The sequence below is a fragment of the Enterobacter cloacae complex sp. CARB60 genome (assembly GCF_036487345.1).
Taxonomy (GTDB): Bacteria; Pseudomonadota; Gammaproteobacteria; order Enterobacterales; family Enterobacteriaceae; genus Enterobacter; species Enterobacter asburiae_D.
Window position 1 is genome coordinate 342121 of sequence record NZ_JAZKLC010000002.1, and the last position, 922746, is coordinate 1264866.

The 922746-nt window shown below is 55.5% G+C and carries 868 protein-coding genes, 20 tRNA genes, 3 rRNA genes, 3 other RNA genes, 5 pseudogenes, 1 riboswitch and 1 other annotated feature (2 of these 901 cut by a window edge); of the genes and pseudogenes, 509 read left to right on the forward strand and 390 right to left on the reverse strand.

What is annotated here, in order from left to right; translation table 11 throughout:
- Positions 1-1088, forward strand: the 3' portion of a protein-coding gene (locus V4835_RS02650; protein WP_331411133.1) for an NAD-dependent succinate-semialdehyde dehydrogenase. It extends 367 nt beyond the left edge of the window; 1088 of the gene's 1455 nt are visible here — the last part of the coding sequence; the start codon falls outside the window, past its left edge; its stop codon occupies positions 1086-1088.
- A gap of 45 nt (positions 1089-1133) precedes the next feature.
- The gene (locus V4835_RS02655) at positions 1134-1406 is read left to right on the forward strand and encodes a barstar family protein (protein ID WP_331411134.1); all 273 of its coding nucleotides are present in this window, start codon (positions 1134-1136) and stop codon (positions 1404-1406) included.
- A gap of 62 nt (positions 1407-1468) precedes the next feature.
- Here V4835_RS02655 and yhcN (V4835_RS02660) read toward each other — a convergent pair whose 3' ends face one another.
- The 3 genes from yhcN (V4835_RS02660) to argR all read right to left on the reverse strand — a co-directional run bounded on the left by yhcN (V4835_RS02660) (position 1469) and on the right by argR (position 2956).
- The gene (gene yhcN / locus V4835_RS02660) at positions 1469-1735 is read right to left on the reverse strand and encodes a peroxide/acid stress response protein YhcN (RefSeq protein WP_023333630.1); all 267 of its coding nucleotides are present in this window, start codon (positions 1733-1735) and stop codon (positions 1469-1471) included.
- Between the two features lie 111 nt (positions 1736-1846).
- Positions 1847-2110, reverse strand: coding sequence for a peroxide/acid stress response protein YhcN (yhcN, locus tag V4835_RS02665; RefSeq protein WP_023309389.1), 264 nt, complete (start codon positions 2108-2110; stop codon positions 1847-1849).
- A 375-nt stretch (positions 2111-2485) separates the two neighbouring features.
- Positions 2486-2956: a transcriptional regulator ArgR gene (argR, locus tag V4835_RS02670; RefSeq protein ID WP_023309388.1), complete on the reverse strand. Its 471-nt coding sequence runs from the start codon at positions 2954-2956 to the stop codon at positions 2486-2488.
- A gap of 397 nt (positions 2957-3353) precedes the next feature.
- On the opposite strand from argR, the gene mdh reads away from it, so the two are divergent.
- Positions 3354-4292 (forward strand): malate dehydrogenase, encoded by a 939-nt coding sequence (gene mdh / locus V4835_RS02675; protein ID WP_023309387.1) that lies wholly within the window; start codon positions 3354-3356, stop codon positions 4290-4292.
- Positions 4293-4350: 58 nt separating this feature from the next.
- Here mdh and degS read toward each other — a convergent pair whose 3' ends face one another.
- The 3 genes from degS to zapG all read right to left on the reverse strand — a co-directional run bounded on the left by degS (position 4351) and on the right by zapG (position 7448).
- On the reverse strand, positions 4351-5418 hold the full coding sequence (gene degS, locus V4835_RS02680) for an outer membrane-stress sensor serine endopeptidase DegS (protein ID WP_063143597.1): 1068 nt from the start codon (positions 5416-5418) through the stop codon (positions 4351-4353).
- A gap of 91 nt (positions 5419-5509) precedes the next feature.
- A complete protein-coding gene (gene degQ, locus V4835_RS02685; protein ID WP_063143596.1) occupies positions 5510-6877 on the reverse strand; it encodes a serine endoprotease DegQ in 1368 nt (455 codons plus the stop codon).
- Between the two features lie 172 nt (positions 6878-7049).
- On the reverse strand, positions 7050-7448 hold the full coding sequence (gene zapG / locus V4835_RS02690; RefSeq protein ID WP_008502832.1) for a Z-ring associated protein ZapG: 399 nt from the start codon (positions 7446-7448) through the stop codon (positions 7050-7052).
- Positions 7449-7637: 189 nt separating this feature from the next.
- Here zapG and zapE point away from each other — a divergent pair, with 189 nt between their 5' ends.
- The 5 genes from zapE to sspB all read left to right on the forward strand — a co-directional run bounded on the left by zapE (position 7638) and on the right by sspB (position 11355).
- A complete protein-coding gene (gene zapE / locus V4835_RS02695; RefSeq protein WP_331411135.1) occupies positions 7638-8762 on the forward strand; it encodes a cell division protein ZapE in 1125 nt (374 codons plus the stop codon).
- Positions 8763-9065: 303 nt separating this feature from the next.
- Positions 9066-9494, forward strand: coding sequence for a 50S ribosomal protein L13 (gene rplM / locus V4835_RS02700; protein WP_006178824.1), 429 nt, complete (start codon positions 9066-9068; stop codon positions 9492-9494).
- 15 nt (positions 9495-9509) lie between these two features.
- Positions 9510-9902, forward strand: a complete 393-nt coding sequence (gene rpsI, locus V4835_RS02705) for a 30S ribosomal protein S9 (RefSeq protein ID WP_003860436.1) — start codon at positions 9510-9512, stop codon at positions 9900-9902.
- Positions 9903-10210: 308 nt separating this feature from the next.
- Positions 10211-10849, forward strand: a complete 639-nt coding sequence (gene sspA / locus V4835_RS02710) for a stringent starvation protein SspA (protein ID WP_023333624.1) — start codon at positions 10211-10213, stop codon at positions 10847-10849.
- A 5-nt stretch (positions 10850-10854) separates the two neighbouring features.
- Positions 10855-11355: a ClpXP protease specificity-enhancing factor gene (gene sspB, locus V4835_RS02715; RefSeq protein ID WP_331411136.1), complete on the forward strand. Its 501-nt coding sequence runs from the start codon at positions 10855-10857 to the stop codon at positions 11353-11355.
- Positions 11356-11799: 444 nt separating this feature from the next.
- Here the strand turns inward: sspB and V4835_RS02720 are convergent, their stop codons facing one another.
- The 3 genes from V4835_RS02720 to gltB form a co-directional block, all read right to left on the reverse strand.
- Positions 11800-12024, reverse strand: a complete 225-nt coding sequence (locus tag V4835_RS02720) for a hypothetical protein (protein WP_331411137.1) — start codon at positions 12022-12024, stop codon at positions 11800-11802.
- Between the two features lie 270 nt (positions 12025-12294).
- On the reverse strand, positions 12295-13713 hold the full coding sequence (locus tag V4835_RS02725; protein WP_063143594.1) for a glutamate synthase small subunit: 1419 nt from the start codon (positions 13711-13713) through the stop codon (positions 12295-12297).
- Positions 13714-13722: 9 nt separating this feature from the next.
- Positions 13723-18183: a glutamate synthase large subunit gene (gene gltB / locus V4835_RS02730; RefSeq protein ID WP_331411138.1), complete on the reverse strand. Its 4461-nt coding sequence runs from the start codon at positions 18181-18183 to the stop codon at positions 13723-13725.
- 687 nt (positions 18184-18870) lie between these two features.
- Here gltB and V4835_RS02735 point away from each other — a divergent pair.
- Positions 18871-19812, forward strand: a complete 942-nt coding sequence (locus V4835_RS02735) for a TIGR01212 family radical SAM protein (RefSeq protein ID WP_331411139.1) — start codon at positions 18871-18873, stop codon at positions 19810-19812.
- Here V4835_RS02735 and V4835_RS02740 read toward each other — a convergent pair.
- On the reverse strand, positions 19792-21294 hold the full coding sequence (locus V4835_RS02740; RefSeq protein WP_259386962.1) for a helicase HerA-like C-terminal domain-containing protein: 1503 nt from the start codon (positions 21292-21294) through the stop codon (positions 19792-19794). The two genes, V4835_RS02735 and V4835_RS02740, sit on opposite strands and share 21 nt — an antisense overlap.
- A 137-nt stretch (positions 21295-21431) precedes the next feature.
- Here V4835_RS02740 and V4835_RS02745 point away from each other — a divergent pair, with 137 nt between their 5' ends.
- Positions 21432-23069: a glycerone kinase gene (locus V4835_RS02745; protein ID WP_331411140.1), complete on the forward strand. Its 1638-nt coding sequence runs from the start codon at positions 21432-21434 to the stop codon at positions 23067-23069.
- Between the two features lie 90 nt (positions 23070-23159).
- Here V4835_RS02745 and ahr read toward each other — a convergent pair whose 3' ends face one another.
- From ahr to pepA, 5 genes are all read right to left on the reverse strand, one after another.
- Positions 23160-24179, reverse strand: a complete 1020-nt coding sequence (gene ahr, locus V4835_RS02750; protein WP_029739607.1) for an NADPH-dependent aldehyde reductase Ahr — start codon at positions 24177-24179, stop codon at positions 23160-23162.
- A gap of 83 nt (positions 24180-24262) precedes the next feature.
- A complete protein-coding gene (locus V4835_RS02755) occupies positions 24263-24766 on the reverse strand; it encodes a GNAT family N-acetyltransferase (protein WP_063143589.1) in 504 nt (167 codons plus the stop codon).
- Positions 24767-24889: 123 nt separating this feature from the next.
- The gene (locus V4835_RS02760) at positions 24890-27745 is read right to left on the reverse strand and encodes a valine--tRNA ligase (RefSeq protein ID WP_331411141.1); all 2856 of its coding nucleotides are present in this window, start codon (positions 27743-27745) and stop codon (positions 24890-24892) included.
- Entirely contained in the window at positions 27745-28188 is a 444-nt protein-coding gene (holC, locus tag V4835_RS02765) for a DNA polymerase III subunit chi (protein WP_008502815.1), read from the reverse strand. Before holC ends, V4835_RS02760 begins: the two co-directional genes overlap by 1 nt.
- 118 nt (positions 28189-28306) lie before the next feature.
- On the reverse strand, positions 28307-29818 hold the full coding sequence (gene pepA / locus V4835_RS02770) for a leucyl aminopeptidase (RefSeq protein ID WP_032642395.1): 1512 nt from the start codon (positions 29816-29818) through the stop codon (positions 28307-28309).
- A 266-nt stretch (positions 29819-30084) separates the two neighbouring features.
- Between pepA and lptF the strand changes: the two genes are divergently transcribed.
- The 5 genes from lptF to mtgA all read left to right on the forward strand — a co-directional run bounded on the left by lptF (position 30085) and on the right by mtgA (position 36344).
- Positions 30085-31185, forward strand: coding sequence for an LPS export ABC transporter permease LptF (lptF, locus tag V4835_RS02775; RefSeq protein WP_063143587.1), 1101 nt, complete (start codon positions 30085-30087; stop codon positions 31183-31185).
- Positions 31185-32267: an LPS export ABC transporter permease LptG gene (gene lptG / locus V4835_RS02780; protein WP_063143586.1), complete on the forward strand. Its 1083-nt coding sequence runs from the start codon at positions 31185-31187 to the stop codon at positions 32265-32267. Before lptF ends, lptG begins: the two co-directional genes overlap by 1 nt.
- A 135-nt stretch (positions 32268-32402) precedes the next feature.
- Entirely contained in the window at positions 32403-34736 is a 2334-nt protein-coding gene (gene arcB / locus V4835_RS02785) for an aerobic respiration two-component sensor histidine kinase ArcB (protein WP_063143585.1), read from the forward strand.
- A 232-nt stretch (positions 34737-34968) separates the two neighbouring features.
- Positions 34969-35622, forward strand: coding sequence for an isoprenoid biosynthesis glyoxalase ElbB (elbB, locus tag V4835_RS02790; RefSeq protein WP_063143584.1), 654 nt, complete (start codon positions 34969-34971; stop codon positions 35620-35622).
- Positions 35619-36344 (forward strand): monofunctional biosynthetic peptidoglycan transglycosylase, encoded by a 726-nt coding sequence (gene mtgA, locus V4835_RS02795; protein ID WP_063143583.1) that lies wholly within the window; start codon positions 35619-35621, stop codon positions 36342-36344. Before elbB ends, mtgA begins: the two co-directional genes overlap by 4 nt.
- A gap of 38 nt (positions 36345-36382) precedes the next feature.
- On the opposite strand, the gene npr is transcribed toward mtgA, so the two are convergent.
- The 11 genes from npr to V4835_RS02850 form a co-directional block, all read right to left on the reverse strand.
- Entirely contained in the window at positions 36383-36655 is a 273-nt protein-coding gene (gene npr, locus V4835_RS02800) for a PTS phosphocarrier protein NPr (RefSeq protein ID WP_003861872.1), read from the reverse strand.
- Complete coding sequence (rapZ, locus tag V4835_RS02805; RefSeq protein WP_014885397.1) at positions 36652-37506, reverse strand: RNase adapter RapZ; 855 nt, start codon at positions 37504-37506, stop codon at positions 36652-36654. The genes npr and rapZ overlap by 4 nt, the downstream gene beginning before the upstream one ends.
- A 45-nt stretch (positions 37507-37551) precedes the next feature.
- Positions 37552-38043, reverse strand: coding sequence for a PTS IIA-like nitrogen regulatory protein PtsN (ptsN, locus tag V4835_RS02810; RefSeq protein WP_008501443.1), 492 nt, complete (start codon positions 38041-38043; stop codon positions 37552-37554).
- A gap of 82 nt (positions 38044-38125) precedes the next feature.
- The gene (gene hpf / locus V4835_RS02815; protein ID WP_008501444.1) at positions 38126-38413 is read right to left on the reverse strand and encodes a ribosome hibernation promoting factor; all 288 of its coding nucleotides are present in this window, start codon (positions 38411-38413) and stop codon (positions 38126-38128) included.
- A gap of 22 nt (positions 38414-38435) precedes the next feature.
- Entirely contained in the window at positions 38436-39869 is a 1434-nt protein-coding gene (rpoN, locus tag V4835_RS02820; RefSeq protein ID WP_063143582.1) for an RNA polymerase factor sigma-54, read from the reverse strand.
- Between the two features lie 47 nt (positions 39870-39916).
- Positions 39917-40642 (reverse strand): LPS export ABC transporter ATP-binding protein, encoded by a 726-nt coding sequence (lptB, locus tag V4835_RS02825; protein WP_023309359.1) that lies wholly within the window; start codon positions 40640-40642, stop codon positions 39917-39919.
- Positions 40643-40648: 6 nt separating this feature from the next.
- Positions 40649-41203, reverse strand: a complete 555-nt coding sequence (gene lptA, locus V4835_RS02830) for a lipopolysaccharide ABC transporter substrate-binding protein LptA (RefSeq protein ID WP_023333608.1) — start codon at positions 41201-41203, stop codon at positions 40649-40651.
- Positions 41172-41747 carry an LPS export ABC transporter periplasmic protein LptC gene (gene lptC, locus V4835_RS02835; protein WP_023309357.1) on the reverse strand — a complete coding sequence of 192 codons (576 nt, stop codon included), beginning with the start codon at positions 41745-41747 and terminating at the stop codon, positions 41172-41174. Before lptC ends, lptA begins: the two co-directional genes overlap by 32 nt.
- Positions 41744-42310 (reverse strand): 3-deoxy-manno-octulosonate-8-phosphatase KdsC, encoded by a 567-nt coding sequence (gene kdsC, locus V4835_RS02840; RefSeq protein ID WP_023309356.1) that lies wholly within the window; start codon positions 42308-42310, stop codon positions 41744-41746. The genes lptC and kdsC overlap by 4 nt, the downstream gene beginning before the upstream one ends.
- Before the next feature lie 14 nt (positions 42311-42324).
- Entirely contained in the window at positions 42325-43311 is a 987-nt protein-coding gene (gene kdsD / locus V4835_RS02845) for an arabinose-5-phosphate isomerase KdsD (protein ID WP_032659705.1), read from the reverse strand.
- A gap of 13 nt (positions 43312-43324) precedes the next feature.
- Positions 43325-44302, reverse strand: coding sequence for a calcium/sodium antiporter (locus V4835_RS02850; protein ID WP_023309354.1), 978 nt, complete (start codon positions 44300-44302; stop codon positions 43325-43327).
- Positions 44303-44529: 227 nt separating this feature from the next.
- On the opposite strand from V4835_RS02850, the gene mlaF reads away from it, so the two are divergent.
- The 7 genes from mlaF (at position 44530) to murA (ending at position 49323) form a co-directional block, all read left to right on the forward strand.
- Positions 44530-45342, forward strand: coding sequence for a phospholipid ABC transporter ATP-binding protein MlaF (gene mlaF / locus V4835_RS02855; RefSeq protein ID WP_023309353.1), 813 nt, complete (start codon positions 44530-44532; stop codon positions 45340-45342).
- Positions 45343-45349: 7 nt separating this feature from the next.
- Positions 45350-46132, forward strand: a complete 783-nt coding sequence (gene mlaE / locus V4835_RS02860) for a lipid asymmetry maintenance ABC transporter permease subunit MlaE (RefSeq protein ID WP_023333605.1) — start codon at positions 45350-45352, stop codon at positions 46130-46132.
- Positions 46133-46136: 4 nt separating this feature from the next.
- Complete coding sequence (gene mlaD, locus V4835_RS02865; RefSeq protein WP_063143619.1) at positions 46137-46685, forward strand: outer membrane lipid asymmetry maintenance protein MlaD; 549 nt, start codon at positions 46137-46139, stop codon at positions 46683-46685.
- 18 nt (positions 46686-46703) lie between these two features.
- Positions 46704-47339 (forward strand): phospholipid-binding protein MlaC, encoded by a 636-nt coding sequence (gene mlaC / locus V4835_RS02870; protein WP_063143581.1) that lies wholly within the window; start codon positions 46704-46706, stop codon positions 47337-47339.
- Complete coding sequence (gene mlaB / locus V4835_RS02875) at positions 47339-47632, forward strand: lipid asymmetry maintenance protein MlaB (RefSeq protein ID WP_032639716.1); 294 nt, start codon at positions 47339-47341, stop codon at positions 47630-47632. The genes mlaC and mlaB overlap by 1 nt, the downstream gene beginning before the upstream one ends.
- 126 nt (positions 47633-47758) lie before the next feature.
- Positions 47759-48013 (forward strand): BolA family iron metabolism protein IbaG, encoded by a 255-nt coding sequence (ibaG, locus tag V4835_RS02880; RefSeq protein WP_023333602.1) that lies wholly within the window; start codon positions 47759-47761, stop codon positions 48011-48013.
- A gap of 50 nt (positions 48014-48063) precedes the next feature.
- Positions 48064-49323, forward strand: coding sequence for a UDP-N-acetylglucosamine 1-carboxyvinyltransferase (gene murA / locus V4835_RS02885; protein WP_331411142.1), 1260 nt, complete (start codon positions 48064-48066; stop codon positions 49321-49323).
- 60 nt (positions 49324-49383) lie between these two features.
- Here the strand turns inward: murA and sfsB are convergent, their stop codons facing one another.
- Both sfsB and ispB read right to left on the reverse strand, forming a co-directional pair.
- Complete coding sequence (gene sfsB / locus V4835_RS02890; protein ID WP_023333600.1) at positions 49384-49671, reverse strand: DNA-binding transcriptional regulator SfsB; 288 nt, start codon at positions 49669-49671, stop codon at positions 49384-49386.
- Positions 49672-49900: 229 nt separating this feature from the next.
- Positions 49901-50872 carry an octaprenyl diphosphate synthase gene (gene ispB, locus V4835_RS02895; RefSeq protein WP_063143580.1) on the reverse strand — a complete coding sequence of 324 codons (972 nt, stop codon included), beginning with the start codon at positions 50870-50872 and terminating at the stop codon, positions 49901-49903.
- 257 nt (positions 50873-51129) lie between these two features.
- Between ispB and rplU the strand changes: the two genes are divergently transcribed.
- From rplU to cgtA, 4 genes are all read left to right on the forward strand, one after another.
- Positions 51130-51441: a 50S ribosomal protein L21 gene (rplU, locus tag V4835_RS02900; protein WP_003025032.1), complete on the forward strand. Its 312-nt coding sequence runs from the start codon at positions 51130-51132 to the stop codon at positions 51439-51441.
- Positions 51442-51460: 19 nt separating this feature from the next.
- Positions 51461-51718: a 50S ribosomal protein L27 gene (gene rpmA / locus V4835_RS02905; protein ID WP_004385076.1), complete on the forward strand. Its 258-nt coding sequence runs from the start codon at positions 51461-51463 to the stop codon at positions 51716-51718.
- Positions 51719-51813: 95 nt separating this feature from the next.
- On the forward strand, positions 51814-52779 hold the full coding sequence (locus tag V4835_RS02910) for a DMT family transporter (protein WP_063143579.1): 966 nt from the start codon (positions 51814-51816) through the stop codon (positions 52777-52779).
- A gap of 15 nt (positions 52780-52794) precedes the next feature.
- Positions 52795-53970 (forward strand): Obg family GTPase CgtA, encoded by a 1176-nt coding sequence (cgtA, locus tag V4835_RS02915; protein WP_063143578.1) that lies wholly within the window; start codon positions 52795-52797, stop codon positions 53968-53970.
- Positions 53971-54004: 34 nt separating this feature from the next.
- Here the strand turns inward: cgtA and pmrB are convergent, their stop codons facing one another.
- From pmrB to dacB, 3 genes are read right to left on the reverse strand one after another with little or no spacing between them, the layout of a single operon-like run.
- Entirely contained in the window at positions 54005-55048 is a 1044-nt protein-coding gene (gene pmrB / locus V4835_RS02920) for a two-component system sensor histidine kinase PmrB (RefSeq protein ID WP_331411143.1), read from the reverse strand.
- Complete coding sequence (gene pmrA / locus V4835_RS02925; protein WP_024906362.1) at positions 55045-55707, reverse strand: two-component system response regulator PmrA; 663 nt, start codon at positions 55705-55707, stop codon at positions 55045-55047. The genes pmrB and pmrA overlap by 4 nt, the downstream gene beginning before the upstream one ends.
- Before the next feature lie 2 nt (positions 55708-55709).
- Complete coding sequence (gene dacB, locus V4835_RS02930; RefSeq protein WP_063143576.1) at positions 55710-57143, reverse strand: serine-type D-Ala-D-Ala carboxypeptidase; 1434 nt, start codon at positions 57141-57143, stop codon at positions 55710-55712.
- A 228-nt stretch (positions 57144-57371) separates the two neighbouring features.
- Between dacB and greA the strand changes: the two genes are divergently transcribed.
- Positions 57372-57848, forward strand: coding sequence for a transcription elongation factor GreA (gene greA / locus V4835_RS02935; RefSeq protein ID WP_014171793.1), 477 nt, complete (start codon positions 57372-57374; stop codon positions 57846-57848).
- Between the two features lie 151 nt (positions 57849-57999).
- On the opposite strand, the gene yhbY is transcribed toward greA, so the two are convergent.
- Positions 58000-58293 (reverse strand): ribosome assembly RNA-binding protein YhbY, encoded by a 294-nt coding sequence (gene yhbY, locus V4835_RS02940; RefSeq protein WP_032614629.1) that lies wholly within the window; start codon positions 58291-58293, stop codon positions 58000-58002.
- Positions 58294-58420: 127 nt separating this feature from the next.
- Here yhbY and rlmE point away from each other — a divergent pair, with 127 nt between their 5' ends.
- The 6 genes from rlmE (at position 58421) to V4835_RS02970 (ending at position 64013) form a co-directional block, all read left to right on the forward strand.
- Positions 58421-59047 carry a 23S rRNA (uridine(2552)-2'-O)-methyltransferase RlmE gene (gene rlmE / locus V4835_RS02945; RefSeq protein ID WP_010436004.1) on the forward strand — a complete coding sequence of 209 codons (627 nt, stop codon included), beginning with the start codon at positions 58421-58423 and terminating at the stop codon, positions 59045-59047.
- Between the two features lie 102 nt (positions 59048-59149).
- Positions 59150-61084: an ATP-dependent zinc metalloprotease FtsH gene (ftsH, locus tag V4835_RS02950; protein ID WP_010436002.1), complete on the forward strand. Its 1935-nt coding sequence runs from the start codon at positions 59150-59152 to the stop codon at positions 61082-61084.
- 98 nt (positions 61085-61182) lie between these two features.
- A complete protein-coding gene (gene folP, locus V4835_RS02955) occupies positions 61183-62031 on the forward strand; it encodes a dihydropteroate synthase (RefSeq protein ID WP_024906364.1) in 849 nt (282 codons plus the stop codon).
- Positions 62024-63361, forward strand: a complete 1338-nt coding sequence (glmM, locus tag V4835_RS02960) for a phosphoglucosamine mutase (RefSeq protein WP_331411144.1) — start codon at positions 62024-62026, stop codon at positions 63359-63361. Before folP ends, glmM begins: the two co-directional genes overlap by 8 nt.
- A 223-nt stretch (positions 63362-63584) precedes the next feature.
- Positions 63585-63917, forward strand: a complete 333-nt coding sequence (secG, locus tag V4835_RS02965) for a preprotein translocase subunit SecG (protein ID WP_023333590.1) — start codon at positions 63585-63587, stop codon at positions 63915-63917.
- 9 nt (positions 63918-63926) lie between these two features.
- Positions 63927-64013: transfer RNA gene (locus V4835_RS02970), tRNA-Leu, on the forward strand.
- A gap of 184 nt (positions 64014-64197) precedes the next feature.
- Here V4835_RS02970 and argG read toward each other — a convergent pair.
- Positions 64198-65544: an argininosuccinate synthase gene (argG, locus tag V4835_RS02975; RefSeq protein ID WP_331411145.1), complete on the reverse strand. Its 1347-nt coding sequence runs from the start codon at positions 65542-65544 to the stop codon at positions 64198-64200.
- A 287-nt stretch (positions 65545-65831) separates the two neighbouring features.
- On the opposite strand from argG, the gene V4835_RS02980 reads away from it, so the two are divergent.
- From V4835_RS02980 to mtr, 12 genes are all read left to right on the forward strand, one after another.
- Positions 65832-65908: transfer RNA gene (locus V4835_RS02980), tRNA-Met, on the forward strand.
- Positions 65909-66115: 207 nt separating this feature from the next.
- A complete protein-coding gene (gene rimP / locus V4835_RS02985) occupies positions 66116-66568 on the forward strand; it encodes a ribosome maturation factor RimP (RefSeq protein ID WP_032639709.1) in 453 nt (150 codons plus the stop codon).
- A 28-nt stretch (positions 66569-66596) separates the two neighbouring features.
- Positions 66597-68099 (forward strand): transcription termination factor NusA, encoded by a 1503-nt coding sequence (nusA, locus tag V4835_RS02990; protein WP_063143573.1) that lies wholly within the window; start codon positions 66597-66599, stop codon positions 68097-68099.
- 24 nt (positions 68100-68123) lie between these two features.
- Positions 68124-70811 (forward strand): translation initiation factor IF-2, encoded by a 2688-nt coding sequence (infB, locus tag V4835_RS02995; RefSeq protein ID WP_063143572.1) that lies wholly within the window; start codon positions 68124-68126, stop codon positions 70809-70811.
- Between the two features lie 106 nt (positions 70812-70917).
- Positions 70918-71322: a 30S ribosome-binding factor RbfA gene (rbfA, locus tag V4835_RS03000; protein ID WP_003024988.1), complete on the forward strand. Its 405-nt coding sequence runs from the start codon at positions 70918-70920 to the stop codon at positions 71320-71322.
- The gene (truB, locus tag V4835_RS03005) at positions 71322-72272 is read left to right on the forward strand and encodes a tRNA pseudouridine(55) synthase TruB (RefSeq protein ID WP_331411146.1); all 951 of its coding nucleotides are present in this window, start codon (positions 71322-71324) and stop codon (positions 72270-72272) included. The genes rbfA and truB overlap by 1 nt, the downstream gene beginning before the upstream one ends.
- A gap of 154 nt (positions 72273-72426) precedes the next feature.
- Positions 72427-72696: a 30S ribosomal protein S15 gene (gene rpsO / locus V4835_RS03010; protein ID WP_003861789.1), complete on the forward strand. Its 270-nt coding sequence runs from the start codon at positions 72427-72429 to the stop codon at positions 72694-72696.
- Positions 72697-72938: 242 nt separating this feature from the next.
- Positions 72939-75077 (forward strand): polyribonucleotide nucleotidyltransferase, encoded by a 2139-nt coding sequence (gene pnp / locus V4835_RS03015; protein ID WP_442877304.1) that lies wholly within the window; start codon positions 72939-72941, stop codon positions 75075-75077.
- A gap of 108 nt (positions 75078-75185) precedes the next feature.
- The gene (nlpI, locus tag V4835_RS03020) at positions 75186-76070 is read left to right on the forward strand and encodes a lipoprotein NlpI (RefSeq protein WP_331411147.1); all 885 of its coding nucleotides are present in this window, start codon (positions 75186-75188) and stop codon (positions 76068-76070) included.
- Between the two features lie 107 nt (positions 76071-76177).
- Positions 76178-76258: a protein YrbN gene (gene yrbN / locus V4835_RS03025; RefSeq protein WP_097397692.1), complete on the forward strand. Its 81-nt coding sequence runs from the start codon at positions 76178-76180 to the stop codon at positions 76256-76258.
- Complete coding sequence (locus V4835_RS03030; RefSeq protein WP_063143568.1) at positions 76251-78167, forward strand: DEAD/DEAH family ATP-dependent RNA helicase; 1917 nt, start codon at positions 76251-76253, stop codon at positions 78165-78167. The genes yrbN and V4835_RS03030 overlap by 8 nt, the downstream gene beginning before the upstream one ends.
- A gap of 142 nt (positions 78168-78309) precedes the next feature.
- Positions 78310-79554 carry a tryptophan permease gene (gene mtr / locus V4835_RS03035; RefSeq protein WP_331411148.1) on the forward strand — a complete coding sequence of 415 codons (1245 nt, stop codon included), beginning with the start codon at positions 78310-78312 and terminating at the stop codon, positions 79552-79554.
- An 84-nt stretch (positions 79555-79638) separates the two neighbouring features.
- Here the strand turns inward: mtr and V4835_RS03040 are convergent, their stop codons facing one another.
- From V4835_RS03040 to ubiU, 3 genes are all read right to left on the reverse strand, one after another.
- Positions 79639-80646 (reverse strand): luciferase-like monooxygenase, encoded by a 1008-nt coding sequence (locus V4835_RS03040; protein WP_047646424.1) that lies wholly within the window; start codon positions 80644-80646, stop codon positions 79639-79641.
- Between the two features lie 78 nt (positions 80647-80724).
- A complete protein-coding gene (locus V4835_RS03045; RefSeq protein ID WP_331411149.1) occupies positions 80725-81603 on the reverse strand; it encodes a U32 family peptidase in 879 nt (292 codons plus the stop codon).
- 7 nt (positions 81604-81610) lie between these two features.
- On the reverse strand, positions 81611-82606 hold the full coding sequence (gene ubiU, locus V4835_RS03050) for a ubiquinone anaerobic biosynthesis protein UbiU (protein WP_063143566.1): 996 nt from the start codon (positions 82604-82606) through the stop codon (positions 81611-81613).
- A gap of 211 nt (positions 82607-82817) precedes the next feature.
- Here ubiU and ubiT point away from each other — a divergent pair, with 211 nt between their 5' ends.
- Positions 82818-83342 carry a ubiquinone anaerobic biosynthesis accessory factor UbiT gene (gene ubiT / locus V4835_RS03055; RefSeq protein ID WP_023333580.1) on the forward strand — a complete coding sequence of 175 codons (525 nt, stop codon included), beginning with the start codon at positions 82818-82820 and terminating at the stop codon, positions 83340-83342.
- Positions 83336-83839, forward strand: coding sequence for a GNAT family N-acetyltransferase (locus V4835_RS03060; RefSeq protein WP_023309324.1), 504 nt, complete (start codon positions 83336-83338; stop codon positions 83837-83839). The genes ubiT and V4835_RS03060 overlap by 7 nt, the downstream gene beginning before the upstream one ends.
- Here V4835_RS03060 and V4835_RS03065 read toward each other — a convergent pair.
- The gene (locus tag V4835_RS03065; RefSeq protein WP_008501484.1) at positions 83826-84155 is read right to left on the reverse strand and encodes a GIY-YIG nuclease family protein; all 330 of its coding nucleotides are present in this window, start codon (positions 84153-84155) and stop codon (positions 83826-83828) included. The two genes, V4835_RS03060 and V4835_RS03065, sit on opposite strands and share 14 nt — an antisense overlap.
- 14 nt (positions 84156-84169) lie before the next feature.
- Here V4835_RS03065 and V4835_RS03070 point away from each other — a divergent pair, with 14 nt between their 5' ends.
- Positions 84170-84604 carry a YhbP family protein gene (locus V4835_RS03070; RefSeq protein WP_023309322.1) on the forward strand — a complete coding sequence of 145 codons (435 nt, stop codon included), beginning with the start codon at positions 84170-84172 and terminating at the stop codon, positions 84602-84604.
- On the opposite strand, the gene V4835_RS03075 is transcribed toward V4835_RS03070, so the two are convergent.
- Entirely contained in the window at positions 84584-85102 is a 519-nt protein-coding gene (locus tag V4835_RS03075) for a type 1 glutamine amidotransferase domain-containing protein (RefSeq protein ID WP_331411150.1), read from the reverse strand. The two genes, V4835_RS03070 and V4835_RS03075, sit on opposite strands and share 21 nt — an antisense overlap.
- A gap of 128 nt (positions 85103-85230) precedes the next feature.
- On the opposite strand from V4835_RS03075, the gene V4835_RS03080 reads away from it, so the two are divergent.
- Together V4835_RS03080 and V4835_RS03085 are read left to right on the forward strand one after the other, a co-directional pair.
- On the forward strand, positions 85231-85875 hold the full coding sequence (locus V4835_RS03080) for an NAD(P)H-binding protein (RefSeq protein WP_193941440.1): 645 nt from the start codon (positions 85231-85233) through the stop codon (positions 85873-85875).
- 40 nt (positions 85876-85915) lie between these two features.
- A complete protein-coding gene (locus V4835_RS03085; RefSeq protein WP_331411151.1) occupies positions 85916-86953 on the forward strand; it encodes a permease in 1038 nt (345 codons plus the stop codon).
- 50 nt (positions 86954-87003) lie between these two features.
- On the opposite strand, the gene dolP is transcribed toward V4835_RS03085, so the two are convergent.
- Genes dolP through V4835_RS03105 form a run of 4 tightly spaced genes read right to left on the reverse strand, consistent with a single transcriptional unit; the run spans position 87004 to position 90716 of the window.
- The gene (gene dolP / locus V4835_RS03090) at positions 87004-87579 is read right to left on the reverse strand and encodes a division/outer membrane stress-associated lipid-binding lipoprotein (RefSeq protein WP_029739641.1); all 576 of its coding nucleotides are present in this window, start codon (positions 87577-87579) and stop codon (positions 87004-87006) included.
- Positions 87580-87588: 9 nt separating this feature from the next.
- On the reverse strand, positions 87589-88179 hold the full coding sequence (gene diaA, locus V4835_RS03095; RefSeq protein WP_003861754.1) for a DnaA initiator-associating protein DiaA: 591 nt from the start codon (positions 88177-88179) through the stop codon (positions 87589-87591).
- A 21-nt stretch (positions 88180-88200) separates the two neighbouring features.
- The gene (locus tag V4835_RS03100; RefSeq protein ID WP_213328885.1) at positions 88201-88596 is read right to left on the reverse strand and encodes a YraN family protein; all 396 of its coding nucleotides are present in this window, start codon (positions 88594-88596) and stop codon (positions 88201-88203) included.
- Entirely contained in the window at positions 88554-90716 is a 2163-nt protein-coding gene (locus tag V4835_RS03105) for a penicillin-binding protein activator (RefSeq protein ID WP_331411152.1), read from the reverse strand. Before V4835_RS03105 ends, V4835_RS03100 begins: the two co-directional genes overlap by 43 nt.
- Positions 90717-90778: 62 nt before the next feature.
- Between V4835_RS03105 and rsmI the strand changes: the two genes are divergently transcribed.
- Complete coding sequence (gene rsmI / locus V4835_RS03110; protein WP_023309315.1) at positions 90779-91642, forward strand: 16S rRNA (cytidine(1402)-2'-O)-methyltransferase; 864 nt, start codon at positions 90779-90781, stop codon at positions 91640-91642.
- A 65-nt stretch (positions 91643-91707) separates the two neighbouring features.
- Here the strand turns inward: rsmI and V4835_RS03115 are convergent, their stop codons facing one another.
- The 11 genes from V4835_RS03115 to kbaZ all read right to left on the reverse strand — a co-directional run bounded on the left by V4835_RS03115 (position 91708) and on the right by kbaZ (position 103806).
- Positions 91708-93597 (reverse strand): enterotoxin, encoded by a 1890-nt coding sequence (locus V4835_RS03115; protein WP_331411153.1) that lies wholly within the window; start codon positions 93595-93597, stop codon positions 91708-91710.
- 15 nt (positions 93598-93612) lie between these two features.
- Positions 93613-94785, reverse strand: a complete 1173-nt coding sequence (locus V4835_RS03120) for a MalY/PatB family protein (protein WP_331411154.1) — start codon at positions 94783-94785, stop codon at positions 93613-93615.
- Between the two features lie 12 nt (positions 94786-94797).
- On the reverse strand, positions 94798-96369 hold the full coding sequence (gene malX, locus V4835_RS03125) for a maltose/glucose-specific PTS transporter subunit IIBC (protein ID WP_331411155.1): 1572 nt from the start codon (positions 96367-96369) through the stop codon (positions 94798-94800).
- Between the two features lie 116 nt (positions 96370-96485).
- Positions 96486-97358, reverse strand: a complete 873-nt coding sequence (kbaY, locus tag V4835_RS03130) for a tagatose-bisphosphate aldolase subunit KbaY (RefSeq protein WP_045134778.1) — start codon at positions 97356-97358, stop codon at positions 96486-96488.
- A gap of 12 nt (positions 97359-97370) precedes the next feature.
- Positions 97371-98519, reverse strand: coding sequence for an SIS domain-containing protein (locus tag V4835_RS03135; protein ID WP_331411156.1), 1149 nt, complete (start codon positions 98517-98519; stop codon positions 97371-97373).
- 246 nt (positions 98520-98765) lie between these two features.
- Positions 98766-99899: an N-acetylglucosamine-6-phosphate deacetylase gene (nagA, locus tag V4835_RS03140; protein ID WP_331411157.1), complete on the reverse strand. Its 1134-nt coding sequence runs from the start codon at positions 99897-99899 to the stop codon at positions 98766-98768.
- Positions 99896-100330 (reverse strand): PTS galactosamine/N-acetylgalactosamine transporter subunit IIA, encoded by a 435-nt coding sequence (gene agaF, locus V4835_RS03145; RefSeq protein WP_023333563.1) that lies wholly within the window; start codon positions 100328-100330, stop codon positions 99896-99898. The genes nagA and agaF overlap by 4 nt, the downstream gene beginning before the upstream one ends.
- A 16-nt stretch (positions 100331-100346) precedes the next feature.
- Complete coding sequence (gene agaE / locus V4835_RS03150) at positions 100347-101225, reverse strand: PTS N-acetylgalactosamine transporter subunit IID (RefSeq protein ID WP_331411158.1); 879 nt, start codon at positions 101223-101225, stop codon at positions 100347-100349.
- Complete coding sequence (agaW, locus tag V4835_RS03155; protein WP_024906387.1) at positions 101215-101994, reverse strand: PTS N-acetylgalactosamine transporter subunit IIC; 780 nt, start codon at positions 101992-101994, stop codon at positions 101215-101217. The genes agaE and agaW overlap by 11 nt, the downstream gene beginning before the upstream one ends.
- A gap of 10 nt (positions 101995-102004) precedes the next feature.
- Positions 102005-102478 carry a PTS N-acetylgalactosamine transporter subunit IIB gene (gene agaV, locus V4835_RS03160; RefSeq protein ID WP_063143553.1) on the reverse strand — a complete coding sequence of 158 codons (474 nt, stop codon included), beginning with the start codon at positions 102476-102478 and terminating at the stop codon, positions 102005-102007.
- A 20-nt stretch (positions 102479-102498) separates the two neighbouring features.
- The gene (gene kbaZ, locus V4835_RS03165) at positions 102499-103806 is read right to left on the reverse strand and encodes a tagatose-bisphosphate aldolase subunit KbaZ (RefSeq protein WP_331414071.1); all 1308 of its coding nucleotides are present in this window, start codon (positions 103804-103806) and stop codon (positions 102499-102501) included.
- 239 nt (positions 103807-104045) lie between these two features.
- On the opposite strand from kbaZ, the gene V4835_RS03170 reads away from it, so the two are divergent.
- Positions 104046-104849 carry a DeoR family transcriptional regulator gene (locus V4835_RS03170; protein ID WP_331411159.1) on the forward strand — a complete coding sequence of 268 codons (804 nt, stop codon included), beginning with the start codon at positions 104046-104048 and terminating at the stop codon, positions 104847-104849.
- A 46-nt stretch (positions 104850-104895) separates the two neighbouring features.
- On the opposite strand, the gene garD is transcribed toward V4835_RS03170, so the two are convergent.
- Positions 104896-106467: a galactarate dehydratase gene (gene garD, locus V4835_RS03175; RefSeq protein WP_126545292.1), complete on the reverse strand. Its 1572-nt coding sequence runs from the start codon at positions 106465-106467 to the stop codon at positions 104896-104898.
- A gap of 410 nt (positions 106468-106877) precedes the next feature.
- Here garD and V4835_RS03180 point away from each other — a divergent pair, with 410 nt between their 5' ends.
- The 11 genes from V4835_RS03180 (at position 106878) to V4835_RS03230 (ending at position 117020) form a co-directional block, all read left to right on the forward strand.
- Complete coding sequence (locus V4835_RS03180; protein ID WP_063143550.1) at positions 106878-108212, forward strand: MFS transporter; 1335 nt, start codon at positions 106878-106880, stop codon at positions 108210-108212.
- A 15-nt stretch (positions 108213-108227) separates the two neighbouring features.
- The gene (garL, locus tag V4835_RS03185) at positions 108228-108998 is read left to right on the forward strand and encodes a 2-dehydro-3-deoxyglucarate aldolase (RefSeq protein WP_126545290.1); all 771 of its coding nucleotides are present in this window, start codon (positions 108228-108230) and stop codon (positions 108996-108998) included.
- 20 nt (positions 108999-109018) lie between these two features.
- The gene (gene garR, locus V4835_RS03190; protein WP_063143548.1) at positions 109019-109909 is read left to right on the forward strand and encodes a 2-hydroxy-3-oxopropionate reductase; all 891 of its coding nucleotides are present in this window, start codon (positions 109019-109021) and stop codon (positions 109907-109909) included.
- 76 nt (positions 109910-109985) lie between these two features.
- Entirely contained in the window at positions 109986-111131 is a 1146-nt protein-coding gene (gene garK, locus V4835_RS03195) for a glycerate 2-kinase (RefSeq protein WP_331411160.1), read from the forward strand.
- A 32-nt stretch (positions 111132-111163) separates the two neighbouring features.
- Positions 111164-111540, forward strand: an RNA gene (gene rnpB, locus V4835_RS03200) — RNase P RNA component class A.
- A 278-nt stretch (positions 111541-111818) separates the two neighbouring features.
- Complete coding sequence (locus V4835_RS03205; RefSeq protein ID WP_331411161.1) at positions 111819-113222, forward strand: tyrosine-type recombinase/integrase; 1404 nt, start codon at positions 111819-111821, stop codon at positions 113220-113222.
- Positions 113223-113364: 142 nt separating this feature from the next.
- The gene (locus V4835_RS03210; protein WP_331411162.1) at positions 113365-113649 is read left to right on the forward strand and encodes a helix-turn-helix domain-containing protein; all 285 of its coding nucleotides are present in this window, start codon (positions 113365-113367) and stop codon (positions 113647-113649) included.
- Between the two features lie 94 nt (positions 113650-113743).
- Positions 113744-114235: a hypothetical protein gene (locus tag V4835_RS03215; RefSeq protein WP_331411163.1), complete on the forward strand. Its 492-nt coding sequence runs from the start codon at positions 113744-113746 to the stop codon at positions 114233-114235.
- Positions 114232-114369 (forward strand): hypothetical protein, encoded by a 138-nt coding sequence (locus V4835_RS03220; RefSeq protein WP_331411164.1) that lies wholly within the window; start codon positions 114232-114234, stop codon positions 114367-114369. The genes V4835_RS03215 and V4835_RS03220 overlap by 4 nt, the downstream gene beginning before the upstream one ends.
- Before the next feature lie 224 nt (positions 114370-114593).
- Positions 114594-115349, forward strand: a complete 756-nt coding sequence (locus V4835_RS03225) for a YagK/YfjJ domain-containing protein (RefSeq protein WP_331411165.1) — start codon at positions 114594-114596, stop codon at positions 115347-115349.
- Between the two features lie 570 nt (positions 115350-115919).
- Positions 115920-117020, forward strand: coding sequence for a beta family protein (locus V4835_RS03230; protein WP_331411166.1), 1101 nt, complete (start codon positions 115920-115922; stop codon positions 117018-117020).
- Here the strand turns inward: V4835_RS03230 and V4835_RS03235 are convergent.
- The gene (locus V4835_RS03235; RefSeq protein WP_331411167.1) at positions 116980-117558 is read right to left on the reverse strand and encodes a sce7726 family protein; all 579 of its coding nucleotides are present in this window, start codon (positions 117556-117558) and stop codon (positions 116980-116982) included. The genes V4835_RS03230 and V4835_RS03235 overlap by 41 nt on opposite strands.
- 284 nt (positions 117559-117842) lie before the next feature.
- On the opposite strand from V4835_RS03235, the gene V4835_RS03240 reads away from it, so the two are divergent.
- Positions 117843-118469, forward strand: coding sequence for a recombinase family protein (locus V4835_RS03240; protein WP_331411168.1), 627 nt, complete (start codon positions 117843-117845; stop codon positions 118467-118469).
- Positions 118470-118678: 209 nt separating this feature from the next.
- Here the strand turns inward: V4835_RS03240 and V4835_RS03245 are convergent, their stop codons facing one another.
- Positions 118679-119461, reverse strand: a complete 783-nt coding sequence (locus tag V4835_RS03245; protein WP_331411169.1) for an OB-fold protein — start codon at positions 119459-119461, stop codon at positions 118679-118681.
- 148 nt (positions 119462-119609) lie between these two features.
- Here V4835_RS03245 and V4835_RS03250 point away from each other — a divergent pair, with 148 nt between their 5' ends.
- The 9 genes from V4835_RS03250 to V4835_RS03290 all read left to right on the forward strand — a co-directional run bounded on the left by V4835_RS03250 (position 119610) and on the right by V4835_RS03290 (position 130344).
- Positions 119610-119819, forward strand: a complete 210-nt coding sequence (locus V4835_RS03250; protein ID WP_331411170.1) for a hypothetical protein — start codon at positions 119610-119612, stop codon at positions 119817-119819.
- A 430-nt stretch (positions 119820-120249) separates the two neighbouring features.
- Positions 120250-121671, forward strand: a complete 1422-nt coding sequence (locus V4835_RS03255) for a PAAR domain-containing protein (RefSeq protein WP_331411171.1) — start codon at positions 120250-120252, stop codon at positions 121669-121671.
- Complete coding sequence (locus tag V4835_RS03260) at positions 121661-122077, forward strand: hypothetical protein (protein ID WP_063143545.1); 417 nt, start codon at positions 121661-121663, stop codon at positions 122075-122077. Before V4835_RS03255 ends, V4835_RS03260 begins: the two co-directional genes overlap by 11 nt.
- Positions 122078-122882: 805 nt before the next feature.
- Positions 122883-123803, forward strand: a complete 921-nt coding sequence (tdcA, locus tag V4835_RS03265; protein ID WP_331411172.1) for a transcriptional regulator TdcA — start codon at positions 122883-122885, stop codon at positions 123801-123803.
- A gap of 101 nt (positions 123804-123904) precedes the next feature.
- Positions 123905-124894 carry a bifunctional threonine ammonia-lyase/L-serine ammonia-lyase TdcB gene (tdcB, locus tag V4835_RS03270; RefSeq protein WP_331411173.1) on the forward strand — a complete coding sequence of 330 codons (990 nt, stop codon included), beginning with the start codon at positions 123905-123907 and terminating at the stop codon, positions 124892-124894.
- A 9-nt stretch (positions 124895-124903) separates the two neighbouring features.
- Positions 124904-126235 carry a threonine/serine transporter TdcC gene (tdcC, locus tag V4835_RS03275; RefSeq protein ID WP_063143543.1) on the forward strand — a complete coding sequence of 444 codons (1332 nt, stop codon included), beginning with the start codon at positions 124904-124906 and terminating at the stop codon, positions 126233-126235.
- Positions 126236-126265: 30 nt separating this feature from the next.
- The gene (gene tdcD / locus V4835_RS03280) at positions 126266-127474 is read left to right on the forward strand and encodes a propionate kinase (RefSeq protein ID WP_331414073.1); all 1209 of its coding nucleotides are present in this window, start codon (positions 126266-126268) and stop codon (positions 127472-127474) included.
- A 15-nt stretch (positions 127475-127489) separates the two neighbouring features.
- Positions 127490-129784, forward strand: a complete 2295-nt coding sequence (gene pflB / locus V4835_RS03285) for a formate C-acetyltransferase (protein ID WP_331411174.1) — start codon at positions 127490-127492, stop codon at positions 129782-129784.
- Between the two features lie 149 nt (positions 129785-129933).
- A complete protein-coding gene (locus tag V4835_RS03290; RefSeq protein WP_063143541.1) occupies positions 129934-130344 on the forward strand; it encodes a Spy/CpxP family protein refolding chaperone in 411 nt (136 codons plus the stop codon).
- A 90-nt stretch (positions 130345-130434) separates the two neighbouring features.
- Here the strand turns inward: V4835_RS03290 and V4835_RS03295 are convergent, their stop codons facing one another.
- Complete coding sequence (locus V4835_RS03295; protein WP_023309295.1) at positions 130435-131136, reverse strand: pirin family protein; 702 nt, start codon at positions 131134-131136, stop codon at positions 130435-130437.
- A gap of 104 nt (positions 131137-131240) precedes the next feature.
- Between V4835_RS03295 and V4835_RS03300 the strand changes: the two genes are divergently transcribed.
- Positions 131241-132143, forward strand: coding sequence for a LysR family transcriptional regulator (locus tag V4835_RS03300; RefSeq protein ID WP_023333543.1), 903 nt, complete (start codon positions 131241-131243; stop codon positions 132141-132143).
- Positions 132144-132184: 41 nt separating this feature from the next.
- On the opposite strand, the gene V4835_RS03305 is transcribed toward V4835_RS03300, so the two are convergent.
- The 11 genes from V4835_RS03305 to V4835_RS03355 form a co-directional block, all read right to left on the reverse strand.
- The gene (locus V4835_RS03305; protein WP_023294635.1) at positions 132185-132550 is read right to left on the reverse strand and encodes a DUF805 domain-containing protein; all 366 of its coding nucleotides are present in this window, start codon (positions 132548-132550) and stop codon (positions 132185-132187) included.
- 107 nt (positions 132551-132657) lie between these two features.
- A complete protein-coding gene (locus tag V4835_RS03310) occupies positions 132658-133644 on the reverse strand; it encodes a glutathione S-transferase family protein (RefSeq protein ID WP_331411175.1) in 987 nt (328 codons plus the stop codon).
- A 71-nt stretch (positions 133645-133715) separates the two neighbouring features.
- Positions 133716-134108: a DoxX family protein gene (locus tag V4835_RS03315; RefSeq protein WP_023309292.1), complete on the reverse strand. Its 393-nt coding sequence runs from the start codon at positions 134106-134108 to the stop codon at positions 133716-133718.
- 247 nt (positions 134109-134355) lie between these two features.
- On the reverse strand, positions 134356-134652 hold the full coding sequence (locus tag V4835_RS03320; protein WP_063143538.1) for a YqjK-like family protein: 297 nt from the start codon (positions 134650-134652) through the stop codon (positions 134356-134358).
- A gap of 2 nt (positions 134653-134654) precedes the next feature.
- Positions 134655-135047, reverse strand: a complete 393-nt coding sequence (locus V4835_RS03325) for a phage holin family protein (RefSeq protein ID WP_023333540.1) — start codon at positions 135045-135047, stop codon at positions 134655-134657.
- 1 nt (position 135048) lies between these two features.
- On the reverse strand, positions 135049-135354 hold the full coding sequence (locus V4835_RS03330; RefSeq protein ID WP_008503141.1) for a DUF883 family protein: 306 nt from the start codon (positions 135352-135354) through the stop codon (positions 135049-135051).
- A gap of 31 nt (positions 135355-135385) precedes the next feature.
- Positions 135386-135754 (reverse strand): DUF1090 domain-containing protein, encoded by a 369-nt coding sequence (locus V4835_RS03335; RefSeq protein WP_032659776.1) that lies wholly within the window; start codon positions 135752-135754, stop codon positions 135386-135388.
- 142 nt (positions 135755-135896) lie between these two features.
- On the reverse strand, positions 135897-136280 hold the full coding sequence (gene mzrA / locus V4835_RS03340) for an EnvZ/OmpR regulon moderator MzrA (RefSeq protein ID WP_331411176.1): 384 nt from the start codon (positions 136278-136280) through the stop codon (positions 135897-135899).
- 2 nt (positions 136281-136282) lie between these two features.
- Positions 136283-136945 (reverse strand): DedA family general envelope maintenance protein YqjA, encoded by a 663-nt coding sequence (gene yqjA, locus V4835_RS03345; RefSeq protein ID WP_023309289.1) that lies wholly within the window; start codon positions 136943-136945, stop codon positions 136283-136285.
- Between the two features lie 344 nt (positions 136946-137289).
- Positions 137290-138066, reverse strand: coding sequence for a transcriptional regulator ExuR (exuR, locus tag V4835_RS03350; protein WP_023333538.1), 777 nt, complete (start codon positions 138064-138066; stop codon positions 137290-137292).
- Between the two features lie 180 nt (positions 138067-138246).
- Positions 138247-139545, reverse strand: a complete 1299-nt coding sequence (locus V4835_RS03355; protein ID WP_159514971.1) for an MFS transporter — start codon at positions 139543-139545, stop codon at positions 138247-138249.
- 475 nt (positions 139546-140020) lie between these two features.
- Here V4835_RS03355 and uxaC point away from each other — a divergent pair, with 475 nt between their 5' ends.
- Positions 140021-141433, forward strand: a complete 1413-nt coding sequence (uxaC, locus tag V4835_RS03360) for a glucuronate isomerase (RefSeq protein WP_198886092.1) — start codon at positions 140021-140023, stop codon at positions 141431-141433.
- A gap of 17 nt (positions 141434-141450) precedes the next feature.
- Complete coding sequence (locus tag V4835_RS03365) at positions 141451-142938, forward strand: UxaA family hydrolase (protein WP_331411177.1); 1488 nt, start codon at positions 141451-141453, stop codon at positions 142936-142938.
- Positions 142939-143030: 92 nt separating this feature from the next.
- On the opposite strand, the gene sstT is transcribed toward V4835_RS03365, so the two are convergent.
- The 4 genes from sstT to V4835_RS03385 form a co-directional block, all read right to left on the reverse strand.
- Entirely contained in the window at positions 143031-144272 is a 1242-nt protein-coding gene (sstT, locus tag V4835_RS03370) for a serine/threonine transporter SstT (protein ID WP_213328907.1), read from the reverse strand.
- Positions 144273-144544: 272 nt separating this feature from the next.
- Entirely contained in the window at positions 144545-145513 is a 969-nt protein-coding gene (locus V4835_RS03375) for a TerC family protein (protein WP_063143531.1), read from the reverse strand.
- 250 nt (positions 145514-145763) lie between these two features.
- The gene (locus V4835_RS03380) at positions 145764-146762 is read right to left on the reverse strand and encodes a Gfo/Idh/MocA family protein (protein WP_331411178.1); all 999 of its coding nucleotides are present in this window, start codon (positions 146760-146762) and stop codon (positions 145764-145766) included.
- Positions 146763-146832: 70 nt separating this feature from the next.
- Positions 146833-147336, reverse strand: coding sequence for a YgjP-like metallopeptidase domain-containing protein (locus V4835_RS03385; RefSeq protein ID WP_023333531.1), 504 nt, complete (start codon positions 147334-147336; stop codon positions 146833-146835).
- Positions 147337-147419: 83 nt separating this feature from the next.
- On the opposite strand from V4835_RS03385, the gene rlmG reads away from it, so the two are divergent.
- Entirely contained in the window at positions 147420-148556 is a 1137-nt protein-coding gene (rlmG, locus tag V4835_RS03390; protein ID WP_331411179.1) for a 23S rRNA (guanine(1835)-N(2))-methyltransferase RlmG, read from the forward strand.
- Between the two features lie 203 nt (positions 148557-148759).
- Entirely contained in the window at positions 148760-149917 is a 1158-nt protein-coding gene (locus V4835_RS03395; protein WP_331411180.1) for a DDE-type integrase/transposase/recombinase, read from the forward strand.
- 76 nt (positions 149918-149993) lie between these two features.
- On the opposite strand, the gene V4835_RS03400 is transcribed toward V4835_RS03395, so the two are convergent.
- From V4835_RS03400 to lsrR, 3 genes are all read right to left on the reverse strand, one after another.
- A complete protein-coding gene (locus V4835_RS03400; protein ID WP_331411181.1) occupies positions 149994-152015 on the reverse strand; it encodes an NADPH-dependent 2,4-dienoyl-CoA reductase in 2022 nt (673 codons plus the stop codon).
- Positions 152016-152200: 185 nt separating this feature from the next.
- Positions 152201-153781, reverse strand: coding sequence for an autoinducer-2 kinase (lsrK, locus tag V4835_RS03405; RefSeq protein ID WP_063144895.1), 1581 nt, complete (start codon positions 153779-153781; stop codon positions 152201-152203).
- 34 nt (positions 153782-153815) lie between these two features.
- Positions 153816-154784 (reverse strand): transcriptional regulator LsrR, encoded by a 969-nt coding sequence (lsrR, locus tag V4835_RS03410; protein ID WP_010435856.1) that lies wholly within the window; start codon positions 154782-154784, stop codon positions 153816-153818.
- Between the two features lie 215 nt (positions 154785-154999).
- On the opposite strand from lsrR, the gene lsrA reads away from it, so the two are divergent.
- From lsrA to lsrG, 6 genes are read left to right on the forward strand one after another with little or no spacing between them, the layout of a single operon-like run.
- Positions 155000-156487: an autoinducer 2 ABC transporter ATP-binding protein LsrA gene (lsrA, locus tag V4835_RS03415; RefSeq protein WP_331411182.1), complete on the forward strand. Its 1488-nt coding sequence runs from the start codon at positions 155000-155002 to the stop codon at positions 156485-156487.
- A complete protein-coding gene (gene lsrC, locus V4835_RS03420) occupies positions 156484-157515 on the forward strand; it encodes an autoinducer 2 ABC transporter permease LsrC (protein WP_233002750.1) in 1032 nt (343 codons plus the stop codon). The genes lsrA and lsrC overlap by 4 nt, the downstream gene beginning before the upstream one ends.
- Positions 157516-158493 carry an autoinducer 2 ABC transporter permease LsrD gene (lsrD, locus tag V4835_RS03425; RefSeq protein WP_331411183.1) on the forward strand — a complete coding sequence of 326 codons (978 nt, stop codon included), beginning with the start codon at positions 157516-157518 and terminating at the stop codon, positions 158491-158493.
- A gap of 1 nt (position 158494) precedes the next feature.
- Complete coding sequence (gene lsrB / locus V4835_RS03430; RefSeq protein WP_331411184.1) at positions 158495-159496, forward strand: autoinducer 2 ABC transporter substrate-binding protein LsrB; 1002 nt, start codon at positions 158495-158497, stop codon at positions 159494-159496.
- A gap of 11 nt (positions 159497-159507) precedes the next feature.
- A complete protein-coding gene (lsrF, locus tag V4835_RS03435) occupies positions 159508-160395 on the forward strand; it encodes a 3-hydroxy-5-phosphonooxypentane-2,4-dione thiolase (protein WP_029741387.1) in 888 nt (295 codons plus the stop codon).
- The gene (gene lsrG / locus V4835_RS03440) at positions 160392-160685 is read left to right on the forward strand and encodes a (4S)-4-hydroxy-5-phosphonooxypentane-2,3-dione isomerase (RefSeq protein ID WP_063144890.1); all 294 of its coding nucleotides are present in this window, start codon (positions 160392-160394) and stop codon (positions 160683-160685) included. The genes lsrF and lsrG overlap by 4 nt, the downstream gene beginning before the upstream one ends.
- Positions 160686-161053: 368 nt before the next feature.
- On the opposite strand, the gene V4835_RS03445 is transcribed toward lsrG, so the two are convergent.
- Complete coding sequence (locus V4835_RS03445; RefSeq protein WP_331411185.1) at positions 161054-161743, reverse strand: B3/B4 domain-containing protein; 690 nt, start codon at positions 161741-161743, stop codon at positions 161054-161056.
- A 42-nt stretch (positions 161744-161785) separates the two neighbouring features.
- On the opposite strand from V4835_RS03445, the gene V4835_RS03450 reads away from it, so the two are divergent.
- A complete protein-coding gene (locus V4835_RS03450) occupies positions 161786-162388 on the forward strand; it encodes a helix-turn-helix domain-containing protein (RefSeq protein WP_063144886.1) in 603 nt (200 codons plus the stop codon).
- 104 nt (positions 162389-162492) lie between these two features.
- On the opposite strand, the gene V4835_RS03455 is transcribed toward V4835_RS03450, so the two are convergent.
- The 10 genes from V4835_RS03455 to ygjG all read right to left on the reverse strand — a co-directional run bounded on the left by V4835_RS03455 (position 162493) and on the right by ygjG (position 172106).
- The gene (locus V4835_RS03455; protein WP_331411186.1) at positions 162493-162780 is read right to left on the reverse strand and encodes a hypothetical protein; all 288 of its coding nucleotides are present in this window, start codon (positions 162778-162780) and stop codon (positions 162493-162495) included.
- Positions 162781-162789: 9 nt separating this feature from the next.
- A complete protein-coding gene (locus V4835_RS03460; RefSeq protein ID WP_063144884.1) occupies positions 162790-163491 on the reverse strand; it encodes a fimbria/pilus periplasmic chaperone in 702 nt (233 codons plus the stop codon).
- A gap of 10 nt (positions 163492-163501) precedes the next feature.
- Positions 163502-164032, reverse strand: a complete 531-nt coding sequence (locus tag V4835_RS03465; protein ID WP_331411187.1) for a fimbrial protein — start codon at positions 164030-164032, stop codon at positions 163502-163504.
- A gap of 9 nt (positions 164033-164041) precedes the next feature.
- Positions 164042-164587, reverse strand: a complete 546-nt coding sequence (locus V4835_RS03470; RefSeq protein WP_331411188.1) for a fimbrial protein — start codon at positions 164585-164587, stop codon at positions 164042-164044.
- Between the two features lie 10 nt (positions 164588-164597).
- Entirely contained in the window at positions 164598-165605 is a 1008-nt protein-coding gene (locus V4835_RS03475; protein ID WP_331411189.1) for a fimbrial protein, read from the reverse strand.
- Entirely contained in the window at positions 165606-168233 is a 2628-nt protein-coding gene (locus V4835_RS03480; RefSeq protein ID WP_331411190.1) for a fimbrial biogenesis usher protein, read from the reverse strand.
- A 77-nt stretch (positions 168234-168310) separates the two neighbouring features.
- Positions 168311-169018 (reverse strand): fimbria/pilus periplasmic chaperone, encoded by a 708-nt coding sequence (locus V4835_RS03485; protein ID WP_331411191.1) that lies wholly within the window; start codon positions 169016-169018, stop codon positions 168311-168313.
- A gap of 45 nt (positions 169019-169063) precedes the next feature.
- Positions 169064-169597: a fimbrial protein gene (locus V4835_RS03490; protein ID WP_331411192.1), complete on the reverse strand. Its 534-nt coding sequence runs from the start codon at positions 169595-169597 to the stop codon at positions 169064-169066.
- A 72-nt stretch (positions 169598-169669) separates the two neighbouring features.
- Positions 169670-170212, reverse strand: coding sequence for a fimbrial protein BcfA (locus V4835_RS03495; protein ID WP_063144878.1), 543 nt, complete (start codon positions 170210-170212; stop codon positions 169670-169672).
- A 514-nt stretch (positions 170213-170726) separates the two neighbouring features.
- Positions 170727-172106 carry a putrescine aminotransferase gene (ygjG, locus tag V4835_RS03500; protein WP_063144877.1) on the reverse strand — a complete coding sequence of 460 codons (1380 nt, stop codon included), beginning with the start codon at positions 172104-172106 and terminating at the stop codon, positions 170727-170729.
- Between the two features lie 435 nt (positions 172107-172541).
- Between ygjG and V4835_RS03505 the strand changes: the two genes are divergently transcribed.
- Complete coding sequence (locus tag V4835_RS03505; protein ID WP_331411193.1) at positions 172542-174062, forward strand: methyl-accepting chemotaxis protein; 1521 nt, start codon at positions 172542-172544, stop codon at positions 174060-174062.
- A gap of 336 nt (positions 174063-174398) precedes the next feature.
- Positions 174399-175958 carry a methyl-accepting chemotaxis protein gene (locus V4835_RS03510; RefSeq protein WP_331411194.1) on the forward strand — a complete coding sequence of 520 codons (1560 nt, stop codon included), beginning with the start codon at positions 174399-174401 and terminating at the stop codon, positions 175956-175958.
- Here the strand turns inward: V4835_RS03510 and V4835_RS03515 are convergent.
- On the reverse strand, positions 175955-176449 hold the full coding sequence (locus V4835_RS03515; RefSeq protein WP_331411195.1) for a PadR family transcriptional regulator: 495 nt from the start codon (positions 176447-176449) through the stop codon (positions 175955-175957). The two genes, V4835_RS03510 and V4835_RS03515, sit on opposite strands and share 4 nt — an antisense overlap.
- Positions 176450-176596: 147 nt before the next feature.
- On the opposite strand from V4835_RS03515, the gene V4835_RS03520 reads away from it, so the two are divergent.
- Complete coding sequence (locus tag V4835_RS03520) at positions 176597-177361, forward strand: siderophore-interacting protein (RefSeq protein ID WP_331411196.1); 765 nt, start codon at positions 176597-176599, stop codon at positions 177359-177361.
- On the opposite strand, the gene V4835_RS03525 is transcribed toward V4835_RS03520, so the two are convergent.
- Entirely contained in the window at positions 177362-178531 is a 1170-nt protein-coding gene (locus V4835_RS03525; RefSeq protein WP_331411197.1) for a DNA repair protein, read from the reverse strand.
- A 432-nt stretch (positions 178532-178963) separates the two neighbouring features.
- On the opposite strand from V4835_RS03525, the gene V4835_RS03530 reads away from it, so the two are divergent.
- Together V4835_RS03530 and V4835_RS03535 are read left to right on the forward strand one after the other, a co-directional pair.
- Positions 178964-179467, forward strand: a complete 504-nt coding sequence (locus V4835_RS03530; protein WP_331411198.1) for a hypothetical protein — start codon at positions 178964-178966, stop codon at positions 179465-179467.
- A complete protein-coding gene (locus V4835_RS03535; RefSeq protein WP_331411199.1) occupies positions 179464-179811 on the forward strand; it encodes a hypothetical protein in 348 nt (115 codons plus the stop codon). Before V4835_RS03530 ends, V4835_RS03535 begins: the two co-directional genes overlap by 4 nt.
- A gap of 55 nt (positions 179812-179866) precedes the next feature.
- On the opposite strand, the gene V4835_RS03540 is transcribed toward V4835_RS03535, so the two are convergent.
- Positions 179867-180442, reverse strand: a complete 576-nt coding sequence (locus V4835_RS03540; protein WP_063144870.1) for a phage repressor protein CI — start codon at positions 180440-180442, stop codon at positions 179867-179869.
- Between the two features lie 229 nt (positions 180443-180671).
- Here V4835_RS03540 and V4835_RS03545 point away from each other — a divergent pair, with 229 nt between their 5' ends.
- The 25 genes from V4835_RS03545 (at position 180672) to V4835_RS03665 (ending at position 198272) form a co-directional block, all read left to right on the forward strand.
- Positions 180672-181010, forward strand: coding sequence for a DUF5347 domain-containing protein (locus V4835_RS03545; RefSeq protein ID WP_331411200.1), 339 nt, complete (start codon positions 180672-180674; stop codon positions 181008-181010).
- A gap of 68 nt (positions 181011-181078) precedes the next feature.
- Positions 181079-181306: a DUF2732 family protein gene (locus V4835_RS03550; RefSeq protein WP_331411201.1), complete on the forward strand. Its 228-nt coding sequence runs from the start codon at positions 181079-181081 to the stop codon at positions 181304-181306.
- Positions 181306-181527 carry a TraR/DksA family transcriptional regulator gene (locus V4835_RS03555; RefSeq protein WP_331411202.1) on the forward strand — a complete coding sequence of 74 codons (222 nt, stop codon included), beginning with the start codon at positions 181306-181308 and terminating at the stop codon, positions 181525-181527. The genes V4835_RS03550 and V4835_RS03555 overlap by 1 nt, the downstream gene beginning before the upstream one ends.
- Before the next feature lies 1 nt (position 181528).
- Positions 181529-183718, forward strand: coding sequence for a replication endonuclease (locus V4835_RS03560; protein WP_331411203.1), 2190 nt, complete (start codon positions 181529-181531; stop codon positions 183716-183718).
- A 109-nt stretch (positions 183719-183827) separates the two neighbouring features.
- On the forward strand, positions 183828-184268 hold the full coding sequence (locus tag V4835_RS03565) for a DinI-like family protein (RefSeq protein WP_063144865.1): 441 nt from the start codon (positions 183828-183830) through the stop codon (positions 184266-184268).
- 179 nt (positions 184269-184447) lie between these two features.
- Complete coding sequence (locus V4835_RS03570; RefSeq protein WP_023309248.1) at positions 184448-184651, forward strand: tail protein X; 204 nt, start codon at positions 184448-184450, stop codon at positions 184649-184651.
- Positions 184642-184863, forward strand: a complete 222-nt coding sequence (locus tag V4835_RS03575) for an HP1 family phage holin (RefSeq protein ID WP_029741404.1) — start codon at positions 184642-184644, stop codon at positions 184861-184863. The genes V4835_RS03570 and V4835_RS03575 overlap by 10 nt, the downstream gene beginning before the upstream one ends.
- Positions 184847-185356, forward strand: a complete 510-nt coding sequence (locus tag V4835_RS03580; protein ID WP_331411204.1) for a lysozyme — start codon at positions 184847-184849, stop codon at positions 185354-185356. The genes V4835_RS03575 and V4835_RS03580 overlap by 17 nt, the downstream gene beginning before the upstream one ends.
- On the forward strand, positions 185353-185778 hold the full coding sequence (gene lysB, locus V4835_RS03585; protein ID WP_059446181.1) for an Rz-like lysis system protein LysB: 426 nt from the start codon (positions 185353-185355) through the stop codon (positions 185776-185778). The genes V4835_RS03580 and lysB overlap by 4 nt, the downstream gene beginning before the upstream one ends.
- A complete protein-coding gene (gene lysC / locus V4835_RS03590) occupies positions 185666-185911 on the forward strand; it encodes an Rz1-like lysis system protein LysC (RefSeq protein WP_229226321.1) in 246 nt (81 codons plus the stop codon). The genes lysB and lysC overlap by 113 nt, the downstream gene beginning before the upstream one ends.
- Entirely contained in the window at positions 185874-186341 is a 468-nt protein-coding gene (locus V4835_RS03595; protein ID WP_331411205.1) for a phage tail protein, read from the forward strand. Before lysC ends, V4835_RS03595 begins: the two co-directional genes overlap by 38 nt.
- A 105-nt stretch (positions 186342-186446) precedes the next feature.
- Entirely contained in the window at positions 186447-187088 is a 642-nt protein-coding gene (locus V4835_RS03600) for a phage baseplate assembly protein V (RefSeq protein ID WP_063144861.1), read from the forward strand.
- On the forward strand, positions 187085-187435 hold the full coding sequence (locus V4835_RS03605; protein WP_063144860.1) for a GPW/gp25 family protein: 351 nt from the start codon (positions 187085-187087) through the stop codon (positions 187433-187435). The genes V4835_RS03600 and V4835_RS03605 overlap by 4 nt, the downstream gene beginning before the upstream one ends.
- A 5-nt stretch (positions 187436-187440) precedes the next feature.
- Entirely contained in the window at positions 187441-188349 is a 909-nt protein-coding gene (locus V4835_RS03610) for a baseplate assembly protein (RefSeq protein WP_331411206.1), read from the forward strand.
- Positions 188342-188872: a phage tail protein I gene (locus tag V4835_RS03615; RefSeq protein WP_063144858.1), complete on the forward strand. Its 531-nt coding sequence runs from the start codon at positions 188342-188344 to the stop codon at positions 188870-188872. The genes V4835_RS03610 and V4835_RS03615 overlap by 8 nt, the downstream gene beginning before the upstream one ends.
- An 11-nt stretch (positions 188873-188883) precedes the next feature.
- On the forward strand, positions 188884-191037 hold the full coding sequence (locus tag V4835_RS03620; protein WP_331411207.1) for a phage tail protein: 2154 nt from the start codon (positions 188884-188886) through the stop codon (positions 191035-191037).
- Positions 191038-191039: 2 nt separating this feature from the next.
- Positions 191040-191477, forward strand: a complete 438-nt coding sequence (locus tag V4835_RS03625) for a tail fiber assembly protein (RefSeq protein ID WP_331411208.1) — start codon at positions 191040-191042, stop codon at positions 191475-191477.
- A 393-nt stretch (positions 191478-191870) separates the two neighbouring features.
- Positions 191871-193058 (forward strand): phage tail sheath protein, encoded by a 1188-nt coding sequence (locus tag V4835_RS03630; RefSeq protein WP_331411209.1) that lies wholly within the window; start codon positions 191871-191873, stop codon positions 193056-193058.
- Positions 193059-193069: 11 nt separating this feature from the next.
- Positions 193070-193588, forward strand: coding sequence for a phage major tail tube protein (locus V4835_RS03635; RefSeq protein WP_023309235.1), 519 nt, complete (start codon positions 193070-193072; stop codon positions 193586-193588).
- 56 nt (positions 193589-193644) lie between these two features.
- Positions 193645-193953, forward strand: coding sequence for a phage tail assembly protein (locus V4835_RS03640; RefSeq protein WP_029741760.1), 309 nt, complete (start codon positions 193645-193647; stop codon positions 193951-193953).
- 32 nt (positions 193954-193985) lie between these two features.
- Entirely contained in the window at positions 193986-194105 is a 120-nt protein-coding gene (locus tag V4835_RS03645; protein ID WP_023616176.1) for a GpE family phage tail protein, read from the forward strand.
- Positions 194098-196377, forward strand: coding sequence for a phage tail tape measure protein (locus tag V4835_RS03650; RefSeq protein ID WP_331411210.1), 2280 nt, complete (start codon positions 194098-194100; stop codon positions 196375-196377). The genes V4835_RS03645 and V4835_RS03650 overlap by 8 nt, the downstream gene beginning before the upstream one ends.
- An 11-nt stretch (positions 196378-196388) precedes the next feature.
- Positions 196389-196853 (forward strand): phage tail protein, encoded by a 465-nt coding sequence (locus V4835_RS03655; RefSeq protein WP_331411211.1) that lies wholly within the window; start codon positions 196389-196391, stop codon positions 196851-196853.
- Positions 196850-198004 carry a phage late control D family protein gene (locus V4835_RS03660; RefSeq protein WP_331411212.1) on the forward strand — a complete coding sequence of 385 codons (1155 nt, stop codon included), beginning with the start codon at positions 196850-196852 and terminating at the stop codon, positions 198002-198004. Before V4835_RS03655 ends, V4835_RS03660 begins: the two co-directional genes overlap by 4 nt.
- A gap of 67 nt (positions 198005-198071) precedes the next feature.
- Positions 198072-198272, forward strand: a complete 201-nt coding sequence (locus tag V4835_RS03665; protein WP_331411213.1) for an ogr/Delta-like zinc finger family protein — start codon at positions 198072-198074, stop codon at positions 198270-198272.
- Positions 198273-198913: 641 nt separating this feature from the next.
- Here the strand turns inward: V4835_RS03665 and V4835_RS03670 are convergent.
- Positions 198914-199405: an Hcp family type VI secretion system effector gene (locus V4835_RS03670; protein ID WP_024906453.1), complete on the reverse strand. Its 492-nt coding sequence runs from the start codon at positions 199403-199405 to the stop codon at positions 198914-198916.
- A gap of 294 nt (positions 199406-199699) precedes the next feature.
- Between V4835_RS03670 and V4835_RS03675 the strand changes: the two genes are divergently transcribed.
- Both V4835_RS03675 and V4835_RS03680 read left to right on the forward strand, forming a co-directional pair.
- Positions 199700-200002 carry a polymorphic toxin type 44 domain-containing protein gene (locus V4835_RS03675; RefSeq protein ID WP_331411214.1) on the forward strand — a complete coding sequence of 101 codons (303 nt, stop codon included), beginning with the start codon at positions 199700-199702 and terminating at the stop codon, positions 200000-200002.
- Entirely contained in the window at positions 199980-200453 is a 474-nt protein-coding gene (locus V4835_RS03680; protein ID WP_331411215.1) for a hypothetical protein, read from the forward strand. The genes V4835_RS03675 and V4835_RS03680 overlap by 23 nt, the downstream gene beginning before the upstream one ends.
- A 1120-nt stretch (positions 200454-201573) precedes the next feature.
- Here V4835_RS03680 and V4835_RS03685 read toward each other — a convergent pair.
- Complete coding sequence (locus V4835_RS03685; RefSeq protein ID WP_331411216.1) at positions 201574-201900, reverse strand: hypothetical protein; 327 nt, start codon at positions 201898-201900, stop codon at positions 201574-201576.
- A 168-nt stretch (positions 201901-202068) separates the two neighbouring features.
- Positions 202069-202144: transfer RNA gene (locus tag V4835_RS03690), tRNA-Ile, on the reverse strand.
- Between the two features lie 125 nt (positions 202145-202269).
- On the opposite strand from V4835_RS03690, the gene mug reads away from it, so the two are divergent.
- Positions 202270-202776: a G/U mismatch-specific DNA glycosylase gene (gene mug, locus V4835_RS03695; RefSeq protein ID WP_029741755.1), complete on the forward strand. Its 507-nt coding sequence runs from the start codon at positions 202270-202272 to the stop codon at positions 202774-202776.
- Positions 202777-203307: 531 nt separating this feature from the next.
- On the opposite strand, the gene rpoD is transcribed toward mug, so the two are convergent.
- The 3 genes from rpoD to rpsU all read right to left on the reverse strand — a co-directional run bounded on the left by rpoD (position 203308) and on the right by rpsU (position 207385).
- Complete coding sequence (gene rpoD, locus V4835_RS03700; protein ID WP_023333459.1) at positions 203308-205155, reverse strand: RNA polymerase sigma factor RpoD; 1848 nt, start codon at positions 205153-205155, stop codon at positions 203308-203310.
- Positions 205156-205308: 153 nt separating this feature from the next.
- On the reverse strand, positions 205309-207054 hold the full coding sequence (gene dnaG / locus V4835_RS03705; protein WP_370732573.1) for a DNA primase: 1746 nt from the start codon (positions 207052-207054) through the stop codon (positions 205309-205311).
- A 115-nt stretch (positions 207055-207169) separates the two neighbouring features.
- The gene (rpsU, locus tag V4835_RS03710) at positions 207170-207385 is read right to left on the reverse strand and encodes a 30S ribosomal protein S21 (RefSeq protein WP_001144069.1); all 216 of its coding nucleotides are present in this window, start codon (positions 207383-207385) and stop codon (positions 207170-207172) included.
- 236 nt (positions 207386-207621) lie between these two features.
- Here rpsU and tsaD point away from each other — a divergent pair, with 236 nt between their 5' ends.
- The gene (tsaD, locus tag V4835_RS03715; RefSeq protein WP_063144826.1) at positions 207622-208635 is read left to right on the forward strand and encodes a tRNA (adenosine(37)-N6)-threonylcarbamoyltransferase complex transferase subunit TsaD; all 1014 of its coding nucleotides are present in this window, start codon (positions 207622-207624) and stop codon (positions 208633-208635) included.
- 31 nt (positions 208636-208666) lie between these two features.
- Here tsaD and V4835_RS03720 read toward each other — a convergent pair whose 3' ends face one another.
- Positions 208667-208792: a LuxR C-terminal-related transcriptional regulator gene (locus V4835_RS03720; protein ID WP_331411217.1), complete on the reverse strand. Its 126-nt coding sequence runs from the start codon at positions 208790-208792 to the stop codon at positions 208667-208669.
- Positions 208758-209351 carry a response regulator transcription factor gene (locus V4835_RS03725; RefSeq protein ID WP_331411218.1) on the reverse strand — a complete coding sequence of 198 codons (594 nt, stop codon included), beginning with the start codon at positions 209349-209351 and terminating at the stop codon, positions 208758-208760. Before V4835_RS03725 ends, V4835_RS03720 begins: the two co-directional genes overlap by 35 nt.
- Positions 209352-209909: 558 nt before the next feature.
- On the opposite strand from V4835_RS03725, the gene V4835_RS03730 reads away from it, so the two are divergent.
- The gene (locus V4835_RS03730; RefSeq protein WP_331411219.1) at positions 209910-211703 is read left to right on the forward strand and encodes a serine protease; all 1794 of its coding nucleotides are present in this window, start codon (positions 209910-209912) and stop codon (positions 211701-211703) included.
- Between the two features lie 33 nt (positions 211704-211736).
- Here V4835_RS03730 and ureG read toward each other — a convergent pair whose 3' ends face one another.
- The 10 genes from ureG to plsY all read right to left on the reverse strand — a co-directional run bounded on the left by ureG (position 211737) and on the right by plsY (position 219557).
- A complete protein-coding gene (gene ureG / locus V4835_RS03735; RefSeq protein ID WP_331411220.1) occupies positions 211737-212354 on the reverse strand; it encodes an urease accessory protein UreG in 618 nt (205 codons plus the stop codon).
- A gap of 9 nt (positions 212355-212363) precedes the next feature.
- Positions 212364-213038, reverse strand: coding sequence for an urease accessory protein UreF (locus V4835_RS03740; RefSeq protein ID WP_331411221.1), 675 nt, complete (start codon positions 213036-213038; stop codon positions 212364-212366).
- Positions 213038-213577 (reverse strand): HupE/UreJ family protein, encoded by a 540-nt coding sequence (locus V4835_RS03745; protein WP_331411222.1) that lies wholly within the window; start codon positions 213575-213577, stop codon positions 213038-213040. Before V4835_RS03745 ends, V4835_RS03740 begins: the two co-directional genes overlap by 1 nt.
- 9 nt (positions 213578-213586) lie before the next feature.
- Complete coding sequence (gene ureE, locus V4835_RS03750; protein WP_063144821.1) at positions 213587-214051, reverse strand: urease accessory protein UreE; 465 nt, start codon at positions 214049-214051, stop codon at positions 213587-213589.
- A gap of 9 nt (positions 214052-214060) precedes the next feature.
- A complete protein-coding gene (ureC, locus tag V4835_RS03755; protein WP_331411223.1) occupies positions 214061-215764 on the reverse strand; it encodes an urease subunit alpha in 1704 nt (567 codons plus the stop codon).
- Positions 215757-216071, reverse strand: coding sequence for an urease subunit beta (locus V4835_RS03760; protein WP_063144819.1), 315 nt, complete (start codon positions 216069-216071; stop codon positions 215757-215759). Before V4835_RS03760 ends, ureC begins: the two co-directional genes overlap by 8 nt.
- A gap of 10 nt (positions 216072-216081) precedes the next feature.
- The gene (locus V4835_RS03765) at positions 216082-216384 is read right to left on the reverse strand and encodes an urease subunit gamma (RefSeq protein WP_006811999.1); all 303 of its coding nucleotides are present in this window, start codon (positions 216382-216384) and stop codon (positions 216082-216084) included.
- A gap of 10 nt (positions 216385-216394) precedes the next feature.
- Positions 216395-217222, reverse strand: a complete 828-nt coding sequence (locus tag V4835_RS03770) for an urease accessory protein UreD (protein ID WP_331411224.1) — start codon at positions 217220-217222, stop codon at positions 216395-216397.
- 163 nt (positions 217223-217385) lie between these two features.
- Entirely contained in the window at positions 217386-218852 is a 1467-nt protein-coding gene (locus V4835_RS03775; RefSeq protein WP_063144817.1) for an MFS transporter, read from the reverse strand.
- An 84-nt stretch (positions 218853-218936) separates the two neighbouring features.
- Positions 218937-219557 (reverse strand): glycerol-3-phosphate 1-O-acyltransferase PlsY, encoded by a 621-nt coding sequence (plsY, locus tag V4835_RS03780; protein ID WP_023309216.1) that lies wholly within the window; start codon positions 219555-219557, stop codon positions 218937-218939.
- A 107-nt stretch (positions 219558-219664) separates the two neighbouring features.
- Here plsY and folB point away from each other — a divergent pair, with 107 nt between their 5' ends.
- Entirely contained in the window at positions 219665-220033 is a 369-nt protein-coding gene (gene folB / locus V4835_RS03785; protein ID WP_331411225.1) for a bifunctional dihydroneopterin aldolase/7,8-dihydroneopterin epimerase, read from the forward strand.
- Positions 220034-220139: 106 nt separating this feature from the next.
- Positions 220140-220961: an undecaprenyl-diphosphate phosphatase gene (gene bacA / locus V4835_RS03790; RefSeq protein ID WP_023333446.1), complete on the forward strand. Its 822-nt coding sequence runs from the start codon at positions 220140-220142 to the stop codon at positions 220959-220961.
- A gap of 10 nt (positions 220962-220971) precedes the next feature.
- Here bacA and V4835_RS03795 read toward each other — a convergent pair whose 3' ends face one another.
- On the reverse strand, positions 220972-222213 hold the full coding sequence (locus tag V4835_RS03795) for a multifunctional CCA addition/repair protein (protein ID WP_024906483.1): 1242 nt from the start codon (positions 222211-222213) through the stop codon (positions 220972-220974).
- Between the two features lie 60 nt (positions 222214-222273).
- Positions 222274-222894, reverse strand: a complete 621-nt coding sequence (locus V4835_RS03800) for a TIGR04211 family SH3 domain-containing protein (protein ID WP_063145701.1) — start codon at positions 222892-222894, stop codon at positions 222274-222276.
- A gap of 229 nt (positions 222895-223123) precedes the next feature.
- Here V4835_RS03800 and V4835_RS03805 point away from each other — a divergent pair, with 229 nt between their 5' ends.
- The 6 genes from V4835_RS03805 (at position 223124) to V4835_RS03830 (ending at position 234756) form a co-directional block, all read left to right on the forward strand.
- On the forward strand, positions 223124-224425 hold the full coding sequence (locus V4835_RS03805) for a CYTH domain-containing protein (RefSeq protein WP_331411226.1): 1302 nt from the start codon (positions 223124-223126) through the stop codon (positions 224423-224425).
- 21 nt (positions 224426-224446) lie between these two features.
- A complete protein-coding gene (gene glnE, locus V4835_RS03810; RefSeq protein WP_331411227.1) occupies positions 224447-227302 on the forward strand; it encodes a bifunctional [glutamate--ammonia ligase]-adenylyl-L-tyrosine phosphorylase/[glutamate--ammonia-ligase] adenylyltransferase in 2856 nt (951 codons plus the stop codon).
- Positions 227303-227342: 40 nt separating this feature from the next.
- Positions 227343-228770 carry a bifunctional D-glycero-beta-D-manno-heptose-7-phosphate kinase/D-glycero-beta-D-manno-heptose 1-phosphate adenylyltransferase HldE gene (gene hldE, locus V4835_RS03815; protein ID WP_063145690.1) on the forward strand — a complete coding sequence of 476 codons (1428 nt, stop codon included), beginning with the start codon at positions 227343-227345 and terminating at the stop codon, positions 228768-228770.
- A gap of 270 nt (positions 228771-229040) precedes the next feature.
- Entirely contained in the window at positions 229041-229835 is a 795-nt protein-coding gene (locus V4835_RS03820) for a hypothetical protein (RefSeq protein ID WP_331411228.1), read from the forward strand.
- A gap of 51 nt (positions 229836-229886) precedes the next feature.
- The gene (locus tag V4835_RS03825) at positions 229887-233696 is read left to right on the forward strand and encodes a YadA family autotransporter adhesin (protein ID WP_331411229.1); all 3810 of its coding nucleotides are present in this window, start codon (positions 229887-229889) and stop codon (positions 233694-233696) included.
- A 106-nt stretch (positions 233697-233802) separates the two neighbouring features.
- Positions 233803-234756, forward strand: coding sequence for a hypothetical protein (locus tag V4835_RS03830; RefSeq protein ID WP_331411230.1), 954 nt, complete (start codon positions 233803-233805; stop codon positions 234754-234756).
- A 50-nt stretch (positions 234757-234806) separates the two neighbouring features.
- Here V4835_RS03830 and ubiK read toward each other — a convergent pair whose 3' ends face one another.
- The gene (gene ubiK, locus V4835_RS03835; RefSeq protein WP_331411231.1) at positions 234807-235103 is read right to left on the reverse strand and encodes a ubiquinone biosynthesis accessory factor UbiK; all 297 of its coding nucleotides are present in this window, start codon (positions 235101-235103) and stop codon (positions 234807-234809) included.
- A 119-nt stretch (positions 235104-235222) separates the two neighbouring features.
- Positions 235223-235373: riboswitch (FMN riboswitch) on the forward strand.
- A gap of 106 nt (positions 235374-235479) precedes the next feature.
- Here ubiK and ribB point away from each other — a divergent pair.
- Positions 235480-236133 (forward strand): 3,4-dihydroxy-2-butanone-4-phosphate synthase, encoded by a 654-nt coding sequence (gene ribB, locus V4835_RS03840; protein ID WP_010435670.1) that lies wholly within the window; start codon positions 235480-235482, stop codon positions 236131-236133.
- Positions 236134-236178: 45 nt separating this feature from the next.
- On the opposite strand, the gene V4835_RS03845 is transcribed toward ribB, so the two are convergent.
- From V4835_RS03845 to zupT, 5 genes are all read right to left on the reverse strand, one after another.
- Positions 236179-237240 carry a type 1 fimbrial protein gene (locus V4835_RS03845; protein ID WP_331411232.1) on the reverse strand — a complete coding sequence of 354 codons (1062 nt, stop codon included), beginning with the start codon at positions 237238-237240 and terminating at the stop codon, positions 236179-236181.
- On the reverse strand, positions 237224-237985 hold the full coding sequence (locus tag V4835_RS03850) for a fimbrial biogenesis chaperone (protein WP_331414075.1): 762 nt from the start codon (positions 237983-237985) through the stop codon (positions 237224-237226). Before V4835_RS03850 ends, V4835_RS03845 begins: the two co-directional genes overlap by 17 nt.
- Positions 237986-237994: 9 nt before the next feature.
- Entirely contained in the window at positions 237995-240433 is a 2439-nt protein-coding gene (locus V4835_RS03855; protein ID WP_331411233.1) for a fimbria/pilus outer membrane usher protein, read from the reverse strand.
- Between the two features lie 74 nt (positions 240434-240507).
- Positions 240508-241068: a fimbrial protein gene (locus tag V4835_RS03860; RefSeq protein WP_331414076.1), complete on the reverse strand. Its 561-nt coding sequence runs from the start codon at positions 241066-241068 to the stop codon at positions 240508-240510.
- 335 nt (positions 241069-241403) lie between these two features.
- Positions 241404-242177 (reverse strand): zinc transporter ZupT, encoded by a 774-nt coding sequence (zupT, locus tag V4835_RS03865; RefSeq protein ID WP_063145699.1) that lies wholly within the window; start codon positions 242175-242177, stop codon positions 241404-241406.
- A gap of 196 nt (positions 242178-242373) precedes the next feature.
- On the opposite strand from zupT, the gene ygiD reads away from it, so the two are divergent.
- Positions 242374-243162, forward strand: coding sequence for a 4,5-DOPA dioxygenase extradiol (gene ygiD / locus V4835_RS03870; RefSeq protein WP_331411234.1), 789 nt, complete (start codon positions 242374-242376; stop codon positions 243160-243162).
- A 79-nt stretch (positions 243163-243241) separates the two neighbouring features.
- On the opposite strand, the gene V4835_RS03875 is transcribed toward ygiD, so the two are convergent.
- The 3 genes from V4835_RS03875 to tolC all read right to left on the reverse strand — a co-directional run bounded on the left by V4835_RS03875 (position 243242) and on the right by tolC (position 246749).
- On the reverse strand, positions 243242-244402 hold the full coding sequence (locus V4835_RS03875) for a glutathionylspermidine synthase family protein (RefSeq protein WP_331411235.1): 1161 nt from the start codon (positions 244400-244402) through the stop codon (positions 243242-243244).
- 2 nt (positions 244403-244404) lie between these two features.
- Positions 244405-245073 carry a DUF1190 family protein gene (locus V4835_RS03880; protein WP_063145595.1) on the reverse strand — a complete coding sequence of 223 codons (669 nt, stop codon included), beginning with the start codon at positions 245071-245073 and terminating at the stop codon, positions 244405-244407.
- Positions 245074-245267: 194 nt separating this feature from the next.
- Positions 245268-246749, reverse strand: coding sequence for an outer membrane channel protein TolC (gene tolC, locus V4835_RS03885; RefSeq protein ID WP_331411236.1), 1482 nt, complete (start codon positions 246747-246749; stop codon positions 245268-245270).
- Positions 246750-246954: 205 nt separating this feature from the next.
- On the opposite strand from tolC, the gene nudF reads away from it, so the two are divergent.
- From nudF to parE, 5 genes are read left to right on the forward strand one after another with little or no spacing between them, the layout of a single operon-like run.
- Positions 246955-247587 carry an ADP-ribose diphosphatase gene (nudF, locus tag V4835_RS03890; RefSeq protein ID WP_023333429.1) on the forward strand — a complete coding sequence of 211 codons (633 nt, stop codon included), beginning with the start codon at positions 246955-246957 and terminating at the stop codon, positions 247585-247587.
- Entirely contained in the window at positions 247584-248006 is a 423-nt protein-coding gene (locus tag V4835_RS03895) for a DUF1249 family protein (protein ID WP_003862516.1), read from the forward strand. Before nudF ends, V4835_RS03895 begins: the two co-directional genes overlap by 4 nt.
- A gap of 27 nt (positions 248007-248033) precedes the next feature.
- Positions 248034-248861: a 3',5'-cyclic-AMP phosphodiesterase gene (gene cpdA / locus V4835_RS03900; protein WP_331411237.1), complete on the forward strand. Its 828-nt coding sequence runs from the start codon at positions 248034-248036 to the stop codon at positions 248859-248861.
- On the forward strand, positions 248861-249442 hold the full coding sequence (gene yqiA / locus V4835_RS03905) for an esterase YqiA (protein WP_008502976.1): 582 nt from the start codon (positions 248861-248863) through the stop codon (positions 249440-249442). Before cpdA ends, yqiA begins: the two co-directional genes overlap by 1 nt.
- A gap of 28 nt (positions 249443-249470) precedes the next feature.
- Positions 249471-251363, forward strand: coding sequence for a DNA topoisomerase IV subunit B (parE, locus tag V4835_RS03910; protein ID WP_029740698.1), 1893 nt, complete (start codon positions 249471-249473; stop codon positions 251361-251363).
- A 126-nt stretch (positions 251364-251489) separates the two neighbouring features.
- On the opposite strand, the gene V4835_RS03915 is transcribed toward parE, so the two are convergent.
- Positions 251490-253631 carry a TonB-dependent siderophore receptor gene (locus V4835_RS03915; protein WP_331411238.1) on the reverse strand — a complete coding sequence of 714 codons (2142 nt, stop codon included), beginning with the start codon at positions 253629-253631 and terminating at the stop codon, positions 251490-251492.
- A gap of 385 nt (positions 253632-254016) precedes the next feature.
- Between V4835_RS03915 and V4835_RS03920 the strand changes: the two are divergent.
- The 5 genes and pseudogenes from V4835_RS03920 (at position 254017) to V4835_RS03940 (ending at position 258689) form a co-directional block, all read left to right on the forward strand.
- A pseudogene (locus V4835_RS03920) lies at positions 254017-254828 on the forward strand (ABC transporter ATP-binding protein).
- Positions 254825-255808: a FecCD family ABC transporter permease gene (locus V4835_RS03925; RefSeq protein ID WP_331411239.1), complete on the forward strand. Its 984-nt coding sequence runs from the start codon at positions 254825-254827 to the stop codon at positions 255806-255808. Before V4835_RS03920 ends, V4835_RS03925 begins: the two are co-directional and overlap by 4 nt.
- Positions 255805-256845, forward strand: coding sequence for a FecCD family ABC transporter permease (locus V4835_RS03930; protein WP_331411240.1), 1041 nt, complete (start codon positions 255805-255807; stop codon positions 256843-256845). The genes V4835_RS03925 and V4835_RS03930 overlap by 4 nt, the downstream gene beginning before the upstream one ends.
- Positions 256846-256854: 9 nt before the next feature.
- The gene (locus V4835_RS03935) at positions 256855-257805 is read left to right on the forward strand and encodes an iron-siderophore ABC transporter substrate-binding protein (RefSeq protein ID WP_331411241.1); all 951 of its coding nucleotides are present in this window, start codon (positions 256855-256857) and stop codon (positions 257803-257805) included.
- A complete protein-coding gene (locus V4835_RS03940; protein WP_331411242.1) occupies positions 257802-258689 on the forward strand; it encodes a MurR/RpiR family transcriptional regulator in 888 nt (295 codons plus the stop codon). Before V4835_RS03935 ends, V4835_RS03940 begins: the two co-directional genes overlap by 4 nt.
- 92 nt (positions 258690-258781) lie before the next feature.
- Here V4835_RS03940 and V4835_RS03945 read toward each other — a convergent pair whose 3' ends face one another.
- The 4 genes from V4835_RS03945 to qseB form a co-directional block, all read right to left on the reverse strand.
- Positions 258782-259096 carry a putative quinol monooxygenase gene (locus tag V4835_RS03945; RefSeq protein ID WP_032640570.1) on the reverse strand — a complete coding sequence of 105 codons (315 nt, stop codon included), beginning with the start codon at positions 259094-259096 and terminating at the stop codon, positions 258782-258784.
- Positions 259097-259127: 31 nt separating this feature from the next.
- Complete coding sequence (locus V4835_RS03950) at positions 259128-259709, reverse strand: NAD(P)H-dependent oxidoreductase (RefSeq protein ID WP_047650114.1); 582 nt, start codon at positions 259707-259709, stop codon at positions 259128-259130.
- A gap of 105 nt (positions 259710-259814) precedes the next feature.
- Entirely contained in the window at positions 259815-261164 is a 1350-nt protein-coding gene (gene qseC, locus V4835_RS03955; RefSeq protein ID WP_331411243.1) for a quorum sensing histidine kinase QseC, read from the reverse strand.
- The gene (gene qseB / locus V4835_RS03960) at positions 261161-261820 is read right to left on the reverse strand and encodes a quorum sensing response regulator transcription factor QseB (RefSeq protein WP_331411244.1); all 660 of its coding nucleotides are present in this window, start codon (positions 261818-261820) and stop codon (positions 261161-261163) included. Before qseB ends, qseC begins: the two co-directional genes overlap by 4 nt.
- 139 nt (positions 261821-261959) lie before the next feature.
- On the opposite strand from qseB, the gene V4835_RS03965 reads away from it, so the two are divergent.
- From V4835_RS03965 to V4835_RS03985, 5 genes are all read left to right on the forward strand, one after another.
- Positions 261960-262361: a YgiW/YdeI family stress tolerance OB fold protein gene (locus V4835_RS03965; protein WP_063145597.1), complete on the forward strand. Its 402-nt coding sequence runs from the start codon at positions 261960-261962 to the stop codon at positions 262359-262361.
- Positions 262362-262479: 118 nt separating this feature from the next.
- Positions 262480-264738, forward strand: coding sequence for a DNA topoisomerase IV subunit A (parC, locus tag V4835_RS03970; protein WP_063145585.1), 2259 nt, complete (start codon positions 262480-262482; stop codon positions 264736-264738).
- A gap of 163 nt (positions 264739-264901) precedes the next feature.
- Positions 264902-265639 carry a 1-acylglycerol-3-phosphate O-acyltransferase gene (plsC, locus tag V4835_RS03975; protein WP_063145584.1) on the forward strand — a complete coding sequence of 246 codons (738 nt, stop codon included), beginning with the start codon at positions 264902-264904 and terminating at the stop codon, positions 265637-265639.
- A gap of 58 nt (positions 265640-265697) precedes the next feature.
- Positions 265698-267110 (forward strand): cell division protein FtsP, encoded by a 1413-nt coding sequence (ftsP, locus tag V4835_RS03980; protein WP_063145583.1) that lies wholly within the window; start codon positions 265698-265700, stop codon positions 267108-267110.
- Positions 267111-267261: 151 nt separating this feature from the next.
- Entirely contained in the window at positions 267262-269433 is a 2172-nt protein-coding gene (locus tag V4835_RS03985; RefSeq protein ID WP_331411245.1) for a YgiQ family radical SAM protein, read from the forward strand.
- Between the two features lie 84 nt (positions 269434-269517).
- Here V4835_RS03985 and dkgA read toward each other — a convergent pair whose 3' ends face one another.
- Both dkgA and yqhD read right to left on the reverse strand, forming a co-directional pair.
- On the reverse strand, positions 269518-270345 hold the full coding sequence (gene dkgA / locus V4835_RS03990; protein WP_063145581.1) for a 2,5-didehydrogluconate reductase DkgA: 828 nt from the start codon (positions 270343-270345) through the stop codon (positions 269518-269520).
- Between the two features lie 105 nt (positions 270346-270450).
- Positions 270451-271614, reverse strand: coding sequence for an alcohol dehydrogenase (gene yqhD / locus V4835_RS03995; RefSeq protein WP_063145580.1), 1164 nt, complete (start codon positions 271612-271614; stop codon positions 270451-270453).
- 195 nt (positions 271615-271809) lie between these two features.
- On the opposite strand from yqhD, the gene V4835_RS04000 reads away from it, so the two are divergent.
- Positions 271810-272709 carry an AraC family transcriptional regulator gene (locus V4835_RS04000; RefSeq protein ID WP_063145579.1) on the forward strand — a complete coding sequence of 300 codons (900 nt, stop codon included), beginning with the start codon at positions 271810-271812 and terminating at the stop codon, positions 272707-272709.
- Between the two features lie 48 nt (positions 272710-272757).
- Here V4835_RS04000 and yghB read toward each other — a convergent pair whose 3' ends face one another.
- Positions 272758-273417 (reverse strand): DedA family general envelope maintenance protein YghB, encoded by a 660-nt coding sequence (yghB, locus tag V4835_RS04005; protein ID WP_063145578.1) that lies wholly within the window; start codon positions 273415-273417, stop codon positions 272758-272760.
- Positions 273418-273560: 143 nt separating this feature from the next.
- Positions 273561-274748 (reverse strand): cystathionine beta-lyase, encoded by a 1188-nt coding sequence (gene metC, locus V4835_RS04010; RefSeq protein WP_331411246.1) that lies wholly within the window; start codon positions 274746-274748, stop codon positions 273561-273563.
- Positions 274749-274999: 251 nt separating this feature from the next.
- On the opposite strand from metC, the gene exbB reads away from it, so the two are divergent.
- Complete coding sequence (exbB, locus tag V4835_RS04015) at positions 275000-275731, forward strand: tol-pal system-associated acyl-CoA thioesterase (protein WP_063145576.1); 732 nt, start codon at positions 275000-275002, stop codon at positions 275729-275731.
- 4 nt (positions 275732-275735) lie between these two features.
- Positions 275736-276161 (forward strand): TonB system transport protein ExbD, encoded by a 426-nt coding sequence (gene exbD / locus V4835_RS04020; protein ID WP_023309173.1) that lies wholly within the window; start codon positions 275736-275738, stop codon positions 276159-276161.
- Between the two features lie 42 nt (positions 276162-276203).
- Here the strand turns inward: exbD and V4835_RS04025 are convergent, their stop codons facing one another.
- Both V4835_RS04025 and V4835_RS04030 read right to left on the reverse strand, forming a co-directional pair.
- Positions 276204-276653, reverse strand: coding sequence for a hypothetical protein (locus V4835_RS04025; RefSeq protein WP_063145575.1), 450 nt, complete (start codon positions 276651-276653; stop codon positions 276204-276206).
- Between the two features lies 1 nt (position 276654).
- Positions 276655-277059 carry a hypothetical protein gene (locus V4835_RS04030; protein WP_063145574.1) on the reverse strand — a complete coding sequence of 135 codons (405 nt, stop codon included), beginning with the start codon at positions 277057-277059 and terminating at the stop codon, positions 276655-276657.
- Positions 277060-277162: 103 nt separating this feature from the next.
- Between V4835_RS04030 and V4835_RS04035 the strand changes: the two genes are divergently transcribed.
- On the forward strand, positions 277163-277666 hold the full coding sequence (locus tag V4835_RS04035) for an ESA_00282 family adhesion-associated protein (RefSeq protein ID WP_063145573.1): 504 nt from the start codon (positions 277163-277165) through the stop codon (positions 277664-277666).
- Between the two features lie 81 nt (positions 277667-277747).
- The gene (locus V4835_RS04040) at positions 277748-278236 is read left to right on the forward strand and encodes a TIGR00645 family protein (RefSeq protein WP_047347852.1); all 489 of its coding nucleotides are present in this window, start codon (positions 277748-277750) and stop codon (positions 278234-278236) included.
- Positions 278237-278297: 61 nt separating this feature from the next.
- Here V4835_RS04040 and V4835_RS04045 read toward each other — a convergent pair whose 3' ends face one another.
- A complete protein-coding gene (locus V4835_RS04045; protein ID WP_331411247.1) occupies positions 278298-279338 on the reverse strand; it encodes an aldo/keto reductase in 1041 nt (346 codons plus the stop codon).
- 219 nt (positions 279339-279557) lie between these two features.
- Between V4835_RS04045 and V4835_RS04050 the strand changes: the two genes are divergently transcribed.
- The 3 genes from V4835_RS04050 (at position 279558) to V4835_RS04060 (ending at position 282347) form a co-directional block, all read left to right on the forward strand.
- Entirely contained in the window at positions 279558-281105 is a 1548-nt protein-coding gene (locus tag V4835_RS04050) for a methyl-accepting chemotaxis protein (protein ID WP_331411248.1), read from the forward strand.
- A gap of 128 nt (positions 281106-281233) precedes the next feature.
- The gene (locus V4835_RS04055; protein ID WP_024906521.1) at positions 281234-281488 is read left to right on the forward strand and encodes a hypothetical protein; all 255 of its coding nucleotides are present in this window, start codon (positions 281234-281236) and stop codon (positions 281486-281488) included.
- Positions 281489-282074: 586 nt separating this feature from the next.
- Positions 282075-282347 carry a hypothetical protein gene (locus V4835_RS04060; RefSeq protein WP_331411249.1) on the forward strand — a complete coding sequence of 91 codons (273 nt, stop codon included), beginning with the start codon at positions 282075-282077 and terminating at the stop codon, positions 282345-282347.
- Positions 282348-282391: 44 nt separating this feature from the next.
- On the opposite strand, the gene V4835_RS04065 is transcribed toward V4835_RS04060, so the two are convergent.
- The 3 genes from V4835_RS04065 to V4835_RS04075 all read right to left on the reverse strand — a co-directional run bounded on the left by V4835_RS04065 (position 282392) and on the right by V4835_RS04075 (position 283811).
- Positions 282392-282718, reverse strand: coding sequence for a helix-turn-helix domain-containing transcriptional regulator (locus V4835_RS04065; protein ID WP_023333393.1), 327 nt, complete (start codon positions 282716-282718; stop codon positions 282392-282394).
- 12 nt (positions 282719-282730) lie between these two features.
- Positions 282731-283063, reverse strand: a complete 333-nt coding sequence (locus V4835_RS04070) for a type II toxin-antitoxin system RelE/ParE family toxin (protein WP_331411250.1) — start codon at positions 283061-283063, stop codon at positions 282731-282733.
- Positions 283064-283220: 157 nt separating this feature from the next.
- Positions 283221-283811: a TetR/AcrR family transcriptional regulator gene (locus tag V4835_RS04075; RefSeq protein WP_331411251.1), complete on the reverse strand. Its 591-nt coding sequence runs from the start codon at positions 283809-283811 to the stop codon at positions 283221-283223.
- Positions 283812-283952: 141 nt separating this feature from the next.
- On the opposite strand from V4835_RS04075, the gene V4835_RS04080 reads away from it, so the two are divergent.
- Genes V4835_RS04080 through V4835_RS04090 form a run of 3 tightly spaced genes read left to right on the forward strand, consistent with a single transcriptional unit; the run spans position 283953 to position 286821 of the window.
- Positions 283953-285008 carry a sugar phosphate isomerase/epimerase family protein gene (locus V4835_RS04080; protein ID WP_331411252.1) on the forward strand — a complete coding sequence of 352 codons (1056 nt, stop codon included), beginning with the start codon at positions 283953-283955 and terminating at the stop codon, positions 285006-285008.
- Between the two features lie 24 nt (positions 285009-285032).
- Entirely contained in the window at positions 285033-285929 is an 897-nt protein-coding gene (locus tag V4835_RS04085) for an alpha/beta fold hydrolase (protein ID WP_063930478.1), read from the forward strand.
- Positions 285919-286821: an alpha/beta hydrolase gene (locus tag V4835_RS04090; RefSeq protein ID WP_331411253.1), complete on the forward strand. Its 903-nt coding sequence runs from the start codon at positions 285919-285921 to the stop codon at positions 286819-286821. The genes V4835_RS04085 and V4835_RS04090 overlap by 11 nt, the downstream gene beginning before the upstream one ends.
- Before the next feature lie 73 nt (positions 286822-286894).
- Here the strand turns inward: V4835_RS04090 and V4835_RS04095 are convergent, their stop codons facing one another.
- A complete protein-coding gene (locus tag V4835_RS04095; RefSeq protein WP_008499797.1) occupies positions 286895-287227 on the reverse strand; it encodes a glycine zipper domain-containing protein in 333 nt (110 codons plus the stop codon).
- Positions 287228-287387: 160 nt separating this feature from the next.
- Positions 287388-288254, reverse strand: coding sequence for a glutathione-dependent disulfide-bond oxidoreductase (gene yghU, locus V4835_RS04100; protein WP_238458854.1), 867 nt, complete (start codon positions 288252-288254; stop codon positions 287388-287390).
- A gap of 245 nt (positions 288255-288499) precedes the next feature.
- On the opposite strand from yghU, the gene V4835_RS04105 reads away from it, so the two are divergent.
- The 6 genes from V4835_RS04105 (at position 288500) to gss (ending at position 295931) form a co-directional block, all read left to right on the forward strand.
- The gene (locus V4835_RS04105) at positions 288500-290089 is read left to right on the forward strand and encodes an ABC transporter substrate-binding protein (protein ID WP_331411254.1); all 1590 of its coding nucleotides are present in this window, start codon (positions 288500-288502) and stop codon (positions 290087-290089) included.
- Between the two features lie 45 nt (positions 290090-290134).
- Entirely contained in the window at positions 290135-291088 is a 954-nt protein-coding gene (locus V4835_RS04110) for an ABC transporter permease (RefSeq protein ID WP_010435561.1), read from the forward strand.
- 5 nt (positions 291089-291093) lie between these two features.
- Entirely contained in the window at positions 291094-291939 is an 846-nt protein-coding gene (locus V4835_RS04115) for an ABC transporter permease (RefSeq protein ID WP_023294546.1), read from the forward strand.
- The gene (locus V4835_RS04120) at positions 291932-292909 is read left to right on the forward strand and encodes an ABC transporter ATP-binding protein (protein ID WP_196367042.1); all 978 of its coding nucleotides are present in this window, start codon (positions 291932-291934) and stop codon (positions 292907-292909) included. The genes V4835_RS04115 and V4835_RS04120 overlap by 8 nt, the downstream gene beginning before the upstream one ends.
- Positions 292906-293883: an ABC transporter ATP-binding protein gene (locus tag V4835_RS04125; protein WP_331411255.1), complete on the forward strand. Its 978-nt coding sequence runs from the start codon at positions 292906-292908 to the stop codon at positions 293881-293883. The genes V4835_RS04120 and V4835_RS04125 overlap by 4 nt, the downstream gene beginning before the upstream one ends.
- A 185-nt stretch (positions 293884-294068) precedes the next feature.
- A complete protein-coding gene (gss, locus tag V4835_RS04130) occupies positions 294069-295931 on the forward strand; it encodes a bifunctional glutathionylspermidine amidase/synthase (RefSeq protein WP_331411256.1) in 1863 nt (620 codons plus the stop codon).
- Between the two features lie 52 nt (positions 295932-295983).
- Here gss and pgaD read toward each other — a convergent pair whose 3' ends face one another.
- Genes pgaD through pgaA form a run of 4 tightly spaced genes read right to left on the reverse strand, consistent with a single transcriptional unit; the run spans position 295984 to position 302123 of the window.
- Positions 295984-296418: a poly-beta-1,6-N-acetyl-D-glucosamine biosynthesis protein PgaD gene (gene pgaD, locus V4835_RS04135; RefSeq protein WP_063930486.1), complete on the reverse strand. Its 435-nt coding sequence runs from the start codon at positions 296416-296418 to the stop codon at positions 295984-295986.
- Positions 296415-297746, reverse strand: a complete 1332-nt coding sequence (gene pgaC / locus V4835_RS04140) for a poly-beta-1,6-N-acetyl-D-glucosamine synthase (RefSeq protein WP_331411257.1) — start codon at positions 297744-297746, stop codon at positions 296415-296417. Before pgaC ends, pgaD begins: the two co-directional genes overlap by 4 nt.
- On the reverse strand, positions 297739-299676 hold the full coding sequence (gene pgaB / locus V4835_RS04145) for a poly-beta-1,6-N-acetyl-D-glucosamine N-deacetylase PgaB (RefSeq protein ID WP_331411258.1): 1938 nt from the start codon (positions 299674-299676) through the stop codon (positions 297739-297741). The genes pgaC and pgaB overlap by 8 nt, the downstream gene beginning before the upstream one ends.
- 8 nt (positions 299677-299684) lie before the next feature.
- Complete coding sequence (gene pgaA, locus V4835_RS04150) at positions 299685-302123, reverse strand: poly-beta-1,6 N-acetyl-D-glucosamine export porin PgaA (protein ID WP_331411259.1); 2439 nt, start codon at positions 302121-302123, stop codon at positions 299685-299687.
- 672 nt (positions 302124-302795) lie between these two features.
- Here pgaA and V4835_RS04155 point away from each other — a divergent pair.
- Positions 302796-303323: a helix-turn-helix domain-containing protein gene (locus V4835_RS04155; RefSeq protein ID WP_063930490.1), complete on the forward strand. Its 528-nt coding sequence runs from the start codon at positions 302796-302798 to the stop codon at positions 303321-303323.
- A gap of 426 nt (positions 303324-303749) precedes the next feature.
- Positions 303750-304172 (forward strand): hypothetical protein, encoded by a 423-nt coding sequence (locus V4835_RS04160; RefSeq protein ID WP_331411260.1) that lies wholly within the window; start codon positions 303750-303752, stop codon positions 304170-304172.
- 140 nt (positions 304173-304312) lie between these two features.
- On the opposite strand, the gene V4835_RS04165 is transcribed toward V4835_RS04160, so the two are convergent.
- Both V4835_RS04165 and V4835_RS04170 read right to left on the reverse strand, forming a co-directional pair.
- Positions 304313-304388: transfer RNA gene (locus V4835_RS04165), tRNA-Phe, on the reverse strand.
- Between the two features lie 95 nt (positions 304389-304483).
- Positions 304484-305200 (reverse strand): DUF554 domain-containing protein, encoded by a 717-nt coding sequence (locus tag V4835_RS04170; protein WP_331411261.1) that lies wholly within the window; start codon positions 305198-305200, stop codon positions 304484-304486.
- Positions 305201-305381: 181 nt separating this feature from the next.
- Between V4835_RS04170 and V4835_RS04175 the strand changes: the two genes are divergently transcribed.
- Entirely contained in the window at positions 305382-307517 is a 2136-nt protein-coding gene (locus tag V4835_RS04175) for an ornithine decarboxylase (RefSeq protein WP_331411262.1), read from the forward strand.
- 99 nt (positions 307518-307616) lie between these two features.
- On the opposite strand, the gene V4835_RS04180 is transcribed toward V4835_RS04175, so the two are convergent.
- Together V4835_RS04180 and V4835_RS04185 are read right to left on the reverse strand one after the other, a co-directional pair.
- The gene (locus V4835_RS04180; protein ID WP_063144903.1) at positions 307617-308309 is read right to left on the reverse strand and encodes a response regulator; all 693 of its coding nucleotides are present in this window, start codon (positions 308307-308309) and stop codon (positions 307617-307619) included.
- On the reverse strand, positions 308299-309924 hold the full coding sequence (locus V4835_RS04185; protein ID WP_331411263.1) for a sensor histidine kinase: 1626 nt from the start codon (positions 309922-309924) through the stop codon (positions 308299-308301). The genes V4835_RS04180 and V4835_RS04185 overlap by 11 nt, the downstream gene beginning before the upstream one ends.
- 345 nt (positions 309925-310269) lie before the next feature.
- On the opposite strand from V4835_RS04185, the gene V4835_RS04190 reads away from it, so the two are divergent.
- The 8 genes from V4835_RS04190 to citG are packed head-to-tail and all read left to right on the forward strand — an operon-like array spanning position 310270 to position 317581.
- Positions 310270-311631 carry a 2-hydroxycarboxylate transporter family protein gene (locus V4835_RS04190; protein ID WP_023333366.1) on the forward strand — a complete coding sequence of 454 codons (1362 nt, stop codon included), beginning with the start codon at positions 310270-310272 and terminating at the stop codon, positions 311629-311631.
- Positions 311632-311648: 17 nt separating this feature from the next.
- Positions 311649-312512 carry a fumarylacetoacetate hydrolase family protein gene (locus V4835_RS04195; protein ID WP_047347888.1) on the forward strand — a complete coding sequence of 288 codons (864 nt, stop codon included), beginning with the start codon at positions 311649-311651 and terminating at the stop codon, positions 312510-312512.
- Between the two features lie 13 nt (positions 312513-312525).
- Complete coding sequence (gene citC, locus V4835_RS04200) at positions 312526-313548, forward strand: [citrate (pro-3S)-lyase] ligase (protein ID WP_331411265.1); 1023 nt, start codon at positions 312526-312528, stop codon at positions 313546-313548.
- Positions 313549-313564: 16 nt separating this feature from the next.
- A complete protein-coding gene (gene citD, locus V4835_RS04205) occupies positions 313565-313858 on the forward strand; it encodes a citrate lyase acyl carrier protein (RefSeq protein WP_063144906.1) in 294 nt (97 codons plus the stop codon).
- Positions 313855-314730 (forward strand): citrate (pro-3S)-lyase subunit beta, encoded by an 876-nt coding sequence (citE, locus tag V4835_RS04210; protein ID WP_032660024.1) that lies wholly within the window; start codon positions 313855-313857, stop codon positions 314728-314730. Before citD ends, citE begins: the two co-directional genes overlap by 4 nt.
- A gap of 10 nt (positions 314731-314740) precedes the next feature.
- Positions 314741-316258 carry a citrate lyase subunit alpha gene (gene citF, locus V4835_RS04215; RefSeq protein ID WP_331411267.1) on the forward strand — a complete coding sequence of 506 codons (1518 nt, stop codon included), beginning with the start codon at positions 314741-314743 and terminating at the stop codon, positions 316256-316258.
- Between the two features lie 2 nt (positions 316259-316260).
- Positions 316261-316800 carry a citrate lyase holo-[acyl-carrier protein] synthase gene (citX, locus tag V4835_RS04220; protein WP_331411268.1) on the forward strand — a complete coding sequence of 180 codons (540 nt, stop codon included), beginning with the start codon at positions 316261-316263 and terminating at the stop codon, positions 316798-316800.
- Positions 316778-317581: a triphosphoribosyl-dephospho-CoA synthase CitG gene (gene citG, locus V4835_RS04225; protein WP_331411269.1), complete on the forward strand. Its 804-nt coding sequence runs from the start codon at positions 316778-316780 to the stop codon at positions 317579-317581. Before citX ends, citG begins: the two co-directional genes overlap by 23 nt.
- 82 nt (positions 317582-317663) lie before the next feature.
- On the opposite strand, the gene V4835_RS04230 is transcribed toward citG, so the two are convergent.
- The 4 genes from V4835_RS04230 to mutY all read right to left on the reverse strand — a co-directional run bounded on the left by V4835_RS04230 (position 317664) and on the right by mutY (position 321743).
- Positions 317664-318920 carry a nucleoside permease gene (locus tag V4835_RS04230; RefSeq protein ID WP_331411270.1) on the reverse strand — a complete coding sequence of 419 codons (1257 nt, stop codon included), beginning with the start codon at positions 318918-318920 and terminating at the stop codon, positions 317664-317666.
- A gap of 270 nt (positions 318921-319190) precedes the next feature.
- Complete coding sequence (mltC, locus tag V4835_RS04235; RefSeq protein ID WP_033146615.1) at positions 319191-320267, reverse strand: membrane-bound lytic murein transglycosylase MltC; 1077 nt, start codon at positions 320265-320267, stop codon at positions 319191-319193.
- A gap of 124 nt (positions 320268-320391) precedes the next feature.
- Positions 320392-320664 carry an oxidative damage protection protein gene (locus V4835_RS04240; RefSeq protein ID WP_023309138.1) on the reverse strand — a complete coding sequence of 91 codons (273 nt, stop codon included), beginning with the start codon at positions 320662-320664 and terminating at the stop codon, positions 320392-320394.
- A 26-nt stretch (positions 320665-320690) separates the two neighbouring features.
- Positions 320691-321743 (reverse strand): A/G-specific adenine glycosylase, encoded by a 1053-nt coding sequence (gene mutY, locus V4835_RS04245; RefSeq protein WP_193940433.1) that lies wholly within the window; start codon positions 321741-321743, stop codon positions 320691-320693.
- 144 nt (positions 321744-321887) lie between these two features.
- On the opposite strand from mutY, the gene trmB reads away from it, so the two are divergent.
- From trmB to V4835_RS04265, 4 genes are all read left to right on the forward strand, one after another.
- Positions 321888-322607 (forward strand): tRNA (guanosine(46)-N7)-methyltransferase TrmB, encoded by a 720-nt coding sequence (gene trmB, locus V4835_RS04250; RefSeq protein WP_048991671.1) that lies wholly within the window; start codon positions 321888-321890, stop codon positions 322605-322607.
- Entirely contained in the window at positions 322607-322933 is a 327-nt protein-coding gene (locus tag V4835_RS04255) for a YggL family protein (RefSeq protein ID WP_014885198.1), read from the forward strand. Before trmB ends, V4835_RS04255 begins: the two co-directional genes overlap by 1 nt.
- A 57-nt stretch (positions 322934-322990) precedes the next feature.
- Positions 322991-323707 carry a DUF2884 domain-containing protein gene (locus V4835_RS04260; protein WP_331411271.1) on the forward strand — a complete coding sequence of 239 codons (717 nt, stop codon included), beginning with the start codon at positions 322991-322993 and terminating at the stop codon, positions 323705-323707.
- Between the two features lie 130 nt (positions 323708-323837).
- Positions 323838-324980, forward strand: coding sequence for an IS481 family transposase (locus V4835_RS04265; RefSeq protein ID WP_442877305.1), 1143 nt, complete (start codon positions 323838-323840; stop codon positions 324978-324980).
- Positions 324981-325056: 76 nt separating this feature from the next.
- On the opposite strand, the gene pepD is transcribed toward V4835_RS04265, so the two are convergent.
- Positions 325057-326514 (reverse strand): cytosol nonspecific dipeptidase, encoded by a 1458-nt coding sequence (gene pepD / locus V4835_RS04270; protein ID WP_063145508.1) that lies wholly within the window; start codon positions 326512-326514, stop codon positions 325057-325059.
- 260 nt (positions 326515-326774) lie between these two features.
- Between pepD and gpt the strand changes: the two genes are divergently transcribed.
- From gpt to V4835_RS04290, 4 genes are all read left to right on the forward strand, one after another.
- Entirely contained in the window at positions 326775-327233 is a 459-nt protein-coding gene (gpt, locus tag V4835_RS04275; protein WP_010427903.1) for a xanthine phosphoribosyltransferase, read from the forward strand.
- A gap of 104 nt (positions 327234-327337) precedes the next feature.
- A complete protein-coding gene (frsA, locus tag V4835_RS04280; RefSeq protein WP_063145509.1) occupies positions 327338-328582 on the forward strand; it encodes an esterase FrsA in 1245 nt (414 codons plus the stop codon).
- Between the two features lie 57 nt (positions 328583-328639).
- Positions 328640-329041 carry a sigma factor-binding protein Crl gene (gene crl, locus V4835_RS04285; protein ID WP_023334619.1) on the forward strand — a complete coding sequence of 134 codons (402 nt, stop codon included), beginning with the start codon at positions 328640-328642 and terminating at the stop codon, positions 329039-329041.
- Between the two features lie 166 nt (positions 329042-329207).
- The gene (locus V4835_RS04290) at positions 329208-330350 is read left to right on the forward strand and encodes an IS481 family transposase (protein WP_442877306.1); all 1143 of its coding nucleotides are present in this window, start codon (positions 329208-329210) and stop codon (positions 330348-330350) included.
- A 99-nt stretch (positions 330351-330449) separates the two neighbouring features.
- Here the strand turns inward: V4835_RS04290 and V4835_RS04295 are convergent, their stop codons facing one another.
- The 6 genes from V4835_RS04295 to V4835_RS04320 all read right to left on the reverse strand — a co-directional run bounded on the left by V4835_RS04295 (position 330450) and on the right by V4835_RS04320 (position 334166).
- A complete protein-coding gene (locus V4835_RS04295) occupies positions 330450-330788 on the reverse strand; it encodes an endonuclease domain-containing protein (protein ID WP_331411273.1) in 339 nt (112 codons plus the stop codon).
- 63 nt (positions 330789-330851) lie between these two features.
- The gene (gene hemW, locus V4835_RS04300) at positions 330852-331994 is read right to left on the reverse strand and encodes a radical SAM family heme chaperone HemW (RefSeq protein ID WP_331411274.1); all 1143 of its coding nucleotides are present in this window, start codon (positions 331992-331994) and stop codon (positions 330852-330854) included.
- Positions 331987-332580 (reverse strand): XTP/dITP diphosphatase, encoded by a 594-nt coding sequence (locus tag V4835_RS04305; RefSeq protein WP_331411276.1) that lies wholly within the window; start codon positions 332578-332580, stop codon positions 331987-331989. The genes hemW and V4835_RS04305 overlap by 8 nt, the downstream gene beginning before the upstream one ends.
- A 3-nt stretch (positions 332581-332583) precedes the next feature.
- Complete coding sequence (yggU, locus tag V4835_RS04310; RefSeq protein WP_023333349.1) at positions 332584-332880, reverse strand: DUF167 family protein YggU; 297 nt, start codon at positions 332878-332880, stop codon at positions 332584-332586.
- The gene (locus V4835_RS04315; protein ID WP_331411278.1) at positions 332877-333443 is read right to left on the reverse strand and encodes a YggT family protein; all 567 of its coding nucleotides are present in this window, start codon (positions 333441-333443) and stop codon (positions 332877-332879) included. The genes yggU and V4835_RS04315 overlap by 4 nt, the downstream gene beginning before the upstream one ends.
- A gap of 21 nt (positions 333444-333464) precedes the next feature.
- Positions 333465-334166 carry a YggS family pyridoxal phosphate-dependent enzyme gene (locus V4835_RS04320; protein ID WP_331411279.1) on the reverse strand — a complete coding sequence of 234 codons (702 nt, stop codon included), beginning with the start codon at positions 334164-334166 and terminating at the stop codon, positions 333465-333467.
- A 17-nt stretch (positions 334167-334183) separates the two neighbouring features.
- Between V4835_RS04320 and V4835_RS04325 the strand changes: the two genes are divergently transcribed.
- On the forward strand, positions 334184-335164 hold the full coding sequence (locus V4835_RS04325) for a type IV pilus twitching motility protein PilT (RefSeq protein ID WP_063144918.1): 981 nt from the start codon (positions 334184-334186) through the stop codon (positions 335162-335164).
- A gap of 10 nt (positions 335165-335174) precedes the next feature.
- On the opposite strand, the gene ruvX is transcribed toward V4835_RS04325, so the two are convergent.
- From ruvX to metK, 8 genes are all read right to left on the reverse strand, one after another.
- Entirely contained in the window at positions 335175-335591 is a 417-nt protein-coding gene (gene ruvX / locus V4835_RS04330; RefSeq protein ID WP_021242076.1) for a Holliday junction resolvase RuvX, read from the reverse strand.
- Positions 335591-336151 (reverse strand): YqgE/AlgH family protein, encoded by a 561-nt coding sequence (locus V4835_RS04335; protein ID WP_008499752.1) that lies wholly within the window; start codon positions 336149-336151, stop codon positions 335591-335593. Before V4835_RS04335 ends, ruvX begins: the two co-directional genes overlap by 1 nt.
- Before the next feature lie 87 nt (positions 336152-336238).
- Positions 336239-337186: a glutathione synthase gene (gene gshB / locus V4835_RS04340; RefSeq protein ID WP_331411280.1), complete on the reverse strand. Its 948-nt coding sequence runs from the start codon at positions 337184-337186 to the stop codon at positions 336239-336241.
- Positions 337187-337205: 19 nt separating this feature from the next.
- Positions 337206-337937, reverse strand: a complete 732-nt coding sequence (rsmE, locus tag V4835_RS04345; RefSeq protein WP_331414078.1) for a 16S rRNA (uracil(1498)-N(3))-methyltransferase — start codon at positions 337935-337937, stop codon at positions 337206-337208.
- 51 nt (positions 337938-337988) lie between these two features.
- Positions 337989-338696: a deoxyribonuclease I gene (endA, locus tag V4835_RS04350; protein WP_023333343.1), complete on the reverse strand. Its 708-nt coding sequence runs from the start codon at positions 338694-338696 to the stop codon at positions 337989-337991.
- Between the two features lie 94 nt (positions 338697-338790).
- The gene (locus V4835_RS04355; RefSeq protein ID WP_331411281.1) at positions 338791-339288 is read right to left on the reverse strand and encodes a SprT family zinc-dependent metalloprotease; all 498 of its coding nucleotides are present in this window, start codon (positions 339286-339288) and stop codon (positions 338791-338793) included.
- Positions 339289-339346: 58 nt separating this feature from the next.
- Positions 339347-340744 (reverse strand): galactose/proton symporter, encoded by a 1398-nt coding sequence (gene galP, locus V4835_RS04360; RefSeq protein WP_063144921.1) that lies wholly within the window; start codon positions 340742-340744, stop codon positions 339347-339349.
- Positions 340745-341178: 434 nt separating this feature from the next.
- Positions 341179-342333 carry a methionine adenosyltransferase gene (gene metK, locus V4835_RS04365; RefSeq protein ID WP_010435443.1) on the reverse strand — a complete coding sequence of 385 codons (1155 nt, stop codon included), beginning with the start codon at positions 342331-342333 and terminating at the stop codon, positions 341179-341181.
- Positions 342334-342757: 424 nt separating this feature from the next.
- Here metK and V4835_RS24350 point away from each other — a divergent pair, with 424 nt between their 5' ends.
- The 4 genes from V4835_RS24350 (at position 342758) to speB (ending at position 346263) form a co-directional block, all read left to right on the forward strand.
- Entirely contained in the window at positions 342758-342901 is a 144-nt protein-coding gene (locus V4835_RS24350) for a hypothetical protein (RefSeq protein WP_442877307.1), read from the forward strand.
- A 94-nt stretch (positions 342902-342995) separates the two neighbouring features.
- Positions 342996-343127, forward strand: coding sequence for an acid stress response protein YqgB (gene yqgB / locus V4835_RS04375; protein ID WP_127312443.1), 132 nt, complete (start codon positions 342996-342998; stop codon positions 343125-343127).
- Between the two features lie 8 nt (positions 343128-343135).
- Positions 343136-345112 carry a biosynthetic arginine decarboxylase gene (gene speA / locus V4835_RS04380; protein WP_023309121.1) on the forward strand — a complete coding sequence of 659 codons (1977 nt, stop codon included), beginning with the start codon at positions 343136-343138 and terminating at the stop codon, positions 345110-345112.
- A gap of 230 nt (positions 345113-345342) precedes the next feature.
- Positions 345343-346263, forward strand: coding sequence for an agmatinase (gene speB, locus V4835_RS04385; RefSeq protein ID WP_014071686.1), 921 nt, complete (start codon positions 345343-345345; stop codon positions 346261-346263).
- Positions 346264-346314: 51 nt separating this feature from the next.
- Here the strand turns inward: speB and V4835_RS04390 are convergent, their stop codons facing one another.
- Both V4835_RS04390 and V4835_RS04395 read right to left on the reverse strand, forming a co-directional pair.
- A complete protein-coding gene (locus V4835_RS04390; protein ID WP_047650175.1) occupies positions 346315-347583 on the reverse strand; it encodes an OprD family outer membrane porin in 1269 nt (422 codons plus the stop codon).
- 209 nt (positions 347584-347792) lie between these two features.
- Positions 347793-348551: a M48 family metallopeptidase gene (locus V4835_RS04395; RefSeq protein ID WP_021242066.1), complete on the reverse strand. Its 759-nt coding sequence runs from the start codon at positions 348549-348551 to the stop codon at positions 347793-347795.
- A 272-nt stretch (positions 348552-348823) separates the two neighbouring features.
- Between V4835_RS04395 and tkt (V4835_RS04400) the strand changes: the two genes are divergently transcribed.
- From tkt (V4835_RS04400) to V4835_RS04430, 7 genes are all read left to right on the forward strand, one after another.
- Positions 348824-350815 (forward strand): transketolase, encoded by a 1992-nt coding sequence (gene tkt, locus V4835_RS04400; RefSeq protein ID WP_010435385.1) that lies wholly within the window; start codon positions 348824-348826, stop codon positions 350813-350815.
- A gap of 328 nt (positions 350816-351143) precedes the next feature.
- Positions 351144-352163 (forward strand): erythrose-4-phosphate dehydrogenase, encoded by a 1020-nt coding sequence (epd, locus tag V4835_RS04405; RefSeq protein ID WP_032660071.1) that lies wholly within the window; start codon positions 351144-351146, stop codon positions 352161-352163.
- A gap of 49 nt (positions 352164-352212) precedes the next feature.
- Positions 352213-353376, forward strand: coding sequence for a phosphoglycerate kinase (gene pgk / locus V4835_RS04410; protein WP_032660073.1), 1164 nt, complete (start codon positions 352213-352215; stop codon positions 353374-353376).
- A gap of 92 nt (positions 353377-353468) precedes the next feature.
- Positions 353469-354548, forward strand: coding sequence for a class II fructose-bisphosphate aldolase (gene fbaA / locus V4835_RS04415; protein ID WP_063144924.1), 1080 nt, complete (start codon positions 353469-353471; stop codon positions 354546-354548).
- A 186-nt stretch (positions 354549-354734) separates the two neighbouring features.
- On the forward strand, positions 354735-355589 hold the full coding sequence (mscS, locus tag V4835_RS04420; RefSeq protein ID WP_331411285.1) for a small-conductance mechanosensitive channel MscS: 855 nt from the start codon (positions 354735-354737) through the stop codon (positions 355587-355589).
- A gap of 145 nt (positions 355590-355734) precedes the next feature.
- Entirely contained in the window at positions 355735-356370 is a 636-nt protein-coding gene (gene argO / locus V4835_RS04425) for an arginine exporter ArgO (protein WP_021242063.1), read from the forward strand.
- Between the two features lie 91 nt (positions 356371-356461).
- Positions 356462-357193: an oxidative stress defense protein gene (locus tag V4835_RS04430; protein WP_063144925.1), complete on the forward strand. Its 732-nt coding sequence runs from the start codon at positions 356462-356464 to the stop codon at positions 357191-357193.
- 42 nt (positions 357194-357235) lie between these two features.
- On the opposite strand, the gene argP is transcribed toward V4835_RS04430, so the two are convergent.
- Complete coding sequence (gene argP / locus V4835_RS04435) at positions 357236-358129, reverse strand: DNA-binding transcriptional regulator ArgP (RefSeq protein ID WP_003860089.1); 894 nt, start codon at positions 358127-358129, stop codon at positions 357236-357238.
- Positions 358130-358256: 127 nt separating this feature from the next.
- Here argP and rpiA point away from each other — a divergent pair, with 127 nt between their 5' ends.
- The gene (rpiA, locus tag V4835_RS04440; RefSeq protein WP_331411287.1) at positions 358257-358916 is read left to right on the forward strand and encodes a ribose-5-phosphate isomerase RpiA; all 660 of its coding nucleotides are present in this window, start codon (positions 358257-358259) and stop codon (positions 358914-358916) included.
- Between the two features lie 266 nt (positions 358917-359182).
- Positions 359183-360415 carry a phosphoglycerate dehydrogenase gene (serA, locus tag V4835_RS04445; protein WP_063144926.1) on the forward strand — a complete coding sequence of 411 codons (1233 nt, stop codon included), beginning with the start codon at positions 359183-359185 and terminating at the stop codon, positions 360413-360415.
- A gap of 96 nt (positions 360416-360511) precedes the next feature.
- Here serA and V4835_RS04450 read toward each other — a convergent pair whose 3' ends face one another.
- The 3 genes from V4835_RS04450 to zapA form a co-directional block, all read right to left on the reverse strand.
- Positions 360512-361108 (reverse strand): 5-formyltetrahydrofolate cyclo-ligase, encoded by a 597-nt coding sequence (locus V4835_RS04450; RefSeq protein WP_331411289.1) that lies wholly within the window; start codon positions 361106-361108, stop codon positions 360512-360514.
- A 24-nt stretch (positions 361109-361132) separates the two neighbouring features.
- Positions 361133-361316, reverse strand: a non-coding RNA gene (ssrS, locus tag V4835_RS04455) — 6S RNA.
- 41 nt (positions 361317-361357) lie between these two features.
- Positions 361358-361687, reverse strand: a complete 330-nt coding sequence (gene zapA, locus V4835_RS04460; RefSeq protein WP_006811891.1) for a cell division protein ZapA — start codon at positions 361685-361687, stop codon at positions 361358-361360.
- Positions 361688-361855: 168 nt separating this feature from the next.
- Here zapA and V4835_RS04465 point away from each other — a divergent pair, with 168 nt between their 5' ends.
- The 8 genes from V4835_RS04465 (at position 361856) to V4835_RS04500 (ending at position 371889) form a co-directional block, all read left to right on the forward strand.
- Positions 361856-362434, forward strand: coding sequence for a YecA/YgfB family protein (locus tag V4835_RS04465; RefSeq protein WP_029739212.1), 579 nt, complete (start codon positions 361856-361858; stop codon positions 362432-362434).
- 31 nt (positions 362435-362465) lie between these two features.
- Positions 362466-363779 (forward strand): Xaa-Pro aminopeptidase, encoded by a 1314-nt coding sequence (gene pepP, locus V4835_RS04470; RefSeq protein ID WP_331414081.1) that lies wholly within the window; start codon positions 362466-362468, stop codon positions 363777-363779.
- The gene (gene ubiH, locus V4835_RS04475; protein WP_331411291.1) at positions 363776-364954 is read left to right on the forward strand and encodes a 2-octaprenyl-6-methoxyphenyl hydroxylase; all 1179 of its coding nucleotides are present in this window, start codon (positions 363776-363778) and stop codon (positions 364952-364954) included. Before pepP ends, ubiH begins: the two co-directional genes overlap by 4 nt.
- A gap of 12 nt (positions 364955-364966) precedes the next feature.
- On the forward strand, positions 364967-366169 hold the full coding sequence (gene ubiI / locus V4835_RS04480) for an FAD-dependent 2-octaprenylphenol hydroxylase (RefSeq protein ID WP_331411292.1): 1203 nt from the start codon (positions 364967-364969) through the stop codon (positions 366167-366169).
- Positions 366170-366566: 397 nt separating this feature from the next.
- Complete coding sequence (gene gcvT, locus V4835_RS04485; RefSeq protein WP_331411294.1) at positions 366567-367661, forward strand: glycine cleavage system aminomethyltransferase GcvT; 1095 nt, start codon at positions 366567-366569, stop codon at positions 367659-367661.
- 23 nt (positions 367662-367684) lie between these two features.
- Complete coding sequence (gcvH, locus tag V4835_RS04490; RefSeq protein WP_008499718.1) at positions 367685-368074, forward strand: glycine cleavage system protein GcvH; 390 nt, start codon at positions 367685-367687, stop codon at positions 368072-368074.
- 127 nt (positions 368075-368201) lie between these two features.
- Positions 368202-371075 carry an aminomethyl-transferring glycine dehydrogenase gene (gene gcvP, locus V4835_RS04495; RefSeq protein ID WP_331411295.1) on the forward strand — a complete coding sequence of 958 codons (2874 nt, stop codon included), beginning with the start codon at positions 368202-368204 and terminating at the stop codon, positions 371073-371075.
- A 70-nt stretch (positions 371076-371145) separates the two neighbouring features.
- Positions 371146-371889: an SDR family oxidoreductase gene (locus tag V4835_RS04500; RefSeq protein ID WP_121424594.1), complete on the forward strand. Its 744-nt coding sequence runs from the start codon at positions 371146-371148 to the stop codon at positions 371887-371889.
- Positions 371890-371965: 76 nt separating this feature from the next.
- Here V4835_RS04500 and bglA read toward each other — a convergent pair whose 3' ends face one another.
- A complete protein-coding gene (gene bglA, locus V4835_RS04505) occupies positions 371966-373399 on the reverse strand; it encodes a 6-phospho-beta-glucosidase BglA (protein WP_331411296.1) in 1434 nt (477 codons plus the stop codon).
- A gap of 116 nt (positions 373400-373515) precedes the next feature.
- Complete coding sequence (locus V4835_RS04510; RefSeq protein WP_063144934.1) at positions 373516-374247, reverse strand: MurR/RpiR family transcriptional regulator; 732 nt, start codon at positions 374245-374247, stop codon at positions 373516-373518.
- A 264-nt stretch (positions 374248-374511) separates the two neighbouring features.
- Between V4835_RS04510 and trhA the strand changes: the two genes are divergently transcribed.
- Positions 374512-375171, forward strand: coding sequence for a PAQR family membrane homeostasis protein TrhA (gene trhA / locus V4835_RS04515; protein ID WP_063144936.1), 660 nt, complete (start codon positions 374512-374514; stop codon positions 375169-375171).
- Between the two features lie 85 nt (positions 375172-375256).
- Here trhA and ygfZ read toward each other — a convergent pair whose 3' ends face one another.
- A complete protein-coding gene (gene ygfZ / locus V4835_RS04520) occupies positions 375257-376237 on the reverse strand; it encodes a tRNA-modifying protein YgfZ (protein ID WP_126796288.1) in 981 nt (326 codons plus the stop codon).
- A gap of 294 nt (positions 376238-376531) precedes the next feature.
- Between ygfZ and sdhE the strand changes: the two genes are divergently transcribed.
- Positions 376532-376798 carry an FAD assembly factor SdhE gene (gene sdhE / locus V4835_RS04525; protein WP_010435322.1) on the forward strand — a complete coding sequence of 89 codons (267 nt, stop codon included), beginning with the start codon at positions 376532-376534 and terminating at the stop codon, positions 376796-376798.
- Positions 376779-377189: a protein YgfX gene (locus V4835_RS04530; protein ID WP_021242050.1), complete on the forward strand. Its 411-nt coding sequence runs from the start codon at positions 376779-376781 to the stop codon at positions 377187-377189. Before sdhE ends, V4835_RS04530 begins: the two co-directional genes overlap by 20 nt.
- A gap of 6 nt (positions 377190-377195) precedes the next feature.
- Here the strand turns inward: V4835_RS04530 and fldB are convergent, their stop codons facing one another.
- On the reverse strand, positions 377196-377717 hold the full coding sequence (gene fldB / locus V4835_RS04535) for a flavodoxin FldB (RefSeq protein ID WP_331411298.1): 522 nt from the start codon (positions 377715-377717) through the stop codon (positions 377196-377198).
- 101 nt (positions 377718-377818) lie between these two features.
- On the opposite strand from fldB, the gene xerD reads away from it, so the two are divergent.
- The 5 genes from xerD (at position 377819) to lysS (ending at position 383912) form a co-directional block, all read left to right on the forward strand.
- Positions 377819-378715 (forward strand): site-specific tyrosine recombinase XerD, encoded by an 897-nt coding sequence (gene xerD, locus V4835_RS04540; RefSeq protein ID WP_331411299.1) that lies wholly within the window; start codon positions 377819-377821, stop codon positions 378713-378715.
- A gap of 28 nt (positions 378716-378743) precedes the next feature.
- Entirely contained in the window at positions 378744-379457 is a 714-nt protein-coding gene (gene dsbC, locus V4835_RS04545) for a bifunctional protein-disulfide isomerase/oxidoreductase DsbC (RefSeq protein ID WP_331411300.1), read from the forward strand.
- Between the two features lie 5 nt (positions 379458-379462).
- Positions 379463-381196: a single-stranded-DNA-specific exonuclease RecJ gene (gene recJ / locus V4835_RS04550; RefSeq protein ID WP_331411302.1), complete on the forward strand. Its 1734-nt coding sequence runs from the start codon at positions 379463-379465 to the stop codon at positions 381194-381196.
- A 90-nt stretch (positions 381197-381286) separates the two neighbouring features.
- Positions 381287-382385, forward strand: a protein-coding gene (gene prfB, locus V4835_RS04555) for a peptide chain release factor 2 (protein ID WP_154816141.1) whose coding sequence is annotated in 2 segments (ribosomal slippage) — positions 381287-381361 and positions 381363-382385 — 1098 coding nt in all. Because the reading frame shifts where the segments join, the coding sequence is not laid out codon by codon here.
- A 9-nt stretch (positions 382386-382394) separates the two neighbouring features.
- Entirely contained in the window at positions 382395-383912 is a 1518-nt protein-coding gene (lysS, locus tag V4835_RS04560; protein WP_023333300.1) for a lysine--tRNA ligase, read from the forward strand.
- A gap of 38 nt (positions 383913-383950) precedes the next feature.
- On the opposite strand, the gene idi is transcribed toward lysS, so the two are convergent.
- The gene (gene idi, locus V4835_RS04565) at positions 383951-384493 is read right to left on the reverse strand and encodes an isopentenyl-diphosphate Delta-isomerase (protein ID WP_331411305.1); all 543 of its coding nucleotides are present in this window, start codon (positions 384491-384493) and stop codon (positions 383951-383953) included.
- Between the two features lie 163 nt (positions 384494-384656).
- Here idi and actS point away from each other — a divergent pair, with 163 nt between their 5' ends.
- The 5 genes from actS to V4835_RS04590 all read left to right on the forward strand — a co-directional run bounded on the left by actS (position 384657) and on the right by V4835_RS04590 (position 387969).
- Positions 384657-385400: an amidase activator ActS gene (gene actS / locus V4835_RS04570; RefSeq protein ID WP_058840909.1), complete on the forward strand. Its 744-nt coding sequence runs from the start codon at positions 384657-384659 to the stop codon at positions 385398-385400.
- A gap of 80 nt (positions 385401-385480) precedes the next feature.
- Positions 385481-385554 (forward strand) — tRNA-Gly (locus tag V4835_RS04575).
- Positions 385555-386111: 557 nt separating this feature from the next.
- Positions 386112-386675: a hypothetical protein gene (locus V4835_RS04580; protein WP_139157762.1), complete on the forward strand. Its 564-nt coding sequence runs from the start codon at positions 386112-386114 to the stop codon at positions 386673-386675.
- Between the two features lie 23 nt (positions 386676-386698).
- A complete protein-coding gene (locus V4835_RS04585) occupies positions 386699-387196 on the forward strand; it encodes a hypothetical protein (protein WP_121909472.1) in 498 nt (165 codons plus the stop codon).
- Between the two features lie 158 nt (positions 387197-387354).
- Entirely contained in the window at positions 387355-387969 is a 615-nt protein-coding gene (locus V4835_RS04590; protein ID WP_063922814.1) for a hypothetical protein, read from the forward strand.
- A gap of 4 nt (positions 387970-387973) precedes the next feature.
- Here the strand turns inward: V4835_RS04590 and V4835_RS04595 are convergent, their stop codons facing one another.
- The 3 genes from V4835_RS04595 to V4835_RS04605 all read right to left on the reverse strand — a co-directional run bounded on the left by V4835_RS04595 (position 387974) and on the right by V4835_RS04605 (position 389515).
- Positions 387974-388174 (reverse strand): hypothetical protein, encoded by a 201-nt coding sequence (locus V4835_RS04595; RefSeq protein WP_063922813.1) that lies wholly within the window; start codon positions 388172-388174, stop codon positions 387974-387976.
- Positions 388175-388410: 236 nt separating this feature from the next.
- A complete protein-coding gene (locus tag V4835_RS04600; protein WP_063922812.1) occupies positions 388411-389022 on the reverse strand; it encodes a recombinase family protein in 612 nt (203 codons plus the stop codon).
- 178 nt (positions 389023-389200) lie between these two features.
- Positions 389201-389515 (reverse strand): hypothetical protein, encoded by a 315-nt coding sequence (locus V4835_RS04605; RefSeq protein ID WP_015386387.1) that lies wholly within the window; start codon positions 389513-389515, stop codon positions 389201-389203.
- Between the two features lie 108 nt (positions 389516-389623).
- Here V4835_RS04605 and V4835_RS04610 point away from each other — a divergent pair, with 108 nt between their 5' ends.
- Positions 389624-390085: a helix-turn-helix domain-containing protein gene (locus V4835_RS04610; protein ID WP_015386388.1), complete on the forward strand. Its 462-nt coding sequence runs from the start codon at positions 389624-389626 to the stop codon at positions 390083-390085.
- Between the two features lie 4 nt (positions 390086-390089).
- Here the strand turns inward: V4835_RS04610 and V4835_RS04615 are convergent, their stop codons facing one another.
- The 9 genes from V4835_RS04615 to V4835_RS04655 form a co-directional block, all read right to left on the reverse strand.
- Positions 390090-390389 (reverse strand): hypothetical protein, encoded by a 300-nt coding sequence (locus V4835_RS04615; protein ID WP_233426257.1) that lies wholly within the window; start codon positions 390387-390389, stop codon positions 390090-390092.
- A gap of 477 nt (positions 390390-390866) precedes the next feature.
- Positions 390867-392090, reverse strand: coding sequence for a primase-helicase family protein (locus V4835_RS04620; protein WP_043876082.1), 1224 nt, complete (start codon positions 392088-392090; stop codon positions 390867-390869).
- Between the two features lie 117 nt (positions 392091-392207).
- Positions 392208-392414, reverse strand: coding sequence for a hypothetical protein (locus V4835_RS04625; protein ID WP_043876083.1), 207 nt, complete (start codon positions 392412-392414; stop codon positions 392208-392210).
- Positions 392411-392845 carry an endonuclease domain-containing protein gene (locus V4835_RS04630; protein WP_043876084.1) on the reverse strand — a complete coding sequence of 145 codons (435 nt, stop codon included), beginning with the start codon at positions 392843-392845 and terminating at the stop codon, positions 392411-392413. The genes V4835_RS04625 and V4835_RS04630 overlap by 4 nt, the downstream gene beginning before the upstream one ends.
- Before the next feature lie 10 nt (positions 392846-392855).
- Positions 392856-393320: a hypothetical protein gene (locus V4835_RS04635; protein WP_121909470.1), complete on the reverse strand. Its 465-nt coding sequence runs from the start codon at positions 393318-393320 to the stop codon at positions 392856-392858.
- A complete protein-coding gene (locus V4835_RS04640; RefSeq protein ID WP_121909468.1) occupies positions 393313-393687 on the reverse strand; it encodes a hypothetical protein in 375 nt (124 codons plus the stop codon). The genes V4835_RS04635 and V4835_RS04640 overlap by 8 nt, the downstream gene beginning before the upstream one ends.
- 159 nt (positions 393688-393846) lie before the next feature.
- A complete protein-coding gene (istB, locus tag V4835_RS04645) occupies positions 393847-394629 on the reverse strand; it encodes an IS21-like element ISSen3 family helper ATPase IstB (protein WP_001531258.1) in 783 nt (260 codons plus the stop codon).
- Complete coding sequence (gene istA, locus V4835_RS04650) at positions 394626-395648, reverse strand: IS21-like element ISSen3 family transposase (protein WP_279750628.1); 1023 nt, start codon at positions 395646-395648, stop codon at positions 394626-394628. Before istA (V4835_RS04650) ends, istB (V4835_RS04645) begins: the two co-directional genes overlap by 4 nt.
- 1110 nt (positions 395649-396758) lie before the next feature.
- The gene (locus tag V4835_RS04655; protein ID WP_331411309.1) at positions 396759-397937 is read right to left on the reverse strand and encodes a site-specific integrase; all 1179 of its coding nucleotides are present in this window, start codon (positions 397935-397937) and stop codon (positions 396759-396761) included.
- A gap of 165 nt (positions 397938-398102) precedes the next feature.
- Between V4835_RS04655 and V4835_RS04660 the strand changes: the two genes are divergently transcribed.
- Complete coding sequence (locus tag V4835_RS04660; RefSeq protein WP_131633621.1) at positions 398103-398633, forward strand: AAA family ATPase; 531 nt, start codon at positions 398103-398105, stop codon at positions 398631-398633.
- Between the two features lie 246 nt (positions 398634-398879).
- On the forward strand, positions 398880-399845 hold the full coding sequence (locus V4835_RS04665) for a sugar-binding transcriptional regulator (RefSeq protein WP_331411311.1): 966 nt from the start codon (positions 398880-398882) through the stop codon (positions 399843-399845).
- A 101-nt stretch (positions 399846-399946) separates the two neighbouring features.
- Here V4835_RS04665 and V4835_RS04670 read toward each other — a convergent pair.
- The 7 genes and pseudogenes from V4835_RS04670 to V4835_RS04700 form a co-directional block, all read right to left on the reverse strand.
- Positions 399947-400162 (reverse strand): annotated as a pseudogene (locus tag V4835_RS04670) (PTS sugar transporter subunit IIA); the annotation flags it as partial.
- 62 nt (positions 400163-400224) lie between these two features.
- Positions 400225-400980, reverse strand: coding sequence for an IS21-like element ISEc10 family helper ATPase IstB (gene istB / locus V4835_RS04675; RefSeq protein ID WP_039817893.1), 756 nt, complete (start codon positions 400978-400980; stop codon positions 400225-400227).
- Complete coding sequence (gene istA / locus V4835_RS04680; protein WP_039817891.1) at positions 400977-402476, reverse strand: IS21 family transposase; 1500 nt, start codon at positions 402474-402476, stop codon at positions 400977-400979. Before istA (V4835_RS04680) ends, istB (V4835_RS04675) begins: the two co-directional genes overlap by 4 nt.
- Positions 402477-402507: 31 nt before the next feature.
- Positions 402508-402822 carry a PTS sugar transporter subunit IIA gene (locus V4835_RS04685; protein ID WP_331411312.1) on the reverse strand — a complete coding sequence of 105 codons (315 nt, stop codon included), beginning with the start codon at positions 402820-402822 and terminating at the stop codon, positions 402508-402510.
- Entirely contained in the window at positions 402822-403115 is a 294-nt protein-coding gene (locus V4835_RS04690; RefSeq protein ID WP_131633623.1) for a PTS sugar transporter subunit IIB, read from the reverse strand. Before V4835_RS04690 ends, V4835_RS04685 begins: the two co-directional genes overlap by 1 nt.
- 21 nt (positions 403116-403136) lie before the next feature.
- Entirely contained in the window at positions 403137-404507 is a 1371-nt protein-coding gene (locus V4835_RS04695; protein ID WP_331411315.1) for a PTS galactitol transporter subunit IIC, read from the reverse strand.
- Positions 404508-404510: 3 nt separating this feature from the next.
- The gene (locus tag V4835_RS04700; RefSeq protein WP_004105507.1) at positions 404511-405047 is read right to left on the reverse strand and encodes an RpiB/LacA/LacB family sugar-phosphate isomerase; all 537 of its coding nucleotides are present in this window, start codon (positions 405045-405047) and stop codon (positions 404511-404513) included.
- 381 nt (positions 405048-405428) lie between these two features.
- On the opposite strand from V4835_RS04700, the gene V4835_RS04705 reads away from it, so the two are divergent.
- The 7 genes from V4835_RS04705 to hxlB all read left to right on the forward strand — a co-directional run bounded on the left by V4835_RS04705 (position 405429) and on the right by hxlB (position 410701).
- Positions 405429-406184 (forward strand): DeoR/GlpR family DNA-binding transcription regulator, encoded by a 756-nt coding sequence (locus tag V4835_RS04705; protein ID WP_331411317.1) that lies wholly within the window; start codon positions 405429-405431, stop codon positions 406182-406184.
- Positions 406185-406542: 358 nt separating this feature from the next.
- Positions 406543-406992, forward strand: coding sequence for a PTS galactitol transporter subunit IIA (gatA, locus tag V4835_RS04710; protein WP_331411318.1), 450 nt, complete (start codon positions 406543-406545; stop codon positions 406990-406992).
- Positions 406993-407013: 21 nt separating this feature from the next.
- Positions 407014-407307 (forward strand): PTS sugar transporter subunit IIB, encoded by a 294-nt coding sequence (locus V4835_RS04715; RefSeq protein ID WP_131633626.1) that lies wholly within the window; start codon positions 407014-407016, stop codon positions 407305-407307.
- Between the two features lie 27 nt (positions 407308-407334).
- Positions 407335-408588 (forward strand): PTS transporter subunit IIC, encoded by a 1254-nt coding sequence (locus V4835_RS04720; RefSeq protein ID WP_286628635.1) that lies wholly within the window; start codon positions 407335-407337, stop codon positions 408586-408588.
- A gap of 18 nt (positions 408589-408606) precedes the next feature.
- Positions 408607-409251 (forward strand): ribulose-phosphate 3-epimerase, encoded by a 645-nt coding sequence (gene rpe, locus V4835_RS04725; protein WP_331411322.1) that lies wholly within the window; start codon positions 408607-408609, stop codon positions 409249-409251.
- 122 nt (positions 409252-409373) lie between these two features.
- Positions 409374-410126: an SDR family NAD(P)-dependent oxidoreductase gene (locus V4835_RS04730; RefSeq protein WP_331411323.1), complete on the forward strand. Its 753-nt coding sequence runs from the start codon at positions 409374-409376 to the stop codon at positions 410124-410126.
- Positions 410127-410140: 14 nt separating this feature from the next.
- Positions 410141-410701, forward strand: a complete 561-nt coding sequence (hxlB, locus tag V4835_RS04735) for a 6-phospho-3-hexuloisomerase (RefSeq protein ID WP_131633630.1) — start codon at positions 410141-410143, stop codon at positions 410699-410701.
- A 143-nt stretch (positions 410702-410844) separates the two neighbouring features.
- Here the strand turns inward: hxlB and V4835_RS04740 are convergent, their stop codons facing one another.
- From V4835_RS04740 to V4835_RS04760, 5 genes are all read right to left on the reverse strand, one after another.
- On the reverse strand, positions 410845-411915 hold the full coding sequence (locus V4835_RS04740) for an ABC transporter ATP-binding protein (protein ID WP_331411324.1): 1071 nt from the start codon (positions 411913-411915) through the stop codon (positions 410845-410847).
- Positions 411908-413677, reverse strand: coding sequence for an ABC transporter permease (locus V4835_RS04745; protein ID WP_047646297.1), 1770 nt, complete (start codon positions 413675-413677; stop codon positions 411908-411910). Before V4835_RS04745 ends, V4835_RS04740 begins: the two co-directional genes overlap by 8 nt.
- An 80-nt stretch (positions 413678-413757) precedes the next feature.
- On the reverse strand, positions 413758-414846 hold the full coding sequence (locus V4835_RS04750) for an ABC transporter substrate-binding protein (RefSeq protein ID WP_063144675.1): 1089 nt from the start codon (positions 414844-414846) through the stop codon (positions 413758-413760).
- A gap of 168 nt (positions 414847-415014) precedes the next feature.
- Positions 415015-415710 carry a response regulator gene (locus V4835_RS04755; protein ID WP_331411326.1) on the reverse strand — a complete coding sequence of 232 codons (696 nt, stop codon included), beginning with the start codon at positions 415708-415710 and terminating at the stop codon, positions 415015-415017.
- Complete coding sequence (locus V4835_RS04760) at positions 415694-417334, reverse strand: sensor histidine kinase (protein ID WP_331411328.1); 1641 nt, start codon at positions 417332-417334, stop codon at positions 415694-415696. Before V4835_RS04760 ends, V4835_RS04755 begins: the two co-directional genes overlap by 17 nt.
- Before the next feature lie 178 nt (positions 417335-417512).
- Here V4835_RS04760 and yjdI point away from each other — a divergent pair, with 178 nt between their 5' ends.
- Positions 417513-417743 (forward strand): 4Fe-4S mono-cluster protein YjdI, encoded by a 231-nt coding sequence (gene yjdI, locus V4835_RS04765; RefSeq protein WP_008499689.1) that lies wholly within the window; start codon positions 417513-417515, stop codon positions 417741-417743.
- A 10-nt stretch (positions 417744-417753) separates the two neighbouring features.
- The gene (locus tag V4835_RS04770; RefSeq protein WP_115876217.1) at positions 417754-418026 is read left to right on the forward strand and encodes a GNAT family N-acetyltransferase; all 273 of its coding nucleotides are present in this window, start codon (positions 417754-417756) and stop codon (positions 418024-418026) included.
- A gap of 27 nt (positions 418027-418053) precedes the next feature.
- Here V4835_RS04770 and V4835_RS04775 read toward each other — a convergent pair whose 3' ends face one another.
- Positions 418054-418665, reverse strand: a complete 612-nt coding sequence (locus V4835_RS04775; RefSeq protein ID WP_063144678.1) for a LysE family translocator — start codon at positions 418663-418665, stop codon at positions 418054-418056.
- A gap of 115 nt (positions 418666-418780) precedes the next feature.
- Here V4835_RS04775 and V4835_RS04780 point away from each other — a divergent pair, with 115 nt between their 5' ends.
- The gene (locus V4835_RS04780) at positions 418781-419233 is read left to right on the forward strand and encodes an Lrp/AsnC family transcriptional regulator (RefSeq protein WP_029742214.1); all 453 of its coding nucleotides are present in this window, start codon (positions 418781-418783) and stop codon (positions 419231-419233) included.
- A 37-nt stretch (positions 419234-419270) separates the two neighbouring features.
- On the opposite strand, the gene V4835_RS04785 is transcribed toward V4835_RS04780, so the two are convergent.
- Together V4835_RS04785 and V4835_RS04790 are read right to left on the reverse strand one after the other, a co-directional pair.
- The gene (locus tag V4835_RS04785; RefSeq protein ID WP_331411331.1) at positions 419271-420500 is read right to left on the reverse strand and encodes an amino acid permease; all 1230 of its coding nucleotides are present in this window, start codon (positions 420498-420500) and stop codon (positions 419271-419273) included.
- A 119-nt stretch (positions 420501-420619) separates the two neighbouring features.
- Positions 420620-421081: a multidrug/biocide efflux PACE transporter gene (locus tag V4835_RS04790; RefSeq protein ID WP_331414082.1), complete on the reverse strand. Its 462-nt coding sequence runs from the start codon at positions 421079-421081 to the stop codon at positions 420620-420622.
- A 105-nt stretch (positions 421082-421186) separates the two neighbouring features.
- Here V4835_RS04790 and V4835_RS04795 point away from each other — a divergent pair, with 105 nt between their 5' ends.
- The 7 genes from V4835_RS04795 to V4835_RS04825 all read left to right on the forward strand — a co-directional run bounded on the left by V4835_RS04795 (position 421187) and on the right by V4835_RS04825 (position 429075).
- Positions 421187-422053 (forward strand): LysR family transcriptional regulator, encoded by an 867-nt coding sequence (locus V4835_RS04795; protein WP_063144681.1) that lies wholly within the window; start codon positions 421187-421189, stop codon positions 422051-422053.
- Positions 422054-422146: 93 nt separating this feature from the next.
- Positions 422147-423325: an acetyl-CoA C-acetyltransferase gene (locus V4835_RS04800; RefSeq protein WP_023333286.1), complete on the forward strand. Its 1179-nt coding sequence runs from the start codon at positions 422147-422149 to the stop codon at positions 423323-423325.
- Between the two features lie 235 nt (positions 423326-423560).
- On the forward strand, positions 423561-424397 hold the full coding sequence (kduI, locus tag V4835_RS04805) for a 5-dehydro-4-deoxy-D-glucuronate isomerase (RefSeq protein WP_331411332.1): 837 nt from the start codon (positions 423561-423563) through the stop codon (positions 424395-424397).
- Between the two features lie 63 nt (positions 424398-424460).
- Complete coding sequence (kduD, locus tag V4835_RS04810) at positions 424461-425222, forward strand: 2-dehydro-3-deoxy-D-gluconate 5-dehydrogenase KduD (RefSeq protein ID WP_063144684.1); 762 nt, start codon at positions 424461-424463, stop codon at positions 425220-425222.
- A 312-nt stretch (positions 425223-425534) separates the two neighbouring features.
- Entirely contained in the window at positions 425535-426950 is a 1416-nt protein-coding gene (gene araE, locus V4835_RS04815) for an arabinose-proton symporter AraE (RefSeq protein WP_331411333.1), read from the forward strand.
- 217 nt (positions 426951-427167) lie between these two features.
- Positions 427168-428292, forward strand: coding sequence for an LPS O-antigen length regulator Wzz(fepE) (gene wzz(fepE) / locus V4835_RS04820; protein ID WP_331411334.1), 1125 nt, complete (start codon positions 427168-427170; stop codon positions 428290-428292).
- Positions 428293-428382: 90 nt separating this feature from the next.
- Positions 428383-429075 (forward strand): aspartate/glutamate racemase, encoded by a 693-nt coding sequence (locus tag V4835_RS04825; RefSeq protein WP_331411335.1) that lies wholly within the window; start codon positions 428383-428385, stop codon positions 429073-429075.
- On the opposite strand, the gene V4835_RS04830 is transcribed toward V4835_RS04825, so the two are convergent.
- Positions 429070-429996: a LysR family transcriptional regulator gene (locus tag V4835_RS04830; protein WP_063144688.1), complete on the reverse strand. Its 927-nt coding sequence runs from the start codon at positions 429994-429996 to the stop codon at positions 429070-429072. The two genes, V4835_RS04825 and V4835_RS04830, sit on opposite strands and share 6 nt — an antisense overlap.
- 121 nt (positions 429997-430117) lie before the next feature.
- On the opposite strand from V4835_RS04830, the gene lysA reads away from it, so the two are divergent.
- Positions 430118-431380, forward strand: coding sequence for a diaminopimelate decarboxylase (gene lysA, locus V4835_RS04835; protein WP_331411336.1), 1263 nt, complete (start codon positions 430118-430120; stop codon positions 431378-431380).
- Here lysA and V4835_RS04840 read toward each other — a convergent pair.
- A complete protein-coding gene (locus tag V4835_RS04840) occupies positions 431350-432387 on the reverse strand; it encodes a LacI family DNA-binding transcriptional regulator (protein WP_331411337.1) in 1038 nt (345 codons plus the stop codon). The genes lysA and V4835_RS04840 overlap by 31 nt on opposite strands.
- 220 nt (positions 432388-432607) lie before the next feature.
- On the opposite strand from V4835_RS04840, the gene V4835_RS04845 reads away from it, so the two are divergent.
- Positions 432608-433093: a GNAT family N-acetyltransferase gene (locus V4835_RS04845; RefSeq protein ID WP_331411338.1), complete on the forward strand. Its 486-nt coding sequence runs from the start codon at positions 432608-432610 to the stop codon at positions 433091-433093.
- On the opposite strand, the gene galR is transcribed toward V4835_RS04845, so the two are convergent.
- Positions 433054-434070: an HTH-type transcriptional regulator GalR gene (gene galR / locus V4835_RS04850; RefSeq protein WP_063144692.1), complete on the reverse strand. Its 1017-nt coding sequence runs from the start codon at positions 434068-434070 to the stop codon at positions 433054-433056. The genes V4835_RS04845 and galR overlap by 40 nt on opposite strands.
- A gap of 426 nt (positions 434071-434496) precedes the next feature.
- On the opposite strand from galR, the gene aas reads away from it, so the two are divergent.
- Positions 434497-436656 carry a bifunctional acyl-ACP--phospholipid O-acyltransferase/long-chain-fatty-acid--ACP ligase gene (gene aas / locus V4835_RS04855; RefSeq protein ID WP_331411339.1) on the forward strand — a complete coding sequence of 720 codons (2160 nt, stop codon included), beginning with the start codon at positions 434497-434499 and terminating at the stop codon, positions 436654-436656.
- Positions 436649-437842: a lysophospholipid transporter LplT gene (gene lplT, locus V4835_RS04860; RefSeq protein WP_024909299.1), complete on the forward strand. Its 1194-nt coding sequence runs from the start codon at positions 436649-436651 to the stop codon at positions 437840-437842. The genes aas and lplT overlap by 8 nt, the downstream gene beginning before the upstream one ends.
- Positions 437843-437935: 93 nt before the next feature.
- On the opposite strand, the gene V4835_RS04865 is transcribed toward lplT, so the two are convergent.
- From V4835_RS04865 to mutH, 3 genes are all read right to left on the reverse strand, one after another.
- Complete coding sequence (locus tag V4835_RS04865; protein WP_038417288.1) at positions 437936-438976, reverse strand: NADP(H)-dependent aldo-keto reductase; 1041 nt, start codon at positions 438974-438976, stop codon at positions 437936-437938.
- A gap of 131 nt (positions 438977-439107) precedes the next feature.
- Positions 439108-439326 (reverse strand): YgdI/YgdR family lipoprotein, encoded by a 219-nt coding sequence (locus tag V4835_RS04870; RefSeq protein ID WP_008499668.1) that lies wholly within the window; start codon positions 439324-439326, stop codon positions 439108-439110.
- 128 nt (positions 439327-439454) lie between these two features.
- Complete coding sequence (gene mutH / locus V4835_RS04875) at positions 439455-440147, reverse strand: DNA mismatch repair endonuclease MutH (protein ID WP_063144696.1); 693 nt, start codon at positions 440145-440147, stop codon at positions 439455-439457.
- A 683-nt stretch (positions 440148-440830) separates the two neighbouring features.
- On the opposite strand from mutH, the gene rppH reads away from it, so the two are divergent.
- The 12 genes from rppH to recD all read left to right on the forward strand — a co-directional run bounded on the left by rppH (position 440831) and on the right by recD (position 459160).
- Complete coding sequence (rppH, locus tag V4835_RS04880) at positions 440831-441361, forward strand: RNA pyrophosphohydrolase (RefSeq protein ID WP_013098553.1); 531 nt, start codon at positions 440831-440833, stop codon at positions 441359-441361.
- Positions 441362-441373: 12 nt separating this feature from the next.
- A complete protein-coding gene (ptsP, locus tag V4835_RS04885; protein ID WP_023309047.1) occupies positions 441374-443620 on the forward strand; it encodes a phosphoenolpyruvate--protein phosphotransferase in 2247 nt (748 codons plus the stop codon).
- A 193-nt stretch (positions 443621-443813) separates the two neighbouring features.
- Complete coding sequence (gene lgt / locus V4835_RS04890; RefSeq protein WP_023309046.1) at positions 443814-444689, forward strand: prolipoprotein diacylglyceryl transferase; 876 nt, start codon at positions 443814-443816, stop codon at positions 444687-444689.
- A gap of 6 nt (positions 444690-444695) precedes the next feature.
- Complete coding sequence (thyA, locus tag V4835_RS04895; protein ID WP_014885081.1) at positions 444696-445490, forward strand: thymidylate synthase; 795 nt, start codon at positions 444696-444698, stop codon at positions 445488-445490.
- Positions 445491-445674: 184 nt separating this feature from the next.
- Positions 445675-446136, forward strand: a complete 462-nt coding sequence (locus V4835_RS04900) for a prepilin peptidase-dependent protein (RefSeq protein ID WP_331411341.1) — start codon at positions 445675-445677, stop codon at positions 446134-446136.
- Positions 446130-446690, forward strand: coding sequence for a prepilin peptidase-dependent protein (locus V4835_RS04905; protein WP_063144698.1), 561 nt, complete (start codon positions 446130-446132; stop codon positions 446688-446690). The genes V4835_RS04900 and V4835_RS04905 overlap by 7 nt, the downstream gene beginning before the upstream one ends.
- On the forward strand, positions 446687-447088 hold the full coding sequence (locus V4835_RS04910; protein WP_331411343.1) for a DUF2509 family protein: 402 nt from the start codon (positions 446687-446689) through the stop codon (positions 447086-447088). The genes V4835_RS04905 and V4835_RS04910 overlap by 4 nt, the downstream gene beginning before the upstream one ends.
- Positions 447073-447396 (forward strand): prepilin-type N-terminal cleavage/methylation domain-containing protein, encoded by a 324-nt coding sequence (locus V4835_RS04915; RefSeq protein WP_063144700.1) that lies wholly within the window; start codon positions 447073-447075, stop codon positions 447394-447396. Before V4835_RS04910 ends, V4835_RS04915 begins: the two co-directional genes overlap by 16 nt.
- Before the next feature lie 12 nt (positions 447397-447408).
- Positions 447409-450783, forward strand: coding sequence for an exodeoxyribonuclease V subunit gamma (recC, locus tag V4835_RS04920; protein ID WP_331411346.1), 3375 nt, complete (start codon positions 447409-447411; stop codon positions 450781-450783).
- A gap of 138 nt (positions 450784-450921) precedes the next feature.
- A complete protein-coding gene (gene ptrA, locus V4835_RS04925; RefSeq protein ID WP_331411348.1) occupies positions 450922-453804 on the forward strand; it encodes a pitrilysin in 2883 nt (960 codons plus the stop codon).
- On the forward strand, positions 453801-457343 hold the full coding sequence (recB, locus tag V4835_RS04930) for an exodeoxyribonuclease V subunit beta (protein ID WP_331411350.1): 3543 nt from the start codon (positions 453801-453803) through the stop codon (positions 457341-457343). The genes ptrA and recB overlap by 4 nt, the downstream gene beginning before the upstream one ends.
- A complete protein-coding gene (gene recD / locus V4835_RS04935) occupies positions 457340-459160 on the forward strand; it encodes an exodeoxyribonuclease V subunit alpha (protein ID WP_331411352.1) in 1821 nt (606 codons plus the stop codon). Before recB ends, recD begins: the two co-directional genes overlap by 4 nt.
- Positions 459161-459194: 34 nt before the next feature.
- Here recD and argA read toward each other — a convergent pair whose 3' ends face one another.
- Positions 459195-460526: an amino-acid N-acetyltransferase gene (gene argA / locus V4835_RS04940; protein ID WP_063144705.1), complete on the reverse strand. Its 1332-nt coding sequence runs from the start codon at positions 460524-460526 to the stop codon at positions 459195-459197.
- Between the two features lie 227 nt (positions 460527-460753).
- Between argA and amiC the strand changes: the two genes are divergently transcribed.
- Positions 460754-462007, forward strand: coding sequence for an N-acetylmuramoyl-L-alanine amidase AmiC (gene amiC / locus V4835_RS04945; RefSeq protein WP_134348866.1), 1254 nt, complete (start codon positions 460754-460756; stop codon positions 462005-462007).
- An 88-nt stretch (positions 462008-462095) separates the two neighbouring features.
- On the opposite strand, the gene V4835_RS04950 is transcribed toward amiC, so the two are convergent.
- The 3 genes from V4835_RS04950 to V4835_RS04960 form a co-directional block, all read right to left on the reverse strand.
- Positions 462096-462172: transfer RNA gene (locus V4835_RS04950), tRNA-Met, on the reverse strand.
- Between the two features lie 44 nt (positions 462173-462216).
- Positions 462217-462293: transfer RNA gene (locus V4835_RS04955), tRNA-Met, on the reverse strand.
- A gap of 44 nt (positions 462294-462337) precedes the next feature.
- Positions 462338-462414: transfer RNA gene (locus tag V4835_RS04960), tRNA-Met, on the reverse strand.
- A 207-nt stretch (positions 462415-462621) separates the two neighbouring features.
- Between V4835_RS04960 and mltA the strand changes: the two genes are divergently transcribed.
- Together mltA and tcdA are read left to right on the forward strand one after the other, a co-directional pair.
- Positions 462622-463719 carry a murein transglycosylase A gene (gene mltA, locus V4835_RS04965; RefSeq protein ID WP_063144707.1) on the forward strand — a complete coding sequence of 366 codons (1098 nt, stop codon included), beginning with the start codon at positions 462622-462624 and terminating at the stop codon, positions 463717-463719.
- 75 nt (positions 463720-463794) lie between these two features.
- Positions 463795-464601 carry a tRNA cyclic N6-threonylcarbamoyladenosine(37) synthase TcdA gene (tcdA, locus tag V4835_RS04970; RefSeq protein WP_063144708.1) on the forward strand — a complete coding sequence of 269 codons (807 nt, stop codon included), beginning with the start codon at positions 463795-463797 and terminating at the stop codon, positions 464599-464601.
- Here the strand turns inward: tcdA and csdE are convergent.
- A complete protein-coding gene (gene csdE / locus V4835_RS04975; protein WP_023333259.1) occupies positions 464592-465038 on the reverse strand; it encodes a cysteine desulfurase sulfur acceptor subunit CsdE in 447 nt (148 codons plus the stop codon). The genes tcdA and csdE overlap by 10 nt on opposite strands.
- A complete protein-coding gene (csdA, locus tag V4835_RS04980) occupies positions 465038-466243 on the reverse strand; it encodes a cysteine desulfurase CsdA (protein ID WP_331411356.1) in 1206 nt (401 codons plus the stop codon). The genes csdE and csdA overlap by 1 nt, the downstream gene beginning before the upstream one ends.
- 192 nt (positions 466244-466435) lie before the next feature.
- Between csdA and V4835_RS04985 the strand changes: the two genes are divergently transcribed.
- From V4835_RS04985 to rlmM, 4 genes are all read left to right on the forward strand, one after another.
- Positions 466436-466663, forward strand: a complete 228-nt coding sequence (locus V4835_RS04985; RefSeq protein ID WP_008499648.1) for a YgdI/YgdR family lipoprotein — start codon at positions 466436-466438, stop codon at positions 466661-466663.
- A gap of 349 nt (positions 466664-467012) precedes the next feature.
- Entirely contained in the window at positions 467013-467930 is a 918-nt protein-coding gene (gene gcvA, locus V4835_RS04990; protein ID WP_023309032.1) for a glycine cleavage system transcriptional regulator GcvA, read from the forward strand.
- A 39-nt stretch (positions 467931-467969) separates the two neighbouring features.
- Positions 467970-468365 carry a DUF423 domain-containing protein gene (locus tag V4835_RS04995; protein ID WP_023309031.1) on the forward strand — a complete coding sequence of 132 codons (396 nt, stop codon included), beginning with the start codon at positions 467970-467972 and terminating at the stop codon, positions 468363-468365.
- Positions 468358-469458, forward strand: a complete 1101-nt coding sequence (gene rlmM, locus V4835_RS05000) for a 23S rRNA (cytidine(2498)-2'-O)-methyltransferase RlmM (protein WP_063144710.1) — start codon at positions 468358-468360, stop codon at positions 469456-469458. Before V4835_RS04995 ends, rlmM begins: the two co-directional genes overlap by 8 nt.
- A gap of 60 nt (positions 469459-469518) precedes the next feature.
- On the opposite strand, the gene xni is transcribed toward rlmM, so the two are convergent.
- The 5 genes from xni to queF all read right to left on the reverse strand — a co-directional run bounded on the left by xni (position 469519) and on the right by queF (position 475953).
- Positions 469519-470274: a flap endonuclease Xni gene (gene xni / locus V4835_RS05005; protein WP_331411358.1), complete on the reverse strand. Its 756-nt coding sequence runs from the start codon at positions 470272-470274 to the stop codon at positions 469519-469521.
- Between the two features lie 112 nt (positions 470275-470386).
- Complete coding sequence (locus tag V4835_RS05010; RefSeq protein WP_331411360.1) at positions 470387-471754, reverse strand: L-serine ammonia-lyase; 1368 nt, start codon at positions 471752-471754, stop codon at positions 470387-470389.
- A 65-nt stretch (positions 471755-471819) separates the two neighbouring features.
- Complete coding sequence (locus V4835_RS05015) at positions 471820-473115, reverse strand: HAAAP family serine/threonine permease (RefSeq protein ID WP_063144713.1); 1296 nt, start codon at positions 473113-473115, stop codon at positions 471820-471822.
- A 514-nt stretch (positions 473116-473629) separates the two neighbouring features.
- The gene (gene ppnN / locus V4835_RS05020; protein WP_023309027.1) at positions 473630-474994 is read right to left on the reverse strand and encodes a nucleotide 5'-monophosphate nucleosidase PpnN; all 1365 of its coding nucleotides are present in this window, start codon (positions 474992-474994) and stop codon (positions 473630-473632) included.
- Between the two features lie 116 nt (positions 474995-475110).
- Positions 475111-475953: an NADPH-dependent 7-cyano-7-deazaguanine reductase QueF gene (gene queF / locus V4835_RS05025; RefSeq protein WP_063144715.1), complete on the reverse strand. Its 843-nt coding sequence runs from the start codon at positions 475951-475953 to the stop codon at positions 475111-475113.
- Between the two features lie 69 nt (positions 475954-476022).
- On the opposite strand from queF, the gene syd reads away from it, so the two are divergent.
- The 8 genes from syd (at position 476023) to V4835_RS05065 (ending at position 484337) form a co-directional block, all read left to right on the forward strand.
- Positions 476023-476568, forward strand: a complete 546-nt coding sequence (gene syd / locus V4835_RS05030; protein ID WP_063144716.1) for a SecY-interacting protein — start codon at positions 476023-476025, stop codon at positions 476566-476568.
- A 631-nt stretch (positions 476569-477199) separates the two neighbouring features.
- Positions 477200-477529 carry a YqcC family protein gene (locus V4835_RS05035; RefSeq protein ID WP_063144717.1) on the forward strand — a complete coding sequence of 110 codons (330 nt, stop codon included), beginning with the start codon at positions 477200-477202 and terminating at the stop codon, positions 477527-477529.
- Positions 477526-478302, forward strand: a complete 777-nt coding sequence (truC, locus tag V4835_RS05040; protein ID WP_063144718.1) for a tRNA pseudouridine(65) synthase TruC — start codon at positions 477526-477528, stop codon at positions 478300-478302. Before V4835_RS05035 ends, truC begins: the two co-directional genes overlap by 4 nt.
- Before the next feature lie 24 nt (positions 478303-478326).
- On the forward strand, positions 478327-478776 hold the full coding sequence (locus V4835_RS05045; RefSeq protein WP_331411365.1) for a flavodoxin: 450 nt from the start codon (positions 478327-478329) through the stop codon (positions 478774-478776).
- A gap of 295 nt (positions 478777-479071) precedes the next feature.
- Positions 479072-480427, forward strand: a complete 1356-nt coding sequence (gene gudP, locus V4835_RS05050; RefSeq protein WP_023309021.1) for a galactarate/glucarate/glycerate transporter GudP — start codon at positions 479072-479074, stop codon at positions 480425-480427.
- Positions 480427-481767, forward strand: coding sequence for an enolase C-terminal domain-like protein (locus tag V4835_RS05055; RefSeq protein ID WP_331414084.1), 1341 nt, complete (start codon positions 480427-480429; stop codon positions 481765-481767). The genes gudP and V4835_RS05055 overlap by 1 nt, the downstream gene beginning before the upstream one ends.
- A gap of 15 nt (positions 481768-481782) precedes the next feature.
- A complete protein-coding gene (gene gudD / locus V4835_RS05060; RefSeq protein WP_063144720.1) occupies positions 481783-483120 on the forward strand; it encodes a glucarate dehydratase in 1338 nt (445 codons plus the stop codon).
- Positions 483121-483197: 77 nt separating this feature from the next.
- Positions 483198-484337, forward strand: coding sequence for a glycerate kinase (locus V4835_RS05065; protein WP_331411368.1), 1140 nt, complete (start codon positions 483198-483200; stop codon positions 484335-484337).
- A gap of 131 nt (positions 484338-484468) precedes the next feature.
- On the opposite strand, the gene V4835_RS05070 is transcribed toward V4835_RS05065, so the two are convergent.
- From V4835_RS05070 to barA, 3 genes are all read right to left on the reverse strand, one after another.
- The gene (locus V4835_RS05070) at positions 484469-485476 is read right to left on the reverse strand and encodes a DDE-type integrase/transposase/recombinase (RefSeq protein ID WP_331414086.1); all 1008 of its coding nucleotides are present in this window, start codon (positions 485474-485476) and stop codon (positions 484469-484471) included.
- Entirely contained in the window at positions 485398-485625 is a 228-nt protein-coding gene (locus V4835_RS05075) for a hypothetical protein (protein WP_331411369.1), read from the reverse strand. Before V4835_RS05075 ends, V4835_RS05070 begins: the two co-directional genes overlap by 79 nt.
- A 104-nt stretch (positions 485626-485729) precedes the next feature.
- Positions 485730-488489, reverse strand: a complete 2760-nt coding sequence (barA, locus tag V4835_RS05080; RefSeq protein WP_063144722.1) for a two-component sensor histidine kinase BarA — start codon at positions 488487-488489, stop codon at positions 485730-485732.
- Positions 488490-488546: 57 nt separating this feature from the next.
- Here barA and rlmD point away from each other — a divergent pair, with 57 nt between their 5' ends.
- The 5 genes from rlmD to eno all read left to right on the forward strand — a co-directional run bounded on the left by rlmD (position 488547) and on the right by eno (position 496228).
- Positions 488547-489845: a 23S rRNA (uracil(1939)-C(5))-methyltransferase RlmD gene (rlmD, locus tag V4835_RS05085; protein ID WP_148244309.1), complete on the forward strand. Its 1299-nt coding sequence runs from the start codon at positions 488547-488549 to the stop codon at positions 489843-489845.
- Between the two features lie 51 nt (positions 489846-489896).
- Positions 489897-492128, forward strand: coding sequence for a GTP diphosphokinase (gene relA, locus V4835_RS05090; protein WP_331411371.1), 2232 nt, complete (start codon positions 489897-489899; stop codon positions 492126-492128).
- Positions 492129-492194: 66 nt separating this feature from the next.
- Positions 492195-492986, forward strand: a complete 792-nt coding sequence (mazG, locus tag V4835_RS05095; protein ID WP_331411373.1) for a nucleoside triphosphate pyrophosphohydrolase — start codon at positions 492195-492197, stop codon at positions 492984-492986.
- 223 nt (positions 492987-493209) lie between these two features.
- Positions 493210-494847, forward strand: a complete 1638-nt coding sequence (pyrG, locus tag V4835_RS05100) for a glutamine hydrolyzing CTP synthase (protein ID WP_063144726.1) — start codon at positions 493210-493212, stop codon at positions 494845-494847.
- A gap of 82 nt (positions 494848-494929) precedes the next feature.
- Complete coding sequence (eno, locus tag V4835_RS05105) at positions 494930-496228, forward strand: phosphopyruvate hydratase (RefSeq protein WP_010434599.1); 1299 nt, start codon at positions 494930-494932, stop codon at positions 496226-496228.
- A 53-nt stretch (positions 496229-496281) separates the two neighbouring features.
- Here the strand turns inward: eno and V4835_RS05110 are convergent, their stop codons facing one another.
- Complete coding sequence (locus tag V4835_RS05110; protein WP_331411375.1) at positions 496282-497391, reverse strand: SDR family oxidoreductase; 1110 nt, start codon at positions 497389-497391, stop codon at positions 496282-496284.
- Positions 497392-497739: 348 nt separating this feature from the next.
- Entirely contained in the window at positions 497740-498564 is an 825-nt protein-coding gene (locus V4835_RS05115; RefSeq protein ID WP_024909265.1) for a MurR/RpiR family transcriptional regulator, read from the reverse strand.
- Positions 498565-498729: 165 nt separating this feature from the next.
- Between V4835_RS05115 and V4835_RS05120 the strand changes: the two genes are divergently transcribed.
- From V4835_RS05120 to queE, 3 genes are read left to right on the forward strand one after another with little or no spacing between them, the layout of a single operon-like run.
- Positions 498730-500289, forward strand: coding sequence for a PTS transporter subunit EIIC (locus tag V4835_RS05120; RefSeq protein WP_331411377.1), 1560 nt, complete (start codon positions 498730-498732; stop codon positions 500287-500289).
- Positions 500289-500996 (forward strand): N-acetylmannosamine-6-phosphate 2-epimerase, encoded by a 708-nt coding sequence (locus tag V4835_RS05125; protein ID WP_063144728.1) that lies wholly within the window; start codon positions 500289-500291, stop codon positions 500994-500996. The genes V4835_RS05120 and V4835_RS05125 overlap by 1 nt, the downstream gene beginning before the upstream one ends.
- A gap of 54 nt (positions 500997-501050) precedes the next feature.
- The gene (gene queE, locus V4835_RS05130; protein ID WP_023333236.1) at positions 501051-501722 is read left to right on the forward strand and encodes a 7-carboxy-7-deazaguanine synthase QueE; all 672 of its coding nucleotides are present in this window, start codon (positions 501051-501053) and stop codon (positions 501720-501722) included.
- Between the two features lie 87 nt (positions 501723-501809).
- Here queE and queD read toward each other — a convergent pair whose 3' ends face one another.
- Positions 501810-502172 carry a 6-carboxytetrahydropterin synthase QueD gene (gene queD, locus V4835_RS05135; protein ID WP_023309002.1) on the reverse strand — a complete coding sequence of 121 codons (363 nt, stop codon included), beginning with the start codon at positions 502170-502172 and terminating at the stop codon, positions 501810-501812.
- A 306-nt stretch (positions 502173-502478) separates the two neighbouring features.
- On the opposite strand from queD, the gene cysJ reads away from it, so the two are divergent.
- The 3 genes from cysJ to cysH all read left to right on the forward strand — a co-directional run bounded on the left by cysJ (position 502479) and on the right by cysH (position 506830).
- Positions 502479-504284 carry an NADPH-dependent assimilatory sulfite reductase flavoprotein subunit gene (gene cysJ / locus V4835_RS05140; protein WP_331411378.1) on the forward strand — a complete coding sequence of 602 codons (1806 nt, stop codon included), beginning with the start codon at positions 502479-502481 and terminating at the stop codon, positions 504282-504284.
- Positions 504284-505996 (forward strand): assimilatory sulfite reductase (NADPH) hemoprotein subunit, encoded by a 1713-nt coding sequence (gene cysI, locus V4835_RS05145; RefSeq protein WP_032660271.1) that lies wholly within the window; start codon positions 504284-504286, stop codon positions 505994-505996. Before cysJ ends, cysI begins: the two co-directional genes overlap by 1 nt.
- Before the next feature lie 99 nt (positions 505997-506095).
- Positions 506096-506830, forward strand: coding sequence for a phosphoadenosine phosphosulfate reductase (cysH, locus tag V4835_RS05150; protein ID WP_331411381.1), 735 nt, complete (start codon positions 506096-506098; stop codon positions 506828-506830).
- 97 nt (positions 506831-506927) lie between these two features.
- Here cysH and V4835_RS05155 read toward each other — a convergent pair whose 3' ends face one another.
- Complete coding sequence (locus tag V4835_RS05155) at positions 506928-507971, reverse strand: aminopeptidase (RefSeq protein WP_331411383.1); 1044 nt, start codon at positions 507969-507971, stop codon at positions 506928-506930.
- Positions 507972-508208: 237 nt separating this feature from the next.
- Between V4835_RS05155 and cysG the strand changes: the two genes are divergently transcribed.
- The 13 genes from cysG to rpoS all read left to right on the forward strand — a co-directional run bounded on the left by cysG (position 508209) and on the right by rpoS (position 519298).
- Positions 508209-509567: a siroheme synthase CysG gene (gene cysG / locus V4835_RS05160; protein ID WP_442877308.1), complete on the forward strand. Its 1359-nt coding sequence runs from the start codon at positions 508209-508211 to the stop codon at positions 509565-509567.
- A gap of 9 nt (positions 509568-509576) precedes the next feature.
- Positions 509577-510485, forward strand: coding sequence for a sulfate adenylyltransferase subunit CysD (cysD, locus tag V4835_RS05165; RefSeq protein WP_006811770.1), 909 nt, complete (start codon positions 509577-509579; stop codon positions 510483-510485).
- 9 nt (positions 510486-510494) lie between these two features.
- Positions 510495-511919 carry a sulfate adenylyltransferase subunit CysN gene (cysN, locus tag V4835_RS05170; RefSeq protein WP_063144732.1) on the forward strand — a complete coding sequence of 475 codons (1425 nt, stop codon included), beginning with the start codon at positions 510495-510497 and terminating at the stop codon, positions 511917-511919.
- Complete coding sequence (gene cysC / locus V4835_RS05175; protein WP_032660281.1) at positions 511919-512524, forward strand: adenylyl-sulfate kinase; 606 nt, start codon at positions 511919-511921, stop codon at positions 512522-512524. Before cysN ends, cysC begins: the two co-directional genes overlap by 1 nt.
- A 58-nt stretch (positions 512525-512582) precedes the next feature.
- Positions 512583-512909 (forward strand): DUF3561 family protein, encoded by a 327-nt coding sequence (locus V4835_RS05180; protein WP_008499610.1) that lies wholly within the window; start codon positions 512583-512585, stop codon positions 512907-512909.
- Positions 512910-513075: 166 nt separating this feature from the next.
- Positions 513076-513387 (forward strand): cell division protein FtsB, encoded by a 312-nt coding sequence (gene ftsB / locus V4835_RS05185; RefSeq protein WP_008499609.1) that lies wholly within the window; start codon positions 513076-513078, stop codon positions 513385-513387.
- A gap of 19 nt (positions 513388-513406) precedes the next feature.
- The gene (gene ispD / locus V4835_RS05190; RefSeq protein WP_331411386.1) at positions 513407-514117 is read left to right on the forward strand and encodes a 2-C-methyl-D-erythritol 4-phosphate cytidylyltransferase; all 711 of its coding nucleotides are present in this window, start codon (positions 513407-513409) and stop codon (positions 514115-514117) included.
- Positions 514117-514596, forward strand: coding sequence for a 2-C-methyl-D-erythritol 2,4-cyclodiphosphate synthase (gene ispF / locus V4835_RS05195; protein ID WP_063144734.1), 480 nt, complete (start codon positions 514117-514119; stop codon positions 514594-514596). Before ispD ends, ispF begins: the two co-directional genes overlap by 1 nt.
- Positions 514593-515642 (forward strand): tRNA pseudouridine(13) synthase TruD, encoded by a 1050-nt coding sequence (gene truD, locus V4835_RS05200; RefSeq protein ID WP_331411388.1) that lies wholly within the window; start codon positions 514593-514595, stop codon positions 515640-515642. The genes ispF and truD overlap by 4 nt, the downstream gene beginning before the upstream one ends.
- On the forward strand, positions 515623-516384 hold the full coding sequence (gene surE / locus V4835_RS05205) for a 5'/3'-nucleotidase SurE (protein WP_029741539.1): 762 nt from the start codon (positions 515623-515625) through the stop codon (positions 516382-516384). The genes truD and surE overlap by 20 nt, the downstream gene beginning before the upstream one ends.
- Positions 516378-517004, forward strand: a complete 627-nt coding sequence (locus V4835_RS05210; RefSeq protein ID WP_063144737.1) for a protein-L-isoaspartate(D-aspartate) O-methyltransferase — start codon at positions 516378-516380, stop codon at positions 517002-517004. Before surE ends, V4835_RS05210 begins: the two co-directional genes overlap by 7 nt.
- 116 nt (positions 517005-517120) lie before the next feature.
- Positions 517121-518245 carry a murein hydrolase activator NlpD gene (nlpD, locus tag V4835_RS05215; RefSeq protein WP_029741538.1) on the forward strand — a complete coding sequence of 375 codons (1125 nt, stop codon included), beginning with the start codon at positions 517121-517123 and terminating at the stop codon, positions 518243-518245.
- 60 nt (positions 518246-518305) lie between these two features.
- Positions 518306-519298, forward strand: coding sequence for an RNA polymerase sigma factor RpoS (gene rpoS, locus V4835_RS05220; RefSeq protein ID WP_008499600.1), 993 nt, complete (start codon positions 518306-518308; stop codon positions 519296-519298).
- A gap of 52 nt (positions 519299-519350) precedes the next feature.
- On the opposite strand, the gene V4835_RS05225 is transcribed toward rpoS, so the two are convergent.
- Entirely contained in the window at positions 519351-519728 is a 378-nt protein-coding gene (locus V4835_RS05225; protein ID WP_331411390.1) for a DUF4440 domain-containing protein, read from the reverse strand.
- Positions 519725-520927: an MFS transporter gene (locus V4835_RS05230; RefSeq protein ID WP_331411391.1), complete on the reverse strand. Its 1203-nt coding sequence runs from the start codon at positions 520925-520927 to the stop codon at positions 519725-519727. The genes V4835_RS05225 and V4835_RS05230 overlap by 4 nt, the downstream gene beginning before the upstream one ends.
- Before the next feature lie 108 nt (positions 520928-521035).
- On the opposite strand from V4835_RS05230, the gene V4835_RS05235 reads away from it, so the two are divergent.
- A complete protein-coding gene (locus V4835_RS05235; RefSeq protein ID WP_331411392.1) occupies positions 521036-521923 on the forward strand; it encodes a LysR family transcriptional regulator in 888 nt (295 codons plus the stop codon).
- On the opposite strand, the gene V4835_RS05240 is transcribed toward V4835_RS05235, so the two are convergent.
- The gene (locus tag V4835_RS05240) at positions 521920-522327 is read right to left on the reverse strand and encodes a MarR family winged helix-turn-helix transcriptional regulator (RefSeq protein ID WP_331411393.1); all 408 of its coding nucleotides are present in this window, start codon (positions 522325-522327) and stop codon (positions 521920-521922) included. The two genes, V4835_RS05235 and V4835_RS05240, sit on opposite strands and share 4 nt — an antisense overlap.
- Positions 522328-522498: 171 nt before the next feature.
- On the opposite strand from V4835_RS05240, the gene V4835_RS05245 reads away from it, so the two are divergent.
- Genes V4835_RS05245 through V4835_RS05255 form a run of 3 tightly spaced genes read left to right on the forward strand, consistent with a single transcriptional unit; the run spans position 522499 to position 524750 of the window.
- The gene (locus tag V4835_RS05245; protein ID WP_331411394.1) at positions 522499-523101 is read left to right on the forward strand and encodes a non-oxidative hydroxyarylic acid decarboxylases subunit B; all 603 of its coding nucleotides are present in this window, start codon (positions 522499-522501) and stop codon (positions 523099-523101) included.
- Positions 523091-524518: a non-oxidative hydroxyarylic acid decarboxylases subunit C gene (locus tag V4835_RS05250; protein ID WP_023308982.1), complete on the forward strand. Its 1428-nt coding sequence runs from the start codon at positions 523091-523093 to the stop codon at positions 524516-524518. The genes V4835_RS05245 and V4835_RS05250 overlap by 11 nt, the downstream gene beginning before the upstream one ends.
- Positions 524519-524528: 10 nt before the next feature.
- Complete coding sequence (locus V4835_RS05255) at positions 524529-524750, forward strand: non-oxidative hydroxyarylic acid decarboxylases subunit D (protein ID WP_003862116.1); 222 nt, start codon at positions 524529-524531, stop codon at positions 524748-524750.
- A 90-nt stretch (positions 524751-524840) separates the two neighbouring features.
- Here V4835_RS05255 and mutS read toward each other — a convergent pair whose 3' ends face one another.
- On the reverse strand, positions 524841-527408 hold the full coding sequence (gene mutS / locus V4835_RS05260; RefSeq protein WP_331411395.1) for a DNA mismatch repair protein MutS: 2568 nt from the start codon (positions 527406-527408) through the stop codon (positions 524841-524843).
- A gap of 159 nt (positions 527409-527567) precedes the next feature.
- On the opposite strand from mutS, the gene V4835_RS05265 reads away from it, so the two are divergent.
- Both V4835_RS05265 and V4835_RS05270 read left to right on the forward strand, forming a co-directional pair.
- Complete coding sequence (locus tag V4835_RS05265; RefSeq protein ID WP_331411396.1) at positions 527568-529028, forward strand: tyrosine-type recombinase/integrase; 1461 nt, start codon at positions 527568-527570, stop codon at positions 529026-529028.
- A gap of 3 nt (positions 529029-529031) precedes the next feature.
- Positions 529032-529310, forward strand: a pseudogene (locus tag V4835_RS05270) (hypothetical protein); the annotation flags it as partial.
- A 68-nt stretch (positions 529311-529378) separates the two neighbouring features.
- Here V4835_RS05270 and istB (V4835_RS05275) read toward each other — a convergent pair.
- Complete coding sequence (gene istB, locus V4835_RS05275) at positions 529379-530161, reverse strand: IS21-like element ISSen3 family helper ATPase IstB (RefSeq protein WP_001531258.1); 783 nt, start codon at positions 530159-530161, stop codon at positions 529379-529381.
- The gene (istA, locus tag V4835_RS05280; RefSeq protein ID WP_279750628.1) at positions 530158-531180 is read right to left on the reverse strand and encodes an IS21-like element ISSen3 family transposase; all 1023 of its coding nucleotides are present in this window, start codon (positions 531178-531180) and stop codon (positions 530158-530160) included. Before istA (V4835_RS05280) ends, istB (V4835_RS05275) begins: the two co-directional genes overlap by 4 nt.
- A gap of 58 nt (positions 531181-531238) precedes the next feature.
- On the opposite strand from istA (V4835_RS05280), the gene V4835_RS05285 reads away from it, so the two are divergent.
- Both V4835_RS05285 and V4835_RS05290 read left to right on the forward strand, forming a co-directional pair.
- Complete coding sequence (locus tag V4835_RS05285) at positions 531239-531601, forward strand: hypothetical protein (RefSeq protein WP_331411397.1); 363 nt, start codon at positions 531239-531241, stop codon at positions 531599-531601.
- 5 nt (positions 531602-531606) lie between these two features.
- Positions 531607-531813: a hypothetical protein gene (locus V4835_RS05290; protein ID WP_160744843.1), complete on the forward strand. Its 207-nt coding sequence runs from the start codon at positions 531607-531609 to the stop codon at positions 531811-531813.
- Here V4835_RS05290 and V4835_RS05295 read toward each other — a convergent pair.
- Together V4835_RS05295 and V4835_RS05300 are read right to left on the reverse strand one after the other, a co-directional pair.
- On the reverse strand, positions 531782-532228 hold the full coding sequence (locus V4835_RS05295; RefSeq protein ID WP_331411398.1) for a hypothetical protein: 447 nt from the start codon (positions 532226-532228) through the stop codon (positions 531782-531784). The genes V4835_RS05290 and V4835_RS05295 overlap by 32 nt on opposite strands.
- 181 nt (positions 532229-532409) lie before the next feature.
- Positions 532410-532982: a hypothetical protein gene (locus V4835_RS05300; RefSeq protein ID WP_331411400.1), complete on the reverse strand. Its 573-nt coding sequence runs from the start codon at positions 532980-532982 to the stop codon at positions 532410-532412.
- A gap of 672 nt (positions 532983-533654) precedes the next feature.
- On the opposite strand from V4835_RS05300, the gene V4835_RS05305 reads away from it, so the two are divergent.
- From V4835_RS05305 to V4835_RS05325, 5 genes are all read left to right on the forward strand, one after another.
- Positions 533655-534653, forward strand: a complete 999-nt coding sequence (locus V4835_RS05305) for a tyrosine-type recombinase/integrase (protein WP_331411402.1) — start codon at positions 533655-533657, stop codon at positions 534651-534653.
- A 231-nt stretch (positions 534654-534884) separates the two neighbouring features.
- Positions 534885-535979 (forward strand): site-specific integrase, encoded by a 1095-nt coding sequence (locus V4835_RS05310; RefSeq protein ID WP_331411404.1) that lies wholly within the window; start codon positions 534885-534887, stop codon positions 535977-535979.
- Entirely contained in the window at positions 535921-537777 is a 1857-nt protein-coding gene (locus V4835_RS05315) for a DNA-binding protein (RefSeq protein WP_331411405.1), read from the forward strand. The genes V4835_RS05310 and V4835_RS05315 overlap by 59 nt, the downstream gene beginning before the upstream one ends.
- Before the next feature lie 8 nt (positions 537778-537785).
- Positions 537786-538187, forward strand: coding sequence for a hypothetical protein (locus V4835_RS05320; protein WP_331411407.1), 402 nt, complete (start codon positions 537786-537788; stop codon positions 538185-538187).
- Between the two features lie 91 nt (positions 538188-538278).
- Positions 538279-538698, forward strand: coding sequence for a hypothetical protein (locus V4835_RS05325; RefSeq protein ID WP_331411409.1), 420 nt, complete (start codon positions 538279-538281; stop codon positions 538696-538698).
- Positions 538699-538749: 51 nt separating this feature from the next.
- Here V4835_RS05325 and V4835_RS05330 read toward each other — a convergent pair whose 3' ends face one another.
- From V4835_RS05330 to V4835_RS05340, 3 genes are all read right to left on the reverse strand, one after another.
- Complete coding sequence (locus V4835_RS05330; protein ID WP_331411410.1) at positions 538750-539328, reverse strand: DUF4755 domain-containing protein; 579 nt, start codon at positions 539326-539328, stop codon at positions 538750-538752.
- 246 nt (positions 539329-539574) lie between these two features.
- On the reverse strand, positions 539575-540774 hold the full coding sequence (locus tag V4835_RS05335; protein ID WP_331411411.1) for a relaxase/mobilization nuclease domain-containing protein: 1200 nt from the start codon (positions 540772-540774) through the stop codon (positions 539575-539577).
- 4 nt (positions 540775-540778) lie between these two features.
- Positions 540779-541132, reverse strand: a complete 354-nt coding sequence (locus V4835_RS05340) for a hypothetical protein (RefSeq protein WP_331411413.1) — start codon at positions 541130-541132, stop codon at positions 540779-540781.
- 73 nt (positions 541133-541205) lie between these two features.
- Between V4835_RS05340 and V4835_RS05345 the strand changes: the two genes are divergently transcribed.
- On the forward strand, positions 541206-541352 hold the full coding sequence (locus tag V4835_RS05345; RefSeq protein ID WP_331411414.1) for a hypothetical protein: 147 nt from the start codon (positions 541206-541208) through the stop codon (positions 541350-541352).
- Positions 541353-541382: 30 nt separating this feature from the next.
- On the opposite strand, the gene V4835_RS05350 is transcribed toward V4835_RS05345, so the two are convergent.
- From V4835_RS05350 to V4835_RS05370, 5 genes are all read right to left on the reverse strand, one after another.
- Entirely contained in the window at positions 541383-542627 is a 1245-nt protein-coding gene (locus V4835_RS05350; RefSeq protein WP_331411415.1) for a hypothetical protein, read from the reverse strand.
- Positions 542620-543714: a nucleoid-associated protein gene (locus V4835_RS05355; RefSeq protein ID WP_331411416.1), complete on the reverse strand. Its 1095-nt coding sequence runs from the start codon at positions 543712-543714 to the stop codon at positions 542620-542622. The genes V4835_RS05350 and V4835_RS05355 overlap by 8 nt, the downstream gene beginning before the upstream one ends.
- Positions 543715-544682: 968 nt before the next feature.
- The gene (locus tag V4835_RS05360; protein WP_331411417.1) at positions 544683-545135 is read right to left on the reverse strand and encodes a hypothetical protein; all 453 of its coding nucleotides are present in this window, start codon (positions 545133-545135) and stop codon (positions 544683-544685) included.
- Positions 545136-545137: 2 nt separating this feature from the next.
- Positions 545138-545401: a hypothetical protein gene (locus V4835_RS05365; protein WP_331411418.1), complete on the reverse strand. Its 264-nt coding sequence runs from the start codon at positions 545399-545401 to the stop codon at positions 545138-545140.
- A gap of 394 nt (positions 545402-545795) precedes the next feature.
- The gene (locus V4835_RS05370; protein ID WP_331411419.1) at positions 545796-546026 is read right to left on the reverse strand and encodes a SymE family type I addiction module toxin; all 231 of its coding nucleotides are present in this window, start codon (positions 546024-546026) and stop codon (positions 545796-545798) included.
- Positions 546027-546201: 175 nt separating this feature from the next.
- Between V4835_RS05370 and V4835_RS05375 the strand changes: the two genes are divergently transcribed.
- Positions 546202-546597, forward strand: coding sequence for a nitrous oxide-stimulated promoter family protein (locus V4835_RS05375; protein WP_331411420.1), 396 nt, complete (start codon positions 546202-546204; stop codon positions 546595-546597).
- On the opposite strand, the gene flhA is transcribed toward V4835_RS05375, so the two are convergent.
- The 6 genes from flhA to hypA all read right to left on the reverse strand — a co-directional run bounded on the left by flhA (position 546594) and on the right by hypA (position 552342).
- Entirely contained in the window at positions 546594-548666 is a 2073-nt protein-coding gene (gene flhA, locus V4835_RS05380; protein ID WP_198886234.1) for a formate hydrogenlyase transcriptional activator FlhA, read from the reverse strand. The two genes, V4835_RS05375 and flhA, sit on opposite strands and share 4 nt — an antisense overlap.
- A 64-nt stretch (positions 548667-548730) precedes the next feature.
- Complete coding sequence (gene hypE / locus V4835_RS05385) at positions 548731-549741, reverse strand: hydrogenase expression/formation protein HypE (protein ID WP_063144204.1); 1011 nt, start codon at positions 549739-549741, stop codon at positions 548731-548733.
- Positions 549738-550859 (reverse strand): hydrogenase formation protein HypD, encoded by a 1122-nt coding sequence (gene hypD, locus V4835_RS05390; protein WP_331411423.1) that lies wholly within the window; start codon positions 550857-550859, stop codon positions 549738-549740. Before hypD ends, hypE begins: the two co-directional genes overlap by 4 nt.
- A 2-nt stretch (positions 550860-550861) precedes the next feature.
- Complete coding sequence (locus V4835_RS05395) at positions 550862-551134, reverse strand: HypC/HybG/HupF family hydrogenase formation chaperone (protein ID WP_010434489.1); 273 nt, start codon at positions 551132-551134, stop codon at positions 550862-550864.
- Positions 551125-551988 carry a hydrogenase nickel incorporation protein HypB gene (hypB, locus tag V4835_RS05400; RefSeq protein WP_331411426.1) on the reverse strand — a complete coding sequence of 288 codons (864 nt, stop codon included), beginning with the start codon at positions 551986-551988 and terminating at the stop codon, positions 551125-551127. Before hypB ends, V4835_RS05395 begins: the two co-directional genes overlap by 10 nt.
- A 3-nt stretch (positions 551989-551991) precedes the next feature.
- Positions 551992-552342 carry a hydrogenase maturation nickel metallochaperone HypA gene (gene hypA / locus V4835_RS05405; protein WP_048979273.1) on the reverse strand — a complete coding sequence of 117 codons (351 nt, stop codon included), beginning with the start codon at positions 552340-552342 and terminating at the stop codon, positions 551992-551994.
- Between the two features lie 211 nt (positions 552343-552553).
- Between hypA and hycA the strand changes: the two genes are divergently transcribed.
- The 9 genes from hycA (at position 552554) to hycI (ending at position 560332) form a co-directional block, all read left to right on the forward strand.
- Positions 552554-553018, forward strand: coding sequence for a formate hydrogenlyase regulator HycA (hycA, locus tag V4835_RS05410; RefSeq protein ID WP_029739532.1), 465 nt, complete (start codon positions 552554-552556; stop codon positions 553016-553018).
- A 70-nt stretch (positions 553019-553088) separates the two neighbouring features.
- Positions 553089-553697: a 4Fe-4S dicluster domain-containing protein gene (locus V4835_RS05415; RefSeq protein WP_023308971.1), complete on the forward strand. Its 609-nt coding sequence runs from the start codon at positions 553089-553091 to the stop codon at positions 553695-553697.
- On the forward strand, positions 553694-555508 hold the full coding sequence (gene hycC / locus V4835_RS05420; protein ID WP_331411428.1) for a formate hydrogenlyase subunit 3: 1815 nt from the start codon (positions 553694-553696) through the stop codon (positions 555506-555508). The genes V4835_RS05415 and hycC overlap by 4 nt, the downstream gene beginning before the upstream one ends.
- A gap of 1 nt (position 555509) precedes the next feature.
- On the forward strand, positions 555510-556433 hold the full coding sequence (locus tag V4835_RS05425) for a respiratory chain complex I subunit 1 family protein (protein WP_331411430.1): 924 nt from the start codon (positions 555510-555512) through the stop codon (positions 556431-556433).
- 15 nt (positions 556434-556448) lie between these two features.
- A complete protein-coding gene (hycE, locus tag V4835_RS05430) occupies positions 556449-558158 on the forward strand; it encodes a formate hydrogenlyase subunit HycE (protein WP_063144198.1) in 1710 nt (569 codons plus the stop codon).
- Between the two features lie 9 nt (positions 558159-558167).
- Positions 558168-558710 (forward strand): formate hydrogenlyase complex iron-sulfur subunit, encoded by a 543-nt coding sequence (locus V4835_RS05435; RefSeq protein WP_063144197.1) that lies wholly within the window; start codon positions 558168-558170, stop codon positions 558708-558710.
- Entirely contained in the window at positions 558710-559477 is a 768-nt protein-coding gene (locus V4835_RS05440; RefSeq protein WP_063144196.1) for an NADH-quinone oxidoreductase subunit B family protein, read from the forward strand. The genes V4835_RS05435 and V4835_RS05440 overlap by 1 nt, the downstream gene beginning before the upstream one ends.
- On the forward strand, positions 559474-559884 hold the full coding sequence (locus tag V4835_RS05445) for a formate hydrogenlyase maturation HycH family protein (RefSeq protein WP_148401027.1): 411 nt from the start codon (positions 559474-559476) through the stop codon (positions 559882-559884). Before V4835_RS05440 ends, V4835_RS05445 begins: the two co-directional genes overlap by 4 nt.
- Complete coding sequence (hycI, locus tag V4835_RS05450; RefSeq protein ID WP_213328636.1) at positions 559877-560332, forward strand: hydrogenase maturation peptidase HycI; 456 nt, start codon at positions 559877-559879, stop codon at positions 560330-560332. The genes V4835_RS05445 and hycI overlap by 8 nt, the downstream gene beginning before the upstream one ends.
- 81 nt (positions 560333-560413) lie before the next feature.
- Here hycI and V4835_RS05455 read toward each other — a convergent pair whose 3' ends face one another.
- Together V4835_RS05455 and ascF are read right to left on the reverse strand one after the other, a co-directional pair.
- Positions 560414-561838, reverse strand: a complete 1425-nt coding sequence (locus V4835_RS05455) for a 6-phospho-beta-glucosidase (RefSeq protein ID WP_331411436.1) — start codon at positions 561836-561838, stop codon at positions 560414-560416.
- Positions 561839-561856: 18 nt separating this feature from the next.
- Positions 561857-563308, reverse strand: coding sequence for a PTS cellobiose/arbutin/salicin transporter subunit IIBC (gene ascF, locus V4835_RS05460; RefSeq protein ID WP_331411438.1), 1452 nt, complete (start codon positions 563306-563308; stop codon positions 561857-561859).
- 214 nt (positions 563309-563522) lie between these two features.
- On the opposite strand from ascF, the gene V4835_RS05465 reads away from it, so the two are divergent.
- From V4835_RS05465 to V4835_RS05480, 4 genes are all read left to right on the forward strand, one after another.
- Positions 563523-564536 (forward strand): LacI family DNA-binding transcriptional regulator, encoded by a 1014-nt coding sequence (locus V4835_RS05465; RefSeq protein ID WP_331411439.1) that lies wholly within the window; start codon positions 563523-563525, stop codon positions 564534-564536.
- Positions 564537-564670: 134 nt separating this feature from the next.
- Positions 564671-565216 (forward strand): electron transport protein HydN, encoded by a 546-nt coding sequence (hydN, locus tag V4835_RS05470; RefSeq protein WP_029739520.1) that lies wholly within the window; start codon positions 564671-564673, stop codon positions 565214-565216.
- Positions 565217-565221: 5 nt separating this feature from the next.
- Positions 565222-567438 carry a carbamoyltransferase HypF gene (gene hypF / locus V4835_RS05475; RefSeq protein WP_331411441.1) on the forward strand — a complete coding sequence of 739 codons (2217 nt, stop codon included), beginning with the start codon at positions 565222-565224 and terminating at the stop codon, positions 567436-567438.
- Position 567439: 1 nt separating this feature from the next.
- On the forward strand, positions 567440-568462 hold the full coding sequence (locus tag V4835_RS05480) for a HoxN/HupN/NixA family nickel/cobalt transporter (protein ID WP_331411442.1): 1023 nt from the start codon (positions 567440-567442) through the stop codon (positions 568460-568462).
- A 113-nt stretch (positions 568463-568575) separates the two neighbouring features.
- On the opposite strand, the gene norW is transcribed toward V4835_RS05480, so the two are convergent.
- Positions 568576-569709 carry an NADH:flavorubredoxin reductase NorW gene (gene norW / locus V4835_RS05485; RefSeq protein ID WP_331411443.1) on the reverse strand — a complete coding sequence of 378 codons (1134 nt, stop codon included), beginning with the start codon at positions 569707-569709 and terminating at the stop codon, positions 568576-568578.
- Complete coding sequence (gene norV, locus V4835_RS05490) at positions 569706-571151, reverse strand: anaerobic nitric oxide reductase flavorubredoxin (RefSeq protein ID WP_331411444.1); 1446 nt, start codon at positions 571149-571151, stop codon at positions 569706-569708. The genes norW and norV overlap by 4 nt, the downstream gene beginning before the upstream one ends.
- A gap of 186 nt (positions 571152-571337) precedes the next feature.
- Here norV and norR point away from each other — a divergent pair, with 186 nt between their 5' ends.
- Positions 571338-572852: a nitric oxide reductase transcriptional regulator NorR gene (gene norR, locus V4835_RS05495; RefSeq protein ID WP_331411445.1), complete on the forward strand. Its 1515-nt coding sequence runs from the start codon at positions 571338-571340 to the stop codon at positions 572850-572852.
- On the opposite strand, the gene gutQ is transcribed toward norR, so the two are convergent.
- The 7 genes from gutQ to srlA form a co-directional block, all read right to left on the reverse strand.
- Positions 572849-573814, reverse strand: coding sequence for an arabinose-5-phosphate isomerase GutQ (gene gutQ, locus V4835_RS05500; RefSeq protein WP_331411446.1), 966 nt, complete (start codon positions 573812-573814; stop codon positions 572849-572851). The two genes, norR and gutQ, sit on opposite strands and share 4 nt — an antisense overlap.
- Positions 573807-574580: a glucitol operon DNA-binding transcriptional repressor SrlR gene (gene srlR, locus V4835_RS05505; RefSeq protein WP_008499558.1), complete on the reverse strand. Its 774-nt coding sequence runs from the start codon at positions 574578-574580 to the stop codon at positions 573807-573809. Before srlR ends, gutQ begins: the two co-directional genes overlap by 8 nt.
- A 63-nt stretch (positions 574581-574643) precedes the next feature.
- A complete protein-coding gene (gutM, locus tag V4835_RS05510) occupies positions 574644-575003 on the reverse strand; it encodes a transcriptional regulator GutM (protein ID WP_331411448.1) in 360 nt (119 codons plus the stop codon).
- A 92-nt stretch (positions 575004-575095) separates the two neighbouring features.
- Positions 575096-575875, reverse strand: a complete 780-nt coding sequence (srlD, locus tag V4835_RS05515) for a sorbitol-6-phosphate dehydrogenase (protein WP_063144187.1) — start codon at positions 575873-575875, stop codon at positions 575096-575098.
- Positions 575876-575889: 14 nt separating this feature from the next.
- On the reverse strand, positions 575890-576252 hold the full coding sequence (srlB, locus tag V4835_RS05520; protein WP_023308951.1) for a PTS glucitol/sorbitol transporter subunit IIA: 363 nt from the start codon (positions 576250-576252) through the stop codon (positions 575890-575892).
- A 12-nt stretch (positions 576253-576264) separates the two neighbouring features.
- Positions 576265-577224 (reverse strand): PTS glucitol/sorbitol transporter subunit IIB, encoded by a 960-nt coding sequence (gene srlE / locus V4835_RS05525; protein ID WP_331411450.1) that lies wholly within the window; start codon positions 577222-577224, stop codon positions 576265-576267.
- The gene (gene srlA / locus V4835_RS05530) at positions 577221-577784 is read right to left on the reverse strand and encodes a PTS glucitol/sorbitol transporter subunit IIC (RefSeq protein ID WP_331411452.1); all 564 of its coding nucleotides are present in this window, start codon (positions 577782-577784) and stop codon (positions 577221-577223) included. The genes srlE and srlA overlap by 4 nt, the downstream gene beginning before the upstream one ends.
- Before the next feature lie 252 nt (positions 577785-578036).
- Between srlA and mltB the strand changes: the two genes are divergently transcribed.
- From mltB to luxS, 18 genes are all read left to right on the forward strand, one after another.
- Positions 578037-579137: a lytic murein transglycosylase B gene (gene mltB / locus V4835_RS05535; RefSeq protein ID WP_201283073.1), complete on the forward strand. Its 1101-nt coding sequence runs from the start codon at positions 578037-578039 to the stop codon at positions 579135-579137.
- A gap of 313 nt (positions 579138-579450) precedes the next feature.
- Complete coding sequence (locus V4835_RS05540) at positions 579451-580104, forward strand: metal ABC transporter ATP-binding protein (protein ID WP_331411455.1); 654 nt, start codon at positions 579451-579453, stop codon at positions 580102-580104.
- The gene (locus tag V4835_RS05545) at positions 580101-580961 is read left to right on the forward strand and encodes a metal ABC transporter permease (protein ID WP_331411456.1); all 861 of its coding nucleotides are present in this window, start codon (positions 580101-580103) and stop codon (positions 580959-580961) included. The genes V4835_RS05540 and V4835_RS05545 overlap by 4 nt, the downstream gene beginning before the upstream one ends.
- Before the next feature lie 14 nt (positions 580962-580975).
- The gene (locus V4835_RS05550; RefSeq protein ID WP_331411458.1) at positions 580976-581854 is read left to right on the forward strand and encodes a metal ABC transporter substrate-binding protein; all 879 of its coding nucleotides are present in this window, start codon (positions 580976-580978) and stop codon (positions 581852-581854) included.
- Positions 581855-581983: 129 nt separating this feature from the next.
- A complete protein-coding gene (gene pncC, locus V4835_RS05555; protein ID WP_023308944.1) occupies positions 581984-582481 on the forward strand; it encodes a nicotinamide-nucleotide amidase in 498 nt (165 codons plus the stop codon).
- An 89-nt stretch (positions 582482-582570) separates the two neighbouring features.
- On the forward strand, positions 582571-583629 hold the full coding sequence (gene recA, locus V4835_RS05560) for a recombinase RecA (protein ID WP_023308943.1): 1059 nt from the start codon (positions 582571-582573) through the stop codon (positions 583627-583629).
- Between the two features lie 68 nt (positions 583630-583697).
- Positions 583698-584198: a recombination regulator RecX gene (gene recX / locus V4835_RS05565; RefSeq protein WP_213328624.1), complete on the forward strand. Its 501-nt coding sequence runs from the start codon at positions 583698-583700 to the stop codon at positions 584196-584198.
- Between the two features lie 131 nt (positions 584199-584329).
- Positions 584330-586957: an alanine--tRNA ligase gene (gene alaS, locus V4835_RS05570; protein ID WP_331411461.1), complete on the forward strand. Its 2628-nt coding sequence runs from the start codon at positions 584330-584332 to the stop codon at positions 586955-586957.
- Positions 586958-587198: 241 nt separating this feature from the next.
- Positions 587199-587384, forward strand: coding sequence for a carbon storage regulator CsrA (gene csrA, locus V4835_RS05575; RefSeq protein WP_000906486.1), 186 nt, complete (start codon positions 587199-587201; stop codon positions 587382-587384).
- A 342-nt stretch (positions 587385-587726) separates the two neighbouring features.
- A tRNA-Ser gene (locus tag V4835_RS05580) sits at positions 587727-587819 on the forward strand.
- 4 nt (positions 587820-587823) lie between these two features.
- Positions 587824-587900 (forward strand) — tRNA-Arg (locus tag V4835_RS05585).
- Between the two features lie 29 nt (positions 587901-587929).
- Positions 587930-588006: transfer RNA gene (locus V4835_RS05590), tRNA-Arg, on the forward strand.
- 29 nt (positions 588007-588035) lie between these two features.
- Positions 588036-588112 (forward strand) — tRNA-Arg (locus V4835_RS05595).
- A gap of 28 nt (positions 588113-588140) precedes the next feature.
- Positions 588141-588217: transfer RNA gene (locus V4835_RS05600), tRNA-Arg, on the forward strand.
- Between the two features lie 250 nt (positions 588218-588467).
- Positions 588468-589034, forward strand: coding sequence for a fructose-1-phosphate/6-phosphogluconate phosphatase (yqaB, locus tag V4835_RS05605; protein ID WP_032648006.1), 567 nt, complete (start codon positions 588468-588470; stop codon positions 589032-589034).
- On the forward strand, positions 589031-589459 hold the full coding sequence (locus V4835_RS05610; RefSeq protein ID WP_008499541.1) for a YqaA family protein: 429 nt from the start codon (positions 589031-589033) through the stop codon (positions 589457-589459). Before yqaB ends, V4835_RS05610 begins: the two co-directional genes overlap by 4 nt.
- Before the next feature lie 83 nt (positions 589460-589542).
- On the forward strand, positions 589543-591087 hold the full coding sequence (gene gshA / locus V4835_RS05615) for a glutamate--cysteine ligase (protein WP_331411463.1): 1545 nt from the start codon (positions 589543-589545) through the stop codon (positions 591085-591087).
- A gap of 154 nt (positions 591088-591241) precedes the next feature.
- Positions 591242-591757 (forward strand): S-ribosylhomocysteine lyase, encoded by a 516-nt coding sequence (luxS, locus tag V4835_RS05620; RefSeq protein WP_047646219.1) that lies wholly within the window; start codon positions 591242-591244, stop codon positions 591755-591757.
- Between the two features lie 112 nt (positions 591758-591869).
- Here luxS and emrB read toward each other — a convergent pair whose 3' ends face one another.
- The 12 genes from emrB to V4835_RS05680 all read right to left on the reverse strand — a co-directional run bounded on the left by emrB (position 591870) and on the right by V4835_RS05680 (position 604857).
- Positions 591870-593417, reverse strand: coding sequence for a multidrug efflux MFS transporter permease subunit EmrB (emrB, locus tag V4835_RS05625; RefSeq protein WP_063144179.1), 1548 nt, complete (start codon positions 593415-593417; stop codon positions 591870-591872).
- A 16-nt stretch (positions 593418-593433) separates the two neighbouring features.
- Entirely contained in the window at positions 593434-594606 is a 1173-nt protein-coding gene (emrA, locus tag V4835_RS05630) for a multidrug efflux MFS transporter periplasmic adaptor subunit EmrA (RefSeq protein WP_063144178.1), read from the reverse strand.
- A gap of 126 nt (positions 594607-594732) precedes the next feature.
- Complete coding sequence (gene mprA, locus V4835_RS05635) at positions 594733-595263, reverse strand: transcriptional repressor MprA (protein ID WP_023308933.1); 531 nt, start codon at positions 595261-595263, stop codon at positions 594733-594735.
- Between the two features lie 313 nt (positions 595264-595576).
- Positions 595577-596761: an MFS transporter gene (locus tag V4835_RS05640; RefSeq protein ID WP_331411469.1), complete on the reverse strand. Its 1185-nt coding sequence runs from the start codon at positions 596759-596761 to the stop codon at positions 595577-595579.
- A gap of 183 nt (positions 596762-596944) precedes the next feature.
- Positions 596945-597940, reverse strand: a complete 996-nt coding sequence (proX, locus tag V4835_RS05645; protein ID WP_063144176.1) for a glycine betaine/L-proline ABC transporter substrate-binding protein ProX — start codon at positions 597938-597940, stop codon at positions 596945-596947.
- Between the two features lie 9 nt (positions 597941-597949).
- Positions 597950-599020 carry a glycine betaine/L-proline ABC transporter permease ProW gene (proW, locus tag V4835_RS05650; RefSeq protein ID WP_331411470.1) on the reverse strand — a complete coding sequence of 357 codons (1071 nt, stop codon included), beginning with the start codon at positions 599018-599020 and terminating at the stop codon, positions 597950-597952.
- A complete protein-coding gene (gene proV, locus V4835_RS05655) occupies positions 599004-600215 on the reverse strand; it encodes a glycine betaine/L-proline ABC transporter ATP-binding protein ProV (protein ID WP_063144174.1) in 1212 nt (403 codons plus the stop codon). The genes proW and proV overlap by 17 nt, the downstream gene beginning before the upstream one ends.
- A 331-nt stretch (positions 600216-600546) precedes the next feature.
- A complete protein-coding gene (nrdF, locus tag V4835_RS05660) occupies positions 600547-601506 on the reverse strand; it encodes a class 1b ribonucleoside-diphosphate reductase subunit beta (RefSeq protein ID WP_331411471.1) in 960 nt (319 codons plus the stop codon).
- A gap of 9 nt (positions 601507-601515) precedes the next feature.
- Positions 601516-603660, reverse strand: coding sequence for a class 1b ribonucleoside-diphosphate reductase subunit alpha (nrdE, locus tag V4835_RS05665; protein WP_331411472.1), 2145 nt, complete (start codon positions 603658-603660; stop codon positions 601516-601518).
- Positions 603633-604043: a class Ib ribonucleoside-diphosphate reductase assembly flavoprotein NrdI gene (gene nrdI, locus V4835_RS05670; protein WP_032642964.1), complete on the reverse strand. Its 411-nt coding sequence runs from the start codon at positions 604041-604043 to the stop codon at positions 603633-603635. The genes nrdE and nrdI overlap by 28 nt, the downstream gene beginning before the upstream one ends.
- Positions 604040-604279, reverse strand: a complete 240-nt coding sequence (nrdH, locus tag V4835_RS05675; protein ID WP_023294398.1) for a glutaredoxin-like protein NrdH — start codon at positions 604277-604279, stop codon at positions 604040-604042. Before nrdH ends, nrdI begins: the two co-directional genes overlap by 4 nt.
- A 251-nt stretch (positions 604280-604530) precedes the next feature.
- Positions 604531-604857 carry a DUF883 domain-containing protein gene (locus V4835_RS05680; RefSeq protein ID WP_023333166.1) on the reverse strand — a complete coding sequence of 109 codons (327 nt, stop codon included), beginning with the start codon at positions 604855-604857 and terminating at the stop codon, positions 604531-604533.
- Positions 604858-605017: 160 nt separating this feature from the next.
- Here V4835_RS05680 and V4835_RS05685 point away from each other — a divergent pair, with 160 nt between their 5' ends.
- Complete coding sequence (locus tag V4835_RS05685) at positions 605018-605362, forward strand: DUF2002 family protein (protein WP_023333165.1); 345 nt, start codon at positions 605018-605020, stop codon at positions 605360-605362.
- 32 nt (positions 605363-605394) lie between these two features.
- Here the strand turns inward: V4835_RS05685 and alaE are convergent, their stop codons facing one another.
- Positions 605395-605844 carry an L-alanine exporter AlaE gene (gene alaE, locus V4835_RS05690; protein WP_121424489.1) on the reverse strand — a complete coding sequence of 150 codons (450 nt, stop codon included), beginning with the start codon at positions 605842-605844 and terminating at the stop codon, positions 605395-605397.
- A gap of 495 nt (positions 605845-606339) precedes the next feature.
- Here alaE and stpA point away from each other — a divergent pair, with 495 nt between their 5' ends.
- The gene (gene stpA / locus V4835_RS05695) at positions 606340-606744 is read left to right on the forward strand and encodes a DNA-binding protein StpA (protein WP_331411477.1); all 405 of its coding nucleotides are present in this window, start codon (positions 606340-606342) and stop codon (positions 606742-606744) included.
- 38 nt (positions 606745-606782) lie between these two features.
- On the opposite strand, the gene V4835_RS05700 is transcribed toward stpA, so the two are convergent.
- The 4 genes from V4835_RS05700 to V4835_RS05715 form a co-directional block, all read right to left on the reverse strand.
- Complete coding sequence (locus V4835_RS05700) at positions 606783-606962, reverse strand: hypothetical protein (RefSeq protein WP_063144169.1); 180 nt, start codon at positions 606960-606962, stop codon at positions 606783-606785.
- A gap of 79 nt (positions 606963-607041) precedes the next feature.
- Complete coding sequence (locus tag V4835_RS05705; protein ID WP_331411478.1) at positions 607042-607563, reverse strand: rhodanese family protein; 522 nt, start codon at positions 607561-607563, stop codon at positions 607042-607044.
- Positions 607564-607572: 9 nt separating this feature from the next.
- On the reverse strand, positions 607573-607872 hold the full coding sequence (locus V4835_RS05710; protein WP_063144167.1) for an ArsR/SmtB family transcription factor: 300 nt from the start codon (positions 607870-607872) through the stop codon (positions 607573-607575).
- Positions 607873-607909: 37 nt separating this feature from the next.
- On the reverse strand, positions 607910-608848 hold the full coding sequence (locus V4835_RS05715; protein WP_331411479.1) for a LysR substrate-binding domain-containing protein: 939 nt from the start codon (positions 608846-608848) through the stop codon (positions 607910-607912).
- Between the two features lie 320 nt (positions 608849-609168).
- Between V4835_RS05715 and V4835_RS05720 the strand changes: the two genes are divergently transcribed.
- From V4835_RS05720 to V4835_RS05750, 7 genes are all read left to right on the forward strand, one after another.
- Complete coding sequence (locus V4835_RS05720) at positions 609169-609774, forward strand: ankyrin repeat domain-containing protein (RefSeq protein ID WP_331411480.1); 606 nt, start codon at positions 609169-609171, stop codon at positions 609772-609774.
- Positions 609775-609881: 107 nt separating this feature from the next.
- Positions 609882-611423: an acyl-CoA synthetase FdrA gene (fdrA, locus tag V4835_RS05725; protein ID WP_331411481.1), complete on the forward strand. Its 1542-nt coding sequence runs from the start codon at positions 609882-609884 to the stop codon at positions 611421-611423.
- Entirely contained in the window at positions 611423-612838 is a 1416-nt protein-coding gene (locus tag V4835_RS05730) for a DUF1116 domain-containing protein (protein WP_331411482.1), read from the forward strand. The genes fdrA and V4835_RS05730 overlap by 1 nt, the downstream gene beginning before the upstream one ends.
- An 11-nt stretch (positions 612839-612849) precedes the next feature.
- Positions 612850-614430, forward strand: a complete 1581-nt coding sequence (locus V4835_RS05735; protein ID WP_331411483.1) for a xanthine permease — start codon at positions 612850-612852, stop codon at positions 614428-614430.
- A complete protein-coding gene (locus V4835_RS05740) occupies positions 614427-615383 on the forward strand; it encodes a carbamate kinase family protein (protein ID WP_331411484.1) in 957 nt (318 codons plus the stop codon). The genes V4835_RS05735 and V4835_RS05740 overlap by 4 nt, the downstream gene beginning before the upstream one ends.
- A 1-nt stretch (position 615384) precedes the next feature.
- Positions 615385-616764: an amidohydrolase family protein gene (locus tag V4835_RS05745; RefSeq protein WP_331411485.1), complete on the forward strand. Its 1380-nt coding sequence runs from the start codon at positions 615385-615387 to the stop codon at positions 616762-616764.
- Between the two features lie 124 nt (positions 616765-616888).
- Entirely contained in the window at positions 616889-617623 is a 735-nt protein-coding gene (locus tag V4835_RS05750; protein ID WP_331411486.1) for a class I SAM-dependent methyltransferase, read from the forward strand.
- Here V4835_RS05750 and V4835_RS05755 read toward each other — a convergent pair.
- Entirely contained in the window at positions 617617-618219 is a 603-nt protein-coding gene (locus V4835_RS05755) for a short chain dehydrogenase (protein WP_331411487.1), read from the reverse strand. The genes V4835_RS05750 and V4835_RS05755 overlap by 7 nt on opposite strands.
- 97 nt (positions 618220-618316) lie before the next feature.
- On the opposite strand from V4835_RS05755, the gene V4835_RS05760 reads away from it, so the two are divergent.
- The 3 genes from V4835_RS05760 (at position 618317) to V4835_RS05770 (ending at position 621001) form a co-directional block, all read left to right on the forward strand.
- Positions 618317-619204, forward strand: a complete 888-nt coding sequence (locus tag V4835_RS05760; protein ID WP_331411488.1) for a LysR family transcriptional regulator — start codon at positions 618317-618319, stop codon at positions 619202-619204.
- A gap of 20 nt (positions 619205-619224) precedes the next feature.
- Positions 619225-620406 carry an aminotransferase-like domain-containing protein gene (locus V4835_RS05765; RefSeq protein WP_331411489.1) on the forward strand — a complete coding sequence of 394 codons (1182 nt, stop codon included), beginning with the start codon at positions 619225-619227 and terminating at the stop codon, positions 620404-620406.
- Positions 620407-620491: 85 nt separating this feature from the next.
- A complete protein-coding gene (locus V4835_RS05770; protein ID WP_331411490.1) occupies positions 620492-621001 on the forward strand; it encodes a DUF6622 family protein in 510 nt (169 codons plus the stop codon).
- A gap of 2 nt (positions 621002-621003) precedes the next feature.
- Here the strand turns inward: V4835_RS05770 and nudI are convergent, their stop codons facing one another.
- From nudI to V4835_RS05795, 5 genes are all read right to left on the reverse strand, one after another.
- Positions 621004-621429 carry a nucleoside triphosphatase NudI gene (gene nudI, locus V4835_RS05775; protein WP_331411492.1) on the reverse strand — a complete coding sequence of 142 codons (426 nt, stop codon included), beginning with the start codon at positions 621427-621429 and terminating at the stop codon, positions 621004-621006.
- A gap of 190 nt (positions 621430-621619) precedes the next feature.
- On the reverse strand, positions 621620-622789 hold the full coding sequence (locus V4835_RS05780; RefSeq protein ID WP_331414090.1) for an HlyD family efflux transporter periplasmic adaptor subunit: 1170 nt from the start codon (positions 622787-622789) through the stop codon (positions 621620-621622).
- A 10-nt stretch (positions 622790-622799) separates the two neighbouring features.
- The gene (locus V4835_RS05785) at positions 622800-624998 is read right to left on the reverse strand and encodes a type I secretion system permease/ATPase (RefSeq protein ID WP_063144148.1); all 2199 of its coding nucleotides are present in this window, start codon (positions 624996-624998) and stop codon (positions 622800-622802) included.
- Positions 624995-626398 (reverse strand): TolC family outer membrane protein, encoded by a 1404-nt coding sequence (locus tag V4835_RS05790; RefSeq protein WP_063144147.1) that lies wholly within the window; start codon positions 626396-626398, stop codon positions 624995-624997. The genes V4835_RS05785 and V4835_RS05790 overlap by 4 nt, the downstream gene beginning before the upstream one ends.
- 81 nt (positions 626399-626479) lie before the next feature.
- On the reverse strand, positions 626480-636604 hold the full coding sequence (locus V4835_RS05795) for a BapA/Bap/LapF family large adhesin (protein WP_331411497.1): 10125 nt from the start codon (positions 636602-636604) through the stop codon (positions 626480-626482).
- 760 nt (positions 636605-637364) lie between these two features.
- On the opposite strand from V4835_RS05795, the gene V4835_RS05800 reads away from it, so the two are divergent.
- Genes V4835_RS05800 through V4835_RS05810 form a run of 3 tightly spaced genes read left to right on the forward strand, consistent with a single transcriptional unit; the run spans position 637365 to position 639218 of the window.
- Positions 637365-637892: a tetratricopeptide repeat protein gene (locus tag V4835_RS05800; protein ID WP_023294382.1), complete on the forward strand. Its 528-nt coding sequence runs from the start codon at positions 637365-637367 to the stop codon at positions 637890-637892.
- Positions 637893-637899: 7 nt separating this feature from the next.
- The gene (locus tag V4835_RS05805) at positions 637900-638430 is read left to right on the forward strand and encodes an RNA polymerase sigma factor (protein WP_331411498.1); all 531 of its coding nucleotides are present in this window, start codon (positions 637900-637902) and stop codon (positions 638428-638430) included.
- A complete protein-coding gene (locus V4835_RS05810; protein ID WP_331411499.1) occupies positions 638427-639218 on the forward strand; it encodes an anti-sigma factor family protein in 792 nt (263 codons plus the stop codon). The genes V4835_RS05805 and V4835_RS05810 overlap by 4 nt, the downstream gene beginning before the upstream one ends.
- Here V4835_RS05810 and V4835_RS05815 read toward each other — a convergent pair.
- Together V4835_RS05815 and V4835_RS05820 are read right to left on the reverse strand one after the other, a co-directional pair.
- Entirely contained in the window at positions 639210-639767 is a 558-nt protein-coding gene (locus tag V4835_RS05815; RefSeq protein WP_331411500.1) for a YceI family protein, read from the reverse strand. The genes V4835_RS05810 and V4835_RS05815 overlap by 9 nt on opposite strands.
- Before the next feature lie 174 nt (positions 639768-639941).
- The gene (locus V4835_RS05820; protein ID WP_029740047.1) at positions 639942-640298 is read right to left on the reverse strand and encodes a hypothetical protein; all 357 of its coding nucleotides are present in this window, start codon (positions 640296-640298) and stop codon (positions 639942-639944) included.
- 1037 nt (positions 640299-641335) lie between these two features.
- On the opposite strand from V4835_RS05820, the gene V4835_RS05825 reads away from it, so the two are divergent.
- Positions 641336-642007, forward strand: coding sequence for a DNA-methyltransferase (locus V4835_RS05825; protein ID WP_331411501.1), 672 nt, complete (start codon positions 641336-641338; stop codon positions 642005-642007).
- Between the two features lie 797 nt (positions 642008-642804).
- On the opposite strand, the gene V4835_RS05830 is transcribed toward V4835_RS05825, so the two are convergent.
- Together V4835_RS05830 and arsH are read right to left on the reverse strand one after the other, a co-directional pair.
- The gene (locus V4835_RS05830; RefSeq protein WP_010434242.1) at positions 642805-643023 is read right to left on the reverse strand and encodes a hypothetical protein; all 219 of its coding nucleotides are present in this window, start codon (positions 643021-643023) and stop codon (positions 642805-642807) included.
- Between the two features lie 300 nt (positions 643024-643323).
- A complete protein-coding gene (arsH, locus tag V4835_RS05835; protein ID WP_047057997.1) occupies positions 643324-644022 on the reverse strand; it encodes an arsenical resistance protein ArsH in 699 nt (232 codons plus the stop codon).
- An 85-nt stretch (positions 644023-644107) separates the two neighbouring features.
- Between arsH and V4835_RS05840 the strand changes: the two genes are divergently transcribed.
- The 3 genes from V4835_RS05840 to arsC (V4835_RS05850) are packed head-to-tail and all read left to right on the forward strand — an operon-like array spanning position 644108 to position 646200.
- Positions 644108-644428: a metalloregulator ArsR/SmtB family transcription factor gene (locus tag V4835_RS05840; RefSeq protein WP_047057998.1), complete on the forward strand. Its 321-nt coding sequence runs from the start codon at positions 644108-644110 to the stop codon at positions 644426-644428.
- A gap of 44 nt (positions 644429-644472) precedes the next feature.
- Positions 644473-645762, forward strand: a complete 1290-nt coding sequence (locus V4835_RS05845) for an arsenic transporter (protein ID WP_047057999.1) — start codon at positions 644473-644475, stop codon at positions 645760-645762.
- 12 nt (positions 645763-645774) lie between these two features.
- A complete protein-coding gene (gene arsC, locus V4835_RS05850; protein WP_024274588.1) occupies positions 645775-646200 on the forward strand; it encodes a glutaredoxin-dependent arsenate reductase in 426 nt (141 codons plus the stop codon).
- A gap of 303 nt (positions 646201-646503) precedes the next feature.
- Here arsC (V4835_RS05850) and V4835_RS05855 read toward each other — a convergent pair whose 3' ends face one another.
- The 3 genes from V4835_RS05855 to V4835_RS05865 form a co-directional block, all read right to left on the reverse strand.
- Positions 646504-646908: an H-NS family histone-like protein gene (locus tag V4835_RS05855; RefSeq protein ID WP_024274587.1), complete on the reverse strand. Its 405-nt coding sequence runs from the start codon at positions 646906-646908 to the stop codon at positions 646504-646506.
- A gap of 563 nt (positions 646909-647471) precedes the next feature.
- Positions 647472-647699 (reverse strand): hypothetical protein, encoded by a 228-nt coding sequence (locus V4835_RS05860; RefSeq protein WP_010434226.1) that lies wholly within the window; start codon positions 647697-647699, stop codon positions 647472-647474.
- 268 nt (positions 647700-647967) lie between these two features.
- Complete coding sequence (locus V4835_RS05865; protein ID WP_012543040.1) at positions 647968-648186, reverse strand: cold shock domain-containing protein; 219 nt, start codon at positions 648184-648186, stop codon at positions 647968-647970.
- Between the two features lie 278 nt (positions 648187-648464).
- Between V4835_RS05865 and V4835_RS05870 the strand changes: the two are divergent.
- The 3 genes and pseudogenes from V4835_RS05870 (at position 648465) to V4835_RS05880 (ending at position 657661) form a co-directional block, all read left to right on the forward strand.
- A pseudogene (locus tag V4835_RS05870) lies at positions 648465-648677 on the forward strand (cold shock domain-containing protein).
- 81 nt (positions 648678-648758) lie between these two features.
- The gene (locus tag V4835_RS05875; protein ID WP_213076230.1) at positions 648759-648923 is read left to right on the forward strand and encodes a YnfU family zinc-binding protein; all 165 of its coding nucleotides are present in this window, start codon (positions 648759-648761) and stop codon (positions 648921-648923) included.
- A gap of 155 nt (positions 648924-649078) precedes the next feature.
- Positions 649079-657661 (forward strand): GH36-type glycosyl hydrolase domain-containing protein, encoded by an 8583-nt coding sequence (locus V4835_RS05880; RefSeq protein ID WP_331411506.1) that lies wholly within the window; start codon positions 649079-649081, stop codon positions 657659-657661.
- A gap of 19 nt (positions 657662-657680) precedes the next feature.
- Here V4835_RS05880 and V4835_RS05885 read toward each other — a convergent pair whose 3' ends face one another.
- Positions 657681-657914 carry a hypothetical protein gene (locus V4835_RS05885; protein WP_004132711.1) on the reverse strand — a complete coding sequence of 78 codons (234 nt, stop codon included), beginning with the start codon at positions 657912-657914 and terminating at the stop codon, positions 657681-657683.
- Between the two features lie 153 nt (positions 657915-658067).
- Between V4835_RS05885 and V4835_RS24355 the strand changes: the two genes are divergently transcribed.
- From V4835_RS24355 to V4835_RS05920, 8 genes are all read left to right on the forward strand, one after another.
- The gene (locus tag V4835_RS24355; RefSeq protein WP_213076229.1) at positions 658068-658244 is read left to right on the forward strand and encodes a YnfU family zinc-binding protein; all 177 of its coding nucleotides are present in this window, start codon (positions 658068-658070) and stop codon (positions 658242-658244) included.
- Between the two features lie 79 nt (positions 658245-658323).
- Positions 658324-658596, forward strand: coding sequence for a hypothetical protein (locus V4835_RS05890; RefSeq protein ID WP_170833537.1), 273 nt, complete (start codon positions 658324-658326; stop codon positions 658594-658596).
- A 202-nt stretch (positions 658597-658798) separates the two neighbouring features.
- Positions 658799-659707 carry a kdo(2)-lipid IV(A) palmitoleoyltransferase gene (gene lpxP, locus V4835_RS05895; RefSeq protein WP_047058003.1) on the forward strand — a complete coding sequence of 303 codons (909 nt, stop codon included), beginning with the start codon at positions 658799-658801 and terminating at the stop codon, positions 659705-659707.
- A 772-nt stretch (positions 659708-660479) separates the two neighbouring features.
- Positions 660480-661127: a glycosyltransferase gene (locus V4835_RS05900; protein WP_331411510.1), complete on the forward strand. Its 648-nt coding sequence runs from the start codon at positions 660480-660482 to the stop codon at positions 661125-661127.
- A gap of 77 nt (positions 661128-661204) precedes the next feature.
- On the forward strand, positions 661205-662704 hold the full coding sequence (istA, locus tag V4835_RS05905) for an IS21 family transposase (RefSeq protein ID WP_039817891.1): 1500 nt from the start codon (positions 661205-661207) through the stop codon (positions 662702-662704).
- The gene (gene istB, locus V4835_RS05910) at positions 662701-663456 is read left to right on the forward strand and encodes an IS21-like element ISEc10 family helper ATPase IstB (protein ID WP_039817893.1); all 756 of its coding nucleotides are present in this window, start codon (positions 662701-662703) and stop codon (positions 663454-663456) included. The genes istA (V4835_RS05905) and istB (V4835_RS05910) overlap by 4 nt, the downstream gene beginning before the upstream one ends.
- Positions 663457-663526: 70 nt before the next feature.
- A complete protein-coding gene (locus tag V4835_RS05915) occupies positions 663527-663886 on the forward strand; it encodes a hypothetical protein (RefSeq protein WP_331411512.1) in 360 nt (119 codons plus the stop codon).
- Between the two features lie 3 nt (positions 663887-663889).
- Positions 663890-664345: a hypothetical protein gene (locus V4835_RS05920; protein WP_223226960.1), complete on the forward strand. Its 456-nt coding sequence runs from the start codon at positions 663890-663892 to the stop codon at positions 664343-664345.
- A 79-nt stretch (positions 664346-664424) separates the two neighbouring features.
- On the opposite strand, the gene V4835_RS05925 is transcribed toward V4835_RS05920, so the two are convergent.
- The 13 genes from V4835_RS05925 to V4835_RS05985 all read right to left on the reverse strand — a co-directional run bounded on the left by V4835_RS05925 (position 664425) and on the right by V4835_RS05985 (position 672690).
- Complete coding sequence (locus V4835_RS05925; protein ID WP_047058005.1) at positions 664425-664799, reverse strand: TA system toxin CbtA family protein; 375 nt, start codon at positions 664797-664799, stop codon at positions 664425-664427.
- 38 nt (positions 664800-664837) lie between these two features.
- Positions 664838-665197 (reverse strand): type IV toxin-antitoxin system YeeU family antitoxin, encoded by a 360-nt coding sequence (locus V4835_RS05930; RefSeq protein ID WP_047058006.1) that lies wholly within the window; start codon positions 665195-665197, stop codon positions 664838-664840.
- Between the two features lie 22 nt (positions 665198-665219).
- A complete protein-coding gene (locus tag V4835_RS05935) occupies positions 665220-665441 on the reverse strand; it encodes a DUF987 domain-containing protein (protein ID WP_047058007.1) in 222 nt (73 codons plus the stop codon).
- A 13-nt stretch (positions 665442-665454) separates the two neighbouring features.
- The gene (radC, locus tag V4835_RS05940) at positions 665455-665937 is read right to left on the reverse strand and encodes a RadC family protein (protein WP_047058008.1); all 483 of its coding nucleotides are present in this window, start codon (positions 665935-665937) and stop codon (positions 665455-665457) included.
- Between the two features lie 89 nt (positions 665938-666026).
- Complete coding sequence (locus tag V4835_RS05945) at positions 666027-666167, reverse strand: hypothetical protein (RefSeq protein WP_226863590.1); 141 nt, start codon at positions 666165-666167, stop codon at positions 666027-666029.
- 10 nt (positions 666168-666177) lie between these two features.
- Positions 666178-666657 carry an antirestriction protein gene (locus V4835_RS05950; RefSeq protein WP_075206252.1) on the reverse strand — a complete coding sequence of 160 codons (480 nt, stop codon included), beginning with the start codon at positions 666655-666657 and terminating at the stop codon, positions 666178-666180.
- A 79-nt stretch (positions 666658-666736) separates the two neighbouring features.
- Complete coding sequence (locus tag V4835_RS05955) at positions 666737-667558, reverse strand: DUF932 domain-containing protein (protein WP_047058009.1); 822 nt, start codon at positions 667556-667558, stop codon at positions 666737-666739.
- Positions 667559-667664: 106 nt separating this feature from the next.
- On the reverse strand, positions 667665-667877 hold the full coding sequence (locus V4835_RS05960) for a hypothetical protein (RefSeq protein ID WP_047058010.1): 213 nt from the start codon (positions 667875-667877) through the stop codon (positions 667665-667667).
- An 84-nt stretch (positions 667878-667961) separates the two neighbouring features.
- Entirely contained in the window at positions 667962-668321 is a 360-nt protein-coding gene (locus V4835_RS05965; protein WP_004136901.1) for a hypothetical protein, read from the reverse strand.
- A gap of 54 nt (positions 668322-668375) precedes the next feature.
- The gene (locus V4835_RS05970; protein WP_004114621.1) at positions 668376-668840 is read right to left on the reverse strand and encodes a hypothetical protein; all 465 of its coding nucleotides are present in this window, start codon (positions 668838-668840) and stop codon (positions 668376-668378) included.
- 277 nt (positions 668841-669117) lie between these two features.
- The gene (locus tag V4835_RS05975) at positions 669118-670236 is read right to left on the reverse strand and encodes a hypothetical protein (RefSeq protein WP_256665123.1); all 1119 of its coding nucleotides are present in this window, start codon (positions 670234-670236) and stop codon (positions 669118-669120) included.
- Positions 670237-670636: 400 nt separating this feature from the next.
- Complete coding sequence (locus V4835_RS05980; RefSeq protein WP_047348128.1) at positions 670637-672247, reverse strand: YfjI family protein; 1611 nt, start codon at positions 672245-672247, stop codon at positions 670637-670639.
- Between the two features lie 227 nt (positions 672248-672474).
- Positions 672475-672690: a helix-turn-helix transcriptional regulator gene (locus V4835_RS05985; RefSeq protein WP_047348129.1), complete on the reverse strand. Its 216-nt coding sequence runs from the start codon at positions 672688-672690 to the stop codon at positions 672475-672477.
- Between the two features lie 121 nt (positions 672691-672811).
- Between V4835_RS05985 and V4835_RS05990 the strand changes: the two genes are divergently transcribed.
- The 7 genes from V4835_RS05990 (at position 672812) to V4835_RS06020 (ending at position 680532) form a co-directional block, all read left to right on the forward strand.
- Positions 672812-673555 carry a hypothetical protein gene (locus V4835_RS05990; RefSeq protein WP_131701714.1) on the forward strand — a complete coding sequence of 248 codons (744 nt, stop codon included), beginning with the start codon at positions 672812-672814 and terminating at the stop codon, positions 673553-673555.
- A 713-nt stretch (positions 673556-674268) separates the two neighbouring features.
- Positions 674269-675444, forward strand: a complete 1176-nt coding sequence (locus V4835_RS05995) for an AAA family ATPase (protein WP_047348131.1) — start codon at positions 674269-674271, stop codon at positions 675442-675444.
- Between the two features lie 39 nt (positions 675445-675483).
- The gene (locus V4835_RS06000; protein WP_047348132.1) at positions 675484-678000 is read left to right on the forward strand and encodes a S8 family peptidase; all 2517 of its coding nucleotides are present in this window, start codon (positions 675484-675486) and stop codon (positions 677998-678000) included.
- Positions 678000-678212: a hypothetical protein gene (locus V4835_RS06005; protein ID WP_047348133.1), complete on the forward strand. Its 213-nt coding sequence runs from the start codon at positions 678000-678002 to the stop codon at positions 678210-678212. Before V4835_RS06000 ends, V4835_RS06005 begins: the two co-directional genes overlap by 1 nt.
- On the forward strand, positions 678205-678936 hold the full coding sequence (locus V4835_RS06010; protein WP_047348134.1) for a hypothetical protein: 732 nt from the start codon (positions 678205-678207) through the stop codon (positions 678934-678936). The genes V4835_RS06005 and V4835_RS06010 overlap by 8 nt, the downstream gene beginning before the upstream one ends.
- A gap of 108 nt (positions 678937-679044) precedes the next feature.
- On the forward strand, positions 679045-679998 hold the full coding sequence (locus V4835_RS06015) for a DUF4365 domain-containing protein (RefSeq protein ID WP_047348135.1): 954 nt from the start codon (positions 679045-679047) through the stop codon (positions 679996-679998).
- A 54-nt stretch (positions 679999-680052) separates the two neighbouring features.
- A complete protein-coding gene (locus V4835_RS06020; protein WP_224247006.1) occupies positions 680053-680532 on the forward strand; it encodes a hypothetical protein in 480 nt (159 codons plus the stop codon).
- 202 nt (positions 680533-680734) lie between these two features.
- On the opposite strand, the gene V4835_RS06025 is transcribed toward V4835_RS06020, so the two are convergent.
- The 3 genes from V4835_RS06025 to smpB all read right to left on the reverse strand — a co-directional run bounded on the left by V4835_RS06025 (position 680735) and on the right by smpB (position 683122).
- Entirely contained in the window at positions 680735-681982 is a 1248-nt protein-coding gene (locus V4835_RS06025; protein ID WP_047348137.1) for an integrase domain-containing protein, read from the reverse strand.
- Positions 681983-682186: 204 nt separating this feature from the next.
- Positions 682187-682550, reverse strand: a transfer-messenger RNA (tmRNA) gene (gene ssrA / locus V4835_RS06030).
- Positions 682551-682639: 89 nt separating this feature from the next.
- Positions 682640-683122, reverse strand: a complete 483-nt coding sequence (smpB, locus tag V4835_RS06035) for an SsrA-binding protein SmpB (RefSeq protein ID WP_008502505.1) — start codon at positions 683120-683122, stop codon at positions 682640-682642.
- A gap of 156 nt (positions 683123-683278) precedes the next feature.
- On the opposite strand from smpB, the gene V4835_RS06040 reads away from it, so the two are divergent.
- Together V4835_RS06040 and V4835_RS06045 are read left to right on the forward strand one after the other, a co-directional pair.
- Complete coding sequence (locus V4835_RS06040; protein WP_024908332.1) at positions 683279-683716, forward strand: type II toxin-antitoxin system RatA family toxin; 438 nt, start codon at positions 683279-683281, stop codon at positions 683714-683716.
- Positions 683706-683993, forward strand: a complete 288-nt coding sequence (locus V4835_RS06045) for an RnfH family protein (RefSeq protein WP_331411526.1) — start codon at positions 683706-683708, stop codon at positions 683991-683993. The genes V4835_RS06040 and V4835_RS06045 overlap by 11 nt, the downstream gene beginning before the upstream one ends.
- 108 nt (positions 683994-684101) lie before the next feature.
- Here the strand turns inward: V4835_RS06045 and bamE are convergent, their stop codons facing one another.
- The 3 genes from bamE to nadK form a co-directional block, all read right to left on the reverse strand.
- Complete coding sequence (gene bamE, locus V4835_RS06050; RefSeq protein ID WP_023308883.1) at positions 684102-684440, reverse strand: outer membrane protein assembly factor BamE; 339 nt, start codon at positions 684438-684440, stop codon at positions 684102-684104.
- Positions 684441-684578: 138 nt separating this feature from the next.
- Positions 684579-686240, reverse strand: a complete 1662-nt coding sequence (gene recN / locus V4835_RS06055; protein ID WP_331411527.1) for a DNA repair protein RecN — start codon at positions 686238-686240, stop codon at positions 684579-684581.
- Between the two features lie 85 nt (positions 686241-686325).
- The gene (nadK, locus tag V4835_RS06060; RefSeq protein WP_008502500.1) at positions 686326-687204 is read right to left on the reverse strand and encodes an NAD(+) kinase; all 879 of its coding nucleotides are present in this window, start codon (positions 687202-687204) and stop codon (positions 686326-686328) included.
- Positions 687205-687326: 122 nt separating this feature from the next.
- Here nadK and grpE point away from each other — a divergent pair, with 122 nt between their 5' ends.
- Entirely contained in the window at positions 687327-687920 is a 594-nt protein-coding gene (gene grpE, locus V4835_RS06065; RefSeq protein WP_023333122.1) for a nucleotide exchange factor GrpE, read from the forward strand.
- 52 nt (positions 687921-687972) lie between these two features.
- On the opposite strand, the gene V4835_RS06070 is transcribed toward grpE, so the two are convergent.
- Together V4835_RS06070 and V4835_RS06075 are read right to left on the reverse strand one after the other, a co-directional pair.
- Complete coding sequence (locus V4835_RS06070) at positions 687973-689259, reverse strand: HlyC/CorC family transporter (RefSeq protein WP_032640969.1); 1287 nt, start codon at positions 689257-689259, stop codon at positions 687973-687975.
- An 18-nt stretch (positions 689260-689277) separates the two neighbouring features.
- Positions 689278-690069: a cytochrome C assembly family protein gene (locus V4835_RS06075; RefSeq protein WP_063144210.1), complete on the reverse strand. Its 792-nt coding sequence runs from the start codon at positions 690067-690069 to the stop codon at positions 689278-689280.
- Between the two features lie 166 nt (positions 690070-690235).
- On the opposite strand from V4835_RS06075, the gene ffh reads away from it, so the two are divergent.
- From ffh to V4835_RS06110, 7 genes are all read left to right on the forward strand, one after another.
- Positions 690236-691597, forward strand: a complete 1362-nt coding sequence (gene ffh, locus V4835_RS06080) for a signal recognition particle protein (protein WP_014884878.1) — start codon at positions 690236-690238, stop codon at positions 691595-691597.
- A gap of 249 nt (positions 691598-691846) precedes the next feature.
- Complete coding sequence (rpsP, locus tag V4835_RS06085; protein WP_003863133.1) at positions 691847-692095, forward strand: 30S ribosomal protein S16; 249 nt, start codon at positions 691847-691849, stop codon at positions 692093-692095.
- 15 nt (positions 692096-692110) lie between these two features.
- A complete protein-coding gene (rimM, locus tag V4835_RS06090) occupies positions 692111-692650 on the forward strand; it encodes a ribosome maturation factor RimM (RefSeq protein ID WP_213823026.1) in 540 nt (179 codons plus the stop codon).
- Positions 692651-692681: 31 nt separating this feature from the next.
- Positions 692682-693449 (forward strand): tRNA (guanosine(37)-N1)-methyltransferase TrmD, encoded by a 768-nt coding sequence (gene trmD / locus V4835_RS06095; RefSeq protein WP_014832949.1) that lies wholly within the window; start codon positions 692682-692684, stop codon positions 693447-693449.
- A gap of 43 nt (positions 693450-693492) precedes the next feature.
- Entirely contained in the window at positions 693493-693840 is a 348-nt protein-coding gene (rplS, locus tag V4835_RS06100) for a 50S ribosomal protein L19 (RefSeq protein ID WP_002914145.1), read from the forward strand.
- A gap of 132 nt (positions 693841-693972) precedes the next feature.
- Entirely contained in the window at positions 693973-694377 is a 405-nt protein-coding gene (locus V4835_RS06105; protein ID WP_331411530.1) for a DUF2946 domain-containing protein, read from the forward strand.
- 39 nt (positions 694378-694416) lie between these two features.
- Positions 694417-695787 (forward strand): PepSY-associated TM helix domain-containing protein, encoded by a 1371-nt coding sequence (locus V4835_RS06110; RefSeq protein ID WP_331411532.1) that lies wholly within the window; start codon positions 694417-694419, stop codon positions 695785-695787.
- A 2-nt stretch (positions 695788-695789) separates the two neighbouring features.
- Here the strand turns inward: V4835_RS06110 and V4835_RS06115 are convergent, their stop codons facing one another.
- From V4835_RS06115 to V4835_RS06130, 4 genes are all read right to left on the reverse strand, one after another.
- Positions 695790-696275, reverse strand: a complete 486-nt coding sequence (locus V4835_RS06115) for an OmpA family protein (protein ID WP_121424411.1) — start codon at positions 696273-696275, stop codon at positions 695790-695792.
- Between the two features lie 12 nt (positions 696276-696287).
- On the reverse strand, positions 696288-697508 hold the full coding sequence (dgcN, locus tag V4835_RS06120) for a diguanylate cyclase DgcN (protein ID WP_331411533.1): 1221 nt from the start codon (positions 697506-697508) through the stop codon (positions 696288-696290).
- A complete protein-coding gene (locus V4835_RS06125; protein WP_228057921.1) occupies positions 697501-698052 on the reverse strand; it encodes a YfiR family protein in 552 nt (183 codons plus the stop codon). The genes dgcN and V4835_RS06125 overlap by 8 nt, the downstream gene beginning before the upstream one ends.
- A gap of 138 nt (positions 698053-698190) precedes the next feature.
- Complete coding sequence (locus V4835_RS06130; RefSeq protein WP_063144131.1) at positions 698191-698565, reverse strand: DUF2799 domain-containing protein; 375 nt, start codon at positions 698563-698565, stop codon at positions 698191-698193.
- A 214-nt stretch (positions 698566-698779) separates the two neighbouring features.
- Between V4835_RS06130 and aroF the strand changes: the two genes are divergently transcribed.
- Genes aroF through V4835_RS06145 form a run of 3 tightly spaced genes read left to right on the forward strand, consistent with a single transcriptional unit; the run spans position 698780 to position 701915 of the window.
- On the forward strand, positions 698780-699850 hold the full coding sequence (gene aroF / locus V4835_RS06135) for a 3-deoxy-7-phosphoheptulonate synthase AroF (RefSeq protein WP_023308871.1): 1071 nt from the start codon (positions 698780-698782) through the stop codon (positions 699848-699850).
- A 10-nt stretch (positions 699851-699860) separates the two neighbouring features.
- Positions 699861-700982 (forward strand): bifunctional chorismate mutase/prephenate dehydrogenase, encoded by a 1122-nt coding sequence (gene tyrA, locus V4835_RS06140; protein ID WP_331411536.1) that lies wholly within the window; start codon positions 699861-699863, stop codon positions 700980-700982.
- 60 nt (positions 700983-701042) lie between these two features.
- On the forward strand, positions 701043-701915 hold the full coding sequence (locus V4835_RS06145) for an SMP-30/gluconolactonase/LRE family protein (RefSeq protein WP_331411537.1): 873 nt from the start codon (positions 701043-701045) through the stop codon (positions 701913-701915).
- Here the strand turns inward: V4835_RS06145 and pheA are convergent.
- The 4 genes from pheA to bamD all read right to left on the reverse strand — a co-directional run bounded on the left by pheA (position 701912) and on the right by bamD (position 704686).
- Positions 701912-703072 carry a bifunctional chorismate mutase/prephenate dehydratase gene (gene pheA / locus V4835_RS06150; protein ID WP_331411538.1) on the reverse strand — a complete coding sequence of 387 codons (1161 nt, stop codon included), beginning with the start codon at positions 703070-703072 and terminating at the stop codon, positions 701912-701914. The two genes, V4835_RS06145 and pheA, sit on opposite strands and share 4 nt — an antisense overlap.
- A gap of 30 nt (positions 703073-703102) precedes the next feature.
- Positions 703103-703228 (reverse strand) — a sequence feature (Phe leader region).
- Positions 703180-703227, reverse strand: coding sequence for a pheA operon leader peptide PheL (gene pheL, locus V4835_RS06155; protein ID WP_100249759.1), 48 nt, complete (start codon positions 703225-703227; stop codon positions 703180-703182). Its footprint overlaps the feature before it by 48 nt.
- Before the next feature lie 110 nt (positions 703229-703338).
- Complete coding sequence (gene raiA / locus V4835_RS06160) at positions 703339-703680, reverse strand: ribosome-associated translation inhibitor RaiA (RefSeq protein ID WP_003863162.1); 342 nt, start codon at positions 703678-703680, stop codon at positions 703339-703341.
- Positions 703681-703948: 268 nt separating this feature from the next.
- Positions 703949-704686 (reverse strand): outer membrane protein assembly factor BamD, encoded by a 738-nt coding sequence (gene bamD, locus V4835_RS06165; RefSeq protein WP_063144127.1) that lies wholly within the window; start codon positions 704684-704686, stop codon positions 703949-703951.
- A 131-nt stretch (positions 704687-704817) separates the two neighbouring features.
- Between bamD and rluD the strand changes: the two genes are divergently transcribed.
- The 8 genes from rluD (at position 704818) to V4835_RS06205 (ending at position 716152) form a co-directional block, all read left to right on the forward strand.
- Positions 704818-705798: a 23S rRNA pseudouridine(1911/1915/1917) synthase RluD gene (gene rluD / locus V4835_RS06170; RefSeq protein ID WP_023308866.1), complete on the forward strand. Its 981-nt coding sequence runs from the start codon at positions 704818-704820 to the stop codon at positions 705796-705798.
- Complete coding sequence (yfiH, locus tag V4835_RS06175; protein WP_059347777.1) at positions 705795-706526, forward strand: purine nucleoside phosphorylase YfiH; 732 nt, start codon at positions 705795-705797, stop codon at positions 706524-706526. The genes rluD and yfiH overlap by 4 nt, the downstream gene beginning before the upstream one ends.
- Positions 706527-706655: 129 nt before the next feature.
- On the forward strand, positions 706656-709229 hold the full coding sequence (clpB, locus tag V4835_RS06180) for an ATP-dependent chaperone ClpB (protein ID WP_331411541.1): 2574 nt from the start codon (positions 706656-706658) through the stop codon (positions 709227-709229).
- Between the two features lie 429 nt (positions 709230-709658).
- Positions 709659-711198 (forward strand): 16S ribosomal RNA (locus tag V4835_RS06185).
- Between the two features lie 85 nt (positions 711199-711283).
- Positions 711284-711359, forward strand: a tRNA-Glu gene (locus V4835_RS06190).
- A 192-nt stretch (positions 711360-711551) separates the two neighbouring features.
- Positions 711552-714457, forward strand: a 23S ribosomal RNA gene (locus V4835_RS06195).
- A gap of 74 nt (positions 714458-714531) precedes the next feature.
- A 5S ribosomal RNA gene (gene rrf, locus V4835_RS06200) occupies positions 714532-714647 on the forward strand.
- The 16S, 23S and 5S rRNA genes sit together here with 1 tRNA gene alongside, the layout of an rRNA operon.
- 209 nt (positions 714648-714856) lie before the next feature.
- Complete coding sequence (locus V4835_RS06205; protein WP_331411542.1) at positions 714857-716152, forward strand: MFS transporter; 1296 nt, start codon at positions 714857-714859, stop codon at positions 716150-716152.
- On the opposite strand, the gene V4835_RS06210 is transcribed toward V4835_RS06205, so the two are convergent.
- The 5 genes from V4835_RS06210 to trxC all read right to left on the reverse strand — a co-directional run bounded on the left by V4835_RS06210 (position 716149) and on the right by trxC (position 721870).
- Complete coding sequence (locus V4835_RS06210) at positions 716149-716472, reverse strand: YfiM family lipoprotein (RefSeq protein ID WP_331411543.1); 324 nt, start codon at positions 716470-716472, stop codon at positions 716149-716151. The two genes, V4835_RS06205 and V4835_RS06210, sit on opposite strands and share 4 nt — an antisense overlap.
- Positions 716473-716517: 45 nt before the next feature.
- On the reverse strand, positions 716518-717873 hold the full coding sequence (gene pssA, locus V4835_RS06215; RefSeq protein WP_023333068.1) for a CDP-diacylglycerol--serine O-phosphatidyltransferase: 1356 nt from the start codon (positions 717871-717873) through the stop codon (positions 716518-716520).
- Positions 717874-717983: 110 nt separating this feature from the next.
- Positions 717984-720647: a bifunctional acetate--CoA ligase family protein/GNAT family N-acetyltransferase gene (locus V4835_RS06225; protein WP_331411544.1), complete on the reverse strand. Its 2664-nt coding sequence runs from the start codon at positions 720645-720647 to the stop codon at positions 717984-717986.
- Between the two features lie 35 nt (positions 720648-720682).
- Entirely contained in the window at positions 720683-721381 is a 699-nt protein-coding gene (locus V4835_RS06230) for a tRNA-uridine aminocarboxypropyltransferase (RefSeq protein ID WP_331411545.1), read from the reverse strand.
- A gap of 69 nt (positions 721382-721450) precedes the next feature.
- Positions 721451-721870, reverse strand: a complete 420-nt coding sequence (trxC, locus tag V4835_RS06235; protein ID WP_023308858.1) for a thioredoxin TrxC — start codon at positions 721868-721870, stop codon at positions 721451-721453.
- Positions 721871-722074: 204 nt separating this feature from the next.
- Here trxC and V4835_RS06240 point away from each other — a divergent pair, with 204 nt between their 5' ends.
- Positions 722075-723205, forward strand: coding sequence for a tRNA/rRNA methyltransferase (locus V4835_RS06240; protein ID WP_331411547.1), 1131 nt, complete (start codon positions 722075-722077; stop codon positions 723203-723205).
- A 40-nt stretch (positions 723206-723245) separates the two neighbouring features.
- Here the strand turns inward: V4835_RS06240 and ung are convergent, their stop codons facing one another.
- Positions 723246-723935: a uracil-DNA glycosylase gene (gene ung, locus V4835_RS06245; RefSeq protein WP_023333064.1), complete on the reverse strand. Its 690-nt coding sequence runs from the start codon at positions 723933-723935 to the stop codon at positions 723246-723248.
- 313 nt (positions 723936-724248) lie between these two features.
- Here ung and grcA point away from each other — a divergent pair, with 313 nt between their 5' ends.
- Complete coding sequence (gene grcA / locus V4835_RS06250; protein WP_008502190.1) at positions 724249-724632, forward strand: autonomous glycyl radical cofactor GrcA; 384 nt, start codon at positions 724249-724251, stop codon at positions 724630-724632.
- 50 nt (positions 724633-724682) lie between these two features.
- Here grcA and srmB read toward each other — a convergent pair whose 3' ends face one another.
- Positions 724683-726011, reverse strand: coding sequence for an ATP-dependent RNA helicase SrmB (gene srmB, locus V4835_RS06255; protein ID WP_331411550.1), 1329 nt, complete (start codon positions 726009-726011; stop codon positions 724683-724685).
- Positions 726012-726143: 132 nt separating this feature from the next.
- Here srmB and trmN point away from each other — a divergent pair, with 132 nt between their 5' ends.
- Positions 726144-726881, forward strand: coding sequence for a tRNA(1)(Val) (adenine(37)-N(6))-methyltransferase TrmN (trmN, locus tag V4835_RS06260; RefSeq protein WP_023344703.1), 738 nt, complete (start codon positions 726144-726146; stop codon positions 726879-726881).
- Here the strand turns inward: trmN and nadB are convergent.
- Positions 726866-728485 carry an L-aspartate oxidase gene (nadB, locus tag V4835_RS06265; RefSeq protein WP_331411552.1) on the reverse strand — a complete coding sequence of 540 codons (1620 nt, stop codon included), beginning with the start codon at positions 728483-728485 and terminating at the stop codon, positions 726866-726868. The genes trmN and nadB overlap by 16 nt on opposite strands.
- Positions 728486-728848: 363 nt before the next feature.
- On the opposite strand from nadB, the gene rseD reads away from it, so the two are divergent.
- The 12 genes from rseD to acpS all read left to right on the forward strand — a co-directional run bounded on the left by rseD (position 728849) and on the right by acpS (position 738241).
- Positions 728849-728911, forward strand: coding sequence for a rpoE leader peptide RseD (rseD, locus tag V4835_RS06270; protein WP_229255512.1), 63 nt, complete (start codon positions 728849-728851; stop codon positions 728909-728911).
- Positions 728908-729483, forward strand: coding sequence for an RNA polymerase sigma factor RpoE (gene rpoE, locus V4835_RS06275; protein WP_006176728.1), 576 nt, complete (start codon positions 728908-728910; stop codon positions 729481-729483). Before rseD ends, rpoE begins: the two co-directional genes overlap by 4 nt.
- Before the next feature lie 31 nt (positions 729484-729514).
- Entirely contained in the window at positions 729515-730165 is a 651-nt protein-coding gene (gene rseA / locus V4835_RS06280; RefSeq protein ID WP_008502186.1) for an anti-sigma-E factor RseA, read from the forward strand.
- Positions 730165-731118, forward strand: a complete 954-nt coding sequence (rseB, locus tag V4835_RS06285) for a sigma-E factor regulatory protein RseB (protein ID WP_063143396.1) — start codon at positions 730165-730167, stop codon at positions 731116-731118. The genes rseA and rseB overlap by 1 nt, the downstream gene beginning before the upstream one ends.
- A complete protein-coding gene (rseC, locus tag V4835_RS06290) occupies positions 731115-731591 on the forward strand; it encodes a SoxR-reducing system protein RseC (RefSeq protein ID WP_023308850.1) in 477 nt (158 codons plus the stop codon). Before rseB ends, rseC begins: the two co-directional genes overlap by 4 nt.
- 185 nt (positions 731592-731776) lie before the next feature.
- Complete coding sequence (lepA, locus tag V4835_RS06295) at positions 731777-733576, forward strand: translation elongation factor 4 (protein WP_063143397.1); 1800 nt, start codon at positions 731777-731779, stop codon at positions 733574-733576.
- A gap of 15 nt (positions 733577-733591) precedes the next feature.
- A complete protein-coding gene (lepB, locus tag V4835_RS06300; RefSeq protein ID WP_023308848.1) occupies positions 733592-734566 on the forward strand; it encodes a signal peptidase I in 975 nt (324 codons plus the stop codon).
- Between the two features lie 222 nt (positions 734567-734788).
- A complete protein-coding gene (gene rnc / locus V4835_RS06305; RefSeq protein WP_003860711.1) occupies positions 734789-735469 on the forward strand; it encodes a ribonuclease III in 681 nt (226 codons plus the stop codon).
- Positions 735466-736371, forward strand: a complete 906-nt coding sequence (gene era / locus V4835_RS06310; protein WP_006176722.1) for a GTPase Era — start codon at positions 735466-735468, stop codon at positions 736369-736371. Before rnc ends, era begins: the two co-directional genes overlap by 4 nt.
- A 17-nt stretch (positions 736372-736388) precedes the next feature.
- Positions 736389-737096 carry a DNA repair protein RecO gene (recO, locus tag V4835_RS06315; RefSeq protein ID WP_063143398.1) on the forward strand — a complete coding sequence of 236 codons (708 nt, stop codon included), beginning with the start codon at positions 736389-736391 and terminating at the stop codon, positions 737094-737096.
- Positions 737097-737129: 33 nt separating this feature from the next.
- A complete protein-coding gene (pdxJ, locus tag V4835_RS06320) occupies positions 737130-737861 on the forward strand; it encodes a pyridoxine 5'-phosphate synthase (RefSeq protein WP_032659491.1) in 732 nt (243 codons plus the stop codon).
- Positions 737861-738241, forward strand: coding sequence for a holo-ACP synthase (gene acpS / locus V4835_RS06325; RefSeq protein ID WP_023294331.1), 381 nt, complete (start codon positions 737861-737863; stop codon positions 738239-738241). The genes pdxJ and acpS overlap by 1 nt, the downstream gene beginning before the upstream one ends.
- Here acpS and V4835_RS06330 read toward each other — a convergent pair.
- Together V4835_RS06330 and V4835_RS06335 are read right to left on the reverse strand one after the other, a co-directional pair.
- Positions 738238-738498: a YfhL family 4Fe-4S dicluster ferredoxin gene (locus V4835_RS06330; RefSeq protein WP_008502177.1), complete on the reverse strand. Its 261-nt coding sequence runs from the start codon at positions 738496-738498 to the stop codon at positions 738238-738240. The two genes, acpS and V4835_RS06330, sit on opposite strands and share 4 nt — an antisense overlap.
- Positions 738499-738544: 46 nt before the next feature.
- Positions 738545-739393, reverse strand: a complete 849-nt coding sequence (locus V4835_RS06335) for a MurR/RpiR family transcriptional regulator (RefSeq protein ID WP_136195575.1) — start codon at positions 739391-739393, stop codon at positions 738545-738547.
- A 117-nt stretch (positions 739394-739510) separates the two neighbouring features.
- Here V4835_RS06335 and murQ point away from each other — a divergent pair, with 117 nt between their 5' ends.
- From murQ to tadA, 4 genes are read left to right on the forward strand one after another with little or no spacing between them, the layout of a single operon-like run.
- Positions 739511-740404 carry an N-acetylmuramic acid 6-phosphate etherase gene (gene murQ / locus V4835_RS06340; RefSeq protein WP_032659486.1) on the forward strand — a complete coding sequence of 298 codons (894 nt, stop codon included), beginning with the start codon at positions 739511-739513 and terminating at the stop codon, positions 740402-740404.
- An 11-nt stretch (positions 740405-740415) separates the two neighbouring features.
- On the forward strand, positions 740416-741777 hold the full coding sequence (locus V4835_RS06345; protein WP_331411554.1) for a PTS transporter subunit EIIC: 1362 nt from the start codon (positions 740416-740418) through the stop codon (positions 741775-741777).
- Positions 741778-741780: 3 nt separating this feature from the next.
- Positions 741781-742416 carry a phosphatidylglycerophosphatase C gene (gene yfhb, locus V4835_RS06350; protein ID WP_248165405.1) on the forward strand — a complete coding sequence of 212 codons (636 nt, stop codon included), beginning with the start codon at positions 741781-741783 and terminating at the stop codon, positions 742414-742416.
- A 56-nt stretch (positions 742417-742472) separates the two neighbouring features.
- Entirely contained in the window at positions 742473-742979 is a 507-nt protein-coding gene (tadA, locus tag V4835_RS06355) for a tRNA adenosine(34) deaminase TadA (RefSeq protein WP_331411557.1), read from the forward strand.
- On the opposite strand, the gene mltF is transcribed toward tadA, so the two are convergent.
- Positions 742867-744417, reverse strand: a complete 1551-nt coding sequence (mltF, locus tag V4835_RS06360) for a membrane-bound lytic murein transglycosylase MltF (RefSeq protein ID WP_126797110.1) — start codon at positions 744415-744417, stop codon at positions 742867-742869. The genes tadA and mltF overlap by 113 nt on opposite strands.
- Positions 744418-744684: 267 nt before the next feature.
- Here mltF and purL point away from each other — a divergent pair, with 267 nt between their 5' ends.
- From purL to glnB, 5 genes are all read left to right on the forward strand, one after another.
- Positions 744685-748572 (forward strand): phosphoribosylformylglycinamidine synthase, encoded by a 3888-nt coding sequence (purL, locus tag V4835_RS06365; protein ID WP_331411564.1) that lies wholly within the window; start codon positions 744685-744687, stop codon positions 748570-748572.
- Between the two features lie 531 nt (positions 748573-749103).
- The gene (gene qseE / locus V4835_RS06370; protein ID WP_331411565.1) at positions 749104-750531 is read left to right on the forward strand and encodes a two component system sensor histidine kinase QseE/GlrK; all 1428 of its coding nucleotides are present in this window, start codon (positions 749104-749106) and stop codon (positions 750529-750531) included.
- A gap of 1 nt (position 750532) precedes the next feature.
- Positions 750533-751270 carry a two-component system QseEF-associated lipoprotein QseG gene (gene qseG / locus V4835_RS06375; protein WP_063143405.1) on the forward strand — a complete coding sequence of 246 codons (738 nt, stop codon included), beginning with the start codon at positions 750533-750535 and terminating at the stop codon, positions 751268-751270.
- A complete protein-coding gene (glrR, locus tag V4835_RS06380; protein WP_023308835.1) occupies positions 751257-752594 on the forward strand; it encodes a two-component system response regulator GlrR in 1338 nt (445 codons plus the stop codon). Before qseG ends, glrR begins: the two co-directional genes overlap by 14 nt.
- Positions 752595-752659: 65 nt before the next feature.
- Positions 752660-752998, forward strand: coding sequence for a nitrogen regulatory protein P-II (glnB, locus tag V4835_RS06385; RefSeq protein WP_003860685.1), 339 nt, complete (start codon positions 752660-752662; stop codon positions 752996-752998).
- 82 nt (positions 752999-753080) lie between these two features.
- On the opposite strand, the gene hmpA is transcribed toward glnB, so the two are convergent.
- Complete coding sequence (hmpA, locus tag V4835_RS06390; RefSeq protein WP_331411566.1) at positions 753081-754271, reverse strand: NO-inducible flavohemoprotein; 1191 nt, start codon at positions 754269-754271, stop codon at positions 753081-753083.
- Positions 754272-754575: 304 nt separating this feature from the next.
- Between hmpA and glyA the strand changes: the two genes are divergently transcribed.
- Positions 754576-755829 carry a serine hydroxymethyltransferase gene (gene glyA / locus V4835_RS06395; protein ID WP_008502165.1) on the forward strand — a complete coding sequence of 418 codons (1254 nt, stop codon included), beginning with the start codon at positions 754576-754578 and terminating at the stop codon, positions 755827-755829.
- A gap of 54 nt (positions 755830-755883) precedes the next feature.
- Here the strand turns inward: glyA and V4835_RS06400 are convergent, their stop codons facing one another.
- Positions 755884-756306: a DoxX family protein gene (locus V4835_RS06400; protein ID WP_063143407.1), complete on the reverse strand. Its 423-nt coding sequence runs from the start codon at positions 756304-756306 to the stop codon at positions 755884-755886.
- 173 nt (positions 756307-756479) lie between these two features.
- On the opposite strand from V4835_RS06400, the gene V4835_RS06405 reads away from it, so the two are divergent.
- Positions 756480-757625: a 3-phenylpropionate MFS transporter gene (locus V4835_RS06405; protein WP_331411568.1), complete on the forward strand. Its 1146-nt coding sequence runs from the start codon at positions 756480-756482 to the stop codon at positions 757623-757625.
- On the opposite strand, the gene csiE is transcribed toward V4835_RS06405, so the two are convergent.
- Positions 757620-758897, reverse strand: a complete 1278-nt coding sequence (gene csiE / locus V4835_RS06410; protein ID WP_331411570.1) for a stationary phase inducible protein CsiE — start codon at positions 758895-758897, stop codon at positions 757620-757622. The two genes, V4835_RS06405 and csiE, sit on opposite strands and share 6 nt — an antisense overlap.
- A gap of 125 nt (positions 758898-759022) precedes the next feature.
- Between csiE and V4835_RS06415 the strand changes: the two genes are divergently transcribed.
- Positions 759023-759661 carry a DUF1007 family protein gene (locus V4835_RS06415; RefSeq protein ID WP_331411572.1) on the forward strand — a complete coding sequence of 213 codons (639 nt, stop codon included), beginning with the start codon at positions 759023-759025 and terminating at the stop codon, positions 759659-759661.
- Positions 759652-760632, forward strand: coding sequence for a nickel/cobalt transporter (locus V4835_RS06420; RefSeq protein ID WP_331411574.1), 981 nt, complete (start codon positions 759652-759654; stop codon positions 760630-760632). Before V4835_RS06415 ends, V4835_RS06420 begins: the two co-directional genes overlap by 10 nt.
- 59 nt (positions 760633-760691) lie before the next feature.
- On the opposite strand, the gene suhB is transcribed toward V4835_RS06420, so the two are convergent.
- Positions 760692-761495: an inositol-1-monophosphatase gene (suhB, locus tag V4835_RS06425; RefSeq protein WP_028014077.1), complete on the reverse strand. Its 804-nt coding sequence runs from the start codon at positions 761493-761495 to the stop codon at positions 760692-760694.
- Between the two features lie 131 nt (positions 761496-761626).
- Between suhB and trmJ the strand changes: the two genes are divergently transcribed.
- From trmJ to sseB, 11 genes are all read left to right on the forward strand, one after another.
- On the forward strand, positions 761627-762352 hold the full coding sequence (trmJ, locus tag V4835_RS06430) for a tRNA (cytosine(32)/uridine(32)-2'-O)-methyltransferase TrmJ (protein ID WP_023333041.1): 726 nt from the start codon (positions 761627-761629) through the stop codon (positions 762350-762352).
- 219 nt (positions 762353-762571) lie between these two features.
- Complete coding sequence (iscR, locus tag V4835_RS06435; RefSeq protein ID WP_023308826.1) at positions 762572-763063, forward strand: Fe-S cluster assembly transcriptional regulator IscR; 492 nt, start codon at positions 762572-762574, stop codon at positions 763061-763063.
- A 117-nt stretch (positions 763064-763180) separates the two neighbouring features.
- On the forward strand, positions 763181-764395 hold the full coding sequence (gene iscS, locus V4835_RS06440) for a cysteine desulfurase (RefSeq protein WP_008502157.1): 1215 nt from the start codon (positions 763181-763183) through the stop codon (positions 764393-764395).
- A gap of 24 nt (positions 764396-764419) precedes the next feature.
- Entirely contained in the window at positions 764420-764806 is a 387-nt protein-coding gene (gene iscU / locus V4835_RS06445) for a Fe-S cluster assembly scaffold IscU (protein WP_003860661.1), read from the forward strand.
- Between the two features lie 13 nt (positions 764807-764819).
- A complete protein-coding gene (iscA, locus tag V4835_RS06450) occupies positions 764820-765143 on the forward strand; it encodes an iron-sulfur cluster assembly protein IscA (RefSeq protein ID WP_003860659.1) in 324 nt (107 codons plus the stop codon).
- A 79-nt stretch (positions 765144-765222) separates the two neighbouring features.
- A complete protein-coding gene (hscB, locus tag V4835_RS06455) occupies positions 765223-765738 on the forward strand; it encodes a co-chaperone HscB (protein ID WP_121425141.1) in 516 nt (171 codons plus the stop codon).
- A gap of 14 nt (positions 765739-765752) precedes the next feature.
- Complete coding sequence (gene hscA, locus V4835_RS06460) at positions 765753-767603, forward strand: Fe-S protein assembly chaperone HscA (RefSeq protein WP_331411579.1); 1851 nt, start codon at positions 765753-765755, stop codon at positions 767601-767603.
- Position 767604: 1 nt separating this feature from the next.
- Positions 767605-767940, forward strand: coding sequence for an ISC system 2Fe-2S type ferredoxin (fdx, locus tag V4835_RS06465; protein ID WP_003860652.1), 336 nt, complete (start codon positions 767605-767607; stop codon positions 767938-767940).
- Between the two features lies 1 nt (position 767941).
- On the forward strand, positions 767942-768142 hold the full coding sequence (gene iscX, locus V4835_RS06470; RefSeq protein ID WP_003860650.1) for a Fe-S cluster assembly protein IscX: 201 nt from the start codon (positions 767942-767944) through the stop codon (positions 768140-768142).
- Positions 768143-768202: 60 nt separating this feature from the next.
- Entirely contained in the window at positions 768203-769489 is a 1287-nt protein-coding gene (gene pepB, locus V4835_RS06475; RefSeq protein WP_331411581.1) for an aminopeptidase PepB, read from the forward strand.
- Between the two features lie 141 nt (positions 769490-769630).
- Positions 769631-770407 (forward strand): enhanced serine sensitivity protein SseB, encoded by a 777-nt coding sequence (gene sseB, locus V4835_RS06480; protein WP_331411583.1) that lies wholly within the window; start codon positions 769631-769633, stop codon positions 770405-770407.
- Positions 770408-770424: 17 nt separating this feature from the next.
- Here the strand turns inward: sseB and V4835_RS06485 are convergent, their stop codons facing one another.
- The 4 genes from V4835_RS06485 to V4835_RS06500 all read right to left on the reverse strand — a co-directional run bounded on the left by V4835_RS06485 (position 770425) and on the right by V4835_RS06500 (position 775055).
- Positions 770425-771195 carry a MurR/RpiR family transcriptional regulator gene (locus V4835_RS06485; protein WP_047652683.1) on the reverse strand — a complete coding sequence of 257 codons (771 nt, stop codon included), beginning with the start codon at positions 771193-771195 and terminating at the stop codon, positions 770425-770427.
- Entirely contained in the window at positions 771195-772040 is an 846-nt protein-coding gene (gene sseA / locus V4835_RS06490; RefSeq protein ID WP_331411584.1) for a 3-mercaptopyruvate sulfurtransferase, read from the reverse strand. The genes V4835_RS06485 and sseA overlap by 1 nt, the downstream gene beginning before the upstream one ends.
- A 90-nt stretch (positions 772041-772130) precedes the next feature.
- The gene (locus tag V4835_RS06495; protein WP_331411585.1) at positions 772131-773498 is read right to left on the reverse strand and encodes a 6-phospho-alpha-glucosidase; all 1368 of its coding nucleotides are present in this window, start codon (positions 773496-773498) and stop codon (positions 772131-772133) included.
- 12 nt (positions 773499-773510) lie between these two features.
- The gene (locus V4835_RS06500; RefSeq protein WP_331411586.1) at positions 773511-775055 is read right to left on the reverse strand and encodes a PTS transporter subunit EIIC; all 1545 of its coding nucleotides are present in this window, start codon (positions 775053-775055) and stop codon (positions 773511-773513) included.
- 286 nt (positions 775056-775341) lie between these two features.
- On the opposite strand from V4835_RS06500, the gene V4835_RS06505 reads away from it, so the two are divergent.
- The 20 genes from V4835_RS06505 (at position 775342) to V4835_RS06600 (ending at position 802919) form a co-directional block, all read left to right on the forward strand.
- Positions 775342-780294: an alpha-2-macroglobulin family protein gene (locus V4835_RS06505; protein WP_331411587.1), complete on the forward strand. Its 4953-nt coding sequence runs from the start codon at positions 775342-775344 to the stop codon at positions 780292-780294.
- Position 780295: 1 nt separating this feature from the next.
- Entirely contained in the window at positions 780296-782623 is a 2328-nt protein-coding gene (pbpC, locus tag V4835_RS06510; protein WP_331411589.1) for a peptidoglycan glycosyltransferase PbpC, read from the forward strand.
- 85 nt (positions 782624-782708) lie between these two features.
- Positions 782709-785087 (forward strand): DMSO/selenate family reductase complex A subunit, encoded by a 2379-nt coding sequence (locus V4835_RS06515; protein WP_331411591.1) that lies wholly within the window; start codon positions 782709-782711, stop codon positions 785085-785087.
- Entirely contained in the window at positions 785084-785713 is a 630-nt protein-coding gene (locus tag V4835_RS06520) for a DMSO/selenate family reductase complex B subunit (protein WP_331411592.1), read from the forward strand. Before V4835_RS06515 ends, V4835_RS06520 begins: the two co-directional genes overlap by 4 nt.
- Positions 785706-786494: a dimethyl sulfoxide reductase anchor subunit family protein gene (locus tag V4835_RS06525; protein ID WP_331411593.1), complete on the forward strand. Its 789-nt coding sequence runs from the start codon at positions 785706-785708 to the stop codon at positions 786492-786494. The genes V4835_RS06520 and V4835_RS06525 overlap by 8 nt, the downstream gene beginning before the upstream one ends.
- On the forward strand, positions 786494-787369 hold the full coding sequence (locus V4835_RS06530) for a 4Fe-4S binding protein (protein WP_331411594.1): 876 nt from the start codon (positions 786494-786496) through the stop codon (positions 787367-787369). The genes V4835_RS06525 and V4835_RS06530 overlap by 1 nt, the downstream gene beginning before the upstream one ends.
- 121 nt (positions 787370-787490) lie before the next feature.
- The gene (gene ndk / locus V4835_RS06535) at positions 787491-787922 is read left to right on the forward strand and encodes a nucleoside-diphosphate kinase (RefSeq protein ID WP_003860625.1); all 432 of its coding nucleotides are present in this window, start codon (positions 787491-787493) and stop codon (positions 787920-787922) included.
- Between the two features lie 169 nt (positions 787923-788091).
- Complete coding sequence (locus V4835_RS06540; protein WP_063143426.1) at positions 788092-789258, forward strand: bifunctional tRNA (adenosine(37)-C2)-methyltransferase TrmG/ribosomal RNA large subunit methyltransferase RlmN; 1167 nt, start codon at positions 788092-788094, stop codon at positions 789256-789258.
- 293 nt (positions 789259-789551) lie between these two features.
- A complete protein-coding gene (rodZ, locus tag V4835_RS06545) occupies positions 789552-790565 on the forward strand; it encodes a cytoskeleton protein RodZ (RefSeq protein ID WP_331411595.1) in 1014 nt (337 codons plus the stop codon).
- A 26-nt stretch (positions 790566-790591) separates the two neighbouring features.
- Entirely contained in the window at positions 790592-791710 is a 1119-nt protein-coding gene (ispG, locus tag V4835_RS06550; RefSeq protein WP_023308814.1) for a flavodoxin-dependent (E)-4-hydroxy-3-methylbut-2-enyl-diphosphate synthase, read from the forward strand.
- A gap of 80 nt (positions 791711-791790) precedes the next feature.
- The gene (gene hisS / locus V4835_RS06555; RefSeq protein WP_023333028.1) at positions 791791-793065 is read left to right on the forward strand and encodes a histidine--tRNA ligase; all 1275 of its coding nucleotides are present in this window, start codon (positions 791791-791793) and stop codon (positions 793063-793065) included.
- Positions 793066-793078: 13 nt separating this feature from the next.
- A complete protein-coding gene (locus V4835_RS06560; RefSeq protein WP_063143428.1) occupies positions 793079-793699 on the forward strand; it encodes a YfgM family protein in 621 nt (206 codons plus the stop codon).
- A 10-nt stretch (positions 793700-793709) separates the two neighbouring features.
- Positions 793710-794888 (forward strand): outer membrane protein assembly factor BamB, encoded by a 1179-nt coding sequence (gene bamB / locus V4835_RS06565; protein WP_063143429.1) that lies wholly within the window; start codon positions 793710-793712, stop codon positions 794886-794888.
- 112 nt (positions 794889-795000) lie between these two features.
- Positions 795001-796473, forward strand: coding sequence for a ribosome biogenesis GTPase Der (gene der / locus V4835_RS06570; protein ID WP_023308811.1), 1473 nt, complete (start codon positions 795001-795003; stop codon positions 796471-796473).
- Positions 796474-796965: 492 nt separating this feature from the next.
- Positions 796966-797328 (forward strand): hypothetical protein, encoded by a 363-nt coding sequence (locus tag V4835_RS06575; RefSeq protein WP_331411597.1) that lies wholly within the window; start codon positions 796966-796968, stop codon positions 797326-797328.
- A gap of 3 nt (positions 797329-797331) precedes the next feature.
- Positions 797332-799029: an S-type pyocin domain-containing protein gene (locus V4835_RS06580; protein ID WP_331411599.1), complete on the forward strand. Its 1698-nt coding sequence runs from the start codon at positions 797332-797334 to the stop codon at positions 799027-799029.
- Positions 799026-799493, forward strand: a complete 468-nt coding sequence (locus V4835_RS06585) for a DUF6392 family protein (protein ID WP_331411601.1) — start codon at positions 799026-799028, stop codon at positions 799491-799493. The genes V4835_RS06580 and V4835_RS06585 overlap by 4 nt, the downstream gene beginning before the upstream one ends.
- A gap of 516 nt (positions 799494-800009) precedes the next feature.
- A complete protein-coding gene (locus V4835_RS06590; RefSeq protein ID WP_032659418.1) occupies positions 800010-801554 on the forward strand; it encodes a peptide MFS transporter in 1545 nt (514 codons plus the stop codon).
- Between the two features lie 58 nt (positions 801555-801612).
- Positions 801613-802647: a Gfo/Idh/MocA family oxidoreductase gene (locus tag V4835_RS06595; protein ID WP_331411603.1), complete on the forward strand. Its 1035-nt coding sequence runs from the start codon at positions 801613-801615 to the stop codon at positions 802645-802647.
- A 50-nt stretch (positions 802648-802697) separates the two neighbouring features.
- The gene (locus V4835_RS06600) at positions 802698-802919 is read left to right on the forward strand and encodes a zinc ribbon domain-containing protein (protein WP_331411604.1); all 222 of its coding nucleotides are present in this window, start codon (positions 802698-802700) and stop codon (positions 802917-802919) included.
- Here the strand turns inward: V4835_RS06600 and V4835_RS06605 are convergent.
- Genes V4835_RS06605 through xseA form a run of 3 tightly spaced genes read right to left on the reverse strand, consistent with a single transcriptional unit; the run spans position 802916 to position 805718 of the window.
- Positions 802916-803266 carry a protealysin inhibitor emfourin gene (locus V4835_RS06605; protein ID WP_024908659.1) on the reverse strand — a complete coding sequence of 117 codons (351 nt, stop codon included), beginning with the start codon at positions 803264-803266 and terminating at the stop codon, positions 802916-802918. The two genes, V4835_RS06600 and V4835_RS06605, sit on opposite strands and share 4 nt — an antisense overlap.
- Complete coding sequence (locus V4835_RS06610; RefSeq protein ID WP_331411605.1) at positions 803267-804286, reverse strand: M4 family metallopeptidase; 1020 nt, start codon at positions 804284-804286, stop codon at positions 803267-803269.
- A gap of 58 nt (positions 804287-804344) precedes the next feature.
- Positions 804345-805718, reverse strand: coding sequence for an exodeoxyribonuclease VII large subunit (gene xseA / locus V4835_RS06615; protein WP_331411606.1), 1374 nt, complete (start codon positions 805716-805718; stop codon positions 804345-804347).
- A 159-nt stretch (positions 805719-805877) separates the two neighbouring features.
- On the opposite strand from xseA, the gene guaB reads away from it, so the two are divergent.
- Both guaB and guaA read left to right on the forward strand, forming a co-directional pair.
- Entirely contained in the window at positions 805878-807344 is a 1467-nt protein-coding gene (guaB, locus tag V4835_RS06620) for an IMP dehydrogenase (protein WP_063143434.1), read from the forward strand.
- Between the two features lie 67 nt (positions 807345-807411).
- A complete protein-coding gene (gene guaA / locus V4835_RS06625; RefSeq protein ID WP_331411609.1) occupies positions 807412-808989 on the forward strand; it encodes a glutamine-hydrolyzing GMP synthase in 1578 nt (525 codons plus the stop codon).
- 51 nt (positions 808990-809040) lie between these two features.
- Here guaA and V4835_RS06630 read toward each other — a convergent pair whose 3' ends face one another.
- From V4835_RS06630 to V4835_RS06660, 7 genes are all read right to left on the reverse strand, one after another.
- The gene (locus tag V4835_RS06630) at positions 809041-810096 is read right to left on the reverse strand and encodes an ABC transporter ATP-binding protein (RefSeq protein WP_331411611.1); all 1056 of its coding nucleotides are present in this window, start codon (positions 810094-810096) and stop codon (positions 809041-809043) included.
- A gap of 1 nt (position 810097) precedes the next feature.
- On the reverse strand, positions 810098-811297 hold the full coding sequence (locus tag V4835_RS06635; RefSeq protein ID WP_331411612.1) for an ADP-ribosylglycohydrolase family protein: 1200 nt from the start codon (positions 811295-811297) through the stop codon (positions 810098-810100).
- The gene (locus V4835_RS06640; RefSeq protein ID WP_331411613.1) at positions 811294-812706 is read right to left on the reverse strand and encodes an extracellular solute-binding protein; all 1413 of its coding nucleotides are present in this window, start codon (positions 812704-812706) and stop codon (positions 811294-811296) included. The genes V4835_RS06635 and V4835_RS06640 overlap by 4 nt, the downstream gene beginning before the upstream one ends.
- 15 nt (positions 812707-812721) lie before the next feature.
- Positions 812722-813621 carry a carbohydrate ABC transporter permease gene (locus tag V4835_RS06645; RefSeq protein ID WP_331411614.1) on the reverse strand — a complete coding sequence of 300 codons (900 nt, stop codon included), beginning with the start codon at positions 813619-813621 and terminating at the stop codon, positions 812722-812724.
- Positions 813621-814358 (reverse strand): ABC transporter permease, encoded by a 738-nt coding sequence (locus V4835_RS06650; protein WP_331411615.1) that lies wholly within the window; start codon positions 814356-814358, stop codon positions 813621-813623. The genes V4835_RS06645 and V4835_RS06650 overlap by 1 nt, the downstream gene beginning before the upstream one ends.
- A gap of 329 nt (positions 814359-814687) precedes the next feature.
- On the reverse strand, positions 814688-815926 hold the full coding sequence (locus V4835_RS06655; RefSeq protein ID WP_063143441.1) for a PfkB family carbohydrate kinase: 1239 nt from the start codon (positions 815924-815926) through the stop codon (positions 814688-814690).
- A gap of 230 nt (positions 815927-816156) precedes the next feature.
- Complete coding sequence (locus tag V4835_RS06660; protein ID WP_331411617.1) at positions 816157-816990, reverse strand: MurR/RpiR family transcriptional regulator; 834 nt, start codon at positions 816988-816990, stop codon at positions 816157-816159.
- Positions 816991-817282: 292 nt separating this feature from the next.
- On the opposite strand from V4835_RS06660, the gene V4835_RS06665 reads away from it, so the two are divergent.
- The 10 genes from V4835_RS06665 (at position 817283) to iolB (ending at position 830411) form a co-directional block, all read left to right on the forward strand.
- On the forward strand, positions 817283-818788 hold the full coding sequence (locus V4835_RS06665) for a CoA-acylating methylmalonate-semialdehyde dehydrogenase (protein ID WP_331411618.1): 1506 nt from the start codon (positions 817283-817285) through the stop codon (positions 818786-818788).
- Positions 818789-818799: 11 nt separating this feature from the next.
- A complete protein-coding gene (iolD, locus tag V4835_RS06670; RefSeq protein WP_331411619.1) occupies positions 818800-820725 on the forward strand; it encodes a 3D-(3,5/4)-trihydroxycyclohexane-1,2-dione acylhydrolase (decyclizing) in 1926 nt (641 codons plus the stop codon).
- 301 nt (positions 820726-821026) lie between these two features.
- Positions 821027-822013: an inositol 2-dehydrogenase gene (gene iolG, locus V4835_RS06675; protein WP_331411620.1), complete on the forward strand. Its 987-nt coding sequence runs from the start codon at positions 821027-821029 to the stop codon at positions 822011-822013.
- Positions 822014-822044: 31 nt separating this feature from the next.
- Positions 822045-822974 (forward strand): sugar ABC transporter substrate-binding protein, encoded by a 930-nt coding sequence (locus V4835_RS06680; protein WP_023333011.1) that lies wholly within the window; start codon positions 822045-822047, stop codon positions 822972-822974.
- Between the two features lie 54 nt (positions 822975-823028).
- Positions 823029-824576, forward strand: a complete 1548-nt coding sequence (locus V4835_RS06685) for a sugar ABC transporter ATP-binding protein (protein WP_331411621.1) — start codon at positions 823029-823031, stop codon at positions 824574-824576.
- 11 nt (positions 824577-824587) lie between these two features.
- Complete coding sequence (locus tag V4835_RS06690; RefSeq protein ID WP_028014045.1) at positions 824588-825616, forward strand: ABC transporter permease; 1029 nt, start codon at positions 824588-824590, stop codon at positions 825614-825616.
- Positions 825617-825624: 8 nt separating this feature from the next.
- Positions 825625-826758 (forward strand): Gfo/Idh/MocA family protein, encoded by a 1134-nt coding sequence (locus tag V4835_RS06695; RefSeq protein WP_070533459.1) that lies wholly within the window; start codon positions 825625-825627, stop codon positions 826756-826758.
- A gap of 12 nt (positions 826759-826770) precedes the next feature.
- Complete coding sequence (locus tag V4835_RS06700) at positions 826771-828675, forward strand: bifunctional 5-dehydro-2-deoxygluconokinase/5-dehydro-2-deoxyphosphogluconate aldolase (protein ID WP_331411623.1); 1905 nt, start codon at positions 826771-826773, stop codon at positions 828673-828675.
- Positions 828676-828686: 11 nt separating this feature from the next.
- The gene (iolE, locus tag V4835_RS06705; RefSeq protein WP_331411625.1) at positions 828687-829577 is read left to right on the forward strand and encodes a myo-inosose-2 dehydratase; all 891 of its coding nucleotides are present in this window, start codon (positions 828687-828689) and stop codon (positions 829575-829577) included.
- 9 nt (positions 829578-829586) lie between these two features.
- Positions 829587-830411, forward strand: coding sequence for a 5-deoxy-glucuronate isomerase (gene iolB, locus V4835_RS06710; protein ID WP_331411627.1), 825 nt, complete (start codon positions 829587-829589; stop codon positions 830409-830411).
- Between the two features lie 80 nt (positions 830412-830491).
- Here iolB and V4835_RS06715 read toward each other — a convergent pair whose 3' ends face one another.
- From V4835_RS06715 to V4835_RS06725, 3 genes are all read right to left on the reverse strand, one after another.
- A complete protein-coding gene (locus tag V4835_RS06715) occupies positions 830492-831649 on the reverse strand; it encodes a DDE-type integrase/transposase/recombinase (RefSeq protein WP_331411629.1) in 1158 nt (385 codons plus the stop codon).
- 185 nt (positions 831650-831834) lie between these two features.
- On the reverse strand, positions 831835-832302 hold the full coding sequence (locus V4835_RS06720; protein ID WP_331411631.1) for a DUF6130 family protein: 468 nt from the start codon (positions 832300-832302) through the stop codon (positions 831835-831837).
- A gap of 51 nt (positions 832303-832353) precedes the next feature.
- On the reverse strand, positions 832354-833583 hold the full coding sequence (locus tag V4835_RS06725; protein ID WP_331411633.1) for an MFS transporter: 1230 nt from the start codon (positions 833581-833583) through the stop codon (positions 832354-832356).
- A gap of 97 nt (positions 833584-833680) precedes the next feature.
- Here V4835_RS06725 and V4835_RS06730 point away from each other — a divergent pair, with 97 nt between their 5' ends.
- Positions 833681-834571 (forward strand): LysR family transcriptional regulator, encoded by an 891-nt coding sequence (locus V4835_RS06730; RefSeq protein ID WP_331411635.1) that lies wholly within the window; start codon positions 833681-833683, stop codon positions 834569-834571.
- Here the strand turns inward: V4835_RS06730 and V4835_RS06735 are convergent.
- Positions 834568-834756, reverse strand: coding sequence for a YfgG family protein (locus V4835_RS06735; protein WP_029739958.1), 189 nt, complete (start codon positions 834754-834756; stop codon positions 834568-834570). The two genes, V4835_RS06730 and V4835_RS06735, sit on opposite strands and share 4 nt — an antisense overlap.
- Positions 834757-835109: 353 nt before the next feature.
- Here V4835_RS06735 and V4835_RS06740 point away from each other — a divergent pair, with 353 nt between their 5' ends.
- Positions 835110-837350: a sensor domain-containing phosphodiesterase gene (locus V4835_RS06740; protein WP_331411637.1), complete on the forward strand. Its 2241-nt coding sequence runs from the start codon at positions 835110-835112 to the stop codon at positions 837348-837350.
- Positions 837351-837354: 4 nt separating this feature from the next.
- On the opposite strand, the gene ppx is transcribed toward V4835_RS06740, so the two are convergent.
- The 4 genes from ppx to purM all read right to left on the reverse strand — a co-directional run bounded on the left by ppx (position 837355) and on the right by purM (position 842840).
- Entirely contained in the window at positions 837355-838893 is a 1539-nt protein-coding gene (gene ppx / locus V4835_RS06745; protein ID WP_121425173.1) for an exopolyphosphatase, read from the reverse strand.
- A gap of 3 nt (positions 838894-838896) precedes the next feature.
- A complete protein-coding gene (gene ppk1, locus V4835_RS06750; RefSeq protein ID WP_063143454.1) occupies positions 838897-840957 on the reverse strand; it encodes a polyphosphate kinase 1 in 2061 nt (686 codons plus the stop codon).
- A gap of 207 nt (positions 840958-841164) precedes the next feature.
- Positions 841165-841806 carry a phosphoribosylglycinamide formyltransferase gene (purN, locus tag V4835_RS06755; protein ID WP_024907555.1) on the reverse strand — a complete coding sequence of 214 codons (642 nt, stop codon included), beginning with the start codon at positions 841804-841806 and terminating at the stop codon, positions 841165-841167.
- Complete coding sequence (purM, locus tag V4835_RS06760) at positions 841803-842840, reverse strand: phosphoribosylformylglycinamidine cyclo-ligase (RefSeq protein WP_331411640.1); 1038 nt, start codon at positions 842838-842840, stop codon at positions 841803-841805. Before purM ends, purN begins: the two co-directional genes overlap by 4 nt.
- Positions 842841-843106: 266 nt before the next feature.
- Here purM and V4835_RS06765 point away from each other — a divergent pair, with 266 nt between their 5' ends.
- From V4835_RS06765 to V4835_RS06780, 4 genes are all read left to right on the forward strand, one after another.
- A complete protein-coding gene (locus V4835_RS06765) occupies positions 843107-844537 on the forward strand; it encodes a 6-phospho-beta-glucosidase (protein ID WP_331411641.1) in 1431 nt (476 codons plus the stop codon).
- 226 nt (positions 844538-844763) lie between these two features.
- Positions 844764-845390: a uracil phosphoribosyltransferase gene (gene upp, locus V4835_RS06770; RefSeq protein ID WP_023308769.1), complete on the forward strand. Its 627-nt coding sequence runs from the start codon at positions 844764-844766 to the stop codon at positions 845388-845390.
- An 83-nt stretch (positions 845391-845473) separates the two neighbouring features.
- Positions 845474-846763 carry a uracil permease gene (gene uraA, locus V4835_RS06775; RefSeq protein ID WP_063143458.1) on the forward strand — a complete coding sequence of 430 codons (1290 nt, stop codon included), beginning with the start codon at positions 845474-845476 and terminating at the stop codon, positions 846761-846763.
- Positions 846764-846858: 95 nt separating this feature from the next.
- On the forward strand, positions 846859-847560 hold the full coding sequence (locus tag V4835_RS06780) for a DnaA inactivator Hda (protein ID WP_211438414.1): 702 nt from the start codon (positions 846859-846861) through the stop codon (positions 847558-847560).
- A gap of 87 nt (positions 847561-847647) precedes the next feature.
- On the opposite strand, the gene arsC (V4835_RS06785) is transcribed toward V4835_RS06780, so the two are convergent.
- Together arsC (V4835_RS06785) and bepA are read right to left on the reverse strand one after the other, a co-directional pair.
- Positions 847648-848004, reverse strand: coding sequence for an arsenate reductase (glutaredoxin) (gene arsC / locus V4835_RS06785; protein ID WP_331411643.1), 357 nt, complete (start codon positions 848002-848004; stop codon positions 847648-847650).
- A gap of 18 nt (positions 848005-848022) precedes the next feature.
- On the reverse strand, positions 848023-849486 hold the full coding sequence (gene bepA / locus V4835_RS06790) for a beta-barrel assembly-enhancing protease (protein WP_063143459.1): 1464 nt from the start codon (positions 849484-849486) through the stop codon (positions 848023-848025).
- A 221-nt stretch (positions 849487-849707) separates the two neighbouring features.
- Here bepA and V4835_RS06795 point away from each other — a divergent pair, with 221 nt between their 5' ends.
- Positions 849708-850763 (forward strand): AI-2E family transporter, encoded by a 1056-nt coding sequence (locus V4835_RS06795; RefSeq protein ID WP_331411645.1) that lies wholly within the window; start codon positions 849708-849710, stop codon positions 850761-850763.
- Between the two features lie 137 nt (positions 850764-850900).
- On the opposite strand, the gene bcp is transcribed toward V4835_RS06795, so the two are convergent.
- Together bcp and V4835_RS06805 are read right to left on the reverse strand one after the other, a co-directional pair.
- The gene (bcp, locus tag V4835_RS06800; RefSeq protein WP_014171119.1) at positions 850901-851371 is read right to left on the reverse strand and encodes a thioredoxin-dependent thiol peroxidase; all 471 of its coding nucleotides are present in this window, start codon (positions 851369-851371) and stop codon (positions 850901-850903) included.
- The gene (locus tag V4835_RS06805) at positions 851371-851940 is read right to left on the reverse strand and encodes a glycine cleavage system transcriptional repressor (RefSeq protein WP_023308758.1); all 570 of its coding nucleotides are present in this window, start codon (positions 851938-851940) and stop codon (positions 851371-851373) included. Before V4835_RS06805 ends, bcp begins: the two co-directional genes overlap by 1 nt.
- A gap of 145 nt (positions 851941-852085) precedes the next feature.
- Here V4835_RS06805 and dapA point away from each other — a divergent pair, with 145 nt between their 5' ends.
- The 6 genes from dapA (at position 852086) to ypfH (ending at position 858543) form a co-directional block, all read left to right on the forward strand.
- Positions 852086-852964 carry a 4-hydroxy-tetrahydrodipicolinate synthase gene (gene dapA, locus V4835_RS06810; protein WP_023308757.1) on the forward strand — a complete coding sequence of 293 codons (879 nt, stop codon included), beginning with the start codon at positions 852086-852088 and terminating at the stop codon, positions 852962-852964.
- A 16-nt stretch (positions 852965-852980) separates the two neighbouring features.
- The gene (bamC, locus tag V4835_RS06815; RefSeq protein ID WP_032643577.1) at positions 852981-854015 is read left to right on the forward strand and encodes an outer membrane protein assembly factor BamC; all 1035 of its coding nucleotides are present in this window, start codon (positions 852981-852983) and stop codon (positions 854013-854015) included.
- 109 nt (positions 854016-854124) lie between these two features.
- Entirely contained in the window at positions 854125-854838 is a 714-nt protein-coding gene (gene purC, locus V4835_RS06820) for a phosphoribosylaminoimidazolesuccinocarboxamide synthase (protein WP_023332985.1), read from the forward strand.
- Positions 854839-854958: 120 nt separating this feature from the next.
- Entirely contained in the window at positions 854959-855828 is an 870-nt protein-coding gene (gene ypfJ, locus V4835_RS06825) for a KPN_02809 family neutral zinc metallopeptidase (RefSeq protein WP_032659348.1), read from the forward strand.
- A complete protein-coding gene (locus tag V4835_RS06830) occupies positions 855828-857774 on the forward strand; it encodes a tRNA(Met) cytidine acetyltransferase TmcA (RefSeq protein WP_331411650.1) in 1947 nt (648 codons plus the stop codon). Before ypfJ ends, V4835_RS06830 begins: the two co-directional genes overlap by 1 nt.
- 73 nt (positions 857775-857847) lie before the next feature.
- Positions 857848-858543, forward strand: a complete 696-nt coding sequence (ypfH, locus tag V4835_RS06835) for an esterase (protein ID WP_331411651.1) — start codon at positions 857848-857850, stop codon at positions 858541-858543.
- 38 nt (positions 858544-858581) lie between these two features.
- Here the strand turns inward: ypfH and V4835_RS06840 are convergent, their stop codons facing one another.
- Genes V4835_RS06840 through V4835_RS06850 form a run of 3 tightly spaced genes read right to left on the reverse strand, consistent with a single transcriptional unit; the run spans position 858582 to position 860292 of the window.
- Positions 858582-858779 carry a YpfN family protein gene (locus V4835_RS06840; protein WP_014171111.1) on the reverse strand — a complete coding sequence of 66 codons (198 nt, stop codon included), beginning with the start codon at positions 858777-858779 and terminating at the stop codon, positions 858582-858584.
- A gap of 24 nt (positions 858780-858803) precedes the next feature.
- Complete coding sequence (gene dapE, locus V4835_RS06845; RefSeq protein ID WP_121425186.1) at positions 858804-859931, reverse strand: succinyl-diaminopimelate desuccinylase; 1128 nt, start codon at positions 859929-859931, stop codon at positions 858804-858806.
- 10 nt (positions 859932-859941) lie between these two features.
- Positions 859942-860292: an ArsC family reductase gene (locus V4835_RS06850; RefSeq protein WP_063143464.1), complete on the reverse strand. Its 351-nt coding sequence runs from the start codon at positions 860290-860292 to the stop codon at positions 859942-859944.
- Between the two features lie 387 nt (positions 860293-860679).
- Here V4835_RS06850 and ypfM point away from each other — a divergent pair, with 387 nt between their 5' ends.
- The gene (gene ypfM, locus V4835_RS06855) at positions 860680-860739 is read left to right on the forward strand and encodes a protein YpfM (RefSeq protein ID WP_015572204.1); all 60 of its coding nucleotides are present in this window, start codon (positions 860680-860682) and stop codon (positions 860737-860739) included.
- Between the two features lie 109 nt (positions 860740-860848).
- On the opposite strand, the gene acrD is transcribed toward ypfM, so the two are convergent.
- Positions 860849-863962, reverse strand: coding sequence for a multidrug efflux RND transporter permease AcrD (gene acrD / locus V4835_RS06860; RefSeq protein ID WP_331411653.1), 3114 nt, complete (start codon positions 863960-863962; stop codon positions 860849-860851).
- A 142-nt stretch (positions 863963-864104) separates the two neighbouring features.
- Positions 864105-865799, reverse strand: a complete 1695-nt coding sequence (gene narQ, locus V4835_RS06865; RefSeq protein WP_331411654.1) for a nitrate/nitrite two-component system sensor histidine kinase NarQ — start codon at positions 865797-865799, stop codon at positions 864105-864107.
- A gap of 152 nt (positions 865800-865951) precedes the next feature.
- Between narQ and aegA the strand changes: the two genes are divergently transcribed.
- The 3 genes from aegA to V4835_RS06880 all read left to right on the forward strand — a co-directional run bounded on the left by aegA (position 865952) and on the right by V4835_RS06880 (position 869733).
- Positions 865952-867928 carry a formate-dependent uric acid utilization protein AegA gene (aegA, locus tag V4835_RS06870; RefSeq protein WP_331411656.1) on the forward strand — a complete coding sequence of 659 codons (1977 nt, stop codon included), beginning with the start codon at positions 865952-865954 and terminating at the stop codon, positions 867926-867928.
- 66 nt (positions 867929-867994) lie between these two features.
- Positions 867995-868579, forward strand: coding sequence for a GDP-mannose pyrophosphatase NudK (gene nudK / locus V4835_RS06875; protein WP_331411657.1), 585 nt, complete (start codon positions 867995-867997; stop codon positions 868577-868579).
- A gap of 110 nt (positions 868580-868689) precedes the next feature.
- The gene (locus V4835_RS06880; protein WP_063143468.1) at positions 868690-869733 is read left to right on the forward strand and encodes a DUF1176 domain-containing protein; all 1044 of its coding nucleotides are present in this window, start codon (positions 868690-868692) and stop codon (positions 869731-869733) included.
- Between the two features lie 676 nt (positions 869734-870409).
- Here the strand turns inward: V4835_RS06880 and ygjK are convergent.
- From ygjK to ebgR, 6 genes and pseudogenes are all read right to left on the reverse strand, one after another.
- Positions 870410-872754: pseudogene (gene ygjK, locus V4835_RS06885) on the reverse strand (alpha-glucosidase).
- A 14-nt stretch (positions 872755-872768) separates the two neighbouring features.
- Complete coding sequence (ygjJ, locus tag V4835_RS06890) at positions 872769-873827, reverse strand: protein YgjJ (RefSeq protein ID WP_331411658.1); 1059 nt, start codon at positions 873825-873827, stop codon at positions 872769-872771.
- A 38-nt stretch (positions 873828-873865) separates the two neighbouring features.
- On the reverse strand, positions 873866-875302 hold the full coding sequence (locus V4835_RS06895) for an amino acid permease (RefSeq protein WP_331411660.1): 1437 nt from the start codon (positions 875300-875302) through the stop codon (positions 873866-873868).
- Between the two features lie 57 nt (positions 875303-875359).
- Positions 875360-875809 (reverse strand): beta-galactosidase subunit beta, encoded by a 450-nt coding sequence (locus V4835_RS06900; RefSeq protein ID WP_063143472.1) that lies wholly within the window; start codon positions 875807-875809, stop codon positions 875360-875362.
- On the reverse strand, positions 875806-878889 hold the full coding sequence (ebgA, locus tag V4835_RS06905; protein ID WP_331411661.1) for a beta-galactosidase subunit alpha: 3084 nt from the start codon (positions 878887-878889) through the stop codon (positions 875806-875808). The genes V4835_RS06900 and ebgA overlap by 4 nt, the downstream gene beginning before the upstream one ends.
- Before the next feature lie 147 nt (positions 878890-879036).
- The gene (ebgR, locus tag V4835_RS06910; RefSeq protein ID WP_331411662.1) at positions 879037-880020 is read right to left on the reverse strand and encodes a transcriptional regulator EbgR; all 984 of its coding nucleotides are present in this window, start codon (positions 880018-880020) and stop codon (positions 879037-879039) included.
- Between the two features lie 137 nt (positions 880021-880157).
- On the opposite strand from ebgR, the gene V4835_RS06915 reads away from it, so the two are divergent.
- Positions 880158-880490: a tRNA-binding protein gene (locus V4835_RS06915; RefSeq protein ID WP_331411663.1), complete on the forward strand. Its 333-nt coding sequence runs from the start codon at positions 880158-880160 to the stop codon at positions 880488-880490.
- 70 nt (positions 880491-880560) lie between these two features.
- Here the strand turns inward: V4835_RS06915 and tkt (V4835_RS06920) are convergent, their stop codons facing one another.
- Together tkt (V4835_RS06920) and tal are read right to left on the reverse strand one after the other, a co-directional pair.
- Positions 880561-882549, reverse strand: coding sequence for a transketolase (tkt, locus tag V4835_RS06920; protein WP_063143476.1), 1989 nt, complete (start codon positions 882547-882549; stop codon positions 880561-880563).
- Positions 882550-882568: 19 nt separating this feature from the next.
- Positions 882569-883519: a transaldolase gene (gene tal / locus V4835_RS06925; protein ID WP_331411664.1), complete on the reverse strand. Its 951-nt coding sequence runs from the start codon at positions 883517-883519 to the stop codon at positions 882569-882571.
- Between the two features lie 289 nt (positions 883520-883808).
- Here tal and maeB point away from each other — a divergent pair, with 289 nt between their 5' ends.
- Entirely contained in the window at positions 883809-886088 is a 2280-nt protein-coding gene (gene maeB, locus V4835_RS06930; protein ID WP_331411665.1) for an NADP-dependent oxaloacetate-decarboxylating malate dehydrogenase, read from the forward strand.
- A gap of 79 nt (positions 886089-886167) precedes the next feature.
- Here the strand turns inward: maeB and hemF are convergent, their stop codons facing one another.
- Together hemF and amiA are read right to left on the reverse strand one after the other, a co-directional pair.
- The gene (hemF, locus tag V4835_RS06935) at positions 886168-887067 is read right to left on the reverse strand and encodes an oxygen-dependent coproporphyrinogen oxidase (protein WP_029739984.1); all 900 of its coding nucleotides are present in this window, start codon (positions 887065-887067) and stop codon (positions 886168-886170) included.
- Entirely contained in the window at positions 887067-887942 is an 876-nt protein-coding gene (gene amiA, locus V4835_RS06940) for an N-acetylmuramoyl-L-alanine amidase AmiA (protein WP_023308739.1), read from the reverse strand. The genes hemF and amiA overlap by 1 nt, the downstream gene beginning before the upstream one ends.
- Positions 887943-888154: 212 nt before the next feature.
- Between amiA and V4835_RS06945 the strand changes: the two genes are divergently transcribed.
- From V4835_RS06945 to pdxK, 10 genes are all read left to right on the forward strand, one after another.
- Complete coding sequence (locus V4835_RS06945) at positions 888155-888580, forward strand: GNAT family acetyltransferase (protein ID WP_003861292.1); 426 nt, start codon at positions 888155-888157, stop codon at positions 888578-888580.
- Positions 888567-889016 (forward strand): DUF2919 domain-containing protein, encoded by a 450-nt coding sequence (locus V4835_RS06950; protein ID WP_063143479.1) that lies wholly within the window; start codon positions 888567-888569, stop codon positions 889014-889016. Before V4835_RS06945 ends, V4835_RS06950 begins: the two co-directional genes overlap by 14 nt.
- A gap of 63 nt (positions 889017-889079) precedes the next feature.
- Positions 889080-889655, forward strand: a complete 576-nt coding sequence (locus V4835_RS06955) for an RpoE-regulated lipoprotein (protein WP_032646711.1) — start codon at positions 889080-889082, stop codon at positions 889653-889655.
- A 92-nt stretch (positions 889656-889747) separates the two neighbouring features.
- On the forward strand, positions 889748-890647 hold the full coding sequence (locus V4835_RS06960) for a Dyp-type peroxidase (RefSeq protein WP_331411669.1): 900 nt from the start codon (positions 889748-889750) through the stop codon (positions 890645-890647).
- Between the two features lie 176 nt (positions 890648-890823).
- Positions 890824-891837, forward strand: coding sequence for a sulfate ABC transporter substrate-binding protein (locus V4835_RS06965; protein WP_032646709.1), 1014 nt, complete (start codon positions 890824-890826; stop codon positions 891835-891837).
- Entirely contained in the window at positions 891837-892670 is an 834-nt protein-coding gene (gene cysT / locus V4835_RS06970; protein ID WP_063143481.1) for a sulfate/thiosulfate ABC transporter permease CysT, read from the forward strand. The genes V4835_RS06965 and cysT overlap by 1 nt, the downstream gene beginning before the upstream one ends.
- A complete protein-coding gene (cysW, locus tag V4835_RS06975; RefSeq protein WP_023308733.1) occupies positions 892670-893545 on the forward strand; it encodes a sulfate/thiosulfate ABC transporter permease CysW in 876 nt (291 codons plus the stop codon). The genes cysT and cysW overlap by 1 nt, the downstream gene beginning before the upstream one ends.
- Complete coding sequence (gene cysA / locus V4835_RS06980; protein ID WP_331411673.1) at positions 893535-894629, forward strand: sulfate/thiosulfate ABC transporter ATP-binding protein CysA; 1095 nt, start codon at positions 893535-893537, stop codon at positions 894627-894629. Before cysW ends, cysA begins: the two co-directional genes overlap by 11 nt.
- 118 nt (positions 894630-894747) lie before the next feature.
- A complete protein-coding gene (gene cysM / locus V4835_RS06985) occupies positions 894748-895659 on the forward strand; it encodes a cysteine synthase CysM (RefSeq protein ID WP_089597871.1) in 912 nt (303 codons plus the stop codon).
- A gap of 5 nt (positions 895660-895664) precedes the next feature.
- Entirely contained in the window at positions 895665-896501 is an 837-nt protein-coding gene (gene pdxK, locus V4835_RS06990; RefSeq protein ID WP_331411675.1) for a pyridoxine/pyridoxal/pyridoxamine kinase, read from the forward strand.
- Between the two features lie 44 nt (positions 896502-896545).
- Here the strand turns inward: pdxK and crr are convergent, their stop codons facing one another.
- From crr to cysZ, 5 genes are all read right to left on the reverse strand, one after another.
- Positions 896546-897055: a PTS glucose transporter subunit IIA gene (crr, locus tag V4835_RS06995; RefSeq protein WP_003861316.1), complete on the reverse strand. Its 510-nt coding sequence runs from the start codon at positions 897053-897055 to the stop codon at positions 896546-896548.
- A 40-nt stretch (positions 897056-897095) separates the two neighbouring features.
- Positions 897096-898823, reverse strand: a complete 1728-nt coding sequence (gene ptsI / locus V4835_RS07000) for a phosphoenolpyruvate-protein phosphotransferase PtsI (protein ID WP_023332954.1) — start codon at positions 898821-898823, stop codon at positions 897096-897098.
- Between the two features lie 44 nt (positions 898824-898867).
- Positions 898868-899125, reverse strand: a complete 258-nt coding sequence (ptsH, locus tag V4835_RS07005; RefSeq protein ID WP_000487600.1) for a phosphocarrier protein Hpr — start codon at positions 899123-899125, stop codon at positions 898868-898870.
- Positions 899126-899442: 317 nt separating this feature from the next.
- Positions 899443-900414: a cysteine synthase A gene (cysK, locus tag V4835_RS07010; protein ID WP_014884739.1), complete on the reverse strand. Its 972-nt coding sequence runs from the start codon at positions 900412-900414 to the stop codon at positions 899443-899445.
- Positions 900415-900577: 163 nt separating this feature from the next.
- Complete coding sequence (gene cysZ, locus V4835_RS07015; RefSeq protein ID WP_029739991.1) at positions 900578-901339, reverse strand: sulfate transporter CysZ; 762 nt, start codon at positions 901337-901339, stop codon at positions 900578-900580.
- Positions 901340-901569: 230 nt separating this feature from the next.
- Between cysZ and zipA the strand changes: the two genes are divergently transcribed.
- The 3 genes from zipA (at position 901570) to V4835_RS07030 (ending at position 904849) form a co-directional block, all read left to right on the forward strand.
- Positions 901570-902547 (forward strand): cell division protein ZipA, encoded by a 978-nt coding sequence (gene zipA / locus V4835_RS07020; RefSeq protein WP_331411677.1) that lies wholly within the window; start codon positions 901570-901572, stop codon positions 902545-902547.
- A gap of 69 nt (positions 902548-902616) precedes the next feature.
- The gene (gene ligA, locus V4835_RS07025; protein WP_331411678.1) at positions 902617-904632 is read left to right on the forward strand and encodes an NAD-dependent DNA ligase LigA; all 2016 of its coding nucleotides are present in this window, start codon (positions 902617-902619) and stop codon (positions 904630-904632) included.
- 1 nt (position 904633) lies between these two features.
- Positions 904634-904849, forward strand: coding sequence for a DUF3820 family protein (locus V4835_RS07030; protein WP_045325871.1), 216 nt, complete (start codon positions 904634-904636; stop codon positions 904847-904849).
- On the opposite strand, the gene V4835_RS07035 is transcribed toward V4835_RS07030, so the two are convergent.
- Positions 904846-905841 carry a bile acid:sodium symporter family protein gene (locus V4835_RS07035; RefSeq protein ID WP_023332950.1) on the reverse strand — a complete coding sequence of 332 codons (996 nt, stop codon included), beginning with the start codon at positions 905839-905841 and terminating at the stop codon, positions 904846-904848. The two genes, V4835_RS07030 and V4835_RS07035, sit on opposite strands and share 4 nt — an antisense overlap.
- Positions 905842-905930: 89 nt before the next feature.
- Here V4835_RS07035 and V4835_RS07040 point away from each other — a divergent pair, with 89 nt between their 5' ends.
- Entirely contained in the window at positions 905931-906866 is a 936-nt protein-coding gene (locus V4835_RS07040) for a LysR family transcriptional regulator (RefSeq protein WP_331411679.1), read from the forward strand.
- Here the strand turns inward: V4835_RS07040 and V4835_RS07045 are convergent.
- A complete protein-coding gene (locus tag V4835_RS07045; protein ID WP_032659298.1) occupies positions 906863-907201 on the reverse strand; it encodes a FlxA-like family protein in 339 nt (112 codons plus the stop codon). The two genes, V4835_RS07040 and V4835_RS07045, sit on opposite strands and share 4 nt — an antisense overlap.
- Positions 907202-907408: 207 nt before the next feature.
- Between V4835_RS07045 and xapA the strand changes: the two genes are divergently transcribed.
- From xapA to V4835_RS07060, 3 genes are all read left to right on the forward strand, one after another.
- The gene (gene xapA, locus V4835_RS07050) at positions 907409-908233 is read left to right on the forward strand and encodes a xanthosine phosphorylase (RefSeq protein WP_331411681.1); all 825 of its coding nucleotides are present in this window, start codon (positions 907409-907411) and stop codon (positions 908231-908233) included.
- Between the two features lie 51 nt (positions 908234-908284).
- Positions 908285-909541 carry a nucleoside permease gene (locus V4835_RS07055; protein ID WP_331411683.1) on the forward strand — a complete coding sequence of 419 codons (1257 nt, stop codon included), beginning with the start codon at positions 908285-908287 and terminating at the stop codon, positions 909539-909541.
- Between the two features lie 67 nt (positions 909542-909608).
- Complete coding sequence (locus V4835_RS07060) at positions 909609-910493, forward strand: LysR family transcriptional regulator (RefSeq protein ID WP_331411684.1); 885 nt, start codon at positions 909609-909611, stop codon at positions 910491-910493.
- A 43-nt stretch (positions 910494-910536) separates the two neighbouring features.
- Here V4835_RS07060 and V4835_RS07065 read toward each other — a convergent pair.
- From V4835_RS07065 to V4835_RS07080, 4 genes are all read right to left on the reverse strand, one after another.
- Positions 910537-910612: transfer RNA gene (locus tag V4835_RS07065), tRNA-Lys, on the reverse strand.
- A gap of 4 nt (positions 910613-910616) precedes the next feature.
- Positions 910617-910692 (reverse strand) — tRNA-Val (locus tag V4835_RS07070).
- Positions 910693-910721: 29 nt separating this feature from the next.
- A tRNA-Val gene (locus tag V4835_RS07075) sits at positions 910722-910797 on the reverse strand.
- Positions 910798-910838: 41 nt separating this feature from the next.
- Positions 910839-910914 (reverse strand) — tRNA-Val (locus V4835_RS07080).
- A gap of 258 nt (positions 910915-911172) precedes the next feature.
- On the opposite strand from V4835_RS07080, the gene gltX reads away from it, so the two are divergent.
- Positions 911173-912588, forward strand: a complete 1416-nt coding sequence (gene gltX / locus V4835_RS07085; RefSeq protein WP_331411685.1) for a glutamate--tRNA ligase — start codon at positions 911173-911175, stop codon at positions 912586-912588.
- A 52-nt stretch (positions 912589-912640) separates the two neighbouring features.
- Here the strand turns inward: gltX and V4835_RS07090 are convergent, their stop codons facing one another.
- Positions 912641-913024: a YfeC-like transcriptional regulator gene (locus tag V4835_RS07090; protein WP_331411687.1), complete on the reverse strand. Its 384-nt coding sequence runs from the start codon at positions 913022-913024 to the stop codon at positions 912641-912643.
- Between the two features lies 1 nt (position 913025).
- Positions 913026-913388, reverse strand: coding sequence for a YfeC-like transcriptional regulator (locus tag V4835_RS07095; protein ID WP_063143493.1), 363 nt, complete (start codon positions 913386-913388; stop codon positions 913026-913028).
- 217 nt (positions 913389-913605) lie between these two features.
- Between V4835_RS07095 and V4835_RS07100 the strand changes: the two genes are divergently transcribed.
- From V4835_RS07100 to V4835_RS07110, 3 genes are all read left to right on the forward strand, one after another.
- Positions 913606-913681: transfer RNA gene (locus V4835_RS07100), tRNA-Ala, on the forward strand.
- 41 nt (positions 913682-913722) lie between these two features.
- Positions 913723-913798: transfer RNA gene (locus V4835_RS07105), tRNA-Ala, on the forward strand.
- A gap of 214 nt (positions 913799-914012) precedes the next feature.
- Positions 914013-916202 carry a sensor domain-containing phosphodiesterase gene (locus tag V4835_RS07110; RefSeq protein WP_331411690.1) on the forward strand — a complete coding sequence of 730 codons (2190 nt, stop codon included), beginning with the start codon at positions 914013-914015 and terminating at the stop codon, positions 916200-916202.
- A 44-nt stretch (positions 916203-916246) separates the two neighbouring features.
- Here V4835_RS07110 and V4835_RS07115 read toward each other — a convergent pair whose 3' ends face one another.
- Positions 916247-917434: a NupC/NupG family nucleoside CNT transporter gene (locus tag V4835_RS07115; RefSeq protein WP_008501591.1), complete on the reverse strand. Its 1188-nt coding sequence runs from the start codon at positions 917432-917434 to the stop codon at positions 916247-916249.
- A 348-nt stretch (positions 917435-917782) separates the two neighbouring features.
- Here V4835_RS07115 and V4835_RS07120 point away from each other — a divergent pair, with 348 nt between their 5' ends.
- Complete coding sequence (locus tag V4835_RS07120; protein WP_331411692.1) at positions 917783-919021, forward strand: Nramp family divalent metal transporter; 1239 nt, start codon at positions 917783-917785, stop codon at positions 919019-919021.
- 33 nt (positions 919022-919054) lie between these two features.
- On the opposite strand, the gene V4835_RS07125 is transcribed toward V4835_RS07120, so the two are convergent.
- Positions 919055-919405, reverse strand: coding sequence for a DUF2502 domain-containing protein (locus tag V4835_RS07125; protein WP_331411694.1), 351 nt, complete (start codon positions 919403-919405; stop codon positions 919055-919057).
- 127 nt (positions 919406-919532) lie between these two features.
- Positions 919533-920531, reverse strand: a complete 999-nt coding sequence (gene mgrA, locus V4835_RS07130; RefSeq protein ID WP_331411696.1) for an L-glyceraldehyde 3-phosphate reductase — start codon at positions 920529-920531, stop codon at positions 919533-919535.
- Positions 920532-920715: 184 nt separating this feature from the next.
- Here mgrA and ipdC point away from each other — a divergent pair, with 184 nt between their 5' ends.
- Positions 920716-922374: an indolepyruvate decarboxylase gene (ipdC, locus tag V4835_RS07135; protein ID WP_331411698.1), complete on the forward strand. Its 1659-nt coding sequence runs from the start codon at positions 920716-920718 to the stop codon at positions 922372-922374.
- Here the strand turns inward: ipdC and V4835_RS07140 are convergent, their stop codons facing one another.
- A protein-coding gene (locus V4835_RS07140; protein ID WP_259386829.1) for an ion channel protein crosses the window boundary here: on the reverse strand, positions 922375-922746 show its end. The gene runs 864 nt beyond the window's last position; 372 of the gene's 1236 nt are visible here — the last part of the coding sequence; its start codon lies off the right edge, out of view; it ends in the stop codon at positions 922375-922377.

Consider the following 922746-nt stretch of genomic DNA (forward strand, 5'->3'; position numbering starts at 1 on the left):
AGGCCAAACGCGCGAACGGTGAAATTATTCCGCCGATCAAACCCGGCTCACGCATTCTGGCGACCCGTGAACCCATTGGCGTGGTCGCGGCGATTACGCCGTGGAACTTCCCGATGGCCATGCTCACCCGCAAGTTGGGCCCGGCGCTGGCCGCGGGATGTACCGGGGTGATCAAACCGGCCAACAACACGCCGCTCAGCGCCTTTGCGCTGCTTACGCTGGCGAAACAGGCCGGTGTGCCCGACGGGGTTCTCAACGCCGTGGCCGGGAATACGCATGAAATCAGCGATGCGATCATGGTCAGCCGCGACGTGCGTAAAATCTCCTTTACCGGTTCAACCTCCGTCGGCAAAACGCTGGTGCGTAACGCCGCAGAAACCATGAAAAAAGTCTCGATGGAGCTGGGGGGAAATGCCCCGTATATCGTTTTTGAGGATGCGGACATCGACGCAGCGGTTAAGGGGGCGATCGCCAACAAGTTCCGTAATGCCGGGCAGGTCTGCGTCAGCGTGAACCGTTTTTATATTCAGGAAACCGTCTACGACAAATTTGTGAATAAACTTGCCGATGCGGTGAATGCGCTGAAGGTGGGGAATGGTCTTGAGGAGGGAGTGGTCGTCGGGCCGCTGATTGAATCTTCTGCGGTCAACAAGGTGCGTGAGCATGTCGACGATGCCGTTGCCCGGGGCGCAACCGTACTGGCTGGAGGTAAGCCCCATCCGCTTGGCGGGAATTTCTGGATGCCAACCGTGCTGGGCGACTGCCATGAAGGCATGAAGCTGGCAGAAGAAGAGACGTTTGGCCCGGTGGCGGCGTGCTTCCGCTTTACCTCGGAAGATGAAGTCATCCAGCGTGCCAACAATACGCCGTATGGGCTGGCGGCTTACTTCTATACCCAGAACCTCTCACGGGTCTTCCGCGTTTCGCAGGCCATCGAAAGCGGGATGATCGGTATTAACGAGTGTGCCGTCTCCACGGAGCTGGGGCCTTTTGGCGGCGTGAAAGAGTCAGGCCTTGGACGAGAGGGCTCCGTGCTGGGGCTGGAAGAATATCTGGAAGTTAAAACCCTGCATATTGGGGGATTATAATAGACAGGGCGGCATCTGCCGCTCGCCTGGACTGGGTGGCTGGCAATGAAAACCTATACGTTTGATTTTGACGAGATCGACAGTCAGGAAGACTTCTACCGTGAATTTATCCGGGCGTTTGATCTTGAACGGGAAAGCGTGACGAATCTGGATACGCTGTGGGACGTGGTTACCGGCAGTCTGTTGCCGCTACCGCTGGAGATTGAGTTCATCCATTTGCCCGATAAGCTTCGCAGACGTTTTGGCGCGCTGGTATTGCTATTCGATGAGGCGGAAGAAGAGCTTGAAGGACAGCTGCGCTTTAACGCGCGGCATTGAATGAAAAAAAGCCCCTGACCATGAGGCCAGGGGCAAGTCGTATGATGAGATACGACGAGGGTTTATTTATACAGCTCTGCCGTTGCATGCCAGTGGTCACCCTGATTCAGTTCGGTGACGCGATAGCTGCTGGCGCCTGCTTTTTCAGCTTTGGCGGCAAGTTCGTGACGGATATCCATCGGTGAACCGGTGACAGACGTTACGGAGATGCTGCCCATACGCTGTAGATTTTGTGCCTGGTCGGCATTCACCTGCTGTACGGCTGCGCTTGCGCCGAAAGAGAGAACAGATGCCAGACCGAGGGTTGCGATGATCAATTTGGTTTTCATAGTCTTTACTCCTGAATAGGGTTTTTTACTCAACGGCGAGAAGGGTTGAACCGCTATTTTTATGCCTGGTGCCGTTGAGTGGAGATTTACGTTTTCAGTTATTACTAAAACTTATTTGTACAGCTCAGCGGTGGCGTGCCAGTGGTCACCAGAACGCGCTTCGATGATGCGATAGGATGACGCACCCTGTTCTTCCGCTTTTTTGTTCAGCATCTCATGCATGTCCATTGGCGATGTGCCGACCGCGCCGACAGAAACCGTACCGATAGCCTGGCGGGATTGCGCCTGGTCAGCATTGATAGAGTCAGCCGCGAAAGCACCGAATGACAGGACGGACAGGACGCTCAGCGCCGCTACAGTTGATTTGATTTTCATGATTCTTACCTCGTCGAATTTTTTAGTGGGGTCTTGTTTCGTGACCCTCATCACAAAATCAAGTATACACTAATAACGGTAAAAATTAATACCAGGCTAATGGTTTCCCTTGTTATTACGTGTTAACCAGTCTGTTTTTTATAACCAAATTGCATAATGTTGGGCGTTTTCTGTTCACTTTTGATGTTTATATCTAATTAAATCATATGGATATGAGCTTTTGATTTTTTGTGCGATTTTTTGATTTAGCATTCACCAGATGAATGTTAATGGGTGGTAAAAAGCACTATTTGTCAAAGTGAAGGGCAGTGGAAAAGTGGGGGAAACGCAGCAGAAGCAGAACGATCCCCGCAGCGGCGCTACGGGGAGAGGGGATTAAAGTTCCTGTTCGAACAGAACCAGAATCGCTTCGTGGAGATCTTTCACGGAGAAACCGCTAGCCGGTGTGGTAAAGATGGTGTCATCGCCGGCGATAGTGCCGAGGATACCCTCCGTTTTACCCAGCGAGTCCAGCATGCGGGCAATCAGCTGCGCGGCACCCGGGCTTGTGTGGATCACCACTACGGCGTCGTTATGATCGATATCCAAAACCAGATTCTTGAGCGGGCTGGAGGTGGTAGGCACGCCAAGTTCTGCTGGCAGGCAATAGACCATCTCCATCTTGGCGTTACGGGTACGCACCGCGCCAAACTTCGTTAACATGCGGGAGACTTTCGACTGATTGATGTTATCGAAGCCTTGTTCCTGCAGCGCCTGAACAATTTCTCCCTGAGAACTGAATTTCTCTTCTTTGAGTAGCGCCTTAAACGCCTTTACTAATTCTTCTTGCTTAGACGAGCTTCGCATAAGTCACCCGGAATATGACGATAGAAACAACATTATTATGCATTTGGATGAATTTTTATGCAAATTATCTACCCAGCGGTAGGCTGAAATAATGTTATGAAAGGGAGTGATTTTATCAGATTTCGTTATCAGAAAACATGCCTGGGTCACGCCGCGCAAATAAGCTTAAAAGTAAATTAAATGTTATCAAAATGATGTTGTTTTGGTGGCGGGGCAGGGTGTATTGTAACCACCTCTTAAAGCGTTGCCCTCTGTCGTCAGATAGTCTTCTGGTGAGAGATAAAGCCGCGTGACCTCAAATTCTTTAGCTACGAAAATTGTAATTATTTACTTGCTGAATTATGGTCGCCGCAACGGATTTACAGATACTTAAGTTAACCATAATAAGGAGTTTAGGATGAAAGTCGCAGTCCTCGGCGCTGCTGGTGGTATCGGCCAGGCGCTTGCCCTACTACTGAAAACCCAACTGCCTTCAGGCTCAGAACTCTCCCTGTACGACATTGCCCCGGTAACCCCAGGTGTGGCGGTTGACCTGAGCCACATCCCGACCGCTGTAAAAATCAAAGGCTTCTCCGGTGAAGATGCACGTCCTGCACTGCAGGGTGCCGACGTGGTGCTGATTTCTGCGGGCGTGGCGCGTAAGCCAGGCATGGATCGTTCAGACCTGTTCAACGTCAACGCGGGCATCGTGAAAAACCTGGTGCAGCAGATTGCAGAAATCTGCCCAAAAGCATGCATCGGTATCATCACTAACCCAGTGAACACCACCGTGGCTATCGCGGCAGAAGTGCTGAAGAAAGCGGGTGTTTACGACAAAAACAAACTGTTCGGCGTGACCACGCTGGATATCATCCGTTCCAACACCTTTGTTGCTGAGCTGAAAGGCAAACAGCCAACAGAAGTGGAAGTTCCGGTCATCGGCGGTCACTCTGGCGTCACCATCCTGCCTCTGCTGTCGCAGATCCCAGGCGTGAGCTTCACCGAGCAGGAAGTGGCTGACCTGACCAAACGCATCCAGAACGCGGGTACCGAAGTGGTGGAAGCGAAGGCGGGTGGCGGTTCTGCAACCCTGTCTATGGGCCAGGCAGCTGCGCGTTTTGGTCTGTCACTGGTTCGCGCTCTGCAGGGCGAGAAAGGCGTTGTTGAATGCGCTTACGTTGAAGGCGATGGCGAACACGCTCGCTTCTTCTCTCAGCCGCTGCTGCTGGGTAAAAACGGTATCGAAGAGCGTAAATCCATTGGTACCCTGAGCGCGTTTGAACAACACGCGATGGAAGGCATGCTGGATACGCTGAAGAAAGATATCACCCTGGGCGAAGAGTTCGTTAACAAGTAAAACGAACCGTCTCCCGGTAAAAAAAAACGGAGCTTATCGCTCCGTTTTTTTATGCCTGTCAGTTAGTGGCCGGGTATTCCTGAATCGTCACGTGCAGCGTCAGTTTCTTATCGTTGCGCATGACCTCAACAGGGATGATAGAACCCGGGCGAATTTCTGCCACCTGATCCATCGTCTCCAGCGCAGAGACCGCTGGCGTGCCGTTGACCGACACAATGACATCATTGACCTGAATACCCGCATTAGCGGCCGGGCCACCAGGCGACACTTCATTCACCACAATTCCCTGAATCTGATCGATACCGCCGCCCTGGGTATGCATCGGCGCAATTTCGCGCCCGCCGATGCCGATATAGCCGCGGATCACGCGTCCGTCGCGGATCAGCTTATCCATAATTTTGGTCGCCAGCTGGAACGGAATGGCAAAGCCGATCCCTTCCGGCGTCTCACCGTCGTTACTCTTATCGAACGAGAGGGTGTTGATGCCCATCAGTTCGCCCAGCGAGTTGACCAGCGCCCCGCCGGAGTTACCGTGGTTGATTGAGGCATCGGTTTGCAGGAAGTTCTGTCGCCCGGAGGGGTTCAGACCAATACGACCGGTCGCGCTGATAATCCCCTGAGTGATTGTCTGGCCGAGGTTGTAAGGGTTGCCGATAGCCATTACGACGTCACCAATATGCGGGGTACGCTTACGGTTTATCGGTATGACCGGCAAACCGCCCGTAGCGTTAATTTTAAGGACGGCCAGGTCGGTAAGGCTGTCAGACCCGACGAGTAACGCCTCAAACACGCGGCCATCCTGCAGAGCGACGATAATCTGGTCGGCATCGTTAATGACGTGCTTGTTGGTAATAATGTAGCCGCGCTCGTCCATGATCACGCCAGAGCCGAGGGTACGGATCTCCAGCTGGTTATGGGCTGAGGTATTCAGGCCACGGTTATAGACATTAACCACGGCAGGTGCGGCACGGCGGACGGCCCCGTTATAGGTGGCCGGCGTTTCATCCGTGCTATCGAACTGGGGAGCCGACAGTTTATTGAACTGACGTAAAGACGGCAGTGCCAGCAGCAGTAGGCCAGCGACAATCAAACCGATGACAATAGAACGTAAGAGCTTTAAAAGCATGATGCGCGTGTCGTTAAAAAAGGAACGATTTGCAGCATAACATGAGTTATCCGGACATCACACGCAGCGGTGATGTCCGGGTCGCAAATGCTTAGCGCAACAGAATATAGATGGACTCATTGCCACGCATGACCTGCAGGGCAATAACCGCCGGTTTACTTTCCAGCACCTTGCGCAGTTCAGCAATGGACTGCACGCGATTGCGGTTTACACCGATGATCACGTCATCCTGATGCAGTCCAGCCTGTGCCGCAGGGCTGCTCTTCTCGACGGTGTCGATGCTAATGCCTTTCGTGCCGTCCTTCAGCTGCCCGTCGCTCAACGTAGCCCCTTGCAGCGCCGGAGCGATAAGCTCCGCACTGGCCGAGGAAGAGGTGCTCTTATCCAGCGTCACTTCAACGTCCAGTGGCTTACCGTCACGTATCAGGCCCAGCTTCACTTTGGCGCCAGGTTCCGTTGTGGCAATCCGCGAACGCAGTTCTGCAAAGCTGCTCAGCGGTTTGTCGTTCAGGCTGACGATCACATCACCCGATTTCACCCCCGCTTTTGCCGAGCCGGAGTTTGGCAGCACTTCACTGACAAACGCCCCGCGCTGTACGTTGATGTTGAACGCTTTTGCGATATCCGCGCTCATCTCCATACCTTTAATCCCCAGCAGTCCGCGTTTGATTTCACCGAACTGGATGAGTTGCTGCGCCAGCGTTTTGGCCATATTGCTGGGGATAGCAAAACCGATCCCGATGCTGCCGCCGCCCGGAGCCAGAATCGCCGTGTTGATCCCAATCAGCTCGCCGTTAAGGTTAAGCAATGCTCCACCGGAGTTCCCGCGGTTGATTGAGGCATCGGTCTGGATAAAGTTTTCCAGCCCTTCGAGATTGAGGCCGCTGCGTCCGAGTGCCGAGACGATCCCGGAGGTGGCGGTTTGCCCTAAGCCAAAGGGGTTGCCCACGGCGACGGCAAAATCGCCGACGCGCAGTTTGTCGGAGTCCGCGATGGCAATCTGGGTCAGGTTGCTCGGGTTTTGAACCTGCAATAGCGCGATGTCGCTTTGGTCGTCGCCGCCGATCAGTTTGGCATCAAATTCGCGGCCATCGTTCAGCTGGACGCTGATTTTATCGGCCTGGCTGATGACGTGATTGTTGGTCAGAATATAGCCTTTTGCCGCATCAATAATGACGCCAGAACCCAGGCCTTCAAAAGGCTGCGCCTGCTGGTCCGGAGACTCATCGCCAAAATATTTTTTCAGTTCTTCAGGGACGCGCTGGCTTTGTACTGCGGTGCCCTCAACCTGAACGCTGACGACCGCAGGCAACACTTTTTCCAGCATGGGTGCGAGGCTTGGAATGGCCGCCTGGCCGGGCACCTGGGTGGGAATGGCGGCGAATACAGGGACGGACGCCGAGAGAGATAACCCGACACTTAACGCGATAGCGCTCAACAGCTGGTTTTTTTTCTTCATCGATGTTGACTCTCGTAACCTGGAATAAAGGAAAAACGGCCCCAAAAAACACGTTGATGTTATTGAATTTTAAACCGCTGAACAATGAGGTGTTTAACTAAATGATAGCTGGGGTCATCAAGAAAGGACGGGCGCAATCGCTGCGCCCGTAAAATAAATTCAGGTTGTGCGATTAATCGCGTTTTACACCGCCGCGCAGCAGGCCGGACGCGCCATCGGAATAATCGCGAGGCATCTGAACGGGTGCCTGATCGTTACCGGCTTCAGAGTCAGCCAGACGGTTGCGGAACGGGTTGGTTTCCGCGGTCATTTCCGGCAGCAGGCTGCTGGAGCTTTTTGCCATATGTTGATACAGCTGGCGATAGTCGGTCGCCATGTTGTCCAGCAGCTCGGCGCTACGGGCAAAATGGCTGACCAGCTCTTCACGATACTCTTCCAGCTCTGCTTTGTTCTTTTCCAGTTCGTACTGCAGTGACTGCTGCTGACGCAATTTGCGATTACCGAAACGCATGGCCACAGCACCGATGACGATGCCGACGACTAAACCGATTAGCGCATATTCCCAGGTCATGAACTTCTCCCGTTGTCTTGTTGTTCCGTAGGGTGTTGGCTCGGCTCCTGCCTGTGCCTGATAATGCCACTATAACCGCTATTTCCGCAGAAGTGGAATCCTGACGTATCATCGCGTAGTGTAGAACGGCCTTTTTTTCATCAGTCACGTCTGCTGGTGAGCGTTAATTGAAGGAATAACAATAAGATTATGCAAAACCTGTCCCCTGCATCGCGATATCAACTGGCCCTTAACGAGGGCACTCATCAGCCTGATGACGTCCAACGTGAGGCGGTAAACCGTCTGGAGATGATTTATCAGGAGCTGACTGCAAAACCCGCTGAAGTTGAACAGAACGGTGGGCTAAAGGCGGCATTTGGGCGGTTGCTCGGTAAAAAAGCGCCACAGGCTCACGCGCCGGTTCGCGGTTTATATATGTGGGGCGGGGTCGGTCGCGGAAAAACCTGGCTGATGGACCTGTTCTATCTGAGCCTGCCTGGCGCACGTAAACAGCGTCTGCACTTCCATCGTTTTATGCTGCGGGTGCATGAAGAGCTGACCGCACTGCAGGGCAAAAGCGATCCGCTGGAGATTGTAGCCGACAGGTTCAAGGCGGAAACGGACGTGCTCTGTTTCGATGAGTTTTTTGTGTCTGACATCACCGATGCCATGCTGTTAGGCGGCCTGATGAAAGCGTTATTTGCCCGCGGTATCACGCTGGTGGCCACGTCGAATATCCCGCCGGATGAGCTCTATCGTAACGGCCTGCAGCGGGCACGCTTCCTGCCCGCCATTGATGCCCTCAAGCAGCACTGTGACATCATGAACGTCGATGCCGGTGTCGATTATCGTCTGCGCACGCTGACCCAGGCGCACCTGTGGCTTTCACCATTAAATGCAGAGACCACCCGCGAGATGGATGCACTTTGGCTGGCGCTGGCGGGGGCAAAACGCGAGCACGCCCCGGAACTCGAGATTAACCATCGCCCGCTGCCCACCCTCGGCGTAGAAAACCAAACGCTGGCGGTCTCTTTTACGACGCTCTGCGTGGATGCCCGCAGCCAGCATGACTACATTGCGCTTTCGCGTCTGTTCCACACCGTGATGGTGCTGGATGTACCGGTGATGACGCGGCTGATGGAGAGTGAAGCACGGCGCTTCATTGCGCTGGTGGACGAGTTTTATGAGCGCCACGTTAAGCTGGTGGTCAGCGCCGAGGTACCTTTATATGAGATTTACCAGGGCGAGCGGCTGAAGTTTGAGTTCCAGCGCTGCCTGTCGCGCCTGCAGGAGATGCAGAGCGAGGAATACCTGAAGCTGGAGCATATGCCGTAACAAATGCCACCCTCTCCCTGAGAAAGGAACCTTGTAGGCCGGGTAAGGCGCAGCCGCCACCCGGCATTTTCCACGCCCTCGAAAAACCCAATTTCAATCGCATTTAAGGGTCGATCTTTGACCTCAACTTCTCTATAATCTTGCGACCCCACGTTACGAGAAGGTTTTTTTCCCAAAACTTTCTATGTGTCGGCATGTGCTATTCGAAGGGGTAGGTTTGCCGGACTTTGTCGTGTGAGCCTCAACTGACTAAACGTTTGGGTGTTCACCAACGTGTAACTTATTTATTTGGGTAAGCTTTTAATGAAAACTTTTACAGCTAAACCAGAAACCGTACAGCGCGACTGGTATGTTGTTGACGCGACCGGTAAAACTCTGGGCCGTCTGGCTACTGAACTGGCTCGTCGCCTGCGCGGTAAGCATAAAGCGGAATACACTCCGCACGTTGATACCGGTGATTACATCATCGTTCTGAACGCTGATAAAGTTGCTGTAACCGGCAACAAGCGTACTGACAAAGTGTACTATCACCACACCGGCCACATCGGTGGTATCAAAGAAGCGACCTTTGAAGAGATGATTGCCCGCCGTCCTGAGCGTGTGATTGAAATCGCGGTTAAAGGCATGCTGCCAAAAGGCCCGCTGGGTCGTGCTATGTTCCGTAAACTGAAAGTTTACGCAGGCAACGAGCACAACCACGCGGCACAGCAACCGCAAGTTCTTGACATCTAATCGGGATTATAGGCAATGGCTGAAAATCAATACTACGGCACTGGTCGCCGCAAAAGTTCCGCAGCTCGCGTTTTCATCAAACCGGGCAGCGGTAAAATCGTAATCAACCAGCGTTCTCTGGAACAATACTTCGGTCGCGAAACTGCCCGCATGGTAGTTCGCCAGCCGCTGGAACTGGTTGATATGGTAGAAAAACTGGATCTGTACATCACCGTTAAAGGTGGTGGTATCTCCGGTCAGGCAGGTGCGATCCGTCACGGTATCACCCGCGCTCTGATGGAGTACGACGAATCCCTGCGTTCTGAACTGCGTAAAGCTGGCTTCGTTACTCGTGACGCGCGTCAGGTTGAACGTAAGAAAGTGGGTCTGCGTAAAGCACGTCGTCGTCCACAGTTCTCCAAACGTTAATCCATTCTGCTTACGCAGAACGATTGGCGAAAAACCCGCTTCGGCGGGTTTTTTTATGGATAATGCGTAGGTTATCCACAATCTCCATGCATATATCTTCTCTTTTTCCACATTTCCAGAATCCCCTCACCACAAAGCCATCAAAATCTGGTAAACTATCATCCAATTTTCTGCCCAAATATCGGTGAATACTCGATTTTTGTTCGTTTCTTGAACAATGTGTTTTCTCTGGGATGGGCGATACAACATCTGGCTGGCCCCTGTTGGGCTGGTAGCAGTAAAAATTCTGAATATACCTGGAGGTTTTCATGGCTGTCGCTGCCAACAAACGTTCGGTAATGACGCTGTTTTCTGGTCCTACTGACATTTATAGCCATCAGGTTCGTATCGTGCTGGCCGAGAAGGGTGTCAGTTTTGAGATCGAGCATGTGGAAAAGGATAACCCGCCTCAGGATCTGATCGATCTCAACCCGAGCCAAAGCGTGCCGACGCTGGTGGATCGCGAGCTGACCCTGTGGGAATCCCGTATCATTATGGAATATCTGGATGAGCGTTTCCCGCATCCGCCACTGATGCCTGTTTACCCTGTCGCGCGTGGTGAAAGCCGCCTGTACATGCAGCGTATCGAAAAAGACTGGTACTCGCTGATGAACGTGATCGTTAGCGGTTCCGCTTCTGAAGCCGACGCTGCGCGTAAGCAGCTGCGTGAAGAGCTGCTGGCAATCGCGCCTGTGTTTGGTCAGAAACCATTCTTCCTGAGCGATGAGTTCAGCCTGGTGGATTGCTACCTCGCACCGCTGCTGTGGCGTCTGCCAACCCTGGGCGTAGAGTTCAGCGGTCCTGGCGCGAAAGAGCTGAAGGGCTATATGACTCGCGTATTTGAACGCGACTCTTTCCTGGCATCCTTAACTGAACCGGAACGTGAAATGCGTCTCGGCCGAGGCTAATGACTGTGGAAATGTCACAACTTACCCCACGCCGTCCGTATCTGCTGCGCGCCTTCTATGAATGGCTGCTGGATAACCAGCTCACGCCGCACCTGGTTGTGGATGTGACGTTGCCGGGCGTGCAGGTTCCTATGGAATACGCGCGTGACGGGCAAATCGTACTGAACATAGCCCCGCGCGCGGTGGGTAACCTGGAGCTGGCAAACGATGAAGTGCGCTTCAACGCGCGTTTCGGCGGCGTGCCGCGCGTGGTCTCCGTACCGCTGGCAGCGGTGCTGGCTATCTACGCCCGTGAAAACGGTGCAGGTACCATGTTCGAGCCGGAAGCGGCATATGATGAAGATGTTGCCAGCCTGAATGATGACGAGTCGGCATCAGGTACTGAAAGTGAGACGGTGATGTCCATTATTGATGGAGATAAACCGGATCATGCTGATGACAACGATCCTGATGACGACCCGCCACCACCGCGTGGTGGTCGCCCCGCATTACGCGTTGTTAAATAATCAAACAGGCCCATTGGGCCTGTTTTGCTTTCTGCTTAGAGCGATTAGCTGTTACGTTCCCGCCACTCTTTTATCATTTCAGCGGTGACTTCATTCTGGTAACAAGTTGGGGCATAGCCACCAGCCTTACGCCATGCACTGCGACATCAATGTATCAGCAGCAAAGAGGTGCCGGTCCAGAATTACACAATCTATTTTGATGATATTATTTGTCGTTTCATATTTGAGAATGCAATGATATTAACTGTGAATATTAATTTAAATATCTATGCTTTTGGTGAATATTATTATCGATATGTCCGGACATAAATGTCACATATGCGGTTGTGTTTGCTCCTAAAAATCACTCCGGTTAAAGACATAATAAAAAGCCCCGAAGGGCTTTTAAATAGCGCACATTTAGGTTTTGATCCCGAGGTGTATTACAAGGGACATCTAATTGCCCTAGGGATATACACGGAACAAAGGCGGTTGATCTAAGTCCTTAAGATGGCGTTCGCGGGCGACGTGAACCGCATAACCCTTTTCCAAAGCCCAATCAGCAGCCTTTTCCTGCGTTTTCTCTGTATGTATCTCTTCGCCGTCAACAATCACCACATGATGGATAACTTCTTCATCCTCACTCGTTGATTTAGGGCGATATTCTACATAGGCATGTTTTTTGACCATTATTTCAAATCCCTTTTGTTTACGGCGCAGATATTACGCCGCTCTTCTATTACTGCGCTATATGAACTTACGCTTCAATACTTAACTATTTATTTGTTGTGGATATACGATTGCGTTCACGATTTAAAGTTAATTACGGATCGTTAATAAAGGCTTATCATGCAATGGATCGTAATAAATCTCAGGCTGAAGGAATAAGCCTGGAATTGAATGGGGAGAAAGAAGGGGGGTTGAACATGCGGTGATCATAAACCGCATGTTCAACCAGTATTACACTTCCAGGTAGTTCAGTATGCCGTCAGCCGCCTTGCGGCCTTCGGCAATCGCCGTTACCACCAGGTCAGAACCGCGAACGATATCGCCACCGGCGAAGATTTTCGGGTTGCTGGTCTGGAACGCATTATCGCTACCTTCTGGCGCGATGACGCGGCCCTGTGAATCCAGCTCGACGCTGTGCTTCGCCAGCCACTCCATGCTGTGAGGACGGAAACCGAACGCCATCACCACGGCATCGGCCGGGATCACGTGTTCAGAACCGGCGACGATCTCCGCGCGACGACGGCCTTTCGCGTCCGGTGCCCCCATCTCAGTGCGCGCCATCTTCACGCCGCTCACTTTACCGTTGGCATTCACTTCAATACCCAGAGGCTGGATGTTGAACTGGAACTCCACGCCCTCTTCACGCGCGTTTTTCACTTCGCGTTTAGAGCCCGGCATGTTCTCTTCGTCACGACGGTAGGCGCAGATCACGTGTGCCGCATTCTGACGAATGGAGGTACGCACGCAGTCCATCGCGGTATCACCGCCGCCCAGCACCACCACGCGTTTGCCTTCCATGCTGACGAACGGCTCATCGGCGGTTTCGCCATAGCCCATGATCTGCTTGGTGTTGGCAATCAGGAACGGCAGCGCGTCAAACACGCCCGGTGCGTCTTCGTTCTCCAGACCGCCACGCATGGACTGATAGGTGCCTACGCCAAGGAACACGGCATCGTAATCCTTCAGCAGGTCGTCGAGCTGCACGTCGCGGCCCACTTCCACGTTCAATTTGAACTCAATGCCCATGCCGGTGAAGATTTCACGGCGGCGGGTCATGACCTCTTTTTCCAGCTTGAAGGCCGGGATACCGAAGGTCAGCAGACCGCCGATTTCCGGATGACGGTCAAAGACTACCGCCTTGACGCCGTTGCGGGTCAGCACATCCGCACAGGCCAGGCCCGCCGGGCCCGCGCCGATGATGGCTACGCGCTTGTCGGTTTGACGCACGCCGGTCATATCCGGACGCCAGCCCATCTCGAACGCTTTATCGTTGATATAGCGCTCGATGTTGCCGATGGTCACCGCACCGAACTCATCGTTCAGCGTACAGGAGCCTTCGCACAGACGGTCCTGAGGACACACGCGGCCGCACACTTCCGGCAGGGTGTTGGTCTGGTGAGACAGCTCGGCGGCTTCAAAAATACGCCCTTCGTTGGCCAGCTTCAGCCAGTTCGGGATGTAGTTGTGTACCGGACATTTCCATTCGCAGTAAGGGTTACCGCAGGACAGGCAGCGGTCTGCCTGCGCTTTGGCCTGACCTTCTGAAAACGGCTCGTAGATTTCAACAAATTCAATTTTGCGGATCTTCAGCGGTTTCTTTGGCGGATCAACACGCTGCAGGTCGATAAACTGGTATACGTTCTGGCTCATCTGAATTCCTTACTGCGCCTGCACGCGCAGCTCTGCTGCGCTACGACTACGGTGACCCAACAGGGCTTTAACATCGCTGGACTTCGGCTTAACCAGCGCGAATTTCGCCGAGAACGCCGGCCAGTTCGCCAGGATCTCTTCGCCGCGCGAAGAACCGGTATGCTGCACGTGTTCGGTAATCAAGCCGCGCAGGTGTTCTTCATGGATAGCCAGCGTATCAACGTCCAGCACTTCCACCAGCTCCGGGTTCACGCGTTTGCGGAACTCACCGTCTTCGTCCAGGACGTACGCAAAACCGCCCGTCATGCCCGCGCCGAAGTTCACGCCGGTTTTACCCATTACGCAAACAATCCCGCCCGTCATGTATTCACAACCGTTATCGCCAATGCCTTCCACCACGGTGATAGCACCGGAGTTACGCACCGCAAAACGCTCGCCCGCACGGCCTGCTGCAAACAGACGACCGCCGGTCGCGCCGTACAGGCAGGTGTTACCGATGATGCTGGCTTCGTGGCTGCGGAAGGCTGAGCCGACCGGAGGACGCACCGCCAGCAGACCGCCCGCCATGCCTTTACCGACGTAGTCGTTGGCATCGCCGGTCAGGTACAGCTCAACGCCGCCTGCGTTCCAGACGCCGAAGCTTTGACCCGCGGTGCCGCTGAAGTGCGCGGTAATCGGATCCGCTGCCAGCCCCTGGTCACCGTGCGTTTGCGCGATATAACCGGAAAGGGAGGCGCCCACGGAGCGGTCGGTGTTGCGGATATCAAACCAGAACGTTTTGCTCTGCTTGTCGTCCACGTACGGCTTCGCCTGCTGCAACAGCTGCGCGTTCAGCACGCCGTTATCAAACGGCGGGTTGTTCTCGGTGCAGTAGACCGCTTTGCCAGGGTGCGGCTGCGCGGTTTCCAGCAGTTTGCTCAACTCCAGCTTCTGCTGCTTAGCGGTGAAGCCTTCCAGCTCTTTCAGCAGGTCGGTACGGCCAATCAGGTCCACCAGGCGTTTAACGCCCAGCTGCGCCATCAGCTCGCGGGTTTCGCGGGCGATGAAGTCAAAGTAGTTGGTCACTTTGAACGGCAGACCGTGATAGTGGTTCTTACGCAGCTTCTCGTCCTGGGTCGCAACGCCGGTTGCGCAGTTGTTCAGGTGGCAAATACGCAGGTATTTACAGCCGAGCGCAACCATTGGGCCGGTACCGAAGCCGAAGCTTTCAGCGCCCAGAATCGCCGCTTTGATGATGTCGAGGCCGGTTTTCAGGCCACCGTCCACCTGCAGGCGGATTTTGTGACGCAGACCGTTAGCCACCAGCGCCTGCTGGGTTTCCACCAGGCCAAGCTCCCACGGGCAGCCCGCATATTTCACGGAGGAGAGCGGGCTTGCGCCGGTACCGCCGTCGTAGCCGGCGATAGTGATGAGATCCGCATAGGCTTTCGCCACGCCGGTGGCGATGGTGCCGACGCCCGGTTCGGAAACCAGCTTCACGGAGATCATCGCCTTCGGGTTGACCTGCTTCAGGTCGAAAATCAGCTGCGCTAAGTCCTCGATAGAGTAGATATCGTGGTGCGGCGGCGGAGAGATCAGCGTCACGCCCGGCACGGAATAGCGCAGTTTGGCGATGTACGGGGTAACTTTATCACCCGGCAGCTGACCGCCTTCGCCCGGCTTAGCACCCTGAGCGACTTTAATTTGAATCACGTCGGCGTTGACCAGGTACGCAGGGGTCACGCCAAAGCGGCCGGATGCCACCTGCTTGATACGGGACACCTTGTTGGTGCCGTAACGCGCCGGATCTTCACCGCCTTCGCCGGAGTTGGAGTTGCCGCCGATGCTGTTCATGGCTTCCGCCAGCGCTTCGTGGGCTTCCGGGCTCAGCGCGCCGATGGACATCGCCGCGGTATCGAAGCGTTTGAACAGTTCGGATGCAGGCTCAACTTCGTCAATGCTGACCGCTTCATCACCCGGGTTCAGGGCAATGAGGTCGCGCAGCGTTGCCGCCGGACGGTTGTTTACCAGCTCAGCGTACTGCTGGTAATCACTGTATTCGCCGCTCTGAACCGCCTGCTGCAGCGTGCGCACCACGTCCGGGTTGTAGGCATGATACTCGCCGCCGTGAACGTATTTCAGCAGACCGCCCTGATCCAGCGGCTTACGTGCCAGCCACGCGCGTTTGGACAGGTTCACCAGATCCTGCTGGAAGTCAGCAAAACCGGCGCCGCCGATGCGGCTGACCACGCCCTGGAAGCAGAGGTTGGCGACCTCGTCATGCAGGCCGACCGCTTCAAACAGCTTCGAACAGCGGTAGGAGGCAATGGTCGAGATGCCCATTTTGGACATGATCTTGTACAGACCTTTGTTGATGCCGTTACGGTAGTTCAGCATCACCGCGCGGTAATCTTTGTCGATCGCGCGGGTATCCACCAGACGGGCCAGCGTTTCGTAGGCCAGGTACGGGTAGATCGCCGTCGCACCGAAGCCTAACAGCACGGCAAAGTGGTGCGGGTCGCGGGCGCTGGCGGTTTCAACAATGATGTTGGCGTCGCAGCGCAGGCTCTTATCGACCAGACGCGTCTGGATAGCGCCAACCGCCATGGGGGCAGGCACCGGCAGACGGTTTTTCGCGATATTACGGTCGGACAGCACCAGCAGAACGGTACCGTTACGCACCATCTGTTCGGCCTTGTCACACAGCGCATTCACCGTCTCTTCGAGGCTCGCTTCGTTCACGTCAAAAGTGATGTCGAGCGTGTCGGCGCGGTAGTGCTCCTCTTTCATGGTGGTGAGCTGTTTGAAATCGGAGTACAGCAGGATCGGCGATTTAAAGGTCAGACGGTGCGCCTGGCCTTCGGCCTCGCAGAAGACGTTCATCTCGCGACCGATGCTGGTCGCCAGCGACATCACGTGCGCTTCACGCAGCGGGTCGATCGGCGGGTTGGTGACCTGCGCGAACTGCTGACGGAAGTAATCGTAAATGATGCATGGCTGGCTGGAGAGCACGGCAAACGGGGTATCATCCCCCATGGAGCCGACCGCCTCCTGGCCGTTTTCACCCAGTACGCGAATAACAGAGTCCAGCTCTTCCGCGCTGTAGTTAAACTGTTTCTGGAAGCTCGCAAGCATATCGTCGTCCAGTTCGCGACGACCCACTTCTTCATCCGATAAATCTTCGAACGGCACGAGGCGACGCACGTTCTTCTCCATCCACTCTTTGTACGGATGGCGACTTTTCAGATCGTGATCGGTTTCGGCAGAGTGCAGAATGCGCCCACCGCGGGTGTCGATAACCATCAGCTCGCCCGGACCGACGCGGCCCTTCTCGACCACTTCGTCAGGCTGGTAATCCCAGATACCGACCTCAGAGGCGCAGGTGATGAGCTTGTCTTTGGTGATGACGTAGCGCGCCGGACGCAGACCGTTACGGTCCAGGTTACAGGCAGCAAAACGACCGTCGGACATGACGATGCCCGCCGGGCCGTCCCACGGCTCCATGTGCATGGAGTTAAAGTCGAAGAACGCGCGCAGCTCAGGGTCCATATCCGGGTTGTTCTGCCAGGCCGGTGGCACAAGCAGACGCATGGCACGCACGATGTCCATCCCGCCTGCCAGCAGCAGTTCCAGCATGTTATCCATTGAGCTGGAGTCAGAGCCGGTCTCGTTCACGAACGGCGCGGCATCGTGCAGGTCAGGGATCAGCGGGGTCTGGAACTTATAGGTACGGGCGCGGGCCCACTGGCGGTTACCGGTGATGGTGTTGATCTCGCCGTTGTGCGCCAGGTAGCGGAACGGCTGAGCCAGCGGCCAGCGTGGAACGGTGTTGGTGGAGAAGCGCTGGTGGAACAGGCAAATGGCCGATTCCAGACGCAGGTCCGCCAGGTCCAGGTAGAAGCGCGGCAGGTCAGCCGGCATACACAGACCTTTATAGATGTTCACCAGGTTAGAGAGACTACAAACGTAGAACTCTTTATCGTCCTGGAGACGTTTTTCAATGCGGCGGCGGGCGATAAATAGACGGCGTTCCATATCACGTGGACGCCAGCCCGCAGGCGCGTTAACGAAAATCTGTTCAATACGAGGCAGCGAGGAGAGGGCGATTTCACCGAGCACCCCTTCGTTGGTTGGCACATTGCGCCAGCCGACAATCGACAGGGTTTCACGCTGAAGTTCTTCTTCGACGATGCGGCGTGACGCGGCAGCCTTTTCAGGATCCTGATTCAGGAACAGCATGCCGACAGCGTAGTTTTTGGCTAAACGCCAGCCGCGTTCTTCCGCTACGATGCGGAAGAAACGATCCGGTTTTTGCAGCAGCAGGCCGCAACCGTCGCCGGTTTTACCATCGGCAAGAATAGCGCCACGGTGCTGCATTCGGGCCAGTGCGTGAATAGCAGTACGCACTACCTTGTGGCTAGGTTCGCCTTCTATGTGGGCGATCAGGCCGAAACCACAGTTATCCTTCTCAAGGGATTTATCGTACAACATATCAGTGAACCTCCCCAGGCTCGTCGGGCTTCCCACTGAACTTAACCGTGGCGCACAGGCACAGAAAGAGCATGGCGACGGGGTTTGCGTATCATACGCGGACCTCGCATTCGCCCTCTTTTTCATCCTTTCGCGCAGGTAAACAAGTTTGAGGACTTGCTTCAGAGGGAATCTCAATTACTGCATAAATATGATGAGCAGGCCGCTCATCCAGAAAGCTTCCAGCGGATTTCCAACTTATCGGGAATTGGTACACAGGTCAAATGGCAATCTTATTTATACAAAAATGTGCTAAAGAGAGTTTATCTTTTTGTAATTAAAGGGAATTTAACTATTTTTACATTGATTGTATGCCCTGGCAGGACGCAGCGGAGTGTGATCTGACTCACTATATGAAAGCGGTATTATCAATGTAGCGTGCTGAATAGCAGTTTTATAGCAGAATATTAATCTGGCATTGACTGCAAACCCGCATAAAGCCACTGTTTTTCAGTGATGGCGCTATAAATGAAAAAAACAATCAGAACATAAGGAAAAGTAATCACGAATAGCGTGAATGAAATTGCAGTAATCCTGAGTATTTATTCATATAGATAAAGGCCGTCCAGGGCGATTGATCCAGGTCATCGCCGACAGAGGCTAAAAGTGGCAGGCTTGTCCCCTTTCTCCGGGACGGTCTATCAGATTATGCAGTTACAGAAATTAGTCAATATGTTTGGTGGGGATCTTTTGCAGCGGTACGGGCAAAAGGTTCATAAGCTGACGCTGCACGGCGGGTTTAGCTGCCCGAATCGCGATGGCACCATCGGGCGCGGCGGCTGCACCTTCTGTAACGTTGCGTCCTTTGCTGACGAAGCCCAGCAGCATAAATCTATCGCTGAACAGCTTGCCCATCAGGCGAGCCTGGTGAACCGCGCGAAGCAATATCTGGCCTATTTCCAGGCCTACACCAGCACGTGGGCGGAGGTGCAGGTGCTGCGCTCTATGTATCAGCAGGCCGTCAGCCAGGCTAACATCGTTGGGCTGTGCGTGGGCACGCGCCCGGACTGCGTACCGGAGGCGGTGCTGGACCTGCTCAGCGAGTACAAAGAACAAGGCTACGAGGTCTGGCTGGAGCTGGGCCTGCAAACCGCGCACGACAAAACCCTGCACCGCATTAACCGTGGCCATGATTTTGCCTGCTACCAGCGCACCACGCGCCTGGCCCGTGAGCGAGGGCTGAAGGTCTGTTCACACCTGATTGTTGGGTTACCCGGTGAAGGTCAACAGCATGGCCTTGAAACGCTGGAAAAGGTGGTTGAGACCGGCGTGGACGGCATTAAGCTGCACCCGCTGCATATCGTTACGGGAAGCATCATGGCGAAAGCCTGGGAAGCGGGGCGGTTAAGCGGTATTGCGCTAGAGGATTATACGGTGACGGCGGGGGAGATGATTCGCCACACGCCGCCGGAAATTGTCTACCACCGCATCTCGGCCAGCGCCCGGCGTCCAACGCTTCTGGCACCGCTATGGTGTGAGAACCGCTGGACGGGGATGCTGGAAATCGACCGCTATCTACAGGAGAACGGTGTACAGGGGGCGGCGCTTGACCGCCCGTGGGTTCCCCGTCTACCGGCGACGGCCGCCTAATAAACTTCCCAGCATGCCGCGCACTATCTGATTGGTGACCTGCCGTGCAGCGCTTTTCGCCATGGTTTGTACCACGCCGTCGCGCTTGCCGCCGCGCGGCCCGGTACTGCCGAACAGGATGTCTTTGAGCCCCCCGAGAATACCGTCATCTACGGCGACAGACTGCCCTTTAGCGGAAGGCGCATCCTGCGATTCGGTGGTCGCCTGCACCCCTTTTTGCAGCATCTCGAACGCGGACTCGCGATCCACCTCGTCTTCGTACTTCCCGTAAACCGGAGAGTGGTTAATCAGGCCGTTACGTTCATCGTCGGTAACCGGCCCCATGCGGGAGCAGGGCGCGATCACCATGGCGCGTTCCACCACGGACGGGCTGCCCTTCGCATCCAGGAACGAGATCAGCGCTTCACCGGTGCCTAACGCCTGAATCGCCGCTTCGGTGTCAAAGGCCGGATTGGCGCGCATGGTTTGCGCGGCGGCTTTCACCGCTTTCTGATCCTTCGGCGTAAAGGCGCGCAGGGCGTGCTGCACGCGGTTACCGAGCTGGCCGAGCACGTTATCCGGAATATCCGACGGGTTTTGCGAAACAAACCAGACGCCGACCCCTTTGGAGCGTATCAGGCGAATGACCTGTTCAATTTTATCCAGCAACACCTGCGGCGCGTCGTTAAACAGAAGGTGCGCTTCGTCAAAGAAGAACACCAGCTTCGGTTTTTCCAGATCGCCTGCTTCCGGTAACTGCTCGTACAGTTCCGAGAGCATCCACAGCAGGCTGGCGGCGTAGAGCTTTGGCATCTGGTAGAGCTTCTCTGAACTCAGAATGTTGATGATGCCTTTGCCGCTGCTGTCGGTGCGCATCCAGTCTTTGATATCCAGCATCGGCTCGCCGAAGAAGTGTTCGGCACCCTGTTGCTCCAGGGTCAGCAACCCACGCTGAATGGCGCCCACCGAAGCGCTGCTGATATTGCCGTACTGGTTCTGGAAGGATTTTGCGTTATCGCCGATGTACTGCGTAATGGCGCGCAGATCTTTGAAATCAAGCAGCAGCAGTCCCTGATCGTCGGCAATGCGGAAGATAATATTCAGCACGCCGGACTGCACGTCGTTGAGGTTAAGCAGACGGGCCAGCAGCAGCGGGCCGAGATCGGAGACGGTAGCGCGCACCGGATGGCCTTTCTCACCAAAGATATCCCACACCACCACCGGATTGTTGTGCGGCGTCCAGTCCGTGATGCCAATATTCTTCAGCCGTTCGAGCAGTTTTTCAGAGGCCGTTCCTTCCTGAGCCACACCGGTTAAATCGCCTTTCACGTCAGCCATAAAGACCGGTACGCCAATCTCCGAAAGCGACTCCGCCAGCTTTTGCAGGGTGACGGTTTTCCCCGTCCCGGTCGCTCCGGTGATCAGGCCGTGGCGGTTCGCCATTGCGGGCAGTAAATACAGCTCTTTTTCCAGCGTCCGGGCAATTAACAATGGTGTACTCATGATGCGCTTCCTCTCTTAGTCCTGGGTGGAGTATAGGCAACCTGATAGCAATTTGGTTGAGTAAATTCCTGACTTTGCGGCGCATTATCCAGCGCGGACTATGCTTTTGCATACGGTTCACAAAATAGTGGGAAACTATGTCCAGATTCTTCTTTAACGATCGCAAACAGCTGGTCAACGATGCCATTGAAGGCATACTGCTTTCTGCGCCACACGCAAACCTCGTCAAACTTGATATCGATCCGGCCATCAGGATTGTCGCACGCGGCGACTGGGACAAAAGCCGCGTGGCGGTGATCTCCGGCGGCGGCTCAGGCCACGAACCCGCGCACGCCGGGTTTGTCGGCAAAGGGATGCTGACGGCGGCAGTGTGTGGCGATCTCTTTGCCTCGCCGAGCGTGGATGCGGTGCTGAATGCCATTGTGGCGGTCACGGGCGATCGCGGCTGTCTGCTGATCGTCAAAAACTACACTGGCGATCGCCTGAACTTTGGTCTGGCGGCAGAAAAGGCCAAACGCTACGGTCTCAAGGTGGAGATGGTTATCGTGGCGGACGATATCGCGCTGCCGGATAACAAACAGCCGCGCGGTATTGCCGGTACGGCACTGGTGCATAAGATTGCGGGCTATGCGGCGGAGCACGGGAAATCGTTGAGCGAAGTGCGGGAGATTGCGCAACAGGCCTGCGACAACCTCTGGAGCCTGGGCGTTGCGATGCAAACGTGCAACCTGCCGGGCAGCGACGAGGAGGAGGGGCGCATTAAGCAAGGCCACGTCGAGCTGGGTCTGGGCATTCACGGCGAGCCCGGTGCTTCCGTCGTGGATACGCAGAACAGCAAAGCCATTATCGACACGCTGGTGACGCCGCTACGCGCGCAGGCGGGAGAGGGGCGCTTTGCGGTATTGATTAACAATCTTGGCGGCGTATCGGCGCTGGAGATGGCGCTGCTGACCAAAGAGCTGGCGCATTCGGCGCTGAAAGAGGAGATCGCGTATTTGATTGGCCCCGCGCCGCTGGTCAGCGCGCTGGACATGAAGGGCTTTTCGCTCACGCTGCTGAAGCTTAATGATTTCTTCGAAAAGGCGATTCACGCTGAGGTCGAAACGCTGGGCTGGCAGAAGCCCGTGGCGTTTGCGCCACTGCGCACCGTGGCGCATAGCGCCATCCACGATCGCGTGGAATACACCCCGTCGGAAAACCCGCGGGTGGGTGAGTATGTTTCTTCGGTAACGAGGACGCTGATCGAACTTGAAAATCGCCTGAACGCGCTGGATGCCAAAGTGGGCGATGGTGATACCGGCTCTACCTTTGCGCAAGGCGCGCGGGATATTGCGCAGCGTCTGGAGGATCGCAAGCTCCCGCTTGATAACGTATCGACGCTGCTGTTGCTGGTGGGCGAGCGGCTGGCCACGGTGATGGGCGGATCGAGCGGGGTGTTAATGTCGATCTTCTTTACCGCCGCCGGGCAAAAGCTTCACGATGGTCAGTCGCTACCCAAGGCGTTACTCAGCGGGCTGGCGCAGATGAAGCAGTACGGCGGGGCAGATCTCGGCGATCGCACGCTGATCGACGCGCTGCAGCCGGCGCTGGAAGCCTTGCAGAAAGACGATATCGAGGCTGCGGCGAAGGCCGCACAGCAGGGGGCTGAAGCGACTGCGAAGATGATGAAAGCGGGCGCGGGACGCTCGTCGTATGTGAATAAAGAGAATCTGGACGGCGTGATGGATCCGGGAGCGGTCGCGGTGTCAGAGGTGTTTTCTGCACTGGTGCGATAGGTGAGAATAGCCCGGTGGCGCTGCGCTTACCGGGCCTACAAAACCGGATGTAGGCCGGGTAAGGCGAAGACGTCACCCGGCAATGTCACATCAAAAATCCGCTTTCAACACCACGCGGTAGCGGGCTTTGCCGTCACGCACGTGCTGGATCGCTTCGTTGATTTTCGACATCGGATACAGTTCGGTGGTCGGGGCCACTTTGGTGCGTCCGGCAAACTTCATCAGCTTGCGTAACTCAAACGGCGTACCGGTCGCGGAGCCTGACACGCTGCGATCGCCGCCGATCAGGGTAAACGCCGGAACCGGCAGCGGCTTCATTACGGCACCTACGGTATGGAAGTTACCGCCGTAGGCCAGTGCTTCAAAGTACGGCTGCCAGTCGAGATCCACGTTAACGGTGTTGATGATCAGGTCAAACTGCCCAGCCAGCGCGTTCAGCGCTTCAGGATCGCGGCTGTTCACGACTTTATCCGCACCCATCGCCAGCACTTCTTTCTCTTTTGCCGGGTTCGAGCTAAACGCCGTCACTTCACAGCCCATCGCGTGCAGCAGCTTGATGGCGATATGGCCAAGACCGCCAATACCGATCACGCCCACGCGGCTGGTGGCGGTGATATGGTGCATCAGCAGGGGTTTGAAGACGGTGATACCGCCGCACAGCAGCGGACCGGCGGATTCGATATCAATACTGTCCGGCAGCGGGATGACCCATTGCCAGTCGGCGCGCAGCTTATCGGCAAAACCGCCTTTGTTGAGAATGGTGGGAACGGCGCCCTCGAGGCAGTTGATCTGATTACCGCTGATACAGGCATCGCAGTGGCCGCAGCTGCGTGCCGTCCAGCCAATGCCCACGCGCTGGCCCACTTTCAGCCCTTTGTCCTGCGCGGCGCTACCGAGCGCCACGACGCGGCCAATGACTTCGTGCCCGGCAACCAGCGGATAGCTCGAGAAGCCCCATTCGTTGTCGATCATCGAGAGATCTGAGTGGCAGATCCCGCAGTAATCCACCTGCACTTCGACGTCTTCTGCTTTTAGTTCGCCAGCATCGTACTCGTACAGCTCAAGTTCTGCACCCGCCTGCGGTGCGGCGTAGCTTTTTATCTTCGACATCGTGTTTCCCCCGTTATGGTGTGAACTGAGAGTGTAGAGCATTCAGTTTACAGCCGCTTAACAGAAGAGGGCAGGAATGAACGTTACAGACTTTTCAGCATTCTGACTTCGCAATCAACGTGGCCGGTACAGCCCAATGGCGCATCAATATGCTCAAAGCCCAGATGTTCATACAGGCCAATGGCCTCTTTGAGGAAAGCGGTGGTTTCAAGGTAGCAGCGGGTAAAACCCTGCTTGCGTGCGTGGTCCAGCGCAATCAGCGCCAGCTTTTTCGCCAGTCCTTGCCCGCGCGCCGTTGGCAGAAAATACATTTTCTGTAGTTCGCAGATATCCGGCTCGCTGCAGCTGAGGGGGGCCACGCCGCCACCGCCCACAACCTGGCCATTCTGCTCGATTACCCAGTAGGCATGCCCTGGCTGGCTGTAGAGCTGGAAAAGGTCGTCCAGGTTCGGGTCAGCAACCGTGTAGCCTTTGTCAGCCGTCAGACCATACTCGGCAGAAACGGTGCGGATAACGGCGGCGATAGCCGGATTATCCTGCTCAGTGATCCGACGCATCGTCGTCGCGACGGGGGTAATCACGCTCATAGCATTACTCATTACAAAAATTGACACATAACTGCTGTTAATAGCACCGCAGAAAGGGGAGTGCAAGCGAGGAGTTTTCAGGAAGGTTACCCCTTACGCCCTGAAGCGTAAGGGGTAAAAGCATTACAGGGCCGCGATAACCGCCTGCTGCTCAATCAGCTTGGTCTTCGCATCGGCGAAAGCAACCAGACGCTCACGCTCTTTCGCGATGACCGCTTCCGGCGCGCGGGCGACAAAACCTTCGTTCGCCAGCTTGCTTTCGATTTTGCCAATTTCTACGTCGACTTTCGCCACTTCTTTCGCCAGACGAGCCAGCTCGGCGTCTTTGTCGATCAGGCCTGCCATCGGGATCAGCAGCTCGGCGCCGTCGATGATTTTGGTCACGGAAACCGGACCTTTGTCATCCGCAGGCAGCACGGTGATGCTTTCCAGGCGCGCCATGGTCTTGAGGAAGGTGTTGTTCTCGGTGACGCGACGAACAGCCGCTTCGCTACAGCCACGAAGCAGCAGCTCCAGCGGTTTGCCAGGGGCGATGTTCATTTCTGCACGGATGTTACGTACAGCGACGATCGCCTGCTTCAGCCACTCGGTATCCGCGGACGCCGCTTCATCAACCTTAGCCGCATCGAATTCCGGGAACGGCTGCAGCATGATGGTATCGGCGTTGATGCCTGCAATCACCTTCACGCGCTGCCAGATGGTTTCCGTGATAAATGGAATGACCGGATGCGCCAGGCGCAGCAGGCCTTCCAGAACGGTAATCAGCGTATTGCGCGTGCCGCGCAGTTCCGCCTCAGTACCGCCGTTCATCACCGGCTTCGCCAGCTCCAGATACCAGTCGCAGAACTGGTTCCAGGTGAATTCATACAGGATGCCCGCCGCGATATCGAAGCGGTAGCTGTCCAGCGCGTCGCGGAACGCTTTCACCGTCTGGTTGAATTCCGCCAGGATCCAGCGGTCCGCCAGAGACAAGGTCATTTCGCCGCCGTTGAAGCCGCAATCCTGATCTTCGGTGTTCATCAGCACGAAGCGGCTGGCGTTCCACAGCTTGTTACAGAAGTTACGGTAACCTTCCAGACGCTTCATGTCCCAGTTGATGTCACGACCGGTAGAGGCCAGTGCCGCCAGGGTGAAGCGCAGGGCGTCGGTACCGTGAGACTCGATCCCGTTCGGGAACTGCTTCTCGGTGCGCTTGCGGATTTTCTCAGCCAGCTGCGGCTGCATCATGTTGCCGGTACGTTTTTCCAGCAGGTCTTCCAGAGAGATACCGTCAACCATATCCAGCGGGTCAATCACGTTACCCTTGGACTTGGACATCTTCTGGCCTTCGTCGTCGCGGATCAGGCCTGTCATGTAGACGGTATGGAACGGAACCTGCGGCTTGCCATCTTCGTCTTTGATGAAGTGCATGGTCATCATGATCATGCGGGCAATCCAGAAGAAGATAATGTCGAAACCGGACACCATCACGCTGGTTGGGTGGAACTGACGCAGCGCGTCGGTGTTTTCTGGCCAGCCGAGGGTGGAGAAGGTCCACAGCGCGGAGGAGAACCAGGTGTCCAGCACGTCTTCGTCCTGACGCAGCGCAACGTCCGCGCTCAGGTTGTTTTCCTGACGCACTTCGTCTTCGGTGCGGCCAACGTAGACGTTGCCTTCGTTGTCGTACCACGCCGGAATACGGTGACCCCACCACAGCTGGCGGGAGATACACCAGTCCTGAATGTCACGCATCCAGGAGAAGTACATGTTTTCGTACTGCTTCGGCACGAACTGAATGCTGCCGTTCTCAACCGCTTCGACAGCCGGTTTCGCCAGCACGTCGGCACGCACGTACCACTGGTCGGTCAGCATTGGCTCGATCACCACGCCGCCACGGTCGCCGTATGGCACGGTCAGATCGTGAGGTTTGATCTCTTCCAGCAGGCCGAGCGCGTCAACGGCAGCCACGATGGCTTTACGCGCGGCAAAGCGTTCCAGCTTCTGGAACTCAGCCGGGATCTCGCTGGAGTAAACGTCGGATTCGTTGCCTTTGGTGTCATACACTTCAGCGCTCTCACGGATATCGCCGTCGAAGGTCAGAATGTTGATCATCGGCAGGGCGTGACGACGGCCGACTTCATAGTCGTTAAAGTCGTGTGCCGGGGTGATTTTCACGCAGCCGGTGCCTTTTTCCATGTCGGCGTGTTCGTCGCCCACAATCGGAATACGGCGGTTTACCAGCGGCAGCACCACAAATTTGCCGATCAGATCTTTATAACGCGGATCTTCCGGGTTAACGGCCACGCCGGTATCGCCCAGCAGGGTTTCCGGACGGGTCGTTGCGACCACCAGGTAATCTTTACCGTCGGCGGTTTTCGCGCCATCGGCCAGCGGATAGCGGATGTGCCACATGGAGCCTTTAGACTCGCGGTTTTCCACTTCCAGGTCAGAGATGGCGGTACGCAGTTTCGGATCCCAGTTTACCAGGCGTTTGCCACGGTAAATCAGGTCTTCTTTGTACAGGCGGACGAAGACTTCTTTAACGGCGTTGGACAGGCCTTCATCCATGGTGAAGCGCTCGCGCTCCCAGTCCACGGAGTTGCCGAGACGGCGCATCTGACGGGTAATGGTGCCGCCGGATTCTGCCTTCCACTGCCAGATTTTGTCAATGAACGCGTCGCGACCGTAGTCGTGGCGGGTTTTTCCTTCTTCAGCGGCAATTTTACGCTCAACCACCATCTGGGTCGCGATACCCGCGTGGTCAGTCCCCGCCTGCCACAGGGTGTTTTTACCCTGCATGCGCTGGTAGCGGATCATGGTGTCCATGATGGTCTGCTGGAAAGCATGACCCATATGCAAACTGCCGGTGACGTTCGGCGGCGGGATCATGATGCAGAAGGACTCTTTGCTTTCGTCGCCGTTAGGCTTGAAATAGCCCTGCTGTTCCCAGTGCTCGTAAAGCGGCTGTTCGATATCGCGTGGGTTATATGTCTTTTCCATTATTTCCAGGTTGCCGTATTCAGGTTAAAACCAGCCAGGCGGTACGCTTTATAGCGTTCGCGCGCCAGTTGTTTCAAAGATTCTTCGTAAGGGACAAAGTCTACCACTTCTGTGAAAGCGGTGGCAAAATCTGCAAAATCTATCCGCAGGCTAATCAGAATATCGCGCGCGCTGCTGTTGCGCTTTTGCGGCCAGGCAATTTCAACCGGTGCTCCACCGCGCGGGCCTTCGCCCGACAGGTTATGCGGCACAAAACTCTCCGGCGGGCGCGCCCACAGCGCCTCATCAAGGCGAATGGCCTGCTGTTCATCTTCACAGGCAATCAGAACGCGTTTACCTGCGCGCCAACGTTCTGCGGCAATTTCACACACCAGCTGTTCGACGGCGCTGAGGCCATCCTGATGGGTGTCGTTGTCCAGAAGGTAGAACGTTGCATTCTTCATATATGGGGCTTCTTGTCGTGGATTTAAATGCAAAGCCGGGTGGTGCTACGCTTACCCGGCCTACGGTTGAATGACGCTGTAGGCCGGGTAAGGCGAAGCCGCCACCCGGCGTTTTACATCACTCGTCGCCGTTAAAACCCGCACGATTGAGCAGGAACTGCGACAGCAGCGCCACTGGACGACCGGTTGCGCCTTTGGCTTTACCGGAGCGCCATGCGGTGCCCGCGATATCCAGGTGCGCCCAGTTGTACTTGCGGGTGAAGCGTGCCAGGAAGCAGCCCGCGGTGATCGCACCGCCAGGACGTCCGCCAATGTTCGCCATATCCGCAAAGTTAGACTCCAGCTGATCCTGATACTCGTCACCCAGCGGCAGACGCCATGCGCGGTCCCCGGCCTGCTCTGAGGCACCAATAAGCTCGTGCGCCAGCGGATTGTGGTTCGACATCAGGCCGGTGATGTGGTGGCCCAGCGCAATCACACAGGCACCGGTGAGGGTAGCGACGTCAATCACCGCTTCAGGCTCGAAGCGCTCAACGTAGGTCAGCACGTCACAGAGTACCAGACGGCCTTCGGCGTCGGTGTTCAGCACTTCAACGGTCTGGCCGGACATGGTGGTCAGAACGTCACCCGGACGATAAGCGCGGCCGCCAGGCATGTTTTCGCAGCCTGCCAGTACGCCGATCACGTTGATAGGCAACTGAAGTTCCGCCACCATGCGCATCACGCCGTAAACCGCCGCCGCGCCGCACATGTCGTACTTCATCTCATCCATGCCTTCGGCAGGCTTGATGGAGATACCGCCGGAGTCGAAGGTCAGGCCTTTACCGACCAGCACGACAGGACGCGCGTCTTCGGACGGATTGCCTTTGTACTCGATGACGGACATCAGGGATTCGTTTTGCGAGCCGTTACCGACTGCCAGGTAAGAGTGCATCCCCAGCTCTTTCATCTGCTGTTCGCCGATGACGCGGGTAATGACGTTTTTGCTGTAGGCGTCGGCCAACTGACGCGCCTGGGAGGCCAGGTACGCCGCGTTACAGATGTTAGGCGGCATATTGCCAAGATCTTTGGCCGCTTTAATGCCGGCTGCGATCGCCAGACCGTGCTGGATCGCGCGTTCGCCGCTGGTCAGTTCGCGACGGGTAGGCACGTTAAAGACCATTTTACGCAGCGGACGACGCGGCTCGCTTTTATTGGTCTTCAGCTGATCGAAGCTGTACAGGCTCTCTTTTGCCGTTTCAACCGCCTGACGCACTTTCCAGTAGGTGTTACGTCCTTTGACGTGCAGCTCGGTCAGGAAGCAGACGGCTTCCATTGAGCCTGTATCATTCAGCGTATTGATTGTTTTCTGAATTACCTGCTTATACTGACGTTCATCCAGCTCGCGTTCTTTGCCGCAGCCAATCAGCAGAATACGCTCTGACAGTACGTTCGGAACATGGTGCAGTAACAGCGTCTGCCCAGGTTTGCCTTCCAGTTCGCCACGGCGCAGCAGGGCGCTAATATAGCCGTCACTGATTTTATCGAGTTGCTCGGCGATCGGGGAGAGTCGGCGTGGTTCAAAGACGCCCACAACGATGCAGGCACTCCGCTGTTTCTCCGGGCTACCGCTTTTTACACTGAACTCCATGCACTACGCTCCTGAATCTTAAAGACAACGGCGGCTGCTACGGATAGAATTGAAACCTTTCGTAACTCATGTCCGCTGTTGTGGTGACTTCGTGTTAATCTTACGTTACTACGGTTTCGACACGTCAGAAAAAGTCCTGAAGCGTGAATCCGCTGGATGTTTTAATCTTAGCGATGATTTCGACGACTCAAGAGAATAAATGACGTTTAAGCCATGAAACAAGCGAAATTCCTGCAAAGAGACGGGTTTTTACGGGCGTATTTAAAGTGATAATCATAAGATATCTGGTGCGGGAGACGCTCAAGAGCCAACTGGCGATCCTCTTCATCCTGCTGCTGATTTTTTTCTGTCAGAAGCTGGTTAAGATCCTCGGTGCGGCCGTTGACGGCGAAATTCCAACAAATCTGGTGCTTTCCCTGCTTGGTTTAGGGATCCCGGAAATGGCGCAGCTCATCCTGCCGCTAAGTCTTTTCCTTGGCCTGCTCATGACGCTTGGGAAACTCTACACCGAGAGTGAAATCACGGTGATGCATGCCTGCGGCCTGAGCAAAGCGGTACTGGTGAAAGCGGCCATGATACTGGCGCTGTTCACGGGTATTGTTGCGGCGGTGAATGTGATGTGGGCGGGCCCCATGTCCTCCCGTCATCAGGACGAAGTGCTGGCCGAAGCGAAAGCAAACCCCGGCATGGCGGCGCTAGCCCAGGGGCAGTTCCAGCAGGCGACCGACGGCAACTCCGTGCTGTTTATTGAGAGCGTTGACGGCAGTAAATTCAACGACGTCTTCCTGGCGCAGTTACGTCCCAAAGGTAACGCGCGTCCGTCAGTGGTGGTTGCAGACTCCGGTCAGCTTGCTCAGCGCAAAGATGGTTCTCAGATCGTGACGCTGAACAAAGGCACCCGTTTCGAAGGCACCGCGATGCTGCGCGACTTCCGTATTACGGATTTCCAGAACTATCAGGCCATTATCGGCCATCAGGCGGTGGCGCTCGATCCATCGGATACCGAGCAAATGGACATGCGTACCCTCTGGAATACCGATACCGACCGAGCGCGCGCTGAGTTCCACTGGCGTATTACGCTCGTCTTCACCGTGTTTATGATGGCGCTGATTGTCGTTCCGCTGAGCGTGGTGAACCCGCGTCAGGGACGCGTGCTCTCTATGCTGCCGGCGATGCTGCTTTACCTGATCTATTTCCTGCTGCAAACCTCGATTCGTTCTAACGGCGCGAAAGGTAAGCTGGACCCTATGGTCTGGACATGGTTCGTCAACAGCCTGTACATCTTACTGGCGCTGGGATTAAACCTGTGGGATACGGTGCCTGTGCGCCGCATACGTGCCCGATTCTCGCGTAAAGGAGCCATCTAATGCAGGCGTTTGGCGTTCTTGATCGCTATATCGGTAAAACCATTTTTACCACCATCATGATGACGTTGTTCATGCTGGTGTCGCTCTCCGGCATTATCAAATTTGTCGACCAGCTGAAAAAAGCCGGGCAGGGTAGCTATGACGCGCTGGGCGCGGGGATGTATACCCTACTCAGCGTGCCGAAAGATGTGCAGATCTTCTTCCCGATGGCGGCCCTGCTGGGGGCGCTGCTGGGGCTGGGGATGCTGGCGCAGCGCAGTGAGCTGGTCGTTATGCAGGCCTCGGGTTTTACCCGCATGCAGGTTGCGCTGTCGGTAATGAAAACCGCGATCCCACTGGTGCTGTTGACCATGGCGATTGGCGAGTGGGTTGCGCCGCAGGGCGAACAGATGGCGCGTAACTACCGTGCCCAGGCCATGTACGGCGGTTCACTGCTCTCGACTCAACAAGGTTTATGGGCGAAAGACGGTAAAAACTTCGTCTACATCGAACGGGTAAATGGGAATGATGAACTGGGTGGGGTGAGCATCTACGCTTTTGATGACCAGCGCCGTCTGAAGTCAGTTCGCCACGCCTCTTCGGCGAAATTTGATGCCGACAAAAAACAGTGGCGCTTGTCCCAGGTCGATGAATCTGACCTGACCGATCCGAAACAGATCGCCGGGTCTCAGACGGTAACCGGTACGTGGAAGACCAACCTGACGCCCGATAAGCTCGGGGTCGTGGCGCTGGATCCTGACGCGCTCTCCATCAGCGGTTTACACAACTATGTGAAATACCTGAAGTCGAGCGGGCAGGATGCAGGACGTTATCAGCTCAACATGTGGAGCAAGATCTTCCAGCCGATGTCCGTGGCGGTGATGATGCTGATGGCGCTGTCGTTTATCTTCGGCCCGTTGCGTAGCGTGCCGATGGGCGTGCGCGTTGTGACCGGTATCAGCTTCGGCTTTGTGTTCTACGTGCTTGACCAGATCTTCGGTCCGCTGACGCTGGTTTATGGTATTCCGCCGATGATTGGTGCGCTGCTGCCAAGCGCCAGTTTCCTCCTGATCAGCCTCTGGCTGCTGTTAAGACGCTCCTGATAGACCTCTCCTCGCTTCCGGTTAACCGGAAGCGAGGCTAATCTCCTGTTTCACCCCGCACTTTTTCTCACAACCTTCAACGCCCCGCCCTGAATTTGAGTATTATTGAGCGATAAAGTCGTGAAGGGATCCTCTATGAAGCAAATTCGAATGCTTGCCCAGTATTACGTCGACCTGATGATGAAGCTTGGGCTGGTGCGTTTCTCCATGCTGCTTGCGCTGGCGCTGGTCGTTCTGGCCATTGTCGTGCAAATGGCCGTCACCATGGTTCTGCATGGTCAGGTCGAGAGTATCGACGTCATCCGCTCCATCTTCTTTGGCTTGCTCATTACTCCCTGGGCGGTCTATTTCCTTTCCGTGGTGGTTGAACAGCTGGAAGAATCCCGTCAGCGTTTGTCAAAACTGGTCGATAAACTGGAAGAGATGCGTGAACGCGACCTGAAGCTCAACGTTCAGCTCAAAGACAACATTGCGCAGCTGAACCAGGAGATTTCAGATCGTGAGAAGGCGGAGGCCGAGCGTCAGGCTACCCTTGAGCAGCTGAAAATCGAAATGAAAGAGCGCGAAGTCACGCAGATCCAGCTTGAGCAGCAATCCTCTTTCCTGCGGTCGTTCCTCGATGCTTCGCCGGATCTGGTGTTTTACCGTAATGAAGATAAAGAGTTTTCCGGCTGTAACCGGGCGATGGAGTTGCTCACCGGGAAAAGCGAGAAGCAGCTGATTAATCTGAAGCCGCAGGACGTTTACTCTGAAGAGGCGGCGGCCAAGGTCATGGAGACGGACGAAAAAGTCTTCCGCCATAACGTCTCGCTGACCTATGAACAGTGGCTGGATTACCCGGATGGACGCAAAGCCTGCTTTGAGATCCGTAAGGTGCCCTACTATGACCGCGTGGGGAAACGCCACGGCCTGATGGGCTTTGGCCGCGATATCACCGAGCGTAAGCGCTATCAGGACGCCCTGGAGCGAGCCAGCCGTGACAAGACCACCTTTATCTCCACCATCAGCCACGAGCTGCGTACGCCGCTTAACGGCATTGTCGGGCTGAGCCGTATTCTGCTGGATACCGACCTGACCGCAGAGCAGGAAAAATACCTCAAGACTATCCATGTCTCAGCGGTCACGCTGGGTAATATCTTCAACGATATTATTGATATGGATAAGATGGAGCGCCGTAAAGTTCAGCTTGATAATCAGCCTGTTGATTTCACCAGCTTCCTTGCCGATCTGGAAAATCTGTCCGGCTTGCAGGCGCAGCAGAAGGGACTGAGTTTTGTCATGGATCCAACCCTGCCGCTGCCGCATAAAGTGGTGACTGACGGCACGCGTCTGCGCCAGATCCTGTGGAACCTTATCAGCAACGCGGTGAAATTTACCCAGAAGGGGCAGGTGGCGGTGCGCATCCGCTTTGACGAAGGCGATATTCTGCACTTCGAAGTGGAAGACTCCGGGATGGGTATTCCGCAGGAGGAGCAGGACAAAATTTTCGCGATGTACTACCAGGTGAAGGACAGCAACGGCGGGAAACCGGCTACCGGAACGGGCATTGGCCTGGCGGTCTCTAAACGGCTGGCAAAGAGTATGGGGGGCGATATCACCGTTGCCAGCCAGCCGGGTAAAGGGTCAACCTTCACGCTGACGGTCCATGCGCCGGCGGTGGCGGAGGAGGTTGAGGATACCTTTGAAAACGACGACATGCCGCTGCCTGCGCTGCACGTCCTTCTGGTGGAAGACATTGAGCTGAACGTGATTGTGGCGCGCTCTGTGCTGGAAAAGCTGGGCAACAGCGTGGATGTCGCGATGACCGGTAAGGCCGCGCTCGAGATGTTTAAACCGGGCGAATACGATCTTGTCCTGCTGGATATTCAGCTACCGGATATGACCGGGCTGGATATCTCGCGTGAGCTGACGCGTCAGTACGCGGCCGACGAACTGCCGCCGCTGGTGGCGCTGACGGCGAACGTACTGAAAGATAAAAAAGAGTATCTCGATGCCGGTATGGACGATGTACTCAGCAAGCCGCTGGCGGTGCCTGCTCTGACCGCCATGATTAAGAAGTTCTGGGATACCCGTGATGAAGAGGAGAGCACCATGACGTCTGTTGATAGCGCAAAAGCCCAAACGATACTCGATACCGCGATGCTGGAGCAGTACATCGATCTGGTCGGCCCGAAACTGATTACCGACGGTCTGGCGGTATTCGAAAAAATGATGCCGGGCTATCTGAGCGTGCTGGAATCAAACCTGACGGCTCGTGACCAGAAGGGCATTGTGGAAGAAGGACATAAAATTAAAGGTGCCGCCGGCTCGGTTGGCCTACGCCACCTGCAGCAGCTGGGCCAACAGATTCAATCGCCTGATTTACCTGCATGGGAAGATAACGTGGGTGATTGGGTTGAAGAGATGAAACAAGAGTGGCAAAACGATGTGGCGGTGCTTAAAGCATGGGTCGATGCCAGAAAAAAATGACCCCGGCTTAACCGGGGTGCGCGAATACTGCGCCAACACCAGGGAAATCGTGGCTGCGCCTGTTTTTTAAAGTTATTTTCGAAAGGGCGCTGCCTGAAAAATTTAGGCCGCACGCAGATAAGATAGCAAATCTTAAATGGTTTGTTACATGAATCAGTGAAATGTGTGAAGCATAGCGTTTTAATCAAAATTATTAATGTGCTTCAGCAAGTTGCAGAAAAGGATTGTCATGATGAAAAAGATTGGTGTCGTGCTGAGCGGATGTGGTGTTTACGATGGTTCTGAGATACATGAAGCCGTCATCACGCTGCTGGCCCTGGCTAAGCAGGGAGCAGAGGTTATTTGTTTTGCGCCAGACAAAAATCAGTCGGATGTGATTAATCATCTGACCGGCGAGCCGATGGCGGAAACCCGTAATGTGCTGATTGAAGCCGCGCGCATTGCGCGAGGTGATATCCATCCTCTTATTCAGGCAGACCCGACAGAGCTTGATGCGCTGATTGTGCCGGGTGGGTTTGGCGCGGCCAAAAATCTCAGTACCTTTGCTGCGCAGGGCGCGGAGTGTCAGATCGATCCTCATCTAAAAGCGCTGTCGCAGGCCATGCATGCGGCAGGAAAACCGCTGGGCTTTATCTGCATCGCGCCGGCAATGCTGCCCAGGATTTTTGATTTCCCGCTGCGCCTGACTATCGGGACGGATATTGATACCGCAGAGATCGTCGAGGAAATGGGGGGCGAACACGTTCCGTGCCCGGTTGATGACATTGTGGTTGATGAAGATAACAAAATTGTCACTACGCCAGCGTATATGCTGGCGAATAATATCGCTGAGGCTGCCTCAGGAATTGAAAAGCTGGTGGCCCGCGTGCTGGTGCTGACTGAATGAGGCGTAAATTTGCCGCAGGCGCAGGGGTGAAGCGTATTCTCTTGCGTATCGTTCTTGTACTGGCGGTATTTTGGGGAGGCGGGCTGGCTTTATTCAGCATTATGCCGGTTCCGTTCTCTGCCGTTATGGTTGAGCGCCAGCTCGGCGCGTGGTTCAGCGGCGATTTCAGCTATGTTGCCCACTCAGACTGGGTGAGCATGGACGAGATCTCACCGTTCATGGGGCTGGCGGTCATCGCGGCGGAGGACCAGAAATTCCCGGAGCACTGGGGGTTCGACGTTGCGGCCATTGAGAAGGCGCTAGCCCATAACGAACGCCATGAAAACCGCGTGCGCGGCGCGTCAACCTTGTCGCAGCAGACGGCCAAAAATCTGTTTCTGTGGGATGGTCGAAGCTGGGTGCGAAAAGGGCTGGAAGCGGGGCTGACCCTGGGGATGGAAACGGTCTGGAGCAAAAAACGCATTCTGACCGTCTATCTCAACGTCGCTGAGTTTGGCGACGGTGTTTTTGGCGTGGAAGCTGCCGCGCAGCGTTATTTCAATAAGCCAGCCAGCCGTCTGAGCATGTCAGAAGCAGCGCTATTGGCCGCTGTTTTACCGAACCCTATCCGCTTTAAAGCCAGTGCCCCATCAGGGTACGTGCGAAGTCGTCAGGCGTGGATCATACGCCAGATGAATCAACTGGGTGGAGAGGGCTTTATGCAGCGTAATAATCTTATGTAGGGCGGGTAAGCGCAGCGCCACCCGCCGAGGGGCGAACGTTAGTCTTCGTCAAAGCCGGCGTTAAACAGGGCAATTACCGCCGCCAGCGCTTCCTCTTCCTGAGGTCCGGTGGCTTCTACTTCAATCTGGCGCCCTTTGGCGGAATCCAGCATCAGCAGGGCGATCACGCTGTTTGCTTCCGCTTCGGTACCTTCGTCATTCCGCAGCAGAACCTCTGCATCAAAACCCTGCATCAGCTCAAACAGTTTCATCGCCGGGCGTGCATGCATACCCAGCTTATTGGTGATCTCAACGGTTTGTTTTACGGTCATGTTTTACGTTTTTCCAGCGTGCGATGACGGGACTGAACGTTCTTCCCGCGCGAGCGGAAATAGTCGGCCAGCTGTTCGGCGATGTAAACCGAACGATGTTTACCGCCGGTACAGCCAATCGCCACCGTCAGGTAGCTACGATTGTTTGTCTCCAGCATAGGTAACCATAGCTCAAGGTAGCTTCGCGTCTGGTAGATAAAATTGTGAACTTCTGTGTGCCGGTCGAGGAAGGCCGCGACGGGTTTATCCAGGCCTGTCATTGGACGCAGCTTCGGATCCCAGTGCGGGTTCGGCAGGAAGCGCACGTCGAAAACGTAATCCGCATCAATCGGAATACCGTGCTTAAAGCCGAAGGATTCGAACACCATCGTCAGTTCACGCTCGCGTTTACCCAACAAACGGGTACGCAGCATTTCCGCCAGTTCGTGAACGGACATCTCAGAGGTGTCGACAATCAGGTCGGCACGAGAACGCAGCGGCTCCAGCAGGTCGCTCTCTTCATCGATAGCGCTCTCCAGAGAGAGGTTCTTGCTGGAAAGCGGGTGTAAACGACGGGTATCGCTGTAGCGACGGATCAGCGTATTGCGGTCTGCATCAAGGAACAGCAGCTGAGGCGAGAACGCATCAGGCAGGTTGCTCATGGCCTGTTCGAAGATCTCTGGCGATTCAGGCATGTTACGGACGTCGATACTGACGGCGGCAGAGGTTTGTCTCTCCGCAAGCGTGCGTGCCAGGTCAGGCAACAACACGACCGGCAGGTTATCGACGCAGTAAAAACCCATGTCTTCCAGCGCGCGCAGAGCAACGGATTTCCCCGACCCTGAACGGCCACTGACAATCATCAGCACCATGTTCCGTTTCTCCTCAGGACAACAGATGTGAAGGCCATCTCCTGGTTATGCATCATCCTGATTGCCTTCTGCTTCAGTGATAATTTGATAGAGCTCTTCATCACTTTGGGCCGAGCGCAGTCGACGGCAAATGGTTTTATCGGCCAGACGTTTTGCGACCAGCGACAGCGTATGCAGATGGGTTTTCGTCTGGTCGGCAGGCACCAGCAGCGCGAAGAGGAGATCGACGGGCTGGTTATCAATGGCATCGAAGGCGATGGGTGTTTCAAGCTGCACAAACACACCAACGGCACGCAGGGTATCCTCTTCCAGTTTGCCGTGCGGGATCGCGATGCCGTTGCCGATACCGGTACTGCCCATTTTTTCACGGGTCAGAATCGCTTCGAACACCACCTGCGGCGGCAGGCCCAGCTGTTTTGCAGCCAGCTCACTGATGATCTCCAGCGCACGTTTTTTGCTCTGGCAGTGAACCGCACTGCGGGTACATTCCTGGTTAAGGACATTGCTCAGTTGAAGAGCGGAATCGTTGTTCATCATAATTTCACCTAAGCGCTAACTGTACAAATGGCCTGTTGTGTTTCACAACAGGCCGTCCTGCACCCGTTAACTGCCCGGACAATTAGTGTTGTTTCAGTTTATCTTTATGTTTATTGAGCTGTCGTGCAAGCTTATCAATCAAGCCGTCGATAGCAGCGTACATGTCTTGCCCTTCCGCACTGGCATGCAGTTCACCCCCGTTAACATGCAGGGTGGCATCCGAGATATGAGTCACTTTCTCCACTTTCAACACAATATAGACCTGATTGATCCTTTCGAAATACTGCTCGAGTTTTGCAAACTTCGCGTTCACAAAGTCGCGTAAAGCCTCAGTAATTTCGACGTTTTGTCCAGTGATGTTGAGCTGCATAGTGTCTTCCTTATCGGTTGTGTCAGACCAGCTGTTTACGCTGGTTGGACGGCGGAATGGATAAAGACTCTCGATACTTCGCAACAGTACGACGTGCCACCATAATACCCTGATCGGACAGCATGGTGGTTAACTTACTGTCGCTTAGTGGCTTCGCGGGGTTCTCCGCGGCGATCAACTTCTTCACCAGGGCACGAATGGCCGTTGACGACGCTTCGCCGCCGCCCTCGGTATTCACATGGCTGGAGAAGAAATACTTAAGCTCAAAAATACCGCGTGGACTGTGCAGATACTTCTGCGTGGTGACACGGGAAATGGTTGATTCATGCATTTCGACGGCCTGGGCGATATCCGCCAGTACCATCGGTTTCATATACTCTTCGCCCTGCTCAAAGAACGCCTGCTGCTGTTCGACAATACAGCGGCTGACGCGTAGCAGCGTATCATTTCGGCTCTCCAGACTTTTGATCAACCATCGCGCTTCCTGAAGATTGCTTCGAATATATTGATTGTCGGAGTCGTTACGTGCGCTGGTGCACATGGAGGCATACTGCTGGTTGATTTGCAGGCGAGGAATGCTGTCTGAATTCAGTTCAACGACCCAGCGGTCATTGTGTTTTCTGACCAGCACGTCCGGGATGACGTACTCGGGCTCGCTGGTCTGGATCGACTGTCCCGGGCGCGGATCGAGCGACTGGATCAGATTCACCGCTTCTTTCAGCACCTCTTCCTTCAGGCGCGTGACGCGCATCAGGGAGCGGAAATCGTGGTTAGCCAACAGATCCAGATGATCGCTGATGATTAAGCGCGCCTCGTCGATCCATGGCGTCTCTTTGCTGAACTGAGAAAGCTGGATCAGCAGACAGTCGCGCAGATCTTTTGCGGCCACGCCTACCGGATCGAAACGCTGAATGCGCTTCAGTACGGCTTCGATCTCCTCAAGCTCAATCTCTTCATCGCCCATGCTTTCCAGAATATCGTCCAGCGTGACGGTCAAATAGCCGGTGTCGTCAACGGCATCGACAATTGAGGTGGCAATCGCGCGGTCGGTATCGGAGAAAGGGGTGAGTTCCACCTGCCACATCAGATAATCCTGCAGCGACTGGGTGGTTTCTCCCTGATAGACCGGTAGCTCATCGTCCTGGTAGTCTGCACGCGTACCGGAAGGCGTTCCGGCGGTGTAGATTTCATCCCAGCTGGCATCCAGCGGTAGCTCGTCGGGCATCTCTTTTTGTTCGAGTGCATCCGCGGTGTCGAGCGCTTCTGTATCCTGAGATTGCTGGGTATCTACCTCGTCATGAAGATCGGTTTGTTCCAGCAGGGGGTTGCTGTCCAGCGCCTGCTGGAGCTCCTGCTGAAGTTCTAACGTGGACAGTTGCAACAGGCGAATTGCCTGCTGTAGCTGCGGCGTCATCGCCAGTTGTTGGCTGAGCCTTAATTGCAAACCTTGCTTCATGTTCAGAGCATTTTTCTCCGGTTCGGCGTTACGTTACCTCTACCCTATCAGAGTCTGAAGTCTTCCCCAAGATAGACGCGCTTAACATGATCGTCTTCGAGGATCTGCTGCGGCGTACCGTGGGCGATCAGATTGCCCTGGCTCACAATATACGCGCGTTCACACACGGCCAGCGTTTCACGGACGTTGTGGTCGGTGATCAGTACGCCAAGCCCGCTGTCACGCAGGTGTTCAATGATACGTTTGATGTCGATTACCGAAATCGGGTCAACGCCCGCAAACGGTTCATCCAGAAGGATAAATTTCGGGTTTGCGGCCAGCGCACGCGCAATCTCAACACGACGGCGTTCACCCCCGGAGAGTGCCTGACCGAGGCTGTCACGCAGATGCTCAATATGGAACTCTTCCATCAGCTCGTTGGCACGATCCTGACGCTGTTCGCTGGTCAGGTCGTTACGAATTTGCAGGACCGCCATCAGGTTATCGTAAACGCTAAGACGACGGAAAATGGAGGCTTCCTGCGGCAGGTAGCCGATCCCGCGACGCGCGCGCGCGTGCAGCGGCAGAAGGCTGATGTCTTCATCGTCAATGATAATGTTGCCGGCATCGCGCGGCACAATGCCAACGACCATGTAGAAGGTGGTGGTTTTACCCGCACCGTTAGGGCCAAGCAGCCCTACAATTTCGCCGGAGTTGACGGTCAGACTGACATCTTCTACGACACGGCGGCCCTTATAGGCCTTCGCGAGATTTTTTGCAGTTAATGTTGCCATAACGAATTAGTTACTCTTCTTCTGTGCCGGGGCCTGGCCTTTGCCTTTGTCCTGCAGCTGCGACGGAACCAGTACGGTCGTGACGCGTTTGCCTTTCTCGCTGGAGGCCTGCATTTTTTGCTCTTTCACCAGATAGGTGATTCGGTCGCCAGTAATGTTGCTGTCCAGCTGTTCCAGATACGCGTTTCCGGTCAGGATGACCAGATCCTTCGCCAGCTCGTAGTGCATATGCGAGGCGTGACCTTTCACAGGCTTGCCGTTGTCCTGCATCTGGTAGAAGGTTGCCGGGTTACCGTAACCATCAATGATCTCTTTGCCCTGCTCGCCACCCGGACGGGTCACGACCACTTTGTCGGCGTTGATTTTGATGGTGCCCTGAGTCATGACGACGTTACCCGTAAAGGTGACGACGTTGCCCTGCATATCGAGAGACTGGGTATCGGACTCGATATGGATCGGTTGGTCGGTATCGCCCGTTACAGCAAGCGCGGGGAGACTGGTCGCCAGCATCGCGCTGGCGATAATTACTTTAAGGCTGAGTTTGTTTGTTTTGAATTTCATAGGAGGTTCTAACCTTTTCAATCAGCTCGGCGTTCTTGCTGCGTAAGTTCCCGCGCATTCTCAAACCGCTGGAATTAAATGTTGTGCCATACAGTGTGACCAGATCCTGCGAGGTCACGTCCTGGGTTACCAGGTTAATTTGGGCATTATCCGTCGTAATTTTTCGCAGTTGTGAGTCAGCGGTCAGGGCGTTGACTTCAACGTGGCCATACAGATAAAGCATACGGTCATTTGTCAGTTTTGCCCGATCTGACTTAATTGACCACGTCGGCACCTTGTCCTTATCAAACGTGGTCATGACAGGCTGGGTAAACCACGAAATACCGTCATCTGAAAAATATTCAACGTGCTGGGCAATCAGACGATAGTTCAGCGCGCCTTCCGGGCTGTAGACCACGGTGTCGCTGTGATCGCTTTTATAGGTTGGATCGTTATTGTTGACCACTTCCGTTTGCGTATCGTCGCGATCGGCAAGGTTCACGCCAATCAATACCAGTGCGACAAGCGAAAGCAAAATGATAATCCAACGTCTGGTTTTACTCATATCGATTGCCCTTTGGCCTCATCAAGCTTGCCCTGCGCCAGCAAAAGCAGATCGCAGACTTCACGTACGGCACCACGGCCCCCGTTGATGTGGGTAACGTAGTCAGCGCGCGGGATCAGCAGCGGGTGCGCATCGGCAACAGCGATACTCAGACCGACTTCAGCCATAACGGGCCAGTCAATCAGATCGTCCCCGACGTAGGCCACGTTTTCCGGTGCGATAGCCAGTTTACCCAGTAAATCCTTAAACGCCGCCATCTTATCGGACTGACCCTGATACAGATGGGTAATTCCTAAGGTTTCACAGCGGTCTTCTACCAGTTTAGCTTTTCGCCCGGTGATGATAGCCACCTCAATACCAGAAGTGAGCGCACAGCGGATACCATAGCCGTCGCGAACGTTAAACGCTTTCAGCTCTTCACCATTATTGCCCATGTAAATCAGGCCATCGGAGAGTACACCATCCACATCCAGGATGAGCAGGCGAATGTTTTCCGCCTTTGCCATCATCTGGGTACTGACCGGACCATAACAGGTTGCAAGGGATGCACCCGCATTACTCATTGTCTTATCCTTCATTACACTACGCCTGCGCGCAGCAGATCATGCATATGTACCACACCCAGCAACTGGTCGCCATCGGCAACCATAACGGAGGTGATATGACGGGACTGCATCAGGTTCAGCACATCCACTGCCAGCGTACCCGGACGCACGCGGATACCGCCCGGCGTCATCACGTCGGCAATGCCGAGCGTGCGGACATCGACACCCATGTCGAACACGCGACGCAGGTCGCCATCGGTGAAGATCCCCTGAATTTTCATCAGATCGTCGCACACGACCGTCATACCCAGATTCTTACGGGTAATTTCCAGCAGCGCATCACGCAGGGAGGCTTCTTTACTGACGTGAGGGATCTCATCCCCGGTGTGCATAATATCGTTTACCCGAAGCAGCAGCTTGCGCCCCAGCGCACCGCCCGGATGGGAAAGCGCGAAATCTTCCGGCGTAAAACCGCGGGCTTCGAGCAGCGCGACGGCGAGCGCATCGCCCATGACCAACGCTGCGGTAGTGCTGGACGTCGGCGCCAGGCCGAGCGGACAGGCCTCCTTGGGCACTTTCACGCACAGGTGAATATCGGCCGCACGCGCCATGCTGCTTTCCGGACGGCTGGTCATGCAAATAAGCGGCACCTGCAGTCGCTTCAGGACCGGGATCAGCGCCAGAATTTCATTGGACTCACCGGAGTTGGACAGCGCGATGACGATATCCTGCGGCGTGACCATACCCAGGTCGCCGTGCGCGGCTTCCCCCGGGTGTACAAAGAAGGAAGAGGTTCCGGTGCTGGCAAATGTTGCCGCCATTTTGCGTCCAATGTGGCCGGACTTGCCCATCCCCATCACCACGACTTTGCCGGCACAGTAGAACATCTTCTCACATGCCAGACTAAAATCCTGATTAATGTACCGATCTAACTGCGCCAGACCTTCACGTTCAATCTCCAGAACCTCTTTGCCTGCTTTCTGAAAGTCAAAACCCGGCTGCAATTCTATTTGCGACATAATGCGTTTCCGATTACCCAGAGAGAAGAGGCGAGAGCCAGTACAGCATCGCCATCCATACGATAAATCCACCCGTCAGCAGCGCGCCTGCGCCTTTGCCGATCTGTCGTTGCCGCCGCCAGCAGAGCAGGGCAAATATCACGCTGACCAATAACATCACGCCGTAGTCGCGTGAGAACGCCAGGGGATTAAAGGGCCCTGGCGTAATCAGGGCCGGCAGGCCCATCACAATGGCGATATTAAAAATGTTAGAACCGATGATATTACCAATGGCAATGTCATCCTCGCCTTTACGCGCCCCCGCAATAGCCGTGGCCAGCTCCGGCAGGCTGGTACCGATGGCAATCACCGTCAGGCCAATGGTCAGTTCACTGATGGCGAAATAGTTCGCCAGCACCGTCGCGTTATCCACGACCATGCGCGTTGCCATCGGCATGATGATCAGCGCAACGCCAAGCCAGAGCAGGGCAACAGGCAGCGTGCCTTCTCGTGGAAGTTCGGCAACCTGCTCACGCGTAAGGCTATCCTGGCCCTGCTTCTCAGCCAGACGGGCGATTTTAACACTATACAGCAGCCAAATGACGGCCAGCGCCAGCAAGAAAATGCCGTCGCTATAGCTCAATACACCATCGTAAAATACGCAGCCTGCCAGCAGGCTTACGATTAACATTAGCGGCAATTCACGGCGCAGAACATCAGAATGCACGCGAAATGGATGGAGCAGGGCGGCCAGGCCTAAAATCAAGAGTATATTGACGATGTTAGAGCCAATCGCGGTGCCGACTGCCAGGTCTAACTGACCATGCAGCGATGCCGAGACAGAGACGATGATCTCAGGAAGTGACGTTCCAACACTGACCACGGTCATCCCGATGACGACAGGCGGTACGCCCGTCAGGCGACACAGAATAGATGCAGCAAACACTAAACGGTCAGCACTGTAGACCACCAATAGTAAACCAATTATTAACAGTGCTGTTGCTAAAAGCATCAAAAGTCCTTTCTTCAGGTATACTCGTCGGTCCATCGCGCGGGAATGGCTGGACTGCATACAGTCTGAGGCGTAACGAATTCCTAATTTTGACTTTATGCGCCGGAAAAGTAAAACAAATGCCAGCTTTCGCTAACCTCAACGGCTATTATTCTGTAAAAATGCGGAGTTGAGGGCTGATTCAGGCGTCATGCCTTAACGTGAGCAGGGTAATAAAGGAACCATAAATGAGCCAAACGATGGCGAATTTAGTCGATGTTCGCGGTGTGAGTTTTTCTCGCGCCAACAGATTGATATTTGATGATATTTCGTTGACCGTACCGCGTGGCAAGATCACTGCCATCATGGGGCCGTCCGGGATCGGTAAAACGACCCTGCTGCGCCTTATTGGTGGGCAGATCCCACCCGATCGCGGTGAAATCCTCTTTGATGGTGAAAACATCCCGGAGATGTCACGCTCGCGCCTGTATACTGTTCGCAAACGCATGAGCATGCTCTTTCAGTCGGGAGCCTTGTTCACCGACATGAATGTCTTTGATAACGTGGCCTATCCGCTGCGCGAGCATACCAGCCTGCCGCCGGAACTGCTGAAAAGCACGGTGATGATGAAGCTCGAAGCCGTCGGTTTGCGGGGCGCCGCGAAGCTGATGCCTTCGGAGTTGTCCGGAGGGATGGCGCGCCGCGCCGCGCTGGCGCGAGCCATTGCATTAGAACCTGATTTAATCATGTTCGACGAACCGTTTGTTGGACAGGATCCCATCACGATGGGCGTGCTGGTGAAGCTCATCTCTGAACTGAACAGCGCGCTTGGCGTCACCTGCATTGTGGTATCTCACGATGTACCGGAAGTATTGAGCATTGCCGATTACGCCTATATCGTGGCGGACAAAAAGATCGTCGCACACGGTAGCGCCCAGGCGCTGCAGGAAAATTGCGATCCGCGCGTGCGGCAGTTCCTCGACGGTATTGCCGATGGCCCTGTGCCGTTCCGCTACCCGGCGGGCGACTATCGTGACGATTTACTGGGAATAGGGAGTTAAGCCACTCATGCTGTTAAATGCGTTGGCCGCTCTCGGACACCGTGGCATAAAAACCATCAGGACGTTCGGGCGTGCCGGATTGATGTTATTCAACGCGCTGGTCGGCAAGCCGGAATTCCGTAAGCACGCACCGCTGCTGGTGCGGCAGCTTTATAATGTCGCCGTGCTGTCGATGCTCATCATCATTGTTTCCGGTCTGTTTATCGGTATGGTGCTTGGGCTACAGGGCTATCTTGTTCTGACAACCTACAGTGCGGAAACCAGCCTCGGGATGCTGGTGGCGCTCTCGCTGCTGCGTGAACTGGGGCCGGTTGTGGCGGCGCTGTTGTTCGCCGGGCGTGCAGGGTCGGCATTAACGGCTGAAATTGGCCTGATGCGTGCGACCGAGCAGCTCTCCAGCATGGAGATGATGGCGGTCGATCCGCTGCGTCGCGTGATCTCACCGCGTTTCTGGGCGGGGGTGATCTCTTTACCGCTGCTGACGATTCTGTTTGTCGCCGTGGGTATCTGGGGCGGTTCGCTGGTTGGCGTGCACTGGAAAGGCATTGATGCCGGTTTCTTCTGGTCCGCGATGCAGGACGCCATTGACCTGCGAATGGATCTGGTTAACTGCCTGATTAAAAGCGTGGTATTTGCCATTACGGTCACCTGGATTGCATTGTTCAATGGTTACGATGCCATCCCGACGTCGGCGGGCATTAGCCGTGCAACTACACGTACAGTCGTACATTCGTCGCTGGCCGTACTGGGTCTGGATTTTGTGCTCACCGCACTGATGTTTGGGAATTGAGTTCATGCAAACGAGAAAAAATGAAATTTGGGTCGGTGTATTCCTGCTGCTGGCGCTGCTGGCCGCGCTGTTTATCTGCCTGAGAGCGGCGGATATTACGTCTGTGCGCACCGAACCGACGTATCGCATCTATGCCACCTTCGATAACATCGGCGGGCTGAAGGCGCGTTCACCGGTTCGTATCGGCGGCGTGGTGATCGGACGCGTATCTGACATTACGCTTGATGAGAAAACCTATCTGCCACGCGTCGCGATGGATATCGAAGAGCGTTACAACCATATCCCGGACACCAGTTCCCTTTCTATCCGTACTTCCGGCCTGCTGGGCGAACAATATCTGGCGCTTAACGTTGGCTTTGAAGACCCCGAGCTGGGAACGACTATCCTTAAAGACGGTAGCGTCATTCAGGATACGAAATCCGCGATGGTGCTGGAGGATATGATTGGTCAATTCCTTTACAGCAGTAAAGGGGATGAGAAAAAATCCGACGCTGCCCCAGCGCAGAGCGAAGATCATACCGACGTCGCACCGACGCCTGGCGCGACGAATTAATATCAGGAGAAGTCATTCATGTTTAAACGACTGTTAATGGTTGCCATGCTGGTCATCGCCCCTCTTACCGCCGCTCACGCTGCGGATCAGAGTAACCCGTACAAACTGATGGACGAAGCGGCGAAGAAGACCTTCGACCGTCTTAAAAACGAACAGCCTAAAATTCGTGCTAATCCTGATTATCTGCGCGACGTCGTTGACCAGGAGCTGCTGCCGTACGTGCAGATTAAATATGCGGGTGCGCTGGTGCTGGGACGTTATTACAAAGACGCGACCCCTGCGCAGCGTGATGCCTACTTTGCCGCGTTCCGTGAATACCTGAAACAGGCTTACGGCCAGGCGCTGGCGATGTACCACGGTCAGACCTATCAGATTGCGCCTGAGCAGCCGCTGGGCGATGCGACTATCGTCCCTATCCGTGTGACGATCAACGATCCTAACGGTCGTCCGCCGGTTCGTCTGGATTTCCAGTGGCGTAAAAACAGCCAGACCGGTCACTGGCAGGCGTATGACATGATTGCCGAAGGGGTAAGCATGATCACCACCAAACAAAACGAATGGAGCGACCTGCTGCGCACCAAGGGCATCGATGGCCTGACCGCGCAGCTGCAGTCTATCTCTCGTCAGAAAATTAGCCTGGATGAGAAGAAGTAATGTCACAGCAACTCAGCTGGTCGCGTGAAGGCGAGACATTAAAGCTGTCCGGTGAGCTGGATCAGGATCTGCTGAACCCACTGTGGGACAAACGCCATGAAGCGATGCAGGGCGTGACGCTCATCGACTTAACCGACGTCACGCGGGTGGATACGGCGGGGGTTGCGCTGCTTGCCCATCTGGTTGCGGTAGGGAAAAAGCAGGGGGCTAGCGTCACGCTTCACGGCGCAAGCGATAATGTCGTGACCCTTGCGCAGCTCTACAACCTCCCTCAGGACGTACTGCCTCGTTAATATTTTCAGTGCGTTACTTCCGAAAGCCCTGACAGTTTCATCGTCGGGGCTTTTTGCTTGTTTAAGACAACGCCACTTTGCTCTAAGATGTTGGGCTTGTTTTCACTATCAGATGATTAAGAACCCATGGAAAATCATGAAATCCAGACAGTGCTGATGAATGCACTCTCCCTTCAGGAAGCCCACGTCTCTGGCGATGGCAGTCACTTCCAGGTTATTGCTGTGGGTGAGATGTTCGACGGTATGAGCCGTGTGAAGAAACAGCAGGCTGTGTACGCGCCGCTGATGGAATATATTGCGGATAACCGCATCCACGCCCTGTCGATTAAAGCGTTCACCCCGCAAGAGTGGGCACGCGATCGCAAACTAAACGGTTTTTGAGCTGAGGGCGACAGGCCCGCAGCACGGTTGAATTTATAAGAGAGCACACAATGGATAAATTTCGTGTACAGGGGCCAACGCGTCTCCAGGGCGAAGTCACAATTTCTGGCGCGAAAAACGCCGCGCTGCCAATCCTCTTTGCTGCGCTGCTCGCGGAAGAGCCGGTAGAAATTCAGAACGTACCGAAGCTGAAAGATATCGATACCACCATGAAGTTGCTCACCCAGTTGGGCACGAAAGTCGAGCGTAACGGTTCCGTCTGGATCGACGCCAGCAAGGTGAATAACTTCTCAGCCCCATACGATCTGGTGAAAACCATGCGCGCATCCATCTGGGCGCTTGGTCCGCTGGTGGCGCGTTTTGGTCAGGGTCAGGTCTCTCTGCCGGGCGGCTGCGCTATCGGTGCGCGTCCGGTTGACCTGCACATCTTTGGTCTGGAAAAACTGGGCGCAGAGATCAAGCTGGAAGAAGGTTACGTTAAAGCATCTGTTAATGGCCGTCTGAAAGGCGCGCACATTGTCATGGACAAAGTGAGCGTGGGCGCAACGGTCACCATTATGTCTGCGGCGACGCTGGCAGAAGGGACCACTATCATCGAAAACGCCGCGCGCGAACCGGAAATTGTGGATACCGCCAACTTCCTCGTGGCGCTGGGCGCGAAGATCTCCGGTCATGGTACTGACCGTATCACCATTGAAGGCGTTGAGCGTCTGGGCGGTGGTGTCTATCGCGTACTGCCGGACCGTATCGAAACCGGTACCTTCCTGGTCGCTGCGGCGATCTCTGGCGGTAAGATTGTTTGTCGCAACGCGCAGCCTGATACCCTGGATGCGGTGCTCGCGAAACTGCGCGATGCGGGTGCGGATATCGAAATCGGTGAAGACTGGATCAGCCTTGATATGCACGGCCAGCGTCCAAAAGCGGTCAATGTGCGTACGGCACCGCATCCGGCGTTCCCAACGGATATGCAGGCGCAGTTCACCTTGCTGAACCTGGTCGCAGAAGGGACTGGCTTCATCACTGAAACTATTTTCGAGAACCGCTTCATGCACGTACCGGAGCTGATCCGTATGGGTGCGCATGCTGAGATCGAAAGTAATACCGTGATTTGCCATGGCGTTGAGAAACTGTCAGGTGCTCAGGTGATGGCAACCGATCTGCGTGCGTCTGCAAGCCTGGTGCTGGCGGGTTGTATCGCGGAAGGTACAACGATCGTGGATCGTATTTATCACATCGATCGTGGCTATGAGCGTATCGAGGATAAACTGCGCGCGCTGGGTGCCAATATCGAGCGTGTGAAGGGCGAGTAATCGTTCCGGCAGCCCCCTGCCAGCAATGACCGGGGGGTTGCTGTTCCCGCCAAAAAAACGTTATTCCTTCGGTTCTTTCTTTGCCTTTCTTTGGCGAATCATGCGCGTTCTGTCGATAAACTCATGGGTAATGGGATCGTGATAGCGCGAAGGCCAAATCACCCACGGATGCGTATCCAGCGCCGTCGCGATAATTAATTCTCCCTTGGGCCAGGGGCGGGTGAGGGCGTTTGCCAGTGTCGAAGAGCTCAGACCATGGCGACGGGACTCTGCTGCCAGGGAAGTGCCTCTTTTGCGCAGCGCGGCAATAATATCAGCCGTGTGCCAGTCGATAAATTTCGTATCCATAACGCTGTCCTTAAGTTCGGATTCACCTACGCCGTTTCCTCTGAAACGACGAGGTTACTATACCCATTTCAAACTCTTGTTCTAAAAAGTTCGCGTTACTTGAAGGGATATTCAGAATAAGACACGCCTTTATTCATGCGGTCTCTAAACCGATGAATTTACATGAAGGCGGAATTTACAGGTGTGTACTGGAATCTCCCCGCTATGGTCGCGGGGAGAAACAAGGGGATTAACGGTCGCGCTGAACGGCGATGTGGGCAAGACCAATTAGCGCATCGCGCCATGGGCTGTCGGGAATGACCTGGAGAGCTTCGATGGCTTTGTCGGCTTCTTCTTCCGCACGCTGACGCGTCCATTCCAGCGATCCGCAGATAGCCATAGTTTCCAGAACAGGTTCCAGAAGATGGCGGCCATTTCCCTGCTCGATCGCTTCACGGATCATTTTCGCCTGATCGGCCGTTCCGTTGCGCATGGCGTGAAGCAGCGGCAGGGTCGGTTTGCCTTCGTTCAGGTCATCACCCACGTTTTTGCCGAGCGTCTCGCCGTCCGCACTGTAGTCCAGCAAATCATCAATCAGCTGGAATGCCGTACCCAGATAGCGGCCATAGTCCTGCAGGCCTTTTTCCTGGGCTTCGGTACAGTCAGCCAGAATGCCGGAACACTGGGCTGCCGCTTCAAACAGGCGCGCAGTTTTGCTGTAGATGACGCGCATGTAGTTTTCTTCGGTGATGTCAGGGTCGTTGACGTTCATCAGCTGCAGCACTTCGCCTTCAGCAATGACGTTTACGGCTTCGGACATCACTTCCAGCACTTTCAGGGAGCCCAGACTGGTCATCATCTGGAAGGCGCGGGTATAGATAAAATCCCCCACCAGTACGCTGGCTGCGTTCCCGAAAGCGGCGTTTGCCGTGGCTTTGCCACGACGCATATCCGATTCATCCACCACATCGTCATGCAGAAGCGTCGCCGTGTGAATAAATTCGATGAGCGCTGCGATACTGATGTGAGCATTTCCCTGATAACCAACGGCTCTGGCAGCCAGAATGGCGATCATCGGACGAATGCGTTTACCGCCGCCGCTGACGATGTAATAGCCCAACTGATTGATCAGCTGAACGTCAGAGTTGAGTTGCTCCAGGATTGCTGCATTCACACCCGCCATATCTTGCGCGGTTAACTCGTTGATTTTTTCTAAATTCATCGCAAAAGCCGGGCTTTTTATCCTGTTGATCCCATCTTCAATGGGGTAACGAAGGGTTTCGGTTTATCAATAGTAGTGCTGATTGTACTGAAAAAACGGCACAGATAAACGTTACCGTACGTGTTGTGTTTTTTTTCTTCATGTATTGACGGTAGCACTTGTCAAAGGCTCGCGTTTTGCGTAATATTCGCGCCCTATTGTGAATATTTATAGCGCACTCTGAATCATACGAGGACGTGCGCGGAAGCGGAGTTTATATGTACGCGGTTTTCCAAAGTGGTGGTAAACAACACCGAGTAAGCGAAGGTCAGACCGTTCGCCTGGAAAAGCTGGACATCGCAACTGGCGAATCTGTTGAGTTCGCAGAAGTTCTGATGATCGCAAACGGTGAAGAAGTCAAAATCGGCGTTCCTTTCGTTGATGGCGGCGTTATCAAAGCTGAAGTTGTTGCACACGGTCGTGGCGAGAAAGTTAAAATCGTTAAGTTTCGTCGTCGTAAGCACTACCGTAAGCAGCAGGGCCACCGTCAGTGGTTCACTGATGTGAAAATTACTGGCATCAGCGCCTAAGACCTGAGGAGAGATTTAAATGGCACATAAAAAGGCTGGCGGCTCCACACGTAACGGTCGCGATTCAGAAGCTAAACGCCTTGGCGTTAAGCGTTTCGGTGGCGAATCCGTTCTGGCGGGTAGCATCATCGTTCGTCAACGTGGTACCAAATTCCACGCTGGCAACAACGTAGGTTGCGGTCGTGACCACACTCTGTTTGCTAAAGCAGACGGTAAAGTGAAATTTGAAGTTAAAGGCCCGAACAACCGTAAATACATCAGCATCGTTGCTGAGTAAGGTTTTCTCGGTCCGGTAACGGATTAAAGCCCCGCAACGTGTTGCGGGGCTTTTTACATTGGAAACCCGGAAAATTTTCTGTAGGGAAAACGGGCATGAAGCAGCAGGCCGGCATGGGTATTCTTTTGGCGCTCACCACCGCAATGTGCTGGGGTGCGTTGCCAATTGCAATGAAGCAGGTACTGGAAGTGATGGAGCCGCCTACGGTGGTCTTTTATCGCTTTCTGATGGCAAGCATCGGCCTCGGGGCCATTCTGGCTATCAAAGGTAAGCTCCCATCGCTACAGCTCTTTCGTAAACCGCGCTGGCTGGTATTGCTGGCTATTGCGACGGGCGGTCTGTTCGGTAACTTCATCCTGTTCAGCTCTTCCCTGCAATATCTCAGCCCCACGGCGTCGCAGGTGATAGGTCAGCTTTCACCGGTGGGCATGATGGTCGCCAGCGTCTTTATCCTCAAGGAGAAGATGCGCGGTACGCAGATTATCGGGGCGAGCATGCTGTTGTGCGGTCTGGTGATGTTCTTCAACACCAGTCTGATAGAGATTTTTACCCGCCTGACGGATTACACATGGGGTGTCATTTTCGGTGTGGGGGCAGCAACGGTCTGGGTGAGCTATGGCGTCGCACAAAAGGTGTTATTGCGTCGACTTGCCTCACAGCAGATCCTCTTTTTACTGTACACTTTGTGTACAATAGCATTGCTGCCATTAGCAAAGCCGGGCGTGATTACCCAGCTTAGCGACTGGCAACTGGCGTGCCTCATTTTTTGTGGGCTGAACACGCTGGTCGGTTATGGTGCGCTGGCTGAGGCAATGGCGCGCTGGCAGGCAGCGCAAGTGAGCGCGTTAATTACGCTGACTCCGCTGTTTACGCTGTTATTTTCAGATTTGTTATCAATGGCCTGGCCCGATGTCTTCGTCAAGCCGATGCTCAACCTGTTGGGTTATCTCGGTGCGTTTGTCGTGGTTGCGGGCGCGATGTATTCCGCCATTGGTCATCGTCTTTGGGGACGTTGGCGCAAAAATGAAGCGGTTGTAGTAGTCCCCCGCTCAGGCGAATGAGTTACGGAGAGTAAAATGAAGTTTGTTGATGAAGCGACGATCCTGGTCGTGGCTGGTGATGGCGGCAATGGTTGCGTAAGCTTCCGCCGTGAAAAGTATATCCCACGTGGCGGTCCTGATGGCGGCGACGGCGGGGATGGTGGTGACGTGTGGCTGGAGGCGGATGAAAACCTCAACACGCTGATCGACTACCGTTTCGAAAAATCTTTCCGTGCCGAGCGCGGCCAGAACGGCCAGAGCCGTGACTGTACGGGTAAACGTGGTAAAGACGTCAACATCAAGGTTCCGGTCGGTACGCGTGTGATTGACCAGGGCACCGGTGAAACCATGGGTGATATGACCAAACACGGTCAGCGCCTGCTGGTTGCTAAAGGTGGCTGGCACGGTCTCGGTAACAGCCGTTTTAAATCATCGGTTAACCGTGCTCCGCGTCAGAAAACCATGGGGACACCGGGCGATACGCGCGAGCTGCAGCTGGAGCTGATGCTTCTGGCAGACGTGGGTATGCTGGGTATGCCTAACGCCGGTAAATCGACGTTTATCCGTGCTGTATCAGCCGCGAAGCCAAAAGTGGCGGATTATCCGTTTACGACGCTGGTGCCAAGCCTGGGCGTTGTTCGTATGGACCACGAAAAGAGCTTTGTGGTTGCTGATATCCCTGGTTTGATCGAGGGCGCAGCTGAAGGCGCAGGACTGGGTATTCGCTTCCTGAAACACCTTGAGCGCTGCCGCGTATTGCTGCACATCGTTGATATTAATCCAATCGATGAGTCCGATCCGGTCGAAAACGCCCGTATCATCATCGGTGAACTTGAAAAATACAGCGAAAAACTCGCAGGTAAGCCACGCTGGCTGGTCTTTAACAAGATCGACCTGATGGATAAAGCCGAAGCTGAAGCAAAAGCGAAAGCGATTGCTGAAGCGATGGGTTGGGAAGATAAATACTACCTGATCTCTGCGGCAAGCCAGGTTGGCGTGAAGGATCTGTGCTGGGATGTGATGACCTTTATCATCGAGAACCCAATCGTTCAGGCGGAAGAAGCGAAGCAGCCTGAAAAAGTCGAATTCATGTGGGATGACTACCACCGCCAGCAGCTCGAAGAGCTGGAAGGTGAAGAGGATGATGAAGACTGGGACGATGACTGGGATGAAGACGACGAAGAAGGCGTCGAGTTCATCTACAAGCACTAATATCTGTCTAAAGCCCCCATTATGGGGGCTTTTTTTATTCCAGCGTTGAGGGCAACCAGCAGCTGGCGATTAAGCCGCCTTCAGCACCATTCTTAAGCGTCAACCTGCCGTGGTGGAGTTGCACGATACGCTGCACGATGCTCAGGCCCAGACCGCTGCCTCCGTAGCGCTGGTCAAGACGGCGGAATGGCTCGGTAATTGACTGTCGGTGCGCTTCATCAATACCAGGACCCTGATCGATAACGCTGATCTGCGTTCCACCCTCGACCTCGGTTAATGTCACCGTAATCGTTGTCCCAGATGGGCTGTAACGCCCGGCATTCTCAAGCAGGTTGCGCAGCATCAGGCGCAGGAGCACGGCGTCTCCCTGTACCGTGAGCGCGCTTTTAGCGGGCCAAATCACCTTATGCTCTTTGGCTTCATGCCCCAGGCCGAGAGGTTCAATGATATTTTCCGTCCAGCTCACGGTTTCGTAGTGGCCGCTCGCCATTGCCTGTCCGGCACGGGCCAGCATCAGCAGTTGCTCAACGGTATGCATGAGCTGATCGATACGGCTAATCAGCGTTGCGGCCTGAGGCGCGCCTGACTGCGCCATGAGCTCAAGATGAAGCCGGATACCGGCAAGAGGCGTTCGAAGCTCGTGTGCGGCGTCAGCGGTGAAGAGACGCTCCTGCTGAATGGTATTGTCCAGCCGGGCGAGCAGCTGGTTCAGGGAGGTTGTCACCGCGCCGATTTCTTCCATGTCGGAATACATGGGAAGCGGAGTTAAGTTATCCGCCGAGCGGTTAGCCAGGCTGTCACGCAGTTTATTCAGCGGTCGGGTTATCCAGGTGACCGCCCAGAATGAAAACAGCAGCGTGAAACCGACCATCACCAGAGAAGGGACGAGAAGAGAAGCAATCGCCTCGCGGATCTCTTTCTCGACATGGTTATTGCGGGCTTTTGCCGACAGCGTTTCACTGACCAGAAAACCAATCTGCTCGCGGCTTTCATGCCACAGCCAGATGACGCTTATCAGCTGGAAAAATAACAGAATGACCGCCAGCAGCACCATCAAACGCCGACGCATGCTGTTCATTTCTGGCTCTCAAGGCGATAGCCAACGCCACGGACGGTTTTGATTCTGTCCTTGCCGAGCTTGCGACGCAGGTTGTGAATGTGCACTTCAAGGGTATTGGACCCCGGATCGTCCTGCCAGGAGTAAATATCCTGCTGGAGCGTTTCTCTGTGTACCGTTTGCCCGCTGCGCATGATCAGACGCGTAAGCAAGGCGAACTCTTTTGGCGTCACCTCTACCGCCTGATCCTGGCGCAGTACCTGCTGGGTTTGCAGATTCAGCGTAATATCGCCGTCGGTCAGTAAGTTATCACTATGGCCCTGATAGCGGCGAATCAACGCTCGCACCCGTGCCTGCAGTTCCGCAAGCGCAAAAGGCTTCACCAGATAATCATCTGCGCCTGCATCGAGGCCGGTGATACGATCCTCAATGGCATCGCGTGCCGTCAGGATCAATACCGGGTTGGCGATGCCGCGGCGTCGCCACTGGCTGAGCAGCGTGGCGCCGTCTTTATCAGGCAAGCCCAAATCGAGGATCACCAGACTGTATTCGCCGCTTTGAATCAGGGCGTCCGCCTCCGCTGCGGTGCCGGCACAGTCGAGGGCATACCCTTCATTGGCCAGCCCCAGCGCCAGCCCTTCCTGCAATAACAGATCGTCTTCAACTATGAGTAGTTTCATCGCTAGTTATTCTGGTAGATGTCCTTATAAAGCCTGCTTTCGAAGCGAACGAGCGGAATACGACGATTGCGCTGGTCGGTCGGTTCGACGGCATAGCCGGAAAGATACTGCACGAATGCCATGCGTTGTCCGCTGGCGGTAGTGATGAAGCCTGCAAGGTTGTAAACCCCCTGCAGTGAGCCTGTTTTCGCGGATACTTTGCCATCCACACCGGCAGCGTGAAGCCCGGCGCGGTACTGCAGTGAACCGTCATGCCCGGCCAGCGGCAGCATTGAAATAAAGTTTAGCTCAGTGTCGTGCTGAGCAATGTACTGAAGCACCTGCATCATCGTGGCCGGGGAGATCAAATTATGACGCGATAATCCGGAGCCATCGACCGCGATGGTATTACCCAGCTCGATCCCGGCCTGCTGGCGCAGGATCTGACGAACGGCGTCTGAACCCGCGCGCCAGGTGCCCGGCACGCCGAAACGTGCGTGACCAATCATACGGAATACGGTGTCGGCAATCATGTTGTCAGACTTTTTCAGCATGATTCGCAGTAAATCGTGCAGCGGCGGAGACTGTTTGCTGGCGATGACCGTACCGGGCTGGTTGACCTGCGTCTGGCGAAGCAGCGTGCCGGAGTAGGTTATTCCCGCCTGTTTCAGTTCATCTTTCAGAATCGCGCCCGCGTAGCTTGCACCGTCCTGTATCGCAAAGGCCAGCGGCAGCGGATCGGCGCGCTGCGTCAGACAGCCGGTAAGCGTGAAGCGGTTAAGATCGCCTGGCACGACGTCCAGCTCACAATATTGCGCGTCCGGGGAGCCTTTCGCCAGCGTGCGGACCTGGCTAAACATCGTGACCGGGTAGTAGGACGCTATGCGGATAAACGCTAAATCATCTGGCTTTGGCGCGCTGTAAAGCGAAACCGAGAAGCAGTTACGGTCGATAATCGCGGCGGCGGGCGGGGCGCTAAAGCACTGGGTCATGTCGTTCCACGGCCAGCCAGGGGCTTTATCGTGGCTGGCAAAGATGGACGTGTCGATCAGCACATTACCATCAATTTTCTGCACGCCAGATTTTTTCAGCACCGCAACCATATTGCGGATATCCTGGCGCTTAAAGGTCGGATCGCCGCCGAAACGGGCGATAAGATCGCCTTTCAGTTCACCACCTTCGACGTTACCTCTGGTCTCGAGCGTGGTTGTAAAACGGAAGTCAGGCCCGAGCTGGAGCAGGGCGGCGAGGGCAGTGATCACCTTTTGGGTACTGGCAGGCAGGGCCATCTGTTGACTGTGATAGTCAATCTCGGGAGCCTGTGCGCCAACCTTCTGCACCATCAGGGCAAGGTTCGCGCCTGCGGGGAGCTGATTAATGTACTCATCAACATTCGCGGCCTGGGCGGTGAACGTTATACTGGTAGTCAATCCGATGATAAATCTGGAAAATCGCATAATCTCGCGCTAACAACCCGAAAACAAACCGTCATACTACGGTGCATGGCACTGCAAAGTAAACGATGACCCATAGTGAACTTCGCGGTAAAATGCATATCAAATTGAAAAATTGCTGCTGACCTGGGGCATTGCTCCCGGGTCGGTTTTCTTTTTGCTTCTTGCCCGCTTAGGGGGGCAGGAGTAGGGAACACTGCTCCCAACAGGAATGTTTAAGAGGTATAACAAATGCAAGCTATTCCGATGACCTTACGTGGTGCCGAAAAACTGCGCGAAGAGCTGGATTTTCTGAAATCCGTGCGTCGCCCTGAAATCATCGCCGCTATCGCGGATGCGCGCGAGCATGGCGACCTGAAAGAGAATGCTGAATACCACGCCGCGCGTGAGCAGCAGGGCTTCTGTGAAGGGCGTATTAAAGATATCGAAGCAAAACTGTCCAATGCACAGGTTATCGATATCACCAAAATGCCTAACAACGGGCGTGTGATCTTTGGTTCTACGGTGACCGTGCTGAACCTGGACAACGACGAAGAGCAGACCTATCGCATCGTGGGTGATGATGAAGCCGACTTCAAACAGAACCTGATTTCAGTGAACTCTCCGATTGCTCGCGGCCTGATTGGCAAAGAGCAGGACGATGTTGTCACCATCCGCACCCCTGGCGGTGAAGTGGAATACGAAATTATTAAGGTTGAATACCTGTAATTCGCTTCTCTACTAAGATGTTGATACATTGTAAAGAAAAGAAAAAGGCCGCATAGCGGCCTTTTATCAACTCAAGGAGCATGGCATTTTGCTCGCCTGCTGACAGAAATCCCTCGTTTCACACAGAAAATGTGTTTGATTCAGGATATCCTTAGCGTGGCAGCGAGATTTTGCGCTCTTTAGATGGGCGATAGAGCACCAGCGTTTTACCGATGACCTGTACATTACAGGCGCCGGTTTCGCGCACGATGGCTTCCACGATCAAGGTTTTAGTGTCTCTGTCTTCAGAGGCGATTTTCACCTTGATCAGCTCGTGGTGTTCCAGCGCTTGTTCAATCTCGGCAAGCACCCCTTCGGTCAAACCATTGTTGCCAAGCATGACTACAGGCTTGAGCGGATGTGCCAGACCTTTAAGGTGCTGTTTTTGTTTAGTACTCAGATTCATCGTATATTTTTGCTTACGTTGGGATTGAAAACGGTTCATTCTACCGCCATCTCCCTTATATCGCCAAATAGCAGCGTAGAAATTTACGTCAAAAGTAGGCAACGATGAACCCGGACGGAAAAGTTAAATGACAGGTAAAAAGCGTTCTGCCAGTTCCAGCCGCTGGCTTCAGGAACACTTTAGCGATAAATATGTTCTGCAGGCGCAGAAAAAGGGGTTACGTTCCCGCGCCTGGTTTAAACTTGATGAAATACAGCAAAGTGACAAACTTTTTAAGCCGGGGATGACGGTTGTCGACCTCGGTGCGGCACCTGGCGGATGGTCCCAGTATGCGGTAACGCAGATTGGCGGAGCGGGTCGAATCATCGCATGCGATCTTTTACCAATGGATCCCATCGTCGGTGTCGACTTCCTTCAGGGCGATTTTCGTGATGAATTAGTGCTGAAAGCGTTACTTGAACGTGTGGGTGACAGTAAGGTTCAGGTTGTCATGTCTGATATGGCACCAAATATGTGTGGAACACCGGCGGTGGATATCCCCCGCGGCATGTATCTGGTGGAGCTAGCGTTAGAAATGTGTCGTGATGTACTAGCGCCTGGTGGTAGTTTTGTTGTGAAGGTGTTTCAGGGCGAAGGTTTCGAGGAGTATCTTAAGGAAATTCGCTCCCTGTTTGCGAAGGTTAAAGTTCGTAAGCCGGACTCTTCCCGGGCCCGTTCCCGTGAAGTGTATATTGTAGCGACCGGGCGAAAATGATAACCGGTAGATTTCAGGCGAAAGTTTGAATGAAACTGGATATAGAGTATCCTGACGCTGTTTTTAACACAGTTGTAATGTGAGGTTAATCCCTTGAGTGACATGGCGAAAAACCTAATTCTCTGGCTGGTCATTGCCGTCGTGCTGATGTCAGTATTCCAGAGCTTTGGGCCCAGCGAGTCGAATGGCCGCAAGGTGGATTATTCTACCTTCCTGCAGGAGGTCAATCAGGACCAGGTTCGCGAAGCGCGTATCAACGGACGTGAGATCAACGTTACCAAGAAAGATAGTAACCGTTACACGACTTACATCCCGGTGAACGATCCTAAGCTGCTTGATAACCTTCTGACCAAAAACGTCAAGGTGGTTGGCGAGCCGCCAGAAGAACCAAGCCTGCTGGCTTCTATCTTCATTTCCTGGTTCCCGATGCTGCTTCTTATCGGCGTCTGGATCTTCTTTATGCGCCAGATGCAGGGCGGCGGTGGCAAAGGTGCCATGTCGTTCGGTAAAAGCAAGGCGCGTATGTTGACGGAAGACCAGATCAAGACCACATTCGCTGACGTCGCCGGTTGTGACGAAGCGAAAGAAGAAGTGGGTGAACTGGTTGAATACCTGCGTGAACCGAGCCGTTTCCAGAAACTCGGCGGTAAGATCCCGAAAGGCGTGCTGATGGTTGGCCCTCCGGGTACCGGTAAAACCCTGCTGGCGAAAGCCATCGCGGGTGAAGCGAAGGTGCCGTTCTTTACTATTTCAGGTTCTGACTTCGTTGAAATGTTCGTGGGTGTCGGTGCATCTCGTGTGCGTGACATGTTCGAGCAGGCCAAGAAGGCAGCACCGTGCATTATCTTCATCGATGAAATCGACGCCGTAGGCCGCCAGCGTGGCGCAGGTCTGGGCGGTGGTCACGATGAACGTGAACAGACGCTGAACCAGATGCTGGTTGAGATGGACGGCTTCGAAGGTAACGAAGGTATCATCGTTATCGCGGCGACTAACCGTCCGGACGTACTTGACCCTGCGCTGTTGCGTCCAGGCCGTTTCGACCGTCAGGTTGTTGTGGGCCTGCCGGACGTTCGCGGTCGTGAACAGATTCTGAAAGTCCACATGCGTCGCGTACCGCTGGCGCCAGATATCGACGCGGCAATCATTGCGCGCGGTACCCCGGGCTTCTCCGGTGCGGACCTGGCTAACCTGGTCAACGAAGCTGCATTGTTTGCCGCTCGCGGTAACAAGCGCGTCGTATCCATGGTGGAATTTGAGAAAGCGAAAGACAAAATCATGATGGGTGCGGAACGTCGCTCCATGGTGATGACGGAAGCGCAGAAAGAGTCCACGGCATACCACGAAGCGGGTCACGCGATTATCGGTCGCCTGGTGCCGGAACACGATCCGGTGCATAAAGTGACGATTATTCCGCGCGGTCGTGCGCTGGGTGTGACCTTCTTCCTGCCTGAAGGCGACGCAATCAGCGCCAGCCGTCAGAAGCTGGAAAGTCAGATTTCTACCCTGTACGGTGGTCGCCTGGCAGAAGAGATTATCTACGGTGTGGAACATGTTTCTACCGGTGCGTCCAACGACATCAAAGTCGCGACAAACCTGGCGCGTAACATGGTGACGCAGTGGGGCTTCTCCGACAAACTCGGTCCGCTGCTGTATGCAGAGGAAGAGGGTGAAGTATTCCTGGGCCGTTCTGTGGCGAAAGCGAAACATATGTCCGATGAGACGGCTCGTATCATCGACCAGGAAGTAAAATCTCTGGTAGAGCGTAACTATGCACGTGCTCGCCAGATCCTGAACGACAATATGGACATCCTGCATTCGATGAAAGATGCGCTCATGAAATATGAGACCATTGATGCACCGCAGATTGACGACCTGATGGCGCGCCGTGAAGTGCGTCCGCCAGCAGGCTGGGAAGACCCAGGCGCTTCCAATAATTCTGACAACAATGGCACCCCGCGTGCGCCGCGTCCGGTTGATGAACCGCGTACGCCAAACCCGGGCAACACCATGTCAGAACAGTTGGGCGATAAGTAAGTCACTGCTGTTGACGCGTTTGTCTGTACCTCAAACCCTGGAGCTTGCTCCGGGGTTTTTCATTTCTGTTTAACGATATAGATATCAGGGATTTCGCCATGAAATTATTCGCTCAGGACTCGCATCTCGATCTTTCACACCCTCATGTGATGGGGATCCTGAATGTTACCCCTGACTCTTTCTCTGACGGCGGCACGCACAACACGCTTATCGAGGCGGTTAAGCACGCGAATTTAATGATTAATGCGGGTGCCACCATCATTGACGTTGGCGGCGAATCGACGCGTCCTGGTGCGGCGGACGTGTCTGTGGAAGAAGAGCTGGCGCGCGTGGTGCCGGTGGTTGAAGCGATTGCACAGAGATTTGAAGTGTGGATCTCCGTTGATACCTCCAAACCGGAAGTGATTCGTGAAGTGGCGAGAGTGGGCGCTCACATTATTAATGATATTCGCTCACTCACCGAGCCTGGCGCACTCGAAGCTGCGGCAGAAACGGGGTTACCGGTATGCCTGATGCACATGCAGGGTCAGCCGAAAACCATGCAGGAAGCACCGAAGTACGACGATGTCTTTGCCGACGTGAATCGCTTCTTTATTGAGCATATCGCGCGCTGTGAACGTGCTGGTATCCCAAAAGAGAAATTGCTGCTCGACCCGGGGTTCGGTTTCGGTAAAAATCTCTCACACAATTATGCGTTGCTTGCGCGCCTGTCGGAATTCCATCACTTTGGTCTGCCGCTGCTGGTGGGTATGTCGAGAAAGTCGATGATTGGGCAGTTGCTGAACGTGGGGCCGAGCGAACGCCTGAGCGGCAGCCTGGCCTGCGCGGTGATTGCGGCGATGCAGGGTGCGCACATTATTCGTGTCCATGACGTCAAAGAAACAGTAGAAGCCATGCGTGTGGTGGAAGCCACACTGGCAGCGAAGGAAAACAAACGCTATGAGTAATCGTAAATATTTTGGTACCGACGGTATCCGTGGGCGCGTAGGCGATGCTCCCATCACCCCTGATTTTGTCCTGAAGCTCGGCTGGGCTGCTGGCAAGGTACTGGCGCGTCATGGCTCACGTAAAATTATCATCGGTAAAGACACCCGCATTTCCGGCTATATGCTGGAGTCCGCGCTGGAAGCGGGGCTGGCGGCTGCTGGACTTTCCGCTTCCTTTACAGGCCCAATGCCAACGCCTGCGGTTGCGTATCTGACGCGCACCTTCCGTGCGGAAGCGGGGATTGTCATCTCGGCTTCTCACAACCCGTTCTACGACAACGGCATTAAATTCTTCTCCATTGACGGCACCAAGCTCCCGGATGAGGTGGAAGAAGCCATTGAAGCCGAAATGGAAAAAGAGATCACCTGTGTTGATTCCGCAGAGCTGGGTAAAGCGAACCGTATCGTTGATGCTGCGGGTCGCTATATCGAATTCTGTAAAGGCACTTTCCCGAATGAGCTGAGCCTGGCTCACCTCAAAATTGTGGTGGACTGTGCTAACGGTGCGACCTATCACATCGCCCCGAATGTGTTTCGCGAGCTGGGTGCGAAAGTGATCGCCATTGGCTGCGAGCCGGATGGTCTGAACATTAACGAGCAGGTGGGGGCAACTGACGTTCGTGCCCTGCAGGCGCGTGTTCTGGCGGAGAAAGCCGATCTGGGTATTGCGCTGGACGGCGACGGTGACCGCGTGATCATGGTCGACCACGAAGGTAACAAGGTCGACGGCGATCAGATCCTCTATATCATTGCACGTGAAGGTCTGCGTCAGGGACAGCTGCGCGGTGGTGCGGTGGGTACGCTGATGAGTAACATGGGCCTGGAACTGGCGCTGAAACAGCTCGGTATTCCGTTTGTCCGCGCGAAAGTGGGTGACCGCTATGTGCTGGAAAAATTGCAGGAGAAAGGCTGGCGTATCGGTGCTGAGAACTCAGGTCACGTGATCCTGCTCGACAAAACCACCACCGGTGACGGTATTGTGGCCGCGCTGCAGGTGGTTGCCGCGATGGCGCGCAACCACATGAGCCTGCACGATCTGTGCAGCGGAATGAAAATGTTCCCTCAGATCCTGGTAAACGTACGTTTCACAGCCGGTAAAGGCGATCCGCTGGAAAATGAGAACGTTAAAGCGGTGATGGCTGACGTAGAAGCGGCTCTGGGCAATCGTGGACGCGTGCTGCTGCGTAAGTCCGGTACCGAACCGCTAATCCGCGTGATGGTGGAAGGTGAAGACGAAGCGCAGGTAACCGAATTTGCGCACCGTATTGCGGATGCCGTGAAAGCTGCATAATCTTGCACGCTAAATGTTTAAAAAGGCGGCGTTTGCCGCCTTTGTTTTAAGCAATTAATGGCTTTTTGCTGTTTTTTTCCGCAGTTGATACAATGCGTCGAAAATGCCCTTGCGAAGGTGATTCGCTTTGGTTAGTATTCACACCCGCTTCAGTGGGAAACAGAAATCCTGCTAATTGGTCGAAGCATTGGTATGCGGCAAATCCGCAAGGAACAGGTTGATTATGTACGAAGCTCTTTTAGTTATTTTCCTTATTGTAGCCATCGCTCTCGTAGCGCTGATTATGCTGCAGCAAGGTAAAGGCGCTGATATGGGAGCCTCCTTCGGAGCAGGCGCTTCCGGTACGCTGTTTGGTTCAAGTGGTTCTGCGAACTTCATGACCCGCACAACGGCGATTCTGGCTACGCTGTTCTTCATCATCAGCCTGGTGCTTGGCAATATCAACAGCAACAAGACCAGCAAAGGAAGCGAGTGGGAAAATCTGAGCGCGCCAGCGAAAACTGAGCAGACTCAGCCAGCTGCACCGGCTAAGCCAACCAGCGATATCCCGCACTAAGTATTCTGTACCGAGGTGGTGGAATTGGTAGACACGCTACCTTGAGGTGGTAGTGCCCTAACGGGCTTGTGGGTTCGAGTCCCATCCTCGGTACCAATATTCCCGGAAAAAGACGTCGAAAGACGTCTTTTTTTTCGTCTGTAGATTATGTGATGGTTTTGTAGGGCGGGTAAGCGCAGCGCCACCCGCCATTTTGCCAGGTGGCGCTGCGCTTACCGGGCCTACAAAAATCCAAATAAAAAAGGCGTCCATAGGACGCCTTTTTTATTTTATGTGAACGTTACTTCTTATCGCTGTGTTCCAGGTTTTCAACCTGCGGCAGGCCGTTACCGGAGTTCGCGGAGAGCAGGCCATTCTCAACATAGTTGAACAGCTTCTCGCGGGTATCGGTGATGTCCAGGTTACGCATGGTCAACTGGCCAATACGGTCATCCGGAGAGAAGACTGAATCACCTTTCTCCATGGTCAGACGCTCTGCTTTATAGGTCAGGTTGTCAGACACGGTGTTCAGGATGGAGTAGTCGTTACCGCGACGCAGTTCCAGGGTCACTTCACCGGTGATCGCGCTTGCCACCCAACGCTGCAGCGCATCACGCAGCATCAGCGCCTGTGGATCGAACCAGCGGCCCTGATACAGCAGTTTACCCAGCTGACGGCCATGGGAGTGATACTGCTCAATGGTGTCTTCGTTGTGAATACCGGTCAGCAGACGCTCGTAAGCGATGTGCAGCAGTGCCATTCCCGGGGCTTCATAGATGCCACGGCTTTTCGCTTCTATGATGCGGTTTTCAATCTGATCGCTCATGCCCAGACCGTGACGACCGCCAATACGGTTAGCTTCCAGCATCAGCTCAACATCATCAGAGAAGGTTTTACCGTTCAGCGCAACCGGATGGCCGCGTTCGAAACGCACGGTTACTTCTTCAGCCTGGATTTTGACGTTCTCGTCCCAGAACTTCACGCCCATGATAGGGTTAACGATCTTCACGCTGGAGTTCAGGAATTCCAGGTCTTTCGCTTCGTGCGTCGCACCCAGCATGTTGGAGTCGGTGGAATAGGCTTTCTCGACTGACATCTTATAGTCGAAACCACAGGCGATCATAAACTCGGACATCTCATGGCGACCACCCAGCTCGTCGATGAAGTCGGTGTCTAGCCACGGCTTGTAGATCTGCAGCTCGGCGTTGGTCAGCAGGCCATAACGATAGAAACGTTCGATATCGTTACCTTTATAGGTGCTACCGTCACCCCAGATGTTGACGCCGTCTTCTTTCATCGCCGCAACCAGCATGGTGCCGGTGACCGCACGGCCCAGCGGGGTGGTGTTGAAATAGGTCAGGCCGCCGGTGGTGTTATGGAACGCACCACACTGAATAGCCGCGATACCTTCAGCGACCAGTTGCTTACGGCAGTCAATCAGGCGCGCGTTCTCTGCACCATACTCTTTAGCGCGACGAGGAATGGCATCATAGTCGTCCTCATCCGGCTGACCCAGGTTCGCAGTATAGGCATACGGAACCGCTCCCTTCTGGCGCATCCACAGCAGTGCAGCGCTGGTATCCAGGCCACCTGAGAAAGCGATGCCAATACGTTGTCCAACCGGAAGATGCTTGAGAATCGTCGTCATAGAATAAAACCCTGCTTGATTGACTGATTAGAGACCGCTTTCGCTCTCTTGTGCATTTTTATGCAAAATAAGTGAGTATTCATTTAATCATCTTTTGGCGAAGACCGGAAGAGAGTCGTGCGTTTTTTGTAAAAATTTTGGTCTGATCGATCTGGCGGAAGTCGCCTTGACAGGTGGGGTCAACTATCAATATACTAAACGCCGATTTTACGTCCCGTCTTCGGTACCAAATCCCAGCATTATTTGCAAATTCTGTCCAAAACGCGTAGAATTTGCCACGTTTCAGGCGCGGGGTGGAGCAGCCTGGTAGCTCGTCGGGCTCATAACCCGAAGGTCGTCGGTTCAAATCCGGCCCCCGCAACCACTTTCCCATAAAGTTCTTTTTCAAATATACTGTGAAGACTTAGAGCCTTCGTAGCTGGATTTGAAAAAATTCTTTCGGAAAGTGCTCCAGGCCACAGTTGTGGCTATAGGGTTCAGTTATCTAAAGCCCCGATTTATCGGGGTTTTTTGTTATCTGACTACAGAATAACTGGGCTTTACGCCCTTTTTTTATGTCTTGGGGGTGGGCTTGTCCACATTAGAGCAAAAATTAACAGAGATGATTACTGCACCGGTCGAAGCACTGGGCTACGAACTGGTCGGCATCGAATTCGTTCGCGGCCGTACATCGACGCTGCGCATCTATATTGATAGTGAAGATGGCATCAATGTTGATGATTGTGCTGATGTCAGCCACCAGGTGAGTGCGGTTCTTGATGTTGAAGACCCGATTACCGTTGCGTACAACCTGGAAGTTTCCTCACCTGGCCTCGATCGTCCGATGTTCACGGCCGAGCACTATGTGCGCTTTACCGGTGAAGAAGTGGCTCTCGTTCTGCGTATGGCCGTACAGAACCGCCGTAAATGGCAGGGAATTATCAAAGCCGTTGATGGTGAAATGATCACGGTGACAGTCGACGGCAAAGATGAAGTGTTCGCGCTGAGTAATATCCAGAAGGCGAACCTGGTTCCCCACTTTTAACAGTCTGGATTGAGGTGAAAAGCCCGCGATGAACAAAGAAATTTTGGCTGTTGTTGAAGCCGTCTCCAACGAGAAATCACTGCCGCGTGAGAAGATTTTCGAAGCGCTGGAAAGTGCACTGGCTACAGCAACCAAGAAAAAATACGAACAAGAGATCGATGTTCGCGTAGAAATCGATCGTAAAAGCGGTGACTTCGATACATTCCGTCGTTGGGTAATCGTTGAAGAAGTGACCCAGCCGACCAAAGAGATCACGCTGGAAGCCGCCCGTTTTGAAGACGAAAGTCTGAACGTGGGCGAGTACGTTGAAGATCAGATTGAATCTGTCACCTTCGACCGTATCACGACCCAGACCGCTAAACAGGTTATCGTGCAGAAAGTTCGCGAAGCCGAGCGCGCGCTGGTTGTCGATCAGTTCCGCGATCAGGAAGGCGAGATCATCACCGGCGTGGTGAAGAAAGTGAACCGCGACAACATCTCCCTGGAGATCAAATCCGAAGGGTTGCCGGGTAACGCTGAAGCCGTGATCCTGCGTGAAGATATGCTGCCGCGTGAAAACTTCCGTCCAGGCGACCGTATTCGCGGTGTTCTGTACGCCGTTCGCCCTGAAGCGCGTGGTGCACAGCTGTTCGTGACCCGTTCTAAACCAGAAATGCTGGTAGAACTGTTCCGTATCGAAGTACCGGAAATCGGTGAAGAAGTTATCGAGATTAAAGCGGCGGCTCGCGATCCGGGCTCCCGTGCGAAAATTGCGGTGAAAACCAACGACAAGCGTATCGACCCGGTCGGTGCTTGCGTCGGTATGCGCGGTGCGCGCGTTCAGGCAGTTTCTACTGAGCTGGGCGGCGAACGTATTGATATCGTTCTGTGGGATGACAACCCGGCGCAGTTCGTGATCAACGCAATGGCTCCAGCTGATGTGGCGTCTATCGTTGTTGACGAAGACAAACACACCATGGATATCGCTGTTGAAGCGGGCAACCTGGCGCAGGCAATCGGCCGTAACGGTCAGAACGTACGCCTGGCGTCACAGCTGAGCGGCTGGGAACTCAACGTTATGACCGTTGATGACCTGCAGGCTAAGCATCAGGCTGAAGCCCATGCGGCGATCGATACCTTCACTAAATACCTGGATATTGACGAAGACTTCGCCACTGTTCTGGTTGAAGAAGGTTTCTCTACGCTGGAAGAACTGGCCTATGTGCCAATGAAAGAGCTGCTGGAAATTGACGGTCTGGATGAACAGACTGTTGAAGCCCTGCGTGAACGCGCTAAAAACGCACTGACCACCCTGGCGCTGGCTCAGGAAGAAAGCCTTGGCGATAAGAAGCCGGCTGATGACCTGCTGAATCTGGAAGGTCTTGATCGTGCGATTGCGTTCAAGCTGGCTGCCCGTGGTGTTTGTACGCTGGAAGATCTCGCTGAGCAAGGCGTTGATGACCTGGCTGATATCGAAGGTTTAACCGACGAGAAAGCCGGCGAGCTCATCATGGCCGCACGTAATATTTGCTGGTTCGGCGACGAAGCGTAATAAACTGTAGCAGGAAGGAACAGCATGACTGATGTAACTGTAAAATCGCTGGCTGCTGAGATTCAGACCTCCGTGGACCGCCTGGTACAGCAATTTGCTGATGCAGGGATCCCGAAGTCCGCTGATGACTCAGTGACCGCGCAAGAAAAACAAACCTTGTTAACGCACCTGAACCGTGAACACGGTTCTACGCCTGACAAGTTAACGCTGCAGCGCAAAACGCGTAGCACGTTAAACATCCCTGGTACCGGTGGCAAAAGCAAATCGGTACAAATTGAAGTCCGCAAGACGCGCACCTTTGTAAAACGTGATCCGCAAGAGGCAGAACGCCTTGCCGCGGAAGAGCAGGCACAGCGTGAAGCGGAAGAACAAGCTCAGCGTGAGGCGGAAGCAACCGCCAAACGTGAAGCAGAATTAAAAGCTGAACGTGAGGCCGCAGAAAAAGCGAAACGCGACGCAAGTGATAAAGTGAAGCGTGACGCTGCGGAAAAAGACAAAGTGAGCAATCAACAGACAGACGAAATGACCAAAACCGCCCAGGCTGAAAAAGCCCGCCGTGAAAATGAAGCTGCCGAGCTGAAGCGTAAAGCGGAAGAAGAAGCCCGCCGTAAGCTGGAAGAAGAAGCTCGCCGTGTGGCTGAAGAAGCGCGCCGTATGGCAGAAGAAAACGAGAAGAACGGTGTGAATACCGTTGAGCCGACTGAAGACACCAGCGATTATCACGTGACCACTTCTCAGCATGCGCGTCAGGCTGAAGACGACAACGACCGTGAAGTTGAAGGTGGTCGCGGTCGTACTCGCAGTACTAAAGCTGCGCGTCCGGCGAAAAAAGGCAATAAGCACGCTGAGTCCAAAGCTGACCGTGAAGAAGCACGCGCTGCCGTTCGCGGCGGTAAAGGCGGTAAGCGTAAAGGTTCCGCTCTGCAGCAGAGCTTCCAGAAGCCCGCTCAGGCCGTTAACCGTGACGTCGTGATCGGCGAAACCATCACCGTTGGCGATCTGGCGAACAAGATGGCGGTTAAAGGCTCTCAGGTCATCAAAGCGATGATGAAGCTGGGCGCCATGGCAACCATCAACCAGGTCATCGATCAGGAAACCGCACAGCTGGTTGCTGAAGAGATGGGCCATAAAGTTATCCTGCGTCGTGAAAACGAGCTGGAAGAAGCAGTAATGAGCGACCGTGATACAGGCGCTGCGGCTGAACCGCGTGCACCGGTTGTGACCATCATGGGTCACGTTGACCACGGTAAAACCTCTCTGCTTGACTACATTCGTTCTACTAAGGTTGCCTCTGGTGAAGCGGGTGGTATTACCCAGCACATCGGTGCTTACCACGTAGAAACCGAAAACGGCATGATCACCTTCCTGGATACCCCAGGCCACGCAGCGTTTACCTCAATGCGTGCTCGTGGTGCTCAGGCGACGGATATCGTTGTACTGGTTGTTGCAGCAGACGACGGCGTGATGCCACAGACCATCGAAGCTATTCAGCACGCGAAAGCGGCGCAGGTGCCTCTGGTTGTTGCGGTCAACAAAATCGATAAGCCAGAAGCCGATATGGACCGCGTGAAGAACGAACTGTCTCAGTACGGCGTTATGCCGGAAGAGTGGGGCGGTGAAGCGCAGTTCATCCCAGTATCTGCTAAAGCGGGTACCGGTATTGACGACCTGCTGAACGCGATCCTGCTGCAGGCTGAAGTTCTGGAGCTGAAAGCGATCCGTAATGGTATGGCGAGCGGCGCGGTGATCGAGTCCTTCCTGGATAAAGGTCGTGGTCCGGTTGCAACCGTTCTGGTTCGTGAAGGCACGCTGAACAAGGGCGACATCGTTCTGTGTGGCTTCGAATACGGCCGCGTTCGTGCGATGCGTAACGAACTGGGTCAGGAAGTTCTGGAAGCGGGTCCGTCCATTCCAGTAGAAATCCTGGGTCTGTCCGGTGTTCCGGCTGCCGGTGACGAAGTGACCGTTGTGCGTGACGAGAAGAAAGCGCGTGAAGTGGCACTGTACCGTCAGGGCAAATTCCGTGAAGTTAAACTGGCTCGTCAGCAGAAATCTAAACTCGAGAACATGTTTGCCAACATGACCGAGGGCGAAGTTCACGAAGTGAACATCGTTCTGAAAGCTGACGTTCAGGGTTCTGTGGAAGCGATCTCCGACTCCTTGCTGAAACTGTCTACCGACGAAGTGAAAGTGAAGATCATCGGTTCTGGCGTAGGTGGTATCACCGAAACCGACGCTACCCTGGCTGCTGCCTCCAACGCTATCCTGGTTGGCTTCAACGTCCGTGCGGATGCATCTGCGCGTAAAGTGATTGAAGCGGAAAGCTTGGATCTTCGCTACTACTCCGTCATCTATAACCTGATCGACGAAGTGAAAGCAGCGATGAGCGGCATGCTGTCTCCTGAGCTGAAACAGCAGATCATCGGTCTGGCTGAAGTACGTGACGTGTTCAAATCACCGAAATTTGGTGCGATCGCGGGCTGTATGGTTACCGAAGGTAACATCAAGCGTCACAACCCAATCCGCGTACTGCGTGACAACGTGGTTATCTACGAAGGCGAGCTGGAATCCCTGCGCCGCTTCAAAGATGACGTTAACGAAGTCCGTAACGGTATGGAATGTGGTATCGGCGTGAAGAACTACAACGACGTTCGCGTTGGCGATATGATCGAAGTGTTCGAGATCATCGAAATTCAGCGTACCATCGCGTAATCTTCGTCGACAGAAGATTGTTTAGCGTAGGCCGGGTAAGCGAAGCGCCACCCGGCAATAATTTAAAAAAGGGGCTTTAGCCCCTTTTTTGTCTGGAGAATTTATTATGGCGAAAGAATTTGGTCGCCCTCAGCGCGTAGCGCAGGAAATGCAGAAAGAGATCGCGCTCATTCTGCAACGTGAAATTAAAGACCCGCGTGTCGGCATGATGACCACCGTTTCCGGTGTCGAAATGTCCCGCGATCTGGCGTATGCAAAAGTGTTCGTCACCTTCCTGAACGATCAGGACGAAGCGGCAGTGAAAAACGGCATTAAAGCGCTGCAGGAAGCCTCTGGTTTCATCCGCTCCCTGCTTGGCAAAGCGATGCGCCTGCGTATCGTGCCTGAACTGACCTTCTTCTACGACAACTCGCTGGTCGAAGGTATGCGTATGTCCAACCTGGTGACCAGCGTGGTTAAACATGACGATGAGCGTCGTGTTAATCCGGCGGACGACAGCAAGGAGGACTGATGAGTCGTCCTCGTCGTCGCGGTCGCGACGTGCATGGTGTGCTGCTGCTGGATAAACCCCAGGGCGCTTCCAGCAACGACGTGCTGCAAAAAGTTAAGCGTATTTATAACGCCAACCGTGCGGGCCACACCGGCGCGCTCGATCCGCTGGCAACCGGCATGCTGCCGGTCTGCCTGGGAGAGGCGACAAAGTTTTCCCAGTACCTGCTCGACTCCGATAAGCGTTACCGCGTTATCGCTAAACTGGGCCAGCGCACGGATACCTCCGACGCGGACGGTCAGGTAGTGGAAGAGCGCCCGGTGACCTTCAGCGCAGAGCAGCTTGATGCGGCGCTGGAAAGCTTCCGTGGTGACACGATGCAGGTGCCGTCGATGTATTCGGCGCTGAAATATCAGGGCAAGAAGCTCTACGAATATGCGCGCCAGGGCATTGACGTCCCGCGTGAAGCCCGTCCGATAACCGTGTATGAGCTGCTGTTTATTCGCCATGAAGGCGATGAGCTGGAGCTGGAAGTGCACTGTTCGAAAGGCACCTATATTCGCACCATCATCGACGACCTCGGTGAAAAGCTGGGCTGCGGCGCGCATGTGATTTACCTGCGTCGTCTGGCGGTGAGCAAGTACCCGGTGGAGCGGATGGTGACCCTGGAACATCTGCACGCGCTGGTTGAACAGGCGGAAGCGCAGGGGATCGCGCCGGCAGATTTGCTGGATCCATTGCTGATGCCGATGGACAGTCCGGCAGCGGACTTCCCGGTTGTTAATCTTCCTTTAACATCGTCCGTTTACTTTAAGAACGGCAACCCGGTTCGTACGGCGGAAGCGCCGCTGGAAGGACTGGTACGCGTGACCGAAGGTGAAGAAGGGAAATTCATCGGTATGGGCGAAATGGATGGCGAAGGGCGCGTTGCGCCGCGTCGTCTGGTCGTCGAATATCCGGTCGACGCGTGACGGTGATAACGGCTCACCTTGCGATAAGCAGGGGAGACGAGTAGAATATCGCCGCTTAACGCCTGGTAAATTGTTTAACAATCTACGGGGCGTACATTGGATTGCTGAATTAGAGATCGGCATCCTTACATTCTTTATACTTTGGAGTTTGAAAATGTCTCTAAGCGTTGAAGCTAAAGCTAAAATCGTTTCTGAGTTTGGTCGTGGTACTAACGACAGCGGTTCTACCGAAGTTCAGGTTGCACTGCTGACTGCACAGATTAACCACCTGCAGGGTCACTTTGCAGAGCACAAAAAAGATCACCACAGCCGTCGTGGTCTGCTGCGTATGGTTTCTCAGCGTCGTAAACTGCTCGACTACCTGAAACGTAAAGATGTTGCACGCTACACCGCGCTGATCGAGCGTCTGGGTCTGCGTCGCTAAGTCTTGCGAGTTTCAGAAAAGGGGGCCTGATGGCCCCTTTTTTCAACCAGACGGCAGCAATTCACTGGAAACTATTGTATTGTTGCTATAAATGATCTTCATTGCAGAGGTTCGCGCGGCTAATGAGAGGCTTCACCCATGGGGGTGTTGGTTGTCATTAGTCGCGAGGATGCGAAGAAGGTCGGGTTAAATCGACAGCACACCGGTGGTGTGCTGTCAAACATTTAAGAAAGGACAGAACTTTGCTGAATCCGATCGTTCGTAAATTCCAGTATGGTCAACATACCGTCACGCTGGAAACCGGCATGATGGCACGTCAGGCTACTGCTGCCGTTATGGTAAGCATGGATGACACTGCGGTATTCGTTACCGTTGTTGGCCAGAAAAAAGCTAAACCAGGTCAGGACTTCTTCCCGCTGACCGTTAACTACCAGGAGCGTACCTACGCTGCCGGTAAAATCCCGGGTGGTTTCTTCCGTCGTGAAGGCCGTCCAAGCGAAGGCGAAACCCTGATTGCGCGTCTGATTGACCGCCCGGTTCGCCCGCTGTTCCCGGAAGGCTTCGTTAACGAAGTACAGGTTATCGCGACCGTTGTTTCCGTTAACCCACAGGTTAACCCGGACATCGTTGCCATGATCGGCGCATCCGCTGCCCTGTCACTGTCTGGTATTCCATTCAATGGCCCAATCGGTGCCGCGCGCGTTGGCTACATCAACGACCAGTACGTGCTGAACCCAACCCAGGAAGAGCTGAAAGAAAGTAAGCTGGACCTGGTTGTTGCGGGTACTGAAGCCGCTGTGCTGATGGTTGAATCCGAAGCTGAACTGCTGAGCGAAGACCAGATGCTGGGCGCCGTGGTATTTGGCCACGACCAGCAGCAGGTTGTTATTCAGAACATCAACGATCTGGTGAAAGAAGCCGGTAAACCACGTTGGGACTGGCAGCCAGAAGCGGTAAACGACGCGCTGAACGCACGCGTTGCTGCCCTGGCAGAATCTCGCCTGAGCGATGCATACCGTATCACTGACAAACAGGAGCGTTATGCTCAGGTTGACGTGATCAAGTCTGAAACTATCGCGACGCTGGTTGCTGAAGACGAAGCGCTGGACGCTAACGAACTGAGCGACATCCTGCACGCTATCGAGAAAAACGTTGTTCGTAGCCGCGTTCTGGCTGGCGAGCCGCGTATCGATGGCCGCGAAAAAGACATGATCCGCGGTCTGGATGTGCGTACTGGCGTTCTGCCACGTACCCACGGTTCTGCACTGTTCACCCGTGGCGAAACGCAGGCGCTGGTTACCGCGACTCTGGGTACTGCACGTGACGCACAGAACATCGACGAACTGATGGGCGAGCGTACTGACAGCTTCCTGTTCCACTATAACTTCCCTCCGTACTCCGTAGGTGAAACCGGTATGGTGGGTTCGCCTAAGCGTCGTGAAATTGGTCACGGTCGTCTGGCGAAGCGCGGCGTGCTGGCAGTGATGCCAGAAGCGGATAAATTCCCGTACACCGTTCGTGTGGTTTCTGAAATCACCGAATCCAACGGTTCTTCTTCCATGGCTTCCGTGTGTGGCGCATCTCTGGCGCTGATGGATGCAGGCGTGCCGATCAAAGCCGCTGTTGCGGGTATCGCAATGGGCCTGGTGAAAGAAGGCGACAACTTCGTTGTTCTGTCTGACATTCTGGGCGACGAAGACCACCTGGGCGATATGGACTTCAAAGTGGCGGGTTCCCGCGACGGTATCTCTGCACTGCAGATGGATATCAAAATTGAAGGTATCACCAAGGAGATCATGCAGGCTGCTCTGAACCAGGCTAAAGGTGCGCGTCTGCACATCCTGGGCGTGATGGAACAGGCGATTAACGCGCCGCGTGGCGACATTTCTCAGTTCGCTCCACGTATCCACACCATCAAGATCAATCCAGACAAGATCAAAGATGTTATCGGTAAGGGCGGTTCCGTAATCCGTGCGCTGACCGAAGAGACTGGCACCACGATCGAAATCGAAGATGACGGTACTGTGAAGATCGCAGCAACCGACGGCGAGAAAGCGAAATTCGCGATCCGTCGCATCGAAGAAATCACTGCAGAGATCGAAGTGGGTCGCGTCTACGCAGGTAAAGTGACCCGTATCGTTGACTTTGGCGCGTTCGTTGCCATCGGTGGCGGTAAAGAAGGTCTGGTTCACATCTCTCAAATCGCTGACAAGCGCGTTGAGAAAGTGACCGATTACCTGCAGATGGGTCAGGAAGTACCGGTGAAAGTTCTGGAAGTTGATCGCCAGGGCCGTATCCGTCTGAGCATCAAAGAAGCAACCGAGCAGTCTCAGCCAGCTGCTGCGCCAGAAGCACAGGCAGCAGAACAGCAAGGCGAGTAAGTTGCCATTTGCCCTCCGCTTTGCGGAGGGCCTATTATCAGGCAGGACGCCTTGTTAAGCCGCCGGGGGACAGGACGTTCATCCAATAGTTGTCTTCGGGAGTGGGAAATGAAGCCTTTTTTGCGCTGGTGTTTCGTTGCGACAGCTTTAACGCTGGCAGGATGCAGCAACTCTGCCTGGCGTAAGAGCGAAGTCCTCGCAGTGCCATTGCAACCGACTTTGCAGCAAGAAGTGATTCTGGCACGCATGGAACAAATACTTGCCAGTCGGGCTTTAACCGATGAAGAACGCGCACAGCTTTTATATGAGCGCGGAGTGTTGTATGATAGTCTCGGTCTGAGGGCATTGGCGCGAAATGATTTTTCACAAGCGCTGGCTATCCGACCTGATATGCCTGAAGTATTCAATTACTTAGGCATTTATTTAACGCAGGCAGGCAATTTTGATGCTGCCTATGAAGCGTTTGATTCTGTACTTGAGCTTGATCCAACTTACAACTACGCGCACTTGAATCGCGGTATCGCACTGTATTACGGCGGTCGTGATAAGTTAGCGCAAGATGATCTGCTGGCGTTTTATCAAGACGATCCTAATGATCCTTTCCGTAGCCTGTGGCTTTACATCGTTGAGCAGAAGCTCGATGAGAAGCAGGCAAAAGAGGCACTGAAACAGCGCTTCGATAAATCGGACAAGGAACAGTGGGGATGGAACATTGTCGAGTTCTACCTGGGCAACATTAGCGAAGCAACGCTGATGGAACGCCTCAAGGCGGACGCAACGGATAACACCTCGCTCGCTGAGCATCTCAGTGAAACCAACTTCTATTTAGGTAAGTACTACCTAAGTCTGGGGGATATGGACAGCGCTACGGCACTGTTCAAATTAGCGGTTGCTAACAACGTACACAACTTCGTTGAGCACCGTTATGCATTGTTGGAATTATCGCTCTTGGGCCAGGAGCATGACGACCTGGCAGAATCGGACCAGCAATAGCTGACGACATAAACATCAGCCCGTAATCTTTTGATTGCCATCACCTTAACTGGTGAGGGCGTTGTTGTTCGTCAATACACCTACTTTGAGCCGGTTCACACTTTTCAATGAAAATTGCTAATCATTTTCACGATGAGCTAAGTAGACTGGCCGCCATTAATATCGAGGCACTTGTACTACATGGCTGAATTCGAAACCACTTTTGCAGATCTGGGCCTGAAGGCTCCTATCCTTGAAGCCCTTAACGATCTGGGTTACGAAAAACCATCTCCGATCCAGGCTGAGTGTATCCCACACCTGCTTTCTGGTCGTGACGTGCTGGGCATGGCCCAGACTGGTAGCGGTAAAACTGCAGCATTCTCGCTGCCGCTGCTGAACAACATTGATCCGGACCTGCGTGCACCGCAGATCCTCGTCCTGGCTCCAACCCGTGAACTGGCTGTTCAGGTTGCAGAAGCTATGACGGAATTCTCTAAACATATGCGCGGCGTAAACGTGGTAGCCCTGTACGGCGGCCAGCGTTATGACGTGCAGTTACGCGCCCTGCGCCAGGGCCCACAGATTGTTGTCGGTACGCCGGGCCGTCTGCTGGATCACCTGAAGCGCGGTACTCTGGACCTCTCTAAACTGAGCGGCCTGGTACTGGATGAAGCAGATGAAATGCTGCGTATGGGCTTCATCGAAGACGTAGAAACCATCATGGCGCAGATCCCAGCCGGTCATCAGACCGCGCTGTTCTCTGCCACCATGCCAGAAGCGATTCGTCGTATCACCAAGCGCTTCATGAAAGATCCTCAGGAAGTGCGTATTCAGTCCAGCGTAACCACTCGCCCGGACATCAGCCAGAGCTACTGGTCTGTGTACGGCATGCGCAAAAACGAAGCGCTGGTACGTTTCCTGGAAGCGGAAGATTTTGATGCGGCGATTATCTTCGTGCGTACCAAAAACGCGACTCTGGAAGTGGCTGAAGCCCTGGAGCGTAGCGGCTACAACAGCGCAGCGCTGAACGGCGACATGAACCAGGCCCTGCGTGAGCAGACTCTGGAGCGTCTGAAAGACGGTCGTCTGGATATCCTGATTGCAACCGACGTGGCAGCACGTGGTCTGGACGTTGAGCGTATCAGCCTGGTTGTGAACTACGACATCCCAATGGATTCCGAGTCTTACGTTCACCGTATCGGCCGTACCGGTCGTGCGGGTCGTGCTGGCCGCGCGCTGCTGTTCGTTGAGAACCGCGAGCGTCGTCTGCTGCGTAACATTGAACGCACCATGAAGCTGACCATTCCAGAAGCGGACCTGCCAAACGCAGATCTGCTGGGCAAACGCCGTCTGGAAAAATTCGCCGCGAAAGTACAGCAGCAGCTGGAAAGTAGCGATCTGGATCAGTACCGTGCGCTGCTGTCGCAGATTCAGCCTGTTGCTGAAGGCGAAGAGCTGGACATGGAAACCCTGGCTGCAGCACTGCTGAAAATGGCTCAGGGCGAACGTAGCCTGATCGTGCCACCAGATGCGCCGATGCGTCCTAAGCGTGAATTCCGTGACCGTGACGATCGTTTCGAACGTCGTGGCGACCGTAATGACCGCAATGACCGTGGCCCACGTGGTGACCGTCCAGAGCGTGGTGGTGAAGATCGTCCACGTCGCGAACGTCGTGACGCGGGTGATATGGAACTGTACCGCATTGAAGTGGGCCGTGATGATGGCGTTGAAGTTCGTCATATCGTTGGCGCGATCGCTAACGAAGGCGACATCAGCAGCCGTTACATCGGTAACATCAAGCTGTTCGGTACTCACTCAACCATCGAATTGCCAAAAGGCATGCCGGGCGAAGTTCTGCAGCACTTTACTCGCACCCGCATCCTGAACAAGCCGATGAACATGCAGCTAATGGGTGATGCGCAGCCTCGTCCAGAGCGTCGTGGTGGCGATCGTCCAGCGGGTGACCGTCGTAGCTTTGGTGGTGGCGAGCGTCGTGAAGGTAATCGTCCTCCTCGTCGCGAAGGCGCTGCACCTGGTGCCGGTCGTTTCAGCGGTGAACGCCGTGAAAACCGTGGCCCACGTCGCGAAGAAGGCCCAAGCCGTCGCCGTGACGCGTAAGCCTTACGCAACTGACGTAAAGTAAAATATACAGCCCCGATACACGCTATCGGGGCTTTTTTTATTCCTTTTGTACTCTTGTACTGGTACAGTGCGTCACATTAAAATGCAGAACCGCATGATTGACTGGAGAAAAGGCTGTATGGCGACACTAACCACCACCCAAACGTCACCTTCGCTGCTTGGCGGCGTGGTGATCATCGGCGGAACCATCATTGGTGCCGGGATGTTTTCCCTGCCTGTGGTCATGTCCGGTGCGTGGTTCTTCTGGTCGCTGGCCGCGCTGGTCTTTACCTGGTTCTGCATGCTCCATTCCGGGCTGATGATCCTCGAAGCAAACCTGAACTACCGCATTGGCTCCAGCTTCGACACCATCACCAAAGATCTGCTGGGTAAAGGCTGGAACCTGGTGAACGGGCTATCCATCGCGTTTGTGCTCTATATCCTGACCTACGCGTATATTTCGGCGAGCGGCTCGATTCTGCATCACACCTTCTCGGAGATGTCGCTGAACGTTCCGGCGCGTCTGGCGGGGCTGTGTTTTGCGCTGGCTGTGGCGTTTATCGTCTGGATGAGTACCAAAGCGGTAAGCCGCATGACGGCGATCGTATTAGGCGCTAAGGTCATCACTTTCTTCCTGACGTTCGGCAGCCTGCTGGGGCACGTGACGCCCGCCACGCTGTTTAACGTCGCCGAGCTGAACACCTCTTATACGCCGTACCTGCTGATGACCCTGCCGTTCTGTCTGGCGTCGTTTGGCTACCACGGTAACGTGCCGAGCCTGATGAAGTACTACGGCAAAGATCCGCGCACCATTGTGAAGTGCCTGGTCTACGGCACGCTGCTGGCGCTGGGGCTGTATGTGATTTGGCTGCTGGGGACGATGGGCAACATCCCGCGTCCGGAATTTATCGGCATTGCCCAGAAGGGCGGTAACATCGACGTGCTGGTGCAGGCGCTGAGCGGCGTGCTGAACAGCCGCAGCCTGGATCTGCTGCTGGTTATCTTCTCTAACTTTGCGGTGGCGAGCTCTTTCCTCGGCGTAACTCTGGGCCTGTTTGACTACCTGGCGGATCTGTTTGGCTTTGATGATTCTGCGATGGGGCGCTTTAAAACCGCGCTGCTGACCTTCCTGCCACCGATTGTGGGCGGTCTGCTGTGGCCGAACGGCTTCCTGTACGCCATCGGCTATGCAGGGCTGGCGGCAACTATCTGGGCGGCGATTGTGCCGGCGCTGCTGGCACGTAAATCACGTAAACGCTTCGGCAGCCCGAAATTCCGCGTCTGGGGCGGCAAGCCGATGATTGCGCTGATCCTGGTGTTTGGTGCTGGCAATGCCCTGGTGCACGTGCTGTCGAGTTTTAACCTGTTGCCTGTTTACCAGTAAACACATTGCCCGGTGGCGCTACGCTTACCGGGCCTACAGGGATCGCGTAGGCCGGATAAGGCGAAGCCGCCATCCGGCAAAAAACTACCCCACCAACTCTTCTTTCACCTGCATCGCCAGTTCAAACGAATGCAAACGCGCCTGGTGATCGAAAATCTGGCCGTTAACCATAATTTCATCCGCCTGCGTTTCGCGCAGCACCGCGTCCAGCCCGTGACGCACTTTCGCTTTATCGCCTACCAGCGACATACTCAGCGCCTGCTGAACGCCATACTGTTCGGAGGCTGACCACAGCTGGTGCATATTCTCCACCGGCGGCGGAAGCTGGCCCGTTTCACCGCGACGCAGCTTCACAAACGCCTGCTGCATAGAGGTGAAGAGGAATTCCGCGTCGCGATTGCTGTCGGCGGCAATGATGTTGATACACACCATCGCGTACGGTTTCTCAAGACGCTCGGACGGTTTGAAGTTCGTGCGGTAAAGATGCAGCGCCTGATGCAGCATATCCGGCGCGAAGTGCGAGGCGAAGGCAAACGGCAGCCCCAGCTGTGCGGCGAGCTGTGCGCTGTAGAGGCTTGAGCCTAACAGCCACACCGGGATCTTCTCACCGTAGCCCGGCACCGGGCGCACGTGCGGGTTCGGATCGCGCGCGTCGAACCAGTCCACCAGCTCGGCCACGTCGCGCGGGAAGTTGTCGATATCGCCGCTCATATGGCGACGCAGGGCACGCATGGTCGGCTGATCGCTGCCCGGCGCACGTCCAAGGCCCAAATCAATACGCCCCGGATAGAGGGTATTCAGGGTGCCAAACTGCTCGGCAATCACCAGCGGGGCGTGGTTAGGCAGCATTACGCCACCTGAGCCTAAGTGTAGTGTGGTGGTATTGGCTGCCAGATAGCCGATCAGAACCGAGGTGGCGGCGCTGGCGATGCCCACCATGTTGTGGTGCTCGGCCAGCCAGTAGCGGTGATAGCCACGCTTTTCGGCCAGCTGAGCCAGATCCAGAGAGTGCGAAAAGGCTTCTCGTGCCGAGGAGCCTTGTGGGATCGGCGCCAGATCCAGCACCGAAAACGGAATGGTTTTGTCAGTCATAACAGCTCACTTTGTCGACGGTGAATCTTTAATACTGCATTAAAAAATGATAACCGTTGTTAACAAAGTGAGCCTTTTTTACGCCTGCAATTCCAGCCCGGCGAGACGTCGCCAGTAGCCGTTGCAGTCGCTGTTGGCGGTTAGCGGCAGCGGAGACGCGCCGTTTTCGTTGGCGCGGAAGGCGTCCAGCATCGCGAACACGCCGGTATCCAGCGGCGACAGCCGAACCATATCCACCAGACCGTCCATCGACGCCAGCTCGTTGCCGAGGTTATAGACATAGCCGCTCATGGTTTGAATGCCGTTCAGGACAAACACCTGCTGATTCTCCTGCGACAGCACGCTGCGTCCGTTCGGGTACTTAATGCAGCAGGTTTCGCATTCGTCTTTCGGGCGGTCTTCCGAGCGCGCGGTAAAGCAGCGGGCGGAGTAGGCCAGCGGCAAATGACCGTAGCTCAGCACCTCCACTTCAAACTGATTGCGAATGCCCAGCTCTTCGCACTGGTTAAGCAGGTTAGCCAGCCAGTCTCGCGAGAGCTCTACCGGCATACACCAGCGCGTCATCCCCTGTTTGAGCAGCAGGCGCAGGGTCACGGCGTTATAGCAGTTCAGGGCATGACCCGCGACAAACGGCAGTTTACGCTCGGCGCACATGTTCACCACGCCGAGATCGCTCGCTTCCAGCAGGAACTCGCCATTTTCGACGTAGCGCTTCAGCTCGCCCAGTTCGGAAGACGCCTGCACCAGCGCGAGCGTCGAGAGCACCACCTGCTTGCCGCTGCCGACCAGGCTTTTCGCCATATCCAGCCAGTCGCCCACTTTGGTGGCGCGGCGCTTGCTGCACACCGCTTCACCGAGGTAAATCACATCGGCGCTGCTGGTGGTGGCCTGTTGGTAAAAATCTTCCAGCGTCTCTTTTGGCCAGTAGTAGAGCACCGGTCCTAATGAATATTTCATGATTATCTCACTGCCATTTACGGTGATACGCGCCCAGCGTGGTTTGCGTGCCTTCGGACATCGATCCGAGCGTCTCCATCCAGGTCTGCTGCGGAGCGTAGTTCTGCGGATCCGCCATGCAGCGGTCGATGGCCTGACGCCACACTTTCGCCACCTGGCTCACATAGGCCGGGCTGCGCTGACGACCTTCGATTTTCACCGAGGCAATATTGGCCGCCAGCAGTTCAGGCAGCAGCTCCAGCGTGTTAAGGCTGGTAGGCTCCTCCAGCGCGTGGTAGCGCTCGCCGTCGACCAGATAGCGGCCTTTACACAGGGTTGGATAACCGGCGTTTTCACCGTCCTGATAGCGGTCAATCAGCACCTCATTCAGGCGAGACTCCAGCCCCTGCGGGGTCTGCTGCCAGCGAACAAAGCGGGCAGGGGAGCAGGCTCCGACGGTATTCGGCGATTCACCGGTTAAATAAGAGGAAAGATAGCAACGGCCTTCGGCCATGATGCACAGGCTGCCAAAGGCAAAAACCTCCAGCGGTACTGGCGTGACGCGCGCGAGTTGCTTAACCTGATGAATAGAGAGCACGCGCGGCAGCACCACGCGGGCCACGTCGAAGTGTTGATGGTAAAAACGTACGGCCTCTTCGTTGGTGGCTGATGCCTGAACAGAGACGTGGCGCTCAATATGCGGATAGCGTTCTGCCGCATACTCAAGCATGGCGAGGTCGGCCAGGATCAGCGCATCGGCACCCAGCTGTGCCGCCATATCCACCGCGCGCTGCCAGCGGGCGTAGCCGTCAGGATGAGCAAAGGTATTGATGGCGATATGCAGTTTGCGGCGGTGCTGGTGAACGAAGTTAACGGCTTCCTGAAGCTTTTTCTCCGTAAAGTTGAGGCCAGCAAAATGGCGGGCGTTGGTGTCATCTTTCAGCCCGATATAGACCGCATCGGCCCCATTTTCGATGGCCGCCTTAAGCGCCGGAAGATTTCCGGCAGGGCAGAGCAGCTCCATAATTTATCCTGATGTTGTCGATCGCAAAATTGTTAACGAGCTGGGATTTTAATTAACCCATACGCGACAATTTTTGATTTAAGGCAGCTAATGGCGTATTGATGGCACCAATAATGAGGTACGACGGACGACGGTTTGTTGATTTACGCCGCTATGTTGCGCTTCGGATATGGCAAAATAGCAGGACTATAGATATCAGGGAGTAAAGCTCGTGCTGGATAAACTGCGTTCACGTCTCGTACAATTTGGTCCATCAATGCTGAGCGTGCCGGTCAAGCTGGCGCCGTTCGCGCTTAAACGCCAGGTGCTGGAGCAGGTCCTGAGCTGGCAGTTCCGCCAGGCGCTGCAGGATGGCGAGCTGGAATTCCTGGAAGGCCGCTGGTTAAGCATTGAAGTGCGTGACATCGGGCTGCGCTGGTTTACCTCCGTTGAGAATGACCAGCTGATCGTACGCGAATCCGCCGAGGCGGATGTGAGTTTTAGCGCCAACGCCAGCGATCTGCTGATGATCGCCGCGCGTAAGCAGGATCCGGATACGCTCTTCTTCCAGCGCCGTCTGGTGATTGAAGGCGACACTGAGCTGGGCCTGTACGTTAAGAATTTAATGGATGCCATTGAGCTGGAGCAGATGCCGAAAGCGCTGCGCGTGATGTTAATGCAAATGGCAGATTTCGTTGAGGCCGGGCTGAAAACCCCGCCGGACGGTAAACACACTTCAGTAGGTGAGCCATGCTGATTCGAGTCGAAATTGGGATTGATGCGCCGGGGATTGATGCGTTGTTACGCCGCGCCTTTGCGAGCGATGCCGAAGCCCAACTGGTCCACGACCTTCGCGAAGACGGCCTGATTACGCTGGGGCTGGTTGCCACCGATGACGAAGGTCAGGTGGTGGGCTATGTTGCCTTCAGTCCGGTCATCGTTCAGGGCGAAGAGCTGCAGTGGGTAGGTATGGCACCGCTGGCGGTAGATGAAAGCTATCGCGGGCAGGGGCTGGCACGCCAGCTGGTCTATGAAGGGCTGGATTCGCTCAATGAGTTTGGTTATGCGGCCGTTGTCACGCTGGGCGATCCGGCGTTTTATGGCCGTTTAGGCTTTGAGCAGGCCGCGCATTACGATCTGCGCTGCCGCTGGCCGGGGACGGAATCCGCTTTCCAGGTCCATCGTCTGGCGGACGACGCGCTCAACGGCGTCAATGGCCTGGTCGAGTACCACGACCATTTCAATCGCTTTTAATCAGGCTCTCGCGTAGCGCCTCAAAGGAGCCGTCTCCGGTCACGAGGCGCTCTTTCTGGCGCTTCGTCAGCTGTTTGATGCGGTATTCCAGCCTGAGCGCCAGCGATCGGTCGCCGACGGGCGCTGAGAAGGCGAGCTGTAATTCCCCTTTCCCCCGCAGCGCCTTTGCCCCTTTCCCCGTTTGATGTTGCAAAAAACGCCGCGCCACATCGGTGGTGATCCCGGTGTAGAGGGCGTTATCAGCGGTTCGGACAAGATAGAGAAACCAGCACACGGTAAACAGATTCAGTATGTTAAGGTGAACGCACCATAGCATGAGAGAGAACGAAAATGGAAACACTGGCCGCCATTAACCGCTGGCTGGCGAAGCAGCATGTTGTCACCTGGTGCGTCTATGACGAGGGTGAGATGTGGTGCGCAAATGCGTTTTACTACTACGATCCTGAGCGCGTGGCTTTTTATGTCATGAGCGAAGACAAAACGCGTCATGCGCAGATGACCGGCCAGCAGGCAAAGGTCGCGGGTACGGTAAACGGCCAGCCGAAAACGGTCGCGCTGATCCGCGGCGTGCAGTTCAAAGGGGAGATCCGTCGTCTGGACGGCGAAGAGAGCGACGCGCGCCGTAAGCTCTACACGCGCCGCTTTCCCGTTGCCGCTGCGCTAAAAGCCCCGGTGTGGGAAATCCGCCTCGATGAGCTGAAATTTACCGACAACACCCTGGGCTTTGGCAAAAAGCTCCACTGGTTACGCGCCGAGCAGGCGTAGCGCTTCGCGGTTAAACGCCGGGAGATCGTCCGGGGTACGGCTGGTGATCAGCTGGTCTTTGTCGTTGACCACCTCCTGATCGTAAAACTCGGCCCCCGCATTTTTCAGATCGATAACGATCGGTTTCACGGCGGTGAGCTTACGCCCGCGGACCACTTCTGCGCTGATGAGCAGCTGCGGGCCGTGACAGATGGCAAAGACCGGTTTGCCGGTGGAGACAAAGTCCCGGGTGAAGGTCACGAAGCGCTTGTCCCCGCGCAGGGAATCCGGGGAATGGCCGCCGGGTAACAGCAGGGCGTCGAAATCTGAGGGGCTCACGTTATCGATGGTCTCATCGATGGTTACGCTGGCCTCGCCCTTATGGCCTGTCACCGTTTTGCCCGCCTCTTTCTCAATGGTAATGACCTCATGTCCCGCCTTGCGGAACGCCTCTGCCGGAGAGGTGAATTCTGAATCTTCAAACTCGTCGGTAATCAAGACTGCGATTTTCTTGCCCATGCTTCCTCCGTTGTTTTGGCTTCAGACTGATTTTTCTCCGCTTGTGGTAAATACTTACCTGTAACAGACTTCTAAGTGTGGTCGACGACGCTGAGTTCGCAAACGGACAATTCTGTAAAGGGGATAAGATGAGTCAGGTATTGATTACGGGTGCCACCGGGTTAGTGGGCGATCATCTGCTGCGGCTGCTGATTCAGGATCGCCGCGTGAACTATATCGCCGCCCCGACGCGTCGGCCGCTGGCGGACTTATCTGGCGTCTTTAATCCGCACGATCCTCAGCTGACGGACGCGCTGGCGCAGGTGCAGGATCCTATTGATATCGCCTTTTGCTGTCTGGGCACTACGCGGCGGGAGGCGGGCAGCAAAGAGGCATTTATCCACGCCGACTATACGCTGGTGGTGGACACCGCGCTCACGGCGAAAAAGCTGGGGGCCAAACATTTTCTGGTGGTCAGCGCGCTGGGCGCCAGTGCCGGATCGCCTTTCTTCTACAACAAGGTGAAGGGCAAGATGGAGGATGCACTGATAGCGCAGAAATGGGAGCAACTGACGATTGTGCGCCCGTCGATGCTGATCGGCCACCGGGACGAGCGCCGATTTAACGAGTCGATACTGGCCCCGCTGTTTCGCATCCTTCCCGGCAACTGGAAATCCATCGAGGCGCGGGACGTCGCCCGCGCGATGTTAAAAGAAGGACTGGCCCCGTCGAAAGCGGGCGTAAACATTATCCCCTCGGCAAAACTGCGTGAAATCGCGCAGGGCGAGGCGTAAACTCCCCCGGCTAATAACCTAATACTCTCCGGGGAATGCTATGACTGGTCAGTCTTCATCTCAGGCGGCAACACCTGTTCAATGGTGGAAGCCCGCACTTTTCTTTCTCGTGGTCATTGTTGGCCTCTGGTATGTGAAATGGCAGCCGTACTACGGCAAAGCCTTCACCGCCGCCGAAACGCACAGCATCGGTAAATCTATTCTCGCGCAGGCTGAGTCAAGCCCGCTACAGGCGGCGTGGGATTATGCCATGGTCTACTTCCTTGCCGTCTGGAAAGCCGCCGTCTTAGGCGTGATCCTGGGGTCACTGATTCAGGTGCTTATCCCCCGCAACTGGCTGGTGAAAACCCTTGGGCAGCCGCGCTTTCAGGGCACGCTGTTGGGAACGATTTTCTCCCTGCCGGGCATGATGTGCTCCTGCTGTGCGGCACCCGTGGCCGCAGGGATGCGTCGTCAGCGCGTGTCGATGGGCGGCGCGCTGGCGTTCTGGATGGGGAACCCGCTGCTCAACCCGGCAACGCTGGTGTTTATGGGCTTTGTGCTGGGCTGGCATTTCGCATTCATCCGCCTGGTTGCCGGGCTGATGACCGTGCTGGTGGTGGCGACGCTGGTGCAAAAACTGGTGAAGGATACTGCCGTAGAACCCGCAGCCGTTGAGCTGGGCGTCAGCGAGCCGCAGGGGGGCTTCTTTGCGCGCTGGGGCAGGGCGCTCTGGCAACTTTTCTGGAGCACCATCCCGGTCTATATCCTGGCGGTACTGGTTCTGGGGGCGGCGCGCGTCTGGCTCTTCCCGCATGCGGATGGCGCTATCGACAACACCCTGATGTGGGTCATTGCGATGGCCGTTGCAGGCTGTCTGTTTGTGATCCCAACGGCGGCGGAGATCCCGATTGTTCAGACCATGATGCTGGCCGGTATGGGTACCGCGCCGGCGCTGGCGCTGCTGATTACGCTGCCGGCGATCAGCCTGCCGTCGCTTATCATGCTGCGTAAGTCGTTCCCGGCGAAAGCGCTGTGGCTGACCGCGGGGCTGGTGGCGTTGAGCGGCGTGATAGTGGGGAGTATTGCGTTGATGTAAAAAAAGCCCGGTAGGCGCTAGCGCCTACCGGGCCTACAGTCAGGTGTGGCTTACTTAATGTAAGTAAACGCGGTGGTGACGTGCTTCACGCCGCTCACCCGGCTGGCGATATCGGCCGCCGCTTTCCCTTCACGGTCGGTCACCAGACCCAGCAGGAACACTTCACCGTTTTCAGTCGTCACCTTCACGTTGGAGGATTTCACCTGGTCCGAGCCCAGCAGCTGGGAACGCACTTTGGTGGTGATCCAGGTATCGGAAGAGGCGTCACCCAGGCCAATTGGCTTGCCCTGACGCACTTCGTTAAACACCTCTGTGGTCCCTTCGACGCCCATCGCAATCTGTTTCGCACGAGAGGCGAGCTCCAGATTCGGCGCCTGGCCTGCCAGCAGCACTTTGCCCTGATAAGCCGTCACGTTGATACGCGCCTCTTTCTTGATTTGTTCGTCTTTCGACAGCGCACTGTTGACGCGCAGCTCCAGCGTACCGTCATCCACCTGCGTCCCCACAGTGCGCGGATCGGTTGCCGCTTTGGTGCCTACCGCGGCGGTACCCACAACGGCCGCAGCGATACATCCCTGAAGCAGTAATGCAGACATAAGGACTGCGAGGGTCGATAAAGCCTTCATAAGAACTCCTTAATCATCCTGGTGAGGGAAAAGCGTGTTATCGATCAAATCACATAAGCAGTTCACCGTGAGCATATGCATCTCCTGAATACGCGCGCTCCGGTGAGAAGGAATGCGGATTTCCACATCCTGCGGCCCAAGCAGACCCGCCAGCTCACCCCCGTCATAGCCGGTTAAGGCCACGATGGTCATGTCGCGGGTGACGGCGGCTTCAACGGCTTTGACAATGTCCCGGCTATTCCCGCGCGTGGAGATGGCCAGCAGCACATCACCGGCGTGACCCAGGGCCCGCACCTGCTTTGCGTAAATTTCGTCATGCAGACGATCGTTAGCAATCGCCGTTAAGACCACATTATCGGTATTAAGTGCAATGGCGGGTAAACTCGGGCGTTCTGTTTCAAAGCGATTGATCATGCTGGCAGCAAAATGCTGTGCGTTGGCGGCCGACGTGCCGTTGCCACAACAGAGGATTTTGTTGCCATTAAGCAGGGATTGCACCAGCGTCATTGCGGCACGCGAGATAGCATCCGGAAGGGCTTCCGCCGCGGCAATCTGAGTCTGGATGCTTTCTGTGAAGCACACTTTAATTCTTTCGAGCACGTTATCCCTTTTAAATCTTAATTATGCGTCTTCGCCAAAAGCGTTTTTAAGCCATTCGATCTCATTTCCGGTGAAGGCTATCACATCGAACCGGCAATCCACAGTATCAAAGCTCCCATTATGGCGGGCAAGCCACAAGTGGGCAGTCTGTAATAATTTATGTTGTTTGGCGAGCGTCACGCTGGCGGCAGCACCGCCAAAACGGGAGGACTGTCGAAAGCGGACTTCTACAAACACGATGACCTGACCGTCTTTCATGATCAGGTCGATTTCGCCGCCGCGCCCGCGGACGTTAGCGGCGATAAAGCGCAGTCCTTTGCCTTCAAGCCAGCGACGCGCCTTTAACTCCCACGCATCGCCGGTCTCTTTACGGCTTAACTGGCCGGGACGATTTGTCCCTGCTGGTATTTGAGCCATGATAACTTCCTGTTGATCACGCAGTCCTGGGTTGCGGTAAGATCGCCGGTGTTGCCGTTAAGCTCAAAGCCCGGCACCTGACGCATCTGGGTAAAGTGGTTCGCCAGCGCCCATGCATCGACACCCATCGCATACAGACGCGCCAGCGAATAATCGTTACGTACGGTACTCAGCGCCTGCTGCATCAGCGCCGGGTTGCTGCCTGCCAGCATCGGGATTTCGCTGTACTGCAGACCGTCCATTTCCAGACGGAAATCCGGGCCTGCGGTGCCCTGCGCGCTGCGCGAGCTGGCGTAGAGTGTTGCGCCGCTCTGGCTGCCGTTACGCATCGCGATCATCGGTTTGATAAAGGCGATCTCCTGCGGCGTGGCAACAATATAGGCCGCATCCACTTTACCGCCACCGCTAATCTGCGCGTCGGTAGGTGGGGCAGGGATCGTCAGGCCGCCAATCGTCACGCCCTGCTGCTGTGGCAGGCTCGCGGTGACAGGACTGCCGTTAAGCGCGATACCTGCTCCACCGTTTACGCCAGCGCGCAGTTCAGAGACGGAACCGAATTTCTGCTGCAGCACTACGCCGCCGCCCAGCTTCTGCCACTCATCGGCAAAGGCGTTGGCCACGCGATCCCCCAGCGCGCTGCGTGGGATGAGCAGCAGCGGAGCCTGCTTACCCTGCTCGTGAATATGACGCGCCGCGTCGCGGGCTTCATCTTCAGGGGAAAGCGCGAAGTAGCAAATATTGGCTCGGTTCTGAACCTGCTCAGGCTGGTTGAGCGCCAGCACGTTCAGCGTGGTATTGCTCTTCATCAGCTCTTCCACGTTGTTTTTCAGCAGCGGACCGACAACGATGCTCGCCCCGTCCTGTTGAACCTGTGCCAGAACCTGGTCAAGCGGCTGCGAGCTGGTGTCGTAGATTTTCAACTCAGCGCCCGGGTTGGCGCTGGTGGTTGCCACGGCCTGCGGCTGCGCATCAGGTTGAGCCGCGGGTTGCGCAGGCTGCTGTTGAGGCTGTTCTGCTGTTGCGTCAGGCGCTGGTGCCGCTTGCGTCTCGGCCGGAGCCTGAGTAGCAGGTGCTGTAGTAGCCGGTGCAGGTGAAGCCGGAGGCGTCGTCGGAGCCGTCACCGGATTTTGCATCGTACCCTGCGCCGGCGCTTGCGCCGTGGTCAGGTCGCTGGTCTCTGCGGCGGACGGGCTGACAACGTCATTTACGTTAGCCGCCTGGGCCGCCTGCGCGGGAACTGCGCTGCCGGTTACCGACGTCGTGCCGTTTTTCGCCGCTTCAAAGCCCTGCTGAATGGTACGGCCAAACACCGCCGCCTGGCCGTTGAGCGGCAGAAGCAGTGCGATTTTGCTGGTGGACGCTGGCTTAAAGTTCTGCACGTTCACCAGCTGGGTTGGCAGCATTTTCGCCCCCGGGTTTTGCGGGTAGCGCGTCTGCCAGTCCGTAATACCGGCCTTCAGCATCTTTGGATCGCTGCGGTTGTTAAACCACATCTGCTGCAGATCCAGCCAGCCCTGCAGGACGTTTTCATCGGCGTTGATGACCAGCGCCTGCGCCTGTTCCTGGGTCATAGAGGCAAGCGCTTGCCAGGTGGCATCAATATTTTTCTGCTTATCGGCACCGCCGAGCAGCGGCTCTTGCGCGACGAGGGCGCGGAGCAGCGTCAGGGAAGGTCGCCCCTGCTCTGCGGTAATGCCCGCCAGCCAGAAGCGAGCCTGCTGATTTTTATCCAGCGCGCTCACGTCAATATCCCCGAGGATCTTCTTCGCGGCGGCGTAATCTTTCAGCGCGACCTTCAGCTCGGCAGAGAGCAGGCTCTGCTCACGACGCTGGGCGTCGTTAAGATCTTTCGGCAACTGGTTAAACAGTTCGGCAGTCTGCTGGGTTTTACCCTCTTTCAGCAGTGCACGAATGGCGAGTAATTGCCAGTTGGTCTTGGTATCATTTGAACTCTGCGACATTTGTTGCAGATAAAAGCCAGAATCAGCCTGAGCAGAACCCTGAAGATGGGCGGTGCTCTGGTCAGGTGCCTGGGTGCCACAGCCTGCAAATATCAGGGCTGCCAGCAGAAGCGGCACGCTGCGCGTGGCTTTTTTTCGAAGAAACGTTAACGGTACCATACTGTATCCAGTGATTTTTTTTACGCAATGCTCAATATTAAATCGGCAATACGGACGAAACAATGAAACAACACGAAACGGCAGATAATTCTCAAGGCCAGCTTTATATTGTACCTACTCCTATCGGGAATTTGTCTGATATTACCCAACGTGCGCTCACCGTACTGCAAGCTGTTGATTTAATTGCTGCTGAAGATACCCGCCACACCGGCCTGCTGCTGCAACACTTCGCGATTAACGCCCGTTTGTTCGCTCTGCACGATCACAATGAGCAACAAAAAGCCGAAACGCTGGTGGCGAAGCTGAAAGAGGGGCAGAACATTGCGTTGGTCTCCGACGCCGGTACGCCGCTGATCAACGATCCTGGCTATCACCTGGTGCGTACCTGTCGCGAAGCCGGTATTCGCGTTGTGCCACTGCCGGGGCCGTGCGCCGCCATTGCTGCGCTGAGCGCCGCAGGTCTGCCGTCGGACCGTTTCTGCTATGAAGGCTTCCTGCCGGCCAAATCCAAAGGCCGTCGCGACGTGTTAAAAGACCTGGAAGCGGAACCGCGCACCCTGATCTTCTACGAATCCACGCACCGCCTGCTGGAGAGCCTGGAAGATATGGTGACCGTCTGGGGAGAGGCCCGCTACGTGGTGCTGGCGCGCGAGCTGACCAAAACCTGGGAGACTATCCACGGCGCGCCGGTGGGTGAACTGCTGGCGTGGGTGAAGGAAGACGAAAACCGCCGCAAGGGCGAAATGGTGCTGATTGTCGAAGGACATAAAGCGCAGGAAGACGCGCTGCCAGCCGACGCGCTGCGCACGCTGGCGCTGCTGCAGGCGGAACTGCCGCTGAAGAAAGCGGCGGCATTAGCGGCGGAGATCCACGGCGTGAAGAAAAATGCGCTGTATAAGCATGCGCTGGAGCAGCAGGGGGAGTAATCCCCTGCCGCCTGTTTCGCCGGGTGGCGGCTGCGCCTTACCCGGCCTACAGATCTGAACACTTTTTATTTTCCTGGCACCGCCTCAAACACCAGCGTTTCCAGCGGCTGCAGCGTAATCACCACCGCGTTTTTGTACTCCTTCGGTACGGTTGAATTACTGCCGTACACCGCTTTCAGACTAAACTGCGCCGCGTTTCCCGTCGGGATTTCGAAATCTTTCGTCAAATCCAGGAAGTAGCTTTGCGGCTTATCCGACGGGTTACGCAAGCCGAGAATCGCTTTGTCCTTGCGCCAGGATGCCCAGCCGTAAACCTGCAGCGCGGTTGGATCGCCACCAATCCAGTGCGTATCCACCAGCACGCTGGCGTTATCCCGCGACCACTTTGCCGCCTGCGCCAGGGTATCCCACTTCGCCTTGTTCAGCATTGAAGGAGTGATATACAGCTCCTGCAGCTGCGTGCCGGTCGCGAAGTAGCTCCAGACCTGATCGGCAAAATCGCTGTCCGTTTGTACTTTCTCCAGCCCGTAGTAGGCGTTTTCCGCGCTGACGATCCCGTGGTACATCAGCGAGTTCAGCGGGAACAGCGGACCTTTGCGCACAATGGAGCGGTACGTTTCCGCATCGCGGTAGGTCATCCACTGCTGCACCGGCGTGCCGGGGCCGTACAGGTTGATGTCATCGCCCTGGCGCCAGATCGAGTCGGCGTAGAACAGCCAGGACGGGCTGGCGTTAGTACCGGTCGTCAGGTTGATAAACAGATTCGGGTTGGCGCTGCGCATGTTATGCAGCAGGGCGATAGAGGCGTCAAAATCCGAGGCATACGGGCTGCCCTGGATATGCGCGTTGGCATTACCCATCCCGTCCAGCTTGAACGAGGTAATGTGTTCGTTTTTGATAAGCTTAACGATCTGCTCATTGAAGTTCTTAAAGTAGTTCGGCCCCGACAGCGCCAGCTTCCCGTCGACGGTTTCGAACCCATACTCTTTTGCATGCGAGACGCGCACGTCGCGCGGCTTGTTGTATCCTCCCCACGGTGAGAGCCATAGTCCGACCGAGCTGTGCAGGCTGTCGGCTTTTTCCCGAACCTTGCCAAAACCGTTGCTGAATGCCGGGCCAAACAGCCAGCGCCCGGTAAGGTCGTCCCAGCCGTCGTCCAGCAGGAAGGCGTCCAGCGCCACGCCGCGTCCGGTAATAAACTCCTTATTCCACTCGTCCATCCGCCCCAGCACATCCTGCTCGGTGTACGGATTGAAAAAGCCGATATCCATCCAGCTGTTGTAGTGCAGATAAGGCTTGTACGGTCGCGGACGCACGGCATCAATAAACTGATTCACGCTGCGGCGCAGCTGGCTGATTTCCGGGAAGGTGCCGAACCAGGTGGTAAAGCTGACAGGTGTTTCCGGCTGGATCGGCGTTTTCAGCTCTACGTTGAGATTGGTGGTCGCCTCATAGGCGTAAGTGTTAACGATGGGCTTGTCGGGCAAAATAAAGAACGAATCAGCAACGATCGGCGAGCTGTTGATCGCCCCGTCAACATAGGGTGCCTGAGACTGCTTTTTCGTCGGGAAGAAGGTAATTTTCGCCACGTCTCGCGGCTGGCCGACTGCGGCAACGGTGTAGTCGATGCTGGCGTATTTTCCCTTCACCAGGTTCAGCTTCACCGTTACGTTAAAGTCCGGATGGGTAAAGTCGACGACAATTGCGTTGTCCTGCTTTTCGACGTGCTTAATGGTGAAATCCGCGGTGTGGATTTTTATCTCGTCCGGCAGCGTCAGGAAGAACAGCTCCTGCGGCGTGAGCGGATGGTTAGCCTTATTGTCCTTAACCACTACCGTTGAGTTTGCGTCATCAAACGACAGAGCAATATTGTCGTTGTTGAGCGCGTAGTTAGCGGCCAGAGCGCCGTGAGAAACAAACAGGGCCAGCAGCGAGAGAGTGAGCACTTTTTTCATCGGTTAAGATCCTAATCAGTAATGCTTCAGCATTCGGTTGATGGATTGCTCCAGCCAGTAGCGCTGGGTGCCGAAGTTAATCCGCAGGTAGTTTTCGCCGTTTTGCACGTAGTGGCTGCCATCTTCAATCACGACACCGGCCTGCTGGGCGAAATGTTGGGTCAACTCTGTGGCGCTGCGGTCGTCGGCGCTTACGTCTATCCAGGCCAGATACGACGATTCCGGGTTCATCATCTTCCACGCCGGGAAGTGGGTCTGAATAGCGTCCGCAAGGTAGCGGGCGTTCCCTTGCAGATACCCGTTCAGCGCGTCGAGCCACGGCAGGCCGTGCTGGTAGGCGAGAATAATCCCCCATACGCCGAACATATTGGGGGAGGTAATCGAGTTCTTCTCAAGCTGCTGGCGGAAGCGCTGGCGCAGCGAATCGTCCGGGATCATGGAGTAGGACGTTTTCAGCCCGCCCAGGTTGAAGGCTTTATTTGGCGACGTCAGCACGATCAGGTTGTCCAGTGCGGCACAGCCCGAGGTCAGACAGCTGACGAATGTGCCGTCCAGAATATGCTCAGCGTGAACCTCATCGACCACCAGAATCGTGCCGTAGCGTTTACAGAGATCGGAGACCTGGCGTATCTCATCCGCGCGCCAGATCCTGCCCGAGGGGTTATGCGGCGAGCAGAAGAACCACAGTTTTGGACGGTGGGTTTTGAGCTGCTCTTCAATCAGATCAAAATCCAGCTGATAGCGGTTTTCTTCCACGCGAAGCGGGTTAGCAAGGACCTTCACGCCCTGGCGCTGTGCCGCCATCGCAAACGGATCGTAGACCGGCGTGTTCATCATCACGCTATCGCCAGGCGTGCAGAACGCCTGAACCGTGTAATGCAGCGTGGAGACGGTGCCGTAGGTGAGGGTGATCCACGACTTCTCCACCTCAACCTGATGACGCGTGCGCTGGAAGGCCATCACCGCGTCGTAAAATTCGTCGAAGCACCAGGTATAGCCAAAGGTGCCGTGCTCCACGATGCGCTGGAAGCCTTCAATAACGGCAGGCGGCGAGGTGAAATCCATGTCTGCGATCCACAGCGGGATAAACCCCTGCGGGACATCACCAAAGCGCGAGCGGACAAACGCATGGTCCCATTTACGGCACTTATCGCTTTTACGCTCGATGATTTTGTCGAAATCAAACACAACAACCCCCTGTTAAATTAAGGCTTCAATGCCGGTTTTGACGCTCTGCACCTGCGGGCCGATGATCACCTGAACGCTGTGAGCATCCAGCACCACCACCGACAGGGCGCCAGCCGCTTTCAGCGCCTGCCGATCGATAAGCCCCATCTCCTTAACGACCAGGCGCAAGCGGGTGATGCAGTTGTCGAGCGACTCGATGTTCTCTTTGCCACCGAGCGCGCGCAGGATAAGCCCGTGATCGTATTTCGATTTTCCACGCGCGCGGGTGTTGGCTTCGACGGCCTGCTGCGCACCCTGCGCGTCCACTTCACGTCCCGGCGTCTTGATATCGTGTTTGAGGATGTACCAGCGGAAGACGAAGAAGTAGATGGCAAACCAGGCGATACCGACCGGGAACAGCAGATACCATTTGGTCGACATCCCCTGCATCACGCCGAAGATCAGCAGATCCAAAATCCCGCCGTCGGTGTTGCCAATGGTTACCCCCAACAGGGCCATCACCATCAGCGCCAGGCCAGACATCACGATATGGAAGGCGTAAAGCGCGGGGGCGATAAACAGGAACAGAAACTCAATCGGTTCTGAAATACCGGTGACGACAGAGACCAGCACGCCAGAAAGCAGCAGCCCCTTAATCACCGGGCGGTTTTCCGGGCGCGCGGTGCGGTAGATGGCGTACGCCACGGCAGGCAGGCCAAAGATAAAGGTCGGCATAAAGCCTTGCGAAAGAAACGCGGTAACGTGCGGGCTAAACGGCAGTCCGGCTTTCAGCTCGGCGTAGAAAATATTCAGCGCGCCAGCCACTTCATGACCATTGACCATCTCAATGCCGCCTGCCGGCGTGAAGCGCACCATCGCCAGCAGAATATGGTGCAGACCAAAGGGCTTAAGCAGCAGCACGCCTACGCCGTACAGGAACGGTCCGAAAACGCTGGTGCTCTGAATGATATGGCCAATTCCGGCAATCCCCAGCGCCACGTATTCCCACAACAGCGGGATAAACAGCCCGACCAGCGACAGCGTGAGTGCGCTAATGATGGGCACAAAACGAATGCCGCTAAAGAAGGCAAAGGCGTCATGCAGCACCGTGTCCTGAAAACGCTCGTGCAGGAAATAGACGATCACCCCCACCACGATACCGCCCAGCACGCCCATCTCCAGGGTCTGGATCCCCAGCACGATCGATTGTCCTACCTGTCTCATGGTGGCGACGTCGGCAAGCTGGTGGGTGGCGGTCAGGTAGTAGTTGATGCTCATGTTCATCAGCATGTAGCCAACGAACCCGGCAAAGGCGCCCACGGCCTTATTGCGTTTGGCGAGGCCCATCGGGATCGCCATGGCAAACATCAGCGGCAGATAGGTAAAGGCGAAGCCGCCCACCATGGCGATAAAGCCAAAGGTTAGCTGCGTTAACTCGCCGCCCAGAAAGGGAAAACTTTTAATAGTTGAAGGGCTGGTGACGGAGCTACCGATACCCAGCAGCAACCCCATAAAGGCCAGCAGAGAGACCGGGAACATAAACGTCTTTCCCAGGCTTTGGAAAAATTCCCACGCTTTCGATTTAAACGACTTTTCCTGTGTCATGTAGGGACTCCTCGGATTTTTAGGATAATGGAAGGCGCTGTCCGGCTTAAGGACGCGCCTTCATATTTGCGAGGCTTATAGTTATTTTTTAGGTATTGACGTAATGCGCGATGGGATCAGGCTTCGGCAGGAAGCAGGAGCCGGTTTGCCGAGCCGCAAACGGCGATCTTGCTTCTGACCACCTCTTTCATGGCGTCCATGCCGACCCGCATGTAGAAGCGCGGATCGTTCCCCTGCGGGTTTTCGGCAAACCAGGCTTTAACCGCGTCAGAGAAGGCAATTTTCAGCTCGGTGGCCACGTTGACTTTGCACACGCCCAGCTCGATGGTGCGGCGCACAAACTCATCCGGCACATCGCTCGCGCCGTGCAGCACCAGCGGTACGGTGACCACTTCGCGGATTTCCGCCAGCCGTTGGAAGTCAATTTTCGGGCGTTTGGTATACAGGCCGTGCGCGGTGCCGATGGCGACAGCAAGGCTATCGACGCCGGTCAGTTCGACGAAGCGTTTCGCCTCCTGCGGATCGGTGAGGAACGCGCTTTCGGCGTCCACGCTCATGTCATCTTCCACGCCGCCCAGACGGCCCAGCTCGGCTTCGACGCTGCAGTCGTTGAGGTGGCAGAAATCGACCACCGACTTCACCAGCTTCACGTTTTGTTCAAACGGATAGTGGCTGCCGTCGATCATCGCGCTGCGCACGCCCGCGTTGACCTTGCGGCGAATATCGTCCAGCGATTCGTGGTGATCGAGGTGCAGCGCCAGCGGCATGTCGTAGGTGTGGGAGTACGCGCTGCACAGGGCGTAGATCTCTTCCAGCGCAATATGCTTAAAGGTGCCCGGTGTGCCCGCGAGGATCACCGGCGATCGCATTTCGCTGCACGCTTCGAGGATCGCCTGGATCGTCTCCGCGTTGTGGATGTTGAACGCCGGAACGGCGTAGCCTTTTGCCTGCGCGTCCTGCAGAAGATATTTGGTAGAAATAATACTCATGATCCGATCCTCTTAAGCCTGCCACGGGTGAATAACAACGCCCTGCACCACGCGGTTGACCGTCCCGCTGGCGGATGGCGTATCGGGCGTATTGCCTACGCTGAGCGACTGGGTGAGTGCAAAGACCTGGGCATACATCAGGAAGCAGAACGCCTGTTCCATATCGATAAACGGCCGTGAAGGCGGCAGCAGGATGTGCGGACCCGCTTCAATCACCGGATCGCTTTCAGCGGCGATGGCGACGACGCGCAGGGCCTGACGATCGCGGCGCAGCTCGGCCAGCAGATCCAGATCGTACTGACGCGTATACGGGTGGCTGGAGATAAACACCACCACCAGCGTTTCGCTATCGACCAGAGACTTCGGCCCGTGACGGAAGCCCGTCGGGGAGTCGTAAAATGCCGCCAGCTTGCCCGCCGTCAGCTCCAGCACCTTCAGCGCCGATTCGCGCGCCGCGCCCTGCAGGCCGCCGCTTCCCAGATACACGATCCTTTTCCACGGCTCGCTGCCAAAGACGCCGTGGCTGAAATCGCCGAGTGAGGCGAGGATCGCCTGACAGCGATCTGCCACGTCGCGGAAGGTGTGGCTATTGATCGTTTCCGGAGCAAACACCGCCAGACAGCTCGCCATCATGGTGGTGATGCTGCTGGTCATCGCGAACCCGCGATCGTGCGTTTCGGCAGGCATCAGCAGGGCATAGGCGTTATCGCTGTCGACGGCGTTCTGGTACAGGCTCCCCGCCTCGTTGCAGGTAATCGACAGGTGGTAGCACTCCGGCACGAACTGGTTTGCCAGCTCAACGGCCGCGACGCTTTCCGGACTGTTGCCGGAGCGGGCAAATGAAATCAGCAGCAGCGGATGCGCAGGGCTGAAGTAGTCCATTGGGTTCGTGACCAGATCGGTTGTCGGGACGGCCGCGAAGTTTTTCCCGGTGTAGCTCGCGAGCCAGGGAGAAACGATATCGCCGATAAAGGCGGACGTGCCCGCGCCGGTCAGGACGATCCGCAGATCGTTCTTGCGCAGCAGCGGCGTCAGGAAACTGTCGATCGAAGCACGCAGGTTATCGATGTTGTTGAGCGAGCGGATCCAGCTGGCAGGCTGCTGGCGGATCTCTTCCTCGGTCCAGGTGCCGGTTGTGGCGGCGGTAGTGGTTTGTGGCATAACTCAGTCCTTAGTCTTGTGAATTCCACATCAGACGCTGGCAATCGTGTCGCTATCTTTCGTTTCGTTTCACTTGTTCACTTAAGCAGTTAAATAAAATCTATAGAAAAGAAATCGAAACTTCAATGGAAGAAAAGAAATAAAACGAAAAGTGTGATCGTGAAAGGAAAGGGTAAGTTTAAGGAAAGGAAAAGAAAGGCCTTACGATCGGGTGCCGTAAGGCCAACAGGAAACACAATGAAAGGGCTAAAGGGGGAGAGCCTGGCCCTGAATCCAGATCTGCTGGAGGTGTAAACCACCGTCCAGCGAAATAATATTGGCGCGTTTACCCGGGGCTATGGATCCGAGCTGACCGTCAACGCCCAGCAGCCGGGCAGGGTGCAGCGAGGCCATATGGATAGCGTCTTCGGGGGTTACGCCCGCATACTCCACCATATTCCTGACCGCGGCATCCAGCGACAGCGTGCTGCCCGCCAGCCCGCCGGAGGCGGTTTTCACCACGCCGTGGTGCATCGTGACCTCTTCACCACAGAGCGTATACCGACCGTCCGGCATACCTGCCGCCTGCATGGCATCGGTAATCAGCACCACGCGATCCTGCGCGCAGCAGCAGCATAAGCGCATCGCCCCCGGATGGACGTGGTGGCCGTCGGCAATCAGCTCCAGCCACGCCCGTTTGTCCGTAAGCCCTGCGCCGACCATGCCGGGCTCTCTGTGGTGCAGCCCCGTCATGCCGTTGTAGCAGTGAACCAGCCCGTCGGCACCCGCATCAAACGCGGCAAGAGTTTGCCGGTACGTGGCAGCGCTGTGGCCCAGCATCACGCGTATCCCGCGCTGTTTAAGATGATGAATTGCCTGCAGCGCACCGGGCTTTTCTGGCGCGAGCGCCACTACCCGCAGCGTGCTCTGTGAAACGTCAACCAGCCTGTCCAGCTCGGCGATATCCAGCTCCCGGAACAGCTCCGGCGGATGCGCCCCTTTGTTCTGCGGCGTAAAGTACGGTCCTTCCAGATAGCTGCCCAGGATCTGCGCGCCGGGGCCGCCGGACTGAGTGCGCCGGGCGATACGCATCAGCGCGGCGTGAATACTCTCCAGCGGCGCTGTCACGGTGGTGGGTAAAAATGCGCCCACGCCTTCGCGGGCTTTATGCATTGCCAGGGTGTCCAGCACGCCGGGCGCATCATCCATGACGTCCACGCCCGCGCCGCCGTGGACGTGCGTATCGATATAGGCCGGGCAAAGTAGCTCCGCATCCCGCGTCGTAACGCCCGCCGGGATGGGTTCAATCGCCGCAACTGCACCGCTTTCAATGCGTAGCTGGTGGTCGTCCAGCCAGCCCTGTTCGGTAAGGATCCGTCGCGCGCGCAGCAGCTGGCTCATATCCCTTCCTCGGCAGGCGCTTCCTCGCGACAGCGCCCCAGCTCGTCCACCAGGCTCGTCAGGCCGCGGTGTCCGCACTCCAGCGCCTGCAGACGAAACGCTTCGCTGCTTAATCCGTCGCGCTCCAGCACCATCTCCAGCAGAAGCTGCAGGTTGGTGCCGGTAATCACTTCGCTGCCCGGCCTTTGCATCGCGAGCGTTGACGCCACGCGGAACGGCGTGCCGCCGAGCAGGTCGGTGAGAAACACAATATCGTGCTGCGCATCGAGTTCGCTCACCGCCTGCTCAAGCTGAGCGGTCAGCCGCGCGGTGGTGGAGGTTTCCGGAAAATCAATGGCGATAAACTGCGGCTGCTCGCCGAGGATCTGCTTCATCGCCTGCTCAAGCCCGCTGGCAAAACCGCCGTGACCCGTCAAAATAATGCCTAACATCGCAACCTCTTTGCTTTTACAGGAAGTGACAGAATTTACCGACAACGCCCAGCAGCACGGTGATACCGATTAGCCGCAGCGGGCTCCAGCCGCGGCGTACCAGCCAGAACATGGTCAGGGTGTAGACCAGCGGCAGGAACGCGGGCATCAGCTTGTCGATGACGTCGGCCTGCAGTTTGACAACGGCATCACCCGCCTTGATTTCGAGCGTGGTATTGAGGCGGACGTAGGTTGCCACCAGCGCGCCGATCACCGTCATCCCGACGATAGACGCCGCGTGGCCTACCTTTTTGGTGTTGGCTTTAATCAGCGGAATGGCCGCGACGCCCATCCGGTAAGCGTAGTGCGCCAGGCCAAAACGCAGGCCAAGGTGTACCACGTTAAACAGCACGATAAAGACCACCGCGCCCAGAATCGACCCTTGCAGCGCCATGCTGGCACCAATACCGCCGCAGATGGGCAGCAGGGTTAGCCAGAACATGGCGTCGCCAATGCCGCCGAGCGGCGCGCCGACGGCAATTTTGGTGCTCTGGATGCTGTTCACATCCTGCTTGGATCGCTCCATCGCCAGAATGATGCCGATAACAAAGGTCACCAGGAACGGGTGGGTGTTAAAGAAGCCCATATGGCCTTTCATTGCCCGCGCCAGGTCCCGCTTGTTGGTGTGGATCTTTTTCAACGCGGGCAGTAGCCCGTACAGCCAGCCGGAGGCCTGCATACGTTCATAGTTGAACGAGGCCTGCAGCAGCATGGAACGCCAGGCTACGCGGTTAATATCCTTTTTCGTCAGCTCGGCACCGATGCTTTGGTCTTCGTAGACGTTTTCATTCACGCCGGTCAGCAGGGTCTCTTCAGTTTCAGAGACGCCCGGTAACGTTGTTTGATTAGATGCCATCTTCGAATTCCTCTTTCTGGGCTGCGGGAGCCGTCGGTTCAGGTGATTTACGCATCAGGTCGATCAGCGCCATGGCCAGCGCGGCGGCCGCAATCGCCAGCACCGGAAGCTTGAGCCAGGCGGCGGCGACAAAACCGATAATGAAGTAAGGGATGTAGACGTTTTTCATCATGATCTTCAGCAGCACGGCGAAGCCGATGGCTGGCATGATGCCGCCCGCGACGCCGAGGCCGTCAATCAGACGCGCTGGCAGAACGTCAATGGCGGTTTTCGCATGTTCCGCACCGAAGTAGATCGGCAGGAACGCGCACAGAAAATAGAAGATGCCGAGCGCCAGCAGCGCAAGATAGTTAACCCGTTCAATACCGTGAGTATCAGCATTGGCCGCCATGCGATCGCAGCGCGACATGACGCCGGACATTACCGAGAAGAGGAACGTAATCCCCATCTGAACCGCAACGGCAAACGGCACGGCGACGCCAACCGCAACTTCTGGCTTCACGCCGGTGCTGATGGCAAATGCGGTACCCACGATGGTGCCGATAATGACGTTCGGCGGCTGGGCACCGGCGAGCGGGGCCAGCCCCATCCAGACCAGCTCTAACGTACCGCCGGTCAAAATGCCGGTGTGCAGATCGCCCAGAATCAGGCCGACCAGCGGCCCGAGTACCACCGGGCGGTGCATGTGCGTTAACCCGTTAAACATATCCAGACCGGCGATAAAGGCGAGTATGCCCAACCCCAGCGCCTGCAACAGACTGATTTCCATTGTGAATCCCTCAGAGCAGTTTAAAGAGATCCAAAGCAGTTTCTGTTGGAACGCCCTGAACGAAGCATTCCACACCGGCCGCTTTCAGGCCGTTGAACGCGGCGATATCGTTCGCGTCGACAGAGACCGTTTTGGCAATTTGTTGTTTGCCACTGGCGTAGTGCATGTTTCCGACGTTAATACGGGTGATGGGCACGCCGCCCTCAACCAGCTTTAGAAAATCGGCGGGTGATTTGCAGACCAGCAGGATTTTCTGGCGGTCAGCGGCGCGATGAATATTGTCGATCGCTTTTTGCAGCGACCAGAAGCGCACGGCGATCCCTTCCGCGAGCACCATTTCCATCAGGTTCTGTTGAACCGGATCCTCTGCGACCTCATCGTTAGCGACCAGCACCAGGTTTGCCCCCGCAAACCCCACCCACTGCACGCCCACCTGACCGTGGATCAGGCGTTCGTCGATGCGGCATAAAACAATGTTTGGCATAGCGTTTTCCTCTTTTTTAATTATGCGTTTTGAGTCGTTACGCCTTCGCAGGCGGCGTGGTACTGCTGGAGTATGTCCTGAATGTGGTCGATGATGAGTTCCCGTGGCGTTGACTTGAGAGCGCCCTCGCGAACTTTGCCGTACTGCAGCGGCAGGTACTGGCTGATCAGCGGCAGAGGAATAGGCTCGTCTGCCAGGTTACGCACCAGCCGTTCAAAGGCGTCGTCGATCTGGCTGTCCGGCCAGTAGTAGCGCACGCGGTCAGAGTAGCTGTAGCCGCGCGCCAGGCGACGCGCGTTGCCGTCACCGTGGTAATGGCTTTGCCAGTACTCTGGGCGATCGAGCATGACGTTTTCCAGCACGTGACGCAGGCCGGAGCTGGCTTTTGCCGGCAGCAGTTCCTCTTCTATGGCGGCCAGCGAGAACAGCGCTTCGCGCAGGGCGAAGGTCAGGGCGGGGCCAACTTTCAGGATCGCAAAGTGATCGTTGACCAGCTGACGCAGCGCCTGCGGCGTCTGGTAGTCGGTGGAGTGCGCTTCAAACACCAGCGTATCGTAGGCTTCAACCATTTTGCTCAGGGCAACGGCTTTCTGCGGCTGATAGTCGCAGACGTGCGCGTGGTCGAACTCCACGCCAGGCTGGACCACCAGGCCAATAATGCGCGGCCAGATGTCGCTTAAGCCTTCCTTTTCGAACGCGTGGCGGTGCGCCTCAAGCGTGGCGCGGGCCGCGTCCGGCGTGGTGACGGCAAGTTCGGTGAGCGTCTCGTGCGCGCCGCCGGGAACCGGCACTTCCGTACCGATAACGTAGACCAGATCGGATTCACCAAACCGATCGCGACAGGTCGCTTCGGCAATCTTCGCCAGGCGTGCGGCGCGTGCGGCAACGATCGCGTCGGTCAGGGGAACCGGGTCGTCCTCGCAGGACATGCTGCAGTCGAGGTGGATCTTTTTGAATCCGGCGGAAACATAGCTTTTGATCAGATCGTCGGCATTTGCCATCGCCTGTTCCGCAGGGAGATTTTGCCAGCGGTTAGGGCCTAAATGATCGCCGCCGAGGATCAGCTGTGAGGTCGGAAAACCGAGCGACTCGGCCAGCTGACAGACAAACCCGTGAAAATCCGCAGGCGTCATGCCGGTATAGCCGCCAAACTGATCCACCTGATTGGAGGTGGCCTCGATCAGCAGCGGCGACTGATGCGAATGCGCGTAACGAATGGCAGCTTCAAGTACCAGCGGATGTGCGGAACAGACGGCATAGATCCCGTTTGAATTCCCTCGTTTATGTTGTTCCACCATTTCTGTCAGATGTTTCACTTTCCTCTCCATTTCGGATGGTAATGATACTTGTCTTTCGTTTTGTTTCATTTAATCCTGCATCATGGTGATATAAAAATAAAACGAAAGATAATAGTTTTCCGATCTGTTTCACAAAAGAAACATAATGAAAGGTTTCAGCGCCATGTTGGCTTGCGTCTGGACGTCAGGCGGGACTTGCATTCCCGAAAAAGAAAGGCCTTAATAGGCAAAACGAAATGAAACGAAAGACAATTTATTAAGGATCTCGTATGAGCAGCACCGATTCATCCGCGGAAAAGCGCATCACCGGCACCAGTGAAAGGCGAGAGCAGATCATTCAGCGGCTGCGGGCGCAGGGAAGCGTGCAGGTTAACGACCTGTCTCATCTGTACGGCGTATCGACGGTGACGATCCGCAACGACCTGGCGTTCCTGGAGAAGCAGGGCATCGCCGTTCGCGCTTACGGTGGGGCATTGATTTGCGAAGGCAACATGCCGGGCGCTGAGCCTTCCGTGGAGGATAAAAGCTCGCTGAATACGGCGGTGAAGCGCAGTATCGCGCAGGCCGCTGCCGCGCTGGTCAAACCCGGGCACCGTATTATTCTGGACTCCGGCACCACGACGTATGAAATCGCCCGCATGCTGCGCCAGCATACGGACGTGATTGCGATGACCAACGGGATGAACGTGGCGAATGCGTTGCTGGAAGCGGAAGGGGTGGAACTGCTGATGACCGGCGGGCATCTGCGCCGTCAGTCGCAATCTTTCTACGGTGACCAGGCAGAACAGTCGCTACAGAATTATCATTTTGACCTGCTGTTCCTGGGCGTTGACGCCATCGATCTCGATCGCGGCGTGAGCACGCATAACGAAGACGAAGCCCGTCTGAACCGCAAAATGTGCGAGGTGGCGGAGCGTATTATCGTTGTCACTGACTCCAGCAAATTTAACCGCTCAAGCCTGCATAAAATCATTGATACGCAAAGGATTGATATGATTATTGTCGATGAAGGCATTCCGGCGGAGAGCCTGGACGGGCTGCGGAAAAGCGGGATTGATGTGGTGTTGGTTTAAGGTTTTTACCCTCTCCCCTATGGGGAGAGGGCAGGGTGAGGGGAAGTCACGTCACCGGTGCCGGGTTAAACACCGCCAGCTGGTTATGCAATCCCCATTGGTCAGAGAAGGTTTTCTTCCGCCCGCTAGCGACATCCAGAATGAAGTGGAACAGCTTCCAGCCCACATCTTCAATGCTCTCTTCGCCGGTGGCGATGGTGCCCGCGTTGATGTCCATTAAGTCATACCAGCGGTTTGCCAGCTCGGTGCGGGTCGCCATCTTGATCACCGGCACCGCCATCAGGCCGTACGGCGTGCCGCGGCCGGTGGTAAAGACCTGCACCGTAATGCCGGACGCCACCTGCTGCGTGCCGCAGACGAAATCGCTGGCTGGCGTTGCCGCGTAAATCAGGCCGCGCTTTGTCGGGCGCTGGCCCGGAGAGAGCACTTCGACAATCGCGCTCTGGCCGGATTTGGCAATCGACCCAAGGGCTTTTTCCACTACGTTGGCCAGGCCGCCTTTTTTGTTGCCCGGCGACGGGTTGGCGCTGCGGTCGGTTTGGCCCATATCAAGATAGTTATCGTACCAGGCCATCTCTTCCAGCAGGCGTTTGCCCACCTCTTCGTTGACGGCGCGCGGCGTCAGCAGGTGGATGGCGTCACGCACTTCGGTCACTTCGGAGAACATCACCGTGGCGCCGCAGCGCACGAACAGATCGGACGCATAGCCCACCGCCGGGTTGGCGGTCACGCCGGAAAACGCATCGCTGCCGCCGCACTGGGTTCCCACCACCAGCTCAGAGGCCGGGCAGGTTTCGCGCTGACGTTTGTTGAGCTTGTCCAGATGGCGTTCAGCCACCTGCAGAATATCGTCGACCATCGACCGAAAACCGACGTGATGCTCGTCCTGCAGACGCACGATGCTGGCATCGTCTACCGGAATCGCTTTCACATCCTCGGTGCCCTGCAGCAGGCGCTCAGGCTGTAACTTTTCACACCCCAGACCGATGACCATCACCTCGCCGCCAAAGTTCGGGTTGAGGGCAATATTGTGAATGGTGCGGATCGGCACCACGGCAGCGGGCGCGTTGATCGCCACGCCGCAGCCGTAGAGGTGGTTCAGACCCACTACGCCATCCACGTTCGGGTATTTCGGCAGCAGATCGCGCTCGATGATTTTCACCACGTAATCCACCACGCCCGCCACGCAGTGCACGCTGGTGGTAATACCGAGCAGGTTCTTGGTGCCGACGCTGCCGTCCGCATTGCGGTAGCCTTCGAAGGTATAGCCCTCCAGCGGTGGCAGCGGTTCAGGCACGCGGGTCGCCAGCGGCAGGGTATTCAGCGGCGGCGCTTTTGGCAGTTCAACCAGCGACTCTTCAATCCAGCTTCCCTGCGGGATAGCGCGGACGGCATAGCCAATAATTTCACCGTAGCGCACGATTTCACCGTGCGCCGGGATATCCACCAGCGCCACCTTATGCCCCTGCGGAATATGCTCAATCAATTCCAGCCCGTCCGGGAAACGGGTTCCCGCTTTTAAGCCGTTGTCGTTGACAATAATCGCCACGTTATCGGTGTCATGTACTTTTATATAAAACGCCGTTGGCGATGCCTGTCGAATTTCAATGTCGGCCATTGTTCACTATTCTCCAGCAAAGTGTCTGATTATTAATGCAGCCATGCAGATAGTTATTTACTTTTATCGAAATAAAGACGCTGCTTTCTTAAATAAAGAATGTCAGGACTTGTGATATAAGAATGTGATCCAGATCACCCCCTAAAGCGAGAGATAGCGCACTGTGGCTGTGAATACGTGATTCTGTGCAGCAGCGCCCAGTGCTTTGTGCATATGCTCAAAAACTTATTCATTTCAGGTGTGATAATTGAGCGTTAATCCAGTGCGATGCCATAAAGTGATGATTATACTAAATCACATTGATATTGCGTCTGGTTAATTACCTGATATTGCCTGCTATCGATAAATAATCAGGAAATATGTTTTCTAAAATTATAAATATAAATTTCGCTGTGCCTGAGGAAATAAAAATGATTCTGGATACCGTTGTAGAATCGAAAAAGGGTGTACCCACTCGCTATTTAATATTATTGATTATTTTTATCGTCACGGCCATTAACTACGCTGACCGTGCGACGCTGTCGATTGCCGGTACGGAGGTGGCAAAAGAGCTGCAGCTCAGTGCCGTCTCGATGGGGTATATCTTCTCCGCCTTCGGCTGGGCCTACCTGCTGATGCAAATCCCCGGCGGCTGGCTACTGGATAAGTTCGGCTCGAAAAAGGTCTATACCTACAGCCTGTTCTTCTGGTCGCTGTTCACCTTCATGCAGGGCTTTGTGGATGTCTTCCCGCTGGCCTGGGCGGGCGTGTCGATGTTCATCATGCGCTTTATGCTCGGCTTCTCGGAAGCGCCGTCGTTCCCTGCCAACGCCCGTATCGTGGCGGCCTGGTTCCCGACCAAAGAGCGCGGCACCGCGTCTGCGTTGTTTAACGCCGCGCAGTATTTCTCGCTGGCAATCTTCTCCCCGCTGCTGGGCTGGCTGACCTTTGCCTGGGGTTGGGAACATGTCTTTACCGTAATGGGCGTGATTGGTTTCGTGCTGACCGGCGTATGGGTGAAGTACATCCATAACCCGACCGACCATCCTCGTATGTCAGAGCAGGAGCTGAAGTTCATCTCCGAAGGAGGCGCGGTGGTGGATATGGACCACAAAAAGCCCGGTGCGCAGGTCGCAGGCGGTCCGAAGCTCCATTACATCAAACAGTTGTTGACCAACCGCATGATGTTGGGCGTCTTTTTTGGTCAATACTTTATCAACACCATCACCTGGTTCTTCCTTACCTGGTTCCCGATTTATCTGGTGCAGGAAAAAGGAATGTCGATTCTGAAAGTGGGCCTTGTGGCCTCCATTCCGGCGCTGTGCGGTTTTGCCGGTGGCGTGCTGGGCGGGGTGTTCTCGGATTATCTGATTAAGCAGGGCAAGTCGATAACCCTGGCACGCAAGCTGCCGATTGTGCTCGGCATGCTGCTGGCATCGTCCATCATTCTGTGCAACTACACCAACAACACCACGCTGGTGGTGGCCCTGATGGCGCTGGCGTTCTTCGGCAAAGGCTTTGGTGCGCTGGGCTGGCCGGTGATTTCCGACACCGCGCCGAAAGAGATTGTTGGCCTGTGCGGGGGGGTATTTAACGTCTTTGGCAACGTGGCGTCCATCGCGACTCCATTGGTCATTGGTTATCTGGTCAGTGAGCTGCATTCATTCAACGCGGCACTGGTATTCGTTGGCTGTTCAGCGTTGATGGCGATGTTCTGCTACCTGTTCGTGGTAGGCGACATCAAACGTATGGAATTGCAGAAATAAGCAAAGGTATAAGCGATGAGTAACGATATCTTCCCGAACAAGTTTAAAGCGGCCCTCGCGGCACACCAGATTCAGATTGGCTGCTGGTCTGCGCTGGCAAGCCCGATCAGCACCGAAGTGCTGGGACTGGCCGGGTTCGACTGGCTGGTGCTGGACGGCGAACATGCGCCAAACGACATCAGCACCTTTATTCCGCAGCTGATGGCGCTGAAGGGCAGCCATAGCGCGCCGGTGGTACGCGTGCCGACGAACGAGCCGGTCATCATCAAGCGCCTGCTGGATATCGGTTTCTACAACTTCCTGATCCCGTTTGTGGAAACGGAAGAAGAGGCGGTGCTGGCCGTGGCCTCTACCCGCTATCCGCCGGAAGGCATTCGCGGCGTGTCCGTTTCGCACCGCGCCAACATGTTTGGCACCGTGCCGGACTACTTCGCCCAGTCCAACAAGAACATCACCATCCTGGTGCAGATTGAGAGCCAGCAGGGCGTGGATAACGTCGATGCCATCGCCGCAACCGACGGCGTGGACGGCATCTTTGTCGGTCCAAGCGACCTGGCCGCTGCGTTCGGGCATCTGGGTAATGCGGGCCATCCTGACGTGCAGCGCGCCATTCAGCACATTTTCGCGCGTGCCAAAGCGCACGGCAAACCGTGCGGCATTCTGGCCCCGGTTGAAGCCGATGCCCGCCGCTATCTGGAGTGGGGGGCGACGTTCGTTGCCGTTGGCAGCGATCTCGGCGTGTTCCGCTCCGCCACGCAGAAATTAGCAGACGCTTTTAAAAAATAACCATCACTGAGGAAAAGATTATGACGCTGAAAGTGGGCTTTATTGGCTTAGGTATCATGGGTAAACCAATGAGTAAGAACCTCATCAAAGCGGGTTACTCACTGGTGGTGTTAGACCGTAATTCAGACGCCGTGGCGGAAGTGATTTCAGCCGGGGCGGAAGCGGCAACCACGGCCAAAGCGATTGCCGAGCAGTGCGATGTGATCATCACCATGCTGCCAAACTCCCCGCACGTGAAAGAGGTCGCTCTGGGCGAGAACGGCATTATCGACGGTGCGAAGCCGGGCCTTGTGGTGATCGACATGAGCTCTATTGCCCCGCTGGCCAGCCGTGAAATCAGCGAGGCGCTTAAGGTGAAAGGCGTGGACATGCTAGACGCACCGGTCAGCGGCGGCGAGCCAAAAGCCATCGACGGCACGCTGTCGGTGATGGTGGGCGGCGATAAGGCGATTTTCGACAAATATTACGACCTGATGAAAGCCATGGCCGGTTCCGTGGTGCATACCGGTGAAATCGGCGCGGGTAACGTCACCAAGCTGGCGAACCAGGTGATTGTGGCGCTGAATATCGCGGCGATGTCAGAAGCGTTGACGTTGGCCACCAAGGCGGGCGTGAACCCGGATCTGGTGTATCAGGCAATCCGTGGCGGCCTTGCGGGCAGCACGGTGCTGGATGCGAAAGCGCCGATGGTGATGGATCGTAACTTCAAGCCGGGTTTCCGCATCGATCTGCACATTAAAGATCTGGCTAACGCGCTGGATACCTCTCACGGCGTGGGCGCACAGCTGCCGCTGACCGCTGCGGTCATGGAGATGATGCAGGCGCTGCGCGCGGACGGTTTGGGCACCGCCGACCACAGCGCGATTGCATGCTACTACGAAAAACTGGCGAAAGTGGAAGTTGCTCGCTAATGACGTCCTGCCCGGTGGCGCTTTGCCTACCGGGCCTACGGTCCAGGCCGGATCCGTGCTGTAACAGGCTACAACTATGAAAATCGTAATCGCGCCAGACTCTTATAAAGAAAGCCTTTCTGCCACCGAGGTAGCTCAGGCGATAGAAAAAGGATTTCGGGAAATCTTCCCCGACGCACTTTATGTTTCTGTTCCCGTTGCTGACGGCGGGGAAGGCACGGTTGAAGCGATGATCGCCGCCACCCACGGCAGCGAACATTATGCCGTCGTCACGGGCCCGCTGGGTGAAAAGGTGAATGCCTGCTGGGGAATGTCCGGCGACGGCAGCACTGCATTTATCGAGATGGCGGCAGCCAGCGGTCTGGCATTAGTCCCTCCGGCACAGCGCAACCCGCTGGTTACCACTTCACGCGGCACCGGGGAGCTTATCCTCTGCGCGCTGGATAAAGGCGCGCGCAATATTATTATCGGTATCGGCGGCAGCGCGACCAATGACGGTGGCACGGGAATGATGCAGGCGCTCGGGGCGAAGCTCAGCGATGCCAACGGCACTGAGATCGGCTACGGCGGCGGAAGCCTGATGGCGCTTAACGGTATTGATCTTTCGGGTCTTGATACGCGTCTTCAGCGTTGTGCGATCCACGTCGCCTGCGACGTCACCAACCCGCTGGTGGGGGAGAAAGGCGCGTCGCGCGTCTTCGGCCCACAAAAAGGGGCGACAGAGGGGATGATCCTCGAGCTGGACGCCAATCTCAGCCACTTTGCAGACGTGATTAAAAAATCCCTGCGTATCGACGTGAAGCACGTACCGGGAGCTGGTGCTGCGGGCGGTATGGGCGCGGCGCTGATGGCGTTGCTCGGCGCGGAACTTAAGAGTGGGATTGAGATTGTCACCCAGGCACTCAACCTTGAAGAGCATATCCACGACTGCACCTGGGTGCTGACGGGGGAAGGGCGCATCGACAGCCAGAGCATTCACGGCAAAGTGCCCGTCGGCGTAGCGAACGTCGCAAAAAAATACCATAAGCCGGTGATAGGCATTGCCGGTAGCCTGACCCAGGACGTTGGCGTAGTGCACCAGTACGGCATTGACGCCGTGTTCAGCGTGTTGACCAGCATTGGTTCACTGGAAGAGGCGTTTCGTGGCGCCTATGACAACATTTACCGCGCTTCCCGCAATATCGCCGCGACTTTGCAGGTGGGGATGCACACCCAAGGGTGACAGCGGCGCGCAAACCCTCTATACTGCGCGCCGAAGCTGACCAGACAGTCGCCGCTTCGTCGTCGTCCCTTTCGGGGGAGACGGGCGGAGGGGAGGAAAGTCCGGGCTCCATAGGGCAGGGTGCCAGGTAACGCCTGGGGGGGAAACCCACGACCAGTGCAACAGAGAGCAAACCGCCGATGGCCCACGCAAGTGGGATCAGGTAAGGGTGAAAGGGTGCGGTAAGAGCGCACCGCGCGGCTGGTAACAGTCCGTGGCACGGTAAACTCCACCCGGAGCAAGGCCAAATAGGGGTTCACAAGGTACGGCCCGTACTGAACCCGGGTAGGCTGCTTGAGCCAGTGAGCGATTGCTGGCCTAGATGAATGACTGTCCACGACAGAACCCGGCTTATCGGTCAGCTTCAACTTATTCTAAAACAATACGTTGGTGTATCTCAGGTGCTCAAAAGCAAAAATGAGTTACATAATGGGATACACCAACGGTTGCAACATCCCCCATACGCTCCGCCGCAACGACATTTACTATGTCTACTTTCGCTTTACTGAACGTCAGTTTTTTCGTTGTTCTTTGGGAACTGATAGCCCCCGTCGCTGCCGGTTTATCATTTCTCGCCTTAGCCCGTACATATCGCTTTTCAGACTTGGTAGGATAGGGCGCGGACAACTTCTCAAGATAATAAAAACGATGAAAAAACTAACGACGCAGGACATTGATTTATTCGTAGCGGGTATGAACGCCGAGATCTTGCAGTATGTGGAAGATATTCCCGGCGAAGCACGTACTGAACGGTTAAATAATGAAGAACCTACGCCGATAGAGTTCAGAGAAGCATGCTCCTCCTTTTTCCAGGAACATTTTCAGGATGCACTTTTCAGCGGTGATGAGTCAGGAGCGGAAAACTACTTTAGACGGGCGCTGTCATCGGAATGTGACATCCAAGGGATGGAAAAAGAAATAGCGTCCGCCGCTGCAAATTACGCCGTGCTTTTGCACCAGTCCCAAGAAGCTCACTCTGCATTTTTACGAAAAGATCTTACTCGTTACTCACAGATTGTATCGAACATAAAACAAAATGCTCCTGTACCCAGATCCGTACAGAATGCCGCTTCTGAAAGTGCCAGCCAGTGCACACTTACCTTAGCTGAAGCCTGGAAGGGGTTTGTAAAATTTAAGTCGGACTGGACTCCCAAGAACCGTCAGGAAAGTGAAAAGTATTACGAAGTCATAGAGGCTGTTCTGGGGGCTGATACTATCGTCGATAGCATCACACGTCGTGATATCAAAAATTTACTCGAGATGGCTGCGGGACTTCCCCAGCAGAATAAAAAGCCGTACAACAAGATGACTACTCAGGAGTGTCTTGACGCGGATGATATCCCTGAAGAAAACCTTGTGTCTTCGAGGACAGTTAACGGTTATTTAAAGCTGTGTCAGGGGTTGTTTGCCTACCTGGTCAAAGAAGAAGATGTTCTTGATTCATCGCCAACAAATAATGTCAAATTTGAGGCGAAAAGCAGAAGCTATGGCAACTATAGCCTTACTGAGATGCGAAAGCTGGTGGCGTACTTTGCAACGCTTGAAGACTGGAAAAAATGGGTGTTTTTGTTGCTTGCATATACTGGTGCTCGTCGCTCTGAAATCGCAGCTTTGAAAGTTTCAGATATCCGTCTGGATGACGACAGCCAGCGACACTACGTTATGATCCAGGACAGTAAGACTGATGCTGGAATACGACAGATTCCTCTTTCGCTTCGCTTGGTAGAAATGAACTTCTTAGGTTATCTCAAAGACAAGAATCCAGATGCAAGGCTCTTCCCTCAAGTCACTAATAAAACACAGTTGACACGAATTTTTCACGGCATACGTGAAACTCTGGGTATACATTACCTAGATGACTTTAAGCGTCGTCGTATCATCCACAGTTTACGCCATACTTTTGTCACTGAAGCTGCGAAAACTAACAATCTTCCACTTGTGCAGCGGACGGTCGGACACGAGCTATCCCGCATTGGTCAAACACAAGTATATATACACGAATTTAACGTCTCTGCTTTGCTTCCGGTCATCGATTGCATTGATTGGCGGTAAATGATAGTAATTCTCATTATCTTGATATTTGGGGCTAATTATGATAAAATAACCTCTGTGATGAATAACTTACAGAGAGGACATTTTGTGCACCGCCTTAACTCCGCCAGCTTTTGTTCCGCCATCGGCAGATGAGCGTAAAATGCTGGCCGATATCCTTAAGCAATTCGGGCTAACGCTGACAACTTCAAGAATCCACCTTCTTCACCACCTGATACAAACTCAGATCCCGTTAACAGCCTTCGACCTGTCAAAGTTGGTAAACCTACCGCTTTCAACAGTGCATCGAAATCTTTCGATGTTCGCTGATTTTGGGCTGGTTGATTTTATCGTTGACCGTTCAAGCGTCTGCCGCTGGTATCTTCTGACCGGAGGCCGTCCGAACTTCTGCCCGACCTGCAACCAGACTTTCAACCCCGCTTACTGATACACCAAGAAATCACGCAAAACAATACTACTGACGCATACCACCAGCGCCAGCGAACAGTTACGCCTATTTATTACCGATACGGAGACCCTACATGACTACAAAAAATAAACCACAGACCCAAATTTCCCCGGAGTTACAAACTTACCTCGACAACATCGCAGCAAAGTATCAGCCTGATCAGGAAGTTCTACAGCGTCAAATTGCAAATGCAGAAGCACGCTATAACCGAACGCAACAGTTTTCCGATATTCCCGCGCGGCTGGTGGTTAAACTCCAGACCTTGATCCTGGACGGCTGGCGGTTTTGTCCTTCTGCTAATTCTTCAGTGCTTTCCAACGCCGCGATGATTGCGGTTACCTTGCATAAGCCTGAATCCGTTATCGAAGAGGAGTTGAAGGCTCTACGCTCCAAAGTCTCCGACAATTACACCGATGAATTATTTTCCAAAATGGAAAACGAGATTGACGAACTAATGCACGAAGCAGCACAGGACGCACAGCTTAAAGCAGCACAGCAAGCAGCCGCCGAAGAAGCCGCAATGCGCGACCAATTACGAGCTGCCCTTGGTAGGGTGAAAGCATGACAGCACAAACCAACCGGACTAAGGGGCGAGAGTGCCCCATCACAGTTATCGACGAAGCCGCATTGAAACGAGCCATTCAGAAAGCAAAGGAAATTGCAGATGCTCACCCGGAAAAGTACCGCCGAGTAAAATAATTCTTGCGCCACAAAGGCATTGACTGTAGTGTTTATAATGGGTTTTTATATGATGTAAACTTTGTACGAAAAAATACACACCATCTTTTAACCCGTTGATGCCTTTAATTGCATAGGCTGGAGTAACTTCCATCTGTCGGGTTTCGCGGTGGACTGGGGTAATAACTTATATGTACGTACATGCACACGAGAGTAAATTTATGTAAATAATCAGAGGGGGATCTTTGTTACATCAGACACAAGCAGAGCTAACACATCAGCCAGAACAACCGCAGCACCCGCAATCAGTACAACCAAAAACTACACCTTGCAAGACTGTCACTCACGACCACGGGCGCTATCCTCTCAACGTCGGTGATACGTTTATTCATAACGGTTACGCTTACCCAGTCAACAGCACAAAGGAATCCGGTGTCAGGCTCGACATCCTCACACCAATAGCCGCAGAGCTTGACGCGATGTTGTCAGCTTACAGCCGCATTTATCTAACTCGCTTTGATCTTCGGTTACCTGCTGGTACACCACTGGAAACCAGCAACGAATGGATGCGCCAGCTATTCAAGAAACTACGCGAACGCCTGAAATCGAAATCTCGCAGACCTCAAGGGCTGGCAGATCCGATCCTCAACTTTGCTTACGGTTGGGTGCGAGAGAAAGAGACGGCAAAACAGGTGCATTACCATTGTTGGGTAGCCCTTCCACAACGGCAGGTCAGGAGGCTTGGAACCCCGACAACGGGCATTGCTGGAGTTATCACTGAAATCTGGATGAATCTGTCAGGAGGTGAAGCCGCGCTGGTGCAGTTGCCAAAATCAAGCAGTAAGTACACGAATCATTACGTTATTGAACGGGGTAAACCTGAAACGCTGGACGGCGCCTTCTTCTGGCTGTCCTACCTGGCGAAAGAGCGCGGAAAGTATCAGACCGGGAAAGGCGATAAGGTTCATTCGACTTCGCAACTTCGTAACAAAAAACCATGATCGCGAAATCCTTTGTGTAAAGCCCGCTACGCCCTCGAAAATCAAAAGCAGTACCAACGCATTATCCACACCACAAAACGCGCTCACAATGGCGCATATTGCGTTTAACAAGGGTCTGTTCCATATATCTTTGGTTAACTTTTAATTATAGCTGTTTATTCTCAACTTCGCGAGAAAATTTTCAATCAGAAAATGCTCTTTGTCTGTGAAGCTGTTGGGGACTTTCCCGGATCAAATACCCGGAATATACACAAAATAATGCCTCACACACTGGCGAGGTTCGTAATGTTCTACGCTCTTTACTGGCATACCAAGTGCTGTTTGTCCAGTTCCTGGAGCTATTTCCTTAACCGTGTACAGTCCAGCAGCTTATGCTTACTCACCCCTGCGCCTGAAAGTTACTGCAAATTCACAGGCAGCATTCTTATTTTTTCAAATTATTATTTTAAGAATTTCTAACCACTCATATATCCACTAAAAATTCATAAAGCGTGAGCAATTTCAAAGAATTATATCCAATATGACGAGATATTTGTTTTTCCATTGTTGCCATATTAACTGGAGGAAAGCATGGAAAATATTTCATATATACCAATACTTAAAACGAAAAGAGCGGAGTTTTCTGCACTCACACAGCTTGCATCACAAGTGAAGGAAAAAATATTACCTTTACTAGAAATTGAGCCAGTACCTATCGACCCAGATACGGAGGTTCCGGATAAAACTTATGATGAAATGCTCGATGGCTTTGGTCAGAAAGTCGCTGGGGCCTGCACTGCAATGCCTTCAATTTTTCTGGACGGGATCCTCATTGAAGAGCAATTTATTTCAACACAAGACACTTATCCGATCATAAATGCAGTGAATCAAGTACGTGCGGCAGGAATACGGGTAATACCGGTTACATCGCCAACGAGAACACAGAATTATCGCAATGCTATCGACACACTTCTTCAAGGTGAGGTTTGTTTAAGACTCACAACGGTCGATCTCGTTAATCCGCAGATGATCTCAACATACATCCAACATCTTGGTTTACCTCCCCAACAAATTGATGTCGTGATCGATTTGAGGGATATGTTAACGGAAGAGAGCGTTAACGCTGGAACAATCAAAATTATGGCATTAGGGCTTATCAACAACCTTCAAAATGTTTCTGACTTTCGAACAGTTGCTCTAGCGTCCGGTTCTTTCCCGGTTGATTTAAGCGCTATTGCGGTTGGTATTTACTCTCAACAAAGGCTGGAATGGACTCTTTGGCAAGATTTGCATACAAGTGGTCAGTTAATTAGGCAGATGGTTTACAGCGATTATGGCGTTCAGCATCCTGAATACACTCGCCTAGCTACTCGTTTTCCAAGCGCTACAGCAAGCGTTCGTTACACAGGTGACAATGACTTCTGGGTATTTAGAGGAAGAGTAGCAACCCGCTATGGCTATGAACAGTATGGGGCCCATAGCCAAGCAATAATTGCACATCCCGAATACCCTGGGGCTAATTTCTGTGCAGGAGATCAAGACATAGAAAACTATGCTCAGGTTTATGCTGCATATCAGCTAAATCCATTACCATCCCATAAATTTGGCAGTCCAGAGGTATGGCGAAGAATTGGTCAAAACCACCACATAACTAAGGTCGTATATCAACTCGCCAATCTCTACGGGCTTTGAGGGTTTCACGGACAATAGATCTCAGCTCATCTGTTGGAAGTGTATCCGCTAGCAGCGTCCATAAGAATTTACGCGGTTTACTTTTTAAACCGCGCTCTTGCCCCAAAGATCGTAGGATGGACAATAGCTCATCTTTCCACAGGAGCATGGACAAGGATAACTTGTCTATATCAGGATTGCGCTTATCGGAGCGTAATGTTTGCAAATGTATGCCGTTTCGCAATCCCTTTGTGACGATTTTTACACCCCACCATTTGGGTATCATTCCAAGTGCCGACTCAGCATGGCACTCTGAGACAACTAATGTTACTTTATCCATAACGGATGAATAGTGTTCTATTTGCGTAGGGAGTCTAAGCAAATTGTCACTTTGGCTTTTTAACTCATAACCGTGCATCAACCCATTGATCACCGCAATGTCCGCACGACTCGCCCCTAAGTTCATTGTAAATTCATCAATAATGAGGGTGCTGGGATCCTTGTGGTGCTCCTTGAGGATCTTGCTGTGTACGGCCCGTCTTACATCAATATCTCTCATTTCTTAACCATTGTAACAACGCATGAAACGCCTCGGATAGTAACGCAACTGGGTTCAATCTAATAATGGTATAGCATGACTTTTTGCAACGCTACTGGATGGGCCTCACAATTCAGCACAACATGATAATGGATGCCCTAGCCATATCTCAATTTTCACAAAGGGTATACTCATACTGAAAGATGCCTTTCATGGAAATACCATTCACAACAGGTATTTTTATATAGCTCTATGTAGTGATTTCACGTATAGTAAAATCATCAAAACCCATTGTGAAAATCAACATGAAAAACGTCCGTATCTACTGCCGTGCGAGTACCAAAGAGCAAGATGCTACACGTGCACTATCTCAGCTTGAACAATTCGCCAGTGAAAAGAGTCTTCATATTGTTGAACGTTATGTTGAAAACGAGTCAGGGACAAAGTTGAACCGTACCGAACTCAGCAACATGTTGAACGACGCTCAGCCCGGTGATGTTCTGCTGGTGGAATCAACAGACCGCTTGTCTCGTCTTGAGTCTCAGGATTGGGATAAGTTGAAGTCTCGCATCAATGACGCCGGAATCTCTCTAGTGATAATGGATTTACCTACAACTCACGGCAACCTGACAACCAGCAACACTGATGACGTTACCATTGGTATCCTTAAAGCAGTCAACTCAATGCTGATAGACATCATGGCTACTATGGCGCGTGAAGACTACACCAAACGCCGCCAGCGCCAGGCTCAGGGGATCGCCAGAGCTAAAGCTGAAAACAAGTACAAAGGCAGACCAGCAGATACGAACCTGAGAAGCAAGATTGAGACGTACCTCACCAAAGGCGGGAACACATATGCGGAAATCGCGAAACTGTGTGATTGTTCCGTTGGAATGGTCGCCAAGGTAAAGAAGATCCTCGAAGCCGCCTGATAATCACCGCAAACACAGCATCCACCAGCCCGACCTGATATTTCAAAAAGAAACTGCATAACCATTGCGAACTGACGAAACCCGCTAGTCCGTGCTGATGATATTTTTCTTCTGTGTGCAATTTGGGGAGGGGGGCTTCTGGACTCTTCGTGGCGGCGGGGGGGGGTGGGTAAGTCGCCGGGAATTTACCCGGCAGACTATATGACAGATTAGTTAAAGGTGCATTTGCCGCCAGACGGTGCACCGATGAATAGCTGCATCTTTTCGCAAGTCACGGTGATCTTCTGCCCCTTATTCAATTTCGACGCCTGCGCCTTCTCTGAATCCGCCATACTCAGACTGACTGGCATGAAGCGATTACCGCTTTCAAGTTTAAGGACTACATCATTCGCGAAATTTTTTGTTATGTCCTGAACAGTTCCGGTCACTTCCACCTTACGACCACCAATTTTGTCATCGGCTGCAACCTCGTTAGCTTTATACAGTTCTGCCAGGTCTTTCGCCTTAGTCCGATACACTCTTTCGTCAGAAGATGTCGCCTTTGGTTTTACGACACCAGCTTGCGGGGCTACAGGCATTAGCCCAGTAAGGGTCATCTTTCTAAAATCCTTCTGTATCAATGCATAAGCACCAACACCACCGCAACTATCTATTCCAATTTTGTCTTTCGTTACCAGAATCAATTTCTGCTTATTAGCATCTTTCAGCTTATCCCCCATCTCAGCGCCAAAGACGATTGAATTGTAAACAGCGTAATAACTTTCCGTGTCGGTACTCATTCCTTTGGTGGCGCTAGCGCTGACGGACTTGATGGCTCTATCAATGGAGTTCGTTCCATCATCTGAAAGTACATGGTCGCAACTGGCTGTAACAAGCGTTTTGACATAAGTAGACAGGTAATCAGGATATGGCTGTATTTCGCCCGAGACCGCTCCACTAGCTACGGATGAGAAAGCGCAGATAAACAGAGGTAACACAATGATTTTTTTCATACTTCTTCCTGTATGCAGACTTGACCGTTAAAATTTATAATAGATTTTATCGATCGAAATTATATTATCGATCGTTTTTATAGATCAATGACTAAGATGCATCCTACTTACGCCGCTTGCAGAAATCATCTTCAATGGAGGTTTAGAGATGGTAAGAAAAGTGTTGTTGATGGGATTTATTCTTGCTGCGTTCAGTGCTAATGCCGGGCGTATAACTATGAGCAACCCGGAGCAGGTAACCACGGCGAACGGGCAAACCTTATGTGTCTATTCCAACAGCATTTACACCTTCACCTACGTCACCAAGTCAAAGCACTGCCCCTACAGCAGGACCTTCGATACGGCTGAAAGCGAGTAAGATCTCAGGACTTTTGTTGCGATACAGAATGCGATACAGTCTGCTACACAACATAATCTCAGCGCTGTAGATACCTGACGTATCGTTGAACGAAGCCGCCTTATCGGTCAGCTTCAACTTCTTTTAAAGCAATCGTTGGTGTGTCTCTGGTGGTGAAATGAGATACACCAACGGTTGCAATAACCTTTATATTACCTCCTGCAACACCATAAATAATTACTACTCTTCTGATCATAAAAATCTTTACGGTTCAGGATTAATAATAAGAGCTTTATTAATTCATTATCTGAATAAGAGTACAGTAATATTCTCATGGTGAATCATTCGAAATGCCATTTTATTTTAACAACAAGACATTCCGAATAATGTGGTTTATTTGTACAATGAGAACTGGGGATAAATAGAACGACATCAAGTAAAGGGACTTATAATGGGAGTCAAGGGTAATTATCTTTTCAGGGGTGATAAAACCGCCTGTGGCGGTGTAATCATAGATGGATGCTCTGACCATCAGCACTTTGGGAAAGATATGGTCTGCGAAGGTCACAGAGCAACCTGTGGCAAGCACGAAGGGCTATACCGTATTGCGGGGGGGATTCGCGACACTATCCACGGTAAAAGAATTGCTGGTACGCTGCACAGCCGCAGTTCTTGCCCATGTCGGTCTCGCCTTGTCCCCTCAAACTTCGATGATGATTACGAGCTTGATAATGAAGTGATTTCGACCAGCATTGGCTCACAGCGGATTGCCGGTCTTCCTGAACTGCCTGAACCCGTTCAGCATTCACAATCTACAAAAAAAGATCCAAAATCTGATAAACCCAAAGGTATCGATGCAGGTTTTACCATTATCCCGTATGGTGGGACAACAGAAGCCTGGCAACGTCTGTTATTCACAGAGAACCCACCTGCAGGTGTAAAAGAACTCTTTGCCGCGTTAAACGGCCCGGATGAAAGATATAAAGCCGGTTCTATTATGCTGGTGGTTGACCCTGATAAGCAGGACCGCGAACAAATTGCACATATGCAGGCCGCGAAAGCGCGAGTTGATGCAGCGTTAGCTCCTCTCTCCATTCAGCAAGCCAACTTTCTCTACAAGCACAAAGACATCATTGAGATGTTCGCTGCTGCTGCCAGTACGGCGAGCGATACTTATGGATATTCAGGTCAAGCCACTGAAGCTGCTAAGGGGTATTTCGAACAGGTAGAAAAAATCCTCGTCGAAATTGAGAAGACGTACAAGAACCAGTACATCACCAGCGGTACTTTGATCGGTGAACAATTTTTTGTTGAGCGCCGCCGCTTGTTTGGTCAGCTTGATAGCGTTCTCAAGATGTTCATGAAGCATCGCTTCATGTTCAACGAGTACGCCGATCTGAAAAGTGCCCTTGGCCTCTCCAGCCGTTCAATCACACACCGCTGGAACGAAACAGGTGTTAGCGATATTGAAGGTTACGCGACGCACATCGAGAAGCTGGCGAAATACGTCAAATGGATGGAAACCGCCGGGAAGATCGGCATCGGCCTTTCTGCCTTTGATACCGCAGCGAAGATCACCGAAGCCTGCACAGTCGGGCGAGATTGTGAACAAACGGCGTTTACTTCCATTGGTGAGTTTTCTGGAAGCCTGATAGGCGGAGCAGTGGGAGCCAAGATTATTGGTGCTGGCGCTGCAAATACCGTTTGCGCTGTGGTTCTGGGGGTTGCAACCATAGAGGCTGGAGGAGCCGGAGCGCTGCTTTGTACAATTGGTGTTAATGGTGCTATTGCATACGGAAGTGACAAAGCAGCATCTGCCTTTGGTGGTTTTGTTGGTAAATCGTTATATGAGGTTACGAGCCATGACCAGTAGCGAACTGCTTAATGCCAAGATAATAGTAGTTATTGGCGCAATTGCTTTTGCTTTTGGGATAGCCAGCATCATGGCTTCTGTTTTGAACCGAAAGCGGTTTAAAGAGATCTGTGTCCTGTACAAAGAAAAATACGGCAGTTTACCCGACGCCGTATTGTTGTTCGAAAACGTCAACACGCTTTACGTCAACATAGCCTATAGTACGAAAGTGCAGTTCATCTACATCCCTCTATTATGGAATCGCAGTTCAATCCTGACCAAAAACGATGACAAGGACTTCATCAGAGGACTTCCCAAACGGCTTATCGGACCTTTCTACGTCGAGATATATCTGGCTGTCGTCAGTCTAATCTTCTTTATCATTGGGGGGATACTGATGGTAGCGATAGAGCGCGGTTGGGTGTGAAAGGCGCGTCCCTTAGCAGGCTTTACAACACAAAGTGCGATACAGTCTGCGACACAAGACAACTCCAGCGCCGCAGATGCCTGACGTATGGATGAACGAAGCCGGCTTATCGGTCAGCTTCAACTTCTTAAAAAACCCCGCTTCGGCGGGGTTTTTGCTTTCAGGGTGTTGTAGGTCGGGTAAGCGCAGCGCCACCCGACAAACGACATCAATTCTCATATTTGCGACATTAAGCACATTTCACTGTTTTTATCCCCTCAGTATCGCTTCTGCATCTGTAGACGATCGCCATCACAAAATTTCACTCTAAAAAACAGATGATTTTTAGTATTGATAATTTGTTATGATTGTTACCTTAATGATCGCGAAACTTTTCTGGTTTGATATCCATATATTGAAAACAAATACATTTCTCCCGTGAATATGTGACGTATTCCACTCTTTTCCGCAAGGCTGAAAATTCACGTCGTAAAAAATTGATAAATTGAAAGAATGTTTCAAACAAATAGCGGTTATTTATTGGCCTTTAATTGCCTGAAATATCGTCTTTATTGATTTTTTCCGAACGGTAAAATTTATCAGGGTTATCGCCATAAAATAAATTTATTACCGCTATTTTTGTTGATCAATATCAGCGTAGTAGCGTATTAGTATTATTGTATCTATTTGATAAATATTGATTTTATTGGTTTTTTGATGTGTGGGTTAAGGGGCCTGGAAAGCAAATTGTGAGTAACAGCACATACCCCTTCAAACATTATTGGGTAGAATTCATCCCGTCATAGGGAAATAAGCGCAGAATATTATGAACACTATTATTCTACCGAAAACACAGCACCTCGTGGTATTTCAGGAAGTCATTAAAAGTGGCTCCATAGGTTCTGCAGCAAGACAGCTGGGCCTGACGCAACCCGCCGTCAGCAAAATCATCAACGATATTGAGTCCTACTTCGGCGTGGAAGTGATGGTGCGTAAAAACACCGGCGTAAAACTCACCGCAGCGGGCCAGGTTCTGCTCTCGTACTCAGAGTCGATTACCCGCGAAATGAAAAACATGGTGAGTGAGATTAACAGCCTGAGTTTCAGCACCGTTATGGACGTCTCCTTTGGCTACCCGTCGCTGATCGGCTTTACCTTCCTGTCTGAGATGATCAAAAAATTCAAGGAAGTGTTCCCGAAAGCGCGCGTCTCGATGTATGAAGCTCAGCTCTCTTCTTTCCTACCGGCCATTCGCGACGGTCGTCTGGATTTCGCTATCGGCACGCTGAGTGATGAAATGCTGCTGCAGGATCTGCACGTCGAACCGCTGTTTGAGTCCGAGTTTGTGCTGGTCGCCAGCAAAACGCGAACGTGCACCGGCCCGACGACACTGGCATCGCTCACGCACGAGCAGTGGGTGATGCCGCAAACCGATATGGGCTACTACAAAGAACTTCTGACCACCCTGCAAGACAACCACATCAGCATCGAAAACATCGTCCAGACCGATTCCGTCGTCACCATTTATAACCTTGTGCTGAATGCCGATTATCTGACGGTCATTCCCCGCGACATGATTGCACCGTTCGGTTCTGACCAGTTTATTGTGCTGCCAGTGGAAGATGAATTACCCGTTGCGCGCTATGCCGCCGTGTGGTCAAAAAATTACAGGATTAAGAAATCGGCGTCAGTATTAGTTGAGCTGGCAAAACAATATTCGTCGATGAATATTGAAAGACGACGATGAATAATTAGCACCCATTTTAAAAACACCCAGAGCGTTAACGTGTTAACGCGCTGATACCCTGACTTTGCCTGAAAAGAATGAATTATTATAACGAGGATATTATGCATATTACCTACGATCTCCCGGTAACGATTGAAGATATTCAGGACGCCAGAAAACGACTGGCAGGAAAGATATATAAAACCGGTATGCCACGTTCGAATTATCTGAGCGAACGTTGTAAGGGCGAAATATTCCTGAAGTTTGAGAACATGCAGCGTACCGGCTCGTTTAAGATCCGCGGCGCGTTTAACAAGTTAAGCTCGCTGACCGAGGCTGAAAAACGTAAAGGCGTTGTCGCCTGTTCCGCAGGGAACCACGCGCAGGGTGTGTCCCTCTCCTGCGCCATGCTGGGCATCGACGGCAAAGTGGTGATGCCGATGGGCGCGCCGAAATCCAAGGTTGCCGCTACCCGCGATTACTCCGCAGAAGTCGTGCTGCACGGCGAGAACTTCAACGACACGATCGCCAAGGTCAGCGAAATCGTCGAGATGGAAGGGCGTATTTTTATCCCTCCTTATGATGACGCCAAAGTCATTGCCGGGCAGGGCACCATCGGTCTGGAAATTCTCGAAGATTTATACGACGTGGATAACGTCATTGTGCCTATCGGCGGTGGCGGTTTAATTGCCGGGATCGCGACGGCAATTAAATCCATCAACCCCACCATTAATATCATCGGCGTGCAGTCAGAAAATGTTCACGGCATGGCGGCATCGTATCAGGCCGGAGAAATAATGAGCCATCGCGTTACCGGCACGCTGGCCGACGGCTGTGATGTTTCTCGTCCCGGTAATTTACCGTTCGAAATTGTTCGCGAGCTGGTTGATGACATTGTGCTGGTCAGCGAAGACAACATTCGCGACAGCATGATCGCGCTTATTCAGCGAAATAAAGTGGTGACGGAAGGGGCCGGCGCGCTGGCCTGTGCCGCGTTATTAAGCGGCAAGCTCGACCACTATATTCAGGGTCGTAAAACCGTCTGCATTATTTCCGGCGGCAATATCGACCTCTCTCGTGTTTCCCAAATTACCGGCTTCGTTGACGCATAAAGGTGACCTATGAGCAACACAGAAAGCATTATCGTTGGCCAGACAAAAACGTCCTCCTGGCGTAAGTCTGATACCACCTGGACGCTTGGCCTGTTTGGTACCGCCATTGGCGCAGGCGTGCTGTTCTTCCCCATTCGCGCAGGCTTTGGTGGATTGATCCCTATCCTGCTGATGCTGGTTCTCGCGTTCCCGATTGCGTTTTACTGCCACCGCGCGCTGGCGCGTTTGTGTCTGTCCGGCAGCAACGTCTCCGGCAACATCACCGAAACGGTGGAAGAGCACTTTGGTAAGACCGGCGGGGTGGTGATCACTTTCCTCTACTTCTTCGCCATCTGCCCGCTGCTGTGGATTTACGGCGTCACTATTACCAATACCTTTATGACCTTCTGGGAAAACCAGCTCCAGATGCCCGCGCTGAACCGCGGCGTGGTGGCGCTGTTCCTGCTGCTGCTGATGGCCTTTGTTATCTGGTTTGGTAAAGACCTGATGGTGAAGGTCATGAGCTTCCTGGTGTTCCCGTTTATCGCCAGCCTGGTGCTGATTTCCCTGTCGCTGATCCCTTACTGGAACTCGGCGGTGATCGACCAGGTCAACCTGAGCGATATCGCCTTCACCGGTCATGACGGCATTCTGGTCACGGTGTGGCTGGGTATCTCCATCATGGTCTTCTCCTTCAACTTCTCGCCTATCGTCTCCTCGTTTGTGGTCTCCAAGCGCGAAGAGTACGAGCCGACGTTCGGTAAAGAGTTCACCGAGCAGAAATGTTCCAAAATCATCGGTCGCGCCAGCCTGCTGATGGTGGCCGTGGTGATGTTCTTCGCCTTTAGCTGCCTGTTCACGCTCTCTCCGCAGAACATGGCGGAGGCCAAAGCGCAGAACATTCCGGTGCTCTCCTACCTGGCGAACCACTTTGCGTCAATGTCCGGAACCAAATCGACGTTCGCGACGGTACTGGAATACGGTGCCTCCATCATCGCGCTGGTGGCTATCTTCAAATCCTTCTTCGGCCACTACCTGGGCACGCTGGAAGGGCTGAATGGCCTGATCCTCAAGTTTGGCTACAAGGGTGACAAGAAGAAAGTCTCTGTTGGCAAACTGAACACCATCAGCATGGTGTTCATCATGGGCTCCACCTGGGTTGTGGCCTACGCCAACCCGAACATTCTGGACCTTATTGAAGCCATGGGTGCGCCAATCATCGCCTCTCTGCTGTGCCTGCTGCCGATGTACGCCATCCGCAAAGCACCGGCGCTGGCGAAATACAAAGGGCGTACCGAGAACATCTTCGTTACCGCGGTCGGCCTGCTGACCATTCTGAATATCGTTTACAAACTGTTCTAACCCATTGCTCAGGAAGAGCGGAGTCACATGATGATTGAGTTTCCGGTTGTACTGGTTATTAACTGCGGATCGTCCTCTGTTAAGTTTTCGGTGCTCGACGCCAGCAGCTGCGATGCCCTGATGACGGGCATTGCAGACGGGATCAACACCGAGAAGGCCTTTATTTCCGTGAACGGGGGTGAGCCAGCCAGACTGGCTCACCAGGACTACGAAGGGGCGCTGGCCGCCATCGCCCTGGAGCTGGAGAAGCGTAACCTGATGAGCAGCGTGGCCTTAATTGGCCACCGCATTGCACACGGCGGCGACCTCTTCAGCGAGTCGACCCTGATCACGGAAGAGGTGATCGCGCAGATCCGCCAGGTCTCCCCGCTGGCGCCACTGCATAACTACGCCAACCTGAGCGGCGTGGAAGCGGCAGAGCGCCTGTTCCCGGGCGTGCAGCAGGTGGCGGTATTTGATACCAGCTTCCACCAGACGCTGCCGCCGCAGGCGTATCTGTACGGATTGCCGTACCGCTATTTTGAAGCGTTGGGCGTGCGCCGCTACGGCTTCCACGGAACCTCTCACCGCTACGTGGCCGCGCAGGCGCATACGCTTCTCGGGCTGTCCCCCGATGACAGCGGCCTGGTGATTGCCCATCTCGGCAACGGGGCGTCCATCTGCGCGGTACGCAACGGCGAAAGCGTCGATACCTCGATGGGGATGACGCCGCTGGAAGGGCTGGTGATGGGGACGCGCTGCGGCGATGTGGACTTCGGCGCGATGGCGTGGATTGCCCAGCAGACCGGGCAGTCGTTTGAGGATCTAGAGCGCGTAGTCAATAAAGAGTCCGGGCTGCTTGGGATCTCCGGCATCTCCTCCGATTTACGCGCGCTGGAGCAAGCCTGGCACGAAGGCAATGAGCGGGCACAGCTTGCAATACACACCTTTGTTCACCGCATCGCGCGACATATCGCCGGGCACGCGGCGTCGCTGCACCGCCTGGATGGGGTGGTCTTTACCGGCGGCATTGGCGAAAACTCGAAGCTTGTCCGCGCGCTGGTGGCGGAACATCTGAACGTGTTCGGCATCCGCCTCGACGACGCCAAAAATGCCCTGCCGGGCAGCGCGGGTGAGCGCGTGATCTCCACCGAGTCGTCCCGCGTGGCCTGCGCGGTTATCCCTACCAACGAAGAAAAAATGATCGCGCTGGACGCCCTCCGTCTTGGGAAGGTTACCCCGGCCGCAGCTTACGCCTGATAAAGCGAGAAACACATGAAAGTAACAATCGATACGGGCGTCGCGCCCTACAGCGACGCATGGGCCGGGTTTCGCGGTGAAGAATGGAAAAACGCCGTCAACGTCCGCGATTTTATTCAGCATAACTACACCCCTTATGAAGGCGATGAAGCTTTCCTCGCGCAGGCGACGCCTGCAACGACGGCGCTGTGGCAGAAGGTAATGGTCGGCATTCGCCAGGAGAATGCCACCCACGCCCCGGTGGATTTTGACACCAACATTGCCACCACCATTACGGCCCACGGGCCGGGCTATATCGACCAGGATCTGGAGACGATCGTCGGCCTGCAAACCGATAAGCCGCTCAAGCGTGCGCTGCACCCGTACGGTGGGATCAACATGATTCGCAGCTCGTTCGAAGCCTATGGCCGGGAGATGGATCCGCAGTTCGAGTACCTGTTTACCGACCTGCGCAAAACCCACAACCAGGGCGTATTTGACGTCTACTCCCCGGAGATGATGCGCTGTCGTAAATCCGGCGTGCTGACCGGTCTGCCGGACGGCTACGGGCGCGGACGCATCATCGGCGACTATCGCCGCGTGGCGCTGTACGGGATCGCTTATCTGGTGCGCGAGCGTGAACTCCAGTTTACGGATCTGCAGGGCAGGCTGGAGCGCGGTGAAGATCTGGAGGCGACGATCCGCCTGCGTGAAGAGCTGGCGGAGCACAGGCGCGCGCTGCTGCAGATCCAGCAGATGGCGGCTAACTACGGCTTTGATATCTCACGCCCGGCGATGAACGCCCAGGAAGCGGTACAGTGGGTCTATTTTGCCTATCTTGCCGCGGTGAAATCCCAGAACGGTGGAGCGATGTCGCTGGGGCGCACGGCCTCGTTCCTCGATATCTACATTGAACGCGACATGCAGGCAGGAAGGCTGAATGAAGTCCAGGCGCAGGAGCTGATCGACCACTTCATCATGAAGATCCGCATGGTGCGCTTCCTGCGCACGCCGGAATTCGACACGCTCTTCTCCGGCGATCCGATCTGGGCGACGGAAGTGATCGGCGGCATGGGGCTGGACGGGCGCACGCTGGTAACCAAAAACAGCTTCCGCTATCTGCACACGCTGCACACCATGGGGCCTGCGCCGGAGCCGAACCTGACGATCCTCTGGTCTGAACAACTGCCGATCGCGTTCAAGAAATACGCCGCGCAGGTGTCGATCGTCACCTCTTCGCTGCAGTATGAGAACGACGATCTGATGCGAGCGGACTTCAACAGCGACGACTACGCCATTGCCTGCTGCGTCAGCCCGATGGTGATCGGCAAGCAGATGCAGTTCTTTGGCGCGCGCGCCAACCTCGCCAAAACGCTGCTGTACGCGATCAACGGCGGGGTGGATGAGAAGCTGAAGATCCAGGTCGGTCCTAAAACCGAGCCGCTGCTGGATGACGTGCTGGAATACGACACCGTGATGGCGAGCCTCGATCACTTTATGGACTGGCTGGCGGTGCAGTACATCAGCGCCCTGAATCTCATTCACTACATGCATGATAAGTACAGCTACGAAGCCTCGCTGATGGCGCTGCACGACCGGGACGTCTATCGCACCATGGCCTGCGGCATTGCCGGGCTGTCGGTAGCCGCGGATTCCCTGTCGGCCATTAAATATGCCACGGTGAAGCCGGTGCGCGACCATACCGGACTGGCGGTCGATTTTGTGATTGAAGGGGACTATCCGCAGTACGGCAACAACGACGACCGCGTGGACAGCATCGCCTGCGACCTGGTGGAACGCTTTATGAAGAAAATTCAGGCGCTGCCAACCTACCGCAACGCGGTGCCAACCCAGTCGATCCTGACCATCACCTCCAACGTGGTGTACGGCCAGAAGACCGGGAACACGCCGGACGGACGCCGCGGCGGCACGCCGTTTGCGCCTGGCGCGAACCCGATGCACGGCCGCGACAGAAAAGGGGCGGTGGCCTCGCTAACGTCGGTTGCCAAACTGCCGTTCACCTATGCGAAAGACGGGATCTCGTATACCTTCTCCATCGTGCCGCAGGCGCTGGGCAAGGACGAGCTGGTGCGCAAAACCAACCTGGTAGGGCTGCTGGACGGGTACTTCCACCACGAAGCGTCCATAGAGGGCGGGCAGCATCTGAATGTCAACGTCATGAACCGGGAAATGCTGCTGGATGCCATCGCGCATCCCGAGAATTACCCGAACCTGACGATCCGCGTGTCAGGCTATGCGGTGCGTTTTAACGCGCTTACGCGCGAGCAGCAGCAGGATGTGATTTCGCGAACGTTTACCCAATCTATCTAAAAGCGAGTTCTCATGCCCCCTCAACGCAGGGGGCATTTTTTTGCCCGCTAAACATACAAAATTGTTTATATAATTACTCACACATATTCATCCGCTCTTGAAAAACAATACGCCTGCTTTTCCCTATAACAGCATGTAAGGACAGTAAGATGATGAAAATGACCCGTATTGCGCTGGTCGCCGCCTCGCTGGCAGTGTGCAGTTTTACGGCACAGGCCGCGAACGTTGAGGCAGCTCCTTCTCCATCGCAGGATCCGCTGGTACAGCACCTGAAGCTCAGCAATGAGCAGGTTAAGAAGATTGAAGATCTGCATAAGCAGCTTGAACAAAATGTCAGCAAGATCCCGGTGACGGGCGTGAAGGACGGCGCGCTGATCGACATGTTCCAGGCGGGTAAATGGGACGAAAGCACGGTGAAAAGCCAGCTTGCTGCCTTTAGCAAAATTGAAGAGCAGACCCGCTATTACCGCGTGAAATATTACTTCGACGTCAGCCAGGTTTTGACGCCGGAACAGCGTAAACAGATTAGAACCGATATGGCCAACGCGCTGGCAGAGTGATTTCGGACGTCGCGTACGGCACCGGATGATTCTGCCGTGGCTCGATCGGTTCCCTCTCCCATTGGGAGAGGGTTAGGGTGAGGGCATTCTTTAAACCGGCAAATCAATCAGCAGCGCGCGCAGCGGCGTATCCGCCACCAGGGTGATATTTGCTTCATCACGAATAAACGCCCCGTCGCCGCAGGTGAGCGCTTCTTTCTCTTCCGTGTGCGTCACCGCATGCACCGTACCGTGAATAGACTGCAAATAGGCGCGCGGACCATGAAGCTGGAAGCTCGCCTGTTCACCTTTCTTCAGCTCGATATGGTGCAGCCACACCTGCTGACGCAGCTGCAGACTACCTTTACTGCCGTCCGGCGATGCAATCAGCTGCTGCTTATCGCCCGTTAAATCTAACTTCTGTACCAGCGGATTTTCCCGCTCAGGGCAGGCGTCCAGCCAAAGCTGCATACGGGTCAGCGTTTTGTCTTTGCTGAGGTTATGCTCGCTGTAGCTGATGCCCGGCTGCGTGGAAATTAACAACGCTTCGCCAGCCTTTGCCTGGACATGATTGCCCTCGCTATCGCGGTATTCTGCCTCGCCTTCCAGGATCAGGTTCAGGATATCGACTTTCGGGTACGTACGCGGCTGGAAGGAGGCGCCCGGGGCGAGCACTTCCTGGTTCAACACGCGCAATGAAGCGTAACCGAGGAGTTTAGGGTCAAAGTAGTGTCCAAAGGAAAAGGTGTAGCGGGCCTGCAGCCAACCGAAATCGGCTTGTCCGCACTGTTTAGCTGTTCTTGTCGTAATCATAAACTTGACCTCTCTTTACACTAAAACAATGGTAAAGGTATGGACGCTGCATTGTTAGCCAGATATTCTGCCCGGTATGTTCAAATTTCCTGAATGAGAACGAGATGGCTAAAGAGAGAGCATTGACGCTTGAGGCGCTTCGCGTCATGGACGCGATTGACCGGCGCGGCAGTTTTGCGGCGGCGGCAGATGAGCTGGGGCGCGTTCCGTCTGCGCTAAGCTACACCATGCAGAAGCTGGAGGAAGAGCTGGACGTGGTGCTGTTTGACCGCTCCGGTCATCGAACAAAATTCACCAACGTGGGGCGAATGCTGCTGGAGCGCGGTCGCGTGCTGCTGGAAGCGGCGGACAAGCTCACGACGGATGCGGAAGCGCTGGCGCGCGGCTGGGAAACCCATCTGACGCTGGTGACGGAAGCACTGGTGCCGACTGAAGCGTTGTTCCCGCTGGTGGACCGCCTGGCGGCGAAGGCCAATACGCAGCTGTCAATCATCACCGAGGTGCTGGCAGGCGCGTGGGAACGTCTGGAGACGGGCAGGGCGGATATCGTCATTGCGCCGGACATGCACTTCCGTTCCTCATCGGAAATCAACTCGCGCAAGCTTTACAGCGTGATGAACGTCTACGTTGCCGCACCTAATCACCCGATTCACCAGGAGCCGGAGCCGCTCTCAGAGGTGACGCGCGTGAAGTATCGCGGCGTGGCGGTAGCGGATACCGCGCGCGAGCGTCCGGTGCTGACGGTGCAGCTGCTGGATAAGCAGCCTCGTCTGACGGTGACCTCGCTGGAAGACAAGCGGCAGGCGCTATTGGCAGGGCTGGGCGTGGCGACCATGCCGTACCCATTTGTGGAAAAAGACATTGCTGAGGGGCGGCTGCGCGTCGTCAGCCCGGAATATAGCCACGAGGTGGATATCATTATGGCGTGGCGTCGCGACAGCATGGGTGAAGCCAAATCGTGGTGCCTGCGCGAAATACCCAAACTTTTCGCCCACCACAATAAATAAACGAGTAGGCCCGGTAAGCGTAAGCGCCACCGGGCGTTATTTTACGCGCCGATCTTAGGATCGGGGCCAAAGCGGTTTTCGCCCGGCGTCCCGCTCTGGCAGTTGAAGATCAAAATCACGATCCAGCCCACGATCGGGATCAACAGCAGCAATAGCCACCACGCTGAACGATCGGTGTCGTGCAGTCGACGGAACAGCACCGCCCATGATGGCAGCAGGACCAACAGGCCATAAATGGTGGTCAGCACGCCTTCGCCGCCAGCCCGCTCCCAGCCGAGAATTTTATCCACAATACCCAGCACCATGATGAGGATGAAGTTCACCAGAACGAACATCCAGTACTCTTTGCGGCGGGCACGGCCACCAAATCCAATGTAGTTGCGCAGTACTTTTAAATACCAGTCCATTTTTCCTTGCCTCAATAGTCGGTCAATCACTTGTTTTCTAAGCAATCAAAGTAAGGATAGATGGAGATTGTGAATTAAAAAAGGGCATCCATTGATGCCCTTAATATTTATCCAAAACGGACGTCGCGCCCGTGAGGTTCATCCAGATCCTGCCACGGACCAATGGAGATAATGCCCGTCGGGTTGATGGTTTTGTGGCTGCGGAAATAGTGTGTGCGAATATGGTCGAAGTCGACCGTGTCGGCGATACCCGGCATCTGGTAGATGTCGCGCAGGAAACCATACAGGTTCAGGTAATCGCTGATGCGGTGCTTGTCGCACTTAAAGTGGGTGACATAGACCGGATCAAAGCGCACCAGCGTGGTCCACAGGCGAATGTCCGCTTCCGTCAGGCGATCGCCCGTCAGGTAGCGATGCTTGCCCAGGAGCTGTTCCAGACGCTCCAGCGATTCAAACACCTTTCCAACCGCTTCGTCATACGCTTCCTGGCTGGTGGCGAAACCGGCCTTGTAGACACCGTTGTTGACGTTGTCGTAAATCCAGCTGTTCAGCTCATCAATTTTCTCACGCAGCTCAACCGGATAGTAATCTCCGGCACGGGCGCCGTGCGCGTCAAACGCGGTATTGAACATGCGGATGATTTCCGCAGACTCATTGCTGACAATCGTCTGGTTTTTCTTGTCCCACAGCACCGGCACGGTAACGCGCCCGGTGTAATGGGGATCGGCGCGCAGATAGAGCTGGTAAAGGAAATCGTGGTGGTAAAGATCGTCGCCGGTCGCCGCAGGGAAATCACTGTCAAACGTCCAGCCGTTTTCCAGCATCAGCGGGTTCACGACTGAAACCGGAATGAAGGATTCGAGACCTTTAAGCTTGCGCACGATCAGCGTGCGGTGTGCCCACGGGCAGGCAAGTGAAACATAAAGATGATAACGGTCTTTCTCAGCCGCGAAGCCGCCTTCGCCGCTCGGGCCTGGCGCACCGTCGGCGGTCAGCCAGTTACGGAAGGCCGAAACTGAGCGCTTGAAGCGACCTCCGGTGGATTTGGTGTCATACCAGACATCCTGCCATACGCCGTCTACGAGTTGTCCCATTTTTTCTCCTCCTTCAGATAGCAAAAGCGAGGAGATGTCTCCTCGCTTTGTGTTCATTCAGTATAGCGTGCTTACCATTTCTTATTCAGAACGCGGTCGATGCTGTATGCGCCCGGCCCAGTGACGGCCAGCAGCAGGAAGCCACCCGCGATGGTCAGGTTTTTCATGAACATCAGAGAGTTCACGCCTTCCGCAAAGTTGCTGTGGAAGATGAACGCCGTCAGCACGGTGAAGCCTGCGGTAAACAGCGCGGTGGTACGGGTCAGGAAGCCGAACAGTACCGCCAGGCCGCCGCCGAACTCAAGAAGAATGGTCAGCGGCAGCAGGAACCCCGGAACGCCCATGGCTTCCATATACTGCTGGGTACCCGCATAACCGGTGATTTTTCCCCAACCTGCCACGATGAACAGAATTGGCATCAGAATACGCGCGACCAGTACACCAACATCTTCTAATTTTTTCATTTTACTCTCCAGGAAACCACATGAGCGGCTGAACTTTATTTGTCTGCAATTCCGGGTAGATACCGCGGTATTGCTGTCGATGGAGAGCATCATAAACGGGGCGGGTAGCAATTGTTAGCAAGGAAAACTGTCAATCTAATTCAAAGATATTGAGTAAGGCAGGGGAGTGATTTTGCCGGGTGGCGCTGCGCTTACCCGGCCTACGATTGCATGTAGGTCGGGTAAGGCGTAGCCGCCACCCGGCGGGCTAGCGTAATTGCTGCTGACGGATCGTCGCTTTCACCAGACGCCAGGCGCTCCAGGCACCAAATCCACGACGGGCCCAGCGGATCAGCATATTCGGATGACGAACGGACCAGATAGCCATCACGCTGCTGCCGACCAGCGCCCATGAACGCAGGCTCAGGACGGTATTCCAGCCCCGGTCAAACCGTCGCGTCGCGTCAATCCAGTCGCGACGACTGGCAGACAGATCCAGCCGTTGCTGCTGGATCTGGCTTAACAGGTACGCTTTTCGCTTTTGACGTTCGGCATTACCGCTCACGGCTAGTCATCCTCCAGCAGGGCGCGATCGTTCGCCAGCTCCTGACGCGTATGGCGCAGGAAAGTGGACTTGCGCGCTTTACGCAGCGTCCAGATACCGCCAATCAACGCTGCGACCAGCAGAACGACGGTGGTGGCAATCATCGCGTTAAGACGATACTGCGGGTCAATGGCCCAGATGATTAACACCATCAGGCTCATCAGACCAAACGCGGCGAAAAGCATGGTCAGCCCAAGCATCAGCAGCATCTGGAAGAGGTTCGCTTTCTCCTCTTCCAGCTCGACCACTGCCAGCCGGACGCGCGTTTCGGCAATCCCGACCAGCGTGGTTAAAATACGCTGGCCGATGCCGAGGACGTTGTTAGCAGGCCCTTGTGCGTGACGAGGATCTTCCATATCAACGACGCGTCAGAAGGACACCCAGTACCACACCCACTGCGGCACCAATCCCTACACCCGTCCATGGATTATCACGCACATATTCGTCCGCGCGCGCAGCCGCTTCGCGGGTCTGTTTCGCCAGTGCATCACCGGTTTCACCCAGGCGATAGCGGCTCTCTTTCAGTGCCTGCTCCGCCTTGCTGCGCAGCTTGCTGACCTCTTCTTTTGACTTGTCAGCAGAGGAGTTCAGCACCTCTTCAAGGGTATCGGCCAGGGATTTCAGTTCAGCGCGCAGATGTTCAGACGTCGTATCTTTTGACATGATTCTCTCTCCTGTTGAGATTTCCGTTAACTCAATAATCGCGAGCTTCCAGCGCTTTCAGATCATCCTGCGCTTCTTTCAACTTCTTCTCGCGCTTAGCAATTTTTTCCGCATCACCTTTCTCTTTCGCTTCCTGCAGGTCGCGACGGCGCTCGGCTATCTCGTCCTTCTGTTCAGCGATTTTCTTCTTGTGGTCGGCACGAAGCTTGCTGTCTGAACAGTTCGCTTTCACTTCGCTCAGCGCTTTTTTAAGACCATCAACACGGTGCTGATTGTTATGCTTTTCGGCATAACCGATCTCACGCTGAATATCCTGTTCTTTCTCCTGACAGAGAGAGTTTGCGAAGGATGCTGTGCTTAAAGAAAAAAGGGCCAGAGCCAGAGTAATGCGGAATTTCATTATCGAAACCTTCCATTGTGTGGCGGCATAAGCCGCTATCCAAAGTTATGCGGAGTACATCGAGGGGTGCTCCGCGTACTTAAGCATAGTAAGTAAACGGGGGATTCACCAAAGTGAGTGAAAAGATTCGGAATCCTGGAAGTTATCCAAACCGATGCGACGTATCGCGAATCAATGAGAGCCAGGCTGCAGGCTGGCTCTCATCTTCCTGCTGAGCAATGATATACCCGTGCGGAAGCGTACGGTCGAGAACCACTTTCGCGGCGGCACTTTGCGCACGGGAATCAAACTTGATCAGTAAAACATCGTCCTGTGGAGTGATGCTCTTAAAGCGGATACCGTTCGCATCCAGATGATGCCAGACAGAAAAACCGTCAGGCACGCTGGCTCCCTGGTTTACCGGGCGAATAGCCAGCGTCGATTCCTGATGCGAAAGCGCGCTCCATGCCAGCAGCAGGGCGCTGAGCACCACCAGCGTAATCATGGCAAAGGCAAAACGGCGCAGAGCGAGCGGTGAGATTGCCATCGTCAGCCTCTGGCTCCGTATTTCTTTTTCCACAGGACAACCAGTGAGCCAATCAGGCCGAAGACCAGCAGAACCACGGGCAGCAGCATCAGGCAGGACATCAGCTGATCTTCATATTTCATGAAGACCGGGGTTTTACCCAACGCATAACCCAGCGTCGTCAGAATAAGTACCCATAGCAGACCGCTCATCCAGTTAAAGAACTGGAAGCGCGCGCTGCTCAACCCTGACAGACCGGCAATGGTGGGCAGCAGGGTGCGAACAAAGGCGATAAAGCGGCCAATCAGCAGCGCGGAAAGACCGTGCTTGTGGAAAAGGTGGTGCGCCCGCTGGTGATAATGCGCGGGAAGATGAGAGAGCCAGTTCTGGACGATCCGGGTATTGCCCAGCCATCTTCCCTGGATATAGCTCACCCAGCAGCCGAGGCTGGCCGCCACGGTCAGTAATAAAATGGTGTGTGGAAACGCCATCGCGCCTTTGGCACACAGCACGCCGACAAGCACCAGCAAACTGTCACCGGGCAGGAAGGCAGCAGGCAGCAAACCATTCTCAAGGAACAGGATCATAAACAAGACGAAATAGAGCATGCCAATCATGGAGGGGTTGGCCAGCGTTTCAAAATCCTGCGCCCAGAGGGCATGCAGTAGTTGGGTCAAAAGTTCCATTCAGTGTTCCTGGAAATCGGTTAACGTCACGCCTGTTATCCGGGACAAACAGCACGGCGACATTGTTGTGATTTCATTATGGTCGCTCGCGGACACATTGCGGTGTGGCCAACACTGTTCCCTGTTAATTGGCTGGTTAGCAAGCACTAACTTACAAAATAAGGAATTGAATCCAATTGTAACAAAGCCCAACGTTCTGCGTCACAGAATTTGCAGGGGTGAGTTGATTTTGGCGTAAGCCCAGGAAGTGAGCGAGGGGATTTACAAAGGCTGACACTATATATGTTTTGCTTACCCATGTAAGCCGGAAGGCGCAACGTAGCGCCTGCCGGCAGAAAGGTCATCTATTTTACGGCACTGGATGCCGTATCGAGATGAACAACGGGATTATCGGCAAAAAGATAGCGGTCGGCGTTAAATTCGAAGTCATCGCTGGTTTCGTTGAACAGCATCTGCTTGGTGTTTTCCAGGTGCTGCCACATCGCCAGCTTGGCGGCATGCGGATCTTTACGAATCAGCGCCTTAAGGATTTGGTCGTGATCGTCACACCAGTTGTCGACGGTACGGGAATCGATATGGTCGTGCAGTTTTTTCCAGTACGGGTTGTGAACGCGCTGAGTCCACATTTTTTCAACGATTGCCGCCAGGGCCGTATTTTGGGTTGCCAGGGCGACCTGAACGTGGAACTGAAGATCCCACTCTGAATCGCGGAAACATTTTTCCTTACGGGCGTTCTCCTGGATCTCCATCAGCTTCATGATGTCCTGCTTGGTCACCTGCGTGGCTGCAAACTCAGCAATGTTGCTTTCGATCAGCTGGCGAGCCTGGAGCAGCTCAAACGGGCCATAGCTGGCGAATTCCAGGCTTTCGTCCGCGACGGGAGAGTGTTTTGGCAGATTAGAAATCACGTGAATGCCGGAGCCTTTGCGTACCTCAACGTAGCCTTCCACTTCCAGCATGATAATCGCTTCACGCACCACGGTGCGGCTCACGCTTTTTTCATCCGCGATAAAGCGCTCGGCGGGAAGTTTATCACCGACAAGATAGACCCCTTGCTCGATGCGATCTTTCAGCTCCGCAGCAAGTTGTTGATATAAACGACGTGGTTCGGTGATTTCCATATGCGCTCCAGGCAGGGTACGGCAGATGATTTGTTATACCACTTTTGCGTGTCACTCTCCAGATTTTGCCATTAAAAAAGCCACTACTGAGTGGCCTCTAAATGCCCGGCGGCGCTTCGCTTGCACGGGCCTACGGGTTTTGTAGGCCGGGTAAGCGTAGCGCCACCCGGCACAACAATGCTAACTCTGCGTAGCCGGTTTCCCGAGAGACTCTTTCGCCAGCTCCTCTGCCGATTTGCTTTTCAGCACCGTCCAGATAACCACCGCACCCATCAGGTCGAAGATCGCCAGCACGGCGAACAGCGGGCTGAAGCCGATGGTATCCGCCAGCGCGCCGACCACCAGAGCGAACATCGTACTCGCGGTCCAGGCGGCCATGCCGGTCAGACCGTTGGCGGTTGCCACTTCGTTACGGCCAAAGACGTCAGACGAGAGCGTAATCAGCGCGCCGGACAGGGACTGGTGCGCAAAGCCACCGATGCACAGCAGGGCAATGGCGATGTACGGGCTGGTGAACAGGCCGATCATGCCTGGGCCAATCATCAGCAGCGCGCCCATGGTCACCACCAACTTACGGGAAACAATCAGGTTCACCCCAAACCAGCGCTGGAACAGCGGTGGCAGGTAGCCGCCCACGATACAGCCCAGGTCAGCGAACAGCATTGGCATCCAGGCGAACATCGCGATCTCTTTCAGGTTAAAGCCGTAGACTTTAAACATGAACAGCGGGATCCACGCGTTAAAGGTACCCCAGGCCGGTTCAGCCAGGAAACGCGGCAGGGCGATACCCCAGAACTGACGGGTGCCCAGGATCTGCCAGACGGTCATTTTTTTGCCGTTGTTGGTCTGATGCTGCGCTTCCTGACCGCCAATGATGTATTCGCGTTCTTCTTCGGAGAGTTTTTTCTGATCGCGCGGGTGTTTATAGAAAATCAGCCACGCCATCGCCCAGGCAAAGCTCAGCACGCCCGAGATGATGAACGCCATCTGCCAGCTGTGCATCACGATAGCCCACACCACCAGCGGCGGCGCTATCATCGCCCCGATGGACGAGCCCACGTTGAAGTAGCCAACCGCAATGGAGCGCTCTTTCGCCGGGAACCACTCGGAGCTGGCCTTGAGGCCCGCCGGGATCATTGCGGCTTCAGCCGCACCGACCGCACCGCGAGCCAGCGCCAGTCCACCCCAGCTGCCTGCCAGCGCGGTTGCACCGCAGAACACCGCCCAGGCGATGGCGAAGAAGGCATAACCGATTTTGGTACCGAGAATGTCCAGCACATAGCCAGCAACAGGCTGCATGATGGTATACGCCGCGGAATAGGCGGCAATGATGTAGGAGTATTGCTGCGTGGAGATATGCAGCTCTTCCATCAACGTTGGCGCTGCTGCTGCCACGGTGTTACGCGTCAGGTAGCCCAGCACGGTGCCTAACGTTACCAGTGCGATCATATACCAACGTAACCCTTTAATTTTACGCATCTAAAACCTCATCGTTATGTTATTTCCGCGCCGGGGCACGGCAACCTCTCAACCGTTTCCGGGAGCAGTTGTGTAACGGGAGGGGCGTAGCCGGGAACATGTCCCGGAACGGCCCGAACCTTGCCATAAGTAAGCGTGCATAAGTCGGTATCCGTACCGTTAAACCCGATGTATCAAACACCGGCAATGCATTCCGTCGGCTTATAGTTTGCGACGGCGAAAAGATAACTTGTCATACAACTTTAAAAGGTGAGTGACATCACAAATGTATGATTATTTGTGGGGACATTAATCGTTGCGCGCAAAGCCAGTAATGGCGCGGGGTGCAGAAGGGTTTACTCCATTGAGGGTAATTTATTTGTTGGCGTTTATTGATCTCACTCACGAAAAAAGCTTCGGTGGGTGGAAATTGGTGTGATAACTTTGCAGCATATGAACATACGCTTTCTGCGCTCCCGTAATGAGGAAGACGATAATGACGCCGTTTATGACCGAAGATTTTCTGTTAGATACCGAATTTGCTCGCCGCCTGTACCACGACTACGCAAAAGACCAGCCGATTTTCGACTACCACTGCCATTTACCGCCGCAGCAGGTTGCCGAAAATTACCGTTTCAAAAACCTGTATGACATCTGGCTGAAGGGTGACCACTACAAATGGCGCGCCATGCGCACCAACGGCGTCGCCGAGCGCCTGTGTACCGGCGATGCGACCGACCGCGAGAAGTTTGACGCCTGGGCGGCGACCGTTCCGCACACCATCGGCAACCCGCTCTACCACTGGACGCATCTCGAGCTCCGTCGTCCGTTTGGCATCACCGGCAAGCTGCTCTCCCCAACGACCGCCGATGAAATCTGGGATCGCTGCAATGCGCTGCTGGCGCAGGATAATTTCTCCGCGCGCGGCATCATGAAGCAGATGAACGTGAAGATGGTGGGCACTACCGACGATCCGATTGACTCCCTGGAACATCATGCCGTTGTCGCCAAAGACACCTCTTTTGATATCAAAGTGCTGCCAAGCTGGCGCCCGGACAAAGCCTTCAACATTGAGCAGGCCACCTTCACCGACTACATGGCGAAGCTGGCGGAAGTGTCGGATACCGACATCCGTCGTTTCGCTGACCTGCAAACCGCGCTGACCAAACGTCTGGACCACTTCGCGGCGCACGGCTGTAAAGTGTCTGACCACGCGCTGGACGTGGTGCTGTTTGCGGAATCAAACGAAGCCGAGCTGGACAGCATCCTTGCGCGTCGTCTCTCCGGCGAAGGCTTGAGCGAGCACGAAGTGGCGCAGTTTAAAACGGCGGTGCTGGTGTTCCTCGGCGCGGAATACGCGCGTCGCGGCTGGGTACAGCAGTACCATATCGGCGCGCTGCGCAATAACAACCAGCGCCAGTTCAAACTGATCGGTGCGGACGTGGGCTTCGACTCCATCAACGACCGTCCGCTGGCGGAAGAGCTGTCCAAACTGCTGAGCAAACAGAACGAACAAAACCTGCTGCCAAAAACCATCCTGTACTGCCTGAACCCGCGCGATAACGAAGTGCTGGGCACCATGGTCGGCAACTTCCAGGGCGAAGGGATGCCGGGCAAGATGCAGTTCGGCTCCGGCTGGTGGTTCAACGATCAGAAAGACGGCATGGAGCGTCAAATGACGCAGCTGGCACAGCTGGGTCTGCTGAGCCGCTTTGTCGGTATGCTGACCGACAGCCGCAGCTTCCTGTCCTATACCCGCCATGAGTACTTCCGCCGCATTCTGTGCCAAATGATTGGCCGCTGGGTGCACGCGGGCGAAGCGCCAGCGGATATCCAGCTGCTGGGCGAAATGGTGAAAAACATCTGCTTTAACAATGCGCGTGACTACTTCGCCATTGAACTGAACTAAGGCCGTTTGAGGTTGATATGCAATACATCAAAATCCATTCGCTGGATAACGTGGCCGTCGCGCTGACGGATCTCTGTGAAGGCGACGTGGTGACCGTTGATAACCAGAGTGTCACCCTGCTTCAGGCGATCGTTCGCGGACACAAGTTTGCCGTGAAGCCTCTCGCCAAAGGGGACAACGTCGTTAAGTACGGTCTTCCGATTGGTCATGCGCTGGCGGATATTGCGCCGGGTGAACATATTCATTCTCACAATACCCGCACCAATCTGAGCGATCTGGACGAGTACAGCTATCAACCTGATTTACCGGCAGAAGAGCGTCAGGCGGCGGATCGTGAGGTGCAGATCTACCGTCGCGCCAGCGGCGGCGTGGGGATCCGCAACGAGCTGTGGATCCTCCCGACCGTCGGCTGCGTGAACGGGATTGCGCGTCAGATCCAGACGCGCTTCCTGAAAGAGACCAACAATGCCGAAGGCACTGACGGCGTGCATCTGTTCAGCCACACCTACGGCTGCTCCCAACTGGGTGACGACCACATTAACACCCGCACCATGCTGCAAAACATGGTGCGTCACCCGAACGCGGGCGCGGTGCTGGTGATTGGCCTGGGCTGCGAGAACAATCAGGTGGACGCCTTCCGCGACACGCTGGGGGAATTCGATCCTGAGCGCGTGCACTTCATGGTGTGCCAGCATCAGGACGATGAAGTGGAAGCGGGCGTTGAGCAGCTTCATCAGCTGTACGACGTGATGCGCCACGACAGGCGCGAGCCGGGCAAGCTGAGCGAGCTGAAGTTTGGGCTGGAGTGCGGCGGGTCCGATGGCCTGTCCGGCATTACCGCCAACCCAATGCTGGGCCGCTTCTCGGACTACGTGATTGCCAACGGCGGCACCACGGTGCTGACCGAAGTGCCGGAAATGTTTGGCGCGGAACGTATTCTGATGAGCCACTGCCGCGACGAAGAGACGTTTGAGAAGACCGTCACCATGGTGAACGACTTCAAACAGTACTTCATTGCCCACAATCAGCCGATTTATGAGAACCCGTCGCCGGGAAACAAGGCGGGCGGGATCACCACGCTGGAAGAGAAATCCCTCGGCTGCACTCAGAAAGCGGGCGCGAGCCAGGTGGTTGACGTGCTGCGCTACGGTGAACGCCTGAAAACGCACGGTCTGAACCTGCTGAGCGCACCGGGCAACGATGCGGTCGCCACCAGCGCGCTGGCGGGTGCCGGCTGCCATATGGTGCTGTTCAGTACCGGTCGCGGTACGCCGTACGGCGGGTTTGTGCCGACGGTGAAAATCGCCACCAACAGCGAGCTGGCGACGAAGAAAAAGCACTGGATCGATTTTGACGCGGGCCAGCTGCTCCACGGCAAAGCGATGCCGCAGCTGCTGACGGAGTTCGTGGACGCTATCGTGGAATTTGCGAACGGTAAGCAGACCTGCAACGAGAAGAACGACTTCCGCGAGCTGGCGATTTTTAAGAGCGGTGTGACGCTTTAATCGGTGCGGCCTGATGCCCTCACCCTGGCCCTCTCCCACGGGGAGAGGGTACAAACACTAAAAACGGCAACCTCAGGGTTGCCGTTTTGCTGTTAACCTCGCAGGGCGTTCTTCGCTAAACGCGCGTCTTCCGCCTGGCATACGGCGGCGGTGAACATCACGTCGGTGGAGGAGTTAATCGCCGTCTCGCAGGAGTCCTGCAATACGCCGATGATAAAGCCTACCGCAACCACCTGCATGGCGATCTCGTTCGGGATGCCGAACATATTACATGCCAGCGGGATCAGCAGCAGGGAACCGCCCGCCACGCCGGATGCACCACAGGCACAGAGCGCAGCAACGACGCTTAGCAGTAGCGCCGTTGGCAAATCCACCGGGATACCCAGCGTATTGACTGCCGCCAGCGTCAGCACCGTGATGGTAATTGCCGCCCCCGCCATATTGACGGTCGCCCCCAATGGGATTGAGACGGAATAGGTATCGCGGTCCAGATTCAGCTTTTCGCACAGCGACATGTTGACCGGAATATTTGCCGCAGAGCTGCGGGTGAAGAAGGCGGTCACGCCGCTTTCGCGCAGGCACATCAGCACCAGCGGGTACGGGTTACGACGGGTCTGCAGGAACACCAGCAGCGGGTTAATCACCAGCGCCACCACGGCCATACAGCCGATCAGTACCAGCAGCAGTTGGGCATAGCCCCACAATGCGCCAAAACCGGTTGTTGCCAGCGTCGAGGCGACAAGACCAAAAATACCAATCGGCGCGAAGCGGATCACCACCGTCACGATAAAGGTCACGGCGTTAGAAACGTCGGTGATCAGATTTTTGGTGGTGTCATTGCTATGGCGCAGGGCAAAGCCCAGGCCCACCGCCCACACCAGAATGCCGATATAGTTGGCGTTGATCAGCGCGTGAATCGGGTTTGCCACAATGCTCATCAGCAGGCCGTGCATCACCTCGACAATGCCCGCAGGTGGCGTAATGTCGGTTGCGCCGGTGGTCAGCTGCAGCGTGGAAGGGAAGATAAAGCTAACGATAACCGCCGTCAGCGCGGCGGAGAACGTACCCAGCAGGTACATCCACAGAATCGGGCGAATATTGGTTTTTTGCCCCTGCTGGTGGTTGGCGATTGAGGCCATCACCAGGGTCAACACCAGAACCGGCGCGACCGCTTTCAGCGCGCCGACGAACAGCGTGCCGAGCAGGCCGGTGGCCTCGGCGGCAGGTTTCGAGATCAGTGCCAGCGCGATGCCGAGCACAAGGCCAACCAGTATTTGCTTAACGAGGCTGCCGCGCGACAGACGCGCAAACAGACCAGACGAGGATGCGGTCATGGGGATTCCTTAAGTGAAATTGCGTTCCATCCCGGATGTGCTCTTAGTCACATTTATGTCCGGATGTAAGTAAATGTTTGCCTGGTCGAGTATAGGGAAAGTGTCCGTGGAGGGAAGCGTAAAATGCTGGATTTTACGTGTTGCGTCATGTTTTTTAACTATTGATTAACGAAAGTGCCGGGTGGCGCTGCGCTTACCCGGCCTACATTACTTTTCACCCTCTCCCTGTGGGGAGAGGGCCGGGGTGAGGGCATCAGGCCGCACCGAACGTTTTACTCCACCTGCTGCTTCTTATCGTGCTGGCGGTTAACCCAGGTATTGATAATCAGCGTCACGATCAGAATGCCAAACACCACGCCGAGCGAAATGGCGATTGGGATATGGTAGAAATCGACGATCAGCATCTTGATACCGATAAACACCAGGATCACCGACAGACCGTACTTCAGCATCGAGAAGCGCTCCGCCGCGCCCGCCAGCAGGAAGTACATCGCACGCAGGCCGAGGATGGCGAACAGGTTTGAGGTCAGGACGATGAACGGGTCGGTGGTCACCGCGAAAATCGCCGGGATGCTGTCCACCGCGAAAATCACGTCGCTCAGCTCAACCAGAATCAGCACCAGCAGCAGCGGGGTGGCAAAGAGCAGGCCGTTCTTGCGCACGAAGAAGTGCTCGCTCTCAATCTTGTCGGTCATGCGCAGATGCCCACGGATCCACTTCACCAGCGGGCGATCGCCAATCGCGGAGCCATCCTCTTTCGCCAGCGCCATTTTAATACCGGTGAACAGCAGGAACGCGCCGAAGACGTACAGCAGCCACTCGAACTGGGTAATCAGCCAGCTGCCGGCGAAGATCATAATGGTACGCAGAACAATGGCACCCAGCACGCCGTAGACCAGCACGCGGCGCTGCAGGGCAGCAGGCACGGCAAAGTAGCTGAACAGCATCAGCCAGACGAAGACGTTATCAACCGCCAGGGCTTTTTCAATCAGATAGCCGGTGAGGAAGGCGAGCGCCTGAGGATCGGCCACCGCGCGGCCTTCGGTCGAGGCCAGATACCACCAGAAGGCGGCACAGAAGAGCAGGGAGAGGGTGACCCACACCAGAGACCAGGCCGCGGCCTGTTTGATGCTCATGCCGTGTGCGCCGCGACGCCCCTGCAAAAAGAGGTCGATCGCCAGCATGATGAGCACGACAACCGCGAATCCGCCCCACAACATTGGAGTGCCGACAGAATGCATACTATTTTCCTTACGCATAAAAAACAAAAACGGCCATGGTCAGAAGACGATAGCCGTTAGCTTTTTATGCATAGACCTCGCCTTCCGGCAAGGTCTCACTTACAACCACGAGGGTTGCCCGGCGACCGGATGCGCGTTTAACGCATCGTAATGACGATCCACCGGCGAAGAAGTTACTCCCCTTTGCAGGTAACAAAATATGTCAGACCATTGATTTCGTCAATGGTCTGCGCCGTTTCATTACACAGCTTTACGCGATCGCTTCCGCGCCTACGCCGTCTGCCGGGAATACCACGCCGGTCTGGCGGCGGATCTCCGTTTGCAGCTTCGCTGTGGTGCGGCTCACCGCCAGGCCAGGGTGATTCACTTCGTTGTCTTCCACCAGACGGGCGAAGACCTCTGCCTCATAGAGCATAGTGTTAATATGCTGAGGCTGCGTCAGCTCCTGCGCTTTGCCGCCGCGCGGCACAAAGCTCACCTTCTGGCACTCGGAGATCTTCTCGATAACCAGCGAGCCGGCTTCGCCCTGAATCTCGCTTGGCAGCACGGAATCGCTCACCTTGGAGTGCTGCAGCGTGACGCTGAAATCACCGTAGTCCAGCACCGCTAAGCCGTGCGCATCCACGCCGCTCTCCAGCAGGCTGGCGGAAGCCGTCACGCCGTGCGGCTCGCCCCACAGGGCCACGGCGGAGGCCAGGCAGTAGAAACCGATATCCATAATCGAGCCGTTAGAGAAGGCCGGGTTAAAGGTGTTCGGGTTCTCGCCGTCAAGATAGCGCTGGTAGCGCGACGAGTACTGGCAGTAGTTGATAAAGGCTTTACGCACTTTGCCAATTTTCGGCAGAGACTGCTGCAGCAGCAGGAAATTCGGCAGGCTGGCGGTTTTGAACGCTTCGAACAGCACCACCTGGTTTTCGCGGGCAAGCGCGATGGCCGCCTCCACTTCCTGGATATTTGACGCCAGCGGCTTCTCGCAAATCACATGCTTTTTGTGGCTGAGAAACAGCTTTGTCTGCGGGAAGTGCAGGGAGTTCGGGCTGGCGATATACACCGCGTCAATGGCGTCGCTTTGTGCCATCTCGTCGAGCGAGGTGAAGAGATGCTCAACGAGATAGTCGTTAGCAAAACTCTGCGCCTGCTCAAGGCTGCGGGAATAGACTGCGGTAAGTTTAAGTTTGCCGGTTTCGTGGGCGGCGTCGACGAACTGGCGCGTGATCCAGTTCGTACCAATGACTGCGAAACGTATCATAAACGTTTACGTACTCCGTAGCGGGGAACCTTTAGCCACTGTAGCACGTCATCATGACAATTCGCGTGCGCTATTCCGCATTACCATTTAACGATAAATGCGTAAGCCATAGCCGGGTATCAAACTCCAGCTGGTGGTACTGCGGCTCCATGTGGCAGCACAGGGAATAGAAGGCTTTGTCGTGCTCTTTCTCTTTCAGGTGCGCCAGCTCATGGACGACGATCATCCGCAGAAAGGCTTCCGGCGCGTTACGGAAAACCGTCGCGACGCGGATTTCGGCCTTCGCCTTCAGCTTGCCGCCCTGCACGCGGGAGATGGCGGTGTGCAGGCCGAGCGCATTTTTCAGTACGTGGATCTTGTTGTCGTACATCACCTTGTTGATCGGCGGCGCGCTCTTCAGATACCGGCTTTTCAGATCCTGCGTATACTGCCAGAGGGCCTTATCGGTCGCAAAATCGTGCGTGCCGGGATAGCGTTTTTCCAGCACCGCGCCGAGCTTCTGCTCGGCAATCAGGCTGCGAACCTGAGTCAGTAAATGCTCCGGATAGCCCTGGAGATAAGTAAGTTGGTTCATCAACGCCCCAAATTGACAATAAAACGGGTATACTCACGCACCCTTTTCAGGGATACGCCAAATTTTACCATTCAGGAGGGCCGATGAGCCACTTAGACAACGGTTTCCGTTCACTCAACCTTAAACGTTTCCCGGAAACGGACGACGTTAACCCGCTCATGGCGTGGGAAGCGGCGGATGAATATCTGCTGCAACAGTTGGATGAGACTGAAATCCGCGGCCCGGTTTTGATCCTGAATGACGCGTTTGGCGCGCTGGGCTGCGCCCTGGCGGAACATACGCCTTACAGCATCGGCGATTCCTACCTGAGCGAGCTGGCGACGCGTGAAAACCTGCGCCATAACGACATCGAAGAGTCCAGCGTGAAGTTCCTCGACAGCACCGCGGACTACCCGCAGGCGCCGGGCGTGGTGCTGATCAAAGTGCCAAAAACCATGGCGCTGCTGGAGCAACAGCTTCGCGCGCTGCGTAAGGTCGTGACGCCTGAAACGCGCATTATCGCGGGTGCCAAAGCGCGCGATATTCACACCTCGACGCTGGAGCTGTTCGAGAAAGTCCTCGGCCCGACCACCACGACGCTGGCCTGGAAAAAAGCGCGCCTGATCAACTGCACCTTCAGCGCGCCGGAGCTGGCCGACGCGCCGGAGACCCTGAGCTGGACGCTGGAAGGCACCGACTGGACCATCCACAACCATGCGAACGTCTTCTCCCGCACCGGTCTGGATATCGGGGCGCGTTTCTTCATGGAACATCTGCCGGAAAATCTGGAAGGTGAGATTGTCGATCTGGGCTGCGGTAACGGCGTGATTGGCCTGACGCTGCTGGCGAAGAACCCGGACGCCAGCGTGGTGTTCAGCGACGAGTCGCCAATGGCGGTGGCCTCCAGCCGTCTGAACGTGGAAACCAACATGCCGGAAGCGCTGGACCGCTGCGAGTTTATGATCAACAACGCGCTGTCTGGCGTAGAGCCGTTCCGCTTCAACGCGGTGTTCTGCAACCCGCCGTTCCACCAGAAGCACGCCCTGACGGATAACGTCGCGTGGGAGATGTTCCACCACGCGCGCCGCTGCCTGAAAATCAACGGCGAGCTGTACATCGTGGCGAACCGCCACCTGGACTACTTCCACAAGCTGAAGAAGATTTTCGGCAACTGCGTCACTATTGCGACGAACAACAAGTTCGTGGTGCTGAAAGCGGTGAAGCTGGGGCGTCGTCGTTAAGATTGTTTTGCCGGGCGGCGCTGTGCTTGCACAGGCCCACGTAGTGTGCGGTCTGATGCCCGGTGGCGCTTCGCTTACCGGGCCTACAATGGCCTCGGACTCGTAGGCCCGGTAAGCGCAGGGTATGAACCGGAAACATGGGTAACACTTTAGACCGGATACATGGGTAACAGTTATAACTGGCATAGAAGAGGAGACTCGCTATGCCCTGGACTGAGACCCGACCTATGCAACGCCTTGATTTTATCCGTGCCTGCCATGCAGGTACGGACTCCTTCTCCGCTCTTTGCCGTCTTTTTGGCATCAGCCGTAAAACCGGCTATAAATGGCTTCAGCGTTTTGACCCCTCTGACCTGTCATCTCTCTCTGACCGGTCGCGCGCGCCACACTCCCACTCCCGGACGGTTCCTGATGATATCGCCGGACACCTGACTGCCCTGAGGCAAAAACACCCTGACTGGGGCCCCAAAAAACTGCGGATGTGGCTGCTCAATCATCACGTCGATTTTACCGTCCCTGCTGCCAGCACTATCGGCGATATCCTCAAGCGTGAAGGCCTGGTTCCGGATAAAAAGCGAAAACGCAGAACACCGGGTAATCGCCAGCCTCTGACCATCATCAGTGAGAACAATCAGGTCTGGAGCGCTGATTTTAAAGGCAAGTTCAGGCTGCTGAGCAGAGAGTACTGCCATCCCTTCACCCTGACCGACAATCACAGCCGGTACCTTCTGAGCTGCCGGGGAACGGACCGGGAGAGCGAGCCCTTCGTCAGGCAGTGCCTGACGGATGCGTTCCTGGAGTACGGTCTGCCGGAAGTCCTGAGAACGGATAATGGTCAGCCGTTCGCGGGAACAGGTATCGCCGGGTTAAGTCGCCTTGCCGTCTGGCTGATAAAGCTGGGCATCAGACCGGAACGTATCAGAAAGGGGCATCCGGAAGAAAACGGCCGTCATGAGCGAATGCACCGCTCGCTGAAAAGTGCAGTGAAACAGGGCAACACCTTCATGACGATGGAAGAACAACAGCGGTGGTTCAGTGACTACCGGGAAGAGTTTAACCACGAAAGGCCGCATGAAGCCCTGGCGGGTGCAACGCCCGGAACGGTGTGGAAGCCCTCAGGCCGGCACTGGGATGGCAGGGTTCCTGAATATGCTTATCCGGAAGGAGGTACGGTCTACAGGGTGAAATCGAGGGGGACACTCTATATGGGAAAAAAGGGGACGGTGTTCCTGAGTGAAGCGCTGACTGATGAGTACATCATGCTGGAAGAACAAGATGATGGCCTTGAAGCCATCATCTTTAACGGAATAACGCTTGCGTACTATGACCGAAAAACCCAGAGTGTGCTCCGGATAGACTAAAAAGTGTTACCTATGTTCCCGGTCTGATCTGTCACCTATGTATCCGGTCATACAGCAGCGCCACCGGGCGATGCCGTTAAATACTCAGCGCCAACTTCGTTCCCTGCGCAATTGCCCGCCGCGCGTCCAGCTCCATCGCCACGTCGCACCCGCCGATCAAATGCACCGTTTTACCGGCCGCGCGCAGCGGATCCGCCAGATCGCGCTTCGGCTCCTGCCCGGCACATAAAATGACGTGATCCACGCGCAGCAGCTGCGGCTCGCCGCCGATCGTAACGTGCAGACCCTCGTCGTCGATCTTCTGGTAGCTGACCGCCGGGATCATCTTCACCCCGCGCGAGAGCAGGGTGGCGCGGTGGATCCAGCCCGTGGTTTTGCCCAGCCCTTCGCCCGGCTTGCTGGCCTTACGCTGCAGCATCACGATCTGGCGCGGGCTTTTCGGCAGCTGCGGCCCTTCCGGGCGCAATCCGCCGGACTGGCTCAGGCTGGTGTCGATACCCCATTCCACGCAAAACTCGGCAATGTTCTGGCTGGTGGCCTCGCCCGGCTGGCTTAAGTACATGGCGGTATCAAAGCCGATCCCGCCGCAGCCGATAATCGCCACCTTCTCGCCAACCGGCGTTTTGTCTCGCAATACGTCCAGATAGCTCAATACCTTCGGATGATCGATACCTTCGATCGCCGGCAGGCGCGGGACGATCCCGCTCGCCAGGATCACCTCATCGAAACCGATCAGATCCGCTGCGCTGACAAACTGGTTGAGCCGCAGATTGACGCCCGTGAGCTCGATCATCCGGCGGTAGTAGCGCAGCGTTTCATAGAACTCCTCTTTGCCGGGGATCTGTTTGGCGATATTAAACTGCCCGCCAATCTCCGCCAGCGCATCAAACAGCGTCACGCTGTGCCCGCGCGAGGCGGCATTTACCGCGAACGCCAGCCCCGCCGGGCCTGCGCCCACCACGGCCAGGCGTTTCTTATTGACCGCCGGAACGACCGGCATTTTGGTTTCGTGGCAGGCGCGCGGGTTGACGAGACAGGAGGTGACCTTGCCGACGAAGATCTGATCCAGACAGGCCTGGTTACAGCCGATGCAGGTATTAATCTCATCCGCACGGCCGCTTTGCGCTTTGGACAGCAGCTCGGCATCCGCCAGGAACGGGCGCGCCATCGACACCATATCGGCGTCGCCGCGCGAAATCACATCGTCCGCCACCTGCGGATCGTTAATGCGGTTGGTGGTGACCAGCGGAACAGACACTTTGCCCTTCAGCCTGCGCGTTACCCAGCTGAACGCCGCGCGCGGCACCGGCGTGGCGATGGTCGGAATGCGCGCCTCGTGCCAGCCAATCCCGGTGTTGATAATCGTGGCACCTGCGGCTTCAATCGCCTGCGCCAGCTGTACTGTTTCGTCGAACGTCCCGCCGCCTTCCACCAGGTCGAGCATCGACAGGCGGAAGACGATAATAAAGTCCGCGCCCGCACGTTCGCGCACCGCGCGCACCACCTCCACGGCAAAGCGCATCCGGCGGGCATAGTCGCCGCCCCATTCGTCGTCGCGCTGGTTGGTGCGGGCGGCGAGGAACTCGTTGATCAGGTAGCCTTCGGAGCCCATCACCTCGACGCCGTCATAGCCCGCCTCGCGTGCCAGCGCCGCGCAGCGGGCGAAGTCGTCAATCAACGCCAGGATCTCGTCGTGGGTCAGGGCGTGAGGTTTAAAACGGTTAATCGGTGCCTGAAGGGCCGACGGCGCGACCAGGTTCGGCTGATAGCTGTAGCGTCCGGTATGCAGGATTTGCAGGGCGATTTTGCCGCCCTCGCGGTGTACCGCGTCGGTCACAATGCGGTGGTGCGGCAGCTGTGACGCATCGTTCAGGACCGCGCCGCCCTCCATGCCCACGCCGGAAGGCGCTGGGGCCACGCCGCCGGTGACAATCAGCGCCACCCCGTGGCGGGCGCGCTCGGCATAGAAGGCTGCCAGACGCTCGGCCCCGTCCGGATGCTCCTCCAGCCCGGTGTGCATCGACCCCATCAACACGCGGTTTTTGAGTGTGGTGAACCCCAGATCGAGAGGGGCGAATAACGACGGGTAGCGGCTCATAGTCTCTTCCAGTGTAAAATTATTGTTATGTGGTCGGATGAGTTACTAATTTAGCCAGCGGCAGCGGAAAGGTAAAAGCGGGATCGAATGATTGTGATAGATCTCAAAGAACTTCCCCGGTGGTGCTGCGCTTACCGGGGCTACAAAACCGTAGGCCGGATAAGCGCAGCGCCATCCGGCGTATTTTACGGCGCCGTTGCGCGCACCAGCCCCGGTGCCTGCCACATCGACGTCGTCAGCCCGCTGTCCACCAGCCCCAGCTGGTCGGCGTACACCGCCTGCCATTTCTGCATCATGCCGTCGTACAGCTCGCGGTGCTGCGGGTTCGGCGTGAACTCGCGGCTCCACTTCACCAGCCGCTCGCCCGTCGAGGCCATATCCGCAAACAGCCCCGCGCCCGCGCCTGCCGCAATGGCGCAGCCGAGCGCCGTCGCCTCTTTCACTTCCGGCACGCGCACCGGCAGGCCGGTCACGTCGCTTAAAATCTGGCTCCACAGGGCGCCTTTGGCCCCGCCGCCCGCAAACACCAGGCTCTCAAACGTCACGCCGGAGAAGCGTGAAATCTGAGCCAGGTTGCAGGCCGAGACGATCGCCGCATTCTCCTCCAGGGCGCGGAACAGCGTCGCTTTGTTGCACTTTTCCGGGTCGATGGAGAGGTTAATAAACGACGGCGCGGCGTGGTACCACTGCTTAAAATGCATCGCGTCGGAGAAGATCGGCATCACCCCGTGGGAGCCTGCCGGCACGCGGCTCGCCATCTCTTCCAGCAGGGAGTAGGTGTCCATCCCCATCCGCTCGGCAATCAGCTTTTCCTCCGCGCAGAAGGCGTCGCGGAACCAGCGCATGGTCAGCCCGGTAAAGAAGCTGATCGACTCCGCCTGCGCCATGCCGGGAATAACGTGCGGGTTCACGCGGATGTTCATGTCGGGGTCGGTGCGCACCTGCGGCAGGTTCACCACCTGCTGCCAGAAGGTACCGCCCAGCACCGCCGTTTGTCCGGCGCGGACCACGCCCAGCCCCAGACAGCCCAGCTGTACGTCGCCGCCACCCATCACCACCGGGGTGCCTTCGCGCAGGCCGCTCTGCTGTGCGGCCTCTTTGGTGATAGCGCCCAGCACGGTGCCGGTCTCTTTCACCGGGGAGAGGATATCGGCACGCAGCCCGGCCATGTCGAGCAGCGCCGGACGCCAGTCGCGGGAGAAGAGATCCAGCATGCCGGTGGTGCCCGCGTTAGACGGGTCGACCGCCAGCTCGCCGGAGAGCTTCGCCGCCAGCCAGTCGCTGATCATGGTGATGGTCGCGGCCTTGCGGTAAATATCCGGGCGATGGTGCGCCAGCCACAGGAGGCGCGGCATGGCGCTCAGCGCCAGCGTCTGGCCGGAAACTTCATACACTTCGGATTCAAAACGGTCGTCGTGGATCTCTTTGAGTTCGGCCACCTCGCGGCTGGCGCGGGCGTCGACGTTGGCGCAGGCCCAGATGGCCTCGCCGTTGCGGTCATACAGCACGATCCCTTCGCGCATGGAACAGCAGGCGACGGACTGAATGTCCGCCGCGCTCAGGCGCGCGCGCTCCAGCGCCTGATGAATGCACCGGCAGGCCAGCTGCCAGTTGGTCTCGAGGTCGAACTCCATTGACCCCGGCACGTTCTCCACGCTCAGGTGCTTCCACTCGGCCTGGCCGACGGCAATCTGGTTGCCCTGTAAATCGAAAATAACGGCGCGAACGCTGCCTGTCCCTGCATCTAACGCTAAAAGGTAACTCATGAGCTTGCCTCGTTGTTAGCGCAGGACAACCCCGTTACGTCAGGGCCAGCACCGCGCGGGCTGTCGTCTCCTCCGTCACCAGGCCATTGATACGGCGACCTTTCAGTGCGGCATAAATCGCATCGGCTTTCTCTTCTCCTCCGGCCACGCCAACGATGGTGGGCAGCTGCGCCAGTTCATCGAGCGTGACGCCCAGCAGTTCTTTGTGGATCTCCAGCTCCTCAACGCATTCGCCTTCGGCATTGAGGAAATAGCCGAGAATGTCGCCGACCGCGCCTTTGCGGGCGTACATCAGCTGTTCACCTTCGCTGATATAGCCGGAGCGCAGTATCGTGGCGTCACGGCGCTGGTTCACCGAACCAATGCCGACCACCGCCACGTCGGCGGCGGTGGCGGCGAGGATCACGTCCCGCACGCTGGTTTCACGTTTTAAGATCCCGGCCACCTCGGCGGATGACACGCGAAGCGGGGCGGGGATCATGCTGACGCTGCAGGCTGCGTCCAGCTGGCCGATACCGGTCATATAGGGCCCGACGCCGCCGGAGAGCGTCACCAGGCGGATCTGCTGCGAGCTGATAAAGCCGCTCAGGTGCTGCAGGCTGCTCATGGTGGTTTCACCAAACCCCACCGCCAGCAGCTGGCCGGGCTCCAGTACGCCCATCAGCGACTGCGCCGCGCCAATGCCGAGCCGCACGTTCATCGGCGGCGTATTTAACGCGGGCATCACGCGCACCAGCTTCAGGCCAAAGCGCTGCTGTAGCTCGGTCTCCAGCGCCAGGCAGCCCTCGTAGCGGGAGTTAATCTGCACGCGGATCACCCCGGACTGGCGGCCCTTCTCCAGCAGGCGGGAGATCTTCAAGCGCGGCAGCCCGAGCCGCTCGCCGATGTCGTTCTGGGTTAATCCGTCGTGGTAATAGCACCAGGCCACGCGCGCAACCAGTTCCTCTTCCGCCAGTGCCAGCCCGGCAAACCGTCCTTCTTCCGCAGTGCGTTTATCGCTCATAGTTGAACTCTTATAAAAATTTAGATCATATGTTCGTGATGGCGCGAAGGGAAAGTGTGAGCCACGCGACAAAACGGATCTTTTGGATCGTTTCTGGTTTATCTGTATCTCAATCGATAAAACTGTGATCCCTGCACGGTTGTAAATATAGTTCACCGTCTACGCTTTTGAACATTATTAAATCTAAAAATCATTTGTTCAATAGCGGAGCGATGATGACACCACTTCTCGACGCGCGAAATATCAGCAAGCAGTTCTCAGGCGTGCCGGTTCTAAAAGGCATTGATTTCACGCTGCTTGCGGGCCAGGTGCACGCGCTGATGGGCGGAAACGGCGCGGGAAAATCGACGCTAATGAAGATCATCGCCGGGGTTGAAACGCCGGACAGCGGTGAACTTTCTGTCGAGGGGCAGTCATATGCGCGGCTCACGCCCGTGCAGGCGCACAGGTTAGGCATTTACCTGGTGCCGCAGGAGCCGCTGCTGTTCCCCAACCTGACGGTGCGGGAAAACATCCTGTTCCGCCTGCCGCGCGAACGCGATCTGGAAAAGCGGCTGGCGGAGAAACTCCAGCAGCTGCAGTGCCAGCTTAACCTCGACGCCGCCGCCAGCACCCTGGAAGTGGCGGATCAGCAGATGGTGGAGATCCTGCGCGGGCTGATGCGCAATGCCAGGATCCTGATCCTCGACGAACCTACGGCCTCCCTCACGCCCGGCGAAACCGAGCGGCTGTTCCGCCAGATCCGCGCCCTGCAGGCGCTCGGCGTCGGGATTGTCTTTATCTCGCACAAATTGCCGGAAATCCGCCAGCTGGCGAGCCACGTCTCGGTCATGCGCGACGGCGCGGTGGCGCTGAGCGGTGAAACCGCGCAGTTTGACGACAGCGCCCTGATCGCCGCCATGACGCCGGTAAGCCGGGAGAAATCCCTCAGCGATACGCAAAAGCTGTGGCTGGCGCTGCCGGGCAACCGCCGCACTCAGGCGCAGGATTTCCCGGTGCTGCGGGTGGACGATCTCACCGGGGAAGGGTTTATCGATCTCAGCCTTGAGATCTACGCTGGGGAGATCGTCGGCCTGGCCGGTCTGGTGGGATCCGGACGCACCGAGCTTGCGGAAACGCTATACGGCCTGCGGCCGGTGCGCGGGGGCCGCGTCTGGCTGGAGAATCAGGAGATTACCGGCGATCCGGTAAGTTCACGCCTGGAAAAAGGGCTGGTCTACCTGCCGGAAGACAGGCAGGTGTCCGGCCTGTTCCTCGACGCGCCGATCCGCTGGAACACCGTGGCGCTGAACGAGCCGTCGATTTGGCAGCAGCGCAAGCGGGAGTCGGCGGTGGTAGAGCGCTATCACCGGGCGCTGGGGATCAAGCTTAACCATGCGGATCAAACCGTGCGCACGCTCTCCGGCGGCAACCAGCAGAAGGTGCTGCTGGCGCGCTGCCTGGAGGCCAACCCTGTACTGCTGATCGTCGATGAACCGACGCGCGGGGTGGACGTCTCGGCGCGCGCGGATATCTACCAGCTGCTAAAAAGCGTGGCGGCGCAGAACGTGGCGGTGCTGATGATCTCAAGCGATCTTGACGAGTTCCCGGGCCTCGCGGACCGCGTGCTGGTGATGCATCAGGGCGTGCTCAGCGGCGAGCTGCCGCGCCACGCCGTCAGCCTCGACAGGATGATGGCGCTGGCGTTCGGAGGGCAATCATGAAGACCTTACTCAAAAACCGCGAGCTGAGCGCGTTTCTCGCCATTCTGGCGCTGTTCGCCGTGCTGGTGGCGCTGAACCCGTCCTACCTGAGTTTACAGACGCTGGGGATGATCTTCGCCAGCTCGCAGATCCTGATCCTGCTGGCTATCGGCGCGGCGCTGGTGATGCTGACCCGCAATATCGACGTGTCCGTCGGCTCCATCGTCGGGCTGTCCGCCATCGCAGTCGGCGTGGCGCTCAACAGCGGCTACAGCCTGCCCGTTTCCATTCTCTTCGCGCTGTCGACTGGCGCGCTGGCCGGGGCGTTCAACGGGTTTCTGGTGGTGGGGCTGCGCATCCCGGCGATTGTCGCCACCCTCGGCACGCTGGGGCTGTACCGTGGGGCGATGCTGCTCTGGACGGGCGGAAAATGGATTGAAGGGCTGCCGCCGGGGCTGAAATCCCTTTCTGAGCCTGCCGCCGTCGGCATTTCGCCGCTCGGCATGCTGGTGTTGATTGTCGCAGCCACAGGCGCGTGGACGCTGTCGCGCACCGCGTTCGGGCGTGATTTCTACGCGGTGGGGGATAACCTCGCCGCCGCGCGCCAGCTGGGCGTGGCGGTGAACCGCACCCGCATGATTGCCTTTACCCTGAACGGCATGCTGGCGGCCTGCGCCGGGATCGTTTTTGCCGCGCAGATTGGTTTTGTACCTAACCAGACCGGCAGCGGGCTGGAGATGAAGGCCATCGCCGCCTGCGTGCTTGGCGGTATTTCGCTGTTGGGCGGCACGGGCACGCTGGTTGGCGCGCTGCTCGGCGCCTTCTTCCTGACCCAAATCGACACCGTGCTGGTGCTGTTCAGGCTCCCGGCGTGGTGGAACGACTTTATCGCCGGGCTGGTGCTGCTGGGCGTGCTGGTGCTCGACGGGCGCCTGCGCCAGGCGCTGGCGCGCCATCAGCGGGCGCTGAAGTACGGTCGTTTCCAGCCGGGTAACAAAGGGGGAAAGCACGTCACCCCGTTTCCCAAACGCAAAAAAGAGGTGGCGTAAATGAGGCTTAACTGGGAAAGCGCGCTGCTGATTTTACTGGTGCTGGAGATCCTGCTCTTTGGCGCCATCAACCCGCGCATGCTCGACGTCAACATGCTGCTGTTTAGCACCAGCGATTTTATCTGCATCGGCATTGTGGCGCTGCCGCTCACGCTGGTGATTATCAGCGGCGGGATCGACATCTCCCTTGGCTCAACCATCGGACTGTGCGCCATCGCGCTGGGGGTGATGATGCAGGCGGGGTGGCCGATGGCGGTCGCCGTTCCCTTGACGCTGCTGCTGGGACTGCTGTGCGGATTATTTAATGCCGCGCTTATTCACTACACCGGCATCAGCCCGCTGGTGATCACCCTCGGCACGCTCTACCTCTACGGCGGCGGCGCGCTGCTGCTCTCCGGCATGGCGGGGGCGACGGGCTACGAGGGCATCGGCGGCTTCCCGGACAGCTTCACGGCGTTCGCTAACCTCACGGTGCTGGGTCTGCCGATCCCGCTGGTGCTGTTCGCGGTGATTACCGTTTTCTTCTGGCTGATTACCCACCGCGGGCGCTTTGGTCGTCACCTGTTTTTGATCGGGCAGAATCCTCGCGCGGCGCGCTATGCGGCGCTGTCGGTGAACGGCATGCCCTACGCGCTGTACGGGCTGGTGGGCGTGGCCTCGGCGGTTGCCGCGCTGGTGATGGTCTCCTATTTCGGCTCCGCGCGTTCGGATCTGGGGCGCGATTTGCTGATGCCCGCGCTCACCGCCGCCGTGCTCGGCGGGGCCAATATCTACGGCGGGTCAGGTTCGGTTGTTGGTACGGCGCTGGCGGCGCTGCTGGTGGGCTACCTGCAGCAGGGTTTACAGATGGTCGGCATCCCCAACCAGATGTCGAGCGCGCTGTCAGGGGCGTTGCTGGTTGTGGTGGTGATGGGACGTTCGCTGAGTCTGCACCGCGAGTGGGTGCGTTCTCTCTTTAGAAAACTATCCGGAGCGTAAGATGAAAACAAAACTGTTCGTCCTGGCAATGGCCCTCAGCTTCGCCTCGGCGCAGGCGGCGGACCGCATTGCCTTTATCCCGAAGCTGGTGGGCGTGGGGTTCTTCACCAGCGGCGGCAACGGCGCGAAAGAGGCGGGGAAAGACCTCGGCGTGGATGTGACCTACGACGGCCCGACCGAGCCGAGCGTCTCCGGCCAGGTGCAGCTGATCAATAACTTCGTTAACCAGGGCTTTAACGCCATTATCGTCTCCGCCGTGTCGCCGGACGGACTCTGCCCGGCGCTCAAGCGCGCGATGCAGCGCGGCGTCAAGGTCCTGACCTGGGATTCCGACACTAAGCCGGAGTGCCGCAGCATCTACATCAACCAGGGGACGCCTGAGCAGCTGGGCGGCCTGCTGGTGGAGATGGCGGGCAAGCAGGTCACCAAACCGAACGCTAAAGTGGCGTTCTTCTACTCAAGCCCCACCGTCACCGACCAGAACCAGTGGGTGAAAGAGGCAAAGGCCAAAATCGAGAAAGATCATCCGCAGTGGCAGGTCGTCACCACCCAGTTTGGCTATAACGACGCCACCAAATCCCTGCAAACCGCCGAAGGGATCTTAAAAGCGTATCCGGATCTGGATGCGATCGTTGCCCCGGACGCTAACGCCCTGCCTGCGGCGGCGCAGGCGGCGGAAAACCTGAAGCGCGAAGGGGTAGCGATAGTCGGGTTCAGCACGCCGAACGTGATGCGTCCGTACGTTGAGCGCGGCACGGTAAAAGCCTTCGGCCTGTGGGATGTCGTACAACAGGGCAAAATTGCGGTCAATGTCGCCGATCGCCTGCTGAAAAAAGGCGATCTTAACGTGGGCGACAGCGTAGACGTAAAAAATATCGGCGCGCTGAAGGTCGAGCCGAACAGCGTGCAGGGCTACCAGTATGAGGCGAAGGGCAACGGCATCGTGCTGCTGCCGGAGCGCGTGGTGTTCACCAAAGAGAACATCAGCAAATACGATTTCTGACGGGGGAGCAAATGGCTGATTTAGACGACATCAAAGACGGTAAGGATTTTGGCATCGGCACGCCGCAGCAGAATGTGCCTTACACCCTGAAGGGCTGCGGCTCGCTGGACTGGGGCATGCAGTCCAGGCTTGCGCGTATCTTCAACCCGCAGAGCAACCGCACGGTGATGCTGGCCTTTGACCACGGCTACTTTCAGGGGCCGACCACCGGCCTTGAGCGTATCGACCTCTCCATCGCGCCGCTGTTTGGTGAAACCGACGTGCTGATGTGCACCCGCGGTATCCTCAGGAGCCAGGTGCCAGCCGCGACGAACAAACCGGTGGTGCTGCGCGCCTCGGGCGGTAACTCGATTCTGGGCGAGCTGTCGAACGAATGCGTGGCGGTGGCGATGGAGGACGCGCTGCGCCTGAACGTCTGCGCCGTGGCGGCACAGGTATACATCGGCAGCGAGTTTGAGCACCAGTCAATCAACAACATCATCAAGCTGGTGGATGCGGGCGCGCGCTACGGCATGCCGACGCTGGCGGTGACGGGCGTGGGGAAAGAGATGGCGCGCGACGCGCGCTATTTCTCGCTCGCCAGCCGCATCGCCGCCGAAATGGGGGCACAGTTCGTCAAAACCTACTACGTGGACGAGGGCTTTGAAAAAGTGACCGCCAGCTGCCCTGTGCCGATCGTTATCGCCGGGGGTAAAAAGCTGCCGGAGCACGAGGCGCTGGAGATGTGCTGGCGCGCGATTGACCAGGGCGCGTCCGGCGTGGACATGGGGCGCAACATCTTCCAGTCCAGCGCGCCGCTCGCCATGCTGAAGGCGGTGAAAAAAGTGGTTCACGAGAACTGGAACGCCCGCGATGCGTTCCAGTTCTGGCAGGAAGAGAAACAGGGAGAAGCAAAATGAACGTGACGCTGGTTGAAATCAACATCAAGCCCGAGCGGGTGGACGAGTTTCTGGCGGTGTTTCGCGCCAACCACGAGGGGGCAATCAAGGAGCCGGGAAACCTGCGCTTTGACGTTTTGCAGGACCCGAGGGTCAAAACCCGGTTCTTTATCTACGAAGCCTATAAAGACGAGGAGGCAGTGCTGGCGCATAAGCAAACCCCGCACTATCTGGCGTGCGTGGATAAGCTTGAGGAATTGATGTCAGAGCCGCGTAAGAAACGCAGTTTTGTGGGGCTGTTGCCGGAGTAGCAGCGGCAATGCCCGGTGGCGCTGCGCTTACCGGGCCTACGGGGTGCGGGATAGTGCGGTGTTTGCCCGGTGGCGCTAACGCTTACCGGGCCTACGTGGTGCGAGATGGTGTGGTGTTTGCCCGGTGGCGCTAACGCTTACCGGGCCTACGTGGTGCGAGATGGTGCGGTGTTTGCCCGGTGGCGCTAACGCTTACCGGGACTACGGGGGCGGGATGGTGCGGTGTTTGCCCGGTGGCGCTAACGCTTACCGGGCCTACGTGGTGCGGGATGGTGCGGTGTTTGCCCGGTGGTGTTAACGCTTACCGGGCCTACGGGGTGCGGAATAGTGCGGTAGGCCGGGTAAGCGTTAGCGCCACCCGGCGTTGTTCAGGCCAGCTCCAGCAGCTGAACCTGAGCAGTGGCTCCCGGCATCAGCCGCTGCAGGTTGTTGATCAGCTCTTCTCCTGCCTCTTCCAGTGCCGCAAGCGGCATCGACGGCAGGCTTTCAAGAATAAACCACATAGATTGCGCCTGGCTGTCCAGACGAGTCCGTATTCCCTGGCGCCAGTTCCAGCGGCGGCAGGTTACGCCGAGATCGTCGCGCCAGATCACCTCGCCCGGTTCCGGATGTTCCACCACCGGCTGGCCCTCTTTCAGAGTATCGAAGGGTTCATGACCTTCGGCCAGGGTCAGGCGTGGTGCACCGGAATAGGCCGCGAGATTTTCCCCACCCACCGGAATGGCATAGCGAATGCTTACAGCGTTATAGATATCCACCACCGGATCCAGCGACGGCAGCGAACCGTCTTTCAGTACCCGCTTGCGCAGGGCCGCGGCGGAACAGGGCGTGCGTTTCGGTTTCGCGCCGAACGCTTTAAACACCTCATCCCAGTCTGAAAGGTGTGTATCAGCCCACGGTACATCATCATTCAACACCTGCTGACAAGCCTGCGCCAGCGCGGCGGGGGCAACCTCCGGCTGGGTAATCGGCGCAGCTTCAACCAGAATGCTCAGCGCCCGAAAGCCCGGGGCAACTCCGGCAAGTCGTGAATCTATTGACGGCGTAACGAGAGACATAAATAATCCTTTATTGACTGTTTTATACCATGGTAGTGACCAATGACTGAAAAAGTCAATATAATGACTGCGCAGGGGGCCGATGTTGCCCAGGTAAGCCTGGCCGTGGCGAACCGCATCCGCAACTGGCGGAAAGAGAAAAAACTGTCTCTGGACGAGCTGTCCCGCCGCGCCGGCGTCAGCAAAGGCATGCTGGTGGAGATCGAAAAGGGCGCAGCCAATCCCAGCATCGCCATTTTGTGCAAGCTGGCCGCCGCGCTCGGCATCTCCGTGGCGGATATCGTCAACGTCTCCAGCGAGCCGCTGGTGCATGTTATCGAAGAAGAGGCTATTCCGGTGCTGTGGCAGGGCGCGCATGGCGGACGCGCCAGGCTGCTGGCGGGTACGGCTGGCCCGGACATGATTGAACTCTGGCTGTGGGAAATGCATCCGGGGGAGCGTTTTACCTCTCCAGGGCACCCGGCCGGAACGGTCGAGTTATTGCACGTGAGCGAGGGGGTATTAACCCTAACGGTCGATGAGACGGTGACGCAGGTTGCTGCAGGGGCTTCGGCTGTGGCGAAAACGGAAGCGGCGCATGGCTACGCCAATGAAGGCCATTCCGTGCTTCACTTCACCATGACGGTGGCGGAGTTCCACCGGTAAAAAGCTACCCGGTGGCGCTGCGCTGACCGGGCCAGCGGGGATGAGGTGGGAGTCGTTTTGCAAGCCGGATGAGCGTAGGCCACCCGGCTTTTTTCGGTTTTGCTCTACTGCGCTTTTTTGGCGGCGTCCTGCATCTCTTTCATTTTTTGCGCGGCTGCTTGCTGGTTTTGACGTAGGTTTTCGCTCGCGGCAACCAGAAACTCCAGGTGATTAGCCAGATAGATAGATATCGCTTCACCCATTTTTTCAGGATGGGCGGTAAAGTAATCCTCGGCGATTTTGCCGATTTCCGTTTTCTGCTCAACAGTAAATTCGGCAGCGTGGCTCAGGGCCGGCGCGGTCAATGTGACGAAAACGGTCAGAACGGCGAAGGTGTGTTTTGTGAAAAACATGATGGGTACTCATTTCAGATTAAGGATGTTAACCACGGGCGGCATAACCCGACCATAGTCGTTTATGGTTTGCCAGCGTATTTCGCAGCGAGGCGTCTTCTGGCACGCGTCCATTGTTCGCTGGCTGAAAGGGGCGAGGATGCCTGCGTTATCAATGGATGTGTTGTTGATATGCGTCTGGAAGAGGGTCACGTAATAGGGCGTCGGGTTCTTTACCACGAGCTGATTTGCCGAATATGACCAGCGGATTTCCCGATACGCATTTTCTGGATTGCCGTCTAATCCCTCAGGGCGATAGAACAGTTTGAAGCTCGAACGTACGGCCATTTGCACGTTATCGCTGCTCGTTTTACTGGCCGGAATAGCGGAGATGCTGAGCGTGAAAAGCGTTTCACGGTCGGCAGGCAAACTTTCATCGGCACGAAAAATCCTGATGCTATTTTCCCGTCCTGCCTTAAGTGCAAAAAGCGCGGGCGTTGCAACAAGCGCGGATGTCGTTTTCGGGGCTGAGGTTGCCCCTGGCCAGTTTCCGCCAGCATAAATTTTTGTGCTCACCAGCCAGGGAAACGTGGATTTATTGCGCACTGAAACGGTAATGGAATGCTGTTTTTCAGGATAGACGAAACGCGTCCCCCCTATCACAACGCCTGCATGTGCAAAAGAGATGAATGTTAAATTTGCTAAAACAGGGATCAGGATTCGCAGTTTCATCACGGTGTTATCAGGCGTAAGTCAAAATAAAGGTTGCTGCGGCATTGGCTGTTCCAGCCGATACAGCGCCTCCGTCAGCGAGATAACGGGCATAAAAATCAAGCGTGGCAGTGAGCTGATTATTTGACAGCGTAAACAGCTGGCTTTCATCGCCCAGCGGAATAAGCGTTTTGTCCGGATTATAAATACCGATAGCCACGCCGCTGGCATAACCCGGACCGCCTGTCAGCGAAAGCAAATCTGCGTTGCCCTGATTGGGCGTGCCTTCAAAATGGGTACTAATGTTATTCAATCCTGCGCCGCAGTTTTCAAGATTGATAGCAAAATGTTCCCATGGCGTGTCATTTTTCTGGTTCGTAAATTGCCGCGTGGCGACGTCACTCATTGGAACGATAAGATTTTCCGAATCAGGCGATATGATGCAGGTTTTACTTTTGACGGTACCCACGATATAGACGGTCCCGTCGTGCGCCATTGTCCTCGCGCTGCCCAGGTGTATCAGAATAATGCAGAGGAAAAATAGCCGGAGAAACGATTTCATTTATATTCCTTACTGATAAAGCAGGTCAAAATACATAACGGCAGTAGCATTTCCTGACGTCACAACGGGCAGCGTGGATTTATAGTGCAAATAAAACGTGAGCGTATTATCCCCCGGTAGCAGCGGATAAAGCGTGGACTCCGTATTATTGATACGTATTGGGGTGCGATCGGTATCCAGAAGCTCAACGCCGAGGCCCGTTGCCATCATGCGAAGCGTTCCCTTTCCGGTATCAGAAAGTGCCAGTAATGTCGGGTCGTTCGCATCCACATTCCCGGTAAACCAGACTTTGGTGCCAGTAATGGCGCGGGTGCAACTTTTCAAGGTGATATCAAACTTTTTATCCGGCGTTGTCGTGCCAACCGCCGGGAAATCATCCGCGGTAAAGTCACCGAGATCGACCGTCTGCTCTACGCTGCCCGTGTCGACGTTGCAGGACTCACCCACGATGGTGCCGATAAACTGAACATTGAAACTGTCATTATCTGCTTTGGCAGTCTGTAAGGACAACGCCAGATTTGCCAGCAGAAACAGGAGAAAATGGTGCTTTTTCATCACCTAATCCTTATGCGAAATCAACGCGTAACAAGGCCAGAGCGGTGAACACGCCCAGTTCTGGGGAATGGCCCGTTGTGCTGATGGGATACGCTTTCAGCGTCACGTTGGCCTTGCCCGTGTCATCTGTGGTGAAAGGTGCGCTACTTGAAAAGACATTCGGTTTCAGTATGTTGCCTTGTTCACTGGTCACAACGACGGCAACATCAGGATTATCCGATGCCAGCGCTTGCGGGTAGCGAGAGTCCGAGGTGCCCATGACGCGCAGGGTTAATTGTGCCGGCGAGTTCACGTCAGCATTACATTCAATGGGCACATTAAACGTTTTGGGCTGAGCGTTGTCTGGCATCTGCCCGGCGCGCGTAAAATCACCGTGATAAAGAGAGCCCAGGTTCACCGTTACGGTTTGCCCGGCATTAATGACGCAGTTTTGCGGCACGGTAATAACGCCGCTGTAGGTAATCTGGTAGACAATATTGGTCAGGCGATCGTCATTCGACGTGGTGACATACACATTGAACATCAATTTTGGGGGGATAACCACGGTGCCGATAAAAGGCCTGACAATTTGTAATCTAAAGATCAGGTCGTTATCGTTGACAGGAAAAACGCCCCCGGTATCCACTTCATCGTGGCCGCCCATGTGAACGTACTCAACCGGTGGATAAAACTCACCAATGGTTGCGTCATTTATTTTCATGGCGCCAATAATATAATCCGGGTCAAGCTGAAGATATTTCCAATTACCATCCGTTTTGACGACCGAAAAAGGGCTAACATAGGAGCGATAGGTGCGTTTTTCCCAATTACCCGGTGGACAGGTGGCGTTAATATTCACATCCTGTTTTTTTTCCAGTTCTGCGGTGCCACCTTTAATGTTCTGATTGGTGTTCAGCGTGGTGGTCAAATCGTAGTTAACAATCGAGATACCACCGTTAGCATTTTTACAAATAGCGGCCATTCCCTCACGTGAGAATGCCAGCCCGACTAAATAAAATAAAATCATCCATAATTTCACTTATATACACTCCATTTTCAACCGCTGCAGCGGCTGTTTACTTTCAGGTAATTGATACTTCACGCTGCATTGCTTGTCTGACCCTTCACCCCACTGAATTTTCAGCACCCCCGCCGGGCTCAGGCCAGAGAGATAAACCTCTCCATCTTCACCCACAATCGTATCGCTACCATTGTCATCACGTGACACCATGGCGCCGAAAGGTACGGGTTTGTCGCGATGGGTTAAGGTCATTAACGCGCGGGTTCCGGGCCGGGCTTTGAAGGTTGCCCGCACAACCGCGCCACGGGTAGGGACCACATTGGTAACGGCATCATCGATATCCATATCATCAGCCAGTGAGTTGATATCCAGTGCCATGCGGTTCAAGTGATATGAGGATGCATAGGGAACGACGGCATAACCTCGCCAGTCGGTACGAATACCCGGTTCGTTCTCGACCTTGACGTCTCTCGCACCCGGAGCGGCAATCAGCACGTTGGTGTCACCCAGAGGCTGGCTAAGGGTGATGCCATTTTTGTGAGCGATGATGCCGCCGCTTAAGCCATAGTTCACCTGCTGGTAGTCGCCGTTTCCACTGTAGTTATAACCGACGTTCGCATTGCCATAGGCGCTATCGTATTCCAGGTTGCTGGAGCCTTGTGATTTTGTCCCCTGGCTTGAATACCCTTCCTGAACGCTGTAGCTCAGGTTGTTATCCTCAAGCAGCGTGCCGTTGACCCCGGCGTTTTGCGAGGTTTCGCCCTTTTTGTCGGTGCTCATGTTGTAGGTGGCATACGCATAGTTATGCTTCTGACTGACATCGTTTTGTGGACGCAGCCACAGGCTCAATGGCAGTGATAAATTCAGCGCGTAAATCTCGTCACTTTTCGACATGCCCGGCGATTTGTTGTAGTTGTAGGACAGGCTGTAGGACACATCTTTAATGGTTCCGCTGAAGCCTACCTGGAGCAGCGTATTTTTTTCATCGGTATGCCAGTAGGTTTGTTGGCTGCCCGTGATAAAGAGTGAACCTGCATTTCCAAGCTGCTGAGAGATGTTGAACTGAACCTTTCCTCGCTTGGTGTAGTACAGATTGTAATAATCCATCCAGGTATTTTGCTGTTCGGTATCGTCATCCTTGTGGTCGCCTGTGTAGCCGCGCATCTGCTTATAGCTTGTTTCATCCAGCGAATAGAATCCCGATGTCGAGTAGCGGTAGCCCAGCAGCTGGAAGTTAGTGCCGAGGCCGTTAAGGGATTTTGCATACAGAAAACGGATCGATTGCCCTGAATGGCTGCTGTCATCGGCCAGCGTGCTCTTCGCGTGAGTCACATCCGCAGAGATAGCTCCCAGCTCACCCATATTCAGGCCGGTACCGAATGCGATCGCATTGTAATCATTGGTTATCTGCGAGCCGCTATACAGCGTGAAGCCATGCGATAGACCCCAGATTAGGGAACCCTGAATGAAACCAACCTCGTCCTGCTGATCGCTGCTGCTGCGGTATTCTGCCGCTGTTAAAGCGTACTTCACGCGGCCTTCTCGCTGGAGTACGGGAACGCTGGAGTAAGGGACGGAGTAGCTGTTGATGCTACCGTCAGATTCTTTTACCTCAACGTTGAGGTCACCGCTTGAGGACGTTGGAAACAGATCGTTAATCGCAAATGCACCCGGTGGAACATAGCTTTGATAAATGGTGTAGCCATTTTGCTTGATGGTGACCTGGGCGTTGCTTTTTGCAATACCGCGGATCGTGGGCGCGAAACCCTTCAGGCTATCGGGCAGCATATTGTCATCAGAGGCGATTTGCGCACCGCGAAAAGGGAGGCTGTCAAACACGTCTGACGGGGTATAGCTGTCGCCCAGCGTCAATCTTCCTTTCAGCGGAATGACCGTGCGTTCAACATAGGTACTGATGTGCTGCCAGCTGTCGCTGCGTGAGTCATCGCTGCTGTGATGATTCCAGCTTGAGTAATCTCTTAACCGCCACGGGCCAAGGTTTAATCCGCTGTTAAGCCCGAGAAAATAGCTTTTACTGGTTGAGTGGCTATCACCCCGATCGCGGCTACGAGAACCGGTGAAGTTATAATTCAGCAGGAGGGCATTAATGCCTTCATCCCATTGTTCGGGCGGAATGTATCCGCGTGCGCTATTCCTCAGGGCGGCCTGCGGGATACTGATATCCAGCCGCTGATGTTCAAAGTCAAAGGTCGTCGATGAGGCGGGGATGATTGACGCAATATCAATACAACTGTCAGGCTTTTCGGCCGTCAGCGCAGGAAAAGCCTGAAGGTTAACGCCCAGGTTTTCCAGCGCTTTTGCTGATAAACAGGCGGTCAGACCGGTATCATCCGCCTGCGGTTGCGCCGTGGACGCCGTTTTTCTTGCCGTAAAGGTGATATCGCGTGTCGCCACAAACGCCCCGTTCAGCCAGAGATCGACACGATAAACGCCTGGCGCCTGACCATTGGCGGAAAACCGCGACAGGTCGGCAACGGCAGAGGGATCGCTCGACAAAAATGCGGGGTTGAAAAAATATTCTGCACTTGCATCTGCTGACGATAGCAATCCCGCTATCGCCACCGCCAGTGGCGTAAGGGATGTTAAAGAAACTGTGCTAAAAATCAGTGAAGTATTACGTTTCATCTCTCTTCCCTGCAGTAAATGCGAAGTACTTCCTTCCTTGATGACAAAATGCAGGCCTGCTATTTCGTTTCAGGTCGTTAATGGGAACAAATCTGCGTAGGGGTATTTGCGCCAAAATCATTCACTGTCTGGAATTTCACGCTGCCTGTACCGCCGCCGGGGATTTCCATCGTCAGCGTGTTTTTAGGCGAAACCATTGAATTGGGAAGACGGGTTCCCCCCACAAAAAACTGGACCAACGATACGTAATACGGTGATGGGTTCGTTATGATGACTTTTCCATTTTCGGTCTGACACGTCAGCGTTTTAGGCGCATCCACGGAAAGGGATGTTAACTTTTTAGGGCGAATGAATAATTTAATTACACTCTGTGTTGCAATTTGCAGCGTATTACCCTGCAGCTTATTTTTATCGACAGAAGGAATGGCCTTGCTGTTCAGATAAAAAACGGTTTCACGATCGGCAGGAAGGTCGGGGCCGACATACATAATACGCAATGTGTTTTCTTTCTTAGGGTGGATAACAAATAACGGTGGCGTAAGGATAAAGTCTGGCGACTTGATACCCTCTACGTTTGCTACCCATGATTGTATTAAGAATGTATTTTCTGCCGACGAATTGATAACAGGTAACGAAACCTGTTTATCCCCCTGCGGATAAATGACGCGGGTAGCCCCTAAGGCAATTCCACCTGCACAGGCATCCGTTGCCAGACCCATTGTCAGCAGCAACGTACCGGCCACCATCAGGCGAGACAAGGACGTGGGTGTTCTGTTCATTTGCATTGTTCCCTCAATTCTGATGAAAAGGCACTCAGGCCTCTGAGTGTTTTACTGATAGACGACGTTAAACCATACCTGGGCGTCGGCCGTACCAGCCTGAACGTATTCTTGTGTGGAGCGGTATTTCGCCATAAAACGCAGAACATTTTCGCCATTCTGCAAGGGGGCGTACCAGGGGGGGGCTGTATCAGGAATTAGTAGATGACCGGATGCGTCAAATATTCCCACACCAATCCCCTGTGCTGCGCCTGCGCCATAGCCTGCGCGAAAAACCTGCGGGTCTTTTGCATCGGACTCTCCGCTGAAAAGTACGCCTGCACGTTGACTGACGCTGGTATCGCAGTCTTCCAGCGTTATCTGAAAGGCTGTCGGTGCCGCCCAATCGCCCGTTGCAGCAAATTGGTTATTGCGTATTTGACCCATGTGCACAATCTGGTCCTGACTCTCTGCACTGACGGAACAGCCGGTGTTAACGACTTGCCCCTGAAAATGCACGTTCCCGTTGTCAGTTGCCGATGCAGGCAGTGCAACGGATAGCAATACGCTGAAAAACAGCGCTGATTGCCTGGTGACCTGTCGCATAGTGACTCCGTTTCGATGGATCGGCAAAACACCCCCGAAACAAATTCCGAGGGTGTTACTGCAGCTAACGAATCAGGAGTAAACCATCTGGAATGTTGCAGTAGAGGATACGTTACCCGGCGTGGCCGCACCGGTAGCGATATAGTCAACGCTCAGCGGAATGGTGTTCTCGCCATTGATCAGCTTAATGGTGGAGGAGGTATCGCCGAGGTTGAGTACGTTACCATCCGGTCCAAACAGTTGCAGGGCAACGTTACTCGCTGAGCCAGCACCTGCGGTGTTAGCCAGTGAACCTGCCAGGGCAGCGTCTTGCTGACCGTTGAAAATCACAGCGGCGTTCTGGCTTACCGTGGTGTCACAATCTTCCAGAACGATTTTGAAATCTTCTTTCTGGTTCGCCTGCATCCCTTTTGCGGTCAATTTCACAGTACGAACCTGGCTCAGCGTTACGGTCTGATCGACGGAGTCAGCTGCGACAGAACATGCAGCATTAACAACCTGGCCAACGAAGTTGACCGTACCGCCAGAAACCGTTACGGTGTCTGCCTGTGCGTTCATTGCGACGCCACTTACCATTGCCGTTGCAATGACCATTGCTAAAACGTGCTTTTTCATACAAATCCTTTTAAATAAACATCTTTCTGTCAAATTGAAATTGAGTAAAAGCTAAACGCTTTCACAGCGCGAACTTGAATGGTGATTAACAAATTTCGCTCTTTAGAATATGCATTTCGCATAATGGATGGGCTTATTTAACAGCTCTTTTCATCATGTTCATGATGTTCCGCGGAAGGTATTTTAGGAGTCGTGAAGTATTATTTCAATGTATGGCGATGTAATGTGTCGTTAGATTTTTTTAGGTTTGATTTTAGTATTAATTAATATTTTAAATTGATGGGTGAGAGGGGCTTTTAAACAAATTTTTACGGTGGGATCCCTTTTTGGGGTTTAATATATAAATGGGGTGTATGGATATCGGGTGAGTTGTAAAAAAAGCTATGTGAAAGGAAAAGGGTTTATAATGTTTAACCCGATAAACGTATTTCTGAAATATAATTTTATAATTACATTTTGTAATATTTACACCAGCATGAATTAATTCCCCCTTCAGGTAAGAAGGGGGGATTTATTACATTTCTTCGACACTCACTCTAAGTGCTGCCAGCGCTTTACGTGCCGCTTTCAGCACCTGCTCACACTGCTCAATCGTCAGTGTCAGCGGTGGTTCAATGCGGATGGTTTTCGAGTTGTTGAGCGTTCCGGCCACCAGCACCCGCTGGCGGAACATTTCGCTCGCGAAGCTATAGCCGGTTTCGTTATCGACAAACTCAATCGCCATCAGCATTCCTTTACCGCGCGCGTCCTGCACCAGGTCCGGATACTCCCGGCCTAGCTGACGGAAGCCGTCCAGCAGCATGTCGCCTTTCTGCTCTGCCTGCGCGGGCAGGTTTTGCTCCAGCAGCACGTTGATGGTCGCCAGCGCGGCCGCACAGGCCAGCGGGTTACCGCCAAAGGTGGTGGTATGCAGGAACGGGTTGTCGAACAGCACCGAGAAGACCTCTTCGGTGGCCACCGTCGCGCCAATCGGCATCACGCCGCCGCCGAGCGCCTTCGCAAGACACAGTATGTCCGGCTGAACGTTCTCGTGTTCGCAGGCAAACATCTTGCCGGTGCGCCCCATCCCGGTCTGGACTTCGTCGAGGATCAGCAGGGCGCCAAACTCATCGCACAGCTGACGCACGGCGGGCAGATAGCCCTGCGGAGGGAGGATCACGCCGCCTTCGCCCTGAATCGGCTCCAGGATCACCGCCGCCACGTCATCGCCGGTTTTACGGCATTCGCTCAGCACGGTGCGCATGGCGTTGATGTCGCCAAACGGCACGTGGCGGAAGCCCGGCAGCAGCGGCATAAACGGTTTGCGGAAGGTGGATTTAGCGGTAGCAGACAGTGCGCCCAGGGATTTCCCGTGGAACGCGCCGCTGGTGGCGATAAAGGTGAATTTACCGCGCGGCGACTGGTACGCTTTGGCGAGTTTAATCGCCGCTTCGACCGATTCCGTGCCGCTGTTGCTAAAGAAGCTGTACTTCAGTTTGCCGGGCGTTAAGGCCGCCAGCGTTTTCGCAAGCATGGCGCGAAGCGGGTCTAGCAGTTCCTGGCTATGGAGAGGTTGTTTCGCAAGTTGATTCTGTACGGCGGAAACCACAACTGGATTACGGTGCCCCACGTTGAAAATTCCAAAACCTCCCAGGCAATCTATAAACTCCTGTCCCTGGGTGTCGACAAGCGTGTTCAGACTTCCCGCTTGCCACTCTACGGCTCCGTAATCCCCGCCGGCGGTAACAGATTTGCGATACTCCAGGAACCCTGGATTGACGTGCTCTTTAAAGTAATCGATGACCTCTCGGTTAAGTTGTTTCATCTCCTCATGATCGAGCGTTCGCTTCTCAATGAGATTCAGTGCGTGCGCGGTACAGGCAAGAGCCGAGGCGCTGGAAGGTAACCTGTTCAAAATGTGCTCCCGGGGATCGCGTATCACATGATACTGGATTAAGTATTGCAGGGATTACGCCACTTCAGATGACTTAACGAAAATCGGGATAAACGCCAGGTTAAAATAATGTTGCACAATATTTAATCATGCCGGAGCAACCGAAACGGGATTAAGCGGTACAGGACAGAGAGGGTAAATGAGGGCGGAAAAGCGCAACTGCACTAAAGAAGTGCATTCGCTGCGACTTAAGTGGGCATTAACTGGTCATGCTTTATAGGTAATTTCTTTACGAAAGTATTTGAAATCAATGGATTATAAAATCGTACAAAAAGTATGGTTTAAGTCAAATCTGCGATCTTCATCAAGTTTAACAACTAAAGATAAATTGTTTACCGCCGAAAAAACATTGACCCACAAAATTAACATTCAAATAACCTGCAAGGGATGCCCACGATGTCCTCTCCAACCTATGTCACCCAGAATGAATATCCTCTGGACGATGACACCACCCTAATGTCTACCACAGACGTCCACAGCTATATCACACACGCCAACGACACCTTTGTGCAGGTGAGCGGCTACCAGCTTGATGAGCTGACGGGCCAGCCACACAATATGGTGCGCCACCCCGATATGCCAAAAGCCGCATTTGCCGATATGTGGTACACGCTACAGCAGGGCGAGCCCTGGAGCGGGATCGTCAAAAACCGGCGTAAAAACGGCGACCACTACTGGGTGCGTGCTAACGCGGTGCCGATGGTGCGCCGCGGGCAGGTGAAGGGCTATATGTCCATTCGCACCAAAGCCACAGCGGAAGAGATTGCCGCCGTGGAGCCGCTCTACCGGGCGCTGAATGATGGGCGCTGTAAAAAACGTATTCATAAAGGGCTGGTGGTGGGAAAGGGCTGGCTGGGTAAACTGCCGGCCATGCCGCTGCGCTGGCGCGTGCGCAGCGTGATGACGGCGCTTTTTGCCGTTCTCGCCGCCACGCTGGTCGCGACCTCCGCCGGGGGGATGCCGCTCGCCGCAGCCGCGCTAGTGATGCTGCTGGGGACGCTGCTGTTTGAGCAGCAGATTGTCCGCCCTATAGAGAATGTGGCGCGACAGGCGCTGAAGGTCGCAACCGGTGAGCGCAACAGCGTGCAGCATCTGAACCGCAGCGACGAGCTGGGGCTGACGCTGCGCGCGGTCGGGCAGCTGGGCCTGATGTGCCGCTGGTTAATCAATGACGTGTCGAGCCAGGTGGTGAGCGTCCGTGACGGCAGTGACAGGCTGGCGCAGGGAAATGAAGATCTGAACGATCGGACGCGTCAGACCGTGGCGAACGTGCAGCAGACCGTCGCGACAATGAACCAGATGGCCGCGTCCGTTCAGAGTAACTCTGAAACCGCCGCCGAGGTGGATAAACTCTCCGTGGCCGCGAGCAGCGCGGCGACGAAAGGGGGCAACGCGATGCAGACCGTTGTCAAAACGATGGATGACATTGCCGACAGCACGCAGCGAATTGGCTCGATCACTTCCCTGATTAACGATATCGCTTTCCAGACCAATATTCTGGCGCTGAACGCGGCGGTTGAAGCGGCAAGGGCAGGGGAGCAGGGCAAAGGTTTTGCCGTGGTCGCGGGCGAAGTCCGCCATCTTGCCAGCCGCAGCGCCAGCGCCGCGAATGATATTCGTAAACTGATTGATGCCAGCGCCAGCAAGGTGCAGTCCGGCTCTGAGCAGGTACACGCCGCAGGCCGTACGATGGATGATATTGTCGAGCAGGTGAAAAACGTGACGCAGCTTATCGCCCAGATCAGCCACGCGACGTCCGAGCAGGCAACCGGACTGTCAGAGTTGACCCGCGCGGTAGCCGAACTCGACAGCATCACGCAGAAAAACGCCGACCTGGTCGAGGAGAGCGCCCACATTTCTGCGATGGTGAAACACCGCGCCGGACGCCTTAAGGATGCGGTGACTGTGCTCCATTGAGTCAATAATGTTCCGGAAAAGCCGTTTATTTCGTAAGGAATAAGCGGCGTTTTATTTTCTTGTTGTGACTATTAATGTATTTTATTGTTAATTTAATATTAAATAACTAAAGAAAGTGCCTCAGTTATTTATCCCCGCCTAAGTCAATTATCCAGAATGCTATTTTGAAAAACACCTCTCCGGTGGTCTGGTAACGATCGATGGAGCAATATTAATAGTCTCTACCTATCCATTGTGACGGTTATTAAATAAAAAAACGATCAAACTCATAAAGTTAGCGAAATCGTTACCGATAACAGCGATCGTCTGAGAAATAATCACATCGATGGAGAAAATATGTTCTTACATGACGTAAAGATCGGCACGAAATTATTTCTGGCGTTTGGATTCTTTATTGTCCTGATGGCGATCAGCGCGAGCCTGTCTCTGCTGAGTCTGAACCGGGCCAATAACGGGATGCAATCCATTATTACCAGTGATTATCCGACCACGGTAAAAGCGAACCAGTTAATCGATAACTTCCAGGAATTTATTAGCACTCAGCAGCTGATGCTGCTGGACGAGCAGGGCACCTATACGGGGCAATCTCAGCAGCGCCTGAAAGAGATCAGCGAGCACATCACGGTGATCCTGGGCGAGCTGAACAACGCGCTGCAGGATCAAAAGTCTCAGCAGGTGCTGGCGGATATCCGCAGCGTGCGCCAGCAGTATCTGGACTCGCGCTACCGCATTTTGCAGGCGGTGCAGAACAACAATCGTGCGGGCGCTATTCAGGAGATGATGACCACCACCCTCGCCGTGCAGCAGGCTTATAAAGCGAAGGTGAAGGAGCTGATTACCATTCAAAACAGCGAGATGCAGAGTGCAGGCGCGCAGGTGGAAGGGGATTTCAGGTCTAACCGCCTGCTGCTGATCCTGCTCACGCTCTTTAGCGTCGCGGCAGGCAGCCTGATCGGCTGGTTTATCGTGCGCGCTATCACGCGTCCGCTCGGCGAGGCGGTGCATTTTGCAAAAGCCATTTCAGAGGGCGATCTGACGGGCAGCATCACGCCACACGGCAAAGACGAAACGGGTCTGCTGCTGCATGCGCTGATGGAGATGAAGACGCGACTGCTGGACATTGTGCAGCAGGTGCAAACCGGCTCGGAGAATATCTCCAGCGCCGCCGCGCAGATTGTCGCCGGGAACCAGGATCTGGCCGCGCGCACGGAAGAGCAGGCAAGTTCTGTCGAACAGACCGCCGCCTCGATGGAGCAGATCACCGCGACGGTGAAAAACACCGCCTCGCATACCGGGGAAGCAACCAACCTCTCGGCGGATGCCGCCGCGGTGGTCAAAAACAACGGTGAGATGATGAAGCAGGTGACCAGCAAAATGCGCCTGATAAATGAAACATCCAACCGGATGTCCGACATTATCGACCTGATCGACGCCATTGCGTTCCAGACCAACATTCTGGCGCTGAACGCGGCGGTGGAAGCGGCGCGCGCCGGTGAGCACGGTCGCGGCTTCGCGGTGGTGGCCGGCGAGGTGCGCCAGCTTGCCCAGAAGAGCGCGTCGTCTGCCAGCGAAATCCGCGAGCTGATTGAGAGCTCCACCAGCCAGACTCAGGACGGGATGAACCTGGTCGAAAAAGCGAGTGGACTGATCAACGGGATGGTCGGCAACGTGGAAGAGATGGACGTGATCCTGCGGGAAATTCGCCAGGCCAGCCACGAGCAGACGGAAGGTATCTCGCAGATTAACAGCGCGATTGGCCTGATTGACGCCACCACCCAGCAGAACTCCGCGCTGGTGGAGGAGTCTGTGGCTGCGGCAGCATCGCTTAACGAACAGGCGATGTACCTGAAAGAGCTGGTACGCGTCTTCCGCGTGAGCGAGCGCGCTCCGGCTTAATCCAGCTGGGAGATCTCGAGCGCCGCGCGGTCGATTACGCCGATAATCTGCTTGAGCTGCGCGTCGCTGAGCTCTCCCTGATTCACCTTCAGGTCTAACACCGCTTTGAAGTTATCCAGCGCCCGCTTCATCTGCGGGTTTTTGCGCAGCTGAAACCCGACGGAACGCGCTTTGATACGCGCCTGGATCTGTTCCAGCTGTTCCCGGTTTTCGTCCAGCCAGCGTTGTCCTTCAGCGGTAATCGCAATCTTCTTACGGCCGCTCTCTTCTTCCGTGATGGTGATAAAGGTCTGATCCTGAAGATAATCCAGGGTTGGATAGATCACCCCTGGGCTCGGGGTGTAATTCCCCTGGGTCAGATTCTCGATCTCTTTGATTAGCTCGTAGCCGTGGCTCGCGCTGCGGGTCAGGATATCCAGAATCACCAGCCGCAGATCGCCGTGGCCGAAAAAGCGCGGTCGGCGCCCGCTGCCGTCGTGTTCGTGTCGCATAACAGATCCTTCAATTTGATATATCTAAACTATATCTAAGATATATTCAGATGCAATCTAAAAGATCTTGCATTTTTACTGACTAGTAATCATTATCATTTGAAAATTGATTTAGATATATCGTATTCATCAGAGAAGGGGTTACAAATGGCATCTACCCGTTACCCACAGCGCGTTCGTAATGACCTGCGTTTTCGCGAGCTGACGGTGCTCCGCGTTGATCGCGCCAGCGCGGGTTTCCAGCGCATTGTTTTAGGCGGTGAAGCGCTGGAGGGCTTTAGCTCCCGCGGTTTCGACGACCATACCAAAGTCTTTTTCCCGGCCCCTGGGGCGGTGTTTGTGCCGCCAGTGGTCACCGACGAAGGGATCGACTGGGGCGACGGTGTACGCCCGCAGGCGCGCGACTATACGCCGCTTTACGACGAGGAAAATCATGAGCTGGTACTCGATTTCTTTATTCACGACGGCGGCATTGCCAGCCGCTGGGCGGTCGAGGCGAAAGCGGGGGACAAGCTGACCATCGGCGGCCCGCGCGGTTCGCTGGTGGTGCCGGAGGATTACGCCTGGCAACTGTACGTGTGCGACGAGTCCGGCATGCCCGCGCTGCGTCGACGCTTAGAAAGCATTGCTAAACTGCCGGTTCGCCCGCAGGTTCATGCGGTAGTGACGGTCGGGGACGACTCTTATAAGGAGTATCTGGCGCACCTGAGCGAATTCAACATTACATGGGTGGTGGGCCACAACGCGCAGACGGTAGCGGACCATCTGGCGGCGCTGACCGTTCCGGGGGAAGACTACTTCATCTGGCTGACCGGGGAAGGGAAGGTGGTGAAGACGCTGAGCCGTCAGTTTGAAGCCGACGCGATTGACCAGCAACTGGTGCGTGCCAGCGCATACTGGCACGCCAAATAATCAGGCGGCGGAATCCAGCTGCGCTTCGTTCACCTGATGCTCGAGCGAGGCGCGGACTTCGTGCAGCGCTTTCTCCTGCTGAGCGAAGTACGCTTCCATATTGTTCAGCGACGAGACCAGCAGCCAGGATTCCTCTTTCTCCAGTTCCGCCAGCTCGTTCACTAAGATGTCGATCTGCTCGCGGACCTGCGCCATTTTCTTGCGGATGCGTTCCAGATCGTTCAGCCTGTCGCTTGCCATCAGCGGCTCGAAGCCCTGCTGCAGGCGGGCCACCAGTGAGCGAATGGTTTTAACGTCACCACGCTGCTTCGCCTGATTGAGCTGCACCATCATCGCGTTGGCTTCCTCTTTCAGGTCGTCCGCCACCAGGTCCGGATGGCAGAGCTTGCTTGCCTGCCGCCAGAGACGCTTGAGCTCGTTCCGATCCTCTTCCGAGAGATCTTTCCCTTTGCGCAGCCGCACTTCGGCATCGTGATGTTGCTCGCGATACTTCTCGTACTCTTCGTTAGCCTCGTCGCGGGCCTGACGCGCAGGCTCCTCTTCACGCGTTAAGCCGCTCTCCAGCTCCAGCGCTTCGGCCAGCAGGTTGGCAATCAGATTGCTTTGCTGCTCCAGATGCTTGCGCGCCTCGGCGGCCTGTACGGAGTCGGCCGGGAGATCGCGCCAGCGCTGGGTGAGCGTCGCCAGCACCTCTACCGCCTGCGCCATATAGCGCTGGCAGCGACGGTAATCTTCCTCGCGACGACGCGCTTCCGCCTGCTGACGACGCAGGTTTAGCTCTGCCAGCGTTTTACGCAGGGCGAGGATCTGCTGCATCAGCGGGCCCAGACGGGAGAAATAGAGATCGTTGAATTCATCAAGCTGCTGTACCCGGGCGTTGCGGCGGTCAATCAGATCGCGAAGACGCTCTTCCAGCGCCTTCAGCTCCAGCTTGCTGGCAGCCACCTGCGGATCGCGCCACGGGGTCACGGCGCGCTGGCCCTGCAGCCAGGCGGTAATTGCCGCCATCGCAGAGGTGTAGTTCTTCTCCTCAAGCGCCACGACGATTGCCTGTAGCTCATCGTCAAACGCTTCATTTTTCAGGCGTGTCAGCTGGCTCTCGATGATGTCGTCATCTTCCAGCTCAATGGCATTTTTAATGATTTCTAGCCGTTTGATCGGTGTGCTCATGATGCCTTTCGCTTTGGCGCTTAAGTATTTGAGTTAAGGTTAGTTGTTGTAAAAGCTACAGGAAATAATACACACGGATGATGATCGGCGCGATGGGGGATTTCTTTAGTTTTTAGGGTTGGTGAGCAAAGAGACTGGATGGTTTGGGTTCCCGACTCCCGCTCTGCCAATGCCGCCACGCTTCGCCATGGGGTTCGCAGCGCTTTCTGTGCCAGAGGAGCATCATATAACAATGGCCATTTCATTGTACAAATCGTATTAGTGAATTCCTCAAAATCCAACCTCACGCTCATTTTTATTACACTAAAGCTAAATTTATTTTTTTTAGTTGACCTTTATATCTATGAGTGATTTTTTAATAACGTTCAGGGATGTTAATGCCTCGGTATTGTCTCCCGGGAAATAGGCAATGGTATATATAAAGGTAACGTTATGCGATTTTTAAAATATATAATTATTCCAGCAATAGTGAGTCTTTCTGGCTGTAGCACTTTCTTTCCTGAGCCGAAAATGTACACTCCTCCTCCGAGTAGCGAGGATGTGGCTAAGCTTCGCCTTATTGGCCCGCCGATGAGTTATGGCATCTATCAGTATGATAAAGCGGGTAAAGAAACTGGTGGGTGGGTACTTAAGCACAATCGCTATCTGAACCCGTTCCTGGGGTCGACGAAAGATATTGGTCTCCCTAAAGTTACGGGCAAGAAATATGATAAAGACTATTTTGAAACGCTGATTGTGCCAGAAGAAAAAACGACTATTCAGCACGCTTTATACCAGGGATGTAATGTATCGCTCACCTTCAAACCAGAAAAGAAAAAGATTTACGAAGGGCATATTAGCTATAGTGATAAAACGGGATATTGCGTACTTTATATGAAAGAAGTCGCGCTTGATACCGTCAATGGTATTTATATTGAAAAGGATTTTGTACAGTGAGAGCCATTAATGTTTTAGGCGTGGCGTTAGCCTGTCTCCTGAGCACCTCTTGTGCATCTAACTACGATGGTACTAAGGCGACAAGCCTGGCTCAGTATTCTGAAAAAGAGATAAGGCAGAAGCTGATCCCTGAGGTCACGACCCGCAAAGATGTACTGATTGCTTTTGGCGTGCCTGCAAATACGGCTGACTACAATAATTCGCGCCACTGGGAATATACGTCGCAGATCCTCGATCGTCGTATCTATCTCATCATTCCCCTTAATCTGGATCGCAAGCAGCAACTGTCCGTTGATTTTTCAGACAAAGGAGTTCTGACTTCTTACAACTACATAGAAAAATAGCGTTTAAAATCAATAAAAAGGCTGGCGAATATCGTCAGCCTTGAATCTGGCAGCCTCAGCTCACCTCGCTGTAAATCCCCACCACGCGACCCACCGTTTTTATCTCATCGATACCGCATTCAAACGGAACCTTGCCGCCCGCCACGTGGAGTTTTTTACCCGGCAACAGCGTTAGGTCGCGGATGCTGGCGGTGCCTTCAATCTCAACCAGCCACAGGCCGTCGGTTAACGATGCGTCTTTTTCAATAAAGTGCAGCTTCCCCTCTGCCCGGACGGCGATGCCGCGTGCCAGCGGTTTGCTAAAGACAGCAGAGTCGATACTCAAAATGGTATTTTCTTCCAGTCTTCCATCACTAAGAGTGAACGCGGAAACTGAAACGGGATCGCCCGGCGCGGGGTGGCCTTCAAACTGCGCGCCTTGCCCGGTCATTAGCCAGCGAAGGCTCGCGCCGGTGTCCAGCGCACACTGAACCGCAAAGTCGTAAGAGATAGTACCGCGCGCGTAGCGGTTCTGAAGCGAGCTGGCGGCGATATTAAAGTGCCGGGCCAGTTGGATTTTCTGCGTAAAACCATATACCTGACAGATTCTATCGAGTAACTCTTCATTATTCACTTGAGAATCTAAAATCAAAATATATTCCTTCGAGTGTTTACTAATACTCATTTGAGTATTAGTATCATTGCAAATTCGGGCAATCAGCGGCAGACGTTGGCAAACAGAGGCTAATGATTGCAGACATTATCAAAATGGGAATCATGCAGCATGGCTTCTGAAATCGCAATCCTCAAACGGTGGAAAAAAGCCGTGCTGTGCCCGTTTTCAGCACATTAGCGTGCGGTGAATTTATGCGAGGGGAGATATGGCGATAGAAGCTGCCCGTGCAAGGGTTCCACTTAGCGTGGGAGCGCGTCTTAACGGGCTTAACCACGTCGCTGAACTGCGTGCCCGATACGGGAGCGATAGCGGAAAAGAGCTGGCGCGGTTTATGGCCGAGCTGCGCGATAGGCGCGATCCCTGTTTTGAGGAGAACAGCAGGGCGCTGGCCGCCATCTTTTTCCTGGCGAGATTGCCCGTTGCCCGTCATGAGTGCGATATCAGCGAGCTGACGACTCAAGAGAAAAGGGCGTTGATTAACGCCATGAACCATTTTCGTGCTGTTGTGAGTTTATTTCCTGAACGGCTGACCATGCCGATATAACCCAACCAAAAACCTAATGGCGTAAACCCGCCGGGCACTCTATTGCCTGAAATTAAGGAGAACGCGTGATGCGAAACAGTGAAAACCGCCCTTATCCGATCGGAAGTGAAGAACTGAAGCGCCTGCTGATGGAGGCAAAAACGGAGGAACGATGCGCGCGGGCCCTCGCGGTCTCCCTGCGCCTGGAGGCGCTGGCGAGCCATATCTACAAAACCGGCATGAGCGGAGAGGACGTTGCCGGACTGCTGTGCCACGAGGCGGCCCGCTACGAGCGTGAATCACAGGAGCTGCACTGATGGCCGATTTTATCGATCTTGCGCAGGCGCGCGAGCAGGAGGACAGAGAGCGGTACATTAATTGCGCCCGCAGACGGCCCGCATCGCCTTCGCGTTTCCTCTGCGAGGACTGCGAGGCCCCGATACCGGAGGCGCGCCGAATGGCGGTGCCCGGCGTGGCCCTGTGCGTCACCTGCCAGGAGATCGCGGAGATGAAAAATAAACACGTCCGGGGAGGATAAGTTGGCTACGTCATTTGCTTATCCGTGGAATGCCCCACGGTCGGCCATTGCCAGCCCTTATCTCACCCATGCCCAACAGCAGCGCCGCGATCGCCTTTTCGCGGCGCTGCAGCAGGCAAGAATTTCTCTCTCACAGCAGCCCGACTGCGTACGCTTCGAGGTCTGGCGCACGGTTGATGCCCTCGAACAGCATCGGGGCAGCCCGCAGGCTAACGCCTTTTTGATCCGCTTCTGCAAAAGAATGTCACCCCGCCTGCGGCGGGTCTCTGAACGCTATGCCTGTACAGGCCTGCACGACGAGGTCTCCAGGGCCGTGTTTGAGGGCCATTTCGACACTCAGCTTCTGCAATACCTCGCCTCGCGGATGGTCGAACTGGTTGCCCGCTATAACCGCCTTCCGGATATGTCCCGCGCGGATATCGACCTGCTGGCCGCAGATATCGCCAGCTTTATTCGCGGCGAGCTGGCGAATATTAAGGATGCTGAGATGGGTGAATACCAGACGCTGTACGTCTGGTATCAGCGCGCCGCACTGATCGCCAGGCAGTTCAACGTGTCGCCTCCGCACTGGGAGCGGGTGTCGAAGACGTTTTTCGACAAAGATGACGTTGCTGCTGCGGTGATCCGCATGTTTTCCGAGGCGTGGTGGCGCGGGCGTCTGCGTCGGGTCGCGGCTGCCTGGCGCGAGCATTTGCAGATTGCCCTCGGCAACGTCAGCAAACGGAGAACGGCGTATGCGAGCAAACGCTGCGTGACCGAGTGGCGCGAGCAGAAGCGCCGCACCCGCGAATTTCTCAAGGGCATGGAGCTGGAAGATGAAGAGGGCAACCGCATCAGCCTAATTGAAAAAATCGATAGTTCGGTGGCTAACCCGGCGATACGCCGCTGTGAACTGATGACCCGCATCCGCGGGTTCGAAAATATCTGTGAGGCACTGGGCTATGTAGGCGAGTTCTATACCTTAACCGCGCCCGCGCAGTATCACGCGACGCTGAAATCAGGTTACCCCAACGCGAAGTGGACCGGGGCCAGTCCGGCGGATACGCAAGGCTACCTGACCCGGCTGTGGGCGCGTATTCGGGCAAAACTTCACCGTGAGGGGATCCGTATTTTCGGTATCCGCGTTGCGGAACCCCATCACGACGGTACACCCCACTGGCACATGCTGATGTTTATGCTGCCGGAAGATGTTGAATGCGTTCGACAGATTATCGGGGACTACGCCCGGCAGGAGGATGCCGTTGAGCTGCAGAGCGAAAGCGCCAGACAGGCGCGCTTTCACGCGGACGCGATCGATCCGCAGAAAGGCAGCGCTACCGGCTATATTGCCAAATACATCTCAAAGAATATCGATGGCTATGCGCTCGATGGCGAGACCGATAGCGAAAGCGGCGGATTGCTGAAAGAGACGGCGTCCGCCGTGTCTGCCTGGGCGGGGCGCTGGCACATTCGCCAGTTTCAGTTTATCGGCGGCGCGCCGGTAACGGTCTACCGCGAGCTGCGGCGTCTGGCGGATCCCGAGGCCGCGCGCGGTCTGAGCGTTGAGTTTGCCGCCGTCCATGAGGCTGCCGACGCCGGGGACTGGGCGGGTTACGTCACTGCGCAGGGTGGGCCGTTTGTGCGTCGCGATGATTTACAGGTGCGCACCCTGTATGAGCCGCGCGCCGGGTTTAACCAGTACGGTGAGGAAACGGTCCGCATCCGCGGCGTGTACGATCCCGCCGTTGGCGCGGATAGCCCGATTTTAACCCGACTCACGCAGTGGAAAATTGTGCCGAAGCGGGCCGCGGATCATAAGGACGCGCCTGTATCCTCTCGGAGTTCTGTCAATAACTGTACGCAGACCGATCTTTCTCAACCCCTCAGCCGACGTGCGAGGCGGGCGTTAACCAAACGCATCAAATTCATCCGCCCTGGCGCGTCGTCGCCCATCGTTTTCGCGAGCGATCCGCAGAACGGGGTACCGGAGAAGGTGATCGATGAGATACGGCTCGCCACCGGGATAACCATCAGTCGGGGAGAAGCCCTGCATCTAATGGCGGGAGGCATCAGCCGCTTTAACGATAAATGGTGCAGAGGCGCAGCCGACGGATCGCTATTTCCGGCACCGTGTTCTTACCAGCAAAAGGCGCGGAAAATCCTTGAACGTATTGGGTATTTAACGGATCTCTTCGCTCAGAGAGGCCGCTAATCTCCATCCATATCATGTACATACCGTGAAGGGTTCTGATTTTTCGCTTCACTCTTTTTATGAATACGTGCTACTGTATGTTTATACAGTATCTCGTGGTGGAGGTTGTGTGGACAGAGAGTTGAACGAGCAGGTCATGATTGAACGCGTCGAGCTGATTGCCCGACTGACGACAGAAGGAACGTGTCAGGAAAGAGATCGTGAGATTGCCCTGAATTTGATTGCTGAGATTGCGCGGGGAAATTTAATCAAGAACAACGCGTTTACCGTTGTTTTCTCAGCGTCACCTGTTCCGGAACGAATCAAAAAAGAGGGCAACGTTCGGGTGAACATTACTCTCGATAAAGACCAGCAGATTGGCCATGCCGTCGTTGAAGCCTTTCAGTGCGAACTGACCCGCAGAATACGATCCCTGTTTCCGTCATCGCGGGTGAACGTGAAAATAGGATCGGTGACGGGGGTCGAGCTCCAGGGGCTTGAAAAAGAGGCCGATCGCGAAATGCTGGACGCTATTCTCCGGGAAGTCTGGGAAGACGAGAGCTGGCGCTAGCCCCGGCGTCATCACCCGTACCAACACCCTCATTCCTATTTTGCGCTTCCGTTGTACCACGCTTCGCTGCTCGCGGACGATCTGTTGTGCCCGCGATTGTCCATCCGCCAGCGATAGCGAAAAGCCTGCTGGCCCGGGAAACTCTACGGTACCTGGTAACCGGATGTTGGGAGCGTCTGATGAAAATCTATGCAATGCAGGGGGACACGCTTGATGCCGTTTGCGCCCGCTTTTATGGGCGCACGGCTGGCGTCGTTGAAGCCGTTCTGAAGGCCAATCCTGGCCTCGCGGAGTTAGGCGTTATCTTGCCTCACGGCACGCCGGTAGAGATGCCGGAGGTGAATAGCGCCCCCACAAAAGAATCCGTAAACCTATGGGACTGAGCCTGGAGAAAATTACCACGTTTATCGCCTACTGGCTGGCCGTGGCGCTGGCCTGGTTCGGGGCGATGTCTCCTGAGAAAGTCGCGCTGTACGTGGGGAGTCTTTGCGCCATTTTTACCGCGCTGACGAATTACTGGTTTAAGCGCAAAACCTGGCGCTATCTCCAGTCTCTGGGCCTCGATAAGAAGAGCATTCGTGAACTCAATCATTAAGCGTTGCAGCGTCGCCGGCGTGCTGGCCCTGGCGGTGCTGATGCCTGACTTTCGATTACTGAAAACGTCCCCGGAGGGGCTGGCGTTGATTGCCGACCTTGAAGGATGCCGCCTCTCGCCCTACCGGTGTAGTGCTGGTGTATGGACGTCAGGCATTGGCCACACGGCAAACGTTGTGCCGACGCGAGACATTACCGAGCGTGAGGCTGCGGTAAACCTGGTCGCTGATGTGCTCAACGTTGAGCGGCGTCTGGCGGCGTGTGCGCCGGTAGAGATGCCGCCCCGGGTCTACGACGCGCTGGTGAGTTTTACGTTTAATGTCGGCGCAGGCGCCGCCTGCCGTTCGACGCTGGTGTCCTTTATCAAACGTAAGCAGTGGCCGCAGGCATGCGGGCAGCTTACCCGCTGGGTATACGTCAACGGCGTCAAAAATGCCGGGCTGGAAAATCGTCGCGTTCGCGAGCAGGCCTGGTGCATGAAGGGGCTGCCATGAGAACCCTCATGCTGGCGCTGGCCGGGCTGCTGGCCATCACGCTGTGGCTTCGCCATGACAACCTGAACCTGTCCCGTTCCTTAGCCACGGCCAACCGGGTCGCCAGCGAGCAAAAAACGGCCCTCGCCACGCTTAACCAGCAGCTGTCCCTGTCGCAGCGGATGGCCAGAGCAAATGAAAACGCCCAGGTCAGGCTCCGTGAGGAGCTTGTTACTGCGGGCGAGGAGAGGGCAAGACGGGAAGCGACTATCGGGAGATTACTCAATGAAAATGAAGCGTTACGCCGCTGGTATACCGCTCAGCTGCCTGATGCTGTCCGCAGGCTGCACACCCGCACCGCCTGCGCCTCCGCAGCCCATTGTTTACAACGCCTGCCCGAAGGTGAGCCGCTGCCCGATGCCGGGAAGCGAACCCGCCACTAACGGCGATCTCAGCGCGGATATTCGCAGGCTGGAATACGCCCTCATCGCCTGCGCGCTGCAGGTTGAAACCATCAAAGACTGTCAGGATAAACTCGATGCACAAACTCAAGAGCCTGCGTCAGGCATTAATTGACGCGATCCCCCAACTCAATGCCAACCCGGAACGCCTGCAGATGTCGGTCGGAAGCGGCAATATTGACGCCCGACTGGCCTCCTCGCTCTCCTTTGAAAAGCGGTATGCGCTGAACGCGAAGGTCAGCGCTTTCACCGGCGACAGCGAGGGCATTTTCGTCCCGGTACTGGCCTGGCTTCGGGAAAACCAGCCGGATATTTTTACCCTCGATGAAGGGCGCAAAAACGGTTACACCTTCGCGATCGTCTTGAACGATGACGATACGATGGATATCACCATCAGCGTGCAATTAACCGAGCGTATTCTTGTTTCCCAGGGTCAGGGCGCTCTGCACGCGACGTATTCCCCCGAGCCGCCGCTGCCGGAGCCCGTCACGCGGCCGAAGGCGCTATACATCAACGGCGAGCTGGTCAGCCAGTGGGAGGAGTAAGTTCCCCGCGCTGAAGGCCGCCTGCCGTCTGGACCGCTTGTTGTATCATCCCGCAGAAAACCCCGTCTCGTTGCTGCCGTTCTTCCTGAACGGCATTCTCTTCTCATGAATACATTAACTTCCATGAACGGTATCGCTCGCGCGATCCGCAATCTGATTCGTATCGGTATTGTGACCGACGTTGACCTCAACAGAGGGCTTTGTCGTGTCCAGACCGGCGGGATGAAAACCACCTGGCTGAACTGGCTAACCTGTCGTGCGGGACGTTCGCGCGTCTGGTGGGCTCCTTCCGAGGGAGAGCAGGTGCTGCTGCTGGCCATCGGTGGGGAGCTTGATACCGCCTTTGTGCTGCCCGGCATTTTCTCTGACGACCATCCGGCGCCGTCCGGATCGCCTGACGCGTTCCACGTTTCGTTCCCTGACGGCGCGGTGATCGAGTACGAACCCGGGCGCGGGGCGCTGACGGTTGCAGGGATTAAAACGGCCGATATTACCGCCTCTGAATCGCTGACCGCCACCGTGCCGGAGGTGCGGGTGACGTCAACGTCCCGCATCACGCTGGATACGCCTGAAGTGGTGTGTACCAACAGGTTAATTACCGCCTCTCTTGAAGTGCAGAAGGGCGGCGTGATGGCCGGAAATATCGAGCATTCCGGCGGTAAATTCACCTCCAACGGGGTGCAGGTGGACAACCACGCGCACGGCAGTGTGCAAAGCGGCGGAAGCTGGACTAAGGGGACACAATGACGGTGCGTTACAGGGGGATGAACAGGCAGACCGGGCTTAGCATTTCAGAGGCTGAACACATCCGGCAAAGCGTGCGCGACATTCTGGTCACGCCGATCGGCTCGCGGGTCATGCGGCGGGATTACGGCTCGCTGCTGGCGGCGATGATCGACAGGCCGCAGAGTCCGGCGCTGCGTCTGCAAATCATGGCCGCATGTTATTCCGCCATCCAGCAATGGGAGCCGCGGATAAGCCTGACGGCCATCACTTTCGAGCGTTCGGAGAACGACGGGACGTTGTATGTCGATATCACCGGCACGCGCCCGACCTCCGGACAATCCTTTTCTATCACCATTTCACTGAGTTAAACGCTATGGCTATTGTTGATCTGAGCCAGCTCGCCGCGCCTGATGTCGTGGAGGAGGTGGATTATGAAACGCTGTTGGCAGAACGAAAGGCCACCTTTGTCTCCCTCTACCCGGAAGAGGAGCGAGAGGCGATTGCACGCACGCTGACCCTGGAATCCGAGCCGATTGTGAAGCTGCTGCAGGAGAACGCCTACCGGGAAGTTATCTGGCGCCAGCGGGTTAATGAGGCTGCGCGTGCGGTTATGTTGGCCTATGCCGCGGGCCGCGATCTGGACCAGATTGGGGCAAACGCTAACCTTCAGCGTCTGGTCATTATCCCTGCCGATGACACCACGTTCCCGCCCACTCCTGCTGTGATGGAGTCCGATACCGATTTTCGTCTGCGGATCCAGCAGGCGCCGGAAGGGCTGAGCGTAGCCGGTTCGACGGGTGCGTATCAGTTCCATGGTCGGAGTGCAGATGGCCGGGTCGCGGACATTTCCGTAATTAGCCCACAGCCGGCAAACGTCACGGTCTCCGTGCTTTCCCGGGAGAATAACGGCGTGGCGTCTGAGGAACTGCTCACCGTTGTTCGCAATGCGCTGAACGATGAGGACGTCAGGCCTGTCGCCGACCGCGTCACCGTCCAGTCGGCCAAAATAGTTGACTACAGCATTGAAGCATCGCTTTTCCTTTTTCCCGGTCCCGAAAGTGAGCCGGTACTCAACGCGGCAAGAGCCCGGTTACAGGCCTATATCACGGCCCAGCATCGGCTGGGACGCGATATCCGCAAGTCCGCCATTTACGCTGCACTTCACGTTGAAGGGGTGCAGCGGGTGGAGCTGACCGTACCCGCGGCTGACATCGTGCTTGATGAAACTCAGGCCTCATGGTGCAGCCACTACAGCGTAACCGTGGGGGGAAACGATGAGTAATACGCGTCTTCTACCGGTTGGCTCGTCGCCGCTTGAGGTGGCGGCGGCACGCGCCTGCGCGGACATCGAAAACACGCCCGTTCCGCTGCGCCATCTCTGGAGTGCGGACACCTGCCCGGCGAATCTGCTGCCCTGGCTGGCATGGGCGTTTTCGGTTGACCGCTGGGATGAGAACTGGCCGGAGGCCACCAAGCGGGATGTCATCCGCGCGGCGTGGTTTATTCATGCCCACAAGGGAACGATTGGCGCCGTGCGCCGCGTGGTGGAGCCGCTTGGCTATCTGATTAACGTCACCGAGTGGTGGCAAACCAACGATCCGCCCGGCACCTTCCGCCTTGATATCGGCGTGTTGGACACGGGAATCACCGAGGAAATGTATTACGAAATGGAGAGGCTTATTGCCGATGCAAAGCCTGCCAGCCGCCACCTTATTGGCCTGAATATCATCCAGGACATTCCGGGTTATCTCTATACCGGGGCCCTGAGCTATGACGGCGACATCATCACGGTTTATCCCGGATAAGTGAGAACACAATGACAGTGAAATATAAAACGGTAATCACCAAAGCCGGTGCCGAAAAACTGGCTGCAGCGACCGTCCCGAACGGCAAGAAAGTCAATTTTACGGCGATGGCCGTGGGTGACGGTGGAGGTTCGTTGCCGGTGCCTGATGCCGGGCAGACGAAGCTGGTTAATGAAGTCTGGCGCCACGCGCTGAATAAAATCAGCCAGGACAATAAAAAACGTAACTATGTGATTGCCGAACTTCTCATTCCTCCAGAAAGCGGTGGTTTTTGGATGCGGGAGATGGGGCTCTATGATGACACGGGGACACTGATTGCCGTCGGCAACATGGCGGAAAGCTATAAGCCGTTGTTGGAGGAAGGGTCCGGCCGTGCGCAGACCGTGAGGATGGTGATCATGGTCAGTGATATTGCCTCTGTCGAGCTCTCTATAGATACGTCTACGGTAATGGCGACCCAGGAGTACGTAGATGAGAAGTTCGAAGATCATGAACAGTCTCGCCGCCATCCTGATGCAACGCTAACGGCTAAAGGGTTTACCCAGCTTAGTAGTGCGACTGACAGCTCCTCAGAAGTGCTGGCTGCGACGCCGAAAGCGGTTAAGGCTGCCTACGACCTCGCCAGCGGGAAGTATACGGCTCAGGATGCGACCACAGGACAGAAAGGGATTGTTCAGCTCAGTACCGCCATTGACAGCACGTCTGAGGCGTTTGCGGCCACTCCAAAGGCCGTGAAGACCGTCAGCGATAATGTCGCAATGCTGAAAAACAGTCTCGGCGATGCTGCTTTCAGGAATGTGGCGGGCAAATTCACGGCTGAACTAATTCCTGTTGGATATAAAGGAATTTTCACATCAGAAACGTATCATGGTCCAATTGATTTTGCTACGTATGAATTCGTTGTAGGTGAATCATTATTTATTGATGCACGCTATTCATTCAGTAATCCGCCGTTTCTGAATCAGGATTTTTATTTCATTACTGTTATCAACGCTACTGGTCCTGCACAGGGTGGAAGGGTAAGCAGACCATTAATTCAGTTTGTAAGCTATTCGAACCCAACTGCGATTTATGCTATCCGTGAGGATGATGGGGCTACTATTAGCTGGCGGTATTTTCAGAATCTAAAATTTGATGAGGGTACCCATAATATTACTATTCCAGGTGATATTAGAGCGCTTAATGGAGGAGTTCAGTTAAGCCAAAACACAATTTCCATCCGAGGTGCAGGTAATAAACACCTATGGTTTTATGACCCAAATGGAAAAGAAATGGGGCTGGTGTATGCCTCAGACGATAAAGTGCTGCACCTGCGGGCGGGGGAAGGTCCTGCGATTAATATTACTTCAAATGGTACTCTGGAAGTGCCCGGACCGGTAGGCAGTGAAGGTTTCTATAAGGTAGAACCATCCGGGTCTTACGGCTGGTATGGGGCTGGGGGCTTTGTTAACCAGTATTCAAACACAGCACCTTTTATTATTCCGTTACGATATGCCACGCCAAAGGGGCAGTCTATATACCTCCCCATAATTAAAGGGCTGTCACAAACAGATTATCATGGCTACGGCTCAGCTGTAAGTTTCGGGATTTTACGCTCAGGATTAGGCGACTTTGGTTCCGCAGTAATTCAGGTTATTGGAGATAACGGTAGCGGTGCCATATTGGCATTTAATGCAAATGGTAGATTAGACGTGCCATCGCAAGTTTATAGTGGGGGTCGAGTCGATGCTGCTGGAGATATTACTTCTGCCGCAAATATATATGCATCAGGTCAGCTTAATTCTGGTGGGAATATAGTTGCTGGTCAGGGGGTTTTTGAATCCGGTGGACAGGTAAGAGTTTACTCATCAAATAACCCGCCCCCAAATCAGTCGGGGTCAACAAATACCGGGAATTATTCCGCCTATTACCGTCACGGTAATGGACAGATTTTCATGCAGTGTATTGGTGGTGTGTATTCCAGTTCACGAACAAACCCGGACGTCACCGTATATTTACCAGCATCATTCCCGAACGGGATTCTTGCGATTTCAGGTTCATACAGCGGAAATGGTGGTAATGATTCGGATTCATGGTGGTCAGCTTCTGCTGTAAGCGCAAACGCTTTCAACTTGCACACACGCAATACGGATGGCACATTCTCTTTTGTGGTAACAGGATACTAGTTATGCATAGTCAGTTATTCAGCAATAAAACGCGCGGCTTTTATCCGATAAAAAGTCTGCGCTATTACAAGTCTGTTAACGCTCTGCCGGATGACCTTGTTCGGGTCAGTGATTCAGAACATGAAAAATTTGTCGGCGCTGCCCCCGTTAACTGCGCCCCCGGTTACAACGTCGAGAGCAAACAGATGGAGTGGGTCACTGTAACCGCACCGGTCAGGACACCAGAAGAAACCCTCGCAGCTAATCGCAGAGAGCTATTGAGCAGGCAACGAGAGGCGGCGGTTAGCGCTTTTCCGCTGCAGTCTGCAGTTGATTTGGGGATTGCCACCGAGGAAGAAAGAATACAACTGGAAGAACTGAAAAAATACGTTGTTGAACTGACGGGGGTTGACCTCATTACGCCTGACTGGCCTAAAGCTCCCGAGTGGATATCTGTTTAAACTGTCTTTTTTTATAAAGAAAAGGCCCGCATTACGCGGGCTATTTCTTATTTGTAGGGGCGTCCCTCATATTCTTCTTTCTGTTCCATCACCGACAAAAAATTTCAACCAGCAATAACCCAAAATCCATCATGCAGTCAGAAAGCCTGTTAACCAGAGTAAAATCGTCATCACCTCGTTGATGGCGCAACGATATCGATAATATTCAATCATTAATCATGGTTATCGACGATCAATGACTCATGATTGATCGCTCAAAACGATCGGTCACCTTTCCCGCGTGGGTCAACCACTCACTGTGCGTTGTGCTGTCTTACCTCCAACGGCATTACGTTTCATAACTCCCCCGCCCAAGAGAAACTAGTCTCACCACTAAACGAAGGAGTTAACCGGATGGGCGACTATCACCACGGCGTGGAAGTTATCGAAATCAACGATGGCACCCGCACCATTTCCACCGTCTCGACGGCAATCATCGGCATGGTCTGTACGGCCAGCGATGCTGACGACAAGACATTTCCTTTAAACGAGCCTGTGCTCATTACCAACGTGCAAAACGCGATTGCGAAAGCCGGCAAGGCGGGGACGCTGTCCGCTTCTCTGCAGGCGATCGCCGACCAGTGCAAACCGGTTATCGTTGTTGTTCGTGTGGCCGAAGGTACCGCAGAAACCCCGGAAGAGGCGCGCAAGCAGACCGTTTCCAACATCATCGGTACCACCGATGAAAACGGTAAATATACCGGCCTGAAGGCGCTTCTGACCGCGAAAACGGTAACCGGCGTTAAGCCGCGTATTCTCGGGGTGCCGGGGCTGGACTCTCAGGAAGTGGCGACCGCACTGGCCGCCATGTGCCAGAGCCTGCGCGCGTTCGGCTATGTCAGCGCGTGGGGCTGTAAAACCATTCCTGAGGCGATCGACTACCGCAAAAACTTCAGCCAGCGCGAGCTGATGGTTATCCATCCTGATTTTCTGGCATGGGATACCACCACGAACGCAACGACGACGGCCTGGGCAACCGCCCGCGCGCTTGGCCTGCGCGCCAAAATCGACCAGACAATCGGCTGGCATAAAACCCTGTCAAACGTTGGCGTCAACGGCGTTACCGGCGTAAGCGCCTCAGTCTCCTGGGATCTGCAGGAACAGGCTACCGATGCGAACCTGCTCAACCAGGCTGGCGTTACTACGCTGATTCGCAACGACGGCTTCAAATTCTGGGGTAACCGTACCTGTTCTGACGACCCGTTATTCGTCTTTGAAAACTACACCCGTACCGCGCAGGTGCTGGCCGATACCATGGCGGAAGCGCACGCGTGGGCGATGGATAAACCCATCACGCCAACGCTTATCCGCGACATCGTTTCCGGTATTAACGCCAAGTTCCGCGAGCTGAAAACCAACGGCTATATCGTCGACGGCTCCTGCTGGTATGACCCAGAGTCTAACGATGCATCAACCCTGAAAGCGGGGAAACTGTATATCGATTACGACTACACCCCTGTCCCGCCGCTGGAAAATCTGACCCTGCGCCAGCGCATCACCGATACCTATCTGGCAGACCTGTCAGATTCGGTTAACAGCTAAGGAGCTGAAGCATGGCGTTACCACGCAAACTTAAGTATCTGAATATGTTCAACGATGGCCTGAGCTATATGGGCGTTGTTGAGTCTGTGACCCTACCGAAGCTTACCCGCAAGCTGGAGAAGTATCGCGGCGGCGGTATGCCGGGCTCGGTCTCTGTCGACCTCGGCCTGGACGATGATGCCCTGGCGCTGGAGTGGACCGTTGGCGGTCTGCCGGACGCCGCGCTGTGGGCTCAGTACGCCTCTCCGGGCGCGGATAGCGTGCCGCTGCGCTTTACCGGCTCTTATCAGCGCGATGATACCGGTGAAATCTCCGCCGTCGAAATCGTCATGCGCGGCCGTCATAAAGAGTTTGATGGCGGTGAAAACAAGCAGGGCGAGAGCGGCACCACCAAGATGTCCACCGAATGCGCTTACTACCAGCTGACCATTGATGGCAAAGAGATCATCGAAATCGACATCATCAACATGGTGCTCAAAGTCGATGGCGTCGATCGCCTGGCAGAACACCGTAAGGCCATCGGCCTGTAACCCTTTAACCGGCCGGAATTACCGGCCGGTGAGTTAACTTTCTGAAGAGTAACGAAATGGAAAATATCAACGAGACCGCCATGAACGAAAGTGAAAACCCACATATCGTCACGCTTGATAGCCCCGTTCAGCGCGGCGAGCAAAAAATTGAAAAGGTAACGGTTTCTAAACCCAATGCGGGGACCCTGCGTGGGGTATCGCTGGCGTCGCTGGCGCAATCTGACGTCGATGCGCTGATTAAGGTGCTGCCGCGAATGACCTCCCCGGCGCTGACCGAACATGAGGTGGCGCGCCTGGATGCCTGCGATCTGCTCTCTTTTGCAGGTAAGGTGATCGGTTTTTTGTCACCGGCTTCGGCTCGCTGAAATTTCCCGAAAATGTGTCGGTCGACGATCTGATGGCGGATATCGCGGTGATCTTTCACTGGCCGCCGTCAGAACTGTACTCCCTTAGCGTGACCGAACTCCTCTTATGGCGCGAAAAAGCGCTGCAGCGAAGCGGAAACCACCATGAGTAATAATGTCAGACTTGAGGAGCTGCTTAAGGCAGTCGACCGGGCAACCCGACCGCTTAACGCTCTCCAGAACGCCAGCCTCACTCTCGCGAGCGATATCCGCGATGCGCAGACGGCGCTGGGGGCACTCGATGAGCAGGCGGGGCGTATTAACGGCTTCAGGAAAGCAAACGCCCAGCTCACCGTGACGGAGCAGTCGCTTGCTCAGGCGAAACAGCAGGCAGCGGCGCTGGCGGTGCAGCTTAAAAACACGCAAAACCCCACCCAGGCACAGGCTGATGCGCTGACTGCAGCCCGAAAATCGGCGGCCGACCTTAAGCTTGAGTACAACAGCTTACGCTACTCGGTACAGCGTCAGCGCACTGAACTCGCTCAGGCGGGAGTTAACACGCGCACGCTCTCGTCGGATGAGCGTCGTTTGCGCACCCACATCAGCGAAAAAACGCAGCAGCTTAACCGACAGCGTGATGCGCTGGCCCGCGTCAATCAGCAGCAGGAGCGGCTGAGTACCGTTCAGAATCGCTACGAGTCAGGCAAACGCGTTACCGCGCGGGTGCGTCAGCTTGCGAATGCGGGCGTGGGCATGGCAAAAGCGGGCTTTGACCAGACGTCCCGGTTTATGGCGCCTGGCATCAGCTTTGAAAAGCAGATGTCGGCCATTCAGGTAAATCTTGGTCTGGCGAAGGGAGATCCCCGGCTTGAGGCGATTCGCCAGCAGGCGCGGGAGGTCAGTGCCAGGACCGGAGTCCCTGCAGATACGGTCCTCCGGGCACAAACCGAACTGACTCGTTCAGGCTATGACGCCGATGGGCTGCTTGCGGCCACCGCGCCAACGGTCAACCTCAGCCTGGCGGGGAGTGTCGACGCGGCTAACGCGGCCGATATGATCGCCAGTACGCAGGCCGCGTATAGCCTGGCCGATGCGGACGCGGGACGCATCGCAGATGTGCTTACGCGCGGTTTTACCTCTTCGAATACCAGCCTCGCTGAGATGGTGGCGGCCGTCACCTCTGCTGCGCCCGCTGCGGGTGCATCCGGTATGGGGCTTGAAGAGACCACCGCGCTGCTGGGCGTTCTGGCGGAAAAAGGAATGAAAGGCGCTGCCGCCGGGGACGCGCTCAGCGCGATGTTGCGCCATGTTCAGACTCCGGATGCCATAAAAGCCGCAGGGGCGCTGGCTTCCGCTGCGGGTGATGGATCGCTTGATGAAAAACGCCAGCAGCTGCAGGGGGCAAAAGGCAGTACCGCGATTGCGGCGTCCGTGCAGACCGACAATCTTGACGGCGATATCAACCGATTCCAGGCCGCGTGGAACGGGTTGAAGATTGATGTATTTGATAAAGCGGATGGCGCTCTGCGCAACCTGATAACAACCGCAACCGGCTGGCTTGGCACGGCCTCTCTTTGGGTGAATGCCAACCCTGAGCTGACGCAGACCCTCGCCAGCATCGTTGTCGGCGCGCAGGCGTTTTCTGGCGTACTGGGCGGCGTAGGCACGGTTATCGGCCCGGTTCTGACGGGCGTCAATATGGTTATTACCGCGGCCGGGATGTTGGGAACGGTATTCAGCGTGGTGGGCGGCGCCATCATGACGGTGCTAGGTGCCCTTAGCTGGCCGGTAATTGCCCTTGGCGCGGCGATTGCTGCCGGTGCCTTACTGATTTTTAAATACTGGGAGCCCATCAGCGCCTTCTTTGGCGGGGTGATGGAAGGACTTTCGACGGCTTTCGCACCGCTGGGTGCGCTGTTCTCACCGGTGATGGCGGTGTTTGACTCTATCTCGGAGAAGCTGGGCGGTATCTGGCAATGGTTCACCGACTTGATTACGCCGATCAAGGCGACGCAGGAAACGCTGGATGGCTGTAAAAACGCTGGCGTGATTTTTGGTCAGGCGCTGGGCGATGCGTTAATGGCCCCGCTTGATCTCTTTAACAGCCTGAGCGGCAAGGCCAGCTGGCTGCTGGAGAAACTCGGTCTTATCAAAAACGAGTCGGGCGATCTCGATGCCGCTGCGGCAAAAGCAGAAGCAGCATCTTCACCGGCGGGCAGCGCTTATATTCCGGGCGCGGGGATCTCTGGCGGCAGCCTGGGGTATCAGCCGACCATCGCTACAGGAGGACGCTCTTACGTCGATCAGAGTAAAAGCGAATATAACATCACGCTGCAGGGGGGCACGGCCTCCGGAACGGATCTGACGCGTCAAATCCGGGAGGTAATAGATAACATTGAACAGGATAAAGCGAGACGGCAGCAATCCAGCTTTACGTATGGTTGAGGAGAGAGAAAATGTTAATGGTGCTGGGTCTGTTTGTCTTTGAACGACGAACCTTACCGTATCAGTCAATGATATTCACAAAAGACTACCGCTGGGCATCCAGCGCTCGCATCGGGAAACCCAAAGCCTGGCAGTACCTTGGCGAAGGTGAGACATCCTTTAGCCTCTCCGGCTTACTTTACCCGGAACTCACGGGAGGGCGGCTTTCTCTCAAGGCGGTTGAGCTGATGGCGAATGAGGGGCGGGCATGGCCGTTGATAGACGGTACCGGCATCATTCACGGCATGTTTATCATTGAGAAAGTCACGCATACGCATTCGGATTTTTACAGTGACGGTACCGCCCGAAAAATTAATTTTACTCTGGAGCTTAAACGCGTGGATGAATCGCTGATGACGACGTTTGGCGACCTGCGAACGCAGGCAACAGAGCTGGTGGAAAGCGCGCGGAATAGCATTGGAGGGCTGGTGGGATGATCACCGAAATGAATATCCGGGCGGGTGGGAAAATCGCCCCTGATTTTATGCTTAAGCTTGACGATCGTGATATCACGCAAAATTTCAGCCATCGTCTTATCAGCCTGACCATGACCGACAAACGTGGGCTGGAAGCCGATCAGCTGGATATTCAACTGGATGATTCCGACGGGCTGCTGGACTTGCCTGCCCGGGGGGCAAGGCTGTCCTTATGGCTGGGATGGGAGGGAACCCCGCTCCAGCGGAAAGGGGACTTTACGATCGATGAGATTGAATTCCGGGGCGCGCCGGACACGCTGACCATTCGGGGATGCAGCGCAGATTTTCGTGGAAAGCTAAACGTGCGGCGCGAACAGTCGTGGCATGACACGACGATTGGCGCGATAGTCGATACCATCGCTCAGCGTAACCAGTTGACCGCCAGCGTCGCGTCGGGGCTTGCATCCATCGCCATCTCTCATATTGACCAGTCTCAGGAGACAGACGCGGCGTTCCTCTCCCGCCTTGCTGAACGTAATGGAGCATTTGTTTCAATCAAAGCCGGGAAGATTATCTTTATGAAAGCGGGCCAGGCCGTGACGGCCAGCGGCACTCCGCTTTCCTTAATGATGATTGAACGTGGGGATGGAGATAAGCACCTTTTTTCCATAGCTGACCGTGAAAATTATTCCGGCGTAACGGCCAAATGGCTGCAAACGCGTGACCCCAAACAACAAACTCCTCAATTGAGTATTAATCGTCAGTCCGGAGGGCAGCAGACAGAAGCACTGCAGCACCCGGATGCCGCCGCACCGGTAGCAGGAGCAGCTGGCAAGGAGCAGAAACCGCAAGAGAGGCTGGTGGGATCGACGGAAAACGTATTTGAGCTCACTACGGTTTATGCTTCTGAAGAGCAGGCGCTCAGGGCCGCTGAGGCGAAGTGGCGAGCGCTTCAGCGGGGAACCGTGAAATTTTCCATCCAGCTGGCGCTGGGACGAGCCGACCTGTACCCCGAAACGCCGGTGCTGGTAAACGGTTTTAAACGGGTCATTGACGAGCAGGCGTGGATTATTAGCGAGGTGGTTCATATCCTCAACGAGAGCGGGTTTACCACGCAGCTTAAGCTTGAGCTGAACGTCACCGACGAAAAATTTTCAGTTGATAGTGAGTAATGTAGTTGCTATTGGTTTTGTTTTGGGTATTATTGATTCACAAAATGTGAATCAAGTGGAGGGGTACATGTTTCATTGTCCTAAGTGCAAGCACTCTGCGCATGCGCGTACCAGTCGCTATCTAAGTGAAAATACCAAAGAGCGCTATCACCAGTGCACCAATGTGGACTGCAGCTGTACGTTCGTGACGATGGAGTCCGTGGAGCGCCTGATTGCAACTCCCGCTGCGTCTGAGCGTGTCCGAACGGCTTCGCTGAACCACAGTTAGCGGCTGCGTCACCGGCTCAAAAAGCCAATAAAAAAGCCACTCAATCGAGTGGCTTAATCATATGATTCTAAAACTAAAATTTGGTGGCCCCTGCTGGACTTGAACCAGCGACCTGGCAATCATAAATCCCAATTTAAAGTATTATAAAACAATAGGTTATATTTTAAATGGGTTGTTGCATCGAATAATTTCAAATATGAAAGCATAGTGAATAGGTCTGCTGCCATTTTGCTGCCAATGATGCCTATAAAAAATGATAATCGCCATTCAAGAGGTAGAGGGCTAAACCAATCATAAAGGAGCCGAACAGCGAAAATACAGTGTTATACCAGTAGAAGTAGATAGGTGTTTCGGATCGGTAGATGGAGTAATTTTCATATGTGCCTTTATACCAGCCGACGAAGAACCCGCTTCTAAGAGCTTTTGCTGAATGAAAAATCATCCACCGCCAGCCCCAGCGCGGTACAGGGAGCGGGGAAAGCATGACGGTGACCATATGATTTTTTACGCGTTCCCGGCAGTGTTCGAGGGAGAGATTGCGCGGGGGTTTAACAAAAATCAATTTGCGGAGGTGCTTAAGCCAGGGTGCGAAAGAATTGGCACTAAAAACAATATAGGGCGGATTAACCGCCCCCCTTTTTTTACGCTGTTACACGCTCGTTCCACGCGTCTGAATATTGGACGTTCCCATCGCAATACTTCCAGGTGATCCGCTCATAGCGCAGCTGTACGCCCTCATTATGATTATGCATCTGTAAACCTGGCTCTTTGCAGTTATGCATAACTGGGTTAATGCTGACTACCCGCACATTCTCAAGCAGCATGTTGAAATACTCGACCTCTTGCCCCGCGTCGTTGATTCTGTACCACTTAATTTCAACGCTTTTAAGCGTCTGGCCGGTTGCTACCGCTTTATAGAGATACGGGCTGGAGCTATCAAATTCTTTCTCGATCATAAGCGGCGCATGTAAGCGTGTACCCGTGATTTTGCCCGTGTTGCTATCGGTTGGAACAAGCAAGCCGTGACTAAAAGAGAGAATTTCTACGCTACTTTCACGATCCTGAACATCTACAGACCCCCTGATCAGGTTGCCGCCATCGTCTTTAAGCCACATGTAAGCTGGAATAGCCATTTTTAAAACTCCATTTTATGAGGGTAAACCCTCATTAACGGCTAAAACCGGATCGCTGGTGATACAAATTGTGTTATCGGTATGAGTGATTAAAACGTGTTAGATATTGATATTAATAATAAAAATGATTGATTGATCTCAAACAGTACCGCGCAGCGCCGTTGCTCTTATGTTGCTAGTTTTGCCAGGCAAAAGGGAATAACGATGGCATGTATACCGATTTACCCGCCCCGTGGGCTGGAAATTTTGCGCGAACACATTAGGCTCGCGCGGGCGCGTCACGGAGTCCAGGATATGGCTATCCCGCTTACGTATACGTGGTTTTATGAGCGAGTAAGAAACGGCGGGGTGTGGGATTACAAACAACAAAAACGGGCTTACGCTGACTTCGGGAATTTTCATTACGGCGCGGTGGGTTATGCAGCGTGCATACCTGCAAAGATTTTGCTTATTGCCGCCGGCGCGGCGCAGTGGAAAGCCGGCACATCAAGACCAGAGTGGGGGAATTTCACGGGGGCCCCGCCGTTTGGTGATGATCCGATGGACCAATTTTGGATAAAGCAAGGCATAGACTATGTTAAGCAGCACCACTATTAAGGCGTTTAAGGCGTTGCATTGGGTGGCTACATTCGCTATGGCTATCGTGATTGCGGGGTACTGTTATTTTCAGCATATCCAGCGCTTAACGGTGAGTGACAAACTTTATGAGGTTCGCCAGCTCACGCCCCGGACCTGGTTATACATTACTGTGTATGACGGCTCTAACATGACTACGGGAGAAGTGTATCGCTATTTTTTAGCGAGCAAGATTGACGGCGATCCGCTGGTGGCTCTCGAAAAACAACATATCGCGCCCACGCTTACAGCGAACACCGCCCGCGCGAAAGTTGACGGCATAGGCAACAATATCTCATTTACTGTTTATGGCACCGTGTACAGCTTTACAACATCCGCATTTTTTTATGATGCTGAGGGAATAGCGGCCGTGCCGTCAATCGACTTAACGGCCCGTGGCGAGGGCTGGGACAAGGGGAAATTTAGTCGATAGATAAATATTTATTTAAAAATCCCTTGCAGTCGGGTCAATGACCCGATGAGCCGCGTGTAAGTTTTCACGGCGTACCCGTAGCGGTTCATGGATCAAAAGTACATTGTGATTGCCCGCCGGGCACAAATTGGGTATTGCCCTGCAGGTCAATGGCTGGGGCGTGGGTGAGATCCGGTTGATGTTGCTAGGGAAGAACTTCCCTGCAAAAATTACAGCCAGAATCCTCCATATACGATCAGCGAATTCGCAATTTGACGATTCACCGCAAACTCCCCCACGGGCTGGCTGTGGAGCGGAATGCCGTGAACCGTAAACAGCGAATTCGTTGAGAATTTCCGTTAAAAAACGAAACCGGTACGCGGATCCGTCAAAATTGCGAATTCGCAACTTTTGGTTTAATGATTTCGGGAATCATCATGATGCTTCGATCGTCTCAAAACACATGTCGGCGGTATGTCTGGCGGGTATTTTGGCAGGGGAAGGACGGATAATTCGCGGATATGCCTTACCCTGTTAGCTGTTAAGAAATGATAAGGTTTTTGGAGCATACCTTCAAAAGGGTTTTTGCGTTGATTGCTGCGAGCAAAAAGAAAAGGCAGCATTAACTGATAAGCTTTTCCGGTTGAGTCAACTTTCATGGGCGGATATCCGCCAGCAGCACCGGCATAAACTCGGATACGAAAAAATCTCCCATAACTCAATCAAGGCGGCCATCCCCGCGCATGTTACCGAAGACGTGGAGCTTATTGCATTCCGCTTCTGTAGCAAGGCATCCATGGTAGGTTACAAGCGCGATGCTACGTTTTACGTTCTGTGGCTAGACAGGGCATTTACGCTTTATAACCATTCCTGACACGTTCCCATACTGACTATCTGAAACCTCGCTACTGGGCTACCACCAGCATTAGACTCGTAACAGATAACCAAAATATACAGGTGTATATTTAGCTTTTCTGTATCGGTTTATCTTGCTGCATACCCATGGATAGGAGGGGGAGGATCAATCCCTGAGCCTTTCATTTTGCGGAACGGCCCGCTTCATCGAATTTTTACACCCGCGAAAATAAAAAATTAGGGTAACGAACAACGCAGGAATCTGACGTGCTGGTGGGATTGTGTTTTAAACACCTTTCGGACTGAGGAACATCAGTAAGCCTGTGCCGACGACCGCGCCAAGAAAACCATAACCGCCGATGAAGTACATGGCGATCAGTCCAGAAAAATTCACTACGGCCAGCAAAACACAGAAAAGTAAGGAGGGCAGTTTATTTTTTTTGAGGCTATCAATGCTGCCCCAAACTCCCAGCCCAGCGAAAAGCAAAAGTAGAAGGCCGAAAATCAGCAGCGCTTTTTCATTCGTTAGGTTTCTACAGACATAGTAACAGCCAGCATGAGCATTATTGAGAGGGGCAAACAGAACCGAAGCAGTGATGAAGATCCGTTTCATTCATACCCCTTGCAGTAGTGGTTACTGCATGAAGCTGGTTAATTCCAGTAGTGTATGAACTGTCATAAATTAACCATGAATCACTATGGTTAATTTTTTGGAATATCCCCGGCATATCCCCGGAAAAATCAGGCTGGTGGGTGACTCCCCGCCAGCCCTTGCGGTGTCTGGTGGCCCCTGCTGGACTTGAACCAGCGACCAAGCGATTATGAGTCGCCTGCTCTAACCACTGAGCTAAGGGGCCGTGGCGGTGAATTATAAAGTAACTCCCCGCAGCAATCCAGCCATTCACACCTGCCTGCTGTTTTTATAAACAACGCATAATCAATCCTTTATACTTCCCTGACGATGTATCGAGCGGGAGTAAAGATGATCAACGATATTCTGGCCCCAGGCCTGCGGGTGGTGTTCTGCGGAATCAACCCGGGTAAGTCCTCGGCGCACACCGGTTTTCACTTCGCCCATCCGGGGAATCGCTTCTGGAAGGTGATCTACCAGGCCGGGTTTACCGACAGGCTACTCAAGCCCGAAGAGGAGCAGCATCTGCTGGACACGCGCTGCGGGATCACCATGCTGGTCGAGCGGCCTACGGTGCAGGCAAGCGAGGTCAACCTGCATGAACTGCGCAGCGGCGGGCGGGAGCTGATCAAGAAGATAGAGGATTATCAGCCCGCCGCGCTGGCGATCCTCGGCAAGCAGGCCTACGAGCAGGCGTTTAGCCAGCGCGGAACGCAGTGGGGCAAGCAGAGCATCATGATTGGCGTTACGCAGGTATGGGTGCTGCCGAACCCGAGCGGGCTCAACAGGGCGACTCTGGATAAGCTCGTGGAGGCGTACCGGGAGCTGGATGAGGCGCTGATGGTGCGTGGGCTATAATCCTCTGCGGCCTGATGCCCTCACCCTCTCACCACATGACTGAGGGATCCCCACAACGTTATGGCAGCACGGAACAGTCCCCTCGCCCCTCTGGGGAGAGGGTTAGGGTGAGGGGAATATACGGCCGTGGTGGTCATTCCGTTCACTTTATGTTCTTTGCTACTCTTTAACGACATGGCCTGTGAACGTGCAAGGGTGGCTCAATCGCCACCACCCTGGCGACCCGGGCTCCCGGCGGTAAATCGCCGCTTCGCGGTGCCCTCAGCTTATTCCTTCCGGCTTATCGGGGACGGGCGGAGGTAACGTCCCTGTAAAGCCCGCCCTCTCGGCGCATCCATGCGCCTCGCCCCGGCCTGCAGGAAACGCCTCAGCGATTTACAGCCGGACCAGGGCATCGCTGAAAGTCTTCACTCGTTCTGAAACAAGGTTATTGCTTCTGCTTATAAATTACTGGGGATCCCTCTCCCACAGGGAGAGGGAATAAACAAAAAAAAAGCTCCCGATTGGGAGCTTTTTCACTGTCAGGACCGATTAGTCGTCCAGGAAGCTACGCAGCACTTCAGAGCGGCTTGGATGACGCAGCTTACGCAGCGCCTTCGCTTCGATCTGACGGATACGTTCGCGGGTAACGTCGAACTGTTTACCCACTTCTTCCAGCGTGTGGTCGGTGTTCATATCAATACCGAAACGCATACGCAGGACTTTCGCTTCACGGGCGGTCAGGCCAGCCAGAACGTCGTGCGTCGCAGCACGCAGGCTCTCGGTGGTCGCAGAGTCCAGCGGCAGCTCGAGGGTGGTATCCTCGATGAAATCACCCAGATGCGAATCTTCATCATCACCGATTGGTGTTTCCATGGAGATTGGCTCTTTGGCGATCTTCAGCACTTTACGGATCTTGTCTTCCGGCATCAGCATGCGCTCGGCCAGCTCTTCCGGCGTCGGCTCGCGGCCCATCTCCTGCAGCATCTGGCGGGAAATACGGTTGAGCTTGTTGATGGTCTCAATCATATGCACCGGAATACGGATGGTGCGCGCCTGATCCGCGATAGAGCGGGTGATAGCCTGACGGATCCACCAGGTTGCGTAGGTGGAGAACTTGTAACCACGACGGTATTCAAACTTATCTACCGCCTTCATCAGACCGATGTTGCCTTCCTGAATCAGATCCAGGAACTGCAGACCACGGTTGGTGTATTTCTTGGCGATAGAGATAACCAGACGCAAGTTCGCTTCAACCATCTCTTTCTTCGCACGGCGGGCTTTCGCTTCACCGATGGACATACGACGGTTGATGTCTTTAACCTGCTCGATGGTCAGTCCGGTCTCTTCTTCGATCTGCTGCAGCTTCTGCAGACCACGATAGACATCGTCCTTCACGTCGTGCAGTTTTTCAGACCACGGCTTGTTCATCGCGATAGCGGCGTTGAACCAGGTTTCGCTGGTTTCGTTGCCGGTGAAGAGGGTGATGAAGTTCTTCTTCGGCATTTTGCACTGCTCAACGCACAGCTTCATGATGATGCGTTCCTGGGTGCGTACGCGATCCATCATCACGCGCATGCTGTTTACCAGGTAGTCGAACTGTTTTGGCACCAGGCGGAACTGTTTGAATACTTCAGACAGTTTCAGGATCTCTTCCTGAGCGGCGGCATGGCTGCGGCCTTTCGCTTTGATGGTGTCACGCGTCACTTCGTACTGGGTACGCAGCTCGGCAAACTTCTCACGCGCCAGCTCCGGGTCGATGCTGTTGTCATCGTCCGCGGTGTCGTCGTCGCTCTCTTCCTCATCTTCGTCTTCGTCATCATCCATCTCTTCCTGAGACAGTTCAGAACCGACGTGAGTGGCGGTAGGCGCCATATCTTCTTCAGCGTTCGGGTCGACAAAACCGGTGATCAGGTCAGACAGGCGCGCTTCTTCCGCTTCAACGCGATCGTACTGCTCCAGCAGATAGGTGATCGCTTCCGGGTACTCGGCAACAGAGCACTGAACCTGGTTGATCCCGTCTTCGATGCGTTTTGCGATGTCAATTTCGCCTTCGCGGGTCAACAGTTCAACGGTACCCATTTCGCGCATGTACATGCGGACCGGGTCAGTGGTACGCCCGATTTCAGATTCCACGCTGGACAGTACCTGTGCAGCAGCTTCTTCCGCATCTTCGTCAGTGTTGTTGGAGGTTTCAGCCAGCAACAGATCATCGGCATCCGGTGCTTCTTCCATCACCTGAATGCCCATGTCATTGATCATTTGGATGATATCTTCGATTTGATCTGAATCGACGATATCTTCCGGCAGATGGTCATTGACCTCGGCATAGGTCAGATAGCCTTGCTCCTTACCACGTTGGACAAGAAGTTTCAGCTGTGACTGCGGGTTTTGCTCCATAAGACGGTATCCACACTTAATTCGTTTGATTGGTGTCGGCGATGGGGCTGCCAACCTTTAAAGCGAGGGCGTACTTATATTTTTGCCGCTGCCTCTCAGTGCGGCTGCCGGGGGCTTCCCGATCGATATTCGGCACTTAAGCCGTTAAATTTTTTATTTCTTCGCCAGTTCCTGGTTAATCATCCAGAGCTCCCGGCGTTCTTCGCTGCTTAAACCGTGCGTGCGCTCGCGAGCAATTAACTCTTCCTGGCGCAGCTCAAGCATCGAATCAAACATATGGTTGAGTGAGTCGGTGAACGTTTTTTCTGCAATATCCTTATCTGCTATATCGTCCCACATCGACAATTTTTCAAGGGTAGCGGCCTCTTTTGTGCCGCGATAGTGCTCTAAAAGTTGTCCGGTGGTCAGACCTGGCTGAGACAAACACGTGTTGACCAGTTCTGAAAATAAGCCAAGTCCGGGCAATTTTTCGTGGTTCAAACCCGCCAGCGACGGCACCTGCGGTGCGAGCTCGGGGTTTTGTACCAGCAACCCTATCAGTATACGCATGGTTGTGCGTTTTAGCTGAGGCGCGGGGCGAACCGCGCCGTTTTCAGCCAGTTTAGGCATTAAACGTTCAAGCTGGCTGTCATCCAGAATGCCAAGCTTGTTGCCTAGCTCCTGACGCAGATAGATGCGCAGCGTTTCGCCGGGCACCTGGCTGATTAACGGCAGCGCCAGCGTACTGAGCTGCGCGCGCCCGTCAGGGGTACTCAAATCGACCTGCGGCATCAGGCTGTTAAACAAAAACGTGGAGAGCGGCTGAGCCTGCTCCATCCGCGCTTCAAACGCCGCTTTGCCCTCTTTACGCACCAGCGTATCCGGGTCTTCTCCGTCGGGCAGAAACATAAAGCGTAGCTGACGCCCGTCGGTCATATACGGCAGTGCGGTTTCCAGCGCACGCCAGGCGGCGTCGCGTCCTGCGCGGTCACCGTCGTAACAGCAGATGACGTTGTTGGTCACCCTGAACAGCAGTTGAATATGATCGGCGGTGGTGGACGTACCTAACGACGCAACCGCGTAGTTGATGTCGTACTGCGCCAGTGCCACGACGTCCATATAGCCTTCGACGACCAGAAGACGCGGAGGTTCCGCATTATTCTGCTGCGCCTCATAAAGACCGTACAGCTGGCGGCCCTTATGGAAAATATCGGTTTCCGGGGAGTTGAGGTACTTCGGCAGGGCATCACCCAGCACGCGACCACCAAAACCAATTACCCGGCCACGCTTGTCGCGGATCGGGAACATGACCCGTTCGCGGAAGCGGTCGTAGCTTCGTCCCTGGTCGTTGGTGACCAGCATGCCTGCATCGATGAGAGACTTACGATCTTCGCTATTGCCGCCAAAACGCTTTAACACGTTGTCCCAGCCGGGCGGGGCGTAACCAATAGCGAAACGCGCAATGACATCGTCGCTCAGTCCGCGCTTGTTCAGATACTGACGCGCAGGCTCAGCCGCAGAGTGCTTAAGAGACTGTTGGTAAAACGAATTCAGGCCATCCATCAGTTGATACAGCGTTTGCCGCTGATGGCGCTCGATCTGACTTGGCCCACTGCCTGCTTCATACGGCACTTCAAGGTTATGCATCGCCGCCAGCTCTTCGACGGTTTCAACGAACTCGAGCTTGTCGTAGTTCATCAAAAAATCGACGGCATTACCGTGTGCGCCACAGCCGAAGCAATGGTAGAACTGCTTTTCACCGTTTACGGTGAAGGAGGGGGTTTTTTCGTTATGGAACGGACAGCACGCATGGTAGTTCTTGCCCTGCTTTTTTAGCTTTACCCGCGCGTCGATGAGATCGACGATGTCGGTTCTGGCAAGCAGGTCATTGATGAAAACGCGTGGGATTCTTCCGGCCATATGCCCCAAAATTTTAAGCGACTTATAAACGAAAACAAGCCGCGCATTCCTTCCGGAAGCACGGCCTTACGACTATTACTCAGTCTGTCAATTGAGGGCTGAGGCCCTCAAACAATTAGTACAGACGAGTACGGCGTGCGTTTTCGCGAGCCAGTTTCTTCGCGTGACGTTTCACAGCGGAAGCTTTAGCGCGCTTACGTTCGGTCGTTGGTTTTTCATAAAACTCACGACGACGAACTTCAGCCAGAACACCTGCTTTCTCGCATGAACGTTTGAAGCGACGCAGTGCTACGTCGAACGGCTCGTTTTCACGTACTTTAATTACCGGCATGTAACTCTCACCTTTAATAAATTCGGTTTGCCGCTGGCATCAACGCCAGCTTATTTCAAAATGGTGCGGAATTTTACTGCAAATGCTGCTGCTTTGTAAAGCACCGATGCGATTTTGAAAGGGACTTTAATAAGGGTGAGGAGTATACACGAGCCTTCTTCCTGGGGCGAACAAAGTTTTACATCAACCCGCCCAGGCTCTACACTGCGCGGTATTGAAACGAGGTAAAACAAGTCATGCGTGTACTGGGTATTGAAACATCCTGCGATGAAACCGGCATCGCCATTTACGACGACGAAAAAGGGCTTCTGGCCAACCAGCTGTATAGTCAGGTGAAATTGCACGCTGACTACGGCGGCGTCGTACCTGAACTGGCCTCTCGTGACCACGTGCGTAAAACGGTTCCCCTGATTCAGGCGGCGCTGAAAGAAGCGGGATTAACGGCAAAAGAGATTGATGCAGTGGCGTATACCGCAGGCCCGGGCCTGGTTGGCGCGCTGCTGGTTGGCGCGACGGTTGGCCGTTCGCTGGCGTTTGCGTGGGATGTGCCGGCCATTCCGGTTCACCATATGGAAGGGCATCTTCTGGCGCCGATGCTGGAAGAGAATCCGCCTGAATTCCCGTTTGTTGCGCTGCTGGTCTCCGGCGGCCATACGCAGCTGATTAGCGTAACGGGCATTGGCAAGTACGAGCTGCTGGGCGAGTCGATCGACGATGCCGCCGGTGAAGCGTTCGATAAAACCGCCAAGCTGCTGGGGCTGGATTACCCTGGCGGCCCGATGCTGTCAAAAATGGCGGCGCAGGGAACGGAAGGGCGCTTTGTCTTCCCGCGTCCGATGACCGACCGTCCGGGGCTGGACTTCAGCTTCTCCGGGCTGAAAACCTTCGCGGCGAATACGATCCGTAATAACGAAAACGACGAGCAGACCCGCGCGGATATTGCGCGCGCGTTTGAAGATGCGGTAGTCGATACGCTGATGATCAAGTGCAAGCGCGCGCTGGATCAGACCGGCTTTAAGCGTCTGGTGATGGCCGGCGGCGTCAGCGCTAACCGCACGCTGCGCGCGAAGCTCGCCGAGATGATGCAAAAGCGTCGTGGAGAAGTGTTCTATGCGCGTCCGGAATTCTGTACCGATAACGGCGCGATGATCGCTTACGCGGGTATGGTGCGCCTGAATGCGGGCGCAACGTCCGACCTGAGCGTGTCCGTGCGTCCGCGCTGGCCGCTGGCGGAACTGCCTGAGGCGTGAACGGCTCTCCCGTCGTCGCGGCGGGGGAGTTTTATATCCTGATGTCGAACATCTGGTTCTTGATGATCAGAGAGTAAAGCTGGTAGTCGTTTTGCACATCCAATTTTTCCATCGCCCGGATCTTATGCGCACTGACTGTTTTGATGCTCAGGTGCATATATATATTGTGCAATCTCCTTCAAATTTAATCCGTTACATATCAGACGCAGCACATCGATTTCCCGCGGCGAGAGTTTTTCAATATCTGTCATCTCATGACGAAAAAGCATATTTACCAGCTGGCTTTCGATATAGATCTCACCTTTAAGAACTGTAGTAATTGCCTGGCTTAAGGTTTGCTCGTTGATATCCCGCGACAAATACGATCTGACGCCTTCCTTTAGCGCCTGACGAATAAACATGGCGTTTGCATAGGGCGAGAGCAGGATAATGCTGAGCGTAGGATAAGTCTGATGGAGCCATTTCAACAGCTTCAGACCGTCCATACCCGTGAGAGGAGAGCGATTAAAGCTGGTTGTCAGTGAATAGCTGAGGATAACGATATCGGGGTTATGCTGGCCAAGAAGCGACAGAAGTTCTGCGGAAGAGGCTGCTTCACCGGTCAAAACACATCTCTGATTCATGCCTGAGGCGGGTAACGAGAGCGGTTGCATCATTGAGGATAAGCCGCGGCGAATCAACGAGGATTCTTCAGCGATAACGATTTTAATGTCCATAATGATGCGTCGTATTAACCCTTACATGATAATGGCGGGGTTGGAATCCCTCGCAAGATATATCGTTATTAAAATCCAGGCTGCGGTAAAATAGCAGTAACAATGAGAGTATTTTTAGCGGCGACGGATATTGATTATTTCATTATGCTTAATCTTTGCAGTTTTTGTATCCAGGTGTATCCTCGCGTTGCGAAATATAAAGAAACGAGATATGGATTTTTCTTATTCAATTATAGAAAGATCGTTCCCCTAGATTAGGAAGTTCTTATTCATCACGGTGCATGTATCACAGATACTGAAAAAGGAGAAATGTCGATTCACAAAGGAACCGTGATTACCATGAAAAAAAGTACCTTGTCCCTTTTTATTTGTGCAGCAATTTCATTTTCCGCTACGGCAGAAAATCATGTGCAAAATGAGTTTGCACATGACAATGCGACCTACACAGCAATTGTACTCAAGCTAAAACCCACTGCAGGTTTGCTAAAAGCGACAAACAATAAAATTACCCTGAATGATCCTTCCCTTATCACCACAAATATGTTTCGGCCGACTAATTTGCGGAGTTCAAATCAGTCATCCGAGTTAACGGAACTCAATAAACGCTATGGCTTTGACCGTTATCTGCGTATCGCGTTACCGCAAGATAAACGTCAGGATAAAACCTACATTAACCATATTATTACTGAGCTGGAGCAGAATCAGAACGTAGAGTTTGTTTATCCGGAGGCCGAACCGGTGTCGCTGGATGAAAACGCCCTTACGCCGCAGGTTAAATCTTCGGTAAATAATAATTTAACGTCTGCTGCCGTTCCGGATTTTCGCAATAAGCAAGATTATCTCAAAGCACCTGATGTTAAGCGCGCCGATTATTATATGGGGGGCGTAAACCGCGAAAGCGTTGATCACTATGCAGGCAGTGCGGGCGAAGGAGTGACGATTATTTCAACGGAGATTTATCCCTGGAATACCTACCACCTCAACTTACCGCCAATGAGCCTCAGCTCTGGAAAGACAACGTATGTTGAAAAGCAAGATCATGACACCGCTTCCGTCGGGATTATGGCAGCGAAAGATATTGGCACCGGTATTCGAGGGATAAGCTGGAAAAGCCGACTGGGGTACGCGGCCTCAGCGCATAATAACCTCTATAATTTAATTCCGTTGCTAAAAGCTGGCGATGTGGTGCAGATTGGGGTACACGTAGCGGGCGGTTATCCAGCGGGTTGTCAGAAGGATTGCTGGGTGGCAATGGAGTCCGAGCCCGCCTATTACGATGTGATTAAAGCGCTGACGGATAAAGGCGTTCACGTTGTTGAGGCGGCAGGTAACGGGAACGTCAACCTGGATAGCCCAGGCTTCCAGGGGGAGTTTGACGTGAACGTGCGGGACTCCGGGGCTATCCTGGCGGGTGCGTTTTGTGCAAAAGACGGTAAAAAAGCGTCGTTCAGCACCTATGGTTCGCGCGTCACCAGCTCTGCATGGGGCTGCTGGGACGTAGTGAGCACAGGTTATGGCGATCTCTATAAAAATGGCGGCGTTAACGATTCTTATACCGCGACGTTTGCCGGAACGTCTTCCTCGAACCCGATTATTGCGGGTGTGGTAGCCAGCCTGTCAGGCATCGCTAAAGCCAACGGTATTACCGTGACACCGCGGCAGATGCGTCAGATTCTGGCGGAGACCGGAACGCCACTGGCCAACGGGGATTCGGCAAAAGTGGGTACTCAACCTGATATGGAGCGTGCGGTGGCCCGTATTATGGCGCTCAAAGACGGTAGCACGCCTGTCGCGCCGGCTCCAACGGCTGTGGCAGGCGCAGATTACGCTCTGGTTTCTCCGACCACGGGGGTGATCACCTACGTGCTGGACGGCAGTAAGAGCCTGAATGCCAAATCGTATAACTGGCGTGTGACGAAAGGGGCAGAAACCTTCTCGCTGGAGGCGACACTGAACGGCACGCTGGTGAAGAGCGTGGACAGCGCGCATGCCTATGCCGTCATTCCTGCCAACAGCGAGGGTGAAGCGACCTTTACACTGACGACGACCGGCGCGGATGGGCGAACCGCGACGGACAGCATGACCATCACCGTCAGTAAACCGGCGGTACTGGCTAAGGATGACACACCGGCAAAAGATGACACACCGGCAAAAGATGACACACCGGTAAATCCTGCGGCACCGGCCTATAACGCCAAAATTGCCTATCCAACCCGATGCACCAAAGCGTATTACAACGGTAAAGTTTGGCTCAACCAGTGGTATGTCAACCCGGGGCAAGAAACGCCGGGAACCGGCGGCGAGTGGGGCGCATGGCGCGAAAAAGGGTCTTCCAATAACAGCTGCAAATAACAATCACGGCCTGGCGTTATGCCAGGCCTTTTTTCAGATCCGCAGCATCCCTTTCTCTTCCAGAAACGCAATAATCGTCGCTAAGCCGTCACCCGCCTTCAGGTTGGTAAACGTCCACGGACGCTCGCCGCGCATGCGGTTGGTGTCGCGCTCCATCACCTCCAGCGACGCACCGACGTACGGCGCGAGATCGGTTTTGTTGATCACCAGAAAATCGGACCTGGTGATCCCCGGCCCGCCCTTGCGCGGAATTTTTTCCCCTTCGGCCACGTCGATGACGTAGATGGTCAGATCCGCCAGCTCCGGGCTGAAGGTCGCGCTCAGGTTGTCCCCGCCGCTTTCAACGAAGATCAGATCCAGATTGCCGAACTTCTCGCTTAACGCTTCCACTGCCGCCAGGTTCATTGAGGCATCTTCCCGAATGGCAGTATGCGGGCAGCCGCCCGTCTCCACGCCTACGATGCGCTCCGGCGCCAGCGCGCCCGCCTCGGTCAGAATGCGCTGATCCTCTTTGGTATAGATATCGTTGGTCACCACCGCAAGATGGTAGGTATCGCGCATCGCCTTGCAGAGCGCTTCCAGCAGCGCGGTTTTGCCCGACCCTACCGGGCCGCCCACGCCCACGCGCAGGGGATGTTTGTAATCAGCCATGTTGACTCCTCAGGAACGGAATAGTCGTGAATATTGGGTTTCGTGGCGCGCGGAGGCGATGGCGGACAGCGGCGTCGCTGCCCCCAGCGCGTCGTCGCTCCGTAAAAATGCCTGTTCAAAACCAGCGGCGTAGTGGTCGCTCAGGTCGATAATCAGCTGCTGCGCGGCCTGTTGCCCAAACGGCACCAGCTTGACGCCCGCCATCACCGCGCTCTCTATCCAGCTGTAGCCGAGGCTCAGCGCCAGCTCGCGCACGCTAATGCCCCAGCGCACGCCGAGCCAGGCCATGCCGCTAAGCTGGCTCTGCATAAACAGCGGCAGCCATTCGGGCGGACAGTCAGGTTCCCAGCTCTTAATCAGCCGCGTAAAGGCCGCGCCGCGGTTGCGCTCCTCTTCGCGCAGCTCGCGCGTTTCCCGGCAGGCGAGAAGGTATGCCGTCCAGCGTTTTGCTTTTGTAAGATCGCGTTGCTCACAGGCCTGATAAAGACGGATAAACAGCGGCAGATCGACGCAGAAAAAGCTCTGCTCCATCTGCTGGATTTGCCAGCGTTTAAAGGCCCCGGCGTCCGTGACCCAGCCCGCCTCAACGGCCCACTCCAGCCCCTGCGACCAGGTAAACGACCCGACCGGCAGGCTGCTGCTGGAGAGCTGCATCAGGCGCAGCCTCTGGCGGGCGTGCTCCATCAGCTCATCAGCGCCAGCAGGGCGGAGACAATCAGCCCGCCGCCGAAGGTTTTACGCAGGCCATCGTGACGGCGCAGCAGCAGCCCTGCGGAAAAGCTGGCGCACAGCACCGTGGCGCTGGCGAGCATAAAGCCGCTGGTGAAGAGCCAGAAGCTGTGGCCGGACATCTCCACGCCGTGCGCCCAGCCGTGGAACATTGCCAGGGCAGGCACCGCCAGCAGCAGGCGGTTTTCAGTTTTGAACATCATCACGCCGGATACCGCCAGCGAGGCGATAATCAGCATCTCCATGCCGCTGAAGCCGCCGAGCAGGCTGCCCGCAATGGCGCCGACAAGCATCATCCCGAGGGTGGCAAACGGCAGCAGGAGTTTGCGACCGCTCAGCGCCGAGAGCACGCCTGCGCCCGCCAGCATCAGCAGGTGATCGAGCCCGGTCAGCGGGTGGAGAAAACCGGCCTGAAAGCTGTCGGCGCCGTGGCCGGGATGCGCGAGCGCAGGAACGGAAAAGGCCAGCAGTAACAGCGGTAAATACTTGCGCATGATGAATCCTTAATGTGAATGAGCGTGAGAATGGCTGTGGCTGTGGGCATCGCTGGCGTAAGCGCCCGCTTCCGGTTCAAACGGCAGGCTGGCGTAGGCCACCTCCAGCCCGAACTGGCGCAGCATGTCGTCGAGAACGTGGTCGTGGTGATAGCGCAGCTCGCCGGGCATGATCTGCAGCGGCACGTGGCGGTTGCCCAGGTGGTAGCAGGCGCGGGCGAGCAGGAACGGATCGGCGCAGCGCACCACGGAAACCGACTCCGGGGCGGCGATCACTTCAATCACCTCGCTGCCGTCGTCGGTAGTCAGCAGGTCGCCCCCGCGCAGCAGCAGGCCGCGCGGCAACATCAGCCCGGCTTCGCGGCCGTCGTTCAGCGATACGCGGGCGCGGCTTTTCACCCGCACGTCAATCGGCAGCGTGACGCTGGCGGTGACGGGGTGGGCATGGTCCAGGCGTTGGGTTAAATAGATCATCATCACTCCTCAAAACAGGAAATAGCGTTGCGCCATCGGCAGAACGTCAGCCGGTTCGCTGGTTATCAGTGCACCGTCGACGCGCACCTCGTAGGTTTGTGAGTCGACGGTGATGTTCGGCTGTAAGCCGTTGTGGATCATGTCCGCCTTTTTCACCGTCCGGCAGCCTTTCACCACCGCGGTGGCGCTTTGCAGGTTGAGCTGCTGCGGGATGCCGTTCGCACTGGCGGCCTGCGAGATAAACGTCAATCGGGTGGCGTGACGCGCGGCGCCCAGCGATCCAAACATCGGGCGGTAATGCACCGGCTGCGGCGTAGGGATCGAGGCGTTGATATCACCCATTGGCGCACAGGCGATCATCCCGCCCTTGACGATGGTGGCGGGTTTGACGCCGAAGAACGCCGGGGACCAGACCACGAGATCCGCCAGCTTGCCCGCCTCAATCGAACCGACCTCGTGGGCGATGCCGTGGGTGAGCGCCGGGTTAATGGTGTATTTGGCGACGTAGCGCTTCACGCGGAAGTTATCGTTCTCGCCGATCTCTTCCGGCAGCGCGCCGCGCTGGATCTTCATGCGGTGCGCGACCTGCCAGGTGCGGATAATCACTTCCCCGACCCGGCCCATGGCCTGCGAATCTGAGGAGGTGAGCGAGAACGCGCCGATGTCGTGCAGCACGTCTTCAGCGGCGATGGTTTCACGACGAATGCGGGATTCGGCAAACGCCACGTCCTCGGCGATATCCGGATCGAGGTGGTGACAAACCATCAGCATGTCGAGATGCTCGTCGATGGTGTTCACCGTGTAGGGCAAGGTCGGGTTGGTGGAAGAGGGCAGAATATTCGGATGCGCGCAGGCGGTGATGATATCCGGCGCGTGGCCGCCGCCCGCGCCTTCGGTGTGGAAGGTATGGATGGTGCGCCCGGCGATAGCCGCCAGCGTGTCTTCGACAAAACCGGACTCGTTCAGCGTGTCGCTGTGCAGCGCCACCTGAATATCCATTTCTTCCGCGACTTCCAGCGAGCAGTTGATCGCCGCAGGCGTCGCGCCCCAGTCTTCGTGGATCTTCAGCCCGATGGCGCCCGCGGCGATCTGCTCGCGCAGGGCATCCGGGTTGGAGCCGTTACCTTTGCCGAGCAGACCAATATTCACCGGCAGCGTATCGGCAGCCTGCAGCATGCGGGCGATATACCACGGCCCCGGCGTGCAGGTGGTGGCGTTGGTGCCCGCCGCCGGTCCGGTGCCGCCGCCGATCATGGTGGTGACGCCGGAGACCAGCGCCTCTTCCGCCTGCTGCGGGCAGATCCAGTGGATGTGGGTGTCGATCCCGCCGGCGGTGACGATCTTCCCCTCGGCGGCAATCACTTCCGTTGCCGCGCCAATCGGGATCGTCACGCCGGGCTGAATGTCCGGGTTTCCGGCTTTGCCAACGGCGAAGATCCGCCCGTTCTTCACGCCGATATCGGCTTTTACGATCCCCCAGTGATCGACGATCAGCGCGTTGGTGAGAACCAGATCCACGCAGCCGTCAGCGGTCATCTGCCCCTGGCCCATGCCGTCGCGGATCACCTTTCCGCCGCCGAATTTAACCTCTTCGCCGTAGACCGTGAGATCGTCTTCCACTTCGATCCACAGCTCGCTGTCGGCCAGCCGCACCTTATCCCCGGTGGTGGGGCCGAACATATCGGCATACGCCCGGCGTGAAATCTCAGCCATGTTTCACCTCTCCCATCACCTCGCCGCGAAAGCCGAAAATGCGCTGCGCCCCGGTGACCTGAACCAGCGTCACTTCCCGCTTCTGGCCGGGCTCGAAGCGCACGGCGGTACCCGCCGGGATGTTCAGCCGGAAGCCTCTGGTGGCTTCCCGATCGAACTTCAGCGCCGGGTTGACCTCGTAAAAGTGGTAGTGCGATCCGACCTGGATCGGCCTGTCGCCGTGGTTTTCGACAACCACGCGTTGGGTTTCACGCCCGACGTTGAGGGCAATGTTTCCGGACCGGATCTGATATTCGCCTGGGATCATCACGCGCTCCTTAGACGATCGGGTTATGGACGGTGACGAGCTTGGAACCGTCCGGGAAGGTGGCTTCGACCTGAATATCCGGGATCATCTCCGGGACGCCCTCCATTACCTGGTCGCGCCTCAGAACGTGTCGGCCCGCCTCCATCAGCGAGGCGACGGTTTCGCCATCGCGCGCGCCTTCCATAATGAAGGCGCTGATCAGCGCGACCGATTCCGGGTAGTTGAGCTTTACCCCGCGCGCAAGGCGGCGTTCGGCAACCAGCGCGGCGGTGAACAGCAACAGCTTGTCTTTTTCTCTGGGGGTCAGTTCCATAACGTTTCTCTTATGTCTGCCAGATACGCGGCGAACAGGCGGGTTTGGTGGTGAGAAGCGGGCGAAGCGACTGCCAGATATCGCGCATCACCCGCTGGCAAATCAGGTTGTCGTGGGAGAGAAAACGCACCGACAGCAGGTCATCGGTGAGCGTTGCACCCGCATAATTTTCCAGCGGTGCGAGCCGTTCGCGCACCGCGTCGAGATGTTTTTCCCGGGCAGGGTAGAACAGCAGCGTGCCGAGCCACGGATGTCCGGCGACGGGCGTGAGATCGCCGTCGCTAAGATGCTGGCGCTCAATCAGGCGCGGTTCGTCTTCAACCCAAATGTCAAGGCGGCTCTCCAGCATGCCGTGGCTGAAGGTCTCTCCGATCACCGGGCGACCCAGACAGTACAGCTCCCACGCCAGCAGCGTGCTGGAGGCCTTCAGGTGGAAGACGGAGCGCAGCGCGGCATTCGCACCGGGAAAAATAATGGTGTCCTGCGGCAGCCACTCCAGGGTGGAATCTTCCTCGAGATAAAAATGCTGGCTCAGACGAGCCTGCGGGCCGCTGCTGCGATAGAACTTGCTGGCGCCGGGCATGCTGATAAGCACATGGCTTTTGGCGTCCAGCCGAACGGAAATGTCCAGCGTATCGCCGCCAACAATCCCGCCGGGCGGGTGCAGCAGGTAAAGGTGGCAGGTTTCCCCTTCGGGATAAAACGGACGCTGAACGGTGAGCGGCCCGACGTGGTGGGCGGAGTGCAGGAGGGTTTTCTCAGGGGTGTGACAAAACTGCAGGGCAAGCGATGCCTGCCAGCCTTTATACGTATTATCAGTGACCTGAGCTGCTAACATGCTGCATCCATTTCCACACCATCGGGATACGTTTCAGTATGCCCTGGCGGAAATGAAGGCTGTCATATGAGTCGCTTATGGATGGTCTGTAATGTAGGCCGGGTAAGCGCAGCGCCACCCGGCAAGAAAGGCGATGACATTATTAATGACGGGGTTTGCGGGACTAGCGGTAATCCTCCGCATCCACATCATATCCGGACGGCTCCCAGCGGATCGCCAGCAGCGATGCCAGGCCGATAAACGGCGCCAGCGCAATCACCCAGAACACGGCGGTATCCAGCGAGGCGACCAGCAGCGGGAACAGGAACAGCGACAGCGTCGAGCTGCTGCGCATCAGCGTCTGGTTGAGACCCACGCCCACGCCCCGCAGCGAGGTCGGGTAGCTCAGCGAGGCAAACGTCATGGTATGCGCGCCCGGACCAAATCCCTGACCGAACAGGAACAGTGCCAGCATCGCGACGGCGAGCACTCCTTCAGAGGCGCCTTCAGGGCGGCCAATCAGCGCCAGTCCCAGCAGCGCGACAAGCTGGCAGGCATAACCCGCAAGCGACATCCGCCAGGCACCGAAGCGCGGCACGTAGCGTACCGCCAGCAGTCCGCCGACGAAGGCAAACAGCAGGTTAAGCACCAGAGAAATGAGTATGGTGGTGAGCATCGACTGGACAAAGAAGCTGGAGATGATCACCGGCAGGCCAAACGCCACGGCGTTATAGGCAAACGAGGAGACGACTGAAAGCAGCGTGGCGAGCGTCGTGCGGCGTAAGTAGATGCCGCGGAACAGGTTCAGATAGTTTGACCATTTCGCTTTATTCACGATAGGTGCGGGCTGGGCGAGCGCGTCCTGCGGCACGTGGGCATTGATGTTGTACGACTGGCGTAAAATCGACGCCGCCTCTTTCAGGTTGCCCTGATTCGCCGCCCAGACCGGAGATTCGCTCATATAGCGGCTGCGGATGGCGATAATCACCAGCGCGGGCACCGCGCCAAAGCCGAGGATCAGGCGCCAGAGCCAGTCGCTGTGGCTTTCCGGCAGCACCGCGTAGAAGAAAAGCACCAGCAGGTAGGAGATGCTGATGGCGGCATACCATGTGGGGCACCACATCGCGACGCTGGAAGCCTTATTTCCCGGCCCTTTCAGCCTGGCGAACTCGCTTAAAAACGCCATCGCCACGGGAAGGTCGATCCCGACCCCAAGCCCCATCACAAAGCGGGCGCCCGCGAGCACATATTCGTTCGGGGCCAGCGCACAGGCGATGGCTGCCACCACGAAGAACACCATATCGGCCATAAAAACGCGGTAGCGCCCGATTTTATCCGTAAGGTAGCCGCCGAGCAGCGCCCCGACAATGGCGCCAAAGGTAATCGCCGAGGCCACCATACCGGTACCGGCGGGCGTCAGGTTAAATTCGCGGGTGATATCTTTAATGCCGAACGCCAGCGCGCCCAGATCGTAGGCATCGAGGAAAATACCGCCCAGCGCGATACCGACCACGATACGGGCGTTTGCCCGGCCCTGAGAACCGTCATTAACGAGGCGTGATACATCCGATGCGCTGCGCACCCACTGAATGTCGCCATCAGGAGGATTACCTGCCGTTGAAAGGGGAGTGGTGTCTGTGATTTCAGCCATTTTCTTCTTAAGTGGTTGTGTTGTGTTATTAACAGTTACCACAGGCAGAAGGTGACCAAAATCACATTTGGCTATAAGGCATAACTAACCCTTCGGAGCGTCTTTTTTCTTTCTCTTGAGCTTCGTCCAGATTTTGGTCTCCTGACGACGCCACAGGCGCTGGATATTGTCGTGATGACGCAGCAGGATAAGACAGGAGAGCATCGACACCGGGAAGGTGAACTGAGGTTTGAACCACCAGACGTAGAACGGCGCGATCAGCGCGCTGACGATAGCGCCCAGCGACGAATAGCCGCTCAGAAGAATGGTCAGAAGCCAGGTCCCGGCCATGACGCCGGTTAAGTCCCAGCCGATGGGCGCAATGGCACCAAAGGCGGTCGCCACACCTTTGCCGCCTTTAAAGCCGAAGAATACGGGCCAGATGTGGCCGACGCAGGCAGCAATAGCAATGAGCCCCAGCCAGAACGGCGTGACGCCCAGCGCATACGCGCCCCAGACGGGTAGCATCCCTTTCAGAACATCAAAAATCAAAACCGCTACGGCTGCTCCCTTGCCGCCAATTCGTAGTACGTTGGTCGCCCCCGGATTCCCGGAACCATTTTCACGCGGGTCAGGTAACCCGGCAATGCGGCAGACCAGAATGGCGCTGGAGATTGAGCCGCAAAGATAGGCGAGGAGGATCATTCCAGGCGCGATTGCACTCATAACGCTGTTCCGTTTTGAAAATGTATCTGTATTCTCAGCATCTGTGGATAATACGCATAATTCGCCGGAAGTGGTATCCGGTTTAGCCAAAAAGCAGGCAGGTCGTGATGGATATTGTATTTATAGAGCAACTTTCGGTAATCACCACAATTGGTGTTTACGACTGGGAACAGACCATCGAGCAGAAACTGGTGTTCGATATCGAAATGGGATGGGATAACCGCAAATCGGCAAAAAGCGATGACGTGAACGACTGTCTGAGCTATGCCGATATCAGTGAAACGGTCATCGCCCACGTTGAAGGGCAACGTTTTGCGCTGGTCGAACGGGTGGCTGAAGAAGTCGCAGAATTGCTGCTGAAAAAATTCAACTCACCGTGGGTGCGCATCAAGCTGAGCAAGCCGGGAGCGGTGGCGCGCGCCGCCAGTGTTGGCGTCATCATTGAGCGTGGCACAAATCTGAAAGGCAAGAATTAACGTCATAATTGCTAAACCATTTTAGGTTATACCGGTCTCAAGACTGTATCTTATCGGTTGTCCGTATGGGACACCGTTTTTTTATATCTTTTTTAGGGGTTTATAGATGAGCGATATGCACTCGCTGCTGGTGGCGGCAATACTGGGTGTGGTCGAAGGATTGACGGAGTTTTTGCCGGTTTCCAGTACGGGCCATATGATTATCGTTGGCCATCTGCTGGGCTTTGAAGGGGATACCGCAAAAACGTTTGAAGTGGTGATCCAACTGGGGTCTATTCTGGCGGTAGTCGTGATGTTCTGGCGTCGCCTGTTTGGCCTGATCGGCATCCATTTTGGTCGTCCGCCTCAGCACGAGGGGGCCGGTAAAGGTCGTCTGTCACTAATCCATATTCTGCTCGGGATGATCCCTGCGGTGGTGCTGGGCCTGGTTTTCCATGACGCCATCAAATCTCTGTTTAATCCGATTAACGTGATGTACGCGCTGGTGGTGGGGGGCTTCCTGCTGATCGCCGCGGAAGTGCTGAAGCCAAAAACGCCGCGCGCGGAAGGTCTGGACGATATGACGTATCGTCAGGCGTTTATCATTGGCTGCTTCCAGTGTCTGGCGCTGTGGCCGGGCTTCTCGCGTTCAGGCGCAACCATCTCCGGTGGGATGCTGATGGGCGTAAGCCGTTACGCCGCGTCAGAGTTCTCGTTCCTGCTGGCGGTGCCGATGATGATGGGCGCCACCGTACTCGACGTCTATAAGAGCTATCACTTCCTGACGGCTGGCGACATTCCGATGTTCGCCGTCGGCTTCATCACCGCGTTTATCGTGGCGCTGATTGCCATTAAAACCTTCCTGCAGTTGATTAAGCGTATCTCGTTTATTCCGTTCGCGATCTATCGCTTTATCGTGGCGGCTGCGGTGTACGTGGTCTTCTTCTGACCGATTGCCCTCAGTCTTTCGGCTGAGGGCAATGCTTTTCCTTCCAGTCCGACACAGCCTGAATTCGCCGTTTCGTGAGCTCTTCGCGAATTTCCGGTCCTTTGAATCCTGCTTCGACAACGTCCTTCGTGGGCACCGCTTTCGCGACGTCCCAGGCTTTACGCAGTAAACGTCCCTGCGGGTAATCGCACGCTTCAAACCCGGTACGACCGCGCACGTCAGCTTCGCTGGTGAGCGCGATTTGCTCTACGCGCTGGGGTTTGCGCCAGGCGTCGATATTATCGAAAAGCTTAACGATGGTAGCCGGCTTCAGGATGGGGAAGGTGTGGATCAGATCGTGGAACTCGGCCACCAGTTTCGCCAGATCGCGGATCTCGTTCGGGACGCGCAGACGCTGGCACAGACCCTCGACCAGCTTCACCCCAGCCGGGCCGTGCCCGTGGTGGCGAGGCCAGAATTCTTTTGGCGTTAAGCCTTTGCCGAGATCGTGGCACAGGGTGGAAAAGCGCACATCCACGTCAGGGCTGAGCATGGCCGCCATGCTCAGGGTCATCAGCGTGTGTACGCCGGTATCAATTTCCGGGTGCCATTTTGCCGGGGCTGGTACGCCAAACAGCGCGTCTATTTCCGGGAACAGCACCTTCAGCGCGCCGCAGTCTCGCAGGACCTGGAAAAAGACCTGCGGGTTGCGCGTGGTGAGCGCATTTTCCGTCTCTTTCCAGACGCGCTCTGGCGTCAGGTGTTCAAGCTCGCCCGCCTCGGTCATGGCGGTCATCAGCGCCATTGTCTCATCGGCAATACGGAAGCTGAGATGGGCGTAACGCGCGGCAAAGCGCGCTACGCGCAGCACGCGGAGCGGATCTTCAGAAAACGCAGGGGAAACGTGACGTAAAAGACGGTTGCGCAGATCGTCCTGACCGCCATAGGCGTCAACGATCTGCCCGTGCTCGTCCTGCGCCAGCGCGTTGATGGTGAGATCGCGGCGCAGGAGATCTTGCTCCAGCGTCACGTCCGGCGCGGCATAGCAGGTGAAGCCCGTATAGCCCGAGCCCGATTTCCGCTCGGTACGCGCCAGGGCATACTCTTCACGGCTTTTCGGGTGCAGGAACACGGGAAAGTCGCGGCCTACCTGCTGGTAGCCCGCGTCGAGCATCTCTTCAGGGGTGGCGCCAACCACCACCCAGTCTTTATCTTTGACCGGCAGACCTAACAACGCATCACGTACCGCACCACCGACCAGATAACTCTTCACGCCCAACTCTCCCGTTTTCTCTTTTCCAGAATAATACGTAAGTCTGGCAGAGAAGACGAATTAGTTCATCCAGCGGTCTTTACGCTTACGGCTTGGGATCAGATGCGGCAGGACCAGACCCATTACCAGACCCACGCCCAGCACGCCGCCGCCATACATAAACCACTGCATGATAATGGTGCGCTGTTTGTCGTCGAGCTGCAGATTCGCGGCATTCACCTTCTTCTGCGCGACAATCAGCTCGTTTTTCAGTTTCTGGTTTTCTTCTTTCAGGCCGTTAATCACACCGTCGCTTTGCGCCACTTTCTGCTGCATTTCAGCGGTGCGCTGGTTCCAGGTGCCGTCTATGTTGTTCAGCTTGTCGGTCAGGGTCTTCACCTGGTTTTCCAGATCCGGCACGCGCGTGCGCAGGCTTGGCACGGTGCTCAGCTCTTTCAGCGGGATCCAGGAAGTACGACCGGTACTGTCGCGAACCTGACCATAGTTGGTGTCCGCGTTAGTTTGTAACAGGGTGACTTCCTCGCCGGCATTGACCGTGCCCACGAGGCGATAATTATCTCCAGGGCCACTGCGTACCCAGGTGTTCAGTTCGTCAGAAACGTAACGCTTCTCTTCAGCGTGCACTGCGGTTGCGGCGCTAAAAGCGAGTAAAGTAAGTCCAATCAGGCGTAATTTAAGCATCATTAGTCGTTATTTTCATAAATAGTGGAACGATAGTAGTGGCAACAGTGTCTCTACGCAAAGCATTCGTCAGCAATCAGAATCATCTGTGTCACGACTCTACAGATTTACGCCCGACAAATTGCTCATTGCATGGCAATTTGGCGCAAAATACTATGTACTGACAAACAAATGGCGAGGAAGTTCGCCCTCATTGACGCGTCTGTGACGCACGCAAAAGTACAAGGCTATGGCACAAGAAATCGAATTAAAGTTTATCGTCGAAAAAGACAGCGTTGACGCACTCCGCCAGCATCTGCATACGCTTTCCGGCGAACACCATGCACCGGTACAACTGCTTAATATCTATTACGAAACGCCAGACAGCTGGCTGCGCCGCCACGATATGGGGCTGCGCATCCGCGGTGCGAGCGGGCGCTACGAGATGACGATGAAAATTGCCGGCCGCGTGGTCGGCGGTTTACACCAGCGCCCGGAATACAATATCGACATCAGCAAGCCAGAACTTGAGCTGGAACGCTTCCCGGCGGAAGTCTGGCCGGAAGGCGAGCTGCCTTCCACGCTGGCGGAACAGGTACAGCCGCTGTTCAGCACCGATTTCTGGCGCGAGAAATGGCTGGTAACGGAAGGCAAAAGCCGCATCGAAATCGCCCTCGATCTGGGGGAAGTGAAGGCGGGTGAGTTCCAGGAACCGATTTGCGAACTGGAGCTTGAGCTGCTGGAAGGGGACGCAAATGACGTGCTGAAGCTGGCGCGCAGGCTGGTGAACCAGTCCGGACTACGTCAGGGAAGCCTGAGTAAAGCCGCGCGGGGTTACCATCTGGCCGCCGGAAATGCGCCGCGCGTGCTGAAAGAGACGACCATCCTGCACGTTGCGCCGAAGGCCAGCGTTGAGCAGGGTCTGGAAGCCGCGCTGGAGCTGGCGCTTTCTCAGTGGCAGTACCATGAAGAGCTGTGGGTGCGAAATGTGAAAAACGCGAAATCCCACGTGCTGGCGGCGATTGCCCTGGTGCGCCATACCCTGACGCTCTTCGGCGGTATTGTTCCTCGCAAAGCGAGTGCTCACTTACGTGACCTGCTGACGCAAACCGAAACGCTGATGCTCTCCGACGTATCGGCGCAAACGGCGATCTACAGCCCGCAAGCCGCGACGGCAAAACTGGCGCTGACCGAGTTCCTGGTGACGCGCGGCTGGCGCGCCTTCCTGGATGCGAAAGCAGAGACCAAAATTGCGGAAAACTTTAAGCGTTTCGCGGATATTCATCTTTCCCGCCATGCCGCTGAACTGAAGACTACGTTTGCTTACCCGCTGGGCGATCAGTATGGCGATCAGCTTCCCCGTCTGTCGCGCAACATCGACAGCATGCTGCTGCTTTCCGGCGCTTATGACGGCGTGAAAACCCAGGCCTGGCTGGAGAACTGGCAGGGTCTGAAGCATGCCATTGAAACCCGCCAGCATATTGAGATTGAGCATTTCCGTAACGAGGCCATTTCACAGGAGCCGTTCTGGCTGCACAGCGGAAAACGTTAACTCTGGCAAGGAACCCCTATAATGCCGCTTTCTTCAGCGTTACAGCAGCAGTGGCAGACCGTTTGCGAACGTCTGCCTGAGTCATTACCGGCGTCATCGTTAAGCGAGCAGGCGAAGAGCGTGCTCGCCTTCAGTGATTTTGTGCAGGAAAGTATCACCGCCAACCCGGACTGGCTGGCAGAGCTTGAGAACGCGCCGCCGCAGGCGGAAGAGTGGCGGCATTATGCCGGCTGGCTGCAAACCGCGCTCGAAGACGTTGCGGATGAAGCCACGCTGATGCGCGTCCTGCGCCAGTTCCGCCGTCGGGTGATGGTGCGCATTGCCTGGGCGCAGTCGCTGGAGCTGGTAAACGAAGAGAGCACGCTGCAGCAGCTAAGCGAGCTGGCGCAAACGCTGATCGTCGCCGCGCGCGACTGGCTCTACGCCGCCTGCTGCAAAGAGTGGGGCACGCCGTGCAGCGAGGAAGGGGTTCCTCAGCCGCTGTTGATTCTGGGGATGGGCAAGCTGGGCGGCTGCGAGCTGAACTTCTCCTCCGACATCGACCTGATTTTTGCCTGGCCCGAGAACGGCTCCACGCGCGGCGGCCGTCGCGAGCTGGACAACGCCCAGTTCTTTACCCGTCTCGGTCAGCGCCTGATTAAGGCGCTGGACCAGCCGACGCAGGACGGTTTTGTTTACCGCGTGGACATGCGCCTGCGTCCGTTTGGCGACAGCGGCCCGCTGGTGCTGAGCTTTGCCGCGCTGGAAGATTATTACCAGGAGCAGGGGCGCGACTGGGAGCGTTATGCGATGGTTAAAGCGCGGATCATGGGCGACAGCGACGACGCTTACGCCAACGAGCTGCGCGCCATGCTGCGCCCGTTCGTGTTCCGTCGCTATATCGACTTCAGCGTGATCCAGTCCCTGCGTAATATGAAAGGGATGATCGCCCGTGAGGTGCGCCGCCGTGGTCTGAAGGACAACATCAAGCTCGGCGCGGGCGGCATTCGCGAAATCGAATTTATCGTTCAGGTCTTCCAGCTTATTCGCGGCGGCCGTGAGCCGTCCCTGCAGTCCCGCTCGCTGCTGCCGACGCTGAGCGCCATCGAGCAGCTGCATCTGCTGCCGGACGGCGACGCGCAAACCCTGCGCGAGGCCTATCTGTTCCTGCGCCGTCTGGAAAACCTGCTGCAAAGCATCAACGACGAACAGACCCAGACCCTGCCGGGCGATGACCTTAACCGGGCGCGTCTGGCCTGGGGCATGCGCGTGGACGACTGGTCAGCGTTGACGGAACGGCTGGACGACCACATGGCGGGCGTGCGCCGCATCTTTAACGACCTGATTGGTGATGACGAAAGTGAATCGCAGGACGATGCGCTTTCCGAGCACTGGCGCGAGCTGTGGCAGGACGCGCTTCAGGAAGATGACACCACGCCGGTGCTGACGCACTTAACCGACGACGCGCGCCATCGCGTGGTGGCGCTGATCGCGGATTTCCGTCTCGAACTGAACAAACGCGCCATCGGCCCACGAGGCCGTCAGGTGCTGGATCACCTGATGCCGCACCTGCTGAGCGAGGTCTGCTCGCGGGCGGACGCGCCGGTGCCGCTGTCGCGTATGATGCCGCTGCTGAGCGGGATTATCACGCGTACCACCTATCTGGAGCTTCTGAGCGAGTTCCCCGGCGCGCTGAAGCACCTGATTACGCTCTGCGCCGCGTCGCCGATGGTGGCCAACAAGCTGGCGCGCTACCCGCTGCTGCTGGATGAGCTGCTCGACCCGAACACGCTGTATCAGCCAACGGCGACGGATGCCTACCGGGACGAGCTGCGTCAGTATCTGCTGCGCGTGCCGGAAGAAGACGAAGAGCAACAGCTGGAGGCGCTGCGTCAGTTTAAGCAGGCGCAGATGCTGCGCGTGGCGGCGGCGGATATCGCCGGAACGCTGCCGGTGATGAAAGTGAGCGATCACTTAACCTGGCTGGCAGAGGCGATTATCGACGCGGTGGTGCATCAGGCCTGGGTGCAGATGGTGGCGCGCTACGGCCAGCCGAAACACCTGGCCGATCGTGAAGGCCGCGGCTTTGCGGTCGTGGGGTACGGCAAGCTTGGCGGCTGGGAATTGGGCTATAGCTCCGATCTGGATTTAATCTTCCTGCACGACTGCCCGGTTGACGTGATGACCGACGGCGAGCGCGAGATTGACGGGCGTCAGTTCTACCTGCGCCTGGCCCAGCGCATCATGCACCTGTTCAGTACCCGCACCTCGTCGGGCATTTTGTATGAAGTGGATGCGCGCCTGCGTCCGTCCGGCGCGGCGGGCATGCTGGTGACCTCAACGGACTCCTTCGCCGATTACCAGAAGAACGAAGCCTGGACGTGGGAGCATCAGGCGCTGGTGCGAGCTCGCGTGGTGTATGGCGATCCGCAGCTCAAAACGCAGTTTGACGTCATCCGCAGGGAGGTTATGACCACCGTGCGTGATGGCAGCACGCTGCAAACGGAAGTGCGTGAAATGCGCGAGAAAATGCGCGCGCATCTCGGCAATAAACATCGCGATCGCTTTGATATTAAAGCCGACGAGGGCGGGATTACCGATATTGAATTCATTACCCAGTATCTGGTGCTGCTGCACGCCCACGACAAGCCGAAGCTGACGCGCTGGTCCGATAACGTGCGCATTCTGGAACTGCTGGCGCAAAACGACATCATGGACGAGCAGGAGGCGCAGGCCTTAACCCGCGCCTACACGACGCTGCGCGATGAGCTTCATCACCTGGCGCTGCAGGAGCAGCCGGGGCATGTGGCGCTGGACTGTTTTGCTCATGAACGTGCTCAGGTAACGGCCAGCTGGCAGAAGTGGCTGGTGGAACCGTGCGTAACAAATCAAGTGTGATATTATCGCGCGCAAATTGTGAATCTTTCTGGAGTCAGGAATGAAAGTAACACTGCCAGAGTTTGAACGTGCTGGGGTAATGGTTGTTGGGGATGTGATGCTGGATCGCTACTGGTACGGGCCTACCAGCCGCATCTCTCCGGAAGCACCGGTACCGGTGGTTAAGGTCGACACCATTGAAGAGCGTCCCGGCGGCGCGGCAAACGTGGCGATGAACATTGCCTCTCTGGGCGCGCAGTCGCGTCTGGTGGGCCTGACCGGCATCGACGATGCGGCGCGCGCGCTGAGCAAGTCGCTGGCGGACGTGAACGTGAAGTGCGACTTCGTTTCTGTTCCGACCCACCCGACCATCACCAAGCTGCGCGTGCTGTCGCGCAACCAGCAGCTGATCCGCCTCGACTTTGAAGAAGGTTTCGAGGGCGTCGATCCCGAGCCGCTGCACGAGCGTATCAACCAGGCGCTGGGCAATATCGGCGCGCTGGTGCTGTCCGACTACGCCAAAGGCGCGCTGGCGAGCGTGCAGACGATGATTCAGCTGGCGCGTAAAGCCAGCGTACCGGTGCTGATCGACCCGAAAGGGACCGATTTTGAGCGCTATCGCGGCGCGACGCTGCTGACGCCAAACCTCTCCGAGTTTGAAGCGGTGGCGGGCAAGTGCAAAACCGAGGAAGAGCTGGTTGAGCGCGGCATGAAGATCATTGCTGATTTCGAGCTGTCAGCGCTGCTGGTGACCCGCTCCGAGCAGGGGATGACGCTGCTGCAGCCGGGCAAAGCGCCGCTGCATATGCCAACCCAGGCGCAGGAAGTGTACGACGTCACCGGTGCCGGTGATACGGTGATCGGCGTGCTGGCGGCGACGCTGGCAGCTGGAAACTCGCTGGAAGAGGCGTGTTACTTCGCTAACGCGGCGGCGGGTGTGGTCGTCGGTAAGCTCGGAACGTCTACCGTTTCGCCAATCGAGCTGGAAAACGCGGTGCGCGGGCGTGCGGATACCGGTTTTGGCGTCATGACCGAAGACGAGCTTAAAGTGGCCGTCGCCGCCGCGCGCAAGCGTGGTGAAAAAGTGGTGATGACCAACGGCGTGTTTGACATCCTGCACGCGGGCCACGTTTCATATCTGGCGAACGCGCGCAAGCTGGGCGATCGCCTGATTGTGGCGGTCAACAGCGATGCGTCGACGAAACGCCTTAAAGGCGAAACGCGTCCGGTGAACCCGCTGGAGCAGCGCATGATCGTGCTCGGCGCGCTGGAAGCCGTGGACTGGGTGGTGTCGTTTGAAGAAGACACGCCGCAGCGCCTGATTGCCGGCATTCTGCCAGATCTGCTGGTGAAAGGCGGCGATTACAAACCAGAGCAAATCGCGGGAAGCGAAGAGGTTTGGGCCAACGGCGGCGAAGTGATGGTGCTCAACTTTGAGGACGGGTGCTCAACCACCAACATCATCAAGAAGATCCAGAGAGACAGTTAATCATTGATATAAAATACATACGGGCCGAAAGGCCCGTTTTTTTTGGGTCAACATACCTCCACCTGCCACACCTGCAAATTTATATTGCGCATCATAACTATAATTTCAAATTATCAATTATTGTTTTTATATATTTATTTTAAATGCATTTTACTGTCAATTAATTTTTTGTTTACTCTGAATGTAGTTTATTTAATGCATTTCGAGGTACATATTTAAAATATAAAAATATATAATCGGACTCCATTTGTTTTAATCATTTCCAGGGAAATGGAAATTGTTGATTGCTTACTTCGCAAGGGAGTTGTGATGAATCGTCTTTTTTGTTTCGTTAAATCTTTTTCGAGATTACCAAAAATTAATGTTAAAGCATTAATCTGCTTTGTGTTTAGTTTTTTTATTTTTGTTGAAGTCAGCCATGCATCAAGTTCCCACATGTCTAACGACAATGTTGCTTCATCTTCAGTAGATCATAAGACTGATGAGCTCACTCGGTTTAATCAGGCGGTTGACTATGATCTGAGTGGCAATCATGCCGAAGCCAGAACGATATACAACCTTCTGAAAAACAGTCGCCTATCAAGTCTTGTTGCTGTTCCTTCCGCCATTAATCTGGTCGATCTCAATAAAGTTGATGCGGCAGAGCAGGCATTTAATGAGATCGTCTCTGGCGGAGCGTTACGCGACCGTGACTATGCGCGCTTATGGCAACTGTGGGTGCTGGCTAAGCGCTGGGCAGGTAAACAAGCCGATCTTGTCAGTGAGCTAAAAGAACAGGCTGGAAATAAGGCATGGTCGCTCTCCTGGGAGAATGACATTGCTTTGGTTTATGCCGGGAAAAAGTCCCCGCAGGATGTATTGCGTATCATGGCTCAGAAAGTGGCAAAAGGTGAAGCTGATAAAGATGCACTAACCGAAACGGTGTTCTTTATTACGGGCTATCTGCACTATGTTCAACATGATGTTAAATCAGCAAAAAAATATGCAAGGCAATATCAATCGTCTTTCAATTATGCATCTTTAGAACGCCCGTTAATCGAGCGTGAGTACATTGCAGGAAAGTAATTAATACACTTAAAAGGAGATGGTGCACCATTACTGGCGCCAGGATTTGTTATGAATAAAATTTACAAAGTTATTTGGGACCCAATTTTAAATATTAATATTGTGGCGGGTGAGTTTTCACGCTCTAAAGGTAAAAAAAGCAGTAAATCCGCACTCGTCGGCGGTTTATTGGGTGCGGTAGCGCTAAGCTTTTCCCCTGTCGAAAGTGCGCAAGCCTATACGGCGGGCGGTGGAGCAACAACCGACGCGGATGGCGTGGCGATTGGCACGAATACCACCGCGGGTGTCGCTGTCACCGTGCCCATAGGGGCGATTGGTACAGGTAATACCGATATCAATGGAGCAAAAGTGTCAAGCGTCTCTATCGGCGAAACGGCAACGTCCGATTCAGGTAGCGTCGCGATTGGCGATCATGCGAATGCCCTGAACACGGGCACGTCCACCGGCGTCAGTGTGGCTATCGGTCCGTACTCCAGCGCGACAAAAGGCGGAAGTATAGCGGTGGGTGCCTCTGCACTGGCGAATGGTCAAAACTCGGTTGCTCTGGGTATTGGTACTGAAACCGGCGTTGATGGCGATGTTGCTATCGGTTCAAGCGCGTACGCGGGTGATGGCGGCAAAGGGAATACCTCTGTTGGTAACTGGTCCAAAGCCGTGAGCGGATCGGCTGCCGCGTTCGGTGACCTCAGTAATGCCCTGGCGGCAAGGAGCGCCGCAGTAGGGTATAAAAGTACGGCCACGGCCGCAGATTCTCTGGCAATGGGTAGCCAGTCTACCGCCACAGCGGCCAGCGCTGTTGCAGCAGGCCTGAAATCCTCTGCAAATGCGACTGACGCCGTTGCGCTGGGGGCGAACTCTGTTGCATCCGTAGCGGGAAGCGTTGCGCTGGGCGCAAACTCCGTTACGTCCAATGCGGTTGCGACCTCAAGCGCAACGATCAATGGCAATACCTATCAGTTTGCCGGCTCGGTACCTTACAGCACCGTGAGCGTGGGTGGAAAAGGCAGTGAGCGTACGGTTTCTAACGTTGCGGCAGGCCGTCTTAGCTCAACCAGTACCGATGCGGTAAACGGTTCACAGCTTAATGCAACGAACCTGGCCCTTAATTCATTATCCGATGCCAGCGTGCAGTACGACGCTGACAAAGACGGAAATCTGAACCTGAACAGCATCACGCTGAAAGGGACCACCTACAACAGTCAGAACGGCAGCGGCGGAACAACCATCACCAACGTTGCGCGCGGCGTGAATGACAGTGATGCGGTGAATATGTCTCAGCTGAATGACGTGAATAGTGGTATTGCGGATATCAATACGACTATCACAAATCTGGCGGGCAACACGGATACTACCTATATCGAAACGCACGGTTCTGGTACCCGTTATTCGCGTACTAACGAAACAGGCCTGGCGGAAAGTGATTCCACGGCGAGTGGTAAAGGAAGTACAGCGGTGGGTTATAATGCGACCTCCGCCGGCGAAAATAGCCTGGCATTGGGTAACGCTGCGACCGCGACCAACACCGGTGATGTGGCGTTAGGTGCGGGCTCTACAACCGCAGCAGCGGTGGCGACCACCAGTGCCACCATCAAAGGCGCAACCTATAACTTTGCAGGCACTGCGCCTGTGAGCACGGTTAGCGTGGGTAGCGCTGGAAAAGAGCGTACCATCACCAACGTGGCAGCAGGTCGTTTAAGCGCAACCAGTACCGATGCGGTAAACGGTTCACAGCTTAACGCAACGAACCTGGCCCTTAATTCATTGTCCGATACCAGCGTGCAGTACGACGCTGACAAAGACGGTAAGCTGAACCTGAACAGCATCACGCTGAAAGGGACCACCTACAACAGTCAGAACGGCAGCGGCGGAACAACCATCACCAACGTTGCGCGCGGCGTGAATGACAGTGATGCGGTGAATATGTCTCAGCTGAATGACGTGAATGGTGATATTGCAGATATCAATACGACTATCACGAATCTGGCGGGCAACACGGATACCACCTATATCGATGCGCACGGTTCTGGTACCCGTTATACACGCACCAATGCAACTGGCCTGGCGGAAAGTGATTCCACGGCGAGTGGTAAAGGAAGTACAGCGGTGGGTTATAATGCGACCTCCGCTGGCGAAAATAGCCTGGCATTGGGTAACGCTGCGACCGCGACCAACGCAGGTGATGTGGCGTTAGGCGCGGGCTCTACAACGGCAGCAGCGGTGGCTACCACCAGTGCCGTCATCAACGGCGTGACCTATAACTTCGCAGGCACTGCGCCTGTGAGCACGGTTAGCGTGGGTAGCGCTGGAAAAGAGCGTACCATCACCAACGTGGCTGCAGGTCGTTTAAGCGCAACCAGCACTGATGCGGTAAATGGCTCTCAGCTTTACGCAACCAACACGGCTGTGAGTAACCTGACGCAAAGTACAATTCAGTACAACACCAACACTGATGGCTCGACAAACTATGACAGCATCGTTCTGAATGGCGATACATACAATAGTAAGACGAAGGAAGGTGGTACCACCATTAGCAACGTGGCGTACGGCGTTAATGACAGCGATGCGGTGAACGTCCAGCAGCTGAACGAAGCCACCAGCAATATCTACAACTCCGGGGTTAAATACTTCCACAGTACGTCCGAGCTGGCTGACGCCGTTGCATCGGGTGCGGATTCTGTCGCGGTAGGCCCACAGGCCAGCGCGAAAGGCGCCAGCTCAATCGCGATGGGCAATAACGCTGAATCCGTTGGTGCGAACAGCATGGCGATCGGTGCCGGAGCGAAGGCAACGAATGCTAATGACGTAGCGCTGGGTTCCAACTCCGTTACTGAGGCGGCGGTTGCCACAACCGGCGTGACTATTCGTGGACAGGAATATTCCTTTGCCGGTACTGCACCGACCAGCACCGTTAGCGTAGGTAGTGCGGGTAACGAACGCACTATTACCAATGTTGCTGCGGGTCGTATTAGTGCGACAAGCACAGATGCAGTGAACGGTTCTCAGCTGTATGCCACGAACCAGGCGATTGAAAACATTACGGCAAGCGTGTCGGATATCAGTGCCAGTGCGGTCCAGTACAATACGCTGGCAGATGGCTCTGTTGATTACAATACGCTGGTTCTGGGCGGCGATACTTATGACAACGCAACCAACACGGGCGGCACAACAATCGCTAATGTGGCCAATGGCGTAAATGCCAGCGATGCTGTTAACAAATATCAGCTGGACCAGGTAAGCGAAAGCGTTGTGACGCTTGCTGAAGGTAAAGCAGGGATGTTCCAGGTTAACAACACCAGTAATTTGGCCACTCCAGTGCTGACCGGGGCTGATACGACTGCTGTAGGTGCGGGCACAAACGTCAGCGGTAACAGCAGCGTGGCCGTGGGAAGTGGTTCCACTGCCAGCCATAATAACGCTGTGGCGCTGGGAGCAAACTCCTCAACCGATCGTGACAATAGCGTTTCTGTCGGTTCTGCCGGAAATGAGCGTCAGATCACCAACGTTGCTGCGGGTACAAAAAGTACAGATGCTGTAAACGTTGCACAGATGAAAGACGCGGTAAGCGACTCTTATCAGTACACGAATAACAAATTCGGCGATCTGAAGAACATGATCAACGATCAGAAAGACAAGCTGAGCGCCGGTATTGCAGGCGCAATGGCGATGGCCGGATTGCCACAGCCATACTCTGCGGGTGCAAGCATGTTCAGCATGTCTGGCGGTACATATCAGGGTGAATCTGCCGTCGCGTTTGGTGTTTCGACGATTTCTGATAACGGTAAGTGGGTCAGTAAACTGTCGGGTTCAACCAACAGTCAGGGAGATTACGGCGCCGCTATTGGTGTGGGTTACCAATGGTAAGGCATCGTTAATGTATAACCGTCCTCGGCCATATGGCTGAGGACGGTTTTTTTATTTAAATGAATATGATGGCCATAATCTGGCATCAACACTGGTCATTAATAGTATGATAGTTAAACGTTTTTCTCTAATATCTGCAGCATTTCTTCTCTTCCCGGTTATTCCAGTTTTAGCTGCGCCTCAAGATTTGCCCGTTAAGTCTATTAGCGTCCCGGCCTGGAATGTTATTACCGATACATTGTTTGTTATGACGCCTGCTGTTAATGGCAAGCGCAACGATTTCCTGATGCGCATGGTGTGCGGGCTGGCACGTGGTGATATAACGCAGCAACAAGTCAACGCCACGCTGGCAGAAAAAAAAGTCAATATTAACGGCATACCTGAGTCTGGAAGCCCATTATCTTTACTGGTTAATGGCAACGTTACTCAGCAAGCCACAACGTGTGCTGCTTATCTTGCATCATCTTTATTTATGCCTGCGGATAACCAACAGTATTTTGACGAGAAAAAGGTTCCATCGCAGCCCCGCGTAGATGAGGGTAACGGTTTTTGGCAAAGATTGACGGGCAAAAAAACCACAACAAAAAACACGCCCGAAAAGCAAGAGTATGTATTAAATACAGTACGTTTTGAGCAGGGGGCTAAAGAGAAAATAGCGCTTGCGCAGGCTACGGCACAATTTTACGCGATCATTGCAAAAAATATTCAGAGTGCGGTTCCGTTAAGTTATGCCGCGTATCAGAAGCGGACTGCGGATGTCGTAAGAAACTATGCCGGAGAATATCTTCGTTCAATAGGCCAGTTTTATCTGTCACAGGATAAAGCCCACTTCACAGCAATGACGGTAGATATGGGAAGTTTTCGAGTTGAGAATTCGACAGGGAATGCTTTTCAAATGCAGGGGAGTGATTTTCTTCTCACAGCCAGAGGCGTGCCGTGGTTTGGGAACGGTAAGATTTTAGGCAAAGACTATTTTGTTGACGTTGCAATCATTGCGACGCCCGCGGTCGCCGAAGGAAAAGTGCAAACGAAGCAGAAAAAAGGCGGTCTTAACAAATAGTTCAGGCAATAAATACCCGGTCGCGCGGTGCTTCCGGGTATTAACAGGGACTATTCCTGAGCATCCACCGGGGGGAGCGCCGGTGCCGGCTTCACTTCTTCCGGTGCATTGCGGTTTTCCAGCTCGCTCAGACGCTGTTCCAGCAGTGCCAGCTTCTCGCGGGTGCGCAGCAGAACCTGGGTCTGCACGTCAAACTCTTCGCGGCTGACTAAATCAAGGCGAACCAACTGCGCCTGCAGCGTCTGGCGGATTTTCTTCTCAACGTCATCACCAAATTCACGAATACCTTTTGGCATAGATTCATGAACCTGACGCGCGATCTGCTCAATTTTCTTCGGGTCAATCATTGTCGTTTCCCTTGATGGAAAGGTGTTAGTGTCCATTGTAGCGCGTCATGCCCGGGGTAAACAAAATTGTTTGATGCTTATGCATTGCCCAGGATAATCAATAGCGTTATAGTTATCTCGCTTATTCTCAGGGCGGGGCGAAATTCCCCACCGGCGGTAAATCAGCGTGACGCTGAAAGCCCGCGAGCGCTTTGGGTGAAAACTCAAAGGTCAGCAGATCCGGTGTAATTCCGGGGCCGACGGTTAGAGTCCGGATGGGAGAGAGTAACGATCCAGTCGGGCATGGGCCCGCTCACGTTATCTTTTTGCCGCTTATACGGCGCTCCTAAGACTGCCCTGATTCTGGTAACCATAATGTTAATGAGGTTTTTTTACCATGAATCAGACGCTACTTTCCTCTTTTGGCACTTCAACTCAACGTGTTGAACATGCACTGGATGCACTGCGCGAAGGCCGCGGTGTGATGGTGCTTGACGATGAAAACCGTGAAAACGAAGGCGACATGATTTTCGCCGCCGAAAACATGACCGTTGAACAGATGGCGCTGACCATCCGTCACGGCAGCGGCATCGTATGCCTGTGTATTACCGAAGATCGTCGTAAGCAGCTCGAGCTGCCGATGATGGTTGAAAACAACACCAGCGCCTTTGGTACCGGTTTTACCGTGACCATCGAAGCGGCGCATGGCGTGACCACCGGTGTGTCTGCGGCTGACCGTCTGACCACCGTGCGTGCTGCGATTGCAGACGGTGCGAAGCCATCCGATCTGCATCGTCCAGGCCACGTCTTCCCACTGCGTGCGCAGGCGGGTGGCGTGTTGACCCGCGGCGGTCACACCGAGGCGACTATCGACCTGGTGACGCTGGCAGGCTTCAAACCTGCTGGTGTGCTGTGTGAGCTGACCAACGATGACGGCACCATGGCGCGCGCGCCGGAGTGCATCACCTTTGCGCGTCTGCACAATATGCCGGTGGTAACGATTGAAGATCTGGTCGAGTATCGCCAGGCGCACGAGCGCAAAGCCAGCTGAAATTGCTGATGTGAGAAAAGCCGGGGAAACCCGGCTTTTTCGTATCTAGTGATAGTTAATTTTGAACAGAACCACCGTTTCGAATGGACCGGACTGAATCGCTTTTCCTTCGACCGGCGACAGCTCTGCGGTGTATTCCTGATCATGCTGCATCGTGCTGCCCGTAAAATCTGCGTACTCTTTATACTGATTGAACGTGTAAGGTTGCGTCCCGTTGAGGATCCGCAGCTTCAAGCCGTTACCGATTAGTAATGCCGTATCATCAGCACTGAGCGATTCAGTGGTGTAGAACGATGAGTCCATTTTGAATCCGTCCGAGCACTGCGCGTCCTGCACCTTGGTCGTTTTCACCGAAAAGGTCCGTTTACGCGTCTGTTGATTCACAATATCGCGCGCGCTAAAGGTGCCGAAATCAATCTCCTGGTTCTCAGGGTAAATACTGAACGTCGCCCCGCAGTCCAGAACGGTAATATTTTGCAGACCGCTGATGTGATATTTGAGGTTTTTCGCGTCCGACATCTGATTCACGCCGCCTTTTCCGTCAAACTGGACAACGATGTAATCGCTAAGGGAGCTGACGTAACCGTGGGGTGGCATCGTTTTGATTTTTACGTATAAGCGCAGGCGAGCGACAAAGGTTCGTGAAGTGTGGATATCGTCCGGGTTACCGGAACAGATACGATTTTCCCATCCCATTTGCCGGATCTGGTCAGGGGTATAAATTGTGATGTTTTGATTGTCCAGACACTGTCGGGTATCGAGGCCGTTGGGCTGGCCTGTTGCATCGTAGTCTATCCCTTCATAGGTTACACCAAGTTCATAATAGGGATCGGTGGTTGAAGGATACGGATTCACCCAGCCAAAAACATCCTCAGGTTGAAAGCTGCTTGTGACATTGTGATCGCAAGTCACCGGAATTTTGATGTCATCCGATTCCCAAATTTTCTCACCTACCTGCGCATTGCTCGGGATAGCAAACGGCGAGATCGTTTTGGTCTCTTCAACGGGGCCGCCGGAACCGCCCAGGTAGCAGTCTAGCGCCAGAGCTTCTTTTAAAGGCAGCGCTGAGAGCAGCAATATAAACAATACGTTAGCGAGATTTCGCATCTTTTTCGATCTTCCGTTCGGTGAGCGTGCACTGCGCTGTTCCCGCGCACTGTACGTCGACCTTTTTCAGGGCACCGTAATCGTCGATGTATCCGATGCTGTAATAGCTACCGTGGTAATCACCGGTGGACGTCGTGGCCGTTGCGAAGGGCGCAATCATCAGGCTGTCAAAACCGGGCAGCATGGTTTTAGCATTCTTGCTGAGCCATGCCAGGGTGATGTAATACGGCGTGGGGTTATGCACGGTCAGCCCTTTCGCATTGGCTGAGATTTCCATGCGCATTTCCGCAAGCTCACCGGGTTTTTTGGTAATCGCTTTAGGACGCCAGAACAGTTTGATTCTGCTCTGCATCGCGACCTGCATAACGCTACGTCCATCGCTGGCGCTGCTGCTTTTCGGCGGCACTTCGCGCAGGTTGAAATAAAACAGGGATTCTCTGTCTTTCGGCAACTGGCTGGTGGCCGCTTGCTTAACGATCCTGACCTGTGACGCGGAACCCGCTTCAAGGCGTTGAATGGGAGGGAGCGCCATGAAATGCGTGTCTTCTTTGCGCCCGTTTTCATCTTCAACCCAGGAGAGCGCCAGATAGGGCAGCGCCTTGCTCTGGTTTTCAACCTTCAGGCTGCTGGCTTTGTCGCTTTCCGGAAAGACAATGCGCGTGCGGTCCAGGTTTACGGCCGCGTGGGTGGTGAATGCTGTGCCGACCAGCATCAGGCACAGGCTTTTGAGTGAGGTTAATTTCATCATGGTTTCTTACTGACATGGCAGTATCAACTGCATACTGTTTTCAAGGTGTGAAGGTAACGCGAAGCGACACTGCTGATTGTCTCCCCACGTCACGCGGAACTGTTGTTCTGGCTCTACGGCACCGAGCCAGACGTGGCCGTCATCGGCGACCATGGCAATCTGCTGGTCGTTTTCCAGCAGGCGAACAACCGCGCCCAGCGGCGGCGTACCGGAAGCAGTGCGTAAGATGCCTGCAATATCATTGCCTGCACGCGTGGCAATCTGACGGAATCCAATCGCGCCTTCCGTCCAGGTTGAGGTGACGACGCGGGTGTCAACGTCCACGCCATCGGGCAGGTTGTTCATATTGACCTGCACGCTGGAGGGCGAATAGCTGGAGATAGACGGTAAAACACCAATGCCAAACTGGTTGGTTTCATCCCGAGACATGTTAAGGGGAATGTTGCCTACGCCGTCGGTGCTGACCATCACGCGCGGTTCATTACCATAACTACGGCGGTGCAGCGCAGCGCCTTTAGTCGTCGAGGTGAATGAACCGTTCCAACTGGCGCTCAGGGAATTGTATTCATTAGCCTTATAGCTCCCGGAGAGATTCAGATCGCCATAAGGGGAATAATGTTGATAGTTGCCGCTTACCTGCGCGCCTGCGTCTGACTTCTCGCTCTCGGTGCCTGCGGAAACGCCCCAGGTATTATTCCGGTCTGATGTGTCATACCACGATACGTTCTGGCTCAGACTGTCGCTGTTGCGCAGGTCGTAATTCAGTCGATGATCGGGATCGAGCGGCACGCTTAGTGAGAGATAGAACTGCGTATCGTCGTTTTCATCTTCATAATGCGTTTTACTCCACGACAGGGTGATGCCCAGGTTTTTCCAGCGGCCCAGATCAAAGTTGTAACCTGCGGTCACGCTGCCCGTTGTGGAAGGCGAGTCGTTCCACCAGGTTTGACGCAGCATGTTCACATAGAGGTTGAGCGATAACGCCGAAATGTACTGGCTGGCCGTCACGCTAAGCGTCTGTTTTTCTGACTGCCGATCGTTATTGTCATAATCCAGAAAACGGGCGTAGCTCAGGAATTGTCGGTCCGAATAGCGATAGCTGGCGAGCGTAAGCTGGCTGCCTGTGGTATCGAAACGCTTACTGTAGTTAAAGCGGTAGCTGTAGCCCGTCTGGCTATTCTGATTGGGCAACTGGCTGGTCGCCTGCGTAACGTCGAAAGAGAGGGCTCCCAGGTACTCCATGTTTTGTCCGATGCCGGCGGCGACGGAACGGTAATGATCGCCATCGGCGAGTGTACCGCCATAGAGAGAGGTTTGTGACAGCACCCCCCAGGAGAATTCACCGCTCAAAAACGCGTTATCTTCGACGTCATGCGAAGCGTCTTTGCGCGCTTTCCCGGTCGCCAGCTTGTAGCGAACCTGACCTTTGCGGGTTAAAAATGGCACTGATTCTGCAGAGACCTGGAAGGTGCTGACGCGCCCGTCTTCTTCCGTCACCTTTACGTCCAGCGTACCCTGGACAGACTGGTTAAGATCCTGAATCACAAAGGGACCGGGCGGGACTTTGCTCTGGTAAATCACGCGATCGGCAAGGCTGACGGTAACCGTGGCGTTAGTTTGCGCTATCCCGGTAATTTGCGGCGCGTAACCCCGTAGCGACCACGGCAGCATGCGCTCATCGCTAATCAGGGATGCACCGGTATAGGTGAAAGCATCAAAAATAGCGGACTGGAAATCCGTTTCGCCCAGCGTAAGTTTGGCGCCGAGCGAGGGGAGAGGACGGAACATATAAACGCGCGAAAACCGTCCATCATGTTCAGAACCGGCATCGGTATGCGTTTGCGTGTACTGATAATCGCTGCGCAACCGCCACGCGCCCATATTTGCACCCGCGGTGCCGTAGGTGTTGGCGTTGTCCGAGCCTGAGCCGCTATTAGGCTGGTAATGACTGGCGAACAGGTTGTAATCCAGCAATACGCCAGGCACGCCGTTGTCCCAGGTGGATGGCGGCATCCAGTCTGCGGCACGGTACTGTAGCCATGCCTGCGGGACGGTCACCTTGAGCGTCTGGCTGGCCTGGTCAAAGGTAAACTTAATATCGGGTCTGGATGAAAAATCAATGCATCCCTCTTTTTCTGGCAGAGCGCTGCGAATGGAGTCCTGCAGAGCAAAGGTATCGGCCAACTCAGGTGGAATACAGACCTGTACCTGATTATTAATTTCTCGCCAGCTAAGCTGCCAGCCGTTTGCCAGCGGAATATCATTAATGGAAACCGTAACAAAATAGCTACCTGGAATTACGGCGATTTGATCTTTGAAGAGAGATAAGTCAACGCTGCCGCGCTGATCTTTATCAATGGCATTTATGTTAAATTCAGTCGCGGAGGCAGTTTTCGTCATTAACAGGGACGTGATAATGATTATCCATTGTAATTTGTATGTCATCGTCCTGTTACTCAAAAAATATAGAATGCCGGCTGCATTAAATGCCAGCCGGTTTATACCGTGACGCGAAGTTATTATTTATACGCCAGAACGTAGTTAGCGGTGGCTTCAACCTGACCCGCCGTAGCGGTTTTGCCTGCAAGTACTTCCATTAACGCTTTGAAGTGCAGCGTCTGTGTCGTTGAACCTGCCAGCAGCATAACCTCATTAGCAGCACCCAGCGTAATGTTGGCTTCGGCGTTATCCAGAAGACGGACGCCCACATTCTGTGCGCCACTTGCATAGGTGTTGGTCATCAGGCTGGTGTCAGTCGAGTCTGTCGCTGAGCTGGTAAAGGTGACATCGACTTTAGTAATTGGTGTGTCAGTTTCGTCCGCCGGATCGTCAAGCTGGCAGTTTTCCAGATTGATATCAACCGGAACAGCGGTAGATTTCTTGTTGGCGTTGATCACGGCAGTGGTTACTTCACCGAGATCGACTTCTTTATCAACGCTGTCTGGTGCAATGCTGCAAGGAGCATCAATAACGACACCTTTGAATTTGATTTTGCCTGAACCCTGGTCGTCAGCAAAGGCAGAACCCGATACGATGGCAGCCATAGCAGCGGCTAACAGAACTTTTTTACCCATATACATGAAAATATCCTTTTTCAAACGATTCATACTCTGAATATTAATTTCAGGACGAATATCAAGTATACGGGAGGAATGTGGGGGGATGCGATTACCGCATCTTAAAGCTATTTTAAGATTATATTAATATATAATTTATGTTGATTATAAGCATCGACTACCATTCATAGTTGATGCAGTGAGTCAGATAGTATATTTATACATTTCCTTAAGTCTATTCCTATCAAATTATATTATTTATTGTAAGAACTTTGTTGGCTACAAAATAGCGCATTATATCTTTCTGTTTCTTAACGTTTCGCACGCCTGCCTCCGTCTTAGACGGAGGCAGGCTAATGCTAGCCAATACCTGCAGATTGCAATAACACCAGGCTTAAGCCCATTACCGACATTCCGCACAGCACGCCATAGCTGGGGTTGTTATTCGGATCGATCTCTTTCGCAAGCGGCATGAGCTCATCGACGGAGAGCGCAACCATGATCCCGGCAACCGCAGCCATAATGGCAGCCATCACAACAGGGGAGACCAGGCTTCCCAGGATTAACCACGCCAGCACGCCCCCAAGAATTTCGGCCATGCCGGAAATACCCGCCCAGAACACCGCGGTGCGTTTAGAGCCCGTGGCGGCATACACCGGTCCGGCGACGGCAAGTCCTTCAGGAATATTGTGTAAGGCGACCGCCAGCGCGATACCCAAACCCATCTCAAGATTGCTGCTGGCCGTTACGTAAGTCGCTACCCCCTCAGGGAAATTATGCAAGCTGATGCCAAGCGTTAACAGCACGGCGGTACGCTTGATATTACGCGGCATGGGCGCCACGTTTTTCTGCATTAAATCCTGCGGATGCGCGTGAGGTAGCATCCGATCGAGGGCAAAGTATCCCAGCAGGCCAAAGACAAACATGCCGTAACCCAGCAGCGGAGACATGCCTTCTGTGCCCAGTGCGGCAGGCAGCATCTCCATCAGGGAGATGAGCAGCATGATCCCGGCAGCAAAGCCCAGTGAGAAGGCCAGTACGCGGTTAGAGGGCTTTTGGCCGAGCACGCCGAGGAGCGCACCGATAAAGGTCGCGGCACCCGCCAGTATGGTCAGGATCAAGGGGACTGACATGCATTGCTCCTTATGATAATGATTCTCATTAATATAAATGATTCATTTCTGGCAAAGCGAGGGGGGAACCCCGGCTTTACACATTCCTTACATTCAAATTTCCTGATGATGATCTTCACGCTTATCTGCGTTCATCTTTGCCAGATTGCGCGTAATGTAGCACCATTAAATTGACACCTTCTGTAAGGATATCACCATGACTTCTTCCCGTATGCCAGCCCTGTTTTTAGGCCACGGTAGCCCAATGAACGTTCTGGAAGACAACGTCTATACCCGTGCGTGGCGTCATCTGGGCGAGACGCTGCCGCGTCCGAAAGCGATCGTGGTGGTGTCTGCGCACTGGTTTACCCGAGGGACGGGCGTGACCGCCATGGAAGCGCCAAAAACCATTCATGATTTTGGCGGCTTCCCGCAGGCGCTGTACGACACGCATTATCCGGCCCCCGGCTCGCCTGAGCTGGCACAAAAGCTGGTAGATTTGCTGGCACCTGTCCCTGTAACGCTGGATAAAGAAGCCTGGGGTTTTGACCACGGCTCGTGGGGCGTGCTGATCAAAATGTATCCTGATGCGGATATCCCGATGGTGCAGCTGAGCATCGACAGCACTAAACCGGCCGCCTGGCATCTGGAGATGGGCCGTAAGCTGGCAGCCCTGCGTGATGAAGGCATCATGCTGGTGGCAAGCGGTAACGTGGTGCATAACCTGCGTACCGCGCGCTGGCACGGTGAGAACACGCCGTACCCGTGGGCAACCTCTTTTAACGACTACGTCAAAGCGAACCTGACGTGGCAAGGTCCGGCTGAGGAGCATCCGTTAGTGAACTATCTGGACCACCAAGGCGGTTCGCTTTCTAACCCGACGCCGGAACACTTCCTGCCGCTGCTGTACGTTCTTGGCGCGTGGGATGGTCAGGAGCCCGTTACAATCCCGGTTGACGGCATTGAGATGGGGAGTCTGAGTATGCTGTCGGTGCAGGTAGGGTGAAAACATGCCCGGTGGCGCTACGCTTACCGGGCCTACAAAACCGTAGGCCGGGTCAGGCGAAGCCGCCACCCGGCAGATCTTACTTCACAAAGATGTGCGGATAGAATCGTGACAGATCCTGCGTGATCAGCGCGCGATCTTCGCGAATGCCAATCCCGGCCGGCCGATCGTTGATGAGCCAGCTGCCAATCAGCGTATAGCTGTCGCCAAACTTCGGCAGCTGATAGAACTCCTGGACAATCATCCCTTCTTCGCCGTACGGCCCTTCAACCGCTTCCAGCGTCTTACCGTTTTCGATAATCGAGACGTTTGCGCCTTCGCGGGAGAAAATCGGCTTCACGACGTACTTATCCATCTGCGGATGGTCATCTTCCGCAAAGTACGCCGCCAGCAGGTTCGGATGGTTCGGGAACATCTCCCAGAGCATCGGCAGCAGGGCTTTGTTAGAGATAATGCTCTTCCATGCCGGTTCCAGCCAGCGCACGCCAGCATCTTCAAGCTTAGTGGAGAACATCTCGCGCAGCATATATTCCCACGGGTAGAGCTTGAACAGGTTGCTGATCACCTGGTCCTGCATATCCGTAAACTGACCCTTTTCACCCAGGCCGATATCCTCGATATAGAGGAACTCGGTTGCCACTTCCGCTTCGGCAGCGCAGTCCTGCAGATACTGAACCGTGCCACGATCTTCTTCCGTGTCGCGGCAGCAGGCGAGATGCAGCAGGTTGAAGCCATGCTGTTCGCGCAGCTCGGCAAAACGCTCAATCAGCTTTTCCTGCAGGCTGTTAAACTGGTCGCTGCCTTCCGGCAGGTTTCCGGCATTGGCCTGGTCTTCCAGCCAGATCCACTGGAAGAACGCCGCTTCGTACAGAGAGGTTGGCGTATCGGCGTTGTTTTCCAGAAGCTTCGGTTCACCTTTGCCGTCCCACGCCAGATCCAGGCGAGAGTAAAGCGAAGGTTGATCCGTTTTCCACGACTGGCGCACAAAGCCCCATGTGTGCTTCGGAATGCGGAACTTTGCCATCAGCTCGTCGCTGTCGATGACCTTTTCCACGACCTTCAGGCACATCTGGTGCAGCTCGGCGGTCACCTCTTCCAGTTTTTCCACCTGGGCCAGCGTGAGCTTGTAATAGGCGTCTTCACACCAGTACGGCTCGCCGTACATGGTGTGGAAGTTAAAACCATACTCGGTGGCTTTTTCACGCCAGTCCGGGCGCTCGGTGATACTGACTCGTTCCATGATCAGCCGCCCATTGAGCGAGTAGAGGAGGTGCCTGTCGCACTGCGCTGCATGCTGGTCTGCTTCGCCACAGATTCACCAAACCCGCCGCGGGTGATGGTGTTGGTCGTGGCGGGCTTCGGCGCCATCGCCGTTTTCGGAACGGTCACGGTGCGGCCAGGGGTCGCTGCGCCGTAGCCTTTGCCGCTGGCATCGGTATATTGACCGTAAGCCGGGCTGGCCGGGTTTTTCGAGCTAAACAGTGGCTGCTGCTGGTAGCCAGCACCGCCGCCCATCAGACGCCCCATCATGTAGCCTGCCATCAGAGGCATCCAGAAGCTGCCGCTGGACTGCGCCTGCGCCTGATTTTCAGGTGCGGTGCCTGCCTGAGCCGGTGCCTGCTGGCACTGGCCTTCACCAAACTCCGCTACGCAGTCTTCGCGTGAGGCATATTTCGGTGCGGTACGTTCCGCTTCTTTCAGCGCGCTCGTGTAAGCCGTTTTACATTCGGCGGCTTTGCCAGTTGCGGCGGAGCAGTCGTCTGCGTTTTGATACAGCGAAACCGTTTCGTCATTTTTCTCACAGCCTGCCAGCATAAAGACAGCCGTAACCGCCAGCGCAACAGGGGTGAGGTGACGCGCGTTCCAGCTCTTGCGGAACGAAGCGTGATTTATAGATTTTGTCCGTTTCATCTTTGTCTTCCTGGACCCAGTGGTAATAACGCTCAGGATAGAGGATGAGTGGTTGAAAATGAAGCGAAGAGGGGCGGAATCAGGGGGATCTTTACGTTGGCTTACGTTCGGGGGTGATTTTGCGCCGGGTGGCGCTTCGCTTACCCGGCCTACGATTACGTAGGCCCGATAAGCGAAGCGCCATCGGGCAATGCTTAGTTACGGAACGGATTATTGCCTTTGCTGGCAGGCGCAGTGGTACGCGCGGCAGCAGGCTGTGCAGCAGGGGTGTTGCTGTTACCGTTGAAGTTATCTACGGCGGCAACCTGATCGGGATTCTCAGGTGCAACGCTCTCCGGAGAGGTGGAGACCGGTTTGCCCAGCGCGCTGTTCAGCATCTGCAGGTCTTGCTCGTTCAGCGTACCCAGAGCCTGTTTGATGTTCAGCTGGTTGATCAGGTACTGGTAACGCGCGCTTGAGAGCTGCTGCTTCGCGTTGTACAGCGTGGTGGTCGCGTCGAGCACGTCAACAATAGTACGTGTACCGACCGAGTAGCCCGCTTCCATTGCGTCCAGGGAGCTCTGTGCAGACACAACGGCCTGTTTATAGGCGTTGATGCTGCTGATAGAAGCATTCACGTTGTTGAAGGAGGAGCGCACGGTCTGCACCACGTTGCGATGCGCGCTTTCCAGCTGCTCACTCGCGCCAACAAAGTTGTACTGCGCCTGTTTCACCTGTGAGTTGACCTGTCCACCCTGATACAGCGGCAGCGAGAAGCTCAGGCCCACTTTATTCTGACCAACATTGCTATCGTCATATTGTTGGGAAGAGTTGGTTTTAGAGCCGCTATAGCTGGTATCAGAGACACCGGTAGAGGCGCTCAGGCTCAGGGTTGGCAGATGGCCGTCCTGCGCCTGACGAATTTGCTCGCGGGCCAGGTCCTGGCTCAGACGCGCCTGCAGCAAACTCAGGTTGCGGTTTTCCGCCTCTTTCAGCAGGGCGTTAACGGCCTGCGGTTTATCCGTTTTAAAGCTGTCCACGTTCAGAGACGCCAGCTCAGGATAGTAGTTACCGGTGACCTGACGCAGGGATTCCAGGGCGTTATCGAGGTTGTTACGCGCGGTCACTTCGTTGGCCAGCACGGTATCGTACTGTGAACGGGCGTTCTGCACGTCGGTGATCGCGACCAGGCCCACGTTGAAGCGCTGGGTGGTCTGATCTAACTGGCGGTAAATCGCCTGTTTCTGCGCTTCGGTGTAGGAGAGCGCGTCAATGGCGCTCAGCACGTTGAAGTACGCCGTGGCGGTGTTCAGAATCAGCGTCTGCTGGTCGGTCTGATAAGTCACATCCTGGATACCCGCGCTCTTTTCCTGCAGGGTCAGGGCGCGCCATTTGGACATATCAAACAGCGTCTGTGTCAATTGCAGTGAGGCGCTGGTAGCATTGGAGTTAACGCCGTTAGCGTCGCGGAAACCGTTGCTGTAGGTATAATCTGCACCTAAACCTAACTGTGGCAGCAAGGGGCTACGCGCTTCGTTAATCTTTTCAAACGCAGCATCACGATCGGCCGCTGATTTACGTAAATCAGGGTTGCCCAGACGTGCCTGCTGGTAGACCTGTAACAGGTTTTCCGCCTGGCTCATTGCACTGAAGCCCGTCAGGCTCAGGCCGATAAGGATGGGGAGCAATTTCTTCATTTGCATTCCTTGTTGTGAAGCAGTATTAGCGCTGATCTAATTAAAAAAATAATTGCCGATTCTAACAGAATCTTCCATACCAAAAGGTTGGCGTTACGTGCCATCTGGCGGTAATTTGCACCAATCTACCATATAGCCTTACAAACGGCAGCCAAACAGCCTTGAAATTCACAATATCATCACCATTGCTACCAGGACTCGACTCATGCAAAAACCAGAAAAGTTGCCCGTGACATTCGCCAAAAACGATGTAGAAATTATTGCACGAGAAACGCTTTATAGCGGTTTTTTTTCAATGGATCTTTACCGTTTCAGGCATCGCCTGTTTAACGGGGAAATGAGCGGCGAAATCAGACGCGAAATTTTTGAGCGCGGGCATGCGGCAGTCTTGCTACCCTTTGACCCAGTGCGTGACGAAGTTGTGCTGGTGGAGCAGATCCGCATCGCCGCTTATGACGTCAGCGAGAGCCCGTGGCTGTTGGAGATGGTGGCCGGGATGATCGAAGAAGGTGAGTCGGTTGAAGACGTCGCCCGGCGCGAGGCGCTGGAAGAGGCGGGGCTGGTGGTAGGCCGCACCAAACCGGTGCTGAGCTATCTGGCAAGCCCGGGAGGCACCAGCGAGCGCTTGTCCATTATGGTGGGCGAAGTGGACGCCACGACGGCGGAAGGGATCCACGGTCTGGCAGATGAAAACGAAGATATTCGGGTTCATGTGGTGAGCCGGGAGCAGGCTTATCAGTGGGTAGAAGAGGGGAAAATCGACAACGCAGCGTCTGTCATCGCCCTGCAATGGCTACAGCTGCATTATCAGACATTACGAAACGAGTGGAAAAAATGAAGCGCTATACGCCTGACTTCCCAGAAATGATGCGCCTGTGCGAAACCAATTTCGCACAGTTGCGCCGCCTGCTGCCGCGAAACGACGCGCCCGGCGAAACGGTAAGCTATCAGGTGAGCAACGCGCAGTATCGGTTAACGATAACAGAATCAACGCGCTACACTACGCTGGTGGAGATTGAGCAAACGGCACCCAGCATTAGCTACTGGAGCCTGCCGTCGATGACGGTGCGCCTCTATCACGACGCGATGGTCGCTGAAGTGTGTTCAAGCCAGCAGATCTTTCGCTTCAAGGCGCGGTATGATTACCCGAATAAAAAGTTGCATCAACGCGACGAAAAGCATCAAATTAACCAGTTTTTAGCCGACTGGCTAAGATATTGTTTAGCACATGGAGCAATGGCGATTCCGGTTTGTTAGCGTCATAAACCTACCTAAGGACACCATTTGGAAAGCCTGTTGAACCTGACTGTTGCTGGTGGGGCGCCAGTCAGGATATTACAAATCACCGATACCCACCTTTTTGCCGAAAAGCATGAGACGCTACTGGGGGTCAACACCTGGGAGAGTTATCAGGCGGTGCTTAACGCCATTCACGCTGAAAACCGTGCATGCGATCTGATTGTCGCAACGGGCGATCTGGCGCAGGATCAGTCCTCCGCGGCCTACCAGCATTTTGCTGAAGGCATCGCGAACTTCAGCGTGCCTTGCGTCTGGTTGCCAGGAAACCATGACTTCCAGCCTGCCATGTTCAGTTCTCTTCAGAATGCGGGGATTTCTCCGGCGAAATGTGTTTTTGCGGGTGAACAGTGGCAGATCCTGCTGCTGGACAGCCAGGTGTTTGGCGTCCCGCACGGTGAGTTAAGCGAGTTTCAGCTCGACTGGCTTGAGACCAAACTGGCTGCAGAACCTGAACGTCACACGCTGCTGTTGCTTCATCATCATCCTCTGCCGGCGGGCTGCAGCTGGCTCGATCAGCACAGCCTGCGAAACTCCGCGGCGCTGGATCGCGTGCTGGCGAAGTTCCCACTGGTGAAAAATCTGCTGTGTGGACATATTCACCAGGAACAGGATCTCGACTGGAACGGACGCCGCATGCTGGCGACGCCGTCAACCTGCGTTCAGTTTAAGCCGCACTGCGCCAACTTTACGCTGGATACCATCGCGCCAGGCTGGCGCTGGCTGGAACTGCATGCCGACGGCACGCTGACCACGGAAGTCTGCCGTTTGACCGGTGCCAAATTCCGCCCGGATACTGCTTCAGAAGGCTATTGATGTCTACGCTCCTTTATCTGCACGGATTCAACAGCTCGCCGCGCTCCGCAAAAGCGACACAGTTTCGCCAGTGGCTTAGCGAGCATCACCCCGACGTTGAGATGATTATCCCGCAGCTGCCGCCTTACCCGGCAGAGGCCGCAGAGATGCTGGAATCTATTGTGCTTGCGCACGGCGGCGAAACCTTCGGTGTGGTTGGTTCATCCCTGGGCGGGTATTACGCCACCTGGCTCTCACAATGCTTCATGCTGCCCGCCGTTGTGGTTAATCCGGCGGTTCGGCCATTTGAGCTGCTGAGGGACTTTCTTGGCGAAAACGAGAACCCCTACACCGGCCAGCAATATGTGCTAGAGTCACGCCATATTTACGATCTCAAAGTTATGCAGGTCGACCCGCTTGAGGCGCCGGATCTCATCTGGCTGCTGCAACAGACGGGTGATGAAGTGCTGGATTACCGCCAGGCAGTGGCGTATTACGCCTCCTGCCGCCAGACTATAGAAGAGGGCGGAAACCATGCTTTCACGGGCTTTGAGAATCATTTCACCCAGATTGTCGATTTTCTTGGACTGCACAGCCACTGACAATCAATGCGAATTGCTAGTTTAAATCATGACGCAAACCTATAACGCTGATGCCATTGAGGTCCTCACCGGGCTTGAGCCGGTTCGCCGCCGCCCGGGGATGTACACCGATACGACGCGCCCAAACCATCTGGGCCAGGAAGTTATTGATAACAGTGTGGACGAAGCGCTGGCGGGGCATGCCAAACGCGTTGACGTTATCCTGCACGCCGATCAGTCGCTGGAAGTCATCGACGACGGGCGCGGCATGCCGGTGGATATCCACCCGGAAGAGGGCGTGCCTGCCGTTGAGCTGATCCTCTGTCGTCTGCATGCGGGCGGTAAGTTCTCTAACAAGAACTACCAGTTCTCCGGCGGTCTGCACGGCGTGGGCATTTCCGTCGTGAACGCCCTGTCCAAACGCGTGGAAGTCAACGTTCGTCGCGACGGCCAGGTCTATAACATCGCGTTTGAAAATGGCGATAAGGTGCAGGATCTGCAGGTTGTCGGCACGTGCGGCAAACGCAACACCGGCACCAGCGTCCACTTCTGGCCTGACGAAAGCTTCTTCGACAGTCCGCGCTTTTCCGTTTCTCGCCTGACGCACCTGCTGAAAGCGAAAGCGGTGCTGTGTCCGGGCGTAGAAATCACCTTTACCGATCACGTTAACAATACCGCACAAACCTGGTGCTACGCCGATGGTCTGAACGACTACCTGTGCGAAGCGGTAAACGGCCTGCCGACGCTGCCGGAAAAACCGTTTGTCGGTAACTTTAGCGGCGATACCGAAGCCGTGGACTGGGCGCTGCTGTGGCTGCCGGAAGGCGGCGAGCTGCTGACGGAAAGCTACGTTAACCTGATCCCGACCATGCTCGGTGGTACCCACGTCAACGGCCTGCGTCAGGGGCTGCTGGACGCGATGCGCGAGTTCTGTGAATACCGCAATATCCTGCCGCGCGGCGTGAAGCTGTCGGCGGAAGATATCTGGGACCGCTGCGCCTACGTGCTTTCCGTGAAGATGCAGGATCCGCAGTTTGCCGGTCAGACCAAAGAGCGCCTGTCGTCACGTCAGTGCGCGGCGTTCGTCTCCGGCGTGGTGAAAGATGCGTTTACCCTGTGGCTGAACCAGAACGTTCAGGCGGCAGAAATGCTGGCCGAAATGGCCATTTCCAGCGCCCAGCGTCGTCTGCGCGCCGCGAAGAAAGTGGTGCGTAAAAAGCTGACCAGCGGCCCTGCGCTGCCGGGCAAGCTGGCAGACTGTACCGCGCAGGATCTCAACCGTACCGAGCTGTTCCTCGTGGAAGGGGACTCGGCGGGTGGATCGGCCAAGCAGGCGCGCGATCGTGAATATCAGGCGATCATGCCGCTCAAGGGTAAGATCCTGAATACCTGGGAGGTCTCTTCTGATGAAGTGCTGGCCTCGCAGGAAGTCCACGATATCTCGGTAGCGATCGGCATCGATCCGGACAGCGACGATCTGAGCCAGCTGCGCTACGGCAAGATCTGTATCCTCGCGGATGCGGACTCCGACGGTCTGCACATTGCTACGCTGCTGTGCGCGCTGTTTGTGAAGCACTTTAAAACGCTGGTGAAAAACGGTCACGTCCACGTGGCGCTGCCGCCGCTGTACCGTATCGACCTCGGCAAAGAGGTTTACTACGCGCTGACGGAAGAAGAGAAAGCGGGCGTGCTGGAACAGCTGAAGCGCAAGAAGGGCAAACCGAACGTGCAGCGCTTTAAAGGGCTGGGCGAGATGAACCCGATGCAGCTGCGCGAAACGACGCTGGATCCGAACACGCGCCGTCTGGTGCAGCTGACGATCAGCGACGAAGACGAACAGCAAACTAACGCCATGATGGATATGCTCCTTGCCAAGAAACGTTCGGAAGACCGACGTAACTGGCTGCAGGAGAAAGGCGATATGGCGGATATTGAGGCCTGATGCTGAAAAAGCCCTGCGATGCAGGGCTTTTTTTTGCCCGGTGGCGCTGCGTTTACCGGGCCTACGATCGATCCCCTCGCCCCTTTGGGGAGAGGGTTAGGGTGAGGGGAACACCCCGCACTGACGTCAAAACTCCATCTTAACCGTAAACTGCACTTCGCGCGGATCGCCAATCTGGTTGCCCAGGTTGTTGGTCGCAATGGACGATGTGTAGTAGGTCTTATCAAACAGGTTCTTCACGTTCACCTGCAGCGTCACTGGATACTGCAGCTTCATCTTATACGCCGCAAACGCATCCGCTACGAAATAGCCCGGCAGATAATAATCCGCACCGTTGGTTGCGGAACGACGGCTTACGCCGTGCCCGCCGCCGCCCAGCGTCAGGGTATTCCCGGCAAACGCATTGTGAATATCGTAGGTCAGGAACAGGGAGCCGGTATGGCGCGGCACGTTCGGCAACGGTTTGCCCGCATAGTCCGGGTCTTCCAACACCTTCGCGTCGGTATAGCCGTAGCTGGCGATAATGTTGGTGTTCTCGGTCAACGATCCGGCAAGATCCACTTCCACGCCCTGCGAGCGCACGCGACCTGCGGTTTTGGCGACGGTTTCATCACCAATGCTTTCGGTGTACAACACGTTGCGCTTGTGGATATCAAACAGCGCGATGTTGGCGGTAATGCCGTCGAACAGGTCAAACTTAGCGCCGATTTCATACGCGTTCGACGTCTCCGGCGGCAGGTCGCCGATGTAGCTCGCAATGGACGATTGCGGCATAAACGTCTGGGAATAGTTGGCAAACAGCGAGACCGCCGGGGTGAGCTTATAGACAAGACCCAGCTTCGGCGTCCACTGGTCGTCGCGGCTGTCGGTGTTCACGTTAAACGGACGTCCTTTTCCCGCGTACTGGGTGTAATACTGGTAGCGCAGTCCGGCGACGGCGATCCACTTATCGGTCAGGTACAGCGCGTCCTGGGCGTAGGCGGAGTAGCTCTCCTGCTTGATGGTTTGATCGCTGTCGGACGCCGAGACGGTGGTGCACTTGCCGAGGCTGCCGTAGCTCGGGTTGTAAATATTGAAGTCCTTAACGTTCTTACAGCGGATCATGTCCGTACGCAGCAGATCGTAATTCTCATACGACACGCCGGTCAGGATCTCATTGTAAAAGCCCGCGATGTCCACGTTCCCCTGCAGATCCGCTCGCGTCGTGTGCATACGCTGGGTCGAGCCCTGGGTCGCATCCACGCGGCGGGTCAGGTTGCCGGTTTTTGAATCGTAGGCCATCACGCGGGCCTGGTTATCGCTGTACTTATCCTGGCTGTAGCTGTAGTCGAACTTCGCGGTCCACTGGCTGTTGAGGCGATATTCTGCGTTGAGCTGGGCGAGATCGGACTGGCCGTCGGTCACGTTAAACGGCTCATCGAAGCGGGTTTTGCGATCGACGTTGACGGCTTTCTTAGTGTTGAGATCGAAGATCGTCCCGCGATCGAACGGCGTTTTATAGTCGCGATGCGAATAGAGCACGGTCACGGTGGCATCGTCGCCAAACCAGGTGAGCGACGGGGCGATAAAGGTGCTGCGTTCGGTGCCGAAATTGCGCCAGTAATCCTCGTCCTGATATTCGCCCGTCAGGCGATACGCCAGGCGCGTGCCGTCAATCGGGCCGGTAACATCGATCTGTCCGGTGCCGCCGCCAAAGCTGGAAGAGGTGGCGGAAAGGGAACCGCCGAAGGTTTTCTCCGGGCGTTTGGTGACGACGTTAATCAGGCCGCCCGGATCGAGAATGCCATAGAGCGTTGAGGCCGGGCCTTTCAGCACCTCCACGCGCTCGGTTGCGGCATTGAAGCTGCGCGGCAGGACGGTGCGCAGGCCGTTGGTCATGATCGAGCCGTCGCGGTTCGCGCCAAACCCGCGGCGCACGAAGGCATCCTGCGTACCGCCCAGGGTGTTGGTCTGCACTACGTTGCTGACGTTATAGAGCGCTTCATCTAGCGTGGTGGCGTGCTGATCCTCCAGCACTTTATCGCTGACGGTATTAACCACCTGCGGGATATCCAGCATCGGCATGTTGGTTAACGTAGCGGTGGAGGTATTCAACGGCTGATAGCCATTCGTGGCCTCTGCCGCAGTAGTTGGATCGGCGGTGACGGTAAGCGTTTCGCCGTCTTTAGCCGTGGTGGTGCCTGCTGCCTGCACCAGCGGCGCCATAAACAGCAGTGAAAAGAGCGCGCGCCCTTTTACCCCAGAGAGTGAAGGTGTGAACGTAGCCATTACATCTGTTATCCCGAAATATCCCGCGAATGACGTTTCGCGGAAAAATGTGTGAGTCATTGCCCTTTTACGGTCTGTCCGTTAGCCACAGCGGGCATCGAACATGTAATTGAGAATCATTCAATCACGTGCGAATGTAGTAGTAAATGGAAAAACGAAAAAATCGACTACAGCGTTTAACCCTACGCATAAGCACAGCGGAATAATAATTAACTTATTGAAATTAAAGTTTTTGTAAGCCATGCCATGTTCATCTTCCCTCTGGCTTACCCCTGGTTTTTTCAGGGTGTTTCTTCTCTTGACTACTACATGGCGCAGCGTCAAACTCTCAAAAGAGAATGAGTTTTATTTTTATTTGTTGGTTTTTCATTACGTTGGCGTTCACGTGGCTCACAACACAAAACAACCGGGACTGGTTCTGGAGAACCTCTCTGCGGGCTATCAGAAAAAATCATCGTTGATGATATCTCTCTTGCGATCCCACAGCAGAAAATGACGGTGCTGGTAGGGGCGAACGGCTGTGGAAAATCCACGCTGTTGAGCACGATCGCGCGGCTGCTGCAGCCGCTGGGAGGCGCCGCGCTGCTGGACGGTAAAGCCATTCATGAGCAGCCGACCAAAGCTGTCGCCCGTCAGCTTGGCATTCTCCCGCAGTCTCCGCTGCTGCCGGAAGGGTTAACCGTTTTTGAACTGGTCTCGCGCGGGCGTTTTCCCTGGCAGAACTTTATGCGTCAGTGGAGCGACGAGGACGAACTGGCGGTGGAAGAGGCCCTGCGCCTGACCGGTACGGCAGAATTTGCCCATATGCCGGTGGAAAGCCTGTCCGGCGGCCAGCGTCAGCGCTGCTGGATCGCCATGGCGCTGGCGCAGCAAACGCCGTATATCCTGCTTGACGAGCCCACGACGTTTCTCGATCTCCGCTATCAGGTGGAGATCCTGGAACTGCTGCACGTCCTGACCCGCCGGCACGGGCGTACCGTGGTGGTGGTGCTGCACGATCTCAACTTCGCCGTGAACTACGGCGATTCGCTGGTCTTTTTACGCCAGGGAAAAGTTGAAGGCGTATTGCATGAGGGCGATGCCTGCACGCCGGAGCTGATCAAAGCGGTGTTTGATGTGGACGTGCATATGTCCATAAACCCGTTGACCGGCAAGCCGTTCTTCATGCCGTTTCGCCAGGTTACCGTTCAGCCATGATGCGCTCCTCTCTGGCCTTTCCGATCTTCGCGTTGCTGCTGGCACTGGGCGCAATTATGCACCTGGGGATCGGCGCGCGCTTTATTGCTCCGCAGACGGTGGTGGAGGCATTCTTCCATTTCGACCCGCGCAATTTCGACCATACCGTCATTATCAAATTACGACTGCTGCGCCTCTGCGCCGCGATGGTGACGGGCGCCGCCCTCGGCGTGGCGGGCGTGCTGCTGCAGTCCGTGATCCGCAACCCGCTCGGCGAGCCGCATATTCTGGGGCTCAACGCCGGGGCCGCGCTGGCGGTAGTGATTACCAGCGCGCTTGAGCTGTCGCTGCCGTTTGGTCGCCCGCTCGTTGCCGCCGCCGGTGCCGCCGCGCTGTTTTTGCTGGTGCTGATGTTTTCCTCGTCCGGCCGCACCGGGCTTACGCCGATGAAGGTCACGCTGTGCGGCGTGGCGATGTCGGCGTTTGCCTCGTCGATTACCGCCGCGGTGTTAATTCTTGATGAACAGACGCTGCTCGCCATGCGCACCTGGCTGGCAGGGGACCTGGCCGGGATCAACGTGCAGACGCTCCAGAGCGCCCTTTGGGCGGCGGCAGCCGGTTTTGTTCTCGCTATCGGACTGTCTCCCTCGCTCAACATGCTGGCGCTGGGAGACCGGATGGCGCAGGGGCTCGGCGTGTCGCTGCTGAAAACTCGCCTGCTCGCCCTGCTGGCCATCGCGCTGCTCTGCGGCGCGGCCGTCTCTGTCGCCGGGCCGATTGGTTTTATCGGCCTGGTCGTGCCGCAGCTCATTCGCCGTCTGGTGTCGGTTGATTTACGCGTGATGGTGCCGCTGTCTGCCCTGTGCGGCGCGCTGGTGTTGCTGCTGGCGGATATCGCCGCCCGCACGCTGTTTACGCCCTGGGAGCTGGCAACCGGCATTATGACGGCCCTGGTCGGCGCGCCCGTGTTCATCTTTATGGCATCGAGGATGTTCAAATGAACCGGGCCGGATTCCGCGCGATCCGTATTGGCCGCCTCTCGGCGCTGGTTCGCCCGCGGGCGCTGGCGTGCCTGACCCTTTTAGCGCTGGTGGCGCTAAGCCTGCTGGGCTTTGGCCTGATGCACGGTTCTCTGCCCATTCCCGCCTCCGCCATCGGGCGCGCGCTGTTTTCGCCTGAGAGTCTGACGGCGGAGACGCGCTACATCGTGATGGATATCCGCCTGCCGCGCCTGCTGATGGCGGTGCTGTGCGGGGCGATGCTCGGTATGGCGGGGGCGGCAATGCAGTCCATCACCCGCAATGGCCTGGCTGACCCCGGGCTTATCGGCGTGAAGGAGGGCTGTAGCGCGGCGGTTCTGCTGCTGATTTTTCAGTTCCCGGCGCTGGGCCTGGCCTGGCGTCCGCTGGTCGGCATGGCCGGTGGGCTGCGTACCGCGCTGCTGGTAATCGCCCTGGCCCGCGATATCTCGCGCCCGCGATTCATCCTGATCGGCATCGGCGTGTCGTGGGCCTTTGCCGCGGCAATGGGCGTCTTTATCACCACCGCCGACGTGCGGGACGTGCAGACTGCGATGCTGTGGCTGGCGGGAAGCCTGCATGCGGCAAACTGGACGCTGGTGGGGTTAGCCGCGCTCTGGGCTGCCCCCGCGTTTGCGCTGCTGCTGTTTACCGCGCGGGCAGCGGACGTGGCGTTGCTCGGCAATCAGGCCGCAGCGGGCCTTGGCGTACGCACAACCCGGCTGGCGCTGCTGCGGGTTCTTGCCCCGGTGGTGCTGACGGCGGCCTGCGTCTCCTGCGTGGGCAGTATTGGTTTCGTGGGGCTGATTGCCCCGCATATGGCGCGCCTGCTGCTGCGCGGTGGGCAAACGGCGCTCCTGACGGGAAGCGCCGCGCTGGGCGCGCTGCTGGTGCTGCTGGCGGATAACGTCGGACGTCTGGCATTCCTCCCGCTGCAGCTGCCGGCGGGAATTGTGATTTCATTGATTGGCGGACCGTTTTTCCTGCTGCTGCTCTGGCAGCGTCGGGACAGATTTTAGGGGACTATAATGCGCGTAGTGTTTTCGATGCTGTTGCTGGTGGGGTTCGCGGTGAGTGCGGCGGAGCCGACGCAGACGTTTACTGACGATCTGAACCGAAAAGTGGTGGTGCCGGTTCATCCGAAGCGGATTGTCTCCTTACACGATCTGGATATCACCATTCCGCTGATTGAACTTGGCGTACCGCCGGTGGCAAGCCATGGCCGCACGCGGCCGGACGGCAGCCACTTTCTGCGCTCAAGCGGCATGTTGACCGGCGTCGACTTCGATAATTCCGACATTAAATTTATCGGCACGGCCGATATCGACATTGAAGCTATCGCCGCCGCAAAGCCTGACCTCATTATTACCGAGCCGACCCGCAACACCCCGGTGGAACAGCTGGAAAAAATTGCCCCGACGGTAAGCATCGATCATCTCGACGGCGGCGCGCCGGAAATCTACCGCAAGCTGGCGCAGCTGACGGGAACGCAGGCGCGGCTCAAGGTTCTGGAGCGGCGCTATCAGGAGCAGATTAAGGCGCTGAAGGCGACTATTGATACCCGCAAGGTGACCGTGTCCGTAATTCAGGCGAATCAGGGAAAGATTAACGCCATGCACAGCTACCACTCGCTGGGCCGCGTGCTGCGCGATGCCGGGTTCACCTTCCCGCCGCTGATTGAGTCCATCCCGGAAGGGGGGCGGATTGACGTCAGCGCCGAGCGCCTGCCGGAGCTGGATGCCGATTTCGTCTTCGCCACCTGGCGCGGGGATACGGGCGGTAAACCGCAGGACGAGCTGGCGGCCATGGAGGCGGTGATGCCGGGCTGGTGTCAGTTCCTGAAGGCCTGCCGAACCGGGCACTACGTGCTGATCTCGCGCGAAGAGGCCATCTCGAATTCGTTCGCCTCTTTAGGGCTGATGGCCGCGCAGGTGCAGTCGCAAATTGCCGGGCGTCCGCTGCCGGAGGCGACACGGTGATCCGCAAAGAGAAAGGGCGCGTGGATGTCTACGGCGACCGCTTTCGCGCCCGCGCGCATCAGCTGACGCCGCGTCTGCTGCAGGTTGCACGCTATATTCATGACAACCGCGAAGCGGTGATGGAACAGACCGCAATGGAGATTGCGGCGTTGTTGAAAACGTCGGATGCCACGGTAGTTCGCGCCATTCAGGCGCTGGGTTTCGCCGGGCTGCGCGATCTCAAGCAGACGCTGGAGCAGTGGTTTGGTCCGGTGGTCACCTCCAGCGAAAAGATGTCCTCCACGGTGAACACGCTCGCCAGCGACGTCAACGCGAGCATTGATTTTGTGCTGGAGGGGCATCAACACACCTGCGAGGTGTTATCCGAGCCCCACAACCGCTACGCGATGGCCCAGGCGGTCTCTCTGCTGGCGCAGGCGAGGCAGGTCGCCATATTTGGTATTGGCGCCTCCGGCATTCTGGCCGAGTACACCGCCAGGCTGTTCAGTCGTATGGGGTTACCCGCCACGCCGCTTAACCGTACCGGGATAGGGCTTGCCGAGCAGCTGATCGCGCTTCAGCGCGGCGACGTGCTGGTGATGATGGCGCAGAAATCCGCGCACCGGGAGGGGCAAACCACGCTGCGTGAAGCAAAACGTCTGGGCATTCCAACCATCCTGCTGACCAACGCCCTCGATTCACGCTTCAGCAAGGAGGCCAGCGTGGTTATCCACGTTCCGCGCGGCGGCGAAAAGGGCAAAATCCCGCTCCACGGCACGGTGCTGCTGTGTCTGGAGATGATTATTTTATCCGTGGCCTCCACCGAGCCGCAGCGCACCATCAAGTCGATGAAGCGCATCAACGAGTTACACCGTGGGTTAAAACCGGGGAAGAAAAGCAGCTAAAACAAAGCCCGGTGGCGCTAGCGCTTACCGGGCCTACGGTTCAGGTTTTGTAGGCCGGGTAAACGCAGTGCCACCCGGCAAATACCACGAGCTTAAACCCCTTGCTCCAGAATACGGATGTGGGTTTCCAGCACGTCACCCTTCACCGCGTCGCTCCACGCTTTCATGTGCGGGGTCTGCAGGTGCGCTTCAAGATGCGCGACGGTTTCCCACTGCTCAACCATGATGATCGAGTCTGGCGCGGTCGCCTGGAAGCTGGCGTCAGTGGCAGCATCCACCATCGGCGCGTAGCCGTGGCAGCCTTCTTCTTTCAGTACGGTCGGGATAATTTTCGCGAACTGATCCAGCACCGCCTGACGGTGATGTTGACCTGGACGAGTACGGATTTCTGCGATAACGGTAAGCATGTTTACTACTCCTTTAATTCCAGGCTACCAGTTAAGCAAAAATTTCCGCGAGATGCTTGCGATATTCTGCGATATAGCTCGGGACGTCAGGCATTTTAATCACGTCGTTGACGATAAAGGTCGGCAGCGGATCCATGCCCAGGAACTGATTCGCCTTGTGGAACGGCAGGTACGCGCCGTCAACGCCTACGCCTTCGAAGAACTGATCTTTCTCGGTGAAGGCTTCCAGCGGGGCGTTCCAGGTCAGGGAGAGCATATATTTTTTGCCCTGAATCAGGCCGCCCGAGCCGTATTTCTTAGAGGCGTCAGAGCGGGTGCGGCCATCGCTGGCATACAGTGAGCCGTGACCTTCAGTGAACACGTCGTCCATGTATTTTTTCACGGTCCACGGCGCGCCCATCCACCAGCCTGGCATCTGCCAGATCACCACGTCAGCCCACAGGAAGTTCTGCACTTCGGCTTTCACGTCGTAGTTGCTGTCTGCACGCACGACCTTAACATCATGCCCGGCGTCGCGGAGGAAACCGTCCGCGACCTCGGTCAGGGTGTCATTCAGCTGGCCTTTAGAGTGCGCAAATTCTTTTGCGCCGTTGATAATCAGAATGTTGCTCATGAGTTGTCCTCGATGATGAGAGTATGGCGAGTATTCTACGCGCGAGGACGGTGCGGTAAAATGAGCAAAATGTGCAAAGTCTTTTGCATTAAACGCAATAATCCCTTACCAGCTGACCTTCGCGTCAAAACCGCCTTCAGGGGCATTGCTCAGCGAAACGCGCATCCCGTGCAGGGCGGCGATGCGTTTTACGATGGATAATCCCAGCCCGCTGCCCGTCGCATCCTGGCCCGGCGGACGATAAAAGCGCTCGCCGACGCGCGCCAGCGCGTCCGGTGAAATGCCGGGACCGTTGTCGCGCACGGTAAAGCTACGCGCGTCCAGCGTCACGTCCACCACGCTGCCGCGCGGGCTGTAGCGAATCGCGTTATCCAGCAGGTTGCGCACCAGCAGGCTCAGGAGCAGCTGCTGGCCCGGGCGTTTAACCTCTGGTGCATGGATGTTCAGGCGAACATCAATGCCCGCCTGCTGCGCCGGATGCCAGATATCCAGCACGGCCGACTGCAGTAAGTCGGCAAGGGGAATCGGTTCGACATCGTCAAGGTTATCCAGCGTGTCCAGACGCGACAGCGTGAGGAGCTGATCCACCAGCCGGGAAGCGCGGTCGATGCCCGCATGCAGCTGCGTCAGCGCCTTTTCCCGCGCCTGCGGATCGTCATGAGAGAGCAGCGCCACGTCAGTTTGCACCTTCAGGGCCGCCAGCGGGCTGCGTAACTCGTGGGCGGCATCGGACGTAAAGCGGCGCTCGCGGGTCATCATCTCCTGGGTGCGGGCAAAGAGATGATTCAGCGCGTCGAGCAGGGGGCGCACTTCCGTCGGGACTCCCTCCGTCGGCAGGTTATCGGTGGCATCCGGCGAGCGGGAGCGCAGGGTCTGCGCCAGCTTTTTCAGCGGCTTCAGCTCGCGGCTCAACAGCAGGATCAGCAACAGCAGCATTACGGGCAGCGCCACCAGCCACGGCGTAAGCTGCGAGCTGACCACGTCCAGCGCCATCTCCTGACGGTACTCCCACTCCTGGCCGACCACCACGCGGTACTTCCCGTCGGGTGAGGTCAGCCATAAAAAGCGCCATTCGTCGTTGTCGCCCTGTAGCTGCCCGTTATCGAACCCGTCGCGGCGATAGTGGTACGGAATATCGCGCCCGTTTTCGCCGTCGTTGAGGATCATTTTGCCGTCGACGGCGTAAATGGCGAAAGCCAGCGCGTCATCGTCCAGACTACCATGCTTCACTTTTTTCGGGATCTCGCGCATGCGTTCGGGGGCGCGGATCTCGTCCAGATCCATCGTCAGCAGCCGCTTGGCAAACAGCATCTGCTGGGTATCGAACAGCTTGTCGAGCTTGTGGGTCGTCTGCTGCCAGGCGACAACGCTGGCGGCAAACCAGGCCGTCAGAGACAGGAGTAAAAAGAGAAGCGTCAGGCGCAGCTTCAGGCTCAGGCGTTGCGTCAGCTTCATGCGTCACCCAGGGTGTAGCCGATGCCGTGCACGGTGCGGATAAACTCGCTGCCAAGCTTGCGGCGCAAATGATGGACGTGAACCTCGATGGCGTTGCTGGAGACGTCGTCGTCCCAGGTATAGAGTTTTTCCTCGATCAGCTTTCGCGGCAGCACCCGGCCCGCGCTACGCATTAACAGTTCCAGCAGCGCGAACTCTTTCGGCTTGAGCGTCAGCGGCTCACCGTCCAGCGTGGCGACGAGACGGGTCGGATCGAGCGTGACCTTCCCGTGACGTAGCTCGCTACGCGCCTGCCCGTGGCTGCGGCGGACCAGCGCTTCGATGCGGGCGCCCACTTCAATCAGCGCGAACGGCTTACAGAGATAATCATCCGCGCCAAGACGCAGCCCTTCGACGCGCTGGTTAAGGGCATCCCGCGCCGTCAGAATTAATACCGGCTCGCTGCGCCCGCTTTCGCGCCACGCGCGCAGGATCTCCAGACCGTCAATTTCCGGCAGCGTCAGATCCAGCACCACGGCATCATAGGGTGCAGAAGAGAGCGCGGCCTGACCGGTTTTTCCGTCGGTAAACCAGTCCACGCTAAAGCCCATTTTGCTTAACCCTGCCTTGATGCCGTCGCCAATTAACCTGTCGTCTTCTACCAGTAAAATGCGCATGTTCCCTCCTTGATGCCGTCAGTAAACCCTCTGCAAGCGCCCGCTGTACAGCAATAATAAATAAATTTTTCCCTTAAGAAGTTGTTAAGGATTACCCTGTTAAATGGATTGCGAAACGACATTAAAGGGAGAGATGAAGATGAAAAAATTCGCTGCAATTGCTGCCATCATGATGATGACCACCGCGCCGGTCTTTGCTGCTCAGGGCGGTTTTACTGGCCCATCGGCCACGCAGACCCAGACGCAAACTCAGCAGGGCGGTTTTGTCGATAACAACGCCAACCTCACCACCGCGGCAAAAGTGAAAGACCTGAAGGACGATGCCTGGGTGAAGCTGCGCGGGAACATTACCGAGCGCCTGTCCGATGACCGCTACACCTTCCGCGATGAGACCGGCACGGTCAACGTGGAGATTGACCACAAGCGCTGGAACGGCGTGACCGTCACCCCGCAGGATAAAGTGGAAATCCAGGGCAAGGTCGATAAAGAGTGGAACGATTTTGAAATCGACGTGAAGCAGGTTATTAAGCTGAACAAATAACCCGAAAAGGGCCGCAGATGCGGCCCTTTTTCTTTGTGACTCAACTCGCCAGATAAGGTAGTATCTGCGGCAATATTGCCTGAAACCCTTCGGTTTCTGAGTTGAGGAATCACACGTAATGAGCGATATGGCAGAGCGCCTCGCGCTACATGAATTCACGGAAAACGCCTACCTGAACTACTCCATGTACGTCATCATGGACAGGGCGTTGCCGTTTATCGGAGATGGCCTGAAGCCCGTTCAGCGCCGCATCGTCTATGCGATGTCCGAGCTGGGCCTGAGCGCCAGCGCCAAGTTCAAGAAATCCGCCCGTACCGTCGGTGACGTGCTGGGTAAATACCATCCGCACGGCGACAGCGCCTGTTATGAAGCGATGGTGCTGATGGCGCAACCGTTCTCTTACCGCTACCCGCTGGTGGACGGGCAGGGGAACTGGGGTGCGCCGGACGATCCGAAATCCTTCGCGGCGATGCGTTATACCGAATCCCGCCTGTCTAAATATGCCGAAGTGCTGCTGGGCGAGCTGGGTCAGGGAACCGTTGACTGGGTACCAAACTTCGACGGTACGATGCAGGAGCCGAAGATGCTGCCTGCGCGTCTGCCGAACATCCTGCTGAACGGCACCACCGGTATCGCGGTCGGTATGGCGACGGACATTCCGCCGCATAACCTGCGTGAAGTGGCGAAAGCCGCCATCACCCTGATCGAGCAGCCGAAAACCTCGCTGGACGAGCTGCTGGATATCGTGCAGGGGCCGGACTATCCGACCGAAGCCGAAATCATCACCTCGCGCGCGGAAATCCGCAAAATCTACCAGAACGGCCGCGGCTCCGTGCGCATGCGCGCGGTGTGGAACAAAGAGGACGGCGCAGTCGTCATCACCGCGCTGCCGCATCAGGTTTCCGGTGCCAAAGTGCTGGAGCAGATCGCCTCCCAGATGCGCAATAAAAAGCTGCCGATGGTGGACGACCTGCGCGACGAATCTGACCACGAGAACCCGACCCGTCTGGTGATCGTGCCGCGCTCGAACCGCGTGGACATGGAGCAGGTGATGAACCACCTGTTCGCCACCACCGATCTGGAAAAAAGCTACCGCATCAACCTGAACATGATCGGCCTCGACGGACGCCCGGCGGTGAAAAACCTGCTGGAGATCCTCACCGAATGGCTGACGTTCCGCCGCGATACGGTACGCCGTCGTCTGAATTACCGTCTGGAGAAAGTGCTTAAGCGCCTGCATATTCTCGAAGGTTTGCTGGTGGCGTTCCTCAACATCGACGAAGTGATTGAGATCATCCGTACCGAGGACGAGCCGAAGCCGGCGCTGATGTCGCGCTTTGGCATCAGCGAAACCCAGGCCGAAGCGATCCTCGAACTGAAGCTGCGCCATCTCGCCAAACTGGAAGAGATGAAGATCCGCGGCGAGCAGAACGAGCTGGAAAAAGAACGCGATCAGCTGCAGGCGATCCTCGCGTCCGAGCGCAAGATGAACACCCTGCTGAAGAAAGAGCTGCAGGCCGATGCAGACGCCTTCGGCGACGACCGTCGTTCTCCGCTGCACGAGCGCGAAGAAGCGAAGGCGATGAACGAACACGACATGCAGCCGTCCGAGCCGGTGACCATTGTTCTGTCGCAGAGCGGCTGGGTGCGTAGCGCCAAAGGCCACGATATCGACGCGCCGGGGCTGAGCTACAAAGCGGGCGACAGCTTCAAAGCGGCGGTGAAAGGTAAGAGCAACCAGCCGGTGGCGTTTATCGATTCCACCGGTCGCAGCTACGCCATTGACCCGATCACGCTGCCTTCCGCGCGCGGGCAGGGCGAACCGCTCACCGGCAAGCTGACGCTGCCGCCGGGTGCGACGGTCGACCATATGCTGATGGAAGCCGATGATCAGAAGCTGCTGCTGGCGTCCGATGCGGGCTACGGCTTTATCTGTACCTTTAACGATCTGGTCTCCCGCAACCGCGCCGGTAAGGCGCTGATCAGCCTGCCGGACAACGCCCACGTAATGGCGCCGCTGGTGATTGAGAACGAAAGCGACATGCTGCTGGCGATCACTACCGCCGGACGTATGCTGATGTTCCCGGTCAGCGATCTGCCGGAACTGTCGAAAGGCAAGGGTAACAAGATCATCAACATCCCGTCGGCGGAAGCCGCGAAAGGCGAAGATGGCCTGGCGCACCTCTTCCTCCTGCCGCCGCAGAGCACGCTGACCATTCACGTCGGCAAGCGTAAGATCAAGCTTCGTCCGGAAGAGCTGCAGAAAGTGGTGGGTGAGCGCGGTCGCCGCGGCTCGCTGATGCGCGGCCTGCAGCGCATCGACCGCGTGGAGATTGACTCTCCTGCACGCAGCGCCGCGGGTGACAGCGAAGAGTAATGTCGTGATATCCCCCTCTGCCCGGAGGGGGAATTTCAGTAAAATTTCCCGTAAAATCGTTGTTAATTCGTGCGTTGCGATTAACAATACGCGCTCGTAATAAAGTCCTTACCTGGCCACAGGTGAAGTATAATTGTCAGCTGTTGGGGCTTCAGAGGTCGCTATGCTATATATTGTTCGTCTTATTCTTACCGTTATCTACTGCATTCTGGTCTGTATTTTCGGCTGCATCTATTGCCTGTTCAGTCCGCGAAATCCTAAGCATGTTGCCACCTTCGGCCATATGTTCGGTCGCCTTGCGCCGCTGTTTGGTCTGAAGGTTGAAAAACGTCTGCCTGAAGGGGCGGAGAATTTCGGTAACGCCATCTATATCGCTAACCATCAGAACAATTACGATATGGTGACCGCCGCAAATATCGTTTTGCCGCCGACCGTGACGGTGGGGAAAAAAAGCCTGCTGTGGATCCCGTTTTTTGGCCTGCTGTACTGGCTTACCGGTAACCTGCTGATCGACCGTAACAACCGTGCAAAAGCGCACAGCACCATTGCGGAAGTGGTGAATCATTTTAAAAAGCGCAGAATCTCAATCTGGATGTTCCCGGAAGGAACGCGCAGCCGCGGCCGCGGCCTGCTGCCGTTTAAAACCGGTGCGTTTCATGCTGCAATTGCGGCAGGTGTTCCAATTATTCCCGTGTGCGTTTCCAATACTTCGAATAAGATTAATCTTAACCGCCTGAATAACGGGCTGGTGATTGTCGAAATGCTGCCCCCCGTCGATACCAGCAAATACGGTAAAGACCAGGTGCGCGAGCTGGCAGCGCACTGCCGTGAGCTGATGGCTCAGCATATTGCGCAGCTCGACAAAGAAGTCGCAGAGAGAGAAGCCGCCGGTAAGATTTAATCCGGCGTTGAAGGGAAAACGAATTCCCGCGTTGTTAGTCGTTTCAGATGGAGCTTATATGTCACTCAGTCGGCGTCAGTTTATTCAGGCTTCCGGGATCGCCCTTTGTGCGGGTGCGATGCCGCTGACAGCCAGCGCCGCCGGGCAGCAACAGCCGCTGCCTATTCCGCCATTAATTGAATCTCGTCGTGGCCAGCCGCTTTTCCTGACGCTGCAGCGCAGCCACTGGTCCTTTACCCAGGGGACGCGTGCGTCTATCTGGGGCATTAACGGACGTTATCTTGGGCCGACCATACGCGTGTGGAATGGCGATGACGTAAAGCTCATCTACAGCAACCGAACCCCTGAAAATGTTGCCATGACCGTCAGCGGCTTACAGGTTCCAGGCCCGTTGATTGGCGGCGCGGCGCGAATGATGTCACCCAGCGCCGACTGGGCGCCCGTTCTGCCGATTCGCCAGAGCGCGGCAACCCTGTGGTATCACGCCAACACGCCTAACCGCACGGCACAGCAGGTCTATAACGGTCTGGCCGGAATGTGGCTGGTGGAAGATGAGGTCAGCAAATCCCTGCCGATCCCGAACCACTACGGCGTGGATGACTTCCCCATTATCATCCAGGACAAACGTCTGGATAATTTCGGTACGCCGGAATACAGCGAGCCGGGTAGCGGCGGCTTCGTCGGCGATACGCTACTGGTCAACGGCGCGCAAAGCCCGTATGTCGAAGTCTCGCGCGGCTGGGTGCGCCTGCGCCTGCTCAACGCCTCCAACTCGCGCCGCTATCAGCTGCAAATGAGCGATGGCCGCCCGCTGCACGTGATCTCCGGCGACCAGGGCTTTTTACCTGCGCCGGTTTCCGTCAAACAGCTGGCGCTCTCGCCAGGTGAACGTCGCGAAATTCTCGTGGATATGACCAACGGGGATGAAGTGTCGCTGACCTGCGGCGAAGCGGCGAGCATTGTTGACCGTATTCGCGGGTTCTTTGAACCGTCGAGCATACTTGTCTCGACCCTGGTGCTGACCCTGCGTCCAACCGGTCTGCTGCCGCTGGTGACCGATAGCCTGCCAATGCGTCTGCTGCCGCAGGAGATCATGAGCGGCTCGCCGGTGCGCAGCCGTGATATCAGCCTGGGCGACGATCCGGGGATCAACGGCGCGCTGTGGGACGTCAACCGCATCGACATTACCGCGCAGCAGGGCACCTGGGAGCGCTGGACGGTTCGTTCAGATATGCCGCAGTCGTTCCACATTGAAGGGGTGTCATTCCTGATCCGCAACGTCAACGGCGCGATGCCGTTCCCGGAAGATCGCGGCTGGAAAGATACCGTCTGGGTAGACGGTCAGGTTGAACTGCTCGTCTACTACGGTCAGCCTTCGTGGCCGCACTTCCCGTTCCTGTTCCACAGCCAGACGCTGGAGATGATGGACAGGGGCTCCGTGGGGCAGATGCTGGTGAATCCGGCACCGTAAAACGAGTCGGGTGGCGGCTTCGCCTTACCCGACCTACAGGCCCGTAGGCCCGGTAAGCGTAGCGCCACCGGGCAATAAATACCCCTTCATTTCCCACATTGATCCAGCGTATAATCCCGCTCCTTTTGTCTATTTTTTCTTCGGAAGCATTATGAGCGCAATTTCCCTGATCCAGCCGGATCGTGACCTCTTCTCCTGGCCCCAGTACTGGGCGGCCTGCTTTGGACCGGCGCCGTTCCTGCCGATGTCCCGTGAAGAGATGGACCAATTGGGCTGGGACAGCTGCGACATCATTCTGGTCACGGGCGATGCTTACGTTGACCATCCGAGCTTCGGTATGGCCATCTGTGGCCGTATGCTTGAAGCGCAGGGCTTCCGCGTGGGGATCATCTCCCAGCCTGACTGGAACAGCAAAGACGACTTTATGCGTCTGGGTAAGCCGAACCTGTTCTTCGGCGTCACCGCAGGCAACATGGACTCGATGATCAACCGCTATACCGCCGACCGTAAGCTGCGCCATGACGACGCCTACACGCCGGATAACGTGGCGGGTAAACGCCCCGACCGCGCGACCCTGGTCTATACCCAGCGCTGTAAAGAAGCCTGGAAAGACGTGCCGGTGATCCTGGGCGGCATCGAGGCGAGCCTGCGCCGCACCGCGCACTACGACTACTGGTCAGATACCGTTCGCCGCTCGGTGCTGGTGGATTCCAAAGCCGACATGCTGATTTACGGTAACGGCGAGCGTCCGCTGGTGGAAGTGGCGCACCGTCTGTCGCAGGGTGAACCGGTGAGCAGTATCCGCGACGTGCGCAATACCGCGATCATGGTGAAAGAGGCGCTGCCGGGCTGGAGCGGGGTGGATTCCCGCATCATTGATATGCCGGGCAAAATCGACCCGATCCCGCACCCGTACGGCGAAGATCTGCCGTGTGCCGATAACAAGCCGGTTGAGCCGAAAAAAGCGGAAGCGAAGGCTATCGTTGTGCAGCCGCCGCGCCCGAAACCGTGGGAAAAGACCTACGTGCTGCTGCCGTCCTACGAGAAGGTGAAAGCCGACAAGGTGCTCTACGCGCACGCGTCCCGTATTCTGCACCATGAAACCAACCCGGGCTGCGCCCGCGCGCTGATGCAGAAGCACGGCGAGCGCTTTATCTGGATCAACCCGCCGGCGATCCCGCTCTCCACCGAAGAGATGGACAGCGTCTTTGCGCTGCCGTACAAGCGCGTGCCGCACCCGGCGTACGGCAACGCCCGTATCCCGGCGTATGAGATGATCCGCTTCTCGATCAACATCATGCGCGGCTGCTTCGGCGGGTGCTCGTTCTGCTCCATTACCGAACACGAAGGCCGTATTATCCAGAGCCGCTCTGAAGATTCGATCATCAATGAGATCGAAGCGATTCGCGACTCGGTGCCGGGCTTTACCGGCGTGATCTCTGACCTCGGCGGTCCAACCGCGAACATGTACATGCTGCGCTGCAAGTCGCCGCGCGCGGAGCAAACCTGTCGTCGCCTCTCCTGCGTCTATCCGAGCATTTGCGAGCACATGGACACCAACCATGAGCCGACGATCAACCTCTACCGCCGCGCGCGTGACCTGAAGGGCATCAAGAAGATCCTCATCGCTTCCGGGGTGCGTTACGACATCGCCGTGGAAGATCCGCGCTACATCAAAGAGCTGGCGACGCACCACGTCGGCGGCTATCTGAAGATTGCGCCGGAGCACACCGAGGAAGGCCCGCTGTCGAAAATGATGAAGCCGGGCATGGGCAGCTACGACCGCTTTAAAGAGCTGTTCGACACCTACTCAAAGCAGGCGGGCAAAGAGCAGTATCTGATCCCGTACTTCATCTCCGCGCACCCGGGCACGCGCGATGAGGACATGGTGAACCTGGCGCTATGGCTGAAGCAGCGTCGCTTCCGCCTGGATCAGGTGCAGAACTTCTATCCGTCGCCGCTCGCCAACTCGACGACCATGTATTACACCGGCAAGAACCCGCTGAGTAAGATTGGCTACAAGAGTGAAGAGGTGGTGGTGCCGAAAGGGGATAAACAGCGTCGTCTGCACAAGGCGCTGCTGCGTTACCACGATCCGAAAAACTGGCCGCTGATCCGTCAGGCGCTGGAAGAGATGGGTAAAAAACACCTGATCGGCTCCCGCCGCGACTGCCTGGTACCGGCCCCGACGCTGGATGAGATGCGCGAAGCGCGTCGCCAGAACCGCAATACGCGCCCGGCGCTGACCAAGCACACGCCGATTGTGCATCAGCGTTCGAACGGTAATTCGAGTGTGAAGAAACCCCTGAAGCGCAAAGCGTAAATAAAAAACCCCGGCAAGCCGGGGTTTTTTATGTCGACACGTAGGCCGGGTAAGGTGAAGCCGCCACCCGGCTTTTTTACGCGATTAACCGCCAAACTGGTCCGGATCCGGCCCAAGCCGCTTGCCCTTATCCAGCTTCGCAATCTCACCCAGCTCATCTTTATCCAGGCGGAAATCCCAGACGTCGAAATTCTCGGCGATGCGCGATGGCGTGACCGATTTCGGAATGACCACCAGGCCGTTGTCCAGATGCCAGCGAATAACGATTTGCGCCGGGGTTTTACCGTATTTATCCGCCAGCTCACGGATAATCTTTTGATCAAACACCCCTTCGCCGCCCTGCGCCAGCGGGCTCCAGGACTCGGTCTGGATTTTATGCGTGGCGTTCCAGGCATGAAGCTGGCGCTGCTGCATCAGCGGGTGCAGCTCGATCTGGTTAATCACCGGCGCAACGCCCGTTTCGTCAATCAGCCGCTGCAGGTGATGAACCTGGAAATTACAGACGCCGATGCTTTTCACCAGCCCCTCTTTTTGCAGTTCAATCATCCCTTTCCAGGCATCAACGTAGTGATCGATAGCCGGAACCGGCCAGTGCATCAGCCAGAGATCGACGAAATCGAGCTGGAGCTTTTCAAGGCTCTCCTGCAGGGCTTCGCGGGGGCGTTTTTGATCGTCGTTCCAGAGTTTAGTGGTGATGAATAACTCATCGCGGGGGACGCCGGCGCTGGCGAGTGCCTTACCCACGCCGTCCTCGTTTTTGTATGCGGCAGCGGTATCAATGGACCGATAGCCGACTTCCAGGGCTTTATGAATGGCGGAGACGACCTCGTCGTTACCGGCTTTCCATACACCTAGCCCCAACTGGGGCATCACGTTGCCGTCCTGCAGCTTGATTACGGTTTGGTTTGCCATTTTTCCTCCTTCAGGTGCGCATCGCCGGAGGGTTCCTCCGGCGATGGGGTGTGCATTAAGTCTGGACGAAATGTCAAAAAACGAAAGTCGGGAGGGCAAAAACGCTTAGCGCGCCGCTTCGTAGATGCGACGGCTCACGTCCAGCGTAATGTCGCCGTGCTCGCCCAGGTGGGTCATGCCGTGTTCTTCGAGTTTCGCCAGCAGGGCAGGGATGGAGCTGCCGTCCAGACCGTAGCCGGACAGGCGCGTTGGCACGCCCAGACCTTCAAAGAAGCTGCGGGTCGCTTCGATGGCGGCATCAATACGCGCATCGTCAGAACCCTCGGTGATGTTCCACACGCGCTCGGCGTACTGCAGCAGCTTGGCGCGCTTGGTATCGCGTTTTTCGTTCCACAGGGCAGGCAGCACAACGGCCAGCGTCTGAGCGTGGTCCAGACCGTGCATTGCCGTCAGCTCGTGGCCCAGCATGTGGGTTGCCCAGTCCTGCGGCACGCCAGCCCCGATCAGGCCGTTCAGCGCCTGCGTTGCGGCCCACATTACGTTGGCACGCACGTCGTAGTTTTCCGGCTCTTTCAGCGCTTTCGGGCCGTCTTCGACGAGCGTCAGCAGAATGCCTTCCGCGAAGCGATCCTGAATTTTGGCATTCACCGGATATGTTACGTACTGCTCAACGGTATGAACAAAGGCGTCGACCACGCCGTTCGCCACCTGACGCGCAGGCAGGGTGTAGGTGTAAACCGGGTCCAGAATGGCGAATACAGGCTGAACGTGTTCGTTCATAAAGGCTTGTTTGTCGCCGGTGGTTTTACGGGAGATCACCGCGCCCTTGTTGGATTCAGAGCCGGTCGCTGGCAGGGTCAGCACGGAGCCCATCGGGATGGCGCTTTTAATGTCGCTGCCGCGGGTTTCCAGGATGTGCCACGGATCGATGCCGTCAGCGTAGTGCGCTGCCGCCGCGATGAATTTGGTGCCGTCCAGCACGGAGCCGCCGCCGACGGCCAGCAGGAAGGTGATGTTTTCTTCGCGGGCGATTTTCACCGCGTTCATCAGCGTTTCGTAAGACGGGTTTGGCTCGATGCCGCCGAACTCACGCACGTCCAGACCGTCCAGCGCGCTGTAAACCTGATCCAGCACGCCGGTTTTTTTCACGCTGCCGCCGCCGTAGGTGATCAGTACGCGGGCGTCAGCAGGGATCTGCTCGCGCAGATCGGCGATAGCGTCTTTACCAAACAGAATGCGGGTTGGGGTGTGAAGATTAAAGTTGTTCATTGCTCGTTCCCTTTAGTGGGTGAAAAACCGTGGTGGCGCGGAGGGCTACCTGATGCTGCACATTGTGGCCGCCCGGGGCTATCCTCTCAATGCACATTCCTGCCGATGTCTTGCCCATTTCTACAGAGCGCTGGAGAAAGCATGGAAAACGACGCACACTGTTAACGTCGAAAACCGTATCCGGAGTAACGCAAGATGAACCGTGAGGCTATCTGCCAGCAGCTCACTGCGCAGATTAAGAGATTGATAGATAATGATAATCGTGCCAGCGATCTGCTGCCGGACATTCGCCTGCTCTATGGCACGCAGCCGGGGACGCGCACGCCGGTCATGTACCAGCCGGGCATCGTTTTTCTCTTCTCGGGCCATAAAATTGGCTATATCAACGAGCGCGTGTTCCGCTACGACACCAATGAATATCTGCTTCTGACAGTACCTTTACCCTTCGAATGTGAAACCTTCGCGACAGAGGCCGTTCCGCTGGCGGGTATTCGCGTCAACGTTGACATCCTTCAGCTGCAGGAGCTGCTGATGGAGATTGGCGAAGATGAGCTCTTCCAGCCGTCAATGGCGTCGAGCGGGATTAACTCGGCGACGCTGTCGGAAGAGATCCTCTGCGCCATTGAGCGTCTGCTGGACGTCATGGAGAGGCCGCTGGACGCGCGCATTCTGGGCAAGCAGATTATCCGCGAAATTCTCTACCACGTGCTGTTGGGCCCGGGCGGCGGGGCGTTACTGGCCCTGGTGAGCCGACAGACCCACTTCAGCCTGATAAGCCGCGTGCTCAAGCGTATCGAAAGCCAGTACACGGAAAACCTCAGCGTCGACCAGCTGGCGGCGGAAGCGAACATGAGCGTCTCGGCGTTTCACCATAATTTTAAATCGGTGACCAGCACCTCGCCGCTGCAGTACCTTAAAACCTATCGGCTGCACAAGGCGCGGATGCTGATGATCCACGACGGCATGAAGGCCAGCGCGGCGGCGATGCGGGTGGGTTACGAAAGCGCGTCGCAGTTCAGTCGGGAGTTTAAGCGCTATTTCGGCGTTACGCCGGGAGAAGATGCATCACGCATCCGAACGATGCAGGGAGCCTGACGGGAAATGTAGGCCGGGTAAGCGATAGCGCCACCCGGCTTTGTTGAATTATGCGCTGCAGTACTTCTTCTTAATCACTACCGCGATGGTCCCTACCAGCCCTGCCACCAGCAGGAACATCGGCAGCACCATCAGGAAGGTCATCACCTGATCTTCGTGGTGTTTCACAAAGGGGATCATATTCAGCGCGTAGCCGAGCGTGGTGACTACACCTACCCACAGCAGGGCGCTCAGCCAGTTGAAGAACTGGAAGCGGCGGTTCGACAGACCGGAAATGCCCGCCATGGTAGGCAGAAGCGTGCGAACAAACGCCAGGAAACGCCCCGCCAGCAATGCCAGCAGGCCGTGCCGATCGAACATGCAGGTCGCACGCTGATGATATTTATGAGGTAACTGCGCCAGCCAGCCTTTCACGACGCGGGTATTCCCCAGCCAGCGGCCCTGCAGATAGCTCAGCCAGCAGCCCAGGCTGGCGGCGGAGGTGAGAATAACCATCGTTGACGTGAAGTCCATAACGCCTTTGCCGATTAACGCCCCGGCCAGTAAAAGCAGGCTGTCACCGGGAAGAAATGAGGCTGGCAGTAATCCATTTTCCAGAAACAGCGTTGCGAACATCACGAGATAGACGATACCGACGACGTGAGGATCCGCCAGCGCGGCAAAGTCGTGATGCCAGAGCGCCGCGATAATATCTTGAATAACAGCCATGGACTTTCCTGTGGAACAGCAGATATAGCGCTATTGTACTCCCTTATTCGCCCTTCGGGTTTGATCCCGGGCGCAACTCATGCAGACTTTTCTGCTTGCGGTGTCCACAAAAGCGTCCAGGGAGTACATTTTCAGCCAGCACTCTACACGATACGCTCGAACCCTGCTGCTAAATCGGCAATCAGATCGTCAACATTTTCTAAACCGATATGCAGTCGAATCAGGGTACCGCTGAAGTCCACTTCTCCGCCGGGGCGCAGAGCCGCAACCTGTTCCGGCTGGTTAGGCAGGATCAGGGATTCAAAACCGCCCCAGGAGTAGGCCATGCTGAAGAGGGTAAAATTATCCAGATAGCTCGCCAGCTCGTCGTTATTCAGCCGTTTTTTCAGCACGAACGAGAACAGACCGCTGCTGCCCGTAAAGTCACGCTGCCAGAATTCGTGGCCTTTACTGCCCGGCAGCGCGGGGTGATTAACGCGCTCAACCAGCGGATGCTGCGCCAGCCATTCGGCCACCTTCAGGCTGCTTTCATGGTGCTGACGCAGGCGAACGCCCAGCGTGCGGATACCGCGACTGGTCATGTAGGCCGTGTCTGCATCCACCATCTGGCCCATCAGATAGGCATTTTCTCGCAGCTGATCCCAGCAGCGCGCGTTGGAGACCGCAGTGCCAATCATGCCGTCAGAGTGGCCTATCAGGTATTTCGTCGCCGCCTGAATCGAGATATCAATGTCGAATTCCAGCGCTTTGAACAGCACGCCTGCCGCCCAGGTGTTGTCGATCATCACGATCGCCTCTGGCGCTTTGCTGCGCACGGCCTTCACGATAGCCGGCACGTCGTGAACTTCCATTGTGAGTGAACCCGGAGATTCCAGGAACACAATGCGGGTGTTTGGCTGAATAAGTTCGGCAATGCCTTCACCAATCAGCGGGTCAAACCAGCCGGTGGTCACGCCGAGCCTGCTGAGGATTTTGGTGCAGAAGTCCTGGCTGGGCTCGTAGGCGGTGTTGGTCATCAGGATATGATCGCCCTGTTCCACAAACGCCAGAATGGTGTTGGCGACCGCAGCCGCCCCGCACGGGAACAGCGCGCAGCCCGCGCCGCCTTCCAGCTCGCACATCGCCTCCTGCAGAGAAAAATGGGTTAGCGTGCCGCGACGGCCATAAAACAGCCCGCCTTTCGCGCGGTTGCGCGTGGCGATTTTTTTCTCCTCAACGGTACCAAACACCAGCGAGGAGGCTCGTTGAATCACGCTGTTGACCGATCCCTGAGTATATTTTTTGCTGCGTCCTGCCTGTACCAGCGTGGTATCAAGATGCTTTTTTGTCATGTTCGCTAACCCTGTTTTTTATACGTCTGGACGTCCAGACTACCACGATTGGAAAAACTGCACCCGGAGGCTTATCGAATAAGCAGAAAATATTAGCAAAAAAGCGCATAAGAAATTTTTACTGCGTAAGCGCAAGGAAAGTGAGCGAAAATTACGGCACCATGCAAATACTAATGAGAACTACTATCAATTCGACGACGTTTTGATATTATTACGCTCAGATTTTGTGATTTGCGTCCTGGAGATACAGAGTGGGTAATAATTTGATGCAGACGGATCTCTCCGTTTGGGGCATGTATCAGCATGCTGACATCGTGGTTAAGATTGTGATGATCGGCCTGATTCTGGCGTCCGTTGTCACCTGGGCTATCTTCTTCAGCAAAAGCGCCGAGCTGCTTTCGCAGAAGCGTCGCCTTAAGCGGGAACAGCAGCAGCTGGCTGAAGCCCGCTCTCTGGATCAGGCTTCAGACATGACCTCATCCTTCCATGCGAAAAGCCTGACCACCCTGTTAGTGAATGAAGCACAGAACGAGCTGGAACTCTCCGCTGGCAGTGAAGATAACGAAGGCATTAAAGAACGTACCGGTTTCCGCCTGGAGCGTCGCGTTGCGGCCGTTGGCCGACACATGGGACGCGGCAATGGTTATCTGGCGACCATCGGTGCGATCTCGCCGTTCATCGGTCTTTTCGGTACGGTCTGGGGCATCATGAACAGCTTTATCGGTATCGCGCAGACCCAAACCACCAACCTGGCGGTCGTGGCGCCGGGTATCGCCGAAGCGCTGCTGGCGACGGCAATCGGTCTGGTAGCCGCTATTCCGGCGGTAGTTATCTACAACATCTTCGCGCGTATGATTGGCAACTACAAAGCCACGCTGGGTGACGTTGCCGCGCAGGTTCTGCTGCTGCAAAGTCGCGATCTCGACCTGAATGCCAGCTCGGTTAAGCCGGTGCATGCGGCGTCTAAACTGCGCGCAGGTTAATAGTATGGCGATGCGTCTAAACGAAAATCTGGACGATAACGGCGAAATGCATGAAATCAACGTGACGCCGTTTATCGACGTTATGCTGGTTCTGCTGATTATCTTCATGGTGGCTGCGCCGCTGGCGACGGTGGATGTGAAGGTCAATTTGCCTGCCTCTTCCAGCCAGCCGCAGCCGCGCCCGGAGAAGCCTATCTACCTGTCGGTGAAGGCGGATAAATCCATGTTCCTCGGGAACGACCCGGTGACGGCCGACTCGGTCATCCCGGCGCTGGAGCAGCTTACCGGCGGTAAGAAAGACACCACGGTCTTCTTCCGGGCGGATAAAACCGTTGATTATGAAACCATGATGAAGGTAATGGACACGCTGCATCAGGCGGGTTACCTGAAGATTGGACTGGTCGGCGAAGAGAAGGCGGCCTCGAAGTGATAAAGAAGCTGGCGAAAGCCGGCTTTTTTTATGCCTGTCGGTTTATGCGTTTTTGCTATCCGTCGGTGCGGTAGGGGGTGTTGTCAGCGCGTCCTCATCAAGCGCCACGCAGGTGACGTTTGAGGTACGGTACTCACCGTCTGACAGCTTGCGCGTCAGGCGCAGGGTGGCGATTTCTCTCGCAAGCAGGTACTGATAATTGGCCTCAAGACGTCCGAGGATCTTCTCTTTCAGTTCTGGCCGCTGTTCAATGATGGCGTTCATCACGGCACCGTATATTTCTTCTTTAACCTGTAGCGGATAAATTTCACGGCGATTCTGCCATTTCAGACGAACCAGCGTCGCCGGGATCGATACCAGGTCTTGTGTAATACGCGTCATCTCGTCATTTTTTGTTTTTCTGAGTGCGTCGAGATTTTGCTTTAAGATAAATTCATCACTTTTTTTATCATCTAAAGTCAAATAAACGTCGTTATTTTTAACTTCTTTCACGTTAATCTTCCCCCAGGGTATAAAAAATTGGGTTATTTTTTTCGCGCGTAATTAAGTTAAGCCAAATTTCATTGCCCGCTTCATTAATTTCTTCAGTTTTCTCGGCTATTATTTGACTTAGTTTCTGGGCATCTATTTCACCTTCGGCCTGCAGGTCATTCAGCAGGTGGACAAAGGCTTCAATTTTTATGGCGCGAAATAAGCGGTCTTTTATATGGCGATCGTGCTCTTCCAGCAACATATTTCGGGATTTGCCAGTTCGGGAAACACCAATTAATATATCGGGCTCGAAATCAGAGAGCTTTCTTTTCCCCTGAGTGAAACTGGCCTCTTTTTCTGCTTCCGTCGGTTGCTGTTCCACAGGCGTGATGTGGTACTTAGCCGGGACGAGATAGTCGGGCAGCATTTTTAATTTCCTTTAATTTCAACAGGGTGGGGTTGGTAAAGGCGTGAGATTCGTTGACAATATCATGAGGCAAATTTAAAATCAAAAAAAATGGAGCCTACCCATGAACAGCATCTTTTTTACGGTCATCACATTACTATTACTGACCGCTGGTGTTCTTTTATTGATGCAGGAGTTCAATAAAACGAAAGTGTCGGAAGACGCCAGTGAACCCCCGCAACCTGAACTGATGACAAAAGAGGAAGGTGAAGACCATTTCTCTGTATTGATGAACTCCGTTACGCCTGTCTGGTACTGGCGGGTGAACCACGAATATATCGACTTTTTACACGCGACAATTAAACGCATGAAAATGTCGGAAATTAATGACACACCTGGACTGTTTGAGGCGCAGCGTCGCTGCAGCGACCTGAATTCAGCAGTGTATAAATATTATGACAATATCAAAAAGCGCTGCCTTAACGGCGAGAAGGTATCTTATTCCGATCTGGACGTATTAAATTTGCGGCAGTGTTTTCGCGAGTTCAGCCTGGAAGCCTATCCTGAGCTGGTGGCGCTTGTCTGGCCGGAGTACGCACGTCCCGAGGTTAACCCGGACAACGTCTGAGTGACGTACCGTTGAGTTATTGCAAACAGTCAGCGCCGTTGAGATATACTGGGCGCTGGTTTCTTTTGCAAACAGGACTTTATGGAACGCTTTTTTGAAAATGCCATGTACGCCTCTCGCTGGATACTGGCTCCCGTCTATTTTGGCCTTTCGCTGGCACTTGTCGCGCTGACGATTAAGTTCTTTCAGGAAATCTGGCATGTTCTGCCGAACATTTTTTCCATTGCCGAAGCGGATTTGATTCTGGTTCTGCTGTCGCTGGTGGATATGACCCTGGTGGGCGGGCTGCTGGTGATGGTGATGTTCTCCGGCTACGAGAATTTTGTCTCCCAGCTTGATATCGACGAGCGTAAAGAGAAGCTCAGCTGGCTGGGCAAAATGGATGCTTCGTCGCTGAAGAATAAGGTCGCCGCGTCGATCGTGGCGATCTCCTCCATCCACCTGTTGCGCGTGTTTATGGACGCGAAGAACGTGCCGGATAACAAGCTGATGTGGTACGTCATCATCCACCTGACGTTTGTGCTGTCTGCGTTTGTGATGGGGTATCTGGATAAGATCAGTAAGAAATAATTTCCCCTCACCCTAACCCTCTCCCACAGGGAGAGGGCCGGGATGAGGGCATCAGACCGCACTATTTATCCGACGACGCCTGCCACAGATTCAACTCCCCATCCGCAACATGCCGATCGATTCTTTCCAGCTCATCTTCGCTAAAGTGCAGGTTCTCCAGAGCCTGAACATTCTCTTCCAGCTGTTCCGGGCGGCTTGCGCCAATCAGTACGGACGTCACGCGCGCATCTTTCAGCAGCCAGCTTAGCGCCATCTGCGCCATGGTCTGACCGCGGGCGTGCGCCATCTCATTCAGCAAACGCAGGCTTTCCAGGTTGGCGTCGGTCAGCATCTTCTGCGTCAGGCCGCGCGCTTTATTCCCTTCGCGCTGCATGCGTGAACCTTCAGGAATACCGTTCAGGTATTTTCCGGTCAGCAGACCCTGCGCCAGCGGGGTAAAAGCGATACACCCCGTACCGTTTGCTTCCAGCGCATCCAGCAAGCCGGTCTTATCGACCCAGCGGTTAAGCAGGTTATAGGACGGCTGGTGGATCAGCAGCGGGATTTTCCACTCGCGCAGCAGCTCGGTCATTTTTTGCGTGCGCTCGGTCGAGTAGGAGGAAATGCCCACATACAGCGCTTTGCCGCTCTGCACGGCGTGGGCCAGCGCAGAGGCCGTCTCTTCCATCGGCGTGTTTTCATCCACGCGGTGGGAGTAGAAAATATCCACGTACTCGACGCCCAGACGCTTCAGGCTCTGGTCGAGGCTGGCGAGCAGATACTTACGCGAACCGCCCGAACCGTACGGCCCAGGCCACATGTCGTAACCCGCCTTGGTGGAGATAATCAGCTCGTCGCGGTACGCGGCAAAATCCTCGCGCAGCAGGCGACCGAAGTTCTCTTCCGCGCTACCCGCCGGCGGGCCATAGTTATTGGCGAGATCGAAATGGGTGATGCCGAGGTCGAAGGCTTTTCGCAGCAGCGCGCGCTGGGTATCAAGAGGCTGGACGTGGCCGAAGCTGTGCCACAGACCGAGCGAAAGCGCGGGCAGGCGCAGACCGCTCTTTCCACAGTAGCGGTACTGCATATGTTCATAGCGGGTAGCGTCAGGGTACCAGGACATGATGTCTCCTTTTCTTATCGATAATTTTTTGAAACGTCGTTTTCATTCTGAACTTATCACATCACAAAGAGCGAAGATAATGGTTAACGGCGGCTGTGCGACCAGTGAAGCCACGCTAATTAAAAATGATCACAAAACGTTATAATTTCCCTCGTTCCTGCCGATAACGAGAGTAGTACTCGCCTCTGGGCGAACTCACCCTCACGGCAAGGAAGACTTATGAATATGCTCCGTAATTTCACGATCCGCTTCGTCATGCTGATGATTCTCGGGATCTTTTGTTTAATGTGGGCGGGCGTTGGCTTGTACAGCACCTGGTCCCTTTCTCGCGTAACGGATGGCAATGAAGTCGATCGCCAGCTGGTTAAACAGATGACGGTACTCAGCCAGGGCAACGATCAGTATTTCCGCTTTGTGACCCGTCTGAGCCGCGCGATGGAAGTTAAAGCCGCAGGCGGCACGCCGGATTTGGCCTCTGCCCAACAGGCGCTGGATAACATGGGCAAGAAACTGGCCGAGATGAAAGCGATCTCCCCAGGCCCGATGGATGAGCAGATCTCTTCCCGGGTGATCGGCACCTGGCAGGCGCTGCTTGAACAGGGCGTCACGCCGCAAATGCAGCAGGCGAAGCAGGGGGCTCTGGACGGGTATCGCCAGCAGGCCAATAACGTCACGCCTCCGCTGAGCCGGGCATTCGGCGCGGCCGCTGAGGAATTCAACAATGCTGCCGCGAAGTCGCTCGACAGCACCCGCGTGGTGGTGGACGGCCTGACAAGCATGACCCGCACGGTGATAATCGTCGCCACGATTATCGGCCTGCTGATCCTGCTCTTCACCGACCGCTACCTGGTGGCGATGCTGGTCAAACCGCTGGACCGCATTCGCCAGCAGTTCCGCCAGATTGCCCAGGGCGATCTCAGCCAGCCCATTGAGCCGTTTGGCCGCAACTGCGTGGGGCAGCTGGTGCCGCTGCTGAGCGCCATGCAGGACAGCCTGCGCGAAGCGGTCAGCACGATTCGCTCCGGCAGTGAAAATATCTGGCGCGGCGCGACGGAAATCTCCAGCGGTAACAACGATCTCTCTTCCCGTACCGAAGAGCAGGCGGCTGCGCTGGAAGAGACGGCAGCCAGCATGGAGCAGCTGACCGCCACGGTGAAACTGAACGCGGAAAGCGCGCGTCAGGCAAGCCAGCTGGCCGATGTGGCCTCAACCACCGCCAGCCGCGGCGGTTCGCTGGTGGAAGAGGTGGTGACCACCATGAGCGGAATTTCGGAAAGCTCGAAGAAAATTGCTGAAATCACCAACGTGATCAACAGCATTGCCTTCCAGACCAATATTCTGGCACTTAACGCGGCGGTTGAAGCGGCGCGCGCGGGCGAGCAGGGTCGTGGCTTCGCGGTGGTGGCAGGTGAAGTTCGCAACCTGGCAAGCCGCAGCGCCAACGCGGCTAAAGAGATCGAGGGGCTGATTACCGACTCCGTTTCCCGCGTAGAGCAGGGGGCGAAGCTGGTGGGCGACACCGGCACCACCATGGATGCCATTTTGCGTGACGTGACGGAAGTGACGACCATCATGAAGCAAATCGCTTCCGCCTCTGAGGAGCAAAGCAAGGGCATTTCGCAGGTCGGGATTGCCATTACCCAGATGGACGGTGTTACCCAGCAAAACGCCTCGCTGGTGGAAGAGGTTTCCGCGGCGGCGGCGGCGCTGGAGCGCCAGACCGAAGATCTTCAGCGCTCGGTGCAAAAGTTCCGCCTGACGGCATAACGCAACGTTGCAAGGCCGCCTTGTGCGGCCTTGCATTATTAACGCCTTTCCCATTCAGCGCGCGCTGAAACTGCTATTCTTTTGCTAATCCCCCTGACGTTCTGGACTCTCTTCTATGAGGTGTTGCTATGAACAGATCGTTATCAGTTATCCCTGTTCTCTCTTTCATATTTCTGATGCTGTTCTCGGTTTTTGCCAGTGCGACCCAGCAGGCGCAGGAACGGCGCGTGGCGCGTGATGTCAGGCAGGAAACCCGCGACGCGTCACGGCAGGTGAAGCAGACCTGCGTGGCGAACAATAACCAGAGCAATCACGACTGCCGTCAGGACAAGCGTCAGATGAAACAGTCCGGAAGACAAAAAGCGCGGGACATTAAGTATTAATCAGATTTGCGAGACGGCTTCCGGGAATGCCCCTTGTCGCCTCGCGCTAATCGCAGTATCTTCTTGCCGCGCCTGCAAAATCAGGCGTCGGGATTGACCTCCTGGTATAAGTTACAGGTGACATGGATTACTATGTCGCGCGCACGGTTTCACCTCAATGGCGGACCGGGCGGGGGCGTCGAAAGACGCGCCGGTTTCCTGTAACGCCGGTAAGGTCAACCTCGTCTGGCTCCGCCACCCGTGAGATTGACCTCTCCGATGGCGGATATAAATACCGTTACAGGAGGCTGCCATCATGGCTACAACCCCAACCCAGACACACGCGTTATTTACCACGCCGTTTTCTCATACCACCGATTTCACCGAGCTGGATAAATACGCCGGAAGGTCATATCGCGATTAATTAAGATTGTTTTATGCCGCCGGGCGGCGGCTGCGCCTTGCCCGGCCTACGTTATTATTTTCATTTGTTAATGTAACAATATATTTGGCATTTTATGCACCATAAATACGATGGCTATTAATATAGTCTTAAGCTTATCCCTGCATTATTAATTTTCTTATTGTATCGGAAATAATACAGTCTATGAAAAAGCTCTATATCGTATTGGCCGCCATGGCAGGCCTGGCTATGGTCAATTCCGCCATGGCGCAAAGCGTCACCGTGGATGTCCCGAGCGGTTATAAAGTGGTGATTGTCCCGTCATCCACCACGGTTCCGCAGGCGGTGACCGTTGTGCCAGCACCGTCACAAACTGTCTATGCCGCGCCAGCTCCGGTTTATCACCCGCGTGCGCGGCATGTGGCGAGCGTGGCGGAAGGGATGGTGATTGAGCATCAGTACGACGATCATCATTGATGCTTCGCCCGGGTAGTACATCCGGGCCTATTTTGATGCACCTCTCACGCTGTTGCGTTTAATCCTGCTGTTGCAATTCGGGAAATCGGGTTTCCCGTTGCAGATGCCACTTCTGCGATACGCTTAAATGATGGGTTACCGTTTGGTGAAAGTGATTTGTAGAGTGATTCGCGGGAAATACCTGCACGTTTTGCGATGACGGTCATCCCGCCAGAGGCTTCAATAACATGCCGTAAAGCCAGCATGAACGCCTCATAGCCTCCGGGCTCGTCAATTTCAATGAAAGCCTGATGAAGATAAACGGGCGCGAAATCCGGAGAATCTTTCAGGAGTTGTACCATTGCGTCATCATGAAGTACTGATTTAGCCATTGCGATTTCCTCTTATATTCTGCGCTTGTAGTCGTTGAGGTACTCAACGGCCCTTTCAATATCTGCATTTTGCTTTTTCTTCGTTCCAGTCAATAACACCAGACTCACTGCGCCATTTGCCGGATCGGAGACTTCGCTGAAATAGACACGGTAACCCGGCCCCTGGTTAATTCTGAGCTCTGAAACGCTCTCTCTGCATGGTTTGCAATCACCATAGTTACCCGTTGACATTCTGGCGACACGCGTAGCAATCATGGCTTTTGCTATGGGATCTTTCACACTTCTCAGATAGGCATCAAAAGGGTCGTACCCGTCAGCTGTGATGTAGTGTTTAACCTTAGCCATTATTGTAGCCTGTAGTTTACGATAAGCAAATGCATTGTAATCTTCAGGCTACGACAGGCAACTGTTCACAGGGTTGTGACAGTGGGGAAGATGTGATTTCTGAAAGCGGATCGCAAAAATGAGAGACCGCTGTGCCCGGCCTTTCTCAGCATCGCCCTCAGCAATGCGGCAGCAGGCTAAGCGCCTGCTTAACCGCCGCCTGCAAACGAGATTCCGGAACACCGTCCCGGGCCTGCACCGACAAACCATGTAAAAAGACGGCAAAAAAGTCTCCCAAACTCTCCGCATCGGTCGTATCCGGCAGTTCACCGTTATGCACTGCCTGATGGAGACGGTCGATGATCTGCTGCGTACGCTGCAGGCGATGCTGTGCCAGCCAGGTTTTGAGCGTTTCATTTTCCGCACTGACGCTGGCAGCAGAGGCCACCACCATACATCCTTGAGGCAAATCCGGATGGCAGTACAGATGAACCGCATCCATTAACAGCGTCTGGATGGTATCCCGCACGTTGCCACCTGCGGATAAGGCCCGATCCGCAAAACCGCCTTCCTGTTTTTCGTAATCGGCGATAGCTTCCCGAAAGAGCTGCTCTTTTGAACCGAACGCCTTGTAAATCCGTGCCGATGCAATCCCCAGCTCCGCCACCAGATCCGACATTGAGGTTCCTTCATAACCCTGTCGCCAGAACAGGTTGCGCGCTTTGATAAGCGCCTGGTCACGATCGAACTGGCGCGGTCTGCCTGCCATTTTGTTGCTCCGGTTGGTCCTGAATTCAGTGAAACAGGATCGCCTAAATCATCTGGATTACCAATGAATTTATAATTTTCGCTTGCGGTTATCCGGCTTTACTCCTATTGTTTGTCAATCGACAAACAATAGGAGTATACGATGAAAACCCTTAAAGGTCCCTCTCTCCATCTGGCTCAGTTCAGCGATGATGCGGCCCCATTCAATAATTTGCCTGCAATAGCCCGGTGGGCGGCGGAAACGGGGTTTAGCGCTCTGCAAATCCCGGCATGGGATCGCCGTCTCTTCGACGTGGCGACGGCGGCAGAAAGCCAGACCTACTGCGACGATCTGACCGGTATGCTGGCGGAGCATGGCCTGGTGGTGAGTGAGCTGACCAGCCACATCTTCGGCCAACTGATGGCGGTACATCCTGCTTACGACAGCTTATGCGACAGCTTTGCGCCGCCGGAAGTCCACGGCAACCCACAGGCCCGCGGCGAATGGGCACAGCAACAGCTGCTGATGGCGGTCAAGGCCTCTGCCAGGCTTGGACTCAGCGATCTGGGTACCTTCTCTGGCTCGCTGGCGTGGCCCTATTTGTTCCCGTTCCCGCAGCGCCCGGAAGGGTTAATTGAAACTGCCTTTGACGAGCTGGCCAGGCGCTGGATGCCGGTGCTCAACGCCTGTGACGAGCAGGGTATTAACCTCTGCTATGAGATCCACCCGAGCGAAGATCTGCATGATGGGGTGACGTTTGAAATGTTTTATCAAAGGGTGAAAGAGCATCCCCGCTGCCGGATACTTTTCGATCCCAGCCACATGGTGCTACAGCAGCTTAACTATCTGGAGTTTATTGATATTTATAAGGACATGATCAACATGTTCCACGTCAAAGACGCTGAATTTAATCCGACCGGGCGTCATGGTATTTATGGTGGCTATCAGTCCTGGGTCGATCGTGCAGGACGTTTTCGCTCATTGGGTGACGGCCAGGTTGATTTCAGGGCTATTTTCTCGAAGCTGACCCAATACGATTATGCTGGCTGGGCAACCCTGGAGTGGGAGTGTTGTCTGAAAAACCCGCTGGATGGTGCCAGAGAAGGGGCAGCGTTCATCCGCGACCACATTATTCACATCACCGATAAAGTCTTCGATGATTTCGCCGGTGCGCCAGTTAACCCTCAGCAAATCAACGCATTACTCGGCATTCGCTAAGCCACAACATCACAGAGAGTCCCCATGGAACAACAATACGGTGAGATCGCGCACGCGGATCTCAGGGCAGAACACGTCTATACGAAAGTGAACGGACAGCGCATCCACTGCGTCGTGGCGGGAAAAGGACAACCGGTATTGCTGATACCGGGCTGGCCGCAGACCTGGTATACCTGGCGCTATGTCCTTCAGGCGCTGGCGGCGGCGGGTTTTCAGGCGATAGCGGTCGACCCTCCGGGCATTGGTGAGTCAGATAAACCGCGCGACGGCTATGATACCGGACGTGTCGGCGCCATGCTGCATACCATGATGGCGCAGTTGGGTCATGCGCGTTATAGCATAGTAGGCCACGATATTGGTATGTGGGTTGGATACGCCATGGCGAGCGATTTTCCTCAGGCGATAGAACGACTTGTGCTGACAGAAGCGGTTATCCCTGGACTGGCCCCACCTCCGCCGATTTTTGTCGCACCGGAAGAGAACATCTTTCTCTGGCACTTCATGTTCAATCAGCTGGCGGATCTACCCGAAACCCTGACCAGCGGGCGCGAATCACAGTATCTCAGCTATATTTTCGACCGCTGGTCTCATCGACGTGAACGGGTTGCCGCAGAAGTGTATATCGCCGCCTATTCAACACCCGGCGGGCTGCGTGCGGGCTTCGACTATTATCGCGCCATCCCGGAAACCATCCGGCAGAACCAGCGCCGTGCGCAAACGCCTTTAACCATGCCGGTGTTAACGGTGGGGGCCGAACATGCGACGCGCGATGCGCCGTTGATAACCCTACAGGGCAATGCCCTTGATTTGCGTGGCGAGACGGTGGCGGACTGCGGGCATTTTATTACCGAAGAGTGTCATGAGGCGTTTATTGGGCTAATCGTACCCTTTCTCTCAGAGGACACCACTCGTGCCGCTTGATAAACACATTGCTGACTTTCTGGCTGCATCATCGGGCGCGCCGCAACCGGCGTCGTTAGCCGACCTGCGTGCCGCCACCGAGGTGGATTTGCTGCGGCTACAGGGTGAGGAGGAAACAGGTGGCGGCATTCAACATTACGTTGTTATCGCTGACGATGGTTACGCTATCGGTCTTCGCGCGTATACGCCTGCTGCCTCAAACGCTGAAATCGCGCAGCCTGCAATGCTGTTTGCTCACGGCGGCGGATGGTGTCTGGGCTCGCTGTCGCTGTACGATCGGCCCTGTCAGGCACTGGCCAATGCGACTGGCCGGAAAATACTCTCCGTTGATTACCGTCTGGCACCCGAGTTCCCCTTCCCAAGGCCGTTAGAAGATGTTTATCAGGCACTGTGCTGGGCCAGTGAACAGGCCGCGCTTTTGGGAATAGATGCGACCCGTCTGGCGGTGGGCGGCGACAGTGCAGGCGGCAATCTTGCTGCCGCGACAGCTCTGCTGGCACGGGATCGCGGCGGTCCTCACATTGAGCATCAGCTGCTGCTCTACCCGGCGTTAAGTCGCGAAATGTTGTCCCAAAGCTATTGTGAATTTGCTGAAGGTTATTATTTAACCCGTGATGCGATGGCGTTTTGCTGGGAAAACTATCTTGGAGAATGTCGTCATCCTTATGCCGAGCCGCTGCATATGGCCTCGCTGAAGGGGTTACCGCCAGCAACCATCCTGAGTTGTGAATATGATCCCCTGCGCGATGAGGCTGAAGAGTATGCGCTGCGGCTTGAGGAGGCGGGGGTGCCAGTACGCTGTGAACGGTTGCCGGGAATGGTACATGCCTGCATTCATATGTCAGGGTTAACGCCAGCCGCGCGTCGGTTGTTCGAACGTGCGCATATCTGATTCAAAAATACAAAAAACCCAGCGCGATCGCTGGGTTTATTATTCATGCCTGTTCACAAGGTGGCACACAGCCTTAGTGCGTCGCTTCACCAATCAGCGCGCCTGTACCCGCACCAACCGCCGCACCTTTCAGCACGCTCTTGCCGGTAACCGCCGCGGCACCTGCGCCCACGGCAGCGCCTACCGCGCCACCTTTACGCGCGGCTTTACCTTTGTCGCCGTTTTTGAACATGGCACCGGTGCCTGCGCCAACAACGGCACCGCCAACGGTCGATTTCAGATCTTTGCCCGTGGCCGCGCCAATGGCAGCGCCCGCTACCGCGCCAGCGGCGGTTTTGTCGATGGCCATTCCAGAGGTGGAAAAAATGAGGGCGCTGATAACCAGCGTTGTTTTAATCAGTTTCATAACAGATCCTTTGTGACTGCTGTCGGTTGAGACGTCATTTCTCACTCTCTGACGCGAGAAAAACGTCCAGATAGTGCCAGCAATACCGACTCAACCTTTAAGCTAATCATGCCCTGGATAAGGATCGTTGCTGCCGGGCGGCGAACCGCCCGGTCAGTCGTCACGCCTGACGTTTGTCTTCGGTATTCGTCTCGAAGTCGCTCGCCGCGTGGCGTTCGTGAAGCTGCTCGTTCAGCTCGCCGCTGGTGCGGTTGACGATGCGTCCGCGCTTAACGGCATGGCGGTTCGCCACGTCTTTCGCCCAGCGCTGCACGTTAGCGTACTTCTCTGCATCCAGGAACTCGGCGGCGTTATACACGCTGCCCAGCGCCACGCAGCCGAACCACGGCCAGATGGCGATATCCGCGATGGTGTACTCCTCGCCCGCCACGTAGCGACCGCGTGCCAGCTGTTTATCCAGCACGTCGAACAGGCGTTTGGCTTCCATGGTGAAGCGGTCAATCGCGTACTCAATTTTCACCGGGGCATAGTTGTAGAAGTGGCCAAAACCGCCGCCGAGGAACGGCGCCGCGCCCTGCAGCCAGAACAGCCAGTTCAGCGTCTCGGTGCGTCCCGCCGGATCCTTCGGCAGGAAGTGACCGAATTTCTCTGCCAGATAGAGCAGGATATTGCCGGATTCAAAGACACGCGTTGGCGGGGTCGTGGAGTGGTCACGCAGCGCCGGTATTTTCGAGTTCGGGTTCACGTCTACAAACCCGCTGGAGAACTGATCGCCTTCGCCGATGCGGATCAACCAGGCGTCATACTCCGCGCCCGTCACGCCCAGCGCCAGCAGCTCTTCGAGCATGATCGTCACTTTCTGGCCGTTGGGTGTGCCCAGCGAGTAGAGCTGCAGCGGGTGGGAGCCTACGGGTAAATCCTTCTCATGCGTCGCGCCGGAGATCGGGCGGTTAATATTGGCGAACGCGCCACCGCCGTTCTTTTTCCATTCCCACACTTTTGGTGGCTGATACGTGTTGTCTGACATGTTGGCCTGCCTTTTGAGTGATGTGTTGAGGCAGTGTAGCAGGAGATTTGTGAAGCGTTTAACGAACTGAGCGTAATCGATCCGCCGCTATTCCTTCCGGCGCTTATATATATCAAATCCGGCATAAGCTTAATCGAAAATCGCATTTTCATAATTAATGCGTAAACCGATAAAGCTGAATATGATGCTTCAACATAAATAAAAGATGCAGTAATAAACACTTTATAAGGCAAGGAGTTAGTGAGATGCGCAAGCTTCTGTTATCGGCAGTGGTCGTTTCGCTCGCGTTAGGCCTGGCGGGCTGTGATGATGCGAAAAATAAAGAGACAAACACGCCCTCAGCGGCAAAAAGCGACGCGCCAAAAGAGGGCGGTTCGCTGATTATCGGTATTACCTCCGGCGACCCGTTAGCCGTTAATCCGCTCTATGCCAGTGACCGTACAACGTTAACGATCATGCAGGCGCTTTATGCCCCGCTGTACAGCTTTAATAACGGCAACATTGAGTGGGGCCTGGCGGAAAGCCTGACGCCCTCCGCCGACAACCTGAGCTATACCCTGACGTTAAAACCCAACCTTAAATGGCAGGACGGCCAGCCGCTGACGGCGGACGACGTGGTCTTCACCTTCAATAAGCTGCTGGACGCCAAACAGCACAGCTTCTTCCGCAGCATGTTTACCTACGGCGGCAAGCCTGTTGAGGTGAGCAAGGTGGATGAGCGCACCGTTAAGTTCACCTTACCGCAGGTCAGCGCGGCCTTTACCGGCACTCTGGTACAGATCTACCCGATCCCGCAGCACGTGTTCGCCGGTGAAGGCGACCTGGAAAAGAGCACCAAAAACGATGCGCCGGTCGGCTCCGGGCCGTTCAAATTTAAAGAGTATCGCGCCGGGCAGTACTACGCCTTGACCCGTTTTGATGATTACTGGAACGGCAAAGCGAAGCTTGATTCGGTCACCTACCGTTTCGCCAAAGACAGCAATGCCGCCAACCTGGCGCTGCAAAACGGTGAAATCAACCTCAAGATGGTTGACCCGCAGGATGTGAACCGCCTGAAAAATACCGGTAAGTTTGACTTCGTGGTCTATCCGGAAGGCCGTCTGGCCTATATGACGTTCAACCAGAACGTGCCGGTGATGAAGAGTAAAGAACTGCGTCAGGCCATTGCTTACGCCATCAACAAGGACGAGCTGACCCAGACCGCGTTTACCTCGCTCGACTACGCCAAACCGGCAACCTCGTTCCTGACGCCAGATACGCTTTACAAGACGGATGACGTCGAGCAGTACAAATTCGATCTGCAAAAAGCCAAAGACCTGCTGAAGACGTCCGGCGCGCCGGACAACCTCAAGCTGCGCCTGGCGTATGTGAACACCAACAAAACCCAGGAGAGCATGGCGCTCTACATTCAGCAGGCGCTGAAGGGCATTGGGGTGAACGTGGAGCTGATGCCGCTGGACTCCAACGCCATGTCCCAGCGCAGCCTCGATATGAACAACACCGCGTGGGAGCTGAACCTGGGCGGCTACATCATGGGCTCAGAGCCGGACGGTTACAAATCGCTGTTCATGAGCAACGAAGCCTATAACTACGCGCACTACAAAAATCCGCAGTTTGATGCCCTGTGGGATAAAGGCGCAGTGGAAACCGACGCCGCGAAACGTGCCGATATCTACAAGCAAATTCAGCAGACCGTGGCGAACGACATGACGTACTACCCGATTGCCTACACCAACGCGACCGTCGCGGTGGACAAGCGCTTCGGCGGCACCCAGGAAGCGGAGCCGAAACCGGTCTATCTGTTCCAGGATCTGTCAAAAATCTATCAGAAATAAGTGATTGCCCCGGCCGTCAGGTCGGGGATTTTGTAAGGGCACGTCGTGAACACACTCCTCACGCGTCGGCTGCTGCAACTGCTGCCGATGCTTTTCTTCATTTCGCTGGTGGCGTTTTTGCTGGTCAAGCTCGCGCCCGGCGATCCGGTGGCGGCGTACATCACGCCGCGCATGGCCCCGGAGGATATCGAACGTATTCGCCAGAGCCTGGGGCTGGATAAGCCGCTGGTCACGCAGTACGTCCTGTGGCTGAAAAACGTCCTGCAGGGCGATCTCGGCTATTCGCTGATTTACCACCGCCCGGTGCTGGAGATGATCGGCGAACGCATTCCGGCCACGCTAGGGCTGATGGGCGCGTCGCTGCTGATGGCGATCGTGCTGGCGATCCCGCTGGGCCTGCTGGCGGGGGCATTTAAGCACCGCTGGCTGGATCACCTGCTGAACCTGTTCGCCTATATTGGCATCTCGGTACCGATTTTCTGGTTCGGCATTTTGCTCATCACCGTTTTTGCCGTGCAGCTTAACTGGTTCCCCAGCATGGGGATGCGCACCATCGGCATGGAGGACAACGGGCTGGACCTGCTGCGTCACGGCGTGCTGCCGTGTATTGCCCTCACGTTCTACAACCTCTCCAGCTACGTGCGCTACATCCGCTCCAACACCATCTCGCAGCTTTCGGCCGACTACGTGCAGACCCAGCTTGCCTACGGCGCGACGCGTTCCAGTATTCTGTTCCGCCACGTGCTGAAAAACGTGCTGCTGCCGGTGATTACCCTGTTCGGCCTGTCGTTCGGCGAGCTGATTGTGGGGGCTTATGTAACCGAGAGCGTCTTCTCCTGGCCGGGGATGGGGCTGCTCGGGATCCAGTCGATCGCCTCGCTGGACTACCCGCTGATCATGGCGATCATCATGCTCTCGTCGATGATGCTGATCGTCGGTAACCTGATCGCCGACGTGCTTTATCGCTTCGCCGATCCCCGCATTCGTACGCTGAGGTAACCCGGATGAGCAGACGCTGGCAGCAGGTTCGTCACCAGCTGCGCCGCAACCGTCCGGCGCAGTTCTCTCTTTTTGTGCTTTTTATTTTCGTTGTCGCCGCGCTCTGCGCGGGGTTAAGTCCGTACGATCCGGATCGGATGGCGCTCGGCGCACGCACGCTACCGCCGGATGCCGCGCACTGGTTCGGCACCGACGAGTATGGCCGCGACTACTTTACCCGCGCGCTGTATGGCGGCCAGATCTCCCTGATGGTTGGTTTTCTGGCGATGCTCTTTTCCACGCTTATCGGCACGGTGGTGGGAACGGTGAGCGGCTATTTTGGCGGCTGGCTGGATAACCTGATGATGCGCGCCGTGGATATCCTGATGGCCATTCCGGCCTTCTTCCTGCTGCTTGTAGTAAATGCTTACCTCAAGCCGGGCGTGGATAACATTATTCTGATTATCAGCCTGCTGACGTGGATGAACATGTCGCGGCTGGTGCGTGCTGAAACCCTGTCGGTGAAAGAGCGCGAGTACGTGCTTTATGCCCGCGCGTCGGGAGAGCATCCGCTGCGTATTATCGTGCGCCATATCATTCCCGGCGTGCTGCCGACCATTATCGTGGCGGCCACGCTCAATATCGCCTCGGCCATTCTGATGGAGTCAACGCTCAGCTTCTTAGGGCTGGGCGTGCAGGCGCCTGCGGCGTCGTGGGGAAGTATGCTTAACAACGCGCAGTCTTATATTGGCGAAGCGTCGTGGCTGGCGATGTTCCCCGGCATTCTGATCCTGCTGACGGTGTTCAGCTTTAACGTGCTGGGCGATGTGTTCCGTACCGCCTTTGAGCCAGGAGCGAATCGCGATGAGTAACTTATTAGCGCTTGAGAACCTGCAAACCACGTTCCGCACCCGCGAGGGCGAGGTTCACGCGGTGCGCGGCGTAAGCTTTCAGGTTCAGCCGGGTGAACTCGTCGGTATCGTCGGCGAGTCGGGCTGCGGGAAAAGCGTCACCTGTAAGTCGATTATCCAGCTTCTGGGGAGCAACGGACGGATAACCGGCGGCAGCATTCGCTTCCAGAATGAGGACCTGGCGCAGAAAACGCCCGCGCAGATGCGCGCCATTCGCGGCAACGAGATCGCGATGATTTTCCAGGATCCGATGACCGCCCTGAACCCGGTGCTGACCATCGGCAAGCAGATGGCTGAGATCCTGATGCGCAACAAAGGGCTGACCAAAAAAGCGGCCAAAGCGGCGGCGATAGCCATGCTGGAACAGGTGGGCATTGCCGAGGCGGAACGCCGATACGACCAGTATCCCCACGAGTTCAGCGGCGGGATGCGCCAGCGGGTGATGATCGCGATTGCGCTCTCCTGCAACCCGAAGCTTCTTATTGCCGATGAGCCGACCACCGCGCTGGACGTGACCATTCAGGCGCAGATCCTGCGCCTGCTGAAAAGTCTCCAGCAGCAGACCCGGACCGCGATTTTGCTGATCACCCACGATCTCGGCGTGGTGGCGCAGGTCTGCAGCCGCGTGGTGGTGATGTACGGCGGGCTGGTGATGGAGGAGGGGAGCGTGGAGGACATTTTTTATCGCCCTGCGCATCCTTACACCCAGGGTCTGCTGGCCTCGCTGCCGCGCCCGGATGAGGTGAATCAGCGTTTATCGCCCATTGAAGGTTCGCCGCCCGGCCTGCTTAACCCGCCGCCGGGCTGTCCGTTCGCGGAACGCTGCCCGAAGCGCATGCCCCAGTGTGAACGACAGCCCGCATTTTACACCGCCGGAGAGGGCCATCGCGCCGCCTGCTGGCTATGGGCCGATAAGGAGATTCAGGCATGAGTGAACAACAGGCGCCATTAGTGAGCGTACGGGACCTGCGCAAGCACTATCCGCTTAGCGGCGGTTTGCTGCGTAAAGGCGTGGCCGTGAAGGCGGTTGATGGCGTGAGCTTTGATATCCAGCCCGGCGAGACGTTTGGCCTGGTGGGGGAGTCCGGCTGCGGAAAATCCACCCTCGGGCGCGCCATCCTGCGCCTTTTCGATATCACCTCGGGCGAAATCCACTTCGCCGGACAGGCGATCGCCCACGCCCGTGAAAAAGAACTCAAGCCGCTGCGCAAGCGGATGCAGGCGATCTTTCAGGATCCTTACTCCTCGCTCAACCCCGGTATGACGGTGCAACAGCTGGTGGCCGAACCGATGCAGATCCACGGCTACAGCCGTGAAGAACAGCGGGAACGCACGGAAACGCTGCTCTACAAAGTGGGGCTGAAGCACGAACACCTTGAACGGTTCCCGCACGAGTTCAGCGGCGGGCAGCGTCAGCGCATCAGTATTGCCCGCGCGTTGTCCGTGCATCCTGAATTTGTACTGTGCGATGAGCCGCTCTCGGCGCTGGACGTCTCGGTGCAGGCGCAGGTGGTGAATATTCTGCAGGATCTGCAGCAGGAGCTGGGGCTAACCTACCTGTTCATCGCCCACGATCTCTCGATGGTGCGCCATATCTCCAGCCGCATTGGGGTGATGTATCTCGGTAAACTGGTGGAGGTGGCCCAGGCGAATGAACTGTATCAGCGTCCGGCACACCCTTACACCCGCGCGCTGCTGGCGGCGGTTCCCCAGCCCGATCCGCGCATACGCAATCTCGAAGACGCCACCCTGCGCGGCGACATTCCAGGCCCCACGTCCGTGCTGCCGGGCTGTAAGTTCTGCAGCCGCTGCCCGCACGCCATGCCGGTTTGCCAGACGCAGGAGCCTGCCATGCAGGAGATTGCGCCAGGGCATTTCTCGGCGTGCTGGTTGTTTAAGATTTGAGCCTTAAACGTGTCGGGTGGCGCTTCGCTTACCCGACCTACAGGGGATTGCGTTTCGTAAGCCGGGTAAGGCGCATTATTTGCCACGCAGGTGTATGATAAATATCCCTCTGTCAGGTTAATTACAACGTGCAGACGACGACAACCCCTAAAAAAATTGCCGCCTGCCTGTTTTAGGTTGGATACATGCGTAAAGGAAAGTTAAGCAGTGATGCGCCATTCGGGACATTGTTAGGCTATGCGCCCGGTGGCGTGGCGATTTACTCTTCAAATTACGGCAGTCTGGACCCGCGCAACTACCCGGAAGACGCGGATTTCCGCAGCTATATCGGCAACGAATACATGGGCCACAAGTGGCAGTGCGTTGAGTTTGCCCGCCGTTTCCTGTTTCTCAACTATGGCTTCGTGTTTACCGACGTCGGCATGGCGTGGGAAATCTTCTCCCTGCGCTTTTTGCGTCAGGTGGTGAACGATAACATTTTGCCCCTTCAGGCTTTTGCCAACGGTTCGAAACGCGCGCCTCGCGCGGGAGCGCTGCTGATCTGGCAAAAGGGCGGCGAGTTTCACGAGACCGGCCACGTGGCGGTGATCACCCAGCTTCTGGACGATAAGGTGCGTATTGCGGAGCAGAACGTGATTCACTCCCCGCTGCCGCTCGGGCAGCAGTGGACGCGCGAGCTGCGTCTGAGCGTGGAGAACGGGTGCTATACAATCCATGACACCTTCAACGACACGGAGATCCTCGGCTGGATGATCCAGACCGACGACGCGGAACACAGCATTCCCCAGCCGGAAATCGACGGCGAGCTGCTGAAAATCAGCGGCGCGCGGCTGAAAAACACGCGTCAGTTTGACGGAAAATGGCTGAACGAAAATGACGCATTGCAGCAGGCGTATATCCGCGCGAACGGCCATGTGATCAACAAAGATCCCTGCCAGTACTTCACCATTACCGAAAGCGCCGAGCAGGAGCTGATTAAGGCCACCAACGAACTGCACCTGATGTACCTGCACGCGACGGACAAGGTGCTGAAAGACGACAGCCTGCTGGCGCTTTTCGACATCCCGAAAATCCTCTGGCCGCGCCTGCGCCTCTCCTGGCAGTGGCGTCGCCACCATATGATCACCGGTCGTATGGATTTCTGCATGGATGAGCGCGGCATTAAGGTCTACGAGTACAACGCCGACTCTGCGTCCTGCCATACCGAGGGCGGGCTGATTCTCGAAGAGTGGGTGAAAAACGGCTATCGCGGTAACGGGCATAACCCGGCGGAAGGGCTGCTGGAAGAGCTGACCGGCGCCTGGAAGCACAGCCACGCGAGGCCGTTTGTCCACATCATGCAGGACAACGATGTCGAAGAGGACTATCACGCGCTCTTTATTCAGCGTTCGCTGATGCAGGCCGGTTTCGAAACCAAAATCCTGCACGGGCTGGAGGCGCTCAGCTGGGATACCGCCGGGCAGCTGATTGACGACGAAGGCCGTCACGTCAACTGCGTGTGGAAAACCTGGGCGTGGGAAACGGCGATAGAGCAGATCCGCGAGGTGAGTGAAACCGAATACGCCGCCGTGCCGATCCGCACCGGGCATCCCGAGGGCGAGGTGCGACTGATTGACGTCCTGCTGCGCCCGGAGGTGTTGGTCTTTGAGCCGCTGTGGACCGTGATCCCCGGCAACAAGGCGATTCTCCCGGTCCTGTGGCAGCTGTTCCCGAATCACCGTTACCTGCTCGACACCGATTTTGAGGTTAACGATCTGCTGAAGCAGACCGGATACGCCGTCAAGCCGATTGCCGGACGCTGCGGCAGCAATATCGATCTGATCAGCGCCCAGGACGAACTGCTGGATAAATCCAGCGGCAAGTTTGTCGACCGCAAAAACATCTACCAGCAGCTGTGGTGCCTGCCGAAGGTCGACGGCAAGTACATACAGGTCTGTACCTTTACCGTGGGCGGGAACTACGGGGGAACCTGTCTGCGCGGCGATGACTCGCTGGTGGTGAAGAAAGAGAGCGATATCGAGCCGCTGATTGTGGTTAAAGATAAGTAATTCACACCCGCGATAAAAAAGCCCCCGCAGGACATTCTGCGGGGGCTTTTCGTTACTGTTCTTCCTCTTCCAGCTGCTCGCTGATCTTCAGATCGATGATGCGGCCAATCTGGTCATGGTACACCGTCAGCAGGTTGTACTGGCTCATCTCGGAGATGATCTGCGGTGAGACATTAAAGCTGCGGGCCAGCTCCTCCTGGTGAAAATAGCCCGGCTGACGCCGCCTCACGTGGGCGCGGCGGCGGTTGTACTGATACCACAAAATCAGCAGCCAGCCGTTGAGCGCGGCGAACAGCAAATAGATCAACACCGTATTAAAGGACGCGATAATCACGCCCCAGCGGTGGTCGCTCTCATCGGTTAGCTGCATCCAGAGCCGGGCATACAGGAAAAACAGAAATCCTCCCCATGCCACCAGCGTTAACGCGGCATCGAAAAGACGTGGCAATAGCCGATGCTCGGTCAAAATTAAGGTATTTTCGTTCATTGAATGCTTCCTTTTCCCCGGTCCGGGCTGATCCAGCGCGCGCGGGCGCGCTGGCGTTTAAGCATGACTTTTGGAAATGCGACGAGGGTGGTGAACAGGCCGATCATCCAGTACACCATCGGGAACCAGATGACCCAGAAAAGCGAGCTGGCCACTCTTCGTTCATAGCGTCGCTCGATGAACAGGCTGACCAGGAACTGCAGGAGACACATCACGCCCAGCAGCAGCCCGGTAAATTCCGGTGGAAAAAGGCTCTCCACGGTCAGCCTGGCGGGAACAGGCGCAACCTGGCTGAGGAGGAACAGCAGCACCGTCATCGCGTACGCGAAGGCCCACAGCGTTGACAGCGCGTACTCCATAAACAGCGGCCACATGCGGTGATGCTCCCAGCGCACAATCCTGCGCAGGTTGACCAGAAACACCTCCGCGCCTCCCTGGGCCCAGCGCAGACGCTGTTTCCACAGGCCCTTCAGCGTCTCCGGCATCAGGATCCAGCACAGCGCCCGCGGCTCAAAAAAGATATCCCAGTGGCGCAGCTGGAGCTTCCAGCTGATGTCGATGTCTTCGGTGATCATGTCCGGGCTCCAGTACCCGACGTCCGCCAGCGCCTGTCGGCGAAAGGCGGCGATGACGCCGGAGACGGTAAAGACCCGGCCATAGATCCGCTGCGTCCGCTTGATGAGCCCAATGATGGAGGAGAACTCGCCCACCTGAATGCGGCCAATCAGCGTGGAGCGCGTGCGAATGCGCGGGTTCCCGGTAACCGCGCCGACGTGGGGGTACTGAATCAGCGGGGCCACCAGATAAGCGGCGGTATCGCGATCGAGCAGGGCGTCGCCGTCAATGCAGACCAGCAGATCGCCCCGGGCCGCCGCCGCCCCGGCCTTGAGCGCCAGCGCTTTCCCCTGGTTCTCCGCGAGGTTAATCACCCGCAGTCGCGGCTGTTCCTGCGCCAGCGCCTGCAGTACCTCCGCCGTGTTGTCAGACGAGCCGTCGTTGATGGCGATCACTTCTATATTTTCATACCGCTGATCCAGCGCGGCGCTGATGGTCTCCCGGGCATTTCGTCCCTCGTTGAAGCAGGGGATAAGAATGGAGATGAGCGGCTCACCGGCGAGCGTCGGGGCGGGCGTGTCTTTATCCCACGACCAGTGGCGTTCAAGCTGAAACCAGAAATAGAGGCCGCCGGTTATCCAGAGCACCGACATGAACAGCGGCCAGAAGAACACAAAATCCAGAATCAGTTCGCCGGTAAAGAGGGCGGCCACGCCCAACGGCAACCCGAATACCAGACATAAAATAGAGAATGCGATAATCCGATCAGTCATTGTCAGGGTACCAGTACGAAGAAAATTCAGGCCTGATGCGTGAGATATCAGGTTGGTTGTTGAGGAAGTCGTCGGGGTAGTAACCGTAGTTTTTGACGCCGTTCAGCTGGAGCACGCGCATCCACTGCGCAAGCTGGCTATCGGACACGGCGCGCTGCGGTTTCTGATCCCAGTCCCTGGCCTGCAGCTCGAAAATCGTTTTATCGAGCGCGCCGGGGCGCGTGGCGACCGCGTTAACCAGGCGCGTCAGCCAGGCATCGCTCTCGTCTGCCGGAACGGACTCCATCAGCGGCATGGCCATCGGTACCGTCCAGTCATACTCCGCCAGAAAATCATCAAGATTCTGCGCGAACCACGCCTCGCTTTCGGGCTGCAGAATGGGTAAGGCGAACATGTTGCGGGCGGTTTTTATCTGCGGGCCACGGATATGCTTCACCGCCAGGCTCAGGGCGTGGGTAAACCCGATAAGCCGTTGGCTTTTCTGGCGCGTGGTGTCCTGTCCGGCATCGTCCACGTCCGTTAGCACCGCATCGTCATGGAACAAAATCCCATTGAAGCTGGCATAGCGGGCCAGATCTTCATAGATATCCGTTACCTGCTGGCGCACCTGCGGGTCCCACGGGGAGAGCCGGATATAGGGCTCGGTGGCTTCGCGCAGCTGGCCGGTTTGACGATCCCGGCGCTGCACGCGCGGCAGGGAAGGATCGAGATCGAACGAGAGCACCGGCATCCACGCGAAGACTTTTACCCCCGCGCGGGTTTGTAGCTGCCAGGCGACAAAATTAAAGAGATCGGCCCGGACCGGCAGCCGACGGTTGGGGAAATAGAGCGCCTTGATCCTGCCGTCGCCCTGCGGGTCGGCAAACGCCTGCAGGAAAACGTGGCTGATTTTCATGTCATAGACCCGCTGGATCAGCCTGTTGATGTTTTGGGTCTGCTGGGCCGGATCGGGATCGTAAACGTAGTCGAGATCGACGTGCATGACGCGCACGGGATCGCGCTCCTGAACCTGGCTTACCGTACTGGCAAACGCCTTGAGCGAGGGATTTCCGGCGATCAGCAGACGGGGGATGTTGCCCAGATCCTGTACATTCCCCAGCCCGTCCTCAAGGGTGAAGGCAAGCTGATAACCTTGCTGTCTGGCGATAGCGAGCGACGTACCGTTGGCGGCGCCGTAGGGCCAGACCCAGGCGCGCGGCGCTTTGCCCGTCACCTGCGTGATTTTTTCAGTCACTTTGCGAACGTCATCGCCGATCCGCTGGCTGAACTGCTGGTCGGTTTCATAGCGGCCCGTGGCTTTGTCATAAAAGCGGTTGGCGATCGCCGGTTCCCGGCTGCCCTGCGGGTTGGCTGGAATGCCGTAATGCGAAGCCCAGGTATGCGATCCGATCTCAATCAGCGGGGACTGGCCGAGCTCGCGCACCATTTCCCACGTCGCGAAGCGATCGCGGGGCGTCATCAGGCCGCCGAAGTTAACTTTTTGATTTGCCGGCGTATCCACCCAGCTGCCCACCGGCGCCCACAGCGCAGGAACGTTCCACGCCTGAAGCAGCGGCCAGACGCGGGTATAAAAGCTGCTGTAACCGTCGTCAAAGCTGAGCAGAACGGCTTTTGGCGGCAGCGTTTTTTTCCCGTCATGGGCATCGAGAATGTCCTGCACGCTGACGGCGTGATAGCCGTTGTGCAGAAGCCAGCTTATCTGCTCGTTTAACGCGCTGGTGCGCACGGAGAGGTAGCGCTGATCGGCGGCATCGTCTTCGACGTCGTGGTAGGCCAGGACCAGAAACTGGTTCTCCGGCCAGGGTTTACTCGCCTCCAGCTGCGGCCGCGCTTTGGGCGCAATGAACGAGATCGCCTGCGCGCAGACGCTCGCGCCGAGGCAGAGCCAGCCGAGGAGTATCAGGCTCACGGAAAAACGTGTGTTCAGCATATTCATCCTTAAAAGCGTAAAGTCGCGTCAAACGTGACGGAGAGGTTGCTCTCGCGTTTGCCGTCGTAAGGGCGTTTATCCCAGTTCAGCATCACGCCGGTATCAATAACGTTGTTCCACTGAACGCGTTGTCCGTAACCCAGCAGGGCGATGGCGCCCGCAGACTGATTTTTCTGCCAGTAGCTGCCCCCTCCCGCCACGAACTGCTGGCTCCAGAGGGTGTCGTAATGGCGGACCATTTCATGGTCAACGGCCAGGGCAGCCGTCACGGACAGATCCCGCGCCGGGTTGTAATAGAGCGTGTCCCGCAGGCTGTTTTTACTGGCGGCGATCCCCGGTTCGAAATCCAGCGTCAGGGACGGGGTCTGCCAGAGACGCTCCTTGCCCGTGAGGGTGTATTCCTGGCGGCGGTTACGATCGGAGAAGCGGCTGAGGGCGGCGCTGAACTGGTACTCCCGCCGCTCGTTTTGGTACCAGTGCACCCCGCCTTCACCCCGGTTGGCGCTGATCCCGTTGCGTAACGCCCGCAGGGGCGTCGTGCGCGACAGGCGTTCAAGGCTGCCGCTGACCTGCCAGCTATCGGTCACAAAGTACGTTGTTGAGAGGCGAGCGCCCGGCTTGTTTGCTCCGTGATAGCGGTTGCTGGAGAGTTCGGCTTCGAGCTGGAGGTCGCGTGGCCGCCATTCGACGCCGCCCAAAAGGTGACGGCTGGTGCCTTTGCCTTCATCGAAATTACTCTGCGCATAGCGGGTGCCTGCAAACAGCCGCCAGCTGTCCGCTACGGGTGGGCCATAGAGCGTGGCGTCCCAGCTCAGGTCGTGCGTCCCGCTGACGGGGCTATCGGAGTGCAAGCCCTTGCCTGCGTTGAGGCGCAGTTCGGACATGTGGTGGACCGTTCGGAGCCTCTCGAGACGCCGGGCGCTGCGATCGGCGGGCGCGCGAGCCAGCACGTCGTCGGCCAGTAAATCCATCTGTCGCCACTCCTGTAGATCCATCGCGACGTAGGCCTGCTGCTGCTCGAGTTCCAGATTCGATGGCTCCAGCGCCTCCGCCGTTTTCAGCTTTTGCTCGGCCGCGCGCGGCAGGCCCCGAGCCTGAAGCAGGGTGGCGTAGTCAATCTGTAACCCCTGATTGCCCGGCGCCGTTGTCGCCAGACGGTGCGCCAGCGTTTCGGCTTCCGGCAGGGCATTTGTCGCCAGCAAATAGTTAAAGCGGAGCGACTGCCCGGTAAGCCACCGATCGTTCGGCTGAGGGGTAGGGGAGCCGAAATCGTAGCGGATCCAGGGGACGTTGCGGGTCTGGCGCTCAACGTATTGGTGGGCGGACTGGTACTGTCCCGTATCCAGCCAGGCGTAGAAAAGCGCGTGCTCCTCGTCCTGCGGGTCGGAAGCGTATTGCGGATAGCGTCGCAGAAGCGCGAAGGCGGCGGCCGCGTTTTTCTCCTGCAGATACGCGGAGATGACCCAGCCGACTGCCCAGCCCGGCACCGGATGCTGGGCTGCCGTAAGATCCTGATATTCGCTAATCACCTTTGGGTAATCAGCATGGGCGTACAGCGCGCCAAGCCTGTCGATACGCGCAAGGACGACGTCTTCCGCAGCCTGCGGCTCGTTTTGCCAGCGAGCAAGCAGAGCGTCGTAACGATTCAGCGCTGATTGCGCAAGCTGCAGGCGCTCCTTTTCTGTTCTGCCAGGTACATCGGCAAGGCGAACCCGTTCGGCGGCGGCATTACGCTCAAGACGGCGACGCTCCGCGGGAGACAGCGTCACGCTTTGTGAAAGCTGGAGCGCGGGGGTATTCACCCGGTTATCCGTAAGCGCGTCAATCAGCTCGCTGAGGAGCGCTTTATTCTCCGGTGCGATATTCAGCGCGCGCGTGTCTGCCAGCAGCCGATCCCAGCTTTTTCCCTGACGTAACCAGACATACGAGAGTGTCTGAAGATGCGCCTGAGAGGGATTTTCCGCCACCAGCCGTCGGGCTTCCTGCAGGGCAAGCGTATCCATGCGGGCATCGGCAAGGGTTTTGATGTAGCCGATACGATAATCGTCGTTATCCGGCGCAAGGCTACGCGCCTCTTTCCAGAGCGCCAGGGCCGGCTGCCACGCTTTTTGATTTCGCCTGGATTGCGCGGCAGCAGCAACGCCACGGGCGGGCAGCGGCATATAAATGCCGTAACGCTGCCAGACCTGAATAACCTCGTCATCATGACCCGCCCAGGCTGCAACCTGTAACCAGTCCGCAACTTGTTCAGGCGTCAGGGCATGCTGCTGCTGATAACGCTGAAGATAATCGAGAAACGGCGTGTAATTACCGTTACGCGCCTGTTGAATCTGTTGCTCATAAACGGATTCAGTCGCCTGAGCCAGAACAGGAAAGAGGAATAACAGAAACAATAATGTTGGGGCGCGATAAAAGAATAACGTATTGAAGCGAAGCGATCTTTCCATATCTATTTGCCATTTGTTTATCATGAATCCATTGCATAACACGGCCGCCTTTAAACTCAGCGTTAAAGGCCATAAATGAGAACATTAAATCTGAATGCAGTTATGTTACGGGGTACTTACCTAAAGGTAATTATGGATCCTTATCTCAGTGGACTGGGTGAAAGCTAATGTACACCTGATATGTTGCCGGATAAATATGTTGAAAAGCGGGTGTATCGTTTTGAGATAATTCTGTATTGAGCGGTTTGCGATGATTATTTTGAATTGATGGGTTATTTGTAACTAGTTGAAATTAATGTATTTTATTTTTACTGTGACAACTTTGTATATATTTTTAATGCTGCTTACCTGCCTCAATTAAAGTACTTTCTGGTGCATGTTTGGGAAGTTTCATGACAAAAATTCTTAATGTTTAGAGAAGTGACTTTTCTGCGATTGTTTTTTATTTATAATTAATGGCAGCCATTGAATGATAGTCTACAGGAAGTCTTACTCATCAATGTCTGTATTGAGGGATGTCCAAAGCCAGAATACATTTATCGTTAATATAACAGCGCTATAAAACGAAGGCGGCCTTCTTTCCGAGGGATCGTTCTTGCTTTAATCTAAAAGGGATGGTTAGTGGCAACTTCAATAGTGTTAGTGACTCAGGATCGCTACCTTGTCAGGGGGATGCGGATATTTTTTCCGGATATTATCCTGCTCGACTCGATTGACAGAAACATATTTGATAACGGTGCAGATGAATATTCTGTATTGATTGATAGTCGTTCTCCGCTCCGTTTATATGATTACCTGATACGCCATCCGGCCAGAACGAAAAAAACAATCTGCTGCGTTATGCTTGATATGCGACACCGCGAGGAGAATCTGCTCAGTATGAAGTTATTTATGAACACGTCGCTCACCGCCCCGGATATGGCCTCGCTGTTTAATCTGGTTCTCAATATGAAGGGCAGGCGCCTGACCACGAAGTGGCTGCTTAATTTACGGCTTAGCACGCACGAAGCGATCATGCTGCGGCTGCTGAGGGCAGGGATGTCGATGGAAGCCATTGCCGATGAGCTGAATACGTCGGTGAAAAGCCTCTATCGCAAACGCACGGCGCTCTCGGAACGCCTGGGGGCGGAGAACTTCAACGAGGCGTGTTTGTTTATCTTTAAAAACAAACTGCTGGACGCAGGTGGGAACGATCCCTAGGTTGGGGAGAATCCAAAAGCATAAAACTGACTTGCGGGCGGTATTCTGAGTTCTAAGAAAACTGGAAGCGGACAACATCCTTGTTTTAGCTATCGATTTACTCTGGCTCAAAACGAGAGAAAGGACGTTGTAATGGACACGGTTGAAGAGACTGGTTGGAAACTTTTCTGATGCTACATGATGAGCAAGGATTTTTAGATTACCTCACTGAGAATTACAGTGACGGTAAATCTCCGGCAAAGAAAAAATGGACCTTCCAGGAGCATTTCAGTCTCATACCTGAGTTCGACAGTTTCCATAGGGTTTTCGTTAGGGTTAATGAAAAACGAATAGTATCTTCTGCTCTTTAACCCCGTTTATGAACTGCCAGAGGCTAAGCCATGAGTTTTATCCTGAGCGGGTGATACCAGAAGGAGACTCCTGGAAGTGATTGAAAAATTTAAAAGGACGTTAGAAATGAATAAATATCTGTCTGGTCTGTGTGTTGTTTCTTTTTTTTATTTTTCTTCAATAGGTTACGCGCACTCTGCGGGTCCAAATAAAGTTCAGGTTAGTATCAAACCCAGCAGCGGTAATATAGGATATATCCCGGTAATTTCTGATGCAGATGAAATCGAGCCTTCTGATTTCAGGGCGTCGGATCTAAAGGAGATGCAGGATAGCCTGAGGAAGATGAAGTCCGACAACCGCAAAGTCGATGAGCTAACTCAGAAGGTTTTACAGCTTGAGAGAGAGAATTCTGAGCAGGAGAGTAAGATCGAGCGATTGCAAAGAAGCCTTGATGACATGAAGCGGAGCAACGACAACCTTTCAAATCAGGTCAGCAATTTATCCGGCAAAATTAAGTGATAAAAAAGAGCCACCGCCTGTATTAAGTTACCGGTTTATTAGCGTAAGCGTGCCTGCATTAAAGCCACGCTTATCAGCGCCCAGAAATCTGCCGTAGCCATATAGCAAAAACCCGCCTTTTGGGCGGGTTCTTTAAATAGTGGTGCCCGGACTCGGAATCGAACCAAGGACACGGGGATTTTCAATCCCCTGCTCTACCGACTGAGCTATCCGGGCAACGGGGCGCATTAAACCCGATCTGCCCCCTGCCGTCAACGAAAAATGTTGTTTTCGTTACAGACTGCGCAATCTCTCACCATTTCGCCGCATCCTTAAGCGAAAAAGTGCGTCCAGAGCGCGGAGAGCGGCATGGCGAGCAGCAGTGCGGGCAGCATGTTCACCACGGCAAACATCTTAATTCCACAGATGCGCAGCCCGGTAGCCAGCAGCAGCAGGCCGCCGACGGCGGTAAAGTCTGCCATCATCGCCGGCGTGGTCAGCGGGAGAATCAACGTGGCGCAGGTGGCAAGCGCCAGCTGAATTAGCAGCATCGGCACGCAAATCGCGGCAACGGCAACGCCGAGCGTGGTGGCAAAAATAGTGGCCGTAAAGAAATCAAGAAACGCCTTCGCAATCAAAATGCTTGGGTCGCCCGTCATCCCCTCCTGCATCGAACCGAAAATCCCGGTGCCGCTGGCGCAGAACAGAATGATGATGGCGACATAGTTTTGAATAAACGATTCGTGCGTGCCGTGTTTCGCCTTGCCGCCCGGTCGGGCAATCAGGTTTTTGGCTTTACTCACCGCGCTGTTGATGCCTTTTTCCAGATAGCAGAACTCGCCAATCAGCGCGCCGAGCAGGGTGGCCAGCACCATCACCGGCAGGTTGGCGCATTTGATGACTAAAAGAATACCGATCCCTAACGATGCCAGGCCGAATATCGAGGGCATGGAGGTACGAATACGCTCCGGCAGCCGCTGGCTCAGCACGGCACCGAGTACGCCGCCCAGCAATACGGCGCTTGCGTTAATAAATGGCCCGATAACCAAAGTTAACTCCTGTTATTTAATCATTGATATTGCATTATTATGGCACGCCAGGGCTGCGCGGGCGTTAGCTTTGGGTGGTTTCGTGCATACTGATTCCTTCTTGCACCTCAAAATAAAAGGTGACATTATTGCGCGAATTTTCTCCTCCCTGTCTCACCGCTCGGTGAGGGTAACTGCGCCTATGAAAACCATGAAAATTGCCGTCAGCCGCGAGCTGGCCTCCACCGTGTCTACGCACCGCGAAAAGGTGACGCTGGACAGCACTGATTTTACCGATGTGGCGGCCGTCGTCATCACAACAGCTGAAAGTCGCAGCGGCATTCTTGCACTGCTGAAACGCACGGGCTTTCAGCTACCGGTGTTTATTTTCTCGCAGGAGCCAACGGACGTTCCTGAGGGCGCCACCGCGGTTATCTCGGGTAAGGCTCAGGAGTTTCTGGAACTGGAGAGCGCAGCCAGCCGTTACGAAGAGAACCTGCTGCCGCCCTTTTTTGACACCCTGAGCCAGTATGTGGAGATGGGCAACAGCACTTTTGCCTGTCCGGGCCACCAGCACGGTGCATTTTTCAAAAAACACCCGGCAGGGCGACAGTTCTATGATTTCTTCGGTGAGAACGTGTTTCGCGCCGACATGTGCAATGCCGACGTGAAGCTGGGCGATCTGCTGATCCACGAAGGGTCCGCCAAGGACGCGCAAAAGTTCGCGGCGAAAGTGTTCAACGCGGACAAAACCTACTTCGTGCTGAACGGCACGTCGGCGGCCAACAAGGTGGTGACCAACGCGCTGCTGACCCGCGGCGACCTGGTGCTGTTCGACCGCAATAACCATAAATCTAACCACCACGGGGCGCTGATCCAGGCGGGCGCCACGCCGGTTTATCTTGAGGCCGCGCGTAACCCGTTTGGCTTTATTGGCGGGATTGACGATCGCTGCTTTGACGATGGGTATCTGCGGGAGCTGATCCGCGAGACGGCACCGGAGAAGGCCAACGAGGCGCGTCCGTTCCGCCTGGCGATCATTCAGCTTGGCACCTACGATGGGACGATCTACAACGCCCGTCAGGTGATCGACAAGATCGGCCACCTCTGCGACTACATCCTCTTTGACTCCGCCTGGGTGGGCTACGAGCAGTTTATTCCGATGATGGCGGAAACGTCCCCGCTGTTGCTGGAGCTGAACGAGAACGATCCTGGGATTTTCGTGACCCAGTCGGTGCACAAACAGCAGGCCGGGTTCTCGCAAACGTCGCAGATCCATAAAAAGGATAACCACATCCGCGGTCAGGCGCGCTTCTGCCCGCACAAGCGGCTGAACAATGCGTTTATGCTGCATGCCTCCACCAGCCCGTTCTATCCGCTGTTCGCCGCGTTGGATGTGAATGCGAAGATCCACGAAGGTGAAAGCGGACGCAGGCTGTGGGCGGAGTGCGTCGAGCTGGGGATTGAGGCGCGTAAGGCAATCATTGCCAACTGTCATATGATCAAACCGTTTATCCCGCCGGTGGTGGCGGGGCGGCCGTGGCAGGATCATCCGACGCACGCCATCGCCAGCGAGCTGCGCTTCTTCAGCTTTGAGCCGGGGGCTAAATGGCACGGGTTTGAGGGCTATGCCCGCGAGCAGTACTTTGTCGACCCGTGCAAGCTTCTGCTGACCACGCCGGGTATCGATGCCGAAACCGGGGAGTACACGGAATTCGGGATCCCGGCGACGATTCTGGCGCACTATCTGCGCGAAAACGGCATCGTGCCGGAGAAATGCGACCTCAACTCGATCCTGTTCCTGCTGACGCCTGCCGAAAGCAGCGAGAAGCTGGCGCAGCTGGTGGCGATGCTGGGACAGTTTGAACAGCATATAGAAGACGACACGCCGCTGGCGGACGTGCTGCCGACGATCTTCCAGAAATACCCGGTGCGCTACCGGGATTACACCCTTCGCCAGCTGTGCCAGGAGATGCACGATCTCTACGTCAGCTTTGACGTAAAGGATCTGCAGAAGGCGATGTTCCGCAAGGAGAGCCTGCCTGAGGTGGTGATGAACCCGCAGGATGCAAACCGGGCCTATATTCGCGGAGAGGTGGAGCTGGTTCGCATTCGGGATGCCGCAGGGCGCATTGCTGCCGAAGGGGCGCTGCCCTATCCGCCGGGCGTGCTGTGCGTGGTGCCGGGTGAGGTCTGGGGCGGGGCGGTACAGCGTTACTTCCTGGCGCTGGAGGAGGGCATTAACCTGCTGCCGGGCTTCTCGCCGGAGCTGCAGGGGGTTTACAGCGAGAAGGATGCCGACGGGATTAAGCGGCTGTATGGGTATGTATTAAAGTAGCCCCCCTCACCCTAACCCTCTCCCCAAAGGGGAGAGGGGATTGCACGGAGCCGTCTTTTCACCCTCGCCCCTTTGGGGAGAGGGCCGGGGTGAGGGGAGTTAAGCCGCACTACGCTTGTACATCCTCCTCGGATGCCCAATTTTGCCGTACAGCATCTCCACCGTCAGAAAGCCCGCCTCTACGCAGTGCTCCAGATAGCGCCGGGTGGTGGTTTTGCTTAATCCCGTTTCGCTCACCACCTCATCCACGGTAAAGCAGTGCGTTGCCTTGTCGTTGAACAGCGTCTGCACCCGCGCCAGCGTATTTTCCTCAATGCCTTTGCTGCCGTTGTCCAGGCGATAGTTTTTCGCCTGCAGCTGATAGAGCGAATCCACGTTCTGCTGGTCGACAATCTTCCAGACCCGCTGCTGTTCGGCAAACTGCACAAACCGCTCCAGCGACTGGCTGAGCCGCTTCCAGGAGACGGGTTTGAGGATGTAGTCGAACGCGCCGTTGCGAATCGCCTGGCTGCAGGTGTCCATATCGCTGGCGGCAGTAATAAAAATCACCGAGCAGTTGGCGCGGGCCAGCATGGGGTTATTGATAAGCGAGATACCTTTGCCGTCCGGCAGATAGTTATCCAGCAGCATCAGCTGCGGCTGTTTGCTTTCAAGCTCTGCCTGGGCTGCAGCCAGCGACGAGGCAATGCCTACCAGCCTCAGACGCGGATGTTTGCCTATCAGCTCCGCGTGCAGTTGCGCCAGTTCGTTCTCGTCTTCAACAATCAGTACGTCGATAAGTTCATGTTGCATAGTCGGTGTCTTCCAGTTGCCGGGCGGTTCCCGTAGCCGGGATAAACAAGGAGAAAATGGCGCCGCGCGGGGTATTATCGGCAACTTCTATCGCGCCGCCAGCCTGTGTGACATAGCTTTCGATCAGATACAGACCAATCCCATGATCGCCGCGCGTTTTGGTGGTGATGCCGCGTTCAAAGATCCGGTCACGGATCGCCGGTGTAATGCCAACGCCCTGGTCGGCCACTTCAATAATCAGCTCCTGTTCGCTGAGTTTGATCAGCACTTCTACCGGCGCGTGGGGAAGCGGCGATCGCTGCGTCGCTTCGATGGCGTTATCCAGCAGGTTGCCAATAATTGAAATCAGCTCTTGCTCCCCAAGGGGCAGGAACGGTCTGTCCAGCCGACAGGCCGGGTCGAAACTGAGCTCGACGCCTTTCTCCCGCGCGCGGGCGGCTTTCCCAAGCAGCAGGCCGCACAGGGTCGGGGAGCAGAAGCGCGAAGAGATAAAGTCCAGCAGCTCCTGAGCATGCTCCGACTGCGCCTGAATGTAGCCAATGGCTTCCTCATAGCGGCCCATATGCAGCAGGCCGGACAAGGTCGTCATCCTGTTTAACTGCTCATGACGCATAATGCGCAGGTTATCGACATAGCGTTTTACCTGGCTGAGCTGGGCGCTCAGCGAGTCGATCTCGTTGCGATCGCGGAAGGTGATCACCCAGCCCTGCAGCGACCCTTCAAGCATGATGTGCACCCGGCTGGCAATCACCGTGAGATCGTTAAAACGGCAAATCTCGTCATGGGTATCTTTCGCCAGCATCGTCTGCGTGTCGAAGAACGGGACCGGATCGATCACCTGGCTTATCAGCTGTCCGCGCAGCTCGCGGGCCGGCTGGCTCAGACCCAGCAGTTTGCGCGCCGCCTGGTTGATCACTTCAATCCGCCGCCGATCGTCAATGGCAATCACGCCTTCATAAATAGACTCCATCATCGCCTTCTGCTGGCGCACCAGCAGGCCGATCTCTCGCGGCTCAAGGGAGAAGATCTGCTTCTTGATGCTGCGGGTAAAAAACCAGGAGAAGATAAAGAGAGCGATCAGCAGCAGCACGGCGGCAATCAGGATATTGACCACCTTACTGACGGTAATGGTGTCCAGGTAGCTGGTGAGATAGCCGACCGAAACAATGCCGACCACCTGTCCGGCAGCGTTGAAGATGGGGGCTTTACTCCGCAGCGAAATGCCCAGCCCGCCTTTGCGGATGGTGGTGGTGCTTTTACCCTGCAATACGGCTTCATTGTCTCCGCCAACCAGGGTTGTGCCCACTCTGTCGGCAAAGACGGAGTGAAAAAGATGCTGCCCTTTATTATCACCAATCACAATAAAGCTGGCGTCACTGTGCGCAGAAATCTTCTGCATAAAATCATGGATGGCGTAGATATTCTTTTGTTCAACTTCATTACGCAATGTCGGAATAAGCGCAATCTCTTCAGCCTGTATTTTGGCTCGCGTACTCATTTCCTGATAAAGCTGTTTCCCGACATCGGCATAATAATATCCGCCCAGCAGCGCAAAAAGTACAGAGAAAAAGGCAACCAGCGAAATAAACAGCTTGATCTGGAAAGAGACTTTCATAACTATCACGCGAGGTAGCAGCAAAGATCGCCAATATATCATCTTTTTTCGCGCGGACGCCCGCTTTGCAGAAAACTTGTGATCCCTTGCACAGCGGGCGCTGTAAAAGAGTTATCCTAAAGGCTAACGGGCTTTTGGCTACGCGAACAAATGTTATTTGTTTGTTCAATTCGGAAAAGAAACCATAAAAACCACGCCAATAAATAAGGTATAAATCACATTAAATAAAAGAAACCATTAAAACCATAGCTGCCATTAAAACTTCGCTTTTAATATGCCATCCCTCACATAAAGTAAGCCTTTGTGACTCTAAGCTGAACGCACAAAATAACCAAGGGGCTTATTATGAGCACAACTGACGATTCTTTCTCTGTTACCCACGACCCGATTGAAATTCAGCGGCCTTCGCTCAAAGAGCGCTGGTGGCATATTATGGATACCTGGAAAATTGGGATTATTCCTCTGCCGCTGTTCGTTCTGGCGGGCGCGCTGATTGCGATTGATTGCCTGGGCGGGAAACTGCCGAGCGATATCGTGGTGATGGTGGCCACGCTGGCCTTCTTCGGCTTTGCCTGCGGCGAGTTCGGCAAACGCCTGCCGATTGTCGGCAAGCTCGGCGCGGCGGCGATTTGCGCCACCTTTATCCCTTCCGCGCTGGTCTACTATGGCCTGCTGCCGGACGTGGTGGTCGAGTCCACCACCAAGTTCTACAAATCCACTAACATTCTCTATCTCTATATCTGCTGCATTATCGTCGGCAGCATTATGAGCATGAACCGCACGGTGCTGATTCAGGGCTTCCTGCGCATCTTCTTCCCGATGCTGTGCGGCGAAATCGTCGGCATGCTGGTGGGGATGGGCGTGGGCCTGGCGCTGGGCCTTGAGCCGTTCCAGATCTTCTTCTTTATCATTCTGCCGATTATGGCGGGCGGCGTCGGGGAAGGGGCAATCCCGCTTTCCATCGGCTATGCCACCCTGCTGCACATGGACCAGGGCGTAGCGCTCGGCCGCGTGCTGCCGATGGTCATGCTCGGCGGTCTGACGGCAATCATCATCTCCGGCTGCCTGAACCAGCTCGGTAAACGCTATCCGCACCTGACCGGCGAAGGCCAGCTGATGCCTAACCGCGCGAATGCCGATGCTACCGTCTCTCAGCCTGCGTTTTCCGGCAAGGCGGACGTCACCACTATCGCCTCCGGCGCGCTGCTGGCGGTGCTGCTCTACATGCTGGGCATGCTCGGCCACAAGCTGATTGGCCTGCCTGCCCCGGTCGGCATGCTGTTTATGGCGGTGCTGGTGAAGCTCTGCAACGGCGCCTCTCCGCGCCTGCTGGAAGGCTCGCAGGTGGTGTACAAATTCTTCCAGACCTCCGTGACCTACCCAATCCTCTTCGCCGTCGGCGTGGCCATCACCCCGTGGCATGAGCTGGTGGCGGCGTTCACCGTCAGCAACCTGCTGGTGATTGTCAGCACCGTTTCCGCACTGGTGGCCACCGGCTTCTTCGTCGGTAAAAAGATTGGTATGCACCCGATTGATGTCGCCATCGTCTCCTGCTGCCAGAGCGGCCAGGGCGGTACCGGCGACGTGGCGATCCTGACCGCAGGCAACCGCATGAGCCTGATGCCGTTCGCCCAGATTGCTACCCGTATCGGCGGGGCGATTAACGTCTCTATCTCACTGCTGATTCTGGGCAACTTCCTCGTTTAAGTTTTCAGGAAAGAACAATGAAACTCGCAAGCTTTTTATACCAGGGAAAACGCAGCTACGGCATCGTCCAGGCCGACGGCGTGATTGATTTAGGCCGCCGTCTCGGCGACCGCTACGGCGACCTCAAGGCGCTGCTGCAGGGCAACGGGCTGGCGCAGGCCACCCGCTACCTGAACGACGCCGTGGACGTGCCGCTGAGCGCCATCACCTTCTTGCCGGTGATTGTGCAGCCGGAAAAAATCCTCTGCGTGGGCATGAACTACGCCGACAAGCGCAAGGAGTTTGACCAGCATAACCCGGCCCCGACGCTGTTTGTCCGCTTCCCGGATTCACAGACCGGCCACAACGAGCCGGTGCTGAAGCCGCGCCACTCCAGCGAATTCGACTACGAAGGCGAGCTGGCGGTGATCATCGGCAAAGGCGGGGAGAACATCAGCCGCGACGACGCCCTGCGCCACGTGGCGGGCTACAGCTGCTACATGGACGGCTCCGCCCGCGACTGGCAGCACACCTGGTTTACCGCCGGTAAAAACTGGCGTCAGACCGGCGCGTTTGGCCCGTGGATGGCGACGGCGGACGAGATCCCGGATCCGCATCAGCTGGCGATCCGCACCTGGCTGAACGGCCGCATGGTGCAGGAAGACAACACCAGCAGCATGATCCACAAGGTTGCGGAGCTGATCGAGTACATCAGCACCTTTACCCGCTTAAGCCCGGGCGACGTGATCATCACCGGATCTCCGGGTGGGGTGGGTAAAAAGCGTAACCCGCCGCTGTTTATGAAAGAGGGCGATCGCATTGAGGTGGAGATCGAGCATATCGGTCATCTGAGCAACGTGATCGTGGAAGCGCCAGCCGTCGGGCTTGCGGCAGCACATTAGGTAAGGCGGCAGCATGTACTCGCAACCCATTGATTTTCGCCACACCCTTGTGGCGAAACACCCGGAACGCTTAAGCCAGATCCGCTACCTGCTGGCAGACAGCGGCCTTGGCCTGGACAACGACATCACGCTGTTTGTCGAAGCCTGGTCCGGCCCGCAGCTGGTGGGTTGCGCAGGGCTTGCTGCCAACGTCATCAAATGCGTGGCGGTTAACGAACAGCTTCGCGGCGAGAACCTCAGCGCGCGGCTGCTGGCAGAGGTAGAAAATGCGGCGCTGGAGCGCGGCCATTTTCACCTCTTCCTCTGCACCCGCCCGTGCAACCGGGAGCGCTTTGCGCGCAGCGGCTTCTGGCCAATTGCCCAAAGCGGGAACAACGCGGTGCTGATGGAGAACACCCCGCAGGGGATCGAACGCTACTGCCGTTCCCTGCGCGCGAAGCGCAGGTGCGGGGAGAACATTGGCGCGATAGTGATGAACGCCAATCCGTTCACCCTCGGCCATCGCCATCTGGTGGAGCAGGCGGCGACGCGGTGCGACGCCCTGCATCTGTTCGTGGTGCGTGAAGACGCCTCGTTCTTCCCGTTCAGCGCACGGCTCGAGATGGTGCGCGCGGGCGTGGCGCATCTGCCGAACGTGGTGGTGCATGAAGGCTCGCAGTACATCATCTCCCGCGCCACCTTCCCGGCCTACTTCCTGAAGGAGACCGGCAAAGTGCAGCAGGCGTGGAGCGAAATCGACGTGCTGATCTTCCGGGACTTCGTCGCCCCGGCGCTCGGCATCACGCACCGCTTCATCGGCTCGGAGCCGTTTTGCGATATCACCCGCCAGTACAACCAGACGCTGCACGACCTGCTGGCCTCGCATATCGAAGTGGTGGAAATGCCGCGCATCAAGGCCACCGGCAACGCTATATCAGCGTCTGAAGTGCGCCGCTTACTGAAGACACAGCAGTTTTCCCGGATCCGGGAGATTGTCCCGGACTCCACCTTCGCGCATCTCGAAACGCATTACCGTGCGAGTGCGGAAGTCGCTTAACTACCAGGAATTTATCATGAAAATTGTAAGGGAGGCGCTGGCCGGAACGCAGGAGTCCAGCGACCTGATGGTGAAAATCGCTCCCGCTCACGGCGAGCTGGAGATAGTCATCCACAGTGAAGTGATTAAGCAGTTTGGCGAGCAAATTCGCCAGGTGGTCAACGACACATTGCGCGCCATGAACGTGCACCAGGGACTTATCATTATTGAAGACAAAGGGGCGCTGGACTGTGTTATCCGCGCCCGCCTGCAAAGCGCGCTGATGCGTGCCGCCGATGAACAGGGCATCAGCTGGGGGGCGCTGAAATGAGCAAACTCCGCCGCAGCATGTTGTTCCTGCCGGGCGCCAACGCCGCCATGCTCTCAACCGCCTTTATCTACCGTCCCGACTCCATCATGTTTGACCTTGAGGACGCCGTCGCCCTGCGCGAGAAGGATACCGCGCGCATGCTGGTGTTCCACGCGCTTCAACACCCGATGTATCAGGATATCGAAACCGTGGTGCGCATTAACCCGCTCAGCACGCCGTTTGGCCTGCTGGATCTGGAGGCCGCCGTACGGGCCGGCGTGGACGTGATCCGCCTGCCGAAAACCGACACGCCGGACGATATCTACGAGCTGGAAGGCCACCTTGAGCGTATCGAGCGCGAGTGTGGGCGCGAGGTCGGCTCCACCCGCGTGATGGCGGCGATTGAATCAGCCATTGGCGTTATCAATGCCGTGGCGATTGCCCGCAGCTCTCCGCGCCTCATCGGCATCGCGCTGGCCGCCTTTGACTACGTGATGGACATGCAGACCGAGCGCGGCGACGGCACCGAGCTGTTCTACGCCCGCTGCGCCGTGCTGCACGCCGCCCGCGCGGCGGGCATCGACGCCTTCGACGTGGTGTGGTCAGACGTTAACGACGAGGCCGGGTTCCTTCGCGAGGTCGATCTGATCCGCAAGATGGGCTTCAACGGCAAATCGCTGATTAACCCGCGCCAGATTGACCTGCTGCATAACGCTTACGCCCCGACTCAGGAAGAGGTGGATCACGCCAAAAGGGTGATTGAGGCCGCAGAAGAGGGCGAACGTAACGGCCTGGGCGTGGTGTCGCTCAACGGCAAAATGGTCGATGCCCCGATTATCAACCACGCGCAGGTCGTGCTCGAACGCGCGGCGGCCTCCGGCGTGCGTCGGTAAGGATGAGATGATGAATCAGACAGAACTTCTTCACGTGAATTTTCCCCATCTGCGGGACTTAAAACCCTTCGATACCGCCCACAGCGCCACGCCGTGGCTGGCTGACAGCGACGCGAAGCACAGCCGCAAGCTCTGCGCCTCTGTTGAAGAGGCGGTGATGCGAAGCGGCCTGCAGGACGGGATGACCATCTCATTCCATCATGCGTTTCGCGAAGGCGACAGGGTGATTAACACCGTCGTGGCGCTGCTGGCGCGGATGGGTTTTAAAAACCTGACGCTGGCCTCCAGCTCGCTGATGACCTGCAACGACGCGCTGATCGAGCATATTGAAAGCGGCGTCATCACCCGGATTTACACCTCGGGCATGCGCGGCAGGCTGGCGGATGCCATCTCCCACGGGCTGATGGACGAGCCGGTGCAGATTCACTCCCACGGCGGGCGCGTGAAGCTGCTCCAGGACGGGGAACTGAACATCGACGTGGCGTTTCTCGGCGTGCCGTGCAGCGATGAGTTTGGCAACGCTAACGGGACGCACGGTAAATCGTGCTGCGGGTCCCTGGGCTACGCGATGGTGGACGCGCACTTTGCCCGCAAGGTGGTGCTGCTGACGGAAGAACTGGTGCCGTTCCCCAATATGCCCGCCAGCCTGGTGCAGGACCAGGTGGACTACATTGTGCAGGTGGAGAGCGTGGGCGACCCGGCGAAAATCAGCGTCGGCGCGGCGCGCGTCACCAGCAACCCGCGCGAGCTGATGATCGCCCGCTATGCGGCTGACGTGATCGAACACTCCGGCTACTTCAAACCGGGCTTCTCGATGCAGACCGGCTCCGGCGCGGCGGCGACCGCCTGTACGCGCTTTATGGAAGAGAAGATGGAGCGCAGCGGCGTGAAGGCACGCTTTGCGCTCGGCGGCATCACCGGCAGCCTGGTGGATTTGCACGAGAAGGGGCTCATCGAAAAGCTGCTCGACACCCAGTGCTTTGACGGCCAGGCGGCGGCCTCGCTGGCGCGCAACCCGAACCACGTGGAGATCTCCACCAACGTTTACGCCAACCCCGGCAGCAAGGCGGCAAGCTGCGACCAGCTCGACGTGGTGATCCTCAGCGCGCTGGAAATCGACGTCGATTTCAACGTCAACGTGATCACCGGCTCCGATGGGGTGATGCGCGGCGCGTCCGGCGGTCACTGCGACGTGGCCGCCGCGGCGAACCTGACCATTGTGGTCGCGCCGCTGCTGCGCAGCCGTATTCCGACGGTCGTGAAGCGTGTTACCACGCGCCTCACGCCGGGCGAAAGCATCGACGTGCTGGTCACCGACCACGGCATTGCGGTCAATCCGGCGCGCCCGGAGATCCGCGAGCGGCTGCTGGAAGCCGGGCTTAAAGTTGTGGATATCAGCGCGCTTTACGAGCGGGCGATTTCCCTTACGGGCGTACCGAAACCGATTGAGTTTACCGACAAAATCGTCGGGGTGATCCGCTACCGCGACGGCAGCGTGATCGACACCGTGCGACAGGTAAAGGAGTAGTTATGACAATAGCGACACCCGTGCGGGCGGGTGTCGGCCTGGACGAACTGCTGGCGGCGAAAGATCGCCGCGCGGCGCGCCAGGCTGACATGCTTGAGCACTATCAACAGCCGGTGATTTCCCTCACGCTGGTCACGCCAGGGGAAATTAAAGACAGCCTGCGCTATCGCAATACCATGGGCGTGGCGCTGCAAATGTGCGACCAGCTGCTGTGGGAAAACCGCTGGCAGGTGCTGGACCGCCAGGTGCTGTGGCTCCCGACCGGGCCAGAAGCCCTGTGGTGCGTGGCCCATCCGGCGGCGGAAATCAAAGCGCACTGTGCGGATCTGGAGCAGACGCACCCGCTCGGCAGGCTGTGGGATCTGGACGTGATCTGCCCTCAGCACGGCCACGTCGGGCGTCAGTCGCTGGGGGCGAATCTCAGACGCTGCCTGATCTGCGACGAGCCCGCTCACGCCTGTTCCCGCTCGCGAAAGCATCCCGTTGAGCTGGTGGTTTCCCGCGTGGAGAAGACGATCGATGACTGGTTTGCTCGCGACTAAACCGCGCCCGGCTGACGTGCCCGCGCTTGCCGAAGCGGCGATGTGGCAGGAGCTGGAGCTGACGCCCAAGCCGGGGCTGGTGGACAAGCTCAATAACGGTTCCCATCGCGATATGGACCACGCGCTGTTCGTCCGCAGCATTGCGGCGATTACGCCGTGGTTTTCGCGCTTTGCCGAACTGGGTAGTGCGCATGCGGATAAACCCGCTGACGCACAGCTGCGGATTATCCGCCCGATGGGGATGGCCTGCGAGCAGGCGATGTACGCCGCGACGAACGGAGTGAACACCCACAAGGGGGGGATTTTTGCCCTCGGTTTACTGTGCTTCGCCGCCGGGCGTGTGAAAAATATCTCCGCAGACAGCCTATGTTGTGAGGTGAGTAACATCTGCCGCGGGCTGGTGTCGCGTGAGCTGGCCGCACGCAGCGGGCAGGCGACGGCGGGCGAGCGGCAGTTTCAGCAGTACGGCTTAACCGGCGCGCGCGGTGAGGCGGAAAGCGGCTTTGCGACGGCGCGTAGGGCGCTGGCGCAGTGGAGCGGACAGTCGCTTCACGGGCTGCTGCTGCGCCTGATGGCGGTTAATCAGGACACTAATCTCGTGTCGCGCGGCGGCATTGAAGGGCTGCGCTACGTTCAGGGCTACGCGCGGGAACTGCTGGCTAACGGCTGGGATCGCGAGGCGTTGCTTAAGATGGATAAGGCATTGATTGAACGGAACCTAAGCCCGGGCGGCAGCGCGGATTTGCTGTCGGTGGGGTGGGTGCTGTCTGCAATAAAATAAAAAGCCGGGTGGCGCTAACGCTTACCCGGCCTACGGTCTGCTTTTGTAGGCCCGGTAAGCGCAGCGCCACCGGGCACAACAATCAATGCGCAATCGGCTGCGCACCGTGCGGCTCGCGCACGTGCTTGTACTTGAACAGCGCGATGAACGCGAAGAACAGCACCAGCGAGTACGCGGCGAAGATCAGCCACACGGGCTGCCAGTTGGTGATGCCGTTGGTGGTGTACATCTCTACCACTTTACCGCTCACCACGCCGCCCAGAATACAGCCGAAGCCGTTGGTCATCATCAGGAACATACCCTGCGCGCTGGCGCGGATTTCAGGCTTCACCTCTTTTTCCACAAACACCGAACCGGAGATGTTGAAGAAGTCGAAGGCGCAGCCGTAAACGATCATCGACAGCACCAGCAGCACGGTGCCGAACGCGCTCGGGTCACCGTAGGCGAACAGGCCGAAGCGCAACATCCATGCCGCGATACTGATCAGCATGACGTTTTTGATGCCGTAGCGGCTCAGGAAGAACGGGATGGTCAGGATGAACAGCGTCTCAGAGATCTGAGAGATGGACATCATCACCGACGCGTGCTCGACGATAAAGCTTCCGGCAAACAGCGGGTTGTTATCGAAGCTGTGCAGGAAGGTGTTGCCGAACATGTTGGTGATTTGCAGCTCAGCGCCCAGCAGCATGGAGAAGATAAAGAAGATCGCCATGCGCTTGTTTTTGAACAGCGCGAACGCGTCCAGGCCGAGCATGGCGCTCCAGCTCTGGTTTTTCTGCTGGTTAGAAACCGGAATGTGCGGCAGCGTCAGGGTAAACACGGCCAGCACCACGGAGAGCGCCGCACCGATATAGAGCTGCATATGGCTCAGTTCAAAGCCCGCGAAGCTCACGCCCCACATCGCCATGATAAAGCCGATGGTGCCCCAGATACGGATTTGCGGGAAGTCGGTCACGATGTCCATGCCCGCAGACTTGATGCGGTGGTAGGAGATGGTGTTGATCAGGCCAAGCGTTGGCATATAGGCCAGCGAGTTAAGCAGGATCACCATGAACATTGCCCCCGGCGTGGTCACCTGGGCTGCCATAAACAGCGTCCCCGCGCCCACCAGATGACAAAGCATGTACAGCCACTTTGCACTCAACCATTTATCCGCCACGATGCCCAGCAGCGTTGGCATGAAGACAGCCGCAATACCGAGCGAGCTGTATACGGCACCGATTGACGCTCCGTCGAACTTGAGCGTTACAAACATATAGGAGCCGAGCGTGGTCAGCCAGCTACCCCACAGGCAGAACTGCAGAAACGACAATATTTTAAGCTGCAGCTTAAGGTTCATGTTACTTTCCTCACAAGTGAGCGGGAGATATGTTGTTATAGGAACATTCAGGGTTGTTATTTGATGCAATTCTATCAGTTGGCAACGATATGTTTTGTTACCTCCCGCAAAAAAATGCAATCCACATTAATTTGCAGTTTGGATTGTGATGCAAATAACATTTTCGTATGGATGGAGTGAGTGAGTGCGGCCTGATGCCCTCACCCTGACCCTCTCCCTGTGGGAGAGGGAAAGCAGAACACCTTCTCCTTGCAGGAGAAGGTGTGTTGATTATCGACGACGATAGTTCTTCTGCGCCGTATTCACCTTATACAGATAGCGGCGTGATTCCGCAGACGGGTGGCGGGTGGTGAGGGTTGAGTAGACATCCCCCGGCGCCATGCTGTTGATGATGTTTGCGGCCTGCACCTTGTCATTGGAGAAGACGCGCAGCACGCTGCCCGCACCGCCGTTATAGGCGGTGATCACCGCATAGCGGCGCGACGTTGGGTTATCAATGCCGCCCAGGTAGACATTGTTCAGCATCGCCAGGTAGGCCGTGCCGGTATCAATGTTGCTCTGCGGATCGAACAGATAGCTGCGGCTCGGCGTGCCGGATTTCCCCTGCGCGCGGAAGACGTCTTTACCGGCGCTGTGCTGCACAACCTGCATCAGCCCCAGGGCGTCGGAACGGCTCACCGCGTACGGGTTGAACGAGGATTCGGTCTGCATAATCGCCAGGATCAGCGACTCATCCACGCCGTACTTACGCGAGGCCTGACGCACCATCCCAATGTACTTATGCGCACGCTTGTCGAGGTGGTTCGGGACGAGGTTGATGGTGACGCTGTAGATAATCTTCAGGCCGTTAGAGCGGCTTTTCAGGCGCGTCTGCAGCAGGTAGTCGGCAAATTTCGTGGCGCGACCTTCCCAGCGGATCGGTTGACCGGTCTGATCGACAACCTGGCCGTACAGGAACGGCTCTTTCGAGATAGTGATATCGTCGGCATCGGAGTAGAGATCGATAGATCCCGGATCGTCACCCATCAGCAGGGTTTTGACGATCGCCTGACGGAGTCGTGCCGCAGGGTCGGTGCCTGCGATGGTCTCAATCGTGATCGTACCCTCATCAAAGTTGATGTGGCTACGGGTCTGATAGGCATCGGTGTACTTAACGTAGTCCTTAGGTCCGGCAATAAGAACTTCGTTAAATCCCCATATATTCTCGATGTTGTGGGCAAACTGCCCCATCAAAATGTCAAAACCGTTGGTGTCCTTGATCCAGGCTTCGTTGTAATCTTCGCCTTTTTTTGACGAACACGAGACAAGCAACGGCGCAACAAGGGCTAGCGCTAATAGTTTTTTCATCATTCCGGGAGTGCGTGTTGTGTTTGCTTAGTCGTTGCTATTGCCCGGCGGCGCTACGCTTGCACGGGCCTACGGTTTTGTAGGCCGGGTAAGCGCAGCGCCACCCGGCAACAGCCGCTCGATATTATTTTTCCGGTGGCGTATAGCCTTCGATGTGCACGTCTTTGCCTTCAAACAGGAAGCTCACCATCTCCTGCTCCAGCAGCTTGCGGTGTTCCGGGTTCATCATGCTGAGTTTTTTCTCGTTGATCAGCATGGTCTGCTTTTTCTGCCACTGTCCCCAGGCTTCTTTGGAGATTTCATTGTAGATGCGTTTACCCAGGTCGCCCGGATAAAGCTGGAAATCCTGGCCCTCAGCGTCACGCTGCAGGAAAGTACAAAAAATCGTTCTGGCCATACTCATTCCTCTTTTTCTTGTCGATGCTAAACCATTGCACCGGCACGTAATTGCTGTAACAGGCGCTCCACGGGAGCCGCCAGTCCGACTGATGGCGGTTGCGCTAAGTTATACCAGAGAGCGGTGCCTTCATCCATGCACGAGGCAAATGACGACACGGGAAGCCACATGGGTACAATATCCAGGTGGAAATGGCTGAAGGTATGGCGAAACGCGGTCAGCTGCGTCAGGTTATCGGCAGCAATCCCGCGCTGTTTAAGCCATTCACGCAGCAAGTCTTCATTTTCAAACTGTGGGAAGCAGTATAGACCACCCCACAAACCGCTCGGCGGACGCTGGGCAAGGAACACGTCGTCGCCGTGCTGCATCAGCAGCATATAGCCGGTGCGCTCCGGCAGCGTCTGTTTGGGTTTCTTACCCGGATATTGCGCCCATGAATGGTTGGCATACGCCACGCAGAGATTATTCACCGGGCAGAGTTCGCATTTTGGTTTTGAGCGCGTGCAGACCATCGCGCCGAGATCCATCATCGCCTGGTTGAAACGCTCAACGCCGTTGGCCGGGGTGACCGCTTCACTTATTTCCCAAAGACGTTTTTCAACGTCCTTCTTCCCCGGCCAGCCGTCGACGGCATAGCAGCGTGCCAGCACGCGCTTCACGTTGCCGTCGAGGATCGGGAAATGCTTGCCTAAAGACAGGGAGAGAATAGCGCCTGCGGTTGAACGTCCGACGCCGGGGAGATCGGCCACCTCGTCGAAGGTTTCCGGGAATGTCCCGTTGTGGCGCGTGGCGACCTGCTGTGCGGCCTTGTGAAGGTTACGCGCGCGGGCGTAGTAGCCAAGCCCGGTCCACAGGTGCAGCACCTCGTCCAGCGGCGCGTTGGCCAGATCGGTCACCGTCGGGAAGCGCGCCATAAAACGCTCAAAGTAAGGGATCACCGTGGCGACCTGCGTTTGTTGCAACATCACCTCGGAGAGCCATACTTTGTAAGGCGTTTTTTCAATTTGCCAGGGCAGGGTTTTACGCCCGTATTTGTCGTACCAGTCCAGCACCTGGGCTGAAAATTGAGAGGCTTGCATGGTCATCGATTCACATAATCAGGGACGCAGATTGCAGCACAGCGTCAATCTGCTGTAAACCGGATCTTTCCCATGCTTGCATAGAAGCCTTAACTTTGGATAATGCCCGTTTCCCGAACATTCTCACAAGCAGACAACTCTTTTATGAAAAACGACGTCATTTCACCGGAATTTGATGAAAACGGTCGCCCGCTGCGCCGTATTCGCAGCTTTGTCCGCCGTCAGGGCCGCCTGACAAAAGGGCAGCAACATGCGCTGGACAACTACTGGCCGGTGATGGGCGTTGAGTTCAGCGAGCAGCCTCTGGACTTTACTGAACTGTTTGGCCGCGAAGCACCCGTCACGCTGGAGATCGGTTTTGGGATGGGCACCTCGCTGGTGACCATGGCGAAAGCCCGTCCGGAGCAGAACTTCCTCGGTATCGAAGTCCACTCCCCGGGCGTGGGGGCATGCCTGGCAACGGCCCATGAAGAGGGCGTTGAGAACCTGCGCGTGATGTGTCACGACGCGGTGGAAGTGCTGCATAAAATGATTCCTGACAATTCTTTAACCATGGTTCAGCTCTTTTTCCCTGACCCGTGGCACAAAGCACGTCATAATAAACGCCGTATCGTTCAGGCGCCGTTTGCCGAGCTGCTGAAAAGTAAGCTGAAGTTGGGCGGTGTCTTCCATATGGCGACCGACTGGGAACCGTATGCGGAACATATGCTGGAAGTGATGTCGTCGCTGGATGGCTATAAAAACCAGTCAGCGAGCAACGACTATGTACCGCGTCCGGAATCGCGTCCGGTAACGAAATTTGAACAGCGTGGCCATCGTCTTGGTCACGGTGTATGGGACTTAATGTTCGAGAGGGTGAAATAATGGCAAAGAATCGTAGCCGTCGTCTGCGTAAAAAGATGCACATCGAAGAATTCCAGGAAGTGGGCTTCTCCGTTGCGTGGCGTTTCCCGGAAGGCACCAGTGTAGAACAGATCGATCAGGACGTAGATGCGTTCATCAACGACGTGATTGAGCCAAACAAGCTGGCCTTCGACGGTAGCGGCTACCTGGCATGGGAAGGTCTAATCTGCACCCAGGAAGTGGGTAAATGCACCGAAGAACATCAGGCGCTGGTACGTAAATGGCTTGAGGACCACAAGCTGGAAGATGTCCGCGTCAGCGAACTTTTCGACGTTTGGTGGGACTAATAAAGCAAGTACGGGGCCAGCATTAGCTGGCCCATTTTGTCTGAGGGAGTGTTTAAGATGCGCAAAACGTTGCTGGCTGTTGCTTTGATGGCAACCGGATTCACCGCCCATGCGGATTATCAATGTAGCGTCACCCCGCGTGATGACGTGGTGTTAAGCCCGCAAACCGTGCAGGTCAAAGGCGAGAACGGCAATCTGGTGATTACGCCGCAGGGGAACGTCACTTTTAACGGCAAGCAGTACAACCTGACTGCCGCACAGCGTGAGCAGGCGAAAGACTATCAGGCCGATTTGCGTACCGCGCTGCCATGGATTAATGAAGGCGCGCTGACCCGCGTTGAGAAAAGCCGTGTCGCGCTGGATAAGATCATCACCAAAGAGGTGGGGGAGAGCAGCAACATGCGCACCCGCCTGACGAAGCTCGATAAGCAGCTTAAAGAGCAGATGAACCGCATTATCGAGACGCGCACCGACGGCCTGACGTTCCACTACAAGGCGATTGATGAAGTGCGTGCCGACGGGCAGCAGCTGGTGAATCAGGCGATGGGCGGCATCCTGCAGGACAGCATCAACGAGATGGGCGCCAAAGCCGTGCTGAAAGGTGGCGGTAACCCGCTGCAGGGCGTGCTGGGCAGTCTGGGCGGCTTGCAGACCTCCATTCAGAACGAGTGGAAGAACCAGGAAGATGATTTCCAGCAGTTCGGCAAAGACGTGTGTAAACGCGTGGTGTCGCTGGAAGATAGCCGGAAGGCGCTGGTGGGGACGCTGAAGTAAGATCTCTGCGCGCTGGGCCCCTCACCCCGGCCCTCTCCCACTGTACGGTCCGGGGACATAGTGAACACTTGTTCGGGGACATGGTAGACACTTACAACTAAGGCATAAGAACCCGTTTATGGAGTCGCTTATGCCCTGGGATGCGAGAGATACCATGTCATTACGTACCGAGTTTGTTTTGCTCGCCTCGCAGGACGGGGCGAACATCCGTTCCCTCTGCCGTCGCTTCGGCATTTCACCTGCCACCGCCTACAAGTGGCTTCAGCGCTGGGCTCAGGAAGGCCCATCCGGCCTTCAGGACCGGCCCCGCATACCGCACCATTCCCCGAACCGCTCATCTGACGACATCACCGCCCTGCTGCGCATGGCCCATGAGCGCCATGAACGCTGGGGCGCCCGCAAGATTAAGCGCTGGCTAGAAGACCAGGGGCACACCATGCCCGCCTTCAGCACCGTCCATAACCTGATGGCCCGCCATGGCCTGCTGCCGGGCGCTTCACCGGGCATTCCCCCCACGGGACGGTTCGAACACGATGTGCCGAACCGCCTCTGGCAGATGGATTTTAAGGGCCACTTTCCCTTTGGCGGGGGCCGCTGCCATCCGCTCACCCTGCTGGACGACTACTTCCGTTTTTCCCTGTGCCTGGCGCACTGTACCGATGAACGGCGCGAGACCGTGCAGCAGCAGCTGGTCAGCGTGTTTGAGCGTTATGGCCTGCCGGACCGGATGACGATGGACAACGGCTCACCGTGGGGAGACACCACCGGCACCTGGACGGCGCTGGAGCTGTGGCTGATGCGCCACGGTATCCGGGTGGGGCACTCCCGGCCTTATCATCCGCAGACGCAGGACAAGCTGGAGCGTTTTCACCGCAGCCTGAAGGCAGAGGTGCTGCAGGGAAAATGGTTCGCAGACAGCGGTGAGCTGCAGCGCGCCTTCGACCACTGGCGCACGGTGTACAACCTTGAACGCCCGCACGAGGCGCTGGATATGGCGGTACCGGGCTCGCGGTATCAGCCGTCAGCGCGGCAGTACAGCGGCAGCACAACGCCTCCGGAATATGACGAGGGCGTGATGGTAAGGAAAGTGGATATCAGCGGAAAGCTGAGCGTGAAAGGGGTAAGCCTGAGCGCAGGCAAGGCGTTCAGGGGAGAACGGGTCGGGCTGAAGGAGATGCAGGAAGACGGCAGCTATGAGGTGTGGTGGTACAGCACGAAAGTGGGGGTGATCGACCTGAAGAAAAAGTCGATCACCATGGGTAAAGGATGTTAAAAAGTGTTCACCATGTCCCCGAACACCTGTCTACCATGTCCCCGGACCGTACAAGGAGAGGGCTGGGGTGAGGGTATTACTTAACGGGGATCGCTTTCAGCAGTTCAGTCAGCAGCGTCCAGTAGTGACCGACGCTTTCGATATGAACCTGCTCATCCGGGGAGTGCGGACCGGTAATGGTTGGCCCGATGGACACCATATCCATATCCGGATACGGTTTCTTGAACAGGCCACATTCCAGGCCGGCGTGGATCACCTGAATGTTCGGGGTGCTGTTGAACAGACGCTGATAGGTTTCACGCACCAGCGCCATCACCGGAGAGCTCGCATCCGGCTGCCAGCCCGGGTAGCTGCCTTTAGCGGAGGTTTTCGCGCCCGCCAGCGTGCCCAGAGATTCCAGCATGCTCACCACGTACTCTTTACCGCTGTCGATAAGCGATCGGATCAGGCAGATGATTTCTGCGCTGTCGTCGCTCATGGTCACCACGCCCACGTTCAGTGAGGTTTCCACCACGCCTTTCGCCACGTCAGAGTTGCGGATCACGCCGTTTGGCGTCGCGTTCAGCAGCTGAACGAAGGTGTCACGAGACTGCGCGGTCAGCGCGGCTTTATCCGTAGATACGGATTCCAGTACCACGGTCAGGTTTTTCTCTTTCGCCGACAGTTCGTTTTTCAGGATATCCAGATATACGGCGGAGAGTTTTTTCAGCTCGTCCGCTTTTGCCGCCGGTACTGCCACGGTGGTGAACGCTTCGCGTGGGATCGCGTTGCGCAGGGTGCCGCCGTTGAAGTCGACCAGACGCAGATCCAGCTCGGCCGCATGGCCTGCCAGGAAGCGCGCCAGCAGCTTGTTGGCGTTACCCAGGCCCAGGTGAATATCACCGCCAGAGTGGCCGCCTTTCAGCCCTTTCAGCGTCAGCTTGAAGGTCTGGAAGCCCGCAGGAATCGCTTCGCGCGACAGCGGCAGGGTAGAGATGAAATCAATCCCGCCCGCGCAGCCCATGTAGATCTCGCCTTCTTCTTCTGAGTCGGTGTTGATCAGGATGTCCGCCTGCAGCCAGTTCGCCTGCAGACCGAACGCGCCGTCCATGCCCGCTTCTTCGGTCATAGTCAGCAGCACTTCCAGTGGACCGTGCTCAACGCTGTCGTCAGCCAGTACGGCCAGCGCAGAGGCCATACCGATGCCGTTATCCGCACCCAGGGTGGTGCCGCGTGCTTTCACCCAGTCGCCGTCGATGTACGGTTGAATCGGGTCTTTGGTGAAGTCGTGAACGGTGTCGTTATTCTTCTGTGGCACCATGTCCAGGTGCGCCTGCAGCACAACCGGTTTGCGGTTTTCCATGCCTGCAGTAGCAGGTTTACGGATCAGAATGTTGCCAACCTGGTCACGTTCAGCATGCAGACCTTTTTCCTTCGCCCAGCCCATAATATGTTCGGCAAGCTGTTCTTCATGGTAGGAAGGGTGTGGAATGGAGCAGATTTTTGCAAAAATATCCCACAGCGGCTGCGGAGATAATTGAGACAGTTCAGACACGATAAGTCTCCTTGTCGAGGCGCTGCAAACAGGGTTGCAGGCCACAGGGTTAGCAGGTTAATAGTTACCACAAGTCAGGCTTGCGAGATGAAACTGAGAATACCACTTTCTCTGCTGGCTGGTAGCATAAAGCATGTAAAAACTCAGGCAGAGGGCGCTAAACACTGGTTTTTAGTGCGTCAGATCTCTATAATCTCGCGCAACCTATTTCCCCCTCGAACACTTTTTAAGCCGTATAAAAACAGGCTGGGACACTTCACATGAGCGAAAAATACGTCGTCACCTGGGACATGTTGCAGATTCACGCACGCAAACTGGCTGCGCGTCTGATGCCTTCCGAACAGTGGAAAGGCATTATTGCCGTCAGCCGTGGCGGTCTGGTACCGGGGGCGCTGCTGGCACGTGAGCTGGGCATTCGTCATGTCGATACCGTTTGCATCTCCAGCTATGACCATGACAACCAGCGCGAGCTGACCGTGCTGAAACGTGCGGAAGGCGACGGTGAAGGCTTCATCGTTATTGATGACCTGGTAGATACCGGTGGTACTGCGGTTGCTATCCGCGAAATGTATCCGAAAGCACATTTCGTCACTATCTTCGCGAAGCCTGCTGGCCGCCCGCTGGTTGACGATTACGTGATTGATATCCCGCAGGATACCTGGATTGAACAGCCATGGGATATGGGCGTGGTCTTCGTACCGCCTATTTCAGGCCGTTAATACCAGTACGTAACTTTACACGCCCGGCTATGTCGGGCGTTGTTCTTTTTGGCCTGCCACGCGTTACAATAGTCTTCATATGACGTATTCATGGAGGCAACGCAATGACGCAGGCGAATCTCACCGAGACTCTCTTCAAACCCCGTTTCAAACACCCTGAAACGTCGACGCTGGTGCGTCGCTTTAATCCGGGTACCCAGCCTGCCGTCCAGTCCGCGTTAGATGGCAAAAACGTGCCTCACTGGTATCGCATGATTAACCGCCTGATGTGGATCTGGCGCGGTATTGACCCCCGTGAAATCCTTGATGTCCAGGCACGTATCGTGATGAGCGAATCTGAACGGACCGACAGCGAGCTTTACGATACGGTGGTGGGCTACCGTGGCGGCAACTGGATCTATGAGTGGTCGAAACAGGCGATGCTCTGGCAGCAAAAAGCTAGCCAGGAAGAGGATGCCACGCGCAGCGGCAAGCACTGGCTGCATGCGGCCAATCTCTACGCCATTGCCGCGTATCCACATCTGAAAGGTGATGAGCTGGCGGAGCAGGCCCAGGCGCTGGCGAACCGTGCTTATGAAGAGGCGGCGCAGCGTTTGCCGGGCCAAATGCGCGAGCTTGAGTTCAGCATTCCAGGCGGCGCACCCGTCACCGGGTTCCTGCATATGCCGGAAGGCGACGGCCCGTTCCCGACCGTACTGATGTGCGGTGGGCTGGATTCCCTGCAAATCGATTATTACAGCCTCTTTGAGCGCTACTTCGCACCAAAAGGGATCGCGATGCTGACGCTTGATATGCCCTCAATCGGTTTCTCATCCAAATGGAAACTGACGCAAGATTCCAGCCTGCTGCACCAGCATGCGCTTAAAGCGCTGGAAAACATTCCGTGGGTTGACCACACCCGCGTGGCGGCATTCGGCTTCCGTTTTGGCGCGAACGTCGCGGTGCGTCTGGCCTACCTTGAATCGTCTCGTCTGAAAGCCGTTGCCTGCCTTGGTCCGGTCGTTCACGCCCTGCTCAGCGATCCTGCTCGCCAGGGGAGCGTACCTGAAATGTACCTTGATGTGCTGGCCAGCCGTCTTGGCATGCATGATGCATCAGACGAAGCGCTGCGCATTGAACTCAATCGCTACTCGTTAAAAACGCAAGGGTTGCTGGGTCGTCGCTGCCCAACGCCGATGCTGTCGGGATTCTGGAAAAACGATCCGTTCAGCCCGGAAGAAGAGTCGCGCTTAATCACTTCGTCATCTGCGGATGGCAAATTGCTTGAAGTGCCGTTCAGCCCGGTCTATCAGAATTTCGACAAAGCGCTGAAAGAGATTACGCGCTGGATCGCTCAGAGATTGTGTTAATAGATTGCTAAATTTCGCTGGTTTGGTAAAACAGTGGCTTCACAAAAGGAGATCGCAATGACGTTACCGAGTGGACACCCGAAAAGTAGACTGATTAAGAAGTTTATGGCTCTCGGCCCGTATATTCGAGAAGAGCAGTGTGAAGAGAATCGCTTTTTTTTCGACTGCCTGGCTGTATGCGTCAACGTGAAGCCTGCACCCGAAAAACGTGAATTCTGGGGCTGGTGGATGGAAATGGAAGCAGAGGAAAAACGTTTTACGTATAGCTACCAGTTTGGCCTGTTTAATAAAGACGGCAACTGGCAGGCCACCTCTATTAAAGATCAGGAAGTGATTGACCGCCTGGAATATACGCTAAAAGAGTTCCACGATAAGGCTCGCGCGCTGCTGGCTACTCTGGATCTCAAGTTCGAACCCGCGGATGACTTTTCCAGCGAAGCGGTGAAGCTGACTGCCTGATGGTGTTAGAGCGCCGGGTGGCGGCTTCGCCTTACCCGGCCTACAAAAACTGATGGTTTTCTCCCTCTCCCTGTGGGTGTACGGTCCGGGGACATAGTGAACACTTGTTCGGGGACATGGTAGACACTTACAACTAAGGCATAAGAACCCGTTTATGGAGTCGCTTATGCCCTGGGATGCGAGAGATACCATGTCATTACGTACCGAGTTTGTTTTGTTCGCCTCGCAGGACGGGGCGAACATCCGTTCCCTCTGCCGTCGCTTCGGCATTTCACCTGCCACCGCCTACAAGTGGCTTCAGCGCTGGGCTCAGGAAGGCCCATCCGGCCTTCAGGACCGGCCCCGCATACCGCACCATTCCCCGAACCGCTCATCTGACGACATCACCGCCCTGCTGCGCATGGCCCATGAGCGCCATGAACGCTGGGGCGCCCGCAAGATTAAGCGCTGGCTAGAAGACCAGGGGCACACCATGCCCGCCTTCAGCACCGTCCATAACCTGATGGCCCGCCATGGCCTGCTGCCGGGCGCTTCACCGGGCATTCCCCCCACGGGACGGTTCGAACACGATGTGCCGAACCGCCTCTGGCAGATGGATTTTAAGGGCCACTTTCCCTTTGGCGGGGGCCGCTGCCATCCGCTCACCCTGCTGGATGACTACTTCCGTTTTTCCCTGTGCCTGGCGCACTGTACCGATGAACGGCGCGAGACCGTGCAGCAGCAGCTGGTCAGCGTGTTTGAGCGTTATGGCCTGCCGGACCGGATGACGATGGACAACGGCTCACCGTGGGGAGACACCACCGGCACCTGGACGGCGCTGGAGCTGTGGCTGATGCGCCACGGTATCCGGGTGGGGCACTCCCGGCCTTATCATCCGCAGACGCAGGACAAGCTGGAGCGTTTTCACCGCAGCCTGAAGGCAGAGGTGCTGCAGGGAAAATGGTTCGCAGACAGCGGTGAGCTGCAGCGCGCCTTCGACCACTGGCGCACGGTGTACAACCTTGAACGCCCGCACGAGGCGCTGGATATGGCGGTACCGGGCTCGCGGTATCAGCCGTCAGCGCGGCAGTACAGCGGCAGCACAACGCCTCCGGAATATGACGAGGGCGTGATGGTAAGGAAAGTGGATATCAGCGGAAAGCTGAGCGTGAAAGGGGTAAGCCTGAGCGCAGGCAAGGCGTTCAGGGGAGAACGGGTCGGGCTGAAGGAGATGCAGGAAGACGGCAGCTATGAGGTGTGGTGGTACAGCACGAAAGTGGGGGTGATCGACCTGAAGAAAAAGTCGATCACCATGGGTAAAGGATGTTAAAAAGTGTTCACCATGTCCCCGAACACCTGTCTACCATGTTCCCGGACCGTACACCCCATGGGAGAGGGTGTAATCGTTCCCTCTCCCTGTGGGGGAGGGTTAGGGTGAGGGCATCAGGCCTTGCAGTCGTTGAAGAATGATATTTAACACTTCATCTTCGTTAACGCGAAATTCATTATTCCAGAACCGTACGACTTCCCAGCCGTTAGTATTCAAATAAGCAGTTCGTCGCCGATCGTAAGCCTCTTTTTCCTGATGTTGCCCCCCATCCAGCTCAACGATCAGTTTCGCCTTAAAGCAGGCAAAATCGACGATATAGGTCCCGATCGGCATCTGACGGCGAAACTTATACCCAAAGAAACGACGACCTCTGAGCAAATACCAGAGGCGTAATTCTTCGGGCGTCATTTGTTTTCGGAGTTGTTTTGATTTTTCCATCCCCACACTCTGCCAGCCTTTCCCTCAGCCGGCAGAACGGGATGCAAAATCCTGAATCAGCCTTCAGGAATCTTCGGCGAGGAACAGCTCAAGAAGGGAGTTTAAGAACAGTTTGCCGTGCTCGGTGATCTGCCAGTATTCCTCGCTCTCGGTGAGATACCCCTGGGCCAGCGCCTCGTCGATCTGCGGGCGAATCACCGACTCCGGCAGTCCGGTGTAACGCGAAAATTCCGCGCGCGGCGCGGCTTCCAGCAGACGGAAACGGTTCATAAAGAACTCAAACGGCTTATCCGCCGCCTCAACGTCGTGCTGACGCTCCAGGTAGCGGCCTTCCATATACCCGCGAGGATGACGGGTCTTAGCGGTACGCAGAATGCGCCCGTCCGGGAAGGTCACCTTGCCGTGCGCGCCGCAGCCAATCCCCAGATAGTCGCCAAAGCGCCAGTAGTTCAGGTTGTGCTGACACTGATAGCCCGGCTTCGCGTACGCGGAGGTTTCATACTGCTGATAGCCCGCAGCGGTTAGAAGCCTGTGGCCCTGCTCGAAGATATCCCACAGCGCGTCGTCGTCCGGCAGCACCGGCGGGCGGGAGCCGAACAGCGTGTTTGGCTCAATGGTGAGCTGATACCACGACAGATGCGGCGGGTTCAGTTCGATCGCCTGGCGCAGGTCGTCCAGCGCCTCTTCCAGCGACTGGTCCGGCAGGCCGTGCATCAGATCCAGGTTAAAGCTGCGAAGATTAAGCCCGGTCGCCAGGCTTGCCGCACGCTTCGCCTCTTCCGGGCCATGAATGCGCCCAAGACGTTTTAGCTTCGGCTCGCTAAAGCTCTGCACGCCGATGGAGATGCGGTTCACGCCCGCGCGCTGATAGTCGACAAAACGGTCGGCTTCAACGGTGCCGGGGTTGGCTTCCATCGTAATTTCAGCATCCGCCGCCAGGTTCAGGCGCGCACGCACGCCGTCCAGCAGCGTCTGCATCGCCGGGCCGGACAGCAGGCTCGGCGTACCGCCACCAATGAAAATGGTCTTAACTTCACGTCCCTGTGCGTAAGCAACATCGGCGTCCAGGTCGGCCAGCAGATGCGCAACGTAGTCATCGTGCGGCACTTCGCCCTTCAGCGCGTGAGAGTTGAAATCGCAGTACGGGCATTTCTGCACGCACCACGGGATGTGAATATAAAGACTCAGAGGCGGCAAATTAGCCATTACGCAGTGCTTCCAGTAACAGTTTCAGCGCGCGTCCACGGTGGGAAATCGCGCTTTTCTCTTCGCGGGTCAGTTCCGCAGCGGTTTTGCCCTCGGTCGGGACAAAGAAAATCGGGTCGTAGCCAAAGCCGCCGCTGCCAGCCGCTTCACGGGTTATCACGCCCGGCCAGCTGCCGTGGCAGACGATCGGCGTAGGGTCTTCCGCGTGACGCATATAGACCAGCACGCAGTGGAACTGGGCGGTGCGCTGCTCGTCCGGTACGTCTTTCAGGGCGACAAGCAGCTTTTCCAGATTCTGCTGGTCGGTGGCGTCAACGCCGGAGTAGCGCGCGGAGTAAATCCCCGGCGCGCCGCCGAGAAAATCCACGGCCAGGCCGGAGTCGTCGGCAATCGCGGGCAGGCCCGTAATCTGCGCAGCGTGGCGTGCTTTCAGGATCGCGTTTTCGATAAACGTCAGCCCCGTCTCTTCGGCGGACTCCACGCCAAGATCGGTCTGGGCGACCATGTCCAGCCCAAAGTCATTTAATAGCGAGGCCAGCTCGCGCACTTTACCGGCGTTGCCGGTCGCGAGAACAACTTTCTGCATGGTTTAGTCCTGTTCTTTCAGAGCCGCGACTTCCGTCGGGATAGATTGCGGATTAAGGATTTTTACCTGTTTATGTCGCCCAAGTTCACCTTTTTCAATGATGACCTGGCTTTTGGCGACGCGAAACTGTTTTGCCAGATATTTGGTCAGATGCGCGTTCGCCTGGCCGTCAACCGGCGGGGCGGTGATGGCGACTTTTAACTCGTCGCCATGCAGCCCAACAATACTGTCACGGCTGGCTTTGGGCTGAATATACAGCCGCAAAACCAGCCCGTCAGCGCAGGTGCTTACGGCACTCATAGCGCCATCCACAGCCCCGGCAGCAGCATGTTGCCAGTGGCCTGTAACAGCTCGGCAATCCCCATATTGGCCACATAGAGCAGCAGAACCAGGAGCATCGGGGAAAAGTCGATGCCGCCCATAGACGGAAGCAGGTTACGGATCGGACGCAGCAGCGGCTCGGCCAGCTGAATCAAGGCATACTCCACCGGGCTACGCCCCTGGCTTACCCAGCTCATGATGGCCATGACCAGCAGCACCCAGAAAATCAGCAGGCCGACGGTTTTGACCAGAATCAGGACCGCAGCAATCCAGATAATCGGCTGGAAGGTAATGACCATAAACAGCACGATTGCTTTGATAACGCTCAGAATAAACGCCACCAGCAGAGACGAACTGTCGATGGGACCCATCGCCGGGATAATACGGCGCAATGGTCCGACAATAGGTTGCGTGATTTTCACGACAAACTGCGAGAACGGATTGTAAAAATCACAGCGGGCCCACTGCATCCAGACGCGCAGCAAAAGCGCCATCGTATACAGCTCAAGCACAGTTGAGAGCAGGAAAGTCAACGTCTTCATGGCGTTCCTCAGGTTTCCTTATTATTTTGAGTAGTCGCGCGCACCGAAAATTGCCGTGCCGATGCGCACCATAGTGCTGCCTGCCGCGATGGCGGCTTCCATATCATCCGACATGCCCAGAGAAAGCGTGTCTACCGTGTTATAGCGCGCTTTAAGCGCCTCAAATGCTACAGCCATTTGCTGTGCCACGGCAAACTGCCTTTCATAACTTGACTCAGGTGCCGGAATGGCCATCAGCCCGCGCAGGGTTAAGCGCGGCAGTTCGGCCACCTCTGCGGCCAGCGCGTCCAGCTCGCTCAGCGCAATGCCGGACTTGCTGTTTTCGTCGCTGATGTTGACCTGAATAAGCACGTTGAGTGCCGGCATGTCTGCCGGACGCTGGTCATTCAGACGGGTAGCAATGCGCAGACGGTCGATGGTATGGCACCAGTCGAAGTGCTCTGCCACCAGACGGCTTTTGTTCGACTGCAGCGGGCCAATAAAGTGCCATTGCAGACTCGTCTTCCCCTGTTCCCGGAAGTAGCGAATTTTATCCACGCCTTCCTGCACGTAGTTTTCACCAAACGCCCGCTGGCCTGCATCAATGGCTTCTGCGATGGCGCTCGCAGGCTTGGTTTTGCTGACTGCAAGCAGCGTAATTTCTTCTGAAGCCCGGCCGCAACGCGTTGCAGCGGCTGAGATTTTGTCCCGGACCTGTGCCAGGTTATGCGCAATGTCGTTCATTTTCCGAGGAGTAGTCTATGGATGTGGAAGAAATTGTGGCCCTTAGTGTAAAGCATAACGTCTCCGATCTACACCTGTGCAGTGATTCACCGCCGCGCTGGCGCAGATTAGGCCGGCTTGAGCCTGCTCCCTTTCCGCCTCCCGACGTTGGGGCGTTATTAAAAGCGTGGCTCAACGATGAGCAGCAGGGAACCTGGTGGGCGAACGGGCAGGTGGACTTTGCCGCGACGGTAACGGGAGGCCAGCGTCTGCGCGGCAGTGCCTTTAAGCAGATGAGCGGTATCTCTGTGACGCTGCGGCTGTTGCCGCGTACCTGCCCGCAGCTCGCTTCGCTGGGCGCGCCGCGGGCAATCCCGGAACTGTTGTCCAATGACGCCGGGCTGATTCTGGTGACAGGGGCAACCGGCAGCGGTAAATCCACTACGCTGGCGGCGATGGTCGATTTTCTTAACCGCCATGCTGACGGCCATATCCTCACGCTTGAAGATCCGGTGGAGTTTATCTACCAGAGCGAGCGTTGCCTGATCCAGCAGCGGGAGATAGGCCAGCACAGCCCGTCATTTGCCGAAGCGCTGCGCAGTGCCTTACGCCAGGATCCGGACGTGATTCTGCTGGGAGAGCTGCGCGACAGCGAAACGATCCGCCTGGCGCTGACGGCGGCGGAAACCGGACATCTGGTGCTGGCGACGCTGCATACGCGCGGGGCATCGCAGGCGATTGAACGGCTGGTCGATACGTTCCCGGCGCAGGAGAAAGATCCGGTGCGTAACCAGCTGGCCGGCAGCCTGCGGGCGGTGCTGGCGCAAAAGCTGCTTCCCGATCTACAGGGCGGGCGCGTCGCGTTGTATGAACTGCTGGTGAACACCGCAGCGGCGGCGAATCTTATTCGTGAAGGGAAAACGTGGCAACTGCCCGGCATCATCCAAACCGGTCAACAGGCAGGAATGCAGAACTTTGACCAGAGCCTGGCGGAGAGACGGGCGCAGGGGCGGCTGTAGGCCCCTGCGTTTAAAAGCCCTGTTCGAAATAGCTTTCGAGGATGATGACTGCTGAAGCGGAGTCCACGCTGCCCTTGTTGAGCGCCCGGAAGCCGCCGTGCTCAAACAGGCCCGCACGCGCTTCGACGGTGCTAAGACGCTCGTCGTGAAGCTTCACGGAGACGCCAAAGCGGCCATGGATTTTATTGGCGAACTTACGCGCCCGGGCGGTCAGCGGCTGTTCGGTGCCATCCATGTTCAGCGGCAGCCCAACAATCACGTCATCCGGCTGCCACTCTTTGAGCAGACGTTCGATAAGATTCCAGTCAGGCGTGCCGTCATTAGCCTTCAGGGCCGTGAGCGGACGCGCGGTACCGGTGATGCGTTGACCCACGGCGACGCCAATGCTTTTGGTGCCAAAATCGAAGGCCAGAAGCGTTCCGCTCATCAGGCATGCCCCGCTACGCCAGGCATGGTCAGGATATCAATGCCAATCAGCTTAGCCGCGTCACGCCAGCGATCGGCGATAGGGGTTTTAAACAGGATATTCATGTCCGCAGGCGCGGTAAGCCAGGCGTTATCGAGGATCTCTTGCTCAAGCTGGCCTTTCTCCCACGACGAATAGCCCAGCGCCACCAGCACTTCAGAAGGCTGCTCTGCGGTGCCCAGCGTTTCGAGCACGTCACGCGAGGTGGTGATAACGGTGTTGTCGGAGATGCGAATGCTGGAAGAGAATACCGGCGGCGTATGCAGGATAAAACCGCGATCTTCTGCAAGAGGTCCACCCAGCATCACGGGTTTATCAAGCCGGATTTCCGGCAGTCGCGCTTCAGCCGGGATTTTCAGCTTGTCCAGAATCCCTTCAACCTGAAGATTTTCCAGCGGTTTATTGATGATAATGCCCATCGCGCCGTCTTCATTGTATTCACAAATATACACCACAGCGCGGCGAAAAATCGGGTCCTGGAGAGCAGGCATGGCAATAAGAAAGTGATGCTGTAAATTCATTGTCAGAGGTACTGTTTCCTGGTTTAAAAAGCGACAGCGCCCAGTATGGGGACAAACACAGGCGCTGTCACTAATAGTATTGTTAGGTTATTTCTGTAAACGTTTTTCGATAGCGTCCATCAGCATTCCGGTGATCGAAACCGGGAATTCCGCTTCAATTTCACGAATGCAGGTCGGGCTGGTGACGTTCACTTCGGTCAGACGATCGCCGATGATATCCAGGCCAACGAAGATCAGGCCTTTGGCTTTCAGCGTCGGGCCAACGCGACGGGCAATTTCCCAGTCGCTTTCGGTCAGCGGACGGGGTTCGCCACGGCCACCGGCGGCCAGATTACCTCGGGTTTCGCCACCCTGCGGGATACGTGCCAGGCAGTAAGGAACCGGTTCGCCATCCACCACCAGAACGCGTTTGTCGCCGTCTTTGATCGCAGGAATATAGTTCTGCGCCATGCAGTAACGCGTGCCCAGGTCGGTCAGCGTTTCGGCAATCACACCAATGTTCGGATCGCTCTCTTTCACGCGGAAAATCGACGCGCCGCCCATGCCGTCGAGCGGCTTCATGATGATATCGCCGTGCTTCTGCCAGAACTCCTTCAGCTGCGCTTTGCTGCGGGTCACCAGGGTTTCCGGCGTCAGGTCAGAGAACCAGGCGGTGTAGAGCTTCTCGTTGCAGTCGCGCAGGCTCTGCGGCTTGTTGACGATCAGCGTCCCTTTCTCTTCAGCACGCTCGAGAATATAGGTGCAGTAGATGTATTCGGTGTCGAACGGCGGATCTTTACGCATCAGGATGACGTTGAGATCGGCCAGGGCAATGTCCTGCTCGGTGCCGAATTCGTACCATTTGTCGTAGTTCTGCTCGACGTTAACGATGCGGGTGCGCGCGCGGGCTTCACCGTTGATAAGGTAAAGATCGTTCATCTCCATATAGTGGAGTTCAAAGCCGCGACGCTGCGCTTCCAGCAGCATGGCGAAGCTGGAATCTTTCTTGATGTTAATGTTTGCGATGGGGTCCATCACGATGCCGAGCTTGATCATGTTCTTCTCCGTTAATGCTTCAACCCAGATCGCCAAACCGTACCTGTAGCGCGGTAATGGCCGTGAGTGCCGTTGTCTCAGTGCGCAGAACGCGAGGTCCCAACAGAATATCAGTAAACTGGTAACGTGCCGTCATCGCAATTTCGTCCGCCGACAGGCCGCCTTCGGGGCCAATCAGCAGGCGTACGCGCTCAACGGGCAGGGGCAGCGTATTGATGCTGGCGCTGGCGCGCGGATGAAGATTGAGCTTCAGCCCACGGTCCTCTTCTGCACACCAGTCCTCCAGATCCATCGCCGGGCGGATCTCCGGAATACGGTTGCGGCCACTCTGTTCGCAAGCCGCAATGGCAATTTTCTGCCACTGCTGGATCTTTTTGTTCAGACGTTCCGCATCCAGTTTAACGCCACAGCGCTCAGAAAAAAGTGGCGTAATGAGGCTTACACCCAGTTCAATGGATTTCTGAATAGTGAACTCCATTTTCTCGCCGCGCGACATCACCTGGCCCAGATGGATGTGCAGCGGTGATTCCCGGTCATCCACTTCGCCACGCAGCACGTTAACGTGCACGCTTTTTTTATCAGACCGCGTGATTTCCGCGTCGAAAACCTGGTTCGAGCCGTCGAACAGCTGGATAGCCTGACCTGCGCCCATGCGCAGCACGCGGCCAACGTGGTTGGCGGCGTCATCAGACAGGGCGATTTCGCGGCCTGCGGTAATCAGTTCAGGATGGTAAATGCGGGGAATGCGCATAGTCAGAAATTCCATGTGTCATGCGATATAAGCGAATTGCCGTAGTGTAGGTTAGCTCTTTTGCGCCTGGCAAGCCCGCTGGACGTAAGGGTTGTGATTCCCCTGGACTCTGGCGATACGTTCGTCGCGCTGGCATTCCCACTCCGTCACCGGGTACTGCTTGTCCCAGGCGTTGAACAGCTGCGTCTGCTGGCGGGAGAGGTTGAGGTCGTAACGGTCACGCATATAGAAGTAGGTGCGGGCGATACTGCCGCGCGCGCGGGCAGGAGGCTCGGCGACTTTCTCTTTAAAATCAACCTTCATACCGCACTGGCCGTACTGGCCTTCGCCACCGTTCCACTGGCTGTACATGAAATTACCGCGGTCGCCGTTCACTTCACCTACGGCAGGCTGCAGGTTATGCATATCGCTTTCCATCTGGCGGTAAACCGGATCTTTGGCGCAGTTTTTACGTCCGCCATCCTGCCAGCACTGGCGCTGGTGGCCAAACTGCCAGGCCGGAACGACATGCTCCCATTCGATGCGGCTGGCGCGGTTTTCATTTTTACGCACCTTATAGCCGCAGGACTCAAGGTCAACGACCCCTTTTTTACCCTGCCAGTTTATTTTACAGCCGCAGTAGAAATCGCCCGGCACATCGGCGTTCACCTTCACGCCTGCTGCCTTGGCCTGGGAAAAACTGTTGATACCATCGGCCAGCGCATGGCCTGAGAGTGCCGTCGTCAGAAAGGCGACCGCGAGAGAAAAATTACGGGACATCTTACACTCCGTGTCAAAACGAGCCCGCAACGTAACGAATGTTGTTCCTGTATGCAATCAGTCAGATCAGGAAAGTTCCTGAAAGTTCAGATGATTATTCCGCAACCAGCGGCTCGCCGCATTTGACGCAGCGGTAAGTCGCCTCGCCGCGCACCACGCGATTATGGCGGCGGACGGTAAGCTGGTGCTGCTGACACTGGCAGCGGTAGGGGAAGGTATTGCGGCGCACCGATCCCAGCTCGAACTGATGGGTACGGCGTGCCGGAACGCCGAGCACCGCTTCCATCATCCACTTCCACTCTTTCCCGTGGGGCGCGACGCGTCCGAAGTGTTTCCACACCAGCAGATGCGCCAGCTCGTGCGGTACCACTTCCTCGATAAACGCCTGCTGGTTTTCCATCATCAGCACCGGGTTAAGGCGGATCTCATACGACTCAAGCCAGGCGGTGCCGGCCGCGGTGCCGCGCTGCTGATAAACGATTTTAGGTTCAGGGTAATTGCGACCGAGCTTCAGGTTCGCCTGGGCGAGTTTTTCCCGCAGGCTGCGCATAACGGCTTGCTGAAGGGCGATGGGGAGACGGGGTGCTTTCATAGGGGCAGAGCATAAAGCGCGAAGCGGGGAGGCGCAAGAGGCGCCTCCCGCATGAGGATCAGTCGTGGGCGCCGATTTCGCGCAGAGGACGACCTTTCATCAGGTTACGTTCAATATGTTCCAGAGAAACGTGTTTGGTTTCTGGAACCAGCCAGATAGTCAGCACAATAAAGAAGATATTCAGACCGGCGTAGACCCAGAAGGTGTTCGCGTTGCCCAGGGTATTGAGCATGGTCAGGAACGTTGCGCCGACGATCATGTTGGCAATCCAGTTGGTTGCGGTAGAGCAGGTGATACCAAAATCACGCCCTTTCAGCGGCTGGATCTCAGAGCACAGCACCCAAATCAGCGGGCCGGCGCTCATCGCAAAACCGACGATAAACATCAGCAGCATGCCTACCGCAAAGTACTGGGCGGTTGGTGAGTGAATGCCCACATGCATCATGGTACCGAGGACACCCATACCGACCGCCATCACCAGGAAGCCCAGCGTCAGGGTTGGCTTACGTCCCCAGCGGTCCACCAGACCGATGGCGATAAAGGTGGCCAGCACGTTGGTCAGACCCACGATGACGGTCCCCCACATCTGCTCGGTGGTGTTGGTATAGCCCGCCAGCTCGAAGATTTTTGGCGCGTAATACATGATGACGTTCATCCCAGTGAACTGCTGCATCACCTGAAGCAGTACGCCGAGGAACACCGCGCGACGGAAGTTGCTGTTCTCTTTAAACAGCGCCCAGCCGGACTGTTTGACCTTCAGGCTTTCGCGGATCTCTTCCAGCTCGTTTTTCGCTTCGGCGCTGGTGTCGCGCAGGCGCATCAGTACGCGTTCGGCATCGTGGAATCGACGTTTGGCGGCAAACCAGCGCGGGCTGTCCGGCAGGAAGAAGACGCCAATCAGCAGCAGAATGGCCGGGATGATGATCACGCCGAGCATCCAGCGCCATGCGCCGCTGTAGCTAAACGCGGTATCGGAAAGGTACGCGCCCAAAATACCGATGGTGATCATGAGCTGATACATCGAAATCATACTGCCGCGGATTTTCTCCGGCGCGATTTCAGACAGGTAAAGCGGGGCAGTATAGGATGCCACGCCCACGGCCAGGCCGAGCAGCACGCGGGAAACCAGCAGGACCTCAACGTTAGGCGCTGCGGCAGAGAAGAGTGAACCGGCAACGAACAGGATCGCGCCGATCATCAGGCTCTTTTTACGCCCGAGCTTGAAGGAGAGCCAGCCGCTGCCGACGGCCCCGACGGCCGCGCCAAACATCATCGAGCTGACCACCCACTCCTGGGTGTGAGCGCTGATCTGGAACTCGTCAGTGATGAAAGGTAATGCACCGGCAATCACGCCGATATCCAGGCCAAAAAGTAATCCTGCCAGGGCGGCGAGGAAACAGACGAAGAATGTCATCGCCTTGTTGGACGTACGCCCCTGTTTTTTATTGTCAGGCATTATGCCCTCCAGTTGGGTTATCAGTTTTATTGATGTAAAGGGTAGGTGAGTGACCCATAAAAATATGTGAGATTAATCACATAGGTGTAATCGGTTACACTAACGTGGAACCGTAAAAATAATTAAAGCTTTGAAAATATAGAGGTAAACGAGGTGATACGCATCGCGTTTGTTTGAATTTCGGACTTAACTGAAATGAAATGTAACAGCAGAAGAAAGGCGATCAGGCAAAGAGATTATTCTGAAAGCGGGATATATTCGGCATGGTGTAAGCGGTTTCAAACATTGCCGGGTGGCGGCTGCGCCTTACCCGGCCTACCAACACCGCAAAACCCGTATGCCCGTGCAAGCGAAGCGCCGCCGGGCAAAGATGATTGCACAAATGCAAAAGGCCAGACCGAAGGCTGGCCTTTTATAAAGCAGCTGTCAGTCGATTACTTCAGACCGGCAGCTTCACGCAGCAGGGCGGCTTTGTCGGTTTTTTCCCATGGGAAATGTTCACGACCAAAGTGACCGTATGCCGCGGTTTCTTTGTAGATTGGGTGCAGCAGATCCAGCATCTGAATCAGACCGTATGGACGCAGGTCGAAGAACTCGCGCACCAGCAGCGTCAGCTGTTCTGAAGGCACTTTTTCAGTACCGAAGGTTTCAACCATGATGGAGGTTGGTTCAGCCACGCCGATAGCGTAGGAAACCTGGATCTCACAGCGGTCAGCCAGACCGGCAGCAACGATGTTTTTCGCCACATAACGTGCAGCGTACGCCGCAGAACGGTCAACTTTAGACGGATCTTTACCGGAGAACGCACCGCCACCGTGACGCGCCATGCCGCCGTAGGTATCAACGATGATTTTACGACCGGTCAGACCACAGTCACCCATTGGGCCGCCGATAACGAAGCGTCCGGTTGGGTTGATGAAGAATTTGGTCGCAGAGCTCAGCCATTCGGTCGGCAGAACCGGCTTGATGATCTCTTCCATCACTGCTTCCTGCAGGGATTTCTGATCGATATCTTCGGAGTGCTGGGTAGACAGAACCACCGCGTCAATACCGACGATTTTGCCGTCATCGTACTGGAAGGTGACCTGGCTTTTCGCATCCGGGCGCAGCCACGGCAGGGTGCCGTTTTTACGCACTTCAGCCTGACGCTGCACCAGACGGTGTGCGTAGGTGACCGGTGCTGGCATCAGCACGTCGGTTTCGTTGGTTGCATAGCCGAACATCAGACCCTGGTCGCCCGCGCCCTGTTCCAGCGGATCGGCACGGTCAACGCCCTGGTTGATGTCGGGAGACTGTTTGCCAATCGCGCTCAGTACCGCGCAGGAGTTGGCATCAAAGCCCATATCAGAATGCACATAGCCGATCTCACGCACCGTGTTACGGGTGATCTCTTCGATATCAACCCATGCGCTGGTGGTGATCTCACCGCCAACCAGAACCATGCCGGTTTTGACATAGGTTTCACACGCTACGCGCGCTTTTGGATCCTGCGCCAGGATCGCATCCAGCACCGCATCGGAGATTTGGTCAGCAATTTTATCAGGATGTCCTTCTGATACAGACTCGGACGTAAACAGGTGTTTTGCCATGTTTTATTTCACCTAAGAGGAATTTGGTTAGCTCAAGCTGCTGTGTGGAATAGCCAAAGGAGATAATTCTACCAAGGCCTGCAGGTTTTTGACACTGGCAGTATGAGTGTTAATCAGTATAGATGGATTAACATCTGGATGGCTATTTTAGGTCACTTCTTCGCCCGATTTCCAGTTTTTTTTGACTAACCTCTCACTCAGTTGAAATTGCGGCTGGCAATAATTCCTGACGGCCCCGGCAACACGCACATTTATCTTTTGCTTTTTACCCCTGTTCTCGGTATAAAACGCGGCGCGCGGCTCATACAAAAAAGCGCTCGATGAACTCATCGTGTCGCCACTTCCAGCCGGGTTAAGCAGTGAACTTTTAGCTTTGGCTTGTGGTCCGTTTCAGCAGAGGCGGCCGTGGAGGTGATAACAGATAATGAACCATCGTTTTCCGCTAATTCAGCGCAGCCGTTCTGGCGCGTATTTGATTCCCGCAACCCGCATTTCTAGTCTGCAAACCTGCCGATGTTATACCCATCTCGGCGCTTCTCAGGATTCAAGGGCCGGTTACGCTCTGTGAAAACTGAACAAGGGCGCTCTTGTTAATACAAGAGTTTTCTCGTGGTTTCGCCGAACCTTGTCATACAGAGTTCGGATACGTGTTTTACAATGATATGAATAAGAAACCGGTCGCACGGTCTGGTTTTCAGCATACTCTGCTGGGAAACGGAGCCGTTTATGGGTTGTTATCGCCGTATAACGCTGCGATAGTAGTCAACTGTTTTACACTTAATACAAAGAGTTGAGGTTCGCTATGTCTGACGACATGTCTTCTTTTTCGCCTTCGTCAGCGGGCGAACAGGGTGTACTACGTTCTATGCAGGAGGTTGCGATGAGCTCCGAGGAAGCCAGCAAGATGCTGCGCACTTACAATATTGCCTGGTGGGGCAATAACTACTACGACGTCAACGAACTGGGCCACATTAGCGTCTGCCCGGATCCGGACGTCCCTGAAGCGCGCGTGGACCTTGCCAAACTGGTGAAAGCCCGTGAAGCTCAGGGCCAGCGTTTGCCTGCACTGTTCTGCTTCCCGCAGATCCTGCAACATCGCCTGCGTTCTATTAACGCCGCCTTCAAGCGCGCGCGTGAGTCCTACGGCTATAAAGGCGACTATTTCCTGGTTTACCCGATCAAGGTGAACCAGCACCGCCGCGTGATTGAATCCCTGATTCACTCCGGCGAACCGCTGGGCCTGGAAGCAGGCTCCAAAGCGGAGCTGATGGCGGTTCTGGCGCATGCGGGCATGACCCGTTCGGTGATCGTCTGTAACGGCTATAAAGACCGTGAATACATTCGTCTGGCGCTGATTGGCGAGAAGATGGGGCACAAGGTCTATCTGGTTATCGAAAAGATGACCGAAATCGCCATCGTGCTGGAAGAGGCTGAGCGTCTGAACGTGGTGCCACGCCTTGGCGTGCGTGCGCGTCTGGCGTCGCAGGGTTCCGGTAAATGGCAGTCCTCCGGCGGTGAAAAATCCAAGTTCGGCCTGGCGGCAAACCAGGTGCTGCAGCTGGTGGAAATCCTGCGCGAGCGCGGTCGTCTGGACAGCATTCAGCTGCTGCACTTCCACCTCGGCTCGCAGATGGCCAACATTCGCGACATCGCCACCGGCGTGCGTGAATCCGCGCGGTTCTACGTGGAGCTGCACAAGCTGGGCGTGAATATTCAGTGCTTCGACGTGGGCGGCGGCCTCGGCGTGGACTACGAAGGGACCCGCTCGCAGTCTGACTGCTCGGTGAACTACGGCCTGAACGAATACGCGAACAACATCATCTGGGCGATCGGCGATGCCTGTGAAGAGAACGGCCTGCCGCACCCGACGGTGATCACCGAATCCGGTCGCGCGGTCACCGCGCACCATACGGTGCTGGTCTCTAACATCATCGGCGTTGAGCGTAGCGAAATCTCCGAGGCAACGCCTCCGGCAGACGATGCCCCGCGTTCCCTGCAAAGCATGTGGGAAACCTGGCAGGAAATGCACGAGCCGGGCACGCGTCGTTCCCTGCGCGAATGGCTGCACGACAGCCAGATGGACCTGCATGACATTCACGTGGGTTATTCTTCAGGCACCTTCAGCCTGCAGGAGCGCGCGTGGGCGGAGCAGCTCTACCTGAACATGTGCCATGAAGTGCAGAAACAGCTCGACCCGAGCAACCGCGCGCACCGTCCGATTATCGACGAGCTGCAGGAGCGTATGGCGGATAAGATTTACGTCAACTTCTCGCTGTTCCAGTCGATGCCGGATGCCTGGGGTATCGACCAGCTGTTCCCGGTTCTGCCGCTGGAAGGGCTGAACCACGCGCCGGAACGCCGTGCGGTGCTGCTGGATATCACCTGTGATTCCGACGGCGCTATCGACCACTACGTTGACGGCGACGGTATCGCAACGACGATGCCAATGCCGGAGTACGACCCGGAGAACCCGCCGATGCTGGGCTTCTTTATGGTCGGCGCGTATCAGGAGATCCTCGGCAACATGCACAACCTGTTCGGTGATACCGAAGCGGTGGACGTGTTCGTGTTCCCTGACGGCAACGTGGAAATTGAGCTGTCCGATGAAGGGGACACCGTGGCGGACATGCTGGAATACGTTCAGCTGGATCCGAAAAAACTGCTCACCCAGTTCCGCGATCAGGTGAAGAACACCGGCCTGGACGATGCGCTGCAGCAGCAGTTCCTGGAAGAGTTTGAAGCGGGTCTGTACGGGTACACCTACCTGGAAGACGAGTAGCCGCTGATGCCCGGTGGCGCTGCGCTTACCGGGCCTACGAATGTAGGCCGGATAAGGCGAAGCCGTCATCCGGCATAATGCTATACTCACTTGAACCCGTATGCATTACCGGCGATAATTCGCCCCAATAAGCGATTTACGAATCAATCCCTTCCTCGTCGGGTTTAACGACGCGGAGGGGATTTTTTTTCATCTGTTTTTAATGTATCGACTTTAAAAGAGGTCAGGACATGAGCACTTTAGGTCATCAGTACGATAACTCTCTGGTATCTAACGCGTTTGGTTTTTTACGCCTTCCGATGAACTTCCAGCCGTACGACAGTGACGCTGACTGGGTGATCACCGGCGTGCCGTTCGACATGGCAACATCTGGCCGTGCGGGTGGTCGTCACGGCCCGGCAGCGATTCGTCAGGTTTCCACTAACCTGGCCTGGGAGCATAACCGCTTCCCGTGGAACTTCGACATGCGCGAGCGCCTGAACGTGGTGGACTGCGGTGACCTGGTGTACGCCTTCGGCGACGCGCGTGAGATGAGCGAAAAGCTGCAGGCGCACGCCGAGAAGCTGCTGGCTGCCGGCAAGCGCATGCTCTCCTTCGGCGGCGACCACTTCGTGACCCTGCCTCTGCTGCGCGCCCATGCCAAGCACTTCGGTAAAATGGCGCTGGTGCACTTCGATGCGCATACCGACACCTACGCGAACGGCTGTGAGTTTGACCACGGCACCATGTTCTTCACCGCGCCGAACGAAGGTCTGATCGACCCGAACCACTCTGTGCAGATCGGTATTCGCACCGAGTTCGACAAAGACAACGGCTTCACCGTGCTGGATGCGGGCCAGGTTAACGATCGCGGCGTCGATGACATCATCGCTCAGGTGAAGCAGATCGTGGGCGATATGCCCGTGTATCTGACCTTCGACATCGACTGCCTGGATCCGGCATTTGCACCGGGCACCGGTACGCCGGTCATCGGCGGTTTGACCTCAGATCGTGCCATCAAGCTGGTGCGTGGTCTGAAAGATCTGAACATTGTCGGGATGGACGTGGTGGAAGTGGCGCCTGCGTACGATCAGTCCGAGATCACCGCGCTTGCCGCAGCGACCCTGGCACTGGAAATGCTCTACATTCAGGCTGCTAAAAAAGGCGAGTAAGCCTCGCCTGGCGTAAAAAAAACCTCTCTCTTGAGAGGTTTTTTATTGCCTTTAGAACACGTTAAACGGGTATTCCACGTAAGCGCGGATCTCGTCCCCGCCCACGTTGTACTCGCTGGCGTTGCTGGAGACGCGCAGGACGGAGTAGCGCAGTTTCAGCTTCAGATCCTTCGCCGGACCATCCTGCACCTGGTACTGGATCTGGTTAAACCACTCGTGCTCTTTGCCGTTGCTGGTTTCAGAGGTTTTGATGTTATCGCCACGCACGTAGGCGGTGGTCCAGCTCAGGCCCGGTAAGCCAAGGCCGCCAAAGTCCAGACCGTAGGATGCCTGCCATGAACGTTCATCTTCGCCGTTAAAATCAGACCAGTAGGAGTTCGCCAGCCAGATGGTGTTACCGCCGTCACCCACGCCACCCTTGTCGCGATAGCCGCCGTAGTTATAGCCGGTGCTGCCGCTGCTCTGCTGGTAGGCCACTTTGAACGTGTGAATATCCCAGATGTAGCTCGCCGCCAGGCTCCAGATGGTATTGCTGCGGCCCGTGTCGAGGCTGTCCGCGTAACCCTGGTCCAGACGGGAGTTATAGCCGTTGAAGTCGAGTACCAGCTGCTGCCCGGTGCTGAACGGCTGTTTGAAGTTCATGCCCAGGTACTGCTTGTTCATCACCTCTTCATTATGAGAGGCGTACAGCGCGCCGCTGAACTGGTCGTTAAACTGATAGCTCGCGCCGCCGAAGGAGAGGCTCTTCAGTCCGCTGTCGTGGCGGTCATCGCTTTTACGCTGCTCGTCGGTGAAGTAACCGGCGTTGACTTCCAGACCGTCGATCTCTTTCGAGGTCAGCATGGTGCCTGTGTAGCTTTCAAACAGCAGGCGGGAGCTGTCGGCATTGATGATAGGCAGCTCAGGACGCTGATTTCCGTAGCTCAGTACGGTGTTTGATATGCGCATTTTGGCGGTAGCGCCAAACTTTGCCAGATCGGATTTTGCCCGGCCATCGTCTTCCTGTTTAAAGAAGTCGATGCCGCCTGCGCCGCTTTTGCCACGGCCGCCGTCCAGGCGCACGCCGTATTGAGCAATACCGTCCACACCAAAGCCCACCAGCCCTTCGGTATAGCCGGATGCAAACGTGGCGATGATCCCCTGACCCCATTCGGCTTTGTCCTGCTGGCCCTGATGGTAGTCGCGGCTGATATACGCATTGCGTAAAAACAGATCCAGATGGCTGTCGTCAATAAAACCCTGGCTGTCGGATTGCTGGCTTGCAGCGGCAGGTAATGCGGCAAATAAACTTAAAGCAATTAATGATAATTCTTTTTTCACGGAGGGAACGTCTCTGTCTGGATATATTAATTTGAATAACTGCGGGGTGATAATTACCGGAAAAAGTAACCTTTGCAATATTTATGTGACCAGACATTTCAATGTGATAGGGCAGATTTGGCGGGGCTTTCAGGGGTGTTATCGATACGTGCTGTTAAGTTAACAATTCATGCGAAATAAAAGGGAGGCAAAACTGCCTCCCGGTAAAATTATTTAATTCCGTCTGCGGCCATGCGGTCGCGAATATGCTGTGCGCGTTCTTCTGAGGCAGGGTGATCGTCAAACATGGAGCTTTGGCGTCCCGCTTCCAGCTTGGCCAGTTTTTCAAAGCTGGTGGCTAAACCTGATGGATTAATGCCGCGTTTGCGCAACAGATCGTAGGAGTAGTCATCCGCCTCGGACTCCTGACGCTGTGAGAACTGAGAGTTAACCAGCTTTTCACCCACGTCGCCAAGCTGTGACTGCGACAGGCTGCCAACGATACCGCCCGCTGAGGCCGCCGCTGCGCGGATGGCATTGGTGCCCAGGGCAACCTGCATCCCTTTCTTCACGTGGCCCAGGGCAACGTGGCCCATTTCATGGCCGATGACCGCTTCCACTTCGTTGTCGGTCATCATGTCCATCAGCCCGCTATAGACGCGGATACAGCCGTTCGCCATCGCGAAGGCGTTCACGTCTTTCGCCATGTACACCTTGTAGTTCACCGGCTGGCCGTTGATGTTGTCGCCCAGCGCGGAAGCAATCTTATTCAGACGCTGCGTGTAGGTACTGTTAGCCGGCGCAAGCGTGGCTTTTCCGTCCATATCTTTACAGGCCTGGTCGCTCAGCGCTTTCACCTGCGCATCGCTCAGGGAATAGGCCTGAAAGGCCTCTGCGCCTGACGTCATCAGACCGTTAGAATCCATATTCTGACAGCCGCTCAGCAGGAGCGTTGTACCCAGGGCCAGCACTATTGCACGCATTTTCATGAGGTTGCTTCCGTACTCGTTAATCTGAATAAAATCCGAAAAATGCACCGTCAGCGAAGCCGGTGTCGGGCTAAGTATAAGGAATATCGACAGAGGCGGGCGAGTAGATTGCGCAACATGCGAGCATGATCCAGAGATTTCTTAACAAGCAAAAGAATGCTCCATGTACATGACTTGCGGCTTGGGTTACATTGTTGGCACTTTTTTCCGGCGTAGCCCAAAACGCGCTGTCGTCAAGGGCATGGCCTTTAACAGTCCGATCTGGAGTTAAAATGTCCTCACGTAAAGAGCTTGCTAATGCTATTCGTGCGCTGAGCATGGATGCAGTACAGAAAGCCAAATCCGGCCACCCAGGGGCCCCTATGGGTATGGCTGATATCGCCGAAGTCCTGTGGCGTGACTTCCTGAACCACAACCCGCAGAACCCGTCATGGGCTGACCGCGACCGCTTCGTGCTGTCCAACGGCCACGGCTCAATGCTGATCTATAGCCTGCTGCACCTCACCGGCTACGATCTGCCAATCGAAGAGCTGAAAAACTTCCGTCAGCTGCACTCTAAAACTCCAGGTCACCCGGAAGTGGGTTACACCGCTGGCGTAGAAACCACCACCGGCCCGCTGGGTCAGGGTATTGCTAACGCTGTGGGTATGGCGATTGCTGAGAAGACGCTGGCGGCGCAGTTCAACCGCCCTGGTCACGATATCGTAGACCACTTCACCTACGCGTTCATGGGCGACGGCTGCATGATGGAAGGCATTTCTCACGAAGTGTGCTCCCTGGCAGGTACCCTGAAGCTGGGCAAACTGGTTGCGTTCTATGACGACAACGGTATCTCCATCGACGGTCACGTTGAAGGCTGGTTCACCGACGACACCGCAGCACGTTTCGAAGCCTACGGCTGGCATGTTGTGCGTGGCGTTGATGGCCACGATGCTGACTCGATTAAACGTGCAGTGGAAGAAGCGCGCGCTGTGACGGACAAACCGTCCCTGCTGATGTGCAAAACCATCATTGGCTTCGGTTCGCCGAACAAAGCGGGTACTCACGACTCCCACGGCGCGCCGCTGGGCGATGCGGAAATCGCACTGACCCGTGAAGCGCTGGGCTGGAAACACCCTGCATTCGAAATCCCATCTGAGATCTACGCTCAGTGGGATGCAAAAGAAGTGGGCCAGGCGAAAGAAGCGGCGTGGAACGAGAAGTTCGCTGCCTATGCGAAAGCGTTCCCGCAGGAAGCGGCTGAATTCACCCGTCGTATGAAAGGCGACATGCCGTCTGACTTCGACGCGAAAGCGAACGAGTTCATCGCTAAGCTGCAGGCGAACCCGTCTAAAATCGCGAGCCGTAAAGCGTCTCAGAATGCGATTGAAGCGTTCGGTCCTCTGCTGCCTGAATTCCTCGGCGGCTCCGCTGACCTCGCGCCTTCTAACCTGACTATCTGGTCCGGTTCTAAAGCGATCAACGAAGACACTGCCGGTAACTACATCCATTACGGTGTACGTGAATTCGGTATGACTGCGATTGCCAACGGTATCTCCCTGCACGGTGGTTTCCTGCCGTACACCTCTACCTTCCTGATGTTCGTTGAATATGCACGTAACGCCGTGCGTATGGCTGCGCTGATGAAACAGCGTCAGGTGATGGTCTACACCCACGACTCCATCGGTCTGGGCGAAGATGGCCCAACTCACCAGCCGGTAGAGCAGGTGGCTTCCCTGCGCGTGACCCCGAACATGAGCACATGGCGTCCATGTGACCAGGTTGAATCCGCGGTGGCGTGGAAATACGGCGTTGAGCGTCAGGACGGTCCAACCGCGCTGATCCTCTCCCGTCAGAACCTGGCACAGCAGGAGCGTACGCCAGAGCAGTTGGCGAACATCGCTCGCGGTGGTTACGTGCTGAAAGATTGCGCGGGCCAGCCAGAGCTGATCTTCATCGCCACCGGTTCTGAAGTTGAACTGGCGGTTGCAGCGTGGGAAAAACTGACTGCCGAAGGCGTGAAAGCGCGCGTGGTCTCCATGCCGTCTACCGACGCGTTCGACAAACAGGATGCCGCTTACCGTGAATCCGTACTGCCTAAAGCGGTTTCCGCTCGCGTGGCAGTGGAAGCGGGTATCGCTGACTACTGGTTCAAATACGTGGGCCTGAACGGTGCCATCGTCGGCATGACCACCTTCGGTGAGTCTGCTCCGGCAGAGCTGCTGTTCGAAGAGTTCGGCTTCACCGTTGAGAACGTTGTCGCGAAAGCGAAAGAACTGCTGTAATCGCCGTTTTGCCCGGTAGCGCGCTAGCGCTTACCGGGCCTACAAATGGCACGAAAGTAGGCCGGGTAAGCGCTAGCGCGCCACCCGGCTTTTTTGTAGGCATTATTCCACCAGAAATGTGACGCAAGTCATATAGCTCGCTTATTCATCTGGACAGACATTCCTTTTATTCCCCGATTCGCTTATTCTTGCTGAAGCGTTTCAGTCGATTAAATGTTCGACAATTGACCAATCAATCGCAGTTTGTGACAGCAAGGATTCCCCTTCGGGCGTAGCTGGATTACTCTTTCAGCCACCTCAAACTCAGGGATTGCTTTGCAGGAGATCTATGACCGTACGCGTAGCGATTAATGGCTTCGGTCGCATCGGACGTAATGTGGTTCGTGCTTTGTATGAATCCGGACGTCGGGCGGAAATAACCGTGGTGGCAATCAATGAACTGGCGGATGCTACGGGCATGGCGCATTTGTTGAAATATGACACCAGCCACGGACGCTTTGCCTGGGATGTTCGCCAGGAAAGAGATCGGCTGTTTGTGGGTGACGACGCTATTCGTGTGCTGCATGAGAACAGCATCTCCGGGCTACCCTGGCGTGAACTGGGTGTGGATGTGGTGCTTGACTGTACCGGTGTCTACGGCAACCGCGAACATGGCGAAGCGCATCTGGCTGCCGGCGCGAAAAAAGTCCTGTTTTCTCATCCCGGCAGTAACGACCTCGACGCGACCGTCGTGTTTGGCGTCAACCAGCATGAGCTGCAGGCCGAACACCGCATTGTTTCCAACGCCTCCTGTACCACCAACTGCATTATTCCGGTCATCAAACTGTTAGACGATGCGTATGGCATTGAATCCGGCACCGTGACCACGATTCATTCCGCCATGCACGATCAGCAGGTTATCGACGCCTACCATCCGGATTTACGACGCACTCGCGCGGCGAGCCAATCAATCATTCCGGTGGATACGAAACTGGCGGCAGGGATCACCCGAATTTTTCCGCAGTTTAATGACCGGTTTGAAGCGATTGCCGTGCGTGTTCCGACGATTAACGTGACCGCGATCGACCTCAGCGTGACGGTGAAAAAACCGGTAAAAGCCTGTGAAGTCAACCTGTTGCTGCAAAAAGCGGCACAGGGAGCATTTCATGGTATAGTTGACTATACGGAATTACCGTTGGTCTCAGTAGATTTTAACCACGACCCGCACAGCGCCATTGTCGATGGCACGCAAACGAGAGTCAGTGGCGCACACCTTATCAAGACGCTGGTCTGGTGTGATAACGAATGGGGCTTTGCTAACCGAATGCTCGACACCACGTTAGCAATGGCCGCTCAAGGTTTCAGGTAAGACGCATTGTGCGTCTGCAAAACTTTAAGAATCAACGAGAGGATTCACCATGTCTGTAATTAAGATGACCGATCTGGATCTGGCTGGTAAACGCGTTTTCATCCGTGCCGATCTGAACGTACCGGTTAAAGATGGCAAAGTGACCAGCGACGCGCGTATCCGTGCATCTCTGCCAACCATCGAACTGGCTCTGAAGCAGGGCGCGAAAGTGATGGTCACCTCCCACCTGGGTCGTCCAACTGAAGGCGAGTACAACGAAGAGTTCTCTCTGCTGCCAGTGGTTAATTACCTGAAAGACAAACTGTCCAGCCCGGTTCGCCTGGTGAAAGATTACCTGGACGGCGTTGAAGTTGCTGCCGGTGAACTGGTTGTTCTGGAAAACGTTCGCTTCAACAAAGGCGAAAAGAAAGACGACGAAACCCTGTCTAAAAAATACGCTGCACTGTGCGACGTATTCGTAATGGATGCCTTCGGTACGGCTCACCGTGCACAGGCGTCAACCCACGGTATCGGTAAATTCGCAGATGTTGCTTGCGCCGGTCCTCTGCTGGCTGACGAACTGGAAGCGCTGGGTAAAGCACTGAAAGAACCTGCTCGTCCAATGGTGGCTATCGTTGGTGGTTCTAAAGTTTCTACCAAACTGACCGTTCTGGATTCCCTGTCTAAAATCGCTGACCAGCTGATCGTTGGCGGTGGTATCGCGAACACCTTCGTTGCCGCTCAGGGCCACAACGTGGGTAAATCCCTGTACGAAGCAGACCTGGTTGACGAAGCCAAACGCCTGCTGACCACCTGTGATATCCCGGTTCCAACTGACGTTCGCGTTGCGACCGAGTTCTCCGAAACCGCAACCGCGACCCTGAAATCTGTAAACGACATCAAAGATGAAGAGCAGATTCTGGACCTGGGCGACGTTTCTGCACAGAAACTGGCTGAAATCCTCAAAAACGCAAAAACTATCCTGTGGAACGGTCCTGTTGGCGTGTTCGAATTCCCGAACTTCCGCAAAGGTACTGAAATCGTTGCTAACGCGATCGCAGACAGCGAAGCGTTCTCTATCGCAGGCGGTGGTGACACCCTGGCAGCAATCGACCTGTTCGGTATCGCTGACAAAATCTCCTACATCTCCACTGGTGGCGGCGCATTCCTCGAATTCGTGGAAGGCAAAGTACTGCCAGCAGTAGCAATGCTCGAAGAGCGCGCTAAGAAGTAAGCCATTCAAGGGCAGGGAAACCTGCCCAATTTTCAGCGCGCTTATAAGAGCTCGCACCTTTTCTAACGGCCGAAGATACAGGACTAAGCAACATGTCTAAAATTTTTGATTTCGTAAAACCTGGCGTTATCACTGGTGATGACGTACAGAAAGTGTTCCAGGTAGCTAAAGAAAACAATTTCGCTCTGCCAGCAGTTAACTGCGTGGGTACCGACTCCATCAACGCCGTACTGGAAACTGCTGCTAAAGTTAAAGCTCCAGTTATCGTTCAGTTCTCTAACGGCGGCGCTGCGTTCATCGCAGGTAAAGGCGTGAAAACTGACGTTCCTCAGGGTGCTGCAATCCTGGGTGCTATCTCTGGTGCGCACCACGTACACCAGATGGCTGAACACTACGGTGTTCCAGTTATCCTGCATACTGACCACTGCGCCAAGAAACTGCTGCCGTGGATCGACGGTCTGCTGGACGCGGGTGAAAAACACTTTGCGGCAACCGGTAAGCCACTGTTCTCTTCTCACATGATCGACCTGTCTGAAGAGTCACTGCACGAAAACATCGAAATCTGCTCCAAATACCTGGCGCGCATGGCCAAAATGGGCATGACCCTGGAAATCGAACTGGGTTGCACCGGCGGTGAAGAAGACGGCGTGGACAACAGCCATATGGACGCTTCTGCACTGTACACCCAGCCAGAAGACGTTGATTACGCTTACACCGAGCTGAGCAAAATCAGCCCACGCTTCACCATTGCAGCGTCCTTCGGTAACGTACACGGCGTTTACAAACCAGGTAACGTGGTTCTGACCCCGACTATCCTGCGTGATTCTCAGGAATACGTTTCTAAGAAACACAACCTGCCGCACAACAGCCTGAACTTCGTCTTCCACGGCGGTTCCGGTTCTTCTGCTCAGGAAATCAAAGACTCCGTAAGCTACGGCGTAGTGAAAATGAACATCGATACCGACACCCAGTGGGCAACATGGGACGGTATCCTGCAGTACTACAAAACCAACGAAGCTTACCTGCAGGGTCAGCTGGGCAACCCGAAAGGTGAAGACCAGCCGAACAAGAAATACTACGATCCACGCGTATGGCTGCGCGCTGCCCAGACTTCTATGATTACTCGTCTGGAGCAGGCATTCAAAGAGCTGAACGCGGTAGACGTTCTGTAATTTGAGCTGCTGACAGTATCAGAAGGCCCGCAAATGCGGGCCTTTTTTTATGCTTTTTCAATACCCTGCCAGGCCGGTTTTTGTGATCTGTTTGGCAATACTTGCGCTTTTTGTTTACCCTTTACGGACCTGCCTGTCTCCATGGGGGATGGATTTTGTGTTTTGGTTTAACAAAAGGAAGAATAAATGGAACAACTCGATGTTGTAGACAGCATCAATAACGCCGGTAACTGGCTGGTGCGCAACCAGGCGCTGCTGCTGAGCTATGCCGTGAACATCGTCGCGGCGATTGCCATCATCATCGTCGGGATGATCGTGGCGCGTATCGTATCGAACGCGGTTAACCGCGTAATGCTGGCCCGTCACATTGACGCCACGGTGGCTGACTTCCTCTCCGCACTGGTGCGCTACGGTATTATCGCCTTTACGCTGATTGCGGCGCTGGGCCGTGTGGGCGTACAGACTGCCTCCGTCATTGCCGTTCTCGGTGCCGCCGGTCTGGCTATTGGTCTGGCGCTGCAGGGCTCGCTTTCAAACCTGGCGGCAGGCGTTCTGCTGGTCACCTTCCGTCCGTTCCGTTCCGGCGAATACGTTGACCTTGGCGGCATTGCCGGGACCGTGCTGCAGGTGCAGATTTTCTCAACGACCCTGCGTACCGTCGATGGCCGCATCGTGGTCGTCCCGAACGGGAAAATCATCGCGGGCAACATCATTAACTTCTCCCGTGAACCGGTGCGTCGTAACGAACTGATTATCAGCGTGGCGTACGACTCCGACATCGATCAGGTGAAGTCGCTGATTAGCAACATCATTGCTTCAGACGATCGCATTCTGAAAGACAAAGAGCAGACGGTTCGCCTGAACGAGCTGGGCGCGTCCTCGATTAACTTCGTGGTGCGTATCTGGAGCAAGAGCAGCGATCTGCAAAACGTGTACTGGGACGTGCTGGAACGCATTAAGCGCGACTTCGACGCCAACGGCATCAGCTTCCCGTACCCGCAGATGGACGTAAACGTCAAAAAAGTCAAAGAAGTAGAATAACGTCACCCGCAGGCCCGGTAAGCGCTAGCGCCACCGGGCTTTATTTTTATAAGCGCTGCTAATCCCCAATTAATATTATCCATTTCCTCTAATGTGCTTCGCGCAGTATAGTCACCTTCCAGAACAATACTGTGAGAATTTCGTTATGTTATCCTATTACTTTCAAGGGCTTGCCTTGGGCGCAGCTATGATCCTTCCCCTCGGCCCGCAAAATGCATTCGTGATGAACCAGGGCATCCGCCGCCAGTATCATCTGATGATTGCCCTTCTGTGCGCGGTAAGCGATTTACTGCTGATCTGTGCCGGGATTTTTGGCGGCAGCGCATTGCTGATGCAGTCTCCCTGGCTGCTGGCGCTGGTCACCTGGGGCGGCGTGGCGTTTCTGCTCTGGTACGGTTTTGGTGCCCTGAAAACGGCGATGAGCAGCAACCTCGAACTGGCGAGCGCGGAAGTCATGAAGCAGGGTCGCTGGAAGATTATCGTCACCATGCTCGCGGTCACCTGGCTTAATCCGCATGTTTATCTGGACACCTTCGTGGTGCTGGGCAGCCTGGGCGGGCAGCTGGACGTTGAGCCGAAACGCTGGTTTGCGCTTGGCACGGTCAGCGCCTCTTTCCTCTGGTTCTTCGGTCTTGCCATTCTGGCGGCATGGCTGGCACCTCGTCTGCGTACGGCCAAAGCCCAGCGCATCATTAATACGCTGGTGGGGCTGGTGATGTGGTTTATTGCTTTTCAGCTGGCAAAAGAGGGGATTCACCACGTTCAGGAATTGTTCAACTAATCCTTGTCTTATGGACAACTGAACAAGACCCGCTAAGCTTGCTGGCATGCGCCCTGTTAATGGGCACTCTTCGCAACATGGAGGAATAACAGTGAAGTTTAAGGTGATGGCCCTGGCGGCATTAGTAAGTTTTGGTGCGGTGTCGGTGCAGGCAAGTGAACTGCCGGATGGCCCGCACATCGTCACTTCAGGCACCGCAAGCGTGGACGCGGTACCCGATGTTGCAACGCTGGCAATTGAAGTCAATGTGGCTGCGAAGGATGCGGCATCTGCCAAGAAGCAGGCTGACGATCGCGTTGCGCAATATCTCTCTTTCCTCGAGCAGAACGGTGTTGGTAAAAAAGATATCAACTCCGCGAACCTGCGTACTCAACCCGATTACGACTACCAGAATGGTAAAAGCATCCTGAAAGGCTACCGCGCCGTGCGTACCGTTGAAGTGACCGTGCGTCAGCTGGATAAGCTTAACGCGCTGCTGGATGGCGCGCTGAAGGCGGGTCTGAACGAAATTCGTTCCGTGTCGCTGGGCGTTGCGCAACCGGAGAAATACAAAGACGAAGCGCGTAAAGCGGCAATTGATGATGCCATTCACCAGGCGGAACAGCTGGCTTCTGGCTTTAAGAGCAAGCTCGGCCCGGTTTACAGCGTGCGTTACCACGTCTCTAACTACCAGCCAAGCCCGATGGTACGGATGATGAAGGCTGATGCAGCCCCGGTGTCCGCTCAGGAAACTTACGAGCAGCCAACCATTCAGTTCGACGATCAGGTGGATGTGGTCTTCCAACTGGAGCCTGTTGCAGCACAGCCGAAACCGGCTCAGTAATCTGTAGGCCGGGTAAGGCGAAGCCGCCACCCGGCTTATTTTTTAATCCTGTCTCAACACCTTGTGCCCAAACGCCAGCAGCGCGTCGGTGACGTTGCGCATCATGCGGCTTTCCGGCGCAAAACGGTGCCAGTAGAGCATCCGACGCTGATACAGCCCCGGCGTTAGGTCAATCAGCTCACCGCTTTTCAACTCTTTCTCAATCTGCAGATGCGGGATCATGCAGCAGGTGGTGCCCTGACGCGCAAGCTGCACAAAGGCTTCTGACGAGTTAACGATATGGCACGGCACGCTGCCCGGCGGCAGATCGAAGTTTTGCTGCAGGAACGCCTGATGCATATCGTCCAGATGGTCGAACGCGACGGCGGGGGCTTTCAGCAGCGCGGCGCGGGTGACGCCGTTCGGGAAGTAGCGCTCGGCAAAGGCTTTTGAACCCACAAACAGGTAGTCCAGGGCGCCCAGCTGATCGACAAGACAGCTTGGCAGCGCCTGAGGCTGGATACTGACCGCCCCAACCACTTCCCCGCGACGCAGGCGTTCCTGGGTACGGGTTTCATCTTCAACCTGTAAGTTCAGGCGAATAGGGGAATCCGCTAATACCGGCGCAAGGGCCGGCAGCAGCCAGGTCGCCAGACTGTCGGCGTTGACCGCCAGAGAGAGCAGCAGCGGGGTAGAGCCCGTTTGTTCGTCACCCAGCCACTCGTCTTCCAGCAGTTCAACCTGGCGCAGCAGGGCGAGGAGCTTTTGCCCTTGCTCGGTTGGACGTGGCGGCACGGTACGCACCAGCAGCGGCTGGCCGAACATGTTTTCAAGCTGTTTGATACGCTGTGATACGGCGGACTGGGTGATGCAAAGCTTTTGCGCCGCGCGCTCAAAACCGCGTTCACGAATAACTGCATCAAGTGCCTGTAGTGTTCTGTAGTCCGGACGTTTCATTGCTCTGGCTGGCTCCTTAATTTTGCTTATTCTGCACTATGACACAATTTTCCCTTTGTGGCAGACGAATTCCATTCGACGTGTTCTATAATGCGCCCTGAGTTTTCACACCACAGGCAAAACGATCATGACGCAGGATGAACTGAAAAAAGCAGTAGGATGGGCCGCTCTCCAGTACGTGCAGCCGGGTACCATTGTCGGTGTCGGTACGGGATCAACCGCGGCACACTTTATCGATGCACTGGGCACGATGAAGGGGAAAATCGAGGGCGCGGTTTCCAGCTCTGATGCTTCCACGGAAAAGCTGAAAAGCCTCGGCATTACCGTTTTCGATCTCAACGAAGTGGATCGTCTGGGGATTTACGTTGATGGTGCGGATGAAATCAACGGCCACATGCAGATGATCAAAGGCGGCGGCGCGGCGCTGACGCGCGAAAAAATCATCGCCTCCGTTGCGGACAAGTTTATCTGCATCGCGGACGCCTCCAAGCAGGTCGACATTCTGGGTAACTTCCCGCTGCCGGTCGAAGTGATCCCGATGGCCCGTAGCGCGGTTGCCCGTCAGCTGGTAAAGCTGGGCGGTCGTCCGGAATATCGTCAGGGCGTCGTCACCGACAACGGTAACGTGATCCTCGACGTTCACGGTCTGGAAATTCTCGACGCAATTGCGCTGGAAAATGCCATCAACGCTATCCCTGGCGTAGTGACCGTAGGGCTATTCGCCAACCGTGGCGCGGATGTGGCGCTGATCGGCACCGCTGACGGCGTGAAAACCATCGTAAAATGATCTGACGGGGGGAGTCCTCCCCCCGCTAAAAAATTTTTGAAAAGCTAAATTCGGTGACTTGTGTCACGTTTTTCCGCCTCTTTTGCCGATCCTGCCGAGTTTGTAAATTTCCATAGCATTTTCCTCTGACATTTTGCCCTGGATGACTTTTCTTCAGAGTGCCGACGCAAACGTTCATATTGCTGCAATAGTTTTTTTTGATATGTTGGCTACAGCGGATTCATATCCAGCACAACATCAGTTCAGACAAAAACAGGGTCGGGTAAATGGCAAAGGTATCACTGGAGAAAGACAAGATTAAATTCCTGCTGGTCGAGGGCGTGCATCAAAAAGCAATCGATAGCCTTCGTGCGGCAGGTTACACCAACATCGAATTTCACAAAGGCGCGCTCGATACCGAAGAGCTGAAAGCGTCTATCCGTGATGCCCACTTCATTGGCCTGCGATCCCGTACTCACCTGACTGAAGACGTTATTGCCGCGGCGGAAAAGCTGGTGGCTATCGGCTGCTTCTGCATCGGTACCAACCAGGTTGACCTGAACGCCGCCGCCAAACGCGGTATTCCCGTCTTCAACGCCCCGTTCTCCAACACCCGTTCCGTGGCGGAGCTGGTGATTGGCGAACTGCTGCTGCTGCTTCGCGGCATTCCAGAAGCGAACGCCAAGGCGCACCGCGGCGTGTGGAACAAGCTGGCGTCTGGCTCTTTCGAAGCGCGTGGTAAAAAACTGGGGATTATCGGCTACGGTCACATCGGTACGCAGCTCGGTATTCTGGCGGAATCTCTGGGTATGCACGTGTTTTTCTACGATATCGAAAGCAAGCTGCCGCTGGGCAATGCGACCCAGGTTCAACACCTGTCTGACCTGCTGAACATGAGCGACGTGGTGAGCCTGCACGTGCCGGAAAATGCCTCCACCAAAAACATGATGGGCGCGGAAGAGCTGGCGCTGATGAAGCCGGGTTCACTGCTGATTAACGCCGCGCGCGGCACGGTTGTCGATATCCCGGCGCTGGCGGATGCGCTGAAGCGTAAGCATCTGGCGGGCGCGGCCATCGACGTGTTCCCGACGGAGCCAGCCACCAACAGCGATCCGTTTACCTCTCCGCTGTGCGAGTTCGACAACGTGATCCTGACGCCACACATCGGCGGTTCTACCCAGGAAGCGCAGGAGAATATCGGTCTGGAAGTGGCGGGTAAACTGAGCAAATACTCCGACAACGGTTCTACGCTTTCTGCCGTGAACTTCCCGGAAGTGTCTCTGCCGCTACACGGTGGTCGTCGTCTGCTGCACATCCACGAAAACCGTCCGGGCGTGCTGACCGCGATCAACCAGATCTTTGCCGAGCAGGGCGTCAACATTGCCGCGCAGTATCTGCAAACGAACTCGCAGATGGGCTATGTGGTCATTGATATCGAAGCGGATGACGATGTGGCCGAAAAAGCGCTGCTGAGCATGAAGTCTATTGCGGGGACGATTCGCGCGCGTCTGCTGTACTGATGGTGCGGTTTGTGGTGTCGGGTGGCGGCTGCGCCTTACCCGACCTACGCTGAGAATTTGTAGGCCGGGTAAGCGTAAGCGCCACCCGGCTTTATTCTACCAGATCCAGATTTTGCTGGGCGTCACTACCGCCGGTAACGGCACATCCCACTTCTCCACCGGCAGCGCCTCCACGCCCTGACAATCATGCGCGTAACCCACCGGCTGCAACCCGTACTGCTGCCAGTTTTGCAGCGTCCTGTCGTAAAAACCGCCGCCCATCCCTAAGCGCTGGCCCTGTTCATCAAACGCCACCAGCGGCGTAATCAGCACATCCAGCTGTGACAGCGGCAGCACGTCCCGCACGTCGAGTTTCGGCTCGGTGATTTTCAGACGGTTTACCACCAGCTCGCTGTGCGGGTGGTAGTGCAGAAACAGCAGGTTACCGTTGCTAAACGGGTGCAGCACAGGCAGATAGACCTTCTTCCCGGCGCGCCAGAGCTGTTCTATCAGCGGTTGGGTATCCAGCTCTCCGTCAAACGACAGAAACAGCGCAACGGTGTGCGCCATCACGACAGGGGGATACGCCATCATACGGGCGGCGGCCTGCTGGGCAAAATGCGCTTGCTGATCGGGGGTTAACGCACGGCGGCGCTGACGAATTAACTGACGGATGTCCTGGCGTGAAGCAGAAACTTCAGGGAATTGAGTCATGGTAGTTGGTAGAAGAAAAGAGAGGGAATCTCCGAGATGCCGCCGCAGGCTGTAACCCTTGAACCCTTGGTTCAAGGTGAATGTGTCGTCATAGTTTTAAGGCTTCTCGGACGGACCGAGCATGCTCACCAACCATGGAGCGCCACATTCTTGTGGTATGAAATATCGGCTCAGGGGACTGGCCCGCTTGCGAACATCTCAGAGAAATTTTGTCTTCACAGTTACTCTACCATAGTCAACTGAGAAGTGTTATTCAAACTTTGGTCCCGGTCTTTCGGGATTGCGACCTTGATCAAGCAATGCCTGTTCTATGGTCTGCTGGAGCATTTTAATGCGTTGCTCCATGCTTGCCGCGTAGTCGCGGGTCTTCGCTTTTTCCTGAGTCAGTTCATAGCTGATGTTCAACGCGGCGATGAAAACCAGCTGCTCAGTATTTGTGACTCTAGTGCGTTCTTTTAGATCTTGCAACCGCTGATTCAAATCGTCCGCTGCCTGATTCAAAGCATCCCTTTGTTCAGGCGGACAATTCACTCGCAGTGAACGGCCAAAAATCTGGAGATCGACGGGTTGTGCAGACATGCCACCTTCCTGCTGATTGACTGCGCTGCCTTCGCTTACTGCCCCGGGGGCTGCGAAGGGGCGACACTATAGCTACCCTGATGTGAAGATACAAGCCCTTTTCTGGTATCACCAGGGTCCAAAGTGGTAGCATATCATGAAACTTCCCCCCTTTGATGACGAATGCTCATGTCTATACAGAACGAAATGCCTGGTTACAAGGATTTAAACCAGTTACTGAACCAGCAGGGAGTCGGTTTAACCCCTGCCGAAATGCACGGTCTGATCAGCGGCATGCTGTGCGGCGGAAACAGCGACAGCTCATGGCAGCCGCTGATCCACGACCTCACGAATGAAGGGCTGGCGTTTGGTCACGAGCTGGCGGAAGCGCTGCGTAAAATGCATGCCGCAACCAGCGATTCGCTGGAAGACGATGGCTTCCTTTTTCAGCTTTATCTGCCTGAAGGCGACGACGTTAGCGTGTTCGATCGCGCCGATGCGCTGGCCGGCTGGGTAAACCACTATCTGCTGGGGCTGGGCGTGACGCAGCCTAAACTGGATAAAGTGACCGGCGAAGCGGGTGAAGCGATCGACGACCTGCGCAACATCGCCCAGCTTGGCTACGATGAAGACGAAGACCAGGAAGAGCTGGAAATGTCTCTTGAAGAGATTATTGAGTACGTGCGCGTGGCGGCACTGCTGTGCCACGACAACTTCACGCGCTCACAGCCGACCGCGCCGGAAGTCCGCAAGCCAACCTTACATTAAGAAAAATAACGCACAGGAGGGTGTCATGGTTATCTCGAGTCAAGAGTATTCGCGCCGCCGTCAGGCGCTGCTGGCAACAATGCAGCCGGGCAGCGCCGCGCTGATTTTTGCTGCGCCAGAAGTCACGCGCAGCGCCGACAGCGAATATCCCTATCGTCAGAGCAGCGATTTCTGGTACTTCACCGGCTTTAACGAGCCGGAAGCGGTGCTGGTGCTGATTAAGAGCAATGACACCCACAACCACAGCGTGATTTTCAACCGCGTGCGAGACTTAACCGCTGAGATCTGGTTTGGCCGCCGCTTAGGCCAGGAGGCCGCACCGGCGAAGCTGGGCGTTGACCGCGCGCTGGCGTTTAGCGAAATCAACCAGCAGCTCTATCAGCTGCTTAACGGTCTCGACGTGCTCTATCACGCGCAGGGTGAATATGCGTACGCCGATGAGATTGTTTTCACCGCGCTGGATAAGCTGCGCAAAGGCTCGCGGCAGAACCTGTCCGCGCCGGCCACGCTGACGGACTGGCGTCCGGTGGTGCATGAGATGCGCCTGTTCAAGTCAGAAGAAGAGCTGAATTTGATGCGTCGTGCGGGCGAAATTAGCGCCCTGGCGCACACTCGCGCGATGGAGAAATGCCGTCCCGGGCTGTTCGAATACCAGCTGGAAGGCGAAATTCACCACGAATTTAACCGTCACGGCGCGCGTTATCCCTCCTACAACACCATCGTTGGCGGTGGGGAGAACGGCTGCATTCTCCACTACACCGAAAACGAAAGCGCTTTGCGCGACGGCGATCTGGTGTTGATTGACGCCGGTTGCGAATTTCAGGGCTACGCGGGGGATATCACCCGTACCTTCCCGGTGAACGGTAAATTCTCACCGGCACAGCGCGAGATTTACGACATCGTCCTGGAATCGCTTGAGACCGCGCTAAGGCTTTATCGTCCCGGAACCTCCATGCAGGAAGTGACCGGTGAAGTGGTGCGCATCATGATTACCGGTCTGGTCAGGCTCGGGATCCTGAAAGGGGATGTCGACACCCTGATTTCTGAAAATGCGCATCGACCGTATTTCATGCACGGCCTGAGCCACTGGCTGGGGCTGGATGTACATGACGTTGGCGCGTACGGCACGGACCGTTCGCGCGTGCTGGAGCCGGGCATGGTATTAACCGTGGAGCCGGGTCTGTATATCGCGCCGGATGCCGACGTGCCTGAGGAGTACCGCGGGATTGGCATTCGTATTGAAGACGACATCGTTATTACCGAAACCGGTAACGAAAACCTGACCGCGAGCGTCGTGAAAAACGCTGACGACATCGAGGCGCTGATGGCAGCGGCACGCGTATGAGCGTGATTATCGTTGGCGGCGGCATGACCGGCGCCACGCTGGCGCTGGCCATTTCTCATTTGACGAAAGGCCAGCTTCCGGTGCACCTGGTGGAAGCCGTCACGCCAGAGGCATCTAACCACCCCGGTTTTGATGCCCGCGCCATTGCGCTCGCGCAGGGAACGTGTCAGCAGCTGTCGCGCATTGGCATCTGGCAGGCCATTGCCGACTGCGCCACGGCAATTAAAACCGTTCACGTCAGCGATCGCGGCCATGCTGGCTTTGTCACGCTGGACGCGCAGGATTACCGAATTGATGCTCTGGGTCAGGTTGTTGAGCTGCACGACGTCGGATTGCGTCTGTTCCGCCTGCTCCAGGATGCGCCGGGCGTCACGCTGCATTGTCCTGCGCGCGTGGCCAGCGTGAGCCGCAGTGAGGCCTCGGTCAGCGTGACGCTGGAAAACGGCACCGTCCTTGACGGCCAGCTTCTGGTCGCCGCGGACGGCTCGCGCTCGTCGCTCGGCACCCAGTGTGGCGTCGAGTGGCGGCAGCAGCCTTACGGGCAGGTTGCGGTCATTGCGAACGTTTCTACCGCAGCAGAACACCACGGCAGGGCGTTTGAACGCTTTACGCAGCACGGTCCGCTGGCCATGCTGCCGATGTCGGACGGGCGCTGTTCCCTCGTCTGGTGTCACCCGCAGGATAAGGCTGAAGAGGTTAAGGCTTGGTCAGACGAACGTTTTTGTACCGAGCTGCAAAAAGCCTTTGGCTGGCGGCTGGGGCGTATTACCCATGCGGGCCAGCGGGCGGTCTACCCGCTTTCGCTGACGACAGCCTCTCAGTCCATCTCCCATCGTCTGGCGCTTGTCGGTAATGCCGCGCAGACGCTGCACCCCATCGCGGGGCAAGGGTTCAACCTTGGTCTGCGGGATGTCATGAGCCTGGCGGAAACCCTTTCGCAGGCGTGGGGCGAGCAAAAAGACTGTGGCGCATACCCGGTACTCAGCCATTACCAGAAGCGACGTCAGGCCGATAAAGAGGCGACGATTGGCGTCACCGACGGCTTAGTCCATCTCTTTGCCAATCGCTGGGCACCGCTGGTTGCAGGCCGCAACCTCGGGCTGATGGCGATGGAATTATTCATTCCGGCACGCGACGTGCTGGCGCAGCGGACTCTTGGTTGGGTCGCGCGTTAAGGAGTTATCACCGTGCAAAATGTTGATGTCGCCATCGTTGGCGGCGGTATGGTCGGACTGGCGCTGGCCTGTGGTTTACAGGGCAGCGGTCTGCGCGTGGCGGTGCTGGAGCAAAAGCAGCCTCAGCCCGTTGCACCAGATTCTCCGCCGGAACTCCGCGTCTCGGCGATCAATGCCGCCAGCGAGAAATTGCTGACGCACCTTGGCGTCTGGGCAGATATTGTGGCGCAGCGCGCCAGCTGCTATCACGGCATGGAGGTGTGGGATAAAGACAGCTTTGGTCATATTGCTTTTGATGATGAAAGCATGGGCTATAGCCATCTTGGCCACATTATCGAGAATGCCGTTATCCATCACGCGCTGTGGCAAAAAGCGCAGTCCTGTAGCGATGTCACCCTGATGGCACCCGCGCAGATCCAGCAGGTGGCGTGGGGTGAAAACGAGGCGTTTATTACCCTGCAAAGCGGCGACATGCTGACCGCGCGTCTGGTGGTGGGCGCTGACGGTGCCAACTCCTGGCTGCGGAATAAAGCCGATATCCCGCTGACCTTCTGGGATTATCGTCATCATGCACTAGTGGCAACAATCCGCACCGAGGAGCCGCACGGCGGCGTGGCGCGGCAGATTTTCCACGACGACGGCATTCTGGCGTTCCTGCCGCTTGCCGATCCGCACCTGTGCTCGATTGTCTGGTCCCTGGTGCCGGAAAAAGCCCAGCTGATGCAGGAGGCGACGCCGGACGCCTTTAACCAGGCGCTGTGCGTGGCGTTTGATAACCGCCTTGGCCTGTGCACGCTTGAAAGCGAGCGCCAGGTATTTCCGTTAACCGGCCGCTACGCGCGTCAGTTTGCGGCGCACCGTCTGGCGCTGGTGGGCGATGCGGCGCATACCATTCATCCGCTGGCCGGGCAGGGCGTTAACCTTGGCTTTATGGACGCGGCGGAGCTGGTCGAGGAGCTGCGTCGCCTGCACCGCGAAGGCAAAGATATCGGCCAGCATCTCTACCTGCGTCGCTACGAGCGCAGCCGCAAGCACAGCGCGGCGATGATGCTGGCGGGCATGCAGGGCTTCCGCGAGCTGTTTGCCGGGGCGAATCCGGCGAAAAAACTGCTGCGCGACATTGGCCTCAAGCTGGCCGACACCCTTCCGGGTGTTAAACCTCAACTTCTTCGTCAGGCGATGGGTCTTAACGACCTGCCGGACTGGCTACGTTAATTTAGACCCCCGTCACACTTTATTTTCCCGGCCTCTGAGCCGGGGAAATCCCCTCGTTTGAAATATTCTAATTTCACGTCATTTTTCGCATTAGATAATCTAATGTCGTGTTTTTGTCGTTACGGAAATTCGGCCCGTTTTTCCGCACGAAATATCACCATCTGCTAAATCCTGTTAGATCATTGTTAATTTTGTGCGGGGTTAATCGCATTTTTCCAGTGAATAACTCTGTAGGCTTTTCAGCGTTTTTTGGTCATAAGCTAATGTGATGACCCGCTTTACCTTATGGTTAACCGCCGGGTTCGGTGGTAAGTTCAGGTAAAAGAGAACGTTTGCGTCGGCGCCAGGAAACGGGGCCGATACCGGGTTTCACGGTGAATTTTTCAACGAGGACAAGATGGCTCAACAGACTCCTTTGTACGAACAACACGTGTTATGCGGCGCCCGCATGGTGGACTTCCACGGCTGGATGATGCCGCTGCACTACGGCTCGCAGATTGATGAGCACCACGCGGTGCGCACCGATGCCGGTATGTTCGACGTGTCCCACATGACGATTGTCGATCTGCGCGGTAGCCGCACCCGGGAGTTTTTGCGTTATCTGCTGGCAAACGACGTCGCCAAACTGAAGACGCCGGGTAAAGCGCTCTATACCGGCATGCTGAATGCCTCGGGCGGCGTGATTGATGACCTTATCGTCTATTACTTCACTGAAGATTTCTTCCGCCTCGTTGTAAACTCCGCCACCCGCGAAAAAGACCTCTCCTGGATCACCCAACACGCCGAACCTTATGCCATCGACATCACCGTCCGTGACGATCTGTCGCTGATCGCCGTGCAGGGGCCGAACGCGCAGGCGAAAGCCGCGTCTCTGTTTAACGACGAGCAGCGCAAAGCAACGGAAGGCATGAAGCCGTTCTTCGGCGTGCAGGCGGGCGATCTGTTTATCGCCACCACCGGCTACACCGGTGAAGCGGGCTACGAAATTGCCATGCCGAACGAGAAGGCCGCTGATTTCTGGCGTGCGCTGGTGGAAGCGGGCGTGAAGCCTGCGGGTCTGGGCGCGCGCGATACGCTGCGTCTGGAAGCGGGGATGAACCTCTACGGTCAGGAGATGGACGAAGGCGTCTCTCCGCTGGCCGCCAACATGGGCTGGACCATCGCGTGGGAACCGGCTGACCGCGACTTTATTGGCCGTGAAGCGCTGGAGATGCAGCGCGAGAAGGGCTCTGAACAGCTGGTGGGGCTGGTGATGACCGAGAAGGGCGTGCTGCGCGGTGAACTGCCGGTGCGTTTTACCGATGCTGACGGCAATCCTCGTGAAGGCGTGATCACCAGCGGTACCTTCTCCCCAACGCTGGGCTACAGTATTGCACTGGCACGCGTGCCGGCGGGTATTGGCGAAACGGCGGTGGTGCAAATCCGCAACCGCGAAATGCCGGTCAACGTAACCAAACCGATTTTTGTTCGCGCCGGTAAGCCGGTCGCCTAATCATTTTTATCAGGAGAACTTCAATGAGCAATGTGCCAGCAGAACTGAAATACAGCAAAGAACACGAGTGGCTGCGCAAAGAGGCGGACGGCACTTACACCGTAGGGATCACCGAGCACGCGCAAGAGCTGCTGGGCGACATGGTGTTTGTTGACCTGCCTGACGTGGGCACGACCGTTAGCGCGGGCGACGACTGCGCCGTAGCGGAGTCCGTAAAAGCGGCATCTGACATCTACGCTCCTGTGAGCGGCGAAATCGTTGCCGTCAACGACGCGCTGAGCGATTCGCCGGAGCTGGTGAACAGCGAGCCTTATGAAGGCGGCTGGATCTTCAAGATCAAAGCCAGCGACGAATCTCAGGTTGCCGCGCTGCTGGATGCGACCGCGTACGAAGCACTACTGGAAGACGAATAACGTTGTGCCGGATGGCGCTGTGCTTATCCGGCCTACAGGTCAACGTAGGCCCGGTAAGCGTTAGCGCCACCGGGCAACAGCGTTACAGATAACTACGATTCACTGCACGTTTCAGGAACCATCGCTCATGACACAGACTTTAAGCCAGCTTGAAAACCGTGGCGCCTTCATTGAACGTCACATTGGGCCGGATGCTCAGCAACAGCAGGAGATGCTGAAGACAGTTGGCGCGGATTCATTAAACGCACTGATCGGCCAGATTGTGCCAAAAGACATCCAGCTTGCCACGCCGCCTCAGGTGGGGGAAGCCACTACGGAATTCGCCGCGCTGGCGGAGCTGAAGGCTATCGCAGGCCTGAACAAGCGCTATAAGTCTTACATTGGCATGGGCTACACCAACGTGCAGTTGCCGCCGGTTATCCTGCGCAACATGCTGGAAAACCCGGGCTGGTACACCGCTTACACCCCATATCAGCCAGAAGTCTCTCAGGGCCGTCTGGAAGCGCTGCTGAACTTCCAGCAGGTGACGCTGGATCTGACCGGGATGGATATCGCCTCCGCTTCGCTGCTGGATGAAGCGACCGCTGCCGCCGAAGCAATGGCGATGGCTAAGCGCGTGAGCAAGCTGAAAAATGCCAACCGCTTCTTCGTGGCGGCGGACGTGCATCCCCAGACGCTGGACGTGGTGCGCACCCGTGCGGAAACCTTCGGCTTTGATGTGATCGTCGACGACGCCGACAAAGTGCTGGATCACCAGGACGTCTTCGGCGTGCTGCTGCAGCAGGTAGGCACCACCGGCGAAGTTCACGACTACGGCAGGCTGATTGCCGAGCTGAAATCCCGCAAAGTGGTTGTCAGCGTTGCAGCAGATTTTATGGCGCTGGTGCTGCTGACGGCGCCGGGCAAACAGGGTGCGGATATTGTCTTCGGTTCAGCGCAACGCTTCGGCGTGCCGATGGGCTACGGCGGCCCGCACGCGGCGTTCTTCGGCGCGAAAGATGAATTCAAACGCTCCATGCCCGGCCGTATTATCGGCGTCTCAAAAGATGCTGCCGGTAACACCGCGCTGCGCATGGCGATGCAGACCCGCGAGCAGCACATCCGCCGCGAGAAAGCGAACTCCAACATCTGTACCTCGCAGGTGCTGCTGGCAAACATCGCCAGCCTGTACGCCGTGTTCCACGGCCCGGCCGGCCTGAAGCGCATTGCCAGCCGCATTCACCGCCTGGCCGATATTCTGGCCTGCGGCTTGCAGCAGAAAGGCCTTAAGCTGCGCCATGCTCACTACTTCGACACCCTGTGTGTGGACGTGGCGGACAAAGCGGCCGTGCTGGCGCGCGCGAATGCGGCAGAGATCAACCTGCGCAGCGACATCCACAACGCCGTCGGCATTACGCTGGATGAAAGCACCACCCGCGACGATATCCTGAACCTGTTCAGCGTGCTGCTGGGTGACGCGCACGGTCTGGACGTTGACGCGCTCGACAAAGAGGTCGCGCTCGACAGCCGCTCCATTCAGGAAAGCATGCTGCGCAGTGATGCGATCCTGACGCATCCGGTCTTTAATCGCTATCACAGCGAAACCGAGATGATGCGCTACATGCACTCTCTGGAGCGCAAGGATCTGGCGCTGAACCAGGCGATGATCCCGCTGGGCTCCTGCACCATGAAGCTCAACGCCGCGGCAGAGATGATCCCTATCACCTGGCCTGAATTCTCCGAGCTGCACCCGTTCTGCCCGCCAGAGCAGGCGGAAGGTTATCACATGATGATCAACCAGCTTTCCGACTGGCTGGTGAAATTGACCGGTTATGACGCGCTCTGCATGCAGCCGAACTCCGGCGCGCAGGGCGAGTACGCGGGCCTGCTGGCGATCCGTCACTATCACGAAAGCCGCAGCGAAGGTCACCGCGATATCTGCCTGATCCCAAGCTCCGCCCACGGTACCAACCCGGCCTCTGCTCAGATGGCGGGCATGGAAGTGGTGGTGGTGGCGTGCGATAAGAACGGCAACATCGATCTGGCCGACCTGCGTGCGAAAGCCGAGCAGGCGGGCGACAAGCTCTCCTGCATCATGGTGACCTACCCGTCTACCCACGGCGTGTACGAAGAGACCATCCGCGAAGTGTGCGAAGTGGTGCACCAGTACGGCGGTCAGGTATACCTCGACGGCGCAAACATGAACGCTCAGGTGGGCATTACCTCTCCGGGCTTTATCGGCGCGGACGTGTCGCACCTGAACCTGCACAAAACCTTCTGCATTCCGCACGGCGGCGGTGGCCCGGGCATGGGTCCTATCGGCGTGAAAGCGCACCTGGCACCGTTTGTTCCGGGCCACAGCGTGGTGCAGATTGAAGGCATGCTGACCCGTCAGGGCGCGGTCTCTGCGGCACCGTTCGGCAGCGCCTCTATCCTGCCAATCAGCTGGATGTACATCCGCATGATGGGCGCGGAAGGGCTGAAGCAGGCGAGCCAGGTGGCGATCCTGAACGCCAACTACATTGCGACTCGCCTGAAGTCCGCCTTCCCGGTGCTCTACACCGGCCGCGACGGTCGCGTGGCGCACGAGTGCATCCTCGATATTCGTCCGCTGAAAGAGCAGACCGGCATTAGCGAGCTGGATATCGCCAAGCGTCTGATCGACTACGGCTTCCACGCGCCAACCATGTCGTTCCCGGTAGCGGGTACGCTGATGGTGGAGCCAACGGAATCTGAAAGCAAAGCAGAGCTGGACCGCTTTATCGACGCGATGCTGGCGATCCGCATGGAGATCGATCGCGTGCAGGACGGCGAGTGGACGCTGGAAGATAACCCGCTGGTTAACGCCCCGCACACCCAGCACGAAATGGTGGCAGGGTGGAACCACGGCTATTCCCGCGAGCTGGCGGTCTTCCCGGCAGGCGTGGCAAACAAATACTGGCCGACCGTGAAGCGTCTTGATGACGTCTACGGCGACCGTAACCTGTTCTGCTCCTGCGTGCCGATGAGCGAATACCAGTAATATTGCTGATGTAGTAACGTAGGCCGGGTAAGGCGAAGCCGCCACCCGGCTTTTTTATTGGGAGAAGCAAATGGCAATTGCACTGGTCACCGGCGCGAGCCGGGGCATTGGGAAAGCCACCGCGCTGCAGCTGGCGCGCGAAGGCTACACCGTGGCGGTGAACTATCATCACAACATTAAAGCCGCGACGGACGTCATCAAGCAGATTGTGGATGCGGGGGGTAAAGCGTTTGCCGTCCGCGCAGATATCAGTGATGAAGCCCAGGTGCTGGCGATGTTTGACAGCCTCGATCGTGAAGGCGAGCCGCTTCGGGCGCTGGTCAATAATGCGGGCATTCTGTTTGAGCAATCCACTATCGAGAATCTCTCCGCTGAGCGCATTAACCGCGTTCTGGCGACCAACGTCACGGGCTACTTTCTCTGCTGTCGGGAAGCGGTAAAACGCATGTCCTTCAAGCATGGCGGCAAGGGTGGGGCGATAGTGAATGTCTCTTCCGCGGCGTCCCGCCTGGGTGCGCCGGGTGAATATGTGGATTATGCCGCGTCTAAGGGGGCGGTGGATTCGCTGACAACCGGGCTATCGCTGGAGGTGGCGGCGCAGGGTATTCGCGTCAACTGCGTGCGTCCGGGACTGATTTATACCGATATTCATGCGTCCGGCGGAGAGCCGGGGCGGGTGGATCGCGTTAAGTCGCTGCTGCCGATGCAGCGCGGCGGCCAGCCGGAAGAGGTGGCGCAGGCGATTGTCTGGCTGCTGAGCGAGAAGGCGTCGTACGTAACGGGCAGTTTTTTAGAGTTGGCTGGCGGGAAATAAGCCGGGTGGCGGCTTCGCCTTACCGGGCCTACACGAATAGTAGGCCCGGTAAGCGCAGCGCCACCGGGCAAAAAAATTACAGCGCCTCGCCGTTGCTGGCAATCACGCCTTTATACCAGTTAAAGCTTTTCTTACGTGAACGCGACATATCGCCCGTGCCGTCGTCGTGCTTGTTCACGTAGATAAAGCCGTAGCGCTTGCTGTACTGGCCGGTGGTGAACGACACGCAGTCGATGCAGCCCCACGGCGTATAGCCCATCAGATCCACGCCATCGTGGGTGACGGCTTTGATCATCTCTTCCACGTGGGCACGCAGGTAGTCGATGCGATAGTCGTCGTTGATGCTGCCGTCTTCTTCCACCTTATCGTAGGCGCCGAACCCGTTTTCCACGATGAACAGCGGCTTCTGATAACGTTCGTACAGTTCACACAGGGCATAACGCAGGCCCACCGGGTCAATCTGCCAGCCCCAGTCGGACGCCTTCACGTGCGGGTTCGGCACGCTGCCTTCGAAGCCGGAAATGGCATCGCCGGTACCGCCTTCCGCTTTGACCGCGTTGGTCATGTAGTAGCTGAAACCTAAGTAGTCGCAGGTACCTTCACGCAGGATCTGCTCGTCGCCTGCCTCCATCTTGATGGAGAACCCGCGGCGCTCCCACTCGTTCAGCACGTAGGACGGGTAGTAACCACGCAGCTGGACGTCGGTAAAGACATAGCGCTCGCGCATCGATTCCTGGGCGAACATCACGTCTTCCGGCTTGCAGGAGAACGGATAGAGCGCCACCATCGCCAGCATGCAGCCGACTTTCATCTCCGGATTGATGCGGCGCGCGGCTTTCACCGCCAGGGCGCTGGCCACAAACTGGTGGTGCAGGACCTGGTACATGGTCTCTTCCGGATTGTCATGTTCGGTATAGACCACGCCCGAGCAGCAGTAACCGAACAGCGGTGCGCGCCAGTTACGCTGGTTATTGATTTCGTTGAAGGTCATCCAGTATTTGACCTTGTTTTTGTAGCGTTCGAAGACCACTTCCGCGAAGCGTACAAAGAAATCGACCACTTTACGGTTGGTCCAGCTACCGTACTCCTGCACCAGGTGCAGCGGCATTTCGAAGTGGGAGAGGGTGATCACCGGTTCGATGTTATACTTCAGCAGCTCATCGAACATGTCGTCGTAAAACTTCAGACCCTCTTCGTTTGGCTGGGTTTCGTCACCTTTCGGGAAGATGCGCGTCCAGGCGATAGAGGTGCGGAAGCACTTGAAGCCCATCTCGGCAAACAGCTTGATGTCTTCTTTATAGTGGCCGTGGAAATCGATAGCTTCATGATTGGGGTAGTATTTACCCGGCACCACCTCCTGCGTGATTTCGCGCGGCACGCCGTGTGCGCCGCCGGTCAATACGTCGCAAATGCTTGGCCCTTTGCCGCCTTTGTTCCAGCCGCCTTCAACCTGGTGAGCCGCAACCGCGCCGCCCCATAAAAAATCTTTTGGTAAGGTCAATTTTTTCATCGCTGCTATTCTCAATAAATGGCTTATTGGCATCGAGTCTAGCAAAGCGAAATTAAATGTCACGATATAACAATTCACAGTAAATGTGATTTGTTACATCAAAAAAACAGGGTGTTTTATTCTGTGAGTTTCTTCGCCAGCTTACGTCCGAGAGATTCCAGAATATAAATGACGGGAATTTGCGTAGTGATGTCGTAGACGCCTGCAATACGCGTCTGAGGAACATGCCAGGAGAGATTAAAATCCGCCAGTTTTGCGAGACGCGAGTGCTCGTGGCTGGTAATGGAGAGCACCTTGCAGTGATGCAGGCTGAACTGGCTGGCGAAGCGCAGGATCTCCTCGGTCTCGCCCGAGACGGAGAGCACAATCGCCAGCGCATTTTTCGCCATATCGTTGGTGACCGGGAAATAAGGGTCATCAATATGGTTACTGAATTTCCCGATATTAGAAAAGAAACGTGCGCCATATTTTGCCAGCGAACCCGATGTCCCGGCACCGACAAATATAATTCGCTCGGACGATAAAATAATATCTACCGCATTATCTAATAACGCGTCGAACTCTTCATTATTCACGCTTTTAAAAAAGCTGATAATTTCGCTGGCACCGAAGTTCGCCTGCTGGGGCTCGTTCTGTTCAAGATAAAGCTTAAAGCGCACGCGGAATTCAGAATAGCCTTCGCAGTTAAGCTTGCGGCAAAAGCGCAGGATAGTGGTGGTTGAGACGTCTGCCGCATCCGCCAGCTCGCGGATGGTCATGTACATGACTTTGTCACGATTTTTTATGACATAGTTGTAGACCATCATCTCCAGGTTATTGAGACTGGCAATGGCGGAGTGGGTGAACATACTCACAATGGCATAACTCTCATTCTGACCTCATCGTCACATCATAACATGCACCCAGACGGCAGGATCCATTTTTATGCTCTTGATTCATAATGATTAAATTTTTATGTGAACAATTGTTAGGTGAAAGATTTCTTTATGTCTATGATTTTTAGGTATAAATTTTGAAATGATTTTTTTTTAGCTAACAGGTGTTCACTGGAATCATTCTCAGTTAGCATAGTTATGCGATGAATAATCATCTTTTTTTTCCCGGAGTTTTGTATGGTGAGCAGACCATTAATCGCACAGGGATATTCGCTGGCTGAGGAAGTAGCCAACAGCATCAGCCACGGCATTGGCCTGGTGTTTGGGATTGTCGGTTTAGTATTATTGCTGGTGCAGGCGGTGGACACCAATGCCAGCGCGATGGCCATTACCAGTTACAGCCTGTATGGCGGGAGTATGATCCTGCTGTTCCTGGCGTCGACGCTGTATCACGCGATCCCGCATCAGCGGGCCAAGACGTGGCTCAAGAAATTTGACCACTGTGCTATCTATCTTCTTATTGCAGGCACCTACACGCCGTTTTTACTGGTGGGGCTCAACTCACCGCTGTCGCGTGGCCTGATGATTGTTATCTGGAGCCTGGCACTGCTGGGGATCCTGTTTAAGCTGACCATAGCGCACCGGTTTAAGGTGCTGTCACTGGTCACCTATTTGACCATGGGCTGGCTGTCGCTGATTGTGGTGTATCAACTGGCGGTCAAACTGTCGGTAGGGGGCGTAACGCTTCTGGCCTTAGGTGGCGTGGTGTACTCGCTCGGCGTGATTTTCTACGTCTGCAAGCGCATCCCGTACAACCATGCCATCTGGCACGGCTTTGTGCTGGGCGGCAGCGTGTGCCACTTTTTGGCGATTTATTTGTATGTGGGGCAGGTGTAGTTTTTTTGTCGGGTGGCGGCTTCGCCTTACCCGACCTACGGGATAAGTAGGCCCGGTAAGCGCAGCGCCACCGGGCGATACAGCATCACTCTTCCAGAGAATACGGCAGCGGCTCAATACTCAACGTATTCGCATCGTCACGCACGCGGAACACGCTGTCGGCTTCCATGTCGTTGTTCATCACGGCTTGAACCAAAAGACGCCCATCATCCAGCTGTACGGCGGCTAACACGGTGCCGGTGCGGCGCCAGTTATCACCCATCTTCAGCTCTAAGTCTTCACCCGCTTCAGGGACACGGCTCGCATGGCCCGCCAGCGTCCACAGCGCGCGTTTGTTTGCGCCGCGGAATTTTGCACGCGCCACCATCTCCTGGCCGGTGTAACAGCCTTTTTTAAAGCTGATGCCCCCCAGCGCCTGCAGGTTGGTTGCCTGAGGAATAAACTGCGCGCTGTTTGCGGCGTCAATCACCGGCAAACCCGCTTCGATGTTCAGCGCCAGCCACTGCTGACTGTTGTTAAACTGCGCTTCACCGCGCAGCGCTTCGGTCACGCGTTCGGCGGTTGCCGCATCCGTGACTAACAGGAAACGCTCTGCCGGGTGTTCAAACCACAGGATGGAGGTCGCGCCTTCACTGACCACCTGCTTTTCAGCATCCGGCAGTTCGCTAAAGAGATTTTTCAGGGCCGCACGCGCCTGGAAACCGGCCACACCCAGCAGCACATGTTCGTCGTCCGGGGCGATCGTGACTTTGGAAAAGACCGCGTACTTTTTCAGCTCTTTGAGCTGGGCCTCTTGCAGGCTGCGGCGCTCAATAAAGGCAAAGCCGTCCTGACGGCGGAAGATACGCAGATTACTCCACATTTTGCCTTTTGGATCGCAATGCGCGGCCAGCAGGTGCTGGTGTTCTGTCATCTGGCTGACGTCGGCGGTCACCTGGCCCTGCAGGTATTTTTCGGCGTCGGCACCGGTGAGCGTTGCCAGCGCCCAGTCATCAAGAGAAATAAGCGTCAGCGGCAGACGCGCAGAGGCGGCGGGCTGGCGAGGAGAAAATGGTGTAAATGCCATAACGATATCCTGAATTGCTTAACGCTTTGATAATGCCTAATGGTAAAAGAGCCTGCAGGCAATGCAAGCGCTTTCAACAGACCATTTGTGCCATAAACCGGTTATGCGTAGCGCTACGCAAAATAATGTAATCCGCTGTCTTTGTAGGGATTATTCTGGAAGCCTGCTCGGCGATCGCAATATTCCAGTAATGAAACGGTCAAAAACACGTTACACTAGCTGGTGTCCCCGTAGAGAAATAAAGAACACTGAACGGGGTACCGACTGTGCCAAACGTAATGCAGGAAACTGAACATGGATATTAACAACAAGGCCCGTATTCACTGGGCGTGCCGTCGCGGCATGCGTGAACTTGATATTTCCATCATGCCTTTCTTCGAATATGAGTATGACAGCTTAAGCGATGACGATAAGCGTCTGTTTGTTCGCCTGCTTGAGTCTGACGATCCGGATTTGTTCAACTGGCTGATGAACCACGGCAAACCCGCCGACACCGAGTTGCAACGGATGGTGCAATTAATTCAAACACGGAATCGGGAACGTGGTCCTGTGGCAATCTGATCTTCGCGTCTCGTGGCGCTCGCAGTGGATGTCTTTATTGCTCCACGGCCTGGTTGCGGCCTTTGTGTTACTGATGCCATGGCCGCTGAGCTATACGCCTCTGTGGCTGCTGTTACTGTCGTTTGTCGTTTTTGACAGCGTTCGCAGCCAGCGTCGCATTAATGCCCGCCAGGGAGAGATTAAATTACTGATGGATTCCCGCCTGCGCTGGCAGGGGAAAGAGTGGGATATTCTCGGTATGCCCTGGATGCTCAACTGCGGCATGATGTTACGGTTACGCAAGGTGGACGGCGGGCGTTGCCAGCATCTGTGGCTGGCGGCTGACAGTATGGATGCTGCCGAGTGGCGAGACCTGCGCCGGATGCTGTTGCAACAGACGACGCAGGGGTAACGCGCGTTAGCTAAACTTTTCTGCCATTTCGCCCAGGATCTGCTCGCACCAGCTTTGCAGGCGTTCATCGCTGAGATCGTACTGATTGGTTTCATCCAGCGCGAGTCCAACAAACAGCTCGCCGTCGGCGATAATCGGTTTTTTACTGGTGAACTCGTAACCATCGGTTGGCCAGTAGCCGATAAACGACACCCCTTTCGGCGCCAGTTTGTCGTGCAGCATGCCGAGCGCGTCCAGGAACCATTCCCCGTAACCCAACTGGTCCCCCATGCCGTACATGGCAATGATTTTGCCGTCGAGGTTGAGCGTATCAAGCTGGTCCCAGATAGCTTCCCAGTCTTCCTGTATCTCGCCGAAATCCCATGTCGGGATGCCGAGGATCAGCACGTCATACTGCTCCATCAGCGTAAGCGCGTCATCTTTCAGGTTATGCAACGTCACCAGTTCCGGGCCAATGATGTCGCGAATTTTCTCTGCCGCCATTTCGGTGTAGCAGGTGCTGGAACCATAGAACAGACCAATATTCATCGCGTAACTATCTCAATTCTTGCTTTGACTATGCGCGTAGTGTACCAGAAACCGGTCGCAATCAGGCATAATGGCCTGACTGCAGAATCAAAGGGGCTGATGTGGAAAAGGATCTCGCACTGATCGAACAGTTTCTCGACGCGCTGTGGCTGGAGAAAAATCTGGCCGAGAATACCCTCAGCGCCTACCGTCGCGATCTCACCATGCTGGTGGAGTGGCTTGCGCAACGGGGGTTATCCCTTGCGAGCGCACAACGTGACGACCTGCAGGCGCTGCTTGGGGAACGTATCGCGGGGGGCTACAAAGCCACCAGTTCCGCACGTTTGCTCAGCGCCATGCGACGGCTGTTCCAGTACCTCTACCGTGAGAAGATTCGCGAAGACGATCCCAGCGCGCTGCTGGCATCCCCTAAGCTTCCGCAGCGGCTGCCGAAAGACCTCAGCGAAGCACAAGTTGAGAGATTATTACAGTCACCGGCTGTTGACCTGCCGCTGGAGTTACGCGATAAAGCCATGCTTGAGCTATTGTATGCTACCGGCTTGCGCGTTTCGGAACTGGTTGGCCTGGCGATGAGCGACATCAGCCTGCGTCAGGGCGTGGTGCGCGTCATCGGTAAAGGAAACAAGGAAAGGCTGGTTCCGCTGGGTGAAGAGGCGGTTTACTGGCTGGAAACGTACCTGGAGCACGGTCGTCCGTGGCTGCTCAATGGTACGTCTATCGACGTCCTGTTTCCGAGCCAGCGCGCCCAGCAGATGACGCGGCAAACGTTCTGGCATCGCATCAAGCATTACGCCACACTGGCGGGTATCGACAGTGAAAAGCTTTCGCCGCACGTATTGCGTCACGCCTTCGCGACGCATCTGTTAAACCACGGCGCTGATTTACGCGTGGTGCAGATGCTGCTGGGGCACAGCGATCTTTCCACGACGCAAATTTACACCCATGTCGCGACGGAACGCCTGCGGCAGCTACACCAACAGCACCACCCTCGTGCGTGAGTGCCGACGAATTGTAACAGGATCACATATGAAAAAGTCTTTCGCGCTGTTCACCCTGCTGGCAGCCTCATTTACCGGTTTCGCCCATGCGGACGACGCCGCCATCAAACAGTCGCTGGCTAAGCTTGGCGTCACCGGTAGCGATATTCAGCCTGCCCCGGTTGCCGGCATGAAAACGGTACTGACCAACAGCGGTGTGCTGTACGTCACCGAAGACGGCAAACACATTATTCAGGGGCCAATGTACGACGTAAGCGGCGCGCAGCCGGTAAACGTTACCAACCAGCTGCTGATGAAAAACCTGAACGCGCTCGAAAAAGAGATGATCGTCTATAAAGCGGCGCAGGAAAAACATGTCATTACCGTCTTCACCGACATCACCTGTGGCTACTGCCACAAGCTGCATGAAGAGATGAAAGACTACAACGCGTTGGGCATTACCGTGCGTTACCTGGCCTTCCCGCGCGCGGGCGTGCAGAGCCAGCCAGAGCAGGACATGAAGGCGATCTGGTGTGCGAAAGACCGCAACAAAGCGTTTGACGACGCGATGAACGGCAAAGGCGTTAAGCCAGCCTCCTGCGACATTGATATCGCTAACCACTACGCGCTCGGCGTGCAGTTTGGCGTGAGCGGTACGCCAGCGATTGTCCTGAGCAACGGCTATGTCGTTCCGGGCTATCAGGGACCGAAAGAGATGAAAGAGTTCCTCGACGCGCACCAGAAACAGTTTGGTGGTGAATAATCCGCGTGAAAGCCCCAATAAAATTGCGCCGCCGCGAGGCGGTTGAACCGGTTGATTTGCCAGACGATCTCCCGGCGCTGCTTAAGCGCCTCTATGCCAGCCGCGGCGTGCGTAGCGCTGAGGATCTTGAACGCAGCGTGAAAGGGATGCTCCCCTGGCAGCAGCTGAGCGGTATCGAAAAAGCCACTGAAATGCTCTACGACGCGCTTCGTGAGGGGACGCGGATTGTGGTGGTGGGCGATTTCGACGCCGACGGCGCAACCAGCACCGCGCTGAGCGTGCTCAGCCTGCGCGCGCTGGGCTGCGATAACGTCACGTATCTGGTGCCGAACCGTTTTGAAGACGGCTATGGCCTCAGTCCGGAAGTGGTCGATCAGGCCCACGCGCGTGGCGCACAGATGATCATGACTGTCGATAACGGGATCTCTTCCCATGCGGGCGTCGATCATGCTCACGCTTTGGGGATCCCGGTGCTGGTCACCGATCACCACCTGCCGGGCGAAACGCTGCCGGATGCGGAAGCGATTATTAACCCCAACCTGCGCGACTGCGATTTCCCATCGAAATCCCTCGCAGGCGTGGGCGTGGCGTTTTATCTAATGCTGGCGTTGCGTACCCTTTTACGCGACAAGGGCTGGTTCGACTCCCGCGGTATTGCCGTACCGAACCTGGCCGAATATCTCGATCTGGTGGCGCTGGGTACCGTCGCGGACGTGGTCCCCCTCGATACCAATAACCGCATTTTGACCTGGCAGGGCTTAAGCCGCATCCGGGCAGGCAAGTGCCGTCCGGGGATCAAGGCGCTGCTGGAGATTGCCAACCGCGATCCGCTCAAGCTGGCGGCAAGCGATTTGGGCTTTGCCCTCGGGCCGCGTCTTAACGCAGCCGGAAGGCTGGACGATATGTCCGTCGGCGTGGCGCTGCTGCTGTGCGATAACATTGGTGAAGCACGCGTGCTGGCCAACGAGCTGGACGCGCTGAACCAGACCCGTAAAGAGATTGAACAGGGGATGCAGGCCGAAGCGCTGACCCTGTGCGAAAAGCTTGAACGCAGCGGCGATACGCTGCCGGGCGGCCTGGCTATGTACCATCCTGAGTGGCATCAGGGCGTGGTCGGCATTCTGGCGTCGCGCATTAAAGAGCGTTTCCACCGTCCGGTGATCGCGTTCGCGCCCGCGGGCGACGGCACGCTGAAGGGCTCTGGCCGCTCAATCCAGGGTCTGCACATGCGCGATGCGCTGGAGCGTCTTGATACGCTGTACCCGGGTTTGATGATCAAGTTTGGCGGCCATGCGATGGCGGCGGGCCTGTCGCTGGAAGAGGCGAAGTTCGACGAGTTTCAGCGTCTGTTTGGTGAGCTGGTCACCGACTGGATCGACCCGGCGCTGTTGCAGGGGGAAGTGGTGTCCGATGGCGAGCTTTCACCGCTTGAGATGACGATGGACGTGGCGCAAATGCTCCGCGATGCCGGTCCGTGGGGGCAAATGTTCCCGGAACCGCTGTTCGACGGGCGTTTCCGCCTGCTGCAGCAGCGTATCGTCGGCGAACGTCATCTGAAAGTGATGGTCGAGCCCGTGGGCGGTGGTCCGCTGCTGGACGGCATCGCCTTCAACGTTGACACGGCGGTATGGCCGGACAACGGCGTGCGCGAGGTTGAGCTGGCGTACAAACTGGATATCAACGAGTTTCGCGGTAACCGCACCCTTCAGATCATCATCGACAATATCTGGCCAATTTAGCGGCAGTAATCTCTATAAAAAAGGGCGTGGATTCGGTACAATCCCGCTCTTATCACCGCATTTTGACAAGTCCATAAAAGAAAACAGACCATGTTTGAAATTAATCCGGTAAAAAACCGTATTCAGGACCTCACGGAGCGCTCTGACGTTCTTAGGGGGTATCTTTGACTACGATGCCAAGAAAGAGCGTCTTGAAGAAGTAAACGCCGAGCTGGAACAGCCGGACGTCTGGAACGAACCTGAACGCGCACAGGCGCTGGGTAAAGAGCGTTCCTCTCTCGAAGCTATCGTAGATACGCTGGATCAAATGGCCCAGGGGCTGGAAGATGTTTCCGGTTTGCTGGAGCTGGCCGTCGAAGCTGACGACGAAGAAACCTTTAACGAAGCCGTGGCAGAACTCGACGTGCTGGAAGAGAAGCTGGCGCAGCTTGAGTTCCGCCGTATGTTCTCCGGCGAATACGACAGCGCTGACTGCTATCTCGATATTCAGGCCGGTTCTGGCGGCACCGAAGCGCAGGACTGGGCCAGCATGCTGACGCGTATGTACCTGCGTTGGGCAGAAGCGCGCGGCTTCAAAACCGAAATTATCGAAGAGTCTGAAGGTGAAGTCGCGGGTCTGAAATCCGTCACCATCAAGATCATTGGCGATTACGCCTACGGCTGGCTGCGTACTGAAACCGGCGTTCACCGCCTGGTGCGTAAGAGCCCGTTCGACTCCGGTGGCCGTCGTCATACCTCCTTCAGCTCCGCGTTTGTTTACCCGGAAGTTGATGAAGATATTGATATCGAAATTAACCCGGCGGACCTGCGTATCGACGTTTACCGCGCATCCGGTGCGGGTGGTCAGCACGTTAACCGTACGGAATCTGCGGTGCGTATTACCCACATTCCAACCAACACGGTAACGCAATGCCAGAACGACCGTTCCCAGCATAAGAACAAAGACCAGGCCATGAAGCAGATGAAAGCGAAGCTTTATGAGCTGGAGATGCAGAAGAAAAATGCTGAGAAACAGGCGATGGAAGACAACAAGTCCGACATCGGTTGGGGTAGCCAGATCCGTTCTTACGTCCTTGATGACTCCCGCATCAAAGACCTGCGTACCGGGGTTGAAACCCGCAACACGCAGGCGGTGCTGGACGGCAGCCTGGACCAATTTATCGAAGCAAGTTTGAAAGCAGGGTTATGAGGAACCAACATGTCTGAACAACAAGCACAGGGCGCTGACGCGGTAGTCGATCTTAACAATGAACTGAAAACCCGCCGTGAGAAGCTGGCAGCGCTGCGCGAGCAGGGCGTGCCGTTCCCGAACGATTTTCGTCGTGACCATACCTCAGACCAACTGCACGCTGACTTCGACGCTAAAGAGAACGAAGAGCTGGAAGCGCTGAACATCGAAGTGGCCGTTGCTGGCCGTATGATGACCCGTCGTATCATGGGTAAAGCCTCCTTCGTGACCTTGCAGGACGTGGGCGGCCGTATTCAGCTGTACGTTTCCCGTGACGACCTGCCGGAAGGCATCTACAACGAGCAGTTCAAGAAGTGGGACCTGGGCGATATCCTGGGTGCGAAAGGTAAACTGTTCAAAACCAAAACCGGTGAACTGTCTATCCACTGTACCGAGCTGCGTCTGCTGACCAAAGCCCTGCGCCCGCTGCCGGACAAATTCCACGGCCTGCAGGATCAGGAAGCGCGCTATCGTCAGCGCTACCTGGATCTCATCTCTAACGATGACTCCCGCAAGACCTTCAAAATTCGCTCCCAGATCATGGCCGGTATCCGCCAGTTCATGGTCAACCGCGACTTTATGGAAGTGGAAACCCCGATGATGCAGGTGATCCCTGGCGGCGCGTCTGCGCGTCCGTTCATCACCCATCACAACGCCCTGGACCTGGACATGTACCTGCGTATCGCGCCGGAACTGTACCTGAAGCGTCTGGTGGTCGGTGGTTTCGACCGCGTGTTCGAAATCAACCGTAACTTCCGTAACGAAGGTATCTCCGTTCGTCATAACCCAGAGTTCACCATGATGGAACTCTATATGGCGTACGCGGATTACAAAGATCTGATCGAACTGACCGAATCCCTGTTCCGCACCCTGGCGCAGGATATTCTCGGCACCACGCAGGTCCCTTACGGTGAAGAAGTCTTCGACTTCGGCAAGCCGTTCGAAAAACTGACCATGCGCGAAGCGATCAAGAAATACCGTCCTGAAACCAACATGGCGGATCTGGATAACTTCGACTCTGCGAAAGCGATTGCCGAAAGCATCGGTATCAAGGTTGAGAAGAGCTGGGGTCTGGGCCGTATCGTGACCGAGATCTTCGAAGAAGTGGCCGAAGCGCACCTGATTCAGCCGACCTTCATCACCGAATACCCGGCTGAAGTCTCTCCGCTGGCGCGTCGTAATGACGAGAACCCGGAAATCACCGATCGTTTCGAATTCTTCATCGGCGGCCGTGAAATCGGCAACGGCTTTAGCGAGCTGAACGATGCGGAAGACCAGGCGCAGCGTTTCCAGGACCAGGTAGATGCGAAAGCGGCAGGCGACGACGAAGCGATGTTCTTCGACGAAGACTACGTGACCGCGCTGGAGCACGGCCTGCCACCAACGGCGGGTCTGGGGATTGGTATCGACCGTATGGTGATGCTGTTCACCAACAGCCACACCATCCGCGACGTGATCCTGTTCCCGGCGATGCGCCCGGTGAAATAAGGCGTTAAGATGTAAAAAAAGCCCCGAAAGGGGCTTTTTTATTGCGCCGCGAAGGCTTTGAGTTTATCGCGGGCAGTTGTCGCTTCCATGACCATCCACGGGCTAAAGGCCCAGGGCGTCGCGTCCAGCGCGCGGAATAACGCGTCCAGCTCAACCCACTGATAGTCCATCACTTCATCTTCGTTTATCGTTACGTCGTTGGTGATGCGGGCAGCGAATACCGGGCAAATTTCATTTTCCACGATCCCGGACGGGTCGGCTTCCCGATAGCGAAATTCAGGGGCGACGGCGGTGATATCGGTCAGTTCAGCGCCCACTTCAAAGCGGCAGCGGCGGATTATCGCCTGTATCGTCTCTTCGCCGGACTGCGGGTGGCCGCAGACCGAGTTGGTCCAGACGCCGGGCCAGGCTTTTTTGGTTAAGGCGCGTCGGGTGATCAGACATTCGCCGTTTGCGTTAAAAAGCCATGAAGAGAAAGCCAGATGCAGCGGGGTATGTAAGGTGTGCGCGGCATATTTTTCCTGAGTGCCAATCACCATTCCCTGGTCGTTTACCAAAATAACGTGTTCTTGAATACTCATTGATGCTCCAGTGCCAAATTGCCGAGTGGTTCAGCACCATCAGCCGGATCATTATACGGCATTCTTATACGAACGGTTTGGCTCGTAGAGCGGAAAAGGGCATGACCCATATTCGTTTTGGCTGTTATCATAGTGCGCCATTCACGCTGACCGAGGATCTGTTTTGTTTGCAGGAAGCCTGACGAGAAACCCCATCACCGCCATTTTTTGCCTGACGCTGACGCTATTACTGGCGGGCTGTTCAGGAAGCAAATCGTCGGATATGGGCAGCTATTCCGGTTCGGTCTATACCGTTAAGCGCGGGGACACCCTGTATCGAATCTCGCGCGCAACGGGGACCAGCGTGAAGGATTTGGCGCGGCTGAATAATCTCTCACCGCCCTATACCATCGAGGTGGGGCAGCAGCTGAAGGTTAGCGGCGGATCGTCCTCGGGTAAAAAATCCTCTTCGAAAGGCAAAACCGCCAAAGTGACGCCGTCTTACGCGGTGCCGCAGTCGTCCTGGCCGCCGGTCGGCCAACGCTGCTGGGTCTGGCCGGCCAGCGGTAAAGTGGTGCTGCCGTACTCCCTGTCTGAGGGGGGTAACAAAGGCATCGATATCGCTGCCGCGCGCGGTACCCCGGTTTATGCGTCCGGTGCCGGAAAGGTGGTTTACGTGGGTAACCAGCTGCGCGGCTATGGTAACCTGATCATGATTAAGCATGGCGAAGACTACATCACGGCCTATGCGCACAACGACACGATGCTGGTCAACAACGGGCAGAACGTAAAAGCCGGGCAGAAGATTGCCACCATGGGCAGCACCGGTACGGACGCGGTGAAGCTGCATTTCCAGATTCGCTATAAGGCGACGGCCATCGATCCGCAGCGTTATCTTCCTGCGCCAGGCAGCAAACCGAAGTGCTAAGTGATTATTTAATCGCCGGTTAGTTGCGAAGAGGCTTGTATGAAGGTGTGTAAGGTCTATAATGCCTTACGCACCTCAAAGCGGGCGTAGTTCAATGGTAGAACGAGAGCTTCCCAAGCTCTATACGAGGGTTCGATTCCCTTCGCCCGCTCCAGATCTCTCCCCTTGTGGCAAAACACTGCCAGTTACTGGCTTAAACGTGTTTCGCTATCAACAACTTACCTTAAAGTAAGTTGTCGTGATCGTTCTACCATTGAACGGCAAACTATCACCACAAGGTACACTTTTAGTTGTCACGGATAGTTACTATGGAAGTGAGAGTATAACTATTCGGCGGCGGCAGTTTCAACCTCACACCGCGATAGCACAACGTGAAGGAAAAGCCTGATCCGGGCATAGTTTCTCATAAACTTTCAGTGAAGCGCATTTTTGCCGATGCTCCCACATGCCACACGTCGTGATGACGTTGCAGGGAATAAACAGGTTTTATGGTGGTTATGGTACTTGCACACCACATGCAAGCTCTGCCAGCGGTTCGGCCTCGCTCCTTCGGGTACATGGTCATCCTGATAAACTTCACTGTCTGACATTCCCTGATGTTGTCGCCTAACGGCTCCGCACGCTGTCTTACCACCAACGGGCTTATTGGCCTCTATCGCCTTGATTTAAGTATGGTATCATGTGAGGAAAATCTTAAAAGAAGGGTGGTTTATGGGCTGGTCTTCGTTGGTTAGGATAACCGTGGGCACATTTCTGTTAGCTGGGTTGTCGTTTTCTGCATACGCAAAGAACTGCAAGAAAGGGATTCCATGTGGAAATTCATGTATTGCAGCATGGAAAACATGTGGTGGAGGTTCTCGCTCTTCTTCGGCCTATAACAGCAATTTATACTCTTACCCTTCATCTTCTCTTCAACGTTCAGTTCCAAAGTCATCAGTTCAAGCTTCGAAGAAAGTCGATGGAAAAAGCACGGCTTCGACCTCTAAAACTTATCTCTGTCAGTATTCGATAGCGGCAATAAAGAATGGCAGAATAGGCGCTCTACGTGTGCTGGGGAGTGCTGAAGTAACGTTGTATGTTGATAGCTTCAAAGCTAACCGTTTAAACGGCACATACTTGTTATCGCCAAAGCTGGAAACTAAAGGCAAGTTGATGACGGCAGATGATAAAAGCAAAGTGTACGCCTATGATTCGTGGCTGATGAACTTTGCAATAAGTGACCGTATAGCAAGAAGCACTGAGCAATGGGATCATTGTACGCTGGTTCACAATTAATAAACTCAATTCGTGGGGATGGAATGAAAAAACTACTCATGGCTTTCGTAATTCTAACTTTACCTCTGCTCTCATTAGCTAAGGGCATTGGTTATGGAAATACTAAATGGGGCATGAATCCGTCAGAAGTTGTTGCGGCTCAGGGCAGTGGCGCACATCTGATCTCACCAGAAAAGTATAATGATAATTTTGGGAAAGTGCAGATTGATAATGTATCGATCGGTAGCGGTCTTTATACTGTCACATTCCTTTTTAATAGCGCTGATCGTCTTGTACAAACGAACGTAGCCAGTAATGAGAAAAAAAATGAAGGTATCGCTGCGAGTCAATTTGACACATTGAGTCAATTGCTAACTCAGAAGTATGGGAAACCTGAGTTTTCAGATTCAGACAAAGCAACATGGAAACTTCGTGACACTACGGTTGAGTTAAGCCAGATGGTTATTTCTGGGATTATGGCGCAGACCATTGTTCGTTACATTCCGAACAGCCGAGTCGCAAGCGATACTTCGAATCTTTAGAGCATGACGCCTGAAGCGAGTGGCTAAAATTTTGAATTAAGGGGCATAAGCCCCTTTTCAGTTCTTTCTTCTGTGTGTAAACCGATACGGCGCTATCCGTTATGATCATTATCTATTATGCTATTTCCACTGATAGCAATGAGTTACGAGTACCTTGAATGTCTGACAATTATGAAGAGAGATCCGCTTTAGTTATGGGGCGACTTTTCGCTTTACATCTTACTCCAGACCGTTTGATGAAAATTGGAGCATTTGTGGTTCAGTATGGGTTGTTTGAAACAGCGCTTGAGCGAGCAGTTTGGACATTAACTGAAACTGACGTTCGGGGGATAAGACCATTTACAGAGAAATTGAAGGTTGAAGATGTGCTCAATACCTTCGGTGCTGGGAATGCAAAGTTAAGCGAAAAATGCAATGCAGTATTACAGGATGCTTCACTGGCGGCTCTTGATTTGTCAAATTACAGAAATAGCCTTATGCATGGCTATCTTATTCCATCTGAAACAAGCCCTTGTTTCTTAAGAAATCCCGGGTGGAACGGCGAAGTGCGAAATAAAAAATCAGGAGATGCTTATGTGGGCGAGCCGCTTCTTGATTTAGCCATTATTTCAGCATGCACTTTACATGAAATTGCTGGGCATGCGGCTGAAGTATTCTCAGACTCTAAGAACGGAAAAAGAATTGAAGCGTTAGAGTCAAATGTCAGAGAGGCCAGAAGTTGTGCGAGTGAATTGCGCTATCTCAGAAGTTTGATGAACGAAGAGAAGTTTTAAATCGCTACTCCTCCTCAAAGGTCATTGTGTAGCGGCATTGCTGCGACAGTCTGATCGTCACTGTCTCCGTATAATTGGCGTTGCTGTATACGCAAATCTTCGCGTTGTCTGTCTCCTCTTCATCACTCAGAATCAGGGTGATGCGCCCTGCGTGGGCGAGGGCTGATAATAGCGCCAGCGTCAGCACCAGTAAGCTGTTTTTCATGTGTTCCCCCTTATAAGTTCATCTCATTGATCACACGGCTAACGGCTTGCTTGTCTAAATCCAGGCCGCGCCTGGTATCGGTAATGTTACGGTGAACAAGTGACCGTATTGCGTGGGCCGTTAAGCTATAAGTTTTGGCGTCCTTAATCCTGACGGGGACGCCCGTCAAATATCAGGGCTGGTGGTGGGATAGCGGGGCTGACAAGGCCCCAGAAAGGATTCTGTTAAGCTGTGGCTTACGCCTCCAGCACTTTGTTAATGGTGGTTCGGGCTGCACCTGTGAGGCGATGGATCTCGCTCTTTGTCTTACCAGCTTCATGCCATGCGCGGATCTGTTCGTGTAGCTTGTCATTCACTGGACGGCCCTTGTAAGCGCCCTCAGCTTTCGCCTTGCTGATGCCCTCAGCCTGACGGCGGCGGCGGTCTGTGTAGTCTTTACGCGCGATTGCTGCCAGCATTTCTAACATCATGCCGTTGATAGCTTTCATCATGGATTGCATAAACTCGCCTTGGGGTTTTAACACTTCGTAACTGGTAGGCAGGTCGAGAGCCACCACTCGCAAACCTTTACTATCGATCTGGGCTTTCAGTGTCTCCCAGTCCTCAGCGTTAAGGCGGCTCAGGCGGTCTACTTGCTCCACTAATAGAATGTCACCAGGCGCGGCTATGTCTATCAGGCGCATAAGCTCCGGACGCTGTAAACTGGCTCCGCTCACGTTCTCAGTGAAGTAAGTGACGTGGCCCAAATCACGAGCGGCGGCGAACTCTGCCAATGCTGCTTTGGCGCGTGTCGCGTCCTGCTCTTTAGTGGAGGCGCGAAGATAGGCATAAACTCGGCTGGTGGTCATCAGGGCAGTCCTTATGTAGCGTTTGGATTGTAGTATAATTGCATGTAGCGTTTAAATAGTCAAACGTCATTTAAACTACATTTTTTAGGCCACTTTTATCACGTAGCGCTAATGTATACTCAAATGCTACGCTTGTGTGATGGCGTGAGGATTCACGCCATTAAGAGATAGAAGGGGATTACTCTTCAAAAAACTGTTGAACAGCCCAGCCACCGTGACCACCTGGAGTGATGAAGGAAACAAAACCCTTTTCGTCTACGTTCTGAATCTCAACTGTCATCGATTCTTTTAGGAGACGGCATTTACCGGAAGTAATGAGACCAATCATACCTTGCTGGTCTTTGTCCTGAATGTTACTGATCATCTCGTAAAAATCGGTCAGCTTCTTACAGTTAAATGTTCCTTCTTTTAGGGTGGCTCTATCCCCGTGGCTCAACGCGTAAGCGTTAGTCGCCGTCGCAATCAATACTGCCGCCATAAGAATCTTTTTCATAATGTTCCTGGTTTGTGTTCTGTGGAAGGAGCAAATCATACAACATTAGTTCGAAATGTCACGATTAGAGCGTGGCTGATTAGAGGTCTAAACTTGCATCTTTAGCAGATGCAAAAGAATCTAAGAGCCTTGTTTGGACAAAGAGTTAAACAGCTTCGCATTGCTTCTGGTCTTAGCCAGGAAGCATTTGCTGATCGCTGTGGGTTTGCTCGTAGCTACATGAGCAGGATTGAACGAGGGACGTCAAATGCGTCGCTTGATGCTATTGAGACATTGGCTCGTGCGCTTGGGGTTGAAGCATGGCAACTCTTTGCATCTAATCAAACTGAAAATACAGAGATTGTGATTGTTCCGTATGCGAAGGACGGCACTTGTTTTAATCCGGGGCTTGCGAGTAATCGGGATCGGTCTTATGTCGTTGGCGAGGCTGATAACCTTAAGAGGTTTCTAATTTTCGAAGAGGCTTTAGACTACCTGCGTAAGATGGAGACTGCGAAATGGAAGCGACCAAATGCAAACGGCAACTGGGGGATAGTTTCTGCGGTTCGCTGGGACTCTCTCGAAAAGTAAAACGCTAAACGAAGGTGTAAACGATGGCGTGATCTTCCAGCTTCCACGGAAAGCGTGAGTTAACTACAAAGTGATTCCACTGGTACGAGATTAGCTCCGGGTCAACCGTCTGGCGCGGTTCTTGCGCGTCTATCACGCTGCGCCCGTCGCGGTACGCTTCCCACTCAAGGCGATGGATGTAGTATCCCGGCAACCACTCGATGATTGGCGTGTTTGGAATAACACGAGGGAAATGGTCTTCCATGTTTTCCGTGCTGAGTTCCTCCGCTTCAAGCTGACGGTGGTTCTGGTGGTCTGTGTTCATAAGCTGGCGCTCAACTTCTTCTATGCGCTGTGCCTTGCGCCCATTTTGGAAAAATTCTTCGTATACAGCTTTGCTGCGTCGTGCCATTACATGGCCTCCTGAATAAAAGTGATTTGTTTTGATGCCCTGGCTGTGCGCTGGCACTTTCTGGGCGGGAATGTGTGCGGCTACCCTCGCCGCCCGGATGGGGCGCAAGTACAGACTCGCTGTATGAGTGATTTAAAGATTTGCTTTTTAATACTTGTTCAGCAGATCGCTACACCATGACGAACGTCACGGCGAGCGGCTGAAATGGGGCGGCTAATGCCTTGCGGGAAACTCTGGCGGGAGTCTCCTCTTCCCGTTATAAAAACGGTGAAGTCGATAAAGATCTAAGAATACTTGATAAATAGCCCTGTTAGCCTTGTAGCCCTGATCAGGCCAGTGGCGGCGCGGATTTCAAAATACAGGGCTAAAACCATAGCCCTGTAGCCCTGATCACTGGGCCGGGTAATACTTATCAACAAACCAGGAGAGAACACTCTCCGGGATCTTGCTGCTGCCGTCCTGCGGCGCTTGATACCAGACTGATTTAAGCCCTGCGCGAGTGCTCACTCTGGCGCTCATGTACCCGTTATCACGTAGCCATTGACTCGCATCCTGTGGTCGTGGGAATGATGGGCAAGCGTCATGAAATGCCTGGAATGCAAACGCCGGATTTTCTCCGGTGAAGATCTCCGCTTCGTTCTGCTCTTCCGTGATGCTGGCTTGTTTCATGCGCTCAAGTGCCAAACTGAACGGTGGGCGATACGGATTGAAGGATTCCAACGGGTAAGCCATTAGCCAGGCGTGTACGGCTTCCAGACCGCCCACGGCGAGCCAATCAGCAAGACGGGCAATAAACTCTGCTGTTTCTTCCCTATTCGCCCGGTGGCGTATGTAATGGGTGCAGTAATGGCGGCGATCATTCGCCTCCACTTCAATCGGACTCTCACTGTTGCTGAACGTGAAAAACCGGGTGTAAGTGGCTACCTTTCGAGGCTGCTCATACTTCCTGTTAATCTCGATCATCGGTTCAGTCTGGATGCTTTTTAACCGATCTGCCATGTTACGTCTGGCTGGCGGTGGGTCATCGAACAGGATCAGGATTGTACGGGCCATCGCATCATTGTGGACGCCCGTCAGGGTGCCGTAGTTGGAGTAAAGCGTTGTCTGGTGCATCAGGAGCGGCGAGAGGATTTGATTGAACAAAAAACCTTTGCCTGTCCCGGTATCACTCGGAATAACGATGTGCCAGCTTGGGCGCTGTTCCGGGTGCTGGAACATGTGCGCCATGTATGCGCTCACTGTGTCGCGGTCTGCCTGGTCAGGGAAGAGCCTCGCCAGATACTCAAGCCAGAGAGTCAGATCTGCGGCTGGTGTCTTGTCGCTGTGCCAGCGCCTGAACGTATTCAGGGTTCCATTCTGATCGATACCGTATGGCTTCGCCGGGTTGAAATCGCAAACTTTGATGAATGGAATGTGATCCCAAAGAAGGTTTAAATAATCCCGCCGCCACTTTCTACCAGTTGATAAATGGTATTCCCTTTCGAGAATGTCCAGACAGTGATTTGTATTCGTGGGGATGTGGTGGAGGAGTATTTTACCTTGAGCGCTGATAAACGCGTACTTTTCTGCTTGTAAATGGTCAATCAGTGGTCTTATTTGTTGCTTTTCTGTCATCAGTGCCCTCGTTCATAGCATTTCGTAAAGTTTTAATAATGAATGTTGGGCGGCTGTCCTCGCCCTTATTTGCATCAATCCAGCTGAGCACGTCGCGTGCAATAATGAGTTTCAACATTATTTGTTATCCTTAGTTTTGAAGATGTAGCCTTCGGAAAGTAACCACTGATAGAACTGACCAATGGTGATTTTATCTACTGCTTTGTCGAATAACTCTGGCTTGTTCAGTGGTTCGAGCTTGATTTCTGATTTCTGCATGTCCTGTTGCTGGTGGCTCCAATAGTGCTTTAACCAGGCTAAGGATTGTTGCGGGTTTTTGGTCATCGGTAATACTCCAGGTGGTGAAGTTGGTCAAAGCGGACGGCGTAATACACCGCAAACTGTTTTAAGATAAATCCGAAGTCATCTTCTTTGAGAAAGCCGTTCCTGCGGTCGAGCGCTGCGTCGTATAACTCATCGTACAGATCGCTATGATGACCGAAATAAACTTCCCACAAGAGCGGTGTGAAGTCTTCACGGTAGGCAATGCGAGACAAGATGCGATTGAAATCGCCTTCAATGGCATTCGTTACACGGTTCAGGATAAGGCGGCAATGCCCTGTTCTGTGGTCGTGGTCAATAACTGGATCTGTCAGTGGCGAGCCTGTTATGAAATCTTTCCCGCCCTGTTCGGCGGTCATCATCTGGCGATAGGCGCTGGCGCTTTTCTGAGAGAGCTTCGCCGGGTTTCTCTTCTGAGCATAGTGAATGAACATAACCTGTCCCTTACCTCGCAGTGTCCGCGAGGGCGACACGTAAACGGCTGGCGAACGTCTGGGCCTCGGCTGCTGCTGCGGCTTGCGCGGCTGCTTCTGCATGTTGGCGGCGTTCCTCTTCGGCTACGGCTTGGGTGTAATATTCTTCTGCTTGAGCCATCAGGGACGCCATAAGCTGGGCTTCTGCCTCTGTGGTGAGGGCAGTACGGTCAGCCTCGATTTCATCTTGCTTGCGGTTCAACACAATGCGAATTGCAGGTTCCCCGGTGTTATAGAACGGCTGGCGGTTATAGTCGGCTATGGTGTACCCGTCGAGGATAGCTTGCTGTAGCGTGGTGAGGATCACAGGGTAGAAGTCTGAGATGCTGAACACATCAGACAGATGGGCTTCAATGTATCCTGAAATGTAACTTTCGCGCTGGGCCTTAAATTCTGCTTTTACTTCACGCATTAATGCGGCTGGTAGTTTAGTCACGCTTTTGTTTCTCCTTGATTTCTAATAGTCGTTTGATGTTGAGGCGGTTGCAGCGTGGGCAATAAAACGGACTCTTCCCACCGACGAGGTAAGACGTTACGTAATACGTTTTGCCCTGGTAAAACTCCATGCCGATGTAGCAGGATTGCAACCATCTGTTGATTTCGCGGTGATCGTTGCCATTGCTCCACTCGTTTACGAAGTCCTCGAAGGTGAAGCAATGTTGCATCACTTCCTCAGCCCAATACATAAACGCTACTCGCTGCGGGGTGGTTGGCATTCCGTACTGGCGTAGCCTGTCGCGGTAAACGTGGAACTCAAAGCGGGGGAGCCATTCGGCAATGGTTTTTAATGTCTGACTTTTCAACTGTAATGATTTTCCTTATGTTCAAATGCAGGAAAGCCCCCAGGAAGGATTGATCCAAATGTCCAACACAACCACCCAGATCGGGTTCTGGTGTCAACAACGGGTAAAAAGTGATCCACTAACCGTCACCACCAACGGTTTAATATTGATCCACCTTGTTTACTCAGGATTAGCTTCCGCTATAACCCCGGCCTTTCGTTTCTGCTTCAGTCGATAGCTCTCTCCTTTTATCTGGACTACGTGTGAGTGATGTAAGATCCGATCCAGCATCGCCGATGTCAGGGCCGCATCACCTGCGAACGTCTGGTCCCACTGCCCGAACGGCAGGTTGGAGGTCAGGATCATCGCGCTCTTCTCGTAACGTTTGGCGATGACCTGGAAGAACAGCTTGGCTTCCTCCTGACTGAACGGCAGATAGCCTATTTCATCGATGATAAGCAGCTTCGGGGCCATGACACCACGATTGAGAGTCGTTTTGTAACGGCCCTGACGCTGTGAAGTGGACAGCTGTAGCAGCAGGTCCGCTGCTGTTGTGAAGCGAACCTTGATGCCCGCCCGTACTGCTTCGTAGCCCATAGCTATCGCCAGATGTGTTTTTCCCACGCCCGATGGCCCCAGCAACACGATGTTTTCGTTACGCTCTATGAAGCTCAGGGATCGCAGCGACTGGATTTGCTTCTGAGGAGCGCCGGTGGCGAAGGTGAAGTCGTACTCCTCGAACGTCTTCACCGCCGGGAAGGCTGCCATCCGCGTGTACATCGCCTGTTTACGCTGATGCCGGGCCAGTTTCTCCTCATGTAACAGGTGCTCCAGGAAGTCCATGTAGCTCCATTCCTGATCCACCGCCTGTTGCGACAGCGCCGGCGCTGCGCCGATAAGACTGTCCAGCTGCAGCTGTTCAGCAAGTACCATCAGCCGTTGATGTTGCAGTTCGACCATCATGCGGCTCCTCTGCAGAACGTGTCATAGATGGAGAGTGGATGATGCAACGGCTGCCTGTCGAAGGTCATCAGGCTTTCATCAACCTGCACGTCATACTGTTTCTTCTCCGGTGGCAGTGCCAGCATGGATTGCTGTTCCTCCACCCAGCGATCACAGGGGCGGGTCTGGATAGTTTCATGCTTACGTTGATTGGCCACATCGTACAGCCAGCGCAGGCCGTAACGGTTTGCGGTTTCAACATCGAGGGTGATCCCCATCGGGCGCAGGCGCGTCATTAACGGGATATAGAAGCTGTTTCGGGTGTACTGCACCATCCGCTCCACCTTGCCTTTAGTCTGCGCCCTGAAGGGACGGCACAGGCGGGGAGAGAAGCCCATCTCTTTACCGAACTGCCACAGGGAAGGATGGAACCGGTGCTGCCCGGTCTGGTAAGCATCACGCTGCAGCACCACCGTTTTCATATTGTCGTACAGGACTTCCTGCGGTACACCGCCGAAGAAGCTGAACGCATTGCGGTGACAGGCTTCCAGCGTGTCGTAGCGCATGTTGTCGGCGAACTCGATGTAAAGCATTCTGCTGTATCCCAGAACAGCAACGAACACATGCAGGGGTGACTTGCCGTTTCGCATGGTCCCCCAGTCAACCTGCATCTGCCGTCCGGGCTCGGTTTCGAAGCGAACGACCGGTTCTGCCTGTGCTGGCAGGGTCTGTTTGCGGATGAACTCTCTCAGGATAGTAAGCCCTCCACGATAGCCCAGCTCCATGATTTCCCTGGCAATAACGGTCGCCGGAATTTTGTAGGGATGCGCATCGCTGATCCGCTTAGAGATGTAATCACGGTATTCATCGAGCAGTGATGATGGTGCCGGGCGTGGTGAATACTGCGGCTTTTCAGATTTAGCTTTCAGGTGGCTGCGGACAGTATTGCGCGAAATACCCAGCTCCCTGGCAATGGCCCGGATACTCATTCCCCGCTTGTGCAGGACTTTAATTTCCATACGAATCTCAAAAGTGATCATAAGCTCCCCTGTATTCAGAGGAGCAGATTAACCCCTGGATCAATTTTCAACCGCTGGGGTGGATCAGTTTTGCACCGTTGGTGACATCTGGGCTAAGGAGAAAAACATTCGGCAACCTGGAGGCTTTATTCTGCGGAGAGTGTACGACGTTGCGCACGGTCATGCTTGCTACTATGGGAATAGCGTTAGGGGAGTAGATTCTATAAAAGGCGGCGAGATCTCGCGTGTATTCCCCGATGGGGTACGCTCATACCATGTGACGAATGAGCACCGTTTCAACATTGCTTCCCTATATGATTTATAATACAGGAAAAAGCACTTTTTGTCAAGTTGTTTTTGTTGACTTTTGTATTTAAATGTGATTTGAGAGTTGTATTGTCTGGATCTGCATGGTCGGAAGTGGATAGTGGGAATACAGTGAAGCTGTCAGAGAGAACGGCCCGGAGCACTCATTAGAGCGTAGGCATTTGATCGGGGGGCTTCCACTCTCCACAACGTCAGGTAGCGCCGCTGGTGGCTCTGGGAATCATCTTCTGGATGTTGCACCAGTGAGAAGGGCGACGGCTGCACGATGTGCCAGTTTGGGCGCTGCTCTCGCTTCGTCTGCTGCGTTGTGTGCTGCTTTCTCTCAAAGGATGGGTGAACGTCAGGGAGACAGGCTGTAATGCGTTCAGGGGCTGCTGGTGGACGTGGTTAAATGAAGACGGTAATCATCGAGACGACTCTCCAGCATACTCTGGAATCTCATCGAGATGGATCTCTGGTGGTGGTTATCGGTGAGTAACAGGAAGGGATTATTATAAAGGTTAAGTTTATGATAGTTGGATCAGTGCATGACTTCGGATTACTCATACCTACGTAGCTACATCAGGTAGTAACAAGAACAGATTATTATCAGGGTAGGCTAATGGTTAATTCAGATCGGAGGTAGAGAGTACACCTGAGTAGTGATTGATACACAGGAACAGACATACTCTCTCTTTCATGACTAACATGAAAGAATACTATTGTACAAAGGTAGCTCTATCCCTTCGGGATAACAAACCTCCCTCGCTTCGCTCGCGAACTTCGTGTGTAGGGTAGCACATTTCCTTACTGAAAGTCAAGCCATTACCATAAAAAATTAACGATTTCCACATGTTTTTTTAGCTCCTCCATGCTCGCGCCCTGGGAATAGGTGCGGAAGGCTTCCGTCTTCGATTTCTGGTCTGTGTGTCCCGTTATGGCTCCGATCCGCTGTTCTGGTACTCCTGCACGGTCTAAGCAGGTTATGAACATACCGCGCAAGCTGTGGAAGCATTGGCGGTCTGTGGCTGTAGGAAGCACACGACGGCGTAGTCTGGTGAACGCTTGAGAGTAGAAGGGGCCTTTCTTGCCGTCCTTCCGGTTAATCCTGTTAGCCTGTGGAAACAGGTATTCGCCGTAAGCGTGACTCAAATAGTCATCGACAATCTCAGATAGCCGGGAGTGAATAGGGACATGCCTGATCCCCGCTTTGGTCTTTGACTTCGAGATGTAGAAACAGCGTACACCTTCCACCGTTTGGATCTCTGACTTCTTGAGGCTTGCCAGTTCATCAAGGCGGCATCCTGAAAAGAGTCCCATAGTGATAATGTTCCTGATCTCTGGCTCTGCTGAATCCAGTAGCTTTTGCATCTGGTCAGGATCGAACGGCTGATAACTTTCAATCGTCGCCCTCGCTTCGAGGTTCATGCCGTGAAACGGGTTATCCGGCGCTATGTCGTCATGACTTCTCCGAGCATACTCGTACAGGCTCCCCAGGCACGTTAGCCAGTTCTGGACGGTTTGAGGGGCTTTCTTGCCCTGCTGGTTGATGAACATCGTCACTTGTGACCGTCTGATCTCAGTGATTTTAACATCTACCCGATCCAGCGATGCGAGAAACACCTCGACGGCGCGAGCAGATTTAGCCAGCGTCGAGAATGAGCGCTTGTCTCTGTATTTGTCCGCGTATTGATCGCGGATAGTGGTTAGTGTCGGTACTGTTTGGAGTGGGGCGCGTAATGTGGCTTGCTTATGCAGTCCTGCGATGGCGTGTTGTATGCGCCTTTCCTCCGTATCCGGGGAATACTGTTCTTTCAGGGTTTTCCACTCGATCAGCATGTGATTACGGAAATGTTTTGCTGCTGCCAGATCCCTGGTGCCTGTAGATTTCCGGTACAGGCGTTTCCCTCCGAAGATGTGGCGCATGTACACCGGAATGAAGATCTGGAACATCCAAACGCCGTCAGCAGTAGGATATAAATAAGATTGGGCCTTGATAGACATGAGATTTTTCCTCTACAATCTCCGTCATCAACTACCAGTTTTGAGATCTTTCAAGGCTGTTAAGGGAGGTTGTTCGATTCCCTTCGCCCGCTCCAGTTTCAAGTCTACTACACTCATTTTTCCCAGAATAAATCAGCAGTCTCAGCATTCCACACCGAGATAACTATGTTACTGATCTTTGGCGGTCTGCCCGGCACCGGGAAATCAACCATTGCTCGCCTGCTTGCCGCAAGGCTGGATGCAGTCTGGTTACGCATTGATTCGATTGAGCAGGCGCTGATTCGCGCCAAAACCGTCACTACGCAGGATATGGGGCCCGCCGGCTATCTGGTGGCGTACTCCCTAGCCGAGGATAACCTCAGGCTGGGTAACCTGGTGATTGCTGATTCGGTCAATCCCATTGCCATTACCCGCCAGGCCTGGAGAGAGGTCGCGACCGTGAATGCCGTGCCTTTTCTGGAGATAGAATTTACCTGCTCCGACCAAACCCAGCATCGATATCGCGTTGAAAACCGCACTGCGGATATTAGCGGCCATATTTTGCCGGACTGGCAAAAGGTGATTACCCGTGAATACGAACCCTGGCGTTCTGCTAGCCTGACTCTGGACACTTCCATGCTGACCGCCGAAGAGGCGGTAGAGCGGATCCTGCAGCATATGAAGTCGCGCGGTTTCTGCACGCCGGTAAGTTCATAGAGTAAGCCGGGTAACGGCTGGAGTGAACATTACGTTGCAAAACGTGGTTGGTTTTTCAGATTATCTTTCTCAACCATTTCCACCCTTTATAATTTACCCTGCCAGGACGTTTTGCATCACAAAACACAAAATTCCGCGAGGGTCCCGTATCTGATGAGCGATTAAAAGTGTACTCTTTTGAGTATGGCATCTGAGCATGCCGCTCAAATGACTTGTGATGCCTCTCGTTATATATGGATAACCGCTATGCCAAAAGAGAACAAAAATCCAAAGCTGCGCAACTACGATCCCCGTTTTATCTACTCTCTTGTTGTTAAGCGTTATTTCTCTGAAATGAAGACGAAAATAGAAATCGCCGAGGAGCTCGGTCTGTCTCGCTTCAAAGTTGCACGCCTGATTGATGAAGCCATTGCGCAAGAGTATGTAAAATTTACCTTCCCTAAACAGCAGGCTCTGGACGAGGAAATAGCGCAAAATCTCTGCAAAAAATACGGATTGCAGGATGCCGTTGTGCTCTCCGTTTCCGAGTCCTGGTCTTCCCAGGAACAGCTAAACGTCAAGCTGGGAGGGATAACGGCGACCTACCTGAGTGAGATCCTCAAAGAGGGTATGAAATTTGGTCTCGCCTGGGGTCGGGTTCTTTCAAGTACTGTGAGTCAACTGACGACATTACCCGTGCTGGATGTGGTTCAGCTTTCTGGCGTTCATCCAGGCATTGAATTTAGTCAGGGGCCGATTGATTTAATTCACAAAGTCGCTGCCATTTCCCACGGAAGAGCGCACCCGATGTATGTACCCATGTGGGTGGATGACGAAAGTTTAGCCCAGAAACTCGCAGACGATCAGGCTGTTCAGGATACGCAAAAGTTTTACTCAAATATGGATGTCGTTATTACGGGCATTGGGGCCTGGAAAACCGGCTCTTCCAGTTTATGCGATATATTCCCTGAAGCGTGGCGTGAGACTTTACTTAGTCAGGACATTACTGCTGATGTATGCGTAACCCTGGTAAATAGCAAAGGCGAAATACTGGATAGCCCGCTGAACCGCCTGGGGTTCGGCATTACGACAGAACAATTGCGGGCCACAAAGAAACTGATTGGGGTTGCTGGGGGGGACGAAAAATATGAAGGTATAGTTGCCTCTCTCAAATCAGGTCTTCTGAATGTGCTGATTACTGATTTTGATACGGCTATAAAACTTCTGGATTAATGGTCACATTGAATTCATTTTGCGCCGCATTGTGTTTCATATATGCACTGCTTCCTTCCTGATTTGAAAAAGGCAGATAAGGGATATCTGCCTTTTGTTTATCAGGAGGCTACAAGCATCTCTTCAACATATTTCCCGACTTCGTGCGTTTTAAGGTTACGGCACGACTCGATGAACGAAATATCCTGGAAGAGCGTAAAGAGGCGGCGCAGCACAGACATATGCTGATCGCTGGTTGCGAAGGCGAGATTAAACATAATGCCGCATTCCACTGTGAGGTCAGCATCTTCCATCTGACCAAACACGACTCCTTTATTAGACGTCAACTAGTTTTGCCGACTGGCGCCAACTACTCTGGCCGCATCCATTGAGCGAGGTTTTAAGCCACGCTGGTTACTGCCTTCGATGTCTTCTTCCGGTAACTTTCTCCTTTTAGCTCGAACATATATCCGTGATGGATCAGCCTGTCCGCTGCCGCCACCGCCATCGTTTCATCCACGAAGATGCTGCCCCACGTGCTGAACGGATGATTGCTGGTTATGACCAGACTGCCGCGCTCATAACGATGGGCGATCAGCTCGAACAGCACACCCGTTTCCGCGTTGTCGCGTTTGACATACCCGAGGTCGTCTATCACTATCACCCGGTAGCGATCCAGTTTCAGCAGAAGCTCGTTCAGTTTCAGTTGTGTCCGCGCTTTTCGCAGCTCCTGCAGCAGCTCTCCGGCACTGTAGAACCGGGCCCGGTAGCCCAGTCCTACAACGCCATCCACGATCGCTGCCGCCAGATGGCTTTTCCCCAGGCCGCTGGCACCGAACAACAGGACATTTTCTCCGGCATCAACCCAGTCTGTCGTTTCGCAGAGCTGCCGGAACTGAGCGTTATTCAGTTCCGGCACCTGGCTGAAGTCATACTCACCCAGCGTTTTCGCCACCGGCAACCGGGCTTCCTTTTTATAGCGGCGCAGTTTTTCGCTCTCGCGCCACAGGAGTTCTTCATTGCACAGCGTCAGCAGATAGCGTGACGGGGTCCAGCCCTCTGCCAGAGCCCGTTTCTCCAGCGCATGCCATTCAGCGCTGACGCGGGTCAGACGCAGTTTGCGCAGACTACGCTCAAGGTGGTGGATATTGCTCACTGCAGACCTCCTTTGCCGCGCAACAGCTGTTCATAACTACTCAGGTTGTGCTGAACCACACTGACTGTCGGCAGCTCCTTTTCCTTTATCCCCAGGAACCGCATCAGGCGGTGCAGATCCAGCTCACCCGGGGTATTCAGCATCTGTTCCATCCCCCGTGCCACGATCGAGATATCGTCATAGCCCGCCGCCAGTTTCAGGGCGTGTACCATCAGGCGACCAGCCATCTCTGGCTCCAGATGATTGCACAGGCGACGCCACAGTTTTCGCCATTCATCGTCCGGCAGGATGTCATTTCTCAGCGTGGCATGGCAGAACGCACCAGGCTTTTTCGCCAGACTGTCGATCACATGCCGGAAGTCGATGCACCTGGCCCGGGTTTTCCCTTTTTCTGGCCTGACGCGGGCGCAGCTCATCACTTCACTGCTACCCACGTAACAGCTCAGGCGATCATCCCACAAGCGGACGCGTAACAGCTGACCGACAAGTCTGGAAGGGACGCTGTAGACGACGTGCCTGACGTTGATGGTACTGCTGCTACTGACCCTCACCGTCAGTTCGTCATAGTCGGCGCTGCGACGCAGCGGCAGTGGTTTCAGATGGGGGCGCTCTTCTTTCACCAGATCCTGGTTGTTGCGGTTGTGGCGCATGACCTGCTGAGTGATGAAGGCCTGGTATTCTTCCACGGTGCTGAAGTCGTTACTGCCCCTAAGCATCAGCGCCTGGCGGATCCGTCTTTTCAGATGCCCGTGGGCGCTTTCAACTGAACCATTTTCGTGGCCACGACCGGCGTTATTGTGCACGCCCTGCATACCGTAGTGCTGGCAGAGGGCAGCATAGCGCTCAGTCAGCTCGCGGCGACCGTCTTCACCCTGGTGTTTCCATGCTGCCCGCAGGCTGTCCGTTTTATGCTCTGTTGGTACGCCACCCAGTTGCCCGAGGGCTTCCTGCAGGCCTTCAGCCAGGGCAGAGAAGCTCTCACCACCCAGTACAACCCGCATCCAGCTCCAGTGGCTCCACTCCAGGCGGAAGTGATACAGCTTATGCGTCAATAACTTGCCACCGATGGTGACAACTACACCTTTCAGCTCGGTAAAGTCCGACAGGCCGCGCAGGCCAGGCTGATGAAGTTGCCGGAACATCACTTCCTGCTCGGCACCATACTGCAGCTTCCACTCGCGCACCCGCCGTTGCATCGTCCTGCGAAGGCTGCTGGGGTACTGACCGGGATATTTATCCTGCAGCATTTCCAGCAGGGTCGTGGGCATCAGAGCAGGTCTTTCCTTCAACAGGGGAACAAGCTCGCTGTCCCAGACGGCCTCAAGCGGATCTTTACGTGTCCGCCAGTGACGATTACCGGTTTTAGACCACTGATCTTTTTCGATCCTGCGACCTGAGCGAACAGAGATACCGGCCTTCATGGCCGAGATATGCTGGGTTACACCTTTTTTACGCTGAGTCATGTAATAACTGACCTGATGAGTATTGAGCGTCACGCCATTTCCTGTGGGATCATGAACATGGTGCTCAGATTACAAAATCGGCCAGAATAATCAGCGCTAACCGGACTGAGTTATTGTCGCCTAATACTCCTTTATCAAAACGCACAATGCTTATGCTGTTAGTTTTTACCAGCGTATAGTCTGCATGCGGGATGGCAATGCCCTGACCGTTCGCCATTAATAAACCAGTTGGATAAGTCTTCTCACGCTCCAGGCAAGCCTGAATATACTCGGGAGTGATATAGCCTTTTTCCAACAGCTTCTGGCCTGCAAACTCAATTGCTGCATGCCAGTCAGCGATCGTACCCTCGACATCGTTTACCAGAATCTCAAGTTTCATCATTTCTCCTGACTAAGCATTTCTTCTTTAACAGCATCAAAAATCTCATCTTCGCCCAGACCCGTTAACAGGCCCGCTCCCACAATCACACGAGTAGTGATGCCTGGGTTATCCAGCTTGGTTGAAGAAACAATCAGGTCATAGCTGTTAAACGTGTCCGTGGTGCAGGCCATTAAAGAGGATTTATCTACCTGCGCTTCGATGTTCTGTTCTTTCAGGTAATCCTGCAGGACAGAAACCATAATGGAAGAGGAGGCAATACCGTTTCCGCATACAACTAAAATCTTTTTCATTTTTAATTACCTTCTGAAGTTTTAAGCCGTTTTTTCTGCCTCAGTTTTCAACTGGCGGCGCGCTTTCTGTTTGAGTAAATAGCCTACGGACAACAGCAACACAGCGGCGAGAGCATAGCCTGCGATGCCAACATGGCTGAGTCCAGCAAAGAGACCGGTGAAAGGGTTAGCTGACGGGTTAAGCGATGAGTACATCACGCTGGCATCGGGATTGGTGCCGAACTTCTGGAACACTTCATTTGTTGCCGGAGCCATCCAGGAGGCGATGTATAAGCCGCCGCCAAACAGGATGATGGAGGTCACCCAAGTACGAATAATGTTGCCATTAAAAACAGGTACCATACATGCAATAAAGAATACGAACTGCGAGAGGTCCCCCAGAGGCATCACTCGGTTGCCGGGAAGGACAACGGCGAGGATAACAATGACCGGGATCAGCAGCAGTGCAGGTGCGATAACTGAAGGATGACCAACAATCAGCGCGGTATCCATCCCGACAGTGATCTCACGATCCGGGAAACGTTTAACCAGTTTCTTACGTGCCACGTTGGACAGTGGTACCAGACCTTCCATCATGATTGAGGTCATGCGCGGCAGCAGGAGCATCACGGCGGCAAGGTACATACCCAGCTGCAGGCTGGCGATAATGGTGTGATACGGAGATTCCCAACCATAACCACAGAAGCCAAGAAGAATGCCAATAATGAAACCAACCATGGTCGGATCGCCAAGGATACCAAAGCGTTTCTGAATGCTCTCCGCCGTGACGTTCAGGTTACGGAATCCATGGATACGATCGTAAATCCAGTTAAACGGATAAGCGAACAGCAAATAGGTATTTGCAACCGGGTGAGAGATGGCAACGCCTTTTGGCAGGTTGAAGAATTTCTCGTTGTTTTTGGCACCCAGGTCAGCCGCGATAAGCGCCCAGACATGGAACAATGCAGCCGTAAGAACGCCGTAAAGGAAGCTGCCGGAGTAAGCGCCAACAATGGCACCCATTGAGGCATTCTGATGAAGGTTAAACACGTCAACGTTTACGCAGTCCGTCAGACGGGCTACCAGCATGGCAATATTCACCGCGACGCACAGAGGGATAATAATCGCCCCCATGCTTGAGCCAAAACCCATGACGGCGGTGGCTGCGCCGCCAACGTCAATGGCGCTCAGTGATGAGCCGGTGGCCTCCGCAAGCCCCGTCACCGCTGGCTGCATTTTTTCAAGCATCAGCTTGATGGTCATGGTTAATGCAATAAAACCAATGCCGACTTTAATGGCTGATGAAATACATTCCGACAGGGGGCGCCCCAGAAGTTTCATCAGTATAAGGAAGATGACCGGTATAAAAATAAAATTACCCAGGTCATTGATAAACTGTGTGATCAGTTCCATTTATTAGCCCTCAGATTTCTCATCATCTGGTCTGAAACCCATATTCCATCGAACATCTTCAGGTTTCGTCAGCAATGCGTTGTCACTGCGTTCGGCTTCCAGTAGATTCTTTTTGGAATTTTCCCTCGCGGTGGCAAAGTCGAATGCATTGTCATACCAGGCATCAACGATCATTTTTGTGTATTCAAGATCATTCACTCTGCAGCCAAGTCCAATCACCTGCGCATTGTTACTGAGTCTTGCTCGCTTGGCCGAGTACGGGTTGGTGACGGCGACAGCACGAATCCCCCAGTGTTTATTTATCTGGCAAGTAAAGCCAATTCCGGTTCCGCAAATGTAGATACCAAGGCGGCATTCGTCCCGCTGAATAACACCTGCCATTTCATCCGCAAGACGAGCGAAGTTGTTGAAACCGTCTTCTTTTCGTTTAACGGGATCGTACACGACCTCGGCATTTTTCTCTTCTTCGAGGTATTTTTTAATCTCCTCCTTACGATCAAATCCCACATCATCACATGCGATTGCAATTTTCGTTTTCATCTCATCTAACCTGTCATAAAGAACTTAAGCCAAGTATGCGGTTGGTAAATATTGGTTGTCAACTGAGATCTAAATCACAAGATTTATAACATATTGATTTGATTGAATTTAAAAGCCAATAAAAACAAACAAAAGCTAATTTTAGCCAATGTTTCAGTGTTGATCAGGAAAAGGGGATTTACAGACTGTAGCGATGAAAATTGATGGGTTTTAATTAACTTATTGATTTTATTGTTTTTTATTAAATCCTTACTGTTGTTCTCAGAAACGACGGTTCCCAGACCCAGTGCTATTTGTCCTCTCCTTGTGTTTGTTTTAGTTTGCATCTTCTGTGCTATGATTCGTTTCATTGCACTGAGCTGAAAGGTTATAGGGGGAAGGATGTACCTGGTTGAAGAAAGGAGAAAATTGATCCTGGAAGAGATTATTTCGGCGGGTACCGTGTACGTGAGCGACCTGGCCAAAAAGTATGAAGTCACTTATGAAACCATCCGCAAAGATCTCACTTATCTTGAAAAAAAAGGGCTGCTGGTTAAAAGCCATGGAGGGGCAACCTTAAAGCAGGGGGCTGTCGAGCATCCTTTCCAGGTCAGGGAAAAAGAAAACAGTACCTTCAAACAAGCTATAGCCAGGAAAGCGCTGGACTTTATTCCCCCCAATAGCTCAATGATCATTGGTACAGGGAGCTCTAACTATGAACTGGCCAATCTGTTGTGCATGAAATCTGGCTTTAAAATTTTTACCGATTCTCTCCCGGTGGCCAGCGTGCTGATCGAGTCAGATAACCAGGTCTTTCTGTTCGGCGGAGAACTGAGGAAGAAAAGCTCTTCTGTCTTTGGCGGGTGGGCTGTGTCAATGATTAATGATATTAACGTCGATCTCTGCTTTATCGGTACCGACGGCTTCAACAATATGACGGGCCCGTCCACTCCATCCTCTTCGGATGCCTTTCTTGATCGAACGATCATTGCCCATTCCGAGAAGAAATATATCTTAGGCGATTACACTAAGTTCCAGCGAAGCAGCTTGTTTAAGATCTGCGACTGGTCTGAGATTACCGCGCTGATCACTAATGATATTGCTGATAAAGACGGTATTGCCGAGGTTGCGAAGCATACGACAGTAATAACCTGCTGATTTTTAATCCAATAACTCCATTAACGGTACATAGTATGTGCCGTTGTCCCGCAGAAACAACATCAACCTGACGCTCTGCTCATAAGAGCATTTTGCGTATCGCTATCTTAAAAGTCTCTCCAGCATAAAGTGAGTTAATGAAATCCGATAAATATCATTAACTTACATGTTTTGCCCGGATTATCTCTCGCCAATTAATGCTCACATGAGCGCATCTTATTATGCGCTTATGTGATTTATTGTGATCAAGATATAACTTTTGCAAGCTCCCCATTTTAGCAAATCACCGATGTGCTATAACTGCTCATGTGATTAGTTAAGTGCTCACATGAGCATTTGATAAGGTGAGGAGAAAAAAGTGGGTACAATTTCTATCAGTGTCGCGGATGGGGCGGCATACAAAACGTATGATGAAGTGCTGGAGCACATTCACAAGAAACATCAGGCCGAGGGGATCGTCAAAGAGACTTACCTCCAGGCACTGCGTGAACGTGAAGCTGATTACCCAACCGGGATTTTACTTGATGGCTATGCTGTCGCCATTCCACATTGCGATAGCCAGCACGCCGTCAGCCCGGCGATATATATCATCCGTTTGCCACAAGAAATTGAAGTTAATCAGGCAGATGGCGATGAAAAATTATGGGTTCGCCTGGTTGTCAACCTGGTTGTTACTCAACCTGCAGATCAACTGCAATTGTTGAAGGCGCTGTTTAACCATCTTCAGCTAACTGATTTTTACCACCAGATGCTGGAGCTTCCTGCTGAAGAAGCACAGGCATTGTTTATTAACACGATAATTAAATAACAATTACCCGGAGATTTTACCATGATTACTATCCTCGTAGCCTGCGGAAGCGGTGTAGCAACCTCCACACTAGCCGCTGATGAAGTTAAATCGGTTTGTGCTGAATACGGCATTGCCAACGTTAAGATTAATAAATGCAGTATGTCCGAACTGGCCTCTGAAATGCAAAGCGCTGATGTTGTCCTGACAACGAATAATTATAAAGGCGATATTGGTAAGCCGCACATGAGCGTCGCAGGTTTTATTACCGGTATTAACGAAGCCGCGTTGCGTCAAAAATTAGGCGAACTGTTAAGCGAAATTTCCAAAGGCTAAAGTCTGAAAAAGACGGGGGATGGTTAAATGGAAATGTTAAAAAGCATCATGTTTACTATTACAAGCATGGGCGCTACAGCAATATTGCCGCTTGTTATTTTCCTTTTAGGTCTGGTTTTTCGAATGAAAATTGGTGCTGCCATTAAATCTGGCATCACTGTCGGTATCGGTTTCATCGGTCTGGGACTGGTTGTTGGGTTGCTAAACACAGCCCTGCAGCCAGCAATTGCGTATTACTCAAAAATTGGCAGCGGATTCACCGTGGCTGATATTGGATGGCCTGCCGTTGGCGCAGCTGCGTGGGTTGCCCCGTTTGCCGCAATGGTTATCCCTATTGGCATTATCCTGAACCTGATCCTGGTTCGTCTGAAGCTTACCAAAACTCTCAATGTGGACATCTGGAACTACATGCATTTCCTTGTTCCGGGGGCGCTTGCGTATTTCGTCTTTGACAGCTTTTTCCTTGGGCTGGGTGTCGCCGTGGCTCTTAGCGTAGCCGCGCTGTTTATTGGCGATCTTATTGCGCCAAGATGGCAGAAATACTACGGCCTGGAGGGAACGACCTGTACCACGATGATCCACATCGGATGGACACTTCCATTTGCATGGGTTGTTAACAAAATTATCGATTTCATTCCAGGTTTAAACAAGCTGGATGTGGATTTAGAGAGCGTTCAGAAGCGACTGGGTGTATTCGGTGAACCCGCAATCATCGGCGTGATTGTCGGTTGTCTCCTGGGATTGTTAACCAAACAACCTATTACAACCATCGTGCCAATGGCGATGGGCGTGGCTGGCGTCATGGTGCTGTTGCCAAAAGTGGTTGGGGTCCTTATGGAAGGGCTTAACCCGATAGGCAAGAGCGCTAAAGAAATCATGCAAAAGCAGATGGGTAAAGATGCGGAACTGAATATCGGGATGGACTGCGCCCTGGCGCTTGGCGACCCAGCGACGGTTACGGTCACCGTTATTACCATCCCTCTGACAATGCTTTGTGCGCTGGTTTTACCGGGTATTCAGATATTCCCAATCGGCGTGCTGATGTCAATTATCTACATGACGACCATGACGGTCATGGTCAGTAACGGCAACGTTATTCGCTCGATTATCTCAACCTTACTGTTCTGTGTGGTGGTTATGTATCTGGGAGGATATGTCGCGCCCGGTGCAACTCAGTTCCTGAACGGTGCTGGCGTCGGCCTGAATGGCCAAGGCACGGACTTCGTATTAACCGGCCCATGGGAGATTCTCACCTACTGGTTGAGCACAGTTACTCATTAATTTACGGAGTTGACTAAAATGGCACAAATTTTACCATCAATATTTGGTGCAAACATATTACGTTTGCAGGAAGAGCTTCAGTTTCTGGAAACGGAAAAAACAGAAATTCTGCATGTTGATTTAATGGACGGCACTTATGTAAGCAATATAGCTTTCGGTCCTAATCAAATTGCGGCAATGAAAAAAGCCAGTTCAATGACATTTGATGTGCATATGATGCTGGCTAATCCGGAAAGACATGTTGATGATGTTATTAAAACCGGCGCGGAAATGATTTCTGTTCATTATGAATCAACGCCACACGTGCATTATATTATTCAGAAGATCAAAAAAGCGGGGCGCAAAGCTGGCGTAGTACTCAATCCGGGGACGCCGGAACACGTAATTGAATACCTTCTCGATGATATTGATTACATTTTAATTATGACCATTAACCCAGGTCAGCCAGGCCAGACATTTATTGAAAAAAGCCTGGAGAAGATCAGAAACACTAAACAGATGGTCGCCGGACGCAATATTCAGATTGAAGTTGATGGCGGCGTTAACGCTGAAATTGCTAAAAAGGTAAAAGAAGCGGGTGCTGATTTAATTGTTGTTGGTGGTGCATTATTTAATGATGCACCCCGAGAAAGCTATCAGGAATTAAGGGTGGCGATCCAATAGCAGTTTGGTACCAAATAAACCCAGTAACCCTGCACGCTATTATTAGCATTAATTAAATCACCAATTGCCTGAAAGGGGAGTTGTCCTCCCCTTTTTCCTAAGATTTTGAGGAGTATAGTGAAATGAGTAATTTTGAAGGTAAAGTCGCGCTAGTAACTGGTGGGGCACATGGAATCGGTAAAGGTATTGCTAAGCAATTCGCTGACCGTGGGGCTCATACTGTCATTGTCGATTACAATGAAGGAAATGGTAAAAAGACGGCCGAAGAGTTAACTTTCGGTAATGTTAAATCCTTATTCGTTAAAACCGATGTATCCGATCCGAAGGCTCTGGAAAACGTTCGCGAGCAGGTTTTTCAAACCTTCGGACGTATTGATATTTTGGTATTAAACGCGGGCGTGGCGTTTGCTAATAAGGTTAATAACATCACTTTTGAAGAGTGGAATAAAACAATTGCAATTAACCTTACAGGCCTGTTTAACACCGTTAAGGCGTTCTACGACGACTTCACCACTAACCGTGGATCTATCGTTTATATCTCATCTGGCTCCGCGCTTTCCGGCACTGGTGGCGGTGTAAGTTACCCGGCCAGTAAAGCAGGCGGTGAGGGATTGATTCGCGGCCTGGCAAAAGAACTGGGGCCTAAGGGTGTCAATGTTAACGCTATCGCTCCACGCCTGATTGATACCGGTGAAATGATGCGCGTCAATTATCCTACCCAGGCCGATCTTGATGCTGTTCTGGAAAAAATTCCGGTGCGCCGCCTTGGCACCATTGACGATGTGGCTAACCTGGCAATCTTTTTGGCGGATAAAGACAACTCGTACATCCAGGGGCAAACCATTCTGATGGATGGTGGCCGTACCATCGCTTAAAGGGAGGGAATCACATGAGCGTTCAACAAAATACCTTAAATATCCTGAGCGAGCTGCAGCAAAATGCGATGAAAATTGATGATGCCCAGGCAGCCCAATTTGTCGCACAGATTAAGAATGCCAGGCATATCTTTCTGCAGGGCGCGGGTCGTAGCGGCATCGCCATCCGCGGCTTTGCAAACCGTCTTCTCCACCTCGGTTTTTCAGTAAGCGTTGTAGGCGAAATTTCTTCTCCTCATACGAAACCGGGCGACCTGGTCATTATTGGCTCCGGCAGCGGTGAGACCGGCAGTCTTGTGAGCCTGGCGCAGAAGGCCGTAGCCTGCGGCGTGGATGTGGCGCTTGTTACGATGAAAGCCGAGTCCACAATCGGCAAACTGGCCAAAAGCACGCTTGTGTTGCCTGGCACCGTAAAAGAAGACAACGATCGGGAAGACGGTGCTTTTTCCCAACCCATGGGATCGGCTTTTGAGCAGCTCTGCTTTATCGCCTATGACGCAATCGTGCTTGAGCTGATGGCCCAGCTCGGCGAAACCAGCGACACGATGTTTAAGAGACACGCTGACCTTGAGTAATCGCCAGGAAGCGTCCATTTAACGGGACGTCTTAAGTTTTGATAGGCCCGGTAAGCGCAGCGCTGCCGGGCAAGGGTTGTCTAATTAGTCGATAAACGTCGGGTGAAGGCATTGCCTTACCCGACCAATAACCCGTCGTTTTTTTAATTTTTCGGAAACACCCAAACATGCTTCTCCGGCAGCGAAAGATGGCAGTGCTGCGGATCCCGAACCTCATGCCCATACGCGCGAATGACAAAATCATCTCCCACCGTGCGGAACAGGTACTCCCACCGGTCGCCGAGATACATGCTGGTGAGCAGCGGCAGCTCAAGCTGATTTTCCCCTGGCCCCTCGACCACCGCCACGCGCTCGACGCGGATCACCGCCGTGGCTTCATCACCGCTCTGCACCCCTTCACCGGCCTGGCCCCACAGCACCCAGCCTTTTCCTTCGATACGCGCTTTGCCGTCGCGCACTTCGGTGACCTTGCCGTGCAGGCGGTTGTTGCTGCCCATAAATTCGGCGGTAAACAGCGTTTTCGGCGAGCCGTACATCTCCTGCGGCGTGCCCTGTTGCTCAATTTTTCCGTTGTTAAGCAGCAGAATACGGTCAGAAATGGACATCGCTTCGTTCTGGTCGTGCGTCACCATCAGTGCCGATAACCCGAGCTTGATAATCAGCTCGCGCAGGAACACGCGGGCCTCTTCGCGCAGCTTGGCGTCGAGGTTTGAGAGCGGCTCGTCCAGCAAAATCACCGGCGGGTTGTAGACCAGCGCACGGCCAATCGCCACGCGCTGCTGCTGCCCACCGGAGAGCTGGTGCGGGTGACGTTTGCCAAGATGGCCCAGACCCAGCTGGTCCAGCACGCCCTGCACGCGCTGCTGGATCTCTTTGGCCGGAACTTTACGCAGCTTGAGCGGATAGGCCACGTTCTCAAACACGGTTTTGTGCGGCCACAGGGCATAGGACTGGAAAACCAGCCCCAGGTTACGCTCTTCCGCCGGGACCTCGCTGCGCGGCGTGCCGTCGTAAACTTTATTGTTGCCAATGACAATCGACCCCTGCGTCGGTTTTTCCAGACCCGCAACGGCGCGGAGCAGGGTGGTTTTACCGCTGCCGGAGGGGCCTAACAGGGAGACCACTTCGCCACGCTTCAGGTTCATGGAGACACCTTTTAAAACAGGATTGTCGCCGTAGGTTAAGTGCAGATCGTCAACCGCTAATTCAATCATGTATTTTCACTCCGAAACGAAGGGCAATGCCCAGACCTACCACGACCAGCAGGATGTTAATGAAAGAGAGCGCCGCCACGATATCGATGGCACCCGCGGCCCAGAGGGAAACCAGCATCGAGCCGATGGTTTCCGTGCCGGGTGAAAGCAGGTACACACCCGTTGAGTATTCGCGCTCAAAGATCAGGAACATCAGCAGCCACGAACCGATAAGACCGTAGCGGGAGAGCGGAATGGTGACGTGGCGGGTGATCTGCCCGCGCGTCGCCCCGGTGCTGCGCGCCGCTTCTTCAAGCTCCGGCCCCACCTGCAGCAGCGTGGAAGAGATAAGCCTCAGCCCGTAAGCCATCCACACCACGGTATAGGCCAGCCAGACGCTGAAAATGGTGCTGCGCAGCGAACGTAGCCAGACGATGACGTTTTCGCGCATCCAGTCGGTCCAGGCGAACCCGGAAAGCCAGCCGGATTTCAGGGAGTTATCCAGCCACATCGGCAGGAACAGGAACACCCACAGGAACGCCAGACCCGCCAGCAGGCCAGGCACGGCGCGCGGCACCAGCACGCTGTAGTCCAGGAAGCGCGTGGTGTTATCCGGCTTGCGGTGCATGGCAATGCCGACAAACAGGTAGCACACCACGGCCAGCGCGCCGCCAATCACGCCAATCGCCATGGAGTTAACGATGGCGCGCAGCAGGTTGGGCTGCGCCCAGATGGTGCGGAAGGTGTTCAGAGAAAGCTCGTCCCACAGCGAAACGCCCACGCCCCAGTTGGAGATAAACGCGCGCAATACCACGCCGAGCAGCGGAACGCCGATGGTGACGGTGAGCCAGAAGGCAATCACTCCGCCAGCCACCCAGCGCCATTTACCCAGCGGCAGCGCACGGGCCTGCGAGGCTTTCCCCTTCATGGTGACGAAGCGGTTGGCGGTACGCATCAGGCGACGCTGGAGCATCACCAGCGGGATGGTGATGCAGATCAGCACCACGGCAACCGCCGCCATCAGGTTATAGGATGGGGTGCCCATCTTGTTCGTCAGCTTATAGAGATAGGTCGCCAGCACCATGTTGCCTTCCGGGTCGCCGAGCACCAGCATCAGGCCAAACACTTCCAGCCCCAGGAAGAACAGCAGCACGGTGGCGTACAGAATGGACGGGCGCACCATCGGCAGGCTGACGGAGGTCATCACCTGCCAGGGCGACGCGCCCGCGGTGCGCGCGGCTTCTTCCACATCGGAGCCCACGCTGCGCAGCGCTGACGAGATATACAGATAGGCGTGCGGGACGTGCGTCAGGCCGGCAATGACCACAATGCTCGACATGTCGTAGATATTCCACGGCACAAAGCCAATCAGCGCCTCCGCCCACTGGGAGAGAAAGCCCACCGGACCGGCGGCCACCACGTAGCCGAAGCCCAGCACCATCGGTGAAACGAAAATCGGGACCAGGATCAGCGGCTCAATCAACCGACGGCCGGGCAGGTCGGTACGCACCATCAGAAACGCCAGCACGCCGCCCAGCGGAATGGAGATAAAGACCAGCCCGAAAGCAAGAATAAAGCCGCTTTTCAGGGCCTTATAAAAATCAGGGTCGGTGAAAATAAATTCAAATGATTCAAAGCTCCACTCTTTTGACGGCGAAAAGAACGGGGCGGACAGGAAGCTCTGTATCACGATAAACGACAGCGGCGTGTAGATAACCAGGGCGGTTATCAGCACGACGATGCCTCGCGGCAGGCTTTGCCACTTTCTGCGTAATGTATTCATGGGGTATCCCTGGTGTTGCAGCCCAGAAAAACGAACTCAGTCGATAAGGGAGCGCGGCGGCCTGCGCCGCGCTCAGACGCTTATTTACCGGCGGCGGTACGCCACTCTTTGATGTACTCCAGGCGTTTTTTCGGCTGCAGGTATTCCAGCAGCGTTTCATCAACCGGAATTGGCTTCAGCGCGTTGCCGAGGATTTTGGTCAGGCCGTCGATATCATTCTTGCCTTCGATATCGTTACGAATGGAGGGAATGTCTGCCTGATTGGCCAGAATGTTCTGCCCTTGTTCAGACAGCACATAGTCCAGCCACAGCTTCGCGGCGTTGCCGTTTTGCGCCTGCTGGCTGATGAACGACACGCGCGACAGCACCAGGGTGTAATCTTTTGGATAGGAAATGCCGAGCGACGGATCGTTCTTCGCACGCGCTTCCGCGTAGGAGCCGAGGATGTTGAAGCCGATCAGGTTTTCACCGGAGGAGACGCGCTCCATCATGGTGCCGGTAGACGACTGCACCGATAAGCCACCTTTGGCGACGTCGGCCAGGGTTTTAAAGTAGTTAGGATCGGCGTTGTGATCCTGAACCGAGAGCATAAAGCCCAGACCCGATTTTTCGATGTCGTAGGTGGTGACTTTGCTCTTGAATTTGTCCGTCTGGCTGGCAATCAGCTTCGCAAGCGCGGCGTGAGAATCCGGCACGTCGCCAGCCGGGATCAGGCGCTTGTTGTAGATAAAGACCACCGGCTCATAGGTAGTGCCGTATGCCTTATCTTTCCAGACCGCCCATTTCGGCAGCTGGCTTTGCTCCGGAGATTTGTACTCCATGGCGTAGTCGGTGGCGAGCTTCAGGCCCGTGTCCATTGAGGAGCTCCAGACCACGTCGCCGCTCACGCCACCGGAGGCCTGTTCGCTGATGAAACGGTTGTACAGCTCGGTGCTGTTCATATCGTTGTATTCAACTTTAATGCCCGGGTAGGTTTTTTCGAAGCCCTGGATCAGCGGCCCGGCGGCTTTGATGTCGGTGGTAGAGTAAATAACAACTTTGCCCTCTTTCGTTGCGGCATCAACAACTTTTTGATACTCGGCAGGATAGCCCTGCGGCAGGGCAGACAGTGCAGAAGCAGAGAACAGTACGGTAGCGGTAAGCAGAGAAATTCGGAACGTGTTCGACATTATAGTTAACCTTTTAGTTACATTTGAGGAACTAATTGTCAACATAGCGTATCGGGCTCCACCCACAATAGGGGGGAGCGGGTAATGATTCCGAAGTGTGATTGTCGCCGTCGTTTCAGCAATTAACACCATAAAATCCGCGAACGTTAGCCTGTGAACGGTTCTGGATTACGGTTTATCGGGCGCTTTGCGGTATAACCTTCGCGGATGACCAATATTGCCGTACAGCATTTCGACGCTGATTAACCCGCTCTCCACGCAGTATTCAAGGTAGCGACGTCCCGTGGTTTTGCTGATCCCCACGTTATCCACCACCTCTTCAACCGACATCGCGTTGTCGGGACGCTCGGCGAACAGGCGTTTAATCCGTTCCAGCGTCTGGGGCTCAATGCCCTTCGTAGAGGGCGTAATGGAGGCTTCCGCAGCAGGCAGATTAAACAGACGATCCAGCGCATGCTGGTCGACAACCTTCACCTGCTGCACGGTGTGGATGAAGCGCATAAACCGCTCCAGCGAGGCGTGCAGGCGCTGGAAAAAGACGGGCTTAATCAGGTAGTCAAACGCGCCGCTGCGCATGGCGTGGCTGCAGGTCTGCATATCGCTGGCGGCGGTGATGAAGATCACCGAGCATTCGTAGCTTTTCAGCAGCGGGTTATCGATGAGTTCCACGCCTTTACCGTCCGGGAGATAGTTGTCCAGCAGGATAAGCCGCGGCTGATGCTGACGAATCAGGCTGCACGCCTGCTCAATCGACGCGGCGATGCCCGCCACGCGCAAATGAAAATTTTGCTCAATATACTCGCGATGCAGCTCCGCCAGGTGCGGCTCATCCTCAACGATCACAACGTCAAGTGGTCGGGTCATGCTGTTGCCCATTCGGAATAAACACGGAAAAAATAGTGCCCTGCGGCGTGTTGTCGGCAATCTCAATACTGCCGCCGGCCTTGTCGATATATCCTGCCACCAAAAACAGGCCAATACCGTGTTCGGTACCCACAATATCGTTTTCGCTGTCCGGTTTGCTGCTAAACCCCTGTCGGAAAATATGCGGCTTCATCGCATCGTCCACCCCGCAGCCCCGGTCGGCCACCTCGATCAGCATCTCCTGGTTACGGTCAGAAATGTAGAGTTCAACCGGCGCGTGGACCGGCGCGTTGAGGGTCGCCTCCACGGCGTTATCCAGCAGATTACCAATAATGGACATCAGCTCCGTTTCACTCAGCGCGGCAGGCATGCGTGTGAGCTGGCAGGCGGGATCAAATAGCAGCTCGATGCCTTTTTCACGCGCGCTGACGTATTTTCCGAGCAGCAGCCCGCATAGCGCCGGAGAGACAAAATGGGCAGAGACAAAATCCAGCACGCGCTGCGCGCCTTCTGACTGCACCTGGATGTAACGGATCGCCTCGTCATAGTGTTTCATCTGCAGTAACCCGACGAGAGTGGCAGTCCAGTTCAGCTGTTCGTGGCGCATGATGCGCAGGTTATCCGCATAGCGTTTGATCTGGCTAAGCTGGCTGCTGAGCGTGTTAATGTCATTTTTGTCGCGAAAGCTGTACACCCAGCCGCTTTCAACGCCCGGTTCGACCTCAATCGCTACGCGGTTGACGATCACCTCCCGCTGGTTAAGCACCGCAATTTGGTCGTGGCTCCCGCTGCTTACCGAGGCGTAGCGCTGGGATAAAAAGCCCGGCGACGTCTGCAAAATGTCTTCCAGCGGTTTGCCGATAAGGTCTTTCTCACTTTGCCGAATATCCAGCATCTCTCGCGCGGCGCGGTTAATTAGAATCAGCTGCTTCTCTCCGTTGACGGCAAATACCCCTTCGTACATGGCTTCTAATAGCGCCCGCTGCTGTAAAACCAACTGAGCGATATCTTTTGGCTCCAGTCGAAACATCTGTTTTTTGAGGTTGCGGGTAAACAGCCAGGAGAAAATAAACAGCAGCAGCAGAAGACCGGCGCCGTATAACCCGGACTGCCAGAGAATGCGGGCGTTAATGTTGGCAATATACGAGGTCAAATAGCCGACCGAGACAATGCCAATCACCTGATGCTGCGCGTTGAAGATGGGGGCTTTGCTGCGTAGCGACACGCCAATCCCGCCCTGACGCACGGAAATAATGGTTTTACCCTTTAACACCTCCGCATTATCCCCGCCGATCATCGGTAAATTAATACGCTCCGGGGATTCCGAATGATAAAGGTGCTGTTCCCCGGTATCGCCAATCACAATGTAGCTGGCATCGCTTTCGGCGCGCAGGGGCTGAATTAATCGGGCGATGCCGGGGATATCTCTGGCCGTAACCATTCCCGCCAGACCCGGCATCAGCGCGATCTGGCTGGCCTGAACCCGGGCGCGCTGGCCGAGATCGTGATGGAGCTGTCGGTCAATAAAATGAAACAGGATTGTTCCCAGCAAAACTAACAGCAGGCAGGAGAAGCACACCAGCGCTAAAAACAGCTTTACCTGAAAAGAGAGTCTGCGTTTCATTCAACCTGCGCTAGCCCTGTAAAAGAGAGATATTTGCGGAGCCTGACATGTGCCAATAGCGGACGCAATCTGGCGAGAAAAGAGTTGTGACCTGGCTTTTCGTTTTCGGCCTTATAGCCATCAGGATCCCGTGGGGCTATGCTTCATTCAGCACGATAATAATTACAGAGGCAATGTCATGGATAAAGAATTACTGGATGCGGGTTACCGGGCCTATACCGGCGAGAAAATTGACGTTTACTTCAATACCGGGATTTGCAAACACTCGGGTAACTGCGTGCGTGGGAGCGCAAAGCTGTTTAATCTGAAACGTAAGCCGTGGATTATCCCCGATGAAGTGGACGTTGAAACGGTTGTACGCGTGATTGATACCTGCCCGAGCGGTGCGCTGAAGTATCGCCAAAAATAAGCGAGGAACCATGGATATTCTGGAAGGCCATAACAAGTTTTACGTGAATGATGCGAGCGGCAATCAGGTCGCGGAGATTGTCTTCGTACCGACCGGCGAGCACCTGAGCATTATCGAGCATACCGACGTGGATGAGAGCCTGAAAGGGCAGGGCGTCGGTAAACAGCTGGTGGCGAAAGTGGTGGAGAAGATGCGCGGCGAGAACCGCAAAATTATCCCGCTGTGCCCGTTTGCGAAACATGAATTTGATAAAACGCGGGAATATGACGATATTCGGGCGTAACTAACACCGGCGATGGCCGGTGTTTTTTTATCTCGCCTGCTCAAACAGCAATATTAACGCGATCAGCACCATTATCCCTCCCGAGGCCCTGCTTACCAGACGCGCCGCCTGTGGCCGGGTCGCCAGCACCGCTTTCGAACCATACCCCACCAGCAGGTAGACCAGCGTACAGGTGATGAGGTGCATCACGCCAAGCGCGGACATTTGCATCGCTATCGACCAGCTTCCGGTCGGGTCTGTAAATTGCGGAAGCAGGGCCAGGAACAGTAAAAAAACTTTCGGGTTAAGGCCGCTAATGCAGAGTCCTTTCACCGCCCACTGCGTCCAGTTTCCCGCGTGTTGGGTGGCCTTTTCCGGTGCGGCCGGGTGTCGCAGCAACGTTATGCCAAGCCACAGGAGATACAGGGCTCCCGCCACGGTCAGCCCGGCTAACGCCAGCGGATGTTGAGCAATCAGTACCCCCACGCCAGCCACCACAATCAGCGTGGCTAACAGATGCCCGGACATCAACCCCATCACCGCCGGGACCACGCGTCGGCCGTTAATCCCGGCGCTAATGGCGTAGGCCCAGTCGGCGCCCGGGGTCATGATGAGCAGAAAAGAAACCACCCAAAAGCCGGCCACAATACTCATTTCCATCGTCCTGAAAACTCCCGCAGTGCGTTATACGTTGCGAAAAAGAATATCGCTAACACTGCGAAATAGGCTTTCAATGTTATGCTCATAACACGGTGAAATTGAGAAAATCTTCCACATGGATAGCATCGATCGAAAAATTCTTGCTGAGCTGCAGTCTGACGGCCGCCTGTCGCTTACCGAGCTGGCTGAGCGGGTGAACCTGAGCCTTTCGCCGTGCCATCGTCGCGTGCGGGCGCTGGAGCAAAGCGGGGCCATAACGGGATACCGTGCCAGCCTCGACCCCGCCAAAATGGGGTTTAACTTCCTGGCGATAGTGTTCGCGACGCTGAAGGAGGGTGACCGCAAGGCGGTTAGCGCGTTTGAAGCGGCGGTGGAGGAAATTCCGCAGATCGTGCTGGCACAGCGTTTATTTGGCGATCCTGATTATCTGATGCACGTCGTGACCCGCGACCTGTCGGCTTTCCAGAAGCTCTACGACGAGAAGCTCTCCGCCATGCCTGGCGTGCAGCATCTTCGCTCAACGCTTGTCATGAAAACGGTAGTGCAGGACAGGCCTTTTCCGCTGTAAATGACCTGCCCGGCAGAGCGCCGGGCAGGAAAGGGGATTAGCCGACAAACATCACCGACACGCACAGCACGCCGACGATCAGCGTCAGCAGGTTGCCAATGGAACGGTACTGTTTCAGCGACGGGATCAGATACGTCGACAGCGTCGGCATGATAAACAGGATCATGGCGATAAGCGGGCCGCTGATGGCGTAAATCATCGAAATGGCGTTCGGGTTAATGCAGCAGACGGCAAAGGTGATTAACGACACCCCCATAATGGAAATCGCGCGGTTAAAGGCGCGGCTCTTTTTCACGCCCACCTGATTGAGCGACGACTTCACGATCTCCGTCGCCCCTTCAATCACCCCAAAATAGGTGCCGAGGAACGATTTCGACATCGCAATAATCGCCACGATAATCCCGGAAATGCCCAGCCACGCCGGTGAAGAAGGCATCATCGACAGCGCGGACAGGATCGTTACCCCTTGCTCTTTGGCGGCCACAATGTATAACGGCGGAATAGAGAGCAGGCAGCTGAAGACAAAGAACAGCACGCTCAGGCAGATAATCAGGTACGCCACCTTCATGATTTTCTTGCATTTATCCATGGCGCCGTCGGCAAATTTCTCACGACGGTCAACGGCAAACGTTGAGATAATCGGGGTATGGCTGAACGCAAACACCATCACCGGAATCGAAATCCATACCTGATGCAGGGTGTGACGATCGACGGCCATCTGGCTGGTCAGCAGCGAGGGTTGCCAGCTGCCGATGAGATAGAGCGAGACAAACAGGAAATAGGCGATCAGCGGAAACACCAGGAAGCCCATCACTTTTATCGTGATATGGCGTCCCATCAGGAAGATCAGATTCAGAACCAGCACCACCCCCAGGCTGACCAGCACGCGAACGGTGGTATCCACCGTCAGGTGTTTTGCCAGCTGTTCCGTGAGCGAGTTGGTGATGGCCACGGCATAAATCTGCACCACCACAAAGAAGGCGATGAAATAGAGCGTGGTGATCAGATTGCCAATCTTCCTGCCGTAGTAGTGCGAGACGGCGCCGGTGATCCCTTCATTGCCTTTTGTTTTTGACGACAGGATAAATTGCGCCAGCGCTCTGTGCGGCCAGTAGGTTAAGGGGTAGGCCACAAGGGCGGTAATAAACAGGACAATAGCGCCTGCGGAGCCCAGCTGAATGGGCAAGAACAGCGTTCCTGCGCCCACGGCCGTGCCATAGAGAGCGAAACTCCAGAGAGTCTCATCTTTTGACCAAATTTTCGACATTAGAGCAACGTATCAACTATCAAACCATCGGAATGGAGTGCAATTTACCATAGTTATGCACATAGAGCGCAGTTGCTTCGAAGGCGTTTGGCCGGAACGGGCGTCCGGCCAGAGGCGGTTTAGCCTGCCAGGGCGCGCCGTTGCTGGCGACGCTTAAGAAATTTCTCGCGCAGGTTATCGTACGCCCAGTTATAGAACATGGTGTACGGCAGGAAGAACAGGAAGAAACCTATCTCAAGTGTGAATGCCTGAAGCAGGGTGACGCCAAGCACTGCGGCGACAATCGACACGCCAATCACAATAAACCCGCATTCGAACCCCAGCGCATGCAGCGCACGCACTTTTGCCGTACGTTTGACGCGCTGAACCGGCCAGAAACGGTCGAAGCCGAAGTTATAAATAATGTTCCACAGCATGGCGGTGGTGGCCAGAATAATGGTCAACCCACCCATCTCCACCACGGAACGCTGCATGAGCCACGCCGCCGTAGGGGCGAGGATCGCCGTTGCAATCCCTTCAAAACAGACAGCATGAAAGATCCGCTCCGGCAGTTTACGTTGGAGTGCATCCTGTTGTTGCATAGTCATAGACCTCATTAATTCGCCGGTATGGGCGTTGATGCTGCCTATTTTCATCGCTAAAGATGATATGTTAAAGATAGTATCCATCGTAAAAGTAGATAGGTTATGCGCTATTCACCCGAAGCCCTTAATGCGTTTGTCGAGACCGTTGCGGCGGGCTCTTTTTCTGCCGCCGCACGCCGGCTGCGTAAAAGCCAGTCGACGATCAGCACGTCCATTGCCAATCTTGAGGCCGATCTCGGTTTCGAGCTGTTTGACCGCTCGGCGCGCCAGCCGGTGTTAACGGTCCAGGGAGAACAGGTGCTGGGCTACGTGCAGGCCATCCTGGCCGCCAGCACGCGGCTGGACGAGCTGGCGGTGTCGCTAACGGCGCAAACGGAGGCGCGTCTGACGTTTGTTCTTTCCGATACCCTCAACCCGGACGTGCTGGAAGATATGATGAAACAGTTTGACGCGCGTTTTCCCCATACGGAATTCGAATGTCTGATTGGTGAGGAAGAGGACGTGATCGATCTGCTGCAAAAGGAGCGAGCGCAGGTTGGCCTGACGGAGGCGCGAGACAGTTACCCTACGGATATTGGCGTCACCCGCCTGCCGATGCAGACCCGCATGGCGATCTATGTTGCGACCACGCATCCGCTGGCCGGACAACATGACGTCCAGCGTGACGAACTGCACGGCTGGCGCGAGCTGCGGCTGAGCACCTATCTTGAGCGCGAGGCTGAGATCGCGCGCGGGCCCGTCTGGTCAGCACCGAATTACCTGTTACTCTTGAGTATGGCGGTACAGGGATTTGGCTGGTGCGTATTGCCGTGTGCGCTGGTGGATGAATTTGCCGCCGCGAAATCCCTGGTACAGCTCGATGTTCCCGGCTGGCCGCGGGCGATCGGCATCGATCTGCTGTGGAATAAACGATCCCCTCCCGGCGTGGCCGGAAGCTGGCTGCGGCAGTATCTGCAGGATGCGCGCTGATCCTTGTGATTAAACTCACTATTTTTAAACAATTAAGATAATTGCCAGTAACAATCCTCTACTATCGTCATGTTATTTAACACAGAGGTCGTGATGAAAGATGTCGTAATAGTGGGTGCGTTGCGTACAGCTATCGGCTGTTTTCAGGGAGCGCTTGCGCGTCACTCGGCGGTTGACCTGGGAAGCGTGGTGGTGAAAGCGCTGGTGGAACGCAGCGGGATCGCAGCACATGAAGTGGATGAGGTGATCCTGGGACAGGTGCTCACGGCTGGCGCCGGGCAAAACCCTGCGCGCCAGGCCGCGCTCAAGGGCGGGCTGCCCAATACCGTCTCCGCCATTACCATCAACGACGTCTGTGGGTCAGGATTAAAAGCGCTGCATCTCGCCACGCAGGCCATTCAGTGTGGTGAGGCGGATGTGATCATTGCCGGCGGGCAGGAGAATATGAGCCGCGCGCCGCACGTGTTGACCGACAGCCGTACCGGCGCACAGCTGGGCAACAGTCAGCTGCTCGACAGCCTGGTGCATGACGGGCTGTGGGATGCGTTCAATGACTACCATATGGGCGTGACGGCGGAAAACCTGGCGCGCGAGTACGGCATCAGCCGTGAGGTGCAGGATGCCTATGCGCTAAGCTCGCAGCAAAAAGCGCGTGCGGCGATTGATTCCGGTCGTTTTCGCGACGAAATTGTCCCGGTCAGCACGCAGCGTCAGAGCGGCGAGCCTGTCGTCGTGGATACCGATGAACAGCCGCGCACCGACGCCAGCGCGGAAGGCCTGGCGAGGCTGAATCCCGCGTTTGAAATGCAGGGCTCGGTGACGGCGGGAAATGCCTCTTCCATTAACGACGGCGCTGCCGCCGTCATGATGATGAGCGAAAGCAAAGCCCTTGAACTCGATCTCCCCGTGCTGGCCCGCATTAAGGCGTTCGCCAGCGTGGGGGTTGATCCTGCGTTAATGGGGATCGCGCCGGTCTATGCGACACGCCGCTGTCTGGAACGCGCGGGGTGGCAGCTTTCGGATGTGGATCTGATCGAAGTGAACGAAGCCTATGCCGCGCAGGCGATCTCCGTCGGAAAAATGCTGGAGTGGGATCCCCTGCGGGTCAACGTTAACGGCGGCGCGATCGCGCTGGGTCATCCTATCGGCGCGTCCGGCTGCCGGATCCTGGTTTCGCTGGTCCACGAAATGAAAAAGCGCAACGCCCGGAAAGGGATTGCCACACTCTGTATAGGCGGCGGGCAAGGGGTGGCGCTGGCCATCGAACGCTAACCTCTCCTCATTGAAAATGACCTCCTCCGGGAGGTTTTTTTTCGTGTTCTTTTTCTCCCTGCGGCTTAAATGTGATCCGAACATCATTTTCGTTAGAAACAAAAATAAAAATGAAACGTTGTTTTAAATATAATTGAAAAGGCCGCTTTATGCCGATAGTATGTGTTCATTATGAAAAACGGAACGCTGTTTCGTTTATTTCCGCCTTCGGGCATGACCACATCTGGAGGTTACCGTGGACGTCAGAGAAAGCATCCACAGTGCGCACGCCAAAACGCTGGATACTCAGGGGCTGCGCAATGCATTTTTAGTCGAGCAGGTATTCGAGGCCGACAGGTACACCATGGTTTACAGCCATATCGACCGCATTATTGTGGGCGGAATTATGCCCGTCACGAACAGCGTCTCCGTGGGCGGTGAGGTCGGTAAACAGCTGGGCGTGAGCTATTTCCTCGAGCGTCGCGAGCTGGGGGTGATTAACATCGGCGGGCCGGGCACCATCACCGTAGACGGACAGTGCTATGAGATTGGCCATCGCGAGGCGCTGTACGTGGGAAAAGGGGCGAAAGACGTGGTCTTTGCCAGCATCGACGGCAGCAAGCCTGCGAAGTTTTACTACAACTGTGCACCGGCACACAGCACCTACCCAACCAAAAAAGTGACCACGGCAGACGTCGCACCCGTGACGCTGGGCGACAACCTCACCAGCAACCGCCGCACCATCAATAAATACTTCGTGCCGGACGTGCTGGAGACCTGCCAGCTCAGCATGGGATTGACCGAACTGGCACCGGGCAACCTGTGGAACACCATGCCGTGCCATACCCACGAGCGCCGCATGGAAGTCTACTTCTACTTCAATATGGATGATGACGCCTGCGTGTTCCACATGATGGGACAGCCGCAGGAAACGCGCCATATCGTGATGCACAACGAGCAGGCGGTGATTTCACCGAGCTGGTCTATTCACTCCGGCGTAGGGACGAAAGCCTACACCTTTATCTGGGGAATGGTGGGCGAAAACCAGGTCTTTGATGATATGGACCATGTTGCGGTCAGCGATCTGCGCTAGTGGCGGGCAGTGAAGCATAAACCTGCCTGTGAGTGACAGGCTCTGAAAGAGTAAGGAATAAACATGATTCTGGATGCATTCTCTCTGCAGGGGAAAGTGGCCGTGGTTTCCGGGTGCGACACCGGGCTGGGTCAGGGGATGGCGTTAGGGCTGGCGGAAGCGGGCTGCGATATCGTCGGGATTAATATCGTTGAACCGACTGACACCATCGAACGCGTGACGGCCCTGGGCCGCCGTTTCCTGAGCCTGACCGCTGACCTGCGTAAAATCGATGCCATTCCTGAACTGCTGGACCGCGCGGTGGCTGAATTCGGTCATATCGACATTCTGGTGAACAACGCCGGGCTGATCCGCCGCGAAGACGCGATCAGCTTCAGCGAGCGCGACTGGGACGACGTGATGGATTTGAATATCAAGAGCGTATTTTTTATGTCCCAGGCGGCGGCGAAGCATTTTATTGCGCAGGGGAAAGGCGGCAAGATCGTTAATATTGCCTCTATGCTCTCGTTCCAGGGCGGCATTCGCGTGCCGTCTTACACCGCGTCCAAAAGCGCCGTAATGGGCGTGACCCGCCTGCTGGCGAACGAATGGGCGAAACATAATATCAATGTGAATGCGATTGCGCCGGGCTACATGGCGACCAACAACACGCAGCAGCTGCGCGCAGACGAAGAGCGCAGCGCGGCGATCCTGGAGCGTATTCCTGCGGGACGCTGGGGCCTGCCGAGCGATCTGATGGGGCCGATTGTCTTCCTGGCCTCCCCGGCGTCGGATTATATCAACGGTTACACCGTGGCTGTAGACGGCGGCTGGCTGGCGCGTTAATTCCACCTGTATTAAGAACCTCTGCCCCTGGGCGGAGGTTTTTTTTGCGCTAAATTGGCTTAGTCCATATCGATAAAGATGAAAAATCCATACTGAAAAATCATAAATGACGGCAATCACACTTTTATTGCTTAAATATTAGATGATTAGTAAAAATACGTGATTATTCGCCACGAGTTGAAATTGTAATGTCCATCACAGAACCGTATGCCGTAGCGGAATAATCCATAACTTCGCGATTTCCAGCCTGACACTTTTCCTCGCTTTCTCGTAATTTCAGTTAACGAATTTTGCTGTTGAGGCAGGAAAAATATGACATCTATAAATGACTCTACCCTAATGCCCGCTGCGCTGCGTGACACCCGGCGCATGAATCAGTTTGTCTCCATTGCCGCCGCCGTGGCGGGCCTGTTGTTTGGACTGGATATCGGCGTCATTGCTGGCGCATTACCGTTTATTACCGATCACTTTACCCTCAGTAACCGTCTGCAGGAGTGGGTGGTGAGCAGCATGATGCTCGGCGCGGCCATTGGCGCGCTGTTTAACGGCTGGCTGTCGTTCCGCCTGGGGCGCAAATACAGTCTGATGGTCGGGGCAATCCTGTTCGTCGCGGGGTCGATCGGCTCCGCGTTTGCGACAAACGTAGAAGTGCTGCTGCTCTCCCGCGTGCTGCTGGGCGTGGCGGTGGGGATTGCCTCCTACACCGCGCCGCTTTATCTCTCCGAAATGGCGAGTGAGAACGTGCGCGGCAAGATGATCAGCATGTATCAGCTGATGGTCACACTGGGTATTGTGCTGGCGTTCCTGTCTGACACCTACTTCAGCTACAGCGGCAACTGGCGCGCGATGCTGGGCGTGCTGGCCTTACCGGCGCTGGTGCTGATCGTCCTGGTGGTTTTCCTGCCAAACAGTCCGCGCTGGCTGGCGCAAAAAGGGCGCCACGTGGAGGCAGAAGAGGTCCTGCGCATGCTGCGCGATACCTCGGAAAAAGCGCGCGAAGAGCTGAACGAGATCCGCGAAAGCCTGAAGCTGAAGCAGGGCGGCTGGGCGCTGTTTAAGATCAACCGCAACGTGCGCCGTGCGGTCTTCCTCGGCATGCTGCTGCAGGCGATGCAGCAGTTCACCGGGATGAACATCATCATGTACTACGCGCCGCGCATTTTCAAAATGGCCGGGTTCACCACTACGGAACAGCAGATGATCGCGACCCTGGTGGTCGGGCTGACCTTTATGTTCGCCACGTTCATTGCGGTATTCACCGTGGACAAAGCCGGGCGTAAACCGGCGCTGAAAATCGGCTTCAGCGTGATGGCGATCGGCACGCTGATCCTCGGCTACTGCCTGATGCAGTTTGATAACGGCACGGCATCAAGCGGGCTTTCCTGGCTTTCTGTTGGGATGACCATGATGTGTATCGCAGGTTACGCGATGAGCGCCGCGCCCGTGGTGTGGATCCTGTGTTCCGAAATTCAGCCGCTGAAATGCCGTGACTTTGGCATCACCTGTTCTACGACCACCAACTGGGTGTCGAACATGATCATCGGCGCGACGTTCCTGACGCTGCTGGATTCAATTGGTGCTGCCGGAACCTTCTGGCTCTACACGGTGTTGAACGTCGCGTTTATTGGCGTCACGTTCTGGCTAATCCCGGAAACCAAAGGCGTGACGCTGGAACACATTGAACGCAAGCTGATGGCTGGGGAGAAACTGCGTAACATCGGCGTGTGATTCTTTTTCCTAACCGAAGGTTTTAATACTTACCGAAACTAAAAAGGAAAAGGTGGCTTAATCACAATAATAATGTGATTAAGCTCACTACTAACTCTGGTAGGGAGTAGACAGCGAGAGGTATCTGGCATTAGGATTTTTCTTATGTTGTTGTATTATCGGGCCACCGCTATCAATTGTGAAAAGATGCGTTGCATCCGGAAAAAGAAGAATCACTATGTCAGAGATGGATTTCAAAAAAAGTACGGACCTCGACTTTCCCCGTTATACCGCCCCGGCTTTAAGCGAAAAAGAGATAGATCTTCTGGGACTCTTTGCGCTCCTTCTGGCGGCGAAAAAACGTATCGCCACCATTATTTTTGCTTTCGCGCTGGCGGGGCTGGCCCTTTCATTTTTACTGCCGCAGCACTGGACCAGTAAAGCGGTGATCACCCCGGCAGAACAGCTGCAGTGGAACCCGTTGCATCAAATGATGGTGACGTTACAGGTACTTGATGTGGACGTGAAGATTACCCGTCCGCAACTCTTTGACCTGTTTATTAAAAAGTTCCAGTCACAGTCATTGTTCGAAGAGTACATGACGACCTCTCCTTACGTGATATCGCTGTTGAATGGGGCCGAGGTTGATCCCATAGAATTGCATCGTGCGATAGACAACATTTCAGACCGACTGAAAGCGGTGAATAACGTTCAGGCAAAAGACGTGGATAACGCACCTTATGTTTCATGGACATTAAGCTTCTCAGCTCCGACAGCCGAAGATGCGCAAGCCGTCCTGTCGGGATATATCGGTCATATCGCGGCTATTGTTGAAAAAGAGACGGTGCAGAATATTCGCAACCAGATCGCCCTGAAAACGAAGGTGGTTGAGCAGCAGCTGGAACTGGATCGTGTCCGTCTGACCAATGTTCACAATGCCAACCTGCAGCGACTGAATTATTCGCTGGAAGTGGCAAATGCCGCAGGCATCAAGAAGCCGGTTTACAGCAACGGGCAGGCCGTAAAAGATGACCCGGATTACTCCGTTGCGCTCGGTGCTGACGGTATCGCGCAAAAGCTGCAGATTGAAAAAAATCTGAAGGATGTGACAGAGCTGAATGCAGAGTTCCAGAACCGGGAATACCACCTCGCACAGCTGAAAAAGCTCTCCTTTTCCGATGTTAAACTTGAGCCATTCAGGTATCAGCTTTCGCCTTCCATGCCGGTGAAAAAGGATGGCCCGAGCAAGGCTCTGATTGTCCTTCTGGCGGCGCTCATGGGGGGCCTGTTTGCCTGCGGTAGCGTTTTGCTGCGTGAGGCGATGCTCACCCGTGCTCCGAAGCCACAGCCGGTGACGGAATAAATTCTGAAGTTTAAAAAGGCGCTGAATAGAGCGCCTTTTTTTATGGGCATCGGTTATGTTAAAAAAAGAGACCAAAGATAAGGAGGGATGATGAAAACGATCGGCCTGTTAGGTGGAATGAGCTGGGAATCGACAATCCCTTATTATCGCCTGATTAACGAAGGGGTAAAGCAGCGACTGGGTGGTCTGCACTCCGCAAGCCTGCTGCTGCACAGCGTTGATTTCCATGAAATCGAAGCCTGCCAGTCGAGCGGTGAGTGGGATAAAGCCGGGGAGATCCTGGCCCAGGCTGCGCTGGGGCTGGAACGCGCCGGCGCCCAGGGTATCGTGCTTTGTACCAATACCATGCACAAAGTGGCGTCGCACATTGAGGACCGCTGCGCGCTGCCGTTTCTGCATATCGCGGACGCGACCGGGCGTGCGATTGCGGCCTCCGGGATGCGCCGCGTAGCGCTTTTGGGTACACGCTACACCATGGAGCAGGATTTTTATCGCGGACGTTTGCACAGTGAATTCGGGATCGAAAGCCTGATCCCTGGTGAAGAAGATCGGGCGCGCGTCAACCAGATTATCTTTGACGAACTTTGCCTCGGTACCTTCAGCGACTCTTCCCGCGCGTATTACGTCAGCGTCATTGATAAACTCGCGCAGCAGGGGGCCGAAGGGGGGATATTCGGCTGCACCGAGATCGGTTTACTGGTGCCCGTCGAGCAAAGCCCTGTCCCGGTATATGATACCACCGCCATCCATGCCGCGGATGCCGTGGCGTTTATGCTGTCATAACGGGTTTTGCAGGTCAGGTAAGCGAAGCGCCACCTGACGCGCGTGCTCTGTTAAGTGTTCGGTGAAAGCGTCCACCAGCGCGGAAGCCGGACGGTGCAGCGGGCGGATCAGGCTCACGGTGAACGGGACGGACACGCTAAAGCGGCGGATGACGATCCCGCCTCCGGCATAGTCCAGCGCCGTGAGCGGATTCACCACCGCGACGCCGACGCCTGCACGCACCATCGCGCAAATCGAAGCCGCGCTGTGCGTTTCCACCACCATTCGCCGTTTGACCTGATGCTCGGCAAACAGCGTATCCAGCAGCTGTCTGTAGCTGTCGGTTTGCGACAGGCTAATGTAGTTTTCCCCGTGAAAATCCTCCGGTGTGAGCACCGCCTTACCGGCAAGCCGATGCCCGACGGGCAGAACGCACACTTCATCTAACGAGAGCAACTCCGTGCGCGCCGTTCCCGCTGGCGTGGAGAGGGTTTCGGTCAGGCCTAAATCATGGCGCTGAGCCGAAAGCCACTCTTCAAGCAGGGGGGATTCCTGAGGCACGATGGTGAGGTTGACCTCCGGGTATCGGGCCAGAAAGGGTTGAAGCAGCATCGGCAAAAAAGATTGCGAAAAGACGGGCAGGCAGACGATCGACAGCTCGCCCTGGCGAAACTCGCGCAGGCTTTCCGCAGCGCTCACTATTCTGTCCAGTCCGTACCAGGAGCGCTGAACTTCCTCGAACAGGCGTAACCCCTGTACCGTTGGGTGAAGCCTGCCGCGGGTGCGTTCGAACAGCTTCAGCCCCAGCACTTTCTCGAAGCGCGCCAGCTCGCGGCTCACCGTCGGCTGCGAGGTATGCAGCATCTGCGCGGCTTCGGTGAGATTGCCGGTGGTCATCACGGCGTGAAAAATTTCGATGTGGCGTAAATTGACGGCGGGCATAGGGCACCTGAAAGCAGATTACTGTCCATATCATTTTTGCATAGACTCGCGATAAAACGATATTTTTTATTCTCTTCGCGCTGTGGCGTAATCATCAAAACGCATTTATCCGGAGAAGACCATGCCACGCCCGCTGAACCAGACTGATACCGATTTGAACGCCGACAACCTGCTGCGCCTGCCCGCCGAGTTTGGCTGCCCGGTGTGGGTCTACGACGCGCAGATCGTTCGCGAGAAGATCGCCGCCCTGCATCAGTTTGACGTGGTGCGTTTTGCCCAGAAGGCCTGCTCTAATATCCATATTCTGCGCCTGATGCGTGAGCAGGGCGTGAAGGTCGACTCCGTCTCACTGGGCGAAATCGAGCGCGCGCTGGCGGCGGGATTCGATCCGAAAGCCGACGGCGACGCGATAGTCTTTACCGCTGATGTGATCGACGATGCGACGCTTGCGCGCGTCCACGAACTGCAGATCCCGGTAAATGCCGGTTCTGTGGATATGCTGGAGCAGCTGGGTCAGGTTTCTCCCGGCCATCGCGTCTGGCTGCGCGTGAACCCGGGCTTTGGTCATGGGCACAGCCAAAAAACCAATACCGGCGGCGAAAACAGCAAGCACGGGATCTGGTATGCCGATATGCCTGCCGCGCTGGAGGTATTACAGCGCTACAGCCTGAAGCTTGTGGGTATTCATATGCACATTGGCTCTGGCGTCGATTACGGCCACCTGGAGCAGGTGTGCGGCGCGATGGTGCGCCAGGTTGTCGACTTCGGCCAGGATCTGGAGGCGATCTCTGCCGGTGGTGGTCTCTCCATTCCCTATCGCGAAGGGGAAGAGGCGATCGATACCGATCACTATTACGGTCTGTGGAGCGCCGCGCGTGACCAAATTGCCGCGCATCTTGGCCACGCGGTGAAGCTGGAAATTGAGCCGGGTCGTTTCCTGGTGGCGGAAGCCGGTGTGCTGGTTTCACAGGTGCGCAGCGTGAAAGAGATGGGGTCTCGCCACTTCGTATTGATTGACGCAGGCTTTAACGATCTGATGCGTCCGTCCATGTACGGTAGCTATCACCACATTACCGCCCTGGCTGCCGACGGCCGCGATTTAACGCAGGCGCCGCGGGTTGAGACGGTCGTTGCGGGGCCGCTGTGTGAATCGGGTGACGTGTTCACTCAGCAGGAAGGCGGCAAAGTGGAGACCCGCGCGCTGCCAGAGGTCAAACCGGGTGATTATCTTGTGCTGCATGATACCGGTGCCTACGGGGCGTCGATGTCATCTAACTACAACAGCCGCCCGCTGCTGCCGGAAGTGCTGTTTGATAACGGTAAAGCACGTCTGATCCGTCGTCGCCAGACTATTCAGGAACTGCTGGCTTTAGAACTCATCTGATTAAAGTACGGCCCCGTCGTGACCGAATCGCGTAAGACCAGCGTGCCGGTAAACGGCGGGATGGCATCGACCGGCTGGTTTTTTGCCAGCCGGATCGCCTGATCGATGGCCGTGACAATCATATTGTCGATAGGCAGATAAACCGATGAGAGCGCAGGCTCCAGCCATTTCGCGCTTGGAGCATCGTCAAAGCCGAACAGCGAAATATCCTGCGGAATTTTACGCCCCGCCTGGTGTAACGCTTTGGACGCGCCCAGCGCCATATCGTCGTTACAGGCAAACAGGGCGCTAAACGGCACGCCGTCGGCAATCAGCTCCTTGCACAGCTCGTATCCCCGCGTCATTCCCGCATCGCCGTACTTTATCCGACGCTCGTCCAGGCGGATGCCGTGCTTTTCCAGCGCCTTGCGATAGCCCATCAGCCTCGCTTTCCCGGTTGGGGTATGGATCGGCACGGTGATACAGGCGATCTCCCGATGTCCCTGGCTTATCAGGTAATCCACGGCCTTAAACGCCGCATCCTGCTGCTCGAAGAACACGCAGCGATCCGGCGCCTGGCTCACTTCACGGTTAATGACCACCAGCGGCGTTTTCACGGTGTCCATCAGTTTGACGATCGCTTTCTCGCTCATATAGCGCGTGTAAAGCACGATGGCATCGCACTGGCGATCGGCCAGCATCTGCACCGCCTGTTCTTCCTGTTCCGGCGCGTCGTGACCATCGGTGACGATCAGCTGTTTCCCGTGGGTTTCCGTCTGCCGCGACGCCTGCTGGAGAAGGCGGCCAAAGTAAAAGCCGTCGAAGGTAGAGACGACCAGACCAATGCTGTTGCTGGTCTGGTTAGCCAGTGAACGCGCGAGAAAGTTCGGGCGATAGCCCAGCTCTTCCATCGCCGCAAACACCTGCTGACGCGTACTCTCTTTAACCTGACCTGTGCCGTTCAGCACGCGCGAGACGGTAGCCTTCGACACGCCCGCACGCAGTGAGACATCCAGCATTGTTGCCATTCTACATTCCTGCTTCCACGTAATGGTCTGCAGTTTAACACAGACCTCAGGGCGTATAAGCGATGCGGGAAGCGCAAAAACTCCGCCACGATCACGCTTTTTAGTAACGATGCATCTGGCCTGCCTGAAGTAAAACTAAATAGTCTGAGTCTGGTAAAATAATCGCCGAACCGGGCCGGAGCTTCAGGCCAGCAGATACATGAGAAAAAGCAGGTGAAACGTGAAAAAGAGTGTCATCCTCCCGCTTTACCAGGCACCGCACTATGCGGAGCAGGTCACCGACTGGCTCTGGCAGGCCTTTGGCGAAGGGCTCCCCCGGGAATTTTTCCACAGCATCGTTGAGCACAGCCAGACGCCGGGAGCATTACCGCTGACTTTTATCGCAGTAGAAGACGAACAGCTTCTTGGTACGGTAGGGCTCTGGCGCTGCGATTTGATCACCCGTCAGGATCTCTTTCCGTGGCTGGCGGCGCTCTACGTCGACGACGCGGCGCGAGGTAAGGGGTTGGCAGGACGGTTACAGCAGCACGTTATTACCTGGGCGGCACAGGCGGGATATGAAGAACTGCACCTCTGGTCTGCCTGCCGCGACTTTTACGAACGTTACGGCTGGCAGTATATCGGTGATGGGCTGGAATACCCCAACACGCGGGTTCACCTCTACCGTTATTCGCTCTGCGCTTCCGCAGGTGAGGCAACGGAGTGACGGCGAACCAGCGTCGGGCTAAACAGATGCGTAATATCCGGCGGCTGGCGCTGTTCAGCCAGCGCTAACGCCAGCTCGGCGGCCTGCGTGGCCATTGTGATAATCGGGTAGCGCACGGTGGTCAGACGCGGGCGCACGTAGCGAGAGACCAGCACGTCATCGAAGCCAATCAGCGAAATTTCTGCCGGTACCTCAATTCCGTTGTCATTCAACACCCCCATTGCCCCTGCGGCCATAGAGTCGTTATAGCTGGCAACCGCCGTGAAATTCCGTCCGCGGCCCAGCAGCTCGGTCATGGCCTGCTCACCGCCGCTCTCATCCGGTTCACCGTAGGCAACCAGGCGATCGTTACACGGCAGTCCGTTTTCGCGCAGGGCATCGTAGTAGCCCTGCAGGCGGTCTTCTGCATCAGAAATCGGGTGATTTGAGCAGAGATAGCCAATCCGGGTGTGGCCCTGTTGAATCAGATGACGGGTCGCAAGCCACGCGCCGTAGCGGTCGTCGAGCGCCACGCAGCGTTTTTCAAACCCGGGAATAATGCGGTTGATAATGACCATTCCGGGGATCTGTTTCATCAGATGAATCAGTTCTGCATCCGGGATCATTTTGGCGTGAACCACCAGCGCCGCGCAGCGGTGGCGGATCAGCTGCTCAATGGCCTGGCGTTCTTTTAGCTCATTATGATAGCCATTGCCGATCAGCAAAAAATTACCTGTCTGATAAGAAACCTGTTCAACGGCTTTCACCATCGCGCCGAAAAAGGGATCGGAGACATCGCCTACCACCAGACCAATGGTTTCTGTGGACTGCTGGGCGAGCGCGCGGGCATTGGCATTGGGATGATAGTTCAGGGATTCCATGGCGTTTTGTACCGCCTGGCGTGATGCGTCACTGGCTTTCGGTGAGTCGTTAATCACGCGGGAGACGGTTGCCACCGACACACCTGCCAGACGGGCCACATCCTTTATTGTCGCCATTCATTACCTTCTTATTGGGGGGTAAGCGTTTACACACCAAATAGTGTTGCGGAAAAGCGGCGCGCATTCAAGGGGAGCGGATTTCCGCTCTCCACAAACGTGACGCAGCACAACCCTGGTAGTGTAATCGTTACACGCGCAGTCATGTCTGAAAAATGTCAATCTGAACCTTTGGTTACACTTTGCCTCAGGCTGTTGCGATTGTCCGATAGCGAGGACGTTAAAGAGGTTGATACAGTTGAGATCCCAGAGGTATTGATTGGTGAGAATTCTTAGTACGGTTTCGTACTCATCTCTTGCACCAACCTGCGCGGATGCGCAGGTTTTTTTTCGCCTCCACTTTTGCTGTCGCTCCCATATCACTTCTCGTGTAATCTGCCACCATTTACTATCAACCCTCCACACTGGCTGGCAAAGGGAGTTGAGATGCTATTTGGGTTCTTCCGTACACTATTCCGTATTCTCTTTCGCATCCGCGTTACTGGCGATACCCAGGCGCTTCGCGGCGAACGCGTTCTTATCACACCAAATCATGTTTCCTTTATAGATGGCATCCTGCTGGCGCTGTTTCTGCCCGTGCGCCCGGTGTTTGCGGTTTATACCTCCATCAGCCAGCAGTGGTATATGCGCTGGCTCACGCCGCTGATTGATTTTGTGCCGCTCGACCCGACAAAGCCGATGATGATTAAGCATCTGGTGCGTCTGGTCGAGCAGGGGCGTCCGGTGGTCATTTTCCCGGAAGGGCGGATTTCAGTGACCGGTTCGCTGATGAAAATCTACGACGGCGCGGGGTTTGTCGCGGCGAAGTCAAAAGCGACCGTGGTGCCGCTGCGCATTGAAGGCGCAGAGCTGAGCCATTTCAGCCGCCTGAAGGGGCTGGTGAAGCAGCGTCTGTTCCCAAAAATCACGCTGCATATTCTGCCGCCAACGTCGCTACCGATGCCCGACGCACCGCGTGCCCGCGATCGCCGTAAAATCGCCGGGGAAATGCTGCATCAGATTATGATGGAAGCGCGCATGGCCGTGCGCCCGCGCGAAACGCTGTACGAATCTCTACTTTCCGCGCAGCACCGCTATGGCGCGAAGAAAAACTGCATCGAAGACATCAACTTTACCCCGGATACCTATCGCAAACTGCTGACCAAGACCCTGTTTGTGGGCCGCATTCTGGAGAAGTACAGCAAGAAGGGCGAAAAGATTGGCCTGATGCTGCCTAACGCAGGTATCAGCGCGGCGGTGATTTTTGGTGCGGTTTCCCGGGGGCGCATCCCGGCCATGATGAACTACACGGCGGGCGTGAAAGGGCTGACCAGCGCCATCACCGCTGCCCAGATTAATACCGTCTTTACCTCTCGTCAGTTCCTGGACAAAGGCAAGCTATGGCATCTTCCCGAGCAGCTCACCCAGGTGCGCTGGGTCTTCCTGGAAGATCTGAAAGCGGACGTGACCACCGGCGACAAGCTGTGGATTTTTGCTCACCTTATGATGCCGCGTCTGGCGCAGGTCAAACAGCAGCCGGAAGATGATGCGATTATCCTCTTCACGTCGGGATCGGAGGGCAACCCGAAAGGCGTCGTCCACAGCCACAAGAGCATTCTGGCGAACGTTGAGCAGATTAAAAGCATTGCCGACTTTACCGCGGATGATCGTTTTATGTCGGCGCTGCCGCTGTTCCACTCCTTTGGCCTGACGGTGGGGCTGTTTACGCCGCTGCTGACCGGCGCAGAAGTGTTCCTCTATCCAAGCCCGCTGCATTACCGCATTGTGCCGGAGCTGGTGTATGACCGTAACTGCACCGTCCTGTTCGGCACCTCGACCTTCCTGGGCCACTATGCGCGTTTCGCCAATCCGTATGACTTCTATCGCGTGCGGTATGTGGTGGCCGGTGCGGAAAAACTGCAGGACAGCACGCGGCAGATTTGGCAGGACAAGTTCGGCCTGCGCATTCTCGAAGGTTATGGCGTTACCGAGTGTGCTCCCGTGGTCTCGATTAACGTACCGATGGCGGCGAAGCCGGGTACGGTGGGCCGAATTCTGCCGGGAATGGATGCGCGTCTGCTGGCCGTGCCGGGCATTGAGGACGGTGGCCGTCTGCAGCTGAAAGGGCCAAACGTGATGAACGGTTACCTGCGCGTGGAAAACCCAGGCGTGCTGGAGGTCCCGACGGCGGAAAACGTCGACGGCGAGGTTGAAACCGGCTGGTACGACACCGGTGATATTGTCCGTTTTGATGAACAAGGCTTTGTTCAGATTCAGGGACGTGCGAAACGCTTCGCAAAAATCGCCGGTGAAATGGTCTCTCTGGAAATGGTTGAGCAGCTGGCGACGGCCGTGTCCGCGGACAAGATGCATGCGACGGTGGTGAAGAGCGATGCCAGCAAAGGCGAGGCGCTGGTGCTGTTTACGACCGACGCTGAGCTTAAGCGCGACAGGTTACTGAGCCACGCGCGTGAACACGGTATCCCTGAACTGGCCGTGCCGCGCGATATTCGATATCTGAAGCAGCTCCCGGTGCTGGGTAGCGGGAAGCCCGATTTCGTGACCCTGAAAGGCATGGTAGAAGAGGCGGAACAGCAAAATGCGTGAGTCAGTACACACTAACACATCGCTCAGGTCGAAAGGCATGATGGCCGTCATCGCCGCACAGTTTCTCTCTGCGTTCGGTGATAACGCGCTGCTGTTTGCCACCCTGGCGCTGCTGAAAGCCGAGTTTTACCCCGACTGGAGCCAGCCGATCCTGCAGATGGTGTTTGTGGGCGCTTACATTATCTTTGCTCCGTTCGTAGGGCAGGTGGCGGACAGTTTCCCCAAAGGCCGGGTGATGATGTTTGCCAACGGTCTCAAGCTGCTGGGTGCCGCCAGCATTTGCTTTGGCTTCAATCCGTTTATTGGCTATACGCTGGTGGGCATTGGCGCTGCCGCCTACTCTCCGGCGAAGTATGGCATTCTCGGAGAGCTGACCACGGGCGATAAGCTGGTGAAAGCCAACGGCCTGATGGAGTCGTCAACCATTGCCGCTATCCTGCTCGGATCCGTTGCGGGCGGCGTACTGGCAGACTGGCATGTCCTGGCGGCACTGGGCGTATGCGCGGCAGTTTATGGCGGCGCGGTCGTGGCGAACCTGTTTATTCCCAAACTGCCTGTGGCTCGCCCGGGGCAATCCTGGCGCTTTAAGCCGATGACCGGCAGTTTCTTTACCGCCTGTCGCGTGCTCTGGCGTAACGGTGAAACGCGTTTCTCCCTGATGGGAACCAGTATGTTCTGGGGCGCGGGCGTCACGCTGCGCTTCCTGCTGGTGCTGTGGGTGCCTGTGGCGCTGGGTATTACTGACAACGCGACGCCGACCTATCTTAATGCGATGGTGGCCATCGGCATTGTGGTGGGAGCAGGCGCGGCGGCGAAGCTGGTGACGCTCGAGACGGTAGCACGCTGCATGCCCGCAGGGATCCTGATTGGCGTCGTGGTGCTGATTTTCTCGCTGCAACATGCATTATTGCCTGCCTATGTCCTGCTCATCCTGATTGGTATTCTGGGCGGTTTCTTCGTGGTGCCGCTGAACGCGTTGCTGCAGGAACGTGGCAAGCAGACCGTCGGGGCCGGGAATGCCATCGCCGTACAAAACCTGGGCGAAAACCTGGCGATGCTGCTAATGCTGGGGCTCTACTCGCTGGCGGTAAAAGTGGGTGTGCCGGTGGTGGGGATTGGCGTAGGGTTTGGTGGGCTGTTTGCCCTGGCGATTGCGGGATTATGGATCTGGCAGCGTCGGCGTTGATAAGTGCGGCCTGATGCCCTCACCCCGGCCCTCTCCCACAGGGAGAGGGAGCAAACCCTAAAAACGGCAACGTGCGTTGCCGTTTTGCTTTTATTACGGCGCCGGGTATGTGTATACCTGATGCACCGCTTCAATCTCCGCTAACACCTCTTCACTCAGGTTCAGATGGAAACTCTCAATATTGGTTTTCAGCTGTTCCATCGTGGTCGCGCCCAGCAGAGTGCTGGCAACAAACGGCTGACGACGCACGAAGGCCAGAGCCATCTGCGCAGGGTCAAGACCGTGACGTTTTGCGATATCCACATAGGCTGCAACGGCTTTCTGCGTCTGCTCGCCGCTGTAGCGGGTAAAGCGGCTAAAAAGGGTATTTCGCGCCCCGGCCGGCTTCGCGCCGTTCAGGTATTTTCCCGTCAGCGTGCCAAAGCCGAGACAGGAATAGGCGAGCAGTTCCACTTCTTCATATTGCGTCACTTCGGCCAGACCCACCTCATAGCTACGGTTAAGCAGGCTGTAAGGGTTCTGGATGGTGACGATACGCGGCAGATCGTGTTTATCTGCAAGGTGCAGATAGCGCATTACGCCAAAGGCCGTTTCGTTAGAGACGCCAATGTAGCGAATTTTTCCCGCACGCTGGCACTCGGTCAGCGCTTCCAGCGTTTCCAGCAGCGTTACGGCGGGGGCGCTCTCATTCCAGCTGTAGCCGAGCTTACCAAAGCAGTTGGTTGGGCGCTGCGGCCAGTGCACCTGATACAGGTCGAGGTAGTCGGTTTGCAGGCGCTTCAGGCTGGCGTCCAGTGCGGCGCGGATATTCTTGCGATCGAGGATCTGATTCGGGCGGATCCCGGTATCGTTGTTGCGCGCGGGACCGCTGACTTTTGAGGCAATCACCAGCTTTTCACGGTTGCCGTGTTTTGCCAGCCAGTTACCGACGTAGGTTTCGGTAAGCCCCTGCGTTTCCGGACGTGGCGGAACAGGGTACATCTCCGCGACATCAATCAGGTTGATCCCCTGGCTGACGGCGTAATCGAGTTGTGCATGGGCATCGGCTTCGCTGTTTTGTTCACCAAATGTCATCGTGCCCAACCCCAGTTGGCTTATTTCCAGAGCGCTGTGGGGGATACGGTGATAATGCATAGCCGGCTTCCTCAGTAGACTTATAGACCGCGTCAGGGCGTGCCCGACAAAGGAATATAAACATGGCAGAGGGGAAGCAAAAGGGGAAGAAAAAAATCAAAAAGGCCAGCAAGCGACTGACCTCTCTCTGTTTATCGCTCGATAATTTGCGATACTTCGTCGCGATTGATCTGCATTTTATTGCCTTCCTGGTCGCGGTAGCTGACCAGACCGGTATCATCGTCGACTTCGGGTTTGCCGTCGGTCAGGATCATCCGACCGTCTTTTGTCGCCATAACGTAATCGCTGCTACAGCCCGATACGGCAAACGCTAAACCGACTGCAGAAACTAACACTGCCCATTTTTTCATCGTTATCGTCCTCATCTGGCGCGTATCAAATCATAATCTAGTAATAACCCGATATGGCGACTTGAGGAAGCGGTAAAATCTTAAAAAGCAGTCGATTATGTTTGAGAGCTCTCAAAATAAGTAAAAAACTATGTTTTTAACAGGAAATGACGTGCCAGGAGTGCGCCGGTGAAATTCTTTTTGAGATAAAAACCGCGCGGCAACGTCAGTATCGGCTCGCCCCGCGCGCCGATTGCCTCGGTAAGCGCTTTACTGTTGGCCGCTTTCGGGCGCAGTTGTAATACTTCTCCGTGTCGGGCGGTGATGCGCTCTACCTGCCCAAGCACAATCATGTCCATCAGCTCCTCCCAGTCCAGCCGCAGCTGATGCTCTTCATCGTCGTTCGGGCTCCAGAGCAGCGGCGCGCCAACGCGACGCTCAGCCAGGGGGATCTGACGCTCACCTTCAACCGGTACCCACAACACGCGCTTCAGCTTGTGGCGAACGTGGCTGGTTTCCCACGTCACGCCGGTGTTGCCGGTTAATGGCGCAACGCAGACGAAGGTGGTCTCAAGGGGCTTGCCCTGGCGGTCTACAGGGATGGTTTTTAACTCCACGCCAAGTGCTGCAAAATCCTGCTCGGGTTTGCTCCCTGCGCTGGCGCCCAGCCACAGCTCAAGCAGCATGCCGATCCAGCCTTTATCCCGCTTGAGATCCTTCGGGATCTGAAGCCCGGCCATTGCCGCCAGCTCGCCAAGCGAAAAGCCTGCCAGTCGCTGTGCCTGCTGGAGCAACTGGCCCTCGCTGGACGGCGGTGAGAGCAAGGGTGTAAGCGGATGCATGAAGATAACCTTTTGATTAAAAAACGAACGAAGAAATTGTCCCCTGTGGATAGAGTTTAACTATTTCTGTACCAATATTCCATGTCTATGATTTATAGGTTTTTTTATGGGTTTAAAATCGTTCCATCTGTGTCATAAAACAGGTTGTTCAAATCTGGTCACTGACAATGAACAGGATCTTACACCATGTTATCCACAGAAAAATGGGATAACTGGGCATAACCCTGACTACTGTTTCAATTTACAGCCTTGACGTGCGATGAAAATCGAATTTTCAAACAAATTGTGACTAACTTATTGGCACAATCTGTGGATAAAACCGACGCTGTTCGATCTTTCATCAGCACGACGATCCCTGATGTGACGATCGTCACGCTATTCTGTTTTATGTTCATGGTAATGCATTTAACTATATGAAAATAATTACATTATTTAATCACGGTAAAAAAGGGGGCACGGCGTTGTTTGAGGTTGTTCATCGGTAATCAGACACTTCTTCACAACTATATCCACAGAAAAGGTGAATAAAATTCCCTTCACTGACGCTCATCTGTTCATAACTCAGCACTTATTTGTGAGTTATTCAAATGTTATTAGGCTGCAGCCCTGTAAGAGAGTGGTTTACCGCCTCCCTGTAGTGTGAAACAATCATTCATATATAAGGTTTAGTTTGGGGTAGTCCGGTGATTGATGACGATGGCTACCGCCCGAACGTAGGAATAGTAATTTGTAATCGTCAGGGCCAGGTAATGTGGGCCCGGCGATATGGTCAGCACTCCTGGCAGTTCCCGCAAGGCGGGATCAATCCAGGAGAGTCCCCAGAACAAGCGATGTACCGGGAGCTTTTTGAAGAGGTCGGTTTAAGCCGAAAAGATGTTCGCATCCTGGCTTCGACCCGCAACTGGTTGCGTTACAAGTTACCGAAACGTTTGGTGCGTTGGGACACAAAGCCGGTTTGTATCGGCCAGAAACAGAAGTGGTTTCTGTTGCAGTTGGTGGGCAACGATTCAGACATCAATATGCAAACCAGCAGTACGCCGGAGTTCGATGGCTGGCGCTGGGTGAGCTATTGGTATCCTGTTCGTCAGGTCGTGTCATTTAAACGCGATGTTTACCGTAGGGTGATGAAAGAGTTTGCAAGTGTGGTAATGCAGCTTCAGGAGATCCCGCCTAAGCCGCAGAGCGCACCTGCATGGCGACGTAAAAGAGGTTAAGCTACGCAAATCATGCTCACCCGCTTGCGAGAAATAGTCGAGAAGGTGGCCAGTGCTCCGCGTCTGAACGAGGCGCTGAATATTCTGGTCACTGACATCTGTCTTGCGATGGAGACCGAGGTCTGTTCGGTGTATCTGGCCGACCACGATCGGCGCTGCTATTACCTGATGGCGACCCGTGGTTTGAAAAAACCACGTGGACGCACCGTAACGCTGGCATTTGATGAAGGTATCGTCGGTCTGGTTGGCCGGCTGGCTGAACCTATCAACCTTGCTGACGCGCAAAAACACCCCAGCTTTAAATACATTCCTTCCGTAAAAGAAGAGCGCTTCCGCGCTTTCCTTGGCGTGCCGATTATCCAGCGTCGCCAGCTGCTCGGCGTGCTGGTTGTCCAGCAGCGCGAGCTACGTCAGTACGATGAAAGCGAAGAGTCTTTCCTCGTCACGCTGGCCACGCAGATGGCGGCGATCCTCTCTCAGTCCCAGCTTGCCGCGCTCTTTGGTCAGTATCGCCATACGCGCATTCGTGCCCTTCCTGCCTCGCCAGGCGTCGCGATAGCGGAAGGCTGGATGGACGCCACCCTGCCGCTAATGGAGCAGGTTTACGAAGCCTCAACGCTTGATGAAGCGCTTGAGCGCGAGCGTCTTACCGCCGCGCTGGAAGAGGCGGCGAATGAATTTCGTCGTTACAGCAAGCGCTTTGCCGCAGGCGCACAAAAAGAGACGGCGGCCATCTTCGACCTCTATTCGCACCTGCTCTCCGATGCGCGTCTGCGTCGTGAGCTGTTTGCAGAAGTGGACAAAGGCTCGGTCGCAGAATGGGCGGTTAAGAAGGTCATCGAAAAATTTGCCGACCAATTTGCGGCACTGACGGACGGTTACCTGAAAGAGCGGGCTGGAGATCTTCGGGCTCTCGGACAGCGCCTGCTGTTCCATCTTGATGACACCATTCAGGGGCCGAATGCCTGGCCAAAACGGTTTGTTCTGGTCGCCGATGAACTATCGGCAACGACGCTGGCTGAACTGCCTCAGGACAGGCTGGCCGGTGTGGTGGTGCGCGATGGTGCCGCCAACTCCCACGCCGCCATTATGGTGCGCGCACTGGGTATTCCTACCGTTATGGGGGCGGATATTCAGCCGTCGGTACTGCACCGCCGTACGCTGGTGGTTGACGGCTATCGCGGTGAGCTGCTGGTCGATCCTGAGCCGGTTCTGCTCCAGGAATACCAGCGTCTTATCAGCGAAGAGAATGAATTAAGCAAGCTGGCGGAAGATGACGTTAACCTGCCCGCACAGCTGAAGAGCGGTGAGCGGATTAAAGTCATGCTCAACGCCGGTTTAAGCCCTGAGCATGAGGAAAAGCTTGGCAGCCGCATCGACGGTATTGGCCTGTACCGTACTGAAATTCCGTTTATGCTGCAGAGCGGTTTCCCCTCGGAAGAGGAGCAGGTGGCGCAGTATCAGGGCATGCTGCAGATGTTTAACGACAAACCTGTCACCCTGCGAACGCTGGACGTCGGGGCGGATAAACAGCTGCCCTATATGCCGATCAGCGAGGAAAACCCGTGCCTGGGCTGGCGTGGGATCCGCATTACGCTCGACCAGCCGGAGATCTTCCTGATCCAGGTGCGTGCGATGCTGCGCGCCAACGCGGCGACGGGCAATCTCAGCATCTTACTGCCGATGGTCACCAGCATTGATGAGATCGACGAGTCCCGGCGACTGATCGAACGTGCGGGCCGTGAGGTGGAAGAGATGATCGGCTACGCGATCCCGAAACCCCGTATCGGGGTGATGCTTGAAGTGCCGTCTATGGTCTTTATGCTGCCGCAGCTGGCAAACCGTGTTGATTTTATCTCTGTCGGCACAAACGACCTGACGCAATATATCCTGGCCGTTGACCGTAACAATACCCGCGTCGCCAGTATCTACGACAGCCTGCATCCGGCGATTATTCGCGCGTTAGCGATGATTGCCCGTGAAGCGGAACAGTACGGCATTGATTTACGCCTGTGCGGTGAAATGGCCGGGGATTCCATGTGTGTTGCAATCCTGATTGGTCTGGGATACCGCCATCTGTCGATGAATGGTCGCGCGGTCGCCCGCGTGAAATACCTGCTGCGGCATATCGACATCAATGATGCTCGCGAGCTGGCTGAACGCAGCCTTGACGCGCAGTTGGCCGCTGAGGTTCGTCATCAGGTCGCGGCGTTTATGGAACGACGCGGTATGGGCGGCCTGATCCGCGGTGGCCGCTAATCGTCTTTCGCCCTCTCCCTGTGGGTGAGGGCGCCAGCGCGCATCAAACCCTATACACATCTTTTACATCTCTGGCGCATCCCCCGCGCCCGCCTTGTGCTATGATTCGCAACTTTGGAGCCTCTGCTTACAGCAGAATCGCATTTCTACCGCTGGCCACTTTCAGCGGAATAACAACATCTTGTGGTGACAGATGAACAGTGGTTATCTGCATTTTCCGGAATTTGATCCGGTCATTTTCTCAGTAGGACCTGTTTCGCTTCACTGGTACGGTCTGATGTACCTGGTGGGGTTCATTTTTGCCATGTGGCTCGCTGGCCGTCGCGCCAGCCGTCCGGGCAGCGGCTGGACTAAAAACGAAGTTGAAAACCTGCTTTATGCGGGCTTCCTCGGCGTGTTCCTCGGTGGCCGTATTGGGTATGTGCTGTTCTATAACTTCCCGGTATTCCTGAATGACCCACTCTATCTGTTCCGCGTCTGGGACGGCGGCATGTCCTTCCACGGCGGCCTGATTGGGGTGATCCTGGTAATGGTAATTTTTGCCAAACGGACCAAACGCAACTTCTTCCAGGTATCAGATTTTATCGCACCGCTGATCCCGTTTGGTCTCGGCGCTGGCCGTCTGGGCAACTTTATCAACGGTGAGCTGTGGGGCCGCGTCGATCCGAGCGTGCCGTACACGATGCTCTTCCCGGGCTCTCGCGCAGAAGATATCGCGCTGCTGCCATCACATCCGGAGTGGCAGTCCATTTTCGATACCTACGGCGTGCTGCCGCGCCATATGTCTCAGCTGTACGAGCTGGCGCTGGAAGGCGTGGTGCTGTTTATCATCCTCAACCTGTTTATCCGCAAACCGCGTCCGATGGGCGCTGTCTCCGGCCTGTTCCTGATCGGCTACGGCGCATTCCGTATTATCGTCGAGTTCTTCCGTCAGCCAGACGCGCAGTTTACCGGCGAGTGGGTACAGTACATCAGCATGGGGCAGATCCTCTCCATTCCGATGATTGTCGCGGGTGCCATTATGATGATTTGGGCGTATCGTCGTCGTCCACAGCAACAAATTTCCTGAGGAACCATGAAACAGTATCTTGAATTGATGAAAAAAGTGCTCGATGAGGGCACGCCGAAAAACGACCGCACCGGTACCGGTACGCTCTCCATTTTTGGCCACCAGATGCGCTTCAATCTACAAGAAGGCTTCCCACTGGTGACGACAAAGCGCTGCCACCTGCGCTCGATCATTCATGAACTGCTCTGGTTCCTGCAAGGCGATACCAACGTTGCGTATCTGCACGAAAATAACGTCTCAATCTGGGACGAATGGGCAGATGAAAACGGCAACCTGGGCCCGGTTTACGGCAAGCAGTGGCGCGCATGGCCAACGCCTGATGGCCGCCATATTGACCAGATCACCACCGTGATGAACCAGCTGAAAAACGATCCGGATTCGCGCCGAATCATCGTTTCCGCCTGGAACGTCGGCGAGCTGGATAAAATGGCGCTGGCACCATGCCACGCGTTCTTCCAGTTCTATGTGGCGGATGGAAAGCTTTCCTGTCAGCTCTACCAGCGCTCCTGTGACGTGTTCCTCGGCCTGCCGTTTAACATTGCCAGCTATGCGCTGTTGGTCCACATGATGGCGCAGCAGTGCGACCTGGAAGTGGGTGATTTTGTCTGGACCGGTGGGGATACCCATCTTTACAGCAACCATATGGAACAGACGCATCTCCAGCTGACCCGCGAACCGCGTGCGCTGCCGAAGCTGATTATCAAACGCAAACCGGCATCAATCTTCGACTACCGCTTTGATGATTTCGAGATTGAGGGCTACGACCCGCATCCGGGCATTAAAGCGCCCGTCGCTATCTGATGCGATAAAGCGTGACATAACCGGTGCTGTTTAGCGCCGGTTTTTTTTTGCCTTTATCCCGTTTCCCGAGGCGTTATCCACAAAGCGTGCAACGCGCTGCAACTCTCCCCATTCTCCGGATAACGCCTCGTAAAAAGAGGATCCGTCGCTCGTCATCTTCACGGCGCTTCGCCACACTCCCGGTATGAAAAAAGAGAACGGTTTTACGCTTATCGAAACGCTGGTCGCGGTTTCGCTTGTCGTTATCCTCAGCGCCTCAGGCCTGTACGGCTGGGACAGCTGGCAACGGCAGCAGCGGCTGTGGCAAACCGCCAGCCAGGTGCGAGATTACCTGCTGTTTTTGCGCAACCATGCCAACCGCCACAACCGCGACCATCAAATTACCCGTCAGCAGGTGGGGGGGCGGGACTGTCTGGTGAGCTCTGCCGTGCAGGGCTGTGAGAAGGGCAGTCCCTTTGTACTGATTCCGCTCTGGCCTGAGGTCGAGGTCAGTGAGGTCACGCCGTCGCTGGCGTTCTTTGGATTAAGGGATACGGCATGGGCGGGGCGGATACGCGTTCAAAGCCGTGCAGGAGCATGGCTGATTATCGTCTCAAATGGAGGACGCATCAGGATGTGTAAGGTCTCGGAGGGAGGTTCATGTTGATGAGGCAGCGCGGTTTCTCACTGACTGAAGTTCTGATTGCCACGGCGATTAGCAGCCTTTTGCTGATAAGCGCATCGCGTTTTTTACCCGGCTTGCAGCGGGCGGTCTTAGTGCAATCCGGCCAGAGAGAGCTGGAGGAAGAGGTCTGGCAACACCTGTTTGCCCTTGGCAAGCAGCTTCAGCGTGCGGGGTACTGTGCCGGAAACTGTCAGGGACAGGCGCTGGTGACCGCGAGGCTTGGAGGCTGCGTCATCGTGCGGTGGGATGCCAACAGTAACGGCAACTGGGATAACACGGCATCAGAAAATGACAGCACCGGTTTTCGTCTGGAATCGGGGGCGCTGGAAACCCAGCGTGGGGCGACGTCGTGCGAAGGAAAAGGATGGGAAAAGCTCACGGACCCGGACAGGCTTACGATCGCGCATTTTGTGGTGAGGAAAGTGGAACATGCCGGTTTTGCGCCAGAGGTAAATATCGAACTGGCCGCGATACGTAAAGGCGGGCAGGGGGAGCCCTGGCAGGCGGTGTATACGGTCACGGGGTACAACCTGTGAACCGTCAGCGCGGAATGTCTTCGCTGGCGCTGGTTCTGCTTTTACTGGTGCTCGGTACCCTGATCCTCACGGGGCTCAATCAGCAACTGACAACGTTTAGCGCGCTCGTTGGCGGCGAGAGCCGCTCGCTTCAGCAGCAGGCGACGGTACAGTCCGCGCTTGAGTGGGGACGGGTTCAGAGCTGGTCGTCAGAGCCACAGGTTCAGTGCAAAAAGACATCGGCGTGGCGAGTGTGTTTGCGCCATTTGAGTGAGGGGCGTGTGCTGCTGATTGCCGGAGACATCGACCTGTTGCTCTGGCGTGCGGGAGAGATAATCGACGGGAAAGTACGCTTTTCGCCTCACGGCTGGAGTGATTTTTGTCCCCTTAAGGAGAGCGCGTTATGTCAGCTGCCGTGAGCAGAGAAAAAGGGTTTAGCATGGTGGAGGTCCTGCTGGCGATGATGCTGCTGGTAATCGTCGTGACGGCTCTGTCGGGTTATCACCGGGCGCTGGCGGCGCGGTTTAGCGTGTTTAACCAGTATCGCCAGCTCTGGCACCATGCCTGGAATCAGTCTCAGCTCTCAACAAATGTTCTCCCCGCAGGCTGGCAGGCCAGTCGGGGGCAGACAACGCACGCAGGATGTGTCAGCATCACGGTTACACTTATTTCTCCTCTGGGGCGGCGCGGTGAGATAACGCGTCTGCATTGCCCGGTTAGCCAGTAGTCGGGAGCGTCTATGTTAAGGGTCTACCACTCAAATCGTCTGGATGTGCTGGAAGCACTGATGGAGTTTATCGTTGAGCGCGAGCGGCTTGACGATCCTTTTGAGCCCGAAATGGTGCTGGTGCAGAGCACCGGTATGGCACAGTGGCTGCAAATGTCGCTTTCCCGTAAATTTGGCATAGCCGCGAATATTGATTTCCCGCTGCCCGCGAGCTTTATCTGGGACATGTTCGTTCGCGTATTGCCGGACATCCCGGAGCAGAGCGCCTTCAACAAGCAGAGCATGAGCTGGAAGCTGATGGCGCTGCTGCCGGACATGCTGCAGCGCGATGAATTCGCCATGCTGCGCCACTACCTCAATGACGATACCGATAAGCGCAAGCTGTTCCAGCTGGCGTCGCGCACCGCCGATCTCTACGACCAATACCTTGTTTACCGTTCTGACTGGTTAATTCGTTGGGAAGCGGGCGAGTTGATTGAAGGGTTGCCGGAGGCGCAAATATGGCAGGCACCGCTGTGGAAAGCGCTGGTAGATCATACTGAGAAACTTGGCCAGCCGAAGTGGCACCGTGCCAATCTGTACGATCGGTTCATCTCGATACTTGAAAATGCGTCAGAGCGCCCGGCCCGACTGCCGTCACGCGTCTTTATCTGCGGGATATCCGCATTACCCCCCGTCTATCTGAAGGCGTTGGATGCGCTGGGCAAGCATATTGATATCCATATTTTGTTTACCAACCCATGCCGACAATACTGGGGGGATATCCTCGACGAACGTTGGCTTGCCCGGCTGGTTACCCGCCAAAGAAAGCGCCTTTTTGAAGAACGTTCCGTTCCGCTATTCAAAGACGGCTCGACTGCCGGGCAGCTTTTCGATGAAGAAGGAATCCAGAATCTGCCCAATCCGCTGCTTGCCTCGTGGGGGAAGCTGGGGCGTGACTACATTCACATGCTTTCAGACATCACTTCATCAGGTGAAGGCGACGTGGACGCCTTTGTCGAGATTGCCCCCGATAGCATGCTTCATCATATTCAGCTGGATATTCTGGATCTGGAAAACCGTGCCGTGATGGGCGTGACGGCGAACGAGTTCGAACGCAGCGACAGCAAGCGGAAGCTGGACGCTGACGATCGCAGCATCACGATCCATGTTTGCCATAGCCCACAGCGTGAGGTCGAAGTGCTTCACGACCAGCTGCTGGCGATGCTGCAGGACGATCCCGAACTGACGCCACGCGATATCGTGGTGATGGTGGCGGATATCGACAGCTACAGTCCCTTTATTCAGGCCGTCTTTGGCAGTGCGACGGGCGAGCGATACCTGCCTTACGCTATCTCTGACCGTCGTGCCCGCCAGTCGCATCCGGCATTGCAGGCATTTATCACTCTGCTTTCACTGCCGGATAGCCGCTTTATCTCCGAAGATGTCCTGGCGTTACTGGATGTTCCCGTGCTGGCTGCACGCTTCAACATCAATGAAGAGGGCCTGCGCTACCTTCGCCAGTGGGTGAATGAGTCTGGCGTTCGCTGGGGGATCGATGACGATAACGTTCAGGAGTTCGAACTTCCCCCAACCGGGCAGCACACGTGGCGATTTGGCCTGACGCGTATGCTGCTGGGCTACGCCATGGAGAGCAGCCAGGGCGAGTGGAACGAGGTGCTGCCTTATGATGAGTCCAGCGGGTTAATTGCTGAACTGGTGGGGCATTTAGCGTCACTCCTGATGCAGCTTAACCGCTGGCGACACGAGCTGCTGCAGCCGCGTCCGCTTGACGCGTGGCTTCCGGTTTGCAGGGCGTTGCTTAATGATTTCTTCCTGCCAGACGGTGACACCGAAGCGGCAATGGCACTCATTGAAACGCAGTGGCAGGCTATCATCGACGAAGGCGTGAATTCCCACTATCAGGAGGCCATCCCGCTGTCGCTGTTGAGGGATGAGCTGACGCAGCGGCTGGACCAGGAGCGAATCAGCCAGCGTTTCCTGGCGGGCCCCATCAATATCTGCACCCTGATGCCAATGCGTTCTATCCCGTTTAAAGTGGTCTGTCTGCTTGGCATGAACGACGGCGTTTATCCGCGCGCGCTGGCACCGCTGGGGTTTGATTTGATGAGCGCAAATCCAAAGCGGGGCGACCGTAGCCGCCGTGATGATGACCGCTATCTCTTCCTTGAGGCGCTCATTTCTGCCCAGAATAAGCTCTATATCAGCTATATCGGCCGTTCCATTCAGGATAACAGCGAGCGTTTCCCCTCCGTTCTGGTGCAGGAGCTGGTGGACTATATCGGCCAGAGTCACTATCTGCCGGGCGATGAAGAGCGCAACTGCGATGAAAGCGAGCAGAGGGTGAAAGCCCATATCACCTGTTTCCACAGCCGCATGCCGTTTGACCCGGTGAACTACACGGCCAGCGAGCGCCAGAGCTATGCACAGGAGTGGCTACCGGCGGCGAAAAAGGAGGGGAATGCACATACCGATTTTATTCAGGAGCTTGACCCGCTACCCACTAAAACCCTGACTTTCGAACAGCTTCAGCGGTTTTGGGCGCATCCGGTACGGGCCTTCTTCCGGCAACGATTGCAGGTCAACTTCCGTTCTGAAGAGAGCGAAATTCCGGATGCAGAGCCTTTTACGCTGGAAGGGCTGGAGCGCTATCAGCTAAACCTCCAGCTGCTGAATGCGCTGGTTGAAGAGGAAGATGCTGACCAACTTTACCGTCGCTACCGTGCTGCAGGGCAGTTGCCTTATGGGGCGTTCGGGGAAATTGTCTGGGAGGCGCAGTGTCAGGAGATGACCGCCCTGGCAGAGCGGGTGAGAGCGTGTCGGCAGCCGGGGAAAAGTATTGAAATCGATCTCAACTGCAATGGCGTAGAGCTCACGGGCTGGTTAACCCAGGTTCAGCCGGACGGGCTGCTGCGCTGGCGACCCTCTATGCTGAGCGTTTCACAGGGGTTGCAACTCTGGCTGGAACATCTTGTCTACAGTGCGGGTGGTCATAAAGGTGAAAGCCGGATTTTCGTGCGCAAAGAGGGCGAATGGCGCTTCCCGCCGATGGAGTCTGAGCAGGCGTTACGGTATCTGTCTTTGTATATTGAGGGCTACCGTCAGGGAATGAACAAACCGCTCCTGTTACTGCCGGAAAGTGGCGGTGCGTGGATAAAAGCCTGTTATGACGTGCAGAATGATGCGATGTTAACGGATGAGTCTTCGCTGCAGAAAGCACGCAGTAAATTTTTGCAGGCCTATGAAGGTAACATGATGGTGCGTGGCGAAGGTGAAGATGTCTGGTATCAACGCTTATGGCGAACGCTTGAGCCAGAGTACTTCGAGGCTATCACGGAAGAGGCGCAGCGCTACCTGCTGCCGTTGTTTAAATTTAATCAGTCCTGAGCGCTGTATAAAAATTGCGCAGTATGGGGTGTTCATTTATGATGCACTTCTTATCACGGACTGATGTACCCAATAAAGAGATGTTGGCGTGTCCAGCACGCAATGTGTTAATGATGTAGCCGTGATAAAGAGGTCGTAATGCCAGGCAGCACCTTGTTTAAAGCGTTTGTTTTGTTTGTCGCCCTCTGGGCACCTGTCACTCAGGCAGACTCCGGTTGGCAACCCGTTCAGGAAACTATTCGTAAAAGCGAAAAAGATACCCGTCAATATCAGGCTATTCGTCTTGATAACGGCATGACCGTACTGCTGGTTTCCGATCCGCAGGCGGTGAAATCCCTTTCGGCATTAGTGGTGCCGGTTGGATCGCTGGAAGATCCTGACGCTCATCCTGGGCTTGCACACTATCTGGAACATATGACGCTGATGGGGTCAAAAAAATACCCGCAGCCAGATAGCCTGTCCGAATTTCTGAAAATGCATGGTGGCAGCCACAATGCCAGCACGGCACCTTACCGCACGGCCTTTTATCTTGAAGTCGAAAATGATGCGCTGGAAGGCGCGGTCGATCGCCTTGCTGATTCCATCGCCGCCCCCTTGCTGGATAAAAAATATGCCGATCGTGAACGCAATGCGGTGAATGCCGAGCTGACCATGGCCCGCACGCGAGACGGTATGCGCATGGCCCAGGTCAGCGCTGAAACCATCAACCCTGCGCACCCGGGTTCGCGTTTCTCCGGCGGTAACCTGGAGACGTTAAGCGACAAACCGAACAGCCCGGTGCTTGATGCCCTGCACGCGTTTCGCGATAAATACTACTCCGCCAACCTGATGAAAGCGGTCATCTACAGCAATAAACCGTTGCCAGAACTGGCAGGCATGGCGGCTAAAACGTTTGGCCGGGTGCCGAATAAAAATATCAACCTGCCGCAGATAGACGTACCGGTTGTCACGGACGCGCAAAAAGGGATCGTTATCCACTACGTGCCGGCAATGCCGCGCAAAGTGCTGCGCGTAGAATTCCGCATTGATAACAACACCGCACAGTTTCGCAGTAAAACCGATGAGCTGGTGACCTACCTGATAGGTAACCGTAGCCCGGGTACGCTTTCTGACTGGCTGCAAAAACAGGGGCTGGTGGAAGGTATTCGCGCCGATTCCGATCCGGTTGTGAACGGCAATAGCGGCGTGCTGGCGATCTCCGCCACCCTGACCGACAAAGGGCTGGCAAACCGTGATGAAGTGGTGGCGGCGATCTTCAGCTACCTCTCTTTACTGCGTGAGAAAGGCGTCGATAAGCGCTATTTTGATGAGCTCGCCCACGTGCTGGATCTCGATTTCCGTTACCCGTCCATTACCCGCGACATGGATTACGTTGAGTGGCTGGCGGATACCATGATCCGCGTGCCGGTGGAACACACCCTCGACGCGGTGAATATTGCCGACCAGTATGACGCCGAGGCGGTAAAAGCCCGCCTGGCGATGATGACGCCGGAGAATGCCCGCATCTGGTACATCAGCCCGAACGAACCGCATAACAAGACGGCATATTTTGTCGATGCCCCTTATCAGGTAGACAAAATCAGCGCGCAGACCTTCACCGACTGGCAGAAGAAGGCCGGGGAGATTGCGTTGAAGCTGCCGGAGCTGAACCCCTATATTCCGGATGACTTCTCGCTGATCAAAACGACTCAAGATTACCCGCACCCGGCGCTCATCATTGATGAGCCGACGCTGCGCGTGGTGTATACCCCAAGCCGCTATTTCGCAAGCGAGCCAAAGGCCGATGTCAGCGTGGTGCTGCGTAACCCGAAAGCGATGAATAGCGCTAAAAATCAGGTGATGTTCGCGCTCAATGACTATCTCGCCGGGATTGCGCTCGATCAGCTTAGCAACCAGGCGGCCGTGGGCGGCATCAGCTTCTCCACCAACGCCAACAACGGTTTGATGCTCAATGCAAACGGCTATACCCAGCGTTTGCCTCAGCTGTTCCAGGCACTGCTGGAGGGGTATTTCAGCTACACGCCGACGGAAGAGCAGCTTGAGCAGGCCAAATCGTGGTATGCGCAGATGATGGATTCTGCGGAGAAGGGTAAAGCCTACGATCTGGCGCTTATGCCAGCGCAAATGCTGTCGCAAGTTCCTTATTTCCAGCGTGAAGACCGCCGCGCGCTGTTGCCTTCGATCACCTTAAAAGACGTGCTGGCTTACCGTGACGCGCTGAAAACCAACACGCGCCCGGAGTTCCTGATCGTCGGCAACATGAGTGAGGATCAGGCCAAAACGCTGGCGGAGAATGTGCGCACTCAGCTCGGTTCGAAGGGCGACGAGTGGTGCCGCAACCAGGACGTGCTGGTTGAGAAAAAACAGAATGTGATTTTTGAAAAGGCGGGTAACAGCACGGATTCCGCGCTGGCCGCAGTGTTTGTGCCAACGGGCTATGATGAATTCGCCAGCTCAGCGCAGAGTGCCGTGCTGGGGCAAATTATTCAGCCGTGGTTCTATAACCAGTTGCGTACAGAAGAGCAGCTTGGCTACGCGGTGTTTGCCTTCTCCATGAACGTAGGCCGACAGTGGGGTCTGAGTTTCCTGCTGCAAAGCAGCGATAAACAACCGGCGTATCTCTGGCAGCGTTACCAGGCCTTCTTCCCGCAGGTGGAAGCAAAACTGCGCGCCATGAAGCCGGAAGAGTTTGCCCAGATCCAGCAGGCCGTCATCGCGCAGGTGATGCAGCCGCCGCAAACGCTGGGTGAAGAGGCCTCGCAGCTGAGCAAAGATTTCGATCGCGGTAATCTGAAATTTGATTCGCGTGATAAAGTAGTGGCCGAGATAAAACAGCTGACGCCGCAGACGGTTGCCGACTTCTTCCATCAGGCGGTCATTAAGCCGCAGGGTATGACCATTCTGTCCCAGGTTTCCGGTAGCCAGAACGGGAAAACGGAGTACGTGAACCCGAAAGGCTGGAAAGTCTGGAAGAGCGTCAGCGCGCTGCAGCAATCTATGCCCTGGAGTAAGAAAGAATGACCGATACCGCTGAGTCCCTTGATCCCTTACGTTTACCTCTGCAGGGTGAACGATTGATTGAAGCCTCAGCGGGAACGGGAAAAACCTTCACCATTGCCGCCCTGTATCTGCGTCTGCTGCTGGGGCTTGGCGGCAACGCGGCTTTTCCACGCCCTTTGAGCGTGGAAGAGCTGCTGGTGGTGACCTTCACCGAGGCTGCCACCGCTGAGCTGCGGGGTCGTATTCGTACCAATATCCACGAGCTGCGCATCGCCTGTCTGCGTCAGAGCACGGATAACCCTCTCTACGCGAGCCTTCTGGAAGAGATTGCCGATAAGCAACAGGCAGCCCAGTGGCTGCTCCTCGCCGAACGGCAGATGGATGAAGCGTCCGTCTTCACCATTCACGGTTTTTGCCAGCGCATGCTGAGCCTGAATGCGTTTGAATCCGGCATGCTGTTTGAACAGCAGCTTATTGAAGATGAATCCGTGCTTCGCTATCAGGCCTGCGCGGATTTCTGGCGTCGCCACTGCTACCCGCTGCCGCGCGATATCGCCGAAGCGGTACACGCGTTGTGGAAGGGCCCGGAGGCGCTGCTGCGCGCTATCGATCGTTATCTGCAGGGGGAAGCGCCGGTCATCAAATCCCCGCCGCCTGCGGATGAAACGCTGGCCTCACGGCATGAAAAAATCATCGCGCAGATTGCCGACATCAAGCAAAAATGGATTGAGTCCGTCGGCGAGATTGACGCAATCATCGAAAATTCCGGGATTGACCGACGCAAGTTTAACCGTGGCAATCAGGGTAAATGGATCGACAAGATCAGCGCCTGGGCGCAGGAAGAGACGCGAGGCTATCAGCTCCCGGACGCGCTGGAAAAATTTTCCCGACGTTTCCTGGTTGAGCGGACCAAAGCCGACGGCATTGTGCCTGAGCATCCCCTGTTTGTGGCGATTGAAACCCTGCTGGCTGAGCCCTTAACGCTCAACGATCTGATGATCGCTCGCGCCATGACGGAAATTCGCGAAGCCGTCGCGCGTGAAAAACGCCGCCGGGGTGAGCTGGGGTTCGACGATATGCTGAGCCGCCTCGATGCGGCGCTGTGCAGTGAAAACGGCGAAGCGCTTGCCGCCGCCATTCGCACCCGTTTCCCGGTGGCGATGATTGACGAATTTCAGGATACCGACCCTCAGCAATACCGCATTTTCCGCCGTATCTGGCGCCAGCAGCCCGGCACCGCGCTGTTGTTAATAGGCGATCCGAAACAGGCCATTTACGCCTTTCGCGGTGCGGATATTTTCACCTATATGAAAGCCCGCAGCGAAGTTGACGCGCACTACACTCTCGACACCAACTGGCGCTCCTCTCCCGGCATGGTGGAAAGCGTCAACGCGCTCTTCAGCCGCATGGATACGGCGTTTATGTTCCGGGAGATCCCGTTTCAGCCGGTAAAATTCGCCGAGAAAAATGCCTCGTTGCGCTTCGAGTTCAACGGCGAGACGCAGCCTGCCATGAACTTCTGGTTGCTGGATGGGGAAGGCTGCGGCGTTGCCGACTATCAAAACGCCATGGCCCAGCACTGTGCCGCGCAAATCCGTGACTGGCTCAGTGCGGGCGCGCGCGGTGAAGCGCTGCTGTGGAAGGGGGATCAACCCACCCCCGTAAAGGCATCTGATATTACGGTACTGGTGCGCAGCCGTCAGGAGGCCGCGCTCATCCGCGACGCCCTGACGCTACTGAATATCCCCTCCGTCTACCTCTCAAACCGCGACAGCGTCTTTGAAACGCTGGAAGCGCAGGAGATGCTATGGCTGCTGCAGGCCGTGCTGGCCCCGGAGCGGGAAAGCATGCTGCGCAGCGCATTAGCCAGCGCTATGCTCGGGCTGAATGCGCGTGACATTGATGCGCTTAACAATGACGAAGCCGCATGGGATGCCGTGGTGGAAGAGTTTGTTCGCTACCGCGAAAAATGGCAGAAGCGCGGGGTCATGGCGATGGTGCGCGAGCTCATGGCTCAGCGCCACATTGCGGAGAATATGCTGGCGACAGCGGGCGGCGAGCGCCGGCTGACCGATATTTTGCACATCAGCGAGCTGTTACAGGAAGCGGGTACGCAGCTGGAGAGCGAGCACGCTCTGGTACGCTGGCTGGCGCAGCAGATTGCCGACCCGAACAGCAATTCGTCCAGCCAGCAGATGCGCCTTGAGAGCGATAAACATCTGGTGCAGATCGTCACCATTCACAAATCGAAAGGCCTGGAATATCCGCTGGTCTGGCTGCCGTTTATTGCCAATTACCGCGTCCAGGATCAGGCCTTTTACCACGACCGCGAGTCTTTTGAGGCGGTGCTCGATCTCAGCAACGCGGAGTCCAGCGTTGAGCTGGCAGAGGCCGAGCGTCTGGCGGAAGACCTGCGCCTGCTCTACGTGGCGCTGACCCGTTCGATCTGGCACTGCAGCCTGGGCGTTGCGCCTCTGTTCCGTCGCCGTGGCGAAAAGACCGGGGAGAGCGATTTTCATCTGAGCGCGCTGGGGCGGCTTATTCAGCACGGCGAACCCAAAGACGCGGCGGGCCTGCGCCAGTGTATCGAATCACTTTGCACACAGCATGTTGCCCTGCATATTCCGTCGCAGCCCGACAATAGCCGCTGGCAGATGCCGGAGCTGCGTGAGTCAGCGCTCCATGCCCGCCAGGTTGTGCGTACCATTGCCGACGACTGGCGCGTCACCAGCTACTCCGGTTTACAACAGCACGGGCAGAGTATTGCGCAGGATCTGATGCCAAAACTGGACGTGGATGCCGCAGGAGCCGGTAGCGTACCCGCTGAGCCGGTGCTTACGCCGCACCAGTTCCCGCGCGGCGCCTCGCCGGGCACGTTTTTGCACAGCCTGTTTGAAGAGCTGGATTTTACCCAGCCGGTTTCCGAAGAGTGGGTGCTGAAGATGTTACAGAGTGGCGGCTACGACGCTCAGTGGCAGCCGGTTCTCACCGACTGGATCCGCGCTGTACTGCACGCGCCGCTCACGGCGCAGGGGATCTCGCTGAGCCAGTTGACCGCCAAAGATAAGCAGGTGGAGATGGAGTTTTATCTCCCCATCGCCAGCCCGCTCAGAGCCGAGGCGCTTGATGCGCTGATCCGCGAGTACGATCCGTTATCCGCCGGGTGCCCGCCGCTGAACTTCCGCCAGGTGCAGGGGATGCTCAAAGGCTTTATCGACCTGGTTTTCCGCCACGAAGGGCGCTACTACCTGCTGGATTACAAATCGAACTGGCTGGGTGAAAGCAGCGAAGCCTACACGCAGGACGCGATGGCCTCTGCCATGCAAATGCATCGCTACGATCTGCAGTACCAGCTTTATACCCTGGCGCTGCACCGTTACCTGCGTCATCGCATGGCCGATTACCGCTACGACGCGCATTTCGGCGGCGTAATTTACCTGTTCCTGCGCGGAGTGGATGCTAACGACCCGCGTTCCGGCGTCTTTAGTACGCGTCCGGCTGCGGAACTGATTGAAAAAATGGATAACCTGTTTGCTGCAAGCACGGAGGAGGTGGCATGACAATGCAGGCGCTACTGCTGGACGCGGTTGAACAACGATTACTGCGCCACCTGGATGTGCAGTTTGCCATGATGGTGGCAGGTGAGGAGCCTGCCGTCATGCTTGCCGCCGCCATTCTAAGCAAAGACGCGGGGGAGGGGCACGTGTGTCTGCCGCTGTCGCGTCTGGCGGTGGATGAGAAGATGCCTCCGGCTTTACAGGCGTGTTTCGCCCTGCTGGGTGACGAAGTGGACTGGCAGGAAATACTACTCGGCTCGCCTGCCGTGAGCGGCGACGATACCGGGACGCCAATGATCCTTGTCGGCGAGCGTTTGTATCTTAACCGGCTGTGGCGTAACGAACTGACGGTAGCGCGCTTTTTCAGCGAGACTAACGCCCCGCTTCCCTGCGATGAAGCACAGCTCCGGCAAACGCTGGATACGCTGTTTATCTCTGACGACGAGACTGACTGGCAGAAAGTGGCGGCAGCCGTGGCCTTAACGCGACGGATCTCGGTGATTTCTGGCGGCCCGGGCACCGGGAAAACGACCACAGTGGCAAAACTGCTTGCTGCCCTGATTCAGCTATCGGGTGAGCAAAAGTGCCGTATTCGCCTGGCGGCCCCCACCGGTAAAGCGGCGGCACGTCTGACGGAATCGTTAGGCGGCGCGCTGCAAAAACTGCCGCTAACCGGGGATCAGCTTGCGCTTTTCCCCAATGAAGCCAGCACGCTGCACCGTTTGCTTGGCGCACAGCCGGGTAGCCAGCGTTTGCGCTATCATGCCGGTAACCCGCTGCACCTTGATGTTCTGGTGGTGGATGAAGCGTCGATGATTGACCTGACGATGATGTCGCGTTTGATCGATGCGCTCCCGCCGCACGCGCGGGTTATTTTCCTCGGCGATCGCGATCAGCTTGCCTCCGTAGAGGCCGGGGCCGTATTAGGTGATATCTGCACGTATGCCAGCCTGGGATATACCGCTGAGCGCGCTCAGGAGCTGGCCCGTCTCACCGGATGTTCGCTCACCTCTGAAAACCATTCGCTTGCAGGGGCGCTGCGCGACAGCCTGTGTCTGCTGCAAAAAAGCTACCGTTTCGGCAGCGACTCCGGCATCGGCCAGCTTGCGGCAGCGGTGAACCGGGGCGACCGGCGCACCACCACGGCGGTATTTGACGGAACCTTTACGGATATTGAGAAAAAATCGCTGCAAAGCGGGGAAGAGTATCAGGCGATGCTTGACGATGCCCTGCAGGGGTACCAGCGCTTTCTGACGGGCGTACAACAGCAAAGTACGCCGGAGCAGGTCATTGCCGCGTTTGGCGAGTATCAGCTGCTCTGTGCGCTGAGGGAAGGCCCCTTTGGTGTCCGGGGTCTTAACGACAGGCTGGAACAGCTGCTGGCGCAAAAACGCAAAATTAACCGTACCCCGCACTCGCGCTGGTATGAAGGGCGACCGGTGATGATCGCCCGCAACGACAGCGCGCTGGGGTTGTTTAACGGGGACATCGGGATTGCGCTCGACTGCGGTCAGGGCCTGCGCGTCTGGTTCCAGATGCCTGACGGGAGCGTGAAGTCTTTCCAGCCGAGCCGTTTGCCCGAGCATGAAACCGCCTGGGCGATGACGGTGCATAAATCTCAGGGCTCCGAGTTTAACCATGCGGCGCTGATCCTGCCCACGCAGCTTTCACCCGTCATTACCCGCGAGCTGATCTATACCGCCATTACGCGCGCGCGTCAGCGCCTGTCGCTGTATACCGATGAAAGGGTGCTGGTGCAGGCGATCGCCACCCGTACGGAACGCCGAAGCGGGCTGAGCGCGATATTTGAGTCCCTCTGAACGAAAGCCCTCGCCGGACGGTGAGGGCGTCGTATCACCCCAGATCGGCCATCAGCACTTTTGAACGACGCTGATAGTTGTACATCTCTTTCTTCGTTTCCGGCAGAGAATCGATATCCACCGGCGTGAATCCGCGCTCCTGGAACCAGTGAATGCTGCGCGTCGTCAGGACGAACAGCTTGCTTAGCCCCATCTGGCGCGCCTGTACCGCCACGCGCTCAAGCAGCATTTCGCCGCGTGAAGAGCTACGGTAATCAGGATGTACCGCCACGCAGGCCATTTCACCGATCTTCTCTTCCGGGAACGGATAGAGCGCGGCGCAGGCAATGGTCAGGTTATCGCGCTGAATAATGGTGAATTTGTCGATCTCCATCTCCAGCTGTTCGCGTGAGCGACGCACCAGAATACCCTGCTGTTCCAGCGGGCGGATCAGCTCCAGAATGCCGCCGATGTCGTTGATGGTGGCGCGGCGGATCTGTTCCGCACTCTCCATCACAATCTGTGTACCAATACCGTCGCGGGAGAACAGCTCCTGCAGCAGGGCCCCGTCTTCCTGATAGCTGATCAGGTGGCTGCGGCGCACGCCGCTGCGGCAGGCCTTCACGGCGCCACGCAGGAAGCGGACGGTGCCGGAGTGGTAATCGCCTTCGGCTTCCAGCGCCTCTACGCGAGCCTGGGCTTCGTTCGGGAAGAGTTCCGGTACGATTGTTCCTTCATCGTTCACGACGCCCTGGGAGGAGCAGAACCCAATCATTTTTTCCGCCTTCAGCTTGATCGCCAGCTGCGTGGCAATCTCTTCAGACGTCAGGTTAAAGCTTTCGCCGGTCACGGAAACGGCGACCGGGCCCATCAGCACGATGGCACCGCTGTCCAGCTGGCGGTGAATAGCTTCTTCATCAATACGACGAATGCGGCCGCTGTGGCAGTAATCCACGCCATCGTCCACGCCGAGCGGCTGGGCAATGATAAAGTTGCCGCTCACGACGTTAATATGCGCGCCCTGCAGCGGCGTATTGTTCAGGCTCATGGACAGGCGAGCGGTAATATCCAGCTGCAGCAGACCCGCCGCCTGTTTCACCAGCTCAAGGGTTTTGGCGTCGGTAACGCGGGTATGCTTGTGGTAAATCGGCTCGTGGTGATGAGCGGCCAGGTTGGCGTCGATCTGCGGACGCGCGCCATACACCACCACCAGGCGGATCCCGAGGCTGTGCAGCAGGCCAATGTCATTGACGATGCTGGAAAAATTTTCATGCTCAATGGCTTCGCCGCCAAGCATGATGACAAACGTTTTTCCCCGATGGGCGTTGATATAGGGAACAGAATGGCGGAATCCCTGGACCAGTTCGGTTCTACGTTCCTTCACCATGGCACAACCCTTAATGAATGTTTATTCGTAATTTCTGTATTTTTATTCGATTGTGGTCGCGTGTGCAAGCGCAAATTTTCCGCGACCCACAGAAATTAGTAAGTAATCCGTGCGTTAGCGTATGATTGTTTACCCTTTTATAGATGACAGTTTATGCGTCATTCGTTAAAGTTTTCGGTCAATTTGGACATTTTGTATATCAGTCAGTGTTCTTGCTCGGGAGAAGCATGTCGGGATCCAATTCAGCAATAAGCCGCCGCCGTTTGTTAAAAGGGGCCGGGGCAATGTGGTTGCTTAGCGTCAGTCAGGTCGGTCTTGCAGCCACCAGTCAGGTGGTGGCGGTGCGCGTCTGGCCGTCGTCGACCTATACGCGCGTCACGGTCGAATCCAATCGCGTGCTGAAATATAAGCAATTTGCCCTCAGCAACCCTGAACGCGTGGTGGTGGATCTCGAAGGCGTTAACCTCAACTCCGTGCTGAAGGGTATGGCGGCGCAGATCCGCGGCGACGATCCGTTTATTAAATCGGCGCGCGTCGGGCAGTTTGATCCGCAAACCGTGCGCATGGTGTTTGAGCTGAAGCAGAACGTTAAGCCGCAGCTGTTTGCCCTGGCGCCCGTTGCGACCTTCAAAGAGCGCCTGGTGATGGATCTCTACCCGGCCAATGCGACGGATATTCAGGATCCACTTCTTGCCCTGCTGGAGGATTACAACAAGGGCGATTTGCAGCGTCAGGTTCCACCTGCGCAAAGCGGCCCGCAGCCGGGCAAAGCAGGGCGCGATCGTCCGATTGTGATCATGCTCGATCCCGGCCACGGCGGCGAAGACTCCGGTGCGGTGGGGAAATACCGCACGCGTGAAAAAGACGTGGTGCTGCAAATTGCCCGTCGCCTGAAAGCGTTGATTGATAAAGAAGGCAATATGCGCGCCTATATGACGCGCAATGAAGACGTCTTTATTCCGCTGAAGGTCCGGGTGGCGAAAGCGCAGAAGCAGCGCGCCGATTTGTTCGTGTCGATCCATGCGGATGCGTTTACCAGCCGCCAGCCAAGCGGCTCGTCGGTGTTTGCGCTCTCAACTAAAGGCGCGACCAGTACCGCAGCAAGATTCCTGGCTGACAGCCAGAACGCCTCTGACCTGATTGGTGGCGTGAGCAAAAGCGGCGACCGCTACGTCGACCATACTATGTTCGATATGGTGCAGTCGCTGACCATTAACGACAGCCTGAAGTTTGGTAAAGCGGTGCTGGGCAAGCTGGGCAACATCAATAAGCTGCATAAAAACAGCGTTGAACAGGCCGGGTTTGCGGTACTCAAGGCACCGGATATTCCGTCCATTCTGGTAGAAACCGCGTTTATCAGTAACGTTGAAGAGGAGCGTAAGCTCAAGACGGCAAAATTCCAGCAGGAAGTTGCGGAGTCGATTCTGGCGGGGATACGGGCGTATTTCTCAGACGGGGCGACGCTGGCGCGGCGCGGGTAAATCTTTCAGCCGGGTAAACGCCCGGCAAATTCACAAACGACAGATACAAAAAAACACCCTTAAGGGTGTTTAATGTTTTTAGAAGTGTTGGTTGCGGGGGCCGGATTTGAACCGACGACCTTCGGGTTATGAGCCCGACGAGCTACCAGGCTGCTCCACCCCGCGTCCGTCTTTCTACTCGTGTAGAAACTTACTTCTTCAAATTTGATTGGTTGCGGGGGCCGGATTTGAACCGACGACCTTCGGGTTATGAGCCCGACGAGCTACCAGGCTGCTCCACCCCGCGTCCGTCTTTCTACAGTCGTAGAAGATACTTCATCAAATTTTAATTGGTTGCGGGGGCCGGATTTGAACCGACGACCTTCGGGTTATGAGCCCGACGAGCTACCAGGCTGCTCCACCCCGCGTCCGTGGATGCGCACTATACTCGGATAGGTTTGTGATGCAACCCCTTTTTCACATAAATCATGATTTTGTATGTAAATTGAACGACATGGCTCTGTTTGGACTATTTTTGCGCAAAATTTGCCAAAGGGCATGCGATCGCATTTCATTAGCCCTGGCGGTTTGTTATCTTCATCACGCGGAAATGGGCAACTTAAAGACGAGATATAATGAAAGGACGTTGGGCGAAGTATCTGATGGCGGGCGCAATGGTAGCGATTCTTGCGGCCTGTTCTTCCAAACCGACCGATCGCGGTCAACAGTATAAAGACGGGAAGTTATCCCAGCCTTTCTCTTTAGTTAATCAGCCTGATGCTGTCGGCGCACCGATTAATGCCGGTGATTTCTCCGAGCAGGTCTACCAGATCCGCAACGCGTCGCCGCGTCTTTATAGCTCACAGAACAGTGTTTATAGCGCGGTACAGGACTGGCTGAAAGCAGGCGGCGATACGCGCAACATGCGCCAGTTTGGTATCGATGCCTGGCAGATGGAAGGGGCCGATAACTACGGCAACGTCCAGTTTACCGGCTATTACACCCCGGTTATCCAGGCGCGACACTCCCGTCAGGGCGAGTTCCAGTATCCTATCTACCGTATGCCGCCAAAACGCGGTCGTCTGCCGTCTCGTGCTGAGATCTACGCCGGTGCGCTGAGCGAAAACTACGTTCTGGCCTACAGCAACTCCCTGATGGATAACTTCATCATGGACGTTCAGGGAAGCGGCTACATCGATTTTGGCGACGGTTCGCCACTTAACTTCTTCAGCTATTCCGGTAAAAACGGCCACGCCTATCGCAGTATTGGCAAGGTGCTGATCGACCGCGGTGAAGTGAAGAAAGAAGACATGTCGATGCAGGCTATCCGCGAGTGGGGCGAGAAACACAGCGAAGCCGAGGTGCGTGAGCTGCTGGAGCAGAACCCGTCGTTCGTCTTCTTCAAACCGCAAAACTTTGCGCCGGTGAAAGGGGCGAGTGCCGTTCCGCTGATTGGCCGCGCGTCGGTAGCATCGGATCGTTCGATTATTCCTGCAGGCACCACGCTGCTGGCGGAGGTTCCTCTGCTGGACAACAACGGCAAGTTCAGCGGCCAGTATGAGCTGCGTCTGATGGTGGCGCTGGACGTCGGCGGGGCGATTAAAGGCCAGCACTTCGACATCTATCAGGGTATTGGCCCTGACGCAGGCCATCGTGCGGGCTGGTATAACCACTACGGACGCGTATGGGTACTGAAGGCGGCGCCGGGCGCTGGAAACGTATTCAGCGGCTGATTGTGGTATTCTGAGCGCAATACGGATTACTGTTCAGGGTGAGGAAAACCTCACCCTTTTTACATCTGAGGTTTTATGTCTGTGGTAATCAGCGACGCCTGGCGCCAGCGTTTTGGCGGTACGGCACGTTTATATGGTGAAAAAGCCCTGCGGCTGTTTGCGGATGCGCACGTCTGCGTCGTGGGCATTGGTGGTGTGGGGTCGTGGGCGGCAGAAGCGCTGGCGAGAACCGGTATTGGCGCAATCACGCTGATTGACATGGATGACGTTTGCGTCACCAACACCAACCGTCAAATCCACGCCCTGCGCGATAGCGTCGGCCTGGCGAAGTCTGAGGTCATGGCGGAGCGTATCCGTTTAATCAACCCGGAGTGCCGCGTGACGGTGATCGACGACTTTGTGACGGCTGATAACGTCGCGGAGTATATGAGCAAAGGCTACAGCTATGTGATTGACGCCATCGACAGCGTGCGGCCAAAAGCGGCGCTGATCGCATACTGCCGTCGCTACAAGGTGCCGCTGGTCACGACGGGCGGTGCGGGCGGGCAAATCGATCCGACGCAGATCCAGGTGGCCGATCTGGCGAAAACCATTCAGGATCCGCTGGCTGCCAAGCTGCGCGAACGCCTGAAGAGCGATTTTAACGTGGTGAAGAACAGCAAAGGCAAGCTGGGCGTTGACTGCGTGTTCTCGACCGAAGCGCTGGTCTACCCGCAGGCGGACGGGTCAGTCTGCGCAATGAAGAGTACGGCGGAAGGGCCAAAGAGAATGGATTGCGCCTCCGGGTTTGGTGCGGCCACCATGGTGACCGCCTCCTTCGGCTTTGTGGCGGTGTCTCACGCCCTCAAGAAAATGATGGCGAAGGCGGAACGTCAGGCCTGAGCCTGACGTGCGGCATCCAGTACCGCGTCGCTGAGCGCGATCAACCCCTGACCGCGCGAGGCGCTGAGCTGCGCGCGCAGCCCAAGCTCATCAAATAGCGCCAGCGGCGAATGTGCCAGCAATTCCGCCGCGCTTTTTCCTTCCACTGCTGTCAACAATACGGCCAGCAGGCCCCTGACGATGCGGCCTTCGCTGTCGCCAAAAAAGTGCAGCTTCTCGCCGGAGACGCTCACGCCCAGCCAGACGCGGTTTTCACAGCCTGCGATCTCTTTCGCCTGCGCTTTGAGATCGTCTGAAAGCGCAGGGAGCTGTTTACCCAGCAGGATCAGCTGTCGATATTTATCTTCCCACTGCTGGAGCGGGGCGAAGGTCTGTTTTAAGGTCTCTTCTGTGATGACCGTGCCAAACGGATGTCCGGCTAAAGCAGCGCTAGTCATTAATCCACCAGTATTTCAAGGGCGCGGTCAACGGCGGCAACCAGCGCGTCGACATCGCTTTGGGTATTATACGGCGCAAACGAGGCGCGCAGCGTACCGTTAACGCCGAGCGCCGCCAACAGCGGCTGGGCGCAGTGCTGTCCGGCACGCAGGGCAATGCCGTACCCGGCCAGCAGCGTCACCATGTCGCTATGATGAACGCCCGCAAAATCAAAGGCGAGCAGGCTGGAGTCCTGAACGCGGAACGAGCGGAGGCCCGGGCGCTTTTTGAGTTCTTCCTCTGCCAGCGTCGCCAGTCCCCGGCTCCAGCTTTCAGCCTGGACAATGTCGGTTTCAGCCAGCCACTCCAGCGCCGCGCTTAAGCCAATCACCCCCGCCACGTTCGGCGTACCGGCCTCCAGACGATAGGGAACGTCCTGCGTTTTGAAGCCATCGAACGACACTTCGGTAATCATTTTGCCGCCACCGAGCCACGGCGTCATTTTTGCCAGCAGTTCTGGCTTGCCGTACAGCGCCCCAATACCGGTTGGTCCGTAAAGCTTATGTCCCGAGAAGGCATAGAAGTCGATATCAAGCGCCTGCACATCAGCGGGGAAATGCACCACGCCCTGAGCGCCGTCGACCATCACCACCATCCCGCTGGCATGGGCGATGCGAATGGCCTGAGCCAAATCCGGGCAACCTCCCGTGACGTTCGACATCTGCCCGAGCGCCAGAATGCGGCTGCGGGGAGTAATCAGCTCGGGGAGACAGGCCACGTCGGGCAGAAGGTCTGCACCCAGTGGGAGTTTCACCACGCGTGCACCCGTTTGCTCCGCCACCATCAGCCATGGCACCAGGTTGGCGTGATGTTCCGCTTCGCTGACGACGATCTCATCGCCCGGCTGAAGCAGCGGGCGCGCGTAGCACTGGGCTACCATATTGATGGCCTCGGTCGTGCCGCGCGTCCAGACGATGTTTTTCCCGCTTTCGGCATTGATCAGGCGCGCGACCTGATCGCGTGCGGCTTCGTAGCGCGCGGTTAATCGCTGCGCTTCGGCAAACTGACTGCGATGCACGTTCCCGGCGCTCAGGCTGTAGAAATGCTGCGTGGCCTCAATCACCGCCTGTGGCTTAAGGGCGGTGGCGGCGCTATCCAGGTAAATACCGGCATCGGCCAGGGCCGGAAACTGTGCGCGGAACTGCGCAGGACTGAAAGCGTTCATGGGATTCCTCATTTCAATATAGCGATCGTCGCGCAATTTCAGCGGCAGGGCAAGGAGGTTGATATCTATCAGAATTGTCTGCTTATCCTTACGACCTCAAAAAAGCAGGTTATGCTAAATAGTGTTAGGCGGATGTTTTAGCCTGTTATAAATCGAGGTTTGAATAGCATTAATTGCTAAAGGAGAATAATCATGAATAAGACAGCTGCAATCATTTCTGCCTGTGCGTTTACCTTTGCCCTGAGCGCGTGTTCTGGTAACAACTACGTGATGCACACCAACGATGGTCGTTCTATCGTTTCGGAAGGGAAACCGACTACCGATAATGATACCGGGATGATTTCGTACAAAGATGCTAACGGGAACAAGCAGCAGATCAACCGCACGGACGTGAAAGAGATGAAAGAGATCGAGCATTAACAGATCGATAAGCAAAAAAAAGCACCGCAAATTGGCGGTGCTACATTAATCACTATGGACAGACAGGGTAAATGTACAGGAAGTGAAAAATTGGTAGCGTTGCTACCGTGGTCTGAATCGCAGACCAATTGCAAACACAACAACACAACATCACAACCGTAAGCCAAAAGCCCTTCAGAACACGCATTCCGAAAAAAGCTCTTCGTTCCGGCTCAGGAAGTGCCGCCACTATAGGTATTTGCTGGTAGTTCCTCAACGGACAAATTATAATGGCTCAGATAAAAAAAACTAATAGGTTAAACGTTGTTTCCTGTTTGTTAAAATCCGTTAACATCTAAGCCAGATAACCATGTCAAAGCGATTGCCACCCCTCAATGCATTACGTGTTTTTGATGCAGCAGCACGTCACCTGAGCTTTACCCGCGCAGCAGATGAGCTTTTTGTGACACAGGCCGCAGTAAGTCACCAAATCAAGTCTCTGGAGGATTTTCTGGGCCTTAAGCTGTTTCGTCGACGCAACCGTTCGTTGCTGTTGACCGAAGAGGGGCAGAGCTATTTTCAGGATATTAAAGAGATTTTTTCCCAGCTTACGGAAGCCACGCGTAAGCTGCAGGCTCGCAGTGCAAAAGGTGCCCTGACTGTTAGTTTATTGCCCAGTTTTGCCATTCATTGGCTGGTGCCGAGACTCTCAAGCTTTAACTCAGCTTATCCGGGGATCGACGTTCGAATCCAGGCGGTAGATCGTCAGGAGGACAAACTGGCCGATGACGTGGATGTCGCCATTTTTTATGGTCGCGGTAACTGGCCGGGCTTGCGTGTTGAGAAATTATACGCAGAATATCTCCTGCCGGTCTGTTCTCCCCTGCTGTTAACAGGTGAAAAGGCGCTGAAGTCTCCCGCTGACCTGGCTCAGCATACGCTTTTGCATGATGCCTCTCGCCGCGACTGGCAAACTTATACCCGTCAATTAGGTCTTACACATATAAACGTGCAGCAGGGACCCATTTTTAGCCACAGTGCGATGGTGTTACAGGCTGCCATTCACGGGCAGGGCGTGGCGTTGGCGAACAACGTCATGGCGCAGTCCGAAATTGAGGCAGGCCGCCTGGTTTGCCCTTTTAATGATGTACTGGTCAGCAAGAATGCGTTTTATCTGGTTTGTCATGACAGTCAGGCAGAACTGGGTAAAATAGCCGCCTTCCGGCAGTGGATACTGGCGAAAGCGGCAACCGAGCAAGAAAAATTCCGCTTCAGGTATGAGCAATAACGTTTGTGTGCCGGGCACGCATCAATTCAGGACTTAAACATGACCAGCCGATTCATGCTGATTTTTGCCGCGGTGAGTGGCTTTATTTTTGTAGCACTGGGCGCCTTTGGCGCACATGTATTAAGCAAATCTTTGGGCGCAGTAGAGATGGGCTGGATCCAGACCGGCCTTGAATATCAGGCGTTCCACACGTTGGCTATTTTTGGGCTGGCGGTGGCGATGCAGCGTCGTATCAGTATCTGGTTTTACTGGAGCAGCGTGTTTATGGCGCTGGGTACCGTGTTGTTCAGCGGTAGTCTGTACTGCCTTGCGCTCTCACATCTGCGCCTGTGGGCGTTCGTTACACCTGTCGGCGGCTTCAGCTTCCTGGCAGGTTGGGTATTAATGTTTATCGGAGCTATCCGTCTGAAACGCAAGGGCGTTGTTCATGAATAAGGTTGTTTTATATTGTCGCCCGGGGTTTGAGAAAGAGTGCGCCGCGGAAATTACCGATAAAGCGGCGAAGCGCGAAGTCTTCGGCTTTGCCCGCGTAAAAGAGAACGCGGGCTATGTGATATTCGAGTGCTATCAGCCTGAAGACGCAGACAAGCTGGCGCGCGAGCTGCCGTTCAGCTCGCTGATCTTCGCTCGCCAGATGTTTGTTGCGGGTGAGCTGCTGAAGGATCTTCCGCCGGAAGACCGCATCACGCCTGTTGTCGGCATGCTGCAGGGCGTGGTGGAGAAGGGCGGCGATCTGCGCGTTGAAGTGGCGGATACCAACGAAAGTAAAGAGCTGATGAAGTTCTGCCGTAAGTTCACCGTGCCGCTGCGTGCAGCGCTGCGTGATGCGGGCGTGCTGACGAACTACGAAACGCCGAAGCGTCCGGTGGTGCATATCTTCTTTATCGCACCGGGCTGCTGCTATACAGGCTATTCGTACACCACCAACAACTCTCCCTTCTTTATGGGCATCCCGCGTTTGCGCTTCCCGTCCGATGCGCCAAGCCGTTCCACGCTCAAGCTGGAAGAGGCGTTCCACGTCTTTATCCCGGCAGATGAGTGGGATGAGCGTCTGGCAAACGGCATGTACGCCGTTGACCTTGGCGCGTGCCCGGGCGGCTGGACCTATCAGCTGGTGAAACGCAATATGTGGGTATCGTCCGTTGATAACGGCCCAATGGCACAAAGCCTGATGGACACCGGGCAGGTCACCTGGCTGCGTGAAGACGGTTTCCGCTATCGCCCGAACCGAAACAACATCTCGTGGATGGTGTGCGATATGGTTGAGAAGCCGGCAAAAGTTGCCGCGCTGATGGCCTCCTGGCTGGCGAACGGCTGGTGTCGTGAGACCATTTTCAACCTCAAGCTGCCGATGAAAAAGCGCTATGAGGAAGTGTCGCAGAACCTGGCGTACATTCAGGAGCAGATGGACGAACACGGTATTAACGTGGAGATCCAGGCGCGTCAGCTGTATCACGACCGTGAAGAGGTGACGGTGCATATTCGTCGCTGGTGGGCTGCGGTCGGCGGACGTCGCGACGAGCGATAGTCCGTGTTGTATTGCCCGGTGGCGCTGCGCTTACCGGGCCTACAAAACCGTGTAGTGGTTTTAACTTTCTAAACGCAGCTGCTGTAAATTCCCGTCCAGCTGCAAATCCGTCTGTAGCGTTGCGATTTCCCGGCAGATAAACGCCATCTCTTTATGTGCCTCCAGCTTCTTGCGCCACTTTTCTGGCACTTCATCCAGACGGGCGTAAATCCCTTCCAGATTCTGAAAATCGGTCAGCAGCTGCGCGGCGCTCTTCGGCCCAATACCGGCGACACCCGGAACCTTAGAACTGCTGATGCCTGCCAGCCCCCAGTAATCCGGCAGTTGCTCAGGCGAGACGCCGAACTCGCTGGCAATAAACGGCGCGTCCAGCCAGCGTTTTTGAAAATAGTCGCGAATGCGGATAGTGGGGGAGAGCAGCTGGCAGTAGCCTTTGTCAGTTGAAACGATAGTGGCCTGATGCCCGGCACTTGCCACCTTGACGGCCAGGGTGGCCGCGAGATCGTCGGCTTCGTTTCCCTGTGCGCCCCAGCAGGGGACGCCCCGCTGTTCAAATGCAGCGCGCAGCATGGGCAACTCAACGTGAAGATCGTCCGGCATCGGTGCGCGTCCGGCTTTGTAGTCCGGCAGACGCTGGTGTCGCCAGCCCGTGTTTCGGGCTTCGTCATCAAATACCGCGACCGCGTGGGTGGGCTCACTGTGGCGAATAAGCTGTTCCAGCGCGTGCAGGCAGGTGTCTTTACAAGGCGTCCCCTGTACCGCATGGATACGGCGAATCAGGTTAAGAGCATCGACGATAAGTAAATGAACGGCCACAGATAATCTCCCTTCTATCTAATGCGTGAAGGGTAACACTGTCAGCAGCGTGAAACTATGAATGGTGGGGAAAACAGGAAGAAGCCTCGCAAAACGAGGCTTCCTGAGAGGCTTAATCGCAGGTCACGATCTTCATCGCCAGGCCGCCGCGAGAGGTTTCGCGGTATTTGGCGTTCATATCTTTACCGGTTTCGTACATGGTTTCGATAACCTTATCGAGACAGACGCGCGGCTCGCTGGTGCGGCGCAGCGCCATACGTGCTGCGTTCACCGCCTTCACGGAGGCAATCGCGTTACGTTCGATGCACGGCACCTGTACCTGTCCGGCAACCGGGTCACAGGTCAGCCCCAGGTTATGTTCCATGCCGATTTCCGCAGCAATGCACACCTGTGTCGGGCTTGCACCCAACAGTTCGGCCAGACCCGCCGCCGCCATGGAGCACGCCACGCCGACTTCACCCTGACAGCCCACTTCCGCACCGGAAATGGACGCGTTCATCTTGTACAGCGAACCAATCGCACTGGCGACCAGCAGGTAGCGCGCCAGTGAGTTCGCGTTTACTTCACGGATAAACTTGTCGTAGTACGCCAGCACCGCCGGAACGATACCGCAGGCACCGTTAGTCGGCGCGGTGACCACACGGCCCCCTGCGGCGTTCTCTTCGTTCACCGCCAGTGCGAACATGTTGATCCAGTCTACGACGGCCATTGGGTCCGTTGTCGTTTTGTCGGTGCTCACCAGCATACGGCGCAGCGCTGCCGCACGACGCGGCACGCGAAGCTTGCCCGGCAGAACGCCTTCGGTGGTGATCCCACGCTCAATACCGCCGCGCATCACTTCCCAAACGCTAGTGAAATGCTGTTCCAGCTCTTCTTTTCTGTGAAGTGCCAGCTCGTTTTTCATCATCAGGCCGGAGAGGGAAAGGCCCGTCTCCTGGCAGTGACGCTGAAGATCCGCCGCTGTTTTGTACGGATACGGCACCTCGACGGAAGCGTTATCGGTTTGACCAAAGTGGTCTTCGTCGACGATAAACCCGCCGCCGATAGAGTAATACGTCTGGCTGTATACCGCTTTGTCGCCGGCCAGCGCGGTAATGCGCATGCCGTTTTCGTGCAGCGACAGGTTGTCCGCATGGAAATTCATGCAGTGGTCAACCGGGAATTCAACCTCATGCTCACCGTTCGCCAGCAGCAGGCGACCGTGGGTGTTCACATCCTGGATGAAGCCAGGGATCGCATCAATATCAACGGTATCCGGCAGATTTCCCGCCAGGCCCATGATAATGGCGATATCGGTATGGTGGCCTTTCCCGGTCAGGGAAAGCGATCCGTATACATCGACAACCACGCGGGTAATGTCATGCAAGATGCCGCGTGCAATCAAATCATCCGTGAACTGCTTACCGGCTTTCATTGGTCCGACGGTGTGAGAGCTGGAAGGACCAATACCGATTTTGAAGATATCGAATACGCTAATCATGATGCGTCCATTGCTTTCAGTCAGAGAGGGAGGAGTGCGCCGTCCGAAGACGGCGCGGGTGATAATTAGAACATGGTGTACAGGGAGTAGAAGATCGCAGAGATTGCGATAAGACCCATGATAACTACAAAGACGTTGCTCACATGACCGCTGTACTTACGCATCGCAGGGACTTTCTGAATCGCGTACATCGGCATCAGGAACAGAATCATCGCAATGACCGGGCCGCCCAGGGTTTCAATCATGCCCAGGATGCTTGGGTTCAGCGTTGCTACCGCCCAGGTGGTGAGCAGCATGAACAGCGCAGTGATTTTGTTCAGCTTGTTAATTTCAATGCTCTTGCCTTTACCGCGCAGAGATTTAATCACCATACCGTTGAAGCCTTCACGTGCGCCGAGGTAGTGGCCCAGGAAGGATTTGGTGATGGCGATAATCGCGATGATAGGCGCCATCCACGCAATAACAGGTGCGTTAAAGTGGTTCGCCAGGTAAGACAGAATAGAGATGTTCTGCTCTTTTGCTGCCGCCAGATCCACCGGGGAGAGGCTCAGTACGCAGCTGAAGACGAAGAACATAACGGTTAGTACCATCATGATGTGAGCGCGTGCCAGGATGCTGGAGCACTTCTTCTCTGCGCCATTACCGTACTCTTCACGTTTCGCAACAGCGAAAGAGGAGATGATTGGGGAGTGGTTGAAAGAGAACACCATCACCGGGATCGCCAGCCAGAGGGTCATCAGCAGCCCGTTACCGGTTACCGATGCGCTGCTCAGGGACAGGGTTTCCAGTGCTGCACCGTTCCACTGTGGGATCAGGTAGCAAGCCAGCACCATCAGAGCAATAACGAACGGGAAGACCAGTACGCTCATTGCTTTCACAATCATCTGCTCACCGAAGCGCACGATGGTCATCATGCCCACAATCAGGATAAGAGACAGAATCGCACGCGGAGGCGGCGTCATGTGCAGCTGGTGCATCATGAAGCTTTCAACGGTGTTGGTGATCGCCACGCTGTAGACCAGCAGAATAGGGTAAATCGCGAAGAAGTAGAGCAGGGTAATCAGTTTACCTGCGCCAACGCCGAAATGCTCTTCAACCACTTCAGTGATGTCTTCGCCCGGGTTTTTACCGGACAGCACGAAGCGGGTCAGACCGCGGTGTGCGAAGAAGGTCATCGGGAAAGCGATGATAGCCATAATGATCAGCGGGATCAGACCGCCGACGCCTGCGTTGATAGGAAGGAACAGTACACCAGCGCCGATTGCCGTGCCGTAAAGGCCAAGCATCCACATGGTATCCGTTTTGCGCCAACCACTTCGGGATTCAATCGAAGCAACGGTGCTGGTTTGAGTGGTTTCCATCTATATCTCCTGGAGGAAGCGAATTGTCAGGTTTTTTAGTCAAATCCGATGAAAAAGTGCCTGACGGTAATATGAAATTCGTTCAGTGACGGTTTTTTAATAATTTTCGCCCGTAACTATTGGCGGGCGGAAAGATACATTCTAGTTATGAATCTATCAGTGATCGTGATCCCAAATGCAATAATCCACTTATGATGTGGGCATCTTTAGACCATTTATCTGTTAAAAAAACATCAAAGAGAATTTACGGGCGCGAAGGCTACCACCAACGACATGTGAGCTGAAAGACTGACCCGCGATATAGGTGTCTTTAGCTGTAAAGAAATGAGTTTTTAGGATTTTCTGGCGAGTAATTTGGATTAAGGCTGATAACTCACGGTTGTAAAAAAAAGGTAATCGTTTGCGTTTGTGAATAGTTTGTAAAAGTCATAAGAGATGCCTATGAATTGCTTCGGTAAAAAAAAACCGGGACGCGCGAGAGGGCGACCCGGTTTTGATGAGACGCTGCTAAGCGTTAGGTGCAGATTTCGTAGCAAGGAATGTAGGCAGAGCCCGGCAGCTTCATGCGGTGCTGAGCGACGAAGCCCTGCAGCATGTCGTCCATACGGCGCATCATCTCCGGGTCGCCGTGGATCTTGTACGGCCCGTACTGTTCAATGGCGCGGATGCCCATCTCTTTGACGTTGCCCGCCACAATCCCGGAGAAGGCACGACGCAGATCGGCTGCCAGGACTTCCACCGGCTGGTCCGGGTAGAGTTTCAGGTTCGCCATATTTTCATGCGTTGGTTCGAACGGGATCTGCAGGTCTGGCGCGATGCGAATTGACCAGTTAAAGCTGTACGCATCGCCGGTATCGCGACGGTTCTCTTTCACCAGCGGCATTGCTTTCTTCATCTGGCGCGCCACTTCTGCGGCATCGTCAATGATGATGCGATAGTGACGACGCGCGGCTTCACCCAGCGTGTGCACGATAAACTCGTCCAGCACGCGGAAGTAGTCGGCGCTCTCTTTTGGCCCGGTCAGGATCAGCGGCAGAACCTGATCTTTGTTGGCCGGATTCATCAGAATACCCAGCAGATAGAGCAGCTCTTCCGCTGTCCCCACGCCGCCCGGGAAGATGATAATGCCGTGGGCGATACGGACAAACGCCTCAAGACGTTTCTCGATATCCGGCATGATAATCAGCTCGTTAACCAGCGGGTTAGGCGGCTCAGCGGCGATAATTGACGGCTCGGTCATGCCGATAAACCGTCCTTCTTTATAACGCTGCTGCGCGTGCCCCACTGCGGCACCTTTCATCGGCGCTTCCATCGCACCTGGACCACAGCCGGTACAGATGTTCAGCTCGCGCAGGCCGAGCTGCGTTCCTACCCGACGCGCATAAAGGTATTCGGTTTCGTTAATGGAGTGACCGCCCCAGCAAACGACCATGTTCGGCGCTTCACCAACGTGCAGGGCACGGGCGTTACGCAAAATGGAGAACACCAGGTTGGTAATATGGACCGAGCTTTCCAGGTCGAGATGCTGAAAACGGCCTGCGTTGTGGATCTGCCCGTTAACAAACAGGATGTCACGCAGCACGGCAAACAGGTTAGCCTGAAGTGAACGAATGATGCGCCCGTCGACAAAGGCCTCTTCCGGCGGGTTGATGACTTCAAGCTTCACGCCACGCTCGCGGCGCAGCACGTTGATATCAAAGCTTTCGAAGCGGGACAGCAGTTCTTTACTGTTATCTGTCAGGCTTCCGGAGTTCAGTACGGCAAGTGAACAGTTACGAAACAGTTGATAAAGATCGCTGCTGGCCGTGCGCTTAAGCATGTCCACTTCCAGCTGCGACAACATATCCATTGAGCCAAGCGGGCTAATATGTGTAATCAAGTGAGCTCCTTACGGGACGATTATCGTCTTTCCCTGTTGATTACAATAGCCCTGCCGCGTGACGTTTCACAACCTAAAGCGCGGAAGATACCGCGCATATTGTGAAAATATTTATATTATTGACGCACCAGCCGTCCCGTCGCAGGCACAAAATCGGTGTTGGTGCGCCACGGGTTAATGTCCAGACCGCCACGGCGGGTGTAGCGCGCATAAACGCTCAGTTTTTCTGGCTGGCAGAAACGCTGAATATCGCTAAAGATACGCTCCACGCACTGCTCGTGGAATTCGTTGTGATGGCGGAACGACACCAGGTAGCGCAGCAATTTTTCCCGGTCGATTTTCGGGCCGCGGTACTGGATCTGCACCGAGCCCCAGTCCGGCTGGTGGGTGATCAGGCAGTTGGATTTCAGCAGATGGCTGACCAGCGTCTCTTCGACCACCTTTCCGCTCGCCGCGTTTTCGAGGTAATCGGCGCTGAATTCATAATTCTCCACCTCAATATCCTGATCGTCGATGCAGGTCCCGTTGAAGTGGGCGACCGGCTGCCCTTCCAGCTCGTGCAGGCGATACAGTGAAACGCTTACCTTTCCCTGCGCGCAGGCGCTTAAATCACGTTCCAGGGTGTGCTGAACGTCGTCCCAGCTGTTGAATTTTGTCTGGTTATAACTGTTGAGATAGAGCTTAAAGCTTTTGGACTCGACGAGATTAACGCTGGCGTAATCCAGCTCAACGTGGCCCACCGCCACCTGCGGCAGACCGCGTGCGTTGAGCCAGGAGAGTTCGTACAGCGTCCAGATATCGCCGCCGACAAACGGCAATGCGTCCGCATGCAGACCCAGAGGATCGCGATTCAGGCTGCGCGGCACGCCCTGCAGCAGGCCTGCATCGTAGGTATCGCGGTAATCGGTCGATTTACCCAGCGTTAAGCCGGTTAACGCCTGATGATTTTCGTAAGACATGTTTCATAGCCACTTTACAGGTACACTTATGGGCTGAGTTTATCCTGTCTGACAAGAAGAGAGAAATCGGTGGACATCGAAACTGCAAATGCCCTCACTACCTTCACGACCCGCTATTGCGACGCATGGCATGAAAAGCAGGGCTCGTGGCCGCAAAGTGCTGATTTATATGGCGTACCCTCGCCGTGCATTATCTCTTCGCTCGACGACTACGTTATCTGGCAGCCGAAGCCCAATACCGGCGAGCAAAATGTAAATGCGGTTGAACGGGCGATGGACATTGTGGTACAACCAGCGGTTCACGCGTTTTATACCACGCAGTTCGCAGGGGATATGCCCGCGCGCTTTGCTGATATCACGCTGACGCTGTTGCAGACCTGGAGCGAAGACGATCTGCAGCGTGTTCAGGAAAACCTGATTGGTCATCTGGTCACGCAAAAACGCCTTAAGCTTTCTCCGACGCTCTTTATTGCCACGCTGGACAGTGAACTGGATGTGTTATCCGTCTGCAACCTGTCAGGTGAAGTGGTTAAAGAGACTATCGGTACCCGCAATCGCGAGACTCTCGCCCCCTCTCTTGCGGATTTCCTCACCCGACTTGAGCCACTTCTGTAATCCATGATGCTATAGCGCGTGTGAGAGATCTCTTACAAGGTTTGTGAGAGATCGCTGGAACATTCAGTATTACCTTATTTAATTCAGATTAATATCACTCTATTTTTCAATGGATTAATGCTTTACTGCATTGTTTTTAGGGATTTCTTACGGCTTACAACCCCGAAAGGGTGGGTTGTAAGACGAAGCGGAATAGCGGATTCTATCTCCGTCGACAGGACGCCGACACGAAAAACGAACATCAGGATGATGACGTTTCTCACACAGGACTCGTCAGGATGACGCTGCAGGAAGGCTTCAGGATGAAGCAAAGTGGATAACGCAGGATGCGTAAGGGACACCTCCAGGAAGGAGAACGAGAGCCGGTCAGGATGGTCGGTGGGTCAGGAAGGCCAGGACGTTTCAGGATGAAACAAACACGTCAGGAAGATGTGTGCAGGATGCAGCGGTTTACGGATGACCAGGCCTTCGGGCTTCAGGAAAAGTTGTCACGGATGAGCAGGGAGCACGAATTGTAGCTGGAATGCTGCGGAACGAACCGGGAGCACTGTTTTTACAGTGCTCCCTTTTTTTATTTCTGCCTTCCGCAATGCTATGCTGCGCGCCGTTCACTTTTTCAGTTGAGGTTACTATGACGCAACACGATAGCGTTCGTGCGCAGTTGCACGCCATCGAAGCCCTTTTGCGCCAACATCAGCTGTGGCAGGAGACCGCGCCGCAGCCAGAAGCGTTCGCGAGCACCCAGCCCTTCTGCCTGGATACGCTGGCCCCGTTTGAGTGGCTGCAGTGGGTGTTAATTCCGCGCATGCACGCTCTGCTTGAGGGCGGTCACCCGCTGCCGCAGGCGTTTGCTGTCTCTCCCTACTATGAAATGGCGCTCGAGGCGACGCACCCTGCGCGCGACGTGATGCTGGTCGAACTGGAAAAACTGGATACCCTGTTTGCCGGTGAAGATGCATGACGCTTGAGATCCTCTATCAGGACGAGTGGCTGGTGGCGGTAAATAAACCGTCAGGCTGGCTGGTACACCGCAGCTGGCTCGATCGTGATGAGAAAGTGGTGGTGATGCAGACCGTTCGCGACCAGATTGGTCAGCATGTTTTTACCGCCCATCGTCTCGACAGGCCGACCTCCGGCGTGCTGCTGATGGGGCTTTCCAGCGAGGCGGGACGCCTGCTGTCACAGCAGTTCGAACAGCACCAGATGCAAAAGCGCTACCATGCGATCGTCCGTGGTTGGCTGACCGAGTCCGCCACGCTGGACTACCCGCTGGTGGAGGAGCTGGACAAAATCGCCGATAAATTTGCCCGCGATGACAAAGGTCCGCAGCCCGCAGTGACGGATTATCGCGGCATGGCGACGACCGAAATGCCGGTGGCAACCAGCAAATTTCCGACCACACGCTACAGCCTGGTTGAGCTTCTGCCTAAAACCGGGCGTAAGCACCAGCTGCGACGCCATCTCGCGCACCTGCGCCACCCGATTATTGGCGACAGCAAACACGGTGATTTGCGCCAGAACCGCAGCGCGGCCGAACACTTTGGCTGCCATCGTCTGATGCTGCACGCGAGCGAGCTGAGCCTGACGCACCCGTTTACCGGCGAGCCGCTGACTATCCGTGCGGGGCTGGACGACGTCTGGATGCAGGCGCTGTCACAGTTTGGCTGGCTGGGACAACTCCCCGAAAATGAAAGGGTTGAGTTTGTATCGGGCAACGTTCAGGATGAACGGTAAACGCATTCATTATGGGAAAATATCATGGCTGAAGTAGGCATTTTTGTCGGCACAATGTACGGCAACTCGCTGCTGGTAGCGGAAGAGGCTGAGGCAATACTCGCCGGCCAGGGCCATAAAGCCACGGTCTATGAAGACCCGGAACTGGCGGACTGGGAAAAGTATCAAGATAAATACATTCTGGTGGTGACCTCCACCACCGGGCAGGGCGATCTGCCGGACAGCATCGTGCCGCTGTTCCAGGGCATTAAAGACCAGCTTGGCTATCAGCCGAACGTGCACTACGGCATCATTGCCCTGGGCGACAGCTCTTACGCCAACTTCTGCGGCGGCGGCAAGCAGTTCGATGCGCTCCTGCAGGAACAGAGCGCCCAGCGCGTCGGCGAGATGCTGCTGATTGATGCCGGGGAGCACCCGGAGCCAGAAAGCGAATCAAACCCGTGGGTCGAGCACTGGGCAACTCTCCTTAAATAGTTATGTAGGCCGGGTAAGGCTTAGCCGCCACCCGGCAACGAAGCCGCAGCAAATCCTCAATTCCGTGAACCACCTTCCACTCCCTTGGGCTTATGCCATAAACAACCTCTCATACACCCTTCAATACTGTGTTTCTGCACGGTGAGAGAACGTGTCACTCCTTCATATACTTTCCCGGTCACTATAAAACGGCTTCAGGCCGTACCAAAACGACAAAACACAAGTCTCATTCTGATTACCCTACCGGTGCTGTACAGAATGAACCAGGCGAAAGCTATGTTTCAGGAGTGCAACAATGAGTACATTAAGCCACGCAGCGAGCAGCGCTGAAAAGCGCACCAACGCCCGCTACTGGATAGTGGTGATGCTGTTTATCGTCACGTCCTTTAACTATGGTGACCGCGCCACGCTGTCGATTGCCGGTTCGGAAATGGCAAAAGATATCGGCCTTGATCCCGTGGGCATGGGTTACGTTTTCTCCGCATTCTCATGGGCCTACGTCATCGGGCAAATTCCTGGCGGCTGGCTGCTGGACCGTTTTGGATCTAAACGCGTCTATTTCTGGTCCATCTTTATCTGGTCGATGTTTACCCTGTTGCAGGGTTTCGTTGATATCTTCAGCGGCTTCGGCATTATCGTGGCGCTCTTCACGCTGCGCTTCCTGGTGGGGTTAGCGGAAGCGCCTTCCTTCCCGGGGAACAGCCGCATTGTGGCGGCATGGTTCCCGGCGCAGGAGAGGGGAACGGCGGTGGCGATTTTCAACTCCGCACAGTACTTCGCAACGGTGATCTTCGCGCCAATCATGGGCTGGCTGACGCATGAGGTGGGCTGGTCACACGTATTCTTCTTCATGGGCGGGCTTGGGATCGTCATCAGCTTCGTCTGGCTGAAAGTGATCCACGAACCCAACCAGCATCCTGGCGTGAACAAAAAGGAGCTGGAGTACATCGCGGAAGGCGGAGCGCTGATCAATATGGATCAGAAATCCGCAAAAGCAAAAGTCCCGTTCAGCCAGAAATGGGCGCAGATCAAGCAGCTCGTCGGCTCGCGCATGATGATCGGCATCTATCTGGGCCAGTACTGTATTAACGCCTTAACCTACTTCTTCATCACCTGGTTCCCGGTATACCTGGTGCAGGCACGCGGCATGTCGATTCTGAAAGCGGGCTTTGTCGCCTCGGTCCCGGCAATCTGCGGCTTCGTCGGCGGCGTGCTCGGCGGGGTGATCTCCGACTGGCTGATGCGCCGCACGGGGTCACTGAACATCGCGCGTAAAACGCCGATTGTGCTCGGCATGCTGCTCTCCATGACCATGGTGTTCTGTAACTACGTCAATGCCGAATGGATGATTATCGGCTTTATGGCGATGGCCTTCTTCGGCAAAGGCATTGGCGCGCTGGGCTGGGCGGTGATGGCGGATACGGCGCCGAAAGAGATCAGCGGCCTGAGCGGCGGTCTGTTCAACATGTTCGGCAACATCTCCGGGATTGTCACGCCAATCGCTATCGGCTACATCGTCGGCACCACCGGCTCATTCAACGGTGCGCTGATCTACGTGGGTGTGCATGCGCTGGTGGCGGTACTGAGTTATCTGGTGCTGGTGGGGGATATCAAGCGCGTCGAACTTAAACCTGTAGCGGAGCGTGGATGATGACAACGCAATCGAGTCCAACCGTCACGGAGATGAAGGTCATCCCGGTGGCCGGGCAGGACAGCATGCTGCTCAATATTGGCGGTGCGCATAACGCCTGGTTTACCCGTAATATCGTCGTGCTGAAAGACAGCGCAGGGAATACCGGCGTGGGCGAGGCCCCTGGCGGAGAGGTGATTTACCAGACGCTGGTCGATGCCATTCCGCAGGTGGTGGGCCAGGAGGTCGCCCGTCTGAACAAGGTGGTTCAGCGGGTGCATAAGGGCAACCAGTCGGCAGACTTTGATACGTTCGGTAAAGGTGCCTGGACGTTTGAACTGCGGGTCAACGCGGTCGCCGCCCTGGAGGCCGCCCTGCTCGATTTACTGGGTAAGGCACTCAATGTTCCGGTTTGCGAGCTGCTGGGGCCAGGCAAGCAGCGCGATGCGGTTACCGTGCTGGGCTATCTGTTCTACGTTGGCGATCGCAATAAGACCGATCTCCCCTATCTGGCGCGATCCTCGGGCGATCACGACTGGTATCAGCTGCGCCACCAGGAAGCGCTCTCCAGCGACGCGGTGGTGCGGCTGGCCGAGGCGGCGCAGGATCGCTACGGCTTTAAGGATTTCAAGCTGAAGGGCGGCGTGCTGCCCGGCGAGCAGGAGATTGAAACGACCCGGGCGCTGAAAAAACGCTTTGCGGATGCACGGATCACCGTCGATCCCAACGGCGCGTGGCTGCTGGATGAAGCGATTAGCCTGTGCAAAGGGCTGGGGGATGTCCTGACCTATGCGGAAGACCCCTGCGGCGCGGAGCAAGGCTTCTCGGGCCGTGAAGTCATGGCCGAGTTCCGCCGCGCCACCGGGCTGCCTGTAGCGACCAATATGATCGCTACCAACTGGCGTGAAATGGGTCACGCGGTGATGCTGAATGCCGTCGACATTCCGCTGGCGGATCCGCACTTCTGGACGCTTTCAGGCGCAGTGCGCGTGGCGCAGCTCTGCGATGACTGTGGGCTGACCTGGGGCTGTCACTCGAACAACCACTTTGACATTTCGCTGGCGATGTTTACCCACGTTGGCGCGGCGGCGCCGGGTAACCCGACCGCCATCGACACCCACTGGATTTGGCAGGAAGGGGAAGCTCGCCTGACGAAAAATCCGCTGGAAATCATCAATGGCAAGATTGCCGTACCGGATGCGCCGGGCCTGGGCGTGGAGATTGACTGGGATCAGATCCATAAAGCCCATGAGGCGTATAAAAAGCTACCGGGCGGCGCGCGTAACGACGCGGGCCCGATGCAGTACCTGATCCCCGGCTGGACATTTGACCGTAAGCGCCCTGTTTTCGGACGTCACTGATAAAAGGATTGAACGATGAGTACTTTTTCTACCCCTGTAGTCACCGCCATGCAGATCGTTCCGGTTGCGGGCCATGACAGCATGTTGATGAACCTGAGCGGCGCGCATGCGCCATTCTTTACCCGCAACATTGTCATCATCAAAGACAATTCCGGCCATACGGGCGTGGGCGAAATTCCGGGCGGGGAGAAGATCCGCCAAACGCTGGAAGATGCCATTCCGCTGGTGGTGGGCAAAACGCTGGGTGAGTACAAAAATGTCCTCAACACCGTGCGCAACACCTTTGCCGATCGCGATGCCGGAGGGCGTGGCCTGCAGACCTTCGATCTGCGCACCACCATTCATGTGGTGACCGGGATTGAATCCGCCATGTTGGATCTGCTGGGTCAGCATCTGGGCGTTAACGTTGCGTCGCTATTGGGCGAGGGCCAGCAGCGCAGCGAAGTGGAAATGCTGGGCTATCTGTTCTTTGTCGGCGACCGCAGGTTGACGCCACTGCCTTATCAGAGCCAGTCGGATGAACAATGCGACTGGTACCGACTCCGCCACGACGAGGCGATGACCCCGGATGCGGTGGTGCGCCTGGCGGAAGCCGCTTACGAAAAATATGGCTTCAATGATTTCAAACTGAAGGGCGGCGTGCTGGCCGGTGAGGAAGAGGCGGAAGCCGTCACCGCGCTGGCAAAACGTTTCCCGCAGGCGCGCGTGACGCTGGATCCGAATGGCGCATGGTCGCTTGATGAAGCGATCAAAATTGGTAAGCAGCTGAAGGGCGTGCTGGCGTATGCGGAGGATCCCTGCGGTGCTGAACAAGGCTTCTCAGGACGTGAAGTCATGGCGGAATTCCGCCGCGCAACGGGGCTGCCGACCGCGACCAATATGATTGCGACAGACTGGCGTCAGATGGGACACACCCTGTCATTGCAGTCTGTCGACATTCCGCTGGCGGACCCGCACTTCTGGACGATGCAGGGGTCGGTGCGCGTGGCGCAGATGTGCCACGAGTTTGGCCTGACCTGGGGCTCGCACTCTAACAACCACTTCGACGTGTCGCTGGCGATGTTCACGCACGTTGCCGCCGCCGCGCCGGGCACGATTACCGCTATCGACACGCACTGGATCTGGCAGGAAGGTAACCAGCGTCTGACTAAGCAGCCGTTTGAGATCAAAGGTGGCATGGTGCAGGTGCCTTCCACGCCGGGGCTGGGAGTTGAGCTGGATATGGACCAGGTCATGAAGGCCCACGAGCTGTATCAGAAACACGGTCTGGGCGCGCGCGACGACGCGATGGCGATGCAGTACCTGATCCCGGACTGGACATTCGACAATAAACGTCCGTGCATGGTACGATAAACGCATTGGGACCGCTCCCATGAGCGGTCTTTTACGTGGTGTATGCTTAACGTAACGACTATGCGTAAGGATGGCTTATGAAAATTGTTATCGCACCGGACTCGTATAAGGAAAGTTTGAGTGCGCTTGAGGTTGCGACAGCGATAGAACGTGGTTTTCGCGAGATCTTTCCCGAGGCGGTTTACGTCAAACTGCCGGTCGCGGACGGTGGCGAAGGAACGGTTGAGGCGATGATCGCGGCAACGCAGGGACGCATTGTGAACGTTCCGGTGACCGGCCCGCTGGGTGAGCGCGTGGAAGGATTTTATGGCTTATCCGGTGACGAGCAGAGTGCCTTTATTGAAATGGCGGCGGCAAGCGGCCTGGAGCTGGTCGTCCCTTCGCAGCGAAATCCCCTGAAAACCACCTCGTGGGGCACGGGCGAACTTATCCGTCACGCGCTGGATGCGGGCGTTAAGCATATCATCATTGGCATTGGCGGCAGCGCCACCAATGACGGCGGAGCAGGGATGGTGCAGGCGTTGGGGGCAAAGCTTCTGGACGCCAGCGAGCAGCCCCTTGGACAGGGCGGGGGCGAGCTGGGAAAACTCGCGCGTATCGACCTGAGCGGGCTGGACAGACGTCTGGCGGAGTGCCGGATAGAAGTCGCCTGTGATGTGACGAATCCGCTCACCGGAAAGGATGGCGCGTCAGCCGTATTTGGCCCGCAAAAAGGGGCTACTCCCGAGATGATCGCTACCCTGGACAACGCGCTGGCACAGTATGCGAGGGTCATTGCCCGGGATCTGGATATTGATGTGCTAAACCTTGCTGGCGGCGGCGCAGCGGGGGGCATGGGGGCCGCACTGTACGCCTTTTGCGGCGCGCAGCTGCGCCAGGGCATTGAGATCGTGACCGATGCGCTACACCTGGCTGACCAGGTGGCCGATGCGGATCTGGTGATCACGGGAGAGGGTCGCATCGACAGCCAGACGATCCACGGCAAAGTCCCGGTGGGCGTAGCGAAAGTGGCAAAACGCTTTAACAAACCCGTCATCGGCATTGCAGGAAGCCTGACGGCGGACGTTGGCGTGGTACACGATCACGGCATTGATGCGGTGTTTAGCGTGATCTACACGATCTGCTCACTGGAAGACGCGCTGGAAAATGCCAGCGAGAACGTCAGGATGGCCGCAAGGAATATCGCGGCGGTGCTGAAGGTGGGGCAGGGAATGTAGTTCTCCCTCTCCCCGTGGGAGAGGGGCGGGGTAAGGGCATCAGGCCGCACCCGCAATTGTAGGCCCGGTAAGCGTAGTGTATGACCGGATACATAGGTGACAGATCAGACCGGGAACATAGGTAACACTTTTTAGTCTATCCGGAGCACACTCTGGGTTTTTCGGTCATAGTACGCAAGCGTTATTCCGTTAAAGATGATGGCCTCAAGGCCATCATCTTGTTCTTCCAGCATGATGTACTCATCAGTCAGCGCTTCACTCAGGAACACCGTCCCCTTTTTCCCCATATAGAGTGTCCCCCTCGATTTCACCCTGTAGACCGTCCCTCCTTCCGGATAAACATATTCAGGAACCCTGCCATCCCAGTGACGGCCTGAGGGTTTCCATACCGTTCCGGGCGTTGCACCCGCCAGGGCTTCATGCGGCCTTTCGTGGTTAAACTCTTCCCGGTAGTCACTGAACCACCGCTGTTGTTCTTCCATCGTCATGAAGGTGTTGCCCTGTTTCACTGCACTTTTCAGCGAGCGGTGCATTCGCTCATGACGGCCGTTTTCTTCCGGATGCCCCTTTCTGATACGTTCCGGTCTGATGCCCAGCTTTATCAGCCAGACGGCAAGGCGACTTAACCCGGCGATACCTGTTCCCGCGAACGGCTGACCGTTATCCGTTCTCAGGACTTCCGGCAGACCGTACTCCAGGAATGCATCCGTCAGGCACTGCCTGACGAAGGGCTCGCTCTCCCGGTCCGTTCCCCGGCAGCTCAGAAGATACCGGCTGTGATTGTCGGTCAGGGTGAAGGGATGGCAGTACTCTCTGCTCAGCAGCCTGAACTTGCCTTTAAAATCAGCGCTCCAGACCTGATTGTTCTCACTGATGGTGGTCAGGGGCTGGCGATTACCCGGGGTTCTGCGTTTTCGCTTTTTATCCGGAACCAGGCCTTCACGCTTGAGGATATCGCCGATAGTGCTGGCAGCAGGGACGGTAAAATCGACGTGATGATTGAGCAGCCACATCCGCAGTTTTTTGGGGCCCCAGTCAGGGTGTTTTTGACGCAGGGCAGTCAGGTGTCCGGCGATATCATCAGTAACCGTCCGGGAGTGGGAGTGTGGCGCGCGCGACCGGTCAGAGAGAGATGACAGGTCAGAGGGGTCAAAACGCTGAAGCCATTTATAGCCGGTTTACGGCTGATGCCAAAAAGACGGCAAAGAGCGGAGAAGGAGTCCGTACCTGCATGGCAGGCACGGATAAAATCAAGGCGTTGCATAGGTCGGGTCTCAGTCCAGGGCATAGCGAGTCTCCTCTTCTATGCCAGTTATAACTGTTACCCATGTATCCGGTCTAAAGTGTTACCCATGTTTCCGGTTCATACCGTAGCGCCACCGGGCTTTTACCTCAGTTCCCCAGCACCTTCATCGCTTCCCGCGTTACGTTATCCATCTCATCCAGCAGCTCCAGGAACTCCGGTTCAAGCTCCGATTCCGGCGTACCGGCGCGAAGCTGCTGCTCCAGCAGCTGGCAAAGGTTTTTCAGCCGCGGCACGCCGCTGTAACCGCAGCTGCCGTGCAGCTTGTGGATCGCGTCCAGCAGGTCTTCCGGGTTTTCACCCACCAGCTGCTCTTCCACCTTATTGCGAATTTCCGGCAGAAACGCGACCAGCATTTGCAGCATTTCGCGGGCCAAATCGGGTTTACCTGCCGCCTGGCGCAGAGCAAGCTGCCAGTCAAAGGTCGCGTTCTGGTTGACGCTGATTTCAACCGGCTCGCTGGATACCGTGTACGTCCCGCCAATATGACCCGGCTTATAGCGTAACAGCAGGTTATGAAGTTTCTCTTCATCGATTGGCTTCGCCAGATAATCATTCATTCCGGCGCTCAGCAGCTTCTCTTTCTGACCGGCCATCGCGTGCGCGGTGACCGCAATGACCGGCGTTTGCTGCTGATGCGGCAGCTGGTGGATCAGCTCGCAGGCCCGAATGCCATCCATGCCCGGCATTTGAATATCCATCAGTATCAAATCAAACTGCATCTGCTTAGCCTGTTCAACCGCCTGCGCGCCGCTGGTGCACAGTTCAACATGCTGAACCTGGTCTTCAAGCAATACGCCAATGAGCTTCAGGTTGGCCGGATTATCATCCACCGCCATCACGCTCATCGGTAATTTTTGCTCATCGTCAATCAGCGGGAGGGCATGCTGGCTAAGACGGCAATACTCCGTGAGCGCGGGCAGCAGGCGGGTCGCGGTGAGCGGTTTCAGCAGACACGCGGCGGCCCCGTCATTTTTCAACTCTTCAGCATTGAGCTGGGCATGGCAGGGCAGCGCCAGCAGCAGGTAGTCGGTCATTGACGCGGCTTTCGCCAGCCGCTCCTGCTGCATGGTCAGTTCGCCGGTGAAGGTGACCGGGATCCCCATCAGCAGAATATCGTAGTGCTCAACGGCAAGCGCTGAGAAGGTTGGGCTGTAGACCACCTCCAACGGCGTGGTGCTTAAAATATCGAGCGCGCACTGCGCCGCCGCCGCGTTAGGTTCGACGTAGGCCAGACGCTTGCCTTTCAGGCAGTCCGTCACCGGGCCATCGGTCAGTACGTTCGGATTGAGATCCAGGTTAATGTGGAACCAGAAGGTTGAGCCGCGGTTTGGCTGGCTGTGGAAAGAGATATCGCCGCCCATCTCGTTCACCAGACGTTGCGTGATCACCAGCCCCAGGCCGGTACCGCCATGACGGCGGGAGATACTGGCATCCGCCTGGCGGAACGCCTGGAACAGACGCGACTGATCCCGCTCCGGAATACCGATGCCGGTATCGCGGATCTGGACTTCAATCTGGACCTTATTGCTGCTGATCGAGCGTTTTTCTACCAGAATGTCGATGTTACCGCTTTCGGTGAATTTAATGGCATTCCCGACAAGGTTGGTAATGACCTGCTGCAGACGCAGCGGATCGCCAATAACGTTATCCGGCACGTCGTTTTTAATGTTGAGCGTCAGCTCAAGGCCTTTGTCGTGCGACGAGTGCGCGAGCAGCGTCACCACCTCATCTAGCGTACTGCGCAGCGGGAAGGGAATACTCTCCAGGATCAGTTTGCCCGCTTCCAGCTTGGAGAAGTCCAGCACGTCGTTGATGATCGCCAGCAGGTTGTTGGCCGAGCGTTCGATGGTGTGCAGGTGATCGCGCTGAGTCGGGTTGAGCTCGCTTTTCAGGGTCAGGCGGGTGAAGCCGATCACGCCATTGAGCGGCGTACGCAGCTCGTGCGACATATTGGCCAGGAATTCCGACTTAATACGTGCCGCTTCCTGAGCGCGTTTTTTCGCCAGGTCCAGCTCAACGTTCTGGATCTCCATCTGCTCCAGCGTTTCGCGCAGGTCCGACGTCGCCTGGTCAACGTTGTGCTGCATCTCTTCGTGATACGCCGCCAGCGACATGGCCATCGAGTTGATGCCGTTCTTCAGCATATCCAGCTCGCCCAGCATAAACCCTTCCACCCGGCTGTCGAGCTGTCCCCGGCGGATGCGGTCAACCGTGTTAACCATGTTGCGGATGGGGCCCGTCACGTCGCGCATGAGGCGCCAGCCGAAGATCAGCGCAATGCCAATGCAGAACAGCATCATCACGCCAGAGATGAAGATTTCTTTGTACTGCTGTAGCCGGACCGACTTGAGATCCAGCTCCAGCGCCACGTACCCCAGCATATTGTTGCTGGATTTTGCGTCGGATTGCGCGGACTCATCGGGTGAATAGCTTTCCGATACGATCGGCGTGCGCAGGATCATGATATCGCCGCGCCGCAATACGGTGAGGTGGCGCGGGAACGGTGTACCGTCGGGGATCTTCAGCGCCGCCGGATCGAGATGAAAATTCGAGGTGACAAACAGGCGGTTATGTTCGTCGTAAACGGAAATGGCGCGTACGATGTCCGAGTGGCGGCGGTGGAGTACGCTGATTAACTGACCAATGGATTCGCGGTTTTGCAGGTTCATGCCGTACTCGCTGGAAACGGCAAGCGGTTCGATAATGCTGGCGCCTGCATCCTCCAGCTGTCGCTGCAAATCGTTATAGCGGTGCACCACAAAGAAGATACTCAGCAGCAAACCGATGAGAACGGTGGGGGCGAGGATCAAAATCATCATGCGCGCGCGCAGGCTGTAGTTGGTCATGGCGTTCCGTTATGGGACAATTAAGATAATTATGTTTATGTGAGAAAAATCTCGGCGATGGCGCAATTCTACTCTGCAAAGCGACGCGTGACGACGCGTCAAATCATCACTGTTGAAGCCACGGACCTCGATCCGTTTGGTCAGGGAGTGGCACGTCACAATGGTAAGGCTCTGTTTATAACAGGTTTACTGCCTACAGAACGAGCAGAAATTACGCTGACGGAAGATAAACGCCAGTTCGCGCGCGGACAGGTTAAGCGTCGCCTCAACGATAGCCCGGAGCGCGTGAAGCCCCGCTGCCCACATTTTGGCGTTTGCGGGGGCTGCCAGCAACAGCACGCGAGCACAGAATTACAGCAAAAAAGCAAAAGCCGCGCGCTGGCGCGTCAGCTTAAACATGACGTTAACGAAATTCTTGCCGACGAGCCCTGGGGCTACCGTCGGCGCGCGCGCCTGAGCCTCAGCTATCAGCCAAAAACGGCGCGGCTGGAGATGGGGTTTCGCAAGGCCGGCTCCAGTGACATCGTCGATGTGAAGCAGTGCCCTATTTTGGTGCCCCATCTTGAGGCGTTGCTTCCGGATGTGCGCACCTGTCTCTCCGGACTGGACGGCGTTCGCCACCTCGGACATGTCGAACTGGTCATGGCCAACAATGGACCGCTGATGGTCCTGCGCCATACCGCGCCGCTGTCGAAAAAAGATCGCGAAAAACTGGAACGCTTTTCGCATTCCCACGACCTGGCGCTTTTCCTTGCACCACAAAGCGAGATACTTGAGCAGGTTACCGGTGAGGCGCCCTGGTATGCGTCAAACGGGCTACGCTTAACGTTCAGCCCGAGGGATTTCATTCAGGTGAATGATGGCGTAAACCAGCAGATGGTTGAGAAAGCGCTGACGTGGCTGGATGTTCAGAAAAGCGATCGGGTGCTCGATCTGTTCTGCGGAATGGGCAACTTCACGCTGCCGTTGGCGCGAAAAGCGGCCAGCGTCGTCGGCGTGGAAGGCGTTGAGGCGCTGGTGGCTAAAGGGCAGGAGAACGCACAGCAGAACGGCTTGCAAAATGTGACATTCTTTCATCAAAATCTTGAGGAAGATGTCACCCAACAGCCGTGGGCAAAACAGGGCTTTGATAAAATTTTGCTCGACCCGGCGCGTGCCGGTGCCCCGGGTGTGATGGCACATATTATTAAACTCGCGCCGAAGCGTGTGGTCTATGTTTCCTGTAACCCGGCAACGCTTGCCCGGGACAGTGAGGCATTAATCAGCGCGGGTTACCAGATTCAGCGTCTGGCAATGCTGGACATGTTCCCGCACACTGGTCATCTGGAATCGATGGTGTTGTTCGAGCACATCTAATTTGTTTGGCTTGTCGACTTCGACAGGCCCTGGTCCCTAAAGGAGAGGACAATGGTTGCGGTAAGAAGTGCACATCTCAATAAAGCTGGGGAGTTTGACCCACAAAAATGGATCGCAAGTCTGGGAATTTCCAGCCAGCAGTCGTGTGAACGCTTAACCGAAACCTGGGCCTATTGTCTGCGCACCACGCAGGGGCATTCGGACGCCGATCTTCTCCTGTGGCGCGGCGTGGAGATGGTTGAAATCCTGTCCATGCTGAACATGGACATCGAAACGCTGCAGGCCGCGCTTCTCTTCCCCCTCGCGGATGCGGACGTGGTCAGCGAAGACGTGCTGCGCGACAGCGTCGGGACATCCGTCGTCGCGCTGATCCACGGCGTGCGCGATATGGCGGCTATCCGCCAGCTTAAAGCTGCCCATACCGATTCCGTCTCCTCTGAACAGGTCGATAACGTTCGACGGATGCTGTTGGCCATGGTGGATGACTTCCGCTGCGTGGTCATCAAGCTTGCCGAACGTATTGCCCACCTGCGTGAGGTGAAGGATGCGCCGGAAGACGAGCGAGTGCTGGCTGCCAAAGAGTGTACAAACATCTATGCGCCGCTGGCGAACCGCTTAGGGATCGGTCAGCTGAAATGGGAGCTGGAAGATTACTGCTTCCGCTACCTGCACCCGGCGGAATATAAACGTATTGCCAAACTCCTGCATGAGCGTCGTATCGATCGCGAGCACTATATCGAGGAATTTGTCGGCGGCCTGCGCCAGGCGATGAAGGAAGAGAACGTGCGCGCCGAAGTCTACGGGCGGCCTAAGCATATCTACAGCATCTGGCGCAAAATGCAGAAGAAACACCTCGCCTTTGACGAGCTGTTTGACGTGCGCGCCGTGCGTATCGTGGCGGAGCGTCTGCAGGACTGCTACGCCGCGCTGGGGATAGTACACACTCACTTCCGTCATCTGCCCGATGAGTTCGATGACTATGTCGCCAACCCCAAACCGAACGGCTATCAGTCTATCCATACCGTTGTGCTTGGCCCTGGCGGCAAAACGGTTGAGATTCAGATCCGCACCAAGCAGATGCACGAAGACGCCGAGCTGGGCGTGGCCGCGCACTGGAAATACAAAGAAGGTACCTCCGGCGGGGCGCGTTCAGGACATGAAGACCGCATTGCCTGGCTGCGCAAGCTGATTGCGTGGCAGGAAGAGATGGCCGATTCCGGCGAGATGCTCGACGAAGTGCGCAGCCAGGTCTTTGACGACCGCGTCTATGTCTTTACCCCGAAAGGGGACGTTGTCGACCTGCCTGCGGGCTCTACGCCGCTCGATTTTGCCTACCACATCCACAGCGATGTGGGACACCGCTGCATCGGGGCGAAAATCGGCGGACGCATCGTACCGTTCACCTACCAGCTGCAGATGGGTGACCAGATTGAAATCATTACTCAGAAGCAGCCCAACCCGAGCCGTGACTGGCTTAACCCTAACCTGGGCTACGTCACTACCAGCCGCGGGCGCTCGAAAATTCACGCCTGGTTCCGTAAACAGGATCGTGACAAGAACATTCTTGCCGGTCGCCAGATCCTTGACGACGAGCTGGAGCATATTGGGATAAGCCTGAAAGAGGCGGAGAAATTCCTGCTGCCGCGCTACAACTTCAACGAGCTTGACGAGCTGTTAGCGGCCATTGGCGGCGGTGATATCCGTCTGAATCAGATGGTGAACTTCCTGCAGGCGCAGTTCAATAAGCCAAGCGCGGCTGAGCAGGACGCGGCGGCGCTGAAGCAGCTGCAGCAGAAAACCTATGCGCCGCAGCAGCGCAGCAAAGACAACGGTCGCGTGGTGGTTGAAGGCGTCGGTAACCTGATGCACCACATTGCCCGCTGCTGCCAGCCGATCCCGGGCGACGATATCGTCGGCTTTATCACCCAGGGACGCGGGATTTCGATTCACCGTTCCGACTGCGATCAGCTTGCCGAGCTGCAGTCGCATGCGCCGGAGCGCATCGTGGAAGCGGTCTGGGGTGAGAGCTATTCCGCTGGCTATTCGCTGGTGGTGCGCGTCACTGCCAACGACCGCAGCGGCCTGCTGCGCGACATCACGACCATTCTCGCCAACGAGAAGGTCAACGTGCTGGGCGTCGCCAGCCGCAGCGATACCCGCGAGCAGCTTGCCACCATCGATATGACTATCGAAATCTACAACCTGCAGGTGCTGGGCCGCGTGCTCGGCAAACTGAACCAGGTGCCGGATGTGATTGACGCGCGTCGTCTGCACGGCGGTTAAACACACTCTTCTGTAGGCCGGGTAAGGCTTTGCCGCCACCCGGCTTGTTTTTTAATGGAAAAAACTATGACTCAAATCGACCGCCTGCTCGGCATCATGAAACGCCTGCGCGACCCGGAAAACGGCTGTCCGTGGGACAAAGAGCAGACTTTCGCCACCATCGCCCCTTACACCCTTGAAGAGACCTATGAGGTGCTGGACGCGATTTCCCGCGAAGATTTTGACGACCTGCGCGGCGAGCTGGGCGATCTGCTGTTCCAGGTGGTGTTCTATGCGCAAATGGCGCAGGAAGAAGGGCGCTTTAACTTTGACGATATCTGCGCTGCCATCAGCGACAAGCTGGAGCGCCGTCACCCCCATATCTTTGGCGATGCCACCGCCGGGAACAGCGCGGAAGTGCTGGCCCGCTGGGAGCAGATCAAAAGCGCCGAACGGGCGGAAAAATCTCAGCACTCGGCACTGGATGATATTCCGCTGAGCCTGCCCGCGCTGATGCGCGCGCATAAAATCCAGAAACGCTGCTCAGCAGTGGGTTTTGACTGGACCTCCCTCGGCCCGGTGCTGGATAAAGTGCACGAAGAGATTGATGAGGTCATGCACGAAGCGCAGCAGGCGGTGGTGGATGAAGCAAAGCTTGAGGAAGAGATGGGCGACCTGCTGTTTGCGACCGTCAACCTTTCTCGCCACCTGGGTGTAAAAGCGGAAACCGCACTGCAAAAAGCCAACATAAAATTCGAACGACGCTTTCGCGAAGTTGAGCGGATTGTGGCCTCGCGAGGCCTGGACATGACCGGCATTGACCTCGAGGCAATGGAAGAAGTCTGGCAGGAAGTAAAGCGCCAGGAATCTGATCTCTAACGAGATTTTGCGATCAAGCGCAATTTGTGTGATTTTTTAAATGACAAGCGCTTGATTTGCGTCAAAAACATTTACCCAAAAGGGGCTATTTTCTCACTCCTTATGTTTGTCATGGCCTGGAATGGAGACGGAGAATGAAAGTTTGTGGCGCTCGCCGTGTTCGGGTATACTACTTTCCCGTCCTGGTTATTCCATCGTTTCACCCTAACTTCTCAGGTTCAGCATGACAACGAACTATATTTTTGTGACCGGCGGGGTCGTATCCTCTCTGGGTAAAGGCATTGCCGCAGCCTCCCTCGCAGCCATTCTTGAAGCCCGTGGCCTCAATGTGACCATGATGAAACTGGATCCGTACATCAACGTCGATCCGGGCACCATGAGCCCAATCCAACACGGGGAAGTGTTCGTTACTGAAGACGGCGCTGAAACCGATTTGGATCTTGGCCACTACGAGCGTTTCATCCGCACCAAAATGACCCGTCGTAACAACTTCACGACTGGCCGCATCTACTCCGACGTTCTGCGTAAAGAGCGCCGTGGTGACTACCTGGGTGCAACCGTTCAGGTTATCCCGCACATCACTAACGCAATCAAAGAACGCATTGTTGCGGGTGGCGAAGGCCACGACGTGGTGCTGGTTGAAATCGGCGGTACCGTGGGTGATATCGAATCCCTGCCATTCCTGGAAGCGATTCGTCAGCTGGCGGTAGATATTGGCCGTGAAAACGCGCTGTTCATGCACCTGACCCTGGTGCCGTACATGGCCGCCGCAGGTGAAGTGAAAACCAAGCCGACTCAGCACTCTGTGAAAGAGCTGCTCTCTATTGGTATTCAGCCAGATATCCTGGTTTGCCGCTCCGATCGCGCGGTTCCGGCGAACGAACGTGCGAAAATTGCATTGTTCTGTAACGTGCCTGAAAAAGCCGTTATTTCAATGAAAGATGTCGATTCCATTTATAAAATCCCGGGCCTGTTGAAATCGCAGGGCCTGGACGATTATATTTGTAAACGATTCAGCTTGAACTGTCCGGAAGCTAACCTGTCTGAATGGGAACAGGTTATTTATGAAGAAGCCAACCCGGCTGGCGAAGTGACTATCGGTATGGTCGGCAAGTACATTGAACTGCCGGATGCCTATAAGTCAGTGATCGAAGCGCTGAAACACGGTGGTCTGAAGAACCGTGTCTCCGTGAACATCAAGCTGATTGATTCGCAGGATGTAGAAACGCGTGGCGTTGAAATCCTGAAAGATCTGGATGCTATCCTTATCCCTGGCGGCTTCGGCTACCGTGGTGTAGAAGGCAAGATCGCCACCGCGCGCTATGCGCGTGAAAACAATATCCCATACCTCGGCATCTGTCTGGGTATGCAGGTTGCGCTGATCGAATTCGCGCGCAACGTAGCGGGAATGGAAAACGCGAACTCTACGGAATTTGTGCCAGACTGTAAGTACCCTGTGGTGGCGCTTATCACTGAATGGCGTGACGAAGAAGGTAACGTCGAAGTCCGTACCGAGAAAAGCGATCTGGGTGGCACCATGCGTCTTGGCGCACAGGCCTGCCAGCTGTCTGACGATAGCGTGGTTCGCAAGCTGTATGGCGAGCCGGTCATCACCGAGCGCCATCGTCACCGCTATGAAGTCAACAACATGTTGTTGAAACCTATTGAAGCTGCGGGCCTGCGTGTTGCGGGCCGCTCCGGGGATGATCAGTTAGTCGAGATCATTGAAGTGCCAAACCATCCTTGGTTTGTCGCCTGCCAGTTCCACCCGGAATTTACTTCAACGCCGCGTGATGGGCACCCGCTGTTTGCAGGCTTCGTGAAGGCCGCCAGCGATTACCAGAAGCGTCAGGCGAAGTAAAAAAAGTTAGAACGGCAACGCGTACCTTTGGTACGCGTTGTTTGTCTGGAGTTTTAGTTTAACTTGTACTGAGGAAAATCTAATGTCCAAAATCGTTAAAGTCATCGGTCGTGAAATCATCGACTCCCGTGGTAACCCGACCGTTGAAGCCGAAGTTCACCTGGAAGGTGGTTTCGTTGGTATGGCTGCTGCTCCATCAGGTGCTTCTACCGGTTCTCGCGAAGCGCTGGAACTGCGCGATGGCGACAAATCCCGCTTCCTGGGCAAAGGCGTACTGAAAGCGGTTGGCGCTGTAAACGGTCCGATTGCTCAGGCAATCCTTGGCAAAGACGCCAAAGACCAGGCTGGCATCGACAAGATCATGATCGATCTGGACGGTACTGAAAACAAATCTAACTTCGGTGCGAACGCAATCCTGGCTGTTTCCCTGGCGAACGCCAAAGCAGCTGCAGCAGCGAAAGGTCAGCCACTGTTCGAGCACATCGCTGAACTGAACGGCACCCCAGGCAAATACTCCATGCCTGTACCAATGATGAACATCATCAACGGTGGTGAGCACGCAGACAACAACGTTGATATTCAGGAATTCATGATTCAGCCAGTTGGCGCGAAATCCCTGAAAGAAGCGGTACGTATGGGTTCTGAAGTGTTCCACAACCTGGCTAAGGTTCTGAAAGCTAAAGGTATGAACACTGCTGTTGGTGACGAAGGTGGCTATGCGCCAAACCTGGGTTCTAACGCAGAAGCACTGGCTGTTATCGCAGAAGCAGTAAAAGCTGCTGGCTACGAGCTGGGCAAAGACATCACCCTGGCGATGGACTGTGCAGCATCTGAATTCTACAAAGACGGTAAATACGTTCTGGCTGGCGAAGGCAACAAAGCGTTCACCTCCGAAGAGTTCACTCACTTCCTGGAAGACCTGACCAAACAGTACCCAATCGTCTCTATCGAAGACGGTCTGGACGAGTCTGACTGGGCTGGCTTCGCATACCAGACTAAAGTACTGGGCGACAAAATCCAGCTGGTTGGTGACGACCTGTTCGTAACCAACACCAAGATCCTGAAAGAAGGCATCGAGAAAGGCATCGTTAACTCCATCCTGATCAAATTCAACCAGATCGGTTCTCTGACCGAAACTCTGGCTGCGATCAAAATGGCGAAAGACGCTGGCTACACCGCTGTTATCTCTCACCGTTCTGGCGAAACTGAAGACGCTACCATTGCCGACCTGGCTGTTGGTACCGCTGCAGGCCAGATCAAAACCGGTTCTATGAGCCGTTCTGACCGTGTTGCTAAATACAACCAGCTGATTCGTATCGAAGAAGCACTGGGCGAAAAAGCACCATACAACGGTCTGAAAGAGATCAAAGGCCAGGCATAATTGCTTAAGCCTTAAAATGAAAATGCCAGTCGAATGACTGGCATTTTTTTTGGCTATTTAAAATCGACCGCCATTTGCTCCGGAATGGTCAGCCCCTGGGTGGTTTGCACGCAGCGGGCGATGTAGTCCGTAAACCGGGGTGGCTTCGGCATCCCCATGCTCAGCAGCTTATCGTTGCTGAAGCGCACGTTAAGCGTGGCAAACGCACCGTATAAACGCATGGCTTTCAGCATCAGACGTTCGTTGCACGGCCCAAAAATATGTTTCAACTCGCGGCGCATTCTGACCAGCGTTTCGTAGCTGACCTGCGCATATTTATCCCCGACGGGGGCTTTCTCCAGCGCCTGCGCCATTGCCTGATCGATATCCGCAAAGCGAACGCTGTTCTCTTCTCCCGCAGAAATGTGTACCACTTCTCCTGGACGCGCGTTGCTGTTGAGCAGCATTAACAGCGCATCGGCGCAATAATCCACCGGAACAACGTCGATCCGGTCTTCCATTGAGCACATAAACTTCTGCAGCATCAGGCCCATGCTAAAGACCCAGAAAATGCTGCTCGACGGCGTACAGCCGTGACGGGTATGGCCGACGACGATGGACGGGCGGGCGATGAGCAGCGGCAGGTTCGGACACTCCTGACGCATCAGCTGTTCAATGGTTGACTTCGAAAACGTGTATTCCACCAGGTGTTCAGCATTCTCTCTGAATTCAGCGCTTTCGGCGACCAGTGAATCCTGCTCCGGCGTGCATGACATCGCGGTGCCGACGTGGAGGAAACGCTGCAGTCCTGCGACCTGCTCCATACGGCGTGCCAGCGCGAGCGTACCTTCAACGTTGACCTTCCAGATCAGCGGGTTATTACCAAATGAGGCGACGGCCGCACAGTTAACGACATGCGTGACCCGATCCAGACGGGGATCGTTCAGAAAGGCCTCTGGCTGGCTGAGATCGCCAATCAGGATATTATCCACGCTCAGGGAGGCCAGTTTGTCCTCGGGAACGTTGAACTTGCGCATATTCTCCAGCACGCGCTGCAGTCCGCTTTGCGGATTGCCGGCACGCGCGAGCAAAAGCAGTTTTACGGGTTGATCGTTGGTCAGGATTTTTTCAAGAACTGCACCGCCCAGAAATCCGGTCACGCCTGTAATCAATAACATCTTCATTAATACCGTCTCATTATGATTGATGAGGCGGATTGTAGGCGCGCAAAAGTAAACGGCATTTAAATAATAAAACGCCGAAATCAATGGCGTCTTAAGCTTATTTTAAGGAAAGGAAATCGGGTGGATATATTGGACATTAATGAAATGGTAAAGATTCATTTTATTAAGATATAAATTTTAACTAATTGAATTTAATGGTTTTTATTGGTGGCGCGTCAAATGGTGAAGGTAATTCAAAATGTAATAAATATAATAATTTGTTACACCAAACATTTACCAAATAAATGATTTAAACACCACTTAACTCAAATCATTCGCAGGCCTATTTATTTAGCCTGCGAATGCTTTTCAGAGCAAAAGGGGAAGCGTGGCGCTGGCTGTTTGTTGGCTAACGTCGCCGTAATGACCATCCAGCGCAATCATGGACGTGGTCAGCAGCTCGACCAGCAGCATCACCCCAACCTTAGCATTGAGCGCGCCTGCGCTAAGGGGCCCCTCTGGTTTGGCGGCAACCAGCAGCATGTCGCTCAGAGACGCCAGCGGGCTGCGGGGCGTATTGCTGAGTGCCAGAACTTTAACGCCGCGCTTGCGGGCAAGCTTCACCACGTGGAGTAGATCCCGCGTTGAACCCGAGCTGGAGATGGCCACGACCAGCGTCTCTTTCGAAAGCGTTGTCGCATTCATGGCTGCGCGGTGCATATCGCTAAACAGCTGTGCGGGTTTACCCAGCCGCAGCAGCTTGTAATGCAGATACTCCCCGAGGATCGCGCTGGCCGCGACGCCATAAATCTGCACGGATTGCGCCTGGTGCAGCGCCAGCGCGGCCTTTTCAAGCAGCGTGCGGTCGAGGAGTCTGGCGGTATCCTGCAAAGCCTGCACCGACTCATCCACGACGTTATCAATCTCATCCCCCGCCTGACGCGCGGGCTGGCCCTGCTGAATATCCAGCGCAAGCGCCATTTTAAATTCGTTATAGCCCTTGCAGCCCAGCGTCCGGCAAAGGCGCGTGACGCTGGCCTCGCTGGTGTGGCTCTCGCGCGCCAGCTCAGTGATCGTCAGGTAGAGCACCCGGGCGGGATCGCTGAGGACAAACTCGCCGAGTTTTTGTTGCGTTGGGCTGTACCCGGAAGCCTCCTGGCGGAGCTTCAGCAGCAGATTTTCATGGTCCGACATGCCACGTCCTTAATGTGTTTCGCTGCGACTAGTGTGGCGGAAAGGAGGGGAAAGATGCCAGTCATTTTGAAAAAGTATGATCGGCTTCCTGGTTTTTGATGATAATTTTCACTCTTATATATTTATGTGGTAAAAATTTTCATCACTTAATGGGGAGATGAAAAAATGATGCAAATGTTCAGTGGCGCTTCTTCGGGGGGATGGTTTGAAAAAGCGCAGCGCTTTGGTAAATCCTTTATGTTGCCCATCGCCGTGTTGCCCGCGGCGGGTCTGCTGCTGGGGATAGGCGGCGCGCTATCGAATCCCAATACGCTGGCGGCTTATCCGTTTTTAGACGTGGGCTGGCTGCAGGCCATTTTCACCATCATGAGCAGCGCCGGTTCAATTGTGTTTGCGAACCTCTCGGTGCTGTTTGCGGTTGGGGTAGCCGTAGGGTTGGCAAAAAGCGATAAGGGCACGGCTGGGCTGGCGGCGCTACTCGCGTTTCTGGTGATGAATGCCACCATCAACGCGCTGCTGATCCTCACCGGCAAACTGGCGCACGAGAACCCGGGCGCTGTGGGGCAGGGCATGACGCTGGGTATTCAGACGCTGGAAACCGGCGTGTTTGGCGGCGTGGTGATTGGTCTGGTGACCTGCGCGCTCCATCATCGGTTTAATAAAATTGCGCTTCCGCAGTTCCTCGGGTTCTTTGGCGGCTCGCGCTTTGTCCCCATTATCAGCTCCCTGGCGGCGATACTCGTCGGCGCGCTCATGACCGTGGTCTGGCCGCATTTCCAGAAACTGATTTTTGGTCTCGGCGGCCTGGTGGATGCCACCGGTTATCTGGGCACCCTGCTGTACGGCTTCATTTTGCGCATGCTGGGCCCGTTTGGTTTGCACCACATCTTCTATCTGCCGTTCTGGACCACCGCGCTCGGCGGCAGTGAGATTGTCAACGGTCACCTGGTTGAGGGCACACAGCGGATCTTCTTCGCCCAGTTGGCCGACCCGAACACGCAGCATTTCTATGAGGGCACGTCGCGCTTCATGTCCGGGCGCTTTATTACGATGATGTTTGGCCTGCTCGGCGCGTGTCTGGCGATGTACCACACGGCAAAACCGGAGAACAAAAAGCGCGTTGCCGGGCTGCTGCTCTCTGCGGCGTTAACCTCGTTCCTGACCGGGATTACCGAGCCTATTGAGTTCTCCTTCCTGTTTATTGCGCCGGTGCTTTACGTCATTCATGCGCTGTTTGACGGGCTGGCGTTCATGCTCGCCCACATGCTGCATATCACCATCGGACAAACCTTCTCCGGCGGGTTTATCGACTTCGTGCTGTTCGGCATTTTGCAGGGGGAGGCCAAAACCAACTGGATGTTCGTTCCGCTGGTCGGCGTGCCGTGGTTCTTCCTTTACTACTTCACCTTCCGCTACCTGATTAACCGCTTCGATTTCGCCACGCCGGGTCGGGAAAAGGAGGCGGTGGCCGATGAGGTGACCTTCTCGCAGAGCGAGCGCGCCGTTGCGGTGATCGCTGGATTAGGCGGAAAAGACAATCTGGAAGAGGTGGACTGCTGCGCCACGCGGCTTCGCGTCACGGTGAAGGACGGCAGCAAAGTGAATGACGCGGCGCTGAAAGCCACCGGCGCGCGCGGCGTTATCGTGCGCGGTAACGGTGTTCAGGTCATTTATGGCCCGCACGTCACGATTATCAAAAACGAAGTGGAAGAGATCTTATCGTAATGAAAACTGTACTGGATAACCTGAAGGGAAAACTGGTCGTCTCCTGTCAGGCGCTGGAGAATGAACCGCTGCACAGCCCGTTTATTATGTCGCGGATGGCGCTGGCGGCGGCGCAGGGCGGGGCCGCTGCCATTCGTGCCAACAGCGTGGTGGATATCGAGGCCATTAAGCAGCAGGTCTCTTTGCCGGTCATCGGCATCATCAAACGGGATTACCCGGAAAGCGAAGTGTTTATCACCGCCACGATGAAAGAGGTGGATGAGCTTATGAGCGTCTCTCCGGAAATCATTGCGCTTGATGCGACGGCGCGGGAGCGCCCCGGTGGGGAATTCCTGGAAACGCTGGTCACGCGCATTCGCTCGCGCTATCCCGCGGTGCTGCTGATGGCGGATATCGCCTCCGTGAGTGAAGCCGTGACGGCGCAGGCGCTTGGCTTTGACTGCGTCGGCACCACGCTTTACGGCTATACGGCGGAAACGGCGGGCCATTCGCTTCCGGAGAACGACTGCGCGTTCCTGAAGGCCGTGCTGGCTGCCGTGACGGTACCCGTGGTTGCCGAAGGTAACGTGGATACGCCTGAACGCGCGGCCAGATGCCTGGCGCTGGGCGCGCATACGGTCGTCGTCGGCGGCGCGATCACCCGTCCACAGCAAATTACCGAGCGTTTTATGGCGGCGATTGGCGCGCAAAGCACCGATGGAGCATGACCATCCGGCGGGGATCTGCGATACTTATCGTTTATCCCCTTTACTGAGATGACTATGCAGTACCCGATTAACGAGATGTTCCAGACCCTGCAAGGCGAGGGTTACTTTACCGGCGTTCCCGCTATTTTCATTCGTTTACAGGGATGCCCGGTTGGCTGTGCCTGGTGTGATACCAAACATACGTGGGATAAGCTCGCAGATCGGGAAGTGTCGCTGTTTAGCATACTGGCGAAAACCAAAGAGAGCGATAAGTGGGGCGCGGGCAGTTCAGAAGATCTGCTGGCCATTATTGGTCGTCAGGGCTGGACGGCGCGCCACGTGGTGATCACCGGCGGTGAACCCTGCATCCACGATCTGACGCCGCTGACCGAGCTGCTCGAAAAGAACGGCTACAGCTGCCAGATTGAAACCAGCGGCACCCATGAAGTGCGCTGTTCACACACGACCTGGGTGACGGTATCGCCAAAAGTGAATATGCGCGGCGGATATGACGTGCTGTCTCAGGCGCTGGAACGCGCGGATGAGATTAAGCACCCGGTAGGGCGCGTGCGTGATATTGAAGCGCTGGACGAACTGCTGGCCACGCTGACGGATGAAAAGCAGCGCGTCATTGCGCTCCAGCCGATCAGCCAGAAAGACGACGCCACGCGCCTGTGCATTGAAACCTGTATTGCGCGTAACTGGCGCCTGTCGATGCAGACGCACAAGTACCTGAATATTGCCTAAAAAAAAGCCCGGTGGCGCTAGCGCTTACCGGGCCTACGGTTCGAGGCTCTTGTAGGCCGGGTAAGCGTCAGCGCCACCCGGCAAGCATCACTCCCCGCGATAGATACAGCCAGCGGTGCAGGTCTCTTTGATCATCACCGCGCTCAGCAGCGGCACCAGCGGCTTCATCTGATCCCAAATCCATTTTGCCAGCACTTCGCTGGTCGGGTTTTCAAGGCCCGGGATATCATTCAGGTAGTAGTGATCCAGACGATCGTAGGTCGGCTTAAACGCCGCCTTCAGCTCGGCAAAATCCATGATCCAACCGGTATGCGGATCAACTTCACCGGTGATCTCAAGACGCACCATGAACGAATGCCCGTGCAGACGGCCGCATTTATGTCCTTCTGGGACATGCGGAAGGTGGTGGGCGGCTTCGAAGGTGAAATCTTTAAACAGTGTGGTGGACATGATCGCTCTCAGTAATGCGGAAAAAACCGCCGCATAGTACCGGAAAGCACAATTTTTAGCATTAACTAAAACGGCTCAATAGGTACTGAGCCGCTAAATGTCCAGTTTTCGTTGATTTTCGTATTATATTTCAACGGGTTAATTAATCGCTTTTACTGTTAAGAACGATAAGTAAAACAGGTTAGTCCATTTGGTTATTTATTATTTCCATCCCTTCTTTAATTGTTATTATCCTCGCCGTTAACCTTATCTTCAGTTTGGATTTATTCGCTTAAAGTCCGCTTGGCTACTGGAACATAACGACGCATGACAACACAGGCCCCACCTTCAAATTTGCTTCCCCTGAACCCGGAGCAGCTGGCGCGCCTTCAGGCTGCCACCTCTGATTTTTCTCCCACTCAGCTTGCCTGGGTCTCCGGTTATTTCTGGGGAATGCTCAATCAGCAGCCTGGCGCTGTGGCGGGTGCACCGGTAACGGCCGTTGAAATCCCTGCCATTACCCTGATTTCGGCCTCGCAGACGGGCAATGCCCGCCGCGTGGCCGAAGCGCTGCGTGACGACCTGCTGGCCGCCAAACTGAACGTGAACCTGGTCAACGCCGGGGATTATAAATTTAAGCAAATCGCGTCAGAAAAACTGCTGGTGGTGGTGGCCTCTACGCAGGGTGAAGGTGAACCCGCTGAAGAAGCGGTGGCGCTGCATAAGTTCCTGTTCTCGAAAAAAGCGCCGAAGCTGGATGGCACGGCGTTTGCCGTCTTTGGCCTGGGCGATACCTCCTATGAATACTTCTGCCAGTCCGGTAAAGACTTCGACAGCAAGCTGGCGGAGCTGGGCGCGGAGCGCCTGCTGGACCGCGTTGACGCGGATGTTGAATACCAGACCGCCGCCGCCGAATGGCGCGCGCGCATCGTTGAGGTATTGAAAGCGCGGGTGCCGAAAGAGACGTCGGCGCAGGCCGCGTTCACCGCGACGGGTGCCGTCAACGACATTCACACCAGCCCGTACACCAAAGAGGCGCCGCTCACGGCGAGCCTGTCGGTGAACCAGAAAATTACCGGACGCGACTCGGAAAAAGACGTGCGCCATATCGAAATCGATCTCGGCGACTCTGGCCTGCGCTATCAGCCGGGCGATGCGCTGGGTATCTGGTATCAGAACGATCCGGCGCTGGTGAAAGAGCTGGTTGAGCTGCTGTGGCTGAAGGGTGACGAGCCTGTCAGCGTTGACGGCAAAACCCAGCCGCTTTCAGACGCCCTGCAGTGGCATTTCGAGCTGACGGTGAACACCCCGAATATCGTCGAAAATTACGCCACCTTAACGCGCAGCGAATCCTTGCTGCCGCTGGTGGGCGACAAAGCGAAACTGCAGCATTACGCCGCGACGACGCCAATTGTCGATATGGTGCGTTTCTCTCCGGCTCAGCTGGATGCCGATGCGCTGATCGGCCTGCTGCGTCCGCTGACCCCGCGCCTGTACTCCATCGCCTCTTCGCAGGCCGAAGTGGAGAGTGAAGTGCATGTTACCGTGGGCGTGGTGCGCTACGACATCGAAGGCCGTGCCCGTGCGGGTGGGGCCTCTGGCTTCCTGGCCGATCGCGTGGAAGAAGAGGGCGAAGTGCGCGTCTTTATCGAGCACAACGACAACTTCCGCCTGCCGACGAACCCGGAAACCCCGGTCATCATGATTGGCCCAGGCACCGGTATTGCGCCGTTCCGCGCCTTTATGCAGCAGCGCGCGGCAGACGGCGCGCCGGGTAAAAACTGGCTGTTCTTCGGCAACCCGCACTTTACTGAAGATTTCCTCTACCAGGTTGAGTGGCAGCGCTATGTGAAAGAAGGCGTACTGACCCGCATCGATCTGGCCTGGTCCCGCGACCAGAAAGAAAAAGTATACGTACAAGACAAACTGCGCGCACAGGGCGCAGAGCTGTGGCGCTGGATCAATGACGGTGCCCACATTTATGTCTGCGGCGACGCCAATCGCATGGCGAAAGACGTTGAGCAGGCACTGCTGGAAGTGATTGCCGAATTCGGCGGTATGGATGCCGAAACGGCGGATGAATTTTTAAGTGAGCTGCGCGTTGAGCGCCGTTATCAGCGAGATGTCTACTAATGAGCGAAAAACATCCAGGGCCACTGGTGGTCGAAGGTAAACTGACAGACGCCGAGCGCATGAAGCTGGAAAGCAACTATCTGCGCGGCACCATTGCTGAAGATCTGAATGACGGTCTCACCGGCGGTTTCAAAGGCGATAACTTCCTGCTGATCCGCTTCCACGGTATGTACCAGCAGGACGATCGCGACATCCGCGCCGAACGTGCTGAACAAAAGCTGGAGCCGCGTCACGCGATGCTGCTGCGCTGCCGCCTGCCGGGCGGGGTGATCACCACCAAACAGTGGCAGGCTATCGACAAGTTTGCGGGTGAAAACACGATTTACGGCAGCATCCGCCTGACCAACCGTCAGACCTTCCAGTTCCACGGTATTCTGAAGAAGAACGTCAAGCCGGTGCATCAGATGCTGCACTCGGTCGGGCTGGACGCGCTGGCGACCGCCAACGACATGAACCGTAACGTGCTTTGCACCTCGAACCCGTATGAGTCCGAGCTGCACGCCGAAGCGTACGAGTGGGCGAAGAAGATCTCTGAGCACCTGCTGCCGCGCACGCGCGCCTACGCAGAGATTTGGCTCGATCAGGAAAAAGTCGCGACCACGGACGAAGAACCGATTCTCGGCCAGACCTATCTGCCGCGTAAGTTTAAAACTACTGTCGTGATCCCGCCGCAGAACGATATCGATCTGCACGCCAACGACATGAACTTCGTGGCGATTGCCGAAAACGGGAAGCTGGTCGGCTTTAACCTGCTGGTGGGCGGCGGCCTGTCCATTGAGCACGGTAACAAGAAAACCTACGCCCGCACCGCGAGCGAGTTCGGCTTCCTGCCGCTGGAGCACACGCTGGCCGTGGCGGAAGCTGTGGTCACCACCCAGCGCGACTGGGGCAACCGTACCGACCGTAAAAACGCGAAAACCAAATACACCCTGGAGCGCGTGGGCGTAGAGACGTTCAAAGAGGAAGTGGAGCGTCGTGCAGGCATCAAGTTTGAGCCGATCCGCCCTTACGAATTCACCGGTCGCGGCGATCGCATCGGCTGGGTGAAGGGTATCGATAATAAATGGCACCTGACGCTGTTTATCGAAAACGGCCGTATTCTGGATTATCCGGGCCGTCCGCTGAAAACCGGTCTGCTGGAAATTGCTAAGATTCATAAAGGCGAGTTCCGCATTACCGCTAACCAGAATCTCATCATTGCCGGCGTGCCGGAGAGCCAGAAGGCGAAGATCGAGAAGCTGGCGCGCGATCACGGGTTGATGGATGCGGTCAAACCGCAGCGTGAAAACTCGATGGCCTGCGTGTCGTTCCCGACCTGCCCGCTGGCGATGGCCGAAGCGGAGCGTTTCCTGCCGTCATTCACTGACAAGGTAGAAGCGATTCTGGAAAAACACGGTATTCCGGACGAGCATATTGTTATGCGCGTCACCGGCTGCCCGAACGGCTGCGGTCGTGCAATGCTGGCCGAGCTTGGGCTGGTCGGCAAAGCGCCGGGTCGTTACAACGTACACCTTGGCGGTAACCGTATGGGGACGCGCATTCCGCGTATGTACCGTGAAAATATTACGGAACCGGAAATTCTTGATTCCATCGACGAGCTTGTCGGGCGCTGGGCGAAAGAGCGCGAAGCGGGTGAAGGCTTCGGCGACTTTACGGTGCGTGCGGGCATCATTCGCCCGGTGCTCGATCCCGCAAGGGATTTCTGGGAGTAACCCATCCTTTGCCCGGTGGCGCTTCGCTTACCGGGCCTACGGGTTTTGTAGGCCGGGCAAACGCAGTGCCGCCCGGCAAAACAGGCAAACGAGGTTCTTATGTCCGTACTCGATCTAAACGCCCTTAATGACCTGCCAAAAGTCGAACGCATTCTGGCGCTGGCAGAAACCAATGCCCACCTTGAAAAGCTGAACGCCGAAGGGCGCGTGGCGTGGGCGCTGGAAAACCTGCCGGGAGACTATGTTCTGTCGTCGAGCTTTGGTATTCAGGCGGCGGTCAGCCTGCATCTGGTGAATCAGATCCGTCCGGACATTCCGGTGATCCTCACCGATACCGGCTACCTGTTCCCGGAAACCTACCAGTTTATTGACGAGCTGACGGACAAGCTCAAGCTGAACCTCAAAGTTTACCGCGCGACGGAAAGCGCGGCCTGGCAGGAAGCGCGCTACGGTAAGCTGTGGGAGCAGGGCGTTGAGGGCATTGAGAAATACAATGAGATCAACAAAGTTGAGCCGATGAACCGGGCGCTGAAAGAGCTCAATGCGCAGACGTGGTTTGCGGGGCTACGTCGCGAGCAGTCCGGCAGCCGTGCAACCTTGCCGGTGCTGGCGGTCCAGCGCGGGGTGTTTAAAGTGCTGCCGATTATCGACTGGGATAACCGGACGGTGTATCAGTATCTGCAAAAACACGGGCTGAAGTACCATCCGCTGTGGGACCAGGGCTATCTGTCGGTGGGCGACACCCACACCACGCGCAAATGGGAACCGGGAATGGCGGAAGAAGAGACGCGATTCTTTGGGCTGAAGCGCGAGTGCGGGCTGCACGAAGGATAATGTCATTTCGCCCGGTGGCGCTGCGTTTACCGGGCCTACAAAGGCTCGATCGATACGTAGGCCCGGTAAGGCGTAGCCGCCACCGGGCTTAACGACCTCAGGCTTTCCCCGCTTTCGCCAGCTCCTTCACCAGCGGAAGCATCACCTTCACCACGTCACGGCTGCGGTGCTCAATCCGCTGCGGCAGCGCGCTATCAATGTGCTGCTGATTATCCAGCATCACGTTGTGCCAGCTTGTCCCGTCCGGGAAGGCTTTCGATTTAGCCCGCTGCTGATAGCCATCTTTCTTGCCCAATCCCCAGTTTGTCGCTTCCACGTACAGCACCGGAATGCCCGCCTTATCGAACACTTCCCCGTCGTTGCAGCAGCCTGTTCCTCGCGGATAACCCGGGTTACCGCCGGGGTTGCTGGTGGCATAAACCCCATGGCTGCGGGCAATCGCCAGCGCGCGGTCGCGCGTCAGTTTCCGCACGGTACCCGGCGTACTCTGCCCGCTGTTGAAATAAAGTTTATCGCCGACGATCAGGTTATCGAGGTTAATCACCAGCAGCGTATTTTTCTTCTCCTCAGCGCTCATGCGTTTAAGGAGATTCTCAGCGCCGAGTTTGCCCTCTTCTTCACCGCTGGTGGCCACGAAACGAATACCGTACTGGGTTGGAATATCCTTCATCCGCTCGGCCAGTTCGAGCATCACGCCCAGGCCTGCCGCGTTGTCGTCCATGCCCTGCAGCGTCAGCCCGCCGAGGTTGTTATCCGTATCGGCATCGCTCAACGGGGCGTAGGTATCAAGGTGCGCCATAATAATAATCTGCTCGTTTGCACTCCCTTCATGCGCCGCGATAACCGTACTGCCGGTCACGTTATGCCAGTTTTTGGTTTTATTTCTGGAGGTATAAACGTAGCGGCTGTGAAACGCGCGGATATCGCTCTGGTAACCCATGTCGGCAAACTGCTGGCGAAGATAGTCCGCGGAGAGCATTTCCGCAGGCGAACCGGTCATGCGGCCGGGGAAGACGGTGGCAATATGCCGCGCCTGCGTAGTGGCGATTTCACCATAAGGTTGGTTTTTTGCCTGGGCCGGAAGAATAAAGCAAACGCCGAGCGCCAGGGCAGCAATACGGTGGCGCATTGCGGAAAACATAGTGAGTCCTTAAAAACTGAGCAAAATAATAACCTGCTTAGTATGAAACTGTGATCGTCCATACACAATTTGAATTGCTCTTAAATCCCCGAAATTTCGCGTGTTAAGCATTTTTTGGTATTAGCTTTTTCACGGCGTTATTCCATTGAGTAACTACTCATTCCAATTCGTAATTTCATTCGGTCTAAGCCGCCCCCTATAGTCCCTTTATTCCTCGTTGTTAGTGAGTTGTTGCTTGTGGACTATCTGCCCTTATTTGCCGCGATAAAAGAGAAGCCGGTGCTGGTTGTAGGCACGGGTGAAATTGCCGATCGCAAAATCGCGTTTCTGCAGTGCGCAGGGGCGCAGGTGCGGGTAGTAGCAGAAGCGGACTTTGACGAATCACAAATCGACAGCGTCGTGCTGGTGATTGCGGCGACCGAAGATCGCGACCTGAACCGGCGGATTTCCGATGCCGCTCAGGCCCGTTACCGCCTGGTAAACGTGGTGGACGACCAGCCTTTATGCTCGTTTATCTTCCCGTCGATCGTTGACCGTTCGCCGCTGCTGGTGGCGATCTCCTCCGGCGGCACCGCACCGGTGCTGGCGCGCGTGCTGCGTGAAAAAATCGAAGCGCTGCTGCCGACCAGCCTCGGGCGCATGGCGGAAAAAGCCAGCTTTTGGCGCAACCACCTGAAAACGCGTCTGACCAGCGTGACGGAACGCCGTCGCTTCTGGGAACGCGTATTTCGCGGCCGCTTTGCCAGCCTGATGCATGCCGGTAATGAGACGGCGGCGCAGAAAATCCTCGAGGACGAACTGGATAACCCCGGCAGCACGGGCGGGGAGATCATTCTGGTGGGGGCAGGGCCGGGCGATGCCGGGCTTCTGACGCTGCGCGGCCTGCAGGTGCTGCAGGACGCGGACGTGGTGTTTTACGACCATCTGGTCACCGACGGCGTGCGCGAGCTGATCCGTCGCGACGCGGAGCAAATCTGCGTCGGCAAACGGGCTGGCGAGCACTCGGTGCCGCAGCACGAGACCAACCAGATGCTGGTTGACGCCGCCAGGGCGGGTAAAACCGTGGTGCGCCTGAAAGGGGGCGATCCGTTTATCTTCGGTCGCGGCGGCGAAGAGCTGCAGGCGGCAGCCGAAGCGGGCGTACCGTTCCAGGTGGTGCCCGGCATTACGGCGGCCTCTGCGGTAACGGCCTACGCCGGTATCCCGCTGACCCACCGCGATTACGCCCAGAGCGTGACCTTTGTGACCGGCCACTACAAGGCTGACAGCACGCCGTTCGACTGGTCGCATCTCGCCCAGAGCCGCCAGACGCTGGCGATCTACATGGGCACGATGAAGGCGGCGGATATCAGCGAACAGCTTATTCAGCACGGTCGCGAGGCGACGACGCCCGTTGCCGTTATTTCTCGCGGCACGCGCGTCGATCAGCACGTTGCGACGGGCACGCTGGAACATCTTGCAACCCTGGCGAAAGACGCCCCGATGCCCGCCCTGATCGTGGTGGGAGAAGTGGTGCAGCTGCACAGCACGCTCGCCTGGTTCCAACACACAACCGATACAGAAGGCTTTGGTTCTTCTGTTGTAAATTTGGCTTAAGGAACGGTTATGGACCAAAAACGTCTTACACACCTGCGGCAGCTCGAAGCGGAGAGTATCCATATCATCCGCGAAGTGGCTGCCGAGTTTTCTAACCCGGTGATGATGTACTCCATCGGTAAAGATTCCAGCGTCATGCTGCATCTGGCGCGTAAAGCGTTTTATCCGGGCACGCTGCCGTTCCCGCTGCTGCACGTGGATACCGGCTGGAAATTCCGCGAAATGTACGAGTTCCGCGACCGTACCGCGAAGGCCTACGGCTGTGAGCTGCTGGTGCATAAAAACCCGGAAGGGGTGGCGATGGGTATTAACCCGTTCGTGCACGGTAGCGCCAAGCACACCGATATCATGAAAACCGAAGGGCTGAAGCAGGCGCTGAATAAATACGGTTTTGACGCGGCCTTCGGCGGCGCGCGCCGTGACGAAGAGAAATCCCGCGCCAAAGAGCGTATCTACTCCTTCCGCGACCGTTTCCACCGCTGGGATCCGAAAAACCAGCGCCCGGAGCTGTGGCACAACTACAACGGTCAGATTAATAAAGGCGAAAGCATTCGCGTCTTCCCGCTCTCCAACTGGACCGAGCTGGATATCTGGCAGTACATCTACCTGGAAAACATCGAAATCGTTCCGCTGTATCTGGCCGCCGAGCGCCCGGTGCTGGAGCGCGACGGCATGCTGATGATGATCGACGACGATCGCATCGACCTGCAGCCGGGTGAGGTAATCAAAAAACAGATGGTGCGTTTCCGTACCCTCGGCTGCTGGCCGCTGACCGGCGCGGTGGAATCCAGCGCGCAGACGCTGCCGGAGATCATCGAAGAGATGCTGGTGTCCACCACCAGCGAGCGACAGGGGCGCGTGATTGACCGCGACCAGGCAGGCTCCATGGAGCTGAAGAAACGTCAGGGTTATTTCTAAGGAGCCGCCATGAATACCACTATTGCTCAACAAATTGCCAACGAAGGCGGAGTGGAAGCGTATCTGCACGCGCAACAACACAAAAGCCTGCTGCGTTTTCTGACCTGCGGCAGCGTGGATGACGGGAAAAGTACCCTGATTGGCCGTCTGCTGCACGATACGCGCCAGATTTATGAAGATCAGCTCTCTTCCCTGCATAACGACAGCAAGCGCCACGGCACCCAGGGTGAAAAACTCGACCTGGCCCTGCTGGTGGACGGCCTGCAGGCGGAGCGCGAGCAGGGCATCACCATCGACGTGGCCTACCGCTACTTCTCTACCGAGAAGCGCAAATTTATTATTGCCGACACCCCGGGGCACGAGCAGTACACCCGTAACATGGCGACCGGCGCCTCCACCTGCGACCTGGCGATCCTGCTGATGGACGCGCGTAAAGGCGTGCTGGATCAGACCCGTCGTCACAGCTTTATCTCGACGCTGCTGGGGATCAAACACCTGGTGGTGGCGGTCAACAAGATGGATCTGGTGAACTTCAGCGAAGAGAAGTTCGAGGAGATCCGCCAGAGCTACCTTACCTTTGCCGAACAGCTGCCCGGCAACCTGGATATTCGCTTTGTACCGCTTTCGGCGCTGGAAGGGGATAACGTCGCCTCCCAGAGCGCGAACATGCCGTGGTACAGCGGTCCTACGCTGCTGGAGGTGCTGGAAACCGTTGACATTCAGCGCGTGGTCGATACCCAGCCGATGCGCTTCCCGGTGCAGTACGTGAACCGTCCAAACCTCGATTTCCGCGGTTTCTCCGGCACCCTCGCGTCAGGCTCCGTGAAGGTAGGTCAGCGCGTCAAGGTGCTGCCATCCGGCGTGGAATCGACTATCGCCCGTATCGTCACCTTCGACGGTGACCTGCAGGACGCGGGCGCCGGTGAAGCCGTAACGCTGGTGCTGAAAGACGAAATTGATATCAGCCGGGGCGACCTGCTGGTCGACGCGCAGGAAACGCTGGCGGCAGTGCAGGGTGCCTCCGTGGATGTGGTGTGGATGGCGGAGCAACCCCTGACCGCTGGCCAGAGCTATGACATCAAAATTGCCGGCAAGAAAACCCGCGCCAGCGTGGACGGTATTCAGTATCAGGTGGATATCAATAACCTGACCCAGCGTGACGTCACCGAGCTGCCGCTGAACGGCATCGGTCTGGTCGATCTGACCTTCGACGAGCCGCTGGTGCTGGATCCGTATCAGCAGAACCCGGTCACGGGCGGGCTGATCTTTATCGACAGGCTGACCAACGTTACCGTCGGGGCCGGTATGGTACGCGAACCGATTAAACAGGCTGCCGCGACGTCTGAATTCAGCGCCTTCGAGCTGGAATTGAACGCGCTGGTGCGTAAACACTTCCCGCACTGGGGCGCACGCGATCTGCTGGGAGGCAAGTAATGGCCGCCCATGATGAGAACGTCGTCTGGCATCCTCATCCGGTGACCGTCGCCCAGCGCGAACGGCTCCACGGTCACCGTGGAGTTGTGCTGTGGTTTACCGGGCTGTCCGGCTCGGGGAAATCAACGGTGGCGGGCGCGCTGGAAGAGGCGTTGCATCAGCAGGGCGTAAGCACGTACCTGCTGGATGGCGACAACGTGCGTCACGGCCTGTGCAGCGATTTAGGGTTTAGCGACGATGACCGCAAAGAGAACATCCGCCGGGTGGGCGAAGTCGCCAGCCTGATGGCTGACGCCGGGCTGGTGGTGCTGACCGCGTTTATCTCTCCGCACCGCGCCGAGCGCCAGATGGTGCGCGAACGCGTGGGCCAGGATCGCTTTATCGAGGTGTTTGTCGATACGCCGCTGGAGATTTGCGAAGCGCGCGACCCGAAAGGGCTGTACAAGAAAGCGCGTGCCGGAGAACTGCGCAACTTCACCGGAATTGACGCGGTATACGAAGCGCCTGAATCGCCTGAGATTCACCTGGAAGGTCAACAATTGGTAACAAATTTAGTAAGCCAATTATTAGACCTGCTCCGACGGGACGATATTATCAGATCCTGAGACGGTATCGTTCGGGAGCTGTCTTCCCGAACGATGAGTCACGGTCACAGGATTAGCTATGCGCAACAGTGAACATTACATCACCACCACCGGGTCGGAGCCGCTCGCGACCGACGACGAAACGACCTGGTCATTTCCTGGGGCCATCATTGGCTTCGTCTCATGGCTGCTGGCGCTTGGCATTCCGTTTCTCATCTACGGCGGCAACACGCTGTTCTTCTTTCTCTACACCTGGCCTTTCTTTCTGGCGTTGATGCCCGTGGCGGTTGTCGTCGGCATTGCGCTGCACTCTCTGCTCAACGGTAAGCTCCTGTACAGCACCGTGGTCACGATTGTGACGGTGGTTCTGATGTTTGGTCTGTTATTTTTGTGGCTCATGGGCTAACTTCAGCCATAATTCAAACCGTAACCAACTGTGTAACGATATTGTGCAGGACGATTCTGCGGAAAAAATGTGGTACATTTGCCCGCGATGTTGCGGCATCTCTGTTACCCCGGCGTAGTGCTCTGGGGAAGTCTTGGGATGATGATGCCGTTTTTCAGGGGGCAGGATGGGTAAACTAACGCTGCTGTTGCTGGCTTTGCTAATCTGGCTGCAATATTCGCTGTGGTTCGGTAAGAACGGACTGCACGACTATAGCCGGGTGAGCGATGACGTCGCGGCTCAGCAGGCAACAAACGCCAAACTTAAGGCGCGAAACGATCAACTCTTTGCTGAAATTGATGACCTCAATGGCGGGCAAGAGGCGATTGAGGAACGCGCACGCAATGAACTCAGTATGACTAAGCCGGGCGAAACCTTTTATCGTCTGGTTCCGGATGCGTCTAAACGCAATCAGGGCTCAGCACAAAACAATCGATAATCAGGCCCAGGATTACGACATGGCAGTAACTTTTTCGGACGTATGCGCCGTGGTGCCGGCCGCAGGTTTTGGCCGGCGCATGCAGACAGAATGTCCCAAGCAGTACCTCTCTATTGGCGATAAAACGATCCTCGAGCACGCTGTGGCAGCGCTGCTGGCGCACCCGCGTGTGACGCGTGCGATCATCGCTATCAGTCCTGGTGATGCGCGCTTCGCGCAGCTGCCGCTGGCAAATCATCCACAGATTACCGTCGTAGACGGTGGCGCCGAGCGTGCCGATTCCGTGCTGGCGGGCATTCAGGCCGCCGGAAACGCGCAGTGGGTGCTGGTGCATGACGCGGCGCGTCCGTGCCTGCACCAGGACGACCTTGCGCGCCTGCTGTCCCTGAGCGAAACAAGCAAGGTTGGCGGGATTCTGGCCGCGCCGGTGCGCGACACCATGAAGCGCGCCGAGCCGGGCAAACAGGCTATCGCCCACACCGTCGATCGCGTCGATTTATGGCACGCGCTGACGCCACAATTTTTCCCCCGCGAATTACTCCACGACTGCTTAACGCGTGCGCTTAAAGAAGGTGCGACCATCACGGACGAAGCCTCTGCGCTGGAATATTGCGGTTTCCACCCTGAGCTTGTTGAAGGACGCGCTGATAATATTAAAGTGACGCGTCCGGAAGATTTACAGCTCGCGGAATTTTATCTTACCCGTTCGACCCATCAGGAGAAGGCATAATGCGAATTGGACACGGTTTTGATGTACACGCCTTTGGCGGAGAAGGCCCAATTATCATTGGCGGCGTGCGCGTTCCTTATGAAAAAGGACTGCTGGCGCATTCTGATGGCGACGTGGCACTGCATGCGCTGACCGACGCGCTGTTGGGCGCTGCCGCGCTGGGTGATATCGGCAAGCTGTTCCCGGACACCGACCCGGCGTTTAAAGGGGCGGACAGCCGCGAGCTGCTGCGCGAAGCGTGGCGCCGTATTCAGGCGAAAGGCTACACCCTCGGCAACGTCGACGTGACGATTATTGCCCAGGCCCCGAAAATGCTGCCGCACATTCCGCAGATGCGCGTGTTTATTGCAGAAGATCTGGGCTGCCATATGGACGACGTGAACGTCAAAGCGACGACGACCGAGAAGCTGGGCTTTACCGGGCGTGGCGAAGGGATTGCCTGTGAAGCCGTGGCGCTGCTGGTGAAGGCGAGCAAATGACAGACTTCGACAACCTGACATACCTGCACGGTAAACCGCAGGGGAACGGGGTGCTGAAAGCCAGCCCGGAAGATTTCCTCGTGGTGGAGGATCTGGGCTTTGAGCCGGATGGCGAAGGCGAACATATCCTGGTACGTATTCTGAAAAATGGCTGCAATACCCGCTTTGTGGCCGACGCGCTGGCAAAATTCCTCAAAATTCATGCCCGCGAAGTGAGCTTTGCCGGGCAGAAAGATAAACACGCCGTCACTGAACAGTGGCTCTGCGCGCGCGTTCCCGGCAATACGATGCCTGATTTAAGCAAATTTGAGCTTGAAGGCTGTAAGGTACTGGAGTTCGCCCGCCACAAGCGCAAGCTGCGTCTGGGGGCGTTGAAGGGGAACGACTTTACGCTGGTGCTGCGTGAAGTGTCCCACCGTTCAGACGTTGAAAAACGTCTGAACGCTATCAGTGAACGCGGTGTACCGAACTACTTTGGCGCGCAGCGCTTTGGCATTGGCGGCAGCAACCTGCAGGGGGCGCTGCGCTGGGCGCAAAGCGATGCACCGGTGCGCGACAGGAATAAACGCAGTTTTTGGTTGTCGGCGGCCCGCAGTGCGTTGTTTAATCAGATTGTGAGCGAAAGGCTGAAAAAACCGGACGCGAATCAAGTTGTTGTTGGCGATGCGCTACAATTAGCGGGACGCGGGAGCTGGTTTGTGGCAACGGCCGAAGAAATGGCCGATGTGCAATCGCGCGTGGACGCAAAAGCGCTGATGATTACCGCCGCGCTGCCCGGTACGGGCGACTGGGGAACCCAGGGCGACGCGCTGGCCGCCGAGCAGTCAGCCGTAGCGGATGCGCCAGAATTGCAATCTTTGCTGGTGCGGGAAAAAGTCGAAGCGGCACGCCGCGCGATGCTGCTTTATCCGCAGCAGTTAAGCTGGAACTGGTGGGATGACGTAACCGTCGAGTTACGCTTCTGGCTACCGGCAGGTAGCTTTGCCACCAGTGTTGTCAGGGAACTTATCAACACCTCGGGTGATTATGCGAATATTGCTGAGTAACGATGACGGGATCCACGCGCCGGGCATTCAGACCCTGGCGAAACACCTCCGCGAATTTGCGGATGTGCAGGTCGTGGCACCCGATCGTAACCGCAGTGGAGCGTCTAACTCTCTGACGCTGGAGTCGTCGCTTCGCACCTTTACCTTTGAAAATGGCGATATTGCCGTGCAGATGGGGACGCCAACCGACTGCGTTTTTCTGGGCGTGAACGCGCTGATGCGACCGCGTCCGGATATCGTCGTCTCCGGCATTAACGCCGGTCCTAACCTCGGCGATGACGTGATTTACTCCGGTACCGTGGCGGCCGCAATGGAAGGGCGCCATCTGGGATTCCCGGCGCTGGCGGTCTCGTTAAACGGCCACACGCACTACGACACCGCCGCCGCGGTGACCTGTTCGATCCTGCGGGCGCTCGGCCGCGAGCCGTTGCGTACCGGGCGCATCCTCAATATCAACGTGCCTGATCTTCCTCTCGATGAAATTAAAGGTATTCGCGTCACCCGTTGCGGAAGCCGACATCCTGCCGATCAGGTGATCCCGCAGCAGGATCCTCGCGGCAATACGCTTTACTGGATTGGCCCTCCCGGCGATAAGTGCGATGCGGGTCCGGATACCGACTTTGCCGCGGTAGATGAAGGCTATGTTTCGGTTACCCCGCTGCACGTAGATCTAACCGCGTATAGCGCGCATGATGTGGTGTCGGGCTGGCTGGAGCGCGCAGGAGTGAACGCGCAATGGTAAACAAACGTGTACAAACTCTTCTGGAACAACTCCGCTCGCAGGGGATCCGCGACGAGCACGTGCTTGAAGCGCTTGCTCAGGTTCCGCGTGAGAAATTTGTAGACGAGGCGTTTGAACACAAAGCGTGGGAAAACGTGGCGCTGCCCATCGGGCAGGGCCAGACGATTTCGCAGCCTTACATGGTGGCGCGCATGACGGAGCTGCTGGAGCTGACGCCCGACTCCCGCGTGCTGGAGATTGGCACCGGATCGGGATATCAGACCGCGATCCTGGCGCATCTGGTTCATCATGTATGCTCCGTTGAGCGGATTAAAGGTTTACAGTGGCAGGCGCGTCGTCGCCTGAAACAACTTGATTTACATAATGTTTCGACACGGCACGGTGATGGATGGCAGGGTTGGAAGGCGCGCGCGCCGTTTGACGCAATCATCGTGACGGCGGCCCCGCCTGAAATTCCTGCAGCCCTGTTGTCGCAGCTGGATGAGGGGGGCATTCTCGTTCTGCCTGTCGGGGACGAACAGCAGCTTTTGAAGCGCGTTCGTCGGCGCGGCGGCGAGTTTATTATCGACACCGTGGAAGCCGTGCGCTTTGTGCCTCTGGTAAAGGGGGAGTTGGCCTGAGACTCGGAATTATCCAGGGTTATTAAGGCAAATTCAGCGTATGGTGTGGCGCGAAAGATTCGTGCCATCACGGTAAATTTTAAGTCACTGGTAGTTAACACATTCCTGGGGGATAAATGAGCGCGGGAAGCCCTAAATTCACCATCAGCCGTGTTGCGGCATTATCACTGGTTTCGCTCTGGCTGGCAGGCTGTACAAGCTCTAACAACGCGCCTGCGCCCGTCAGTTCTGTCGGTGGAAACAGCGGCTCGGGTAACACGTCCAGCGGAATGTTGATCACACCTCCGCCTAAAATGGGCACCTCTACGGCGCAACAAAATCCGCCAATTCAGCCGGTTCAGCGTCCAATGACGCAGCCGACGCAGATTCAGCCAGTGGAACAGCCTGTTCAGACCCAAAATGGCCGCATAGTCTATAACCGTCAGTATGGGAACATTCCGAAAGGCAGCTATACCGGTGGCAGCACCTATACCGTGAAACGCGGCGATACGCTGTTCTACATTGCGTGGATCACCGGGAACGATTTCCGTGATCTCGCGCAGCGCAATAACGTCCAGGCCCCGTATGGTCTGGAAGTCGGGCAAACGCTCCAGGTGGGCAACGCGACGGGCACGCCGCTCACGCCTGGCAACACCGTTTCAGCGGCCGATGTGACGGCTCAAAATAACAGCGTTAAGCCTGCACAAAAATCCACCACGGTGGTTGCTTCACAACCTGTAATTACGTATTCTGAGGATTCAGGTGATCAGACTGCTAACAAAATGTTGCCGAATAATAAAGGGACTGCGACTGTTGTCACAGCACCGGTAACGGCACCTGTGGTTAGCTCTACTGAACCGACTGCCAGCAGTATGACCTCCAGTTCGCCAATCTCTGCATGGCGCTGGCCAACTGACGGCAAGGTTATCGAGAACTTCTCTTCCTCCGAAGGGGGAAATAAAGGGATCGATATCGCAGGGAGTAAGGGACAGGCTATCATCGCGACCGCAGACGGACGCGTTGTGTATGCCGGTAACGCTCTGCGCGGTTACGGTAATCTTATTATCATCAAACATAACGATGATTACCTGAGTGCCTACGCCCATAACGACACAATGCTGGTCCGGGAACAACAAGAAGTTAAGGCGGGGCAAAAAATCGCTACCATGGGTAGCACCGGAACCAGTTCTACACGCTTGCATTTTGAAATTCGTTACAAGGGGAAATCCGTAAACCCGCTGCAATACTTGCCGCAGCGATAATTTGACGGGGCATGCCAGCCAGGGTGTCTCGTTCAGGGATCACGGGTAGGAGCCACCTTTATGAGTCAGAATACGCTGAAAGTTCATGATTTAAATGAAGACGCGGAATTTGATGAGAACGGAGTAGAGGCTTTTGACGAAAAAGCCTTAGTAGAAGAGGAACCCAGTGATAACGATTTGGCTGAAGAAGAGCTGTTATCGCAGGGCGCCACACAGCGTGTACTGGACGCGACTCAGCTTTACCTTGGGGAGATTGGTTACTCCCCACTGCTAACGGCCGAAGAAGAAGTCTATTTCGCACGTCGTGCTTTGCGTGGTGATGTTGCCTCGCGTCGTCGCATGATCGAAAGTAACCTGCGACTGGTCGTGAAAATTGCCCGCCGTTACGGCAATCGCGGTCTGGCTCTGCTGGATCTGATTGAAGAGGGCAACTTAGGTCTCATCCGCGCAGTTGAGAAGTTTGACCCGGAACGCGGGTTCCGCTTCTCAACCTACGCGACCTGGTGGATTCGTCAGACCATCGAACGGGCTATTATGAACCAGACCCGTACGATCCGCCTGCCGATTCACATCGTCAAAGAGTTGAACGTTTATCTGCGCACCGCGCGCGAGTTGTCCCATAAACTGGACCACGAGCCAAGCGCAGAAGAAATTGCCGAACAACTCGATAAACCGGTTGATGACGTAAGCCGTATGCTGCGTCTCAACGAGCGCATTACCTCCGTTGACACCCCGCTGGGTGGCGACTCCGAAAAAGCGCTGCTGGACATCCTGGCCGATGAAAAAGACAACGGTCCGGAAGACACCACGCAGGACGATGACATGAAACAGAGCATCGTCAAATGGCTGTTCGAGCTGAACGCCAAACAGCGTGAAGTGCTGGCACGTCGTTTCGGTTTACTGGGGTATGAAGCTGCGACACTGGAAGACGTCGGCCGTGAAATTGGCCTGACCCGTGAACGTGTTCGTCAGATTCAGGTTGAAGGTCTGCGCCGCCTGCGTGAAATCCTGCAGGGGCAAGGTCTGAATATCGAAGCGCTGTTCCGCGAATAAGCAACCTTTCGTCAAAAAAGGCCCGTCGTGAGACGGGCCTTTTTCTTTTGCGCTACGGCTGCGCCGTTTCGTGCAGCAGGCGCCACACTATCCGATCGCCTTCCTGATTGAGCACCGCGGTTGACCAGCGCACGTTGACGGGCAGGTCGGGCCGGGTTTGCGTCTCCCGGTAGTGCAGCACCTCGCCACGATCCCAGCGCTGGATCGTGGATAATTCGTCAATGACGATCTTCAGGCCGGGACGGCTTCCGCGCTGTTTTTCCAGAAAACTGACAAGACCGATATAGTCGATATGAACGCCGCCCGGCGGGATCATCAGGAAATCTGGATGGAAGCGGGCGAGCAGGGCGTCGGAATCACCTTCACCTTTGCCTAACCAGTCTTCAAGCGCAATGTGGAGGTCGATAATGTCGTGTTCGAAAGGCGTCATGAATTCTCCTGTCGCAGCTGGGTGAGCACCTGCGTATTGTTAAGACGAAAAACGTACAGTGCAGGCAGCAAGGTCATGCCTGCGGCAAAAATAAACATCCCGTGCCACGCGGCGAGCGGCGGCAGCCAGGCCTGCGCCAGGTTTAGCGCCTGCGCCAGCAGCAGGGCACCGGCAAAAAAGCTCAGCTGACGATTAAGATTCCACAGCGCGCTGGCATCCGGCATCTCTTCCCGGCGCGTGGTCAGAAACGCGCTGCTCTGAGCCGTACTGCTGCACAGGCTTCCCCCCGCGCCCATCAGGGTAAACGCAACGGCAGGCAGCAGCGTAGCCGAATTGACGTTAATCAAAAGCAAAATACCCGTCGCCTGCAGCAGGCAGCCTACGACAATCAGCGGTCGGGGGCCAATACGGTTAAAATAGCGTCCCGTTGCCGTGATGGCGATAAACGATGCCGCGGACCACGGCAGCATGAGCATCCCCGTTGCGGCGGGGCTCATGTTCGCCACGTGCTGAAGATAAAACATGCCCGTGACGTTCACCCCAATAAATACGCCAGGCACGCATAAATAAACAAGCATGGAAAAACGTAAAAGCGGGTCCGCGAGCAATGACAGGTTTAACAGTCTGGCCGCGTTCATCGCGGGCATTTCGTGTTTAAGCCACAGGCAGGCTAAAACAAAGGTCACGATAGCGACAGGTAGCGTAGCGAAAAATATCCATCGCCAGCTTAGCGTCTGCACCAGCAGGCCTCCGATAGCAGGGGAACATGCCGGGGCAAGCAGCGCGACCAGCATCACCGCCGAGGAGAGTCTGGCACGCTCGTGAGGCTTAAACTGTTGCCAGGTCAGCGCCTGTCCGACGGGGATCAATAATCCTCCTCCCACGCCCTGGAGCACGCGCCAGGCGATCAGACTTTCAAGCGTTGCAGACAAGCCCGCCGCTGCGGAGGCTGCGCTGAACAGAAAAAGCGAGAGCAGGATGACGCGCTTTGGCCCGATGCGGCGCGTGAGCACGCTGCTGAACGGGATCACCAGCGTCAGACCGGCAATATACCCGTTACTGACCCAGGCAAGGGCTGAAGGCGTGGTGTTAAAGGCGTGAGCCATTGCCGGGAACGCGACGCTGGCAATAAACATGTTGATCAAATCAAGAAAAAAGCCCAGCAGATAAACAACGGCGACTTTGCTGCGATACGTCATGGTGGATCCTCCGGTGAGGTGGCGTATCGTATCGACCCGGGAAGCACGGATAAACCTGACAAAGCGCGATATACTGTCAAAAATATTTTGACAGTAAAAGGCGTGATGATGATTAACCTGCAGCGAACGCAGATGTTTGTCGCGGTGGCCGATACCGGCAGTTTCACTGCTGCAGCCGAGGCAATGGGGCTGACAAAAGCCGTGGTTAGCTTCAATATTCGCCAGCTTGAAGATGAGCTGGGCGTTACGCTGCTGCTGCGCTCCACCCGCCACCTGACGTTAACCGAGGCGGGCGCGCTTTTTCATCAACGCAGCGTGGCGCTTCTGAAGGATGCGGAACGGCTGCAGGATGATGTCCGCGCGAATCATGCGGGACTCACGGGGGAGCTGCGGATCACGACTACGCCCGAATATGGCTCACAGGTGGTGGTGCCGCTGCTGGCCAGGTTTAGCCAGCAGCACCCGGATCTTCGCGTGCGACATGTTTCGTCGTCCCTGCACGCCGACCTTATCTCGGAGCGCTTTGACGTGGCCATCCGGCTGGGAACGCTTGCCGATTCGCGCAACCACGCCGCGCTGATTTCGCACTTCTCCATTCTCCCCGTCGCGACGCCCGGGTGGCTCGTTAACCATCCGATCGAAACGCTTGCGCAGCTGGCCCACGCGGACTGGATTATTCACGAGCGTCTGGCCTCGCCGCTGCGCTGGCAGGTGAGAGATGCCAGCGGTGCGCCTGAAACGCTGGAGATAAAAAAAGCGCCGCGCCTGTTTGCCGACAGCGCTCAGGCCCTGATGGCTTTTGCGCTCGCAGGCGGAGGCGTGGCGTTACTGCCGGAATGGCTGGCGCGCGATGCGCTTGATGCGGGAAAACTGGTCCCGGTTTTACCGGGATATACCTTTGCGCAGCAGGGCATCTATGCGGTTTATCCTGATGCCCGGCATGTGTCAGCGAAAGTGCGCACCTTTATCGATTTTATGCGCGCCAGCGTGAATTAATCGTGCATCATTTTTTTGATGAGCACGGAGAACTGCTCCCGCTCGGCCTTGTTAAGACGTCCTAAAAACGCCTCATCCACCTCGTTGCCAACCGGTTTACAGCCTGCAAGCAGGGCTTCGCCTTCTGGCGTCAGGAAGACAAACCGGCGGCGCTTATCGGCAGGATCGTGCTCGCGTTTGACCAGCCCGCGCGCCTCCATGCGGCTGAGCATCTCTGCCAGGGTCGCTTTTGTGCTGACCGCCACTTCGGTCAATGCCACCTGTTCAATACCCGGATGTTCGGCAATGGAGCGCATCACCGCATACTGTGGCTTGGTCAGTTCCGGTAAGGCATGTTGCCACTGCGCGGTATGCTGTTGAAAAAGCTGACGTAACAGGTGGAACGCCTCTTGTCTTAGTTCCATGAACACTCCGACGGAAAAAATCTCCCTCTATGATAGCCGCTATTGCTCTCAATTTTAACGCGGCATTTTTTAGCCATTCGTGTGATCGTATGCGAACAATCTTGTCATGAAACCGATCCTGGAGTAGTTTATTCATAATGTTCGTGTACGAACAAATATTTGAGGTGATGAATGAGATTGATCGTGGGAATGACGGGAGCAACGGGTGCTCCGCTGGGCGTGGCGCTGCTTCAGGCGCTGCGGGAAATGCCGGAGGTGGAGACCCACCTGGTTATGTCTAAGTGGGCAAAGACCACCATTGAGCTGGAAACGCCTTACACCGCGCAGGACGTTGCTGCTCTGGCTGACGTTGTCCACAGTCCGGCTGACCAGGCCGCCACCATCTCCTCCGGCTCGTTTCGCACCGAAGGCATGATCGTCATTCCCTGCAGCATGAAAACGCTGGCGGGTATCCGCGCCGGTTACGCCGAGGGGCTGGTGGGCCGTGCGGCAGACGTGGTGCTGAAAGAAGGGCGCAAGCTGGTGCTGGTTCCCCGTGAAACGCCGCTCAGCACCATTCATCTTGAGAACATGCTTGCCCTTTCCCGCATGGGCGTGGCGATAGTGCCGCCCATGCCTGCTTATTACAACCACCCGCAAACCGCCGATGACATTACCCAGCATATTGTGACCCGCGTGCTCGACCAGTTCGGTCTGGAGCATAAAAAGGCGCGCCGCTGGAACGGGCTGCGGGAGGCGAAACATTTTTCACAGGAGAATAAAGATGGCATTTGATGATTTGAGAAGCTTCCTGCAGGCGCTCGATGAGCAAGGGCAACTGCTGAAAATTGAGGAAGAGGTTAACGCCGAGCCCGATCTGGCGGCGGCGGCCAACGCGACCGGCCGCATTGGCGACGGCGCGCCCGCGCTGTGGTTTGACAATATTCGTGGCTTTACCGATGCCCGCGTGGTGATGAACACCATCGGCTCCTGGCAGAACCACGCCATTTCTATGGGGCTGCCTGCGAACACCCCGGTAAAAAAACAGATCGACGAGTTTATCCGCCGCTGGGATAAATTCCCCGTCACGCCGGAGCGCCGCGCCAACCCGGCCTGGGCGCAGAATACGGTGGACGGTGAAGACATTAACCTGTTCGATATCCTGCCGCTGTTTCGCCTGAACGACGGTGACGGCGGTTTTTATCTCGATAAAGCGTGCGTTGTCTCGCGCGATCCGCTCGACCCGGACCACTTCGGCAAGCAGAACGTCGGGATCTACCGCATGGAAGTGAAGGGCAAGCGCAAGCTCGGCCTCCAGCCGGTTCCGATGCACGATATCGCCCTGCATCTGCATAAAGCGGAAGAGCGCGGTGAAGACCTGCCGATTGCGATTACGCTGGGCAACGACCCGATCATCACCCTGATGGGCGCCACGCCGCTGAAATACGATCAGTCCGAGTATGAAATGGCCGGCGCGCTGCGTGAAAGCCCGTACCCGATTGCCACCGCGCCGCTGACCGGCTTCGATGTGCCGTGGGGTTCTGAAGTGATCCTTGAAGGGGTGATTGAGGGCCGCAAGCGTGAAATCGAAGGGCCGTTCGGCGAGTTTACCGGACACTATTCCGGTGGCCGCAACATGACGGTGGTCCGTATCGACAAAGTCTCTTACCGCACCAAGCCGATTTTCGAATCCCTCTACCTTGGCATGCCGTGGACCGAGATTGACTATCTGATGGGACCGGCCACCTGCGTACCGCTCTACCAGCAGCTGAAAGCAGAATTCCCGGAAGTGCAGGCGGTGAACGCGATGTACACCCACGGTCTGCTGGCGATTATCTCTACCAAAAAACGCTACGGCGGTTTTGCCCGCGCGGTCGGTTTACGCGCCATGACCACGCCGCACGGTCTGGGCTACGTGAAGATGGTAATCATGGTGGATGAGGATGTCGATCCGTTCAACCTCCCACAGGTGATGTGGGCGCTGTCGTCAAAAGTGAACCCGGCAGGGGATCTGGTGCAGCTGCCGAACATGTCGGTCCTCGAGCTTGACCCTGGCTCCAGCCCGGCGGGCATTACCGACAAGCTGATTATCGATGCCACCACGCCGGTTGCACCGGACACCCGAGGCCACTACAGCCAGCCGGTACAGGATCTGCCTGAAACCAAAGCCTGGGCCGAAAAATTGACCGCGATGCTGGCAGCACGCCAATAAGGAGGAAAAGATGATTTGTCCACGTTGTGCCGATGAGCATATTGAAGTGATGGCGACGTCGCCGGTAAAAGGTGTCTGGACCGTTTACCAGTGCCAGCATTGTTTATATACCTGGCGCGATACCGAACCGCTGCGTCGTACCAGCCGCGAGCATTACCCGGAAGCGTTCCGCATGACGCAGAAGGATATTGACGAGGCGCCGCAGGTGCCGACGATCCCGCCGCTGTTGTAAAAAAAGCCCGGTGGCGCTGCGCTTACCGGGCCTACGGTTTTGTAGGTCGGGTAAGGCGAAGCCGCCACCCGACAAACAGACCGCAGACAACTAAACCAGACTCTTCAACCGATAAATCCACTCCAGCGCCTGACGCGGCGTCAGTGAATCCGGGTCGAGGTTCTCCAGCGCTTCCACCGCTGGGGACGTCTCTTCCGCAGGCACCAGCAGCGACATCTGGGTACCATCAATTTGCGTCGCCGCCGCATTCGGCGACAGGCTTTCCAGTTCACGCAGTTTCTGCCGCGCGCGCTTGATCACGTCCTTCGGCACACCTGCCAGCGCTGCGACGGCCAGGCCATAGCTTTTGCTCGCCGCGCCATCCTGCACCGTGTGCATGAAGGCAATGGTATCGCCGTGCTCCAGCGCATCCAGATGAACGTTCGCAACCCCTTCCATTTTCTCCGGCAGCTGCGTCAGTTCGAAATAGTGGGTGGCGAACAGCGTCATGGCCTTGATTTTATTCGCGAGGCTTTCGGCACAGGCCCATGCCAGCGACAGGCCATCATAGGTTGACGTTCCGCGTCCGACTTCGTCCATCAGCACCAGGCTGTGCTCCGTCGCGTTATGGAGAATGTTTGCCGTTTCGGTCATCTCGACCATGAAGGTTGAACGACCGCTCGCCAGATCGTCCGCTGCCCCGACGCGGGTAAAGATGCGGTCGATTGGGCCAATCTCCACGTTCTGCGCAGGGACGTAGCTGCCGATATACGCCAGCAGCGCAATCAGCGCCGTCTGCCGCATATAGGTACTCTTACCGCCCATGTTCGGACCGGTAATGATCAACATTCTTCTCTGCGGTGACAGGCTCAGCGGGTTGGCGATGAACGGTTCATTCAGCACCTGCTCTACCACCGGGTGACGGCCTTCTGTGATACGAATGCCGGGCTTGTCGGTAAAGGTCGGGCAGGTATAGTTCAGGGTTTCAGCGCGTTCAGCCAGATTCACCAGCACGTCCAGCTCCGCCAGCGCGCTGGCGCTCAGCTGCAGGTCGGCCAGGTGCGGCATCAGCATGTCGAACAGCTCGTCATAAAGCTGTTTTTCCAGCGCCAGCGCTTTACCTTTCGAGGTGAGGACTTTGTCTTCGTACTCTTTCAGTTCAGGAATAATGTAGCGTTCGGCGTTTTTCAACGTCTGGCGACGCACGTAGTGAATCGGCGCCAGGTGGCTCTGCCCGCGGCTGATCTGAATATAGTAACCGTGTACCGCGTTATACCCCACTTTCAGGGTATCGAGCCCAAGACGTTCGCGCTCGCGGATCTCCAGCTTGTCGAGGTAGTCCGTCGCACCGTCGGCCAGCGCGCGCCATTCGTCCAGCTCTTCGTTGTAGCCTGGGGCAATCACGCCGCCATCACGCACCAGAACCGGAGGCGCATCGATAATGGCGCGTTCCAGCAGCTCGCGAAGCTCGGTAAACTCGCCCATGGTTTCGCGGAGTTTCTGCACCGGCGCGCTGTCAACGTCACTCAGCTGCGCGCGCAGTTCCGGCAGCTGCTGGAAAGCATGACGCATCCGCGCGAGGTCGCGTGGTCGCGCGGTTCGCAGAGCCAGACGGGCCAGGATACGCTCCATGTCGCCCACCTGGCGCAGGACCGGCTGCAGCTCGGCATAGCGATCCTGCAGCGCGGCAATCGTCTGCTGACGGCAAACCAGCGTATCGGTATCGCGGATCGGCATATGCAGCCAGCGTTTTAGCATGCGGCTGCCCATTGGCGTCACCGTACTGTCGAGGACCGACGCGAGCGTATTTTCTACGCCACCCGCCAGGTTCTGCGTGATCTCGAGGTTACGGCGCGTGGCGGCATCCATGATGATGCTGTCCTGCTGGCGCTCCATGGTGATAGAGCGGATATGCGGCAGAGAGGTGCGCTGGGTATCTTTCACGTACTGCAGGAGACAACCAGCCGCACACAGCCCGCGCGGGGCATTTTCAACGCCAAAGCCAATCAGATCGCGGGTGCCAAACTGCAGATTCAGCTGCTGGCGCGCGGTATCAATTTCGAATTCCCACAGCGGACGGCGGCGCAACCCGCGACGACCTTCAATCAGCGCCATCTCGGCGAAATCTTCGGCATAGAGCAATTCTGCCGGGTTGGTGCGCTGCAGTTCGGCTGCCATCGTTTCACGGTCAGCCGGTTCACTCAGACGAAAACGTCCGGAGCTGATATCCAGCGTCGCGTAGCCAAACCCTTTTCCGTCCTGCCACAGCGCGGCCAGCAGGTTATCCTGGCGCTCCTGTAACAGGGCTTCATCACTGATGGTGCCGGGCGTGACGATGCGCACCACTTTGCGTTCCACCGGGCCTTTTGAGGTCGCCGGATCGCCAATCTGTTCGCAGATGGCGACGGACTCACCCTGATTCACCAGTTTCGCCAGGTAGTTTTCTACCGCGTGGTGCGGGATACCTGCCATAGGAATGGGTTCGCCTGCCGATGCGCCACGTTTGGTCAGCGAGATGTCGAGCAGCTGCGATGCGCGCTTAGCATCGTCATAAAACAGCTCGTAAAAATCGCCCATACGGTAAAACAGCAGGATTTCCGGATGTTGTGCTTTCAGCTTCAGATACTGCTGCATCATCGGTGTATGGCTAGATAAGTCCTTGTCTATGTCTTCATTCATTTTGATTTTACTCGTTTTTTTAATCTTTCAGGTACTCATGTGGCCCCGTTTAAATCTCTGTTAAACTCACATGAACCCGCAAATTTGTAGCTCACCTGTAGCTCAGAACGTGATAGATTGGTTTTACTCTTTTTCTGGGCTACAAACAGTGGTGGTACTTTGAAAACAACTCTCACTCAGTCTTTTATTATCAACAAGTTAAGCATCCATGTTAAGCCAGAACTTAGTAGCTCTGGAAAAGTTGTTTTCGAAGCTAACCCTGATCAAAAACCTTACATAGTCTTTGATGATCACAGGGACGCCCCTGTGGGATTCGGGGTAAAGGTAAGTTTGACGAAAAAAACCTATGTAATCCAGCGAAGAGTATCTTCTGGTGATCGTAGTGTGAGTGAAGGTAAGAAACCAAGTTCTGTGCTTAAAGTAAAAGTTGGGAATGTTTCTGATTTTCCGAGTATCGATCAAGCTCGTGAAGCAGCACGACAGTTGGTTCAGACGATGATCGCAACAAAGAGGAATCCTAATAGGATTAAGCGAGAAACAGAAGCTTCAGAACTCACTATCAGTGAAGTGTTCGCTCAATACCGTCAACACCTACTTGGAAGGTCTAAACCAGCAAAGCCGAATACACTTAATGTGCTGAACAAAGCAGAAAATCGTCTGAAAGAGTGGGAAGCTTTACGAGTGAAGGATCTCACTGGTAATGACATCCTTCGTAAGTTTGATGAAATTGCCTCAAGAGCCAGAACAGCAGCGGAGCAGACATTCAGGTGGGCCAACGTTGCGGTCAAACACGCAATCGAGATTGAAGCAGGGAATGCGCAGACACAGCAACGGCAACCTTCACTATCCTACAACCCTTTTAGTATTTTAAAGGTACAGAAAAAATTCAGGACTCGTTCTGAGCTTGAGGATAGCTACAAAGCGAAAGGTGTTCGAAACCCACTTTCTCCGAAAGACAGCTTAGGTAGATTTCTGACTGCACTACACAACAAGAGAAGCTTTAACCGTTTGGGTTGTGATTACCTACTGTTGACGGTTCTTCTTGGTGCTCGTAAAGAAGAAACAGCTTCTCTGTGCTGGCGAGAATACCTTACTAACGAAGAAGCCAAAACGACAAGCTATGTCGATCTCGAAAATCGAAAGATTCGATTCTACGACACAAAGAACCGAAATGACCACGAGCTTCCTATTTGTGATGCTGTGAAACGGGTGCTGGAAGACAGAAGGGACATTGTTCAGGAAGCAGAAACTCGTCAAGAAAGACTAAAATGGGTTTTCCCTGCCCGTTCCAAAAGAAGCAAAGCTGGACACTATTCAGATAGTAAAAGTTTGAGAGAGTATCTATGTACGGAAGCTGAGATCGTCAAACTTGGTATGCATGACCTAAGACGAACTTTCGGAAGAGTAGCAGAAGAACTTACTTCTTATGCTGTCGTTAAGAAGCTGCTTAACCACCGCAATACGACAGATCCAACAGAGCGTTATGCTGTTCCAGACGAAGATCGGGTTTATGAGGCTCTACAGCGCATTGAATTGCATATGTTGATGACTGCGCCTACGTTATACAATGCACTTTTAGCATCAGCAAAATATCCACCATTATCTGACAACAGGGAGTAATGGATGAGTGTTGTTGAAACATTGAGAGAACTGTCCGAAGTTTGGCAGTTATTTGGTGATATGCCTGATGACACTACGTTAGGTGTCGATTTAGCGGCACTCTACCTTGGTATCAGTGTCAAAACTCTTGCCCGTTATCGTCAGAACGGCGATGGACCAACCTACGTCCAGTATCAATCTGAAGACAGTAAAGCCAGAAACCAGCGGGTTAATTACCTATTGAAAGACCTTCGTTCCTGGAGAGATAGCCATAGAGTCAGTAGCACAATGCACGCTGCTCAATGTCAACAACGGGTAAAAAGTGATCCACTAACCGTCACCACCAACGGTTTAATATTGATCCACCTTGTTTACTCAGGATTAGCTTCCGCTATAACCCCGGCCTTTCGTTTCTGCTTCAGTCGATAGCTCTCTCCTTTTATCTGGACTACGTGTGAGTGATGTAAGATCCGATCCAGCATCGCCGATGTCAGGGCCGCATCACCTGCGAACGTCTGGTCCCACTGCCCGAACGGCAGGTTGGAGGTCAGGATCATCGCGCTCTTCTCGTAACGTTTGGCGATGACCTGGAAGAACAGCTTGGCTTCCTCCTGACTGAACGGCAGATAGCCTATTTCATCGATGATAAGCAGCTTCGGGGCCATGACACCACGATTGAGAGTCGTTTTGTAACGGCCCTGACGCTGTGAAGTGGACAGCTGTAGCAGCAGGTCCGCTGCTGTTGTGAAGCGAACCTTGATGCCCGCCCGTACTGCTTCGTAGCCCATAGCTATCGCCAGATGTGTTTTTCCCACGCCCGATGGCCCCAGCAACACGATGTTTTCGTTACGCTCTATGAAGCTCAGGGATCGCAGCGACTGGATTTGCTTCTGAGGAGCGCCGGTGGCGAAGGTGAAGTCGTACTCCTCGAACGTCTTCACCGCCGGGAAGGCTGCCATCCGCGTGTACATCGCCTGTTTACGCTGATGCCGGGCCAGTTTCTCCTCATGTAACAGGTGCTCCAGGAAGTCCATGTAGCTCCATTCCTGATCCACCGCCTGTTGCGACAGCGCCGGCGCTGCGCCGATAAGACTGTCCAGCTGCAGCTGTTCAGCAAGTACCATCAGCCGTTGATGTTGCAGTTCGACCATCATGCGGCTCCTCTGCAGAACGTGTCATAGATGGAGAGTGGATGATGCAACGGCTGCCTGTCGAAGGTCATCAGGCTTTCATCAACCTGCACGTCATACTGTTTCTTCTCCGGTGGCAGTGCCAGCATGGATTGCTGTTCCTCCACCCAGCGATCACAGGGGCGGGTCTGGATAGTTTCATGCTTACGTTGATTGGCCACATCGTACAGCCAGCGCAGGCCGTAACGGTTTGCGGTTTCAACATCGAGGGTGATCCCCATCGGGCGCAGGCGCGTCATTAACGGGATATAGAAGCTGTTTCGGGTGTACTGCACCATCCGCTCCACCTTGCCTTTAGTCTGCGCCCTGAAGGGACGGCACAGGCGGGGAGAGAAGCCCATCTCTTTACCGAACTGCCACAGGGAAGGATGGAACCGGTGCTGCCCGGTCTGGTAAGCATCACGCTGCAGCACCACCGTTTTCATATTGTCGTACAGGACTTCCTGCGGTACACCGCCGAAGAAGCTGAACGCATTGCGGTGACAGGCTTCCAGCGTGTCGTAGCGCATGTTGTCGGCGAACTCGATGTAAAGCATTCTGCTGTATCCCAGAACAGCAACGAACACATGCAGGGGTGACTTGCCGTTTCGCATGGTCCCCCAGTCAACCTGCATCTGCCGTCCGGGCTCGGTTTCGAAGCGAACGACCGGTTCTGCCTGTGCTGGCAGGGTCTGTTTGCGGATGAACTCTCTCAGGATAGTAAGCCCTCCACGATAGCCCAGCTCCATGATTTCCCTGGCAATAACGGTCGCCGGAATTTTGTAGGGATGCGCATCGCTGATCCGCTTAGAGATGTAATCACGGTATTCATCGAGCAGTGATGATGGTGCCGGGCGTGGTGAATACTGCGGCTTTTCAGATTTAGCTTTCAGGTGGCTGCGGACAGTATTGCGCGAAATACCCAGCTCCCTGGCAATGGCCCGGATACTCATTCCCCGCTTGTGCAGGACTTTAATTTCCATACGAATCTCAAAAGTGATCATAAGCTCCCCTGTATTCAGAGGAGCAGATTAACCCCTGGATCAATTTTCAACCGCTGGGGTGGATCAGTTTTGCACCGTTGGTGACACTCAAGTTCGGGGATTAGCATTTACCTGCCTATCTGATTTAACCGAGCCTCAACCTTTCTGGCAGATCACCAACAATACTGGCTCTACAAGCAAAATCATATCCCATGCACTAACTACTCCTGATGATATCTTCAGGCAGCTACTGGAAGAACCTAATAAAAAAGTAATCTGGACCTCCATAGAAGAAGCTCTCTTTAAGGATTGGATTAATGTCGATGAAAGAAAGAAATGGAATGACTTGTTTAATGAGGTTTTAAATTACTTAATTAAAAGCTCAAATGCTGCATTGGAAAAGCAAACTATTGAAACAGCCCTTAACTTGAAAGGAATGTAGAAAAAATGAAAACAGGCTCATACAAAAGTAAGTCAAAAGAATACTACATCGATAAGAGGCTTAAGAAAAAGAGTAATCTAGAAGATAAGGATGAATATGAATATTTCCTTGTTAATAAAAATGATCCAACAGACGAAATTGGACCATTTGAAACACTGCAAAAAGCAGAAGATGAATTAGTTAAACTAAACCCTCACTATCGCCCTGAGTAGTTAAAGAAACTCGGATATAACCTTTATATTGGTCTTTTAAAATTTCTAATGGGAGATCTATATCACATAGCCTCCCATTGTTTTCACCTGGAGACAACAGACGGCGAATATTTCCCGATTTTCTATAATGGTTATCGGGTTCATCTATAATATCATTTTCTTTTGAGTATTCGTTATTAAAAGAAAGCATTACACAGTTATCTTTTTCAACAAAATCAACAATCGTATTTTCTTTAATTAAGGACACTACAGGTATCTTTATTTTTCTCCTGAAAATATTATTATTTGCATCTCTGAATAAAAATTCTCGGTATTCACTAAATAACTCATCATCGTAATTATTCTTGGATTGGAAAAACTCTGTTTCATCTATATCATCATTTTCATGGAAAAACTGTATTTTTATTTTATTCATATAGCACCTCTATAAATATATGGTATTTACTAATATCTATAGTGAAATAAATCTAAAGTCAACGTATGAGTTGAACTTAATATTCTATGAAAATTTTATAATCAATAAAACTTAACTATATGGTTAGGTGTGTGCGGAAAAACACGACCAATGGAACACTGGCCGTGTTTTATGCATACGCCTACTTCTCTCTATACATTTCCATGTTAAAATTATTTCCAAAGGGATTTATCACATCAAGTTTTTTGTAATTGTGGTTATCAATGATGATTCTATACGATTGGCTTGCCCCTTTCGCCAGCATGTCTTCTACAGCAGGGAAATTTTTGTTTGTGAGTTTTTCAAGAAGAGATAAGTTCTGAAGATCGACTTCTTCTCCATTATAGATGATTTTATCAGGATTTGATTTCAAATTGTTGAGAGAGATAACTAACTCTTTATCATTGATTTGCCATTCGCCAGCACCATTTACTCTATAAGATACAAACAAATTAGTATTATTGATTTTATCGGAGCTATAAGACATTTCGCCACTAACATTGTATTTTCCGTTTGAAAAATAAGATGTTTTTACCTTTGTGCTTACTATAATTCCCTGTTCATTATATGAATACGAACCATTTGTTGCCCACGTTCCTATTATATCTTCCTTCCGGTGCATATCTGGTGCATTAGGAAAATATCCAAAGTATATTCCGTAAAAAACACCTATAAGTGGCAATCCAATAACGAGTGTTTTCAATACTCTATTCATGGTGAACCTTCCATAGTCAATGCATTTGCAAACCAGAAGACCATTGTATCACGCTTTTATTTCCAGAGAGATAACTACTGATAACGGTATATTAATTTTTTTTTGGTTTTGCTGAAAATAAATTTGTACTGCATACATTCTATCATGTAATGTTATAAACAATAATTTTGTCAATTATTTTCAGGGCTTATTTCGAGTTATTTGCAATATTTTTTACGTTTGTTATTACAGGTATTGTTTATACTACTTTCTCGTAATTAAAAGGAAAAGGCAGTAAACATAACAGAGCTTAGTTCTACTATTAAATGAAATTGTAAAAAATTTGCAAAAAAAGACAAATGTTCCATATATTTATGATTTATTTAGGATTGGAAAAAATAGTCAAAATTAAAGAGAGTTAAATTGCAACCATAGTTAGAGAATAAAAAGTAAAAAAAGGGGGTTATTGTGGGTAATTTTTATGTAAAGAATTTCATGTTTGAGAACGGTGAGAGGTATTGTTTGTTATTTGATAGGGCGACTAACATACCGAGATATTACGAAAACATGTATATAACAGTAGAGGTGAGAAACCGAACTCACTCAGTAAAGACGATGGAAGCAGTAATCAGGACCTTACTGTTATTGAATGATTATTTAAATCTGAAGAATATAGACATAATAGAAAGGATAATGGAATTAGAATTCCTGACTATTCAAGAGATAGATGAATTGGTCTACTATTTAGGTTTAAACCATACTACAAAAAAAGTTGTAAAAATTACACATGGAAGAAGGCAACCAATAAGTGTAAAAACTAAGTATAACAGGATAAATTGGATTAGCAGGTATTTCACATGGCTTTCTAACTATCTTTTATATGATAAGAAAGTGGAAGTAAAAAAACAAAATGTATTCATAAGAACGCTGGACAGCAAAAAACCGAAACTTTGTTATGATGATGACTATTATACCTCAGAGTCAAAATCTCTTGATGATCACCAAAAGAGGCAACTTTTTTCTGCAATAAAATCATCCTCTCCTCAAAATCCGTTTTCAAAGACAGTTCGCACAAGGAATGAATTAATAGTAATCATGCTGTACATGTTGGGTGTGCGAGCAGGAGAACTTTTGAACATTCGTTTGCGAGATATAGATCTTGAAAACAGGACGATCAAAATTATTCGTCGTCATGATGATCTTACGGATAACAGGATCAAGCAGCCGCTTGTTAAAACTTTGAACAGAAACATTTACATGTCAGAGTGGCTTGAAAGTAAGATCTACTTTTACATACAAGGTGAACGACAAAAGAACATAAAGAAGCACAAACATGATTTTCTGTTCATAACACAGGGTAGCTCTCTTAATAGAGGATTACCGTTGACAATGGCAGCGTATGAGAAGTTATTCGAGCGAATAAAAGAGATTGATAGCTTACCAAAGAATTTTTCAGGACATAAGTTGAGGCATACCTGGAACTATGAATTTTCTAAAGAGGTAAGGAATGCGACGATAGAAAATGGGAACATAAATGAAGAGTTAATTCGATCTTATGTTATGGGATGGGTTCCGAATACAAACATATCGAAAGTGTACAATCAAAGATTTACAAAAGAGATCTGTAGCCAAATCCAAAAAGCTATGCAAAAAAAGATGTGTAAAATATTTGAGGTGATGGGCGATGATTAATCAGACAATACTTAAAGAAGAATTCAATATAAGATATAGTATGGCTGGATATGAATTTGATCTCAGAGAAAAAATTTGGAATCTAAAAAGGGGAGTAATAATTAACTTATCATTTCTGGATGATTTTTTAGAAAAATTTATCATGAAGGTTTCATTCATACTCTTTCTTATTTTGCACAGGTATACAAACCAGAGTCAGTAAGTTCATTTGTTGTTAAAATAAAAGCTATTATGTTTGGTTATAATGTTAGGACTTTCAGTGAACATGAACTTATTACTGCATATAGCGACTTGCAGAGCAAAGATTACGAAAAATTCATAACGTTTAAGAGCTTTATAATTAAATGGAAAGAACTTGGTTATTATGGAATAGATGACAATGCTTATGAATATTTAAAAGTAATAACTATCCCTACAAGTATTCATGGAGATGTCGTTAAAAGAAGAGACCCAAAATTAGGTCCATTTAATGATCTGGAAATTAAAATGATTGTAGATGGACTTGAAACAGGTATAAATCGAGGCACAGTAAGTGAGTATTGTTATATTTTCACAAGGATTTTACTACTAAGTGGTAGAAGACCTATTCAAATCATGTCATTAAAACACCGAGATGTTATAAAGAATGAAGGGGGATACTTTTTAAGAATACCGAGAGCTAAGCAAAAGAATAATGTGTTCAGGGGGACGTTCAGAGAAATAGAAATTACAGAGGAAATCTGGCAATATTTAATAAAAGTAATGGTTCACAATATAGATAAAGTTAAAGAAATTATTGCTGAAGATTTAAATGAGAATTTTTTTGACGATTTGCCTATATTTCTTTCAATCCCGCAATTATGTAAAGTTTCAGATGGGATAGATTTCTCTAAGTACCTACAATGTGATTTTTTACATATCAGAACAGGTCAGGCTCGATTTTGGTTAAAAGATTTCGCTAAGAAATTTAAAATATATTCTCCAAGAACAGGGGAATTATTGAAAATTCATCCAGTAAGGTTTCGCTATACATTCGGGACGTTATTAGCCAGAAGTGGGGGGAACTTAAGCACAATTGCTTTCGCAATGGATCATTCGTCTGATACCAGTGCAGGTTGTTATATTAAAAACTTACCTGATAACGTCAATGTTATAGACAAAGCAGTAGAACGTTATCTAACAGATATATCAGATGTATTTCTTGGTAAAAGAGGATACCAGGGAGATTTATTACAAAAAGCCCTCACAATGGACATAAAAAAAGGAAATAAAAACAATAGAAACTGTGATGGTTGCCAACATTTTAAAGCATGGAATAGGAGGGGGAATGACAGTCTTAATATTTAAACCAGCTAATGATGAGCAGGAGAAAAATTTAGAACAATTCATATCATTTTGTAAACAGCAATTTAACCGTCAAAAAAGAATGCATACATGGGATGACAATATTTGGTATAAGTTGGGCACATTCACCAAACTAAAAACCAAACATTGGGAAGATGGTAATGCAATGAATTTGGAGTTTGTTGACTTTGCGAAGTCTTACATTATTTATCAAAGAGGTCTAACAAGGAAGAAGAAATTTCAACGAGAGATGGTTGTTTTAAAATGCATCGAAGAATCACTAATCAAATTAAAGGGCAGTGCATGTATAACTAATTGTGATACTATGGTTTTTGATTTGGCTTTAAATATAATGAAAAAAAGTTTTTCAGAATACTCTGTATACAAACTATCAAAAGTATTAGAAAGGTTTTCTATATTCTTGGTTGAAAAGAAATTAGTCAGAAAATTTTTTATAGGATGGGTGTCTCCTTTAAAATTAAAACAGGTCGAATGTTATAAACCGCTTTCAGAGGTAATTGGAGAAAATGGAAAATTATCAAATTTATCTGCCATTGAAGCATTAGCGAGTATTTTTGCAAAAGAAGATTCGAAACTAAGTGAAAAGGATCAGTATGTAAGTTCTGTATTCGCTCTTTTGATGTGTGCTCCGAGTAGAATTTCAGAGATCCTTGCTTTACCGGCCGATTGTGAAATCGTTGAACAAGATAAAGATGGTGCAGAGCATTATGGGCTTCGCTTTTATTCAGCAAAAGGATATGGAGCAGATATTAAATGGATACCTTCGATAATGGTTCCCGTAGCTCAAAAAGCAGTGGCAAGACTCAGGAGACTATCAGCGAACGCAAGAGCCATCGCGTTATGGCATGAAAACAAATCATCAGTTTTTAGACTGCCTACTTGTCCAGATGTAGATGAAGAACAACCTCTAACAAGTGCTCAGGTATATAAAGCTTTAGGTTATGATGTTAATTTAAAATGGAAACATGGTTATAAAGCCAAAATAGAATCTTTGTTATTAAATGATAAAAAAACATTCTTGGGTAAAAAGTACTCCTATACACTGAAAACTCTATTCCAAACAATCCATAATTCGCCGCCGCCAGATTTCCCATATTACGATAGGGAAAAAGGGATTAAATATTCTAATGCTCTATGTATTGTTAATGGTTATCAACTTAATGAAGATGCACAAACTAATCTGTGGCAAATTCACAAATATTCAGCTAATAGCCTCATGTTGGAAATTGGACACAAAAAGATAGGAGGACCAAATATATTTGAAAGACATGGTTTTTTTGATAGAGATGGCAAACCATTGATTGTATATAGCCATCAGGCAAGGCATTTACTTAATACGTTCGCATATCTTGGCGGGATGAATGATTTTGATATCGCACGATGGTCTGGGCGTAATAGGATTACAAGCAATAGAGATTACAACCATGTTTCCGAAGAACACATGAAGGGGTATGCCATTGACATAAGCGAACAGAAGCAATGTACCATTGAGCCTTTCTTAGGAACTGATAGTGGCATCTCTGACCCGAACCTTGATCCTGATGTGCATGGGGCTGTGCTTGCTACAGAACAGGGCTATTGCCTACATCACTACTCTATCAAACCCTGCTCCAGGTTCTCTGGCTTAGATGACACAACAGGTAGCGGCAGCACCGAGCTGACCGATCTTGTAGACAAGCTGGTATATAGAACTGAACAGGATAAGAACGATGGAGTGTATGGTGCAGAACAATGGTTAGAACTACATCTTAAATATAAAGAAAAACTCAATAAAAAATAGGAGGGAGTATGGCAAAGCATTTAAGTAGAAGAGATATCGATTATATACTTTATTCAATCACCGAGTGGAACATGAAAGGCGACAAGCTAACTTGGGATAACTTATGCAAAAAAGTATCAAGAAAGATCGGGAAAACCCCAACAAGGCAATCCTTATATACACACAAAGAAATCGTAAATTTATACATGGCTAAAAAGAAGGCTATCAGGCAGAAAGTTGATCTCGTTGACAAACCATCCAGCATTAAAAAAGCCTACGAAAAGATCGATAAATTAGAAATCAAAGTTGCAGAACTGTCTAACCTGAACAATATACTGCAAGAGAATATAGCTAAGCTACAGTACTCTTGTTATCTCAAAGGGATTAAAGAACACGAAATTGAAGAAAACTTTCCCATCATTAAAAGATAATATTGATAGGTTTTAACTATTGACATGATTGAATATTATGCTAATTGTATAGACAGAAATACGGACGTTAACAATTGCAAGGATGCATATTATGGGAAAATTAAATAGCATGGAGCGTTTTCTAATACTTTTTGAACGCTTCATTAAAAAGCTCGAAGAGTCTGGATTGTCAGAGTCAGACATAATAGATAAATCTTATCTGTTTTGTGTCGGCTTCTATATCAAGTACAAAAATGACATTGATAATATAGAGTTAGCTAACAGAGATGTTGTTTTATCATTTATGCTTACTTCTTATTATTGCTTCATAAATAATATAGAAAATAGAGTAGTCGATTCTGATAAAATAAGAAGAATGTGCAGTCTTCTTATTCACTTTATTTTGAATAACAAAACAAATACTGAAAATGTTTTCATTAACGAAAAAAGAAAATATGATCGTTCCGTGTTAGCAAAATCATTAAGAGATAGGAATGTAAACTATATAGCTAACTATAACAAAAATGCTTAAACAGAATCTACTTCGATATAGACTCTGTTTTAAGCAAGATGTGTTTTGATTTCATGCTGCATCTAAGTTTTGATCAAAAATTTCCATCCATTGATTAAGTTGTGCTTTGAGATCCTTAATACCCTTATGAGAGTTAAAAGAATCATTACGTGGATAGAACCGGATGTGCCATTCAGGGTTTTTAATGTCTTTTACGCGGATAAAGAGACCTGTATCAGCGATGTTTTGACCTAATGTTTTACTGTTATCTCGGATACTCTTTAAACCACCACCGGAAATTTCTCCACCATAACTGATGTTGTAGTTCCACTCTTTAATTTCCTCGAAAGAATACGTTTTTGCACCCTCATCATTTTTGAGGAAAACCTCTTTTTTATTTGTGTCTAACCGGATTTCACAATCATTGAATTTATGAAGATAGATCCCATCATTATTGTCGTTAAGATAATTGACTGTTGCAGAGTTATTCTTTCTGACAACATATTTACCAAAAGCTGTTGCACACAACATAGCGCTGATGAAAAAAAGAGGAACCCAATATACTGACATCACTTTAGAACCCCCAAAGTAAGCAACAAAAATAGGGAGTGCAATCGCCAGCAATACACGCTTCATCATGAAGTATTTCATACGTTTGTTCCTGTACGATGTACAAAAAATTGAAAATAGGCTAGTAAAATCAATCTATTAGCCGATAGTTCTTTCAACGTACATTTTGTACCAACCTGTAAAGTTATCAAATCATTTGTACCGATCGATATTTTACATTTTGATAGTTAGTGCCTATCATTTATGCATTTATAGATCGATATAAACGATCAATTATTTTACGTAAAATCAGTGATATAGCTGTTTGTCGGTCTAATTTGGTCAGTTTCACAGTCTAAAAACGCTCTTTTTGGATGTTCTTTCAGCAGAAGGTGTGTATGCAATATTTACATGAAGTGGTGAAGCTGAATGGACTTTTACTGCTGCATTTGGATGCTTGAGCAATGGATTACCTAATTTTTTGAGGATGCTAACTATTGAATCAATATAGGGGATTGTTTCTATCCATCTCATCGCTACGTCCACATAGCTTTTGCTTTTACCACGGGTTTTTTCATCAACTACAAGCGAGACAGCTTCAGGTGAGGGAAGCTGTATGTCCTCCATATCTATTCCAACGAAAAAATTAGATGCATCGGTTTCTTTTTTATCTAACATTTCTGTTGCTGCAATTTGGATCGCTTCATCTGGAACAGGTGCATTGAAGACAATGGGAGCTTTTTTGTTATCCATTGAGGGAGCAACATTGATAATGAACGGTTCTAAATTTTTCCATGAATACTTTTTACCAAGCTGAGAAGCTTTGAATGAAATGTTGGCGTACTCAAAGGAAAAACCATTCATCTTCCCTGTTGACGCTCTGTTAGGAACAGCTTTTATCTTCTTAACTGCGAGCTGCTGCACAAACTCTTCTTCTGAAATCTGGCTTGTGATCAGTGTATCTATAGCTTCTTGTATGATTGTCTTTGCACATTTCTCGCCAGTTCTCTCTTCTAACATTGCTTCATTACGTGATTTTTTACGTTTGGCAGGTGAGGTTGAAGGTTTCAGGGCATTAGTTCCTTTTGTTTTGGTCAACTGGTAGTCTTTTTCAAGATCCTGGATGATACGGGTGCTGATAAGGTTCTCATTTTTACCTAAGTAGAGCTTCCCGGATGTTGCATCGATGCGACTTGCCACTATGTGAATATGTTGGCCATCTTTATCATCATGCAGGACATAAGCTCGTAGATGCGTTTCAGAGAAGCCCATACGCTTCATGTAGTCATCGGCTAACAGCTTCCATCTCTGTATTGGTAGATGCTCACCAGCAGGAAGACGCAGAGAATTGTGCCAAACAGGTTTACTGACATCGGAGCGTAGAAGCTTTGTCGCATTGAACTCTGCACTTAACGCTTCTGCGAAGCTCTCAATGACATTACCACCTACTACATACGGTTCTGACTTGTGGTGCGAAGCAGGTTTTAATAAATAAGAAATAAGTCCATTAAAGGTTTTTCCTCTTTTGATTTTTTGCATTCCCTTCACTGATCTACTTCCATAAGTCAGCAGTAATCAGGTTCATGCGAAGCTCCGAAATCTGGCGCTTCACTGCGAATAGTTCTGTTTGCGTCAGGGAGCTTCCTTTACTCTTGGTTTCAAGGTGTAGGACAAGTCTGTTTAGTTTCTGGGACATGTCAGCCAGTGATTTCCATGCTTCCATGTTTATAGCTGGAATGGCTACAGGAAGTTTATTTAGGAAAGTTAAACGAAGCCATTCACCCTTGCTTTTCTCTCCACGTTTAGCATTGAGAAGCTGTAGTTCTTCATGGTTCAGTCGAACGCTGATACAATGTGTTCTTAATAAATTTTTATGCGATTCATTTTTATTAAAAGTATTTTTCATACAAACTCCTTTCGTGTATTTAATCAAAAGCATATTCCTTATGCTTATAATATTTATATTGCAGAAGATAAAAATGTCAATGCACACGGAATTTTTTGGTGGAATGGAAATAGAATCTATTGCTGAAATGACACAACGTTTACAGGGTGTTTTGCATTATTGTTTTTTGGGTTTTGATGTTCTTTTTCAACCGAAGGGCGAAAAAGCAAGGTCAACTTGAGAAGCGTAGCTTCGATAAGTTAGCCCTTGCTTAATGAGGAAGGAAATCTTTTACTGATTGGATTATAGTTAATACTTTAGAAATTATGTCTTCTTTGAATTGATACAATACAAACATCGTCCAAACCGATACGCCGAAGAAAACTAAACCTTCCAGTATCGTTAAGGTTTTTTCAGCGCTTCTCTTTTTAATTTTAAGCTTCCCAACAGCATCTGTTGTAATCTGGTTTATTTTTTTAGTTAATGCAGCATCATTTTCATCAATGCTTTCCTTTGTAAAAAGAACCATTGTTTTATTTGATGATTCAATTATGTCTGCAAGTGAATTTCTTGCATTACGAATACCTAAAATGACAACAGCACATGTAAGAAGCATCGCTATAAAAATAAGTAAGAGACCAGAAGGTGTCCAGCCTTTAATTATGGCGGTGCTAACCAGAACGGCTGGAATTGATAAAGATTTAGTCTGATGCTCCTGAACAAGTGAGTTCAGCTTCGAGAGGAAGTCTAATTTTTGCGTTTCGACCTCATGTATTATTTTGTTTATGGAATATTTATTGATATATATTTCATAATTTATCGAAAATAAATCCCAAAGCTTTTGAGGTGATCGTAATATTGAACTAAGGAATGAAACTTTATCATTTGAATCATTGTAAAGCTCAATCAGTGATGATCTTAAAACTAACTTTCTTTCATATGAGTGTAGATCGACGCTTGTTAGTGTTGATACATCACATGGACTAATATCAATTGAATTTAGGAAGTCCTTTTCAATGTTCTTTAATGGAAGATTATAAGTCGTTATCTTCTTAGACTTACCACCCTCCATTACAAATATATAACTTGGCCATGCATTGGAGTCGTCGTATTCTACATGGTCTGATATTTTCGAAAAGATCTCACACCATTGCATATATGCTTTTGAGGAATTTGAAATGCTTTCAATTTCTTCTTGTTGCAGATTTTCTATGTAAAAGCCATCAATATTTTCTTTGTTGTTTTTTATTCTTAACCTTAAAGCTTTGAAATAGTCATCAACAGATGAATACCAGCATATATCTGTAGTTAATAATAGCGTTACTTTTGTTTGTTCTGCTCGTTTAGTTGTTTCTAATTCTAGACAGGCTATTTCTTGCAGACGAGTAATATCATCCTCTATCTTTAAATATGAGGAATTATCAAAAACCCATACATGGTATGGGTTATCAAACTCAATCTTTATAACCTCTTGCTTGACTTTAAGCAGGAGGCTAATAATTTCTTGATTATTCATTTGCAAGTTCTTTTAATCGAGCAATGATTATTGGATCATCAATTTTTTGAGTGAGTTTCACTTCATTTGTTTCGGCGTCAAAAACGATAGGTCTATTTGATCCAGGAAGACCTATCTGATGTTTTTTTACACTCATTTTCGCAATGCTGGTTTCAATATCTAACCATTCATATTGTTTTTTATCACTTGCTGAAACTTCAAATTCTTCGTTAACTTCAAAACCATTTTCATTTACGAAATCGACAAAGGTATTTTTATGCTCTGCTAAATCTACAGGGATTATTGCGTCAATTTGCGTTTGAATCTTATCTAAAGTTATAGATTGACCACGTTTGCAATTATTAAATAATTCTTGAACCTTAGATTCTATTTTTTCTCGTAAAGCACGACCAAAATCTTTTTGATGAGAAAACTCTTCTAATGCTTTAATACATTGTTCACTACTGGTTTTATTTGAAATAATATCTTCGGCACCTATTGATTCCGTAAAATATTTCCTAACATCACCAGTTCCGCGAATAAAGCAAAGGTTGTTTTTATCATCATCTTCGTCATCTTCTGATATGAACCTGGTTATATCAACTCTTGCACCCTGTAAAAACTTATCCAAATCAATAATATCGACAGGATTTAGTTGCAAGTTTTCTTTAAATCTTAATGCATCTGTATTTTTCAGCATTAAAACTAAAAGCCTTTCAAAGTCTTTATGCACATTACCTTCATCATCTTCATGTTGAAGCTGATAATGAGTAAAAACCAGGATTGCACCATTACTTGCTCTGGATTGCTTCGCTGAGATAATTAATTTCTTTTGAATAAAGTCATCTACAAAAACTTCAAATGAGGTTCGTTTCTCTAAAAAATTAGTTAACTTAGAGGGGAAAGAGCTTCCGGGATAAGGTTTTTGAAACTTAGCGTAAGACTTACTGCTTCTTTGAAATCTTGCATCTACTTTTGTTGTGAATGTGATTACCTCATCCTGATCACAGGGCCAAAGGGCACCCAGCTTGTAGGACCAATCCTTCTGCTCGTCTTCAGGAGGTGTGATTCTAACTGCTATAGCATTCAAAACTTGTAAAGAAGCCAATGTTAACTCCTAACCCATTGATATTTGTAGAGTTGTATAAGTTCATATTCTTACGTTTCATTTTACCATATTTTTGAATCTGGACAATATAGCAACTTATCATTCTATGATCTTAACCAAATTTTTATAATCGTACTCTGGATTAATACAATAATAATAATGTGAAATTATTAGCTTGCCAATTCGGTTGACTAATGATGGATTTTATTTATAAGAGATATATGTATTTCATGTTTGAGGATTGTATATGAAGTTAATTTTATATTTTTTCTTATTGTTTTTATTTGTATGTTCAAATACGCTGTCGATTCTTCTCTTTAATGAAGACGTGAATATTTTCTGGGAGTGGTTTACTTCAGCTAACCTGGCAATTACTTTAGTATTTGGTCCATTAATAGTTGCACTTTTTTTCTTTAATTACCCGAAGAAAATATAAGTATTTTCATTTCAACAGTAAATATAATAGAAATACCATTAACCCTGCTTTGGTATCTATCCTTGCTTTTTCATCACTTGGTATATGTACCCGATTTCTTTCATTTTTACTTATATGGATATTAGTTTCATCTCTATATGCTTCGACTGCATCGCAATAGGAAACGCAACATTTAATTACTGTAATGATAGCTATAAAGTATAACAGCAAAAAGATCATAATTGAGTTTATTTCAAAGCTCTTACCCAATACATCAAATATTTTTTCGTGTATTATTATATATGCAATAGCAGTGATGGATGATGAAAAATAAAGTATAAAGTCAACAACAGATTTGAGCGTTTTTTTATAGTTAGGATATGATTTGTAAGTTATAAAGATTCCGAAAAATAAAGGAAGGAATAGCAGAGTTGACTTACAGCCGAATTTAAAGATATATGATATAGACGTCAATATAACTAAGACAAGTAATAATAAAATTACTGTCAAAGTCTTTTCTTTTCTATTGTAATTGAACACATGTAGCCCTCTATTAGGAGCTTTGCCATATTTCATTTATTTTTTTGATATTTCTGTATGAAGAGTTAACACCAAAATCAGCTGGGAAAGTGTCGATAGTTTCATTAAGCATATTTCTGTATTCAGAACGCCAATCTTTATCAACTAAATATTTTTTATCTATGCAATAGCAAAGTCTGTCGAGTGAGTTTAAATAGTTTTCTTTTGTAGTCTCGAAATAATTTTCTAAAATCTCTATTTTTTCATCTATATTATTTTCATTTACATCAGAGGTTATATTAAGTAAACGAATTTCTTTTGATGTTTTGTCGAACTCTAATTTTCTAGCATTCATCTCTGTTTCTATGTCCAGAACTACTTTCAAACATTCAATTCGATGATTTTTGTTTGTATATATAACAACAATTATGGAAATGATAATAGCTAATGCACTGAAGACTAAGGACAAGATGTTATACCACGACATTTTTATTTCCCTTGCTTCTTCTTGTTGATTATTTTTTGTGCTGCTTGAGCATTTGTTAAAGTTCTCTTATTGGATTGTTCTTCAAGACCTACAACTGAATATAGAATGTAGTTATTGGCATTTTCGTCAATATCATATACATCTTGAAGCATACCAATTGTAATTATTAATTTTTCAGTTAATTTTTCTGAAGGGGTACCTTCCATTTCTTTCGAGATGACTTCTAATAATTCTTCGAGAGTGATGCTATCAGGTAGATTTTTCATGTGTAAACATCCAGTGTTATGTGTTTTACATTTAACAGTAAAATATTAGATAAAATAGACCCTTAATAACATCTCACATATTACACTAACTTTCAATGGTCTTTTTGTTGACTTTCTTGAATTATCCAAAAGTAACTTGCAAATTTTATAGTATGTAGCTCATAAGTATACCATTCATTATGGTTTATATATTTCTATTTATTTATCAATTGGTTGTATTTAAAGTTGATGTACTGCTGCATCATCGGCGTATGTGCGTCGAAATTGTCGATTGTGCTCATGGAGTTATGATGTCCATTTCTTTGAAAATAAACCGTTTTGATCGGCTCAGTGGCCGCTTGTTCCTTCTATTGTCGCATGAAAAAAAGGTACGGCGCAGAAAAATGTCGTGGCTTTACGAGCCGCCCTCCGACATTAATTCAATGATAATTTTTCCATGCTCCACGCCCACTCTGACTCTGGAATGGGTGGTAAACCCCGCCTCCTCAAGCCAGTCTCCTTTTAAGCTCAGCGCCGCATGCACGCTGTAGCGCTTCGGTATCTTGGTTTTGCGGTCTTCATGGCGCTTTCTAAAATATCCCACTGTTAAATGGCGATAGGGTTTGCCGATCGTGAACTCTTGCATAGGGTCTCCAGACAACACGGACAAAGGTCATTTCTGATGCCTGTATAAAATACCAGTGATTATCGGTCGGTGCAGGGCTAAAACTGGAATCAGGCTTCAGGAAACGAAATGCAACCGCTGAAATCCAGCGCGGAAAGGTGTATTATTAATGCACTTTATTATTCGGTAAGCCGTTATGTCCGGGAAACGTATCTCACGAGAAAAAAAGACCATCGCGAAAATGATCACGTTGTATGAAAAGCAGTGCCCGCAGGCATCTCAGGAGGAAGGGTATTATCTGGCGCTCAACGCGTATGCCAATAAGCGCCTGGATAAGTGCGTTTTCGGTGAGGACAAGCCTGCCTGCAAGCAGTGTCCGGTACACTGCTACCAGCCTGCCAGACGTGAAGAGATGAAGCAGGTTATGCGCTGGGCCGGTCCGCGTATGTTGTGGCGTCACCCCATCCTGACCGTTCGTCATCTGATTGACGACCGTCGCCCCGTACCGGAACTGCCGGAGAAGTATCGTCCGAAAAAAGAGGCCCTCACCAAAGGCGGTATCAGAGAACTACCGCCAGGCGAAACCGATTAAACCAGGCTCTCTTTATCAATCCCGAGACGCTTCATGCGCGACAGCAGGGTGGTGCGTTTTAACCCCAGGCGCTGGGCGGCACCTTTTGGCCCGGCGACCACGCCGTTGGTCTCTTTCAGCACGCGCATAATGAGCTGATATTCATCTTCTCCCTCTTTTGCTGTCTCGGCGGCAGGCGCGGTTACGTCAGGAAGCGTAACCTCAGGCAGGGAAAGTTGCAGCACGTTACCGCGCGTCAGCAGCACCGCGCGTTCGATGACGTTTTCCAGCTCGCGCACGTTGCCGGGCCATTCCATGGATGAAAGGGTACGCAACGTCTCGGCAGGGATACTGTCGATATTTCGCCCCATCCGGCGCGCGATCTTTGCGGTAAACGCTTTGACCAGCAGGGGGATATCTTCCGGGCGTTCGCGCAGCGGCGGCAGGAAGATCGGGAAGACGTTCAGGCGATAGTAAAGGTCGCTGCGAAACTCGCGGTCGGCGACCATTTTTTTCAGATCGCGGTTGGTGGCGGCAATCAGCCGCACGTCGGTCTGGATAAGCTTGTTGCTGCCCAGGCGCTCAAACTCCTGCTCCTGCAGCACGCGCAGCAGTTTCGGCTGTAGCTCCAGCGGCATATCGCCCACTTCGTCGAGGAACAGCGAGCTCTTGTCCGCCAGCTCAAAACGGCCCAGCCGCTGGCTGCTGGCCCCGGTGAAGGCGCCGCGCTCGTGGCCGAACAGATCGCTTTCCAGCAGTCCCGCGGGCATCGCGGCGCAGTTCATCTTCACCATTCGGCGGCTGTTGCGGTTGCTCAGGTTGTGGATGGCGCGGGCAATCAGCTCTTTACCCGTCCCGGTTTCGCCCAGAATCAGCACCGTGCTGTCGCTTTGCGCCACCATCTCAACCTGCTTGAGCACGCTGTACATGGCGTCGCTGCGCCCGATGATTTCACCAAACTCGCTGTCCACGTTGTTGAGCTGTTCGGTCAGGGCGAGGTTTTCGTCCACCAGCCGCTCTTTCAGTCGGTGGATCTCCTGGTAGGCGAGGGCGTTATCCAGGGCAATAGAGATACGCTCGGCGATCTGGCGCAGCAGCTTCAGGTTGGCGGTGGTGAACACGCCCTCCTCGCACTGCGCCAGCTTCAGCACGCCCAGCATGGTGTTGCCGGACATCAGCGGCAGCAGGCACAGGGTCTGAATTTTATTGCCCCAGGTGTTGAACAGCATTCGCTCGTACGGCGCGACCGGGTCCTGCTCGTTCAGGTTGAGCAGAAGGATCTCTTTGCTTTTGAAGACCCGTTCAGACAGGGTGCCCGCTTCGTCCACTTCGCTCTGCTCGTGCGCCGGGTTGGCTTCATCGAGATAATGCGTGGAGTAGATGTTCAGCTTGCCCTTGCGATGGCCGCGAAGCGCAATGCTGATGGCGTCGATTTTGAAATAGTGGTGGATCTCTTTCGAGACTTCGCTGACCAGCTCGTCCATGTCGAGCCGTGACAGCACGGCGTTGGTGATGGCGACCAGAATGCGGAAGTTGTCGCGCTCGCGGCTCAGCAGGTCGTAATCGACATTATTGGTGACGCGGCTTTGGATCTGCTCCGCGACGACGGCCACAATCTGGGTAAAGGTGTGCAGGCGCTCGTATTCCGCCTCGCTCCAGGGCTGGTCGGTCGTGCGGATAAACTCGCAGCCGCCAAAAATCTGGCCCTCTGCCGCCAGCGGCAACATGCAGTAATGCCCGAAAGGCTGATAGAGGTTGCTTTCCGCAAGCCTCGGCCACGCCTGGCGGAATTCCGCAAAGCTGCAGTGCAGCACTTCAGGACGGGAGAGTATGCGGCGCACCGGGCCATGCGCCAGATACGTTTCGTCTTCGTATTCAAACGTTTTGCCATTGTCACGCGTTGAGTAGTAGCTCGCGCGGTGCGTTCCGCTATGCCAGAGCACAATCGCGGCGCTGTCCGCCAGCGCCGATTGCCTGACCAGCCGCGTCAGGGCATCGCTCAGCGCACCGAGGTCGGGCTGCTGTAAAAGTGTGCGCGTGATGTCAAACAGGCCCTGCTGTCCAAGATCGCTCATCGGTGTATACGGCATATTGCTTTCCAATAGAAACTGGCAAAAAAAGAGACATTCAGTGCTGACCGCTTTTGGCGCGGTTCTAGCAAATACGGGGTAAGGGTTCCGCGTGCGGCAGATCCAACGTCCGCTTCACGCCATAAAGCCCGGTCAGGCGCACCCCTTTGCGCTCGACGACTTCGCCGATGATTGCCGCGTCTTTCCCTAAGGGATGCGCTCGCAGTTGTGCAAGTACGGCCTCCGCGGCCGAACGTTCAACGCCAATCACCAGCTTGCCTTCGTTAGCAAAGTTTAGCGGGTCGAGGCCCAATAGCTCGCACAGCCCGCGAACGGCAGGCTTAACGGGCAGGCTGCGCTCGGTCAGTTCGATCCCGTACCCGCAGCTTGCCGCAAACTCATGGACTACGGCGTTTACGCCGCCTCGCGTGGCGTCCCGCAGGGCTTTCACGCCGGGCACGGCACGCAGCGTCTGAATCAGCGGGGTGAGCACCGCGCAGTCGCTGCGCAGCTCCCCGTCCAGCCCCAGGCCTTCGCGCAGGTTAAGGATGGTCGCCCCGTGGCAGCCCAGCGTGCCGGTCACGATCAGCACGTCGCCCACGCTAAGCTGCTGCGCGCCCCAGTGAATATCGGCGGGGATCGCCCCCATGCCGGCGGTGTTGATGAACAGCTTGTCGGCCGCGCCGCGCTGCACCACTTTGGTATCGCCGGTGACGATAGCCATTCCCGCCTCGCGCGCGGTCTGCGCCATGCTGTTGACCACTGTCGTGAGCGTCTCCATCGGTAACCCCTCTTCGAGGATAAACCCGCAGGAGAGATAGCGCGGAACGGCACCGCTGACCGCCACGTCGTTGGCCGTGCCGCAGACGGCGAGCTTGCCGATATCGCCGCCCGGGAAGAACAGCGGGTCAATCACGTAGCTGTCGGTGGAGAAGGCCAGCCTGTCGCCCTGCGCGGTGAGGGTGGCGAGGTCAATGCGCGCCTGGTCTTCCTGCTCGGCGAGCCAGGGGTTGTTGAAGGCTTCCATAAACAGCCGGTTAATCAGCTGCTGCATCGCCTGTCCGCCGCTGCCGTGCGCCATTTCAACCGTATTCATGCTTCACTCTCCTGGTTGCGATACTGATACCACGCGGCACACGCCCCTTCGGAGGAGACCATCAGCGCGCCAAACGCCGTTTGCGGGTTACAGGTATTGCCAAATAACGGGCATTGATGAGGTTTGCATTTACCGGTGAGCACGTCGCCGCAGCGGGCCCGGGGATCGTCGCAAACCTGCTGCGGCTGCGGGCGGAAATGCGCTTCGGCGTCGAACGCGCGATAGGCTGACGTCAGATGCACGCCGGATTCGGCAATCAGCCCCAGACCACGCCATTCGCTGTCGCCTTCGACGCTAAACACGTCGGCTATCGCCTGCTGCGCCCGTTGATTTCCCGCATCCGGCACCACGCGGCGGTACTGGTTTTCCACGGTACTCAGGGCCGCTATTTTCTGCTCAACCAGCATGGTCACACCTTGCAGTAGATCAAGTGGTTCGAAACCAGCGACCACTAACGGACGATTGTACTGTTCAGCGATAAAACCGTAGGCGTCTGTGCCAATCACCATGCTGACATGCCCCGGTGCCAGAAAGGCGTCTATCCCGTTTTCCGGCTCTTCCAGCAGGCTGCGCAGCGTGGGGATGAGCGTAATGTGCTGGCAGAAAAAGAAAAAGTTATCGACGTTGCGCGCTTTCGCCTGCTGCAGGGTGATGGCGGTGGCGGGCATGGTGGTTTCAAACCCCAGGCCAAAAAACACCACCTTGCGCGCGGGGTTATTCTCTGCCAGCGTCAGGGCATCCATCGGCGAATAGACGATCCGGATGTCGGTTCCGCGCGCTTTTGCCTGCAGCAGCGAGCCGTTTTTCCCCGGCACGCGCATCGCGTCGCCAAAGGTGCAGAAAATGACGTCGGGCTGGCTGGCAATTTCGATGCAGCTGTCGATGCGCCCCATCGGCAGAACGCAGACCGGGCAGCCGGGGCCGTGGATAAACTCGATGTTCTCCGGCAGCAGCTGGTCGAGGCCAAATTTGAAGATGGCGTGCGTGTGTCCGCCGCACACCTCCATGATCCGCAGCGGTTTTTCCGCCGTGTAGTCCAGCAGCGACGCGCGCGTTTTCAGGTGCCCGATAAGCTGCAGCACCTGCTCCGGCGCGCGGTATTCATCAACGTAACGCATGGCTAACGCTCCTCGCCGTACAGCAGCGCGCCCACGTCAGGCTCCACGTCGAACATGTTTTGCAGGGCATCCAGCGTGTCGCGGGCTTCCGCTTCGTTAATCACGCTCATGGCAAACCCCACGTGAACCAGCACCCACTGGCCGAGACGCGAGGCGCCCGTTTCATCGCTGCTGCCCACCAGCGTCAGGTCTACGTCGCGCAGGATGCCGCAGACCTCGACTTTGGCCTGATTACCGTCGATGGTGTGAATTTGTCCGGGGACGCCTATGCACATCGTTCGTTCTCCAGCCACTGTAGCCAGCCGTCCATGCCGTCACCGCGCGTGGCGGAGACCAGCAGGATCTCAATCTCCGGATTCACTTCACGGGCATATGCCAGGCACTTATCCACGTCGAAAGTCAGGTACGGCAGCAGGTCAACTTTGTTCAGCAGCATGATGGAGGCGGCGGCAAACATATGCGGGTATTTCAGCGGTTTGTCTTCGCCTTCGGTCACCGAAAGCACCGCCACCTTGTGTCGTTCGCCAAGATCGAAGCTCGCCGGGCAGACCAGGTTGCCGACGTTTTCAATAAACAGAATGCCGTTATCCGCCAGCGGCAGGCGCGGGGCGGCATCGGCAATCATCTGTGCATCCAGATGGCAGCCCTTGCCGGTATTAACCTGAATCGCCGGGGTGCCGGTTTCGCGAATGCGCGCCGCGTCGTTCACGGTTTGCTGATCGCCTTCGATCACCGCGCAGGAGACGCGTCCGTTCAGGCGCTTGAGCGTTTCCGTGAGCAGCGTGGTTTTGCCGGAGCCGGGGCTGGAGACCAGGTTTAGCACCAGCTGTTTGCGGGTGGCAAAGCGCGCGCGGTTGCGGGCGGCGATCTGGTTATTTTTGTCCAGCACGTTGATCTCTACTTCCAGCATCTGGCGCTGGCTGATGCCCGGCGCGTGGGTACCCGCCTCCCCGTGGCCGTAGTGCAGGTCGCCAGCATCGGAGCGCTGCGGAGCGAAGGTGATGCCGGTCAGTGCCGCAGAAGGGCGTGGGGCAGGTGAAAAGGGCGCGGAGCGAAACGCGGAATGGGGGTGATGTTCATCCCCTTCTATATACAGGTTGCCTTCGGCGCAACCGCAGGTGCTACACATACTTTACTCCTTCTCGATTTCGAGGCGTTGGATCTGCATGCCGTCATCCGCCACGATGCGAAGACCGGTGCTCTGACACTGCGGACAGCGCTGAACCTTTGATGACAGTAGGGTGACGTACTGCTGGCACTGCTCGCACCAGCACTCCGCCTGCTGCTCTTCAATATGGAGCTCGCAGCCTTCCGCCAGCGTGCCGCGACACACCAGCTCAAAACAGAAATGCAGGGCGCTGGTCTCGACGCAGGAAAACGCTCCGACCTTCAGCCAGACGCCGGTGACGCGCTTCGCGTGGTTTTGCACTGCCTGCTGTTCGATAAGTTCCAGAGCCCGCTGGCAGAGGGTGATTTCGTGCATGACGCCTCCTCAATGAATTGCGCCATTGAATGCAATAACGGTGCCATCTTGATTTTTGTTAAGGCGTGACGATGTCAACGCTGTCGAAATGACACGTCGACACTGCGGCGTTGACAGCGGTTTTGTAATTAAATCCATTTAAAATCATAAAGATAAAAACTGGCATGGAATCTGCTTAACAGCCGCTATCTCCATTAAACGGATACCTTCTATGACTATTTGGGAAATCAGCGAAAAAGCGGATTACATCGCGCAGCGTCATCAGCAGCTGCAGGACCAGTGGCACCTCTACTGCAACTCTCTGGTTCAGGGCATAACCCTCTCGAAAGCACGCCTTCACCACGCGATGAGCTGCGCGGCGCAGGGCGACATGCGCTTCGTCCTGTTCGGCCATTTCACGATCAACGTTACCCTGGCGGACAACTTCAACAGCCACACCATTGAGTACCACCTCGAGACAAAAGACGGCGAAAAACAGTGTATTGCGAAGGCGCAGCTGATGGCCGATGGCATGGTGGACGGCCACGTCAGCAACCGCGATCGCCAACAGGTGCTGGAGCACTATCTGGAAAAAATCGCGCCGGTCTATAACGGCCTGTACGCCGCCGTTGAACACGATCTCCCGGTCAACCTGAAGCAGCTGATGGACGGAAATGCCTCAGCGAACGTGGCCTGACCCTTGCGTGTCGAGAAGTGTCGACAAGACAGTTTTTCGTCAAAAATGACTATCACCAGAGGATAACCCGGTGAACCGTTTTGTAATTGCTGACTCGACGGTCTGCATTGGCTGTCGAACCTGTGAGGCGGCGTGTTCGGAAACGCATCGCCTGCATGGGCTGCAGTCCATGCCGCGCCTGCACGTCATGCGTAATGAAAAAGAGTCTGCCCCGCAGCTCTGCCACCACTGTGAAGATGCCCCCTGCGCGGGCGTCTGCCCTGTGAATGCCATCACCCGCGTTGATGGCGCTGTCCAGCTGAACGAAAGCCTGTGCGTAAGCTGCAAGCTGTGCGGCATTGCCTGCCCGTTCGGCGCGATTGAATTTTCCGGCAGCCGTCCGCTGCACATTCCGGCGAACGCCAACTCGCCAAAAGCCCCGCCCGCGCCGCCGGCGCCTGCTCGCGTAAGCACGCTGCTGGACTGGGTGCCCGGCATCCGTGCCGTTGCGGTGAAATGCGACCTGTGCAGCTTCGACGAGCAGGGCCCGGCCTGCGTACGCACCTGCCCGACTAAGGCGTTGATTCTGGTTAACATTCGCGACATCGCCCGTACCAGCAAGCGTAAACGCGAGCTGACCATCAACAGTGATTTTGGCGACCTTTCTCTGCTACAGGCGCTTAACGAGGGGGCGAAATGAACGCGGCGATGATGATTACCAGCGCGGTAGCCTGCTTTGCTGCCGCCGCTGTTCTGGCGCTGATCTTCTCATTCCATAAAACCCTCAGCGGCGCGATCGCCGGGATCGGCGGGGCGGTAGCTAGCCTGATGACGCTGGCAGCAGGCGGCGTTGTCCTGCTCGGCGGCCAGTCCGTAGAGGCCGTGATGCCGCTGATTCGCCACACCGTGGAGATCACGCCGCTGAACGCCATCTGGCTGGTGACCTTTGGCCTGTGCGGGGTGTTTATCAGCCTGTTCAATATCGACTGGCACCGTCACCCCAACACCAAAGCCAACGGCCTGCTGGTTAACCTGCTGATGGCGACGGCGGTCTGCACCGTTATCGCCAGCAACCTCGGCGCGCTGGTGGTGATGGCGGAAATCATGGCGCTGTGCGGCGTGTTCCTGACGGGCTGCAGCGCCTCCGGCAAGCTGTGGTTTGCGCTGGGACGCCTCGGGACGCTGCTGCTTGCGCTGGCCTGCTGGCTGGTGTGGCAACGCTTTGGCACGCTGGATTTCTCTGCGCTCAACGGGCATCCGCTGGGGAATGACGTCTGGCTGCTGGGCGTTATCGGCTTTGGCCTGCTCGCCGGGATTATCCCGCTGCACGGCTGGGTGCCGCAGGCGCATGCGAATGCCTCCGCGCCCGCCGCCGCGCTGTTTTCTGTGGTGGTGATGAAGGTGGGTCTGTTCGGGATTCTGGCGATTACGCTGACCGGCGGACAACCGCCGCTGTGGTGGGGCATCGTGCTGCTGGTCGCCGGAATGATTACCGCGTTCGTCGGCGGCCTGTACGCGCTGATGGAGCACAATATCCAGCGTCTTCTGGCGTACCACACGCTGGAAAATATCGGCATCATCCTGCTCGGTATTGGCGCGGGCGTGACCGGGCTGGCGCTCAATCATCCGGCGCTGATAGCGGCCGGTTTTATCGGCGGCCTGTATCATCTCGTCAACCACAGCCTGTTTAAAAGCACCCTGTTCCTCGGCGCGGGCAGCGTCTGGTTCCGCACCGGTCATCGGGATATCGAAAAGCTGGGCGGGATTGGCAAAAAGATGCCGGTGATTTCACTGGCGATGCTGGTCGGGCTGATGGCAATGGCCGCGCTGCCGCCGCTGAACGGCTTTGCCGGGGAGTGGGTGATCTACCAGTCCTTCTTCGCGCTCGGTCAGAGCGATGTCTTCATCGCGCGTTTGCTTGGCCCGCTGCTGGCGGTCGGGCTGGCGATTACCGGGGCGCTGGCGGTGATGTGCATGGCGAAAGTCTACGGCGTGACCTTCCTCGGCGCGCCGCGCACCCGCGAAGCGGAAAACGCCTGCTGCGCACCGGTACTGATGTGTGCCAGCGTGGTCGCGCTGGCGCTGTGCTGCATCGCGGGCGGCGTCGCCGCACCGTGGCTGCTGCCGCTGCTGGGCAACGCCATTCCGCTGCCGCTGACCGTGGCGAATACCACCGTCTCTCAGCCCATGATTACGCTGCTGTTGATTGGCGCACCGCTGCTGCCGCTCGTCCTGATGCTGGTCTTCAAACGCGACAGGCTCACCTCCCGCTCGCGCGGTGCGGCGTGGGCCTGCGGCTACGAACATGAACAGTCGATGGTCATCACCGCCCACGGTTTCGCCATGCCGGTGAAGGAGAACTTCGCTGCCGTGCTGAAGCTGCGCCACTGGCTGAACCCGGTAGGCTGGGTGCCCGGCTGGCAGAGTGCCGCCGCGCCCGCGCTGTTCCGCCGTCTGGCGGTCATCGAGCTGGCGGTGCTGGTGGTCATTGTGATTTCACGAGGAGCCTGACATGAGTCTGTTACTGGCAATTCTTCAGGCGCTGGTGCTGTTCGCCGCTGCGCCGCTGCTTTCCGGGGTGAGCCGCGTGGTGCGCGCCCGGATGCACAACCGTCGCGGGCCTGGGGTGCTTCAGGAGTACCGCGATCTCTTCAAGCTGCTTTCTCGTCAGAGCGTGGCACCGGACGCCGCAGGCTGGGTCTTCCGCCTGACGCCGTTTGTGATGGTGGGCGTCATGCTGACCATCGCCACCGCGCTGCCGGTGGTCACGGTGGGATCGCCGCTGCCGGTGCTCGGCGATCTGATTACGCTTATCTACCTCTTTGCCATCGCCCGCTTCTTCTTTGCGATTGCGGGCCTGGACACCGGGAGCCCGTTTACCGGCATCGGCGCCAGCCGCGAGGCGATGCTCGGCGTGCTGGTTGAGCCGATCCTGCTGCTGGGGCTGTGGGTCGCCGCGCAGGTGGCAGGTTCCACCCACATCAGCTTTATCACCGACACCGTTTACCACTGGCCGGTGGCGCGCTCGATCCCGCTGGTGCTGGCGCTCTGCGCATGCGCGTTCGCCACGTTTATTGAGATGGGCAAACTGCCGTTCGATCTGGCTGAAGCCGAGCAGGAGCTGCAGGAAGGGCCGCTTACCGAATACAGCGGCTACGGCTTCGCGGTACTGAAGTGGGGCATCAGCCTCAAACAGCTGGTGGTGCTGCAGATGTTTGTCGGTGTCTTCTTCCCGTGGGGGCAGATGACGCACTTCTCCGCGGGCGGTCTGGCGCTGGCCGTGGTGATTGCCGCCCTCAAGCTGCTGGTCGGCGTGCTGGTGATTGCCCTGTTTGAAAACAGCATGGCGCGCCTGCGTTTTGTCGAAACGTCACGCATCACCTGGGCCGGTTTTGGTTTTGCATTTTTAGCGTTCGTCTCCTTGCTGGTGGCGTGATTAAAGAGAGTATTTATGTCTGAAGAAAAGAAAGGTCAGCAGTATCTCGCCGCGTTGCATCAGGCTTTCCCCGGCGTGGTGCTGGAGGAGTCCTGGCAAACCAAAGACCAGATAACCGTCACCATTAAGGTGAACTACCTGCCGGAAGTGGTGGAGTTTCTCTACTACCGGCAGGGCGGCTGGCTGTCGGTGTTGTTCGGCAACGACGAGCGCCAGCTGTGCGGCAACTATGCGGTGTACTACGTAATGTCGATGGAGCAGGGCGAAAAGTGCTGGCTCACCGTGCGCGTCGAAGTCGACCCGAATAAGCCGGAATACCCGTCCGTCACGCCGCGCGTGCCCGCCGCCGTCTGGGGCGAGCGCGAAGTGCGCGACATGTACGGCCTGGTGCCGGTCGGCCTGCCGGACGAGCGCCGCCTGGTGCTGCCGGACGACTGGCCGGACGAACTCTACCCGCTGCGCAAAGACAGCATGGACTACCGTCAGCGCCCGGCGCCGACCACCGACAGCGAAACCTACGAGTTCATCAACGAGCTGGGCAGCAAGAAGAACAACGTGGTGCCGATCGGCCCGCTGCACGTCACCTCCGACGAACCGGGCCACTTCCGCCTGTTCGTCGACGGCGAGAACATCATCGACGCCGACTACCGCCTGTTCTACGTCCATCGCGGCATGGAAAAGCTGGCGGAAACCCGCATGGGTTACAACGAAGTGACGTTCCTCTCTGACCGCGTGTGCGGCATCTGCGGCTTCGCCCACAGCACCGCCTACACCACCTCGGTGGAGAACGGCATGGGGATCGTAGTGCCGGAGCGCGCGCAGATGATCCGCGCCATTCTGCTGGAGGTGGAGCGCCTGCACTCGCACCTGCTGAACCTCGGCCTGGCCTGCCACTTTGTCGGCTTTGACTCCGGGTTTATGCAGTTCTTCCGCGTGCGCGAGGCGTCGATGAAGATGGCGGAGATCCTCACCGGGGCGCGTAAAACCTACGGCCTGAACCTGATCGGCGGGATCCGCCGCGACCTGCTGAAGGACGACATGATCCAGACCCGCCAGCTGGCGCAGCAGATGCGCCGGGACGTGCAGGAGCTGGTGGACATGCTGCTCAGCACGCCCAACATCGAGCAGCGCACCGTCGGCATCGGTCGCCTTGACCCGGAGATCGCCCGTGACTTCAGCAACGTCGGCCCGATGGTGCGCGCCAGCGGCCACGCTCGCGACACGCGTGCCGATCACCCGTTCGTCGGCTACGGCCTGCTGCCGATGACCGTGCACAGCGAGCAGGGCTGCGACGTCATTTCGCGCCTCAAGGTGCGCATCAACGAGGTGTTTACCGCCCTGAACATGATCGACTTCGGCCTCGATAACCTGCCGGGCGGCCCGCTGATGGTGGAGGGCTTCACCTACATTCCAAACCGCTTTGCCCTCGGCTTTGCCGAAGCGCCGCGCGGGGACGACATCCACTGGAGCATGACCGGCGACAACCAGAAGCTCTACCGCTGGCGCTGCCGCGCGGCGACCTACGCCAACTGGCCAACCCTGCGCTACATGCTGCGCGGCAACACGGTTTCCGATGCGCCGCTGATCATCGGCAGCCTGGATCCGTGCTACTCCTGCACCGACCGCATGACCGTGGTCGACGTGCGCAAAAAGAAAAGCCAGGTGGTGCCGTACAAAGAGCTTGAGCGCTACAGCATCGAGCGTAAGAACTCGCCGCTGAAATAAGGACTCGCCATGTTTACCTTTATCAAAAAAGTGATCAAAACCGGCACGCAGACCAGCCGTTATCCGCTGGAGCCGATGCCGGTGGATAAAAACTTTCGCGGCAAGCCGGAGCACAACCCGCAGCAGTGCATCGGCTGCGCGGCCTGCGTCAACGCCTGTCCGTCGAACGCCTTAACGGTGGAAACGGATCTCAAAACCGGCGAGCTGGCCTGGCAGTTTAACCTCGGTCGCTGCATCTTCTGCGGCCGCTGCGAGGAGGTCTGCCCGACGGTGGCCATTCGCCTGTCGCAGGAATACGAGCTGGCGGTGTGGAAGAAAGAGGATTTTCTGCAGCAGTCGCGCTTTGACCTGTGCAGCTGCCGCGTCTGCAAGCGCCCGTTCGCCGTGCAGAAAGAGATCGACTACGCCATCGCGCTGCTGCAGCACAACGGCGACGCCCGCGCGGAGCATCACCGCGAAAGCTTTGAAACCTGCCCGGAGTGCAAGCGTCAGAAGTGCCTGCTGCCGTCCGACCGCATTGATATCACCCGCCATATGAGAGAGGCCAGCTGATGGAAAACCTACTGGGCCCGCGCGACGACAACGGCATTCCGGTGCCGATGACGGTGGACGAATCCATCGCCAGCATGAAGGCGTCGCTGCTGAAAAAAATCAAACGCTCGGCCTACGTCTACCGCGTGGACTGCGGCGGCTGCAACGGCTGTGAGATTGAGATCTTCGCCACCCTGTCGCCGCTGTTTGACGCCGAGCGCTTCGGCATCAAAGTGGTGCCGTCCCCGCGCCACGCGGACATCCTGCTGTTCACCGGGGCCGTCACCCGCGCCATGCGCTCGCCCGCGCTGCGCGCCTGGCAGTCCGCGCCGGACCCGAAAATCTGCATCTCGTACGGCGCCTGCGGCAACAGCGGCGGCATCTTCCACGACCTTTACTGCGTCTGGGGCGGTACCGACAAAATCGTGCCGGTGGACGTCTACATTCCTGGCTGCCCGCCGACGCCCGCCGCGACGCTGTACGGCTTTGCCATGGCGCTCGGCCTGCTGGAGCAGAAAATCCACGCGCGCGAGCCGGGCGAGCTGGACAACCAGCCTGCCGCCATTCTGCACCCTGACATGGTGCAGCCGCTGCGGGTGAAGGTCGACCGCACGGCGCGGAAGCTGGCGGGCTATCGCTATGGGCGTCAAATTGCCGACGATTATCTGCGCCTGCTGAGCCAGGGCGACCATCAGGTGGCGCGCTGGCTGGAGGCGGAAAACGATCCGCGACTCAATGAGATCGTGGCGAACCTGAACAGCATTGTGGATGAGGCGCGTATCCGATGAGTGAAACGGTGGTGTTCAGCCAGCTGAGCCGTAAGTTTATTGATGAGAACGATGCCACGCCGGATGCGGCGCAGCAGGTGGTCTATTACAGCCTGGCGATTGGGCATCACCTCGGGGTGATCGACTGCCTGGAGGCGGCGCTGAGCTGTCCGTGGCCCGAGTACCTGACGTGGATCGCCACGCTGGAGGAGGGCAGCACGGCGCGGCGCAAAATGGAGGGCGTGCCGAAGTACGGCGAGATCGTCATCGACGCCAACCACATTGCGATGCTTGCCAACGCCTTTGACGCGGCGCTGAGCAGGCAAACCCCCGAGCAGCAGGCGTGGAGCAAAACGCTGCTTAGCATGCTGCACGATATTCATCAGGAGAGCGCCATCTACCTGATGGTGAGGAGATTACGTGACTGACGTTTTACTGTGTGTCGGCAACAGCATGATGGGCGACGACGGCGCGGGCCCGCTGCTGGCAGAGATGTGCGCCGCGAACCCGCAGGGCAGCTGGGTAGTCATCGACGGCGGCAGCGCGCCGGAAAACGACGTGGTGGCCATCCGCGAACTGCGCCCGGACAGGCTGTTAATCGTCGATGCCACCGATATGGGGCTCAACCCCGGCGAGATCCGCCTGATTGACCCGGACGACATCGCCGAGATGTTTATGATGACGACGCACAATATGCCGTTGAACTACCTGGTCGATCAGATTAAAGACGACGTGGGCGAGGTGCTGTTTTTGGGGATCCAGCCGGACATTGTCGGGTTCTATTACCCGATGACGCCGCCGGTGAAAGAGGCGGTGGAAGTGGTCTATTCACGGCTGGCCGGATGGGTTGGGGACGGGAATTTCTCCCGGCTCTGAACAGCGCCCGGTGGCGCTACGCTTACCGGGCCTACGTTTTTGTAGGCCGGGTAAGGCGAAGCCGCCACCCGGCAAAACGGGCTACTCCAGATCCGCCCCGTTACTCGCAATCACCTTCTTATACCACCCGAACGATTTCTTGCGCTTGCGGTCCAGCGTGCCGTTGCCCGCGTCGTCGCGGTCAACGTACACAAACCCGTAGCGCTTGCTCATCTCGCCCGTTGAGGCCGACACCAGGTCTATACAGCCCCAGGTGGTGTAGCCCATCAGCGGCACGCCGTCCTCAATCGCGTCGCCCATCGCGCGGATGTGCTCGCGCAGGTAGCTGATGCGGTAGTCGTCGTTGATCTCGCCGTTTTCATCAATCACGTCTTTCGCCCCGAGGCCGTTTTCCACCAGGAACAGCGGCTTCTGGTAGCGGTCGTACATCATGTTCATGGTGATGCGCAGGCCGAGCGGATCGATGCCCCAGCCCCATTCGCTCACCTGAATGTGCGGGTTGCGCAGGGACTTAACGATGTTCGCCGCGCTGGTATTGCCCGCGTTCATCTCCGCCGACGCGCAGCGCGAGGCGTAATAGCTGAACGAGACAAAGTCGACGGTGTTTTTCAGAAGTAGATCGTCGCCAGGATCTTTCACAATCACCACGCCTTTCTCGCGGAACACGCGGGCGGAGTAGGCCGGGTAGCTGCCGCGCGCCTGCACGTCGATAAAGAACAGGTTCTCGCGGTCTTTCTCCAGCGCCATCCACACGTCTTCCGGCTTGCAGGAATACGGGTAGAAATTCCCGCCCGCCAGCATGCAGCCGACCTGGTTTTCCGGGTTCACCTCGTGGGCGATTTTGGTCGCCAGCGCGCTCGCCACCAGCTCGTGGTGTGCGGCCTGGTATTTCACCTGGTCTTCGTTTTCACCTTCCTCAAACACCAGCCCCGCGCCGGAGAAAGGGCTGTGCAGCATGATGTTGATTTCGTTGAAGGTCAGCCAGTATTTCACCAGCCCGTTAAATTCTTCAAAGCAGGTGCGGGCGTAGCGGGCAAAGAAATCGACCATCTTACGGTTGCGCCATGAGCCGTACTCCGTGACCAGGTGCATCGGCACGTCGAAGTGGCACAGGGTGACCAGCGGCTCAATGTTGTACTTTTTGCACTCCTCGAACACCGCGCGGTAGAAGGCAATCCCCTCTTTGTTCGGCAGCGGCTCGTCGCCGTTCGGGTAGAGGCGGCTCCAGGCAATCGAGGTGCGGAATACCGTAAAGCCCATCTCCGCCATCAGGGCGATGTCCTCTTTATAGCGATGGTAAAAATCAATCGCCTCGTGGCTCGGGTAGAACTCGTCGTCACGCAGCGAGAAACGCTTTTCCTTGCCGAGCTTCACCGCCAGGCGGTTCGCGCCGTGGGGGATCATATCGACCGTCGTCAGCCCCTTGCCGCCTTCACGGTAAGCACCTTCACTCTGGTTGGCGGCAAGCGCGCCGCCCCATAAAAATCCTTGTGGAAAAACAGACATTCTTACCTCGCTTTCAATTTATGCTTTTTCTGCTTTGCTCTGTACCGGTGCGGTCTGCAGGGCGCGCGCTTTTTCGGCCTCGTCTTCGACCGGGATATCCTCAAAGCCGAGTATCAGGGTCAGAACAAACGACAGCACCACCGCCAGCCCCATCACGCCGAACACCCAGACGATGGTCATCGGGTTCGCCGGGTCGAAGAACTGCACGCTGGTGAACAGCCCCGGTGCCGCCATCGAGTGGCTGGCAAGTCCGGCCATGCCGGCGACCGCTCCGCAGATAAAGCCGCTGATCAGGCTCGCAATCAGCGGACGTTTCAGACGTACCGCCACGCCGTAAAGCGCCGGTTCAGAGATCCCCGCCATGATGGCGGAGGCTGCCGCCGCCAGCGCCGTCTGGCGCAGCTCCGGGTTTTTGGTTTTCCAGGCTACAGCCAGCGACGAGCCGCCGAGCGACAGGTTGGCGCCGATCTCCGACGGCATCACCATCCCTTCTTTGCCCGTCTCGGCAATGGTCTGAATGATGGTCGGCGTAAAGACGCGGTGCATCCCGGTCATCACCAGCAGCGGCCACAGCGCGCCCATGATGGCGACGGAGAGCCAGCCCAGATAGCCGTGAATGGTGTAGACCAGCGCGGAGATGGCGCTACCGATCCAGATCCCCAGCGGGCCAATCAGCACGATGGCGAGCGGGGCGGCAATCAGCACGATCAGCATCGGCTTGAGGAAGTTCTTCGTCACCGCCGGGGTAATGCGATCCACCCAGCGTTCGATGTACGACAGGCACCAGGTCATGACCAGCGCCGGGATGACGGTGTAGGTGTATTTCACCGCCGTTACCGGAATAAAGGCGAACTCAACGTGCTCGCCCTGCGCGGCTTTCGCCATCAGCTCGATAAAGCTCGGGTGCACCAGCACGCCCGCGATGGCGATGGCCAGCGACATGTTGGTTTTGAATTTCACCGCCGCCGAGGCTGCCACCATCAGCGGCAGGAAGAAGAAGGCGCCGTCGCCGATGACGGTCAGAATAGTGAGCGTCGGCGCGCCTTTTGGCAGCACCCCGGTCATCTCGAGGATCATTGCCAGCAGCTTGACCATCGAGCCGCCGATGATCGCCGGGATCAGCGGCGACATGGTGCCGATCAGCGCGTCGAGGATCCCGGCGCCAATGCGGCGTAAGGTCAGTTTCTGCGGGCCTTCCGGTACGGCAGGCTGCAGGCTGGTTGGCAGCAGGCTCACCACTTCGCGGTACGCCTGTGAAACGGTATTGCCGATGATGACCTGGCACTGGTTGTCGTTGCGCACCACACCGAGCACGCCGCTGATGCTTTTCAGGCGCGCAGCGTCGGCAAGGCTTTCGTCTTTCAGAACGAAACGCAGACGCGTCATGCAGTGGGTGACGGCGACAATGTTCTCTTTGCCGCCCAGCGCGCTGACAACGTCGTTCGCCAGCGCGGCGTAATTTTTGGCCATCGGATGTGATCCTGTTATCGTTGTGAGAAATGTAGGAAACCGGTTCCACATAATCATCATGAGTTTCTTTGAATGAAACAAGATCGCTTTTTGACCATTTTTTCGTTTCGTGATGCAGATCGCAATGGGGTGACGAAAGCGTGATTTCACCGCTGCGACAATTTTTTTGCAGTGCAGTACACTGCGCTTCATCAGATTCAGACGGAATAACAACATGACCACGATGCTTGAAGTGGCGAAGCGGGCAGGCGTTTCGAAGGCCACGGTATCCCGGGTGCTGTCGGGAAATGGCTACGTCAGCCAGGAGACCAAAGACCGGGTGTTTCAGGCCATTGAAGAGAGCGGCTATCGCCCGAATTTGCTGGCGCGCAACCTGGCGACAAAACGTACCCAAACGCTGGGGCTGGTGGTGACCAACACCTTGTATCACGGCGTTTACTTTAGCGAGTTGCTGTTTCACGCCGCGCGCATGACGGAAGAAAAAGGGCGGCAGCTGATCCTCGCGGACGGCAAGCACAGCGCGGATGAAGAGCGCGAGGCGATCCAGTACCTGCTCGATATGCGCTGCGACGCGGTGATCATCTACCCGCGCTTCATGAGCGTGGATGAGATGGATGAGATCGTCGAGAAGTGCGAGCAGCCCATTATGGTGCTCAACCGCCGCCTGCGGAAAAACAGCAGCCACAGCGTCTGGTCCGATCATAAAGCCTCCTGCCAGGACGCGGTGTCGCAGCTGATTGCGAAAGGGCACCGGGAGATCGCGTTTATTACCGGCTCGCTGGATTCCCCCACCGGGGTTGAACGTCTCTCCGGCTACAGGGACGCGCTGGCGCAGCACGGTATTCCGCTGCGCGAGGGGCTGATTGCGCAGGGGAAGTGGAACCCGGCCAGCGGCGCGGCGGCGGTGTCCGAACTGCTTGCTCGCGGCGAACGCTTTACGGCGCTGGTGGCGAGTAATGACGACATGGCCATCGGCGCCATGAAGCAGCTGCACGACAGCGGCGTGGCCGCACCGGACGCGGTGTCGGTGATCGGTTTTGACGACGTGGCCATCGCGCCCTACATCGTGCCGTCGCTTTCCAGCGTGCGTATTCCGGTGACGGAGATGATCAAAGAAACCATCAGCCGCCTGATCTTCATGCTCGACGGCGGTGAGTTTAAATATCAGCAAACCTTCTCCGGCGAGCTTATCCTGCGCGACTCGGTTATTGACGGCCCGCACCGCTGATGTCGACAGCTGTCATCGTCATAAGTGACGATGACAGCGCCGCTTTGATTTTTAAATACCTATAAAATCAATAAGTTAATTATTGGCACGGTTTATGAATATCTCCGCGCATAACTGTAATGCTGGAGAAGCAGATGAACCGTTTTATTATGGCCGATGCCAGTAAGTGTATTGGCTGCCGTACCTGTGAAGTGGCGTGCGTGGTTTCCCATCAGGCGGAGCAGGACTGCGCGTCGCTTACCCCTGACACCTTCCTGCCGCGCATCCACGTCATCAAAGGCGTGAATATTTCTACCGCCGCCATCTGTCGCCAGTGCGAAGACGCACCGTGTGCGAACGTCTGCCCGAACGGGGCGATTAAACGCGAGAAAGGCTTTGTGCACGTGATGCAGGAGCGCTGCATTGGCTGCAAAACCTGCGTGGTCGCCTGCCCGTACGGCGCGATGGAGGTGGTCGTTCGTCCGGTGGTACGCAACAGCGGCATGGGGCTGAGCGTACGTGCGGACAAAGCCGAAGCCAACAAATGTGACCTGTGCTACCACCGCGACGCCGGCCCGGCCTGCATGGAAGCCTGCCCGACGCACGCGCTGGTCTGCGTGGATCGCGACAAGCTTGAGCAGATGAGCGCCGAAAAGCGCCGCCGCGCGGCGTTTGACACGTCGTCATCTCTCCTGTTCTGAACCGTATGTGCAGCAACGGTGTACAGCTGCGCGTGCGCGGCAAGGTGCAGGGCGTGGGGTTTCGTCCCTTCGTCTGGCAGCTGGCGCAGGCGCTTCAGTTGACCGGTGACGTCTGCAATGACGGGAAGGGCGTGCTGGTGCGCCTCGCGGGTAATGGGGGGGCCTTTACCGCGAGGCTGCATCAGGACTGCCCACCGCTGGCACGCATCGACCACGTTGAAGCGCAGCCGTTTACCTGGGCGCACCTGCCGGAGGACTTTACCATCCGCCACAGCGCGGGCGGGGCGATGGACACGCAGATTGTGCCGGATGCCGCGACCTGTCCGGCGTGTCTGGCTGAAATGCGCGACCCCGGCGAGCGCCGCTATCGCTACCCGTTTATCAACTGCACCCACTGCGGGCCGCGGTTTACCATTATTCGCGCCATGCCCTATGACCGTCCGGCCACGTCAATGGGCGCATTCCCGCTCTGCGCGCCGTGTGAGAAGGAATACCGCAATCCTGCCGACCGCCGCTTTCACGCCCAGCCGGTCGCCTGTCCGGACTGCGGGCCCGCGCTGGAATGGCGTTCGGGCGACGTTCTTGCCACACGCGAAACGGCACTGAGCGCGGCGGTAGAGATGCTGAAAAGCGGCGGCATAGTCGCGGTTAAAGGGCTGGGCGGTTTTCACCTCGTCTGTGATGCGCAAAACCCGCAGGCGATACTGAAATTGCGGTCACGCAAGCAGCGCCTGTCGAAGCCGCTGGCGGTGATGATCCCGCAGGCGGATAAGCTGCCTGAGTCGATTCAGACGCTGCTCGGCTCACCCGCTGCACCCATCGTGCTCACGCCAAAAGCCTGGCTGCCTGACTTCCCTGAGGCTATCGCACCGGGTCTGGATAGCGTGGGCATCATGCTGCCCGCGAACCCGCTCCAGCATCTTCTGATGATGGACTGCCGGCGACCGCTGGTTATGACCTCCGGCAACCTCAGCGGCAGACCGCCTGCCATCAGTAATCAACAGGCGCTGGATGAACTTGGCAGCATTGCGGACGGCTTCCTGCTGCACAATCGCGATATTCTTCAGAGGATGGACGATTCGGTGATGGATCGTGACGGCGCGATGCTTCGCCGCGCGCGCGGTTTTGTGCCGGATGCCATCACGTTGCCTGCGGGTTTCGAGAATATCCCCGCCATGCTATGCACCGGCGCGGAGATGAAAAACACCTTCTGCCTGGTGCGTGGCAGCCAGGCGGTGCTGAGCCAGCATTTTGGCGATCTCGGTGATGAGGGTGTCGAAGCGCAGTGGCGCGGCGCGCTCTCGACGATGCAGGACATCTACGCCTTCCAGCCGGAACGCGTGGTGTGCGATGCCCATCCGGGCTATCACACACAACAATGGGCGCAGGTGCAGGGGCTGCCGGTCGAAACCGTACTGCACCATCACGCTCACGCGGCGGCGTGCCTGGCCGAAAACGGCTGGCCGCGTGAGGGCGGAGACGTTATCGCTCTGACGCTGGACGGGATCGGCATGGGTGAAAACGGCGCGCTGTGGGGCGGGGAGTGCCTGCGGGTCAGCTATCTCGCGTGCGAGCGTCTGGGCGGGCTGCCTGCCGTTGCGCTGCCGGGCGGCGATCTGGCGGCGCGACAGCCGTGGCGCAACCTGCTCGCCCACTGCCTGGCGTTTGTCCCTGACTGGCAGCAGTATCCGGAAACGCGCGCGGTACAGCGCCAGAACTGGCCGCTGCTGGCGACGGCGATAGGGCGCGGCATCAACGCGCCGCGTGCCTCATCCTGTGGTCGCCTGTTTGATGCCGTCGCCTGCGCGCTTGGTATCGACGCCCAATCCTGGGAGGGTGAAGCCGCCTGCAGGCTGGAAGCGCTGGCCTCGCGGTGCGCGGGCGTCGACCATCCGGTGACGCTCGACGCGGATAACCTCGCGCTTTTCTGGCAGCAGTGGCTGGCATGGCAGGCTGAGCCGTGCGAGCGCGCGTGGGCGTTTCACGATGCGCTGGCTAAAGGGCTTGCGGAACTCGCCGCGCGCCATGCCCGACGCCTGTCGCTGTCAACAATCTGTCTCAGCGGCGGCGTGCTGCACAACCGTCTGCTGCGCGCGCGCCTGCGTCATTATCTTTCTGACTTTACGCTTCTTTTTCCTTCGCGCCTGCCCGCAGGCGACGGAGCGATCTCCTTCGGGCAGGCGGCGATCGCCGCCGCCCGGTCATGTTCACAAAGGATTTAAAATGTTACGACTCTTACGCAATGAACCTCGCGCCGCGCTTCTGCTGCTGGCTCTGGTAATGGCAAACCTGCTGGCCTGGGGATGGGCATGGCACGCCTTTAGCGGCAGCACGGCGCTGATGGCGGCCAGCCTGCTGGCGTGGTGCTACGGGCTGCGTCACGCGGTGGACGCCGATCACATTGCGGCCATTGATACCGTGACGCGTAAGATGATGCAGCAGGGCAAACGCCCGTCCGGCGTGGGGGCGTGGTTCTCTCTGGGGCACTCCACCATCGTGGTGCTGGCCTCCATTGCCATCGCCGCGACCGCGACGGCGTTTCAGAAAAACATGGAATGGTTCCACGAAACCGGCAGCGTGATTGGCACCGCCGTTTCCGCCACTTTCCTGCTGGCGATGGCGCTGGTGAACATGGTGATCCTGCGCGGCGTCTGGTGCAGTTTTCAGGCGCTGAAACGCGGCAGGCCCGTGCAGGGCGACATCACGCTCCCTGCCCAGGGCGGCGTCATGAACTGGCTGTTTGGCAAAACCTTCCGCCTGGTGAATAAAAGCTGGCAGATGTACCTGGTCGGTTTCCTGTTTGGCCTCGGTTTTGACACGGCTACCGAGATTGGCGTGCTGGGGATCTCGGCCGCCAGCGCGTCAAGCGGGATGTCGGTGTGGTCAATCATGATCTTCCCGGCGCTCTTCGCCAGCGGCATGGCGCTGGTGGATACGCTCGACAACCTGCTGATGGTTGGTGCCTACGGCTGGGCGTTTAACAAGCCGCAGCGCAAGCTCTACTACAACATGACCATCACCGGCACCTCCGTGGTGGTGGCGCTGTTTATCGGCGGGCTGGAAGCGCTGGGTCTGCTGATGGACAAATTCGCCCTCAGCGGCGGCGTTTGGGATCTGATTGGCGCGGTGAACGACAACCTGGGCAACGCCGGGTTTGTGGTGGTCGGGCTGTTCGTTGCCTGTTGGCTGATCTCCATGGTCAACTACCGCTGGCGCGGCTACGACGCGCTGGTAGTGCGATCCTGAACTACCCAGTCCAGTTTTTGCCCGGCGGCGCTACGCTTGCGCGGGCCTACAAGGTTTGCCGTTTTGTTGTTGAGTAGGCCGGGTAAGCGGAGCGCCACCCGGCAATGCGAGAGTTAAGCAGGTAACAGTTTCAGCAGGGCGAAAGCCTCCTTCATCCGATCTTCACTGACGACAAAAGCGCGTAGTTGACCCTCATTATCGGCACCGCGCGCGACCATTCCCTGCGGTTCGAGGGTAATTTGCCAGTTCAGATCCTGACGCTGCGTTTCACCGGCAAGATGCAGCGGTAACTCCGGCGTTTTGACTTTAATCAGCATGGCGGGTAATTTCAGCGGCGCGCTGCCGCCGAGCAGGTTTTTCGCCAGATACATTGCGCTTAATTGAATCGGCTGTAAAAAGGGCAGCACCTGACCGTTAATTTCAGCGCAGTCGCCTAACGCGTAAATATCGGGCTGGGTGGTTTGCAGGTAGCTATTTACCTTCACGCCGCGGCCTGTTTCGGCGCCTGCGCGATGCGCCAGCGCGGTTTCCGGGCGCAGGCCCGTCGCCGCGATAACCGCATCCACCTCAACGCTGCGGCTGCGGTCGAGCGCGGCACGAATGCCGCCCTCGGTTTTGCTCAGACTCAGTAGCTGCGATTTGAGCAGCAGATGCACCCCCATGTCGGTCAGGCGATGCTGTAAGCGACTGCTTACTTCTGCGGGCATCAGCGACGACAGGATGCTTGCCGCATGGTCGACCAGGGTGACGGATTTGCCCGCCCGGCAGAAATCCATCGCCAGCTCGGTGCCTATCAGCCCGCCGCCGACAATCATTACCCGCTGCGCGTCGCGAAGCGCCGTTTCGCTGGCCTGGTACTCCTGCTGGCTGTTGAGGGTGAGCATCAGCTCGCGGCCCTCAATCGGCGGCACAAACGCAGAGGCACCCGTGGCGAGCACCAGCCTGTCGTACTGCCAGGTCTTCTCTTTCGCTTTCACCACGCGGGCGGCGGCGTCGATATCGGTGACCCAGGTGTACGGGAACAGGCGCAGGTTAAACTGTTCCGCGAACTCCCCCGCCGTCTGGCGGGTGAGATCTTCGGCGCGCTGATTCTGGCTAATGACGTGGCTTAGATCGGGCTTGTTGTACTCGTCCATGCTGTCGGCGGCGATCACCGTCAGCGGCACGCTGGCATCCTGCTTGCGGATATTTTTCACCAGCTGGCGGGCGGCAAAGCCCGAGCCGATGATGACGATACCGTTGCTCATTTTGCCTCCGTACCCAGTTCGTCAAAGACGTCTTTACCGAGTGAACATTCCGGGCAGAGGAAGTTGTCCGGCACGTCGCGCCACGGCGTGCCCGGGGCAACATCCTGCAGCGGTTCGCCCAGCTCTGGGTCGTAAATCCACTGGCAGACGCTGCACTGCATGCGCGGGCCGAGATCGGCGGCTGCCGCGGCGGCACAGGCGCAGGCGTCCTGCTGTTCGGATGGTTGTGCCGCTTGCGGAAGGGGGGCGAGCGCCCACTGACGGGCAATGTCGCGACCGTGCTGGCGGCAGATCTCCAGCGCGTCGATATCCGGACGCCATTTCGCCTTCAGGCTGAGGGACATCTCAAAGCCCGCATCCTGTAAACGGGTGGAGAGACGGTCTACCGCGCCGCCGCTCCAGCCGTGGGAGCCAAAGGCGCTGGCGCGCTTGTTGCGGAAACGCAGGCCGGTTATCTCTTCTACCAGTCCCGCAATTTTCGGCATCATCACGTTGTTCATGGTGGAGGTACCCACCAGCACGCCCTTAGAGCGGAACACGTTGGTCAATACCTCGTTCTTATCGCTGCGCGCCACGTTGAAGATCTTCACCGCCACGTTCGGGTCGACTTCGTTGATGCCCTGGGCGATGGCGTCCGCCATCATGCGGGTGTTGTTGGACATGGTGTCGTAAAAGATCGTTATGCGGTCTTCCTGATAGTCCGCCGCCCATTTCAGATACAGTTCCACAATCTGGGTTGGATTATCACGCCATACCACGCCGTGGGAGGTGGCAATCATGTCCACCGGCAGGTTGAAGCCGAGGATCTCGGTGATTTTTGGCGTCACCAGGCGGCTGAACGGGGTCAGGATGTTGGCATAGTAGCGCTGGCACTGCTCGAACAGTTCGGTCTGGTCCACTTCGTCGTTGAACAGGCGCTCGTCGCAGTAGTGCTGGCCGAAGGCGTCGTTGCTGAACAGCACCGCGTCGCCGGTCATGTAGGTCATCATGCTGTCCGGCCAGTGCAGCATCGGGGTTTCCACGAAGATCAGCTGCTTGCCGTTGCCGATATCCAGCGCGTCGCCGGTTTTCACGGTGTGGAAGTTCCACTCCGGATGGTGGTGGTGGCCGTTGATCGAGTCGATGGCGTTGGTGGTGCAGTAGATAGGCGTGTTCGGAATGTAGGACATCAGCTCGGTCAGCGCGCCGGCGTGGTCTTCTTCCGCGTGGTTGATGATGATGTAGTCGATGGCGTCCAGGTCGATTTCGCTGCGCAGGTTCTGCACGAACTCGCGGCTGAACTTATGATCGACGGTATCGATCAGCACATTTTTTCCTTCGCGGATGAGATAGCTGTTATAGCTGCTGCCGCGCAGCGTTTTGTATTCCGTCCCGTGGAAATCGCGCACTTCCCAGTCACGTTGACCCACCCAATGAATGTTATTTTTAACCAGAATAGACATAGCAACCTCTACGTAATACAGCATTTTCAAATAAGATGGTTTGCTTATATCAAGTTACGTGCCAACTTTTAATTTATTGATTTTACTAAATTAATATTTTTATGATCCGTAGTGGGTAGTCATTATGACTATCAAAAAAAGTGTCAATATGACAATATGTATTGTCAAAATGACAGCGAGGTCACTATGAGCTTTTCCGTAGACGTGCTGGCGAAGATCGCCATTGAGCTACAGACCGGTATCGGCCATCAGGACCGCTTTCAGCGGCTGATCTCCACGCTGCGCCACGTGCTGGCGTGCGACGCGTCGGCGCTGCTGCGCTACGAGGGGCGACAGTTTATTCCGCTGGCTATCGACGGGCTGGCGAAGGACGTGCTCGGACGGCGTTTTACCCTTGAGGGCCATCCGCGTCTGGAAACCATCGCCCGCGCGGGTGACGTGGTGCGTTTCCCGGCGGACAGCGACTTGCCCGACCCGTACGACGGGCTCATTCCCGGACAGGAGAGCCTGAAGGTGCACGCCTGCATCGGCCTGCCGCTGTTTGCCGGACAAAATCTGATTGGTGCACTGACCCTCGACGGCCTGTCGCCGGACCAGTTCGACACCTTTAGCGACGAAGAGCTGCGCCTGATTGCCGCCCTGGCCGCCGGGGCGCTGAACAATGCCCTGCTGATTGAACAGCTGGAGAGCCAGAACATTCTTCCCGGCAGCCCGGCGGCGTTTGAGCAGGTGACGAACACGGAGATGATCGGCCTTTCTCCGGGCATGGCACAGCTCAAAAAAGAGATTGAGATTGTTGCCGCCTCCGATTTGAACGTGCTGATCTTCGGGGAAACCGGCACCGGTAAGGAGCTGGTGGCGAAATCGATCCACGAAGCCTCGCCGCGCGCGGTGAACCCGCTGGTGTACCTCAACTGCGCCGCGCTGCCGGAAAGCGTGGCGGAAAGCGAGCTGTTTGGCCACGTTAAGGGGGCGTTTACCGGGGCCATCAGCAACCGCAGCGGCAAGTTCGAAATGGCCGATAACGGCACGCTGTTTCTGGATGAAATCGGCGAGCTCTCCCTGTCGCTGCAGGCCAAGCTGCTGCGCGTGCTGCAGTACGGCGACATCCAGCGCGTGGGGGATGACCGCAGCCACAGAGTGGACGTTCGCGTGCTGGCGGCCACCAACCGCGACCTGCGTGAAGCGGTGCTTGCCGGGCAGTTCCGCGCCGACCTGTTCCATCGCCTGAGCGTGTTCCCGCTTACCGTGCCGCCGCTACGCGAGCGCGGGGACGACGTGCTGCTGCTGGCGGGCTTTTTCTGCGAGCAGTGCCGTCTCAGGATGGGGCTTTCCCGCGTGGTGCTAAGCCCGGGGGCGAGGTCGCACCTGCTGAGCTACGGCTGGCCGGGCAACGTGCGCGAGCTGGAACATGTGATTCACCGGGCGGTGGTGCTGGCGCGAGCGGCGCGTTCGGGGGATGAGGTGGTAATTCACGCGCGGCATTTTGCACTGCATGAGGAAAGTGCCCCGACCGTGAAGGCTGCTGTGTCTGAGAGCGCAAACGAGAACCTGCGCGAGGCCACGGAAGCGTTCCAGCGCCAAATGATCATCCGCGCGCTGGAGCAGAACAACCGCAGCTGGGCGGCGTGCGCGCGGGCGCTGGAGATGGACGTCGCCAACCTGCACAGGCTGGCGAAACGTCTGGGGCTGAAGGGTTAGATAATTCCGGCCTGATAGAAATCCTGCAGGTTGATGGCGCCGCACAGCCTGCCGGCATCATCCACCACCGGTGCGGCGGTGATTTTGCGCTTCATCAGCACCTCTTTGGCTTCAATGGCGCGGCTCTCGGCGTTGAGCGTCAGCCCACCCTGGGTCATGGCGTCCGACACGTTGGTCTCCAGCCTGCCGCCGCCCACCAGCCAGCGGCGCAGGTCGCCGTCGGTGAACACGCCCTTGACGCTCCCGTTGTCATCGCATACCGCAACCAGCCCCAGGCCGGTGCGGCTCAGTTCCAACATCGCGTCCATAACGCTGGTATCGAGTTTGACCTGCGGAATGGCATCGTCGGTGCGCATCAGGTGGTGAACCTTGTTGAGCAGGCGTGCGCCGAGCGCACCTGCCGGATGCGAACGGGCGAAATCTTCTTCGTTAAAGCCGCGCGCCTGCATCACCGCCATGGCCAGCGCGTCGCCCATCATCAGGGTATTAACGGTGCTGGAGGTCGGCGCGAGGTGCATCGGGCAGGCTTCACGCTCAACGGAAATATCCAGCGTCGCTTTGGCGGCCAGCGCCAGCGGCGAGCGGGATTTGCCGGTCATCGCCAGCAGGGCGACCGATTTTTCCTGCAGGCGCGGAATAATCAGGTCCAGCTCTTTGGCCGAACCGGAGTAGGAGATAAACAGCATCACGTCGCGGCTTTCAATCATCCCCAGATCGCCGTGCAGCGCCTCTGCCGGGTGCACGAAGAACGCCGGGGTGCCGGTGCTGGCGAGCGTCGCGGCAATCTTTTTGCCGATATGGCCGGATTTACCGATGCCCGCCACGATCACTTTGCCTTCGCAATGGATAATGGTGTTGGCGGCGCGGACAAAATCCTCGCCCAGACGTTCCGGCAGGCGGCTGGCTTCCTGCAGTTCCAGCATCAGCGTCTGGCGGCCCGTTTCTAACAGAAAATCACTCATCTCTTTCTCCGGTTACGATCACGTCGATTCCTTTCTCTTCCAGCGCTTTCTTGAACGCCGGGTCGATACCCGCGTCGGTAATCAGCTTATCAACGCTTTCCAGGCTACAGACAATATTGGGGCTTTTGCGGCCAAACTTCGACGAGTCTGCCATCAAAATCACTTCCCGCGCGGCGTTGCACATGGCTTTACTGACGCTGAACACCTCGTTGAAGGTGGTGACGCCCGCGTTCAGGTCGATGCCGTCGGTGCCCATAAACAGTTTATCAAAGCTGAAGTGGTCGAAGGCATTCTCCGCCAGCTGGCCGTGAAACGACGCCGATTTTTTGCGGAAGGTGCCGCCGGGCATCAGGATGGTCTGCTCGCAGTCGTTCTCCGACAGGGCGTTGACGATGTGCAGGCTGTTGGTCATCACCGTGATGTTGTTAAAGCGGCTGAGCAGCGGGATCATCTGCAGGACGGTACTGCCTGCATCCAGAATGATGGAATCGCCATCGTGGATAAATTTTACGGCGGCTTCGGCAATCAGCGCTTTCTGGTGGGTATTGATCAGCGTTTTGTGATCGATAGGCGGGTCGGCTTCGTCTTTATTGAGCACCACGCCGCCGTAGGTTCGAATGACGGCGCCAGAGTTTTCGAGCAATACCAGGTCCTTGCGTATTGTCGTGCCGGTGGTGTCAAAGTAGTGGGCCAGATCCTCTACCGAACATTTTCCCTGCTTTTGCAGATGTTCGAGAATGGCCGCCTGCCGCTGACGAGGTTTCATAGGCGCTTCGTTCCTTAGGTTGCGAAATGATAATTTCGCAAGTCTATAGCTTTCACAACGAAATTATCCATGTTTCAGATTAAGCGCTAATGATAGTGCATTCTGACAGAGTGGATCATGGGGAAAGATCACATCAGGCCGTAATTCCTGCAGCGAAATACCGTTGATTGCCTGGATTTTCACCGGTCGGGCAAACACCGTCATGCCGCGCATAATGAGTGAATCGCAGACGTTATTGTTTTCATCCAGCGCAACGGCGACGACCACGCGCGGTTTGAAGCGTCCGCCGGAACGCCCGACCCCGACGCGACCTTTCTGGCACAGGGCATCAAACGCGCGGTTAAACTGGTGGATCTGCCAGCCGCCAAACACCATCTGGCAAATCCAGGCGAGGGCGGCGACGGTGATGAGTGCGGTTACCATATCGACTCCTTTAATTGCCGGGTGGCGGCTGCGCCTTACCCGGCCTACGGGATTTGTAGCCCCGGTAAGCGCAGCGCCACCGGGGAATGAACTCAGAACATGACCTGCCCACCCGTCACGTTAATCGACTGCCCGGTGCAGTATGAGGCTTTCGGGCTGGCGTAAAACAGCAGCATATTCAGCACGTCCTGATAATCGCACCCGCGCTTCAGCGGCACTTTATCGATGTAGTACTGCTCCACTTCCTCAGCCTTAATGCCGAGCTTGGTGGCATACTGCGGCAGCAGGGACTGGAACATCGGCGATTTCAGCAGGTTGCCCAGCATCAGCGAATGCACGGTAATGCCGTACTCGGCCAGATCCAGCGCCAGAGACTGCGTCAGCCCCACGCCGCCAAACTTCGCCGCGCTGTAGCCGGAGTTGTGCTTGCTGCCCACTTTCCCTGATTTTGAGTTGATCTGAATGATGCGCCCCTGAATGCCGTCGCGGATCATCAGGCGGGAAAACTCGCGGGCGCAGAGGAAATAGCCCACCAGATTCACCTGCAGCGAGCGGTCAAAATCCCCCAGTTCGAAATCGCTGATAAAGGCCGCTTTCGCAATCCCCGCGCTGTAGACCAGCAGGTCGGTACGCCCAAAAATCTCGTCCACGCCGCGGGCCAGCGCCATCACGCTCTGCTCGCTGGTGGCGTCGGCACCAAACCCGTACGCCATCCCTTCACCAAACTCGGTGTTGAGGGTATCCGCCACGCGGGCGGCCTTTTCACTCTGAATGTCCACTACCGCCACGCGGTAACCCTCAGCGGCAAGCCCACGGCAGAGGAACTCGCCTAAGGTTTGTCCTCCACCAATGACAACGGCAACCTGACTCATGTGTTTCTCCTTAATTACGCAACAAATTTTAACGTGCAGCCTGGGGTGACAGCCTGCGGAACCGGGCCCGCTACGTGAACCGTACCGGGATACTCGGCCTGCGGCTGGCCGTCGAAACGCAGGGTGATGTGGCCCAGCTCGCGCAGGTTTTGCTCGGCCACGTCGCCGACGGCGGTCACGGCATAGCGCGCTTCGCCCAGCTCCAGCTGGCTTCCTGCCTTCAGCTCGCCCTTCAGCTCGCCGTGGCAGTGGATAAAACAAAACTCTTCGATATCCGCCGGAGCGCCTTCGCGGAAGGTGATCAGCATCTGGTCGCTCAGCGCGTCGGCCGCGCTCTGGCCGATACGGGTAATGGTGGTCTGGTAAATGACGGTCATCGCAGGAACCTCTTATTGATAAATAAAGCCGGAGACAAACCAGGCAATCAGCACCGTCGGCGCGCCCGTCAGGAAGCGGCTCACCAGCACGGACGGCACGCCCACGCGCACGGTATCCTGGCGCGCTTCGGCCAGCGACAGCCCAACGGGGATGAAGTCGCACGCCGCCTGGGCGTTAATGGCAAACAGGGCGGGCAGGGCGAGGTGCGGAGGAATGTTCCCCAGACCAATCTGCACGCCAATCAGCACGCCGATGACCTGAGCAATCACCGCGCCCGGGCCGAGGAACGGCGACAGCAGCGGGAAGGAGCAGATCAGCGCCAGCGTCACCAGCCCGAGCGGGTGGCTGGCGAGCGGGGCGAGGCCGTGGGCAATCCAGTCGCCCAGGCCGGACGCCATGATGATGCCGATCAGCGCCGAGACGAACGCCATAAACGGCAGGATGGTTTTCAGCACCGTGTCGATGGTGTCGCGCCCGGACTGGAACAGCACCGCCACGGCGGACCCCATGCCCATCCCGACCTTCGCCAGCAGGCCGTCGCTCTGCTCGGTGATTTTCTTGCTGGTGTCGTACTCGCGCGGGGCCGCTTTTTTCGGCGAAGGAGTCCCATTCACCAGCGTGATGTTGTCCTCCTTCACGCCCGAGACATAAATGTCCTCAAGGATGTACTGCGCCAGCGGGCCGGATTTTCCGGTGGAGTGAATATTCACCGTCGGAATGCGGCGCTTCGGATAGATACCGCAGCGCAGCGTGCCGCCGCAGTCGATCACCGCCACGCCGATTTCCGCTTCCGGCGGCTCGCCTTCTTTGAAGCCGTCGACCGCTTCCCAGCCGGTCAGCTCGCGCAGCCTGTCGACGATCGCCGGGCGCGTCCCTGCGGTGATGTAGACAATCTTTTTGCCTTCGGTGGCGTCGAACTCCAGCGGGCCGCCCCAGCCGCCCGTGCCTTTCTCAATGCGGATCCGGTTCATGCTGTGGCTCCTGAAAGATGGACTTTCTGTTCAAGCTGGATGCCCATTTTTTCCTCAAAAATGGCGGTCGTGAGGTCGGTCACCCAGCCGCGGAAGAAGTTGGTCACCAGGCCGACCAGCAGATAGCTCACCGCCAGCGGGCCGAGCGGCAGGCCAAGGGTGGTGAGGCCGCTGGCGATCCCGAGATAGACAAACAGCTCGCCGGGGTTGATGTGCGGGAACAGGCCGTTCATGGAATGGCAGCTGTAGGAGGCGGCGGCGTAGTAGCTCGGCTTGTACTTTTCCGGCATGAAGCGACCGAGGCTTAAGGTCATCGGGTTACAGAACACGAAGGTACCGATGAACGGCAGTACCAGGTAGCGGGACAGCGGATTCCCGGCACAGCGCTGGGCGAAGCGTTCAATGCGCTGCTGGCCGATAAAGTTGATCAGCGCGTTCATGATCACCAGCAGGCTGATCAGCAGGGGCAGGATCCCGGTCACCATGCCGGTGAACACTTCTCCGCCTTTCTGAAACAGCCCGATGAACCACTCGGCGCCGTGGGTGATGGTTTCTATCATTCTTCTCTCCTGTGGGGCTTTTTTGTTTTTGTCTGACTGGGCTAATAATAATCACTTTGAAAGGTTTTAAAGTGTTAATTAGATCTCACAATGAAAGAAAAATGGATTATTTTGAAAGTTTATTGATGAGGGCAATGATTTTCGGTGGAAAAAAGCGCGGATTTGCGTGGGGGAGGTGCGTACCGCTTCCTTGAGGTGTTGCGGATGCTTTACCATACTGGGTTCTTATCGAACCCGTTAAATGGATGTCTCATGTTCAAGCGTCGTTATGCAGCGCTGTTGCCTGCGCTTATTCTGCTGTCTGCCTGTAGTAGCAAACCTAAGACCGAAGCCGTTCAGCAAACGGCGGGCGCGCCTTCCGGAGGATTCCTGCTGGAGCCGCAGCACAATATGATGCAGATGGGCGGCGACTTCGCGAATAACCCGGCGGCCGAGCAGTTCATCGATAAAATGGTGAGCAAACACGGCTTTGACAGACAGCAGCTGCACGAAATTTTGTCTCAGGCCAAGCGTCTGGACTACGTGCTGCGCCTGATGGACAGGCAGGCGCCGACGGCCCAGGTGCCGAGCGGGCCGAACGGCGCGTGGCTGCGCTACCGCAAACAGTTTATTACCCCGGACAACGTGCAAAACGGCGTGGTGTTCTGGAATCAGTATGAAGACGCGCTCAACCGCGCGTGGCAGGTGTACGGCGTACCGCCTGAAATCATCGTCGGGATTATTGGCGTGGAAACCCGCTGGGGCCGCGTGATGGGTAAAACCCGCATCCTGGATGCGCTGGCGACGCTCTCCTTTAACTACCCGCGCCGCGCGGAGTATTTCTCTTCCGAGCTGGAAACCTTCCTGCTGATGGCGCGCAGCGAGCAGGACGATCCGCTCGATCTGAAAGGGTCGTTTGCCGGCGCGATGGGCTACGGCCAGTTTATGCCGTCTTCCTATAAGCAGTATGCGGTCGACTTTAACGGCGACGGCCACATCAACCTGTGGGATCCGGTGGATGCCATCGGCAGCGTGGCGAACTACTTCAAAGCGCACGGCTGGACGCCGGGTGGGCAAGTTGCGGTGCAGGCAAACGGTGAAGCCTTTGGTCTGGAAAACGGATTCAAAACCAAATACAGCGTTGCGCAGCTGACGGCGGCTGGCTTAACGCCGACCCAGCCGCTGGGCAATGTCGACCAGGTGAGCCTGCTGCGTCTGGACGTGGGAACGGGCTATCAGTACTGGTACGGCATGCCGAACTTCTACGCCATCACCCGCTATAACCACAGCACCCACTATGCAATGGCTGTGTGGCAGCTGGGGCTGGCGGTTTCGCAGGCGCGCGTTCCTGCGGCGTCGCCGTTTAGTCAGTAAGTTGCTCAGACGGGTAGGCCGGGTAAGGCAACGCCGCCACCCGGCATGCCTGCACGCACGGTGCGGCCTTATGCCCTCACCCTGACCCTCTCCCACGGGAGAGGGTAGTTTTGCAGAAACATTTCGCCACACTCCCTTTTCAAACCCGCCATTTACATCTTAACCGCCTTTCATTATTGTTATGTTATAACATTTAATGTGGTGTCGACATGTCAACGTCCCTTTTTTCTCTGTCTGCTCTGGTTCGGCTTTTGCTGGCGCTGGTGCTGGTTGTCTTTATCGGGCTGGCCGTGCGCTGGGCGGTGGCATTGCCATGATCGTGATGAACGAACTGGTCGCGGGTTATGAACGCCAGCCCGTTACGCGGCCTCTCTCGGGCACGATTGAGCGCGGAAGCATGACCGCCATTATCGGCGCTAACGGCTGCGGGAAATCCACGCTGCTGAAAACGCTGGCGGGGTTTATTCCTCCCGTCAGCGGCGGTTTTCGCTGGCAGGGTAAGCGCCCGGTAATCGGCTGGCTGGCACAGCGTCACGCGCTGGAGGCGCAGTTTCCCCTGACCGTACAGGACGTGGTAAGCATGGGCTGCTGGCCGGGCATTTCGCTTTTTTCCGGGTTTCGTCGCGAAACGCGGCTGCGCATTGCCAGCGCGCTTGAGCTCGTCGGGCTTGAGTCCATGGCGTTATCCACCATTGATGAACTCTCCGGCGGTCAGTTTCAGCGCATGCTCTTTGCCCGTGTCCTGGTGCAGCAGGCACCGCTGGTGATGCTGGATGAACCCTTTACCGGGGTCGACGAAGTCACCTGCAACGTGCTGATGGATTTGATGCTGGAGATGTATAGGCAGGGGCAAACGCTGCTCGCGGTACTGCACGACAGCGAGCGCGTGTCGCGCCATTTCCCGCAGACGTTACGGCTGGATGCTGACGTCCCCCAGTGGAAAACCGAGCGGGTGAGGGTGGCATGATCTGGCATCTCTTTTTTCAGCCGTTTATTGAGTACGGCTTTATGCGTCGCGCGCTGGTGGTTTGCCTGGCGCTCTCCGTCAGCACTACCGCGCTCGGCGTGTTTCTTCAGCTGCGTCGAATGAGCCTGATGGGCGACGCCCTTTCTCACGCCATTTTGCCGGGTGTCGCCGTGGGGTATTTGCTCAGCGGTATGTCGCTGCTGGCGATGAGTATTGGCGGTTTTATCGCGGGAATTACCGTGGCGCTGCTGGCCGGTCTGGTCAGTCGACGCACGCCGCTGAAAGAAGATGCGAGCTTTGCCGGGTTTTATCTTGGCTCGCTGGCGCTGGGGGTCACGCTGGTGTCGCTGCGCGGGTCAAATGTCGATCTGCTGCATCTGCTGTTTGGCTCCATCCTCGCCGTGGACAACGACGCCGCGCTGTTTGTCACGGGCGTTTGTATGTTCACCCTTATTACTCTGGCGCTGTTTTATCGCGGGTTGGCTACAGAAGCGTTTGATACCGCCTGGCTACAGGTGAACGCCCGCTGGCTGCCTGGCCTGCTGCACGGACTGTTTCTGGCGCTGCTGGTGCTTAACCTGGTGGCCGGTTTTCAGGTGCTCGGCACGCTGATGGCCGTCGGGCTGATGATGCTTCCAGCCGTGGCGGCACGCTGCTGGGTGCGCACGTTACCTGCCTTACTCCTGATGGCGGGTATCAGCGGTATTTTCTGCGCATGGCTGGGGTTGAGCCTCTCCTGGGCGATGAGTCTACCGGCCGGGCCATCTATCGTGCTCACCGCCAGCGCGCTGTTCTTTATTTCCATTTTATTGGGTACGCGAAGCAGGCTCGCTGGCAGCCTGCGGGCGTATTTTTAACGCAAGGGGAAACGATGAAACGTACAGGATTTGTAGTGGCGCTCGCGCTGGGGATGATGTCGCACGGCGTGATGGCGAAAACGCTGAATGTGGTGACCAGCTTTTCGATACTGGGGGATATCACGCAGGAGGTAGGCGGTGACCATGTGAACGTGACGACGCTGGTCGGGCCGGACGGCGATCCGCATACCTTTGAACCGTCGCCGAAAGACAGCGCGGCCCTGAGCAAGGCTGATGTGGTGGTGGTGAACGGCCTGGGGCTGGAAGGCTGGCTTGACCGTCTGGTAAAAGCCTCCGGATTTAAGGGGCAGCTGGTGGTGGCTTCAGCCGGGGTGAAAACCCACACTCTGGAAGAGGACGGCAAAACCGTCACCGATCCGCACGCGTGGAACAGCGCGGCAAATGGGGCGCTGTATGCGCAAAATATCCTGAACGGGCTGGTGAAAGCCGATCCGGATGATAAAGCCGCGCTTGAAGCCTCCGGTAAACCGTATATCGCGCAGCTTAGCAAGCTTGATAACTGGGCCAAAACGCGCTTTAGCCAGATCCCGCTGGCGAAGCGTAAAGTGCTGACCAGCCATGACGCGTTCGGCTATTTCAGCCGCGCTTACGGCGTGACGTTTATGGCGCCGCAGGGGCTGTCGTCTGAGAGCGAAGCCAGCGCGGCGCAGGTCGCTGAGATTATCAATCAGATCAAAGCCGACGGCGTGAAAACCTGGTTTATGGAAAATCAGCTCGATCCGCGTCTGGTTAAACAGATTGCGTCGGCGACGGGCGCGCAGCCTGGGGGCGAGCTTTACCCCGAAGCGTTGTCGGCAAAAGGTGGGGTGGCAGACACCTACGTTAAGGCGTTTCGCCACAATGTGAACACCCTCGCTGACAGCATGAAATAACCTTTCCACCGCCGGTACGTCCGTACCGGCTTTTTTCTGAAGCCCCCTCGTAAAACCTGAAGTGCATCCCCACATCTGACGAGAAAGTGCTATCTTGTGCAGCACGTTTTTCTGATGCCTGGAGCGAGAATGACTGACCATGAATTGATGCAGCTTAGCGAGATCGTTGGCCTTGCGCTGAAGCAGCGTGGCGCGACAATCACCACTGCGGAATCCTGCACCGGCGGCTGGGTGGCGAAAGCGATTACCGATATTGCCGGCAGTTCCGCCTGGTTTGAACGCGGTTTTGTGACCTACAGTAACGAAGCTAAAGCACAGATGATTGGCGTGCGTGAATCCACGCTTGAACAGCATGGCGCGGTCAGCGAACCGGTGGTGATCGAGATGGCCATTGGTGCGCTCAAAGAGGCGCGCGCAGATTACGCGATTTCCATTAGCGGCATTGCGGGCCCGGACGGCGGCAGCGACGTGAAGCCTGTCGGCACCGTCTGGTTTGGGTTCGCCACCTCCAAAGGGGAAGGGATCACCCGCCGGGAGTGCTTCAGCGGCGATCGCGAAAGCGTGCGTCGTCAGGCAACCGTTTATGCGTTAAAAACGCTCTGGCAACAATTTCTACAAAACACTTGATACTGTATGACCATACAGTATAATTGCACCAACAGAACAGAAATCCACGGTGAAGCACAGTCGCTTCTCCCGGCATGACAGGAGTAATAATGGCTATCGACGAAAACAAACAGAAAGCGTTGGCGGCAGCACTGGGCCAGATCGAAAAGCAATTCGGTAAAGGCTCCATCATGCGCCTGGGTGAAGACCGTTCCATGGATGTGGAAACCATCTCCACCGGTTCGCTTTCTCTGGATATCGCGCTGGGCGCTGGCGGTCTGCCTATGGGCCGTATCGTAGAAATCTACGGGCCAGAGTCCTCCGGTAAAACCACCCTGACGCTGCAGGTGATTGCCGCGGCACAGCGCGAAGGTAAAACCTGTGCGTTTATCGATGCCGAGCACGCGCTGGACCCTGTTTATGCCCGCAAGCTGGGCGTGGATATCGACAACCTGCTGTGTTCTCAGCCGGACACCGGTGAGCAGGCGCTGGAAATTTGTGACGCGCTGGCGCGTTCTGGTGCCGTTGACGTTATCGTGGTCGACTCCGTTGCCGCACTGACGCCAAAAGCCGAAATCGAAGGCGAAATCGGTGACTCTCACATGGGCCTCGCGGCACGTATGATGAGCCAGGCGATGCGTAAGCTGGCCGGTAACCTGAAGCAGTCCAACACGCTGCTGATCTTCATCAACCAGATCCGTATGAAAATTGGTGTGATGTTCGGTAACCCTGAAACCACCACCGGTGGTAACGCACTGAAATTCTACGCGTCTGTCCGTCTGGATATCCGCCGTATCGGCGCGGTGAAAGAGGGCGAGAACGTGGTGGGTAGCGAGACCCGCGTGAAGGTTGTGAAGAACAAAATCGCCGCGCCGTTCAAACAGGCTGAATTCCAGATCCTCTATGGCGAAGGGATCAACTTCCTCGGCGAGCTGGTTGACCTGGGCGTGAAAGAGAAGCTGATTGAAAAAGCGGGCGCCTGGTACAGCTACAACGGTGACAAGATTGGCCAGGGTAAAGCGAACGCAATCTCCTGGCTGAAAGAGAACCCGGCTGCGGCGAAAGAGATTGAGAAGAAGGTGCGTGAGCTTCTGCTGAACAACCAGGACTCCAAACCTGATTTCGTGGTGGATGCCGCGGATGCTGAAGAAACAAACGAAGACTTTTAATTCTCTCGTTTAACGATGAAGGGCTGCTGATGCGGCCCTTTTTGCATTTCTGAATCAGCAGGTTTTTTATGAGTGAACCGACAACACGTCGACCCGCGTATGCACGCTTACTGGACCGCGCGGTGCGCATCCTGGCCGTTCGTGACCACAGTGAACAGGAGCTGCGGCGAAAACTGTCGGCTCCGGTGATGAGTAAAAACGGGCCGGAAGAGATTGATGCCACGGCGGAAGATTATGACCGCGTGATCGCCTGGTGCTATGAGCATCATTATCTCGATGACGAGCGTTTTGCCTCACGGTTTCTCGCCAGCCGGGGCCGCAAAGGATATGGGCCCGCACGCATCCGGCAGGAGCTGAACCAGAAAGGGGTGGCCCGGGAATCCATCGAAAAAGCGATGCGCGAATGCGATATTGACTGGTGCGAGCTGGCCAGAGAACAGGCGATACGTAAATACGGCGAACCGCTGCCGCGTGAATTTTCAGAAAAAGTCAAAATCCAGCGCTTTTTGCTCTACCGCGGCTTTCTGATGGAAGATATTCAGGATATCTGGCGTAATTTTGCCGATTGAACGCATGCGGGATTTTACTTCCCACCCAAGAAAACTTATCTTATTCCCACTTTTTCCAGTAGCTGGTCTGTCCAACGGTTTACCGATACAGGCTGGCTACGACATTTCGTTAGCTTGATTTCAGGATAATTATGAGCAAGAGCACCGCTGAGATCCGTCAGGCGTTTCTCGATTTTTTCCATAGTAAGGGACACCAGGTTGTTGCCAGCAGCTCCCTGGTACCGAACAACGATCCGACTCTGCTGTTTACCAACGCCGGGATGAACCAGTTCAAGGATGTGTTCCTTGGTCTCGACAAGCGTAATTATTCCCGCGCCACAACCTCACAGCGTTGCGTGCGTGCGGGCGGTAAACACAACGACCTGGAAAACGTCGGTTACACCGCGCGTCACCATACGTTCTTCGAAATGCTGGGTAACTTCAGCTTCGGCGACTACTTCAAACACGATGCCATTCAATATGCGTGGGAACTGCTGACCGGTGAAAACTGGTTCAACCTGCCGAAAGAGCGTCTGTGGGTTACCGTCTATGAAACCGATGACGAAGCCTACGAAATCTGGGAAAAAGAAGTCGGGATCCCGCGCGAGCGTATTATTCGCATCGGTGATAACAAAGGCGCGCCATACGCGTCTGATAACTTCTGGCAGATGGGTGATACCGGCCCTTGCGGTCCGTGCACCGAGATCTTCTACGATCACGGCGACCACATCTGGGGTGGCCCTCCGGGCAGCCCGGAAGAAGACGGCGATCGCTACATTGAGATCTGGAACATCGTGTTCATGCAGTTCAACCGTCAGGCCGACGGTACGATGGAGCCGCTGCCGAAGCCTTCCGTCGATACCGGTATGGGCCTGGAGCGTATTGCCGCGGTTCTGCAGCACGTTAACTCCAACTACGAAATTGACCTGTTCAGCACCCTGATCAAAGCCGTTGCGAACGTTACCGGCGCGACCGACCTGAACAACAAATCGCTGCGCGTTATCGCGGACCATATTCGTTCCTGTGCGTTCCTGATTGCCGACGGCGTTATCCCGTCGAATGAAAACCGTGGCTACGTGCTGCGTCGTATCATTCGTCGTGCTATCCGTCACGGCAACATGCTGGGCGCGAAGGACACCTTCTTCTATAAACTCGTTGGGCCACTGATTGGCGTGATGGGTGCTGCCGGTGATGAGCTGAAACGCCAGCAGGCGCAGGTAGAGCAGGTTCTGAAAACCGAAGAAGAGCAGTTTGCGCGTACACTGGAGCGCGGTCTGGCGCTGTTGGACGAAGAGCTGGCGAAACTTAAGGGCGACACGCTGGATGGCGAAACCGCTTTCCGCCTGTACGACACCTACGGCTTCCCGGTTGACCTGACGGCGGACGTTTGCCGCGAGCGCAACATCAAAGTTGACGAAGCGGGCTTCGAAGCCGCGATGGAAGAGCAGCGTCGTCGCGCGCGTGAATCCAGCGGTTTCGGTGCGGACTACAACGCGATGATCCGCGTTGATAGCGCGTCAGAATTCAAAGGTTATGACGCACTGGAACTGACCGGCAAAGTGACCGCTCTGTTTGTTGACGGTAAAGCCGTGGACAGCATCAGCGCGGGTCAGGATGCGGTTGTCATTCTGGACAAAACGCCGTTCTACGCAGAGTCCGGCGGCCAGGTTGGCGATAAGGGCGAACTGAAAGGCAACGGTTTCAGCTTCAGCGTCAGCGACACCCAGAAATACGGTCAGGCGATTGGTCACCAGGGCAAACTGGTTTCCGGTTCTCTGAAAGTGGGCGAGGGCGTACAGGCTAACGTGGATGAAGCTCGCCGCGCGCGCATTCGTCTGAACCACTCTGCAACCCACCTGATGCACGCAGCCCTGCGCGACGTGCTCGGTACCCACGTTGCACAGAAAGGTTCTCTGGTTAACGACAAAGTGCTGCGTTTCGACTTCTCGCATTTTGAAGCGATGAAACCGTCTGAAATCCGCGCGGTGGAAGATCTGGTGAATGCGCAGATCCGCCGTAACCTGCCAATCGAGACCCATATTATGGAACTCGAGGATGCGAAGAAAAAAGGTGCGATGGCGCTGTTTGGTGAGAAGTATGACGACCGCGTTCGCGTGCTGAGCATGGGCGACTTCTCTACCGAGCTGTGCGGCGGTACGCACGCAACGCGCACCGGTGACATTGGCCTGTTCCGCATTGTTTCCGAGTCGGGTACGGCGGCAGGTGTGCGTCGTATTGAAGCGGTGACCGGTGAAGGTGCGATTGCCAGCCTGCATGCGCAGAGCGATCAGCTGCACGACATCGCGCAGTTGCTGAAAGGCGATAGCCAGAACCTGGGCGAGAAAGTGCGCGTTGCGCTGGATCGCACGCGTCAGCTGGAAAAAGAGCTGCAGCAGCTGAAAGAGCAGGCTGCGGCGCAGGAGAGTGCAAACCTCTCCAGCAAAGCTGTAGACATTAAGGGCGTCAAGCTGCTTGTCAGCGATCTGGCGGGCGTTGAGCCTAAGATGCTGCGTACTATGGTCGACGATCTCAAGAACCAGCTTGGTTCTACCGTTATCGTGCTGGCGACAGTGGCAGAAGGTAAGGTTTCTCTGATTGCGGGCGTCTCTAAGGATGTGACCGACCGCGTAAAAGCAGGGGAACTGATTGGTATGGTCGCTCAGCAGGTGGGCGGCAAGGGGGGCGGTCGTCCGGACATGGCGCAAGCCGGTGGTACGGATGCGGCGGCACTTCCGCAAGCTTTGGCCAGCGTTGAAAGCTGGGTAAGCGCGAAACTGTAATAACTACAAAGCACAAGCAGACGCCATAGCGGTAACGTTATGGCGTCTTGTTCACTGTGCTATCGATAACGATAAAGTCAGGTTGAGTTTGTGTATATCGGCTAAACTTACGTTTAACAGAATGTGATGCCGTGACTGCTTACACTTTACGTGTTTGTCATCGCTTACTTTTTGGCGTTATATGATGGATAATGCCGGGATACAAGAGACCCGACTCTTTTAATCTTTCAAGGAGCAAAGAATGCTGATTCTGACTCGTCGAGTTGGTGAGACCCTCATGATTGGGGATGAGGTCACCGTGACAGTTTTAGGGGTAAAGGGTAACCAGGTACGTATTGGTGTTAACGCTCCTAAAGAAGTATCTGTCCACCGTGAAGAGATCTACCAGCGTATCCAGGCTGAAAAATCCCAGCAGTCCAGTTACTGATATTGTCGCGTCTCGCTGTCGGGCGAGACGCAACCCTCCTGTCATTTTTCCTGCTCAACGTTACCGTTTAATTTCAATCGCTCTCTTTTTAACCACTCGGTTACCCTAAACTCGCCCTTACGCCGCCAATTCTGCATAGGTTTTCTGTGAAAATGCCTGCAAAATCCGCTTATAAAACACCCTCTTTGCGGCTTTTACATGCGAATTGCGTGTGATTTGTGCAAACGATAAAAGCTTTTGGAAAATTGTTTGACTTATAAGTCCCAGAAAGTAATATATGCGCCACGCAGCGACGAGAAGCTCTTAACGAGTAACTCGAAGCACTCGAAAGAGGCGTTGTGTGGTGAGGTGGCCGAGAGGCTGAAGGCGCTCCCCTGCTAAGGGAGTATGCGGTCAAAAGCTGCATCCGGGGTTCGAATCCCCGCCTCACCGCCATTTTGCATCCGTAGCTCAGCTGGATAGAGTACTCGGCTACGAACCGAGCGGTCGGAGGTTCGAATCCTCCCGGATGCACCATTTACTATTTCTGAAAGCAGTACCCTGATGCATCCGTAGCTCAGCTGGATAGAGTACTCGGCTACGAACCGAGCGGTCGGAGGTTCGAATCCTCCCGGATGCACCATTTACTATTTCTGAAAGCAGTACCCTGATGCATCCGTAGCTCAGCTGGATAGAGTACTCGGCTACGAACCGAGCGGTCGGAGGTTAGAATCCTCCCGGATGCACCATTATTATTTCTGAAAGTAGTTCCCTGATGCATCCGTAGCTCAGCTGGATAGAGTACTCGGCTACGAACCGAGCGGTCGGAGGTTCGAATCCTCCCGGATGCACCATATTCTCCTGGATAACAGCGATGCTGTTGTTTTAAGGTCTGCGAGTTAATCGCAAGCACCAGGGAGGATAACGTTGCTTTAGCAACGGCCCGCAGGGCGAGGCGTAAGCCGAGTAATCCTCCCGGATGCACCATCTTCTCCTTCTTTGTTTATTCCTTCGACGTTCCGTCAGCAATCACACTCTCAATCAGCGACAAAAATCACCATTTACGATAAAGTAATGCTTTGTTAATCGTTTAGCGAGAGCACGATGTACGCACAGTATGACGGTTTGATCTTCGATATGGATGGCACTCTCCTGGATACCGAACCCACGCATCGTCAAGCCTGGACTGACGTCCTGGGCCGCTACGGTATGCGTTTCGATCTTCAGGCGATGATTGCCCTCAACGGATCCCCCACCTGGCGTATTGCACAGGCCGTGATTGAACTGAATCAGGCCGATCTCGACCCGCACCTGCTCGCGCGCGAAAAAACCGATGCGGTAAAAGCCATGCTTTTAGATACCGTACGCCCTTTGCCGCTGATTGATGTGGTAAAAGAGTGGCACGGGCGTCGTCCGATGTCGGTAGGAACGGGTAGCGAAAGTGCGATCGCTGAGGCATTACTCAACCATCTTGGCCTGCGCCACTATTTTTCTGCCGTGGTCGCCGCCGATCATGTTAAACATCACAAGCCCGCACCGGATACCTTCCTGCTTTGCGCAGAGTTAATGGGCGTCCCGGCGGCAAAATGTGTCGTGTTTGAAGATGCCGATTTTGGTATCCAGGCCGCGCGTGATGCCGGAATGGATGCGGTGGATGTGCGCTTGCTGTGAGTGACGCGCTGTCACTCGCCTCATTATTCGCCAGCAGTTTTTTAAGCGCCACGCTGTTACCGGGAAATTCGGAAGTGGTGCTGGTGGCGATGCTGTTGTCCGGCGTGAGTCAGCCCTGGCTGCTTGTATTAATAGCAACAATGGGTAATAGCCTTGGAGGGCTGACTAACGTTATTCTTGGGCGTTTCTTTCCGCTGCGCGAAAAATCGCGCTGGCAGGAAAAGGCAGTCGGCTGGCTAAAACGCTATGGCGCTGCCACGCTGTTATTAAGCTGGATGCCTGTAATAGGCGATTTACTGTGTCTGCTGGCGGGATGGATGCGCATCTCCTGGGGACCGGTGCTCTTTTTTTTGTGCCTTGGCAAGGCGTTGCGCTATGTTCTCGTGGCGTGGGCAACACTACAGGGTATGACGTGGTGGCACTAATTGGTGGAATGAATACGCGACCTTCAATCGTCAACCATTACAATTATGCTGAGTAACATTACTTTGACAGGCGGGAGGTCAATTTGATCCCGGACGTATCTCAGGCGCTGGCCTGGCTGGAAAACCACCCTCAGGCATTGAAGGGTATTCAGCGTGGTCTTGAGCGTGAAACGCTGCGCGTTAACGCGGACGGTAGCTTAGCGACGACGGGTCACCCGAAGGCGTTAGGCTCGGCGCTGACACATAAATGGATCACAACCGATTTCGCTGAAGCGCTGCTGGAGTTCATTACGCCAGTAGAGGGTGATATTGATCATATGCTGACGATCATGCGCGATATCCATCGCTATACCGCGCGCAACATGGGCGACGAGCGTATGTGGCCCCTCAGCATGCCGTGCTATATCGAGCAGGGCCAGGAGATTGAGCTGGCGCAGTACGGCACGTCAAATATCGGTCGGCTGAAAACGCTCTATCGCGAAGGGCTGAAAAACCGCTACGGCGCGTTGATGCAGACCATCTCTGGCGTGCATTACAACTTCTCGCTGCCTATGGCGTTCTGGCAGGCGAAATGCGGTGAAACGGATAAAGACGCGATCTCTGAAGGCTATTTCCGCCTGATCCGCAACTATTACCGTTTCGGCTGGGTGATCCCGTATTTATTTGGTGCCTCCCCGGCGATCTGTTCTTCGTTCCTGCAGGGGAAACCGACCACGCTGCCGTTCGAGAAGACCGAGTGCGGAATGTACTATCTCCCGTACGCTACCTCTCTGCGCCTTAGCGATCTCGGTTATACCAATAAATCGCAAAGCAATCTCGGTATTACGTTTAACGAATTGCACGAATATGTGGCAGGATTGAAGCGGGCGATCAAAACCCCGTCGGAAGAGTACGAGAAAATCGGCCTCGAAAAAGACGGCAAGCGCCTGCAAATCAACACCAACGTGCTGCAGATTGAAAACGAGCTGTATGCGCCTATTCGTCCTAAGCGCGTAACGCGCAGCGGTGAAACCCCGTCGGATGCGCTGCAGCGCGGCGGGATTGAATACATTGAAGTACGCTCGCTGGATATCAACCCGTTCTCACCGATTGGCGTTGATGAACAGCAGATTCGCTTCCTGGATCTGTTTATGGTCTGGTGCGTGCTGGCGGATGCGCCGGAAATGAGCTCAGACGAACTGCTCTGCACCCGTACAAACTGGAACCGCGTGATTCTGGAAGGGCGTAAACCGGGTCTGACGCTGGGTATCGGCTGTGAAACGGCGCAGTTCCCGCTGACCAAAGTCGGCAAAGATCTGTTCCGCGACCTGAAGCGCGTTGCCCGGACAATGGACAGCATCGACGGCGGCGACGCGTATCAACAGATCTGCGATCGGCTGGTGGAAAGTTTTGATAATCCGGAACTGACGTTCTCAGCACGCATTCTGCGTTCTATGATCGATCAGGGCATTGGCGGCACGGGGCGTTCACTCTCAGCGGAGTACCGTGAGATGCTGATGCAGGAGCCGTTAGAAGTACTGAGCGAAGCGGATTTTGTAGCGGAACGCGATGCGTCCGTTATGCGTCAGAAAGAGGTTGAAGCGGCGGATACCGAGTCGTTTGAGGCTTTTCTGGCGAAGCAGGCTTAAGCAGAAAAGAAAAAGGCCACATCGCTGTGGCCAAAATATACATCTCTGAATTCAGGGATGATGATAACAAATGCGCGTCTTTCATATACTCAGACGCGCATTCTGTAGAAGAGTTCAGTTTATTTTAAAAAAAAATCACTATCGGAGGTGACGTATGCCGTTATTAGATAGCTTTACTGTCGACCATACCCGTATGGAAGCACCTGCAGTTCGCGTGGCGAAGACCATGCACACCCCGCACGGCGACACGATCACCGTCTTCGATCTGCGTTTCTGCGTGCCAAATAAAGAAGTGATGCCTGAGAAAGGCATTCATACCCTGGAACACCTGTTCGCTGGCTTCATGCGTGACCACCTGAACGGCAACGGCGTTGAGATCATCGATATCTCTCCGATGGGCTGCCGTACCGGTTTCTACATGAGCCTGATTGGCGTGCCTGACGAGAAGCGCGTCGCGGATGCGTGGAAAGCGGCGATGGAAGACGTGCTGAAGGTGAAAGAGCAGAACCAGATCCCTGAGCTGAACGTTTACCAGTGCGGGACCTACCAGATGCACTCTCTGGAAGAAGCGCAGGAAATCGCGCGTCACATCATCGAGCGTGATGTTCGCGTGAACAGCAACGAAGAGCTGGCCCTGCCAAAAGAAAAACTGCAGGAACTGCACATCTAGTAATGAGCCTGTGGATGCCCGGTGGCGGCTACGCTTACCGGGCCTACGGATGGCGGCCCGGTAAGCGTAGACCGGGTAAGCGTAGCCGCCACCCGGCATCCTGAGCACAGGACTAGTGCGCGCCACCGCCGCCGCTACCGGCACCAAACGGTGGTTTAGCAAACCACACCAGCCCCAGCAGGACGATAAAGATCCCCGCCGATATCCAGAAAATCTCGTTGGCCGAGATAATCAGCCCCTGGTTGGTGATCTGCTGAGCAATCCACCCTGACGCCTGCTGCTCCGTCATGCCCATTCCCTGCAACTGGCTGTACATCTGCTGAGAGTTCGGGTTGAACGGATTCACCGCTTCGGTCAGCTGCGCATGGTGCATCGATTCACGGTTCGTCCACAGGGTGGTGGTGATCGACGTACCAATCGAGCCCGCCAGCGTTCGCGTAAAGTTCGACAGGCTCGATGCCGCCGCCATGCGCTCAGGCGGTAAACCGGAAAGCGTGATGGTGGTCAGTGGCATAAAGAAACACGCCACGGCAAAGCCCTGAATAAACTGCGGCCACGCGGAGGCGCCAAAGTCCATTCCCGGTTCGAACGTATACGCGCGCCAGTAGAAGCACACGGCGTACATGATAAAGCTGAACGTCACCAGCCTGCGCATGTCGAGCTTGTGGGCGAAGCGGCCAATAATCGGCGACAGCAGAACCGGAATCAATCCAACCGGCGCCGAGGCTAAACCTGCCCAGGTTGCGGTGTAGCCGTATACCTCCTGCAACAGCTGCGGCAGCAGTACAATTGCGCCGAAGTAGAGCATATAGGCGAGGCTGATACACAGACAGCCTATGGTGAAGTTTCGCGACTTAAACAGCGACAGGTCGACTATCGGGTTGTCGTCCGTCAGCTCCCAGACAATCAGGAAGCTCAGCGACACCACCGCGACAATCGTCAGGATGATGATCTCCCGGGAGTTGAACCAGTCCAGCTCTTTGCCCTGGTCGAGCATGACCTGCAGGCTACCGATGCCGACAACCAGCAGTGCCAGACCAATGGCGTCGATGCGCCGCTGTTCCGTCCGGGTTTCTCTGCCGCGCAGCGACTGGAGCGTCATCATTACCACGATGGCGCCAATCGGTACGTTGATGAAGAAGATCCAGCCCCAGTGATAGTTGTCGCTGATATAGCCGCCTAAGATAGGCCCGCAAATCGGGGCGACAATCACGGTCATCGACCACAGCGCCAGCGCAATCGAGCGCTTGGCGGGCGGGTAGTTGTTCAGCAGTAAACTCTGCGACAGCGGAATCAGCGGCCCGGCCACAATCCCCTGAATAACGCGGAAGAAGATCAGCATCGTCAGGCTGCTGGACATGCCGCACGCCCAGGAGGCAAGAACGAACAATACCGTCGACCAGAGGAACAGCTTCACTTCACCGACGCGCTTTGCCAGCCAGCCGGTAATCGGAATGGAGATGGCGTTTGCCACCCCAAACGAGGTAATGACCCAGGTTCCCTGGCTCAGCGACGAGCCAAGGTTACCGGCGATGGTCGGGATCGCCACGTTTGCGATGGTGGAGTCCAGCACCTGCATGAATGTCGCCAGCGACAGCGCGATGGTCATAATGACCAGCTGCGCGCCTTCCAGCGGTTTTTGCGGCTTTTGCTGTTGCATAACGCTCACCTTCGGATTAACCGGCGTTTGCCTTCACGATGTCATCGATCAGCTTGTTGACCGGATCGAGGCTAATTTCACGGGCGTTGCTTTCATAAGCCGGGCTGCTACGCACCTGGCTTGCCAGGATCTGACCGTCGCGGTTGGCGGTGTCGACCGTCACCAGCGTAGAGAGGCCGATACGCAGCGGGTGATCCGCCAGCTGTTTGGCGTCCAGCTCAATACGCACAGGCAGACGCTGAACCACTTTGATCCAGTTACCGGTGGCGTTTTGTGCAGGCAGCAGGGAGAAGGCGCTGCCGGTCCCCATATCCAGGCCAACCACTTTCCCGGTGTACTTCACGTCATCGCCGTAGATGTCGCTGACGACCGTCGCGGTCTGGCCGATACGCATATGGGCAAGCTGCGTCTCTTTAAAGTTGGCGTCTACCCACAGATTGTCTGCCGGCACGACCGCCATGAGCGGCGTGGTTGGGCTAATTTGCGCACCAGGCTGTACGGAACGACGGGAGACATAGCCGGTCATCGGGCTGACGATTTTGGTACGCTGCAGGGCAAGCCATGCGTTGCGCACTTCGGTCGCCGACTGCTGTACGGCGGGCTGGTTTTCCAGGCTGGTGCCCAGCACCATCGCCTGGTTGGCGTTGTACTGTTGAATGGCCACATCCAGCTGTGCCTGAGCGCTGGCAACGGCATCGCGTGCGTGCTGCAGCTCTTCACGGCCAATCAGGTTAGCGGTGCCGAGCGGTACGCGGCGGTTCAGGTCGCTCTGCGCCTGAGCCAGCGCCGTTTTCTGCACGTCGATGTTGGCCTGCAGCTGTTTGCTGTTGATCATCAGCTGGCGGGTCTGACGGACGCTGGAGGCCAGCGCGGTCTGTGCTTTTTCAAACGCCTGCTGGGCGTCGGTTGGATCGAGGGTCACCAACACATCGCCTTTTTGCACAAAGTCGGTATTGTCAGCCCAGACTTTCGTCACGCTGCCCGACACCTGCGCCATAATTTGTACCTGGTTCCCTGCCACGTACGCGTCGTCAGTCTCTTCAGCATGACGCAGTACTAAAAACCAATAGATCCCATATGCCACGGCAATAATGATAAAGAGCAAGGTCAACAGAAGAAGGGCGCTCTTACGTTTGCCTTTCTTGTTGCCCGGCTGCTGCGGGGTAGTGCTCTCCGCATTTGCGCTCATTGTAGTTCTCCACGATCTTCTTATTTTCACATCGGCTGAGCCGACCTGTCGTCAGAAAGGCCAGCAGTGTGACGTGCTGGCCTGTCGGTTTTCTTATGAATCTGGAATGGTGAGCGTGTCGTCGCGTTAGCGCAGCGCCTCAAGAACGGCGCCGTCTTCATCCATCTGGTCCAGACGGGTGAGCAGCTTGCGAGTGATGTGCTCAAGCTGGTCGCGCTCGGCGGTGCTGAGGGCAGACCAGAGTTTGTGCAGGCAATTGTGCTGAGGTGGCAGCACCTCACGCAGGAACTGGTGACCTTTATCGGTCAGTTGCAGATGCAGGCAGCGGCGATCGTTGTCGCTTTCACGGCGTTCAATCCAGCCACGCTTTTCGAGTTCATCGGCAATTCGGGTCGCATTGGTACGGGAGGAGCCCAGCGCGCAGCTCAGTTCGGAAGGCTGAATGCTGTGATTTTCCTGAGACTCCAGCGTAATCAACGCCATAAACAACGTCTCGTTAATCCCTTGAGCTTTCAGCATTTTATTACGGTTTTCCAGTAGCTTACCCTGCATGTGCATGCACAAGCGGGTCAGCAGGATTTCCTGGTACGGGAAGTCCTCATGGCGACTGGCGCGGAATTTAAGCATTTGTTCAATGGGCGTAAACGAACTATCCATTTGGGCATAACCTCATTAATTACAGCCGATATAGTAACGATAGTGACAAATAATGTAAATGTATTATTTGTGCGGTTATATCCGCCAAACTTATGTCACCATCAGAAAGCGCCGGGTAAGTCCGTGACCCGGTGAGCACAGAAAGCGTAGGGTGTGAACCCGCTGAAGAGAGGATGTGAGGACGGGGGTCTGAACTATTCATGCCGATTGTAAATATGTCACCCACATTAAAATTTCTGGGATAAATGATTGCGTTTACATTAACAGAGTGAAGGGCCTCTTAACACCCTAAGAGGCCAACGCAATGTAAATCTTAGTTAATTGCATCCTGACGATGGTAGCCGCGCCACCATACTAGCAGGTTAAGGGCGGCGACGATGGCCCCAATCGCACATACCCCCGACCAGCCTGCATGCTGCCAGGCCGACGCTGAAATGAGCGAACCCGCAGCGCCGCCAATGAAGTAGCTGGTCATGTATCCTGCCGTCAGGCGGTTACGCGCCTCTGGCTTCACGCGATAGATGACGGTCTGATTGGTGATGTGAACGCCCTGTACGGTGAGATCGAGTACCAGGATACCGACGATCAGCGCCAGCACCGAGATGTGTCCGTACCAGATCGCCGCCCAGGAGAGCAGAAGTAAAACCAGCCCTGCGGAGGTGGTCAGGTGGGATTTGCCCTTGTCGGCCAGCCCGCCTGCGGGACGCGCGCCCAGTGCCCCTGCGGCGCCGGCCAGGCCGAACAGGCCAATCACCCCTTCGGAATAATTGAACGGCGGCGCGGCCAGCAGAAACGCCATCGACGTCCACAGGATGCTGAAGTTAGCGAAGGTGAAGCAGCCCAGCAGGGCGCGGGTGCGCAGAAGCTTATCCTGGGTGAACAGACTGAAAACGGAGGCCAGCAGCTGAGGATAGTTCAGGTGGTTTTCCTGCTTCACCTTTGGCAGCCCGCGCCACAGCGCCAGCGCCATGACGACCATCAGCACGCTCGCCACCCAGTATACGGTGCGCCAGCCGCCCAGGCTTGCCAGCAGTCCTGCAACGGTACGCGCCAGCAAAATCCCCAGCAGCAGGCCGCTCATGATGGTTCCCACCACCTTGCCGCGTTTTTCCGGAGAGGCGAGGGTCGCGGCGAGCGGAACCAGGATTTGCGCCACCACGGAGAACAGCCCCGTTAGCGCGGTACCGACGATCATCATCGTCAGCGACTGGCTGCTGGCGGTGATCAGCATCCCACCGGCAGCCAGCAGGGTCATGGAGACGATCAGCATTCGGCGTTCAAACATATCGCCGAGCGGCACCAGGAACAGCAGCCCGGCGGCATAGCCCAGCTGTGCAGCGGTGACGATAAAGCCTGCGGAGCTGGCGGAGAGATTGAACGCACGGGCGATGGTGTCGAGAAGAGGCTGCGCGTAATAGTTGCTGGCGACTGCCAGACCCGTTGCCACGGACATTAAAAGGATGAGCGCGGGGCTAAGCCCTTGGGTTGTTTTTGTCATTAGTTTCAGGAATCGTTAGTTGAGTGATTATTTTTCCGGAAACCATAATAGCTAATGATTGTGAATGTTGGGGGATTGTTGGGTGATGTATTGTGCGGTTTAGGGGATGGTGCGGATTGATCCCCTCACCCCAGCCCTCTCCCCTTTGGGGAGAGGGTTAGGGTGAGGGGTAGGGTTTTGTTTTTACTTCTGCGCCTCTAGCGCCTCTTTCACCCAGCCGTCAAACTGCTGCTGGTGGGCTTTGATCCAGCCGTCCACGTGGCCTTTCACATCCGCTTCAGACGATTTGCCCGCGTGCATCATCGCGTTCTGGGCGTTAATGTCCGCCAGCGGCAGCTTCATCACCGAGAACAGCTTCGCCGCCGCCGGGTTTTTCTCCGCCCAGGCTTTGTTGGCCACGATATGCATGGTGTTCACCGGGAAGCCGTAGTTCATGCCGTTCGGCAGTTTGGTGTCGATATCTTTCTGCTCGCCCGGCAGGGAGGAGAACGGTACCTGCAGCCACACCACGTCTTTACCCGGCTTCAGGACGTCGCTCACCCAGTACGGCGTCCAGGTGTAGTAGATCACCGGTTTACCCTCTTTGAAGCGGGCAATGGTGTCGGCCATCATCGCTGAATAGTTACCGTGGCTCACGTCGACCGTTTTCGCCAGATCGAAGGCTTTGTTCTGGTGGTTAATCACCGCCTCACAGCCCCAGCCCGGCGAGCAGCCCATCATGTCGGCCTTGCCGTCGCCGTTGGTGTCGAACAGCCTGGCGATCTTCGGATCTTTCAGCTGTTCAATATTGGTGATGTGGTACTTATCGGCGGTTTTCTTGTCGATCAGATAACCCTGCGCTGCACCCGTCACGAAGGTCCCTTCGCGATAGAACTTCTTGTCGCCACCGGCGGCGGCATACATGTCGTCGTGCAGCGGCTGCCAGTTCACCGCGGTAAAGGTGGCGTCACCGGAGGCAATCGACGTGTAGCCCACGTTGTAATCCACTTCGCTCGGCGTGTTGACCGTATAGCCCAGCTTCTCCAGCGCGCGGCTGACGATCTGGGTCTGGAAGCTCTCTTCTGAAATGGTGCTCTGCACCGGCTGCACGGTAATGCCTTTGCCCGGCAGGTCTGCCGCAACCGCGCTGGTGGAGACAAGGGTGGCAAACGCGGTAGCAAAAAGTACGTTATGTCGCATCGTTGTTCCTTATTTTGATTTTGTGAAAGGGCGGGTGAGTAACCCGACAGGGCCGGTGCTATACCAGCGACGGTTGCCGCGACTGCGTGAATCACGACCGACGGCCTGGGTCAGGCGGTCAAGAATAATAGCGAGGATCACGATCCCGACGCCGCCGACGGTGGCCAGCCCCATGTCGAGACGGCCAATGCCGCGCAGCACCATCTGGCCCAGACCGCCAACGGCGATCATCGAGGCAATCACCACCATCGACAGGGCCAGCATCAGCGTCTGGTTAACGCCCGCCATGATGGTCGGCATCGCCAGCGGAAGCTGAACTTTAAACAGCATCTGGCGCGGACTGGCACCGAACGAGCGTGACGCTTCTATCAGGTCAGCAGGCACCTGGTTGATCCCCAGAATGGTCAGACGAATAATCGGCGGCAGGGCGAAGATGATGGTCACCACTACGCCCGGCACGTTGCCGATGCCGAACAGCATCACGATAGGCACCAGATAGACGAACGCCGGGGTGGTCTGCATCGCATCCAGCAGCGGACGAATAATCTTCGCCGCCCGCGGGCTGCGCGCCAGCCAGATCCCCATCGGCAGGCCGATGACAATGCAGAAGAACAGGGCGGTCAGCACCAGCGCCAGGGTGATCATCGCCTGCGACCAGGCGCCAATCGCGCCGATGGCAATCAGCGAGATCAGCGTGGCGACCCCCATCCCTGCGCTACCGAACTGCCAGGCGATCAGGGAGAACAGGATAATGGCGACCGGCGCCGGCATGCCCAGCATCAGCTGCTGGAAGCCGTTCAGGATGTAATCCACCGGGACGCGGATCCCCTGGAAGACCGGACGGAAGTGCGTGACCACCCAGTCGATCCCTTCCGTGACCCAGCTGTCCAGCGGGATCAGCGTTTTGTGGAACGGATCCATGATGTTGAAGTGTTCTGGCGCAGGCGCGGGTGCGCTGTTGAGCCAGTCTGCCGCGCCGCCGCCATCGGCAGGGGCGGGCGTGGAACCCCACGCATCGGTGGATTGCGTAGCGCTATCCGCTGCTTCAGCGGTGCCCCACGGGTTAGATTGATCGGTCATTGTTTGCCCCCTCGCGATCTAAAGCCTGCAGCAACATCCCTTTTGAGATGATGCCGACGTACTGTTGTTCCTCACCCACGACCGGCACGGCGCACGGCGCCTGTCCCACGTGAGAGAGCAACTCGCTGAGCGGCGTTTCGGCGTCCACGGCAAGCGGAGCGTCAATTAACGCCGCATCGATTCCCCGGTTTTCGCCTAGCGCGGTTTTCAGGGAGTCGATGGAGACAATGCCAACAAATTTATTGCCGCGTTCAACCAGATAACCGTATTCACGGTCTTCGTCCTGCAGCAGCTTCAGCGCCGAGCGCGGGCCGAAGCCTGGCGTTTTACGGATAATGCCGTTTGGCGCTCGACGGGCAATATCTTTAGCGCTAAAGACCTGGCTAATATCCACGCCGCGGAAGAAGGTACGGACATAATCATTGGCCGGATTATTGAGAATTTCATCCGGCGTGCCGACCTGCACCACTTCACCGTTTTGCATAATGGCAATACGGTCGCCAATACGCATGGCTTCATCCAGATCGTGGGAAATAAAGACAATAGTTCGCTGATGTTTAGCCTGTAATTTTACCAGCTCATCCTGCATCTCGGTGCGAATTAACGGATCGAGGGCGGAGAAGGCTTCATCCATTAATAATATGTCTGGATTAATGGCTAATGCACGGGCTAATCCCACGCGCTGACGCATACCGCCGGAAAGTTCATCCGGGTACGCATGTGCATAATTTTCCAGCCCGACCTGACGCAGTGCATCAAGGGCTTTTTCCTGACGTTCCTGAGCGGGCGTACCGGCTAATTCCATGCCGAAGGCGGTATTATCCAGCACCGTCATGTGCGGCATCAGCGCGAATGACTGGAACACCATTGCGATCTTCTTTCTGCGCACCTCGCGAAGCTCTGCGTCTGATATTCTGGCGATATCCACGCCGTCAATCAGCACCTGTCCGCGGGTGGGTTCAATCAGGCGATTGAGAAGGCGAACCATAGTGGATTTACCCGAGCCGGATAATCCCATGATGACAAAAATCTCGCCTTCTTCAATGGCCAGACTGGCGTCTTTAACGCCAAGCGATAGCCCGGTTTTTTCCAGAATTTGTTCTTTCGTAAGGCCTTTCTCAATATATTTGAATGCGCGCTGCGGGTGCTCGCCAAATACTTTATAAAGATTTTTCACTTCTAATTTAATTGCCATGCAATAGAGAGTGTCCTGTTATTTGTTTATGCCGATATGATTACCATGGTAAATTGTTAACGGGCATAACCCTAACATACTCAGAATCTGAGACAACCCTGAGTCGAGCTGAGGGCAGAATTTTGACGCAAGCGAAACGGCTGAATTTCCCATGAATAAAGGGCTGAGGGCGGTTTGAATTTTTCTCAATTTTTTGCTGCTGCATCGGGAAATTTCGCCTGAATCGGAATCATTCAGGCGAATATGACGCGGAAATTACAGTGTAGTTGTTTTGTAAATATTCGAGAGATAATTGTTGGGTTTATATTAAATTAACGAACGTTAGCGTTCATTAAAAATCCCAGTCTTCATCCTCGGTTTCCACCGCTTTGCCCATCACATACGATGAGCCCGACCCCGAGAAGAAATCGTGGTTTTCGTCGGCATTGGGCGACAGCGCGGCCAGAATCGCCGGGTTCACCTCCGCCATTTCCGGCGGGAACAGCGCCTCGTAGCCCAGGTTCATCAGCGCCTTGTTGGCGTTGTAGCAGAGGAAGGCCTTCACGTCGTCCTCCCAGCCGGTGCCGGCGTACAGTTCCTCGGTATAGCTCAGCTCGTTGTCGTACAGATCCATCAGCAAATCAAGCGCAAAGCCTTTAAGCTCCTCGCGCTTCGCCTCGCTGACTTTCTCCAGCCCTTTCTGATACTTATAGCCGATGTAATACCCGTGCACCGCTTCATCACGAATGATGAGGCGAATCAAATCGGCGGTGTTGGTGAGCTTGCCCCGGCTCGACCAGTACATGGGCAGCCAGAAGCCGGAATAGAAGAGGAAGGATTCCAGGAACACGCTGGCGATCTTCTTCTTCAGCGGCTCGTCGGCGCGATAATACGCCAGCACCAATTCCGCCTTTCTCTGTAGTGACTCGCTCTCTTCGCTCCAGGCGTAGGCCGCGTCCACGTCTTTGGTCTGGCACAGGGTGGAGAAAATCGAGCTGTAGGAGCGGGCATGCACCGCCTCCATAAAGCTGATGTTCGACATCACCGCTTCTTCGTGCGGCGTCAGCGCGTCGCTCATCAGAGCCGGAGCACCGACGGTATTCTGAATGGTGTCCAGCAGCGTCAGGCCGGTAAAGACGCGGATCGTCAGCTGCTGCTCGGCGTGGCCGAGCGCTTGCCAGGCCGGAATATCGTTGGAGAGCGGGACCTTTTCCGGCAGCCAGAAGTTGCTGGTCAGGCGGTTCCACACTTCCAGATCTTTGTCGTCCTGGATCTTGTTCCAGTTAACGGCGCTCACGCGTGACAGTTTCATCCTTTCTCCTTACAGCGCGCAGGACACGCAGCCTTCGATTTCGGTGCCTTCCAGCGCAAGCTGGCGCAGGCGAATGTAGTAGAGCGTTTTGATGCCTCTCTTCCAGGCGTAGATCTGCGCTCTGTTGATATCCCGCGTGGTGGCGGTGTCCGGGAAGAACAGCGTCAGCGACAGCCCCTGATCCACATGTTTCGTCGCCTCGGCGTAGGTATCGATAATTTTTTCCGGGCCAATCTCATACGCGTCCTGATAGAGCGCCAGGTTCTCATTGGTCATAAACGGGGCAGGGTAGTAAACGCGCCCGGTTTTGCCTTCCTTACGGATTTCAATTTTCGACACGATCGGGTGAATGCTCGACGTGGCGTGGTTGATGTAGGAAATCGATCCGGTCGGCGGGACGGCCTGCAGGTTCTGGTTATAAATGCCGTAGCGCATCACGTCGTCACGCAGCTGCTGCCACATCTCGCGCGTCGGCAGGGTAATCCCCGCGCGGGCAAACCGTTCGCGCACTTTTTCGGTTTTCGGCTGCCAGTCGCCTTCCAGATACTGGCTGAAATACGCCCCGCTGGCATAGCGGGACTGCTCAAATCCCGCGAACCGCTGGTTGCGCTCGCGCGCCAGCATCATCGAGGTGTGCAGCGCGTGCCAGGTAATGGTGTAGAAATAGAGGTTGGTGAAATCCAGCCCTTCCGGACTGCCGTAGGCGATGCCTTCCCGCGCCAGATAGCCGTGCAGGTTCATCTGCCCCAGCCCGATGGCGTGCGACGCGGCGTTACCCGCTTCAATAGACGGCACGCTGCGGATATGGCTCATGTCCGACACCGCCGTAAGCCCGCGAATGGCGGTCTCCACCGTGCGGCCAAAGTCTGGGGAATCCATGGTGTGGGCAATATTCAGCGACCCGAGGTTGCAGGAGATATCCTTGCCGATGTCCGCGTAGTCCAGGTTTTCGTCGTAGGCTGACGCGCTGTTGACCTGCAAAATCTCCGAGCACAGGTTGCTCATGTTTATGCGCCCGGCAATCGGGTTCGCGCGGTTTACCGTATCTTCATACATGATGTACGGATAGCCGGACTCAAACTGGATCTCCGCAAGCGTCTGGAAGAAATCGCGGGCGTTAATGGTTTTTTTGCGAATGCGATCGTCGGCCACCAGCTCGTCATAAAGATCGCTGATGGCCACATCGCCAAACGCTTTGCCATAAATACGCTCAATATCGTACGGCGAGAAGAGCGCCATGTCGGCATTCTCCCTGGCCAGTTTAAAGGTGATATCCGGGATCACCACGCCGAGCGACAGGGTTTTGATGCGGATTTTTTCGTCGGCGTTTTCGCGCTTGGTATCCAGAAAACGCAGAATGTCCGGATGATGCGCGTGCAGGTAAACTGCCCCCGCCCCCTGGCGCGCGCCAAGCTGGTTGGCATAGGAGAACGCATCCTCAAGCATCTTCATCACCGGGATCACGCCGGAGGACTGGTTTTCGATGCGCTTGATCGGCGCGCCCGATTCGCGCAGGTTAGAGAGCAGAAACGCCACGCCGCCGCCGCGTTTGGAAAGCTGTAGCGCCGAGTTCACCGCGCGGCCAATCGACTCCATATTGTCTTCGATACGCAGCAGGAAGCAGGAAACCAGCTCGCCGCGCTGGGCCTTGCCGCAGTTGAGAAAGGTCGGCGTGGCGGGCTGGAAGCGTCCGGAGAGGATCTCATCGACTAGCTGCTCCGCCAGCGCCTCATCGCCCTGTGCCAGCGTCAGCGCTACCATCACGGTGCGATCTTCAAAGCTCTCTAAGTAGCGCTTGCCGTCAAAGGTCTTCAGGGTGTAGCTGGTGTAGTACTTCCACGCGCCGAGGAAGGTCTGGAAACGAAAGCCGCTGGCGTGGGCGCGTTCAAACAGCTTCACCACAAAGGCGCGGTCGTAGCGGGTCAGCACGCGTTCTTCGTAGTAGCCTTCTTTAACCAGATAGTCGAGACGTTCATTCTGGCTTGCAAACGTCACGCTGTTGGGCCGCACGTGGGCGGCAAAAAAGGCATCCACCGCCTCACGATCTTTATCGAACTGGATGCGCCCCTCGCGATCGTAGAGGTTAAGCATGGCGTTTAATGCGTGGTAATCCGGTGTCGCCTGAATCACCCGTTCTGCGGTTGTCGTTGCCAAAATTCGTTCACTCCTTTACGCACGTTTTCGACGTCCTGCTGTGTCCCCATCAGCTCAAAACGATAGAGATACGGCACGCCGCATTTTTGAGAGATGACATCTCCGGCGCGGCCAAAGGCGTCGCCGAAATTGCGATTGCCCGCCGCGATCACGCCGCGAATCAGCCCGCGGTTATGAGGATCGTTCAGAAAGCGGATCGCCTGGCGGGGTACCGCGCCCGCCGTGCCGCCGCCGCCATAGCTCGGCACCACCAGAATGTACGGTTCCTCTACCCGGATCCGCTCCCGCTCGTTGAGCGGAATGCGCACCGCAGGCAGCCCGACGCGCTCGATAAAGCGGAGCGTGTTTTCCGAGCTGCTGGAGAAGAAAACCAGCCCACTCATGCCCGGGCGGCCTGCGCGGCGAGGCGGTTAATCATGTCCGGGCGAAAGCCAGACCAGCTTGTCTCCCCGGCGACCACCACCGGAAGCTGACGAAAACCCTGCGCGCGCAGGGTATCGGCGGCCTCGGGCTGCTGGTCAATATTCACCATCTCAAAAGCCACCCCGCGGCTTTCCATTGCCCGTTTTGTGGCGTGGCACTGAACACAATCGTTACGAGTGTAAATAATAATGCTCATGATTCGTATTTCCATTTAAAATGAGATTGCGGCGCGAATCGTCGCGTCAGGTTGTGTGTGTCTTGCTAAAAGGAATACTAGATGTAGTTGTCTTAAGTTTCAACCATACAAGATATGGGAAATTTAGATTGATGTTGCCCCTATGATGAGCACAGCGGGGCAGGGCAGGCTGTGCGGCTTTTTCAGGCAAGAAGGCAAAGAAAAGCCCCGGCAGCCATTGGCCACCGGGGCTGAGAAACGTGCGCGAGGGATTATTTACGCAGGCTAAGCAGGGCACCCACGAAGATCCCGACGGCCGCGACCGTGCCCAGCGTGCAGAGCGGTTTTTCGCGCACGAAGGTCGTTGCGCAGCTGACCGCATCGCAGGCAGCCTGAGTCGTGCGCGTACGCCCGTTCAAACGCGCGCGGGTTTCACGGAGCAGAGACTGAGCCTTACGTTTTGCGGCATCCGCTTCGTCCTTCGCGTCAGTTCCCCAGGACTTCAGCACCTCTTCCAGCGTATCCGCTAATTGGCTGACATCATTACGAATATCCTGAGCGTCGTCATTAATATCGTTTCGGTTCGGTCTGTTAAACATACGATCCTCCGTAATTTTGTGTTCCCGTTCAGTTTAGTTCAGAAATTTAATATCTGAAGCGCATCACGCGTTATCCGGCAGTTTATGGATTATTCTGAAAGCCCTGCTAATGCTGAATACTGTAAGGTTGCCGGGCAGGAAAAGATAACGAGGAAAAGATATGTATTTACGACCTGATGAGGTGGCGCGCGTTCTTGAAAAAGAGGGATTCACCATGGATGAGGTGACATCAAAAGCGTATGGATATCGCCGTGGCGAGAATTATGTTTACGTTAATCGCGAAGCAAGAATGGGACGTACCGCTCTCATTATTCACCCGACACTGAAAGACAGAAGTCTGTCATTTGCTGAGCCTGCCTCGGATATTAAAACCTGCGATCATTATCAGCAATTTCCGCTCTATTTAGGCGGCGAACGGCATGAGCATTATGGTATTCCGCATGGTTTCAGCTCACGCATGGCGCTGGAGCGGTTTTTGAAGGGACTGTTTGGCGACGTACAGTAAATTCGCGACTGGCGTGCGCCAGTCGCTTCACATCACGCTTTTGCCTGGCTGTACTGGCTGACCTTAAACAGGCGGCGGCAGTAGTCGAGGAAATAGCCGTATACCGCACCCATCAGCATTGAAATCACAATATTCGAACTCACGGCCGCAGCGATCTGGTGCCAGTCTGCACCCACCGTCAGCAGAATAGCCACGTAAACCGGCGACTGGAACGTCACATACGCCAGAACGTCCGCCAGGTTTTTCGCCCAGCCTGCGGGGCTGATACGACGCGCGAAACGCATTACCGCATCGCGGTATAACCCGTAAGGCCATGCAATAATAATATTGACCGGGATTGCCACCAGACGAGAAGAAAGTGACTGCTCGAAGGACATTCCGGAGAGGAATATTTCGATCAGCATGTTCACAACGGAACAGTAGACAACCATCGCGAAAGTATCCGCCACGGCATGGCGAAGGCGTGATTGCGGTGAGAACATGTCTGAACTCCTTGAGAAGCGCACAAAAGAAACGATTTTCCCGAAGCGATTAGTGCTTTAGGTTGGTTTGTTTGACGTGTATAGCGTATATCTCTGCATTTGAACTAACAACTAGTGATTAATTTTTATTTAATCGCCTTTTGTCCACAAAATTCTCTAAAGTTGGTTGTTTTTTGTTCGGTTCGTTATAATCTGTCTCGCTTGATGATTTTTTTCATGTAAATCAGATGGTTGATGTTTGTGGCGTCGAGATGGGATTTGCTCCTCTTGCGCGTAGCGCAGGATGCTGAAATTTTGATTAAGGTTGACCATTTATATTGATGTGATGATTGAGTCTGTGCATATCCCATATGCGTCATAAGATAATATTAACGGTAGTATTTAACTATATTTACATTACTGGCAGGACGGGCTCGCGGGTAGATATTTCTATGGAAATGAATTATTCTGTCGGCGATTTATCTATTTACCCTAAAGAGAAGGTTTGCAAATAATATGTCTTTGACGTTACAGAATCTTAATAATATCCGAACTCTGCGCGCCATGGCGCGTGAATTAACCCTGGACGTTCTTGAGGAAATGCTGGAAAAGGTCAGGGTCGTTACCGAAGAGAAACGGAGTGAGCTGACGGAATTAGAGCAGCAGCGTGCTGAGCAGCAGGAAAAAATTAATGCCCTGCTGGAACTGATGAAAGCCGATGGTATTTCACCGACCGATCTGCTGGGCTCTGAACTGGCGCAGGCGGGTAAACCCGCGAAAAAGCGCAAGCCGCGTGAAGCAAAATATCGTTTTATTGACCAGAACGGTGAAGAGAAAACGTGGACCGGCCAGGGCCGCACGCCGAAGCCTATTGCCAGCGCGCTGGCTAAAGGTAAATCACTGGATGATTTTCTGATCTAACAGGTGAGCCGGGCGGAACACGCCGCCCGGCTGGCTGTTCAGCAGACGCCGAAATCGCCTTCTTCGGTATACGGCGCCAGATCGGCAGCTTTCAGAGTATATTTCTCGCCTTGCTCATTGCTGGCCTGGACCGCCACAATGCTGTCACCGTTCACTTCGAGCACTTTCAGCTTCGGGCCGCCTTTACGCGGTTGCACATAATCACCGACAGAAAACATATTACCTCCTCATCGTTTTAGCGATCTTCACCTTAGCCCACGCATGACGCCGGGTACAGCGTATTTCACCGATTACTGCTTATGAGGTACGCCGGTTCCAGGGCATCACCTTGAGCAGTCGCGCCATACCGCAAAAGCCCGTGACACCGGCGAACAGCAGCCCGGCTCCGACAAAACCGCTGAGCAGGAAAAAGCCGCTGGAGACGCTATAGCCCAGCACTACGCCACAGAGTATCAGCAGCCCGGCGGCAATTTGTACCTGACGCATCAGTGGCAGCGGCTGGGATTTGTCTTCGACGGTCGGCAGCCCGGCCTGCTTCCAGCCCTGAATGCCTCCCTCGACGACAAATGCCTGTGCGGACGCGGCGGCCTGAGCAAGGCGGTCGGCATTCCCCGACGTCCGGGCGCCGGACTGGCAGTGAAAAATCACCGTATCACCCGCCTGCGCGTTAAGTCCGCCGGGTAAGGTATCCAGCGGCACGGATCGCGCGGCGGGAATATGCTCGCGGGCGTACTCATCGGCATCACGGATATCAATCAGTTTTGCGCCTTCAGCGACGCGGGCATTGGCCTGGTGCGGTGAAAGAAGAGGAAGGGACATGGCGACTCCTTACGGGCAATAAAGGGTTTTCAGGGTGCTGATTAGCTGGTGTACCGCATCGTTTTTAATGAAATAGAGGATGCGCTGCGCGTCGCGGGTGCTGTCGATAAGACCTTCCTCACGCATGCGCGCCAGATGCTGCGACGTGGCGGAAGGACTTAGCCCCGTGGCTCGCGCCAGTTCTCCCGCGCTGGTGCCGGGCGCTCCGCACAGGGTACAGAGGATCAGCAGCCGGCGCGGGTTGCTCATCGCTTTTAAGAGTGTGGCGGCCTGCCCGGCGCTGGCCTGAAGCTGTTCAAGTTCGGTCATGGTAGTTTAGCATTTTCTTAATTAAGTAAATGCTAAACTAATTTGTGGCCTCGCGCCAGAGGAGATCGCTATAGATGTGGGTCAGCACCCCCGCGGGGCCAAACTGCTGTTTGATCCACCGCGTGACCTGGCCGGTTGCGGCATGCTGCGTGGCGAGCAGCATACGAGAGTCCTGACGCGGGTTATTAATACGTCGGGTAACCAGCAGCCCCGCTTCTACCGCCTCGCGGGTCATATACTCCGGTAAAAAACCTATCCCTTCCCCCAGGATCTGACACTGACATTTGGTGTTAAAGTCCGGCACCAGAATGGCCTCCTGCCCGTGCAGCAGCCAGCCGACCTTTTTGTTAATGGTGTGCGCGGTATCTTCCACCATGATGTTGGGATACAGGCGCAGCTGGCTTTCCGCTATCGGCTCCGGGGTGAACGCCAGCGGGTGTTCAGGCGCGATGGCAAAGACCCAGCGGATGGCGCCGATCTCGGTGTAATCAATCCCGCCGCCGTCGAGCAGCGTGTCCGGCGCGCCAATCGCGATATTGGCCTGGTTGTTGATGATGGAGTCCCAGACGCCGTTGTACACCTCGGTGGTCACGGTGATCTGACAGGTCGGAAACTGTTTTTTCAGCACCTGCAGCAGCCTGGCGGTGTGGCGCGGCGTATATAAAAGCTGATTGATACAGATGCGCACCCGCGCCTCAATGCCCTGCGAAATAGTATCTATGCCGCGCTTGATGGCGTGGAAGTCGTTAAGCAGGTCGGTGGCCTTACGGTAAAAGTAAAACCCGGACTCGGTCAGCTCAATGCTGCGCGTGCTGCGGACAAACAGCACCACGTCCAGCCCGGTCTCCATGCGCTTAATGGTGTAACTGATGGCGGAGGTCGTCACGCCCAGCTCGGCGGCGGCTTTGCTGAAGCTGCCGAAGCGTGCGGCGGTAGTAAAGGCCAGCAGATTCTCTTCTGTAAAGATGGAATTCATATCTCACTCCCTTCAGCCATCAGTTTTGAACATATTTTAACAGCGCTGTTACAACGCATTTGAAGCCGATCACAGTTCTGACTCTTTGTCGAAAGCCGCACGCGGTAAGGCTTCGTCAGACATAAGCATAATGCAGTGTCGGGCGCTAAAACGCGGGGAAACATAAGGAAAAGGTTGCACAGACGCACGTTTTGACCGGTTTGTTGAATTTACCTCAACAATGAATTGACTGTCGATGAATCATTTTTAAGCGGATTCTTTTATGACCAGGCTGTTGCTATTCTCAGGTCAACAGAAATAAAAACATCGGGAGTCTGAATATGTCTGCGAACGAACTCGTTACTGAATTTCTGCTGGCGGCAGAAGAGGGCAATAGCGATGCGCTAAAAGCCTGCCTGGAAAAAGGCGTGGATATTAACGCCACCAACCGCCAGAAAAGAACCGCCGTTATTATTGCCAGCCTGAAAAAGCATTATTCCTGCGTAGAATTATTAATTTCCGCCGGGGCGGATATTGATAAACAGGATCAGACCTGCTTTAACCCCTTCCTGATTAGCTGCCTGACCAACGATATCACCCTGCTGCGCATTGTCCTTCCGGCAAATCCGGATCTCGACCGCCTGACGCGTTTTGGCGGCGTGGGCATTACGCCAGCCAGTGAAAAAGGGCACGTGGAGATCGTGCGCGAGCTGCTGGAAAAAACCGATATCAACGTCAACCACACCAACTTTGTCGGCTGGACGCCGCTGCTGGAAGCGATCGTGCTCAATGACGGCGGCGCGAAGCAGCAGGAGATCGTCAAGCTTTTGCTGGAGCATGGCGCGAACCCGCACATGACCGATAAATACGGCAAAACCCCGCTCGAACTGGCGCGGGAAAAAGGCTTCGATGCGATAGCCGACCTGCTGCTGGCGGCGGGCGCATAACGTATTCGGCCAGCCTTTTCCGGCTGGCCGTTAATTCAAAAGTATTTTTTACCGACGTGCATTTTGCACGACGGCGGCCCCCTTTTATCCGCTTTCAGGAGAAAATAATGCCAACGAAAATCGTCATAAAAAAGAACACCTATTTTGACTCCGTATCATTAATGTCCGTTTCCACCAAAGCCAATAAATTAGCGGGCGTCGAGCAGGCTTTTGTGGCCATGGCAACGGAAATGAACAAAGGCGTCTTAAAAAACCTCGGGCTATTAACGCCGGAATTAGCCGAGGCTAAAAACGGCGACCTGATGATCGTGATTAAAGGCGACGCGGCGAATGATGAAACGCTGGCCGCTATTGAAGCGCTGTTCACCCGTAAAGAGAGCGCAGGCTCCCATGAGGCGCGCTACGCGACGATTGCCAGCGCCAAAACCCATCGCCCGGACAGCAACCTCGCGGTCATTTCCGTCAACGGTACCTTCGCCGCCCGCGAAGCGCGCCAGGCGCTGGAAAACGATCTTAACGTGATGCTCTTCTCCGATAACGTATCGCTCGACGACGAGCTGGCGCTGAAGCAGCTCGCGCACCGGAAAGGGCTGCTGATGATGGGGCCGGACTGCGGCACCGCCATCATCAACGGCGCGGGGCTGTGCTTTGCTAACGCGGTGCGCCGCGGGCCAATTGGCATCGTCGGCGCATCCGGCACCGGCAGCCAGGAGCTGAGCGTGCGCATTCACGAATTCGGCGGCGGCGTGTCGCAGCTGATTGGCACCGGCGGGCGCGATCTCAGCGAGAAAATTGGCGGCCTGATGATGCTCGACGCCATTGATATGCTGGAAGCCGACGAGGGCACCCAGGTTATCGCGCTGATCTCCAAGCCGCCCGCGCCAGCGGTGGCAGAAAAGGTGCTGACCCGCGCCAGAGCCTGCCGCAAGCCGGTGGTTGTCTGTTTCCTCGGCCGCAGCGAACCGCCTGCCGATGAAGACGGCCTGCAGTTTGCGCGCGGCACTAAAGAGGCTGCCCTGAAGGCCGTCCTGCTCACCGGCATCAAAAAAGAGTCCCTCGATCTGCATCCGCTCAACTGGCCTTTGATTGAAGAGGTGCGCGCCCGCCTGACGCCGCGGCAGAAGTACATTCGCGGCCTGTTCTGCGGCGGCACCCTGTGCGACGAGGCGATGTTCGCGGCACTGGAGAAGTTCGACGACGTTTACAGCAACATCCAGCCGGATCCGGCTAAGCGCCTGAGCGACATCAGCGTCAGTAAAGCCCACACCTTCCTCGACTTTGGCGACGACGACTTCACCAACGGCAAGCCGCACCCGATGATCGACCCGACCAACCGCATCAGCCGCCTGCTGCAGGAGGCGCGCGATCCGGAGGTGGGCGTGATCGTCATGGACTTCGTGCTGGGCTTTGGCGCGCATGAGGATCCGGTGGGGGTGATGATCGACGCTATCAAAGAGGCGCAGGCCATCGCGAAGGCCGATCGCCGTCCGCTTGAGATCCTCGGCTACGTGCTCGGCACCGACCAGGATCCGCAGTCGCTGGCGCAGCAGTGTCAGCTGCTGACCGACGCAGGCGTCATCTGGGCCAGCAGCAGTACCAACACCGGATTACTGGCTCGCGAATTTGTTTGCAAAGGGGAGAAAGCATAATGACGACCTTATTCAACCAGCCGCTGAACGTCATTAACGTTGGCATTGCAATGTTCAGCGACGATCTCAAAAAACAGCACGTTCCCGTGACCCTGCTCGAATGGACGCCGCCGGGGCAGGGCAATATGCAGGTCGTTGAGGCGCTCGACCAGCTGGCGGAAAAACCGCTGGCGGAGAAAATCGCCGCCGCTAACCAAATCGCCCTTGAGCGTATTATTCAGTCCCATCCGGTGCTGGTGGGCTATGACCAGGCCATTAACGTTGTGCCGGGGATGACCCGCACCACCATTCTGCACGCCGGTCCACCCGTCTCCTGGGAAAATATGTGCGGGGCGATGAAGGGCGCGGTCACCGGGGCGCTGGTGTTTGAAGGGCTGGCGAAAGATCTGGACGACGCGGCAAGGCTGGCGGCCTCAGGCGATATTACCTTCTCGCCGTGCCACGAGCATGATTGCGTGGGCTCGATGGCGGGCGTCACCTCCGCGTCGATGTTTATGCACATCGTTGAAAACAAAACCTACGGCAACCGCGCCTTCACCAACCTCAGCGAGCAGATGGCGAAGATCCTGCGCATGGGGGCCAACGACCAGAGCGTGATCGACCGCCTGAACTGGATGCGCGACGTGCTCGGCCCGATGCTGCGCGACGCGATGAAGATTATCGGCGAAATCGACCTGCGCCTGATGCTGGCGCAGGCGCTGCACATGGGCGACGAGTGCCACAACCGCAACAACGCGGGCACCACGCTGCTGATCCAGGCGCTGACGCCGGGGCTGATCCAGGCGGGCTATCCGGTGGAGCAGCAGCGCGAGGTGTTCGAGTTTGTCGCCAGCAGCGACTACTTCTCCGGCCCGACGTGGATGGCGATGTGTAAAGCCGCGCTGGACGCCGCTCACGGCATTGAGTACAGCACCGTCGTTACCACCATGGCGCGCAACGGCTACGAGTTTGGCCTGCGCGTTTCCGGCCTGCCGGGGCAGTGGTTCACCGGCCCGGCGCAGCAGGTGATTGGCCCGATGTTCGCGGGCTATAGGCCGGAAGACTCCGGGCTGGATATCGGCGACAGCGCGATTACCGAAACCTACGGCATCGGCGGCTTTGCGATGGCGACGGCCCCGGCGATTGTTGCGCTGGTGGGCGGGACGGTGGATGAAGCCATCGACTTCTCCCGTCAGATGCGCGAAATCACCCTCGGCGAAAACCCGAACGTCACCATTCCGCTGCTCTCGTTTATGGGGATTCCGACCGCGATCGACATCACCAAAGTCGCGGGCAGCGGCATTCTGCCGGTGATTAACACCGCCATTGCCCATAAAGACGCGGGCATCGGCATGATTGGGGCGGGCATCGTTCACCCGCCGTTTAGCTGTTTTGAAAAGGCGCTGTTGACCTTCCGCGATCGCTACTTTTTATAAGGCATGCATCCATGAAAAACATGAAACTGGAGTGGAAAAGAGGTGACTGGGCGGCCTATTTCGGGTTGATGACCAACAACCTGACCAATTTGCTGACCATGATGGGGCTGCTCATTTTTGTCGTCGGCATCCCGAAGGAGATTGTTTATGGACGCATCGCGCCGGCCTTCGGGCTGGCGGTGCTGGCCGCGAGTATTTGCTACGCATGGTTCGGCATGCAGATGGCGCGCGCCACCGGGCGTACGGACGTCACCGCGCTGCCGTCCGGCCCGAGCGCGCCGTCAATTTTTACCGTGACCTTTCTGGTCTTAATGCCGGTCTACCAGCAAACGGGCGATGCGGAGTTCGCGATCCAGATTGGCCTGGTGTGGTGCTTCGTGGAGGCGATGATCCTCGCGGGCGGTTCGTTTTTAGGGGAAACCATCCGCAAGATGATCCCGCGTACCGTGCTGCTGTCGTGCCTCTCCGGTTTAGGCCTGCTGCTGCTGGCGATGAACCCGATGCTGCAGGCGTTCGAAGCGCCGACCGTGTCGTTCATCGTATTGCTGCTGATCTTCATTAACTGGTTTGGCAAAAAGCCGATTTTCGCCCGTATCCCGACCGGCCTGCTGCTGCTGATAGCCGGTACGGCGCTTGCGTGGATTTCCGGCCTGCAAAGCCCGGAAGCGATTAAAGCGTCCATGTCATCCTTCGGCTTTAACCCGCCGCAGGTGCACGTGGAAGGCTTCCTGCAGGGCCTGCCGCACGCGTTGCCGTATCTTGCCTCTGCCGTGCCGCTGGGGCTGGCGAACTACATCTTTGACCTGGAGAACATCGAAAGCGCCCACGCGGCGGGGGATGCGTACCCAACGCGTAAGGTAATGCTGGCGAACGGCCTGGCCTCCATGCTCGGCTGCCTGATGGGGAACCCGTTCCCGGTGACGGTCTACGTCGGCCACCCAGGCTGGAAAGCGATGGGGGCCAGCATCGGCTACACGCTAGCCTCCGGCGTGACCATGTTCATCGTGCCGCTGTTCGGGCTGGGGGCGTTTATGCTCGCCATCATTCCGATGACCGCCATCGTGCCAATTCTGGTGTTTATCGGCGTCGTCACCGCCAACCAGGTGGTAAGGGAAACCCCCAAAGTGGAGGTGCCCGTTATCTTCATCTGCCTGTTCCCGTGGATCGCCAAATGGGCGCTGACCATGATGAACAGCGTGATGGGGGCGGCAGGCACCAGCGCGGTCAAAATCGACACCGACGTGCTGCACAGCAAGGGGATCTACTACGAGGGATTAGTCCATCTGGGGAACGGCGCACCGCTCGCCAGCATGCTGTGGGGCTGTATCGCCATCTTCGCCATCATCAACAAGCCGCTGCGGGGCGCGATTGCTGCTGCCGTGGGCGCACTGCTTGCGCTGTTTGGCGTGATCCACGCCCCGGTGGTGGGATTTGCCGAAGGCAGTTCGCTGATGTTCGTCACCGCGTATCTGATGATGGGCGGCATGTTTGTGGTGAAGCATGTGCTGGATATCTCTGTTAATCCCCCTCTCCCTTTGGGAGAGGGCCGGGGTGAGGGCACCAGAACGCACCTTCTAAAGGAAACAAAATGAAAGAGCTTATGGTCGTCGCCATCGGCGGCAACAGCATTATCAAAGACAACGCCAGCCAGTCGGTTGAACATCAGGCGCAGGCGGTGAAAGCGGTGGCGGAGTCGGTGCTGGAAATGCTGGCCTCCGACTATGACATCGTGCTCACCCACGGCAACGGCCCCCAGGTGGGGCTGGATCTGCGCCGCGCCGAAATCGCCCACGAGCGGGAAGGGCTCCCGCTGACCCCGCTGGCAAACTGCGTGGCGGACACCCAGGGCGGTATCGGCTACCTGATCCAGCAGGCGCTCAACAACCGCCTGGCCGCGCGCGGGGAGCAAAAAGCGGTCACGGTCGTTACGCAGGTTGAGGTGGATAAAAACGATCCCGGCTTTACGCACCCGACGAAACCGATCGGCGCGTTCTTCAGCGAGGCGCAGCGTGATGAACTACAAATCGCCCATCCGGACTGGCATTTCGTAGAAGACTCCGGTCGGGGCTATCGTCGCGTGGTGGCCTCACCCCAGCCGCTGCGGATTGTCGAATCGGAGGCCATCAAAACCCTGACGCAAAAAGGCTTTGTTGTGATTGGCGCGGGCGGCGGCGGGATCCCCGTTGTGCGCTCGGCGCAGGGCGATTACCAGAGCGTCGATGCGGTGATTGATAAAGATCTCTCCACGGCGCTGCTGGCGCGGGAGATCGGTGCCGACGTGCTGGTGATTACCACCGGCGTGGAAAAGGTGTGCGTCAACTTCGGCAAGCCAAACCAGCAGGCGCTGGACACCGTTAACGTGGCGCAGATGACGCGTTATATGGACGAAGGCCACTTCCCGGCGGGCAGCATGCTGCCCAAAATCGTCGCCTCGCTGGAATTTTTACACCACGGCGGCAAGCGGGTGATCGTCACCTCGCCGGACTGCCTGCCCGCGGCGCTGCGCGGGGAAACCGGCACCCATATTGTTAATGAAGGAAGATAAGATGAGTGAAAATAAAAGCCGCCGCGAGTTTATTAGCCAGAGCGGCAAAATGGTCACCGCCTGCGCGCTGTTTGGCGCGACCGGCTCCGTCGCGTATGCTGCGGATACCGCAAAGCCAACCTGCGAGACCGGCAAACCCATGAACATCACCGCAAAACACTACTACCTCGACAACGTGCTGCTGGAGGCCGGGTTTAACGTCGACGGCAGCGTAGCGACGAGCACCCGCACCGAGCTGAAAACGCTGGAAATTAAAGACGGGAAGATCGTCGCCCTGCGCGACAACAAGAGCCACGCCGACGCCACGCTGCCGCACTATGACGCAGGCGGCAAGCTGATGCTCCCGGCGATGCGCGACATGCACATCCATCTGGATAAAACCTTTTACGGCGGCCCGTGGCGCTCCCTGAACCGTCCGGCGGGCACCACGATTCAGGACATGATCCGCCTTGAGCAGAAGCTGCTGCCGGAGCTGCAGCCCTACACCCAGGAGCGTGCGGAAAAGCTGATCGACCTGATCCAGTCCAAAGGTTCCTCCATCGCCCGCAGCCACTGCAACATTGAGCCGGTTTCTGGCCTGAAAAACCTGGAAAATTTGCAGGCGGTGCTGGCGCGCCGCAAAGCGGGTTTTGACTGCGAAATCGTCGCCTTCCCGCAGCACGGGCTGCTGCTGTCGAATTCTGAAAAGCTGATGCGCGAGGCGATGCAGGCCGGGGCGCACTACGTGGGCGGGCTGGACCCCACCAACGTCGACGGCGCCATGGAGAAATCGCTCGACACCATGTTCCAGATTGCGCTGGATTACGACAAAGGGGTAGACATTCACCTGCACGAAACCAGCCCGGCGGGCGTGGCGGCGGTGAACTATATGGTCGAAACCGTGGAGAAAACGCCGGAGTTGAAGGGGAAACTCACCATCAGCCACGCCTTCGCGCTGGCGACGCTCAACGAGCAGCAGGTGGATGAGATCGCCACCCGCATGGCGGCGCAGCAGGTGACCATCGCCTCCACCGTGCCGATTGGCACCCTGCATATGCCGCTGAAGCAGCTGCGCGAGAAGGGCGTGTTCGTGATGACCGGCACCGACAGCGTGATCGATCACTGGTCGCCGTACGGTCTGGGGGACATGCTGGAGAAAGCGAATCTCTATGCGCAGCTCTATATTCGCCCCAACGAGCAGACGCTCTCCCGCGCGCTCGGTATCGCCACCGGCGACGTGTTGCCGCTGAACGACAAAGGCGAGCGCGTGTGGCCAAAAGCGCAGGACGACGCCAGCTTTGTGCTGGTGGATGCCTCCTGCTCCGCCGAGGCCGTGGCGCGCATTTCACCGCGTACCGCGACGTTCCATAAGGGAAATCTGGTCTGGGGTACCGTAGGCTAAAAGCGAGCCGGGTGGCGCTGCGCTTACCCGGCCTACTGAAACCCTCAAATCGTAGGCCGGGTAAGCGCAGCGCCACCCGGCAATGTTTTATACTGGGAGTCACATTCTTAAAGAGGGATCTGCCATGGCACAAAACATCTACGACAATCCGGCGTTTTTCGAGGGCTACGCCCAGCTTTCGCGCTCGGTTCAGGGTCTGGACGGCGCGCCGGAGTGGCCCGCGCTTAAGGCCATGCTGCCGGATTTAACCGGCAAATCGGTTGTCGATCTCGGCTGCGGCTACGGCTGGTTCTGCCGCGCAGCGCGCGAGCTGGGCGCTGCTGACGTCACGGGAGTCGATATCTCAGAAAAGATGCTCGCCCGCGCGGCGGAGCTTACCGCTGATCCACAGGTTCACTATCAGCGTAGCGATCTGGAATCTCTCACGCTCAACGAGAACAGCCTCGATCTGGTCTACAGCTCCCTGGCGCTGCACTACCTGCCGGAGCTGGACACGCTGTTCGCCGGGGTTCAGCGTGCGCTCAAACCCGGCGGCAGCCTGGTCTTTTCGATGGAGCACCCGATATACACCTGCGCCACCCGTCAGGGCTGGCTGACCGACGACAGCGGCGAGCGGTTCTGGGGCGTGAACCATTATCAGGATGAAGGCAAGCGCGTCAGCAACTGGCTGGCGGACGGGGTGGTGAAATACCACCGCACGCTGGGCACCACGCTTAACGCGCTCATCAGGGCCGGATTAACGGTAAGCGAAGTCAACGAGTGGGGGCCAGCGCAGGCGCAGATTGACGCCTGGCCCGCGCTGGCCGAAGAGGCGGAGCGCCCGATGCTGGTACTGATCGCCGCCCGTAAGGCTCAGTAACCCACCTTATACACCCGCCCGCTCTGCACCCCTTCCACGCTGCGGCGGTAGGCGTTCGCCACGGTTGCGGCGGGAACGCTCTCAAAGCCGGGGAAGAAGCCGTCATACGCTTCGGCGGATTCGGTGAGCACCGTTGGGCTAATGAGGTTGATGCGGATCCCGCGCGGCAGCTCGCAGGCGGCAGCGCGAACAAACCCTTCCAGCGCCGCGTTTACCGTGGTGGCGTTAACTCCCTGAGCAATCGGCTCGTGCGCCACAATCCCGCTTATCAGCGTAATCGAGCCGCCTTCGTTCAGGTAGTGCTGGCCGGTCAGCGCCAGGCGCACCTGCCCGAGCAGTTTATCCTGCAGGCCCTGGTTGAAGTCGCTGTCTTTCATGGTCGCGAGCGGGCCAAAGTGAAGGCCACCGCTGGCGGAGACAATCGCATCCACCGGGCCGATTTTCTCAAACAGCGCCTGGACGCTCGCCTGCGAGGTGATATCCACCTGCTCGTCTCCCTGCGTGCGGCCCACGCGGATGACCTCGTGGCGACGACCCAGCTCTTCCGCTACTGCACGACCGACCGTACCGCTGGCACCAATAATGACGATTTTCATAGCCGACTCCTCATGTTGTGAGCCTTCATTCTTTAATAAATTAAAATGCAGATAAACTGGGTTAAAGTTAGAAGATTGCTAACTAGGGGTTTGGAATATGGATAAGCTTCGCGGTATGGAGACGTTTATTGCGGTGGTGGAAAGCGGCAGCTTTACCGGCGCGGCGTCACGTCTGGAGATGTCGGCGGTGATGGTGGGCAAGTACGTTGCGCTGCTGGAGTCCCAGCTCGGCACGCGACTGCTGGAGCGCAACACGCGCCGTCAGAGCCTGACCGATGCCGGACGGGTCTATTTCGACGAGGCGAAGCGGGTGCTGGAGCAGGTCTCCATTGCTGAAAATGCAGTCGAGCGGCTGCGCGCCGCACCGTCCGGCACCCTGCGCGTCACGGCACCCACGTCGTTTGGCGGCTGCGTGATTGCCCCGCTGACGGCAACCTTTTTACAGCGCTACCCGGAGGTACGCATCGAGCTGGATCTCACCAACCGGATGGTCGATCTGGTGGAGGAGGGCGTCGATCTGGCCATTCGCATTGGTGACGTTCGCAATGACGATCTGGTGGCGAAATACCTGTGCCCCTACAACATGGTGATCTGCGCCGCGCCGGATTATTTAGCGCGACACGGCACGCCGCAAACGCCTGCCGATCTGGTGGATCATCTGTGTCTTTCGCACACGGTGTGGACGGCACGCAACGAGTGGCGGCTGCCGGGTGTGGAAGGGGAGGTGCGCTGGAAGCGGGATGCGATCTTAAGATGTAACGACGGCTACGGCTTACGCATGGCGGCGCGAGCCGGGGCGGGGCTGTTGCTGCAGCCGGAGGTGCTGGTGGCGGAGGATCTGGAAAGCGGCAGGCTGGTGCGGGTGATGGAGGAGTACATTCCGGCACCGAGACCCGTGCATTTATTGTGGCGTCAGGATTTACGTCAACTGCCTAAGCTTACGGAATTTATCGCCCATATTCTGCTAAGATTGGGCACAATATAAAAAAAGAAGGTAATCAAAGAATGTCTGCAAACAAACTCGCCAGCAGCGCGCAGGGCCTGCAATCATCTGCTATCCGTGAATTATTAAAACATAGCAAAATGGCAGGGGTGATTTCGCTGGGCGGGGGTATTCCTAATCCCGATCTGTTCGATCACGAAGGGCTTAAAATTGCTGCCAATGCCGTCTTATCACAGCATTTTGGCGAGGCGTTTCAGTACGGCCTGACGGAAGGCGTCCCGGGGCTGCGCGAGGAAATTCAGCGCATCTGCGAGGGGCGCGGTATCGCCTGTAAGGCCGATGATGTGGTCGTGACCTCTGGTTCACAGCAATCGCTTGACGTGCTGGCGCGTGCGTTAATCAACCCGGGTGACACCGTTGTCGTTGAGCGTCCAACCTATCTCGCCGCGCTGCAGGTCTTCGGCCTGGCGCAGGCCAACTTTGAATCCGTTGGCACCGACGGCGACGGTATGAAGGTCGACGAACTTGAGGCCCTGGTGGCAAAGAAAGCTATCAAAGCGGTCTATATTGTTCCGACGTTTGGCAACCCTGGCGGGGTAACCCTTTCTGAAGTACGTCGCAAAAAGCTGGTGGAATTATCAAAGCGCTATGACTTCGTGATTATCGAAGACGATCCGTACAGCGAAATTAACTATACCGACGAAGTCTTCCGCCCGTTAATTGCCCATGCCAAAGATATCGGCAACGAAGAGAACGTGGTGTATACCTCAACCTTCTCTAAAATTCTCGCGCCGGGGACTCGCGTAGGCTGGGTGCTGGTGCCGGAATGGCTGAAGCGCGCGGTGGTGAACCTTAAGCAAACCACCGATCTGCACACCAGCACGCTGTCGCAGCTGATGACGTATGAGTACCTGAAAACCGGTCGTCTGCCCGATCAGATTAAAACGATCCGCGAAGCCTATCGCCAGAAATACCAGACGTTCGCAACCGAGCTGGAGGCCGAGCTGGGCGATGTGATGTCGTTCCACAAGCCGAAGGGCGGCATGTTCCTGTGGGCGAAAATGAATAATGGTACTAATACCACCCGCTGGCTGGAAAAAACGTTAAGTATCGGCGTAGTATTTGTGCCGGGCGAATTTTTCTACTGCAATGAGCCAGACCCAACGACGCTGCGCATGTCATTTGTGACGCCAACGGATGAAGATCTGAAAGAGGCGGTTCAACGCCTGAAAAAATCGCTCTAAAAGACCTGCGCATAATGGCATTTCTGCCGTTATGCGCAATACGCGTTCAGGGCGGCACGGGCCGCGATCGTTCATGGTGAGTTCCATGTTTGAATTTCTGATCGGTGTCGTTACGCACACGCCCGCCTGGGTGTGGATGCTGTTTATTTTCCTCATCTCTCGCGGCATTAAAGCCCGCAGGCCCGCCACCGTTACGCTGGAGAGGCTTGCCATTATTCCGGCGATCTTTCTTATCTGGGATATTTACGATCTGGTGGTCTACCGCACGTTAACCCCCGGGACTGTCGCATTGTGGACGGCGGGGATCCTCGCCGGGGCCGTGCTGGGGTATTTCCTGATTAAGCAGGCTGTTATCACCCGCGCAGAGGCGCCGCGCACCCTTTTCCGCCAGGCAGACTACACCGCGCTGCCGTTTATGATGCTGGCGTTCGGGGTGAAGTATGTGCTGGGCGTGATGAGCGCGGTCTCTCCCCAGACGATGCAGCAGCCCGCCATGAGCGCGCTGGCGATCGTCTCCGGCGGCGTGTTTGCCGGCGTGTTTCTCGGGAAATTTGCGCGCTATATTGGGGTGTATGTCGCCCGTGTTCCGGTCTGAATTTACAGCAGGCCCTTTTGGGCGAAGGTAATGTGCGTGGCTTCGTTGAGATCCAGCTCTTTTAACGATTCCGGATAAACCCAGGCGATCTCCTGAAACTCTTCATTAAACGTGACTTCCCGGTTGGCACTGATGCAGTCGAAGATCAGATAGATCATGTAAATCTCCTCAGTGGTGCCATCGGCGTAGGTTTTCACCCTGATGTCATCTCGAAAAGCCCACGGTGTGACCGAGACGATCTCCAGCGCTTCGCCAAGCTCTTCGCGGATCTCACGGCGCAGCGCCTGTTCCATTGTTTCGCCCGGCTCCATTCCTCCACCGGAGAGGGCCCACTGGCCGGGGAACACGCCGCGATCGTCGGCCATTTTACACAGCAGGTAGGCACCGTCGTTCTGGATGATGGGGCAGACTATGGTTCGTTGGCGCATGGTTTCTTCCTGAAAATGAGTTTGGGCTACTTTAGCAGAAGAAGTGGGGAGGTTATGTTAGGGGTGTTCGATTCTCGCTCCCTCGGTTTTCCACGTTTTGTGACGCCCTCACCCCAGCCCTCTCCCACAGGGAGAGGGAGAAAACCACGTTCCCCTTAGCTTTAGAACGTAGACCCGGTAAGGCGATTGACTACCGCTCCCTCAGCGCCTCTTTCGCCCGGTTAAACGGCTTGATCAGATAATCCAGCACCGTTTTCTCTCCGGTCTTAATGTCCACCGTCGCAATCATTCCCGGCACAATCGAGAAGTGCCTGCCCGCCTTATTCACCAGGTAATCCTGGCTGGTACGGATAAACACCCGGTAATAGAACACTTCCGGCTTGGCTTCGTCCTGAATGGTGTCCGGGGATATCGTCTCCACCACCCCGTGAAGCCCACCGTAAATGGCGTAATCGTAGGCGGTGATTTTGACCAGCGCCTCCTGGTTCGGGTGGATAAAGGCGATATCGCGCGGCGACAGGCGGGTTTCAATCAGCAGGTGATCGTCCACCGGCACAATCTCCATCAGCTCGCCGTTGGGCGGGATCACGCCGCCGATGGTGGTGACCTTGATGTTTTTCACGATCCCGCGCACCGGGGATTTTACCGTCAGACGGGTGACGGAGTCCTGGCGGCCCTTGAGGATCGCCGAAACCATATCCACCTCCGCGTTGGCTTTGGAGAGCGCCTCGCGCGCCTGAACGTAATACTGCGAGCGCACGTCGGTGAGCTTCAGCTCCAGATCGCTTTTCTGCCGCTGCAGGCGCAGCACCTCCACGTGGCTGGCGGCGCCGGTTTTGACCAGACGCTGGGTGATGGCCAGCTCCTTATTGGCGAGATCTAACGCGGCGCGCAGCTCCCGCTGGGTATCCTCCAGCTGCGCGCGGCGGGAGTTGTAGAGTCGCGTTTCGTCAGCAATCAAATCCGGCCATTTTGCCAGCGAGGGGGGGAACTTCAGCGGGAGATCGTTCACCTCGGCGTACAGGCGGGCGCTGGAGGCCAGTGAAGCCCGATAGCGCGCCGCGCTTTCGCCGACGTTCGATTCGGAACGCGTCGGATCGAGCCGCGCCAGTATCTGTCCGGCCTGCACCTGATCGCCCTCGTGGACGTTAAGCTCGGTGAGGATCCCGCCGTCGAGAGACTGTAAGACCTGCTCGCGCGAGCTGGGGATCACTTTACCCGAGCCGGTTGACACCTCGTCCAGCACGCCAAACCACGCCCAGACGCCCAGCACCACAAACATCAGCAGCGAGAAGATCACGATCCGTCGCGCGCCGGTGTAGCCGCTTTCGGAGTCGAGCGCATTATCCAGATCGTCCATTGCCGCCACGTCACGCTGACTGATTTTCATTTTTCCACTCCCGTCCGGTTGCTGCCTGCTGCTGCTGTTGCTGCATGCGGCTGTTGTTCAGCGCCTGGGCTTTCGGCGCGTCCATCACCAGCATCCCCTCTTTCAACACCACAACCCGCTCCACCAGTTCCAGCACCGGTACGCGATGCGTGGCGACAATCAGGGTGCGATGCCCGAGCCAGTCGCCCAGGCGCTGGATGAATTCCCGCTCGGTGTGCTCGTCCAGCGAGGCGGTGGGTTCATCCATCAGCACAATATTCGGATCGCGCAGCAGCATTCGCGCCAGCAGAATCGACTGCCGCTGACCGCCGGAAAGCCCCACGCCGTTTTCCATGATCGGGTAGTCCAGCCCCTTGGGCAGCTTCTGCACGAAGCCTGCCGCGCCGGTCAGCTCCAGCGCCTCAAAAATCTCTTCGTCGGTGGCGCGCGGCATGCCGAGGGTGATGTTTTCGCGTAGGGTGCCGTAAAACAGCCGCGCGTTCTGGGTCATAAAGCCGACGTTGCGCCGGACGTCGGCGACGTCGAGATGCGGCAGGCTGAAGCCGTCGAGCCGCAGCTCGCCGGCCGCCAGATCCATCCCACCCGCCATGGCCTGCAGCAGGGTCGATTTGCCCGCGCCGTTGCGCCCGAGGATCGCCACTTTTTCTCCCGGCTTGATCTCCAGCCGGTTAATGCGCAGCGCCATGCGCGGATCGTCCGGCTGATAGCGGAACTGCGCCTGCTCGAAGAGGTAGTGACCGCGCAGCACGTCCTGGCGGATCGGCGTCTCCTCACGCTGGTTTTCGGTGGGAAGCTGCATGATGCTGTCCAGCCCCTCTTTTGCCGCTTTGACCTGCTGCCAGCGGGCCAGCACGCCGCACAGCGTCGCCATCGGGGCGATCATGCGGGAGGCCAGCATAGACGCGGCGACCACCGAGCCGGTGGTCAGGGTGCCGTCGATCACCATCGGGGCGCCGACTACAATCACTCCGGCGTAGACCAGGCTCTGAATGGTCATCCCCCAGCTAATCAGGTTCTGCGTCAGCTCGCGAGTGCGCAGGCCGGATTCCGCGGTGATCTGGATATAGCTGTTCCACTGCTGCAAAAAGCGGTTTTCCGCCTGCATCAGCTTGATGTCCTCCAGCCCCTGCACGCTCTCCACCAGCACCGCGTTGCGCAGGGTCGATTCATGGGCTGACTGCTTCGCCAGCTCCGCCAGCTTCTTCTGCATCAGCAGGCCGGGCAGGACCATGATCACCGCCGCGACCGGGGCGATCCACGCCAGCTGCGGGGCGATGATCGCCAGCACCACCACGAAGAGTAAAAAGAAGGGCAGGTCGACAATCGTCGAGATGGTGGACGAGGTCACCATCTCGCGGATCTGCTCCAGCTCGCGCAGCTGGGAGATAAAGCTGCCGGTGGAGCGGGGGATCGCGCTGTTGCGCAGCCGCAGCGCGTGCCCGAATACGCGATCCGAAACGCGCATATCCGAGCGCTTGCCCAGCAGATCCATAATGTGCCCGCGCGCCACGCGCAGCACAAAGCCAAACAGGGTGGCAATCAGCACCCCGATGGTCAGGACGTAAAGCGTCGGATAGGACTGGGCGGGGATCACCCGGTCATAGACCTGCATGGAAAAGACGATCCCGGAGAGCGACAGCACGTTGATAAACAGCGCGGCGAGCATCACCCAGCTGTAGGGGCGCAGGTCGCGCATCACCAGACGGTAGAGCCAGTCAGGGCGGTATTTTGAAATATAGGCGTCCACGCGGCTGTCCTTCAGCGCGGCGAGTGGACGCAGGGCAATAACGTGGCGGATCGCGGGCAGCATCGCCGTCATCGACAGCCGGTTGGTGTAGGTCTCATCGCCGAAAAAGCTGACCTCCAGCGTATCGTCCCCGTCGAAATGCTCGATCACGCCGATCCTGCCGTCATGCATCGCCACCACCACCGGCAGACGCCAGCTGTTGATCGCCTGCCGATCGTCGGTAAGGAGCTGAAACGACAGCCCCGCTTCGCGGGCCAGCTGGGTGAGGGCGGGTACCATCGGTTTGCCTTTCAGCCACGGTGCGCCTGCGATTAGCGCGCCGGGCGAGCAGGCGACGCGGTAGCGCGTGGCGACAAAACCAAAGGCCTGCGCCCACTGCGCCAGCGCCTCATCCGTCATGTTTTCACCTTGCGGGATATCACGCTGCTTCATGGCTGGATCTCCACGGTCTGGATGGTGCGGTTATCAAGATCGAACGCATGACGCAGCTGCCCGGTGTTATACAGGCAGTTGAGCTGCAGCTGGTGCAGCTGACCGAGGGTCTGCTGCTGGGTGAAGCGCGCCTGATAAACCTCCTGTTCGGCGTTGAGCACGTCGAGCAGCGGGCGCGAGCCGAGGTCAAGATACTGCTGCTGGTACAGCTCGCGGGTGCGGGCGCTGAGCGCCTCCTGGCGGCCCTGGATTTGCAGCGTGCTTTGCAGGCTCATCACCTGGCTGCGGGCTTCCAGCAGCTTCTGGCGGACGTCAAGACGCGTGCGCTGAATGGTGGACTGCGCCGCCTCCACCGCGTGTCCGGCAGCGTTACGCCGGGCGGTGAGGCCGCCGCCCTGGTAGAGCGGCATCTGCACTTTCACCCAGGCGGAATACTGGGTGCGATCCCGGGTTTCACTCCCCGCATAGCGATCGTTCATGTAGTGGCGCACCTCCGGCTCCAGCGAGACGGTTGGCGTCATCTGCGCGTCGGCGTAGTCGAGGTTAGCCTGGGCGACGTTAGCCTGCGCCCAGGCGGCGAGAACGGCGGGCACCAGGCGGTCGTCCGGCTCGGCGATGTCGCAGCTCCGGCCCAGCTTTTGCGGGAAATCGTTGCCGACCGCGTTCAGGCTGTTCCAGCCGAGAAAGCTCATTAGGGTGGCGCGGGCGCTGTCCAGGCTGGCCTGGTACTGCATCAGCTGGGCGCGCGCGCCTTCGATACGGGCATCGGTCTGCACTACGTCAGAGAGCGACGTGGCCCCTTCGTCGTTACGCTGGCGGGTCAGCGTGCCGATGGAAGAGAGGGCCGCAAGCTGCTCTTTGGCGGTCTCGACCATCTGCTGCAAGGTTTGCACCTGCACCATGGCGATGGCGGTATCGTGAGCGATGGTGTCGATACTCACCAGCACGTTGGCCTGCTGCTGGGCAACGCCCGCGCTTTCGGCGCGCACCTGGCTGTCCACTTTGCCAAAGTCGTAGAGCATCTGTGAGAGAGAGAGCACCAGCGACGGCGTAAAGCCGTTCTGATCGCCGTCATGGGAATAGCCGTTGTCCACGCCGGCATTAATCTGCGGATAGTATTTTGATTTCGCGACGTCTACCTCTTCGCTCTGCTGGTAGAGTTTCCCCACGGCTTCGCTGATGGCCGGGTGCCAGGTGACGGCGCGGTTGACGGCCTCGCCAAGCTGTAATGAACCGGGAGCGGCTTGGCCAGCCGCAGGGGCCACGCGACCATTGAGCGAGGGGAGTTCCTGCGTTTCGCGGAGCTGTCCGGTATTGATGGTTGCCGCCGGGTTCGCGCAGAGAGCGGGCACAGATATCAGGCAGCACGAGAGCCACCAGTAAGGCATCTTCATTCCCATGTCATGTCCCTATTAAAAAGAGTACGGCTTTATTATTTATGCCCGGGCGCTGTGCGCCCGGGTCATCTCTTGCAGGTGTTATCAGGTAATGATGTGCTGCTGGTTAACAAGCTCGTCGTAGGTGGTCTGAACGCCATCAAGCGTAACGAGCGTGGTATTAGTGTAGGTGCTCCCTGTACCGTCACGGTCGATGGAGATCACGGTATTGCCATTACTATTAGTGACATGGAGATAATTCCCCAGCGTCGAGGCGCTACCGTTCCAGCCCACCAGCAGATCGCCGATGTCAATCTTGTCCCCCTGCGCCAGCGAGAAGCCGGTCCAGTGATCGCCCGCAGTGCTGCTGACGTTACCCGCCGTGGCATTCCCTACCGTACTGTTCAGCACCTGGTAAATCAGCGTATCGCCGTAGGCCGTACCGGTGATGGCGTCGTTATGCTCCGAGCTGATGAACTGCGGCGCCATATTGATGGTCAGCGTGGCGCTGTCCGTTCTCCCGGCAGAATCGGTCAGGGTGTAGTTGAAGGTCTCCTTCGACGTCATGGATGAGAGCGATACCCCGCTGTTGAGGGTATAGGTGTAATGACCGTCTGCGCCGATCGCCAGGATGCCGTAATGGCCGGTGATGTTCACCGTTGCGCTGCCGGTATACGGATCCAGCGTGGTGGCCACGCCGTTGTAACCGGTCACGCTCAGACGGGTATCCACCGAGTGGAGTTGATCCAGCACGCCGCCTGAGTCGGTGCCGTCAAAGATATTGCCGTTGACGGTGTGGCTGCCGGTCGCGTCGAATTGTGACAGAGAGTAGCTGGTGCCCGTGACGCTTGGGGTGATAGTGATGGTGCCTACACCTAGTGCACCAACGTTACCGGTATAGCTCAGGGTGTAAGTGCCTGCGCTCAGGTCAAGACCTGTTAAAGGAACATCCGCATTACCGCCCAGCAATATGCCGCCGTTAAATGAGCCGGTGCGGATGGTTGTGCCGTCCAGTGACAGCGTCCAGTTGACCGTCAATCCACCCAGTGACAGGAGCGAGGCCACGTTGAAGTGCAGTACTGCATTATGCAGGGCGGTGTTTGGATCCACCACAAAGGTGCCGCTACCACTACCCGATGAGGGAAGCGCCAGCGTGCTCCAGCTTGCGCTGCCTACGGTCGTATCCGAGTAGGCGGTTGTATGGTGCACTGACGTTACATCCATCGTGCTGCTGACATCGTTCACCGCATCCATCGCCCGCGCGGTTGGGGTGATGTTAAGCGATGCCGTATCCTTCGAGCCGTCTAGCGCGGTAACGGTGTAGACGAAGGTGTCCGGCGTGCTGATATGGTCCGCCCCCACGCCGCTTCTCAGGGTATAGGTGTACTGGCCGGACGAATTGATGGTCAGCGTGCCGTATTCCCCCTGAATGTCGGTTGTTCCACTGCTGTTGACCGTCACGCCGTTTACTTCGGTGACCACCGTGCCCGCCGGAACAGGGTCATTCGCCAGCACGTCGCCCGTGGTGGTTTCGCTGATACTCGCCACGCTGTAGACATGATCCTGCAGGACGCTCAGCGTGTAGCCCGTCAGGACGGCGATGCCCGAGGCGGTATTGAGTAAGAACAGGTACTCACCGGCAGGCAGATTCAGCGTCAGCTGGGATGACGTTCCCCCCAGCAGCGGGGCGCGCAGCCAGCCCGACTCGACGCGAACCTGCTCGAAGGTCTGTGTGGCGTTGTTGAACTTATAGACGTACAGATCGAATACCGACGCCAGCGCCACGCCGCCCACGGAGGCCTGAATGGTCATGGTGCGGGTCGTGCCTTCCTCCACGTTATAGATTATCGGGTTGGTCATGTCGTCCAGCAGGTTAAGCCCCAGCGTGCTGCCGAGATTAATGCCCACCAGGGTAAAGCCGCCCTGAGACGAGGCGCCGTTATTGATTTCGTGCACGGTGGTGTCGAAGGTCAGGGCGTTGGTGTCGTCAACGGCGACAATGCCGTTGATAACCGTGCCGGCACCCAGAGACAGCACCAGCTGTGCCGACGCGCTGACGCCGTTATGGGTGATGGTGTAGGTGAAACTCTCCGTCCGGCCAATGACCGACGCGCTGGTGTCGGTCAGGTTATAGGTGTAGCTGCCGTCGCGGTTAATGGTCAGCGTACCGTACTGACCCTGGATCACCGTGCCGTCGGCGTTCACGCTGGTGGTGACGCCCTGGGCGTTAGTGACAGCGGAGAGGGTGGTTCCAGCCGGCGCGTTGTCGCTGCCGGCGGTCGGGTCGGTATCGAGGATCACGTTACCGTTAAGGCTGGTATCGCCCGTGACCGTACCCGGACCGGTCTCTTTCACCGCCACGTCGAGGCTGGTGTAGGAGCCGGTCGCCAGCAGGTTGGTGTTGTAGCTGAGCACGCGATAGTTGCCGTCAGCCAGCCCGCTGAGGTTCAGCGATACGCCGGTTGCACCGAGGGTCAGCAGATCGGCAAACTGCGGTTGGCCGGTATCCACCACGGTGGTCCAGGCGCCGTTGACGTAATGCTGAACCACCAGCTCCAGTGTGTTGAGCAGAGAGAGCACCGCCCCGGTAGCGTTGGCGTTCACCACGATATCCGCGCTGCCGCCGCTGCCCACCGTGAAGTTCACCTGGGCGGTATCATTGCCCAGCAGCGTCAGGACGTTGCCCACGGCGCCGACCAGCAGGAAGCCATAATCGCTGTACTGGCTGTTGGTCACGGTTGCCGTGGTGCTGAGGTCCAGCTCTTCGACGTTATTGCTGGCGGAGAGCGGCACCACCGGCGCAAGGGCGGAGCCCGGCAGCGAGGTGTTGCCTGCGACGTCGGTGGCGGTGATCTGCAGCGTCTGGCCTTCGATCTGTTTGTTAATGAAGGTGTAGCTGTAGGTGCCGTTGCTGCCCGCAATGGCGGTTACCGTCGAGCCGTCCGCAAGGCGGATAGCGACGGTGCTGCCTGCTTCCGCAGTCCCGGTCAGGACGCTACCGTCGGCGTTGAAGGTCCCGGTCGGCGCCGTTGGGGCGGTCGTATCGACGATAATGGTCGTCACGGTTGACGCCACGCTGGTGTTGCCCGCCGCATCGGTGGACGTGGCGGTGAAGTTATGCGTTCCTTGCGTCAGCGTGGTGGTTTGCGGCAGGGTCCAGTTGCCGCTGCTATCGGCGGTCACCGTGCCCACCAGCGTGATGCCATCGTAGATCCGGACCGTGGCATTTGCTTCGGCTGTCCCGTTAAGCGTTGGGCGCGTGTCGTTGGTCGGATTCGTACCGGTCACCGGCCCGGTGACGCTGCCGACATCATCAATGACCGAGCTGATGACCGGTGCGCCCGGCGCGAGGGTATCGACGTTAATCACATACCCGGCGGTAGGCGCGCTGGCGTTGCCCACCGCATCGGTGGCGGTAAAGGTCAAATTGTGCGGACCGTTGCTCAGCGCCGGGGATGGCGTAAAGCTCCACGCTCCGCCGGTCGCCGTCACGCTGCCGATCTGTACGCCGTTATCAAAGATTTTCACCGTCGATCCCGCTTCCGCCGTGCCGCTGAGGGTCGGCTGCGCGTCGTTGGTAAACCCGCCGTTCACAACCGGCGTTGCGGCATTGCCCACGTCATCAAGAACGCTGGTCAGCACCGGCAGCGCTGGCGGCGTGATGTCGACGGTGAGGCTGAAGCTGGTGGACGACACGCTGGTGTTGCCTGCCGCATCCGTCGCCTGCGCGGTGAAGCTGTGCGCTCCCGCCGTCAGCGTGGTGTTGAGCAAGATACTCCAGCTACCGGTGTCACTCGCGGTGCCCGTTCCGACAAGCGTAGTTCCCTCATAGATCTTCACGGTGGCAAACGGTTCGCTGGTCCCGACAAGGCGCGGTACCGTGTCGTCGGTTGTTTGCCCGGACGTAAGCGGGCCGGTGATGCTGCCCACGTCGTCTATCGCCTGGCTGATAACCGGCGCGTTCGGTGCCGCGGTATCAACAATCAGGGTAAAGGTCGGCGAGGTCGGGCTGACGTTGCCCGCTGCATCGGTGACCGTGGCGGTCCAGGTGTGGCTGCCGCTGGCCAGCGGCGTTGACGGCGTAAAGCTCCATGCGCCGGTACCGTCCGCCTGAACGGTGCCGACCGGCTGCCCGTTTTCATACACGGTGACCGTGGCGTTGGCGGTCGCGGTGCCGTTGAGCGTTGGCGTGGTATCGTCGGTGCTCTGCCCGGAAGAGAGCGGGGTTTGAATGCTGCCCACGTTGTCAGCTGCGGTCGAAATGACCGGCGCCGACGGCACGCCCGTGTCCACCGTCAGGTTAAACGGCGTCGTCGTGCTGCCGGTATTGCCTGCCGCGTCGGTGGCGTTGAAGGTGATGGCGTGCGGCCCGTCGACCAGATCGGTACCCGGGGTGAAGGTCCAGTTGCCCTGGCCATTGACCACCGCAGTGCCAATTTCGTTGCCATCAACGATCACGTGCACGGTAGAACCCACTTCGCCCGTGCCGTTGAAGGTTGGACGCGCGTCGTTGGTGCTGTTGCCCGACGTGAGCGTCCCGGTAACCGGACCGATATCGTCAATCACGCTGGTTACCACCGGTACGCCAGGGGCCGCGGTATCAATGGTAAAGGCGAAGACCGATGAGTTAGCCGAGGCGTTACCTGCCGTATCCGTTGCATACGCGCGCAGGGAGTAGCTGCCGTCGCCCAGCGGCGCGGTCGGCGTAAAGGACCAGTTCCCACTTCCGTCAACGATAGCAGTGCCAATCTGCGTGCCGTTGTTCATGATGTGAATCGTGCTGCCCGCCTGTCCGGTGCCGCTAATCGTTGGGGTGCTGTCGTTGGTCGTTTGCCCGCTGGTGAGGTTGCCCGTAACGCCGCCAGGGGCGTTGTCGTTCACATTATCGAGCGTTGGAACCGTCGGTGCCGTCAGGTCAACCACCACGCTCCAGGAGGCAGAGACCGCGCTGACGTTGCCCTGCGGATCGGTCGCCCGGACGGTGAAGCTGTGCGAGCCTTCGCCGAGCGCGGTGTCAGGGGTAAACGTCCACGCGCCGGTGCCGTCAGCCGTGACCACGGCAATCTGCGTGCCGCCGTCGAAAATGGTCACCACGCTGTTTGCGTCCGCTGTCCCCGAAAGGGTTGGCGTGGCGTCGTTCGTTTCGCTCCCGCTGACCACCGTGGTGGCGGCGTTACCGACGTTATCCGTGACGTTGGTGATGACCGGCGTGGCGGAAACGGAGTCCACCACGACGGTGAAGCCCGCCGAAGAACCGCTCTGGTTTCCTGCCGGATCGGTTTCGCGGATGGTCAGGACATGGTTGCCCTCTGTCAGGACGGGCGTGGTGTAGCTCCAGGTACCGGTATTACCGACGACCACGCTGCCCAGCAGCGTCCCGTTGTTATAGATGGAGATGGTATCACCCACCGCGCCGGTGCCGGTGAGGGTCGGCTGGTTGTCGTTGGTGGTCTGGCCGCTGGTCAGCGGGCCGGTGCCCGGACCGACGTCGTCAATCACCGCGCCGATAGTTGGCGTGCCCGGCGCGGTAAGGTCGACGGTGACGCTGGCCGCCGGAGAGCGGCCGCTGGTCAGACTATTGAGGGTCGCGGTCACCTCAAAGGTGTGCAGCCCTTCGCCAAGCGCGGGTGACGTATAGCTCCAGTTGCCGCTGCCGTCGGCGGTTACCGTCGTCAATGGCGTCGTGCTACCGTCCAGATAGAGGGTAATCAGGCTGCCCGCCTGAGCCGTACCGGTGAGGGTTGGGGTAGTGTCGTTGGTGGTTTTGTCCTTCACGTCGCCAGTGATCGGGGCGACGTCGTCGTTGATCGCCGTGATCACGGGCACGTCAGGAAGATTCGGAAGCGTACCGGTAACATTGTAAGTCGCATCAGGGCTGGTACGCCCGGAGGCATCGGTGGCGCTGACGGTCAGCGCCGCGCCATCCTGCGGGACCGGGCTGATCGCGATGGAGAAGTTCCCGCCGGTCGCAACCCCGGTACCAATGACGTTACCGTCGCTATCCTTAACGGTGATGAGTGCGCCTGCTTCGGCGGTGCCTGTCAGCGGCGTACCTTCTTGAGCAAGGCTAAGATTGCCCGGGGCGGCTGGGTCCAGGGTATCCACCGTCACGCTCAGCGGGGCTGAACTTCCTGACGTGTTACCGGCAGGATCGACAGACGAGACGGTGAACGTATGCGAACCATCCGAAAGCGTTGTGCCTGCTGTCCAGCTCCAGCTGCCGTCCGGCTGTATTGTCACCGGCACGCCCGACGGGATACCGTCGACGGAGACGATAACGGTGGTGCCGGGTTCGCTGGTCCCGGTAAGGGTCGGCGTACCGTCGCGGGTATAGAGCACGTTGTTGGTGAGCTGGCTGTCTGAGACGGTATTAATCTGCGGTATCCCAGGCGCAACGGTATCGAGCGTGACGGTAAAGACCGAACTCGGCGCGCTAACGTTGCCCGCTGCATCCACGCCCGCCACGGTAATGTTTAGCGGGCCGTCCGTTTGTGTTGGAAGCGTCAGGCTCCATTCTCCGTTAGCCACCACGACGCGGCCCAGCTCGACGCCGTTGTTGTAGACGATCACCGTCTCACCGTTAACGCCGGTTCCGCCCACGGTCGGTGTGGTATCCGTGGTGTAGCCGCCGTTCGGCTCACCGCCGACGGCGCTAATGACCGGCGTATCCGGCGCCACGGTATCCACGGTAATCGTAATCGCTGGCGACGGGTCAGAGACGTTGCCCGCCTCATCGGTGGCGGTGGCGGTATAGACGTGGCTGCCCTCCGCAATGTCGCTGCCAGGGCGCCAGCTCCAGTTGCCGTTGCTGTCTACCGTGACGGTGCCAACGACTGACGATGTGCCGCCGTTGACCGTGTCAGTGATGTTGATTACGTCGTTCGGCGTGCCGGTGCCGCTCAGCACCGGGCGCGGATCGTTGGTGGTGCCACCATCGGGAACGGGGCCGGTGATCTGGGTGACGCTGTCGGTGACGATCGGTGCCGCAGGCGTAGCCGGCGGGTCGGTATCAATGGTGATGGTTACCGGCTGCGACGGGGCACTTTCGTTGCCCGTGCCGTCCATATTGGTCACGGTCAGGGTAATGTCATAGGTGCCGTTAGGCAGCGGGGTTGATGGCGTCCAGGTCCAGTGGCCGGTACCGTCCACGATGACATCATCAAGTTTGACGCCGTTGTTGTAGATCGTCACGGTATCGCCCGCCGTGCCGGTACCGCTCAGGGTTGGCGTGGTGTCGCGGGTGGTTTCGCCCGGGTTCAGCGGCGTTGCCGTTCCGTCAGGATTGACGGTGATTGCCGGAATATCCGGCGTGGCAGGCGCGACGGTATCTACCGTCAACACAAACGGGCTGGAAATGGTGGTATTGCCGGCGGCATCCGTGGCGTGAACAGTCAGGGAATGCGGGCCGTCGGTGAGCGGATTAACGGGCGTAAAGCTCCAGCCGCCGCTGCCGTCGAGGGTGGCAGTGCCGAGCAGGGTGGCACCGTCATAAATGGTGATCACCGCATCAGCCGGGGCGGAGCCCTGCAGCAGCGGTTTGGTGTCATCCGTGGTATCGCCGCTGCTGAGCGTGCCCTGAACGCCGCCGACGTCATCGGTCACGGTGGCGATGGTGGCGGCCACCGGTGGAGTGATATCGACGGTCAGGGTGAAGCCGTTTGACGGCTGGCTGGTGTTACCCGCCGCGTCGGTGGCGACGACGGTAAAGGTATGAGGTCCGCTGCCAAGAGGCGTGGTGAGGGTATAGGTCCACGCGCCGTTGTTGTCGACCGGGACCGTAACAAGATCGGCGCCATCCAGGCGGATGGTGACGGTTGAGCCTGGTTCAGCCGTGCCGTTGAGCGTCGGCGTGGTGTCGTTGGTGCTGTCGTTCGGGTTGAGCGCCCCGAGGCGCTCCGGCACATCATCTATCACCTGGGTAATAACCGGAGCAGCAGGCGCAACGCTGTCAATCGTCAGAGTCCAGGTGTTGGAGACGCCGCTGGTGTTACCTGCCGCGTCGGTCGCGACGGCGGTCAGGGCGTGCGGCCCCTCACCGATCGGCGAGGAAGGCGTAAAGATCCATACGCCGAGGCCATTGGCGACGGTCGTACCAATAGCAACACCGTCCACGCGGAGGGTGACCGTCGCGTTTGGTTCGGCGGTACCGCTGAGCGTCGGGGTGGCGTCGTTGGTGGTCTCATTGATATCGAGCGAGCCGGTACGCCCGGGAACATCGTCCACGACTTGTGAAATCACCGGGGCGCCAGGTGCCGTCCCGTCGACGTTAATTGTCCACGTGGTTGATATGCCGCTCGGGTTTCCGGCGGGATCCGTCGCCGTTGCCGTCAGCACGTACGTGCCATCGGTCAGCGGTGTGGGCGGCGTAAAGCTCCACAGGCCGGAGGAGGGAACAACCACCGTACCGAGGACATCGCTGCCGTTGTAAATCGTGATGGTCGAGCCCGCCTCGCCCGTTCCGTTCACGGTAGGCGCCCGGTCGTTGGTAAGCCCGTTCGGGCCCACGGGACCGGTGGTGGCCTGCACGTCATCAATCACAGACACGATAATCGGGGTCTGCGGTGGGGTAATATCCGGTGCCGCCGCAGAGGTTGCAGGCCCCGTGTTGCCTGCCGCGTCGGTGGCGTCAGCGGTCAGGATCTCGCCGTTGAGCTTCGCTGGGGTCAGCGTCAGGCTGAAGTTACCCTGGCTATCGGCAACAGCTGTGCCAAGGGTGACGTTACCTTCGCGGATGGTCACCGTGCTGCCTGCCTCCGCGATACCGCTGATGGAAGTGCCATCATTTGAAACCACGAGGTTTCCTGGGGCAGACGGCGGCGTGGTGTCCACGATGAAGCTGACAGGCTCCGATGCCGCGCTTTTGTTCCCGGCGGCATCGGTTTCAGTGACGGTAATTGAGTGCGCTCCGTCCTGGAGCGGGCGGTCTGGCGTGACGCTCCAGGTGCCGTTGGGCCGCACCGTTGTTGTGCCAATCGCCACGCCGTTATCGTAGATGGTGATGGTCCCACCGGGCTCGCCCGTTCCCGCCAGGATCGGCTTTGAAGCATCGGTAGGTACGCCCGACGTGATTGTTCCTCTGATAAGGCCCGTATCGTCGGTCAGCACAATCGCGGTTGGGGCGTCCGGCGGAGTAAGATCCACCGTCAGCGTAAACACCGGTGAGGCTGGGCCGGTGTTGCCGGCGGCGTCAGTTGCCCGAACGGTAATCTGGTGAGTACTTTCACTCAGGGCCGCCGACGGGGTAAAGGTCCAGGTACCGTTGCTGGCCACGACCGCCGTACCAATGGCGACTCCGCCGTCATAAATCGTCACGGTCGAGCCCGCTTCGCCGGTGCCGGTAATCTGCGGGCGCTGATCGTTGGTGCTGCCACCGTTGCTGACTGCCCCCGTCTGCGGGGCAATATCGTCCGTTACGCTGGTGATTGCTGGCGCATCGGGCGCGGTGGTGTCCGGCGCGTTGAGCGTTGTGCCCGGGCTGGTATTGCCGGCGGCATCCGTCGCGGTGGCTGTTACCTGCTCACCGTTGGTCAACGGCGTGCCGAGAGAGACGGTAAAGTTGCCGTCGCTGCCCGTTTTTCCTGTGCCAATGACATTGCCGTTTGCGTCTTTCAGCGTGATGGTACTGCCGGGTTCGGCGGTACCGGTGACGGTTTTGCCATCTGGAGAGAACTTGAGACCGGAAGGCGCATTCGGCGGTGTCGTATCCGGATCGCCAGGATCGGCAGGAACGGTGGGTTTGCTGGGGTTGCTGGGGTTGGAGCCATTGTTATTGCCGTTATTGCCGCCATTATCGCCATCACCGCCGCCGCCGCCACCACCACTTGCCGCCGCCGCGATGCCGCCCGCGGCGACAATGCCGCCCAGTGCCCATGGCCAGATGGCGGCACCGCCGGTATCACTTCCGGAGGCCGCGAGCAGCACGTCCGTAGACGTGATGGATTCGTACGTGGCGGCTCCGGTAGGATCTTCTATCCACCATAACGCACCGCTGCTGTCCTGCAATACCAGCTGGCTCACACCCTGCGCGTCCGTGACGTAGAAATTTTTAAGGGTGATCACCTCGCCGGAGTGCAGCGTAACCAGCAGATCGTTACCATTTCGCGCGAAGTGGGAGACGCTCGCTCGCTCGACATGAAGCTCAACGATAGAGGAATGGCTCAGCGTAATCTGTGTGCCTTCCGTGGTCGTTTCCACGCCAGTAAGTTTCGAAATAACAGAGATTTGGCTCATTTAGGTATTACTCCAGCAGATGTGTCATGAACGGCGAGCAAGACGAGCCATCTCTGCAGAAGGTAAAGGGCGCCCCCGGCGCAGTCGCTGTTATAACGCAGCACTGACCGTTGTTTTAGCGCGCACGATGCCCGCCAGGATTCAGAGTGGCAACATCAGAGCGAATCTAATTACTTATGAAAGAGAACCGTTTTTATTGGTGTTTTTTGTCGTATAAAACCCTGTAATTAATAGAGGAATTATTTTTGAGGATATAAAAATGATATAGACAGAAAACACGGCTTGTGCAACTTAAGCTTTCGTAAATAAATGCGGAAACAGTGAGGAAGGCATTGATATATTGGTGTTGTTAATAATGGCATTGATACAACATTATGTTTTATATGAATTTAATTTCGTATCGTGATGTTATTTATTAATGTGGGTCAGGCAGTGTGATAATTGGTAGGAGGTGCTTTTAATATAATGTAAAACGTTATTGTTTAATTGTGCTTAATATCTATTTAAGTTAGGGTAACGTTTTTGATATAAGATATATTATATCACCTGCGCAATAAAATATATTCTTATGATGGGTTTAAATTCTGCTATCACGCGAAAATAATAACGTTAAAACAAGGATAAAATAACCTGATTCATTTTCATTGGGGCTACGACGTCAGCATGATTTTGCGACGGTAAAAAAATTACGAGGAGAATGAATAAAAATCGTCAGTCGGGCGTTTACTGACGTCACTTCCTTCTTACCCTGGAGCTTTATATGAACACGACCTCGTTTCGTTTAATCCCGGTGCTGATTTTTTCCCTGCTGTCCCCCCTGGCGCTGGCAATGGGCAATAATAGTACCGAGAGCAAAACGCCCGACTGTCCTTCCGGACAGGTGTATGACAGCGCCACCCAGAAATGCGTGCCGGACAAGAGCAGCAGCCTCAGCGACCAGGACAAAACCAACTATGCGTACCATCTCGCAAAGAAAGGGGAATACCAGGCGGCGCTGAATCTGCTTGATTCGCTGAAAAATGGCAATACGGCTGAAGCGTGGAACTATCGCGGGTTTGCCACGCGCAAACTTGGCCGCACGGACGAAGGCATTGGTTACTACCAGCGAGCGCTGGCTATCGCACCGGATTATGCCAAAGCCCGGGAGTATCTCGGGGAAGCGTGGATGGTGAAAGGACGTCCTGACCTCGCGAAAGAACAGCTCAAGGTCATTGCCGGTATTTGTGGCCAGTCCTGCGAGGAGTACCGAGACCTGCAGGCCGCTATCAACGGCCATCCGGAATCCTGATTTTCTGGTGGAGGGTAAACAAATCGCTACCAGTGAGGTTCGTCAACAGTTAGCCGCACACCTGCCGCGTCTCTGGCGCTATGGGCTGGTGTTGTCGCGAAACAGGGATATCGCCGAAGAGCTGGTTCAGTCCACCTGCGTGCGTGCGCTTGAAAGAAGCTGCCAGTATACGCCGGGCACGCGCATTGACAGGTGGCTGTTCGCGATACTGCACTCCATCTGGATCTCTGAGCTTCGGGCACGACACGTTCGTCAGGGGCAGGGATTTGTGGCCAGCGACGAGCTTCTGGCGCCGGACACCCGCGAACAGGATGAGACGCGCCTGCATTACCTGAGGGTGATGCAGCGCGTTAACGCGCTGCCTGAAGCCCAGCGCAACGCGGTATTTTTGGTTTATGTCGAAGGCTTTACCTACCAGGAGGCGGCGGAGACCCTGGCGGTGCCGATCGGCACCGTGATGAGCCGGCTGGCGACGGCACGGGCTCGGCTTGCCGGGTCCGCTGACGCACTGCCTCCGGTAAAGGAGAAACGCTCTTGAACTCGCACCGTTTTGCACCGCCCTATAACGACGACGCTATCGTGGCATGGATCGATGGCGAGATGTGCCGCGCCGACGCGCAGCAATTTGAAGAACACTTGAAAAGTGACGAACGCCTCTCCGGGCGAGCCGCCGAACTGATGAAAAGCAGCCAGGATTTCGCCGGGGCGTTTGCCTCCCTGCTGGATGACGCCCCTCTGGAGACGATGCAGGCGCGTCTGGCAGCGATTCCCGATGCACAGTCCTCCACGCCGATCGGCGTCAGCAGGCGGGCGCTGATTGCCGCGTCGGTTAGTTTTTTGATGGTCGGATCCGGGCTGGGCTACCTGATGCGGCCCGCTTCCGCGCCTTCGGATGAGAACGCCCATATTCGTGACCTGGAAGCGCAATATATGTCCCTGTACAGCGTCGAGACGCTGCTGGATATGGACAGCGCAACGCCGGTCCTGCAGCGCGGGCTGGACCGGGCCGCGCAGGATATCGGCATGAAGCTGCACATGTCGCAGCTTGTCCTGCAGGGGGCAGAGCTGAAAATGGTGCGCATGCTGCGCTATGAAACCACCTCGATCGCGCAGATTGCCTGGATCAACGCCGACTACGGCCCGATGGCGCTCTGTATCTCTCCTGTTGATGAGAAGACGACGGCCTCTCTTCGCCAGGAGCAGCGGCACAGCATGAACCTGGCGTGGTGGCAGGAGGCGGGCTACCAGTTTGTCCTGATTGGCCGCAACCCGCCGTCTCACCTGCGGGGAAACGCGGAGCAGCTACAGCGGCTCATCTCAGGATGACGGCACGTCGTTCGTCTTAATCGCAATGTCGATGGCAATACGATCGTCCACCACCAGCGCAAACTTATCCATCCCGTAGGCCGAGCGCGAGATCGCCGTCGTGGCATCCAGCGTGAGGGCCTGCGCGAGCGTGTCTTTCATGATGGCCTCCAGGATCACCGGGCGGGCAATATTGCGCACGGTCAGCGTGCCGAACACCCTGAACCGCCCGTCGCCCTGGGCGACCACGCGAGAGCTGATGAACTCAATAGTTGGGTAGCGCTCTGATTCAAAAAACATGTCGCTTTTCAGCTGCCAGGTGAGCAGCTTGTTTGAGGCCACGAGAGTCGCTACGGGAATGGTAACGTGAATATGGTCGTCGACGTCCTTTTCCGGGTTGATCGTGACGGCGCCCGTCACGCCGCTGAACGTCGCCCATGAGAGGATGCCGCCGAAGGCATGCCAGGATAGCCGAATGTCGGTGTTATCGGTGTCGATTATGTAGCTCTTCGGGGCTGCCATCGCCCACGGACAAACCAAAACAAGCACTATCACCAGGCGTCGCAGCATCTCAGGATCTCTTTTAGGGGGGCAGGGAGTAAACGCATTACCTCCGGGATCTATTCGGCTTTGTTGACATTATTTCAACCGGAGCGCGATAACCGGACCTGGTGACAAGTGTAGCCTTGAGAACGCAGAGAAGTGGGGAATAAAAAAGGCCGCGTGCGCGGCCTTTCGAAGGGATTACTCAGTGACTTTCTTTTCCAGCTCGCTGGCACCTTCTTTGGTTTTGTTCCAGCCTTTCTCAGCGCCTTCTTTGGTGGCATCCCACCCTTTCTCAGTGCCTTGTTTGGTTTTATGCCAGGCTTTCTGGGAATCTTCGCTGACCTTGCTGCCCAGGCTCTCGCTTTTGCCTTCAGCAGCATGCTTCTGTTTCAGCTTCAGCTCTTCACCTTTGTTCTGCTCTTCGTGCAGTTTTTGCTTCGCCTCGTTGGCGTTTGCGTTCGCCGCAGCGACGGTATCGTCAGTTGCATGTGTGGTCGCAGCAAATACTGGGGAAGCCAGCAGAACGGCAGATAATGCGATAATTGTTTTTTTCATAATATCCTCATTTAACGTTATCGGTTATGAGCGTGATTCAGCATGGCACAGGCGAAGCGGGATGGCTTTAGGAAAAAACTGTAATGAGATCAATGTGCCCTGATGAGGAGTATTTCGCCTGAGGATTATCCAAAGGATAAAAAGCCTATTTCAGCAAGGGCGGCGAGGGTCAGGAGAATGAAGATTATGATGGTTATGGGTTTGTACATGGTTGCGGTTCCTTCCGGGTTGAGGCGGCTAATCCGTAGCGCTGGGTGGTGTTTTTTTATTCTGCATAAAGGGAGGGGAGGTGTCGTTGATGTTTGTCAAAGGGAAACATTTAGCGAAAGAAAAATGTCGAATAGGCATTGTAGAGTATTAGCAGTCGCGACAATTGGCTATTATAATGAAAGATATACTCTAATGTTTTTAATTGTTGATCGGATTTAACTTATTGATTTTAAATGAAATTGTAATTTAAGAATATAATTCTTTTAACCAATTTTTTAATGATTCAAATGTAATTCAGGTTACATACGTTTTGTAAACTTCCTTTCGGAAGTTATCAGTGGCGTTTAATTGAAATGAATGATAGACACACGTTCAAAATTTATTTTATTGTTAAACTAACATTCAACCCACTGATTTTTTTATGGGAATTTGTTGTTGATCACGGTTTCATTATTTTGGTAATTGTTTCGTTTTTTTTTGTTGACTCTGCTTAAAAGATAGAAGATAAATCTATCAAAGGTGATTTTGGGGAATGTAAATCATCTTTATCCGATTTTTTAAAGGGAGGTTCTTATGGCTGCATGTAGTTGTTGTGGTAAAGCTCTGAATAAAGGGATTTGGTCTATAGATGGTAAACACAAAAGTTGTCCGCTTTGTTCCTCTACTCATGGTCAACAGCATATATTTCGACGTTATCCTGAGGATTTTGGTACAACGGAAGCCAGAGTCACACCCACCAACCCTGATGGTGCTCAAAGCTATTGTATTGACTGTAGGGGGGCAGATAAAGGACAATCTTCACCGGTTGATCTCACCCAACAGAGATTATGCAATACAGTGATAACTTAATGAATTTAAATAATTTAGATGCAGTAGAATGGCTTAAAACACTCCCGACTGGGAGTGTTGATCTTTTTGTGACAGATCCTCCTTACGAATCACTTGAAAAACATAGAAAAGTAGGAACAACCACTCGTTTGAAAGTAAGTAAGTCGTCAAGTAATGAGTGGTTCTCTATCTTCCCAAATCATAGGTTTGGAGAGCTTTTGACGGAAATGTACCGTGTTCTTAAAAATAATCGACATACTTATATTTTTTGTGATCAAGAAACAATGTTCCACTTGAAACCAGTTGCTGAAGAAGTAGGCTTTAAATTTTGGAAGCCGATTGTCTGGAACAAAATGTCAATTGGAATGGGGTATCATTATCGTGCCAAATATGAGTTTGTATTATTTTTTGAAAAAGGTAAGAGGAAGCTCAATAATTTGGGGATACCTGACATTCTTGAGGCCAAGAGAGTTGCAAGAGGCTACCCAACCGAAAAACCTGTTGATCTGATGAAAATATTGATTGAACAAAGTACCATTCAAGGTGAATCTGTTTGTGATCCATTTTTTGGTTCCGGTGCCGTTTTAATTGCTGCTTCTGAGCTCGGACGTACATGTTTAGGAACAGATATTTCACCTTCAGCGCATTCTTACTTAAAAAATAGGTTATGATTAGAACGGGCATAATTAATTACCGACCACTATATAATGATAATTTCCTATATTGATATATGCTACTAACTGATTAATGGTGTTAATGATGCTGACTTTTTTTTAGTGGTCTTTTTATCTTTTAAGTGCGTTGAATGAAGTCCCCTATGAATAACTAAAAAATATTACGCCGATAGGATGTCGGCATCTTCTTTATTTGAACGAAGTCACAAAAAATGAATGGAACTGAAACGGTTCTATTTACTGTCTGGCTTGTTCTTACCGGAATTACATAGTCTTTTAGCGTCTCGTAATTAATAAAGCTTTATTATATGCCTAAAAGGTGTGAATTTAATTAGTTGGCTTCAGACTTCGCAGGACAAATTGAGGACACAAAAAAGCCCGCAGGGCTTGCGCCGTGCGGGCTCTTAGGACTTCATCGGATGACTCTGGTAATCACCGATGGAGAATTTTGGTGGAGCTGGCGGAGTCTGAATTGGTTGTGTAATTTATTGAATTAATTTGAATAACTGCTAGTTCAACTTTTCTTAGGGGCCTATTTGGGTGCCTAAAAGTTTTTTCTCCCTTTGATGAGAAAGAAGACGAGATAGGGACTGTGCGTGGTGATATCTAGTTGAGTCGTCACACTGAAAAACAGATTTGACCTGGTAACCATTTCTTGCGCAGCAAACGCGCCGCGCATATACGGTTTGGGCTTACCTTTTATCAAACGCTTAGACTACTATTCGCCTGCGAAATTTTTTGGATAAAAGCCATCATCACCAATGCAGCATCGAAAAATGCTTAATTAAAAATGCTCACGCCTGCATCCCCTTACCTCGTGCCAGGTTAATTCTTTCAACGCATTCCTTAAACGCTTTAAGTTGCTCCGTAGATAGTTCAGATTCATCAATTTTGACCAGAAGAGCGTTGAGAGAGCGTTCAATATCATTTTTAATTAACCGTAAGCAGATAACCTTAACCCAACGTGGAGAGAGCTTACTGAGGCCAATTGCTCTTGTGATTTGTAATTTCATGCGATGCCTCTCAACCGCCAGTGTGCCGGTTTTCAACCTCGGTTATAACACGCAATGGACAGGACTTCTGTTATTCCTTCGCCTAAAATTTAGCATGAAGCGCTTAGCTTGGGTGCAACCAGGATTTCATTAAACATCAAAATTAGTTTTGCATCATGACGCGCAAGCGCCACGTCATAACCAGAGTTACTAGTTCACCTCAAGGTAGTTTTTCATATTCTGACACAGGATGGGATATCTCCTTTGTGCCATAGTGGATGTTATTAATCTCATGCAGTATGGATTCACGAAAAATATACGTTAAATTTTGTCCTGATTGACACGGGATGAAAGCTCCTGATAGCTCTCTTTTCTCTCGCTGTAACGATCTGCAAGATAACCAGTTTGTCCCTTAAGCAGCACCGTGATTTTAAACAGCTCCTCGGCTACATCGACGATACGGTCATACCATGACGAAGGTTTCATTCGGCCGTTTTCGTCGAACTCTTGCCATGCCTTAGCAATGGAGGACTGGTTGGGGATAGTGAACATCCGCATCCATCGGCCCAGAATGCGCATTTGGTTCACCGCATTAAAGGACTGCGAACCACCGCAGACCTGCATCACTGCAAGTGTCTTGCCCTGCGAAGGACGAACCGCGCCTTCACTTAAGGGTATCCAGTCTATTTGCGCCTTCATCACCGCGCTCATCGTCCCATGCCGCTCAGGGGAACTCCACACCATCCCGTCACTCCATCTGACCAGGCCGCGTAGTTCGGTGACCTTAGGGTGCGTGTCTGGCGCATCATCAGGCAGGGGTAAACCAGAGGGGTTAAAGAATTCCACCTCCGCGCCCATTGCAGTCAGAAGACGACCGGCTTCCTCCGCGGCAAAGCGGCTGTAGGAGCGCTCTCTTACTGAGCCATACAGGATAAGAATCCGTGGTGGCGCTTGCAGGTTCAGGCGTTCAGCGATGTGTTGATCAAAGAATTCAATATTAAGGGCAGGAAATTGTTCCATTTTTCTCCTCCGGAGAGAGTAGATGATTTCAAATTTAACACATATGATTTATCATATATATATTCTAAAGGGAACGGAGTGAAAAATGCTACAACCTGTTCAGCTTTTCAAAATCCTGTCGGATGAAACTCGGCTCGCCATCGTCATGATTCTCCGGGAGTCAGGAGAACTGTGCGTTTGTGATATCTGCGCAGCCATTTCCGAATCACAACCCAAAGTCTCGCGACATATGGCTATCCTTCGTGAGGCCGGGCTGGTTCTGGACCGTCGTGAAGGCAAATGGATCCACTATCGTCTGTCACCCCACATACCGGCATGGGCAGCTGAGACAATCACGACGTCCTGGCAGTGTATGCGGGAGGATTTGTGTAAATGGCTAGATAAATCAGCCTGCATCTCCTGCTGAGAAAAGAAAACAAATTCACATAATCATATATAACGGAGTCTGAGATGCTTTTGGCGGGGAGTATATTTTTACTGACGTTGATACTGGTGATCTGGCAACCCGGAGGCCTGAGTATTGGCTGGAGTGCGAGTATCGGGGCTGTGCTGGCGCTGGTAACTGGAGTCATCCATATCGCTGATATTCCCGTTGTCTGGAATATCGTCTGGAACGCGACAGCGGCATTTATTGCGGTCATCATCATCAGCCTGCTGCTTGATGAGTCCGGCTTCTTTGAATGGGCCGCACTGCACGTCTCCCGCTGGGGTAACGGACGTGGCCGCCTTTTGTTTAGCTGGATAGTCTTGCTTGGGGCTGCTGTTGCTACACTGTTTGCCAATGACGGAGCCGCACTGATCCTGACGCCGATCGTAATTGCGATGCTGCTCGCACTGGGATTCAGTCAGGGCACGACACTGGCCTTTGTCATGGCCGCAGGATTTATTGCAGATACGGCTAGCCTGCCGCTCATTGTTTCTAACCTGGTGAATATCGTCTCGGCGGACTTTTTCGGTCTGGGCTTTACGCAGTATGCCTCCGTGATGATCCCCGTAGATGTGGCCGCGATTACGGCCACGCTGGTCATGCTGCATCTCTTCTTCCGCAGGGATATTCCGGTGACGTATGACGTTTCGCTGCTGAAGACGCCTGCCAGTGTGGTAAAGGATCCGGCAACGTTCAGGGCGGGCTGGATTGTCCTGTTTTTGCTGCTTGTCGGTTTCTTTGTTCTGGAACCTCTTGGGATCCCGATAAGTGCGATAGCCGCTACTGGCGCAGCAGTACTGTTCATAGTGGCGAAAAGAGGTCACGCCATCAACACAGGAAAAGTCCTGCGCGATGCACCATGGCAGATAGTTATTTTTTCACTGGGCATGTACCTGGTGGTCTATGGCCTGCGCAATGCAGGGCTCACGGAGTCTCTGTCTGACGTGCTAAACCTGCTGGCAGAAAAGGGGTTATGGGCAGCAACGTTCGGCACCGGCTTCCTGACCGCGTTCCTGTCGTCGGTAATGAATAACATGCCGACGGTGCTGATTGGTGCGCTGTCGATTGACGGAAGTACGGCGACAGGCGTCGTCAAAGAGGCAATGATTTATGCCAACGTGATTGGCTGCGATTTAGGCCCGAAAATCACTCCGATTGGCAGTCTGGCAACCCTGCTGTGGCTACATGTGCTGGCACAGAAAAACATGACCATCACCTGGGGATATTACTTCCGCACCGGCATAATCATGACCCTGCCCGTGCTTTTCGTCACTCTGGCTGTGCTGGCGTGGCGGCTCTCTGTCACCTTGTAGCGAGATATTGATATGAGCAATATTACCATCTATCACAACCCGGCCTGTGGCACCTCACGTAACACGCTGGAGATGATCCGCAACAGCGGCAACGAACCGACAATAATTTATTATCTCGATACTCCCCCGACCCGTGATGAGCTTATTAAACTTATTTCAGATATGGGGATTACAGTGCGCGCCTTGCTGCGTAAAAACGCTGAACCTTATGAACGCCTGGGTCTTGATGAAGAGAAATTTAGTGATGAGCAGTTGATTGATTTCATGCTTCAAGATCCAATCCTGATTAATCGGCCGGTAGTCGTTACGCCGCTCGGTACTCGTCTTTGCCGCCCTTCGGAAATAGTGCTGGATATTCTTCCGGAAGGTCAGAAAGGAGCGTTTACCAAAGAGGATGGCGAGAAGGTCATTGACGAAACGGGAAAGCGGGTTAGGTAATCTGTCCACTTCAAGATATCGGACGCCTGTTTAATCTACGAGGGCGTCCGCTTGCCGTTCACTAAAGACCTCCAGCCTACTAACCCCGTCCGCATTATGCTATGAGAGGAAAAACTGTGGTGTTGGCTGCATTACAACTGCGTAATGTCACCATTAATACCTTCTTTACCCAGTTTATAGCGCAACATAATCTCTTCATGAAACACCTTGTTGAAGCCGGTTACGAACCAGATGCTTCTCGACGATCCTCTAAGGATGGTTGTGGGCTATCCGTAAAAAGAGCCGGGTATGCCCGGCTCTTTTTTAGCTGATTTCGAAATCTTTTAATTCTCCACCTTCAGCAATCAGATTTGAGATCCGCTTCGGCATTCGCCCCTGACCTGACCATGTTTTTGACTCTCCAGTTTCGTCAGTATATCGATACTTCGCGGGGCGGGGGGAGCGCGTCCTTTTAGCCTTACCCGGAGAGCCAATAGCAGCTAAAAGTTCGGAGGGGTCGATACCCTCATCAAGCATCATCTGACGAAGTGTTTCCAGTTTATCGCGGCGCTGACTTTCATTTGCAAGACGTAATGTCTCTTCTTCTCGTCGTTCTATAAGAATAATTTTAAACTTTTCCAGAACATCTTCCAGTACATCTAATGACATTTCACGAGTCTGAGAACGTAAGGTACGGATATTGTTTAACTGTGTAAGAGCATCTGACATAAAGAGACCTTTTAAAGTTTTTTCGTTGTTCAGCAAATACCAATGTCGACGGTTGCTCATCAATCCGATTTTTCTTACTGAGCATTTTAATCCGATTGGTACATATTGTTATTAACGAGGTTTAGACTACTTATATAAATCTCTTATCGCAAGACAAAATTAAGAAGAATGTGCAAGAACTAAATTACAACTCCTACGAAATGTCCATGCATTTTTGAAGGTACTTAAAACTATGATGCCAGGAGTCATCCGGAGAGCCTTTTTATACCCTCATAACTTATTGCTTCAGTCACACCTGATGAGATTTAAAATGAGGAGAGACAGCGCCGCCACTTAGCAAGGTTTTCACAAATGGCAAGATGGCACGCAGGGGGGAGACACCTGCATTTTGTCAGAGGGTAGCGAATTACTCTCTCTTTATAGAGACGTTTCTAAAAAAGTGTAATGTAAAAAAAAAGCCTGCTGTTAGCAGGCCATAAATGCTTTTAACTCATTTTTTGTTCGATTCTGATAAATAGGATAAGCATGCAATTAAACGTGGAGCAGAGAGCATGACAAAAATTCTATAAATATTTCCTGGCCGCATCAAGTATCTCCTGTGACGTTAACTCCCTGTCAGTAGCCACGTAAACAATACCATGATCGCCAGTTAAGGAAGGAAAACCTGCAGACATAATCCGAAGATGTGTTTCTTCACCGTTTGGATATTCCTGCCTGATAGAGGATATACCTTCCAGAACGGTCATGACTTTACAGGATTCAGCATTAAAGAAAACAAGGACTTTAATCATATTCTATTACCCTGTTCTCTCGTGGATATTAACTGGCAGATGCCATTAAGGTCAAAGCCATTACGCACTTCTTATTTAACATGTGGTTAGCTTGTGCTTTTAGACTTTTTATGCAGTAGTACTGCACTTCATCACATCGCTTAGCATACTCATAATTTTGAAAAATATGCTGATCAGATATTAAGAATAAACGACTTTCATCTGATTTAAGTTATGGATCTGTCTACTCAGGAATAATCCTTCATCGTTATCGCAGGCCCACAATGATTTATTTATCGCAAAGTGTTACATTTGCAGCAGCAGGACCCTTGTCTCCGCGGTGAATGGCGAATTCAACTTTCTGACCTTCAAATAAAGTTTTAAAGTTGTCGCCATTAAGTGCAGACAAATGGACAAAGATATCTTTGCTGCCATCAAGAGGAGAGATGAAGCCAAAACCTTTGTCTTCGTTAAACCATTTAACCAAGCCCATAATTCTCGAGGTCATACTGACTCCGTTATACATGATTGTATTGATAGTAAACGTATAAGATTAAACGTATGGACTCAAAAGAGGGGATATCAACGATAGCGCCTGGTAATGAGAACTGCCCGGAAAATTTCTAACTTTCATTAGTACATCGAACTGATGGGATTCATTAAGACACAGGGAATCGATATAAGCAAATTATCTTTTAGCCGTCCAGAGGTCCTGCAGGGAAAATAAAAGTGGCTGAATGCCATTTTCAATGTATAGCCTTTACGTGTTTTCAATAAGGAATTGACTTGTCCTATAAAATGTCAGGAACTGTCAAAAGTTATGACATTCTTAGTGTTAAATGTCTCATCATCCCTTCTGATAGCCGAAAAGACGTTCTGCTTCACATTTCAGCCGTTAACTCTTGCTAATCAGAATTACTCATCCCTGGAAGCCGCATAGAGTCTTGCCGGATAAACGGTCTCAGGGGGCCTGTGGCTGCGAACATTTATCTTTCCTGATTTTCAGTATGTCAAAATAGATAGATTAAAACTTAACCACATGTGGTACGGTGAAGCTCATTCATTGAAAGGTTAATGGTTATGTCTGTTATCAATTACGCAATGAAATTCTTCAGCAGTGCGTCTACTGCCACTGCTGCCTGTCCTGTTTGTGGCTTAAAATCAGTACAACCGTTGTCAAAAATCCGGCTCAACCAGACCATGCTTTGCCCCGGATGTAAGGCTCTGTTTATCTCCCGACGCTAGCTCGACCAAAATCGCAGAACAGAGCTCATGTCCTATACTTATGTTAGATTCCGGCAGCTGTTAAATCCCTGATGCCTGACGCCCATCCTGAGAGAACGTTTCTGAACTGATTTCGCAACTGCTCCTGCGCGCTAACGTCGCATCAGAGCAATGCTATGAAAATGATCCCCAGAGCGTGGTTTAACCGCTCCCGTATTCTGATGAATGCTGCCGAAAACATAACGTTTTCGGCGAACGATCCTGCCGGTGAAAGCTCGCCGCGGTCAGAACTCTTTTCGACCGTCCAGATGGAACGCTACGGCCAGAAGCTGGCGCGGACTCATAAAGTATCACCGGATAGGCATCCTTATTATCTTCTGAAACGGCTTGGCGACAATGAGGCCGTCATTACCCAAAACTGCTATGAGCTTAACGCGGGTAAAAAGACCAGTATCATGCCCGCCGGTGAATGGCTGCTGGACAATTATTATCTGATTGAGGAACAAATCCGCACTGTCCGCCAGCATCTGCCGAAAAGCTTTGGCAAAGGTCTTCCGTCGCTGGTATCGCCGTTGAATTGCCCACGAATTTATCATATTGCATCAGAGGCCATTGCTCACGGCGATGGCCGCTGGGATGCCGCCAGCCTGACCAGCTATCTCACTGCCTATCAACAGGTGACGCCGCTGACGCTGGGTGAAGTCTGGGCGTTACCGGGAATGCTGCGCCTGGCGCTGATTGAAAATCTTCGTCGTATCAGTATGGAAGTGATAAAAGCGCAGCAGGACAGAAACCTTGCTGATACGTGGATAACAAGGATTGTCGAATGCGCAGAGAGTGCGCCTGGTGATTTAATCATGGTGGTTGCCGATATGGCGCGCTCCCGACCTCCGTTAACCAGTGCGTTTGTCGCAGAGCTGGTGCGGCGCCTGCAGGGGCATGGCAACGCGCTGTCGTTACCTCTGACCTGGGTTGATCAGTGCCTTCGGGAACAGGGGATCACCACTGACGTTCTCATACATAGTTTCAATCAGCAGCTTGCCGCCAGCCAGCTGTCCGTCAGTAACAGCATCGCGGGCCTGCGTTTATTGAGTGAAACGGACTGGGCTGATTTCGCCGAAACGATAAGCGTTGTCGAACAGGCATTACGCAATGATCCTGCCGGCATCTATCCCCGGATGCACTTCAATACCCGGGATCATTACCGGCACGTAGTTGAGGTTCTGGCCAGAGACAGCGGTCTCAGCGAGCCTGAGGTTGCTGAGAAGGCGCTGGCGTTTTCAGAGGAAAAAGCGCCCGATACACCGGAGCATCATGTTGGTTATTATCTTGCGGGCGAAGGTCGACAGGCGCTGGATATTCATCTCCTGGCAGACACTTCAGGGCTCATACGCTTGCGGCACAGTTTCAACAGAATAACCCTGCTGTCATGGCTTGGAAGCCTGGCGTTGCTGACAACCGCAGCGACCGCAGCAATATTGCACGAAACCGCCATGCAGGGCGCAGACTGGCTATTGATCGCGGTGATATTACCTCTGATTATCGCATTAACTCAGTTAATGAGCGATTTGCTCAGTGATGCAACCACCCGTTTTCGCGTTCCTCGACCCTTGCCGGGGATGGATTTTTCAGCCGGTATTCCCGCTGACAGTGCCACCATGTTAGTCATTCCCTGCATGTTGACCAGCCACGAAAGTTTCAGCCAGCTCCTCACCAGTCTTGAAGTCTGCTGGTTGGGGAATGAAAACGAAAATCTCAGGTTCGCGCTGCTCACCGATTTTGCTGATTCTGAAAATGAACCCTCACCGGAAAGTCACGCGCTGCTCAGACAGGCTATCGCCGATACGCAGGCGCTTAATCGCCGCTACCCCTCCGGCCGACCACGTTTTTATCTGTTACATCGCCAGCCTGAATGGAACCCCTCGGAAGGCGCGTGGATGGGCTATGAACGCAAGCGGGGAAAACTGGCGTTACTGAACAGCTGGTTGCGCCATCCCGGAACGCAATTCGTCAGCGTTGCAGAGATGCCTGCCCACCTTTTACCGGGTCACATAAAATACGTCATTACCCTGGACTGCGATACGGTGCTCCCGCGCGATACGGCACACAAACTCGTCGCGACGATGGCGCATCCGCTGAATACGCCTGAGTATGATCCGGTACGCCAGAGGGTTGTCAAAGGATTCGGTATTTTACAGCCCGGTCTTGCGGAGGAGATACCACGCAACGGTCAGGGGCGTTACGCAGCCCTGCGCAGCAGCGTACCGGGCAATAACCCTTATTCGATGATGTCTTCGGATATTTATCAGGATCTCTTTGGGGAAGGCTCGTTTGTGGGCAAAGGGATTTACGATGTTGATATTTTTATGCAGGCCACTACCAACATCTGCCCGGAAAATCTGGTACTCAGCCACGATCTGCTTGAAGGATGCTATGCACGTTCGGGTCTGCTGAGCGAGGTGTTACTGTACGAACAGTACCCTAATAATTATCTGTCGGATGTTGCACGACGTTCACGCTGGATCCGGGGTGACTGGCAACTGCTTAACTGGCTAAAACCACGCGTCAGAAAAGCCGATGGAACCCGGGTCAGGAATCCGCTGACCGCGCTTTCTTACTGGAAATTACTCGATAATCTACGTCGCAGTCTGGTCGCCCCCTCCTTACTGGTATTGCTGTTCTTCACTCTGCTTTGGGTACCCAATCCGGTTTACTGGCTGGGCATACTGTTGCTGATATGGCTGTTGCCAGCCATCCTCTGCATCAGCCACGACCTTCTGCATAAACCTCTGCGTCGCCGCGTGAAGCCGCATCTGTTACTGGTGGGGGCGGGCGCGCTAAAGCGTCTGTCAGGTATCAGCCTTAATTTTGCGATACTGCCGCACGAAGCCGGATATTCGCTGAAAGCGATCGCCGTGACGCTATGGCGACTGGGGATAAGCAGGCGTCACCTCAGCCAGTGGGTCAGCCACAGCCAGGACAGCAGTCAGGCCAGACCCACTGTTGCACGTTTTTATCAGGCGATGTGGCTGAACGTTGCCGGTGGCGTGGCGCTGACAATACTGACCGGACAATTTGCCCCACAGCTGCTGGGGATTGCGTTACCGATCGGTTTGGTATGGTGTGTGGCACCGCTGCTGATGAGCTGGCTGAGTCGCCAGCCCGTGCGTAAGGTTTTTTCGCCTAATCAGGAACAAAAACAGCTGTTACGCCAGACAAGCCGTGAAATCTGGGCTTTTTTTGAAACATTTGCCACAGCAAAAGAGAACTGGCTTCCGCCTGATAATTATCAGGAAATACCACAACCGACGGTGGCACACCGAACTTCTCCTACCAATATTGGTCTTTCCCTTATGGCTAACCTGACGGCATGGGACTTTGGCTACCTGCCTGGCGGAGAGGTGCTCCGGCGCGTGTCGCTCACGCTCGACACGCTGGATAAAATGGAGCACTACCGGGGCCATCTCTACAACTGGTATGACACCCGTACGCTGGTCCCCCTAAGTCCACGCTATATCTCCAGCGTCGACAGCGGCAATATGGCCGGGCATTTATTGACCCTGCGTGCAGGCCTGTCCGCCATGCGTCATCAGCCTGTTTTAAGCAACCAACAGATACTGGCAGGACTGAACGATACGCTGGATATTCTGGAAAAACAGTGGGGTAAGAACCCACCTGACAGCCTGAGACTGCTGCGCAAGCATTGCCTGAACGCGGTGTCGCTCTCTCCGCAGGCGCTTTTCAGCGAACTGAAAAGCATGCGCACCCAGTGCAACCATCTGACCAGCGCATGTCATCAGGGATCTCCTCTTCAGATGCGCTGGGCTGGACATCTGGAGCATCAACTGGTTCAGCTTTGCCATGAGTGGTCTCTGTTGCTTGGCTGGTTGCCTGCATCCTGGAATGAACAGACGCTGCCGACGCTGAGCGAGCTTGCCCGTCCGACATTAACCGGTACAGGAACGCCTCCGGCGTCAGTGGCGGAGCAGGCCCGAATGCGACTCAATATTATCACCGAGCTGGAACAGCGGCTGGATGAGCATGCCCGGATGGATTTCGCCTTTCTGTACAGTGAAGCAACCAGTCTGCTCAGCGTCGGTTATAACTGTGACACCAATATGCCTGACAAGAGCCACTACGATCTCCTGCCGTCTGAAATCCGCCTGACCAGTTTTCTTGCCATTGCGACTAATCAGCTGCCTCTTAAAAGCTGGTACGCGCTGGGTCGATTGTTTACCACGATTGATAATGAAACTGCCCTGATGTCATGGAGCGGATCCATGTTTGAATATCTGATGCCGAATCTGGTGATGCCCACCTGGCCCGGCAGCCTGCTCGATGAAATGAGTCAGTCGGCGGTTATGCGCCAGATTCACTGGGGGAAAGAACGCGGGGTACCATGGGGTGTTTCAGAGTCCGGCTATCATGCTTTTGATGTTCAGCATAATTATCAGTATCAGGCATTTGGCGTACCGGGGCTCGGTCTGCGCAGGGGACTTGCCGATGACATGGTTGTTGCTCCTTACGCCACGCTGCTGGCGCTGATGGTTTCCCCACAGAGAGCCTGTGAGAACCTGTTCAGGCTGCAAAAAAATGGTGCACGCGGAGAATACGGTTTTTATGAAGCGCTGGACTATACCCCCTCACGTCTTGCAACCGGTCAGCTCTATGCGGTGGTACAGTCCTGGATGGCGCATCACCAGGGTATGGCATTTCAGGCGCTGGCTCATGTGCTGCTTGACGCCCCCATGACTGAACGCTTTATGTCCAGCACGGTATTCCGGTCAGCGAGTCTGCTGTTACAGGAGCGCGTGCCGGATGCGGTCGATCTGTACAGTCCGCGCCGTCATTTTGAATCTCATGAGGGCATGGTCAAACCCGTCCGCTATGAACCCCGTATTTTCTATAGCGTGGATACTCCCGCCCCGGATATTCAACTGCTGTCCAACGGCCATTATCATCTGATGTTGACCGCGGGGGGCGGTGGTTACAGTCGCTGGAATGATATTGCACTAACGCGCTGGCGCAGTGATACCACCCGTGATAACTGGGGAGCATTCTGCTACATCCGCGATACCCAGACGGGAGATGTGTGGAGCAATACCTGGCAACCGACAGGCTACACCAGCGGACAAGACGAGGAAGTGTTGTTCACCGATGCGGGGGCAGAATTCAGACGCAGCTTCGGGGGACTCAGCGTCAAAACTCAGGTGGTGATCTCTCCGGAGGATGATGTTGAATTGCGACGGCTCACACTGATTCATCGTGGTCGCAAGCCTCGCTCTCTGGAGCTGACAACCTATGCTGAAGTGGTACTGGCACCTGATGCCAGCGATCTGGCACACCCGGCATTCAGCAATTTGTTTATTCAGACTGAGCTGGCTCCTGAGCGTGACGCTATTCTTTGCCACCGGCGCCCGCGCTCACCGGATGAACCGGGCCCTTGCCTGTTTCACATGATGGTGGTGCATGGCGATAACCGACATAACGTGTCGTTTGAAACGGACAGGGCAAGATTTATTGGACGTGGCAGAAACCCTGCGAATGCCCAGGCAATAGAGACGGGAGGGATGCTAGGCAACACGTCGGGCTCGGTGCTGGATCCGATACTGGCAATTCGCAACGCCATCATTCTGCAGCCGGGGCAGCCGGTTACGATTGATATCATTTATGGCATCAGCGAGACCCGTCAGCAGAGCCTGGCGTTGCTGGAGAAATATCGCGATTACCCTATCGCCGATCGCGTCTTTGAACTGGCCTGGTCTCACAGTCTGGTGGTATTGCGCCAGATGAACGCCAGTGAAGATGATGCCACGTTGTTCAATTGTCTCGCCAGCGCTGTGCTTTACCCTGTCCAGGAGCTGCGCGCCGAAGGACAGGCGATCGGCCGCAACCGGCGTGGCCAGTCCGGACTGTGGGGCTGGGCAATTTCAGGGGATCTGCCGATAGTGCTGCTGAGTATAACCAGCGAGGAAAGTATCACCTCAGTGACCACACTGATTCAGGCACACCGTTACTGGAGACAGAAAGGGCTGAATGTTGATTTGGTTATCCTGAATAACAGCCCCGGCGGCTACCAGCAGGGATTACAAAATCAGATTATGGAGTTAATTTATGCCGGGTCTGAAGCCAGTCTGCTGGATAAAAAGGGCGGGCTTTTTGTCCGCAACGGTGAGCATCTCTCTGCTGAGGATAAGTTGCTTTTGATGAGCGTGGCCTGTCTTTATCTTGATGACCGCGCAGGGGGTATTATTGAGCAGCTTAATCAGCGTATTCATACCCTGAAATCGCCGGCAAGGGCATTCATTCCGCGTGCTGTGCGCGAGCGTAATCAACATACGGACTGGAGCCCTGATACCAGTCAGTTATGCCATTTCAATGGGTACGGTGGATTTTCTCAGGATGGGCGGGAGTATCAGATCGTCCTTCGGGAAAATGCGCTTACACCGGCTCCCTGGTCGAACATACTGGCAAATTCCCGTTTTGGCAGCGTGATCTCAGAGGCAGGGCAGGCCTATACCTGGTATGAGAATGCCCATGAATACCGGTTGACACCGTGGGAGAACGATCCGGTGAGCGATCGCAGCGGCGAGGCATTTTACCTGCGCGATGAAGAGAGTGGGGAGTGCTGGTCGCCGACGGCTTTACCTGTTCGCGGACACGGTGATTACCTGACACGCCATGGTTTTGGCTACAGCGTTTTTGCCCATCGTGAGAGTGGTATAGACAGCGAGTTGACGGTCCTGGTTGCCGAAGCGGATCCGGTTAAACTGGTGCTCCTGACACTCAGTAACTCTTCGGGACGGACACGTCAACTTTCCGTCACAGGCTATGTAGAGTGGACGCTCGGAGAAACACGAACGCGCTCAGCCCCTCACATTGTGACACATGTGGCCAGAACGCCCGGGGGCTGCGGGGTGCTTGCGAATAACTTTTATGGTGATAATGGTGGCGGCCGAACTGCATTTTTTGCCGTCAGCGGTAATGACTGTTCTCTGACAGGGGACCGCCGGGAGTTTATTGGTCGTAATGGTTCCCTTCACGCCCCTTCGGCCATGAAACTGCAAAAGCTTTCTGGTAAGACGGGGGCCGGTCTGGATCCCTGCGGAGCGGTGCAATCGGCGGTTACATTAATTGACGGGGACCAGAGGACGTTTATTTTTATCCTCGGCACAGAGGAGAATGATGTTTGTGCTCAGGAGACGCTGGCCCGCTACATGAACGAGGATACGGTCCGCCAGGAGCTGAACCGGATTCATAATCACTGGCACAATGTTCTCGATAAAATCGTAGTTAACACCCCCGACACGTCCGTAAATTTACTGGTTAATGGCTGGCTGTTGTATCAGACGGTCGCCTGCCGTCTTATGGCCCGGAGTGGCTACTATCAGTCTGGCGGTGCATTTGGTTTTCGCGATCAGCTGCAGGATACGCTGGCTCTGAGCCACGCTGCTCCGGACCGGATGCGTGAACAGATAATACTCTGTGCATCACGGCAGTTTATCGAGGGGGATGTGCAACACTGGTGGCACCCGCCACACGGCAACGGTGTGCGTACCCGCTGTTCCGATGACTATCTTTGGCTGCCGCTTGCTGTTTGCCACTATGTTGAAACGACGGGGGATATGGATGCACTGGAAATACGCATTCCTTATCTGGAGGGACGCTCGCTTCAGCCTGGTGAAGAGTCTGTCTATGACACGCCGGTCATCAGCGGCACCGAAGAGACACTCTGGTTACACTGCGTCAAAGCTATTCACTATGGACTTCGCTTCGGGGAGCATGGCCTGCCGCTGATGGGGGCTGGTGACTGGAATGACGGGATGAACCGGGTGGGTATCGAAGGCAAAGGTGAAAGCGTCTGGCTGGGCTTCTTCCTGTACGACATTTTGCAGCGGTTTGCAGCGCTGGCGGAGCGCAGGCTGGATGAAAGCGTCGCCGCGATGTGCCGTTCACAGGCTCTGCGCCTGCAAAGTAATCTCGAAGCCCACGCCTGGGATGGGGAATGGTACCGGCGCGGGTATTTTGACGATGGTACTCCTCTGGGATCGAAAACCTCACAGGACTGCCGGATTGATGCGATTGCGCAGAGCTGGTCTGTATTGTCCGGCGCCGCGAGCCCGGGACGGTGCGCAAAGGCCATGCAGGCGCTGGATAAGCACCTTGTGGATAACGAAGGAGGGCTGATCAAACTGTTAACGCCTCCTTTCGACGGACACGGCCCAAATCCGGGCTACATACAGGGGTACCTGCCCGGTGTGCGGGAAAATGGAGGGCAGTATACGCATGGCGCCATCTGGGCAGTAATGGCCTTTGCCCGAATGGGGAATGCCGAACGAGCCTGGCAACTCTGGTCAATGCTCAACCCTGTAAATCATACCCTGAATGCGGACTCTGTCGGGATTTATAAAGCTGAGCCTTATGTCATGAGTGCTGATGTCTACAGCGTCGCTCCCCATACCGGACGTGCAGGGTGGAGCTGGTATACCGGTTCCGCAGGCTGGGCCTGGCGTTTACTTACCGAGGAATTACTGGGGATAAAACGTTCCGGCACTGACTTTAGTGTTCATGCCGGGTTACCGGATGAGTGGTCGTCTTTTTCTATGGCATATCAATATGGTGAAAGCCATTATCAGATTAGTGTTTCACGCGGCGATGCAGAATATTGCGTGACGCTGGATGGTGTTCTCCTCCCTGATGACAGAATACCGCTGAAGGATGATGGACAAAACCATACGGTTGAGATCATTCAGAACTGACACTGATCCCGGAGGTGCATTAACGTCTGCCGTTAATGCGCTGATTATCCCTGAGAACATCAATCGCAGTCTGCATGGCGATTTTGTCATCCCGCCTTTTTTGTTTGTCCTGCATGACCTGAAGGTATTCCAGCAAGGTGCGGGTATTAATCGGTCGGCCCTGTTTACCCACAGCCAGCACGGCTTCGCCAAGAATAATTTTCACAGGCGGTAGTTGTGCCGGATACCAGTCAAGGGTGTCTTCTGATTTCATCTTAAATTTCTCACGGAAGGGTAGTGTACCATAAATCAGACGTTCAATTTTCAATATCTGATAACCTCATTCAGACACAACTTAACATAACTTATGCCAGTTATTTTTATATTAAAGCGTATAATAATTACTGTATTCCTCAGAGAATTATTTATGTCTTATACAAATGGGCTCAGGTATTTTAAAGAAAGACCGGTTCATGTTGCCTGCCCGGTATGCGCACACAGAGCCGATCAGAAAGCAGGTAAACTAAGAAAAGATGCGGTTCTTGAGTGCCCTGCCTGCGGACTGTTGTTCAGACCTTCAGAATGCTGGTGTATCGGCGGCTGATCAGCTTCTGCCACTTAACGTCAGTGATGTCGGAAAATGACAACGTTCCTCGTGTACTGCAGTTGTCGAGGGTATTATAATGAAATCTAAAAAATCTGTTTTTATTGAAGGGCATATCATGTCGAACAGCTGTCACGGACAGGCTGGCCAACCTTTCTGTATTCACCGGGTCAGGTTTAGTAATGGTAAATATGCGATTATTCGGGTGGCATCCGGGATATGTTTCAAACCAGGCGAAATTATTCAACGAAACGATTGTGAGTGGTTTTATAAACTTACCAAAATTCGGCTTCTTTCTTTTGAGTACCTTGATGATGATGAATCAAGAAGACAATTCCTTGAGTATCAATGATAAAACCATGGATTTATAACAGAATAAACTTGCTGGCTTACAATTCATCCCTGGCTCTTTAAATTATTCACCAGTCATTGGAAAATATTTTTTCCTGAATTTAGATGGATTTAAATTATCTAAAACAAAATGTATCGCTAAAGACGAATTGCCTCATTGTTTTCCTTTTGCGTTATAACCTTCATTAGCATTAAGGAAATTTATGGCACAGACTTTTACTCATAATTTACTTCATCCTCGCCACTGGCTTACCTGGTCTGGTTTGGGTCTGCTGTGGCTTCTCGTTCAACTTCCTTACCCGGTTTTACATATTCTGGGTTCTGGCCTTGGAAAAATATCCAGACCCTTTCTGAAACGCCGGGAAGGAATTGCGATTAGAAATATCGAACTGTGCTTTCCCGAGATGACACCGTTTGCCCGGAGCCAGATGGTCAATAAAAACTTTGTTTCTCTCGGGCTGGGACTGATGGAAACAGGTATGGCCTGGTTCTGGAGCGATGCGAGAGTCAAAAAATGGTTTGATGTCGAAGGGCTTGAAAACCTGACCGGTGCGACAAGGGGAGTAATGGTTGTCGGGATTCATTTTATGTCCCTTGAGTTGTGTGGAAGAGTAATGGGGTTATGCCATCCTATGATGGCAACGTATCGTCCACACAATGATCCATTAATGGAATGGGTACAGACAAAAGGGCGTATGCGTTCAAATAAAGCTATGATTAATCGACGTAATTTATCTGGTTTTGTTCATGCGCTAAAAGCTGGTGAAGCCGTTTGGTTTGCACCAGACCAGGATTATGGGTCTAAAGGAAGCGTTTTTGCACCTTTTTTCTCGGTAAAAAAAGCAGCCACGACGAACGGAACGTATGCTCTGTCAAAACTCGCTGGTGCACACTTGATCACACTTAGCATGATTCGACGTAGCGATAAAAAAGGTTATCACATGTATATCAGCAATCCGTTGTCAGGCTATCCAGGGGAAGACAAGGTCGCCGCAGCGGCTTATATGAACAAGATCATCGAGCGTGAAATTCTCCGTGCTCCTGAGCAATACCTGTGGATGCATCGCAGGTTCAAAACGCGTCCTGAAGGCGAAGTCTCTTTATACAAATGAACCACTCTACTTGTCATGAGCCAGAATCTATCTTTCTTGCCACTGCGTATTTGTAAAAAATGCGATAAGGAATTTTCGATCGGATTCATGCTAACGATGGGTTGACTGACAGCCAAGGTTAATCAATTAAACCGGTTCGGATTTGAAGGTCCGTTTTTCGCTTATAGCTGCCATTCAAAGCGATAATAATTTTTGTATATTTTCTCTTCCACATGATGTCAGTTATCGGGAATGGTTTGACTATCCAGCAGGCATAGCATCCTTTACAGCTCGACAAACCGAACGCTCCGATAGGGTATGCAGGCACACGGATGGCGTGTAAAGCAGAGTGAAAAAGATGATCGATTAAACCGATCGATTTTATAAAATTGATCTGCAAAATGAATTATCCGGCACGCTAGTGCCTGTGCTAAATTCCCAGCAATTCATTTAACGTATTGTTTATTAGTTTATTTCCTGTCCTCTGGTGGGCGCCCTTCTTTTGTCCTGCGGGCACGGCATGGGAATGCGACAGCAGGTGATGGAATGAAAAGATGTGCCCGATGTAACAAGAAAAGAAGCATTCTGGACCGGATTTTCGGGCTGGATAAAGAATTTTGTGATGGCTGTCTGATGGTGGTTAACCAGGAAATCAGAGAAAAACGAGTGGTGTCCACACCAGCACGAAAATCACCGGGACGCTCTTCCTGACAATGTTTCGTACCCGGCAGGTTATTGCCTCTGATGGGGTAACAACTCTGAAGCTTCCCTCTGTTTACATTCCCTTTGATCAATGAAAATCAACATCGATATCAGCGTCATCATTCCTGCCTTCAATGCAGTTGACAGCATCGGGGCTCTGGTCCATACACTGCTTGGCGAAACAACGCTCAGTACTGAAATCATTGTTGTGGATGACGGTTCAACCGACGAAACATGGACGCTACTCAGCGCCATTACAGATGAACGGCTTATTCTCATTCGTCAGGAAAATCAGGGCGTGTATGCTGCCCGTAATGCTGCACTGGCGATTCACCGTGGTGAATGGGTGGTGTTCCTGGATGCGGATGACCGGGTTGCGGCAGATTTTCTGCAGGAGCGGCTGCGCACAGCCCGCGAAGCACAGGCCGATGTCGTCCTTTTCAATGCCCGGCATACAGACAGCGCCGGACATCTGCGGCATACCGTTCACCGCAGACAGCCTTACGGTCAGACGCTGACGGGTCAGCAGTGGATACGCCATTGCGTCAGTCAGAGGGAATGGCCGCATTATCTGTGGCTGCAGATAATCCGTTCAGCGTATATTCGCGAGCATGACCTGCGATTCCAGGAAGGGAAAAGCCACAAGGACATTCTCTGGACGATACAGCTTGCCGCCGCAGATGGCCGATTTTATTTCTCTGACAGACAGGATTACCTGTGGGTTATTAGGCGACAATAACTCAGTCCGGTTAGCGCTGATTATTCTGGCCGATTTTGTAATCTGAGCACCATGTTCATGATCCCACAGGAAATGGCGTGACGCTCAATACTCATCAGGTCAGTTATTACATGACTCAGCGTAAAAAAGGTGTAACCCAGCATATCTCGGCCATGAAGGCCGGTATCTCTGTTCGCTCAGGTCGCAGGATCGAAAAAGATCAGTGGTCTAAAACCGGTAATCGTCACTGGCGGACACGTAAAGATCCGCTTGAGGCCGTCTGGGACAGCGAGCTTGTTCCCCTGTTGAAGGAAAGACCTGCTCTGATGCCCACGACCCTGCTGGAAATGCTGCAGGATAAATATCCCGGTCAGTACCCCAGCAGCCTTCGCAGGACGATGCAACGGCGGGTGCGCGAGTGGAAGCTGCAGTATGGTGCCGAGCAGGAAGTGATGTTCCGGCAACTTCATCAGCCTGGCCTGCGCGGCCTGTCGGACTTTACCGAGCTGAAAGGTGTAGTTGTCACCATCGGTGGCAAGTTATTGACGCATAAGCTGTATCACTTCCGCCTGGAGTGGAGCCACTGGAGCTGGATGCGGGTTGTACTGGGTGGTGAGAGCTTCTCTGCCCTGGCTGAAGGCCTGCAGGAAGCCCTCGGGCAACTGGGTGGCGTACCAACAGAGCATAAAACGGACAGCCTGCGGGCAGCATGGAAACACCAGGGTGAAGACGGTCGCCGCGAGCTGACTGAGCGCTATGCTGCCCTCTGCCAGCACTACGGTATGCAGGGCGTGCACAATAACGCCGGTCGTGGCCACGAAAATGGTTCAGTTGAAAGCGCCCACGGGCATCTGAAAAGACGGATCCGCCAGGCGCTGATGCTTAGGGGCAGTAACGACTTCAGCACCGTGGAAGAATACCAGGCCTTCATCACTCAGCAGGTCATGCGCCACAACCGCAACAACCAGGATCTGGTGAAAGAAGAGCGCCCCCATCTGAAACCACTGCCGCTGCGTCGCAGCGCCGACTATGACGAACTGACGGTGAGGGTCAGTAGCAGCAGTACCATCAACGTCAGGCACGTCGTCTACAGCGTCCCTTCCAGACTTGTCGGTCAGCTGTTACGCGTCCGCTTGTGGGATGATCGCCTGAGCTGTTACGTGGGTAGCAGTGAAGTGATGAGCTGCGCCCGCGTCAGGCCAGAAAAAGGGAAAACCCGGGCCAGGTGCATCGACTTCCGGCATGTGATCGACAGTCTGGCGAAAAAGCCTGGTGCGTTCTGCCATGCCACGCTGAGAAATGACATCCTGCCGGACGATGAATGGCGAAAACTGTGGCGTCGCCTGTGCAATCATCTGGAGCCAGAGATGGCTGGTCGCCTGATGGTACACGCCCTGAAACTGGCGGCGGGCTATGACGATATCTCGATCGTGGCACGGGGGATGGAACAGATGCTGAATACCCCGGGTGAGCTGGATCTGCACCGCCTGATGCGGTTCCTGGGGATAAAGGAAAAGGAGCTGCCGACAGTCAGTGTGGTTCAGCACAACCTGAGTAGTTATGAACAGCTGTTGCGCGGCAAAGGAGGTCTGCAGTGAGCAATATCCACCACCTTGAGCGTAGTCTGCGCAAACTGCGTCTGACCCGCGTCAGCGCTGAATGGCATGCGCTGGAGAAACGGGCTCTGGCAGAGGGCTGGACCCCGTCACGCTATCTGCTGACGCTGTGCAATGAAGAACTCCTGTGGCGCGAGAGCGAAAAACTGCGCCGCTATAAAAAGGAAGCCCGGTTGCCGGTGGCGAAAACGCTGGGTGAGTATGACTTCAGCCAGGTGCCGGAACTGAATAACGCTCAGTTCCGGCAGCTCTGCGAAACGACAGACTGGGTTGATGCCGGAGAAAATGTCCTGTTGTTCGGTGCCAGCGGCCTGGGGAAAAGCCATCTGGCGGCAGCGATCGTGGATGGCGTTGTAGGACTGGGCTACCGGGCCCGGTTCTACAGTGCCGGAGAGCTGCTGCAGGAGCTGCGAAAAGCGCGGACACAACTGAAACTGAACGAGCTTCTGCTGAAACTGGATCGCTACCGGGTGATAGTGATAGACGACCTCGGGTATGTCAAACGCGACAACGCGGAAACGGGTGTGCTGTTCGAGCTGATCGCCCATCGTTATGAGCGCGGCAGTCTGGTCATAACCAGCAATCATCCGTTCAGCACGTGGGGCAGCATCTTCGTGGATGAAACGATGGCGGTGGCGGCAGCGGACAGGCTGATCCATCACGGATATATGTTCGAGCTAAAAGGAGAAAGTTACCGGAAGAAGACATCGAAGGCAGTAACCAGCGTGGCTTAAAACCTCGCTCAATGGATGCGGCCAGAGTAGTTGGCGCCAGTCGGCAAAACTAGTTGACGTCTAATAGTGGGTGAATAACCCGGCGTCAATTACCCACCGCCCGGATTATTACGATATCCGCGCGTTCAGCTATTGCGACGTGATTGCAGATATTCTGGCACTCAGTACACAGACGCAGTACCGATCTGTCAGACGAGCGCTGGTCAGGCATGCGCTGGTGGAAAGCCGCCATTTTCTGGGCCTGTACCGGCGCAGGGTGAATGACCGGCTGGCGGTCCGGGCGCGTTTTCGTGCGCGGATAGCCTTTCGCCATCTGGTATCCGGCGTGAGCAACCTGAGCGATGTCTTTTTCCTCCTGAAGCTGGTCCGCAATATTTATCTGCCTGGTGTCCGCAATACTCCCGCAGCCGTTTCGCAGGTGCGGCGTTAATCCATGGATATCGCAACGCTTCTGGCGCGGTCGTGGCAAACTGCGACAACGGGTGATGACTCCATTCGCTCCGCCAGGGATATCGTCGAACACTGGTATGATAAAGGCGGTGACCTCACCCGACGGACCCGACGGTTTATGCTGCGGGAATGCCTGTGGATAGCCGCACATTACCGGGACACTGAAACGGTACTCACCCGACAGTTTCGCCTGCTGGCCGTGTTACTGTATCTGGGCGGTTATTTTCCGAAAGGAAATGTCGACGGTATGCTCCCGGAGAAATGTTTCATTTTACTGAACGCCCCGGAATTAAGCCCCATCCTGACAGACGATACGGCCCCTGATGTTCTGGCGGCGTCCTGCCACACCCTCTTCTACCTCAGACGGATATCTCCGTTAAGGTGTTACCACCATACGCGCTGTCTGAGCGAACATCTTTTTCAACTAATGGAGATCTGATAAAAGCGCCAGTCTTTGTACTGGTACCTGAGGGGCTGATCGCTGACGGTGTTGGCGTCAACGATCAGGGCTAACGTCATTATTTCCCTCCGCTGAATCTGCCACCTGTGATGTCAGTAACGGTTTTATATCCCTTGCGGGTCATCAGCCCGGTAGCCTTCCGGTCTCGGAGCATATCAAGGCTGCCGATAAACGGAGACTGCTCTTTCACGCTGAAGCCGTGACGGTCAGTACGCACCAGGTCGTACTTTTCCACGATAAAATTCACCGCGTCACACAGTGAGATTCCCGCATCAATGTGTTTCTGGATCATACTGTCGTTGCCAAACGGTGTGTCGTTGAGGGTAAGGCCGTAGTGTTGCTCCAGCAGATACTCCAGTAATTTTTGCCAGATTTTGACTGATGACAGACGTGACGATGCCGCCCTTTGAGGGGGCAGGGATTGTATTTGCATGGTTTGCACTCTTTTGACGAAGGAAAAGCGTCCGGGGTTTATGCGGTTGTTGCAGACGCCGGATAAATTACGATATACAAATAGCCACAGGAACCGAGCGTATCGGCCTTACATATCAGCCCTTTTGCATGGAGCGTGATGCAGCGCTGAATGCGGGGCATGAGTTCGCTGCTGGTCAGCATGAGCTCCATCTGCTTCATCAGTAACGGAAATGCCTGGTCCAGATGGCGTAAATCTGAGTCATTAAATGTCCCGGTGGTGCTGGCGCGGTCAGCAAGGTAATGCAGGCGGTTACCCTCCTGTACCAGCCGGGCACCAAAACATGGCGTGACGTTGCGTCTGAGGCCCCACCAGGGTTCCGCGATGTTATGGTTGATTACACGGGTTGCTTTCTGCATGTAAGTACTCCTTAACGGTGAGTTAATTCAGGGTGACGCTGCGCAGGATCACATACGGACCGTTGCGGTCCTGTCGACGTTCAGCAAACACGGCCAGTACACCCCGGATATCCTGCACTTCCCTGCCGTAGTAATGGCAGATACTGCCGGACCACTTATATTTCCCGATACAGAAGCGAAACAGCCGGGACTCAGAATGCTGGCGGTATATCGCCATTGCCTGACGTTTGCTGATGATTTTCATCGTTATTCTCTCCCTAAAGCCAGCCACGCTCGGCAAACGAGACGATGTCCATGCCTCCCACTACCAGGTGGTCCAGCAGACAGATATCCACGAGTTTAAGTGCCTGCTTCAGATGGTCAGTAAGCAATCTGTCGGCATGGCTGGGTTCGGCATAACCTGACGGATGATTGTGTGAAAGCACGATGGCAGCCGCGTTGTATTTCAGTGCTGCCTTTATCACTTCACGGGGATGTACCTGCGTATGGTTGATGGTGCCGGTGAAGAGCGTTTCATGGGCAATAAGACGATGCTGGTTATCGAGGAAGAGCACCATGAATACTTCACGCTCCAGTGTGGCGAGCTGCAGGCGAAGCCAGTCGCGAACTGCATGGCTGGAGGTAAATGCCTCGCCGGGCTCGCGTAACTGGCGTTCCAGCAGGGTCAGAGCGCGTCTGATGGTGCGCTGCGCGGTGGGAGATATTCCCCCGCTGTCAGGGGGACACGTGGTGATATTCATTTGCTTTTCCTGTCTTTTGACGCGTTGGGAGGAGATGTGTTGTACAGTTTTTCGGCAACGACGAACTCGTCGTGCAGGGATTCAAACCATCACCAGATATGGAAGAGAGGGGTACCCGTCAGGAAATGCAGGAAGGGTTCGTCGGTCACAAGGTCACCGTCCTCATCCCTGACCGTTGTATTCCTCAGCGTATCCCACAGGGCATTAAGGTGAGACAGTTCATACGGCATGGCGGGATGCTCAGTCGATAATGCGCATGATGGCGCTGCATTCTGCGTGGTTCAGCGCATAGTCACGCAGACGCCAGTAATGTTCCGTCATGGAGTCGCATTCCGTGCGGCAAGCGTGATGACTGTAAGCGATAAGACAGACTGCAATCCCTGCAGCTTCGGCGCTCATGTCTGAGGCGTTGCCGTTCATGGCGTTGAACAGCGACCAGAAGACATCGTTGTCCGTTTCCGGAACCATGAAGGCCCCGCCGTTGCTGAGAGTATAAAAATTCCAGACACCGCCGCTGTAGTCAGCGCAGAACCGATCCATCCAAGCAAAGACCTGCGGTTCAAGGGTTATCCACTGCGGGATGTTGCCAAAGTGCTGCGGCCAGAACTCCACACGCTGTTCGTCTGGTACGGGCGCGGCTGTCAGAGCATGTGCAGAACCGTTATCGTCAGCCTGCAGAGGTAGCTGATTTTTATCGTTAATATTAATCATGTCGGTCATGTTAATTTTTCCTTATGCATGGAGATGTTGAATGGAAGACTCGGGCCGGGGATTGATTTCGGTGGCGGGGCGCGGGTTATTACCCGCCCAACAGGCCCATCATGTTTTCGGCCATCACCCAGAGCGCACGGTTTAACTTAACGTCGCCATCAATCCCGTTTACTGCGCGGGTATGGGTACGTTTACCCTGCGCGGTACGGCCACTTAGCCCGCCTTTCAGCAGGTTTTCCTGAATGCGCTGGTAGGTAGTCCACAGGTCATCGCTCTCGTCCTGCCAGCGGCGAGGTGCAAGGATTTGCGATTCAGTCACTGGCTGGTACTCTTCCCCAAAACGGTAGGCCAGCGCCGCTTTAGCAAGTGCATGCTGTGCTGGTGACGGGAGTTGCAGGGACTGCATAGCGTCACGTTTCTCTTCCACCCGGTCAAAGACGCTGAGCACCTCATAGGCACCCTCAATCACCTTCCCGACGACATCCCCCCTGTGTGGCACGCGGATCTCGCCAAACGACTGTCCGCAGACGAGCGAATTAGTGCAGACACTTCGGAATATCCCCGGCAGTAACTGAAAACTCGACGCGCCATCGTGCGAATTCAGAATGATGATTTCCGGCACCTGCTGACCGTTTATCTGACCGGCACGACGCAGGCGCAGCATATGCTTTGTATGTTCCCGTCGGCTCTGGTCGCGCACTCGTGACTGACAGGCAAAGAATGGCCGGAACCCTTCGCGTTTAAGGTTCTCCAGCAGGGTGATCGTGGGTATGTAGGTGTACTTTTCGCTTCTGGAGTCGTGCTTGTCTTCCCCGAAGATGCTGGGGACATGCTGCATCAGTTCTTCGTGGGTTAAGGGACGGTCACGGCGAATCTGGTTCACCCGACCAAAACGGCTGGCTAATCGCATAGTTGATTCCTCATCTGGTTAATCTGAAGGCATAAAAGCAAAAGCCCCTGCTCCGTGAGGAGGCAGGGGCTGGATGTGTTGTTCTCAATGAACGGATAGGGCGGGATTACAGCGTATCCAGAATCTTCAGTATCTGCGCCATCAGGGCGGAGATAAGTGCAGTGACCAGCAACGTGACCGCTTCCCGGGCTGTATCAATGCAGTCGTCATCGTAACCGGCCTGACGAAAGCGGATTTCAATATACTGCCGGGCATGATGTCCGCCGCACCAGGTCAGCGCCTGGCTCAGGGCGGTCACCAGCATTTTCAGAAAGGTCATAGGATTTACTCTGGACTGCGCAGCGGCAGCCCGTTGGTCATGTGGCATTTTTTAGGTTGGGAAACGTTAATCAGGGGCGGGGACTCAGTGGTAAGTGTAACGCCATCCCCCCTTATCAGTAGTGACGACGACTTCTGAAGCCACGCAGTTATTATAAAAACTCACGCTGACGGACTGCCCGTAACGCAGGGTGGCAGGCAAAATAGTTTCTTTATTACTGGAGTACAGATATTTCTGGTTGGCAATGCGACAGTTTCCCCGGTTCACGTCAATATTTTCGACTTTCACGGTGTTATCCAGTGCAGTGACCACGACCGTGACGTAGCGTGTTCCGGCAGGGTGAACCTGATTACTGGTCTCCACTTTGATGGATGGCGTTGGCTCTGCCAGCGCCAGGGCTGATAGTGCAAACAGTGCGGGCACCAGCATGTGTTTAAATTTCATAAACTGTTCCTTTTAAAAATAACGTAATCAACAGGTATTAAATTCAGATGCAGGCTAGAGTGCATCTTTACCCACGCAGCCGTGGGTCCCGAATACTGGCAATACCTTTGCTGCCCCAGCCAGCGTGAATGTGGCATCCTTAACACCGTCTCCGGTTACTGAGACCTGTTTGCCATTACGTAGCTGAGCCCAGGCCAGCGCCAGGTTATTACCGCCCACTCGACTGCCAGATTCGCTGATGTCGATGGGGGCTCCACCGTCGATACTGACCTGAAGGCTTTTATCTTCATCCATACTGACCTGATGCCCGCTGGCGTCAGTGAATATGACCGTGGCCGGTTGCGAGCCGTAATCCTCACAGGTCAGAGACAGTTGCGATTGACTTTCCCCATTGATAACAAACTCTGATACTCCCTGGCCCCAGCCCCGGGTCCAGGTGGTTTGATTACCGAAGGCCATTGCCACTGCCGGTACCAGCGCACAGGTCAGTAGTAAAGGGTGAATCATTTTTCTGTTCATTTTTGTGCACCTCTGGTTTTCGTAAAACGCTACCCGGAAAGGGTATCTGCATGATTTTTAGTAGAAGACAGACAGTCATAAGCATCCCGTTGGGATTTTATAGCTGCAAAAAAGAAGGGGATAACGATGAAATTCGATCGAACCGATCGACAAAATTGATCGTGGTTCAGTAAATATATTTACCGTAAACCTCGCCCGAGTTTATCGATGGTCCGGTTTCACTTCAGAAGGGTGATATATATCTGAGATTTTATTGAACACAGGCTGAGGAAATGCATCACTGAGGCGGTATGGCGCAGACACCGTCCTCTGTGACAGGAGGAACACTAAAAAAGCGGTTATAGAAGAGATTACAGGCTCTGTGGTCGCTAGTGTCAATGTGAAAATATTTTGCCATGTACTGGCTGAGTATATGCTGAAATTCGTCGTAGATTTGTTGAGACCCCCGCTTGTGCTTCACCCTGATTTCATCGACTAAACGATAACATTGCTCCAGCAGGCGGTCGCCGTCGCCGTTCAGCAACGCATGAAACGCGGCAACGGCAAATAATTCATTCGCAGGCCCGGCATTAAGCCAGATGCTGACTTCGGTACAAACCAGCGTTTCCCATAGTGACATCAAATTCAGGCGTAAGGCTTCCTCTTTTAACAGACGGGTTAGTGGAGGAAATGCGTAAATATCAGTGTCAAATAGCCTGCGTGACAGACTTAAATCAGCAAAGGCAAGATGCTTAACTCCGTACAATGCTTCCTGTACAGCATCTGAACCGTATTTATCCGTTAACGCTTTCAGTAAGGTCGATTTAACCGGTTGAGGTGTTTCCATTGCTTTTATGCCACTCAGCACTCCTGACTGACAGCAGGGGATAAAATCCTTCATCATCCGGTTTATAGCAGCAGGTGCGATGATAATGTTTCTGGCGATATTTGCACCGCCCTTAGAGTTAGGGTAAATGTGGCATAGCTCAAGATCCAGCCAGGGGATTAACCTTTTTGGCGTATCAGCAACTCTGTGCCCGTTCAGCGTATTATACGTTTTCTGGTGGTCAGCTTTGCGCTGATATAACCGAATGAGGTCTGCAATATCCGTCGGACCGGTGATACTCCCCAGTCCAAGGGAATTATTTTTTAGCATAGCTTCCACATTGAGCCAGTAAGAGTGCTTAACCAGTCTTATAATAGCATCGTCATCGATTAACCTCCGGGCTTTATCCCGATGTTCCTTACAACAATAAAACTGATTGCGGGTTTCAGATATACTGATACCACAGGCGGGATACTGGCATATTAATGCTGCTCTTTCCGTTCGTCTGGCTGCATTTAACTGTCTGCCCTGATAATGTGCCGGGCATAGCCGTAATATCCGTTCAGCGGGTGAATGGCCGATCTGTGCCATGCAGTTATTTCTTTTACATACGGCCATAATCAAACTCTTATTTAATATAATAATATCTTTGTTTTTATTGACAATAACGGTGATGATATTTTACGTATCATTAAATATATTTATTGGTTAACATAAATTAAATATTAATGTATTTGTCTCAAATGAGTAAGAAATACACCAGCAGAACTATTTTATTAAATTACAGGTTTTGATGGCTGTTAATGATTCATATCCACAGAGCTTTACACCTGCCGTCATTATCTTTTTTTACTACTGTATTCTGAGAAAACCCCGCGCAGATCGCGACCAGTAGCGACTGGCGCGGGGTTTTTGCCTCTGTGGTTGTTTTCGAAGACGTTTAACCAGTGTACGCTCTGGCCATCCGGGCCTCTGTAGTGAGATGTCCCGATTAATATTCCAGCCTGTTAAAGTCGAAGTATTCAAAACCATACCTGCCAGTGACATTCTCTGGCGATGCAATAATCGGATTATGTCCGTTCTCCAGGAATGCCGGTGGAATACACCATGAGTGGCGACATTCCAGGGAAGGCATGGCAATATACACCGCAGAATGACGGCCGGGACGAATAAAACAAATCAGACCCAGTGCGATTAACTGCTCAAGAACAGATTGTGATTTACTGGCGTCACGCAGCCGGTTCGGGCCGTTCCGGTTTACCTCATTTTTCCTGAGTGGATATCCCTCATTATCGAGAAATTTCTCCTTAAGCCACCTGAACATCTCGTAAACGTCCTCCATAAATGCATTCCGTTCAGAAGAAGGGAAAAACAGCCTTTCCGCTTCTTCAAGATGCCATTCCACAATTTTGAAGGCGGCCTGGATGACCCCCCGCGAAATACATAAACTCTCAGGTGAATACATATATGTCAGAATGGCCGCAACCCTGAGGGCATTCGCCCCCGCTTTGGCTGCAATTTCACTGATATGCTCCATCTGCTGTCCGGGGGCTGTTTTACGGCTGAGCTCTGACTGTTTATCTGCCCAGTAAGTGGTCGCATCATCAGATAACCTGAGCGTTTGTTTCTGCGTATCGTGACTATAAAAACGCGCCTTTTGCTTATCAAGTAACTGGTTAATTTTACTGTGGAACACATTTAATGCTTCATCAGAATGAGCGTGGTCTGTATTTGTGCGGCGACGTCCCAGCGTGCTGATGGTATTGATATAAAGAAACCGCGACAGAAAACCACTTCCCTTGCTGAGTTCACCGTGGTTACGGCGGTAATTTTCAAAGACCGGGGGCTGAACCATTAATGCCAGGGTCAGGCAGGCGTTGATATCGTACTCCTCACCGCCCGGGCGGTGGTATTCATAGGTCTCCCCGTCCCAGGCTTTATTCAGTAAACCGAGGTTGTTTTTCAGATACCCTTTAAAAAAGGTAATTGCCTCATCTGAGAGCACCCCGGCTTCAGAATACCGGCTCAAACCTTCCAAGAGCGCCTTTGCGGTGGTGTCGTCATAAAGCATCGCCAGGCGGGTCGGAGGCTGCTGCCGGGTTTCTGCATGTTCATCTAACAGCCGTTCTTCCTCCGTCCCCTCAGAACCGCTTTTGATGGCAGTGTACAGATTACTGGTCAATGCTTTCTGGTGTATTTTCCAGATATTGTCAGCACGCAGGTGTGCCTTCATCAGACCGTCGTGCTGCTGCTTCATTTGCTCAGCGAACCGGTAAAAAGGCTTCATCACTTTTTTGCTGATACTGGTCTTACCTTCACCGGAGACCGCCAGCGTCAGTAAATACAGTGCACAGTGCATCGGATCCGATGAGTGTGGTGGTACCACCTCAATATGAGCCTGACAGGCGAGGGAAGAGGCTGCCAGTACGGCCCCCGCTATCAGTTCCGCCGGGATACCCGTCTCGTTATAAAGAGCATCAATGACATCCCGCATCACCGGCGGGAACGCGCAGACAGGGTAACCCTCCGGGGTTCTGTTTTGTACGGGAATATAAGGCTCCGGCATTTTCGGAATGACAGTGTGTGGCAGTATATTCTGCATGTAATATTCTCCTTGGTTACTGTTTTCAGTAACGGGTTAGTTGTGAATATAATAAAATAGCCAAGCGTCAAAATTTATTTAAAGTAATAATCTTACCCAATAAATAATCGCATTCAGTTTCCTTGCAACTGGCAAAAATATGTCGCAGCGAGCACATATTTAAATCAGAGACGTTGTTATATAACCTGCGTATCCTCCTTTAATTTTTACCAATACTATCTCATCGCTTATGATGCCTGCTGGCGTTCCAGCAGCCATGCATCCAGCTCTGACTCAAGCCAGCCGACGGACTGCATACCCAGCCTGCGCTGTTTCGGAAAGGTCGGGTCGTGGCGCGGCGACTTCGGGTTGATCCAGTCATAGATGGTTGAGCGGGCGATGCCCGTTTTGTTAACAACGGCGCGTATGCGCAGTATCCTGATGCTTTGTATGGTCGTACTCATTTGATTCCCTTTAGCGCTGCATGGATTGATAGTGTCACGGTACAGGGAGTAAAAATGATCGGGTAGACGCAGACCAAAAATACTAAATGATTTTGCTCAACGTACTTTTTAAGGAGATATTTTGTCTGATAACAACGAATTGTGTTCATGTGATGCTGAATGCACGGATGTTTTTTTCTCAATAGTTAAAGATCAGGTGCAGAGCATGTATTCCCTGCTTCATCAGGAAAAAAGACTTACCAGCGAAGAGGAAAAAAGACGAGTAAAACAATGGTTTCGGGATGCCTTGAGTGATATGAGGGGGTGGAGTCGAGAATCTAAAACCAGAATTGTTAATGGGAAGGTGAATGATTGTTACGAGCAGTCTCACCTTAAGGTCGGTGTTTTCGGAAAGGATATAGATTGTTACCTGGATGCTGCCGGAATCCTTTTCTGGTGGGGGCAATATGTCTGGAAGAGAGGTGGTCTGGGAGAAGGTATTCGCGCCATGCTGCGAGCAACTCACTGCCTGGGGGCATGGCAGGGAGCCCATCATCAACTCGATAAGCAAGAGGAGCATCGGTCACTCAGTGAAGTGCGGAGCGAGGCTGGAAAAAAAGGGGCAAAGTCTAAAAGGGAGTTGTTTGAACCAGTAAAAAAAGAATTTCTGTCCCTGATTGAGGAGCATATGCCCGCCGAAGGCTGGAAAAGCCGGGCCCAGGCAGTTGAGAGTGTTGAGTCTGAGTTACGTTTATTCATCGTCGGGCAGAAAATAAAGCCTGAACCGATTGATCTGGAACGTCTGATTGGTGACTGGTGTCGGGATAAAACGTCACCAGAATTTGGCAAACAAGTTAAGGAACTTTTAAAAAGGCCCGGAACTTGATTGCATCGGGAGACGGTTCAATGTTCTGAGGAGACGACGCTGGAGTGTATGATTGATTGTTAAAGCCTGTAAAACCCTCAACAGCGTATGGGAATCTGCTGCCTTACCAAAGGTTCCCTGCCGGAACAACAGCCAGTTAACGGCCACCAAATGGGGGGAACATATCAGTCTTAAGATATGCCTTGTCAGCCTGATTAACTTTGCTGGCTATGGATTGTTGTTTTGCCGGTATCACTGGGAAAAAGTTCGTCAGATAACTAAGGGCAGGGATAAGGCCAGAGGGGGGTCACCTTTGTTATTGTTGCTGATTGCAGACCGAGCGCAAAACCGTCTGCACTTCAGAGCAATCTAGGACCTTGATATGCAGGCTTATTATCGGGAATCCGTTGAGATTTTCTGTCTCAGTTCTTGCTTTCCCTCTTTATCTGACACTGCGTATTCATCTTGATCGCACAGTAAAAGTCTTCATAGTCTGACTGGGTGAGGAATGCTCTTCATTTCTTTACGGGAAATGCGAACAAATTCTGATGGATTTATAAAGTATTCAAATTTTCCAGTTAAAAATTCGATTATGTCTATTTCGATGCAATTTTTTCTGATTTTAATTCACATTTCATGGTTTTTATGCGAATTTTATCTGTGGTAGTTGCATGCGGCAGAAGGGCTCTCTATAATCTAAAAATCATTTAACTGGATAAGTATACAGGTGTCATGTGGAGAACTTTAAAATCGTAGCGGCTTTATGTCGGCAGATTATCAAGGATGGGGCCTCCGCAGGTGCTTTGCAGCAGATGGAGCGCCTTTATGATGCCCTCAGAAACGATCAGCAGGTTGCAGAAGCAAAGCTGCTCAGGGGACTGATTAACAAAGCCAGTACGCTCAATACCCTGGAGCCAGCCAGGGTTGAGCTCTCCCGTGTCTCATTTCTCAGAAAGCAGGAGCTCAGGGAAAACGTTAAAGTGCCTGTGGATAAAGAAAGTGGTTCTCCCCTTGCGCAGATCATTTTTCCGGAAGAGCTTGCCAATGCCGAGCTTCCGGTCATGCCCGACGAGCTGGCATCCGCGGTCAGTCAGCTGATTGAGCAATGGAATAATCTGGATAAACTGGCTCGGTTTGGTGTGATGCCATCGCTGAGCTGCCTGCTTTTCGGACTGCCGGGGACGGGTAAAACCATGCTTTCCTTTTATATCGCCAGGATGCTCGGATTACCGATCGTGCTGGCCAAGCTGGATGGGCTTGTTTCGTCTTTACTGGGTACCAGTGCAAGAAATATCAATAATCTGTTTGATTTTGCTGCTCAGTATGACTGCCTGCTGCTGCTGGACGAGTTTGATGCTGTGGCTAAAGCCCGCAATGACAAACATGAGGTCGGTGAAATCAAGCGTATCGTCAACACATTACTGCAGTGTATTGATGCCAGATCGAAGAGTGGTATGACGCTGGCAATTACCAATCATGAAGTATTACTGGATCCTGCAGTCTGGCGAAGATTTGAGATGCGTATACTGGTACCTAAGCCAAATTACGTAGCAAGGTTGAAGATTATTGAAAAATATATTAATCCCTTGAACTTTACGGCGGAAGAGATAAAATTTTTGACCGTACTGACAGATGGATTTAACGGTTCAGATATTCAGTTAATGTTAAATCACTTCAAGAGAATGTCCGCTATTGGTAACGCCGATCAGACTTTTATTGAGGCTGTTCGGTCATTTGCAGTCATTCATGCAGGCAGTGAAGTTAACGAATTCATGCAGTTGTTATCAAATAATCAGGACGCAGCAATAATGAGCTTGTTGCATAAAAAGCATGAGTTCACGCAAAAAGAGATTGCGCTGGTTTTTGACGTTACTCAGTCAAAAGTTTCCAGAAATATAAAAGAGTCCTGACTGTCGTCGGGAGGTTGATTGCTAAGGATTGGGTAACATATGAAAAGAAATAATCCGGTTCAGGTTATTTTAAATTCAGAGCAGTATAAAAATACGCCACAACGCAGAGCGATGGGTAACAATACTGATTTTTACGCTGATCGTGATGATGCCTTCAAAAAGCACAAAAGAAACCTCCTTGATGAAGTAGGAAATGTCAGAAGCCAGCTCAACCGGTCAGGTCACGATCTTGGCCTTGTGAAAGTTGAGCTTAATCCTCAGGCGCTGGCGAAATCTCACCGTCCCGTTGACTCTCTCTTTCCCGGAAGTAAAGCGCCTGTGGTGGGCGCCCTGGGAATAGGGGAGCTGCTCATACAGGTGACGGATAAAAATCTGGTTCATCTTTACAACAAAATTGATAGCGCTGAAGAATATACCAAAAAGGTATACGACGAAAAACTGCGCAAAAATGTCAATAAGCCCAGCGAAGCAAAAAGCGAGACGGGGGCAATTGACCGTATCAGTTTTTATGGCAGTGAAGAGAAAATTGCCTTTTCTGCGGAGGATAGCGCTGCCTGGCATGCCGATAAGGATGAGGGATTTGCCGGCTATCAGGTTGAACTGGTTGATTTCAGACCCGTTGACGCCAAGCTGTTTACCGTGACCAGCGATGCCATAAGTTCGATGAAGCGGTCTCTGAGGGAGCAGCTCAAGATGCTGGGGGCCGGCGTGTATGCGACAAAAATGAGCCGTTATCCGTCATCATCTGAAGCCATCATGATCCAGCTTCTCAGACCGGATTCAGGACACGATTTTAAGGTGGATTTTGACAAGAGGCTGGAGCTGAATTTTTTACCTTCTGACGTTGATTATTCCTCGAAAAGGCACAGGCTCCTGCTTTCTGTTCTTAGCGCAAGCCCGGTGGTGAAGCGTATTTCCCTGCCGCCAAAAATTTCCCGGGCGAACCCGTCACACTCTCCGGTGGAGATGGACTTCTCGCTGCCCGTCCGAACGGAGGGAGAAGATTATCCCCGTGTGGGCGTCATTGATAGTGGTATCCATCATGCCGAACTGGCCCAGTGGTGTGTGGAAGTATCCGATGGCTTTGAAGCTGAAGACTGCGATCCCAACCATGGCTCACAGGTGGCCAGCCTGCTGGTCTGTGGGGGCATGCTGAATCCGGAGCTTCCTCAGGTCGATGATGACGGTTGTCTGCTCTATGATATCTGGATCCCCGTTCACAACAGTAAATCCAATACGTTCACCAGCTATTTTTCCGACCCGGGTGACTTTTTCGACTGGCTGGATATTGAGGTTGGTGATGCGGTGGCGAAGGGGTTTCGCATCTTTAACTTCAGCCTCAACTTCCGCGAGTTTGTCCGCGATGATTCCTACAGCTTTGCCGCCACGCAAATCGACCGCATTTCCAAAAAATACGATGTGCTCTTTGTCATTTCTTCCGGAAACCTGCGTCCTATAGATTTCCGGGCCCCCTGGGCTTCAAGACCGGCTGCGCTGCATTTTTCTGACGTTGACAGGCTTTCTCAGCCTGCGGAGGCCGTCAGCGCCATTACCGTGGGAGCGGTAAATCCGCCTGGATGTGACATCAGCGTTCACGGTGCACCTACGGTCTATACCCGTCGCGGACCCGGAGTGGCCATGGGCGTAAAACCGGATGTGATCCACTATGGCGGGTACTCCCTGAAGACGGGGCGAACCGGACTGGTTTCCATTGACGGCAGCGGAGAACTCGTGGAAGAGGCGGGAACCAGTTTCTCTGCGCCCTTGGTATCCAAAATTCTTGCCAGTCTGGACCAAAGGACAGCAGGCAAACTGTCACGCAATTCTCTTGCCGCTATGCTGGTTCATCACTCAGACCTGACGCCGCCACTCAGAGATAAGAGCGTGGATATCTCTTCAGCAAGGCGATTCGCCGGATTCGGCATGCCACTGACCTCCCGCGATATGCTTCACAGTGACGACAGCAGTATTACGCTGGTGCTGAGCGGAAGCCTTAAGCGCAGCGAAGTACTGGAGTTTGATTTCAACTGGCCCCGTAGTCTGACCACGGAAGGCGGAAAGTGCCACGGTAAAGCCACGCTGACCATTGCCTACGATCCCGTCATTAATCAGAACTATGGCGCAGAATATTGCCGTGTCAACGTTGACGCTGTGCTTCAGCAGTTTAAGCGGGACTCTCAGACTGATGAATGGGCGTACCGGAAAAACTGCCAGTCAGTCTGGGACGTTCGCCTCGGTAAAGACGTTAACTATGAGAAAAGCCAAATTGACTTCGGCCTGAAGTGGTGGCCCGTCAAAAAATATGCGTTTGAAACCAAAACTAAGGCTGGCGTAGGTGCTTCTGACCAGTGGCGACTGAAAATCAGTTCAATCGAGAGAACGCCAGGAGAGTTTCCAGACGAGGAAGTTGGTTTTACCGCACTACTCACAATCGAAGATACACAGAACAGAACGAATGACCTTTTCAACGAGGTCAGACAGGAGCTCAGCGCTTATGGCATTGAGTTTGAGGATATTACCGTGACACAGCATCTCAATATTAGGGCAGGCCAATAATGTTAAACAGAAATCTAGAGGTTCTGACCTCCTACTTCAATGGCCTGTTGGAATCAGCGCCGCAGCATCGGGAAAATGTGACAACAATCCTTGCTCAGATTGAAATCATGAAATCGCGGCCAGTTTTCTCTATGGAGCCCTCGATTCTTCTTGCCCGCAAGGAAACCGATGAATGCACGATCTGCAAGAAGCAGGTGCTGTGTGATGAGTGAGCCAAAATGTTATTTTGTGGTTTCGCGATATCCCAATGATTCCGATCCTAAGGGAATTGGCTTTTCCCCTGTTGGCAACGGGAAGGTGCCTGAGGAATATCTGGCGTTTCGCCTTGATGTGGATCGTGTTGTTCAGACCGTTAATGCACTGTTTGAAAAGGATAAAGAAAAGCGGCTAGAAGTCTACGAGCAGGTATTTCAGGCTGCGAAGGTCTGTTTCTCAGGCCGGGAGGCTGACTTTGTTCCGGCAAGCCAAGCGCTCAGTGAGCTGAAAAAGACTATCCTGAGTTCGTCATGGACCTTGGTCAGAAACCGGATAATGGGGGTATACGGTCTCTATGCCCTGCTACTAATGATTATTCTGGGCGCAGCACAGTATTTTTATAATGCTGAACTGAAAAACGTACCCGCCGTGCTCATCGGGACCTGTATAGGTTCCTGGCTGTTTGTTTCAATCAAAACCAAAAGCATCGTATTTGATGAAATCTACGAGAACATCAGCCAGCATCGCAGTCTGCTAATGAGGCTGATTTACTGCTGCACACTGTCATCGGCTGTTACATTATGCCTTCTGGCAGGATTTTTTGAGATTAAACTCGGGGAAGTTTCAACGGCGCTGATCCCCGGTAACGCCATCATTGCGGTGGCGGCCGGGATTTTTTTTGGGCTGGGTGAATCTTCACTTGCCACAAAATTGTCAGGCAATGTTAAAGACGCTATTTAATCTCTGCGCCCGCAGAAATTGTTTGCAGCAATCTGCCATCTTGTCAGACAGTTTGCTGCACCGGCAGACCCTGTTCAAGGTCTCTGACATGCTTCATAAAGGATGATTATGGACGATAATGCGTACCCGCAGCGGCATCACTCCCACGTGACTGACAGTATAGCTAAAAGCATGCTCCGGCTCTTTATTCCACCTGAATGGATACTGCGGGAGCTGTCTGAAAATGACTACGGCATTGATTTTCAGCTTGAGTTCACCAGCCCGGGCAATCAGGTTACGGGGCAGATTGTGGGGATTCAGCTTAAAGGCACCTCCACCGGAAATATGAGCAATCAGGGCAGCCATAGCGTTTCCGTTAAACGGAGTACGCTGAGGCTCTGGCGCAGTTATGAAGCACCTGTATTAATTGTTCTGGTTGATACCGTATCCGGCATGATTTACTCGAAATCAATTGAGCGCGAAATTCGACGGGATCCAGACAGATATATTCTAAGCAACTCAGAATCACTCAGCTTCACCTTCACTTCAGCCGACCTATTAACCAAGGAGAAAGCGTTCAATGACTACCAGAATGGTAAAATCCTGCGACGTATGGACCACGATTTGCCTTCAGTGATTCAGGTCCATCGTGACTTTATGAAGCTTTTCTGGCGTTACGGACGTGACGAGCATATGCCCGTAGACGGCGATGGCACATTCGATTTGGAAAACTTCGGAAAGCATAAGTACGAGCGTCAGTTGCGTGGTGTTTATTCGCGGATGCAAAAATTGAGTTATTTTCTTGGTCTCAGTTGGAATGTACTCACGGTTGAGGCAGTCATCCGTAATGAAAAATGGAATAGCTACGATGGGAATGAAATGATGGAGCATCATTTTACGTCTATTCTGGACCGGCTGGACATTCAGTTTCAGGATATCCTGGCACTCGTGCAAAAGATTGTAGTGGCTTACAAACGGTTCTGGGAGATGGCTGACCCGGAGCTGGTAAATTTTGCGCTGAATCCCTGCCCCATGCTGTCAAAGCTTACTTGGAATGAGCGCCGGAAGTATCTCGGTGATTAATTCTACTGCATTTCGTTTTGCTGATAACGGCAAATAGACACATTAGAGGGAAGAATGATGATTACCGCTGGATCCCGACTTAATAGCCTGTGCTATGAGTTTTTCATCGAATTTGCACGATATGAGTTCTGCCTCAAAATGACGGGTTTTACGCAGGGGGACGGGGCAGCAAAGGCCAACTGGGATCGCTATGCGGCTGAGGTTGAGGACATCGTCGCTTCGCCCGGAACCACAGAACTGGCCGGCGCTATTGACTACATTCTGAGTCATCCTCCCAAAAAGCAGATTGTCAGAAACGGTGAACTAGCCTGGGATGAAAGCCCCGTACAGAGCACAAGTAAGGCGCAGCTGGTCCTGCTGTTAATACGCAGAATACGAAACAACCTTTTCCACGGCGGGAAGTTTAATGGTCGCTGGTTTGAGCCTGAGCGAAGTGAACTTCTAATGCACCACGCGCTGATTATTTTAAAGGCCTGTGCTATGAACCATGCGGGTGTCAGTGAGGCTTATAACTGCATGGATGTATCTCTATAGTCCCCGCACCTTCGGGATGCTTATTCCTTGAGGGCTAAATTATCAAGTCGGTCTGAGTTCCACTTTCCATTCTGCTTTTATACGACCCGGCTGCAAGTGACCTGCTCCTTGCTGATAATGCGCCACAATGTTAGAAACTTCCGCTCTTGGCATGAAGTGGCCTGTGAGTCTGCATCGCGCCCAATATCTGGACACGATGCAGTTAGGGCATAGATAGTAATTTAATGCCTTTAGACCCACCTTCAATAATACTTCCACGGTCTGCCGCTTGAACAAAATTCGCCCACCACTGCATCATTGGGCGACGTTGTTCGAGATAGTCACTGCGGTTATAAGCACGACGCACCTCATTCTTATCCACATGGGCCAATGCCGCTTCAATAACATCAGGCGGAAAAGCCTGTTCATTAAGGGCTGTGCTGGCGATAGAACGCAAACCGTGTGAAACGAGCACACCACCAAAACCTGCACGTTTTAGCGATGCGTTAACGGTCTGACTATTCATCGGTTGGTTTGGCTTGATGCGGCTGGGAAAGATAAATTCTCGATTTTCACTTATCGGCTTCATCATCCCCAGTATCGCAATTGCTTCATCTGACAATGGAACAGTATGGTCGCGGTTCATTTTCATGCGTGCGGCAGGAATCTTCCATTCTCGTGCTTCTAGGTCTACCTCTTCCCAGCGAGCTTCAGCCGCTTCGGCAGGGCGGGTAATAGTAAGAAGTTGCCACATGAACAGGCAGCGTGTGGAAAGGCTAATGCTGGCCGTTCGCATTGTATGCATCAGTTGAGGTAGCTGATCAGGTCGAATGCTGGGCATGTTCTTTTTCTGAGGCTTCTCGAAGGCTTTACCGATATTAACGCTGGGAACAGCATCAATCAGCCCTGTGTTTTGGGCATAGATCATGACCTCATTAATGCGTTGGCACAGGCGACGAACGGTTTCCAGTGCTCCTCTGGCCTGAACTGGTTGGACGGCCTGAACCAGTGTATGAGCTTTAATATCGGTAACGCTAACGTCGCCAATCGCAGGAAAGATATCTCTTTCAAGAGAGCGCCAGATATCTTTCGCATAGTCCTTGGTAACACTGGCTTTCTTCACATTCCACCAACGTTCTGCCACGAGCTGGAAAGTATTAGTTTTGGCTTCAAGCGAACTACGCAGTTGTTCTTGCTGATGTTCCTGGGGATCGATTTGTTTCGCAAGAAGAGAACGGGATTCTGCCCGATAGCTTCGAGCATCGGCAAGCGTAACTGACGGGTAGGGGCCAATGCTCTTTTTCGCTCGCTTCTTGGTGACGGGGCGAATGTAGCGAAATTGCCAGATTTTACTCCCGCTGGATTTGATCAGTAGCTCAAGGCCATCGCCATCATAGAGCACATAGTCCGCTTCATTGGGTTTGGCAGATTCGATTTCCTTAACGGAGAGAGGTTTGGTTTGTCTTGCCATTGCCGGGTTTCCATAGTTTTAGGCACCTCAAAAACAATAAAGCTTTATGAGGTGCCTAACAAGGTGCCTAAAAGGTTCGGATTTAATTAGTTCTCTTCGGACTTCGCGGGACAAATTGAGGACACAAAAAAGCCCGCAGGGCTTGCGCCGTGCGGGCTTTCAGGACTTCATCGGATGACTCTGGTAATCACCGATGGAGAATTTTGGTGGAGCTGGCGGGAGTTGAACCCGCGTCCGAAATTTCTACATCCTCGGTACTACATGCTTAGTTTGTCTTTACATTCGCACGCCAGCTGCGGACAGACACGCCACTAACGAACTAGCCTGATTAGTTTTAACGCTTCAACCCCAGGCAGGGCTTCCACGCGATCTCTTTTGGGTTTGACCTCTCTTTGATCCCCGTCTTAAGAGCGGAAGCTAGGGAGAGAGGGCTCAGAGCAGGTTATTAAGCTGCTAAAGCGTAGTTTTCGTCGTTTGCGACTATTTTTTTGCGGCTTTTAACGAGGCAAACCGCCCCTCGGCATGCACCTTGGGTTTCGCAAATCCCGTCGAATCCAGAATCAGCCCCAATAGTGTTGAACTGAGTATACCAGATTTTACATCCTGGATACCAGCCCGGAACGCTAACTTATTGAATAGTACAATAAGGGCGCAGAATCAACGTCCTGCGTTTTTCATGATGCGCGCTTTGTCCAACTGCCACTCGCGCTCTTTCAAGTCAGTACGTTTGTCGTGCTGTTTTTTACCCTTCGCGACGCCAACTTTCACTTTGCACCAGGCGTTTTTCCAGTACAGCGACAGGGCGACCACGGTGAAACCTTCACGGTTGATGCGTCCGTAGAGGGATTCCAGCTCACGCTTGTTCAGCAGCAGCTTGCGGGTGCGCGTTGGGTCACACACGTAGTGTGAGGAGGCGACGGTCAGCGGCGTAAAGTTAGCGCCGAACAGGAAGGCTTCGCCATCTTTCAGGATCACGTAGCTATCGCCGATGTTGGCTTTCCCGGCGCGCAGCGATTTTACTTCCCAGCCCTGCAACGCAAGGCCAGCTTCGAATTCTTCTTCAATGAAATACTCGTGGCGAGCACGCTTGTTGAGCGCAATGGTCGCCGAGCCTGGTTTATGTGCTTTTTTCTTCGTCATAAGTGTCGTAAAGCCGTCGGTAATCTGATTTCAAAAAGTCACCTCATTGCGTCCTGTGAGGTCTAACGCGCTATCTTAGCACGAGATGAGGCTTAGCGTTTTTTTAACAGGTGATAAATGTTATTATTTGTCCGTTGTGTGACCATGGGAAATGCTATGCCTCAGATTAGCCGTACTGCGCTTGTGCCTTACAGCGCGGAACAAATGTATCAGTTAGTGAACGATGTTCAGTCTTATCCAGAATTTATTCCGGGGTGCACCGGGAGCCGCGTTCTGGAGTCCGGCCCGACGCAGATGACCGCGGCGGTGGATGTCTCCAAAGCGGGGATCAGCAAGACGTTCACCACCCGCAATACGCTGACCAGCAATCAGAGTATTTTGATGCATCTGGTGGATGGTCCGTTTAAAACCCTGATGGGGGGCTGGAAGTTTACGCCGCTTAGCGCTGACGCCTGTCGCATCGAGTTCCAGCTGGACTTTGAATTTACCAATAAGCTGATTGAGCTGGCGTTTGGCCGCATCTTTAAAGAGCTGGCGTCCAATATGGTTCAGGCGTTCACTACCCGCGCCAAAGAGGTTTACAGTGTCGCATAAGATAGCTGTAGAAGTGGTGTACGCGCTGCCGGAGAAGCAGTACCTGCAGCGCGTCACGCTGGAAGAGGGCGCGACCGTCGAGGCGGCTATCCGCGCGTCCGGCATCCTTGAGCTTCGCAGCGATATCGGCCTGGCGAAGAATAAGGTCGGGATTTATAGCCGTCCGGTGAAGCTGGGTGATGTGCTGAAAGAGGGCGACCGGGTGGAGATTTATCGTCCGCTGATTGCCGATCCGAAAGAGCTGCGTCGTCAGCGTGCGGAGAAAGCGGGTAAGTAGCGCTTTCTCCCCCGGTGGCGCTTCGCTTACCGGGGCTACGATTCTGCGTAAGAATTCAGATACAAAAAAGGTGCTCATTGAGCACCTTTTTGCATTTCTGACTTCTGATTATTTGGTCAGGGCAGGCTTGTTGTCGATGTTGGTCAACACACCGGCGCTGCTAAAGGTCAACGTCAGGGTCTGCTGGGTCGCATCTTCGTGGCCCGGCTTCTGACGGAATACATAGAACCAGGTGTTAGTGCCGAACGGATCGGACATCATCGGGGTTCCCAGTGTATAAGCGACCTGCTGTTGTGTCATCCCCACACGGATTTTGGACACATCGTTAGGGGTAAGGTAGTTCCCCTGGTTGATGTCAGGACGGTAAACCACTTTCTCCAGAGTGGAACAGCCTGCGGTCAACATCAGAAGAACCGCTGCGGCAGCGGTCAGCATTTTACAACGCATAGTGATTTGATTCCTTTTCGGGCCCGAGCAGAACGCGGCTCATATGTAATATGCCGATGATAATAGACCTTGCCCCACTTTGAAACCGGTCTGGCGGCGTTTTTGTTGTTCTGTATGACCCTGAGATCCCGAAAAAGTTTATGCCGCCAGCAGTTCTTTCGCGTTCGCGAGCGTGTTACGCGTGACTTCGCTGCCGCCGAGCAGGCGTGCCAGCTCCTGCAGACGCGCGCGTTTATCCAGCGGCTTCATGTGCGTTTCGGTCATTTCACCGTCGGTTTCTTTGCTGACGATAAAGTGATGATGACCACAGCCCGCGACCTGCGGCAGGTGGGTGACACACATCACCTGCGTTGATTCGCCTAGCTGGCGCAGCAGTTTACCTACTACCGCCGCCGTTGGGCCGCTGATGCCGACATCCACTTCATCGAAAATCAGCGCCGGGGTTTCCATTTTACGCGCGGTAATCACCTGAATCGCCAGCGCAATACGCGACAGTTCACCGCCGGAGGCCACTTTGGAGATAGCCTGCAGCGGCTGCCCCGGGTTGGTGGTGACGCGGAACTCGATGCGATCCGCACCTTCCGCCGTCAGGTGGTTCTCTTCAAAGCGGACATCAATGGTGAAGACGCCGTGCGGCATCGCCAGCGTGTGCATGCTGTCGGTGATGTGCTGGCTTAGCTCCTGGGCGTAATGCTGACGGATTTCATGCAGTTTTTGTGCTGTTGCCAGCGCCTGTTCATGGTGCAGGTTCACCGCCAGAGAGAGGGTTTCCTGTGAGTCAGCCTGATCGTCAAGCTGCTGCTGTTCTTCCAGCAGAGACTGATAGTAGCCCGGCAGCTCTTCCGGCGTGACGTGGTGCTTGCGCGCCAGTGAGATCTGACGGGAGATACGCTGCTCCAGCTCAAACAGACGGTTCGGGTCAAGATCCAGACGTTCACAGTAGTGGCGCAGTTCGTCGCTGGCTTCGGAGATCTGAATCGCCGCTTCTTCCAGCATATCCAGGACGCCAGAAAGCTTGCTGTCCATGCCGACCAGTTCGGTAATCAGCTGGCGGACGTTATACAGCTGGCCTTGCAGGTTCACGTCTTCGCTATCCGCCAGCAGGTTGAGCGCATTCTGGCTGGTTGAGAGCAGGTGACCGCTGTTCGCCAGACGCTTGTACTCTTCGTCGATTTGCTCAAACTCACCCGGCTGCGGGTTGAATTCGTTCAGCTCTTTGAGCTGGTACGCCAGCAGCTCCGCGCGTGCGGCGCGCTCCTGGCTTTGCTGCTGATGTTGGGCGAGCTCGCGGCAGCTCTGATGCCACTGGCGATAGTGCTCTGCCATAAGCTGAGTAAGCGCATACTCACCCGCATAGCCATCCAGCAGCGCTTTTTGCTGTTCTGGTTTGACGAGTTGCTGGTGCGCGTGCTGGCCGTGGATTTGGATAAGCAGCTGGCCGAGTTCGCGAAGCTGGGAAAGCGGAACCGCCGTGCCGTTGATAAAGCCACGTGAACGACCGTCGCTGCTGATCACGCGGCGAAGTAAACACTCACGTCCATCTTCAAGCTGGTTCTGTTCCAGCCAGCGCTGGGCGGCAGGGGTGTCTTTCAGGGAGAAACGGGCGCACAGGTCGGCACGGTTTGCGCCCATGCGCACCATATCGCCCTCTGCGCGGCCGCCAAGGCACAAGCCGAGGGCATCAATGGCAATGGATTTACCTGCACCGGTTTCCCCGGTGATCGCCGTCATGCCGCTGTGGAAATCGATCTCAAGCTCGCGAACAATGGCAAAGTTGCTGATGGTCAGTTGTGCCAGCATAATTGTTTTCCTGTATGAAAAACCATGACTGTGTTTTCATACAGTATAAACTGGTTTTATATACAGTAAAGTACTGGATGCAAAATCAGAATAATTTTTTTGACCAGCCAAGCTTCGAGCTTAATGTGTTGAAATAGCTGTAATCTTTCGGATGAATCAAATTCAGGTGGTAATCACACCGACGAATCAGAACATCTTCACCTTCCTGGATCGGCAGCGCTATCTGGCTGTCGCAGCTGATCTCCAGGTCGTTACGGCGGTGCGAGAAGCGCAGACGTATCGTGCTGTCGCCGTTGATAACCAGAGGGCGGGCGGAGAGCGTGTGCGGGAACATTGGCACCAGGGTAATGGCGTCCAGTGAGGGCGTCAGGATCGGGCCGCCGGCAGAAAGCGAGTAGGCGGTTGAGCCGGTCGGGGTGGAGATAATCAGCCCGTCAGAACGCTGGGAGAAGGCAAAGATTTCGTCGATGTAGACTTCGAACTCGATCATGTGCGCCACTTTACCGGGGTGAAGGACCACCTCGTTAATCGCGGTGCTGATGCGCTTTTGGCAGTCCTGCTGGCACACCTGCGCTTCCAGTAAAAAGCGTTTTTCACTGATATAGTGGCCTTCCAGCACGTCGGCCAGCTGCTGTTGCGCATTGTCCGGGTCAAGGTCGGTTAAAAAGCCGAGATTGCCACGGTTGATGCCGATGACCTTGATGTCATAGCGCGCCAGCGTGCGGGCCGCGCCGAGCATGTTGCCGTCGCCGCCCACCACCACGGCGAGATCGGCCTGTTGGCCAATTTCCGCCAGCGTGCCGGTTTTGACGCTCTTCAGCTGCAGCTCTTGCGCAATCTGCTGCTCGACCATCACTTCATAGCCTTTGCTACACAACCAGCGATACAACATTTCATGTGTCGTCAATGCAGTAGGGTGACGCGGATGCCCGACGATCCCAATACACCTGAAATGATTATTCATTTTCTGGAGGTCCTTGTGCCTGATGAATGATGACAATCTGTCTTGTTCCCTTGAATCCCGGAAACTGATCCCCATAATAAGCGAAGTTAGCGAGATGAATGCAGAAAAACGCGGAGAAATTCATGAGTAGTAAAGAACAGAAAACGCCTGAGGGGCAAGCCCCTGAAGAAATTATCACGGAACAGCACGATGAAGTTGAGGCTGTAGAGCCAGACGCATCTGCTGAGCAGGTGGACCCGCGCGATGAAAAAATTGCGAATCTGGAAGCCCAGCTGGTAGAAGCACAGAATCGCGAACGCGATGGTGTTCTGCGCATCAAGGCGGAAATGGAAAACCTGCGTCGTCGTACCGAGCAGGACGTTGAGAAGGCGCATAAATTTGCGCTGGAGAAATTCGTCAACGAACTGCTGCCGGTAATTGATAGCCTCGATCGCGCGCTGGAAGTGGCTGACAAAGCAAATCCGGACAACGCGGCGATGATCGAAGGTATCGAACTGACGCTGAAATCCATGCTCGACGTAGTGCGTAAGTTTGGCGTGGAAGTGATTGCCGATACCAACGTTCCGCTGGATCCAAACGTTCACCAGGCGATTGCGATGGTGGAGTCCGAAGAGGTGGAAGCCGGTAAGGTGCTGGGCGTAATGCAGAAAGGTTACACCCTGAACGGCCGTACCATTCGCGCTGCAATGGTGACCGTGGCGAAAGCGAAAGCGTAATTTGCCATTCGTAGTGCCGGGTGGAGGCGTTCGCCTCACCCGGCCTACAGCCTTACTCAGCGATACTTTCGCGCAGGGGTTTCACGGGCAGGACTTTCACCTGCTTAATCATGTTGTCCTGTACGTCCAGGATATCAATATCGTACTGCTCGATGCGCACCCGCGTGCCCGCCGCGGGGATCTCTTCCAGCGCTTCCAGAATCATCCCGTTAATGGTTCGAGCCTCATCTTCCGGCAAATGCCAGTTAAAGGCTTTGTTGAGTTCACGAATGTTCGCGCTACCGTCAATCAGCACCGAGCCGTCGTTTTGCGGGGTGACCTCTTCCGCGAGGGAAGGCGACATTGACGTGGTAAAGTCCCCGACAATCTCTTCCAGAATATCTTCGACCGTCACCAGCCCCTGAATATCGCCGTACTCATTGACCACCAGGCCGACTTTCTTCTTGTTGCGCTGGAATTTCACCAACTGCGTGCTGAGCGGGGTCCCTTCCGGCACGTAGTAAATCTCGTCGGCGGCGCGCAGCATCACCTCTTTGGTAAACTCTTTTTTCTCGGTCATCAGACGGTAGGCTTCGCGCACGCGCAGCATGCTGATGGCGTCATCCAGCGAGTCGCGATAGAGCACAATGCGCCCGTGCGGGGAGTGCGTCAGCTGGCGAACGATGGCTTTCCAGTCGTCATTGATGTCGATACCGACGATTTCGTTACGCGGCACCATGATGTCGTTCACGCTCACCTTTTCCAGATCCAGAACCGACAGGAGCATGTCCTGATTGCGTCGGGAGATCTGCGAGCGGGATTCATGCACGATGGTGCGAAGTTCTTCTTTGCTGAGCGCACTGCTGATGGTGACATCGGCCTTGATTCCCACCATCCGCATCAGTACGCGCGTCACCATGTTCAGCAGCCAGACCAGCGGCATCATCAGGATCAGCAGCGGTGCCAGCAGGAAGCTGCTCGGGTAGGCGACTTTCTCAGGGTAAAGCGCGGCGATGGTTTTCGGCAGCACTTCGGCAAACACCAGCACCACGAACGTCAGCACGCCGGTGGCAATCGCCACCCCGGCGTTGCCGTACAGGCGCATCCCGACGATGGTACCGAGGGCAGAAGCAAGAATGTTGACGAGGTTGTTGCCGATGAGCACCAGGCTTATCAGGCGATCCGGCTTGCGGAGCAGTTTTTCAACGCGACGTGCGGCACGGTTACCCTGCTTAGCGCGATGACGTAACCGGTAGCGGTTTAAGGTCATCATGCCGGTTTCCGAGCCGGAGAAATAGGCGGAGATGACCACCATGACGATCAGCGTAACGATCAGCGTGGTGGTGGAGATGTGTTCCAGGGGGAACTCCTTTGTTTCTTAGCCAGCAAATTGCTGTATGAAGCGGCTACCAAAATAGGCAAGGGTGAGAATGCCCGCACCCGCGACGTTGAACCAGACCACGCGACGACCGCGCCAGCCTTCATGATAATGGCCCCATAACAGGACAATATAGACAAACCACGCGATGATGGAGAGCACCGCTTTATCGATATTCTCCACGCTGAACAGGTTCTTCATGTAAAACAGGCCCGTGCAGAGCGTCAGCGTCAGCAGCACCACGCCCACCTGGGTGATGTGGAACATCTTACGCTCAATGACCATCAGCGGCGGCATTTCATGGTTAAACGCCAGCTTTTTGTTTTTCAGCTGGTAGTCAATCCAGGCGAGCTGCATGGCGTAAAGCGCGGCGATGATCAGCGTCGCGTAGGCAAAGAGCGACAGGCCGATATGCACCAGCATCCCCGGGGTGGCCTCAAGATGCGTAATGAATTCATTAGGCATAAAGGTGGCGAGAGCCAGATTGATCAGCGCGAAGGTATAGATAATCGGCAGCAGCAGCCAGCCGCGATTTTTAGACGCGACGATGGTCATTACCGTACAGATCATCAGGCTGACCAGCGAGCCGACGTTGAGGACGCTCAGGTTTTGCACGCTGCCGTCGCCGGGGATTATGCGTGATTCCAGCGCAAACGCGTGGCTAATCAGTGCGATCACCGCGGAAAGAATAGCCATGCGCCGCCAGCCGCTGTTTTTTTGTAGCAGTCCGGGAACGATCAGCGCGAGGCTGACAGAGTAGGCAACAAGGGCGATCAGTGCGAAAACAGGCATATAGGCATCGACAGTTGTCTTAATAAGAAAGAGAAGCAGTATAACGTTACGTGACGCCTGCTCCAACCGTTGCATAACAACAAAGGCGCCTTCATGTTATACTCCGGCAAAATTCTGTGTATGTGTCGCCCATGGCGGCCCAACGTTTCTACTCAGGCGAGAGACAATGTTTGATAATTTAACCGATCGTTTGTCGCGCACGCTGCGCAACATCAGCGGCCGCGGACGCCTTACTGAAGAGAACATCAAGGAAACGCTGCGCGAAGTGCGCATGGCGCTGCTGGAAGCAGACGTGGCGTTGCCGGTTGTTCGTGATTTTATCAACCGCGTAAAAGAGAAGGCGGTTGGTCATGAAGTTAACAAGAGCCTGACCCCGGGTCAGGAGTTCGTCAAAATCGTTCGTAATGAACTGGTTTCGGCGATGGGCGAAGAGAACCAGGTGCTTAACCTGGCAGCTCAGCCGCCGGCCGTGGTGCTGATGGCGGGCCTGCAGGGTGCGGGTAAAACGACCAGCGTCGGTAAGCTGGGTAAGTTCCTGCGTGAAAAGCACAAGAAGAAAGTGCTGGTGGTCTCTGCGGACGTCTATCGCCCGGCGGCGATCAAACAGCTGGAAACCCTGGCCGAGCAGGTCGGCGTAGATTTCTTCCCGTCCGACGTGGCGCAGAAGCCTGTCGACATCGTTAACGCGGCGCTGAAAGAGGCGAAGCTGAAGTTCTACGACGTGCTGCTGGTGGATACCGCCGGTCGTCTGCACGTTGACGAAGCGATGATGGACGAGATCAAGCAGGTGCATGCCTCTATCAACCCGGTAGAGACCCTGTTCGTTGTCGACGCCATGACCGGTCAGGATGCGGCGAATACCGCGAAAGCATTTAACGAAGCGCTGCCGTTAACCGGCGTGGTGCTGACCAAGGTGGACGGTGACGCCCGCGGCGGTGCGGCGCTCTCCATTCGTCACATCACCGGTAAGCCGATTAAATTCCTCGGCGTGGGTGAGAAGACGGAAGCGCTGGAGCCGTTCCACCCGGATCGTATTGCCTCCCGTATCCTCGGCATGGGCGACGTGCTGTCGCTGATCGAAGATATCGAGAGCAAGGTTGACCGCGCGCAGGCCGAGAAGCTGGCCAGCAAGCTGAAAAAAGGCGACGGTTTCGATCTCACCGACTTCCTTGAGCAACTGCGTCAGATGAAAAATATGGGCGGCATGGCCAGCCTGATGGGCAAACTGCCGGGCATGGGCCAGATCCCTGACAACGTGAAAGCGCAGATGGATGACAAGGTACTGGTGCGTATGGAGGCGATCATCAACTCGATGACCCTTAAAGAACGCGCTAACCCGGACATCATCAAAGGTTCCCGTAAACGCCGTATCGCAGCCGGTTGCGGCATGCAGGTACAGGACGTGAACCGCCTTCTCAAACAGTTCGACGACATGCAGCGCATGATGAAGAAAATGAAGAAAGGCGGCATGGCGAAGATGATGCGCGGTATGAAAGGCATGATGCCCCCAGGTTTCCCAGGACGTTAATCGGCCTGGCTTGTTTGCCATTTTGACGCCGGGGAGTGCTCGAAATGCTCACGTACTACGTGTACGCTCCGCTTTCTGCGCGCTCGCCGACGCCAAACTGGCTGCACCGCCGACGGCCTTTTACAGCAGACTTATCAACTGCTGATTGCATTTTCCCCAAAAATCAGTAAAATTTTCGGGCTTTTAATATGACACCCGGGCTCCGTTCCTCGATGGGGCCCGGTTGTTTTATTCACACAAGAGGATGTTATGGTTACTATTCGTTTAGCTCGTCACGGCGCTAAAAAGCGTCCGTTCTACCAGGTTGTTGTTACTGACAGCCGTAATGCACGCAACGGTCGCTTCATCGAGCGCGTTGGTTTCTTCAACCCACTGGCCGCTGGCGCAGAAGAAGAAACTCGTCTGGATCTGGATCGTATCGCTCACTGGGTTGGCCAGGGCGCTACTGTTTCCGATCGCGTTGCTACGCTGATCAAAGCAGCAAACAAAGCAGCTTAATCTGTCACGGTGGTCATGATGAGCAATAAAGCACCTGTTGAACCGATCATATTGGGAAAAATGGGTTCTTGCTACGGTATCCGTGGTTGGCTCAGAGTGTTTTCCTCCACTGAAGACGCTGATAGCATTTTTGATTACCAGCCCTGGTTTATCCAGAAAGGCGGTAAGTGGGAAGAGGTCGAGCTGGAAAGCTGGCGTCACCACAATCAGGACATCATCATCAAGCTGAAAGGCGTTGACGATCGTGATGCCGCGAATGCGCTGACTAATTGTGAAATTGTCGTGGATTCGTCGCAGTTGCCACAGCTGGAAGAGGGCGACTACTACTGGAAAGACCTTATGGGTTGCCAGGTAGTCACTACCGAAGGCTACAGCCTGGGGAAAGTCATCGATATGATGGAAACCGGGTCAAATGACGTTCTCGTCATTAAGGCAAACCTGAAAGATGCATTTGGCATCAAGGAGCGGTTGGTTCCGTTCCTCGATGGACAGGTTATCAAGAAAGTCGATCTCACTACTCAAACCATTGAAGTAGATTGGGATCCTGGTTTTTAAATTCTCCGGATAAACGGTAAAAGACGGCGCTATGTGGATTGGCATAATTAGCCTGTTTCCTGAAATGTTCCGCGCGATTACCGATTACGGGGTAACTGGCCGGGCAGTAAAGAATGGCCTGCTGAGCATCCAGAGCTGGAGTCCTCGTGACTTTACTCATGACCGGCACCGTACCGTGGACGATCGTCCTTACGGCGGCGGACCGGGGATGTTAATGATGGTGCAACCCTTACGGGACGCCATTCACACAGCAAAAGCCGCGGCAGGTGAAGGCGCAAAGGTGATTTATCTGTCACCTCAGGGACGCAAGCTTGATCAAGCGGGCGTGAGCGAACTGGCGACGAATCAAAAGCTGATTCTGGTCTGTGGGCGCTACGAAGGGATAGATGAGCGCGTAATTCAAACCGAGATTGACGAAGAATGGTCTATCGGCGATTACGTTCTCAGCGGTGGTGAGTTACCCGCAATGACGCTGATTGACTCCGTCGCCCGGTTCATTCCGGGGGTTCTGGGCCATGAAGCTTCGGCAACGGAAGATTCCTTTGCCGATGGGTTGCTGGACTGCCCACACTATACTCGTCCTGAAGTGTTAGAAGGGATGGAAGTACCGGCAGTGTTACTGTCTGGAAACCATGCCGAGATACGTCGCTGGCGTTTGAAGCAGTCGCTGGGCCGAACCTGGCTTAGAAGACCTGAACTTCTGGAAAACCTGGCTCTGACTGAAGAGCAAGCAAAGTTGCTGGCCGAGTTCAAAACTGAACACGCGCACCAGCAGCATGAACATGATGGGAATGCGTAATACGCTCCCGAATATCAGTTTACCCAGGATAAGAGATTAAATTATGAGCAACATTATTAAGCAACTTGAACAAGAGCAGATGAAGCAGGACGTACCTTCCTTCCGTCCAGGTGACACCGTGGAAGTGAAAGTATGGGTTGTTGAAGGTTCCAAAAAACGTCTGCAGGCATTCGAGGGCGTGGTTATCGCTATTCGTAACCGCGGTCTGCACTCTGCATTCACTGTTCGTAAAATTTCCAACGGCGAAGGCGTTGAGCGTGTCTTCCAGACTCACTCTCCGGTAGTTGACAGCATTGCTGTTAAACGTCGTGGTGCTGTACGTAAAGCTAAACTGTACTACCTGCGTGAGCGTACTGGTAAGTCTGCTCGTATTAAAGAGCGTCTGAACTAAGATTCGCTTAAGCGACATCCTGTTAGAAAGGGCTGGCCGAAAGGCTGGCCCTTTTTTTGTTCCTGCGCACCTCTCGCGTTAACCCTTTTGTCATAAATCATTTACAATGCTTGCCTCTTGAGTGGAGGGGAAGTGGATAACGTACTGCATCAGCCTAACCGGAAACGCGCAGCGGCATTGACCGCGCTGTTTGCGATCCTGCTGATTGTGGTAGCGCCGCTTATCTCCGTCTCGTTGCAGAAAGATCCCATGAGCGCGATGCCTGGCATGCATCATGACATGAGCATGATGTCGATGGATGAGCATCACGGCGATATGCCGCACACGATGCCTGTCGACCATGCGGAAGCGTGCGGCTACTGCGTGCTGTTAGCGCATGTCCCTGGCGTGATGCTGGCGCTGATCGTTCTGCTCAGCGTGATGCTGCAGAGGCTTCGCGTTAAGCCGCCGCGCCAGGCGGTCAGCCACTGGCACTTTTTCCCCTGGCTTTATCCTGATACCCGCGCGCCGCCGCGGCAGTCTGCTTTTTCCCTTTAAAAAATAAATCGATAACTTACTGCCTTAAAAAGGAAAAGTATGACTACCTGCACTCCGCGCGCGGCATGGGGAAACCTGCTGCGTCGCCTCCATTTCTACGTTGGGCTGTTTGTCGGCCCGTTTATCTTCTTTGCCGCGCTGACCGGGACGCTGTATGTGGCGACCCCGCAGCTGGAGAATGCGCTCTACCGGCACGCGCTCCACACGAATGCCGTGGGCGAGCCGCAGCCGCTGGCGGAACAAATTGCCGTGGCGGAAAAAAACGTTGGATCGGATGTGCGTTTGCACGCCGTGCGTCCGGGGCTGGCTGAAGGTGAAACCACCCGCGTGATGTTTGCTGACCCTGCGCTTGGGCCATCGGAGAACCGGTCTATTTTTATTGATCCGGTAAGCCTGACGGTGCTGGGGGAAATGACGGTATACGGCACCAGCGGGATTTTACCGCTGCGTCAGACCATTGATTACCTGCATACCTCTCTGATGCTGGGCGACGTTGGGCGACTCTACAGCGAGCTTGCGGCCTCCTGGATGTGGGTTGCCGCGCTGGGCGGTGTTGCCCTGTGGTTTTATACCCGACCCAAACGGCGGATCAATAATCGCTTCCAGAATCGACGTCGCCTGCACGTGACGCTGGGCTGGAGTCTTCTGGGCGGAATGCTGCTGTTCTCAGCAACCGGGCTGACCTGGTCCCAGTGGGCTGGCGGGAACGTTGACAGGCTGCGGGCAGAGATGAACTGGCTGACCCCGCAGGTGAACACGACGCTTTCCGGCCAACATGAGATCGTGGATGAACATGCCGAACACCGTGGCCATCACGGCGGAATGATGATGCCGGAAATGGCGATGGATTTGACGCAGTTTGACGGAGTGTTAAACGCGGCGCGTAAAGCAGGGATTGATGCCAACAGGCTGGAGATCCGCCCGGCGAAAACGGCGGATCGCGCCTGGACGGTGACGGAAATCGATCGCAGCTGGCCGACCCAGGTCGATGCCGTTGCGGTTGATCCTTCTACTATGCAGATCCTGGACAGAACCCGATTCGAGAATTTCCCGCTAATGGCAAAACTGACCCGCTGGGGCGTAGATTTCCATATGGGGATCTTATTCGGGCTGGTGAATCAGCTGCTGCTCGTGGCGTTCGGCCTCGCCCTGTGCGTGCTCATCATCTGGGGTTACCGGATGTGGTGGATGCGTCGTCCGGCACAGTCGGCCGTGGATCCGGTGCAGACGCTTTGTCAGAGCTGGCTGGCGCTGTCAGGGTGGGGAAGAGGGGTTACGGTGATAATCAGCGTACTGCTGGGGCTGGCCTTGCCGGTCATGGGCGTGAGCCTGGCGCTGTTTATTCTGGTGGACTGGCTGCGCTGGCGAGCGGCAACCAGGGTGACGCTCGCCGAACCATCCGCTAAATAACCCTATGGCGTGCTGATAACCACTGCGACGCGGCGGTTTTCAGCGCGCCCTTGCGGGGTACTGTTGCTCGCAACCGGGTATTTTTGACCTAATCCCTGAGTGGTGAGATTGCTGCGTGGGATATTTGCGCCCTTAGCCCAGGCATCGGCCACGGCATTGGCGCGTTTTAACGACAGCGCTTCGTTGTAGCTTTCTTCACCGTAATTATCCGTGTGACCGTCCATTCGCGCGTGGTTCAGGCCGGTTTCCGCCAGGCGGGAGGCCATGGACTGGATCTGCGTTTCACTTTCCGGGCGCAGTCTGGCGTCATTTTTATCAAACAGGATAGTGTCCGACATGCCAAGCGACCAGTCACCGTTCAGTTCGTTAAAACCGTAAGACTTCATCGCCGCAATTTGCTCAGGAGTGAATTTGCCTTCCGGCGGCGACTGACAGCCTGCGAGAACCAGTGAGGCCAGTAGTATCGGCGCGAAGTAACGTTTTAACATAGTGTATCCTTTCTAACTTATTGTTTTCGTACGCTGGTTTTTCACCTGGTACATATTGCGGTCAGCCCTCTCCAGTAACGCTTCCACGGAAGCATTTTCCCACGCCAGAGCAAAGCCAATGCTGAGTGACATTGATGCTTTTTGTCCGTTATGAAGATCAAACGGACGGATAAACTGCTGCGAAAGCGCAGCACAAATGTGTTGAACCTCAAGCTCAGAGTGAACGCCGTATAGCACCATGGCGAATTCGTCACCGCCAAGGCGGTATGCCTGGTGACGCTTGTCGCCAAACTCCATCATCCTGCTGGCGACTTCAATCAGCACGCAGTCTCCCGCCGCGTGTCCCCAGGTGTCGTTAATAAACTTAAAATTATCACCGTCGAGGAAGAGCAGGGCCGAGTTCATTTTGGCAGAAGGGTCGTTCATTAAGGCCGCAATGCTGTTACGAAACGCAGCGCGGTTGGCAAGACCGGTGAGCGGGTCGTGCATGGCGGTGCGCAACAGCTGGGCGTTTTTCGCCTGGAGCTTCAGCTGCCACTCTTCCATCTCATCCAGAAGGCTGTTGAAGTCTTCACCAAACTGGTGAAATTCTTCGATACGCCCGTCTTTCACCCGACGGGAGAAGTTGCGGTTGGTACGAACGTCATGCACAACGTCGGTAATGTTTTGCAGGGCCGTGACCATGCCGTGATGCAAAGACTGGGTAATGGCGAGCGCGACGGCGGTAGCAAAAAGAATGCAGCCGGTAAGCACTGCAAACGACATCCAGATGAAATGACTGATGAGACTGTCGCGCGCGGTAAGGCGGATTTCGCCGATCATTGCACCGTTATGCATGATGGGCTGCGCAACCGGTACGGGGAAAAGCCAGCGGCTGACCAGCGCGCCCAGCGTGTCGTTGTTATCTTCCGGGTTCCAGGACCAGTAGGCAAACCGCTTTTTATGCGCGTTGATAACCTCGGCCTGGGCAAACTGGCCCTGTTTACCCAGGGCTGCGAGCGTTTCGTTGGCCGCCAGGGAATCGTTGAAGACCAGTGAGGCTTCCAGGCTGTGGCTCATTGTGGCGCCGGTTAATTCGAGATTCTTTTGCGCGTATTGTTTTAAGGTTACGACGGAAGCAAAACAGAGCAACAGCCATATTAACGTCATCGTGATGATGACGCTTATCATGCTGTTTCGCCTCAACGTTCTTTTAAACGTCGGACGCGGCGTTGAAGTGAAATCTTTATCCATGCTGCTTATTCCGTGCAAGCATTAATACATCCGGATTGACTCTAACGCCACTGCGCGTCAATGCATCCAGATTGACGGAGAACCGAACCTGGCCGCGATCGATTATCAGGCAAAAGGCACTGCCAATTACGCATTCCGGATTTTGCTCTGAGATTAATAGCAATGCTCTGCCCTGATATTGACTTATTAATTCAAGTTGTTTTGCCGGTGATTCTGACCCGAAATAAATTGCATCGCACGTAGCGGCCAGGGCTTCCCGATCGTTACGTACAATAACGGGAGTATAAGGTAACTCGCTATGGCCTTCATCGCCGCTGAGGGCGTGCGTATAGTGAGAAGTGGCGTAGACGCAAAGTTTAGGCTGCCCGGAAAGTGACGGCCATCGCGTATAGCTCACAATGCCTGAGACAATCGAACGTACCGATTTATCCGTTTCCGTAAGTGTGCCTGCCGCCGCAGGGCCCACCATAAGGAACAGCATTAACACCAGAGTGAGTCGGAAAAAAGAGATCAAGAATAAATTTCTCACCAGAATCCGCCACATCGCTCCGGAAATAGATGTCCTTAAGAGTTGCGGGCAGAATACCATTGTTTGTCAGAGCCGTCATTATGTCAGAAATAGCCTGAGGCCGACCTAAGCTAAATCCTACTGTTGTTTATTTTCCGGTGGATAAAAATAGCCTTAATTCAGCCTGCTGGATTGCATACTTTCATCCATCCCTTTCTGCCATGACGCACGCAGTTTTGTCGCGTTTTCGGCAGTATCGCAGCTGGCAGGGAAAGATTTGCCGGCTAATCCCCACGCGTGAATAAACCCTTCTTCACAGACTTTCTTCTGACCATCGGCATAGCCGCGAAGATATTCACTACGATCAACGTGTGTGTCGTTAAAACTATCGGCCAGGGCCTGGTTATCTTTAACCGGCAGGCCATTCATGGCGTCTTCTTTACCGGCATCAAACCAGGATGGGCTGGTCCAGTCGGGCTGGAAGGTGTAAGGATTGATCTGACAGCCCGTTAAAAACAGCGACAACAGCGCGAGAGCAATTGAACGCATAACCATTCTCCTTTTTTCTTCAGCATAGCCTGGCTAAAGAAAATCTGTCTGTAATATAAAGTTTACGTTTTTATCGGCTGATTTTTGCAATAAATTGGCTTGTGTAAACTAATGTGTACGTATTTTGGATTGAAATGTTTACTTTTTATGGTATCGTGGTTTCACCTCATTGAGGAAAACAACTATCGCAAACGAGCTTTACAGGATCGCCATCATGCAAAAAGACGCGCTGAACAACGTACATATCACTGACGAACAGGTTTTAATCACTCCGGATCAGCTGAAAGCAGAATTCCCGCTGAGCGTCGCGCAGGAGGCTCAGATCGAGCACTCTCGCCAGACCATTTCTGACATTATCGCCGGCCGCGATCCGCGCCTGCTGGTGGTATGCGGTCCTTGCTCTATTCACGATCCTGAAACCGCCATTGAGTACGCTCGTCGATTTAAAGCATTAGCGGAGGAGGTCAGCGATAGCCTCTATCTGGTGATGCGCGTCTATTTTGAGAAGCCGCGTACGACCGTCGGCTGGAAAGGGTTGATTAACGATCCGCACATGGATGGCTCGTTTGATGTGGAAGCAGGCCTGAAGATTGCTCGTCGCCTGCTGGTGGAGCTGGTTAGCATGGGGCTGCCGCTGGCAACCGAAGCGCTGGATCCAAACAGCCCGCAGTACCTGGGCGATCTGTTCAGCTGGTCCGCGATTGGTGCGCGTACCACGGAATCACAAACCCACCGCGAGATGGCGTCTGGCCTGTCGATGCCGGTTGGCTTTAAAAACGGTACCGATGGCAGCCTGGCGACGGCGATCAACGCCATGCGCGCTGCCGCCATGCCGCACCGTTTCGTCGGTATTAACCAGGCGGGCCAGGTATGCCTCCTGCAAACGCAGGGTAACCCGGACGGCCATGTGATCCTGCGCGGCGGGAAAGCACCTAACTACAGCCCGGCGGACGTGGCGCAGTGTGAAAAAGAGATGGAGCAGGCGGGACTGCGCCCGGCACTGATGGTAGATTGCAGTCATGGTAATTCGAATAAAGATTACCGTCGCCAGCCTGCGGTTGCGGAATCCGTGATCGCACAGATCAAAGATGGCAACCGTTCGATTATCGGTCTGATGATTGAGAGCAACATTCATGAAGGCAATCAGTCATCTGAACAACCGCGCAGCGCAATGAAGCACGGCGTCTCCGTGACGGATGCCTGCATCAGCTGGGAGACGACCGATGCGCTGCTGCGTGAGATCCACAAAGATTTGAACGGCCAGCTGGCGACGCGTCTGGCTTAAGAGGTTTGTTATGGTTGCTGAATTGACCGCACTGCGCGATCAAATTGATGAAGTAGATAAGGCGCTGCTGGACCTGCTGGCGCGCCGCATGGCGCTGGTTGCCGAAGTCGGTGAGGTGAAAAGCAAATACGGCCTGCCGATTTACGTCCCGGAGCGCGAAGCCTCAATGCTGGCCTCCCGTCGTAAAGAGGCGCAGGCGCTGGGCGTTTCGCCAAATCTGATTGAGGATGTTCTGCGTCGCGTGATGCGGGAGTCCTATTCCAGCGAAAACGACAAGGGCTTCAAAACCCTCTGTCCGTCCCTGCGTCCGGTGGTGATTGTCGGCGGGGCAGGACAGATGGGGCGTCTGTTTGAAAAAATGCTGACGCTTTCTGGCTATCAGGTGCGCATTCTGGAAAAAGAGGACTGGGCGCATGCTCCGGAACTTATGAAAGATGCCGGGATGGTTATCGTCAGCGTGCCGATCCACGTGACGGAGCAGATCATCGAAAAGCTGCCTCCTTTACCGAAAGACTGCATCCTGGTGGATCTGGCCTCCGTCAAAAATGGTCCGCTGCAGGCCATGCTGGCTGCACATACGGGCCCGGTGCTGGGTCTACACCCGATGTTTGGCCCGGACAGCGGCAGCCTGGCAAAGCAGGTGGTGGTTTACTGCGACGGTCGTCAGCCGGAAGCCTATCAGTGGTTCCTGGAACAGATTCAGGTATGGGGGGCGCGACTGCACCGCATCAGCGCGGTCGAGCACGATCAGAACATGGCGTTCATTCAGGCGCTGCGCCACTTTGCGACGTTTGCTTACGGTCTGCATCTGGCGGAAGAGAACGTGCAGCTTGAACAGCTGCTAGCGCTCTCTTCACCTATCTATCGTCTGGAGCTGGCGATGGTCGGGCGCCTGTTTGCTCAGGATCCGCAGCTTTACGCGGACATTATTATGTCCTCCGAGAACAACCTGGCGCTCATCAAGCGCTACTATCAGCGCTTTGGTGAAGCCATTACGCTGCTGGAGCACGGAGACAAGCAGGCGTTTATCGACAGCTTCCGCAAGGTTGAGCACTGGTTTGGCGATTACGCGCAGCGTTTCCAGAGTGAGAGCCGGACGCTGTTGCGCCAGGCAAATGACAGTCGCCAGTAATGCGATGATGTATATACTGAAAGCCAGCAATGCTGGCTTTTTTTATTTTGGGGAACTGTCATGGCCGAACCGCAGCTGCTGTTGAATTACACCGGGCATCTGCCTGAATGCCCGACGTGGAGCGAAGAAGAACACGCGCTCTACTGGGCCGATATTCTGGAAGGGGAGATCCACCGCTACCATCTGCCGACGGCAGAACACACCGTGCTCTCTTTCCATGAGGAGGTGGGCTGTTTCGCGCTGCGCGAGCAGGGTGGTTTTATCGTTGCGATGCGAACGGGTATCTGGCTGACCGATAAACACGGCCTGCTGCGCCGCAAGGTGTGTGATAACCCCTCTAACCCGCAGCTTGCACGTTTTAACGACGGCGGCACCGATTATCTGGGGCGGTTCTACGCGGGCACGTTTTGGGGGCCGGGAGATTACAACGGCGCGTTGCTGATGCGCATCGACAACGACCTGACGCCGAAAGTGATCCAGTGCGATATTCATGGGCACAACGGCTTAGCGTTTAGCCCGGACAAGCGGTGGATGTTTATCTCAGACACGCCAAACGGCGTTATTTACCGCACGCCGCTTGACGAGCAGGGCGAACCCGGCAGGCGTGAGGTGTTTCGTCAGTTTAAAGAGGGCGAAGGCATACCGGACGGCGCGGCCATGGATGTGGAAGGTTGCTACTGGAGCGCGCTGTTTGACGGCTGGGGTATTGCGCGTTTTTCTCCGCAAGGGGAGCAACTGGAAGAGTACCGCATGCCGGTGCGTTGCCCGACGATGGTCTGTTTTGGCGGTGATGATATGAAAACGCTGTTCATTACCACCACGCGGGAAAATATGGATGCGGAGGAGGTGGCGAAGTATCCGCTCTCCGGCGCCATCTTCACCCTGCCTGTCAGCGTGGCAGGGATGAAGAAAAGCCGGTTTATCGAACGTTAAGCCGGGTCAACCGGGACCACGTTCTCGCTCGGATAGCAGCCCAGCACCTTCATGGAGCGCGTGATCTCGCCCAGTTCGCGCAGGGCTTTCTGCATGGATGCAGATTCCAGGTTGGCCTGGATATCAAGGTAGAACATCTCTTCCCACGGATTACCGTGAATCGGACGTGATTCCAGCTTCGTCATGATCAGATTGTGATTACGCAGCACCAGCAGGGCTTCAACCAGCGCACCGGCCTGCTGGCCGGTGGCCATCAGCAGGGTCGTTTTAGCCGGAACCTGATCCGAGACATCAATAGCTTTACGCGCCAGCACCACGAAACGGGTGATGTTTTGCGTCTGGTTTGCCAGATTGCGTTCCAGTACCTGTAAACCATACAGCGCGCCGCCCGCTTCGCTGCCGAGCGCAGCGACGGTTGGGGAGTTAGCCTGCGCCACTTTTTCCATCGCCGCCGAGGTGCTTTCGGTGTATTCAATTTTCCAGTTCGGATAGCGGTTCAGGAACTGGCTGCACTGCTGGAACGGCTGTGGATGACTGTAGACCGTTTCGATCTTGCTCAGGTCGGTTGAGCCGGAAACCAGCACGCAGTGGTCGATTGGGATCGTCAGCTCGCCAACCAGCGACAGGCTGGTGTGCTGCAGCAAATCGTAGACATCATTAATGGCGCCGGAGCTGGTGTTCTCAATAGGCACCACGGCGTAATCCGCCTGGCCGGTCTCAACCTGATTAAATATGTCGGCAAACTTCGCACAGCCGCTCTCGATAAATTCTTCGAAATGGCGTGCGGCATACTGACGTGCGGCCAGGTGAGAATAAGAGCCCTTCGGACCGAGGAAGGCGATACGCGCAGAGTGCGGATTGGTTTTGTTCAGATGCTGCTGGAGTAACGCTTGCTGGGTGAGAACGGAGTCTTCGATGATGAGCTGGAACAACCGGGTGATGTAGTGGGCATCGAGGTGATGCGCTTTACCGAGCTGGATCAGCCGCTCCAGCAGATCGCGCTCGCGGTCGATATCACGTACCGGGCGATGGGAGTCCAGCTTGGCTTTACCCACTTCGACGGCGAGCGTGCGGCGTTCGGCCAGCAGCGCCAGTAATTTCTCGTCCAGCGCGCTGATTTTTACGCGCAGATCCAGTAACGGGTTTTCCGGTGTCATAGTGTTGCCTGTCTCATTTTATCGTTATCAATAAAAAAGGCCTCCCGCTGTGGGAGGCCTTGTTGTTCGTCTTCGCATTCTTTATCACACGACGAAACGCCTCCCAGTCAGGGGAAGGTAAAAAAGAATGCGAAGAAGAACGGCGTAAGTTTCATGAAGTCATCCTGTGATTGATACCGTTAAAGTACCCGTACTGTTTTCACCCTGTCAATAAAAAACAAAAAACGCGCCCGAAGGCGCGTTGGCGGTACACTCAATTTAAAGGATTACTCTTCTTCAACTTCTTCCGCGAAGCTGGCGTCTTTCACCGATGTTGCGGCGCGACGGGCTTCACCTTTGTGTTGCACTTTATTGAGCTGCCGTTCCAGCTTGTTGATCAAATCGTTAATCGCGGTGTACATATCCTCGTGTTTTGCGCTGGCGACCAGATGGCCGTTTGGAGTATTGATAGTTGCGTCAGCGATGAAACCCTGCGGCTCCTTGGACAGGATGATATGTGGATTAATCAAATGAGTTTGCCATTTATCCAGTTTGGCGAGACGGTCTGCGACGTGCTGGCGGATTGCCGGAGTAATTTCCATTTGTTTACTGGTAATGTTCATTGTCATAAATTTTACCTCTTGTCTTTCCGTCTTGGTGATTCCAGCATACCCGACCTAATGTCAAAATGTGTGATTTAGATCACGTTATTTTGTCGGTTTTTGTCAGGGAATCTTTTTTGTGAGGCAGGGCAGGAAGAGGTGAGATTTACCTTGTCGAAGGCAAAAATTGGGGCCATAGTTGACTGGATGTGTTGGGGCTAACGTGGTTCAGCGACGCGCTAAAATGAATAAAAAAACGGCAGCCTTCGGGCTGCCGTTTTGCATTGAGGCAAGATCAGGTGTTGCTGCTGTTCGCGGCGATGATTTTCGCCACTTTTTCAGCCTGAGCTGTCATCTGCATCTGACGGTAAGCGTTTTCCATCAGCTTCAGGCCGTCGCGCGTTGCCTGAGTATCCGGATAATCACGCAGCATACCTTCTACGCGGTTAACCACGGCAACCCATGCGCCACGGCGGGTATAGTATTCCGCTACGGAGTATTCATATTTCGCCAGACGATCTTTCAGGAACACCAGACGTTTGGTGGCGTCGGTCACGTACTGACTGTTCGGATAGCCGCGCACCAGCTTGGAGAAGTCATTGAAGGCATCACGCGCATGCTGCGGGTCACGGTCTGAACGATCCACGCCGAAGAAGCCCTGCAGCGCACTGTCGTCCAGCGCCATGTTGGTGAGGCCGCGCATGTACATCACATAGTCGATGTTAGGATGAGTCGGGTTCAGACGTATGAAACGATCGATGGTTGCCTGAGCCAGCGGCAGATCGGCATTTTTATAGTATGCATAGATGAGATCTAACTGTACCTGCTGCGAATACGGACCAAATGGATAGCGATTATCCAACGCTTCCAGTTGCGTTATCGCCTGTTTCCAGTTACCGTCCTGCAACTTTTGTTGTGCAGTCGCATAGATTTCATTCGGCGGATTGTCAGGGACCTGTTCATTTGAACCGGAGCAGCCCACCAAAGCCAGGCTCAACGTGGCCGCTGCCACCAGATATTTCATGCGCGTCATGACGTTTTGACTTTCCTCAAATGTTTGTCCGGGAGAAACTCTGTTCCTGCTCCCGATTAAGACCAGCTACAATAGCACACTATATTAAACGGCAAAGCCGTAAAACCCAACGTTAAACGAAGAAGCAGTTTATGGCACAACGAGTAGAACTCACCGCAACAGTCTCCGAAAATCAGCTCGGTCAACGCTTAGATCAGGCTTTGGCCGAATTGTTCCCTGATTATTCGCGTTCACGCATAAAAGAATGGATCCTTGACCAGCGCGTGCTGGTAAACGGCAAGATCTGGGACAAACCAAAAGAGAAAGTGTTAGGTGGGGAAGCTGTCGCCATCAATGCTGAAATCGAAGAGGAAATCCGCTTCGAGCCGCAGGATATCCCACTGGACATCGTCTATGAAGATGATGACATTCTGGTGATCAATAAGCCGCGCGACCTGGTTGTTCATCCGGGCGCGGGGAATCCTGACGGTACGGTACTTAACGCACTTCTCCATTACTATCCGCCGATCGCGGATGTCCCGCGCGCGGGCATCGTGCACCGTCTGGATAAAGACACCACCGGCTTGATGGTGGTGGCGAAGACCGTTCCTGCTCAGACCCGTCTGGTGGAGTCGCTGCAGCTGCGCGAAATCACCCGCGAGTATGAAGCCGTAGCCATTGGGCATATGACCTCTGGCGGAACGGTGGAAGAGCCAATCAGCCGTCACCCAACCAAACGTACCCATATGTCGGTGCATCCGATGGGTAAACCGGCGGTGACGCACTATCGCATTATGGAACACTTCCGTATTCATACGCGCCTGCGTCTGCGTCTGGAAACCGGGCGTACTCACCAGATCCGCGTGCATATGGCCCACATTACCCATCCGCTGGTGGGGGATCAGGTCTACGGCGGTCGTCCGCGTCCGCCTAAAGGCGCATCGGATGAGTTCATCAGCGTATTGCGAAAATTCGATCGTCAGGCGCTGCACGCGACCATGCTGCGTCTTTATCACCCTATCACCGGTATTCAGATGGAGTGGCATGCGCCTATCCCGCAGGATATGGTGGACCTTATTGACGCCATGCGTGCTGATTTCGAAGAACATAAGGATCAAGTGGACTGGTTATGACCAAACTGATTGTCCCGGAGTGGCCATTGCCTGCGGGCGTGGCTGCCTGTAGTTCAACCCGTATTGGCGGTGTTAGCCAGGGCGCGTGGGAGTCTTTGAACCTCGGTGCGCACTGTGGCGACAACCTGGAACACGTTGAAGAGAACCGCAGGCGTCTGTTTGCTGCGGGGAACTTGCCGTCGAAACCGGTCTGGCTGGAACAGGTTCATGGTAACGCGGTACTGAAGTTGACGGGGGAACCCTATGCTTCTAAACGCGCTGATGCCTCTTACAGCAATACTCCGGGAACCGTTTGTGCCGTGATGACCGCCGATTGTCTGCCGGTTCTGTTCTGTAACCGTGCAGGTACCGAGGTGGCAGCAGCACACGCGGGCTGGCGTGGTCTGTGTGAAGGCGTGCTCGAAGAAACCGTCGCCTGCTTTAACGATGAGCCCGCCAATATTATGGCCTGGCTTGGCCCGGCCATTGGTCCTCGTGCTTTTGAAGTGGGGCCAGAGGTGCGCGAAGCCTTTATGGAAAAAGATCCGCAAGCGGTGGAAGCTTTCCTGCCTTCGGGGGATAAATATCTGGCCGATATTTACCAGCTCGCCCGCCAGCGCCTGAATAACGTCGGCGTGACGCAGATCTTCGGCGGCGATCGCTGCACATTCACCGAAAAGGGTGATTTTTTCTCCTATCGTCGCGACAAGACCACGGGACGTATGGCAAGTTTCATTTGGCTGATATAACCTAAAGAATCAAGACGATCCGGTACGTGCCGTTTTCTTTTCACATAATTCAGGTCATTAACCTTGAATAATTGAGGGATGACCTCATTTAATCTCCAGTAGCAAATTTGACCTGTTATGGGAGGAGTTATGCGTCTGGATCGTCTTACTAATAAATTCCAGCTTGCTCTCGCCGATGCCCAGTCCCTCGCACTGGGGCACGACAACCAATTTATCGAACCTCTTCATTTAATGAGCGCCTTGCTGAATCAGGAAGGGGGATCGGTACGTCCTTTATTAACGTCCGCTGGCATTAATGCTGGCCAGTTACGCACCGCTATCGATCAGGCGCTGAGCCGTTTGCCGCAGGTAGAAGGTACCGGCGGCGACGTTCAGCCGTCGCAGGATCTGGTACGCGTGCTGAACCTTTGCGACAAGCTGGCGCAAAAACGTGGGGACAACTTTATTTCGTCAGAGCTGTTTGTTCTGGCGGCGCTTGAATCACGCGGTACCTTGACCGACCTGCTGAAATCTGCCGGTGCGACCACCGCCAATGTGACTCAGGCGATTGAGAAAATGCGCGGAGGTGAAAGCGTGAACGATCAGGGAGCCGAAGACCAACGTCAGGCTTTGAAGAAATTTACGGTCGATCTGACCGAGCGTGCTGAGCAGGGCAAACTTGACCCGGTTATCGGCCGTGATGAAGAAATTCGCCGTACAATTCAGGTACTGCAACGTCGTACCAAGAACAACCCGGTGCTGATTGGTGAGCCGGGCGTCGGTAAAACCGCCATTGTTGAAGGGCTGGCGCAGCGTATCGTCAACGGTGAAGTGCCGGAAGGCCTGAAAGGTCGCCGCGTACTGGCGCTGGATATGGGCGCGCTGGTGGCCGGTGCGAAATACCGCGGCGAGTTCGAAGAGCGTCTCAAAGGCGTGCTTAACGACCTGGCGAAGCAGGAAGGCAACGTTATCCTGTTTATCGACGAACTGCACACCATGGTCGGTGCCGGTAAAGCGGACGGCGCGATGGATGCCGGGAACATGCTGAAACCTGCGCTGGCGCGCGGTGAACTTCACTGCGTCGGCGCCACTACGCTTGACGAGTATCGTCAGTACATTGAGAAAGATGCTGCGCTGGAACGTCGCTTCCAGAAAGTGTTTGTTGCTGAGCCAAGCGTTGAAGATACCATCGCGATCCTGCGTGGTCTGAAAGAGCGCTATGAGCTGCACCACCATGTGCAAATTACTGACCCGGCCATCGTTGCGGCGGCGACGCTTTCGCATCGTTATATCGCTGACCGTCAGCTGCCGGACAAAGCGATTGACCTGATCGACGAAGCTGCATCAAGCATTCGTATGCAGATTGACTCGAAGCCGGAAGAGCTGGACCGACTCGACCGACGCATTATTCAGCTCAAGCTGGAGCAGCAGGCGCTGAAGAAAGAGTCTGATGAAGCCAGTAAGAAACGCCTGGATATGCTCAATGAAGAACTGGACGATAAAGAGCGCCAGTATTCTGAGCTGGAAGAAGAGTGGAAAGCCGAGAAAGCTTCCCTTTCCGGCACCCAGACGATCAAAGCAGAACTCGAACAGGCAAAAATTGCCATTGAGCAGGCTCGCCGTGTCGGCGATCTGGCGCGGATGTCTGAACTGCAGTACGGCAAAATTCCTGAGCTGGAAAAACAGCTTGAGATAGCGACGCAGTCAGAAGGGAAAACGATGCGTCTGTTACGTAATAAAGTGACGGATGCAGAAATCGCGGAAGTGCTTGCTCGCTGGACCGGTATTCCGGTGGCGCGCATGCTGGAAGGCGAGCGTGAAAAACTGCTGCGCATGGAGCAAGATCTCCACAATCGGGTGATTGGTCAGAACGAAGCGGTTGAGGCGGTATCGAACGCTATTCGCCGTAGCCGAGCGGGGCTGTCCGATCCAAACCGCCCGATTGGTTCGTTCCTGTTCCTGGGGCCGACGGGTGTCGGTAAAACCGAGCTGTGTAAAGCGCTGGCAAACTTTATGTTCGACAGCGACGATGCGATGGTGCGTATCGACATGTCTGAGTTTATGGAGAAACACTCCGTCTCACGTCTGGTCGGTGCGCCTCCGGGATACGTTGGTTATGAAGAAGGTGGCTATCTGACAGAAGCGGTTCGCCGTCGCCCTTATTCCGTCATCCTGCTGGATGAAGTGGAAAAAGCGCATCCGGATGTGTTCAACATCCTGCTTCAGGTGCTGGATGATGGCCGTCTGACCGACGGGCAGGGGAGAACGGTCGACTTCCGTAATACGGTTGTCATTATGACCTCTAACCTGGGTTCCGATTTGATTCAGGAACGTTTCGGCGAACTGGACTATAGCCATATGAAGGATCTGGTGCTGGCGGTCGTGAGCCAAAACTTCCGTCCGGAGTTCATCAACCGTATTGATGAAGTGGTGGTCTTCCATCCTCTTGGTGAGAAACACATTGCGTCGATTGCACAGATCCAGCTGCAGCGTCTGTATAAACGTCTGGAAGAGCGTGGGTATGAAATTCACATCTCCGACGAGGCGCTGAAGCTGCTGAGCGAGAATGGTTACGATCCGGTGTACGGTGCACGTCCATTGAAGCGTGCTATCCAGCAGCAGATCGAAAACCCACTGGCGCAGCAGATCCTCTCCGGAGAGTTGATCCCAGGCAAAGTTATCCGTCTGGAAGCCAACGACGATCGCATTGTGGCAGTGCAGTAAGTCACAAAACGCAAAAACGAGCCGCTTGCGGCTCGTTTTTGTTTAAAAACCAGGCGAAAATTGAGGTCTGGAGTTAGTTTTGCCTGGAAAGTGAGCAGTCAGTAAATAAATTTAACTTTATCCTTGCAGGTTCGGAATTACTCCCTATAATGCGCCTCCACTGACACGGAACAACGGCACACACGCCGCCGGGTCAACAGAGAAAAGCGAAAATAAACGCTTGACTCTGAAGCGGGAAAGCGTAATATGCACACCCCGCGCCGCTGCGAAAAAGCGAAGCGGCACTGCTCTTTAACAATTTATCAGACAATCTGTGTGGGCACTCAAAGTGACATGGATTCTTAATGTCTTCGGACAATAAATGAATACCAAGTCTCTGAGTGAACATACGTAATTCATTACGAAGTTTAATTCACGAGCATCAAACTTAAATTGAAGAGTTTGATCATGGCTCAGATTGAACGCTGGCGGCAGGCCTAACACATGCAAGTCGAGCGGTAGCACAGGGAGCTTGCTCCTGGGTGACGAGCGGCGGACGGGTGAGTAATGTCTGGGAAACTGCCTGATGGAGGGGGATAACTACTGGAAACGGTAGCTAATACCGCATAACGTCGCAAGACCAAAGAGGGGGACCTTCGGGCCTCTTGCCATCAGATGTGCCCAGATGGGATTAGCTAGTAGGTGGGGTAACGGCTCACCTAGGCGACGATCCCTAGCTGGTCTGAGAGGATGACCAGCCACACTGGAACTGAGACACGGTCCAGACTCCTACGGGAGGCAGCAGTGGGGAATATTGCACAATGGGCGCAAGCCTGATGCAGCCATGCCGCGTGTATGAAGAAGGCCTTCGGGTTGTAAAGTACTTTCAGCGGGGAGGAAGGTGTTGAGGTTAATAACCTCAGCAATTGACGTTACCCGCAGAAGAAGCACCGGCTAACTCCGTGCCAGCAGCCGCGGTAATACGGAGGGTGCAAGCGTTAATCGGAATTACTGGGCGTAAAGCGCACGCAGGCGGTCTGTCAAGTCGGATGTGAAATCCCCGGGCTCAACCTGGGAACTGCATTCGAAACTGGCAGGCTAGAGTCTTGTAGAGGGGGGTAGAATTCCAGGTGTAGCGGTGAAATGCGTAGAGATCTGGAGGAATACCGGTGGCGAAGGCGGCCCCCTGGACAAAGACTGACGCTCAGGTGCGAAAGCGTGGGGAGCAAACAGGATTAGATACCCTGGTAGTCCACGCCGTAAACGATGTCGACTTGGAGGTTGTGCCCTTGAGGCGTGGCTTCCGGAGCTAACGCGTTAAGTCGACCGCCTGGGGAGTACGGCCGCAAGGTTAAAACTCAAATGAATTGACGGGGGCCCGCACAAGCGGTGGAGCATGTGGTTTAATTCGATGCAACGCGAAGAACCTTACCTACTCTTGACATCCAGAGAACTTAGCAGAGATGCTTTGGTGCCTTCGGGAACTCTGAGACAGGTGCTGCATGGCTGTCGTCAGCTCGTGTTGTGAAATGTTGGGTTAAGTCCCGCAACGAGCGCAACCCTTATCCTTTGTTGCCAGCGGTCCGGCCGGGAACTCAAAGGAGACTGCCAGTGATAAACTGGAGGAAGGTGGGGATGACGTCAAGTCATCATGGCCCTTACGAGTAGGGCTACACACGTGCTACAATGGCGCATACAAAGAGAAGCGACCTCGCGAGAGCAAGCGGACCTCATAAAGTGCGTCGTAGTCCGGATTGGAGTCTGCAACTCGACTCCATGAAGTCGGAATCGCTAGTAATCGTAGATCAGAATGCTACGGTGAATACGTTCCCGGGCCTTGTACACACCGCCCGTCACACCATGGGAGTGGGTTGCAAAAGAAGTAGGTAGCTTAACCTTCGGGAGGGCGCTTACCACTTTGTGATTCATGACTGGGGTGAAGTCGTAACAAGGTAACCGTAGGGGAACCTGCGGTTGGATCACCTCCTTACCTTAAAGAACCTGCCTTTGTAGTGCTCACACAGATTGTCTGATGAAAAGTAAATAGCAAGGCGTCTTGCGATTGAGACTTCAGTGTCCCCTTCGTCTAGAGGCCCAGGACACCGCCCTTTCACGGCGGTAACAGGGGTTCGAATCCCCTAGGGGACGCCACTTGCTGGTTCGTGAGTGAAAGTCACCTGCCTTAATATCTCAAAACTCATCTTCGGGTGACGTTTGAGATATTTGCTCTTTAAAAATCTGGATCAAGCTGAAAATTGAAACGACACACATGTTATGTGTGTTCGAGTCTCTCAAATTTTCGCAATTTGATGATGAATCGAAAGAAACATCTTCGGGTTGTGAGGTTAAGCGACTAAGCGTACACGGTGGATGCCCTGGCAGTCAGAGGCGATGAAGGACGTGCTAATCTGCGAAAAGCGCCGGCGAGGTGATATGAACCTTTGACCCGGCGATGTCCGAATGGGGAAACCCAGTGTGATTCGTTGCACTATCGTTAACTGAATACATAGGTTAACGAGGCGAACCGGGGGAACTGAAACATCTAAGTACCCCGAGGAAAAGAAATCAACCGAGATTCCCCCAGTAGCGGCGAGCGAACGGGGAGCAGCCCAGAGTCTGAATCAGCTTGTGTGTTAGTGGAAGCGTCTGGAAAGTCGCACGGTACAGGGTGACAGTCCCGTACACGAAAGCACACAGGCTGTGAACTCGAAGAGTAGGGCGGGACACGTGGTATCCTGTCTGAATATGGGGGGACCATCCTCCAAGGCTAAATACTCCTGACTGACCGATAGTGAACCAGTACCGTGAGGGAAAGGCGAAAAGAACCCCGGCGAGGGGAGTGAAAAAGAACCTGAAACCGTGTACGTACAAGCAGTGGGAGCACCTTCGTGGTGTGACTGCGTACCTTTTGTATAATGGGTCAGCGACTTATATTCTGTAGCAAGGTTAACCGTATAGGGGAGCCGAAGGGAAACCGAGTCTTAACTGGGCGTTAAGTTGCAGGGTATAGACCCGAAACCCGGTGATCTAGCCATGGGCAGGTTGAAGGTTGGGTAACACTAACTGGAGGACCGAACCGACTAATGTTGAAAAATTAGCGGATGACTTGTGGCTGGGGGTGAAAGGCCAATCAAACCGGGAGATAGCTGGTTCTCCCCGAAAGCTATTTAGGTAGCGCCTCGTGAACTCATCTTCGGGGGTAGAGCACTGTTTCGGCTAGGGGGCCATCCCGGCTTACCAACCCGATGCAAACTACGAATACCGAAGAATGTTATCACGGGAGACACACGGCGGGTGCTAACGTCCGTCGTGAAGAGGGAAACAACCCAGACCGCCAGCTAAGGTCCCAAAGTCATGGTTAAGTGGGAAACGATGTGGGAAGGCACAGACAGCCAGGATGTTGGCTTAGAAGCAGCCATCATTTAAAGAAAGCGTAATAGCTCACTGGTCGAGTCGGCCTGCGCGGAAGATGTAACGGGGCTAAACCATGCACCGAAGCTGCGGCAGCGACGCTTATGCGTTGTTGGGTAGGGGAGCGTTCTGTAAGCCGTTGAAGGTGTCCTGTGAGGGGTGCTGGAGGTATCAGAAGTGCGAATGCTGACATAAGTAACGATAATGCGGGTGAAAAGCCCGCACGCCGGAAGACCAAGGGTTCCTGTCCAACGTTAATCGGGGCAGGGTGAGTCGACCCCTAAGGCGAGGCCGAAAGGCGTAGTCGATGGGAAACAGGTTAATATTCCTGTACTTGGTGTTACTGCGAAGGGGGGACGGAGAAGGCTATGTTAGCCGGGCGACGGTTGTCCCGGTTTAAGCATGTAGGCGGGAGTTTTAGGTAAATCCGGAACTCTTTTAACGCTGAGGTGTGATGACGAGGCACTACGGTGCTGAAGTAACAAATGCCCTGCTTCCAGGAAAAGCCTCTAAGCATCAGGTAACACGAAATCGTACCCCAAACCGACACAGGTGGTCAGGTAGAGAATACCAAGGCGCTTGAGAGAACTCGGGTGAAGGAACTAGGCAAAATGGTGCCGTAACTTCGGGAGAAGGCACGCTGATATGTAGGTGAAGCCCCTGCGGGTGGAGCTGAAATCAGTCGAAGATACCAGCTGGCTGCAACTGTTTATTAAAAACACAGCACTGTGCAAACACGAAAGTGGACGTATACGGTGTGACGCCTGCCCGGTGCCGGAAGGTTAATTGATGGGGTTAGCGGCAACGCGAAGCTCTTGATCGAAGCCCCGGTAAACGGCGGCCGTAACTATAACGGTCCTAAGGTAGCGAAATTCCTTGTCGGGTAAGTTCCGACCTGCACGAATGGCGTAATGATGGCCAGGCTGTCTCCACCCGAGACTCAGTGAAATTGAACTCGCTGTGAAGATGCAGTGTACCCGCGGCAAGACGGAAAGACCCCGTGAACCTTTACTATAGCTTGACACTGAACACTGGTCCTTGATGTGTAGGATAGGTGGGAGGCTTTGAAGCGTGGACGCCAGTCTGCGTGGAGCCGACCTTGAAATACCACCCTTTAATGGCTGGTGTTCTAACGTAGACCCGTAATCCGGGTTGCGGACAGTGTCTGGTGGGTAGTTTGACTGGGGCGGTCTCCTCCCAAAGAGTAACGGAGGAGCACGAAGGTTAGCTAATCCTGGTCGGACATCAGGAGGTTAGTGCAATGGCATAAGCTAGCTTGACTGCGAGAGTGACGGCTCGAGCAGGTGCGAAAGCAGGTCATAGTGATCCGGTGGTTCTGAATGGAAGGGCCATCGCTCAACGGATAAAAGGTACTCCGGGGATAACAGGCTGATACCGCCCAAGAGTTCATATCGACGGCGGTGTTTGGCACCTCGATGTCGGCTCATCACATCCTGGGGCTGAAGTAGGTCCCAAGGGTATGGCTGTTCGCCATTTAAAGTGGTACGCGAGCTGGGTTTAGAACGTCGTGAGACAGTTCGGTCCCTATCTGCCGTGGGCGCTGGAGAATTGAGGGGGGCTGCTCCTAGTACGAGAGGACCGGAGTGGACGCATCACTGGTGTTCGGGTTGTCATGCCAATGGCATTGCCCGGTAGCTAAATGCGGAAAAGATAAGTGCTGAAAGCATCTAAGCACGAAACTTGCCCCGAGATGAGTTCTCCCTGACTCCTTGAGAGTCCTGAAGGAACGTTGAAGACTACGACGTTGATAGGTCGGGTGTGTAAGCGCAGCGATGCGTTGAGCTAACCGATACTAATGAACCGTGAGGCTTAACCTTACAACGCCGAAGCTGTTTCGGCGGACGAGAGACAGACAATCAATTTCAGCCTGATACAGATTTAACAGAATTTGCCTGGCGGCTTTAGCGCGGTGGTCCCACCTGACCCCATGCCGAACTCAGAAGTGAAACGCCGTAGCGCCGATGGTAGTGTGGGGTCTCCCCATGCGAGAGTAGGGAACTGCCAGGCATCAATTAGAAGAACCCCGTACCGTAAGGTGCGGGGTTTTTTGCTTTGTGCTTTCCCAATCTGGCCTTTCTCTTAATCCCTTATCCTGCTAATGGAATGTGTGATCTCTGTCTCAATGTTATTTATAACAAAATTATAACATTTCATTTACGAGGTAATTGAGTCTCCTGGCTCAATACGCCGCTGTTTATGGCAGGAGCATAATCACAATGACAGAAAGTATTACATCAAACGGGACGCTGGCTAACAGTGATACCCGAAGAAGGGTATGGGCAATCGTCAGCGCCTCTTCAGGGAATCTGGTTGAATGGTTCGACTTTTACGTCTACTCATTCTGTTCACTCTATTTCGCACATATTTTCTTCCCCTCCGGCAACACCACCACGCAACTTCTTCAAACGGCGGGGGTATTTGCCGCAGGATTTTTAATGCGGCCCATCGGGGGCTGGCTGTTTGGCCGCATTGCGGATCGTCGCGGGCGTAAGGCTTCTATGCTGATCTCGGTGTGTATGATGTGCTTTGGCTCTCTGGTGATCGCCTGTTTACCGGGATATGAATCGATTGGTACCTGGGCACCGGCGCTACTTTTACTGGCCCGCTTATTCCAGGGATTATCGGTGGGCGGTGAATACGGTACCAGTGCGACCTACATGAGTGAGATTGCACTGGAAGGCCGTAAAGGTTTTTACGCCTCATTCCAGTACGTCACGCTGATTGGTGGTCAACTGCTGGCCATTCTTGTGGTGGTGATCCTGCAGCAGATTTTGACGGACGAACAACTTCACGCCTGGGGATGGCGAATTCCTTTCGCGATGGGCGCTGTGCTGGCGATCGTCGCACTTTGGCTACGCCGTCAGCTAGATGAAACCTCTCAGAAGGAAGTCAGAACGCTGAAGGAGGCGGGAACATTCAAAGGATTATGGCGTAACCGCAAAGCTTTCCTTATGGTGCTGGGCTTTACTGCGGGCGGCTCTCTTAGTTTCTACACGTTCACCACCTATATGCAAAAGTACCTGGTGAACACCACCGGCATGCACGCAAATGTCGCCAGCGTAGTCATGACCGTGGCGTTGTTTGTCTTTATGCTCATACAACCGATTATCGGTGCGCTCTCGGATAAAATCGGTCGACGCACGTCGATGCTGATTTTTGGCGGGCTGTCGGCGTTATGTACCGTACCTATTCTGTCTGCCCTTCAGCATGTGACTTCACCGTATGCCGCGTTTGCGCTGGTGATGCTGGCGATGGTGATTGTCAGTTTCTATACCTCTATCAGTGGGATACTGAAAGCTGAAATGTTCCCTGCGCAGGTACGTGCTTTAGGGGTAGGGCTATCTTATGCGGTTGCTAATGCGCTATTTGGCGGATCGGCGGAGTATGTTGCGTTGTCGCTTAAATCATGGGGAAGTGAAACGACATTCTTCTGGTACGTAACGATAATGGGCGCACTGGCCTTTGTTGTTTCCCTGATGCTGCATCGCAAAGGGAAAGGCATTCGACTTTAATAGCGCGCCATCTGCCACACGGCATAGCCGGTCGTTGCGCCGGCGACATCCCAGGCGAAATCTTTCCAGCTCCAGCCGCTCCCTGCGGGGCGGCTATCCCACAGTTCTTTTGATGCCCCAAGACCCACTGAGAACATCAACCCTATCGCCGCGCTACGATCCCGACTGTATCCCTGATGCTGCGCATATTCATTACCGGCTGCGGACAACATAGCGGAAGCAATGAAATGCTGTGCTTTATCCTGTCCGGACCAGCTATCGTTGGCCATATGGCTACAGCCACTTAGAAAGAAGACGCTCAGTAACAGAGGAATACGCATCAACGGGCCCCATAAAAAAGCCCTGCGGGTGGCAGGGCCTGGACATTACAGAATACGGCTGATAAGTCGGTCGATACGGATACGACGTAAGCGGCGGATAAGCTTGCGAACTTTTACCGGGTAATCGGCGATGCTCTGCAGTTCGCGGTAATGATTAACCACAGTGGTATGTGTGCGAATCAGCTCGAGCTCACGCTCACGTTTTGCGGCTAACTCATGCTGCGGGTCATGGATCAGGATAGCGTTTTCCAGATCCAGTCGCCACGCGCGTGGGTTCAGGTTGTTACCGGTCAGCAGCATCCACTCATCGTCGACCCACATTCCTTTCAGATGGTATGTGTTGTCCTCATCTTTCCAGAGACGCACAACCAGCTGGTCAGTGTTTACGTAATACTGTAAACGGCTCAGGAAACGGCGCAGATTAATCTCATAGAGGTAAGGCAGCGCACCGATGATTTTGAAAGGCTGATCTTCAGGAATGAAGAAGTCGTTTGCGGTTTTATCACCAACGATGATTTCCACCTTTTTACCGTCGCGCAGCAGCTGAATGATATTACGCACTAGCACGGCAGGAAGGTTGAAGTACGGCGTACAGATAGTGAGTTTCTGCTCCGCACACGGCATCAGATGGAAGATCGTTTTGTTCAGCAGGCTTGATTTGCCGAGTCCTACCAGCGGGGTAACGGATAACTCTTCGTTGTTCGCATCGCCCTGGAAATGATAGACCGCATCACGCAGCTCCTGGCGGAAGGCGCGAACATCGTTTTTGATTTCCGGGCTTTTAGGACGCTCGGGATCGTCAAGGCGATTAACACCGCGGCCATGGACCAGATTTTTATCAACCCAGTTAAACATGATATCGGCCATCTGCGGATTACGGATCAGATGGTAGCGGTCGTAGCGATATTTATCGAGCTGATGAAGGTAAACATCATTCAGACTTGCGCCGCTGTAAAGCACGCTGTCATCAATGATGAAGCCCTTGAAATGAAGTACGCCGAGCGCTTCACGGGTATTAACCGGGACGCCATAAACAGGCACATCGACGCCAGGGTTTTCCTGCGCCGTGCGGCAATACCAGTCAGCGTTGGTGTTTGACGCGGCAGCGCCAATGCGGCCACGCTGAGCGCGATGCCAGTCGACCAGCACGCGAACATCGAGTTCCGGGCGCTGACGTTTGGCTTCATAGAGCGCGTTCAGGATCGCGCGCCCGCCTTCATCCTGTTCAAGATACAGCGCAACAATGCAAATGCGTCGCGTGGCGCTGGCAATCTTTTCCAGAAGCGTCTCCCGAAAATGAGCGGGAGCGTAAAAGAACTCTACATCATCAACTGACTGAGAAATCTTCGGTAGTTGAGCAAGGTGTTGTTGATGTTTATTACGCTTAAATTTTGACAACATCACAGTGCGTTTCTTCTCTGTTCATTGAAGGGTTGTCTGTACCATGCAAACAACATAAGCGGACAATGATACCACCAGTCCCGTCCAAAGTGGGTAACATTTCCAGTAGCTTACTCGCGTTTGTCTGCTGATGTCAGACTGAGGGACAAGGCCACAATACCTTCGTCCAGCTGAATATCAACGTCAAACCCAAGTTTTCGCGCCAGGGTCACCATACCGCGATTGTTAGGCATAGTAATGCCATTGAGGCGTAATAATCCGTGATCTCGCGTATAACTGATGAGTTTTTCCAGCAGCCGTCTTCCCAGACCCAGGCCTTTAAGATCGGAGCGCACCAGCACCGCAAACTCCGCATCGACGTTATCCGGGTCAGAAATAGCACGCGTGACGCCGAGGATCTCATCCCCCTTATCGGAGCGACGAACGGCAACAAACGCCATTTCTCGATCGTAGTCGATCTGGGTCATATTGGCTAAATCATCGTGGGTAAATTCGTTGATTTCGCTAAAATAGCGATAATAAAGATCCTCTTTCGTGACCTGAGAGATAAAGGCTCGCAGCTGGGGCTCATCTTCCGGCAGAATAGGGCGGAACAAGGCGCGTTCCCCATTCTTCATCTCAACCCACTCCTCCAGCTGCAGGGGATACGGGCGGATTGCCAGACGGCTCTCTCTGTCTCCTTCGAAGGGTGCGATATCCAGGGTCACGTCCAGCGCCGTAAACTCATTGCCGGAGGCGAGCAGCGGATGAATGTCCAGCCGCTGGATCTCGGCACAGTCCACAATCAGGTTAGAAACCTGCACCAGGAACTGGCTTAACCCGGCAATATCAAGCGGACGCAGCGCGCTCCGGCCACGGATCTTTTTACTTTTAATCGCCTGGATGATCAGATAACGCGCCAGGTTCATGTTCAGCGGCGGTAAAGCGACCACGGCCTGCTCCTCCGGGCGCCACTCAACGCCGCCCTCTCCCAGCATAATGAGCGGGCCGAAGACGGGATCGTGTTCGACCACTACCCGTAATTCCTGAGCCCCAGCGCGGTTGGCCATGCTTTGCACCAGCAATCCGTGGATCCTTGCCTGCGGCCAGGCCATTTTGACCCGGTCGAAAATGGCATCAGCTGCCTGCTGCACCTCACTCGCCGTACGCAGGTATAACATAACCCCCTGAACATCAGACTTATGCGGGATATCCGGGGAGCGCAGCTTCAGGGCAACCGGATAGCCAATTTGCTCGGCAATATGCACGGCCTCAGCGCTGTCGCTGGCGATCCAGGTCGGCAGGGTTTGCATCCCGTAGCTGCCCAGAATGGGCTGGACCTCATGCGTATCAAGCGACGTCGCGCCTTCTTCGATGGCCTGCTGCAACAGCCGATGAACGTCGACGGTGTTCGCCGTCAGATTTCCGGGCAAAGCCGGCGTCTCACGCAGCTGTTTCTGGTTGCGGCGATATTCCACCATATGCATGAACGCGGTGATGGTGCCTTCCGGCGTGCGGTAGGTCGGCAGCCCGGCCTCGCTGAACAAGCGCCGCGCCTCCTGAGAAGAAAATTCACCGCACCAGTTGGTAAGCAGGGTGACATATTTGCCTCGCGGATGGTTGCACACGGCGTCAATGAGCGCCCGCGCGCTTTCGCTGCCCGGTGCGACCGCGCTGGGAGAGTGGATAATCATCAGCGCATCAAAATCCTGGCTATCCAGCAAAATGGAGATTGCCCTGGTATAGCGGTCACTGCTGGCGTCATCGCGCAAATCAAGCGGATTGCCGGGCGTCACGCTGCTTGGAAGCGCTTCTTTCAGGCGCTGCAGCGTCTCTTCATTCAGCGTAGCCAGCTTGCCGAAGCGCCGCCAAAGCTCATCCAGCGCGAGCGCGGCAGGGGCTGCACCGTTACTAACAATCATCAACTTCTCGCCGCGCAGCGGACGCATATGGCTTAACGTCTCAACGGCGGAAAAAAGCTCGTGCGTATCCTGTACCCGCAGCAACCCCGCGCGCTGGATGGCGGCGTCCCAGGCGGGATCCATGCCGGAATGCGAATGCAGCAGACGCTGCGCCGCAGGGCTTCGTCCGCTTTTGATCACCAGGATCGGCTTATTGCGCGAAGCGCTTCGCGAAGCCGAGACAAAACGCCGGGCGTCGCTGAGGTGCTCAAGATAAAGCAGGATCGCACTGGTTTTGCCGTCACGCGCCAGAAAATCCAGTAGCTCATCAACATCGATATCCAGGCTGTCGCCCAGGGCAATGAAGTAGGAGAATCCCATTTCACGCTGCTGCGCCCAGTCGAGGATGGTGTTCGATACCGCAGCCGACTGCGAAATAAACGCGAGTTTGCCTTTGCGGATCGGAACCGGGGAGAAACTGGCATTCAGCCCCTGCCAGGGGGCGAGCAGGCCCAGGCTGTTTGGCCCAAGAATGCGCATTTGATAGCGGCTGGCGCAGGCCAGAAGCTCGGCTTTCTGTTCAGGGGGAGACGAGAGAATAATGCAGGTTTTACACCCCTTCTTGCCGAGTGATTCCAGCAGTTCCAGGTTACGCTTCGCGTTTGTACAGAGTACGGCAAGATCCGGCACGAAAGGCAGGCTTTGTACGTCAGGCCATGCAAGCACCCCCTGAACGGCCTTATAAGCCGGCGTGACGGGCATGACGGGGCCATTAAATCCCCCGGCCAGCAGGTTGCGCATCATCAGATAGCCAGCACGATCCGGTTTCATTGATGCGCCGATGACGGCAATGGATTTAGGACGAAGTAGCGCTTCTAACCCTCGCTGGCTCATGCAGGCCTCCTGTGAATGCAAGCGACCTGATGATTTTAAACGCTTTCTGGCTCGAGTGCTGTGACGCTGCCCTTATGAACGGTTTTTCCCGCCAGATAGCGCTCCCGGAAGCATGAGAAATGGTTGCCCAGGGCACCAGCTGCGGCGGTATCTCCCGCTAAATCCAGAAGCGCAATGGCTACTTCGGCGGTGCAGTATTGCCCGTCAGCATGTGCTTCACGCAGGCGGTAGGCGGAGACGCGGGAAAGATCGACAGAAATCACCGGCAGCGCGTCGAGATAGGGGCTTTTGCGAAACATTTTTCGCGCTTCGGTCCAGGTGCCGTCCAGCATAATAAACAGCGGTGGTTTACCGGATGGCGGCACTGAAAGCACCTGGCGATCCACGCGTGCATATGACGCGGGGAAAACGACCATCGGCTGATAGTCCTTGCTTGCCACTAAGTCGAGCAGGGCCTGAGGTGGCTCCGTACGGGACCACTGAAACGCGGCGGTATCCGGCAGAATATCGGCGATAAGACGCCCCGTATTGCTGGGTTTCATCGGCTCGGTATCGAACATGACCAGACAAAAACGGCTCTCCGCCGTACTCGGAGCCAGCGTCTCGCACAGACAAACCTTCAGCGGCAGCAGGCAGCGCTGACAGCGGCGAATACGGTTGCCTCGGGCGAGGAACGGTCGGGTGGCGCGCGCAAGGCGTTCGGCGCGTAATTTAAGGACAGCGTTATCAGTCATGGGCGAAATGCAGGAAAAACACTATTTTCGCAGAGGCGGGAGCGGGGCACAAGGTGTGCCCCGTGAATGTTACAGCGACTCGTTTAACCAGCTTTCAAAAGGCGCTTTTGGAACCGCACCGTTGAGCATATCGATCACTTCACCATTTTTGAAAATCATAATGGTCGGGATGCTGCGAATACGAAAACGCGCGCTCAGTTCGGGTTCGGCTTCGGTATTGACCTTAACGAACCGCATTTTTCCGCTGCGCTCTTCGGCCACATCTTCGAAGATCGGCGCGAAGCTACGGCATGGACCGCACCATGGCGCCCAGAAATCGATCACGACAGGAAGATCGTCCTTGAGGAGTTTGTCCAGCGTAGCACCCGTCGCGTTAATGACATCGCCATCAAATAATTCATGGCCACAACGTCCGCATTTCGCACCATCTTCCATCCGATCGTCCGGAATGCGATTAAGAGCCTGACAGTTGGCACATACGGTATTCATAACTAACCTCTGATAGAGCCGCGGGACAGCGGCGGAACGCCGATAATGTTTCTAATATGTTACATATTATCAATGAGCCTGTTTGAAACAACAATGCGTTTTATTCAATGAGAACAATAGTCACAGGCTTTTGTACGAAATTATGGCTATGCGCTGGCACATCGGGTAATCTGCGCGCTTCGCGCAGCGCTGGTGGAGAAAAGCATGAACGACGAAATGAAAAACAAAAGCGGCAAGGTCAAAGTGATGTATGTCCGCAGTGATGATGACTCTGATAAACGCACCCAAAATCCGCGTACCGGAAAAGGTGGCGGGCGTCCGGCGTCTTCTCGTGCAGACGGTGGCCGTCGCCCCGCCCGCGATGACAGAAATAACCGCGGTGATGACCGCAAACGTGACGATCGCAAACGCGATGACCGTCCGCGTTCCGACCGCCCACGCAGTGAACGTCCACGCGACGATCGTCCGCGTGATGACTTCTCACGCGATAATGCCTCCCCGTGGCGCACCGTTTCTCGCGCCCCTGGCGATGAGACGCCGGAAAAAGCCGATCACGGCGGTATCAGCGGTAAAAGCTTTATCGATCCGGAAGTGCTGCGCCGTCAGCGTGCAGAAGAGACCCGCGTGTATGGCGAGAACGCCTGCCAGGCGCTGTTCCAGAGCCGTCCTGAGTGTATCGTCCGCGCCTGGTTCATCCAGAGCGTGACCCCGCGCTTCAAAGAAGCGCTGCGCTGGATGGCCGCGAACCGCAAAGCCTACCACGTCGTGGATGATGCCGAGCTGACCAAAGCGTCCGGTACTGAACACCACGGCGGCGTCTGCTTCCTGATCAAAAAACGTAACGGCACGACCGTGCAGCAGTGGGTCAGCCAGGCAGATGCCGATGACTGCGTGCTGGCGCTGGAAGACGTGGGTAACCCGCACAACCTGGGCGCAATGATGCGCAGCTGCGCGCACTTTGGCGTGAAAGGCGTGCTGTTGCAGGATGCCGCGCTGCTGGAATCCGGCGCCGCGATCCGTACTGCGGAAGGCGGAGCCGAGCACGTACAGCCGATCACCGGCGACAGCGTTCTGGACGCCCTTGAGCAGTTCCGCAAAGCGGGCTACTCCATCGTGACCACCTCGAGCCATGCCGGTACGCCGCTGTTTAAAGCGACGCTGCCGCGTAAAATGGTTCTGGTGCTGGGTCAGGAGCGCGATGGTCTGTCTGACGCGGCGCTCTCCAGTGCGGATCTGAGCGTCTCTATCGACGGAACAGGCAATGTGGAAAGTCTGAACGTATCCGTTGCGACCGGCGTACTGCTGGCCGAGTGGTGGCGTCAGAACAAGGCATAAGCCTCTTAATGTGCCGGGCCTGACCCGGCACATTCAAATCCTACTCGCTCTCTGCCGGTAATACAGGCATCCAGTCAATTGGCGTTTCGCCACGTTTTTCCAGCCATTCATTCGCCAGAACAAAATGATTACTGCCAAAGAAACCGCGATGCGCAGACAGCGGTGACGGGTGCGGTGCTTTCAACACGTGATGACGCTGACGATCGATAATCGCCCCTTTCTTCTGCGCGTGAGAACCCCAGAGTAAAAACACGACCCCTTCACGATGCTCGTTGATAAGGCTGATGACTTTATCGGTAAAGGTCTCCCACCCAAGGCTGGCGTGCGAGTGCGCCTGGCCCGCCCGTACGGTAAGCACCGTATTCAGTAACAGCACGCCCTGGCGCGCCCAGCTTTCCAGGTAGCCGTGGTTTGGCCGGGTAAACCCGGGCACGGTTCCCTCAAGCTCTTTATACATGTTGAGCAGAGAAGGAGGGATAGCCACGCCCGGACGGACGGAAAACGCCAGCCCATGCGCCTGCCCTGGGCCGTGATAGGGATCCTGGCCCAAAATCACCACTTTCACATCGCTCAGTTCGGTGTAGCGAAAGGCGTTGAACACATCTTTCTGCGGCGGGTAAATCGTCTGTCCGGACTGACGCTCAGCGGCAACGGTGCTGAGCGTATTGATAAAATAAGGCTGCTGCTTTTCTTCTGCCAGCACGTCATGCCAGGTTAAAGGTGTTGTCATCTCGCTCTCCTGCGAATCTCAATCTGCGACTAGCTTACCTGTTTAACCCCGGTGAGCAAAATTACGCGCTGAAAAGTGCGCTAAGTGGCTAAATTTATTTTGAAAAGATGCAGGGCGAGTTGAATTGGTAAGGCTGCGAAATTGATCTAAAACAATAAACTCAAACCACACTCTTTATGTGGTTGGTGTTTTTGTTGATTTAAATCAATAAATCACCGGGGTGTGAATGATATATATACACACAAGAAACAATGGTTTTACCAATTGGCCGCGAGAGGCCGACATCAGTTAATGTAGCCTAGGGAGGCAACACATGATTACAGGTATCCAGATTACTAAAGCTGCAAATGACGATCTGCTCAATTCTTTCTGGCTGCTGGACAGCGAGAAAAACGAAGCGCGCTGTGTCGTTGCGAAAGCGGGTTTTGCTGAAGATGAAATCGTGCCGGTGAGCAAACTGGGCGAAATCGAGTACCGTGAAATTCCAATGGAAGTGAAACCGGAAGTGCGCGTGGAAGGTGGTCAGCACCTGAACGTAAATGTACTGCGCCGCGAAACGCTGATGGACGCGGTTGAGCACCCTGAAAAATACCCGCAGCTGACTATCCGCGTGTCCGGCTATGCGGTTCGCTTTAACTCACTGACTCCAGAACAGCAGCGCGACGTTATTGCCCGTACCTTTACTGAAAGCCTGTAACGGCTTCAGCAGGGGGGAATAAAAAAGCCGGGGAAATCCCCGGCTTTTTTTTACTCTTCAGTTTTCGTCTCTGGCGCGGCAGAGCTTGGCTTACGGCGCTTACCAATATTTTTGGTATCGCGGTGGCGCTGCTTCACGCGCGGTTTCTCTTTTTCTTTCTCTTTTCTCTCAGCACGTTTCGCGAGCGCTTTCTTGGACGGTTTACCCGTCATCTTTTCACTCGGCGCGCGCGTGGTCGGGCGGAGTTCGTCAATAACGCGCGCTTTCAGCGGCTCATCAACATAGCGGCCAATCTTCTGCAGCAGCAGGTAGTCATGCGCTTCGACCAGTGAAATCGCAATCCCTTTGCGGCCCGCGCGGCCGGTACGGCCAATACGGTGCAGGTAGGTATCTCCGCTGCGCGGCATATCGAAGTTAATGACGTGGCTGACGTCCGGGATGTCGATCCCACGAGCGGCAACGTCAGTCGCAACCAGCACGTTAACGCGGCCGTCGGTCAGGCGCTTGATGCCTTCGGTACGCTTGATCTGCGCCATCTCGCCTTCAAGATAGCAGTTGTTGATCCCGGCGTTACGCAGCATTTCAGCCAGCTCGTGCACGCGCTCGCGCTTGCGCACAAACACGATTGTGCGCAGAGCATCTTCCTGCTTCAGCAGGTGTTTAAGCAATTCGACCTTGTGCTCGAGGTTGTCCGCGCGGTAGTACCACTGGTGGATCTTCTTACGCTCGCGGGTGGACGGCGTCGCCGAGACTTCCACCGGATCTTCCAGCAGACGCTCTGCGAAGTCTTTGATCGCTTCCCCTTCGAGGGTGGCAGAGAACAGCATCGTCTGGTTACGCCAGCGCGTTTCCCCGGCAATGTGCTCGATATCCTGTGCGAAGCCCAAGTCCAGCATACGGTCGGCTTCGTCGAGGATCAGCGTTTCAACCGCGCGGCAGTCGAAGTTCTCTTCTTTAATGTACTGCAGCAGACGGCCCGTCGTCGCAACGACGATGTCCTGGTTTTCGCTGAACACTTCGGCGTGGTTCATATACGCAACGCCGCCGGTGATGGTGGCGATATCCAGATGAGTATTTGCCGCGAGTTCACGCGCGTGATCGGCAACCTGCATTGCCAGTTCGCGCGTAGGCGTCAGGATTAAAATACGCGGCGGGCCAGATTTTTTACGTGGGAAGTCGAGCAGATGCTGCAACACAGGCAGCAAATAGGCTGCTGTCTTCCCCGTGCCGGTTGGCGCAGAACCGAGCACATCGCGGCCCTCAAGCGCAGGCGGAATGGCCGCTGCCTGAATGGCGGTCGGGCGTGTAAAGCCTTTGCTCTCAAGTGCATTGAGCAGGCTTTCATCGAGTTCAAGTTCGGAAAAAGTCGTTACAGTCATGTTCTACCTCTGTGTGGGGCGCTGATTATAGACGTTACGGCTGTAATCTTCATCTGTTTGTATGGATATCGCTTTTCGGCCACTTCGCTTTCCCCTATGCTACTCCAGTTTCAGTTAGAAGGTTGCCCTGACATGTCTCAACTCAAAGCGCAGCTGCGCCGCGATGGTTTTACGTTTAAACAATTTTTTGTCGCCCACGATCGCTGTGCCATGAAAGTCGGTACAGACGGTATTTTACTGGGAGCGTGGGCGCCTGTCGCAGGCGTTAAGCGTATTCTTGATATCGGTACCGGCAGCGGGCTGGTGGCGTTGATGCTGGCGCAGCGTACGGAAGAACATGTCACCATTGATGCCGTCGAGCTGGATGCGCAGGCCGCAGAGCAGGCGAGTGACAATATGGCCGAATCTCCGTGGGCGGCCCGAATGAAGGTGGAATGCGCAGATGTGCTGGCCTGGGCGCCTGAACAAACCGCTCGTTACGATCTGATCGTCAGCAACCCTCCCTACTACGAGCCCGGCGTTGAGTGCGGGACACCCGAGCGTGAACAGGCGCGTTATACCGGCTCCCTCGATCATAAAGCGCTGCTCACCAGTGCGGCAGAACTCATCTCAGAAGAAGGTTTTTTCTGTGTGGTCCTACCAGAGAGTACCGGCAACACGTTCATCGGTATCGCGCAGGAGATCGGCTGGACGTTACGTCTGCGTACCGATATTTCGGATACGGAAGGACGACTGCCGCACCGCGTGCTGCTGGCGCTCTCGCCAAAAGAGGGTGAATGCTTTAATGACCGAATGGTGATCCGTGGGCCAGACCAGCGTTATTCCGAAGATTACACTGCCCTGACCCAGGCGTTTTATCTGTTTATGTAAACCTGTGGGGCGAGTATTGACGGGCCGGACTCAGCAAGCTGATCCGGGTAGTCCAGGGTATAGTGCAGCCCGCGGCTCTCTTTACGCATCATCGCGCAGCGAACAATCAGCTCGGCAACCTGCACCAGATTGCGCAGCTCCAGCAGGTTATTGGATACGCGGAAATTGGCATAGTACTCATCAATTTCCTGCTGCAGCATGGTGATGCGGCGCAAGGCGCGTTCCAGGCGTTTCGTGGTGCGCACAATCCCCACGTAGTCCCACATAAACAGCCGTAGCTCATGCCAGTTGTGCTGGATCACGACCAGCTCGTCCGGATTATCCACGCGGCTTTCATCCCAGGCAGGCAGGTGCTCTGTCTCGCGGGCATAAGGCATGCGCTTGGTGATGTCTTCCGCTGCTGACCAGCCGTACACCAGACATTCAAGCAGCGAGTTAGAGGCCATACGGTTCGCGCCGTGAAGTCCGGTATAGCTGACCTCACCGATAGCATACAGACCGTCCACATCGGTACGTCCATGATCGTCAACCATCACGCCACCGCAGGTATAGTGGGCCGCAGGCACAATGGGCACCGGATCGCGCGTTAAATCAATGCCAAGATTGAGCAGCTTTTCGTAAATCATCGGGAAATGCTGGCGAATGAACTCTGCTGGCTTATGGCTGATATCCAGATACATGCAGTCCACGCCAAGACGTTTCATTTCATGATCGATGGCGCGGGCAACGATATCGCGCGGGGCCAGTTCACCCCTGGCGTCAAAGTCGGGCATAAAGCGGGAGCCGTCAGGGCGCTTCAGATAAGCGCCTTCACCGCGCAGGGCTTCCGTCAGCAGGAAGTTGCGCGCCTGAGGGTGGAACAGGGCCGTTGGGTGAAACTGATTAAACTCGAGGTTCGCCACCCGGCAGCCGGCGCGCCAGGCCATCGCGATACCGTCTCCGGAGGCAATGTCCGGGTTCGTGGTGTACTGATACACCTTGGAGGCGCCGCCCGTCGCCAGCACCACAGCCTTCGCCCGGCAGGTTTCCACCTTCTCTTTATTACGATTCCAGACCCAGGCGCCCACCACGCGACGCGTGCCGGGCAGGCCAATCTTGTCGGAAATGATCAGGTCAACGGCATTACTTCGCTCGAGAACGCGAATATTAGGATGGTTCAGCGCTTTACTGACAAGCGTAGTTTCCACTTCTTTTCCGGTGGCATCCGCTGCGTGCAGGATGCGGCGGTGGCTATGGCCGCCTTCGCGTGTCAGGTGGTAGCTCTCTTCACCGTTGGGTTGAATCTGAGTGTCGAATAAGACGCCCTGGTCGATGAGCCACTGAACGCAGTGGCGGGCATTGCTGGCGACAAACTCCGCGGCGTGCGCATCAACGATCCCGGCCCCAGCAATCAGCGTATCGTCGACGTGGGATGCAATGCTGTCTGTTTCATCAAACACGGCGGCAATACCGCCCTGGGCATAAAACGTGGAACCTTCACTTATCGGTCCTTTACTTAGAACGATAACGTTTTGATGCTCGGCCAGGCGCAGCGCCAGCGAGAGACCGGCAGCGCCGCTGCCGATGATCAGTACATCACAATGAAGTTCAGGTGTTGTGTTCATGATTGTTGTTTAATTTACTAAACAGTGTTGGGGCAGAATAGCACCCGAATGCGATATATCGCACGTTTTTTTTAGAGGCTGTTGCAATGGCTAAACGCGTAAGCGGAGGTAAACGGAGGGTAAATGAGTGAAATTATTTTGCGAAGCAGATCGTTAGCGTCAGATTTTGTGGTGAAATAAAGCCTGTGTTGCGTTACTCTTCTGGCGGGAAAAAGATGTTTCTTGTCAGAAAGTGGTGCGTATCGTGAACAGACTTATAATGAGAGAAAATGAACGGTCTGCGGCGCGATGAACAAAAACAAAGGCGTTACGGAACTTATTGAAGATCAGACACTCTAAATCGGTGCTTGCTCAAAGTGCGGTATTTTAGAGTGGCGTTTCGATAACGCGTGGAATTTAGGTTTGGGGAGACATTACCTCGGATGAGCGAGCAGTTAACGGACCAGGTCCTGGTTGAACGGGTCCAGAAGGGAGATCAGAAAGCCTTTAACCTACTGGTGGTGCGCTACCAGCATAAGGTGGCGAGCCTGGTTTCCCGCTATGTACCGTCAGGCGATGTGCCTGATGTGGTGCAAGAGTCTTTTATTAAGGCCTATCGCGCGCTGGATTCTTTCCGGGGAGATAGTGCTTTTTATACCTGGCTGTACCGTATTGCGGTCAATACGGCAAAGAATTATCTGGTCGCTCAGGGCCGTCGTCCGCCTTCAAGTGATGTGGACGCAATCGACGCCGAAAACTTCGAAAGTGGCGGCGCATTGAAAGAAATTTCGAACCCTGAGAACTTAATGTTGTCAGAAGAACTGAGACAAATCGTTTTTCGCACGATCGAGTCGCTCCCGGAAGATTTACGCATGGCAATTACGTTACGGGAGCTGGATGGTCTGAGCTATGAAGAGATAGCCGCTATCATGGATTGTCCGGTCGGCACGGTACGTTCACGAATTTTCCGTGCGCGAGAAGCTATTGATAATAAAGTTCAACCGCTTATCAGGCGTTGACGATAGCGGGATACTGGAAAAGGTATTAGGCATGCAGAAAGAAAAACTTTCCGCTTTAATGGATGGTGAAACGGTGGATAGTGAGCTGCTCAACGAGCTGTCTCATTCACCCGAAATGCAAGAGACCTGGGAGAGTTACCATCTCATCCGTGACACCCTTCGCGGTGACACCGGCGAGGTTCTCCATTTCGATATCTCAGCCCGCGTCATGGCGGCGATTGAGAATGAGCCTGTTCATCAGACCACTCCGCTGATTCCTGAAGCTCAACCCGCGCCTCACCAGTGGCAGAAAATGCCGTTCTGGCAAAAGGTGCGTCCGTGGGCCAGCCAGCTTACCCAAATGGGTGTGGCTGCATGCGTATCGCTTGCAGTTATTGTTGGCGTCCAGCACTATAATACTCAGTCTGAAACTAATCAGCAGCCAGAAGCGCCAGTGTTTAACACACTGCCGATGATGGGCAAAGCCAGCCCGGTAAGCCTGGGCGTACCGGCTGATGCTTCCGCCAGCGGCGGTCAGCAGCAGCAGGTTCAGGAGCAGCGCCGTCGCATTAATGCGATGTTGCAGGATTACGAGTTGCAGCGTCGTCTGCACTCTGAACAGCTTCAGTTTGAGCAGGCCCAGACACAGCAAGCTGCTGTGCAGGTGCCCGGAAACCAAACTTTAGGAACGCAATCGCAGTAATGAAGCAACTTTGGTTCGCCATGTCTCTGATGGCGGGTAGCCTGTTCTTCTCTGCCAACGCCTCGGCTGATGTTTCATCCGGGGCGTTGTTGCAGCAAATGAATCTGGCCAGCCAGTCACTCAATTACGAGTTGGCATTTATCAGCATTAATAAGCAGGGCGTAGAGTCGTTACGCTATCGTCATGCCCGTCTTGATAATCAGCCGCTCTCCCAGCTTTTACAGATGGATGGCCCGCGTCGGGAAGTTGTCCAGCGTGGTAACGAAATCAGCTATTTCGAGCCAGGCCTGGAGCCTTTCACGCTGAATGGCGACTATATTGTTGATTCTCTGCCGTCACTCATTTACACCGACTTCAAACGGCTTGCCCCTTACTACGATTTTATTTCGGTAGGGCGTACCCGTATCGCGGACAGACTGTGCGAGGTGATTCGCGTTGTTGCCCGGGACGGAACGCGCTACAGCTATATCGTCTGGATTGACGCCGAAACCAAACTCCCCATGCGTGTTGACCTCCTCGACCGTGACGGTGAAACGCTGGAACAGTTCCGGGTTATCTCCTTCAGCGTGAACAATCAGGTTGGTAACAGCATGCAGAACCTGGCTAAGGCCAGCCTGCCGCCGCTGCTTTCTGTACCTGCCGGGGATACCGTTAATTTCAACTGGGTACCTGCCTGGATCCCGCAAGGATTTAGCGAAGTATCCAGCAGCCGTCGCCAGCTGCCAACGATTGAAACGCCGGTGGAATCGCGCCTCTATTCCGACGGCTTGTTCAGCTTCTCGGTGAATATCAATCGCGCAACGGCAAACAGCGCCGAACAAATGCTGCGTACCGGACGCCGTACGGTGAGTACAACGGTCCGCGATAACGCAGAGATCACCATTGTGGGAGAACTTCCTCCGCAAACGGCGAAGCGCATCTCCGACAGCATTAAATTCAGGGCCGCACAATGATCAAAGAGTGGGCGACGGTTGTCTCGTGGCAGAACGGCATTGCGCTGGTGAGCTGCGATGTAAAAGCCTCATGTAATAGCTGCGCATCCCGCGCCGGCTGCGGCAGCCGCGTGCTGAATAAGCTCGGGCCGCAAACATCACACACGATTTCTGTGCCAAGCGAACAGCCGCTGATGGCGGGGCAAAAGGTAGAGCTGGGCATCGCGGAAGGCAGTCTGCTCAGTTCCGCCATGCTGGTGTACCTCTCTCCTCTGGTCGGGCTGTTTATTATGGGCGGCCTGTTTCAGATGCTGTTTGGTACCGATGTGGCCGCCATGTGCGGTGCCGCATTGGGTGGCGTAGGGGGATTCTGGCTTGCCAAAGGTCTCTCCCCGACGCTCGCCGCGCGCGAGGAGTGGCAGCCTGTCATTCTCAGCGTTGGGCTGGCACCAGATCAGCTTCGTGTTGAAACGCTCTCTTCTGAGGCCCGGTGATCCATCGGGCTTTATCATTTTTTACACCCTAAAACAGAAAACGTCCTTTCTTCACGCTATACCTGTCTCTAAGTGCATTTCCAGGTAGCGAGGATGTAGTGTAGAATGCTGCGTTTTCGCACTGAAAAACGTCAGGCTAAGAACAGCGGCCTCCAGGAATTCGTAAGGCATAATTATTTAACTATATGAAGAACATACGTAACTTTTCGATCATTGCTCACATTGACCACGGTAAGTCGACGCTGTCTGACCGTATTATCCAGATTTGCGGTGGCCTGTCTGATCGTGAAATGGAAGCCCAGGTTCTGGACTCCATGGACCTGGAACGCGAACGCGGTATCACCATTAAAGCGCAGAGCGTTACGCTTGATTACAAAGCGGCTGATGGTGAAACCTATCAACTGAACTTTATCGACACCCCAGGCCACGTTGACTTCTCCTATGAGGTTTCACGCTCGCTCGCGGCCTGTGAAGGCGCGCTGCTGGTGGTGGATGCCGGGCAGGGCGTTGAAGCCCAGACCCTGGCAAACTGCTACACCGCGATGGAAATGGATCTCGAAGTTGTGCCGGTTCTGAACAAGATCGACCTGCCAGCCGCCGATCCTGAGCGCGTAGCGGAAGAGATTGAAGATATTGTCGGCATTGACGCGACCGACGCCGTGCGCTGCTCCGCGAAAACCGGTGTGGGCGTAACCGACGTGCTGGAACGCCTGGTACGTGACATTCCGGCCCCGGAAGGCGATCCGGATGCGCCACTCCAGGCGCTGATTATCGACTCCTGGTTCGATAACTATCTGGGCGTTGTCTCACTGGTGCGTATTAAAAACGGCACCATGCGTAAAGGCGACAAAATCAAGGTAATGAGTACCGGGCAGGTCTACAACGCCGACCGTCTGGGTATCTTCACGCCAAAACAGGTTGACCGTACCGAGCTGACGTGCGGCGAGGTAGGCTGGCTGGTCTGCGCCATTAAAGACATCCTCGGCGCGCCGGTGGGCGATACCCTGACCGGTGCGCGTAACCCGGCAGATAAAGCGCTGCCAGGCTTTAAAAAGGTGAAACCGCAGGTTTATGCGGGCCTGTTCCCGGTCAGCTCTGACGACTATGAAAACTTCCGTGACGCGCTCGGTAAGCTGAGCCTGAACGATGCTTCCCTGTTCTACGAGCCAGAAAGCTCAACGGCGCTGGGCTTCGGCTTCCGCTGTGGCTTCCTCGGTCTGCTGCACATGGAGATCATTCAGGAGCGTCTGGAACGTGAATACGATCTGGATCTGATCACCACGGCACCGACCGTAGTGTATGAAGTTGAAACCACCTCGAAAGAAGTGATCTACGTCGATAGCCCGTCCAAGCTGCCGCCGCTGAACAACATTCATGAACTGCGTGAGCCTATTGCAGAGTGTCACATGCTGCTGCCGCAGGAGTTCCTGGGTAACGTCATTACGCTGTGTATTGAGAAGCGTGGCGTGCAGACTAACATGGTTTACCACGGTAACCAGGTGGCGCTGACCTATGAAATCCCAATGGCGGAAGTGGTTCTCGACTTCTTTGACCGTCTGAAGTCCACCTCCCGTGGCTATGCGTCACTGGATTACAACTTCAAACGCTTCCAGGCCTCCAACATGGTGCGTGTGGACGTGCTGATCAACGGCGAGCGCGTGGATGCGCTGGCGCTGATCACCCACAACGACAATGCGCCATACCGTGGCCGCGAGCTGGTTGAGAAGATGAAAGAGCTGATCCCGCGTCAGCAGTTCGATATCGCGATTCAGGCGGCCATTGGCAACCACATTATCGCGCGTTCAACCGTGAAACAGCTGCGTAAAAACGTTCTGGCCAAGTGCTATGGCGGTGACGTCAGCCGTAAGAAAAAGCTGCTGCAGAAGCAGAAAGACGGTAAGAAGCGTATGAAGCAGGTCGGTAACGTCGAGCTGCCGCAGGAAGCATTCCTTGCCATCCTTCACGTTGGTAAAGACGGCAAATAACCCTAAGGAGTTGGCATGGCGAACATGTTTGCCCTGATCCTGGTCATTGCTACCCTGGTGACAGGTCTGCTGTGGTGTCTGGATAAGTTTATCTTCGCCCCAAAACGTCGTGAACGTCAGGCTGCCGCACAGGCAGCCACTGGCGATGGGATTGACGCGAAAACCCTGAAGAAGGTCGGCCCGAAACCGGGCTGGCTGGAAACGGGCGCCTCGGTATTTCCGGTGCTGGCGATTGTGCTGGTGGTACGTTCGTTTATTTACGAGCCGTTCCAAATCCCATCAGGTTCAATGATGCCAACGCTGCTGATTGGTGATTTTATTCTGGTAGAGAAGTTTGCCTACGGCATTAAAGATCCTATCTACCAGAAAACGCTGATCGAAACCGGTCATCCGAAACGTGGCGACATCGTGGTGTTCAAATATCCGGAAGATCCGCGCCTGGACTACATCAAGCGTGCGGTAGGCCTGCCGGGTGATAAAGTCACTTACGATCCGGTAGCGAAAGAAGTCACCGTTCAGCCGGGCTGCAGCTCCGGTACCGCATGTGAAAACGCGCTGCCAATCACCTACTCAAACGTTGAGCCAAGTGATTTTGTGCAGACCTTCGCCCGTCGTAATGGCGGCGAAGCGACCAGCGGATTCTTCCAGGTACCGAAAGGTGAAACCAAAGAGGACGGCATCCGTCTGGTAGAGCGCAAAGAGACGCTGGGCGATGTGACGCACCGTATCCTCACCGTGCCAATCGCGCAGGATCAGCTGGGTATGTACTATCGCCAGCCGGGCCAGCAGCTGGCGAGCTGGATTGTACCGCCAGGACATTACTTCATGATGGGTGACAACCGGGATAACTCTGCGGACAGCCGTTACTGGGGCTTTGTGCCGGAAGCGAATCTGGTGGGTAAAGCTACCGCCATCTGGATGAGTTTTGAGAAGCAGGAAGGCGAATGGCCGACCGGTGTACGCCTGAATCGTATCGGCGGAATCCATTAATTCTCAATAAATGAACGCGTAGCCGCTTTAATTAGCGGCTACGTGAATTATTTCCACGATAAATCTCTTCGAACTAACGACATCCCCTGTCGTTGTGTATAGAATATTCCCCCGAAGTTTAAGGTTGGCCCTGCAAGGGTGCCACGGCACACGAAACCGCGTTGGTCTTCTCAGGTCGGTTTCGTGTGCTGCATTTTTGACGCATTCATTTATTGGTATCGCATGAACCCCATCGTAATTAATCGGCTTCAACGGAAGCTGGGCTACACTTTTCATCATCAGGAGTTGTTGCAACAGGCATTAACCCACCGCAGTGCCAGCAGCAAACATAATGAGCGTCTCGAGTTTTTAGGCGACTCTATTTTAAGTTTCGTGATTGCGAATGCGCTTTATCACCGTTTCCCGCGTGTGGATGAAGGGGATATGAGCCGCATGCGTGCCACGCTGGTTCGGGGTAATACCCTTGCGGAAATCGCGCGCGAATTTGAGCTGGGCGAATGTCTGCGTCTTGGACCGGGTGAACTGAAAAGCGGCGGCTTCCGTCGTGAATCTATTCTTGCCGATACGGTCGAAGCATTAATTGGTGGTGTGTTCCTGGACAGCGATATCCAGACCGTAGAAAAGCTGATCCTGAACTGGTATCAGACCCGTCTGGACGAAATCAGTCCGGGCGATAAACAAAAAGATCCGAAAACGCGTCTGCAGGAATATTTGCAGGGTCGTCATCTGCCGCTGCCATCTTATCTGGTGGTGCAGGTACGTGGCGAAGCGCACGATCAGGAATTTACCATCCATTGCCAGGTCAGTGGCCTGAGTGAACCGGTGGTGGGCACAGGTTCAAGCCGTCGTAAGGCTGAACAGGCTGCCGCCGAACAGGCGTTAAAAATGCTGGAGCTGGAATGAGCGAAGAAAAAACCTATTGCGGATTTATTGCCATCGTCGGACGTCCGAACGTCGGCAAATCCACCCTGTTGAATAATCTGCTCGGGCAGAAGATTTCTATCACCTCGCGTAAGGCGCAGACCACGCGTCACCGCATCGTCGGCATCCATACTGAAGGCGCGTATCAGGCGATCTACGTCGATACCCCGGGCCTGCACATGGAAGAAAAGCGCGCCATTAACCGCCTGATGAACAAGGCGGCGAGCAGCTCGATTGGCGACGTAGAGCTGGTGATTTTCGTTGTTGAAGGTACCCGCTGGACGCCGGACGACGAGATGGTGCTGAACAAGCTGCGTGACGGCAAAACGCCGGTCATCCTCGCGGTCAACAAAGTTGATAACGTGCAGGAAAAGGCCGACCTGCTGCCGCATCTGCAGTGGCTTGGAAGCCAGATGAACTTCCTCGACATCGTTCCGCTGTCTGCTGAGACCGGCCTGAACGTTGATACCATCGCGGGCATCGTGCGTAAGCATCTGCCGGAAGCGATTCATCACTTCCCGGAAGACTACATCACCGATCGCTCTCAGCGCTTTATGGCGTCTGAAATCATCCGTGAAAAGCTGATGCGTTTCCTGGGCGCTGAGCTGCCGTACTCTGTGACGGTGGAGATCGAGCGTTTCCAGACCAACGAGCGTGGCGGCTATGACATCAACGGTTTGATCCTCGTTGAGCGCGAAGGGCAGAAGAAGATGGTGATCGGCAACAAAGGGGCCAAGATCAAAACCATCGGTATCGAAGCCCGTAAGGACATGATGGAGATGTTCGAAGCGCCGGTTCACCTCGAACTGTGGGTGAAAGTGAAATCTGGCTGGGCCGATGATGAGCGTGCTCTGCGCAGCCTCGGTTACGGCGAAGACCAGTAACTTAAGACGACGAGCATATGGATGGATGGCAGCGCGCCTTTGTCCTGCATAGTCGTCCCTGGAGCGAAACCAGCCTCATGCTGGACGTCTTCACGGAAGAGTCGGGTCGCGTGCGCCTTGTTGCGAAAGGCGCACGTTCCAAACGTTCTAATCTGAAAGGTGCCCTACAGCCTTTCACACCGCTGCTGGTACGCTTTGGTGGGCGAGGGGAGGTCAAAACCCTGCGCAGTGCCGAAGCCGTCTCCCTGGCGCTTCCTCTTTCTGGCATCACCCTCTACAGCGGTCTGTATGTCAACGAACTCATCTCACGAGTTCTTGAGCATGAGACTCGCTTCTCTGAACTTTTCTTCGATTATCTGCACTGTATCCAGGCGCTGGCTGGCGCAACCGGTACGCCTGAACCTGCCTTGCGTCGTTTTGAGCTGGCGCTGCTGGGCCACCTCGGGTACGGCGTAGATTTTCTGCACTGTGCGGGCAGCGGTGACGAAGTGGAAGACACCATGACCTACCGCTACCGCGAAGAAAAAGGCTTCATTGCCAGTATTGTGATAGACAACAGCACCTTTACCGGGCGCCAGCTCCGGGCGCTGTATGAGCGCGAGTTTCCCGATCAGGAAACCTTACGCGCAGCAAAACGCTTTACCCGGATTGCCCTCAAGCCGTATCTTGGCGGCAAGCCTTTAAAGAGCCGCGAATTATTCAGGCAGTTTGTGCCGAAACGTTAGACCACAGAATCGAAAAGAAAACCGAGGATTGTCATGGCTGAATTACTTTTAGGCGTCAACATCGACCACATCGCCACGCTGCGTAATGCGCGCGGCACGGCGTATCCCGATCCGGTTCAGGCGGCGTTTATCGCTGAGCAGGCTGGCGCCGACGGCATTACCGTTCACCTGCGTGAAGACCGTCGCCACATTACTGACCGTGACGTGCGCATTCTGCGTCAGACGCTGGACACCCGTATGAATCTGGAGATGGCGGTCACCGAAGAGATGCTGGCCATTGCCTGCGAGACCCAGCCGCATTTCTGCTGCCTGGTGCCGGAAAAACGCCAGGAAGTGACCACCGAAGGCGGTCTGGACGTGGCCGGGCAGCTCGACAAAATGCGCGATGCCTGCAAACGTCTGGCGGATGCCGGTATCCTGGTTTCTCTGTTTATCGACGCCGATTTCGCCCAGATTAAAGCGGCGGCCGACGTGGGCGCACCGTATATCGAAATTCACACCGGCTGCTATGCCGATGCCAAAAATGATGCCGAACAGGCCAAAGAGCTGGAGCGTATCGCCAAAGCGGCCACGTATGCCTCAAGCCTGGGCCTGAAGGTTAACGCCGGTCACGGCCTGACCTACCACAACGTGAAGGCCATTGCCGCCCTGCCGGAAATGCACGAGCTGAACATCGGCCACGCCATCATTGGCCGTGCGGTGATGAGCGGTCTGAAAGAGGCGGTTTCAGAAATGAAACGCCTGATGCAGGAAGCGCGTCAGTAATGGCCATTCTGGGCTTAGGTACCGATATCGTTGAAATAGCCCGCATTGAAGCGGTGATCGCCCGTAGCGGCGATCGCCTCGCAAGACGCGTGCTGAGCGATAACGAATGGGCCATCTGGGAAGCGCATCAGCAGCCGGTGCGCTTTCTGGCAAAGCGCTTTGCGGTAAAAGAGGCGGCGGCCAAAGCCTTCGGGACCGGCATTCGTAACGGCCTGGCGTTTAACCAGTTCGAAGTGTTTAACGATGAGCTCGGTAAGCCAAGCCTGCGTCTGTGGGGGGAAGCGCAAAAGCTGGCGGAAAAGCTGGGGGTGAACCACATGCACGTGACGATCGCGGATGAACGCCACTATGCCAGCGCGACGGTGATCATCGAAAGTTAAAGCTTGTCCGCGTGGTGCATCAGGACAAACTTATCCCATAGCTGCTCTTCGCTCTCGACGTGGGCCGGATCCTTCAGGATGGTATTTGGGATCGGGCACACTTTCTGACAGGTCGGCGTTTCATAGTGGCCGATGCATTCCGTGCAGCGGTCGCTGTTAATCTCATAAATGCTGTCGCCCATCGAAATCGCCTGGTTTGGGCATTCGGGCTCGCACATATCGCAATTAATGCATTTTTTGGTAATTAACAGCGCCATCAGGAAATTCTCAGAAACAACACAAACTGGGCGGGCATTATACGCGTCAAACCAGTTTCTTTACCAGTTCTTCGCTGTGACGAATGCGTTCGGGCGCGCGCTCGAGATCCTGCTGCACCAGCGCCATAAACAGCAGGTCCGTCAGCATCATCTGCGCACTGGTGGACGAGATAGCCGCGCTTCGCGTGGCCTGCTCTTCGGCAATGGTATATAAACAGCGCGTGGCCCGCTGCTGTAGGGCATTCGGCGTAAAACCGGTGATCGCCAGAATTTTACCGCCGACGCGCAGCACTTCATCGGTGGCCATATTGATTTCACGGCGCTCGCCGGAGTAGGAGATAGCCAGCAGCAGATCGTCAGGATCCATCGCCTGTACGGTCGCCAGCAGGGCGTGCATATCCTGCTCGACGATGGCGTTAAGCCCAATTTTCGTCAGCTTCCAGCCAAAGTTACGCGCTACAAGTCCGGACGCGCCGATACCGGTCAGGATGATGCGCCGCGCGCCGCGCAGCATCGCCACGCTCTCCAGCAGCTTCTCTTCCGTATTCACATCGAGCGTCGCATGCATGGCCGCCACGTTCTCTTTGATCAGCTTTTCGCCGACCAGCCGCATCGGGTCATCGCCGCGGATCTGATTATGCACCGGCATGGACTGCGGGTTGGGGTTGCTCACCAGTGCTTCACTGATCGCCAGCTTGAGGGCGGGGAACCCCTTAAAACCAATCTTCTGGGCAAATTTCACCACGCTGGACTGGCTCACGCCAGCTTCACTCGCCAGCTGCTGCGAGCTGAGATGGCGCGCGCGATCGGGTTGAGAAAGCAGAAAATCCGCCAGCTTCTTGTCGCTTTGGGCAAAGCCTGCGTAGCGCTGGCGAATGCGAATTAAACAGTTCATACGGTCTCCTGGCGAAAATGTGATTATCTGCGCAAATACGAATTTTGCTCGCCTGAATGAATTTTATATTCCATTATAGTGTGATTATTATGAATTAAAAATTCTTGAGGTACAAAAATGAATCTTGGCTCACTTGTTTCTGAAACGCGTAACCCGCAAACCATGGATCTGGATGCGCTCTCCACCCTGGAGCTGGTTAACCGCTTTAATCAACAGGATACGCTGGTCGCGCAGGCAGTGAAAGAGACATTACCCGAGGTGGCGAAAGCTGTCGACGCGGCGGCGGAAGCCCTCAAGGCCGGTGGTCGCATTATCTACATGGGGGCGGGCACCAGCGGGCGTCTTGGGGTGCTGGATGCGTCAGAATGCCCGCCAACCTTTGGGGTTCCGCATGGCCTGGTCGTCGGGTTGATTGCCGGTGGACCCGGCGCGCTGCTGAAAGCCGTTGAAGGGGCGGAAGATAACAAACAGCTGGGTGAGGATGACCTGAAGGGTCTGAATCTGACCGCGAAGGATCTGGTGGTCGGGCTGGCTGCATCCGGGCGCACGCCGTACGTCATTGGCGGTCTGGAATACGCCAACCAGACCGGCTGCACGACGGTAGCCATCTCCTGTAATCCGGGCTCCCCGATTGCGCAGGTGGCCGCTATCGCTATCTCTCCGGTTGTCGGGCCGGAAGCGCTCACCGGCTCCACGCGCCTGAAGTCCGGGACCGCGCAAAAGCTGGTGCTCAATATGATCTCCACCGGCGCGATGGTGAAGTTCGGCAAGGTGTATCAGAACCTGATGGTGGATATGCAGGCCACCAACGTCAAGCTGGTGGACAGAGCCTGCCGCATGGTGATGGAGGCGACAGGCGCAGGCCGTGAAGAGGCGGAAGCGGTACTCAAGCAGACCGATCACGATGTTAAACCGGCCATTTTGATGATCTTAAGCGGGCTGGATGCGGCGACCGCGAGAGCCAAACTCGCTGCGCATAACGGCTTCTTACGGGCGGCATTAGAAAACTAACAGAGGCGTCTATGGACAAAACAGCAGCGCTCGCCAGCGATATCCTGCAGGGGATTGGTGGGGAAGATAATATTCAGCGTCTCGAAAACTGCATGACGCGCGTGCGCGTCGAGGTGCATAACGACGACCAGCTTGACGTGCCGCGCCTGAAGCAACTCTCCGGCGTCAGCGGCTACGTGAAGCAAGGGAGGCAGCATCAGCTGATCGTCGGGCCCGGGAAAGCGGCGCAGGTTGTTGATGCCATGCGCGCGCTGATGGGCGTTAGTGCGAGCGTGTCGATTGACGATGCGGAACGCACCAAAGCGCAGGCAAAGGCCAAATACAAAGCCCCCATGAGCGATGCGCTGCGTCAGCTGGCAAACGTCTTCATTCCGCTGATCCCGGCGTTTATTGCCTCAGGCCTGATCACCGGGATCATCAACATCCTCAAGCGACCGGATATTGTGGGGGATTTCGCCACGCAGTATCCGAACCTGCTGGGGATTCTCGGGATCTTCGGCAGCGCTGTTTTCGCCATCATGAACATTCTGGTCGGGGTGAATACCGCGAAGGTGTTTGGCGGGTCGCTGGCCATGGGCGGGGTAATGGCGGGTATCTTGTCCAGCCCACAGCTGGCGCAGATCACGCTGTTTGGCGAGGCGCTCCAGCCCGGGCGCGGCGGGGTGATCGCCGTGCTGCTGGTGGTCATCCTGATGTGCTGGATCGAGAAAAGGCTGCGCGCGATCCTGCCTGGCTCGATCGAGCTGATCCTCAACCCGCTGTTGACCACGCTGATTACCGGTAGCGTAGCGATTGTGGCCCTTCAGCCGCTAGGCGGATGGATCTCAGAAGCCATCGCTCACGGTGCGTCTCTGGCGATTGACCGCGGCGGCCTGGTAGTGGGAGCGGTGCTGTCTGGTACCTTCCTGCCGCTGGTGCTGACCGGTCTGCACCAGGGGCTGGTGCCGATCCACGTCGAGCTGGTGCAGTCGCACGGCTATAACGCGCTGCTGCCTATCCTGTCGATGGCGGGGGTGGGGCAGGTCGGCGCGGCGATTGCCGTACTGATGAAAACCCGCAACGCGCGTCTGAAAAAAATGATTAAAGGCGCACTCCCGGTCGGACTGCTCGGCATCGGCGAGCCGCTGATTTTCGGCGTCACGCTGCCGCTGGGTAAACCGTTCCTCGCGGCGTGTCTGGGCGGTGCGGTAGGTGGGGCGCTGATCAGCTACTGGAAAGTCGCCACCGTGATCACCTTTGGGCTTTCCGGTTTACCGCTGGCATTAACTATCGTGACCGGAAAAGTGATGCTCTATCTGTTAGGCTATTTAGTAGCGGTGATGGCCGGGTTCCTGTTTACCTGGCTGTTAGGTTTCAACGACCCAGAGGAGTAAGGTTTGGCAAATCACGCGCGTCGCGTTGTCTTTTTCGACCTGGATGGAACGCTGCATCAGCAGGATATGTTTGGGACGTTTATGCGTTACCTGCTGCGGCGTCAGCCTTTGAATGCGCTGCTCGTGCTGCCGCTCCTACCGGTTATCGGTATCGCGCTGCTGGTGAAAGGCCGTGCGGCGCGATGGCCGATGAGCCTGCTGCTGTGGGGATGCACCTTTGGGCACAGCGAAGCGCGGCTCAAACAGCTCGAAAAGGATTTTGCGCACTGGTTTCGCGGCCACGTCGCCGCCTTTCCGGTGGTGCAGGCGCGCCTGACCGGCTACCTCGACGCGAACGATGCCGACATCTGGTTGATTACCGGCTCCCCGCAGACGCTGGTGGAGCAGGTCTATTTTGATACCCCCTGGCTTCCGCGCGTGAATCTTATCGCCACGCAAATCGCCCGCGGCTACGGCGGTTGGGTGCTGACCCTGCGCTGCCTGGGGCATGAAAAAGTGGTCCAGCTTGAGAAACGCATCGGGACGCCGCTGCGCCTGTACAGCGGCTACAGCGACAGCAAGCAGGACAACCCGCTGCTCTATTTTTGCCAGCACCGCTGGCGCGTCACGCCATCAGGTGAACTCCAGCAACTCGAATAGTTTTATCCATAATCGGCGTGTATAATGCCGCCCGCTTTCGACTGGAGTATCAACTGTTGTCCAACCCTGAACTCGACCATGAATACTGGATGCGCCATGCGCTGGCGCTGGCTCAACGCGCCTGGGAAGAGGGCGAAGTGCCCGTGGGCGCGGTGCTGGTTCATAACAACCAGGTGATTGGCGAAGGGTGGAACCGTCCTATTGGTCGCCACGATCCTACAGCCCACGCGGAAATCATGGCGCTTCGCCAGGGCGGTCTGGTGCTGCAAAACTATCGCCTGCTTGATACCACGCTGTATGTGACGCTGGAGCCGTGCGTGATGTGCTCCGGCGCGATGGTGCACAGCCGGATCGGGACTCTGGTCTTCGGTGCGCGGGATGAAAAAACCGGTGCGGCCGGTTCGCTGATGGACGTGCTGGGTCATCCGGGGATGAACCACCAGGTGAAGACTATCGGTGGGGTGCTTGCACCAGAGTGTTCGGGGCTATTAAGCGATTTCTTTCGAATGCGCCGTCAGCAGAAAAAGCAGCAAAAGGCAGAATTGAAGCTGTCGGACGATTAAGCTCGTCCGGCGCCACGACCGGGTAACTTTGAGCCAGCTGTTTGGCCTCCGTCGCCTCTTTCTCTTTCTCCAGCAGATACCCGACCAGGCTAATCTGATATTTACGGATATTTTCCACGTAGGCGTAGGCTTCATGCCCGCGCGCGTAGCCGTATGTCAGCTTGTTATACCATGGCTTCTGGCTCAGCAGCGGCAGGCGCTGCTTAACGTCTGACCAGCTGTCCGGGTTACCTTTCGTTTTGGCCGTCAACGCTCGTGCATCAAGCATATGCGCGTAGCCCATATTGTAGGCCGCCAGCGCAAACCAGATCCGCTCTTCTTCCGGCACCGTTTCCGGTACTTTGGCCATCATATCCTGCAGATAGCGCGCGCCGCCGCTGATGCTCTGTTCGGCATCGGTCCGGTCATTCACGCCCAGGCTCAGCGCGGTATTTTTGGTTAACATCATCAAACCGCGTACGCCCGTGGGCGACGTGGCCTGGGTGTCCCAGTGGGATTCCTGATACGAAATAGCCGCCAGCAGCTTCCAGTCAATCTCCTGGGCGTATTTTTCGAACAACGGCTGCAGGTCCGGCAGGACGCTGTCCACCGCGCGCAGGAAGCTGCGGGTGTCAACGTAGTCAAAGTCATCGCCGTGCCCGAGGTACTTCTCCTCCAGACGCGCCAGGGTACCGTCTTCATTGATGGTGTTGAAGAAATCAAGCATCGCGGCAGAGAAGGTCTGATCATCATCAAGCTGGCTAAACCAGGTCACGGGCTGCTCGTCGGTGACGTCCAGCGCTACGGCGATTTCAGGATGCACCCGCTGGAACAGGCTGATCGCGACTGAATCGGCGATGGTGTAGGGCACTTTCTGGTCTTTTACCTGCTCCAGCAGCTCGGTCGTGCCGAGTTTCGGATCCACCGTCCAGCTCAGGTCGGGATATTTCTTCTCCTTGAGCTCACGCAGATCGTCAATAACCACGTGGCCGGGCGCAATCGTCAGCTGCCGATCGTTAATCGAGGCCAGCGAGCGCGGGCGCAGGCTCCCGACACGGTAAACCAGCTGCTGCGAAACGGAGTAGTAGGTCGGGCCCGGCTGGTAGTTCTTGCTGCGCTCGCTGTTATACACCAGCCCGGCGGCGAGCATATCGGCATCGTCGTTATCGAGGTCGTCAAAGAGCTGGTTGATATTCTGGCGGACGGTGATTTTAAGCTTCACGCCAAGGTAATCGGCGAATTGCTGTGCCAGCTCGTAATCCAGGCCAATGATTTTGCCGTTGATGTCGCTGTAAATCAGCGGAGAGTTGAGGGTACTTACGCGCAATTCCCCCCGCTCCTGAATGGCGGCGATACGGTTTTCGGCTTTGCCGAACCAGGGGATGGAAGGCCAGAGGGCCACTGCCAGCAGCAACGTTACAATGCCGATGAGCAGATAATTAATCTTTAATTTTTTCAATTAGTTAATTCTCTGCGACGCCGGTTGCCTCAGTCTGCTGTAGCCATGTTAATCATAAGGTTTGCCATTGAATGAGCGGCATTTTGCGTAAACTTGCGCCACTTGGCAACCAATTAGAGAGACAGGTCACATCTATTGTTAAATCTCTGTGCGAATTTTATTTCGACGCAAACGGTTTCGTCGGCGCTCAGGATTCTCTATAATGACGCCCGTTTTCCCCCCTTGCGCACACTGTAAGCGCCCCGGCGCTTCGAAGACGAGAGACTTATGATGGAAATTCTGCGTGGTTCGCCTGCACTGTCTGCCTTCCGTATCACTAAACTGCTGGCACGTTTTCAGGCGGCCGACCTTCCGGTAAGCAATATTTACGCTGAGTATGTCCATTTTGCTGACCTGAATGCCCCCCTGAATGCAGAGGAGCGCGTACAGCTGGAACGCCTGCTCAAGTATGGTCCAAGCCTGAGCAGCCACACGCCAACCGGCAAACTGATCCTTGCGACGCCTCGTCCGGGCACCATCTCCCCCTGGTCTTCCAAAGCCACCGACATCGCCCACAACTGTGGCCTGAGCCAGATTAACCGTCTGGAACGCGGCGTGGCGTACTACGTGGAAGCCTCTACCCTGAGCGACGCGCAGTGGCAGGCGGTTGCGGCTGAACTGCACGATCGCATGATGGAGAGCGTATTTGCCTCTCTCGATGACGCGCAGAAGCTTTTCTCTCACCATCAGCCTGCGCCGGTACAGAGCGTAGACCTGCTGGGGCAGGGCCGTCAGGCGCTGATTGACGCCAACCTGCGTCTCGGCCTGGCGCTGGCAGAAGACGAAATCGACTACCTGCAGGATGCGTTTGTTAAGCTCAACCGTAACCCGAACGACATCGAACTCTACATGTTCGCGCAGGCGAACTCTGAGCACTGCCGCCACAAGATTTTCAACGCCGACTGGATTATTGACGGCGAACAGCAGCCGAAGTCGCTGTTCAAAATGATCAAAAACACCATGGAGCAAACCCCTGACCACGTGCTGTCTGCCTATAAGGACAACGCCGCGGTAATGGAAGGTTCCGAGGTGGGCCGCTTCTTCGCCGATCGCGAAGCAGGGCGCTATGACTTCCATCAGGAACCCGCGCATATCCTGATGAAAGTGGAAACCCACAACCACCCGACGGCGATCTCCCCGTGGCCGGGTGCGGCGACCGGCTCCGGCGGTGAAATCCGTGACGAAGGCGCGACCGGTCGTGGCGCTAAACCTAAAGCGGGTCTGGTCGGTTTCTCCGTTTCCAACCTGCGCATCCCGGGCTTTGAACAGCCGTGGGAAGAAGATTTCGGCAAGCCGGAGCGCATTGTAACCGCCCTGGATATCATGACCGAAGGCCCGCTGGGCGGCGCGGCGTTTAACAACGAGTTTGGCCGTCCGGCGCTGAACGGTTACTTCCGTACCTATGAAGAGAAAGTGGACAGCCACAACGGCGAAGAGCTGCGCGGCTACCACAAACCGATCATGCTGGCGGGCGGGATCGGCAACATCCGTGCCGATCACGTGCAGAAAGGCGAGATCGTCGTCGGCGCGAAGCTGATCGTGCTCGGCGGCCCGGCGATGAACATCGGTCTGGGCGGCGGCGCGGCCTCTTCTATGGCCTCCGGCCAGTCTGATGCGGATCTCGACTTCGCCTCCGTCCAGCGCGACAACCCTGAGATGGAGCGTCGCTGCCAGGAAGTGATCGACCGCTGCTGGCAGCTGGGCGATGCCAACCCGATCCTCTTCATCCACGACGTGGGCGCGGGCGGTTTGTCCAACGCCATGCCGGAGCTGGTGAGCGACGGCGGTCGCGGCGGCCGTTTCAACCTGCGCGATATCCTGAGCGATGAGCCGGGCATGAGCCCGCTGGAAATCTGGTGTAACGAATCCCAGGAGCGCTACGTGCTGGCGGTTGCTGCGGATCAGCTGCCGCTGTTTGACGAGCTGTGCCGCCGCGAGCGTGCGCCGTATGCCGTCATCGGTGAAGCGACCGAAGAGCAGCACCTTTCCTTAAGCGACACCCACTTTGACAACCAGCCGATCGATCTGCCGCTCGACGTCCTGCTCGGTAAAACGCCGAAGATGACCCGCGACGTAACGACCCGTAAAGCGGCAGGCAAAGCGCTGGATCGCCAGGGCATTACCGTGGCAGAAGCGGTTAACCGCGTGCTGCACCTGCCTGCCGTGGCGGAGAAAACCTTTCTCGTAACCATCGGCGACCGCACCGTGACCGGTATGGTATCGCGCGATCAGATGGTCGGCCCGTGGCAGATCCCGGTCGCTAACTGCGCCGTGACCACCGCGAGCCTCGACAGCTACTACGGCGAAGCGATGGCCCTGGGTGAACGCACCCCGGTGGCGCTGCTGGACTTCGCGGCCTCTGCCCGTCTGGCTGTCGGTGAAGCGCTGACCAACATCGCCGCGACGCAGATTGGCGATATCAAACGTATCAAGCTTTCCGCAAACTGGATGGCCGCAGCCGGCCACCCTGGCGAAGATGCTGGCCTGTATGAAGCCGTGAAAGCGGTGGGCGAGGAGCTGTGTCCTGCCCTCGGCCTGACCATTCCGGTGGGCAAAGACTCCATGTCGATGAAGACCCGCTGGCAGGAAGGCAGCGAGCAGCGCGAGATGACCTCTCCGCTGTCGCTGGTGATCACCGCGTTTGCGCGCGTGGAAGACGTGCGCCACACCGTTACGCCGCAGCTTGCGACCGAAGACAACGCCCTGCTGCTGATTGACCTGGGTAAAGGCCACAACGCGCTGGGCGCAACCGCGCTGGCGCAGGTTTACCGTCAGCTCGGCGACAAGCCAGCGGACGTGCGCGACGTTGCCCAGCTGAAAGGCTTCTACGACGCGATTCAGGCGCTGGTGGCGCAGCGTAAGCTGCTGGCCTACCACGACCGTTCCGACGGCGGCCTGCTGGTGACGCTGGCAGAGATGGCCTTCACCGGCCACTGCGGCGTGGAAGCGAACATTGCCACGCTTGGCGAAGACCGTCTGGCGGCGCTGTTCAACGAAGAGCTGGGCGCTGTGATTCAGGTGCGTGCAGCGGATCGCGACGCGGTTGAAGTCATTCTGGCGAAGCACGGCCTGGTGGACTGCGTCCACTATCTGGGTAAAGCCGTTCAGGGCGACCGCTTCGTCATTGAAGCAGACGGCCACGCGGTGTTCAGCGAAAGCCGCACCACGCTGCGCATGTGGTGGGCGGAAACCACCTGGCAGATGCAGCGCCTGCGTGATAACCCGGAATGTGCCGACCAGGAACACAACGCTAAGGCTAACGACAACGATCCAGGCCTGAACGTGAAGCTCTCCTTCGACATCAACGAAGACATTGCCGCGCCGTACATTGCGACCGGCGCGCGTCCGAAAGTGGCGGTGCTGCGCGAGCAGGGCGTTAACTCCCACGTTGAGATGGCGGCTGCCTTCCACCGCGCGGGCTTTGACGCTATCGACGTCCACATGAGCGACCTGCTGGCCGGGCGTACCGGTCTGGAAGATTTCCAGGCGCTGGTGGCGTGCGGCGGCTTCTCCTACGGCGACGTGCTGGGTGCGGGCGAAGGCTGGGCGAAGTCCATCCTGTTCAACAGCCGCGTGCGTGACGAGTTCGAAACCTTCTTCCACCGTCCGCAGACCCTGGCGCTGGGCGTGTGTAACGGCTGTCAGATGATGTCTAACCTGCGCGAACTGATCCCGGGCAGCGAAGCCTGGCCGCGCTTTGTGCGCAACCAGTCTGACCGCTTCGAAGCGCGCTTCAGCCTGGTGGAAGTGACCCAAAGCCCGTCTCTGCTGCTGCAGGGGATGGTCGGTTCACGGATGCCAATCGCCGTTTCCCACGGTGAAGGTCAGGTAGAGGTGCGTGATGCTGCCCATCTGGCTCAGCTGGAGAGCAAAGGCCTGGTGGCGCTGCGCTTTGTCGATAACTTCGGCAAGGTGACAGAAACCTACCCGGCTAACCCGAACGGCTCCGCCAACGGTATTACGGCGGTGACCAGCGAAAGCGGTCGCGCGACCATCATGATGCCGCACCCGGAACGCGTGTTCCGTACCGTGAGCAACTCCTGGCACCCGGAAAACTGGGGCGAGGACAGCCCGTGGATGCGTATCTTCCGCAACGCGCGTAAGCAGCTGGGTTAAGTTTTAGGCACTACCTGTAGGCCCGGTAAGCGTAAGCGCGACCGGGCTTTTTTATGCGTGTCGCAAAACTGAGACAAAGAGGGTATGCGACTGTCTCTAAATGGAGACATTTAACTCTTTGATTTATATATAACAGGACGGGTTCCTGTTAAGGTGTTGCTTAATAGCGACACTTAGCCTGGAAATCATTCAACCGTTAATTAACAGGTTAAACGAGTAAAAATCATATATTTCAATGTGTTAATATTTTGTTTTGCATTCTGGCACGGGTGTTGCATAATATTAACCAGTGGCTCATTCACCTTCTTATGTCAGCCCCTTCGGGACGCGCTACATAAACTTCGAATGACGCACAAAAAGGTGCCTGCCGTCCAACTACTGATCATAGCAATGCTTTATCAGGCCAGGGCGAAACGTCGAGTTAGGCACCGCCTCATTCCATGACAAAGCCGGGTTTTTACCCGGCTTTGTTGTATCTGAAGGGCAGACTCAGTTACGCTCTGCGTAAACCCCCATTAAGAGAGTAATGCGTTGAAACGCTGGCCCGTTTTTCCCCGCTCGCTACGACAGCTCGTCATGATGGCCTTCCTGCTGATCCTGCTGCCGCTGCTGATCCTCGCCTGGCAGGCGTGGCAAAGTCTGAACGCGCTTAGCGCGCAGGCGGCTTTGACCAACCGAACGACGCTCATCGACGCCAGACGCAGTGAAGCGATGACCAACGCCGCGCTGGAGATGGAGCGTAGCTATCGTCAGTATTGCGTGCTTGACGATCGGACGCTGGAAAAGGTTTATCAGAGTCAGCGTAAACGCTACAGCGAAATGCTGGATGCTCACGCGGGGGTATTGCCTGACGACAAGCTGTATCAGGCGTTACGTCAGGATTTGAACGATCTTGCGCAGCTGCAGTGCCACAATAGTGGCCCGGATGCCGCCGCCGCCGCGCGCCTTGAGGCTTTTGCCAGCGCCAACACCGAGATGGTGCAGTCAACGCGCACGGTGATTTTCTCTCGCGGCCAGCAGCTCCAGCAGGAGATTGCCGAGCGCGGCCAGTTCTTCGGCTGGCAGGCGCTGGTGCTGTTCCTGGTGAGTCTTGGGCTGGTACTGCTCTTTACCCGCATGATCATCGGCCCGGTGAAGGGCATTCAGCGTATGATCAACCGTCTGGGGGAGGGGAAATCGCTCGGGGATACGGTCGCTTTTAAAGGCCCGCGCGAGCTGCGATCCGTAGGCCAGCGCATTATCTGGCTGTCCGAGCGCCTGGCGTGGCTCGAATCTCAGCGCCATCAGTTTCTGCGCCATATCTCTCATGAGCTTAAAACGCCGCTGGCCAGCATGCGTGAAGGAACGGAGCTGCTGGCGGACGAAGTGGCCGGGCCCCTTACGCCAGAACAGAAAGAAATTGTCGAGATCCTGGATAACAGCAGCCGCAATCTGCAAAAGCTGATTGAGCAACTGCTGGACTACAACCGCAAGCTGGCAGACGGGGCGGTCGTCCTGGAAAACGTTGAGATTGCGCCGCTGGTGGATATGGTGATCTCCGCCCATAGCTTGCCAGCAAGAGCTAAAATGATGCATACCGGCGTCGAGCTGAATGCGCCTGCCTGCCTGGCTGAACCCATGCTGCTGATGAGCGTTCTGGATAATCTTTACTCCAATGCGGTGCACTATGGTACTGAATCCGGTAACATTTATATCCGAAGTAATACGAATGGTTCACGGGTGTTTATTGACGTCGCAAACACCGGCACCCCGATCCCCGATGACGAAAAAATCATGATCTTCGAACCCTTTTTCCAGGGGAGTCATCAGCGGAAAGGCGCGGTAAAAGGAAGCGGGCTTGGCTTGAGCATTGCCCGGGACTGCATACGACGCATGCAGGGTGAGCTAAACATTGTCGCGGACGAACGTTCAGATGTTTGCTTCCGTATCGAACTGCCCCTGAGCCGGAAAAATCAATAAAATGAATCTATGTCTGGTGAGTATGTCACACGTCTTTCTCCGCGCCGTACGCGCGGTGTTTTCCAGCAACACGCTTCGCCTGAGCCTGCCCTGTTTATTTCTGGCAGGGTGTATTTCCCATGCGCCACAAAGTGCAATTAGCGATAAACAAGAAGATAAATGGCCCGATAACCAGCTGGCAGATTTCCTCTCAACCCGCTGCGAAGACATCTGGAACCTGTCAGGACATGACGTTGAAAGCAACCCGCTGTTCTGGCTGCGTGGAATAGATTGCGCCCAGCGTCTGGCGCCGGTAGACGCCCGCTCAAAGGCGGCGATGCTGGATGACGACACCTGGCAGGACGCGTTCAAGCGTGGGATTTTACTCGCAGATGCGAAAATCACGCCCGTTGAACGCCGCGTCAATGTGACCCGGCTGGATACGTTTGTGGTCAATCTTCCCGTACAGGTACGCCCGGTATACCAGCTCTGGCGCGATGGGCAGACATTACAGCTTCAGCTGTCTGAAGAGCGCTCCCGCTACAGCAAGCTGCAACAGTCAACCGACAGCGAGCTTGATACGCTGCGTCAACAGCAGCAACATTTACGTACCGAGCTGGATACCACGACGCGTAAGCTGGAAAACCTGACCGATATCGAAAGGCAGCTCTCGTCGCGTAAATATCAGCCGGGGAGTTCATCCGCGGCACCGGACAGCGATACGCCGAAACAAGAGGATGTGAAGCATGACGAGCCGTAAACCTGCTCATCTCTTACTGGTGGATGACGATCCCGGGCTGTTAAAGCTGCTGGGCATGCGTCTGGTCAGTGAAGGCTACAGCGTCGTGACCGCTGAAAGCGGGCTGGAGGGGCTGAAGATCCTCAGCCGCGAGAAAATCGATCTGGTGATAAGCGACCTGCGGATGGACGAAATGGACGGCCTGCAGCTGTTTGCTGAGATCCAGAAGCAGCAGCCGGGTATGCCCGTGATTATCCTGACGGCGCACGGGTCGATCCCGGATGCCGTTGCCGCGACGCAGCAGGGGGTATTCAGCTTCCTGACCAAGCCGGTGGACAAAGATGCGCTGTATAAGGCTATCGACAGCGCGCTGGAACATGCCGCCCCGGCGGGGGATGAAGCGTGGCGGGAGTCCATCGTCACCCGCAGCCCCATTATGCTGCGTCTGCTTGAACAGGCCCGGATGGTGGCGCAGTCCGACGTCAGCGTGCTCATCAACGGCCAGAGCGGAACCGGGAAAGAGATCCTGGCGCAGGCGATCCATAACGCCAGCCCGCGCAGTAAAAACGCCTTTATCGCCATTAACTGCGGCGCGCTTCCGGAACAGCTGCTCGAATCTGAACTGTTTGGCCACGCCCGCGGCGCATTCACCGGCGCGGTGAGCAGCCGTGAAGGGCTGTTCCAGGCCGCGGAAGGCGGCACGCTGTTCCTGGACGAGATTGGCGATATGCCCGCACCGCTGCAGGTCAAACTGCTGCGCGTGCTGCAGGAGCGAAAAGTTCGCCCGCTGGGCAGCAACCGCGACATTGATATTAATGTGCGAATTATTTCCGCCACCCACCGCGATCTGCCAAAAGTGATGGCCCGCAACGAGTTTCGCGAAGATCTCTACTACCGCCTGAACGTGGTGAACCTGAAGATCCCGGCGCTGGCGGAACGGGCGGAAGACATCCCGCTGCTGGCGAACCACCTTTTGCGCCAGGCGGCCGATCGCCATAAACCGTTCGTGCGCGCGTTTTCCACCGATGCGATGAAGCGGCTGATGGCCGCAGGCTGGCCGGGTAACGTGCGTCAGCTGGTGAACGTGATTGAGCAGTGCGTGGCGCTGACCTCCTCACCGGTGATCAGCGACGCGCTGGTGGAGCAGGCGCTGGAAGGGGAAAACACGGCGCTGCCGACGTTTGCGGAAGCGCGGAATCAGTTCGAGCTCAACTATCTGCGCAAGCTATTGCAGATCACCAAAGGCAACGTGACCCACGCGGCGCGCATGGCCGGACGCAACCGCACCGAGTTCTACAAGCTGCTGTCGCGCCACGAGCTGGAAGCAAACGATTTTAAAGAGTAATGCCGTATGGTACTGTGAGCAATCGATTACGAGGCAGCTTACAGGCAAGCGTTTAAGGACCCACCATGAAAAAGATTGATGCGATTATTAAACCTTTCAAACTGGATGACGTGCGTGAAGCGCTGGCGGAAGTTGGCATCACCGGGATGACCGTGACGGAAGTGAAAGGTTTTGGTCGTCAGAAGGGCCACACCGAGCTTTACCGTGGCGCAGAGTACATGGTCGACTTTCTGCCGAAAGTAAAAATTGAAATCGTGGTCAGCGACGATATCGTCGATACCTGCGTGGATACCATTATCCGCACCGCGCAGACGGGCAAAATTGGCGACGGTAAAATCTTCGTCTTTGACGTGGCGCGCGTGATCCGTATCCGTACCGGCGAAGAAGACGACGCCGCGATTTAACATTGCCAACGGTTTTGTAGGCCGGGTAAGGCGCAGCCGCCGCCCGGCGAAAAAAAAGCCCCTCGAACGAGGGGCTTTTTCATTACAGCACCTTATGTGGCCCGAAACATTCGTAATGAATGTTATCTTTGTTCACACCCAGCTCAACCAGCTGCTTCGCGGCATACTGCATAAACGCTACCGGCCCGCAGACGTAGAACTGCATGTCCGGCGCGCTAAACGCCCCTTCTATCTGGCTTAAATTCATCAGACCTTCGCTGTCAAACCGTGCGGCTGCGCGGTCTGCATCCGTCGGCAGGCGATACCAGGTGTGCGCGGTGAAGCGCGGCAGGGACGCCCCGAGCGTTTTCACTTCATCCGCAAAGGCGTGCACGTCACCGTTTTCCGCAGCGTGGAACCAGTTGACCTGCGCGCCGTGGTTTGCTTTCGCCAGCGTATCGAGCATCGCCAGCATTGGCGTTTGGCCGACGCCCGCAGAGATCAGCGTAACCGGGGTAGTCGCTCCAACGGCCATGAAGAAATCGCCCGCCGGCGCGGCCAGATGAACCACGTCGCCCACGTTAGCTTCGTTGTGGAGCCAGTTGGAGACCTGACCGTCGTCCTCACGCTTCACGGCAATGCGGTAGCCTTTGCCGTTTGGCTTGCGGGTAAGAGAATACTGGCGGATCTCCTGATGCGGGAAGCCTTCAGGCTTCAGCCACACGCCCAGATACTGGCCCGGCTGGTAATTGGCTACCGGCTGTCCGTCCACCGGCTCAAACTCAAAGCTGGTAATCAATGCGCTGCGCGGGGTTTTCTCAACGATGCGGAAGGCTCGCGTGCCTTCCCAGCCGCCGTTCTTGCTGGCGTTTTCGCTGTAGATCTGTGCTTCACGGTTGATAAACACGTTTGCCAGCACGCCGTAGGCTTTACCCCACGCGTCGAGCACTTCCTGTCCCGGGCTGAACATCTCGTCCAGCGTCGCCAGCAGGTGGCTACCCACAATGTTGTACTGCTCGGGCTGGATCTGGAAGCTGGTATGTTTCTGCGCAATCTTCTCTACCGCAGGCAGCAGCGCCGCCAGGTTTTCAATATTGCTGGCGTAGGCCGCGATGGCGTTGAACAGGGCTTCACGCTGATCGCCGTTACGCTGGTTGCTCATGTTGAAAATTTCTTTGAGCTCCGGGTTGTGCGTGAACATGCGATCGTAGAAATGGGCGGTGAGTTTAGGACCGGTTTCCACCAGCAGGGGAATGGTGGCTTTAACGGTAGCGATGGTTTGAGCGTCGAGCATGAGCGCATCCTTCTGATGTGACTTTAATGATGTATTTTAAATGCATCTTATAAAAAATACCCCTGCGTTGTAAATGGTTCTTTGCAAGATGAAAAATATGCATCACAAACCTGAAAAGAAATCCGCTGGAAATGGCGAGAGCTTTATTCCTCAAACCCTTGCGTGGTGCGTAGGAAAACGTTTGCGTAAAATCGTTTGTCAAGACCTGTTATCACAGAACTAATCAGTTATACTGTTGCCCGTCGTCCAACAGGACTGCCTTTTCAGGCCAAAATTTACTTGTTAGCTGAGTCAGGAGATGCGGATGTTAAAGCGTGAAATGAACATTGCCGATTATGATGCCGAACTGTGGCAGGCTATGGAGCAGGAAAAAGTACGTCAGGAAGAGCACATCGAACTGATCGCCTCCGAAAACTACACCAGCCCGCGCGTCATGCAGGCGCAGGGTTCTCAGCTGACTAACAAATATGCTGAAGGTTACCCGGGCAAACGCTACTACGGCGGTTGCGAGTACGTTGATATCGTTGAGCAGCTGGCTATCGACCGTGCGAAAGAACTCTTTGGCGCTGACTACGCAAACGTGCAGCCGCACTCTGGCTCTCAGGCTAACTTCGCGGTCTACACCGCGCTGCTGCAGCCGGGCGATACCGTTCTGGGTATGAACCTGGCGCAGGGCGGCCACCTGACTCACGGCTCCCCGGTTAACTTCTCCGGCAAACTGTACAACATCATCCCTTACGGTATTGATGAGTCCGGCAAAATTGACTACGAAGACATGGCTAAGCAGGCTAAAGAGCACAAACCGAAGATGATCATCGGTGGCTTCTCTGCTTACTCCGGTATCGTTGACTGGGCAAAAATGCGTGAAATCGCAGACAGCATCGGTGCTTACCTGTTCGTCGACATGGCGCACGTTGCGGGCCTGATTGCCGCTGGCGTCTACCCGAACCCGGTTCCACACGCTCACGTTGTGACCACCACCACCCACAAAACCCTGGCGGGTCCACGCGGTGGCCTGATCCTGGCGAAAGGCGGTGACGAAGAGCTGTACAAAAAACTGAACTCCGCCGTGTTCCCAAGCGCGCAGGGCGGCCCGCTGATGCACGTTATTGCGGCGAAAGCGGTAGCGCTGAAAGAAGCGATGGAGCCAGAGTTCAAGGTTTATCAGCAGCAGGTTGCTAAGAACGCCAAAGCAATGGTGGAAGTGTTCCTGAACCGTGGCTACAAAGTGGTATCCGGCGGTACTGAAAACCACCTGTTCCTGCTGGATCTGGTTGATAAGAACCTGACCGGTAAAGAAGCTGACGCAGCCCTGGGCCGCGCCAACATCACCGTGAACAAAAACAGCGTGCCAAACGATCCGAAGAGCCCGTTCGTGACCTCCGGTATCCGTATCGGTTCTCCGGCCGTGACTCGCCGCGGCTTTAAAGAAGCGGAAGTAAAAGAGCTGGCTGGCTGGATGTGTGACGTTCTGGACAACATCAATGACGAAGCGGTAATCGAGCGCGTCAAAGGTAAAGTTCTGGATATCTGCGCACGCTTCCCGGTATACGCATAATTCCTCTGCTTTGCAGAAATAAAAAAGGCCGCGCTTGCGGCCTTTTTTTATGGCTTAACGCCGGTCAAGGGAAATCGCGCCCGGACCAACAATGGCCAGCAAAATAAAGGCACCGGCAATACTGATATTCTTGTAGAAGTTAATCATATTCGGCACGACCGCATCTCCGGTCATATCCCAGTAGTGGTGTCCAATCACCGCCGTTCCGAGGGTATAGAATACAAACAGTACCGCGAGAGGACGGGTGAAAAAGCCCAGGACGATCAGAATGGCGGCAGGCACTTCCATGACCACCGCAATAATGGCCGCCAGCATGGGCATCGGCGCGCCCAGCGAGGTCATATATTGTACGGTGCCGCTAAACCCCGTCAGTTTTGGATAACCAAAGATAATAAACAGCACGACAAGCGCGATGCGGCCAATCAGCAGCAGCAGGTGACGTGACTGACCGAAATCGAAATAACGTAGTGAGTTCATGGCAGAAAAACCTCTGCAAGTGGAGTAATTTAAACGTAATACATATTTTCATTCCCTGCCATAAGCCAGGCGACTGCACAAGATGTTAATTTTTCGTTAATTTATAGCAGGCTATCGACTTGCTTAATTTTTATATTCTCGCCAGACTATGGCCTCGATTTCGGGAGGGATTCATGGTCTTGCATTCCACGCGCTGGCTGGCGCTCAGTTATTTCACCTATTTCTTTAGCTACGGTATTTTTCTGCCCTTCTGGAGCGTCTGGCTCAAGGGTATCGGCTTGACCCCCGAGACCATCGGCGTCCTGCTGGGGGCCGGGCTGGTGGCGCGTTTCCTCGGCAGCCTGCTGATTGCCCCGCGCGTTAGCGATCCCTCTCTACTGATCAAGGCTGTGCGCATTCTGGCTCTGCTGACGCTGGTCTTTGTTGCCTGCTTCTGGGTCAGCCACCAGTTTGCCTGGCTGATGGTGGTGATGGTCGGCTTTAACCTGTTCTTCTCACCGCTGGTACCGCTGACGGATGCCCTTGCGAACACCTGGCAAAAGCAGATCACCATGGACTATGGCCGCGTGCGCCTGTGGGGCTCTATTGCCTTTGTGATTGGCTCCGCGCTGGTGGGTAAACTGGTCAGCCTTTACGATTACCACGCCATTCTCGCCCTGCTGAGTATCGGTATTGCCTCAATGCTGCTGGGCATGCTGCTGCGGCCGTCGATAATGCCGCAGGGGGAAAGCCGCCATCAGGAGAGCGCCGGCTGGCCCGCCTGGCGGAGCCTGGTAGCACAAAGCTGGCGTTTTCTGGCGTGTGTCTGTCTGCTTCAGGGGGCGCATGCGGCGTACTATGGGTTCAGCGCCATCTACTGGCAGGGGGCGGGATACTCTGCTTCCGCAGTGGGCTATCTGTGGTCGCTGGGCGTGGTGGCCGAAGTCATTATCTTCGCCCTGAGCAAGAAGCTATTCCGTCGCTTTGGCGCGCGTGACCTGCTGTTGCTTTCCGCCGTGTGCGGCGTGGCGCGCTGGGGCATTATGGGCTGGACGACCGATCTGCCGTGGCTGATAGTGGCGCAAATTCTTCACTGCGGCACCTTTACCGTATGTCATCTGGCGGCGATGCGCTATATCGCTGCGCGCGAGGGCGGGGACGTTATTCGCCTGCAGGCCGTCTATTCGGCGGTCGCAATGGGGGGCAGTATTGCGATCATGACGGTCTTTGCGGGGTTCCTCTACCAGCACCTGGGGCATGGCGTCTTCTGGGTGATGGCGCTTGTCGCCTTACCCGCTATCGTTGTTCGCCCTAAAGTGGCCGCTCGCGCGTCGCTATGATTCCAGCATGGCGCGAATATGTTCTTGCTGCTGCGTGTTCAATGTCTCAACGGCATGGATCAGCGGCGGCGAGAACAGCGGCAGGGCAGTAGGGTAGGGGGTGATAACCAGCGCGGCCTCGCGCGGTGCCCCCTCTTTCTGGAAAGCCTGCAGCGTCAGATAGCGAATGTTAAGCGGCAGCAGCGTCAGCTCGCGAAGCTGCTGTTCAATCAGATCCTCGCTGGCTTTATCGTCTCCCGTCAGCAGGATCACCTGTTTTTCATGCAGATCGGTCTCCTGCATCAGCCAGGCACCGAAAATCACCGCGACAAGGCTCATCTCTTCATCAGAAAAACGCAGCCCAAATTCCGCCTCCAGCTCAAACAGCGCTTCTTTCGTGGTGCGTAACAGCCGGGGATAGAGACGATGGATCTCCTCCGGCAGGCTCGTGTCGATGCCAATCTCAAACAGCGAGCGGTCCAGCGCCTGAGCAAGATGGATATAGAGCTGATCGGTCAGCCCTTGCTCGTCGCTGAAGTTCATCCCGGTCTGCGAGCGAAAACGGGCGACCATGCGCACGATGGCCCGGCGCAAGCGCTGATCCTGCTGGTGTTTGTCGAGCACCGGATCGGGCGTGCGGAGCATCATAAACAGCAGCGCCAGAAACAGCTGTTCATCCCCGTGTGCACCCTGTGGGACGCGCCGTCTCCAGTGACGCACGATCTCCTGGGCCGTAAAATACTCCCCTCTCGACTGGGTCCAGCTGCGCTGAACGTGAGAAAACTGTGGCGTGTTCCCGAGCTGGTGCTGAATAAGACAGTATTGTAAATAGAGCTGTAAAAACTGGACGTCGCGGCATTCAAACTGACGCTGGAGCTTGCGTGAGCAGAAGCCGATCAGCGCCCGCAGGTTCGCATCGTCGTAAAGCGGCCGCGCAATGCCGTGTTGTTTAAGCGCGGTTTTTAATGCAGGGGTAAACTGGTGCGAGACAAACTGCGGGCAAAGCCGCAGCGCCCGGCGCAGCCAGTGCAGCAGGCATAAACGCTGATTCAGGGCCGAGCCTTCAATCCGGTAGCAGCCGTCGTGGTGCGTGACGATATCCAGCCGGTGATAGCGCTGGATTTCATCGCGCGTCTCGGCTATATCTTGCCGTGCCATCGCGTCGTCCACCCCGTTGGCAGCAATGATGCTCTGTGCGGTGACGGCAGCATCGGGCAGGTAAAGCATCAAAAGCACCTGGCAGCGGCGCTGCGAACTGGAAAGCACAGATGGAATTTCAAGCGTCGTCATCATCTGTCGGGTATCCAGTGTGAATGTTTGATAAGAATAGCTAAAGGATGAGCGCTGAAAAGCGCGCCGGCAGGCCTTTCACTCAGGATTGCTGGGGAACATCACAGAATTTTTGACGTGAGGAATTGATGCAAACAGTTAAACAAAGTGCGATGGCGTTATTTTTGGCGGCGATCGGCTTCACCGCCAGCGCACACCCTCACAGTTTTATTGACCTTCAAACCGAGCTGGTCACCGACGGCACGCAGCTGAGCGGCCTGAAGATGCGCTGGACGATGGATGAAATCACCTCGGCCGATCTGCTCTACGATGCGGGAAACGCGAAGCCCGGTGACGAAATCTGGAAAAAGCTGGCGGCGGAAGTGATGGCCAACGTGCTCGGCCAGCACTACTTCACGGAATTCTGGCACAACGGGCAGAACGTCAAATTTCTTAACCGGCCAACGGAATACGGTATGACGCGTGACGGGCATCAGGCGGTGCTGACGTTCGTGCTTCCTCTGGCACATCCGCAGCCGCTGGCGGGGCAAACGTACCGCTTTTCCACCTTTGACCCAACCTACTATGTCGACATGCGCTATGACAAAGACAGCGACGTACGGCTGCCGGACGCTCTGCAAAAAAACTGTAAAATTGGCGTGCACACCCCGAAACCCAGCGAAGAGACGCTGAACTTTGCGGTCTCGCTTGATAAAGAAGATGCACCGCCTGAGGACATGGAGTTGGGTAAACAGTTCGCGCAGGAGGTGACGTTACAATGTCAGTGATCTCCTCTCCGGTTCGGAAACCGCGCCGCTGGCTTCAACTTTGGCCGCTGGCGATATTTTTGCTGTTCGCCTTTTGCGGTTCGCTGTGGCTGTGGCAGGCCTGGCCGCAGGTCATGATGAAAAGCATTGTCTGGCAGCGTGAGGTCAACCAGCAGATGAGCGGTCTGCTGAAGGCGGTGGCGGAGAACCCGACCAAAGCGGGTGGCTCCCTGCTGGCGTTCAGTTTTATCTATGGCGTTCTGCACGCGCTGGGGCCGGGGCACGGCAAAATCGTGATAACGACCTGGCTTGCCACACATCCGTCGAAGCTGAAATCGAGTATTGGCCTGACGCTGGCCTCCTCACTGCTTCAGGGCGGCGTGGCGATTGCGCTCGTCGTGGTCGTCCTTTCACTGTTACAGCTTCCCGCACGCCAGTTGCACATGAGCAGCTTCTGGCTGGAGAAGGGGAGCTACGCGCTGGTGGGCGTGCTGGGGCTGATCCTCTGCTGGCGGGCGCTGAAAAAGCTGCGCGTGCTGCTGCAAAAACCGAAATTCAAAACCTTTACGCCGCACCACGTTCATGATGAAAGCTGCGGCTGCGGGCATCAGCATTTGCCCACGCAGGAACAGTTGCAGAACGGCGACGACTGGCGCGCGCGGCTGATGATTGTTCTCTCGATGGGCATGCGCCCGTGTTCGGGTGCCATCATGGTGCTGCTGTTCAGTAAGGTAATTGGCGTATTCGGCTGGGGAATGCTCTCCGCGCTGGCGATGGCGGCAGGAACGTCTCTCACCATTTCGTCGTTAGCGCTGCTGGTACACAGCTTCCGTCAGCTGGCGGTCAAACTCAGCGGCAATAAAACGCCGGTATTGTGGCGACAGGTAGGGTGGACAACGCTTGCGCTGGCGGGCGGGGTGATTCTGCTGGTAGCGGCGGTGACGATGTGGATGAGCGCGGTGCCGATGGGAAGGGGATTGCGGCCTTTCTAACGTACTGAGCGATTTTGTAGGCCCGGTAAGCGTAGCGCCACCGGGCTTAACAAACTGGATTAACGCTTCAGCGCATCGCTCAGTTCATCACGCATGTTTGCCAGCATGGCTTTAACAACGCGTGGGTTACCTGCAACGATGTTGCCAGTGGTCATGTAGTTGTGGCCGCCGGTGAAGTCGCAAACAATCGCGCCAGCTTCACGTGCGATCAGCTCGCCCGCAGCAAAGTCCCACGGCTTCAGTGACAGCTCGAAGTAACCGTCAACGCGGCCGGTCGCCACGTAGGCCAGATCCAGCGCAGCAGAACCGGTGCGACGGAAGTCCGCGCATTCGGTGAACAGTTTGCCCAGGATATTCATATAGGTGGTCGCGTGCTGTTTCGCCTTGAAGGGGAAACCGGTCGCCAGGATGGTGCCGTCCAGATCGCGTGCGTTGCTGCAGCGCAGACGGTAGCCGTTCAGCTGTGCGCCCTGGCCGCGGGTAGCGGTGAACAGTTCGTTACGCATTGGATCGTAAACAACGGCGACTTCAGTACGGCCTTTAATGCGTACTGCGATAGACACAGAGAAGTGTGGCAGGCGTTTGACGAAGTTGGTGGTGCCATCCAGTGGATCGATAACCCATTGAACATCCTGATCGGTACCTTCATGTTCACCGCTTTCTTCGGTGATGATGGTGTGCTGCGGGTAAGATTTGCGGATTGTTTCGATAATAATCGCTTCTGCGGCTTTATCGACGTTAGTCACGAAATCATTGCTGCCTTTCTGGCTGGTTTCTACGGAGTCTGGCGTTTCGTAGTGTTTGGCAATTACATTACCCGCCTTGCGCGCTGCGCGCACGGCGATGGTCAGCATCGGATGCATCGGTCTCTCTCACTGGATGTTAAAGAACAGGAAAATCGGCGCAGAGTATAGCAGTGGGATCGGATTATGTCTCCCGTTTATGATAATATGCCGGAATATTCTTCAGACGCTGAATTCAGACATTAAAAATTATGCTGCAAAACATTCGAATCGTGCTGGTCGAAACCTCGCACACCGGCAACATGGGCTCCGTTGCCCGCGCTATGAAAACCATGGGATTAACAAACCTGTGGCTGGTTAATCCGCTGGTGAAACCAGACTCGCAGGCCATCGCCCTGGCAGCCGGTGCCAGCGACGTGATCGGCAACGCCCAGATCGTCGATACCCTTGACGAAGCGCTAGCCGGTTGCAGCCTCGTTGTCGGCACGAGCGCGCGTTCACGCACGCTGCCGTGGCCGATGCTGGATCCGCGCGAATGCGGCCTGAAAAGCGTCTCAGAAGCGGAGCAGGCCCCGGTTGCGCTGGTGTTTGGCCGCGAGCGCGTTGGCCTGACCAACGACGAGCTGCAGAAGTGCCACTATCACGTTGCCATCGCGGCGAACCCGGAATACAGCTCGCTAAACCTGGCGATGGCGGTGCAGGTTATCGCCTATGAAGTGCGCATGGCCTGGCTGGCGACGCAGGAGAAACCGGTCGAACCGAAAGAAGAGACGGCCTACCCGCTTGTGGATGACCTTGAGCGCTTCTACGGTCACCTGGAGCAGACGCTGCTCTCAACCGGCTTTATCCGTGAAGGTCACCCGGGCCAGGTAATGAACAAGCTGCGCCGTATGTTTACCCGTGCGCGCCCGGAAAGCCAGGAGCTGAACATCCTGCGCGGAATTCTGGCGTCGATTGAGCAGAAGAATAAGGAATAGTGCCGGTTTGTTTTCTCCCTCTCCCCGTGGGAGAGGGCCGGGGTGAGGGCATCAGGCCGCACCCAGGTAAAACGGCACGGAAGGTTAAATACCTGACTAAAACAGTCAAGTAAATAGTTGACCATTTTAGTCAGGAATGTCAGACTTGGCCCTGCTATGCAATACCCCATTTTACTATAAAAAACCCCGGGCAGGGGCGAGTTTGAGGTTAAGTAAGACATGAGACTGACATCTAAAGGGCGTTATGCCGTGACCGCGATGCTGGACGTTGCGCTCAACTCCGAAGCGGGCCCGGTTCCGTTGGCTGATATTTCTGAACGACAAGGGATCTCCCTCTCTTATCTGGAACAGCTGTTCTCCAGACTGCGTAAAAATGGACTGGTTTCCAGCGTTCGTGGCCCAGGCGGCGGTTATCTGCTGGGTAAAGACGCGGGCAGTATTGCAGTTGGTGAAGTGATTAGCGCAGTTGACGAATCCGTTGACGCGACCCGTTGCCAGGGGAAAGGCGGCTGCCAGGGCGGCGACAAATGCCTGACCCACGCGCTGTGGCGCGATCTGAGCGACCGTCTCACCGGCTTCCTGAACAACATCACCCTGGGTGAACTGGTCAATAACCAGGAAGTTCTGGATGTCTCTGGTCGTCAGCACGGTCAGGATTCCCAACGCAGCACCCGCGCGCAGGACGCTATCGACGTCAAACTGCGCGCGTAATAAAACGATAAAGATTTCAGAATCAGGCCGGGGCGGTCACGCCCCGTGTACTCGGTCGTACATCCAGCCGGTTGCCTGATTCCTTGCATTGAAGCGATGTACGGAGTTTAAAGAGCAATGAAATTACCGATTTATCTCGATTACTCCGCAACCACGCCGGTGGACCCGCGTGTTGCCGAGAAAATGATGCAGTGTCTGACCCTGGACGGAAACTTTGGTAACCCAGCTTCCCGTTCACACCGTTTTGGCTGGCATGCTGAAGAGGCGGTTGATATCGCCCGTAATCAGATAGCTGACCTGGTGGGTGCCGACCCGCGTGAGATTGTTTTCACCTCCGGTGCGACCGAATCCGACAACCTGGCGATCAAAGGTGCAGCCAACTTTTATCAGAAAAAAGGCAAGCACATTATCACCAGCAAAACCGAACACAAAGCCGTGCTGGATACCTGCCGCCAGCTGGAGCGTGAAGGGTACGAAGTGACTTACCTGGCGCCACAGAGCAACGGTATTATTGACCTCAAAGAGCTCGAAGCGGCCATGCGTGATGACACCATTCTGGTTTCCATCATGCACGTCAACAACGAAATAGGCGTAGTACAGGACATCGCGACCATCGGCGAAATGTGCCGCGCGCGCGGTATCATCTACCACGTGGACGCGACCCAGAGCGTGGGCAAACTGCCTATCGACCTGAGCCAGCTGAAAGTAGACCTGATGTCCTTCTCCGGCCACAAAATCTATGGCCCGAAAGGGATCGGCGCGCTGTACGTTCGTCGTAAGCCACGTATCCGCATCGAAGCACAGATGCACGGCGGCGGTCACGAGCGCGGCATGCGTTCCGGCACGCTGCCTGTTCACCAGATCGTGGGCATGGGCGAAGCGTACCGTATTGCAAAAGAAGAGATGGAAACCGAGATGGCGCGCCTGCGCACGCTGCGTAACCGTCTGTGGGACGGCGTGAAAGATATGGAAGAAGTGTATCTGAACGGCGATCTTGAGCAGGGCGCACCCAACATCCTCAACGTGAGCTTCAACTATGTTGAAGGCGAATCGCTGATCATGGCGCTGAAAGACCTGGCGGTTTCTTCCGGTTCTGCCTGTACGTCTGCAAGCCTGGAGCCATCCTACGTGCTGCGCGCGCTGGGTATGACCGACGAGCTGGCACACAGCTCTATCCGTTTCTCTTTAGGTCGTTTCACTACCGAAGAAGAGATTGACTACACCATCAAGCTGGTTCGCAACTCCATTGGCCGTCTGCGCGACCTTTCTCCACTGTGGGAAATGTTCAAGCAGGGCGTGGATCTGAACAGCATTGAATGGTCACATCACTAATCGGTACATAAGGAGAATTCAATCATGGCATACAGCGAAAAAGTCATCGATCATTACGAGAACCCGCGCAACGTTGGCTCTTTTGACAACAGCGACGAATCTGTCGGTAGCGGCATGGTTGGCGCACCGGCGTGTGGCGACGTGATGAAGTTGCAGATTAAAGTCAACAATGAAGGTATCATTGAAGACGCGCGCTTCAAGACCTACGGCTGCGGTTCTGCTATCGCGTCCAGCTCCCTGGTCACCGAATGGGTGAAGGGCAAGTCTCTGGACGAAGCACAGGCGATTAAGAACACGGACATTGCTGAAGAACTCGAACTGCCACCGGTGAAAATTCACTGTTCAATTCTGGCAGAAGACGCGATCAAAGCCGCCATTGCGGATTACAAAAGCAAACGTGAAGCAAAATAATTGAGGTTTGAGTATGTCGATTACCCTTAGCGACAGCGCTGCCGCGCGAGTAAGCTCTTTTCTGGCGAACCGTGGTAAAGGCTTTGGCCTGCGACTGGGCGTACGTACCTCCGGCTGTTCTGGTATGGCTTACGTACTGGAGTTTGTTGATGAACCGGCGTCTGACGACACCGTGTTTGAAGACAAGGGCGTGAAGGTGGTGGTCGATGGCAAAAGCCTGCAATTCCTCAACGGCACTCAGCTGGACTTCGTTAAAGAAGGCCTGAACGAAGGGTTCAAATTCACGAACCCGAACGTCAAAGACGAGTGTGGTTGCGGCGAAAGCTTCCACGTTTAACCGCGCGTCATCCGAAACCCCACCGTGGCGTACCTGCTGCGCGTGGGGTTTGTTCTAACAGGCTACCCCTGAGATTGTTATGGATTACTTCACTCTCTTCGGACTACCCGCTCAATACCCGATTGATCTCCAGGCGCTGACGATCCGCTTTCAGGATCTGCAGCGTCAGTATCATCCGGATAAATTCGCCAGTGGTACTCAGTCAGAGCAACTGGCTGCGGTCTCGCACTCTGCGACCATCAACCAGGCCTGGCAGACGCTGCGCCATCCGCTGAGCCGTGCAGAATATCTGCTCTCGCTCCACGGTTTCGACCTGGCGAGCGAACAGCATACCGTGCGCGACACCGCGTTTCTGATGGAACAGCTGGAGCTTCGCGAAGAGCTGGATGAGATTGAACAGGCCAAAGACGAAGCGCGTCTGGAAAGCTTCATCACGCGCGTGAAGGGCATGTTCGATACCCGCCATCAGCAGATGGTGGAGCAACTGAACAACGAGACCTGGGACGTGGCGGCAGATACTGTGCGCAAACTCCGTTTTCTCGATAAACTGCGAAGCAGTGCTGAACAACTCGAAGAAAAGCTGCTCGATTTTTAATTTCGGAAGCAATTATGGCCTTATTACAAATTAGTGAGCCTGGCTTAAGTGCCGCACCGCACCAGCGTCGTCTGGCGGTGGGTATTGACTTGGGCACCACCAATTCCCTCGTGGCGACCGTGCGCAGCGGCCAGGCGGAAACGCTGGCCGACGAGCAGGGCCGCCATCTGCTGCCTTCCGTGGTCCACTACCAGCAGCAGGGTCACGCGGTCGGCTATGACGCCCGCGCCAACGCCGCGCGCGATCCGGCCAACACCATCAGCTCCGTAAAGCGCATGATGGGCCGCTCGCTGACCGATATTCAGACCCGCTACCCGCATCTGCCGTATCAGCTCCAGGCCAGTGAAAACGGCCTGCCGATGATCGCGACCGCGGCCGGTCTGCTGAACCCGATTCGAGTTTCCTCCGACATCCTCAAAGCGCTGGCGGCGCGCGCTACGGCGACGCTCGGCGGCGATTTAGACGGCGTGGTGATCACCGTTCCGGCCTATTTTGACGATGCACAGCGTCAGGGCACCAAAGACGCCGCGCGTCTGGCGGGCCTGCACGTGCTGCGCCTGCTGAACGAACCGACGGCGGCGGCGATTGCCTACGGCCTCGACTCCGGTCAGGAAGGGGTCATTGCGGTTTACGATCTCGGCGGCGGTACCTTTGATATCTCGATCCTGCGCTTAAGCCGCGGGGTGTTTGAAGTGCTGGCGACCGGCGGGGATTCCGCGCTGGGCGGCGATGACTTCGACCATCTGCTGGCTGACTACATTCGCGAGCAGGCGGGCATCAGCGATCGCAGCGATGCGCGCGTGCAGCGTGAGCTGCTGGATGCGGCCATCGACGCCAAAATCGCCCTGAGCGATGCGCAGACGGTTACCGTCAATGTTGCTGGCTGGCAGGGTGACATCACCCGCGACCAGTTCAACGATCTGATTGCCCCGCTGGTGAAACGCACCCTGCTGGCCTGCCGTCGCGCGTTGAAAGATGCGGGCGTTGAGGCGAGCGAGGTGCTGGAAGCGGTCATGGTGGGCGGCTCGACCCGCGTGCCGCTGGTGCGCGAGCGCGTGGGCGAATTCTTTGGCCGCACGCCGCTGACCTCCATCGATCCGGATAAAGTGGTTGCCGTGGGCGCTGCAATCCAGGCCGATATTCTGGTCGGCAACAAGCCGGACAGCGAAATGCTGCTGCTGGACGTCATCCCGCTGTCGCTGGGGTTAGAAACCATGGGCGGCCTGGTGGAGAAAGTGATCCCGCGTAACACCACCATTCCGGTGGCGCGCGCGCAGGAGTTCACCACCTTCAAAGACGGCCAGACCGCGATGTCCATCCACGTGATGCAGGGCGAACGCGAGCTGGTGCAGGACTGCCGCTCTCTGGCGCGCTTTGCGCTGCGCGGTATCCCGGCGCTGCCTGCGGGCGGGGCGCATATTCGCGTCACCTTCCAGGTGGATGCGGACGGCCTGCTGAGCGTGACGGCGATGGAAAAATCCACCGGCGTGGAGTCGTCCATCCAGGTGAAGCCGTCCTACGGCCTGACCGATGGCGAAATCGCCTCCATGATTCAGGACTCAATGAGCTACGCCGAGCAGGATGTGAAGGCGCGTATGCTGGCTGAACAAAAAGTTGAAGCCGCCCGCGTGCTGGAAAGCCTGAACGGCGCGCTTGCTGCCGATGCCGCGCTGTTAAGCGCCGCTGAGCGCCAGGTGATTGACGATGCTGCCGCGCACTTAAGCGCTGTCGCAGTAGGCGATGACGCTGATGCAATAGAAGAAGCCATTAAAAACGTTGATAAACAAACCCAGGACTTTGCTGCTCGCCGCATGGACAAATCTGTCCGCGTCGCGCTGAAAGGCCAGTCCGTGGACGAGGTTTAATATGCCAAAGATTGTAATTTTGCCTCATGCGGACCTCTGTCCGGATGGCGCTGTTCTGGAAGCTAAGACCGGTGAAACCATTCTCGATGTTGCCCTGCGTGCAGGTATCGAAGTGGAACACGCCTGTGAAAAATCCTGTGCCTGCACCACCTGCCACTGCATCGTGCGTGAAGGATTCGACTCTCTCGCCGAGAGCACCGAAGACGAAGACGACATGCTGGATAAAGCATGGGGTCTGGAGCCAGACAGCCGCCTGAGCTGCCAGGCCGCGGTGACCGATGAAGATCTGGTCGTGGAATTCCCACGCTACACCATCAACCACGCACGCGAGCATTGATATGGGACTGAAGTGGACAGACAGCCGTGAAATCGGCGAAGCGCTCTACGACGCGAACCCGGATCTCGATCCGAAGACCGTACGATTCACCGACATGCACCAGTGGATCTGCGATTTAGAGGATTTCGACGACGATCCAAACGCATCCAATGAAAAAATTCTGGAGGCGATTCTGTTAGTCTGGTTAGATGAAGCAGAATAAATAACATAACGGGCTGCCTTCAGGCGGCCCGTTTGCTAGTTGCTAATAAGGAAAAATAAAATGACCGAAGCGATGAAGATTACGCTCTCGAATCAGCCTGCCGACGCGCGCTGGGGCGAGAAAGCCACCTACAGCATTAATAACGACGGCATTACCCTGCACCTGACGGGCAAAGATGATACCGGCCTGATCCAGCGCGCCGCCCGCAAAATTGACGGCCTGGGCATTAAGCATGTCTCCCTGGCTGGCGAAGGCTGGGACACCGACCGCAGTTGGGCATTCTGGGCAGGCTACAAAGGCCCGAAAGGCACCCGCAAAATCGAGTGGGCCAACCTTGATGAAGCCGGCCAGAAAGAGCTGGAAAGCCGCCTGCAAATCATCGACTGGGTGCGCGACACCATCAACGCCCCGGCGGAAGAGCTCGGTCCGGAGCAGCTGGCGCAGCGCGCAGTTGACCTGCTGTGCGGCGTGGCGGGCGAGAAAATGTCCTACCGCATCACCAAAGGTGAAGACCTGCGCGAGCAGAACTACATGGGCATCCACACCGTGGGCCGTGGTTCTGAGCGTCCTCCGGTCCTGCTGGCGCTGGATTACAACCCAACCGGCGATAAAGCAGCGCCGGTCTTTGCCTGCCTGGTCGGTAAAGGCATCACCTTCGACACCGGCGGCTACAGCCTGAAGCAGAGCGCGTTCATGGACTCCATGAAGTCCGACATGGGCGGCGCGGCAACCATCACCGGCGCGCTGGCGTTCGCCATCACCCGCGGCCTGAACAAGCGCGTGAAGCTGTACCTGTGCTGCGCGGATAACATGGTGAGCGGTAACGCCTTCAAGCTGGGCGACATCATTCGCTACCGCAACGGCAAAAACGTCGAAGTGATGAACACCGACGCCGAAGGCCGTCTGGTGCTGGCCGATGGCCTGATCGACGCCTCTGCCCAGAAGCCGGAGCTGATTATCGACATGGCGACCCTGACCGGCGCGGCAAAAACCGCCCTGGGTAACGACTACCATGCGCTGTTCAGCTTCGACGACAAGCTGGCCGCTCGCCTGCTGGCAAGCGCCGCTGCGGAAAACGAGCCGTTCTGGCGTCTGCCGCTGGCCGAGTTCCACCGCAGCCAGCTGCCGTCCAACTTTGCCGAGCTGAACAACACCGCGAGCGCGGCTTACCCGGCGGGGGCAAGCACCGCAGCAGGCTTCCTGTCCCACTTCGTTGAGAATTATCACGAAGGCTGGCTGCACATCGACTGCTCCGCAACGTACCGTAAAGCGGCGGTTGAGCAGTGGTCCGCGGGCGCGACCGGTCTGGGCGTGCGTACCGTGGCGAACCTGCTTACGGCGGAGTAATCGTCATTGCCCGGCGGCGCTGCGCTTGCGCTGGCCTACGGAGTGATCGTATTGCCCGGCGGCGCTGCGCTTGCACGGGCCTACGGTTTTGTAGGCCGGGTAAGCGAAGCGCCACCCGGCGTTTTTAGAAGTAGCGAAACTATGTCCGAAACCAAAAACGAATTAGAAACCCTGCTGGAGCAGGCGGCGACCGAGCCCGCCCACCGTCCGGCATTTTTCCGCACGCTGCTGGAGTCCACCGTCTGGGTGCCGGGCACCGCGGCGGAAGGTGAGCAGGTTGTCGAAGACAGCGCGCTGGATCTGCTGCACTGGGAGAAAGACGACGGCACTTCGGTGATCCCGTTCTTCACCTCGCTGGAAGCCCTGCAGAAAGCGGTAGAAGACGAACAGGCGTTCGTGGTGATGCCGGTGCGTACCCTGTTTGAAATGACGCTGGGCCAGACGCTGTTCCTCAACGCTAAATTGCCGACCGGGAAAGAGTTCACGCCGCGCGAAATCAGCCACCTGATAGGTGAAGAGGGCAACCCGCTCAGCACCCAGGAAGTGCTGGAAGGGGGCGAAACGCTGCTGCTGTCTGAAGTGGCCGAGCCGCCCGCGCAGATGATTGACTCCCTGACCACGTTGTTTAAAACCATCAAGCCGGTGAGACGTGCGTTTCTCTGCTCCATTAAAGAGCGCGCGGACGAACATCCGATACTGCTGATTGGTATTGAGGCGGACGGCGATATCGACGAGATCATTCAGGCGGCGGGAAGCGTGGCGACCGACACGCTGCCGGGAGATGAACCGATTGATATCTGCCAGGTGAAAAACGGTGAGAAGGGCATCAGCCACTTTATTACCGAGCACATCACGCCGTTCTACGAACGTCGCTGGGGCGGCTTCCTGCGCGATCTCAAAACTAACCGCATCATCTGATTACGGCGGGGTGAATATCACCCCGTTGCTTCCAGCAGCAGTAAATCCATCAGCAGCACCAGATTCGACTCAAACGACGTCACCCCCGCGGCTTCGGCGGCGAAGTGTACCGCTTCGTCATAGAGGGCGAAGTGCACGTCCGCCATCCCCGCCAGCGTATTGGCCGAGGCGCGGGTAAAGGCGACAATCGTCATGCCGACGTTTTTGGCAATCCGCGCTTTATCCAGCACCTGCTCCGTTTCGCCGCTGCGCGAGACGGCAATAAACACCTGATAGCGGGCGGCGTTGCTGAGGAAAATATTCCGGCTGTCCCCCGGCCCGGAGATAAACGCCGTTTTGCCCAGCACCTGCAGCTTCTTGGTCAGGTACTCCGCAAAAAGATAGGAAAACCCGGCGCCGTAGAGAAAGAAGCTCTCTTTCTGGCGCAGCAGGTCGGCAAACTGCTGGCGCTTCTCCTGCGTGACCCACTGGAAGGTGTGCTGATAGTTGGCAATAAACTGATTAAACAGCGCCGGGAGTTCAGGAAGCGACTGCCCCTGAGCGGCAATATGCGGCGTGTCGGAGAGCAGCTGCTTGCAGTGCCAGATAAACTCGCTAAAGCCGCTGAACCCCAGCTTCTGACACAGCCGCATGATGGTGGCGGTAGAAACAAACGTCGCCTGCGCCAGCTCTCGCACCGTGATGTTGCCCACCAGCAGCGGATGCTCCGTGAGGTGGGCGAGGACGCGATACTCCGCGCGGGTCAGCGATGCCCCGCGCGTTAACAGCGTGGCCAGGCGGTTATCCATTATTTCGCGGGTTCGACAGGCAGATCGTCTCGCGCACCCCATTCGCTCCAGGCGCCGTCGTATAGCGTGACGTCGTTCGCGCCGAGCGTGGCAAGCGCCAGGATCGCCACGCAGGCCGTGACGCCGGAGCCGCAGCTGGCAATAATCGGACGATGTAAATCCACGCCTGCACGGTCAAAAATGGCGCGCAGCTCGTCGGTGGTTTTCAGTTCGCCCTCAAACACCAGATCGCCCCACGGCACGTTCAGCGCGCCCGGAATATGGCCGCGCTTCAGCCCCGGACGCGGTTCATCCGCTTGTGCGTTGAAGCGCGGAGCAGGACGGGCATCGACGATTTGCGCTGTGCTTTCATGGCTAACGACCAGCACGTCGGTCAGGCGTTTCACCACGTGCGCGTCGAACGTGGCATCGAATTCGCCTTCCGGCAGCGTCACGTCGCCCTGCTGAAGGGGCAGCTCGTCACGCTTCCAGCCTGCGAGGCCGCCCGCCAGAATCGAGACTTTTTCCACGCCGAAGTTTTTCAGCATCCACCACGCGCGCGGCGCAGAGAAGAGGTTACCTTCGTCATAAACAACGAGGTGTTTGTCTTTGCTGACGCCCAGCTCGCGCATCGCCACGGAAAACGCTTCCGGGCGCGGCAGCATGTGCGGCAGGGGAGAGTTGCGATCGGAGAGGGCTTCGATATCAAAAAATACCGCGCCAGGCAGGTGCCCTGCGCGGTATTCACCGGGCACGTCGCGATGCTCTTGCCCCGGCGGGGCCATACGCGCGTCAATTATCTGAACTTCCGGATCGTCACCGTGCTCAATCAGCCAGTCGGCGGCGACAAAATATGAGGTGGACATGGGTTGCCTCCATTCTTTTCCGTAAAAAAGGATTGTCGGTGTTTTTTCTGACACCGACAAGCAAACCACGTTCAACTCGCGAGCAAGCCCCTATTTTTTCACCGTTTCGCCGTCCTGCCAGGCTTTTTGCAGCGCAGGCCAGTAGTCGCGGTTGGCCTCGATCATCTCATCCAGAATCGCTTTTGCATGTTCCATGGTCGGCACGGTGCGGTTGAGGGTGAACGCCTGCAGGGCTTTCTCATAGCTGCCCTCGATGGTCGCCTCCACCAGCAGCTGTTCGGAGGCGAGCTGCTGTTGCAAAAGGGTCTGATGGAACAGCGGCACCTGACCGATGCGAATCGGTTCCGGGCCTTCGGAGGTGATATACGCGGGCACTTCCACCACGGCATCGTACGGCAGGTTGGTAATCGCCCCGCGGTTTTCCACCATCACCAGATGGCGGCTCCGCAGGTTAAAGGCCAGCGAGCAGGCGACGTCAACGATAAACTCGCCGTGCACGCCCACGTGGAAGGCGTCCGGCAGGATCCCGGTGAGCTTGTATTCTTCAGCTGCGGCGAACAGTTTTTTCTCACGCCCGTCCATCACTTCATTGGCGCGGGTATAGTCCGGGTTCTGATGCTCCACAATCTGGTTCGGCATCAGGTAGTACTGCAGATACGGGTTCGGCAGATACTCCGGGAAGTTATCCATGATCGGCTTAATGTTGCGCCAGGTTTTTACCCACGAAGGATCCGAGTGCTGCGGGTCGGTTTTGGCCGCATCTTCCGTCAGCAGGCCAAACTTCGCGATATGCTTACGCAACTCGGGCAGCTTGTCTTCGCCGTCCACCAGTACGCGGGTAAACCAGCCGAAGTGGTTCAGACCGAAGTAGTCGACTGCGAGCTTGTGTCGATCGACGCCCAGAATCGCCCCCATATTGCGCATCGCGGCCACCGGCATATCGCAGATGTTCAGCACCCGCGCATTTGGCCGCAGGCGGCGCACGCCCTCCGCGACGATCGCCGCCGGGTTGGAGTAGTTCACGATCCAGGCTTTTTCATGCGCGTAGCGATCGACCAGATCGATAAGCTCCACCATCGGCAGGATCGTGCGCAGTCCGTACGCCAGCCCGCCGGGTCCGCACGTTTCCTGGCCGACCACGCCGTGACGCAGCGGGATCTTCTCGTCCTGTTCGCGCATTTTATACTGGCCGACGCGCATCTGGGCGAAGACGAAATGCGCGCCGCTGAAGGCCACTTCCGGATCGCTGGTGACGGTAAATTTGATGCTCTGACTGTGGTCGCGAATAACCTTCTCGACGACGGGCGCAATGGTGTTCTGACGCGCCTCGTCGATGTCATAGAGGCGGATTTCGGCCAGCGGGAAATCCTGCAGGCGCACCATCAGGCTTTTCACAATACCCGGCGTGTAGGTGCTGCCGCCGCCGGCAATTGACAGAATAAATGGGGGTGTAAACATTTTTAGCTCCTTTCAGAGAAACGTCTCAACGGCTTCTCGCATTTTTTTGACGTGCAGCCCGTAGACCACCTGAACGTTGTTACCTTGTTTGATAATCCCTTTCGCGCCGGTCGCCTTCAGCCGCGGCTCGTCGATGATGGCGACGTCCTTCACCGTGACGCGTAAGCGGGTGTAGCAGTTATCCACCACTTCAATATTTTCCCGGCCGCCCAGCCCCGCCACGATGGATTCGCCCAGCCCGTCGTTATTGCCTTTGGCCTGGTACTCCTGCTTGCTGTAGAGGCGCGTCTCCTTATCGTCATCCTCACGGCCTGGCGTTTTCATGTTGAAGCGCAGGATCAGGAAGCGGAACACCACGAAGTAGAGGGCAAACATGATCAGCCCGACCACGATGTACATCGGCCAGTTGGACTTCTGCGTGCCGAGCGGCAGGTTGTAAAGGATGAAGTCAATAATCCCGTTGGCGCCGATGGCGTGAACGCCCAGCAGCGAGAACAGCAACATGCCGATGCCGGTCAGCACCGCGTGCACCACGAAGAGCAGCGGGGCGACGAACAGGAAGGAGAACTCAATCGGCTCGGTCACGCCGACCAGCAGCGAGGTCAGCGCCGCCGGGATCAGAATCGCTTTCGCAATCGCTTTACGCTCCGGCTTTGCGGTCATATACATCGCCAGCGCGGCGGCAGGCAGGCCGAACATCTTGCTGATGCCGCGCGCGTCCCACACCACGGTGCTGCTGAGCTGCTTCACGTACGGGCAGGCCATCTCGGCGAAGTAGATATTGCGCGCGCCCTGATAGGTTGCGCCGCACACCTCCTGCGTGCCGCCCAGCTCGGTATAAAGGAACGGCGTATAAACCAGATGGTGCAGGCCGGTGGGGACCAGAATGCGTTCCAGGAAACCGTAGATTGCTACGCCAAACGGCCCGGAGCCTTTGATGGCCAGCGCCAGGGCGCTAATGCCGTGCTGGGCAAACGGCCACAGTTCACTCATCACCACGCCGAGCAGCATGGAGACGGGGAGCATGACGATAGCGACAAAACAGTGGCCGGAGTAAATCGCCATCGCGCCGTTAAACTGTACGCCGGAGTATTTGTTGTACAGATAGCCGGAGAGCGCCCCGGTCAGGATCCCGGCAAAAACCCCCATCTCCAGCACCTGCACGCCCAGCACCATGGTCTGCCCGGCCGCTTTCATCTGGGCAGCTGGCGCCAGCGCGCCCTGCAGCTGCAGCGTGACGTTCATGGCGTTGATGAACACGACAAAAGTCACCAGCCCAATTAGCGCGGCATAGCCTTTATCGCGCGTCGCCAGGCCAATCGGGATCCCGACGGCAAACACCAGCGCCAGGTTCACCAGCACCGACACGGCAGATTTCGCGATAAGCTGACCAATATGCTGAATCAGGGGATGGCCAAGAAACGGCAGGTATTCAGCGAGATTACCGTTACCCAGCACGTTACCAAAGGCGATAAACAGACCGACGATCGGTAAAATAAGTACCGGTCCGTACAATGATTTTCCGAAATTTTGTAGGGCGTTCACGGCTCGTTTCATGGCTTTCTCTCTTTTTGAACCGCGCACTCGGGGTGCGTCATGGTCATAAAACTAGCAGTCTTCAGGCGCACTTATCCAGCTATCTTCTTGTTTTAAAAACAAATGACGTGAAAGGTAACATGTGACGTTATGTGCTGTGATCGCGGTTCCATCACGGCGTAGCGGCGTGATGCCATTCTGCGAGGCGCTTTCCAGATTCTAAAATTGGACTTTTTGAATTAATGAAACTTGCGGATAATACTTATCCGGACGACGACCAACAGGCTCCATGGGCCAGGGACAAAGGATGAAACCGTTTCGCTTAGCCGCGCTCTCTCTTGCGCTGCTTACCACGTTTACGCTTGTCGGCTGTGATAACAGCGACGATAAATCTCAAGCTGCGGCTCCCGCGGCATCCACCGCATCAACACCGAAAGCCGCGGAAAAACCCAGTGCAGAAACGCTGGCTAAACTGGCTGCTCAGAGTCAGGGAAAAGCGCTGACGCTGCTGGATACCTCAGAAGTTCAGCTCGACGGTGCCGCCACGCTGGTGCTGACCTTTTCTGTTCCGCTGAATCCCGATCAGGATTTCGCGAAAACCGTGCATGTCGTGGATAAGAAAAGCGGCAAGGTTGATGGGGCGTGGGAACTTGCGCCTAACCTGAAAGAGCTTCGCCTGCGCCATCTGGAGCCTAACCGCAACCTGGTCGTCACCGTTGAACGTGGCCTGCAGGCGCTGAACAAGGCGACGTTCGGCATTGATTATGAAAAAGCCCTGACCACCCGGGACGTTGAACCCACTGTCGGTTTTGCCAGCCGCGGCTCGCTGCTGCCGGGCAAGGTGGTCGAAGGTCTGCCGGTGATGGCGCTCAACGTCAACAATGTTGATGTTAACTTTTACCGCGTGAAGCCTGAATCGCTGGCCTCCCTTGTCAGCCAGTGGGAGTACCGTAACTCGCTGACAAACTGGGAATCCGACAATCTGCTGAAGATGGCGGAGCTGGTTTACACCGGTCGATTCGATCTTAATCCGGCGCGCAATACGCGCGAAAAATTGCTGTTGCCTCTGAAGGATATTAAACCTCTCCAGCAGTCTGGCGTTTATATCGCGGTCATGAACCAGGCAGGGCACTACAACTACAGCAACGCCGCGACGCTCTTTACCTTAAGCGATATTGGACTGTCCGCTCACCGTTATCACAACCGCCTGGACATCTTCACCCAGAGTCTGGAAAACGGTGCGGCGCAGTCCGGCGTGACCGTCACCCTGCTGAATGACAAAGGCCAGACGCTTGCCGAAGCAAACAGCGATGCCGACGGCCATGCGAAGCTTGAAACCGACAAAGAGGCCGCGCTGATCCTGGCCAGTAAAGATGGCCAGACCACGCTGCTCGATCTCAAGCTACCGGCCCTCGACCTGGCGGAGTTTGATATCGCTGGGAGCCCGGGCTACAGCAAGCAATTCTTCATGTTTGGCCCGCGCGATCTCTACCGCCCGGGTGAAACGGTGATCCTCAACGGTCTCCTGCGCGACAGTGACGGTAAGCCACTTCCGGATCAGCCTGTGAAGCTTGACGTGCTGCGTCCGGATGGACAGGTCGCGCGTACGATTGTCGTCAAGCCAGAGAACGGGCTCTATCGCTTTAACTATCCGCTGGACAGCGGGGCGCAGACCGGTATGTGGCATATCCGCGCCAACACGGGCGATAACCTGCAGCGCCTGTGGGACTTCCACGTCGAAGACTTCATGCCAGAGTGTATGGCGCTCAACCTGAGCGGACAAAAAACGCCGGTTTCACCGCAGGATAACGTGGACTTTAACGTGGTGGGCTATTACCTGTATGGCGCCCCGGCCAACGGTAATTCTCTGCAGGGCCAGCTTTTCCTGCGTCCTCTGCGTGACGCGGTGGCTGCGCTGCCGGGCTTCCAGTTTGGCGATATCGCCGAGGAGAACCTGAGCCGCAGTCTGGATGAAGTTCAGCTTACGCTTGACGAGCAGGGGCGTGGACAGGTTTCTACCGAAAGCCAGTGGAAAGAGGTGCACTCTCCGCTGCAGCTGATCCTGCAGGCCAGCCTGCTGGAGTCCGGCGGCCGTCCGGTGACGCGTCGCGCTGAGCAGGCCATCTGGCCGGCGGCTGAGCTGCCGGGTATTCGCCCTCAGTTCGCCAGTAAAGCCGTTTACGACTACCGCACCGATACCACCGTCAACCAGCCGATTGTTGACGAGAACGGCAACGCCAGCTTCGACATCGTTTACGCTGATGCCAGCGGCGCGAAAAAAGCGGTGTCCGGTTTGCAGGTTCGCCTGATCCGCGAGCGCCGTGACTACTTCTGGAACTGGTCTGAGAGCGAAGGCTGGCAGTCTCAGTTCGATCAGAAAGACCTGGTTGAAGGCGAGCAGGAGCTGACGCTCAAGGCCGACGAGACGGGTAAAGTTACCTTCCCGGTGGAGTGGGGCTCATATCGTCTGGAGGTTAAAGCGCCTGATGAGATGGTCAGCAGCGTGCGCTTCTGGGCGGGGTATAGCTGGCAGGATAACAGCGACGGCACCGGGGCCGCGCGCCCTGACCGCGTGACGCTGAAGCTGGATAAGCCAGCCTATCAGCCTGGCGACACCATCAACCTGCACATTGCAGCGCCGGCAGCAGGTAAGGGCTATGCGATGATCGAGTCCAGCGAAGGGCCGCTGTGGTGGAAAGAGATCGACGTACCGGCAAACGGGCTTGATCTCGCTATCCCGGTCGACAAAGCCTGGAAACGTCACGATCTCTACCTGAGTACGCTGGTGGTACGTCCTGGGGATAAATCCAAATCCGCCACGCCGAAGCGCGCGGTCGGCCTGCTGCATCTGCCGATGGGCGACGAAAATCGCCGCCTAAATATTGCGCTCGATAACCCGCTGAAGATGCGTCCAAACCAGACGCTCTCGGTGAAGGTGAAAGCCAGCGTGAAAGAGGGTGCGGTGCCGCAGAAAGTGAACGTTCTGGTCTCGGCGGTGGACAGCGGCGTGCTGAACATCACCGATTACGTTACGCCCGATCCGTGGCAGGCTTTCTTCGGCCAGAAGCGCTACGGCGCGGATATCTACGATATCTACGGCCAGGTCATTGAAGGGCAGGGCCGCTTGGCCGCGCTGCGCTTTGGTGGTGACGGTGATGAGCTGAAGCGCGGCGGCAAACCGCCGGTGAACCACGTCACTATTATTGCCCAGCAGGCACAGCCGGTGACGCTGGATGCCAATGGAGAAGGCACGATTACGCTGCCGATTGGGGACTTCAACGGCGAGCTGCGTCTGATGGCGCAGGCCTGGACAGAGGACGATTTCGGCAGCAGTGAAAGCAAGGTTGTGGTGGCCGCACCGATCATTACCGAGCTTAATACGCCGCGCTTCCTGGCAAGCGGAGATACCTCGCGGCTGACGTTGGATCTCACCAACCTGACCGACAAGCCGCAAACGCTGAACGTCGCCCTGACCGCAACGGGCAAACTGTCTCTGGAGGGCGCACAGCCGCAGCCGGTTCAGCTATCTCCTGGCTCGCGCAGCACCCTGTTTATTCCGGTGCGTGCGCTGGAAGGTTATGGTGACGGTGAGGTGACCGCTCAGGTGACTGGTCTGCAGCTTCCGGGCGAGACTTTCGCACCGCAGCAGAAGAGCTGGAAAATCGGCGTGCGTCCGGCGTTCCCGGCGCAGACGGTGAATACTGGTGCCATGCTGAATCCCGGCGAGTCCTGGACCGCACCAGCGCAGCACAGCAACGGTTTCTCTCCTGCCACTCTGCAGGGGCAACTGCTGCTGAGCGGCAAACCACCCCTCAACCTGGCGCGCTATATTCGCGAACTGCAGGCGTATCCGTATGGCTGCCTGGAGCAGACCACCAGTGGCCTGTTCCCGTCCCTCTACACCAACGCGGCGCAGCTTGCTGCACTGGGCATCAAGGGCGACACCGATGACAAGCGCCGTGCAGCGATTGATATTGGCATCTCCCGTCTGCTGCAGATGCAGCGTGAAGACGGTGGTTTTGCTCTGTGGGATAAAAATGGTCCGGAAGAGTACTGGCTGACGGCCTACGTGACCGACTTCCTGGTGCGCGCGGGCGAGCAGGGTTACAGCGTACCTGCCGAGGCAGTGAATAACGCCAATAGCCGCCTGCTGCGCTACCTGCAGGACCCGGGCATGATGTCCATTCGCTATATCGATGATACTCAGGCCAGCAAGTTCGCCGTGCAGGCCTATGCCGCGCTGGTGCTGGCGCGTCAGCAGAAAGCGCCGCTGGGCGCGCTGCGTGAAATCTGGGATCGTCACGGGCAGGCGGCTTCCGGGCTGCCGCTGATGCAGCTGGGCATGGCGCTCAAACTGATGGGCGATGCGCCGCGCAGCCAGCAGGCGCTGGACCTGGCGCTCAAAACGCCGCGTAACGACAGCAAAACCTGGATGGCCGATTACGGCAGCACGCTTCGCGATAACGCGCTGATGCTCTCCCTTCTGGAGGAGTACAAGCTGCTGCCGGATGCGCAAAATACGCTGCTGAATGCGCTGTCTGAAGAGGCCTTCAGCCAGCGCTGGCTGTCAACGCAGGAGAGCAATGCGCTGTTCCTGGCAGGACGTTCGCTGCAAACCTTGTCCGGTACGTGGCAGGCGAAAACGTCTCTGTCTGAGACCGCATCAGGCGGCGATAAGTCACAGGTAGAAAACGTGAGCGGCGACCAGCTTGGCGCGCTGCAGGTAACCAATACCGGAACGACACCGCTGTGGGTACGTCTGGACAGTACGGGTTATCCGGAATATGCCCCTCAGCCGAGCTCGAACGTGCTGCAGGTTGAACGTCATATCCTGGCAACCGACGGCAGCAGTAAATCGCTCTCTTCCCTGAAGAGCGGCGAACTGGTGCTGGTGTGGCTGGAAGTAAAAGCCAGCCAGAACGTGCCGGATGCGCTGGTGGTGGATCTCCTCCCTGCGGGTCTGGAACTGGAAAACCAGAACCTGGCGAGCAGTAGCGCCAGCCTGCAGGATAGCGGCAGTGAGGTACAGAACCTGCTCAGCCAGATGCAGCAGGCGGATATTCAGCATATGGAATTCCGCGATGACCGCTTTGTGGCTGCCGTGCCGGTTAACGAAGGTCAGCCGGTCACGCTGGTTTACCTGGCCCGAGCCGTGACGCCGGGAACCTACCAGGTGCCGGTGCCGATGGTGGAGTCTATGTACGTTCCGCAGTGGCGGGCAACGGGGGCGGCCAGCGGCCCGCTGATTGTTGTTCCATAATATGCGAATGGCACGTCTGACACGCTCCCGCTGGCTATGGCTGGCGGGAGCGCTTCTCGTTTTATGGGGGCTGATTGTCGTCGCCGACCGCCTGTGGCCGTTGCCTCTGAAAGAGGTTAACCCTGCACGGGTGGTGGTGGATGAACAGGGCACGCCGCTGTGGCGCTTTGCGGACAGCGACGGGATCTGGCGCTACCCGGTTACGATTGAAGAGGTCTCTCCCCGTTATCTTGAGGCGCTGATCCAGTACGAAGATCGCTGGTTCTGGGATCATCCTGGCGTAAACCCGCTCTCTGTCCTGCGCGCCGCCTGGCAGGATCTCAGTTCCGGCAAAGTCGTCTCTGGCGGCAGTACGCTGACCATGCAGGTGGCACGCCTGCTGGACCCGCATCCGCGCACCTTTGGCGGCAAAGTTCGTCAGCTCTGGCGAGCAATACAGCTGGAGTGGCACCTCTCTAAACGCGACATCCTGACGCTCTATCTCAACCGTGCCCCCTTTGGCGGCACGCTGCAGGGCGTCGGAGCTGCAAGCTGGACCTATCTCGGCAAACCGCCGTCGCAGCTCAGCTATTCCGAAGCGGCGCTGCTGGCGGTACTGCCGCAGGCGCCCAGCCGCTTACGTCCGGACCGCTGGCCTGAGCGGGCCGAAGCGGCGCGCAATAAAGTGCTCGACCGCATGGTCACACAGGGCGTCTGGTCTGCGAAGCAGGTTAAGGAATCGCGGGAAGAATCGGTATGGCTGGCGCCCCGACAGATGCCGCAGCTGGCACCGCTCTTTGCGCGCATGATGCTCGGTAAAAGCCGCGACACTAAAATAGTCACCACGCTGGATGCCGGGCTACAGCGGCAGCTGGAAGAGCTGGCGATGAACTGGAAATCGCGCCTGCCGGCGCGCAGCTCGCTGGCGATGATCGTCGTGGATCACACCGATATGAAAGTGCGTGGCTGGGTCGGCTCGGTGGATATCAACGATGACACGCGTTTCAGCCATGTGGATATGGTCAATGCGATCCGATCCCCAGGATCGGTGTTAAAGCCCTTTATCTACGGTATGGCGCTTGACGATGGCCTGATCCATCCCGCCTCGCTGCTCCAGGACGTTCCCCGAAAAACCGGTGATTATCGCCCAGGGAATTTTGACAGCGGGTTCCACGGACCGGTCAGCATGAGTGAAGCGCTGGTGCGCTCCCTCAACCTGCCCGCAGTACAGGTACTGGAAGCCTACGGGCCAAAACGGTTTGCCGGGATGCTAAGCAACGCAGGCTTGCCGCTGATCCTGCCCGCGGGGGCGCAGCCGAATCTCTCTCTGATCCTGGGCGGGGCAGGCGCGCGGCTGGCCGATATCGCCGCGGCCTATAGCGCCTTTGCCCGACACGGTAAGGCGGGAAGGCTTCGGTTACAGCCGGGCGATCCGCTGATTGAACGTCCGCTGTTATCGCAAGGCTCGGCGTGGATTATTCGTCGTATTCTGGCGAACGAGGCGCAGCCGCTCCCGGATAATGTGCTGCCGCAAATCGCGCCGCTGGCGTGGAAAACGGGCACCAGCTACGGCTACCGTGATGCCTGGGCCATCGGTCTGAATGCCCGTTACGTGATTGGCATCTGGACCGGACGACCGGACGGCACGCCGGTGGCTGGGCAGTTTGGTTTCGCCAGCGCGGTTCCGCTATTAAACCAGGTGAATAACCTGCTTCAGTCACGCTCAACGGTAGACGAAGCCCGCCTGCCGCGCGACCCGCGTCCGGAGAGCGTCGGGCGGGGCGTGATCTGCTGGCCGGGCGGCCAGTCGCTGTCGGAAGGGAGTGAAAACTGTCGGCGTCGCCTGTCGACCTGGCTGCTGGAAGGGAGTGAACCGCCCACGCTGCTATTGCCCGAACAGGAAGGTATACGCGGCATTCGCTTCCCGGTCTGGCTGGATAAAACGGGTAAACGTGTGGCGTCAGATTGCCCCGATGCAGCTGAAAAAGTCCTTGATGTCTGGCCGCTGCCGCTGGAGCCGTGGCTGCCCGCCGCGGAAAAAAGGGCGGCGCGTCTCCCTGCTGCATCAACGGTTTGCCCGCCGCTTGATAACGGCAATATCGCACCGCTTATGCTGTCAGGTGTCAGGGAGGGGGCCGTGCTCAAACATCTTCCGGGTGAGACAAATATAACGCTTTCGCTCTCTACCAGTGGTGGAGAAGGGCAGCGATGGTGGTTTTTAAATGGCGAGCCTTTAGAAGGCCATCATTATAATTATTCACTTAAACTATATTTGCCTGGTAAGTATCAATTAATTGTTATGGATGAAACAGGGCAAATGGCGACGGTAAATTTCGAAATGGATTATTAATTAAGCCAGAAGAGTTAGCTTGATAATTATCAATGTTCGTTCTTTCAAAAAAACGAGAATGCGTTTTTATTTGAAGGAACGAACAATGAAGAAAAATAAGAAACTGAGAGAGAGTCTTAATCCCGCACTCTCCCGGCGCCACTTTATTCAGGCCGGGTCCGCACTTGCCGCCCTGCCGTTTGTGGTGAAAGCCGGCAAAGCAGAGGCGACAGCTTCGCCGGCTGCGATGAATGCTCCAGAAGAAAACGTCATTCAAACCTGCAGCACCTTTGACTGCGGGGGAAAATGCGATATTCGGGCGCACGTTAGCGACGGTGTGGTAACGCGAATCTCCACGCGTCCGGATAATGAACTGGATCCAAAAATGCCGGTGATGCGTGCTTGTGTTCGTGGGCGCGCATACAGAAAATTTGTTTATCATCCAGACCGGTTGAAATATCCAATGAAACGCGTAGGAAAACGTGGCGAAGGAAAGTTCGAACGTATTTCCTGGGATGAAGCCACCACGCTTATTGCCAGTCAATTAAAAACCATTACGCAAAAATACGGCGCCGCATCGCGTTATGTGCATGTTGGCACTGCAGTTTCTGGGGGAACTTTCTCCGGCGATAAAATGGTCCGTCGCCTGCTTAATTTAACGGGTGGGTATCTCGAAAGCTATCACTCGGTCAGCATGGGCAACACGGCGGCAGCAACGCCGTATACCTACGGCACCGCCGCCAGCGGCAGCTCGCTGGACACGCTGCTGGACACTAAGCTGGTTATCCTCTGGGGGCATAACCCCACTGAGACGATCTTTGGTCACAGTAACTACTTCTTCCAGAAGATGAAGCAAAACGGCACCCGCTTTATCGTTGTCGATCCGCGCTATTCGGACACGGTGTCATCGCTGGCCGACCAGTGGATCCCGCTGCTCCCGACGACCGATAACGCGCTGATGGATGCGATGATGTACGTGATCGTTACGGAAAATCTGCACGATCGCGAGTTTATTCAGCGCTATACCCTGGGCTTTGACGAAGACGGCATGCCGGAAGGGGTTCCGGCTAATGAATCCCTGATGGCTTATCTGACCGGCGCAAAAGATGGCATGGCGAAAACGCCAGAGTGGGCAGAGAAAATCACCCATGTGCCTGCGCAGACCATCCGCCAGCTGGCGCGGGACTACGCAACCACGAAACCCGCCGCGCTGATCCAGGGCTGGGGTCCACAGCGTCATAACTGCGGCGAGCGCACCGCGCGCGGCTCGACGTTGCTGGCCACGCTGACGGGTAATGTCGGGGTGAAAGGCGGCTGGGCGGCAGGCTATGGCGGCTGCGCTAACCGAAAATTCGCGACCGGGCCGGAGATGCCGGATAACCCGGTCAAAGCCAAAATTTCGGTGATGAACTGGGTGCAGGCGGCTGACGATGCCACCAGGGTGACGGCAGAGGACGGCCTGAAAGAGGCAGAGAAGCTGGACAGCAATATTCGCATCCTGTTCTCGCTGGCGGGTAATTATCTGGCTAACCAAAACCCGGACCTTCATCAGGCCACCCGTGTCCTGGAAGACGAGTCGAAAATCGAGTTTATCGTCGCAAGCGATCTGTTCATGACGCCGAGCGCTAAATATGCCGATCTACTGTTACCGGAAACCAGCTTTATGGAGCGCTGGAATATCGGCGAAACCTGGGGTACCGCAAGCTATCTGATCCTGTCTGAAAAGCTGATTGAACCTGAATTCGAACGCCGTTCGGATTACGACTGGCTGCGTGAGGTTGCTGCAAAGCTCGGCGTTGAGCCTGCGTTCAGCGAGGGTCGTGACGAAAAAGGGTGGATTGAACACATCTGGGAGCAGACGCGGCTGTCCATGCCGGAGGAAAACCTGCCGGACTTCGTGACGCTCCAGAAGACGCGTCAGCATCTTTTTAAAAGCGAGCCGTTCGTCGCCTTTGAAGACAACATCCGCGATCCGCAAAATCATCCGTTCCCGACGCCGTCCGGGAAAATTGAGATCTTCTCTAAGCGTCTGTACGACATGCATCACCCGGAAATTCCGGCTCTGTCGCACTACGTACCCGCCCATGAAGGACCGGAGGACGCGCTGGCGAAAACCTTCCCGCTCCAGCTGATTACCTGGAAAGGGAAAAATCGCGCTAACTCTACCCAGTACGCCAACCCCTGGCTGGTTGAAGCCCAGCAGCAAAAGCTGTGGATCAATCCTCAGGACGCGCAAAAGCGCGGCATTGGGCAAGGGGATATCGTGCGTATTCATAACGCGCGCGGCATTTGTGAGATCCCGGCGGAGGTTACCCCGCGCATCATTCCAGGCGTTGTGGCCATGCAGGCAGGCGCCTGGTGGCAGCCTGACGACCGGGGTATTGATAAAGGTGGCTGTGCGAACGTGCTCAGTTCAGCCCGTATTACCGCGCTGGCGAAAGGGAATTCACATCAAACCATGCTGGTGGAGGTAGCTAAAGCATGAGTCAGTTTAAACACTATGCGCCGGTGAGCGACAAACAGCTGGGCTTCTATATCGACTCTTCACGCTGCTCGGGCTGCAAAGCTTGTCAGGTGGCGTGCAAAGATAAAAATAATCTTGAAGTCGGACGTCGCTTCCGCCGCGTGTACGAAGTCAACGGCGGGAATTTCATCCCAACCGGGCAGGGCGGCGTCAGCAATAACGTCTTTGCCTACACGCTCTCTATTTCCTGTAACCACTGTGCGGATCCCATTTGCACCAAAAATTGTCCGACCACCGCAATGCACAAACGTCCGGGCGACGGCATCGTGCGCGTCGATACGGATAAATGCGTCGGCTGCGGCTACTGTGCCTGGTCCTGCCCTTACGGCGCGCCGCAGCTCAACGAGCAGACCGGACAGATGTCGAAATGCGATTTCTGTGTGGATCTGCAGGCAAAGGGGGAAACACCGGTATGCGTGGCAACCTGTCCGCTGGAGGCAATCAAATTCGGTCCGATAGATGAACTTCGGGCGAAATACGGTACGGTCTGTGACGTGAAAGGTCTGCCTGATTCTTCCCTCACAAAACCAAACCTGGTGATCAAGGCGCATCAGGGCGCAGAGAAAGAGGAGAAGCGTCATGCATGAGTTACCGCTGCTGATATTTACGCTGTTCCTGCAGGGCTCGGTTGGCGTGACGCTCTGGCTGGCATTCGGGGGTGAACATGCTTCACCGCGTAGCGCGCTGCTGCCTTCTGTCGGGGCGTTTATGCTGGCGAGCCTCGGGCTGCTCGCCTCGGCGCTGCACATGGGGTATCCGCTCAATGCCCTGAACGCGCTGCGCCATGTTTCCAGCTCCTGGCTGAGCCGTGAAATTGTCTTTGCCAGCCTTTATCTCGGATCGCTTGGCCTTGCGATCTTGCTGTTGTTTGCGAAAAAGCCAGGAGGGAGGCTGCTTTTGGCTGTGGCGGGCCTTGTCGGGCTGGTGGATGTGTTCTGCATGGCGCAGATTTACATGCATACGTCCGTGGTGACCTGGCAACACATTAATACGCTGGTGCTGTTTATCGGCTCGGTGGGAATTATCGGTTCAGCCTGCATGGCCGTTGTGACGCGTTCTCAAACTGCCCTGCGCGCGGCGGTGGTCATTATCACTCTGCTGGTCCTCGTGCGTCTGGTGATGCAGCAAGTCTGGCTGGCAGACCTGGCTGCCGTGGACAATACCGTGGTGACGTTCCCTCACGCTCCGCTACAGATGCTGGCGCAACTGCGCACCGTGCATCTGCTGAGCTGGTGCGTTTCCGTTGCGGGTATGCTGTGCTTTGCTGCGGGCGGTCTGAAAGCGGCACGCGGCCCGGTGCTGCTGGGAAGCGCGTTGCTGATTGTGGGTGAGCTGATGCTGCGCTTCGTTTTCTTCAGTATTGGCTGATGGGCGGATTAACGTTTGCCCCGGCGATGGACGTGACGCATGCGTGCGTCCGTCGCCGTTTTCGCCGCGCTGCCTGCTGCGCCTGTGCGGACGCTTGTCCTGCGCAGGTTTTTTCTTTTACGGACAAGGGCGTTTCGGTTGATGAGAGCCGCTGTATTGAATGCGGTGACTGCCTGTTTGTTTGTCCCACCGAGGCCATTATCGGTATCGCGCCGCGAAAACGCTTTCTGCGTGAGGATACTCTTGTTGGGCCTTTTACTGAACGAGCTCCAGGGGGAAATGAGCTGCTTCTGTGGCATGCGCAATACCACGTTCGTTTTATCAGTATCGAGGCGGAGCAGCACCCTGAATGGATGCTGGCGCTTGCCCGGCTTAATCTTGTGCTCCGGCGCCGCGGTGAAAGGTCCTGGACGTTTAATTCTGTCCCGAACGGTGAGGTTAATATCGCCCGGCGTGCGCTTATGCACGTTCCACGGGAAGATGTGAGAGGGTGCACCGTAATGCCCGGTCAGCGAGAGCTGCGGAGGGCATTCTCAGGCTTCAGCGAGTCAGATATCGTCCTCAAGATCGGGAAGTGCGTACTCTGCGGGGCATGCTGGCGAAGCTGTACGGAAAACGCGATTCGTTTCGAGAACGGCGTGCTGGTCGTGGAAACCGGGCGCTGTACCGGCTGTGGAGGGTGCGAAGCGGTATGCCAGCATGACGCGATAAGCGTGACGCATAGGGAAGGGATAGCGAAAAGCATCGTCACTCCAGCATTTGAAGCAGTTTGCCAGACGTGTCACCGTCATTTCTGGTCGTTTACGTCTGATGAAAAGCACTGCCCACTCTGTTTACACCATCATTACGGTATGCGAAATTCGACCTGTTGCTAATCTTCGTCTCATTTTAAAAAAATGTTATGCAGAACCATAGGCAATGGCGCTATTGCTCATTATAATCCGCGCCACACCATACTCAGGTATGCAAAACAACAGAACATTGACAGAGGTTATCATGGCTATTGAACGTACTTTTTCCATCATCAAACCAAACGCGGTGGCAAAAAACGTTATTGGCAGCATCTTCGCTCGCTTTGAATCTGCAGGGTTCAAAATTGTTGGCACCAAAATGCTGCACCTGACCGTTGAGCAGGCTCGCGGCTTCTACGCTGAGCACGAAGGTCGCCCATTCTTTGACGGCCTGGTTGAGTTCATGACCTCCGGTCCAATCGTGGTATCCGTGCTGGAAGGCGAAAACGCAGTACAGCGTCACCGTGACCTGCTGGGCGCAACCAACCCGGACAACGCGCTGGCAGGTACTCTGCGCGCTGACTATGCGGACAGCTTCACCGAGAACGGCACCCACGGTTCTGATTCTGTTGAATCTGCTGCACGCGAAATCGCTTTCTTCTTCGCTGAAGGCGAAGTGTGTCCACGTACCCGTTAATTTAACGGTTTCGTTTACACATTATTTTCGTAAATGCCGCGTCCAGACGTGGCATCCCTGCGCCAGACTTTGTACAATGCAACGCCCCGGATGAGCAGACTGCTTTCCGGGGCGTTTCTATTCAACCCTCCATGGGCCATAACGTGTAACAACGAGGCCGGAAAATATTATGTCTGAACTAGTGAATACCTCCGAAGTCGCCATTCCTGCGGTTCCCACTAAAAATGGAAAAATCAACCTGCTGGATCTGAACCGTCAGCAGATGCGCGAGTTCTTTAAAGAGATGGGCGAAAAACCGTTTCGTGCCGATCAGGTCATGAAGTGGATGTACCATTACTGCAGCGACAATTTTGATGACATGACTGACATCAACAAGGTCCTGCGCAACAAGCTCAAAGAAGTGGCTGAAATCCGCGCCCCGGAAGTGGTGGAAGAGCAGCGCTCCGCAGATGGCACCATCAAATGGGCGATTGCGGTCGGCGATCAGCGCGTTGAAACCGTCTACATCCCGGAAGAAGACCGCGCCACGCTGTGCGTCTCCTCTCAGGTAGGCTGTGCGCTGGAGTGCAAATTCTGCTCAACCGCGCAGCAAGGCTTTAACCGTAACCTGCGCGTGTCAGAAATTATCGGCCAGGTCTGGCGTGCCGCGAAAATCGTGGGCGCGGCAAAAGTGACCGGTACGCGTCCTATCACCAACGTGGTGATGATGGGGATGGGTGAGCCGCTGCTGAACCTGACCAACGTGGTTCCGGCGATGGAAATCATGCTGGATGACTTCGGTTTTGGTCTGTCCAAGCGTCGCGTCACGCTGTCTACCTCTGGCGTTGTGCCTGCGCTGGACAAGCTTGGCGACATGATTGACGTTGCGCTGGCGATCTCCCTGCATGCACCAAACGACGAAATTCGTGACGAAATTGTGCCGATCAACAAAAAGTACAATATCGAAACCTTCCTCGCTGCGGTGCGTCGCTATCTGGAGAAATCCAACGCTAACCAGGGCCGCGTGACCATCGAGTACGTGATGCTTGACCACGTCAACGACGGTACTGAACATGCGCATCAGCTGGCGGAACTGCTGAAAGATACGCCATGCAAAATCAACCTGATCCCATGGAACCCGTTCCCGGGCGCGCCGTATGGCCGTAGCTCGAACAGCCGTATCGACCGTTTCTCCAAGGTGCTGATGGAGTATGGTTTCACCACCATCGTGCGTAAAACCCGTGGTGATGACATTGATGCAGCATGCGGACAGCTGGCAGGTGATGTCATTGACCGTACCAAACGTACCCTGCGTAAACGCATGCAGGGCGAGACGATCGCGGTTAAAGCTGTTTGATTATTATGCACTCGCGGCGCATTATCTGCGCCGTGTAGCATAACCTTACTGAATAATCAGTCAGATTCGTGATGACTGATCAATAATTACGGTGCGTTTCATTCGACTTTCGGGCAGTATGTAACGACGTAACAACAGTTTAGCCGTACGGGCAGGGCTGTACTGTCATCTCCGGGCTGACAGTCTTATACTCTCTGTTCAAGGTTAACTGACCAGAAGTTTCGCGGTGCGGGTGGCATTGTGACTCACCGGCACCTGAACCCTTATTTTTCACGTACCAGTAGTTGTAGCGAATGAATACTGAAGCCACTCACGACCAACATGAAGCACTCTCCACTGGCGTTCGTCTTCGCAACGCCCGTGAACAACTCGGACTCAGCCAGCAAGCCGTTGCGGAACGCTTGTGCCTGAAGGTTTCCACGGTTCGCGACATTGAAGAAGATAAGGCACCTGCCGATCTGGCTTCAACTTTCCTGCGCGGTTATATCCGCTCTTACGCAAAACTGGTGCATATCCCCGAAAACGAATTACTGCCAATGATGGAGAAGCAGGCCCCGGTCCGTGCAGCAAAAGTTGCGCCGATGCAGACCTTCTCCCTGGGGAAACGTCGTAAAAAACGTGATGGCTGGCTGATGAGCTTTACCTGGCTGGTGCTGTTTGTGGTGATCGGTCTGACCGGTGCATGGTGGTGGCAAAACCACAAGGCGCAGCAGGAAGAGATCACCACCATGGCCGATCAGTCCTCCGCTGAACTCAACCAGGCCGGAAGTGATAACGGCCAGAGCGTGCCGCTGAATACCGACGGCGCAGCTTCTTCCAGCGAGCCACAGACCGCAGCGCCAGACGCGTCGGCGACCGGTGCAGCACAGGCCCCGGCAGCAACGGCTAACACCGCTGCGCCGCAGGCTCAGGATCAAAACGCGGTTGTTGCCCCTTCTCAGGCGAATGTTGATACTGCGGCGAACGCGCCTGCGGCTACTCAGCCTGCAGACAATAGCGCAGCCTCTCTGCCAACCAGCCCGGCGGGTACCGCCACAGCAGCCGATCCCAACGCGCTGGTGATGAACTTCAGCGCCGACTGCTGGCTGGAAGTGACTGACGCGACAGGTAAAAAACTGTTCAGCGGCCTGCAGCGTAAAGATGGCACGTTAAACCTAACTGGCCAGGCTCCCTATAAACTTAAAATCGGCGCTCCGGCAGCGGTACAGATCCAGTATCAAGGAAAACCTGTCGACCTGAGCCGCTTTATCAGAACTAACCAGGTTGCGCGTCTTACCGTTAATGCCGAACAATCAGCAGCACACTAACAGACGGGCAACGCGGGAGATTTTTCATGCATAACCAGGCTCCGATTCAACGTAGAAAATCGAAACGGATTTACGTTGGGAATGTGCCAATCGGCGATGGTGCACCTATCGCCGTTCAGTCGATGACCAACACGCGCACCACCGATGTGGAAGCGACGGTCAATCAAATCAAAGCATTAGAACGTGTAGGCGCGGATATTGTTCGCGTCTCCGTCCCAACCATGGATGCCGCTGAGGCGTTCAAGCTGATCAAACAGCAGGTCAGCGTTCCGCTGGTGGCTGACATCCACTTCGATTACCGTATCGCACTGAAAGTGGCCGAATACGGGGTCGATTGCCTGCGCATTAACCCGGGCAACATCGGTAACGAAGAGCGTATCCGCATGGTAGTGGACTGCGCCCGCGATAAAAATATTCCTATCCGTATCGGCGTTAACGCCGGTTCACTGGAAAAAGACCTCCAGGAAAAATACGGCGAGCCAACGCCGCAGGCGCTGCTCGAATCCGCGATGCGCCACGTTGATCATCTCGATCGTCTCAACTTCGATCAGTTCAAAGTCAGCGTAAAAGCGTCCGACGTATTTCTCGCGGTTGAATCTTATCGCCTGCTGGCAAAGCAGATCGACCAGCCTCTGCACCTCGGGATCACCGAAGCGGGCGGCCTGCGCAGCGGCTCTGTAAAATCCGCGATCGGTCTGGGGCTGCTGCTCTCTGAAGGGATCGGTGACACCCTGCGCGTCTCGCTGGCGGCCGATCCGGTCGAAGAGATCAAAGTCGGTTTCGATATCCTGAAATCACTGCGTATTCGCGCGCGTGGGATCAACTTCATTGCCTGCCCAACCTGCTCACGTCAGGAGTTTGATGTGATCGGGACGGTGAATGCCCTGGAGCAACGTCTGGAAGACATTATCACCCCGATGGACGTCTCCATCATCGGCTGCGTGGTAAACGGTCCGGGTGAAGCACTGGTGTCAACCCTGGGCGTCACCGGCGGTAACAAGAAAAGTGGTCTCTATGAAGATGGCGTTCGTAAAGATCGTCTGGATAATAGCGACATGATCGACCAGCTTGAAGCCCGCATCCGCGCCAAAGCCGCCATGATGGACGAAACACAGCGTATCAGCGTTCAGCAGGTTGAAAAATAACGTGATGGGAAGCGTGCCGCTTCCCATGTATGATTGAACCCATTCTTTGGGTTTTTTTTGTATATAGAAAGAGAATAAACGTGGCAAAAAACATTCAAGCCATCCGCGGCATGAACGATTATCTGCCTGGCGAAACCGCCATCTGGCAGCGCATTGAAGGCACGCTGAAGCAGGTGCTCGGCAGCTACGGTTACAGCGAAATCCGTTTGCCGATTGTAGAGCAGACCCCGTTATTCAAACGCGCGATTGGTGAAGTCACCGACGTGGTTGAAAAAGAGATGTACACCTTTGAGGACCGCAACGGCGACAGCCTGACCCTGCGTCCGGAAGGTACGGCGGGCTGCGTACGCGCCGGCATCGAACATGGTCTTCTGTACAATCAGGAGCAGCGTCTGTGGTATATCGGCCCGATGTTCCGCCACGAACGTCCTCAGAAAGGGCGTTATCGCCAGTTCAATCAGCTGGGTGTGGAAGTCTTTGGCCTGCAGGGCCCGGACATCGACGCTGAACTGATTATGCTGACTGCCCGCTGGTGGCGCGCCCTCGGTATCGCCGATCACGTTTCCCTTGAGCTGAACTCTATCGGTTCTCTGGAAGCACGCGCTAACTACCGCGATGCGCTGGTTGCGTTCCTGGAACAGCATAAAGAGAAGCTGGACGAAGACTGCAAACGTCGTATGTACAGTAACCCGCTGCGCGTACTGGATTCCAAAAACGCGGACGTTCAGGCACTGCTGAACGATGCGCCTGCGCTGGGTGACTACCTGGATGAAGAATCTCGCGAACACTTCGCTGGCCTCTGCAAGCTGCTTGAAGCGGCAGGTATCGCCTATACCGTGAACCAGCGCCTGGTGCGCGGTCTGGACTACTACAACCGTACCGTGTTTGAGTGGGTGACCTCCAGCCTCGGCTCTCAGGGTACCGTATGTGCGGGCGGCCGTTATGACGGTCTGGTTGAGCAACTTGGCGGTCGCGCTGCGCCTGCTGTTGGCTTCGCAATGGGCCTTGAGCGACTTGTTTTGCTGGTTCAGGCAGTTAATCCGGAATTTAAAGCAGAATCCGTTGTCGATATATACCTGGTAGCCTCAGGCGCGGAAACGCAGTCTGCGGCGATGCAGCTTGCCGAACGCGTGCGCGATGCGCTGCCGGGCGTTAAGCTGATGACCAACCATGGCGGCGGCAACTTCAAAAAACAGTTTGCTCGTGCCGATAAGTGGGGCGCAAGTATTGCACTGGTGCTGGGCGAGTCCGAAGTGGCTAACGGCGAAGTGGTGGTGAAGGACCTGCGCTCTGGTGAGCAGACAACGGTAACGCAGGACGGCGTTGCGGCGCACTTGCGCACTCTATTGGGCTAAGGAGAAGGACTGCGTGGAAATTTACGAGAACGAACACGATCAGGTCGACGCGATTAAACGCTTCTTTGTTGAAAATGGCAAAGCGCTGGTTGTTGGGGTTATTTTAGGTGTCGGTGCGCTGATGGGCTGGCGTTACTGGAACAGTCATCAGGCGGATTCCGCGCGCGGCGCGTCACTGTCCTATGAAACTACCGTTAGCGCAATTCGTGCCGATCAGCCGCAAACGCTGGCTGCGGCAGAAAAATTTGCGGCTGACAACAAAAACACCTACGGTGCACTGGCTGCGCTGGAAGTGGCTCAGCAGTACGTTGATAAGAACGAACTGGATAAAGCCGCTGCTCAGCTCTCTCAGAGCCTTGCTGCGGCCAGCGATGAGAACCTGAAAGCGGTGATCAATCTGCGCCTGGCACGTATTCAGGTTCAGCAGAAGAAAGTTGACGATGCGCTGAAAACGCTCGATACCATCAAAGGCGAAGGTTTTGCTGCCATCGTTGCCGATCTGCGCGGTGAAGCACTGCTGAGCAAAGGTGACAAAGCGGGCGCGCGTAAAGCGTGGCAAGCTGGCGTAGAGAGCAATGCCTCACCTGCGCTGAGCGAAATGATGCAGATGAAAATAAATAATTTGTCCGTCTGAGAGGGACCCGATGCAATTGCGTAAATTACTTCTGCCAGGACTGCTTTCTGTTACGTTATTGAGTGGTTGTTCACTGTTCAGTGGCGAAGAAGACGTTGTGAAAATGTCCCCACTGCCGACGGTTGAAAACCAGTTTACCCCATCCACCGCGTGGGATGTCTCCGTGGGCAATGGGATTGGTGATTTCTATTCCAACCTTCATCCGGCGTATGCAGACAGCGTTGTTTATGCCGCTGACCGTAAAGGTACCGTGAAAGCGGTGAACGCCGATGACGGGAAAGAAGTCTGGTCCGTTAACCTGGCGGAAAAAGACGGCTGGTTCTCCCGTAAACCTGCACTGCTGTCTGGCGGTCTGACCGTCGCCGGTGGTCATGTCTACGTGGGCAGCGAAAAAGCGCAGGTTTATGCGCTGAACAGCAGCGACGGCTCCATTGCCTGGCAAACAACCGTGGCGGGTGAATCCCTGTCTCGTCCGGTGGTGAGCGACGGCCTGGTGCTGATTCATACCAGCAACGGCCAGCTGCAGGCGCTGAACGAAGCGGACGGTCTGGTGAAATGGACCGTTAACCTGGATATGCCTGCGCTCTCTCTGCGCGGCGAATCCGCGCCGGCTACCGCATTTGGTGCTGCCATTGTGGGCGGCGACAACGGTCGCGTGAGCGCAGTGCTGATGCAGCAGGGCCAGATGATCTGGCAGCAGCGTATCTCTCAGGCCACTGGCTCAACGGAAATTGATCGTCTGAGCGACGTAGACACAACGCCGGTCATCGTTAACGGTGTGGTTTACACGCTGGCCTATAACGGCAACCTGACCGCGCTGGATCTGCGCAGCGGCCAGATCATGTGGAAACGTGAGCTGGGTTCTGTGAACGATTTCGTCGTTGAAGGTAACCGCATCTATATGGTTGACCAGAACGACCGTCTGCTGGCGCTGAGCACCGAAGGCGGCGTGACGCTGTGGACGCAAAGCGATCTGCTGCACCGTCTGCTGACTTCACCAGCGCTGTACAACGGTAGCCTGGTAGTCGGTGACAGCGAAGGGTATATGCACTGGATCGATCCGGATAACGGCCGCTTTGTTGCACAGCAAAAAGTCGACAGCTCTGGTTTCCTAACCGATCCGGTTGTGGCCGACGGCAAACTGCTGATTCAGGCAAAAGACGGCACGCTGTACGCGATCACGCGTTAATTACCCGGCGGTTGTAGTATACTAAACGGCTCCTGTTCACTCAGGAGCCGTTTTGACATTTTTAAAAACGCCGCAAAAGCGACGTTATTTTGAATTTTATGAGGCTTCAAACATGGTACCTGTGGTCGCGCTTGTCGGGCGCCCTAACGTTGGAAAATCCACTCTTTTTAACCGTTTAACACGCACCCGTGATGCGCTGGTTGCGGATTTCCCGGGGCTGACGCGTGACCGTAAGTACGGTCGTGCAGAGGTGGAAGGACGCGAGTTCATCTGTATTGATACCGGTGGTATTGACGGCACAGAAGACGGCGTTGAAACCCGCATGGCGGAACAGTCGCTGCTGGCGATTGAAGAAGCGGATGTGGTGCTGTTTATGGTGGATGCGCGCGCTGGCCTGATGCCGGCGGACTCCGCTATTGCCAAACACCTGCGTTCACGCGAAAAGCCGACCTTCCTGGTGGCGAACAAAACTGACGGTATCGATGCCGATCAGGCCGTCGCGGATTTCTGGTCTCTCGGCCTGGGTGAAATCTACCCGATTGCGGCATCGCATGGCCGCGGCGTCACCAGCCTGCTGGAAACCGTTCTGCTGCCGTGGGTTGACGAAGTGAACCCGCCGGAAGAAGTAGACGAAGACGCTGAATACTGGGCGCAGTTCGAAGACGGAGAAGAGGGCGAAGAAGAGCCTGAAGACGACTTCAACCCGCAGGATCTGCCGATCAAGCTGGCTATCGTGGGTCGTCCAAACGTAGGTAAGTCTACGCTTACTAACCGTATTCTGGGTGAAGAGCGCGTGGTCGTTTACGACATGCCAGGCACCACCCGTGACAGTATCTACATTCCTATGCAGCGCGATGAGCGCGAGTATGTTCTCATCGACACCGCCGGGGTGCGTAAGCGCGGGAAAATCACCGATGTGGTGGAAAAATTCTCCGTTATCAAAACCCTGCAGGCGATTGAAGATGCCAACGTCGTGCTGCTGGTCATCGACGCGCGTGAAGGTATCTCCGATCAGGACCTCTCTCTGCTCGGCTTTATCCTCAATAGTGGGCGCTCACTGGTTATCGTGGTCAACAAATGGGATGGCCTGAGCAATGAAGTGCGCGAGCAGGTGAAAGAGACCCTCGACTTCCGTCTGGGCTTTATCGACTTTGCCCGCGTGCACTTTATCTCTGCGCTGCACGGCAGCGGCGTCGGTAACCTGTTCGAATCCGTGCGTGAAGCGTACGACAGCTCCACCCGTCGTCAGAGCACCGCGATGCTAACGCGCATCATGAACATGGCTGCAGAAGACCATCAGCCGCCGCTGGTGCGTGGCCGTCGCGTGAAGCTGAAATATGCCCACGCCGGTGGTTATAACCCGCCAATCGTGGTGATCCACGGCAACCAGGTAAAAGACCTGCCGGATTCCTACAAGCGATATCTGATGAACTACTTCCGTAAATCTCTGGACGTGATGGGCACGCCTATCCGTATCCAGTTCAAGGAAGGGGAAAACCCGTTCGCCAACAAGCGCAACACCCTGACGCCAAACCAGATGCGTAAGCGTAAGCGCTTGATTAAGCACATTAAGAAAAGCAAATAACTTTCATCAGGCCGCACCAAGTTTGATGCATTACCGAAACCCGCTAACCATGCGGGTTTTTTTGTCTGAGATAGCATAACGAATCGCGGCCATCTTCGATGGTTTCGGGAGTTGCATGTCTGGCATGTATGGAATGAACTGCACGCCCTGGCTGACGGTCAGGGGCCGCTACTATTGTGCTGCGAGATGGCCGGTAAGTTATGCCATCGCTAACTCATCGCCCAATGGGGCCGCCGCTAATTCAACGTGCTTGTAAATGAATATGTTCCGATGGCAATCGGGCAGAAAGAAATCCCTTAATTTAAGTTAGCCCGTTAAAACAGGAACTATTTTTATTTCGTGATTATAACGAAATAAGCGGTGGAGGCGCGCAGCGGAAGCGGTACGCCGCAATGACTGCCAGAGGATACTTAATAGCGTAAAGCATAATTCAAATACCTCTGGAAATCACATATCAATATTCGCAGTAATTATTTATTGTCAGGAAATTATTTGATTATTCGATATGAACCAAAAATGCTGAATAAAAATGATAAACCCTTATCCGTAGTAGAATTATTTGGATTTTTTAATTGGCTAGAATTAAAGGGGGTTTATATGAATCAGCAATACACCAATGAATTAACGCCAGAAATAAAAGCCCAGCAGGCTAAATCGCCATTCTCAGCGGAAGAAATTGTCGCAATGGACGATGGAGCACGCGCGATAATCGCAGAGGGAAAGGAACTGGAACGGAAACATCCTGTGAAAGCTAACGGCGATGAAATTATCACTCCCCCGCAAGGGCATACTTACCTGGCCACGCGTGAAGAGATTGCATCCGGGGCGGATTTCCTGACAGTTACCGGAGTGTAACGCATGGGTTACCGTACCGATAATTATGGCCGAGGGCAGGCGCTTGAAAATGATAAAACCACTACCGGTGCCAGGTGTATTGCATCCATTACGGACAGCACCGAATTTGGGCGCAGAATTCTCAGGGTAGGTGATAAAACTACCCCCTGCCCCAAATGTGGCAAGAAGGGTGTGATTGTATCAGGTGAGGAACGGGTAACATTTCACGGTGTACCCGTAGCCGTTCATGGTTCAAAAGTGCATTGTGATTGCCCGCCAGGTACGAACCGGATGATTGCCCCTGCAGGTCAGTGGCTTGGGCGTGGACGAGACCCGGTTAATGTTGCCAGGGAAGAACACACCGCCAGGCTGGCAGCAGAAAAGCAGGCCGAAGAAAAACGCAGAGAGGAGGAAAGGGAGCGCAACCGCGTATTTGCAAAGTCCTGCCTGCGCGGTAATGGGTGCAATGATACCGGTGACCAGCGTGAACCCCACACCCATTTTGCTGATATGGCATTTTTTCAGGCCATGCCCGCCAGCAATCCGGCAACCGATTCAGACGCCCCGCAGCACGCACAGACCGCAAAAAAGAAAAAGCCAGAGGACATCCCCAAACCGAAAAAGCGCAGCGCCCTTTATCGCTGGTGGAACGGCAACCATGAGGAAATGGATTATCAGGCGGCCGTTGCTGCCGCTTCTGCTGCTGCACGCGCGCAGACGGCCACGGCAGGTGCAAGCCTGCTGGAGCTGATAAGCGGCAGGGCGCTGACCTACGGCACCTGGGCGGTGCGTGGCGCTGCCGGGCTGGGTGAGGTGGCCGCCACCGGAGCGGGCGTCCCCATGGCCGGGCTGCTGGTGGGAATGATGCCCGGCAGGCTGAACGACGGCGAACAGGACTTTATCGACCGTATGCGCCTGGCGCAGATGCGTGACGCCCCAAGCCGTGTTCGCTATACGTGGGAGAACGACAGCAGGGGTAACCCGGTGCCGCACGGCTGGCACACGCCACCTGGCCGGGACAGTGTGCGCGTCAGAAAAATGGAGTACGACAGCAGGGCGCAGGCGTACACGTTCACCACGGAGGAAGAACCGCACATAACCATCGTGTGGACGCCTGACCGGACAGACGAGAAAACGCCGTGGAATACCGGCAACCAGGCGCGGCCGGTGCTGCCGAACCCGGTGGTTGTTGACCCATTGCCGGATAACACCGGAATAACGGCGACCACCAGCCCGGCACCGGAGGAAAAGAGCTTCGCGGATTACATTCTGATCCTGCCGTTTCCTGACCTGCCGCCGATTTATATTTACCTGAGCAAACCACTGGTGGAGTTTCTGGAAGTCGAGCTATACAGTGACTTTAAACGCCGTTCGCGGCAGGGGATTTACGAGGCGGATCATATGCCGTCAAGAGCGGCTGTTGAAGCATATTTAACGGCGCTTTATCCTGATGTTGATCCAAAAGATATCAGTAAATTAGCTGATGATGTGGCAGCAATAGTAATCCCTAAAGAAGTGCATCAAAAAATTAGTGAAACGTATGGAGGCCGTAATACTCCGGCACAAATCGATCTCGATTCAAGAAACTTACGCGCGGCGCTTGAGCGCAACCTGGATGCTATCGAACCAGCGCTAAAAGCAAATGGAGCAACAGAAAGCCAAATTGAGGCGGCGAGGGCGAAAATGCACAGACTGAACAGTGAACAGGGATTATACAAATGACAATAAACGTTAATGCACTAATTGAGGGGTTAGGGAAAAGTTACAAAGAGCTGATTGATTCTGAATTAATCATATACAAGTCACCTCCTAAAGGTGCGTCCGGCTCTCCAGTTCTAAGTCTCGATATGTCCAAAGAAGGGGTATTTTTATCTTTTTGGCGAGAAGGACGGATTTTGAAGGCACTGACTTTAACCATTCAGGACGATGACAAAGCCGATTGGGTGTTTCCAAACAATCTGCCTGAGCCATTAGCTAAAAAGATGAACCGGAAATGGGTACATGAAAATATTGGTGAGCCATTAAGAAGCACTCCCCCTAAGGTGATTATGAAGCGTTCTTTTGGATGGACGGATCTTTATGAGGCAAAAGGGTATGTAAATCCTACGAGCATGCAGATTAGTTATGACGTAGCGGATAGCGTGAGGTCTGTAACCTTCATGCCAACGTCAGAACTTCGCTGGTAACATCGGAGATACTTACCGCAACAAAACACCAGCCAGGATCCTTCGTCTTGGCTGGTGGAATCGGTCGATAGTTTTAAGTGTGAAAATTAATTCTCTTTATGGGTACCAATGAAAATGATGTACCCAAGTGTGTACACATTGATTGATCTGTATTGAAAAAGATTTATAAAACAATAATTTTTGCCTTTAATATTCTTTCACATTAAGCAAAGCAAAAACCTTAGCTGAGCCCGCTATAACCCGCCTCTGTCGCGGTTTTTTTTCGCGCTTTCACAGCAATGGCTAACCCGGTGTGAAGTCAATCACTATTCACTCCTAACCATCTTTAAATCCAGAAAAGTAGACAATCGTCGAATTTTCATCTTAAAGTCCAGGGTCCGGTACTAGACAAAACTAGCGCCTGGTTATCAAATGGTTAACTAATTTTTCGCCGCATGTAAAAAATCGGCCAGATACGTAACTGGCCGGCGTACCTGCTGGTGTTTACAAGCACGACACATACCTTTCGGGAGAATTATGCAATCCACTGTTAATCAAAAAGAGAGCCGAACGTTCTTCGGCCATCCGTATCCGCTCGGTTCCCTGTTCTTCACCGAGATGTGGGAGCGTTTCTCGTTTTACGGCATCCGTCCGTTACTGATCCTGTTTATGGCCGCCACCGTCTATGACGGCGGGATGGGCCTGGCGCGTGAAAACGCCTCGGCGATTGTCGGTATCTTTGCCGGTACCATGTACCTGGCCGCGCTGCCTGGCGGCTGGCTGGCCGATAACTGGCTGGGGCAGCAGAGAGCCGTCTGGTACGGTTCGATCCTGATTGCGCTCGGTCACCTGTCGATCGCGCTCTCCGCAGTGATGGGGAACAACCTGTTCTTTATCGGCCTGATGTTCATCGTGCTTGGCTCCGGGCTGTTTAAGACCTGTATCTCGGTGATGGTCGGCACCCTGTATAAAAAAGGCGACGCGCGCCGTGACGGCGGTTTCTCGCTGTTCTATATGGGTATCAACATGGGCTCGTTCATCGCGCCGTTGATTTCCGGCTGGCTGATCAAAACCCACGGCTGGCACTGGGGCTTTGGTATTGGCGGCATCGGTATGCTGGTGGCGCTGATTATCTTCCGCGTGTTTGCCGTTCCGGCAATGAAACGCTATGACGGCGAAGTCGGCCTCGACTCTACCTGGAACAGCCCGGTGGTGAAGCGTAACGGCGTGGGCGTTTGGCTCCTGGCGCTGGCGGCAGGCGTGGCAACGATCGTGACGCTGATTGCGCAGGGCGTGATTGTGATTAACCCGGTCGCGGTAGCCAGCGTGCTGGTCTACGTGATTGCGGCGTCCGTTGCCCTCTACTTTATTTATCTGTTTGTTTTTGCGGGGCTGAACCGTAAAGAGCGCGCCAGGCTGCTGGTCTGCTTTATTCTGCTGATTTCCGCGGCGTTCTTCTGGTCCGCGTTCGAACAAAAGCCAACCTCGTTCAACCTGTTTGCCAACGACTACACTAACCGCATGATTGGAGATTTTGAAATCCCGGCGGTGTGGTTCCAGTCAATCAACGCCCTGTTCATCATCCTGCTGGCACCGGTGTTTAGCTGGGCATGGCCGAAGCTGGCGAGCAAAAACATTCGCCCGAGCAGCATCACCAAGTTTGTTATTGGTATTCTGTGCGCGGCGGCGGGCTTTGGCCTGATGATGCTGGCGGCACAGAACGTGCTGAGCAGCGGCGGGGCGGGCGTGTCGCCGTTCTGGCTGGTGGGCAGCATCCTGATGCTGACGCTCGGCGAACTGTGCCTGAGCCCGATTGGCCTGGCGACCATGACGCTGCTTGCGCCGGAAAGAATGCGCGGCCAGATGATGGGGCTGTGGTTCTGCGCCAGCGCGCTGGGTAACCTGGCGGCGGGCCTGATTGGCGGCCACGTGAAGGCCGATCAGCTGGATATGCTGCCGGATCTCTTTGCCCGCTGCTCCGTCGCGCTGCTGATTTGCGCCGCGGTACTGATCGTCCTCATTGTTCCGGTGCGCCGCATGCTGGAAAATGCGCAGACTAAACCGGCAGCTAACGCCTCTTAAACCTCGATCTTGCCGGGGCGGCGTTATGCCCCGGCAATTTATTCGACGAGGTAAGAACATGCTGTTAGGGTTTGTTGGTCTTGGCGCAGTCGTTGAAACAGCTTACCTGCCCGCAATACGAAAATGCTTTGATAATCTCCCTCGCTGTTTAGGCTTTGATATCCAGCCCGTAAAACAGCCCGAGGGCGTAACGCGCTGTGCCACACTGGCTGAACTTCTCTCCCAGCCGCTTGATACCCTGTTTATTACCACGGCGTCGCTGCACCATCTTGAGGTGCTTGAACATGCTCTCGCCTCATCGGTTTCCCGCATCGTGGTTGAAAAACCGATTGTCGCCACGCTTCCCCAAACAGAAAAGCTCAACGCGCTGCTGGCGGACCCCGACGTCGCCTCCCGCGTGCTGGCGCTCGATCACTGGATGGCGCGCATCGAAACGGTGAAGCGGTCGCTGGTTGGCAATATCGCTGACATCGTCAAAATCGACGGTTTTTTGCAGGAGCCGAGCGGATATAACGCTGCAGGGGAGCCCATTGCGCTTAACTTTGCCACGGGTGAGCCGGACGCGCGTACGCTTCGCCACCCTGATGGCGTGATTCTGGATATCGGTACGCATGTGCTGGCGATGCTGCGCGAAACGGTGCGCTATCTGGGCGGGAATGATGAGATGACGCTGCGGGTCGTCACGGCTAAAGATCGCCTGGGGCGCGATATTGCAAAAGGCGACCTGACCACGGCGGAAGGCGAGGCGCATCTTCAGGGAAGCATCAGCAGCGTGCTGGTGGATATCTGGCTTAACAAATACGCGGGACCTGCGGGCGGGCAAAAAGGCTTACGGCTCTATTTGCGTGACGGGCGGACCATTAGTTACGACCGGCGCGGCGCTGAAGATGTGCTGGAGCTGATGAATGGCGACACGCGCCAACGCTGGAACATTCCCGGCACGATCTACGAGCGCTGTCTTGCAGAGCATATCCTGGGCGCCAACAGCCTGTTTGAACGGGATCCGCACGAGGTGAGCCGCACGACGCGCCGCAGGATAGATGAAGTGACGCTACTTCTAACGTTACAGCAGCAGCTGCGTGGCTCGCACTGAACGTAACGTGGTAAAATTATCGCAGACCTGAACGCTTTAAAGGAGTCACCATGACGATTACCTGCCCGGATTGCCAGGCACCGCTTGAGCCTCAGAATGGGGTAGCACACTGCGAGAGCTGTAACAAGGATATTGCGCTCGAAGCCCGCTGCCCGGAGTGCCATCAGCCGCTCCAGGTATTAAAAGCCTGCGGGGCGGTGGACTATTTCTGCCAGAACGGCCACGGTCTTATCTCTAAAAAACGCGTGGAGTTTGTTCGGGCCGAACGTTAATCACACACGCAGCCTTCGCCTTTCTTCCACAGCTCGACCAGCGACTCGGGCGCTTCCTGCTCGGGCACCAGCACGATGATATCGGCGTAGTGCGCCTGATTTTGCCCGGTCCAGATAATCTGGATACGGAAATAGCGCTGGTCGCCGCTGCCGGGTGAAGAGGCTTGCCCCGGCGGCTGGCCGCGTGGAAAAGCCTGCTCCAGGATGCTCACCAGGCGCTGGCGCTGGGCCTCATTGAGCGACGAAAGCGCGATGGTGCGCTGCCCGCTCAGCTTGGGAATAAAAGCGACGCCGCCTTCACGGGCCAGCTCAACCACGGCGTCATCCGTCAGTTCCGGAACCTGCATTTACAGCACTCCCACCTGTTCCCAGGCTTGTTTAATGGCCGCCCCAGCGTCGCCGCCGGAGCGTTTCTCTCCGTGCGCGATCGTCAGTTTTGCGAAGGCCTCAAAATCCGCATCCTGCGCCAGTTTGCGATCGCAAACCGTGTCGTACCATGCATAACCCGCTTTTTCCCAGGCGTAGCCGCCGATCGCCGTCGCGGCCAGGTAAAATGCGCGGTTGGGGATGCCGGAGTTCAGATGCACGCCGCCGTTGTCCTCGCGCGTTTTAATGAAATCTTTCATGTGGGCAGGCTGCGGGTCTTTGCCCAGCAGAGGATCGTCATAGGCGGTGCCGGGTACAGACATTGAGCGCAGCCCTTTGCCGTTGATCCCTTTCGCCAGCAGCCCTTCACCAATCAGCCAGTCAGCTTTATCGGCGGTTTGCTTCAGATGATACTGTTTGACCAGCGAGCCAAACACGTCCGACAGAGACTCGTTCAGCGCGCCCGACTGTTCAAAATATATTAGCCCGGCTTCGGTCTCGGTCACGCCGTGGCTCAGCTCGTGCGCCACCACGTCGATGGCGATGGTAAAGCGGTTAAATATTTCCCCGTCGCCGTCGCCGAATACCATCTGCTGACCGTTCCAGAAGGCGTTCTGATATTCCCGACCATAATGCACGGTGCCGGTCAAAATAAGCCCTTTATTATCGAGCGAATCACGCTGATATTCTTTCCAGAAGAAATCATGGGTAATACCCAAATAATCGTAGGCTTCATCCACCGCCACATCGCCGTTGGATGGCTGACCCTCGTAACGCACCTGCGTACCCGGCAGCTCCTGGGTTTGCTTCGCGTCATAAATATCGCGCTCCAGCTGTCCGGCTTTATTCACGTGCGGCGCGGCGGGTTTGCCGGGCATGTGGGCCATCAGCGTCTGGACGTGGGTCAAGGTCTGACGGGCACAGCGCTGCTGCGGCTCGGAACCGCTTTCGATAATACGACGAAGAATATAAGGGGGAATAACGCTATGAAGATGGGGCATGCTGCTCTCCTTATTAAAAAAGGGAATAGCAGCAGTATAGTAAGTAACCGGCGAAGAATTATCCGGTTTTACGCTGACGCGTCTTTTTCACCGGTTTAATTGATTTCACTTCGCTTTCTACCCAGCCGTCTGACAGACGCGTCGTCAGCACATCGCCGGTATTCACCTGTTTGGTTTGCTTCAGCACTTTGCCGTCCGTCGCCGTCGTCACGCTGTAGCCGCGCGCCAGCGTGGAGAGGGGGCTGACCGCTTCAAGATGGGTCACCGCATTGCCGAAACGTTCGCGGGTGGTGCTCAGTCGGGCGCGGATAGTCTCCGCCAGACGATACTCCAGCTGCTGAATACGCGTTTGCGCGCGATAAATTTTTGGCTGCGGGTTCTGCTGGTTCAGGCGCTGGGTTACGCGCTGCTGGCGCGACACCGCGCGCTTAAGCTGCGCGTCCACCGCAACGTTCATGCGCTGACGCAGGCGCTCCAGCACGGTCTGCTGACGCGCCAGACGCAGCTGCGGGTGCTGCTGCTGAAGTCGGTGATGAAGCTGGGTAAAGCGACGGGTACGGTTGGCAAGGAAGTAGTCCATCGCCATCTCAAGGCGCTGCTGGCCGTTCTGAATCTGACGCAGCAGCTCCAGCTGGTTGCGGCTGACCACTTCCGCCGCCGCGGACGGCGTAGGCGCGCGCAGATCCGCGACAAAATCTGCTATTGTTACGTCCGTTTCGTGGCCGACGGCGCTCACCACGGGGATAAGGCTTGCAAAGATGGCCCGCGCCACGCGCTCGTCGTTAAAGCTCCATAAATCTTCCAGCGAGCCGCCGCCGCGCCCGACGATGAGCACGTCGCACTCCTGACGGGCGTTCGCCAGCTCAATGGCGCGAACTATCTGGCCTGGCGCATCGTCACCCTGAACGGCTGTCGGGTAGATGATGACGGGCAGGGAAGGGTCGCGACGCTTCAGCACGTGCAAAATATCGTGCAGTGCCGCACCGGTTTTCGAGGTGATGACCCCAACGTAGTGGGCGGGGGAGGGCAGCGGTTTTTTGAACTGCTGGTCGAACAGCCCCTCGGCAGAGAGCCTGGCTTTTAACTGTTCATACTTCTGCTGCAGCAGGCCTTCGCCCGCAGGCTGCATGCTCTCGACGATAATTTGATAGTCGCCGCGCGGCTCATACAGGGTGATATTGGCGCGAACCAGAACCTGCTGGCCGTGCTGAGGGCGGAACGTCACGCGGCGGTTGCTGTTGCGGAACATCGCGCAGCGCACCTGGGCGGTGTCGTCTTTTAAGGTAAAATACCAGTGGCCGGAGGACGGCTGCGTGAAGTTAGAGATCTCACCGCTGATCCAGACCTGCCCCATTTCCTGCTCAAGCAGCAAACGCACCGTCTGATTAAGGCGGCTGACGGTATAAATTGAGGGGGATTGAGAGGATAACATGTGAGCGGGATCAAATTCTAAATCAGCAAGTTATTCAGTCGATAGTAACCTGCTGAGAGGCAATCGCAAGCATTTTTTTTAAAAAAGTGTAGATGCAATCGGTTACGCTCTGTATAATGCCACGGCAATATTTAACCACCCAGGTCAGAGATATTGCCCATGCTACGTATCGCTAAAGAAGCACTGACGTTTGACGACGTCCTCCTCGTTCCCGCTCACTCCACCGTTCTGCCGAATACTGCCGATCTCAGCACGCAGTTGACGAAAACCATTCGCCTGAACATTCCTATGCTCTCTGCGGCAATGGACACCGTGACTGAAGCGCGCCTGGCTATCGCCCTGGCACAGGAAGGTGGCATTGGCTTTATCCACAAAAACATGTCCATCGAACGTCAGGCGGAAGAAGTTCGCCTGGTGAAGAAACATGAATCCGGCATCGTGTCTGACCCACAGACCGTTCTGCCAACCACCACGCTGCACGAAGTGAAGGCCCTGACCGAACGTAACGGCTTCGCCGGTTACCCGGTTGTGACCGAAGAGAACGAACTGGTCGGTATCATCACCGGTCGTGACGTGCGTTTCGTGACTGACCTGAACCAGCCTGTCAGCGTTTACATGACGCCAAAAGAGCGTCTGGTTACCGTTCGCGAAGGCGAAACCCGCGACGTGGTGCTGGCAAAAATGCACGAAAAACGCGTTGAAAAAGCGCTGGTTGTTGACAGCAGCTTCCACCTGCGCGGCATGATCACCGTTAAAGACTTCCAGAAAGCAGAACGTAAGCCTAACGCCTGTAAAGACGAGCATGGCCGCCTGCGCGTTGGCGCTGCGGTTGGCGCAGGTGCCGGTAACGAAGAGCGCGTTGACGCGCTGGTTGCTGCGGGCGTTGACGTCCTGCTGATTGACTCCTCTCACGGCCACTCCGAAGGCGTTCTGCAACGTATTCGTGATACCCGTGCCAAATACCCCGATCTGCAGATCATCGGCGGCAACGTAGCCACTGGCGCAGGCGCTCGCGCGCTGGCTGACGCCGGTTGCAGCGCGGTGAAAGTGGGTATCGGCCCTGGCTCTATCTGTACCACGCGTATCGTGACCGGCGTGGGCGTTCCACAGATCACCGCCGTGTCTGACGCGGTTGAAGCGCTGGAAGGCACCGGTATTCCGGTTATCGCTGACGGCGGTATCCGCTTCTCTGGCGACATCGCCAAAGCGATCGCCGCGGGCGCCGCTGCCGTAATGGTTGGCTCCATGCTGGCCGGTACCGAAGAATCCCCGGGTGAAATCGAACTCTTCCAGGGCCGTTCTTACAAATCTTATCGCGGTATGGGCTCCCTGGGCGCGATGTCCAAAGGTTCCTCTGACCGTTACTTCCAGACCGATAACGCCGCAGACAAACTGGTGCCGGAAGGTATCGAAGGTCGCGTTGCCTATAAAGGCCGCCTGAAAGAGATCATCCACCAGCAGATGGGCGGCCTGCGCTCCTGTATGGGTCTGACCGGCTGTGGTACCATTGACCTGCTGCGTACTAAAGCGGAATTCGTACGCATCAGCGGTGCGGGTATCCAGGAGAGCCATGTTCACGACGTGACGATCACCAAAGAGTCCCCGAACTACCGTCTGGGCTCCTGATAAGTTTCCGCGCCCGGCTTCTGCCGGGCGCTCTGTTTTTGTTTCACTTGCCTCGGAATTAGCGTCAATGACGGAAAACATTCATAAACATCGCATTCTCATCCTGGACTTCGGTTCTCAGTACACTCAGCTGGTGGCGCGTCGCGTACGTGAACTGGGCGTTTACTGTGAGCTGTGGGCGTGGGATGTCACGGAAGCACAGATTCGCGAATTCAATCCAAGCGGCATCATCCTGTCCGGCGGCCCGGAAAGCACCACCGAAGAGAACAGCCCCCGCGCGCCGCAGTACGTGTTCGAAGCTGGCGTGCCGGTATTCGGCGTGTGCTACGGTATGCAGACCATGGCCATGCAGCTGGGCGGCCACGTAGAAGGCTCCAACGAGCGCGAGTTTGGCTACGCACAAGTAGAAGTTGTGACCGACAGCGCGCTGGTGCGTGGTATCGAAGACTCCCTGACCGCAGACGGCAAACCGCTGCTGGACGTGTGGATGAGCCACGGTGACAAAGTTACCGCCATCCCGTCTGACTTCGTGACCGTTGCCAGCACCGAAAGCTGCCCGTTCGCCATCATGGCGAACGAAGAAAAACGCTTCTACGGCGTGCAGTTCCACCCGGAAGTGACCCACACCCGTCAGGGTATGCGCATGCTGGAGCGCTTCGTGCGTGACATCTGCCAGTGTGAAGCTCTGTGGACTCCGGCAAAAATCATCGACGACGCCGTTGAGCGTATTCGCCAGCAGGTTGGCAATGACAAAGTCATCCTCGGCCTCTCCGGCGGCGTGGACTCCTCCGTAACCGCGATGCTGCTGCACCGCGCCATCGGCAAAAACCTGACCTGCGTGTTCGTGGACAACGGTCTGCTGCGTCTGAACGAAGCCCAGCAGGTGATGGACATGTTCGGCGACCACTTCGGTCTGAACATCATTCACGTGGAAGGCGAGCAGCGCTTCCTGGACGCGCTGCAAGGCGAGAACGATCCGGAAGCGAAACGTAAGATCATCGGCCGCGTGTTCGTGGAAGTGTTCGACGAAGAAGCGCTGAAGCTGGAAGACGTGAAGTGGCTGGCGCAGGGCACCATCTATCCGGACGTGATCGAATCCGCGGCCTCCGCAACCGGTAAAGCGCACGTCATCAAATCTCACCACAACGTGGGCGGTCTGCCGAAAGAGATGAAGATGGGCCTGGTTGAACCGCTGCGCGAGCTGTTCAAAGACGAAGTGCGTAAGATCGGTCTGGAACTGGGTCTGCCGTACGACATGCTATACCGTCACCCGTTCCCGGGCCCGGGTCTGGGCGTGCGCGTGCTGGGCGAAGTGAAGAAAGAGTACTGCGACCTGCTGCGTCGCGCGGACGCTATCTTCATCGAAGAGCTGCACAAAGCTGACCTGTACAACAAAGTGAGCCAGGCGTTCACCGTGTTCCTGCCGGTTCGCTCCGTCGGCGTAATGGGCGATGGCCGCAAGTACGACTGGGTTGTTTCCCTGCGTGCGGTGGAAACCATCGACTTCATGACCGCGCACTGGGCGCACCTGCCGTATGACTTCTTAGGCCGCGTGTCTAACCGCATCATCAACGAAGTGAACGGTATTTCCCGCGTGGTGTATGACATCAGCGGTAAGCCACCGGCTACGATTGAGTGGGAATGATTCCTCTGTATTAAAAACAAAAGCCCGCATTGATGCGGGCTTTTTTATGAGTTACGTACGTAACCGACGCCCGCTTTTCTCCTCAAACAGGAAGACCCGCGAGAGATCGGCTTCCAGCAATACCGCATCGCCAGGATTGACATCGAGTTTCTCATGGGACACGACAATCATCTCCTGGTCGCCGACCCGTACCAGAATCTCCTGGCCTTCTCCGGTCATCTCTACCAGTACGATTTCTGCTGCAACCCCGGTATTACTGATGCGAATGTGATGTGGACGAATAGCGCAGACGATCTTCATCCCGTCTATATACGATGTCAGCGGGCAGGGGAAGCGGTAGCCGTTCGTCAACACCACGCTCCCGTCATGGATAACCCCTTTTATGGTGTTGATCTCCGGGGTGCCGATAAATCCCGCGACAAAGAGGTTGTCCGGATTGTGATAAAGCTCTTCCGGTGTCCCGACTTGTTCAATATTGCCAGCATTCAGCACCACGATGCGGTCCGCCATGGTCATTGCTTCGGTTTGATCGTGGGTGACATAGATTGTCGTGCGCCCGATTCTCTGGTGGAGCTTGCGAATTTCACCGCGCATTTTATGGCGAAGCTTAGCGTCCAGGTTGGACAGGGGTTCATCGAACAAAAAGGCTTTAGGAGCACGGACAATCGCCCGGCCCATCGCGACGCGCTGGCGCTGGCCTCCGGAAAGCTCACGCGGTACCCGGTCGAGCAGATGCGTCAGTCCGAGTATTTCAGCCGCTTCTTCAACCCGTGCCATGCGTTCTGCTTTGGGCACGTTGGCGAGCTTTAACGCAAAGCTCATGTTGTCCCGCACTTTCATGTGCGGATAGAGTGCGTAGCTCTGGAACACCATTGCGATATCGCGTTTTTTGGCGGGCAGGGTGGTTACCACTTCGCCCTGCATGAGCAGTTCGCCAGACGTGATATCTTCAAGCCCGGCAATCATTCGCAAAAGTGTGGATTTACCGCAGCCGGAAGGGCCGACCAGCACAATGAATTCACCTTCGTGGATATTCAACGAGATGTCTTTGATGATGCTGACGTTGCCGTAGGATTTTCCCAGGTTGTTCAATACAATTTGGCTCATGTTACTCTCCTCGACCGGCGTTTTGCGCCGGCTGCAAAAACGGCATCACGTTGTAGCGGTATTCTTTCGCCGCGTTGAGATCCTTTTGGATAATGCATTGCGCTGTTTCGGTAAACCGCAGCGCGGCAGCGCGGAGATCGAGCCGGTTGGCGTGTTCAATCCCGGCAAGCACGTCCGGCTCGATAATCGTGTTACCGTGCAGGGCACCGAGAATGGCTCCGCTCATGACCCCGATAGAATCCGTGTCGCGCCCGGAGTTGATGGAGTCCTCTACCGCGCCACGGAAGTCGCCCTCCCGAAGCAGGCAGAACGCCAGCGCCATAGGGAGTTCTTCGATCGACATCAGACGTGAAGGCTGATACGCCATGGTCGGCACTCCGGCTTTTTCCGGTCCATGCATCAGGTCATCACCCATTGGTGACCAGGGCAGAAGCGCCTCGTGGAGCGCATCGACAATCTGCAGATAATCCCAGAGTTGGCCGCGATAGCAGCAGGCAACATCCAGCGTGGCGCTAATAGCCTCACGCGTGCCGTCTTTTGCCAGCTGCAGGGCGATATCAACGATGGCATCCAGGGTGATCCCCGGAATGAACGCCGCCGAGACGCAGGCGGCGAACACGCCGGCAGCCTCCAGCCCATAGCTCTGCTGGTGCCCCAGCGTGAAGTTGATGGCCTCCTGGTAGGCGGCGGTGGGGTTACAGGCGTTAATTACGCCGATGGGCGCGGCGTACATGGCGGCGCCGCAGTTGACCATATTGCCAACGCCGCCCTGGCGAGGATCGCAGGCCGCGAGCTGCAGACGGTGAAATATCCATTTTTCCGGGTAAAACAGGCGCTCAATGACCAGCGCTTCCCTGTCCAGCTCCGGCACCCAGCGGGGTTCCCAGGCGATTTTCCGGACAAACGATCCCGCCATATCCCAGGCGTCAATGTGGCGCCCCAGCTCGTCGTACACTTCCATCAGACAGAGCGTCATTAACGTGTCGTCTGTGATGATCCCATTGCCGCGAATGCGGTTATTGCGCCGTGAGGACGGCTCGTCCATTCGGTGCCAGCGCTGGTTGATGGAGGTCACTTTTCCATATTTTTCCTGAATCTGACGGGCAGACAGTTTCTCGACCGGGCCTCCCAGCGCATCACCAAATGCAACGCCGTAGAGCATGCCAAGAACCCGGGAGCTGAAAGATAAGTTATCTGTCATTTTAATTTTTCCTGTGCGTATTGAGTCATGGCGTTACCCCCGGCAGATTTCCAGGCATTGACGTATTGATCCCACATATCAAACGAGACCCTTCCAGAGACGAATTTGTAGGCCCATTCGTTGTAAATGCTGCTGGTGGAATCGAGTGCGGCAGCAAAGGTCGACGGGAAAATAAACGCGTTGTCGGCCGCAAAATAGCGCTGTGAATTGTCGATGTAGCGCAGCATGGCGGGTGAGCGCCACTCCACCGGTGGTTTCCAGTTGGCGGCATAGATAAATCGCGGATACCAGGTATTAATCTTTGGCGTGACGGTAATCGCATCGTCTTTACGAACGTAGTGGGTGCCTTCAAACCCCATCTGCTCCATCATTTGCCCTTCTGGGCTTGCCAGGAAATCGAGCAAAATCATGACCTCTTTCTTATGTTTCGACAGCGTCGACATCGCGAAACCCCGGGTCTCCATCGATACATCCACCGCCGCCAGACCTTGCCCGCCCGGACCTTTCGGGGGATCGAGCAGCGTCAGCGTGGCATCCGGGTGGACCTGGCGCATTTTCTCCTGATAGACACCCACGTTTCCCGGTGATGAGACGGATACGACGCCTACTTTACCGGTGTAAAACTGATCTTCTTTCAGCTCCCAGTTGGTGGTGATGTACTGCGAAGAGAGCAGTCCTTTCTCATACAGTGAATGGTAATACTGCAGTTTGTCGCGCTCCTGCGGGCTAATCTGCGCGTGGATCCACTGATCCTGTACGTCCTTAAGCCACGTAGCGCGGATCCCAAACGCGGGATTTAAAAAGCCATCCAGATCGCGGAGATCTTTTTCAGAGGTGATCCCGGCCGTATCTGCTTTGCCATCGCCGTTGAAATTACCGCTGTGAATGGCATTAAACAGCGTCACGTACTCCTCCAGCGTTTTGGGTGACGCATTGAAGCCACCCTTTTGCAGCCAGTCTTCGCGGATCACCGGTTGACGCGCCCGCAGCGGATAGACGTAAAGCAGCGTCGGATGGTTTTGCAGACGCAGCTTGTTATGCGGCCACAGTGCCTCTTTCAGGTAATGGGTCTGAGCGATCCACGGACGCCAGTCCTCAAGAATACCTTGCTCAACCATTTTCTGATCGCTGCCGTTGAAGTAGATCAGGTCCGGGATGGTACCGGACAGCAGCATCACGTTCAGCACGTTGGAATAGCCGGAGGAGGAGAGGTTCACGATCTCAATTTTGATATCGTGGCCCTGCCGTGCCAGCGCCTGTTCTATCCGATGGATATGCTCCACGTCTTCCCGGTTGGTGGTGAGCAGATCTTTCTCTACTACCCTGATCGTTACCGGCTCTGCCTGGGCAACCTGACACATCAGTACGCCGCCCAGCAGGACGCGGGTAAGGGTATTGAATACGTTCATCGTCATTGCTCCTTGTTAACCCTTCACCGCACCGGACATGGTGCCTTTGGTGAAGAAGCGCAAAATAATGGGGTAAATGGCGATAAGGGGAGCAATAGTCAGCGTAATCATGCCGGCTTTGAGCGCCTTAATGCTGATCTGGCTGGCATCGGTGTAGTTAGACATGCTTTCCACACCCACCATGGACAACTTATCTCCCTCAACGACAAACTGACGCAGCACAACCTGCAGCGGCCACTTGTCGGGATCGTTGAGGTACACCATGGCGCGGAAAAATTCGTTCCAGTGCAGCACCATATAAAACAGCGTGATCATGGCAATAGAGGATTTAGCAACCGGCAGAATGACGTACCACAGCGTCTGGAAAGGATTCGCGCCATCCAGCTCGGCGGCTTCCAGCAGCTCTTCCGGGATCTCCTCGAACAGACGCACCAGAATGATCAGGTACCACGCGAAAACAGCGCGATAGAGAATGACTGACCAGTAGCTGTTCAGCAGGCCCAGCTTCTTCATCACCAGAAAATCGGGAATGATGCCCGGCTCAAAAACGATGGTGAAAAGGACGAAGATGAAGAGCAGGCGACGCCCCGGCAGGCGTTTTTGCGCCAGCGCCCAGGCCAGCAGCACGGTAAAGACCACGTTGATAACGGTGCCCACCACGGTGATCAGCATCGCGTTTCCAAACCCGCGAAGAACAGCCTTATTGCTCAGCAGCAGCTTCCAGACATCGAGCGAGAAACCCTCCGGGATAATGGAAAGACCGCTCATACCCGCCACTTTCGCCGGGCTTGAGAAGGAGACGGCCACCAGATTCAGGATGGGCTGAAGCGTAACGATAACCAGCAACAGCAGAACGGAGAGAATGAGAACATACTCAATGCGTTCAAATGGGGTACTTCGAGATGACCAGCGCATTACCAGACTCCTTTACCCGTCAGGCGTTTAGAGACGTTGTGAGCCAGCACGATAAGGACCATGCCAATCACGCCTTTGAATAACCCTGCCGCCGTTGCCAGTGAGAATTCGCCGGTGCGCAGGCCCATGCGGTAGACATAGGTATCGATGATATCGATCTGCCCGTTCACCACGTCGTTGCTCATGTTGAACACCTGATCAAAGCCCTGGCTCAGGAACAGCCCGACGTTAAGGATGAACAGCGTCGCGATAGTGGGCGTAATGGCAGGCAGAGTGATGTGCCAGATTTTCCGCCAGCGGCCTGCTCCGTCCATCTCCGCCGCTTCGTACAGCTGTGGGTCAATCGCCAGGATCGCCGCGATATAGAGCAGGGAGTCCCATCCGGCGCTGCGCCACATTTCAGTGAAAACCAGCACCCAGCGAATCGAGCCGGTATCCGTCATAAACGGAATCGGGTCGTATCCCATAGATTTAATGACGTCGTTAATCGCGCCGTCGACGGGCGACAGCGCGGCGATAGCAATACTGGCAATAACAACCCAGGATAAATAGTGCGGTAAATAAATGACCGACTGGACGAATTTACGATAGCTGGATGAACGCACCTCATTGAGCAGTAGGGCAAGAATAATCGGTACCGGGAAAATAAAGAGCAGTTTCATTGCGCCAATGATGACCGTATTTTGTATCACCTGCCAGAAAACGGGAGATGACATCAGCGTTGTGAAATATTGCATACCAACCCATATATTGGGCGGAATGATCCGGTATTGCTCAAAAGCGATTTTCGTTTCCCAGATGGGTAAATAGTGCCAGATAAAAAAATAAATCACACCCGGAAGTGCCATCACATAAAAAGGCCACCACCTGCGCATCTTTTGACGAAAGCGCGCGGCACGAGTGACGGTTCGTTGCTGTGATATATGGCTTGCAAGGGATATCCGCTCGCTGGGTTTTGTTTCAGTTAAAGCCTTCATCGAACTTACTCCCATTACTTTAATGGTTGCAGCGAATGCAATATAAAAACTGCATCGGACGTTAATAAAAAAAGCGATAAGCCGTGGTGTTAATTTTTCTCAACGTGAATGGCGATATTTTCATATTGTGTCAGACGGGTGAGAACATCTTTGTATTCAGGCATATTTGACGCCCCCTCTTTTTCGACGGCCAGGGAGGCAAACGCGCAGGCAAATTTTGCGGCCTGAACGAGAGACTCCCCTTTGGCCATACTGGCCGTGAATGCACCGTTAAAGGCATCTCCGGCCCCTGTCGTATCCACGCATAACGCTTTTAGCGCAGGTATATGAATAAACTGCTCGCCGTCATAAATAAGCGCGCCTTTGGCTCCCATCGTAATAATGACGCAGCCGACGCCTTTGGCCTTGATCGCTTTGGCCGCCGCTTTCGCGCTAGCCATGTCCGTAACGGCAATACCCGATAGCAATGACGCTTCTGTTTCATTAGGCGTAAGAAAATCAACGTTTTTCAGACAGCTCGCCACCTCAGAAGAGAAGGGCGCGGGGTTTAAAACCACCTTAATATCGCAGCAACGGGCAAGTTCAATGGCCCGAAACGTAGCGGGCAGATTATTTTCCAGCTGAGTTAAAAAGATATCCGAGTTTTTTAACTCCGGGATAATGGCTTCAACCTCATCTGCGGTAATCGATTGATTGGCTCCGGGGCTAATGGCAATCATATTCTCACCGTCGCCCTGACAAACATAAATAAGCGCCGTGCCTGTTTTCTTTTCTTTATCCTGATAAAGCATAAAGCTGTCAATTGCCGACGAGGTCAAATGTTCATATGCCATCTGGCTAAACTGGTCGTTTCCGACTTTACCGACAAAGTGCGTTTTCACATTACATTTGCTTACTGCCAGCGCCTGATTCGCCCCTTTCCCCCCCGGCCCGATAATGGTATTTTCTGAAAATATCGATTCACCGCTTTGCGGAAAACGGTCCACATTAGCAATTATGTCAACGTTAAACGACCCTAAAATACAGACTTTGCCTTTCATCTTTCGCCCTTTATGTCGATATTTGGCTGTTTTTTTTGACTGAGCAGATTCAAAAAAAAGAATGATATTGCTATCAAGATTATTTACGGACTGAGTGTGAAAAATACGGCGCTTAATAAGGGCGCCACCATGGCAGCGCTCAACGCCACCTTCCTTCGATAATATATTCAGGTCACTACGAATCGTTTCTCGGGTGACGCCAAAAATTTTAGCGAGATGGCTGACCGTCGCGCGCTCATATCGGTTGAGGTAGGTCAGTATTGCGTAATGACGTTCTTTATTGAGCATGATGTCACCTCTGAAAGTTATATTATTGTTTCAGTGGTGTTAATTCCTTGAGGGTATTCACAGAATGGTGGGCAAAGCAAAAGGAATCGGAAATGAAATGGCAATTAGATCATTAAATTCAAATGATTAAATGTCATTACGGAGGGTGATTATTTTATTGAATTTCGTGACGGGAGAGGGCATTCGCAGAGTAAAACCCGCGGCCCAGCGTACCGGGCCGAATGTGTGAACTATTTTCCGCTGTTATCCCGGCGATACGCCAGCGCCACCACCAGCGACTGCACCAGGCACAGCGTTGCCGACTGAGATCGGAACGCATCCACCTGCGCCTCTTTCACTACAAAGCAGAGATCGCTGAACGTCGCCAGGGGGCTTATCTGGCTGTCCGTAATCACGATCTGCCGCGCGCCGACGCTGGCGGCGGTTTCGCTGACCATCACCGTCTCTTCCGCGTACGGCGAGAAGCTGATCGATACCACGATGTCGCGCGCCTTAATGCGGCTGATCTGCTCGCGCAGCATCCCGCCCATGCCGTCGAGCAGGATAGGGCGACACTCGAGGTGGCTCAGGGCGTAGGTGAGGTACGCGGCGACGCTAAAGGAGCGGCGCAGCCCGGCGATGTAGATGGTGTCAGCGTCGGCCAGCAGCTGTACCCCGCGCTCCAGCATCTCCGGTTCGGCGCGGGCGGCCAGCTGCTGCAGCGCCTGCGCGTTTGAACGGGCGAACTCCTGCAGGATATCGAGCGGCGTTTCCGGCACGGCCTCACTCTCCATTTCGCGGAACAGCCGGGCGCGGTCGCTGTAGCTGGCGGTCTCCTCCACCAGGTTCATGCGAAACAGCTGTTTCATTTCGTTGAAGCCGGTGAAGTCAAAGGCGTTGGCAAAGCGGATCAGCGTCGAGGGCGGCACGTCGGCGCGCTCGGCAATGACGGCAACCGTATCAAAGGCCACGCTGTTGGTGTTATCCAGCACGTAGCGGGAGACCTGCTGCAGCCTCTTGCTCAGGCTATCGTAGCGATCGCGGATTTGCTGCTGCAGTTCGTTCAGGCTGGTTGCTGTCGTCATCTTATCCCCCAAGTACAGTCTTATGATTCTAAACGCAAAACCGCGTCTTTTAAATGTCGGCCATCCATCTGGCAGCAAAAATGAAACAGAAACTTCAGTCATTTCCTCGCCCGAAATCCCTTAATAGCGCACGCTGCGTCAGTGTTGTTGGCTGTTAACATAAAAATCCATCCTTGATCACAATAATCATCATTTATTTTATTTCAACTTAAAATGGAATATTTGTTTCATATATAGTGTTCAGTACACAGTGTTCAGGTAACAGTCACGTATCAACAGCGAGAGGTTAAGGATGGAGACGGTAGCGAATTTTATTCACGGCGAATGTGTCACCGGTTCAGGCCAGCGCGTTCAGGCGATCTTCAACCCGGCCACCGGCGAGCAGATCCGCCAGGTGGTGATGAGTACGGCGCAGGAAACCGAACAGGCGATTGCTGCCGCGCAGCAGGCGTTTCCGGCGTGGGCGCGCCATGCTCCGCTGAAGCGCGCGCGCGTGATGTTCCGCTTCAAGGCGCTGCTGGAAGAGAATATGGATCGCCTGGCCCGCATCATCAGCGAAGAACACGGCAAGGTCTTCTCCGACGCTGTGGGGGAACTGACCCGCGGCCTGGAAGTGGTGGAGTTTGCCTGCGGCATCCCGCATCTGCAAAAGGGTGAACACTCTGCGAACGTCGGTACCGGCGTCGACAGCCACTCGCTGATGCAGCCGCTCGGGGTCTGCGCCGGGATCACGCCGTTTAACTTCCCGGCGATGGTGCCGATGTGGATGTTCCCGATTGCGCTGGCGACCGGCAACACCTTCGTGCTGAAACCGTCGGAAAAAGACCCTTCCCTGGCGCTGGCGCTGGCGCAGCTGCTGAAAGAGGCCGGCCTGCCGGACGGCGTGTTCAACGTGGTGCAGGGCGATAAGGAGTCCGTTGACGTGCTCCTGACCGATCCGCGCGTGCAGGCGGTGAGCTTTGTCGGCTCCACGCCGATTGCGGAATACATTTACCAGACCGCGTCCGCCCACGGTAAGCGCTGTCAGGCGCTGGGCGGCGCGAAAAACCACTGCATCCTGATGCCGGATGCCGACGTGGAGATGGCGACCAACGCCATCATGGGCGCGGCCTACGGCGCGGCGGGGGAACGCTGCATGGCGCTCTCGGTGGTGCTGGCGGTGGGGGATAAAACCGCCGATGACCTCTGCGCCCGGCTGGAGAAACAGATTGCCGCGCTACGCGTCGGGCCGGGTCTGGACCAGTCGCCGGAAAACGAAATGGGGCCGCTCATCTCCTCCGCGCACCGCAGCAAGGTGCTGGGCTACATCGACAGCGGGGAAGCGCAGGGGGCGAAACTTCGCGTGGACGGTCGCGGCTTCAGCGTGAAGGGCCACGAGCAGGGCTACTTCGTCGGGCCGACGCTGTTCGATAACGTCACCCCGGAGATGACCATCTATAAAGAAGAAATTTTTGGCCCGGTGCTTTCTGTGGTGCGCGTAGCAGATTACGCCAGCGCGGTGGATCTGATTAACCGCCATGAATATGGTAATGGCTCGGCGATCTTCACCCGCGACGGCGGCTGCGCGCGCCGCTTCTGCGAAGAGGTGCAGGCGGGCATGGTGGGGGTCAACGTGCCGATCCCGGTGCCGATGGCGTTCCACAGCTTTGGCGGCTGGAAGCGCTCGATTTTTGGCGCGCTCAACGTCCACGGCAACGACGGCGTGCGCTTTTACACCCGAATGAAAACCATCACCGCGCGCTGGCCGGAAATGCAGCAGGAGACAGGCGCTGCGTTCTCCATGCCAACGCTGGGCTGACAGGAGGTTTTATGCAAACCGAACGTATGACCATGGCCCAGGCGCTGGTCCGGTTCCTCAATCAACAGTACGTCAGCGTGGACGGCAACGAAACGCCCTTCGTGGAGGGCGTGGCCACCATCTTTGGGCACGGCAACGTGCTGGGTATCGGCCAGGCGCTGGAGCAGGACCCGGGCCATCTGCAGGTGATGCAGGGCTGTAACGAGCAGGGCATCGCCCATATGGCGACGGGGTTCGCCAAACAGCACCGCCGTCAGCGCATTTTTGCCGTCACCTCCTCCGTCGGGCCGGGCGCCGCCAATATGGTGACCGCCGCGGCCACCGCCACGGCGAACCGCATCCCGCTGCTATTGCTGCCGGGCGATATCTACGCCAGCCGCCAGCCGGACCCGGTGCTGCAGCAGATCGAGCAGTATCACGATCTCAGCATCAGCACTAACGACTGCTTCCGTCCGGTTTCCCGCTACTGGGACCGCATCAACCGGCCGGAGCAGCTGATGAGCGCCATGCTAAGCGCGATGCGAACGCTTACTGACCCCGCCAATACCGGCGCGGTGACCATCTGCCTGCCGCAGGACGTGCAGGGGGAGGCCTGGGAATACCCGCTGAGCTTCTTCGCGCGTCGCGTGCATCACATCGAGCGCCGTCCGCCTGACCCGCAGCGTCTGGCGCAGGCGCGGGCGCTGATCGCCCGCAAGCGTCGTCCGCTGGTGGTGTGCGGCGGCGGCGTGCGCTATTCCGGCGCGCATGAGGCGTTTCGCGAGTTTGTCGAGACGCTGCGGCTGCCGTTTGCCGAAACCCAGGCCGGAAAGGGGGCGTTGGTAAGTGACCACCCACTTAACCTGGGCGGCGTAGGGGTGACGGGGGGAATGGCCGCCAACCAGCTCGCGCCACAGGCCGATTTAGTGATTGGCATCGGCACGCGCCTGACCGATTTTACCACCGGCTCCAAGGCGATCTTTTCCCACCCGGACGTCGAATTCCTGCTGCTGAACGTGGCCGAGTTTGATGCCCTTAAGCTGGACGCGACCGCGCTGATTGCCGATGCCCAAACCGGGCTGACCGCCTTGACCCACGCGCTCGGCGAGTATCGCAGCGGCTGGGGAGAGGCGATCGCCGAGGCGAAATCCGCCTGGCGCGACGAGTGCCGCCGCCTGTGGGATCGCCAGTGGCGCCCTGACGACGCGCCCGAAGTGGCGGGGCACCTGGATGCGCAGCTGGCGGAATACGGTGAGACGCTCAACACCCGCCTGACCCAGACGCGGGTGCTGGGGCTGATCAACCAGCATATTGAAGATAACGCCGTTGTGGTGGGCGCGGCCGGTTCGCTGCCGGGCGATTTACAGCGTCTCTGGCAGGTCAAAACGCCGGACAGCTATCACCTGGAGTACGGCTACTCCTGCATGGGCTACGAGATTGCGGCAGCTCTCGGCGCGAAGCTCGCCAGACCCGAACTGCCGGTGTATGCCATGGTGGGGGATGGCTCCTACATGATGCTGCACTCCGAGCTGCAAACCGCCGTTCAGGAGGGCATTAAGATCGCCGTTCTGCTGTTTGATAACGCCAGCTTCGGCTGCATTAACAACCTGCAGATGGGGCACGGCATGGGCAGCTTTGGCACGGAAAACCGCCATCGCAACCCGGAAACCGGGCGGCTTGACGGGCCGCTGGTGAAGGTCGACTTTGCGCAAAACGCGGAAAGCTACGGCTGCCGCGCGTGGCGGGTGAACGATGAGCAAAGCCTGCTGGCGGCGCTTGAGGCGTCTCGGGCGCATCCGGGCCCGGCGCTGCTGGACATCAAGGTGCTGCCGAAGACCATGACCCACGACTACGCCTCATGGTGGCGAACCGGCGATGCTCAGGTGGCGGCGTCGTCTGCCGTGCGTGAGGCCGCGGAGCAAACGCAGGCGCAGGTGAAAAAAGCCCGTCAGTATTGAGTTTTCTCTTCGTAACGAAATTTTCATTTCATTTTCCCCTCACCCTAACCCTCTCCCCAAAGGGGAGAGGGGATAGTTTGGTGCGCGCTTTTCTCCCTCGCCCCATTGGGGAGAGGGCCGGGGTGAGGGGAGTTGCCGCACGTCCTTCCATGTTGTGAGATTGATAACAAAATTTATCTCATTCATCTCAAAAGTGTTAACCCGCACTCAAAAACATAATTTTCACTATTTATAAAAATGAAATAAATGTTTTATTTATAGGGTCGTTAGTTCACCGCATTCACCAACACCGGGAGCCGTTATGTTTAACATTGCTTTACTGGGCGCTGGCCGAATTGGCCAGGTACATGCAGCTAACATCGCCAGCCACGGCGCGACCACCCTCTGGTCCGTGGTTGACCCTAATAAGGAATTTGCCACCCGTCTCGCCGCGCAGTATCAGGCCCGCCAGCAGAGCCTGGATGAGGCGATGGCCGACCCTAACGTTCATGCCGTGCTGATTGCCTCCGCAACCGATACCCACGCGGATCTGATTGAAATGGCCGCCCGCCACGGCAAGGCCATCTTCTGCGAAAAGCCGGTACACCTTGACCTCGCCCGCGTGCGCGACTGCCTGAAGGTGGTCAAAGAGTACGACGTGCCGCTGTTTATCGGCTTTAACCGCCGCTTTGACCCGCAGTTCCGCCGCGTGAAAACCGACGTGCAGGCCGGGCGCATCGGCAAACCGGAATCACTGCTGATCATCTCCCGCGATCCGTCTCCGCCGCCTGCGGAGTACGTGCGCGTCTCCGGCGGCATGTTCCGCGATATGACCATTCATGACTTTGACATGGCCCGCTTCATCATGGGCGAAGAGCCGGTGTCGGTGTATGCCCAGGGCAGCAACCTGGTGGATCCGGCGATTGGCGAGGCGGGGGACATCGATACCGCGTTTATCGTTCTGAAATATGCCTCCGGCGCGATGGCGACCATCGTTAACAGCCGCCGTTCATCTTACGGCTACGACCAGCGCCTGGAGCTGCACGGCTCCGAAGGGCTGCTGTGCGCGGGCAATATTCTGGAAAACCAGGTGCAGCACTACGGCAAACAGGGCTGCACCAGCGCGCTGCCGGAACACTTCTTCCTGCAGCGTTACAAATCCGCTTACGCCGCGGAATGGGAACACTTTGTTGCGGTCCTGCGCGGCGAAGCGGTACCAGACTGCAGCGGCGATGATGGTGAACGTGCGCTGTACCTTGCGGATAAAGCGCTGGAGTCACTGCGCAGCCAGCGCGAGATCGTCCTCTAAACACAACAACCCTACACAGAGAGACATAATAATGAAAAAACTGATCGTAGCCGCCCTCATCGCCATGACGTCCGGGGCCGCCCTCGCCGAAAACGAGCAAATTGTTTTCAGTACGCCAAACCTGGCCATGCCGTTTGAAGTTCACATGCAGCGCACGGCGGTGAAAGCCGCAAAAGAGATGGGCGTGAAGCTTCAGGTGCTGGACGGGCAGGGCAGCTCGCCGAAGCAGGTGGCTGACCTGGAAAACGCCATCACCCGCGGGGCGCAGGGCTTTATCGTCTCCCCGAACGACGTCAATGCGGTCTCCAGCGCGGTGGATGAAATTCAGGATGCGAAGCTGCCGATCGTCACTCTTGACCGCTCCGTCGACAGCCAGAAGAAAGTGCCGCACTTTGGCGCCAACAACTACAAGGGCGGCCAGGCGGTTGGCGACTTCGTTAAAACCAAATTCCCCAATGGCGCGGACATCATTCTCCTCACCGGCCAGCCGGGCTCCTCTTCCAATATTGAACGCACCAAAGGGATCCGCGACAGCCTGAAGGCGGGCGGGGACAAATACAAGATCGTCGCCGATCAGACCGGCAACTGGATGCGTTCGGAAGGGATGCGCATCGTTGAAAGCGTGCTGCCTTCGCTGCCGAAGCGCCCGCAGGTGATCCTCTCCGCCAACGACGATATGGCGCTGGGCGCGATTGAAGCGCTGCAGAGCCAGGGCGTGAAGCCGGGTGAAATCCTCGTGACCGGGTTTGATGCGGTGCCGGAAGCGCTGGCCCGCGTGCGCGACGGCTGGCTGGCGGTAACGGCGGATCAGCGTCCGGGCTTTGCGGTGCAGACGGCGATGAGCCAGCTGGTGGCCAACGTGCGCGAGAAAAAAGCCATCACCGGGGCCGACTATCCGCCGACGCTGATCACCAAAGAAAACCTGCAGCAGGCTGAGCGTATCGGTGAGGCCGGTAACTGATTTATCCGCAGCCGCCGCTGGCGCGGCGGCTCACTCTAAAGGAGGAGCAGACCGATGTCGCAACCCTTACTGAAAGTGACCGACCTGGCAAAAAGCTTTTCCGGCGTCTGGGCGTTAAGCAGCGCCCAGCTGACCGTTGGCGCTGGCGAGATCCACGCCCTGCTGGGGGAAAACGGGGCGGGTAAATCCACGCTGCTGAAGGCGCTCGCGGGGGCGCAGCCGCAAACGCGCGGGGATATCTGGTTCAACGGCGAAACGCTGCCGGTGGACGACTCCCCGGTGGCGCGCCAGAACAAGGGCATTATCACCATCTATCAGGAATTCAACCTGCTGCCCAACATGACCGTCGCGGAAAACATGTTTCTCGGGCGCGAGCCGCGCAGGCGTAACCTGATCGTCGACGAAAGGGCGGTTAACCAGGAGGCGCAGGTCATTCTCGATTACCTGCAGCTGAACGTCGCCCCGACCACGCCGGTCGCCCGTCTGAGCGTGGCCCAGCAGCAGATGGTGGAGATCGCCCGGGCGCTGACCCTCAACGCCCGGTTAATCATTATGGACGAACCTTCCGCCGCGCTGAGCGACAGCGAGGTGGAAAGCCTGCACCGCGTGGTGCGGGAGCTTAAAAACCGCGGCGTGAGCATTATTTATGTTACCCACCGTCTGCACGAGGTTTTCCAGCTCTGCGATCGCTTTACCGTTTTCCAGGACGGCCGTTTCACCGGCACCGGCGCGGTGGCGGAGACCAACGTCGAACAGCTGATTCGCCTGATGGTCGGACGCGACGTGGCCTTTAACCGTCGCCCTGCAAGCGAAACCCATCATGAGGACAAACCCGTCCGCCTGGCGGTGAAGGGGCTGAGCCGCGAAAAGCCGCCGCTCGATCCGCACGGCATCGCCCTGCACGACATCAGCTTCCACGTCCACGCCGGGGAAGTTCTGGGCATTGCCGGGCTGGTGGGCGCCGGACGTACCGAAGTGGCCCGCTGCCTGTTTGGCGCTGATGCCTTTACCTCCGGGAGCTTTGAGCTGGACGGCGTGCCGTACCAGCCGCGCGACCCGCTGTATGCCCTCGATCAGGGCGTGGCGCTGGTGCCGGAAGACCGCAAAAAAGAGGGGGCGGTGCTGGGGCTGTCGATTCGCGACAACCTGTCGCTCTCCTGCCTCTCTTCGCTGCTGCAGTGGCGCTGGTTCGTGAACACCCGCAAAGAGGACGACCTGATTGAGTCCTACCGCAAGGCGCTGCAGATCAAAATGGTCAACAGCGAGCAGGAGGTGCGCAAGCTCTCCGGCGGCAACCAGCAAAAAGTGATCCTCGCGCGCTGCATGGCGCTTAACCCGCGGGTGCTGATCGTCGATGAGCCGACGCGCGGCATCGACGTGGGGACCAAATCGGAAGTGCACCAGGTGCTGTTTGACATGGCGAAAAAGGGCGTGGCGGTGATCGTGATCTCCTCCGATCTGCCTGAGGTGATGGCGGTGTCCGACCGGATCATCACCCTCAGCGAAGGCCGGGTGACCGGCGAGATCCACGGTGACGACGCTAACGAAGAACGGCTGATGACGATGATGGCCATCAACCACAACGCCCTGAACGCGGCATAACGGAGTTTCTCATGACGCAGATGATTTCTAAAACGCAGGCCCCGGTCAAACGCGCCGGACGCATCGATCCCATCGCCTTCTTCGAGCGCTTCGGGGTGCTGATTTTCATGATCCTGCTGCTGATCTTCTTCCAGTCGCAGAACAGCAACTTTTTCTCTGAACGCAATATTTTCAACATCCTTACCGAAGTCTCCATCTACGGGATCATGGCCGTGGGGATGACCTTCGTCATTCTCACCGCCGGGATTGACCTCTCCGTCGGCTCCATTCTGGCGGTGTGCGCCATGACCGCGGCGTACGTGATCAAAGGCGACAACTTCACTACCGTCGACCCGAACGCCTGGGGCGGCATGAGCTGGCTGATTGGGCTGGGGATTTGTCTGGCCATGGGCACGGCGATTGGCTTCCTGCACGGCCTGGGCGTCACCCGCCTGCGCCTGCCGCCGTTCATCGTTACCCTCGGCGGGATGACCATCTGGCGCGGCCTGACGCTGGTGATTAACGACGGCGCGCCGATTGCCGGTTTCGACCCTGGCTACCGCTGGTGGGGACGCGGGGAGCTGCTCGGCATCTCTATTCCTATCTGGATCTTCGCCATCGTCGCCGTCGGCGGCTATCTGGCGCTGCATAAAACCCGCTGGGGCCGCTTCGTCTACGCCATCGGCGGCAACCCGGAGGCGGCGCGCCTGGCGGGGGTAAACGTCAAGCGCGTGCTGGTCAGCGTCTACGTGCTGATCGGCTGTCTGGCCGGGCTGGCGGGCTTCATCCTGAGCGCGCGACTGGGAAGCGCCGAGGCGGTGGCCGGGATCTCCTTTGAGCTGCGCGTCATCGCCTCGGTGGTGATCGGCGGCACCTCGCTAATGGGCGGCTACGGGCGCATCGGCGGCACCATTATCGGCTCCATCATTATGGGCATTCTGATTAACGGCCTGGTGCTGATGAACGTCTCGGCCTACTACCAGCAAATTATCACCGGATTAATTATCGTTCTGGCGGTGGCATTCGATACCTATGCCAAAAGCCGTCGCGGCGCACTGTGAGGATCACGATGAAAGAGGTTCGTATTGGATTAATTGGCACCGGGTATATCGGCAAGGCGCACGCTATCGCCTATGCCCAGGCCCCGACGGTGTTCAACCTGCGCGGCAGGCTGGTGCGCGAGATGGTGGCGGAAGTCACGCCGGAGCTGGCGGCAGCGCGCGCGCAGGCGTTTGGCTTCAATCGCTCCACCGGGGACTGGCGGGCGCTGGTGGCCGACCCGGCCATTGACGTGGTGGATATTTGTTCACCCAACCACCTGCATAAAGAGATGGCGCTGGAGGCGATCCGCCACGGCAAGCACGTCTACTCCGAGAAGCCGCTGGCGCTTAACGCCCACGACGCGCGCGAGATGGTCGACGCCGCGAAGCGGGCCGGGGTGAAAACGCTGGTGGGGTTCAACTACATGAAGAACCCGACCGCGCAGCTGGCGAAGGAGATTATCGCCCGCGGCGAGATTGGCGAGGTGATCCACTTCTACGGCACCCATAACGAAGACTATATGGCCGACCCGCTGTCGCCCATTCACTGGCACTGCTTTAAAGAAACCGCCGGGCTGGGGGCGCTGGGCGACCTCGCGGCGCATATCGTCAATATGGCCCAGTACCTGGTGGGGGATATCGAGCAGGTCTGCGGCGACCTGAAGATCGTGGTCCCTGAACGCCCGGCGAAGGCCGGATCGTCTGAGATGATTGCCGTCGAAAACGAGGATCAGGCCCACGCGATGGTGCGTTTTGCGGGAGGGGCGCAGGGCGTGATTGAAACCTCCCGCGTTGCCTGCGGCCGCAAGATGGGGCTGTCGTACGTCATCACCGGGACGAAAGGCGCCATCAGCTTCACCCAGGAGCGCATGGCCGAGCTGAAGCTCTATCTGCATGACGATCCGGTGAACCGTCAGGGGTTCCGCACGCTGCTCGTCGGCCCGGCGCACCCGGACTACGCCGCGTTCTGCATGGGCGCGGGACACGGGATTGGCTTTAACGATCAAAAAACGGTGGAGGTGCGCGACCTGGTGGATGGGATTGCCGCCGACGCGCCGATGTGGCCGGACTTCGAAGAGGGCTGGAAGGTGTCGCGCGTGCTGGACGCGATTGCACTTTCGCACCGGGAAGGCCGCTGGCTGAACGTGAACGACATTGTCTGATGAGGTATCAACGTGGAAAAGCAGTTTGATGTGATATGCATGGGCCGCGTGGCGGTAGACCTCTACAGTCAGCAGATTGGTGCCCGTCTGGAGGACGCGTCGAGCTTCGCCAAATATCTCGGCGGGTCGTCCGGCAACGTGGCGTACGGCACCGCGCGTCAGGGCCTGCGCTCGTCGATGCTGGCGCGCGTCGGCGATGAACATATGGGTCGCTTCCTGCGGGAAGAACTCAACCAGGTGGGCTGCGATACCAGCCATCTGATTACCGATAAACAACGCCTCACGGCGCTGGTGCTACTCGGCATTAAAGACCGGGACACCTTTCCACTGATTTTTTATCGCGATAACTGCGCGGACATGGCGATTACCGCCAGCGATGTGGACGAACGCTACATTGCCTCCGCACGTTGTCTTGCCATCACCGGGACGCATCTTTCTCATCCGCAGACCCGCGAGGCGGTGCTGACGGCGCTGGGCTATGCCCGCAGCCACGGCGTGCGCACGGTGCTGGACATCGACTACCGTCCGGTGCTGTGGGGGCTCACCGCCTTAGGCGACGGCGAAACGCGCTTTATCGCCGCCGATACGGTCACCCGCGAGCTGCAGGAGGTGCTGCACCTCTTCGACGTCATTGTCGGCACCGAAGAGGAGTTTCACATTGCGGGCGGCAGCACGGAGACCCTGCAGGCGCTGGGGCAGGTGCGCGCCGTCAGTGAAGCTGCGCTGGTCTGCAAACGCGGCGCGCTCGGCTGCTCGGTCTACACCGACGCCATTCCGCCCCGGCTGGACGACGGCCTGACGGTGACCGGCGTGCGCGTGGAGGTGCTGAACGTCCTCGGGGCGGGGGACGCGTTTATGTCCGGTCTGCTGCGCGGCTACCTGAACGACGAGGGCTGGGAGCAGGCGTGCCGCTACGCCAACGCCTGCGGCGCGCTGGTGGTCTCGCGCCACGGCTGCGCCCCGGCGATGCCGAGCAAAATCGAGCTGGATGACTATCTTTCCCGCGCTTCGAACGTGCCGCGCCCGGATCTCGACCCGCGTCTTAACCATCTCCACCGGGTAACCACCCGCCGCCGCGAATGGCCGGAGCTGTGCGTGATGGCCTTCGACCACCGCAGCCAGCTTGAGGATATGGCGATGCAGTGCGGCGCGTCGCTTAAGCGCATTCCGGCGCTGAAGCAGCTGATCCTGCAGGCCAGCCGCGAGGCGGCGAGCCGCGCCGGGCTGGAGGGCAAAGCGGGCCTGCTGTGCGACGGCACCTTTGGTCAGGACGCGCTGAACGCGATCACCGGGGAAGGGTGGTGGATTGGCCGCCCCATCGAGCTGCCGGGCTCCCGGCCGCTGGAGATGGAGCACGGCAACATCGGCACTCAGCTTATCAGCTGGCCGCAGGAGCACGTGGTGAAGTGCCTGGTCTTCTTCCACCCGGAAGATGCCCACGGCCTGCGCCTGGAGCAGGAGCAGAAAATCGCCGAGGTGTACCACGCCTGCTGCCGGTCCGGGCACGAGCTGCTGCTGGAGGTGATCCTGCCCGCGACCATGCCGCGCAGCGACGAGCTCTACCTGCGCGCCATCTCCCGCTTCTACAACCTGGGTATTTACCCGGACTGGTGGAAGTTGCCGCCGCTCTCCGCCGACGGCTGGACGGCGCTGAGCGAGATTATCGAACGCAGGGACCCGCACTGCCGCGGGGTGGTGATCCTCGGCCTGGACGCCCCGGCGGAACAGCTGCGCGCCGACTTCAAAGCCGCATCGGGTCAGGCGCTGGTAAAAGGCTTCGCCGTGGGGCGCACGCTGTTTGGCGATGCCTCCCGCGCGTGGCTGAAGCACGATATTGACGATGCGCAGCTGGTGGCGCGCATCCGGGACAACTACCTGCAGCTTATCGCCTGGTGGCGCGAGCGCGGACACGCATAATGGAGACGACAATGAGTGTACAACTGGGCATTAACCCGCTGACGTGGACGAACGACGATCTGCCTTCTCTCGGCGCGGAGACGTCGCTGGAGACCTGTCTGAGTGAAGGTAAAGAGGCCGGTTTTGCCGGTTTCGAACTGGGCAATAAATTCCCGCGCGAAGCGCGCCTGCTCGGCCCCATTTTGCAGCGCCATGACCTGCAGCTGGTCTCCGGCTGGTACTCCGGCCGCCTGCTGGAGCGCAGCGTGGAGGAGGAGATCGCCGCCGTGCAGTCCCACCTGACGCTGCTGCGCGAGCTGGGGGCGAAGGTGCTGGTGTTTGCGGAAGTGAGCGGCTGCATTCACGGCGAACAGCAGACCCCGGTGCACCTGCGCCCGCGCTTCCCGCAGGAACGCTGGAAGGAGTACGGCGAGAAGCTCACCGAATTTGCCCGCTACACCCAGCAGCAGGGCGTGCAGATTGCCTACCATCACCATATGGGCACGGTGATTGAGTCCGCCGACGACGTGAACAACCTGATGATCCACACCGGGGAGGAGGTTGGATTGCTGCTGGATACCGGCCATCTGACCTTTGCCGGGGCCGATCCGCTGGCGGTGGCGCAGCGCTGGGCGTCGCGCATCAACCACGTTCACTGCAAAGACGTGCGTGCCGAAGTGCTGGCGGACGTCAAAAACCGTAAAACCAGCTTCCTCGATGCGGTGCTGAGCGGCGTGTTTACCGTGCCGGGCGACGGCTGCGTGGATTATCCGCCGATTATGCGGCTGCTGAAGGAGCAGGATTATCACGGCTGGCTGGTGGTCGAGGCGGAGCAGGATCCGGCGATTGCCCATCCGCTGACCTATGCCCGTCTGGGGTATAACAACCTGAGCCGTCTGGCGCGCGACGCCGGACTGATTTGAGGAGGGGACATGTCACGTCTGTTATCACGCTGGCAACAGCCGAACGCGGAGGGGCGCACCCAGTCCGTCACGCCGGAAAGCGCGGGGTGGGGCTACGTCGGCTTTGCGGCGTATGAGCTGCAGGAGGGGCAGACGCTGACGCTGCCCGCCGTCAGCGAAGAGCGCTGCCTGGTGCTGGTGGCCGGACGCGCCTCCATCCGCACGCCTTCCGCGCAGTTTAACGACATCGGCGAGCGGATGAGCCCGTTCGAGCGCATCAAGCCGTGGGCGGTGTACGTCACCCCGCAGGAGACGGTGCAGGTGAAGGCGCTGACGAAGCTGGAGCTGGCGGTCTGCGCCGCGCCGGGCAAGGGCACGTATCCGACGCGGCTGATAGCCCCGCAGGACATCGACGGCGAAGCGCGCGGTAAGGGTCACAACCAGCGCTACGTGCATAATATTTTGCCGGAAGACAGGCCCGCCGACAGCCTGCTGGTGGTGGAGGTGTGGACCAACGAGGGCTGCACCAGCTCGTACCCGAGCCACAAGCACGACACGGATAACCCGCCGCAGGAGACCTATCTGGAGGAGACCTACTACCATCGCCTCAACCCGGAGCAGGGGTTCTGCATGCAGCGCGTCTACACCGACGACAGAACGCTGGATGAGTGCATGGCGGTCTACAACCGTGACGTGGTGATGGTGCCGAAGGGCTACCATCCGGTCGCGACGATGGCTGGGTATGACAGCTACTACCTCAACGTGATGGCCGGGCCGGTGCGCAAATGGATGTTCACCTGGGAGGATGACCACGCGTGGATTAACCGGGATTATCCCGCAGATAGCGGTGGCTGAGGCTGTTTTTTGCCGGGTGGCGCTGCTGTATGACCGGATACATAGGTGACAGATCAGACCGGGAACATAGGTAACACTTTTTAGTCTATCCGGAGCACACTCTGGGTTTTTCGGTCATAGTACGCAAGCGTTATTCCGTTAAAGATGATGGCCTCAAGGCCATCATCTTGTTCTTCCAGTATGATGTACTCATCAGTCAGCGCTTCACTCAGGAACACCGTCCCCTTTTTCCCCATATAGAGTGTCCCCCTCGATTTCACCCTGTAGACCGTCCTTCCCTCCGGATAAGCATATTCAGGAACCCTGCCATCCCAGTGCCGGCCTGAGGGCTTCCACACCGTTCCGGGCGTTGCACCCGCCAGGGCTTCATGCGGCCTTTCGTGGTTAAACTCTTCCCGGTAGTCACTGAACCACCGCTGTTGTTCTTCCATTGTCATGAAGGTGTTGCCCTGTTTCACTGCACTTTTCAGCGAGCGGTGCATTCGCTCATGACGGCCGTTTTCTTCCGGATGCCCCTTTCTGATACGTTCCGGTCTGATGCCCAGCTTTATCAGCCAGACGGCAAGGCGACTTAACCCGGCGATACCTGTTCCCGCGAACGGCTGACCATTATCCGTTCTCAGGACTTCCGGCAGACCGTACTCCAGGAACGCATCCGTCAGGCACTGCCTGACGAAGGGCTCGCTCTCCCGGTCCGTTCCCCGGCAGCTCAGAAGGTACCGGCTGTGATTGTCGGTCAGGGTGAAGGGATGGCAGTACTCTCTGCTCAGCAGCCTGAACTTGCCTTTAAAATCAGCGCTCCAGACCTGATTGTTCTCACTGATGATGGTCAGAGGCTGGCGATTACCCGGTGTTCTGCGTTTTCGCTTTTTATCCGGAACCAGGCCTTCACGCTTGAGGATATCGCCGATAGTGCTGGCAGCAGGGACGGTAAAATCGACGTGATGATTGAGCAGCCACATCCGCAGTTTTTTGGGGCCCCAGTCAGGGTGTTTTTGCCTCAGGGCAGTCAGGTGTCCGGCGATATCATCAGGAACCGTCCGGGAGTGGGAGTGTGGCGCGCGCGACCGGTCAGAGAGAGATGACAGGTCAGAGGGGTCAAAACGCTGAAGCCATTTATAGCCGGTTTTACGGCTGATACCAAAAAGACGGCAAAGAGCGGAGAAGGAGTCCGTACCTGCATGGCAGGCACGGATAAAATCAAGGCGTTGCATAGGTCGGGTCTCAGTCCAGGGCATAGCGAGTCTCCTCTTCTATGCCAGTTATAACTGTTACCCATGTATCCGGTCTAAAGTGTTACCCATGTTTCCGGTTCATACCCTGCGCTTACCCGGCCTACGAAACCGTAGGCCCGTGCAAGCGCAGCGCCGCCGGGCAAAATTGAGCTCACCGGATCCGCCGCGCCTGCTCAACTGACGGGTTCTTAAAAATGGTGGACCGCCGCGTGGGGCGGGACGGTGAATTCAACGGCTTTGTGGTCGAGCGGCTTATGCGTCGGGTCGGCCAGAATAATGGTCACCTTGTGTTTCCCAGCGGGCAGCCCCACCAGGATCACCGGCTCTCCACTGGCGTCAGCCCAGTGCCACGGCGCGCCGTCCACCACCACGTGAATGTGCCCGATGCGCGGGGTGACCTTGAGCGCTTCGGGGCCGAATACCGGCTCGATGCGCAGGTTTTCGGCACGGTACTGAATAAACACCGCGCCTTTGCTCAGCGGCCCGGCAAGCGGCGGATCGACTATCAGCTTTGCGGGCGGCTGCGGCTGCGCCAGCGGAGCAACGGCGGCGGGGCCGTTCACGTCAGCGGCGCTCAGGTTGTCCAGCGGTGTGGCCTGGGCATGGACTACAGATGCCAGGACAAGCAGGGGGATAAGTGCATAACGACGAATCATCGGTTTCTCTCCTCATCGGTTCTGAATGGCGACAGGGAAAGAAAACCATTTTTATGTATCGGAGATATTTGCCGGAGGCGGCGTTTTGTACCCGTTTGTCAGCGTGGCGCTCTGGATACAGTGCGATACACTTTGCCTGCCGGGACGGCGCACAATCGCTATCGCCAGCCCGGCAATCACCAGCGTCAGGCCCGTAGATACCCACATTGCCCCGGTGATACCCAGCGTTTTATTCAGCCACGCATAGGCAAACGGTGAGGCTGCCGCCATCAGCTGGCCGGGGATAAGCAGCATGCCCGTGCGGCGGGCATAGCTTTCGGTACTAAACAGCTCCAGCGGCAGCGTGGCTTTCACGATGGTGACCAGCCCGTTGATGGCGCCATAGCCCAGCACAAAACCGGCCGCGCACCAGACAAACAGGGTGCTGCTCATCCCCAGAAGGAAGCAGAGCGGCATGGCGAGCGCGGTAAAAAGCGTGAGTTTGAAGGGGGTTAAGCGGGCACCCGCCAGCACTTCCAGCGAGCGAGCGCCCGTCTGGCCGAGTCCCCACAGCATGCCGATGGCGACAGGCAGGCCGAAGTGGGCAATAAACTCCGGCAGATGGGTGGACGTGCCGTTAGAGACAAAGGTGATGAGGGCAATGAAGGCGGCATAAAGCCAGCCGTTACGCCGCTCGTTGTTCAGCGGCGGCGCGGCGACCTTTGTCGTCACCGTCAGCCGCTGCCGGGGAAGCGTTCTTATCAGCGCCGCGCTCAGCAGGCCGAAGAGAGCATAGACGCGCAGCGCCTCCTGCCAGCTCATCACCTGAAGCAGAGCATCGCCCAGCGGCCAGAAGACGGCGGAGGCCAGCCCGCCCGCCAGCGTGACGCGTGAAATCGTTCTTCGCGCCTGCTGCCCGTAGAGGTTCACCAGCGCGGCGAACAGCGCATCGTACAGCGACAGGCGCATCCCTATACCGCACAGTAGCCAGGCGCAGTACCAGCCAAAAAGCGTCTGGGTATAGGCCATCCCTGCGCAGCTTGCGGCGATCAGCAACGTGCCGCTCATCACCACCGTCTGGCCGCCAAAGCTCGCCAGCAGGCGGGCGACAAACGGGGAAACTGCCGCCATCACCAGCATCGCCAGCGTCAGGCCGAGGTAAATCTGCGGAGATGACCATCCCCGGTCGGCTGCAATGGCCAGCGCAAAGGTGCCGGGCATATAAAACGAGATCCCCCAGTTGATGAGTTGATTACATCCCGCCGTCAGGGCGAGGCGGCGAGGCAGGGCAGGTGTTTCCATTATTTTTCATTCCGCTATGCAGTTGTCCTGAGCATAACTCGCGCGGTATTGTGCTGGCAGGGCCGCAACCTTATGCGCGGTATAAGAGAAACTTTGAATGACGACGCTTAATCTGGGCTATCTCGCCACGTTCCGTCTGGTGATCCAGCGCGGCAGCTTTTCAGCGGCAGCGGATGCGCTGGGCATTTCCCAGCCCGCCGTCAGCCTGCAAATACGCCAGCTGGAGCAGTTTTTGCAAACGCGTCTGGTAGAGCGGACCGGGCGAGGGATTAAGGCGACGGCTGCCGGGCAGGCTTTGCTGGTGCACGGGGAGCGTATTCAGCAGGCGGTGGATGACGCTATCCGGTCCGTGAGCGCCTTCAGCCACGATGTGAGCGGCACTATTACGCTGGGTACGGGGGCAACGGCCTGCATCCATCTTCTGCCGCCGCTGCTGGAGAAGCTACGCCGCGACTATCCGCTTCTGAGCGTGGGAGTCACGACGGGCAACACCCTCGACATCGTCAGGGCCATCGAAGAGAACCGTCTCGATATGGGGCTGGTGACGCTGCCGGTGAGCGGTAGGGCGCTGGACGTCATGCCGGTGATGGACGAAGAGTTTGTCTTTATCGCGTCGCGGGAGCAGCAGGAGGCTTTCAGGGCGTTCACCCCGGAGGCGCTGCACGCTCAGCCGCTGATTGCCTTTGAATCAGGCAGCGGTACCCGGGCGCTGATCGACGGCTGGTTTGCAGCCAGTGGATTAGCGATCGTGCCGGCGATGCAGCTTGGCAGCATCGAGGCGATCAAACGCATGGTTCGCGCGGGGCTGGGCTATAGCATCGTGCCGCGAATGGCGGTCGAACAGGATGCCGATCGCGAAGGGCTATGCGTGACGTCGCTTACGCCCATGCTGCAGCGGCAGCTGGCGGTGGTGATGCGGCAGGATAAAATCCTCAGCAAAGGGATAGCAGGCATCATTCGGATAGTGCAAAACCCTCCGGCGGCCTAGCGGTCAGCGGTGTCGACGGTCAGGCTGGACTGCTGCGACTGGGTTTTATCCTGATGGTGATACCAGGCGCCAATCGAAGAGTAAACAAAGCGGCCAAAGAAAAACAGGAAGCTGATGAGCAGTATGATGCGGGTCATTCGGGTGTTAAATTGATGTCGTTTGCGCATACGCGTGACCTGACTCACTCTGTTTATCCTGGGTAAGCCCTTTTGGGCGATAGGGACATTAAGGCACAGCGGGAAGGTGGGGTCAATTCTGCTGTGTGTAAATAACCGTCAATGTTTACATTAATTAATGTTATTAAAATTAATTAATGCATTTACCATATTGATAATATGAAGAAAATGATTTCAAAAAAACGCCGCGAAAAAGATATTTGCGTAAATTAGTTTGATTTAAGTCAACGGGTTCCCGGCCCTGATATTTAAAATCCTTCCTCCACACTGTTCGCCCCGCACGCCGCCGGGCGGTGCGTACGTCAGGTTGGATGCCTGTCTTTATTTTCCCTCTGGAGCGAAAGGGGTTTAACCGGGCATCTATGAACATTCTCGCTTTCCTGAAAAAAAATGAAAACCGCTGGTGGGCACTGCCGCTTATTTTGCCTGTGGTTTTACTTCCCGTGCTGAGCATTGCGAATACGTTCACGCAGCTGGGCGACGGCATTGTGGCACTCTATTATTTACCCCTCTCATTTTTGCTTTCGCTGATGATGTTCTTTGGGCTGGAAGCGCTGCCCGGGATCGTATTGTCGCTGTTTATTCGCTATTACCCCTCGGTCGGCATGTTCGAAACGGTCGCCGGCGTACTCCATTTTATCGTCCCTTTAGTGCTCAGCTGGGGCGGCTACCGGGTGTTCGCGCCCAGACGGAATATGACCGCGTACGGCGACATCCGGCTGATGGCGCAGCGCATCTTCTGGCAGGCCTTCTGCCCCGCAACGCTATTTCTGCTGCTGTTTCAGTTTGCAGTGTACTTAGGCGTGTATGAGAGCCGGCAGAGCCTTGCGGGATTAAACCCCCTCAATATTCGCACGCTCATCAACTATCAGACGCTGCTGGTCAGCGGGCTGACGGGCGTGCCGCTGAGCTATCTGCTGATCCGCCTGATTCGTCATCCGCGCTATCTCAAAAGCCTTATCTCGCAGATCCGTTCCCAGATAGACAAAAAGGTGACGATCGTTGAGTTTCTTGTATGGGCTATCGCGCTTGGCGGGCTGCTTTCGCTGCTGCTGCTCCCGATGAATGAAAACAGCTCCATTTTCACCACTAACTACACCCTGTCGCTGCTGATGCCGGTGATGCTCTGGGGCGCGATGCGCTTTGGCTATAAGCTGGTGTCGATAATCTGGATACCGGTACTGCTGGTGTCTATTCACTATTTTTACCGCTATATCCCGGTGAACCCGGGATATGACATTCAGCTGGCGATCACCTCTTCCAGTTACCTGGTCTTCTCGTTTGTGGTGATTTATATGTCGATGCTGGCGACCCGGCAGCGCGCGGTGAACAAACGCTCCCGCAGTCTGGCGCTGCTCGACCCGGTCGTCCATATGCCTAACCTGCGGGCGCTGTCGCGCGAACTGGCGAAAAACCCGTGGTCGGCGCTGTGCCTGCTGCGCATTCCGGAGCTGGAAATTCTGGGCCGAAATTACGGCGTGTTGCTGCGCATTCAGTACAAACAGCAGCTGGCGCAGTGGGTGAATGGCACGCTCCAGCCCAATGAGCAGGTCTATCACCTGACCGGGTATGACCTGGCGGTACGGCTCAACGCGGAATCGCACCAGCAGCGGATTGAGGCCCTGGACGAGCATCTTAAACAGTTCCGCTTTGTCTGGGACGGCATGCCGCTGCAGCCGCAGGTGGGCGTGAGCTATTGCTATGTCCGGTCCCCGGTTAACCATCTTTATCTGGTGCTGGGTGAACTGGGGGTGGTTGCCGATCTGTCGCTCTCCTCCAACCATCCGGAAAATCTTCAGCAGCGTGGGGCCGTCCATCTGCAGCGCAGCCTGAAGGATAAAGTCGCGATGATGAGCCGCCTGCAAAAGGCGCTCGATAACGACGAGTTCACCCTGCTGGTTCAACCCGTTCGCGGCCTGCGTGGCGATCGCTATCACGAAGTCCTGCTGCGGATGCCGGATGTCAACGGGCTACTGCTCTCCCCCGACCAGTTCCTGCCCGTCGCGCAGGAGTTTGGCCTCTCCTCGCGGGTAGATTTGTGGGTGCTGGAGCATACCCTGCGCTTCCTTGCCGCGCATCGCGAAAAACTGCCCGGCCAGCGCTTTGCCATTAATCTGGCCCCGTCGACCGTGTGCCGGGTGCAGTTCCCGCTTGAGGTGAGTCGCCTGCTGGCGAAATACGCCATTGAGCCGTGGCAGCTCATTTTTGAAGTGACGGAGTGCAGCACTTTCGGCAGCGGGGAGCAGGCGCGACATATTCTCCAGCAGCTGCAGAAAATGGGGGTACGCATTGCGATTGATGATTTTGGTACCGGGTATGCGAGCTATGCGCGGCTGAAAAGCGTGGATGCCGACATTCTCAAGATTGACGGCAGCTTTATCCGCAATATCGTCAACAACAGCCTGGATTATCAGATCGTGGCGTCTATCTGCCATCTGGCGCGCATGAAGAAGATGCTGGTGGTGGCCGAGTACGTCGAGACGGAAGAGATACGTAGCGCGGTTCACGCGCTAGGCATCGATTATGTGCAGGGCTATCTGATTGGCAGGCCGGAACCGCTTGAGTCTCTGCTGGAAGCGGAGGCGTCCACCGCGGACGCCTGAGCCGTTATGCGGCGACGTCGGCGCTCTCTTCTTCGATTTTGAGCAGCCAGCCGGTGACCGCTTCCCAGTACTGTTGCTCTTTTTCCAGGTCCAGCAGGACCAGCGCGTTCTGGCTGAACCAGTCGTGCGGGAAGCTCAGCGTCCAGTGATGGTCGTCGGTTTTCAGCTTCAGCGTAGGCGGCGTGGTGGTGGCCTGGCGCTGGTTATTGAGTAGCACGCCCAGGCGCAGCAGCTGAATCAGCGGCAGGAACTGCTTCTTCTTGAACAGCGTGAAGCGCGGCAGGTCGTCGAGCTTGATGGCTTTGCGGTGATAGCGCACCAGGGTCGCCATCATGGTTTGCTGCTCCTGGTTGAAGCCGGGCAGATCGCTGTTTTGTAGAATGTAGGCCGAATGACGATGCATCCCGCTGTGGTTGATGTTCAGCCCCACCTCGTGCAGCATCGCGGCCCATTTCAACAGCGCGGCAAGCTGCGGGTGCGCGAGCTTCGGATTTTGTTCTTCCCACTGTTCGTACATCTGCACCGTAGTTTCCAGCACGCGCTTCGCCTGTTCGCGATCGATGTTGTACTGGTTGGCCAGGCTTTGCGCGGTGCGGCTGCGGATATCCTGATGGCGGAAGCGACCTTCCATCTCATACAGCACGCCTTCACGCAGCGCGCCGTCTGAAAGACGCAGCTCCTTAATTGCCAGCGCATCAAACACGCCGCACAGGATCGCAAGCCCCGGTACGAAGACTGATTTGCGCTCATCGGACAGGCCCGGCAGGCTCAGGGCGTCGAAGCTTTTATGCTTCAGCACCTCTTCGGTGAGCAGAGCCAGGCGTTCAGGGGTAATAATCCCGTCTTTTTCACCCATCGCCAGCAGCACTTCATGCGCGGCTTTAATCGAGCCGGATGCGCCCAGCGCCACGTTCCAGCCCTGGATACGGTACTGCCAGGCCAGGTTTTCCAGCTTCTGGACAGCCGCCATACGCGCACGCTGGAAGTTCTCGCGGGTGATGGTGCCGCCCGGGAAATACATCTGCGCGAAGCTGACGCAGCCCATACGGCGGCTTTCCACCAGGCGCGGCTCAAAGTCTTCGCCGATCACCAGCTCCGTTGAGCCGCCGCCGATATCGATAACCAGCTTGCGCCCTTTTTCCGGCTGGGTGTGCTCAACGCCCATGAAAATCAGACGCGCTTCCTCGTTGCCGGAGATGATCTCAATCGGGTAGGGGATCACCTTTTCGGCCCGCTTGAGGAACTCCGGGGCGTTCAGGGCCTGGCGCAGGGTGTGGGTGCCAACGATGCACACGCTGGAGGGCGAGAAGCCCTGCAGGCGTTCAGCAAACAGCGACAGGCAGTTTAACCCGCGCTCCATTGCCTCTTCGCTGAGCATGCTGCGTTCATCAAGGCCATCCGCCAGGTGCACGCGCTGCTTCAGGCGACCGATGATCTGCAGCGCACCATCCACCTCACGGGCGATGACCATGTGGAAACTGTTAGAGCCAAGATCGACCGCGGCGAATTCCTGCGGGCGTGGGGTCTTATCATTTATCGGCATAGGTTAATCGGGTTGCTCGAGTGATTTGATATAGTCGTAAATCGCCAGTTGCGACCGCACTTTGCGGCGGTTGCCGCGCGGCACATAGCGGTTACTGAGTTCTTTGTCGATATAGCGTGCTTTCACGGTATCGCTGAACAGAATCTCGATGATGTCGAGGATCTGCTGCTTCAGGCGCGGATCCAGCAGCGGTGCCGCGACTTCAATTCGGTAGTCAATGTTGCGCGTCATCCAGTCTGCCGAAGAGAGATAGACCTGTTTATCACCCGCATTATCAAAAATATAGATCCGATCGTGTTCCAGGTAACGGTCAACAATGCTGATCACGCGAATATTGTCGCTGATGCCTTCCAGTTCCGGGATCAGCGAGCACATGCCGCGGATCAGCAGATTAACCGGCACGCCGGAGCTGGACGCCGCGTACAGCCTGTCCACCAGCCCTTTGTCGACAAGGTTGTTGAGCTTCAGCGTGATGCCGGACGACAGCCCTTTCTGGGCATTGGCGATCTCTTTATCGATCATATCGTACAGCAGACGGCGCGAGTTCTGCGGCGAGACCAGCAGATAGTCAAAGCTCACCGGACGGTACGGGTTCTCAATAAAGTTAAAGACCCGGCGCACCTCGTTCGTGATGCGGGCATCGGCGGTCAGCAGCGAGTAGTCGGTATAAATTCGCGCCGTTTTCTCGTTAAAGTTCCCGGTACCGATGTGGGCATAACGCACCACATCGTCGCCTTCTTTACGGGAGATGAGGAACAGCTTGGCGTGAATTTTTAGCCCCGGCGCGGAGAAGATGACGTGCACACCGGCTTCCGTCAGACGGCGCGCCCAGTGAATGTTCGCCTCTTCGTCGAAGCGCGCCTGTAGCTCAACCACCACGGTGACTTTTTTGGCGTTGTGCGCCGCATGGATCATCGCGTCGATGATGCGGGAATCTTTTGCCACGCGGTAGATGTTGATTTTGATCGCCAGCACGCTCGGGTCGAAAGAGGCCTGACGCAGCAGTTCCAGAACGTGTTCGAACGTGTGGTACGGATAGTAGAGCAGCACATCGCGTTCGCGGATGGCGTCGAATCCGTTGCGGAATTTATCAAACCACAGATGGCGCAGGCGCGGCAGCGGCTTGTTCACCAGGTTGGCCTTGCCGACGTTCGGGAAGCCAATAAAGTCTTTAAAGTTGTGGTAACGACCACCCGGCACGATGGAGTCATAGCGCGAAATGGTCAGTTTATCGCGCAGCATCTCCACCATGGCGTCCGGCATATCGCGCTGATAAACAAAGCGCACCGGCTCGGCCGTCAGGCGCTGTTTCAGGCTGGAGGACATCAGCTCCATCATGCTGGCTTCCATCTCGTGCACCAGGTCATATTCGGCGTCACGGGTCATCTTCATCGAGTAGGCGTTTAACGCATCGTAATCGAAGAAGCCTTTGAAGATGTCGTCCAGACAGTAGCGCAGGATGTTGTCCAGCAGGATCATCGGCTTGCGTCTGCGCGGGGTTTCCGGCGGCAGGTTCACAAAGCGCGGCACCTTGTCGGACGGGATCTCCAGCAGCGCGTAACGGATGGATTCACCGCGAATAATTTCCACCGCCAGGTAGGTGTAGTCATCCTTCAGGAACTGTACCAGATCGGTTTCGCGGTTGATCAGAATCGGGGTAATGTGCTGGCGCAGGTAGTGTTTGAAGTAATGGCGCAGCCAGTTTTGTTGGTTAACGGAAAGCTGGCGTTCGTTAATCAGGAAGATTTGATTGCGCGCCATCTCCAGCAGCAGTTCGTTATACAGGCCGTCAAATTCCTGATCGGCTTTCAGCACGCGGGACTGGATTTTGCCCAGCAGATGCCGCGAGTGCGAGTTTAGGCCCTGTTCTTCGCTGATGATGATGCGTCTTTTCAGCTCGGCAAAGCGAACCTTGTAGAACTCATCCAGGTTGTTGGAATAAATGCCCAAAAAACGCATGCGCTCGATCAGCGGGTTACTTTTGTCTGCCGCTTCCTGGAGTACACGTTCGTTAAATGCTAACCAGCTTAGCTCTTTCTCGATATATAACTTTTCCTGACCCATTACAGCTCACACTCCAGTTCAATCACAGGACGTGGTAAATCCGTCTCGTCCTTATTATGGCGAGCATTTCCACGATATGTCCAACAGTGCCAGAAAAGTATGACAGTTATTTTTTTTGTTGGGGATTTTAGAAGGTTGGAGAAGGGGATATCGGGTAATGCAATGTACAGCTCGGGTAAGCGCAGCAGCGCCACCCGACATAACAAACTACTCTTCCGCCGCATGACCCTGCGGGGGTAACTTCACGCCGTCCAGCCAGGCTGCGCCGTCGCGCATCTCGAGACGCCCGTCGACAAACCAGCTCACCACCAGCGGGTAGATGGCGTGTTCCTGGGTCTGCACGCGTTCGGTCACGTCTTCTTCGCTGTCACCGTCAAAGACCGGGACTTTGGCCTGCAGGATCACCGGACCGCCGTCCAGCTCGTCGGTAACGAAATGCACGGAGGTGCCGTGCTCCTCATCGCCGTTTTCCAGAACCTGACGATGGGTGTGCAGGCCGGGATATTTTGGCAGCAGGGAAGGATGGATATTCAGCAGACGACCGGCGAAGTGTTCGACGAAAGCCGGGCTCAGAATACGCATATAGCCCGCCAGCACGACCACGTCCGGCGCGTAGGCATCAATCTCCTGAACCAGCTCGCGGTCAAAGGCTTCACGCCCGGCGAACTGGCTGGCTTCCAGCGCGTGCGCAGGAATGTTCGCTTCCCGCGCGCGCTCAAGGCCGAACGCGTCGGCCTTGTTGCTGAAAACTGCCCGAATGGTGCCATTGATTTTCTTCTGTTTGCAGGCGTCTATGATGGCCTGCAAATTGCTTCCGTTACCGGAAATGAGCACCACGATGTTTTTCATTCAATGACCACACGCTGTTCGGAATCGGAAGATTTAATCGTACCGATTTTCCACGCGTTTTCACCTTTCTCTGTCAGCAGCTTAACCGCTTTGTCCGCTTCGCTTGCCGGCAGGGCGATAACCATGCCCACGCCGCAGTTAAAGGTGCGGTACATTTCGTGAGAGCTCACGTTGCCTGCGGTCTGCAGCCAGTTGAAGACGGCCGGCCACTGCCATGAGGATTCGTCGATCACCGCCTGGGTGTTATCCGGCAGGACGCGCGGGATGTTTTCCCAGAAGCCGCCGCCGGTCAGGTGAGCGATAGCGTGAACGTCGACGTTCTCGATAAGCTCAAGCACGTTTTTCACGTAGATACGGGTCGGCGCCAGCAGATGGTCAGCCAGCGGTTTACCGTCAAGCTCGGTAGTCTGCGGGTCGCAGCCGCTCACTTCGAGGATTTTACGCACCAGGGAGTAGCCGTTGGAGTGCGGGCCGCTGGAGGCCAGCGCGATCAGCATATCGCCATCCGCCACTTTGCTGCCGTCGATAATTTCTGATTTTTCTACTACGCCGACGCAGAAGCCCGCGACGTCATAATCTTCGCCGTGATACATGCCCGGCATTTCCGCGGTTTCACCACCGACCAGCGCACAGCCGGACTGCAGACACCCTTCGGCGATACCGTTAATCACGCTGGCAGCGGTATCCACGTCCAGTTTGCCGGTCGCGTAGTAATCGAGGAAGAACAGCGGCTCTGCGCCCTGAACCACCAGGTCATTCACGCACATCGCGACCAGATCGATACCGATCGTGTCGTGACGCTTTAAATCCATCGCCAGGCGCAGTTTAGTGCCTACACCGTCAGTACCCGAGACCAGAACAGGTTCACGATATTTTTGCGGCAGCGCGCACAGTGCGCCGAAGCCACCCAGACCACCCATCACTTCCGGGCGGCGGGTTTTTTTCACCACACCTTTGATTCGGTCAACCAGCGCATTACCTGCGTCAATATCAACACCGGCATCTTTGTAGCTGAGAGAAGTTTTGTTGGTCACGGCTTAAATCCCCACGCGATTGCATAGCTAGTAAGAAAAATCGGCGCAATTCTAACAGTCCAGGCAAACGTTTGCGAGCCTATTCTGGACGTGAGGATCTTTTTTTCTGTGTGCCCCAGGAATGCAGCCAAACTTGACTCTGTTCACGAAAATGAAACCGGTTTCTGAGAACTGCTTGCAACGGTTATTCCCTTTGCACATCATCGAACTGAAACCGGTTTCTGTAATTGTTTTTGCAGAAAATAACGCAGAATGAGGGAAAGCGAATGTCAGGATTTAAAGCAGATTTTCTGTGGGGTGGGGCCGTAGCGGCGCATCAGCTGGAAGGCGGCTGGAAAGAGGGCGGCAAGGGCGTGAGCGTGGCCGATGTGATGACCGCGGGCGCGCACGGCGTGCCGCGTGAAATCACCAACGGCGTGCTGCAAGGGAAAAATTACCCTAACCATGAAGCCATCGATTTCTATCATCGCTATAAAGAAGACATCAAACTCTTTGCCGAGATGGGGTTCAGGTGCTTCCGCACCTCTATCGCCTGGACGCGGATCTTCCCGAAAGGGGACGAGCTTGAGCCTAACGAGGCTGGCCTGAAATTCTATGACGATCTGTTCGACGAGTGTCTGAAGCACGGCATCGAACCGGTTATCACCCTGTCTCACTTCGAAATGCCTTTCCATCTGGTCACGGAGTACGGCGGCTGGCGCAACCGTAAGCTGATCGACTTCTTCGTTCGTTTCGCAAAAGTGGTCTTCCAGCGCTACCAGCATAAAGTGAAGTACTGGATGACCTTCAACGAGATCAACAACCAGGCCAACTTCCACGAAGACTTTGCGCCGTTCACCAACTCCGGGCTGAAGTACGCGCCGGGTGAAGACCGCGAGCCGGTGATGTTCCAGGCGGCGCACTATGAGCTGGTGGCCAGCGCCCTGGCGGTGAAGGCGGGGCGCGAGATTAACCCGTCGCTACAGATTGGCTGCATGATTGCCATGTGTCCTATCTATCCGCTGACCTGCGCGCCGGACGATATGATGATGGCGATGAACGCCATGCACCGCCGCTACTGGTTCACCGACGTTCACGTGCGCGGCAGGTACCCGCAGCATCTGCTCAACTACTTCGAGCGTCGCGGCTTCGCGCTGGATATTACCGAAGAAGATAAAGCGGCGCTGACGCAGGGCTGCGTGGACTACATCGGGTTCAGCTACTACATGTCCTTCGCCACCAAGGCGACGCCGGACAACCCGCAGCTGGACTACGACGAAAGCAAGAGCCTGGTCTCTAACCCGTACGTGCAAAAATCCGACTGGGGCTGGCAGATTGACCCGGTGGGGCTTCGCTACTCCCTCAACTGGTTCTGGGATCACTACCAGCTGCCGCTGTTTATCGTTGAGAACGGCTTTGGCGCGATCGACGTTCAGGAGAGCGACGGCACGGTGAACGACCAGTACCGCATTGACTACCTGTCCGCCCACATTCGCGAGATGAAAAAAGCGGTTGTGGAGGATGGCGTAGACCTGATGGGCTATACCCCGTGGGGCTGTATCGACCTGGTGTCTGCCGGAACGGGCGAAATGAAAAAACGCTACGGCTTTATCTTTGTCGATAAAGACAATGAAGGGAACGGCACGCTGAACCGCAGTAAGAAGAAATCGTTCGACTGGTATAAGCAGGTGATTGCGAGCAACGGCGATAACCTGTAATTGTCGGGTGGCGCTAACGCTTACCCGACCTACACTACACGTAGGCCCGCGTAAGCGCAGCGCCACCGGGCAGAACCCGCACCCAAGCCGGAGTCTCGCCTCCGGTTTTTTTGTCTCTAAATCACTTTGCTTGATATACATCAAGCAACATGGGTATGGCCTAATCCGAAAAAAGCGGTATAATCCCGCGATTTTTTTGCGGACGCCACCTCAGAGGAGAAAGAGAATGAAGATTGTGGAAGTGAAACACCCACTCGTTAAACACAAGTTGGGCCTGATGCGTGAGCATGACATCAGCACGAAGCGTTTTCGCGAACTGGCATCTGAAGTCGGCAGCCTGCTGACCTACGAAGCGACCTCTGATCTGGAAACAGAAAAAGTCACCATCGAAGGCTGGAACGGCCCGGTGCAGGTTGAGCAGATCAAAGGTAAGAAAATTACCGTGGTGCCAATCCTGCGTGCCGGTCTCGGCATGATGGAAGGCGTGCTGGAGCACGTGCCAAGCGCGCGCATCAGCGTGGTCGGGATCTACCGTAACGAAGAAACCCTTGAGCCGGTTCCTTACTTCCAGAAGCTGGTGTCTAACATCGACGAGCGTATGGCGCTGGTGGTTGACCCAATGCTCGCGACCGGTGGTTCTATGATCGCTACCATCGACCTGCTGAAAAATGCGGGCTGTAACAGCATTAAGGTGCTGGTACTGGTTGCCGCTCCGGAAGGGATCGCGGCGCTGGAAAAAGCGCACCCGGACGTTGAGCTGTATACCGCCTCTATCGACCAGGGGCTGAACGAGCACGGGTACATCATCCCGGGGCTCGGCGATGCCGGCGATAAGATCTTTGGTACGAAATAATCGAATAACGATAAATAAGCCGACTTTGATAGTCGGCTTTTTTTTGAATAAAACACCAACAATACTACACAGAGGAAAACACTATGACGCGCCGTGCTATCGGGGTGAGTGAAAGACCGCCGCTTTTACAGACTATCCCGCTTAGTTTGCAGCACCTGTTCGCTATGTTTGGCGCAACCGTGCTGGTGCCAATCCTGTTCCACATTAACCCGGCTACCGTGCTGCTGTTCAACGGCATTGGTACGCTGCTGTACCTCTTTATCTGTAAAGGCAAAATCCCGGCGTATCTCGGGTCGAGCTTCGCCTTTATCTCGCCGGTGTTACTGCTGCTGCCGCTGGGTTATGAGGTCGCACTGGGCGGCTTTATTATGTGTGGCGTCCTGTTCTGCGTGGTCTCCTTCATTGTGAAGAAAGCCGGTACCGGCTGGCTGGACGTCATGTTCCCCCCTGCGGCGATGGGCGCAATCGTTGCCGTCATCGGTCTGGAGCTGGCGGGCGTGGCGGCGAATATGGCCGGTCTGCTGCCTGCTGACGGCCAGTCACCGGATTCCAAAACCATTATCATCTCGCTGGTAACGCTGGGCGTGACGGTATTTGGCTCCGTGCTGTTCCGCGGCTTCATGGCGATTATCCCGATCCTGATCGGCGTGCTGGCGGGCTATGCGCTCTCCTTCGTGATGGGCGTGGTGGACACCACCCCGATTGCTCAGGCGCACTGGTTCGCCCTGCCAACCTTCTATACGCCACGCTTTGAATGGTTTGCGATCTTCACCATTCTGCCTGCGGCGCTGGTGGTGATTGCAGAGCACGTCGGCCACCTGGTGGTGACGGCGAACATCGTTAAGCGCGATTTAATCCGCGACCCGGGCCTGCACCGCTCCATGTTTGCGAACGGTTTCTCCACCATCATCTCCGGTTTCTTTGGCTCCACGCCAAACACCACCTACGGCGAGAACATCGGCGTGATGGCGATTACCCGCGTCTACAGTACCTGGGTTATCGGCGGCGCGGCGATCATCGCCATCCTGCTCTCCTGCGTCGGCAAGCTGGCGGCAGCGATTCAGATCATTCCTGTGCCGGTGATGGGTGGCGTTTCTCTGCTGCTGTACGGCGTGATCGGTGCCTCCGGTATTCGCGTGCTGATTGAGTCCAAAGTGGATTACAGCAAGGCGCAGAACCTGATCCTGACCTCCGTTATCCTGATTATCGGCGTGAGCGGTGCGAAGGTGCATATTGGTGCAGCCGAGCTGAAAGGCATGGCGCTGGCGACCATCGTCGGCGTGGGCCTGAGCCTGATCTTCAAGCTGATCTCGGTAATCCGCCCGGAAGAAGAAATTCTGGACGCGGACGACAGCGAAAAAGCGCCACATTGATCCTTTAACCGGGTGGGCGATCCGCCCGGTTCTCTCCTTGCAGGTTCCGTGCTAAACTCCGTTCCGATTTTATGTAAGATCTGGTTGAGGTACTTCTGAACGGACCGGCACAGCTCTCTCTGCCACTCTATCTCCCTGACGACGAAACTTTCGCGAGTTTCTGGCCGGGTGATAACCCCTCTTTACTGGCTGCACTGCAAAACGTGCTGCGCCAGGATCACAGCGGATACATCTATATCTGGTCACGCGAAGGCGCGGGGCGCAGCCACCTGCTGCATGCCGCCTGCGCGGAGCTTTCGGCGCGCGGAGATGCGGTAGGCTATGTGCCGCTGGATAAACGTACCTGGTTCGTGCCTGAGGTGCTTGAGGGAATGGAACATCTTTCGCTGGTCTGCATCGATAATATCGAATGCGTGGCGGGGGATGAGCCGTGGGAAATGGCGATCTTTAACCTCTACAACCGCATTCTGGAATCGGGTAAAACCCGGCTGCTGATCACCGGCGATCGTCCGCCGCGTCAGCTCAATCTGGGGCTGCCGGATCTGGCGTCTCGTCTGGACTGGGGGCAAATCTACAAGCTCCAGCCGCTGTCGGATGAAGATAAGCTTCAGGCCTTACAGCTGCGCGCTAAGCAGCGCGGGTTTGAGCTGCCGGAGGACGTGGGGCGCTTCCTGCTGAAGCGTCTGGATCGCGAAATGCGCACCCTGTTTGACACGCTCGATCAGCTCGATCGCGCCTCCATTACCGCCCAGCGCAAGCTGACCATTCCGTTTGTGAAAGATATTCTCAAGCTTTGAGTTTTTTGCCGGGTGGCGGCTGCGCCTTACCCGGCCTACAGGCGGGTTTTGTAGGCCCGGTAAGCGTAGCGCCACCGGGCGAAACGGTTAAAGGATATCGAGCACGTCTTCCGGCGGGCGTCCAATGCGCGCCTGGCCGTTCGCCACCACAATCGGGCGCTCAATCAGCTTTGGATTTTCTACCATCGCCTGGAGCAGCTCAGCCTCGGTGAGACGGCTGTCATCCAGGTTAAGCGACTTATACAGATCTTCTTTCTGGCGCATCAGCTCTCTTGCGCTGCCCATTCCCAGCATGTGAAGCAGCTGGCGGAGGGTTTGCGCGTCCGGTGGAGTGTCGAGGTACAGCACCACCTCCGGCTCAACGCCGTTAGACTTCAGCAGGCTCAGGGTGTCGCGGCTCTTGGAGCAGCGAGGGTTGTGATAGATTTTTACGGCGTCTGTCATGACGTGAATTCTCCTTTATTACATCTTCTCGTACGGCTTAAAGCGCTGCTGCAGGCCGCGTAGCTGATCGATACGCGCGTCGTAACGGGCCTGCTGGAGGCTGCCGAGTTTGACCTGCGCGCTGGCGCTGCTGAGGGTGGAAATCGCCTGATCGAGGCGGCCCACCAGGGCAAAACCTTCGGCACGCGCCGCCAGCTCCTGATCGCGGTTGCCGAGCTGGGCTTCCGCCTGAGCGAGCAGATCCCAGCCGTTTTGATCGTCTTTATTATTAAAGGTGTAGCGGTTCAGAATGGTCGCCGCTTCTCCCGGCTGGCCGCCCTGTAAGTAAGCGTTCGCCAGGTTAAGCTGCAGCACCGGGTTGGTACGGACCTCTTTCGCCCCTTTCAGACGGTTGATCGCATCGGCCGTTTTCTTCTGCCCCAGATCGATATCCGTCGACAGGTCGAGGTACCACGGGTTATTCGGGTCGGCCGCCAGAAGCGGCTGCAGCGCTTTACGCGCCTCGTCGTATTTGCTGGCTTCCATCGCCTGGAGCGCCTGACCATACTGCGCGGCGTTTTTCTCACGCACGTTGCCTTTCGCCAGGGTATCCAGCAGGTCGCTGGTGAGCTGGTTACGCCCGGAATTGTACATCCCCAGCGTTCTCACCTTCGCCATGTAGAAATCCTGTGATGACTGGACCACGACCGGACGCATCTGGTTGGCACGGTTACGCGCGTCCGACAGACGGCTTTCAGGTAATGGGTGCGTCAGCAGGATTTCCGGCGGACGGGAAGAGTAACGCGCCTGATCGAGCAGTTTTTCCAGGAAGCTCGGCATGGCCTGCGGGTCAAAGCCCGAACGCTGCAGCACCTGAATCCCGATGCGGTCCGCTTCCTGTTCGTTTTGCTGGGTAAAGCTGATCATCCCCTGACGCGTTCCCGCCAGCGTACCGGTCAGGGCTGCCATCCCGGCCTGCGGGCTGGCCATCGCCAGCAGAATAGAGCCCAGCGCGCCCACCCAGGTGAGGGGGGCGTTACGTTTCTGATCTTCCATGGCACGCGCCAGGTGGCGCTGGGTGACGTGTGAAATTTCGTGCGCCATCACCGAGGCCAGCTGGCTTTCGTTGTCAGAGTAACGGAATAACGCCGAATGCAGCACCACGTTACCGCCAAAGAAGGCGAAGGCGTTGATTTCGTCATTATTGATTAAATAGAAATGGAAGGGCGTTTTTACCGAGTCGGCGTGCGAAACCAGACGCATCCCCAGCCCGTTAATGTACTGTACCAGCAAAGGGTCATTAATCAGCGGGGCGCTGCCGCGCAGCTGGCGAACATAGTAATCCCCCATTTGCATCTCTTGCCCAATGGAGAGCGTGCTTCCTGCTGTGGTGCCCATGTCCGGCAATGAATCGGACGAGTCAGCAAAAGCGGGCAACACCTGACCGATCGTCACCGCGGCAATCAGTGTTGCAACCAGTGTTTTTCTCAACTGCCTGAACATAACCACTGTCCTGTATGTTGGATGTGCTAATTTGACCGATGAACCGGCTTATCGTTCATCTCTGCTGCCCTGCGAGTGTAGCCGTGTTACCGCATGAAGAAAATCCCATTCAGCAGGCTTTTACGGATTGTGTCAGCGATACAAAAAGCGAAAGTCTTTTTTGTGACAGTTAGATACAATTCACCGTCTCACTCCCGCCATTCGATTCAGGGAAGGGTTGTATGCTCGAAATGTTAATGCAGTGGTACCGGCGTCGGTTCAGCGATCCGGAAGCCATTGCTTTGTTGGTTATTCTGGTTGCCGGGTTCGGTATTCTTTTTTTCTTCAGCGGCCTGCTTGCGCCCCTGCTGGTGGCGATTGTGCTGGCGTACCTGCTGGAGTGGCCAACGGCACGACTGGAGCATATCGGCTGTTCCCGCCGCTGGGCGACCAGCATCGTCCTGGTGCTGTTTGTCGGCATCCTGCTGTTAATGGCCTTTGTGGTGATGCCGGTAGCCTGGCAGCAGGGGATCTACCTTATTCGCGATATGCCCGGCATGTTGAACAAGCTGTCTGATTTTGCCGCCACGCTGCCGCGCCGTTACCCGGCCCTGATGGATGCCGGGATTATTGATGCGATGGCCGAAAATATGCGCGCCCGCATCATGACGATGGGCGATTCGGTGGTGAAGTATTCTCTGGCGTCGCTGGTCGGGCTGCTCACGCTGGCGGTTTACCTTGTGCTCGTGCCGCTGATGGTTTTCTTCCTGGTGAAAGACAAAGACCAGATGCTCAACGCCGTGCGCCGTATTCTGCCGCGCAACCGCGGGCTGGCAGGGCAGGTCTGGGAAGAGATGAACCAGCAGATCACAAACTACATTCGCGGCAAGGTGCTGGAGATGATTGTCGTGGGGGTAGCCACCTGGATTGGCTTCCTGATTTTCGGCCTGAACTACTCGCTGCTGCTGGCGGGGCTGTCGGTCCTGATTCCGTACATCGGCGCGTTTGTGGTGACCATTCCGGTTATTGGGGTCGCGCTGTTCCAGTTTGGGCTGGGGACTGAGTTCTGGAGCTGCTTCGCGGTGTACCTGATTATTCAGGGGCTGGACGGTAATCTGCTGGTACCGGTGCTGTTCTCCGAAGCGGTGAACCTGCATCCGCTGGTGATTATCTTATCCGTGGTGATTTTCGGCGGGCTGTGGGGCTTCTGGGGCGTGTTCTTTGCGATTCCGCTGGCGACGCTGATTAAAGCCGTGGTCCACGCGTGGCCGGATGTGCCGGCGGTGGAAGAGAAGTAGTTTTTGTGCGGCCTGATGCCCTCACCCCAACCCTCTCCCGCGGGAGAGGGTGCAAATACTAAAAACGGCAACCAGGTTGCCGTTTTGCATTTATCTTGTAGGTCGGGTAAGGCGAAGCCACCACCCGACACTCACTTTCAGGCACTTTGTTTCAGCCAGTTCAACACCACGTCGTGGTGGTTGCTGGTTTTGAAGTCGTCAAACACATGTTCAACTTTACCGTCAGCGTCAATCAGGAAGCTGATGCGGTGAATGCCGTCGTAGGTTTTACCCATAAACGTCTTCTCGCCCCAGACGCCAAACTGCTCGCACACCTGATGATCTTCATCAGAAAGCAGCGTGAAGTTCAGCAGCTCTTTTTCAGCAAATCGTGACAGCTTTTCTGGTTTATCCGTGCTGATACCCAGCACTTCCACGCCAACTTTTTTCAACTCATCCATGTTATCGCGTAAGCCGCAGGCCTGTACGGTGCAGCCGGGGGTCATGGCTTTCGGGTAGAAATAGACCAGAACACGCTGTCCCTGGAAGTCGGTCAAATTTACTTGCTCGCCGTCTTGATCCGGTAAGCTAAATTTCGGTGCGATGTCACCGGCTTTCAGTGGGTTCATTACTCAACTCCATCCTGTTCGTGCTGCGAATAATTGACGACGCTTATACTGCCCTGCGCGTTTAATTCTGTACAGAGGGCTTTGAACGCTTGCTCGATATTTGACGCATCCTGTGAGGCAGGGCTGTGCGCGGTAATTTGAATAAACAGCACCGGAAGACCATGGTCATCGCTTGTCTGCGTACGGGAAACCAGTTCGGCAATATTCATCTGATGACTGTCAAAAAGCGCCGTGAAACGCTCAATCAGATGCGGAGAATCAGGGACTTCAACCTGCACCCAGACGGTAGAAGGCAGTGCCGGACGCGGACGCGCCGTGGTGCGCTTCATGACAATCAGCAAATCCAGTTCGGCCCCCTTCAGCGGCAGGGTCGATTCAATCAACGTAATGGCGTTCCATGTCCCTGAAAGCAACATAATAAATGTGAACTCTTCGCCAAGCATAGCCAGACGGCTGTCTTCGATATTACAGCCGCAGCTGCTTACGTGGCGGGTGATGGTGTTCACGATACCCGGCCTGTCGGCACCCAGCGCAGTGATAACCAGGTAATGTTGTGATGAGGTTGTCAAACCTGTTCTTCCTTTGCATGGTTAAGTCTTCCTAAGGAAAGCATAAAAAAAACATGCATACAACCGCCTGAGAGCCTCAGGTCGCTTGCTTTTATTACAGTTCCAAACGTAACATTGAGGCTCTTGTTCGCACAGAGGATGGCTCATGTTCACGGGAAGTATTGTCGCGCTTGTTACACCGATGGATGAAAAAGGTAATGTCTGCCGGTCAAGCATGAAGAAGCTCATTGATTACCATGTCGCCAACGGAACCTCGGCGATCGTTTCGGTAGGGACTACCGGTGAATCCGCAACGCTGAGCCACGACGAGCACGGCGATGTGGTGATGCTGACCCTGGAACTGGCTGACGGACGTATTCCGGTCATCGCGGGGACAGGGGCGAATGCAACCGCAGAAGCTATCAGCCTGACTAAACGTTTTAACGACAGCGGCATCGTTGGCTGTCTGACGGTGACCCCTTATTACAACCGTCCTACTCAGGAAGGTTTGTTCCAGCACTTCAAAGCCATCGCTGAACATACTGACTTGCCACAAATTCTGTATAATGTGCCGTCCCGTACCGGTTGCGATATGCTGCCGGAAACCGTTGGTCGTCTCTCGGAAGTAAAAAATATTATCGGTATTAAAGAGGCGACAGGGAACTTAAGCCGCGTTCATCAGATCAAAGAGCTGGTTTCAGACGACTTTATCCTGTTGAGTGGTGATGATGCGACCGCGCTGGACTTTATGCAGCTCGGTGGTCATGGCGTGATCTCCGTAACGGCAAACGTTGCGGCGCGTGATATGGCTGAAATGTGCAAACTGGCCGCAGCCGGCCACTTTGATGAAGCGCGTGTTATTAATCAGCGTCTGATGCCGCTGCACAATAAATTATTTGTCGAACCCAATCCGATCCCAGTGAAATGGGCATGTAAGGAGTTGGGACTTGTAGCATCCGACACGCTGCGTCTGCCAATGACACCGATTACCGACCACGGTCGTGATATCGTCAGGGCGGCGCTGAAGCATGCCGGTTTGCTGTAGAGTTTAGGGAGATTTGATGGCTTATTCAGTACAGAAGTCGCGCCTGGCGAAGGTTGCGAGTGTTTCGCTTGTTATGCTGCTCGCTGCCTGTAGTTCAGATTCGCGCTACAAGCGCCAGGTGAGCGGTGATGAATCCTATCTGGATGCGACCCCGCTTGCTGAACTTCACGCACCGGCTGGTATGATCCTGCCGATTCAGAACGGCGATTATAATATTCCCGTGACCAACGGCAGCGGCCTGGTCGGTAAAGCGCTTGATATTCGTCCGCCAGCACAGCCTCTGGCGCTGGTGAGCGGGGCGCGCACCCAGTTCACCGGTGATACGGCGTCTCTGATGGTTGAGAGCGCGCGCGGCACCACGCTGTGGCCGCAGGTTGTCAGCGTTATTCAGTCGAAGAACTACACCATCGATAAACGCGATGACGCCAGCCAGACGTTAACCACCGACTGGATCGAATGGAACCGTCTGGATGAAGACCAGCAGTACCGCGGTCGTTATCAAGTCTCCGTCAAACCACAGGGTTACCAGCAGGCGGTTAACGTTAAGCTGTTGAACCTGGAGCAGGCGGGTAAACCGGTTGCGGATGCCGCGTCCCTGCAGCGTTACAGCACCGAAATGCTGAACGTGATTGCGGCGGGTCTGGATAAGACCGCTACCGATGCCGCCAACGCCGCGCAGAGCCGCAACGGCGCGACCTTCGATGTGCAAAGCGGTGCGGATGATACCGGCCTGCCAATGCTGGTGGTTCGTGCACCGTTTAACCAGACCTGGCAGCGTCTGCCAGCGACGCTGGAAAAAGTGGGCATGAAAGTGACCGACAGCACGCGTTCGACCGGCAGCATGACGGCAACGTATAAGCCGCTCTCCGACAGCGCATGGCAGGAACTGGGCGCGAAAGATCCTCAGCTTGCCTCCGGCGACTACAAGATTCAGGTAGGCGACCTTGATAACCGCAGCAGTCTGCAGTTTATCGATCCAAAAGGTCACACGCTGACCCAGTCGCAGAACGATGCGCTGGTCGCTGTCTTCCAGGCAGCATTCAGCAAATAAATACGAGGGCTGGTGAATCCAGCCCTTTTTATTTTAGTGCCACGCAAACGTGTGCGTGGCATAATATCCCCAGTTTTGAACACAAATCATCACACCAGGAGTAATGAAGATGCAGAAGCAAGCTGAGTTGTATCGTGGCAAAGCGAAGACCGTATACAGCACGGAAAACCCGGATCTGTTGGTGCTCGAGTTCCGCAATGATACGTCAGCAGGGGATGGCGCACGCATTGAGCAGTTCGATCGTAAAGGCATGGTGAACAACAAGTTCAACCACTTCATTATGACCAAACTGGCCGAAGCGGGTATCCCGACCCAGATGGAAGCGTTGCTGTCCGATACGGAATGTCTGGTGAAAAAACTGGATATGGTTCCGGTCGAGTGCGTTATTCGTAACCGTGCGGCGGGCTCCCTGGTGAAGCGTCTCGGCATTGAAGAAGGTATCGAACTGAATCCACCGCTGTTCGACCTGTTCCTGAAAAACGATGCTATGCACGACCCGATGGTCAACGAATCCTACTGCGAAACCTTCGGCTGGGTGAGCAAAGAGAACCTGGCGCGTATGCAGGAGCTGACCTACAAAGCCAACGACGTGCTGAAAAAACTGTTTGATGACGCGGGCCTGATCCTCGTCGACTTCAAGCTGGAGTTTGGTCTGTTCAAAGGCGAAGTGGTGCTGGGCGATGAGTTCTCACCAGACGGTAGCCGCCTGTGGGATAAAGAAACCCTGGATAAAATGGACAAAGACCGTTTCCGTCAGAGCCTGGGTGGCCTGATTGAAGCGTACGAAGCGGTTGCTCACCGTTTAGGCGTTAAGCTCGACTAACTCCCTCACTTGCCAAAGGATGTTCTCATCCTTTGGCGTCTTACCCTTGTTTCCTATGGTAATCTTGCCGTTAACCGCCTACGATCATAGCTATTATAAATGGAATAGTTCGAGGTGGTTATGCGCTGGCAAGGGCGTCGTGAAAGTGACAATGTAGAAGACAGACGCAGTGATGGCGGCGGCGGTCCTTCAATGGGTGGGCCAGGCTTCCGGTTACCCAGCGGCAAGGGCGGGATAATCCTGCTGATTGTGGTTTTAGTCGCGGGTTACTACGGCGTTGACCTCACCGGTTTAATGACCGGTCAGCCGCTGCAACAGCAGGAGCATTCTCAGCGCTCCATCAGCCCGAATGAAGATGAAGCGGCCAAATTTACCTCCGTTATTCTCGCCACAACAGAAGACACCTGGGGTCAGCTGTTTGAGAAGATGGGGCGTACCTACCAGCAGCCGAAGCTGGTGATGTACCGCGGGGCAACCCGAACCGGATGCGGTACCGGGCAATCTGTGATGGGGCCGTTCTACTGCCCGGCAGACGGCACCGTCTATATCGATCTCTCTTTTTACGATGACATGAAACGCAAGCTTGGCGCTGACGGTGATTTTGCCCAGGGCTATGTGATCGCGCATGAAGTCGGCCATCACGTGCAAAAGCTGCTGGGAATTGAGCCAAAAGTGCGCCAGCTCCAGCAAAATGCGTCTCAGGCTGAAGTGAACCGCCTTTCCGTTAAAATGGAGCTGCAGGCAGACTGCTTTGCGGGCGTCTGGGGCCACAGCATGCAGCAGCAGGGCGTGCTGGAATCCGGCGATCTTGAGGAGGCGTTAAATGCCGCTCAGGCTATCGGTGACGACCGTCTTCAGCAGCAGAGCCAGGGGCGCGTCGTGCCGGACAGCTTCACTCACGGTACCTCACAGCAGCGCTATAGCTGGTTTAAACGCGGCTTCGACAGCGGCGATCCGGCGCAGTGTAATACCTTCGGTAAAGCGATGTAATGCTGGAGTTTGAACAGCTGATAGGCGAGCTTGAGCGCACCGGCCATCGTCGGCTGGTGGTGCTCAGCGGTGAAGCGCAGTGGACGTTAACCCAGGCGGTTGCCCTGCGTGACGCCTTGCCCGGAGACTGGGTAAGGCTTGACGAACACCCTTCAAAAGCCATCAGCGGCCTGCTGGGACGCGAGTTCCGCCATGCCGTTTTTGACGCCAGCGCCGGGTTTGATGTCGCCGCGTTTGCCGCCCTGAGCGGAACGCTGAGCGCCGGAAGCCTTCTGGTGCTGCGGGTTCCGCCGCTCGACGCGTGGGCCGAGTTGCCAGACAGCGATTCACTGCGCTGGAGCGACAGCGCCGAAGCGATAGCCACGCCGCATTTTGTACACCATTTCTGCCGCACGATTGCCGCCGATCCCGACGCGATTGTCTGGCTTCAGGGCCGCGCGTTATCCCTTCCGCCTTTACCCGACGCGCCTGACTGGCAGCCTGCCAGCGGCGCACCGCAGCGCGAGCAGGCTGAGATCCTGGATGTGCTGCAGGGGATGGCGGAGGGCATCGTGGCCGTCACCGCCGCGCGCGGGCGCGGAAAATCAGCCCTGGCGGGCATGCTGCTGAACCGCATTGCGGGCAGCGCCGTGGTCACCGCGCCGTCGAAGGGGGCGACGGATATCATCGCCCGCTTTGCCGGAGAGCGTTTTCATTTTATGGCCCCGGACGCGCTGCTTGCCTCTTCACATCGGGCTGACTGGCTGATTGTCGATGAAGCCGCTGCGATCCCCGGACCTCTGCTGGAAAAGTTAGCTGTCCGCTTCCCTCGCGTGCTGTTGACCACCACGGTGCAGGGATATGAAGGGACGGGTCGGGGATTCTTGCTTAAATTCTGCGGTCGGTTTGCCGGGCTGCAGCGCTACAGCTTATCTACACCGGTGCGCTGGGCTGCGGGCTGCCCGCTTGAGCGGGTTGTCGCCAGCGCGCTGCTGTTTGACGATACGCTGATTGACCGCCGCCCGGAAGGAGAGGTGCGTCTAACGTCCCTGACGCCAACGGCATGGGAAAGCCGCCCGGCGCTTGCAGCGAACGTATACGAGCTCCTCTGCGCGGCGCATTATCGTACCTCGCCGCTCGATTTACGCCGCATGATGGACGCGCCCGGGCAGCGGTTTGCCGTTGCCGAAACGGACCCGGATATCGCCGGGGCGCTCTGGCTGGTGGAGGAGGGCGGGCTGTCCCCCGAGCTTAGCCGCGCCGTGTGGGCAGGGTACCGGCGTCCGCGCGGTAACCTGGTGGCGCAATCTCTGGCGGCGCACGGCGGCTCTCCGCTGGCGGCGACGCTCAGAGGACGACGGGTGACCCGCATTGCCGTACATCCTCACCGTCAGCGGGAAGGGATTGGCCAGGCGCTTGTTCGCAGCGCCAGCGGCGAAGATTATCTGTCGGTGAGCTTTGGCTATACCGATGAGCTTTGGCGTTTCTGGCAGCAATGCGGGTTTGTGCTGGTGCGGATGGGAAGCCATCGTGAAGCCAGCAGCGGCTGCTACACCGCGATGGCCTTGCTGCCGCAGAGTGAGGCAGGGCATCAGCTGTGCGAGCAGGCGCAGCAGCGTCTGAAGCGCGATGCGCGGGTGTTATCGGCCTGGAACGGTGAAAAGATACCCGTGGAGGATGGCTGGGAAGCTACCCTTAATAATGACGACTGGCTGGAGCTGGCGGGGTTTGCTTTTGCGCATCGGGCGTTTTCAACCTCGGTTGCCGCACTGACGCGGCTGTTGTTAACCGTGGACATGCCGCTTCCGGCCCTGCGTGGGAAAATGGAAGGGAAAGTGGAAGACGTCGGGCGAAAAGCGTTGCTGGCAACGTTGCGCAGTGAAACCGCGCAAGCGATTGAAAGTCTTGACTATCCGCGCTGCCAGCAGCTGAAAGAAGATATTTTGCAATGGCAATTTTTTCAATGACTTCTTCAGTAAAGTGGCATGGTCATTCACGTCGGGAGGCGTAGAATCCAGGGCATCTATTAAGGAGACCACCATGAAACATGACCATTTTGTTGTTCAAAGCCCTGACAAACCGGCTAAACAGTTACTGCTTCTGTTTCATGGCGTTGGCGATAATGCCGTCAATATGGGTCAGATTGGCAGCTGGTTTGCGCCTGTTTTTCCGGAGGCATTGATTGTCAGCATCGGTGGCGTAGAGCCGTGTGGTCCGAACGGACGCCAGTGGTTCTCTGTTCAGGGCGTGACGGAAGAGAATCGTCAGGCTCGCATCGACGCCATCATGCCCACCTTTATCGATATCGTCCGCTACTGGCAGCAGCAGAGCGGCGTGGGTGCCGACGCAACCGCGCTGATTGGCTTCTCGCAGGGGTCAATCATGTCGCTGGAAAGCGTTAAAGCGCAGCCGGGTCTGGTTTCACGCGTCATCGCGTTTAACGGCCGTTTTGCGACGCTACCGACCAGCGCGACCACGCGGACGACCATCCACCTCATCCACGGTGGTGAAGACCGGGTGATTGAGCTCTCGCATGCGGTTGCCGCCCAGGAAGCGCTGATTCGCGAAGGTGGGGATGTGACGCTGGATATCGTTGACGAGCTGGGCCACGCGATTGACGACCGTAGCATGCAGTTTGCGCTCGATCGTTTGCGCTATACCGTACCGAAGCACTACTTTGATGAAGCGCTCAGCGGCGGTAAGCCGGATGATAGTGATATTGTAGAGTTTATGTGAGGTTTCCCCCTCTCCCGGGGAGAGGGGAAACTTAACGATTACTTCTTCTGGTCCTTCTTCGGCCAGTCGTCGTCATCGTCCCACTTGTCGTTAAAATCACGGTGCGGGGGAAGATCCGGTTTGTTGGCGAGAAATTTTTTATGGTCAACGCGCTTAAGATCTTTAATCACGTTAAGCAATACGCCAACCAGAAAAACTAACACCAGAATCCACCAGTACTTTGAAAGCCAATCCATTCGCTATTCCTCTCAGAGCGTTCGTCAGGCGACGAGTTGCTCCATAATACGTTGATACATACGGGCCAGCAGTTGCAAATCTGCCGCATTGACACACTCATTGATTTTATGAATGGTTGCGTTCACTGGACCCAGTTCGACAACCTGGGCGCCCATACGGGCGATAAAGCGTCCGTCTGAGGTGCCACCCGTTGTCAGCAGCTGTGGCTTAATTTCATTATAGTGCTCGATGGCGTTCACCACCGCATCCACCAGTTTACCGCGCTGCGTCAGGAACGGCTGGCCGGAAAGCCACCACTCCACTGTGTAGCGCAGCTGATATTTTTCCAGCAGGGCGACAATGCGCGCCTTGATCATCTCATCGGTCAGTTCGGTGCTGAAGCGGAAGTTAAACTGGACGAAGTAATCACCCGGGATCACGTTGTTGCTGCCGGTCCCGGCCTTGACGTTCGCAATCTGCATGCTGGTTGGCGGGAAGAATTCGTTGCCTTTATCCCACTCGATGCCCACCAGCTCGCTCAGCATTGGCGCAGCGCGATGGACCGGGTTATCGGCCAGATGCGGGTAAGCAACGTGCCCCTGAACGCCGTGAATGGTCAGGTTACAGGTCAGCGAGCCACGGCGCCCGTTTTTGACGACATCACCCACCACTTCGGTACTGGACGGCTCACCGACCAGACAGTAGTCGAGACGCTCGTTACGCGCCATCAGCGCTTCAACGACCTTCACGGTACCGTTATGGGCGCTGGCTTCTTCGTCGGAGGTGATTAAAAACGCCAGACGGTTTTTGTGGTTTGGATGCTGGGCCACAAAGCGCTCTGCCGCCACGACCATCGCCGCCAGAGAGCCTTTCATGTCTGCCGCGCCGCGACCAAACAGCATGCCATCGCGGATGGTCGGTTCAAACGGCGGGTTAATCCAGCGATCCGCATCACCGGCGGGAACGACGTCAGTATGCCCGGCAAAGGCTAGCGTTTCACCCTGGCCACGCCACGCCCAGAAGTTCTGGGTATCGCCAAAATCCATGCGTTCAACGGTGAAACCGATGGCGCGCAGGCGCTCAATCATAAGTGCCTGACAACCTGCGTCGTCCGGGCTAAGGGAAGGACGGCGAATAAGCTGCTGAGTCAGCTCAATGACCGGGCATGACATAAACTACACCTCAACGAAAAAAGTCGGAATAAAGGGTTTCACTGAAACCCAGCAGCATAGGCTGCCCTGGCGCGCAGAGCAATGGGCGTTTGATCATTGCCGGCATCTCGAGCATCAGTTTTGCCGCGCTGTCGGCGTTGTTGATGCTGGCGCGCAGAGATTCATCGAGTTTACGCCATGTGGTGCCGCGCGTATTCAGCAGGGCTTCCCACCCCAGTTCGCCGATCGCGTTATGCAGAAATTCTGCATCAAGCCCGTCGGCACGGTAATCGTGGAAGCGGTACTCCACGCCGTTAGCTTCCAGCCAGCGGCGGGCTTTTTTGATGGTGTCGCAATTTTTAATGCCGTACATCACAACCATGGTGAATCCTTTTGCTCTTATGGCGATTAAATGTTCAGTAAATTCGAAGATATATCCTTAAGTGGAATATAACACATTCAGGAATCGTCTGGATTTACACTTCATCTTAATTCAACTCACATCTGTACGCTGAATATTCTTTCACCCTTTAAGCATAGATGTCCATAAGCTTTAAATTTCGAATAAACTCAGCAGGTAAAATAAAACTCACCCGTCCGTGGGGTTATTTCAAAATATTGCTAGCCGTCACAAAAAATTGATGGCTCTCCGTTCATATTTATCATAAATCCCCGCAGGACGTGGGGTACAATCACAGCAATTGGTTAAATAGTCTTCACAATGATGGTCCGTTTTTGTAGAATGCGCATAATAATAAGAGAGGTTGTTATGATTGAACGTGAACTGGGGAACTGGAAAGATTTTATCGAAGGCATGCTTCGTAAATGACATTCAGTAAGAATTGCAAGAGCACTAAAATAAGTAAAATAACCATAGTGTGAATTAATCACACAATAAAAAGGCGGCCGATAAAGCCGCCTTTTTTTATTTCAATCACTTACTCAGCGCGTTCCTTTAACGGGAAGCGGCGACGCACCAGCACAAAGAACAACGGCACGAAGTAAATGGCCAGAATGGTGGCCGAAATCATGCCGCCCATGACCCCGGTCCCTACCGCGTGCTGGCTGCTGGAGCCTGCCCCCGTACTGGTTGCCATCGGCAGCACGCCAAAGACAAACGCCAGCGACGTCATCAGGATCGGGCGTAAGCGCTGACGGCAGGCGTGCAGCGTGGCGGCCATCAGCTCGTGGCCTTTGGCATTCATCTCGTTGGCAAACTCAACGATCAGAATGGCGTTTTTCGCCGACAGGCCAATCACGGTGAGCAGACCCACCTGGAAGTAAACATCGTTCTCCAGGCCGCGCATCCAGGTCGCCAGCAGGGCACCGATAACCCCAAGCGGCACGACCAGCATGACGGAGAACGGGACCGACCAGCTTTCATACAGTGCGGCAAGGCAGAGGAAGACCACCAGCAGAGAGAGCGCGTAAAGCGCGGGGGCCTGTGCCCCGGAGAGACGCTCCTGGTAGGACATGGCCGTCCACTCGAGACCAAAACCGGCGGGCAGCTGCTGCACCAGTTTTTCCATGGTATCCATGGCGGTACCGGTACTGACCCCCGGCGCGGCTTCCCCGACGATTTCAACCGCAGAGTAGCCGTTATAGCGCTCCAGACGCGGCGAGCCGCTCTCCCAGTGCGAGTTGGCAAAGGCGGAGAAGGGCACCATGCCGCCGGCATTGTTCCTGACAAACCAGCGGTTTATATCATCCGGCAGCATGCGGAACGGCGCGGCGGACTGGACATACACTTTTTTCACGCGGCCGCGATCCATAAAGTCATTCACGTAGCTCGAGCCCCACGCCGTTTGCAGGGTGTCATTAATATCGTTGATCGAGACGCCCAGCGCCTGCGCCTTGCGCTGATCGATATCCACCTGGAGCTGCGGGCTGTCGTCAAGACCGTTATGGCGAACGCGGGTCAGGCCCGGCTCGTTGCCTGCCAGCGCTAGCAGCTTATCGCGTGCCGCCATCAGCGCCGTATGGCCCGCCCCGGCGTGATCCTGCAGCTCCATATCAAACCCGGCGGAACTGCCCAGGCCGCTTATCGCCGGCGGGCTGCTGGCGAAGACGCGCGCCTCTTTGATGTGCGCAAAGGCTTTGGTCGCGCGTTCAATAATGGCAAATGATGTTCCCGTTCTGGTATCGCGCTCGTCCCAGTCCTTCAGGCGGACGAACATGCGGGCGACGTTCTGCCCGTTTCCGCCCGGGCCAGAGCCCACGGTGGAGAAGACCGACACAACGTTATCTTTCTCTTTGGTGAAGAAGTACTGTTCCACCTGCTGGACCACCTTCAGCGTCTGCTGCTGCGTTGCGCCGCTCGGGAGCTGCACCGAGGTGGTGAACATTCCCCGGTCTTCCATCGGCAGGAACGAGGTGGGAAGATGCATAAACAGCCAGACCATGCCGCCCAGCAGCACAACGTAAATCATCATCCAGCGCAGGCTGCGATGGAGCACGCCACCGACGGCCGATTCATACCGCGCGGCATTGCGGTTGAACATGCGGTTAAACCAGCCGAAGAACCCTTTTTGCCCGTGCTGCTCCCCTTTGTGCAGCGGTTTCAGAATAGTGGCGCACAGCGCAGGGGTGAGGATCAGCGCCACCAGCACGGAGAGCACCATCGCCGAGACGATGGTTATCGAGAACTGACGGTAAATCGCCCCGGTGGTGCCGCCAAAGAAGGCCATCGGGATAAAGACGGCCGACAGCACCATCGCAATACCGACTAACGCCCCCTGAATTTGCCCCATGGATTTGCGCGTCGCCTGGCGCGGTGAGAGACCTTCTTCGCTCATGATGCGCTCGACGTTTTCAACCACCACGATGGCATCATCCACCAGAAGGCCAATCGCCAGCACCATCGCAAACATCGTCAGGGTGTTAATGCTGTACCCGAACGCGTAAAGCACCGCAAAGGTCCCCAGCAGCACCACCGGGACGGCAATGGTGGGGATCAGCGTCGCGCGGAAGTTTTGCAGGAACAGGTACATCACCAGGAACACCAGCGCGATGGCTTCCAGCAGGGTCTTCACCACGTCCTCAATCGACGCTTTAACGAAGGAGGTGGTTTCATAGGCGACTTTGTACTCCAGCCCGTGCGGGAAATACTGTGAAAGCTCGTCCAGACGGTCCAGCACCAGTTTGGCCGTGGCCATTTCGTTTGCGCCGGAGGCCAGTTTAATCCCCAGACCGGAGGCCTGATTGCCGTTAAAGCGGCTCAGGTAGTCGTATTTTTCCGCCCCCATTTCCACCGTGGCGACATCGCCCAGACGCACTTCCGACCCATCCTGATTCACGCGCAGGGTGATGTTGCGAAACTGGTCCGGCGTCTGCAGAAGGGATTGTGAATTGATGGTGGCGTTCAGGGCCTGCTTATCGACGGACGGCGTTCCTCCCAGTTGCCCCACCGCAATCTGGGCGTTCTGGGCTTTAATGGCATCCGTCACGTCGGTTGCCGTCATCTGGACGCTGTTCAGCTTGTTGGGATCGAGCCAGATGCGCATTGAGTACTGTGAGCCGTAAGCGTCGATATCGCCGACGCCGTTAATACGGCTGATGGGATCCTGAATATTACTGGCGACGTAGTCCGCAATGTCCTGTTTATCCATCGAGCCATCAGTCGAGACAAATGCGATGGTCAAAATGTTGGTATCACCGGTTTTACGCACGGTCACGCCCTGATTCTGCACCGCCTGGGGCAGCTTGCGCATGGCCGACTGCAGCTGGTTTTGTACCTGCTGCACCGCTTCGTCCGGGTCGGTGCCCGCCTTAAAGCTCAGGGTCACCGTCGCCTGGCCCGTGGCGCTACTTTGCGAGGACATGTACATCAGGTTATCCAGACCCGTCATGTTCTGCTCGATAACCTGCGTCACGGTGTTTTCCAGCGTTTGTGCGGAAGCGCCGGGGTAGTTTGCGGTGACGCGCACGTTAGGCGGTGCCAGATCGGGGTATTGCTCAACAGGAAGTGAAGTAATCGCCAGGACACCTGTCAGACACAACAGGATGGCAAGCACCCAGGCAAAAATGGGGCGATCGATGAAAAAATTCGCCATGAAAGTGTGACCTCGTTTTGCTGCACGTCATTATTGTTTATTGCCCGCATAACTTTAGCGGTAAGGGCCAGGTCAAACGTGGAGAAATAAAGGAGATAATGTAAATTATCATGCGCTTTTCCCTGCGCTTCCCTCTTTACCGTTATTTACCCGTTAACGGCGCGGGCGCCGGGAACGTCACGCTGACCAGCGTGCCGCCGTTTTGCGGCTGCGAAAAGTGCAGCAATCCGCCGAGCCGTTGCGCGCGTTCGCGCATAATGTTCAGCCCGTAGTGTCCCGGCGGCTCGCTGGCTTCGCCAATCCCGATGCCGTTGTCACGAATGCTGACGCTGTGCGTACCGTCCGCTGCGGTCACGCAGCTTACGGTGATCTCGCTGGCCTGTGCGTGCTTAATGGCGTTCAACACGGCCTCACGCACGATCTGCAACAGATGCACCTGCTTTTGCGCGTCCAGCGCCAGCGAGGAGAGACGGCAGTCGAGATGCAGCTTCGCCTGCGTCTGGCTCTGCAGGACGTCGAGGGACTCCTGAAGCGCAGCGGGCAAGTTCGCGTGGTTCAGCGTCAGGCGGAAGGTGGTGAGCAGCTCGCGAAGCTGCTGCCAGGCATTGTTCAGCTCGCGGGAGAAGTCGGTGATGATGGTCTGCGCAGGGGTATTGTCCTCCGGCACGGCGCGTTTGAGCAGCGCCAGCTGAATGCGCAGATACGATAGCACCTGCGCCAGCGAATCGTGCAGCTCGCGGGCAATGGTGGCGCGCTCTTCCATCAGCAGCAGCTGCTGGTAATGCTTTTGCGCCTGGTTAAAGTACAGCCCGCGCCCGAGCATGGTCGCCACGCTTCTCATCAGCGGGAGGGGGACGCTGTCCGTCTCGCTTTGCCAGCGCAGCTCGCCGTAAAGGGTGTCCTGCATCAGTACCGGCAGGTTTTGCAGAGGGATGCCCTCAGACTCCGCCCCTTCGCACAGCCGCCAGTCGTCGCTGGTGCGCAGTTCCAGATAATTCATCTGCGTATAGTCATGGACAATCTGCAGGATATGCCGGAAGCAGTGGCTGTCTATCTGGCCGGTATTCAGCGCCTGAGAGCACTTGAACAGCATGTCGAGCTGCTGGTGGGCTTCATGCAAATGCCGCGTCTTTTCCGCGACCGAGGCCTCAAGCGAACGATAGAGCGTATCTAATTCGGCGGACATGTGGTTAAAGGCGCGGGAGAGTTGGCCCAGCTCGTTCGGCAGGGCGGTATCCGGCGCCGGGGTTGCAAATTCCCCGCGCTCAATCCGTTCGCTGGCCGCCACCAGATTGTTCAGCGGCAGCACCACCCGGCGACGAATGCGTCGCAGGGTAAACAGCGTCAGCAGCAGGATCCCGAGAGCGCCCGCCAGAGAGAGCAGGGTCACCGTCTGAATTTTATGTTCGGTGTAGTGCTGGAGGGCGAGCACAAAGGCATCAATGCGGCCAACAAAATCCTCAATGTGGGTTTGATACCACGCACTGTCGCCGCGGGCGATGTGCGCATCCATCTCCAGCCAGGCCACGTGCAGCTGCTGGTAGCGCGCTTTTACATTGTCCGGGACGTACCAGCGGTTCAGCTTCTGCAGGGCAGGCGCGCTCAGCGTCTGTTGCCAGCTGTCGCGATGCGCCGCAAGGGAAGGGCTGTTGCGCTGCATCTCGTAGCCCAGACGATAGCTCTGCATGCGCAGCGAACCCGCGATATTAATGGCTTCGGCGTCACGCTGGCTGCTGGCAAGCGTCAGCAGGGCGACGGTGCTGGTCAGCACGGATAAGACAATGATCGAAAAGAAAGCCCAGGCAAGGCTTCCGGAAACGGGTCGTTTAACGGTCACAGAACGGCTCTCTGAATAAAATTGATCTGCCACAGGTTCACTGTAAATAATTGGGCATCCTGGGCATTTGAACATTGCCCGATCGCGACGTGATGCGTAAATACCATATTCATACAAAGAATAAGGTTATTGAACCAAAAACAGGTGTGGTTATGAATCGTTTTATTATGGCTAACAGCCAGCAGTGCATTGGGTGTCGCGCCTGCGAAGTGGCCTGCGTGATAGCGCACAACGATGAGCAGCACGTCCTGAGCGAGCGCCATTTTCATCCCCGTATTACGGTCCTGAGATCCGGCGACAAGCGACGCCCCGTCACCTGCCATCACTGTGAAAATGCACCCTGCGCGCAAAGCTGCCCGAACGGCGCCATCAGTAAATGCGATGACAGCGTACAGGTGAATCAACAAAAATGCATCGGCTGTAAGGCCTGCGTGGTGGCCTGCCCGTTTGGCACGATGGAGATTATCGTCACCCCGCTCGACAACGGCAGCGTGAAGGCCTCGGCCAACAAATGCGATCTCTGTCTGACGCGGCCACGCGGCCCGGCCTGTATCGAAAATTGCCCGGCAGATGTCCTCTCACTGGCGACGCCTGCTGTCCTTGATAATCTGGCGAAGTCGCGCCGACAGCGCACGGCCTGCCTGGAGGCGCAGCCCTGGCATGCGGAGGTCGTCGGAGAAGCCGCTCCGCGCACCAAACTGCAGCAGATGCAGGCGACGGCGCCACGCGGCGAGCCCGACAAACTCGCTGCCGCAGAGCGCGTGGGCCATTTTAACGAAATTTACCTGCCGTTCCGGGACGGGCAGGCCGCCCGCGAGGCATCGCGCTGCCTGAAATGCGGCGAGCACAGCATTTGCGAATGGACCTGCCCGCTGCATAACCACATCCCGCAGTGGATTGAGCGCCTCAACGCGGGGGATATCGCCGGCGCGGTCGAGCTTTCTCATCAGACCAACTGTTTACCTGAAATTACCGGCCGCGTCTGTCCGCAGGACCGATTATGCGAAGGTGCCTGCACAATACGTGAAGAGGCGGGATCCGTGACCATCGGTAACATCGAGCGCTATATCTCCGATCGGGCGCTGGCGATGGGCTGGCGGCCGGATATGTCCGCCGTCACGCCGTCGGGTAAACGCGTCGCGATCGTCGGCGCGGGACCTGCCGGGCTGGCGTGCGCCGACGTGCTGGTGCGCAGCGGCGTGAGCGTGACGGTCTATGACCGGCATCCGGAAATTGGCGGATTGCTGACCTTTGGCATCCCGGCATTCAAGCTGGACAAATCGCTGCTCGCGCGGCGCAGAGAGATATTTACTGCGATGGGGATCGGCTTCGAACTGAACTGCGAGGTGGGGCAGGACGTGTCGATGTCGCAGTTAAAGAATGATTACGACGCCCTGTTTATTGGCGTGGGAACCTACCGCTCGATGAAGGCGGGTATCCCGCATGAAGACGCGCCGGGGGTCTATGACGCGCTGCCTTTCCTGGTGGGCAACACGCGGCACGTTATGGGGCTGGCGGCGACGGCCAGCGAACCGTTCATCGACACCCAGGGTTTAAACGTGGTGGTGCTTGGCGGGGGCGATACCGCGATGGACTGCGTCCGCACCGCGTTACGCCACGGTGCGGCGAAGGTGACCTGCGCCTATCGTCGGGATGAGGCCAACATGCCGGGCTCGAAGAAAGAGGTGAAGAACGCCAGAGAAGAGGGCGCGGCGTTTGAATTTAACGTCCAGCCGGTTGAGCTGACGCTGGATCCTGACGGAAAGGTCAACGGTATCCGGATGCTGCGTACCGAGCTTGGAGAGCCGGATGCGCAGGGACGGCGTCGGCCCGTTCCCGTGGCGGGCAGCGAGTTCGTGATGGCCGCGGATGCGGTCATCATGGCGTTTGGTTTTAACCCGCACGCGATGCCGTGGCTGCAGGCGCAGGGTGTCGAAACGGATGACTGGGGACGGATCGTTGCCTCCGTCGAGAGCCGTTACCGTTACCAGACGACCAACCCACAGATCTTCGCCGGGGGCGATGCGGTACGCGGCGCGGATCTGGTGGTGACCGCAATGGCGGAAGGGCGTCATGCGGCACAAGGGATACTTGACTGGCTGGGGGTTAACGCGCCAAAACATCATTAAACCGACGGGCGACAAAGCGGGATTCACGGCGTAGTATAGGACGACTCATTGTGTCGTGGAGCCCGTATGACCCTGAAAATTAACGTTATCAAAGACAAAATTCTCTCTGAAAACTACTTTGTCCTGCGTAACATCACCTACGATCTTACGCGTAACAACGGTGAAGTGATTCGCCACAAGCGCGAGGTCTACGACCGCGGCAACGGAGCAACCATTCTGCTCTATAACCGTGAAAAGCAGAGCGTGGTGCTGATCCGTCAGTTCAGGGTGGCGACATGGGTCAATGGCAACCCCGACGGACGTCTGATTGAAACCTGCGCGGGCCTGCTCGATGATGATGAGCCGGAAGTCTGTATCCGCAAAGAGGCCGTAGAAGAAACCGGCTTCGAAGTGGGCGAGGTCAAAAAGGTCTTTGAGCTGTTTATGTCACCGGGCGGCGTGACGGAGCTCGTCCATTTCTTCATTGCAGAGTACAGCGACGCGCAGCGCACCCACCGGGGCGGTGGCGTTGAGGATGAAGATATCGAAGTGCTGGAGCTTCCTTTTTCCCGGGCACTGGAGATGATGCGTTCAGGGGAAATCAGGGATGGTAAAGCGGTGATATTACTGCAGTATTTACAGACAACCGGGTTAATGAACTCTGCTTTCTAATGGATGTAGTATGTTTTTCAGGTATATCTGACAAATCCGATTGAGCAACCCCGGCGGGAACACGAAGATACTGCCCAGTTAAGCGTTTTCGTTCCGGGATTGTGCCATTCATGCGCTACAGCGTCTTTTTGTTTTACCTGTTTTGTGTGCTCCTCGCGCCGCAGGTGCGGGCTGCACCCGCGCAGCAAGCCTTCTCTGACTGGCAGGTGACCTGTAACAACCAGAACTTTTGCCTTGCGCGCAACACGGGTGAGCACCGCGGTCTGGTCATGACGCTCACCCGAAGCGCCGGGGCGAAAACGGATGCCACGCTGCGTATCGATCTCGGCGGTCTTGATACGCCCTCCGTCAAAGAGCCAGAGATTGCCCCCCGGCTGCTGCTGGATAATGTTCCCCTTACGCTGGACAAACAGCGCTGGCAGCTCACGCCCTGGCATCTGAAAACGGACGATGCGGCCACCATTACCGCCTTTCTGAAAAACATCCAGGAAGGGAAGGCCCTGACCCTGCGCGGCGGTAAGCAGATTATTTCACTGAGCGGTCTGAAAGCCGCGCTGCTGTTTATTGATGCGCAGCAAAAGCGCGTCGGCAGCGAAACCGCGTGGATCAAGAAAGGTGACGATCCGCCGCTAAGCGTTCCACCTGCACCCGCCTTAAAAAAGGTGGCGGTCGTCAACCCGACCCCGACGCCACTCTCCCACGCCGAACTGAACGACCTGCTGGACTATGGCACCGGACGGATGAACAGCAGCCAGTGCTCTCTGGATCCTAACCGCCGGGAAGTGCGCGTCACCGCGTTAACCGATGACAAAGCGCTACTGATTGTCAGCTGCGAGGCGGGGGCCTATAACACGGTCGACCTCGCGTGGCTGGTTTCACGTAAAAAACCGTTCACCGCGCGCAGCGTCAGGCTGCGTCTTCCGTTTACGCCGTCAAGCGACGGCAGTGAAATGGAGTTGATGAACGCCAGCTTCGATGAGAAGACGCGCGAGCTGACCACGCTCGCGCTGGGACGCGGTTTGGGCGATTGCGGGATCCAGACGCGCTGGCGTTTTGACGGCCAGCGTTTCCGCCTGGTGCGCTACGCCGAGGAGCCCAGCTGCGACAGCTGGAACGGGCCAGATGCCTGGCCCACGCTGTGGATCACGCGGTAGCTTTTTCCGGGTGGCGGCTACGCCTTACCCGGCCTACGAATCCTGCGGCCTGTGACAATGTGCCGGGTGGCGGCTACGCCTTACCCGGCCTACGAATCCTGCGGCCTACGACAATGTGCCGGGTGGCGGCTTGGCCTTACCCGGCCTGCGAATCCTGCGGTCTGTGACAATGTGCCGGGTGGCGGCTTCGCCTTACCCGGCCTACGAATCCTGCGGTCTGTGGCAATGTGCCGGGTGGCGGCTTTGCCTTACCCGGCCTGCGAATCCTGCGGCCTGTGACAATGTGTCGGGTGGCGGCTTCGCCTTACCCGGCCTACGAATCCTGCGGCCTGTGACAATGTGCCGGGTGGCGGCTTTGCCTTACCCGGCCTGCGAATCCTGCGGCCTGTGACAATGTGTCGGGTGGCGGCTTGGCCTTACCCGGCCTGCGAATCCTGCGGTCTGTGACAATGTGCCGGGTGGCGGCTTCGCCTTACCCGGCCTACGAATCCTGCGGCCTGTGACAATGTGCCGGGTGGCGGCTACGCCTTACCCGGCCTGCGAATCCTGCGTTCTGTGACAATGTGCCGGGTGGCGGCTTCGCCTTACCCGGCCTACGGATCCTGCGGTCTGCAAAAGCTCGAACCGTAGGCCGGGTAAGCGATAGCGCCACCCGGCAAAGCAGACCGCACTCTGGTTACTGTTTACGGAAAAAATCGTTATACAGCATGTAAAGATGCGCCGCGCTCCACGAGAAATTAGGCGCGCCTTGCTGTGCCCCGGTCAGCGGGTTGTAGTTTTCCTGAATCGGGCCGTCGGACGTTAACCCCTTTGCGTGCTTAAAGAAGCTTTCTGCCAGCGTTTGCGCCTGTTCCCGGTAGCCATAGCGTTCCATCCCTTTCAGGCCAAACCAGAACTGGTCGACCCAGACCCGGCCGCGCCAGTAGATATCCGGACCAAATGCCGGGTTGGTTAGCGCGGCAGTCCCGAGCGGCACGTACGTGTTGAACTCTTTCGGATCCAGCATCACCTTCACCACGGCATCCGCATGCTCCTGCGTTGCCGCACCGTTAAACAGCGGCGACCAGCCTTCCGGTCCTTTACCGCGCTCGACGATAGGTTTGCCCGCACAGCCGTTCGCCAGCGGTTTATCCTCGATACGTATGTCATAGTAAAAACCGCTCTTTGCGTCGAACATGCAGGTATTGATGTAGCTCGCGAGCCTATCCGCCAGCTGACGGTAGCGGCTGGCCTCCTGCTCTTTACCCAGCAGGCTCGCCATCTGTGCCAGATAGTGATTGTCGCTGTACATATAGCTCGCCTGGTCGACGGACTCCTGCAGCAGCGAGTAGCCCAACAGCTTGCCCTCTTTGTCGCGGTTTTCGGCAAACTTCACCGTCCAGTCGCTGCGTTTACCGCCGTTTTCGATGTATTTATCCAGCTGGGATTGATCGATAAAACCGAAGACGGCGGCGTCATCGCGCCCTGATTCCCACGAGGCCGCCACCTGCGCCGGGATCTCCAGACTGTCGTAATGGCCTTTGTCGATGACCCTTGCGTAATTCTTCAGCCCGGAGAGGGATTCTTCTTTGTCGCCTCTTTTCACCGTGAAGAGCATGTCGCCGCTGGCGGTATTATGGGCCTTGTCGCGCGTCGCGCCGTACTCCGGCACGCCGTTGCCGTTGTGGTCGCGGTTGCGCAGCCACCAGTCGTGGTAGGCCACCAGTTTAGGATACATTTCCGCCAGCCAGGCCTTATCCTGCGTGGTGTTGTACACCTCCATCACCGACCACGCCGCCAGGCTCGGTTTGGTATTACGTTCATTCCAGTTGCCGCCGTCGCCGCCGCGTTCCGGGCTCAGGTTCCAGGCGATGAGGTCCGGCACAAAGCCCGCATCCTGGGGGCGCACCGGATCGTCGGGTTTGATTTGCCAGGAAAAGACCGCACGAATGTTCTCTTTGGCGATTTCCGGGTTGAAATGCGACATGGCAAACGCCTGTTTCCAGGTATCCCACGGCCATGTCTGGTTGCCGGAGAACCAACGTCCGGTGACGGATGGCGTCACCGTGTTATAGCGCACCGCGCCCCCCGGCGAGCGCCAGTTGCCGTTCAGCGTTTCGATGGCCTTCACCGCCACGCGGGTTTGCTCTGGCGTCGCATCAGGGTTGGTTAGCCCTTTCTGCAAATAGCCTTCCCAGCGCCGCTGCGAGGCCGTCATATAAGCGGCCGGGCGCGCCAGAATATCGCGGATCTGCACCTGCTCGCGCTTTACCTCATCGGCATTCAGCAGATGGGAGTAGGTGGTATACAGCGTGGTGCTGCCGGTAACGTGCGCCCGGCTGGTAAAGCGGTGCCCGTCGACGGTGGTGTCAACGGGGAGGGATTTATGCACCTGGTATTCGGAGCTGCCGGAGGTCAGCAGATCCCAGGTGGAGCGCACTTTGCCAAAGGTCACCTTCAGGCCGTCACGCGCGGGAACCAGCCTGCGCTGGTAATCCGGATACGCGCCGTCGATGGTCTTATTCGACAGCGGTTTGCCCTCTTTAGCCTCCAGCTTTTCCAGCAGTTCGCCGTCCCACACCAGGTCGAGCGGTGACTTGCTGATGATGCGGGTTTCCAGCAGCGAGGTGCGCGCGGTGGCAAAGCGCAGCGTCATTACTATCTGCACATCTTTTGCGCTCAGCTTCTGCACCAGCGCGCCGGGCAGGCTGTATGCCTCAAGGGTAAAATCGACTTTTTGCCGTTCTGATACACGCTCAGGCGATCGAAATTGGTCGCCATAAAGTTAATATACTCTTCGGTGAGCAGCGCTACGCCGGGAAATCCTCCCTGGGTCTGCGGCCCGTCCGGCAGCAAATGCCCATGCCAGGCACCCAAATCGAAAAAGGGATTGAAACGCTGGTGGTCGTCAGCGTCGAAATCGTGCATAAACGCCGGTGCACCGGTGCGGTTGATGACGTTTTTAAAATCAGCTGGGGTGGTGGCGTGAGCCGAAAAGCTGAGTGCCAGCGCGCAGGCCAGCGGTGTAAGGCTGAGTTTCATGATGGAAGATCCTTTTACCAGTAGAAATATTGCATCAGGAAGACCTGGTCGCTCGGGACGCCGGAGGCATTTTTCATGTAGAAGCGGCTGTCGGCCGCGGTAGCAAAACGGCCACCGCCGTACTCGTACCAGATACCGAACTGCATAAACGAGGTCGTTTCATCGGCGGCATTGTCCGGGCGATGCTTTGCGTAGCTGTAGGCGGTGGAGAGATAGACGCCTTTTAACGCTTCAACCATGGCGCTGACCATATACCCGGTCTCTGTGCCGGAGACGTCCCTGCCGCTGGCGCGTCCGGTGTGATGCCAGGCGCGCGCCGCCAGGTTGGGCGACAGAATGCCGGTCAGGAAGAGTTGGCCTGTCCCGTCGGTGACCTCAAGGCCGTTCATCCAGGTGACGTCTTTGACGATGTCATACTGGATATAGCCGTTGGCCATCGCCGGATAGGTATACTTATCGTCATAGCGATCGTATTTGCCAAAATGCAGCCAGGCTTTGCTCTCGTCATGGTGCCCCGCAGGCGTGGCGGTGACGCTGTAGCGCAGGTTCCCGGAGCGGTTCTGTACCTTGAGCGCGTACATAATGTCGCGGGTATTGGGGATCACATATCCCAGATCGGGCGTGAAATCCCCCCACCACTGCAGGTCATCGAGGGAGGAGTCCTGACGCAGGCTGAGCATGATTTCGGTATTGCCGTCAGTTTTGTAGCCGCCGTAAAAGCGGTTAAGCCCACCTTCAAACCCGCCCCAGCTGTGGTCGGGCACCCAGGCGTTCCCCTGATGGTCAGCCTGTACGGTCCAGCCCTCGCCGTAAATCAGGCCGAACCAGTGCCCGTGCTTCATCTCCAGACCGCCCTCAATGTAGGTGCCGTCACTGTATTTATGCTTATTCTGGCCTTCTAAATCCATATATCCGCCAACCCCCAGCTCGCCATAAAAACGAAACGACGGAGAGGTGATTTCCGGGGTTCGGGTATCGTCATGTTCAGCGGGTCTGATTTCTTCTGCGGCAATTGCAGGGCAGCAGAAAGAGAGGGCAGCGAGTGCCCCAATCGTTTTCTCTTTAATTTTCATGCACTCATCCCAATGAGAGAATATCCATGCCTTAAGTGTTAATTAATATTTGAGGCAGGTGACGCTTCTATTTGTTGTTGTTCTTTTGATAATCCCCGGACGTATTTGCTGTATTTCCACCAGGCAAATCCGAGGAATAACACAATGCCACCGACGTTATAGAAAATAATCGTCAGAATATTGGCACCGGTGGGGAAGGTTGAGGCCACAAAGCCGATGGCAAAAATCACAATCAGCATCGACACCACCACCATCCCGGTAGTGCGTGAGCCCATTTTGAAATCGCGCGGGAGATGGTCGAGCTTACGACGCAGATTGAGGTATGCCAGCATGATAAACAGCGGCGGTAACATAGACGCGGCCGCGGTCATGTTGATGACGGTATTCATCAGCTCCTGCGCGGTGTTCGATCCCATGGTTGGGATAATCATTAACGGAATGACGATCAAATACTGGATCCACGCCGCGCGCGCCGGTACGCCGTTCTCATTCAGCGCCACGGTTTTTGGCCCAAAGATGCCGCTCGGGATTTCAGAGAAGAAGATTTTGACCGGGGTCGCCGTCCACATCAGCAGGGAACCGAACATCGCGGTAAAGGAGACCAGGCCGACAAAGCGGTTCATCAGCACTTCCGGCAGGCCAAACCATACCGCCAGGCCGTGGAACACCTGTACCGAACCGCCGGTGAACTTCAGCTCTTTGCTGCTGATAAAGACGTTAATCAGCACCGAGGAGATGGAGTAGAGCACGCCGATGAAAATCCCCGCCAGAATGATCACCCTGACGAAGGATTTTGACCCGCCCTTCACGTCGTTAACGTATACCGCAACGGACTCTGCGCCCCCGGCGGCCATAAATATCCAGGTGGTGATGCCAAGAAACGCCCAGTTAAAGTTCGGGATCATCGCGTCAACGGTAATCGGGTCGGCTGGCTGCACGCCGCCCATCAGCGCCGCACCGGCCAGCAGAATATAGGAGAGGGTCAGCAGCAGCATCAGCGTTGAGGTCACAGACGTGATCGGCCCCAGCATTTTCGCCCCGTTGGTGGACACCCAGGTTGAGAAAGCGAACAGCACCATGCTCAGGACTGTGGTGGCAAACGGCGTAAGAATGTACTCATAGCCCAAAAAGGCGTAAGAGGCGTAGGCGATGACGCGGGGTAATAACGAGGTAAAGAAGAACAGATTTACGAACCAGTAGGTGTAGGCGGTAATAAACGCCCAGCGCCCGCCCAGCGAGCTTTTCACCCAGGCGTACACCCCGGCTTCGGAGTTTTTATTCAGGGAGACAAACTCTGCGATGATTAAGCAGAAAGGAATGAAGTAGAACAGGGTGGCTAAAAAGAACATCGGCGCCGAGGCGAGGCCCAGTTCGATATTGTTATTGATAACGTTGTTAAAACTAAATACGGCGGCAAACGTCAGCGACAGCAGGCCGAATTTACCGATGGTATTACGTTTGATCGTTTCAGACATAATGTTTCTCCGGGTACGAGGAGGATTTCGCGGTGCTTCATTGGCACCGCTGAATTTTTATTTGTTATGGAAATAGCCATCTTCGATGGTCACATAGAGGACGACTTTTTTAGCCGGCGTTTCGCTGATAAAGCGATAGGCCTCGTGATTCTCGCAAATGACGATTTGCCCCTCATGGATGAGTTCGGTATGGCCCACGCCTTTTAGGTACTCGCGGTCGGTTTCATCCCGGTAGCACTCCACAAGCTGAAGGGCGTCTTTTGCGGCGTACTCAATTTTCTGCGCGCCCTGCAGGTAGTAATGGACCTCGAAATAGCGGCGATGGCCGACGAACAGCGCGTCGGTGCTGGCATCCTGGGTCACGCGATAGGCCAGAGAGTCGCCAATCGAGTGGGCAACGCCGGGCTGGATGTTGTCGATGTTATTAATGGCTTCTGTGCAGCGCTGCCATTTACGGCCCGTGCGATAACGCTGCTGGAACTGTTCCAGGCTGTCGAGAACGATCATTTTTCTGCCTCGCTGTGCGAATTCATGGAGAAGAAACCGGTGCCGAACCGATGGTGTACCAGTGCCTGCGCGCTAGTTTGTCCGCCTTCCAGCGGGAGCAGGGTGAAGCCGTAGCGGAACGGCCTGAACCAGACGCGCCAGGTGTCCAGCACTTCGCTTCCCCAGGAGTTGGAGCCTAAGCCCAGTACCTGATGATCGAGATTGAGGGTGATGTCATCGCTGCGGCGCAGTTCGTTGCAGTGCTGCGCGGCGTGGATGTTCTCTGCCGTGTAGTGCCAGGCGCTGAAATGGATGGGTTGTTCAGGCACCACCAGAAGACCGCTGCCGTGACGGTTTGCGAGCGTTGCCCAGCGCACCTGCTGGCGGTTGCCGTTGTTCTGCGGGAACGGGTAGTTTTCGAACATCTCGTCCACGGTGGTGTGCCATTGGTCTATGGTGCTGGCCTGCTGGCTGTCCGGGTAGTTCTCTCCGGGGCCGCGTCCGTAGTAGCTCACCTGGTCGAATTCGCCGTTGATGCCGAGGGTGAAGCCGATGCACGGGATAATGTGCGGGTAATCGCCGTAGCGTTCGCCGCTTAGCTCAACGTTAATTTGCCCGTCGGCGGCAATGCGCCAGCGGTAGGTGCAGCGCATACCAAAATCAAACACTGGCGGAGCAATCAGCGTGCGGGTCGTAATGACGATCGCATCGTCCTGCTGCTCGATCTCAAAACCGCGCAGATGCTCCTGCATAATCTGCAGGTGGTTGGGTTGCCATAGCCCCTCATATTCCTGCTTGTGGTTATCAATCATCGGCTTGAAGAAATTAATCTTCGGTTCGCGGGTAATCTTATCTTCACCGTTAACCTGCCAGGCGCTGAGTTTTCCCGTCACTTTTGAGAAGCTTGCGCGGAAGTTATGTCCGGTCACGGTACAGTTCAGGCGGTCCTCTTCCAGCAGCAGCGGCGTGGCGTTGGCGTTAATAAACGGCGTCGCGTGAGCCGTGCGCGCTTTTAGCGGGAACTGATACACCGCAATCTCGTGCCCCGCCTCGCTATAGCGGGTGCGGCTGTTTTTGCTGATGCGCACGGTCAGGAACGCTTCGCGCTCGTCGAGTTCGGGCAGGTTCAGGCTCACGCTGCGGGTGCTGTTGGGGGCCAGCCCGGTCATTGTCAGCGGCTGGCTGTACAGGGTTTCACCTTCGGCACGCACCTCAACGAGCAGGGTGTAATCGTCCAGGCTGGTGAACCAGAAGCGATTTTCAACGTGCAGCTCGCCGTTCTGCCAGCGCAGCTTGACCGGGGCAATTACCTGCTTATATTCGCGCAGGCCCGGACCCGGCGTTTGGTCGGAGTAGATCAGCCCGTCGAGGCAGAAGTTGTAGTTGTTCGGGTAGTCACCAAAGTCGCCGCCGTAGGCGTAATACGTATTGCCGCTGGCATCTGCCGCCTGAATACCGTGGTCGCACCACTCCCAGACGTAGTGGCCCTGAATGCAGTCGTGGCGATCGAAGACGTTTTGATACTCGCTCAGACCGCCGGGACCGTTGCCCATCGCGTGGGCGTATTCGCAGATGATGCGCGGTTTGGCGTGGGGATACTCGCCGAACAGGTTCATCAGCGGCACGCGGGTGTACATGGTCGAGATGATATCCACCACCTCAGCGTCGCGATCTTCTTCGTAATGCAGCAGGCGCGTGTCGTCCAGCGCCTTTGCGGCCCGCGCCATGGCGCGGATATTGCAGCCGTAGCCGGACTCGTTGCCAAGCGACCAGATGATGATTGAAGGATGGTTTTTCTGCGCGTGAATATGGCGTTCGATGCGTTCAACGTAGACATGTTCCCACAGCGGATCGTCCGTGATGCGGCTCAGATCGCCGACGTTGGCAAAGCCGTGAGATTCCACATCCGTCTCCGCCATCACGAACAGGCCGTAGATGTCGCACAGCTCGTAGAAGCGTGGATCGTTGGGGTAGTGGGCGGTGCGCACCGAATTGATGTTGTGCTGCTTCATCAGGATCAGGTCGCGCTCGACCCGATCCATGCCCACGGCGCGGCCTTTCTGGTGATCGTTGTCGTGACGGTTTACGCCGTGCAGCTTCAGGTAGCGATTGTTGATGTAGAACAGACCGTCGCGCACCCTGATGTCGCGAAAACCAACACGCTGCGGGATAACCTCCAGCGTCTGCCCGTTCGCATCTTTTAGCGTTATTACCAGATGGTAGAGAGAGGGGGATTCCGCATACCACTGCTGAGGCTGTTTGACCTCAATGCTGAAGGCGGTTTCCGCGCTGCGGGTCACGGTCAGGCTGTCGGTTGTGCCCTGATGGATCGCTGCGTCGCCATCATACAGGGCATACTCCAGCGACACGGCTGATGCGTGCGGGGCCAGGTTTTCCAGCTCAAGCTGACAGAAGAGAGTGGCGTTTTTGTAAGCTTCGTCAAAGGTGGTTTTGATCGTGACGTCGCGCACGTGAGTGGGATTTTTGCCGATCAGATAGACGTCGCGGAAAATACCGGCCGTCCACCACATGTCCTGATCCTCAATGTAGGTAGAATCCGCCCACTGCATCACCCGCACGCACAGCAGGTTTTGCCCGCCATGCACCGTGTGGCTGATATCAAACTCGGCGGTCAGCCGGCTGCCCTTGCTAAAGCCAATGTAGTGACCATTCACGTAGACTTCGAAATAGGTTTCGACGCCGTCAAACTTGATGAGGGTCTGCTTGCCCTGCCAGCCGTCCGAAAGCGTGAAGTAGCGCTGATACGCTCCGGTTGGGTTATCCGCAGGCACCCAGGGGACGTCGACCGGGAAGGGAAAGCCTTCGTCGGTGTACTGCAGCTGGCCGTGGCCTTCCATCTGCCACATGGCGGGGACGGTTATGTCGCCCCAGTCGGCCATGTACTCAGAGGTGAAGTTTTCCGGCACCAGAAGCGGGTTGGTGAAAAAGCGAAAGTTCCACTTACCGCTCAGAGACAGAAAGTGGCTGCTGGCTTCGCGGGCAAAGGTGCGAGCCTGCGCGACGGTGTCGTATGAGAAGAAGTACGCACGCGGCGGAAGCCGGTTCTCATGCGTGAGTTGAATATTTTCCCAGCGATTCATGCGATCTCCCTGTAGGGGTAAAACATCATTGCTGAGGATTTTAGTAAATATTTTACTAAATAAAATCAGTAAAATTGATTTGCTTTAACTCGATCACGAAATAAAAAAAAAGCCGGGCATGCCCGGCGATGTGTCAAACGAGGGGGATTAGCGGGTGGTGCCGCGGAGTTTCAGCACGCTCGGCACGAAGACCTGCAGCGGCAGCGCCCGGCCATCGCGGGATTTTTCCAGCAGCAGGTTAACCCCCTGGCTGCCCATCATTTCAGAGTGGATGCGTACGGTAGAGAGCGGCGGGAAGGTGAAGCGGGCGGTCGGGATATCGTTCACGCTAATGAGCGAAATGTCCTCCGGGATAGCCAGCCCTTTTTCATGGATAGCGCGCAAGACGCCGATGGCTATCGAATCAGAGGCCACAAACAGGGCGGTTGGCCAGCTTGTCTGTGCCAGCATGGTTTTCGCCAGTTCGTATCCGGACGAGCTGGAAAAACCGCCGCGCCAGATATCCTGTTCAGACACCACCCCTTTCAAACGGCCATACTCGACAAAAGCGGCTTCGCGGATATCGGCTTTGCCGGGTTCATCTTCCCCGCCGATAAAGCCAATGCGCTTAACGCCCTGATCAATAAAGAAATCAACGATCTGCTTGCTGATGCGCGAGAGGTCAATGTCGACGGAATCGAACGCGCTGCCGGGTTCGTGAAAGTCGATAAAACAGACGTTGTCCGTCAGGGCCATTGCGCTACGGCGAGTTGCTGGTGAAGGTTTGCCCACAATCAGTACGCCGGTCAGTTTTTTACTCTCCGGCAGGGTGGCATTGGCGTAACAGTTGCTCAGTTCGACGCCTAGTTTCTCACACTGCGTCTCAATGCCGTGGCGGATGGCAAGGTAGTAAGGGTCGTTAATCTCCAGCTCTTGCTGGTAGCTGTAGAGTGCCAGAATGTGTTGCTGACCCACCGCGGCAGACTGCAGTTTGCGGGACGTTGTGCTCTTATATTCCAGCTTTTCCGCAATCTCCAGAATGCGGTGTTTGGTCTCTTCTTTTACGTTCAACGTTGGGTCATCGTTTAAAACCCGGGATACCGTCGCCAGCGAAACGCCAGCCTCCGTCGCGATGTCTTTGAGCGTAGCCATGTTTGTCCTTATTCCCCACGTGATAACCCATTGTAAAGGATGGGCCAGGACATGCATCAGTTTTTACTAAATATCATGCCCATTGCGTCCGGCAAATAGCGTGCTAGTATTTAGTAAAATTTTACTAAGGAGAGAGCATGGACACGATAGCTTACGATGACTTTGCAAAGCTGGAGATGCGTGTGGGGACGATCGTGGACGTTAAGCGCCACGCTAACGCAGATAAACTCTATATCGCGCAGATTGATGTGGGCGGAAAAACGCTGCAAACCGTCACCAGCCTGGTGCCGTATTACCGGGAAGAGGAGCTAATGGGAAAAACGGTGGTGGTGCTGTGTAATCTGGCGAAAGCAAAGATGCGCGGCGAAACGTCCGAATGCATGTTGCTTTGCGCGGAAACCGATGACGCCAGCGAAAGCGTGTTGTTAACGCCGGAGCGGGCGATGGCCGCGGGCGTGCGGGTGGTATAAAAAAGGGTGGCAAAGCCACCCGATTGTTGTAGGCCCGGTAAGCGTAGCGCCACCGGGCACGCAGGCCGCACTAGATAACGCTCAGCGCCTTCTCCACCACGTTCTCAACGGTAAAGCCGAAGTACGGGAACAGCTTATCGGCAGGGGCGGACTCACCGTACCCCCGCATGCCGACAATCGCCCCTTTGAGCCCGACATACTTGTACCAGTAGTCGGCAATACCGGCTTCCACCGCCACGCGAGCCGCGACGCTGGACGGCAGGACCGATTCCCGGTACGCCTCGTCCTGGGCGTCAAAGATATCCGTTGAGGGCAGGGAAACCACGCGCACCGCGTGTCCTTCGGCGGTCAGTTTCTCCGCCGCTTTCACCGTGATTTCCACCTCGGAACCGGTGGCAATCAGGATCACGTCCGGCTTGCCGCCGCTGTCTTTCAGGATGTAGCCGCCGCGAGCGATGTTTTTCACCTGCTCCGGGGTACGCTCAATCTGCGCCAGGTTCTGGCGTGACAGAATTAATGCCGTTGGGCCATTGTGGCGTTCCACCGCCAGCTTCCAGCCCACCGCCGCTTCGACCTGATCGCACGGACGCCAGGTGCTGAAGTTTGGCGTCAGGCGCAGGCTCGCCAGCTGTTCAACCGCCTGGTGCGTGGGCCCGTCTTCCCCCAGCCCGATGGAGTCATGGGTATAAACCATAATCTGTCGCGCCTTCATCAGCGCCGCCATGCGCGCCGCGTTACGGGCGTACTCGACGAACATCAGGAAGGTGGCGGTGTACGGCACAAACCCACCGTGATGGGCGATGCCGTTGGCAATGGCGGTCATGCCGAACTCGCGCACGCCGTAGTGGATGTAGTTCCCGGCGATGTCCTCTTTGAGCGATTTCGAGCCGGACCAGATCGTCAGGTTGCTTGGCGCCAGGTCGGCCGAGCCGCCGAGCAGTTCGGGCAGAATAGGGCCGATTGCGTTCAGGGTATTTTGCGACGCCTTACGGGTGGCGATTTTCGCCGGGTTGGACTGCAGGTTTTCAATCAGCGCCTGGGTTTTATCGTCCCAGTCTTCCGGCAGACCGCCGCTCATGCGCCGTGAAAACTCGGCGGCCAGCTCCGGATGCGCTTTTTTGTAGGCGGCAAACTTATCGTTCCAGGCGTGCTGGGCTTTCTCACCGTCTTCACGGGCATCCCAGGCTCTGTAGATCTCTTTCGGGATCTCAAACGGTGGGTATTTCCAGCCCAGCTTCTGCCGGGTCAGCGCCACTTCCTCGTCACCCAGCGCCGCGCCGTGCGCCTCTTCTTTGCCCGCCTTGTTCGGCGAGCCGAAGCCGATCACCGTGCGGCAGATAATCAGGGACGGTTTGTCCTTCACGCTCTGCGCTTCCTGAATTGCTTTTTTCACCGCCTCAGGGTCGTGACCGTCGATCTCATGCACCACGTGCCAGTGGTAGGCTTCGAAGCGTTTTGCCGTGTCGTCGGTAAACCAGCCTTCGGTCTCCCCGTCAATGGAGATGCCGTTGTGATCGTAGAAGCCGATCAGCTTGCCGAGCCCCAGCGTGCCCGCCAGGGAGCAGACCTCGTGGGAGATCCCCTCCATCAGGCAGCCGTCACCCATAAACACGTAGGTGTAGTGGTCGACAATCTCGTGATCCGGCTGGTTAAACTGCGCCGCCAGCGTGCGTTCGGCAATCGCCAGCCCAACCGCATTGGCCAGCCCCTGACCGAGCGGCCCGGTGGTGGTTTCCACCCCTGGCGTATAGCCAATCTCCGGGTGACCCGGCGTTTTGGAGTGCAGCTGGCGGAAGTTTTTCAGCTCCTCGAGCGGCAGATCGTAGCCGGAAAGGTGCAGCAGGCTGTAGAGCAGCATTGAGGCGTGACCGTTGGAAAGAATAAAGCGGTCGCGATCGTACCAGGTGGGGTCATTGGGGTTGTGCTTCAGAAAGTCGTTCCACAGCACTTCGGCAATATCAGCCATGCCCATTGGCGCGCCGGGGTGGCCGGAATTGGCTTTCTGCACGGCATCCATGCTGAGGGCGCGAATGGCATTGGCTAGCTCTTTACGGGACATAGTTCACTCCGTGGCAAGGTTAAAGTTTGGCGGCGAGAAGATCTTCAAGTTTGCGCTGGTCGACGGCGAACAGGCGGATACCTTCCGCCAGTTTTTCCACGGCCATGGCGTCCTGATTGTGCTCCCAGCGGAACTCCGCCTCTGTCATGGCTTTCGGTTTTGGCAGAACGGTGGAGGTCGGCACCAGCTTGCGGATCACCGTTTCTTCTTTGTCCTGTAGCTCCTGGAGCAGGTTAGGGGAGATGGTCAGGCGGTCGCAGCCCGCCAGGGCGAGGATCTGCTCGGTACGGCGGAAGCTGGCCCCCATCACGATGGTTTCGTAGCGGTGCTGTTTGTAATAGTCGTAGATATTACGGACCGATTTCACGCCCGGATCCTCATCCACTACGTACGGATCCATCGGCTGTTTCGCCTGATACCAGTCGTAGATGCGCCCGACAAACGGCGAGACGAGGAACACGCCCGCTTCAGCGCAGGCGCGCGCCTGGGCAAACGAGAACAGCAGCGTCAGGTTGCAGTGGATACCCTCTTTTTCCAGTACCTCTGCCGCGCGGATGCCTTCCCAGGTGGAGGCGAGCTTAATCAGGATGCGTGATTTATCGATCCCCTGCTCCTGGTAGAGTTCCACCAGACGACGCGCCTTATTAATGCTCTTTTCTGTATCGAACGAGAGGCGCGCGTCGACTTCGGTTGAAACGCGCCCCGGGATGCTTTTAAGAATTTCCGCACCAAAATTAACCGCCAGCTTGTCGCTGGCTTCGGCGACCTGCTGCTCCTGCGTTTTCCCGCGCTGTTTACCGTAGGCAATGGCGTCATCAATCAGATGACTAAAATGGGCAAGCCCTGCCGCTTTGAGCAGTAGCGAAGGGTTGGTGGTCGCATCCTCCGGCTGATAGTGGCGAATCGACTCGATATCGCCGCTGTCTGCAACCACGGTGGTGAATTTTTTGATGCCGTCTAGCTGGTTCATAAAAGATTACTCCTTGGAAATAAAAGAGTTAGATGAGTGCGTTAGTTCACACTTCTGGAAAAATCATGATGGACTTAACAAAAAAGCATAGCAGACGGGGGAGGCATTGCTTTTGAGACGGGTAACATGGCTGTTATAAATTGATAACAATTTTTAATGTGTGATGGTGAGAGTTTGGCAGCCTTCAAAGTTTAGGAGGCGGCCTGAGGCGATACTAGGCGGCACACCAGGGTGTGCATCAGGATCGCTTACGTCACCCTTTTGACCGATACGTGAAAGGAAAAATAAGATGGATGAGCAGTTGAAACAGAGTGCCCTCGATTTTCACGAGTTTCCTGTCCCGGGGAAAATCCAGGTCTCCCCAACCAAGCCGCTGGCAACCCAGCGCGATCTGGCGCTGGCCTATTCGCCGGGCGTCGCTGCGCCGTGTCTGGAAATCGAAAAAGACCCGCTGGCGGCCTACAAATACACCGCGCGTGGCAATCTCGTCGCCGTGATCTCTAACGGCACGGCGGTGCTGGGGCTGGGCAATATCGGCGCGCTGGCCGGCAAGCCGGTGATGGAAGGGAAGGGGGTACTGTTCAAGAAATTCGCCGGTATCGACGTGTTCGATATCGAGGTGGATGAACTCGATCCTGACAAATTCATCAACGTGGTGGCCGCGCTGGAGCCGACCTTCGGCGGGATTAACCTGGAAGACATCAAAGCGCCGGAATGTTTCTATATCGAGCAGAAGCTGCGCGAGCGTATGAACATTCCCGTGTTCCACGATGACCAGCACGGGACCGCGATTATCAGCACCGCCGCGATTCTGAACGGCCTGCGCGTGGTTGAGAAAAATCTCTCCGACGTGCGCATGGTGGTGTCTGGCGCTGGCGCGGCGGCCATCGCCTGTATGAACCTGCTGGTGGCGCTGGGTATGCAGAAACACAACATTGTGGTCTGCGACTCCAAAGGCGTTATCTATAAAGACCGCGAGCCGAACATGGCGGAAACCAAAGCGGCGTATGCGGTGGACGACGACGGTAAACGCACCCTGGACGACGTGATAGACGGCGCGGATATCTTCCTCGGCTGCTCGGGTCCGAAAGTGCTGACCCAGGAGATGGTGAAGAAGATGGCGCGCGCGCCGATGATCCTGGCCCTGGCGAACCCTGAGCCGGAAATCCTGCCGCCGCTGGCGAAAGCGGTGCGTGAAGACGCCATTATCTGTACCGGTCGTTCTGACTACCCGAACCAGGTCAACAACGTGCTCTGCTTCCCGTTCATCTTCCGCGGCGCGCTGGACGTTGGCGCAACGGCGATCAACGAAGAGATGAAGCTTGCCGCCGTTCACGCCATCGCGGAGCTGGCGCACGCCGAGCAGAGCGAAGTGGTCGCGTCTGCGTACGGCGATCAGGATCTGAGCTTCGGACCGGACTACATCATTCCAAAACCGTTCGACCCGCGTCTGATTGTCAAAATTGCCCCAGCGGTGGCCAAAGCGGCGATGGACTCCGGCGTGGCGACGCGTCCGATTCACGATTTCGACGCTTACGTCGATAAGCTCACCGAGTTTGTCTATAAAACCAACCTGTTCATGAAGCCGATCTTCTCCCAGGCGCGCGCCGACGCGAAGCGCGTCGTGCTGGCGGAAGGGGAAGAGGCGCGCGTGCTGCACGCCACCCAGGAGCTGATCACCTTAGGCCTGGCGAAACCGATCCTGATTGGTCGTCCGAGCGTGATTGAGATGCGTATCCAGAAGCTGGGCCTGCAGATCAAGCCGGGCGTCGACTTCGAGATCGTTAACAACGAATCCGATCCGCGCTTCAAAGAGTACTGGAGCGAATACTACGCGATCATGAAGCGCCGGGGGATCACCCAGGAGCAGGCGCAGAAAGCCGTCATCAGCAATACGACGGTGATCGGCGCGATCATGGTCCATCGCGGCGAAGCGGATGCGCTGATCTGCGGCACTATCGGCGATTACCACGAGCACTTTAGCGTGGTGCAGGAGATCTTCGGCTATCGCGACGGCGTTCATACCGCCGGGGCGATGAACGCGCTGCTGCTGCCGAGCGGCAACACCTTTATTGCTGACACCTACGTTAACAACGATCCGACCCCGGACGAGCTGGCGGAGATCACCGTGATGGCCGCCGAGACCGTGCGTCGCTTTGGTATTGAGCCGAAGGTGGCGCTGCTGTCGCACTCTAACTTTGGTTCGTCTAAATCCGCGGCGGCCTGCAAAATGCGTCAGACGCTGGAGCTGGTGCGCAAGCGTGCGCCGGAGCTGATGATTGACGGGGAAATGCACGGCGATGCCGCGCTGGTGGAGAGCATCCGTAACGAACGTATGCCGGACAGCCCGCTCAAGGGATCGGCCAACATACTGATTATGCCGAACGTGGAAGCGGCGCGTATCAGCTATAACCTGCTGCGCGTCTCCAGCTCTGAAGGGGTGACCGTAGGACCGGTACTGATGGGCGTGGCGAAACCGGTACATGTGTTAACGCCGATTGCCTCCGTGCGTCGTATCGTTAACATGGTGGCGCTGGCGGTGGTTGAGGCGCAGACGCAGCCTCTGTAAGCGGGTGGTGTCGGGTGGCGCGTTCGCTTACCCGACCTACAGGTTGAGTAGGCCGGATAAGCGCAGCGCCATCCGGCAGTTACACCCAGTCCCGAACCTGAATAAACTCACGCAAGGCAGCCTCCGGGCTGCCTTCTTTTGGTTCGTAGCAGTATTCCCAGCGCACCAGCGGCGGCATCGACATCAGAATCGACTCCGTGCGCCCGCCGGTCTGCAGGCCGAACAGCGTCCCGCGATCCCACACCAGGTTGAACTCCACGTAGCGCCCGCGGCGGTAAAGCTGGAACTCACGCTCGCGCACGCCGTAGTCGGTGTTTTTACGGCGTTCGACGATGGGCAGATACGCGTCGGTATAGCCTTCGCCCACCGCGCGCATAAAGCTGAATGCGGTATCAAAATCAGGCGTGTTGAGATCGTCAAAGAACAGCCCGCCGATGCCGCGCTGCTCGTCGCGGTGCTTCAGGTAAAAGTAGTCGTCGCACCACTTTTTAAATTTCGGGTAGACGTCTTCGCCAAACGGCAGGCAGAGGTCCCGAGCGGTGGTGTGCCAGTGCACGGCATCCTCTTCGAAGCCGTAGTAGGGCGTTAAGTCGAAACCGCCGCCGAACCACCAGACCGGGTCGGCGCCCGGTTTTTCCGCAATGAAAAAGCGCACGTTGGCGTGGCTGGTGGGCACAAACGGGTTGTGCGGATGCACCACCAGCGAGACGCCCATCGCCTCGAAGCTGCGGCCCGCCAGTTCAGGACGATGAGCCGTCGCAGACGCGGGCATGGCGTCGCCGTGTACGTGGGAAAAATTCACGCCCGCCTGTTCGAATATGCCGCCGTTTCGCAGCACGCGGCTGCGCCCGCCGCCCCCGGCCTCGCGCTGCCAGTTATCTTCCTGAAATTCACCGCCGTCTGCGGCGGCCAGTTTCTGGCAGATCTCATCCTGCAGCTGCAGCAGGAAGGTTTTTACCAGTTGAGCATCGGGTTTCATCAACGTTTCCTGGAGTGCGCTTTTTGGTTATCGAACCAGTTGAAGTAACTGATAATGCCGGAAGCGATGGCGTTGGCGATCTTCTGACGAAACGCCGTGGTGCCGAGGAGTCGCTCTTCTTCCGGGTTGGTAATGAAGGAGGTTTCCACCAGCACGGACGGGATGGACGGTGATTTCAGAACCACAAACGCCGCCTGCTCGGTGCCTTTGCTGTGCAGACGATGCACCGGCTTAATCTTCTTCAGAATATGCGAGCCGAGCGTCAGGCTGTTTTTGATCGTATCGGTTTGCACGAGGTCGAACAGCACCTGCTGTAGCAGATGATCTTTGTCGGTGGCTTTCTTCCCGGCGACTTCATCCGCCCGGTTTTCGCGGTCGGAGAGGTATTTTGCCATGGCGCTACTGGCGCCACGGTTGGAAAGCGCAAACACCGAGGCGCCCGCCGCAGAAGGGTTGGTAAAGCCGTCGGCGTGGATCGACATAAACAGATCCGCACCGTGCTGGTGGGCGATCTCTACGCGGTCATACAGCGGAATAAAGGTATCGCCAGAGCGCGTCAGACGGGCGTCAATGCCGTTACTACGTAAAATTGCGCGCACATTTTTTGCAATTGCCAGCACGACATGTTTTTCTTTCGACCCGTTTTTGCCGATGGCGCCGGTATCAATACCGCCGTGTCCCGGGTCGAGCATCACCAGACGCTTCGCGCCCGGCTTTTTGGTTTTCGGTTTGCTGTGTCCGTTACTGGTTTTGAGCGTGCTCTCGTCTTTCGCCTGAGCCTGCTTTGCGATGCCCGTTAACGTTAAGGCCGCCAGCCCCGCTTTGAGAACCTGACGACGCGATGTGAGTGCTTTTAATGGTTTGAATGTGCTCATGCGGCCTGAATACTAAAAAAAGGGGTCCTGGTGTTATATCGTATCGTGTTTCCCGTTACGACAGTCCATATTGAGAATTGTTTTACTTTTCATTTCAATACGTGACAAAGTGACATTATGCCAAATTTTGGCGAGATTTTCCCCGGTTATTGGCTAAAGGCGTGGTTCACGCCATAATCACTGTTTTTAAACCTGAAAAGGCGGTTAATACCATGGAGATACGCGTTTTTCGCCAGGAAGATTTCGAAGAGGTGATCACCCTTTGGGAGCGCTGCGATCTGCTGCGTCCGTGGAACGATCCGGAAATGGATATCGAACGTAAGGTGAATCACGACGTCAGCCTGTTTCTGGTCGCGGAAGTCAATGGCGAGGTCGTGGGGACGGTAATGGGCGGTTACGACGGCCACCGCGGGTCGGCCTATTATCTGGGCGTCCACCCGGAATACCGTGCCCGCGGCATCGCCAATGCGCTGCTTAATCGTCTCGAGAAGAAGCTTATCGCCCGCGGCTGCCCGAAAATCCAGATCATGGTGCGGGAAGATAACGACGTGGTGCTGGGCATGTATGAGCGTCTGGGCTATGAACACGCTGACGTGCTGACTCTGGGCAAGCGTTTGATTGAAGATGAAGAGTACTGAGATCCATCCGGCTGACTATGACGCGCAGGGCCGCGTCAGGCTGCCCTTTTTATTCTGGTGCGTTCTGCTGCTGCAGGCCCGGACCTGGGTGCTGTTTGTAATGGCCGGGGCGTCGCGCGGGCAGGGCGACACGCTGCTGAATCTCTTTTATCCCGATCACGATGCCTTCTGGCTCGGCTTGCTGCCGGGCGTACCGGCGGTGGTCGCTTTTTTATGCAGCGGACGACGGCAGGCGATCCCCCGTTTTTGGCGCGCGCTTCGCTGGCTGCTGATCCTCGCCCAGGTTGCGCTGCTCTTCTGGCAGCCGGTACTCTGGTGGTACGGTGAACCGCTGACGGGCACCGGCGTTGCGCTGGTGGTTGCCGATATTGTGGCCCTGCTGTGGCTGCTGACCAACCCGCGTCTTCGCGCCTGTTTTGCGCATCAGGATGATTAATCCGGCACTTTTTGCCGATGTCGCACTCCAACAAGCGTTGATTTAACAAGAAAGGACGTTTCAATGAAATCGCTGCGTTTACTGTTATGCGCTCTCCCGCTGGCCTTGACCGGCTGTTCGACGCTCTCCTCCATTAACTGGTCCGCCGCGTATCCGTGGAACTGGTTTGGCTCATCAACGGAAGTGACCGAGCAGGGCGTGGGGAAAATTACCGCCGCGACGGCGCTGGATCAGAATGCTATTCAGGATGCGCTCAGCAGCGATTACCGCCTGCGCAGCGGCATGAAAACGGAGAATGGCAATATTGTTCGCTATTACGAAGCGCTGAAGGGCGACAAGCTGGCGCTGGTGATCAACGGTGACAAAGGCACGGTAAACAGAATTGCCGTGATGGATGAAGATATTCCGACGGCGAGCGGTGTGAAGGTGGGTACGCCGTTTAGCGAACTTTATAAGCAGGCCTTTGGCAACTGCACCAGCTTGCCGTCTGACGACAAGGTCGCGGTGGAATGTAAGGCTGAAGGCAGCCAGCACATCAGCTATGTCTTCACCGGAACCTGGAGCGGACCGGAAGGACTGATGCCGTCTGACGACACGCTCAAGAGCTGGAAAGTGAGCAAAATACTCTGGAAGCAGTAATTTGCGCCTGAACAATCCGCCTCGCTGAAATCCGGGTATAATACCCGCCATCAATGCCACGCTGACGTGGCATCTTTATTTCAGGAGGAGCGATGTCTCAGGTTCAGAGTGGCATTTTGCCAGAACATTGCCGCGCGGCGATTTGGATTGAAGCCAATGTTAAAGGGGACGTGGATGCCCTGCGTGCGGCCAGTAAAGCGTTTGTTGATAAGCTGGCCACCTTCCAGGCCAAATTCCCGGAAGCCCACCTCGGCGCCGTTGTTGCCTTTGGCAATAACGTCTGGCGTCAGCTGAGCGGCGGCGAAGGGGCGGAAGAGCTGAAAGACTTCATCCCTTACGGCAAAGGACTGGCGCCGGCGACCCAATACGACGTGCTGATCCACATTCTCTCCCTGCGTCACGACGTGAACTTTTCCGTTGCCCAGGCGGCGGTAGCGGCCTTTGGCGACAGCATTGAGGTGCAGGAAGAGGTTCACGGCTTCCGCTGGGTGGAAGAGCGCGATTTGAGCGGCTTCGTCGACGGGACGGAAAACCCGGCGGGCGAAGAGACGCGTCGTGACGTGGCGGTGATTAAAGACGGCGTGGACGCGGGCGGCAGCTACGTGTTCGTGCAGCGCTGGGAGCACAACCTCAAGCAGCTTAACCGCATGAGCGTGCACGACCAGGAGATGATGATTGGTCGTACTAAAGAAGCCAACGAAGAGATCGACGGCGACGACCGTCCCGTTACCTCTCACCTGACCCGCGTTGACCTCAAAGAAGACGGCAAAGGGCTGAAGATTGTTCGCCAGAGCCTGCCGTACGGTACCGCAAGCGGCACGCACGGCCTTTACTTCTGCGCCTACTGCGCGCGCCTGTATAACATTGAGCAGCAGCTGCTGAGCATGTTTGGCGATACCGACGGCAAGCGCGACGCCATGCTGCGCTTCACCAAACCGGTGACCGGCGGCTACTACTTTGCGCCGTCCGTTGAGCGCCTGCTGGCGATGTAAAACTGCTCTCCATACGTAGGCCGGGTAAGCGCTAGCGCCACCCGGCAATTTCGCCCGTCCCCTTATTCCCTTTTCTGCTTCTAAATCACCAAACGGTATATAAAACTGTTACTCCTTTCATCCCCGTTATAAATATTATGACTATAAGATAGTCATCACATTTATAAGGGTGCGCAATGGCCGTTACTGTACTGAAAAAAGGAACTCTGGCGCTGGCAGGTTTACTGCTGGTGGCGCAGGCGCAGGCGACTGAACTGTTAAACAGTTCGTATGACGTCTCCCGCGAGCTGTTTGCCGCCCTTAATCCACCGTTCGAACAGCAGTGGGCGAAAGACAATAACGGCGACAAGCTGACCATCAAGCAGTCCCACGCCGGGTCGTCCAAGCAGGCGCTGGCGATTCTGCAGGGCCTGAAAGCGGATGTGGTGACCTACAACCAGGTGACTGACGTGCAGATCCTGCACGACAAAGGCAAGCTGCTTCCGGCCGACTGGCAGAGCCGTCTGCCGAACAACAGCTCGCCGTTCTATTCCACCATGGGCTTCCTGGTGCGTAAGGGCAACCCGAAGAATATCCACGACTGGAGCGACCTGGTGCGTTCCGACGTGAAGCTGATTTTCCCGAACCCAAAAACTTCCGGTAACGCGCGTTATACCTATTTAGCGGCGTGGGGCGCGGCGGACAAGGCTGACGGTAACGATAAAGCCAAAACCGAGCAGTTCATGACCCAGTTCCTTAAAAACGTCGAAGTGTTTGATACCGGCGGCCGCGGGGCAACGACAACCTTCGCAGAGCGCGGTCTCGGCGATGTGCTGATCAGCTTTGAATCGGAAGTGAATAACATCCGCAAACAGTATGAAGCGCAGGGCTTCGAGGTCGTTATCCCGAAAACCAATATCCTGGCCGAGTTCCCGGTGGCGTGGGTGGATAAAAACGTGCAGGCAAACGGCACCGAGAAAGCGGCAAAAGCCTATCTCAACTACCTGTACAGCCCGCAGGCGCAGACCATCATTACCGATTATTACTACCGCGTGAATAACCCGGACGTGATGAACAAACTGAAAGACAAATTCCCGCAGACCGCGCTGTTCCGCGTGGAAGATCATTTTGGCTCCTGGCCTGATGTGATGAAAACGCATTTTGCCAGCGGCGGTGAGTTAGACAAATTGCTGGCGGCGGGGCATAAGTAATGTTTGCAGTTTCGACAAAACGCGTGCTGCCGGGCTTTACCTTAAGCCTTGGGACCAGCCTGCTGTTCGTCTGCCTGATCCTGCTGTTGCCGCTCAGCGCGCTGGTGATGCAGCTTGCTCAGATGAGCTGGGCGCAGTACTGGGACGTGGTCACCAACCCGCAGGTGGTGGCGGCCTATAAGGTGACGCTGCTGTCGGCGTTTGTCGCCTCCGTTTTTAACGGCGTGTTTGGCCTGCTGATGGCGTGGATCTTAACCCGCTATCGCTTCCCGGGCCGCACGCTGCTTGACGCCCTGATGGATCTGCCGTTTGCGCTGCCGACGGCGGTGGCGGGCTTAACCCTCGCGTCGCTCTTCTCCGTGAACGGGCTGTACGGTGAGTGGCTGGCGAAATTCGACATCAAAGTGACCTACACCTGGCTCGGTATCGCGGTGGCGATGGCCTTTACCAGCATCCCGTTTGTGGTGCGTACCGTGCAGCCGGTGCTGGAAGAGTTGGGTCCGGAATACGAAGAAGCGGCGGAAACGCTGGGCGCCACGCGCTGGCAGAGCTTCCGCAAGGTAGTTCTGCCGGAGCTGTCTCCGGCGCTGATGGCGGGTGTCGCGCTGTCGTTTACCCGCAGCCTCGGTGAGTTCGGCGCGGTGATTTTTATCGCCGGGAACATCGCCTGGAAAACTGAAGTCACCTCGCTGATGATTTTCATCCGTTTGCAGGAGTTTGATTATCCGGCGGCGAGCGCAATTGCCTCGGTGATCCTGGCGGCCTCGCTGCTGCTGCTGTACTCGATTAACACTCTGCAAAGTCGCTTTGGTCGACGTGTGGTAGGTCACTGATGGCGGAAGTTACGCAATTGAAGCGATACGATGCACCCCGCATCAACTGGGGTAAATGGTTTCTGATTGGGGCGGGCGTGCTGGTTTCCGCCCTCATTCTCGTCGTGCCGACGGTTTATATCTTCGTTCAGGCGTTCAGCAAGGGCCTGATGCCCGCGCTGGAAAACCTGGCGAACCCGGATATGCTGCATGCCATCTGGCTGACCGTGCTGATTGCGTTGATCACCGTGCCGGTGAACCTCGTGTTCGGTACCCTGTTGGCCTGGCTGGTAACCCGCTTCAACTTTCCGGGACGTCAGCTGCTGTTGACCCTGCTGGACATTCCTTTCGCCGTATCGCCGGTGGTGGCGGGTCTGGTGTACCTGCTCTTTTACGGCTCCAACGGCCCATTGGGCGGCTGGTTGGACGAGCATAACCTGCAGATCATGTTCGCCTGGCCGGGCATGGTGCTGGTCACCATCTTCGTGACCTGTCCGTTTGTGGTGCGTGAGCTGGTGCCGGTGATGTTAAGCCAGGGGAGCAACGAAGACGAAGCGGCGGTGCTGCTGGGTGCGTCAGGCTGGCAGATGTTCCGTCGCGTGACGCTGCCGAATATCCGCTGGGCGCTGCTTTACGGCGTGGTGCTGACCAACGCCCGCGCGATTGGTGAGTTCGGTGCCGTTTCCGTCGTCTCCGGCTCCATCCGGGGTGAAACCCTGTCGCTGCCGCTACAGATTGAGCTGCTGCAGCAGGATTACAACACCATCGGCTCGTTTACTGCCGCAGCGTTGCTGACGCTGATGGCCATTTTGACCCTGTTTTTGAAGAGTGTGGTGCAGTGGCGTTTAGAAAATCAGGAAAAACGTCAGCATCAGGAGGGAAATCATGAGCATTGAGATTGCCAATATTAAGAAGTCTTTTGGTCGCACCCAGGTGCTGAATGATATCTCGCTGGATATCCCTTCCGGACAAATGGTGGCGCTGCTGGGGCCGTCTGGCTCGGGTAAAACCACGCTGCTGCGTATTATCGCCGGGCTTGAGCATCAGACCAGCGGGCACATTCGCTTCCAGGGCACCGACGTGAGCCGCCTGCATGCCCGCGATCGTAAGGTAGGTTTTGTATTCCAGCATTACGCGCTGTTCCGCCACATGACCGTGTTCGACAACATCGCGTTTGGCCTGACCGTGCTACCGCGTCGCGAGCGCCCGGATGCGGCAACCATTAAGGCGAAAGTGACCAAACTGCTGGAGATGGTGCAGCTGGCTCACCTGGCGGACCGTTTCACGGCCCAGCTGTCCGGCGGGCAGAAACAGCGCGTGGCGCTGGCGCGCGCGCTGGCCGTTGAGCCGCAAATTCTGCTGCTGGATGAACCCTTCGGCGCGCTGGATGCGCAGGTGCGTAAAGAGCTGCGCCGCTGGCTGCGCCAGCTGCATGAAGAGCTGAAATTCACCAGCGTCTTCGTGACCCACGACCAGGAAGAGGCGATGGAAGTCGCGGATCGCGTGGTGGTCATGAGCCAGGGCAACATTGAGCAGGTTGACGAGCCGGAACAGCTCTGGCGAGAACCGGCGACCCGCTTCGTTCTGGAGTTTATGGGCGAGGTAAACCGTCTTCAGGGCACTATTCGCGGCGGCCAGTTCCACGTTGGCGCGCACCGCTGGCCGCTGGGCTATACCTCCGCGCATCAGGGGCCGGTCGATCTGTTCCTGCGTCCGTGGGAAGTGGACGTGAGCCGCCGAACCAGCCTGGATTCACCGCTGCCGGTGCAGGTGCTGGAAGCTAGCCCTAAAGGTCACTACACCCAATTGGTGGTACAGCCGCTGGGCTGGTATACCGAGCCGCTGACCGTGGTCATGCGCGACGACGTGCCGCCGCACCGGGGCGAGCGCCTGTTTGTTGGGCTGCAGCACGCCCGTATTTATCACGGGAAGGAGCGCATCGAGACGCGCGAGGATATTGCTCTGGCGGAGTCAGCCTGATAGGTTATTAGGATGTTTATCGCCCGGTGGCGCTGCGCTGACCGGGCCTACAGTTATCACTGCGTCTTGTAGGCCGGGTAAGCGAAGCGCCACCCGGCTTTTTTATTGAGTAAAAATCGTGAATACACTCGAACACACCATCGGCAACACTCCTCTGGTCAAGCTTCAGCGCATGGGGCCAGACAACGGCAGTGAAATCTGGGTCAAACTCGAAGGCAATAACCCGGCGGGGTCGGTGAAAGACCGCGCGGCGCTGTCGATGATTGTCCAGGCCGAAAAACGCGGAGAAATTAAGCCTGGCGACGTGCTGATTGAGGCCACCAGCGGCAACACCGGTATCGCCCTGGCGATGATCGCCGCGCTGAAAGGCTACCGCATGAAGCTGCTGATGCCGGACAACATGAGCCAGGAGCGCCGCGCCGCGATGCGTGCCTACGGGGCCGAGCTGATTCTGGTGACCAAAGAGCAGGGAATGGAAGGCGCGCGCGACCTGGCGTTAGAAATGGCCGAGCGCGGCGAAGGTAAACTGCTCGATCAGTTCAACAACCCGGACAACCCTTACGCGCACTACACCACCACCGGCCCGGAAATCTGGCAGCAAACCGACGGGCGTATCACCCATTTTGTCTCCAGCATGGGCACTACCGGCACCATTACCGGGGTATCGCGTTTTCTGCGCGAGCAGGAAAAAGCCGTCACCATTGTTGGTCTGCAGCCGGAAGAGGGGAGCAGCATTCCGGGCATTCGCCGCTGGCCTGCGGAGTATATGCCCGGCATCTTTAATGCGCAGCTTGTGGACCAGGTGCTGGATCTTCACCAGCGCGAGGCGGAAAATACCATGCGTGAGCTGGCCGTTCGCGAGGGTATCTTCTGCGGCGTCAGCTCGGGCGGCGCGGTAGCGGGTGCGATTCGGGTGGCAAAGGCAAACCCGGGGGCGGTGGTGGTGGCGATTATTTGCGATCGCGGCGATCGCTATCTTTCTACCGGCGTCTTTGGTGAAGAGAGTTATTCGCAGGGGGCGGGGATTTAAGCGTCATGGAGATGATTCTATTCCGGGATAATACCCGGGCGCAGCAAACCGACATTGTCGCCGTGCAGTCGCAGGTGGTTTACGGCAGCGTGGGGAACAGCATTGCGGTTCCGAATATTCGTACCCACAGGCTGAACGTTACCGCCGTGCCGACGGTACTGTTTAGCAACACGCCGCACTACGACACGTTTTATGGTGGAGTGATCCCCGACGAGTGGTTCAGCGGCTACCTTAAGGCGCTGGAAGAGCGCGAGATCCTGCGCGAGCTTAAAGCGGTCACCACCGGCTATATGGGCAGCGCCAGCCAGATCGTTCTGCTGGCTCAGTGGCTGAAGGTGGTCAAAGCGCAGCATCCTGACCTGCTGGTGCTGGTCGACCCGGTCATCGGCGATATCGACAGCGGAATGTACGTGAAGCCCGAGATCCCGCAGGCGTATCGGGAGCACCTGCTGCCGCTGGCGCAGGGGATCACGCCAAACGTCTATGAGCTGGAAGTGTTGAGCGGCAAACCCTGCCGAACGCCGGAAAGCGCCATTGTGGCGGCACAGGGATTGCTCTCCGACAGCCTGAAATGGGTGGCAATCACCAGCGCGCCGGTGGCCGATGACCCGGAAAACATCCACGTGGTGCTGGTGACGAACGAGGGCGTGACCGTCAGCGCGCACCCGCGCGTTGAAACCGATCTGAAAGGGACGGGCGACCTGTTCTGTTCAGAGCTGGTGAGCGGAATTGTAGAGGGGAAAACCGTTGCCGATGCCATTCGCATGGCTGGCGATCGGGTAACTGACGTGATGCTGTATACGCAGTCGAAAGGGTACGACGAGCTTATCCTCCCCGCATAAACAAAAATGGCGCCCGAAGGCGCCATTTTTCTGTGCGGCAAGAATTACTTCTTGATGCGGATAACCGGGGTTTCACCCACGGTGACGCTGCCAGACAGTTTGATCAGTTCTTTGATTTCGTCCATGTTGGAGATAACAACCGGCGTCAGGGTAGACTTGGCTTTTTCTTCCAGCAGTGGCAGATCGAATTCAATCACCGGGTCGCCAACTTTAACACGCTGGCCTTCTTCCGCGATACGTTTGAAGCCTTCGCCTTTCAGTTCAACGGTGTCGATACCGAAGTGAACGAACAGTTCGATACCGCTATCAGATTCGATAGAGAACGCATGGTTGGTTTCAAAAATTTTACCGATGGTGCCGTCAACTGGAGCAACCATTTTGTTGCCAGTTGGTTTGATAGCAATGCCATCACCAACGATTTTCTCAGCAAACACTACATCCGGCACGTCTTCGATGTTGACGATCTCGCCGGAGAGCGGAGCAACAATCTCAATAGTTCCGGAGTCTTTTTTATCATCAGAAACCAGAGATTTCAGTTTATCGAACAAACCCATGATCTTCTCCTAAGCAGTAAATTGGGCCGCATCTCGTGGATTAGCAGATTGTTTTTTCTTCAATGAACTTGTTAACCAGCGTCATTAACTCGTCCGTTGTCGGTTGAGCAAGAGCCTGCTCTGCTAATACCTTCGCATCTTCGAAGTTCGTGTTACGGATAATCTTCTTAATGCGCGGGATGGAAATGGCGCTCATAGAGAATTCGTCCAGACCCATACCCAGCAACAGAAGTGTAGCACGTTCGTCGCCTGCAAGCTCACCACACATGCCAGTCCATTTACCTTCTGCATGAGAAGCATCAATAACTTGCTTGATCAAGTTCAGTACGGACGGTGACATTGGCTGGTAGAGATGTGAAATCATATCATTACCACGGTCAACTGCCAGGGTGTACTGCGTTAAATCATTGGTGCCGATACTAAAGAAATCAACTTCTTTGGCTAAATGACGCGCAATGGTCGCCGCCGCAGGTGTTTCCACCATCACGCCGATCTCGATTGACTCGTCAAACGCTTTACCTTCGTCGCGCAGTTCCTGTTTGTAGATTTCGATCTCTTTCTTCAGTGCACGCACTTCTTCAACAGAGATGATCATTGGGAACATGATGCGCAGTTTACCGAAAGCAGAGGCACGCAGGATTGCGCGAACCTGGTCACGCAGGATCTCTTTACGATCCATCGCGATACGGATTGCACGCCAGCCCAGGAACGGGTTCTCTTCTTTCGGGAAGTTCATGTACGGCAGCTCTTTATCGCCACCGATGTCCATGGTACGGACGATAACCGCCTGAGAGCCACACGCTTCAGCCACGGCTTTATAAGCAGCAAACTGCTCTTCTTCCGTTGGCAGCGCGTCGCGGTCCATGAACAGGAATTCTGTACGATAGAGACCTACGCCTTCCGCACCGTTGCGCTCAGCGCCATCAACGTCGCGGACGGTACCGATGTTTGCGCACACTTCTACCTGATGGCCGTCCAGGGTGATGGCTGGCAGGTCTTTCAGCTTAGCGAGTTCCGCTTTTTCAGTCGCAACTTGCTCCTGAACCGCGCGCAGTTTATCGATCTCTTCATTGGTTGGGTTGACGTAAACCAGATTGTTTACGGCATCCAGAATCAGATAGTCGCCGTTTTTCACCTGAGAGGTGACGCTACCGGTACCCACGATGGCAGGCAGTTCCAGAGAGCGCGCCATGATAGAGGTGTGGGAGGTACGGCCACCCGCGTCGGTGATGAAACCGAGGACCTTTTTCAGGTTCAGCTGTGCGGTTTCAGACGGGGTGAGGTCAGCGGCAACCAGGATCACTTCATCCTGAATCGCGCTCAGGTCGATGATAGCCAGGCCCAGGATGTTGCGCAGAAGGCGCTTACCGATGTCACGTACGTCAGCCGCACGCTCTTTCAGGTATTCATCATCCAGTTCTTCCAGGGCAGTTGCCTGACCTTCGATAACTTCATGCGCAGCCGCGTCGGCCGTCATGCCTTTATCTTTAATCAGGGCTATGATTTCCTGCTCCAGCTCCTCATCTTCGAGCAGCATGATGTGCCCTTCGAAGATGGCTTCTTTTTCTTCACCGAAAGTTTCGCCAGCTTTAGTTTTGATTGCTTCCAGTTGCGCAGATGCCTTGGCACGACCGCTCAGAAAACGTTCAACTTCCTGATCAACCTTGTCGGCAGAAATTTTTTTCCGGTCGATGACGATCTCGTCTTCTTTCAGCAGCAGTGCTTTGCCGAAAGCGATACCCGGGGATGCTAAAATGCCTGAAATCATAACCCTACCTTACTTGTGACTGATATTTAAAAGAACCCGGAAACTTACTCGAGCTCAGCCATCAGTTTAACCAGATGCTCAACTGCTTTCTGCTCGTCTTCACCTTCTGCAGAGATGGTGACAACGGTGCCCTGAGTCAGGCCCAGAGTCTGCAGTTTGAACAGGCTTTTTGCGCTCGCGCTTTTGCCGTTGGAAGTCACAGTGATTTCAGAAGTGAAGCCTTTTGCTTCTTTAACAAACTGAGCAGCAGGGCGGGTGTGCAGACCGTTCGGAGCGGTAATGGTAACTTCTTGCTGGAACATTGTATTTCCCCAACTTATAGGTTTAGTGTTGTGGAACTAAAGTCTAGCCTGGCGACTGAACTTTAGCCTGTATTGTTAGCGCTGACGTTTCGATCGTCATTAAACATTATGCAGCGAAAGCAAGACTTGAACCAAATCATAAAATCGATTCAGCAAGGCTATTTCGTTCACTGATTAATTTCACGCATCAAAATAATTGCTGGTTTAAATACCAGACCCAACGGGGTGAAGCAATGCCAGGAGGGGCAAAAGTTTGAAGCAGGCCACAAAAAAGCACCTGAAAAGGTGCTTTTTTACGCGTTATTAACATGCTGGCACTACTGTTGCAGCTCTTTTTCGGTAAACAGATCGGCAAACAGTGCGGTGCTCAAGTAACGCTCACCCGAGGAAGGAAGGATAACCACAATATTCTTATTGGTAAAGGCTTCATCTTCCTGAAGTTTGAGCGCCGCCGCAACGGCCGCACCGGAAGAGATACCCGCCAGAATGCCTTCTTCATCCATCAGGCGACGCGCGGTAGAGATGGCTTCTTCGTTAGTGATGGTAACCACTTTATCGATCAGCTTCAGATCCAGGTTGCCCGGAATGAAGCCTGCGCCGATACCCTGGATTTTATGCGGGCCTGGTTTGAGCTCTTCACCCGCCAGTGCCTGGGTAATAACCGGTGAGTCAGTCGGCTCAACGGCCACGGTGATCAGATCTTTTTTACCCTTTGTGCCTTTAATATAGCGTGACACGCCGGTCAGCGTACCGCCGGTACCCACGCCGGAGATAAAGACGTCAACCTGACCGTCGGTATCTTCCCAGATTTCCGGACCGGTGGTCTTCTCGTGAATTTCCGGGTTAGCCGGGTTGCTGAACTGCTGCAGCAGCAGATATTTCGCCGGATCGCTGGCCACAATCTCTTCGGCTTTCTGAATGGCACCCTTCATGCCCTTCGCGCCTTCGGTCAGCACCAGGTTCGCGCCCAGCGCTTTGAGCAGCTTACGACGCTCGATGCTCATGGTTTCTGGCATGGTCAGCGTCAGCTTGTAGCCACGCGCGGCAGCCACATAGGCCAGAGCGATACCGGTATTGCCGCTGGTCGGTTCCACCAGCTCAACGCCCGGCTTCAGTACGCCACGTTTTTCAGCATCCCAAATCATGTTTGCACCGATACGGCATTTTACGCTGAAGCTCGGGTTACGTGATTCGACCTTCGCCAGAATGCGTCCATTACCGATACGGTTCAGTCGAACCAGGGGCGTATGACCGATAGTCAGCGAGTTGTCTTCATAAATCTTACTCATGGCCTGTCCTTAACTGTATGAAATTGGGATACCGACCCAGCATACCTGCTAAGCAGGTAGGGGGAAGTAAGGAATTCGCATATCTATATACTGCAAGGAAATAATGGGGATCAGTATGGAATAAGGGGCGGCATAAGCCACCCCTGCTTTACACATTTTTGCATTATTTCCATAACGCGTGCTTAGCACGGTAGCAGTCGACCCACATCGCCGTCGCGCCGCAGACGGCGACGGGCATGATGAACAGATTCAGGAAGGGAATCATGGTGAACAGGCTGGTCAGCGCGCCAAACTGCATATTGGCGACCTTCTGGCTGCGCAGGGCGGTGCGCATCGCTTTAAACGGCACCTTGTGGTTATCGAACGGATAATCGCAGTACTGAATGGCCAGCATCCAGGCGCTGAACAGGAACCACAGTACCGGTGCCACCGTCTGGCCAATGCCTGGCACAAAGTAGAGGATAAGCAGCACGATCGCGCGGGGCAGGTACCAGGCAAACTTCTGCCACTCGCGCTTCATGATGCGGGGCAGGTCTTTCATGATCCCCAGCACGCCCGTATCCGGCGGCGTTGCGCCGGTAAGCCGCGCTTCCAGCTGTTCCGCCAGCAGACCGTTAAACGGTGCGGCTATCCAGTTCGCAATCGTCGAGAAAAAATACCCAAACACCAGCAGCACGGAGATCACCGCCACCGGCCAGAGCAGGTAGTTAAGCCACTGTAGCCAGTCCGGCACATAGCTCATCAGCGACGGGATCCAGCTCTCCAGCTTTGTGAACAGCCACCAGAACGCGCCGCCCATCAGAATAATGTTGATCAACAGCGGGAGAATGACGAAGCGTCGAATCCCCGGCAGGGAGACCAGTTTCCAGCCCTGAGAAAAATACCAGACGCCGCTGCGCGGGGGAGAAGAAGATGTTGAAACCATAGCCAGGCTGTACTCCTTTTTACACAACCAGTGGAATTGCCCGCCTATATTATCCACTTACGGAGCAATGACCAGTTCGGAAATGTTCGAAAAACCAGCAAAAAGCACGATTTCCTTCATCTTTATGCTGTGAATGCTCTGCACACACTTGCACTTGACGTAAACGGCAAATACTCTTAGTGAGTAAATGTTTGCCGTGGTGGCAAGGTGTTAGAACAACAGAGAATATAATGATGCAGGATTTGCGTCTGATATTAATCATTGTTGGCGCGATCGCCATAATCGCTTTACTGGTACATGGTTTCTGGACCAGCCGTAAAGAGCGTTCCTCGATGTTTCGCGATCGCCCACTGAAGCGCATGAAGTCCAGTCGTGACGACGATGACAGTGAAGATGACATCGACGGCAGCGATGACGACGGCGTGGGTGAAGTTCGTGTTCATCGGGTCAATACTGCGCCCGGCGCAGGCCATGGGGAGCATGAAGCGCCTCGTCCTTCGCAGCACCAGTATCAACCGCCGTATGCTTCTGCACAGCCGCGCCAGCCAGCGCCGCAGCCTGTGGAAGAGCCGGTGCGCCAGCCGCCGCAACAGCCTGTCTATCAGCAGCCTGCCCAGCCGGTTCAACAGCAACCGGTGCAGCAGCCCGTGCAACAACAGCCTGCTCAGCCGGTACAACAGCCGCAGCAGCCTGTTCACGTGCAGCCCGCGCCTCAGCCTGCTCCGGCCACGCACGTTGAGCCTGAGCCTGTTGTAGAGCCAGAGCCGGTTGTCGAAAAACCGCAGCGTAAAGAAGCGGTGATCATCATGAACGTGGCCGCGCATCACGGTAGCCATCTCAACGGTGACGTGCTGCTTAACAGTATTCAACAGGCAGGCTTCAAGTTTGGCGATATGAACATTTTCCATCGCCACCTGAGCCCTGACGGTAGCGGCCCGGCGCTGTTCAGCCTGGCCAACATGGTTAACCCTGGCACCTTTGATCCGGAAATGACCGGTGATTTCGTGACCCCTGGCGTGACTATCTTTATGCAGGTGCCGTCCTACGGCGATGAACTGCAAAACTTTAAGCTGATGCTGCAGTCCGCTCAACACATCGCTGACGAAGTTGGCGGCGTGGTGCTCGACGATCAGCGTCGAATGATGACCCCGCAGAAGCTGCGCGAGTATCAGGACCGCATCCGCGAAGTTAAGGAAGCTAACGCGTAATCGTCGCGTTTACTTCAACTCCTCCTCAACCCCCGCCTGTCGGGGGTTTTTTCTCATTGATGGTGCGATATGGACTCAATCGAACAACAACTCACTGAACTGCGAACCACGCTTCGCCATCATGAATATCTCTATCATGTTATGGACGCGCCGGAAGTCCCGGATGCGGAATATGACCGCCTGATGCGCGAGCTGCGCGAGTTAGAGGCGCAGCATCCGGAGCTCATTACGCCGGACTCCCCCACCCAGCGCGTCGGCGCTGAGCCGCTGGGGGCGTTCAGCCAGGTGCGCCATGAGGTGCCGATGCTGTCGCTGGATAACGTCTTCGATGAAGAGAGCTTTCTGGCGTTTAACAAGCGTGTGCAGGATCGCCTGAAAAGCAGCGATTCCCTCACCTGGTGCTGCGAGCTCAAGCTGGATGGCCTGGCGGTCAGTCTTCTCTACGAAAACGGCGTGCTGGTGCGCGCCGCGACGCGTGGCGACGGCACGACGGGCGAAGACATCACCACCAACGTGCGTACCATCCGCGCGATCCCGCTGAGACTGCAGGGTGACAACATTCCTGCGCGTCTGGAAGTGCGCGGCGAGGTGTTCCTGCCCCAGGCGGGCTTCGAGAAAATTAACGAAGAGGCGCGTCGCACCGGCGGGAAGGTGTTTGCTAACCCGCGTAATGCGGCGGCAGGCTCTCTGCGCCAGCTTGACCCGCGTATCACCGCGAAGCGACCGCTTACTTTCTTCTGCTACGGTGTGGGTATTCTTGAGGGCGGCGAGCTGCCGGACACGCACCTCGGGCGTCTGCTGCAGTTTAAGGCGTGGGGCCTGCCGGTGAGCAACCGCGTTCAGCTCTGCGACTCGCCGGAAGCGGTACTGGCGTTTTACCACAAGGTGGAAGAGGACCGTCCTACGCTCGGGTTTGATATTGATGGCGTCGTGATCAAGGTTAATTCACTGGCGCTGCAGGAGCAGCTGGGCTTTGTGGCGCGCGCGCCGCGCTGGGCGGTGGCGTTTAAGTTCCCTGCTCAGGAGCAGATGACCTTCGTTCGTGACGTAGAGTTCCAGGTCGGCCGTACGGGTGCCATTACCCCGGTTGCCCGTCTCGAGCCCGTGCAGGTGGCGGGCGTGCTGGTGAGTAATGCCACGCTGCATAACGCCGATGAAATCGAACGCCTGGGCCTGCGCATTGGTGACAAAGTGGTGATTCGCCGCGCGGGCGACGTGATCCCGCAGGTGGTTAACGTCGTGGAGTCAGAACGCCCTGCCGAAACGCGCGAGATCGTCTTCCCGACCCACTGCCCGGTGTGCGGCTCTGACGTTGAGCGTGTGGAAGGGGAAGCGGTGGCGCGCTGTACGGGGGGCTTAATCTGTGGCGCGCAGCGTAAAGAGTCGCTGAAGCACTTCGTCTCCCGTCGGGCGATGGACGTCGACGGCATGGGCGATAAAATTATCGATCAGCTGGTTGAGAAAGAGTATGTCCACACGCCAGCGGATCTCTTCAGGCTGACGGCAGGTAAACTGACCGGCCTTGATCGCATGGGGCCAAAGTCAGCCCAGAACGTGGTGAACGCGCTTGAAGCCGCGAAAGAGACCACCTTCGCCCGCTTCCTGTACGCGCTGGGCATTCGTGAAGTGGGTGAAGCGACGGCCGCGGGCCTGGCGGCGTACTTCGGCACGCTGGAGGCGCTGGAAAAGGCTAGCATTGACGAGCTGCAGAAAGTCCCGGACGTTGGCATCGTCGTTGCCACGCACGTCTTTAACTTCTTCGCCGAAGAGAGCAACCGTGAAGTCATCGGCAAGCTGCTGGAAGAGGGCATCAGGTGGCCCGCGCCGGTGGTGGTTAACGCCGAAGAGATCGACAGCCCGTTCGCCAGTAAAACGGTAGTGCTGACCGGTAGCCTGAGCCAGCTTTCACGCGACGATGCGAAAGCACGTCTGGTGGCGCTGGGGGCTAAAGTGGCGGGCAGCGTGTCGAAGAAAACCGATCTGGTGATCGCCGGGGAAGCGGCGGGTTCGAAGCTGGCAAAAGCCCAGGAGCTCGGCATTGCGGTTATAGACGAAGCGGAAATGATGCGTCTGTTAGGAGAGTAACGTGGAGAAAGAACAGCTCGTTGAGATCGCCAATACGGAGATGCCGTTCGGTAAATACAAGGGCCGCAGGCTGATTGATTTGCCGGAGGAGTATCTGCTGTGGTTTGCCCGCAAGGATGAATTCCCGGCAGGGCGGCTGGGCGAGCTGATGGCTATCACGTTACTGATCAAAACCGAGGGGCTGAGCCAGCTGGTTCAGCCCCTGAAGCGTCCTTAAGCCTTCGCGGCGCGGGTCTCTTCCTGCGCCAGCTTTTCGGTCTGGCGCTTGTAGCGACGCGCCAGCACCGCACAGACCATCAGCTGGATCTGATGGAAAATCATCAGCGGCAGCACCATCATCCCAATAACCGAGGTCGGGAACAGAATGTTGGCCATCGGGATACCGTTCGCCAGGCTCTTCTTCGAACCGCAGAACACAATCGTAATTTCATCCGCTTTGTTGAAGCCGCACCTGCGCGCCACAAAGACGTTTACCGCAATCACAATTGCCAGCAGAACGATGCTGACCACCACGATAAACAGCAGCGAGCCTGCCCCCACCTTGTGCCAGATCCCGTTCACAACCGCTTCGCTGAAGGCGGAGTACACCACCAGCAAAATCGAGGTCTGGTCGGTTTTTGAAATCCACTTTTTATGCTTCGCCACAAACGCGCCGGTCCACGGTCGGGAAAGATGCCCCAGCACAAACGGCAGCAGCAGCTGCAGACAGATTTTGCCGACCTGCTCCAGGTTACCTTCCGCACCGTGCATGTTCATCAGCAGGCCCACCAGCAGCGGAGAGACGAAAATCCCTAACAGGCTGGAGGCGGATGCTGAACAAACGGCTGCCGCTACGTTGCCGCCTGCCAGCGAGGTAAAGGCAATGGCAGACTGCACGGTCGCGGGGAGAATGCACAGATACAGGAACCCGGTATAGAGGGCAGGGTCGACATTGACCGGTGCCCACCAGGCAAACAGTACGCCGAGTATCGGGAACAGAATGAAGGTGCTGCACATTACCCACAGGTGCAGTCGCCAGTGTCCGCCGCCTGCGATAATGGCCTCGCGGGAGAGTTTGGCACCGTGCATAAAGAACAGCAACGCGATGGCCGCCGTGGTTAGCCCTTCAAAGAACGGAACAAAACCGCCGCGTGCGGGGAAGAAGGAGGCCAGTAAAACAGTGACCACCAGGGTAAGCGTGAACGGATCAAGGATACGAAACAGTTTCATAATGACTCCTGAAATCAGATATCGCTATTGTGCTTTTTTCCATTTGAGAAATAAAATTGATTTATTGCATCCATTCATGAATGAAACAGATGAATTACTCCTTACGTCAGCTTCGTATTTTCGTCACCGTCGCCCACGCCCGCAGCTTTAGCCGGGCAGGGGAGATGATTGGCCTGAGCCAGTCGGCGGTCAGCCACAGCGTAAAAGAGCTGGAGAATCAGACCGGGGTGAAGTTGCTTGACCGCACCACGCGCGAAGTGGTGTTGACCGAAGCAGGCCAGCAGCTGGCCCTGCGCCTCGAACGACTGCTGGATGAGCTTAACAGCACGCTCAGAGACGTGGGGAGGCTGGGGCAGCAGCTTTCGGGAACCGTGCGCGTCGCGGCCAGTCAGACGATCTCTGCGCACCTTATCCCGCAGTGTATTGCCGAGGGCAGTTATCGCTACCCGGACATTGATTTTGTGCTGCATGACAGGCCGCAACAGTGGGTGCTGGAAAGCATCCGTCAGGGAGATGTGGATTTTGGTATTGTTATCGATCCCGGTCAGGTGAGCGATCTGGCGTGCGAAAGCGTACTTTCTGAGCCCTTTTTGCTGCTCTGCCGTGACGACGATCCGCTGGCCGCGTTGCGGGAGGTCAACTGGCAGTCCCTGACGGGCGCGAACCTGGTGTTACAGGATTATGCCTCGGGCAGCCGTCCGCTGATTGATTCCGCGCTGGTGAATCAGGGCGTAAAGGCAACAATCGTGCAGGAGATTGGTCACCCGGCGACGCTGTTTCCGATGGTGGAAGCCGGCATTGGCATCAGCGTGTTGCCCGCCCTGGCGCTTCCCCTGCCGCAGGGAAGCCGACTGGCCGTCAGGCGATTAACGCCCGTTGTCGAGCGAAAGCTGATGCTGGTGCGGCGAAAAAATCGTTCACTCTCGGGGGCGGCGCAGGCTATCTGGGAAGTGGTGCGTATCCAGGCACAACGACTAACCGAAGCCCGCATACGCGACCCACTGTTTAACGCATCAGAAGATTAGATGTAGATATCGATCTGATTATTGTCTGACGGGCTGTTTACCCCTTCTACTTTGCCCAGCTTTTGATCCTGCTTCTTCTGGGCCTCTTCGGCCTGCTGGCGCTGCAGCGCGGCGAGCTGCGCCTGCAGCACTTTGATCTGGGTCTGAATAAGTTCCTGCTGCTTCTTCTTCTCATCAGTGCTGACGGGACTGTTTGCCAGTTCTTTTAACTGCTGAGTCAGCTTTTTGATCTTGTCGAGAATGCGTGTGATTTGTGCAGAGATATCGTTACTGCTCGAAGTTCCACTCGCGCCGCTGGTTTGAATCTGTTGGGTTGAAGCCTGAATGGTCGTCATACTTTTTCCTCGCGTTATAAAACAGAGGTATCGGCACCGATGGGATTAGCTTGAGCAAAACTGCCATAACTGGCAGGGAGTTGCATTGATACACAATCAGTATTGATGGTGCGGTGAAAGTGTATTGGAGGTCACCGTCAGGCTGCGGATATAAGACGTAAGTCATGCGATCCCTGCTATCGCGATCTTAATCCTTAAGGAGCCTCTATGACCCTCTCGAATAACCCGTGGTACTGCGCCGACATCATTCGCGCCGCTAAGCCGAACTTCACGCCTCGCGTGGCGTTTATTCTCGGCTCTGGCCTGGGCGCGCTCGCCGACCAGATTGATGACGCCGTTTCCCTGAGCTACGAAAAGCTGCCGGGCTTCCCGGTGAGCACCGTGCATGGTCATGCCGGCGAGCTGGTGCTCGGGCATCTGGCCGGGGTGCCTGTGGCCTGCATGAAGGGGCGCGGCCATTTTTATGAAGGGCGCGGGATGACCATCATGACCGATGCGATCCGCACCTTTGCGCTGCTGGGGTGCGAGATGCTGTTTAGCACCAATGCGGCGGGCTCGCTGCGCCCGGAGGTTCAGCCAGGAAGCCTGGTTGCCCTGAGCGACCATATTAACACCATGCCGGGCACGCCGATGGTGGGGCTGAACGATGAGCGCTTTGGCGATCGTTTCTTCTCTCTGGCCAATGCTTACGACGCGGATTACCGTGCTGTTCTGCAAACCGTGGCAACGAAAGAAGGCTTCCCGCTGCATGAAGGGGTGTTTGTCTCTTATCCCGGCCCGAACTTCGAGACGGCGGCCGAGATCCGCATGATGCAGATTATCGGCGGCGATGTGGTGGGGATGTCCGTGGTGCCGGAAGTGATTTCCGCGCGCCACTGCGGCCTGAAGGTCGTGGCCGTTTCTGCAATTACCAATCTCGCCGAAGGTTTGGGTGAGGTCAAACTCTCACATGAACAAACCCTTGCCGCCGCCGAGCTCTCCCGCCAGAACTTTATCAATCTTATCTGCGGTTTTCTTCGCCATATTGCCTGAGTAAAACAATAAAGTGGCCCGCCAGGGCCACACTGCTATAAGGAATGGGTTATGAACATCACGACTCGCTTAAAGATGATGTCCTTTATGCAATATTTTATCTGGGGGAGCTGGCTGGTTACCCTCGGCGCTTACATGATTAACACCCTACACTTTACCGACTCCGACGTGGGCATGGTGTACAGCTCCAAAGGACTTGCCGCGATCGTTATGCCTTCGCTGGTGGGGATTATTGCCGACAAGTGGCTGCGGGCCGATCGCGCCTACATGATTTGCCACCTCGTCTGCGCCGTCGCGCTCTGCTATGCCGCGCAGGTCAATGAGCCCGGGCTGATGTTCTGGGTCATGCTGGTGAATGCGATGGCCTTCATGCCCACGATTGCGCTGTCGAACACCATTTCCTACTCCTGTCTTGAACAGGCAGGGCTGGATACGGTGAGCCATTTTCCGCGAGTGCGGGTGTATGGTACCGTGGGCTTTATTGCCGCGATGTGGGCCATAAGCCTGATGGGGGCGGAGCTGAGCAACGTGCAGCTCTATATAGCGGCTGCCGCGTCCCTGCTGCTGGCGCTCTATTCTCTGACGCTACCGGCCATTCCGGTTGCGAAGACAAAAGTGTCTCCGTCTCTGGCAAGCAAGCTGGGCCTCAATGCGTTTATCCTGTTTAAACAGCCCCGCATGGCGGTGTTCTTTTTATTCGCGATGCTGCTGGGCGCCGTGCTGCAGATAACCAATACGTTTGGCAGCCCCTTCCTGCATGATTTTGCGCGTAATCCGGCGTATGCAGATAGCTTTATCGTCAAATATCCGTCCATCCTGCTCTCCGTTTCGCAAATGTCTGAGGTGTTCTTCATTCTGACCATTCCGTACTTCCTCGGACGATTTGGCATTAAAGCCGTTATGCTGATGAGCATGGTGGCCTGGATGCTGCGGTTCGGGCTATTTGCCTTTGGCGATCCGTCCGCAACGGGCTTTGTGCTGCTCATGCTCTCAATGATTGTCTACGGCTGCGCGTTCGACTTCTTCAATATTTCAGGCTCGGTATTTGTTGAACAGGAGGTCAGCGCCGATATCCGCGCCAGCGCGCAAGGGTTGTTTATGACGACCGTTAACGGTATCGGGGCGTATTTCGGTTCGGTATTGAGCGGTATGGCCGTTGATTATTTCTCGGTGGACGGGGTGAAGGACTGGCAGACGATCTGGCTGGTGTTTGCGGCCTATGCCCTGGCGCTCGCGGTGATCTTTTACTTCAGCTTTAACTACCACCACACCTGTAAAAACAGCGGGATGCGCACAGTTGCGCACTAAATTTTCCTTCCGGACGCTGAAAGGCTTTAAGGTAGGCGTATAAGTGTTATCGCCAGGATATGTTTTGATGGAACGCGTCTATCGGACCGATCTCAAGCTGCTGCGCTATTTTCTGGCCGTGGCGGAGGAACTGCATTTTGGACGGGCTGCGGCCCGTCTCAACATGTCTCAGCCGCCGTTAAGCCTGCATATTAAAGAGCTGGAAAGTCAGCTGGGCACGTTACTGTTTATTCGCCACTCGCGGAGCGTCGTGTTGACGCATGCCGGTAAAGTGCTGATGGAAGAGTCCCGTCGGCTGCTGGCCAGCGCAAACCAGGCTCTGGCTCGCGTCGAGCAAATTGGTCGAGGTGAGGCAGGGCGCATTGAGCTAGGAATTGTCGGCACCGCCATGTGGAGCGAGGTGCGCACGGTGATGCGCGCTTTCCTGAAAGAGCATCCGAATGTTGATGTCGTTTTTCGCGAAAAATCGCCGGTCATGCAGATGGCGCTGCTTGAGCGCCGGGAGCTGGACGTTGGCATCTGGCGAATGGCAACGGAACCTACCGCGGGGTTTACCAGCCTGCGGTTGCGTGAGGCGGCTTTTCTGGTGGCGATGCCGGAAGATCACCGGCTGGTCAGGGAGCCTTCCATTGCGCTCGCAGAATTGCAGGACGAGTATTTTGTCACGATGCCGTCGGCCCATTCTGACTGGGCATTTTTACATCGCGTCTGCCAGCAGGCCGGTTTTTCGCCGATGATTGTGCGCGAAGCCGTTGAACCACAAACCGTGCTGGCGATGATCAGCATGGGGATGGGGATTACGCTCGCCGCAGACAGCTACGCGCAAATGCAGTGGCCGGGCGTGGTGTTCCGCCCGCTGAAAGAGCGTATACCGGCAGATTTGTATGTGGTGTATGACGAGAAGCAGGCGACACCTGCGGTGAAGACGTTGATTGCAACACTGGTGATGTAAATCGCAGATAGCAAAAAAGCGCCTTTAGGGCGCTTTTTTACATTGGTGGGTCGTGCAGGATTCGAACCTGCGACCAATTGATTAAAAGTCAACTGCTCTACCAACTGAGCTAACGACCCGAAATGGTGGGCGATGACGGGCTCGAACCGCCGACCCCCTCCGTGTAAAGGAGATGCTCTACCAACTGAGCTAATCGCCCATTTCGGAACTACTGCGATAAGGTGAGAATGGTGGGCGATGACGGGCTCGAACCGCCGACCCCCTCCGTGTAAAGGAGATGCTCTACCAACTGAGCTAATCGCCCAATCTCAATTCTTATCTACACTGCGAGTCTACCGAAGTAGATGGTGGGTGATGACGGGCTCGAACCGCCGACCCCCTCCGTGTAAAGGAGATGCTCTACCAACTGAGCTAATCACCCCCGCTGTGTGGAGTCGCATTATAGGGAGAGTTGAAAATGAGTCAACGCATTTTCTAAAGTTTTTATTCGTTCGTCGTAAAATTAAACAAAACGATCGTGAAACGGGCTGTGGCGCATGATTTCTAAACAAAAATCGCAAACTCGGTCACGATAAAGGGATCAACATTGAGGAATCCCCCCACAGTGATAGAATATTGCCCATCGTTTTTTCCCCAGGATTTGCCGATTGCCGGCATCTTTATAACGTAAGGCCATTTCATGAAAATCAAAACTCGCTTCGCGCCGAGCCCGACAGGCTATCTGCACGTCGGTGGTGCACGTACCGCTCTCTATTCCTGGCTTTTCGCACGCCATAACAAAGGTGAGTTCGTGCTGCGTATTGAAGACACCGATCTTGAGCGCTCCACGCCGGAAGCAATTGAAGCCATTATGGATGGGATGAACTGGCTGAATCTGGAATGGGACGAAGGCCCGTATTTTCAGACCAAACGCTTTGACCGCTATAACGCCGTCATTGATGAGATGCTGGTCGCGGGCACGGCGTATAAGTGCTACTGCTCTAAAGAGCGTCTGGATGAACTGCGTGAAGCGCAGATGGCGAACGGTGAAAAGCCGCGTTATGACGGCCGCTGCCGCCACGACCACAGCGAGCATGCTGCTGATGAGCCTTGCGTGGTGCGTTTTGCTAACCCGCAGGATGGCTCTGTGATCTTTGACGACCAGATCCGTGGCCCAATTGAATTCAGCAACCAGGAGCTGGACGATCTGATCATCCGTCGCACCGACGGTTCCCCAACGTACAACTTCTGCGTAGTGGTTGACGACTGGGATATGGAAATTACCCACGTTGTCCGTGGTGAAGACCATATCAACAATACCCCGCGTCAGATCAACATCCTGAAAGCGCTGAATGCCCCTGTTCCGGTCTATGCGCACGTCTCCATGATCAACGGCGATGACGGGAAAAAACTGTCTAAACGTCACGGTGCGGTGAGCGTCATGCAGTATCGCGACGACGGTTATCTGCCGGAAGCGCTGCTGAACTATCTGGTGCGCCTGGGCTGGGCCCACGGTGACCAGGAGATCTTCAGCCGTGAAGAGATGATCGAACTGTTCTCTCTGAGCTCTGTGAGCAAATCAGCGAGCGCATTTAATACCGACAAGCTCCAGTGGCTGAACCATCACTACATCAATACCATGCAGCCAGAATATGTGGCGACGTACCTGCAGTGGCACATTGAGCAGGCAAATATTGATACCCGCACCGGCCCTGAACTGGCGGAGCTGGTGAAACTGCTCGGCGAGCGCTGCAAAACGCTGAAAGAAATTGCCGAAAGCTGCCGCTACTTCTATGAAGAGTTTGATGCGTTCGACGCGGACGCCGCGAAGAAACACCTCCGCCCGGTTGCGCGTCAGCCGCTGGAAGTGGTGCGCGACAAGCTGGCTGCACTCACCGAGTGGACCGCTGAGAATGTGCATCACGCTATTCAGGCGACGGCAGACGAGCTGGAAGTCGGTATGGGTAAAGTCGGTATGCCACTGCGCGTTGCGGTGACCGGTGCGGGTCAGTCTCCGGCGCTGGATGTGACGGTTCATGCCATCGGCAAGTCACGCAGCGTAGCGCGCATTAACAAGGCGCTGGATTTTATCGCTGAACGTGAAAGTCAGCAGTAAGTACGCCTCAGATAAAAAAACGGCAGGGTAACCTGCCGTTTTTTTATGCCTTTTATTCAGTGATACCCAGCCGCGTAAGAAAGCCGTCTATGCCTTCGCGTTTCAATAAGGCGTCCAGACGCATCTGCTCCGGCGGAGTCATACTCTCCAGCGTCTCAATAATACCCGGAGACAGGTTTGAAGAGGGGTCACTGTAGGAAGCGGTGACCTCCGCGAGATGGTAAACCGCCTGACGGTTACGGATCGCCGGGAGGCTCATAATATGCTCCTTCACGCGCGTATCAACATGAATGAGCCGTGCTCGACCACCCTTCACGCCGTTGAGTCCTTCCGTTTTCCATCCCTGCTGGCGTATCCAGCGATTAACCGTTTGTCTGGCAACGCCCAAACTCTCCGCCAGCTCTTCCGTGGTCATTTTGCTACGTAATTTTTTCATATCAGTTCTGATCGCGAATCCCTAAACGTTGCAACAATCCGGTAATCCCTTCCCGCATTAATAGCGATGTCATCTGCTTCTGCTCTTCCGGCGTCATTTCATTGGCCAGCGTCAGGAGCAGGGTGTGAAGCGAACCGTCATGGCTGGCGCCGTCTGGCAGTTCAGACGTTTCACTTGCCCGACGTGCGCTGCGGATAAAGTCACGGACTTTTTCGTTCACATGTACCAGGCGCGCTTTCCCGCCCTGAACGCCTGGCTTTGGTGACGTAATCCAACCCTCTTTGCGTACCCATTTATTGATGGTCTGGCGGCTATAGCCAGTGAGGAGGGCTAACTCTTCTGGCGTCATTCGTTCCTTGATCATGCAATTTCCTGAATATCTGTGGGGTTAATTAACGGCTCATTTTATAGCACCGTTTTACGTGAAAACGTGACAGGCTTAACTCCTGGCTGCGAGCAGGCTCGCAAAGTGATTCATTTGCATGATTTTTCGGCGATTGAATGGCTGGGATTGATTTTGCCGTTGACACTCCGCAGCGGAATTCATATTATGCCGCCCGTCAACATGACAGCTTTACGATGGGGCTATAGCTCAGCTGGGAGAGCGCTTGCATGGCATGCAAGAGGTCAGCGGTTCGATCCCGCTTAGCTCCACCAAACTCTGAACCCAACAGAGTGCGGTTAGTAAAGTAACATGTGGGGCTATAGCTCAGCTGGGAGAGCGCTTGCATGGCATGCAAGAGGTCAGCGGTTCGATCCCGCTTAGCTCCACCAAAATTGTAAACCCTCGTCAAAAGACGAGGGTTTTTTTATGTGTTTGTAACACCCACCCCCGTATTTTGTTATCAAAAAGAAGGTATTCCCATACCTCACCTCAATCGACATCAATAAACCAGTCTATAAATAGACTTGAACTTGATTCGTGCAATTAATAAACCTATTATCCATCCGGTCAATGATTCGAACGGATAATATACTCATCAGCTTAATGAATAGAAAAACGTACAATAATGTAAAGATATTTATAATTGCCCTGACACTTTGTCTGATTGCGGTACCTGTCTCCCGTTATCTTTCTCCCCGTGCAATTGTTAATGGTCACGACGTTTATTTAGCATGGCTACCGCTAAGCGTTATGCTGGCGGTTGTTCTGCTATTTGGGCGCAGGGCTATTCTTCCCATTGTGTTAGGTTTTACTGTCACTAATCTATTTTATATTAATTTAGCACCGCTACAATATGCAGTATTACTGTTTTGTCAGACCTTTGCGTTGTTCTCGGCATGCGGCGTTCTGCGCATCATACTGGGTAAGCGTTGGCGCTACTGCATCCCTAACAAGCACATCGGTTTACGTATATTCTGGCTTGGTTTTATCGTGCCGATAGGTATTAAACTGTCGATGTATTTGGCGGGCTATTTATTTGATTTTCCTGTGACAATATCGACCTTTTTCGGCGAGGGAACGGTAATTTATAACGTTGTAGATATACTGAGCCTGATATGTGCGGCGTTGATTTTTACCATGATGTTCTATTACCCGCTAAGAATGATAATTAATCCTCGCTATGCGAGAAAGTTCTGGCGGCAAAGCGTGAAGCCCGTGTTTTTTCACAAGAATTCATTATATATTTTTGTCTGGCTAATGCTTTTAATTTTCATTCTCGTCATTTTATGTGGTCCTTTTGAATCACCCGTCATTGCCGGCTATTTGATGCCGCTGATTTTTATTCTTTTTACCTTAGCGATAAGCCGCCTGACCTATGCGCTTATCTCTCTGCTGTGGGCTGCATCCGCGCTCCTGCTGTTGACCTACAACTACAACTTCCTTAACGGGGTGGAAACGGGCCATTCGCTCTCTTTTATCCTGTCCGTGCTTATCTCTTTCGCTATCTGTTTGCTTTACATGTCGCGGATCTATCAGCGCAGCGAATGGCTAAAGCGGGGCTGGCAGGACAGGGCGCTCACCGATCCGCTGACCGGGTTGCCGAACATCCGTGCGCTGGAGGATTATCTTGAGATTCATCCGGATGCCAAAGTGTGCATTCTGCGCATGGATAACCTGGAATTTTTGAGCCGCCACTACGGGATTATTATGCGGGTCCATTGCAAACGAACGATCGCCACGTCGCTTCAGCCGCTCCTGCAAAAAGATGAGATGCTCTTCCAGTTGCCCGGAAGCGAGCTGGTGCTGGTATTGCTTGGGCCTGAAATTGCTGAACGTCTCCAGCATATGGTCGATCGGCTCAACAGCAGTAAGATTTTCTGGAACAACGCCGGGCTGGATATTGAGTTTGGCGCGTCCTGGGGAATGGTCGAAAATGGCGAAAAGCTGCATCACACGCTGGGGCAGCTGAGCTGGCTGGCAGAGCAGGCCAGCGGAGCGCAAAACGTTCTCGCACTCACGAATAGCCTCGAGGCGGCATCAGGGCAAACAACGGAGCGCGTCCTGATGCTGGCGCGGATTAAGCATGCTCTGGAGACGGATCGATTCCATTTATACGCGCAGCCGATCCAGAAGGCGGACGGGAGCGGGTATTACGAAATTCTGGCGCGTATGGAGAGCGAGGGCGAGATCTTCACTCCTGACCGCTTTATTCCTTTGATTGCCCAGTTCAACCTCAGCCACCGGTTTGATATGTGCATTATGGAGAAATTACTTCTGTGGCTGCGCGATCACCCTGCAACGCAGGCTGGCGCCCGTTTCTCTGTCAATCTGATGCCGCTCACGCTGATGCAAAAAGAGGTGGCGACCGAAATTTGCGCGCTCTTTGAACGCTACGGCGTTGCGCCTCAGGCCGTCGTGATTGAGATCACCGAAGAGCAGGCCTTCTCAAATTCAGGCTGCAGCATCCACAATATTCAGCAGCTGCGGGATTACGGTTTCCGGATTGCCATTGATGATTTTGGTACCGGCTACGCCAACTACGAGCGTCTCAGACGCCTGCAGGCAGATATCATTAAGATTGACGGTTGTTTTGTTAAAGACATTTGTACCGACGATATGGATGCGATGATCGTCCAGTCGATGTGTAATCTGGCGAAGACGAAATCGCTGTGCGTCGTAGCGGAATACGTAGAAACGCCGGCCCAGAGGGAGATGTTGCTTCGCTTCGGCGTGGATTACCTGCAGGGCTACCTGATAGGTAAACCCAAACCGCTGGAAGAATTGCGGGCATAAAAAAACCGGGAGCCAGGCTCCCGGTTTTTGTTTAACGGTAAACGTTACAGGACCAGTGCCGCGATGGAAGCAGACAGGACGCTCACCAGCGTAGAGCCGTAAACCAGCTTCAGGCCAAAGCGAGAAACCACGTTACCCTGTTCTTCGTTCAGACCTTTAATCGCGCCCGCGATAATCCCGATGGACGAGAAGTTCGCGAAGGAGACCAGGAACACGGACAGAATGCCTTCCGCGCGCGGAGAAAGCGTGCTCGCAATTTTCTGCAGATCCATCATCGCAACGAATTCGTTAGATACCAGTTTGGTTGCCATGATACTCCCTACCTGCAGCGCTTCATGAGCCGGAACACCCATCACCCATGCAACCGGGTAGAAGATGTAGCCCAGAATACCCTGGAAGGAGATACCCAGCACCGCTGCGAACAGGGCGTTCAGCGCAGAAATCAGCGCAATGAAGCCGATCAGCATGGCGGCAACGATAATCGCTACTTTGAAACCAGCCAGAATGTATTCACCCAGCATTTCGAAGAAGCTCTGGCCTTCGTGCAGGTTAGACATCTGGATGTTCTCTTCGCTGGCGTCAACGCGGTAAGGGTTGATCAGCGACAGAACGATAAAGGTGCTGAACATGTTCAGAACCAGCGCCGCAACAACATACTTTGGCTCCAGCATGGTCATATACGCGCCCACGATAGACATGGAAACGGTAGACATTGCGGTTGCCGCCATGGTGTACATGCGGTTGCGGGACATTTTGCCGAGAATATCTTTATACGCGATGAAGTTCTCAGACTGACCGAGGATCAGGGAACTGACGGCGTTAAAGGATTCCAGCTTGCCCATGCCGTTCACTTTGGATAACAGGAAGCCAATTCCACGAATAACGAACGGCAGAACGCGGATGTGCTGCAGAATACCGATCAGCGCGGAGATGAAGACGATTGGGCAGAGAACCTTCAGGAAGAAGAACGCCAGACCTTCGTCGTTCATTTTACCGAAGACAAAGTTGGTCCCTTCGTTGGCGAATCCGAGCAGTTTTTCGAACATTTCGGAGAAGCCTTTCACGAAGCCCAGACCTACGTTGGAGTTCAGGAAGAACCACGCAAGTAAAACTTCAATGACCAGCAGCTGGACAACATAACGGATACGAATTTTTTTGCGGTCTGTGCTGACCAGCAATGCAAGTGCAGTAACGACAACAAGTGCCAGGACAAAATGAAGGACGCGGTCCATATTTGCTCCAAATATGAGGCAGGTTTAATTTTCGTGCACATTCTATGTAACAAGCGAAAAGAAAACGAGATCGAGGACACACTATAGTTACATCCTGTGACGAGTCTCAAAAATAGTGATCCACAATACATTTTTGTTATGTTAGGTAAATGAGTGAAAAGTTAAGTTTGTGTGCTAGGCTTCACAAAAGCGCGCGCGATTTCAGTTTCTGTTAGATCGCCCCACTTACCCGCCCGCCTATCGTTCAAAGCTATCAGAGAAATCACTGTAAACTGCATAAATGATCTTGATAATCATTCTCATTTTGGTAGCATTAAACATAGCAAAGGCTATATTTCAGAGGCAGAAATGACAAACAGTCGCGTAGAGGGTAGCAGTGGCAGAGCCGCGCGCAAGTTGCGGTTCGCATTAATGGGACCTGCGTTCATCGCTGCCATTGGCTATATCGATCCAGGTAACTTTGCGACCAATATTCAGGCCGGGGCCAGCTTCGGCTATAAGCTGCTGTGGGTGGTCGTCTGGGCTAACCTGATGGCGATGCTGATTCAGATGCTCTCCGCAAAGCTGGGGATTGCCACGGGCAAAAACCTGGCGGAGCAAATTCGCGACCATTATCCGCGTCCGGCCGTCTGGCTCTACTGGGTCCAGGCTGAAATCATCGCCATGGCCACTGACCTCGCAGAATTTATCGGCGCAGCGATCGGCTTTAAGCTGATTCTGGGGGTGTCGCTGTTGCAGGGGGCGGTACTGACCGGGATTGCCACTTTCCTGATCCTGATGCTGCAGCGTCGGGGCCAAAAGCCGCTGGAGAAGGTCATCGGCGGCCTGCTGCTGTTTGTCGCGGCGGCCTATATCGTTGAGCTGATTTTCTCACAGCCGAATCTGGCGCAGCTTGGTAAAGGTATGGTGATCCCAAGCCTGCCAACCTCGGAAGCGGTGTTCCTGGCCGCCGGGGTATTGGGGGCGACCATCATGCCGCATGTGATTTACCTCCACTCCTCGCTGACTCAGCATCTGCACGGTGGGACGCGCAAAGAGCGTTACTCCGCCACCAAATGGGACGTGGCGATCGCCATGACCATCGCGGGGTTTGTCAATCTGGCGATGATGGCTACCGCAGCCGCGGCTTTCCATTTTAACGGTCATACCGGTATTGCCGATCTCGACCAGGCCTATCTCACGCTGGAGCCGTTACTGAGCCATGCTGCCGCCACGATATTTGGTCTCAGCCTGGTGGCTGCCGGTCTCTCTTCGACGGTGGTGGGCACGCTGGCAGGCCAGGTGGTGATGCAGGGATTTGTTCGGTTCCATATTCCGCTGTGGGTTCGTCGCTCTGTTACCATGCTCCCGTCATTTATCGTGATTCTGATGGGGCTCGACCCAACGCGAATTCTGGTCATGAGCCAGGTGCTGCTGAGTTTTGGTATCGCGCTGGCGCTGGTGCCGCTGCTGATCTTCACCAGCAACAAAACCCTGATGGGCGAACTGGTCAACTCAACGCTGGTGAAAAGGACCGGGTGGGTCATCGTGGTGGTAGTGGTGGCGCTGAACCTGTGGCTGCTGATTGGTACCGCGTTGGGGCTCTAAAAGAAAAAGGAGCCGGGAGGCTCCTTTTTGCTGTTAGTCGTCATGACCGTGATGGCCATGTCCGTGACCTTTGCCGCGACCCCAGCCACCGCGACGGTCGTCACGATCGTTCCAGCCTTCGCGGTAGCCGCGCTCATACGCGTTGTTTTTATACCAGCCGCGGTGTCTGCCGTTATCATGTTTCCACCAGCGGTCTCCGTGCCACTCATAGTGACGGTTCCAGTAGTCACGGTCGCGCCAGTAGCCACCGTCCCAGTATCTGCCGTAGTCGTCACGATCGCCAATTTGTAATTTTACTGATGGCAACAGGGTGATTTCGCCCGCAGTGGCGATCAGCGGGGCTGAAGCCAGTAATACCGCTGCAAGAATCAGTGACCTGAACATACTCTTTCTCCTTCACGATCGGGGCCTTTGTTGGGCCTGTTAATGCAATATTACGAGTTGGTAAAGCCTCGTTTCATCGCCTCAACTCCGAATTCCTGGGTGAGAGCACTTTTTGCTAAAAGTGGTTCTACTTTGAGCAGTTCAAAATCTCTTCAATATGGGCTAATTCTTCCGCAGAGAAATGGCGATTTTCCAGCATGCCTACGGCGTCATCAATCTGAGCTGTTTTACTTGCCCCAATCAGCACGGACGTCACATTCTCATGGCGTAATACCCAGGCCAGTGCCATCTGGGACAGCTTCTGGCCGCGCTCTTCCGCCATGGCGTTCAGCTTTCTTACCTTCTCCAGCTTCTCTTCGGTGATCTGGTCAGGATTAAGGAACTGACTGCCGCTTGCCGCGCGTGAATCAGCCGGAATGCCGTTCAGATAGCGGTTGGTCAGTTGCCCGCCTGCCATCGGCGAGAAGGGAATACAGCCAACCCCTTTTTCCTGCAATACGTTCAGCAACCCCGCTTCCGGCGCACGCTCAAACAGAGAGTATTTCGGCTGGTGGATCAGGCAGGGCGTACCGAGATCGTCAAGAATATCAATCGCCTTGCGGGCCAGTTCTGCAGGGTAGTTGGATAAGCCGACATACAGGGCTTTTCCCTGGCGCACCACATGGTCAAGCGCTTTCATGGTTTCCAGCAGCGGCGTTTGTGGGTCAGGACGGTGATGATAGAAGATATCGACATACTCCAGACCCATACGCTTCAGGCTTTGATCGAGGCTTGCCAGCAGGTATTTACGTGACCCCCAGTCGCCGTACGGACCCTCCCACATGGTATATCCCGCCTTCGTGGAGACGATCAGCTCGTCGCGCCAGGGCAGAAAATCCTCCTGCAAAATACGGCCGAAATTTCGCTCGGCCGACCCCGGCGGGGGACCGTAGTTATTGGCAAGGTCGAAATGCGTAATACCCAGGTCGAACGCGCGCTGTAAAAGTTGACGGCTGTTTTCGATAAGCGTGGTGTCGCCAAAATTATGCCACAGCCCAAGCGAGATAGCGGGCAGCCTGAGCCCGCTTTGGCCGCAACGGCGATACTCCATTGTCCGATAACGATTTTTGTCCGGCTGATAACCCATTCTTATGACCTCTGGCGCTGAAGAAATAATCAGTGTATGCGTTTACATTAACGTGAAAAAAAGCAGCATAGCGCAGCCTTTTTTGTAAAGCATTCTTTCCATGACCTACTTATCGCCAATTCTGGACAGTCATCACGCTTATTTAATACTCAAGGTGAGGTCAACATTAGAAGGATACCTGTTTATGCGTACCCCATACTGCGTCGCCGATTACCTGCTGGACCGTCTTACAGATTGTGGAGCCGATCATCTGTTTGGCGTGCCGGGCGACTATAACCTGCAGTTTCTCGACCATGTGATAGACAGCCCGGATATCTGCTGGGTGGGCTGTGCCAACGAGTTAAACGCCTCTTATGCCGCGGACGGATATGCCCGATGTAAGGGCTTCGCCGCGCTGCTGACGACATTTGGCGTAGGGGAGTTAAGCGCGATGAACGGCATTGCGGGCAGCTATGCCGAGCACGTTCCGGTGCTGCATATTGTGGGCGCGCCGGGTACGGCGTCACAGCAAAGAGGGGAACTGCTGCACCATACGCTGGGCGATGGTGAGTTTCGTCATTTTTACCATATGAGCGAACCGATCACCGTTGCACAGGCGATCCTGACCGAACAAAACGCCTGCTATGAGATTGACCGGGTGTTAACTACCATGCTCCGGGAACGTCGCCCCGGCTATCTGATGTTGCCCGCCGACGTGGCAAAAAAGGCCGCCACGCCGCCTGTAAACGCTCTCACTCTCCGGCACGCGCATGCCGATAGTGCTTGTCTGAAAGCCTTCCGGGATGCCGCAGAGAACAGGCTGGCCATGAGCAAGCGTACTGCGCTGCTGGCCGATTTCCTTGTCCTGCGCCATGGCCTGAAGCATGTCTTACAGAAATGGGTCAAGGACGTGCCGATGGCGCACGCCACCATGCTGATGGGTAAAGGCATCTTTGACGAGCGTCACGCCGGTTTTTACGGCACGTACAGCGGTTCGGCGAGCGCCGGCGCGGTAAAGGAGGCGATTGAGGGAGCAGACACGGTGCTGTGCATCGGCACGCGATTTACCGATACCCTCACAGCTGGCTTCACGCATCAGTTAACCCCCTCACAAACAATTGAAGTTCAGCCTCATGCCTCACGCGTCGGTGACGTCTGGTTTACCGGCATCCCCATGCTTCAGGCAATCGAAACGCTGGTGGAGCTGTGTAAGCAGCACGTGCATGGTACGCCGGTACCGTCCTCTCAAAGCGCGATGCCCTATCCGCAGCCGGATGGCTCGCTGACGCAGGAGAATTTCTGGAAAACGCTGCAGACGTTTATCCGCCCGGGAGACATCATTCTTGCGGATCAGGGAACCTCGGCCTTCGGCGCGATCGACCTTCGTCTTCCGGCTGACGTGAATTTTATCGTCCAGCCGCTGTGGGGATCGATCGGCTACACGCTGGCGGCGGCATTTGGCGCGCAAACCGCCTGCCCGAACCGGCGCGTGATTGTGCTGACGGGAGATGGCGCGGCGCAGCTCACCATCCAGGAACTTGGCTCGATGCTGCGGGATAAACAGCACCCCATCATTCTGGTCCTTAACAACGAAGGGTACACGGTGGAAAGGGCGATCCACGGGCCTGAGCAGCGGTATAACGACATCGCGCTATGGAACTGGACGCAACTACCGCAGGCCCTGAGCCTTGATCCTCAGGCTCAGAGCTGGCGTGTCAGTGAAGCGGAGCAGCTGGCGGACGTACTGGAAAAAGTCGCGCACCACGAGCGGCTCTCGCTGATTGAGGTGATGCTGCCGAAAGCAGATATCCCACCGCTGCTGGGGGCGCTTACCAAAGCGCTGGAAGCGCGCAATAACGCCTGATCACTTGTCGTTTCGCCAGGCCATCATCATCGGTTTGCCCGCCAGCAGGAGCCAGGCGGGCAACATCACGATACAGAGCAGGGGGAAAAGCGTTGAATCGGGTACTACCACCGCCGCCATAAACAGGCTGAGCCACGCGTCGCGCGTGACCACCAGAACCAGCCCCAGAATAGAGCAGGAGACGGTAATGGCCGCCGGCACCGCATCGACATGTTCGTGCAGCATCAGCCCCAGCGCTACGCCGACAAAGACCGCCGGGAAGATGCGCCCACCGCGGAAACCGCAGGCTGCAGCCACCACCAGCGCGGCCAGCTTAATAACGGCAAACAGCAGATAGTCGGAGACGCTGAACACCTGGCTGAAGGCCAGCTG

Excerpts from the sequence above, each read along its gene's own strand:
- V4835_RS07125 (WP_331411694.1), bottom strand. The coding sequence starts at position 919,405 with ATGTTCAGGTCACTGATTCTTGCAGCGGTATTACTGGCTTCAGCCCCG.
- V4835_RS05705 (WP_331411478.1), bottom strand. The coding sequence starts at position 607,563 with ATGTCCCTTCCTCTTCTTTCACCGCACCAGGCCAATGCCCGCGTCGCT.
- V4835_RS05255 (WP_003862116.1), top strand. The coding sequence starts at position 524,529 with ATGATTTGTCCACGTTGTGCCGATGAGCATATTGAAGTGATGGCGACG.
- V4835_RS04595 (WP_063922813.1), bottom strand. The coding sequence starts at position 388,174 with ATGAAAAACAGCTTACTGGTGCTGACGCTGGCGCTATTATCAGCCCTC.
- idi (WP_331411305.1), bottom strand. The coding sequence starts at position 384,493 with ATGAGTATTCAAGAACACGTTATTTTGGTAAACGACCAGGGAATGGTG.
- V4835_RS05035 (WP_063144717.1), top strand. The coding sequence starts at position 477,200 with ATGACGCAACACGATAGCGTTCGTGCGCAGTTGCACGCCATCGAAGCC.
- V4835_RS05110 (WP_331411375.1), bottom strand. The coding sequence starts at position 497,391 with ATGAAGATGTTATTGATTACAGGCGTGACCGGATTTCTGGGCGGTGCA.
- rpoN (WP_063143582.1), bottom strand. The coding sequence starts at position 39,869 with ATGAAGCAAGGTTTGCAATTAAGGCTCAGCCAACAACTGGCGATGACG.
- speB (WP_014071686.1), top strand. The coding sequence starts at position 345,343 with ATGAGCACTTTAGGTCATCAGTACGATAACTCTCTGGTATCTAACGCG.
- V4835_RS06715 (WP_331411629.1), bottom strand. The coding sequence starts at position 831,649 with ATGCCCTGGACTGAGACCCGACCTATGCAACGCCTTGATTTTATCCGT.
- srlE (WP_331411450.1), bottom strand. The coding sequence starts at position 577,224 with ATGAACCGGATCCGCATTGAGAAAGGCACGGGCGGCTGGGGCGGCCCG.
- V4835_RS04865 (WP_038417288.1), bottom strand. The coding sequence starts at position 438,976 with ATGCATTATCACCGTATCCCCCACAGCGCTCTGGAAATAAGCCAACTG.
- raiA (WP_003863162.1), bottom strand. The coding sequence starts at position 703,680 with ATGACAATGAACATTACCAGTAAACAAATGGAAATTACTCCGGCAATC.
- murA (WP_331411142.1), top strand. The coding sequence starts at position 48,064 with ATGGATAAATTTCGTGTACAGGGGCCAACGCGTCTCCAGGGCGAAGTC.
- crr (WP_003861316.1), bottom strand. The coding sequence starts at position 897,055 with ATGGGTTTGTTCGATAAACTGAAATCTCTGGTTTCTGATGATAAAAAA.
- yghB (WP_063145578.1), bottom strand. The coding sequence starts at position 273,417 with ATGGCTGTTATTCAAGATATTATCGCGGCGCTCTGGCATCACGACTTT.
- V4835_RS04325 (WP_063144918.1), top strand. The coding sequence starts at position 334,184 with ATGGATGTGGAAGAAATTGTGGCCCTTAGTGTAAAGCATAACGTCTCC.
- istA (WP_279750628.1), bottom strand. The coding sequence starts at position 531,180 with ATGATCACTTTTGAGATTCGTATGGAAATTAAAGTCCTGCACAAGCGG.
- V4835_RS05250 (WP_023308982.1), top strand. The coding sequence starts at position 523,091 with ATGGCATTTGATGATTTGAGAAGCTTCCTGCAGGCGCTCGATGAGCAA.
- galR (WP_063144692.1), bottom strand. The coding sequence starts at position 434,070 with ATGGCGACAATAAAGGATGTGGCCCGTCTGGCAGGTGTGTCGGTGGCA.
- cysT (WP_063143481.1), top strand. The coding sequence starts at position 891,837 with ATGTTTGCAGTTTCGACAAAACGCGTGCTGCCGGGCTTTACCTTAAGC.
- nlpI (WP_331411147.1), top strand. The coding sequence starts at position 75,186 with ATGAAGCCTTTTTTGCGCTGGTGTTTCGTTGCGACAGCTTTAACGCTG.
- V4835_RS03365 (WP_331411177.1), top strand. The coding sequence starts at position 141,451 with ATGCAATACATCAAAATCCATTCGCTGGATAACGTGGCCGTCGCGCTG.
- V4835_RS05880 (WP_331411506.1), top strand. The coding sequence starts at position 649,079 with ATGAAAATGATCCCCAGAGCGTGGTTTAACCGCTCCCGTATTCTGATG.
- cysW (WP_023308733.1), top strand. The coding sequence starts at position 892,670 with ATGGCGGAAGTTACGCAATTGAAGCGATACGATGCACCCCGCATCAAC.
- cysZ (WP_029739991.1), bottom strand. The coding sequence starts at position 901,339 with ATGGTTTCAACATCTTCTTCTCCCCCGCGCAGCGGCGTCTGGTATTTT.
- V4835_RS04305 (WP_331411276.1), bottom strand. The coding sequence starts at position 332,580 with ATGCAGAAAGTTGTTCTCGCGACCGGCAACGCCGGTAAAGTGCGCGAG.
- lptB (WP_023309359.1), bottom strand. The coding sequence starts at position 40,642 with ATGGCAACATTAACTGCAAAAAATCTCGCGAAGGCCTATAAGGGCCGC.
- V4835_RS03640 (WP_029741760.1), top strand. The coding sequence starts at position 193,645 with ATGGAAAATATCAACGAGACCGCCATGAACGAAAGTGAAAACCCACAT.
- V4835_RS03210 (WP_331411162.1), top strand. The coding sequence starts at position 113,365 with ATGCTGGCCGATATCCTTAAGCAATTCGGGCTAACGCTGACAACTTCA.
- trxC (WP_023308858.1), bottom strand. The coding sequence starts at position 721,870 with ATGAATACCGTATGTGCCAACTGTCAGGCTCTTAATCGCATTCCGGAC.
- rpe (WP_331411322.1), top strand. The coding sequence starts at position 408,607 with ATGGCACAAATTTTACCATCAATATTTGGTGCAAACATATTACGTTTG.
- V4835_RS03465 (WP_331411187.1), bottom strand. The coding sequence starts at position 164,032 with ATGAAATCGTTTCTCCGGCTATTTTTCCTCTGCATTATTCTGATACAC.
- V4835_RS03655 (WP_331411211.1), top strand. The coding sequence starts at position 196,389 with ATGTTAATGGTGCTGGGTCTGTTTGTCTTTGAACGACGAACCTTACCG.
- ascF (WP_331411438.1), bottom strand. The coding sequence starts at position 563,308 with ATGGCCAAAAATTACGCCGCGCTGGCGAACGACGTTGTCAGCGCGCTG.
- gltB (WP_331411138.1), bottom strand. The coding sequence starts at position 18,183 with ATGTTGTACGATAAATCCCTTGAGAAGGATAACTGTGGTTTCGGCCTG.
- V4835_RS06600 (WP_331411604.1), top strand. The coding sequence starts at position 802,698 with ATGACGATTACCTGCCCGGATTGCCAGGCACCGCTTGAGCCTCAGAAT.
- V4835_RS03620 (WP_331411207.1), top strand. The coding sequence starts at position 188,884 with ATGACAGTGAAATATAAAACGGTAATCACCAAAGCCGGTGCCGAAAAA.
- V4835_RS05445 (WP_148401027.1), top strand. The coding sequence starts at position 559,474 with ATGAGTGAAACGGTGGTGTTCAGCCAGCTGAGCCGTAAGTTTATTGAT.
- V4835_RS05985 (WP_047348129.1), bottom strand. The coding sequence starts at position 672,690 with ATGAGTACGACCATACAAAGCATCAGGATACTGCGCATACGCGCCGTT.
- V4835_RS02745 (WP_331411140.1), top strand. The coding sequence starts at position 21,432 with ATGTCCAGATTCTTCTTTAACGATCGCAAACAGCTGGTCAACGATGCC.
- ispF (WP_063144734.1), top strand. The coding sequence starts at position 514,117 with ATGCGAATTGGACACGGTTTTGATGTACACGCCTTTGGCGGAGAAGGC.
- V4835_RS06500 (WP_331411586.1), bottom strand. The coding sequence starts at position 775,055 with ATGAAACGAGCCGTGAACGCCCTACAAAATTTCGGAAAATCATTGTAC.
- V4835_RS04825 (WP_331411335.1), top strand. The coding sequence starts at position 428,383 with ATGAAAACGATCGGCCTGTTAGGTGGAATGAGCTGGGAATCGACAATC.
- V4835_RS05830 (WP_010434242.1), bottom strand. The coding sequence starts at position 643,023 with ATGAAATTACAAATCACAAGAGCAATTGGCCTCAGTAAGCTCTCTCCA.
- V4835_RS04915 (WP_063144700.1), top strand. The coding sequence starts at position 447,073 with ATGTCAGCTGCCGTGAGCAGAGAAAAAGGGTTTAGCATGGTGGAGGTC.
- garK (WP_331411160.1), top strand. The coding sequence starts at position 109,986 with ATGAAAATCGTAATCGCGCCAGACTCTTATAAAGAAAGCCTTTCTGCC.
- speA (WP_023309121.1), top strand. The coding sequence starts at position 343,136 with ATGTCTGACGACATGTCTTCTTTTTCGCCTTCGTCAGCGGGCGAACAG.
- yqaB (WP_032648006.1), top strand. The coding sequence starts at position 588,468 with ATGTACGCACAGTATGACGGTTTGATCTTCGATATGGATGGCACTCTC.
- V4835_RS05795 (WP_331411497.1), bottom strand. The coding sequence starts at position 636,604 with ATGAGCCAAATCTCTGTTATTTCGAAACTTACTGGCGTGGAAACGACC.
- secG (WP_023333590.1), top strand. The coding sequence starts at position 63,585 with ATGTACGAAGCTCTTTTAGTTATTTTCCTTATTGTAGCCATCGCTCTC.
- yrbN (WP_097397692.1), top strand. The coding sequence starts at position 76,178 with ATGAAAATTGCTAATCATTTTCACGATGAGCTAAGTAGACTGGCCGCC.
- V4835_RS06530 (WP_331411594.1), top strand. The coding sequence starts at position 786,494 with ATGGGCGGATTAACGTTTGCCCCGGCGATGGACGTGACGCATGCGTGC.
- V4835_RS05980 (WP_047348128.1), bottom strand. The coding sequence starts at position 672,247 with ATGCAGAATATACTGCCACACACTGTCATTCCGAAAATGCCGGAGCCT.
- citD (WP_063144906.1), top strand. The coding sequence starts at position 313,565 with ATGAAAATTGTAAGGGAGGCGCTGGCCGGAACGCAGGAGTCCAGCGAC.
- greA (WP_014171793.1), top strand. The coding sequence starts at position 57,372 with ATGCAAGCTATTCCGATGACCTTACGTGGTGCCGAAAAACTGCGCGAA.
- V4835_RS05755 (WP_331411487.1), bottom strand. The coding sequence starts at position 618,219 with ATGAAAATCGTCATTATTGGTGCCAGCGGTACGGTCGGTCGTGCAGTA.
- ureC (WP_331411223.1), bottom strand. The coding sequence starts at position 215,764 with ATGGCTGAGATTTCACGCCGGGCGTATGCCGATATGTTCGGCCCCACC.
- iscU (WP_003860661.1), top strand. The coding sequence starts at position 764,420 with ATGGCATACAGCGAAAAAGTCATCGATCATTACGAGAACCCGCGCAAC.
- uxaC (WP_198886092.1), top strand. The coding sequence starts at position 140,021 with ATGACGCCGTTTATGACCGAAGATTTTCTGTTAGATACCGAATTTGCT.
- V4835_RS04265 (WP_442877305.1), top strand. The coding sequence starts at position 323,838 with ATGCCCTGGGATGCGAGAGATACCATGTCATTACGTACCGAGTTTGTT.
- srlR (WP_008499558.1), bottom strand. The coding sequence starts at position 574,580 with ATGAAACCTCGTCAGCGGCAGGCGGCCATTCTCGAACATCTGCAAAAG.
- crl (WP_023334619.1), top strand. The coding sequence starts at position 328,640 with ATGACGTTACCGAGTGGACACCCGAAAAGTAGACTGATTAAGAAGTTT.
- V4835_RS04240 (WP_023309138.1), bottom strand. The coding sequence starts at position 320,664 with ATGGCCAGAACGATTTTTTGTACTTTCCTGCAGCGTGACGCTGAGGGC.
- V4835_RS05315 (WP_331411405.1), top strand. The coding sequence starts at position 535,921 with ATGGTTGCCAACATTTTAAAGCATGGAATAGGAGGGGGAATGACAGTC.
- V4835_RS04085 (WP_063930478.1), top strand. The coding sequence starts at position 285,033 with ATGGAACAACAATACGGTGAGATCGCGCACGCGGATCTCAGGGCAGAA.
- lepA (WP_063143397.1), top strand. The coding sequence starts at position 731,777 with ATGAAGAACATACGTAACTTTTCGATCATTGCTCACATTGACCACGGT.
- gss (WP_331411256.1), top strand. The coding sequence starts at position 294,069 with ATGCGTAAAGGAAAGTTAAGCAGTGATGCGCCATTCGGGACATTGTTA.
- lysC (WP_229226321.1), top strand. The coding sequence starts at position 185,666 with ATGCTGTCCGCAGGCTGCACACCCGCACCGCCTGCGCCTCCGCAGCCC.
- bglA (WP_331411296.1), bottom strand. The coding sequence starts at position 373,399 with ATGAAAAAATTGACCTTACCAAAAGATTTTTTATGGGGCGGCGCGGTT.
- V4835_RS04115 (WP_023294546.1), top strand. The coding sequence starts at position 291,094 with ATGAGCAGACGCTGGCAGCAGGTTCGTCACCAGCTGCGCCGCAACCGT.
- V4835_RS03455 (WP_331411186.1), bottom strand. The coding sequence starts at position 162,780 with ATGTTTTTCACAAAACACACCTTCGCCGTTCTGACCGTTTTCGTCACA.
- rseA (WP_008502186.1), top strand. The coding sequence starts at position 729,515 with ATGCAGAAAGAAAAACTTTCCGCTTTAATGGATGGTGAAACGGTGGAT.
- gcvH (WP_008499718.1), top strand. The coding sequence starts at position 367,685 with ATGAGCAATGTGCCAGCAGAACTGAAATACAGCAAAGAACACGAGTGG.
- V4835_RS05235 (WP_331411392.1), top strand. The coding sequence starts at position 521,036 with ATGATTAACCTGCAGCGAACGCAGATGTTTGTCGCGGTGGCCGATACC.
- V4835_RS03550 (WP_331411201.1), top strand. The coding sequence starts at position 181,079 with ATGCGAAACAGTGAAAACCGCCCTTATCCGATCGGAAGTGAAGAACTG.
- V4835_RS04905 (WP_063144698.1), top strand. The coding sequence starts at position 446,130 with ATGTTGATGAGGCAGCGCGGTTTCTCACTGACTGAAGTTCTGATTGCC.
- V4835_RS04195 (WP_047347888.1), top strand. The coding sequence starts at position 311,649 with ATGAAACTCGCAAGCTTTTTATACCAGGGAAAACGCAGCTACGGCATC.
- V4835_RS04465 (WP_029739212.1), top strand. The coding sequence starts at position 361,856 with ATGTCTATACAGAACGAAATGCCTGGTTACAAGGATTTAAACCAGTTA.
- V4835_RS04785 (WP_331411331.1), bottom strand. The coding sequence starts at position 420,500 with ATGTCGAAAATTTGGTCAAAAGATGAGACTCTCTGGAGTTTCGCTCTC.
- iscA (WP_003860659.1), top strand. The coding sequence starts at position 764,820 with ATGTCGATTACCCTTAGCGACAGCGCTGCCGCGCGAGTAAGCTCTTTT.
- V4835_RS05730 (WP_331411482.1), top strand. The coding sequence starts at position 611,423 with ATGACGACCTTATTCAACCAGCCGCTGAACGTCATTAACGTTGGCATT.
- V4835_RS04615 (WP_233426257.1), bottom strand. The coding sequence starts at position 390,389 with ATGAACACAGACCACCAGAACCACCGTCAGCTTGAAGCGGAGGAACTC.
- sspA (WP_023333624.1), top strand. The coding sequence starts at position 10,211 with ATGGCTGTCGCTGCCAACAAACGTTCGGTAATGACGCTGTTTTCTGGT.
- tsaD (WP_063144826.1), top strand. The coding sequence starts at position 207,622 with ATGCGTGTACTGGGTATTGAAACATCCTGCGATGAAACCGGCATCGCC.
- V4835_RS03925 (WP_331411239.1), top strand. The coding sequence starts at position 254,825 with ATGATGCGCTCCTCTCTGGCCTTTCCGATCTTCGCGTTGCTGCTGGCA.
- V4835_RS05815 (WP_331411500.1), bottom strand. The coding sequence starts at position 639,767 with ATGCTGCGACGCCTGGTGATAGTGCTTGTTTTGGTTTGTCCGTGGGCG.
- V4835_RS04290 (WP_442877306.1), top strand. The coding sequence starts at position 329,208 with ATGCCCTGGGATGCGAGAGATACCATGTCATTACGTACCGAGTTTGTT.
- V4835_RS06685 (WP_331411621.1), top strand. The coding sequence starts at position 823,029 with ATGTCGCAACCCTTACTGAAAGTGACCGACCTGGCAAAAAGCTTTTCC.
- recB (WP_331411350.1), top strand. The coding sequence starts at position 453,801 with ATGACCGATACCGCTGAGTCCCTTGATCCCTTACGTTTACCTCTGCAG.
- agaW (WP_024906387.1), bottom strand. The coding sequence starts at position 101,994 with ATGGAAATCAGTCTGTTGCAGGCGCTGGGGTTGGGCATACTCGCCTTT.
- agaV (WP_063143553.1), bottom strand. The coding sequence starts at position 102,478 with ATGCCAAACATTGTTTTATGCCGCATCGACGAACGCCTGATCCACGGT.
- iolD (WP_331411619.1), top strand. The coding sequence starts at position 818,800 with ATGCAAACCGAACGTATGACCATGGCCCAGGCGCTGGTCCGGTTCCTC.
- V4835_RS03215 (WP_331411163.1), top strand. The coding sequence starts at position 113,744 with ATGACTACAAAAAATAAACCACAGACCCAAATTTCCCCGGAGTTACAA.
- metK (WP_010435443.1), bottom strand. The coding sequence starts at position 342,333 with ATGGCAAAACACCTGTTTACGTCCGAGTCTGTATCAGAAGGACATCCT.
- parC (WP_063145585.1), top strand. The coding sequence starts at position 262,480 with ATGAGCGATATGGCAGAGCGCCTCGCGCTACATGAATTCACGGAAAAC.
- truD (WP_331411388.1), top strand. The coding sequence starts at position 514,593 with ATGACAGACTTCGACAACCTGACATACCTGCACGGTAAACCGCAGGGG.
- ahr (WP_029739607.1), bottom strand. The coding sequence starts at position 24,179 with ATGTCGAAGATAAAAAGCTACGCCGCACCGCAGGCGGGTGCAGAACTT.
- sstT (WP_213328907.1), bottom strand. The coding sequence starts at position 144,272 with ATGACCGCATCCTCGTCTGGTCTGTTTGCGCGTCTGTCGCGCGGCAGC.
- fdx (WP_003860652.1), top strand. The coding sequence starts at position 767,605 with ATGCCAAAGATTGTAATTTTGCCTCATGCGGACCTCTGTCCGGATGGC.
- V4835_RS05350 (WP_331411415.1), bottom strand. The coding sequence starts at position 542,627 with ATGAATAATCAAGAAATTATTAGCCTCCTGCTTAAAGTCAAGCAAGAG.
- V4835_RS05735 (WP_331411483.1), top strand. The coding sequence starts at position 612,850 with ATGAAAAACATGAAACTGGAGTGGAAAAGAGGTGACTGGGCGGCCTAT.
- hycA (WP_029739532.1), top strand. The coding sequence starts at position 552,554 with ATGACTATTTGGGAAATCAGCGAAAAAGCGGATTACATCGCGCAGCGT.
- srlB (WP_023308951.1), bottom strand. The coding sequence starts at position 576,252 with ATGACCGTCATTTACCAGACCACCATTACCCGTATCGGCCAGAGCGCG.
- V4835_RS03315 (WP_023309292.1), bottom strand. The coding sequence starts at position 134,108 with ATGAAAAAATTAGAAGATGTTGGTGTACTGGTCGCGCGTATTCTGATG.
- tdcD (WP_331414073.1), top strand. The coding sequence starts at position 126,266 with ATGATTGAGTTTCCGGTTGTACTGGTTATTAACTGCGGATCGTCCTCT.
- pdxJ (WP_032659491.1), top strand. The coding sequence starts at position 737,130 with ATGGCTGAATTACTTTTAGGCGTCAACATCGACCACATCGCCACGCTG.
- V4835_RS04120 (WP_196367042.1), top strand. The coding sequence starts at position 291,932 with ATGAGTAACTTATTAGCGCTTGAGAACCTGCAAACCACGTTCCGCACC.
- V4835_RS04070 (WP_331411250.1), bottom strand. The coding sequence starts at position 283,063 with ATGGCTAAGGTTAAACACTACATCACAGCTGACGGGTACGACCCTTTT.
- V4835_RS03805 (WP_331411226.1), top strand. The coding sequence starts at position 223,124 with ATGGCACAAGAAATCGAATTAAAGTTTATCGTCGAAAAAGACAGCGTT.
- ffh (WP_014884878.1), top strand. The coding sequence starts at position 690,236 with ATGTTTGATAATTTAACCGATCGTTTGTCGCGCACGCTGCGCAACATC.
- V4835_RS05840 (WP_047057998.1), top strand. The coding sequence starts at position 644,108 with ATGCTACAACCTGTTCAGCTTTTCAAAATCCTGTCGGATGAAACTCGG.
- dapE (WP_121425186.1), bottom strand. The coding sequence starts at position 859,931 with ATGTCATGCCCGGTCATTGAGCTGACTCAGCAGCTTATTCGCCGTCCT.
- V4835_RS05920 (WP_223226960.1), top strand. The coding sequence starts at position 663,890 with ATGGATATCGCAACGCTTCTGGCGCGGTCGTGGCAAACTGCGACAACG.
- V4835_RS05640 (WP_331411469.1), bottom strand. The coding sequence starts at position 596,761 with ATGACAAAAACAACCCAAGGGCTTAGCCCCGCGCTCATCCTTTTAATG.
- nagA (WP_331411157.1), bottom strand. The coding sequence starts at position 99,899 with ATGAGCCAGCTGCTGCGCGCGCGACGGATCCTTACCGAACAGGGCTGG.
- infB (WP_063143572.1), top strand. The coding sequence starts at position 68,124 with ATGACTGATGTAACTGTAAAATCGCTGGCTGCTGAGATTCAGACCTCC.
- V4835_RS04320 (WP_331411279.1), bottom strand. The coding sequence starts at position 334,166 with ATGAACGACATTGCGCATAACCTGGCACAGGTCCGGGACAAAATCTCA.
- truB (WP_331411146.1), top strand. The coding sequence starts at position 71,322 with ATGAGTCGTCCTCGTCGTCGCGGTCGCGACGTGCATGGTGTGCTGCTG.
- V4835_RS02740 (WP_259386962.1), bottom strand. The coding sequence starts at position 21,294 with ATGAGTACACCATTGTTAATTGCCCGGACGCTGGAAAAAGAGCTGTAT.
- gltX (WP_331411685.1), top strand. The coding sequence starts at position 911,173 with ATGAAAATCAAAACTCGCTTCGCGCCGAGCCCGACAGGCTATCTGCAC.
- V4835_RS04800 (WP_023333286.1), top strand. The coding sequence starts at position 422,147 with ATGAAAGATGTCGTAATAGTGGGTGCGTTGCGTACAGCTATCGGCTGT.
- V4835_RS03830 (WP_331411230.1), top strand. The coding sequence starts at position 233,803 with ATGATAGTTAAACGTTTTTCTCTAATATCTGCAGCATTTCTTCTCTTC.
- V4835_RS06020 (WP_224247006.1), top strand. The coding sequence starts at position 680,053 with ATGATGATTACCGCTGGATCCCGACTTAATAGCCTGTGCTATGAGTTT.
- V4835_RS07040 (WP_331411679.1), top strand. The coding sequence starts at position 905,931 with ATGAATTACTCCTTACGTCAGCTTCGTATTTTCGTCACCGTCGCCCAC.
- guaB (WP_063143434.1), top strand. The coding sequence starts at position 805,878 with ATGCTACGTATCGCTAAAGAAGCACTGACGTTTGACGACGTCCTCCTC.
- V4835_RS05825 (WP_331411501.1), top strand. The coding sequence starts at position 641,336 with ATGCAATACAGTGATAACTTAATGAATTTAAATAATTTAGATGCAGTA.
- rplM (WP_006178824.1), top strand. The coding sequence starts at position 9,066 with ATGAAAACTTTTACAGCTAAACCAGAAACCGTACAGCGCGACTGGTAT.
- V4835_RS07120 (WP_331411692.1), top strand. The coding sequence starts at position 917,783 with ATGACAAACAGTCGCGTAGAGGGTAGCAGTGGCAGAGCCGCGCGCAAG.
- bamB (WP_063143429.1), top strand. The coding sequence starts at position 793,710 with ATGCAATTGCGTAAATTACTTCTGCCAGGACTGCTTTCTGTTACGTTA.
- mutH (WP_063144696.1), bottom strand. The coding sequence starts at position 440,147 with ATGCATCCGCTTACACCCTTGCTCTCACCGCCGTCCAGCGAGGGCCAG.
- V4835_RS03665 (WP_331411213.1), top strand. The coding sequence starts at position 198,072 with ATGTTTCATTGTCCTAAGTGCAAGCACTCTGCGCATGCGCGTACCAGT.
- V4835_RS06765 (WP_331411641.1), top strand. The coding sequence starts at position 843,107 with ATGTCAGGATTTAAAGCAGATTTTCTGTGGGGTGGGGCCGTAGCGGCG.
- V4835_RS05125 (WP_063144728.1), top strand. The coding sequence starts at position 500,289 with ATGAAAACTGTACTGGATAACCTGAAGGGAAAACTGGTCGTCTCCTGT.
- purL (WP_331411564.1), top strand. The coding sequence starts at position 744,685 with ATGATGGAAATTCTGCGTGGTTCGCCTGCACTGTCTGCCTTCCGTATC.
- V4835_RS04180 (WP_063144903.1), bottom strand. The coding sequence starts at position 308,309 with ATGCAACATGAACTTATCGACGTACTGATTGTTGAAGACGAGAACGAA.
- V4835_RS04685 (WP_331411312.1), bottom strand. The coding sequence starts at position 402,822 with ATGAAACTTGAGATTCTGGTAAACGATGTCGAGGGTACGATCGCTGAC.
- V4835_RS03205 (WP_331411161.1), top strand. The coding sequence starts at position 111,819 with ATGAAAAAACTAACGACGCAGGACATTGATTTATTCGTAGCGGGTATG.
- V4835_RS03985 (WP_331411245.1), top strand. The coding sequence starts at position 267,262 with ATGAGCGCAATTTCCCTGATCCAGCCGGATCGTGACCTCTTCTCCTGG.
- V4835_RS03930 (WP_331411240.1), top strand. The coding sequence starts at position 255,805 with ATGAACCGGGCCGGATTCCGCGCGATCCGTATTGGCCGCCTCTCGGCG.
- V4835_RS03505 (WP_331411193.1), top strand. The coding sequence starts at position 172,542 with ATGTCCTCTCCAACCTATGTCACCCAGAATGAATATCCTCTGGACGAT.
- kdsD (WP_032659705.1), bottom strand. The coding sequence starts at position 43,311 with ATGTCGCAAATAGAATTGCAGCCGGGTTTTGACTTTCAGAAAGCAGGC.
- holC (WP_008502815.1), bottom strand. The coding sequence starts at position 28,188 with ATGAAGAATGCAACGTTCTACCTTCTGGACAACGACACCCATCAGGAT.
- sseA (WP_331411584.1), bottom strand. The coding sequence starts at position 772,040 with ATGTCCACCTCATATTTTGTCGCCGCCGACTGGCTGATTGAGCACGGT.
- hmpA (WP_331411566.1), bottom strand. The coding sequence starts at position 754,271 with ATGCTCGACGCTCAAACCATCGCTACCGTTAAAGCCACCATTCCCCTG.
- V4835_RS06420 (WP_331411574.1), top strand. The coding sequence starts at position 759,652 with ATGTCAGTGATCTCCTCTCCGGTTCGGAAACCGCGCCGCTGGCTTCAA.
- tyrA (WP_331411536.1), top strand. The coding sequence starts at position 699,861 with ATGGTTGCTGAATTGACCGCACTGCGCGATCAAATTGATGAAGTAGAT.
- V4835_RS04190 (WP_023333366.1), top strand. The coding sequence starts at position 310,270 with ATGAGCACAACTGACGATTCTTTCTCTGTTACCCACGACCCGATTGAA.
- V4835_RS06010 (WP_047348134.1), top strand. The coding sequence starts at position 678,205 with ATGAGTGAGCCAAAATGTTATTTTGTGGTTTCGCGATATCCCAATGAT.
- rsmE (WP_331414078.1), bottom strand. The coding sequence starts at position 337,937 with ATGCGCATTCCCCGCATTTACCATCCTGAACTGATTACCGCAGGCCGC.
- V4835_RS04030 (WP_063145574.1), bottom strand. The coding sequence starts at position 277,059 with ATGCTGCCCGACTATCTCGTCCCGGCTAAGTACCACATCACGCCTGTG.
- cysD (WP_006811770.1), top strand. The coding sequence starts at position 509,577 with ATGGACCAAAAACGTCTTACACACCTGCGGCAGCTCGAAGCGGAGAGT.
- era (WP_006176722.1), top strand. The coding sequence starts at position 735,466 with ATGAGCGAAGAAAAAACCTATTGCGGATTTATTGCCATCGTCGGACGT.
- pflB (WP_331411174.1), top strand. The coding sequence starts at position 127,490 with ATGAAAGTAACAATCGATACGGGCGTCGCGCCCTACAGCGACGCATGG.
- xapA (WP_331411681.1), top strand. The coding sequence starts at position 907,409 with ATGACCCTCTCGAATAACCCGTGGTACTGCGCCGACATCATTCGCGCC.
- gpt (WP_010427903.1), top strand. The coding sequence starts at position 326,775 with ATGAGCGAAAAATACGTCGTCACCTGGGACATGTTGCAGATTCACGCA.
- maeB (WP_331411665.1), top strand. The coding sequence starts at position 883,809 with ATGGATGAGCAGTTGAAACAGAGTGCCCTCGATTTTCACGAGTTTCCT.
- malX (WP_331411155.1), bottom strand. The coding sequence starts at position 96,369 with ATGACACAGGAAAAGTCGTTTAAATCGAAAGCGTGGGAATTTTTCCAA.
- V4835_RS03545 (WP_331411200.1), top strand. The coding sequence starts at position 180,672 with ATGGCGATAGAAGCTGCCCGTGCAAGGGTTCCACTTAGCGTGGGAGCG.
- V4835_RS05375 (WP_331411420.1), top strand. The coding sequence starts at position 546,202 with ATGTCCGGGAAACGTATCTCACGAGAAAAAAAGACCATCGCGAAAATG.
- nadB (WP_331411552.1), bottom strand. The coding sequence starts at position 728,485 with ATGAACACAACACCTGAACTTCATTGTGATGTACTGATCATCGGCAGC.
- norW (WP_331411443.1), bottom strand. The coding sequence starts at position 569,709 with ATGAGCAACGGTATCGTCATCATCGGCTCGGGCTTTGCCGCCCGCCAG.
- kduD (WP_063144684.1), top strand. The coding sequence starts at position 424,461 with ATGATTCTGGATGCATTCTCTCTGCAGGGGAAAGTGGCCGTGGTTTCC.
- mlaB (WP_032639716.1), top strand. The coding sequence starts at position 47,339 with ATGTCACAGCAACTCAGCTGGTCGCGTGAAGGCGAGACATTAAAGCTG.
- V4835_RS03845 (WP_331411232.1), bottom strand. The coding sequence starts at position 237,240 with ATGCGAAATCTCGCTAACGTATTGTTTATATTGCTGCTCTCAGCGCTG.
- V4835_RS05045 (WP_331411365.1), top strand. The coding sequence starts at position 478,327 with ATGGCTGAAGTAGGCATTTTTGTCGGCACAATGTACGGCAACTCGCTG.
- V4835_RS04700 (WP_004105507.1), bottom strand. The coding sequence starts at position 405,047 with ATGAAAACGAAAATTGCAATCGCATGTGATGATGTGGGATTTGATCGT.
- V4835_RS03875 (WP_331411235.1), bottom strand. The coding sequence starts at position 244,402 with ATGGAACGAGTCAGTATCACCGAGCGCCCGGACTGGCGTGAAAAAGCC.
- ruvX (WP_021242076.1), bottom strand. The coding sequence starts at position 335,591 with ATGAGCGGAACGCTTCTGGCCTTCGATTTTGGCACCAAAAGCATTGGC.
- ispG (WP_023308814.1), top strand. The coding sequence starts at position 790,592 with ATGCATAACCAGGCTCCGATTCAACGTAGAAAATCGAAACGGATTTAC.
- V4835_RS04185 (WP_331411263.1), bottom strand. The coding sequence starts at position 309,924 with ATGAAAGTCTCTTTCCAGATCAAGCTGTTTATTTCGCTGGTTGCCTTT.
- V4835_RS06505 (WP_331411587.1), top strand. The coding sequence starts at position 775,342 with ATGAAACCGTTTCGCTTAGCCGCGCTCTCTCTTGCGCTGCTTACCACG.
- mlaC (WP_063143581.1), top strand. The coding sequence starts at position 46,704 with ATGTTTAAACGACTGTTAATGGTTGCCATGCTGGTCATCGCCCCTCTT.
- V4835_RS06225 (WP_331411544.1), bottom strand. The coding sequence starts at position 720,647 with ATGAGCCAGCGAGGGTTAGAAGCGCTACTTCGTCCTAAATCCATTGCC.
- V4835_RS03630 (WP_331411209.1), top strand. The coding sequence starts at position 191,871 with ATGGGCGACTATCACCACGGCGTGGAAGTTATCGAAATCAACGATGGC.
- tolC (WP_331411236.1), bottom strand. The coding sequence starts at position 246,749 with ATGAAGAAATTGCTCCCCATCCTTATCGGCCTGAGCCTGACGGGCTTC.
- rpoE (WP_006176728.1), top strand. The coding sequence starts at position 728,908 with ATGAGCGAGCAGTTAACGGACCAGGTCCTGGTTGAACGGGTCCAGAAG.
- V4835_RS02720 (WP_331411137.1), bottom strand. The coding sequence starts at position 12,024 with ATGGTCAAAAAACATGCCTATGTAGAATATCGCCCTAAATCAACGAGT.
- V4835_RS05785 (WP_063144148.1), bottom strand. The coding sequence starts at position 624,998 with ATGAAGCAGCGTGATATCCCGCAAGGTGAAAACATGACGGATGAGGCG.
- V4835_RS06895 (WP_331411660.1), bottom strand. The coding sequence starts at position 875,302 with ATGTCTGAAACGATCAAACGTAATACCATCGGTAAATTCGGCCTGCTG.
- trmN (WP_023344703.1), top strand. The coding sequence starts at position 726,144 with ATGTCTCAACTCAAAGCGCAGCTGCGCCGCGATGGTTTTACGTTTAAA.
- gudD (WP_063144720.1), top strand. The coding sequence starts at position 481,783 with ATGAGTACTTTTTCTACCCCTGTAGTCACCGCCATGCAGATCGTTCCG.
- zupT (WP_063145699.1), bottom strand. The coding sequence starts at position 242,177 with ATGTCAGTCCCCTTGATCCTGACCATACTGGCGGGTGCCGCGACCTTT.
- alaE (WP_121424489.1), bottom strand. The coding sequence starts at position 605,844 with ATGTTCTCACCGCAATCACGCCTTCGCCATGCCGTGGCGGATACTTTC.
- tdcC (WP_063143543.1), top strand. The coding sequence starts at position 124,904 with ATGAGCAACACAGAAAGCATTATCGTTGGCCAGACAAAAACGTCCTCC.
- yhbY (WP_032614629.1), bottom strand. The coding sequence starts at position 58,293 with ATGAATCTGAGTACTAAACAAAAACAGCACCTTAAAGGTCTGGCACAT.
- tal (WP_331411664.1), bottom strand. The coding sequence starts at position 883,519 with ATGAACCAGCTAGACGGCATCAAAAAATTCACCACCGTGGTTGCAGAC.
- V4835_RS06660 (WP_331411617.1), bottom strand. The coding sequence starts at position 816,990 with ATGACGACAGCAACCAGCCTGAACGAACTGCAGCAGCAAATCCGCGAT.
- istA (WP_279750628.1), bottom strand. The coding sequence starts at position 395,648 with ATGATCACTTTTGAGATTCGTATGGAAATTAAAGTCCTGCACAAGCGG.
- gshB (WP_331411280.1), bottom strand. The coding sequence starts at position 337,186 with ATGATCAAGCTCGGCATCGTGATGGACCCCATCGCAAACATTAACATC.
- iscX (WP_003860650.1), top strand. The coding sequence starts at position 767,942 with ATGGGACTGAAGTGGACAGACAGCCGTGAAATCGGCGAAGCGCTCTAC.
- uraA (WP_063143458.1), top strand. The coding sequence starts at position 845,474 with ATGACGCGCCGTGCTATCGGGGTGAGTGAAAGACCGCCGCTTTTACAG.
- ipdC (WP_331411698.1), top strand. The coding sequence starts at position 920,716 with ATGCGTACCCCATACTGCGTCGCCGATTACCTGCTGGACCGTCTTACA.
- folP (WP_024906364.1), top strand. The coding sequence starts at position 61,183 with ATGAAATTATTCGCTCAGGACTCGCATCTCGATCTTTCACACCCTCAT.
- tkt (WP_063143476.1), bottom strand. The coding sequence starts at position 882,549 with ATGTCCCGTAAAGAGCTAGCCAATGCCATTCGCGCCCTCAGCATGGAT.
- grcA (WP_008502190.1), top strand. The coding sequence starts at position 724,249 with ATGATTACAGGTATCCAGATTACTAAAGCTGCAAATGACGATCTGCTC.
- V4835_RS06720 (WP_331411631.1), bottom strand. The coding sequence starts at position 832,302 with ATGATTCGTCGTTATGCACTTATCCCCCTGCTTGTCCTGGCATCTGTA.
- bamC (WP_032643577.1), top strand. The coding sequence starts at position 852,981 with ATGGCTTATTCAGTACAGAAGTCGCGCCTGGCGAAGGTTGCGAGTGTT.
- fldB (WP_331411298.1), bottom strand. The coding sequence starts at position 377,717 with ATGAATATTGGTCTGTTCTATGGTTCCAGCACCTGCTACACCGAAATG.
- agaF (WP_023333563.1), bottom strand. The coding sequence starts at position 100,330 with ATGTTAGGCATTATTTTGACGGGTCACGGCGGTTTTGCCAGCGGGCTT.
- yhcN (WP_023333630.1), bottom strand. The coding sequence starts at position 1,735 with ATGAAAACCAAATTGATCATCGCAACCCTCGGTCTGGCATCTGTTCTC.
- recO (WP_063143398.1), top strand. The coding sequence starts at position 736,389 with ATGGATGGATGGCAGCGCGCCTTTGTCCTGCATAGTCGTCCCTGGAGC.
- nusA (WP_063143573.1), top strand. The coding sequence starts at position 66,597 with ATGAACAAAGAAATTTTGGCTGTTGTTGAAGCCGTCTCCAACGAGAAA.
- csrA (WP_000906486.1), top strand. The coding sequence starts at position 587,199 with ATGCTGATTCTGACTCGTCGAGTTGGTGAGACCCTCATGATTGGGGAT.
- V4835_RS07035 (WP_023332950.1), bottom strand. The coding sequence starts at position 905,841 with ATGAAACTGTTTCGTATCCTTGATCCGTTCACGCTTACCCTGGTGGTC.
- rnc (WP_003860711.1), top strand. The coding sequence starts at position 734,789 with ATGAACCCCATCGTAATTAATCGGCTTCAACGGAAGCTGGGCTACACT.
- V4835_RS03825 (WP_331411229.1), top strand. The coding sequence starts at position 229,887 with ATGAATAAAATTTACAAAGTTATTTGGGACCCAATTTTAAATATTAAT.
- V4835_RS05015 (WP_063144713.1), bottom strand. The coding sequence starts at position 473,115 with ATGGAAACCACTCAAACCAGCACCGTTGCTTCGATTGAATCCCGAAGT.
- V4835_RS06655 (WP_063143441.1), bottom strand. The coding sequence starts at position 815,926 with ATGCTCAATAAAGAACGTCATTACGCAATACTGACCTACCTCAACCGA.
- nadK (WP_008502500.1), bottom strand. The coding sequence starts at position 687,204 with ATGAATAATCATTTCAGGTGTATTGGGATCGTCGGGCATCCGCGTCAC.
- cysK (WP_014884739.1), bottom strand. The coding sequence starts at position 900,414 with ATGAGTAAGATTTATGAAGACAACTCGCTGACTATCGGTCATACGCCC.
- rpmA (WP_004385076.1), top strand. The coding sequence starts at position 51,461 with ATGGCACATAAAAAGGCTGGCGGCTCCACACGTAACGGTCGCGATTCA.
- ligA (WP_331411678.1), top strand. The coding sequence starts at position 902,617 with ATGGACTCAATCGAACAACAACTCACTGAACTGCGAACCACGCTTCGC.
- V4835_RS04610 (WP_015386388.1), top strand. The coding sequence starts at position 389,624 with ATGCAAAAGAATCTAAGAGCCTTGTTTGGACAAAGAGTTAAACAGCTT.
- mutS (WP_331411395.1), bottom strand. The coding sequence starts at position 527,408 with ATGAATGAAGACATAGACAAGGACTTATCTAGCCATACACCGATGATG.
- V4835_RS06110 (WP_331411532.1), top strand. The coding sequence starts at position 694,417 with ATGACTACCTGCACTCCGCGCGCGGCATGGGGAAACCTGCTGCGTCGC.
- ispD (WP_331411386.1), top strand. The coding sequence starts at position 513,407 with ATGGCAGTAACTTTTTCGGACGTATGCGCCGTGGTGCCGGCCGCAGGT.
- V4835_RS03355 (WP_159514971.1), bottom strand. The coding sequence starts at position 139,545 with ATGCGTAAAATTAAAGGGTTACGTTGGTATATGATCGCACTGGTAACG.
- ptsP (WP_023309047.1), top strand. The coding sequence starts at position 441,374 with ATGCTCACCCGCTTGCGAGAAATAGTCGAGAAGGTGGCCAGTGCTCCG.
- radC (WP_047058008.1), bottom strand. The coding sequence starts at position 665,937 with ATGAATATCACCACGTGTCCCCCTGACAGCGGGGGAATATCTCCCACC.
- V4835_RS05715 (WP_331411479.1), bottom strand. The coding sequence starts at position 608,848 with ATGAATTCCATCTTTACAGAAGAGAATCTGCTGGCCTTTACTACCGCC.
- gcvA (WP_023309032.1), top strand. The coding sequence starts at position 467,013 with ATGTCAAAGCGATTGCCACCCCTCAATGCATTACGTGTTTTTGATGCA.
- V4835_RS03860 (WP_331414076.1), bottom strand. The coding sequence starts at position 241,068 with ATGTATATGGGTAAAAAAGTTCTGTTAGCCGCTGCTATGGCTGCCATC.
- V4835_RS03670 (WP_024906453.1), bottom strand. The coding sequence starts at position 199,405 with ATGGCTATTCCAGCTTACATGTGGCTTAAAGACGATGGCGGCAACCTG.
- V4835_RS03325 (WP_023333540.1), bottom strand. The coding sequence starts at position 135,047 with ATGGAAGATCCTCGTCACGCACAAGGGCCTGCTAACAACGTCCTCGGC.
- degS (WP_063143597.1), bottom strand. The coding sequence starts at position 5,418 with ATGCTTTTAAAGCTCTTACGTTCTATTGTCATCGGTTTGATTGTCGCT.
- V4835_RS04080 (WP_331411252.1), top strand. The coding sequence starts at position 283,953 with ATGAAAACCCTTAAAGGTCCCTCTCTCCATCTGGCTCAGTTCAGCGAT.
- kdsC (WP_023309356.1), bottom strand. The coding sequence starts at position 42,310 with ATGAGTAATGCGGGTGCATCCCTTGCAACCTGTTATGGTCCGGTCAGT.
- V4835_RS05540 (WP_331411455.1), top strand. The coding sequence starts at position 579,451 with ATGATCGTGATGAACGAACTGGTCGCGGGTTATGAACGCCAGCCCGTT.
- agaE (WP_331411158.1), bottom strand. The coding sequence starts at position 101,225 with ATGGCATCTAATCAAACAACGTTACCGGGCGTCTCTGAAACTGAAGAG.
- V4835_RS03530 (WP_331411198.1), top strand. The coding sequence starts at position 178,964 with ATGCGATTTTTAAAATATATAATTATTCCAGCAATAGTGAGTCTTTCT.
- V4835_RS06645 (WP_331411614.1), bottom strand. The coding sequence starts at position 813,621 with ATGCGCTGGTCATCTCGAAGTACCCCATTTGAACGCATTGAGTATGTT.
- ispB (WP_063143580.1), bottom strand. The coding sequence starts at position 50,872 with ATGAATTTAGAAAAAATCAACGAGTTAACCGCGCAAGATATGGCGGGT.
- V4835_RS05455 (WP_331411436.1), bottom strand. The coding sequence starts at position 561,838 with ATGTCTGTTTTTCCACAAGGATTTTTATGGGGCGGCGCGCTTGCCGCC.
- ppk1 (WP_063143454.1), bottom strand. The coding sequence starts at position 840,957 with ATGGGTCAGGAAAAGTTATATATCGAGAAAGAGCTAAGCTGGTTAGCA.
- lptA (WP_023333608.1), bottom strand. The coding sequence starts at position 41,203 with ATGAAATTCAAAACAAACAAACTCAGCCTTAAAGTAATTATCGCCAGC.
- V4835_RS05780 (WP_331414090.1), bottom strand. The coding sequence starts at position 622,789 with ATGGACGATCTGGATAATGCGCTCGACTCCGAAAGCGGCTACACCGGC.
- V4835_RS05935 (WP_047058007.1), bottom strand. The coding sequence starts at position 665,441 with ATGAAAATCATCAGCAAACGTCAGGCAATGGCGATATACCGCCAGCAT.
- rplU (WP_003025032.1), top strand. The coding sequence starts at position 51,130 with ATGTACGCGGTTTTCCAAAGTGGTGGTAAACAACACCGAGTAAGCGAA.
- norV (WP_331411444.1), bottom strand. The coding sequence starts at position 571,151 with ATGTCTATTCTGGTTAAAAATAACATTCATTGGGTGGGTCAACGTGAC.
- rpsP (WP_003863133.1), top strand. The coding sequence starts at position 691,847 with ATGGTTACTATTCGTTTAGCTCGTCACGGCGCTAAAAAGCGTCCGTTC.
- sdhE (WP_010435322.1), top strand. The coding sequence starts at position 376,532 with ATGGATATTAACAACAAGGCCCGTATTCACTGGGCGTGCCGTCGCGGC.
- V4835_RS05700 (WP_063144169.1), bottom strand. The coding sequence starts at position 606,962 with ATGTTTTCTGTCGGTGATTATGTGCAACCGCGTAAAGGCGGCCCGAAG.
- lysS (WP_023333300.1), top strand. The coding sequence starts at position 382,395 with ATGTCTGAACAACAAGCACAGGGCGCTGACGCGGTAGTCGATCTTAAC.
- argA (WP_063144705.1), bottom strand. The coding sequence starts at position 460,526 with ATGGTGAAGGAACGTAGAACCGAACTGGTCCAGGGATTCCGCCATTCT.
- V4835_RS05790 (WP_063144147.1), bottom strand. The coding sequence starts at position 626,398 with ATGGGAATGAAGATGCCTTACTGGTGGCTCTCGTGCTGCCTGATATCT.
- lsrD (WP_331411183.1), top strand. The coding sequence starts at position 157,516 with ATGAGGCTTAACTGGGAAAGCGCGCTGCTGATTTTACTGGTGCTGGAG.
- hscB (WP_121425141.1), top strand. The coding sequence starts at position 765,223 with ATGGATTACTTCACTCTCTTCGGACTACCCGCTCAATACCCGATTGAT.
- qseG (WP_063143405.1), top strand. The coding sequence starts at position 750,533 with ATGAATCTATGTCTGGTGAGTATGTCACACGTCTTTCTCCGCGCCGTA.
- V4835_RS05340 (WP_331411413.1), bottom strand. The coding sequence starts at position 541,132 with ATGAAAAATACTTTTAATAAAAATGAATCGCATAAAAATTTATTAAGA.
- mug (WP_029741755.1), top strand. The coding sequence starts at position 202,270 with ATGATCAACGATATTCTGGCCCCAGGCCTGCGGGTGGTGTTCTGCGGA.
- pgaC (WP_331411257.1), bottom strand. The coding sequence starts at position 297,746 with ATGACTGATCGGATTATCGCATTCTCTATTTTATGTCTGGTATTCGGG.
- V4835_RS03965 (WP_063145597.1), top strand. The coding sequence starts at position 261,960 with ATGAAAAAATTCGCTGCAATTGCTGCCATCATGATGATGACCACCGCG.
- rimM (WP_213823026.1), top strand. The coding sequence starts at position 692,111 with ATGATGAGCAATAAAGCACCTGTTGAACCGATCATATTGGGAAAAATG.
- V4835_RS03555 (WP_331411202.1), top strand. The coding sequence starts at position 181,306 with ATGGCCGATTTTATCGATCTTGCGCAGGCGCGCGAGCAGGAGGACAGA.
- V4835_RS04395 (WP_021242066.1), bottom strand. The coding sequence starts at position 348,551 with ATGAAAATGCGTGCAATAGTGCTGGCCCTGGGTACAACGCTCCTGCTG.
- V4835_RS05890 (WP_170833537.1), top strand. The coding sequence starts at position 658,324 with ATGAAATCTAAAAAATCTGTTTTTATTGAAGGGCATATCATGTCGAAC.
- V4835_RS06130 (WP_063144131.1), bottom strand. The coding sequence starts at position 698,565 with ATGCGTTCAATTGCTCTCGCGCTGTTGTCGCTGTTTTTAACGGGCTGT.
- V4835_RS05210 (WP_063144737.1), top strand. The coding sequence starts at position 516,378 with ATGGTAAACAAACGTGTACAAACTCTTCTGGAACAACTCCGCTCGCAG.
- queD (WP_023309002.1), bottom strand. The coding sequence starts at position 502,172 with ATGTCCACCACACTGTTTAAAGATTTCACCTTCGAAGCCGCCCACCAC.
- hpf (WP_008501444.1), bottom strand. The coding sequence starts at position 38,413 with ATGCAGCTCAACATCACTGGACAAAACGTCGAAATTACTGAGGCTTTA.
- csdE (WP_023333259.1), bottom strand. The coding sequence starts at position 465,038 with ATGACTAGCGCTGCTTTAGCCGGACATCCGTTTGGCACGGTCATCACA.
- bepA (WP_063143459.1), bottom strand. The coding sequence starts at position 849,486 with ATGTTCAGGCAGTTGAGAAAAACACTGGTTGCAACACTGATTGCCGCG.
- V4835_RS06635 (WP_331411612.1), bottom strand. The coding sequence starts at position 811,297 with ATGACAGATAACTTATCTTTCAGCTCCCGGGTTCTTGGCATGCTCTAC.
- V4835_RS05685 (WP_023333165.1), top strand. The coding sequence starts at position 605,018 with ATGTATTTACGACCTGATGAGGTGGCGCGCGTTCTTGAAAAAGAGGGA.
- V4835_RS03520 (WP_331411196.1), top strand. The coding sequence starts at position 176,597 with ATGGCATCTACCCGTTACCCACAGCGCGTTCGTAATGACCTGCGTTTT.
- cysH (WP_331411381.1), top strand. The coding sequence starts at position 506,096 with ATGTCCGTACTCGATCTAAACGCCCTTAATGACCTGCCAAAAGTCGAA.
- V4835_RS02760 (WP_331411141.1), bottom strand. The coding sequence starts at position 27,745 with ATGGAAAAGACATATAACCCACGCGATATCGAACAGCCGCTTTACGAG.
- V4835_RS05970 (WP_004114621.1), bottom strand. The coding sequence starts at position 668,840 with ATGAACAGAAAAATGATTCACCCTTTACTACTGACCTGTGCGCTGGTA.
- lpxP (WP_047058003.1), top strand. The coding sequence starts at position 658,799 with ATGGCACAGACTTTTACTCATAATTTACTTCATCCTCGCCACTGGCTT.
- V4835_RS02850 (WP_023309354.1), bottom strand. The coding sequence starts at position 44,302 with ATGCTTTTAGCAACAGCACTGTTAATAATTGGTTTACTATTGGTGGTC.
- argG (WP_331411145.1), bottom strand. The coding sequence starts at position 65,544 with ATGACGACGATTCTCAAGCATCTTCCGGTTGGACAACGTATTGGCATC.
- V4835_RS03775 (WP_063144817.1), bottom strand. The coding sequence starts at position 218,852 with ATGGCTGAAATCACAGACACCACTCCCCTTTCAACGGCAGGTAATCCT.
- V4835_RS03040 (WP_047646424.1), bottom strand. The coding sequence starts at position 80,646 with ATGACTGACAAAACCATTCCGTTTTCGGTGCTGGATCTGGCGCCGATC.
- mlaF (WP_023309353.1), top strand. The coding sequence starts at position 44,530 with ATGAGCCAAACGATGGCGAATTTAGTCGATGTTCGCGGTGTGAGTTTT.
- hypA (WP_048979273.1), bottom strand. The coding sequence starts at position 552,342 with ATGCACGAAATCACCCTCTGCCAGCGGGCTCTGGAACTTATCGAACAG.
- V4835_RS03335 (WP_032659776.1), bottom strand. The coding sequence starts at position 135,754 with ATGAAATTCCGCATTACTCTGGCTCTGGCCCTTTTTTCTTTAAGCACA.
- ygiD (WP_331411234.1), top strand. The coding sequence starts at position 242,374 with ATGACTTCTTCCCGTATGCCAGCCCTGTTTTTAGGCCACGGTAGCCCA.
- mltB (WP_201283073.1), top strand. The coding sequence starts at position 578,037 with ATGTTCAAGCGTCGTTATGCAGCGCTGTTGCCTGCGCTTATTCTGCTG.
- V4835_RS24350 (WP_442877307.1), top strand. The coding sequence starts at position 342,758 with ATGAACCATCGTTTTCCGCTAATTCAGCGCAGCCGTTCTGGCGCGTAT.
- V4835_RS02655 (WP_331411134.1), top strand. The coding sequence starts at position 1,134 with ATGAAAACCTATACGTTTGATTTTGACGAGATCGACAGTCAGGAAGAC.
- rluD (WP_023308866.1), top strand. The coding sequence starts at position 704,818 with ATGGCACAACGAGTAGAACTCACCGCAACAGTCTCCGAAAATCAGCTC.
- V4835_RS03380 (WP_331411178.1), bottom strand. The coding sequence starts at position 146,762 with ATGATACGTTTCGCAGTCATTGGTACGAACTGGATCACGCGCCAGTTC.
- csdA (WP_331411356.1), bottom strand. The coding sequence starts at position 466,243 with ATGAACGCTTTCAGTCCTGCGCAGTTCCGCGCACAGTTTCCGGCCCTG.
- V4835_RS03895 (WP_003862516.1), top strand. The coding sequence starts at position 247,584 with ATGAAGCGCTATACGCCTGACTTCCCAGAAATGATGCGCCTGTGCGAA.
- istB (WP_001531258.1), bottom strand. The coding sequence starts at position 394,629 with ATGATGGTCGAACTGCAACATCAACGGCTGATGGTACTTGCTGAACAG.
- V4835_RS05900 (WP_331411510.1), top strand. The coding sequence starts at position 660,480 with ATGAAAATCAACATCGATATCAGCGTCATCATTCCTGCCTTCAATGCA.
- V4835_RS03075 (WP_331411150.1), bottom strand. The coding sequence starts at position 85,102 with ATGGGCAAGAAAATCGCAGTCTTGATTACCGACGAGTTTGAAGATTCA.
- dolP (WP_029739641.1), bottom strand. The coding sequence starts at position 87,579 with ATGAAGGCTTTATCGACCCTCGCAGTCCTTATGTCTGCATTACTGCTT.
- V4835_RS05745 (WP_331411485.1), top strand. The coding sequence starts at position 615,385 with ATGAGTGAAAATAAAAGCCGCCGCGAGTTTATTAGCCAGAGCGGCAAA.
- lsrR (WP_010435856.1), bottom strand. The coding sequence starts at position 154,784 with ATGAGCGATAAACGCACTGCGGAAGAAGGACGGTTTGCCGGGCTGGCA.
- hemW (WP_331411274.1), bottom strand. The coding sequence starts at position 331,994 with ATGGCTAATTTGCCGCCTCTGAGTCTTTATATTCACATCCCGTGGTGC.
- V4835_RS05310 (WP_331411404.1), top strand. The coding sequence starts at position 534,885 with ATGTTTGGTTATAATGTTAGGACTTTCAGTGAACATGAACTTATTACT.
- rsmI (WP_023309315.1), top strand. The coding sequence starts at position 90,779 with ATGAAACAACACGAAACGGCAGATAATTCTCAAGGCCAGCTTTATATT.
- V4835_RS05760 (WP_331411488.1), top strand. The coding sequence starts at position 618,317 with ATGGATAAGCTTCGCGGTATGGAGACGTTTATTGCGGTGGTGGAAAGC.
- V4835_RS03220 (WP_331411164.1), top strand. The coding sequence starts at position 114,232 with ATGACAGCACAAACCAACCGGACTAAGGGGCGAGAGTGCCCCATCACA.
- V4835_RS04500 (WP_121424594.1), top strand. The coding sequence starts at position 371,146 with ATGGCAATTGCACTGGTCACCGGCGCGAGCCGGGGCATTGGGAAAGCC.
- V4835_RS06880 (WP_063143468.1), top strand. The coding sequence starts at position 868,690 with ATGCGCTACAGCGTCTTTTTGTTTTACCTGTTTTGTGTGCTCCTCGCG.
- V4835_RS03570 (WP_023309248.1), top strand. The coding sequence starts at position 184,448 with ATGAAAATCTATGCAATGCAGGGGGACACGCTTGATGCCGTTTGCGCC.
- epd (WP_032660071.1), top strand. The coding sequence starts at position 351,144 with ATGACCGTACGCGTAGCGATTAATGGCTTCGGTCGCATCGGACGTAAT.
- V4835_RS03515 (WP_331411195.1), bottom strand. The coding sequence starts at position 176,449 with ATGCGACACGAACACGACGGCAGCGGGCGCCGACCGCGCTTTTTCGGC.
- iolE (WP_331411625.1), top strand. The coding sequence starts at position 828,687 with ATGAGTGTACAACTGGGCATTAACCCGCTGACGTGGACGAACGACGAT.
- V4835_RS03765 (WP_006811999.1), bottom strand. The coding sequence starts at position 216,384 with ATGGAACTGACCCCCAGAGAAAAAGACAAGCTGTTGCTGTTCACCGCC.
- V4835_RS04035 (WP_063145573.1), top strand. The coding sequence starts at position 277,163 with ATGAACAGCATCTTTTTTACGGTCATCACATTACTATTACTGACCGCT.
- bcp (WP_014171119.1), bottom strand. The coding sequence starts at position 851,371 with ATGAACCCACTGAAAGCCGGTGACATCGCACCGAAATTTAGCTTACCG.
- V4835_RS05425 (WP_331411430.1), top strand. The coding sequence starts at position 555,510 with ATGAGTCTGTTACTGGCAATTCTTCAGGCGCTGGTGCTGTTCGCCGCT.
- lptG (WP_063143586.1), top strand. The coding sequence starts at position 31,185 with ATGCAGGCGTTTGGCGTTCTTGATCGCTATATCGGTAAAACCATTTTT.
- V4835_RS04260 (WP_331411271.1), top strand. The coding sequence starts at position 322,991 with ATGCGCAAAACGTTGCTGGCTGTTGCTTTGATGGCAACCGGATTCACC.
- V4835_RS07060 (WP_331411684.1), top strand. The coding sequence starts at position 909,609 with ATGGAACGCGTCTATCGGACCGATCTCAAGCTGCTGCGCTATTTTCTG.
- grpE (WP_023333122.1), top strand. The coding sequence starts at position 687,327 with ATGAGTAGTAAAGAACAGAAAACGCCTGAGGGGCAAGCCCCTGAAGAA.
- V4835_RS02725 (WP_063143594.1), bottom strand. The coding sequence starts at position 13,713 with ATGAGCCAGAACGTATACCAGTTTATCGACCTGCAGCGTGTTGATCCG.
- V4835_RS03030 (WP_063143568.1), top strand. The coding sequence starts at position 76,251 with ATGGCTGAATTCGAAACCACTTTTGCAGATCTGGGCCTGAAGGCTCCT.
- lysB (WP_059446181.1), top strand. The coding sequence starts at position 185,353 with ATGAGAACCCTCATGCTGGCGCTGGCCGGGCTGCTGGCCATCACGCTG.
- zapA (WP_006811891.1), bottom strand. The coding sequence starts at position 361,687 with ATGTCTGCACAACCCGTCGATCTCCAGATTTTTGGCCGTTCACTGCGA.
- V4835_RS02910 (WP_063143579.1), top strand. The coding sequence starts at position 51,814 with ATGAAGCAGCAGGCCGGCATGGGTATTCTTTTGGCGCTCACCACCGCA.
- barA (WP_063144722.1), bottom strand. The coding sequence starts at position 488,489 with ATGACCAACTACAGCCTGCGCGCGCGCATGATGATTTTGATCCTCGCC.
- truC (WP_063144718.1), top strand. The coding sequence starts at position 477,526 with ATGACGCTTGAGATCCTCTATCAGGACGAGTGGCTGGTGGCGGTAAAT.
- V4835_RS03085 (WP_331411151.1), top strand. The coding sequence starts at position 85,916 with ATGACTGGTCAGTCTTCATCTCAGGCGGCAACACCTGTTCAATGGTGG.
- V4835_RS03610 (WP_331411206.1), top strand. The coding sequence starts at position 187,441 with ATGGCTATTGTTGATCTGAGCCAGCTCGCCGCGCCTGATGTCGTGGAG.
- aegA (WP_331411656.1), top strand. The coding sequence starts at position 865,952 with ATGAATCGTTTTATTATGGCTAACAGCCAGCAGTGCATTGGGTGTCGC.
- V4835_RS04125 (WP_331411255.1), top strand. The coding sequence starts at position 292,906 with ATGAGTGAACAACAGGCGCCATTAGTGAGCGTACGGGACCTGCGCAAG.
- rpoS (WP_008499600.1), top strand. The coding sequence starts at position 518,306 with ATGAGTCAGAATACGCTGAAAGTTCATGATTTAAATGAAGACGCGGAA.
- lsrK (WP_063144895.1), bottom strand. The coding sequence starts at position 153,781 with ATGAGTTACCTTTTAGCGTTAGATGCAGGGACAGGCAGCGTTCGCGCC.
- V4835_RS06075 (WP_063144210.1), bottom strand. The coding sequence starts at position 690,069 with ATGCCTGTTTTCGCACTGATCGCCCTTGTTGCCTACTCTGTCAGCCTC.
- V4835_RS05875 (WP_213076230.1), top strand. The coding sequence starts at position 648,759 with ATGTCTGTTATCAATTACGCAATGAAATTCTTCAGCAGTGCGTCTACT.
- yhcN (WP_023309389.1), bottom strand. The coding sequence starts at position 2,110 with ATGAAAATCAAATCAACTGTAGCGGCGCTGAGCGTCCTGTCCGTCCTG.
- recC (WP_331411346.1), top strand. The coding sequence starts at position 447,409 with ATGTTAAGGGTCTACCACTCAAATCGTCTGGATGTGCTGGAAGCACTG.
- ureE (WP_063144821.1), bottom strand. The coding sequence starts at position 214,051 with ATGATCTATTTAACCCAACGCCTGGACCATGCCCACCCCGTCACCGCC.
- serA (WP_063144926.1), top strand. The coding sequence starts at position 359,183 with ATGGCAAAGGTATCACTGGAGAAAGACAAGATTAAATTCCTGCTGGTC.
- V4835_RS05155 (WP_331411383.1), bottom strand. The coding sequence starts at position 507,971 with ATGTTTTCCGCAATGCGCCACCGTATTGCTGCCCTGGCGCTCGGCGTT.
- cysC (WP_032660281.1), top strand. The coding sequence starts at position 511,919 with ATGGCCGCCCATGATGAGAACGTCGTCTGGCATCCTCATCCGGTGACC.
- yqhD (WP_063145580.1), bottom strand. The coding sequence starts at position 271,614 with ATGAACAACTTTAATCTTCACACCCCAACCCGCATTCTGTTTGGTAAA.
- dsbC (WP_331411300.1), top strand. The coding sequence starts at position 378,744 with ATGAAAAAGTCTTTCGCGCTGTTCACCCTGCTGGCAGCCTCATTTACC.
- lsrA (WP_331411182.1), top strand. The coding sequence starts at position 155,000 with ATGACACCACTTCTCGACGCGCGAAATATCAGCAAGCAGTTCTCAGGC.
- rseB (WP_063143396.1), top strand. The coding sequence starts at position 730,165 with ATGAAGCAACTTTGGTTCGCCATGTCTCTGATGGCGGGTAGCCTGTTC.
- V4835_RS04175 (WP_331411262.1), top strand. The coding sequence starts at position 305,382 with ATGAAAACCATGAAAATTGCCGTCAGCCGCGAGCTGGCCTCCACCGTG.
- V4835_RS06605 (WP_024908659.1), bottom strand. The coding sequence starts at position 803,266 with ATGCAGGTTCCGGAACTGACGGATGACGCCGTGGTTGAGCTGGCCCGT.
- frsA (WP_063145509.1), top strand. The coding sequence starts at position 327,338 with ATGACGCAGGCGAATCTCACCGAGACTCTCTTCAAACCCCGTTTCAAA.
- metC (WP_331411246.1), bottom strand. The coding sequence starts at position 274,748 with ATGACAAAAAAGCATCTTGATACCACGCTGGTACAGGCAGGACGCAGC.
- emrB (WP_063144179.1), bottom strand. The coding sequence starts at position 593,417 with ATGCAACAGCAAAAGCCGCAAAAACCGCTGGAAGGCGCGCAGCTGGTC.
- V4835_RS03740 (WP_331411221.1), bottom strand. The coding sequence starts at position 213,038 with ATGGAGCACGCCCGCCAGAGGCTGCGCCTGATGCAGCTCTCCAGCAGC.
- aroF (WP_023308871.1), top strand. The coding sequence starts at position 698,780 with ATGCAAAAAGACGCGCTGAACAACGTACATATCACTGACGAACAGGTT.
- V4835_RS04585 (WP_121909472.1), top strand. The coding sequence starts at position 386,699 with ATGAAAAAACTACTCATGGCTTTCGTAATTCTAACTTTACCTCTGCTC.
- V4835_RS03255 (WP_331411171.1), top strand. The coding sequence starts at position 120,250 with ATGGGAGTCAAGGGTAATTATCTTTTCAGGGGTGATAAAACCGCCTGT.
- V4835_RS06725 (WP_331411633.1), bottom strand. The coding sequence starts at position 833,583 with ATGGAAACACCTGCCCTGCCTCGCCGCCTCGCCCTGACGGCGGGATGT.
- V4835_RS06345 (WP_331411554.1), top strand. The coding sequence starts at position 740,416 with ATGGACAAAACAGCAGCGCTCGCCAGCGATATCCTGCAGGGGATTGGT.
- citX (WP_331411268.1), top strand. The coding sequence starts at position 316,261 with ATGACAATAGCGACACCCGTGCGGGCGGGTGTCGGCCTGGACGAACTG.
- zipA (WP_331411677.1), top strand. The coding sequence starts at position 901,570 with ATGATGCAGGATTTGCGTCTGATATTAATCATTGTTGGCGCGATCGCC.
- rpiA (WP_331411287.1), top strand. The coding sequence starts at position 358,257 with ATGACGCAGGATGAACTGAAAAAAGCAGTAGGATGGGCCGCTCTCCAG.
- V4835_RS04060 (WP_331411249.1), top strand. The coding sequence starts at position 282,075 with ATGAAAAAGCTCTATATCGTATTGGCCGCCATGGCAGGCCTGGCTATG.
- argR (WP_023309388.1), bottom strand. The coding sequence starts at position 2,956 with ATGCGAAGCTCGTCTAAGCAAGAAGAATTAGTAAAGGCGTTTAAGGCG.
- V4835_RS03470 (WP_331411188.1), bottom strand. The coding sequence starts at position 164,587 with ATGAAAAAGCACCATTTTCTCCTGTTTCTGCTGGCAAATCTGGCGTTG.
- smpB (WP_008502505.1), bottom strand. The coding sequence starts at position 683,122 with ATGACGAAGAAAAAAGCACATAAACCAGGCTCGGCGACCATTGCGCTC.
- ptrA (WP_331411348.1), top strand. The coding sequence starts at position 450,922 with ATGCCAGGCAGCACCTTGTTTAAAGCGTTTGTTTTGTTTGTCGCCCTC.
- V4835_RS03310 (WP_331411175.1), bottom strand. The coding sequence starts at position 133,644 with ATGGGACAACTCGTAGACGGCGTATGGCAGGATGTCTGGTATGACACC.
- V4835_RS06585 (WP_331411601.1), top strand. The coding sequence starts at position 799,026 with ATGACAATAAACGTTAATGCACTAATTGAGGGGTTAGGGAAAAGTTAC.
- V4835_RS03880 (WP_063145595.1), bottom strand. The coding sequence starts at position 245,073 with ATGAAACGGACAAAATCTATAAATCACGCTTCGTTCCGCAAGAGCTGG.
- V4835_RS05710 (WP_063144167.1), bottom strand. The coding sequence starts at position 607,872 with ATGACCGAACTTGAACAGCTTCAGGCCAGCGCCGGGCAGGCCGCCACA.
- pgaB (WP_331411258.1), bottom strand. The coding sequence starts at position 299,676 with ATGCTGAACACACGTTTTTCCGTGAGCCTGATACTCCTCGGCTGGCTC.
- V4835_RS05245 (WP_331411394.1), top strand. The coding sequence starts at position 522,499 with ATGAGATTGATCGTGGGAATGACGGGAGCAACGGGTGCTCCGCTGGGC.
- V4835_RS04580 (WP_139157762.1), top strand. The coding sequence starts at position 386,112 with ATGGGCTGGTCTTCGTTGGTTAGGATAACCGTGGGCACATTTCTGTTA.
- V4835_RS06690 (WP_028014045.1), top strand. The coding sequence starts at position 824,588 with ATGACGCAGATGATTTCTAAAACGCAGGCCCCGGTCAAACGCGCCGGA.
- luxS (WP_047646219.1), top strand. The coding sequence starts at position 591,242 with ATGCCGTTATTAGATAGCTTTACTGTCGACCATACCCGTATGGAAGCA.
- V4835_RS06945 (WP_003861292.1), top strand. The coding sequence starts at position 888,155 with ATGGAGATACGCGTTTTTCGCCAGGAAGATTTCGAAGAGGTGATCACC.
- V4835_RS05765 (WP_331411489.1), top strand. The coding sequence starts at position 619,225 with ATGTCTGCAAACAAACTCGCCAGCAGCGCGCAGGGCCTGCAATCATCT.
- V4835_RS04040 (WP_047347852.1), top strand. The coding sequence starts at position 277,748 with ATGGAACGCTTTTTTGAAAATGCCATGTACGCCTCTCGCTGGATACTG.
- V4835_RS03395 (WP_331411180.1), top strand. The coding sequence starts at position 148,760 with ATGCCCTGGACTGAGACCCGACCTATGCAACGCCTTGATTTTATCCGT.
- V4835_RS04770 (WP_115876217.1), top strand. The coding sequence starts at position 417,754 with ATGGATATTCTGGAAGGCCATAACAAGTTTTACGTGAATGATGCGAGC.
- V4835_RS06115 (WP_121424411.1), bottom strand. The coding sequence starts at position 696,275 with ATGTTAAAACGTTACTTCGCGCCGATACTACTGGCCTCACTGGTTCTC.
- V4835_RS05115 (WP_024909265.1), bottom strand. The coding sequence starts at position 498,564 with ATGTCGGACCATGAAAATCTGCTGCTGAAGCTCCGCCAGGAGGCTTCC.
- V4835_RS03300 (WP_023333543.1), top strand. The coding sequence starts at position 131,241 with ATGGCTAAAGAGAGAGCATTGACGCTTGAGGCGCTTCGCGTCATGGAC.
- V4835_RS03070 (WP_023309322.1), top strand. The coding sequence starts at position 84,170 with ATGGAAACACTGGCCGCCATTAACCGCTGGCTGGCGAAGCAGCATGTT.
- V4835_RS05800 (WP_023294382.1), top strand. The coding sequence starts at position 637,365 with ATGAACACGACCTCGTTTCGTTTAATCCCGGTGCTGATTTTTTCCCTG.
- rpsU (WP_001144069.1), bottom strand. The coding sequence starts at position 207,385 with ATGCCGGTAATTAAAGTACGTGAAAACGAGCCGTTCGACGTAGCACTG.
- V4835_RS04750 (WP_063144675.1), bottom strand. The coding sequence starts at position 414,846 with ATGTCGAACACGTTCCGAATTTCTCTGCTTACCGCTACCGTACTGTTC.
- V4835_RS05330 (WP_331411410.1), bottom strand. The coding sequence starts at position 539,328 with ATGAAATACTTCATGATGAAGCGTGTATTGCTGGCGATTGCACTCCCT.
- rpoD (WP_023333459.1), bottom strand. The coding sequence starts at position 205,155 with ATGGAGCAAAACCCGCAGTCACAGCTGAAACTTCTTGTCCAACGTGGT.
- exbD (WP_023309173.1), top strand. The coding sequence starts at position 275,736 with ATGGCGATGCGTCTAAACGAAAATCTGGACGATAACGGCGAAATGCAT.
- V4835_RS06960 (WP_331411669.1), top strand. The coding sequence starts at position 889,748 with ATGTCTCAGGTTCAGAGTGGCATTTTGCCAGAACATTGCCGCGCGGCG.
- V4835_RS03295 (WP_023309295.1), bottom strand. The coding sequence starts at position 131,136 with ATGATTACGACAAGAACAGCTAAACAGTGCGGACAAGCCGATTTCGGT.
- V4835_RS05465 (WP_331411439.1), top strand. The coding sequence starts at position 563,523 with ATGACCACGATGCTTGAAGTGGCGAAGCGGGCAGGCGTTTCGAAGGCC.
- V4835_RS06740 (WP_331411637.1), top strand. The coding sequence starts at position 835,110 with ATGAACATTCTCGCTTTCCTGAAAAAAAATGAAAACCGCTGGTGGGCA.
- V4835_RS05860 (WP_010434226.1), bottom strand. The coding sequence starts at position 647,699 with ATGATTAAAGTCCTTGTTTTCTTTAATGCTGAATCCTGTAAAGTCATG.
- V4835_RS04660 (WP_131633621.1), top strand. The coding sequence starts at position 398,103 with ATGTTACTGATCTTTGGCGGTCTGCCCGGCACCGGGAAATCAACCATT.
- dapA (WP_023308757.1), top strand. The coding sequence starts at position 852,086 with ATGTTCACGGGAAGTATTGTCGCGCTTGTTACACCGATGGATGAAAAA.
- iolG (WP_331411620.1), top strand. The coding sequence starts at position 821,027 with ATGTTTAACATTGCTTTACTGGGCGCTGGCCGAATTGGCCAGGTACAT.
- pyrG (WP_063144726.1), top strand. The coding sequence starts at position 493,210 with ATGACAACGAACTATATTTTTGTGACCGGCGGGGTCGTATCCTCTCTG.
- V4835_RS05240 (WP_331411393.1), bottom strand. The coding sequence starts at position 522,327 with ATGGAACTAAGACAAGAGGCGTTCCACCTGTTACGTCAGCTTTTTCAA.
- iscR (WP_023308826.1), top strand. The coding sequence starts at position 762,572 with ATGAGACTGACATCTAAAGGGCGTTATGCCGTGACCGCGATGCTGGAC.
- mutY (WP_193940433.1), bottom strand. The coding sequence starts at position 321,743 with ATGCAAGCCTCTCAATTTTCAGCCCAGGTGCTGGACTGGTACGACAAA.
- tkt (WP_010435385.1), top strand. The coding sequence starts at position 348,824 with ATGTCCTCACGTAAAGAGCTTGCTAATGCTATTCGTGCGCTGAGCATG.
- rpsO (WP_003861789.1), top strand. The coding sequence starts at position 72,427 with ATGTCTCTAAGCGTTGAAGCTAAAGCTAAAATCGTTTCTGAGTTTGGT.
- V4835_RS05290 (WP_160744843.1), top strand. The coding sequence starts at position 531,607 with ATGAAAACAGGCTCATACAAAAGTAAGTCAAAAGAATACTACATCGAT.
- pbpC (WP_331411589.1), top strand. The coding sequence starts at position 780,296 with ATGCGAATGGCACGTCTGACACGCTCCCGCTGGCTATGGCTGGCGGGA.
- V4835_RS04630 (WP_043876084.1), bottom strand. The coding sequence starts at position 392,845 with ATGTTCATTCACTATGCTCAGAAGAGAAACCCGGCGAAGCTCTCTCAG.
- V4835_RS03485 (WP_331411191.1), bottom strand. The coding sequence starts at position 169,018 with ATGCAAATGAACAGAACACCCACGTCCTTGTCTCGCCTGATGGTGGCC.
- V4835_RS05550 (WP_331411458.1), top strand. The coding sequence starts at position 580,976 with ATGAAACGTACAGGATTTGTAGTGGCGCTCGCGCTGGGGATGATGTCG.
- V4835_RS06025 (WP_047348137.1), bottom strand. The coding sequence starts at position 681,982 with ATGGCAAGACAAACCAAACCTCTCTCCGTTAAGGAAATCGAATCTGCC.
- V4835_RS03820 (WP_331411228.1), top strand. The coding sequence starts at position 229,041 with ATGGAAATTGTTGATTGCTTACTTCGCAAGGGAGTTGTGATGAATCGT.
- mtgA (WP_063143583.1), top strand. The coding sequence starts at position 35,619 with ATGAGGCGTAAATTTGCCGCAGGCGCAGGGGTGAAGCGTATTCTCTTG.
- galP (WP_063144921.1), bottom strand. The coding sequence starts at position 340,744 with ATGCCTGACAATAAAAAACAGGGGCGTACGTCCAACAAGGCGATGACA.
- V4835_RS06205 (WP_331411542.1), top strand. The coding sequence starts at position 714,857 with ATGACAGAAAGTATTACATCAAACGGGACGCTGGCTAACAGTGATACC.
- V4835_RS03400 (WP_331411181.1), bottom strand. The coding sequence starts at position 152,015 with ATGAGCCGCTACCCGTCGTTATTCGCCCCTCTCGATCTGGGGTTCACC.
- V4835_RS04620 (WP_043876082.1), bottom strand. The coding sequence starts at position 392,090 with ATGACAGAAAAGCAACAAATAAGACCACTGATTGACCATTTACAAGCA.
- V4835_RS05865 (WP_012543040.1), bottom strand. The coding sequence starts at position 648,186 with ATGACCTCGAGAATTATGGGCTTGGTTAAATGGTTTAACGAAGACAAA.
- V4835_RS06540 (WP_063143426.1), top strand. The coding sequence starts at position 788,092 with ATGTCTGAACTAGTGAATACCTCCGAAGTCGCCATTCCTGCGGTTCCC.
- V4835_RS03065 (WP_008501484.1), bottom strand. The coding sequence starts at position 84,155 with ATGCTATGGTGCGTTCACCTTAACATACTGAATCTGTTTACCGTGTGC.
- rseC (WP_023308850.1), top strand. The coding sequence starts at position 731,115 with ATGATCAAAGAGTGGGCGACGGTTGTCTCGTGGCAGAACGGCATTGCG.
- V4835_RS05955 (WP_047058009.1), bottom strand. The coding sequence starts at position 667,558 with ATGCGATTAGCCAGCCGTTTTGGTCGGGTGAACCAGATTCGCCGTGAC.
- V4835_RS04655 (WP_331411309.1), bottom strand. The coding sequence starts at position 397,937 with ATGTCTATCAAGGCCCAATCTTATTTATATCCTACTGCTGACGGCGTT.
- ftsH (WP_010436002.1), top strand. The coding sequence starts at position 59,150 with ATGGCGAAAAACCTAATTCTCTGGCTGGTCATTGCCGTCGTGCTGATG.
- trhA (WP_063144936.1), top strand. The coding sequence starts at position 374,512 with ATGGTGAGCAGACCATTAATCGCACAGGGATATTCGCTGGCTGAGGAA.
- V4835_RS05440 (WP_063144196.1), top strand. The coding sequence starts at position 558,710 with ATGGAAAACCTACTGGGCCCGCGCGACGACAACGGCATTCCGGTGCCG.
- queF (WP_063144715.1), bottom strand. The coding sequence starts at position 475,953 with ATGTCTTACGAAAATCATCAGGCGTTAACCGGCTTAACGCTGGGTAAA.
- citC (WP_331411265.1), top strand. The coding sequence starts at position 312,526 with ATGTACTCGCAACCCATTGATTTTCGCCACACCCTTGTGGCGAAACAC.
- degQ (WP_063143596.1), bottom strand. The coding sequence starts at position 6,877 with ATGAAGAAAAAAAACCAGCTGTTGAGCGCTATCGCGTTAAGTGTCGGG.
- V4835_RS05545 (WP_331411456.1), top strand. The coding sequence starts at position 580,101 with ATGATCTGGCATCTCTTTTTTCAGCCGTTTATTGAGTACGGCTTTATG.
- V4835_RS05885 (WP_004132711.1), bottom strand. The coding sequence starts at position 657,914 with ATGAAATCAGAAGACACCCTTGACTGGTATCCGGCACAACTACCGCCT.
- V4835_RS06630 (WP_331411611.1), bottom strand. The coding sequence starts at position 810,096 with ATGAGCCAAATTGTATTGAACAACCTGGGAAAATCCTACGGCAACGTC.
- lepB (WP_023308848.1), top strand. The coding sequence starts at position 733,592 with ATGGCGAACATGTTTGCCCTGATCCTGGTCATTGCTACCCTGGTGACA.
- V4835_RS06900 (WP_063143472.1), bottom strand. The coding sequence starts at position 875,809 with ATGATCGTTCTCGACAGCCTGGAACAGTTCCAGCAGCGTTATCGCACG.
- V4835_RS03480 (WP_331411190.1), bottom strand. The coding sequence starts at position 168,233 with ATGAAACGTAATACTTCACTGATTTTTAGCACAGTTTCTTTAACATCC.
- V4835_RS06850 (WP_063143464.1), bottom strand. The coding sequence starts at position 860,292 with ATGGTTGTGATGTACGGCATTAAAAATTGCGACACCATCAAAAAAGCC.
- ygfZ (WP_126796288.1), bottom strand. The coding sequence starts at position 376,237 with ATGGCATTTACACCATTTTCTCCTCGCCAGCCCGCCGCCTCTGCGCGT.
- V4835_RS03180 (WP_063143550.1), top strand. The coding sequence starts at position 106,878 with ATGATTCTGGATACCGTTGTAGAATCGAAAAAGGGTGTACCCACTCGC.
- V4835_RS05720 (WP_331411480.1), top strand. The coding sequence starts at position 609,169 with ATGTCTGCGAACGAACTCGTTACTGAATTTCTGCTGGCGGCAGAAGAG.
- V4835_RS03725 (WP_331411218.1), bottom strand. The coding sequence starts at position 209,351 with ATGGACATTAAAATCGTTATCGCTGAAGAATCCTCGTTGATTCGCCGC.
- ubiH (WP_331411291.1), top strand. The coding sequence starts at position 363,776 with ATGAGCGTGATTATCGTTGGCGGCGGCATGACCGGCGCCACGCTGGCG.
- cysI (WP_032660271.1), top strand. The coding sequence starts at position 504,284 with ATGAGCGAAAAACATCCAGGGCCACTGGTGGTCGAAGGTAAACTGACA.
- V4835_RS04780 (WP_029742214.1), top strand. The coding sequence starts at position 418,781 with ATGGATAGCATCGATCGAAAAATTCTTGCTGAGCTGCAGTCTGACGGC.
- mscS (WP_331411285.1), top strand. The coding sequence starts at position 354,735 with ATGGAACAACTCGATGTTGTAGACAGCATCAATAACGCCGGTAACTGG.
- trmJ (WP_023333041.1), top strand. The coding sequence starts at position 761,627 with ATGCTGCAAAACATTCGAATCGTGCTGGTCGAAACCTCGCACACCGGC.
- V4835_RS04840 (WP_331411337.1), bottom strand. The coding sequence starts at position 432,387 with ATGGCAACAATGCTGGATGTCTCACTGCGTGCGGGCGTGTCGAAGGCT.
- V4835_RS06125 (WP_228057921.1), bottom strand. The coding sequence starts at position 698,052 with ATGTGGCGGATTCTGGTGAGAAATTTATTCTTGATCTCTTTTTTCCGA.
- yghU (WP_238458854.1), bottom strand. The coding sequence starts at position 288,254 with ATGTCAGACAACACGTATCAGCCACCAAAAGTGTGGGAATGGAAAAAG.
- queE (WP_023333236.1), top strand. The coding sequence starts at position 501,051 with ATGCAGTACCCGATTAACGAGATGTTCCAGACCCTGCAAGGCGAGGGT.
- V4835_RS06695 (WP_070533459.1), top strand. The coding sequence starts at position 825,625 with ATGAAAGAGGTTCGTATTGGATTAATTGGCACCGGGTATATCGGCAAG.
- argO (WP_021242063.1), top strand. The coding sequence starts at position 355,735 with ATGTTATCCTATTACTTTCAAGGGCTTGCCTTGGGCGCAGCTATGATC.
- V4835_RS06955 (WP_032646711.1), top strand. The coding sequence starts at position 889,080 with ATGAAATCGCTGCGTTTACTGTTATGCGCTCTCCCGCTGGCCTTGACC.
- V4835_RS03305 (WP_023294635.1), bottom strand. The coding sequence starts at position 132,550 with ATGGACTGGTATTTAAAAGTACTGCGCAACTACATTGGATTTGGTGGC.
- exuR (WP_023333538.1), bottom strand. The coding sequence starts at position 138,066 with ATGGAAATCACCGAACCACGTCGTTTATATCAACAACTTGCTGCGGAG.
- nudF (WP_023333429.1), top strand. The coding sequence starts at position 246,955 with ATGCAAAAACCAGAAAAGTTGCCCGTGACATTCGCCAAAAACGATGTA.
- V4835_RS03525 (WP_331411197.1), bottom strand. The coding sequence starts at position 178,531 with ATGAGCACACCGATCAAACGGCTAGAAATCATTAAAAATGCCATTGAG.
- mtr (WP_331411148.1), top strand. The coding sequence starts at position 78,310 with ATGGCGACACTAACCACCACCCAAACGTCACCTTCGCTGCTTGGCGGC.
- rapZ (WP_014885397.1), bottom strand. The coding sequence starts at position 37,506 with ATGGTGCTGATGATTGTCAGTGGCCGTTCAGGGTCGGGGAAATCCGTT.
- hscA (WP_331411579.1), top strand. The coding sequence starts at position 765,753 with ATGGCCTTATTACAAATTAGTGAGCCTGGCTTAAGTGCCGCACCGCAC.
- nrdF (WP_331411471.1), bottom strand. The coding sequence starts at position 601,506 with ATGAAACTGTCACGCGTGAGCGCCGTTAACTGGAACAAGATCCAGGAC.
- npr (WP_003861872.1), bottom strand. The coding sequence starts at position 36,655 with ATGACCGTAAAACAAACCGTTGAGATCACCAATAAGCTGGGTATGCAT.
- iolB (WP_331411627.1), top strand. The coding sequence starts at position 829,587 with ATGTCACGTCTGTTATCACGCTGGCAACAGCCGAACGCGGAGGGGCGC.
- rbfA (WP_003024988.1), top strand. The coding sequence starts at position 70,918 with ATGGCGAAAGAATTTGGTCGCCCTCAGCGCGTAGCGCAGGAAATGCAG.
- V4835_RS05930 (WP_047058006.1), bottom strand. The coding sequence starts at position 665,197 with ATGCAGAAAGCAACCCGTGTAATCAACCATAACATCGCGGAACCCTGG.
- srlA (WP_331411452.1), bottom strand. The coding sequence starts at position 577,784 with ATGATAGAAACCATCACCCACGGCGCCGAGTGGTTCATCGGGCTGTTT.
- V4835_RS03915 (WP_331411238.1), bottom strand. The coding sequence starts at position 253,631 with ATGGCTACGTTCACACCTTCACTCTCTGGGGTAAAAGGGCGCGCGCTC.
- V4835_RS03600 (WP_063144861.1), top strand. The coding sequence starts at position 186,447 with ATGAATACATTAACTTCCATGAACGGTATCGCTCGCGCGATCCGCAAT.
- V4835_RS05480 (WP_331411442.1), top strand. The coding sequence starts at position 567,440 with ATGTTACGACTCTTACGCAATGAACCTCGCGCCGCGCTTCTGCTGCTG.
- hldE (WP_063145690.1), top strand. The coding sequence starts at position 227,343 with ATGAAAGTAACACTGCCAGAGTTTGAACGTGCTGGGGTAATGGTTGTT.
- glnE (WP_331411227.1), top strand. The coding sequence starts at position 224,447 with ATGCCGCTTTCTTCAGCGTTACAGCAGCAGTGGCAGACCGTTTGCGAA.
- mzrA (WP_331411176.1), bottom strand. The coding sequence starts at position 136,280 with ATGGCAATCTCACCGCTCGCTCTGCGCCGTTTTGCCTTTGCCATGATT.
- rlmM (WP_063144710.1), top strand. The coding sequence starts at position 468,358 with ATGAATAAGGTTGTTTTATATTGTCGCCCGGGGTTTGAGAAAGAGTGC.
- iscS (WP_008502157.1), top strand. The coding sequence starts at position 763,181 with ATGAAATTACCGATTTATCTCGATTACTCCGCAACCACGCCGGTGGAC.
- nrdH (WP_023294398.1), bottom strand. The coding sequence starts at position 604,279 with ATGAGCATTATTATTTACACTCGTAACGATTGTGTTCAGTGCCACGCC.
- V4835_RS02735 (WP_331411139.1), top strand. The coding sequence starts at position 18,871 with ATGCAGTTACAGAAATTAGTCAATATGTTTGGTGGGGATCTTTTGCAG.
- gudP (WP_023309021.1), top strand. The coding sequence starts at position 479,072 with ATGAGTACATTAAGCCACGCAGCGAGCAGCGCTGAAAAGCGCACCAAC.
- V4835_RS04795 (WP_063144681.1), top strand. The coding sequence starts at position 421,187 with ATGCGCTATTCACCCGAAGCCCTTAATGCGTTTGTCGAGACCGTTGCG.
- ribB (WP_010435670.1), top strand. The coding sequence starts at position 235,480 with ATGAATCAGACGCTACTTTCCTCTTTTGGCACTTCAACTCAACGTGTT.
- V4835_RS05975 (WP_256665123.1), bottom strand. The coding sequence starts at position 670,236 with ATGGCACAGATCGGCCATTCACCCGCTGAACGGATATTACGGCTATGC.
- dacB (WP_063143576.1), bottom strand. The coding sequence starts at position 57,143 with ATGCGATTTTCCAGATTTATCATCGGATTGACTACCAGTATAACGTTC.
- gutM (WP_331411448.1), bottom strand. The coding sequence starts at position 575,003 with ATGGTAACCGCACTCATCACCGTCGCCGCCCTCGCCTGGATTTGCCAG.
- pgaA (WP_331411259.1), bottom strand. The coding sequence starts at position 302,123 with ATGGAAAGATCGCTTCGCTTCAATACGTTATTCTTTTATCGCGCCCCA.
- V4835_RS03490 (WP_331411192.1), bottom strand. The coding sequence starts at position 169,597 with ATGCGACAGGTCACCAGGCAATCAGCGCTGTTTTTCAGCGTATTGCTA.
- ebgA (WP_331411661.1), bottom strand. The coding sequence starts at position 878,889 with ATGAATCGCTGGGAAAATATTCAACTCACGCATGAGAACCGGCTTCCG.
- proX (WP_063144176.1), bottom strand. The coding sequence starts at position 597,940 with ATGCGACATAACGTACTTTTTGCTACCGCGTTTGCCACCCTTGTCTCC.
- kbaY (WP_045134778.1), bottom strand. The coding sequence starts at position 97,358 with ATGAGTATTATTTCTACCAAATATCTTCTGCAGGACGCGCAGGCAAAA.
- V4835_RS04705 (WP_331411317.1), top strand. The coding sequence starts at position 405,429 with ATGTACCTGGTTGAAGAAAGGAGAAAATTGATCCTGGAAGAGATTATT.
- V4835_RS07110 (WP_331411690.1), top strand. The coding sequence starts at position 914,013 with ATGAATAGAAAAACGTACAATAATGTAAAGATATTTATAATTGCCCTG.
- hycC (WP_331411428.1), top strand. The coding sequence starts at position 553,694 with ATGAACGCGGCGATGATGATTACCAGCGCGGTAGCCTGCTTTGCTGCC.
- folB (WP_331411225.1), top strand. The coding sequence starts at position 219,665 with ATGGATATTGTATTTATAGAGCAACTTTCGGTAATCACCACAATTGGT.
- V4835_RS04075 (WP_331411251.1), bottom strand. The coding sequence starts at position 283,811 with ATGGCAGGCAGACCGCGCCAGTTCGATCGTGACCAGGCGCTTATCAAA.
- dnaG (WP_370732573.1), bottom strand. The coding sequence starts at position 207,054 with ATGGCCGGAAGAATCCCACGCGTTTTCATCAATGACCTGCTTGCCAGA.
- lsrC (WP_233002750.1), top strand. The coding sequence starts at position 156,484 with ATGAAGACCTTACTCAAAAACCGCGAGCTGAGCGCGTTTCTCGCCATT.
- plsC (WP_063145584.1), top strand. The coding sequence starts at position 264,902 with ATGCTATATATTGTTCGTCTTATTCTTACCGTTATCTACTGCATTCTG.
- nudI (WP_331411492.1), bottom strand. The coding sequence starts at position 621,429 with ATGCGCCAACGAACCATAGTCTGCCCCATCATCCAGAACGACGGTGCC.
- ppx (WP_121425173.1), bottom strand. The coding sequence starts at position 838,893 with ATGCCGATAAATGATAAGACCCCACGCCCGCAGGAATTCGCCGCGGTC.
- purC (WP_023332985.1), top strand. The coding sequence starts at position 854,125 with ATGCAGAAGCAAGCTGAGTTGTATCGTGGCAAAGCGAAGACCGTATAC.
- V4835_RS05345 (WP_331411414.1), top strand. The coding sequence starts at position 541,206 with ATGTCAATGCACACGGAATTTTTTGGTGGAATGGAAATAGAATCTATT.
- rlmD (WP_148244309.1), top strand. The coding sequence starts at position 488,547 with ATGGCGCAATTCTACTCTGCAAAGCGACGCGTGACGACGCGTCAAATC.
- V4835_RS05435 (WP_063144197.1), top strand. The coding sequence starts at position 558,168 with ATGTTTACCTTTATCAAAAAAGTGATCAAAACCGGCACGCAGACCAGC.
- V4835_RS06520 (WP_331411592.1), top strand. The coding sequence starts at position 785,084 with ATGAGTCAGTTTAAACACTATGCGCCGGTGAGCGACAAACAGCTGGGC.
- ptsH (WP_000487600.1), bottom strand. The coding sequence starts at position 899,125 with ATGTTCCAGCAAGAAGTTACCATTACCGCTCCGAACGGTCTGCACACC.
- amiA (WP_023308739.1), bottom strand. The coding sequence starts at position 887,942 with ATGAGCACATTCAAACCATTAAAAGCACTCACATCGCGTCGTCAGGTT.
- ypfJ (WP_032659348.1), top strand. The coding sequence starts at position 854,959 with ATGCGCTGGCAAGGGCGTCGTGAAAGTGACAATGTAGAAGACAGACGC.
- V4835_RS05010 (WP_331411360.1), bottom strand. The coding sequence starts at position 471,754 with ATGATTAGCGTATTCGATATCTTCAAAATCGGTATTGGTCCTTCCAGC.
- V4835_RS06005 (WP_047348133.1), top strand. The coding sequence starts at position 678,000 with ATGTTAAACAGAAATCTAGAGGTTCTGACCTCCTACTTCAATGGCCTG.
- der (WP_023308811.1), top strand. The coding sequence starts at position 795,001 with ATGGTACCTGTGGTCGCGCTTGTCGGGCGCCCTAACGTTGGAAAATCC.
- V4835_RS04690 (WP_131633623.1), bottom strand. The coding sequence starts at position 403,115 with ATGAAAAAGATTTTAGTTGTATGCGGAAACGGTATTGCCTCCTCTTCC.
- V4835_RS05820 (WP_029740047.1), bottom strand. The coding sequence starts at position 640,298 with ATGAAAAAAACAATTATCGCATTATCTGCCGTTCTGCTGGCTTCCCCA.
- V4835_RS03230 (WP_331411166.1), top strand. The coding sequence starts at position 115,920 with ATGGAAAATATTTCATATATACCAATACTTAAAACGAAAAGAGCGGAG.
- V4835_RS04985 (WP_008499648.1), top strand. The coding sequence starts at position 466,436 with ATGAATAAGACAGCTGCAATCATTTCTGCCTGTGCGTTTACCTTTGCC.
- yqiA (WP_008502976.1), top strand. The coding sequence starts at position 248,861 with ATGTCTACGCTCCTTTATCTGCACGGATTCAACAGCTCGCCGCGCTCC.
- aas (WP_331411339.1), top strand. The coding sequence starts at position 434,497 with ATGCTATTTGGGTTCTTCCGTACACTATTCCGTATTCTCTTTCGCATC.
- garL (WP_126545290.1), top strand. The coding sequence starts at position 108,228 with ATGAGTAACGATATCTTCCCGAACAAGTTTAAAGCGGCCCTCGCGGCA.
- V4835_RS06015 (WP_047348135.1), top strand. The coding sequence starts at position 679,045 with ATGGACGATAATGCGTACCCGCAGCGGCATCACTCCCACGTGACTGAC.
- V4835_RS05770 (WP_331411490.1), top strand. The coding sequence starts at position 620,492 with ATGTTTGAATTTCTGATCGGTGTCGTTACGCACACGCCCGCCTGGGTG.
- elbB (WP_063143584.1), top strand. The coding sequence starts at position 34,969 with ATGAAAAAGATTGGTGTCGTGCTGAGCGGATGTGGTGTTTACGATGGT.
- V4835_RS05750 (WP_331411486.1), top strand. The coding sequence starts at position 616,889 with ATGGCACAAAACATCTACGACAATCCGGCGTTTTTCGAGGGCTACGCC.
- V4835_RS03945 (WP_032640570.1), bottom strand. The coding sequence starts at position 259,096 with ATGCTTACCGTTATCGCAGAAATCCGTACTCGTCCAGGTCAACATCAC.
- V4835_RS03080 (WP_193941440.1), top strand. The coding sequence starts at position 85,231 with ATGAGTCAGGTATTGATTACGGGTGCCACCGGGTTAGTGGGCGATCAT.
- V4835_RS03100 (WP_213328885.1), bottom strand. The coding sequence starts at position 88,596 with ATGGCTCAAATACCAGCAGGGACAAATCGTCCCGGCCAGTTAAGCCGT.
- V4835_RS06665 (WP_331411618.1), top strand. The coding sequence starts at position 817,283 with ATGGAGACGGTAGCGAATTTTATTCACGGCGAATGTGTCACCGGTTCA.
- V4835_RS06495 (WP_331411585.1), bottom strand. The coding sequence starts at position 773,498 with ATGTTTACACCCCCATTTATTCTGTCAATTGCCGGCGGCGGCAGCACC.
- V4835_RS05945 (WP_226863590.1), bottom strand. The coding sequence starts at position 666,167 with ATGCCGTATGAACTGTCTCACCTTAATGCCCTGTGGGATACGCTGAGG.
- glrR (WP_023308835.1), top strand. The coding sequence starts at position 751,257 with ATGACGAGCCGTAAACCTGCTCATCTCTTACTGGTGGATGACGATCCC.
- murQ (WP_032659486.1), top strand. The coding sequence starts at position 739,511 with ATGAATCTTGGCTCACTTGTTTCTGAAACGCGTAACCCGCAAACCATG.
- ubiK (WP_331411231.1), bottom strand. The coding sequence starts at position 235,103 with ATGATTGACCCGAAGAAAATTGAGCAGATCGCGCGTCAGGTTCATGAA.
- V4835_RS06040 (WP_024908332.1), top strand. The coding sequence starts at position 683,279 with ATGCCTCAGATTAGCCGTACTGCGCTTGTGCCTTACAGCGCGGAACAA.
- fbaA (WP_063144924.1), top strand. The coding sequence starts at position 353,469 with ATGTCTAAAATTTTTGATTTCGTAAAACCTGGCGTTATCACTGGTGAT.
- V4835_RS04715 (WP_131633626.1), top strand. The coding sequence starts at position 407,014 with ATGATTACTATCCTCGTAGCCTGCGGAAGCGGTGTAGCAACCTCCACA.
- V4835_RS07090 (WP_331411687.1), bottom strand. The coding sequence starts at position 913,024 with ATGAAAAAATTACGTAGCAAAATGACCACGGAAGAGCTGGCGGAGAGT.
- thyA (WP_014885081.1), top strand. The coding sequence starts at position 444,696 with ATGAAACAGTATCTTGAATTGATGAAAAAAGTGCTCGATGAGGGCACG.
- pncC (WP_023308944.1), top strand. The coding sequence starts at position 581,984 with ATGACTGACCATGAATTGATGCAGCTTAGCGAGATCGTTGGCCTTGCG.
- istB (WP_001531258.1), bottom strand. The coding sequence starts at position 530,161 with ATGATGGTCGAACTGCAACATCAACGGCTGATGGTACTTGCTGAACAG.
- V4835_RS03170 (WP_331411159.1), top strand. The coding sequence starts at position 104,046 with ATGAGCAGCACCGATTCATCCGCGGAAAAGCGCATCACCGGCACCAGT.
- V4835_RS05320 (WP_331411407.1), top strand. The coding sequence starts at position 537,786 with ATGGCAAAGCATTTAAGTAGAAGAGATATCGATTATATACTTTATTCA.
- V4835_RS03635 (WP_023309235.1), top strand. The coding sequence starts at position 193,070 with ATGGCGTTACCACGCAAACTTAAGTATCTGAATATGTTCAACGATGGC.
- ftsB (WP_008499609.1), top strand. The coding sequence starts at position 513,076 with ATGGGTAAACTAACGCTGCTGTTGCTGGCTTTGCTAATCTGGCTGCAA.
- V4835_RS03675 (WP_331411214.1), top strand. The coding sequence starts at position 199,700 with ATGGCTATCCCGCTTACGTATACGTGGTTTTATGAGCGAGTAAGAAAC.
- V4835_RS03760 (WP_063144819.1), bottom strand. The coding sequence starts at position 216,071 with ATGATCCCAGGCGAATATCAGATCCGGTCCGGAAACATTGCCCTCAAC.
- V4835_RS04830 (WP_063144688.1), bottom strand. The coding sequence starts at position 429,996 with ATGCCCGCCGTCAATTTACGCCACATCGAAATTTTTCACGCCGTGATG.
- araE (WP_331411333.1), top strand. The coding sequence starts at position 425,535 with ATGACATCTATAAATGACTCTACCCTAATGCCCGCTGCGCTGCGTGAC.
- V4835_RS03855 (WP_331411233.1), bottom strand. The coding sequence starts at position 240,433 with ATGACATACAAATTACAATGGATAATCATTATCACGTCCCTGTTAATG.
- V4835_RS03770 (WP_331411224.1), bottom strand. The coding sequence starts at position 217,222 with ATGTTAGCAGCTCAGGTCACTGATAATACGTATAAAGGCTGGCAGGCA.
- V4835_RS04740 (WP_331411324.1), bottom strand. The coding sequence starts at position 411,915 with ATGATTGAATTAGCGGTTGACGATCTGCACTTAACCTACGGCGACAAT.
- qseC (WP_331411243.1), bottom strand. The coding sequence starts at position 261,164 with ATGAAGCTGACGCAACGCCTGAGCCTGAAGCTGCGCCTGACGCTTCTC.
- V4835_RS04155 (WP_063930490.1), top strand. The coding sequence starts at position 302,796 with ATGCGGATATTTTTTCCGGATATTATCCTGCTCGACTCGATTGACAGA.
- V4835_RS06650 (WP_331411615.1), bottom strand. The coding sequence starts at position 814,358 with ATGCAATATTTCACAACGCTGATGTCATCTCCCGTTTTCTGGCAGGTG.
- V4835_RS04095 (WP_008499797.1), bottom strand. The coding sequence starts at position 287,227 with ATGAAACTGATTAAAACAACGCTGGTTATCAGCGCCCTCATTTTTTCC.
- emrA (WP_063144178.1), bottom strand. The coding sequence starts at position 594,606 with ATGAGCGCAAATGCGGAGAGCACTACCCCGCAGCAGCCGGGCAACAAG.
- V4835_RS03240 (WP_331411168.1), top strand. The coding sequence starts at position 117,843 with ATGAAAAACGTCCGTATCTACTGCCGTGCGAGTACCAAAGAGCAAGAT.
- V4835_RS03330 (WP_008503141.1), bottom strand. The coding sequence starts at position 135,354 with ATGTCAAAAGATACGACGTCTGAACATCTGCGCGCTGAACTGAAATCC.
- V4835_RS05925 (WP_047058005.1), bottom strand. The coding sequence starts at position 664,799 with ATGCAAATACAATCCCTGCCCCCTCAAAGGGCGGCATCGTCACGTCTG.
- V4835_RS05120 (WP_331411377.1), top strand. The coding sequence starts at position 498,730 with ATGATGCAAATGTTCAGTGGCGCTTCTTCGGGGGGATGGTTTGAAAAA.
- V4835_RS05300 (WP_331411400.1), bottom strand. The coding sequence starts at position 532,982 with ATGAATAGAGTATTGAAAACACTCGTTATTGGATTGCCACTTATAGGT.
- citE (WP_032660024.1), top strand. The coding sequence starts at position 313,855 with ATGAGCAAACTCCGCCGCAGCATGTTGTTCCTGCCGGGCGCCAACGCC.
- yqgB (WP_127312443.1), top strand. The coding sequence starts at position 342,996 with ATGAATAAGAAACCGGTCGCACGGTCTGGTTTTCAGCATACTCTGCTG.
- V4835_RS06595 (WP_331411603.1), top strand. The coding sequence starts at position 801,613 with ATGCTGTTAGGGTTTGTTGGTCTTGGCGCAGTCGTTGAAACAGCTTAC.
- lsrF (WP_029741387.1), top strand. The coding sequence starts at position 159,508 with ATGGCTGATTTAGACGACATCAAAGACGGTAAGGATTTTGGCATCGGC.
- lsrB (WP_331411184.1), top strand. The coding sequence starts at position 158,495 with ATGAAAACAAAACTGTTCGTCCTGGCAATGGCCCTCAGCTTCGCCTCG.
- V4835_RS05305 (WP_331411402.1), top strand. The coding sequence starts at position 533,655 with ATGGAATTAGAATTCCTGACTATTCAAGAGATAGATGAATTGGTCTAC.
- rpsI (WP_003860436.1), top strand. The coding sequence starts at position 9,510 with ATGGCTGAAAATCAATACTACGGCACTGGTCGCCGCAAAAGTTCCGCA.
- arsC (WP_024274588.1), top strand. The coding sequence starts at position 645,775 with ATGAGCAATATTACCATCTATCACAACCCGGCCTGTGGCACCTCACGT.
- V4835_RS05075 (WP_331411369.1), bottom strand. The coding sequence starts at position 485,625 with ATGCCCTGGACTGAGACCCGACCTATGCAACGCCTTGATTTTATCCGT.
- bacA (WP_023333446.1), top strand. The coding sequence starts at position 220,140 with ATGAGCGATATGCACTCGCTGCTGGTGGCGGCAATACTGGGTGTGGTC.
- V4835_RS05960 (WP_047058010.1), bottom strand. The coding sequence starts at position 667,877 with ATGACCTTTCTGAAAATGCTGGTGACCGCCCTGAGCCAGGCGCTGACC.
- pssA (WP_023333068.1), bottom strand. The coding sequence starts at position 717,873 with ATGTTGTCAAAATTTAAGCGTAATAAACATCAACAACACCTTGCTCAA.
- pepB (WP_331411581.1), top strand. The coding sequence starts at position 768,203 with ATGACCGAAGCGATGAAGATTACGCTCTCGAATCAGCCTGCCGACGCG.
- bamD (WP_063144127.1), bottom strand. The coding sequence starts at position 704,686 with ATGACGCGCATGAAATATCTGGTGGCAGCGGCCACGTTGAGCCTGGCT.
- lplT (WP_024909299.1), top strand. The coding sequence starts at position 436,649 with ATGCGTGAGTCAGTACACACTAACACATCGCTCAGGTCGAAAGGCATG.
- V4835_RS06210 (WP_331411543.1), bottom strand. The coding sequence starts at position 716,472 with ATGCGTATTCCTCTGTTACTGAGCGTCTTCTTTCTAAGTGGCTGTAGC.
- V4835_RS03105 (WP_331411152.1), bottom strand. The coding sequence starts at position 90,716 with ATGGTACCGTTAACGTTTCTTCGAAAAAAAGCCACGCGCAGCGTGCCG.
- V4835_RS04755 (WP_331411326.1), bottom strand. The coding sequence starts at position 415,710 with ATGACCCGACCACTTGACGTTGTGATCGTTGAGGATGAGCCGCACCTG.
- tcdA (WP_063144708.1), top strand. The coding sequence starts at position 463,795 with ATGTCTGTGGTAATCAGCGACGCCTGGCGCCAGCGTTTTGGCGGTACG.
- yjdI (WP_008499689.1), top strand. The coding sequence starts at position 417,513 with ATGGATAAAGAATTACTGGATGCGGGTTACCGGGCCTATACCGGCGAG.
- V4835_RS06840 (WP_014171111.1), bottom strand. The coding sequence starts at position 858,779 with ATGGATTGGCTTTCAAAGTACTGGTGGATTCTGGTGTTAGTTTTTCTG.
- V4835_RS03460 (WP_063144884.1), bottom strand. The coding sequence starts at position 163,491 with ATGAAACTGCGAATCCTGATCCCTGTTTTAGCAAATTTAACATTCATC.
- V4835_RS04590 (WP_063922814.1), top strand. The coding sequence starts at position 387,355 with ATGTCTGACAATTATGAAGAGAGATCCGCTTTAGTTATGGGGCGACTT.
- xseA (WP_331411606.1), bottom strand. The coding sequence starts at position 805,718 with ATGTTATCCTCTCAATCCCCCTCAATTTATACCGTCAGCCGCCTTAAT.
- V4835_RS04105 (WP_331411254.1), top strand. The coding sequence starts at position 288,500 with ATGCGCAAGCTTCTGTTATCGGCAGTGGTCGTTTCGCTCGCGTTAGGC.
- hypE (WP_063144204.1), bottom strand. The coding sequence starts at position 549,741 with ATGAATACGGTTGAAATGGCGCACGGCAGCGGCGGACAGGCGATGCAG.
- V4835_RS06640 (WP_331411613.1), bottom strand. The coding sequence starts at position 812,706 with ATGAACGTATTCAATACCCTTACCCGCGTCCTGCTGGGCGGCGTACTG.
- csiE (WP_331411570.1), bottom strand. The coding sequence starts at position 758,897 with ATGATGACGACGCTTGAAATTCCATCTGTGCTTTCCAGTTCGCAGCGC.
- acrD (WP_331411653.1), bottom strand. The coding sequence starts at position 863,962 with ATGGCGAATTTTTTCATCGATCGCCCCATTTTTGCCTGGGTGCTTGCC.
- mltC (WP_033146615.1), bottom strand. The coding sequence starts at position 320,267 with ATGAAAAAACTATTAGCGCTAGCCCTTGTTGCGCCGTTGCTTGTCTCG.
- mdh (WP_023309387.1), top strand. The coding sequence starts at position 3,354 with ATGAAAGTCGCAGTCCTCGGCGCTGCTGGTGGTATCGGCCAGGCGCTT.
- V4835_RS03660 (WP_331411212.1), top strand. The coding sequence starts at position 196,850 with ATGATCACCGAAATGAATATCCGGGCGGGTGGGAAAATCGCCCCTGAT.
- V4835_RS03250 (WP_331411170.1), top strand. The coding sequence starts at position 119,610 with ATGGTAAGAAAAGTGTTGTTGATGGGATTTATTCTTGCTGCGTTCAGT.
- V4835_RS03800 (WP_063145701.1), bottom strand. The coding sequence starts at position 222,894 with ATGCTTAAATTACGCCTGATTGGACTTACTTTACTCGCTTTTAGCGCC.
- V4835_RS06330 (WP_008502177.1), bottom strand. The coding sequence starts at position 738,498 with ATGGCGCTGTTAATTACCAAAAAATGCATTAATTGCGATATGTGCGAG.
- V4835_RS04870 (WP_008499668.1), bottom strand. The coding sequence starts at position 439,326 with ATGAAAAAATGGGCAGTGTTAGTTTCTGCAGTCGGTTTAGCGTTTGCC.
- V4835_RS04665 (WP_331411311.1), top strand. The coding sequence starts at position 398,880 with ATGCCAAAAGAGAACAAAAATCCAAAGCTGCGCAACTACGATCCCCGT.
- V4835_RS04230 (WP_331411270.1), bottom strand. The coding sequence starts at position 318,920 with ATGAACCTTAAGCTGCAGCTTAAAATATTGTCGTTTCTGCAGTTCTGC.
- pheA (WP_331411538.1), bottom strand. The coding sequence starts at position 703,072 with ATGACACCGGAAAACCCGTTACTGGATCTGCGCGTAAAAATCAGCGCG.
- V4835_RS04510 (WP_063144934.1), bottom strand. The coding sequence starts at position 374,247 with ATGTTCACCCACTCCGCCATTGCCAGTCTCAATAACCTGGAGATGATG.
- parE (WP_029740698.1), top strand. The coding sequence starts at position 249,471 with ATGACGCAAACCTATAACGCTGATGCCATTGAGGTCCTCACCGGGCTT.
- V4835_RS05370 (WP_331411419.1), bottom strand. The coding sequence starts at position 546,026 with ATGCAAGAGTTCACGATCGGCAAACCCTATCGCCATTTAACAGTGGGA.
- V4835_RS05855 (WP_024274587.1), bottom strand. The coding sequence starts at position 646,908 with ATGTCAGATGCTCTTACACAGTTAAACAATATCCGTACCTTACGTTCT.
- V4835_RS03720 (WP_331411217.1), bottom strand. The coding sequence starts at position 208,792 with ATGCACCTGAGCATCAAAACAGTCAGTGCGCATAAGATCCGGGCGATG.
- hemF (WP_029739984.1), bottom strand. The coding sequence starts at position 887,067 with ATGAAACCCGATGCTCAACTGGTAAAAACCTTCCTGCTGCAGCTGCAG.
- lptC (WP_023309357.1), bottom strand. The coding sequence starts at position 41,747 with ATGAGTAAAACCAGACGTTGGATTATCATTTTGCTTTCGCTTGTCGCA.
- V4835_RS04790 (WP_331414082.1), bottom strand. The coding sequence starts at position 421,081 with ATGCAACAACAGGATGCACTCCAACGTAAACTGCCGGAGCGGATCTTT.
- V4835_RS03510 (WP_331411194.1), top strand. The coding sequence starts at position 174,399 with ATGTTCTTACATGACGTAAAGATCGGCACGAAATTATTTCTGGCGTTT.
- mazG (WP_331411373.1), top strand. The coding sequence starts at position 492,195 with ATGACTCAAATCGACCGCCTGCTCGGCATCATGAAACGCCTGCGCGAC.
- V4835_RS04600 (WP_063922812.1), bottom strand. The coding sequence starts at position 389,022 with ATGACCACCAGCCGAGTTTATGCCTATCTTCGCGCCTCCACTAAAGAG.
- ptsI (WP_023332954.1), bottom strand. The coding sequence starts at position 898,823 with ATGATTTCAGGCATTTTAGCATCCCCGGGTATCGCTTTCGGCAAAGCA.
- V4835_RS05295 (WP_331411398.1), bottom strand. The coding sequence starts at position 532,228 with ATGAATAAAATAAAAATACAGTTTTTCCATGAAAATGATGATATAGAT.
- V4835_RS06240 (WP_331411547.1), top strand. The coding sequence starts at position 722,075 with ATGAACGACGAAATGAAAAACAAAAGCGGCAAGGTCAAAGTGATGTAT.
- cgtA (WP_063143578.1), top strand. The coding sequence starts at position 52,795 with ATGAAGTTTGTTGATGAAGCGACGATCCTGGTCGTGGCTGGTGATGGC.
- V4835_RS05965 (WP_004136901.1), bottom strand. The coding sequence starts at position 668,321 with ATGAAATTTAAACACATGCTGGTGCCCGCACTGTTTGCACTATCAGCC.
- suhB (WP_028014077.1), bottom strand. The coding sequence starts at position 761,495 with ATGCATCCGATGCTGACCATCGCCGTGCGCGCAGCGCGCAAGGCGGGT.
- V4835_RS04315 (WP_331411278.1), bottom strand. The coding sequence starts at position 333,443 with ATGAAGACGTTGACTTTCCTGCTCTCAACTGTGCTTGAGCTGTATACG.
- dkgA (WP_063145581.1), bottom strand. The coding sequence starts at position 270,345 with ATGGCAAACCAAACCGTAATCAAGCTGCAGGACGGCAACGTGATGCCC.
- relA (WP_331411371.1), top strand. The coding sequence starts at position 489,897 with ATGGTTGCGGTAAGAAGTGCACATCTCAATAAAGCTGGGGAGTTTGAC.
- V4835_RS06485 (WP_047652683.1), bottom strand. The coding sequence starts at position 771,195 with ATGGATAACCGCCTGGCCACGCTGTTAACGCGCGGGGCATCGCTGACC.
- V4835_RS04760 (WP_331411328.1), bottom strand. The coding sequence starts at position 417,334 with ATGAAACGCAGACTCTCTTTTCAGGTAAAGCTGTTTTTAGCGCTGGTG.
- V4835_RS05065 (WP_331411368.1), top strand. The coding sequence starts at position 483,198 with ATGAAAATTGTTATCGCACCGGACTCGTATAAGGAAAGTTTGAGTGCG.
- trmB (WP_048991671.1), top strand. The coding sequence starts at position 321,888 with ATGAAAAACGACGTCATTTCACCGGAATTTGATGAAAACGGTCGCCCG.
- V4835_RS03450 (WP_063144886.1), top strand. The coding sequence starts at position 161,786 with ATGACTGAAAAAGTCAATATAATGACTGCGCAGGGGGCCGATGTTGCC.
- V4835_RS05180 (WP_008499610.1), top strand. The coding sequence starts at position 512,583 with ATGCGCAACAGTGAACATTACATCACCACCACCGGGTCGGAGCCGCTC.
- V4835_RS05845 (WP_047057999.1), top strand. The coding sequence starts at position 644,473 with ATGCTTTTGGCGGGGAGTATATTTTTACTGACGTTGATACTGGTGATC.
- V4835_RS03685 (WP_331411216.1), bottom strand. The coding sequence starts at position 201,900 with ATGAAACGGATCTTCATCACTGCTTCGGTTCTGTTTGCCCCTCTCAAT.
- rodZ (WP_331411595.1), top strand. The coding sequence starts at position 789,552 with ATGAATACTGAAGCCACTCACGACCAACATGAAGCACTCTCCACTGGC.
- nudK (WP_331411657.1), top strand. The coding sequence starts at position 867,995 with ATGACCCTGAAAATTAACGTTATCAAAGACAAAATTCTCTCTGAAAAC.
- V4835_RS06515 (WP_331411591.1), top strand. The coding sequence starts at position 782,709 with ATGAAGAAAAATAAGAAACTGAGAGAGAGTCTTAATCCCGCACTCTCC.
- ftsP (WP_063145583.1), top strand. The coding sequence starts at position 265,698 with ATGTCACTCAGTCGGCGTCAGTTTATTCAGGCTTCCGGGATCGCCCTT.
- mlaE (WP_023333605.1), top strand. The coding sequence starts at position 45,350 with ATGCTGTTAAATGCGTTGGCCGCTCTCGGACACCGTGGCATAAAAACC.
- nlpD (WP_029741538.1), top strand. The coding sequence starts at position 517,121 with ATGAGCGCGGGAAGCCCTAAATTCACCATCAGCCGTGTTGCGGCATTA.
- V4835_RS05950 (WP_075206252.1), bottom strand. The coding sequence starts at position 666,657 with ATGACCGACATGATTAATATTAACGATAAAAATCAGCTACCTCTGCAG.
- V4835_RS05365 (WP_331411418.1), bottom strand. The coding sequence starts at position 545,401 with ATGAAAAATCTACCTGATAGCATCACTCTCGAAGAATTATTAGAAGTC.
- V4835_RS03260 (WP_063143545.1), top strand. The coding sequence starts at position 121,661 with ATGACCAGTAGCGAACTGCTTAATGCCAAGATAATAGTAGTTATTGGC.
- plsY (WP_023309216.1), bottom strand. The coding sequence starts at position 219,557 with ATGAGTGCAATCGCGCCTGGAATGATCCTCCTCGCCTATCTTTGCGGC.
- V4835_RS04355 (WP_331411281.1), bottom strand. The coding sequence starts at position 339,288 with ATGAAAGCACCCCGTCTCCCCATCGCCCTTCAGCAAGCCGTTATGCGC.
- V4835_RS03615 (WP_063144858.1), top strand. The coding sequence starts at position 188,342 with ATGAGTAATACGCGTCTTCTACCGGTTGGCTCGTCGCCGCTTGAGGTG.
- V4835_RS04625 (WP_043876083.1), bottom strand. The coding sequence starts at position 392,414 with ATGACCAAAAACCCGCAACAATCCTTAGCCTGGTTAAAGCACTATTGG.
- V4835_RS06610 (WP_331411605.1), bottom strand. The coding sequence starts at position 804,286 with ATGCCCCATCTTCATAGCGTTATTCCCCCTTATATTCTTCGTCGTATT.
- mprA (WP_023308933.1), bottom strand. The coding sequence starts at position 595,263 with ATGGATAGTTCGTTTACGCCCATTGAACAAATGCTTAAATTCCGCGCC.
- srlD (WP_063144187.1), bottom strand. The coding sequence starts at position 575,875 with ATGAGTCAGGTTGCCGTTGTCATTGGTGGAGGACAAACCTTAGGCGAG.
- recN (WP_331411527.1), bottom strand. The coding sequence starts at position 686,240 with ATGCTGGCACAACTGACCATCAGCAACTTTGCCATTGTTCGCGAGCTT.
- V4835_RS03235 (WP_331411167.1), bottom strand. The coding sequence starts at position 117,558 with ATGAGAGATATTGATGTAAGACGGGCCGTACACAGCAAGATCCTCAAG.
- cysN (WP_063144732.1), top strand. The coding sequence starts at position 510,495 with ATGAATACCACTATTGCTCAACAAATTGCCAACGAAGGCGGAGTGGAA.
- arcB (WP_063143585.1), top strand. The coding sequence starts at position 32,403 with ATGAAGCAAATTCGAATGCTTGCCCAGTATTACGTCGACCTGATGATG.
- yqjA (WP_023309289.1), bottom strand. The coding sequence starts at position 136,945 with ATGGAACTTTTGACCCAACTACTGCATGCCCTCTGGGCGCAGGATTTT.
- V4835_RS04730 (WP_331411323.1), top strand. The coding sequence starts at position 409,374 with ATGAGTAATTTTGAAGGTAAAGTCGCGCTAGTAACTGGTGGGGCACAT.
- pmrA (WP_024906362.1), bottom strand. The coding sequence starts at position 55,707 with ATGAAACTACTCATAGTTGAAGACGATCTGTTATTGCAGGAAGGGCTG.
- rplS (WP_002914145.1), top strand. The coding sequence starts at position 693,493 with ATGAGCAACATTATTAAGCAACTTGAACAAGAGCAGATGAAGCAGGAC.
- V4835_RS05740 (WP_331411484.1), top strand. The coding sequence starts at position 614,427 with ATGAAAGAGCTTATGGTCGTCGCCATCGGCGGCAACAGCATTATCAAA.
- V4835_RS04605 (WP_015386387.1), bottom strand. The coding sequence starts at position 389,515 with ATGAAAAAGATTCTTATGGCGGCAGTATTGATTGCGACGGCGACTAAC.
- V4835_RS06405 (WP_331411568.1), top strand. The coding sequence starts at position 756,480 with ATGGTCTTGCATTCCACGCGCTGGCTGGCGCTCAGTTATTTCACCTAT.
- V4835_RS06795 (WP_331411645.1), top strand. The coding sequence starts at position 849,708 with ATGCTCGAAATGTTAATGCAGTGGTACCGGCGTCGGTTCAGCGATCCG.
- ypfH (WP_331411651.1), top strand. The coding sequence starts at position 857,848 with ATGAAACATGACCATTTTGTTGTTCAAAGCCCTGACAAACCGGCTAAA.
- stpA (WP_331411477.1), top strand. The coding sequence starts at position 606,340 with ATGTCTTTGACGTTACAGAATCTTAATAATATCCGAACTCTGCGCGCC.
- V4835_RS06230 (WP_331411545.1), bottom strand. The coding sequence starts at position 721,381 with ATGACTGATAACGCTGTCCTTAAATTACGCGCCGAACGCCTTGCGCGC.
- pgk (WP_032660073.1), top strand. The coding sequence starts at position 352,213 with ATGTCTGTAATTAAGATGACCGATCTGGATCTGGCTGGTAAACGCGTT.
- kbaZ (WP_331414071.1), bottom strand. The coding sequence starts at position 103,806 with ATGGAGAGGAAAGTGAAACATCTGACAGAAATGGTGGAACAACATAAA.
- bamE (WP_023308883.1), bottom strand. The coding sequence starts at position 684,440 with ATGCGTTGTAAAATGCTGACCGCTGCCGCAGCGGTTCTTCTGATGTTG.
- V4835_RS03375 (WP_063143531.1), bottom strand. The coding sequence starts at position 145,513 with ATGCATTCTGTCGGCACTCCAATGTTGTGGGGCGGATTCGCGGTTGTC.
- V4835_RS05360 (WP_331411417.1), bottom strand. The coding sequence starts at position 545,135 with ATGTCGTGGTATAACATCTTGTCCTTAGTCTTCAGTGCATTAGCTATT.
- proW (WP_331411470.1), bottom strand. The coding sequence starts at position 599,020 with ATGACCGATCAATCTAACCCGTGGGGCACCGCTGAAGCAGCGGATAGC.
- V4835_RS03445 (WP_331411185.1), bottom strand. The coding sequence starts at position 161,743 with ATGTCTCTCGTTACGCCGTCAATAGATTCACGACTTGCCGGAGTTGCC.
- norR (WP_331411445.1), top strand. The coding sequence starts at position 571,338 with ATGAGCTTTTCCGTAGACGTGCTGGCGAAGATCGCCATTGAGCTACAG.
- eno (WP_010434599.1), top strand. The coding sequence starts at position 494,930 with ATGTCCAAAATCGTTAAAGTCATCGGTCGTGAAATCATCGACTCCCGT.
- ndk (WP_003860625.1), top strand. The coding sequence starts at position 787,491 with ATGGCTATTGAACGTACTTTTTCCATCATCAAACCAAACGCGGTGGCA.
- V4835_RS07115 (WP_008501591.1), bottom strand. The coding sequence starts at position 917,434 with ATGGACCGCGTCCTTCATTTTGTCCTGGCACTTGTTGTCGTTACTGCA.
- fdrA (WP_331411481.1), top strand. The coding sequence starts at position 609,882 with ATGCCAACGAAAATCGTCATAAAAAAGAACACCTATTTTGACTCCGTA.
- clpB (WP_331411541.1), top strand. The coding sequence starts at position 706,656 with ATGCGTCTGGATCGTCTTACTAATAAATTCCAGCTTGCTCTCGCCGAT.
- V4835_RS04335 (WP_008499752.1), bottom strand. The coding sequence starts at position 336,151 with ATGAATTTACAGCATCACTTTCTTATTGCCATGCCTGCTCTCCAGGAC.
- ygjJ (WP_331411658.1), bottom strand. The coding sequence starts at position 873,827 with ATGAAAATTAAAGAGAAAACGATTGGGGCACTCGCTGCCCTCTCTTTC.
- V4835_RS03045 (WP_331411149.1), bottom strand. The coding sequence starts at position 81,603 with ATGAAATATTCATTAGGACCGGTGCTCTACTACTGGCCAAAAGAGACG.
- V4835_RS03595 (WP_331411205.1), top strand. The coding sequence starts at position 185,874 with ATGCACAAACTCAAGAGCCTGCGTCAGGCATTAATTGACGCGATCCCC.
- alaS (WP_331411461.1), top strand. The coding sequence starts at position 584,330 with ATGAGCAAGAGCACCGCTGAGATCCGTCAGGCGTTTCTCGATTTTTTC.
- V4835_RS03605 (WP_063144860.1), top strand. The coding sequence starts at position 187,085 with ATGACGGTGCGTTACAGGGGGATGAACAGGCAGACCGGGCTTAGCATT.
- V4835_RS05680 (WP_023333166.1), bottom strand. The coding sequence starts at position 604,857 with ATGTTTAACAGACCGAACCGAAACGATATTAATGACGACGCTCAGGAT.
- V4835_RS04065 (WP_023333393.1), bottom strand. The coding sequence starts at position 282,718 with ATGGCTAAATCAGTACTTCATGATGACGCAATGGTACAACTCCTGAAA.
- rlmG (WP_331411179.1), top strand. The coding sequence starts at position 147,420 with ATGAGCCACTTAGACAACGGTTTCCGTTCACTCAACCTTAAACGTTTC.
- ubiU (WP_063143566.1), bottom strand. The coding sequence starts at position 82,606 with ATGGAGCTGCTCTGCCCTGCCGGAAATCTTCCGGCGCTTAAGGCGGCC.
- flhA (WP_198886234.1), bottom strand. The coding sequence starts at position 548,666 with ATGCCGTATACACCGATGAGCGATCTTGGACAGCAGGGCCTGTTTGAC.
- garR (WP_063143548.1), top strand. The coding sequence starts at position 109,019 with ATGACGCTGAAAGTGGGCTTTATTGGCTTAGGTATCATGGGTAAACCA.
- V4835_RS06950 (WP_063143479.1), top strand. The coding sequence starts at position 888,567 with ATGAAGAGTACTGAGATCCATCCGGCTGACTATGACGCGCAGGGCCGC.
- V4835_RS03495 (WP_063144878.1), bottom strand. The coding sequence starts at position 170,212 with ATGAAAAAGCACGTTTTAGCAATGGTCATTGCAACGGCAATGGTAAGT.
- ptsN (WP_008501443.1), bottom strand. The coding sequence starts at position 38,043 with ATGATGAACAACGATTCCGCTCTTCAACTGAGCAATGTCCTTAACCAG.
- mlaD (WP_063143619.1), top strand. The coding sequence starts at position 46,137 with ATGCAAACGAGAAAAAATGAAATTTGGGTCGGTGTATTCCTGCTGCTG.
- cysJ (WP_331411378.1), top strand. The coding sequence starts at position 502,479 with ATGACAACACAGGCCCCACCTTCAAATTTGCTTCCCCTGAACCCGGAG.
- V4835_RS07045 (WP_032659298.1), bottom strand. The coding sequence starts at position 907,201 with ATGACGACCATTCAGGCTTCAACCCAACAGATTCAAACCAGCGGCGCG.
- recD (WP_331411352.1), top strand. The coding sequence starts at position 457,340 with ATGACAATGCAGGCGCTACTGCTGGACGCGGTTGAACAACGATTACTG.
- V4835_RS04900 (WP_331411341.1), top strand. The coding sequence starts at position 445,675 with ATGAAAAAAGAGAACGGTTTTACGCTTATCGAAACGCTGGTCGCGGTT.
- V4835_RS03290 (WP_063143541.1), top strand. The coding sequence starts at position 129,934 with ATGATGAAAATGACCCGTATTGCGCTGGTCGCCGCCTCGCTGGCAGTG.
- V4835_RS04000 (WP_063145579.1), top strand. The coding sequence starts at position 271,810 with ATGAACCGTGAGGCTATCTGCCAGCAGCTCACTGCGCAGATTAAGAGA.
- glnB (WP_003860685.1), top strand. The coding sequence starts at position 752,660 with ATGAAAAAGATTGATGCGATTATTAAACCTTTCAAACTGGATGACGTG.
- V4835_RS04745 (WP_047646297.1), bottom strand. The coding sequence starts at position 413,677 with ATGAATACATTACGCAGAAAGTGGCAAAGCCTGCCGCGAGGCATCGTC.
- V4835_RS06965 (WP_032646709.1), top strand. The coding sequence starts at position 890,824 with ATGGCCGTTACTGTACTGAAAAAAGGAACTCTGGCGCTGGCAGGTTTA.
- qseB (WP_331411244.1), bottom strand. The coding sequence starts at position 261,820 with ATGCGCATTTTACTGGTAGAAGACGACAGGTTAATTGGCGACGGCATC.
- V4835_RS03385 (WP_023333531.1), bottom strand. The coding sequence starts at position 147,336 with ATGAACCAACTTACTTATCTCCAGGGCTATCCGGAGCATTTACTGACT.
- mltA (WP_063144707.1), top strand. The coding sequence starts at position 462,622 with ATGAAAGGACGTTGGGCGAAGTATCTGATGGCGGGCGCAATGGTAGCG.
- V4835_RS06145 (WP_331411537.1), top strand. The coding sequence starts at position 701,043 with ATGGCCGAACCGCAGCTGCTGTTGAATTACACCGGGCATCTGCCTGAA.
- V4835_RS05225 (WP_331411390.1), bottom strand. The coding sequence starts at position 519,728 with ATGACGCCTTTCGAACACGACATTATCGACCTCCACATTGCGCTTGAA.
- V4835_RS03850 (WP_331414075.1), bottom strand. The coding sequence starts at position 237,985 with ATGAAATTAACCTCACTCAAAAGCCTGTGCCTGATGCTGGTCGGCACA.
- V4835_RS03115 (WP_331411153.1), bottom strand. The coding sequence starts at position 93,597 with ATGAAAAAAGTGCTCACTCTCTCGCTGCTGGCCCTGTTTGTTTCTCAC.
- lgt (WP_023309046.1), top strand. The coding sequence starts at position 443,814 with ATGAACAGTGGTTATCTGCATTTTCCGGAATTTGATCCGGTCATTTTC.
- V4835_RS03745 (WP_331411222.1), bottom strand. The coding sequence starts at position 213,577 with ATGCGCAAGTATTTACCGCTGTTACTGCTGGCCTTTTCCGTTCCTGCG.
- ibaG (WP_023333602.1), top strand. The coding sequence starts at position 47,759 with ATGGAAAATCATGAAATCCAGACAGTGCTGATGAATGCACTCTCCCTT.
- proV (WP_063144174.1), bottom strand. The coding sequence starts at position 600,215 with ATGGCAATTAAATTAGAAGTGAAAAATCTTTATAAAGTATTTGGCGAG.
- yggU (WP_023333349.1), bottom strand. The coding sequence starts at position 332,880 with ATGAGTGCCGTAAGCACCTGCGCTGACGGGCTGGTTTTGCGGCTGTAT.
- V4835_RS03650 (WP_331411210.1), top strand. The coding sequence starts at position 194,098 with ATGAGTAATAATGTCAGACTTGAGGAGCTGCTTAAGGCAGTCGACCGG.
- V4835_RS02755 (WP_063143589.1), bottom strand. The coding sequence starts at position 24,766 with ATGAGCGTGATTACCCCCGTCGCGACGACGATGCGTCGGATCACTGAG.
- V4835_RS06415 (WP_331411572.1), top strand. The coding sequence starts at position 759,023 with ATGCAAACAGTTAAACAAAGTGCGATGGCGTTATTTTTGGCGGCGATC.
- recA (WP_023308943.1), top strand. The coding sequence starts at position 582,571 with ATGGCTATCGACGAAAACAAACAGAAAGCGTTGGCGGCAGCACTGGGC.
- rlmE (WP_010436004.1), top strand. The coding sequence starts at position 58,421 with ATGACAGGTAAAAAGCGTTCTGCCAGTTCCAGCCGCTGGCTTCAGGAA.
- V4835_RS03645 (WP_023616176.1), top strand. The coding sequence starts at position 193,986 with ATGGCGGATATCGCGGTGATCTTTCACTGGCCGCCGTCAGAACTGTAC.
- V4835_RS04695 (WP_331411315.1), bottom strand. The coding sequence starts at position 404,507 with ATGGAACTGATCACACAGTTTATCAATGACCTGGGTAATTTTATTTTT.
- hypB (WP_331411426.1), bottom strand. The coding sequence starts at position 551,988 with ATGTGTAGCACCTGCGGTTGCGCCGAAGGCAACCTGTATATAGAAGGG.
- gcvT (WP_331411294.1), top strand. The coding sequence starts at position 366,567 with ATGGCTCAACAGACTCCTTTGTACGAACAACACGTGTTATGCGGCGCC.
- amiC (WP_134348866.1), top strand. The coding sequence starts at position 460,754 with ATGTCGGGATCCAATTCAGCAATAAGCCGCCGCCGTTTGTTAAAAGGG.
- V4835_RS04050 (WP_331411248.1), top strand. The coding sequence starts at position 279,558 with ATGAATATGCTCCGTAATTTCACGATCCGCTTCGTCATGCTGATGATT.
- argP (WP_003860089.1), bottom strand. The coding sequence starts at position 358,129 with ATGAAACGTCCGGACTACAGAACACTACAGGCACTTGATGCAGTTATT.
- V4835_RS04450 (WP_331411289.1), bottom strand. The coding sequence starts at position 361,108 with ATGACTCAATTCCCTGAAGTTTCTGCTTCACGCCAGGACATCCGTCAG.
- tdcB (WP_331411173.1), top strand. The coding sequence starts at position 123,905 with ATGCATATTACCTACGATCTCCCGGTAACGATTGAAGATATTCAGGAC.
- V4835_RS03245 (WP_331411169.1), bottom strand. The coding sequence starts at position 119,461 with ATGAAAAAAATCATTGTGTTACCTCTGTTTATCTGCGCTTTCTCATCC.
- V4835_RS04775 (WP_063144678.1), bottom strand. The coding sequence starts at position 418,665 with ATGGAAATGAGTATTGTGGCCGGCTTTTGGGTGGTTTCTTTTCTGCTC.
- surE (WP_029741539.1), top strand. The coding sequence starts at position 515,623 with ATGCGAATATTGCTGAGTAACGATGACGGGATCCACGCGCCGGGCATT.
- citG (WP_331411269.1), top strand. The coding sequence starts at position 316,778 with ATGACTGGTTTGCTCGCGACTAAACCGCGCCCGGCTGACGTGCCCGCG.
- V4835_RS04295 (WP_331411273.1), bottom strand. The coding sequence starts at position 330,788 with ATGGAAAAATCAAAACAACTCCGAAAACAAATGACGCCCGAAGAATTA.
- V4835_RS03060 (WP_023309324.1), top strand. The coding sequence starts at position 83,336 with ATGCTGATTCGAGTCGAAATTGGGATTGATGCGCCGGGGATTGATGCG.
- hypD (WP_331411423.1), bottom strand. The coding sequence starts at position 550,859 with ATGCGTTACGTTGATGAATACCGCGCGCCGGAGCAGGTGCTGCAGCTT.
- V4835_RS04255 (WP_014885198.1), top strand. The coding sequence starts at position 322,607 with ATGGCAAAGAATCGTAGCCGTCGTCTGCGTAAAAAGATGCACATCGAA.
- acpS (WP_023294331.1), top strand. The coding sequence starts at position 737,861 with ATGGCCATTCTGGGCTTAGGTACCGATATCGTTGAAATAGCCCGCATT.
- dgcN (WP_331411533.1), bottom strand. The coding sequence starts at position 697,508 with ATGGATAAAGATTTCACTTCAACGCCGCGTCCGACGTTTAAAAGAACG.
- ureG (WP_331411220.1), bottom strand. The coding sequence starts at position 212,354 with ATGGCTGATTACAAACATCCCCTGCGCGTGGGCGTGGGCGGCCCGGTA.
- gcvP (WP_331411295.1), top strand. The coding sequence starts at position 368,202 with ATGACACAGACTTTAAGCCAGCTTGAAAACCGTGGCGCCTTCATTGAA.
- V4835_RS06335 (WP_136195575.1), bottom strand. The coding sequence starts at position 739,393 with ATGAACTGTTTAATTCGCATTCGCCAGCGCTACGCAGGCTTTGCCCAA.
- V4835_RS07055 (WP_331411683.1), top strand. The coding sequence starts at position 908,285 with ATGAACATCACGACTCGCTTAAAGATGATGTCCTTTATGCAATATTTT.
- V4835_RS04055 (WP_024906521.1), top strand. The coding sequence starts at position 281,234 with ATGAACAGATCGTTATCAGTTATCCCTGTTCTCTCTTTCATATTTCTG.
- V4835_RS03625 (WP_331411208.1), top strand. The coding sequence starts at position 191,040 with ATGCATAGTCAGTTATTCAGCAATAAAACGCGCGGCTTTTATCCGATA.
- V4835_RS04045 (WP_331411247.1), bottom strand. The coding sequence starts at position 279,338 with ATGTCCTGGTACCCTGACGCTACCCGCTATGAACATATGCAGTACCGC.
- srmB (WP_331411550.1), bottom strand. The coding sequence starts at position 726,011 with ATGACTGTAACGACTTTTTCCGAACTTGAACTCGATGAAAGCCTGCTC.
- lsrG (WP_063144890.1), top strand. The coding sequence starts at position 160,392 with ATGAACGTGACGCTGGTTGAAATCAACATCAAGCCCGAGCGGGTGGAC.
- lysA (WP_331411336.1), top strand. The coding sequence starts at position 430,118 with ATGCCACGCCCGCTGAACCAGACTGATACCGATTTGAACGCCGACAAC.
- sseB (WP_331411583.1), top strand. The coding sequence starts at position 769,631 with ATGTCCGAAACCAAAAACGAATTAGAAACCCTGCTGGAGCAGGCGGCG.
- cysA (WP_331411673.1), top strand. The coding sequence starts at position 893,535 with ATGAGCATTGAGATTGCCAATATTAAGAAGTCTTTTGGTCGCACCCAG.
- V4835_RS05055 (WP_331414084.1), top strand. The coding sequence starts at position 480,427 with ATGACAACGCAATCGAGTCCAACCGTCACGGAGATGAAGGTCATCCCG.
- V4835_RS06915 (WP_331411663.1), top strand. The coding sequence starts at position 880,158 with ATGGACACGATAGCTTACGATGACTTTGCAAAGCTGGAGATGCGTGTG.
- hxlB (WP_131633630.1), top strand. The coding sequence starts at position 410,141 with ATGAGCGTTCAACAAAATACCTTAAATATCCTGAGCGAGCTGCAGCAA.
- garD (WP_126545292.1), bottom strand. The coding sequence starts at position 106,467 with ATGGCCGACATTGAAATTCGACAGGCATCGCCAACGGCGTTTTATATA.
- trmD (WP_014832949.1), top strand. The coding sequence starts at position 692,682 with ATGTGGATTGGCATAATTAGCCTGTTTCCTGAAATGTTCCGCGCGATT.
- V4835_RS07095 (WP_063143493.1), bottom strand. The coding sequence starts at position 913,388 with ATGATCAAGGAACGAATGACGCCAGAAGAGTTAGCCCTCCTCACTGGC.
- citF (WP_331411267.1), top strand. The coding sequence starts at position 314,741 with ATGAATCAGACAGAACTTCTTCACGTGAATTTTCCCCATCTGCGGGAC.
- hypF (WP_331411441.1), top strand. The coding sequence starts at position 565,222 with ATGTGCAGCAACGGTGTACAGCTGCGCGTGCGCGGCAAGGTGCAGGGC.
- hydN (WP_029739520.1), top strand. The coding sequence starts at position 564,671 with ATGAACCGTTTTATTATGGCCGATGCCAGTAAGTGTATTGGCTGCCGT.
- yfiH (WP_059347777.1), top strand. The coding sequence starts at position 705,795 with ATGACCAAACTGATTGTCCCGGAGTGGCCATTGCCTGCGGGCGTGGCT.
- guaA (WP_331411609.1), top strand. The coding sequence starts at position 807,412 with ATGACGGAAAACATTCATAAACATCGCATTCTCATCCTGGACTTCGGT.
- V4835_RS05230 (WP_331411391.1), bottom strand. The coding sequence starts at position 520,927 with ATGACGTATCGCAGCAAAGTCGCCGTTGTTTATCTGCTGGGCTTTTTT.
- ung (WP_023333064.1), bottom strand. The coding sequence starts at position 723,935 with ATGACAACACCTTTAACCTGGCATGACGTGCTGGCAGAAGAAAAGCAG.
- tdcA (WP_331411172.1), top strand. The coding sequence starts at position 122,883 with ATGAACACTATTATTCTACCGAAAACACAGCACCTCGTGGTATTTCAG.
- pmrB (WP_331411143.1), bottom strand. The coding sequence starts at position 55,048 with ATGAACAGCATGCGTCGGCGTTTGATGGTGCTGCTGGCGGTCATTCTG.
- zapE (WP_331411135.1), top strand. The coding sequence starts at position 7,638 with ATGCAAAACCTGTCCCCTGCATCGCGATATCAACTGGCCCTTAACGAG.
- pgaD (WP_063930486.1), bottom strand. The coding sequence starts at position 296,418 with ATGAACGAAAATACCTTAATTTTGACCGAGCATCGGCTATTGCCACGT.
- V4835_RS06400 (WP_063143407.1), bottom strand. The coding sequence starts at position 756,306 with ATGAACTCACTACGTTATTTCGATTTCGGTCAGTCACGTCACCTGCTG.
- nrdI (WP_032642964.1), bottom strand. The coding sequence starts at position 604,043 with ATGAGTGGGCTGGTTTTCTTCTCCAGCAGCTCGGAAAACACGCTCCGC.
- hycE (WP_063144198.1), top strand. The coding sequence starts at position 556,449 with ATGTCTGAAGAAAAGAAAGGTCAGCAGTATCTCGCCGCGTTGCATCAG.
- V4835_RS05325 (WP_331411409.1), top strand. The coding sequence starts at position 538,279 with ATGGGAAAATTAAATAGCATGGAGCGTTTTCTAATACTTTTTGAACGC.
- V4835_RS03575 (WP_029741404.1), top strand. The coding sequence starts at position 184,642 with ATGGGACTGAGCCTGGAGAAAATTACCACGTTTATCGCCTACTGGCTG.
- V4835_RS04995 (WP_023309031.1), top strand. The coding sequence starts at position 467,970 with ATGACCAGCCGATTCATGCTGATTTTTGCCGCGGTGAGTGGCTTTATT.
- pdxK (WP_331411675.1), top strand. The coding sequence starts at position 895,665 with ATGGAGATGATTCTATTCCGGGATAATACCCGGGCGCAGCAAACCGAC.
- zapG (WP_008502832.1), bottom strand. The coding sequence starts at position 7,448 with ATGACCTGGGAATATGCGCTAATCGGTTTAGTCGTCGGCATCGTCATC.
- V4835_RS06000 (WP_047348132.1), top strand. The coding sequence starts at position 675,484 with ATGAAAAGAAATAATCCGGTTCAGGTTATTTTAAATTCAGAGCAGTAT.
- glyA (WP_008502165.1), top strand. The coding sequence starts at position 754,576 with ATGTTAAAGCGTGAAATGAACATTGCCGATTATGATGCCGAACTGTGG.
- gutQ (WP_331411446.1), bottom strand. The coding sequence starts at position 573,814 with ATGAGTGATTTTCTGTTAGAAACGGGCCGCCAGACGCTGATGCTGGAA.
- V4835_RS06525 (WP_331411593.1), top strand. The coding sequence starts at position 785,706 with ATGCATGAGTTACCGCTGCTGATATTTACGCTGTTCCTGCAGGGCTCG.
- V4835_RS03135 (WP_331411156.1), bottom strand. The coding sequence starts at position 98,519 with ATGCCACAAACCACTACCGCCGCCACAACCGGCACCTGGACCGAGGAA.
- V4835_RS24355 (WP_213076229.1), top strand. The coding sequence starts at position 658,068 with ATGTCTTATACAAATGGGCTCAGGTATTTTAAAGAAAGACCGGTTCAT.
- V4835_RS03950 (WP_047650114.1), bottom strand. The coding sequence starts at position 259,709 with ATGAGCAACATTCTGATTATCAACGGCGCAAAAGAATTTGCGCACTCT.
- V4835_RS03680 (WP_331411215.1), top strand. The coding sequence starts at position 199,980 with ATGTTAAGCAGCACCACTATTAAGGCGTTTAAGGCGTTGCATTGGGTG.
- ebgR (WP_331411662.1), bottom strand. The coding sequence starts at position 880,020 with ATGGCTACGCTCAAAGACATCGCGACGGAGGCTGGCGTTTCGCTGGCG.
- sfsB (WP_023333600.1), bottom strand. The coding sequence starts at position 49,671 with ATGGATACGAAATTTATCGACTGGCACACGGCTGATATTATTGCCGCG.
- V4835_RS06590 (WP_032659418.1), top strand. The coding sequence starts at position 800,010 with ATGCAATCCACTGTTAATCAAAAAGAGAGCCGAACGTTCTTCGGCCAT.
- pepA (WP_032642395.1), bottom strand. The coding sequence starts at position 29,818 with ATGGAGTTCAGTGTAAAAAGCGGTAGCCCGGAGAAACAGCGGAGTGCC.
- recX (WP_213328624.1), top strand. The coding sequence starts at position 583,698 with ATGAGTGAACCGACAACACGTCGACCCGCGTATGCACGCTTACTGGAC.
- V4835_RS06580 (WP_331411599.1), top strand. The coding sequence starts at position 797,332 with ATGGGTTACCGTACCGATAATTATGGCCGAGGGCAGGCGCTTGAAAAT.
- purN (WP_024907555.1), bottom strand. The coding sequence starts at position 841,806 with ATGAAAAACATCGTGGTGCTCATTTCCGGTAACGGAAGCAATTTGCAG.
- arsH (WP_047057997.1), bottom strand. The coding sequence starts at position 644,022 with ATGGAACAATTTCCTGCCCTTAATATTGAATTCTTTGATCAACACATC.
- V4835_RS05395 (WP_010434489.1), bottom strand. The coding sequence starts at position 551,134 with ATGTGCATAGGCGTCCCCGGACAAATTCACACCATCGACGGTAATCAG.
- V4835_RS04720 (WP_286628635.1), top strand. The coding sequence starts at position 407,335 with ATGGAAATGTTAAAAAGCATCATGTTTACTATTACAAGCATGGGCGCT.
- arsC (WP_331411643.1), bottom strand. The coding sequence starts at position 848,004 with ATGACAGACGCCGTAAAAATCTATCACAACCCTCGCTGCTCCAAGAGC.
- V4835_RS06680 (WP_023333011.1), top strand. The coding sequence starts at position 822,045 with ATGAAAAAACTGATCGTAGCCGCCCTCATCGCCATGACGTCCGGGGCC.
- V4835_RS03935 (WP_331411241.1), top strand. The coding sequence starts at position 256,855 with ATGCGCGTAGTGTTTTCGATGCTGTTGCTGGTGGGGTTCGCGGTGAGT.
- V4835_RS06830 (WP_331411650.1), top strand. The coding sequence starts at position 855,828 with ATGCTGGAGTTTGAACAGCTGATAGGCGAGCTTGAGCGCACCGGCCAT.
- glmM (WP_331411144.1), top strand. The coding sequence starts at position 62,024 with ATGAGTAATCGTAAATATTTTGGTACCGACGGTATCCGTGGGCGCGTA.
- mgrA (WP_331411696.1), bottom strand. The coding sequence starts at position 920,531 with ATGGGTTATCAGCCGGACAAAAATCGTTATCGGACAATGGAGTATCGC.
- V4835_RS06730 (WP_331411635.1), top strand. The coding sequence starts at position 833,681 with ATGACGACGCTTAATCTGGGCTATCTCGCCACGTTCCGTCTGGTGATC.
- endA (WP_023333343.1), bottom strand. The coding sequence starts at position 338,696 with ATGTCCCGTAATTTTTCTCTCGCGGTCGCCTTTCTGACGACGGCACTC.
- upp (WP_023308769.1), top strand. The coding sequence starts at position 844,764 with ATGAAGATTGTGGAAGTGAAACACCCACTCGTTAAACACAAGTTGGGC.